The following is a 918114-nucleotide window of genomic DNA, read 5'->3' as shown; positions in this document are numbered from 1 at the left end:
TTGGTGACGTCCACCCGGTAGGCGTACAGCTCGTTCTCCTCGGCGGCGAGCACCGTCTCCTGGAAGCGGGTACCGCCCCGCAGCCGTACGTCTCTGCCCGTCCCGCCGTCCAGCGGCCGCGCGGAGGTCACCGCGGGGAACCACGCGGCCCAGCCGGGGACGTCGTGCGCGAGCGCCCGGAACACCCGCTCCGGGGAGGCGGACACCTCACGGGTGAACACCAGCCGTACGGGAGCGGTCCCGGCGAAGTCGAGCCCTTCGGGACGCAGTCGGCGAGCCATGCGCACAACCTCCTCGTGCCCAGGTGGGGGAGAACGGGTGCGCCACCCTAACCGCCGGTCCGTCAGATGTCTGCACCCTCATCGGGCTGGCCCGCCACCACCAGCCGGCGCAGATGCTCGCCGATCTCCGCGCGCGCCGCGCCCGGCAGCCCGGCGTCCGTCACCAGCGTGTCGACCTGCTCCAGCTCGGCGAACGAACTCAGGCCCACCACACCCCACTTGGTGTGGTCGGCGACCACCACGACGCGGCGCGCCGACCGCACGAGACGGCGATTGGTCTCCGCCTCCGCCAGGTTGGGCGTCGACAGGCCCGCCTCGGCGGATATCCCGTGCACCCCGAGGAACAGCAGGTCGAAGTGGAGCGCCTTGATCGCCTGGTCGGCGACCGGCCCGACCAGCGAGTCGGACGGCGTGCGCACCCCGCCGGTCAGCACCACCGTGGCCGCGCCCTGCCGGGGGCCCGAGGTGCGCTGCGCGACATGGAAGACGTCCGCCACCCGCACCGAGTTGGTCACCACGGTCAGATCCGGTACGTCCACCAGCCGGTGCGCCAGCGCGAAGGTCGTCGTACCGCCGGACAGGGCGATCGCGCTGCCCGGCGCGACCAGTTCGGCGGCGGCCCGCGCGATGTCCTCCTTGGCGGTCAGCTCCAGACCGGACTTCGCCTCGAACCCCGGCTCGTGGGTGCTGGCCTCCACGACCGGCACCGCGCCGCCGTGCACCTTCTCCAGCACACCCTGACGGGCCAGCGCGTCGAGATCGCGGCGCACCGTCATGTCCGACACGCCCAGCTTGCGGGTCAGCTCGTTGACCCGGACGCCGCCCCGGCGCCGCACCTCGTCCAGGATCAGGGCGCGGCGCTGCTCCGCGAGGAGGTTCTGATTCTCGCTCACGTACGCTCCGGTCCTTTCCTCACACGTCCGACGGGCCCGCCCGTCCGCGGCGGCGACGGTGTTCTGCCTGGCCACGGTGCGCGGGCGTCCCATCCTCGCACGAGAGCGTCGGGGCCGTTCGCTCGCCCCGTCGCGTGCATGCCAGTCTCGGCCCGGGGGTTGGGGCCCGACGGCCGGGTCACCGGATCGGGCGGTCCCGTCACCCGGACAGGAGGAGATTCGGTGACGAGGGGTGCGTACCGTGCCCGGAGGGACGATCCTGGTGCGCGCACGGACACATGTCGACGGCGTGTCACGGGGTCACGGGGGAAGTGCGAGCGGTGGAACGTTCCCGTCGGGGCGGAGCGGCCCTGGAACTGCTGGTGCACGGCGTGGGCGGGGCCACGCCCGAGAAGATGCTGAACGACCCGCGCACGGTCCGGGTCACCGGCGACGACACGGCGGCCGTCTACCGCCGCGCCGACGACGTCGACACCGACGGCCGGGGCGGTGCGGACGGCGGCCGCGGTGACCGTCCCGTCCCCGAGGCGTACGTCTGGTCCAACCTCACCTCCGGGAACGGCACCCGCGCGCTGTGGCTGTTGCTGCTGCCGTTCATGGTGGTCAACCTGGCCCACTGGATGCGCCCCGCCGGCGCCGGACGCACCCGTGTGGTCCGCTGCTACGGGCTGCTGGTGCGGCTGGCCGGGCTGAGTCTGACGGTGCTGCTGGTCGCCGCGGCCTGCGAGGTCGCCCTCGACCTCACCGCCTGGCAGTGCGCGGGTACGCGCGCGTGCGCCGAGCGGCACTCCTGGCTGGGCTTCCTGTCGCCCGAGGTGTCCCGGGGCGGCTGGTGGAGCCCGCCCGGCCGCCGTCTCGCCCTGGCCGCCCTGGTGCCGGGAGCGCTGACCGGCCTGCTCTGGTACCTCTCCCACCGCACCTGGCGGGCGTACGAGTCGCAGGAGCCCCTCGACCGGACGCCCGAACCCGAGAGCGGCCCCGCCCACACGGCGCTGAGCCGGCCCGGCTTCTGGTACGGCCGCCGCCTGGTCGCCCGGCTGCGCGCCGCCCACACCGCGGCCGCCCTGCTCACGGTGGCCGCGGCGGTCGGGACGGCGGCCGCGCGCGAGGACCGCCGGCCGGGCGGCCCCCTCGCGCTCGACGTGCTCGGCCGGGCCCTGGAGACCGCGCTGGTGTGCGGCGCGCTGGCCGTGGTCTGGGTGGTCTGCCGCCGCGGCCGCAGCGAACGGCGGCTGGACCGCCGGGTGGACGCCCATCTGGTGCGCCGCCTCCCGCTGGCGGCCCTCGTCCTCCTCGCCCTCACGGTCGTGTACGCCGGCTGGTCCCGCCCGGGCTGGCGGTCCGAGGGGCGGCTGCCCGGGGACGCCACCTTCGGCGCGATCGCCCTCGCCCAGGGCGCGGTGGTCCTCGTCCTCGCCGCCGTCGCGCATGTGCTGCACCGGTCGGGAGCGGGCGCCGCCCCCGGCGGGCGGTCGGCGCTGCGCGGCCTCGGCGGGCCCGCCGTCACCATGCTGGCGTGCGCGCTCGGCGGGGTGATGTCCGGCGGTGTCTCCCAGCGGGTCTCCGACTGGCTGGACGGCACCGGCACCTTCCTCGACGGGCCGCCCGTGGTGCTGACCTGGCAGGCGTCGGTCATCCCCGTCCTGCTCGTCGTGCTGCTGGCGCTGTGCGCGCTGCTCGGCCGGCGCACCGTGCGGCTGACCCGCGCCGAGCGCGCCGCCGTCGCCCGGGAGTACGGCGCCGACCCCGGCGACCCCGCCCGCACCGGCCGGATCGCCCGCGCCCGCGCCATGGCCACGCTCACCGACCGCGGCCCCCTCGTCGTCGGCGTCACCTCCGCCGCCACCCTGCTGCTGGGGGCCGGCGCGCTCGCCGGGGCCTTCGGCACGGGCCGGACACCGGTGCGGGCCACGGAGGACGCCCCCGCCTTCGTCCAGGGCGCCGCCCAGACCGCGCAGGCGCTCGGCTCCTGGCTGATCGGCCTCGGCTTCATACTGTTCGTCACCTGGGGCCGGCGCGCCTACAAGGACGCGGGCGCCCGGCGCACCATCGGCATCCTCTGGGACGTCGGCACCTTCTGGCCGCGCGCCGCCCACCCCTTCGCCCCGCCCTGCTACGCCGAACGCGCGGTGCCCGACCTCACCTGGCGGATGGCCACCTGGACCCGCGCCACCGGCGGACGCCTGGTGATCTCCGGACACTCGCAGGGCAGCGTCCTCGCGGCCGCCGCCTCCTGGCAGTTGCGCCCCTCCGACCGCGGCCGCGTCGCCCTGCTCACCTACGGCTCCCCGATCGAGCGCCTCTACGGCCGCTGGTTCCCGGCCCACTTCGGACCCGCCGCGCTCGCCGCCCTGCACCGGGACATCGACTGCTGGCGCAATCTCTACCGGCGCACCGACCCCATCGGCGGCCCGGTACGGCTGTCCGGCGACGACTGCGGCCCCGAGGTCGACCACGAGCCCCTCGCCGACCCGCTCGCCTACGGCCGCACGGAGGAGCACCCGCTGCCCGGGCCCGTCCTCGGCCACTCCGACTACCAGGCGGACCCGGCCTTCGCCCGCGAACGCGAACGTCTGCTGGCCCGCCTGCACCCGGAGGTCCCGGCACCCCGCACCGTGCCGCAGGACGGGGATCCGCCCTAGGGGAGCGCGGGCAGATCCTCCGGGTACAGCAGCGTCAGATCGTCGGTGGAGGGGTCCGCGACCTGGGCGACCCGGCCCGCGTGCCGTTCCACCATCGCCTCGAAGGTCTGCCGCGCGGTACGGCCGTTGCCGAAGGCGGGACCCTTGGGGAACTCGGTGAAGTGCTTCAGCAGGGCCTCCGTGGTGCCCTCCGCCAGCCGGTACTCGTGCTCCTCGGCCTGCTGCTCCACGATCCTCAGCAGCTCCTCCGGACCGTAGTCGCCAAAGGTGATGGTCCGTGAGAAACGGGACGCCACACCGGGGTTGACCGACAGAAACCGCTCCATCTCGGCCGTGTAGCCCGCGACGATCACCACCACCGCGTCCCGGTGGTCCTCCATCAGCTTCACCAGGGTGTCGATGGCCTCCTTGCCGAAGTCCCGCCCCGCGTCCTCCGGCGAGAGCGCGTACGCCTCGTCGATGAACAGCACACCGCCGTGCGCCCGCTGGAACGCCTCCTGGGTGCGGATCGCCGTGGAGCCGATGTGCTCGCCGACCAGGTCGACCCGGGACACCTCGACGAGATGCCCCTTCTCCAGCACGCCCAGCGCGGCGAGGATCTCGCCGTAGAGCCGGGCGACGGTCGTCTTGCCGGTGCCGGGGGAGCCGGTGAACACCAGATGCCGTTTGACCGAGGCCGCCTTGAGACCGGCCCGCTGCCGGCGCCGGCCCACCTCGATCATGTCGGTCAGCGCCCGCACCTCGCGCTTGACGCTCTCCAGGCCCACCAGCGCGTCGAGTTCACCCATCACGTCCTTGGAGTCCCGCGCCGGCTCCTCCGGTTCGGCCTCGGGCGCGGCGGCAGGCCGCTCCTCCGGCACGGTCGGCCGCTGCCCGGGCAGCGCGCCCAGCAGCGGCGCCGACGGCAGACTGCTCTGGAGGGCCGTCTCCCGCGCGGCAGGGCGCACCCCGACGCTCTCGTCGCTCGCGCAGTCCTCGACCACGGGCCCCGAACCGGGCGCCGCGTCCGCGAACTCGTAACCCCCGCGCGAGCAGCGCTCCGTACGGCAGCGGCGCAGGGTCGTGCGGCAACCGTCTATCACGTGGAAGCCATAGCCGCCGCTGTCGGTCACCCGGCAGCTCAGGAAGGTGCCGCGGCCGCCCGCCGACACATAGAAGCCGGCCTCGGCGGGGGAGTCGACCGTGCAGCGCTCGACGGTGGGATCGGCGCCCTTGGTGACGATCACACCGGTCTGGACGCCCTCCACCGTGCAGTTGTTGAGGGTGCCGCCGCTGCCGTGGTCGCGGAACCAGGCGCCCGTCGCCGCGTCCTTGATCCGGCAGTCGTCGAGCTGGGCGGTCGCGCCGTCGCTCACCGACACCGCCGTGTTGCGCACCTGGGACAGATCGCTGTCGACGACGTCCGCGCGCGAACCCCGGTCCAGGACGAACAGCGCGTCCGGCACGTCGTGCACCCGGCAGGCGTCCAGGACGGCGGTCGCGCCGTCACTGACCCAGACGGCCGGGTAGTCGCCGGTGCTGTCGAAGATCTCGCACTGGTTGGCGTCCACGCGCGTGCCCGGGTCCCACACCGACAGTCCGTTGCGCCCGAACTGACGCACCGTGGTGCGGGTCAGCGTCAGAACGGAACGGGAACGCAGGTCCACCGCGTTCTCCGGGATGTCGTGGATGCGGCAGTCGGCCAGCGTGAGCACCGCGTCCGTGTCGAGCGTGACCCCGTCGGCCGTGGTGCGGTGCACCTCGCAGTCCGTGAGGTGCGCGCTGGCCCGGGCGGTGATCTGCACGCCGTTGCCCCGCACCTCGTAGATCTCGCAGCCGACCGCCTCCAGCGCGGAGTTGTCACCGGTGGCGCTCAGACCGCTGCCCGAGGTGTGATGCACCCGGCAGCGCTCGAGACGCGGGTGCGCGCCCCCGGTCACCGCCACGCCCGCCTGTCCGGCCGCGACGACCTCGCAGTCCTCGAAGACCCCGCCGCCCCCGTCGGCCACGGCGATGCCGATGCCCGCCGGGTTGTCCACGGTGCACCGCCTGACCGTCGGCCGCGCGCGCCCGCGCACCTCGACACCGGCCGCCGAGCGGGTGACGATCCGCAGGTCGAGCAGCTCGGGCGTGCCCTCCTCGACGAGCACGGCGGGCGCCGCCGCGTCCTGGCCCTCCACATGCAGGTCCTGCACCACCGCCGAGGCGCGCACGGTCAGCGGCACCCCGTCGACGGGCGCGATCCGCACCGAACCGGGCAGGCCCTCGGGGCCGCGCAGGGTCACCGACCGCTGCACCACGAGGTTCTCCCGGTAGGTTCCGGGAGCGATGGTGAGGACGTCGCCCTCGGCCGCGGCCTCCAGGGCGGCGGCGAGCGATGCGTACTCACCCGTGCGGCGCCGCCACCTCGACGTGCCGGTGTGCGTCACCTGGACCGTGCCCTGTGCCATGGCGTTGATGTGCCCCCACCTCGTCGTACGCGGGTTGATGCCGCATCATGCGGCCGGTCCACCGTAGCGTGCGGACCGGCGCTGGGTTGACCTAAGACGCCAGGCTGTCAGCAGCCGGTACCGGTACGGCCCCAGTCCGGACCCGCTCGGTCCCATGCCTGGTCCCACCGGGCGTACCGGCGCCGGACGAGCTGCCAGACGATCAGACGCCGGCCGCACTCGACCGCGGCGACGGTGATCAGGACGGCGCCGAAGCCCGCGAGCACCGCGTGTGTCGTGGCCGTGGCGGAGTCCAGCGGACGGGCCACCAGGGAGCCGTGGTCGTCCGTCCATATCGCGAAGTGATCGCCCTGATGGGGGGTTCTGAGATTCGCCAGCACCGCGCCGTGTCGCGCGGTGCCGTCGGGGGCGGTCCAGTCGGCGACGACCCGGCTGAGCGAGTTCCGCCCGGAGGCGGCCTCCGGGTCGGCCTCCAGGGGCGCGCGGGTCACCTCCTTCACCACGGTCGCCATGACCACATGGCGGGAGCGGTGCTGTTCGCGGACCGAGTCCTGGAGGGCGTCCTGCGCGAGGGTGCCGACGACCGAGCCCATGACGGGGGCGGCGAGCAGGATCAGCAGCAGCGCCGACAGCGCCACCCACGCCTCGACCAGATCCGTCGTCCGGCGCAGCGGGTTGTTCCGCCAGCGCCAGAGGCCGCCCATCGCTCGCACCTGTCCCCGTACCCCCTTCCCGCTACGCCCAACGCTCCGGCACCCGGCGGCGGTTCCCGCGCGGCGGGCCCCGGCCCGACATCGGCCGGATCCGTTCGGTGGTACGGCCGCCCGCCGCTCAACGGCTCAACGGGCATGGGGCCGGGAAGGTCATGGCGCGGGGTCAGGCGGTCAGGTGACGACCCGGACCGTGTCGCCGACCCGGATCGTGCCGCGGTTCAGGGGCACCAGGTTCTGGCCGAAGACCAGCTTGCCGCCGATCCGGCGGTGCCGGCCCAGGGAGTGCAGGGGTTCCTTGCCGCGGGCCGCGGTGCTCTGGTCGGTGGTGGTTACGACACACCGCCCGCACATCTTGGCGACCCGGAAGGCGACCTCGCCGATCTCGACGCGCGTCCAGTCGTCCTCGGCCCACGGCTCGGTGCCGCCCACGACCACGTTCGGCCGGAAACGGTTCATCGGCAGCGGGCCCTCGACGGCGTGGTCACCGGCGGCGATCAGGGAGTTGAGCGCGTCCAGGGAGGCGGCCGAGACGGCCAGCAGCGGATAGCCGTCCGCGAAGGAGACGGTCTCGCCGGGCCGCGCGTACTCCGGGTCGACCGGCCGGCGGGCCGCGGGATCGTCCAGGTGCAGCAGCCGGACCTCGGCCCCCAGATAGGCGCTGCACCAGGCGTCCGCCGCGTCGCCGGCCGGGACTCCCTCCACCTTGTCCCGGAAGATCTCCATCGAGACCGTGTCCCCCGGCTCCGGCACCGGCACGGTCAGCGGTTCGAGGCCGGGCGCGGACAGCCGCAGGCCGCCGTCGGGCAGCAGCTCGGCGGCGGCCAGCGCGAGGCGTGGCTGTTGGCGTTGTGTGACGACCCTTCCCCCGTCGTCGATCAGTGCCCAGCGTCGGTCTCCGGCCGGCCCCCAGGGCTCCACGACGACCTCCCGGAGCGACTGCCCCCGGAACGCCTTGACCGGATGGATGTGGATCGACAGCAGTTGCGCGTGGCCCATGGCGTCATCCTGCCAGGCGGCAGCGACGACCCCGGGGCGGCTCAGTAACCGCGGTACTGCTGGTTGTTGTTGTAGGGATCCTGGTACTGCGGCTGGACGGGCCGGGGAGCCGCGGGGCGCATCGCCTCGTAGCCCATGGGGGCCGCCGGACGGGGCTGCTGCGGCTGCGGGGCCGGATAGCCGCGCGGGGCCTGCTGCGGGATGTAGGCGGCGGGCGCCTGCTGGAGCGGCGCGGGCTGCTGCGCCTGGGGATATCCGTAGCCGTAGGACGGCTGGGACGGGGCCGCCGGGAGGGCGGGCAGTGCCGACGGCAGCGCGGGCAGATGACTGCTCATACCCGTGTCGTACGCGGCGGGGACCCGGATCGGGGCGATCTGCGGGGTGCCCCGCTCGGCCACGAGCGAGTCGTAGATCGGAGTGTCCGGAAAAGCGGAGTAGTAACCGCCATAAGTGGAGCGGGGGGAGGTCATGGCCATAAGTTAAGCCCACGATGTGCTGGTTGGGGAGACCGATAAGAGGGTTGTTTTCCGTGTCCGGGGTGACCCCGGATCCCCAATGCGAGCGAACATGGGAAAAAGGGGCGGCAAACAGCGCTCTGATCATGTAAAAGCCGAGTTCCGGGGCGGTTACCCGGGGATCGGAGCAGACCGGTCCCGTCCCCCGGATGGGCGTCCGCGGTCCCTCGCAATAGGTTGAGCGGGTAGAGAACCCGACAACCGCCGGGACGGGCGGCCCGGTGCAGACACGCGAGGGGGCGGACATGTCAATGTCAAAGGGGGCCAATGTTCCGGTGCCCACGACGGCACTGCGGGTGGAGCTGGGCCGGCGCGCCGGCCCGGGAGTGCCCGACGTGGACGCCTCGGCACTGCTCCTGGTGTCCGGGAAGGTGCGCTCGGACGCCGACTTCGTCTTCTACAACCAGCCGGCCCACTCCTCCGGCGCGGTCCGGCACGAGGGCAAGCGGGACGCCGCGGGCCGGGTGACCGACACCCTGCTCGTCGACCTCGCGCGCGTGGAGCCCGCGATCGAGACCGTCGTCCTGGCCGCGTCCGCCGACGGCGGGACCTTCGCCCAGGTGCCCGACCTCTACATCGAGGTCCGCGACGCCGCCCAGGGCGCCGTCGTCGCCCGCTTCGACTCCACCGGGGCCACGGTCGAGACCGCCTTCGTGCTGGGGGAGTTCTACCGCCGCCAGGGCGCCTGGAAGTTCCGGGCGGTCGGACAGGGCTACGGCACCGGCCTGGAGGGCCTCGCCACGGACTTCGGCATCACGGTCGACGAACCCCAGCACACGGCGCCGCAGCAGACCCCCGCGCCGCCGCCCCAGCCCCCGGTGACACCCCAGCCCCCGGCCTGGCCGCAGCCCGCCGCCCCCACGCACACGCCCGCGCCCCAGCAGCCCACCATGCCCGCGTTCCCCGTCACCGTCCCCCCGCCGCACCACCACACGCCTCCGCCGCCGCCCCCGCCCCCGGCGCCGCCCGGCGCGCCGGTCCGGCTGACCAAGGTGACGCTCACCAAGTCGTCCCCCTCGGTGTCCCTCACCAAGCAGGGCGGCACCTCCGGCGCCATGCGCGTGAACCTCAACTGGGAGGTGCGCAAGCAGTTCTCCGGGTGGGGCAGCAAGCGCGGCCGCGCGGTCGCCCTCCACAATGACCTCGACCTCGACCTGTGCGCCCTGTTCGAGCTGGCCGACGGCCGCAAGGGTGTCGTCCAGGCCCTCGGCAACGCCTTCGGCGCCCTGCACCAGCCGCCGTACATCCATCTCGACGGCGACGACCGCACCGGGGCGGTGTCGAGCGGTGAGAACCTCACCATCAACCTCGACCACCGCGACGACTTCCGGCGCATCCTCGTCTTCGTGACCGTCTACGAGGGCGCCCGCTCCTTCGCCGACCTGCACGCCACGGTCACGCTTCACCCCCAGTTCGGCGCCCCGATCGACTTCTCCCTCGACGAGTGCACCGTGCCCTCCACCGTGTGCGCGCTCGCGCTGATCACCAACACCGGCGGCGACCTCGTCGTCCAGCGCGAGGCCCGCTATCTGGTGCCCGAGCGCGGGGTCAGCCCCCAGCGGACCGTGGACTACGCCTACGGCTGGGGGATGAACTGGACACCGGGGCGCAAGTAGCCCCGCCCGCGTCGGTACCTCTCCTCAGCCCTCTTCCGTGAGGGCGTCCGGACGCGCGTAGGTGCGGCCCTTCCAGGCCGCACCTCGCCCCCGGTGGTGCAGCACCGCCGAGTCCACCGTCATCAGGAGATAGAGGAACGCGGTGAACGGCAGCAGCGGGGCGAGCCACGGCGGCTGCCGGTAGTAGTGGAGCATCGGCAGATACGTCCCGCTCATCACCAGCCACGCCAGAGCACCGAGCACCGCCGCCGCCGTGTCGCCCGCGACCAGTCCCGCCACCACCGCGAACGGCGGGACCAGGTACACCAGCGCGAGCCCGGCGACCGTGCCGGCCAGCAGCAGCGGATTGTGCCGGAGCTGGGCGTAGGCGCTGCGCGCGACCATCCGCCACAGGTCGTGCAGCCGGGGATAGGGACGCACACTGTCCACCCGGTCGGCCAGCCCCAGCCAGATGCGCCCGCCGCTCCCCTTCACCGCGCGGGCCAGCGCCACGTCGTCGATGACGGCGTGCCGGATCGCCTCCGGGATCCGCGCCCGCTCCGCCGCCTCCGCCCGCAGCAGGACGCACCCGCCCGCCGCGGCCGCCGTACGCGTGCCGCGCCGCCCGATCCGGCGGAACGGATAGAGCTGCGCGAAGAAGTAGACGAAGGCCGGTACGACCAGCCGCTCCCAGCCGCTCGCGACCCGCAGCCGCGCCATCTGGGAGACGGCGTCGAAGCCGCCGGTGCGCGCGGCCGCCACCAGCGTGCGCAGACTGTCCGGCGCGTGCGCGATGTCGGCGTCGGTCAGCAGCAGGTACTCGGGCTCACGCGCGCGTGCCAGGGCGATGCCGTGCCGCACCGCCCACAGCTTCCCGGTCCAGTCGGCAGGCGGTTCCCCGGGTGAGGTCACGGTCAGCGGCAGCCCGTCGGTCCGCTCCGCGAGGGCGCGGGCCAGGTCCCCGGTGCCGTCCGTGCTGCCGTCGTCGACGAGGAAGACCTCCGCCCGCCCCGGATACTCCTGCGCGAGCAGCGACGGCAGGCTCGCGGGCAGCACCTCGGCCTCGTCGCGCGCGGGGACCACGACACAGACGGGCGGCCATGCCTCGGGGTCCCGGCGGGGCGGCAGCCTGACATCGGTACGCCAGAAGAAGCCCTGACAGAGCAACAGCCACAGCCAGGCCGCCAGCGACGCGGCGGAGATCCACACGAGGGCGCTCACCCCGCGCAGTCTGCCCCACCCCGGCGGGCGGCAGGGCCACATCGTCTATGGTGGCCGGGTGAAGATCGCGCTCATGGACTCCGGAATCGGGCTGCTGGCGGCCACCGCCGCGGTACGGCGTCTGCGGCCCGACGCCGATCTCGTGCTCTCCCTCGACCCCGAGGGCATGCCCTGGGGCCCGCGCACCCCCGAGGACCTCACCGGCCGCGCCCTGGCCGTTGCCGAGGCCGCCGCCGCGTACCGGCCGGACGCCCTGATCGTCGGCTGCAACACCGCGACCGTGCACGCGCTGCCCGCCCTGCGGACCCACCTGGAACCGGACGTTCCCGTGATCGGCACCGTCCCCGCGATCAAACCGGCCGCGGCCGGCGGCGGACCCGTCGCCATCTGGGCGACCCCCGCCACCACCGGCAGCCCCTACCAGCGCGGACTCATCGACGACTTCGCCGCCGGAGTCGACGTCACCGAGGTGCCCTGCTGGGGCCTGGCCGAGGCCGTCGAACACGCGGACGAGCCGGCGATCGCCGGTGCCGTCGCCGCGGCCGCCGCCCTCACCCCCGACGACGTCACGACCGTCGTCCTGGGCTGCACCCACTACGAACTCGTCGCCGACCGCATCCGCGCCGCCCTCCACCACCCCGGCCGGCCGCCGCTCGTGCTGCACGGCTCGGCCGGCGCCGTGGCCGCGCAGGCGCTGCGCCGCATCGGCTCGCACCCCGCGCCCGAGGCGCCCGCCGTCGGCAGCGTGACGGTGCTGCTCAACGGCCGGGAGTCCGCCCTGCCGGCGGCCGCGCTGACGTACGCCGAGGGCCGGCTGCTCCAGGCGGTCACCCAGGCCCAGTGACCGGGCGGGGCCGAGCGTGACGGGATCCGGCCGTCCGCACCCCCGGCCGGCCCAGTGACCCTGTGCGACGCGCTACCCGCGCAGCGAAACCTGAGTAATCTCATAAACATGAGGGACCACCCCCACGGCGGGGACACCCCGCACCCCGATGTCTGGACCGGCCGCGCCACCAACCGGCTCCAGTGGGCGCTCGCGCTGGTCGGTGCCGCGTGTGTGGCACTCGGGATCCTGCTGGCCGTCGACTCCGCCTGGACGTCCGGCAGCGCCCCGCTCGTCATGTCCGTCGTCGGCTGCATCGCCGCCGGGCTCCTGGTCCTCTTCGGCACCCTCGCCTTCGTCCATGTCGACCTCAGACTCGACAAGGAGTCCGTCGAGGTGCGCTGCGGCCACATCGGACTCCCGCGCCGCCGTATCCCGCTGTCCCATGTCGCCGGCGCCGAGTTCGAACCGCTCGTCACCCCGCGTCACTGGGGCGGCTGGGGCTACCGCTGGCGCCCGGAGAAGGGCACCGCCGTCGTCGTACGGCGCGGCGAGGGCGTGGTCCTGCGCCTGTGGGACGGGCACACCTTCACGATCACCGTGGACGACGCGGAGGCCGCCGTGGTCGCCATCAAGGCGAGGCTGCGGACCGGGACGGGCACGGGGACCGGCACGGAGACGTCACCGGGGGCCGCGCGCTGACCCCTACGGGATGCGCGGGGCGGGGACCGGTGGTGACACGGGTGGCGGTACGGCGGTGAGGGGGCGGGCCGTCGCCAGGCCCGCCAGGAGACCCGCGCCGACCGACACCGTGGTGAAGCTCAGCGCGTTGCCGACCGCGGCCAGTGCCGCGAGCGCGGTGAGCGTGGCGGCCGTGGTGAGGACGACCGGCGTGGGGCGCGGCGCCCGCCAGAGCGCGAACAGCACCCAGCAGAAGGCCGCCGCGAGCAGCAGCACCCCGACGACACCCTGCTCCGCCGCCAACTGGAGCGGCGCCGAGTGCGGCTTGCCGTCGGACAGCGGGGACTGCGCCGCCGTCGCGCTCAGCTCCCCGAAACGGCCCGGACCCACGCCCACGCCCGCGTCCCCGTGCGCCAGGGTCAGCGCGTCGCGCCACAGGTCGACCCGGCGCGCAGTCAGCTCGTCCTCCAGCGCCCCGGTGAGCCCCGCGGGCAGGACCCTCCCGGCGACCGCCCAGGTCAGGCCCGTCACGAGCGCCGCCGACAGGGCGAGGCCCACGAGGACGGGGCCGCGGCGCCGGGCCTGGCCCACGGCCACCGAGCACAGCAGGACGGCACCGCACAGGACGACGGCGGTGGTCGCGCCCCGGGCGGCCGCCCAGAACACGATCCCCGCGGCCAGCAGGCGCAGCAGATGCCGTAGCGCGGGGACGGGCGTGGCCCAGGCGGCGCAGCACGCGGCGCCGGCCGACAGGGTGAGCACCGCCGCCGTGGCGCCCGCGTGTCCCAGCGGGGAGGCGAACTCGGGGCCGGGGGAGAGCCGGGGCAGCGCGACGGTCATCGCCACCCCGCCCAGCGCGGCGGCGGCCGGGGTGGCGACCGGCAGCAGGACGCCGAGGATCCGTCCGGCGGCGTACCCGGCGGTCACGGCCAGCACCGCGAGCAGCACACCCTCGGGGCGTCCGTCGTGCACGGCCGCGGTGACCAGCGACCAGGCGGCGCAGGCGCCGAGCACCGCGACGCCCGCCGCGTCGGAGACGCTGCGTCTCTCTCCGTCGGCGCCCGCGCCGGGCACCGGCACCGTTCTCGTGGAACCCGTGGACCCCACCGTCCCCCCGAACCCGATCGCCCCCGGCCTGGACTGCCGCCTGTCGGCGGACCCCGGACGCGTGTGCGAGAGAGGTCCAGGCACACCGTAACGGCTGATGGGCGGTTTGGGGACGCGTCGGATCGCGCTCCGGGCGGGCGTGGTCACGGTGCGGACCGTGCTGTCGGCCCGGCGGCGACCCGCCGTACACTCCCCGAGTGACCGTCACCGCAACTTCCGTGGACCGGCCGGACCGGCTGGAGCCCCAGGCCGCGCCGGTGTCGCGCGGCGCCAGGCTCCTGCGCCGCCTCCTCCCGGCCGCCGCAGCGGCGCTCTTCGGAGTGCTGCTCTACGTCAGCTTCCCGCCGCGCACCCTGTGGTGGCTGGCCCTGCCGGCCTTCGCGGGCTTCGGCTGGGTCCTGCGCGGCCGAAGCTGGAAGGCGGCCCTCGGACTCGGCTATCTCTTCGGGCTCGGCTTCCTGCTGCCGCTGCTGGTGTGGACGGGCGTCGAGGTCGGCCCCGGCCCCTGGCTCGCCCTGGTGGCGATCGAGGCGGTCTTCGTCGCCCTGGTCGGCGTCGGGATCGCCGCGGTGTCGAAGCTGCCCGGCTGGCCCGTGTGGGCGGCCGCCCTCTGGATCGCCGGCGAGGCGGCACGCGCGCGTGCCCCGTTCAACGGCTTCCCCTGGGGCAAGATCGCCTTCGGCCAGGCGGACGGGGTGTTCCTGCCGCTCGCCGCGGTGGGCGGCACGCCCGTCCTGGGCTTCGCGGTCGTCCTCGGCGGCTTCGGCCTCGGCGAGCTGATCCGGCTCGGCGTGGAGCGGCGGCGCACCGGTGAGATCCGGCGGCCGGCCGCGGTCGTCGCGCTGCTCAGCCTGGCCCTCCCGTTCGCGGGCGCTCTCGCCGCGCGCACCCTGGTGAGCGACACTGCGGAGGACGGCACCGCCACGGTCGCTGTCATCCAGGGCAACGTGCCCCGGCTCGGCCTGGACTTCAACTCCCAGCGCCGCGCCGTTCTCGACTACCACGCGCGCGAGACGGAGCGGCTGGCCGCCGAGGTCAAGGCCGGGAAGGTGGCTCGGCCCGACTTCGTGCTGTGGCCGGAGAACTCCTCCGACATCGACCCCTTCGCCTACGCCGACGCGGCCGAGGTCATCGACAAGGCGGCCAAGGCGATCGGCGCGCCCATCTCGGTCGGCGGCGTCGTCGAACGGGACGGCAAGCTCTACAACGAGCAGATCCTGTGGGACCCGGTGAAGGGCCCCACCCAGACGTACGACAAGCGGCAGATCCAGCCGTTCGGCGAGTACCTGCCGCTGCGGTCGCTGATCGGCGCGATCAACAGCGAGTGGACGTCGATGGTCCGCCAGGACTTCAGCCGGGGCACGAAGCCGGGTGTCTTCACCATGGACGGTGCGAAGGTCGGCCTCGTCACCTGCTACGAGGCCGCGTTCGACTGGGCCGTGCGCTCCGAGGTCACCGACGGCGCCCAGCTCATCTCCGTCCCCAGCAACAACGCGACCTTCGACCGCAGCGAGATGACCTACCAGCAGCTCGCCATGTCCCGGGTCCGCGCGGTCGAACACAGCCGCACGGTGACCGTCCCGGTGACCAGCGGCGTCAGCGCGATCATCATGCCGGACGGCCGGATCACCCAGAAGACCGGCATGTTCGTGGCCGACTCCCTGGTCCAGAAGATCCCGCTCCGCTCGACGGAGACACCGGCGACGAGGCTTGGGGTTCTGCCGGAGATCGCGCTGCTGGCCGTGGCGGCGGGAGGTCTGGGCTGGGCGGTCGCGGGGGCGGTGCGGGGACGTCGGGGGGCGGCGGTGCAGTAGCCGCCTCGCCGGGTGCCGACCGCCGACTGCAGCCCGGCCCACGGCCTGCGGCGCCTGGTCGCTGGCCGTCGGCACCCTTGCCTGTTGAGGTCTTGGCGGGAGGGGGCATGCGCTGATTGATCACGGCGGTGGCCTGCTCCCGACGTGCATCGCCCTGGTGACGCCTCCCGGCTTCCCGGCTTCCCGGCCGGTCCGTGGCTTGCGGCCACGGCCCCCGGCTTCAGGTCTCCGGCTGCGGCCCTAGCCAACGCCCTCCAAGTTCCAGGACATGGGGCCTGGGCCGGGGGTGATGCCGGGTCCGTGAGGCTAGCGGGCTGGTGCCCGGACGGGGCGCATTCCGCTCCTGCTCAACCAGCCTGGCACCTGCCCAAGGCTCTGCCGCCCGGCCTGCCGTGCCGGGTGCGGGCGCTCCATTCCGCTCCGCGGCGCACGTGGGCGCGCAGCTCGGTGCACCGTCCGCTGTCCGACGCTGTTCGCCATCTGGCCGTTCGGCCGCCACCGCAAGTTGCTTGCCGTAGGAGGACCGCCATGCGTCGGAGCGGTCCGCCCCTGTCGGCGTCGCGCCGGGGGGGGGACGGTCCGGCACTCCGCCGCGTCCCAATGCGCGGCTTGTCGGGCGCCGCTCGGTACATGGCCGGGGAGAGAGCGAGCAGCGCGCCCGCCCCGCCCACCAGGCGCCTTGCCCTCGCCGTGCCCCCTCCTCCCCCCATGTGCGCCTTCCGGTGAACCCGGAGTGGACCGTTAGGGTCGGTGTATGCCTACTCCTGAGTTCATCACCGAGATTCGGGCCTCCGCCGGTCATCAGTTGTTGTGGCTGCCTGGTGTGAGTGCCGTTGTGGTCGACGGGGCGGGGCGGGTGTTGCTGGGGAAGCGGGCCGACAATCTCGAGTGGTGTGTGATCTCGGGGATCCCCGATCCCGGTGAGCAGCCCGCGGACTGTGCCGTGCGGGAGGTGTACGAGGAGACCGGCGTGCGCTGCGTCCCCGAGCGCATCGCGCTGATCCGGTCGGGCAGGCGCGTCGAGTACCCCAACGGTGACCAGTGCCAGTTCATGGACGTCACGTTCCGCTGCCGGGCCGTCGGCGGAGAGGCGCGCGTCAACGACGACGAGTCGGTCGAGGTCGGCTGGTTCTCCGTGGACGCCCTGCCGCCCATGCGGGAACGCCAGGTGTTCCGGATCAAGCAGGCCCTGTCCGACGAACCCGCCTGGTTCGAGACCACCGAGACTGAAGTCTGAGAACAAAGCGCAGGAGAGTGGGCACTGGATCAGTTCCCGCTGCGACACTACGGGCGTGCTGTTGACGTGGATCGCCGAAGTCGCCCAGGAACCCATGCTGTTGGACCCCTCCGATCACCAGGCGGAGCTGGACACCAACACCTGGTGGCTGGGCACGGGCGACGAGGAGCGGCGGTCGCTGACCGTGTCCGAGGTGGTGACCGCACTTGAGGGCGTCGCGGCGGCCCTGCGGATCCGGATCCGTGCGCTGGGCTTCACGGGGGCGGCCACCTTCTACGTGTGGCATGACGAGCAAGCCGGTCAACTCCGTTGTTGCGTGGGGTCGGTGACGGCTCAGGAGCTGCCGTTCCGGAGCAACCACGTGCCGACGCGCGAGCTGGAGCCGATCGTCGCGGGCTTCCTGGACGGCGACGGCCCCGGTCTTCCGCCCCTGCGTGTGTGGGTCGCCAGCGTCGGTGGTGTCGTGTCCTGACCGGCCGAACGGCCATATTCCGTACGGCACTTCACAGAATTCCCACACCAACCCCTGCGCACTTCAAACTTCAATCGCTACGCTCGTCGCCACCCATCCCGAGGCCGGCAGGAGACGTGCGTGCGCGACGGCGAAGTAGTGGTGATCGGCGGCGGATACGCGGGGGTGAGGCTGGCCAGGCGGCTGGACGCGGCCGCGCGGGTCACCGTCGTGGACCGCAAGGACGTCTTCTTCCACCGGGTCGCCGCCCTGCGGGCCGGGGTGCGCCCCGAATGGTCGGCGACCCCCTTCATCCCCTACGACCGGCTCCTGCGCAACGGCCGTGTCGTCGTGGGCAAGGCGCTGCGCATCGACACCGAGCGGCGCCAGGTCGTGCTGGCGACGGGGGAGCAACTGCCGTACGACGTCGTGGTGATCGCCACCGGCGCCGACTACCCCGAACCGGCCCGGTTCAGCGGCGCGACCACCGCGGAGGCGATGAAGTCGTTCGCCTCGCATCAGCGCAAGGTCGCCACCGCCGAGCACGTCCTCGTCGTCGGCGGCGGACCCTCCGGGGTCGAACTCGGCGCCGAGATACGGCTGGCCAGACCCGACGCCCGGGTCACCCTCGCGCACGCCGGGTCCGCGCTGCTCAACTCCACCGGCAGCGAGCGGGCCGGACGCAGGGCCCTGGCCTGGCTGGAGTCCCACGACGTCGAGGTCCTGCTCGACGCGTTCATGTCCCCCGGCAACGACTTCGGCACCTACCGCGACGCGCACGGCGGCCTCGTCCACGCGGACCTCTCCTTCTGGGCGACCGGCACCACCCCCAACACGCTCTGGCTGCGCCTTGCCGGGCTCGGCGGCTGGCTGAACGCGGCCGGGCACGTCAAGGTCGACCCCACGCTCCGGGTCGACGGCCGGCCGGACGTGTACGCGGTCGGCGACGTCAACGACGCCACCGCCCTCAAGATCACCCCCGCCGCGCACGCCCAGGCCGACCTGGCCGCCCACAACATCCGCGCCCATCTGCGCGGCACGCCCCGGCACCGCAGGGAGCCCCGCCGCTACCGCCCCGCCGAGCGCACCCCGATCATCGTGCCCTTCGGCCAGGCCGACGGACTGACCGTGCTGCCGGTGCCGGGCGGCGACACCGCCGTCCTCGGCGGCCGCACCGCCGTCCTGGCGAAGGCGCGGACGCTCATGACGCCGTACATGCGACGGCAGCTCGGCTACACCGCCGCCTGAACCGGCCCCCGGGACACCTGTGGCACCTGTGACTTCCCCCACCTGCTCTTGCCTCGGCAGGTAAGGGTTACCTACGTTCGGTCGCATGTCCTCCCATGGCCCCACCTTCCCCACCGAACCGGCCGGCTTCGACGTGGACCTGAGCGCGCACGAACTGCTCCGGCGGGCGCATGTCCTGGACGCCCTCGGCCCCGACTGGGACCCCGGCGAGGCCCTCCGCGGCGAGCAGCAGGCGTACGCCCTGCTGTACTCCGGCCTCGACGCCGATCAGCAGCGGCTCTACGACGAGCTGGTCGCGGCCGGTGTGCTGCCCCCGCGAGCGGACGACGGCCATGCTGCCGCTTGACCCGCAGGCCGACATCGGCCGCCGCGCCTGGGTGGCCTGCCCGAACTGCGACGACCGGCAGGGCTGCGACCCGTGCGCCGCGGGCCGTAGCTGCTCCACGCACTGGCGCTACCTCCTGTCCAACACCGGCAGCCTGCTGCACCTCCAGTGCCCGTCCTGCACCCACATCTGGACCCACGAGACCCACTTCGGCGCCACCCGCACCTTCTGGCAACGCCTGACCACGGGCCTCCGCCCACCGGGGTGACGGCGCTCCGATGAGCCCGGACGGCCGAGTCCTCCGCGCTTTCGGATGACCCCGCCGTCTGTCTCCAGGGGCGGCGCCCCGCCGCGGTTGAGGATCTCAGGCGGCCGGGGTGTCCCGGCAGGTCCTTCGTCCGGACGGGGTCGTCGTGCGGATTCTGCTCGTCGCCAGTGCGTTCAACAGCCTCACCCAGCGCGTCCACGCCGAACTGCGCGACCGCGGTCATGCCGTGGCCGTGGAACTCGCCCTGGCGGAAGGGGCGTTGACGGAGGCCGTGCGCCGGCACGATCCGCAGCTCGTCGTCGCGCCGATGCTGCGTACGGCGATCCCCGAAGAGGTGTGGTCGGCGTACACCTGTCTGATCGTGCATCCGGGGCCGCCCGGCGACCGGGGGCCGTCCTCGCTGGACTGGGCGATCCATGACGGGGCCGAGGAGTGGGGCGTCACCGTGCTCCAGGCCGACGCGGAGATGGACGCCGGGGACGTGTGGGCGACCATGCCCTGCCGGGTGCCTCCGGTGGCCAAGAGCGACCTGTACCGCGGGGAGATCGCCGACGCCGCGCTTGCCGCCGTCCTGGTCGCGGTGGCGCGCTTCGCCGACGGGAGCTACGCGCCCCGGCCGCAGGACGGCACGGCCGTGCGGGTGCGGCCGTATCTCGGCCAGGGCGTGCGGCGGATCGACTGGGCCGCCGACCCCACCGCGACCGTCGTGCGCAAACTGCGGGCGGCCGACTCGCAGCCGGGTGTGCTGGACGAGCTGCTCGGCGCGGAGTGGTATCTGCACGGAGGCCACCCCGAGGGCGTACTGCGCGGGCGTCCGGGCGAGCTGCTGGCCACCCGGGCCGGGGCGGTCTGCCGGGCGACCGCGGACGGCGCGGTATGGATCCCCGAGGTGCGCGCCCGGCGGCTGCCCGGTGGTCCGCCCACCTTCAAGCTGCCCGCCGTCCTCGCCCTCGGCGACCTGCTGCCCCCGCTGCCCGAGCACGCCCCGCCCGTCCTGCCCGGACTGCCCGACGACGGCGACCCGTCGTCCTGGGCGGACATCCGCTACCGGGAGGACGGCGCCGTCGGCCGGCTCTCCTGGTCCTTCCCCGGCGGCGCCATGAGCACCGACCGCTGCCGTCGTCTGCTCGCCGCCTACCGGGAGGCGTGCGCCCGCCCCACCTCGGTGCTGCTGCTCGGCGGCGAGCGGGACTTCTTCTCCAACGGCATCCACCTCAACGTCATCGAGGCCGCCGCCGACTCCGCCGCCGAGTCCCGGGCGAACATCGAGGCCATCGACGACCTGGTCGAGGCCGTCCTGACGACCACGGACCGGCTGGTGGTCGCGGCCGTCGCGGGCAACGCCGCCGCCGGCGGGGTGATGCTCGCCCTGGCCGCCGACGAGGTGTGGTGCCGCGCCGGAGCCGTGCTGAACCCGCACTACCGCCTCATGGGGCTCTACGGCTCCGAGTACTGGACCCACACCCTGCCCCGCAGGGTCGGCCCGGCGGCGGCCGAGCGGCTCATGGACCGGGCGCTGCCCGTGAGCGCGGCCGGCGCCCTGCGGCTGGGGCTCGTCGACCGGGTCCTGGACTGCGCGCCCGGCGCGTTCGCCGCCGAGACCGGCGCCCTGGCGGCCCACCTGGCGTCCCGCCCGGCGACGGCGGCCCGGATCACCGCGAAGAAGACGGAACAGCAGCGCCGCGAGGCCGAGACCCCGCTGGCCGCCGTCCGCGAGGCCGAGCTGACCCGGATGCGCGCGACCTTCGACGACCCGGCCGCGCCGTACCACACCCTCCGTCACGCCTTCGTCACCAAGCGGCGCCCTGACGCGACCCCGCCGCATCTCGCCCGTTTCGTCTCCCCGGCGTCTCAAACCTCCTCGAACCCCTCCGGCGGCAGATTCACCGGAACGGCCCCCCATGGCGTCCCGTCGCGCCCCCACGGCTGATACCAAGAACGTCGAGGGTCGAAATGCCGGATACCGGCGAAACCAAGTCTTTCATCCCAAACCTCCCCAGGAGGCGGTCCCCATGACTGAGGCGAAGGCGAAGACGGTGGGCGCTGACGACGCCACGGGCACGCCCGCCGAAGAGAGCCCCACGATCCACATCCTCTGGATCAACGCGGGGCTGAGCTGCGACGGCGACTCGGTCGCGCTCACGGCGGCCATGCAGCCCAGCATCGAGGAGATCGTCCTCGGCGTGCTGCCGGGTCTGCCGAAGATCGCCGTGCACTGGCCGCTGATCGACTTCGAGTGCGGCCCGATCGGCGGCGCGGACACGTTCATCGAATGGTTCTTCAAGGGGGAGCGCGGCGAGATCGACCCGTTCGTGCTGGTCGTCGAGGGGTCCATCCCCAACGAGGCGATCAAGCCCGAGGGCTACTGGTGCGGCTTCGGCGACAACCCCGAGACCGGCCAGCCCATCACCACCAGCGAGTGGATCGACCGCCTCGCGCCGAAGGCCCTGGCCGTCGTCGCCATCGGCACCTGTGCCACGTACGGCGGCATCCACGCGATGGCGGGCAACCCGACCGGCGCGATGGGCGTGCCGGACTACCTCGGCTGGGACTGGAAGTCCAAGGCGGGCATCCCGATCGTGTGCGTGCCCGGCTGTCCGATCCAGCCGGACAACTTCTCCGAGACGCTCACCTACCTGCTCTACCAGGCCGCCGGATCGGCGCCGATGATCCCGCTGGACGACAAGCTGCGCCCGACCTGGCTGTTCGGGGCGACCGTCCACGAGGGCTGCGACCGGGCCGGCTACTACGAGCAGGGCGAGTTCGCGACGACGTACGACTCGCCCAAGTGCCTGGTGAAGATCGGCTGTTGGGGTCCCGTCGTCAAGTGCAACGTGCCCAAGCGCGGCTGGATGAACGGCATCGGCGGCTGTCCGAACGTCGGCGGCATCTGTATCGCCTGCACCATGCCCGGCTTCCCCGACAAGTTCATGCCGTTCATGGACGAGCCTCCCGGCGCGAAGGTCTCCAGCACGGCCAGCGGCGCGTACGGCGCCGTGGTCCGCAGGCTGCGCACCATCACGGCGCGGACCGTGGACAAGGAGCCCAAGTGGCGCCGTACCGGCGACAAGATCACCACCGGCTACCAGCCGCCCTGGTGACGGCCCGTCGCCCCTGATCCGCACCCCACCGGCAGGTTCCGCGCGACCTCACCCATCCGCACCCCCATCCGCACCCCACCGGCAGGTTCCGCGCGACCTCACCCATCCGCACCCCCATCCGCACCCCCTCCGCACCCCCACCCGCACGACTTCCCGCAACGAAGGGCACGGCACAGAGATGGCAGCGAGCACGAAGGCGGCCGGCGACGGCAGCGGCCTGGTGGAGATGGCCTGGGACCCGATCACCCGGATCGTGGGCTCCCTGGGCATCCACACGAAGATCGACTTCAAGCAGAAGCGGGTCGCGGAGTGCTACAGCACCTCGTCCGTCTTCCGCGGCTACAGCGTCTTCATGCGCGGCAAGGACCCTCGCGACGCCCACTTCATCACCAGCCGCATCTGCGGGATCTGCGGCGACAACCACGCCACGTGCTCGGTGTACGCGCAGAACATGGCGTACGGCGTGAAGCCCCCGCACCTCGGGGAGTGGATCATCAACCTCGGCGAGTCCGCGGAGTACATGTTCGACCACAACATCTTCCAGGAGAACCTGGTCGGGGTCGACTACTGCGAAAAGATGGTCAAGGAGACCAACCCCGGTGTGCTCGAACTCGCCGAGCGCACCGAGGCCCCGCACGCCGCCGAGCACGGCTACCGCACCATCGCCGACATCATGCGCTCGCTGAACCCCCTGGAGGGCGAGTTCTACCGCGAGGCCCTCCAGGTCAGCCGGTACACGCGCGAGATGTTCTGTCTCATGGAGGGCCGCCATGTGCACCCCTCCACCCTCTACCCGGGCGGCGTCGGCACCATCGCCTCCGTCCAGCTCTTCACCGACTACCTGAGCCGCCTCATGCGGTACGTGGAGTTCATGAAGCGGGTCGTCCCCCTCCACGACGACCTGTTCGACTTCTTCTACGAGGCCCTGCCCGGCTACGAGGAGGTCGGCCGCCGCCGCGTCCTGCTCGGCTGCTGGGGCGCGCTCAACGACCCCGAGTACTGCGACTTCACCTACGCCAACATGACGGACTGGGGCCGGCGGATGTTCGTCACCCCCGGTGTCGTCGTCGACGGCAAGCTCGTCACCAACGACCTCACCGAGATCAACCTCGGCATCCGCATCCTGCTCGGCAGCTCCTACTACGAGGACTGGCAGGGCCAGGAGCAGTTCGTCACCCAGGACCCGCTCGGCAACCCGGTGGACCCGCGCCACCCGTGGAACCAGCACACCATCCCCGCCCCGCAGAAGCGGAACTTCGACGACAAGTACAGCTGGGTCATGTCGCCCCGCTGGTTCGACGGCAAGGAGCACCTCGCCCTCGACACCGGCGGCGGCCCCATCGCCCGCCTGTGGTCCACCGCCCTGTCCGGGCTCGTCGACGTCGGCTACGTCAAGGCCACCGGCCACAGCGTCGTCATCAACCTGCCGCGCACCCTGACCAAGCCGGAGACCACCTTCGAGTGGAAGATCCCGAAGTGGTCCAACGCCCTGGAACGCAACCGGGCGCGCACCTACTTCCAGGCGTACGCCGCCGCCGTCGCCCTGCACTTCGCGGAGAAGGGCCTCGAGGAGGTCCGCGCCGGACGCACCCAGACCTGGGAGAAGTTCGAGGTCCCCGACGAGAGCATCGGCTGCGGCTTCACCGAGGCCGTACGCGGCGTCCTCTCCCACCACATGGTCATCCGCGACGGCAAGATCGCCAACTACCACCCGTACCCGCCGACCCCGTGGAACGCCAGCGTCCGCGACTCCTACGGCACCCCGGGACCGTACGAGGACGCCGTGCAGAACACCCCGATCTTCGAGGAGAACTCCCCGGAGAACTTCAAGGGCATCGACATCATGCGGGCCGTCCGCAGCTTCGACCCCTGTCTGCCCTGCGGCGTCCACATGTACGTCGGCGGCGGCAAGACCGTGAAGACGATGCACGTGCCCACCGGACTGAGCGGACTCGGCGGATGAGCGCGCCCACCGCGTCCACCGAGACCGCCGAGACCACCGAGACCGCCGAGTCCACCGCGCACGCCGCGCCCGCCACCGCGCCGCGCCCCGTGGACGCCGAGCAGACCGGACGGCGGATCGAAGAGGTCCTCGACCGGCTGGCCACGAGCGGCGACCCCGCCGCCGCGGCCGCCGCCGAGGAACTCGTCCGCTCCCTCATGGACTTCTACGGCGCCGGCCTCGCCCGCGTCCTCCACCTGCTGGCCGACGCCCCCGGCGACCCCGCCGCCCGGCTGCTCGGCGACGACCTGGTGGCGAGCCTGCTCGTCCTGCACGATCTGCATCCCGAGGACCGCGACACCCGGATCGTCCGGGCCGTCGCCGGTCTGCGCGAACACGATCTGGAGGTCGTGACCTTCGACGAGGAGAGCGGCACCCTGCGCCTGCGCTCCCGGGCGAGCGGCGGCTGCGGCTGCGGCTCCGGCGCGGGCGCCCAGGAGGCGGCGCGGGCGGCCGTCGCCTGCTTCGCGCCGGAGGTCAAGGACGTCGTCATGGAACAGGCGCCCGCGCTGCTCCAGATCGGATCCGCCCCCGAACCGACGAGGACCCGGTGAGCGCGTCCACCGCCGGCCTGCGCAGATTCCTCGGCGAACGCCCGCCCCGGCCCGAGCGGTGCGAACTGTGCGCGGCGGTGGTCCCCGAGGACCACCGCCACCTCGTCGACACCGAACAGCGCAGCCTGGCCTGCGCCTGCGCCCCCTGCGCGCTGCTCATGGAGACACCGGGCGCCGCCGCGGGCCGCTTCCGCGCGGTCCCCGACCGCCGGCTCACCGACCCCGGCCACCGCATCGACGACCAGGCGTGGGAGGCGCTCCAGATCCCCGTCGGCGTCGCCTTCTTCTTCCGCAACGCCGCGCTCGACCGGCTCGTCGCCCTCTACCCGAGCCCGGCAGGCGCCACCGAGAGCGAACTCGATCCGGCCACCTGGAACGAGGTGCTCGGCCGCACCCGCCTCGCCGACCTCCTCGAACCCGACGTGGAAGCACTCCTGTTGCGCCGCACGGACGGTGCTATTGAGTGCCATCTCGTCCCGATCGACCTCTGCTACGCGCTCGTCGGCCGGATGCGCCTGCTGTGGCAGGGCTTCGACGGCGGCGCCGAGGCCCGCGCCGCCCTGGACGCCTTCTTCACGGACGTACGACGGCAGGCCCGCCCCGTGCCCGCCGCGCAGGCGGTGGGACCGTGACCGAGTTCTCCTTCGCCTGCACCGGCGTCCGCGCCGACCGGTACGCGGCCGGACCCACCCTCGTCTTCCGGCTGCGGATCACCGCGACCGGCGACACCCCCGTGCACGCCCTCGCGCTGCGCTGCCAGCTCCGGATCGAACCCGCCCGGCGCGGCTACGGAAGCGCCGAGGCCGGCTCCCTCACCGACCTCTTCGGCGAACGCGCCCGCTGGGGCACCACCCTCCACCCCGTGCAGTTCGCCCAAGTCCCCCTGATGGTCCCGTCGTTCACCGGCGAGACCGAGACGGACCTCGTCGTCCCCTGCACCTACGACATGGACATCGCCGCGACCCGCTACCTCGACGCCCTCACCGACGGCGAGGTCCCGCTGCTGATGCTCTTCTCCGGTACGGCGTTCACCGGCCCCGGCGGCTTCCGGGTCGAGCCGGTCCCGTGGGACCGGGAGGCCGCCTACCGCATGCCGGTCGGCGTCTGGCGGGAGATGGTGGAGCAGCACTTCCCCGGCTGCGGCTGGATCCGGCTCCCGCGCGACACCATGGACGCCCTCCTCGCCTACCGCTCCCGGCACGCGCTGCCCTCCTGGCAGGCGACCGTCGAGGCACTGCTCGCGGAGACACCCGAACTCCCGCCCCCGCTCGACCCGTTGCGCGCGCTCACCGCCACGACCGGAAGGAGCGATCCGTGACCGTGACCGCCTTCGCCCCGCGGACCGAGGAACGGTTCGCCCTCGCCCGGCAGGTCGCCGACGCCGTCCTCTTCGAGGGCTATGTGCTCTACCCCTACCGGGCCTCGGCCGCCAAGAACCGGCTGCGCTGGCAGTTCGGCGTCCTCGTGCCGCCCGCCTGGGGCGCCGACTGCGAGGAACACGACTTCCAGCACACCGAATGCCTGATGGAACCCAAGGACGGGGCGACGCTCTCCGTCGAGGTCCGCTTCCTGCACGCCCGGCGGCGCACCGTGCAACGCGCCCTGCCCGGCGGCGACTTCGAGACCGTTCCCGAACTCCACCTGGACGACCGGGTGCTGGTGCCCTGGGACGAAGGCGGCGAGGAACGCGTCGAGGTGGTCGCACCGGTCGCCGAACTCCTCGGCGACGGCGTCACGTTGCCCTTTCGGCGCCCCGCCCGCGAGGACACCGAACCCGTCCTCGACGCGGCAGGCCGGACCGTCGGCCGACTGGTCAGGCGGTGCGCGGAGATCACCGGCCGGGTACGGCTGTCCGCCCGCGAACTCGACGGCCCCTACCGGGTGTTGCGCCTGACCGCCGTCGTGGAGAACACCACCCCCTGGACACCCCCGGCCGGCCACGCCGCCGACCGGGACGCGGCCCTTCCGCACTCCCTGGTCGCCACCCACCTCCTCATGGCCCTCGACGCCGGATCCTTCCTGTCGATGACCGACCCGCCCGAGTGGGCCAAGGGCGCGGTCGCCGCCTGCCGCAATCTGCACACCTGGCCCGTCCTCGCCGGTGAACCCGGCCGCGCGGACCTCGTGCTGTCCTCCCCGATCATCCTGGAGGACCATCCGGCGATCGCCCCGGAGAGCCCCGGCGCGCTCTACGACGCCACCGAGATCGACGAGATCCTCGCGCTGCGCACCGCCGCCCTCACCGACGAGGAGAAACGCGAGGCCCGCGGCACCGACGCCCGGGCGGCCGCGGTCATCGACCTCGCCGACTCGATGCCGGCGGAGGTGCTGGAACGGCTGCACGGGGCGGTGCGGGGGCTGCGGGAGATCACGGGCGAGGCGGGTGGCGCGCCGGACGGCCGCTCCTCCTCCGACGGCCGCTCCTTCTCCGACGGCCGCTCCTTCTCCGATTTCGCCGGCTTCCCCGACGAGCACGGGGTGCAGCGCCCCGACACCCCCTGGTGGGATCCGGCGAGCGACGCGGGCTTCGACCCGGAGCGGGACCGGATCGTCGTGGACGGCCGCTCCCTGGGCCGGGGCAGCCGGGTCGAACTGCGCCCCGGGCTGCGGCACACCGACGCCCAGGACCTGTTCCTCCAGGGCCGCGCCGCGACCGTCGAGGCGGTGCTGCACGACGTCGACGGCGCGGTGCACCTGGCGGTGACCGTCGAGGGCGACCCGGGCGCCGACATCCGCCGCGAGCAAGGCCGTTACCTGTACTTCCAGCCGGACGAGATCGTCCCCCTGGACCCCGTGGACCCAGTGGAGCCCCTGGACGCCCCGGAGGACCGGCCGTGAAGCGCACCCTGGTCGCCGGCATCGGCAACATCTTCCTCGGCGACGACGGCTTCGGCGTCGAGACCGCACGCCGGCTGACCGGACGCCCGCTGCCGCCCCATGTCGAGGTGGCGGACATCGGCGTCCGCGGCGTCCACCTCGCCTACCAGCTCCTGGACGGCTACGACACCCTCGTCCTGGTCGACGCCACGGCCCGCGGCGAGGCCCCCGGCACCCTCTACACCATCGAGTACGACGGCCCCGGCGCCGGAAGCGGCGGCGTCCCGCCGATCGACGGCCACCGGATGACCCCCGACACCGTCCTCGCGCTGCTGGACACCCTGTGCGCCGGCACCGACGGACGGCCGCCCCGGCGCGTCCTGATCGTCGGCTGCGAACCGGCCTCGATCGAGGAGGCCATCGGACTCAGCACGCCGGTCGAAGCCGCCGTACCGAGGGCCGTGGAGCTGATCGAGGAGCTGCTGCGGTGCGACGACGAGCCGTCGGAGCCCCGGGCCACCACCGCCGAGACCCGCACGTGAGGAGAACGCAATGAGGAAAGTCATCGCCGGCGCCGCCGCCCTCGTGGTGGCCGCCGTGCTCGTCGAGGTGTTCCCCGACATCAGGCGCTACCTGCGCATCCGCCGTATGTGAACCGGCCCGCCCCGCCGGGTACGCCGTTCGCCGCGTCCTTGCGGCGAACGGCGTACCCGTGCCCCCGGCGACGGCGTGCCTGGCCGGGCCGCCCGGCCCCCTCGCCTCTAATGAAGCCCGGCCCGGGCAGGACCGGCCCGGCAGGAGTGGAGAGCACCGATGCACGAGATGTCCGTGGCGCTCGCCGTGATCGACCAGGTCGAGACGGCCGCCGCCGAGGCGGGCGACGTCACGGCGGTGCGCACCGTACGGCTCCAGGTCGGCGAACTGGCCGGCGTCGTCCCCGACTCCCTCTCCTTCTGCTTCGAACTGGCCTGCGCCGGAACCCTGCTGGAAGGCGCCGAACTCGTCACCGAGGCCGTCCCGGGACGGGCCCGCTGCACACCCTGCGCGCACGACTGGGCCGTCGGCATGCCACCGAGCCTGATCTGTCCCGCGTGCGGCGGGACCAGCGTCGAACTGCTCTCCGGCCGGGAACTGCGGATCGCCGGCGTGCGGTGGGAGGACGGCGGCCCCGCGCCGGCGTCCGACCGCGAACCGATCTCCGAGGAGTGCTGAACACCATGTGCCGTGCCGTCGACCTCCAGCAGGCCGTCCTCGCGAAGAACGACGCGAGCGCCCGGACCCTGCGCACCCGCCTCACCGAGCGGGGCACCACCGTCGTCAACCTGCTCTCCAGCCCCGGCAGCGGCAAGACCGCCCTGCTGGAACGCGAACTGCTGCTGGCCCGCGAACGGTCCGTGCCCGTGGCCGCGCTGACCGCCGACCTCGCCACCGAGAACGACGCCACCCGCCTGGCGCGCTCGGGCGTCCCGGTCAAACAGGTGCTCACCGACGGACTGTGCCATCTGGAGGCCGGCATGCTCGCCGGACACCTGGTGGGCTGGCTGCCCGACGACACCCGGGTGCTCTTCGTGGAGAACGTCGGCAATCTGGTCTGCCCCGCCTCCTACGACCTGGGGGAGACCCTGCGGGTCGTGCTCGCCTCCGTGACCGAGGGCGAGGACAAGCCGCTCAAGTACCCCACCGCCTTCGGGCTCGCCCAGTTGGTCCTGGTCACCAAGACCGACATCGCGGACGCCGTCGATTTCGACGAGGCCGCCTTCCGCGCCAACGTGGAGCGGGTCAACCCCGGGGTGGAGGTGGTGCTGACCTCGGCCCGGGACGGGCGAGGGGTGGGTGCGCTGCTCGACCGGACGCTGGCCGCCGCGGCGGGGGCGACCCCGCATGTGCCGGTCATGGCTCGGCGGTCGGAAGCCCCTCACGACCATCCGCACCCGCACGACCATCCGCATCCGGGTGCGGGGCTCGGTGTGGTCGAGGGCGTGGGTGCGGACGGCCACGGCCCGCTGGCCGCCCCCCGGCCGTGAGCGCTGCGCCGCCCCCGCCGGACGTCGTCACCGGCGCCCCGGCACTGCGGCGGCGGATCGTCGTCCGGGGAGTGGTGCAGGGCGTCGGCTTCCGGCCGTACCTCTACGGCCTCGCCACCGAACTCGCCCTCGTCGGCCACGTGACCAACACACCGGAGGGCGTCGTCGCCGAGGTGGAGGGCGCGGCCGGGGCCGTGACCCGGTTCTGCGACCGGATCGCCGCCCAGGCGCCGCCGCTGGCCCGGGTGGAGTCCGTCCACCACGAGGAGGTGCCCGCCACCGGCGGCGACGCCTTCACGATCCTCGCCTCCCGCACCGAAGGCCCGGCCCGCACCCTGGTCTCGCCCGACACCGCCACCTGCGCCGACTGCCTCGCCGAACTCGCCGACCCGGCGGACCGGCGCCACCGCCATCCCTTCGTCAACTGCACCCACTGCGGGCCGCGGTTCACGATCGTCACCGGTCTGCCCTACGACCGGGCCCACACGACCATGTCCGGCTTCCCGATGTGCGCCGACTGCGCCCGCGAGTACGCCGATCCGGCCGACCGCCGCTTCCACGCCCAGCCCGTCGCCTGCCCGAACTGCGGACCGCGGCTGCGGCTGGTGCGGGCGGACGGCGATGAGTTGAGCGGCGACGGTATGGACCCTGTTGGCCGGGCCCGCGCTCTGCTGGCCCGCGGCGCGATCCTCGCCGTCAAGGGACTCGGCGGCTACCACCTCGCCTGCGACGCCGCGAACGGCACGGCCGTCGACCTGCTGCGCCGCCGCAAGGCGCGGGGCGACAAGCCGTTCGCCGTGATGGCCAGGAGCGTGGACGACATCCGCGCCCTCGTGCGGATGGGGCCCGAGGAGCGGTCCCTCCTGGAGGACGCGGCCCGGCCGATCGTGCTGCTGCGGCGCCGGCCCGGTGCGGCGGCGGGCGGCGCGTACGCCGAGGCCGTGGCGCCCGGCAGTCCCGATCTCGGTGTGATGCTGCCGTACACCCCGCTGCACCACCTCCTGCTCGGTCTGCCCGGTGATCCCGAGGGGCCCCGGCTGCTCGTCATGACCAGCGGGAACGTCTCCGGTGAGCCGATCGTCACCGACGACACCGAGGCGCTGGAGCGGCTCGCTCACCTGGCCGACGCCTGGCTCACCCACGATCGCGCGATCCACGTCCCCTGCGACGACTCCGTGGTGCGCGTCTGCGACGGGGAGCCGCTGGTGCTGCGCCGCTCCCGCGGCTACGCGCCGCTGCCGCTCACCCTGCCCCTGCCGGTCGGCCCGGCGCTCGCCGTCGGCGGGGACCTGAAGAACGTGTTCTGTCTCGGCGCGGGCGACCGGGCCTGGCTGTCGGCCCACATCGGAGACATGGACGACCTCGGCACCCAGCACGCCTTCGCCCACGCGGTGGGGCAGTTGGAGTCCATCACGGGCGTACGGCCGGAGCGCCTGGCCGCCGACCGGCATCCCGGTTACCGCTCCGCCCGGTGGGCCGACCGGAACGCGGCCGGCCGGCCCGTCGTCCGTGTCCAGCACCATCACGCCCATGTCGCCGCCGCGATGGCCGAACACGGGCTGGACGGCTCCCGGCCGGTGATCGGCGTCGCCTTCGACGGCACCGGCCACGGCGACGACGGCGCGGTCTGGGGCGGGGAGTTCCTGCTCGCGGACTACGACGGCTTCACCCGGTTCGGGGCCCTGGCCGACGTGCCGTTGCCCGGCGGCGACGCCGCGGTGCGCAGGCCGTACCGGATGGCGCTCTCCCATCTGCGCGCGGCCGGCCTCGCCCGCGCCGCCGACCTGCCCTGCACGGCGGCCGGCTCCGCCGACGAACTCCGGGTGCTGGAACAGCAGTTGGAGCGGAACCTGAACTGTGTGCCCACCTCCAGCATGGGGCGGCTCTTCGACGCGGTGTCGTCGCTCGCGGGGGTCTGCCACCGGTCGGGCTACGAGGCCCAGGCCGCCGTCGAGTTGGAGGGTGCGGCGCTGCGGGCGCCCGCCGGGGACACCGTCGCGTACACCTTCGCGCTGCGCCCGGAGCGGGATGCGGTAGGGCGGGGCGTGGTGGACCGGGACACGGTACGGGCCGATCCGGCGCCCGTGCTCGCGGCGATCGTGGACGATCTGCGGGCGGGCGCCGGTCCGGAGCGGATCGCGGCGCGTTTCCACCGGGCCGTGGCCGGCCTGGTGCACCGGATCTGCGTACGGGCGCGGGAGCGGCACGGTCTGGACACGGTCGCCCTGACGGGCGGGGTGTTCGCCAACACGCTGCTCTCCTCGGCCTGTTCGACCGCCCTGCGCGCGGACGGCTTCACGGTCCTGCGGCACCGCCGGGTGCCGCCCGGCGACGGGGGCCTGGCGCTGGGCCAGTTGATGGTGGCCTCCCGGGCGCGGACCACGGACTGAGACAGACCCGACGACCCCCAGAGCGAGGAGAGGACCATGTGTCTGGCGGTACCCGGCAGAGTGCTGGACATCGAGGAACGTGACGGCACGCGGATGGCCAACGTCGACTTCGGCGGAGTGGTCAAGGAGGTGTGCCTGGAGTATCTGCCCGACCTCCAGGTGGGCGAGTACGCCATCGTCCACGTCGGGTTCGCCCTTCAGCGCCTGGACGAGGAGTCGGCGCTGAAGACGCTCGAACTCTTCGCCGAACTCGGCATGCTCCAGGAGGAGTTCGGCGACGCCTGGGAGATGGCGGCGGCGGAGAAGGCGGGCGTGGCGGACGGGGACGGCGTGGAAGAGGTGCACCAACCGTGAAGTACATCGACGAGTTCCAGAACCCGGAGCTGGCGCGCCGGCTCCTGGACGACATCCACGCCACGGTGACCCGGCCCTGGGCCCTGATGGAGGTCTGCGGCGGGCAGACGCACAGCATCATCCGCCACGGCATCGACCAACTGCTCCCTGAACAGGTGGAGTTGATCCACGGGCCGGGGTGTCCGGTCTGTGTGACCCCGCTGGAGGTCATCGACAAGGCCCTGGAGATCGCCTCCCGGCCCGAGGTGATCTTCTGCTCCTTCGGCGACATGCTGCGCGTTCCCGGCACCGGCCGGGACCTGTTCCAGGTGCGCGGCGAGGGCGGTGACGTACGGGTCGTCTACTCGCCGCTCGACGCGCTGAAGATCGCACGCCAGAACCCCGACCGCGAGGTGGTGTTCTTCGGCATCGGCTTCGAAACCACCGCGCCCCCCAACGCCATGACGGTTCATCAGGCCCGCAGCCAGGGCATCCGCAACTTCAGCATGCTGGTCTCCCACGTCCGGGTCCCCCCGGCCATCGAGGCGATCATGGCGTCGCCGGACTGCCGGGTGCAGGGGTTCCTCGCCGCCGGGCACGTGTGCAGCGTGATGGGCACGCGGGAGTATCCGGAACTGGCGGAGCGTTTCCGGGTGCCGATCGTCGTGACCGGCTTCGAGCCGCTGGACATCCTCGAAGGCGTCCGCCGGACCGTCCGCCAGCTCGAACGCGGTGAGCACACCGTCGACAACGCCTACGCCCGCGCCGTACGCCCCGAGGGCAACCCGGCCGCCCGCGCCATGCTGGAGGACGTCTTCGAGGTCACCGACCGGGCCTGGCGCGGGATCGGGGTGATCCCCGCGAGCGGCTGGCGGCTGTCGGCGAAGTACCGCGACCACGACGCCGAACACCGCTTCTCGGTCGACGGCATCCGGACCGTGGAGCCGGCCGAGTGCCGCAGCGGCGAGGTCCTCCAGGGGCTGCTGAAGCCGCACGAGTGCGAGGCGTTCGGCACGCTGTGCACACCGCGTACGCCGCTGGGGGCGACGATGGTCTCCAGCGAGGGGGCGTGCGCGGCGTACTACCTGTACCGGCGTCTCGAACTGCCCACGACGGTCGCCGCTGTCGCCGGTCGGGAGGTGACCCCCGTTGTCTGAGGTGACCGATCACCTGGTGACACCGATCGCCCCCGAGGGGTGGACCTGCCCCGCCCCGCTGCGCGACCGGCCCCGGGTCGTCATGGGCCACGGCGGGGGCGGCGCGCTCTCCGCCGAACTGGTCCAGCAGATCTTCGCCCCGGCCTACGGCGGTGAGGCGCTCGCGCAGATGGGCGACGCGGCGGCCGTCACCCTGGGCGGTGCGCGACTCGCCTTCTCCACCGACTCCTACGTGGTGCGGCCGCTGTTCTTCCCCGGCGGCAGCATCGGTGACCTGGCGGTCAACGGCACCGTCAACGACCTCGCCATGCGCGGGGCCCGCGCCGCCTATCTCTCCTGCGGGTTCATCCTGGAGGAGGGCGTCGAGCTGGACGTGGTGAGCCGGGTGGCCGAGGCGCTCGGTGCCGCCGCGCGCACCGCCGGGGTCGAGGTGGCCACCGGTGACACCAAGGTGGTGGAGTCCGGGCACGGCGACGGCATCTACCTCAACACGGCGGGCATCGGCCTCGTCCCGACGGGCGTGGACCTGCGCCCCGAGCGCGTGGTGCCCGGCGATGTCGTGATCGTCAGCGGGGCCGTCGGTGTCCACGGCGTGGCGATCATGAGCGTCCGGGAGGGCCTGGAGTTCGGCGTGGAGATCGAGAGCGACTGCGCGGCGCTCGGCTCGCTGGTGGAGGCGATGCTCGCCGTCACGCCGGACCTCCATGTGCTGCGCGACCCCACCCGGGGCGGGCTCGCGGCCGCGCTGAACGAGATCGCGCAGGCGTCCGGCACGGGCGTCGTCCTCCAGGAACGCGCCGTCCCGGTCCCGGCGGCCGTCGCCAACGCCTGCGCCATCCTGGGCCTCGACCCCCTGTACGTGGCGAACGAGGGCAAGCTGGTCGCCTTCGTTCCGCGTGAGCACGCCGACGCCGTCCTCGCCGCGATGCGCGCCCATCCGCTGGGCCGGGAGGCGGCGGTCATCGGCGAGGCGGTGGACACGCATCCCGGCATGGTGGTGGCACGGACGGGACTGGGCGGCACGCGCGTGGTGGACCTGCCGATCGGCGAGCAGCTCCCTCGGATCTGCTGACCGGCCGGAGCGAGGGTCGCCGTCAGGCGTGGCTCCAGCCCGGCAGGGTCGGGAGCACCTTCTCGGCGACGCGGAGGAGTGCCGCGTCGTCGGGAAGGACGTCGTCCTGGCGCCAGATGGCGATCTCGTACGAGCCGCCGCCGTCCTTGGCGTCCTGGGCGACGAGCAGGGAGCGGGCGATCCCGCCGGGACCGGTCTCGGCGTCGCCGCCCCCGAGATCGACCTTGAAGGCGATGGTCGGGTTCGAGTAGAGCACCGCCGGATGCCCGAGGAACGTCCTGGACTCCGCGCCCCCGCCCAGCAGGTCCTCCGACCCCTCGACCGGCAGGCCGTCGTAGGTCGCCGTGATCTTCACGGAGTACGTGTCGAGCGTGACCGTGGCCTCCGGGATCGCGATCTTGCTGCCGGCGGCCAGCTCGAAGGCGAAGTCGTGTCCGTCGGCGGTCTCGGTGTGCTCCTGGGGCGTACCGAGCAGCGACGCCAGGTCGGGACGGTTCAGCGCCGTGCACAGCCGATCGCCGGACACCACGCCGGGGACCCGCAGCTCCGGGGGCGGCGGCTCGGTGGTCGAGGTGGAGCAGGCGGCGGGCCGCTCGTCCTCGGCGGCGCCCTGCGGCAATGCCCCGGCGAGCGCCCACATCAGCCCCGCGACCCCACCGACCAGAACCACCGCGGCGACGACCTGGGTCCCCGCGCGCATCCCCTTCTCGGGTTCGACGACCTCGTCGACCATGTACTTTCCCCCGCCGTACGCTGTGCGCCGTGTGACGCGCGGGGAGCTTATCCGTTGATCGTTTGAAGTGGAACCGGTTTCATGATCCGAGGAGGCATGGACGTGTCAGTCGTCCCGGAACGTCGTGTGGCTCTCCTCGGAGGCGGCTTCTCGACCGATGACGACGGCCTGCTGGACGACTGGATCCTCGGCCAGGCGCGCACACCCCGGCCCAAGGTCTGCTTCGTCCCGACAGCGAGCGGAGACGCGCCCGGGTACATCGACCGCTTCCTCGCGGCGTACGAGCCACGGCCCTGCGACCCCGGCGTCCTGCACCTCTTCCGACGGGACCTGGACGACGCCGCCCTGCGAACGTTCCTCCTCTCCCAGGACGTCATCTACGTGGGCGGAGGCAGCACCGCGAACCTGCTGGCGGTCTGGCGTGTACACGGCGTGGACCGCCTCCTCCGCGAGGCATACGACCACGGCACCCTGCTGTGCGGCATCAGCGCCGGCGCCAACTGCTGGGCCGAGGGCTCGCACACGGATTCCTTCGGCCCCCTGACCCACCTCCCCGACGGCCTGGGCCTGCTCCCCGGCTCGGTCTGCCCCCACTACGACACCGAGGAAGGCCGCCGGTCCTCCTACCGAGCGGCCGTGGCAACCGGCGCGCTTCCAGCGGGCTGGGCGGTCGAGGACGGCACCGGAGCCCTCTTCACCGACGGCCGCCTGACGGATGCGGTGACCCGGACGCCTGACGCCCGGCTGTACCGGGTGGAGCGGGACGGAAGCGGCGACTGCGAGGAACGAGCCGAGTCGTGCCGCTTGCTCGTCCCTACGGATCAGCACGCTCCGTCGGAATTGCCGGCTCCTTAGGCTGACGCCATGGACGACGGGCTCGGTCACGAGGGCAGTGGCTTTATCAACTTTCGGCACTACGCCCCGGACTCGAAGCAGCACGGGCATCGGTGGGTCGACATCAAGCGGTTCCGCTTCGCCACGGGGGCCGTGGACGAGAGTGGGCTGCTTGGCGCCGTGATCGGGCATGAGCAGTTCCGGGACGACTATGCGGGCGGTGGCGTGGTGCCGGACGGGCCCCGGCACGGTCCGTACTGGATACGGCTGATCACTCCCGACCTCTACGAGTCCATCAGCCAGGAGAAGGCGTTGCGGATCCTGCGGGAGTGGGCTGATCCGCTCCCGGACGTGTCCCCCGAGTTCGGGGCAGATCTGCGGCGGGAGGTGTTCGACCGCCTGGCCGCGGCCGATGGCATCTACTACCTCCGCGAACTCGATGACGAGGCGATTCATGACTGGGGACGTGTGCACTACGAGTTCCACGAGTTCGTGATCATCGACCGCGCCGGCGGGCAGCTCACCCTTGTCGTGGCTGCCGACGACTGAGGCGCTCGCGGCTCGGTGGCTCAGCTCTGTCGCGCGGTGCGCAGTACCTCGGCGAGCGGGGTCGCCGGGTGGTCCGTGAGGTGGGGGATTGATTGTGTGACCTGGGACAGGTCGCCCGATGCGATTGCCGTGTACGTCGATACCCAGGCGTCTAGCTGCCAGCGGGGGGCGTTGTAGGGGGCGCGGGAGGTGTAGGCCTCCTCGATCGTCTCCGGGTGGTAGGTGATCGTTCGGCCGAGGGTTTCGGACAGGGTGGCCGCCGCTTCCTCCAGGGTCAGGGACTCGGGGCCCGTCAGGTCGTAGACGGCTCCGGCGTGGTCGTCCGGGTGGGTCAGGACCGTCACCGCGGCGTCGGCGATGTCGTCCTGGGCGACGAAGGCGGCGCGGCCCTGTCCGGCCGGGCCGCGGATGACGCCGTCCTCGCCGACGAAGTGCGGGACGAAGTCCGCGTACAGGTTGTCGCGCAGGAACGTGAACGCCGGCCCCCGCTCCCGGATGTGCTCCTCGGTGTGGAAGTGGTCGCGGGCCAGGGTGAACGTGGCGTCCGGAGCGGCCCCGCAGAAGGACACGTAGACCAGGTGCCGTACGCCGGCCTCCGCGGCGGCGTCCACGAAGGTCCGGTGGAGTGCGAGCCGGTCCGCGCTCTCGGAGGCCGACACCATGAGCACGGTCTCCGCGCCGCTCAGACCGCGTACGACGGCCTCCCGGTCCCCGAAGTCCGCGGCGGCCACCGTCGCGCCCGGCAGCTTCGGCGCCCGCCCGGGGCTGCGCACCAGCAGCCGCTGCGGCACACCCCGCTCCGCCAGACGACGCGCGACGCGTCCGCCGAGCCGTCCCGTGGCACCCGTGACGACCAGGGCCGGTGCGGGCGATGCGGTGGTCATGGCCGACCTCATTTCAAGAGGGAGCAGTTCCGCTCATTGAACCCGGCGCGGCCGCGGACCGGCGTCAGGCTTGCCCGGCGGGGGCGGCGGGCGCACGCTGGTCCTGTGGGTATGGGTGACGGCCCGACGCTGATCACCTCCGTACAGCGGGCGTTCCGCCTGCTCGAGGCGGTGAGCGCGCACGAGAACGGCGCACCGGCGAAACAGTTGGCGCGTGAGACCGGCCTGCCCCTGGCCACCGCCTACCACCTGCTGCGCACCCTCGTGCACGACGGCTACCTGCGGAAACTGGACGACGGCGGCTTCGTGCTCGGCGACCGGCTCCAGACCCTGCACACCTCGGGCCGCGGCCAGGCGTTGCTGAGCCGGGTCCGCCCCACCCTCGCCGCCCTGCGCGACGAGCTGGGGACCGCCGCCTACCTCACCTTCTACGAGGAGGGCGAGATCCGGGTCGCCGAGATCGTCGACGGCCCCCGCGCACCCCGCGTCGACCTCTGGGTCGGCTTCGAGGACGCCGGACACGCCACGGCCCTCGGCAAGTGCGTACTCCGGGAACTGGACGACGAGGCCCGCAAGGACTACCTCTCCCGCCACCACCTGGCCGACCTCACCCCCCGGACCATCACCAGCACCCTCACACTCCTGCGCCAGCTCGACTCCTCGCCCGTCGCCCCGGCCGTCACGGACCTGGAGGAGTACACCCTCGGCACGGTCTGCATCGCGGTCCCCGTCTACAGCGGCCAGATTCTCGGCTCGCTCGGCGTCTCGCTGCCCGCGGACCGGCTCTCCCGGATCGAGGAGGTCAGGGCCCGGCTGCTCCCCACCGCGGACCGGGTGACGAGGAGCCTGTCGCTCACTATCTGAAAAGCGGCTTCTTGTGGCACCCCGGGTCGAACCCGTTTCCTAAATGAAACGGACATTTCAGGTGCTGCACCGGCGCACACGTCTGAACATGTCCCCCCCGACCCAAGGTGAGGACTGCGGACGAAGCATGACTCAGGCCCGAGACCATGGCGGCGACCACTGGCCGATGCGGCTGTTCCGATGCAGGGCGGCGGGGGCGTGCCTGCCCGTGCTGACCGTTCTCGTGGTCGTGCTCCTCGACCTCGCCGGCGGCGCCGGCATGATCTGGCTCCCCATGCTCGCGGCCGGCCCCGCGCTGGCCGCGACCACCAACGGCCCGCGCGGCGTCCTCGGCGTCGGCCTCCTCGCGGCCGGGCTCGGCGCCGCCCTCGGCATCCACGGCCACGTCCCCGGCCGTGAGCTGACCGCCGTCCTCGCCGCGCTGGGAGCCGTCACCCTGGCCAGCGGCCTGGCGAGCGCGCTGCGCGGCCGCCGGGAACGTGTGCTCGACGCCGTCCGCTCGGTCGCCGAGGCCGCCCAGCACGCCCTGCTCAAGCCCGTCCCGGCGACCGTCGGCCCCTTCCAGGTCGCCGTGCGCTACAACGCCGCCGCCGCGGAGGCCCGGATCGGCGGCGACCTCTACGCCCTGATACCCACCCCGTACGGCGTACGGCTGATCGTCGGCGACGTCCGCGGCAAAGGACTGCCTGCCGTCGGGACCGCCGCCCTCGTCCTGGGCGTCTTCCGCGAGGCCGCCTACGACGAGCCCGATCTGCTCGCCGTCGTCGACCGGATCGAACGGAGCCTGGCCCGCAACCTCGGCGGCGACGACTTCGTCACCGCAGTGGTCGCCGGCTACCCGAGCACGGGCCTCCTCGAACTCGTGAACTGCGGCCACGCGCCGCCCCTGCTGGTACGGGCCGACGGCGAGGTCGTCGCCGTGGAGCCCACGCACCCGGCCCCGCCGCTCGGACTGCGCGCCCTGCACGACCAGACGCCCAGCCTCCAGGCGCTGCCCTTCGCCGACGCCGACCAACTGCTCCTCTACACGGACGGCGTCACCGAGGCCCGCGACCGGCACCGGGCGTTCTATCCCCTCGCCGACGGCCTGACCCGCCACGTCTGCGACGAGCCGGCCCGCACACTGGACGCCGTCCAGGCCGAACTCCTGACCCACGTGGGCGGCCGCCTGCACGACGACGCGGCGCTCCTGCTGCTCCGCAAGCCGGCGGTGGCGGAGCCGGGGGCGGCCCCCGTGCCGGAGCCGACAGAGGGCGAGGGTGACGGTGACGCGTCGTGTGTGACCGATTCCCGGCTCACCGCCGCACTGGCGGAGAACCGGGCTCGGTGACCGGCTGGGGCATGCCCCACTCCTACTCGACTTCCTCGAAGTTGTAGGCGTAGCCCTTGTCGCCGATCTTGATCCGCACGGTCCGGTAGCCCGGCTCGCCGTTCTTGGCGTGCTCACCCCAGTACTGGCATGTGAAGCCGGTGTCGGCCCCGTAGTCGAACGCCTTCGCGGCGGGGAGCTTGTCACAGGCGACCTTGCTCGCGTCGGTACGCCCGGACTCGGCGCCGTACCTCTCGTTGATCATCTCGTAGACGAGCTTGTCGACCAGGAGAGCCTTCTTGGGCTCCTTGGTGTACGAGATGATGCTGCTGCCCGCGGTGTAGCTGTCGCTGATCTTGACGTCGTAGGGGATCTCGGCCCCCGCGTACGTCACCACGCACTGGCTGACGGCGCCGGCCTTCAGGGTCACGCCGGCGGGGCATGTGGCGCTGGTCTCACCGACGACCTTGGCGGTGCCGAGCACGTCCTCGCGCAGCGCGTGCTCCACCTTCTTCACGAAGGGGGCGCTGAGATCGGGGGCCGGGGTGACCCGGAGCTTGTCCCCGCCACGCATGTACACATCCGGCTGAGGGCCGGTGATGGCGACCGGCAGGGCCTTCGCCGCGTCGTCCGTGCTGCCGCCCTGAGCGGTTTCCGACGTGCCGCAGCCCGCGCTGAGCAGGGTCGCCGCGGCCACGACGGTCAGAATTCTGAGAGATTGCATAAGGGGAGCGTAAGCTCGCTCGACCGGCGAGCCGCGCCCGGGGCGGGCAGCCCGCAAGCCTCCGTCGGCCCTGGTGGACGGCTGGCGGAGTGTCGGCTGCGGTGTGGTGTGCTCAGTCGGTGAGGAAGGCGCCTTCGCGGCAGGCGCGGCAGACGAAGACGTAGCCCAACTGGCCGCCGAGGTTCATCGCGGTCCGCGCGGAGATCCCTTCCTCCAGATGTGCCGCGAACTCCATCGAGCGGGTGCAGGAGCGGCATGCGGGCACGCGGTCGTCCTCGAGGTAGGAGGGGCTGCCTCCGAGTGACCCGAGCACTTCGCGTTGCTTCCCGAATCGTTCTTCAGGTTCCCGCTTCCATCCCGAACGGGCAAGGTCGTACGGGTCAGGCGCGAGGTCGTCGTCATCGTCGTCATCGTCGTGGTCGTCGACCTCCTCGGGGTCGAGCGTCACGACGTGGTTGCGGATGGCCGAGGTGACGGGCAGGAGCGTCACGCCCGTCTCGGGCACGGCTACCGGCTGCAGTTCCTCCCTGGGAAACAGGTGGACCCGGTTCGCGCTGGACGTCGCGTCCCAGAATTCACATGCGCCGGGGTCGTTCTGGCACACGAACACCGACAGGACGCCGTCCTCGACGGGGAGGTGGGCGAAGAACTGCAGCGGCCCTCCGCAGCCGCACATGGGCCAGGTGAATCCCGCGGGAGCCAGCGGTACGCCCCCGGTACGCGGGACGTCGGAGTCGGCCGGTGCGGTGCCGTCGTAGATCATCAGAGTGGTCTGCATGGGGAGAGGCTACGGGCGGCATGCCGGCCTGAAGGCATGCGGTGCCGATCGTGCGGAAAGGTACCTCCTTCACCCTCAACGGCACCGCCTGCGTGAACGTCTTGTGAAGGTGCGGCAGCGGCACGCATACTGACGCGATCAAGGAAAAGCACAGGCGGCGCAGGGCGCCACGAAGGGAAGACGAAGTGAGTGCCCGCAGGACCGCCGCCACCGCGCTGCTGCTTCTCGTCACGCTGACCGTCGGCGGCTGCTCGGGCGACTCCGAGCCCGCCGACGACTCCACCGACGTGACCTCCTCCGCCCCCGCGGATCCCTCGACCGCCGCGGACACGGAGGAGACCGAGGACGCGGACGCTTCCGACGACGCCCCCGCCGACGACACGTCCATCAAGGACGTCCTCGACGCCGCCGGTGTCGACGACGACTTGGTCAACCGTCTCGGCGAGGTCGGCGACGCCAACGGCTACGGTCTCGGCGTGGGCGTCGAGACCGACCTCGAACAGCGTCGCGGACTCGCCGCCCTCCAGGTCGACACCTGCCGCAACGTGGCCGTCGGCTACCGCAGTTGGGACGGCATCCAGAACTCGGACGTCGGCGGCGGCGCGACCGAGGAACAGGCCGCCGCGATGGCCGACTTCCTGCGCACCGAGTACTGCCCGCACGTCGCCCCGCTCAAGGAGGGCCCGCTGCCCGAACAGACCCTGGGCGGGCCCACCGAGGACGAGCAGGGCGGCCGGGGTCTCGCCACCACCCGGACCTGGTGGGAACACCGGTACCAGCGCGTCTCCTGGACGAAGGAGTGCGCCGCGCAGACCGGACAGCCGCTGGGTGACCCGCTCGCCTACCGGATCGCCCGGGACGCCGTGATGTGCGCCGAGGTCCCGAGGGCCCAGGCCAAGGGGCGCTTCGTCGCCGTCGATGTCGTGTTCGCCTCGCCGGTCGGCGCCGACCGGGCCGGGAAGACCGTGCTCTCCCTGCTCCCCTCGGGCGCTTCCGTCTCCGGGGAGACCGAGGGCACCAATCCGGACTGGTCGCCGCTGGACGGCGGCTGCCTCGCGGTCGACTTCCGCGCCGACGGGCTCGCGAAGGTCCTGGCGGACGGTCCCGGCGACCCCGAGCCCTGGGCCCACGGCATCTACTACTCCGACGGCGCGACCGAGGACGGCGCGGTCGGCCCCTACACCGGCAAGGTCAAGCAGATCCTCCTCGGCACCGGCAAGAACGAGCCCTCCGCCGACGGCGAGACGGCCTGCTGAACCGCACGTGGCCCACCGGGGCCGACGCGCACGAGGTCAACTCCCGGTAGCCCCGGCTTCCTTCGCGGCTCGTGCGAACTGTTCGTGCAACGGCACGGGCGAGATGAGCCGCGGGAACGGGCCGTACACGGACTTGCCCGATGCCATGGCCAGGTACGCGGCCAACTTCGTTCTCTCCAGCGGTAGATGCGGCGCGTCGAGGACCTCCCAGGCCGCGCCCGGCACGAACACCGTGCGGCCGGCGCGGGGGCGGCGGCCGGACTCGACGGCGCCCGCGGCGAGCAGTTCCGCCTGGGCGGCCTTGTGGCGGGCCGCCGTCCAGCCGTTCCAGCGGCGGATGTTGCGGTCCGTGGGGCGGGCCAGCGCCAGCAACTGGAGATGGAGGGCGGCGGCGTCCGTGCCGACGCCGAGCCGGCGGGCGTGCCCGGCGACCGTGTCGGGGGCGCTGAGCGACGGATCCGCCTCGTACCCGCCCGCCGGTACCGGTGTTGTGGCCGCGCGGGCGGCTGTGCGGTCCAGTCCGTCGAACATCTCCAGGACCCGGACCAGGCGTTCCCGCAGCCAGCTCGGTTCGAGCCGGGCGCGGCGGTCGCGGACGTGCGCGGCCAGCTCCGGATCCCGCGGCGCGGCCGGCCGCAGGAAGACGTCCCCCGACGGGACGGCGACGACCAGCAGACCGTCGTCCGCCACCGATTCCACCGGCGCGCGCCCGTCGTACATCGGCTGCGGACACGGCCGTACGACGCCCTCGTACGGCCGGAAGCGGGGATCCCCGGCGACGGCCCGGGCCGGGAGACGGCCGCCCAGGTCGACGAGGGTGCCGGGGTCGGCGAGCCGGTCCCGCAGCCACGCGTGCAGCCGGAGCGCGCCCGTGGCGGCCGGGCTGCCGACGGGCTGTTCGGTCAGCGCCCACGCGACCACCGCCGCCGCCTCCAGGTGGGCGGGGCCGGTGTCGGGCAGACGGTCCCCGAGGGAGCCGTCCGGGCCCGTGTGGCGCAGGACGAGCCGGCCGAAACGGCTGCCGACGAGGACGGCCGGACCGTCGGCCGGCGGACGTCCGGACGGCAGCGCCCGCGCCCACGCTTCGCCCAGGCCGACGTCGGTCTCCAGCGCCTCCGTCAGCGCCTCGTCCACGTACGGAGTCGTGCCCAGGAGGTCGGCCCAGACGGCCGCCATCCGCTCGGCGGCCCGGATGGTGCCGTCGGCCTCCCACAGACCGGCCGGGTCGTCGGGGACACCGGCGGCGAGCACGGCGAGCCGGCCGGACGTACCGAGCTTGTGCCACAGCCTGTCGTACTCGGCGGCCACCGCCTTGTCGGCCCGGAAGGGCGCCGCACGCAGCATCTTCTGGTGGTCGTCGTGGCGTTCACGCCGGGGCAGACCGCCCAGGACCAGCGTGGCGACCGCGCGCCGGACCCCGGTGAGCCGGCAGAACAGCCGCACCGCCTCCGGGGCGAGGGGCAGCGGGCCGTGCCGCTCGGTCAGCTCCGCGAGCCGGACCAGCCGGGCGGCGTCGTCCCGGGCGACGGTCACGGTCCCTGCCCGGTCCGCGTCCCCTTCGTTCTCCGCCGCTCCCTCCGGTGCCGGATCGTCCGCCCGCTGGAGGTAACGGGCCAGTCCGCCGCGCGCGGGGCCGCTCCCGAGCGTTCCGCCCGTGGCGCGCACCGCGTCGAGCGCGCTCTCGGGGGCGCGGCCGGTGCGCCACACACCGCCCTGCTCGGCGAAGGGCTGCGTCCGCCAGACGGCCAACAGCGCGGCCAGCGCCTGCCGTTCCGCGTCCGGCGTGCACTCCACGGCCGCCCGCCAAGCGACCGCGTCGATCCCGCCGAGCAGGACCTGCCACTCCGCGGGCGGGGAGGGCGGGGCGAGCCGGCGGGTCTCCTCGTCGATCTCCCCGCGCAGCCGGCGTCCGTCGGCGGCGATCGCCGTGAGGATGCCAGGGTGCGCCTCAGGCCGGTACGCCTCGGACAGGCGCAGGTCGGGGAGGAGTCCGCACAGGGCCGGGGCGAGCACGGTGTCGGGGATCTCCGCGGGCAGGTCCACCACAGGACCGGCCCGCAGGACGGACACCCGGTGCGACAACTCCCGTCGGCGCCGCAGCACATCGGCGGCCAGCCGGGCCGCGCGCACCACGCCCGCCAGGACCCGCGCGTCGCCCACCCCGGGCAGGAGCCGGGACGCGTGGGCGCGCAGGTCGTCCTCCCCGGTGGTGTCGACGGCGGCGGCCAGCAGCGCGCTCACGGTGCCGGCGTCCACCGTGCGCAGCGCCCGTGAGGAGTCCGGGTCGCGCGGGGTGAGGAAGTGCCAGAACGCGGGCGGCGGGACGGGCGCGTGACCCGCGCCCAGCGTGGCGCGGTGGCCGTAGCGGGGGTCGGGGAAGAAGCCGCGGACCTGCCAGAGCAGGGAGTTGTCCTCGGCCGCGTGGCAGCGGACGGTCTCCTCGCCGGCCAGGACCGCGTCCTCCCCGCCCTCGGGGAGGCGGAGCACGCCCCACGGACGCCGCCCGGGGCGTCGGCTGCGATAGCGGGCGGTGCGGCCGTCCACCGACTCCAGCAGGAAGTCCGTCGGTGAGGGACCCGCGTACGGCGTGCGGTGCAGGACACGGCAGCCGACGAGCCGTCCGTCCTGGCCGAGCGGGGAGGCCGGGGCGCCCTCGGGGAGCGACGCGAGGGTGTGGTTTCCCCGGAACTCCGCCCTGCCGGGCGGCACTTCGAGGTCCTGGTGGAAGCGGGGCGGGGTGCGGTCGGTGCCGCGCTCGCCGGTCACCGGGTCGCAGCGGGTCCACGTGCCCCGGAACACCTCGGCGCTCCAGACGTCCCGGCCGTCGCCCATCTGGAGGTCGACGCCGCCGATCCCCTCGCGGTCGCCGGGGCGCAGGATCCGCTCACCGTCGTGACGGCCGGTGCCGTCCGCGCTCTCGAACTGGTAGCCGAGACCGCCCCGGACGAGCCCGCCGTAGGGCCGCAGTCCGAAGGTGTCGACTGGGGTGAACACGTCCTGCGGGCTGCCGCTCCAGAACGCCGACCAGGTCACCCCCGTACCTTCCGGAGCCTGCCGGCTCACCAGGAACCGCCCGCCCGCGTAGTGGACCGTGGGGGTCGTGCCGTCCGGTACCTGGAAGGCGTACGACGCGCGTGTGCCCGCGTGGTCGACGGCGACCGCCCGATTCCGGCCGTACACGGTCAGGACGGGCCAGGTACAGGTGACGCGGAGCGTCTCGGACGCGTCGAAGCCCGCCACCGCCTCCTCCAGCGCCGGCCAGCCCAGTTCCTCCGGCAGCCCGGCGCGCAGGGCGCGGGCGAGCGGGCCGGTGAGGTCGAGCGCGGCCAGTGCCTCGTCGACGCCGTCCAGCGCGGTGGCCGTGGGCCGGTCAAGCAGGGTGTCCAGCTCCTCCAGGGCCTCGTCGGCCGCCGCGAGACCGCCTCCGCGCAGCGCGTCGAGCAGCGCCTCCACGCGGGTCTGGACCTCGGCGGCGATACCCGCGTTGCGGGGCAGCCGGGTGATCGCGGTGCCCGTGCCCCGCAGGCCCGCGTGGACCGTGCCCTCCAGACGGGGGCCGAACACCGGGTCGGCGGCCAGCGCCTTCAGGTCGCGGCGGGCCCGCTCGCCCCAGAACTCCAGCCGCACCGACTCGCCCGGGTCCGCGACGGCGACCCCCTCCGCGAGACAGGCGTCCAGCAGGTCGGCGTCCAGACCGGGGTAGCGGTAGCGGTCCTCGTGCAGCCGCACGGGGGCGGCCTCCTCGCGCAGCACGGGCGCGCAGCGGGCCACGATCTCGAACAGCTCCGGCGGCATCGGCTGACGCGACACCCCGCCGTAGGGCACCTTCCGGTGGGAGTACGCGCGCGTGTACGCGCCCAGCCAGGCGCCCATGCCCCCTTCGGGCGTCAGCCGTCCCTCCGCCACGGCGTCCACGGCGCCGGCGCGCAGCAGCAGCCGTAGCCAGGCCGCCGCGTCGTTGCGCGACTCGGGGAACAGGGCGAGCAACTCGCGCAGTACGCCGGTGTCCTGCGGATGGGCGGCCAGTGACGTGGCGGCCGCCTCCAGGAGCGCGTCCGGTACCGCCTTGCCGCGCGCGGAGCCCAGCAGGCGGCCCAGGACGCGGGCCTCCTCGGCGCCGCCGAGACCGGCCGCGCGCGCGGAGAACCGGATCCGGCGGGCCAGATCGGCGGGCAGCTCACCGGGGGAGGCGGCCCAGGCCGTGAGGACCCGGACGTACTCCTCGTGCGCCTCGGCGGGGTCCAGTACGCCGGCCAGCCAGCGCTGATGGTCGCTCAGTTCCTTGACGGGCAGCGCGCCCGCGGCCGCGCACAGCAGGACGTTGGCCCGCCGCCAGCCGGGGTCCACGGGCAGCGCGTGGTCCCGCTCCGCCGCGCGGGCGAGGGTGTACGCCTTCGCGGCCGTACGCCCCGGGCCGCCGCTCAGCCGGTGCGCCACCGTGTCCCAGAACCACGGTCGATGGGCCGGCGGCAGCGCCCGCGCCCGCGCCCGGAGCCGGTCCACGGCGCGGCCGAGCCGCGGGTACGCCGCCGACACGGCAGCCGCCATCTCGTCGACGACGGCGAGCGCGGCCGACTCCTCCCGCGGGTCATGGGACGTGACCCACAGCGCGTAGGTGGCGGACCGGTGGGGTTCCGGGGGCAGCAGGGCGTGAGCGAGCATGCGACCGATGGTGGCACGCACCACTGACACCCCGTCCGGCACCTGTGGACGAGCGGGCGAATCAAGGGTGTTCCGAGGGCGCACCGAGGGCGTTCCCGGGGTCCCGGGTGACCGAGGAGTGAGATCTTCCGAGATCGGCGCGCCCGGCATCGAGAAGAACCGGCTCACCGCGCGTACCTGGAGGTACGGGGCTGCCCGCCCCGCTCCGCACACGCCACCGATCCAAGGGACGTACCTCGTGAACGCAACCGCCGCCATCGGCGTCACCGGCCTCGGCGTGATGGGTCGCAACCTCGCGCGCAACTTCGCCCGCAACGGGCACACCGTCGCCGTCCACAACCGCTCCGCCGGCCGCACCCGCGCGCTCGTCGAGGAGTTCGGCCACGAGGGCACGTTCGTCCCCGCCGAGACGGCGGAGGACTTCGTCGCCGCCCTCCAGCGCCCCCGGCGCCTGATGATCATGGTGCAGGCGGGTCCGGTCACCGACGCGGTCATCGACGAGTTCGCCCCGCTCATGGAGCCCGGCGACATGATCATCGACGGCGGCAACGCCCACTTCGCCGACACCCGCCGCCGCGAGGCCGCCCTGCGCGAACGCGGCATCCACTTCGTCGGCACCGGCGTCTCCGGCGGCGAGGAGGGCGCCCTCAACGGGCCGTCGATCATGGTCGGCGGCTCCAGCGAGTCGTACGACGTCCTCGGCCCGATGTTCGACTCGATCAGCGCGAAGGTGGACGGCGAGTCCTGTGCCGCCCATGTGGGCACCGACGGCGCCGGACACTTCGTCAAGATGGTGCACAACGGCATCGAGTACGCCGACATGCAGCTCATCGCCGAGGCGTACGACCTGCTGCGTCAGGTCGCCGGATACTCCCCGGCCGAGATCGCGGAGATCTTCCAGCAGTGGAACCGGGGCCGGCTCGGCTCCTACCTGATCGAGATCACCGCCGAGGTGCTCGCCCACACCGACGCGGCCACCGGGCTGCCGTTCGTCGACATCGTCACGGACGCCGCGGGCCAGAAGGGCACCGGCCGCTGGACCGTCCAGACGGCCCTGGACCTCGGCTCCCCGGTCACCGCCATCGCCCAGGCCACCTTCGCCCGCGCCGCCTCCGGCCAGCGCGAACTGCGCGCCGCCTACGCCGGACTGCCCGGCGGCACCACCCCGCTGCTCAGCCGCACCGAGGCCGCCCGCTTCACCTCGCAGGTCGAGCACGCCCTGTACGCGTCGAAGGTCATCGCCTACGACCAGGGCTGGAAGATGATCCAGGACGCGGCCGCGGAGTTCGGCTGGAAGATCGACCTCGGCTCGGTCGCCCGGATCTGGCGCGGCGGCTGCATCATCCGCGCCTCCTTCCTCGACCGGATCCGCGCCGCGTACGCCGCCGACCCCGAACTGGTCAGCCTGCTCGGCGAGATGGAGTTCGCGATGGAGATCACCGACGCGCAGGTGCCGTGGCGCGAGACGGTCGCCTCGGCCGCCCGCCGCGGCATCCCGGTCCCGGCGTTCTCCGCCGCCCTCGCCCACTACGACACCCTGCGCGCCGAGCGCCTGCCCGCCGCGCTCCTCCAGGGCCAGCGCGACTACTTCGGCGCCCACACCTACGGCCGTACCGACCGCCCCGGCGCCTTCCACACCCACTGGGCCGAGCCGGGCCGCCCGGAGACCACCGACTGACGCAGCACACGCGTGTGGGCCCCCGCCGAATCGGCGGGGGCCCACACGCGTGTCTGTCCGTGTCCTTCCGCACCGGGACCTCGCGCGGGCTCCCGCATGAGCCGCGCGAGGTCCCCACCGCGTCCGGCGCTGCGCGCGCCGCCGTGCCCCGTGCCGCTCCCGCATGAGGGCACGAGGCCGTCCGGTACGGGCCGTGGCCCGAGGGCGGCGCCGCGAGGAAGGCGTGGGACGGGGAGAGGCGCTAGACGCTCGTCGCCGGGTACGTCGGGTACTCGACGCCGGAGACGTGCTGGACGACGCGGACGACCTGGCAGGAGTAGCCGAACTCGTTGTCGTACCAGAGGTAGAGGATCGCGTTGTCGCCGTCGACCTTGGTGGCGCCCGCGTCGATGATCGAGGCGTGGCGCGAGCCGATGAAGTCCATCGAGACCGCGTCCGGCGCCGTGGTGAAGTCGATCTGGCGCTTGAGCGGCGAGGTCAGCGACACCTCGCGGAGGTGGTCGAGGACCTCCTCGCGGGTGGTCTCACGGCCGAGCCGCAGGCTGAGGATCGCGATCGACACGTCCGGCACCGGGACCCGGATCGAGCTGCCGGTGATCGGCGCCTTGAGGTCGGGCAGCGCCTTGGCGACGGCGGACGCGGCACCGGTCTCGGTGATCACCATGTTGAGCGGCGCCGAGCGGCCACGACGGTCCGCCTTGTGGTAGTTGTCCAGCAGGTTCTGGTCGTTGGTGAACGAGTGGACGGTCTCCACGTGGCCGCGCAGCACCCCGTACTCGTCGTGCATCGCCTTCAGCGGCGGGACGATCGCGTTGGTGGTGCAGGAGGCGCAGGACAGGATCTGCTCGTCCGGCTTGATCGTGTCGTGGTTGACGCCGTGCACGATGTTCGGGACGTCGCCCTTACCGGGCGCGGTCAGGACGACCTTGTCGATCCCGGGCCGCAGATGCTGCGAGAGGCCCTCGCGGTCGCGCCACTTGCCGGTGTTGTCGATCAGGATCGCGTCCCGGATCCCGTACGCCGTGTAGTCGACCTCGGCGGGGGAGTTCGCGTAGATGACCGTGATCTCGTTGCCGTTGGCGATGATCTTGTTGTTGGTCTCGTCGACCGTGATCGTGCCCTGGAACTGGCCGTGCACGGAGTCGCGGCGCAGCAGCGAGGCGCGCTTCACCAGGTCCTGGTCACCCCCGCCGCGCACCACGACGGCGCGCAGCCGCAGGCCGTTGCCGGAGCCGGACTTCTCGATGAGCAGCCGGGCGACCAGGCGGCCGATGCGGCCGAAGCCGTAGAGCACGACGTCGCGCGGCTCGCGGCGGTCGATCTTGTTGGCGCCCGTGGCACCGGCGACGGCCTCGGCGGTGAACTCGAGCACCGACAGACCGCGGTCGTCGGCCCGGTAGGTGGCCGCGAGCATGCCGATGTCGATCTGGGACGGGCCCAGGTCGAGCGTGGTGAGGGCCTCCAGGAACGGCAGGGTCTCGGTGACCGACAACTCCTCGCCCGCGATCTGGCGGGCGAACCGGTGGGTCTTGAGGATGCTGACCACCGACTTGTTCACCAGGGAGCGGCTGTGCAGCAGGACCGTCACGTCCCGCTCGCGGTGCAGCTTCCCGATCATCGGGATCATCGACTCCGCGATCTCCTCGCGGTTCTTCCAGTTGGTGAACGAATCGTCGTTGAGCGTCACGGGCCTATCTTTCGAGCTAGGTGGCGCTCAGATGCTAACCCGAAGGTGTTCTGATCATTCAAGCGGGGGTGTGCTCAGGTGTGCGGGCATGCCGGTAGGCGCCCGGTGTCGTGTGCACGCGCCGCACGAAGAACTTGCCGAAGTTGGTCACCTCGGTGAACCCGAGATGCCGCGCTATCGCGCTGATCGGCAGATCGGTGTGCGCCAGCAGCCGGCGCGCCTCCAGCGCCACGCGCGCGTCGATCACGTCCTTGGTGGAGGTGCCGGCGACCTCCCGGCAGGCCCGCGCCAACGCGCGCGTACTGCAGCTCAGGGCGGCCGCGTAGTCCGCCACGAGCCGGGTCGTCCGGTACGAGCGGTCCAGCTCCCGGCGGAACCGCAGGAACAGCTCGCCGTTGTCGCCGGTGACGGGGGCGGCCTCGGTGTGCCGCTGCCGGCACATCTGGTCGATGTGGAGCAGGGCGACGGCGAGCAGATGCTTGAGCAGGTCCTCGCCGAGCCCCTGGTCGGGCCGCTCGAACTCCTCCCGAAGGATCGCCAGCACCCGCTGGAACGCGGCGAGTTCGGAGTCGCGGAGCTGCCAGTGCGAGGGCCGCAGCAGATCGTCGAGCATCCCCATGTGCGCCTTCATGGGGAGCGGGAACGCCGGGGTGAACATGATGATGTCGGCCTCCATGGAGGCCGACGGGACGAACTGGACCACCTGGTTCGGCCGGGTCCACAGCAGGGTGCCGGTCCGGCACTCCACGGGCGCCGAATCGATGGAGTACGTCCCGTGGCCCTCGCGCACCAGCATGATCTGGTGGAAGCCGAGGCGGTGGGGGCTGCCGAGAAAACTCCGGGAGGTGAGGGTGAGCAACTCGCTCAGGCTCACCAGCGCGACACCGAGACCGGGCCGGCAGACGGGTCTGTAGGGCACCACGGGGATCGGTAACGAGGCTAAATCGACCATGGATGTTCCGGAATCGACCTTTCACTGTCCACTTGAGGCTTCAATGATAGGTCTGGTCGCCCCGACCGAAGGGACTCCGCACGGGATGACCGCCCCCCACACCAGCCCCGCCACCAGCCCCGACACCCCCGGACCCACCCCCGGCCCCGCCGCTCCGGAGCGCTCGGTCGTCGGCCGGACGCTCAGCATCCTCGCCGCCTTCGACCGGGACAACCGGATCCTCACCCTGAGCGACATCAGCCGCCGTTCCGGGCTGCCCGTCGCCACCGTCCACCGCATCGTCGCCAAGCTCCACGGCTGGGGCGCCCTGGAGCGCTGTCCCGACGGCGGCTACTGCATCGGACTGCGGCTGTGGGAGACCGCGGTCCTCGCCCCGCACTCCGCGCTCGTCGAGACCGTACGGCCGCATCTCGTCACCCTGCACGGGCAGACGGCGGCCGCGGCGACCGTCGCCATCCGCGACGGCCGGGACAGCGTCTGCCTGGCCTTCGTCTCCGACGACCCCGAACCGGCCTCCTGCCACGGCGACCCCGGCACGCGCATCCCGCTCCACGCCACCGCCGTCGGACACGTGCTGCTCGCCCACGCGCGCGGGGCCGTGCGGGACGAGGTCTGCTCCGCGCCGCTGCGCGCCTACACCCCGGCCACGGTCACCAGCCCCGCCCTGCTCCGGGAGCGCCTCGCCGACGTCCGCCGGGAGGGCTTCGCCGTCGTCCACGGCGGCCTGGCCCCCGGGCGGGGCGGCTACGCGGTGCCGGTGCGCGACAGCGGCGGCGCCGTGGTGGCCGCCGTGGGGGTCGTCGGTCCCGTCGAGGTGGTCCGGCCGGAACGGGTGGCGGCCCAGGTCGCCGCGGCCGCCGCGCTGATCCAGCGGGACGTGCGCGAGGAGGGGCTGCGGATCGCGGACGTCGACGTGTGAGGCGGACGGGGACCGTGGGCGACCTCGCGACACCAGCCTCCCGACGGCATCGTGGGCGGCCGGAATCCGATGTCGGCTGCCGCGACCCCGACCGACCACCCTGTATCGGCCCCTGATCAGGGCCGCCGGTGCGCACGAAGTACCCGGTCCGGCGATTGACCCCGGCTCCTTCGGGTACGCGTCGCGGGACCGCGCCCCGGCACGGACGTGTCCGGCCCGGGCCCGACCGACCCCCACCTCAGGGAATCCGCCATGCACACACCCGCGCACGACCACACCCCCGACCCCGCCCGGCGGGCGCTGGACGCGCTGGCCCGGGACACGCAGGACACGACGGCCCTGGACACGCTCGCGCACTGCGACGTCCTCGTGCCCGTCCCCGACGACGCCGTGGACGAGGACGTCACCGATCCGACCACCGTGGCCCTGCCGGTCCTGGAGCAGCCGGGCAGCGCGCCCGTCGTCCCGGTGTTCACCTCCGAACCGGAGATGGCCGGTCTGCTGCCCGGCGTTGACCGCTACCGCCTGGTGCCGCTCGGCGCGCTGGCCGCGCAGTGGCCCGCCACCGAGCTGTCGCTCTGCATCGACGGGGCCGGTGACCACCCGCTGACCCTCACCTCGGAAGGGGTCCGCACGCTGCTGGCCCGCTGACCCCGGCCCTGACCGCCGTCCCGTGCTCCGGGGCGTATATCGGCCAATTCGGAACATCACCCCAACAGGTGATCGCCCCGGCCGTCACGCCCCGGAGATCATGAGCACGATGCCATGGCCGGGGCGACGGCCGGCGATGACGAGGGGGCGGGCGATGGGGACGTTGCGTCAGGTTGTTCCACACGCGACACAGGCGACGCAGGTTGTTTCACACACGACACACACGACACAGGCGACGCAGGTGACACCGGCGACGCAGGTGACACCGGCGACGCAGGCGGCGCCGGCACCGGGCACGGAACACTCACCACCGGCCCCGCAGTCCGACCCCCGCCACCAGGTCATCTCCCAGCGCGACGGCACCCGCGGCCCCCGCAGAACCCGGATCCGGCTCGACGGACCGGTCACCGAGACCCCCGCCCCGTACGTCCATCCGGTCGGCCGCGTCGCGCCCGACTGGGGCTTCGTGATCGCGGAGCATCCCGAGCCGGGCCAGTACCGCCACTTCCAGTTCGCCTGGAAGGCCGCGGGACCCGAGACCACCGGCATGGGCCTCAGGATCGGCCGGGGGCGGGACGGGCTCGCCGTCACCGTCCTGGCCGGGGACTCCCGCTGGCCGGAGGAGACGGTCCTGACCAGACTCTGTCTGGGCGAACGGCCCCCGGCCGAGTGGTCGACCGTACGACTGGACCTGTGGGAGCTGACCGGCGGCAGACTCCCGCTCGCCGGTGTCACCCTGCGCAGCGACGGCGGGGGCGCCCTCTTCGACCGGCTGGCCCTCGGCCGCACGGCCGCCGACCTGCCGAGGCCGACCTAAAAGCAGGCCTGCCGAAACCGACCTGGAAGCCGACCTGCCGAGAGACCGACCTGGAAGACGCGCGGCGCGCTACCTGGCGCCCAGCATCCGTTCCAGCACCTCCCGCTGGAGCGGCCGTACCTCGGTGTGCAGGTCGCGGCCCTTGTCGGTGAGGGCGACCCACACACCGCGCCGGTCCTCGACGCAGACGGCCCGCTCCACCAGGCCCTCCTTCTCCAGCCGGCCGATCAGACGGGACAGGGCGCTCTGGCTCAGATGTACCCGGCCGACGAGGTCCTGGACCCGGCACTGGTCGCCCGTGCGGGGCGTCTCGGACGCGAGCACGTCGAGCACCTCGAAGTCGCTCGCGCCGAGGCCGTGCGGATGCAGGACCCGGTCGATCTCGCACATCGTGCGGGCGTGCACCGAGAGGATGTCCCGCCACCGGTCCTCGAGGTCCGCCCCGGCCGTTTTCGCTGCCATACCCGCACGGTAACACCGTTTTCCGCATTCGTTGAGTCCTCAACTAGTGCGGATGCAAGAAAGGCGGGAAGCGGCGGGAAAGGAGATTCAGGAGGGGTCCTCCAGCAGGCCCACCAGGTTGCCGTCCGGGTCCTTCACGGCGGCGATGAGGCGGCCGTTGCCGACGTCGCGCACGTCCTGGAGCACCTCGGCGCCCGCCTCGACCAGGGCCGCCAGACGGCCCCGGATGTCGGAGACGTGCCAGTAGGGGACCGGTCCGGTCAGGCCCTGGGCGTGGCCGTTCGGGTTGAGGCCGACGTCCTGGCCGGCGGCCTTGTAACCGACGTAGTACGGCTCGTCGGCGTAGGGCTCGACCTCCAGCAGCGCGCTGAACAGGGCCTTCGCCCGGTCGACGTCCTTGACGGGGTAGATGATCGTCTGGATACCGGTGGTCGTGGTCACGATGGTCACTCCTCGACGGTGCGTGGTCCGGCGCCGAGCGCGTCGGTGATCTCACGCTAAGGCGGGGGAGCGGGGGTCCGCTTCTTCGATCCTGACCGATACGGCCGAGGGAGCCACCCGCCCCCGCCCCTGCCTACGCCCCCTCACCTCACGTCGACTCCCGCCGCACCAGCTCCGTCGGCAGGATCACCGCCGCGGGGTCCTCGCCGCCGATCTGGGCCAGCAGCACACGCACCATCTCGTTGCTGATCCGGTCCCAGGGCTGGCGGATCGTCGTCAGCGAGGGGGTGGCCGCCGTGGCCGCGGGGGAGTCGTCGAAGCCGCCGACCGCGACGTCCTCCGGCACCCTGCGGCCCGCCCGCCGGAGCGCGCTCAGCACCCCCTGGGCCATCAGGTCGGAGGCGACGAACACCGCGTCCAGGTCCGGGGCCTGCGCCAGCAGCCGCTCCGCGCCCGACTCGCCGCTGGCCCGGCTGTAGTCGCCGGAGACGACGAGCCGGTCGTCGTAGGGCGTGGCGGTCTCGGCGAGCACCTCCCGGTATCCGGCGAGGCGTTCCACACCGCCCGGGGTGTCCAGTGGTCCGGTGACCACCCCGATCCTGCGGCGGCCCCGGGCCAGCAGATGGCGCACCATGTCCCGGGCGCCGTCCCGGTCGTCGGCGGCCACATAGCTGACCTTGGAGCCGATGCCGATGGGCTTGCCGCAGGCGACCAGCGGGACGCCCGCCTCCCGCAGCTCGCTCGCGACCGGGTCCCCGGAGTGGCTGGAGACCAGCAGGACGCCGTCGACATGGCCCGCGGTGATGTACCGCGTGATGCGCCGCCGTTCGTCCTCGGTGCCGGCCAGCATCAGCAGCAGCGGGATGTCGTGGGCGGCCAGCGCCTGCGTGCAACCGCGCAGCAGGACGTTGAAGTTGGGGTCCTCGAAGAACCGCTCCTGCGGTTCCGTCAGCAGGAAGCCCACCGAGTCGGAGCGGCCGGTGATCAGGGAGCGGGCGTGCCGGTTCACGACGTAACCCGTCTTGCGGATGGCGGCGTCGACCGCCTCCCGCGCGGTGGGACTGACGTAGTGCCCGCCGTTGAGCACCCGGGAGACGGTGCCTCGGGAGACCCCCGCCTCCCGTGCCACGTCGTGGATCGTCGGCGGTTTGCGGCGGCCCCCCGCACCTTTGTTCATGGTCATGACTTTACGGCTCCGGACAGCAGATCCAGACTCCAGAAGCGCTGAACGACCAGGAACAGCGCCACCAGCGGGACGACCGCGAGGAAGGCGCCGGTGATGACCAGCGTGTAGAGCGCCGGGGTGTTGGAGCCCTGTTCGAGGAGCGTGAACAGACCGAGCGTGAGCGGGAACCGCTCGTCGTCGCTGAGCATGATGTACGGCAGCAGGAAGTTGTTCCAGATCGCCACGAACTGGAAGAGGAACACCGTCACCATGCCGGGCACCATCATCGGCAGCGCGATCCGCGTGAAGATCCGCCACTCGCCCGCCCCGTCCATCCGGCCGGCCTCCACCACGTCGCCCGGCACGGCGGCGGCCGCGTAGATGCGGGAGAGGTAGACGCCGTAGGGGGAGAGGATCTGCGGCAGCAGCACGGACCAGTAGGAGTCCGTGAGGTCCGCCTGCGCGAGCAGCAGGTACTGCGGGATCGCGAGGATGATCGGCGGCATCAGCACACCGGCGAGCAGGATGTTGAACATCGTCTCGCGGCCGCGGAAGCGGTAGGTGGCCAGCGCGAAGCCGCTCACCGCGGACACGCACGTCGACAGCAGCGCGCCGAGCACGGCGTACAGGGCGGAGTTGCCCATCCACTGCCAGTAGATGCCGTCGCGGTAGGCGCCGAGGTCACGAATGTTGTCGGCGAAGCCGGTGCCCGGCAGGAAGGTGAAGGTGGAGAACAGCTCGCTGCCGGACTTGGTGGACGCGATCACCACCCAGGCCACCGGGAGGAGGCAGTAGAGCGCGCCCAGCAGCAGCACGGCCGTCGGCACCAGCGCGATCCGGCCGCGCAGCGGCGTCCGGCCCCGGGCCGCGCCCGTCGCCCCGGTCGCCGGGGGTGCCTTGCGTACGGCGAGAGAAGTCATCGTGCCCCTCCTTGGCGGGCGTCCTGCCGGTTCCGCCGGTTCGCGGCGCGCAGGAAGCCGAAGGACAGCACCAGCGTGGCGAGGGCGATGATCACGGCCTCGGCGGCCGCCCGGTAGATGTCCCCGGTGCCGAACGCGTCCCGGTACACCTTCATCAGCGGACTCCAGGTCGTGGACACGGAGTTGGTGAGCGGCTTGAGGGTCGTCGGCTCGTTGAACACCTGGAGCGTCGCGATGATCGAGAAGAAGAAGGTGAGCACCAGCGAGGGCGCCACCATCGGGATCTTGATGCGCAGCGCGGTCTGGAGCGGGGTGGCGCCGTCCAGCTTGGCCGCCTCGTGGACCTCGGCCGGGATCGCCCGCAGCGAGGTGTAGATGACGATCATGTTGAAGCCGGTGCCGCCCCAGATCGCGATGTTCGACAGGGCGCCGTAGAGAGGCCCGCCGTCCAGCAGGTCGGGCTGCGGCAGGCCGAGCGCGTCGAGGACGTAGTAGAAGGGGCTGACGCTCGGCAGATAGAGGAAGCCCCACAGCAGCGCGGCGACCACGCCGGGGATGGCGTACGGCAGGAAGATCGCGAGCCGGGTGAACGGCGCGAGCCGCACCTTCTCGGAGTCCAGCATCAGCGCGAACAGCAGCGCCAGGCCCAGCATCACCGGGACCACGATGCAGCCGTAGCCCAGGACGCGCAGCGCGCCGGCGAGGAGTTCGGAGTCGGTGAGGGAGTCGGTGTAGTTCTCCAGGCCGGCCCAGACCTCCTTGCGGGCACCGGCCCCCAGGCCGAGCCCGGAGACCTTCACCTTGTGGAGGCTGAGCCACACCGCGTAGCCGATGGGCAGCGCGAAGAACAGGGCGAACAGAACGGTGGCGGGGAGGAGGAAGGCGTACGGGGCCCCCTTGACCCCGTACGACCTCCGGCGGGCGCTGGTCACTCGGAGACCTCGAAGCCCTGCTTCTTCAGGTCGGCGACGGTGTCCGCCTGCATGGTGTCCAGGGCGGCGGAGAAGTCGGACTTGTTCTTGGCGGCGGCGCCGAACGCGTCGTTGAAGGTGGTGTAGGCGACGTTGACGTTCGGGCCCCAGGCCGAGGGTGCCGTCGTCTTCGCGATCTCGGAGGCCAGGGTGTAGAAGTCGGCCTGCGTCGAGAAGTAGTCCGGCGGGGTCATGAAGGCGCCGCTGAGCTGGGCGGAGGTGGAGGCCGGGTAGATGCCGCTCTCCTTGGCCAGGGCGTTGAGGGCGTCGCCGTCGGTGTTCAGCCAGGCGGCGAACTCGGCGGCGGCTCCCTTGTGCGCGGAGTCGGTGGTGACGGCCGTCGAGGAGCCTCCCCAACTGCCGGTCACGTTCTCGCTGTTGTTCCACTGGGGGAGCGGGGCCATGGCCCACTTGCCCTTGGTGTCGGGCGCGGCGGTGGTGAGGGTGCCGGGCGCCCAGACGGCGGAGACCCAGGCGATCTGCTGCCCGGTGTTGAGCGCCTTGTTCCAGGCCGGCGTGTACATCGGCTGGTTGTCGATCACGCCCTCCTCGACCAGCCCGCCCCAGAAGTCGGCGACCTTCTGGGTGGCCGCGTCGTTGATGCCGACCTTCCACTTCTGGCCCTCCGTGGTCCACCAGCGGGCGCCGGCCTGCTGGGCGAGGCCCGCGAAGAGTCCGGAGTCGTTGGCGGAGAACGTGGTGAGGTCGGTGTCGGGGGCCTTCTTCTTCAACTCCCGGGCGGTGTCCGCGAACTGCTCCCAGGTCGCCGGGACCGTCAAGCCGTACTTCTCGAAGAGGTCGGCGCGGTAGTAGAACATCATCGGGCCGATGTCCTGCGGCACCGCGTACACCGCGTCCGTGCCCAGCGTCGTCTGCTGCCAGACGCCGTCGGCGAACTTGCTCTTCGCGTCGCCGACGTCCTTCGCTATGTCCGCCAGCGCGTCATTGCTGACCAGGGTCGGCAGCGCCTGGTACTCGGCCTGGACCAGGTCCGGGGCCTTGCCCGCCTTGTGCGCGGTGAGGATCTTGGTGACCAGCGTGTCGCCGGACGCCTGCTTCTTCACCGTGACGGTGATCCGGGCCTTCTTCCCGGGCCCCTTGTTCCACAGGTCCACGACCTTGTCCATCCCGGGCGTCCAGGTCCAGTACGTGAGCGAGACCGGACCGGACTCGGTGCCGCTGTCGTCGTCGGACGAGCCGCAGGCGGCGAGGGCGGTGGCGCCGAGGGTGACGGCTACGGCGGAAGCCACGAGGCGACGGCGCTTCGTGTTGGGCATGGATCTCTCCCCTGACCTGGGTCCCCGCCGGGTGCGGAAACCTGCCATGCGAACGCGTGACCAGGCGCCCCGCCCGTCGCGGGAAGCCCGTCAAGCTCTCTGTGAGCGTTCACAGTAGAGAAACATCCCGGACACTTGTCAATGGTTGTTGCTGTGCGGTTATGTTGGGCTCCGCATCGCCGCAGCGGTGTGTGCACGTTCCCAAATGTTCGATCAAACGGGAGAGATTCATGCCGGAGACCACGCCGGAGACCGCACCCAAGGGCCTCACCCGGCTCGCCTTCGGTGGGGACTACAACCCCGAGCAGTGGCCGGAAAGCGTCTGGGCGGAGGACGTCCGGCTGATGCGGGAGGCCGGCGTCACGATGGTGAGCGTCGGGATCTTCTCCTGGGCCCTGCTGGAGCCCTCACCCGGCGTCTACGACTTCGGCTGGCTCGACCGGATCATCGACCTGCTGCACGACAACGGCATCCGCGTCGACCTGGGCACCCCCACCGTCGTCCCGCCGGTCTGGTTCTACCGCGCCCACCCCGACGCGCTGCCCGTGACGGCCGACGGCGTCCGCCTGGAGTTCGGCTCCCGCGGCGCCATCTGCCACAGCAACACCCACTACCGCGCGGCCGCCGCGAACATCACCACCCGGCTCGCCGAGCGCTACGGCGACCACCCGGCGCTCGCGATGTGGCACGTCCACAATGAGTACGGCGTCCCCGTCTCCGCCTGCTACTGCGACTCCTGCGCCGCGCACTTCCGCCGCTGGCTCCTGACCACGCACGGCAGCCTCGACGCGGTCAACGACGCCTGGGGCACCGCCTTCTGGGGCCAGCGCTACCCGAGCTTCGAGGACATCCTCCCGCCGCGCACCACACCGACCGTCGGCAACCCCGGCCAGGCGCTGGACTACAAGCGGTTCGCCGACGCCACCATGCGCGAGAACTTCTGTGCGGAGCGGGACATCCTGCACCGGCTCTCCCCCGGCGTCCCGGTCACCACCAACTTCATGACCGCCCTCAGCCAGTGCGACTCCGTCGACTACTGGGCCTGGGGCCGCGAGGTCGACCTCGTCACCAACGACCACTACCTGATCACCGACGGCCGCCGCACCCACGTCAACCTCGCGATGGCCGCCGACCTCACGCGCTCCGTCGCCGGCGGCGCCCCCTGGCTGCTCCTGGAGCACTCCACCTCGGGCGTCAACTGGCAGCCGCGCAACCCCGCCAAGGCGCCGGGACAGATGGCCCGCAACTCCCTCGCCCATGTGGCGCGCGGTTCCGAGGGCGCGATGTTCTTCCAGTGGCGCCAGTCCCGGCGCGGCGCCGAGAAGTTCCACTCGGCGATGCTCCCGCACGGCGGCACCGGCACCCGCGTCTGGCGCGAGGCCGTCGAACTGGGCGCCGGCATCGGCTCGTTGGCCGGGATCCGCGGCACCCGCACCGAGGCCGACGTGGCCGTCCTGTGGGACTGGCACTCCTGGTGGGCGCAGAACCTCGACTGGCGGCCCAGCCAGGACGCCGACCCGCGCGAGCGCGCCGACGCCTTCTACGAGGCGCTCTACGACCGCCACCTCACCGTCGACTTCGCCCACCCGGAGTCCGATCTGTCCGCGTACCCGCTGGTCGTCGTGCCCGCCCTGTACCTGATGACGGAGGCGGCCGGGAACAACCTCCGGGAGTACGTCGAGAACGGCGGCACCCTCGTGGTGTCCTTCTTCTCCGGCATCGTCGACGAGCACGACGCCGTCCACGAAGGCGCCTACCCGGGCGCGCTGCGCGACGTCCTGGGCCTGACCGTCGAGGAGTTCTCCCCGCTCCCGGCCGGCGCATCCGTGCGCCTGGCCGGGCCCGACGGCACCGAGCGCACCGGTGACGTGTGGACGGAGTTCGTGGTGCCGCGCGGCGCCGAGACCGTCTGGACCTACGCCGACGGCCTCACCGCCGGACACCCCGCCGTCACCCGGCACCGCCTCGGCGAGGGCACCGCCTGGTACGTCTCCACCCGCCTGGGCGCCGAGGGCCTGGACGCGCTGCTCGACCGGGCCGCCGCCGACGCGGCGCTCGCCCCACGCGCCGAACTGCCCCGGGACGTCGAGGTCGTCGTCCGCTCCGGGGAGAGCGGCCGCTACCTCTTCGCGATCAACCACACCGCCGCCGACACCAAGGTGCCGCTGGCCACGGCCGGCAGCGAGCTGCTGACGGGCGAACGCGCCGCCGGCCGCCTCGCGGTGCCGGCGGGAGCCGTACGGGTCGTGCGACTCGACGGCTGAGCCGACTCCCCCTCCGCCCGTGGAGCCGCGAGCCGCGGGCGGAGGGGGCCCTCGCCGAGGCGAGCGGGGCTCTCGCGGGCCCTCCGTCTCACGCGAGGAAACCCATCCATCACGTCGAAGGGACGACGGACGACGATGTTCCATCCCAGACGCACCCTGCGCGCCCTGCTGCTCCCGCTCACCGCGGGGCTCGCCCTCACCGCACTTCCCGCGCAGACCGCCCAGGCGGCGAGCACCCTGACCAACGGCGGCTTCGAGAGCGACGGCGCCGGGGCGGCCGTGCCCAACGGCTGGTCGGAGTACGGCGACACGGGCGCCTCCTTCTCCGAGTCCGGTGGCCACGGCGGCAGTTACCGCCTGTCCCACTGGGCGTCCACCGCCTACAAGGTGGAGACCTACCAGTACCTCTCCGGGCTCACCAACGGCTCCTACAAGCTCACCGCCTGGGTCCGCTCCGGCGGCGGTCAGAACTCCGCCTATCTGGCGCTGAAGAACTGCGGCGGCGCCGAACAGCGCACCGACCTGCCCGTGTCGGCGAGCGGCTGGATCCGGGTCGTCGTCCCGGTCACCGTGACCACCAACCAGTGCACGATCAGCGTCACCAGCGACGCCAACGCGGGCAACTGGATCAACGTCGACGACCTCACCTTCGCCGCCGGCACCGCCGGACTGCCGGTCAAGGGCGCGGACATCTCGTCCCTGGCCAAGAGCGAGGCCAAGGGCGGTGTCTACCGCACGAGTTCGGGCGCCACCGGCGACGCCGTCACCATCCTCAAGAACGCCGGCATGAACTACGCCCGGCTGAAGGTGTGGGTGAACCCGGCCGACGGCTACCACAACAAGGCGCGCGTCCTCGCCGTCGCCAAGCGCGTCAAGGCGGCGGGGCAGAAGCTCCTGGTCGACTTCCACTACTCGGACACCTGGGCCGACCCCGGCGCCCAGGCCAAGCCGGCGGCCTGGGCGGGCCATTCGTACAGCCAGCTCAAGACGGACGTCTACAACCACACCTACGACGTGCTCAACGCCCTCAAGGCGCAGGGCACCACCGCCGACATGGTCCAGGTGGGCAACGAGATCAACGGCGGCATGCTGTGGTCCGAGGGCTCCACCGCCAACTGGGGCCAACTGGCCGGGCTGCTCAACTCCGGCTACGACGCCGTCAAGGCGGTCAGTTCCTCCACCTCCGTCGCGCTGCACCTCGCCAAGGGCGGCGATCTGACCGGCACCCGCTGGTGGTTCGACAATGCCGTGGCCAACGGCGTGAAGTTCGACGTGATCGGGCTGTCGTACTACGGCTACTGGCACGGTACGCTCGCCGACTTTCCAGACCACGCTGGACGACGCGGCCGCCCGCTACGCCAGGCCGGTGTTCCTCGCCGAGACGGCCTACCCGTTCCGGCTGGACAGCGAGGACGCGCTGGAGAACATCATCGATCTGAGCGGCGAACTGGTCTCCGGCTACCCGGCGACCACGGCCGGGCAGCTCGCCTGGATGAACGCCGTCGCGAACATCGTGGAGGCCGTCCCGAACGGCCGCGGTCTCGGCGTCTTCTACTGGGAGGCGACCTGGACCGCGGTGAGCGGCAACGGCTGGGACCCCACCGACGCCTCCTCCGGCAACGGCTGGGAGAACCAGGCCCTGTTCGGCTACGACGACAAGCCGCTGCCCGCGATGGCGTGGTTCAGCCACCGCTGACACCCCGCCGGCGCCGATGACGGCCCGGGCCCCGGCCGCACCGCGCGGCCGGGGCCTGCCCCTCTTTCGAACACCCGTATAAAGCAAGGGAGTTCGATCCCGGTCAAGGGTCGCCGAGTCCGGGACACGGCGGCTCCCGCTGCGGAACAGTGGGAGGACGCGGTACCGAGGAGGCCCGGACGGAGGGGACGACGATGCTCAGGACGCCCGCAGGCGAGCGGCGGCTCGACATCCTGGAGTGGCTGAAGGAACCGGCCCGGCACTTCCCGCCGCAGCGCCGCGCCGACCCCGTCGAGGACGGCGTACCGGCGGCCGCCGTCGCCGCCAAACTGGGGGTGCGCCGCGAGGTCGCCGACACCCATCTCGCCCTGCTCACCGGCCTCGGCCTGCTGCGCGCCACCCGGATCCGCCGGCGTCTCTACTACCGGCGCGACGAGATGCGCATCGCCGAGGTGGCCCGCATGTTCGAGAAGGGCTGGTAGCGGACACCGGACCGGGCGGCGCCACGGGAAGCGGACCCGGTTGCGGGAAGTGACGCGGCCCCCGGTTGCGGAAAGTGACGGCAAAGGACCCCGGGTACCCCCCGACGTCCCCTCTCCCGACTGCGAGGATGGCCGCCTCCTCCAGGAAGGGCGGAACCCCATGGACCCGCGGACGGCGCTCGTCCCGCTCAGGTACGTCAGCCTCCCCGGACACGGCCCCGAGGACGTCGTCGCCGACCCCCGGGGCCGCGTCCTGACCGGTCTGGCGGACGGACGGATCGTGCGCGTCGACGGCCTGGACGACCCGCCGGGCGCCCGCGTCGAGCACATAGCCGAGATCGGCGGCCGCCCGCTCGGCCTCGAAGTCCTCCCCGACGGCGACCTGTTGGTGTGCGACGCCGAGGGCGCCCTGCTGCGCGTCGACCCCGACGGCGGCACCGGGAACGTCCGGGTCCTGACCGAGTCGGCGGCGGGGGAGCGGCTGCGGTTCTGCAGCAACGTCGTCGCCCTGCCCGACGGCACCGTCTACTTCACCGTCTCCAGCCGCGTCCACCCGCTGCGCGACTGGATGGGCGACATGGCCGAACACACCGGCACCGGACGGCTGTTGCGCCTGACCCCCGGCGCCACCGAGGCCGAAGTCGTCCTGGAGGGGCTCCAGTTCGCCAACGGCCTGGTCCGCGGCGCCGACGACCGCAGCCTGATCGTCGCCGAGACCGGCGCCCGCCGCCTCACCCGCTTCCATCTCACCGGCCCGCGCGCCGGACACGCCGAACCCCTCGTCGAGAACCTGCCGGGCTACCCGGACAACCTGTGGCGCGGCGCCCCCGACGGCCCGGTCTGGGTCGCCCTGGCAGGCCCGCGCGTCCCCGCCCTCGACCTCCTGCACCGCGCCGCCCCCGGAGTCCGGCGCGCCGCCGCCCGGATCGCCGTACGCGCGCCCTACCGGCCCGCGGCCTGGGCCGGGGTGCTCGCGGTCGACGACGACGGCCGCGTCCTGCACCACCTCACCCGCCGCCGCTCCGGCTTCCGCATGGTCACCGGCGTCTGCGAGACCGGCGGCCTGCTGGTCCTGGGCAGCCTCCACGAACGCGGCATCGCGGTCTGCGCGGCACCCGAGGGCAAACGCCACGGGTGAACCCCGGCGTTACGCTGTGACCAGCCGTGATCACCCGCACCAGGCACCACCGGTCGCAGGCAGGAGACGTACGACATGACTTCCCCGGAGGCCGGGAGCCTCCGCGCCAGGGCCGCCCGGCGGCCGCCCGGGACGGGACAGCTCCCGGTGGTCGCCGTGGTGGCCGTCGGCGGCGCGCTCGGCGCCGTCGCCCGCTACGCCGCCTCCCTGTGGTGGCCCACCGAGACCGGCGGCTTCCCCTGGACCATCTTCTGGGTGAACGTCGTCGGCTGCGCCGTGATCGGCGTGTTCCTCGTGGTGATCACCGAGATCCTCGAAGTCCACCGGCTGGTGCGCCCCTTCTTCGGAACCGGCGTCCTCGGCGGCTTCACCACCTTCTCCACCTACGCCGTCGACATCGAACGGCTCTTCCACGCGGGCCGCGCCGGCACGGCCCTGGCCTATCTGGCCGCGACCCTGTGCGCGGCCCTCGCCGCGGTGTGGCTCGCCGCCGCCGCGACCCGCCGCGTGCTCCTGGGGAGGCAGACATGACGCGACTCACCGGCAACGCCCTGCGGGTGACCGTCTACCTGAGCGAGAACGACACCTGGCACCGACGGCCCCTGTGCACCGAGATCGTCCACCGCGCCCACGCCGCCGGGCTCGCGGGCGCCAGCGTCCTCCACGGCGTGGAGGGCTTCGGCGCCTCCTCCAGGATCCACACCTCCCGGCTGCTCTCGCTCAGCGAGGGCCTGCCGGTGCTGGTCGTGATCGTCGACACCGAGGAGCGCATCCGCGCCTTCCTGCCGCAGCTCGACGAACTGGTCGCCGACCGGCTGGTGACCCTCGACGAATGCCATGTCCTGCGGCGCGCCGACCGCCTCGACAACCCGGGCGAACCGGACACGGAAGGTAAGAAGTCGTCGTGAACTGGCTGGTGGTCGTCGCGGGCGGCATGATCGGCGCCCCGCTGCGCTATCTCACCGACCGCGCGGTGCAGTCCCGGCACGACTCGGTCTTCCCCTGGGGCACCTTCGTGGTCAACGTCGTGGGCTGTCTGGTCCTCGGCATCCTCACCGGCTCCGCGGCCGCCTCGCCCGACCTGCGGCTGTTCCTGGGGACCGGGCTGTGCGGGGCGCTGACGACGTACTCGACCTTCTCGTACGAGACGCTGCGGCTGACCGAGACGGGCGCGGGACTGCTCGCCCTCGCCAATGTCGTCGGCAGTGTGGTGGCGGGCCTGGGGGCCGCGTTCGCCGGGGTGGCCATAGGCCAGGCGGTCTGGCCGTAGCGGCCGGCCGCACCGGCGACCAGCGACCCGAACCCGCACCCGATCTCGTCAGAACTGGATTCCATGAGCGCCATCTCCGTCGGCCAAGCCGTCGTCCTCGGAGCCGTCGAGGGAGTGACCGAGTTCCTCCCCGTCTCCTCCACCGGCCATCTGAAGATCACCGAGGGCCTGATGGGCATCCCCGTCGACGACGACGCCGTCGTCGGCTTCTCGGCCGTCATCCAGGTCGGGGCCATCGCCGCCGTACTGGTCTACTTCCGCAAGGACATCACCCGGATCGTCTCCGCCTGGTTCCGCGGTCTGCGCGACCGCGAGGAGCGCGTCCACCACGACTACAAGTTCGGCTGGTGGGTGATCTGGGCGACCCTGCCGATCGTCGCCGTCGGCCTGGCCGCCAAGCCGCTCATCGAAGGACCGCTCGCCTCCCTCTGGGTGGTCGCCGGCTCGCTGATCGCGGGCAGCGGTGTGATGTGGGCCGCCGACCGGATGGGCCGGCACAAGCGCGGCGAGGACGACACCTCGTTCAAGGACGCCATGCTGGTCGGCAGCTCCCAGATCCTGGCGCTGCTCTTCCCCGGCTTCTCCCGCTCCGGCGCCACCATGTCCACCGCGCTCATGCTGGACCTGGACCGGGTCGCGGCCACCCGGCTGTCGTTCTTCCTCGGCATCCCCGCGCTGACCGGCGCCGGCCTGTACGAGCTGAAGGACGCGCTCGGCACGGGCGCGGGGTCGGCGGCCCCGCTCGCCGTGGGCACGCTGGTCTCCTTCGTCGTGGCCTACGCCTCCATCGCCTGGCTGCTGAAGTTCGTGGCCAAGCACACCTTCAACGCGTTCGTGATCTACCGGATCGTCATCGGTCTCGCGCTGTTCGGGCTGCTGGGCACGGGCGTGCTGGAGAGCTGACCGGCCCCGCGCGCGTGTCGGCCGGGAGCCCCACCGGGCTCCCGGCCTCCTGCCTGTCTTGACAGGACCCCGGCGTCGCCCTGACCATCACACTCGTGAACCTGTCAGACAGCCAGACAGGTGGTTCGGGCCCGCGGCGCGTCAGCGCCATGGAAGCGGTCCTCACCCACCTCCGCGGCGCCATCGAGCGCGGCACCTACGCCATCGGGGACAAGCTCCCGTCCGAGGCGGAGCTGTGCCGCACCCTCGAGGTGTCCCGGCCCGTGCTGCGCGAGGCGCTGCGCGCCCTCCAGACCATGGGCCTGACCGTCGCCAAGACCGGCAAGGGCACGTTCGTGATCGCGAACACCGTCGAGGACCCGACCTTCGGCGACTACGCGGCCAGCGACCTGATGGAGGTCCGCCGCCACGTCGAGATCCCGGTCGCGGGATACGCGGCGCTGCGCCGCACCCCGGAGAACCTCGACCACCTCGCGCATCTGCTCGACCGCATGGAGCGGGAGACGGACACCACCGCGTGGGTCGCGATGGACACCCTCTTCCACCTGGCCGTCGCCGAGGCCGCCCAGAACCCTGTCTTCCGCCGCGTCATCGAGGAGATCCGCGACGCGCTGGCCCGCCAGTCCGCCTTCCTCACCGAACTGGGCGGCCGCCGCGAGCAGTCCAACCGCGAGCACCGGGCGATCGTCGAGGCGCTGACCGACGGCTCCGAGGCTGACGCGGTCGCCGCGATGAGCCACCACCTCGACCGCGTCGAGACCACCCTCACCGACATCGTGCGCACCCCCGGCACGAGCACCCCCGACCCCCACAGGCAGTGATGTACGACAGCACCCTCGCCGACGCCCCCGCGATCCGCGAACCCCTCCACGCGCCCGTCGCCCGCCTCGTCCGCGGCGGGGTGACCGAGGGCGTCCACTACGGCTCCGTCGTCGTCCTCGGCGAGGGCGGCGAGGTCCGGCTCCAGCTCGGCGACATCGAGGCCGCCTTCTACCCGCGCTCGGCGCTCAAGCCCGTCCAGGCCGTCGCCATGGTCCGCGCCGGGCTGCCCCTCGACGGCGAGCTGCTCTCGCTGGCCGCCGCCAGCCACTCCGGCGAGGACCACCACCTCGACGCGGCCCGGCGCGTCCTCGCCCTGGCCGGCCTCACCGAGGACGACCTGCGCAACGTCCCCGACCTGCCGTACGGCGCCGCCGAGCGCGACGCGTGGATCCGCGCCGGCCGCCCGGCCTCCCGGCTCGCCCAGAACTGCTCCGGCAAGCACGCCGCCATGCTGTACACCTGCAAGCTCAACGGCTGGTCCCTGCACGACTACCTCGACCCGGCGCACCCCCTCCAGCAGGCGATCGCCGAGATCGTCGAGGACCTCACCGGGCAGCGGATCTCCCGGGTCACCGTCGACGGCTGCGGCGCCCCGCTCTTCGCGGTCTCCCTGCACGGCCTCGCCCGGGCCGCCGCCCGCATCACCACGGCGGCGCCCGGCACCCCCGAGGCCCGGGTCGCCGACGCGATGCGCGACCACGCCGAGACCGCCTCCGGCACCGGCCGGGACGTGGCCGCCCTGATGCGGGCCGTCCCCGGCCTGCTCGCCAAGGACGGCTTCGAGGGCGTCGAGGTCGCCGCCCTCCCGGACGGCCGGGCCGTCGCCGTCAAGATCTCCGACGGCGCGAACCGGGCCCGCATACCGGTCACCGCGGCCGCCCTCGTCCGGGCCGGCGTCGACCCGGCGCTCCTCACCGAGTTCGCCGGCGAGCCGCTGCTCGGCGGCGGCGCCCCGGTCGGCGCGATCCGTCCCGCCCGCACGCTGGACCCCGTCCCGGCCCCGGCCCCGGTGCGGGCTTGCGCCTGACGGGGCCTGCGCCTGAGGGGGCCCGGCCCCGGAGGCACAATGGTGATCATGGGAACGACGTCGTCCTTCGCCTTCCAGCCGGTCCTGGAGCGCATCGCCGAGGAGCTGGAGCACACCCCCGGCCGCGGCCGCCCCGCCGACTACATCCCGGCGCTGGCCGCCCGCGACCCGAGCCGCTTCGGCATGGCCGTCGCCGAACTGGACGGCACGGTGTACGGGGTGGGGGACTGGCGCGAGCCGTTCTCCACCCAGTCCATCACCAAGGTCTTCACCCTCGCCCTCGACCTGGCCCGCGAGGGCGACGCGCTGTGGGAGCACGTGGGCCGCGAGCCCTCCGGCAACCCCTTCAACTCGCTGGTGCAACTGGAGTACGAGCACGGCATCCCGCGCAACCCCTTCATCAACGCGGGCGCCCTGGTCGTCACCGACCGGCTGCACACCCGGACCGGCGACGCGGCCGGCGCGCTCCTCGACTTCCTGCGCGCCGAGAGCGGCAATCCCGAGCTGTCCTTCGACGAGGAGGTCGCCGCCTCCGAGAGCGCGCACGGCGACCGCAACGCCGCGCTCGCCCACTTCATGGCCTCCTACGGCAACATCGACAACCCCGTCCCCGGCCTGCTCGACCAGTACTTCCGGCAGTGCTCGCTCACCGCGTCCTGCGCCGACCTCGCCCTGGCCACCGGCTTCCTCGCCCGGCACGGCGTCCGCGCCGACGGCACCCGCCTGCTCACCCGCAGCCAGGCCAAGCAGGTCAACGCGGTGATGCTCACCTGCGGCACCTACGACGCGGCCGGCGACTTCGCCTACCGGGTCGGCCTGCCCGGCAAGAGCGGCGTCGGCGGCGGCATCATCGCCGTCGTCCCCGGCCGCTGCACCCTGTGCGTGTGGAGCCCCGGCCTCGACGAACGCGGCAACTCCGTGGCGGGGGTGGCGGCCCTGGACCGCTTCACCACCCTCACGGGCCTCTCGGTGTTCTGAACCCGGCCGGTCGCGGCGAGGGTAATTGCGTTGAGGACACGCCCGGTCACCGGCGAAGATCCTCCGCATGTTCTCGCGCAGGAATCGCCGCCCCACGTCCCCCGAACTGCTCACGGCCTGGGAGTCGCTCGACTCGGGTGATGTGCCGGGCGCGCTGCGGCAGTTGCGCGGCACGGCCGAGTCGGCGCCGCTCGCGGAGGTCGCCCTGGTCGTCGGACGGGCCGCCGGGGCGGCCGGGTTCGAGGACCTTCAGCGGGCCGCCGCCGCGCTGGCCGCGTCGCCCGGCAAGCCGCAGCGGCTCTACGACTTCGGGTACGCGTGCGTGGAGCGCGGCGTCGCCCACCTCGCCATCCCGGCCCTGCGCGAGGCCCTGCGCCTGGTGCCGGACTCCACCGCCGCGCTGCGCGAGGTGGTCTCGGCGTACGAGGACGAGGAGCGCCACCGTGAGGCGGTCGACGTACTGACCGCGCACGAGGACCGGCTCGCCGCCTGGCCCGACCGCTATCTGCTGGTCTTCAACGCGGTCCTCGCCGGCGACCTGGACCTGGCCCGCCGTCACCACGCGCTGCTGCCGGACCCGGACGACGCCATGTGGCAGCCGGCCCGCGACCGGCAGAACCGCGTCCTGGCCCGCGCCGACCGCGCCGCGCCGTTCACCCCGCTGGACGGCACCGACCTGCGCGGCTGGCAGTTCGTCCTAGGCGGCACGATGCTGGGCACCCTCTCCCCGTACGGCTTCGAGGCGGGCATGACCGGGCGGTACGCCTGGATCCAGGACACCCCCGAGCAGTGTCTGCGCGGCCTGCTGCGGCTGAAGGCGGTGCTGGAGGCGGCGGAGACCCGGCCCGCCTCGGTCTCCCTGCTGCCCGACCGGGGCAGCCGCATCCTCGGCCTGGCCGCCGCCGAGATCCTCGGCCTGCCGGCCCTGCCCTTCGCACCGGAGCGCCCCGACACCGTCGTCCTCTCCTACGACCTGAACGACACGCTGGCGGCCGAGGACGGGCCGAGCGTGCTGAAGCATCTGCTGCACCGCACCCCCGGCCAGGTGCTGCACGAGCACGCGAGCTGCTGGACCGACACCCCCGCCGTCACCCCCGACAGCGTCGCCCTGCTGCACCAGTCGGTCGTCGCGCCCTGGGCGCCCGGCCTGCGCGTGAACGCCGACGGCGGGGTGGAGCAGGGCGAGCCCGACGAGCGGCCCGAGGCGGAGATCGCCGCCGGGATCGTGGCCGCCGACCCCACCCCGGACGAGGGCGACGGCGGGACCCCGGCCGACCCCGTCGAACGGCTCACCGACTTCGTCGCGGCGGTCCGCGACGACTGGCTGAGCGGCGAACGGACCCGGGTCACGTCCGCCGGACCCGTGGCCGGATCCCGGTTCCTCTGACCGCCCGCGGTCCCTCTCACGGTCCGCCCGGTGGCCCGTCCCGTGACGCTCACCCGGCGGCCATGCGCAGGCCGCCGGGAGGCGGGCGGAGTGTCGCTCCCCGGCCATCCGGCGACGGCACGCTGACGGCGTGTCGGTCATGGCTTCCCCCGTCGGTCTGCGCCGCTGTCAGGTGCTCGGCCTGGCCGGTACGTCCTGTCTCGCCCTGGGCGGCAGGACGGCCGGCGCGCTGCCCGCCCGTGAACTCCTCGCCCCGTCCTCGGCGCACGCCGTACTGGGCCTGGTCGGTGTCTACTTCGGGCTGGTGCTGCTGACCACGGCCTGGGTCCTGCTCGGCCGCCTGGTGCGCGGCGCCGGACCGCCCACCCCACGGGCGCTCGTGCTCGTCCTCGCCGTCTGGGCGGCCCCGCTGCTGATCGCGCCGCCGCTGTTCAGCCGGGACGTCTACAGCTATCTCGCACAGGGCGCCATGGTCGACGCGCACATCGACGTCTACGCCCACGGCCCGGCCCGGCTCGGTGGCCCGCTCGCCGACGAGGTCGCCCCGCTGTGGCGGCACACCGGCGCCCCCTACGGGCCGGTCTTCCTCGGCGTCGCCGCCGCCCTGTCCGGGCTGACCCACGGCGAACTGCCCGCCGGGCTCCTCGGGATGCGGCTGGTCGCCCTGTGCGGGGTGGCGCTGATGGCGGCCGCGCTGCCCCGGCTGGCCCGGCACAGCGGCGCCGACCCCGCCGCCGCCCTGTGGCTCGGCGCCCTCAACCCGCTGGTCCTGCTGCATCTGGTGGCCGGCGCCCACAACGACGCCGTCATGCTGGGCCTGCTCGGCGTCGGCCTGGTCGCCGCGCTGGGCCGGCACCCGGTGCCGGCCACCGTGCTGGTCACCCTCGCCGCCCTGGTCAAGGTGCCGGCCGCGCTCGGTCTGGTCGCGGTCGTGGTGCTCCAACTGCGCGCGGGACGGCGCCCGTTGCCCGCCGTCCTGACGACCGGCGCGGTCTGCGCGGCCACCACGGTCGGCGCGACCGCCGTCGCGGGCACCGGCTACGGCTGGACCGCGGCCCTCGACACCCCGGTCTCCCCGCAGAACTGGGCCCTCACCAGCCTGCTCGGCCGCGCCACCGGCGCCCTCCTCGAACACGCGGGCAGCGATCTGGCGCCGCTCGCCGTCCCCGCCTGGCACGCCTTCGGGCTCGCCGTCGTCGGCGTCGCCCTGGTCGCCATATGGTGGCGGCTGCGGCCGAGGCCCGTGTACGCGCTGGGGCTCAGCCTGGCCGTGGTCGCCGCGTTCGGCCCCGCGATCCGCCCCTGGTACGCGCTGTGGGGGTTGTTCCTCATCGCCGCCGCGGCCCCCAGCACCGCGGTCCGGCCCCGGACGGCCGCCGTGGCCGCCGTCCTTGCCCTCGCCGTCCTGCCCGACGGCGACCCGGCCGACGCCGGACGGCTGCTCCTCGCGGTCTGCGGCGGCGCGCTCGCCGTGGTCGTCCTGTGGCAGGCCCGGCTCGCCGCCCACGCCCCCGGCACACTCGGACGTACGGCATGAGGGCACCCGCCACGGACCGTGGCCGACTGCTGCTGCTGTGCCTGCTCGCCGGCGCCGTGACCGTCTTCACCGCGACCGTGCCGCTCCTGCGCGACTGGTTCGACCTGCGCGTCTACCACGGCACGGTCGACCACTGGATCCACCACGGCGGCCGGGTCTACGACTACCGGGTGCCCGGCACGCCGTACGGGTTCACCTACCCGCCGTTCGCGGCCGTCGCGATGCTGCCCATGGCACTGGTCGGACTGCGCACCGCGATCGCGGCCGCCCTGCTGCTCAACCTGGTGGCCCTCGCCGCGGTCGTACGGATCCTGGCCGGACCGGGCCTGCGGCGCTACGGCTGGTACGGCGCCGCCCTCGCCGTCTGCGCCCTCGCGCTGTTCGAACCGCTGCGCGACACCTTCAGCTTCGGCCAGGTGAACCTGGTCCTGCTGGCGCTGGTCCTGACCGACTGTCTGCTGCTCGCGACCGGCCGGGAGCGCCTGGCCGGTCTCGGGATCGGGCTGGCGGCGGCGGTCAAGCTCACCCCGGCGCTGTTCATCGCCCTGCTGTTCGTCGCCGGACGCCGCCGCGCGGCAGCCGTCGCCACGGGCGTGGCCCTGGCGGCGACGGCGGCCGCCGCGCTGATCGCACCCGACGCCTCACGCTTCTACTGGACGCGCGCGCTGTGGGACACGAGCCGGGTGGGGCGGCTCGACTACGTCTCCAATCAGTCGCTCCAGGGCGTCCTGGCCCGGCTCGGCGTGGAGAGCCGGGCGGTGTGGGCGCTGCTCGCCGTGCTGGTGCTCGCCGTGTGGGCGCGCCGGGCGCGGCGGGCGGCGGCCGCCGGGGACTGGCCGGCGGCCTTCGCGCTCACCGGCCTGACGGCGTGTCTGGTCAGCCCCGTCACCTGGGTGCACCACCTGGTGTGGCTGCTGCCGTCCTTCGCGCTGCTGCTGCGCGCCGGGCACCCGCGCGTGGCGGGTGCCCTGTACGGGGTGCTGTGCACCAGCGTGGTGTGGCTGTGGTTCGACGACGCCTCCGGCGTGGACGGCTTCCTCGGCTCGAACACCTACACGTGGATCACGCTGGGTCTGCTGCTGTGGCTGCCGGCCGGTCAGGAACCCTCCGGGCGGCGCACGATCAGCCGCAGCGCGAAGGCCATGATGGCGCCGCCCAGCGCGGCGGCGCCCGCGATGGCGAGCGCGGCGGGCCAGCCGGGCGGCCGCAGGGCGGGCGCGGAGACCCCGGCCGCGGCGGGGCCCGCCGCGGCGGCGGCCGGTGGCACGTCGGGTCCCGGCCTGGGCCGGGAGCGCAGCGCGTCCAGCGAGCCCACCGGATCGACCCGCCCGGCGGCCGCGAACCCCCAGTCCAGCAACGCGCGCGCCTCCTCGTAGACGGCGTGCCCGCCGCCCGAGCGCGGGTTCATCACCGTCACCACGAGGGTGCGCCCGCCCTGCCGGGCCGCGCTCACCAGGGTGTTGCCGGCCTCGGTGGTGTAGCCGTTCTTGATGCCGATGAGCCCCGGATACGGTTCGACCCCGTCCGCCCCGGTCAGCAGCCGGTTGGTGTTGCGGATCCCGTACGAGCGCCCGTCGCCCGCGGGGAACTGCGCGTCGACCGTGGCGCAGTACCGGGCGAAGTCGGCGTTGCGCAGCCCGGCCCGGCCGAACACCGCGAGGTCGTACGCCGAGGACACCTGGCCCGGTGTGTCGTACCCGTCGGGGGAGCGCACGTGGGTGTCCAGCGCTCCCAGGGCCCGCGCCTTGGCCTGCATCCGGGCGGCCGTCGTACGCCAGCCGCCGTTGAGGGCGGCCAGGACGTGCACGGCGTCGTTGCCGGAGTTCAGGAACACCCCGCGCCACAGGTCGGAGACCCGGTAGGTCTGGCCCTCGACGACACCGACCAGGCTGCTGCCGGCGCCGATGCCGCTCAGCTCCTCCTCGGTCACCCGGTGCCGGACGCCGCCGGGCAGGGCCGGCAGCACGGTGAGGGCGAACAGGGTTTTCAGGGTGCTGGCGGGCGGGAGTCTGCGGTGGGCGTCCGACGCGGCGAGGATCTCGCCGGTGCGGGCGTCGGCCACCAGCCAGGACCGTGCGGAGACGTCCGGGACCTCGGGTGCTCCCCGGTGCGGCCGGACCTGGGTGCCGGGCCGGTAGAGCAGGGCGGGCCGGGGGGCGCTCACGCGCGGCTCGCCGGGGCCGCCGGGCGCTCCGGGGTCCGTCCCGGCCGGGAGGGCCGCCGCGGCGGGGCCCAGCGTCAGGACACCGGCCGCGCAGAGGGCACAGGCCGACACAGCGGTGCGGGAAGAGAAGCCGATTTTCATATGATCAACGTAGAAATGAACCGGGTCTTCCCGGTGCTGCCCGTGCCGCATGCCGCGGCCGAGCACCCGGATGCCGCACGCCGATCCCGGCCGGCGCGGCCGCGGGGGCGGTGCGGGCGGGCGGTCAGCCGGCCGGCAGGGTCGGCTGCACCCGCCGCAGGAACGTCGCGTTGTCCGGCGTCTCGCGCAGCCGTTCGAGGAGCGTCTCCAGTCCGGTGCGGCCGTCCCGGGGCGCCAGGGCGCGGCGCAGCCCGCGCACGGCGGCCGACTCGGCGGGGGAGAGGAGCAGCTCCTCGCGGCGGGTGCCGGAACCGGTGACGTCGACGGCCGGGAAGACCCGTCGGGAGGCCGGGTCACGGTCGAGCCGCAGCTCCATGTTGCCGGTGCTCTTCAGCTCCTCGAAGTAGAAGTCGTCGGCGCGCGACCCGGTGTCGACCAGCGCGGTGGCCAGGACGGTCAGCGAGCCGCCCTCCTCGGCCGCCCGCGCGGCCCCGAAGAACCGCTTGGGCCCGATCAGCGCGGTCGCGTCGACACCACCGCTGAGGGTGCGGCCCCCGGCGGCGGCCGCGTTGTTGTGCGCCCGGCACAGCCGGGTCAGCGAGTCGAGCAGGATCACGACGTCCTCCCCGGCCTCGACGAGCCGCTTGGCGCGCTCGACGACGAGCTCGGCGAGGGCGATGTGCTGCCGGGGCGCCCGGTCGAAGGTCGAGGCGTACACCTCGCCGCGCACCGAGCGCCGCATGTCGGTGACCTCCTCGGGGCGTTCGTCGAGGAGCACGACCATCAGCCGGGCCTCGGGGTGGTTCCCGGCGACGGCGGCGGCGAGCTGCTGGAGCAGTACGGTCTTGCCGGTCTTGGGCGGCGCCACGATCAGCCCGCGCTGGCCCTTGCCGACCGGTGCGACCAGGTCGACGAGCCGGCCCGCGAGCCCGGCGCCCGGATGCTCGAGACGCAGCCGGTCGTACGGGTGCACGGGGGTGAGGTCGTGGAAACGACGGCGCCCGGCTCCGGGCGTACGGCCCTCGACGCGGGCGACCTCGGTGAGGGCCTGCTGGGTGCCGCGCACCCCGTCGACGAGGTCGCCCTTGCGCAGTCCGTGACGGCGGATCAGCGCGGCCGGGACCTGGAGGTCGCCGGGCGTGGGCAGCAGGTCCGGGGCGCGCAGGTGCCCCTTTCCGCTCGCGTCGATGTCGAGGACACCGGAGACGGCCCGGGCGGGGGCCTGTCGTACGGGAGGGTGCTCAAGTGTGGTGGTGGTCATGGTGGCCGGTCCTTTCGCGGACGGAGGGCATGAGACATACGGAGAGGGGGGATACGGCCGCGGAGGGAGGGCGCCGGGCGCGCCTCGGGCGGCGGGAACACCACGTCGGCCACGAACGATCACATGGGTGTCGCGTGCGTGAGGCGGTGCGGGACGGCCGCCGTACCGGCCGAGGAATTTGGCGGGTGACCGGGCGGACCGGAGAGGAAGTGCACCGGCGTCCAAACAAGGGACATACACGAGTGCTGAAGGAACTGTAGCACACGGGTTCGCCCGGCCCTGTCGCACCGGTGCGGCGCACGGGCAGAATCGCACTCCGTACGGCGCCCTTTCCCCGCCTTCAAGGAGTCATCGGTGGACGACCGGACCGGCACGCCTCATCGTCTCGACCCGGCGGGCGGCTGCCCGCACGCCGCCAACGCGCGACTGCTCGCGAGGGGTGCCGTCGCCCCCGTGCTGCTGCCCGGGGACATCGAGGGGATGGCCGTCCTCGGCCACGAGGCCCTCAAGGAGTTCCTCTCCCACCCCGAAGTCGCCAAGAACGCGCGGCACTTCACCGCCCTGGGCGAGGGCCGGATCGCCGAGGGATGGCCGCTGCTGACCTTCGCGACGGTCCCCGGCATGACGACGGCCGACGGCGACGACCACCGCAGACTGCGCTCGCTCGTCAGCCGCGCGTTCACCGCCCGCCGGGTCGAGGAACTCCGCCCGCGCGTCGAGGAGTTGACGGACTCACTGCTGGACGGCCTGGAGCGCGCGGCCGCGGAAGCGGACGGGGTCGCCGATCTGCGCCGGCACTTCGCGCTGCCCCTGCCGATGGGCGTGATCGGTGAACTCCTGGGCGTGGACGCGGAATACCGCGACCGGCTGCACCACCTGTCCAACCAGGTCGTCGCCACCGACATAGGGCCCGAGCAGGTCGTCGCCGCCAACCGTGAACTCGTCGCGCTCCTCGCCGAGATCGCCGCCGCGAAGACCGCGCACCCCGGCGACGACCTCACCAGCGCCCTGATCGCCGCACGCGACGAGGACGGGGACGGGCTCGCCCCTCAGGAACTCGTCGGGACCCTGCTGCTCATGATCATCGCCGGGCACGAGACCACCCTCAACCTCATCACCAACGCCGTACGCGCCCTGTGCGGCCACCGCGACCAGCTCGCGCTCGTGCGCAAGGGCGAGGCGAGCTGGGCGGACGTGGTCGAGGAGACCCTGCGCTGGGACGCGCCCGTCAGCTACTTCCCGTTCCGCTACCCGGTGCGCGACCTCACGCTCGACGGCACGCTCATCCCCCGGGGCACGCCCGTCCTGGCCGGCTACTCCGCCGCAGGCCGCGACCCGGCCGCCCACGGCCCCGACGCCGACCGCTTCGACGTCACCCGCCCGGCCCGGCCCGGCGCCGCCCGCACCCTCTCCCTCGGCCACGGCGCCCACTACTGCCTCGGCGCCCCACTGGCCCGCCTGGAGGCGAGCGTCGCCCTGGAACGGCTCTTCACCCGCTTCCCCCACCTCCAACTCACCGCCCCCGAACCGGAACTGCCCCGCCACTCCAGCTTCGTCGGCAACAGCGTGCACGTCCTGCCGGTCCGCCCGGGGGCGTCCGCGCCTTAGGCAAAGGGCCGCCAAACCTCGGGAATTGCTGCTCAGCGCTGTTGTGACCTCGACTGAGCGCGGGTCCGAGCACATTGCGAAGCACTAGCATCATGGTTCGTGGCGAGAGGTGATCGCCGGGAGTCGCTGAACCTGCGCGTCTCACCGGACTTGAAGCGGCAGGTCGAGGCGTACGCCGAGCGCGTAGGCATCTCGATCAACGCTGCGGCGTGTGTGCTCCTCGCCGAAGGGTTTTGTGCCGAGCGCAGGCGTGAGCGGTGATCCGCGCGTACAAATTCCTCCTTCGCCCCACCAGGGGTCAGGCGGCGGCGCTCGTCGGCATGCTCCGGGATCACTGCTCCCTGTACAACGGGGCGTTGCAGGAGCGGCGGGACGCCTACCGGCACACCTCGAAGACGTCGATCAAGTACGGCGGCCAGTCGGCCCAGCTCAAGGCGATCCGTGCGTTCGACCCGGAGCGTCAGGGCCGCTGGTCGTTCTCCTCCCAGCAGGCCACCCTGCGACGCCTCGACAAGGCGTTCCAGGCGTTCTTCCGCCGCGTCGGGGCCGGACGGACGCCGGGCTACCCGCGCTTCAAGGGTGTCGGGCACTTCGACACCGTCGTCTTCCCGAAGGACGGCGACGGCTGCCGCTGGGACTCCACCCCGCACGACCCTCACACCCGCGTACGGCTCCAAGGCGTCGGGCACGTCCGCGTGCACCGGCACCGGCCCGTGCGGGGCCGCGTCAAGACGATCTCGGTGAAGCGCGAGGGAACCCGCTGGTACGTCGTCCTGGCCTGCGACGAGGTCCCCGCCGAGCCGCTTCCGGCCACCGGAGCGGTCGTCGGGATCGACTTGGGTGTCGCCCGCTTCCTGACCACCTCGGACGGCGCACACGTCGCCAACCCGCGCTTCCTCCAGACGATGGCCGGTGAGCTGGCCGAGGCGCAGCGGCACCTCGCGACGTTCCCGAAGCGGGCCCGGCAGCGCACCAAGAAGCACCGGGCCGCCGCCCGCAAGGTCGCCAGGCTGCACACCAAGGTCAGGCGGCAGCGCGCCGACTTCCACCACAAGACCGCCCGCGCGCTCGTCGCCGGCCACGACGTGATCGTGCACGAGCGGCTGAACACGGCGGGCATGACGCGCGCGCCTGAAGCCGAACCCGACCCCGACAACGACGGCGTGTTCCTCCCGAACGGCGCCGCCGCCAAGGCCGGGCTCAACCGCAGCATCCTCGACGCGGGCTGGGCGCAGTTCCTCGGAATCCTGGCGAACAAGGCTGAGAGTGCCGGTCGCCGCACGGTCCCGGTGGACGCGCGCAACACCTCCCGTGCGTGCCCCGAGTGCGGGCACGTCGCGAAGGAGAACCGCCTCACCCAGGCAAGGTTCCGGTGCACGGCGTGCGAGTTCACCGCGAACGCGGACCACGTCGGCGCGACGAACATCCTCAACAGGGCCGGGCTGGTCCTCTGCGACGCGGCCTAGCCAGCGACGCAGGAAGCCCGCGACTTCGGTCGTGGATGGAGTCACGTTTATGACGGATGTCCCCGGAGCGTAACGATCCGTGACCTCATGGGACTTGACCTCCCTCTCTGCCTTATCGTCACGTCATGTCCACGCCGCCTCAGCCTCCGCAGCAACCCGAGCAGCCGTCCGAGGCGCCCGCCCCGCCGAGCGCCTACCCCTATCCGAACCCGCAGTCGCCCGCGCCCGGCGGCCCGGCAGGCTTTCCGCCCGCGCCGCAGTCGGGCCAGGCGCCGATCTACGCGCAGCCCACCCTGGTCGGCGTGCCGGCCCAGCAGGTCAACCCGTACGCCCAGCCGGGCCCCTACCCCGTGGTCGGCACCCCGCCCACCGGCGGCAGCGGCGGCGGCGCGGGCCGGGCCGTCCTGTGGGCCGCCCTCGGTGCCGTGGTCGCCTCCGCCGCCTGGGCGGCCGGTGTCTTCGTGATCGGCGGCACCGGGGACGACCCGGACCTGCGCGGCTACAAGGCGCCGGCCAACCTGTGCACCAGCGCGGACTACTCGTCGTTCAAGGACGAGTACCCGGAGAAGGACGGCACCCCGACCGACAACACTCTTGAGGACACCGCCCTCGACCAGGGCTATTGCAGCATCAGCCTGAAGAAGACCGGCTCCAGCTACGCCGACGCCTATCTCTCCGTCCAGCTCGACCTGCACAAGAAGACCGACCCGGGGCCGGAGTTCACGGCCCAATGGAAGAACTACGACGACAGCCACGACGGTTACGACGTCGACCCCGTCACCGGCATCGGCGACGAGGCGTACATCGTCAGCGAGGACACCACCAACGGCACCGACAGCGGCTCGCGTTACGCCACCCTCGCCGTTCGGGACGGCTGGGTGACGTACACGATGGGCTACAGCTCCTACCTGTCCTCCTACGACGACGACAAGGATCCGCCGGAGCTGGACGAGGTCATCGACTGGCTGAAGACCGACACCCGGACCACGCTCGACGACCTCAAGGACTGACCCCGGTCCGCGGGCGGCGGGGTGCCTCAGCGGTCGGCAGACCGCTCCTCCGCCTCCCGCGTGATCGCGTCGAAGCGCGCCCCCATCGCCGCCGCCAGCGCCTGGAGACCCGACAGCGGCCGCACCATCACGGTCAGTTCGTCGATCAGGCCGTCCTCGTTCAGGTGGATGAAGTCGCAGCCGCTCAGCTCGCGCTCGCCCACCCGCGCCCTGAAGACCAGCGCGTGGTCGCGGCCCTCGCCGCCGCTCAGCTCACGCTCGTAGCGGAAGTCCTCGAAGACCTCCGACACCGTGCGCAGGATCGCCGCGGTGATCGGCCGGCCCGTGTACGGCTTGAACACGGCCGGGCTGGTGAAGACCACGTCCTCGGCCAGCAGGGCCTCCACGGCGTCGAGATCGCCGGCCTCGACCGCCTCGCGGAACGCGCGCATGGGATCACCTCATCATCTCATAGTCAATTTGTTGAGTAAGTGCGGATGACAATAATCATCGGCTGTTACGGTGTCCACATGTCCCTCAAGTACGCCGTCCTCGCCGCCCTCCTGGAGGGCGAGGCCTCGGGCTACGAGCTGTCCAAGGTCTTCGACGTCTCGCTCGCCAACTTCTGGCCCGCGACCCCGCAGCAGCTCTACCGCGAACTGGAGCGGCTCGCCCAGGACGGACTGATCGAGGCACGCGTCGTCCAGCAGGAACGCCGGCCCAACAAGCGGATGTTCACCCTCACCGAGGCCGGCCGCGCGGACCTGAGCGGCTTCGCCGCGACCCCGCCGCGCCGTCCCACCGCCATCCGCGACGAACTCCTCATCAAGGTCCAGGCGATGGACGGCACCGACCCCGCCGTCACCCGCGAGCTGATCGAGGAGCGGATGAGCTGGGCGCGCGGCAAGCTCGCCCGCTACGAACGCGTCCGGGAACGGCTCGTCGGGGACCGCGACGAGGAGACGTATCTGCGCGAGGCCGAGCGCGTCGGCCCCTACCTCACCCTGATGGCCGGGATCGCCTTCGAGGAGCAGAACCTGCGTTGGTGCGAGCGAGCCCTGGTCCTGCTGGAGCGGCGGACCACCGTAGGCTGAGACCGATGTTCAGCCCCGAAGGCCCCACCCTGCGCGAACTCGCCGTCCAGGCCCTGTCGTCCGTCGAGCGCGGCTACGACCTGCTGGCCCCGAAGTTCGACCACACGCCGTTCCGCACCCCGGACTCCGTCCTGGACGCGGTCACCGCCGCCCTGCTCGCCTCCGGCCCCTACGACGACGGCCTCGACCTGTGCTGCGGCACCGGCGCCGGCCTGGACGTGCTGACCGCGGTGTGCCGACGCCGCGCCATTGGCGTCGACTTCAGCGCGGGCATGCTCGACCAGGCCCGGGCGCGCGGCCTCGGCCACGCCGGCGAGGACGGCGACGGGCCCCGGGTGTCCTGGGTCCGCGCCGACGCCCGCGCCCTGCCGTTCACCGCCGCCTTCGACCTCGTCGTCAGCTTCGGCGCGTTCGGCCACTTCCTGCCCCGCGAACTGCCCGCCCTGTTCACCCAGGTGCACACAGCCCTGCGGCCCGGCGGCACCTTCGCCTTCCCGGTCGTCGCCCCGCCGCGCCCGGTCTCCCCGGTCTACTGGATGCTCCTCGGCTTCGACACCGCGATGCGGGTGCGCAACGCCCTGTGGCGGCCGCCGTTCGTGATGTACTACCGCGCCTTCCGGCTCGGCGAGGTACGGCGCGAACTGGAGCGGGCCGGGTTCCGGGTGGAGCTGCGCCCGCTGCCCGAGTTCGGCACCCGGCGCGACGGCAGCCCCCGGGCCCGTCTGGTCGAGGCGCGCCGCGCTCAGAGCGCGCTGTAGAGGGCGCCGACCAGCGCCATTTTGCGCGGATCGTCGGCGATGTGGGGGCCCATGCGGTTCATCACGTACCCGAGCGAGACCCCGGCGTCCGGGTCGGCGAGCCCGCACGAACCGCCGAACCCGTCGTGCCCGATCGCCCGCGGATTCGGCCCGTACGAGCCGTTCGGGCCGCTCAGCCACAGGCCGAGCCCGATCTCCGTCTCGTGCGGGAAACCGGCGCCCAGCACCAGGTCCCGGCAGGCGCCCTGCCCCTCGCGCACCCGCTCGGCCGCCTCGGCGGACAGCACGCGCCGGCCGCCGTAGGAGCCCCGGCCGGCCAGGACGCCGTACAGCGCGGCGACCGCGCGGGCGGTGCCGTGCCCGTTGGCCGCCGGGATCTCCGCGGCCCGCCACGCGGGGGTGCACGCCTCGGCGGCACCGGCCGGGGGATTGGCCAGGGCGGCGATCGCGGCGGGCGCCAACTGGGCGAAGACCTTGGCCTGTTCACTCGCGTCGGCGGCCCGCGGATGCACCAGCTCGGCGGCCCGCCCGGCCTCCTTCTCCGGCAGGCCGATCGTGAAGTCGACGCCCAGCGGCCCGGTCACCTCCCGCACAAGGAAGGCGCCCGGCAGCAGACCCGACACCCGTCGGACCACCTCGCCGACCAGGAAGCCGTAGGTGAGGGCGTGATAGCCGGAGCGGGTGCCGGGCTCCCACCAGGGCTCCATGGCGGCGAGCCGCGCGGTGGTCAGCTCCCAGTCGTAGAGCTGCTCCAACGAGTGCGGCTCGCGCAGCCCGGCCAGTCCGGCGCGGTGCGACAGCAGATGCCGTACGAGCACGTTCTCCTTGCCGCCCGCCGCGAACTCGGGCCAGTAGGCGGCCACGGGCGCGTCGAGGTCGAGCAGGCCGCGGTCGGCCAGGATGTGCGCGCACAGGGCCGTCGGGCCTTTGGTGGTCGACCAGACGTTGACAAGCGTGTCCCGCTCCCAGGGCCGGGTGCGCGCCGGGTCCGCCCAGCCCGCCCACAGATCGGCCACGGTGACGCCGTCGACCGTGACGGTCACCGCGGCGCCCAGTTCGTCCCGGTCCCGGAAGTTCTCCTCGAACGCGGCGCGCACCGCGTCGAAACGGGCGTCGCAGTGGCCGTGGACCTGTGGCACGTGCTCGGACATGGACCCTCCGTGATCCGCCGGAACCCCGAACGTACCGACTGGTCGGACTGGAGGGAAGGGGGCGGGAAGGGTCGGGGGCGGGAACGGGTGGTCGCTCGTGTCAGGCGTACGCGCGCAGCCAGCGCATCCTGGCCGCCTCCTGGTAAGGCCCGCCGCCCTCATGGTCGTTGAAGTCGTACACCTCGATCGCCTTGTCCCCGCGCGCCCACGCGTTGAACGCGGCGAACACGGTCGACGGCGGGCAGGTCTGGTCCTCCAGCGCCGCCGAGAACAGTGCCGGTGCCGTGGCGCGGGCCGCGAAGTGGACGCCGTCGAAGTAGGAGAGCGTGCGCAGGGCCTCCTGGGTGCGGCCGCGGTGCGTCCGGAGGAACAGGCCGATCTCCCGGTACGGGTGACGGTCCGTCAGGGTCGCCGCGCGCGGGAAGTCGCACAGGAACGGCACGTCCGGCGCGACCGCCGCCAGGTCCGGCACCAGACCGCCCACCGCGATCGCGATACCGCCGCCCTGGCTCGCCCCGAGCGCCACCGTCCGGCTCGCGTCGGTCAGCGGATGCGAACGCGCCGCCTCCACCGCGCGCACCGCGTCCGTGAACACCCGCCGGTAGTAGTAGTTCTCGGGCGCGTCGATCCCGCGCGTCATGAAACCGGGGTACGCGGGACCGCCGCCCACCGGGTCCGGGGTGCCACCGCCGCCGCCCCAGGCACTGCCCTGGCCGCGGGTGTCCATGATGAAGTGGGCGCGGCCCGTGGCCGACCACAGCAGGTTCTCGTGCGGCAGCCCGCGGCCCCCGCCGTACCCGATGAACTCCACGACCAGCGGCAGCGGTTCGGCCGCCCCGGCCGGCACCTTCAGCCAGCCCTTCACCGGGTGGCCGCCGTAGCCCGCGAACGTCACGTCGTACACGTCGACCGTCGCCAGGCCCGTGTCGACCGGCTCGAAACGGGCGCCGAGGTCGTGCTCGCGCGCCTCCTGGAGGGTCTTCGACCAGAACGCGTCGAACCCCTCCGGCTCCACGGACTCGCTGCGGTACTCGTGCAGTTCCTCGAGGGTCAGGTCGAACAGGGCCATGCGGGACCGCCTTTGTCATCATGCGAAGTGATCACACCGTACGTGCATCCCGCGGCCGCTCGCCACACCCCCCGGACGGCCTCAGGCCGGCCGGCGCCGGGTCCACTCCGGCTCGGTGCGCGTCCACTCCCGGTCCCATTCGGCGAGCCGGTGCCGCATCGCCACCCGGCGCACGACCCCGTGCCCCAGCAGCACCAAGGCCACCGCGCCGCCCGTCGCGGCGACCCCCATGGTCAGCGTCTGCTGCCACACGGCCGTGCCGTCCGCCGGCGGGGGCACGCTGTGCCCCTTGTCGTCGAACCACACGTCGACCCGGTCGCCCTGGCGCGTACCGGCCGGCACCCGCGCCGTCGTGGTCCGGGCCGGTTCACCCGGCGGCGCCCAGCGCACGTCCACCCGGAACATCTGCTCCCGGGCCCCGTCCGCCGTGGGCAGCGCCTCGGGCACCCGGCCCACGACCTCGGCGCGCACCCGGTGCCGTTCGGCCCGCTGCTCGGCCGCGGCCGCGAGCGCCTCGTCGTGGACCCACCGGCCGGCCACCGCCCCGGCCAGCGGCGCCGCCACCAGCAGCAGCACGCCCACGACGAGCGCGGTCCACGCCTCCACCACGTCCGACCGGCGCCGCAGCGGATTGCTCCGCCACCGCCGGCCCCGCATCCGGATCCGCATGTCGCCCTCCTCGCCGTCACGCGAGTCGCCACATGAAAGTGGTACCCCCGATACCGGGGAGCCGCCATTCGGGGCAACGGCGGGCCGGGACCGGCCCGGCTCCCGGGCCGGTCAGCCGAAGCGTTCGATGCGGATTCGGGACACCGGCTGGCCCGCCGCCACCAGGAGACGGGAGGCGTGTTCGGCGAAGGCGTTGGAGCCGCAGACGTACGCCTCCCAGCCGTCCGTCGGCGGGTCGGTCAGGAGGGGGGTCAGGTGGGCCTGGGAGAGGCGGCCGACCGGGACGCCCTCGGGAGCCCGACGGGTGAAGACGGGGGTCGTCTCGGGGCCGTACTCCCGGGCGTAGATCAGATCCTCGGGGGTGCGCGCGGACACCAGGAGGCGGAGCGGGGTGCCGAGACCGCGCGACCGGTGGTGGCGGACCATCGACATCAGCGGGACGACCCCGGAACCGGCGCCGATCAGCAGCGCGGGGCGGTCCCCGGGCCAGGCGAAGAAGCCGCTGAGCGGGCCGCGCACCTCGACCCGGTCGCCGGGCCGCGCCACCGAGTGGAACCAGCCGGAGACCTCACCGCCCGCCACATGGTCCAGGGTCAGCTCGATGTGCCCGCTGTCGTCGGGCGCGGACGCGATCGAGTAGTGCCGCTGGGCGGTGTAGCCGTCGCCCGCGGTCAGCCGCAGCATCAGGTGCTGGCCGGGCAGATGGCCCGCCCAGGCCGGCACCGCGAACCGGAAGGTCGCCGCCCGCGGTGTCTCCCGGCGGATCTCGGTGAGCGTCGCCGTCTGCCAGAGCGCGGCGGCCCGGTTGCTGACGGGGATCCGGCCCGGCACCGCGAACCGGGTCGGGGGAGTGAAGGTGTCAGTCACCGGAGTACCTCTGCTCCTCCCAGGGGTTGCCGCGCGCGTGGTAGCCGTTCTGCTCCCAGAAACCGGGCTCGTCGTGGTCGAGCAGCCGCAGGCCCGCGATCCACTTGGCGCTCTTCCAGAAGTACAGGTGCGGCACCAGCAGCCGGGCGGGCCCGCCGTGCTCGGCCGGGAGCGGCTTGCCGTCGTACTCCCAGGCGATCCAGGCCCGCCCGCCCGTGAGGTCCGCGAGCGGCAGGTTCGTGGTGTACCCGGTGTGCGAGTACGCCACCGCGTGCGTCGCGGCCGCGTCGGGCCGCACCGCCGCCAGGAACGCGTCCAGCGACACGCCCGCGAACCGCACCCCGAACTTCGACCAGCTCGTCACACAGTGGATGTCGCCCTCGTACGCGGACTCCGGCAGCGTGTGCGCCTCGTCCCAGTCCCAGGTCCGTGGCTCGGCCACCAGCCCGTCGACCCGGAAGGTCCAGTCGGCGGGGGACAGCTCGGGGGTGACCTCGGCGGACAGCACGGGCCAGTCGTCGCCCGCGTCGTACTGCCCCGGCGGCAGCCCCGGGTTGTGGACGCGCGGACGTCCGGTGAAGTCTCGGGTGACGTTCATGCCTCCACGGTACGGGGTCGCCCTATGTGCTCCGTCCCTGGTCAGTGCCCCGATCGTTGCGGCCGTATGAACTCTGCGCGCGCTCGGGAATAGCTGTTTCACGCCACTCCTTGGCGCTCAGTGCCGGGGTCGTGCCCGGCGGCAGTGCGAGGAGAGTGAGGAAACAGATGCCCAAGGCGTACGTCTTCACCCGGTACGGCGGCCCGGAGACCGAGGCGCTCGTCGAACTGGACCGGCCCCGTCCCGGCCCCGGCGAGGTGCTCGTCGCGGTGCGCGCGGCGGGCGTCAACCCCGTCGACTTCAAGCAGCGCACCGGCTACCGGCGCCCCGGCGAGAGCGGTGAGCGGACGTTCCCGGCCGTGCTGGGCAACGAGGTGTCCGGCGTCGTCGTCGAGACCGGCGAGGGCGTCACCGGCTTCGCGCCCGGCGACGAGGTCTTCGGCACCGCGGTCGCCGGCGGCTACGCCGAGTACGCCCTGCTCGCGGCGGGCATCACCGCGCACCGGCCCGACGCGCTGTCCGCCACCGACGCGGCGACCCTCCCGGTGGCCGCCGCCACCGCCTACGACGGCGTCCACCAGCTCGCCCTGCCCGCGGGCGCCACCCTGCTGCTCACCGGCGCGGGCGGCGGCGTCGGCGTGGCCGTCGCGCAGATCGCCCGCGCCCTCGGGATCCGGGTCGTCGGAGTGGCGAGCGAGGGCAAGAAGGACCTCGTCGAATCGCTCGGCGCCGTGCACGTGGCGTCCGGCCCCGGCTGGGCCGACCGGGTCCGCGCGGCGGCCCCCGACGGCATCGACGCGGTGTACGACCTGGTCGGCGGCGACGTGCTGCGCGAGGCGGCCGACCTGGTCACGGACCGGTCCCGGCTGATCACCGCGGGCGCCCCGGCCGAGGAGGCCGAGCGGCTGGGCGGCGCGCGCGTCCTGCGGGCACGCGACGCGGTCGTGCTGCGCGCCGTCGCGGACCTCGCCGTCGCCGGTGATCTGGACCCGCACGTCACGCTGACCTTCCCGCTGGAGCGGGCGGGCGAGGCGCTGCGCGCGGTCGAGGGCGGCCACGCCCGCGGCAAGGTCGTCCTCGAGATCGGCACCGCGATATGAGCGCCGCCGAGTCCCGGCACATCCTGGACAACCCCGCCCTCGCCTCCCTCACCGGCCCGCACGCCCGGTTCGCCGAGCGCCGGGGCCGGGTGCTGCGCTACCCGGTCGACGTCTCGCCCTGGCTGGCGCTGCCCGACGACCCGGACGCCGACGACTGGGCCGACCTCGCGGCGCTCGCCGGGCCCGGCTCCGAGGTCCCGCTGCCCGGCTACCGCGGGGAGATCCCCGAGGGCTGGGAGATCACCTTCCGGGCCGAGGGCGTCCAGTTCGTGGACGACGGACTGGCTGCCGCACCCGACCCCGAGGCGATCCGGCTCGGCCCCGCCGACGTGCCCGAGATGCTCGACCTGGTGGCCCGCACCCAGCCGGGCCCCTTCGAGAACCGCACCATCGAACTCGGCACCTACCTGGGCATACGCCGGGACGGCGCGCTGGTCGCCATGGCCGGCGAACGGCTCCACCCGCCGGGCTGGACCGAGATCAGCGCCGTCTGCACCGACCCCGCCGTCCGCGGCGAGGGCCTCGCGACCCGGCTGATCCTCGCCGTCGCCCACGGCATCCGCGAACGCGGCGAGACCCCGTTCCTGCACACCGGCGCCGCCAACACCAACGCCATCCGCCTCTACGAGTCCCTGGGCTTCAGACTGCGCCGCCGCACGGCGTTCCTGGCGGCCCGGGTGCCCGAGCCCGAGCCGGGGCCGAGGGAGGCGGTGGCCGTGTCGTAGGCAGGGGGCGGGGCCGGGGCCGTCAGCCGTCGGCCGGGGTGCCGGCCCTCGCGGTGTCCGGGGTGCCGGCGCCCGCGGTGTCCGGCGTGTAGGCCCCCGCGTTGTACCGCACCAGGTACTCCGCGAACCGCTCCAGGTCCGCCGCCGGCCAGTCCGCCAGCCGTTCGCGGAAGGCGGCCCGGCGGCTCTCGGTGACCTGGGCGAGGATGCGCCGGCCGGCCTCGGTGAGGTGCAGGAGCTGGACCCGGTGGTCCTCCGGGTCGACGCGGCGTTCGATCAGCGCCACGCGCTCCAGCGCGGCGACCTGACGGCTGACCGTCGACTTGTCCAGGGCGTAGTGCGCCGCGAGGTCGGTGGCCCGGCAGCCGCCGCTCTCCTCCAGATGCCCGAGCAGGGTGTACGACACCAGGGACAGCTCGGGGTGCAGCCGCCCGGCCGAGGCACGGGCGCGCCGGGCGAAACTCGTCATCTCCCGCTGGATGGTCTCCACGGCCTCGGCTGCTTCCACGGGACCTCCCTCACGTTCCTGGTTGCAGAGTACAACTGCGGGGTGCGGTAGGGTGACGCCCGGCCGTGGAGGTACCCGGCCGTACGCGCCGAGGAGGTGGGACCCATCACCGCTGTGTCAGACCGGGTGCTCTTCCCTCACGACGGCGCGGATCGCCGTCCGTAGGCGACCACTTGAGCGCCCTTCGATCGCGCGAAAGGCCCTCGGCCCTCCATGCCATCCCGCTCTCCGTCGCCCTCCGGTTCCTCCGCAGATTCCTCCGCTGATTTCTCCGCGTCGCGTGACGCCGTCGTCGTCGCGCTGCGCGCCGCCGGGTGCGTCTTCGCCGAGGACGAGGCCGACCTGATCCTCGCCACCGCCCGCACCCCCGCCGAACGCGACGCCATGGTGGCGCGCCGTGTCGGGGGGCTCCCGCTCGAACTCGTCGTCGGCTGGGCCGAGTTCCACGGGGTGCGCGTCACCGTCGAGCCCGGGGTGTTCGTCCCCCGCCGCCGTACCGAGTTCCTCGTCGACCAGGCCCTCGCGCACGCGCCGCACGCGTCCGTCGTGGTCGACCTGTGCTGCGGCTCGGGCGCGGTCGGCGCCGCCCTCGCCGCGTCGCTCGGCCCGGTCGAACTGCACGCGGCCGACATCGACCCGGTCGCGGTGCGCTGTGCCCGCCGTAATCTCGCCGCCCACGGCGGCCACGCCCATCAGGGCGACCTGTTCGACGCGCTCCCGGCCGGGCTGCGCGGCCGGATCGGCATCCTGGCCGCCAACGTGCCCTACGTCCCCACCGGCGAGGTGCCCCTGCTGCCCGCCGAGGCCCGGGACCACGAGCCGCTCACCGCGCTCGACGGCGGCGGCGACGGACTGGACGTGCTGCGCCGGGTCGCCGCCGGGGCCCCGGACTGGCTCGCGCCCGGCGGGGTCCTGCTCGTCGAGACCAGCGAACGTCAGGCTCCGGCCGCCGTGGAGGTGTTCGCCCGCGCGGGTCTGAGGCCCCGGCTGGCGGTGGACGACGAGCTGTTCGCGCATGTGGTGACGGGCTTCGGGGTCAGGTAGCGGCCCCGCCGCCGGAGGGGTCGGGGGAGCGGTCGCCCCGGCCCCACGGTCCCTGACCGGGACCCTCGTCGTGCGGTCCCCGGCCGTCCCGCTCGCCCGGCTTCCCCAGATCCCCCGCGAACACCCGGTCCGCCGTGTACGTGTCACCCTCACGGCTGCCGGCCACGAACACCGACTCGCCCTTCTTCAGCGCACCGGCCCCGGACCCGGACCCGGACCCGGACTCGGACTTGGACTTGGACGAGCCGTCGGTCCGCACCGGGGTGTCCTCGCCCACTGTCCAGGTCCACGACGTGCCGTCCTCGCTCTTCACGGTCACCCGGTCGCCGTCCGTCTTCTCGACGGTGCCCCGCTGCCAGACCCGGACGACCCACTCGCCGCTGTCGGGGTCCTTCACGGTCGTCTCGCCGTGCACCGCGTCGCCGCCGAAGCGCGCCCACGGACCGCCATGGCCGCCGTGGCCGCCGTGCCCGCCTCGCTCACCGGGACCCCAGGGCGCGGACGAGGACGACGAGGTGGGCGACGGGGACGGCGAGCCGCCCGAGGCCGCCGCGTACGCGACCGTCCCGCCGAGGGCCAGCGCGGCGACGGCGGTGGCCGCGATCACCGCCCGGCCGCGCGCCGACACCCGACGGGCCGACACCCGGCGGGGAGTGTCGGCACCGGATCCCGCGAGCACCTCGGCCTCGTCCGGCCGCTCGTTCGGTCGGTTCGGCTGCTCCTGCATGACGACTCACCCTTCGTCGGGCCGGCTGCCACTCCTCCCTGTGATTGTCCGAGCCCGCCGATAAGGAGCGGGTAATAAACGCCTGTGAATCAGGTCGTACCGCCGGGTCGGCCGAGGGCGCGTGCCACGAGTACGGCCACGTCGTCGTGGTTGTCGGGGTGGTGCAGCGCGCTCAGCAGCAGGTCGCAGACCTCCTCCAGCGGGCGGGCGGGGTCGTCGAGCAGGGCGAGCAGGGCGTCCAGCCGCTCGTCGAGCGAGTGCCGGCGCGTCTCCACGAGGCCGTCCGTGTACAGCACGAGCTGATCGCCGGGCGCGAAGTCCACTTCGGTCGTGGAGAAGGCCACCCCGCCCACGCCCAGCGGCGCCCCGGTCGGCAGTTCGAGCAGCTCAGGGGGGTGCCCGGTGCGGACCCTGACCGGCGGCAGATGCCCGGCGTTGGCGATCCGGCACCGGTCCACCCGGGGGTCGTGGACGACGTAGACGCAGGTGGCGATGGAGTGGTCCAGGCCCTGGGTGATCCGGTCGAGGTGCTCCAGGAGGACCGCCGGGTCGAGGTCGAGGGAGGCCAGGGTGGTCGTCGCGGTGCGCAGCCGGCCCATCGCGGCGGCTGCGTCGATCCCGCTGCCCATGACGTCGCCGACGACGAGCGCGGTCTTGCCGTCCTCCAGCGGGATGACGTCGAACCAGTCGCCGCCGACCTCGGTGGTGGCCCCGGCCGGCTGGTAGCGGGAGGCGACCTCCAGGCCGCCGGTGACCGGCGGATGGCTGGGCAGCAGGCTGCGCTGGAGGGTGAGGGCGGTGGTGCGGGCGTTCTGGTACCAGCGGGCGTTGTCGATCTGCACGGCCGCGCGGGCCGCGAGTTCCCGGGCGAGCAGCACGTCGTCGCGGCCGAAGGGCAGCGGATGGTGGATGCGCTTGAGGTCGAGCGCGCCGAGGACCTCGCCGCGGGCGATGAGCGGCACGGCCAGATAGGAGTGCACACCGGCCCGGGCCAGCGCCTCGGCGGACTCGGGGGAGCGGGCGATGCGCGCGAAGTCGTCGGTCTTGACCTCGTCGACCAGCACCGGCCGGCCGGTGCGCACGCACTCGGTGACGAGCCGGTCGGGGCCGTACTGGGCGACCTGGCCGGGCGGGTCGGCGGCGCCCAGGGCGTCGGGCGCGTTGTACGCCCGGACCGCCAGGGCCCGGATGACGGCCGACTCGGCGGGGCGGAGGTGGGCGGGCCGGCCGGCCACGACCGCGTCGAGGAGGTCGACGGCGGCGACGTCCGCCAGCTCGGGCACGGCGACGTCGGCCAGCTCCCGGGCGGTGCGCTCCAGGTCCAGGGTGGTGCCGATCCGGGCCGAGGCGTCCGCGATCAGGGCGAGCCGGCGCCGGGCCGCCTCCGCCTCGACGCCCGCCCGGTACTGGTCGGTGATGTCGACGACGGACAGGGCGACGCCCAGGACGGTGCCGCGGGCGTCCTCCAGCCGGTACAGCGACAGCGACCAGGCGTGGTCGGAGTCCGGGTCCGCCGGGGTCCGGCCCACCGTCGACTGGTCGACCAGCGGGGTGCCGGTGTCCAGGACGTCGTGCATCGCGGACTCCAGGGCGGCGACATCGAGGTGGGGCAGCACCTCGGAGACCGTGCGGCCCAGATGGTCCTCGGCCGGTACGCCGTTGATCCGCTCCAGCGCCGGGTTGACCGTCACGTACCGCAGGTCGGTGTCGAGGACGGCCAGACCGATGGGGGACTGTGCGACCATCCGGGTGGACAGCGCCACGTCCCGCTCCAGCCGGCGCAGTGTCGTCTGGTCCGCGGCCAGGCCCAGGGCGAAGACCTCGCCCTGGTCGTCGACCAGCCGCATGTTGCGGAACTCGACCAGCACGGTGGAGCCGTCCTTGCGCCGGATCGGGAAGGCGCCCGCCCAGCTCTGGCCGGTCTCCATGACGTCCGCGAAGAGCTTCACGACCAGCTCGACATGGCGCTCGTCGACCATCACGCGGGCCGCGTACCGGCCCAGCGCCTCCTGTGCCGTGTAGCCGAACAGCTCCTCGGCCATGGGGCTCCACAGCACGATACGGCCGTCGGTGTCCAGTACCACCGAGGCCAGTTTCAGCACGTCCAGCAGCCCGCTGGGCCCGGACGGGCCACCGCCCCGGGCCGCCGACGATCCGGCTGCACTCATGCCACGCACCGCCTCCGCACATTCCACGCGGCACGTCGTCCCCCGTGCCGACTCCCCCTGTTCTACCGTGTCGAACCCTTTTCTCCCACGTCTCGGGACACCCTTCTCCATGCTCCTCCAGTACGACGCCGGCCGCCGTTCCCCTCAAGAAGCCGGGGGTCCACAGTGGTCCCGTGGGATCGGTGATGCTTTTCTGGGGATGTGGTGCGGTTCGCGGGGAACCCGCGATTTCACGCCACCGACCGGAGAGGAGCGACCGCGATGAACCGTGAGCGCTTGCACGAGGAGCCCGTCTCGCTGGAGATCAGCGGATGCAGCAAGGAGGACGCCCGGATCGTGTTCGACGCGCTGAGCGCGTGCTTCGAGTCGGACCGCGGGCCCGAGGAGGTGCCCCAGCAGTTGCACGAGACCCGGCCCATGGTGTGGCTCGGCACCTTCGAGGTCACCGACGCCCGCACCTGCCCGCCGCCGGAGCGGCTGTCGTCGTCCGTGGAGGCCGACGCGCAGGGCGGCTACTGGGCGATCGAGCGGCTGCGCTCCACGCTGGACTCCCTCTTCACCGTCCGCGACCTCACCTCGGCCTCCGGGGACCAGGAGCGGGAGCTGCACGTGCTGCTGGAGAGCAGGTGAGCCACCCGGGCGTCGGTGAGCTGCGGCACAGTCCCGCCCTCCGATTGTGCAACTAGTTGCATAACGCGGGTGCGGTCCTCTAGAACTGAAGGCGACCAACGCCGCGCCCGGAGGCCGCCATGAGCCGTTACCCGCACCTGCTGAGCCCGCTCGACCTGGGCTTCACCACGCTGCCCAACCGCGTCCTGATGGGCTCGATGCACGTCGGCCTGGAGGAGGCCGACCGCGGCTTCGCCCGCATGGCGGAGTTCTACGCCGCCCGCGCCCGCGGCGGAGTGGGCCTGATCGTCACCGGCGGCATCGCCCCCAACGACGAGGGCCGCCCCTACCCCGGCGGCGCCCGCCTCACCACCGACGCCGAGGCCGAGCAGCACCGCGAGATCACCGACGCCGTGCACCGCGAGGGCGGCCGTATCGCGATGCAGATCCTGCACTTCGGCCGGTACGCCTACCACCCGGACCTGGTCGCCCCCAGCCCGCTCCAGGCGCCGATCAGCCCGTACCAGCCCCGTGAGCTGACCGACGCCGAGGTCGAGCGGACCGTCGACGACTACGCGCGCGCCGCCCGCCTCGCCCGGCAGGCGGGCTACGACGGCGTCGAGATCATGGGCTCCGAGGGCTATCTGATCAACGAGTTCATCGCGGCCGGCACCAACCACCGCACCGACCGCTGGGGCGGCTCCTACGAGAACCGGACGCGTTTCCCGGTGGAGATCGTGCGCCGGGTGCGCGAGGCGGTCGGCGAGGACTTCATCATCGTCTACCGGCTGTCCATGCTGGACCTGGTGCCCGGCGGGTCCACCCTCGACGAGGTCGTCACCCTCGCCAAGGCAGTCGAGGCGGCCGGCGCCACCATCATCAACACCGGCATCGGCTGGCACGAGGCCCGCATCCCCACCATCGCCACCTCCGTGCCCCGCGGCGCCTACACCTGGGTCACGAAGAAGCTCATGGGCGCGGTCTCGGTGCCGCTCGTCACGACCAACCGCATCAACACCCCCGAACTCGCCGAGCAGTTGCTCGCCGACGGCTGCGCGGACATGATCTCCATGGCCCGTCCGATGCTGGCCGACCCCGACTTCGTGAACAAGGCCGCCGCCGGCACCCCCGAGGCGATCAACACCTGCATCGGCTGCAACCAGGCGTGCCTCGACCACACCTTCAGCGGGAAGATCACCTCCTGCCTGGTCAACCCGCGCGCCTGCCACGAGACCGAGTTGGTCCTCACCCCGACCCGGCTGCGCAAGAGCGTGGCCGTCGTCGGCGCCGGTCCCGCCGGACTCGCCTGCGCGGTGTCGGCGGCCGAACGCGGCCACCGGGTCACCCTGTTCGACGCCGCGAGCGAGATCGGCGGCCAGCTCAACGTGGCCCGCAAGGTGCCGGGCAAGCAGGAGTTCGACGAGACGCTGCGCTACTTCCGCCACCAGCTCGACGCGCACGGAGTCGACGTACGGCTCAACACCCCCGTCGCGGCAGCCGACTTGACCGACTACGACGAGGTGGTCGTCGCCACCGGCGTCACCCCGCGCACCCCCGACATCCCCGGCGTCGACCACCCGAGCGTCGTCGGCTACCTCGACGTCCTGCGCGACAACGCGCCCGTCGGCGACCGGGTCGCGATCCTCGGCGCCGGCGGCATCGGCTTCGACGTCGCCGAATTCCTCACCGACGGCGGCGACAAGGCGAGCGAGGACCCGGCCGTCTACTTCCGCCAGTGGGGCGTCGACACGGACTACACGGGACCCGGCGGCCTCGCCGCCCCCGAGCGCGCGGCCCCGCCGCGCACCGTCCACCTGCTCCAGCGCAAGACCAGCAAGGTCGGCGCGGGCCTCGGCAAGACCACCGGCTGGATCCACCGCACCGAACTCAAGCACCGCGGCGTCACCATGGTCCCGGGCGTGCGCTACGACCGGATCGACGACGCCGGTCTCCATGTCACCGTCGGCGAGGAGAGCACGGTCCTGGAGGTCGACACCGTCGTCCTGTGCACCGGCCAGGACCCCCGCCGGGACCTCTACGACGAGCTGCGCGCCGCCGGCGTCGAAGCCCACCTGGTCGGCGGCGCCGACGTGGCCGCCGAACTGGACGCCAAGCGCGCCATCCAGCAGGGCACCGAGGTCGCGGCGGCCCTGTAGAACCCCTCCCTAGGATTGCCTCATGTCACTCCCGCACGCGATCCTCACCGCCCTGCTCGAAAAGCCGTCGTCGGGGCTGGATCTGACCCGCCGGTTCGACAAGTCGATCGGCTACTTCTGGTCGGCGACGCACCAGCAGATCTATCGCGAGCTGGGAAGACTGGAGTCCGAGGGGCACATCCGGGCGCTGCCGTCCGCCCAGCCCACCCGCGGGCAGAAGAAGAGCTACGAGGTCCTGCCCGCGGGCCGCGCCGAACTGGCGCGGTGGACGGCCGCGGCGCAGGACCCCAAGCCGCTCCGGGACGCCCTGCTGCTGCGGCTGCGGGCCGCCGCGGTCGTCGGCACCGCCGGCCTCGACGCCGACCTGAGCCGCCATCTCGACCTGCACCGGAGGCAGTTGGCCGAGTACGAGGAGATCGAGAAGCGTGACTTCCCGCCCGGGAACGACAGCGCGCAGGCCAGGATCCAGCACCTGGTCCTGCGCGCGGGCATCGAACTGGAGACCTTCTGGATCCAGTGGCTCACCGAGGCCGTGGCGGAGCTGCCGACGGTGACGGACCCGGAGGCGCGGACCTCCTAGAGCCGGTGCGGCTTGGAGCGGCGGCGCAGGAACCAGGCCGCGCCGATCACCCCGGTCCCCACCAGCGCGCCGCCCACGGCCATGGTGACCGGCCCGGCGTCGCGGGCCGCGCCGCCCAGACCGCCCATGACCCCGCGCGAGGGCGAGGCCGACGCGGTGACCGTCGGGCTGGCGGTGGCCGTCGGCGTCGCCGGGGGCGCCGGTGTCGACACGATCACCGACTGGCTGCCCGCCGTGCTCCCGTTGGAGCACATGACGACCACGGTGTAGGTGCCCGGGTTGACGTCGGACCAGGCGGCGGACTGGCTCACGGTCGTCCCCGACAGCGCCACCTGGCGCCCCTGGGAGAAGTTCGCCTGGCCGCCGGCCAGCAGGGACGCGGTGCCCCAACTGCCGTTGACCAGCGTGCAGGCACCGGTGACCACCGACACGGTGGTGCCCGTCGTGCTGACGGAGATGCCGGAGACCGCGGCGGCCGGGGCCGCGACGGCGAGCGGCAGCGCGGCGACCGCCGCCAGGGTCATTCCTGAGCGGGCGACGAGAAGACGGGAAGTGCGCATCGGATGTCCTCCGGCGGCACGGTTGGCGGTACATCCCTTGCGCCGCCGAGGGGTCGGGTACGCCCGTGCTGCCTCTCAGGGGCAGCCAACGCGCCCCGCCGGGCCGCCGCATGCGGACCGCATCCGGGCAGGTGAACGATTCCATCGGACGGCCCAGACGGGACGGCCCCGGCGCGCGCGTCAGCCACCGGCCCCCGTGGTCACCGTCCGCAGCGCCGAGAACGCCCCCCAGGTGCCGTCCGGGAGCCGGGCCCGCAGCCGCACCCGGTGCTCGACGCCCTTCTCCCGGCCCGCGTAGAAGCTGTACGTGGCCCGCCCGCGCGGCGGGTCCCCGCCCCACACCAGCGAGGTGGCGGGCTGCCCGTCGAGCTGGATCTGGTACTCGGTGACGACCCCGTCGACCCGGGGCGCCACCCAGGACAGATCGAGGTAGTAGGCGCCGTCGGCGTCCAGGCGCGCCGTGGCGCGGAAGCCGGACGGGGCGGTGTCGGTGTTCCCGTCGGTGCCGGGCGCGGTGGTCAGCCGTAGCGGCGGACCGGCGGGCGAGAGGTTGTCGGCCGCGTCCCGGGCCCGGACGGTGAAGGAGTACCGGGTGCCCGGCCGCAGCCCCGTGACCACGGTCGCCGTCTGCCCGCCGCCGACGCTGTGCACCTTGGTGCCGCCCTGGTAGACGTCGTACGACACCACCTTGCGGTCGTCGGTGGAGGCCGACCAGGAGAGCTGGACCGCCCGGCTCCCCGCGGCCCTGCCGGTGAGCCCGCCCGGACGGGTCGGCGCCGAGCGGTCCGCCGCGACCGCCGCCGGGGTCGTGGCCCGCACCTGACGGCTCTCGGGCCCGAGCCGCCCGTCGGTGTCGCGGGCCCGCACGGTGAACACGTAGGCGGTGCCGGGGGAGAGCCGGACCACGTCCAGCATCCGGGCGGAACCGGGCACCTCCGCGACCTTGGTGCCGCCCCGGTGGACCTCGTACGCGGCGACCGGCGGATCACCCCGGACCGCGTTCCACATCACGTGCACGCTGGTCGCGCTCCCCGCCTCGGCGGTGACCCCGGTCGGGGCGCCGGGCGCCCGCCCCTCGTCGCCGCCGCCCGCGGCACACCCGCAGGTGAGCGCCAGCGCCAGCACCGGCCCGCACAGCACCACGCGTCGCACGGCCTCGCCTCCCGGCCCGGCACGGGAATTGGTCCGGACCAATATCGCGCGTCGACGCGAACACATCAAGAGGGCGGACCCGACGGCGCCCATCGACCGGACCGCTGCGGAAACTTACGTATGCTGAAGCCCGTCCCGGTATGAACTCTCCCCGTTTCACGTCGAGTTCGTGCCGGCGGCGCGGGCCGCTGTCGTCGCTGTTCCCGCGCCGGCGGGGCGGCCGGGCGGCCGGTGCCGCACCACGCGCACCGGCCCCCGTCCCCTGTCGCCCCGTCACGGGCGTGCACCGTACGGCCCCCTCGGGGTGGCCGGGTGCGAGGACCGGCACCAGATTGGGCTGGGTGTCCGTCACCGTCCCCGGAGAGGGTCCCCCATCGTGCGCGTCCAGTCGCTGACCCTGGCCGCGGCCGGCCTCGCCCTGCTGGCCCCGACCACTTCATCCGTAGCTGTCCGCCCCACGTCGGGCGCCCAGGGGGCCGAGGCGCCGCGTCAGGAGGGTTCGGTGCGCGCCGCCGACCTCCTGGCCCGGGTCCAGGACTGTGTCCCCGTCTCCCGCGGCCGCTACCGCACCGACGACGGCACCCCGGCCACCGTCCCCGTCTGCGGCACCCGCGAAGCGGTCTTCTGGAAGGCCGACATGGACATCGACTGCGACGGGCGGCCCGGCCCGCACTGCAACAGCGTCACCGACCCGCTGTTCTCCGACGCCACCGCCTTCACCCAGTCCGACGGTCGCTATCTGAGCGCCGAGACCCTGCCCTACATCGTGGTGCCCGGGGCCAGCGACATCTGGAACTACCGCGACCACGGGGTGCGCGGCGGCTCGGTGGCGGCGGTCGTCTACAAGGACCGGGTGCAGTACGCGGTCGTCGGCGACGTCGGCCCGAGCGACATCATCGGCGAGGCGTCCTACGCCACCGCCGAGGCGCTCGGCATCCGCCCCGACCCGCACGGCGGCGGCACGCCCTCCGGTGTCACCTACATCGTCTTCAAGAACTCCCAGGCGACCCCGATCGAGAGCCACGCCTCGGCCGTGGCGGTGGGCGAACGTCTGGCCCGCCTGTTCGCCGAGGGCGCGACGACCCCGTCCCGGGCCCCCGGAACTCCGGCCGCCCCGAAGGACACGGCGCCCACGGCACCGGACCCGGACGGCACGGCCCGGCCCGGGGAACCGGCCGGGTCCGGCACGGCGGAGGCCGTGAAGGACGCCGTCGAGGAAGCCGTGGCGGAGGCGGCGGACGAGTCCCCGGCCGAGGACCAGGCCGATGAGCAGACCGGGGAACAACAGGAGGAACAGCCGGAGGACGCCGCGTCCGAGGAGGAGTGACCCCCGGCGTCACACCTTCCGGTAGGAGTACGCCTCTTCCGCCGCCGCCGCCACTTCCTCCAGGTCGCCTCCGGCCGTGGCCGTGACCACCGCGGCCACCGCGCCCTCCACGAACGGCGCGTCCAACAGACGTGACCCGTCCGGGAGTTCGTCGCCCTCCGCGAGCAGCGCCTTGACCGTGAGGACCGAACTGCCCAGATCCGCCAGGAGGGCGACACCGGCGCCCCGGTCGACGGCCGCCGCCGCGGCGGCGATCAGCTCCGCGCTGGTGCCCAGGCCGCCGTCCTCCGTGCCGCCCGCCGTGGCGACGGGGACGGCGTCGCCGCCGCCCGCGAGACCGCGCGCCAGCTCGGCGACGGCCGTGGCCACCGCCGCGCTGTGCGACACCAGCACGATCCCCACCGGCTCGCCGCCGCTCATCCCGCCGCCTCCGTCAGCGCGGCGACCAGCAGCGCGGCCGAGGTGGCGCCCGGGTCCCGGTGGCCGATGCTGCGCTCGCCGAGATAGCTGGCCCGGCCCTTGCGCGCCTGGAGCGGCACGGTCGCCTCCGCGCCCCGCTCGGCCGCCGCGGCCGCCGCGCCGAAACCCTCACCGAGCGCGGCCACCGCCGGGACCAGCGCGTCGATCATCGTCTTGTCGCCGGGTGCCGCGCCCCCGAGCCGCATCACCGCGTCCACGCCCGCGTCCAGCGCCTCGGCGAACCGCTCCTCGCTCACCTCGGCCGCGTCCCCGAGCGCCTTCCCGGTCCGGCGCAGCAGCGTGCCGTAGAGCGGTCCCGACGCGCCGCCCACCGTCGAGATGAGCTGCCGTCCGGCGAGGACGAGCACGGCCCCCGGGGTGTCCGGCGCCTCCTTCTCCAGGGCGGCGGCCACGGCCAGGAAGCCACGGCGCAGATTGCTGCCGTGGTCGGCGTCCCCGATGGGCGAGTCCAGGGCCGTGAGGTGCTCCGCCTCACGGTCGACGGAGGCGGCGGCCGCCGTCATCCAGCGGCGGAAGAAGTCGGCGTCGAGCACAGGATCTCCTTGCGTGGTCGGTACGGTCCCGGCGGCGGGGCTCACATGCCCCAGCGCAGCCCCGGTGTGCGCACCGGCGCGTCCCAGAGCCGCAGCAGCTCCTCGTCGATCTGGCACACGGTCACGGACGCGCCGGCCATGTCGAGGGAGGTGACGTAATTGCCGACGAGGGTGCGGGCGACGGCCACCCCGCGCTCGCCCAGCACCCGCTGCACCTCGGCGTTGAATCCGTACAGTTCCAGCAGCGGGGTGCCGCCCATGCCGTTGACCAGGACCAGGACCGGATTGCGCGGCGTCATGTCGTCCAGGATCGCCTGGACGGCGAAGTCGGCGATCTCCCGGGACGTCATCATCGCCCGCCGTTCCCGGCCCGGCTCCCCGTGGATGCCGACGCCCAACTCCAGTTCGCCCGGCGGCAGATCGAAGGTGGGACTGCCCTTGGCGGGGGTCGTGCAGGCGCTCAGCGCCACCCCGAAACTGCGGGAGTTCGCGTCGACCTGCCGGGCGAGCGACTCGACCCGCTCCAGCGGCTGCCCCTCCTCGGCGGCGGCACCGGCGATCTTCTCCACGAACAGCGTCGCTCCGGTGCCGCGCCGTCCGGCGGTGTAGAGGCTGTCGGTGACCGCCACGTCGTCGTCGACCAGCACCTTGGCGATCTGGATGCCCTCGTCCTCGGCCAGCTCGGCCGCCATGTCGAAGTTGAGGACGTCACCGGTGTAGTTCTTCACGATGAACAGCACCCCGGCCCCGCTGTCCACGGCGGCCGCCGCCCGCACCATCTGGTCGGGCACGGGCGAGGTGAACACCTCCCCGGGGCAGGCCGCCGAGAGCATCCCGGGCCCCACGAACCCGCCGTGCAGCGGCTCGTGCCCCGACCCGCCCCCGGAGACCAGCCCCACCTTCCCGGCCACCGGCGCGTCACGCCGTACGATCACCCGGTTCTCCACGTCCACGGTCAGCTCGGGATGCGCCGCCGCCATCCCGCGCAGCGCGTCCGCGACCACGGTCTCCGGAACATTGATCAGCATCTTCACGGGTACCTCCTGGTGAGACAGCCTCCGGTCTCCACCCTTCCAGGTCGGACGGCGGCGGGCGAGCCCCGGTGCGTAGAGTGGCGTCACGTGCGCACAGGGGAGGGATGGCCGTGTTCGGCATGGCGGGACAGAGACTGCAACGGGCTTTCGCGGACCTGGGGGACCTCACCGGCCGCACCCTGGACGACATCGTCTCCGTGGCGGGAGCCCCGGTCGCGCAGAGCATGGCCGGACCCGGCCAGACCCTGATCCAGTGGCAGAGCGACGGCTACCACATAGGGATCCTCTTCGAGGGGGACCGGTTCGCGGGCATCCTCAGCGAGGACTCCGGACTGCTGCCCGGCGGGCGGCGGTTGGCGCAGGGCTTCGCGGGCCTCGGTGTCCTCACCGGCCGGACCAAGGGCGAGATCGTGGCGGCGGTCGGACCCCATTCCGCGTTCAGCGTGACGGGGCCCGACCAGGTGCTCCTGCAATGGCAGAGCGACGTCTACCACATAGCGCTGCTCTTCGAGGGGGACATCTGCGTCGGGATCACGCACGAGTTCGCGATCTGACGCCCCCGAACGCCCGTGCCGGGCGCGCTACTTGAGATACGGCCCGTCGGACCCGATCCGGCCCGGGCCGTTCAGGACGTAGACGCGCAGGTTGCCCTTGCCCGGCGCGGCCACCGACAGGGTGCCGTTGGCCACGGTCCTGGTGTCGCCTGTCACCGCGTCGGTGTACGTGCCGTTCGGGATGCCGGTGAAGGTGGCGGCACCGGTGACGGTCACCAGCGCGAAACTGTCCGTGCCGCCTGATGTGTAGCGCCGCTTGAAGGCCATCGAGCCGCTGATGCCCTCCGTGGAGTACTGGCCCATCTGGAGCGCGGGCACGGCCCGGCGGATCAGGTTCAGCCGCTGGAGATGCCTGACCAGGGGCTGCGCCAGGGTGTTCGCGACCTCACCGCTCGCACTGGCGACCGTACCGAAGCCCGAGGCGGTGACCGAACCGGCCAGATGGTCGCCGTAGTAGGCGCGGCCGGTGGAGGCGAGCGGGCAAGAGGGGCCGCAGTCGATCTGCTTGCCCTTCTGGAACTCGATCTCCGAGCCGTAGTACAGGGTCGGGATGCCGCGGAAGGTCCACATCAGGGACATGTTCTCGGCCCAGGCGTCGGTGCCGCCCGCGTACCGGGTGCTCGACTTGTTGGGCCCGTAGTCGTGGCTGTCGACGTAGACGACGTTGTACGTCGCGTCGTTGACGCTGTCGTCGGAGTCCCTGCCGTTGTTGTAGGCGTTCTGCGCGTCACCGAAGTTCATGTGCATGCGCATGTCGATGATGTTCATCCCGGAGAACCGGCTGTGGTCCGGGGTGCGGTAACTGTTGCCGTCGAGGAAGGCGTTGGCGGACGTCGGCTGGTCGCCGGTGCCGCGGCCGTTCTCGTAGTCGAACTGCTCGATGGCCGCCACCTCGTCGTCCGCGCTGTACTCCTTGCGCTCCTTCCAGGTGTAGAACTGCGCGGAGTGGTTGACCGAGCCCCGGTTCCACTTGTCGTTGACGAAGGCCGCGACCTCGCCGAACACGAAGAAGTTCCGGGCCGCCTCGGCGCCGAACTTCTGGGTGACCCGCTCCTGGATCGCGGGAAGGAAGCGCCGGTTCCAGGTGACGCGCGGAATGTGGACGGCGGTGTCGACCCGGAAGCCGTCGACGCCCATGTCGATGTACTTGTCGTAGGCGCCGATCAGGTAGTTCTGCACGGCCGTCGACTCGGTGTCGAAGTCCGCCAGGTCCTCGTGCAGCCAGCACGAACGGGCGTCCTCGCCCTCCCAGTTGCCGATCCAGCACCGGTGGTAGTACGCCTTCGGGAACATGCCCGAAGTGGGGCTCGGCCACTGGCAGTTGTAGACGGTGTAGCCCTCGGCGCTCTTGCCGCCGGTGGGCACGCCCCAGTTGACGCAGGTGTTGCCGGTGGGCTCGGCGGTCGACCACAGGTCGCCGTTGTAGTACGACTTCCCGGACTTGGGCTCGACGGTCAGGCCGTCGTACTCGAAGCCCTCGGCGCGCTCGTCGTAGTACCAGCTCCACTGGCTGTCGCGGACGCCGTACACGGTCGGTGTGAACAGGCCCTTGGCGCCCCAGCGGGAGCTGTGGTTGTAGACGACGTCCTGGTAGATCTTCATGCCCTTGGCGTGCGCCGCGTTGATCAGGTCCTGGTAGGAGGCGCCGGCCGACTCCAGGCGCGGGTCGACCTTGTAGAAGTCGTAGCCGTGGTAGCCGTGGTAGTCGTAGTCCGAGCGGTTGAGGACCACCGGGGTGATCCAGACGGCGGAGAAGCCGAGCGCCTTGATGTAGTCGAGTTTCTCGACGAGACCCTTGAAGTCGCCCCGGAACATGGGGTCGTCGTTCGCCGCGTTGCCGGACTTCACATGCTGGCTGCCGCCCCTGTTGTTGGAGCTGTCGCCGTCCTGGAAGCGGGCGGTGAGCACGAAGTAGATGGGGTCCTTGCGGGGGTCGGTGCCGAGCGGGGTGCCCGGGTCCGGCGCCGGGGCGCTCGCCCCGGTGGTGGCGCTCGCCGTCGCGGAGGCCGGGGAGGTGTTGCCGGCCGCGTCGACGGCCTTCACCGAGTAGGTGTAGGCGGTGTGTTCCGCCAGTCCCGTGTCCGTGAAGACCGTCGCGGAGACGTCGGTGACGACCGTGCCCGTCGTGCCGCCGGTGCGTGTGACCTGGTACTTGGTGACGGCCTTGTTGTCGGTGGCGGCGTCCCAGGTCACCAGCACCGAGGTGTGGGTGGCGGCCGCCTTCACGTTCGCGGGGGTGCTCGGGGCCTCGGTGTCGGGCGCCTCCGCCGCGCAGGGGTCGGCGGAGCCGGTGGTGACCACGCGGTCCTTCACCGTCGTCGTGCCGGTGGGCAGGGTGTAGTCGGCGCTGTTGTTGTTGTCCCACACGCCGTTGCCGTTGTTGAAGGCGGCCTTGAGCGAGGTGGCCGTGCCGATGTCCAGGGTCCGCTTCCACCAGCCGGTGCAGGCGGCCTCCATGCCGACGCCGGGGACGGTCGTCCAGGAGCCGCCGGTCGGGGCGTAGTGGATGTTGGCGGTGGTCCAGCCCGTGGTGGCGGTGGAGTAGTAGACGGTCGCCGCGTTCCCCGAGCCGCCGCCGGTGTCGGCGCAGGGGTCGCTGTGGGCGATCACGCCGTCCTTGACGGTGATGTTGCCCGTGCCCAGGGTGTAGTTGGCGCCGCCGTTGTTGTCCCAGGTGCCGGCGCCGTTGTTGAAGGTGGCCTGGAGGCCCTCGGCCGAGCCCAGGTCGACGGTCTTCTTCACCCAGTCCGTGCACGCGGCTTCCATCGCGGTGCCGGGGACCGTCGTCCAGGAGCCGCCGTCCGGGGCGTAGTGCAGATACGTGGACGGCCAGTTCTTGGTCTTCGTGTAGTAGAAGACGGTCGCGGTGTTCGCCGCCTCGGCGGCCGTCTCCAGCGGGACGGTGCTCGACGCGGGCGGGCTCGTGAGCAGCCCGAGGACGCCCGCCGTGACCAGGGTGAGAGCGAGCGGACGTGGGCGTGGACGTCCGGAACGCCCGGGGGTGGGGTGCATGGCCTCTCCTGAAGCGGCTGCGGAGACGGGGGAGGTGGGGGGTGCAGCAGAAAGAACCGGTGCGGCCGGGAACCGGCCTGAAAGAGCAACCGGTAAATTCCTGAAAGGGCTTGCAGTCGCAGAAGCTACAGGCGCATGACAACCACGTAAAGGGACGCGTCACGACCGGCTGCGGCCGTGCGAATGGCAGGATGCCTCTGGGGAGTTGATCGAACGAGGGTGCGGGGGCGTGTGGTGGCGGGGACGGTCCTGGCGGCGCTGGACACCGTGGCGTGGGACGGGCTGGAGCCCGCGGTCGCCCTCCATCCGGCCGACCGGATGCGCCGGGCCCTGCGACGGCTGGCCGGCCAGGGCGCCGGGGCGACCGAGGACGACGTCTACGAGGTGTACGAGTGCTTCGCGCCCGGGGCCCGTCGGCTGCCCGCCCTCTCGGCCGCCGCGCTGCCGTTCGTCGTCGCCCTCGCCGGGGACCCGGACCTCGGCTCCCGCGCCGTGCTGGTGGAACTTCTCGCGGACCTGGCCGGGGTGGCGGCCGAGGCCGGTCCGGACGCCGTGGACCCCGGATGGCACGGGCAGTGGTGGAGCCTGCGGCCCCGGATCCGGGCGCTCCTCGCCGACCCGCTGCCCCGGGTGCGGCGCGAGGCCCTGCCGCTCGCGGAGGGACCCGGCGCCCTGCTGGAACGCTGGCACACCGAACCGGACCCGACCGTACGGCTGCCCCTGCTGCTCGCCCTCGGCGCCGCCGCGCGCGGCGGGGACACCGGACCGGTGCGGGCGGTGGTGGCCGAGGTGCTGCGGACCGGCGACCCCGTGCTGCGGGTCGCGGCCGTGCACGCCCTGGCAGCCTTCGACGCCGAGGGCGCGGTCCACGAGCAGGACGTCCTGGTGGAGGTCCTGTCCGACCCGGCAGGCGCCCCGGCCTTCGAGGCGACCTGGTACCTGCCCGGCGTCGAGCACGCCTTCACCCGCGAGGACGTCGTCACCGCGTCGGCCGATCTGTACGGCGACGACCCCGAGGTCCAACTCGCCTTCGCCGTACGGCTCGTGACGGCCGCCCGCCGCAGCGCGGACGCCCCGCTGTGCCGGGCCGCGCTGGACGTGGCGTGGCGCCTGTTCACGCTCCGGCCGTCCGTCGCGCCCGTCCTGCTCCCGCTCGCCGGTGATCTGCTCACCGATCCGGACGACGGCGTACGGTACCGGGCGGCCCATCTGCTCGCCCTGCTGGGCCGCCGGGCGGCGCCCTGCGCCGACGCCCTGGCCGCGCGGCTGGACGACCCGGGCGCGGACGAGTGGTACGAGGGCACCGTGGGCGATCACGCCCGCTGGGCGCTGACCCGGATCGGTGATCCGCGCGCCCTGCCGGGGCTCGTCGAGCGGCTGTACGAGCCCTACCGGGGCTCGTGGTCCCGCGCCTACTGCACGGGCGACCCGCGGCTGCCCGAGGTCGAGGACGTCCTGCTGCCGCTGCGGGCGCACGCGGCGGCCCTGCTGCCCGCGATCCGGCGGCTCCTCCGGGAGGACGGCGTCGGCGGCACGCTCACCTGCCCCCTGCTCCGGGTGCTCACGGAGTGGGGCGAGGCGAGCGCGCCCGCGCGCCCGGAGGCGGTGGCCCTGCTCGGCGACGCCCGGACCTCGCTGGACGCCGTCCACGCGCTGGTGGCGATGGGGCCGGCCGCGGCTGCGGTGCGGGACGCGGTGCGCCGGTGCACGGTGCTCGACCATCCCGGCAACCACCGGCTGGTCGCGTGGGCCGTCTGGCGGCTGGGCGGCGACCGCGACGCGGCCCTGCGCACGATCGGCGAGGCGGTGTCGGCCGCCGAACGCCCGCCGCACGGTCCCGTCGACCTCCTCGGCACGTTCGGCCCGGCGGCAGCGCCGTACGCCGACGACGTGCGGCGGCTCATGGAGCGGGGCGACGGCTGGACGCGGCAGCGGGCGGCGCTCGCCCTGTGGTCGATCACGGGCGAGCCCGAGCCGAGCGCGACGGTCCTCGCGGAAGGCGTCCGCGCCGAGCACGTCCTGCCGGACGAGGGCAGCGAGGGCGGCGGTCTGTACGGCGTCTTCCAGGACGCGCTGCGCGGCCTCGCCCGCATCGGCCGGGTCACCCCGGAGGTGCGCGCGACCCTGCGCAGGGTACGCGCGGCCGACCGGCGGCTCTCGCCGTACCGGGACTACCGGGCGGTCCTCGACGACGAGGCGATCCGGGCCACGATCGACGAGGTGCTCGCCCTGCCCTGACGCCCGCCGGGAGGTGCACTCCGACGGACGCGCGGACAAGCGGAATGCCTGAATGATGAGCCTATGGTGATTCCGTGTGCGGAATTCCGTCGTGCGGAAGGAAGTGGGCGGATGAGAGCGCTGGGCGTCGAGGGCGCGTGGGTGGACACGCCGAAGGTGTTCACGGACGACAGGGGCCGCTTCCACGAGTGGTTCAAGGACGGCGCCTTCCGGGACGCCGTCGGCCAGGACCTTCGGCTCGCCCAGGCCAACTGCTCGCGTTCGGTGCGCGGGACGCTCCGCGGAATCCACTTCGCCGAGGTCCCGCCGGGCCAGGCCAAGTACGTCACCTGCGTCAGCGGCGCGATCCTCGACGTGGTGGTCGACCTGCGGGTCGGCTCCCCGGGGTTCGGGACCTGGGACGCGGTGCGGCTCGACGACACCACCCACCGCAGCGTGTACCTCTCGGAGGGTCTCGGCCACGCCTTCATGGCACTGGAGGACGACTCCACCGTCGTCTACCTCTGCTCCGAGGGGTACGCCCCCGGGCGCGAGCACGGCGTCGACCCGCTCGACCCGAGCCTGGGCATCACCTGGCCCGAGGATCTCGTACCGCTGCTCTCCGACAAGGACGCGGCCGCGCCCTCCCTGGCGGAGGCCGAACGGCAGGGCCTGCTGCCCTCGTTCGAGGAATGCGCGGCCTATCGCAGAAGCCTGGTGGGGGACGGGCAGGAGATCGGCGGGTGACATGCGCCGGGTGAATGCGAGCCGCGCACATCACTTTCCTCCAGAGACGCTTACGGCGTGAAAGGCGTCCTCGGCGGCGGGCGTCCGTTCCGCGCGTCGGGCGCGTTCCACGGCCTGCCCCCAGTAGGTGCCGACGACGATGAGGACGGCGCCGAGCGCGGCCCCGGCGGTGAGCCGTTCGGAGCCGAAGCCGATACCGACCGCGAGCGCCCAGACCGGTTCGGTGCCCAGCAGCAGACTGGCCCGGGTCGGGGAGGTGCGCTGCACCGCCCAGGTCTGCGCCAGGAACGCGAAGAGACCGCAGAACAGGGCCAGATAGAGCAACTGCGCCCAGGTGGTCGCGTCGGTCCGGGCGAGCAGCGGCAGCCCGGCCGCCGCCGGCGGCAGGAACAGCACCGCCCCGACGACGCTCTGGACGGCGGTCAGTTGCAGCGGGCGCAGCGACCGGCCCGCGGTGAGCCGCCCGACGAGCACCACATGGCCCGCCCGGACCACCGCCGCCGCGAGCATCAGCAGATCCCCGACGCCCGGCGCGCGCAGCCCCGTCCCCGACACCAGCAGGGCGACACCGCCGACGCACAGCCCGGCCGCGAGATAGAACCGCACCGGCAGCCCGCCGCCCCGTCCGGCACGGTCCAGGAGCGGGGTGAGGACCAGGGTGAGGCTGATGATCAGCCCCGCGTTCGCGGCACTGGTGTGCGCGACGCCGTACGTCTCCAGGACGAGTACGGCGGCCTGGGTGACGCCGAGCAGGGTGCCGCGGGCGAGTTCGTCCCGGGTGAGGGGGCCGGGGGACCGTACCGCCGCGGCGACCACGGCGACACAGGCCACCGCGGAGATCGCGTACCGCAGGAACAGGACGAGGAGGACCGAGGTGGCTTCGGTGGCCGTCTTCGCCGTCAGATAGCTGGAGCCCCAGACGACGGCGACGGCCAGCAGCACCACGTCCGTACGACGGGTGGATGGCATGCCGCCACCCTCTCCGGCCAGCACGTTGAAGTAAATGACGAACTACTGAAGTGAACCTGTAGCGGAGCTACACTGTGCCGGTGGACGAGAGACAGCTTCGGATCCTGCGGGAGCTGGGCGAACTGGGCAGCGTCACCGCGGTCGCCGAGGCGCTGCGGGTGACGCCCTCGGCGGTCTCCCAGCAACTCCGGCTGCTCCAGCGGCCGATCCCGGTGCCGCTCACCGAACGCGATGGGCGGCGGCTGGTGCTCACCGCCGCCGGACAGGCCCTGGCCGACGCCGCGATCGGTGTGGAGACGGCGCTCGCCCGGGCGCGGCACGCCGTGGACGCGTTCGTCGACCGCCCCGACGGCACGGTGTCCGTGGCCGCCTTCCACAGCGGGGCCGCCGCCTTCTTCCCCCTCCTCCTGCGCGGCCTGACCGCCCCCGGCTCGCCGCGGCTCACCCTCCACGACGAGGACGTGGCCCAGGAGGACTTCCCGCCCCTGACCCGCGACTACGACCTCGTCCTCGCCCACCGGCTGGACCACGCCCCGGCCTGGCCCCGGACCACCACGGTCACCCCCCTGCTGCGCGAACCGCTCGACATCGCCCTGCCCGCCGGCCATCCCCTGGCCGCCCGGCCCCGGCTGACCCCGGGGGAGATCGCGGACCAGCCGTGGATCACCGTCCACGACGGCTTCCCGCTGCTCGCCACCGTCGAGGCCGTCGCCGCGGCCGCGGGGCGGCGCCTCGACATCGTCCACCGCGTCAACGAGATCTCGGTCGTCGCCGAACTCGTCGCCGCGGGAGGCGGAGTGGCCCTGATACCGCGCTGGACGGCCCGCCCGCACCCCGACGTCGTCCTCCGGCCGCTCGACGGCGTCCAGGCCCTGCGCCACGTCGACGTCCTCCACCGCCCCGAACGCACGGCACGCCGGGCCGTCCGCACGGTGCTCACGGCACTGGTACGGGCGGCGGAGACGGTGCGCGGCCGCGGCTAGTCCCGCCGGAGACCGGGCAGGGGGTCCGGCTTCAGGACGGCTCGGTGCCGCCGAGGGCGTCCAGGATCCGCCCGGCGGCCAGGGTCGCCGTCAACTCGCCGTCCCGCACCTGCTGTTCGAGCACCGGTGCCAGGGCCCGTACGGCGGGATCGGAGTGCAGCCGGCCGAGCAGTTCGTCGCGGACCATGGTCCAGGTCCAGTCGACCTGCTGGTCACGCCGCTTGGCGGTGAGCCGCCCGGTCGAGTCCAGCAGGGTGCGGTGCTGTTCGAGCCGCTCCCAGACGGTGTCCAGACCCGCCGACTCCCGCGCGCTGCAACTGAGCACGGGCGGCGTCCAGACGGCGTCCGCGCCGTGCATCAGCCGCAGCGCGCCCGCCAGTTCACGGGCCGCCGCGCGGGCGTCGCGTTCGTGCGGGCCGTCCGCCTTGTTGACGGCGATCACGTCGGCCAGTTCCAGGACGCCCTTCTTGATGCCCTGGAGCTGGTCGCCGGTGCGGGCCAAGGTGAGCAGCAGGAAGGAGTCGACCATGTTCGCGACCGCGGTCTCGGACTGGCCGACGCCGACCGTCTCGACGAGGATCACGTCGTAGCCCGCCGCCTCCATCACCACGATCGACTCCCGGGTCGCCTTGGCGACCCCGCCGAGCGTGCCCGCGGTGGGGGAGGGGCGCACGAACGCCGCCGGGTCGACGGCCAGACGTTCCATCCGGGTCTTGTCGCCCAGGATCGAGCCGCCGGTCCGGCTGGACGACGGGTCGACCGCGAGCACCGCCACCCGGTGCCCGCGCGAGGTCAGCAGCGTGCCGAAGGCGTCGATGAACGTCGACTTGCCGACGCCCGGCACCCCGCTGACCCCGATCCGCCGCGCCCGCCCGCTGTGCGGGAGCAGCTCGGTCAGCAACTCCTGGGCCAGCACCCGGTGCTGGGGCAGGGTGGACTCGACGAGCGTGATCGCGCGCGCGATCAGCGCCCGCTTCCCGTCGAGCACACCCTTCACATAGGCGTCGACATCGATCACAGGCGGTGCCCCAGGCCGGTGGCCAGCCGCTCGACCAGGTCGTACGCGGCGTCCGGGATCACGGTGCCGGGCGGGAAGACGGCGGCGGCGCCCATCTCCAGCAGGGTCGGCACGTCCTGCGGCGGGATCACCCCGCCCACCACGATCATGATGTCCTCCCGGCCCTCCTCGGCGAGCTGCTCGCGCAGCGCCGGGACGAGGGTGAGGTGCCCGGCGGCCAGCGAGGAGACGCCGACGATGTGCACGTCCGCCTCGACGGCCTGGCGGGCCACCTCGGCCGGGGTCTGGAACAGCGGGCCGACGTCGACGTCGAAGCCGAGGTCGGCGAAGGCGGTGGCGATGACCTTCTGGCCGCGGTCGTGGCCGTCCTGGCCCATCTTGGCGACCAGGATGCGCGGCCGGCGGCCCTCGGCGTCCGCGAAGGCGGACACCAGGCTTCGGGTGCGTTCCACGGAGGGCGACTCACCTGCTTCGTTGCGGTACACGCCGGAGATCGTACGGATCTGGCTCGCGTGCCGCCCGTACACCTTCTCCAGGGCGTCGGAGATCTCACCGACGGTGGCCTTGGCGCGGGCCGCGTTCACCGCCAGCTCCAGCAGGTTGCCCTCGCCGCCGGCCGCCCGGGTCAGCGCGTCCAGCGCGTCCTGGCAGGCCCGCTCGTCGCGTTCGGCGCGCAGCCGGCGCAGCTTGGCGATCTGCTGGGTGCGCACCGAGGAGTTGTCGACCTTGAGGACGTCGATCGCCTCGTCGTTCTCCACCCGGTACTTGTTCACGCCGATCACCGGCTGGCGGCCGGAGTCGATCCGGGCCTGGGTGCGGGCCGCGGCCTCCTCCACGCGCAGCTTGGGGATGCCGGCGTCGATGGCCTGCGCCATGCCGCCCGCCTGCTCGACCTCCTGGATGTGCTGCCAGGCGCGGCGGGCCAGGTCGTAGGTGAGCTTCTCGACGTAGGCGCTGCCGCCCCAGGGGTCGATGACCCGGGTGGTGCCGGACTCCTGCTGGATGAGGAGCTGGGTGTTGCGGGCGATGCGTGCCGAGAAGTCGGTGGGCAGCGCGAGCGCCTCGTCCAGGGCGTTGGTGTGCAGCGACTGGGTGTGGCCCTGGGTGGCCGCCATCGCCTCCACGCACGTACGCGTGACGTTGTTGAAGACGTCCTGCGCGGTCAGCGACCAGCCCGAGGTCTGCGAATGGGTGCGCAGGGACAGCGACTTGGAGTTCTTCGGGTCGAACTGCTTCACCAGCTTCGCCCACAGCAGGCGCGCCGCGCGCAGCTTGGCGACCTCCATGAAGAAGTTCATGCCGATCGCCCAGAAGAACGACAGCCGCGGCGCGAACGCGTCGACGTCCAGGCCCGCTTCACGGCCCGCGCGGATGTACTCCACGCCGTCGGCGAGGGTGTACGCCAGCTCCAGGTCGGCCGTCGCACCCGCCTCCTGGATGTGATAGCCGGAGATGGAGATGGAGTTGTAGCGCGGCATCCGCTGCGAGGTGTAGGCGAAGATGTCGGAGATGATCCGCATCGACGGCTTCGGCGGATAGATGTAGGTGTTGCGGACCATGAACTCCTTGAGGATGTCGTTCTGGATGGTCCCGGCCAGCTTCTCGGGCGGTACGCCCTGTTCCTCGGCGGCCACGATGTACAGCGCCAGCACCGGCAGCACGGCGCCGTTCATCGTCATCGACACGGTCATCTTGTCCAGCGGGATGCCGTCGAAGAGCTGACGCATGTCGTAGATCGAGTCGATCGCCACGCCCGCCATGCCCACGTCACCGGTCACCCGCGGGTGGTCGCTGTCGTAGCCGCGGTGCGTGGGCAGGTCGAAGGCGACCGACAGGCCCTTCTGGCCGGCCGCGAGGTTGCGGCGGTAGAAGGCGTTGGACTCCTCGGCGGTGGAGAACCCCGCGTACTGGCGGATCGTCCACGGCTGGTTGACGTACATCGTCGGGTACGGGCCGCGCAGATACGGGGTGGCGCCCGGGTAGGTGCCCAGGAAGTCCAGGCCCTCCAGGTCCTGCCCGGTGTAGAGCGGCTTGACGCCGATGCCCTCGGGCGTCTCCCACAGCAGGTCGTCGCCGCCCGCCGCCCGCTTGACGGCCGTACGCCACTCGTCGGCGCCGCCGGCGGCGGTGGGGGTTCCCAGTTCGATCCCGGCGAAGTCGGGGATGGAAGGGGTGGTCATCGCGACACTCCCATACGGTCGAGGGCGGCGGTCAGGACGGCGACGGCGTCACAGCCCGCGAAGACGTAGGCGTCGACATCGGCGTACGCACCAGGGCGGCCGGCCAGGAGGACCTGGCGGGCACCGGCGGCCTTGAGCCGGGCGGCGACGGCGGCCGCCTCCTCCTCGTACACGGCGTCGCTGGAGCACAGGACGGCCTCGGTGGCGCCGCTCTCCTCGAAGGTGCCCTCGGTGACGGGTTCGATGCCGCCCGCCTGGAAGAGGTTGGCGGCGAAGGTCAGCCGGGCGGTGTGCGCGGCGGCCGGGCCGAGCGCGGCCAGGTAGACGCGCGGGCGGGACCCGGTCGCGGCCAGATGGGCGTCGGAACGGGCGCGCAGCGCCTCGTACGCCTCGTCGCGCCGCACCCGCGGCAGACCGCCGGACGGCTGCTCGGGCGCGGGCGCGCGCACCACGGGCTTCTCGCCGAGGAACGGGAACTCGCTGACACCGGTGACGGGTTCGCGCCGCTTGGCGAGCCGGGCGGAGCGTGCCGCCCAGGTGTCGGCCAGGTCCCGGCCGAGGTCGCCGGAGCGCAACGCGGCGGCCTGGCCGCCGAGTCGCTCGATACGGCGGAAGAACTCCCAGCCCGCGTGGGCCAGTTCGTCGGTGAGCCGCTCGACGTACCAGGAGCCGCCCGCCGGGTCGACGACCCGGGCCAGATGGGACTCCTCGACCAGGATCGTCGAGGTGTTGCGGGCGATCCGGCGCGCGAACGCGTCGGGCAGGCCCAGTTCGTGGTCGAAGGGGAGCACGGTCACGGCGTCGGCGCCGCCCACCCCGGCCGCCAGGGTGGCGATCGTGGTGCGCAGCATGTTCACCCACGGGTCGCGGCGGGTCATCATCACCGGCGAGGTCACCACGTGCTGGAGCTGGGCACCGGCGGCGGGCGCCCCGGACGCCTCGGCGACCCGGGCCCACAGCCGGCGGGCGGCCCGCAGCTTGGCGACGGTCAGGAACTGGTCGGCGGTGGCCGCGTACCGGAACTCGAGCTGGGCGAAGGCCCTCTCGACGCTCAGCCCGGCCTCGGTCAGCGCCCGCAGATAGGCCGCACCGGTGGCGAGGGACGCGCCCAGCTCCTGCGCGGCGGAGCCGCCGGCCTCGTGGTACGGCAGCGCGTCCACGGTCAGGGCCCGCAGCCCCGGGTACTCCTCGGCGCACAGCCGGGCGAGCGTGGTCGCGGCGGCGAAGTCGCCCGCGCGGCCGGTGCGGGCCTCGTGGCCGAGGGGGTCGGCGCCGAGGTTGCCGCGCGCCGCGTCCTTGGCGACACCCCGCTCCCCGTACAGCCGCAGCAGCTCGCGCGCGGCGGGCTCGGTGGCGTCGCCCGCGTCGAGGACGACGGGCGCCAGGTCGAGGAAGACGCCGTCGAGGACCGGGGCGAGCGACGACACGGGGAGGCCCGCGTCGCCGACTGTCAGCCACAGGGAGGTGACGCCGTTCTCCAGATCGGCGAGGACCGCCTCGCCGTCCGCCGTCGTGTGGCGCTGCCGTACGTCCCAGCCGCCCGCCGTGTTCCCCTCGGCGCGGCTGCCCCGTACGAAGGGGGCGAAGCCCGGGAAGCCGGGATCGGGCGCGGTGTCGCGCGCGGTGTACAGAGGGCGGGTGCGCAACCCGTCCTCCAGCGTGGTGGACAGGGCTTCCTCGGCTTCGGCGCCCTCGACGTCCTTGCCCGTTTTGCGTAGTACGCCTGCTACCAGGCGCTGCCACTGCTCGTGGGTGGTGTCGGGGAACTCGCCGGCCAGCTCGAGCCCGTCGTCAGGCAGGACCGTCATGCTCGGATGCTAGGACAGAGAGCCAAAGGTGCAGCAGTGGGCACACTGTGACCTTGCCCTCTTCGCGCTTGTGACCTTGACCTCCAGAGCCCCCGGAGGCGCGAGAACGGCGCGAATACGGTGTGGAAAAGGTGCGGGAAAGGCGCGGGAAAGTGCGGGAAAGGCGCCGCCGCGCGGACCGGGTGATCCGCGCGGCGGCTGGTCGGCCGACCCCGTGACCGTAACGGGGCCGGCGCGTTCTGGGGTGGGACGGTCTCAGGGGCGGGCCGTGAGGTAGCCGCCCATGGTGGTGAAGTACTCGGCCGCGCCCAGCTCCACGCCGTCCTCGGTCCGTACGCGCGTGATGGCCAGCCCGTGGTTGCGGCCGGTGCGCGCGTCGGCGCCCGCGACGACGACCACGCCGTCGCCCTCGCGGTAGAAGATCCGGCCGGGCGTGCCGCCGTAACGGCCCTCCGAGACCACGGCGCCCAGGATCTCCAGGCGCTTGCCCCGGTGGAAGGTGAACGCGCTCGGGTACGGGGCGGACTGGGCGCGCACGAGGCGCTCCAGGTCCGCGGCGGGCCAGGTCCAGTCGATCCGGCTGTCCTCCAGGGCCCGCTTGTGGAAGAAGCTGGCCTGGGAGCGGTCCTGCTGGGTGAACTCGGTGCGCCCGGAGGCGATCTGGGCGAGCGCGCCGGTGGTGACCGGGGCGATGAGGTCGACCGTCTTGTGGAACAGGTCGGTCGCGGTGTCCGTCGGCCCGACCGCCACGGCCTGCTGGAGGACGATGTCGCCGGCGTCCAGTTCCTCGTCCATCAGGTGGGCGGTGACGCCGACTTCGGACTCGCCGTTGATGAGCGCCCAGATCAGCGGCGAGAAGCCGGCGTACTTGGGGAGCAGCGAGTCGTGGACGTTGAGGGTGCCGTGCCGGGGGAGGCCGTAGATGCGCGGGGGGATCCAGGTGCGCCAGTTGTTGGCGACGATGATGTCCGGGTCGGCGTCCTTGAGGCGCTCGAACAGCTCCTCGTCGTCGGGGCGGTTGCGCAGCAGGACGGGGATGCCGTGTTCCTCCGCGAGGTCGGCGACCGAGTCGCTCCAGATCCGCTCGTAGACGTGCTCGCTCTTGGGGTGCGTCACGACCATGACCACGTCGTGCTCGGATTCCAGCAGGGCCTGGAGGGTGCGGTGGCCCCAGGTCTGATAACCGAACATGACGACCCGCATGGGGGCTCCTCCTCAGGGCAGGAATAGGACGGTGCAAGTAAAGCAAGGCTTACCTAACGAGGCAATCCCGGGCACGTGAACGCGGTCTGAGGCGGTGTCAGAAATGCGGAGAACGACAGGGTGTCCGTTTTGCCCGGTCGACAGCTTCACAAGATAAGCTTAGGCTTCCCTAAGTTATGTGGGTCTCGCGGAAGCGTGCCCTCCTCCCGCTACCTTCCCGCGCCCGATCACGGCTGCCCCCGCACGAATGGGAGTGACATGTCTCAGGTTCTTCCTGGCGACGCACCACTGATACACGACCTCATCGGCATCGGCTTCGGGCCGTCCAATGTGGCCATGGCGATCGCTCTCACCGAGCACAACGCACGCGTAGGCAGGCAGGAGGCCGTCACCGCCCACTTCTTCGAGCAGCAGCCGGAGTTCGGCTGGCACCGGGGCATGCTCATCGACGACGCCACGATGCAGGTGTCCTTCCTCAAGGACCTGGTGACCCTGCGCAACCCCACCAGCGAGTACAGCTTCCTGAGCTATCTCCAGAGCAAGGGGCGGCTGATCGACTTCGTCAACCACAAGAACTTCTTCCCGCTGCGGATGGAGTTCCACGACTACTTCGAGTGGGCCGCCGCGAAGGTCGACGACCTGGTCTCCTACGGCCATGAGGTCATCGGCGTCGAACCCGTCGTCCGCGACGGCGTGGTGGAGTACCTGGACGTCACCGTCCGGGCCGGCGAGGGCCTCGTCGTGCACCGCGCCCGCAACCTCGTCATCGGCACCGGCCTGCGGCCGCGCATGCCCGACGGTGTCGAGCGCACCGACCGCATCTGGCACAACTCCGACCTGCTCGGCAAGGTCGACGCCGTGGAGGGCACCGACCCCACCCGGTTCATCGTGGTCGGCGCCGGCCAGAGCGCCGCCGAGAACGTCGCCTATCTGCACCGCCGTTTCCCGCGCGCCGAGGTCCACGCCGTCTTCTCCCGCTACGGCTACAGCCCCGCGGACGACAGCAACTTCGCCAACCGCATCTTCGACCCCGAGGCGGTGGACGAGTACTTCTCCGCGCCCGAGGACATCAAGCGGAAACTGATGGACTATCACGGCAACACCAACTACTCCGTGGTGGACATCGACCTCATCGAGGACCTGTACCGGCGGGTGTACCAGGAGAAGGTCCAGGGCACCGAGCGGCTGCGCTTCCACAACGTGTCCCGGCTGACCGGGGTCGTCGAGACGCCCGAGGGGGTCCTGGCCACCGTGCGCTCGCTGGTCACCGGCGAGGACACCGTCCTGGAGGCCGACGTCGTCGTGTTCGGCACCGGGTACCGGCCCGCCGACGGCCTCGCGCTGCTGGGCGAGGTCGCCGGACTGTGCCACCGCGACGACGAAGGCCGGGTCCGCGTCGAGCGGGACTACCGCGTGGCGGCGAGCCCCGAACTGCACTGCGGCGTCTACCTCCAGGGCGGCACCGAGCACACCCACGGCATCACGTCCTCCCTGCTGTCCAACACGGCGATCCGGGTCGGCGAGATCCTGGACTCGATACTCGCCCGCGGCCTCAAGCCCGTCGAGCCGCTGACGGACGGCATCGGGACCACCGCCCGCTAGGCCCTGTCGTCAAATTCCCGCCTGCCCTGCGACGCCATGCACGCACTCTCGCCGCACCGGACCCTGACCCAAGTACGTCCAGTACGAGGGTCAGGGCCCGGCACGCCGAGAGCACGCACCTGACGCCGCAGGGCCGCCCTCCGGGCGACGACGGGAATTTGACGACAGGTCCTAGGCCGACAGGCCCAGGGCGCCTGTCACCTGCCCCGGGGCACCTCTCGCGGTGCCCCGGCGCTCCGGTGCGCCGGGGCCCGGAAGCCCCGTGGTGCCCTGTATGCCCCGTGGTGCCTCGTGGTGCCTGGATGCCCCGTGGTGCCTCGATGCCGGCCGCGCCCCCACCCCACCGCCCGCCCGGGGCACGGAAGGAACACCCCGCCTTGTCCATCGCGACGCCACCCACTGCCCTGCTCCCGGCCCGGTCCGCCGTACGGCTCGCCCGCCCGGAGGACGCCGAGGAACTCGCCGCGCTGTCCCGCCCGTTCGCCCGCACCGGCGCGCTCCGCGAACGTCCGGTCGCCCTGTACGCCTCCCGGGCGGCGGACTTCGTCGTCACCGAGGCGCCCGACGGCACCCTCGACGGCTGCCTCGCCCTGCGGGTCCACGCGCCCGAACCGGCGGGCGGCCACCTGCCGTCGGGCGTGCTGTACAACTTCTGCGTCGCGCCCCACCGGCAGGGCCACGGCATCGGCACCCGACTGCTGCGCGCCGCCGTGGCGAGGGCCCGTGCCCGGTCGGTGGGCGCGCTGTTCACGGCGACCGTCGGCGGGGGCGGACTCTTCCTGCGCCACGGCTTCGGCCCCGCCGCCCCCGGCACGGCCCCGGCCGCCTGGACGGCGTCCCTCGACCCGCGCCGCAACGCCCGCGTGCTCGCCCGGGTGTTGTGACACCGGGACCGTAAGTCCGTGACACGGTAAGGCTGTTGCGCCGTGCGACGGCAGTGCCGTAGCGCTCAGTGGACGTCCGCGCCGACCGCCGGCACCGCCGCGCCGGGGACCACCGTCGTCCCCGGTGAGGTGTCGCCGAGGACCCCGTCGAGCACCGCGTGCGGTACCCGGCCGTCCAGCACCTGCGCCCGGCGCACCCCGGAGCGGACGGCCCGCAGGCATCCCTCCATCTTGGGCAGCATTCCGCCGGCCAACCCCGGGAGCAGTTCCTCCAGTTGAGCCGCCGTCAGCCGCTTGATCACCTCGGCGCTGTGCGGCCAGTCGGCGTACAGACCCGCCACGTCGGTGAGCATCACGAGGCGTTCGGCGTCCAGGGCGGAGGCCAGCGCGGACGCGGCGAGATCGGCGTTGACGTTGTAGACCTCCCCGTCGGTGCCGCGCGCCACGGGGGAGACCACTGGGATGCGGCCCTGGTCGAGGAGCGCGCGCACGGTGTCCGCGTTCACGTCGACGACCTCGCCGACGAGCCCGATGTCGACCTGCCGGCCGTCCACCCAGGCCGGCCGCCGGACCGCGGTCATGGTGTGCGCGTCCTCGCCGGTCATCCCGACGGCGAACGGGCCGTGGGCGTTGATGGAACCGACCAGTTCGCGCTGCACCCGGCCGGTGAGCACCATGCGCACCACCTCCATGGTCTCCGGGGTGGTCACCCGCAGCCCCGCCGTGAACCGGGTCTCCAGGCCGAGGCGGTCGAGCATCGCGCTGATCTGCGGTCCGCCGCCGTGCACCACGACCGGGAGCAGTCCGGCCCGTCGCAGGGCGACGACGTCCTCGGCGAACGTCCGCTGAAGGGCCTCGTCCACCATGGCGTTGCCGCCGAACTTGACGACGATCACGCCGCCCGCGTGTCCCACGTGTCCCACTCCGTCCGCTCAGGCTCGTCCGTTCGAACCGGTGTTGCGCCGCTCCCGGTGCAGGAGCAGTTCACGCAGCAGCCCGTCCGTCGTACGGACCACACCGCTGCGCGCCACCCACCGCAGAGCCATGGTGTGCTCCTCGGCGGAGAAGTCGGCCACGGCGTCCGCGACCACGAAGGGCTGGATGTCGTTCATGGCGGCGTCCGCGGCGGTGAGCAGGACGCCGAGGTGCGCGTACAGCCCGCAGACGATGAGCTGGTCGCGGCCCTGCGAGCGCAGCAGCCGGCCGAGATGGCTGCGCAGGAAGGCGTTGGGGCGCACATTGCGCAGCAGATGCTCGCCGGGGCGCGGGGCGAGCCGCTCGATGACCGCCGTGGCGTCCGGCTCCGGTTCGGGGCCCTCGGACGTCTCGGCGCGGTGCTTCAGGGAGCCGTTGCGCAGTTCGACCGGCTCCGCGCTGAAGACGACCGGCATCCCCAGCGCCCCGGCGAGCCCGCGCAGCGCCGCGACGTTCTCGACGAGTTCCCGCACGGGTGAACTCCCCGCCGGGAACGCGTCGATGAACTGGTTCTGCATGCCGTGGATCAGCAGCGCGGTGCGCTCAGGGGCGATGGTCCAGGCGACATGCGGCGCGGGAAGGGAGGAACGGTCCGGCATGGGATACGACTCGATGGCCGGAAAACCCATGGACGCCCTCCTCCCCGTGCGGCGCGCCGGTGTGCCCAGCCCCTCCTGGTGTCCTTCTTAGCTTAGCCTAACCTTAGTGGTTTGTAATGGGATTGAGGGTGCCTGCCGGGACGGGGGAGTCGTCCCGGCGCGGTGGCCTACAGCGGGTTGCTGCGGGTCTCCGCCAGCAGGTACCAGGCGGTGGCGCCGGTGTGCCGGTACGGGTAGTAGCCGAACCCGAAACCGGTGTCGATCGGACTGCTCGCCGACACGATCCCGGACCGCTCGCCCACGGCCCGGCCGCCGAACGTCTGCGCCCCGCCGAGCCGGTCCTGCGCGCGCTCGGCCGAGGCCAGCAGCCGCCGGGCACGCGCCTCGTCGCCCGGCGCCCGCCGGACGCGCAGGGCGAGCGCCAGATGCGCCGTGCCCTCGAACCAGACGCCGTTGCGGTCCGGCCTGGGCTGGCCGTCGGCGATCGGGCGGTCCTCGTCCGCCACCAGACTCGCCGAGCTGAAGGTGACACCCTCGTACGACTGCCCCGCGGGCACCGTGCTGTTGGGGCGGTCGGCCCGGTCCAGGACGGCGAGTTCGGCCGCCGCCCAGTCCAACGACCGGGCGTGGGTCCGGGATCGGAGCGCGAGGTGGGTCCAGGTCTGGGTGTCCTCGGGGATCGGCGACCTGTTGATCGTCACCCCGTCGTCGGTGCCGGTGTAGAAGAAGCCGCCGGCCGGTTCCCACATCTTCTTGACGAACGCCTCGGCCCGCGCCTGCCGCTCCCGCCACACCCGCGCGCCGGTGAGCCGCGCCAACTGCCCGAACAGGCCGACCAGATCGGTGTTGTGCTCGGTCGAGGTGAAGGGCAGCGGGCGGTTCGCCCCGTCGACCCCGAACTTGTAGCCGCCGAGCGGTTCGTCGGTGCGTCCCGTCCGGTCGATCCACTCGCCGATCCGTACGGCACCGGTACGGAAGCGGCGTGCGCCGGTACGGCGGGCGAGGGCGGTGAGCGCGAGCCCGGCCCAGGCCATGTCGCCCACCGCGGTGCCCGTGAAGCCGAACTGGGTTCCGACGTTGGCGGTGCCGTCGGCCCGCACGAAGCCGTCCGGCTGCGGTGTGCCGTCGTAGAAGGTGTACGGCCCGACGTTGTACGCCTGGCGCAGCCGGCCGTCGTCGTGCGCCGGGTCGTGCGCCTGGGCGAAGAGCAGCGCGTCGCCGAGGGCGATCGCCCTGGCCCGGCCGCGCTCGGTGCGGGTCGCGAGCAGGGCGAGGATCGTGAGGGCGTTGTCGTAGGTGAACGCCGTGCTGAACAGGCCCGCCTGGTCGGTGTAGCTCTGGGCGAGCCGGAGCGGGCCGTGGTCCGGGTAGGCGTCCATGGCGGCGGCGAGGAAGGCGGCCGCGCGGTGCGGCGCGGGGGCGGCGGGCGCGGGGTGCGCGGGGTGCCGGGCGTCGGAGCGGGCCGCGTGGGCCGGGACGGCGTTGGCCGCGGCGAGGACGGCGACACCGGCGCCGAGGCCGGTCCCGATGAGCGCGCGACGGCTGATGGCCGGGCCTTGGCTGCCGGTCATGGGTCTCCTAGGGGAATGCGGATGCGGGAGCGGCGGGAGCCGACTCGTTTGAGAGCGCTCTCAAACGAGTCGGCTCATTCTGCTGGCGGTCCGGTTGCGGGTCAACGCCTGTGCACGGAGAGGCGGTTGGGGAACGGGGGCGGCCCCGCCGCCGAAGGGCGAGCGGGGCCGTGGTTGCCGCTGTTCTCGGGAGGCGGTGGGTCAGGCGGCCGGGTGCACCAGCCCGGACTCGTAGGCGAAGGCCACCGCCTGCACCCGGGCGCGGGCGCCGATCTTGGTGAGGATGTGGCTGACGTGGGACTTCACGGTGGTGGGGGCGATCGACAGCCGGGAGGCGATCTCGGCGTTGGACCAGCCGGACGCCACGGCGACGAGCACATCCCGCTCGCGTCCGGTGAGGGTGTCGAGGTCGACGTCCCGGCCGGCGGTCCGGACGGTGTCCTGGCGGCGGACGGCGTCGATGAGGGCCTGGGTGAGCGCCGGGGTGATCACGGCCTCACCGGCGGCCATGTCCCGTACGGCCGCGGTGAGTTCGTCCGGGGTGGCGTCCTCGGACAGGAACCCAGTGGCTCCGGCGCGCAGGGCGGCGTAGGCGTGACGCTCGTGGCCGGGCGGGGCGAGGACGAGGATCCGGGGGTGCGGGGCGGGCGTCGGATGCGCGGGGTGCGCGATGCGCCGGACGGTGTCGAGGCCGTCGGTCCCGGACGCGTGGGCGTCGATCAGGACGACGTCCGGCCGCAGGGTGCGGGCCAGGCGGACCGCCTCGGCGCCGCTCGCGGTCTCGCCGGCCACGGTGAGCCCGGGTTCGGCGCCCAGGAGCATGCGCAGGCCGAGGCGCTGCAGGGACTGGGTGTTGACGATGAGTACGGAGACCATGTCAGTCGTTCTCCACGCTCCTGAACGAAACGGTTTCGTTCATATGAGGCTCAGGCTACCCCCACTCCGCTATCGAAACGACATCGTTTTTTCGTGGCCTGGATCACAATGCGAAGTGTATGACCGCTGTCATGATGGATCCTGCCGCCCGGTACGGTCCGGCACCGACGATCCGAGAGGGGAACGCCGTGGGGGAGAGCGTCGCGCGGGCGATGTGGGAGCGGTTCGAACCGGTCCACGACCTGGTGTACTTCACCCCCGAGGTGCGCCAAGTCGCCGACGGGCTCGGGCTGCGCGGCTACTGGATGGGCTACTTCGCGCTGCGCGCGGCCCCGTTGGGACCCGCCCCGGCCGCCGTCGTCACCAGCTCCTTCTACGTCTTCCACCCCGACCGGGTGGCCCGCGCGCTGCCGGACGCCTGGGGCCACGCGGACCCGGCGGAGGTGCTCGCGGCCCGCGCGCGGGGCGTGGACGCGGCGATGACCGCCCTCTACGGCCCTCAGGTCGTCGCCTCCGACGAGACGGCCGAGGCCGCCGACCTGGCGTGGACGGCGGCGCAGGCGGCCGACACGGCCGGACGGGTCCTCGGCGGCGCGAACCAGGCCCTCGCCCGCCCCGCACGGCCGCACGTCGCCCTCTGGCAGGCGCTCACGACCCTGCGCGAGCACCGCGGTGACGGGCACATCGCCGTCCTCGTCGGCCACGGCCTCGGCCCGGTCGCCGCGATGCTGCTGAAGTGCGCGGCGGGCGAGTGCGACGAGGAGTTCCAGCGGCGGACCCGGCAATGGGACGCCGAGCGCTGGGAGAGGGAGAAGACGGCCCTGCGCGAGCGCGGGCTGGTCGGCGCGGACGGACGGCTCACCGGCGCGGGCGCGGAACTCCGCGAACGGATCGAGGCGGCGACGGACGCGGCGGCGGCCGGACCGTGGGCCGCCTTGGGCCCCGAGGGCACGGCACGGCTGGCCGAGCTGCTCACGCCGCTCGCCCGGACCGTCCTGGACTCCGGGCTGATCCCGGAGGGGAACCCGGTCGGAACACCGGGCGGCGCGGGGTTCTCGCCCGTCTGAAGCGCTGCGGTTGCACCATCATGTTCGGATGGCCCACGACATCGTGTTCTTCCTCGCCCCCGACGACGAGACCGCCGCCTTGACGCGTCTCGGGGGACCCGGGCGGGCCTTCGACTCGGTGGCCTGCCGTTTCGTCGAGCCGGACAGCGCCATCACCGAGTGGGACGTGTACTTCGAGGAGCCCTCGGCGGAGCTTCCGCCGATCGAACGGCTCCATCGGCAGCCGCTGCCGGAGTACGTCACCGCCCCCCTGAACGACGGCGTCGAGGTGTTCGCCGTGCCGCCGCGGCTCACCCGGGCGCTGGCCGCCGCGAGCCCCGCCGCACTCGAAGAGCTGGCGGACCGCTGGACCGCGCGGCTCCGCTCCCAGGACGGGGACGACATGACCGACGACGATCTCCTCGCCGTCCTGCGCGGAGTCGCCCGGCTCGCGGTCGCCGCGGTGGACACCGGCGGCGGGCTCTATAGCTGGAGCTACTGACCGGATAGCCGGAGCTACTGACCAGCGTGTCCCCGCAGGCGACACTCCCCGCCCCCGGTCAGTAGGCTCGCCGGTATGCGGATCTCCGTTTCCTCGGACATGGACGAACCCGTCGCCCGCGCGCTGGTCTCGGAGCTGCGGGGGCGCGGGCACGACGTGCTGGTCTACGGCGCGCTGCGGCCCGGTACCGACGCGCAGTGGGCGGTGTGCTCGGAGGCGGCGGCGCGGGACGTGGCCGACGGGACGTCCGGGCAGGCCGTGGTCTGCTGCTGGACCGGGACCGGCGCGTCGATCGCCGCGAACAAGGTGCCCGGCGTCCGGGCGGCCCTGTGCACCGACGCGTACACGGCGGACGGCGCGCGCCGCTGGAACGACGCCAATGTGCTCGCCCTGAGCCTCCGGCTGACCTCGGAGCCGCTGCTCAAGGAGATCCTGGACGCCTGGTTCGGCGCCGACGTGAGCCCGGACGCCGAGGACCGGCGCAACATCGCCCACCTCGCGGACCTCGACGCGGGCCGCCCCTCCTGAGAGCGGCGGGAATGCGCCGGATGGGCCGTTCGGCACTGTCGGGGTACCCGATCGCGGGGCAGGGTGGGAGATACGGACCGGCACGCACCTCCGAGCGCCCCCGACCCGGAAGGGAACCGAGATGCCCGTCGAACCCCCGCAGACCTCCGCCGCCCCGCTCACGGACGACGAACTGCGGACCCTGAACGCGCACTGGCGCGCCGCCAACTACCTGGCCGTCGGCCAGATCTACCTGATGTCCAACCCGCTGCTCACCGAGCCCCTGCGTCCGGAGCACATCAAGCCGAGGCTGCTCGGCCACTGGGGGACCTCGCCCGGCCTCAACCTTGTGTACACCCACCTCAACCGGGTCGTCCGCACCCGCGACCTGAACGCCCTGTGCGTCTGGGGCCCCGGCCACGGCGGTCCTGCGGTGGTCGCCAACTCCTGGCTGGAGGGGTCGTACACCGAGACCTACCCGGACGTCACCCGGGACGCGGCCGGCATGGCCAGGCTGTTCAGGCAGTTCTCCTTCCCCGGCGGCATCCCCAGCCACGTCGCCCCCGAGACGCCCGGCTCGATCCACGAGGGCGGCGAACTCGGCTACGCGCTCTCCCACGCCTACGGCGCCGCCCTCGACAACCCGGACCTGCTGGTCGCCTGTGTGATCGGCGACGGCGAGGCCGAGACCGGCCCGCTGGCCGCCTCCTGGCACTCCAACAAGTTCCTCGACCCGGTCCACGACGGCGCCGTCCTGCCCATCCTGCACCTCAACGGCTACAAGATCGCCAACCCGACGGTGCTGGCCCGCATCCCCGAGCCCGAACTCGACGAGCTGCTGCGCGGCTACGGCCACGACCCCATCCATGTCACCGGCGACGAGCCGAACGCCGTCCACCGCGCGATGGCCCAGGCCATGGACACCGCCCTGGACCGCATCACCGCCCTCCAGCGCGCCGCCCGCGAGGACGGCGCCGGTGAGCGCCCCCGCTGGCCGGTGATCGTGCTGCGCACCCCGAAGGGCTGGACCGGGCCCGCGCACGTCGACCGGCTGCCGGTGGAGGGCACCTGGCGCGCCCACCAGGTGCCGCTGTCCGCCGTCCGCGACAACCCCGACCATCTGCGCCAGTTGGAGGCGTGGCTGCGCTCCTACCGGCCCGAGGAACTCTTCGACGAACAGGGCCGCCCCCGGCTCGACGTCCTGGCCTGGATCCCCGACGGCGACCGCCGTCTGGGATCCACCCCGCACGCCAACGGCGGACTGCTCCTGCGTGAACTCCCGCTGCCCGACCTGGACACCTACGCCGTCCCCGTCGACAAGCCCGGCGCCACCCTGCACGAACCCACCAAGGTGCTGGGCGAGTTGCTGGAGGACGTCATGCGGTCCACCGCCGAGCGCCGCGACTTCCGCCTCGTCGGACCCGACGAGACCGCCTCCAACCGGCTCCAGGCCGTCTACGGCGCCAGCGGCAAGGCATGGCAGGCCCAGACCCTCCAGGTCGACGAACACCTCGACCGGCACGGCCGGGTGATGGAGATCCTCTCCGAACACACCTGCCAGGGCTGGCTGGAGGGCTATCTGCTGACCGGCCGGCACGGACTGTTCTCCTGCTACGAGGCGTTCGCACACATCGTCGACTCGATGGTCAACCAGCACATCAAGTGGCTGCGCGTGTCACGGCGTTTGCCCTGGCGCGCCCCCATCGCCTCCCTCAACTACCTGCTCACCTCGCACGTCTGGCGCCAGGACCACAACGGCTTCTCGCACCAGGACCCCGGCTTCGTCGACCACATCCTCAACAAGAGCCCCGAGGCCGTGCGGGTCTATCTGCCGCCGGACGCCAACACCCTGCTGTCCGTGGCCGATCACGCCCTGCGCAGCCGCGACTACGTCAATGTGATCGTCGCCGGAAAACAGCCCTGTTTCGACTGGCTGTCCATGGACCAGGCCCGGGCGCACTGCGCGCGCGGCGCCGGAGTCTGGGACTGGGCCGGCACCGAGAACGGCAGCCGCGAACCCGACGTCGTCCTCGCCTGCGCCGGTGACGTCCCCACCCAGGAGGTGCTGGCCGCAGCCCAGTTGCTGCGCCGCAACCTGCCCGAGGTCACCGTCCGGGTCGTCAACGTCGTCGACATCGCCCGGCTGCTGCCCGCCGAGGAACACCCGCACGGCATGAGCGACTTCGAGTACGACGGCCTGTTCACCACCGACCGGCCCGTCATCTTCGCCTACCACGGCTACCCGTGGCTCATCCACCGTCTCGCCTACCGCCGCACCGGTCACCGCAATCTGCATGTGCGCGGCTACAAGGAGATCGGCACCACGACCACGCCGTTCGACATGGTCGTCCGCAACGACCTCGACCGCTACCGGCTCGTCATGGACGTCATCGACCGGGTGCCCGGCCTCGCCGTGCGCGCCGCCGCCGTACGGCAGCGGATGGAGGACGCGCGACTGCGCCACCACGACTGGATCCGGGCCCACGGCACCGATCTCCCCGAGGTCGCCGACTGGTCCTGGGACGGCTGAGACAGCAGGTCACGGCCTCCCGGCGAGGGCGCACGGGCGGGTGCGGACGGCGCAGGGCACGGGGCAGAGGGCGGCCGGGCATGCGCCCTGTCGGTCCGCGCCGCCCGGTGCCTACAGTGGCCGCCCCGCGACGCGTAACCCGCGGGGCCCCTTAGGGCCACCGGCCGTCCCCGGCCCGGCAGCCGTCCCGCGGACCCGGGACGGGCCGCGTATCCCCGCGGCCGCCGGTGCGGGGACGGACGCGAGGCCCCCCGCGCGACAGGCACCATCCGTGATCCCGCTCGGACCACGTGCCGGCCGGCCCGCGGCACGAGCGTGCGTCGACAGCCACTGGAGGCCGCTGTGTCCCGACCGAACATCGCCCTGATCGCCGATCCCAGCTCGCCCGAGGGGTGCCGGGAGTACCTCGCCGAGGCCGTGGAACTGCTCACCGGAGCCCCGCCCGTCCGGGTCGACTCCCGGCACTTCGCGACCGGCGGCTCCGGCCGCTGCGCCCCGGACGGCGGCCGCTTACGCCTCCAAGTCCCCGAGGAGCGGCTGGACTTCGTCCCCGACGTCGTCCTGCTCTACGAGATCCCGCCGCACCGCAGGCGGGATCTCGCCGCCTTCCAGGAACTCCTGGAGAGCCACGACGTGGTGACCCTCGCCGCCGGTCCGGAGGCATGGCGGACGGCGACGGAGAAGAACCTCACCGTGGCCCGCTTCGAGCGCGACGGCGTCGCCCAGATGGAGACCGTCGTCCTGTCGGACCCCGCCCTGGCGGAGGCCGCCGAGGCGTTCGAGCGGCTCGGCGGCGACACCTGGGCGCGGCCCGTCGTCGGCACCGGCGGCGACGACACCTTCCATGTCACCACCCCCGGGCAGCTCGCGGAGGCCACCGCCTACTACGCCGGGCACGGCACCGACTGGATGCTGTCGCGCGACGCGGGAAACGTCACCCCCGACGGACTGCGCCACCAGTTCCGGGTGTTCGTGCTCGGCGAGCAGGTCGTGCACGCCCGCGAGCACCTCCAGCCCGAGCCCGACACCCCGTGCAACACCTGCCGGGGCGCCACCCCCGTCCACATCGACCCCGCCGACCTGCCGCCCCGCCTCGCCGAACTGGCCGTCGCCGCCACCGCGTCGGTCGGACTGCCCTTCGCGGGCGTGGACCTCGCGCCCGAGAACGGCGGGGTGGTCTTCGAGGTCAATGTGCAGCCCGCGTTCGTGGACGGCGCGGTGGAGGTGGCGAAGGTGGCCGTGCCGTACGTCCAGGCGCATCTGGACGCCTTCGACCTGGCCGGCGGCGGCTCGCCCCGGGGGCTCACCGCCTCGGCGTAGCGACGTGGCAACGGCGGGGCGGGCGCTCTACAGCCGCAGCGTGAACCAGGTCGTCTTGCCCTCGTCCGTCGGCCGGACCCCCCACCCGGCGGCGAGGGCACGGACCAGGATCAGACCCCGGCCGGACTCCTCGTCCTGGCCGGCCAGGCGCGGCTGGGGCAACTGCGGGCTGCGGTCGCTGACTTCGACGGTGAGATCGGTGGCCGTGCGGTGCACATGCAGCCCGAGCGGGCCCTCGGCGTGCTGGACGGCGTTGGTCAGCGTCTCCGACAGCAGCAGGAGCGCGTCACCGGCGATGCCGGCGCAGGTCCACGAGTCGAGCGCCTTGTGCAGAAAGGCCCGCCCTTCCCGCACCGAAGCCGGGACGGCCGGCAGCGCGGTGCTGACGGCGGCCAGCGGAGGCGCCGGGAGCTGCGCGAACAGCAGCGTGACGTCGTCGTTGTGGCTCTCGGGGTCCGGCAGCAGACCGGCCAGCACATGGTCCGCCGCGTCCTCCAGGGACGGCGTCCCGGAGAAGAACTCGTCCAGAAGGAGGGAGAGTTCGTCGATCCGGAACTCGATGTCGCTGCCCGGCGTCTCCACCAGACCGTCCGTGTAGAGCACCAGCGTGGCGCCCGGCGCTATCTCCGAACTGGACTCCTCGTACAGCACGTCGCCCACCCCGAGGGGCGCGTTCACCGGGCACGGCAGGGCGCTGACGCCGCCGGTCCCGGCGATCAGCACCGGCAGATGGCCCGCCGAACAGACCGTGACGGTGCCGGTGTCCGGCGCGATCACCAGATAGCAGCAGGTGACGAGTTGATCGGGGACGTCGAGATCGGCGACGCAGCGGTCCAGCGCCCGCATGAGCTGACGCGGCTGCATCCCGGTCTTCGCCAGCGCGTGCGCCGCCGACCGCAACTGGCCCATGACGGCCGCGGCTTCGAGGCCGCGGCCCATCACATCGCCGATCAGCACGCCCACCCGGTCGGCGCCCAGCGGTATCAGGTCGAACCAGTCGCCGCCCACCCCGGCGCCCTGCGTGGCCGGCCGGTAGCGGCTGGCGGTGGCCAGGCCCGGCAGGGCGGGCGGCGTGCCCATCAGACTGCGCTGGAGGGTCAGCGCGATGTGCCGCTGCTGCTCGTACAGCGCGGTCAGTTCGGCCTCCGCGCGCTTGCGGTCGCTGATGTCCCGCACGATCGCGCACGCCCCGACGACGGTGCCGCGCGTGTCCCGGGTCGGCCACAGCGTCACGTCCACGTCCAGCAGATCGCCGGTGCTGGTCAGCCGTAACGTCTCGAAGTGCTCGACCTTCTCGCCGTGCCGCAGCCGCCGCAGCAGGGCGCGGATCTCGCCGCGCAGCTCCTGCGGGGCCAGCAGCGAGACGTGCCGGCCGATGACCTCCTCGGCCGTGTAGCCGTACAGGCGCTGCGCCGCCGCGTTCCAGTAGGTGATGTACCCGTCGAGGGTCTTGGCGAGGATCGCGTCCTGCGACGACTCCACCAGCGCGGCCAGTTCGTTGATCCTGGCCTCGGCCGCCTTGCGGTCGCTGACGTTGCGCACGGCCGCCGACACCAGTAGCCCGTCCGCCGTCTCCAGCGGGCTGAGGCTGATCTCGACGGGGAACTCCTCGCCGTTCTTGCGCAGCCCGTGCAGCTCCAGACCGGCGCCCATGGGACGCACCTGCCGGTTGGCCGTGTAGCCGCCCCGGTGCCCGGTGTGCTGGTCGCGGAAGCGGTGCGGGATGAGCAACTCGACCGGGCGGCCGAGGAGTTCCTCACGGCCGTAGCCGAACAGCGCCTCCGTCTGGGCGTTGACCAGACGTATGACGCCGGTGTCGTCCACGATGACCATGGCGTCCGGAGCCGCCTCCAGCAGACCCCGGAACCGCTCCTCGGCCCCGGCCGGCGCCCGCGCGTCCTCGGGTACGCCACAGGCGCACCGTTTCTGCTCCACGCTGCTCGCGTACCGCGCCGGATCTGCCTGCATCACGTCGGCCATCTTCCACCTCATCTGCGCGACGGTTCAGGCCATCTCAGCGCTTTTCGGTCGCCTCCGCTCGTGAAGTCGTTTACTGTCCGTTCACTTACGATCCTGAACGCCCGTTCACAGGCTCGCCGCGTGATCCGGAACGTAGTTCTGCAGTTCTCGCGGGGTGCGCAGGTAGCCGGTGGACTCCGGGCGCTCGGGCAGCTCCAGCACCTGCGGCGGCACGTCGTGGTAGGGCACCGAGTCCAGCAGATGGGCGATCATGTTCAGCCGGGCCCGCCGCTTGTCGTCGCTCTCCACGATGTTCCAGGGCGACTCGGGAAGATCGGTGTGCACCATCATCTCGTCCTTGGCCCGGGAGTACGCCTCCCAGCGGCTGAGGGACTCCAGGTCCATCGGCGACAGTTTCCAGCGGCGCAGCGGATCGTCGAGCCGCTTGCGGAACCGGGCCTGCTGCTCGGTGTCGCTCACCGAGAACCAGTACTTGCGCAGCAGGATGCCGTCGTCGATCAGCATCCGCTCGAAGACCGGGCACTGGCGCAGGAAGAGCTGGTACTCCTGCTTGGTGCAGAAGCCCATCACATGCTCGACACCGGCCCGGTTGTACCAGGAGCGGTCGAACAGCACGATCTCCCCGGCGGCCGGGAGATGCTCCACGTACCGCTGGAAGTACCACTGGGTGCGCTGGCGCTCGGTGGGCTTGGGCAGCGCGGCGATCCGGGCGACGCGGGGGTTGAGATGCTCGGCGACCCGCTTGATCGTGCCGCCCTTGCCGGCGGCGTCACGCCCCTCGAAGACGACGACGAGCCGCGCGTTCTCGGCACGCACCCACTCCTGGAGCTTGACCAACTCGGTCTGGAGCCGCAGCAGTTCGGCCTCGTAGGCGGCGCGGGGTACGCGTGCCTTCGTCTTGGCGTCCTTGGTCTTCGTGCCGTCCTTGGCCATCCGTTCGCACCCCTCGTCGACGTGTCGATCCGAGCAGTGCCACGGTACGTGATCACGCGGCTTTCAGTGGGCGCCCAGCTTTCAGTGGGTGCTCAGTGGGCGCCCAGTCCGCCTCCGCCGAAGGAGCCGCTGCTGCCCTTGCTCCAGCGCGGGCGGTCCTTCGAGGCGCTGGGCTTGGTCTGCATGTTGGACAGTTCATAGGGAGTGAGGGGACGGCCGCCCTTGGGAGTGACGGGCACCTCGTCCGGCTCACGGTTCTCACGGATCTCGTGCACGGGGCCGCCGGGCGGCATCTGCGGCTGCTCCTCGGGCCGTGGCCTCGGCGACTCGCGCTGCTTGATGCGCGAACCCATCCAGAAGCCACCGGCCAGCAGGGCGATGACCGCGATGCCGACCACGAACAGCATGAGGCTGAGCAGGCCGCTCGGGGCGGCGAGCTGGGCACTTGCGGTAGTCATATCGGCTGAATACCCCGGTAAAGGTGCATAAACCGTACTTTGGGTCATGTTGCTCAGCGTGCGCGGGGCGCTGCGCAGCGCTGGTTTCGCGGGACGGGCGGCGGCTACCCGCAAGGGATGACTCCTACGACGTCCGGGACCGCCCAGGCTTCCCCGCAAGAGCTGTTCCGGTTCCTGGAGGACCGCTTCGGCTGCGCACTGGCGTGCACCGAGTGCGCGCATGCGTGTGCGCTGCGCGCGGGCCTCGTGGATCCGGACGGCTCCTCCAACCATGAACACCTGCGACGCAAGGGCATCCTGTGCGCGGAGGTCTGCGACGCGACCTGCCGCGCGCTGTCCGAGGACCACCAGATGAGCGAGGCGGCCCTACGCGTCCAACTGGAGTGGTGCCGGACGATCTGCCTGGAGACGGCCCACGCCCTCGACGGGCACGCGGGCGCCGAGGAGACGGCGACGGCGTGCCGGGCTTGTGCCCGGGCGTGCGCGGACTTCATGGTGAGCTTGGCCTGAGCGCCGTACCGCCCCGTCGGCTACAGCGGTCGCCCCACCCGTACGTTCCACCGCCCCGATCGCCCGCTGAGTTCCACCGCCGTCAGTGGGACCACGTCCGTGCGCCAGAACGCCGACTCGGGGGCGCCCAGCGCGTGCACCACGGCCGCCCGGACCACCTCGGGCTCGGCGACCACGAGGGCCCGCCCCGCGTCCCGGGCCGCCGCCTCCAGCCAGGTGGCCACGCGGTCGCACACCGCCCGCACCGACTCCCCGCCGTGCGGTGCCGCCTCCGGGTCCGCGAGCCACGCACCGAGAGCCTCCGGCTCCCGCGCCCCTACGACCGACAGCGCCTCGCCCGTCCACCGGCCGGCGTCCAGCGCCGCCAGCTCGGGCGCGTCCACGGCGTCGATCCCGAGGGCGGCGGCCGTCTCCCGGCAGCGCACGGTCGGCGAGCACCAGGCCCGCTCGACGGCCGGCACCGCGTCTGCGGCTGCCCTGGCCTGGCGGAGTCCGGCGGCGTCGAGCGGGGAGTCGTCGCCGAAGCGGGTTTCGGGGGCCGGGGTGGTGAGAGCGGGGGTGATCAGGGTGAGTCTGGTGGTCATGGGGAGCTTCCTTCGGCGTCGGGGCTGCCGTTCGCTGCGGGCCGGGCGCTGGTGGGTGACCATCGGGCCCGTTCTTCAGACGCGGAGGTGATCAGCGTGTCATCGCGGAACGCGCTCCGGTGTCGCCGCCATCCGCCACATCACCGCCACCGGAATCCCGGGATGCCGAGCCGCCTCCTGTGCGCTCTCGGGGTCCCGCAGCAGGTCGGCCAAGGTCCGCGCGGGCAGCCGGGGATGCCGGGCGGCCTCGTACCGTACGCCCTTGTGGGGATCGCTGAGCAGCCGTACCGCCGAGGCGGCCGAGAGCCGGGGGTCGCTCGCGGCCCGGCGTCTGACCTCCTCGGCCGGGTCCCGGCCGAACCGTTCGACCAGCTCGGCCGTGGAGTCCGGGTCGTCCAGCGCCAGCCGGCGCATCCGGGGGCTGGGGTCGTCGGCGTAGCGGAGCAGATCGCGGCGGGGGAAGTTGCGGTGGCCGTGCGGCACGTCGGGGTGGCTGAAGCTGCCGGTCCACCAGCGCCAGACCGACAGCAGCATCTCGGCGGGCGCGTCCTCGCAGGACTCGGCGAGGAAGAGGCGTACGACCCGGTCCTCGTCCCGTGCCAGCAGCTCGACCACGTCCGCCGGGAGCCGTCCGACGCGGGCGACGGCGCTCCGGACGACGGGGTGCGCGGAGGCGGCCAGCCGGCGCAGCGCGTCCGGGTCGTCGCGCAGGTCCTCCACCCAGTCGAGGCCCCTGCGGATGAGGTCGCGCGGGAAGTCGATGCCCGCGCGTTCCTCCTCGGTGAGGACGGGGTGGACGGATGCCTGGAGACGCACGAGGGGCTCCGGGTCGGCGCCGAGCCGGAGGACCAGCTCGCGGTGGAGACGCGGATTGCCGGCGAGGACGCGGCGCTGCTCCGGCCGGGTGTCCGCCAGCCACTCGGCGAGGTCCCGCTCCAGCCGGCAGTTCGCCACGGCGTCGACCGTGAACCGTTCCGCCTCAAACACGGACCGGGGCATCGGACGGTCCTCGTGATGGCGCAGCAGGGCCGCCGCCCGGACCGCGCCGTCGGGGTCCTCCAGCAGGCTCCTCCGCGCCTCCTCGTCCAGATGCGGCCACGCGGGCCCGCAGGCCGCCGCCCGGACGCGGGCGTCGGGGTCGGTGGCCAGAGCCGCCAGCAGGGCGCCGGGCAGTCCGGCCAGACCGGGTACCTGCTCCCGGACCAGGGGCGAGGCATCAGCGGCAAGCCGCTCCGGCACAGCGGCGGGCAGCTCCGCCCCGCGGCGCCCGGCGGCCAGCAGCACCAGCTCCGCACGACGCTTGGGATCGTCCTCGGCCAGGATCTGCCGGGCCCGCTGCTCACCGGTGAGGCCGCGCTGGTACTCGGCCATGGCCCCTCGTACCGCCCAGCTCTCATGGGCCAGCGCGGCCGCGACGACCGCCGGCGGCTGCGGCAGGTACGAAAGATAGTCCGACCTCTCCAGGAGGGAGATGCGCAGGCCGTCGGGGGCGGCCGGATTCCCGCCGAGCCCGTTCGCCCACAGCGCGCGCAGCCGCGGCGAGGGCGGCGGCTCCTCGAACAGTGACTCCCACGCCGTCGCCCGCTGGTCCGGGGTCTCCTCGGCCGCCGCCCGCGCGTCCGCCTCGACGCGGTCCGCGAGCCGGTCGACGACCGTGATCCGCACCTCGCCGCCGCCCGCCGCCGTCACGCCCAGCACGAGATCCCCGCCGACCGGCATCGTGACGAACTCCGGCTGCGGGCCCGCCCGTTCGGCGAGCACGCGGGCAAGACCCCAGCCGGGGCCGAGCCGCACGCGGGTCCAACTCCGCGGCCGGCCCGCGGGACGGTCGCCCTCGACATCGATCAGGAACACGCCGTCCGCATCGAACAGGCCATGCGCGAGCGCCAGTTGATGCCAGCAGGCGTCGATCTCGGCGGGCCGGTCCGCACGGACGGCCGGCGTGGGAGCGTGGGCGGCGGCCGCGGTGATCCGGCGCCAGGCGGCCCGGGCCGGCAGCACCTCCTCGGCCCGCCAGTGCTCGGCGGCCACCAGCCCCGCCCGCCCCAGCAGCGCCTTCAGTTCGTCTCCGGTCATGAACACCATCCTCCCTGTCCCCCTGGACGCCCTCCGAAAGGCCCGGCACCATTCCCAATTTCTGGAACACGTTCTACGGTGTGCGCCGTCAGGACACCGGCCTTGGGAAGCCAGGAGGCGCCGTGCACCTCGACCACACGCCCGAGCAGCAGCGGCTGCGCGCCGAACTGCGCGCCTACTTCGCCGAGTTGGTGCCGGACAACGCTTACGCCCGGCACGCCGACCCGGTCGGCGCGAAACGCTTCTACCGCGCCACGATCCGCCGCCTGGGCGCCGACGGCTGGCTCGGCGTCGGCTGGCCCACGGAGTACGGCGGGCGCGGCCTGACCCCGACCGAGCAGTTCGTCTTCTTCGACGAGGCCGCCCAGGCGGGCGTACCGCTGCCCCTGATGGCCCTGAACACCGTCGGCCCGACGATCATGCGGTACGGCACCGAGGAACAGAAGGCGCGGTTCCTGCCGAAGATCCTCGCCGGCGAGATCGACTTCGCCATCGGCTACAGCGAACCCGACGCGGGCACCGACCTGGCCGCCCTGAAGACCCGCGCCGTCCGCGAGGGCGACGAGTACGTCGTCAACGGCCAGAAGATCTGGACCACCAACGGCGACACCGCCGACTGGGTCTGGCTCGCCGTGCGCACCGACCCGACGGCACCCCCGCACAAGGGCATCACCATGCTCCTCGTCCCGACCACCGACCCCGGCTACTCCTGCACGGTCATCCGCACCCTCGCCTCCCACGACACCACCGCCAGCTACTACGAGAACGTCCGCGTCCCCGTCTCCCACCGGGTCGGCGCCGAGAACCAGGGCTGGCGGCTGATCACCAACCAGCTCAACCACGAGCGCGTCACCCTCGCCGCCCACGGCACCATGGCGATCCGCGCCCTGCACGACGTCCAGCGCTGGGCCGCCGAGACCAAACTCGCCGACGGCCGCCGCGTCATCGACCTCCCCTGGGTACGCCGCCGGCTCGCCCAGACCCACGTCCGCCTGGACGCCCTCAAACTCCTCAACTGGCGGATGGTCGGCGCCCTCCAGGACGGCACCCTCACTCCCCAGGACGCCTCCGCCGTCAAGGTCTACGGCTCCGAGGCCCGCCGCGACGCCTACGCCTGGCTCCTGGAGATCGTCGCCACCCCGGGCACCCTCCAGGAAGGCTCCCCCGGTGCCGTCCTCCACGGCGAACTCGAACGCGGCTACCGCTCCGCCGTCATCTTCACCTTCGGCGGCGGCAACAACGAGATCCAGCGCGAGATCATCTCCTGGATCGGCCTGGGGATGCCACGGGTACGGCGCTAGTTACCCGACGGTAGAGATCATGTTAAGTTGCCCATGACCACAACAACTTCATACGTTTTTCATGATGCGGGGGAATGTGAAGATGCAGACGCATGCGCGTATGCGCGGCGTCGGGGGAACCATCGCGATCGCTCTCAGTTCCGCTCTCGCGGTCGGGCTGCTGCCCGTCACCGCGACGGCGGCCGTCGCCTCAGACGCAACGGACACCCGGAAGAATCAGACCACTTCCGGGGATGTTCCGCTGTCCGAGGACCAGGCGCGGGAGCAGGCCGTACGTACCGGCCGAAGTGTGGAGATCACCGCGATGCGCGGTGAGAGCACTGATGTGTTCGTGACCCCCGAAGGGGATCTGGAGAGACGGGAGCACCTGCGTCCCGTCCGGGCCCGGGTCGACGGCGTGTGGAAGCCGATCGACACGGACCTGGCGCGCACCGGCCACGGCACGGTCGCGCCGAAAGTGGCCACCGTCGGGCTGGAGTTCTCCGACGGCGGTACCGACGCGCCACTGGTGCGCATGGACAAAGCGGGCCGCCGACTGGAGCTGTCCTGGACCGGCGCGCTGCCCGTGCCCGAACTGGACGGCGCCACGGCGACCTACCGAAACGTTTTGCCGGACGTCGACCTGCGCATGGGCGCACAGGAGGACGGCTTCACCCAACTGCTCGTCGTGGGCAGCGCCGAGGCGGCCGCCGACCCGAAGCTCGCAGAGCTGCGGCTTAAGCTCGCCGCGGACGGCATGGAGGTGAAGGAGACCGCGGGCGGTGGCCTCGCGGCGGTCGACAAGGGCGCCGGGAACCCGGTGTTCGAGGCGCCGGAGCCGCTGATGTGGGACTCCAGCCGTGCGGGAACCGGTGGAGCGGCCGACAAGGCAGCCCTCCGGGGCCGTACCGCCGCTCTGCCAGCGCGGGCCGCCAGAGCGGTCACCGACGGCACCGAGGCCGGGCCCGGGGAGACCGGCAAGCTCGCTCCGGTCGGCGTGGAACTCGCCGCCGGGGGCAGCGAGTTGGTGCTCAAGCCCGATCAGGGCGTACTGACGGGCAAGGGCACCACGTACCCGGTGTTCATCGACCCGCAGTGGTACTCGCCGCGCGCCACCGCGTGGACGATGGCCTCCAAGTACTGGGAGTCGTCGCCGCAGTGGAAGTTCAACGGCAAGTCCGACGCGGGCCTGGGCTACTGCAACTGGGACTACTGCGCGCCGCACGACACCAAGCGGCTCTTCTACCGGGTGCCCACCTCCACGTACGCGGGCCGGACGATCCTGTCCGCCGAGTTCGTGGTCCGCAACACCTGGTCCGCCTCCTGCTCCGACCGCGAGGTGGAGCTGTGGCGGACGAAGGACATCTCCGACCGGACGACCTGGAACTCTCAGAACGCCTCCGGGTTCTGGATCAAGCACCTGCGCTCGTCGTCCTTCGCGCACGGCTTCAGCGGCTGTGCCGCCAAGGACGCCGAGTTCGATGTGAAGGCCGCGGTCCAGGAGGCCGCGAACGCCAAACTGCCGACGATGACGTTCGGACTGCGCGCCGGCAGCGAGAGCGACCGGTACGCCTGGAAGCGGTTCTCGGACAAGGCGTTCCTGCGGGTGAAGTACAACCGCCCGCCGGGACAGGTGAAGATGTCGCAGCTCACCATGGAGTACGGCGGAGTCTGCAAGACGAGCCCGCCCCGGGTGCGCACCCTGGGCAAGGTCTATGCCAACAACATCACCGACCCGGACGGCGACAACATCGCGGTCGAGTTCGAGGCGGCGTGGGACGCCGGTGACGGCAAGGGCTGGGCGTCCCGCTGGAAGTCGGCCCGGACGTCGTACAAGAAGTCGGGCTCCGGTTTCTCGATCACGCTGCCGTCGTCGATCCCCAAGAACAAGACGGTGAGTTGGTCCGTCCGCTCGTACGACGGGGCCCAGTACTCCCCGTGGTCGCACGCGGGCACCCCGACGGGCTGTTACCTCGTCTACGACACCAGCGTTCCCAAGGCGCCCTCGGTCTCCTCGGGCCACTACCCGGCCTCCGATCCGGAGGACCCGCAGGACCCGTGGTACGACGGGGTCGGTCAGTACGGTGCGTTCGCCCTCGACTCGCCCGAGTCGGACGTGGTGCGCTACCGCTACGGGTTCAACACCGACCCGTCCGCGTCCCCGCAGGTCACTACGACCGGCGGCGCCGCCAAGACCGTACAGGTGCTGCCGGCCAGGCCGGGCCTGAACTTCGTCACCGCCCAGGCGTTCGACCAGGCGGGCAACGGCTCCGAGATCCGCACCTACCAGTTCCGGGTCAAGGCGGGCCAGCCCGAGCGGGCCGCCTGGCGGCTCGATGATCCCGTCGGCGCCACCACGGCCGCCGGTACGACGGCCCCCAGGACCGTACGCCTCCAGGGCGGCGCCGCTCTTGGCGCCGAGGGCCGCAAGGGCACCGCCCTGCACGTCGACGGCACGTCCGGGTACGCCGACTCCGACCTCACGGTGGTCGACACCTCGGACAGCTTCTCCGTCGCGGCCTGGGCCCGGCTGGACCGGATGCCGGCGCAGGCGGCCATCATCGCCGCCCAACCGGGCAATCACGCGCCGGGCTTCGAGCTGTACTACTCGCAGCACTACAACCGCTGGGTGTTCAATCAGTACACCGCTGACAAGGCCGACGCCTCCATCGCCCGCGCCATGGCTGCCGCTCCCGGCGACGCCAAGGCGGGTGAGTGGACCCACCTGGTCGGGGTGTACGACGCCAAGGCCAAGCAGCTTCGGCTGTACCTCAACGGAAAGCTCACCGGCTCCACCGCGTACGCCACCGCATGGGAGGCCCGCCGGGGCCTGCGGATCGGCGCGGGCAGCTACAACGGCACGGCCAAGGCGTTCTTCCCCGGAACGATCGACGAGCTGAGGATCTTCGACCGCGCCCTGAGCGCAGGCGAGGCGGCGCGGCTCCATCAGGACCAGGAACCGACCGGCGGCCGCCCGGCCCGTGCGGTCTTTCCGCTCGACGAGCAGGCCACGGCCACCGAGACCGTGGGCATGGCCCCCGAGCAGCCGCTCACCCTGTACGGCGGCACGACCGCCGGCGCGAGCGGGGTCGCGGGCAAGGCCCTGACCCTGAACGGCACCACCGGATACGCGGCCACGGACCGCCCGGTGCTGAACACCGCCGGTTCCTACACAGTCTCCGCCTGGGCCAAACTCGACGCGGGGGCCACCGGTAACCGCACCGTGGTCAGCCAGAACGGCACTTACAACAGTCCGTTCTATCTGTCGTACGAGGCGACGCCCAAGACCTGGAGCCTGCGTACCTCGCTGGAGGACGTCCAGACGGGCAATGTCTCCGAGCAGGCGGTGCGGGGCACCCAGCCCGCGCGGCCGGGTGAGTGGGCCCACCTGGTGGCCGTCCACGACGCGACCGCCCAGCAGATCCGCCTGTACGTCAACGGGCGGCTCCAGGGCACCGACACCGCGCCGAAGACCTGGGAGGCCCAGGGGCCGCTCCAGATCGGGCGGGCTCTCTGGAACGGCAAGAGCGTCGACCACTTCCCCGGAAGCATCGACGACGTCCGCCTCTTCGACCGGCCGGTGGCCGACGACGAGGTGCGCCAAATCTTCCAGCAGCGTCCGCTGGTCAAGAGCCGCTGGAACTTCGAGGAGGCCACCACGGCCGCTCCCGTCACCACCCCGAACGCGGTGGCCGGCGGTGGCGCGCTCACGCTGAGCGGCGGCGCGAAGAAGTCGGACACCGCCTTCATCGACTCCGGCAGCCTGGAGCTGGACGGCGTCGACGACCACGCGGCTGTCACGGCCGTCCCCGTCGACACCGGCGCCAGCTACACGGTGACCGCCTGGGCGCAGGCCGCGGCCCTGCCGAAGAGCGGGGTCACGCTGCTCAGCGCCGAGGGCGCCTCCCAAAGCGCCTTCGCCGTGCGGTTCGTCCCGGACGCCAAGAACCCGGAGGGCCTCGGCCACTGGGAGCTGACGGTGGCCGACAAGGACGGCTCTGACGCGGCCGTGGTCCGTGTGGAGAACAGCGAGTTCGTCGACGCGCGGCAGTGGAACCACCTTGCCGTGGTGTACGACGGCTTCGCCAAGCAGGCGAGCCTGTACGTCAACGGCACGCTCCAAGTGGTCTCCTGCGGTGACGGCGACGGCGACGGTGAGGCCGACGAGAACGCCTGCGCGCAGCGGGTGTCGTGGGCGGAGAACGCGCTCGCCTTCAAGGCGGCGAAGTCCTTCCAGGTCGGCCGCGCCAAGTCGGGCTCCGGCTACGGGGAGTACTTCCCGGGGCTGGTCGACGACGTATGGACCTTCCAGGGCGCGCTGACCGACGAACAGGTCAACAAGCTCGCCTCCACGTGGTTCGACCTGCCGACCGAGGTGCCGGGCGTCGTCTGACGCCGCCGCTGTCCTCCCTCTTTTCCCTCACCGGCCCGCCCTTCAGAGGCGGGCCGGTACCTCCCACGAGGATTGACGATCACTTATGTCTGGAATATCCAGATCGCGCCCGCATGGCGCGATCCGACGACGGGTGGCCCTGACCCTGTCCGCCACCCTGGTGGGCACCCTGCTTCAGACCGCCTCCGCGACCGCCGCGGCCCCGGACGGCCGGCACGACCTGCCCGGCCTCCCGGCCGCCGAGAAGCCGGTCGCGGGCAAGGACATCCGCACCCTGGAGCCGCGGGACACCGCCAAGGGCCCGAGGACACCCCAGGCCAAGCCGAAGGCTGCCTGGCCCGAGGAGGGGGCGCCCCTGGTCGAGGTCACCGCGCCGCGCGCGGCGGCCGGCAAGAAGTCCGCCCTGTCCGCCACCCGCACGAACACCGTCACCGCCCGGGTCCTGGGCCGCGCCGCGACCGAGAAGGCTGGAGTGAACGGCGTCGTCTTCCGTCTGGAAGCCGGCAAGAACCGCTCCGCCCTGCCGGCAACCGTCGGAGCCGAGCTGGACTACTCCTCGTTCGCCGAGGCCTACGGCGGGAACTACGGCTCCCGCCTCACCCTCGTCGAGCTACCGGCCTGCGCCCTGGACCGGCCGGCCGATGCCAAGTGCCGTACGACGACGCCCGTCGAGACGGTCAACGACCCTGAGCGGCGCACCCTGACCGCGCGGAAGGTCGCCCTGCGCTCCTCCGGCCGTACCCTCCTCGCGGCCGTTGCCGCCGCCGAGGAGACCGCGGGCAAGGGCGACTACACCGCCACCCAGCTCTCCCCGTCCGCGACTTGGGACACCGAGCTCAACACCGGTGACTTCACCTGGTCCTACGACATCCCCGTGCCGGACGTCCCCGGCGGGCTCACCCCCGACCTCGGGGTGTCGTACCACTCGGGCCGTATCGACGGGCAGACCGGCACCACCAACAACCAGGCATCCTGGGTCGGTGACGGCTTCGACCTGTGGTCCGGCTTCATCGAGCGCCGCTACAAGCCGTGCGCCGACGACGGCCAGAAGGCCGCCGACGGCGTCAACAAGCCCGGCGACCTGTGCTGGGGCTACGACAATGCCTTCATCACGTTCAACGGCAAGGGCGGCGAACTCGTCCCCACAGGCGCCGACGACTTCCGGTTCCAGCAGGACGACGGCACCCGCATCAAGCGCCTGCGCTCCACCGACCGAGGCAACGGCGACAACGACGGCGAGTACTGGCGGCTGACCGCCCCCGACGGGGTGCGCTACTACTTCGGCCACAACAAGCTGCCCGGCTGGACCACTGGCAAGGAGACCACGGACTCCACCTGGACGGTCCCGGTCTTCGGCAACAACTCCGGCGAACCCTGCCACAAGTCGGCCTTCGCGGACTCCTGGTGCCAGCAGGCCTGGCGCTGGAACCTCGACTACGTCGAGGACCCGCACGGCAACGCGGTCGCCTACTACTACGACCAGGAGAAGAACTCCTACGGCCGCAACCTCAAGGCCAAGGACGACACCCGCTATGTGCGCGGCGGTTCCCTGGACCGGATCGAGTACGGCCTGAAGTCCTCGGACGTGTACGCCGCCAAGCCGCTCGCCCGGGTCGACTTCACGACCTCCGAGCGTTGCCTACCAGATGCGAAGACCACCTGCGCCGACATCGGCAAGGACGCCTTCTACTGGTACGACACCCCCTGGGACCTCAACTGCGACGAGGGCAAGGAGTGCGACCGGGGCCGGCTGTCCCCGGTGTTCTTCACCCGTAAGCGGCTCACCGGCATCACCACCGAGATCCTCAAGGCCGACACCCCCACCAAGGTCGACTCCTGGAAACTGGGCCACCGCTGGGGCAAGGCCGACATCGACTACCAACTGCTGCTGGACTCCATCCAGCACACGGGCCACAGCGCCACCCCGGCCGTCACCCTTCCGAAGACAACCTTCGGCTACACCCAGCTCGCCAACCGGCTCGACAAGACCGGTGACGGCTACGCGCCGTTCATCAAGTCCCGGCTCTCCACCGTCGCCGACGAGTACGGCGGCCAGGTCGACATCAACTACTCGGCACCCGCCTGCTCCTTCGACGCGCTGCCGACACCTGAGAAGAACACCACCCGCTGCTACCCGCAGTTCATCGGCGGCGACGCCGACGACGCGCCGGAGAAGCAGTGGTTCAACAAGTACGTCGTCACCTCCACGACCAAGACCGACCGCACCGGCGGCGCGCCCGACGCGGTGACCCGGTACGAGTACCTGGGCGGCGCGGCCTGGCACTTCGACACCGACGACGGCCTGACCAAGCAGAAGCACAAAACGTGGTCGCAGTGGCGCGGCTACGGGCACGTCCGGGTCACGTCCGGCGGGCAGGACGGCGCCATGAAGTCGCAGGCGGACACATACTTCCTGCGCGGCATGCATGGCGACCGCGAGAACACCTCCGGCGGCAGCAAGGACGTGTCCGTCACCCTCGACGCCGGTGAGGGCGATCCCCTCACCGACCACGAGGCGGCGGCCGGCTTCGCCTACAAGACCGTCCAGTACTCGGGTGTCGGCGGCAAGGTCCTGTCCAAGACCGTCAGCCGGCCCTGGCACCACCAGACCGCCAAGAAGGTCCGCGACTGGGGCACCGTCACCGCCCACCACAGCGGCACCGCCAGGACCCGGTCCTGGACCTCCCTGGACGGCGGCGCTGGCTCCTCGTGGAAGACGACCGCGACGGAGAACGAGCACGACCCCGTCACCGGCCGGGTCACCCAGGTCGACGATCTCGGCGACACCACCACAGCGGGCGACGACCGCTGCACCCGCACCACGTACGTGCCCGGCGATCTCGACCTCGTCGCGCGCGAGGAGACCGTCCTCGGCGCCTGTTCCCGCACCCCCGACCGCGCCAAGGACGTCGTTTCCGACGTCCGGACCGCCTACGACGGCGGCGAGTACGGCGCCGAGGCCACCAAGGGCGATGCCACCGCGTCCGCGACCCTGAAGAGCCACGACGGGACCACGGCCACCTACCTGGAGTCCAGGGCCACCTTCGACTCCTACGGCCGCCGTCTGACGACCACCGACCTCACGGCCGACGTGAAGGTCACCGGCACCGGCGCCCCCGTCCGCACGGCCCGCAAGGACGGCCGCACGACGACCACCGCCTACAGCCCGGCCACCGGCATTCCGGCGAAGCTCACCGAGACGACCCCGCCGGCCACGCCGGGCGTCGCCTCGACGGCCCAGTCCACGGTGACGGAGTTCGAGCCCCTGCGCGGACGTCCGTCCGCCCAGATCGACCCCAACGGCAAGCGCTCCGAGTTCGTGTACGACGCGCTCGGCCGCTCGCACAAGATCTGGCTGCCCGACCGCAAGCCCAGCCAGACCCCGAACTACGAGTTCGGCTACTTCGTCGACGAGGGCAAGCCGGTCGCGATCCGCACCCAGACCCTCGACAACAACGGCGGCCAGCGTGCCTCGTACGTCCTCTACGACGGGTTCCTGCGCGAGCGCCAGACCCAGGACCCCGGCCCGAACGGCGGCCGCATCCTGAGCGACGTCTTCTACGACGAGCGCGGCCTGACGGCGAAGACGTTCGCCCCCTACTACAACGACCAGGAGGCCCCGAACCGCGGCCTGTTCAAGCCGGCCGATGCCCTCACCGTCGAGACCCAGACGCGGCACACCTACGACGGGCTCGGCCGTGAGACCGAGACCCGCGACATCGCCGGCAACGGCGACGGCGGCACCGTGCTCGGCATCACCCGCCGGATCTACGGCGGCGACCGCACGACGGTGATCCCGCCGGAGGGCGCCACCGCCACCACCGCGATCGCCGACGCCCGAGGCCAGGTCACGGAGCTGCGCCAGCACCATGCCCGCAGCGCGGAGGCGGCGTACGACAGCACCAGGTACGGCTACACCACCCGGGGGCAACTGGAGACGGTCACCGACCAGGTCGGCAACACCTGGAAGTACATCTACGACTCGCGGGGCCGCGAGACCCGCGCGGAGGACCCCGACCGGGGCACCACCGTCCGCACCTACGACGACCGCGGCCTCGTCACCACCACGAAGGACTCCCGCGGCACGATCCTGTTCCACGCCTACGACGGCCTGGACCGGCAGACCGAGCTGCGGGACGCCTCCGCCACCGGCGCCCTGCGGGCCAAGTGGACGTACGACACGGTCGGTGGAGCCAAGGGTCTCCTCGCCGAGGCCACCCGCTACTCCGGCGGCGCCGCATACACCACCAAGGTCACCCAGTACGACCAGCTCTACCGCGCGGTGCGCTCCGCGGTCGTCGTGCCCGAGAAGGAGGGCGCCCTCGCCGGCACCTACCAGACCGGCACCGCCTACAACCCTTCCGGCCTGGTCAAGGGCGTGAGCTGGTCCGCCGCCGGTTCGCTGCCGGGCGGCGGCTACTCGTACACCTACGAGGCGGACACGCTGCGGCCGCTCTCGGTGCTCGGTGACGGCTTCACGGCCGACACCAGCTACTCCAGCACCGGCAAGCCGCTCCAGCACAAGATGTACGGCAACGCTGCCGGTTCGAAGCCGGTGCAGGTCACCAACACCTACGAGTGGGGCACCCAGCGCCTGGCGACCTCGCGAGTGGACCGGCAGGACGTGGCAGGTGTCGACCGCTTCAACACCTACCGGTACGACGAGGCGGGCAACATCCTGTCCGTCTCGGACACGTCGCGCTCCGGCACCGACACCCAGTGCTTCCGTCTGGACCACCTTCAGCGTCTGACCGAGGCGTGGACGCAGGGCACCAAGACCTGTGCTTCCGCTCCGTCCGGTGCCGTGCTGGGCGGCCCTGCGCCGTACTGGCAGTCCTACGGCTACGACCGGTCCGGCAACCGTCTTACCGAGACACAGCACGATCTCTCGGGCGACAGCGCCAAGGACACCGAGCGCACCTACGCGTACCCGGCGCCCGGCAGTGCTCACCCGCACGGCCTGGACTCCGTGACCACCCGCCGCCCCGACGGCACCTCCGCGAAGGAGTCGTACGACCACGACGCGACCGGCAACACCACGGTCCGCGGCAGCCAGTCGCTGGAGTGGGACGCGGAGGGCCATCTGGCCAAGGTCACCGAGTCCGGCAAGGTCACCGAGTACCTCTACGGCGCCGAAGGCAGCCGCCTGATCGCCCGTACCGGCTCGAAGACCACGCTGTACCTCGGCCACACCGAGCTGACCCTCACCAAGGGTGCCGACAAGCCGAAGGCGACCCGATACGTGCCGGTCGGGGGCGGCCACCAGGCCGTCAAGTCCGACGACGGCGCGGTCACCTTCACGCTCGCCGACCACCAGGGGACCGGCCAGCTCGCCGTCGACGCCGCCACCCAGCGGCTGACCCAGCGCCGTACGCTCCCCTTCGGCGGCGCCCGCGGCACGGCCCCGGCGGCCTGGCCCGGCAGCAAGGCGTTCGTCGGGGGCACCGACGACTCCGCCGACACCGGTCTGACCCACCTCGGTGCCCGTGAGTACGACCCCTCGACGGGCCGCTTCATCAGCGTCGACCCGGTCATGGACCTCACGGACCCGCAGCAGCTCAACGGCTATGCGTACGCCGAGAATTCGCCCGTCACCTTCAGCGACGCCAACGGCCAGTGGAAGTGGCTGGACAACCTCGTAGACAAGGGCAAGAAGGTCTCCTCCGGCTTCTGGAACGGCGCGGTCGACGGCTACTACGATGTCGCCGAGAACTGGTACGGGTTCACCGACCGGATGGGCTGGACCCAGGGCAACGCCCAGAAGATCAAGAACGACCGCGCGGGCAAGGGTCTGGTCAGCGTCTACAACACCGTGCGCGGGCCGGAGTACAGCGGCGCCTGGTACAACATCGCGCACTGGATCGGGAAGTTCCTCGTCCCCTTCATGCCGGGTGCCGCCGGCGTGGGCGGCGGCACGAAGGTGGCGTCCAAGCCCGGCACCGTGGCGAAGGTCGTCAAGGGCGCCCTCGGAAAGCTGTTCTCGGGCGCGGCGAAGAAGGCGGAACAGCCGAAGGCGGCGCCGCGGATCATCCCCGTGCCGCGGGTAAGCGCGCGTGGCGCGGGCGGCAAGAGCGCGCCCGTGGTGGAGGTCCAGAAGGCCCCCGCGGGCTGGACCCACGCCGGGCAGATGGAGAAGGCGTCGTCGCAGGTCGCCGACTTCGCTCTGAAGAACTATTCGAGGAGCAAGAGGGGCAAGACCTACGTCGGTGGCTACAACATCGAGACGGGGGACATCGCCCTGGCTCAGTCCGGCGGCTGCAAGCCCGGACCCAGCTACTGCGCCGAGGGCAATGTCGTGCACGCGCTCGGCGGCGACCCCACGAAGGTGCGGTTCACCATCGCCTACACGGTCAAGGAGGAGGCCGGCGGCCATACCGTGGCCGTCATGAAGGAGGTGTGTAAAAGGTGCCAGGTGGACTATGTGACACCCTTCCAGTTCGAGTCGGGGGCCGTTCCCCAAGAGGGCGGCATCTGGCCCCACCAGTTCTTCTGAGGAGAAGCGATCGATGGATGCCATGGAGTTGGAACTGGGTCTGTATGACTGGGCTGGGTTCCCCTGCCACAGCTGCGCATCCGCATCGCACGTTCCCGGGGAACTGCTGCGGATGGCCCGTGCTCGGACGACCGAGGAGGCTCTGCCGAGGGACATCGAGTTCCATGTCGTCCAGGACCGCTGGGCGACTCCGACCGTCGTGCCCGTTGCCCGGGTGCTAATGGCCGGTCTGGCTGACCCCCGGGTGGCTCCGGCGGCCCGGCACCAGTTCCTCGACCTGCTGTCCACGTTCGTCGTCGTGGACGACGACGACCTCGCCGAGGCATGCAAGGACGCGGCGCGGGCCGGGATCTGGACCCTGTACGAGGAGGTGCTGTCCGGCCGGGCTCCGGGCACCGCCCTGCTCGCCTACTGGATCCTGTACGAGACGGATCCCGACGAGGCGCGCCGGGACAGGCTCCTGGAGACGGCCCGCCACCTGCTGCCGGAGGACCTGCGCATGGACTGACCGGCCGCTGAGCGTTGTTGGAACGGGCAGGGCGTCCGCCGAGGAGGCGGGTGTCCGGCCCGTTCCACGTTCTCGTCCGGCCGGTGTCCCTCGAGCATTGCCGGTGCACCACCCGCGCCAAGAGCGCTTCTCCAGGGTGTAGACGCCGACCGTCCTGGATGGCGGCATCTGGGGAAGCTGGACGACACAGAGATGGGGAATGACGAGCATGAACGCGATGGAGCTGGAGATCGGTCTGTACGACTGGTCAGCGCTCCCGTGTCGCTACTGCAAGTCGGCGGCACATGTTCCCGCGGACCTCCTGCGGCTCGCCCGGGCGCGGACGGGTGAGGAGGCAGTGCCGCGCGGCATCGAGTACCACGTGCTCCAGGAGACCTGGGCGACCCCGACCGTCGTGCCCGTCGCCCGGGTGCTGATGGCCGGTCTGGCGGACCGGAGGGTCACTCCGGAGGCCCGGCACCAATTCCTTCACCTGCTCTGGTCGTTCGTCGTCGTGGACGACGATGCCCTCGCGGAGGCGTGCAAGGACGCGGTGCGGGCGGGGACCTGGTCGCTGTACGAGGAGATCCTTTCCGGCCGCTCCAAGGGCAGCGCGCTGATGGCCTACTGGCTGGTGAAGGAGGTGGAGACCGCTCCCGTCCGGGTGGAGTGGCTCCTCCGGGTCGCGCGGCACCTGCTGCCCGAGGACCTGTTCGAGGACGACGAGGAGTCGCCGACCGCGCAACTCCCCGGCTGACCGCCGGTTTGACGGGCGACCCGGCTGCCCGGGTCAGCGGAGTTGCTCGATCGCGCGCAGAATCAGGGCGCGCGCCTCGGCCCCGTACACCGCCATGCCGCGCAGCCGCTCGAACGCCGTTACGTAGAGGGCGACTTCGGTGGGCTGGGTGACTCGCACGCGTGCGGACATCAACTCTACGGACACCATCTGGTCGTCGTAGACGTGGAACAGCTCCTGCGGCCACAGGGTTCGTTGCACCGTGGTGGGGATGATGCCGAGGGACACGGAAGGCAGCGCGCCTGCGGTGAGCAGGTAGCCGAGCTGTGCGGCCATCGCGTCGGAGTCGCCCATCTGGTGCTTGAGTACGGCCTCTTCGATCACCATGACGAATCGGTGTCCCGGCTCATGCACGATCTTCGAGCGTTCCATGCGGGCGGCGGCTGCCTCGTCCACGTCGTTGGGCGCCTCGTACAACTCGGCGACGCCGGACAGGATGCCGCGGGCGTAGCCCTCGGTCTGGAGGACGCCGGGGACCAGTGTGGGCGAGTAGATGCGGAACAGAGAAGTCGCCCGGTACAGGTCGACATAGCTGTCTTGCAGACGGCGCAGTCCTGTCCGGACCTGACGGCGCCATTCGACATAGGCGGACTCGGCATCCCGGGACTGGGCGATGATGTCGGGCGCCTGGTCCTCGGCGTCGCACGCCCGGCACCAGCGGCGGATGTCGTCCGGACTGGGAGGCGTGCGGCCGTTCTCCAGTCGCGATGTCTTCGGATGGGTCCAGCCACAGCGCGCGGCAAGCTCTGTCCCGGTCAGGCCCGCGTCGGCGCGCAGGTCTCGCAGGCGGCGCGCGACGCGGTCGCGTTGGGCCTGCGCCGAGGAGGACGGGGAGGTAGCCATGTGGTGCGGCCGGACCCTTCGTGTCGAACTAGCTGATCTTGTATTCGTCGTGCGGCACGGCGCGTGACCATACGGCCTCGAAAGCCTCGGCGCACAGCCGAGCCGCAGCCGGATCGTCGCTGATCTCGCCCGGTGCGCTCGCGCCGTCTCCGGTGAAGTGGTTCCACCGGATCAGGCGGCTGTCGATCAGCCAGAAGTCGTTGCCCGGCAGAGCGATGTCGGACGCGCGTCGGCGGGGCAGCCATCGGACCTGTTCACCCGCGGCCACGTTGACGGACGTGCCCGCGTACTCGTACCGGATGTAGTCGCTCACCGGTTCGGACACGATCCGCGCGCGGCGCACGGCAACACCACGGGCGACCGTACGCCGAATCAGTTGAGTCCAAGGGGCCCAGTACGGGGAGTCGGGATCGGCGTCTACGGTCCCTGACTCTTTCCAGCGGGCCAGTGCCTCCGCCTCGGCGGCCACTCCATAGGAGTCCCGCATCTCAAGGTGCACAGCCGAGTGCCGAGCCCCGTCGAGCAGATCAGCGAAGCTGGGAACGCTCTGCAACTTCGCACGCCTCCCTCAGGATCGGCACCATGCGGGCGGGTACGCGCACCACGCCCTCGTGCTCGGGGATGCCGACCGCGTGGCCGGGCACCTCGAAGCCTGCGCACTCCGCCTCGGTTGCCGCGTCGGGCTTCCACCCTTGGATGACCAGCTCTCCTCTGCTTTCGTCGACCCAGACCGTGGGGCTCTCGCCCTGGCCTGTGCTCGGGTCGATGCCGATGAACCGTAGTGACATGGCAGCCTCCAACGCTCCAAGCGTGCATGGATGTTCACACGCTGGCCCCGATGTACCGTCAGGTCAAGAGGGCATTTAGCGCGACTAGCTGGGCTGACTAACTGGCGTGAACATTCACGAACATGACTGGCAGGGCGGCACATCGCGCCTCTAGCGTCGGCTGAGATGCGAAAGCCCCGGGCGAGGTAGGCACCTCTCCGGGGCTGGCCGACGCCCGAGGAGCGCCGACACCATGGAACGTACAACCGGCACAGCACCGCCCACCGCACGGGATCGCGGCACGCTGCGCCCCGTCGAGGCCGGACCCGGCGTATTCGAGCACAGCGCCACCGACCGGCGCCTGGCCGTCGAGCGCTGGCTGTTGTCGACGTTGCCCGACCCGCGCGGGCGGGAAGTGGCTCGCAAGCAGTGGCGGGAGATGGGTGCCGCGATGCTGCCCCTCGGTGGCCTGGTTTCCGCCGTGCGGATTCCCGCCCGCCTCGTGCACGCCGTCGCCGGGACCGCCGTGCCGGCCGATGTCGACGAGTTCCTCGAGCACGCTCTCGACGGCGGGCCGGTCATCTGTGTGCTGCACGGCGGTCGGCGGTACTACGCCCTCGTGCCGGGCGGCATGCCCCGCACCTGGCACGACGCGGCCGAGGAATGGCGCGCGAGCGAGGTCGACTGCCTCGGCCGTGACGCCCTGCTGGGCGTGCCGCCGGTGACGCGGGTGGACCATGACCCCGCGACCTGGGCGTCGTACTGGTCGGTGCCGATGGCCTCCGCGGGGGAGTTGTGCGCGCCGCTGTCCGTGGCCCGGCTCATCGCCACCGGCGTGCACCGGCTCGGCGAGGAGGCCGAGCCGACGTCGATGCGTGAGGTGAAGTAGCACGCGGTGCTGTTGCGCGCCATGCCACGGAATGCCTCGGCCCCGACACCCGCCCCGCCCCGCCCCGCACAAGATCGCGCCATAGCCCCGCACGGGACGTGTCTCGCGGCGACCGCCGTGTTACCAAGAACCCATGTCACCTCACGAACCCCACCACGCCTACGACGCCGTCATCGTCGGCGGCGGGCACAACGGACTTGTCGCGGCTGCCTATCTGGCTCGGGCCGGGCGGTCCGTGCTGGTGTTGGAGCGGTTGGACCATACCGGTGGGGCCGCCGTGTCGACGCGGCCGTTCGCCGGGGTGGACGCGCGGTTGTCGCGGTACTCGTACCTCGTCAGCCTGCTGCCGGAGAAGATCGTGCGGGATCTCGGGCTGCGGTTCCGGGTCCAGGGGCGGACCATCTCGTCGTACACCCCCGTGGAGAGGGACGGGCGGCCGACCGGGCTGCTCGTCGGCGGGGGCGAGGAGCGCACCCGGGACGCCTTCGCGCGGCTGACCGGCGGGGAGCGCGAGTACGCCGCCTGGCGGCGGTTCTACGGGATGACCGGCGAGGTCGCGCAACGGGTGTTCCCCACGCTCACCGAACCGCTGCCCAGCCGTGACGAGCTGCGCCGCCGCGTCGATGACGACGAGGCGTGGCGGGTGCTCTTCGAGGAGCCGATCGGCGTGGCCGTCGAGGAGCGCTTCGTCGACGACCTGGTGCGGGGCGTCGTTCTCACCGACGCGCTGATCGGCACCTTCGCCGACGCCCACGACCCCTCCCTCAAGCAGAACCGCTGCTTCCTCTACCACGTCATCGGCGGCGGCACCGGCGCCTGGGACGTGCCCGTCGGCGGCATGGGCGCCCTCACCGACGCCCTGGCCGCCGCCGCCCGGGACGCGGGAGCCGTCATCGCCACCGGCCACGAGGCCGTACGCATCGCCACCGACGGCCGTACCGCCGAGGTCACCTATCGGACCGCGGAGGGGGAAGGGGTCGCCAGTGCCAGGCATGTGCTGGTCAACGCCTCCCCGCAGGCGCTCGCCGAGCTGACCGGTGACACCCCGCCCGGTCCCGCCGAGGGCGCCCAGCTCAAGGTGAACATGCTGCTCACCCGGCTGCCCCGGCTGCGGGACACCGCCGTCGATCCGCGCGAGGCGTTCGCCGGTACCTTCCACATCGCCGAGGGCTACCGGCAGCTCGCCGCCGCCCACGCCCAGGCCGCGGCGGGGGAGTTGCCCACCGCCCCGCCGTCCGAGATCTACTGCCACTCCCTGACCGACCCGTCGATCCTCGGCCCCGACCTCGTCGAGCGCGGCTACCAGACGCTCACCCTGTTCGGCCTGCACACCCCCGCCCGGCTCTTCGAGCGGGACAACGACGCCGTGCGCGAGGAACTGCTGAAGGCCACCCTCGCCCAGCTCGACGCCCATCTCGCCGAACCGCTCGCCGACTGTCTGGCCCTCGACGCCGACGGCCGCCCCTGCATCGAGGCGCGCACCCCGCTGGACCTGGAGCGCGACCTCGGTCTGCCCGGCGGGAACATCTTCCACCGGGACCTGTCCTGGCCCTACGCCGACGAGAGCACCGGCCGCTGGGGCGTCGAGACCCCGCACGCCAACGTCCTGCTGTGCGGGGCCGGTGCGGTGCGCGGAGGAGGGGTGAGCGGGGTGCCGGGACACAACGCGGCGATGGCCGTCCTGGAGGCCACGACGGCGTGAACGGGCCTGCCTCCGTCCCCCACAAGTAATCTGACGGTGTATCAGAAAAGGTCTTCCGTCGTCCGGAGGACTGCGGCATCCTGCGCCCATGCAGACGGAGCTGAGCAAGCAACTGGGCGTCGAGCACGCCGTCTTCGGCTTCACGCCGTTCCCGGCCGTCGCCGCGGCCATCAGTCGCGCCGGCGGCTTCGGCGTGCTCGGCGCGGTCCGCTACACCGCCCCCGACGAGCTGGAACGCGACCTCGACTGGATCGAGGCGCATGTCGACGGGCGGCCGTACGGGCTCGATGTCGTGATGCCCGCCCGCAGAGTGGAGGGGGTGACCGAGGCCGACGTCGAGGCCATGATCCCCGAGGGGCACCGGCGGTTCGTGCGGGAGACCCTCGCCAAGTACGGGGTGCCGGAACTCGCCGAGGGCGAGGCGTCCGGCTGGCGCATCACCGGCTGGATGGAACAGGTCGCCCGCCGCCAGCTCGACGTCGCCCTCGGCTATCCGATCCGGCTGCTCGCCAACGCCCTCGGCTCGCCGCCCGCCGACGTCGTCGCCCGTGCCCATGACCGCGGCGTCCTGGTGGCCGCGCTGGCCGGCAGCGCCCGGCACGCGCGCAAGCACCGGGAGGCGGGCATCGACGTCGTGGTGGCCCAGGGCTACGAGGCCGGCGGGCACACCGGGGAGATCGCCTCGATGGTGCTCACCCCGGAGGTCGTGGACGCCGTCGACCCGCTGCCCGTCCTCGCCGCCGGCGGCATCGGCAGCGGACGGCAGATCGCCGCCGCCCTCGCGCTCGGCGCCCAGGGCGTCTGGCTCGGCTCGCTCTGGCTGACCACCACCGAGGCCGACCTGCACTCACCCGCGCTGACCAGGAAACTCCTCGACGCCGGCTCCGGCGACACCGTGCGCTCCCGCGCCCTCACCGGCAAACCCGCACGCCAGCTCCGTACCGAGTGGACCGACGCCTGGGACGACCCGCACGGACCCGGCACCCTGCCGATGCCCCTCCAGGGCCTGCTGGTCGCCGAGGCCGTCTCCCGCATCCAGAAGTACGAGATCGACCCCCTGCTCGGCACGCCCGTCGGCCAGATCGTCGGCCGGATGAACGACGTCCGCAGCGTCCGCGCCGTCTTCGACGACCTCACCCGGGGCTTCGAACAGGCCGTGGACCGCGTCAACCGCATCGCCGGAAGGAGCGGCCAGTGACGAGCGCACCCCCCACGGGCTTCTGGGCCCAGGCCACCGCCGACCCCGACCGCACGGTCCTGATCGCCCCCGACGGTGAGGAATGGACCGCCGGACGTCTGCACGCCGCCTGCAACCGGCTGGTGCACGGACTGCGCGCGGCCGGGATGGAGCGCGGCGACGCGTTCGCCGTCGTCCTGCCCAACTCGGTGGAGTTCCTCACCGCCTATCTCGCCGCCTCCCAGGCCGGGTTCTACCTCGTGCCCGTCAACCACCATCTGGTCGGCCCCGAGATCGCCTGGATCGTCTCCGACTCCGGCGCCAAAGTCCTTGTCGCGCACGAGCGTTACGGCGAACAGGCCGCCCGTGCCGCCGACGAGGCCGGTCTGCCCGCCGCCCGCCGGTACGCCGTCGGCGGCATCGAGGGATTCCGCCCGTACGCCGAACTCCTCGACGGGCGACCGGAGTCGGCGCCCGACGACCGCACCCTCGGCTGGGTCATGAACTACACCTCCGGTACGACGGGCCGCCCGCGCGGCATCCGGCGCCCGCTGTCCGGTCGGCTCCCCGAGGAGGCGTATCTCGGCGGCTTCCTCGGCATCTTCGGCATCCGGCCCTTCGACGACAACGTGCACCTCGTCTGCTCGCCGCTCTACCACACGGCCGTCCTCCAGTTCGCGGGCGCCTCGCTGCACATCGGCCACCGGCTGGTCCTGATGGACCGGTGGACGCCCGAGGAGATGCTCCGCCTCATCGACACGCACCGCTGCACGCACACCCACATGGTCCCGACCCAGTTCCACCGTCTGCTGGCCCTCCCGGACGCCGTCCGGGCGCGCTACGACGTCACGTCGATGCGGCACGCCATCCACGGCGCCGCCCCCTGCCCCGACCATGTGAAGCGCGCCATGATCGAGTGGTGGGGGGACTGCGTGGAGGAGTACTACGCGGCCAGCGAGGGCGGCGGCGCCTTCGCCACGGCCGAGGACTGGCTGAAGAAGCCCGGCACCGTCGGCCGGGCCTGGCCGATCAGCGAACTGGCCGTCTTCGACGACGACGGCAACCGGCTGCCGCCCGGTCAACTCGGCACCGTCTACATGAAGATGACCACCGGCGGCTTCGCCTACCACAAGGACGAGGCGAAGACCCGGAAGAACCGCATCGGCGACTTCTTCACCGTCGGCGACCTCGGTGTCCTCGACGAGGACGGCTATCTCTTCCTGCGCGACCGCAAGATCGACCTGATCATCTCGGGCGGCGTCAACATCTACCCGGCCGAGATCGAGTCCGCGCTCCTCGCCCACCCCGCCGTCGCCGACGCGGCGGCCTTCGGCATCCCGCACGACGACTGGGGCGAGGAGGTCAAGGCGGTCGTCGAACCCGCCCCCGGCCATCTGCCCGGGCCCGGCCTGGCCGCCGCCCTCCTCGCGCACTGCGCGGAGCGGCTCGCCGGGTACAAGCGCCCCAGGACCGTCGACTTCATTGCCGAGATGCCCCGCGACCCCAACGGCAAGCTGTACAAACGGCGGCTGCGGGAGCCCTACTGGGAGGGACACGCCCGGCCGCTGTGACAGCGGGCGCGCGCCCTGACTTGACCCGCCCCGGCGGCCCGCCGAAGATCATGCGCATGACCTCAGGAGACGGGACGCCAGGAGACGGGACCCCGGGAGACGGGACCTCAGGACAGGGGACCTCGGAACACCGGACCCCAGGACACGGCAGCACGGTCGACGGGGTGCTGCGGCGCAGCGCCCGCCGCACCCCGGCCCGCGTCGCGGTCGAGTACCGCGACCGCACCTGGACCTACGAGGAACTGGACGAGGCCGTCTCCCGCGCGGCGGCCGTCCTGCGCGAGCAGGGCCTCGCCCCCGGTGACCGGGTCGCCGCCTACGGCCACAACTCCGACGCCTACCTCGTCGCGTTCCTCGCCTGCGCCCGTGCCGGCCTGGTCCACGTCCCCGTGAACCAGAACCTCACCGGCGACGACCTCGCCTATCTGGTCGGCCAGTCCGGCAGCGCGCTCGTGCTCGCCGACCCCGACCTGGCGGACCGGCTCCCCGACGGCGTACCGACCCTGCCGCTGCGCGACACCGACGGCTCCCTGCTCGCCCTGCTGCCCGGCACGGCGCCGTACGACGGTCCCGAGCCGCGCGGCGAGGACCTGGTGCAGCTCCTCTACACCTCGGGGACGACGGCCCTGCCGAAGGGCGCGATGATGAGCCACCGCGCGCTGGTCCACGAGTACCTGAGCGCGATCGCCGCCCTCGACCTCAGCGCCGGGGACCGCCCCGCGCACTCGCTGCCGCTCTACCACTCCGCGCAGATGCACGTCTTCCTGCTGCCCTACCTGGCGGTCGGCGCCACCAACCTGATCCTCGACGCGCCCGACGGCGACCGGCTCTTCGACCTGATCGAGGAGGGCCGCGTCGACAGCCTCTTCGCCCCGCCCACCGTATGGATCGGACTGGCCAACCGCCCCGACTTCGCCACCCGCGACCTGAGCGGGCTGCGCAAGGCGTACTACGGCGCGTCCGTCATGCCGGTGCCCGTGCTGGAACGCCTGCGCGAACGGCTGCCGAAGCTGGGCTTCTACAACTGCTTCGGCCAGAGCGAGATCGGCCCGCTCGCCACCGTCCTCGCCCCCGACGAGCACAAGGGCCGGATGGACTCCTGCGGCCGCACGGTGCTGTTCGTGGACGCCCGCGTCGTGGACGAGCAGGGCGCGGACGTCCCCGACGGCACGCCCGGCGAGATCGTCTACCGCTCGCCGCAGTTGTGCGAGGGCTACTGGGACAAGCCCGAGGAGACCGCCGAGGCGTTCCGCGACGGCTGGTTCCACTCCGGGGACCTCGCCGTCCGGGACGCGCACGGCTACTTCACGATCGTCGACCGGGTGAAGGACGTCATCAACTCCGGTGGTGTGCTGGTCGCCTCGCGCCAGGTCGAGGACGCCCTCTACACCCATGAGGCGGTCGCCGAGGCCGCGGTGATCGGCCTGCCCGACGACAAGTGGATCGAGGCGATCACCGCCGTCGTCGTGCCGCGCGGCGAGGTGAGCGAGGACGATCTGATCGCCCACACCCGGGAGAAGCTGACCGCGTTCAAGGCGCCCAAGCGGGTCCTCTTCGTGGACGAACTCCCACGCAACGCCAGCGGGAAGATCCTCAAGCGGGAGCTGCGGGAGCGGTTCGCCTGATGCCGCACCTCACAGCGCCGGACGGGACCCGGCTCACCTACCACCTCCGGGGCGAGGGCGATCCGCTCGCCCACCACCTCCGGGGCGAGGGCGATCCGCTCGTCGTCCTGCCCGGCGGGCCGATGCGCGCCTCCCGCTACCTGGGCGATCTCGGCGGGCTCGCCGCGCACCGCCGGCTCGTCCTGCTCGACCTGCGCGGCACGGGCGACTCCGAGGTGCCGGCCGATCCGGCGTCGTATCGCTGCGACCGCCAGGTGGAGGACGTCGAGGCGCTGCGGATTCATCTGGGGCTCGAACGGATGGACCTGCTCGGGCACTCGGCGGGCGGCAGCCTCGCGACGCTGTACGCGGCGCGGTACCCGGAGCGGGTGGCCCGGCTCGCGCTGGTCACCGTGATCCCCTGGGCGATCGGCGAGCCGGCGACGGCCGAGGACCGGCTGGAGGCGGCCCGTTCGCGCGCGGGGGAGCCGTGGTTCGCGACGGCGTTCCCCGCCCTGGAAGCCTGGTTGTCCGGCGAGGGCGAGCCCGACTGGGACCTGCTCGGCGCCTTCTTCTACGGCCGTTGGGACGACGCCGCCCGGGCGCACGACGCTGCCGCGGAGTGGGAGACCAACGACGAGGCGGGCGACCGCTTCCACGACCCGGCCGCCTTCGACCCGCCCGCCCTGCGCGGCGCCCTCGAACGGCTCACCGCGCCCGTCCTGGTCCTCGCCGGTGAACTCGACGGCGGTCCCACGCCCGCCCTGGCCCGGCGTCTGGCCGCCGTGTTCCCGCACGCGGAGTCCGTCGTGCAGCCGCGCGCGGGGCACTATCCGTGGCTGGACGACCCGGAGTGGTTCACGGCGCGGATCGCCGCGTTCCTCGACGCCCCCGCGCGCCGTGACTGAGCCGGTCCGTCAGTCGCCGGCCGCCACCTGCCGTGCCCAGCGGTAGTCCGCCTTGCCGCTGGGGGAGCGGCGGATGGTGTCGGTGAGGACCAGCCGGCGCGGGATCTTGTAACCGGCGAGCCGGGCGCGGCAGTGGGTCTGGATGGCCTCCAGGGAGGGGCGCGGCGCGCCCGTGCGCAACTGGACCACCGCCGCGACATGGTTGCCCCAGGTCGCGTCCGGCACCCCGGCGACCAGTGCGTCGTAGACGTCCGGATGCGACTTCAGGGCCTGTTCGACCTCCTCGGGGTACACCTTCTCGCCGCCGGTGTTGATGCACTGCGAGCCCCGGCCCAGGACGACGACCACACCCTCCTCGTCGACGGTGGCCATGTCACCGAGCAGCACCCAGCGTTCGCCGTCCTTCTCGAAGAAGGTCTCGGCGGTTTTCGCCGGGTCGTTGTAGTAGCCGAGCGGGACGTGGCCCTGCTGGGCGACCCGGCCGACCTCACCGGGGGTGATCGGCTCGTGGGTGACCGGATCGACCACGCGGGTGCGGGAGTTGACCCGGATGCGGAAGCCGCGTTCGGGGCCCGAGTCGTCCGTCGCGGTGCCGTTGAAGCCGGACTCGGAGGATCCGAAGTTGTTCAGGAGCAGCGCGTTCGGCAGCAGGGCCCGGAACTGGGCGCGGACCGTGTCCGACATGATCGCCCCGGAGGAGGACACGCTGAACACGGACGAGCAGTCGGTGCCGCGCAGCGGTCCCTCCAGCGCGTCGATCAGCGGGCGCAGCATCGCGTCACCGACCAGGGAGACGGCGTTGACCTTCTCCGCGGCGATGGTCCGCAGCACCTCCTCGGGCACGAACTTGCGGTGCAGCACGACGCGTTGGCCGAAGTTGAAGCCGATGAACGCGGTGAGGGTGGAGGTGCCGTGCATCAGCGGGGGCGTGGGGAAGAAGGTGATGCCCGAGCCGCCGGCCGCGACCCGCTCGGCCAGTTCCCGGGGGGACTTGACCGGCTCCCCGGTCGGTGCCCCGCCGCCCAGGCCCGCGAAGAACAGGTCCTCCTGGCGCCACATCACGCCCTTGGGCATCCCGGTGGTGCCGCCGGTGTAGATGATGAACTGGTCGTCGCCCGAGCGGGCGGGGAAGCCGCGGTGCGGGGAGCCGCCGGCCTCCGCGTCGGTGAACGCGGTGACCGCCTTGCCGAGCCGGTCGTCGTCGCTCGGCCCCACCCGGATCAGATGCCGCAGGGCCGGGGTCCGGGGCAGGGCCGCCGCCACCCGGTCGGTGAACTCCGCGTCGAAGACCAGCGCGGTGAGATCGGCGTCCCGGTAGAGGTAGACCAACTCCTCTTGCACATAGCGATAGTTGACGTTGACGGGGACGATCCGCGCCTTCAGGCAGCCCAGCACGGTCTGGAGGTACTCCACCCCGTTGTACAGGTGCAGGCCGAGGTGTTCGCCGGGCCGGATCCCGCTGTCCAGGAGGTGGTGGCCGATCCGGTTGGCCGCCGCGTCCAACGCCGCGTAGGTCAGGCGGCGTTCCTCGCCCGTGCCGGGATGGTCGACGTACACGAGCGCCTCACGGTCCGCCGCCACATCGACGACCGACTCGAACAGGTCGGCAAGGTTGTACTCCACCGCTCCTCCTGACCTCGCGCACGGCCGACGGCCCGGCCACCGGCGGGATGCCGGTCATCAGAGCAAAGGGAGCGACAAGTGGGAAGGGCTCGCGCAGCCCGAATCTGATGTGCTGTCAGAAATGAATCTGACTGAGTGTCAGAAAACCCTTGAAGTGCCTCCGCGCCTCCTGCAACCTGTTCTCGTTCTGTGCGTGGGGAGACGAGGGGAGACGGGTCATGGGCGGTACCGAACACCTCACCGTGCACCGCGAGGGCGCCACCCTGGTGCTCACGCTCAACCGGCCCGAGGCCAAGAACGCGCTCTCGCCGGCCATGCTCGTCGGCCTGTACGACGGCTGGACCGAGGCCGACGAGGACGACTCGGTCCGCTCGATCGTGTTCACCGGCGCAGGCGGCAGCTTCTGCGCCGGGATGGACCTCAAGGCCCTGGCCGGGCAGGGCATGGCGGGCGACACCTACCGCGACCGCCTCAAGGCCGACCCCGACCTGCACTGGAAGGCGATGCTGCGCCACCACCGTCCCCGCAAGCCGGTGATCGCCGCCGTCGAGGGCTACTGCGTCGCAGGCGGCACCGAGATGCTCCAGGGCACCGACATCCGGGTCGCCGGCGAGTCCGCCGTCTTCGGCCTCTTCGAGGTCCGGCGCGGACTGTTCCCCATCGGCGGCTCCACCGTCCGCCTGCCCCGCCAGATCCCGCGCACCCACGCCCTGGAGATGCTCCTCACCGGCCGCCCCTACACCGCCCGCGAGGCCGCGGACATCGGACTCGTCGGCCATGTCGTCCCGGACGGCACCGCCCTGGAGAAGGCCCTGGAGATCGCCGAACAGGTCAACGCCTGCGGCCCGTTGGCCGTCGAGGCCGTCAAGGCGTCGGTGTACGAGGCCGCCGAGCTGACCGAGACCGACGGCCTCGCCGCCGAACTCGCCCGCGGCTGGCCCGTGTTCGACACCGCCGACGCCAAGGAGGGCAGCCGCGCCTTCGCGGAGAAGCGGCCGCCCCGGTTCAAGCGCGCCTGAACTCCCAAGGAGGCACCGCCCGATGCCCGACGTCCTCAAGGCCCCCCTCGTCGTAGAGTTCCCCTTCACCCGCTCCCTCGGCCCCGTCCAGAGCGCCTTTCTCACCGGGCTGCGCGAACAGGTCGTCCTCGGCGTGCGGACCACCGACGGCCGCGTCCTCGTCCCGCCCGTCGAGTACGACCCCGTCACCGCCGACGAACTGGGCGACCTCGTGGAGGTCGCCCCCACCGGCACGGTCACCACCTGGGCCTGGAACCACGCCCCGCGCCGCGGCCAGCCCCTGGACACCCCCTTCGCCTGGGTCCTGGTCCGGCTCGACGGCGCCGACACCGCCCTCCTGCACGCCCTCGACGCCCCCGGCCCCGACACCGTCCGCACCGGCATGCGGGTCCGGATCCGCTGGGCGGCGCGGCGCACCGGCGCCATCACCGACATCGCCTGCTTCGAGCCCCACGACGGCGACCCCGCCCCCGTCACCGGCAGCACCAGCGCGTTCGAGGACCCCGTGACCGGCATCGTCGCCGCCGCCCGCCTCGACTACACCTACACACCCGGCCGCGCCCAGAGCGCCCACCTCGACGCCCTCACCGAGCGCCGCACCGTCGGCGAACGCTGCCCCTCCTGCCGCAAGGTGTACGTCCCGCCCCGCGGCGCCTGCCCCACCTGCGGCGTCGGCACCGCCGAACAGGTCGAGGTCGGCCCGCGCGGCACCGTCACCACGTTCTGCATCGTCAACATCAAGGCGAAGAACCTCGACATCGAGGTGCCCTACGTCTACGCCCACATCGCCCTCGACGGCGCCGACCTCGCGCTGCACGCACGCATCGGCGGCATCCCGTACGACCAGGTCCGCATGGGGCTGCGGGTCGAACCCGTGTGGACGCCGGGCGTCCGCCACCCCGACCACTACCGGCCCACCGGCGAACCCGACGCGGACTACGACACCTACAAGGAGCTGCTGTGACCCGGGAGATCGCCGTCGTGGCCTTCGCGCAGACCGACACCCTGCGCACCACCGAGGAACACTCCGAGGTGGAGATGCTCATGCCCGTCCTGCACGCCGTGCTGGAACGCACCGGGCTGAAGACGTCCGACATCGGCTTCACCTGCTCCGGCTCCAGCGACTACCTCGCCGGCCGCGCCTTCTCCTTCACCCTGGCCCTCGACGGCGTCGGCGCCTGGCCGCCGATCTCCGAGTCCCACGTCGAGACGGACGGCGCCTGGGCCCTGTACGAGGCATGGACCAAACTCCTCACCGGCGACGCGGACACCGCGCTCGTCTACTCCTACGGCAAGTCCTCGCCCGGCTCGCTGCGCGACGTCCTCACCCGCCAGCTCGACCCCTACTACGTCGCCCCGCTGTGGCCCGACTCCGTCGCCCTCGCCGCCCTCCAGGCCCAGGCGCTCATCGACACCGGCGCCACCGACGAGCCCGCCCTCGCCGCGATCGCCGCCCGCAGCCGCGCCACCGACAACCCGCACGCCCAGCTCCGCGGCACCCACCCGCACGGCGACTACCAGGTACGCCCGCTGCGCACCGGAGACTGCCCGCCGGTCGGCGACGGCGCCGCCGCCGTGATCCTCGCGGCCGGCGACCGCGCCCGCGAACTGTGCCCGCGCCCCGCCTGGATCCGCGGCATCGACCACCGCATCGAGGCCCACGCGCTCGGCGTGCGCGACCTGACCGACTCGCCCTCCACCCGGCTGGCCGCCGCACACGCCGGCGCCTTCGAACGCCCCGTCGACACCGCCGAACTGCACGCGCCGTTCACCTCCCAGGAGGTCGTCCTGCGCCGCGCCCTGGACCTCGGCGACGACGTGCGCGTCAACCCGTCCGGCGGGGCCCTCGCCGCCAACCCCATGATGGCCGCCGGACTCGCCCGCATCGGCGAGGCCGCCGCCCGCATCCACCGGGGTGAGTCCGACCGCGCCCTCGCCCACGCCACCTCAGGACCGTGTCTCCAGCAGAACCTGGTCGCCGTACTCGAAGGGGATCCGCGATGAGCAAGGAACCGGTGGCCGTCGTCGGGATCGGCCAGACCAGGCACGTCGCCGCACGCCGGGACGTGTCCATCGCCGGACTCGTCCGCGAGGCCGCCCGCCGCGCCCTCGACGACGCCGAACTGACCTGGGCCGACATCGACGCCGTCGTCATCGGCAAGGCGCCCGACTTCTTCGAGGGCGTCATGATGCCCGAGCTGTACCTCGCCGACGCGCTCGGCGCCGTCGGCAAGCCCATGCTCCGCGTGCACACGGCGGGCAGCGTCGGCGGCTCCACCGCGCTGGTCGCCGCGGGCCTGGTCGCCTCCCGGGTGCACACCACCGTGCTCACCCTCGCCTTCGAGAAGCAGTCCGAGTCCAACGCCATGTGGGGACTCTCCCTGCCGATCCCCTTCCAGCAGCCCCTGCTGGCCGGCGCCGGCGGCTTCTTCGCCCCGCACGTGCGCGCCTACATGCGGCGCAGCGGCGCCCCCGACACCGTCGGCTCCCTCGTGGCCTACAAGGACCGCCGCAACGCCCTCAAGAACCCCTACGCCCACCTCCACGAGCACGACATCACCCTGGAGAAGGTCCAGGCGTCCCCCATGCTGTGGGACCCGATCCGCTACTCCGAGACCTGCCCCTCCTCCGACGGCGCCTGCGCCATGGTCCTCACCGACCGGGCGGGTGCCGCACGCGCCCCCCGCCCGCCCGCCTGGATGCACGGCGGCGCGATGCGCAGCGAACCCACCCTCTTCGCCGGCAAGGACGCCGTCTCCCCGCGGGCCGGGCGGGACTGCGCGGCCGACGTCTACCGGCAGGCCGGCGTCAGCGACCCGCGCCGCGAGATCGACGCCGCCGAGATCTACGTACCGTTCTCCTGGTACGAGCCGATGTGGCTGGAGAACCTCGGCTTCGCCGCCGAGGGCGAGGGCTGGAAGCTCACCGAGTCCGGCGTCACCGAACTCGACGGCGATCTGCCCGTCAACATGTCGGGCGGTGTCCTGTCCACCAATCCCATCGGCGCCTCCGGCATGATCCGCTTCGCCGAGGCCGCGCTCCAGGTCCGCGGCCGGGCCGGAGAACACCAGGTGGAGCGGGCCCGCAGGGTCCTCGGCCACGCCTACGGCGGCGGCTCGCAGTTCTTCGCGATGTGGCTCGTGGGAGCGCGGCCACCCGAGTCCTGAAACGTCCTTTCCACGTGCTCTGTCCGCACCCGTGGGCGATCGCTAGGCTGGCCCGCGGACGACGAACCGGGAGGAGCACGGACGTGGCCGAGAGCACCATCCAGCAACAGCCGCTCACGGGCTGGGACAAGCCGGAGCTGGACCTCAGCAGCGCCGAGTGGCAGTCGAGCAGCCAGGGGCGGGGGGATGTCCAGATCGCCTTCGTCGAGGGATTCATCGCGATGCGCAACAGCGGCCGCCCCGAGAGTCCATCCCTGATCTTCACCCCCGCTGAATGGGGCGCGTTCGTCTCGGGCGCGCGGGAAGGGGAGTTCGACCTGACCTGAGCCGGCCCGCGAGCCGTCTTCCGTACCGGTTTCCGGGCCCATTTTCCGGACACGCGATCACGGACGCCCTCCTGGGGCCCCGCCTGGGCAAGGCTGGCCCCAGCAGGACACCGGTCGTCTTTCCGGAGGTGAGGACCATGAGCACCCTGCCGGTCGTCGTGGCCGTCGACGGTTCCGAGCACAGTCGGCGCGCCCTGGACTGGGCTCTGGACGCCGCTCGCAGACGCGGCGCCCCGCTGCGCGTCGCCCACGTCCGCCACCACGTCGCCTGGACGCCGCCCGGCGCCCCGGTCGTCGTACCCCCGCCCGCCGACGACGACCCGGTGCTCGCCGACGCCCGCGCCCGCGTCGACGCTGGCGGCGCCGGGGACGGGCCGCCGCCGCAGTACCTCGCCCTGGACGGCGCGCCCGGCGCGCTGCTGCCCGAACTGGGCGCCGAGGCCCAGCTCCTGGTGCTCGGCTCGCGGGGGCGCGGCGGCTTCGCCGGACTGCTGCTCGGCTCCAACGGCATGACCGCCGCCCGGGACGCCGAGTGCCCGGTCGTCATCGTGCCCCCGCCCGGCCGCGAGGTCGACGACCTGCTGCCCTCCGAACCCGGCGCCCGGGTGGTCGTGGGCCTCAAGGCCGACGCCCCCGACGACGCGACCCTCGCCCTCGCCTTCGCCGAGGCGGCCCTGCGCGAGGCGCGCGTCCAGGTGATCGCCGCCTACCCGTGGCCGATCCAGAGCTGGGTCGCCCCCGGTGACCTGGTGCTTCCCGTCTACGACCAGGACGCCGTGGAACACGAGACCCGCACCCTCGCCGACGGCTTCCTGACCGCACACCGCACCCGCCACCCCGAGGTCCCCGTGGAGGTCCGCCCGGCCCCCGGCGACGCCGCGGGCCTGCTGGTCGCCGCCTCGAAGAACGCCGACCTGGTCGTCGTCGGCCGCCACCGCCGCCGCCTGCTGGCCCCGGCCCGCATGCTCGGCTCGGTCACCCACGCGGTCCTCCTGCACGCGGCGAGTCCGGTGGCCGTGGTCCCGCCTGCCGCGGCGGAGGAGTGAACGCGGAGGGGTGAGGCGCCCCGCACCCGAGGTCCGCGTGGCGGTCAGGTCGGTTCCCGGTGACGCCGGGGCCTGTTCGTCGCTGTTTCCGAGGACGTGGAGCTGGTGGTCGTGGGCTGCCACCGCCGGTGCGTGCTCGCGCGGCGAGTCCGGTGGCGTGGCGCCGCCTGCCGCGGCAGCGGAGGAGTGAACGCGGAGGGGCGGGGCCCCGCAGCCGTGGTCGGCGTGGCGGTCAGCCGGTTCCCGGTGACGCCGGGGGCCTGTTCGTCGCCGCCTCCGAGGACGTGGAGCTGGTCGTCGTGGGCCGCCCCGCCGACGCCTGCCGGCTCCCGCTCGCATGCTCGGGTCGGTCACCCACACGCGGTCCTCCTGCACGCGGCGAGTCCGGTGGCCGTCGTGCCGCCTGTCGCGGCGAGGAGTGAGCGTGGAGGGGTGAGGCCCTGCACCCGAGGTCCGCGTGGCGGTCCGCTCGGTCGCCGGACTGCTGGTCGGCGCCTCCAAGGGCGCCGAGCCGGCCGTCGTCGTACCCCCCGCCGCGGCCGAGGAATGAGCCCCGGAAGGCCCCCGCCACCACCGGCGACGGCGGGCGGCCCGGACGACGTCCATGGGCCCCGGGCACGTACCATGGCCGCATGTCGTTCCTCCGCCGCCGCAGCGCCACCCCCGCCGGCCCCGACTTCGACGTGCTGGCCATGGACCCGGGCGACTGGCCCGGCAATCTCGGCGCCGGGCTGCTGCCCGCCCCCGACGGCACCTGCCAGGGCGTCTTCCTGCGCTACGACCTGTTCGGCGGCCGCGGCCCCGCGATGATCATCGGCAATCTCCCCGAGGGCTCCCCGGCCCGCGAGGTCGCCGAGGGCGAGGTCCCCTTCGAGGTGGCCCAGCTCCTCCTGGCGCTGGAGAACGACGAGGAGGTCACCGTCGTCAGCGTCGAGGACATGCCCGTCATGCAGGGCGACAACCTCCTCATCGTGCGGCGGCTGAAGCTCTCCGAAAGCCGGATCTCCTGCGTGCAGTTCGACCGCAGCGACAACGTCCTGGTGACGATCGCCGCCTGGGACCGCCCCATCACCGACGACCTGTACGCCCTGCTGAAGCCGCTCCCGGCGGAGCTGTTCCAGCAGGGCTGAGGCCCCTCCGTCAGGACGCGGCCGGGACGAGCTCGACGTCGGCCGCCCGGACGAACGCCACCCGGTGGCCGTACTGGATCTCGTAGTACTGCTCCTCGCCCACCACGACCCGGTGCGAGGCGGTGTCGTAGGTGACGGAGTAGTAGTACTCGCCCGCCACCTTGCCGCCGGTCACGTACCGCTGCCCCTGCGGCAGGGTGTACGGCAGCGGGGAGAGCGGCTGGACGGGGACGCCGGAGGGGTAGGCGGACGCCTCCGGGTAGGCCCGCCCGTATACCGGGATACTGCTGACCCCCGCCTTCGGGGTGATCAGCGTGCCGTCCGAGGGCATCGCCGCCGGCTGTCCGGACGGGTTGCGGAACCATGCCTTCTGGCCGAGGTACCAGATCGCCGTCCAGTCGCCCCAGGTGTCCGCGACCGCGAACTGCTGGCCGGTGGAGACCCGCGAGGAGAGGTCGTTGACCCCGGTCGTCGGGGCCGAGCCCATCGCCGGGTCCTTGATCAGGGCCGACGACTCGTCGTGGTCGGAGTACAGCCGTACCGCGCTCGAACCGTGCGCCGGGCACGGCTGGCCCTGGCCCGAGCAGCCCGTGTAGGGCGGGCGGTTCGCGGCGTAGTCCGGGCGGATCGTCACCACACCGGTGCCGCCGCCGGGCGCCGCCTCGAACGGCTTGCCGAGCAGGTCGAAGTAGTGCCGCCAGTCCCAGTACGGGCCCGGGTCGGTGTGCATGCCGGGGACGGCCGCCGCGGTCGGGCCGGGCACCGTGTCGTGGCCCAGGATGTGCTGCCGGTCCAGCGGGATCCCGTACCTGGCCGCCAGATACGACACCAGCCGCGCCGACGAGCGGTACATCGCCTCCGTGTACCAGGAGTCCGGCTGGGCGAGGAAGCCCTCGTGCTCCAGGCCGACCGACTTGGAGTTGACGTACCAGTTGCCCGAGTGCCAGGCGACGTCCTTCGCCTTCACGTGCTGGGCGATGTGCCCGTCGGTGGAGCGCAGGGAGTAGTTCCAGGAGACGTACGTCGGATCCTGCACGGACTCGATGACACCGGCCCAGCCGCCCTCGGTGTCGTGGACGACGATGTACTCGACGGCCTGGGACGCCGGGCGGTCGGCCAGGTCGTGGTTGCCGTAGTCGTCCTGGCCGAACTCCTCGTAGGGCGCCGGGATCCACTCGCAGGCCACGGTCGCCGGGCACTCGGTGTCCGCGGCGGACGCCGTGCGCAGCCCCGCCCGGCGGAGCTGGGCGGTGTCCGGCCGTACGGCGGGACGCGCGGCCAGCGCCATCGCCTGGCCGGCGTCCGTGGTGCGGCGCTGCCCGGTGCGCAGGACGTCGTACACGTCGTCGGCGTACCGGGCGGCCGTCGCCGTGTCGTCCGCGCCGGAGAAACGGGCCACCGCGCCGTACCAGTCGGCCGGGTCGGCGCTCGCCGGCTCGCCCAGGTCCCGCTGGGCGGCGGCGAGCAGGGCGGCGCCGCCGCGGACGTTGGCCGCGGGGTCCGAGCGCAGCTCCTTCTCGCTCAGGCCGGTGAGTTCGGCCGCCCTCGGGAGCGTGGTCAGCCGGGCCGGCAGCTTCGCGGGCGCGGGCGTCCGGGGCGGCGCGGGGTGCAGCGCGGCGCGGGCCGTGTCGCCGCGGGGGTCTTCGGTGCCCTCGGTGTGGTGGGCGGCCTCGGCGAGGGCGGTGCGGGCGTCGGTGAGATGCATCGGGCCGTAGCCGCCGGTCACGCTCGGCGCGCCGGCGTGCCCGTCCCAGCGGGACTGGAGATAGGACACGGCGAGCAGCACGCCCGGCGGCACGTGGTACTCGGCGGCCGCGGCGGCGAACGACCGCTGGAGGGACTGCGCCGGGGGCCCGGCGGGCGGGGGCGGTCCGGCCGGGGGCCGGGCCGTGGCGGGTGCCGCGCCGAGCAGCGGCAGCAGCAGAGCCGCCGACGCCACGGCGCCTGCGGCTCTGCGAGGAGTGGGGGGTGTGCGCAAGGCGGTCTCCTGGGCCGGGGGTGGGGGAGTGCGGCGCCGGAACGCGGCGCTTGTCGCACCGGCTTGCCGACGACCCGTCAATCATGCCCACCCACGGCGGATTTCCCCGCCGGGACACATGGCCCCGACATGGAGCCGGACCCGGCCACGGATACAGACCCGGACCCGGACACGGCCATGCACACAGACCCGGACCCGGACCCGGACCCGGCCATGGACACAGCGCCGCCCCCGGACACACGAAGGTCCGCGGCGCGCCACCGTTCCGGCGCACCGCGGACCCCGGTCCCCTCAGCGAGTGCCGACCGCCGCCCGCACGGCCCGCCGGGCGAGCTGGCAGTCGTCGTGCAGCCGCCGCAGCAGCAGCCGCTGTTCCTCGCCGGACGGCGCGGCGCCGGGCTGGGCCGCTCCCGGCGCCGTCGGGGTCGCGTCGTGCATCGAACGCTGCACGGCCGTCTCGTAGGTACGGATCTCCCGGGTCAGCACCAGCATCAGGTTGACCAGGAACGCGTCCCGGGACGCCGGTCCGGCCGTCTGGGCGATCTGGGCGATCTGACGGCGCGCCACCGGCGCGTCGCCCAGCACCGACCAGAGCGTGGCGAGGTCGTAGCCCGGCAGGTACCAGCCCGCGTGCTCCCAGTCCACCAGCACTGGACCGGCCGGGGACAGCAGCATGTTCGACAGGAGGGCGTCGCCGTGGCAGAACTGGCCCATGCCGTGCCGGCCCGCGGAGGTCGCGATGCCGTGCAGCAGCTTCTGGAGGTCGCCCATGTCCCGGTCGGTGAGCAGGCCCAGCTCGTGGTAGCGGGAGATCCGGGACGGGTAGTCGAGCGGGGCGTCGAAGGTGCCCGCCGGCGGCCGCCAGGCGTTCAGCCGGCAGATCGCGCCGAGCGCCGCCCTGATGTCCGCGCGGGCCGGGGCCTCGGCCGGATGCCGCTGGAGTGCCGCCACCCGGCCGGGCATCCGCTCGATGACCAGGGTGCAGTTGTCCGGGTCCGCCGCGATCAGTCTCGGCGCGCGCACCGGAGGGCGCTGCCGGACGAACGTGCGGTACGCCGCTATTTCGTGCCGGATCCGCTCCGACCACACGGGCGAGTGGTCCAGTAAGCACTTCGCCACGGCCGTGCTGCGGCCGGTGGTGCCGACCAGCAGGACGGAGCGGCCGCTGCGCCGCAGGACCTGGACCGGCGCGAACTCCGGACAGATCCGGTGCACCGAGGCGAGCGCGGTGCGCAGTTGGGCGCCCTGCGGGCCGGACAGGTCGAGCCGTCCGCTGAGCGGCTGCGCGCCGATCCCCGCGGGGCGGCGGACACCGGCCGCGCCGAGCGCGGGGGCCGCCGGCCGGGCGGGAGCGAGGTAGGGGCCGCCACCGCCACCCGGGCGGGGGTGCAGCGGCCGGGGCGGGGCGGACACGGAGGACGATGCTGCGTACATGGGCGAAACAGATCCCTTCGTGTGCCTGACGTCAGAACGCTGCCCCGACCGGTCGTCCCGGGTGCACCCTGGGGAGTGTCCCTCGGCGACCGGGTCGGGGTGGCGCGTTCCTACCTGACACCCGGCGCCCACTGGCACACCATCTGGCGGGCCCTGGCGAACCCTGGCGAATAGTCGCCCGGCACCTTCCCCCGGGCTACTGTCAACTCAGCCGAGAACCTGGGGGCTTGACGTGAGCGGACAACCCAACACCCGCCTTGCGGACCTGTTCGGCCTGGCCGGCTGGTCCAAGGGTGAACTCGCGAGGCTGGTCAACCGGCAGGCGGCGGCCATGGGCCACCCCCAGCTCTCGACCGACACCTCGCGGGTGCGGCGGTGGATCGACATGGGAGAGATCCCGCGCGATCCGGTGCCGCGGGTGCTGGCGGCTCTGTTCACCGAGCGTCTCGGCCGTGTCGTGACCATCGAGGACCTCGGTCTGGTCCGGCACGGGCGTACAGGGAAACGGCCCGGCGGCGGGAGTGCGGAACATCCCGACGGCTTGCCGTGGGCGCCCGAACGGACTGCCGCGGTCCTCACCGAATTCACGGGAATGGACCTCATGCTCAACCGACGCGGCTTGGTGGGCGCGGGTGCCGCGCTCGCCGCGGGATCAGCACTCAGCACAGCCATGTACGACTGGCTCCACACCGACCCCACTCTCTCCGCCGACGCTCCCGTCATCGACCACCCCCTTCTGCACCACGCCGACCCGGCCGGGTTCGACCGCTACGAGGCCGCCCCCATCGGGACGGAGGAGATCGAGGAGCTGGAGCGCTCGGTCGAGGTGTTCCGGGCCTGGGACGCGGCCCGCGGCGGCGGGCTGCAGCGCAAGGCCGTCGTGGGACAGCTCAACGAGGTGGGCGGCATCCTCGCCTACCACCACCCCACCCATCTCCAGCGGCGCCTGTGGGGCGTCGCCGCCAACCTCGCCGTCCTCGCGGGCTGGATGTCGCACGACGTCGGCCTGGAGCCCACGGCCCAGAAGTACTTCGTCATCGCCGCCCACGCGGCCCGCGAGGGCGGTGACCGGCCGCGGGCCGGCGAGGCGCTCTCCCGGGCGGCCCGTCAGATGGTCCATCTCGGCCGGCCCGACGAGGCGCTCGACCTGATGAAGCTCGCCCAGTCCGGCGCCGGTGACAACGTGCTGCCGAAGACCCGGGCGATGTTCCACACCATCGAGGCGTGGGCGCAGGCGTCCATGGGCAAGGGCCAGGCCATGCGCCGCACCCTCGGCCGCGCGGAGGACCTGTTCGTGTCCGAGAAGGGCGATCTGGAACCGCCGCCCTGGATGCAGACCTTCAAGGACGAGGACCTGTTCGGGATGCAGGCCCTGGCGTACCGCACGCTGGCCGAGTTCGAGCCGCAGGCGGCCACGCACGCCCAGTACTACGCGGAGAAGGCGCTCGCGCTGCGCGTGGACGGGCGGGAGCGGTCGAAGATCTTCGACCATCTCTCCATGGCCTCGGCCTGCTTCATCGCCGACGATCCCGAACAGGCGGACCGGTACGCGCGGTTGGCGCTGGTGTCGATGGGCTCCAACTCCTCCCGCCGCACCTGGGACCGGCTGCGCGAGATGTACCGGCTGACCGCCGAGTACGCGGGCTACCCCAGGATCAGCGCGCTGCGTGAGGAGATCGCGCAGGCGCTGCCGAAGCCGAGGGGAGGCCGGGGCGCCGGCGGGGCCGTGCAGGCGTAGCCGGGACCGGGAAGCCGGACCGGGGAGCGGGACGGGGAGAGAGACCGGCCGGTCGTCAGCCGGTGACGCGGGCGAGGAGGACACAGGCGTCGTCCGCGCGTTCGCCCGCCTCGAACTCCGTCATGACCGCCCGTAGGCCGTCCTGCGCGGTGCGTGCCTCGCACAGGAGGGGAGCGAGGCCGAGGAGCCGCTGCGGTGTGTCCGCGTCCCCCAGCCCGGCGGTGTGCAGCAGGAGCACATCGCCCGCTTCGAGGGTCACTTCGGCCTGTCCGTAGACGGCGCCCGAGGTGGCGCCGAGGAGTACGCCCTCGGGGGTGTCCAGCCGTCGCCCCGTCCCGTCGCGGTACAGCAGCGGGGCGGGGTGTCCGGCCTGCGCCCAGGTCAGGGTGCGGGTGTCGGGCCGGTAGCGGCAGCAGACGGCGCCGGCCAGGGCGGGTTGCACGGTGCTGTCCAGCAACTGGTTGAGCAGGGACATCAGTTGGGCGGGGGCGGTGCCGGTCATCGCCATGCCGCGCAGGGCGCCGAGCAGCATCGCCATGCCGGAGGCGACGGCCGGGCCGTGCCCGGTGAGGTCGCCGACGCTCAGCAGGGTCTGGCCGTCGGGGAGTTCGAGCGCGTCGTACCAGTCGCCGCCGAGCAGGGAGGTGGCCGAGGCGGGCAGACAGCGTGCGGCGAGGTCCAGGCGGCGGGTGCCCCGGCGCGGGAGTCGCAGGGAGCCGCGCCAGGGGGGCAGCACGGCCTCCTGCAACTCGACCGCGAGCCGGTGTTCGTGCTGCGTGTGCCGGTGGTGGCGGTGCAGCGAGTCACGGGTCTCGCGCTCCTCCCGCCGGCGGTCGCGCAGTTCGCTCACGTCGCGCAGGACCGCCCACATGGTGGCGGTGGCGCCGTCGGCGTCGAGCACCGGTTCGCCCATCATGTGCAGGGTGCGCACCTCGCCGTCGGGCCGGACGACACGGAACTCGCCGTCGATGGGCCGGGCGTCCACGAGACAGTCCGTGACCATGGCCGTCAGCTTCGGCCGGTCCTCGTCGAGGACCAGGGACGGCAGTTCGTCCAGGGTGAGCGGGGGCACGGCCGGATCGCGGCCGAGGATGCGGTACAGCTCCGCGGACCACACGGCGTCGTCCGTCAGCAGGTTCCATTCGGCGCTGCCGACCCGGCTGAGCAGGGAGCCGCGCCGGTGGGCGGCCGGTGCGACGGCGGCCACCGCGGCGGGCGGCGCGGGGCCGTCCCGTAACTGCGCCAAGTGTGTGTCGAGGTCGTTGAGCTGACGCAGCGCCAGATCGTAGAGCGCGCGCTGCCAGCGTCCCTGCGGGTCCGCGGTGTCCTTCGGCGCGTCCCGTCGTACGGCGTCCACGTCGCCCCGGAGCCGTCGCGTCTGCGTGATCAGCGCGTCGACCGGGCCGCGTCCCGGCGGCCGGCCGGCGGGATGGTCCGCGGAGCGGGGGGACGACATGACGCGACTCCGATGCGGGAACGGTCCGGCGGAAGGGGACGTAAGGGGGACGGAAGGGCCGTTACGACTGTTGCACAGCGCGCGACGCCGTGTAAGGGATTTGGCAACACACGATTCGGTGGTGCTTCTGGCATATGCCAGAGTCTCCCGGAGGTGGTGGGGAGCGGTCGATCGTCGCTCGCGCGTGGCTGCAAGTCGTAGGTGGCGTACGTGACTTGAGGGACGTGTGGGGAGCCTGGAGGGGGTGTCCGCCGCCTGTTCGACGGCTGCGTGTTCGGTCCGGGGTGCGAAGTGACGCAGGTCACAAAATTTGTCGGCGGTTCCGCGTAATGCGAACGGGCCCTTCGAGGTCGTACATGCATGGACATCACCCTCGAACAGCCGGTCCGCGCCCGCCTGATCACCGGCGAGGACCAGGAGCTGCCGGTCTCGGCCACGCTCCGCTACGCGTCGGCCGAACCGTTCGCCGTCTCCCTCGACTTCCCCGCCGAGGTCTCCCTCGCCGGGGAGCGGGTCACCTGGACCTTCGCCCGCGCGCTGCTGGAGGAGGGGCTGCGCGGGCCGGCGGGCAGCGGGGACGTGCACATCTGGCCGTGCGGCCGGTCGCGGACCGTCGTGGAGTTCCACTCGCCGCTCGGCATGGCCCTGCTCCAGTTCGACAGCCCCGCCCTCGACCGCTTCCTGCTGCGCAGCTACGCCGTGGTCGCGGCGGGCGATGAGGACGTCGCGGCCGCCGTCGACGAGGGACTTCAGACCCTCCTCGGCAACGTCTGAGACGGCGGGCCCGGCTGTGGGGGCCGGCGTGTGCGGCGCCGGCCCCGGCGGGCTCAGCGGCCGGCGGGCGGATACGGATCCGGGCGCGGCGCGAGGTCCACGCTCACGCGCCGCCCGGTCTCCAGGGCGGTGACGCCGGCCTCGGCGACGGCGGAGGCCGCGTAGCCGTCGTAGGCGCTCGGGCCCGTGACGCGGCCGCGCCGGGTCGCGTCGACCCATGCCTGCACCTCGCGGTCGTAGGCGTCCGCGAACCGGACCAGATAGTCCTGGGGCACCTCCGAGCCGGCCGTGCCCGCGGTGGTCACCAGCGGGCCGCGCTCGTCGCCGATCCGCGCGCTGCCCCGCTCGCAGACGGCCTCGCAGCGCACCTGGTAGCCGAACCCGCAGTTGACGAAGACCTCCACGTCGACCAGCGCGCCGCCCTCGCTCTCGAAGACCACGAACTGCGGGTCGAGCAGGCCCGCCGGGGCGCCGCCGGAGGGGCGCGGCCGTAGCACGCTCACCGCGGTCAGCTCCTGGCCGAGCAGCCAGCGCGCGGCGTCGATCTCGTGCGACACCGAACTGTCGATCAGCATGGCGCTGGTGAAGTCCGGCGGCGAGGAGACGTTGCGGTGGACGCAGTGCAGCATCAGCGGGCGCCCGAGGCGGCCGTCGTCCAGCAGCGTCTTCAGCCCGCGGTACTCGGCGTCGTAGCGCCGCATGAACCCGATCTGCGCCAGCCGCCGCCCGAGCCGGGCCTCGGCCTCGACCACGCGCAGCGCGCCCGCCGCGTCCGGCACCATCGGCTTCTCGCACAGCACCGGGAGTTCGCGCGCGAACGCCGCGAGCAGCGCCTCCTCGTGGGCCGGGCCGGGGGAGGCGATCAGTACGGCCGCGACGCCCGGCGCGTCCAGCGCGGCCTCGGTCTCGGTGTGGACCGAGGCTCCCTCGATCCCGGCGACGGCCTCGCGCGCGCGGGCGGCGTCGGGATCGGCCACCGCCGCGACCCGGGCGCCGTTCACCACCCGGTCCAGACGCCGTACGTGGTCGGCCCCCATGTGTCCGGCGCCCAGCACCGCGACACCCAGCAGGTCACTCACGGGCCCTCTCCCTCCCCGCCGACGATCACGCCGTAGCGTACGCCGGTGCGCGGCGGAGGGCCGGTGGGCGGGGTCAGTAGCGCAGGACGCCCGCGATGCCGTCCGAGTCGGCCAGGGTGCCGTCCGGGACGAACCGCACGTCGGCGCCGGTCTCCAGGCACTGTTCGACGATCTCGTCCACGATGTCCTCGCGGGCGTCGAGGTCGTCGCCGAGGGCCGGGATCAGATGGTCGCCGTCGTCGCGGACCGTCACCCGGTAGTTCTCCTCGACGGCCAGCAGTTGCACCCGGCCCTCGCGCGCGTTCTGCCAGATCTCGTCCACGCCGGCCGCGAACCGCTTGCGGCCGAGGGCCGATTCGAGTTCCTGGTGGACCGTGTCCACGCGCCGGCGGGCCTCGGCGTCGACCACCGGACGCACCGCCTGCCACACCGCGTCGGCCGTGCCGTGCGCGAGGCCGCCGTGCGGGACGTGCACCGCGTCCCGGGTGACGGTGCCGATCTCCTCCAGCGCCGACAGCGCCGCCTGCTCGCCCGTCACGTACAGCGGACGCGGGTGGGCGCGCAGCATCCGGCCCATCGCCGTGTCCGCCTCGCGCAGGAAGTGCCGGGTGTCCTCGTCGCGGAAGGCGCTCGGATGGTCCCCGATCCGCTCCTGGCGCTCGGCGTCGAAGTTCTCGCGGTGGTCGCTGGTGAGGGGGAAGCCGCCGGAGCGCTGCTCGGTGACGCGGTCGACCCCGCCGTTCCACAGCGTGACGCGGTCGGGGGAGACCGACAGGACCCAGAACGGCCGTTCGGCGGCCTGGGCGGAGACCAGGTTGCGGGTGAGGAAGGTGTCCGAAAGCACGACCCGCTCGGGCACCGACCTGCCCAGCGACCACACCTGGTGCTCGCCCGGCGCGGCGAAGATGACCAGGCCGTCCTCGGCGTGCGCGAGGTCGACCTCGGCGAGGGCGCGGTCGAGCTGGTCGCAGACGTCGGCCCGCCGCTCGCGGGTGACCGACGGATCGGACTCGAGTTGCTTCTTCGCCTCGGCCACGACATTGCGCAGCCGGACCCGGTCCTGGGCGTTCTCCGGTTCCCTGCGGTGGGTGGGTGTCAGGACGGACACCGCTGGATAGGGGCGCGGGCGCCGCAGTTCGGAGAGGGTGGCGGGGCTGAGTGCGTGCTCCATATGAGCACCATAGGACTGATGGGACCGATCCGCCGTTCGGGCCCGGTGTCCGGTTCGACCGTCGATCGGGTTTCCGAATCCGTCTGCGGCAACCCCGTTGGATACGTAGGGTTTACAAGTGTTCGACATACTGTGCGAGGCGAGTTGATAGGGTGTTACTCGTCAGTAGCACAATTGCATGGGGGCACTCGGGGTGGGTCGACGCGGACCCCCGACGGTTGAAAATCGCACTAGAGTTCCCCCCTCGTTCTCCAGACAGGTGAGACTCGTCAACATGGCTCGTTCTCTGGTCGACACGCTGACCACGCACGCCACGCACCAGCCCGACCGGACCGCCTACCGCTACCTCGTCACGGGGGATCTGGACGGGGAGATCCAGGAGATCACCTACGCCCGCCTGGCCGACCGGGTCCGGGCCGTCGCGGGCCGGCTCCAGGAGAGCGGCCTCGCCGGCTCCCGCGCCCTGCTGCTCCACCCGCCCGGCCTGGAGTTCATCTCCGCCTACCTCGGCTGCCTGGCCGCCGGTGTCGTCGCCGTGCCCGGCATCCCGCCGCAGGGCCACTCCTGGAACAGCCGTGCCCTGACCCGCACCAAGCGCCTGATCGCCGACGCCGACGCCCGCGCGATCCTCGGCAGCCGCGAAGTCGTCGCCTCCCTCGGCGCGTTGGCCGACCAGCTCCCCGAACTCGACGACGTGGCACGGGTGGTGACGGAGGACATACCCGACGAGGCCGCCGCGCACTGGCGCCGGCCCGACCTCACGGACGACTCCGTCGCCTTCCTCCAGTACACCTCCGGCTCCACCTCCGCACCCCGCGGGGTCGTCGTCACCCACGGCAACCTCATGGACAACGAGCGGATCATCACCACGAGCATGGGCCACACCCCGCAGGTCATCGAGGAGTACGACCACGAACTCCTGGTGAGCTGGCTGCCCGTCTACCACGACATGGGGCTCGTCGGCCCGGTCCTCAACACCGTGTACCTCGGTCTGACCACCACCCTGTTCTCCCCGCTGCACTTCCTCCAGCGGCCCGCCCGCTGGCTGGAGGCGATCAGCCGGTACCGCCCGCACACCAGCGGCGCCCCCAACTTCGGCTACGAACTGGCCCTCAAGCACGCCACACCCGAACTCCTCGACGGCCTCGACCTCAGCTCCTGGCGGGTGGCCTTCAACGGCGCCGAACCCGTACGGCCCGCCACCCTGCGCCGCTTCGCCGAGACCTTCGCCCCCGCCGGTTTCCGGCGCGAGTCCTTCTACCCCTGCTACGGCCTGGCCGAGGCCACCGTCATGGTCACCGGCGGCACGGTGGACGAGGCGCCGGTCCTGCTGCACCGCGAGAACCGCGACGGCAACGGGACTTCCGACGCGGACGCCGCCGCCGTCGGCTGCGGACGGCCCGGCGAGGGCATGACCGTCGTCATCGCCGACCCCGACCGCAAGGAGGAGCGGCCCGACGGCGAGACCGGCGAGATCTGGGTCCAGGGCGCGAGCGTCGCCCAGGGCTACTGGCGCAACACCCTCGCCACCCGCGAGACCTTCCGCGCCACCCTCCCCGGCCGCGAAGGCCGCTTCCTGCGCACCGGCGACCTCGGATTCCTGCGCGACGGCGAACTGTTCGTCACCGGCCGGCTCAAGGACCTCCTCGTCGTCGACGGCCGCAACCACTACCCCCAGGACCTCGAACTCTCCGCCGAGCTGTGCCACCCCGCACTCCGGCCCGGCTGCACCGCCGCGTTCTCCGTCGACAGCGGAGCCGAAGGTGAACAGCCCGTCCTGGTAGCCGAGTTGACCCCCGACGCGGCCGCCGAGGCCGAACAGGTCGCCGATCTGATCCGGGCCGCGATCGGCACCGCGCACGGCCTCTCCGTGCACGACGTCGTCCTGGTCCACCCCGGCACCATCCCCAAGACCTCCAGCGGCAAAATCCAGCGCCGAGCCACCCGCGCGGCCTACCTCGACGGCACGCTCGCCCCGGTCGACGCACCCGTCGCACGCTGACAACGGCGGCTGCCGGCCCGCCCGTCCGGCCCGGCAGCCCGCCCCCGGCGGACGCCACGCGCTCCGCCCACCCCTCGCGCCGACGACACCGAGGCGCCGGGAATCCATCGCGCACCCCCGTTCACGAGGACACCCTTCCGATGCCTGCGAACGCCTCCCACTCCCCGACTCCCGCCCCGTCCCTGACGACCCCCGAGGACGTCCGCGACTGGCTGGCCTCGGCCGTGGCCGAGTCGGCCGGCCTCGACCCCACGGCCGTCGACCCGCACCGCCCCATCGCCGAACTGGGCCTGGGATCACGCCGACTGGTCACCCTCGGCGCCGAACTGGCGGAGCGCACCGGCCGTCCCACGGACCCCTCCCTGGTCTTCAACCACCCCACGATCGCCGCCCTCGCCGACGCCCTGTTCGCCCCGCGGACCACCACCGCCCCGGCACCCGCCCCCGCGCGGGAGGCGCGCACGGACGACGACATCGCGATCATCTCCATGGCCTGCCGCTTCCCCGGCGGCGCCGACGACCCCGAGGCGCTGTGGCGGATCCTCGACACCGGCCGGGACGTCATCACCGAGGTCCCGGCGGGCCGTTGGGACACCGACGGCCTCCTCGACCCCGACCCGGAGACCACCGGCACCGCCTACACCCTGCGCGGCGGCTTCCTCGACGCCATCGACCGCTTCGACGCGCCCTTCTTCGGCATCTCGCCGCGCGAGGCCGCCGCCATGGACCCGCAGCAGCGCCTGCTCCTCCAGACCGCCTGGGAGACCCTCGAACGCGCCGGACTCGTCCCCGACACCCTCACCGGCAGCGACACCGGCGTCTACCTCGGCCTCTACGACAGCGGCTACCTCGCCGCCGCCTCCCTCGGACAGCTCGACGGGCACATCGGCACCGGCACCGCCCCCTCCGTGGCCTCAGGACGCCTCGCCTACACCCTCGGCCTCCAGGGCCCCGCGGTCACCGTCGACACCGCCTGCTCCTCCTCCCTGGTCGCCCTGCACCTCGCGGCCCGGGCGCTCGCGGCCGGCGAGTGCGACCTCGCCCTCGCGGGCGGCGCCACCCTGCTGGTGACCCCGCGCGGACACGTCGAGTTCAGCCGGCTGCGCGGACTGTCGCCGTCCGGCCGGTGCAGCCCCTTCTCCGCCGACGCGGACGGCGTGGTCTGGGCCGAGGGCTGCGGCCTGGTCCTCCTCAAGCGGCTCACCGACGCCCGCCGGGACGGCGACCGCATCCTCGCCGTCGTCAAGGGCTCGGCCCTCAACCAGGACGGCCGCAGCCAGGGCCTGAGCGCACCCAGCGGCCCCGCCCAGGAACGGGTGCTGCGGGCCGCCCTGGACGCCGCCGGACTGCGCCCCGAGGACATCGACCACATCGAGGCCCACGGCACCGGCACCCGGCTCGGCGACCCGATCGAGGGCGGCGCGCTCGCCGCCGTCTACGGCCCCGGCCGCCCCGCCGACCGGCCGCTCGGCGTCGGCTCCCTCAAGTCCAACCTCGGGCACACCCAGGCGGCCGCCGGCATCGCCGGGGTGATCAAGACCGTGCTGGCCCTCGCCCACGAGCGCGTCCCGGCCTCCCTGCACGCCGAGCACCTCACCGAGCACATCGACTGGGAGGGCGGCGGACTCCGCGTCCAGCGCACCGCCGAGGCGTGGCCGCGCCGCGCGGACCGGGTGCGCCGGGCCGGCGTGAGCGCGTTCGGGATCAGCGGGACCAACGCGCATGTGGTGCTGGAGGAGGCGCCCGCGTCGGCCGAAACCGCCTCCGCGGTCGCCGGGACCCCGGCAGGGCCCACCCTGTTCCCGCTCTCCGCCCGCACCCTCCCCGCCCTGCACGGACAGGCCGAACGGCTCGCCGCGGCGCTGCGCGAGCGGCCCGGCACCGCGCTCGACGCCGTCGCCGCGACCCTGGCCCGGCACCGCACCCACTTCGCCCACCGGGCCGTGATCCAGGCCGCCGACTCCGGTGAACTGCTGGCCGCCCTGGAGGAGTTGGCCGCCGGACGGCCCGACCCCGACCGCACCGCAGGACCGCAGCAGGCCCTTCCGCCCGGCAAGCTGGCGTTCGTCTTCCCCGGCCAGGGCGCCCAGTGGACCGGTATGGCCCGCGACCTGCTCGCCACCGACCCCGTCTTCGCCGACGAACTCGACCGCTGCGACGGCGCGTTGCGCCCCTTCACCGAGTGGTCCGTCGCCGCCGTGCTGCGCGGCGACACCGACGCGCCCCCACTGGACCGCGTGGACGTCGTCCAGCCCGTCCTGTTCGCCGTGATGGTGTCCCTGGCCGCCGTCTGGCGGGCCCGCGGGATCCGCCCGGACGGGGTGATCGGACACAGCCAGGGCGAGGTCGCCGCCGCCTGTGTCGCCGGCGCGCTCAGCCTCAACGACGCCGCCGCCGTGGTCGCCCTGCGCTCCCAGGCCCTCACGGCGCTCTCCGGCACCGGCACGATGGCCGTCGTCGGACTGCCCCACACCGAGATCGAGGCCAGGACGGCCGGGCTCGACGGCCGGGTGTCCGTCGCCGCCGTCAACAGCGGCCGCTCCACGGTCCTGGCCGGCGAGGTCGAACCCCTCCAGGACCTGCTGGACGAACTCGACCGCGAGGGCGTCTTCGTCCGGCGGCTCGACGTCGACTACGCCTCGCACAGCGCCCAGGTCGAAGCGGTCCGCACGGAGATCCTCGACGAACTCGACGGCGTCACCGCCCACCCCGGGCAGGTCGCCTGGTACTCCACCGTCACCGGCGCACCCGTCACCGCGGAACTCGCCGCCGACTACTGGTACACCAACCTGCGCGAGCCCGTCCGCTTCGCGCCCACCGTGGAGCGGATGGCGGCCGACGGCTACCGCTACTTCGTCGAACTCGGCCCGCACCCCTCCCTGTCCACCGCCGTGCGCACGGTGGACGAGGACCTCGTCGCCGTCGCCTCCCTGCGCCGGGACGCCGACGGCCGCGCCTGCCTCGACCGCGCCGCCGCCGAACTCCACGTCCACGGACGGCCGGTGGACTGGCGGCGCCTCGCACCCGCCGCCGCCCCCGCCGACCTGCCCACGTACGCCTGGGACACCCAGCGGTACTGGATCGAACCCGAGGGCACGGCGGGCGCCGGGACCGGGCTCTTCGAACGCTCCGCGCACCCGCTGCTGGGCGTCCAGCTCCAGTCCGCCGACGCGACCCGCTGGACCTTCCGCAACGAGTGGTCCCCGGCCACCGCCGACTGGCTGCCCGATCACACCGTGTTCGGCAGGACCGTCGTCTCCGGCACCACCCTGCTGGAACTCTGCCGCGCCGCCCTCGCCACGGCCCGCCCCGACGAACCCGCCGACCTCACCGGCCTGTTGCTGCTCGCCCCCCTCACCCTGCCCGCCACCGGCACCGTCGAGGTGTCGGTCGAGGTGAGCGGCGACGGCCCCGTGCCGGAGGTCACCGTGCACAGCCGCCCGCGCGGCCACGAGGGCGCGGGCTGGACCCTGCACGCGACGGCCTCGGGCGCCTCGGACGCCGAACGGCCTGCGGACGCGCCCGGCGGCACGCCCCCCGCCTGGCCGCAGGACGCCGCCCCCGCCTGGGACCCCGAGACCTACGAGCGGCTCACCGGCGCGGGCCTCGGCTACGGCCCCGCCTTCCAGGGCGTACGGGAGGCCGTACGCACCGCGGAGGACGAACTGCTCGCCCGGCTCTCCCTGCCGCCCGGCGCGCGGGACGTCGCCGACCCCTACCCGGTGCACCCGGCGCTCCTGGACGCCGCCCTGCACGTGGCCGCCGCGTTCGAGGCGCCCGAGGGCGCCGTGCTGCTGCCCGCCGCCGTCGGACGCTGCACCTTGACCGGCACCGCCGCCCACGATCTGACCGTCTCCGTCCGGCGCACCGACGCCACCACCCTGGACGTCGCCCTGTGGGACGCCGACGGCTTCCCGGCGGGCCGCCTGGAGGACGTACGCCTGCACGCCGTGACCGCGGCGGACCTGAGCGGCACCGCGGAGAACGCCCGGCATCTGTACGAGGTGGCGTGGACGGCGGTCGAACCGGCGGCGGTGTCGGGGACCGATGCCGTGATCCGCGTCTGGGAACCCGCCGACGGGGAACTCGCCGCGTCCGCACACGATTTGGCGCGGACGGCGGTGGCCGAGCTGAAGGAGCTGATCGCCGCCGACGCGCCCACCCGTACGGTGTGGGTGACCCGGGGCGCGGTCGCCGCCTCCGACGGGGACCGCGTGCCCGGACTCGCCCAGTCCGTGCTGTGGGGCCTCGCCCGCAGCGCCCGGGCCGAGCACCCGGACCTCGGGCTGACCCTGCTCGACGTCGAGGATCCCGGCGACCTCGACGGTGCCGCTGCCGTCGCCCTCCCCGACGAACCCGAACTCGCCCTCCGTTCAGGCGCGTTGCTCGCCCCTCGTCTGGTCCGCGCCCGCCCCGGGGAGCACGGCACCCTGCCCACCGACGGCACCGTCCTGATCACCGGCGGACTCGGCGCCGTGGGCCGCCACCTCGCCCGCCTCCTCGCCGAACTCGGCGTCCCACGCCTGCTGTTGACCTCCCGCCGGGGCCCCGAGGACCCGCGGGCCGCCGAGGCCGTCGCCGAACTGGCCGCCCTGGGCGCCGAGGTGGAGGTGGCCGCCTGTGATGTCGCGGACCCGCGGGAACTGGCCGCCCTTCTCGCCAGGTTCGGGGAGGAGGCGCCCCTGCGCGGTGTCGTGCACTGCGCCGGGCTCCTGGACGACGGAGTGGTCGCCGACCTGACCCCCGAGCGGCTCGCCCGCGTACTGCGGCCCAAGGTCGACGGCGCCGCCCATCTGCACCGGCTCACCGCGCACCTGCCCCTGGAGCTGTTCCTGCTGGTCTCCTCGGCCGCCGGTGTCGTCGGCAACCCGGGCCAGGGCAACTACGCCGCCGCCAACGTCTTCCTCGACCAACTCGCCCACCACCGCCGGGCGCACGGCCTGCCCGCCGTCTCCGTCTCCTACGGCGCCTGGGCAGGGGAGGGCCTCGCCGCCGAGCACGCCGACCTGGCCCGGATGGCCCGGCTCGGCCACCGCGCCCTCACCCCCATCCAGGGCCGCGACCTCACCGCCCTCGCCCTGCGGCGCGGCACGGCCCACCAGATCGCCTGGATCGTGGACCTGCCGCGCGTCCGGGAGGCCGTGGGCGACACCGCGCTGTGGCGCTCCCTGCTGCCCGCCCCGCGCGCGGCGTCCGCCGGTCCTGCGGGCGGACTCGCGGAGCGGCTGGCCGCGCTGCCCGAGGCCGACCGCGCCGACCGGGTCCTCGCCCTCGTCCGCGAGGAGGCCGCGCGCGTCCTCGGGCTGCGCGCGGCGGAGGCCGTCGCCACCGACCGGCCGCTGCGGGACCTCGGCATGGACTCGGTGACGGCGGTCGAACTGCGCAACCGCATCGGCGCCCGCCTCGGCACCCGGCTCCCCGCCACCCTGCTCTTCGACCACCCCACACCTGCCCGGCTCACCCGCCACCTGCTGGACGGCATGCTCGCCGGCGCGCCCCGCACCACACCCGGTGCCCCTTCCTCCCGCCCCGCCACGGCCGTCCCCACCGACGAGCCGATCGCCGTCGTCGCGATGGCCTGCCGGCTGCCCGGCGGTGTCCACGACCCCGAGGACCTGTGGCACCTGGTCGCCGAAGGCCGGGACGCCGTGGGCCCCTTCCCGGCCGGGCGCTGGGACGTCGAGTCCCTGTACGACCCCGACCCGGACGCGCCCGGCAGGACGTACGCCCGCGAGGGCGGCTTCCTGGACGACATCGCCTCCTTCGACGCGGGCTTCTTCGGCATCACCCCGAAGGAGGCCGCCGCCATGGACCCGCAGCAGCGGCTCCTCCTGGAGACGGCCTGGGAGGCGCTGGAGCGGGCCGGCACCGTCCCCGCCACCCTCGCCGGGAGCACCACCGGCGTGTACGTCGGCATGTTCGGCAGCGACTACCTGTCCGGCTCCCGGCTGGACCAGCTCGACGGATACGTGGGCACCGGCTCCGCGCTCAGCGTGGCCTCCGGCCGACTCGCCTACGCCCTCGGCCTGCACGGGCCCGCCCTCACCGTCGACACGGCCTGCTCGTCGTCGCTGGTCGCCACCCATCTGGCCGCCCAGGCGCTGCGGTCCGGCGAATGCGACCTCGCGCTCGCGGGCGGGGTCACCCTGATGGTCACCCCGCAGACCTTCGTCGAGTTCAGCCGGCTGCGCGGGCTCTCGCCCACCGGCCGCTGCCGCTCCTTCTCCGACGCCGCCGACGGCGCGATCTGGGCCGAGGGCGCCGGGATGCTCGTCCTCAAGCGGCTCTCGGACGCGCGCCGGGACGGCGACGAGGTGCTCGCGGTGCTGCGCGGCACCGCCGTCAACCAGGACGGCCGCAGCCAGGGTCTGTCCGCGCCGAACGGGCCCGCGCAGGAGCAAGTCGTCCGGCGCGCCCTGGAGCTGTCCGGGCTCACGCCCGCCGACATCGACTACGTGGAGGCGCACGGCACCGGCACCACCCTGGGCGACCCGATCGAGGCGAACGCCCTCTCCGAGGTCTTCGGCGCCTCCCGGCCCGAGGGGCGGCCGCTGTACCTGGGGTCGCTGAAGTCCAACCTCGGGCACGCCCAGGCCGCTTCGGGCGTCGCCGGACTGATCAAGGTCGTGCAGTCGCTGCGCCACCGGACCCTCCCGGCCACCCTGCACGCCGGTACGCCCAGCCGGCACGTCGACTGGGAGGACAGCGGACTGCGGCTGCTCACCGAGGCCCGCCCCTGGCCGGTGGCGGGGGAGCGGGTGCGGCGCGCCGGGGTCAGCGCGTTCGGGATCAGCGGGACCAACGCGCATGTGATCGTCGAGGAGCCGCCCGCCGCCGAGCCGGTCGCGGACGGGCACCCCGTGGCGTCCGAACCCGGCGGCGGCAGAACGCTGTTCGTGCTCTCCGGGCGGTCCGCGACCGCCGTCCGCGGTCAGGCCGCGCGGCTCGCCACGCACCTGGCCGGGGACGACACCGCCCTGCCCGACCTCGCCCACACCCTGGCCCGGCACCGCAGCCACTTCGAGCACCGGACGGCGATCGTGGCCGGCGACCGGGACGAACTGCGCACCGTCCTCGACGCGTTGGCGTCCGGACGGGCTCCGCTGACCGCGCCCCGTGAGGACCGCGGCGGCAAGGTCGCCTTCGTGTTCTCCGGGCACGGCGGCCAGTGGCCCGGCATGGGACTGGGGACGGCCGCCGGTTCGGCGGCGTTCCGCGAGGAACTCACCCGGATCGACGCGGCCGTCGAACGGCACGCGGGCTGGTCCGTGCTCAACGCCCTGCGCGCACCGGAGGAGTTCTCCCCGCTGGAGCGCACCGAGTACCTCCAGCCGACGCTCTTCGCCGTCAACGCCTCCCTCGCCGCCGCCTGGCGCACCCTCGGCGTCACCCCGGACGGTGTCGTCGGACACAGCCTGGGCGAGATCGCCGCCGCCTACAGCGTGGGCGCGCTCGGTCTCGACGAGGCCGTGGCCGTGGTGACCGGGCGGGCCGAGGCGGTCGTCCCGCTCGTCGGACGCGGCGGCATGATCGCCGTAGAACTCCCGCACACCGAGGTCGGGGAACTCCTCGCGCCGTACGCGGGGCGGCTGTTCGTCGGCGCGGTCAACAGCGCCCGCGCGACGGCCGTCTCGGGGGACGCCGACGCGCTCGCCGAACTGCGCGGCCTGCTCACGGACCGCGGGATCGCCGTACGGTCCCTGTCGACGCCGTTCGCCTCCCACAGTCCGCTCATGGAACCGCTGCGCGACACCTTCCTCGACCGGCTCTCCGGGGTGCGCGGCGCGGCGGCGGACACCCCGCTGTACTCGGCCGTGCGCGCCGCGCCGGTCGGCGGGGACGACCTCGACGCCGGGTACTGGTTCGACAACCTGAGCCGGCCGGTCCGGTTCGCCGACACCGTCCGCCGGATGCTCGACGACGGCTACCGCCACTTCGTGGAACTCAGCCCGCACCCGTCGCTGACCGCCGCCGTGGCCGCCGTCGCCGCCGAGGCCGGGGTCGACGCCGTCACCGTCGGCTCGCTGCGCCGCGGCCAGGACGGCCCGGACGTCCTGCTGCGCCGCCTCGGCGAGCTGTACACGGGCGGGTACGAACCGGACTGGGCGGCGCTGTTCCCGCGCGGCCGCCGGGTCGCCCTGCCGACCTACGCCTTCGCCCGCGACCGCCACTGGCTCGCCCCCGCGCCCGCCGGCTCGCCCGGCGCCTCCCCGCTGCTCGGCACCCATGTCGAGGCTAGCGACGAACCCGGCCGCCATCTCTTCCAGAGCGAAATCGACCTGCGCGACAGCCGGTTCGCGCACCTCGCCGACCATCGCGTCACCGGCGAGGTCTGGCTGCCGGGCGCCGCCTTCCTCGGCATGGCCCTGGAAGCCGCCGCCGCACTCACCGACGGCGACGACGAGATCCGGCTCGCCGACGTGGACTTCCTCCAGCCCCTGCGGCTGCCCGAGGACCGGCCGGTCCGCCTCCAGCTCGTGCTGCGGCCCGCCGACGACGACGGCTCGCGCGCCTTCACCGTCTTCTCGTCCGCCGCCGAGGGACAGCGCTGGGAACGCCATGTCACCGGCTCGGTCGTGACCGGGGGACCCGCCGCGCGGGCCCGCCTCGGCGATCTGCGCGAGCGGTGCCCCGAGCCCGTCGAACTCGGTCCGGTCTACGCCGGGTTGAGCGCCCTCGGCATCGACTACGGCCCCGCCTTCCGCAATCTGGAGACGGCCCACCGCACGGACACCGCCGCGGTCGCCCGGCTCACGGAACGGCCCCCGGCCGGACACCTGATCCACCCGGCCGTCCTGGACGCCGCGTTCCACACCGCCGCCCTGCCCGGCGACGCCCCCGAAGGACGGGCGTTCGTGCCCGCCGGGTTCGGCCGCGTCCGGTTCACCGGCCGGCGCACCGCACCCGCCTGGGCGAGCTGCGAACTGCGCTCCGTCGCCGGCGACACCGCCCTGCTCGACCTGCGCCTGTGGGACGCCGACGAGCAACTCCTCCTCGAAGCCGAGGAGTTCCGGCTCGCCGCGCTCCCCCCGCTGGACGGCGCCCTGTTCGAGACCCGCTGGCAGCCCCGCCCCGCCGCGCAGGAACCCCCCGCCGACGGCTCGTGGCTGATCCTCGCCGACGGCACCGGCACCGCCGAGGCCCTGACCGGCCGCCTCGACACCGACGGCGTGCCGTACGTCGTGGCCCGCAGGGGACCGGAGTTCACCGCCGAGGGCGCCGGCCGGTACGTCCTCGACACCGCCGACCCCGAGCAGCTCGCCCGGCTGCTCGACGCGGCGTACCCGGACACCCCGCCCGCCCGGATCGTCCAGCTCGCCGCGCTGGACGCCCCGGCCGTCGTCGACTCCCGCACGGCCGAGGAGGCGGCCCGGCTGGCCTGCCTGGGCACCCTGCACCTGGTGCGCGCGCTCACCGGACGACGCGGCCACGCCCCGCGCCTGTTCACCGTCGTCCGGGGCACCCAGGCCGCCGGCGGCAGCGAACAGGTCGCCCATCCCCAGCAGGCGCTGGCCTGGGGCTTCGGCCTCGCGCTCGCCCAGGAACACCCCGAACTGGCCGTCACGCTCGTCGACCTGCCGCCCGTCGGCGGCGCCGACGCCCTGTGGACCCAGCTCCGGCACGCCGACGACGAACGCCTCGTCGCCCTGCGGGAGTCCGGCCGGCTCGTCCCCCGGCTGGCCCGCACCCGCCCGGACACCGACGGCGGCGGCACACCCGACGGCGTCCACCTCGTCACCGGCGGTCTCGGCGGCCTCGGCCGGATCGTCGCCGAACGCCTCGTCCGGCGCGGGGTGCGCAGCCTCGCCCTGATGAGCCGGGGCGCGCCCACGCCCGACGCCCGGGAGTGGATCGCCGGCCTGGAACGGCGCGGGGTCACCGTGCACCTCGCCCGCGCCGACGTCGCCGACCGCGCCGCCCTCGGCGACGCCCTGGACGCCGTACGACGCGAGGCGGGACCGCTCGCCGGGATCGTGCACGCGGCCGGTGTCCTGGACGACGCCACCGTGGCGAACCTGACCGACGAACGCGTCCTGCGCGTCCTCGCCCCCAAGGTGCTCGGCACCGCCCTGCTCACCGAACTCGCCCCCGAGGCCCGGCACATGGTGCTGTTCGCGTCGGCGGCCGGACTGCTCGGCTCGGCCGGACAGAGCCCCTACTCGGCGGCGAACGCCTTCCTCGACGCCTGGGCCCACCATCTCTCCCGCACCGGACGCCGGGCGCTCAGCCTCGACTGGGGCGTCTGGTCCGGTGTCGGCATGGTCGCCGAGTCCGGCACCCGGGCCGCCGAGACCGGCCGCTCCGGACTGGTCGCGTTCTCCCCGCAGGACGGCGGCGAACTCTTCGACCGCCTGCTGGACACCTCGCGCCGCCAGCTCGCCCCCATCGCCCTGGACCGGGAGCTGCTCGCGCTCGCCCCGGACGCGGTCCGCTCCCGCCCGCTCCTCGCCGACCTCGTCAGCCTGCCCACCGGCACCGGCGACGCCGACGCCCTGGTGCGCAAGGTGTTCGCCGCCACCACCGCCGACGACCGGGTCGGCTGGCTGGAGGAGTATGTCCGCGCCCGCATCGGCGAGGTCTCGGGCGGCCTGGTCGACGTCTCCGCCGGCACCGCGCTCAAGGAACTCGGCCTGGACTCCCTGATGCTGGTCCGGCTGCGGAACGCCTTCGCCCGTGAACTCGGCGTCGAACTGCCCACCGCCGAGATGTTCTCCGCCGCCGATGTGCGCGGCCTGGCGAACACCCTGGCCGCTGGCCTGCCCGACCGCCCCGTCACCGCACCGGCCCCCGGCACCCCGGCGGAGGAGGCGGCCCAGGTCCCGGAGACCGAACTCCTCCCGGTCACCCGGGACGTCGTCCGCCTGCTGCGCAGCGCCCGCCCCGGCATGCCCCAGGCCGCCCACGCGGTCGGCCTCGCCTTCCGGCTCACCGCCCCCACCACCCGCGAGGCGCTCACCGCCCTCGTCACCCGGCTCGTCGCCCGCCACGCGGCGCTGCGGACCTCGGTGGTCACGGTCCCCGACGGCGGCCGCCGGCTCCACGTGGTCCGCGACCTCACCGCACCGCCCCTGCGCTGGACCGCCGTCACCGACGGACCGGACGCAGGTGACCGGCTGCGCGCGCTCCTCGAACCGCCGTTCGACCTGACGGCCGCACCGCTGTGGCGCCTCGAACTGCTCGACGGCGGCACCGACGGCCAGATCCTGCTCGTAGGCGCTCACCACGTGGTGAGCGACCTCCAGTCCCTGCTGCTGGTCGCGGCCGAGATCGACGCCGAACTGTCCGGCACCGCGCTCGACGCCGACGTCACCAACCGGGACGTCCGACTCCTCGTCGAGGCCCAGCGGTCGGGCGAGGGCACGGCCGACGCCGACTGGCAGGCCGCCTTCGACGGCAGCGCACGCCTCGACCTCACGCTCTCCCGGCCGCGCCCCGAACAGCGCACCTACCGGGCCGGCAGCGTCACCGTGGACGTCCCCGACGGCCTCATGGAGCGGGTCGCCACGGCCGCCGGTGCCCTCGGCGTCACGCCCGCCGCGTTCTGCCTCGGCACCCTCACCGTGCTCCTGGCACGGCTGCGCGCCCGCGACCGCTTCGTGCTCGCCGTCCCGGTGGACACCCGCATCCACGCCGACGCCTTCGACGCCGTGGGCTTCTACGGCGTCCCCGTGCCGTTCCCGGCCGAGGCGCGGGCGGGCGAGACGGTCGAGGACGTCCTGCGCCGCACCGACACCCGGCTGCGCCGCGTCCTGACCAAGGGCGCGATGTTCTCGGACGTCCTCGCCACCCTGGCCCGGCAGGGCCTCCACCGGGACCAGGCCCCGCTGGTGGAGGTCTACTTCAACTACGTCCGGCACGGCGGCCGCCTCGCAAACCTGGACGTGCTGCCGGCCGGCACCGGCTACTCCGACCTCGACCTCATGATCACGATGACCCCGGACGCGGACCGGATCCGGCTCGACCACAACCTCGACATCCTCGACCCGGCGGACACGGCCGCACTGGCGGACGACTTCCTGCGCCTGCTCGGCGAAGCGGCGCGGGACGCGACGCACCCCGCCCGGCCCGGGGAGCAGGAAGCCGCTTCCGGGCGGCCCGGGGAGCAGGAGGCCGCTTCCGGGCGGCCCGTGGAGGACGTGCCGCTTCCCGTCCCGGCCACCCCCGCCGGGCGCGGCTCCCTGGCCCTCGCCGCCACCTTCGCCCTCGGCAACCTCCCGCTGATGTGCGCGACCGCCCTCGGGGACGACGGCCCCACGGTCGCCGAGGCGCCGTACCACCAGGTGCTCGCCGCCCTGCGCGACCCGTCCGGCGTCTTCGCCGACCCCGCCACGGCCGTCGGCGTGGTGCTGCTGCGGGCCCACGACCTGGAACGGTTCGGGCCGGTGGACGACACGCTCCTCGCCGAGCTGCGCACCGAGTACCCGGCCGCGCTGCGGGCCCTGGCCGAACACACCCGCAAGCCGCTGATCGTCGGCTTCCTGCCCGCGAAGGACACGGACGGACGCCTCGCCCGCTGGGAGCGCGAAGTCGCCGCCGACCTCACCGACCGCCCCGGCATCGCGGTGCTGACCGCCGACGACTGGACCCGCCGGCACCCCGTGACGGACCTCTTCGACGAACGCACCGAACGGCTCGCCCACCTCCCCTTCACCCCGCCCTTCCAGGCGGCCGTGGCCCTCCGCCTCGCCGAGGTCGTACGGGCCGTGCTGCGGCCCGCGCCCAAGGTGATCGCCGTCGACGGCGACGAGACGCTGTGGAGCGGTGTGGCCGGGGAGATCGGCCCGGACGCCGTGGACCTGTCCGGACCCCGGGCGGTCCTCGCGCGCCGGCTGCTGCGCTGGCGGGAGGCCGGGGTGCTGCTGGCGCTCGTCAGCAACAACGACGAGGACACCGTACGGGCCGTCCTCGACCGCCCCGACAGCCCGCTCAAGGCCGAGCACTTCAGCGTCCTGTCCGCCGCCTGGGGCCCCAAGCCCGCCCGGCTGGCCGAGGCGGCCCGCACCCTCAACCTCGGCCCGGACAGCTTCCTCTTCCTCGACGACAACCCCGCCGAGATCGGCAAGATGCGCGCGGCCCTGCCCGAGGTGCTCGCGGTGACCTGCCCGGCGGAACCCGAACTGGAGGAGTTCCTCGACCGGTTGTGGCCGCTGGTCCCGGTCGCGGGGACGGCCGAGGACGTCCTGCGGGCCCGCTTCTACGACCAGGAACGGGAACGGGACGCCGTACGGGACAAGACGGAGGAGGCCGGATTCGAGGAGTTCCTCGCCCAGTTGGAACTGACGGTCGACGTCCGGCCGCTCGGGGAGGACGACGTCCGGCGCGCCGAACAACTCGTGCGCCGCACCAACCAGTTCACCCTGCGCGCCCGCTCGGCCGACGGCGGCGACCTCGACCGCTGGCGGAACCGCGGCGAGGTGTGGACGGCGGCGGCCCGCGACCGCTTCGGCGACTACGGCCAGATCGGCCTGCTCGCGGTCCGCGCCGAGGGCGACCGGCTCGACGTCCTCGCCTGGCTGATGAGCTGCCGCGCCCTCGGACGCGGCGTCGAGGAACGCCTGCTGGGCTGGCTGGCCGACCGCGCCGACGAACTCGGCTGCGCCAAGGTCCGGTTGACGGCCGAGCGCAGCCCGCGCAACGCCCCGGCCCGGCGGATCGTGGCCGCGCTCGGCGGCGGCGACCAGGACGACGAACTCCTGGAGGCCGTGACGACCCCGGAACACCTGCGGGCGTTCCGGTCGTGGGAACAGCGGTGACCTCGGCTGAAGTGACATCGGCTGCGGTGACATCGGCTGCGGTGACGAGAACGGACAGGCGGAACAGGAACGTGCACATCGTGAAGGGCTCTGAATGCGTGACATGAACGAGGACCCCACGGCGAACGCCGGGCAGCGGGCCGTCGCCGAGGCGATCGAGCGGGGCGGTGCGGACGCGGGCGGCCTGACGGTGACGGACCTGCTGGCCATGGTCACCCGGAAGGAGGAACCGGAATCCGAGGTGGCCGCCGCCGCCGTGCCGCACGGAGTGCCGGACGCGGAGGGGCTTGCCGCAGCGATCGCGGAGGCCGCCGGACGGTATCTGCCCGAGGGGCGGCTCGCCCCGGACGCCGACTTCTTCGACGCCGGCGGCAGCTCCGTGCACGCCGTCGAACTGGCGGCGGAACTGGAGCGCGACCTCGGCGTGGAGCTGGACCTCGACGACGTCTTCGCCGACGCCCGCCCGATCGGCCTGGCCCGCCGCTGGCTGGAGACGGCCGGGGACGCGGCGAACCTGGCACTCCCGACGCCGGCACCCGTGCCGGTGGCGGTGCCCGCGCCGCGTCCTGCGGTCGTCGCGTCCCCCTCCGCCCCGGCGGCCTCCGCCCGTCAGGACGACCTCGACCAGATCCTCGCCGACCTCGCCCTCGCCGACCGGCTGCCGTTCGTACGGCGGCCCGAACCGGTCGCGCCCCGGCGGATCCTGCTCACCGGGGCGACCGGCTTCCTCGGCGGCCATATGCTGCTCGACCTGCTCCGGCACAGCGACGCCCATGTGTACTGCCTGGTCCGCGCGGCCGACCTGGAGGCCGCGACCGCCCGGCTCGGCGAGAGCCTGCGCCGCCATCTGCTGCCGTGGAACGCGGAGATCCGCCGCCGGGTGACCGTGCTCCCCGGTGACATCCGCAGCCCGCGCCTCGGCCTGTCCGACGAGCTGTGGCACACCCTCACCGAGGAACTGGACAGCGTGGTCGGCGTCGCGGCGGCCGTGGACTTTCTGCGCGGCTACCGGTCGCTGCGCGGCAGCAACGTCATCGGCGCGCTCACGCTGGCCGAGCTGGCCGCCACCGGCCGCCCCAAGCCGGTGCACCACATCTCCTCGATCGCCGTCTTCAACGAGGTCGGCATCACCTCCCTCGGCGAGGACGACCCGCTGGCCCATGTGGACCGGCTCGTCGCGGGCTACGACCAGTCCAAGTGGGCCGCCGAGGTGGCCCTGCGGCGCGCCCGCGACCACGGTCTGGTGGTCTCCGCGCTGCGCCCCGGCGGCATCGGCGGCCACAGCAGGACCGGCGCCCACAACCCCCAGGACCTCAGCAGCGGCCTGATCGCCGCGTTCGGCCGCTTCCGGACCGTACCGGCGTTCCGCCACCTCAACGTGGCCCCCGTGGACTGGGTGAGCCGGGCCGCCGTCGCCGTCGTCTGTGAACCGGACGCCTGGGGCTTCGACTACAACCTCACCGGCGTCCCGCAGACCCTCGACGACGTCGTACGGGACATGGCGTTCGGCGGGATGCACGTCCGCGTCCAGGACTGGGAGGAGTGGCGGACCGGCACCCTGGCCCGTCTGGAGGCCGAGCCCGTCCCCGAACTCACCTTCCTCACCCGGGTGTTGAACAGCCCCACCGCGCTGAAGCTGTGCGAGGCCACCCTGACCGGACCCGCCGCCGAGGGCACCCGCACCGCCGCCCTGGTCGAGGCGCTCGGACTGCCGCCCGCCGCCCGCTACGACGCCCGGGCCCAGTTGAAGACGTTCGAGCAGCTCGCCGGCGACGGACTCGCCCGGCTGCCGCACAAGGACGACCAGCCCTACCTGTGGTTCTCCGAGACCACGCAGGGCGGTGTCCGCCCCGTCGACGGCGGCACCGGCGGCACGCCCTGCTCGATGTCCCTCACCCTCTCCCTCGCGAGTATGTACCAACTCGTGCGGGAACGGCGGCTGGACGTCAACGGCACGGTCGACTGCCCGGCCGTCCACCCCGAACCGCTCACCGTCGTCCGCGGCGACGTCTGGGTCCGCCCCGAGGAGGGCATCCCGCAGAGCCACGGCCTCAAGCACCAGCTCCTGCGCTACCGACTCCAGTTGCGGGACACCGAGGGTGAACTGTGGTGGCTGGAGGGCCACAAGTACGCCCGCGCCCGCCGCGACCTGTGGCGCCAGACCCGCGCCCTCACCGTCGAACTCGGCCGCGAGGGCGCACCGGCCGCCTTCACCGGGGAGGTCGTCGTCCCCGCCGACTCCTACGTCCGCGACCAGGTCGACGGCATCCGGGTCGCCCCGCACCTCACGGCGCAGGAGAAGCGCGCGGCCAAGCTGACCTGGCTCGCCTGGTTCGGCGTCGAGATGGGCCGGGGACTGCTCGGCCCGTTCGCCCGCGCCGGCGCCGACCTGCTGGACCTGCGCCGCACCACGAACCCCACGGAGCACCGCCGATGATCTTCCGAACCGCCTCCGCGACGGCCCGCCCGGCGCTGCGCAGGGTCAGGACCGAGCCCGCCCTGCGCCCGCTGCGCCACCGCCTCGACCCGGCCCGCGTCGAGGACATCCCCTTCCGGGCGCCGGACGGCGTCCGCCTCGGCCTCACCCGGGTCGACCCCGGCGAGAGCGGCCGGCCCGTCGTGCTCCTGTTGCACGGCCACACCGCGTCCGCCGACATGTTCCTGCTGCCCGAGACCCGCAACCTCGTCGACTCACTGCTCGACGACGGCTACGAGCCCTGGCTGCTCGACTGGCGCGGCAGTTGCCGGCTGCCCTACAACGAGACCGGGCAGCGGTACACCTACGACGACGTGGCGCTCCACGACATCCCGGCCGCCGTCTCCCGGATCCGTGAACGCGTCGGCGACCGGCCGCTGTTCGTCGTCGCCCACTGCGTCGGCGCGCTCGCGCTGTCGCTGTCCCTGACGGCCGGACTCGTGCCCGGACTCGCCGGAGTGGTGACCCAAGGCGTCTTTCTGACACCCAAGTTGAAGGGCAGCACCTCACTGCGGATGTCCCTGGCCGGGGAGTTGCTCAGATCCCGGATGGACCACATCCCCGTCGACTTCCGCAAGGTCGGCCTCCGCTCCCGCTACACCCCGCTGTTCGCGCTCGCCTCGCGCAAGGCGGGCTGCCCCGACCCGACCTGCCAGATCCTGCACAACTCGGCCTGGGGGACCGGCGCTTCGCTCTTCGTGCACGAGAACCTCACCGAGGCCACCCACGACCGGCTCGCCGAACTGCTCGGCCCCGCCCCGCTGTGGATCCTGCCGCATCTGCGCCGGATCGAGCTGGCCCGCACGGTGGTCCGCTGGCACGACACCGACCACCGCTACCGGGCCCTGCCGGCCAACGCCCTGGACGCGGCAGGCCGGATCGACACCCCGCTGCTGCTGCTCTCCGGCAGCGAGAACGGCCTGTGGGGCGACTCCCAGCGGCTCTGCCACGACGTCCTCGCCCACCGGCAGCCCGGACTCGACGTGCGCTACACCGAGATCCCGGGCTACGGCCACCTCGACGCGTTCCTCGGCCGGGGCGCCGCGCTCGACGTCTTCGGTCACATCCTGGAATTCCTCGGCGAACGACGGTGACGGCCGGCCCGCTCGCCCGTTACCGTACGCGTCAGTAACCAGGACCCGCCGCACCGCACCCCGGACATACCGCAGGAGGCACCCATGCCGCAGCTCGAAGTCGACGGCGCCGCACTGACGTACGACGACGAGGGGCCGCGCGACGGCGGCGGGGTGCCGCTGGTGTTCGTGCACGGCTGGACGGCCAACCGGCACCGCTGGGACCACCAGCTCGCCCACTTCGCCGAGAAGCGCCGGGTGGTCCGGTTCGATCTGCGCGGCCACGGCGAGAGCAGCGGCGCGGGCGTGAAGACGGTCGCGGAACTGGCGAACGACCTGATCACCCTGCTGGACCACCTCAAGATCGAGCGGTGCGTCCTGATCGGCCACTCGATGGGCGGGATGATCTCCCAGACCGTCGCGCTCACACATCCCGAGCGCGTGGAGCGGATGATCCTGGTCAACTCCATCGCGAGGATGACCTTCAGCCGGGGCCGCGGTCTGCTGATGGCCGCCTCCACCCTGGTGCCGTACAAGCTGTTCGTGGCCACCAACATCCAGCGCGCCTTCGCCCCCGGCTACCCGCGCGACGAGGTCCGCGCGTACATCAAGTCCTCGGCGGACACCCCGCGCGAGGTCGTCATGACGCTGTACGGCGCCATGCGGGCGTTCGACGTCCTGGACCGGGTGGGGGAGATCCGCACGCCCACCCTGATGATCCACGGCTACCACGACGTGCAGTTGCCGGTGTCGCAGATGCTGCGGATGGCGAAGGCGTACCCGGACGCCACCGTCCGCATCATCGACGCCGGACACGAACTGCCCGTCGAGAAGCCGGCCGAACTGACCGCGGCCATCGACGCGTTCGTGACCGCGGGCTGATCGCCGGCTGACCGCTCCCCGCCCGCGGGCGCCTCAGTCCGTCTCCTCGGCGCCGCAGGAGCTGCCGTCGGGCGGCAGGGAGCCGTACAGCAGGAAGTCGTCGATCTTGCGGTGCACGCACTTCGAGGAGCCGTACCCGGTGTGCCCGTCGCCCTTGTTGTCCAGGACGACGGCCGAGTCCCCGAGCCGTTCGGCCGTCTCCTCGGTCCAGCGGTACGGGGTCGCCGGGTCGCCCCGGGTGCCGACCAGCAGCATCCGCGGGGTGTCGACGTCCTTGACCTCCTCGCGGATGAAGTCGGTGCCCTTCGGGCGGCCGTAGCAGAGCAGGACCTCGGAGAGGCGGTACCGGCCGAAGACCGGTGACGCCTCCTCGTAGGCGGCCCGCAGCCGCTGGAGGTCACCGGTGATCTGCTCGGCGGTGGGCCGGTCGGGGTCGTCGGCGCAGTTGATCGCCATCAGCGCGGCGGGCAGGTTGTCGAGGGGGACGTCCTCGGGCTCCACCAGCGGGGAGGGCTCGGCGGCGTCCGGCCGCCCCGCCGGGAGGGCCGGGAGCGCCGGGAGGGCCATGCCGCCCGTCGCGAACGCCATCACCCCGCTCGCGTCGCCGTCCTCCACGAGCAGGGCGAGCGCCCGCTCCAGCGACGGCCACAGCTCCTTGCTGTAGAGCCCCTGTCCGAGCGCGGCCACCAGGTCCTGGCCGGTGAAGTCGTCCCCGAAGTCCGACGGGAGCGGGTTCTCGTCCAGCGACCACACCAGCCGGACGACCGCCTCCCGGGCCGTACGGGCGTCGTGGCCGAAGGGACAGGCGATGTCCCGCACGCACCAGTCGACGAAGTCGTCGAGCGCGGTCTGCTGGCCGCGGGCGCCCGCCACGCCCTGCTCGGCGAGCGGCTCGGTCAGCGTGTCCACACCGTCCAGGACGACCCGGCCGACCTTGCCGGGGAACTGGGCGGCGTACACCGCGCCGAGCCGGGTGCCGTAGGAGAAACCGAGGTAGTTCAGCTTCTTGTCGCCGAGGGCCGAGCGCAGGACGTCCAGGTCGCGGGCCGCGTTGACGGTGCCTATGTGCGGCAGGACGGGCCCGGAGTTGCGGACACAGGCCGCGGCCGCCTCCCGCAGCCGGGCCAGGACCGTCGCGGGGTCGCCGAGGGCATCGTCGTCGTCCAGCGCGGACAGCCCGCCCTGCTCCTCGTCGCCGCAGCTCACCGGAGAGGAACGGCCGACGCCGCGGGGATCGAACGACACCACGTCGTAGCCGTCGGTCAGTTCCATGAACGGCTTTCCGCCGTAGGCCAGTTCGGGCACCCCCGCACCGCCGGGGCCGCCGAAGTTCAGCACCACCGAGCCCCGCTTGTCGCCGGTCGCCCGGTACCGGGCGAGCGCCAGGTCGAGCGAGCCGGACCCGGGGCGGGCGTAGTCGAGCGGGACGCTCACCGTGCCGCACTGGAGGTCGTCGGGCACGCCGTCTACGTCGCACTTCGACCAGGAGATCTTCTGGTCGTAGAAGCGGGACAGGCCGGGATCGTCGTCGCCGTCGGCCCGTGCCGTCGGCAGGCTCGCGCACCCCAGCGTCAGGGCCGCGGTCGCGGCCGCCGCGACGAGCGCGCGGCGGCGCGGCCCGGACCGGGTGGACAGCATGGCCTGCATGGATGCCTCCAGGGACGCCTCTCAGCGGACCGGGAACGGCGCCTCGGCACCCCACGATAGGTGGCGCCCGCCGGGGCCGCCTCCGGAGCCCCGGCAGCCCGGAAGACGACCTAGGCACCTCCCTCCACCCACAAGATCGAAGGCATATGGGGTGTTTTTGTGATCAGTTCGCAGTTGTGCCACCCGATGGGGTGAAAGGTTGTTTGGCCATTACTTGGTCGGTTCGCCCGCGTTTTAACGGATGCGGGTGAGTGCCCGCGACCAAGTCTGGAAGGCAGGGACCCATGAGACGGGTTACCCGAAACGGTGTGCTCGCCGTCGCAGCCGCATCGGGCGCGATGGCGGCAGTGACCATGCCGGCGTTCGCCGACTCCGCAGCGACCGGCACCGCGGCAGGTTCGCCCGGTGCGGTCTCCGGCAACGGAATCCAACTGCCGGTGAACCTCCCGGTGAACCTGTGCGGCAACACCGTGAATGTGGTGGGCGCGCTGAACCCGGCGATGGGCAACGCCTGCGCCAACAAGGGCGGCGGTGGTGGCGCGACCTCGTCGTCCTCCACCTCGTCCACGACGTCCTCCACGGGGTCGACGGCGGAGGGCGACACGGTCGGCTCGCCCGGCGTCGTCTCCGGCAACGGCATCAAGCTGCCGGTGGACGTCCCGGTGAACGCCAGCGGCAACAGCGTCAACGTCGTCGGCGTGCTGAACCCCGTGTTCGGCAACGAGTCGGTCAACGGCCCCGGCAAGAAGCCCCCGGTCACGCCGCCCGTCAAGCCCGCCCCGCCGGTGCGTCACACCCAGCCCGCCGAGCCCCAGCCGGCCGGGCCCAAGCCTGCGCCGCCCGCCCACGAGCCCCAGGCCCCGGGTGTCCCCTCGCTCGCGCAGACCGGCAGCGACGCCGCCCTGCCCGCGATCCTGGGCAGCACGGCCATGCTGCTCGGCGGCGCGCTTCTGTACCGCCGCTTCCGCCCCGGCGCGCAGAGCTGAACCACCGCCGTCGCGGAGTTCCGCGGGCCCCCGCCGGTCGCACCGGTCAGGGGGCCCGCGGCCGTGTCGGGCGCTGTGGAACCAGTCCGCGTCAGGCGCCGTGGAACCGCAGATGCAGCGCCCGCACCTCCTCCACCAGCTCCGGAACCGGCCCCTCCACGGTCACCCCCGGGGCGACCTCCCGGACCGGCAGGGCCCGTACGGGTGACGCGGGCACCCCCAGCTCGGCCAGCCAGCCGCCGAGCTGCTCGGACGACGCGACGTACACGATCCGCCCCAGACCCACCCACGCGTGGGCGGCCGAACGCATCGGACAGTGCTCGCCCGACGTGTAGACGGTGGCCGCAGCCCGCTCCCCGGGCGACATCCGCTCCGCCGCCCAGCGGGCCAGCTCGAACTCCGGATGCCGGGTCTCGTCCCCGGAGGCCACCACCCGGTTGCGGTCCTCGGCGAGGATTGTGCCGTCCCCGCCGACCAGCACCGACCCGAACGGCTCGTCCCCGGCCCGCACCGCCTCGGCGGCCAGCTCGACACAACGACGCAGATACGGCAGCTCGGCGGCCTCGACCATGGCGTACGACTCCCTCGGCGCACTTCCCGTTCCCCGGACACCGATCACCCTAGGCACGCCGCCCCGTCCCCCGCCCGGCCGGAAAGGCGTGCCGCCGGCCCAGCGCGACCGTCGTCAGGGCCGCCGCGAGCAGCGGGAGGGCCGTCCAGGGCAGGGCCGCCGGGCCCAGGCGTTCCAGCACCAGACCGCCCGTCAGGGACCCGCCCGCGATACCGGCGTTGTAGACCGTGGTCTGGAGCGAGGTCGCCACGTCCGCGGCGGACGGTCCCGAGGCGTCCACCAGCGCCGTCTGGATCAGTGTGGGCGCCCCGCCGAACGCCGCACCCCACAGCGCGACCGACATCAGAAGCACCGCGGTCACGCGCGCGTACCCGCCCAGCGCGAGCATGACGGCCGCGCACAGGACGAGCGCGCCGAGCAGCGTGGCCCGTGGGCGCCGGTCGACCAGCAGCCCCGTCGCCCAGATCCCGGCCACCGTGGACGCCCCGAACACCAGCAGCACGACATCCGTACGGCCGTAACCCGCGTGCGCCGAGAACGGGGCCACGTACGTGTACATGACCTGATGGCCCAGCAGCAGGAACAGCGTCACGGAGAGGATCACCGGGATCCCCGGGAGCAGGGCCACCCGGGCGAGCGGCACGCGCGTGGCCCGCTCCTCGCCGGGGAAGCCCGGCACCCGCCACCGCACCCACGCCGTCAGCAGCACCGCCACCCCGGCCAGCAGTGCGAACGCCGCCCGCCAGCCGGTCGGTCCGGCCAGCGCGGTGCCCGCCGGGACGCCCAGCGACAGCGCCAGGGTGATACCGGCGAGCACCACCGCGATCGCCCGCCCGCGCCGCTCGGGCGGCACCATCCGGGCCGCGTACCCGGCGAGCATCGCCCACAGCGTGCCGCCCATCACCCCGGCCAGCAGCCGCGCCGCGAACGTGAGGCCGTACGACGAGGACAGCGCGACCACCGCGTTGCTCAGCGCGAAGCCCAGCAGCGCGCCGACCAGCACCGGCCGGCGCGGCAGCCCGCGCAGCAGCGCGGTCACCGGCACGGCCGCGACGAACGAGGCGGCCGCGTACCCCGTGACCAGGAAGCCCACCCGGGCCTCGGACACGCCGAGCGCGGGCGCCATGCGCGGCAGCAGCCCGGCGGGCAGCAGCTCGGTGACGACGGCGGTGAAGGCGGCCGTGGACAGGGCGAGCAGCCCCGACCAGGGCAGGGCGGCGGGCACGGCGGTGCCCTTGACCAGGGAAGTCGTGGACATGCGACCATGGTCGAACGTTCACATCAGTGTGAAGGCAAGCGTGAAGGCAAGCGTGAGGCGTGCGTGCCCCGGAGGTCGGCATGAAGATCGGCGAACTGTCCCGCCGCACCGGCGTCCCCACCCGCCTGCTGCGCTACTACGAGGAGCAGGACCTGCTCCACCCCGAGCGCGGCGAGAACGGCTACCGCGTGTACGGCGAGGCCGCCGTCCGGGACGTCGGCCAGATCCGCGGGCTGCTCGACTCGGGGCTGACGACCGAGATGATCCGCGCGATCCTGCCGTACCTCTCGGGTCCGGAGGAGATCCTGCTGCCCGCCGGCCATCTGAGCCCCGAGACCGCCGCCCTCCTCCAGGGGCACCTGGACCGCATCCGGGCCCGGATCGACTGCCTGGCCCGCAACCGCGACCGGCTCGCCGCGTATCTGGAGGCGGTGCGCGCGGCCACGGAGTCGGGGGAGCGCGGCTAATTCCGTTGTGGGGGCCGCGCCGGGGTGCTGGAGTGGATCCCATGGATCACGCCTCCGTACTCGCCCTGTACGACCGGGACATGCGCGAAGGCGCCCGCCCGGAGAGCCCCGACGCCCGCGTCGAACGGACCGGAGGCGTGGTGCGCCACGTCGGCGGCGAGGGCGGCTGGAACGGCGTGCTGTGGTCCGGCCTCGACCCCACGGGCGCCGACGCCGACGCGGCGATCGCCGCCCAGATCGGCTTCTTCACCGGCCTCGGCCGTGAGTTCGAGTGGAAGCTGCACGGCCATGACCACCCTGCCGACCTGGGACAACGGCTGACGGCGGCCGGTTTCACGGCCGAGCCGGAGGAGACGCTGATGATCGGCGAGACCGCCGGCCAGCTCACCGCCGGCGAGCCTCCCGAGGGCGTCCGGATCGTCCCCGTCACCGACCGCGCGGGCGTCGACCTCATGGTCGAGGTGAACGAACGCGCCTTCGGCCGCGACGGCGCCTGGCTGCGGGACCTGGTGCTCGCCCGGCTCGCCACCGACCCGGACGGCATCGTCGCCGTGGTCGCCCTCGCCGGGGACGTACCGGTCAGCTCCGCCCGGATGGAGATGATCCCCGGCACCCGGTTCGCCGGTCTGTGGGGCGGCGGCACCGTCGAGGAGTGGCGCGGGCGCGGCATCTACCGCGCGCTGATCGCCCACCGCGCCCGGATCGCCGCCGAACGCGGCTACCGCTACCTCCAGGTCGACGCCTCCGACCGGAGCCGCCCCATCCTCGAACGCCTCGGCTTCGCCGCACTCAGCACGACGACGCCGTACACGTACGTGCCGTAGCCGCGCATAGAGGTCCTGCGGCAGTCACGTCCTCGGGTTGCTCCTCGTCGCCGTGAGGGCGCACAGCGCCCCGAGGCAGATCGCCAGGGCACCGATGACGATGTTGTTCACCACGACCCCGGCGTCCGGGCCGTCGCCGACGATCCACGGTGCGACGATCATCCAGATGCCCAGCGCGCACATGGCCCAGCTCAGGCCGTACATACGCGCGGGGGCGGCGGTGAACCCCAGACCCAGCAGGCCGATCGCGATACCGACGATCAGATTGTGGGTCACGAGGGCGGGCTGACTGGTGGTGTAGTGCAGGATCCACGGGGACACGGCGCAGTACAGACCGAGCAGGAACACCGGTCCGTCCACGAGCGCCACATCACGACCGCCGAGCATGCGGTCGTACCGTGCCCGCATCTCGGAGACATCGGGGTGGGTCGACATGTCACCTCGGGTGTGCGAGACGTTGGCCATGACTCGTCTCCTTCGACTGGCTGGCCTGACCGCGTGGTGCGGTGTGCGGTGAAAAGCCGCGCATATGTATGGTGCTCTTATTTTTCCCTTATGTGTAGGGATGCGGCGCATCGGTCGTGGTGCGGCGCCGATATCGTCGTGGTGTGAGCGAACCCGCGCGCCCCGACGAGGCCGACGACCTCGGTGACACCGGACTGACCACGGGGTCCCTGGCCCGGCGGCTCGGCGTGGCGCCCACCACCCTGCGGTCCTGGGACCGGCGCTACGGCATCGGACCCGCCGTCCGCGCCGACGGCAGGCACCGCCGCTGGCGGCCGTCCGACGTGGCCGTCCTGGAGGCGATGTGCCGGCTGACGTCCTCCGGTGTGCCGCCCGCCGAGGCCGCCCGCGCCGCCCGGGAGGGCGCCGGACGCCCCGTCGGCGAGAGCGGCGGCGAGCCGCGCGACCGCTCGCGGGCCGCCGGGGCGCTCCCGCTGGGCGCCGACGTCCGCCAGGAGTGCCGGGGCCTGGCCCGCGCCGCCGTACGGCTGGACGCGCCGGCCGTCGCCGACCAACTGGACGCGGCCGTCGAACGGCACGGACTGACCGTCGCCTGGCAGGAGGTGATGGTGCCGACGCTGCACGCCGTGGGGCGCAAGTGGGCCTCGTCCGGCGACCGTTACGTGGAGGTCGAGCACCTGCTGTCCTGGCACGTCTCCACCAGCCTGCGCCGCGCCACCAGCACCTCGGCGGCCGCGGGCGGGGCGGGCGGACCGGGCCCGGGGCCCGTGATGCTGGCCTGCGCGCCGGGCGAGCAGCACACCCTGCCGCTGGAGGCGCTCAACGCCGGACTGAGTCAACTGGGCGTCCCCACGCGCATGTTCGGCGCGGCCGTGCCCGCCGAGGCGCTGACCGCGGCCGTCCGGCGGCTGGGCCCCGCGGCCGTCGTCCTGTGGGCCCAGGCCCGCACCACCGGCAGCCCCGCCCTCGCCCAGCAGCTCGCCGGCGCCCGCTGGGGCGTCAGCGGCGCCCGGCGCACCCCGGCCGTGCTGCTCGGCGGCCCGGGCTGGGCGGGCCGCCCGGCACCGGGCCTGCTGCGCCCCACCGGCCTGCGCGACGCGCTCGACACGCTGGCCGGACTCCACGGGGCGGGGTGAGACACACGGGGGACCTGCCGGCTCTCAGCCCAGCTTCTTCAGCAGTTCCGCCGCCAGCGGTGCCGAGGACGCCGGGTTCTGGCCGGTGACCAGGTTGCGGTCGACCACCACGTTCGGGGCCCACGGCTCGCCCACCGCCACCTCGACGCCCGCCGCGGTCAGGCGGTCCTGGAGCAGCCACTTCGCCCTCTCGCCCAGACCGGCCGCCAGCTCCTCGGCGTTGGTGAAGGCGGCCACCCGGTAGCCGGCGAACGCGTTGGCGCCGTCCGGCGTCACCGCCGCGAGCAGCGCGGCCGGACCGTGGCAGACGACACCGAGCGGCCGGCCCGAGGCCAGGGTGTCGGCGAGCAGCCGGCCGGAGGCGGCGTCGACGGCCAGGTCCTCCATCGGGCCGTGCCCGCCCGGGTAGAAGACGGCCGCGTAGTCGGCGAGGTCCACGTCCTCCAGCCGGACCGGCCGCTCCAGCTCCGTCATCGCGGCGAGCCCGGCGGCGATCCGGTCGGCGTTCTCCCGGCCGCCGTTGGCCTCGGCCGCCAGGCTGCCCTTGTCCACCGGCGGGACGACGCCGCCCGGCGTGGCCACGACGATCTCATGACCGGCCGCCCGGAACGCCTCGTAGGGGGCGACGGCCTCCTCCGCCCAGAAACCGGTGGGGTGCAGGGTGCCGTCGGCCAGCGTCCAGTGGTCGGCGCCGGTCATCACAAAAAGGATCTTGGCCATGGGAGTGTCTCCGGAAGAGTCGTGGCCGAAGGCTCCCCGTGGGGAGTCCCGGCGTGCGGACACCGTCGAGCGTAGGTCGCCGAGACATAGGGATCCAATGAGGATTCCAATCTCGGACATAGGAATTCCTATGGAGGATCATGACCGGTCCGGGAATACTGGGAGCCGTGGAACACGCCGACCACCTGGACCTGAACCTGCTGCGCACCTTCCTGGCGGTCTACCGCTCGGGCTCGTTCACCGGTGCCGCGCAGCTCCTCGGACTGTCGCAGCCGACCGTCACGACACAGATGCGCACGCTGGAGCGGCAGGCCGGACGGGAGCTGTTCGAACGGCTCCCGCGCGGAGTCGCCCCGACACCCGTCGCCGACGCGCTGGCCGCCCGGATCGCCGCGCCCCTCGACGAACTCGCCACCGTGGCCGGACCGGACCCCGCGGCCACCGGCCGGGCCGACCCCGTCCACCTTGCCGGTCCCGCCGAACTGCTCTGCGGCCGGGTGCTGCCCGCGCTCGCGCCCCTGGTGGCCGACGGGGTGCGGCTGCGCGTCGCGCCCGGCCTCACCGACCCCCTCCTGGAGGAACTGCGGGCCGGCCGGCACGACCTGGTCATCGCCACCACCCGCCCGCGCGGCCGCACCCTGACCGCGGTCCCGCTGATGGACGAGGAGTTCGTACTGGTCGCCGCGCCGCAGTGGGCCGACCGGCTCCAGGAACGGCTGGCCGCCGAGGGGCCCGCGGCGCTGCACGCCGCGCCGCTGGTGACGTACGCCGAGGACCTGCCGATCGCCCGCCGCTACTGGCGGCACGTCTTCGGCCGCCGGCTGTCGGGGCCGGCCGCCCTGACGGTCCCCGACCTGCGAGGCGTGCTCGCGGCGGTCGTCGCGGGCGCCGGCTTCACCGTCCTGCCCCGCTACCTCTGCCTCGCCGAACTGGCCTCCGGCGCACTGGTCCCGCTCCACGAACCCGACGACCCGCCCATCAACACCGGCTATCTCGTCCAGCGCCCCGGCGCCCAGGAGAACCCCGACGTGCGGCGGGTCCGCGAGCGGCTGCTGAGCGTGGCGCCCACATGGTGAGCACCCCACAGGGCCACTTATCTGATTAGTCAAAAAACTGAGTAAGGTGGCGCAGGCAGCAAGGACACCACGGAGACCACTTCTCGAACGGGGGCCGGCCATGGCCGACACGGAGACCACCCACGACGCCGTCCCGCGCTACGCCCGCTATGTCGCCCTCGGCGACAGCCAGACCGAGGGGCTCGGCGACGGCGACGACACCACCGGACTGCGCGGCTGGGCCGACCGCCTCGCCGAGACGCTCGCCCGGCACAACCCCGGCCTGAGGTACGCCAATCTGGCCGTACGCGGCCGCACCGCCGAGCAGATCCGCGCCCGGCAACTGGCTCCCGCCCTCGCCCTGCGGCCCGACCTCGTCACCGTGGTCGCCGGGATGAACGACCTGCTGCGCCCCCGCTTCGACCCCGACGAGGTCGACGTCCATCTCCGGGCCATGTACGCCGCGTTCACCGGTCAGGGCGCCCTGGTCGCCACGCTCACCTTCCCCGACGTCGCCCGGATCTCCCCGCTGGCCCGCCCGCTCACCCCGCGGGTCGCCGCCCTCAACGCCCGGGTCCGGCGCTCGGCCCAGGAGTACGGCGTGGTCGTCGCCGAGACCGCCGACCATCCGGTGGTCACCGACCCGCGGCTGTGGAGCCAGGACCGGCTGCACGCCTCCCCGCTCGGCCACGCCCGGATCGCCGCCGCCGTCGCCCACGCCCTCCGGATTCCCGGCAGCGACGACACCTGGGCCGGCCCGCTGCCGACGCCCTACCCGGCACCGAGGGGCTGGCGGGCCGCCCGCACCGAACTGCGCTGGGCGGGCACCTTCCTGGGCCCCTGGCTCGGCCGACGGCTGCGCGGCCGCTCCTCCGGCGACGGCCGTACCGCCAGACGCCCCGAACTCCTGCCCTGGGCAACCGAGTCGGGACAGATCGTCGGCGTCGACGACAGGAACTAGTCCCGTTCGCGGGCCCGTCGGAAGCGGGCCAGGCCGTCGGAGAGTTCGATCAGGGGGTCCGGGTAGTCCGGCGCGGGATCGTCCGGCTTCCGCAGCTTCCACGGCTCGTGGACGGCGGGCCCCGCCACCTCCGCCAACTCCGGCACCCAGCGCCGTACATACGCCCCCTCCGGGTCGTAACGCTTCGCCTGGGTCACGGGGTTGAGGACCCGGTTGGGGCGGGAGTCGGTGCCGGTACCGGCCATCCACTGCCAGTTGAGCTGGTTGTTGGCCACGTCCCCGTCCACCAGCAGATCCAGGAAGTGCCGGGCGCCCACCCGCCAGTCGACGTACAGCGTCTTCGTGAGGAAGCTCGCGGCCAGCAGCCGGCCCCGGTTGTGCATCCAGCCCTCCCGGCGCAACTGCCGCATCGCCGCGTCCACCACCGGATAGCCGGTACGGCCCTCCCGCCACGCCTCGATGTCCTCGCCCGCCGTCCGCTCGGTGCGCCAACGGTCGTGCTTGGTGCGGTAGTCGGCGCTCGCCGCCTCCGGCCGGGCCGCGAGGACCTGGCGGTGGAAGTCGCGCCAGGCGACCTGCCGTACGAACGCCTCCGCGCCCGGACCGCCCGCCGCGCGCGCCCGGTGGACCAGTTCGACGGGGGACAGGGTGCCGAAGTGCAGATGCGGCGAGAGCCGGGAGGTGGCGTCACCCGCCAGATCGTCGTGCCGGTCCTCGTACGCCGCGACACCCGAGCGCAGCCAGGCGGTGAGCCGTCCGCGGCCCTCGGTCTCGCCCCCGGCGGCCAGGTCAGGCGACAGACCGGCCAGGCCCCGGCGCGTGGGCAGGTCCTCCGAGCCGACGCCGTCCGGCACCGCCACCTTTCGGGGCGCGCCCAGCACCTCGCGCAGGCCCCGGCGCGACCAGTGCCCGAAGTACGGCGTGAAGACGGCGAAGTGGTCCGAGGAGGCCGGGGCGACCGCCCCCGGATCGACCGCCGAGGTCACCGTGTCATGGACGTGCAGCCGGACGCCCTCGGCCTCCAGCGCCCGCCGCAGCCGGGCCTCGCGGCGCTGGGCGTAGGCGCTCGCGTCGGCGGCCAGATGCACCTCGTCGGCGTCCGCCTCGGCGGCCACCCGGCACACCTCCTCCACCACGTCCCCGGAACGCACCACGAGCCGCCCGCCCCGCTCGCGCAGCCCCGCGTCGAGGTCGCGCAGACAGTCGGCGAGGAACGCCAGCCGGTTGGGGACCGCGAACCCGGCCCCGGTCACCGCCCGGTCGCGCACGAACAGCGGCACCACCTGCCGTGAGCCCTGAAGGGCCGCGCGCAGCGGCGGATGGTCGTGCAGCCGCAGGTCGGAGGTGAACAGGACGACCGAGACGTTCATGAGCGGGCTCCGCTGAGAGGGGAAGGGGCATGGTGTCTTCCGGGCGGCGGGGCGCGGCGGATGCGCCGGACGCCGGCCGCCCTCGTCAGCCGTCCCCGGTGGCCGCCCCCTCCCGCACCGGCCGCCCCGCGTCCGCGTCCGCCTCGGCCGCCCGGGCGATGTTGCGGGCCATGCCGCCGAACACGACCGCGTGGAACGGCGAGACGCTCCACCAGTACGCGTGCCCGAGCAGCCCGCGCGGATGGAACAGGGCGCGCTGGCGGTACCGGGTGCGCCCGGTGCCGTCGGTCTCCGCGTACATCTCCAGCCAGGCGGGGCCCGGCAGCCGCATCTCCGCCCGCAGCCGCAGCAGATGCCCCGGCTCGATCTCCTCCACCCGCCAGAAGTCCAGCGAGTCGCCGACCCGCAGCCGGGCGGCGTCCCGGCGCCCCCGGCGCAGGCCCACCCCGCCGATCAGCCGGTCCAGCCAGCCCCGTACGGCCCAGGCGAGCGGGAAGGAGTACCAGCCGTTGTCGCCGCCGATGCCCTCGACCACCCGCCACAGCGCCTCGCGCGGGGCGTCCACGGACCGTTCGCGGCAGTCGGTGTAGAGGCTGCCGCCCGCCCAGTCGGGGTCGGTGGGCAGCGGGTCGCTGGGGGCCCCGGGCAGCGAGGCGGACGACCAGCGGGTGGTGACCTGGGCCTCCCGCACCCGGCGCAGGGCGAGCCGTACCGCCTCGTCGAAACCGAACGGACGGCCGGGCGGATCCGGTACGTACCGCGCGATGTCGTGCTCGTGGCAGACCACCTCGTAGCGCAGCGACTCGGTCAGCGGCCGGGCGATCGAGGCCGGCACCGGCGTGACCAGCCCCACCCAGTGGCTGGACAGGCCGGGGGAGAGCATCGGAACCGGCAGGATGAGCCGCTTCGGCAGCTCGGCGACGGCCGCGTAACGGATCATCATCTCCTGGTAGGTCAGCACGTCGGGGCCGCCGATGTCGAAGGTCCGGTTGACGTCCGGGGGCAGTCCGGCGCATCCGACCAGCGCCCGCAGCACGTCCCGGACCGCGACCGGCTGGATGCGGGTGCGCACCCAGCTCGGGGTGACCATCACCGGCAGCCGTTCAGTGAGATGGCGCAGCATCTCGAAGGAGGCCGAACCCGAACCGATCACCACCGCCGCCCGCAGCACCGCCGTGGGCACCCCGGAGCCCAGCAGGATGCGGCCGACCTCGGCACGGGAACGCAGATGCGGCGACAGCTCCCGCTCCGGCACACCGCGCGGGGTGAGGCCGCCCAGATAGACGAGGCGGTGCAGCCCCGCCGCCCTGGCCTGTTCCCCGAAGATGCGGGCGGCCCGCCGGTCGGTCTCCTCGAAGTCGCCGCCGGTGCCCAGCGCGTGCACCAGGTAGTAGCCGATGCCGACGCCCCGCATCGCCCGCGCCACGGACTCGGCGTCGGTCACGTCCCCGCGGACCACCTCCACGTCACCGGCCCACGGATGGTCCCGCAGCCGCTCCGGGGAACGGGCCAGACAGCGCACCCGCAGCCCCGCCGCCAGCAGTTCCGGGACGAGCCGGCCGCCGATGTAGCCGGTGGCCCCCGTCACCAGACAGAGCGGCCCGGTCCCACGGTCGTCCTCAGCCATTGCTGCTCGGCCCTTTCGCGTCGGTGCCCCCACGGATGCCTTCCACGGACCACCCCTGTGGATCACTTCCACCCCGAGGGCGCTCCCGGATGCGCCGACCGGCAGGTCACGCGCGATCGGGTGAACGACGGGGTGCGGAAGCGGACGGCTACGCTGGCCGCGTGGCCACAGTGAACGACCGGGAGCGGCAGTCGGGGGACGGGGGGTCCGGCGCGCCCGCGGCACGCGGCGACCTGCACGCCTTCGCTGTCGCCCTGCGCCGGATGAACGGCGAGATCAACCGGCTGGTGTACGCGTTCGCGGGGGACCAGGGACTGCATCCGACGGACGTCCAGGCGCTCGCCGCGATCCTGGACGCCGACACCCCGATGACGCCGAAGGGCCTGCGCGAGCACCTCGGGCTGACCTCCGGGGCCGTCACCGCCTGCGTGGACCGGCTGGAGCGGGCCGGACACGTGCGCAGGGTCCGGGAGAGCGCCGACCGCCGCGTGGTCCACCTGTACTACGCCGCCGACGCGCGGTCGGCGGCCCGCAGCTACTTCCGGCCGCTGGCCGAGGCGGTGGAGGGGGCGCGCGCCCGGTTCACCGAGGAGGAGCGGGCGGTGGTGCTGCGCTTCCTCGCGGCGATGAACGACGAGCTGACGCGCCCGCCGCTCTAGAACGGGGTGCATCCGGGGGCCGGGTGACGACGGAAGAGACGGTGACCTCTATGATCACGGCCACTGACAATGTCAATCATTGAGATTGTTCACCGTCGAGTCTTCGTGACTCCCCTCGTGATCCTCCTCGACCGGAGCCTGGAGCCCCATGTCCACCACCCCGCGACGCGCCCGCCTGCTCGTCCCCCTCCTCCTGATCGCCGTATGGCTCGGCGTCGGCGGTGTCCTCGGCCCCTACGCCGGGCGCCTCGGCGAGGTCGCCACCAACGACCAGGCCGCGTTCCTGCCGCGCAGCGCCGAGTCCACCGCGGTCGTCACCGCCCAGCGCGCCTTCCGGCAGGACGAGACCCTGCCCGCGATCGTCGTGTGGACCGGCACCGGCACCCGTACCGGCCTCACCGAGCGGCGCGCCGCCGCCGACGGCGTCCTCGCCTCCCTGGCGGACACCCCCGGCGTCGCCGGACAGGTCTCGCCCGCCCTGCTCTCCGAGGACGGCGAGGCCCTCGAAGGCGTGGTACCCCTGCGGACGGACCTCGGCGACGACCTCGCCGGCACCCTCGACCGGATCCGCACCGCCGCCGAACGCGTCCCCGGCACCACCGTGCAGCTCGCCGGCCCCGCCGCCGCCCAGGCGGACCTCTCCGACGCCTTCGCCGGCATCGACGGCCTGCTGCTCGTCGTCGCCCTGGTCACCGTGCTGGTGATCCTGCTGCTCGTCTACCGCAGCGTGCTGCTCCCGCTGGTGATCATCGTCGCCGCCGTCCTCGCCCTCGGACTGGCCTGCGCGATCGTCTACGCGCTCGCCGACCACGACCTGGTCCGCGTCGACGGACAGGTCCAGGGCATCCTGTCCATCCTCGTCATCGGCGCCGCCACCGACTACGCCCTCCTCCTGACCGCCCGCTACCGGGAGGAACTCGCCACCCGCACGGACCGGACCGACGCCATGCGGGCGGCGCTGCGGCAGTCCTGGGGCGCCGTCGTGGCCAGCGCGGCGACCGTCGTCCTGGGGCTCCTCGCCCTGCTGCTGAGCGACCTCACCAACAACCGCGCGCTCGGGCCGGTCGGCGCCATCGGCATCGTCTGCGCCGTCGTCGCCACGCTGACCTTCCTGCCCGCCGTCCTCGTCGCCCTGGGCCGCGCCGCCTACTGGCCCGCCAAGCCCGGCGCCCGGCCCGCCTCCGGAGGCGCCGGCGAGGGCGTGTGGCGGCGGGTCGCGGACCTCGTCGACCGGGCGCCGCGCCGGGTCTGGGCGGTGACCCTCGCCGCACTCCTGGCCGGCGCCGCCTTCGCGCCGATGCTGACCTCCAAGGGTGTGCCCCTGGACGAGACGTTCGTCAACGACGCCCCCTCCGTCGCCGCCCAGCGGACCCTGAGCGAGCACTTCCCCGGCGGCTCGGGCAACCCCGCCGTCGTCATCGCCGCCGCCGACCGCCTGGAGCCGGTTCTCGCCGCCGCCCGCCGCACCGAGGGCGTCGCCGAGGCGGCCGGGACGACCGCCTCGGGGCGGCCCGGCGGCGCACCCCTGGTCGTCGACGGCCGGGTCCGCGTCGACGTCACCTTCACCGACGCCGCCGACAGCGAGGCCGCGCAGCGCACGGTGGCCCGCCTGCGCACCGCCCTGCACGCCATACCCGGCGCCGACGCCCTCGTCGGCGGCTACACGGCCCAGCGCTACGACACCCTGCGCACCGCCGAACGCGACCGCACGCTGATCGTCCCCGTCGTCCTCGCCGTCATCTTCCTCATCCTCACCGGGCTCCTCAGGTCCCTGCTGCTGCCCGCCCTGCTCGTCGCCACGGTCGCGCTGAACTTCCTCGCCACGCTCGGGGTGTCCGCGCTGGTCTTCCGCCATGTGTTCGGCTTCGGCGGCACCGACCCGTCCGTACCGCTGTACGGGTTCGTGTTCCTGGTCGCGCTGGGCGTCGACTACAACATCTTCCTGATGTCCCGGGTCCGCGAGGAGTCCCTGCGGCACGGTGTACGGCAGGGCGTCCTGCGCGGCCTGGTCACCACGGGCGGTGTCATCACCTCCGCCGGCGTGGTCCTCGCCGCGACCTTCGCCGCGCTGGGCGTGATCCCGCTGGCCTTCCTCGTCCAGATCGCCTTCATCGTGGCCTTCGGCGTGCTCCTCGACACCCTCGTGGTGCGCTCGCTGCTGGTGCCGGCGCTGGTGCGGGACATCGGCGGGCCGGTCTGGTGGCCGAGCCGCCTGGGCCGGGGCGATGCCCCGTCCGACCACGCGCGGTCCGACCGCTCCGACGGGTGAACATGCTCGTACGGATCCGGGGCAGCCGGATCCGTACGACGCTGTCCGCCGCGGGGGCGGAGGGCGCGAGGACGGAGGTGCCGCGGCCATGGGTGCGAAGGTGCTGGAACGGTTTCCCGCGGGATCCCCGCGTGGTTCGTGGCCGGCGGAGGAGTACGCGGCCCGGCGCCGCGCCGAGGGCCTGCCCGCCACCGTGGTGATGGATCTGAGGTCCGACGCCTTCCTCGTGGTCGTCCCGGCGAACGACGAGGACTGACCGGACGAGGACTGTCGAGGCGAGGACCGGCGACCGGTCACGCGCGCCCGGCCCGGGCGAATTCCCTGGTCCGGGATGCGAGACCGGTTGTCGTCTCCTTGACTGCCGCGGCCGGCGGCTGCCACGATCGACGACATGATGATGCGACTGGACCTCACGCGGCGACGCCATGTCGATCTCGCGCGCGTCTCCAGCAGCTCCTGTCGCAGCGCGGCCTGATCACGCTTTTCCCTTCCGGATCCGCCGCCCTTTCTCCTTCCTTCTCTCCCGTGCTTCGGCGTGCTTTCGACGCGCGCGGCATGAACTCGCCCTTCCGCGCCCGGACTTCGGCGTGCGCGCGGTGTGAGCGGAAGGACCGGCACCGCAGGGCCCGACTCCGGCACCCAGACCGCCGCTTCCACCGGAACGCCCCCGCACGGGCACCCCCGGCACCTTCGAAAGAGGACCCATGGCCACCGTCCTGTCCGTCTCCGGCAGCCCCTCCGCCTCCTCCCGCACCGGCCGACTGCTGCGCCACCTCGACCAGCGACTGGCCGCCCAGGGCCACCGGGTGATCCCGCTCGACGTCCGGACGATCCCGGCCGAGGCCCTGCTCGGCGCCGACTTCCGCCACCCGGCGATCGTCGAGGCCACCGAACTCTTCGCCCGCGCCGACGGCGTCGTCGTCGGCACCCCCGTCTACAAGGCGTCCTACTCCGGTGTGCTCAAGGCGCTCCTCGACCTGCTCCCGCAGTACGCGCTCACCGGCAAGACCGTGCTGCCGCTGGCCACCGGCGGCACCACCGCCCATGTCCTCGCCATCGACTACGCCCTGCGGCCCGTCCTCAACTCCATGGGCGCCGCCCACATCGTGCAGGGCTGGTTCACCCTCGACAAGGACATCACCGCGCACGACGACGGCACGGTCACCGTCGCCCCCGCGGCCGCCGAGGCGCTCACCCAGGTCGTCGACCAGTTCTCGGCCGCCCTCGGGCACACCCCGTACCTGGCAGCGGCGAGCTGAACGCGATGACAGCCCGCACCCCCGGCGCCCATGTCATCGCCGACGACGCCGAAGCGCTCGCCGTCGCCCGTGCCCTCGCCGCCGAGTTCCGCACCGGCGCCTCCGCACGCGACGCAGAACGACGGCTGCCGCGCGCCGAGTTGGACCGGCTCTCCGCCTCCGGGCTGCTGGCCGTCACCGTCCCCGCCGAGCACGGCGGCGCGGACGTCTCCGCCCTGACCCTCGCGGAGATCTTCCGGCTGCTCGGCGCCGCCGACGCCAGCCTCGCCCAGATCCCGCAGAGCCACTTCGCCTACGTCAACGTGATCCGCCGCCAAGGCACCGACGAACAGAGGAAGTTCTTCTTCGCCGAACTGCTCGCCGGCCGCCGTTTCGGGAACGCCCAGTCCGAGGCGGGCACCCGGCACGTCCAGGACATCCGCACCCGGCTGGAACCCCGGCCCGACGGCTCGTTCACCCTGACCGGCGTCAAGCACTACTGCACGGGCGCCCTGTTCGCCGACTGGATCCCGGTCCTCGCCCGCGCGGCGGACGACCGGCTCCACGTCGCGTACGTGTCCGCGGACGCGCCCGGGGTGACCGTCGTCGACGACTGGGACGGGCTCGGCCAGCGCACCACGGCGAGCGGCACCGTACGACTCGACGCCGTGCCGGTGCCGGCCGACCGTGTCCTGCCGCACCACCTCACCTTCGAAGGCCCCCCAACTCCACGGCGCGGTCGCCCAGTTGCTGCACGCCGCGATCGACGCCGGCCTCGCCGCGGGCGCACTCGCCGAGGCGGCGGAGTTCGTACGGACCAGCAGTCGGCCCTGGTTCGAGAGCGGCGCCGAGAAGGCCACCGAGGACCCGCTGCTCATCCAGCGGTTCGGCGAACTCTCCCTGGAGGTAAGGGCGTCGGAGGCGCTTTTGCGCGAGGCGGCCCGCACGGTCGACGCGGCCGCCGCCGACCTGGACGACGACACGGCCGCCGAGGCGTCCCTCGCGGTCGCCGCCGCGAAGGTCCAGGCCGCCCGGGCCGCCGTCGAGGTGTCCAGCGCCCTGTTCGAGGTCTCCGGCACCCGCTCCGCGCTCGCCTCCCTCAACCTCCACCGGCACTGGCGCGACGCCCGCACCCACACCCTGCACGACCCCACCCGCTGGAAGATCCAGCACCTCGGCCGCCACGCCCTGAACGGCACCCGGCCGCCCCGCCACGGACTTCTCTAGCGCCCCGATCGGAGAGCCCCCGTATGTCCCTCACGTTCCACTGGTTCCTGCCCACCAACGGCGACAGCCGGCATGTCGTCGGCGGCGGCCACGGCACCCCGGCCACCGCCTCCGGACGGGACCGGCCGCCCACGGTCGCGTACCTGAGCCAGATCGCCCGCGCCGCGGAGGACCTGGGCTTCCTGGGCGCGCTCACCCCGACCGGGGCCTGGTGCGAGGACGCCTGGCTGACCACGGCCATGGTGAGTCAGCACACCGAGCGGCTGAAGTTCCTCGTCGCCTTCCGGCCCGGCTTCGTGTCTCCGACGCTGGCCGCGCAGATGGCGTCCACCTTCCAGCGGCACTCCGGCGGACGGCTCCTGCTCAACGTCGTCACCGGCGGCGAGAGCCACGAGCAGCGGGCCTACGGCGACTTCCTCGACAAGGACGACCGCTACCGCCGTACGGGCGAGTTCCTGGAGATCGTACGGGGGCTGTGGGAGGGCGGGACCGTCGATCTGAAGGGCGAGCACCTTCGGGTCGAGGACGCCCGGCTGGCCCGGGTGCCCGACCCGGTGCCCGAGGTGTACTTCGGGGGGTCCTCGCCGATCGCCGGGGAGATCGCCGCCCGGCACGCCGACGTCTACCTCACCTGGGGCGAGCCGCCCGCCCAGGTCGCCGAGAAGATCGAGTGGGTCAGGGGCCTCGCGGCCCACCACGGTCGCGTACCGCGGTTCGGGATCCGGCTGCACGTGATCACCCGGGACACCTCCGAGGCGGCCTGGGCGGAGGCGGACCGGCTGCTCGCCGGGTTCGACCCCGAGACCGTACGGTCCGTGCAGGCCGGGCTGGCGCGCAGCGAGTCCGAGGGACAGCGGCGGATGCTCGCGCTGCACGGCGGCGGCCGGGACGGGCTGGAGATCCACCCCAACCTGTGGGCGGGCATCGGGCTGGTGCGGGGCGGCGCGGGCACCGCGCTGGTGGGCAGCCACGCGGAGGTCGCCGAACGCATCCAGGAGTACGCGGCGCTGGGCATCTCCGAGTTCGTGCTGTCCGGCTACCCGCATCTGGAGGAGGCGTACTGGTTCGGCGAGGGTGTCCTGCCGCTGCTGGCCGGGGCCGGGCTGTGGCGGCACCCCGACGAGCGGCGGGACACCTCCGTGCAGGTGCCGTTCGCCGGCTGACACGTCCTCAGGGGACCAGCGCGTCGAGGTGCGACCGGCGGGACTCCCGGGTCTGGCCCTGGACCATCAGGAACAGGGCCTCCCGCGCGAGCCGTTGGGCCCGGTGCGACAGCAGCATCGTGCGGCCGCCGCCCGTCACCACGGCCGCGGTGGTCGCCGCCTGGAGGACCTCGTACGCCTGGGTCCGCAGCGCCAGCCGGTCGGCGAGGTGCTCGTCCGGCGCCGCCTCGTCGGCGAGCGCGTAGGCGTCGCCGCGGACCCGGGCCAGCCGGTCGCGCAGGGCGGCCGCGCGGTCGTCGTCCACCAGGCCGAGGGCGGCCTCGGCGACGCCGAAGACGGCGGGGTTGGCGTTCACAGTCTTCAGCCGGTCCGCCGCCGCCCAGCGCGCCAGCGGGGTGTGCAGGGCCACCGCCTCCTCGGGCAGCCGCAGCCCGTCCAGCTCCAGGGAGACCGTGCGGGCCGCGGTCAGCGCCGCCAGGCGCATCGGCGCGGACGCCCGCAGGCCCGGCTGGTCGCGGGCCTCGGTGACGGCGAACAGCGCCTCGTCCTCGTCCGTCACCCCGGCGAGCAGCAGCACGTCGTTCAGGCCCCACCCCGTGTACCAGGGCACCGTGCCGTCGAAGCGCCAGCCGGTGCCGTCGCGGGTGACCCGGACGGGCCTGCGCGGGGCGGCCCGCAGATGGGCGTAGGCGACCCCGGACAGCAGTTCGCCGCTCGCCAGCCGGTGCAGCAGCCGCTCGCGTACGGGGCCGTCGCTCCCGGCCACGGTCTGGACCGGGGTGTGGTGCTGGGTCTGCACGAACCAGGTCGAGCAGCAGGCCCCGGCGAGGATCTCCGCTGTCTCGCGGAACACCGCGGCGGGCACCGCCGTCCCGCCGTACGCGACGGGTGCGTTGAGCCCGAGCAGGCCCGAGCGCCGGATCTCCCGCAGATGGCTCTCCGGCACCCGCGTCCGGTCGACCTCCTCGGCGTGCGGGGCGAGGAGGTCGTCGGCGAGACGGCGGGCCCGGGTGACGAGGGGGTGCGGTGCGGTCGCTGCGGTCATGACCAAGATTCTCGGCCAGGACTCGCATGAAGCACCGCACGCCTCACACAGGGAGCACCGCGCGCCGCCTCACACGCTGAGCGCCTCCCGCACCGACCGTTCCGCGTCCCGGCCGCCCGTGCCGGACGAGGTGACCCGGCCGGCCTCCAGGACGCAGTACCGCTGGGCGGCCCGCATCGCGAAGCCGACGTGCTGTTCCACCAGCAGCACCGACAGCCCGCCCCGGGCCGCCAGGGCCAGGATCGTCTCCTCGATCTCGGCGACCACCGACGGCTGGATGCCCTCGGTCGGCTCGTCGAGGAGCAGCACCCGGGGCTCGGTCACCAGGGCGCGGGCGATGGCGAGTTGCTGCCGCTGGCCGCCGGAGAGCAGCCCAGCGCGGCGCCCGGAGAGGGCCCGCAGCGCCGGGAACAGGTCCAGTGCCTCGGCCACCGCCGCCCGGCCCCGCCGCCGTCCGTCGGCGACGAGTTGGAGGTTCTCGGCGGTGGTGAGGTGCCCGAACGACTGCTGGCCCTGCGGGACGTACGCCATCCCGCGCGCCACCCGCTCGTGCGGCCGGCGCCGGGTGATGTCCTCCCCGTCGAGACGGACCGTGCCCGCGGTGGGCGTGAGCAGTCCGACGGCCGTCCGCAGCAGGGTGCTCTTGCCCGCGCCGTTGTGCCCGAGCACCGCCGTCACCCCGTCGGACGGCACCGTCACGGAGACGCCGTGCAGGACCGTGCTGCGGTGATAGCCCGCCCGGACGTCCTCGATCTCCAGCATCACGCCTCCTGCCCGGCCATGTCACCGGCGTCCTCGGTGGCCGTGTGCCCGAGGTACACCTCCTGCACCTTCGGATCGGCCTGCACCTGCGCCACCGTGCCCTCGCTGAGCACCCGGCCCGCGTGCAGCACGCTGACGCTGCGCGCGAAGGACCGCATGAAGTCCATGTCGTGCTCGATGACGACGACGGTGCGCTCGGCGCTGATCCGGCGCAGCAGTTCGCCGGTGGCCTCCCGCTCGTCGTGGCTCATGCCGGCCACCGGTTCGTCGAGCAGCAGCAGCCGGACGTCCTGCACCAGCAGCATGCCGATCTCCAGCCACTGCTTCTGTCCGTGCGCCAGCGTCCCGGCGGGGGAGTCGGCGAGGTCGGTGAGCCCCACGGTCGCCAGCGCCTCGGTGACCTCCGGCGGGACGGCCTTGCGGCGGCGCAGCATGGTCCACGCGCCGCGGCCGGCGCCCGCCGCGATGTCCAGGTTCTGAAGGACCGTCAACTCCTCGAAGACGGTGGCCGTCTGGAAGGTGCGCCCGATGCCCGAGCGGGCGATCCGGTGCACACTGCGCCCCAGCAGCTCCGCTCCGCCGAACCGCACCGAGCCCCGCGCCTTCACCAGCCCGGTGACGGCGTCCACCAGGGTGGTCTTGCCGGCCCCGTTGGGTCCGATGAGGAACCGCAGATCGCCCGCGCGCACCTCGAGGTCGACGCCGTCGACCGCGGTGAACCCGTCGAAGGACACCCGCAGTCCACGAATCTCCAGCTCGCTCATGCCGCCTCTCCCACCGCCACGACGGGCGCCTTGTCCGGGGCTCCGGCCTTGCGCCGCCGTACCGTCTTCGCCAGTGAGGCGAGGCCGCCCGGCAGGAAGGCCAGCGCCACGATGAACAGCAGGCCCTGGAAGTAGGTCCAGCCCGCCGGGAACTCCTCCGACAGCGTGGTCTTCGCCCAGGCGACCGCGATCGCCCCGAGGACCGCCCCGACCAGGCTGGCGCGGCCGCCGACCGCCGCGCCGATCACGAACTCGATCGACGGGACGATCCCGATGAGTGCGGGCGAGATGATGCCGACGGCCGGCACGAACAGCGCGCCCGCCAGGCCCGCCATCCCGGCGGCGACCACGTACGCGACGAGCTTGACGTTCGCCGGGTCGTACCCGAGGAAGCGCACCCGCTCCTCCGAGTCCCGTACGGCGACCAGGAGTTCGCCGTAGCGGCTGTGGATGAGCTGACGGGCCACGGCGATCAGCAGGAGCAGGGCGGCGGCGATGACGAGGTACACCATCCGCTGGTTGACGGGATCGTCCAGGGCGTAGCCGAAGAAGCCCTGGATGTCGGTGAGTCCGTTGGTGCCGCCGGTGGTGGCCTGCTGGCCGACCAGCCAGATCGCGAAGGCCGCGGCGAGCGCCTGGGAGAGGATCGCGAAGTAGGCGCCCCTGACCCGGCGGCGGAAGATGAACAGGCCGAGCAGCGCGGCCACGGCCATCGGCAGCAGAGCCGTCGCCGCCAGCGCGAACACCGGGTTCGCGAACGGCCGCCACCACCAGGGGAGTTCGGTGGCGGTGCCGTAGAGCTGCATGAAGTCGGGCAGATTGCCGGGGCCCGCGTCGGCGAGCTTGAGGTGCATCGCCATCGCGTAGCCGCCGAGGCCGAAGAACACCCCCTGGCCGAGGGTCAGCAGCCCGCCGCGGCCCCAGGCCAGGCAGATGCCGACGGCGACCATGGCCATGCACAGGTACTTGGCGAGCAGCCCGAGACGGAAGTCGGACAGCAGGGCCGGGGCGACCGCGAAGAGCAGCACCGCCCCCGCGGCGAACCCGGCCCACGCGGTACGTCCCTTGAGAACCTTCACACCAGACTCCTCGTGCGCAGCGTGTACAGCCCCTGGGGCCGCCACTGGAGGAACGCGACGATGCCGACCAGGACCAGCACCTTGGCCACCGAGACGGTGGTGGAGTACTCCAGCACCGACTGGAGCACGCCCAGCACGAAGGCGACGATCACCGTGCCCTTGAGCTGCCCGATGCCGCCGACGACGATCACCAGGAAGGCGTCGATGATCACGTTGGTGCCCATCGTCGGCCCGATCGGACCGACCAGGGTCAGCGCCACCCCGGCCACCCCGGCGAGCCCGGAGCCGAGGAAGAACGCGGTGCGGTCGACCCGCGCGGTGGAGATGCCGGACACCTCGGCGAGGTCCCGGTTCTGCACGACGGCCCGGATCCGGCGGCCCAGCGGGGTCAGCCGCAGGGTCAGCGAGAGCGCGACCACGGCCGCGACGGCGAGGCCCAGGATGAACAGCCGGCTGGTGGCGAAGGTCAGCGGATCGGCGCCGCCGATCACCGTGACGTTCCCGGTGAGCGCGTCCGGCGCCCGGGTCTGCACATTGGGCGCGCCGAACACGTCCCGGGCGAGTTGCTGGAGCATCAGGGAGACGCCCCACGTGACGAGAAGCGTGTCCAGGGGCCGCAGATACAGCCTGCGGATCAGCAGCCATTCCAGCAGCGCGCCGAGCGCCCCCGACACGAGAAATGCGACGGGCAGCGCGACGAGCAGCGAAATTCCGGCGCTGGAAATGGACTTCTGAAGGACGTATGTGGTGTAGGCGCCCGCCATGATGAACTCGCCGTGGGCCATGTTGATGACGTTCATCTGGCCGAAGGTGAGCGACAGACCGAGCGCGATGAGCAGCAGGACGGCACCGATCGAGATGCCGGTGAAGGTCTGACCGAGGATCACGGTCATACGGCGGCTCCGAGGGGAGACGGGGCGGCGGGGGACCCGCGGCTGGACGCGGGTCCCCCTGCGACGGGCGGTCAGGACAGGCCGGCGGCCCAGGGGTAGCCCTTGAGGAACGGGTCCGGCTTGACCGGCTCCCCGGAGTTCCACACCTCGGTGATCAGTCCGTCGGTGCCGATCTTCCCGATGCGCGCGGTCTTGTGGATGTGCTGCGAGGCGCCGTCCACGGTGACCTTGCCCTCGGGCGCCTCGAAGGTGATCCCGTCGGAGGCGGCCTTCACCTTCTCCGGGTCGAAGGACTTCGCCTTCTCCACCATCGCCTTCCACAGGTAGACCGAGGTGTACGCGGCCTCCATCGGGTCACTGGTGGGCTTGTCCGCGCCGTACTTCGCCTTGTACGCCTTCACGAACTTCTCGTTCGCCGCGCCGGGGGTGGTCTGGTAGTAGTTCCACGCCGTCAACTGGCCCGCCAGGTACTGCGGTCCGATGGACTTGACCTCCTCCTCGGCGATCGACACCGAGACGACCGGCATGGACTTCGCGGTCAGGCCGGCGGACTTGTACTCCTTGAAGAACGCCACGTTGGAGTCGCCGTTGAGGGTGTTGAAGACGGCGTCCGCCTTCGACGCCTTCACCTTGTTGGCGATCGTGCTGAACTCCGTGGACCCCAGCGGCGCGTAGTCCTCGCCGAGGACCGTCATGCCGTTGGCCTTCGCGTACGCCTTGATCTCCTTGTTGGCGGTGCGCGGGAACACGTAGTCGCTGCCGACCAGGTAGATCTTCTTGAGGCCCTGGCCCTTGAGGTAGTCGAGCGCGGGGATGATCTGCTGGTTGGTGGTGGCGCCGGTGTAGAAGATGTACGGCGACTCCTCCAGGCCCTCGTACTGCACGGGGTAGAACAGCAGCGACCTGTTCTTCTCGAAGACCGGCTTGACGGCCTTGCGGCTGGCCGAGGTCCAGCAGCCGAAGGTGGCCGCGACCTGGTCCTCCTTGATGAGCTTGGCCGCCTTCTCGGCGAACGTCGGCCAGTCGGAGGCGCCGTCCTCGGAGACCGGCTCGATCTTCTTGCCGAGCACCCCGCCGGAGGCGTTGATCTCGTCGACCGCCAGCAGCAGCGAATTGCGTACGGTCACCTCGCTGATCGCCATGGTGCCGGAGAGCGAGTTGAGCAGACCGACCCTGACCTTGTCACCGCTGACGTCGATCTTCGCGGCCTTGTCGGACGACGAGCCGGACGCGTCGGTCTTGGCGCCGCAGGCGGAGAGTGCGACGACCGCCGCGAGCGCGGCACCGCCGGCCAGGAAGCGGCGGCGGGGAAAACGTGAACCGCTGGACAAGACAACCCCCTCGGGTGTGCTGGAGAGAAACCTCCCCAAGTGCGGTCCACAGCCTCAAGTCGCCCTGTTTCCACGGTGTTTCACGCGACTTTCCCGGAGGCAACAAAAAACGCCCCGCGGCGACGTGACATGCATTCGAACCACGTTGAACGTCCGAATTCACAATTCGCCCGAGGCATTCTAATTACTTTCCGTGGGAAGTATCTTGACGGTCTGAGGGACTGTCAAGAGCGGGAGCCGTGGGGATCGAGTTCGGTGAGCACGTCGAAGTCCAGTCCGTCCGCGCGCGCCAGATAGATGCGCTGGCGGACATGCCCGCCACGCAGCCGCAGCAGCCCCCGCGGCCCCTCGTACGACACCGAGTCCGCGGCCGCGCCGATCGCCGCCACGTCCACCGTCCCCGCCCGGCGCAGCAGCGCCGCCAGCAACAGGACACCCTCGTGGCAGGATTCGCCGAGACTGCCCGGGGCCGGCGCCTCCACGCCGAACCGCGCGGCGTAGCGCCCGTGGAAGTCGAGCGTGTCCGCGGTGGCGAGCGAGGCGAAGAAACCGGCGGTGCTGTAGAGGTCCACCGTCGCCGAAGGGCCGCTGGCCAGCAGCATGTTCTCGTCCATCAGGGTGCTCAGCCGCAGACAGCGCGCGTCCAGCCCGTACGCGGCGAACGCCCGGTTGAAGCGCACCGCGTCGCTGCCCACCAGCAGCAGGAGCACCGCGTCCGCGTCGGAGCGCTCGATGCGCCGCAGCACCGGCTCGAAGTCGTGCGTGCCCAGCGGCAGATACACCTCGCCGCCGATCCGGCCGCCCGTCTCCCGGGCGTACGCGTGCGCCGCCCGCGCCGTCCGCCGGGGCCACACATAGTCGTTGCCCACCACGAACCAGCGGCGCACCCGCCGCTCGTGCGCCAGCAGCACCATCGCGGGCCGCAGTTGGTCGCGCGGGGTCTCGCTGGTCAGGAACACCCCGGCGGTGTGCTCACCGCCCTCGTACAGAGCCGTGTACACATAGGGCACCCGGTGCGCGATCCGCGGGGCCAGTGCTTGCCGCACCGAGGAGATGTGCCAGCCCGTGACGCCCTGCACGACCCCCAGATCCACCAACGCCTCGACGTGATCGGCCACTTCGCGCGGCGGCGCGCCCCCGTCGACCGGCACGAGCCGCAGTTCGCGGCCGAGCACCCCGCCCGCCCGGTTGACCTCCTCCGCCGCCAGCCGCGCGCACAGCTCGCAGGCCGGCCCGAAGATCCCCGCCGGCCCCTGCATCGGGAAGACCAGGGCCACACCGAGCGCCGACGCGTCGGCCGTGAACCAGTCGGAGGCGGGGGAGTCGTGCCGGACCATGGCGACATGCTTCCGGGTCGGCCCGCCGAACTCCAGTGTGTCTCCTACGATGTACGCACCCCGTGACCTAGGAGCGGATACCGGATGCCCACCTCCTCGACTCCTCGCAGGCCGCAGGATCTGATGCGGCTCCTCACCCGGGCCGAGCGGCTGGCCGAACGCAGGCTCAGGACCGCCCTGGAGGAGGAGGGCTGCTCGGTGGACGCCTGGCGGGTGCTCGCGCTGCTCTCCGACGGCACCGGACACCACATGTCGGCGATCGCCGAGGCCGCCTTCCTGCCGGCGCCGACCCTGACCAAGCTGGTCGACCAGCTCGTCGACCAGAACCTCGTGCACCGCCGGGTCGACCCGCTCGACCGGCGCCGCATCCTCGTCTACCTCACCCCGCGCGGCCAGGACCACTGGCGGCGCGCCGACCGCGCGGTCCGGGCCGCCTGGCCGGCCGGGAGCCCGGCCGACGAGGACCTCCTCGGCGCCCTCCTCGACCGGCTCGCCGAGACCCTCGACGACTCCTCCCGGGTGTGACCGGACGGCGGCGTATCGGACGTACGCACGCAGAATCGTTCCCCTCTGCCGCTCCCGTGGCATTTCGTCCCACCCGTCACTGATCGGCTTATATGGGGATTACGTGAAGAGTGCGGTGGCTATATTCAGGCCACGTCCGGATGGCCGCATCCGGTTACTCCAAGGGGGGAAGACGTGGACCGGTCACGTCTGGAGGCGTCGATCAGCCGTGCGCTGGCCGGCCGGGCGGTGCACCGCCCGCTGGTCGCGGAGATCGACCGGTACTGGGACATCTTCACCGACAGCTTCACCGAACTCGTCGACGCCGTCGACCGGTTGGTGGCCGAGACCGCCGGTGCCGGAGCCCGCGGCGCCGACCCCGACCAGGCGCTCGCCGCCGTCGAGGCATGGCGCAGACCCGCCGCGGACGGCGGCCCCGACCGCCTCGAACGGCTCACGGCACAGATCCGGCAGACCGAGGCGCACCTCGGCGCCGTGCGGTCCCGCGTCGACCGCGACACGGTCAACGTCGGCGTCGTGGGCCGCACCAGGGCCGGTAAGAGCACCCTGCTGCGGGCCGCCAGCGGCCTGGACGGCACCGTCCTGCCCTCGCACGAGAACAACCCGACCACCGCGTCCCGCAGTTGGATCCACCACCGGCCCGGACAGGCCGAGGCCCTGGTCACCCTGCGCACCTGGGACGAGTTCGTGGAGCAGTACCTCGCGCCGCTGCACGCCTCCGCCCAGCTCCCCGCCGGACCGCCCCGCGACCCGCAGTCCTTCCGGGTCCACGTGTACCCGCAGCCCGGCGACGGCGGCGGCGCCCCCGACGACTACAGCGCCGTCGCCCTGCCCTACCTCAGGAAACTGATCCAGGCGCAGACCTCCCTGGACGACTATCTCCCGCTGCTGGCCCGGCGCGGCCCCGGCGAGCGGATCGTCGTCCCCCTCAAGGAGCTGGCCCCGTACCTGAGTTACCCCAGCGGCGAGGACGGCGGGGCCGCCACGCCCCGGCTGTACCACGCGGTGCGCGACATCCACGTCCGCTGCGACTTCCCGCACGTGGACACCACCGCGATGGTCCTCGTCGACCTGCCCGGCGCCGGCGAGGCCGGCCTCGACGTCCAGCAGCACTTCCTGCGCGACCTCACCCACGAGGTCGACTTCCTGCTCCATGTGAAGCGCGGCGCGGCCAACTCGGCCTTCTTCGGCCAGGAGGACTACGCGGACCTCCACCTCGCCCAACTCGCCTGCGGCGACGTGCCGTTGTCGGACTTCGCCATGGTGGTCGCCAACCCCGACGTGAGCCTGTCCCCGGAGGCCGCCCGCAACGTGCTGGAGACCGCGCGCGCCGCGGTCGCCCACTACGAGGTGCGCACCGTGGAATGTCCCCTCGGCGGCACGCCCGAGTCGGCGGACGCCGCCGTGCGCGAGCTGCTGCTGCCGGTCGTCCTCGGCCATCTCGCCGACCGGCTCGCCGAGATGGACCGCGCGATGCTCGACGGACTGCGCCGCCGCGTCTCCGAAGTCACCCGCGAGGCCCTGCTGTTCGCCGCCGAGGTGGCCGCCTCCGCCGAGCGCTGGCAGCTCGGCGTCCCGGACGAGGCCGACCGGCTCCAGACCTTGGCCGACCGCCTCTGCGACGACCTCGCCGATGAACTCGGCGTGGTCTACGAGGAGTACGACGGCATGGTCGCCCGCGGCGAGCACATCCCGCAGATCGAGGCCGCCGTCGACGAGGCCGCCGAGCGCGTCCGGGACTGGGTGCGCGGCGGCTTCGACTCCGCCGACGAGGACGAGTGGCGGTCCCGGACGAGGAACGGCATGTTCTGGCGGGCCGGCGCGATGGCCGACTGGTGGTTCAACCGGGCCCGCACCAAGCTCACCGAGGAGTTCGGGGGAGTGGACGCCTCCGTCGACCGCGCCGTCGCCCTGCTCTGGCAGCGGATGGCCGACGCCCTGCGCACCCGGCTCACCGAGGCCGTCGTCCCCGTGGACGACCGCCCGCTGGAGGCGCTGCTGCACCGGGTGGAGCGCGTCCCGGCACCCGTGCTGAAGAAGGCCCTGGAGGACTTCACCGGACTGCGCACGGACTACGGCAGTCTGTTCCTGCGCGTCGGCAGCCCCGTCGTGCAGGAGGTCCGCAACCTCACGGGGCGCACCCTGCCGCAGATCCCGGCACAAACACAGGCACCGGCACCGGCACCGGCACCGGCCCCCGCCGAGGCGCACGCCGGGCAGGCGAAGGCCGGCGAGGAGCCGCCGCCGGGCAGCAGGGCGAGCTGGTTCAAGCCCCCGGCCGACGCCCAGCCGGGACAGCCGGGACAGCCACGGCCCGCCGCGCACCCCGGCCCGCACCCCGCGTCCGAGCCCGACCCGCAGCCCGCTCCGCCCGCCGCCGGGGGCGGCTACGCGGCCGGTGCCACGGCGGACATGGAGCAGCTCCACCACCACCTGGTCACCACGGTGGAGCACGCCGTGGGCGAGCTGGAGCACAAACTGCACACCGAGGCCCTGACGATGGTGCGCGTCCTGGCCGCCGCGGCCTTCCAGTTCTTCGCCGCCGCCACCGGCACACCCGGCGTGGAACGCGAGTGGCGGAGGGTTTGCCGGGCCGAGCAACGCTCCATCTGGCCGGGCGAGTTCGACGGCGCGGAGGCCGCGCTGTCCGAGGCGGTGAGCGTCCTGCTCAAGCGCGCCGACGACGTCAGGACCGGCGGCACCGAGGTGGCCGCGGCCGTCGGAGCACCGCTGCCCGGCCGGAAGACCGGCCCAGGGCAGGGCTGATCCTTGACCGGATCTCCCCCGCCCTGGCCGGACGTCGCGGCCTTCGACACGGCGGTGCAGCGGGCGGCGTTCCCCCGCCACGGCAGGCTCGCCGGCGCCGTCGTGGAACGGCGCGGCGGCCTGATGCGCCGCATGGAGGGGGCCAACGCCGTCGCCTACGTCCTGCGGGCCTCGGACGGCGCGCTCGTCCTGCGCTGCTTCAAGGAGCGGCCCACCCCGGCCCTGCGCCTGCGGTACGAGGCGCTGGAGAAGTGGGCGGCCCGGGCGGACGCCGACGCGGAGGGGTCGTGGGTGCCCGCGGACGCCGAATGGGTGGAGGAGGCCGTGCGGATCGACGACCACTGGTGGCCCGCGGTGGTCATGGAGCACGTCGCGGGCGACAGCCTGCGCGCCCATCTGGAGGCACGCGCCGGACGGCGCGAGGAACTCACGCTGCTGGCCGACCGGTGGCGCGGGGTCCTCGCCTGGCTCGACGGTCTCGGCATGGCCCACGGCGACCTCCAGCACGACAACGTCCGCATCGAGGAGGGCGGCCGGATCCGGCTCATCGACCTGGACGCCGTATGGACGTCCGAGCTGTCCGCGGAAGCGCCCCGGGAGTACGGACACCCGCACTTCCAGCACCCCGAACGGCTGCGGGACGGGCACGGGGACCGGACCGCCGACCGGTTCTCGGCCCTCGTCATCCAGGCGTCGATCCTCGCGCTGGCCGTCGACCCCGGCCTGTGGGACGACTTCCACAACGAGGACAACCTCCTCTTCACCGCGGAGGACTTCGCCCTGCCCATGGCCACCCCGCTGTGGTTCCGCCTCGCCGCCAGCCGCAGCGTGGAGGTGAGACGGCTGACCGCACTGCTGGACGGCGCCTGCCGGGGCCCGCTGAGCGAGGTGCCGCCGTTCCGGGAGCTGGACGTCCCGGAGCCCACGGCGGCGTCGGCCCCGCCGGCGGGGTGGACGCTCACGACGCCGGTCCCGGCACCGCCGATCGCACCGCCCCTCGTACCGGTGCCGCCCGCCGTGCCGGCCCCGCCCACGATTCCTGTCGTGCCGTCCGTGCCGTCCATGCCGTCCATGCCTCCCGTGCCGACCGTCGTGCCGGAGGCGCCGCCCCCGGAGGCCGCGGACCGGGCGGCCGCACCCGGGGCCGAGGACCGGACGATCCCCTTCACGCGTCCGGTACCGGAGGCCCGGCGCGGGACACCGCCCGCGCGGCCGGTCCTGATCGGTGCCGGGCTGGCGCTGCTGATGCTCCTCGCCGTGCTGATCGGAGTCGTACGGTGACCGGGACCCGGGCCCGCCCGCCCGGCCCCGTCACCTGGTCCCGCACCGGCACCGTCGTCCTGCTGCTCGCCCTGGCGGCGGCCCTGCTCGCCGCGGTGCTCCCCGGCGGCGGCAGCGGCGCCCCGGCGCCCGCGCGGACCATGGTGGTTCAACTGCCCCCGAAAGCAGGGCCGTCGGACCTCGACCGCATCGCGGAACGCGCCCGGCGGGCCGACGCCGACCTGGTGATCGTGACGCCCCCACCGCCGCCCGTCCCCTACCGGCAGGGAGCGTGGACGCCCGGCCCGGTGCTCAGCCGGCGGATCGCCGCCCTGCTGCCGCCCACCGTCGTCGACCTCGCCGGTGCGGGCCACCCCGGCACGGTGGCCGGACGGCAGCCCAGGTCGGTGGAGGTCGTCGACGAGGACGGCACGGTGCTGCGCGCCGCCGAGCCGCCGCCGGACCGCGGCGACACCCCCATCCTGCGCGTCCTGGGCCTCATCGCCGTCGGCCTGCTCGTCGTCCCCTCGGCCCGTGCCCTGCGCGGGATCGGCGGACTGACGACACCGGCACCACAGGGGCACCGGCGCAAGGAGACGGCGGCACCCTCCCCGGCACCCGTACAGCAGGCGGCCCCGCCCCCGAGCGAGCCGGCCACCCAGGCGGAACCGCCACCGCCACCACCCGCCCGTCCGACCCCCACACGAACCCCTACTCCAGCCCCCACCTTCGACATCCACGCCTTCCGAGCCACGCTCGCCGGCTCCCCGCACCACCCCGCGACCCGCCCGGAGACCGGCCCCCAGTGCCCGAGGTGCGGTTCCTTCGACCTCGGGACGACGCCTGCCGCTCAGCTCGCCGGGAGTGCGGGGGCGTGCGGACAGTGCGCGTTCGGCTGGCAGTTGGACGCGTTGGGGCGACCGCCCCGGCTGCTGCTCGATCCGGACCACTTCACCCCGCGACCGTGGGGGGACGGAGGCGACCCATGAACCAGACGACCCGCGTCGACCGCCGGCACCCGGCCTGTTTCATCCTGCTCCTCGACCAGTCGTACTCCATGTCCGCCCCCATGCTGGGCGCCGTCGGCCGGTCCAAGGCCGAGGCCCTGGCCGACACCACCAACCGTCTGCTGATGCAGCTCGTGCAGCGCTGTGTGGTCGACGACAAGGGGCCCCGGCACTACTTCGACATCGCCCTGATCGGCTACTCCGACCGGGTGCGGCCGCTGCTGAAGAACGGCGACGGATTCGCCAACCCTATGGTCTCCGCACCCCAGTTGGCGGACTCGTTCCTGCGGATCCACGAGGAGCCGGACGGCCAGTCCTGGCCCGTCTGGCTGGAACCGGTCGCCGACGGCCAGACGATGATGTGCGCCGCCCTCGACCTGGCGCACGACTTCGCGGCCGGCTGGGTCGCCGCGCACCAGGACTCCCCGGCGCCGGTCGTCATCAACATCACCGACGGCGAGGCGACCGACGGCACCCTGGACGACGTCGCCGGACGCGTCGACCGGCTGGTGGCGCTGCGGACCATCGAGGGGCCGCTCAGCATGTTCAACGTGGCCGTGGCCGCGCGGGCGGCCGAGCCGGTCCTCTTCCCCAGCGACCCGGCCGGTCTGCCGGACCGCTACACGGCGGGCCTGTTCCACACCTCCTCCGTCCTGACCTCCCGGATGCTGGAGTACGCCAGGACCGACGCCGAACGGCACGGCCAGCCCCGCCCCGGGGAGGGCGCGCGCGGGTTCGTCTGCAACGCCGACCTCGCGGCCGTCGTCAAGGCGCTGAACGTCGGCACGCTGTGAGCGAGGCCGGGGTGGGCGTGGGGGCGGGCACCGGCGTGGACGTACATGTGTACCGGGTTCCCGCCACCCCGGAGTGCCCGGAGGAATGGCGGGACGCGGTGGCCGTCTCCGGCGACCGGCGGGCCTTCGCCCTGTGCGACGGCGCCAGCTCCGCCTTCCGGGCCGGACCGTGGGCCCGGCTGCTGGCGCGGGAGTATGTCACCGAGGGCCCCGACCACTCCCCGGAGTCCCTGGTGCACTGGGTGGACCGCTGCCGCGAGAAGTGGAGCGAGCGGGAGGCCGAGCGGCGCAAGGGGAACGCGGCCGCCGCGGTCATGGGCGCCGACGGCCAGGAGACGCATCGCAGGCCGGCCGACTTCTGGCTGGAGGACGCCGAGGCCCGGGGCGTCGCCAAGGCCACCTTCCTGGGCATGCGGCTGCGGCCGGCGCCCGAGGGCTGGAGCTTCGAGGCGGTGGCGGTCGGCGACTCCTGTCTGCTCCACCTCCGGGGGGACGCGCTGCTGCGGGCCTTCCCGCTCGGCGACGCCGCGCTGTTCGGCTCGCACCCCGACCTGCTCAGCGCCGCCGAACCCCTCGCCGCCGACCGGATCCACCACTACCAGGGCCGGCTCGACGGCCAGGACACCGTCCTGCTGGTCTCCGACGCCCTCGCCGAGACCCTGCTCACCCACGGCCACACCGGCGCGGGGCCGGGCGCGGCGGCCTGGTGGCAGGTCGTCCGGCAGGTGGACGAGCCCGCCTTCGAACGCCTGGTCACCGAGTTGCGCGCGGCCCGCGCGATCGAGCGGGACGACACGACGATGATCAGGATCCGCCCGCGGCCCGAGCACTGACCCCCGAGCACCGAAGACCCGGCACCGAAGACCGGCACCGCAGGGATTGGCGTGCCGTACGTTTTACGTATAACCTCTCCCGTCAATCACCTCAGTGCACGCACTGCCGCAGGCTCACGGAAGGCCCCGATGTCACGCATCGCCCTGGTCACCCTTGTCGTCGACGACTACGACGAGGCGATCCGCTTCTACACGGAGGCGCTCGGGTTCGCGCTCGTCGAGGACGAGCCGCGGCCCGACGGCTCCCGGTGGGTCGTCGTGCGCCCCGGCGCGCACCAGGAGGGCACCGGTCTGCTGCTCGCCCGCGCCAAGGACGACGCCCAGCGGGCCAGGGTCGGCGACCAGACCGGCGGCCGCGTCGGCTTCTTCCTGCACACCGGCGACTTCGCGGGCGACCACGCCCGGATGCTCGCCGCCGGGGTGACCTTCCTGGAGGAGCCCCGGCACGAGCCGTACGGCTCCGTCGCCGTCTTCCAGGACCTGCACGGCAACCGCTGGGACCTGCTCCAGCCCGCCACCGCCTGACCGGCCCCCGCCCCCGCGCCGTCCGCCCCACCCGCACCACAGCCCAGCACCACTGCCGAGGAACACGTACATGAGCGCACCGACTGCCCCCGCCGCCCCGACCGCACCCCGTCTCGACGCCGACACGCTCCGCCGGCTCCCCAAGGCCGTCCTGCACGACCACCTCGACGGCGGCCTGCGCCCCGCCACCGTCGTCGAACTGGCGGAGTCCGCCGGGCACACGCTGCCCACCACCGACCCCGGTGAGCTGGCCGCCTGGTACGTCGAGGCCGCCAACTCGGGCGACCTGGTGCGCTACATAGCCACCTTCGAGCACACCCTCGCCGTGATGCAGACCCGCGAGGGCCTGCTGCGCACGGCCGAGGAGTACGTGCTCGACCTGGCGGCCGACGGCGTGGTCTACGGCGAGGTGCGCTACGCCCCCGAGCTGATGCTGAACGGCGGGCTCACCCTCGCCGAGGTCGTCGAGACCGTGCAGGAGGGCCTGGCCGCCGGTATGGCGAAGGCCGCCGCGGCGGGTACGCCGGTCCGGGTCGGCACCCTGCTGTGCGGGATGCGGATGTGGGACCGCACCCGGGCCACCGCCGACCTCGCGGTCGCCTTCCGGGACGCGGGCGTCGTCGGCTTCGACATCGCCGGCGCCGAGGACGGCTTCCCGCCCGCCGACCACCTGGACGCCTTCGCGCACCTGCGCCGCGAGAACGTCCCCTTCACCATCCACGCCGGCGAGGCCCACGGTCTGCCCAGCATCCACCAGGCCCTCCAGGTGTGCGGCGCCCAGCGCATCGGCCACGGCGTGCGCATCACCGACGACATCGTGGACGGCAAGCTCGGCCGCCTGGCCGGCTGGGTGCGGGACCGCCGGATCGCGCTGGAGATGTGCCCCACCTCCAACCTCCAGACCGGCGCCGCGACCTCCATCGCCGAGCACCCGATCACCGCGCTGAAGGACCTCGGCTTCCGGGTCACCCTCAACACCGACAACCGTCTGGTGTCGGGCACCACGATGACCCGCGAGATGACCCTGCTCGTCGAGGAGGCCGGCTGGGGCGCCGAGGACCTGCGCGCGGTCACCGTGAACGCCGTGAAGAGCGCGTTCCTGCCGTTCGACGAGCGCAAGGCCCTCATCGAGGACGTCGTCCTGCCGGGCTACGCGTCCGCGCTCTGAAGCAGCCCGCGCACATAGGCGGCCTGTCCGACGTGCTGGAGATCGTCGGACAGGACGCTGACCAGCCGTACGCCCAGCGTGACCGGCGGATCCCAGCGCTCGTCCACGACGCGTTCCAGGTCCGCCGCGGTCACCGCGCGCAGCGCCTGGAGGCTCTGGGCGTGCACGGCGTCGTGGTAGCCGGTCAGCAGGGAGCCGTCGCCGACCCGCACCGCGGCGACCTGCGCCGGGGTGTGCCCGTAGCCGGTGTCGCGGCGCGGCAGGTCCAGTCCGAAGCGTTTCTCCCAGTCCTGCGCGAGCCACACCTGCTCCAGCCCGAAAGCGTCGGCGATGTGGTCGTCCTGGACCCGGGTGAGATGCCAGACCAGCCAGGCGACGGAGTTCGCGTCGGGGGCGGGCCGGGCGTCCAGGACGTCGGGGCCGAGGCCCTCGACGACGGCGTGGACTTCTTCCTGGATGCGGCCGTACCCGTCGATGAGGATGTCCTTCGCATGCATACGTCCACCATCGCGCAGCCCCCGCCGTCCCGCCGCCCGTTCCGCCCGCTCCCCGACGGGACTTCTCACGCCTCCCCGGTCTCCAGCAGGGTCATCAGGGCGCGGGCGGCCGGGCTGGTGGAGCGGGCGGGCGGCAGCAGGGCGACCGTCTCGTAGACCACCTCGTCGGTCCCCTTGAGGGGCAGCGCGGTGAGGGTCTCGCGCTTGTGCCGGAAGTGGCGCGGTACGACGGCGATGCCGAGGTTCTCGCCCACCAGGTCCAGGAGACTGTGCACGTCGTTGACCTCCAGGGCGACCGTCCGGCGTACGTCCGCCGCCGCGAAGGCCGCGTCGGTGGCCCGGCGCGGCCCCCAGTCCGGGTGGAAGTCGACGAACACCTCGCCGGCCACGTCGGCAGGCGCCGGCGCGACGGCCCCGCGGGCCAGCGGGTGCCCGGGATGGCACAGCACGTACATCGGCTCGCCGGCCAGCGGTACGCACCGCAGTTGGTCGGTGTCCGCCTGGGTGCGGTAGGCGAAGGCCAGGTCCAGCCGGCCCGCCGCGACCTCCTCGCCGAGCGCGCCCGAGCCGGTCTGCCGCAGCCGGATCTCCACGTCCGGATGGCGGCGCCGGAACGCCGCGAGCAGCCCCGCCACGTCCACCCCGGCGATGCACTGCTCGGTGCCCACCGACAGCGTGCCGCGCACCACGCCTTGTACGGCGGCCACCGCCTCGTGCGCCGCCCTGACCTGCGCCAGGATCCGCTCCGCCTCCGCCAGCAGGGCCCGGCCCGCCTCCGTGAGCGTCACCCGGCGGGTGGTCCGTACGAACAGCGGCGCGCGCAGCTCGCGCTCCAGCGCCCGGATCGACGCGGACAGACCCGACTGGGACACCATCAGCCGTTCGGCGGCCCGGGTGAAATGCTGGTCCTCGGCGACGGCGACGAAGTGCTGAAGATGGCGTAGCTCCATGATTGAGAAGAGTATCCGCTGAATATCATCGGATTCTTCTGTTGGACCACTACCCGCAGGTGGGGCCAGAGTGGTGAGCGGTTCCCTCCGTGCCAACCCCCCTGGAGTCGCGTTGTACACCGCCCACCCCGACCGTTACGCGGACATGCCCTACCGGCGCACCGGACGCAGCGGTCTCAAGCTCCCCGCGCTGTCGCTCGGACTGTGGCACAACTTCGGACCGGACCGCCCGGTCGAGACGCAGCGGGCCATCCTGCGCCGCGCCTTCGACCTCGGCATCACCCACTTCGACCTGGCCAACAACTACGGCCCGCCGCCCGGCGCCGCCGAGTCCGCGCTCGGTGAGTTCCTGAAGACCGACTTCGCGCCCTACCGCGACGAACTGGTGATCTCCACCAAGGCCGGCTATCTGATGTGGCCCGGCCCGTACGGCGAGTGGGGTTCGCGCAAGTACGTGCTGTCGTCCCTGGACCAGAGCCTGAAGCGCCTGGGCCTGGACTACGTCGACGTCTTCTACTCGCACCGCCCCGACCCGGAGACCCCGCTGGAGGAGACGATGGGTGCGCTGCACTCCGCCGTCCAGCAGGGCAAGGCGCTCTACGTCGGCGTCTCCAACTACTCGGCGGAGCAGACGCGGGAGGCCGCCCGGATCCTCGGCGAGCTGGGCACCCCGCTCCTCATCCACCAGCCGCGCTACTCCCTGCTCGACCGCCGCCCGGAGAGCGAGGGCCTGCTCGACGCGCTGGACGAACTCCAGGTCGGCTCGATCGTCTTCTCCCCGCTGGAGCAGGGCGTACTGACCTCCCGCTACCTCGACGGCATCCCGGAGGGCTCCCGCGCGGCGAGCGACAGTCCGTTCCTGAACTCCGACGCGCTCACCGAGGAACTGGTCGGCAAGCTGCGCGCCCTCGACGACATCGCGAAGTCCCGCGGCCAGTCCCTCGCCCAGCTCGCGCTGGCCTGGGTGCTGCGCGGCGGCCGGGTGACCTCCGCGCTGGTCGGCGCGAGCAGCGCCCGCCAGATCGAGGACAGCGTGGGCGCGCTCGCCCACCTGGACTTCGAGGAGGACGAGCTGGCCCGGATCGACGCGGTGATCAACGGCTGAGACGGCTGAGACGGCCGAGACGGCTGAGACGGGAGAGCGGGGGCGTCGGCCGGTGTCACACCCCGGCCGCCGCCCCCTTTCTCACGCCCCGGCCGGCACCCGGTCCAGGAAGCCGAGGACCGACGTGATGCGGCCGTCCGCGTCCAGCGTGACGACGTCGGACCCGGCCACCGGCGCCGAACCGTCGGCCTCGTGCACCAGCTCCCAGGAGAAGCGGGCGGTGTCGTGGTGCCCGTCCACCCGGCCGGTGAGCCGGAAGGCGAAACCGGGGAACTGCGCGTGCGCCGCCGACACCACGGCCGCGATCCCCTCGTGCCCCCGGACGTCGGCCAGAGGGTCGGTGTAGCCGCCGTCCACCGCCCACGCGGCGGCGACGGCCCCGGCGAGGGCCTCGGGCTCCCGAGCGTTCCAAGCCTCGAAGTAACGGGCGACGGCGTTCTCGTAACGGTCGGTGGTCGCGGACATGGTGAATCAGCCCCCAGAGAGGTCGTCGGTACTGGTCAGGACCCGGATCGCGGTCGGTGCCGATCCGGTGCGACCACCTTGCCCGCCCGCCGCCGCGCGGGTCGATTACCCCTCGGGTAATGAAGACGGGCCACGGGCCCGCCGCAATCCGGTCATGAGCGTCGATGGAATATGCCAACAGACTGGCCGGAAAGTCATGGTGACAGTGTTTCAGCAGTCAACATACTCGAAGGTCAGGGGCAGTTCGTCCCCCTCAGTACGTCCCGAAAGCGAGGCCCGGCCGGCAGAGCGGACAGCGGGGGAGAGAGGCGTGCACGACGAATTCCTGTGCCATGTCACCGCGTACGGTGTCTGCGACGGCCGGCGCATCGGCGTACCGCTCGGCACCTATCGCGCGCCCACCCTGGCCCTCGCCCTGTGGTGGCTGCGCGACCGGGCCTCGTGGATGGCCGAACGCCTCGATCCACGGCCCGAGAACGAGCACTTACCGCCCAACTCCCTGGTCCCCGTGTCCCCCACGGTGCCGGACGTCCCCGAACTGCTCCGGGCCTGGTGCGCCGACCTGGGACAACAGGAGCTGGTGGCCGACGAGTTGGCGGGCGGCCGACTGGTCCGGATCGCGGTCAGCGACGACACCACCGAGTACGAACTGCTCGCCGAGTCCGTCGACGCCCTGCGCATGCAGCGCACCCTCCCGGCACTCGTCCTGCCCGTCGGCTGAGACGCCGCCGACGAATACGTCATCCGCCGTAGAGCGGGCAAACGGGTGAATCTATAGAATTCGACCATGGTGGACCGATGGCCCGCTGCCCCGACGGCGCCCGAACTCGTGCTGGAGACCGATACGGGCTCCACGGTGATCGACCCGACTCGCGCCTATCGCGTGGGACGGGACCCCAACAGCGACATCGTCATCGAGGACGCCCGCGTGAGCTGGCACCACGCGGTGCTCAGACCCGACGGCGACCACTGGACCCTGGAGGACGCCCAGAGCACCAACGGCACCTGGGCCGACGGCCACCGGATCCGCCAGTGGACCGTCGGCCCCGGCAGCGTCATCCGGTTCGGCAGCCCCTCCGACGGCCCGTGCGCCGTCCTCGCCGACCGCCCCGCCCCGGCCCCGCAGCGCCCCGCCTCCGTGTCGATGCCCGCCCACACCGTCACCTTCCGCAGCCCGGCCACCGTCCACCCGCTGCCGACCCGCACCGTCCGTATCGGCCGCGCCGCCGAGAACGACCTGGTCGTGGACGACCTCGTGGTCTCGCGCCGGCACGCCGAACTGCGCGCCCTGCCCGGCGGCGGCTACGAGATCGTCGACCTCGGCAGCCACAACGGCACCTACCTCAACGGCCTGCCCGTCGGCCGCGCCCCCGTCGGCCCCGGCGACATCGTCGGCATCGGCCACTCCGCGTTCTCCCTGGTCGGCGACGAACTCCAGGAGTACGTCGACACCGGCGAGGTCTCCCTCGACGTCCAGGACCTCACCGTCGCCGTCGACCGCGGCCGCAAGGTCCTGCTCGACCACGTCTCCTTCCCCGTCGGCGAGAAATGCCTCCTCGCCGTCGTCGGGCCCAGCGGCGCCGGCAAGTCCACCCTGCTCAACGCCCTCACCGGGCTGCGCCCCGCCGACCAGGGCACGGTCGTCTACGACGGCCGCGACCTCTACCGCGACTACGCCGAACTGCGCCAGCGCATCGGCCTGGTCCCGCAGGACGACATCCTGCACGCCCAGCTCACCGTGCGCGCCGCCCTCGGCTACGCCGCCGAACTGCGCTTCCCCCAGGACACCGCCAAGGCCGAACGCCGTGAGCGGGTGGAGGAGGTCATCCGCGAACTGGGCCTCGAACAGCGCGCCGACCAGCATGTGCACAGCCTCTCCGGCGGCCAGCGCAAACGCGTCAGCGTCGCCCTCGAACTGCTCACCAAGCCCTCGCTGCTCTTCCTGGACGAGCCGACCTCCGGCCTCGACCCCGGCATGGACCGCTCGGTGATGCACATGCTGCGCGACCTCGCCGACGACGGCCGTACGGTCGTCGTCGTCACCCACAGCGTCCTCAGCCTCGACGTCTGCGACCGGCTCCTCGTCCTCGCGCCCGGCGGCCGGATCGCCTACTACGGCCCGCCCGGCGAGGCGCTCGAATTCTTCGACTGCGAGCACTGGCCCGAGGCGTTCGAGGCGTTCGAACGCGACCAGGGCCGGGACTGGGCGGGGGAGTACCGCCGCTCACCCCAGCACCGGCAGTACGTCCTGGACGACGACGCCCAGCCCCGGCTGACCCGGTCGGGACCGGTCGTCATGCTGCCGCCGGCCCGGCCCCGCAGCCGCGGCGCCCAGCTCGGCACCCTGGTCCGCCGCTACGCGGCCGCGCTCGCCGCCGACCGCACCTTCCTGGCCGTCATGATCGCGCTGCCGTTCGTGATGGGCGCCATGGCCCGCGCCCTGGCCGGCGGCGAACTCACCCGGGAGACCGCGCTGAACGCCCTGCTCATCCTGTGCGTCGGCGGTGTCCTGACCGGCGCCGCCAACGCCGTGCGCGAACTCGTCAAGGAACGGGTGATCTACCAGCGCGAACGGGCCGTCGGCCTCTCCCGGTCGGCGTATCTGATGTCCAAGGTGGTCGTCCTGGGCGCCGTGACCGTCGTCCAGGCGGTGGTGCTCACCCTCGTCGCCCTGCTCGGCGTCGACCTCGGCGCACCGGACGGGAAGGGCGTCCTGCTGCCACCCCTGATCGAGATCGCCGTCGCCGTGGCCCTGCTGGCGTTCACCGCGATGATGCTCGGCCTGGTCATCTCGGCGCTCGTCCGCAAGGAGGAGGTGACGATGCCGCTCCTCGTGCTGCTCGCCATCGTCCAGGTGGTGTTCTGCGGCGCCCTGCTGAAACTCGACGGCGTGGTCGGTCTCGAACAGGTGTCCTGGCTCGTGCCGTCCCGCTGGGCGCTCGGCGCGATGGCCGGCACCATCGAGCTGTCCCGGACGGTCCCCGGCGACCTCACCGCGGACCCGATGTTCCGGCACGCGACCGACGTCTGGCTGCTGAACATCGCGATGCTCGTGGTGCTCTCGGCGGTCCTCGGGTTCGTGGTCTCGCGGCTGCTGCGCCGCCGCGAACCGGCGGTCATGCGCAGGTCGTGACCGGCCCGCCCCGGCGCCCGTCAGGCCGGAGGGACCTCGCCCCGCCGCCGCACCCGCCGGGCCAGCAGCCCGCCCAGGAAGCCCGTGACCAGCCCCCACAGCACGGCCAGCCCCAGCATCGGCCACACGTCGGGGCGCAGCACCAGTTCGCCGGAGAGCCCGCCGACCTCGCTGATACCCAGCACGGTCAGACCGTAGTGCGCGGAGATCCGGCAGATCAGACAGATCATCAGCACCGTGAGCAGCAGCGCCGTCGCCATCCGTACGGCGTGCTCCCACAGCCGGGTCCGGGCCGGGGACCGCGCCGCCGTCACGAACCCGGCGGCCACCAGCAGGACGGCGTTCACGGCGACGAGCCACCACACCCGGCCGTCCTGCTCGGCGAGCGAGCGCAGGTTCACCGCGGCGGTGTCCTCGCCGCGCAGCACCTCGTCCAGGACATGCGGCATCGGCAGCCCGAACGGGCCCTCGACCCTGCCGTTCCAGGTCCCGCCCATACCGATCGTGAGCGCCGGCCACACCACGTTGGGCAGCCCCAACAGCGCGACCGCGAAGGTCTCCGCGACATGCCCGCGGGTCGCCGCCACCACCAGCGTGACGACGATCCCCAGCACCACCCAGGCCAGCAGCAGCGCGACCATCGCGTACGCGGCCGGCCGCACCGACTCCTGGAGGCGCAGCAGCCCGCCCGGCAGCGGGGCCCCGCGCGCGACCAGCAGCGCCAGCAGCAGGACACCGGCGAGCCACACCAGCCCCACCACGAGGGTGAGCGGCACGTCCGCGGCGAAGCCGACCTCCGGGTTGATCCCGAAGAGTTCGCCGAGGCTGTTCAGGGCGTCGTCACCGAGGGAGACCGCGAAGGTCTGCCGGGCCGCGAGCGCCAGGGCCAGCAGACCCAGCAGCCACAGCACGGCGATCCGGGCCGCCCAGCCGGCCAGCTCACCGGCGCCCGCGACCGCCCGGTGCCGCAGCGGCCGCAGAAAGCCGGCGCCGACGACGAGCGCCCCGGTGAGCGTGACGGACAGCGGCAGCAGCGTCATCCCGGTGTCCGCGCCCGCGAGGTCACCCGCGTCCCCGGACAGCTCCACCGTGCCGCCGACGGCCGTCACCACGGTCGCCGCGACCACCCGGGGGAAGGCGCCGTCGGGCAGATCCGCGGCACCGGCCGCCCACAGGCCCAGCGCGGCCACGACCAGCATGGCGAGGAGTGCGGCCAGCGCCGTACCGAACGCCGCGACCCAGCCGTGCCGGGCGAAGAGGGTGGTGCGGGTGGTGCGGGCCTGGCCGGAGGGGCGGTGGGGGCTCACCCTGCCACGCTAAGCAGCACCGGGCCCGCCCGCCCGCCGGGCGCGGCCTTCCGCGTCCGCACCACCCGTCCTCGGCGGCCCGCCACGCCCGGGGTGAAGGTGACGGGACTGCCGGGCGCGGCACGGGGTACGAGGACAGATGCAGAGACGTCCGGCCAGACGTCCGGCCAGTCCGGCTTCGGAGAGAGAACAGCATGACCGACCATCTGGACGGGGCAGTGATACCGACCGGTTTCGACGTCCCCGTGGAACCGCTCCGGCGGGCGGCCCATTTCACCGGCGAGTCCGGTTCCATCGCGGAGGCCCGCGGCTTCGCCGCCCGCTTCGTCGAACAGCTCAGGACCGAATGGTGCGCGCGCATCGGCGACCGCGAGAGCGGCGCGGTACTGCTCGTGGTGAGCGAACTGGTCACCAACGCCGACCGGCACAGCAACGGCCCGTACATCCTGGAACTGGAGGGCACGGCCGAGTCCGTCACGGTGTGCGTCTACGACAGCAGCGACGCGCTGCCCCTGCGCTTCCCCAAGGACCCCGAGCGGATCGGGCGGCACGGTCTGGAGATCGTGCACGCGCTGGCGGAGGAGGTCACCGCCGAGCGCGTGCCGGTCGGCAAGCGGGTCCGGGCCCTGCTGCGGCTGACCGGGTGACCGGGCCCGTCGGACCCGTCAGACCCGGTCCAGCTCGCCCAGCATCCCTTCCCGCAGCCGGGCGATGATCCGCTTGATCAGCCGGGAGACATGCATCTGGGAGCAGCCGAGCCGCTCGCCGATCTCCGCCTGGGTGGCCTCCTCGACGAACCGCAGATGCAGGATCTGCCGGTCGCGCTCGCTCAGCCCGGCCATCAGCGGGGCCAGCGCGTGGAAGTCCTCGACCAGCCGCAGCCCGTCCTCCTCCACACCGATGAAGTCGGCGAGGACCGACTCGCCGTTCTCGGGGCCGTCGCCGGTGAGCGCCGCGTCGAGGGAGGAGGAGTTGTAGCCGTTGGCGGCGATCTGCGCCTCCACGACCTCCTTCTCCGGGATGTTCATCAGCGTCGCCAGCTCCGTCACCGTCGGCTCCCGGTCCAGCCGGCCGGCCAGCTCGTCGCGCGCCTTGGCCAGCTCCACCCGCAGCTCCTGGAGCCGCCGCGGCACGTGGACCGCCCACGTGGTGTCCCGGAAGAACCGCTTGATCTCACCGACGATGTACGGCAGGGCGAACGACGTGAACTCCACCTCGCGCGAGATCTCGAACCGGTCGATCGCCTTGATCAGGCCGATCATCCCGGTCTGGACGATGTCCTCCATGTCGTCACCGCGGTTGCGGAACCGCCCGGCGGCGAACCGCACCAGGGACATGTTCATCTCGATGAGCGTGTTGCGCGCGTACTGGTAGTCGTGGGTGCCCTCTTCGAGGACGGCGAGCCGCTGGAAGAACTGGCGGGACAGCTCCCGGGCGTCGCGGGGCGCGACGGTCCGCGGGTCGTCGACTCCCGGCAGTGGTGCGGTGTGGACGACGGCCTGTGCCTCCGACCGGATCACGGCGGTCTGCATTGCCACTCCCAAGAAAAGTCACGGTGCCACGGCTACTGCTCTCAGGGGGCGCGTACCCCGGGTCGGCCGGGGCATGCCTACGAATCCCGACCGATTCCACCGAGAGCGCAACGCCGGGGACTTTCGGTGACGGCGGGGACTCCTAGGCTGGGAAGGTGACCGAACCGACGACGAAGCCGAACACCCCGAGAGAGCCGCTCTGGCGCGACCTGGTCGGAGACGTCCTGCGCCGTGAACGCCAGGCGCAGGACCGCACGTTGAAGGACGTCGCGGACGAGGCCCGGATCTCGCTGCCCTATCTGTCGGAGGTGGAGCGCGGCCGCAAGGAGGCGTCCTCGGAGGTCCTCGCGGCCGCCGCCCAGGCCCTCGGCCTGAGCCTCGGCGACCTGCTGGCCCGGGCGCACGGCGAACTCACCCGCGCAACCGGCCGCCGGCCCGCCCGGATCCGTACGACGACCGCCGTACCGCTGCGTACGACGACCGCCGTGCCGTTCCGTACGACGACGACGCGCGCGTCGCACGACGGGCTGTGCCTGGCCGCCTGACGACAGCCCGGCCCGGCTCGTCCTGGGGCGAGCCGGGCCGGGTCCACCCCGAGGTGGACGGGACGGGTGGACCCGGCCCGGCGGTCTCAGACGCCGCCCGGACGCCGTTTCAGCACCTCGTCGGCCAGTCCGTACGCCACCGCCTCCCGCGCGGTGAACACCTTGTCGCGGTCCATGTCCGCGCGCAGGGTGGCGATGTCGTGGCGGGTGTGCCGGGCGAGCACCTCCTCCACCTGGGCGCGGATCCGGATCATCTCGTGGGCCTGGAGGGCCAGGTCGGAGACCGTGCCCCGGCTGCCGCCGCTGGCCGGCTGCCCCAGCAGCACCCGCGCGTGCTCCAGCACGAACCGCCGCCCCGGGTCACCGCCCGCCAGCAGGACGGCCGCCGTGGACGCCGCCTGCCCCACACAGCAGGTGGAGACGGGCGACTGCACGAACGTCATCGTGTCGTAGATCGCCATCAGCGAGGTGAACGAGCCGCCGGGGGAGTTGAGGTAGATGGCGATCTCCTGGTCGGGTGCCTCCGACTCCAGATGGAGGAGTTGCGCGATGACGACATTGGCGACGCCGTCGTCGATCTCGGTGCCGATGAAGATGATCCGCTCGGACAGCAGCCGGCTGAACACGTCGTAGGACCGCTCGCCCCGCGGGGTGCGCTCGACGACGTTCGGAATCGTGTAGGTCCCCATGTCACAGCCCCGCCCGTCGCCGCGCGGAGGCCGGGCGGACGTCGGCGAGCGACTCCACCACCCGGTCCACCATGCCGTACTCCCTGGCCTCCTCGGCCGTGAACCAGCGGTCGCGGTCGCCGTCGCGGGAGACGGTCTCCGGGGAGCGGCCGGTGTGCTCCGCGGTGATCCGCTCGATGGTCCGCTTGGTGAACTCCAGGTTCTCCGCCTGGATCTCGATGTCCGCGGTGGTGCCGCCGATCCCGGCCGACGGCTGGTGCATCATGATCCGCGCGTTCGGCAGCGCGAACCGCTTGCCCGGCGTGCCGACGCAGAGCAGGAACTGTCCCATGCTGGCCGCGAACCCCATGGCGAGCGTCGAGACGTCGTTGGGGATCAGCCGCATGGTGTCGTAGATGGCCAGACCCGCGTGGACCGACCCGCCCGGGCTGTTGATGTACAGGGCGATGTCGGTGCGCGGGTCCTCCGCCGACAGGACGAGCAACTGCGCGCAGACCCGGTTGGCGGAGACCTCGTCGACCTGGGTGCCGAGCAGGACGATGCGCTGCCCGAGCAGTTGGGCGGCGAGATGGTCGTCGAACCGGGTGGGCGCGGTGTCGCCCTCCTCGGCCCGTGGCGCGAGCGGGGTCGTGGTGGTCATCGGAACTCCTTGTCGTCCGGGGAACGTCGTCGGATCCACTGTTGGCCCGGCGTGGCGTCCGGACGCCGCTTCTCTGCCCGCGGCAGATTCGCCACGGGCGAAGCGATGAGTTCCGCGCCGCCCCGGAGTCGACATTGACGACCGCATCAGACCGCGGCGCACGACCGCGTCCCGCGCACAGGAGGTACTCATGAGCACCGACGGATTCACCACGTGTCTCTGGTTCGACGGCCAGGCCGAGGAGGCCGCCCACCACTACGTGTCGATCTTCAAGAACTCCCGGATCGGGGACGTGACCCGCTACACCGAGGCCGGACCGGGACCCGCCGGCACCGTGCTCACCGTGGAGTTCACCGCGAACGGCCAGAAGTTCGTCGCGCTGAACGGCGGCCCCGAGTTCACGTTCAACGAGGCGATCTCCTTCCAGATCGACTGCGCCGACCAGGCCGAGATCGACTTCTACTGGGACCGGCTCCTCGACGGCGGCGGTGAGCCCGGCCCCTGCGGCTGGCTCAAGGACAAGTACGGCGTGTCCTGGCAGGTCGTCCCCACCGCGCTCATGGAGATGATCACCGGCGGCGACCAGGAGAAGGCGGCCCGCGCCATGAAGGCCATGCTCGCCATGGGCAAACTCGACCTGGCCGCCCTCCGGAGCGCCTACGACGGCTCCTGACCGGCTGCGTCAGATCCGGTCCGCCGCGATCAGCAGATACTGGAAACTGCCGTTCCGGTACGCCGTCAGGAACGTCTCCTCGATGCCCGTGACGAGATGCTCGGCCTCGCTGCGCAGCTCCCAGTACGGGATCGTCGCCTCGGTGAGGTCCTCCACATGGACCGGCACCAGCCGGTTGCGGGCCATCGCCCTGAAGTACTCCGACCGCGGGTGGATGTCGCAGATGTAGTGGGCGTTGATCTGCGACACCTCCCGCGACGCCCGCCCGTAGGTGTCGTTGTAGCAGCCGGTGACGACGACGTACCGACCGCCGCGGCGCAGCAGCCGGGCGTGCTCGGCGAAGAGCAGGTCCAGCTCGACGTACATGCTCGACTCGTTGTTCCAGGACGCCGCGTACGCGCCCGTCTCCAGGCCGGTGTCCAGCATGTTGCGATGGTGGTAGCGCACCTTGTCGTCGATGCCCCGCTTGCGCGCCTGCTCGTCGGCGAACGCCGCCTGCTTGGCGGAGATGGTCACCCCGTCGGCGTGGCAGCCGTACCGCAGATGGGCCGTGACGCTGCCGCCGCCGCGCCCGCAGCCGGCGTCGAAGACCCGGTCGTCCGGGGTGAGCGGGCCGAGCCGGGAGGCGAGCACCTCGGCCTGGGCATGTTCGAGGCGGTGCAGTTCGGCGGTGACCCGCTCCTTGCGCAGAGCGGGGTCGGGCTCGTCGAGCACCGTCCGGTCGGCGGCGCCGATGCCGTAGTGATGGTGGTACAGGTCGTCGATCCGGCCCAGTTCGAGGTTGACCGGGTTCTCCTCCGCGTTCCAGTAGTCCGCGACCCGGTTCTGGTAGACGGACTGGGTCGGCACCTGCACGGTCGCGGCGAGGGCGTCGGGGGTCAGGGTCAACGGTTGCTCCTTGCGTGTTCTGTGGGACAGGTCGTGGACAGGTCGTCGGTGACGCGCTGGTCACCAGTAGTCGGGCAGGTGGTAGCGGTGGGTGTTGGTCGCGTGCCACTCGTGGTTGCCGGCCACCCAGTCCGACAGACCGCGCAGATAGCGCTCGACGAGCGGCGAGAGGGCGGCGAGGACGGCGGACTCCTCCTCGAACGCCGCCATGATCTGGTTGTGGATCTCGACCGACCGCAGATAGGCGGCCTTCAGACCGCAGCGGTCGGCGGCGGCGACGACCTGCGGCAGGTTCAGATGGGTGGGGTCGGACGCCAGCTCCTTGGTGAAGGAGTACAGGTCGTTGACGATCGTGGTGGCGTTGCAGGCGAGCGCCGTCACCCGCTGGATCTCCGGGCGGGCGTAGAGCTGCTCGGGCAGTTCGTAGCCGTCGACCGCGTCGACGATCGACAGACACGGCCGGAAGTTGTTGAACTGCCGCATCACCAGGTACTCCCAGATCCACGGCACGTACCGGGTCTCGCTCCAGGCCGCCTCGGCGAGATAGCCGAGGTGCAGCCGGGCGATGTCGTGCACGAACCGGTCGGTCTGGCTGGGCGTGGCCAGCGCGGCGAAGTCCTTCAGCGCCCAGTGGTACGAGCGCAGCGGGCCGTCGGCCTGCATGCCCCGCGCCCACTCCTCCTGGAACCCGGGCGGACCCTGGTACGGGTCGAGCGCGGACTGCGCGAGGACCAGTCGGCCGCCGAGTCCGCTGCGGGACGCGCCCCGGCCCTCGTCCTCCTCGCAGTAGCAACTGTCGACCATGTTCTCGGCCAGCAGCAGCCTGCCCGCCGCCGTGAGCCGCTCCAGGTCGGCCGCGCCGGGGTGCTGGAGCACCACGGCCCGCCCGAACTGGAACCCCGCGAAGTCGCCGTTCCACGCGGCCGGGAACAGGTCGAGGCCGCGCGCCCACTCCTCCAGCCGGCGGTCCACCTCCGCGGCCTTCTCCGGGTCGGCCGGGGCGACCTCACGGTGGTGCAGCCCGGGGATCGCGCCGCCGCGCCGGACCCCGGCCCGGGCCCGCACGCTCGCGGCGAGATTCGGCGGGCCGGGCAGGGCGGCCCCGCCGGTCGTGTGTCTGCCGGTCGTGTGACTGCCGGTCGTGTCCGCTGTGCTCACGGGCGTCACTCGGCCGTCCGGCCGAGCTGGACGTTCTCCAGCACCCCGGCCGCGTCGGGCACCAGCAGTGCCAGCGAGTAGTACGCGGTGACGAGGTAGCGGACGATGGCGGTGCCGTCGATCCCCATGAAGCGCACGTTCAGACCGGGCTGGAACTCCTCCGGGATGCCCGTCTGGTACAGGCCGACGGCGCCCTGGGAACTCTCCCCGGTGCGCAGCGCGATGATGCTGGTGGTGTGCCGCTCGCTCACCGGGATCTTGTTGCACGGGAAGATCGGCACCCCGCGCCAGGCGGGGATCTCGTGCCCCTCGACGTTCGCCGTGCCCGGCGTCAGACCGCGCCGGTTGCACTGCCGGAAGAACGCGGCGATCGCCTTCGGATGGGCCAGGAACAGCTTGGTCTTCCGCCGCATGGACAGCAGTTCGTCCATGTCGTCCGGGGTCGGCGGGCCGGTGAGGGTGCTCACCCGCTGGCCGTAGTCGATGTTCGGCAGCAGCCCGAACTCCCGGTTGTTCACCAGCTCCCACTCCTGGCGCTCCCGGATCTCCTCGACCGTCAGGCGCAGTTGCTGCTGGGTCTGGTTCATCGGGTCGTTGTAGAGGTCGGCGACCCGGGTGTGCACCTTCAGCACGGTCTGGGTCAGCGACAACTCGTACTCGCGCGGCGAGAGTTCGTAGTCGACGAAGCCTCCGCCGATGGTCGGCTCGCCCACATGGCCCGCCTGGAGCGGCAGTTCGGCCTCACCCTTGCGGTTCATCGGCCGCCGCTGCCGCGCCGCGTACGCCGTCAGATGCGCGGCGAGGGACGGCACCCGGGCGACGAACGCGCGCAGTTCGTCCCAGGGCACCGCCAGCAGCACCCCCGCGGTCTCGGCGCGCACCGAGGCGGGCCAGAGCGGATCGTCCCGGCCGATCGCCTCCTCGCCCACCTGGTCGCCGCCGGAGAGGACCCCGGTGATCTCCTCCTCGCCGTAGGGTCCGGCGGTGAAGCGGGTGAACCGGCCGTGCGCGACGAGATACGCCTCGGTCACCGGCCGACCCGCCTCGGCGATCACCTGACCGGCCCGGACCTCCCGCGCCCGGAACCGTGAGGACAGCTCCGTGAGGGCCTCGTCGTCGGAGTAGCCGCGCAGGGCGGGCAGTTCGGTGAGGGTGCGCGGGACGACCCGGACGTCGTCCCCGCCGTTCTGCTCGAACTGCACCCGGTCCCGGCCGACCTTGAGCTGGAGCCGGCGGTTGACCCGGTACGTGCCGCCCTTGACGTCCACCCAGGGCAGCATGCGCAGCAGCCAGCGCGAGCTGATGGCCTGCATCTGGGGCTCGGACTTGTGCGTGGTGGCGAGCTGCCGGGCCGCCTGGGTGCCGAGGCTGGTGAGCTGTCGGTCGGCGGCGGGCTCGGGGGCGGGTTCGTCGAGGGCGGGACCGGTGGCGCTGTCCACTGTGGACACATTCCCTCCAGGGAGATCGGTTCGCTGATCCGCGGCATCAGCCAAACACCCTCCGTGACGGACGGGTACGGCGTGCGAGGGGCGGCTTCGTGCGCCGTGAGGTGCGGTCCGGGCGGACGGGGCGGAGGGTGCACCCTGGGCACAACCACGGCCGTCCGGTGCTTCCGCACGCCCGCGATCATGGGCATGGCCCGGCGTTCACCTGTTCGGGGGAACGCGGCCTCGAAACCCGGACAGCGCGTGCCGTGGTTCGGCGCGCGGCCCGACGGGCGGGTGACTAGCGTGAGGAACCGGACACCGTCCACTCCGAACCGGACGCAGTCCACTCCACAGAGTCATCACGAAAGTCATCTCAGCGGAAGGCGCGGTCATGGCCGTACAACCAGAGGGAACCCCTTGCTGGGCCGACGCGATGTTCAGCGACGTCGAGGGCGCCAAGAGCTTCTACGGCGACGTCCTGGGCTGGACCTTCGGTGAGTCGTCGTCGGAGTACGGCAACTACACCCAGGCGTACGCCGACGGCAAGGCGACCGCCGCCGTCGTCCCGCCGATGCCCGGGCAGGAGGGGCAGTCGCAGTGGTGTCTGTACTTCGCCTCCCCGGACGCCGCCGCGACCGCCGCGAAGATCCGCGCCGCCGGCGGCGAGGTGCTGATGGAGCCGATGCAGGTCGGCGACTTCGGCACGATGTGTCTGGGCCGGGAGCCCAGCGGTGCCGTCTTCGGCGTCTGGCAGGCCGGCACCCACGAGGGCTTCGAGACGGAGCAGACCCCGGGCGGCTACGCCTGGGCCGAGGTCTTCACCCGCGAACCCGAGCGGGCGGACCGCTTCTTCAGCACGGTCTTCCCCTACACGGCGCGGCAGATGGAGGACGACGCGATCGACTTCCGCATCTTCGACGTCGGCGAGAACACCGTGCTGGGCCGGATGAAGATGACGGACGAGTTCCCGCCCGAGGTGCCGTCGTACGTCAACGTCTACTTCGCGGTCCCCGACTGCGACGACGCCGTGGCCAAGGCGACCAAGCTCGGCGCCGTCCTGCGGTTCGGGCCGATGACCAGCCCCTTCGGCCGGTTCGCCGCCCTCACCGATCCGCAGGGCGCGAACTTCTCGGTGATCGACCTCACGACGACGGAGGGCGACCTCCCGAAGATCACGCCCGTCTGAGACCGGAGCCCGTCCGGGACCGGAGCCCGTCCGGGACCGGAGCCCGTCCGGGACCGGACGGCCGGAGCCCCCGCGCGGCCATGGCATGATCGTGCGCATGCGTGAACGTGTTGTGGCCGCGTGCGACGGGGCTTCCAAGGGAAACCCGGGACCGGCCGGCTGGGCGTGGGTGGTCGCCGACGACGCGGAGGCACCGGCCCGCTGGGAGGCGGGGCCGCTCGGCCGGGCCACCAACAACGTCGCCGAACTCACCGCCCTGGAACGCCTGTTGGCGGCGACCGACCCCGCCGTACCGCTGGAAGTGCGGATGGACTCGCAGTACGCCATGAAGGCCGTCACCACCTGGCTGCCCGGCTGGAAGCGCAACGGCTGGAAGACCTCCGGAGGCAAGCCCGTCGCCAACCAGGAGCTGGTGGTGCGGATCGACGAGCTGCTCGACGGCCGCTCGGTGGACTTCCGGTACGTCCCCGCCCACCAGGTCGACGGCGATCCGCTGAACGACTTCGCCGACCGGGCCGCGAGCCAGGCGGCCACCGTCCAGGAGACGGCGGGCAGCGAGCACGGCTCGCCCGCACCGCCGCCCTCGCCGGACACCCCGAAGCGGTCCACCCGCCCCTCCGGGTCCAAGGCGCCCCGCAAGAGCGGCGGTTCGTCGTCCCGCACGATCAAGGCCAAGTTCGCCGGGCGCTGTGTGTGCGGCCGCCCCTACGCGGCCGGCGAGCAGATCGCCAAGAACGCCCAGGGCTGGGGCCACCCGGAGTGCCGTACCGCGGACGCCTGATCAGACGTCGAAGGTGTAGTGCCGGGTGTGGTCCAGCAGGGCCGCCGGGGTGGTGTCGTTCCACGGCTTCATCGTCTCGTTGAGGTCGACGACGTTCGGCGTGCCGCCGCCCGGCAGATACGGGGACGAGGGGTGCCGCCGCTGCCACTCGGCCCACAGCTTGTCGATGTAGGCGTGGTGCAGCCAGAACACCGGGTCGTTGGGGGAGACCCCGGTCGCCATCTGGCCGCCGACCCAGACATGCACCCGGTTGTGCAGATTGACCCCGCGCCACCCTTCGAGATGGTTGCGGAAGCCGTCGGAGCCGCTGTTCCAGGGCGCCATGTCGTACGTCGCCATCGCCAGCACCGAGTCGACCTCGGCACGCGTGGGCAGTTCGCTCACGCCCGCGCCGAGCGCCCGCCGCAGGAACGTACGGCCGTCCACCCGCACATTGATCGGCCAGTTGCCGGCCGACGCGGCGAACGGCCCGTCCATCACCTGGCCGTCCCGGCTGCGCCCGGTGCCGCCGAGGAAGTCCGGCGCCCACAGCGAGGACCGGGTGGACCGGTCGGCGGACCAGTCCCAGTACGGCAGCGCCACCGACGCGTCCACCGACTGGAGCGCCCGCTCGAACTCCAGCAGAAATCTGCGGTGCCAGGGCAGGAAGGACGGCGAACGGTGGCCGGTGCGCTCGCCGTTGTCGGTGTCGCCCAGGATGAACGCGTTGTGCGTGGTGACGAAGGCGTCGTAGCGGCCGGTGCGCTTGAGTTCGAGCAGGGCGGCGACGAAGCGGCGCTTCTCCTCGGCGGTCAGGGACGCCTGGTTCTTGCGGACGGTCATGTGCGGGTGCTCCAAAAGTGCGGGGGAGAAGGTCAGTTGGAGGGGAAGGGGAGGAGCCGGGCGCCCTGGAGCTCGTCGACCGCAGCGCGGGCCGCGGCGCGCGGGGTGTCCACCGGCTCGTAGTGGCTGACGACGCTGATCCACGAGCCGTCGGCGTTGCGCATCACATGCAGTTCGACGCCGTCCACGAACACGGCGTAACCGCCGCCGTGATGGCCGCCGCCGTGACCGTCACCGCCGTGACCGCCGCCGTGGTGGCCCCCGCCGTCGGTGACCGTCCGGCCCTGTATCCGGCGGCCCTTGTAGATCTCGTCGAAGGCGGCGGGGGCGCCGGACGCGGCCGGGTTCCCGGGGACCTCGGGGGTGTGGTGCCCCCGATCGTCCGCGCGGGCGGCGGGAAGGGCGACCAGCGGGACACCGGCGGCGACGACGGCTGCGGCGCCGAGCGCGCGACGACGGGTGAGTTCCGGCATGCGGGACCTCCTGGGGTGCGTTGGGTTGACGACCCCGCATACCTATCGACCGGAGGAGAAGGGGAGAAATCGGCCCGGACCGGTTGGCCGCGATCCGGACAATTAATGATCTGTCGTGCAATGTTGAACAAAGATGATCTTGCTCGCGGCGGTCCTCGCCGACGGGCGGAAGGGGCAATTCCTTTCCGAGCGGACGTCCCTTCCGGTGGTCTTTGGCGCGGGTGCGCCCCGCCGGTGGCGTGGCTCACGTGCGAAAACTGACGTGATCAAGGACCTGGGGCGCGTCGGCGACCTCGCCCGCACTGCTACTCTGCGTCGTCAATCCATCACGTCTGGTAGCTCCTAGGGGTGTCCGTGAAGGTCGCCTGTGTCGGCGGCGGGCCCGCCGGCCTGTATCTCTCGATCCTGCTCAAGCTTCAGGACCCGTCCCACGACGTCACCGTCCACGAACGCGACCCGGAGGGCTCGACCTACGGCTGGGGCGTCACCTACTGGCAGGGACTCCTCGACCGGCTCCACGCCTACGACCCCGAATCGGCCCGCGCCGTCGCCGAGCACTCCGTCCGCTGGAACCAAGGCGTCGCCCACGTACGGGACCTGGCGACCCGTCAGCCCGGTGACGAGGGGCACGGCATCGGCCGTCACAAGTTCCTGGAGATCCTCGCCGAGCGCGCCCGGACCCTCGGCGTACGGCTGGAGTTCGAGCACGAGATCACCCCCGACGCCCTGCCGGACGCCGACCTGGTCGTGGCCGGCGACGGAGTCCACAGCGCCCTGCGCACCCGGCGCGCCGACCGCTTCGGCGCCGAACTCCGGCCGGGCCGCAACTCCTACGTCTGGCTCGGCACCACCAAGGTCTTCGACTCCTTCACCTTCGCCTTCGTGGAGACCGAGCACGGCTGGGTGTGGTGCTACGGATACCCCTTCAGCACCGAGCGCAGCACCTGTGTCATCGAGTGCGCCCCCGGCACCCGCGACGGACTCGGCCTCGGCGAGGGGAACGAGGCCGACGCGCTGGCCCGGCTGGAGAAGCTCTTCGCGCACATCCTCGACGGGCACCCGCTCATCGGCCGCGCCCCGGCCGGCGGCCCCGCCCAGTGGCTGACCTTCCGCACCCTGACCAACCGGGCCTGGTACGACGGCAACCTCGTCCTGCTCGGCGACGCCGCCCACACCACCCACTACTCCATCGGCGCCGGCACCACCCTCGCCCTGGAGGACGCCATGGCCCTCGCCGACGCGCTGCGGGAGAGCGCCGACCTGCCGCAGGCACTCGCCCGCTACCAGCGCGAACGCCAGTCGGCCCTGCTGTCCCCGCAGAGCGCGGCCCGCTACAGCGCCCAGTGGTACGAGAACCTCACCCGCTACATCGACCTCCCGCCGGACCACATGTTCGCCCTGCTGGGCCAGCGCCACTCACCCCTGCTGCCCTACGTCCCGCCGCAGCTCTACTACCGGCTCGACCAGGCCGCCGGCCGCCTTGAGGCACTGCGCCGCCTGAAGCGCTGGCTGGGCCCGAAGATCGCCCGGAGCGCCCACACGCGCGTGCTGACCACCCGCAAGGACAGGTGAGCCGTCCGGCCCCCGGTTGGGTGAATGGCCATTCACTGTTACGGTGAATCGCCATTCACCCTCATTTTTCCGTGCCGGCCGCAGGAGTCCCCATGGCGTCGCCCGCTCCGATATCCGCCCCGGACCGGGGCACCACCGGCCTGCGGGCCCGGCTCACCGTCCCGGCCCTGGCCTACTGCGGCATCCTCATGGCCGTCATGCAGACGGTCGTCGTGCCGCTCCTGCCCGACCTGCCCCGGCTCACCGGCGCCTCCCCGGCCGCCGTCTCCTGGATGGTCACCGCCGCCCTGCTCTCCGGCGCCGTCCTCACCCCCGTCCTCGGCCGCGCCGGCGACATGTACGGCAAGCGCCGCGTCCTGCTGCTCTCGTTCGCCCTGATGACCGCCGGCTCGGTGATCTGCGCCTCGACCTCCCAGATCGGCGTGCTCATCGCCGCCCGCACGCTCCAGGGCGCCGCCGTCTCCGTCGTCCCGCTCTCCATCAGCATCCTGCGCGACGAACTCCCCGCGGAACGCCGGGGTTCGGCGGTCGCGCTGATGAGTTCCACCGTCGGCATCGGCGCCGCGCTCGGGCTCCCGGCGGCGGCCGTCGTCATCCAGTACGCGGACTGGCACACCATGTTCTGGGTGACCGCCGTCCTCGGCGCCACCGGGGTCGCGCTGGTCCGGTGGGCGGTGCCGGAGTCGCCCGTGCGCGAGCCCGGCCGGTTCGACGTGACCGGCGCGCTGGGCCTGGCCGCCGGGCTGATCTGCCTGCTCCTCGCCGTGTCCCAGGGCGGCCAGTGGGGCTGGGGGAGCGCCCCGATCGTGGGCCTGCTCCTGGCCGCCGTCCTCGTGCTGGCCCTGTGGTGGTGGCAGCAACTGCGCGCCGAACGGCCCCTGGTGGACCTGCGGCTGGTGTCCCGGCCGCGCGTCGGCCTCGCCCATGTGGCCGCCCTGCTGACCGGCTTCGCGTTCTACGCCAACTCGCTGGTCACCGCGCAGCTCGTGCAGGCGCCGAAGGCCACCGGCTACGGGCTCGGGCTGTCCATCGTGCAGACCGGCCTGTGCCTGCTGCCCGGCGGTGTCACCATGCTGCTGTTCTCCCCGCTCTCCGCCCGGATCTCGGCGGCCCGGGGCCCCAGGATCACTCTCGCCCTGGGCGCCGCCGTCATCGCCGTCGGGTACGTGGTGCGCATCGCCGACAGCCGCTCGCTGTGGATGATCATCGTGGGCGCCGCGGTCGTGGCCACCGGCACCACCCTCGCCTACTCGGCGCTGCCCGCGCTCGTCCTGCGCGCCGTCCCGGCCGGCCAGACCGCCTCCGCGAACGGCGTCAACGTCCTGATGCGCACCATCGGCCAGGCCGTCTCCAGCGCCGCCGTCGCGGCGGTCCTGGTGCACCACACCGTCCCGGTGGCCGGCCTCCCGGTGCCGACCCTGCACGGCTATCTGGTGGCCTTCGCCGTCGCGGCCGCCGTCGCCCTCGCCGCCTGCGCCGTGGCGCTCACCATCCCCGGCGACCCGGCACCCGGCACGGCGTCCGGGGCCGCGTCCGAGACGGCGCTCGACGCCCCGGCACGCGCCGAGGGCGGCCCCCGGACGGTCAAGGGCGAGGCGATGGAGGGAGCATGAACCCCGTGAGCATCCCACCCCCACCCGGCGCTTCCCCCGCACCCGGCCGCCGTGACGCCGAGGCCACCAAGGCCGCCATCCTGCGCGCCGCCCGCTACTTCCTCGCCCGCCACGCCCACGCCGACATCACCCTCAAGGCGGTGGCGGAGCGCGCCGGAGTGAGCGCGCCCCTGGTGCTGAAGTACTTCGGCAACAAGGACGCCCTGTTCGCCCGCGTGATGTCCTTCGAGGAGGACGCGGAGACGTTCCTCGACGCACCCCTGGAGGACCTGGGCCGGCACATGGTCCGCCAGATCCTCACCGGCCAGCGCGAGCGCGGCGCCGACCCCGTGCTGCGGATCGCCTTCGCCCCCCTGCACGGCGACCACGGCGACGTCCTGCGCGCCAACTTCCGCGCCCAGGTCCTCGACCGCCTCGCCGCCCGGCTGCCCGGCCCCGACGCGGCCGTCCGCGCCGAACTCGCCCTGGCCACCGCCCTCGGCCTCAGCATGATGCTGGGCATCGCGCGCGGCCCGGAACTGCGCTCCCTGCCCGTTGAGGACGTCGTCGACCGCTACGGCCCCACGGTCCAGGCCCATCTGACCGGGCCCGCCCGACCGGCCGGGACCTGACCGGACCCGCCGATTCCGCACCGGCCGCCGGCGGATGATTGACTGACGCCATGGACGAGCGCGAATTCTCCCGGTCAGGTCAGCACGCATCCGTCGTCGGTCTCGGCACCTGGCAACTGGGCGCCGACTGGGGCGACGTCGACGACAAGGAGGCCCTCGCCGTCCTGGAGGCGGCCGCCGAGTCGGGCGTCACCTTCTTCGACACCGCCGACGTCTACGGCGACGGACGCAGCGAGCAGACCATCGCCGCCTTCCTCGCGGGCCGGCCCGATCTGCACGTCCTGGTCGCCACCAAGATGGGCCGCCGCGTCGAGCAGATCCCCGAGAACTACGTCCTCGACAACTTCCGCGCCTGGAACGACCGCTCCCGCCGCAACCTCGGCGTCGACCGGATCGACCTGGTGCAGCTCCACTGCCCGCCCACCCCCGTCTACTCCCGCGACGAGGTGTACGACGCCCTCGACACGCTCGTCGAGGAACAGCGCATCGCCCACTACGGCGTGAGCGTCGAGACCTGCGCCGAGGCCCTCACCGCGATCGCCCGCCCCGGGGTCGCCAGCGTGCAGATCATCCTCAACCCGTTCCGGATGAAGCCCCTGTACGAGGTGCTCCCGGCGGCCCGGGAGGCCGGCGTCGGCATCATCGCCCGCGTCCCGCTCGCCTCCGGTCTGCTCTCGGGCAAGTACACCAAGGACACCGTCTTCCCGGAGAACGACCACCGCACCTACAACCGGCACGGCGAGTCCTTCGACCAGGGCGAGACCTTCTCCGGCGTCGACTACGCCACCGGTGTCGAGGCCGCCGTCGAGTTCGCCGCCCTCGCCCCCGAGGGGTACACCCCGGCCCAGCTCGCGCTGCGCTGGATCGTGCAGCAGCCCGGGGTGACCACCGTGATCCCGGGCGCCCGCTCGCCCGAGCAGGCCCGCGCCAACGCGGCCGCCGCCAAGCTGCTGCCGCTGTCCGAGGAGACCCTCGCGGCGGTCCGCGACCTCTATGAGCGGCGGATCAAGGAGCGGGTCGAGGACCGCTGGTAGGCCCACCGGGCGAACCGGGGGCACACCAGTTTGAACGGCGTACGGCCCGGATACCCGGGCCGTATGGAGCAGGAGAGCCGAAGAACAGGCCGGGACGAGACCGAGGACGAGCGCGCCGACCGGATGTGGGGCGACCTCATCCAGGAGGTCCGCGTCGCCCAGACCGGCGTACAGATCCTCTTCGGCTTTCTGCTGACGGTCGTGTTCACCCCGCGGTTCACCACCCTGAGCGACACCGACGAGGCGATCTACATCGTCACGGTCGTCCTGGGGTCCGCCGCCACCGGCGCGCTGATCGGGCCGGTGGCGCTGCACCGCCTGGTGTCGGGTCGGCGGATGAAACCGCAGGCGGTGGCGTGGGCCTCCCGGCTGACCTTCGTCGGCCTGGTGCTGCTCCTCGCCACCATGACGGCGGCCCTGCTGCTCGTCCTGCGCGTCGCGACCCATGACGACTACGTGCCCTGGCTCGTCACGGGCGTGGTCCTCTGGTACGTGCTGTGCTGGTTCGTACTGCCCCTGTGGACGCGCTACCGCTACACGACGCGGTGACCGGTCCTACGGCTTGGTCGGGACCGGCAGGGCCGCCAACTGCCGGTCGTGCCACCGCCCGAGGGCCAGTACGGACACCGTCGCGCCGATCAGCGCGCAGAACATGTCCCACTGGGTGTCCCACACATCGCCCTGGGTGGCGAGGAAGGCGTCGGCCGCCTGGCCGCCGATCACCGCCGCCGCCCACTCGAACATCTCGAACACCGCGCTGAACGCGAGGCACGCGCACACCGTCAGCGGCGCCAGCCAGCGGCTGCCGCGCAGCGGGGACGTACGGCTGAGCAGCTCCCGCACCAGGATCGCCGGTACGAACCCCTGCATCAGGTGGCCGAACCGGTCGTACGGATTGCGGTCGAGGCCGAACCCGTCGCGCACCCAGTCGCCGAGCGGCACGCGCGCGTACGTGTAGTGGCCGCCGAGCGCCAGCACCAGCGCGTGCGCGGCGAGCAGTACGCACAGCAGGCCGGTGAGCGGGAACCGCCGCCAGGTCAGCAGGATCACCGGCAGCCCCACGAGGACCCACACCGTCTCCAGCAGCCAGGTGGTGGGGTCGTGGGGCCGCCAGGCCGACAGCGCCAGGCCCGCGATCACCAGCCCGGCACACAGGACGGGCAGCGTCCGGCGGGACGCGGGCACGACGGCGGACGGACCGGTGGACACGTCGGCGGACGGACCGGCAGCGGACATCGGGCGCTCCTCGGAGAAAGGGACGGCGTGGAGCACCCATGGTGGGGCCGGCCGCCGGACGGCGGCATGAGTACCGCTACTCAGCTCCCCCTGAGGTGCCGCGGGCCCCGCGCAGGGCCGTGATGCAGCTCCCGATGGCCTGCTGGAGTTCCTCCAACTGCTGGACCATGTCGTCCTCGTAGAACTCCTGGGCGTCGTCGAAGGTCAGCTCCTCGAAGACCTTCGTCGCCCGCTGGAGGCTGCTGTAGAACTTGGTGCGCCGCTCCTGGACCCGCAGTTCGGGGTCGGCCTCCACGGTCTCCAGGACGAGGCTCTTCATCGTGTCGTACGCCTCGCTCGCCCACTCGCCGGCGTCCTCGTGCTCGTCCAGCTCGTCGATCAGCGACAGATGCCGCTCGGCCTCCTGGCGCAGTTCGGCGGGGGCGTCGACGGTCAGGCCCGCGGGCGTCTTGACCTGCCCGGACTCGGCGATCTGACGGACGTAGCCGATCCGGTCGGCCGAGCGGCTCTCGGTGGCGACGGCCTTCTTCAGGTCGTCGGTGCGCACCACGTCCCGGGCCAGCTCGGCCTGGAGCTCCGGGTCCTCCCGGACCCGGTCCAGGAGGGCGGCGCGGGCCGCCCGGGCGGTGGAGGGGTCGGCGAGGATCGCGGCGCGCAGAGCGGTCGGGTTCTCGGCGACCTCCAGTGCCTTCGTCGGGCGGATGCCCTCCGCCTCGGCGGCCTCGGCGATCGCCGTGCCGCGCTCGGACGTGGCGCTGGAGCGGGAGACGTAGTACGTCAACCACACGTCGGCGTCCGGCAGTTCGACCTCCTGGCCGGGCGCCAGCTCCTCGAAGTGCGGGACGAGACCGTCGTCGGCCGCCCGGTCCCACGCCTTGTAGTACCGCAGCACGCGCTCGGGGGAGCAGCCGGCCAGTTCCGCGAACTCCTTCGCCGACACCTTCGGGGTGTCGTCCGCGCTCTGCCCGCCCGGCCGGACGCTGCGGGCCACCAGCAGCCCGAAGGCCCAGCCGCCGGTGCGGGCGTAGACCCCGAACTCCCGCGCGTCCCGCGCGACCAGGTCCGACAGGGCCGACGGTGCCGAGGGCGCCGACGGCGCCGAGGGTTCCGACGGGGGCGCGGGGGGCGTCTCGGGACGGTCGATCGCCAGGGTCACGGCTGACTCTCCTCGGAGGGTGGGGGACACGCGGACGTGCGGACCGCAGCAGCCTATATGCACCATTGGCGCGGCTTTGACGTACCCCGCGCGCCCCGTGCGTCCCCGCGCGCGCTCACGCCGACGAGCCCGTCCCCGGCCGGAACGTGCGCAGGAAGGTGTCCAGGGCCTGGCGGTTGGCCTTCTTGTCCCAGTCCGCGGACGGGGTCGTCCAGCGCAGCGAGAAGCCGCGCGTCCCGCCGAGCAGGAACCCCCGGCCGAAGGTGCGGACCGGGGTGCCGTCGACGTCGGCGACCCACTCCATGTCGGCCGCCTTGTACCCCTGGTACGTCGTGGCCTCGATGGCGCCGATCCGCCGGAAGCCGTCCTGCTTCCGCAGCCCCGGTTCCACGTCCTCGCGCCAGACGGCGACCGGGTCCGGCCCCACCCGCTCGGTGTAGGTCACCGCGAGCGTGCGCGGATCGCCGGACGCCCCGAACGTGACGCGGTAGGCGTTGTCCGTGTCCGTCGCCGTGTCCAGCCGCTTCCAGCCCGCGGGCAGGGCCACCGAGAAGCCCTCGGGGGCGCGGAAGACACGGAAACCGGCCGGCAGACCGCCGCCGGAGGGCGAGGCCGAGGGGGAGGACGGGGTCGGGGACGGCTTCGGCGGAGTGGCGGGCGCGGAGACGGAGGGCGAGACGCCGGCCGTCGGCGTGGCTCTGTCGCCGATGTCGCCCGGGTCCTCCCCGGGGGCCGGGGCCGTCGCCGGGGCGGTCGGTGCCCCGCCCTCCGCGGCCGTCTCCTCGGTGCCCGGCAACTGGTGGGCGACGGCCAGCGCGGCGACCGCGACCGTGACGACCGCGAGCGCCGTCCCGACGGCCATCGCCCGCCCGGTCCAGTGCGGGCCGGCGTTGCGGACCGTGGTGTAGGCGCGCCGCAGCCGGGGCGGCGGCGCGACGGGCTGCTGCGGGTCCTCGTCCAGCACCCGGGTGAGGGACTGGCGCAGGGCGGCCCGGGTCATCCGCTCCCGGGAGTCCTTGCGCAGCAGGCCCAGCAGGGCCGGGGTGAGCGCCCCCGCCCGCACCGGGGTGCGCAGCGGCAGCCGGTCCACGCTCTTGAGCGTGGCCTCGAGCCGGTCCCGGTCCCGGTACGGGGGCCGCCCCTCGGCCATCGAGTAGAGGATCGCGCCCAGGGCCCACAGATCCGCCGCCGGACCGATCCGCTCGTCCCTGGCCTGCTCGGGCGAGGCGTACGCCGGTGCCGCGAGCCGGGGTACGAGCGTGGCGCCGGCCAGCCCGAACCCGGTGACCACCACCGGACCCTTGGCGCGGACGAACACCTGGCCGGGGCTGAGTTCGCCGTGGGTGATGCCCTCGCCGTGCGCCGCCTCCAGGACGTCGAGCAACTGGAGCCCGACCGTCGCCGTCCGGACCGGGCCGAACGAGCCCTTCCGTTCCAGGAGTTGCCCCAGGGGCAGTCCGTCGATCCACTCGGTGACGGTCCACAGCCGCCCCGCCTCGGCGAGGGCGTCGACGACCCCGGCGATCCGGCCGGGGCAGAGCCGGGCCATCGTCGCCGACATGTGGAGGACCCGTTCGGCGGCCCGGCAGGCCACGTCCTCGCCGAGGTCGGGGGGCAGACCGATCCGGGTGACCAGGCACGGGCGGCCCGTCTCCAGGTCCTCCCCGTACCAGCAGACGCGATTGGTCTCCCGGTGGACCACATCGAGGAGCCGGTACCTGCCGGCGACCGCTTCGTGCGTGGAGACGTGCGCCTTGACCATGGTCATCCCTCGCTGAACCCCCGGAGCTCACCCTTTCCCAGGAGTACGGGGGGTGCGCGGGGCTGCGTTCAATGCGACCGTGACTCCGCCATGATTTCTGTCTTTCATTCAAGAGCGGAGGTCAAGCGGAGGTCAAAGAGTCAACCTTTGAGCCGGTCAACGGCCCTGGTATAGAGACGGGGAATGAAATTGCCGTGACCGCGGAAAGGCCCTCGGCGGATACCGGGGACATTCCCCTTTTCGACGCGGTGTCTTATACCCCGTCACAGCTCCCGGTGTACGGCGAACCCGACCAGGGACCGCAGGTCGCGTACGGCACCGGCGGCGAGCGGCACCCCGGCCAGCGCCTCCTCGGCCGCGCCGACGAGCCGGTCCGCCTCGGCGAGCGCCGCCGCCCGGCCCCCGGCCTCCTCGACCAGCGCCGCCGCCTCGGCCGGATCGCCGCCCCGGTCGAGCAGGACGGCCAGCCGGTGCGCCGCCGGGGTCGGCGAGGCGAGCGCGGCCAGCACCGGGAAGGTCTTCTTCCGCTCGCGCAGATCGGCGTGCACGGGCTTGCCGGTGACCGCGGGGTCGCCCCAGACGCCCAGCACGTCGTCGACGACCTGGAAGGCCACCCCGAGCCGTCGGCCCGCCCGGTCCAGCGCGGCCACCGCGGTGGGTGGCGCACCCGCCAGCAGGGCGCCCAGCGCCGCCGAACAGCCCAGCAGCGCACCGGTCTTGCCCTCGGCCATCGCCCGGTACGCCTCCGGGGACACCCGCCGCGGTCCCGCCCAGGGCCGGGTGGCGAACAGCAGATCGTCGGCCTGCCCGCGCACCAGATCGCCCAGCGCCCCGGACAGCAGGCGTACGGCGGCGGGGCCCGCGGGCGGCGGCTGGACGGCGAGGGTCTCCACCGCGAGCGCGAACAGCGCGTCCCCCGCCAGGACCGCGGGTCCCGTGCCGTACGCCTTCCACACCGTGGGGCGGCCGCGCCGGGTGGTGTCGCCGTCCATGATGTCGTCGTGCAGCAGTGAGAAGGCGTGCACCAGTTCCACCGCGACCGCGGCCGGCACCCCGGCCCGCGCGGGCGCCCCGACGGCCTCCGCGCCGAGCACCGCGAGCGCCTGCCGCAGCCCCTTGCCGCCGGAACCGGCGGCGGGCGTCCCGCCCGCCTCGCACCAGCCGAAGGAGTAGGCGGCCATCTCCCCGACCCACGGATGCAGCCGCCCGACCGCCTCCGCCAGCGCGGGGCGCACCAACGCCCGGCAGCGGGTCAGGAGTCGGAGTGCGTCGCCCTGTGCCGCCTCCTCGGTGGTCCCGGCCGCGCGCACCGGCGCGTCGAGCGGGGTCACCGGGTGGCCCCGGCGGCCGCGGCGTGCCCGACGGTCCCGGAAGAGGTGTCCCCGGGCGTCTCGACGCCCAGTTCCACCTGGGCCCGGCTCACCATCTCGCGGGCGTGCCGCAGCCCTATCCGCTCCAACACCCCGGCCAGATCGTCGAGTTCGGCGGCCGTCTCGGCGCGGTCGCGGCCCAGCCGGGCCAGGGACTTGGCGAGGCCGAGCCGGGAGAGGGCCTCGCCGCGCGGCTCCCGCATGGCGCGGAACTCGGCGAGCGCCTGCTCGTACAGCGCCCGCGCCTCGGGGTAACGCCCGGCGCGGTAGAGGACGTTGCCGCGCATCTTGTGGTTGTAGGCCAGCGCGCCCGACAGCTTCATCGCGCGGCAGGTCTCCTCCGCCTCCGACAGCAGGGCGAGGGCCCGCTCGGTGTCCCCGTCGCGCACCGAGACGATGTCCGCCAGACCGCGCAGCGCCCACGCGTGCCCCCGCCGGTCCTCGGCACCCGCGGCGATCTCCGCCGCCTCCTCGAAGAGCGCGAACGCGGTGTCGTGGGAACCGGAGTTGCGGTGGATCTGTGCGATGCCCTCCAGCGCCCACACCGTGTGCCGGGCCTCGCCGCGCCGGCGTGCCTCGGCGAGGAGCTGCTCGTGCAGACGCGCGACCGCCTGGTAGTCGCCCTGGATCCGCCCGGTCTCGGCGAGCCCGGCCAGCGAGTAGCCCCGTACGACGATGTCGCCGCCGTGCTCGCCGAGTTCGGCCGCGAGGCCCAGCAGCCGTCGGGCCAGCGGGAACGCGCCGCGCTGCCGGGCCAGGGTGCCGCCGCTCCACAGCGCCCACGCCATCGCCGCGAGGTCGCCCGCGTCCCGTGCCGCCCGGTAGCTCGCCTTCCACGCGCGGTCCGCCTCCCGTACCTGGCCGAGCCGCCGGTGCGCCTCGGCGACCGCGAGCCCGGAGCGGGCCGCCTCGCCGTGCTCCCCGGCCTCCTCGGCGGCGCGCAACTGCTCGGCGCCGGCGGCCAGGACGTCGGTGAGGGAGGAGTTCACGGACAGGGTGGTGAGGGCGCCCTGGTACTCCGGGGCGAAAGCCTTGCCGTACATGGATTCCTTTCGGCTTCCATGTATACACTCTGTGTATACATGACGCGCATAGTGCCTGCTTGCCGATCAAGACGCGGGTCCCGGGGCCGGGGTTGCCTGTGAGGCGCAGATCACTTCCGGCCCAACGGGCCTCAGGCGCCGAAGAGTTGAGTCCAGTACGTGCCGGACGGGCCGCCGCCCGCGAAGCCGACACCGATGTGGGTGAAGGCGGGCTTGAGGATGTTCGCGCGGTGCCCGGGGCTGTTCATCCAGCCCTCCACCACCTCGGCGGCGGTGCGCTGACCGCAGGCGATGTTCTCCCCGACGGTCCGCAGCGGCGACCCCGCGGCGGCCGTCCGGTCCCAGGGCCGGCCGCCCTCGGGCGAGGTGTGGGAGTAGAAGCGGCGGGCCACCATGTCCGCGCAGTGCGCCTGGGCGGCGGTGGTCAGCCGGGCGTCGACCGCGAGCGGACGCAGTCCCGCCGCCGCCCGCTCGCGGTTGGTGAGCGCGACCACCTCGGCCGCGGTCCTGGCCAGTCCGTCGGCCGTGAACGGGCTCGCCCAGACGGCCGTCCAGTAGATGCCGCCCCGCAGGTCCGGGGCGTGCGCCAGGGCGGCGTGGGTGAACGCCGGGTCGCGCAGGGTGCGGCGGGCCCCGTCCGTGCGAAGACAGTAGGAGACGAACTCGGCGGGGGTGCGCGGCCCGGAGACCAGGTGCTCGCCCACGGCCAGGAAGGCGTATCCCGCCGCCGTGACGCGCTGGTGCAGCGAGACGCCGTCCCGGTCCTGCGCGCCGAGCCGTCCGGCGTCGGCCATCCGCGCCGCGTGCTCCCGCGCCGCCGAGGCCAGCCGGGCGTCGAACGCGACAGGGGGCGAACCGGCCGCCGCGCGGGCGGGGTTGACGAGGGCGAGGAAGCCGTCGGGGTCGGATGCCGTGTCGGCGGGCGCCGTGTCCTCCAGGACGTCCACCCCGAAGTCCCGGGCGAGGCCCGCCAGTCCCTCCGCGTACCCCTGGCCGAGGGCCCGCAGCTTCCAGACCCCGCCGCGCCGGTAGACCTCCGCGAGCAGCAGGACCGTCTCCTGCCGGGGGCGCGCCGGTGCGAAGCGGGCGAGCGGGCGGCCGCGCGCGTCGGTGACCTGGAGCACGGGCGCGGGCAGCCGGCCCAGGGGAGTGCCCGGCTCGGCGGCGCCGACGACCACGGTGACCCGGGTGGCCCCGGCGCGCAGCCGGCCGGGGTCCAGGGTGAGCGTGTCGCCGTCCAGCCGCAAGCCCGGTGCCGACGGCTGGTTGTAGAACACGAAGTCGGCGTCGCCCCGCACCCTGCCGTCGTCGTCGGTGACGAGCGCGCACACGTCGAACGGGCCGGGGACCCGGACGGTCAGGGTGCCGCTCGGCAGGGGCAGATTGCCGCCGGGGACCAACTCGCTCACCCCACGACAACGCGCAGCGGCGCCCCCGGGGTTCCCGACCCGGCCGGGCGCGGCGTCAGTGCCGGACCAGGTCCGGGGCGCCGTCCTCGGAGTGCTCGTAGGGCGCCCTGATCTCGCGGGTGCTCGTGGTCCTGCCGCAGAACGCCGACTCCAGGGTGCGCAGCATCGTGTTGTGCACGGTGCCGCTGTTGGAGGCGTTGGCCAGCGCGGCCAGGGTGCGCTTGCCGTCCTGCGTGGTGAACGCGTAGGTGTAGTAGCCCTGGACGGCGCCCGTGTGGCCGTACACCGACACACCGCAGGACAGGTCGCGCCGGCGCAGTCCCAGGCCGTACGCCTGCTTGGTGCCCGCCGGGACCCAGCGCCGCATCTGGGCCAGCGCGTCGGCGGAGGTGAGCTTGCCGCGCGTCAGCGCCGAGAGGAAGACGCCGAGGTCCCTGGTGCTGGAGACGAGCGCGCCCGCGCTCTGCGCCCAGGAGGCGGTCTGCCGGGTGGCGTCGACCAGGGCGGCGCCCCGGGTGTCGGGGGTGAGATAGCCGCGGGCGAACCGGCCCGGGATCGCGGTGTCCGGGTGGACGTAGAAGGTGTCGCGCAGCTTCAGCGGCTCGATGATGCGCCGCCGGTACTCCGCGCCCACGCTGCGGCCCGTCAGCTTCTCGATGAGCAGTCCGGCGACGACGAAGTTGGTGTTGGAGTAGGAGTAGGCGCCGCCGGGCGCGGTCGTGCGCGGACGGCTCAGCGAACGGGCCACCAACTGGCGGTAGGTGAACACCTTGGTGCGGACCGCCTCGAAGCCGGAGACGGACGACGCGAACATGTCGTTGCTGTAGTCGTACAGCCCGCTGCGGTGGCTCAGCACATGGCGGACCGTGATCCGGTCGTCGGGCAGCAGCCCCGGCAGATAGCGGTTGACCGGCGCGTCCAGGACGAGCTTGCCCTCGTCCAGGAGCTGGAGCAGCACGACGGCGGAGAACGTCTTGGTGACACTGCCGATGCGGAACCGGTCCTTGTTGCTCAGCGCCTGCCCGGTCCGCCGGTCGGAGGTGCCCACGGTGAGGTGGTGCAGGGTGCCGTGGTCGTCCAGCCGTGCCATCGCACCGGGCGCGCCCTGACCCACCGCCGTGCGCAGCACACCCTTCAGCCCGGTGACATCGGGCTTCGGCGGCGCGACGACGGCGGCGGGGGCGACCACCTCGGTGGGGGCGACGACCTCGGTGGGCGCGAAGGCGGCATCACGCTCGTCGGGCGCGGCGGCCGTAGGGGGCGGTGGCGCCGTCTGCGCGGCGGCCGGGAGCGGCAGCAGGGCCAGCAGCGCCGCGCCCGCGCCGACGGCCGTCGCGGCCCGCAGCCACCGGGCCCTGGGTGGCGTCGAGCGTCTCGGCAGGTCGGGCGGCGCTGCGAGATCGGTCACATTCACGCGAGGCAACCTACTTCCGTCACGTCACATCTCCACGAACGACGCACAGTTGGCCGCTCCGCGGCCACCGTGCGTCGAGGACGTGCCCAGTATCGCGACGAATGCCGCACAAGCCGGTGATTTCCGCTTTACGTGCACATGCCTCATCCGTAAGGGTCGTCGGCGGGGCCCGACCAGCCCCCTCGGCGCCCGACGGAGCCTCCCGAACGACGCCTCCCGAACGAAGGAACCCTCACCAGTGCGCAGAGCACACATACGCACCCTGGCGATCGCCGTCGCCGTGACGACGGCCGCCACGGGTCTGACCGGCACGGCCCTCGCGGGGGAGGACCGGGCCACGACCACGGCCACGACCGGCGCCACGTCCGGTGCGCGGGCCACCGACATCGTGCGGGCCGCCCGCGCCGCCGCGTTCGCGCACGGCGCCGCGACCGGCGTCGGCCGCGGCGACGCGCTCCAGGCGCAGGACGTCCTGATCGACCCCGAGGGCGCGCGCCACGTCCGCTTCCAGCGGACCCACCGGGGCATGCCCGTCCTCGGCGGCGACCTCGTCGTCCACCTCACCGCCAGGCTCACCTACGCGGGCGTCACCCGCGCCGCCGGCCACACCGTCGCCCCCGCCCCCGCCGAGGCCGCGCTGACGGCACGGCAGGCCGAGGCGAAGGCCGCCGCCGTGGCACAGGGCGACGCGCGTGACGCCGAACTCGTGGTCGACGCCCGCCGCGGCGCCTCGGCCCTCGCCTACCGCATCCAGGTCACCGACAGCGCCACCGCCGAGGGCGCCGGCTCCCGCACGGTCGTCGTGGACGCCCGCACCGGCACCGTGCGCAGCAACCTCCCCGACAGCGACGAGTTCCTGTCGCCCACCCTGGTCGACGAGCTGCGCGAGCGCGGCGAGAGCCTCGACCCGGCCACGCACAACGCCCCGGTCCCCACCGGCCTCATGGGCTCGTCGGCCGCCGCGGCCGCCGCCCGCTACCCGGCCACCGCCAAGGGCACCGGCAGCTCCCTGTTCGCCGGGAAGGTGCCCCTGACCACCACCCGCACCGGGCGGAACAGCTACCTGCTCAAGGACCCCACCCGCTGGGGCACCGAGACCCGCGACGCGAAGAACCTGGAGCTGGAGAACTTCTCCCGCGGCAAGAAGTTCACCACCAAGAACAACAAGTGGGGCAACGGCGCCGTCTCGAACCGCACCAGCGCCGCCGTCGACGCCCAGTACGGCATCACGAAGACGCTCGACTTCTACAAGAAGAGCTTCGGCCGCAAGGGCATCGCGAACAACGGCAAGGGCGCCCGCGCCATGGTCCACTTCGGCAAGAAGGTCGACAACGCCTTCTGGGACCCGGCGTGCGGCTGCATGCTCTACGGCGACGGCGACGGCCGCACCATCAAGAAGCCGCTGGTCGTCCTCGACGTCACCGGCCACGAACTGACCCACGGCATCGTGGACGCCACCGCCCGCCTGGAACCGACCTACGTCGACGACGACGGCAACCAGTACGGCGAGCCCGGCTCCCTCAACGAGTCCCTCGCCGACATCTTCGGCTCAGCCGTCGAGTTCAGCGCCAACAACCCCAAGAACCCGCCGAACTACCTGATCGGCGAGAAGCTGGGCCTGCGGCAGAAGTTCCTGCGCCGCCTCGACAAGCCGTCCCTCGACGTCCTCGAAGGCGCCATCGACTACTGGTCGCCGCGCACGGACGACGCCGAGGTGCACGCCGGCTCCGGCGTCTCCTCGCACGCCTACTACCTGCTCGCCGAAGGCAGCGGCCGCAAGAAGATCGGCAGCGTCACCTACGACTCGCCCACCTACACCGGGGCGCCCGTCAAGGGCATCGGCCGCACCAAGGCCACCGCGATCTTCTACCGCGCCCTGACCCGCTACATGGTCTCCTCGACCGGCTTCCACGACGCGCGCGTCGCGACGCTGAAGGCCGCCCGGGACCTGTACGGCCAGAACAGCACGGAGTTCACGACGGTCAACAAGGCGTGGGCCGCCGTCAACGTCACCTCCGCGAACGTACCGCCCCGGCGCTGACGTCCCGCGACCCCGGGTGACCGGCACCGCCGGTCACCCGGTCAGCAACCCCTCCCGGTAGGCGATCGCCACCGCCTCCGTACGGCTCGCCGCGCTCAGCTTGCCCAGGATGTTGGACACATGGACGCTCGCCGTCTTCCCGCTGATGAACAGCTCCTCGCCGATCTGCCGGTTGCTGCGCCCCAGCGCCAGCAGCCGCAGCACGTCCCGCTCCCGGGCGGTGAGCGCGACCGCCCGGTCCCCGGCGGCCGCCGCCGGGGCGTCCCCGAGCCGGCCCCGCCGGATCAGCGCGTCCACGCTCTCCCGCAGCGGAACGGCCCCCAGCCGCACCGCCGTCTCCCGGGCCGCGCGCGCCTCGGCCGCCGCCTCCTCGCGGCGCCCCGCCGCGAGCAGCGCCTCCGCGAACCGCGCCCGGCAGCGCGCCCGTTCGTACACGTCCCCGAAGCCGAACGCGGTCACCGCCCGCTCCCACGCCACCGGGTCCGGGCCCGTCGCGGCCCGCGCCACCTCCGCCTCGGCCCGCGCCAGCCACGCCCGGCCCTCCGGCCCCTGCGGCGCCCCGCTGCCGCCGCGCAGCGCCACCGTCCGCGCGGTCTCCAGCAGTTCGCCCGCCACCTCCGACCACCGGCGCACGGCCGCGTCGTCACCGTCGGCCCGGGCCGCGACCGCGGCGTCGGCGACCCCCGCCAGGGCGAGCCCGGCCAGCCGGACGGTGACGTCCGGGGGCGTGCCCGCGTCGTCGGTGAGAACCTCGACGAAGGAACGGAACCGGGCCACCGCCTCCTCGGCGTCACCGCGCCCCGCCGCCTCGTCCGTCAGCACGATCGACGCCACCAGCGTCGCCATCCAGTCGAAGCGGCCCGACGTGAGCGCCCGCGCCCGCTCCACCGCCTCCTCGGTCGCACCGCGCGCCAGCGTCACGTACAGCGCCGGGCCCACCGTGTACCCGGCCGCGGCCGGCAGGACGGCCAGGTCGGAGGCGGCCGTGCGCGCGCACTCGTCCCAGTGGCCCAGCGTGTAGAGCAGCACCAGATGCAGATAGCGCATCTCCAGCGGATACGGCGACGACAGCAGCCCCGCGCGGCGCGCCCGGTCCAGGCCCTCGCTCAGCCAGGGCAGACACTCCTCCAGCTCCCCGGCCTCGTAGCAGCCGATCGCCAGCGAGAACAACGCCCGCATCTCCACCGGCGCGTTGCCCGCCCCACGGGCCAGCTCGCGGGCCTCCTTCAGCCGCTCCCGGGCCTCGGGGGAGCGGCGGCCCTCGCCCTCCATGTTGGCCAGCGAGATCAACAGATCCGCCCGCGCGTCCGCCAGGTTCAGCCGCTCGGCCATGCCCAGGGCCCGCCGGGCGACGCTCAGGGCGGTCGCGTTGTCACCGACCTGACGGGCCGCCAGGACATGGGTGGCCGCCGCCCACACCCAGGTCGGCGACGGCGGCTCGGCGGGGATCAGCGCCAGCGCCTCACTGCTGTAGGAGAACGCGGAGGTCAGGTTGTCGACGTTCATCAGGGTGCCGGCCAGGGTGTAGCGCACCCGGGCCGCGAGTTCGGAGTCGGCGTCCTGGCCTATGCCGGCCAGCGCGGCCCGGGTCAGCGAGACCGCCCGGTGCGCCTCACCGGCGTGCGCGGCGGCCGCCGAGGCCCGCAGCATCAGCGTGACCCGTTCGCAGCCCTCGCCCGCCGGGCGGGCCGACGGGTCGACCGCCGCCCACAGATCGAGGGCGGCCTCCAGATGCCGTAGCTCCTCGGCCGGTGCCCGCAGCCGCTGGGCGTGGTCGGCGGCCTCCAGGGAGGCGGCGAGGGCCTCCGCCGTGTCATGGCTCTCGCGGTAGTGGTGGGCGCGCTCCGCGGCGGTCTCCGGACGGCGGCCGCGCTCCGCGAGGAGCCGGGCGAACGTGCCGTGCAGCCGCGAGCGTTCACCCGGGAGGAGATCCGCGTACACCGCCTCGCGCGCCAGCGCGTGCCGGAACGCGTACGTGCCCCCGTCGCCCGCGACGAGCAGTTGCCGCCCCACCGCCTCGCGCAGCACCGCCTCCAGCTCCGCCTCGGGCAGGTCCGTCGCGTCCCGCAGCAGATCGTGCTCCACCCGCCGCCCGGCGACGGCGGCCGTGCGCAGCACCCGCTGGGCGGTGTCGGAGAGCTGCTCGACCCGGATCAGCAGGACGTCGGCCAGCCCGCTCGGCACCCCGCCCGCCTCCGCGTCCGTCGCGGCGACCAGCTCCTCCGCGTAGAAGGCGTTGCCCTCGGCGCGCTCCACGATCCGGCGCACCGTGGACTCCGGCAGCGGCCGGTCCTCCAGGGAGCGCACCAGCCGGGTCACGTCCGCGTCCGGCAGGGGCCGCAGGTCCAGCCGGCCCACGGCCGGCAGCCGCACCAGCTCGGCGAGGAGGGGGCGCAGCGGATGACGGCGGTGCAGATCGTCGGCGCGGTAGGAGGCGAGCACGGCGAGACGGCGGGCGGGGGCGCCGCCCGCGGGGCGTTGCAGCAGGCCCCGGCTGAGCAGGAAACGCAGCAGGTCCCGGGAGGACTGGTCGGCCCAGTGCAGATCCTCCAGGACCAGCAGCAGCGGCGCGATGTCCGACAGGTCGGCGAGCAGCCCCGCCATCCCCTCGAACAGCGTCAGCCGGCCGTCCCCGCCGGCCGCCCGCGGGCCGGGGCCCGGGTCCTCGCGCCCGGCGTCCGGGCCCGCGCCCAGCAGCCGGTCGGCCACCGGATGCCCGGCGACGGCCTGCGCGAACCGCTCGTCGGCGGCGAGCGCGCCCAGGATCTCCGTGAACGGCAGATACGGCAGGCCCACGTCACCGAGGTCGACGCAGTGCCCCGTCAGCACCGTCATGCCCAGCCGGGCGCCGCGCGCCGCGACCTCGTCCAGCACACGGGTCTTGCCCACGCCCGCGTCCCCGGCGAGGAGCACCGCGCGGGACTCCCCGTCCCGGGCGCGCTCCAGCACCCCGGAGAGCCGGGCGACTTCCTCTTCCCGGCCGACGAACGGGCCGGCGAACACAGTCTGCGACACACCTCCATCCTGGCACGCGTCACCGACAACGCGGCCTGCGACCAGGGCGGAAGCGCCCGCGCACGATCACGGGACGCGCGGGATCACGTGATGCGCGGGCTCACTTGTCGCGCCGGCTCACGTGACGCGCGGGATCACTTGTCGCGTCGGCTCACTTGTGCAGGGCGCGCGCCCAGTCCGCCGGGACCCGTTCCGCCGGTCCCGGGGCAGGCTGGTTCGCCGGATGGTGGGCCGGAGGCGTCAGTTCGGGGCCCGACTCGTACAACTCGTCCCGGGAGTAATCCCAGAACCACTCCTCGCCCGGCTCGAAACTGCGCACGACGGGATGGCCGGTGGCCTTGTAGTGGGCGGTGGCGTGCTGGGCGGGGGAGGAGTCGCAGCAGCCGACATGGCCGCAGCTCGCGCACCGCCGCAGATGGAACCACCAGCCGCCCACCGCGTCGCACTCGACGCAGCCGGCGCCGCTGGGCGGGACGTTCGGGTCGATCGCGTCGACGTCGGTCATGCCGTCTCCTCTGCCGGGTCGGGGGGTGAAGCGTCTGTCTCGGTCTCCGCGTCGGGTTCGGGCGCGGTCAGCGGCAGCAGGACCTGGAACCGGGTGTCGCCCGGCACCGACTCGACGTGCAGGCCGCCGTGATGCTTGTTGACGACGATCCGCCAGGAGATGTCCAGGCCCAGACCGGTGCCCTCGCCCACCGGCTTGGTGGTGAAGAACGGGTCGAAGATCCGGCCGCGCACCTCCGGCGGCACCCCGGGCCCCGTGTCCCGGAACTCCACCAGCAGCCGGTCGCCCTCCCGCGCCGTCCGCACGGTCAACGTGCCTTCCCCACCGGCGCTGTTGATGGCGAACACGGCGTTGTCGACGAGGTTCGTCCACACCTGGTTCAGCTCCGCCGGGTACGCCGGCACCTCCGGGAGCGTCCGGTCGTAGTCCTTCACGACCTCGATGCGCCGCCCGATCTTCCCGGAGAGCATCAGCAGGGTGCTGTCGAGGAGTTCATGGACGTCCACGACCCGGAAGGGGGCGCGGTCGAGCTGCGAGTACTGCTTCGCCGCGTCCACCAGCCGGGAGATGCGGTTGGTGGAGTCGTCGATCTCGTCCATCAACAGCTCGGTCTCGACGGTGTAGTTGAGCCATCCGATCGCGCCCGGCAACATATCCGCGTCCACGGTGTCCGCGACCTGCTCCAGCCAGTCCACGTCGAGCCCGGCCTGCACGAACGTCGGGGCGATCCGCCAGCCCTCCTGGATGCCGTGGTCGTCCAGCCAGTCGCCGAGCGCGTCCTCCCGGTCGGAGGCTTCCAGCGGGCTCAACACCTGTGCCTTGGCGACGAGTTCGGCGGTGCGTTCCTGGATCTCGATGAGCCGGGTGAGCGCCTGCGGGTCGTAGCCGCCCCCGGCGATCACGGAGAGCTTGTGCCGCATCTTGGCCACCCGTTCGCGCAGCGTGGCCGTCGCGCGCACGGCCGCCGCCGCCGGGTTGTTCAGCTCGTGCGTGAGCCCCGCCGACAACGAGCCCAGGGCGAGCAGCCGTTCACGCTGGCCGATGGCCCGCTGGGTGTTCTTGGAGCCGAAGAACAGCCCCTCCAGCAGATGCGCGGCCATCGGGAACCACTCCCGCATGACCGCCGCGAACGACTCGGCGGGCAGCACGAAGAACCGCGTCGGCTCCGTCACCCGCATCGAGTTGGTGTAGAGCTGCGGCACCCGGTCCCCGAGGTACGCCTGCATCGCGCCCGCGTACACCCCGCGCTGGGAGGTCCTGCTGACCTCGACGTCGTCCCCGCCGACCCGCCGGTACAGCACGACCGTGCCCTCCAGCATCACGTAGAAGCAGGTGGCCGGCTCGCCCTCGGTGTACACCGGGCCGGGCTCGAACGCCTCCACGCCGCCCTCGCCGCACAGCCGTCCGAGCTGCTCCGGGGTGAGCTTCTCGAACAGGAACAGCGAGCTGATCTCCGCCGGGCTGCACGGCATCGCCCGCCCGCTCACGACTGCTCCAGATACCGGTGGACGAGCATCACGGCCATCGCTCCCTCTCCTACGGCGGACGCGACCCGCTTCGCGGACTCGGCGCGCGCGTCGCCCGCCACGAACACGCCCGGCACACTGGTCTCCAGGTGGTACGGCGGCCGGTCCAGCTCCCAGTCGCCCGGTGGCCGCCCCTCCGGGGTCAGATCGGGCCCGGCCAGGATGAAGCCGCGCCCGTCGCGCAGCACGGTGCCGTCCAGCCAGTCGGTCAGCGGGGCGGCACCGATGAACACGAACATCCACTGCGCGTCGACCCGTTCGGTCTCCCCGGTCGTCACGTCCCGCAGTGTCAGATGCTCCAGATGCCCGTCGCCGTGCGCCGACTCCACGACGGTGCGGGCCCGTACGAAGATGTTGGACGACTCCTCGATCTGCTGGATCAGGTAGTACGACATGGATGCCGCCAGCGACTCCCCGCGCACCAGCAGGGTCACCGACTTGGCGCCGCGCGCCAGGTACATGGCCGCCTGTCCGGCCGAGTTGGCGCCGCCCACGATGTACACGTCGTGTCCCGTGCAGGCGGGCGCCTCGGTGAGCGCCGAGCCGTAGTAGACCCCGCAGCCGGTCAGGTCGTCGCAGCCGGGCGCGGTGAGCTGCCGGTAGGACACGCCCGTCGCGAGGATCACGCTGTGCGCGGCCACCGCGGAGCCGTCCGAGAACCGTACGACCCGCGCGGAGCCGTTGATCTCCAGTCCGGTCACCTCGCGCGCGGTGAGGATCTCCGCGCCGAACTTGGCCGCCTGGCGGCGGGCCCGCTCGGTGAGCTGGGCGCCGGACACGCCGTCGGGGAAGCCGAGGTAGTTCTCGATGCGGGAGCTCTGTCCGGCCTGTCCGCCGGTCGCCGACCGCTCCACCAGCACCGTGCGCAGGCCCTCGGACGCCCCGTACACCGCCGCGCCGAGCCCGGCGGGGCCGCCGCCGATGACGACGAGGTCGTAGAACTCGGCCGTCGGTGTCGTCGCGAGGCCGACCTTCGCGGCCAGTTCGGGCGGCTCCGGCGCGACGAGCGGGGTCCCGTCCGCGGTGATCACCAGCGGCAGCCGCCGTTCGTCCTGTCCTGCCGCGGCCAGCAGTCGCTGTCCCTCGGGCTCGTCGGCGGAGTACCAGCGGTACGGCACCTGGTTGCGGGCCAGGAACTCGCGCACCTCCGACGAGCGCGCCGACCAGCGGTGCCCGACCACCTTGGTGGCCGGCACCGGACGGTGATCGCTGGACCGCCATGCCTCCAGCAGGTCGTCCAGGACCGGGTAGAGCTTCTCCTCGGGCGGGTCCCAGGGCTTGAGCAGATAGTGGTCCACGTCGACCACGTTGATCGCGTCGATCGCCGCGTCGGTGTCCGCGTACGCGGTGAGCAGGACGCGCCGGGCGCCGGGGTAGACGTCCAGCGCCTGTTCCAGGAACTCGATGCCGTTCATCTGCGGCATCCGGTAGTCGGCCAGGATGACGGCCACCAGGTCCCCGCGCAGCTTCAGCTCGCGCAGCGCCTCCAGCGCGGACTCCCCGGACTCGGCCCGCACGATCCGGTACGAGCCGCCGTAGCGTCGCCGCAGGTCACGGGCGACGGCACGGGAGACCCCCGGATCGTCGTCCACGGTGAGGATGACACTCACGGATGATTGGGGACCACCAGCCATACAAGAACCGTACGGGGCGGGAGGAGCCATGGCCACGGCTGGCCGTACCGAGGTCCCTTCCCCGCCTCACGCGGGCAGCCACCCGGGCCACCACGGCGGGACGTTGTCCGGGGGACAGGTGCCGTTGGTGTCGTTGCCCACGCCGAGCGGGGTCCCCAGCCAGGCGAAGTGCACCAGCGTCAGCGCGATCAGGGTGGCCAGGAGGACCGCGGACGGTATCAGCACCCTCACGGACCGGGGCTCGCGGCGCCGCAGGGCGGCCGCCGGCAGCGCCCACGCGAGGAGGCCCGCGAAGGCCCCCGCGAGGACCGTCAGCGGTGCCTGCCAGGTCCACAGGTCGAACAGGCTCGGGTGTTCCCGCGCGATGACCGCGCAGGTCCGGCGTGCCGCACGGGACAGCCGGTGGGCGCCGTAGCCCGCGAGCGCCCCCGCGTGCAGCGTCGAGCAGCCGGCCGCCCAGGGCGGGTTGGTGCGTCGTTCCATGTCAGGGCCAGACGCGCCGCGCCGCCGTGAGGTTCCTCCACCCGACCGGTCAGGCCGGGCGGCGGCCGGACAGGACGCAGAACTCGTTGCCCTCCGGGTCGGCCAGGACGACCCAGCTCTGCTCGCCCTGGCCGACGTCCGCGCGGCGGGCGCCCAGGGACAGCAGCCGGGAGACCTCGGCGGCCTGGTCCTCGGGGCGGAAGTCCGGATGGAGGCGGTTCTTGACCTTTTTGCCCTCCGGGACCGGGGTGAAGAGCAGGCCGGGGAGACGGTCCGGGGCCGGCCGGATCTCGTACTCGTCGGGCGCGTCGTTGACCACGACCCAGCCCAGCGCGGCAGCCCACCAGCGGCCCAGCGCCACCGGGTCGGCCGCGTCCACGACCACTTGTTCCCATACCAACGCCATACCGTTCAGCGTAGTGGTGAAGACTGGGCCGGGTACGAAGTGATCACGACAAGCGGGAGGCAGCGAGATGACGGGCCCGATCACGGCAGGGGTCGACGGGACGGACGAGAGCCTCGCGGCGCTCGCCTGGGCGGCCAGGGAGGCCGTCCGGCGGGATCTGGCGCTGCGGGTGGTGCACGCCTGGCGGTTCCAGCCGGACACGGCGCCGGAGGTGGCGGACCGGGAGGCGCAGGAGCGGTGGGTACGGGACGCGGCGGAGCAGGCCGTCGCGACGGTCACCGAGCGGCACCCCGGACTCGCGGTGACCACCGACGTCCTGGAGGGCAGGCCCGTCGAGACGCTGGTCGAGGCCGCGGCGGACGCGGACACGCTGGTCCTCGGCTCGCGCGGCCACGGCTCGGTCGTCGGGTTCCTGCTGGGCTCCGTGGGCCAGCAGGTGCTCGCCGAGGCGACCTGCCCGGTCGTCCTGGTCAGGGCGGGCGACAAGGCGTCCTCGGAGGTCGCCGGGCACGAGATCGTGGTCGGCCAGCAGGGCGACCCCGAGGACAGCGCGGCCACGCTACGGTTCGCCTTCGAGACGGCCGCCGCGCGCGGCGCGACCGTGCGCGCCGTGCGGGCCTGGACGCTGCCGCCGGTCTTCGCCTACAGCCCCGCCTCGCTCAAGCTCCTCGACGACGCGGGCGGCCTGGAGCCGTACGAGAAGAAGGCGCTCGCCGACGCCCTGCGGCCCTGGCGGGAGCGGTTCCCGGACGTGCACGTGGTGGAGCACGTCGAGATGGGCAGCGCCGGACAGGTCCTGCTGTCGGTCTCCGGGCGGGCCCAGCTCATGGTGGTGGGCCGCCGCGCCCACCGGACCGCGGTGGGCGCCCGGATCGGCTCCGTGGCGCACGGCGTCCTGCACCACGCGGACTGCCCCGTGGCCGTCGTCCCGCACGACTGACGCCCGCGCCGCCCGCGCGGTCGGTCACTCGGGCACGGTGGGCTCCAGGGTCTCCCGTGCCCGGGGCAGGATGTTGACGATGTAGTCGGCGACCACCGTGTCGAGGTCGATGTCGTGCTGCGCGCGCTCCGACAGGTACCAGCGGTGCTCCAGCAGCTCGTGGTAGATCTCCGCGGCGTCCATGGAGCCGCGCAGCTCGAACGGCACCGACCGCACGGTGGGCCGGAACACGTCCCGCACCCAGCGGTGCGCGAGCACCTCGGGGCGGGCGGCGAGCGGATCGCCCGGCGCGTAGTCGTCCTGGGTCGCCATCCAGCTCTCCAGGTCGTTCAGCAGCCGCCGGGCCTGGTTCTCCTCGGTGTCCAGACCGGTCAGCCGCAGCAACTGGCGCTGGTGGTGCCCGGCGTCGACCACCTTCGGCACGAAGGTCACCGTGTCGCCGTTGGAGGAGTGCTCGATCTGCATCTCGGCCACGTCGAAGCCGAGGTCGTTGAGCCGCCGGATGCGGCGCTCGATGTAGTGGTACTTGCCCGCCGGGTACACCGAGGTGCGGGTCAGCTCCTGCCACAGCGCCCCGTACCGGGCGCAGATCTCCATGCCGAACTCGATGGGGTCCACCGAGGGGTGCAGCGCCCCGGACGCCTCCAGGTCGAGCAGCTCGCCGCTGATGTTCACCCGGGCCAGATCGAGGTCGTAGTCGCGCTGGCCGGGGCTGAGCTGAGGGTGCAGGTCACCGGTCTCGGCGTCCACGAGATACGCGGCATAGGCGCCCGCGTCCCGCCGGAAGAGGGTGTTGGACAGCGAGCAGTCGCCCCACGCGAACCCGGCGAGGTGCAGCCGCACCAGCAGCACGGCGAGGGCGTCCATCAGCCGGTGCATGGTCGCGGGCCGCATGGTCGTCTCGAACATCGAGCGGTACGGCATCGAGCCGCCGAGGTGGCGGGTGACGAGCACCGGCTCCAGCGGATCGCCGGTGCCGTCGGTGCGGCCGGTGACCACGGCGAGCGGGTCCACGGCCGGGATGCCGAGCCGGTCCAGGTCGCGCAGCAGCTCGTACTCGCGCAGGGCGGGGCGCTGCGCCAGCTCCTTGACGGCGATCACCTCGTCGCCGGCCCGCGCGTAGCGCACCACGTGGCGCGAGATGCCGCGCGGCAGCGGGACGAGGATCTTTTCGGGCCACTCCTCCAGGGGCAGGTGCCAGGGCAGCTCCAGCAGGAGTGCCGGGTGCTCCGGGTTCGTGGCGCTGATCTGCAAAGCCATGGCCCGAACATTACGGCCTGCGGGCGGTCCGCCTCAGCGTGCGTTCGGGGGACGAGACGCCCGCTCCCGGGCCAGCTCGGCCGCCTTCCGCACCGAGCCGTGGTGCACGGGCCCGTGGCCGGGCAGCAGGGTGTCCGCGTCCAGTCCGGCGAGCACGTCGAGGGAGGCGACCGCCCGGGCCCGCTCGTGGTGGAACATGTCCGGCAGCAGTTGCGGCCCCTGCACCCGGGAGGTGGCGTGACCGCTCGCCAGGGCGTCGCCGGAGACGACGATCCCGGCGTCCGGGAGGTGGAACGCGGCGTGCCCGTCGGTGTGGCCCGGCGTGTGCACCGGGACCGGACGGCCGGGCAGGTCCAGCGGCCCGTCGGCCACCGGGAACGCCTCGGGCGCCGCGACCGGATGCTGCTCGGTCCCGCCGACCCGCAGTACGTGCACCGCCCACGGCAGCACACCGGGCCGCCAGGCGTTGCGCAGCACCTCGGGCGTGGACACCTGCTGGAGGAACTCCCGCCGGGCGTGCGGCACTTCGGCCTCGTGGAGATAGACCGGGGTGCCGTAGGTCGCCCGCAGATGCTCGGCGGAGCCCAGATGGTCGTTGTGCGCGTGGGTGATGAGCACGGCGGTGATCGCCTCCGGCGCGGCGCCCACCGCGGCGAGGGACTCCAGGACCAGCCGCCGGTCCTTCGGATAGCCGGTGTCGATCAGGGTGACCGCGTCCCCGTCGGTGAGGATCACCCAGTTGGTGTGGGAGCCGTGCACCAGATAGGTGCCGTCCGCGACGTGCCGTACATCCGCGCCCATGAGGTCGTCCCGTGTGGTGAGGTGGCTGTCCGACCGGCACAGCAAAGCAGATCGGGTGCCCGGCGCCGCGGGCGGGGCCGTGCCCTGGCCGAAGAGCGACCGGCGTTTCGCCGCACGCCGGACGTTCAGCGCACCCCCTGCGGCCGGAACTGGACGCTGATGCGCGGCCCGGCGGCGCGCGCCGACTTCGGGACGCAGTGCTCCCAGGTGCGCTGACAGGAGCCGCCCATCACGATCAGGTCCCCGTGCCCCAGCGGGCGCCGGACCGTCTCGCCGCCGCCCGCGGGGCGCAGCAGCAGATCGCGGGGCGTGCCGACGGAGAGGATGGCGACCATGGTGTCCTCCCGGGCGCCCCGCCCGGACCGGTCGCCGTGCCAGGCCACGCTGTCCCGCCCGTCGCGGTAGTGGCACAGCCCGGCGGTGACGAACGGCTCGCCCAGCTCGTCGGCGTAGTGCGCCGACAGGGCCGCGCGGGCCTCCTCCAGCACCGGGTGGGGCAGCGGCCCGTCCGGCCCGTAGAACGCGAGCAGCCGGGGGACGTCGACCACGCTGTCGTACATCTCCCGGCGCTCCGCGCGCCAGGGGACCTCGGCGGCCAGGTGCTCGAACAGCGCGTCCGAGCCGCTCAGCCAGCCCGGCAGCACGTCGATCCAGGCGCCGGCGCCGAGCGGGGTGCGGTGGAGTCCGTCGAGGGGGCCGAGGCGCAGGTCGTCGGCCTGGTCGAAGAGGGAGCCCTGGAGGTGGTGCGCGGTCATGGGACCAGCGTAACGCCGTATTCGAAAGTATGTTCGCTCTCTTTTCCCGCCTCTTTCGATACACGGGTGTATCCGATACATTCACGTATCGAACGGAGGTCCGACCATGACCGCGCCGCAGACGACGGGACCACGCGTCACCCGGCGCCGCGTGCGCACCCGGGCCAACCTGCTCGACGCCGCCTTCGCCGTGTTCGCGGCCAAGGGCTTCGGGCGGGTCTCCATCGAGGAGGTCTGCGAGGCCGCCGGCTACAGCCGGGGCGCCTTCTACTCCAACTTCGCCAGCCTGGACGAGCTGTTCTTCGCGCTCTACCGCGAGCGCGCCGACCTGATCGCCCGGCAGGTCGCCGACGCCCTCGCCGGGGACGGACCCGACCTCGACGTACCGGCCTCCGTGGACCGGGTCACCGAGGTGCTCCTGCTCGACCTCGACTGGCTGCTGGTGAAGACCGACTTCCTGGTGCACGCGGCCCGCGACCCGGCCGTCGCCCGCACCCTGCTCGACCACCGGGCCCGGCTGCGCGGCGCGATCGCCGACCGGCTCGCCCGGGCCCGCGGCCACACCCCCCTGCCCGCCGTGCTCGGCGACACCGACTCCGCCGCGTACGCGGTGGTCGCCGCCTACGACGGTGTCACCACCCAGCTCCTGCTCGACAAGGACGTGGCCCGGGCCCGCGCCTGGCTCAAGCAACTCCTCACCGCGCTGCTGACGGACGGCAGCGCTCACCCCGAATGAGAAAGGCAACGGTCGCCATGGACGCGGACGTCATCGTCGTCGGAGCGGGCCTCGCGGGCCTCGTCGCGGCGCACGAACTCACCAGCAGGGGCCGGCGGGTCGCCCTGGTCGACCAGGAGAACGCCGCCAACCTCGGCGGCCAGGCGTTCTGGTCCTTCGGCGGGCTCTTCCTCGTCGACTCCCCGGAGCAGCGCCGCCTCGGCATCAAGGACTCCCTCGACCTCGCCTGGAACGACTGGCAGGGCAGCGCCGGCTTCGACCGCACGGACGACGAGGACTCCTGGGCGGTGCGCTGGGCGCGCGCCTACGTCGAGTGGGCGGCGGGGGAGAAGCGGGCCTGGCTCGCCGGGCACGGCATCTCCTTCGTGCCCACCGTCGGCTGGGCCGAGCGCGGCGATCTGCGCGCCGACGGGCACGGCAACTCCGTCCCCCGCTTCCATGTCGCCTGGGGCACCGGCACCGGTGTCGTCGAGCCGTTCGTCCGCTACGCCAAGCAGGCCGCGAAGGACGGGCTGCTGACCTTCCACCACCGTCACCGCGTCGACGCGCTGGTCCGGGACGGCGAGGCGGTGCGCGGGGTGCGCGGCACGGTCCTGGCCGCCGACGACTCCCCGCGCGGCGTCGCCTCCAACCGTGACGCGGTGGGCGAGTTCGAACTGACCGCCCGGGCCGTCGTCGTCACGAGCGGCGGCATCGGCGCCAACCACGAGATCGTGCGCCGCTACTGGCCCGAACGGCTCGGCACCCCGCCCGCCGAGATGGTCACCGGCGTCCCCGCCTACGTCGACGGCCGGATGCTCGACATCACCGCCGAGGCCGGCGTCCGGCTCGTCAACCGCGACCGCATGTGGCACTACACCGAGGGCATCCAGAACTGGGACTCCATCTGGCCGGGGCACGGCATCCGCATCCTGCCGGGGCCGTCCTCGATGTGGTTCGACGCCCTCGGCCGCCGGCTGCCCGACCCCTGCCTGCCCGGCTACGACACCCTCAACACGCTCCGGCATCTGCGCACCACCGAGGACATCGCGGACCACGACCACTCCTGGTTCGTGCTCAGCCGGAAGATCGTGGAGAAGGAGTTCGCGCTCTCGGGCTCCGAGCAGAACCCCGACATCACCGCCAAGGACCGCAAGGCGGTGCTGCGCGACCGGATCCTCGGCAAGGGCGCCCCCGCGCCCGTCCAGGCGTTCCTGGACCACGGCGCCGACTTCGTCGTCGCGGACACCCTGGACCGGCTCGTCGAGAAGATGAACGCGCTCACCGACAAGCCGCTGCTGGACGCGGAGGTGCTGCGCCGCCAGATCCGGGCCCGGGACCTCCAGATCGAGAACCCGTACAGCAAGGACGCCCAGGTGCAGGGCATCCGCAACGCCCGCCGCTACATCGGCGACCGGCTCGGCCGGGTCGCCACCCCGCACCGGATCCTCGACCCGCAGGCGGGCCCGCTCGTCGCGGTCAAGCTGCACGTCCTCACCCGCAAGACGCTCGGCGGCATCCAGACCGACCTCGACTCGCGCGCCCTCGGCGCCGACGGCAGCCCGGTCGAGGGCCTGTACGCGGCGGGCGAGGTCGCGGGCTTCGGCGGCGGCGGGGTCCACGGCTACAACGCGCTGGAGGGCACCTTCCTCGGCGGCTGCCTGTTCTCCGGCCGGGCCGCCGGACGGGCGGCGGCGGAGGAGACGGGCTGAGCCGTCAGGGGCTCAGCAGGCGCGCGAGCACGGACGCGTGGCTCTCGTCCGGGTCCTTCACCGCCGTCACCAGCGTCACCGCCCCGGAGCGGGCCAACTCCCTGACGTGTTCGAGGAGTTCGGCCGCCTCCGGGGCGGCGAGCTCCGCCTCGTAGCGGCGCGCGAACTCGTCGTAGGACCCCGCGCCCGAGTGGTACCAGTGGCGCAGCTCGGTCGACGGGGTGAGGGCCTTCGGCCACTCGTCGATGTGCGCCTCGGCCTTGGACACCCCCCGCGGCCACAGCCGGTCGACCAGCACCCGCACCCCGTCGGCGGACTCGGGCGGTTCGTAGACGCGACGCACGCGGACACTCACCGGCGGGCCTCTCCTCGGGGGCGGCGGACGCTGTCGAGGCTAACCCCGGAACGGCGCAGTGCGCCGCGTGGCTTGACCTGAACGAGGGCGAACGCGCGGGGCTCGCTGCCTAGGGTGAGGTGATCGGATCACTCGCCACCCCCCGCAAGGAGCGCATGTGACGCACCCCCAGATCCGCAGACGCCCCGCCCTGCCCGGCCGCCGCGCCGTCGCCGTCACCGTGCCCGTCGTCGTGGCGGCCCTGCTCGCCATGGCCGGCCCCGCCACCGCGGCCGGACCGGTGGGCGCGCCCGGCGTCGGCGACCCCTACTTCCCGCTCGCCGGGAACGGCGGCTACCACGTCTCCCACTACGACCTGACCCTGCGCTACGACCCGGGCAGCGGGCACCTCGACGGCAAGGCCGTCCTCACCGCCCGCGCCACCCAGCGGCTGACCCGCTTCGACCTCGACCTCTCGGGTCTGAAGGTCACCGGCCTGACGGTCGACCGGGACCGGGCCGCCTACCGGCGCGACGGCCAGGAACTCGTCGTCACCCCTCGCCGTCCGCTGCGCAAGGGCCAGTCCTTCCGCGTCACCGTCACCTACCGCGGCACGCCGGCCCCGGTGACCGACCCCGACGGCTCCCTGGACGGCTGGATCCCCACCGACGACGGCGCCTTCGTGGCGGGCGAACCGCAGGGCGCCATGACCTGGTTCCCGGCCAACAACCACCCCCTGGACAAGTCCTCCTACGACTTCACGATCACCGTCCCCCAGGGCCGCACCGCCGTCGCCAACGGCGTCCTGCTCGGCCGCAGCACCCAGCACGGGAAGACCACCTTCCGCTGGCGCCAGTCGGAGCCCATGGCCGCCTACCTGGCCACCGCCACCGTGGGCCGCTTCCAGATCAAGCAGTACAAGACCCGCAGCGGCATCCAGGTGTACGACGCCGTCGACCCGCGCGAGGCCGCGGCCGCCGCACCCGTCCTGAAGAAGCTGCCGTCCGTGCTGGAGTGGGAGAGCAAGCTGTTCGGGCCCTACCCGTTCCGCGCCGCCGGCTCCATCGTCGACCACGCCCCGAACGTCGGCTACGCCCTGGAGACCCAGACCCGGCCCGTCTACGACAGCGCGCCCGACCTGAGCACCCTGGTGCACGAGAGCGCCCACCAGTGGTTCGGCGACTCCGTCTCCCTCACCTCCTGGAAGGACATCTGGCTCAACGAGGGCTTCGCGACCTACGCCGAGTGGCTCTACGCCGAGCAGCACGGCGGCGACAGCGCCCAGAAGACCTTCGACGCCCTGTACGCCACCCCCGCCGACGACGAGCTGTGGGAATTCCCGCCCGCCGACCCGGGCAGCGGCGCCAACATCTTCGGCACCCCCGTCTACGCCCGCGGCGCCATGGCCCTGCACGCCCTGCGCACCGCCGTCGGCGACCGTGTCTTCCTGCGCGTGCTGCGCGCCTGGGCGGACCGGCACCGGTACGGCCACGGCACCACCGCCCAGTTCCAGCGCCTCGCGGAGCGGGAGTCGGGCAAGAACCTCACCGCGCTGTTCCGGACCTGGCTGCACACCGACGGCAAGCCCGCGGCGCCCTGACGGGTTCCACACACCTGTCGGTCATCATCGTGGAGCCGTGACCGGGCGGTGGGCGGGATCCGCCGGACCCCGCCCACCGCCTTTCCACGCCGTTCCACGCCTTTCCACCCGAGGGGGGAACCACCCACGTGTGCGCACATGTCCTGGTCGCCGAGGACGACGCGATGCAGGCCGAGCTGATCCGGCGTTCCCTCCTCGCCGAGGGACACACCGCCACCGTCGTCCACGACGGCCCCGCCGCCGTCGCCGCGGCCCGGCGGATCGGCCCCGACCTCGTCGTGCTCGACCTGATGCTGCCGGTCCTCGACGGCATCGCGGTCTGCCGGGCGCTGCGCCGCGAGGACGACATCCCCGTCCTGATGCTCACCGCCCGCGCCGCCGAGGAGGACGTCCTGCTCGGCCTGGAGGTCGGCGCCGACGACTACATGACCAAGCCGTACAGCCCGCGCGAGCTGATGGCCCGGATCCGTACCGTGCTGCGGCGCAGCGGCCGCAGCGCCGCCCGGCGCGAGGAGCCGGTGGTGCGGGCCGGCGGTGTCGTCGTCGACCCGGTGCGGCACGAGGTGACGTGCGACGGGGTGCCCGTGGAGTGCACGCCCGCCGAGTTCCAGATCCTGCTCGCCCTCGCCGGTGAACCCGAACGGGTCTTCTCCCGGCGGCAGTTGCTCCAGTGCACGCGCGGCTTCGACCGCTCCTCCACCGAACGCGCCGTCGACGTGCACATCATGAACCTGCGCCGGAAGATCGAGGCCGACCCGCGCAGACCCGTCCGCCTGGTGACCGTCTTCGGCGTCGGCTACAAGCTCAGCGGCGGCCGGGGATGAGACCGGTGAGCCGCATACCCCTGCGCAAACGGCTGCTGGTCCGGCTGCTGTTCGCGTCCGTCCTCATCGCCGTGTGCTCGGTGGCCGCCACCGCCTGGCTCGCCGTGACCACCACCACCCGCGCGCTGCGCGAGGAACAGGGCCAGGCCCTCGCCGACGACATGGACGTCCTCGCCGAACTGAGCGGCTACGCCGCCACCCACCCCGACTGGAAGGGCGTCGAGACGCTGCTGCGCGCCCTCTCCGCGCGGACGGGCCGGCGGATCGCCCTGACCACCACCGACCGGGTGCCGATCGCCGACTCCGCCCGCCCCGGCACCTCGCTGCCCCCGCGCGCCGCCGCAGGCATCGACCCGCTGCGCACCGACACCTACACCGAGCGCGGCGCCCAGCTCGCCGGCATCGACCCGCGGGCGGTCGGCCCGTACCGCCTCACCGCCGCCGAGCGTGCCAAGCTCGACCGGCACGCCGAGACCCAGCGCGGCTGCTACTCCCGCCTGGGATACGACATGACGGTCACCCGCATCCCCAGCGGCCGCCCCGTCCTCACTCACGAGGAGGGGGCCCCGGAGGTCGCCTACGGGCGCGAGGTCTGCGACGACGGGCGGCTCGCCACGCCCACCCCCACCGAGGACCGGGCGCTGCGCGCGCTCCAGGAACGTGCCCTGCCCTGTCTGAGGAGCGCGGGTCTCGAGGGCCTCGACGCCTCCCTCGGCCTGGTGGTCGACATGGGCGACGGGAGCCTCACGCCCCCGATCATCACCAAGTACTACAAGATCGGTGGCGCTCGGGCGCAACGGGCCGTGCAGAGCTGCGTGGACGACGCCCGCCGCGCCCAGCTCGACCCCTATGTCGCCCCGGCCGCCGAACTTTTCCTCGGCGGCGGGGACAACCGCCCGGCACCCCGCTGGAACCTGTCCCCGGCCAACCAGGCGAAGGTCGCCGGCGCGGCCGGGCTGGTGCTCGCCGTCACCCTCGCCGTGACCGCGGTCGTCGCCACCCGGCTGGTCCGCCCGCTGCGCGCGCTCACCGAGGCCGCCCAGCAGCCCCCCGACCGGCACGCGCGCGTGCCCGTCACCACCCGCGACGAGACCGGGATCCTCGCCGAGGCGTTCAACGACCTCGCCGAACGCCGCGAACGCCTGGAGGCCCAGCGCAAGGCCCTGGTCGCCGACGTCGCCCATGAACTGCGCAGCCCGCTCACCAACATCCGGGGCTGGCTGGAGGTCACCCGGGACGGCCTGGTCGACCCCGACCCCGAACTCCTCGGCGCCCTGCACGAGGAGGCCCTGCTGCTCCAGCAGATCATCGACGACCTGCGCGACCTCGCCGCCGCCGACGCCGGCACCCTGAGCCTGCACCGGGAGCCCGTGCCCGCCGGTGAACTGCTCGCCCAGGTCGCCGCCGCCCACCGGGTCGCCGCCGACACCGCCGGCGTCACCCTGCGCACCACCGCCGAGGACACGCCCTGGCTGGACGCCGACCCGGTCCGGCTGCGCCAGGCACTCGGCAACCTCGTCGCCAACGCCGTACGGCACACCCCGCACGGCGGCACGGTCACCCTGAGCGCCCGGCGCGACGGCGACCGGGTCGTCCTGGCGGTCGCCGACACCGGCGCCGGGATCGCCGCCGAGGATCTGCCGCACGTCTTCGACCGGTTCTGGCGCGCCGAGAAGTCCCGCAGCCGCCGCACCGGAGGCAGCGGCCTCGGCCTGAACATCGTCCGCCATCTGGTCGCCGCGCACGGCGGGACGGCCGAGGCGGCGAGCGAGCCCGGCACCGGCAGCGTCTTCACGCTGCGGCTGCCGGCCGCGGCCCCGCCGGACGACTGAGCACCCCTGCCGCCCCGGTCGGCGGTCACGGGGCCCGGCGGTCACGAGCCCCGGCGGGCCCGGGCGCGCCGCTTGATCGCGCGCCGTTCCGTCTCGCTCGTGCCGCCCCACACCCCGAGTGTCTGATCCGTGTTCATGGCCCAGTCCAGGCACGCCTCCCGCACCGGGCAGCGACGGCAGACCGCCTTCGCCTGTTCGGTCTGGAGCAGCGCCGGGCCCGAGGTCCCGATCGGGAAGAAGAGGTCGGGGTCCTCATGGCGGCACTCGGCGCTCTCTCGCCAGTTGTCCATCGAAGTCACCTGCGATCGAAGTCGTTCGGGCGGATTTTTGGATGTTCGCTCCGAGGCGGGTGACCACGCGGGCCGGGGATGAAACGGCCCGGACGCCGCTCACTGCTCCCGCAGACCCCACGGGGAGCCGTACGCGGTCAGCAGATCCAGGAAGGGGCGGGCGTCGAACGCCTCGGGGCCGAGCACCCCCGCGCCCGACCAGGCGCCGGTGGCCAGGAGTTCGAGCGCGACGACCGGGTTGACGGCCGTCTGCCAGACCACGGCCTGACTGCCGTACTCGGCCATCGACCACTGGTTGTCGACCACGTGGTACAGGTACACCTCGCGCGGCGCCCCGTCCTTCACGCCCCGCACCCAGGTGCCCGCGCAGGTCTTGCCGTGCATGCGCTCGCCGAGCGTGGCCGGGTCCGGCAGACAGGCGGCGACCACGTCCCGCGGGGAGACCGCCACCGGGCCCGACGCGCTCGGCACGGTCACCGGCGTGGTGCGGTCCAGGCCCAACTGGTGCAGCGTCTTGAGGGTGTCGACGAACTCCCCGCCCAGGCCGTACTTGAAGGTGACCCGGCGCGCGTCCACCCAGCGCGGCATCAGGAGCACCTCCTCGTGCTCGACGTTCACGCACTCCACCGGGCCGATGCCGTCGGGGAAGTCGAACACCTCGGGCTCGCTGAACGGTTCGGTGGTGAACCAGCCGCGGTCCTCCTCGTAGACCACCGGCGGGTTCAGACACTCCTCGATCGTGGTCCAGATGCTGAAGGAGGGCGCGAAGTCGTAGCCCTCCACGGTGAGGTTCGCGCCGTCCCGGACGCCGATCTCCTCGATCTCGTCGAAGAGTTCGTCGGCCGCGTACCGTGCGAACACGTCCGACAGACCGGGCTCCACGCCCATCCCGACGAGCGCGAGCCCGCCCGCGTCCTCCCACTCCCGGGCCAGCGCGAACTGTTCGTCGCCGAGCTTGACGCCGCACTCCTCGTACGGCTTCTCGGGATGCGGCCGGGACAGCGACATCGCCATGTCGACATAGGTGGCCCCGGCGGCGCGGGCCGCGCGGAACAGGGGCATCACGAACCGCGGGTCGGTGGCGTTGAGCAGTACGTCGCAGCGGTGGCGGGAGAGCAGCTCCGTCACCGCCGCCTCGTCGCTCGCGTCGACGCGCTCGGCGTGGAAGCGGTCGTCCCCGCCGAGCGCGGCGACGGCCGCCTCGGCGCGGGCCGGATCGTAGTCGGCGACGACCATCGCCTCGAAGAACGGACGCCGGGCGGCGATCCGGGTGATGGCGGTACCCACACCGCCGGCGCCCACGAGCAGGACACGCATGACGAGAACTCCCTCGGTCGAAGACTGGAGAAGGATGCGGAAATGCGGAATGCGGAATGCGGAAAGGGGCCCCTGCCGGAGATCCAATGCCCCGCACCAACGTAAGGTCAATGGCGTTGGCATAAGCGTCGTGACACGGGAGGGGTCATGCCGAAGGCGGTGGTACCGGAGGAGAAGAGGCGCCGGCGCCGGCCCACCCGGAGCGGCACCGTGCTCTCCGAGGGGCTGATCGTCGAGGCCGCGCTGCGGCTGCTGCGCGAGCACGGCAGCACCGGGCTCACCGCACGCCGGCTCGGCCTCGCCCTCGACTGCGACCCGAGCACCCTGTACCGGTACTTCCGCGGCATGGACGATCTGACGCTGGCCATCGGCGACGCGCTGATCGGCGAGGCGCTGCGCGGCTGGACGCCGACCGGACGGTGGCGGGCGGACCTGCACGCCGTCGGGCTGCGCATCCACGCCGCGTACGTCGCCCATCCGCAGGCCGCCCAGCTCACCGCGAGCCGGGTCAGCGGCCGGGCCAACGAACTCGCCGCCGACGAGGCCGTCCTCGACGTGCTGCGCACCGCCGGGTTCCCGCTGCCCGAGACGGTCCGCGTCTACCACGCCTTCATCGACCAGACGCTGGCCTTCGCCGCCCTGGACGCCGCCTCCCTGGCGCTGCCCCGGGCCTCGCGGCGCGCCGACGACGCGATGTGGCGCTCGACGTACGCCCGCCTCCCCGCCACCACCCACCCCCGGATCGCCGAGGCGGCCCCGCTGCTGTCGGCCCGGATGGTCACCAGCGCCTATCCGACGGCGCTGGAGATGCTGCTGGACAGCGCGGAGGCGAGGCTGCGGGAGCTGCGGGGCCCGGAGGCCCGGCCGGGGCCGTCGCTCAGTTCCTGAGGGCCCGAGCCGCCTCCTCGGCCACCGCCCGGGACAGCGCCGCCAGGGCGGGGGAGTCGAGCTTCCACTGCTGCCAGTACAGGGGGACGTCCAGGGGCCGGTCCGGCGCCAGCGAGACCAGGCCGCCCGAGCGCAGCAGCGCGTCCGCCTGCGCCTCCGGGACCATGCCCCAGCCGAGTCCGGCGGCGACCGACGCCGCGAACCCCTCCGAGGAGGGCACCGCGTGCCGTACGCCGCTCGCCTGCCCGGCGCCTCGGCTCAGCTCGCGCACGAACCCGTCCTGGAGGTCGTCGCTGCGATCGAAGATGATCACCGGGGCCCCGGTCAGCGCCTCGGCGAGCGGAAGGCCGTCGAGATGCCGGGCGACGAACTCGGGGCTCGCGGCGGCCAGATAGCGCATCGTGCCGAGCGCCCGCACCGAACAGCCGGCCACCGCGTCCGGCGAGGAGGTGACCGCGGCCATGACGACCCCCTCCCGCAGCAGCTCCGCCGTACGCGTCTCGTCCTCCCGGAACAGTTCGAAGCGCAGCGGCGGCTCGCGCGGCACCCGGGACAGGGCGGGCAGGAACCAGGTGGCCAGCGAGTCGGCGTTCACCGCGACGGTCACCCGGGCCGGTTCACCGGCGTCGCTCATGCCCAGCTCGGACCGGGTGTCGCGCTCCAGCCGGGCGAGCTGGCGGGCGAACCTGACCACGATCTCCCCGGACTCCGTCGGCCGTACCGGCTTGGTGCGCAGCAGCAGGACCCGGCCGGTGCGCTGCTCCAGGGCCTTCACGCGCTGGCTGACCGCCGACGGCGTCACGTGCAGGGCGGCCGCGGCCGCGTCGAAGGTGCCCTCGTCGACCACCGCGAGCAGGGTCCGGACGAGGTCGAGGGGCAGGTCGCTCACCACTGGGTCACCACCGTGTCAAACACCGTGACATCACGAACGCTAAGGATACGTAAGAATCTTTAGCTGTACCAGCGGTGATCGTCTGCCTAGCGTGGGAGTCATGTCCACCGCACTCGCCGCCGCGGCCGCAGGCTTCGGCACCGGTCTCTCGCTCATCGTCGCCATCGGCGCCCAGAACGCCTTCGTCCTGCGCCAGGGGGTCCGCCGGGACACCGTCCTCGCCGTGGTCGGGATCTGCGCCCTGTCCGACGCCGTGCTCATCGCCCTGGGCGTCGCCGGGGTGGGCGCCCTGGTGGTGGCCTGGCCGGACGCGCTCACCGTGGTGGGCTGGATCGGCGGCGCGTTCCTGCTGGCGTACGGGCTGCTCGCGGCGCGCCGGGTACTGCGGCCCGGCACGGACGCGCTGCGCACGGACGGCGAGACGGCGGGCTCCCGGCGCCGGGCGGTGCTCACCTGTCTCGCGCTGACCTGGCTCAACCCGCACGTCTACCTCGACACCGTCTTCCTGCTCGGCTCGATCGCCGCCGACCGCGGGCCGCTGCGCTGGACCTTCGGACTGGGCGCGGCGTTCGCCAGCCTCTGCTGGTTCGCCGCGCTCGGCTTCGGCGCCCGGCTGCTGGGCCGCTTCCTGACCCGCCCCGCCGCCTGGCGCGTCCTGGACGGACTCGTCGCGGCCACGATGATCACCCTGGGCGTGCTGCTCGTCACGGGTGCCTGAGTCCTGACTGAGCGCCATTTGTGTCCATCATGTGAGATCTGATGTCCACGGAGACCGTAACACCACGGAAGATGCTGCGATAGTGGCTCCCACACCCGAAAGATGTATCGAGCACCCAGGAACTCCGTGGACACCAGCGAGAGCAGCACCGCACCCGAGGCCGGCCCCGACGACGACCCAGCTCCGGAGGTCGGTCCCCGGCGGGGCTGGCGCCGCTGGGGCATGGACACCCGCCCGCTGCGCCGCCCCGCCTACCGCCGGCTGTGGTCCTCCACCATCGTCACGGCCGTCGGCAGCCAGCTCACCGCGGTCGCCGTGCCCAAGCAGATCTACGACATCACCGGCTCCTCGGCGTGGGTCGGCTACGCCAGCCTCGCCGGACTGCTGCCGATGGTCGTCTTCGCCCTGTGGGGCGGCGCGATCGCCGACACCATGGACCGGCGCCGGCTGCTGCTGATCACCAACACCGGGATCGCCGTCACCTCGGTGCTGTTCTGGATCCAGGCCGCCACCGGTCTCGACTCGGTGGGCGTGCTGGTGGTGCTGCTCGCCGTCCAGCAGGCGTTCTTCGGTCTCAACGCGCCCGCCCGCAACGCCTCCATCGCCCGGCTGGTCCCGGCGGACGAGCTGGCCGCGGCCAACGCACTCGGCTCGACGGTCATGCAGACCGGCCTGGTCGCGGGCCCGCTGCTGGCCGGTGCGCTGATTCCGCTGATCGGCCTGCCCGAGCTGTATCTCATCGACGCGTTCGCGCTGTGCGTGGCGCTGTGGGCCGTCGTCCGGCTGCCCGCGCTGCCGCCGCTCGCGGGCGCGGTCGCCCGGCGGGCCGGCCTGCGGGAGATCGTGGAGGGCTTCCGGTACATCGCCCGGCACAAGGTGCTCCTGCTGTCCTTCCTCGCCGATGTCATCGCCATGGTGTTCGGCATGCCCCGCGCCCTGTTCCCGCAGCTCGCCGCCGAGACGTACGCCTCCTACGGCGAAGGGCTGGCCTACGGGCTGCTGTTCGCGGCGATCCCGGTGGGCGCGGTGCTGGGCGGGCTGTTCTCCGGCACGTTCGCGCGGGCGCGGCGGCACGGCTGGATGGTGATCTGGGCGGTCGTCGCCTGGGGCGCGGCGATCGCCGCCTTCGGGCTGAGCGACGGGCTGTGGTGGGCGGTGGTGTTCCTGGCCGTCGCCGGGGTCGCCGACATGGTCTCGATGGTCTTCCGCGGCGCGATCCTGCTGTCCGCCGCCACGGACGAGATGCGCGGCCGGATGCAGGGCGTCTTCACGGTCGTGGTGGCAGGCGGCCCCCGCCTGGCCGACGTCCTGCACGGCACGGCAGGCGCGACTTTCGGCCCCCGCGCGGCGGTGGCGGGCGGGGGCCTGCTGGTGATCGCCCTGATGCTGGGCCTGGCAGCGACGGTACCGGCCCTGCGGCGGTACCGGATCTGACGCGGGCCGGGACGCGGCCTGGCTCTGGCTGTGGCCTGGCCCTGGACGCGGCCCAGGCCCGCCACGGATCCTTACGCGTCTCGGACCCAGACGCGAGCGCCGATCCAGCCCGGCACCTGAGGCGGCGGGTGTTGGGTGGGGGCGCGGGCCGTGACGCGGCGCGGGTTCTTGCGGGACCCGGGTCCTGGCGCGGCGCGGGTCCTGGCAGGCGTGGCACCCGGTCCGGCCCTGGTCCTAGGAGGTCTCGCGCCGCTGGGTCCCGCGCCCGGACTCGGCCGGCTCGGGTACGACGACGGTGATGGCCGCGCGGGTGGTCTGGCTGGTCGGCACCGGCCAGGTCGCCCCCGAGCAGGTCCCCGGCCTCATCCCCCGACGTGATCGACCCGGACAACCCGCCGGGCGAGCCGGTGAGCTCGACGTACCACGCCTTCGCGGGCCGGCTGCTGACCGACCACGGACTGCGCATCGGCCTGGAGCCGACCGCCGGGCTCCTCGCCGACGCCACCCGCTGGCCGCGCGTGTGCTGCGCGAGGCTCCCGGTCCCTACCCCTCGCTCACCCGCTCCTTCGCCGACCTGGTCAGCGCTCTGGCCCCTGACGCGGGCCTCGAGCCGTTCCAGCCTCGATCCGGCCTGGGCTCTGAGGCGGCACGGATCCTTGCGCGGCGCGTGACCCGGTCCGGTCCCGGGGACCAGTTGGTCCCGCGCCCGGGTCCTGTGGCGGTGCTTGCAGGATCGGGCGCGGGCCGTGACGCGGGTCCGGACGTGACCCGGGTCCAGGCGCGGCGTGGGACCCGGTGTGGGCCCGGCACCGGTCCTAGTACGTCCCCCGTCGCTGCGTCCCGTACTGGTCCATCAGGCGGTTGCGGGTCATTTCCAGGCGGTGGGCGAGGATCTCGGCCACCAGGCGGACCAGGGTCATGCCGAGCGCGGGGTCCTCCTCGCAGAGCTTCGTCACGGGCTGGGCCTCGAACTCGTAGGCGCGGACCGGGCTGAACGCCTCCGCGCCGAAGTCCCACCGGTACGGCGGGAAGAGCCAGGACCAGCCGAGCAGGTCGCCCGCGCCCAGACTGGCGACGGTGACCCGTTGGACCGTCGTCACCTCCTGGACCAGGGAGACCGCGCCGGAGCGGACGACCCAGAAGCGGTCGGCGACGCCGCCCGCCTCGAAGATCCGGGTGTCCTCCGGGAACGAGACCTCCCGGGCCAGCTCCATCAGTCGTCGGCGCTGGGGCGGGGGAAGGGCGGTCAGGAGTTTGGTCGCTTTTGTCATGGCGCGCTGCTCCTCGCCGGAGAACGGTCGCGGTGCTTTTCTCCTCAGCCCATTTCAGCCGCTGCGGGCGCCCCGGGCACCTCGGCGGCACAGATTTTTCCGCGGGAGGCAAGGAAAAGCCCTGGCTGGACGGGGGAGGCCAGCCAGGGCGGTCACAGGGTGGTGCCGGGAGGGGAAGAGCCCTCCGTCCCGCTCACCACGTATGTATGAACGGTAAACCATCCAGGGGGCGTTCGCGTAATCGCGACTGGGTCAAGTGACCTGTTTCACTTTCAACGGTTGCCGGGAGGTCCCGCCAGGTTTGGGGCGGGCCCAGGCGGTCAGGCGAACTAGCGAGGACCACACCACTGTGGGGAGCGAAGGGATGCCTGTAGACGACACGACCGACACGACCGACATGACCGATACAGCCGACCGCGTAGATCTTCCGTACGGCCCGCGCGGGGTGACAGGGCCGTACCGGCCCTCCGACGTCCGCGGAGCCGTACGGCGCGCGGTGGCCGGGCGATGCGCTGCCACCGGGCGCCCGTACGACGAGCGGACCTGCAACGACGCGCTGCTCGTCGCCTCCGAACTCGCCACCAACGCCATCCTGCACGGCGGCGGACTCACCGGCTACGACGTCGAGGCCGACGAACGGACCGTCCATGTGTCCGTGAGCGACCGCAGCGAGCGGCTGCCGATGACCACCGGACCGCTCGACGAACGCGGCCGGCACCGCCTCGGAGGACGCGGCTGGCCGATCGTACGGCGGCTCGCCCGGGACGTCCGGGTGGCCGGACTGCCCGACGGCGGCAAGCGCATCACCGCGGTCGTCCCGATCGCACCGGTCGGACCGGTCGCGTCGGCCGCCGCACCCGCCCCGGCGCTCTGACCCCCACGCCCACGCGCCACACGCGCCAGGGGCCCATCGCGCCCCGAGCCGGACCGCGCGCCCCGACCGCCCCGCCCCCCGGCCGTCGTGAACACCGTTACGCCGGACGGAGTTTGTTCCTCCAGGTGTCGGGCAGACGGAGTTCGTGCTTCGGACCGGAGGCGCGCCGACGGGAGCGGTATGCCCTGTCCAGGGCGCTCCCCGGTGCCCGGACAGGCACCCTTCCTCCCGCGGTCATTCCCTGGAACCCGTCTTCAGGAGCGATTCCGCATGCCCATCGACATGTCGACAAGCCGTGCCGCAGCGGCCACCCGCACCACCACGGCTCCGCGGCGCACCCACGACGACGCACCCGACACCGCCAGCCGGTTCGCCCGGCTGGCCGCACTTCCGGACGGACCCGAACGGGACGCCCTGCGCGACGAACTGGTCACCGCCTGGCTGCCCATGGCCCACCGCATCGCCGGACGCTTCCGGGACCGCGGCGAGGCCGTGGAGGACCTGCGCCAGGTGGCCGCCCTCGGCCTGGTGAAGGCCGTGGACCGCTACGAGCCCGAGCGCGGCGCCTTCGAGAGCTACGCCGTGCCCACCATCACCGGCGAGATCAAGCGCCACTTCCGCGACCGGATGTGGGCGCTGCGCGTGCCCCGCCGGGTCCAGGAACTCCGCAACAAGGTCCGCGTCGCCCGCCGGGAACTCACCGAGAACCCGGGTACCCGCGAGCCTTCCGTCGCCGACATCGCCGCCCACACCGGTCTCACCGAGGACGAGGTGAGCGCCGGCCTGGAGGCGCTGGAGAGCTACAGCACCCTGTCGCTCGACGCCGAACTGCGCACCGGCGACGACGGATACAGCCTCGCCGACACCCTCGGCGGTCCCGACACCTCCTTCGACGTCGTCGTCGACCGCGAGTCCGCCCGGCAGGGCCTGCGGCGGCTCCCCGAGCGCGAGCGGGCCATCCTCTACATGCGCTTCTTCGAGGACATGACGCAGAGCCGGATCGCCGACCAACTCGGCATCAGCCAGATGCACGTCTCCCGGCTCATCAGCCGGAGCTGCGCACGGGTGCGCCAGGAGGCCATGGACATCGACCGGGACCGTGACGCGTCCGAGAGCTGAACCGCCGCGACCGGCGGCGCCGGGTGTACGCCCGGCGGACCGGGGGCAGGCGAGCCCCTGGGACCGCGGCGGCGCGGTCGCAGGACGGCGAGCGGACGGAGGTCTCATGACCGCGGTGGGCCCCGGGCACCCCGACGAACTGGCCAGGCTGCGCGGCGAGGTCCGCGCCCTGCGGGCCCGGGTCCGGGCGTACCCGCTGATCTCCCAGGCGCAGGGCATGCTCCAGGAGCGCTACGCCCTGCCCGACGCGGAGTCCGCGTTCACCCTGATGCGCCGGGCGTCGCAGCGGTTCAACGTCAAGATGCGCACCCTGGCCGGGGCCCTGGTCACCACGGCGCGCCCGGACGAGCGGACGGTGGTGTGGTTCCCCCGGCGGGTCCGGCACCCCGAACCGGCGCTGGGCTTCCTGCCGCCGGGCACGGAGGGCGCCCGCAGCCGGGGCGCGGTGCTGGCCGCCGTACTGGACCGGACCCTCGACGTCGTCGGTACGGGCATGGGCAACGTCCAGACCGTGGACCGGGTCAGGGGCGGGCTGCGCATGGAGCGGCACACCGGGCTGAGCGAGGAGTTCGTCGACTTCTTCGAGCACGTCGGCCCGGACGGCACCTCCTGCGCGCGGGCCGCCCGTGACGTCAGCCAGGTCACCGTCCGGGACGTGGAGAGCGACCCGGTGTTCAGCGAGCCCGCCCGCCAGGTCATCCTGGCCGCCGGCAGCCGGGCCTGCCACAGCGTGCCCCTGACCACGTCGGCCGGTCACTGCGTCGGCATGGTCTCGGCCCACGCCGACCGCCCGCTCCCCGAACTGGACCGCACCCGCATCGAGGCCCTCGACACCCTGGGCGCCCAGGCGGGCCGCTGGCTCGCCTGGTACGAACGCACGGTCCTGCTGGACGCGCTGGAGTACCTGCACACCCTGGGCCGCGAAAGCCGGGACGCCCGCCGCCCGGCACCCGTCCGACCTGACCGGCCCACGACAAACCGCCCGGCCTGACCGACTCACCGCACACCGCACGCCGGCCAGCGCCCGACCGACTCACCGCACAACGCCCGGCCTGACCGACTCACCACCGCACACCGGCCGTCACCTGACCGGCTCACGTCACACCCGCCGGCGCTCGACCGACTCACCGCACCCCAGCCGCCCAGCCCCGCTCACGTCACCCCTCCCGGCCCGGCCGCTCACCCCACCCGCTCACCCCGGCACCTGCAACGGCCGTGCCACCGGCAGTTCCAGTGGGCGGGCGAGGCCCAGTACCGCCTCGTCCAGGCGCTGGAGATGCCGTAGCACCCGGTCGGTGACCTGGCCGTAGCGGGGCGTCCCGGGCACCCCCGGCTTCAGCAGGGACGCGATGCTCGGCCCGGCCAGCACCTCGACGTCCGCGGGCTCCTCGCCCGCACCCGCCGCGAGCGCCCGGATGTTGTGCAGGATGCGCTGCCCCACGTCGCGCAGCCGGGGGTCGGCCGCGATCGACGGGTTCGTGGGCAGCAGCTCGGCCGTCGCCGCCAGCGACCGTGCGTGGTAGGCGCAGGTCTCCAGCAGGGCGACGACATAGCGGGCGGTGTCCCGTCGGCTCCGCAGCGGGGTGACCGGATGCGTCAGCGGCTGGGTCGCCGCCCGCAGATCCGCCAGCGCCTGGTCCAGCTCCCGGGCCTGGTCCAGCAGATCGACCGGCGGCCCGCCGCTGAGCTGGTCGACGGCCGCCTCCGTGACGTCCGCCAGCCGGTCGAGGACGGTCACCAGCAGCTCGTTCGTCCGCCGGTCGGTGTGCACCGGCAGCACCAGCGCCGCCGCGAAGATCCCGCAGGCCGCCCCGAGCGCCGTCTCCTCGATGCGCAGCACCAGCACCGACAGGCTGTAGGTGTGCAGCAGCGTGTACAGCACCCCCAGCGACGCCGTCACGAAGAACGACATCAGCGTGTACGACAGCGGCGCCGTGTAGTACGTCGCGAACACGCACAGCAGCACCACCGCGAACGCCGTCCACGTGTGCTGTCCGACGACACCCGCCAGCCCGATGCCCGCGACCACGCCCAGCACGGTGCCCAGCAGCCGCCGCGAGCCCTTGACCAGGATCTCCCCGGTGGAGGAGGTGTTGATGAACACGATCCAGCAGGTCAGCACCGCCCAGTACCAGCGGTGCTCGGACAGCAGCTCGCCGCCCACGATCGCCAGCGACGACCCGACCGCGACCTGCACCGCCGTCCGTGTGGTCGGCCGCCGCAGCCCGGTCTCCTCCTCCGTCTCCTCCTCCTCGGCGCCAATGGCCACGTCCTCCGCGTCCAGCTCCTCCCGGGAGCGCGCCGTCTCCGGACTGTCGTCGGACTCGTCCTGCGGCCCGTCCAGCGCGGTCCGCAGCCCCAGCACCGCCCGCGCCGCCTCGCCGACCGCCCGGAACACGTCCTGCACCGGCTCCGACGCCTCCGGCAGGTTCTCCTCCTCCCGGTAGCCGAGCAGCCGGTTGCGCACCTGCGCGTTGACCGCGGCCTGCGCACCCGTCACCCCCGGGTACCGGACCAGCAGCCGCAGCGCCGTCAGATCCCGGCGCAGGGTGTCGATCGCCGGGTCCCGCACCGGCAGCAGCCCCGCCTCCGGCACCGGCGCGCCCGGCAGATGCAGGGTCAGGGTGTCGGCCCGCTCGGCGCCGCGCGCGGTGAGCAGCCGCAGCCCCAGCCGCTCCGCGGCGATCTCGGCGTCGGCGACGCGCCGCTGAACATGCCCGGCCATCGAGGCGTCCGGGGTGCCCTCGTCCAGCCGGCCCTGGATCATCAGGGCGCTCTCGTGCAGCCGGGCGTTGCCCTCCCGCACATGGGCGAGGGCCTTCTCCACCTCGTGCGGACCGGCGTCCAGCAGCTCCAACTGGGCGTCCAGGAGCTGCGCCAGCCGCGCCCGGAACGCCTGCCGCAGCCGGTCGAGGATGCCCGCCGAACTCTGCGGCACCAGCACGAACCGCGCCAGCGCACTGCACGCGAAGGCGACCGCGATCACCCGCCACAGCCCGAGCAGGCTCTCGTGCGACGCCGCGACGAACAGCGACAGGAAGTAGACCTGGAAGCCGATCAGACCGAGCGCCGTGCCCCGGTCGCCGAACCGGCGCCCGTACACCGCGCAGAAGATGAACACGACGAAGAAGACGTCCCCGATCACCACCCGCGAGCTGAGCAGCGACGCCAGCGACACCGACACCAGCGCCACCACCAGGCCCAGCGCCAGCGTGATCGCCTGCCCGCCGCGCTTCTTCTCGCGGACCGCGAAGGTGGCGACCATCGAGGCGACCGCGCCGGCGACGAGCTGGTCGACATCGGCCCCCAGCAGCGAGAGCACGGCCAGCGTCAGCGAGATCGCGCCCACCGTCCGCAGCCCGGCGGTCAGCCGCAGGAGCCCGGGATCGGACGCGGCGACCCGGTCCTTCCACCGGGCCACCGCCCGCGACCCCGCGCCGGTCACCCGGACCCGGTGCCCGTGCCCTCGACGCGCGCCCGGACCTGCTCGGGCGTCAGGTAGGCGTCCGTGTACTCGAAGTCCTTCAGCTTGGCGGCCCGCCGGGTCTGGAAGCCGGTGCGGACGAAATCGTCGCCCGCGATCGCGTTCAGCGTCCAGTTCGTCAGCACCCGCGCCTTGGCCACGCCCGTGCGCAGCGCCGACCAGTGGTAGCCGCGGGCCACGACCTGCGCGGGCAGCCCGTGCAGTTCGATGCCGAGCGGCTTGGACACGGCGTCCGTGCCGCCGAGGTCGACCACCAGACCGAGGTCCTTGTGCTCGTACGGCCGCAGTTCGCCGCCCCGCAGCGTCGCGATGACGTTGTCGGCGACGACCTTGCCCTGGCGCATCGCGTGCTGGGCGGTCGGCGGGCAGACGGCGCCCTCCTCGCCCCGGGCGGCCTTCACCTCGTCCGGTACGGCGGCGGCGTCGCCGAGCGCGAACACCCCGTCGTGTCCCGGCAGGTTCATCCTCGAGGTGACCGCGAGCCGGCCGCGGACCGTCTCCGCGCCGAGCGTGCCGATCAGCGGGCTCGCCACCACCCCGGCCGTCCAGATCAGGGTGCGGGTCGGCACCACCCGGCCGTCGGTGAAGGTGACCTCCTCCGCGCCCGCCTTGGCGATGGAGACCCCGAGGGAGATGTCGATGCCGCGCTTGCGCAGCACCTCCTGGGCGCTGCGGCCCAGCTTGTCGCCCAGCTCGGGCATCAGCTTCGGCGCGATGTCGATCAGATGCCATTTGATGAGGCCCGGGTCCAGCCGGGGATAGCGCTTGACCGCGTTGTGGGTGAGCAGTTGGAGGCAGGCGGCGGTCTCGGTGCCCGCGTAGCCGCCGCCCACCACCACGAACTGGAGGCGCGACGCCCGTTCGGCGGGGTCCTGGCTGGCGTCGGCGAGGTCGAGCTGGGTGATGACGTGGTCGCGGATGTAGGCGGCCTCGGCGAGGGTCTTCATCCCGAAGGCGTGGTCGGTCAGCCCGGGGATGTCGAAGGTGCGGGTGACGCTGCCGGGAGCCAGCACGATGTAGTCGTAGGGCTCGTCGATCATCTCGTCGGTGATGGTGCGGATGACGCAGACCTTCGCACGGAGGTCCACGCCCACAGCGCCGCCCGGGATGATCCGGGTGCGGTACTTGCGGCTGCGGCGCAGCGACAGGGCGATCGACTGGGGCGTGAGCACCCCGGAGGCGACCTGCGGCAGCAGCGGCAGATAGAGCTGGTAGGCGAAGGGTGTCACCAGGGTGATCTCGGCCTCGTCCGCGGAGAGCCTGCGTTCCAGACGCCGCACGCACTCCACTCCCGCGAAGCCCGCGCCCACCACCAGGATCCTGGGTCGTGTCACGTTGTCCATCCCTTTCTGCGGCTCCAGGCGGTCTGCCCGACCTCTGGCGCGTGCCCCGCCCTCGGCGGTTCGCACCTCAATCGATCCCACCGCGCCGGGCCGGGTTGCGCCAGCCGGGCGAGGCATGCAGACGAACGTTTCTCGAATGCGTGCTCCCCTCGGGGGTAGGGAGCTGAGCAAGACCGAGGAGGGGAAACACCGTGACCATCGACGACGGAATCTGGTCGTACGCGCCGGGCAGCGGTCATGCCGAGGGACTGGATCTCACCGGGTACACCGTCCAGGCGGCCGACGGGGCGCTCGGGGAGGTGGAGCGCGAGGCCGCGCCGCACGGGCTGCGGCACCTGGTCGTCGACGCGGGTCTGTGGGTGTTCGGCCACAGCGCGGTCGTCCCGGTCGGCGTGGTGACGTCCGTCGACCCCGAGGCCCGCAGGATCACCCTGTCCTGCACCCGCGACGAGGCCAAGCAGGCCCCGCGCTTCCGCACCGACAGCGAGACCCAGGACCCCGCCTACCTGGCCGGGGTCGGCGCCCACTACCGCCGTCCGACCTCGCACGGCACCCCGCCCGCCTGAGCGGACGGCGGCGGCCGGCTCACCAGGGCAGAAAGACGTGCACGTCCTTGCCGGTGCCGCTGGGCACCACGCTGACCTGACGGCACAGCGCCTGGACCAGATGCCAGCCGATGCCGCCGCCCCCGCTCTCCGGCCGGAAGGCGCGCGGCTCCGGCGGCACGGAACTGGTGTCGGACAGCGTGACGTGCACCCCGTCGAACGTGGGCCGCAGCCGCAGCTCGAAGGGGCCCGGCGCGTACTGCACGGCGTTCGCCGCCAGCTCGGTCACCACCAGCACGATGTCCGGGGCGCACTCCGGCGCCGAGGGCGGTGCGCTGCGGGCCAGCGCGCGCAGGAACTCCACCGTCGCCAGCCGGGCACCCGTCACGTCCTGCGGCTCGCCGGTGAATCGGGCGGTCCGTTCCGGAACCGCCCAGGAGGTCGATGAGTCGTTGCCCCGCGGCTCGGTTGACATGGTGGTGTGCGGCCCCACAGCCATCGGTGGACCGGCTTCCTTTCTCGTACGGCTCTGTCGCGTCGCCCCCTTGCAGGGTTCCCGGCGCCACGAGCCCTACGCGTACGATCCCGGATCACCTCAGCGGAACACGTCGTCCGTGTCGTCCCAGGTCAGTACTTCCTCCTGCGCGCTCTGCCGGGGCAGCCGCGCCCGCGCCTGGTACATGGCCTCGATCTCCGCCGCGTAGTGCGCCACGATCGAGTCCCGGCGCAGTTTCATCGACGGCGTCAGCAGCCCGTTGGACTGGTCGAACGGCTGGGGCAGGATCCGGAAGGCCCGGATGGACTCCGAGCGGGACACGGCGCTGTTGGCCGCGGCCACCGCGCGCGCGATCTCCTCCCGCAGCGCGTTCTCCTCCCGCGCCTCCCGGCTCGACGTGTCGCCGTGCAGCATCAGACCGCCGCGCCAGTGCGCCAGGAACTCGGGGTCCAGGGTGATCAGCGCGCCCACACAGGGCCGGTTGTCGCCCACCACCACCGCCTGGTGGACCAGGGGATGCATCCGCAGCCGCTGCTCCAGCGCGGTCGGCGCCACGCTCTTGCCGCTGCTGGTGATGATGACGTCCTTCTTGCGCCCGGTGATCGTGAGATAGCCGTCGGAGTCCAGGAACCCCAGGTCGCCGGTGGCCAGCCAGCCGCCGCGCAGCGCCGCCCGGGTCGACGCGTCGTCGTTGACGTACCCCTGGAACACCGAGGGGCCGCGCACCAGGATCTCCCCGTCGTCGGCCACCCGCAGGTCCATGCCCGGCAGGACCTGTCCGACCGTGCCGGACTTCTCCTGGCCGAGCGGCTGCATGGTGATCCCGCCGCTGGTCTCGGTCAGCCCGTAGCCGTCGTGGACGTAGATGCCGATGCCCTCGTAGAACAGCGACAGATCGCGGGTGAGCGGGGAGCCGCCGGAGGTGCCGCGGTGCACACGGCCGCCGAGCGAGGCACGCAGCTTGCGGTAGACGGTCCGCTCGAACACGGAGTGCTGGAGCCGCAGATCGAGCCCGGGCCCGGAGCCCCGGCCCAGCCGGTGGCGTTCCACGGCCGCCGCGAAGTCCCGTGCCGTCTCCGCCGCCCGCTCGAACAGCGCCCCGCGGCCGGCCTCCTGGGCGGACCGCAGGAAGTTCTTGTAGATCTTCTCGTAGACGGAGGGGACCGCGTAGAGATAGGTGGGGCGGAACGTGCGCAGCGCCTCCGCCAGCGCCTCGGTGCTCAGGTCCGGCTCATGGCCCATCATGATGCCGCCGCGGATGCACAGGCCCTGGATCATCAGCCCGTACACATGGGAGAACGGCAGGAAGGCGAGGACGCTGCCCTGCTCGCCCGCGGGCGCCGCCGTGTGTCCCCAGCCGGCCAGCAGGGTGTCGCAGGGGCTGGCCAGACCGGCGTGGGTGAGCGCGCAGCCGAGGGGGCGGCCCGAGGTGCCGGAGGTGTAGGCGATCACCGCCGTGGAGTCGGGCAGCACGATCCGGCGCAGCGAGTCCACCGTCGTCAGCGGGACCCGCTCGCCGCGCCGCGTGAGGTCCTCGAAGGCACCCGCGTCGAGCTGCCAGACATGGCGCAGCGTCCGCAGCGTCGCGCACACCGAGCCGACGGTCATCACGCTCTGCTCGTCCTCGACGACCACGCCCACGCAGCCGGAGTCCCGCAGGATCCATTCGACCTGCTCGCGCGACGACGTCGGGTACACCGGGACGACCTCGGCGCCCACCGCCCACAGCGCGTAACTGAGAACGGTCCACTCGTACCGGGTGCGCGCCATGATCGCGACGCGGTGACCGGGGGATATCCCGGACGCCACGAACCCCTTGGCCAGGTCGACGACCTCGTCACGCAGCTCGACCGCCGTCACTTCCTCCCAGGTCACGGAGGCTGGGTCGCGCCGGCGGGCCAGGACGGGCAGGGTCGGCGTGCGGGCGGCTGTGTCGAAGACGCTGTCGGCGAGCCCTCCGGTCAGGGGCGAGACGGCTGAGGGAGCGAGAGCGAAGTCGCGCATACGCTGCTCCTGACGTGTACGAAGGGTGACTCCGTCGATGAGAACTGTTATCGACCGTGGCGAATGTAGCCCAGGTGGGACCGGTTGTGGCCGGGAACGGAGTAAGTAAAGCGCGTTGATGATCTCAGCGGGTGCGGAGCGTCATTCCTGCGTGAGCCGCACGCAGGCGGCGACGACCTCCCGCAGACTCCCCGTCCGCTCCCACACCTCGCGCTGCGCCCGCGCGCCGTCGCCCTCCCGCAGCAGCGCCGCGCAGGACGCGCGGGCCCGCTCCAGGTCGCCGTTGTCGGCCAGGGCGTCCCCCACGTGCTCCAGCAGGTCCCCCACCACCCGCTCCGCCGGGGCGTGCCGCAGGGTCACGGGATGCACCAGATCACCGGTCAGGCCGGAGCGGGCCGCCCGCCAGTCGGCGAGCCGCAGCAGGCTGATGCTGTGGTCCACCGGCTCCTCGCCCGCCGCCCACGCCCGGGCCGCCGTCTCCACCAGCGCCCGCACCAGGACCGCCATCAGCACCGCGGTGTCGGCGCGCAGACAGACGTCCGCCACCCGCACCTCCACCGTCGGATAGCGCGCCGAGAGCCGGGCGTCGAAGTACACCATCGCCTCGTCGAGGACCGTGCCGGTGGCCACCATGTCCGCCACCCGCCGGTGGTACGCCCCGGCCGTGCCGAACAGCTCGGTCGGACCGGCCGAGGGCCAGCGCAGCCACACCCGCCGCCGGTAGCTGCTGTACCCCGTCTCCCGCCCCTGCCAGAACGGCGAGTTGGCGCTCAGCGCCATCAGCACCGGCAGCCAGGGCCGGATCCGGTCGAGGACCGCGACGCCCTCCTCGTCCGAGTCCACCGACACATGGACGTGGCAGCCGCACACGATCTGCTCCTGCGTCGCGATGCCGTACTGCTCCTCCATCCACCGGTAGCGCCGCCCCACGCTGACCGAGGGGCGCACCGCCAGGGGCGAGGTGGCCAGCGCGGCCACCGCGCACCCCGCCTCCTCGGCGTGCCGCGCCGCCTCCCCGCGCAGCCGCGTCAGTTCGGCGGCCAGCTCGTCCGTCCGCGACTGCGGACGGGTGGCGAACTCGACCATCTGGGCGTGCAGTTCCTTCTGGAAGGAGGGCTCCTCCTCGGGCTCCTCGCGCCGCGCGGCGCGAGCCAGGACCGCGGCGGACAACGCCCGCGGTTCCCCGGTCTCCGGGTCCACGAGGAGGAGTTCCTCCTCCACTCCTACGGTGCGCACGGGATGCGGCCTCTCTGCGGCGGGCGGTACGGCGGGTGGTACGCCCCCGACTTCCCTGCCGGCGAGGGTTCACACGGCCGACGGCACCAGCCAGACGGTGGCCAGCGGCGGCAGGGTCAGCAGGACCTCCCCGTTCGCCGCCTTCACCGGCCCGGACCGCCCGACCCCGCCGCCGCCGAAGCGGCCGTCGTCGGTGTTGAGGACCTCCGCCCACGCCGGCACCTCCTCGGGCACCGCGAGCCGGTAGTCGTGCCGCACCACCGGCGAGAAGTTGCTGACCGCCAGCAGCGGGGCCCCGTCGGCGCCGTACCGCAGGAACGCGAAGACGTTGTCGTCGGCCGCGTCGCCCACCACCCACCGGAAACCGCCCGGGTCCGTGTCCCGCTCCCACAGCGCCGGCGTGGCCCGGTACACGGTGTTCAGCTCACGGACCAGGTCCCGCACCCCGCGGTGGTCGCCCGCCGAGGCGTAGTCGTCGTCGAGCAGCCACCACTCCGGGCCGTGCGCCTCCGACCACTCCGCGCCCTGCGCGAACTCCTGCCCCATGAACAGGAGTTGCTTGCCCGGGTGGGCCCACATGAAGCCCAGATAGGCGCGGTGGTTGGCGCGCCGCTGCCACCAGTCGCCGGGCATCTTGGAGACCAGCGCCTGCTTGCCGTGCACCACCTCGTCGTGGGAGATGGGCAGCACGTAGTTCTCGCTGTACGCGTACACCATCGAGAACGTCATCTCGTGATGGTGGTACTTGCGGTGCACGGGCTCCTTGGCGATGTACTGGAGCGAGTCGTGCATCCAGCCCATGTTCCACTTCAGCCCGAAGCCCAGACCGCCGCTGTCCGTCGGCCGGGTCACGCCCTCCCAGGCCGTCGACTCCTCCGCGATGGTCACCACCCCGGGGTTGCGCCGGTAGACGGTGGCGTTCATCTCCTGGAGGAAGGCCACCGCGTCCAGGTCCTCCCGGCCCCCGAACACGTTCGGCGCCCACTGACCGGAGTCCCGCGAGTAGTCCAGGTAGAGCATGGAGGCGACGGCGTCGACCCGCAGCCCGTCGATGTGGAACTCCTCGCACCAGTAGGTGGCGTTGGCGACCAGGAAATTGCGCACCTCCACCCGCCCGAAGTCGAACTCGAACGTCCCCCAGTCCGGGTGCTCCGCCCGGCGCGCGTCCCCGGGCTCGTACAGCGGATCGCCGTCGAACCGGGCCAGCGCCCAGTCGTCCTTCGGGAAGTGCGCCGGCACCCAGTCCACGATCACCCCGACGCCCGCCCGGTGCAGCGCGTCCACCAGGAACTTGAAGTCGTCCGGGGTGCCCAGCCGGGCCGTCGGCGCGTAGAAACCGGTGACCTGATAACCCCAGGAACCCGAGAACGGGTGCTGCGCCACCGGCATCAACTCCACATGCGTGAAGCCGAGATCGGTGACATAGGCCGGCAGCACCTCGGCCAGCTCACGGTAGGAGAGCCCCGGCCGCCAGGACGGCAGATGCACCTCGTACACCGAGAACGGCGCCACATGCACCGGCACGTCGCCCCGGTGCGCCATCCACTCCGCGTCGCCCCACGTGTAGTGCGAGGCGTGCACGATCGACGCGGTGTCCGGCGGGACCTCCGCGCGCCGCGCCATCGGGTCCGCCTTGAGGAACCGGCCGCCGTGCCGCGAGGTGATCTCGAACTTGTACCGGGTGCCCTCGCCGATGCCCGGCAGGAACAGCTCCCACACCCCGGCCGCGCCCAGCGAACGCATCGGGAACGCCGTCCCGTCCCAGCAGCAGAAGTCGCCCGCCACCCGCACACCCCGCGCGTTCGGCGCCCACACCGTGAACCGGGTGCCGGTCACGCCCTGATGGGTCATCGGCTCCGCGCCGAGCGCCCGCCACAGCTCCTCGTGCCGGCCCTCCCGCACCAGATGCAGATCCAGGTCGCCGAGCGCCGGCAGGAACCGGTACGGGTCCTCCACCTCCCGCTCGTCCCCGCCGTACGCCACCCGCAGCGTGTACGCGGGCACCGCGTCCAGCGGGAGGACGGCCGCGAACAGGCCGTCCTCCTCCGACACGAGCGGGGTGGACACACCGTCGACCACGACGGCCACCGAGTCCGCGAAGGGCCGCAGGGCCCGGAAGAGGACCCCCTCCGGCACCGGATGCGCGCCCAGCAGGGAGTGCGGGTCGTGATGCGCGCCCGCCAGCAGACGCGCACGGTCGGCGGGGTCGAGCGCGGGCGCCGCGAGCGGCCGGGGACCGGCCGCCTCGGGGAGGGCGGTGTCGCGCAGGGCCATGGGTCAGCCTCCTCGGACGGCGAGTCGTTCGATCGCCGCCATGGGTACGGGTAGCCAGTCGGGCCGGTTGCGGGCCTCGTACAGCACTTCGTAAACGGCGCGATCCGTCTCATAGGCACGCAAAAGGGCGTGCTTCTTGCGCGGATCCCACCCGGCCCGGGCCGCGTAGCCCGCGCAGAACGCCTCCCGGCAGCGGCGCGCCCACTCCGGACGCCACGGCCGGCGCTGCCGGGCCGCGTAGTCGAAGGACCGCAGCATGCCCGCGATGTCCCGCACCGGCGAGTGCGCGAGGCACCGCTCCGCCAGCGGCCGGGACGGCTCGCCCTCGAAGTCGATGACGAACCAGTCGCGCCCGGCCCGCAGCACCTGCCCGAGATGCAGATCGCCGTGGATCCGCTGGGCCGGCGGACCCTGGTCGCACACCGCGAGCGCGGCGAACGCCGTGGTCAGCCCCGGCACGAACGGCCGCAGCGCCGGCACATGGTGCGCGGCCGCCTCCAGCCGCTCGGTCATCGCCGCCGCCGTCCGCCCGTCCTCGGCGTCCGGACCGGCCGGGAGGGCCGCGGCCAGCGCCAGATGGACGTCCGCCGTGGCCCGGCCCAGCTCCGCCGCCTCGGACGTGAAGTCCTCGCCGCGGGCCAGCGCCTTCAGCGCCAGCGTCCAGCCGTCCGAGGCGTCCGGCAGGAACGGCTGGAGCACCCCGAGCGTCGCCTCCTGAGGATGCGTCGTCCGGAACCAGGCCACCGGCGCGGGCACCCGCCGGCAGCCCTGCCCGGCCAGCGCGACCGGCACCTCCAGATCGGGGTTCACCCCGGGCTGGATCCGCCGGAAGATCTTCAGGATGAACGCGTCGCCGTACACCAGCGACGTGTTGGACTGCTCGGCCTCCAGCAGCCGCGGCGCGAGCCCCGCCGGCACCGGCACCGACGGGTCCGACTCGAAGCACAGCGGACCCAGCGTGCCCGGATGGCGCATCCGCTCCAGGAGCAGATGCGCCGACCGGGGGTCCTGCAAGGCGTCGTGCACCGTCAGCCCGGCCAGCGGGCCCTCCTCCACCCTGCCGATCAGGGCCCGCCCCAGCCGGGGCGACAGATGCTTCTGGAGACCGAGGAGGAGCTGATAGCAGTCACCGGCCGGAGGGGTGTTGCCGGGCGTCGGCACACCCGACTGCCCGGCGTGCACCAGCAGATGCAGACACCCCGGATACAGCTCCGTCATCGACAGCATGCGCAGATCGGTGAGGGGCCGGTCCTTGCCGGCGAACCAGCGCTGCCGCGGCAGCCACTCCCGCAGGAGGGCGGCCAGCGGCCCGACCGAGCGGACCTCGCTCGCGGTGCTCGTTCGCAGGGGGGCGGTCTTCGTCACGGTGACCCATCCTTTCCTCGGCGCGCACTCACCGGCGTCGGCCGACCCGGGCCACGGCTCGGGTGAGCCGGAACCAGTAGAAGCCGTGCCCCGCGAGCGTGAGCAAGTAGGGCAGCTCGCCGATGGCGGGGAAACGCACCCCGCCGAACAGCTCCACGGGGTGGCGGCCGTCGAACCGGCGCAGGTCGAGTTCGGTCGGCTGTGCGAAGCGGGAGAAGTTGTGCACGCACAGCACCAGGTCGTCCTCGTACTCCCGCAGGAACGCGAGGACGGCCGGATTGGAGGACTGCAACTCCGTGTAGGAGCCGAGCCCGAAGGCCGGGTTCTGCTTCCGGATCTCGATCATCCGCCGCGTCCAGTGCAGCAGCGACGACGGATCGGACATCGAGGCTTCGACGTTGGTGACCTGGTAGCCGTAGACGGGGTCCATGATCGTGGGGAGGAAGAGGCGTCCGGGGTCGCAGGAGGAGAAGCCGGCGTTGCGGTCGGGGGTCCATTGCATGGGGGTGCGGACGGCGTCGCGGTCGCCGAGCCAGATGTTGTCGCCCATGCCGATCTCGTCGCCGTAGTAGAGGATCGGTGAGCCGGGGAGGGAGAGGAGGAGGGCGGTGAAGAGTTCGATCTGGTTGCGGTCGTTGTCGAGGAGGGTGGCGAGGCGGCGGCGGATGCCGATGTTGGCGCGCATGCGCGGGTCTTTGGCGTATTCCGCGTACATGTAGTCGCGTTCTTCGTCGGTGACCATTTCGAGGGTGAGCTCGTCGTGGTTGCGCAGGAAGATGCCCCATTGGCAGCGGCTGGGGATGGCGGGGGTCTTGGCGAGGATTTCGGAGACGGGGTGGCGGGATTCGCGGCGGACGGCCATGAAGATGCGGGGCATGACGGGGAAGTGGAAGGCCATGTGGCATTCGTCGCCGCCGGAGGCGTAGTCGCCGAAGTAGTCGACGACGTCCTCGGGCCACTGGTTGGCCTCCGCCAGGATCACCGTGTCGGGGTACTGGGCGTCGATCTCGCGCCGCACCCGCCGGAGGAACTCGTGCGTGGCCGGGAGGTTCTCGCAGTTGGTGCCCTCGGCCGCGTAGAGATACGGCACCGCGTCCAGCCGGAAACCGTCGATGCCCAGGTCCAGCCAGAACCGCAGCGCGGCCAGGATCTCTTCCTGGACGGCCGGGTTCTCGTAGTTGAGGTCGGGCTGGTGGGAGAAGAAGCGGTGGAAGAAGTACTGCTTGCGGACCGGGTCGAAGGTCCAGTTGGAGACCTCGGTGTCGACGAAGATGATGCGGGCGTCGGCGTACTGCTTGTCGTCGTCGGCCCACATGTAGTAATCGCCGTAGGGGCCGTTGGGGTTGGCGCGGGACTCCTGGAACCACGGGTGCTGGTCGCTGGTGTGGTTCATGACGAAGTCGATGATCACGCGCATCCCACGCTGATGCGCGTGGTCCACGAACTCCACGAAGTCGGCGAGATCACCGAACTCCGGGAGTACCGAGGTGTAGTCCGAGACGTCGTAACCGCCGTCCCTCAGAGGCGACTTGAAGAAGGGCGGAAGCCAGAGGCAGTCCACCCCCAGCCACTGGAGATAGTCGAGTTTCGCCGTGAGGCCCTTCAGATCGCCGACGCCGTCGCCGTTGCTGTCCTGGAAGGAGCGGACGAGTACCTCGTAGAACACGGCGCGCTTGAACCACTCGGGGTCGCGGTCCTTGGCCGGGGTGTCCTCGAAGGTGTCCGGAACAGGTGAGTTGACGGTCATGGCGGTCTGGGGCCTCCGATCTGCGGTGCGGGTCACCGGACGTGGAACACGTGGGCCGGCGCCGAACCGGGCTCCAGGCGCACGTAATTGCTGCTGCCCCAGGTGTAGGTCGCACCGGTCAGTTCGTCGTGCACGGACAGCGACGCGCCGTGCTCCAGGCCGAGTTGCGGCATGTCCAACGAGACCGTCGTCTCCTGGGTGTGGTGGGGGTCGAGGTTCACCACGACGATCACCGTGTCGTCCCCGTCCCGCTTGCTGTACGCGAGCACCTGCTCGTTGTCGGTGCCGTGGAAGCGGAGGTTGCGCAGCCGGTGCAGCGCGGGGTGGGTGCGCCGGATCTCGTTGAGGCGGGTGATGAGGGGGGCGAGGGTGTCGGGGGTGTCCCAGTCGCGGGCTTTGAGCTGGTACTTCTCGGAGTCGAGGTATTCCTCGCTGCCGGGGCGCAGGGGGGTGTTCTCGGCGAGTTCGTAGCCGCTGTAGATGCCCCAGGTGGGGGAGAGGGTGGCGGCCAGCACGGCCCGCAGCGCGAACGCGGCCCGGCCGCCGTCCTGGAGGGAGGCGTGCAGGATGTCGGGGGTGTTGGCGAAGAGGTTGGGCCGCATGTAGGAGGCGCTCTCACCGGACAGTTCGGTGAGGTACTCGGTCAGTTCCTGCTTCGTGGTCCGCCAGGTGAAGTAGGTGTAGGACTGCTGGAAGCCGATCTGGGCGAGGGTGCGCATCATCGCGGGGCGGGTGAAGGCTTCGGCGAGGAAGATCACGTCGGGGTCGGTGCGGTTGATCTCGGCGATGACGCGTTCCCAGAAGAGCACGGGTTTGGTGTGGGGGTTGTCGACGCGGAAGATGCGCACGCCGTGGGACATCCAGTGCCGCAGGATGCGTACCGTCTCGGCGGTGATGCCGTCCAGGTCGGTGTCGAAGGCGACGGGGTAGATGTCCTGGTACTTCTTGGGCGGGTTCTCGGCGTAGGCGATGGAGCCGTCGGGGCGGTGGTGGAACCACTCCGGATGTTTGTCCACCCAGGGGTGGTCGGGGGAGCACTGCAGGGCGAAGTCGAGGGCGATCTCCAGTCCGTGCCGTGCGGCCTCTTCCACGAACCAGGTGAAGTCCTCCAGGGTGCCCAGTGCCGGGTGGACCGCGTCGTGGCCGCCCTCCGGTGAGCCGATCGCCCAGGGCACGCCGACGTCGTCGGGGGTGGCGTTCAGGGTGTTGTTGCGGCCCTTGCGGTGGGTGGTGCCGATGGGGTGGATCGGGGGGAGGTAGACGACGTCGAAGCCCATCGCGGCGATGGCGGGCAGCCGCCGGGCTGCGGTGCGGAAGGTGCCGTGCGGGGTTTCGGGGGTGCCCTCGGAGCGGGGGAAGAACTCGTACCAGGCGCCGTACAGGGCCCGTTCACGCTCCACCAGCAGCGGCATCGGCGCGGAGGCGGTGACCAGCTCCCGCAGCGGGTGGCGGGCCAGGACCGCGTCCACCTCCGGCGTCAATACCGCCGCCAGCCGGGTCGCGACCGGCAGGGAGTCGTCGCCCAGGATCCGCGCCGCCTTCAGGACCGTGGTGCGGGCCCGGCCCCTCGGGGCGCCGGCGGCCGCGCGCTCATGGAGTTCGGCGCCCTCCTCCAGGACCGACCCCACATCGATCCCCGCCGGGATCTTGATGGTGGCGTGCCGCCGCCAGGTGGTGACCGGATCGCTCCACGCCTCGACCGTGTACGTCCAGCGGCCGGGCGCGTCGGGTGTGACGTCCGCGCCCCAGCGGTCGGTCCCGGGGGCCAGTTCACGCATCGGAGTCCACGGGCCCCGGCGTCCCTTGGGGCCGCGCAGGACGACATTGGCGGCGACGGCGTCGTGCCCCTCACGGAACACGGTCGCCGTCACGTGGAACGTTTCCCCCGCGACGGCCTTGGCCGGGCGTCTGCCGCCCTCCACCGCGGGCCGCACCTCGCGGACCGGGATCCGGCCGATGACAGGGGTCGCACTCATGGGTCTCACCTTCGTCGTGTTCCTCGCCCGGCCCGAGGGTCCGGTCGGACGCGCGGTGCGTCACCGTGGCGTCCGCCGGACCCTCCGCCCGGCTCGTCGTGTCGTCCGCCGGGCCGTGCCGCCCGGCTCCCGCCCCGGTACCGCTACCGGGGCGGGGCGCCTTCTACCGCGCCACCGCCGGGGGCCGGACCGCCGGCCGGGGCCGGGCGTCCGGTTCCTGGAGGTAGGCGGCGAGAGTCGACCGCAGATAGCGTTCCGCCGCGTCGGCGGCCTCCCGGGCGCAGCGCTTTCCCATGAGCACACACAGCGTGTAACCCGAGTCCTCGAAGGTGGCCCGCACCGCGCGGTCGGCGGGGGAGGCGAGCATGACGCGCTCCCACGCCCGGTACCGCCGCAACTGCCGGGCGACCTCTGTCCTGGCCGGTAGCAGCATGACGCAGTTCACCTTCCGGGGCTCGAAGAATGTTTCACTCATGGTGCACGCGCCGACACCCAGCGTCTTGTTGGATCTTCAACCACCCCGGAGTGCGCTCGTGTTGCACGAATGGACTAACGCCCGCACTGTGGGAGGTGACTCAGAAGCGATCAGCGCTCACCCTCCGTATTTTCGGCCCGTGGGGGCGTGCGGAGCGGGAGCCTCGCCGGTGAGGAGCGAACGACGATGAAGACCGCAGTCCCCTGCTACTACCACCTCGATGTGGAGGTCAGCCCCGAGCGGGTCGGCCAGGTCAGGCGCATCCTGGCCGCTCACCTGAAGTACTGGGAGCTGGAGACGCTCGTCGACCCGGTCTGCCGGGGCGCCGGGATGCTGCTCGAAGCCATCGACGAGCACGCCACGGACAAGTGCATCTCGATCGAGATGTGGTGGAACGGACAGCACCTGATCACCGCCATCGGCGGCGACGACCGCGAACTGCGCCCGGACCCCGACCTGCGCGGCTGCCTGGAGCGCATCGCCGCGATGAGCGACGGCTGGGGCTGCTGTGCCACCCACACCGGCGGCAAGGTCATCTGGTTCTCGCAGCGGGCCCGCGCCGGCGAGCGGGTCCCGCTGGTGCCCACCGCGCCCGAACCGAGCCTGCGCGAGGTGCTTCAGGTGCCCCGGTCGGTGCCGGTGGCCGCGCTCGCGCGGGAGAACGGCATCCTGGAGGACGCCCGGTGACCTCACGGCCGTACCGGAAAGCAGGGGTGCCCGCCTGGAGCGGGCACCCCTGCCCGCTGGGTGCCGACTTCGACGGGAAGGGCACCAACTTCGCCCTGTTCAGCGAGGTCGCCGAGCGGGTGGACCTGGTCCTCGTCGACGACGACGGCACCCCGAGCACCGTGCCGCTGACCGAGGTCGACGGCTTCGTCTGGCACGGGTATCTGCCCGGCGTCGGCCCCGGCCAGCGCTACGGATACCGGGTGCACGGACCGTGGGACCCCGCCGCCGGACACCGCTGCAACCCGGCGAAGCTGCTCCTCGACCCCTACGCGCGCGCCGTCGACGGACAGATCGACAACCACCCCTCGCTGTTCGAACGCGCGGACGACGGCCCCGATCCGGCGGACAGCGCCGGGCACACCCTCCTCGGCGTGGTCACCGACCCGGCCTTCGACTGGGGCGACGACACCCCGCCCCGACGGCCGTACGCGGACACGGTCGTCTACGAGACCCATGTCCGCGGACTCACCCGCACCCACCCCGACGTCCCGCGCGCCCTGCGCGGCACCTACGCCGGACTCGCCCACCCCGCGGTGACCGAGCACCTCACCTCGCTCGGGGTGACGGCGGTCGAGCTGATGCCGGTGCACCAGTACGTGCAGGACGGCGTCCTCACGGACCGGGGCCTGTCCAACTACTGGGGCTACAACACCATCGGCTTCTTCGCGCCGCACAACGCCTATGCCGCGCACGGCAGCCGGGGCGGCCAGGTCACCGAGTTCAAGGCGATGGTGAAGGCCCTGCACGCGGCCGGCCTGGAGGTGATCCTCGACGTCGTCTACAACCACACCGCCGAGGGCAACGAGAAGGGCCCCACCCTCTCCTTCCGGGGCATCGACAACGCCGCCTACTACCGGCTGGTGGACGGCGACTGGTCCCACTACTACGACACCACCGGCACCGGAAACAGCCTGCTCATGCGGCATCCCTACGTGCTGCAACTGATCATGGACTCGCTGCGGTACTGGGTGACCGAGATGCATGTCGACGGCTTCCGCTTCGACCTCGCGGCCACGTTGGCCCGGCAGTTCCACGAGGTGGACCGGCTGTCGGCGTTCTTCGACCTGATCCAGCAGGACCCGGTGATCAGCCGCGTCAAGCTGATCGCCGAACCCTGGGACCTCGGCGAGGGCGGCTACCAGGTGGGCAACTTCCCCCAGCTCTGGTCGGAGTGGAACGGCCGCTACCGGGACGCCGTACGGGACTTCTGGCGGGCCGAGCCGCATTCGCTCGCCGAGTTCGCCTCCCGGCTGACCGGCTCCTCCGACCTGTACGCCCACAGCAGGCGGCGGCCGCGCGCCAGCGTCAACTTCGTGACCGCGCACGACGGGTTCACCCTGCGCGACCTCGTCTCCTACAACGACAAGCACAACCAGGCCAACGGCGAGGGCGACCGGGACGGCGAGAGCCACAACCGGTCCTGGAACTGCGGCACGGAGGGCGACACCGACGATCCGCAGATCCTCGCGCTCCGCTCCCGCCAGCAGCGCAACCTCCTCGCCACCCTGCTGCTCTCCCAGGGCATCCCGATGATCGGCCACGGCGACGAACTCGGCCGCACCCAGCGCGGCAACAACAACGCCTACTGCCAGGACAACCCCGTCTCCTGGATCGACTGGCGGCTCACCGAGGAGCAGCGCGAGCTGACCGCGTTCTGCCGGCGACTGCTCGCCCTGCGCGCCGCCCACCCGGTGCTGCGCCGGCGGCGGTTCTTCCTGGGCGAGACCGTGACCCACGCCGGGCAGCCGCTGCCCGACCTGGTCTGGCTGCTGCCGGACGCCCGCGAGATGCGGGCCCGGGACTGGCAGCGCTCCGACGCGCACAGCGTCGGGGTGTTCCTCAACGGCGACGCGATCGCCGAACCCGACTCCCAGGGCCGGCCCGTGATCGACGACTCGTTCCTGCTGCTGTTCAACAGCTACTGGGAGCCCGTCCCCTTCCGGCTGCCCGGGACCTCGTACGGGGAGCGCTGGACGGTGTGCGCCGACACGGCGGAGCCGGAGGGCGGCCGGGACGAGACCGAGTACAAGGCGGGCGCCGAGGTGACCGTGGAGGGACGCAGTCTGATCGTGCTGTCCAGGCCGCCCCGGCGCTCGGAGTGACCCTTCGGGGTGCGGCGGGCTCAGGGCTCCCGGCGTGAGGTGACCGTGAACTGGGCGCCGTCGGGATCCCTGAGCACCGCCTCGTCGTCGTCCTCGATCAGCACGCTCCCGCCGTGCTTCTCGGCGGAGCGTGCGCACGCCGCGACGTCCGCGACGGCGAAGTGGACCTGCCAGTGCGGGCGGATCGTGGGATCGGGCGCCGCCTCCAGAGCGCCCGACACGATCCGGGCCACCGCGTCGCCCTGGCTGCGCAGCACGACCTCGCCGCCCTCGTAGTGCACCTCGCAGCAGCCCGGGCTGTCCGAGGCCCAGTCGAGGACCTCGCCGTAGAAGATCGCGGAGTCGAAGGCGTCCCGGGTGTGCAGCCGGATGAAGGCGGGCGCGTCCTGCCGCCACGCCTCCCAGTTGCCGATCAGCTCGCCCTCCCAGACGCCGAAAGTCGCGCCGTCCCGGTCTGCCAGCAGGGCGGCCCGGCCCGGGGGCAGCGAGATCGGCCCCACCGCCACGGTCCCGCCGCGCTCCCGGGTGCGGGAGGCGGCGACATCGGCGCTGGGCACGGCGAAGTACGGAGTCCAGGCCACCGCCATCTGCCACATCGCGGCCACGGCGGCCACCCCGGCCACCGGCACGTCACCGGCCAGGGCCGTGCGGAAATGGGCCCCCAGGCCGCCCCTGCGCCAGGTCCAGCCCAGCACGGCCCCGTAGAACTCCTGGGTGGCGTCCAGATCGCGGCTGGTCAGACTCACCCAGCAGGGCGAGCCGAACACGGAGCGCGTGGAGACGGCTCCCCGTGCGCCGGGGGCTGAGGGTACGCCGGGGGTGGATTCCGGGTGAGGGTTCATGAGTGCTCGCGTTCCTGGTCTCTCGGTCGGCGGCCGGGGCGTCCTCCCCAGTGTCCGGTCCCGACCGTGCCGGGCGCCTGCCGACGCACCCGGCGGCCCGGGGGGCCGGTGACCCGAGTACCGCCCGGACCGGACGGCCAAACGGACCCGATCCAGGAACCCGGACACGAGGGCGGCCGCACCGCCATCGGAGTGAGGCGCGGCCGGGCCGCGGGGCCGGGGTCAGCCGGGATCGGCGGCGATTTCCTCGCGCAGCCGTCGGCAGCAGCCGCTGAGCAGCCGGGAGACATGCATCTGCGAGATGCCGAGCTGGTCGGCTATCCGGCTCTGGGTCATCCCCTGGAAGAAGCGCAGATAGAGGATCGTCCTCTCGCGCTCCGGCAGCTCCCGCAGCCGCGGCGCCACGGCCACCCGGTCCACCACGGTGTCGTAGCCGGGGTCGGGGTCGCCGAGGGCGTCGGTGAGGGCGTAGCCGTCGGTGCCGGGGATCTCCGCGTCCAGGGACAGCGCGGAGAAGCAGTCCAGCGCCTCCATGCCGGTGCGCACCTCGTCCTCGGTGAGCTGCGCGTGCGCGGCGATCTCGGCGACGGTCGGGGCCCTGCCGGACGTGGTCTGCGCGAGGTCCTTGTCCGCCTGCCGCACGCGATTGCGCAGGTCCTGGACCCGGCGCGGGACGTGCAGCGTCCACATGTGGTCGCGGAAGTGCCGCTTGATCTCGCCGGTGATCGTCGGCACCGCGTACGCCTCGAAGACCCGGCCGCGGTCGGGATCGTAGTGGTCGACGGCCTTGACCAGGCCGAGCGCGGCGACCTGGTAGAGATCCTCCAGGTTCTCGCCGCGGCCGCGGAAACGGACCGCGATCCGCTCGGCCATGGGGAGCCAGAGCCGGATCAGATCGTCCCGCAGCGCCCGGCGCTCGGGCCCCTCGGGCAGTCCGGCCAGCCGCGCGAAGGCCGCGGTGGTGTCCGGAGCGTCGTCGTGGGGGTGCTGCTTCGTACTCACGGTGGTAGGCATGACGCGCGTTCTTCCCGATGGGGTGTGCCGGGGGTGGGCGGGTCGTGGGACCGGCACGCCGGGCGGACCCGCGGTGCGGGGTCCCACGGACGTGCCTCCGGTCCGAAGCACTCTGTCCGGATGCCCGGTATCGGGCGATCTAAAACAAATGACCGAATAATCTCTTCGGTGTGCGGCGCGCTCCGCCCCGGCGGGGCCCGCTCCCGCCGATCTTGGCCGGGGACGTGATGTGCGGCACGCCGTCCGCGGCCCCGCCGGCGCCGCTCGTGGAGTTCTTCCTGCGCACGGCTTGATCACCGATCAAAACGGGTGAACCCCCTGGCCACAGCGCATTCCGCTCATTTGACAGTGCGCTGAGCGCACGGATAGGAAGCAGCCGACAGAAGTCGAGAGGTGGACTGTGTACGAGCCGAACGTGGTCGGGGACTGGCACGAGTACGACGAGCATGCCGGTCTGCGGGTCCGCGTCCACCGTCTGGAGCAGCAGGAGCCGCCGCGGGGACGTGACGACGCGGCCGAGGGGCTGACGTACTTCTGTCTGCGGGTGACCGTCGAGAACCGGGGTGCCGGGCACTCCACGATCCATCTCGAGGACGGGCAGATCGACATCCGGATCGGCGCGGACGGCGAGAGCGCGTTCCTCGACTGGCGGAACTCGCAGTTCATCGAGGGCTTCGACGTCTATCCGCTGCGCCGCGCCACCGCCGTGCTCTTCGCCGCGGGGCCCGAGGCCGCGCTCGCCCAGGTCGACGTGCAGGTGCAGCTCCGTGTGGACGACGACTGGGCCGAGCGCCGGCTGTGGACGGGCGGCATCGGACTGCACGAGGGGGCCGTGCCGGCCGGTCCGGGCCGGGAGAGCCTGGCCCGCGAGATCAGCAACTTCCTGCGGGACCAGGCCGAGGAGGGCACCGCCTGACGCGGCGGCCCCGGCGCGCTCAGTGTGCGATGCCGTCGATGATCTCGCGGGCGCCCTGACGCAGCAGCGCCACCGCCACCGAGGTGCCCAGCGTCGCCGGGTCGAGCCGGCCCGCCCACTCGTGGGCGTTCAGACGGGTCTTGCCGTCCGGTGTGAACACACAGGCCCGCAACGACAGTTCACCGCCGTGCTCGGTCCGGGCGTACCCGGCGATCGGGCTGTTGCAGTGGCCCTGGAGCACATGCAGGAACATGCGCTCCGCCGTGGCCTCCCGGTGCGTCGCCGGGTCGCCGAGGCCGCTCACCGTGTCGATCAGGTCGTCGTCGCCCTCCCGGCACTGGAGCGCGAGGACGCCCGCGCCGATCGGCGGCATCATCGTCTCCGGAGAGAGCACCTCGCTGATCACGTCCCGGCGGTCGATGCGCTCCAGACCGGACACCGCGAGCAGCAGCGCGTCCGCCTCGCCCGCCGCCAGCTTCTCCAGCCGCCGGTTGGCGTTGCCCCGGAACGGCACGCACTCCAGATGCGGATGCGTGGCGGCGAGCTGGGCGATCCGGCGCACCGACGAGGTGCCGATCCGGGTCCCGGCCGGGAGTTCGTCGAGGGTGAGGCCGCCCGGGTGCACCAGGGCGTCACGGATGTCGTCCCGCTTCAGGAACGCGGCGAACACCGTGCCCGCGGGCAGCGGACGGTCCGCCGGGATGTCCTTCACGCAGTGCACCGCGAGATCGGCCTCCCCGGCCAGCAGCGCCGCGTCGACCTCCTTGGTGAACGCGCCCTTGCCCTCGACCTGGGCGAGATCGCCCATCCACTTGTCGCCGGTCGTCCGCACGGGGACGACGGTGGTGCGGATTCCGGGGTGCAGGGCGGCCAACTCGGCACGGACGCGCTCCACTTGGGCCAGAGCCATGGGGGAGTCGCGGGACACGATACGGATCAGTTCCGGGACGGACATGCGGGACACGATAGACCCTCGGGCCCCGCCCGCCGCGCCGCTTCGCACATTCGGCCCAGCGGTGCGGCATGCATCACCCCGCGAAGGGGTAGAGAGGGCCGGATACGGCGATCGGCCCGGGGCGCGCACCCCGGGCCGATCGCGTCACCCGCCTACGCGTTGGGGTCGAACGGGATCCCCGAGGGCTTGGCCGTCGACAGATGGCTGGTGAAACTGCCGTCCTTCAGGCCGAAGTTGGCGCTGCCGAAGTTGTACGAGACCAGCTTGTCGCGCAGCCCGGCCGGGTAGCCGTTCCAGCCGACCAGCGGCGGGTACTGCCAGGTGCCCTTGTGGTTCTCCGGCGGCTCGTCGTTGGAGTTCGCCGCCCGGAAGCAGTGCGTGCTGATGCCGTCCTTGTGGTAGACGACCTTCGCGTGGGTGCCCTCGAAGCGGATCGAGGACGCCGGGTGCACGGTGAACGAGCCGTGGTTGGACGTCGAGACGTACTGGACCTGGTTGTTCTGCACCCAGACCACGACATGCTCCCAGTCGTGCCGGTGCCCGCCGAGGCTGACGCCCGGCAGCGCCTGGTCCTTCTCGAAGTACAGCCCGTACAGGTACGCGCACCAGCCGTTGTTGCACTTGTAGCGCGAGTACGCGTTGGTCGTGTCGAGGTCGGAGGCGTCCCGGCAGTTGCCGTTGAGCGCGCCCGTCGGGTTCAGGCCGGGGTTGATCGTGCCGTCGGGGCCGATCGCGGCGGTGGAGTAGCAGCCGTCCTTGTCGTAGTCGAACGCGGGCTGGTACGCGAGTTCCGCGGCCTCGGCGTTCTGCGGCAGCGCCGGGGGCGGCGCGGCGAACGCGGACGAGGCGGAGGCGAGCACGAGCGCGGCGGCACCGGCGACTCCGGTGACCCATCTCCTGCGGTGCTTCTTGAACGTGGGTGACGACACTGCGTCCTCCTCATGGTCCGGGCGCAGCCGAACGGCTGTGGGGGTGAAGGGAGTTCAGCTTCCCCGGTTTTCACTGCGGCGCCAAGGGCCTCAGGTGTGCCAATGATGAAGCCACGCCCAATAGTTGGGCCTACTGACGGCGAGTCAGGCGGAACTGTCCGGAAGATCCGCGTCCGCCTCCGCGGGCGTCAGGTCCGGGCGCAGCCGGAGCCAGGACGGCTGGCGCAGCAGCCCCGCCCGGGTACGGATGCTGTACCGCACCTCGCCGACGAGCCGGGGCACCACCCAGTGCGCGCCGGCCGTCGGCGGCACGGCGTCGAAGGGGCAAGTGTCAGTCGCCAACTCCCTTAGGAGTGAGGTGAGTTCGAGCCGTTCCGCCTCGCTCCACCCGGTGCCCACGCTGCCGACGTACCGCAGACCGCCGTCCCGGGTGCGCTGCCCGACCAGAACGGCGCCCGGCAGCCCCGTCAGCCGCCCCTTCCCCGGCGACCAGCCGCCGACCAGCACATCGGCCACCGTCATGTTGCGGATCTTGATCCAGGCCCGGGAGCGCACCCCCGGCTCGTACACCGAGTCCAGCCGCTTGCAGACCAGCCCCTCCAGACCGTGCGCACGGGTCGCCTCCAGGGCCTCGCGGCCATGGCCGACGAGCGCCCCCGGCGTCGACCAGAACCCGCCCTCCAGGCCCAGGTCCTCCAGCACCGCCCGGCGCTCCGCGTACGGCAGCCGCAGCAGGGACCGCCCGCCCAGGTGCAGCACGTCGAAGAGCACCAGGTGCACCGGGACCGTCGCGGCGGCGCGGGCCGCCCGGCCCGGCGCGTGCGCCAGCCCCATCCGGGACTGCAGCGCCTGGAAGTCGGCACGGCCCTCCCGGTCCAGCGCCAGCACCTCTCCGTCCAGTACGGCGGGGGTGGCACCGAGCGCCCCGCCCAGCGCCCGCAGCTCGGGGTAGGCGCCGGTGATGTCCTCCCCGGAACGGGCCCGCAGCCCGGCCGTCCCGTCCCCGGGGAGGTAGACCACGGCCCGCTGGCCGTCCTGCTTGGTCTCGTAGGCCCAGCGGGCGTCCTGCGCGGCGGGCGGCAGCGAACCGGGCGTGGCCAGCATCGGAGCGATGAGCGGGAGCGGCGCGGGGGAGTCCGGGCGGGAGGTCACGGGGGAGTTCTCGACACGCCGCACACCGGGCCACGCACGGGGGCGGGGCCGTTCCCCCGAACGGACCTGACCAGGGCCCTCCTTCGGCGACACCCCCCGCCTCCCACGACTCCCCTACCGTCCAGTAAGGTCGCCCTCCAGGTCACAGAGGAGGCACCGTGTCCCGGTCCGAACGCTCACCCCTGCTGCTGGCGGGCCTGCTGGCCGGCGCCGGCGTCGCCCACTTCGCCGCACCGCGCCTGTTCGACGCGATCGTCCCGAAGGCGCTGCCCGGTTCGCCCCGGACCTGGACGTACGCCAGCGGGGTCGCCGAACTGGTGCTGGCGGCCGGTGTGGCGCTGCCCCCGACCCGGAAGCCCGCCGCCCTGGCCGCGGCCGCCCTCTTCGTCGGGGTGTTCCCCGCCAACGTCAAGATGGCGCTCGACTGGCGTGACCGGCCCACCCCCCTCAAGGCGGCCGCCTTCGGCAGGCTGCCCCTACAGGTGCCGCTCGTGCTGTGGGCCCGCAGCGTCGCACGCGGCACGGAAGGACGGCAGGAATCATGACGACGAAGGCTCCGGCGACCGGCGACCTGGTCGAGGACTTCTCGCTGCCGGACGAGACCGGCACCGTGCGCAGCCTGACGGACCTGCTCGCCGACGGGCCCGTGGTGCTCTTCTTCTACCCGGCCGCCCTCACCGCGGGCTGCACCGCCGAGGCATGCCACTTCCGTGACCTGGCGGCCGAGTTCGCGGCCGTGGGCGCGCGCCCCGTCGGCATCAGCGGCGACTCCGTCGACCGCCAGCAGGAGTTCTCCGGCCGCCACGGCCTCGGCATGACCCTGCTCTCCGACACCGACGGCGCCGTGCGGGAGCGCTTCGGGGTGAAGCGCGGCTTCTCCCTGGCCCCCACCAAGCGCGTCACCTTCGTGATCGCCCAGGACCGCACCGTCCTGGAGGTCGTGCGCAGCGAGCTGCGGATGAACACGCACGCCGACCGCGCGCTGGAGGCGCTGCGCGCCCACCGCGCCTAGGGCCTCTCTTTCGGATCCTGCCGGGGTCGCCGCCGCTCAGAACTCCTCGTGCGTCTCGGGATCCCCGCCCAGCCGGCGCGGCGCCCGGTCCGTGACCGCCGCCATCTGGTCCGGGGTCAGCGTGAACCCGAAGACGTCCAGGTTGGCGCGCTGCCGGTCCGGGTCGGACGACTTCGGGATCGGCACCGCGCCGAGCTGTACGTGCCAGCGCAGCACGACCTGGGCCGGGGTGACCCCCAGCTCCTCGGCGACGGCGCCGATCCGGGCGTCCTCCAGCAGCTCCGCGCCCCGGCCCAGCGGGCTCCAGCTCTCGGTGACGATGCCCTTCTCCTCGTGGAAGGCACGCAGCTCGTCCTGCGGGAACAGCGGGTGCAGCTCGATCTGGTTGACGGCGGGCAGCACCCCCGTCTCCTTCTCCAGCCGCTCGATGTGCTCGGCCGTGAAGTTGGAGACGCCGATCGCGTGCACCAGCCCCGACTCCCGCAGCTTGATCATGGCCCGCCAGGAGTCGACGTACTTGCCGACCCGGGGCAGCGGCCAGTGGATCAGATACAGGTCGACGTGGTCGACGCCGAGCCGCCGCCGGGACTCCTCGAAGGAGGCCAGGGTCTCCTCGTGGCCGTGGTGGCGGCCCGGCAGCTTCGTCGTGATCACGATCTCCTCGCGGGGCACCCCGGACCGCGCCACCCCGCGGCCCACCCCGGTCTCGTTGCCATAGTTCGTCGCCGTGTCGATCAGCCGGTAGCCCACGCCCAGCGCGCCCGCCACCGCCTCCTCCGCCTGCGTGTCGTCCAGCGGCCAGGTACCCAGCCCCAGGGCCGGGAGCCGCGTACCGTCGTCGAGCCTGCGCACCGGGATCTCGCTCACCGTGGAACCTTTCCTCGACTGTGTCCGTCCCCTCCAGCCTCGGGGATACCGTGAGGATCGATCAACCGGACGACCGACCGACAACCGGACGACCATCGGAGCGCGCATGACGACGGGCTGGGACACGGACGACGGGCTGGTGCGGGCGGCGGGGATCGAGGTGCACCCGGCCGCCGGACACATCGGCGCCGACATCACCGGAATCGACCTGGCCGACGGCCTCACCCTGGGCGACGGCCTCGACGACGCCCGGACCGCCGCGATCAGAGCCGCCGTACTGCGCTGGAAAGTGGTGTTCTTCCGCGGCCAGCGCCTCGACCACGCCGGGCACGTGGCCTTCGCCCGGCGGTTCGGCGAACCCGTCGCACCGCGCAAGAGGGGCGGCGCCTCGCCGCCGGACTTCCCCGAGATCGAGACCACCGCCGACCGCCTCGAACTGGGCGGAAAGTTCGGCATGGACCACGACGAATGGCTCCGGCGCCGCCGCCCCACCCTGCTGCGCGGCTGGCACTGCGACCACGGCGCCCGTGTCGACCCGCCCGCCGCGACGATCCTGCGCGCCGAGACCGTCCCGCCGTACGGCGGCGACACCACCTGGGCCAATCTGGCCGCCGCCTACGCCGGACTCTCCGCGCCGGTCCGGCGGTTCGTGGACGGACTGCGCGCCGAGCACCGGCTCGGCGTCGGCTACCAGCCCCGCCCCGGCGACGACGCGTACGTCCGCCATCTGCTCGACCACCAGGTCGCGTCCCTGCACCCGCTGGTCCGTGTCCACCCCGAGACCGGGGAGCGTGTCCTCTACGTCAACGGCTACTACGTCGAGCAGATCGCCGACGTCTCCCGCGCGGAGAGCCGGGCCCTGCTCGACATGCTCCTCGAGCAGGCGGTACGGCCCGAGTACACGGTCCGCTTCCGCTGGGAGCCTGGCAGCGTGGCCTTCTGGGACAACCGCGCCACCATCCATCTCGCGCCGAGCGACAACGCCCACCTCGGTCTGCCGCGCACCATGCACCGCGTGATGCTCGCCGGGGACGTGCCGGTCGGCGTGGACGGCAAGCCCTCCGAACCGGTCACGGGGACCGAGCCCGGCCGCTGGTGATCCCCTCCGGAATCAGCCGGCCGGATGCCAGCCCAGGGCCGGCCCCAGCCGGGTCGCCATGTCGGTCAGGATCTGCACGTAGTCCTCGTGCTCGAAGGTGAACGGCAGCGCGAACGCCACCTCGTCGATCTCGCGGAACGCGGCGTGCGCGCCCAGGCGTTCGGCGATCTCCTCGGAGGTGCCGACCAGGTCGGGGGCGAACAGCAGCCGCGCCGGACCCTGCGGGGACGCCGTGCGCGGCAGCCGCTTCGCCGCGAACTCCTCGTACTTCGCGCGCTGTTCGGGCGTCGCGGAGTCGGTGGGGATCGCCACCAGCCCCTGGGAGACCCGGGCGGACTCGCCGTCCGGGTGGGCGGCGCGGAACGCGCGCACGTGCGAGAGCTGGATCTCGGCGAAGTCCCGGGTGTCGTCCGGGCCTTCCGCCTTGACGACACTGCTGGTGAGGAAGTTCATCCCGTGCTCGCCGGCCCAGCGCGCGGAACTCACGCTGCCCCCGCCGTACCACAGCCGCCGGCCGAGGCCGGGGGAGTGCGGCTGCACCCGGTCCGAGAACACCTCGAAGCCCTCGATCCCGCTGAAGTCCGAGGCGGACTTGCCGCGTACGAAGTCCAGCAGCCGCCGCACCCGTTCGTAGCCGAAGTCCTCGGTGTCCGCCGAGTCCGGGTAGAGCGCCTCCTTGACCTGGTCGTAGTGCATGGGGGGACCCACGCTCACCCCGGGGTTGAGCCGGCCCCCGGACAGCAGGTCGACGGTGGCCAGGTCCTCCGCCAGCCGCAGCGGGTTCTCCCAGCCCAGCGGGATCACCGCGGTGCCCAGCTCGATCCGGCGGGTGCGCTGCGAGGCCGCCGCCAGGACGGCGACGGGGGAGGAGATGCCGTACTGGAGATGCCGGTGGCGCACCCACGCGCTGTCGAAGCCGAGCCGTTCGCCCAGCTCGATGATCTCCAGGGTCGACTCGTGGCCCCGGGCCGGGTCGTCCCCGTCGAACAGCCCGATGGTGAGGAAGCCCAGCTTGCGCAAGGGGCGTGAGGTCGGCGGCACGGGCTCCTCCAGCGTGGTTCGTACGACGGTTCGATCTCCGATTGTCGCAGCCCTGCTCAGACCAGCGGGATCGTGACCTCGTCCTCGACCGGCGGGTTCAGCTCCTGCGCGAGGTTGCCGGTGGCCGCGAAGCAGCGCAGCCGCACGGACTCCGGGGTGACGTCCAGCCGCAGGAAGCACTTGAAGAACGGCGGGCTGTAGGTGGCGGAGCCGGGGGAGAACACCTGCGTGTAGACCTTCCGCACGGGCAGCCGCAGCCGCTTGCGCCGGTCCGGGCCGCTCCCGGTGCCCAGCAGTCCGGCCACCCGCCGGATCCGCCGGGTGACCTCGACCTCGGGGCCCGGCACCCGGGTGGGCGGGATGCCGAGCCGCTCGGCGACGACCGCCTGCCCCTCGGCCGCGGTGAGCGCGAACAGGCGGGGCAGGCGCAGCCGGCGGCCGTAGAGCCGGCTGTAGAAGGCGAGGGAGTCGCCGCGCAGCGGATAGCAGCGGAACTCCCGCTCGGTGACCCCGGCGACGTTCACCCGGGGGATGGTGTGGGTGGCGTGCATGAAGGCGCCCCCGCCGCCCGCCACCACGTACTGGAGGGTGCGTCCGTCCGCCAACGGCACCGGGTAGCGCTGGTAGTTGTGGATGTCGCCGCCGATCGCCGCCACGTAGTGGTGCTCGGGCGCGGTCACGATGTCGTCGACGGTGCCGCCCCCGTCGATGGCGCAGGGGTGGTGCTTCCCGTCGACGTACAGCGGGGAGCCGGTGATGAGGATCTTCGGCCGCGGTCCTCGCGACACCTCGCGCAGCCAGGCGCCCTGTTCGGCGTCGAGGGTGCCGAGGAGGCCCGTGTCGATGCCGATGATCCGGACCGGTCCGGCGTCGATCGCCCAGTACGGCCCCGGCTGCACGGCCCGTTGGTCCTCCGCCGCGCGCAACCGCCGTGCCGTGTCCAGGAGTCGGCCGTCGTCCGGGCGGGGCCGGTGCCACAGCAGGGAGCGCAGCCAGGCCCGGCCGAGCGGGCGGGGGCGGGGTTCGGCGGGCAGCGGCGGGGCGTCGTCGCAGAAGACCCGCATGAAGGCGCCGAGATCCTCGTACCAGTCGTGGTTGCCGGGTATCGCGTAGATCGGCGCCCGGTAGTCCTGGTACGGCCGGAAGAACTTGCTCTCGTAGTCGTCCGCGCTGCCGACCGGATAGATGACGTCGCTGGCGAGCACGGCGAACGACGTGTCCTGACTGACCCTCAGAAAGCCTGGCACGGCCGCGTATTGGGGTGCGTCGCCCTCGCCCGTGTCGCCGATCACCATGAAGGAGAAGCGGTCCGGGTCCGGGCGCCGGATCACCTTGTCCGCCGGGGCGCCGGCCGCCGCCCGCTGTTCCACCCACCGGGCGCGGGTGCGGCCCGTGGGGTCGCCCAGCAAGGAGGCGAGCACGCCGTTGCGGGCCGCCCACAGCATCCGGGGATCCAGCCAGGAGATCTTCTCGACCCGGCTCGGCATCAGCGCCCGGTAGGCACCCGGTTCGGCGGCGGCCCAGCCGGCGCCCTCGGCGGTATCGCGTGACGAGTCAGACACGGGGTGCACCGTAGCAACGGCCCGACGGGCGCCGGTCGTTGGGGATCACCCGCCGGATCTCCCGGTCGTGCCGCCGTGGCCGGTTCCGCACCCCGCCCGCCGGTCCCGCCGGCGGCCCCCCGCCGGTGTGCCCGGGAGGGCAAGTCCACAGCTCACGCACAGAGTTGACGGCACGGGCACCCTCGGTCGCGTCCGGTACCGAGGGATATCCCTCGAAGCACCCGGCACTGGCTGACATGCCACCGTCAAGCCTGTCATTCTCCGTGCGGACCGCCGTACCCCACGACGGCGGTCCCTCATCTGTCGGTGCCCGCACAGCGCAGCTCGTCCCGGACAGCACACCCGTCTGCCCGGTCTGTCACCGGCCGTTCCCCGCGGCCGCAGCAGGAGGAGTACGAGTGAGACCCAGCCCCCGCAAGCGGACCGCGGTCGCAGCGGCCCTGCTCTCCACGACGGCCCTGCTGGCCGTCGGGGTCCAGTCCGTCCCGGCGGCCGCGAAGCCCGCGGCACCCCACCCCAGCCCGGTGCGCACGGGCGGTCTGCCCGCCGACCTCACGCCCGCCCAGCGCACCACGCTGATCAGGAGTGCCGAGTCGGCGTCGGAGCGGACGGCCGACACGCTCGGCCTCGGCGCCCGGGAGAAGCTGCTCGTCAAGGACGTCGTGAAGGACAACGACGGCACCGTGCACACCCGGTACGAGCGCACCTTCGCCGGTCTGCCCGTCCTCGGCGGCGACCTCGTCGTGCACACGCCCCCGGCCTCACAGGCCACCGGCACCGTGAGCACGACCTTCAACAACAACCGCCGTACCGTCTCGGTCACGTCCACCGAGGCCACCTACAGCAAGGCGAACGCCGAGTCCAAGGCGCTCAAGGCGGCCCGGGCGCTCGACGCGCAGGACCCCGACGCCGGGAGCGCCCGCAAGGTGATCTGGGCCGGCGAGGGCACCCCGAAGCTCGCCTGGGAGACGGTGGTCGACGGGCTTCAGGACGACGGCACGCCGAGCCGGCTGCATGTGATCACCGACGCCACCACCGGCGCGGAACTGCACCGCTTCGAGGACATCAAGACCGGCACCGGCAACAGCCAGTACAGCGGCACGGTCACCGTCGGCACCACGCTGTCCGGCTCGACGTACCAGCTCTACGACACCACGCGCGGCGGACACAAGACGTACAGCCTCAACAACGGCACCTCGGGCACCGGCACGCTGATGACCGACGCCGACGACGTCTGGGGCACCGGCTCCGGCTCCCACACCCAGACCGCCGGTGTGGACGCCCACTACGGCGCCCAGGTCACCTGGGACTTCTACAAGAACACCTTCGGGCGCAGCGGCATCAAGAACAACGGCGTCGCCGCCTACTCGCGCGTCCACTACAGCTCGTCGTACGTCAACGCCTTCTGGGACGACAGTTGCTTCTGCATGACCTACGGCGACGGCTCCGGCGGCACCCACGCGCTGACCTCGCTGGACGTGGCCGGGCACGAGATGACCCACGGCGTCACCTCCAACACCGCGAACCTCAACTACTCCGGTGAGTCCGGCGGCCTGAACGAGGCCACCTCCGACATCTTCGGCACGGGTGTGGAGTTCTACGCCGCCAACTCCTCCGACGTGGGCGACTACCTCATCGGCGAGAAGATCGACATCAACGGCGACGGCACGCCGCTGCGTTACATGGACGAGCCCGACAAGGACGGCAGTTCCCGCGACAGTTGGTACTCCGGCATCGGCAACCTCGACGTCCACTACTCCTCGGGCCCGGCGAACCACATGTTCTACCTGCTCTCCGAGGGCAGCGGCAGCAAGACGATCAACGGCGTCACCTACAACAGCCCGACCTCGGACGGCGTGGCCGTCGCCGGCATCGGCCGGGACGCGGCGCTCCAGATCTGGTACAAGGCGCTCACCACGTACATGACGTCCAGCACCACCTACGCGGGCGCCCGCACCGCCGCCCTCAACGCGGCCGCCGCGCTCTACGGTTCGGGCTCCACACAGTACGCCGGGGTCGGCAACGCCTTCGCGGGCATCAACGTGGGCGGCCACATCACGGTCCCGTCGACCGGCGTCACCGTCACCAACCCCGGTAGCCAGTCCGCCACCGTCGGCACCGCGGTGAGCCTCCAGATCTCCGCGAGCAGCACCAACGGCGGCTCCCTGAGCTACGCCGCGACCGGGCTGCCCGCCGGTCTCTCGATCAACTCGTCGACCGGACTGATCTCCGGCACGCCGACCACGGCCGGTTCCTCCGGCACCACCGTCACGGTGACGGACTCCACCGGCGCCACCGGCACCGCGTCGTTCACCTGGACGGTCGGCTCCACCGGCGGCGGCTCCTGCACCGCGACCCAGCTCCTGGGCAACGCGGGCTTCGAGTCCGGCAGCACCTCCTGGACGGCGACCAGCGGTGTCATCACCACGTCCAGCGGCCAGGCGGCCCGCACCGGCTCCTACAAGGCGTGGCTGGACGGCTATGGATCGACCCACACCGACACGCTCTCGCAGTCGGTGACGATCCCGAGCGGCTGCACCAACACCACGTTCACGTTCTATCTGCACATCGACACGGCCGAGACCACCACCAGCACCCAGTACGACAAGCTGACGGTCACCGCCGGATCGACCACGCTGGCCACGTACTCGAACCTCGACGCGGCTTCCGGCTATGTGCAGAAGTCCCTGAGCCTCGGGGCCTACGCGGGCTCCACGGTGACCCTGAAGTTCACCGGCGTCGAGGACTCCTCGCTCCGGACCAGCTTCGTGGTGGACGACACCGCCGTCACGACCGGCTGATCCGCGCCCCCTTCACCGGGACTGGCGGTGTCCCGCGCACGGGCTCTCTCCGTGGGCGGGACACCGTCGGTTCAGCTCAGCGGGTCCAGCGTCAGATACGCCTGGCGCGGGGAGCCGTCGTGGACGAGCGACTCGTGGGCGCCGACGTCGTCGAAGGCGAACGCGTACGCCTTGCCGTCGGCCATCTGGGCGTGGACGGCCCGCGCGTAGTGGTTGGTCACCGCGTCCCGGTAGAAGTTCGCCGAGGAGGTGTCGGGCTGGTTGGGGTTGACCAGCAGCGTCGAGCGGTTGAAGCCCGCGCACAGGGTGCGGGAGATCGGTCCGCGCACGGCGTCGTTCGGGGCGTCCAGCAGCCGGTGACAGCCGAAGATGCTGCCGGCGTCCGGCTTCTGGAAGCTGGTCACCACCGCCCCCGAGGAGTTGGTGAAGTTCATGACCCCGCCCGAGACCCGGCCGTAGTACTTGATGGCCGGCTGGTCGGCGAACGGTGTCACGGTCAGGGTCGTGGTGGCGTACTTCTGCCAGACACGGTTGATGTAGTCGTCCAGGACATTGCCCGACAACGCGCCGGTCTCCACCCCGTAGAGCGGGGACAGCGCCCGCAGCACGGTGCCGTCGGGGCGGGTCTGGATCAGGTTCCCCCAGCCGCCCGACTGGGCGCGCAGGGTGTTGAAGAAGCCGCTGTAGCCCCCGGACTTGAGCTTGCCCGCGGAGATCGTGCTGCCGTCACCGCGCTGCACGCCGACCGAGTAGGGCGCCGAGAACATGTCCACCTGGGTGCTGTTGAGCCAGATCCCGGCGTCGTTGAGCGTGTACTCCGACCAGTTGAACAGGATGTTCCGGTTCGGGTCGGTCGGGTTCTGCACGGCCGGCTGCACCAGCCCGCCGGTGGTCAGCTTGAAGACGATCTTCTGGCCGTAGGAGAAGTAGATCCGTCCGGAGAACTTGGGGATCCGGATGGTCGCCGACCGCCCGGCGGCGGGGCCGGTGATCGCGGCGTCGGGCGCGGGGGTGGGCGGGTTGCCGCCGGCCGGCCAGGCGTGGAAGGTGCCGTTCGCGTCGGCCCAGCCCTGCCGGCCGGTGCTGAGCTGAGTGCCCAGGTTGTATACGTACAGGGCGTCCCCGCGCCCCGAGTTGTTGGTGATCGTGAGCGGGATGGTGTCGGGGACGGCGGCCTCGGCCGTGCCGGCCGGGGGACCGAGGGTGAGCAGCGCGCCGATCAGTGCGGCGGCTCCCACCAGTCGGGTCGTGACTTTCGCGAGCACTCTCCACCTCCGTGCGGGAAGGTCTGTGGGGAGACCTGTGGGGGGACCTGGGGGTTGGTCCGTACCTTCTTTGAGAGCGCTCTCAAAGTGACAGCGAGAGGTGAACATGTCAACAACTTGAACAAGAAGAGACGCCCGCGGTCCGCGGACCGGGGCGTCCCGTGGCCGGACCGTCGCTCAGAGCGTCCGCTTCAGCAGATCCAGCAGGGCCGCCCAGTGCCGCTCGGCGCTCGGCTCGTCGTACGCCGCGGTGTCCGCCTGGGTGAAGCCGTGCCCCGCGCCCTCGTAGACCTCGCAGCGGTGGCGGACACCGGCCTCGGTGAGGGTGTCCTCCAGGAGCGCGATCTGCTCCGGCGGCAGCGACGGGTCGTCGTCCGCGTGACCGAAGTACAGCTCCGCCGTGATCCGGCCGGCCACCAGGTGCGGGCTGTCCGGCGCGTCCGTCGCGAGCCGCCCGCCGTGGAATCCGGCCGCCGCCGCCACCCGCTCCGGAAAGGTCCCGGCGGTCAGCAGGGCGAGCCGGGCGCCCATGCAGTACCCGGTCAGCGCGACCGGGCCCTCGGCGACCAGCGGGCTCTGCGCCATCCAGCGCAGATACGCGCCCGCGTCCCGCATGGCCAGGTCCGGGGTGAGGGACCGCATCACCGGCATCAGGGCCTCGAAGATCTCCGGGCGGGCCCCCGGGTCGATGAACTCCGGCAGCTCCACGACCGGGGCCCGCCCGTGACGGTAGAACACGTTCGGGACCAGCACCGTGTAGCCGGCGGCGGCGATCCGGTCGGCCATCGCCCGCAGATGCGGGCGCAGCCCGAACGCGTCCTGGTACAGCAGCACCCCCGGACGGGGCTCCCCGTCGGCGGGACGGGCGAGATAGGCGTCGGCGACGCCGTCCTCGGTGCGGATGTCGACGGGTGCTCCCTGTACGGAGGTCATGGGGGTGCCTCTCTGCGCGCTTCCCGGAGGGCGGTGACGATACGGGTACGGCGATATCGTTGCATGTACCAAGGAACCCGCCGCGAGGACCCCTGCTCCTCACCCGCTCCTCACTCGAAGCGCGAGATGTCCCCCGCCCCGACCCGTACGATCTCCGCCTCGCCCGAGGAGAAGTCGATCACCGTGGTCGGCTCGGTGCCGCACTCGCCGGAGTCCAGGACGCCGTCCACCAGATGGTCCAGCTCGTCCTTGATCTGCCAGCCCTGGGTCATCGGCTCCTCCTCGCCCGGCAGCAGCAGCGTGCTGGACAGCAGCGGTTCGCCGAGTTCGGCCAGCAGGGCCTGGGTGACGACATGGTCCGGGATGCGCACGCCCACCGTCTTCTTCTTGGGGTGCTGGAGCATCCGCGGCACCTCACGGGTCGCCGGGAGGATGAAGGTGTAGCTGCCGGGTGTGGACGCCTTGACCGCGCGGAACACGTCGTTGTCCACCCGCGCGAACTGTCCGAGCTGGGCGAAGTCCTGGCAGACCAGCGTGAAGTGGTGCCGGTCGTCCAGCTTGCGGATGGCCCGGATCCGGTCGATGCCGTCCTTGCTGCCCAGCCGGCAGCCCAGCGCGTAGCAGGAGTCCGTCGGGTACGCGATGAGGGCGTCGTCCCGGATCGCCTGCGCGACCTGGGCGATGGTGCGCGGCTGGGGGTTGTCGGGGTGCACGTCGTAGTACTTGGCCATTGGACGAGCTTATGCCGTGGCGGGAACCGTACGGCCGGGAAGGCTCACGCGTCCCGCGCGCCCAGCAGATGCGTCCAGCTCTCGGTGAGCAGTTCCAGGGCCGTCGCCGGGTCGGTCTGCCAGCCGTGCCGCATCCAGTGCCGGCCCAGTTGGTCGAGCTGCGTCAGCGCCAGGAAGCCGCGGGTGCGCCGGGAGCCCGGCGCGAACCGGCCCGCCCGGTCCAGGCCCGCCACGATCTCGTCGATCACCCCGTCGAACCAGCGGTCGACCAGCTCCCGCACCTCCGGATCCACGGCGGCCGCCTCGTGCGCGGCCAGCACGTACGGCCGGATCGCGGGCCACTGCCGCGAGACGGCGTACAGCCACGCCCCGATCCCGTCCCGGTTCCCGACGTCCACCACGTCGGCCAGGTTCTCGGCGCCCTCCCGCTCCGCGAGCAGCCGGTCGAGATCCTCGAACAGTGCCTTCATCAGGGCCGTGCGGGACGGGAAGTAGGCGTAGAAGGTCACCCGGGTGGTGCCCGCCGCCTTGGCGATGTCGTCGACCGTGGTCCCCGCGTACCCGCGCGCCTCGAACAGCTCCAGCGCGGTCGACAGCAGCAGCCGGCGGGTCATCTCCTTCTGGGCAGCGCGCAGATGGGCCACGGCGGATGTTCTCCCGTTCGCCGGCGAAGGGGCGCTGACCTGCGAGGTCACGACCCGACGGACGGACATATGGTACGCCCGGGGCGCCCGGTCCACCCCTCGGCGGCCGATCGGACCCCGGCACCGGAACAAGACGCTCCGTTTTGCTGCACCGACCTCGGAAATCCCCCCATGCGTGAGGTAACGTCCCCGACCGGATCGACCGAAGCGGCCCGCGGGGCCGGGAGAGAACGAGGAGCGCACACGCATGGCCGGCCGGGACGACGGGAACCGCCACGCCGAGACGACGGGCGGCGCCGACGCGGCATGGGCGCACGAACTCCTCGACCATCTGCGCCCCACCGGGCCCGGCGTGGACAGGATCGTCGACTGGCTGGCGCGCACCCTCGACGCGACCGTCTGCCTGGCCGACGGCACCGGCACCCCGCTCGCCGGGCCGCCGGCCCCCCTCGGCCACGGCCCCGCCGAGGACGTCCGCTCCGGCCGGATCGCCTCCGCCGCCTGGGAGGACGACGGCCGCTACGCCCGGCTGATCGGCGTCGCCCTCCCGGCCTCCGCCACCGCAGGCGTGCTCACCGTCTCCCGCACCGCCCCCTTCGACCGGCGCGCCGCCGACATCGTCACCCGCACCGCGACCGTCCTCGAACTCGTGCTGCGCGCCCAGCAGACCGCCGTCACCGGCCGCCGGCTCGCCCGCGCCACCGCCGATCTGCGCCTCGCCATCCTCCAGCTCCTGATGGTCGAGGACATCGTCGCCGCCCGCCGCGTCGCCGCCGGACTCTGGCCCGGCCTGCTGGACACCGACACCGCCTGCGTCTACGTCGTCGAGAGCGCCCCCGCCGACCGCGACCGGCTCGCCGAGGACTGCGTCGCCGCCACCCGCGACGAGGCCCTCGTCGTCCGCTGCCCCGCCATGGACGGCCATGTCATCGTCGTCACCCCCGACGACACCTCCGCCGCCGCCCTGCTCACCCTGTGCGAGCGCATCCCCGGCGCCTACCTCGGCGGCAGCACCCGGCAGAGCCTCGCCAGCACCGCCACCGCCTACGGACAGGCCGTCAGCGCCCTCGCCGTCGCCCGGTTCCGCCCCGACCACCGCGCCGTCTACGCCGAACGCACCCACCCCGAGCGGCTGATGGACCCGCAGGTGCTCGCCACCTGGACCACCCGGGTGCTGCGCCCCCTCGACGCGCTGCCCCACCACACCCGGGCCGAACTCCTCGCCACCACCCGGCTCGGCCTGGAGTTCACCGCCGTCAACGCGGCGAAGGTGCTCGGCGTCAGCCGCAACACCGTGCGGGCCCGGATGGAACGCGTCGAGAACCTCCTCGGCACCGACTTCTCCGACCTCACCGTCCGCGCCGCCGTCCATCTCGCCCTCAACACCCAGGTCGCCTTCACCGAGGACCACACCGACGGCGCCGCCGCCCCCGCCCACCTCGGCGATCTGCTCACCGGGCCCGCCCTGCACACCTGGGCCCGTGACCTGCTGTCACGCCTGGACACCGACGGCCGCGACCTGCGCGGCACCCTGCGCGCCTGGATCGCGGCCGGCGGCAACGCCGAACGGGCCGCGCACCTCCTCGGCGTGCACGCCCAGACCGTGCGCGAACACGTCCGCAGCGCCGAACCCGTCCTCGAACGCCAGCTCCTGGCGTCCGGCAGCGACCTCTACGAAGTCGTCCTCGCCCATCTGGCGACCCGTGACCTCGACCACCCCGACCTGCACGGACACCACGGGCCCGGCGCGGAATAGGGCCATCCGGACTCATCTGTGCACAGGTGAGTCCTCGACGCCGCGAAGCGGGCACCGGCACGATTCACAGACCCCGCGCCCGCCCCGTACGTTCGGGAACACGGCGGCGCGACCGGTACGGGGGACTGGTCGCGCCCCTTGCGTTCCCGCCCTTCCCCGGCTCAGCCGTGCGGACGGACCGGGATCTCCTGCCAGCCGAACGCGATGAACGACGGCACCTGGCTCAGCTCCCCGTCGGCCGCGCGCAGCCGCGGGAACCGCTCGAACAGCGCGGGCAGCGCGGTGAGCGCCTCCATCCGGGCCAGCGGCGCGCCGATGCACCGGTGCACCCCGATCCCGAACGCCAGATGGTCGTCGGCCCCGCGCGTCGCGTCGAACACGTCCGCGTCCGCCCCGTAGTGCTCGGGGTCGAGGCCCGCCGCCGCGTACGTCGTGATGATGGCGTCCCCGGCCGGGACCGTCACGTCACCGACCGTCAGGTCGGTCACCGCGAAGCGCAGCGGCAGCGAGGCGATCGAGGGGTGCGCGCGCAGCGTCTCGTCCACCACCGCGTCCCAGCCGATCTCCCCGCTGCGCACGGCCGCGAGCTGCTCGGGGCGGCGCAGCAGCGCCACCACCGCGTTGCCGATGAGGTTCACGGTCGTCTCGAACCCGGCGCCGATCACCAGCAGCAGCGTGTAGAGCAGTTCCTCGCCGCTGAGCCGGTCGCCGTCCTCGTCGCGCACCCGGATCAGCTCGGTCGTCATGTCGTCGCCGGGATGCTCGCTCTTGTGCGCGATGAGCCCGCCCAGCACGGTGCCGATCTGCTCCTGCACGAACGCGGCGTGCTCCGGGCTCGGATCCGAGGTGTCCATGATCGCCGCGATCAGCCGGGCGGTGGCGTCCCGCATCTCCTCCGGCACCCCGAACAGCTCGCAGATGATCCGCATCGGCAGCGGATGCGCGAACCCCGCCTTCAGGTCCACCACCTCACCGCCGGTCTCCAGACCGTCCAGCAGCTCCTTGGTGATGGTCTCCACCCGGGCGCGCAGGGCCTCGGTGCGCCGGTGCGTGAAGCTCGGCGCCACCAGTTTGCGCAGCCGCGTGTGGTCGGCGCCGTAGGTGGAGAGCATGTTGACCACGCCCACCCAGCCGAGGATCCAGCCCCAGGAGGGGTGTTCGCCCAGCTCCGGCCAGAGCCGCCAGTGCTGCCGCGGGTCCTTGCTGACCCGCGGGTCGAGTATCAGCTCCTTCAGCGTGTCGTAGCGGGTGGGCGCCCAGGCCGGGATGCCGCCGGGCAGCTCCACGGGCACGATCGGGCCGAGGGCGCGCAGCCGGGCGCTCTCGGCGGGAATGTCGGCGCCCAGCGGGTCGAGGACGAAACGGTCGGTCACGGTCACGACAGGACTCCTGGCTGTTCTGACTCAGCCGGCTGATCCGGCTGATCCGGCTGGTCCCGCCGGTGCGGCCGGTCGGACCGGCCGGCGGCGGGGGAGCGGGGGCTGAAGCGGACCGGCAGCGCGGTCAGCGAGCGGTGGAACGGCCCCGGCCGCCAGCTCAGCCGGTCGCGCGGCAGCACGGGATCGAGGTCGGGCAGCCACTGGGTGAGCCGCTCGATGGCCTCGGTGACGATCAGCAGCGTGTGCTGCTTCACCGGACAGGCGTGCGCACCCGCGCCCCACGACAGGTGCGAGGCGTCATGGGGATGCCGGCCGTCGCCGCCCCGCTGCTCGGCGAAGTGCCCGAGCGCCCCGTACGACACCACCACCGGCACCGTCTCGCGCAGCCACACCCCGTGGAAGGACAGGGGCCTGCGGGCGTAGTAGATGCCGTAGTTGGTGAGCGGCGTCTCGTGGTGCAGCACCTCGACCACCGCGTCCATCACCGGACGGGCGCCGTTGGTGAGGGTGGAGTAGTAGTCCGGGTTGCCCAGGATCCGCGACAGGGTGTTGGACAGCAGGTTCGCCGTCGGCTCGTACCCGGCGCCGAGGGTGAGGAACACCTGCCAGGTGACCTCCTCCGGGGTCAGCCGGGCCGGATGGTCGAGCAGCCGGCTGGGCAGGTCGTCGCCGCGCCGCTCGGCCTTGGCGGCGATCAGATCGAGCACGTACTGCGCGTACTCGGCCTCGCCCTGCGCGGCCTGCGCGCCGCCCTCCATCATCTTGCCCAGGGTCCGGTTGAGCAGGTCGCCCTGACTGTCCGGCAGCCCGAACAGGTCGTTGAGGACCAGCGCCAGCAGCGGCCGCGAGAAGTCCGCGACGAGATCGGCCTCCCCGAGCGGCCCGATCCGCTCGGCCAGCAGCCGCACCGCCCGCTGCACCCGCGCCCGCAGGTCGTGCGGCTCCACCAGGTCGAACACGTCGATCAGCGTGGTGCGGTAGCGGACATGGGCGGCGCCGTCGGCGAACAGGGCGTTGGGCCGCCAGCGCATCATGCCGAGCACCGGGGAGTCGGCCGGCACGGTCTCCTCCCACGCCCGCGGGTCGTGCGAGAACCGCTCCTCGTCGTGCAGCACCTCCAGGGCGGCCCGCCGGTCGGTGACGAGATACGCCGGCACGTTGGGCGCCAGCTCGGCCCAGCCGACGGCACCCTGGGCGCGCAGCGCCGAGTAGTAGCGCAGCGGGTCCGAGGCGAAGCCGTCCTCCCACAGGCGCACCGGCGCCGAGCGCGCGAAGTCCCGCCGGTCCGGGGGATAGGTGGTCACCGGGCCTCCAGGGGGTCACGGGTGATGAGATGGTCGACCAGCGCGAGCAGCGCGTCGATCGAGGAGTTGGTGTCCCGCGCGTCGCACGTCACCATCGGCGTCCCCGGCTCCAGGTCCAGGGCGCGGCGCAACTGCTCGGGGCCGTGGTTCCGGGGCGCGTCCGGGAAGTCGTTGAAGGCGACCGCGTACGGCAGCCCGCTGTCCTCCACCAGCCCCAGCACGTCGAACGACGCGTCGAGCCGCCGGCTGTCCACCAGCACGAGCGCGCCGAGCGCCCCGTAGGCGATGTCGTCCCACAGCGCCCGGAACCGCTCCTGGCCCGGGGTGCCGAACAGATACAGCACGACCCCGCCCGGCAGGCTGAGCCGGCCGAAGTCGATCGCGACGGTCGTGCTCGCCTTGTCCCGCACCCCGGCCAGGTCGTCCACCGTCGCGGACGCCTCGCTGAGATGCTCCTCGGTGTGCAGCGGCCGGATCTCGGACACGGAGTCGATCAGGGTGGTCTTGCCCACCCCGAACGGCCCCGCGACCAGGATCTTCACCAGGTCACGGGCGGTGTCCGGCAGATGGATGCCGTCGGCGCCGGCCGCGTCGCGGGGGCGGCCGGAGGAATGGGCGCTAGGTGTGCTTGAGGGCGCGGAGGCCATCGGCCACTCTCTTCAGCAGGTCGGGGTCGAAGCGTTCGGCGGGCGGGATCGGCGCCCGGGCCAGGATCAGGTCCCGGTCGACCAGGTCGGCCGCCAGCACCCGCACCGCGGACACCGGCAGCCGCAGCAGCGCCGCCGCCTCCACCACCGCCAGCGAGCCGCCCTCCAGGGCGTCCAGCAGGGCGAGTCCGGCCGGCGGGAGCCCGGCGGGCCGGGCTCCGTCGCCGAGCGCCAGCACCGTCAGCCGCTCCATGTGGGGGCGGCTGGGCCTGGCCACTCCGCCGGTGGACAGATAGGCGGGGACGAGGGGACGGCCGGCCGGTCGGCCCGTCATGCGGGAGCGGTGTCGTCGGCCCCTCGGGACGCGGCCGCCATGGCCTTCTCGCCCAGTCGCACCACCTGGGAGTGGACGCGGTGCGCCAGCATGTCCAGGCGCACCTCCCCGTCGCCGTACGCGGCGACACAGGTGCCGTGGTCGGTGGGCACGATCAGCACATAGCCGAGATCGGACTCGATCACGATCTGCCGTACGTCGGCCCGCTCCCGGTCGGCGAACGCGGCCGCCGCCGTTCTGCACGCGCCCTGCACGGTGCTGGTGATGGCGGCGACCCGCTCGGCCGACGGCTGCGACAGGGCGTCGGTGTACCCGGTGACGAGCCCGTCCCGGGTCAGCATGACGGCCGCCGTCACGTGCGGCACCTCGAGGATCGGTTCCAGCACCCATGCCGTGTCGCCGGTGTTGCGGCTGGTCATCGGGCCGCACCCCCTTCTGTGCGGTCGTCTGCGAGGTCGTCGTCCGCGCGGTCGTCTGTGTGGTCGGTCTGCTCGGTGTCGTCGGCGCCCGCCGCGAAGGCCCCGGGCAGTTCGGCCGCGCCCGCGCGGGCGGCGGCGGTGCCGGACTGGAGGGCGCCCAGCGCGGCCGCCGCGTCCCGCGGACTGCGGGCCGGCCATCCGGCCCCGGCCGTGTGCTCGGCGGCCGGCTCGGGTACGGCGCTCTCCGCCGCGGCCGGCTCCGGTACGGCGGGCCGGGTGCGGCGACGGCGCTGCGGGAGCGCGTCGGTGTCCGGGGCGGTGTCCGGGGCGGTCCGGTGTCCGGCCGGTTCCGCCTCGCCGTGCTCCGTCCCGTACGCATGGGGGGGCACGGCCGTCTGTTCGGACGCCGGCCTGCGGGTGGTGGGCGCGGCGCTGGCCGCCGGGGGCCGCTCCTCGGGGTCGATCCGGCTGAGGAGGTGCTTGTCGATCCGCAGCACCGCCCGCACCCCGCCGTAGGGGGAGGTCGAGGAGACGTCCACGCCCAGGTCGAACTGGCGGGTCAGCCGGCCGATCGCCGCCAGTCCCATCCGCGGCGGGTCGCCCAGGTCGGTCAGCAGGATCGGGTCGTCGCCGGCCACCAGCCGCTGGGCGCGCTCGCGTTCGTCGCGGGTCATGCCGAGGCCCGCGTCGTCGACGGTGACACAGACCCCGTGGTGGACGTGGGCGAGGCTCACCAGGACCTCGGTGTCCGGGGAGGAGTGCCGCAGCGCGTTGTCGAGGAGTTCGGCGACGATGATCGCGACCGGCTCCACGGCGTGCGACACCAGGGCCGTGCCGGGTTCGAGGTGGTTGTGGACCGTGACCCGCTGATATCCGGCGAGCCGGGCCTGACCGCCGGTCACCGCGTCGACCAGGTGCGACTCCTCGCGGGCCAGTCCGACCCAGGCCCCGCACACCACGGCGGCGACCTGCGCCCGCCGCAGCGACTGCTCGTTCTCGTGGTCCAGTTGGAACAGCGTCTGCGCCAACTCGGGGTCGTCGTAGCGCTGTTGGAGTCCGCGCAGGGCGTCCTGGAGCCGGTACAGGGCGGCCTGGATCTCCCGGGTCGCGCCGCGCATCCCGGCCTGGGCGGCCGCGTCCACCCGGGTGCGCTGGGCGGACACCTCGGACTGGAGCGCCAGCAGCACGTTCTCCAGGGCGATCCCGGCCGGGGTGCCGAGGACGGACGGCTGGAGCGGGCCCGGCACCTCCAGGTGCGGATGGGCGACCTTACGGGCCGCCGCGGGCACCCGGTGGTTCGCGAGGTGCTCGACCTCCGCCGTGAACGCCCGTATGGAGGCGTCGAGTTGATGGTGCAGGGCGGATATCTCGGCGCGCTGCCTGCTCTGTTGCCGTCGCAGCCGCAGCAACGTGCCGGCGAGGGCGAGCGCGGACAGTGTCCCGGCGGCGAGACCGCCGACGGCCAGGTCCGGTAATTGGATCATCGATTTTCGGTTCCAGAAGAGGGGACGTCGTTCCGGGCGAGCGAGCAGGCGGGGGGAAGGCGGGCAGGGCACAGGAATGCCCGGGAAGGAAGGTGTGTCCGGGCACTCGCAGCACAGTACACACCGTCATCGACCGATCCCGCACGGTTGAGCGATACTCGCCTCAGAAAGTGCCCGGCATGTGTTCACATCTGTGCCGAGTGTCTGAATTGCCGTGCGGGACAGCCGAGTTGGGCCTCTCAACAGCCCAAATATGTCATCCGGGTGGCGCTATTCCGCGTACAGCGGTGTCAGCACGGCCAGCGTGCCGTTCGCCTGACGCAGCGCCAGTTCCAGCGTGACCGGCGCGTGCAGGGAGCCCGTGCCGTCCGGTGGCACGAGCCACTCCACGAACCGGGCCGGCCGGTACGGCGGCGGCACCGCGACCCAGGAGCCCCGGCTCGCGTGCCGCAGTCCGGCCCCGATCCATCTGCTGCCGGGGTCCGGCGGCAGGAAGAAGCCCACCCGGTGGGCCGCGGTGTCCACCAGGGTGGGTCCGGGGACGGGCCGGGCCGACTGCCACAGCAGGTCCAGCGCCAGCATGCCCAGCCGGTCCGGCACGCTGAGCACGTCCCAGTAACGGCCCGCCTCCAGGAGGGCGATGCCCTCGCCCTGGTCCCAGTCCCGTTTGCAGACCCGAGGGTCCTTCGCCGCGGCGGCGAGCCATTCCACGCCGCGATCCCACATCACTTCGTTCATCGACCGGCTCCGTCCGATGTCCCCAGGACCCGGCCGGACGCTGGTCGGCACGCCGCCGGGCGGTCGCCGTCGGCGCGCATGCCGACTCGGCATATGCATGCTGGTAGATATTTCTACATGGCGGAAGGGGTGGCGGGGCCTGGCGTTTCGGTCTGTTTCGTTCGATGTCCGCGCCCTTGTTCGACCGGCGCGGGCGAGGTCGTCAGGTCCTGGCCCCACCTCCCTGCGGCACGGGAAGCTGCGGACGGGACAGCGGGGCGTCGGTCAACGGGGCGTCGGTGAGCGCAGTGTCGGTGAGCGCAGTGTCGTCCAGTGGCGCATCGGTCAGCGGCGCGTCCGCCGGCCGGGGTCCGGGCAGCGGCGGGTCCGCCTGGCGCAGTTCGGCCAGCAACTCGTTCTGTCCCGCCAGGAGTTCGGTCAGGATGCGGCGGGCCGCCCGCAGCAGCTCGGCGACGTCACCGCCGGCCAGCGCGTAGCTGACCGTCGAGCCCTCCCGGATCGACACCACGATCCCGGAGCGCCGCAGCACCGCCAACTGCTGGGAGAGGCTGGACGGTTCGATCTCGATCTCGGTGAGCAGGTCCCGCACGGCGACGGGGCCGCTCTGGAGCAGTTCGAGGACCCTGATACGGACCGGGTGCCCGAGCATGCGGAAGAACTCGGCCTTTGCCTGGTAGAGGGGGACCTGCATGGTCGTTCGCTCGCTCCCTGCCGCGGTGGGTTGAGTGGTGCTCGGCGGCGCGGCGGCCCGCCTCCGTGTGCCGCCGCGCGCGAGGTCCTGCGTCACGATCCTCGTGGCTGCGGGCTCCGCACACCCCGGTGATGCGTTGATCTGGATGTGTCGAGATGAAGAAATCTGCAAGTCGAGGGTGTGCGAAGCCGAGGATCGTCCGGATGCCTACACCTCGAGTTCGGCCTCGATGCGCTTGAGCTGGTGGCGGGCCATGGCCAGATTGGAACGGGCCCGGTCCAGCACGAGGTAGATGAACAGCCCCGTGCCCTGCCGGCTCTGGACGAGCCGGATGAGGTGGTACTGACTCCCCAGGGTGATCAGGATGTCCTCGATCTCGCCCTTCAGGCCGAGGTGTTCCATGGTGCGGACCTTCGCGCGGATCACATCGGTGTTGCCCGCCGCGGCGACCCCGAGATCGAGGTCCTTGCCGCCGCCCATGGTCCCCAGGGCCATCCCGCTGGTGTAGTCCACGACGGCGGCACCCACCGCCCCCTCCGCCGTGGTCATGATCTCCTTCAGAGAGATTTCCACATTCGCCATGGCGCTCCTCCTGCCGTTCGTACGGGTCCGGGTTCCTCCCGTCCCGCTCGTGAACGACCGTACGGAGCCCGTCCGGCGGGGGAGCGGCACGCTCCGGGACTGGCCGGGAAGGGTTCGGAAATCGAAGATCCGTGACCTCAATCGACCACGGTCGTACGGGAGTTGTGCGAATCAGCGGTGCCGGGGCCCACACCTGCGTGACAGCCCCGCCGGGGTGTCGCTTGCGGCCCGGCGGGGGAGCGGGCAGGGTTCCGTTCCGTGGCCACCTTGCTGATCGTCCATCACACCCCCTCGCCGAACTGCCAGGCGCTGTTCGAAGCGGTCGTCTCGGGCGCGACGGCCCCGGAGATCGAGGGGGTCCGGGTGGTGCGCCGCGCCGCGCTCGCCGCCACCGCCTCCGACGTCCTGGACGCGGACGCCTGTCTGCTCGGCACCCCGGCGAACCTCGGCTACATGTCGGGCGCGCTCAAGCACTTCTTCGACCAGGTGTACTACCCGTGCCTCGACGCCACCCGCGGCCTGCCCTTCGGCTACTGGGTGCACGGCGGCAACGACGTCACCGGCGCGGTGCGCGCCGTCGAGACCGTCACCACCGGGCTCGGCTGGCGGCGCGCCGCCGAGCCGGTCACCGTCACCGGTGAGCCGGCCAAGGCGGACGTCGAGGCGTGCTGGGAACTGGGCGCGACGCTGGCGGCCGGCCTCATGGAGTGACGCCGGTCAGTTCCACAGGGGAAGCGTGACGACCCGGTCGTACTGCGGCGGCCGCTCCCCGAGGTAGGTCAGCGTCATCCGGGTGTAGTGCTCGACCCGCGGGTTCTTCTTCCACGGCTCCGGCCGGTCCAGCCGTACCACCACCGCGTACGGGTGGAAGCTGCCGGCCGCGCAGTACGGATCGCAGTCGTTGACGACGTTGACCCCGGTGGCGCGCGCCGACCGGGCGCCCCAGGTGTCCCAGTGCAGCGAGACGAGCCTGCTGTTGCCGTCGCCGCAGGCCAGGATGAACGCCTTCGGGCGCACCTCGGGCTTCCAGAGGCAGTCGACGAGGACAGGGTCCGGGGCCTGCCGCACCACGGCCCGCTCCACTGTCGGCGGGGCGGCGGCGGGGGCCGCCGTGGCCGTGCCGACCGTCGCGGTGAGACCCAGTGCCGCGCCCATGATGACCGCTGTTCTCGTCGTGTGTCGCATGTCCGCTCCCGCCCGCCCGTCCCGGGACCCGTCCGTGCCGGATCACACGGATCACCCGGTGAAGTGCTGTATCGACGCTACGACGGCCCGCGGGAACGGACCACTCGAACGGCCCAGGCACCTGGTCATTTCCAGCCGTTGTCTTGGCATTCCCATGACAAAGCCGTGCACGCAGTGCCAGGCTGCTTCCCGAAGTTCACCGGTGCTTCACGCTCCGTCACCGCAGTCCCCCACCCCTGCGATCTCATCCCCTGCGATCCCACCCCCCTGCGATCCCACCCCCACCTCGGCTCGCATCACGGGCCGACCTTCGCAGAAGGAGAACACGTTGCCCCGGCGACCCCGCCTCGTCACCCGGCGCAGACGCGCCACCGTCCTCGCCCTCACCGCCGTCGGCACCCTGCTGGCCCTCGGCGCCCCCGCCGGACCCGTCTCGGCCGCGCCCGCCGACCCCGGCCCCACGACGATCACCGCCACCCCCCGCGCCGGTTCCGCCCCGGTGACCCTGACGCCGTCCCGCCGCACCGCGCTGATCAAGAGCGCCCAGAGCGCCTCGGCGGCCACCGCCCAGCGACTCGGCCTCGGCGGGCAGGAGAAACTCGTCGTCAAGGACGTCATCCAGGACGCCGACGGCACCACCCACACCCGCTACGAGCGCACCTACGCCGGACTGCCCGTCCTCGGCGGCGACCTGGTCGTCCACCTCAAGAACAACCGGACCACCGTGTCCAAGGCCGCCACCGCGCGTCTCGGCGTGCCCTCGCTGACCCCGAAGCTCTCCGCCGCGCAGGCCGGCAGCCGGGCGGTCGCGGCCGCGAAGAGCGCCGACGTCTCCGGCACCGCGACCGAGCGCGCGCCGCGCCTCGTCGTCTGGGCCGCCGGCACCGGCAAGCCGGCGCTCGCCTGGGAGACGGTGGTCGAGGGCGTCCAGGAGGACGGCACCCCGAGCGAGCTCCAGGTGGTCACCGACGCGACCACCGGCAAGCAGATCCTGGCCGCCGAGAAGGTGCACACCGGCAGCGGCACCGGCCAGTACAGCGGCGAGGTCACGGTCGGCTCCACCCTGTCGGGATCGACGTACCAGCTCGTGGACCCGGACCGCGCGAACCAGCGCACCTACGACCTCAACCAGGGCACCTCCGGCACCGGGACCCTCTTCACGGACGACAACGATGTCTGGGGCGACGGCACCACGGCCAACCGGCAGACCGCCGGTGTCGACGTGGCCTTCGGCGCCGCCGCCACCTGGGACTACTTCAAGAACGTGCACGGCCGCAACGGCATCCGCAACGACGGTGTCGCCGCCTACAGCCGCGCCCACTACGGCAACAACTACGTCAACGCGTTCTGGCAGGACAGCTGCTTCTGCATGACGTACGGCGACGGCTCGGGCAACACCCACCCGCTGACCTCGCTCGACGTGGCCGCGCACGAGATGAGCCACGGTGTCACCAGCGCCACCGCCAATCTGACCTACGCGGGCGAGTCCGGCGGTCTCAACGAGGCGACCTCGGACATCTTCGCCGCGGCCGTCGAGTTCGACGCCGGCCTCACCGCCGACGTCCCGGACTACCTCGTCGGCGAGAAGATCGACATCAACGGCAACGGCACCCCGCTGCGCTACATGGACAAGCCCTCCAAGGACGGCTCCTCGCGCGACTACTGGAGCTCCAGCCTGGGCGGCATCGACGTCCACTACTCCTCGGGTCCGGCGAACCACTTCTTCTACCTGCTCTCCGAGGGCAGCGGCGCCAAGACCGTCAACGGCGTCGCCTACGACAGCCCGACCTACGACGGCCAGGCCGTCACCGGCATCGGCGTCCAGAACGCCGCCGCGATCTGGTACCGGGCGCTCACCACGTACATGACCTCCTCCACGAACTACGCGGGCGCCCGCACCGCCACCCTGTCGGCCGCCGCCGACCTGTTCGGCGCCTACAGCCCCACCTACCTGGCCGTCGCCGACGCCTGGGCCGCCATCAACGTCGGCAACCGGATAGCCCTCGGCGTCAACCTCGCCCCGATCGCCGACCAGACCAGCGGCATCGGCCAGGCGGTCAGCCTCCAGGTGGACGCCTACACCACCAACACCGGCGCCGGCCTCACCTACGAGGCGACCGGACTGCCCGACGGCCTCACCATCAGCCCGAGCGGTCTGATCACCGGCACCCCGACCACCCTGGGCACCGGCGACGTCACCGTCACGGTCACCGACAGCACCGGCGCCTCGGTCTCGGACACCTTCAACTGGCGGATCGCGTACGTCTACGCCAACTCCACCCGCGTCGACATCCCCGACAACGGGGCCGCCGTGGAGTCCGCCGTCACCATCGAGGGACGCGAGGGCAACGCCTCCGCCACCGCCTCGGTCTACGTCAACATCGTCCACACCTACCGCGGTGACCTGACCGTCGACCTCGTCGGCCCGAACGGCACCGTCTACTCCCTGCTCAACCGCAGCGGCGGCTCCGCCGACAACGTCGACCAGACCTTCACGGTCGACGCCTCGGCCCAGCCGCTCAACGGCACCTGGAAACTGCGGGTCCAGGACCGCGCCTCCATCGACGTCGGCTACATCCAGCGCTGGCAGCTCACGCCCTGACCACGCCGTCGTCACACCGCCGCCCGGGCCCCCGAGGGTCCGGGCGGCGGTGCGTCACGGGCCCGGACCGACCCGCGGGCGCGGTGTTTGTTAGGCTCCCCTCGCCCCCCGCGGGGGAAGTCCGGTGAGAGTCCGGCGCTGACCCGCAACGGTGTGCGCGGCGACCCCAGGTCCGCCGCGTGAGCCCGATCGCCCACGGTGGGTACGCGACCCGTTGAACGCTCGCCGTGGACTGCGAGAAGGGGGACCGCGCGGCCGTGCGTCCGGGCCGTCCGGGCCGTCTCCGTGCTCCTCAGGCGGCCCCAGCCGAAGGACCGCCTCCGCCCGTGCGCCGACCACCGACGGCGAGCCCCAGCCGCACCGCCCCCGCTCCGACGAGCCCCCGCCGCACGCCCCTCGCCCCCGTGGCCGCCGGACTCGGCCTGCTCCTGCTCGTCTCCCTGCTGGCCGGTGTCACCCTCGGGGCCGCGGGCGTCGGCACGGGCGACGTCTTCCGCTTCCTGTGGGCCGGGCTCACCGGCGGCACCGTGGCCGCCGCCGACGGCCCCGCCTACACCATCGTCTGGGAGATCCGGCTGCCCCGCGTCGTGCTCGGCGCCGTGGTCGGCGCGGGGCTCGCTTCCGTCGGCGTCGCCGTGCAGGCCATGGTCCGCAACGCGCTCGCCGACCCCTTCGTCCTCGGCATCTCCTCCGGCGCGGCCGTCGGCGCCAACGCCGTCATCCTGCTGGGCGTGTTCGCCGGGCTCGGTGTGTGGGCGCTGTCCGTGTCCGCGTTCGCGTCCGCCCTCGCCGCCATGGCCCTGGTCTACGCCGCCGCCCGCACCCCGCGCGGCCTCACCCCGCTGCGGCTGATCCTCACCGGCACCGCCCTGGCGTACGGCTTCGAGGCGGTGACCACCGTGATGGTGTTCGGCGCGGCCCGCGGCGAGGCGGCCCGCTCCGCGATGATGTGGCTGCTGGGCAGCCTCGGCGGCGCCACCTGGGCCCAGGTGCCCATCGCCGCCGTCACCGTGACGCTCGGCTGGGTCTGGCTGCGCCGGCGGGCGGAGGCGCTCAACGCGCTCGCCATGGGCGACGAGACCGCCGCCGCCCTCGGTGTCCCGCCGACCGTGCTGCGCCGGGAGCTGTTCGTCGTCACCGCCGCCGTCACCGGCACCGTCGTCGCGGTCAGCGGGGCCATCGGATTCGTCGGGCTGATGGTGCCCCACCTGGTGCGCATGGTGGCCGGCGCCGACCACCGCCGGGTGCTGGTCCTCGCCCCGCTCGCCGGGGCCGTGCTGCTCGTCTGGGCCGACCTGCTCTCCCGGCTGCTGCTCGCCCCCGCCGAACTGCCCGTCGGCGTGATCACCGCCGTGGTCGGTGTCCCCGCCTTCCTGCTGCTCATGCGGCGCGGCACCCGTCCGCTCGGAGGCCGCTGACCATGACCACCCCCGGAGGACACCATGCGTCTTGACCTGGACGGCGTGACGGTCGAGGCGTCCGGCGCCCGGATCGTCGACGACATCCGGCTGACCGTCCCCGACGGACGGTTCGTCGGACTCATAGGCCCCAACGGCAGCGGCAAGTCGACCCTGTTGCGCTGCGTCTACCGCGCGCTGCGCCCCGCCGCCGGCACCATCCGCCTCGCCGGGGACGATCTGCACGCGCTGCCCCCGATGGCCGCCGCCCGGGTCCTGGCCGCCCTGCCGCAGGAGTCCGCCGCCGAGTTCGACTTCACCGTCGCCGAGGTCGTCGCCATGGGACGGCTGCCGCACCAGGGCCGCACCGCCCGCTCCGACGACGAGATCTGCGCCCGGGCCATGGACAGCACCGGCGTCGCCCACCTCGCGGGACGCGGCTTCCTCGCCCTGTCCGGCGGCGAGCGGCAACGCGTCCTGATCGCCCGTGCATTGGCCCAGCAACCCAAGGTGCTCGTCCTGGACGAGCCCACCAACCACCTCGACATCTCCCACCAGTTGGACCTGCTCGCGCTGGTCCGGCGCAGCGGACCGACCGCGCTCGCCGCCCTGCACGACCTCAACCTCGCCGCCGCCCACTGCGATCTGCTGTACGTCATCGACGGCGGCCGGATCGTCGCCCACGGCACCCCGCACGAGGTGCTCCGCCCCGATCTGCTCGCCGACGTCTTCGGCGTCCGGGCCCACCCCGTGCCCCACCCCGTCACCGGCACCGTCCAGCTCCTCTTCGACCTCCTCCCGTAAGGAACCCCCGTGCCCGCCCAGCGCCCCCTCTTCCCGGCCGCCGCCCTCGCCCTCGTCCTCGCGCTCACCGCCACCGGCTGCGGCGCCACCGTGGAGACGTCCGCCACCGCCGACGGCAAGGCGATCACCCTCACCAACTGCGGCCGGAAGGTCACCTACGACAAGGTGCCCGAACGTGTCGTCACCAACGACGTCGGCATCACCGAGCTGATGTTCGCGCTCGGCCTGGAGGACCGCATGGCCGGCTTCGCCATGCCCGACGACAAGGGCGACCTGAGCGGCGTGCCCTGGAAGGACGGCTACGACAAGGTCCCGTGGCTCTCCAAGGACCAGCTCACCAAGGAGAACGTCCTCGACGCCCGCGCCGACCTGGTCTTCGCCGGCTGGAACTACGGCTTCCGCGAGGACGGCGGCTTCACCCCGGCCGCCCTGAAGAAGCTCGGCATCCCCTCGTACGTGCTCACCGAGTCCTGCCGCAACGGCCGCACCGAGACCTCACGCGGCATCATGCCGCCCCTCGACGCCCTCTACGCCGACCTCACCAACCTGGGCAGGCTCTTCGGCGTGGAGAAGCGCGCGGCCACCCTCATCGCCGACTTCAAGAAGCAGGTCGCCGACGTCCGGGCCCAGGCCCCCGCCGCCGCGGACCGGCCCACCGTCTTCCTCTACGACAGCGGCCAGGACCAGCCCTTCACCTCCGGCCGCTTCGCCGCGCCCGAGCAGATCATCAGCGAGGCCGGCGGCACCAACGTCATGCACGACCTGGCGGACTCCTGGACGGCCGTGGGCTGGGAGACGGTCGTCGAACGCGACCCCGACGTCATCGTGATCTGCGACTACGGCGATGTGAGCGCCGAGCAGAAGAAGGACTTCCTGCTCTCCTACGCCCCGCTGCGCGACGTGTCCGCCGTGAAGCACCGGAGGATCTTCGTCCTCGACTACGTCGACCTGGTCGAGAGCCCCCGCAACCCGTCGGCGATCGCCCGCCTCGGCGCCTACCTGCGGACGGTGGCGGGCGGCGCCTGAGGGGCGGCGTCTCAGGTCCGGCGGGGCGCGGCGGCGGGCACCCCGGCCACGAGCCGGTCCAGCGGGGTGCCCCGCGCCCACAGCCGCAGCCGGGGCCCGTCGACCAGGACGGTGCGGCCCTCGCGCGCGGCCCACACCTCGTCACGGTGGCTGAACGCGCCCCGGTGGACGACGAGCCGCAGCGGGGGCCCCGACCGGGCCCGCGCCCGCGGCCGGCGGCAGGAGCACGCCGTGTCCTCGTCGGGCAGCGGCTCGGCCACCGGCCGGAACGCCACGTCGAGCAGGCGCCCCCGGCCGTCCCGGGCGGACAGATGGAAGGTGTCGTGCCGGGGCGGCGGCAGCACCCGCCAGCCGTCCCGCCGCAGCATCCGCGCCACCGCGACCACCAGCCCCGGCATGTCCAGCTCCGCCAGCTCCTCCGGCGTGTAGTACCCGCCGCGCCGCCGGGCCGGCAGCCGCGACCTGCGGAGCGCCACGGCGGCGCCGACGCCGAGCGCCCCGACGGCCAGGGCACCCGCCCCGGCACCGAGGCCGCGCACGACGAACACCAGCCCCACGACCGCCCCGCACCCGGCCGCCACCAGCAGGGCGAGCGCGGGCAGCACCTCGGACAGCCGAGGTCCGTCCCGGCCCGCCGCCCGTAACTCGCTCACCGTCCGTCTGTGCCGGGCGCGCGCCGACTCGCCCTTCCGCGCCCGCCTCCGTATGCCTGCCATCCGGGTCGGCCCCCACCCCCGTAGACGTGATGTGCGCGTGAGGAGGGATACCCGCCGCCCCGGAGGGGATGCGGTGAACGCCCCCGTGCGCCCCCGGCCGCCCCGCGCGCGCCCGGCTCCGCCGCCCGGTCACCGGGGGCCGTTGTCAGTGGCGGATGCCAAGCTGCTGGTCATGGACGAGGCTGAATTCCTGCGGGGCCGGGTCTACGGCGCCGATCACGACGACGCGGGGCCCCGCCCGGACCGGGTGTACGCCGAACTGGTGGGCGGCCCGCTGGACGGCCTGCTCCTGGACGTCACGGACCGGACGGAGCGCGAGCCGCGCGAGGTCGCGCTGACGACGGAGATAGGCCGCTACGGCCCCGGCGGACGGTCCGTGTACGTACGGCGCGGGGGCGACGGCCGCCGCTTCGACTGGCGCGGGGACACACCGGGCACTTCCTGACGGACCGTCACCAGGGGTCCGGGGCGCCTTCGTTCGATCGTACGAACCTTGTCTTCGGTGGGGCCGGGTCTGTCCGCAGCACTTGATAGGAAACTTTCCTGACAGTTCAATGTCGGTACTCCCGCAGCACGGCCATCCCCCCACCCCCCACCTGGAGCCACTGTGGTGCACAGTCATTCCCGCCGTACGTTCCTGACCCTCACCGGCGCGCTCGCGGCCGTCCCGCTCCTCGGCGCCCCCGGCGCGGCGGCGGCCGCCCCCGGACTCGACGACCCGGCGAAGAAGGAGATCGCCATGAAGCTGGTGTCGAGCGCGGAGAACTCCACGCTCGACTGGAAGGCCCAGTACCAGTACATCGAGGACATCGGCGACGGCCGCGGCTACACCGCCGGCATCATCGGCTTCTGCTCCGGCACCGGTGACATGCTCGACCTCGTCCAGCTCTACGCCGACCGCGAACCCGGCAACGTCCTCGCCCGCTACCTGCCCGCCCTGCGCGCGGTCGACGGCACCGACTCCCACGCCGGGCTCGACCCCGACTACCCCCGCGACTGGCGCAGGGCCGCCCAGGACCCCGTCTTCCAGCAGGCGCAGAACGACGAACGCGACCGCGTCTACTTCAACCCCGCCGTCCGCCAGGGCAAGGCCGACGGACTGCGCACCCTCGGCCAGTTCTGCTACTACGACGCGATCGTGATGCACGGCGACGGCACCGACCCCACCAGCTTCCGCAACATCCGCGGACGCGCCCTGAACCGGGCCAGGCCCCCGGCCCAGGGCGGCGACGAGACGACGTACCTGCACGCCTTCCTGGACGCGCGCGTCTGGGCGATGCGGCAGGAGGAGGCGCACAGCGACACCAGCCGCGTCGACACCGCCCAGCGCGTCTTCCTGCGCAACGGCAACCTCGACCTCACCCCGCCGCTCGACTGGCAGGTCTACGGCGACAGCTATCACATCGGCTGAACGGCCCCGCTTCCCTGAACGGCCACCGCTCCCCGCCGGCCGGGCGCGTACACGTCCGGTTCGTGGGTAGTCGCGCCGATATGAACGGGGAAACGAAGACGGTCCGAAGGACGCCGGCCTCCGGCGTCGGTGTCGGTGTCGTCGAGACGGCGGTGGAGCTGGACGGCGCGGACGGCTCCATCGCCCGGGCCCGCGCCCTCACCGCGGACTTCCTCACCGCCGCCCCCCGGGGCGGCGGGCAGGGGAGCGGCGGGGCGGTGCCGGCCCGGACCGTGGACCTGGCACGGCTGGTGGTGAGCGAGCTGGTGACCAACGCGCTCCGCCACGCCCCCGGCCCGGTCCTGCTCAGGCTGCGCCTCGCCGCCTCCGCCGTGGAGATCACGGTCCGGGACGGCGACCCCGCCCTGCCGCGGCCCTGCGCCCCGGACCCGACGCGCATCGGCCGCCACGGCCTGGAGATCGTCCGGGCCGTCGCCGACGAGTTCCACGCCGTACGGGAGACGGCCGGCAAACGGGTCGTGGTCCGCCTCAGGCTGTGACGGACGGCGCCCGGAGGACGGTGAGCTTCGCCGGGCCCACGGTCAGCACGCCGTCCGACAGCGGCGTGCAGCGCACACCGCCCTTGCCGCGCAGGGCGCGCTGCGCGCCCGGTCCGACGGCGACGTCCATCCAGGCGCAGGGCCGGGCCGGCCGGTTCACGGCGAACGTGACCGGTCCCGACCCGCTGTCCAGCGCGATTGTGGACCCCACCAGGGAGTCGACGTCGACGCCCCGCAGCAGGACGTTCCGGCGGGTCTGGGGCAGTCCTGCCGAGGGGGCGATGTCCCGGGGCAGGTTCTCCTCGGACATCAGGGTCACGGCGGCGTCGCGGTGCGCCGGGCGGCCGAAGTAGCGGTCGCCGACCAGCCCGAGACCGGCCCGCACCCGCACCTCGCCCACCAGTTCGTCGTCGGGGCCCGGCGCCGGGCCGTCCGAGGGACGCCCGGCGAGCCGGTGCGACGGCGACACCAGCAGTTGCACCACTTCCACCTCGGTCATGGTGTCCACCGTAGGGCCGCCGTCGCGCGCCCGGCCGGTCAGGGCCTGCCGGTCAGGGCCGCAGGGGCAGGGTGGCGCAGTTGGAGCCGGCCGGCTTGCCGTTGAGCCGGTCCGTCAGCCAGGAGATCGCGGAGCCCTGGTCGGCGAGCAGCGGCGTCATGTGGTTGAGCAGCGCCCGGCCGAGACTCGGCAGGATCACCGGCTTGTACGTGACGTCCGCGCCCTTGGCGCACCAGGCGACCGCGAGCGACCGGGCCTGGGCGTGGGGCACCAGGTTGTCGGCGGTGCCGGTCGCCAGCCGTACCGGGGACGCGGGCGCGATCGTGCCGAGGCTCTGGTCGTCCAGGAACGCCTTCAGCGCCGGTTCCGACGCGATGACGTCGTTGAGGGACCGTCCGTCCTTGGTCCAGGACGTGCTGCGCGCCGAGTTGTAGGAGAGCAGCGCGTCCCCGACGCACATGCTGGACAGGTCCTTGAGCGCCGCCCAGCCCTTCGCGCTGAGGTGGGTGTCGGCGATCGCCTTCAGCTCGGGGTCCGACTGGAGGAAGCCGTTGACCGACCAGGCGAGCGCCCCGGCCAGATCGCTGCCGTCGATCGCCCGGGTGACCGCCGTCAGGTCGGCGGGCGGCGCCCCGGCGTAGCTCCCGGCGAGGGTGACGTCGGGGGCGTAGGAGGGCTGGAGTTCGGCCGCGGCGGCCGCCGCCCCGCCGCCCTGGCTGTAGCCGTACAGCGCCACCCGCGAGGCCGCCGACAGCGAGGTGCCGGGCAGGGACCGCGCGGCCCGTACGGCGTCCAGGACGGCGTGGGCCTCGTCGACCCGGTTGACGTAGGTGTGCAGCCGGTCCGTCGCGCCCAGCCCGGCGTAGTCGGTGACGACGACGGCGATGCCGCGGGCGAGCATGCGGTAGATCGCCAGGATCTCGTAACCGACGGACAGGGTCTGGGTGTTGACGACGACCGGGTGCTGAAGGTTGAAGGAGGCGGAGCACTGGTCGCCCTGGCCCATGGTGCCGGGCGCGACGGCGATCAGCGGCCGTGCGCCGCTGCCCTTCCAGCGGGCCGTCGGCTCGATGTAGGCGCCGGTGACCGCGACCGGACGGCCGTTGCCGTCCGTGGACTTGTACATCAGACGGGTCGCCCTGCCGGGGAGCGGGCCGCCGATGCCGGGCAGGCTCAGCGCGAGCGGGAGCGGTTCGCTGCGGACCAGGGTGCCGTCGGCCGCGGGGAGCGTCGCGGGCGGGTTGTAGAACGTGGGGATGGTGATGCCGCGGGAGACCACGGCGTCGGCGGCGTCGGACTCGGCCGCGCCGGCGGGGACGGCGGCGGTGCCGAGACAGGCGGCAGCGGTGACTGCTGCGGCCAGCAGGCGGGTGGGGGCGGGCATGGCGGACCTCCGGGGCAGGGGGAGGCCCGAGCCATCGTCTGCGGCTCGGGTGTGGGGAGAGCGGCGCGGGGCCGCGGTCGCCCACCGCTGCCCCGTATCGCTCGTAGACGAACTGTCAGGACCGTAGCCAGCGCTTCGTTACCTCGGGTAGCGTCAGGAAGGTTACGGTTCAGTAATATGGCGTTCGGTGACAGGTGATATACGGCCCGGGTTCAAGAGCCGTGGGGGAGTTGGGGCGCCGGATGATCGAGTGGTGACCCTCAGGGCACGGGCGTAGCGTCGGACGGGTGCACGGACGGCGGGCGCGACCACGCGCCGCACGCCCCAACCGGCCGCCTCCGAGCGCGCGATACTCATGAGCAGCCTTCCGCAGCCCACTTCCGCAGCCGAGACCTCCGCCCGCGACAAGGGCGGGGGCGGGAACGCGATGGCCCTTCTGGTCATCGCCTCCTGTCAGCTCATGGTGGTGCTCGACATCACGATCGTGAACATCGCGCTGCCGCACATCCAGCGGTCCCTGGACTTCTCGACCACCAGCCTGTCGTGGGTCGTCAACGCCTACACGCTCACCTTCGGCGGACTGCTGCTGCTCGGCGGCCGCGCCGGTGACATCCTCGGCAGACGCCGGGTGTTCGTCGTCGGTGTCCTGCTGTTCGTCCTGGCCTCCCTGCTCGGCGGGTTCGCCCAGGGATCGGGCCAACTCCTCGCCGCACGCGCCCTCCAGGGCGTCGGCGGCGCCATCGCCTCGCCGACCTCGCTCGCCCTGATCAGCACGACGTTCCCCGAGGGTCCCCAACGCAACCGGGCCTTCGGGGTGTTCGCGGCCGTCTCGGCGGGCGGCGGCGCGATCGGGCTCCTCGCCGGCGGCATGCTCGTCGAATGGCTCAACTGGCGCTGGGTGTTCTTCGTCAACGTCCCCATCGGCCTGCTGATCGCCCTCGCCACACCCCGCTGGATCAAGGAGTCCGAACGCCACCCGGGCCGCTTCGACATCACCGGCGCCCTCACCTCGACCCTGGGCATGGTCCTCCTCGTCTACGGCTTCATCCGGGCCGCCCAGGACGGCTGGAGCGACCCGCTGACGCTCGCCTCGTTCGGTGCCGCGGTCGTCGTCCTGACCCTCTTCGTTTTCGTGGAACGCCGCTCCCGGCAGCCCATCACGCCGTTGCACATGTTCGCGGACCGCAACAGGGCGGGAACGTACGGGATCATGCTGTGCCTGGCCGCCGCGATCTTCGGGATGTTCTTCTTCCTGACGCTCTTCGTGCAGGACGTCCTGAACTTCAGCCCGCTGGCGGCCGGTCTGGCCTTCCTCCCCGTCAGCGCCGTGATCGCGGTGGGCGCGGGTCTCGCCTCCCGCTTCCTGCCGACGTACGGTCCGAAGCCCTTCATGGTGATCGGCGCGATCCTCGCCGCGGCCGGCCTGTCCTGGCTGACGCTGACCGACGTCCACTCCACCTACGCGGGCAGCATCCTCGGGCCGATGCTGGTCTTCAGCCTCGGCATGGGCATGGAGTTCGTGTCCCTCACGCTGATGGCGCTCTCCAACGTGCCCACCGCGGAGACCGGCGCCGCCTCCGGGCTGCTCAACGCGACCCAGCAGGTGGGCGGTTCCCTCGGCCTGTCCATCCTGGTCACGATGTTCGGCACGGCCAGCCGCAACGAGGCGACCGACCAGGTCGCCGACTTCCTGTCCCAGGCGAGCCCGGCCGAACGGCTGCGGTTCCAGCGCACCGGCGAACTCCCCGCGCCCTGGTCCGACGAGGTCCTCACCGCGGGGGTGTCGGCCGCCTTCGTCATGGCCGCGATCTTCACGGTCGTCGCGGCGATCATCGCCCTCGTGGTGATCCAGGTCCGGCCCTCGGACCTGGAACGCCTTCAGGGCGGTTCGGGTCCGGGGCCGGGTGCGGGCTGACGGCCGAGGATCGGGTGAGACGCGCTAGCGGCGGCCTCGGTCCAGTCGGTTCAGGACGGCTTCCGCCATCGCCGCCTCGCCCTTGGCGTTGGGGTGCGCGGGCGCCGCGGGGGCGGAGGGCCGCAGCGGCTCGATCCAGCGGACCTCGGGCGACTTGCACATGTCGTGCCCGACCGTCGGACCGTACGTGTCCACGTACTCCGCGCGGCTCACCAGGGCCACCAGCCGCAGCATCAGGTTGAGCCGCTTCTCGGTGTCCCGGAGGTAGGGGAAGTCCTTCGTGGCGAACGGCACCTGGGGCGCGCAGCCGCTGCCGTCGTCGGGCAGCAGGGCCGGATAGCCCACGACGACGACCCGGGCGTGCGGGGCCCGCGCGCGCACCGCCCACAGCACCTGCGCGATCTTGGGAGCGGTCCGGGCGATCGTGACGGACAACTGGTCGACCCCCTTGGTGCGGTAGTGCCGTCGGCAGGGGTCGCCGGACGGGTCCTGGGCGTACAGCCCGGCACACGTGGAGATGATCGAACCGAACCCGATGTCGTTGCCGCCGATCTGCACGGTCACCAGGTCGGTGTTCCTGCTCAGCGCGTCGAGCTGCGGGCCGTTGGTGCCCTGCGGCTTCCACATGTGCTCGGTCGTCGCCCCGCCGCAACTGACGTCCTTGAACGCGGACGTCCGGATCCGCGCGGACACCAGCGACGGGTAGTTGCGGTCGGAGCGGGCGCAGTTCGCATCCACCTGCTGAGGGATCAGGGGACCGGAGGTGTAGGAGTCGCCGAGCGCCACGTACGCGCGTGCGCCGCCCGAGCCGTGACCGGTGCCGCTGCCGTGCCCGCCCCCGTGCGCTCCGGCGGGCGTCGCGGACGTGGCGACGAGGGCGCAGCCGCCCAGGGCGGTCAGGAACGCGACCCCCCGGCGACGACGTCCGGCCCCGGCTCCTCTGCCTGTGTCCGCTGCTCTGTGTGCGTCGCGCCGCATCGCGGTCCTCCCGTTGAACCCACCACGCCCGGATGTATGACAGTTCGACTGTTCAACTGTTCGCCTGGGCTTGTATACCGCCCGGTATGTGGAGGGGGCCAGAGTCATGACGACACGTGTTTCCCGCCGTCCGTTCACTCGGACGGCTGGTTGTCGGGCCGGTTTTCGGGCGCGCCCGCATGCCCTGGTCATATGCGGAGCAGCATCGCGGCATGGAGAATCCCACAAGTGAGAGCCCGCTCTCCGCGCGGGGCCCCACGCCCGGCCCCGCCGTCGTCTTCACGGCGGACTTCACGTCCACCCGCCAATGGGTGGCCGGCCGTTCATGGGCGTATCCCCACGGAGGCCCGGTCAACCCGGGCGACGACAAACTGGACTACCTGGTCGAGGACCCCGCCTACAGCCGCTCGGGCACCTTCCGGGCCACCCGCCGCCGGGACGGACGGTGGAACACGGGACTGCTCACCACCGAAGGAAGCGAGGAGGCGTTCACGGTCCGCGCGGGCGACGTGCTGGAGGCCCGGGTCCGGCTGCCCTACGAGGCCGGTGCCTGGCCGGCCATCTGGACCTGGCGGGACGGCGATCAGGAGATCGACGTCTTCGAGTACCACCCCGACAACCCCGATCTGCTGGAACTCACCAACCATGTCCGCGGCGCCAACCTCTACCACCGGGACCCGGCGATCCGGCCCGGCGCGTGGGTCGGCCTGCGCGTCGAGTTCGGGGTGCGCTCCGTGGTGTGGTGGGTGAACGGCGCCCAGGTGTTCGCCGACCGGCGGGGGGTCGGCCGCACCTGGCACGCCTATCTCATCGTCAACCTCTCGGTCTGCGGCGGCCGTTACCACCCGCCGCCGTCCCCCAGGACCACCGAGATGTCGTACGAGGTACGGGACCTGGTGGTCCGGCGTCCGGCCCGGGTCCTCGATCTGCTGGACGACGAAGGGGGTGAGGACGAGCGGAGCGACGACGTCGGCGACGAGAGCTGACATCGTGGACATGGTCATCGGTACCCGGCCGCAGCGGGCACAATGCGATGATGTCGCCGACACCCGTTTCGCCCGTATGACCGTCAGGCGGCGTCATGGCACGGTGGATTCGCCCCGGCGGATCGGCCGCGTGCCCGGAGCCGTTCACCGCGTTCGGCCAGGCCGACCGACCACGAAAGCAGAGCCTCTTCCGTGTTCTCCGTCTTCGACGACACGCCGATCTACTCCCGCCTGGTCACCGAACGCGGGGACGTGCCCGCCCAGGTCCGCGGTGAGGCCGAACGCATCAAGCGCGACCTGGACCGCGTCATGTCCGGCGGCCCGTCCCTGACCCCGGGGCTGCCGACCCAGCGGTCGTTCTTCGGCTGAGAGCCGCCTCAGGAGCAGTCGTACGTGAAGCGCGCCGTCGCGGTCTTCCGGGACGGCGACAGGATGTGCAGCTCCGCCTCTGCCGCGTACCGGCCGGGACCCTGGAACGTCCAGTAGAGGTGCAGCCGCACCTCCTCCCGGCCCCGGTCGACGCTCGCGTGCAGGACGTCGGAGGTGGTGCCGTCGTTGCGCACCCAGCGGTAGGAGAACTCGTCCGGGCGCCCGTCGGTGCGGACGACACCGACGACGTCCGCCGTGCCGTCGCAGCCCGTGCCCGGCTCGGCGGCCGTCGCCGAGACACTCCGCACCGTCAGCTCGGGCGGGGAGTGGCCCCGCCAGAACAGGAAGATCACGGCGGCCACCAGGACCAGCGCGGGCAGCGCGTGCCGGCGCAGCCGACGGTGCCGGCGGACCGGCGGAGGTGCCACGGGGGCCAGCGTCGTGTGCACGCCCTGCGACAGGGACGCGGTGACGCCGGGGCCGAAGCGCAGCATGGTGCCGTCCACCCGGCCCTGCGGCCCGGTCGGTCCGGTGGGCACGGTCGGTTCGGGGGTGTCCGCCGTCGTACGGTCCAGCGGCTCGGGTGATGGCGCCGCCCCGGCACCGGCGCCCGCCAGCATCGTCGTGGCGTCGTCCGGGCGCTGGATCCAGTGGCTGGCCAGCATCGTCGCGCTGTACTCGTCGTCGTCCTCGACCCGGGTGTCCGCCAGGGGCGCGGGGCTCGTCGGGTCGTCGGCGCCGGGCCGGCGGTCGTGGGGTGTGCTCATCGCAGGTCGCACCGCCGGGTCAGGAGTTGCTGGGACGCGCCGCCGTCGGCCGAGGCGGGGTTCGTGGTGGCGCGCACCGTCCAGTAGCAGCCGTTGCCCTGGAAGGTGTGGTCGACCGCCAGCGTGTACTGCGTGGCACCGCTGCGCCGGAACGACACGGGCGCCCCGTCCGCGGCGCCGGACTGCCCGGCGGCGTCGCCCGAGAACCAGGCCACGGAGATGGTGAGCGGCCCCGTGCCGTCCGTGGTGACCGTGATCGTCGTGGTGGCCGTGGCGGTGCCCGTCTGCCGGAAACCGGTCACCGTGACGTCCTTGACGGCGGGCGCGACCGGCGGCTCGACCGTGCTCGTCGACGGGCTCGGCGAGGCCGACCCGCCGGGCGGCCCGGAGGGGGTGCCGGGGTCGGACCAGGTGACCGTCGGCGAGACGGAGGCGCCGGTGTCGTCGGACGGCGACGGCGCGCCGTCGGAGGCGGACGCGGACGCCGACGCGGAAGTGGAGGCGCTGGGCGAGGGGGAGAGGGACGCGTCGGATGCCGACGGCGACACCGAGGGGAGCGCGCTCGTCCCGGACACCGGCGAGGGCACGGTCGTCGCGACGGCCTGCCCGGAGGCCGCCCCGGCCCCCTGCCCGAGCCCCTGGCCCAGCAGCAGCGCGACGAGCACCGCGGCCGTCGCCACCACCAGCCCCGGCCAGGTGGGCCGCCACGGATGCAGCCGCCCCGCCCCCGGCTCCCGGCGGAGCACCGTGCGGGCGGTGTCGACGGTGGTCCCGGACGCCGTCCCGGGAGTGGCCGGGATCAGGAAGAGCAGCAGCGCCACGAGCGCCGCCAGCCGGCCCCGGCCGCGCTCCTCCCAGTCCTCGCCGTACTCCGCGACCGCGGCCCGCTCCAGGTCGGCCACGAACGCCGCCGCGTCCGCCGGCCGCTCCTCCGCCGTCTTCGCCAGCCCCCGGCGCACCAGCGCCCGCACTCCCGCGGGCACCTCCTCGTCCGGAACCTCGCCCTCGACGTGCTGGAGCGCCAGTTGCGCGAGGTTCTCCCCCGCGTACGGCTTACGGCCCGTCAGACACTCGAAGAAGGTGGCGGTGGCCGCGTACACGTCCCCGGCGGGTGAGGCCGGCGCGCCCGTCCACTGCTCGGGCGCCATGTACGCCGGAGTGCCCGCCACCCCGGCCCGGATGCCGGCGTCCACGGCGATCCCGAAGTCGACGAGCTTGGACGTCCCCTCCGGGGTGACCAGCACGTTCTCCGGCTTGTAGTCCCGGTGGACCACTCCGGCCCGGTGCGCGTCGGCCAGACCGAGCAGCGAACCCTTGAGCACCACCAGCGCCGACTCGGGCGACAGCGGGCTCTCCCGGGTGAGCAGCGTCCGCAGCGAGACCCCGTCCACCAGCTCCATCACGATGGCGGCACCCTCCGGTGCCTCCACGTACTCGTAGAAACCGGCCACGTGCGGGCTCTCCAGCCCGCCCAGCAGCTCCGCCTCCGCACGGAAGCCGTGCACGAAACCCGGCCGGGTGCGCAGCGACTCGCTCAGGTACTTCACGGCCACCGGCAGACCGGTCGGCTCATGAACGGCGAGCACCACCCGTCCACTGGCTCCGGAACCGAGTTCGAGCGACTCGGAGTATCCGGGTACCGCCCATGTGTTCATCGCGCCTCCCCCCTGCGGTCGTGCCACCCTGGCACGGGACGTCCGGGCCACGGCAGCAGAGACACGAATTCGGCCAGTGCGGTTGCAGGCCGGGAGAACGTCCTGCACGGCGCCGCTCAACTGCCGCGCGCCGGAAGGAAATTGTCAGTCCCGTGTTGAAGAATGCGCGGAAGTGAGATCAACCTCGCCGAATCGGGGTAAGTGATCTTGAGTCGCTCCGCCTGAAAGAGGTCACCTCCCGTGCCCGACGCCCGCTCCCGCGCTCAGCTCACCGCAGCCGAGGCCGATGTGCTGCGCATCGTCTGTGACGCGCGACGCCCCGTGTTCGTCACCGTGCACAGCAACGGGCGCCGCCGGTACAGCTATTGGCGGCCGCTGGACGCCGGGTCCGGCCGGGGCGGCTGCTATGTGGCCCTGCCCACCGAGGAGTGCGACCGGCTGCACGCCGCCGGGCGGATCGTCCTCGGCGAGCCGGTCACCGACCCCGCCAAGACGACGTACCGGGTCAGCGCGGCCCGTCCGCCGGCCGCGCCGCTGCGCCTCCCGATGGCCGCCGTGCCCGCGCCCGCTCCGGTACGGGCGCTGCGGGCGCGCGGCAGGGGGTACGCGGCCTGAGACGGTGGCAGCGGTGGCAGCGGTGGCAGCGGCGGCAGCGGGAGTCAGTACACGGAGTCGCCGGGGGCCACCGGGAGCGTCTCCAGCAGCGGAGAGGCGAGCAACTCCGCGATCAGCTCCGGTGATCCGCCGATGTACGTGCTGACGAGGTCCACGTCGCCGCCCACGCACCAGGCGCGGTCCTGCGGCCACCACAGGTCCGGCAACTCCGCGAACTCGTCCGGCTCGACGGGGGAGAGGACGTCGTCCAGGGGCCCGGAGAGCAGCACCCTCTCCCGGTGCGGCGTCTCGAAGCACGGCACCCCGTCGAAGCTCCGGCGGCCGTAGCCCGCCCACAGTCCGAACCAGCAGCGCCCGGCGGTCCCGGTGTGCCGGGCCAGCACGGGGAGGAGACGGCGGGCCACGCCGACCGGTGTCGGCCCCTCCGCCGGGTGCTCGTCCCAGACGCCGGGCAGGCCGTGGTCGGACGCGTTGTGGTAGAAGCGCTCCGTCCCGACCAGCCGGTGCCATTCCGCGCCCGGCTCCACCGACCGTCCGTAGGCGGCGGCCACCTCCGCCCACGACACCGGCCGTTCGTCCAGCGACGCCGGATGCAGCACCCGTACGTACGCGGCGAAGCCCGGCACGGCGATGCCCGCGACGGTGCCGAAGTCCTCCTGCCCCGGCCCGAGTTCGGCCAGCCAGCGGGCCGCGCCGAGGTCGTCCCGCTCCACCCGCAGCCGCCCGTAACGCTCGGGGGCGGATGCCACGTACCACCGTCGAGTGTCGTCCACCCGTCCCATTCTGCCCGGCGGCGTTCCCGTTCGCCGCAGCCCGTTCCCGGCGGTCCGGGCGGCCGGTCCGGACCCGTTGTCAGTGGTGGGAGGCAGGATGGCGGGTATGACAACACCTGGTGCAGTGATCGTGGATGCCGCCGCCTACGCGCGGGCGGTCGAGGACGCGGTGAAGGCGGCGGCCGCCTACTACGAGGGCGGCACGTCCGTGCTGGACGACGACGCCTACGACCGGCTGGTGCGCTCGATCGCGGCCTGGGAGGCCGCACACCCCGACCAGGTCCTGCCGGACTCGCCGACGGGCAAGGTGGCCGGCGGCGCCGTCGAGGGCGACGTACCGCACACGGTCGCCATGCTGAGCCTGGACAACGTCTTCTCGGCGCAGGAGTTCACCGCCTGGACCGCCTCGCTCGCCCGGCGCGTCGGCCACGACGTGACCCGGTTCAGCGTCGAGCCGAAGCTGGACGGCCTGGCGATCGCGGCGCGCTACACGGAAGGCCGCCTGACGCGGCTGATCACCCGCGGGGACGGGACGGCCGGGGAGGACGTCTCGCACGCCACGGGCACCATAGAGGGCCTCCCGGAGCGGCTCGCCGAACCGGTCACGCTGGAGGTGCGCGGCGAGGTCCTGATGACGACGGCCCAGTTCGAGCACGCCAACGAGGTGCGCATCGCGCACGGCGGCCAGCCCTTCGCCAACCCGCGCAACGCCGCGGCCGGCACCCTGCGCGCCAAGGACCGCGCCTACACGGTGCCGATGACCTTCTTCGGCTACGGCATGCTGCCCCTGCCCGGCACCGAGGACACGCTCGCCGTGTCCCTCGCCGAGAGCCCGCACAGCGATCTGATGGAGCGGGTGGCCGCCCTCGGCGTGAACACCACCGCCGGCACCGCCGTGCCCGGCACGACCGCCGACACGCCCGGCGAGGTGCTGGCCCGGGTGCAGGAGATCGCCGCCCTGCGCGCGGAGCTGCCGTTCGGCATCGACGGCATCGTGATCAAGGCCGACCTCGCCGACGACCAGCGGGCCGCGGGGTCGGGCTCACGCGCGCCGCGCTGGGCGATCGCCTACAAGCTGCCGGCCGTCGAGAAGATCACCCGGCTGATCGGCGTGGAGTGGAACGTCGGCCGGACCGGCATCATCGCCCCGCGCGGCGTCCTGGAGCCCGTCGAGATCGACGGCTCGACCATCACCTACGCCACCCTGCACAACCCCGCCGACATCACCCGTCGCGATCTGCGCCTGGGCGACCACGTGATGGTGCACCGCGCGGGGGACGTGATCCCGCGCATCGAAGCCCCCGTCGCCCATCTGCGCACCGGCGACGAACAGCCCATCGCCTTCCCCGAGTCCTGTCCGCGCTGCGGCGCCGACATCGACAGCAGCGAGCAGCGCTGGCGCTGCGCCAACGGCCGCAACTGCCATCTGGTCGCCTCCCTCTCCTACGCCGCGGGCCGCGACCAGCTCGACATCGAGGGCCTCGGGCACACCCGGGTCGTCCAGCTCGTCGAGGCCGGTCTGGTCGCTGATCTCGCCGACCTGTTCACCCTCACCCGCGACCAGCTCCTCGCCCTCGACCGGATGGGCGAGACCAGCACCGACAATCTGCTCGCCGCGCTGGCCGCCGCCCGCAGGCAGCCCCTGTCGCGGGTGCTGTGCGCGCTCGGCGTGCGCGGCACCGGCCGCTCCATGTCCCGGCGGATCGCCCGCCACTTCGCGACGATGGACCATCTGCGGGCCGCCGACGCCGAGGCGATCCAGCGGGTCGAGGGCATCGGCACCGAGAAGGCGCCGTCGATCGTGGCCGAGCTGGTCGAACTGGCCCCGCTCATCGACAAGCTCGCCGCGGTCGGCGTCAACATGACCGAGCCCGGCGCCACCCCGCCGCCGCCCCCGGGCACCGAGGACAGCACTGAGGAGGGCGCGGCGGGTGCGGGGCCGCTGGCCGGGATGGCGGTGGTGGTCACCGGTGCGATGACCGGCCCGCTGGAGAAGCTCAGTCGCAACGAGATGAACGAACTGATCGAGCGCGCGGGCGGCCGCGCCTCCTCCGGTGTGTCCAAGAAGACCAGCCTGGTCGTCGCCGGGGAGGGCGCCGGATCCAAGCGGACGAAGGCCGAGACGCTCGGCGTCCGCCTTCTCACGCCGGACGAGTTCGCGGTCCTGGTCGCCGACTGCCTCGACGCGGCGGACAGGGATCCGGTGGATGCCGACCCGGCGGACGCCGCACTGGTCGGCTGAGCGGCCGGCCGATCCGGGATGGTCTCCGCCCCTGCCCTGCGGAGACCACCCCGGTGGATCAGCCCGGCCGGTCGGCTCGTCAGGGCTTGCGGGCGAGCCCGCCGTGCTCGGCGATGACCGCCGGCGCCGGGACATCGGCGTCGGGACGCCACAGCGGGACCGACACCACACCCGGCTCGAGCAGTTCGAGCCCGTCGAAGAAGGCCGTGATCTCCTCGACCGTCCGCAGGTTGTAGGGGACGGCACCGCTCTCGTTGTAGGCGTCCTGGGCCTGCTCGAAGACCGGGTCGAAGCCGCGGGAGCCGTCGTTGATGGAGAGGTAGCTCCCGGAGGGCAGCGCGTCCATCAGACGGGAGGCGATCGAGCGGGCCTGGTCGTAGTCGGCGATGTGACCCAGGATGTTGCTCAGGATCAGGGCCGTGGGACGCGAGAAGTCCAGCGTCTCGGCCGCGGCCTCCAGGATGCGGTCGGGCTCCAGCACATTGGAGTCCACGTAGGCGGTCTTGCCCTCCGGCGTCGAGTACAGCAGCGCGCGGGCGTGGGCGAGGACCATCGGGTCGTTGTCGACGTAGACGATCCGGGTCTCCGGAGCGATCCGCTGGGCGACCTCGTGCGTGTTGTCGGCGGTGGGCAGACCGGTGCCGACGTCCAGGAACTGCCGGATGCCCGCCTCGGCGACCAGGTAGCGGATGTTGCGCTGGAGGAAGGCTCGGCTGCTGCGGGCGATCGTGACGATGCCGGGGAAGACGTCGGTGTACGCGTCACCGGCCGCCTCGTCGACGGGGTAGTTGTCCTTGCCGCCCAGCCAGTAGTTCCAGATCCGGGCCGAGTGAGGCACCGACGTGTCGATCTTCTGCTGCGCCGCTGAGCCGGGCGCGGGGGCGTGATCGGTCATGAGCAGTGTCCGTCTTTCAGCCGAGTCTTCAGTGTTCAGCGCACAAGATATGCCGCAACGACCCTACTGTGTACACCAGTTCATCCTTCCGGCCGGTACGGCCCCGAATACCGGCAGCGGGTGCCGTGACCGTGGCACCGGATGCCGTGGATACTGCCCGCATGCGACTCGGGGTGGTCATGGGGATTCTGTACTGCGTGCAGTTCAGCCGCGAGCTGGGCGACGACGAGGTCGGACGCATCGCCGGCATGGTCCTGGAGCGGCCCCTGTACGACCTCACCGCCGAGGAGCAGTACACCGCGGTGGAGGCCGCGCTCGCCGAGGACGTCTGGGACCAGGACCTGTCCTGGCAGCCGCACGACGAACCGGCCGTCCGCGACTTCCTGCGACGCCTGCTGGCCCGGCTGGACGCGGCCCGCCCCTGGCGGGAACCGCCGCTGCGCGCCCTCGGGTTCGACCGGTGGGAGGAGTACAGGCACGGCACGCTGCTGGCCCGGGTCCGGCTCCACGCCCCGTCGCAGGACCGGCTGCACGCCCGCCTGCGCACGGTGCCCGGCGATCCCGAAGGTCTGCGCGGTGTCGTCCTGCGCCTGCGCTCCGGGGACGAAGTCGCCCTGATCGCCCCGCCGTTGCCGGACGGCTACGAGGCGCACCTGAGGGCCCTGCCCCCGCACCGCCCGGCGGCGGAGCTGCTGGAGGCGTTCCTCACCCACACGGAGTGCGAACCGGAACGCGTGACACCGGCGCGCCCCGCCCGGGGGTGACCCTCCGGTCCGGCTCACGGTGTCACGGAGTGACTCGGACCGGCTCCTCCAGGCCCGACCCCGCTTCCCGTACCGGTCTGAACTCCACCGCCACCACCCCGTCGACATTGCGGCACAGCTCCTCCAGCTCCGGCACCGTGACCCGGGAGGAGAGGCGGCCGCTGAGGACGACATGGCCGTGCGCCACGTCCACATGGACCGCCGACGGCGACTCGCCCAGCATCCTGACCAGGACCTCCTCCACGATCTCCGTACGGATCGCCTGGTCCTTGCGGAGGAACACCTGAAGCAGGTCGCCCCGGCTCACCACGCCGATCAGCCGCCGGTCGTCGTCCACCACCAGGAGCCGCTTGATGCCGTGCCGGGCCATCACCCGGGCCGCGTCCACGACGCTCCAGTCCTCCCGCGCGCACACCGGCGGCGAGGTCATCAGCCCCGCCGCGTCGGTCGCCCACGCCTTGGCGGGCCGGGGCGCGCCGTCGGGGTCGTGCTCCGACCGCCCCCACATCTTGTGCAGCAGGTCCGCCTCCGAGACCACGCCCACCGGGCGGTCGTCCTCGTCGACCACGGGCACCGCCGTGATGTCGTACTCCTGGAGGAGATGGGCGATCTCCTTGAACGGCGTACCGCCCTGGACTCGCACGACCACATCGCTCATGAGGTCGCGTACCTGCTGATGGTTCATGGGGGCTTCCTTTCTCAGACCACCCGTCGTAGGGGAAACGTCCGGCGGCGCCCCGGTGATCCCCCCTGACGCACACTGTCCATGGTGCCTGATATGTGTGTGTCTGTTCCGCGCCGGAGATCACCGGCGCGGAAATACAGATGCCCCGCCGCCCGCGGCCTCCGTAGCCTCCTCCCATGGCCCACGTCCACACACCCGCCCTCCTGAACGTCATCGACGTCGAAGCCACCTGCTGGGACGGGCAGCCGCCGCCCGGCTCGGTGAACGAGATCATCGAGATCGGGCTCACGGTCGTGGACGTGGCGGCGCGGCGGCGGGTGTCCCGGCACCGGATCCTGGTCCGGCCCGGCCGGTCGACGGTCAGCCCCTTCTGCACCGAGCTGACCGGCCTCACCCAGGCCGAGGTGGACCGCGGTGTGTCGTTCGCCGAGGCGTGCCGGACCCTGGCCGAGGAGTACGAGGCGGGCGTACGGCCCTGGGCGAGCTGGGGCGACTACGACCGCCACCAGTTCGCCCGCCAGAGCAAGGCTGACGGCGTGGCCTACCCCTTCGGCCACCCCGCCGAACGCACCCACACCAACGCCAAGGCCGTCTTCACCACGTCCTACGGTCTGCGCCGCAGGCCCGGCATGAGCCAGGCCCTCGAGATTGCCGGGCTGCCCCTGGAGGGCCGCCACCACCGGGGCGAGGACGACGCCTGGAACATCGCCGCGCTCGTCCTGGACCTGGCGGCCCGCGACGCCTGGCCGCGGCCGGCGGCGGATCCGTGGTCGGCGGCGAGTGCCACGCGCGCCCGCTGACCCCGCGCACCACCTCGCTCAGCGCCCGCTCTCCCCGTGGCGGTTCCCCGGCAGGAAGTCCTGGATCTTGGCCTTGAAGCCCTGCCGGACCATCGCCCCGCGGTCGCTGTCGCCCTTGAGGACGGACGCCACGGCCGCCTCGATCTGTTCCAGCGTGGCGTGCGGCGGGATCGGCGGTACGGCGGGGTCGGTGACGAAGTCGAGCACGCACGGCCGGTCCGCCACGAGCGCGGTCTCCCACGCGCCGGCCACCTGCTCCGGCTTCTCCACGCGTACCCCGGCCAGGCCGATCGAGCGCGCGAAATCGGCGTAACCGACGTCCGGGAGCGCCTGTGAGGGCAGGAACTGCGGGGCGCCGGACATGGCCCGCATCTCCCACGTCACCTGGTTCAGATCCTGGTTGTTGAACACGGCGACGATCAGCCGCGGATCCTCCCACTCCCGCCAGTACTTGGCGACGGTGATCAGCTCCGCCATGCCGTTCATCTGCATCGCCCCGTCCCCGACGAGCGCGATCGCGGGCCGGTCGCCGTGCGCGAACTTCGCCCCGATCGCGTACGGCACACCAGGACCCATCGTCGCGAGCGTGCCCGACAGCGAACCGCGCATCGCGCCGCGCAACTTCAGATGGCGGGCGTACCAGTTGGCGGCCGAGCCCGAGTCGGCGCTCAGGATCACGTTCTCCGGGAGAACGTCGTTGAGCGCGTGGGTGACCTGCTCCGGGTTGATCGGATCGGCGTCGACGGCGGCCCTCCGGTCCATGACCTCCCACCAGCGCGTGACGTTGTCCTCGATCTTCGTCCGCCACGCCGGGTCCTCGACCTGCTCCAGCAGCGGCAGCAGCCGACGCAGGGTCCGGGCGGCGTCCCCGACGAGGTTGACCTCGAACGGGTAGCGCAGGCCGACCATGTGCGGGTCGATGTCGATCTGCACGGCCCTGGCCTGCCCGAACTCCGGCAGGAACTGGCTGTAGGGGAACGACGAGCCGATCACCAGCAGCCCGTCGCACTCCCGCATCATCTCGTACGACGGCCGGGTGCCCAGCAGTCCGATCGCGCCGGTGACGTACGGCAGGTCGTCGTCGAGGGCGTCCTTGCCCAGGAGGGCCTTGGCCACTCCGGCGCCGAGCCGGTCGGCGACGGCCATCACCTCCGTACGGGCGTGCCGTGCGCCCTGGCCGATCAACAGGGCTATCTTCCCGCAGGAGTTGAGGACGTCGGCGGCCCGGCGCAGATCCTCGTCGTCCGGCACCGGCGCGTAGTGCGGCATGCCGAGGCTGGAGGGCACCATCTTGAAGGCGTGCTCGGGCGGGGAGTAGTCGAGCTGCTGCACATCGGCCGGGACGATCACGGCGGTCACCGTGCGGCGGGCGATCGCGGTGCGCAGCGCCCGGTCCAGCACGTTCGGCAGTTGCTCCGGGACGGTGACCATCTCGCAGAAGTCCGAGGCGACGTCCTTGTAGAGGCTCAGGAGGTCGACCTCCTGCTGGTAGGAGCCGCCCATCGCGCTGCGGTCGGTCTGCCCCACGATCGCCACGACCGGCACATGGTCGAGCTTGGCGTCGTAGAGGCCGTTGAGGAGGTGGATGGCGCCGGGGCCCGAGGTGGCGGCGCAGACCCCGACCCGGCCGGAGAACTTGGCGTAGCCGACCGCCTGGAAGGCCGACATCTCCTCGTGGCGCGACTGGATGAACCTGGGGTTGTCGTCGGCCCGGCCCCAGGCGGCGAGGAGGCCGTTGATGCCGTCCCCGGGGTAGGCGAAGACATGCTCCACCCCCCACTCGCGCAGCCGTCGCAGGATGTGGTCGGAGACCTTCGTCGACATGGTCGCAGCCTTTCGCAAAGGGGTCGGAAGCGGGGCGGGACGCGGTCAGAGCGACCGGGTACCCCGGAAGTCCACGTCCCTCGCCCCCACGATCCGGGCGTCCATGTTGCGCTCCATCATCTCCAGGGCCGCCGCCTCCAGACGGGGATGGATGGAGGCGACCGCGTCCCTCGGCACGACGACCTCCAGATGGCGGATGTGCGCGTCCAACGCCGAGTACAGGACGCACTGTTCGGTGACCTGGCCGCACAGCACCACCTGGCCGACGCCCAGTTGGGACAGCAGATAGGCCATCGGCGTCTCGTAGAAGATGGAATGACGGGCCTTCATCACGAACAGCGAGTCGTCGTCGGGCAGGATCGGCTCGATCAGGTCGGAGTGCGGACGGTCCAGCGCGGTGCGTACGAGTTCGTCGTGCTGGGAGCGCCAGAGCCCGAAGTTGTCGTTCGCGTAGATCACCGGCACGTCCGCGTCCCGGGCCCGCCGGATCAGCTCCGCCAGGACGGGCACGACCCGGGCGACGGAGGAGACGAGCAGGTCGGCGTCCTTGTGCTCGTAGGTGTTGATCATGTCGATCACGACGAGGGCGAGCCCCGTCGCCGATCCGGCCGTGCGCATGGTGCCATCACCACCGTCGTGCGTGTCGTGCCCGGCGTCCGTCCGCCGTGAGGCAGGGGCGCTCGCCCCGCGGGCGCGGGCCGCCGTTCGGGAACGTGCTGCCGAGTACCCGAGGGGGCGCCCGCCGGAACACCGTCGGCGCCGGGCTTCCGTGTGGCCGGCCCCGGCGCCGGGTACCCGGGCCCCGTCACAGGAAGCGAAGGGAGTGGTCATGAGGCCGAACGCACCGGTGCCCGCCCGCGCGCACGGCTCCGCTCCGCCCGGCCTGCACGTGGCGGCCGACGGGTCGGAGCCGCATCCGCCGCCCCGGGAGCCGGACCTGCCGGCCGACCGCAGTCAGGCGATCCTGGAGACCACCAAGAAGGTGGGCGCCGTCCTGAAACGGGCCGGGCACCGGTTCGCGCTGGCCGGAAGCGTGGCGGTCTACGCGCAGGGCGGCAGCGCCCGGGGCGGGCTCCAGCACGACGCCGACTTCTGTGTCCTGCCCGAGGACGCCGAAGCGGTGGCGGCCGCGCTGCGCGACGCCGGGCTCACCGTACGCGTCCCGCCCGAGGACTGGCTGCTCAAGACCACCTGCCTCGGCCAGGACGTCGACATCATCTTCGAGCTGTCGTACGGCCCCGTCACGGCCGAGCTGCTGGACCGCGCCGACGACCTCCCCGTGGACTCCGTGCAGATGCCCGTACTGTCCGCGACCGATCTCCTGGTCGGCCTGAACAGCGCCTTCTCCGAGCACCACTGCGACTTCGGGGCGGTGCTGCCGGTGGCCCGCGCGCTGCGCGAGAAGGTCGACTGGACGGAGGTGCGGCGCCGCTGCGGGGACCGGCCCATGCCGGCCGCGTTCCTCTACCTCCTCGAACGCCTGAACGTGATCGAGGAGGAGGGGCAGGGGGAGAGGCAGGGGGAGGACCGATGACCGCCACCGAGTACCGCGTGGCCCACCTCGTCGAACGGCTGGCGGAGGGACACCCCGCCACCCTGGGCATCCGCGTCGAGACCCGGGGCGAGACCGTCCTGGTGACCGGCACGGTGCCGTCCGCCGAGTGCCGCGACGACATCCTCGGCATCGTCCACGAGACCCTGCCCGGTGTGCCCGTGCACGGCGATCTCGTCGTCGCGGACACCACCGCGCCCGATCACGCGGAGGAGCTTCCATGACCCGGGTGGCAGCCGTCGGCGACATCCACATGGGGCCCGAGAGCCAGGGCACCCTGCGCCTCGCCTTCGAGACCCTCCCCGACTGCGCCGACGTGCTCCTGCTGGCCGGCGACCTCACCCGGCACGGCACTCCGGAGGAGGCGCGGGTGGTCGCGCGCGAGATCACGGACCTGGGCGTTCCGGTGGTCGCCGTGCTGGGCAACCACGACCACCACGCCGACCGCGCCGACGAGGTCACGGCCGTCCTGCGGGACGCCGGCGCCCAGGTCCTGGAGGGCGAGGCGACCGTCGTCACCCACGGCGGCGAGCGCATCGGCGTGGCGGGCACCAAGGGGTTCGGCGGGGGATTCGCGGGCCGCTGCGCCGGTGAGTTCGGCGAGCCCGTCATGAAGGAGTTCGTCCGCTACTCCCGCCTCCGCGCCGACAGTCTGCGCGGCGCCCTGGAGGAACTGGCCGGCAACGCGTGCGACGTACGGATCGCGCTGACCCACTTCTCGCCGGTGCCGGACACGCTGGCCGGTGAACCGCTGGAGATCTATCCGTTCCTCGGCAGCTATCTGCTCGCCGAGGCCATCGACTCGGCCGGCGCCGACCTCGCCGTCCACGGCCACGCCCACTCCGGTACGGAACACGGTCTGACCAGCGGCGGAGTGACCGTACGCAATGTGGCCCAGCCCGTCATCGGACGGGCCTTCCACGTGTACCACCTCAGGTGAACGCCTCGCGCAGCGCGGGCAGCAGCGTCTTCTCCGACCAGTCCAGGAACCGGTGCTGCGACTCGCCGCCGATCTGGACGAGCGCGACCTCGGTGAACCCGGCCTCGGCGTACGGCCGGACGGCCTCCACGAAGTCGTCCGGGTCGTCGCCGCACGGGACGGCCGCGGCCATGTCGTCGGGGGTGACGAACCGGGTCGCCTCCTCGAAGGAGTCCGGGTGCGGAAGCTCGGAGTTGACCTTCCAGCCGAGCCCCGACCAGCGGAACTGGTCGTGTGCGCGCCGCACGGCGGTCCCCCGGTCGGGATCGTGACAGACCGGCAGTTGGCCCACCTTGGGCTTTCCGCGGCCGCCGTGCTCCTCGAACGCGTCCAGCAGCCCCTTGTCCGGCTCGGTGGCGACGACCAGGTCCGCCAGCCGCCCGGCCAGCGCGCACGAACGGGCCCCGGAGACGGCGATCCCGACGGGCGGCGGCGGGTCGGGAAGGTCCCACAGCCGGGCCGAGTCCACCTGGAAGTGCGGGCCGTGCCGCGTCACATGGCCGCCCTCGAACAGCTCCCGGATGATCAGCACGGCCTCTTCGAGCATCTCGTGCCGTACGTCCACCGAGGGCCAGCCGCGGCCCACCACGTGTTCGTTGAGGTTCTCGCCCGCCCCGAGCCCCAGCCGGAACCTGCCTTCGGCCAGCAACTGGACGGTGGCCGCCTTCTGCGCCACCACCGCCGGGTGGTAGCGGACGGTCGGGCAGGTCACGTACGTCATGAGCGGGATGCGCGAGGTGGCCTGGGCGGCGGCGCCGAGCAGACTCCACGCGTAGGGGGAGTGGCCCTGCGAGCGCAGCCACGGGAAGTAGTGGTCCGAGGTGACGGAGAAGTCGAAGCCCGCCGCCTCGGCGCGGACCACATGGTCCACCAGATCCCGGGGGCCGGCCTGCTCGGTCATCATCGTGTATCCGATCTGCACCATAAAGGGACGACTATCCCTTCTGCCGGACCGAAAACGACCTGACCTGTTTGCGCCGCACCCGTGTCGCCTCCCTCCTCCCGGGTACGCGGGGGCCGGACACCCACTGCCTGTGACGAGAGGACGTTGAACGATCATGCGCATCGCGTTTCTGACGGCACCCGAGGGCGTCGAGCAGGTCGAGCTGACCGAACCCTGGCAGGCCGCGCTGGACGCGGGCCACGAGCCCGTACTGGTGTCGACCGAGCCGGGCGAGGTGCAGGCCTTCGACCATCTCGACAAGGCGGACACGTTCCCGGTCGACGAGACCGCGGGCGAGGCGTCCGTGGACTCCTTCGGCGGGCTGGTCCTGCCCGGCGGGGTCGCCAATCCCGACCTCCTGCGCACCGACCGTGACGCCGTGGCGTTCGTGAAGGGCTTCTTCGACAACGGTCTGCCGGTCGCGGCGATCTGTCACGCGCCCTGGACGCTCATCGAGGCGGACGTCGTACGCGGCCGCGAGCTGACCTCGTGGCCGAGCCTGCGCACGGACATCGGCAACGCCGGCGGCACCTGGGTCGACGAACAGGTGAAGATCTGCGACCACGGCACGAACCTGCTGGTCACCAGTCGTAAGCCGGACGACCTCAAGGCGTTCTGCGAGACGTTCCTGGACGTGTTCGCCAAGGCCGAGGAGAAGACGGCGGCCGCGGGCTAGCGGCAGCCGTGCGCCGGGACCGCCCTCACGCCGGTGAAGCGCGGAGTCGGTCCAGCCTGCGCCGGGCGGGACCCAGTACGCGGCCCCGTCCGCCCAGCTCGGCCCAGGGGCGGGTGCGGGCCTGCTCCAGGGCGTCGGCGACGCTCCACCGGCGCGGGCCGAGGCCGGGGTCGTCCAACTGCTCCCAGTCGAACGGGGTGGCCACGGGCGCGCCCGGCCGGGCCCGCACGGTGTAGGGGGCGACGACGGTCTGGGCGTAGGCGTTGCGCTGGACATCCAGATAGAGCCGGTCGCCGCGGTCCTTCTTGCGGGCGGCGACGGTCAGCCGGTCGGGGTGTTCGGCGACGAGCAGTTCGGCGGCGTCGCGCGCGAACGCGCGCACCTCGTCGAAGCCGTGGCGCCGTTCGAGCGGGACCACGACGTGCAACCCGCGCGAGCCCGTCGTCATCGGCGCGCAGGGCAGGCCCAGCCGGTCCAGCAGCGCGTGCACCCGGCGGGCCGCCTCCCGTACGGGGGCGAAGTCGTCCGTATCCGTGCCTGTGCCTGCGGGGTCGAGGTCGAAGACCATCAGGTCGGGCCGGTCCGGCCGGTCCGCCCGCGACAGCCAGCGGTGCAGGGTCAGGCACGCCTGGTCGGCGAGCAGGACCAGGGTGGCGGGGTCGTCGCACACCAGGTGGCGGACCGTTCCGCCCTCCTTCGGCATCTCGACCCGGGTGACCCACTCCGGATAGTGGTCCGGGGTGTTCTTCTGCATGAACCGGGGTCCGTCGAGCCCGTCCGGATACCGCTCCAGCATCAGCGGCCGGCCGCGCAGGTGCGGCAGCATGAACTCGGCCGCCGCGCTGTAGTACTCCACCAGGTCGGCCTTCGTGCACGCCTCGCCGTCCCCGAGGCCGGGGAGCAGCACCTTGCCGGGCCGGTGCACCTCGACGGCGCGCCGCCCCGCGCGGACCGTGCGCGTGTCGTCGGCGTTCACGACGGGACCGCCTGGGCCATGGCGACGCCTTCCTGGGCCGGGGGCCGTTGACCCGGCCCGCGTAACCCGCTCCGGCTGGTCGAAACCCCTCCGTGCCCGACCCGGCGTGGCATGCTCGGACCATGGAGAGCGACCCTGCACTCCCCGACCCCGCGCTCCCCGGGCCCGCTCGCCCCGACGAGGGCGCCGCCCCCGGGGTGCTCGCCCTGGCCAAGGTGGTGGCCAGGCTGCGCGCCGAGGTCGTGGACCTCGAAGGCGTCGCCTCGATGACGGCCGTCGTCGAACGGGCCAAGGGCGTCCTCATGGCCCAGGCGGGCGTGCCGGCGGACACCGCGTACGAGCTGCTGCTCACCAGGGCCGCGCGGCACCGGCGCACCTTGATGGAGGAGTGCTGGATCACCCTGGGCCGCACCGGTCGCGCAGCCCGCTCCGGCCACGGCTCCGGGCAGCCGCCGTCACCCACCGCGGGGCCGGACACCGAGGCACCCGAGGACGGCTCCGGCCCCTCCCCGTTCGAAACCGTCCAGTACCTGCCCGGCACTGCCCGGCCGACACCGCTGTCCGGGCTCGCCGACGCCCTGGCCGGCGCCCGCACCTGCGGCGACATCGCCCATCTGCTGCGGACCGCGCTGTCCGGCGAGGCGGGCGTGGACGCCGTGATGATCTACACCGTCACGGCCGCCGGCACCCTGGAACTCACCGGGCACGCGGGCATCGACGCCGCCCTCGCCGCCCAGTGGAGCCACATCCCGCCGCTCGCCGGTGTCGCCGCCCTGCAGGCGGTCGCCGAGGGCGAACCGCTCTGGCTGGAGGACCCGGCGCGCGACGCCACCCGCTATCTGCTGATCGGCGATCCGCCCACCCGCTGGCCCTCCCGCGCCTGGATCCCCGTCCCCGAGGAGCGCGCGGCCGAGGCCGCCGTGGGCTTCCTTCGCACCCGCCCCGGCCCGTTCGACACCGCCACGCGGTCCCTGCTGCGCCGGTCCGTCCGCCTGTGCGCCGGACCGCTGCGCGGCCCCCTGCCCGGCCGCCCGCCGCGCCGCCCCTCGCGCGACGGCCGGGACGGGGCGGGATCCGACCCGGTGCGGGACGACGTCGACACCGTCCAGCGGATCTTCGACGCCCTGCCCGGACCCGCGGTCCTGCTGCTCCCGCTGTGGACGGAGACGGGGGCGGTCGAGGACTTCCGGATCGAGGCGGCGGCCCCCGAGTCCGTCGACGTGGCGGGACGCCGGGGCAAGGAACTGGTGGGCCGCAGCATCCTGGAGACGTATCCGACGGTGGCCGGCAGCGCCCTGTGGGACGCCTATCTGGACACCCTGGCGACGGGCACCACCTACGACAGCGAACCCTTCGCCTACGAGGAGGTGCTCGCCGGCGTCCCCCGCCGTTCCACCTACTCCGTGCGGGTCTCCCGGCTCGGCGGCCGTCTGGTCGTGTCCTGGATCCGCCACGACACGGGCGAGCGCGAGGCCCGCCGCCTCGCCGACATGCAGCGCCTGGGCAATCTCGGCTGGGCGCGGTGGGACCTCACCACGAACACCATCACCTGGTCCGAACAGGTCTACGCGATCTTCGACCGGGATCCCGCCCAGGGCCCGATGACCCTGGAGGAGCTGCCCGGGCATCTGGTCCCCGACGACCTGCCCAGGCTCGGCACGGCCGTACGGCGGCTGCTCGGCGAGGGCCTGGCCGTCGACCAGCACTTCCGGATCACGGTCGCGGACGGCGTACGGCATCTGCGGATCGTCGCCGAGGCGCAGACCGACGCCGACGGCAACGCCGTGGAGGTGCACGGCTTCTTCCAGGACCTCACGGCACAGCGCGACGCCGAGATCGCCCTCTACGAGAGCGAACGCGCCGTCCTCGTCCAGCGTGGCATGCTCCAGGCCGAACGCGCCCTCGCCGCCCGCCTCCAGGAGACGCTGCTGCCGATCCCCGAACAGACGCTGGAGCTGGCGGGCCTGTCCGTGGACGTCGCCTACATCCCCGCCGACTCCGGGGTGAACGTCGGGGGTGACTGGTACAGCGCCATCGAACTCCCCGGCGGCAACGCCCTGTTCGTGGTCGGGGACGTGGCCGGGCACAGCCTCGCCGCCGTCGGCACCATGGCCCAACTCCGGTTCACCGCCAAGGGGATGGCCGTCACCGGATCGGCCCTCCCCGACGTGCTCAGCCGGCTCAACACCCTGCTGCTGCACACCGCGGGCGACGCGTACGCCGCCAACGCCACCATGATCATGGGCTGTTACCGCGCCGAGGACCGGCGGCTGACCTGGGTACGGGCCGGACATCTGCCGCCGCTGCTGATCCGCGGCGACGAGGCGACGTTCCTGCCGCAGCCCGAGGGCATCCTGCTCGGGGCGGCGCGCGACCCGGTGTTCGGACAGGCCGTGATCGACCTGCTGCCCGGCGACCACCTCCTGATGTACACCGACGGCCTGGTGGAGAACCCGGGGGAGGACATCGGCGTGGGCTTCGACCGGCTCGCCGAGACGGCGCTGCGGCTGCTGCGCACCGACGGCGTCGAGGCCCTCGCCCCCGCCCTGGCGGCCCTGCGGCCCCGCCACCGGGACGACATCTGCGTCCTGGACATCCACGTGCCCGACGGATCGGCCGCGTCCGGCGTGGGGTAGCGGCCCCCGAAACGGACTAATGTTCATGCATGGGCGGTTTTCGAGCGGCCGTGCCGCACGCCGCGCCGGACGCCGTGCCCGACGCGATGGACGCGGCGCTGCTGGACGTGGTCGACGACAGCGGCGCGTCCCGCGGTCTGCTCTACGTCCTGCCCCCTTCCGGTGACGCCCTGTGGCTGGTGGCGCTGACCGGCGCGCCCCGCGAGATGGCGCTCCCCTGGGCCCGGGTGGGCCTGTCCGAGCCCGTGGCGGTGGCGGACGCCGTACGCCGCGGCGAGCTGGTGTGGGTCGGCGACATCGAGGAGATGGCGCGCCGCTACCCGCGCACCTCCCTCGTGCTGCCGTACCCCTTCTCGCTGGCCGCCGCCCCGCTCACCGCCGAGGGCGCGGCCGTCGGCGGTCTGGTGCTGCTGTGGCCGGGCTCGCACCCCGCCCTGCTCGGCGACCGCGAGCGGGCCGCCGTCGACGCGGGCTGCCGCCGCCTCGGCCGGCTGCTGCACCGCGTGGCCGGCGACGGCGGACTGTGCCCGCCGGACGAGCCGCGGATCCTGCCGCACCCGCTGCGCACCCGCGCCGTGTCGGCCGAGGCGGGCGAACTGGCCGCGTACGTCGCCCGGCTGCCCGGCGGCGCCTGCGCCCTGGACATGACCGGCCGGTTCACCTTCGTCACGCCCGGGGCCGCCGACCTCCTCGGCGTCCCCGTCGAGGAGCTGGTGGGCGCGCTGCCCTGGGAGGCCCTGCCCTGGATGGACGTCCCCGAGATCGAGGACCACTACCGCTCGGCCGTGGTCAGCGAGCAGCCCACCCGTTTCGGGGCGGTGCGCCCGCCGGACCGGCCACTGATCTTCGAGCTGTACCCCGACCCGTCCGGCATCAGCGTCCGGATCACCCCCGGCGACCCCCTCGCCGGGACCGGTCCGTCCGCCGCGGCCGAACGCCTCGCCGCCGGACCCGGCCGCGCCGGACTCCTCTACCACCTGATGCACCTGGCCGCCACGCTCACCGAGGCCGTCGGCGTGCAGGACGTCGTGAACCAGGCCGCCGACCAGCTCATGCCCGCCCTCGGCGCCAAGGCCATGGCCCTGATGGCGGCCCGCGACGGCCGGCTGCGGATGCTCGGCCACCGCGGCTACGACGCCGAACTGATGGCCCGCTTCGACGACCTCCCCCTCACCGCGGACACCCCCGCCGCGCGCGTGGTCGACACCTGCACCCCGCACTTCTTCACCAGCTTCGACGAGCTGCGGCGCCTCTACCCGCGGGCCGTCCAGCTCGACGACAAGGCGTCCTGGGCGTTCCTCCCGCTCGTCGCCTCCGGGCGCGCCATCGGCTCGCTCGTCCTCGCCTACGACCGCCCCCAGCACTTCCCGCCCTCCGAACGCGCGGCCCTCACCGCCCTGGTCGCCCTGGTCGGCCAGGCCCTCGAACGCGGCCGCCTCTACGACACCCAGTACACCGTCGCCCATCAGCTCCAAGCCGCCCTGCTGCCCCGGCGCCTGCCGACACCGCCCGGCCTGCGGGTCGCCGCCCGCTACCGGCCGTCCGGCCACGGCATGGAGGTCGGCGGCGACTTCTACGACCTGATCCGCCTCGACGACACGACGGTGGCCGCCGCGATCGGCGACGTCCAGGGGCACGACGTGGACGCGGCCGCGCTGATGGGGCAGGTGCGCACCGCGGTCCACGGCCACGCGATGGCCGGCTCGTCGCCCGCCGACGTCCTCAGCACCACCAACCGGCTCCTGGTCGACCTGGACGCGGGCCGGTTCGCGAGCTGCCTCTACGCCCATCTGGACCTGGTCCGCCGGACCGCCTGCCTGGCCAGCGCCGGCCATCCGCCCGCCGTGCTGCGGCACCCCGACGGCCGCACCGAGGTGCTCCACGTCCCGCCCGGCCTGCTCCTCGGCATCGAGGCCGACACCACCTATCAGGCCGCCGCCTTCCCGCTGCCGCCGGGCAGCGTCCTCGTGCTCTACACCGACGGGCTCGTGGAACGCCCCGGACTCGACCCCGACGAGGCCGTCACCGCGCTCGCGGGCCACCTCGCCGCCGCCGACCCCGGGGACCTCGACGCCGTTGCCGACCAACTCATCGGCCATGTCTCCGAGCCGGTCGACGACATCGCCCTGCTGGTCATCGGCGTGGACCCGGCCGGGTGACAGCGGAGCGGACGCGGCGGTTCCGTGGCATTCAACGCGCGGCGGCGGGTACCCGGCGGCGATGAACACGACACTTGCGCAGACAGCCGCCGCGGCATCGGGGGCGGGCATGGCCGTCATCGTCGTCCTCGGGGTGCTCATCACGGTGATGCTGGTGTGGGCCGTACGCCTCGGCATCGGCGTACGACGCCGGGAGCCCGCCCCGCCGCGGCCCGCCGAGCAGCCGACGCCGCCCGCCTCGGGGCCGGTCCACGAGGAGCGCGAGGCCCGCGAGCCCAACGAGGTGCCGCGGGCCGGCGCCGACGGCGAACGCCTCGACCCGCACCAGCTCGGCGGCGGACCCACCCGGCGCAGCGCGGACCAGTCCCGGCCGCGATTCGACGACAGGGCCTGAGAGTCCCTTACGAGGGCAGGACCGTGCCGCCGTTCTTCCAGGCGTCCAGCAGGCGGGCCGCCAGGCGGTCCTCCAGGAAGGCGGTCGTCCGGATCCCGAACACCACGTCGGCGTCCAGGTGCGGTTCGCTCTCCAGGAGGCCGCCCACGACGTCATGGCGGACGACCTGTTCGTGGACGGCGTCCGCCTCCACGTGCTCCGTGTAGAACCGCACGGCCGCGGGGCCCGCGCCCACCCGGCGCAGGGCCTCCGCCAGCCGGCGGGAGGCCGGGGACGAGGTCACCTCGACGGCGGCGAAATGCCCGACCAGCGCGGCGCGCAACGCCCGGTGGAGGCCGAACAGGGACATCTGGTTGACGACGGCGAGGGCCTCGGCCGGCGCGGAGTCCAGATAGTGCCCGTACGCCGTGTCCAGCCCCAGGTCCTCCATCAGGTCGGCGAACAGCTCCGCGTGGATCTCCTGCGGGCGGCCCGCGCCGAACTCGTCGAACTCCACGGCGACCATGGCCGCCTTGGCCCGCCCGCGCAGCCTCGGGATGACCCAGGCGTGCGGGTCGGCCTCCTTGAGGTGGTACAGCGAGCGCACCGCCGCGTACTCGCGCAGCAGGTCGACGGTGCCGTGGTCCCGCAGGAAGTACGACACGCCCCCGTCGTCGCCGACCGGCTCGATCTGGAGCGCGTCGAGCGCCTCCACGGCCGTCTGCGTGTCGTCCACGGGCACATCCGCCCGCAGCGCGCCGAGGAACCGGTCCTCCAGGGCGGCGCGGTGGGACAGCAGCGCGCCGTCCCACTCCAGCCGGTCGGAGACACCGTCGAACCCCTCGTAGTGCAGTTCGTAGAGGACGTACAGGGCGAGCTGCAGGTCGTCGCCGTAGGGCGGGCAGTCCGCGGGCACGGGGGAGAGGCGCATGGCGCGCGGGTCGCGCAGGGCGGCCAGCACCTCGGCCGAGAGCGGGCCGCGCGGCTCGGGCAGCGGCGGCGGGCGGCGGCGGACATCGCGTCGGGCGGGGGCCTCGGTCATCGCGTGTCGTCCCCTCGGCGTGGCTCGCGGCGGCGGTGGCTGGTGTCGCACCAGGGCATCGTCCGGCTGCGGCGGCAGGTGCACAGCGCCACCGTGAACCGGTGGGACACCTTCACCTCGCCGTCCTCGCCCACCACCTCGACCGGGCCCTCCACCAGCACGGGGCCGTCGCGCTGCACACGGACACGGCGCGGACGCTCAGGCATGTTCGGCACGGATCACCACCAGTTCCTCCGTCGTACTGTCCGCCGTACCGTCGGCCACCAGCCCGCGGGCGCGCAGCCAGGACAGGCGTGAGCGCAGGACACGGCCGAACGGCAGCCGCGCCCGGTCGACGACCTCGGCACGCAGCCCGGCCGCCGCGAGCCGGTCCACCGTGGCGTCGACGCCGCTCAGATGCGAGTGCACCATCAGCAGCGTCCCCGCCGGCCGCAGCACCGCCGGTGCGGCGTCGCAGATCCGGTCGATCAGCAGCCGGCCGTCCCGTCCCGCGTCCCACGCCCTGGCCGTACCCCGGGGCGGCGCGTCGTCCGGCGCGGGTACGTACGGCGGGTTCGAGACCACGAGGTCGAAGCGGCGGCCCGGCACGGCGTCCACCAGGTCGCCGTGGCGCACCCGGACGGTCTCGCCGTTGAGCAGCGCGTTGAACCGCGCGGCGGCGACGGCCCGCCAGGAGATGTCCACCGCCGTCACCCGCCCGCCCAGGCGCGCCGCCTCCACCGCGAGCAGACCGCTGCCGGTGCCCAGGTCGAGGACGTCGGTCCGGTCGCTGATGCCCTCGCGGCGCATCGCCCGTCTCAGCAGACCGGTGTCGGCCTGCGGGCGGTAGACGCCGCGGGGGACCCAGCAGCGCGGCGGCGGAGCGAGGGCGAGGGTCTCGACCGTCATCGGGGCTCCTCCGGAAGGGTCGTCGGTGGATGGGGCGTCACACGAGTACCCCCTGGTCGCGGACGTAACGGCGGGCCGGTCCGGCGGGGTCACGCGGGCGGGGCGTCCGGCAGCGCGGCGAGCGGCGGCGCGGGCGGGTCGTCGTAGACGGCGTCGGCGCCCGCCGTCTCCAGGTCGTGGCGCGGAATGCCTCCGCACAGCATGCCCACGCGCCCCGGGCTCGTACGTGCGGTGGTCCGCGTCGGACGGGGGGACTCCTGCGGGGACATAGGGAACTCCTCGTCACGTGGGGGGCATTCAGAGGTCGCGTCGTTCCAGCGGTCGGACGGCGGGTCCCTGGAGGACCTGGCCGTCCGGGGCGAAACGGGAGCCGTGGCACGGGCACTCCCACGCCCGTTCGGCGGCGTTGAAGGCCACCAGGCAGCCGAGGTGCGTACAGCGCGCCGACACCGCGTGCAGACGGCCGTCGTCGTCCCGGTGCACGGCGCACGGCCGCCCGTCCACGCGCACCACGGCTCCCTGGCCGGGCGGGACGTCCTGCGGGGCGGTCCCGGTCGCGGCGGGCAGCCGGTCGCCGACGAAGTGCCGGGCCACCTGCGCCTGGTGCTTGAGGAAGGTCGTCCCCTCACGGACCACGGACGCCACCCGGCGGGGATCGTAGAGGTCCTGCCACGCGACCTTCCGTCCGGCGAGGAGGTCGGCGAGCAGCCGGCCCGCCATGACGCCGCCGCTCAGCCCCCAGCCGCCGAACCCGGTCGCCACGTACGTGTGGCGGCTGCCGGGGTGCAACGGCCCGATCAGCGGTACGGAGTCGGTGGAGTCGTTGTCCTGCGTGGCCCACCGGTGGGTGACCGTGAACCCGGGGAAGTGCTCGCCGGCCCAGGCCGCCAGCCGCGCGAACCGCTCCTCCACGTCGGCGGTGCCGGGTGTGAAGTGCTCGCCGGTGACGATCAGCAGGCGCCGGCCGTCCCCGTACGGCGCGGAGCGCACGGACCGGGTGGCGCGTTCCGGCGTGATGTACATGTCGCGCGGGGCCAGGGCCTCGTCGACGGGTCCCGCGAGGACCAGTTCGCGGCGCGGGGAGAGCCGGGTGAAGAGGAGGGCGCGGTCGAAGACGGGGTAGTGGGTGGCGACCACGACCTCGCGGGCGCGCACCGAGACCCCGGCGTCGGTGGTCAGCACGCACGGCTCGCCCTCGGACAGGCCGACGACGCGGGTGCCCTCGTACACGGCACCGCCGCGCTGGCGCAGCTCCTCCGTGAGCGCCAGCAGATACGCGCGCGGGTGGAACTGGGCCTGCCCCGTCACCCGGACCGCTCCGGCGACCGCGAACGGCAGTTCCGTCTCCGTGACGAACCGCGCGGGCAGACCCGCCTCGCGCGCGGCCGCGGCCTCCGCCCGCAGCCTCGCCACCTGCCGGGAGTCCTCGGCGTATGTGAAGGCCGCCGTCTCCTCCCAGTCGCAGTCGACGCCCAGCTCCTCGGCGATCCCGGCGGCGTGCCGGATCGCCTCGCTCTGCGACCGCGCGTACAGCCGTGCGCCCTCGGGGCCCCGGGTGCGGCGCAGATGGTCGTAGACGAGAGTGTGCAGCGCGCTCAGCTTGGCCGTGGTGTGCCCGGTCACCCCGGCGGCGACCCGCCCGGCCTCCAGCACGGCCACGCCCCGCCCCTGCCGGACCAGCTCCCAGGCCGTCGACAGCCCCGCGATCCCGGCGCCGATCACGGCGACGTCGACGTCGAGATCACCGGTCGGCGGCGGCGCGGGCGCGCCGGGCGGCGCGGTCTCCAGCCAGTAGGAGCCCTGGACTGCGGTATCGCTGTTCATGCCGCCCGAGTGCCCATCTGCCGACGACCGGAACGGGCGTCCGGCCGGAGCCACCGTGATCCGGAGGTCTCCATACAGTGGGCGCGGCGATGCGCCCGACCCTCTGAAGCTCCTCAAGTCCCTTGGCAGGCAAGGAATCCGGCGGTCAGGATGCCGTGCATGACAGGATTCCTGGGGCTGAGCCGGACGAGCGACGTGGTGTTGACGATCCGGGACGCGGACGTGGTCGCCGCGGCACTGCGCGAGGCGCTCGCGTCGGCGTCGCCGGAGGAACGGCCGGGGCTGGAACGGGCCGCCGCGCTCGTGGAGTCGACCGCCGGCGCCGACGGGCCGCGGCTGCGCGCCCGCTGGGTGCGCGCGCGGCTCGCGGCGGCCGGTTTCGAGGGGGATCTCACCTCGGTCGCGGCGGTGAAGGCGCTGCGCCGCGCGGAGCCGACGCTGAGCCTGCTGGCCGCCGTACAGCTCCAGCGGGAGGCGGTGGCCCACCCGGAGTGAACGGGCTGAAAGCTATCTCCTTCACGATTTCCTCACACGGCGAACACCCTCTGATCACCTCGGGTAGGCTCCACACGCTTCACTCGCACCAATGAGGGGGGAATCCTCATGTCCATACGCCGTGCCTTCGCCGTGTCGGCCGCCGCTGCCGCCGCCGGGACGCTCGCCGTGGTCACCGCCGTGCCGGCTCAGGCCGCCGAGTACACGTCCGCGCTGAAGGTCAAGGGTGTCCAGTACGACGCCCCGGGCAGCGACTCCAACCGCTGCTCGGGCGGCAACACCAAGAACGAGTACCTGACGATCAAGAACTACTCGCGGACCGCGACCGTCAACCTCAAGGGGTACGTCGTCAAGGACGCCACGGGGAACAAGTTCACCTTCACCGCCTCCCACAAGCTGGAGCCGGGGGACTACGTGAAGCTGCGCGGCGGCCGGGGCACCGACTCCGACGCCGGCAATGTCGTCTACCGCCAGAACTGCAACTTCATCTGGAACAACGACAAGGACACCATCTACCTGCTGAAGCCCGGCGGGGCCCGTGCCGACGTGCACTCCTACACCAAGCGCGCCAACGACGCCGACGGCAACGGGTACATCAACTACCACGGCTGACGGACCGCGCGGGTCTCCGCGCCCCCTTCACGACGAGCCGTCCGCCCGGATCAGGCGCACCTGACGGGCGCGTGCCGCACCCCGGTGTCAGGCTGGGAAGACCGCTCCGTGAAGGGAACCCCCATGATCACCACCGACTTCGCCCCGGGCAGCCCCTGCTGGCTCGACCTCGGCGCTCCCGACGTCCGGGCCGCCGCGTCCTTCTACGCCGCGGTGCTGGGCTGGGAGTACGAGCCGATGGGGGAGGGGGTGGAGGGGGGTATGTTCCGCAAGGACGGAAAGATCGTCGCCGGGCTGGGCAGACTCACCGAGGAGGGTGCCCGCCCGGCGTGGATGATCTACTACAGCGTCCCCGACGCGGACGCTGCCGCGCAGACCGTCGAGCGCCTCGGCGGCACCGTCCGGGTGCCGCCGACGGACCTCGACGAATGGGGCAGGATGGCCCAGTTCAGCGATCCGCTCGGCGGCCAGTTCGCCGCCTGGCAGCCGGGCACGACCAAGGGCGTGGACCTGGTCGACGCACCCGGCTCCCTGTCCTGGGTCGAGCTGTACACGACCGACGCGGCGGCCGCGAAGGAGTTCTACGGCGAGGTCTTCGGCTGGAGCTTCGACGCCATGGACCTCCAGGGCGACGCCGGTGAGTACGACCTGATCACCCCCGCCGGACTGCCCGAGGAGCGGATGCACGGCGGCGTCATGGAGATGACCGAGGTCAACCTCACCCTCACGGACGGCCGCCCCTACTGGCACCCGGTCTTCGGCGTCGAGGACTGCGACACCGCGGTCGCGAAGGTCACGGAGAACGGCGGCAACATCCAGATGGGCCCCGAAGACGTCCCCGACGTCGGCCGCCTGGCCGTCTGCCTCGACCCCTGGAACGCAGACTTCGTCCTCCTGGCCGCCCAGCGACCCACGACGACCTGAGCCACCGCCCGCGCGTCCCGTCGTCGGCGGCGCGGATCCAGGCAGGGTGCACAAGCGCGAGGACCAGACACGCCGAGGACATGGCGCACCACAGTCCGCCTGCTCCGGCCCGGTCGAGCAACTGCGTGCCGGCCAGCGGCGCGACGACCCCGGCGACACCCCAACTCGTGCCGTACACCGCCAGATAGCGTGCCGTCCCGCCGACGGGGGCGAGGTGCGCGACGAGCGCGTACGCGCGTCCCACGAGAAGCAGATCGCCCGCGCTCCATGTGACGGTCGCCGCGAGGTGGCCGAGCAGGCCGTGGGCGAGCGCGTATCCGGCGAGGCCGAGGGCCATCAGGAGATAGCCGCCCGCGAAAGCGGTGGGTGTCGGGAGCGCGGCCAGCGGTCTCAGCCGCAGGAGTGGCTGTCCCGCGGTGAGCGTGAGCGCGGACACCGCGAACAGCAGCCCGGCGTCCGCGGGTTGTAGTCCGCGCGCTTCCAGGGACAGCGGCACCCCGATCGCTATCTGGAGATGGGCGACAGCGAACAGCGTCCCCGCCGCGAGCATCACGAGCAACGACCGGTCCCGCCAGGGGGCGACACCCGCCGCCTCCCCGGCCGCCGTCGCCGCCGTGACGTGGTCCGCGGGCAGGACCAGGTGCACGGTCAGCGCGCAGAGCAGACAGGTGAGGGCGTCGGCCACGAACAGCCACCGCAGGTCCCAGCGCCCGAGCCCGGCCGCCAGCAGACCCGCGCCCATGCCCGCCACGGCCAGGGCCGCGTTCAACAGGCCGTAGGCGCGGACCTGTTCACCCGGTGCCACGACATCCGCGATCATCGCCTGGCTGGGCGGCTCGTAGATCTCGAAGGCCAGCCCCAGCAGCACCGCGAAGCAGGCCACCGGCACCAGGCCGTCGGACGCCGCGATCCCCAGTTGCGCCACCGCGCACCCGGTCAGCCCGGTCACCATCGTGCGCCGTCGGCCGATACGGTCGGCCAGGCGCCCGCCGACCAGACGCGAGGGAATCGTGGCGAGCCCGAAGGCGGCCCCGATGTACCCGGCGACGGCCGTACCGGCGCCGAAGTCCGTCGTGAGCAGCACGGTGAGGAAGGGCAGCGAGAACGCCCCCAGCCGGTTCACCGCCCGCGCCACGATCAGCAGCCGCACCGCGCGCGGCAGGCGCTTCTCGCTCTGCGCAGACTCCACGCATCCCCCCTCGCGTATCTCTCGTGCGTGACCGACCACATGGATATCGTCGGTCGCACAGGCACGCTAGAGATCGAAGGAGTGACCGGTCAAGTGATGTTCGATGGTCACGTGGTGGCGCTGCTCGACGCGGCCGTCTCCCTCGTGAATACGCTGACCGACGGCGAGCGGCAGGGACGCCCCTACACCGCTCCGCGGGGGACCCGGCTGCCGCAGGCGGTGCACGAGGCGCTGCCCCCGTCGCCGCACCGCTCCTCGGTCGAGCCGGGACACGCCACCCACCTCGCCCACACCGCACAGCAGATGCGGGCGGTGTTCGAGGCCGTCGACCGCGACCGACTCGACGAGGCGGCCCGCACGGTGAACGTCCTGCTGCTCGCCACCGGCGCCCGCCCCCAGCTCGACCGCGTCGAGGGCGAGCCCTGGCAAGTCCACTTCCACGGCTCCGACGACAGCCTCTCCGTGGGGTGGAGCGCCGGCTGCGCCACCGCCCTGGCACTGGCGATCGGCAGCGACCTCGCCGGACGCCTCGGCGTCTGCGCGGCCCCGCACTGCGACCGCGTCTACGTGGACGCCTCCCGCAACGCGGTCCGCCACTTCTGCTCCACGGCCTGCCGGAGCCGGGTCAAGGCGGCGGCCTTCAGGGCCCGCAAGGCGGCCCGGGACTGAGCGTCCCGAGCCGCTCTCGGCCCCCGGGTGACCGTCAAGGGACCCGGGTGACCGTCAAGGGATGAGCCCCGCCCCGGCCAGATGCTTGGCGACCGCTTCCGTTTCCTGCGGGGTCAGGGGGATCTGGGGGTCGGCCGTGGTCGGGTGGGTGATGATGCCGCGGAGGTGCAGGGCCGTCTTGAATGCGCCGATCGCTGCCGAGGTGGGGCCCATGCGGGTCGGGTCGGGGGCGGTCGTCATGGCGAACAGGGCGCACAGGCGCTCCTGTTCGGCTCGGGCCCGTTCCAGGTCACCGGAGCGGCAGAGGCGGGTCAGGCGGACGTAGCCGTCCGGGTCGACGTTGGCCAGGCCGGGGACCGCGCCGTGCGCGCCGAGGGCCAGGGCCGCGTCGACGGTCAGTTCGGAGCCGGTGAGGGCGCTGAACCCCGGCAGCGAGCGGGCGCCGTGGACGACCTCGCGGAAGCCGGCCAGGTCGCCGCTGGAGTCCTTGAGCCCGGCGAGCGCGCCCTCGTCGGCCAGCTCCAGGACGAGCCGGGCGGGGAGCTTGGTGTGCACGGCGGCCGGGATGTCGTAGGCGAGCACCGGGACGGGGCTGCGGGCCGCGATCAGCCGGAAGTGGCGGGCGATCTCGGCGGGGTGGGTGCGGGTGTAGAAGGGCGCGGTGACGACCACGGCGGCCGCGCCCGCCGCCGCGGCCGTCTCGACGTGGTCCAGCACGCGGGGCGTGGTCATGTCGATCGCCCCGGCCAGCACCGGCAGCCGCCCGGCCGTGTGCGCCACCACCGTCTCGGTCACCAGCCGGCGCTGCCGGTCGGTGAGATGGGCGGCCTCCGAGGTCGAGCCGAGCACGAACAGCGCGTCCACCCCGGCGGCCGTCAGATGGTCGACCAGCCGGCGCAGCGAGGGCACGTCGAGCTGGCGGTCCGGGGTTAAGGGCGTGCAGACGGGCGGGATCACTCCGGTCAGCGGGGCGGGCAGGGTCATCGGTGCTCCCAGGGCTGGCTCGTACTTACGAGGTCGTTCGGTCGCCTCGTCCTCCTGGAGCAGATGGTGACAGCGGGGGCGGGCTCCGGGCCGTGACGCGGCCGAGAGGGGGGGGGAGGACAGGGCTTCACGGCCCGGACCCCGCCCCGCGCCCCCGCGGTCAGGGTGCGAGCAGGCGGCCGCGTTCGAACCAGGCCCTGGTCTCCCGGTGCCCGGACAGCGCCACCACGAGCGCGCCCCACCCGATACCGACGGCCCCCACATGGTCGTACGTCAGAAATGCGGCCAGACCGCCCAGAACGGTCACCCAGCCGACGGTGAGCGCCCCCGTCCGCACCGCCGTACCGCCCTCGGTGAACCGCAGCGACACCATCAGCGCCGCCCCGGCCGTCAGTACGCACCCGGCCGCCGCGAGCAGGAGCAGCGCGAGGAGCGGCGCGCCCAGCGCCCCCGTCTCGAACGTCACCGCGGTGAACCCGAGCCGCAGCGCGCAGCCGGCGGCCGCGAGGACGAGGGCGGCCAACAGGCCGCGGGCGCACCGGGCGGGAGCGGGCATGCGCGTCATTTACGGCCCTTCGGTCGAAGCGGACAGGGCGAGTTGGCAGGTCAGAGCCGAATGTGACCGCCCTCATAGCGGTGATGACGTTCGCACAGGGAGTCTGCCCTCGCAGGAGTTTCCGAAGAACTGTTATCCGCCGCCGGTCCCCGGATCTCCCCTCGTAGACGGACAGCATCGACGACAGGGAAGCAGCGATGAGCACACGGCACACGACGGACCCGGCGGAACTGGTGAGCGCCGCCCGAGCGGGCGACCCGTCCGCCCAGGACGCGCTCGTCAGCGCGTACCTCCCGCTCGTCTACAACATCGTGGGCCGCGCGCTGAACGGTTCGGTCGACGTGGACGACGTCGTGCAGGACACCATGCTCAAGGCCCTCGACTCGCTGGGCGGCCTGCGCGCCCCCGAGAGCTTCCGCTCCTGGCTCGTGGCCATCACCATGAACCAGATACGGGCCCACTGGCACCGCAGGCAGCCCGCCCAGGGCGCCGTCGACGAGGCCGAGGGGGTCGCCGACCCGGGCGCCGACTTCGTCGATCTGACCATCGTCCAGCTCCAGTTGTCCGGGCAGCGGCAGGAGACCGCGCGCGCCACCCGCTGGCTGGAGCCCGACGACCGCGGCCTGCTGTCCCTGTGGTGGCTGGAGTGCGCCGGTGAACTGACCCGCGCCGAGATCGCCCAGGCCCTCGACCTCTCCCCGCAGCACACCGCGGTCCGCGTGCAGCGGATGAAGGCCCAGCTCGAAGCGGCCCGGGTGGTCGTGCGGGCGCTGGACGCGCAGCCGCCGTGCCGGGAACTCCGGGGCGAGCTGGCCGGCTGGGACGGCCGGCCCTCCGCGCTGTACCGCAAGCGGGCGGCCCGCCACGCGCGCGGCTGCGCACGCTGCTCCGGCCTCTGGAGCGGACTGATGCCCGCCGAGGGCCTGTTGGCCGGTCTCGCGCTGGTCGCCGTCTCGTCCGCGCTGCTGGCGCGGATGCCGTCCGCCACCGCCGACACGGTGGCTCTGGCCGGCTCGTCGACCGCGCTCGCCGCCGAGGTCGACGGGGTCTCCTCCGTGCCGGGCCGGCACCGGTCCGGCAGGGACCAGGGCCTCTCGCGCGGCGAGGCCCGTCGCCGGCGGCGGGTGCGGCGCCGCGCGGTGGGCGGCGCGGTCGTGGCGGTCTGCGTGGTCGGCGGCGGCCTGTACTACTTCGGCATCCAGGAGGGCGGCGGGACCAAGGAGGGCACCGCCGCCCTGCCCGCGAACGGCACGGTCGTCACGGACGAGCCCACCCCCGACGGCGACCGCTCCGCCTCGGCGTCCTCGTCCCCCTCGCCGTCCGCCTCCGCGGCCGCCTCGCCGTCCCCGTCCAAGTCGCCGAGCGCGAGCGCCTCCCCGAGCGCCCGGACGGAGAAGAAGAGCACGCCCGCAACGGAGAAGAAGGCCGAGCCGCAGAAGACCTCCTCGGGCGACAAGCAGACCCAGTCGGGCAGCGGCAAGCCGTCCGGTCTCGGGGCGCAGGTGATCGCGCTGGTCAACGAGGAACGCGCGTCGGCGGGCTGCGGCCCGCTCACCGACGACAGCCTGCTGCGCGCGGCCGCCCAGGGCCACTCCGAGGACATGGCCGCCCGCGACTTCTTCGACCACACCAACCCCGACGGAGAGGACCCGGGTCAGCGCATCACGGCCGCGGGCTACCGCTGGTCCACCTACGGCGAGAACATCGCCAAGGGCCAGCAGACGGCCGAGTCGGTGATGACGTCCTGGATGAACAGCCCCGGCCACCGCGCCAACATCCTCAACTGCGACTTCAAGAACATCGGCGTGGGCATCCACAACGGCTCCGGCGGTCCGTGGTGGACACAGAACTTCGGTGCCAAGCTCTGACGTGAGAAGGGGAGGGGTTCCGCGGCCCCGGCCACGGAACCCCCCTTCCGCCCCGCCTGCCGTCAGTACGTGTGGAGCGTCAGCCCGTACCGGTTGAGGATCTCGTTCACCGGCTGGAACCAGGTCTCGCCGCCGCTGGAGCAGTTGCCCCAGCCGCCCGAGGTCACGCCCTGCGCCTGGTCACCGCTGATGAACGACCCGCCGGAGTCGCCGCCTTCGGCGCACACACTGGTCTTCGTCATCTGATGCACCGCGCCCTGGGCGTAGTTGACCGTCTGGTTCTTGCCCAGCACGGTGCCGCAGTGCCAGTGCGTGGTGGAACCCGAGCGGCAGATCGACGCGCCCACCGGCGCCTCGGCGGAGCCGCGCACGAGCCGGTCGGACACCGTGCCCCAGCCGAGCACCACCGGTACGGTCCACCAGCCGCTGCCCACGTTCACCCAGGCGTAGTCGTTGTCGGGGAACGACGAGCCCTGGAAGTTGCCGATGTAGGAGCCGTCCCAGCCCCTGACACCCGCTCCGGCCTGACCGCAGTGGCCGGCGGTGACGAACCCCCCGTGGACCGAGAAGCCGATGGAACAGCGCACGTTGCCCGTGTAGTACGGGTCGCCGCCGACGGTGCCCGCGGCGAAGGTGCCCGGGGCGCCGGCGACGGTCTCGACGGTGACGGGTCCCGCGGCGCGGGCCCGGGTCAGGAAGCGTTGGACATCGTTGTCGGCGAGCTTGTCGCGGACGACCGAGACGACGACGGAGTTCGCCTGTGGGTCGACGTGCCAGCCGGCCACGGCCGACGGGGCGTCGAGCTGGTCGACGCGGTCGCGGGCCGCGTCCAGTTGGCGTGCGCTGTGCTCGACGAGGCGGACCGCGGCCCCCGCCTTGCTCAGCGCGTCGCGTGTCGCGCGGGAGGCGTCCGGGGTGACGGCCACGGTCAGCCGTCCGGCCTCGGCGTCGTACCAGGAGCCGGCGTACGCGGCCCCCGCGGTGCCGCGGGCCTTCGGTTCGAGGGTGGTCGCCGTCCGTTCGGCCGCGAGCCGGGCCTTCGCCTCCTCGGCGGAGAGACCGAACTCCTTCTGCATCGCGCCGAGCAGACCGGCGGATACGGACGCGGTGTCGGCCGTGGAGGCGGCGGAGGTGGTGGCGGACGCCTCGTTGCCGCTGGCCGACGCGGGGAACGTGCCCGCCCCGCCGAGTCCGGCCAGCAGCAGGATCGCCGTCACGCCGATGTGCTTGAGTCTGGTGCGTCTCATGGGTGTTGCCCTTCGTCGTTCCAGTGAGTGGGGGTTGGAACAGCCGATGAGTGAGAGCGCTCTCAAATGTGGCGCGGCAGAGCCTAGCGGCGCATGGGTGTCAGGTCTATGCCAATGCGCCGCAGATGCGGAGGGTTTTCAACGAAGGAGGGGGCAAAGCATCCTCAAGTACCGCGTCCCGGGCGCATGACGCCCGTGCTGCCCCGCGCGATCAGCCCCGGCACCGGCACCCGTACCGTCTCCGCCGGGCCTCCGTCGAGCAGTGCCAGCAGGGCTCGCGCCGCCGTCCGCCCGAACTCCACGCTGTCCCGGGACAGCGCGGACAGCCACGGCTTCACCATGCGGCACAGCGCGGAGTCCTCCCAGGACACCACCGACACGTCCGCCGGTACGGAGAAGCCGAGTTCGGCCGCGGCCGCGACACCGGCGACGGCCATCACGTCGTTGTCGTAGACGATCGCGGTCGGGGGAGCGGTGCCGCCCAGCACGCGCCGGGTGACCGCCGCGCCCGCCGTGTCCGAGTAGTCGGTCGGCACCGACTGCACCTCGCTCAGCCCGAGCCGCTCCGCCTCCGCGCGCAGGGTGCGGATCCGGCGCCGGGTGTGGGCGAGGTCCGGCAGCCCGGCGATGTGCACGATGCGCCGGTGGCCGAGCGCGTACAGCTCGTCCACCACCGACGCCATGGCGCCCGCGTCGTCCGCCCACACCGCCGACAGGCCGGGGTGGCGTTCGTCGGGCGCGCCGCCGATCACCACCGCGGGCAGCCCGAGTTCGTCGAGCAGTCCGGGCCGCGGGTCGTCCCGGCACGGGTCGACGACCAGCACGCCGTCCACCCGGTGCTCGGCCCACCAGCGCCGGTAGACGGCGCACTCCTCGTGGACGTCGTGCCCGATCTGGAACAGCAGCCCGAGGTGGCGTTCCGCCAGTACTTCCTGGATCCCGGAGACGAGTTGGAGGAAGAACGAGTCGACGCCGAGCGTGTGCGCCGGGCGGGCCAGGACCAGGCCGACCGTGGCCGCGCCCTCGCCGGACAGGGCACGGGCCGCCGTGCTCGGCCGCCAGCCCAGCTCCTCGGCGACCCGGCGCACCCGGTCGCGGGTGATCTCCGAGACCCCCGGACGTCCGTTCAGCGCGAAGGAGACCGCGCTCTGGGAGACCCCGGCCCGGTCCGCTATGTCCCGCATGGTGGGCCGGCGGACCGGCGAGCGCTTTCCCGGCAAGGTGGTTTCCCCCATTCCCACGGCAATTCCCGGCCAGTATGCACTAATGCGCTTCAGCTCAACACCCTAATGCGCATAAGCGACTAATGAAATTAGCTCGGCGCACGGCATTGACGGGCCGGTCAACGGGCGTGCAGGGTCTGCGTCGTTGGCCCATTGCCGCTTCAACTCCACAGCAACGGAGGCCGTACACCGTGAACATCTCCCGCAGAGCCCTGATCGCCGCCGCCGTCTGTGCCGTCCTGCCGTTGAGCGCCTGCGGCTCCGGCGACGACGGCGGCCCGGCCGACGCCTCTGGCAAGATCGAGGGCGACATCACCTTCCAGACCTGGAACCTGCGCGCCAACTTCAAGCCCTACTTCGAGGGCGTGATCGCCGACTTCGAGAAGAAGTACCCGGGCACGCACGTGAAGTGGATCGACCAGCCCGCCGAGGGCTACGCCGACAAGATCAGCGCGGACGCGGCCGGCGGCACCCTCCCGGACGTCGTCAACGTCTCGCCCGACCTCGTCGCCCCCCTGGCCAAGGCGGGCCTCGCCCTCGACCTCGACAAGGCGGCCGGCACGTACAGGAAGGAGTACCTGGAGGGCGCCTGGGCCAGCCATCAAGTCCCCGGCCTGAGCGGCACATACGCCTTCCCCTGGTACCTCAACACCGGGCCCCTCTTCTACAACAAGACCCTCTTCCGGCAGGCCGGACTCGACCCCGAGCAACCGCCGAAGACCTACGACGACCTCTTCACCGACGCCCTCGAACTGGCGGACAGAAGCGACGGCAAGGTGGCCACCCTCGCCAACGTCCCCACCATCGAGGACTTCGGCCGCTACGGCGTCCCGCTCATGAACGAGGACGGCACCGCCTTCCGCTTCAACGACGCGAAGGGCGTCGAACTCCTCACCCGCTACAAGGAGTTGTACGACGCCAAGGCCCTGGACCCGCAGGCGCTGACCGCCACCCCGGAGTCCTCGGGCAAGAAGTTCCTCACCGGGGCCGTCGCCATGAACCCCGGCAGCGCCCTGGACCTCGGCAACTTCAAGAAGCAGGCGCCGAGCCTCTACGACAACATCGGCATCACCGAGCAGATCACCAGCACCGGCCACGTCAACATGTACGTGATGGGCGTGATGGTGAACGCGCGCAGTAAGCGGACGCCCGCCGCCGTCGCCTTCGCCCACCATGTCACCGACGCCGAGCGCCAGATGTCGTTCGCGAAGCAGGTCGCCATCTTCCCGAGCACCGCGGGCTCCCTGGACGACCCGTACTTCACCGAGGAGGACGGCACCGACGAGACCCGCGTCCGGATCGCCGCCGCCAAGTCGCTGAAGAACGCCGTCAATTACACCCCGGTGCTGTTCAGCGAACAGATGAAGACCGCGCTGCGCAACGAGGTCGCCAAGGCGCTCCAGGGCCGGCAGAGCCCCGAGGAAGCCCTCGACAACGCTGTCAAGGAATGCGACACGCTGCTCCGGCAGCAGGGCTAGCGGGGCAGACCGATGACCGCCCCCACCGCCCCCTCCCGGATCCGCCGCCAACTCCCCTCCAGCCCCTGGCTGTTCGCCGCCCCCGGACTGCTGGTCGCCGGCGCGTTCGTGCTCTGGCCGTTCCTCTCCACGCTCGCCGACTCCTTCACCGACCGCCGCACCCTGATCCCGGGCCGCTTCGTGGGCCTCGCCAACTTCCGCGAGATGCTCGACGACGACATGTTCTGGATCGGGCTGCGCAATAGTGCGCTGTACGTCCTCGGAGTCGTCCCGGCCCTCGTGGTGCTGCCGCTGCTGCTCGCGCTCCTGGTGCAGAAGAACATCCCCGGCATCACCTTCTTCCGGTCCGCCTTCTACACCCCGGTCGTCGCCTCGATCGTCGTCGTCGGACTGATCTGGGTGTGGCTCCTCGACGAACGCGGCCTGGTCAACTCGCTGCTGGAGACGGTCGGTGTGGGCCGGGTCGGCTTCCTCAGCGACCAGTGGCTGCTTCTGCTGAGCGCCATGACCGTCACGGTGTGGAAGGGCCTCGGCTACTACATGATCATCTATCTGGCGGCGCTCTCCGGAGTGCCCCGTGAACTGCACGAGGCCGCGGCCGTGGACGGCGCCGGCGCGGTGCGCCGCTTCCTGACGGTCACCGTGCCCGCCGTCCGCTCCACCATGGTCCTGGTCGGGGCGCTGTCCTCGGTCGCCGCCTTCAAGGTGTTCTCCGAGGTGTACCTGATGGCCGGGCCCAGCGGCGGCCCGGCGGGCGAGGACACCACGCTCGTCATGCTCGTCCAGCGCACCGGCACCGGCCTCACCGGCCGCGTCGGCTACGCCTCCGCCCTCTCGGTCGTCGTCTTCGTCGTGACCGTCGCCCTGATGCTGCTCGTGCTGCGCGCCGACCGGAAGGAGGAACGGGTATGAGCGTCCTGGAGAAGACCCGGCCCGCCACGGCACCCCCCGCCGCCACCCGCGCGCGCCGGGTCACCGACGAGCACGGCCGCCGCGTCCGCGTCGGCGAACTCGCCCTGCGCTACCTGCTGTTGCTCGCCGTCCTCGCCCTGACCGTCGGACCGTTCCTGTGGCAGCTCTCCACGTCCCTCAAGGGTCCCACCGAGGACATCTACAGCTCCCCGCCGAGCTTCCTGCCCGCCGATCCCACCCTGGACAACTACACGCGGGTCGCCGACACCGTCCCGGTGTGGGACTACGCCCTGAACTCGCTCAAGGTCGCCACCGCCAACGTCGTCACCAACTGCGCCGGTTCGGCCCTCGCCGGGTACGCGCTCGCCCGGCTGCGCTACCGGGGCCGCCGGGCCGCGACCCTCGCCTTCGTCCTCGCCATGCTGGTCCCCGTCGAGGCCATCATCATCGCCCAGTTCACGACCATGCGGGAACTCGGCCTGAACAACACCCTCGTGGGCGTGGTCCTGCCGGGCTGCATCGGCGCCATGAACGTCCTGCTGATGCGCAACGCCTTCCTCAACCTGCCCTACGAGATCGAGGAGGCGGCGTTCGTCGACGGCGCCAATGTCTGGCAGCGGTTCCTGCGGATCGCCCTGCCGTCGGTGAAGGGCACCCTCGCCGTCGTCGCGATCTTCGCCTTCATGGGCGCCTGGGACGACTTCCTGTGGCCGCTCATCGTGCTCAGCGACCCGTCCAGGTTCACCCTGACCATCGGCCTCAACTATCTGCACGGCACGTTCGCGAACGACGAACGCCTGGTCGCCGCCGGCACCGTCATCGCCGTCGCCCCGCTGATCGTCCTCTTCGCCTGCCTCCAGCGGTACTTCTTCCGCGGGGTCGGCGAGGGCGCCGTCAAGGGCTGAACGGTCCTCCCTCCCGTCGTCCAAGGGACTCCGCATGCCTCCTGCCGTGCGCTTCGGCGTCAACTACACCCCGAGCGAAGGGTGGTTCCACCACTGGCTGGACTTCGACCTCGACTCCGTCCGCGCCGACCTCGACTCCGTCGCCGCCCTCGGCCTCGACCACATCCGCGTCTTCCCCCTCTGGCCCTACTTCCAGCCCAACCGCACCCTGATCCGCCCCCGCGCCGTCGAACAGCTCCGCTCCCTGGCCGTCGCCGCCGGGGAACGCGGACTCGACGTCAACGTGGACGGACTGCAAGGACACCTGAGCAGCTTCGACTTCCTCCCCGCCTGGACCCGCACCTGGCACCGGCGCAATCTCTTCACCGATCCCGACATCCTGCACGCCCAGGCCGCCTACCTGCGCACCCTCGCCGCCGCCCTCGCCGACCTGCCCAACTTCCTCGGCATGACCCTCGGCAACGAGGTCAACCAGTTCTCCGCGGGACCGCACCCCGACCCCGACCGGGCCACCGGCGACCAGATCGACACCTGGCTGGAGCGCATGCTCGCCGCCTGCGAGGAGGGCGCCCCCGGCCGGCTGCATCTGCACGCCGAGTACGACGCGACCTGGTACCAGGACGACATGCCGTTCCTGCCCGCCCAGGCCGCCCGGCGCGGCGCGGTCACCGCCGTGCACTCCTGGGTGTTCAACGGCACCGCCCAGCGCCACGGCCGCGCCTCCGTACCGGCCGAACACCACGCCGCCTACCTCGTCGAACTGAGCAAGGCGTGGGCCGAGGACCCGCACCGGCCCGTCTGGCTCCAGGAGGTCGGCGCGCCCGCCCCCCTCGTCCCGGCCGAGCACGCCGCCGCCTTCACCGAGGCGACCGTGCGCAACGCGCTGGACTGCCCCGACCTGTGGGGCATCACCTGGTGGTGCTCCCACGACGTGTCCCGGCAGCTCGCCGACTTCCCTGAACTCGAGTACGGACTCGGCCTGTTGACCAACGAACGCAAACCGAAGGACACCGCGCTGGCCCTGGCCCGCGCGGCGGCCGCAGCGGCGCCCGCGCCCGCCGCCCGGACCACGGCGCTGGTCGTCCCCGCCGACCCGGCCCGCCGTTCGGCCTGCGCCCCCGGCGGCCCCGTCTACGACGCGTTCTTCCGGCTGACCGCCGACGGCGCCCGCCCCACCACCGTCCTCGACACCCGCGCCGCCGACCGCGCCCATCTCGCCCGGCGCGGCATCACCGAGGTCGTCCCACCCGATCAGGTACTCCCCACCCCACAAGGAGGCACCCGCTCGTGAACCCCACCCGACGCACCGTCCTGCTCGCCGCCGGCGCGGCCGGAGCCGCCGCCCTGGTCCCCGCACAGCCCGCCGGAGCCGCCCCTCGCCAGGCCGCCGCCGCACCCCCGCCGTACGCCGCCTACTGGTACCCCGACTCCCTGCCCGCCGGCACCCCCGGCACCGGGATCACCTGGCGCAGCCTGAAGAGCTGGACCGCCGAGGACGACACCGACCTCGCCTTCAACGCCGCCTCCGTGCCCCTCGCGCCGCGCTTCACCCCGACCCCGGCGAACGCCACCGCCCGCGCGGACCAGGCCCGCATCCAGTCCCTGGTGTCCTTCGGACCCACCTCCGCCAACCCCTCCCAGGGCTCGGCCACCGCCGACCACTACGCCTTCACCCACTGGGCCTACGTCGACGAGCTGGTGTTCTGGGGCGGCTCCTCGGGCGAGGGCCTGATCCTCGCCCCGAACGCCCCGGTCGTGGACGCCGCCCACCGGCACGGCGTGCCCGTCCTCGGCAACATCTTCCTGCCGCCCGTCGCCTACGGCGGACAGCTCCGATGGACCCGTGACCTGGTCCAGCAGGACACGAGCGGCCACTACCCGCTGGCCGCGCAGCTCGTCCGGGTCGCCGCCGCGTACGGCTTCGACGGCTGGTTCGTCAACGCCGAGACCGGCGGCGGGAACAGCGCGCTGGGCACCGCCATGCTCGGTTTCCTCACCGAGCTGAAGGCGCTCGCCGCCGCCCGGGGGCAGCGCGTCACCTGGTACGACGCGATGACCGTGAACGGCGCGGTGAGCTGGCAGGGCGCGCTCAACGCCCAGAACCAGGCGTTCTTCCAGTCGGCCGACGACATGTTCGTGGACTTCCGCTGGTCCGTGGCCTCCCTCGCCTCCTCCGGGCAGCGCGCGGAACAACTCGGCCGCAGCCGCTACGCGTTGTGGGCCGGTGTGGACGTCGAGGCCAACGGCTCGAACCGGTCCGTGAACTGGGACGCGATCGTGCCCAGGGACAAGCCGCACGTCGTCTCCCTCGGCCTGTACCGGCCCGAGTGGACCCGCAACCACCTGCCCGCGGGCGGCAGGGGACCGGCCGCCTTCCACGCCGCCGACGACCGCTTCTGGACCGGACGCTCCGGCGACCCCTCCCGCCCCGACGGCACGGACCCCTGGCGGGCCCCCGCCGTGTCGGTCGCGGACCGCTCCACCGTGACCGCCCTGCCGTTCGCCAGCGTGTTCAACACCGGCCACGGACTGCGCTGGTACGAGGACGGCACGGTCACCTCCGACACCCCGTGGAACCACCTCGGGCTCCAGGACCGGCTGCCCTCACGGCAATGGGCCGTGCACACCACGGGCACGCGGCCCGCCGTCGCCTTCGACTTCACCGACGCCTGGCACGGCGGCAGCAGCGTGCTGGTCTCGGGCACCCTGGACGCACCGGCGGTCCTGGACCTCTACGCCACCCGGCTGCCGCTCAGCGACACGACGGTGGTCGAGCTGACCCATCGCACCGACACCGGCACGGTCACCGTCGAGCTGGCCGTGGCCACCGCCGACCCGGACACACCGGGCACGACACCGCCGTACACCTATCTGCCGCTGGAGGCGGGGGCGGGCGGCGGCTGGCGGACCTCGGTGGTGGCGCTCGGCGGGCTGTCCGGGACCGTGCACGCGGTCGGGGTCCGGCTCACCGCGACCGGCGGCCCGGTGGCCTGGCGGCTCGGCGGGATCGCCGTCCGCGACGAGCCCCGCACGCCCGCCGCCCCCACCGGGCTGCGCATCACCGCGGCCGCAGGCGGCGACCTGCGCCTCGCCTGGGACACCCGCCCCGACGACGTACGGCACCACACCCTGCACCGCGTCCTGCCCGACGGCACCCGGCGCTTCCTCGGCGCCACCTGCCAGTCGGCCTACTTCGTCGGCGGGCTCGCCCCGCAGGACGGGGAGCGGACGGCACGGTTCGAACTGCGTGCCGTAGGGGAGCTGTACACAGCGTCGGCCCCCGCCGTCGTGACCCACACCTGGTGACCCGTCCCCCCACCCGTCCCCCCACCCGTCCCTCACCTTGGAGCACCCCGCATGCATGACGACCGCAGCCTGGTCGAAGCCCGGCTCAAGCGTGTCCTCGACGAGCGCCTCCGTCCCGCCGTGTACCCGGAGTCGGTGCCGCTGGACGTGGCGGTGTGGCACGCGCCCGGCGAGCCCGTGCCCGTCGCCGAGGGACTGGCGGCCGAGCCCGAGCCGATCGCGGTGGGCGCCCGCTGGGGTGCTCCCTGGGGGACGAGCTGGTTCCGGGTCACCGGGACGGTCCCCGAGTCCTGGGCCGGCCGGACCGTCGAGGCGATTCTCGACCTCGGGTTCGACGAGAACATGCCCGGCTTCCAGTGCGAGGGCCTCGTGTACCGCCTCGACGGCACCCCCGTGAAGGGACTCAACCCCCGCAACCAGTGGGTGCGTGTCGGCGCGCCCGTCGCGGGTGGTGAGGAGGTGCGGCTGCACATCGAGGCCGCCTCCAATCCGGTGATCCTCGACTACCACCCCTTCCTGCCGACACCGTTGGGCGACAAGGAGACGGCCGGCGACGCACCGCAGTACAGCCTCGTCCGGATGGACCTCGCCGTCTTCGACGAGACGGTGTGGCAGCTCGTCCTGGACCTGGAGGTCCTCGGCGAGCTGATGGCGGAACTGCCGGTGGACTCCGCCCGCCGCTGGGACATCCTGCGCGCCGTCGAGCAGGCCCTGGACGCCGTCGACCTCCAGGACGTGGGCGGTACGGCGGCGCGGGCCCGCACGCGGCTCGCCGCCGTCCTCGCCGCACCCGCCGTGCCCTCCGCGCACCGCATCAGCGCCGTCGGCCACGCCCACATCGACTCCGCCTGGCTGTGGCCGCTGCGCGAGACGGTCCGCAAGGTCGCCCGCACCACCGCCAACATGACCGCGCTTCTCGACGACGAACCCGAGTTCGTCTTCGCCATGTCCCAGGCCCAGCAGTGGGCCTGGGTGAAGGAGCACCGGCCCGAAGTGTGGGCCCGGGTCAAGAAGGCCGTCGCGGACGGGCGGTTCGTGCCGGCCGGCGGGATGTGGGTGGAGTCGGACACCAACATGCCGGGCTCGGAGGCGATGGCCCGTCAGTTCGTGCACGGCAAGCGGTTCTTCCTCGACGAGTTCGGCATCGAGAACGACGAGGCGTGGCTGCCCGACACCTTCGGCTTCGCCGCCGGGCTGCCCCAGATCATCAAGGCGGCCGGTTCCCGCTATCTCCTCACCCAGAAGATCTCCTGGTCGCGGACGAACACCTTCCCCCACCACACCTTCCGCTGGGAGGGCATCGACGGCACCCGGATCTTCACCCACTTCCCGCCCGTCGACACCTACAACTGCTCCATGAAGGGCGCCGAGATCGCCCACGCGGCCCGCAACTTCAAGGACAAGGGCGTGGCCCGGCACTCCCTCGCGCCCACCGGCTGGGGCGACGGCGGAGGCGGCACCACCCGTGAGATGGTCGCCAAGGCGGCCCGGCTCCGTGACCTGGAGGGCTCCGCCACCGTGACCTGGGAGACCCCGGCCGCCTTCTTCGCCAAGGCCCGGGCCGAACATCCCGAACCGCCGGTCTGGGTGGGGGAGTTGTATCTCGAACTGCATCGCGCGACCCTGACCAGCCAGGCCGGCACCAAACAGGGCAACCGCCGCAGCGAACACCTCCTGCGCGAGGCCGAACTATGGGCCGCCACCGCCGCCGTACGCACCGGATTCCCTTACCCCTACGCCGAGTTGGACCGGATCTGGAAGACGGTGCTGCTCCACCAGTTCCACGACATCCTGCCCGGCTCCTCCATCGCCTGGGTGCACAGGGAGGCCCGGGCGACGTACGCCCGCGTGGCCGCCGAACTCACCGCGATCATCGACGCCGCCCAGCGGTCCCTGGCCGGCGAGGGCATCATCCCGCTCGTCTTCAACGCCGCCCCGCACGCCCGCGACGGCGTTCCGGCAGGTGGCGCGAACACCCCCGTCGCGCACGGCCGTACGACCCTCGCCGCTCGCCCGGACGGCGGACACGTCCTGGACAACGGGCTGCTGCGGGTGGAGATCGACGCGCGCGGACTCGTCGTGTCCGTCCACGACATCGAGGCGGACCGCGAGACCGTCGCACCCGGCCGGGCCGCCAACCTGCTCCAACTGCACCCCGACTTCCCGAACATGTGGGACGCCTGGGACGTCGACGAGTTCTACCGCAACACCGTCACCGACCTCACCGACGCCGACGAGGTCACGGCGGGGGAGGACGGCGCGTCCGTGCGGATCGTCCGGACCTTCGGAGCCTCCCGGGCCGTCCAGGTGCTGTCCCTCCCGGCCGGGGAACGGCGGCTCGTGATCGACACCGAGGTCGACTGGCACGAGACGGAGAAGTTCCTCAAGCTCGCCTTCCCGCTCAACGTGCACGCCGAACGGTACGCGTCCGAGACCCAGTTCGGGCACGTCCACCGGCCCACCCACACCAACACGAGCTGGGAGGCAGCCCGCTTCGAGGCGTGCAACCACCGGTTCGTGCACCTGGAGGAACCCGGCTGGGGCGTCGCCGTCGTCAACGACACGACCTACGGCCACGACGTGACCCGCGCGGTCCGCGACGAACCCGGCGCGGACGGCGGGACCACCACGACCCTGCGGGTCTCCCTGCTGCGCGCGCCCCGCTTCCCCGACCCCGAGACCGACCAGGGCGTGCACCGCTTCCGGCACGCCCTGGTGCCCGGGGCGACGATCGGCGACGCCGTGCGCGAGGGCTGGCGGCTCAACCTGCCCGCGCGCACGGTCACCGGCGCCCACGCCGTCGCCCCGCTGGTGGCCGTCGACCGGGACCAGGTGGTGATCACGGCCGTCAAACTCGCCGACGACGGCAGCGGCGACGTGGTGGTGCGCTTCCACGAGGCCCACGGCGGCCGCGCCCGGACCACGCTCACGACGGGCTTCGCCCTCGCCGGTGCCACTGTCACCGACCTGCTCGAACGGCCCCTGCCCGACGCCCCGGCGCCCGAGGCCGACGGCGACCGGATCACCGTAGGACTGCGGCCGTTCGAACTCGTGACGCTGAGGCTGCGAAGGGCTTAGCCGAACCCGCTTGGGGCGTCGTCAGTTGTTGGAGCCGACCGTGTTGTCGTGGCCGGCGTTGAACACGTCGTCCCCGGCGAACTGACCCCAGTCGCCGAACACGATGGTCACCGAGGGGGCCGAGGAGTCGTCCACGGACACCCCGGCACCCGCGGTCCCGCCGGCGACGAGGACGAGAGCGCAGGCGGCGAGGGCGGTCAGACCGGAACGGACAGCACGCATGGTGGGGCACCTTTCGGCAAGAGCGGACAGACAGCGCCCGAACCTAGACGTGGGAACGCCCGCTGTCCGCGCGCCCGTCACGCCACGGCGTGAGTCCCATCCGAATGGCCGAGGCGGGTCGCCCGCAGGAGCTGGACACGCCAGCGGGCGGCCCCCTCCTCGGGCCGGTCCCGGACCCGGGCGGTGAGCCCCTCGGCGAACCGCCCGGCCGTCGCGGCCGATTCGGGGATCCCGGCGAACAGCGAGGGGCCGAAGGCCGCCATGAACGACGCCGCCACCTCGTCCGCGTACGCCTCCAGGTCGCCGTCCGCCGTGTACCGCTCCCACATCGGGTCGTCCAGCACCACGAACTCCCCTTCCTCCAGCCGGAACCGGTCCCGGAACGGGCCGGAGAGCAGGGGTCCGGTGAACTCCGCCGTCGTGCGGTTCCAGGTCGGCACCGTCATCGCCGCCACCTGCTCGCCGGTCAGCACCCCCTGGTCCACGAGGTGCTCCAGTTCGGCCACCGCCAGGTCGAACAGGCCCTCGGCGCCGCTGAGTCCGTCGTCCGTCGCGGCACCGCCCACCACGACGAGCTGGCCGCCCGGCGCGAGTTCGTCGGCACGGTGGCCGAGGAAGGCGTCCCAGTCCCGCGCGGACCGTTCGCGCAGCGCGTCCCGGGCGGCGCCCCGCGCCCGGGAGCCGTAGATGTGCCCCTCGACCGGCAGCGGGACCCGGGACAGCCAGTGCACGGCGATCGAGGACCACGCCAGATGCAGTTCGCCCGGCGGGAACAGCGGCTCGAAGAAGGAGCGTGCCTGGGCGCAGGCGTGCACGCCGGGGGCGTGGGCGTAGGACGACGGTCCCGTCAGGGTGGCGAACAGCGCGCCGAAGTCGTTCGCGGGGATGTCGGTGTGGGTGACCCAGACCGGTGTGCCGGGGCGGCGGGCGCGCACGGCGGCGACGGTGCGGGCCATCGGCTCCATCGCGTTGGTCCCCGAGGCGCAGCCGAGGTCCGCCACCCGGAAGGCGCGGTCGTCGGCGGGCACGGGCGCGGCGGCCAGGGCGCGGTCGAGCAGGCCGACGGCGGCCTGGAGCCCGGCGTGCTGGGCGGCGGAGTGGCGGCCGTATCCGCTGCCCATCGCCCCTGATCCGGTACCGGCCACGCGGTCACCTCCGTCGTACGGCGGGAGCGGCGGCTCAGGGTGTCTTGCGCAGGACGCTCGGCTCGTCGCCGCCCATGTCGAGGCGGAACGGCGGATAGACGTCCGTCATCAGGGAGGTGTAGGCGGCGAGCCGCAGCACCCACCGGTTGAGGCCGACGATCAGGTCGAACAGGTCCCGCGGGTAGCGCTCGGTGAAGAGCAGGATCACGGCCGCGATCACGGTCAGGACGGCCACCAGCCCGCCGCCCCACCAGCCGGCGTGCCAGCCGCCGACGAAGAAGCCGACGACGATGTAGTGCGGGATGGCCAGCAGCCACCACTTGACGAGGACCAGGCCCCGGGAGAGCCGTTCGGGGTAGGCGACGTCCAGCCGTGCCGGATAGTCCGGCTCCTCACGCAGGCTGAACGGCGGATAGCGGTCGGTGGCCAGGGCGCCGTACGAGTAGAAGCTGACCCGCCAGCTCCAGCGCAGCACGCCGAGATTGAAGTCGAACAGGGGGCGCGGGTAGCGCGCGGTGAACAGGATCGCGAAGAAGGCGATCAGGCCCACCAGGGTGAAGGCGATCCACAGGAAGAAGAGCACCACGACGTGCGGGATGACCAGGATCCATTTCACCAGCCAGAGCCAGCGGGAGAGCGGTGCGTCCAGGCGCGCGGTGACCCGGACCGGAAGGCCGGGCGTGGGTGCCGGGGTGGTCATGGCGATCGACTCCGATCCCGCCCACGGCACCGGATCGGCGCGGCGCGAGGCGTCGGCGTTCCGTACGTTCCTCCTTCCACTGTCCGCCCGCCGGGCCGTCTTCGCAGGGCCGGGACGCCGGTGGCCGGGGGCGCGGGGTCAGAGCCGGATGACGACGAGCGCGGTGTCGTCGCTGTTGCCGGCCGCCGGCAGGAGGTCCGTGAGGAGCGCGTCGGCGAGCGATTCCGGGTCCCGGGCGCGATGCCGGGCGAGGGAGTCCGCGAGCCGGGCCAGACTCGCGTCGATGTCCTCGGTACGGCGTTCGATCAGCCCGTCGGTGTACAGGACCAGCGTGGCGCCCTCCTCGAAGGAGGTACGGGTCTGCGGGCGGGCCAGGTGCTCGGGGCGGGCCGCGAGCGGCGGGTCGGTGGCCCGGTCGAGGAAGGTCACGGTGCCGTCGGGGTGCAGCAGGGCCGGCGGCGGATGCCCGGCGGAGCTGTAGGTGACGGTACGGGCGGCCCGGTCGACGAAGGCCGTCACGACGGTCGTGGATTCGGCGCCCTCCACCGAGCGGGCGTACAGGCCGAGCGCCTCCAGCGCCTGGGCGGGCCCGTCGGCGACCCGGCAGGCCGCGCTCAGGGCGCTGCGGAGCTGCCCCATCACACAGGCGGCGGCCAGACCGTGGCCGACGACGTCACCGACCGCGACCGCGAGATCGCCGCCGGGCAGGTCGACCAGGTCGTACCAGTCACCGCACACGTTCAGCGCGCCGGTGGCGGGTCGGTAGCGCACGGCCGCCGCGTGCCGTCCGGCCGGGCCCGGCGCGGGCAGCATCGCCGCCTGGAGCGCGAGGGCGACCTCACGCTCCCGCGCGTGCGCCCGGCGCAGCCGTTCGTTGACCTCCTGGAGTTCCCGCGCCCGGGTGTACAGCTCGGCCTCCAGGACCCGGGCCCGGTCGTCGTCGCCCGGATTGCCGCGGGCCCGGATCAGCTCGGTGATCTCCTCGACCCGGTGCACGACCAGCGCCACCTTGCCGTCGGGGCCGAGGACGGGGGCGTTGACCGGGCTCCAGTAGTGCTCCTGCCAGACCCCCGGCCGCGCCGGGTCCTCGATGTCGTAGCGCAGCAGCGCCATGGTGTCGCGCTCGCCCGACGCCACCACCCGCAGCATCGACGCCTCGGTCTCCCGCCGGCCGGCGGCGGCCGCGTCGTTGGGGTTCTCGGGGAAGACGTCGAAGATGTAGCGGCCGAGGAGCTGGTCGCGGGTGCGTCCGGCGAGCCGCAGGAAGTCGTCGTTGGCGTCGGCGTACACCAGGTCGGGGGTGAGCAGCGCCACCATGCCGGGCAGGGCCCGGAAGACCGCCGCGTAGTCGATCTGCGGTTTCCTCATGACCTGCCTGTCTGGTTCGCGCCGGGCGTCTTCGTGCCGTTCCACCATAGGAGCGACGACACTCCGCGGTCATCCCGATGCGCTCTGTGTCCCGGACCCCGCCCACCTCTCAGGGCCCTCCCGCGGTGCCCTCCGGCCCCCGGCCCGCCCCGGTGGTGCGGTGCGCGAGCAGCGCCGCGCCCAGGTCGGCGGCCGTGCGGGGGTCGGACAGGGGGCGGGCCAGCAGCTCCTCGACGCGCCGCAGCCGGTAGCGGACGGTGTTGGGGTGGACGAACAGGGTCCGCGCGGCGTCCGCGGCGGAGCCGGCCGCCGCGAACCAGTGCTCCAGGGTCTCCAGCAGCCGCGCCCGCTCCGCCACCGGCAGCCGCAGCAGCGGGGCGAGGACCACCTCGGTCAGATGCGCCGCCTCGGACGGGGCGGCCGCCACCAGCATGGCCAGCGGGTTGTCGTCGAACCGGGCGACGCCCGGCCCGGTGCCGGCCAGCCCGGTCAGCGCCAGCCGCGCGAAGCGCAGCGCCTGGGGCGCATCCCGCAGCGCGTCGAAGGAGGGGCTGACCCCGATCCGGGCCCGGGCCCGGCGCAGGACCCGCAGCCAGGTGCTCTCCGCGTCCGGCGCGGCCAGCGCGACCACACCGATCTGCTGGTCGGGCAGCAGCCGCCAGGCCGAGGGGAGCCGGGCGCGGCGCAGCGTGGTCTCCACGCCCGCCAGGGGTTCCACACCGGGCGCGCTGGCCACCGCCGCGGCGACCGCGTACGGCCCGTGCTCGGGCAGGCCCAGCTCGCGGGCCGCCTCCCACAGCGTGGTGCGGTCGACGAGGACACCGGTGAACAGCGCCTCCACCAGTGCCGAGCGCCGCGCCTCGCGCTGCTGGGTCAGCTCGGCGGTGGTCTCCCGGTGGGCCGCCGCGACGGCCTCCGCGTAGCGGCCGAACAGCGCCCAGATCTCCGCCGACAGCGACACCAGCTCGGCGTCGCTGACCTCCGGGTGGGTCCGCGACTCGGCGACGATCTCCGACCACAGCAGCTCGAAGCCGATCCGGTACGCGTGGAGCGTGTCCGCCAGCGGCATGCCCTGCTCGGCCCGCATCCGGCCGGTGTCCCGGGCCGGGCTCGCGTCCGGATCGCCGCCGCGGCTGAAGTGGCTCAGGACGAGATCGGCGTTGGCGGTGCAGGAGCGGCGCAGCGAGTCGTACGGGATGAGGGACGTGTCCTGATAGGCGTCGACGTCCGCGCGGATGCGCTCCGCCATCAGCTCGCCCAGCTCGGGAAGCCGCGCGTGCAGGGCCGAGGCCACACCGGACAGATCCATCACCGCAGCTTAACGCCGCCTTCTTGTCCCCGGGAACAATCCGGCGCGGCAGACGCTGTCGTACCGCCCATAGGCCGCCGCCATCGGTGGCAGCAGCATGTCGTCCACGTGAACGGCGGATTTCGACGGTGACATTCGTGGAGGCGGGTATGGCCAATCTGGCGCAGTTCCTGGAGGAGACGGCCGGACGGCAGCCGGAACGGCCCGCCCTGCGCTTCGCGGGACAGGTCACCGACTACGCCGAGCTGAACGAGCGCAGCGCCCGCGCCGCCGCCCTGCTGCGGGCCGAGGGGATCCGGCCGGGGGACCGGGTCGCCCTGATGCTGCCGAACGTCCCCGAGTTCGTCGTCCTGTACTACGGCATCCTGCGCGCCGGCGCCGTCGTCGTACCGATGAACCCGCTGCTGAAGACGCGGGAGACGGAGTACCACCTCGACGACTCCGGGGCGGCGCTGCTGTTCGAGTGGCACCAGGCGCCCGGAGAGGGCGCGCAGGGCGCGGCCGCCGCCGGGGTGCGGCATCTCGCGGTCGAACCGGCCGCGTTCGCGGAGCTGCTCGCGGGTCACGAGCCGCTGGCGGAGACCGCCGCGACGGCGGACGACGACGTGGCCGTGCTGCTCTACACCTCCGGCACCACCGGCCGGCCCAAGGGCGCCGCGCTCACCCACGGCGGGCTGCGGCACAACACCGAGGTCAACACGGTCCATGTGCAGCGGATGACGCCCGAGGACGTGGTGGTCGGCTGCCTTCCGCTGTTCCACATCTTCGGCCAGATCTGCACCATGAGCGCGACCGTGCGCGGCGGTGCCTCGCTCACCCTGATCCCGCGCTTCGACCCGCAGGCCGTGCTGGACGCCGTCGCCCGCGACCGGGCCACGGTGTTCGAAGGCGTGCCGACCATGTACGCGGCGCTGCTCCAGCACCCGTCGGACGCGGACGTCTCCACGCTGCGGATGTGCATCTCGGGCGGCGCGTCGCTGCCGGTGGAGATCCTGCACGGCTTCGAGCGCCGCTTCGGCTGCGCCGTCCTGGAGGGCTTCGGCATGTCCGAGACCAGCCCGGTGGTCACCTTCAACCACCCCGACCGGCCGCGCAAGGCCGGGTCCATCGGCACCCCGATCCGGGACGTGGAGGTGCGGCTGCTCGACGACAAGGGCCAGGACGTCGCGCCCGGCGAGATCGGCGAGCTGGCGGTGCGCGGGCCGAACGTGATGAAGGAGTACTGGAACCGTCCGGAGGAGACGGCCGCCACCATCCCGGACGGCTGGCTGCGCTCGGGCGACCTGGCACGGCAGGACGAGGACGGCTACTTCTACATCGTGGACCGCAAGAAGGACATGATCATCCGCGGCGGCTACAACGTCTACCCGCGCGAGATCGAGGAGGTCCTGCACGAGCACCCCGCGGTCGCGCTGGCCGCCGTGGTGGGCCGGGCGGACGACCATCTGGGCGAGGAGATCGCCGCCGCGGTCGTGCTGCGCCCGGGCGCCGGGGCGACGCCCGACGAGCTGCGGGAGTTCGTCAAGGAGCGGGTGGCGGCCTACAAGTACCCGCGCGAGGTGTGGCTCGTGGACACCCTGCCGACCGGCCCCAGCGGCAAGATCCTCAAGCGGGAGATCGTGGCACCGACCGCCTGATCTCGGCGCAGGCCGGGCAACTCGGCGCGCGGGCAGGGTAGTTGGGTGAACTTGGGATGACGGCCGCCATCGACCTGGCGGCCGTTCCCTCGTAGGGTGGCAGCCGCTGTTCGAGGTACCCCCCACCCCGCGCGCTCGCAGAGGACCAGCATGCCGTCCAGATTTGTCACGCACCTGACAGTATTGGCAGTCGTGGCGCTCACCGCGCTCACCGTGATACCGAGCGCGGGCGCCACCACGCAATCCGCGCCCGCCGCCCCCCTCACGAAAGCCGCCGCCGCGGAGAACTGGCAGCCGCCCCTGTCCACCCGAGGCCGCTACGTCGTGGACGCCCGGGGGGACCGCTTCCGTCTGAAGTCCGCCAACTGGGACGGCGCGCAAGGGTCCTGGAACGGCAGCGGCAGCACCGCCGACCCCGCCAACCACCACGCCGGCCAGAACGCCAACGGCATCCCCCTCGGCCTGGACCGCGCCCCGCTGTCCCGGCTCCTCGCCGACTTCCATGAACTCGGCATCAACAGCATCCGGTTGCCGTTCTCCAACGAGATGATCCGCGCCACGGCACCCGTACCGGACGCCGCCGTCACCGCCAACCCGCAGCTCCGCGGCAAGACACCGCTCCAGGTCTTCGACGCCGTGGTGAGCGCGCTCACCGGCAGCGGCTTCGCGGTGATCCTCAACAACCACACCAACACCACCCGTTGGTGCTGCGGCGTGGACGGCAACGAACGCTGGAACAGCAGCCAGACCACCCAACGCTGGGCGGACGACTGGGTGTTCATGGCCCGCCGCTACGCCTCCGACCCGCGCGTGGTGGGCGCCGACCTCTACAACGAGGTCCGCCGCGACGTCTTCGACGACCCCAACTGGGGCCTGGGCGACGCCCACGACTGGTACGCCGCCGCCCGGCTCGCCGCCGACCGCATCCTCACCGAGGCCGACCCCGACCTGCTCATCGTCATCGAGGGCATCAACTGGACCGGCCTGCCCGTCGACGGCCTCCCGCACGAACGCCCCACCCTCGCCCCCGCCCGCACCCTCTCGCACACCCTCCTCAGGTCCGGCAAACTCGTCTACTCCGCCCACTTCTACGGCTACACCGGCCCCCGGCACAGCGGCGCCACCGGAATCGGCGAGACCCACGACGCCCGCTACCAGGACCTCAGCCGCGAGCAGCTCTTCCAGACCCTCACCGACCAGGCGTTCTTCGTCACCACCGAGGGGCGGCACTACACCGCGCCGGTGTGGATCAGCGAGTTCGGCACCGGCGCGAACGAGACGGGCACCGCCGCCCGCACCTGGTTCGGCAACATCACCGACTACTTCGCCGACCGCGACGCCGACTTCGCCTACTGGCCGCTGGTCGGCTGGCAGGGCCACGACGACTGGGCCCTGCTGCGCTACGACACCGACGGACGCCGCCACGGCATCCTCGACGGCGGCGACTGGCGCGGCACCGGCTGGCAGCGCCTCATGACCTCCCCGACCCGCACCGGCCCCGTCGCCCCGGTGGCCGACTGGCGGATGCTCACCACCGACCAGGGCGACGACGTACGGTCCCTGCGGATCCGGGCCGGCGGCGACTGGGACCCGGGCGCCTCCAAGGCCGTCTGCCCCGACGGACTGCGGCTGGCCGGACTCAGCCACACCGGCGGCCGGGGCCTGTGCACCGACGTGACCACCGGCGATCTGCGCGCCGCCGGGGACGCCCGCACCGTCGTCACCGACGAACGCCATGTCCCGGCGAACGGCGACTGGGCCGGCGGCTACACCAAACTCCAGTGCCCCGCAGGGCAGTTCCTGGCCGGCTACAGCCGACGCGGCGAACGGGTCTCGGCGGCGCTGTGCGTCCCCGCCCGCACCACGCTCGGCCGGGCGGGACGGACCGTGTGGTTCGACCGCTCCGACAACCGCCCCGCCGACGGCACCGGAGGGGACTTCGCCCAGAACCACTACAAGGGCCAGTGCGCCGCCGACGAGTACGCCGCCGGCATCGCCTTCACCACCCGCCTGGGCAGCAGGCAGGGCCCGGCGGCCCTGCTGTGCGTGACACTGCGCCCCTGAAACCGGCACACCCGCGGGGCGGGGGCGCCGACCGACGCCCCCGCCCCGCGCTCACGCCAGGCTCACCCACGCCCCCGACTCCGCCGAGCGGCTCATCGCGTCCAGGGCGGCCGCACTGCGCACCGCGTCCTCCAGCGTCGCCCCGTGCGCGGTGCCCTCGGCGATCGAGCGCAGGAAGTGCTGCGCCTCGACGACCTTGAGGTCGTCGTAGCCCATGCTCGACGCGGCCCCCGGCTGGAACGCCCCGTAGTCGCCGTGCCCGGGACCCACGTACAGCGTGCTCACGGGCTGGTCCTGGTACGAGTCCCCCCGGCTGACGCCGAGTTCGCCCATCCGGCGGAAGTCCCAGAAGACCGCGCCCCGGGTGCCGTGCACCTCGAAGCCGTAGTTGTTCTGCTCGCCGACCGAGACCCGGCACGCCTCCAGGACACCCCGGGCGCCGGAGGCGAAACGCAGCAGGCAGTTGACGTAGTCCTCGTTCTCCACGGGGCCCGGCTCGCCGCCCGCGGCCAGGGCGTGACCGGCCGTGGCCCCGGTCGGCCGGGCGCGCTCCGGGATGAAGACGGCCGTGTCGGCGGCCAGCGCGGTGATCTCGCCCAGCAGGAAACGCGCGAGGTCCACGCCGTGCGAGGCGAGGTCGCCCAGCACCCCGCTGCCGCCCCGCTCCCGCTCGTACCGCCAGGTCAGGGCGCCCAGCGGATGGGCGGCGTAGTCACTGAAGAGCCGGACACGGACATGCGTGACCGCACCGATCTCCCCGGAGGCGATCAGCTCACGGGCGTGGGCGACGGCCGGGGCGTTGCGGTAGTTGAAGCCGACGGTCCCCTGCACACCGGACGTGGCGACCGCGTCGGCCACCGCGCGGGCGTCCTCGGCGGTCAGTCCGACCGGCTTCTCGATCCAGATGTGCTTGCCCGCCTCGGCCATCGCGACGCCGATCTCGCGGTGCAGGAAGTTCGGCGCGGTGATGCTCACGGCCCGCACGCGCGGGTCGGCGGCCACCTCGCGCCAGTCCCGGGCCGTCGAGGCGAACCCGAACCGGGCGGCGGCCTCCTCGGCCCGGCCCGGTACCTCCTCCGCGACGGTCACCAGCTCGGGCCGCAGGCCCAGCCCCGGATAGTGGTGGGCGACCCGCGCGTACGCCTGGGTGTGCACCCGCCCCATCCAGCCGAACCCCACGACGGCGACGCCGAGCGTATCCACCATTGGACTGCCCCTCTTTGGACCGTTCCATTTTGCTTGCCCGGCCCACGATGGAGCCCCTCCGGACCGGTGTCAAGGGTCGTCGGTCAGCCGGGTCGGCTTTACAAAGCGGACAGCCGTATGGAACGGTCCACACCATGAGGACCCCGACCATCCGTGACGTCGCCGCGCGGGCGGGCGTGTCCAAATCGCTGGTCTCCCTGGTGCTGCGCGGCGCCGACGGCGTACGGCCGGAGAAGCGGCAGGCCGTCCTCGCCGCCGTCGAGGAACTCGGCTACCGGCCCAACGCCGCCGCCCGCAGCCTGAGCGAGCGCCGCACCCGCACGGTCGGGGTGCTCCTGAACGACCTGCGCAACCCCTGGTTCGTGGACCTGCTCGACGGGCTCAACTCCCGGCTGTACGACAACGGTCTGCGCATGCTCCTCGCCGACGGCCATCTCAACCGGCGCCTCGGCGAGGACCTCGCCCACACCTTCACCGAACTGCGCGTGGACGGCCTGATCGCCGTCGGCACCCTCCAGGACCCCGGCGTGCTGCGCGCTGCGGCGGGCCGGGTGCCCACCGTCGTCGCCGGCGCCCGGGAACCGGTGCTGCCCGCCGTGGACGTCGTCGCGGGCGACGACGAAGAGGGCGCCCGGCTGGCCACCGAGCACCTCATCGGCCTCGGCCACCGGCACATCGCCCACATCGCCGGGCCGGGCGCGGTGGGTGAGCTGCGCCGCCGCAGCTTCGAGGCCACCATGCGCGCGCACGGCCTCGCCGACACGGCCCGGGTGGAGCGGGGCGACCTCACCGAGGAGGGCGGCTACCGGGCCACCGTCCGGCTCCTGAACGGCCCACGGCGCCCGACCGCCGTGTTCGCGGTCAACGACGTGACCTGCGTCGGCGCGCTCTCCGCCGCCGAGGCGAGCGGCCTTGCCGTCCCACGGGACCTCTCCCTCGTCGGGTACGACAACACGTACCTCTCCCAGCTCCGCCACCTCTGGCTCACCACCGTGGACAACGCCAGCCACGAGGTGGGCCGCCGTGCCGCCCAGCACCTGCTCGCCCGTATCGCCGACCCCGATCGCCCCGCCCACGTCGATCTGACGGCCCCGACCCTGGAGGTCAGGGGCACGACGGCGCCGCCGGGCGGCACCCGGGAAGCCTGACGCGGCGGCCCCGGGTCAGTGGTCCTCCGCCACGGGGACATCCCTGTACGGGCCGGGGCCCGTCACGACCCGCCCCCGGCTACAGCCCGGTGTGGACGTACGCCGCCCACTGGGCCGGGATCGCCGGACGGGCCGCGCGCCGGTGCCGGACCGCGTCGTGCAGCGCCTCGGCCGAGCGGGCGGGCCGGGGCGGGGTGCCGCCGCCGTCGGTGAGACGGTCGTAGAAGCGGCGGGCGACGGCCCTGGCGGTGCGGTCCGTGACGGGCCACAGGGTGCCGACGACGGAGCGGTAGCCGGCCAGATGGAAGGCGGCGGTGAGGTGGGTCGCCTCGTCGGCGTGGCGGGGGCCGGTGTCGGTGGTGCCGCACGCCGAGAGATAGGCGAGGCCGGCGTCGGCCAGGCGGAGCCGGGCGATCGTGGTGAGCGTCAGCGGACGCGTCAGGTGGTCGTGCAGGACCAGCAGGCTGTCGGAGGGGTTGTCCAGGTCGGCGAAGCCGTGGCAGGCGAAGTGCGCGACGTCGTGGGTGGTCAGCGCCGCCGTGACACCGTCGTGGGTCGTGGTGCCGCCCGGGGACGGCAGGACGGTCGCCGCGGGGACGAGCCGCCGCAGGCTCGCGGCCTCCTCCGTGGCGCCGGGCAGGGGAGTGACGTCCGGCGCGTCGGGCACGGCGACGACCACCGTGCGTCCGGCGGCGGGGTCCGGCCCCCGCAGCGCACGCGCGTGCAGCAGGGCCCGCGCGGTGGGCGTGTAGGAGGAGATCACCCTGTCGAGCACCGCGTCGGAGCCGCCGTCGTGCCGTCCCGCGGCGTGCAGGGGCAGGAACGTCGCGACACCGACCGGGCACCACCACACCCGCGGCCACGGCCGTCCGGGGGCCGGGGGTTCCGGGTGGCCGAGGGCGTCGAGGACCTCGCGCGCGAAGCTGTCCCACATCCAGGCCAGCACGCCGAGGATCCGCCGCTGGGCGGCGAGCGGGTCGTCGCCGTCCAGGGCGTCCGACGCGGCGCGCAGCACGTCCACCTGCTCGCGGACGGCGTCCTCGGTGAACGCGGGCAACGGCACGGCCCGGACCGGCTCCTCCGCCGCGTCCCGCAGGACGAGGGCGTGGCCCGCCTCGCCGTGCGCGACGAGATAGACGACCGGGCCGTCCACGGCCGCGTGCCGGACGTCCTCGACGGCGGGCGGCGACAGGAAGCCCGCGAGGCCGGGGACCTCCCGGATCCGTCCGAGCAGCCCGTCCCAGCGGGCCATCAGGTCCGCGCGGTCCTCCTCGGTCGCGTCCACGGCGTGGTCGCTCGCCTCGACGGCGTCCCGCAGGGCGTCGAAGCGCGCGGCCAACTCCGGTGCGCGGAGCCGGAGTTCGCCGAGATCGCCCCGGGTGTCCAGGGTGTCGGCGATCAGCAGCCCCCTGGTCTGCTCCAGCAGCTCGACCGCGCGGCCCGGGTCTCCGGCGGCGACCGCGGCCGCCGCGACCGTGGCCGCCATGCCGTGCAGCCCCGTGACCCGGTGCAGCCGGTCCGCGCGCCGCAGCCGCCGCGGCGCCACCAGCCCGACCAGCTCGGCGACCCGTTCCGCCATCACCAGGGCGTGCGCCGGGTCACCGGCCTCCAGATCGCCGTCCGCGGCGTACCGGGCGGAGGCGACCCTGAGGTCCGCCGCGGCCGTCCGGGTGCCGGCCGCCTCGGCGAAACAGCTCCTCGCCTGGTCCAGCTCCCGCCGCTCGCCGCCCCGGTCGAACGACGTCTTCACCGCGACCCCCAGGTTGAACAGATACAGCGCCCGGTCGGGATCGTCGGCCGGGGTCGCCGCCACCGCCTCCCGCGCGACCTCGACGTTCTCCTTCAACGCCGTGACGTCGCCCGTGCGTTCCAGCAGGGTCTGGAGGGCCGCGCCCAGGTTGGAGCAGTACGTCGCGCGGTCGGGGTGGCCGGCCGGTGTCAGGGCGACGGCCCTGCGCGCGGCGCCGATCGCCTCGTCCAGCGCACCGGCGTCGTCCGACTCCTTGGCCAGGGCACGGAGCGCGATCCCGAGGTTGGCGAGCCGTCCGGCGTGTTCGGGGTGGTCCGCGGGGGTGGCGTCGACCGAGTCCCGCGCCGCCGCGACGGCCTCCGTCAGCAGCCCGGCCTCACCGGTCCTGGCGAACAGGGTGTGCAGGACGGCGACGAAGTTGCTCAGCCGGGGGCCGCGGCCGGGATGGTCGGACGGTGTCGCGGCGACCGCCCGCCGGGTCGCGTCCACGGCCTCCCTGAGCGTTCCCAGGTCGCCGAACCGCTGGAACGACGTCTGGAGGATGCCGCTCAGATTGGACAGATACATCGCGAGGTTCGGGTGGTCCGGCGGAGTTCCGGCGACGGCCGCCCGCCCCCGCTCGACCGCCTCCGCCAACGCGTCCTCGTCACCGGTCCGGTCGAACAAGGTCTGGAGGGTGGCGCCCAAGTTCGAGAGACGGCCGCCGAGTTGGGGATCGCCGTCCGGGGTCGCCGTCACCGAGGTGCGCCCGCACTCGACGGCCTCGCGCAGCACGCCGACCTCACCGGTCCGCGCGTACAGGGCCCGCAGCGCGCCCCCGAGGTTCGAGGCGTACCTTGCCTGTTCGGGTGAGCCGTCCGGGGCGGCCGTCACCGCGGCCCGGCCCGCCGCCACCGCGTCCGCCAGCTCGTCGAGGTCCCCGGCATGCGCGTAGAGGGTGAACAGCGCGGTGCAGAGGTTGCCCAGGTACATCGCGCGGCCCGGGTGGTCCGGTGGCGTGGCCGCCAGCACGTCCCGCATCAACCGGACCGACTCGCGCAGTGGTTCCGGGTCGCCGGTGCGTTCCGCAAGGGCCCGCAGCGAGCCGGCCAGGTTGGACCAGGCCATGATCCGGTCGGGGGCGTCGGGCGACCAGGCGGCCACCGCGTCCCGGCCGACGTCCACCGCCTCCGCCAGGACGTCGACGTCCCCGGTGCGCTGGAACAGGCCGCGCAGGCCGATGCCCAGGTTGGACAGGACCGCGGCGCGGTCGGGGTGGTCGGGCGACAGGGCGGCGGCCGCGGCGCGCTCGACGTCGACCGCCTCGCGCAGGGCCGCCGTCTCGCCGGTCGTGTCGAACCGGGTGTGCAGGGCCAGTCCGAGGTTGGACAGGACGCCCGCGCGGGCGGGGGAGTCCGGGGCGACGGCGGCCACGGCGGCCCGCCCGGCCTCGACGGCCTCGTCCAGCAGGGCCGTGTCGCCCGTGGCGTCGGACAACGTCCTGAGCACGGTGCCGAGATCCGACAGGAGTCCGCTGCCGCCCCGCGCGGTGACCGCCTCGCGGAACCGGGTGAGCGCGGCCCGGTCCTCGTCGGCCGGCGGTGTCAGCAGCGCGACGGCCCGGTCGAGGTCGTCGTCGGAGTCGGGCAGCGCGAGGTACCGCAGCCAGTGCAGGCGGCCCAGCGCGGAACGCACCGCGCCGTCCGCCAGGACGTCGGGTTCCGCCAGTTCGGCGAGGACCGCCGCCAGAACGGTGTGGTCGTCGCCCGCGACCGCGTCCGGATCCCCCTGCGCCACCGCGGAGTCCAGGGCGGTCCGTAACCGGGCGAGTGTCCTGTCACGGTCGGTGACCTCGGGCGAACTGACCACGTGCGTCCTTTCCCGGGCGAAGGGGTGGCGCCATGGTGTCACCTGGCGCCGCCCTCCGGCAGGCGGACGGCCCACTTCCCCCCGGGGCTACTCCGCTTCGCGGACCAGTTCCTCGTACTCGGCGGCGGTGAGCAGTCCGTCGAGCCGACGCTTGTCGCCGATCTTGATGTCGATCAGCCAACCCTCGCCGTAGGGCTCGTCGTTGACCAGTTCCGCATTCGCGTCCAGCTCGTCGTTGCACGCGCTCACCGTGCCGGACAGCGGCGCGTACACCTCGCTGACCGCCTTCACCGACTCGATGGACGCGAAGGGGTCCCCCGCCTCCAGGACCCGGCCCTTGTCCGGCAGTTCGACGAAGACGACGTCGCCGAGCTGCCGTTGCGCGAACTCGGTGATACCGACGCGCACCACATCGGCGCCGGTCTGCTGCACCCACTCGTGGTCCTTGGTGTACTTCAGCTCGGTGGGGACGTTCGCCACGGGGACTCCTTCAGGGCGGTCGGGACGCCGAACGGTCGTGGTCGGCGGGGCCAGTGTGGGCGAGCGGACGGACGTTCCGGCGGACCGTCACCCTGATGGACCACCAGGGCTGTGCCGGGCGGCAGGACAGGAGGCGCAGTTGCGCGAGGTCGCCGCCGCGCACTACCGCTCCGCCGTCGAACTCCCCTCCAAGGGCATCTGAACCGCCGTTCCGCCTCAGGGCGTCGACGGCGCCGCGCACTGGGTGGACGGCGGGCAGAACCACGCGCGGGCCGTGTCGAGCAGCTCGCGTTCGTCCTCGTCGCCGTCGCTCTCGGAGCCGTAGACGATGAGGGCGTAGTTCTCGCTGTCCTCGGCCCGGAAGCGGTAGTCGATGACGTGGAACGAGGAGCCGCTCGACGGTTCGCCGCTCAGTTCGTCGGCCGTGTACTCGTGCTCGGCCGCCTCCCCCTCGGAGGGGTCGGGCACGTACTGGAGATGGATCTCCCGGTAGCCCTCCAGCTTGCGTCCGGCCCGCTGGGCCTCCACCACCGAGGCGTGCGGGGAGTCCTCCATGAGCTGGAAGACCTGCACCCTGCGCACCCCGTCGGGGCCGCGGTACTCGACGACGTCGATGCCGTACTGCGAAGGGCTGCTCTCGCGGCTCCAGCCCTGCGGCAGCGCGATGCGGAAGCCCTCGGAGTCCTCCAGGACCTCGAAACCCGCGGGCGGCGACGGCGACTCGGCCGCCGTCGGGCCGGACGCGGTCCCGCCGTCCGAGGTGCCCTCACCGGTCGCGCCGTCGTCGGTCCCGCCCGGATCGACGGGCGCCTCCTCGGACGGCGGCCGGTACGGCTCCGGTTCGTCCTTCCAGCCGAGCGCCCAGGTGGCGAACGCGAGGGCGCACACGCTCAGGACGGCCGCCGTGCGCCGGATCATGAACCGCTGGCGCGGCAGATCGAGATACTGCTCGGGATGGAAGAGGCGTTCACGGCGTGATCCGGCCCATTCCTGGCGCTCGGTGTCGAACACTCTCATCGTCGCCGTCCTCCGTGCCGCGCTGCCGTGTCCGTCATCGGGGAACTCCGCCCGTCAGGCGAGCAGTTGGGCGATGCCCTGCACCACCGCGGTGGCCGAGGCGACCGCGCCCACGGCCGCCGCCTGCGAGCCCAGCCAGCCCCGCACCCCGCCGAGCAGCCGGGTCAGCCGGGCGGTGCCGGCCGTGCCGGCGCCCACGATCTCGGCCTCGGCGTCGGCGAGTTCACCGTCGAGCACGGCGTCCACCTCGCTGCGGTCCCCCGCCGACGGCAGCGCCTCGCGCAACTCGCGGATGGCGGCCAGGAGTTCGGCGTGCCGCGGGTCGGGCTCGGAGCCGGTCGTGTTGTACGAGGTCGCCGTCCCGTGGCTGCCGGTGGCGATCGACCCTCCGCTCATCGACCCGATGCTCACGCTTCCGGACTGCTCCGGGGTGTTCTGTTCGTCGCTCGGCATGGCGTGCGTCCCTCGTCTCATGGTGCGGGGTGTCTCAGGGGGCGGGGTGGGAGTTGGTCGTCGTCGGCGGATTCTTCGGCGAACTCGGCCTGGACGGCGGCGTGTTGTGGGACGCGCTGCCATGGCGGCCGGTGGCCACCGCGCCGCCGGACATGTCCTTGATGAAGACGCTGCCGCCACTGAGCTGGTACACGTGCTGCTCGAACTCCTCGGTGCGGTAGCCATGCGCCTTGAGCGCCTCCCGGACACCGTTGACGATGCGCTCCCGGATCGTCTTCACATAGCGGGTGCTGTCCATCTCCTGGAACGCGGAGAGCTGTCCGGTGCCCACCAGGGAGCGCAGCGAGACCCGCGGCGCGTCCGGCAGGGCGTCGCCGTCCGACCAGCCCGCCAGGATCGCGTTGCGCAGGGTGGCGAGTCCGCCGAGGCCGGCGTCGACCCCGACCGCCGGGGCGTGCCGCAGGGCGCGCAGGGCCGAGCGGACCCAGGTCTCCGGGAGCCGTTCCACGAAGGTGTCGACGGCGCGGAAGTCGCGCCGGACCGGGCGCAGGACATAGGGCAGCACTTCGAGGACGAGCATGCGGCCCTGGGTGTGGACGCGCACCAGGACGGTCACGACGACCTGTTCGCGCCAGGCGCCCACCCGGATCCGCAGGAACACCCGGCGGCTCTCGCCGCCCTCGTCGACGGCCTCGCGCCGGTGTGCGGCGACCTGGGCGGGGTCGTAGACGGGCAGGCCCCGGCCGCGGCCGGGGCCCCGGGTGAGGGCGGCCGGGTCGGCGACGCCGCCCACCTCCAGCTCCTCGTCGCGGGCCACACCCGCGGGCAGATAGACGAACCGGTCGATCTCCAGGTCCCGCAGCCGGTCCCGGCCGCTCAGCGCGGATGCCTCGCGCAGTCCGGTCAACTGCGGTTCGATCATGGAGAGCGCGGCGTCGGCGGTGAGCGGACCGCTGATCTGACGGGGGACGCCCGGGGCGGTGCCGGTGGTGCCGGTCGTGTCCGTGGTGCCGGGGGTGTCCTCATCGGCCGGGTCGGTCTCGCCGGGGTGCCGGGCGCGCTTGCGCAGTTCCATCGCGAACGACCAGGGGGACCGGGCGTCGCCCAGGCCGACGAACGGGTTCTCGTCGTCGTACAGGGTGAGCGACGCCTCCTGTTCGCGCCGGACGTCGTCCCGCAGCATCTCGAACAGCGGCCCGGCGGGCAGGTCGGGCTGGGTGGCGGTGGGGAAGGTCCAGCGGGCCAGCCAGCGGCACAGCGCCTTGCGCTGGGTGCCCTGGTACCACCAGACGATGAGCACCATCGCGAGCGGGAACAGCAGCGGGTACGGCGTCTGGACGCCGCCGCCGAGCACGCCGAAGACGTACCAGCACCAGTAGAAGGCGGCGAAGGCCCAGGCGCCCGCGGAGAGCAGGGACCCCGCGCCGTCGGCCGCCTTGGCGACCGGGTCCGGTAATCCGGCGGACCGGGCGGCGGCGCCCCCGCCCTTGGCCGTGTGGGCGAACCACACGCCGAACACGACCAGCGCGTACAGCACCGACCAGGGCAGCGGCATCCCGTTGGTGAGCCGGTCGTCGCCCTCGAAGAACGCGGTGAGGACGTCGCTGAAGTGGACGTCCGCGCCGTCGCCCCAGCGGTCGGAGAGGCTGTCCCAGAACATGACCACGTCGGACAGGAAGAAGCCGGCCCAGGCACCCAGCATCAGCAGGGCCGTCCGCGCCTCCTGCCGGGTCGCCCGCAGGGCGTGGGACAGGACGGGTAAGACGTCGACGCCGTTGGGCGGGGCGACCGGGCGCTCCCGGTGGTCGAGGAGTTCCTCGATGACCCGGCGCCGGAAGCCCGCGTCCTGGTACACACCGGCGCACAGCAGGCGGGTGGCCTCCGTGCGGCTGTAGCGGTGTTCCGGAAGTCTCACGCCAGACACGTCGCTCCCCCTGCTGGTCCGTCGTAGCTGATCCGTCGTACCCCCGACGGCGCCGTCCGTCGAGGGACGAGACGGAAAAAGTACAGCCGATGTGATCGCGCTCGGACAGGTTCTGATCCCTGGTGCCCTGATGGAGTGAAAGGCGGCGGAAGCGCTGGACGGGTGTGACTTCTGGGGGTACCGGCCGAGCCGAATTCAGCTTAGGTTAGCCTTACCTCGCCTGGCCGGAAATCATCATCTGTCGGCCGGTTCTTGATCATGACCGGAGGCCCCTCATGTCCCCACCCCCGCCGTCCCGCCGTCACGGCCGGATCGCCGTGCTCTGCCTGGTCGTCCTCGGGGCCCTGCTCCCGGCGACCGCCGCGCAGGCCGCGAGCCGCGGCGTGCAGGGGGGCCGGCTCGACTGGGGCATCAAGTCGTCCTTCCAGAGCTATGTCACCGGGCCCATCGCGAAGGGGAGTTACTCCCTGACCGGCGGGGCCGCCACCGTCGGCGCGAGCAACTTCCGCTTCCACTCGGCGAACGGCAGCTACGACGGCGCCACCGGCTCCTTCACCGCGTCCTTCTCCGGCGGGGTCCGCTTCGTCGGCCACCGGACCGAGGCCGGCGCCTACCAGCTCGACCTCACCCTCAGCCGCCCCACCGTCCGCATCTCCGGCTCCACCGGAACCCTCTACCTGGACGTCACCGGCAAGGCCAAGGGCAGCGGCCGGGTCACCACCTCCTCCCAGGTGCCCTTCGCGACCCTCTCCCTCGGCGGCATCGACATGCGGGGCGCCGGCAACTCGGTCGTCCTCAACAACCTCCCCGCCACCCTCACCGCCCAGGGCGCCACCTCCTTCGCCGGGTACTACACCGCCGGTACCGTCCTCGACCCGGTGAGCCTGTCGGCCGACGTCAAGCCCGCCGCACCGGCCGCGTCCAAGAAGCCCACCGCCAAGGCATCCACCAAGTCGCCCGCGAAGAAGGGCACATCGGGCGACAAGCTCCAGGACGGCGCCGTCGACTGGGGCGTGCGCCGCACCTTCCGCGAGTACGTCACCGGCGACATCGCCCGCGGCGAGTGGACCCTCTCGGGCGGAGCCCAGGACGGCGGCGCGCTCTTCCGCTTCCCCGGCGGCCGGGGCACCTTCAAGGGCGGCGACCTCGACGCCACCTTCAAGGGCGCCGTCCGCTTCACCGGCCACGACGGCCTCGACCTGACACTCGGTGCCGTCCGCGCCACCGTCAAGGACGGCAAGGGCACCCTCTACGCCGATGTGACGAGCCCCGGCCTCACCGGCTCCAAGGTCCCGCTCGTCACCTTCACCACGAAGAACCTCAAGGCGAAGAACGGCCTGGTCGCCGTCACCGAGGTCCCCGCGAAACTCACCGCCGACGCCGCCAAGGCATTCGGCGGCGTCTACCGGGCCGGCACCGCGATGGACCCGGTGTCCCTCGCCGTCGCCCTCACCGACGACGCCGAGCTGCCCGCCCTGCCCGACCTGGGCAGCACGCCCACGGTGAGCGAGACCCCCGCCGAGCCCTCGGCGTCCCCCGCCGCCACCGCCCCCTCCACCCGACCCGTCGCGAGCAGCACCGACGACGACGGCGTCCCCGTCCTGCCCGTCGGCCTCGCGGCCGGCGCCCTGCTGCTGGCGGCCGCGGCCTCGCTGCTCGTCGTCCGCCGGCGCCGCGCCCGCCCGGCCGCCGAGGCCCCCACGTCCGAAGAGGACTGACCCCCCGAGCCCGCCGCCACGGCGGCCGTCCCACCACCCGAGGAGAACCCCCGACCATGTCCGCCACCTCGTACAGACGCCGTCCCGTCGCGCTCGCCGCGGCCGTCGCCACCGCCGCCGCGCTGGGCGCCACCGCCCTCGCCACGCTCGGTGCGACGACCGCCTCGGCCGCCGAAGTGCCGCTCTCCGGTTACGAGTTGACCTGGGGCATCAAGCAGACGTACCGCACCTACGTGACCACCTACGCGGCCGGCACCTTCACCGCCACGGACGGCGCGAGCCAGGCCGCGGGCAACGGCGCCTTCACCTTCACGGACGGCACCGGCGCCTACGACTCCACCGCGCACACCCTCGACCTCGGCTTCAAGGGCAGCCTCCGGATCGTCTCCGCCGCGCACGGCTTCGACATCTCGCTGTCCGGCGTGAAGTTCGACAGCGCGGCCGCGGAGATCACCGCGGACGTCACCAAGTCCGGGACGACCACCCAGGACGTGCCGCTCGCCGACGTCACCGTGACCCGCGCCATGACGGACATGGAGACCAAGCTGACGAAGGAGGCCGCGGACGTCTTCGGCAGCGCGAGCTACGAGGGCGCGGCCGGCGACCCGCTGACGGTCCTTCAGAAGACCCCGCCGTCGTCGTCGTCCGCCTCCGCGTCGGCCTCCGCCTCCGCCTCGCCGTCGGGCGGCACCTCCCCGTCCGCCTCCGCCTCGGCCTCCGGCGGCACCTCGCCGTCCGCGTCGGCCTCCGCCTCGCAGAGCGCGTCGGCGTCGGCGTCCGCCTCGGACGGCGCCTCGCCCTCCGCCTCCGCGACGCAGGCCCCGGCCAAGGGCGACATCGCCGACGGCACGCTCGGCTGGGGCGTGAAGAAGTCCTTCCGCACCTACGTGGTGGACGGGGTCGCCAAGGGCAGGATCACCACCTCGGGCGGTGCCAAGCAGGCCGCGGACAACGGCGTGTTCACCTTCACGGACGCGACGGGCACCTACGACACGGACGAGGACACCCTCTCCGCGTCCTTCAAGGGCTCGGTGAACTTCAAGGGCCACGAGGAGAACGGCGAGTACGGCCTCGACCTCACGCTCTCCGACGTCCGCGCCACCCTCGACGGCGGCACCGGCAAGCTCACCGCCGACGTCACCAGCCTCGGCGAGAAGACCGAGGACGTGGTCCTCGCCGACCTCAAGGCGGCGAAGTCCGACCTGACCGCCTCCGGTGACGTCATCACGGTCGACGGCATCGCGGCCGACCTCACCGCGGCCGGCGCCGAGGCGTTCGGCGGGTTCTACCCGGCCGGCACCGACCTCGACCCGGTCGACCTGCGCGTCGCCCTCACCGACGACGCCGACCTGCCCGGCGACGGCGGCACCGACGGCGGCTCCAGCAGCGGCGGTTCCGGCAGCGGCGGCTCGGGCACCGGCGGCGCGGGCAGCACCACGGGCGGCGCGGGCACGACGGCCGGCGGTGTCACCGGCGGCCTCGCCAACACCGGTTCGGACGTGCCGGCGGTCGCGCTCGGCGGCGCCGCGGCGGTCGCCGTGGCGGCGGGCGCGGGCGTCGTGATAGCCATGCGCAGGCGCCGTACGGCCGAGGGCGAGTAACCGGCCGCGGGCGGGTCGTCGGCCGGGGACAGGTCATCGGCCGAGTGCAAGTCATCGGCCGGGGGAACAACACCCGCCCGCACCCGCCGACTTACGCCGAGGGGCGGACCGGATCGACCCGGTCCGCCCCTTCGCCGTGTGCCGGCCTGCGCCTCACGTGCCCACGGCGTAGACCTTGCCGTCGTCGCTGCCCACGAACACCACCCCGTCCGCCACGGCGGGCGAGGACTTCACCGCGTCACCGGTGGCGAACGACCACAGCTCGTCGCCGGTACGGACGTCCAGCGCGTGCAGATGGGAGTCGTCGGCGCCGACGAAGAGCACGTCGTCGGTGGCCGCGGGCGAGGAGGCGACGCCCGCGCCGAGGGAGCACGACCAGCGCTGCTTGCCGCTGCCCGGGTCCAGCAGATGCACGGCGTCGTCCCCGCCGCTCAGGAACACACCGTCGTCCAGGACCAGCGGCCGGGTGGCGACCGGGCCGCCGGTGCGGAACTGCCACTTGCGGTCACCGCCGGACGCGTCCACGGCGTACAGGTTCCCGCCGTCGGCCCCCATGAAGACGACGCCGTCGTCCACCACGGGCGAACTCTGCGCCGACTCGCCCCCGATGTGGAACGACCACTCCTGGCCGCCGTCCGAGGCGTCCAGGGCGTAGAGACAGCCGCAGTCGCTGCCGATGAAGACGAGGCCGTTCGCCACGGTCGGCGAGGAGCCGACCTTGGCGCCCGTGTCGTAGGTCCACGCCTTGGTGCCGGAGGCGGCGCTGACGGCGTGCAGATTGCCGTCGTCGCTGCCGACGAAGACGAGCCCGTCGGCGACGGCCGGCGTGGACCGGACGTCACCCCCGGTGGTGTAGGTCCACGCCCTGTCGCCCGAACCGGCGTCGACCGCGTGCAGGGTGCCGTCGTCGCTGCCGATGTACACGACACCGTTCGCGACCACCGGCGAGGAGCGCACATCGCCGCCGAGGTGGTACGACCACTTCTGGTTCCCCGACGAGGCGTCCAGGGCGTACAGGCAGCCGCAGTCGCTGCCGATGTAGACGACGCCGTCCACGACCGTCGGCGACGAACGCACCAGGTCGCCGGTGCCGAACTCCCAGAGCTTCTTGCCTGCCGACGAGGCGGCGCTCGCGGAGGCCCTCCCCGAGGGGGAACCGGAGCTGTTCGAGGACGGCGAGCCGGAGGGGTTCCCGTCGCCGCCTCCCAGCAGCTTCCACCCGGCCAGCGCGCCGCCCACCCCGACCGCGGCCGCCGTGAGCCCGATGATCAGGCCCCGGCGCGAGGGGTTGTGCGACAGCCCGGGCGCGCCGGGGTACGCGCCGGGCGGCCCGAGGACGACCGGCGGCGGCCACCCCGTCCCGGGCGGGGTGGGATACCCGGTGACGGGCGGGCCCCACGCCGGGTTGACGGGGGCCGGCGCGGGCGCGGGCACCGGTGCCTGTGCGGGTACGTGCGGCTGCGCCGGGGGAGGCGGAACCGGCGCGGCGGCCGCCACCGGTGCGGTCGCGGTCGGTCGCGGAGCCTCCGTCGGCCGGGGCGGCGCGGGCGGCTGGGCCGACGGCGTGCTCTCCGGAGCCGCAAGGGGCGCCACGGCGGGCGGAGTTGCGGCGGCCGGCGCCGGAAGGGCGGGCGGAGCCGGTGCGGCGGGAAGGGCCGGCGGTGCCGTCGGCAGGGGCGGCGGAGTCGCCGGCAGCGCCGCGGACGTCTGCTCGCGGACCTCCTGGGCGACGACCGTCGGCATCCACTCCGGTTCGGTGAGCAGGCCCGTCGCACCGCGCCCGCTGCCGACCGCCTCCGCGAGCCGGTCCAGGAGCGCGGCCACCCCGGGGCGCCGCTCCGGCTCCTGGACGAGGCAGTCGGCGACGATGCCGCGCAGCACGTCCGGCACCCGGCTCAGGTCCGGAGCCTCGTACACCGTACGGAAGTTGAGCGCGTTCGCCGGGCCGGTGCCGAACGGGCCGGTGCCGGTGGCGACGTAGCACAGGACCGCGCCGACGGAGAACACGTCGCTCGGCGTCCCGACCGTGCGGCCGGTGAGCTGCTCGGGGGACATGAAGCCCGGCGTGCCCACCACCGTGCCCACATGGGTGAGTTGGGTGTGCTGGGTGTTCGTCTCGACCGCGCGCGAGATCCCGAAGTCGATCACGCGCGGGCCGTCGACCGCGAGCAGGACGTTGGACGGTTTGAGGTCCCGGTGGATCACTCCGGCCGCGTGGATCGCCTCCAGCGCCTCCGCCAGACCCGCGCCCAGGACCAGCGTGGGCTGCTCGGGCCACGGCCCGTGCTCGGACAGCGCGGTGCCCAGGGACATGCCGGGCACGAAGACCGTGGCCAGCCAGGGCGGTGAGCCCTCCGGGTCGGCGTCCACGACCCCCGCGGTGAACGCGCCGTTGACGCGCCGGGCGGCGGCCGTCTCGCGCGCGAAGCGCCGCCGGAAGTCCGGGTCGCCGGCCAGCTCGGGCCGCACCACCTTGACGGCGACCGGCCGGCCGCCCGGCGAACGCCCCAGATACACCTGACCCATGCCGCCGGCCCCGATCCGGGCCACGATCCGGTACCGCCCCACGAGCCGCGGGTCGCCGGGCGACAGGTCTTCGAACATCCCCAATGTGCTGCCCTCCCCCAGGCGGCGCGGGCCATGTGCGCCCCGCCGCGGACCACCATCCTCCCGGATCACCGGGACCGGCTCAATGGCTTCCCAGTTTCCGGTCGGCCCGCTCGCCGGGCCCGGGCGGAGCGCCCGGGCCGACGGCGGTCAGACCCCGGTGACCTTGGAGTTCGCCGACAGTTCGTACACCAGCGTGACGGTGCGACGGCCGCCGGGCGGCAGGTCGAGGTCCCAGCGGACGATGCCGTCGGCGTCGACCGCGTCGGGGGCGGGGGAGCAGGACTCCTTGCGCAGCCGCACCTCCACCGCGGAGACCTCCGAGACGGGGATCCGCTCCCGCAGGACGACCGTCCGCTCGCCGGTCCCCTCCGCCTGTGCGGCTGCCTCGCTCTGCGCACGCTCGTGCGGTGCGGAGAAGCGGGACAGATGCAGGCGGACCGTGCGGGTGATCACGGTGCGCTGGGTGAGCGTGGTGGTGTCGCGGGTCTCCTCGGTCTCCCGGACCACCCGGTGGTCGTCCCTGCTGCCGTAGGCGAGTTCGACGGGGGCGCCCGGCGCGGTGAAGTCCAGGGTGCCGCGGCCGCTGAACCCGCTGCCGCGGACCAGGTCGACGGGCCCGGCGAGCAGCGCGTGCCCCGACCGGTTGTCGAACCGCACCACCTGGGTGACCAGCGGGGACAGTTCGGGCGTACAGGCGTACTCGCCGCGCGCCGCGGTGGTGAACGACGAGACGGGCACCCGGTGGCCGCGGCCGTCCGAGGGCACGGTGACCGGAGCGGGGGAGTGCAGCACCCGTACCTCGCCGCCGTCGTCCACCCCGGGCAGGCCGAGCACCGCGGCCGGGCCGAGGTCGGCGGTCTCCTCCTCGCGGATCTCGACGTCGACGGTACGGCGCTCGGCGGGGGAGCGGTCCTGGAGCGTGAGCCGGTCCTCGCTCAGCCGGGGCGGCTCCCCGGCCAGCGCCGAACGCGCGGTGGACAGCGTCAGCCGTACGCCGGACCAGTCCTCGCCGGTGCGCTGCCAGACCATCGCGTCGGTCTCCAGCGTGAGGGAGTCCCCGTCGAGCACGGCCCGGTAGGCGGGCCGCCACAGCGCACAGGGGACGAGGTGGCTCACGCGCAGCTCGGCCGGACCGGCGGCCGTGGCCTCGACGGTCAGCTCGATGTGCCCCACCAGTTCGGCGGGCCGCTGCTCGGCCAGCTCCAAGGCGTCGCCCGCCGTGCCGAGTTCGGTGGCCAGTACGGTCAGCCGGGCCTGTACGGTGCGCAGTTCCTCGGCGTGGGCGTCGCGTTCGGCGTCCACCCGGTCCAGTTCGCCGCGCCAGCGCGGCACTTCGGTCTCGCCGTGGCCGGTGCCCTCGCCGATGTCGCGCAGCAGATCGGCGGCGAGCCGGCCGAGCGCGTCGAGCCGGGCGTGCAGCCGGTCGCGCCGCTGCTCCAGCGTGACCTGCTCCTGTTCGAGGGCGTCCACGCGGTGGCGCAGGGCGGAGTCGTCGGCGGCGGGCCGGCGGGCGCGCGGCGTCCAGGCGCGGACGATCCGCGCGTCGAGCACGGTCGCCGGCGGGCCGGCGGTCAGTTCGGCGTGCAGGGTCCGGTCGACGGCCAGCGCGCCGACGGGCCCGAGGCGCAGCCGCTGGACGCCGGCCGTCAGGTCCACCACCGTGGTGCGTTCGACGTGGGCGCGGTCCTCCAGGCAGGTGACGGCGGTGACGGGCAGGGGGATCGGCTCCGGTGCCGTGGACATGGGCGTCAGCTCCTGCGGTTGCCGCCGGCCAGGGCCTTGGCGGTCGGGATGCGGATCTCGTAGCCGCCGTCGAGGGCGGTGGTGCCACCGGCCGGCAGGTCCACCCGCCAGAGGCGGGTGCCGGGCGCGTGGTACTCCGGCCCCAGGTCTTCCTCGGGTGCCGTCCAGTCGGCGCGTTCCTCGATCCGGACGTCCGGGTCGGAGGTGACCGGCACGCGTTCGCGCACCTCGACGGTGACGGGCCCGGCGAGCCGGTTGGCCAGCTCCACATGGACCCGGTGGTCGAGCACGGTGGTGGCGCCCCGCAGCCCGGACGTCGACTCGTGCAGATTGGTCCGGCGGGTGACCCGGATGCCCTCGGCGGGACCGAGCCCCACCCGGCTCACGCCGCCCGGGGCGAGCGTCGGCAGCGCGGCGGTGCGCAGGAAGTCGTCGTCGACGGTGACCTCCACCGGGCCGGCCAGCAGCGCCTGGTCGGTGGAGTTGGAGAGCACCAGCGTGCCGTACACGGTCTGCTCCACGGACGGCACGCACAGGTACTCGGTGCGCAGCCCGACCGGGATCTCGCCGACGGTGACGGTGTGCCAGGTGCCGTCCGAGGGGATGTCGGCGCGGGCCACGGCGTCGAAGCGGTGGTCGAAGGAACCGGCCGACTCACGGGGCCGTACGGCGTGTCCGGGCAGCGGAAGCGCGGTCACGGACTCGGCGCGGCGGCGGTGTTCGGTGGCGACCGGATCGTAGGGGGTGTCGGGGAACAGCCGGCCGCGGCGGGCGCCCGGCTCCTCCGGACCGCTCAACACGAGGGCCGTGTAGTCGAGTTCGTCGCCGCTCGGCCGCGGCGGACCCACGGCGGGCGCGGGAGCCGCGGGCACCGGGCCGCCGGGGGCGGGCGGCGGCGGTGCGCCCATGCCGCTGCCCGCGGGGGCCGCCGGTGCGAAGGCGGCGGCGGGGGCCATGGCGGGGGCCGCCGTGCGGGACCGGCCGGTGCGCGGCGCGCCGCCGGGCCGGGCGGGCGCCGCCTGCGGGAGACCACAGGGCGCCGGGCCGGCGTACGCCTCCGGATAGGCGCCGGACGGCGCGACGGCGGGCGGCGCGCCGTACATCGGGGGCGGAGGCGGCGGGGACGGCGGCTGTGCGGCGCCGGCCGCGTGACCGCCCACCGCGGCCTTGGCCATGCCGCCGGCCCTCGCGGGGCGCGGGGGCGCGGTGTCGTACCCGGTGAACAGGTCGGCCAGCCCCGCCGGGGGCTCGCGCCAGCCGGACGGCGTGGGGGCGGGCTGCCGGCGCCCGATGCGCAGCGAGCGCAGCCGGGGCAGATCGGTGCGGCGCCGCAGATCGGCCGTGGCCAGGGCCAGGCGTACGCCGGTCCAGTCCTCGCCGGTGCGCTGGGCGACCGAGGCGCGCAGCACCAGCCGCCCGCTGCTGTCGCCCTGACGGACCGTGAGCCGGTAGGCCGGGACCCAGACGGCGCCCGGGACGCCGTACTCCACCTCGACCTCGACCTCCGTGCCGGCGGCGCCGTCGAGGGTCAGGGCCGCCGAGACCGTGGTCGCCACATGGGACGCCGGGGCGTCGGTGGAGGCGCGGGCCAGCCGGTCTGCGGCGGCCGACAGGGCGCGCTCGGCCTCGGCCAGCTCCTCCTCCAGCTCGACGAGACGGGCGTGCAGCCCGGTCAGCCGCTGGTCCACGAAGTCGGCCAGTTCCAGCCACGCGTCGACCGCGGTGCGCCGGTGCGGGTCGTCGCGCTTGCGGGCCGGCGGGACCGGGCGCAGCGCCGCGGTCTCCTCGATCAATCCCGCCTGCCGGGCCCGGCGTCCGAGGACCGCCTCGTAGGCGTCCCGCAGCCGCTCCACCTCGCGGCGCAGCGCGTCGGGCGCCTCGGCGCCGAGCGGTTCGGCCTCCACCTCGATGCGCGCCTCGGTCACGCGGACCCCGGAGGCGCCCGTGACGCGCGCCCGCAGCGAACCCGGGTCGAGCGAACGGGGCAGCCCCGTCACCCGCACCCGGCCGTCCGCGGGCACACTGCCGCGCGCCAGGCGCGTGCAGAGCGCCCCTTGCGCGTAGACCACGACCCCGTCGAGGGCCGACGCCCACCTCTGAACCGTCCGAACCGTCCCAGCCGTCATGTACTCCGCCCCCCGGCCGTGCCTGTGCTGAGCGAAGCCTACGTCGGGCGGTCCGCGCGCGGTGCGGCGCCGGTCGGTTTTCCCCGACGGCGGGGGCGATCACCGCCTAGCGCCGCGGTTCCTGCGGGTCGACGCCGGTGTAGGCGGAGGTGTCCTTGCTGCCGCTGGGGCGCCCGGAGCGGCCGCGCCGGCCGGTGTCCTCGCGGCCCTTCTCGTCCCGGTCGCCGTACTCCTCACCGCGCGTCCCCCGGCTCTCCACCGTGTCACCGGGCACCGACCTGGTCTCCTCCGGCGACTTGGTGCGTCCCGGACCCTTGCCGCCGCCGTGCTCGGCGGTGTGGAAGGAGCGGTGGGCGCTGGGGTTGTCCTGCTGACGCGTCTCGTCCACATCGGGGGACCAGCCGTGCTGCTCCGTGCCCCGATGCCGGCTCGGACCCTGTCCGTGCGGGGGCTCAGACCCCTGTGGCTTGTTCGCCATCGGACGACCTGCCTTCTCGACGGGGCGGCGCCGGATGCGCCACCGTGACACTCCGCGTACCCCTCTTTGTCGATTTATCGCTTACGGAACCTTATGGCGGCTCATGGCCGCCGCACGGGCGCGGATCCGGTCCGGCGACGGGGTCCGAACCGGTCCCGGTAACCTGGCGGGATGAGGACGGACGACACGGGGGAGGGACGGTGACGGACTCCCCGCTGCCGTGTCCGGCCCCGGGTCCGCGTTCCCTGCGGGTACGGCCGCTGCCGGAGCGCGCGGGCTGGCGGGCCGGCGGTGAGATCACCCTGGCGACCCGCCCCCTGTGGGAGCGGACGCTGCACCTGCTCTCCGTGTCGCCGCAGGAGGTCTGCCGGCTGGAGCTGTCCGCCGTGACCTTCGTCGACCTGGGCGGTGTCTCCGCCCTCGCGGTGACCGCCCAGGAACTGCCCGCCGGGCGCCGTATCGTGCTCGACCGGCCGCCGGCCGCGATGCCCCGGCTGCTGGACATGTTCTGGCCCGGGCTGCCGGCGGTCGACGTGGTGGCGCGATGACCCCGACCGGCACCGCCACCACCGCCTTCGCGCACCCCGCCCTGTTCTACCGGGGCGAGCGGGAGTACCTGGACGGCATCGTGCCGTTCGTCCGGGAGGGCCTGAAGGACGGCGAGCCCGTCGCCGTGGCCGTCCCCGCCCCCCGGCTGTCCGTGCTGCGGGAGGCCCTCGGCGCGGACGCCTCCGCCGTGCACCTCGTCGACATGCGGGTGGCGGGCCGCAACCCCGGCCGGATCATCCCGACCGTCCTGCGCGCCTTCGCCGACCGGCACCGCGACACCCCCGTCCGTATCGTGGGCGAGCCGATCTGGCCCGGCCGCAGCGGTCTGGAGTACCCGGCCTGCGTCCAGCACGAGGCGCTCATCAACCTGGCCTTCCCCGGCCGCGCGGTGACGATCCTCTGCCCGTACGACGCCGACCGGCTCGACGGGACGGCGCTCACCGACGCCCGCGCCACCCACCCGGTGGTCCTCTCGGCCGGTACGGAGGCCGCCAGCCCGTCCTACGCCCCCGAGGCGGTCGTCGCCCGGTACAACCGGCCGCTGCCGCCGCCCCCTCCGTCGGCCGACCGCGTCGCCTTCGCCGCCGAGGACCTCTCCGACACCCGGCACCGGGCCGTCGGCCGGGCCGGGCGGCTGGGCCTGACCGGTGTGCGGTCGGAGGACTTCGCGCTGGTGGTCGCGGAGCTGACCACCAACAGCGTGGTGCACGGCGGCGGTTCGGGCACCCTGCACCTGTGGGCCGAGGGCTCCTCGCTCGTCTGCCAGGTCCGCGACGGCGGACATCTCGGCGACCCGCTGGCCGGCCGCCGCCCCGCCGCCCCTGACCGGCCGGGCGGCCGCGGCCTGCTCCTGGTCCACCGTCTCTGCGACCTGGTCCGCGTCCACACCACCCCGGGCGACACGACCGTACGCGTCTACCTGGACCTCTAGCGTTCCTCGCCGTCGGCCCCGCGTGGTTAGCCGGCGCCCCGCTGGGCACTCGGGCCGGAGGCTGGTGGGGGGTTTGGAGGCTTCTGTGGCTGTACGGCACCGTTTGATCAAGACGAGTCGGCAGACCGTGTGGGCCGTCCTCGCGGACGGCACGCGCTATGCGGACTGGGTGGTCGGAACGTCGTTCTCCGAGCCGATCCGCGGCCGATGGCCCGAGGTGGACTCGGCGATCGGATACGAGGTCCGCGTGGGACCGATGCGGCTGACCAACGAGACGGTCGTCCGGGAGTGCGTGGAGGGAGAACGCCTCGGTCTGGAGGCGCGGGCGGGCGCGCTGGGCACGGCGCGCATCGCGATCGAACTGCGGCCGTGGGGCTCCTACAGCCTGGTCATCGCGGACGAGCACCCGTTGCAGGGAGCGGGCGGGGCGCTGCACAACGTGGCCGTCGAGGCGATGATCCAGCTACGGCACCGCGCCATGCTGGCCCGGCTGGCCGCCGTGTGCGAGGAGCAGGCCCGCCACGAGCGCCCGCCGGGCCACCCGGAGCCCCCCGGCCCGGTCTGGTCCGGCGGCGCGGCGCGGGGCGGCGGCGATGCCTGACGCCGTGGTCGTCGGATCGGGGCCCAACGGTCTGGTGGCCGCGAACCTGCTCGCCGACGCCGGCTGGAGCGTGGAGGTCCTGGAGGAGCAGCCCGGACCCGGCGGCGCGGTGCGCCACGACCGGGGGGTGGACCCCGACTTCGTCAACGACCTCTTCAGCTCCTTCTATCCGCTGGCCGCCGCCTCGCCGATCGTGGCCGGTCTGCGTCTGGAGGAGTACGGCCTGCGCTGGAGCCATGCCCCCACGGTGCTGGCCCACCCGCTGTCCGACGGCACCTGCGCCGTGCTCTCGCACGCGGTGGACGCGACCGCCGCCTCCCTGGACGCCTTCCACCCGGGGGACGGTGCGGCCTGGCGGCGGCTGCACACCGTCTGGGAGCGGCTCGGACCGGACATCCTGGCCGCGCTGTTCACCCCGTTCCCGCCGGTGCGCGCCGGTGCCCGGCTGGCGTTGCGGGTGCGTGCCGCGGGCGGGCTGCGGCTGGCCCGCACGCTGATGCTGCCGGTGCGCAGGCTGGGGGAGGAGGAGTTCCGGGGCGCGGGCGGAAAGCTGCTGCTGGCCGGGAACGCGCTGCACGCCGACCTCGCCCCGGAGGCGGCGGGCAGCGGCGGCTTCGGCTGGCTGATGAGCATGCTGGGCCAGAGCTACGGCTTTCCCGTCCCCGAGGGCGGCTCCGGCGAGCTCATCCAGGCACTGGTCCGCCGCCTCCGGTCCCGGGGCGGCTCGCTGCGCTGCGGCCGCCCGGTCGCCGAGGTCGTCGTGGCGGACGGGCGGGCCACCGGGGTGCGCACCGCCGACGGCGAGACGGTGCACGCGCACCGCGCCGTACTGGCCGACGTGTCCGCGCCCGCCCTGTACGGCGCGCTGGTCGCGCCGGAACACCTCCCGGCCCAGCTCCTGGACGACCTCCGTCGCTTCCAGTGGGACTTCGCCACCTTCAAGGTCGACTGGGCGCTCGACGGCCGGGTGCCCTGGCGGACCGAGGGGGCGACGGACGCCGGGACCGTCCATGTGGCGGACGGACTGGACGAACTCACCCGCTTCGCCGCCCAGATCGCCATGGGCGAGATCCCGGACCGGCCCTTCGCCGTCCTCGGGCAGATGACGACCGCCGACCCCACCCGCTCGCCCGAGGGCACCGAGTCCGCGTGGGCCTACACGCATGTGCCGCAGACCGTCACCGCGGACGCCGGCGACGCGGGCCTGACCGGCGCCTGGAACGCGGCCGAGCAGGAGGAGATGGCCGACCGTGTCGAACGCCAGGTCGAACGGTTCGCCCCGGGCTTCCGCTCCCTGATCCGCGCCCGCCGCGTCCTGGCGCCGCCCACCCTCCAGTCCCTCGACGGCAACCTGCGCGCCGGCGCCCTCAACGGCGGCACCGCCGCCCTCCACCAGCAGCTCTTCTTCCGCCCCGTGCCCGGCACCGGCCGCCCCGAGACCCCGGTGCGCGGCCTCTACCTCGCCTCCGCTTCGGCCCACCCCGGCGGAGGTGTCCACGGCGCCCCCGGCGCCAACGCCGCCCACGCGGCCCTGCACCGCCACCGCACCCCGGGCCTCGCACGGGCCCAGCGCGCCCTCACCGGTCGCAACCGCACCGGACACCGGCCGACGCCGTGAGACGGCAGCGCCCACCACAGGGACGCATCGCCCACCGCAGGGACGGAGACACACCATGGCGGACCAGCACGACGACGGCCCGGACCGCGCCCACCGCAGGCCCCCGGGGGTGAGCGACGCGACGGTGGAGGCGCTCGGCGCCCTGTCCAAGGCCCTGGAGACCACCGAACGGGCCAGGGGACACCTCTACTCCTTCCACCAGCTCACCGGCACCGCCGACTTCCAACTGGACGAGGCGGTGGACCTGTTGCGCCGTGCCGGGCACGCGGAGTGGGCCGACAAGGTGCGCGCGGAGATCGTGGGCCGCAACGTCGTCCCGGGCCACTGGACCTTCCAGATCGTCGAGGCGTACGACGAGACCTACCACCGCCCCTTCACCCTGCTGGCCCGGGAGGCCGTGGACCGGCTCGCGGGCGGCCGCGACCACCTGTACGAGGCGGAACTGAAGCAGCGCAGGAGAGGAACCGACCGTGGCTGACAGCCCGTTGAAGGACCGCACCGCGGTGGTGACCGGAGCCGCGCGCGGGGTGGGAGCGGCGCTCGCGGAGGCGCTCGCCCGGCGCGGCGCCCGTCTGGCCCTGATCGACCACGACCGGCCCGCGCTGGACGCGGTCGCCGCCGCGCTGCCCGGTCCGGCGGTCGCCGTCGCGGCCGACGTCACCGACGACGCGGCGCTGGAGCACGCCGCGGAGGTCGTCCGCGAGCGACTCGGGCCGCCGTCCGTCGTCGTGGCGAACGCCGGTATCGCCGAGGGCGGCCCCTTCGCCCTGTCCGATCCCGCCTCGTGGCAGCGCGTGATCGACGTGAACCTGACCGGCAGCGCCCGCACCGCCCGGGTGTTCCTGCCCGACCTGACGGTGACCGCCGGCTACCACCTCCAGATCGCCTCGCTCGCGTCGTTCGGCGCCGCCCCGATGATGAGCGCCTACTGCGCCTCGAAGGCCGGGGTGGAGGCGTTCGCCCACTCCCTGCGGGCCGAGGTCGCCCATCACGGGGTGGCCGTGGGCATCGCCTACCTCAACTGGACCGACACGGACATGGTCCGCGACGCCGACCGCCATACGGTCCTCAGGGAACTGCGGGCCCACATGCCCCCGCCGGCCCGCCGCGTCCTCCCGGCCGACGTCGTCGCCGACCGCCTGGCACGCGCCGTCGAGCGGCGGCGCACGGCGGTCTACGTCCCCGGCTGGCTGCGGGCGGTCCAGGCGGGGCGTGCCGTGCTCCCGCCGGTCGTGCTGCGCGTGTCCCGGCACGCCCTGCCCGGTCTGGAGGCCGAGGAACCGCTGCCACCCACCGGCCCCCTGGGCGCGGGCGGTCTCGCCGACCTCGCCGCGGTGACCCGGCACGGCGGCGAGGCCGACTGAGCGCGGGCGGGCGGCGGCGCCGTACGGCAGTGCCGCGGGGCGCATTACCGTGCGCCGGGCTCGGGCGGAATCATCGTGCGCCGGTCTCGGGCCGAGTCACCGTGCGCCGGGCTCGGGCGGAACCACCGCGCGCCGCGCTCGGGCCGAGTCACCGTGCGCCGGGCTCGCGCGCAATCACCGTGCGCCGCGCTCGGGCAGAATCGGCGTGCGCCACGCATCCACGCGTGCGCGACGGGACACGGGCCGCGAACGAGGAGTGCCGCACGGTGCGACGGGACATGCGTCAGGACATGACCGAGTCGGTTCTCCCCATGGGCCGGGCGCTGCTGCCCCGGCGCAGCCCGCCCGCCCCACGCGCGGCCGTCCTGGTGCTGCACGGCGGCCAGGAGGCGAGCGAGCGCCGCACCCGGCCCTGGCAGCTCGCCGCGCTCCGGATGGACCCCTTCGTCCGCGCGGTCGCGGCGGCCCTGCCCCGCCAGGACGTCCTGATCGCCCAGGTCCGCTACCGGCTGCGCGGCTGGAACGGCGAGCGCGCCGACCCGGTGCGCGACATCCACCGGGCGCTCGACGAACTCGCCCTCCGGGAAGGCCCGTTGCCCACGGTCCTGCTCGGCCACTCGATGGGCGGCCGGGCCGCCCTGCGCGCCGCCGGGCACTCCCAGGTGCACGGCGTCGTCGCCCTGGCCCCGTGGTGGCCGCGGGACGAACCCGTGGAACAGGTCGCGGGCCGGCACCTGGTCGCCCTGCACGGCGAGGACGACCGCGTCACCTTCCCCGCCGCCTCGGCCGAGTGCGTGCGCCGCGCCTCCGGCCTCGCGGCACGGGCGGGGATGGCCGTCGTCGGCGGCGGCGACCACCCGATGCTGCGCCGCTCCCGCTTCTGGCACCGCACGGCCGCCGCCGTCGTCGCCCATCTGCTCGACCCCGAGAGCACACCGGACCCCCTGCCCCGGGAGTGCTACGGCACCGGGGACTTCCCCGTGCTCTGACCGCCCCCGACGAGAGGTACCCCGTGCAGCAGTCCGTCCTCGACCGCGCGCTCGACTGTGTCGTCGGCGCCCTCGCGACCACCGTCGAGCTGGACGGCATCGCCCTGCACCGGGCACCGGAGGCGGGACGCCGGCAACTGGCCGACCCCATGTACGAGTTCAGCAGCACCGTCCCCTCGGGGGTGCGGCTGGAGCTGGTCACGGACGCCGCCGAGGTCGAGCTGGTGGCCCGGTTCACCGAGGCCCTGCCGCTCGGCGGGACCCCCAGCGGCAGCGTCCTCGACCTGGTGGTGGACGGGGAGCTGCGGGAACCGGTGGTCGTGCGGGAGGAGAACCTCATCTTCCACGACCCCGCCACGGCGGACGTACGGCTCCAGCCGGCCGACCCCGCCCACGTCAGGTTCGCCCTCGGCCGCGCGGGCCGGGAGCGGCGGGTGGAGATCTGGCTGCCGGTCTCCCGTGGGTTCCGGCTGGTCGACGTACGGGTCCCGGCGGGGGCGACGGTGCGTCCGGCACCGCCGAGCGGACCCGTGTGGGTGCACCACGGCAGCTCCATCAGCCAGTGCGCGGAGGCGGACCGGCCCACCGCCACCTGGCCGGCCGTCGTCGCACGCGCGGCGGGCCGGTCCCTGGTCAACCTCGCGCTCGCGGGCGAATGCCATCTGGACCCCTTCGTGGCCCGCGCCCTGCGCGATCTGCCCGCGGCCGCGATCAGCCTCGAACTGGGCATCAACGTGCTCAACGGCGACAGCATGCGCGAACGCGCCTTCGTGCCCGCCTTCCACGGATTCCTCGACACGATCCGCGAGGGCAGGCCCGACACACCGATCCTCGTCGTCACGCCCATCGTCTGCCCGGCCGCCGAGACCCGGCCGGGACCCACGCTCCTCGGCTCCGACGGCGTCGTCCGCACCGTCGACCGTCCCGCCGTGCTCGCGGACGGGGCGCTCACCCTCACCCGCATCCGCGAACTGCTCACCCGGCACGTCGAGGCCCGCCGCGCCGACGGCGACGAACGGCTCCATGTCGTCGACGGGACCACCCTGTTCGGACCGGACGACGTCGCCGACCTCCCCGACGGCCTGCACCCCAACACCGCCGGCTACGCCCGGATCGCCGCCCGCTTCCTGCCGGTGGCCTTCGGCCCCGAAGGGGTGCTGCGCCCCTCCTGACGTCAGGAGCCGGCCTCCGCCTCCAGCTCGCGCTTCAGGTTGCGCAGGGTCCGGGCGATGTTGGCCGTCTGGAAGTCGGCGAAGGTCCGGCCGCCCGTGACCAGCCGGTCGAAGGCGTGCGCGACGAGCGCGGGCCAGGCGCGCCGGTCGTCGGTCCAGGTCTCCGTGACCCGGGTGGCCGCGCCCTCGGGCTCGAAGCGGTACTCCCAGGTCGCTATCGGCCCCCGCAGCCGCGGCCGGCCGAGCCCGATCGCGTGCACCCGGAACGCGAAGCGCCGCCCCTCGTCCGCCGCCGTCACCGTGCACCGGGTGACCCAGCGGAACGGCCCCCGCTTGTTGCGCCCCTCGAACGTCGTCCCCAGCGCGGCGGACACGTCCGGCTCCGCCACCGCGGCCCCGAGGTTCTCCGGACTCCACCGGCCCATCTGCGCGGGCCGGCTGACCGCCGCGTACGCGACCTCCGGAGGGACCTCGACGACAATGCTGCCGGACACGGTGAACCTGCGGGCCACGACGACTCCGTTCGTTGGGAACGCGCATCCTACTCGCCGGTAGGAAGCCGACCTGCTCGGGACCGGCATGCCGGGTCCTCGGGGAGAGCGTTGATACCGTCGCTCCCGCACCCCCCATCGAGAGAGGCCCGATGCCCCCGACGATCCGCAGGGCCGTGATCCCCGCCGCGGGACTCGGCTCCCGACTGCTGCCCCTCACCAAGGCGATCCCCAAGGAGATGCTCCCGGTCGGCGACAAACCGGTCGTGGAGCACACCGTGCGGGAGCTGGTGGACTCCGGCATCACCGACATCACGATCGTGGTCAGCGGCGGCAAGTCCCTCATCCAGGAGCACTTCCGGCCCAACCCGGCGCTCGTCGCGCAGTTGCGCGCCGACGGCAAGGAGGCGTACGCGGACGCCGTGGAGGAGGTCTCCGACCTGGCCCGCCGCGGCCACATCAGCTACCTCGACCAGCACGGCCCGTACGGCAACGGCACCCCGGTCCTCAACGCGGCCCGCTCGTTCGGCGACGAACCCGTCCTCGTGCTGTGGCCCGACGACGTGTTCGTGGCCGAGGTGCCCCGGGCCCAGCAGCTCATCCGCGCCTACGAGCAGACCGCCTGCCCGGTCCTGGCCCTGCTGCCCATGGACCCGGCCGACTCCCAGCGCTACGGCGTCCCCATCGTCCGCGAGAACCTGGGCGACGGACAGCTCCGGATCACCGGCCTGGTCGAGAAGCCCAGACCCGAGGACGCCCCCTCCTCGTACGCGGCCATCGGCGGCTATGTCATCACCCCCGGCATCGTCGACGAACTGCGCGAGCAGACCCGCCTCTGGTACGAGGCCGTCAAGAAGGGCCGGACGCCGGGCGAGGTCTATCTGACCGACGCGATCAACGCCTACGCCGCCAGCCGCGCCGTCTACGGCCAGGTCATCCAGGGCACCTGGTACGACACCGGCAACCCGGCCGACTATCTGGTGGCCCAGATGGCCCACGCCCTCGCGCACCCCGAGTACGGCCCCGTCCTGCGCGACCTGGTCCGGCGCCTGGACTCCCCGGCCTGAGCGGCACGGACGCCGCCGCCCGCCCCGGAGGTGATCGGGGCGGGCGGCGGCGTGCGCAGGGCTCGGTGGACTACTTGGTGAGCGCCGACAGCTTCGGGTCGTTGGCGTACGCCTCGGCCGCGTTGTCCTTCGTCACGATGACGGGCGGCAGGAGGTACGACGGGACGACCTTGACACCGTTGTCGTACGACTTGGTGTCGTTGATGGTCGGCTTGTCGCCCTTCTGGAGGGCCTTGACCATGTTGACGGTCTCCGCGACGAGCTTGCGGGTGTCCTTGTTGATGGTCGAGTACTGCTCACCGGCCATGATCGACTTCACCGACTCGACCTCGGAGTCCTGGCCGGTGACGACCGGGACGGCCTTGCCGGCGCCCTTGACCGAGGTGAGGATCGCGCGGGCGAGGGTGTCGTTCGGGGACAGGACGCCGTCGAGGGTCTTCTTGCCGCCGTAGGCCGAGGTCAGCAGCGAGTCCATGCGCTGCTGGGCGTTCTCCGCCTTCCAGCCCTGCGTGGCCGTCTGCTTGATGTCGGTCTGACCCGATCCGACAACGATGTCGCCCTTGTCGATGAGGGGCTTCAGGACCTCCATCGCGCCGTCGAAGAACACCTTGGAGTTGTTGTCGTCCGGCGAGCCGGAGAACAGCTCGATGGTCCAGGGGCCCTTCGCCTTCTTCGCCTTCATGCCGTCGATCAGGGCCTGGCCCTGGAGCTGGCCGACCTTGAAGTTGTCGAAGGCGATGTAGTAGTCGACGTCCGGGGTGTTGGTGATCAGACGGTCGTAGGCGATGACGGTGGCGCCCTCCTCCTTGGCCTGCTTCACCTGGGTGGCGAGCTGGGAGGCGTCGGTCGCGCCGATCACGATGACCTTCGCGCCCTTGGTGACCATGGAGGAGATCTGCGCCTGCTGGTCGGCGACGGTCGTCGAGGCGCCCGCGTACTGGACGTCGGCCTTGAAGCCCGCGTCCTTGAGGCCCGAGGTGAACAGGTCACCGGCGAGCACCCAGTTCTCCGACGTCTTGGCGGGCAGCGCCACGCCGATCAGGGAGTCCTGCTTGAAGCCCTTGCCGTCGGCGCTGTCGCTGCTGGTGGAGCCCTCGCGTTCGTTGGAGCAGGCCGCGGTGCCCAGGGTGAGCAGGGCGACGGCGCCGACGGCGGCGATGCTTCTGATGACGGATGTGCGCATGGTGGAGGTGAACCCTTCGTGTGGTGCTGGTGCCTTGAGTGAGCTGTGCCGTCGAACGCGGCGGAGGCGGTGCGGTGGAACCGCCGGACCGTGTGACCGTGCCCGGTCGTGCCGGGAGAGGGGGGACCGGACACCCGGTTGTCAGGGGACCGGGTGTCCGGTCGTCTGGGGGGAGGAGGACGGGTCGCGGCCGGTCAGCCCGCCACCTTGGCCTTGTCGGCGTCCGGATCGGAGGCCGGGGCCGCGGGCGCGGCCGGCGCCCCCGGATCGTCCCGCCGGAACGGACGTGTCAGTGTGCCGATGATCGAGAACCGTCCCTGGCTCTTGTTGTAGACGTCGAAGGCGACGGCCAGCAGGAGCACCAGACCCTTGATGATCTGGACCATGTCGGAGCCGACGCCCTCCAGTTGGAGGCCGTTGTTGAGCAGGGCCATCACCAGACCGCCGACGATCGAGCCGCTGACGGTGCCGAGACCGCCGGAGACCGCCGCGCCGCCGATGAACACGGCCGCGATGGCGTCCAGTTCCCAGCTCAGACCGTCCTGCGGGCCGGAGGCCGACGACCGGGCCACGAAGATCATGCCGGCCAGCGCGGCCAGCACCGACATGTTCATCATGACGAGGAAGTTGACCCGCTTGAGCTTCACCCCGGACAGCTCCGCTGCGCGGGCGTTGCCGCCCACGGCGTAGATGTGCCGTCCGCCCACGGTGTTGCGGGTGTAGAAGGAGTAGGCGAGGACCAGGACGATCAGGATGATGCCGGAGATCGGCAGGCTGGTGCCGACCCGGCCGCCGGCGAACCGGAGCGTCGCGAAGACGATCACGCCGATCATGACGGCCAGCCGGATGCCCGCGACCCACAGCGGAGCCGTGTCGGCCCCCATCTCACGGCGGGTCTGCCGCGCCCGCCACTCCCGCCACACCACACCGGCGCAGGCGGCCACGCCGAGCAGCAGCGTCAGGTTGTTGTAGCCGGTGTCGGGCCCCACCTCGGGCAGGAAGCCGGCGCCGATCTCCCGGAAGCCCTCGGGCACCGGCACCGTGTCGGCGTTGCCGATGTACTGGTTGCCGCCGCGGAACAGCAGCATCCCGGCGAGGGTCACGATGAAGGCCGGTACGCCGATGTAGGCGACCCAGAAGCCCTGCCAGGCGCCGATCGCCGCGCCGACGAGCAGCCCGAGCACGATCCCCAGCGGCCACGGCAGGTCGTACTCCTGCATCGCCTTGGCGACGACGATGCCGGTGAACGCGGCGACCGAGCCGACCGACAGGTCGATGTGCCCGGCGACGATCACCATCAGCATGCCGATGGCCAGGATCAGGATGTACGAGTACTGGCTGACCACCGCGATGAGGTTGCCGGAGGTCAGCGTCAGGCCGTCGGTCCAGATCTGGAACAGCAGGACGATCGCCACCAGGGTGGAGATCATGCCGAACTGGCGGGCGTTGGAGGTCGAGCCCCCGAAGAGGTTCTTCTGAAGGTCAGTTATACGGCTCATGGAGTGGGGCTCTTCTTGGTAGCGGTCATCTGCTTCATCAGGAGTTCCGGGTCGGCGTCGGCGCGCGCCACATCGCCCGTGATGGTGCCCTCGAACACCGTGTAGATGCGGTCGCACAGGCCGATCAGCTCGGGCAGCTCGGAGGAGATGACGACAACTCCCTTGCCCTGGGCCACCAGCCGCTGGATGATCCCGTAGATCTCGAACTTGGCGCCCACGTCGATGCCGCGGGTGGGCTCGTCGAGGATCAGCAGGTCCGGGTCGGTGAACATCCACTTCGCCAGGACGACCTTCTGCTGATTGCCGCCGGAGAGCTTGACGACGCCCTCGTCGACGTTCGGCGTCTTGATCCGCAGGCTGCGGCGGTACTCCTCGGCGATGCGGTGCTCGCGCACCGGGTCGATGACGCTGTTGCGTGCGATCTTCGACAGTTTGGCGGCCACCATCGAGGTCTTGATGTCGTCCAGCAGGTTCAGACCGATCGACTTGCGGTCCTCGCTGACGTAGGCGAGGCCGTGCCGGATGGCGTCCGACACCGTCTTGAGCCGGATCTCCTTGCCGTCCTTGAAGACCTGACCGGACAGCCAGGTGCCGTAGGAGCGGCCGAAGAGGCTCATCGCGAGTTCGGTGCGGCCCGCGCCCATGAGTCCGGCGAAGCCGACGATCTCGCCGCGCCGGACGTGGAAGGACGAGCCCTTGCACACCAGCCGTTCGTCCGAACTCGGGTGCCGTACCGTCCAGTCGCGGACCTCGAAGAAGACCTCGCCGATGTCCGGGGTGTGGTCGGGGAAGCGGCTGTCGAGCTCCCGGCCGACCATGCCGCGCACGATCCGGTCCTCGTTGACGCCGTCCGCCTGCACGTCGAGGCTCTCGATGGTCCGGCCGTCGCGCAGGATGGTGATGGTGTCGGCGACCGCCTCGATCTCGTTCAGCTTGTGCGAGATGATGATCGAGGTGATGCCCCGCTCGCGGAAGCCGCGCAGCAGGTCGAGCAGATGCCGGGAGTCGTCCTCGTTGAGGGCCGCGGTCGGCTCGTCGAGGATCAGCAGCTTCACGTCCTTCGCGAACGCCTTGGCGATCTCGACGAGTTGCTGCTTGCCGACGCCGATGTCCTTGATCAGCGTGTCGGGGTCCTCCCGGAGGCCGACCTGCTCCATCAGCTCCAGGGCCCGGCGCTGGGCGGTCTTCCAGTCGATGGCGCCGCGGCGGCGCGGTTCGTTGCCGAGGAACAGGTTCTCGGTGATCGACATACCGGGCACCAGCGCCAGCTCCTGGTGGATGATCACGATGCCGGCCTGCTCGCTGGCCCGGATGTCGTGGAAGCGGACCTGCTCGCCCCGGTAGACGATGTCGCCGCTGTAGCTGCCGTACGGGTGCACCCCGCTCAGCACCTTCATCAGCGTGGACTTGCCGGCGCCGTTCTCGCCGCAGATCGCGTGGATCTCACCTTCCCGCACGACGAGGCTGACGTCGGCGAGCGCGGTGACGCCGGGGAAGGTCTTGGTGATCGACCGCATCTCCAGCAGGGTCGTGGCGGTGGGTGTCATGAGCGGTGCTCCCCACCGCCGGGAGCCCGCGAAGCGGTCCCCGGGCCTTCGGGCCTGCGGCATTGCATGGACATCTACTTGCCTCCGATGGCACTGCCCGGTGCCTTCGTGTCCGGGATGTTTCGTCTGCGCCCGGACACTAAATCCATTTGTTTTACTAAGTCAATGGGGTGCGGGAGATATGTTGTCGGGGGGTTACGAGAGAGGACCGTGCGTGCGGCAGGCAGGAACGAACCTTCCCAAGGTCGGGCGATACAACCGGGCCGTGGTCCTGGACCAGATCCAGCTCGCCGACGGCATCAGCCGCGTCGAGATCGCCCAGCACACCGGTCTCACCCCGCAGACGGTCTCGGGCATCGTGCGGCGGCTGCTCGACGAGGGGATCGTGCGCGAGGACGGCGCGAGCCGGGGGGCGACCGGCGGCAAGCCCCGCACCACCCTGCGGGTCAACGCCGACGCGGGCAGCGCCGTCGGGCTGCACTTCGACCCGGTCGAGCTGAGCTGCACCGTGGTCGACCTGCTCGGCCGGCCCCTCGTCGTCAAGAAGCGCCCCACGCACCCCGGCATCGACCCGGCGCAGGTCGTGAAGGACATGGCGGAACTCGTCGCCGACGTGCTCGCCGAGACGGGCGTCGCCCGCGACCGGGTCCTCGGCCTCGGCCTCGCGACCCCCGGTCCGATCGACGTCGCGCAGGGCGTGATCGTCGGCGCCCCCCAGCTCTCCGGCTGGACCCGGGTGCCCGTGCAGCACATGCTGAGCGAGGCCACCGGGCTCCCGGTCACCCTCGACAACGACGCCACCGCCGCCGCGGTGGGGGAGCGCTGGTCCGGCGCGGGGCGCGGGGTCGCGAACTTCGCCTACTTCTTCCTCGGCACCGGCATCGGCGGCGGACTCATCCTCAACCACCAGGTGTACCGCGGCGGTTCGCTCAACGCGGGCGAGTTCGGACACTCCTCGGTGCTGCCCGACGGGCCGTTGTGCTACTGCGGCAACCGGGGGTGTCTGGAGGGGCTCGTCAACCCCACCGCGATCGTCGCCGAGGTGCACCGCAGACTCGCCGCCGGGCCGCACCCGGACAGCGCGCTGGCGCGGACGTTCGCCGAGGACCCCGGCGCCGTCGACCACGCCGCCGTCCGCGTCGCCGCGGCCGCCGGCGACCCGGTCGCGGCGGCCGTCATCGACGAGACCGCCCACCATGTCGCCTCCGTCGCGGTCGACATCGCGAACTTCATCGACGTGGACCTCATCGTCCTCGGCGGCCACGGCATCCAGCACGTCGAGTCGCGCTACGTCGACACCGTCGCCGCGGCCCTGGCGAGCCGCCCCCTGGCCCGCCACATCAGGGTCGTCGAGGTCGAGGCGTCCCCCCTCGGCACGGACGCGGCGGTGGTCGGCAGCGCGGCCCTCGTCCTGCACGCCACGTACTCACCCCAGCTCTCGGCACTCGTGGGGACGACGGTGACCCCGGCCTGAACCGAAACCCGCCTCTTCCGTCCGGGCCCGGGCCCGGCTCGCCGCCCGCCCGCGCCGCGTGACGCGGGCCTGCCGCGCGTGCGCGCGTGGCCGTCCCGCCTGCCGCGGGCTGGCCGCACCTGTGCCCGCCGTGCCCGCCGCGGGCCGCACGCGCCTGCCGGGTGCCTGCTGACGCGCTGTGGGCCTGGCGCGCGGGTCACCCCGCTTGGCGCGTGGGCCGGCCCCGCCTGGGGCGTGCCTGCCGCACCTGTGGCAGCCCTGCTGCACCGGTGCCTGCCCTGGCGCACCTGTGCCGCCCTGCCCGCCGCGGGCCGCACGTGCCCGCCGGGTGCCTGCCGACGGGCTGCGGGCCTGGCGCGCGGGTCACCCCGCTTGGCGCGTGGGCCGGCCCCGCCTGGGGCGTGCCTGCCGCACCTGTGGCAGCCCTGCTGCACCGGTGCCTGCCCTGGCGCACCTGTGCCGCCCTGCCCGCCGCGGGCCGCACGTGCCCGCCGGGTGCCTGCCGACGGGCTGCGGGCCTGGCGCGCGGGTCACCCCGCTCGGCGCGTGGGCCGACTCCGCCTGCCGCGGGCTGGCCGCACCTGTGCCCGCCGTGCCCGCCGCGGGCCGCATGCGCCCGCCGGGTGTCTGCCGACGCGCTGTGGGTCTGGCGCGCGGGTCATCCCGCTTGGCGCGTGGGTCGGCCCCGCCTGGGGCGTGCCTGCCGCACCCGTGCCCGCCCTGCCCGCCCCAGGCCGCACGCGCCTGCCGGGTGCCTGGCCTGTGCACCGCACGCCGTCCCGTCGGCCACGTACGCCCCACCGCACGCCGTCCCGTCGGCCACGTACCCCCGCCCGGTGGACGGGCCCCGCCCGCCGCAGGTGGCCGTATCCGCCGGGGCCACGCACCTGATCCACATGCCGTGGCCCCCGGGCTGGCTTACCGTGCCGGTATGGGCGTCAGGGGTCGCGCCGGATGACCGGGTCCACTGAGCAGACAGATGTGGTCGATGCGCTCGGTGACGCCCTGGCCGCCGCCGTGCGTCGTACCGGAGCCCAGTCCGGCGGTGTCTATCTGCTGGACCAGGCCGAGGGTGTGCTCGGGCTGGTGTCGCTCTGCGGGGCGCCGGTCGACGCCTTCGCGCCCTGGTGGCGGACCACGTACGCCGCGCACGGTCCCGCCCAGGACGCGATCCGCGGTGAGCGGCTCGTCTGGGTCAGCTCGCTGGAGGAGCTGGCCCGCTGCTATCCGCGCGCCGCCGCCAACATTCCCTATCAACTCGCCTTCGCCGTCGTCCCGTTCAGGGACGTCCGGCACTGCCGGGGCGCGCTGCTGCTGATGTGGGCCCCCGGCCGTTCTCCCCGGCTCAGCCGCCGCGAACGCGGGCACATCGCCTACAGCGTCCGACGCCTCGCCCGGGTCCTGAACACCGCCCCCGGCCCGCCCGTCATCCCCGACCGGCCCCGCTTCGTCCACCTCCATCACACCCAGCCGGGACCGCAGTCCCCGCACGCGGCGGCCGGCCTGGTGGAACGCCTTCCGCTCGGCACCCTCGCCCTCGACGTCGGCGGCCGCGTCGCCTACGTGAACACCGCAGCCGGCGCCCTGCTCGGCCGGCCCCCGGCCCACCTGCTGGGCAGCCGGCCCGGGGATTCGCTGCCCTGGCTCGACACCATCGCCTACATGGACGCGTACCGCACGGCCCTGACCAGCCGCGAGCCCGTCGCCCTGACCGTCCTGCGCCCGCCGGACCAGTGGCTCGACCTGCGCTTCCACACCGACGACAGCGGCACCAGCATCCTCATCACCCCCGACCGGTCCTCCAGACCCGCCGGGACCCCGCCGCCCGCGAGCACCGTGGGCATGCCGGAGAGCCGGATCCATCTGCTGATGACGATGGCGGCCGCGCTCACCGAGACCATCGGCGTCCAGGACGTCGTGGACCTGGTCGCCGAACAGATCCTGCCCGCCTTCGGCGCCCACGGCATGATCATGTACACCGCCGACGGGGCCCGGATGCACATCATCGGCCACCGCGGCTACGACCCCGCCGTGGTCGAGCTGATCGACGGACTGCCCGTGGACACCGAGCTGACCCCCGCGGGCCGCGTCCTGGCCACCGGCACCTCGTCGTTCTTCGCCAGCCGCGCCGAGCTGACCCGCGAATACCCCCGGGCGCCCCAGATCAGCGACAAGGAGGCGTGGGCCTTCCTGCCGCTGCTCAGCTCGGGACGCCCCCTCGGCGGCCTCCTCCTCGCCTACAACCACCCGCGCCTCTTCACCGCCGCCGAGCGCTCGATCCTCACCCCGCTCGCCGGACTCGTCGCCCAGGCCCTGGACCGCGCCCGGCTCTACGACGCCAAGCACGGGCTCGCCCACGCCCTCCAGCAGACGCTCCTGCCACAGGCCCTGCCGTCCGTGACCGGCCTCGAAGTCGCCGCACGCTACCTTCCCGCGGGCCACGGCATGAACATCGGCGGCGACTTCTACGACCTCATCCGGCTGACCGACACCACCGCCGCGGCCGTCATCGGAGACGTCCAGGGCCACGACATGACGGCGGCCGCCCTCATGGGCCAGGTCCGGATGGCCGTGCACTCCCACGCCACGGCCGGGGCCAGCCCCGACCAGGTGCTCGTCCGCACCGACCGCGACCTCGCCGACCTGAACGCCGGCCGGTTCGCCTCCTGTCTCTACGCCCATCTCGACCTGGCCGAGCACCGGTTGACCCTCGCCAGCGCCGGACACCCGCCCCCGCTCCTGCGGCGCCCCCACGACCGGGCGCGTGTCGTCGACGTCCGGCCGGGGCCGCCGCTCGGCATCGAGGTCGTGGCCCCCGCCTACCCGCTCACCACCCTGACCCTGGAGCCGGGCGCGGTCCTCGCCCTCTACACCGACGGCCTGGTGGAGTCCCCGGGCACCGACATGGCCCGGACCACCGCCGGCCTCGCCCGCCGTCTCGGCGCGGCCGGCGACCTCCCGCTGCACCAGCTCCTGGACCGCCTGCTCGCCCACGCCCGCCGCCGCCGCGACCGCCACACCGACGACATCGCCCTGCTCCTGCTCCAGCCGACGCCCCTCGCCCAGGCGCGAGCCGGCCCGGGTACGGTCAGCCGGCCCGACGGGTGAGCGGCTCGCGCAGGCCGAGGTGCTCGCGCAGTGTCGTCCCCGCGTACCCGGCCGGATAGACGCCGCGTTCCTGGAGTGCGGGGACGAGCAGGTTCACGATGTCGTCGAGGCCGTCGGGGATCAGGTACGGCGTGACGTTGAAGCCGTCGACGGCGCCGTGCCGCACCCAGTGCGCGAACCGGTCGGCGAGCCCGGCCGGGGTGCCGACATGGCCGCGCTGCGGGCCGAGACGGATGACCGTCTCCCGCAGCGACCAGCCGTTCGCCTCGGCCTTCTCCCGCCACTCGGCGACGACCGCGCGGGGATCGGCGACCCGCCGGGCGCCGAAGGAGCCGTCGTTCTCGGTGACGACCGGGTCCTCCTTCGGCAGCGGGCCGTCGGCGTCCCGGTCGGACAGGTCGAGCCCCCACAGCAGTCCCGCCACCCCCAGCGCGGTCGCCGGGGTGACCTGCTGGAGCCGGATCCAGTGCTTCTTCTCCAGCGCCTCCTCCTCGGTGGCGCCGATGATGATCTCCGTGCCGGGCAGGATCCGCAGATCGTCCTCGGGCCGCCCGGCCGCCCGCAGCCGCCGCCGCACGTCCTCGGCGAACGCCAGCGCGTCGTCGAAGTCGTTGCCGTGCGCGGAGAAGATCACGTCCGCGTTGCGGGCGGCGAAGTCGCGGCCCTCGCCGGAGTCCCCGGCCTGGAAGATCACCGGATGGCCCTGCGGGCTGCGCGGCAGGGTGGGCGCGAGATCCACGTCGAACTGCGGCCCCTGATGGCGGACCCGGCGCACGGCGTCCGGCGCGGCCCAGTTCGGGGCGTCCGCCGCACCGGACACCGCGCCGTCCGCCCAGCCGTCCCACAGGGCGCGCGCCACGGTGAGGAACTCCTCGGCGCGCCGGTAGCGGTCGGCGTGGTCCAGATAGCCGCCGCGCCGGAAGTTCGCGCCGGTCCAGGCGTTGTCGGTGGTCACCACGTTCCAGCCGGCGCGGCCCGCCGACAGCAGATCGAGGCCGGAGAGACGGCGGGCGAGGTCGGCGGGCTCGTTGAAGGTGGTGTTGGAGGTGCTGACCAGGCCGATCCGGTCGGTGACGGCGGCCAGCGCGGCGAGCTGGGTGACGGCGTCCGGCCGTCCCGCGACGTCGAGTTCATGGATCCGGCCGTCGACCTCGCGCAGCCGCAGACCCTCGCCGAGGAAGAACGCGTCGAACAGGCCCCGTTCGGCGGTCTGCGCGACCTTGCGGAAGTTCGCGGGGTCGATCTGGGAGCCGCTGGCCGGGTCGGACCAGACGGTCCAGTGATTGACGCCCTGGAAGAACACGCCGAAGTGCACCCGCGCGTCCGGCCGGGGCACGTCGAGGGGGTCGGTGCGGGTCATCGGATCTCCCCGAGCTGTCGGGCCGACGGGACGGCGGTGGCGTAACGGTTGGCGGGGCGCTCCAGACCCAGGTGCGTGCGCAGGGTGGCGGCGGCCAACGGGCGCACCGCGAGCCGCCGTTCGACGAGCGCCGGGATCACCAGCCGTGACAGCACGGGCAGTTCCTCGTCGAGGACCAGCGGATGCAGTCGTACGCCGTCCACCACGCCCGCCAACTCGCCCAGCAGGGCGCTGAGTCCGGTCGCCGAGCCGGTGTAGCGCAGGCGTCCGGCGTCGGCCCACGGCGCGTGCCGCGCCAGGTCGGCCACCCGGTCCTCGGCCGGGGCGTCCGCGGTGTCGAGGGCGACCTCGACCTCGGCGAACACCCGGGGCACCTGTGCGCGGACGGCGGCCGCGGCCGCGGTCACCGACGCGAGGTCCGGGCCGCCGACGAGGGCCACGTCGAGCCGGTCGGCGGGCACGGCACCCGGCCGCCCGATCACCACCAACTGCCCCTGCGGCGGCCGCGGCACGATCGCCGGACCCTTCACCGAGTAGGAACCGCCGGTGAAGTCGACGTAGTGGAGACGCTCACGGTCGAGGTAACGGCTGGTGGCCACCGAGCGGATGACCGCGTCGTCCTCCCAGGAGTCCCACAGCGCACGGCCGACGTCGACCCCGTCGGCGGCCTCGCGAGCCCGCGCCTGGGCACCCTCGACCGGCGGGCGGCCCCAGGCGCGCGCCGCCTCCGGAGCCGTCTCGTCCCCCACGACCCACCCGGCGCGCCCGGACGAGATGTGGTCCAGGGACGCCAACTGGCTGGAGACGTGGAACGGTTCGGCGTAGGTCACCGGCACCACGGGCGCGATGCCGACCACGCTCGTCGTCGCGGCGAGGAACGCGGCCCGCTCCACCGCGCCGATCCGCCCCACGACATCGGACGCGCCGCCCGGCGGCAGCGCCCCGTCCTCCAGGGTGACGAGGGTGAAGCCCGCGTTCTCCGCGGCGGCGGCGACACCGGCCGTCCGGCGCGCGGTGAGCAGGTGGTCGGGGGAGTGGGCGGCGCGGCGCCAGGCCGCGGGATGGGCGCCGTCGCCGTCGATTTCGAGGGCGAGCCGCAGGGCGGGGCCGGACATCGGGGGTTCCTTCCGAGGACACGTCGAGACGGCCGGCCCGGTGGCCGGCGAGGTCAGGGGCGTGCGGAAGGACAGACTGCCGAGGCGGTGCGGCAGTAGTCGACGTGGCGCCGGATGATCAGCCGCGCACCCGTGCCGGCACCGCGCGGTGCCGCGCCAGGAACACGCATGAGGCCTCCACCCTCACCACCTCGGACCGGTCGCCTCAACCTACGCCGCGCGGCCCGGGCTCGTGTTGCGGGCTCATGAAATCCGGCGGGGCACGGGCCCGGACGGGATGACACCCGCGCGCGGGGCGGTTGCAGCCGACATCGACATCCGCTGACGAACGGCCCGAACGCCTCAGGGAGTGCACATGACCGTCCAGACCGGCCAGGACATCGACCGCACCGGTTTCGTCCAGGCGTGGGAGGAGTGGCACCGGCAGAAGGAGGAGGTGCTGTCCGGCCCGCACGGCTTCCTCGCCATCACCAGCCTGCGCTGGCTGAGTCCCGAGCCGGCCCGCTTCGACGACGCGCCCGGCGCCTGGTCCACCACCGACGAGGGCATCGTCGTCGACCTCGCGCCGGACGAGGAACTGACCGTGGACGGCACCGTGGTGCGCGGCCGCCATGTGTTCGGCGTGATCGCGGAGCGCGCCAGCGTCTACGCCGGCGCCGGTGACGCGCTGATCGAGGTCGCCAAGCGCGGCGGCCACGACATCGTCCGGCCCCGCCACCCCGGCAACGCCCTGCGGACCGCCTTCACCCGCACGCCCACCTACGCCCCCGATCCGCGCTGGGTGCTGGAGGGCCGTTTCGTGGCGGACGCGGAGCCGCGGCCGGTGACGGTCGGCGCCGCGGTGGAGGGGCTGGAGCACGTCTACGATTCCCCCGGCCGGGTCGAGTTCGAGCTGGACGGCGAGACGTATCGGCTGACCGTGTTCAACGGCAAGACACCGGGCGCGCTGTCGGTCCTCTTCACGGACGCGACCTCGGGCGTGACGACGTACGCCGCGAACCGCTCCCTCCAGCTCGGGCCGCCGGACGCCGACGGCCGGGTGACGATCGACTTCAACCGGGCGGCCAATCTCCCCTGCGCCTACACGGACCTGGCGACCTGCCCGCTACCGCCGACGGAGAACCGACTGCCCGTGGCGGTGAAGGCGGGCGAACGCATTCCGCTGGAGCGGGGTGGGGCGGCGTGACGGACGGGTGGGGGTGACGTGGCCGGGGGGATCCCGGCCTCGGGGGTGTGGGTGGGCGTCGGGTGATGCCGACCTCGGGGGCTGGGGGCGTCGGATCCTGCCGGCCTCGCGGGGTGGGGGCGTGCGGTCGGCCGACCTTGGGGGGGGCGGGGGCGTCGGGCCGTTCCGACCTCCGGGGGTGGGGGTGCGCGGCCGTCTCGGCCCCGCGGGGTGCGGCGGCGGGGCGTCGCGGCCTCGGGGGTGTGGGCGCCGGGCAGTCCCGACTTCGCGGGGTGTGGGCGCCGGGCCGTTCCGACCTTCCGGGTGGGGGTGCGCGGCCGTCTCGGCCTTGCGGGGTGTGGTGGCGGGGCGTCGCGGCCTCGGGGGTGTGGGCGTCGGGCCGTTCCGACCTTGCGGGTGGGGTTGCCCGGCAGTCCCGGCCCCGCGGGGCGTGGGGGCGGGCTTTTCCGATCTCTGGGGTGTGACGGTGGGTCGTCCGCCCTCGGGGGTGGGGGTGCGCTGCCGTCCCGGCCCTGCGGGGTGCGGCGGCGGGTTTGCCGATCTCTGGGGTGTGGCGGCGGGCCGTCCCGGCCTCGGGGGTGTGGGCGCGGGCCGTGCCGACCTTGCGGTGGAGGCGTCCGGCCGTCCCGGCCCCCGCGGAGTGCGGCGGCGGGCCATGCCGACCTCGCGGGTTGTGGTGGCGGGTCATGCCGGCCTCGGGGGTGTGGGTGCCGGGTCGTCCCGGCCTTGCGGGTGGGGGCGCCGGGCTATCCCGGCCCGTGGGGTGTGGCGTCGGGCCATGCCGACCTCGCCGGGTGTGACGGTGGGTCCCGACCTCGCGGGTGGGGGCGCCCGGCCGTCCCGACCCCATGGGGTGTGGCGCCCGGCCATCCTGCCCCCGTGAGGTGTGGACGGCGGCCACATGGGGTGGTGGGGGTGTGCTGCCTAGAGTCGGCGGCATGACCGAGCCCCTCGCCGCCTCCGCCCCTGCACCCGCCCCCGCCGCCGTCCTGGACCTCGACGGCCGTACCGCCCTCGTCACCGGCGCCGCCGGCGGCATCGGCCGTGCCTGCGCGCTGCGGCTGGCGGCGGCGGGGGCGAAGGTGCGGGCGGTCGACCGGGACGCGGCCGGTCTCGAAGGGCTCGTCGAGAGCACGGCCGGGCTGCCCGGCACCGTCGAACCGCACGTCCTGGACCTCACCGACCTGGACGCCGCCGAAGCCGCCGCCGCGGGCACGGACGTGCTGGTCAACAACGCCGGGCTCCAACTGGTCAGCCCGCTGGAGGACTTCCCCCCGGACGTCTTCCACACGGTCCTCACCGTGATGCTGGAGGCGCCCTTCCGGCTCATCCGCGGCGCCCTTCCCCATATGTACGGGCAGGGCTGGGGCCGGATCGTCAACATCTCCTCCGTCCACGGGCTGCGCGCCTCCGCCTACAAGTCGGCCTATGTGGCCGCCAAGCACGGACTGGAAGGGCTGTCCAAGACGGCCGCCCTCGAAGGCGCCGCCCGCGGCGTGACCTCGAACTGCGTCAACCCCGCCTACGTCCGCACCCCCCTGGTCGAGCGGCAGCTCGCCGACCAGGCCCGCACCCACGGCGTTCCGGAGGACCGCGTCCTGACCGAGGTGCTGCTGCGGGACAGCGCGGTGCGGCGGCTCATCGAGCCCGAGGAGGTCGCCGAGGCCGTCGCCTACCTGTGCGGCCCGCACGCGTCCTTCGTGACCGGCACCTCGCTGGTCCTGGACGGAGGCTGGACCGCGCACTGACCGGACGGACCCGACGGACCGGATGGACCCGACGAACCGGACGACCGGACGGCAGGCTGGAGGCCGGTGCCGTCCGGGCATGAGGAATCCTGTGACCATGTCCCGCCACCACGACCGCCCCGGCCACCGGCCGCCCGGCCACGACGACCCGCGCCACGGCGACATGGGGCACGACGTCACGAGCCACGACGGCACGAGCCACGTCGACACCGGCCACGACGGCACCGGTCACGACGACCTGGACGCGCCGTTCCTGGAGCTGCTCGCCCGGGGTGCTCCGGCCGAGGCGTACGAGGGGCCCGTGCTCGCGGCCCGCGCCGAGGGCAGGCCCGCCGGGCGGATCGCGGCCCTGGAGCGGGCCAAGCTCGCCGCGCTGCGGGTGCGGGCCGAGCTGGAGGGCCGCCGGCGCCGGGAGGCCGAGCTGTCGGCGCTGTTCGAGACGGCCCACGACCTGGCCGGCCTGCGGGACCTGGACGCCGTGCTGCGGGCCATCGTGCAGCGGGCCCGCTCGCTGCTCGGCACCGACATCGCCTATCTGAGCCTGCACGACCCGGACCGTGGAGACACCTACATGCGGGTCACCGAGGGCTCGGTCGCCGCCCGCTTCCAGCAGCTCCGCCTGGGCATGGGCGAGGGCCTCGGCGGTCTCGTCGCCCAGACGGCCCGCCCGTACGTCACCGACGACTACTTCCGCGACGAACGCTTCCGGCACACCGCGACCATCGACGCGGGCGTACGCGACGAGGGCCTGGTCGCGATCCTCGGCGTCCCCCTGACCCTCGGGATGAACGTCATCGGCGTGCTGTTCGCCGCCGACCGCCGCGCCCGGGTCTTCGAACGGGAGCAGATCGCCCTGCTCGGCTCCTTCGCCGCGCTGGCCGCCGCCGCCATCGACACCGCCAATCTGCTCACCGAGACCCGCTCGGCCCTGGCGGGCCTGGAGCGCGCCAACGAGATCATCCGGGACCGCAGCGGTGTCATCGAGCGCGCCTCCGACGTCCACGACCGGCTGGCCGAACTGGTCCTGCGCGGCGGCGGCGTGCACGACGTGGCCGCCGCCGTCTCCGAAGTCCTCGACGGAACGGTGGAGTTCACCGAGACGGCCGCCCCCGCGGCGGTCGCCGCCTCCCGCGCCGAGGGCCACGCCGTACGGCACCGGGACGACTGGATCGCCGCGGTGGCCGCCGGCGACGAACTGCTCGGCGCGCTCGTCCTGCACGGCCACCCCGGCCTCGACCCCGTCGACCAGCGCACCCTGGAGCGGGCCGCCATGGTGACCTCCCTGCTGCTCCTGGCCCGGCGCTCCGCCGTCGAGGCCGAACAGCGGGTGCGCGGCGAACTCCTGGACGACCTGCTCGACGCCCGCGACCGCGACCCACGCCTGCTGCGCGAGCGGGCCGCGCGGCTGCGCGCCGACCTGGACGCCACCCATGTCGTGCTCGCGGCCCGGCTCGACGGCATCGCCGCCGACGCCGACCAGGAGGCGGCTGCCCGCACCCGGCTGTGGTCCGCGGCCTCCCACCTCGCCGCCACCCGGCACGGCCTGGCCGCGGCCCGCGACGGCGGCACGGTCCTGCTGCTGCCCCTGGAACCCGGCACGACCGCCGGGGACGTGGCCCGCCGCACCGCCCGGCACCTGGGCACCGCCGTCCACGAGGCGGTCACCGTCGGCGCCTCCGCCCCGGTGCGCGGTCTCGCGGCCGACCGGCAGGCGGTCGTCGCCGCCTACGACGAGGCCCGCCGCTGCCTCGACGCGCTGCGGCTGCTGGCCCGCTCCGGGGACGGGGCGGCCGCCGAGGACTTCGGGTTCCTGGGACTCCTGCTGGCCGGCGAACGGGACGTGACCGGCTTCGTCGACCGCACCATCGGCCGGGTCGTCGCCTACGACGAACGGCGCGGAACGGAGCTGCTGCGCACCCTCGACGCGTACTTCGCCTGCGGGATGAGCCCCGTCCGCACCAAGGACGCGCTCCACGTGCACGTCAACACGGTGGCCCAGCGCCTGGACCGCGTCGCCCGTCTCCTCGGCGACGACTGGAACACCCCGGACCGCGTGCTGGAGATACAACTCGCCCTGCGCCTGCGTCTGTTGGCACTGCCCGCACAGCGCTGATCCCCGTACGCGAGCGGAGCGCACGGGGATCAGCGGTCGGAGAGGGCTCAGACGGTCCGGGCGTCCGCCGCCTCCGCCTCCGGCGCGGGGCCGGCCTCCGGGGCGGGAGCCACGTCGGCCAGATCACGGTGCCGGGTCTCCTGGGCGACGCCCACCGCGACGACGGTCACCAGCACCGCGGCGATCACGTACAGCGCGATCGGCGTCGAGCTGCCGTAGTCGGCGAGGAGCGCCGTGGCGATCAGCGGCGCCGGGGCGCCCGCCGCGACCGAGGCGAACTGGGCGCCGATGGACGCGCCCGAGTACCGCATCCGGGTGGCGAACATCTCGGAGAAGAAGGCGGCCTGCGGCGCGTACATCGCCCCGTGCAGCACCAGTCCGACGGTCACGGCGAGGACGAGACTGCCGAAGCGGCCGGTGTCCACGAGCGAGAAGAACGGGAACATCCACAGCCCGATGCCGACCGCGCCCAGCAGATAGACGGGGCGGCGGCCGATCCGGTCGGACAGCGCGCCCCAGGCCGGGATCACGGCGAAGTGCACCGCCGAGCCGATGAGCACGGCGTTGAGCGCGGTCTGCTTGGAGACGCCGGCCGAGACGGTCGCGTAGACCAGGATGAACGCGGTGATCACGTAGTAGGAGATGTTCTCCGCCATGCGCGCCCCCATCGCCACCAGCACGTCCCGCCAGTGGTGCCGGAGCACGGCCACCAGCGGCAGCCGCTCGTCGTCCTCCTTGCGGGCCTCGGCCCGTTCCCGCGCCTGCTGGAACACGGGCGACTCGTCCACGGACAGCCGGATCCACAGGCCGACGATCACCAGGACGCCGGAGAGCAGGAACGGGATCCGCCAGCCCCAGGAGCCGAACGCCGCGTCCGACAGCACGGCGGTCAGCAGGGACAGCACACCGGTCGCCAGCAACTGCCCCGCGGGCGCCCCGGTCTGCGGCCACGAGGCCCAGAACCCGCGCCGTTCGGCGTCCCCGTGCTCGGAGACCAGGAGCACGGCCCCGCCCCACTCGCCGCCGAGCGCGAAGCCCTGCACCAGACGCAGCACCGTCAGCAGCACGGGCGCGGCCGCCCCGATGCTGGCGTGCGTCGGCAGCAGCCCGATCGCGAAGGTCGCCCCGCCCATCAGCAGCAGACTCAGCACCAGCAGCTTCTTCCGGCCGAGCCGGTCGCCGTAGTGCCCGAACACCAGCGCGCCCAGCGGCCGCGCCGCGAATCCCACGGCATACGTGAGGAACGACAGCAGTGTCCCGACCAGCGGGTCCGAGTCGGGAAAGAACAGCTTGTTGAAGACGAGCGCGGCGGCGGAACCGTAGAGGAAGAAGTCGTACCACTCGATGGTCGTGCCGATGAGGCTGGCGGCGACGATGCGCTTGAGGTTGTTCGGGGCCGGTGGAGCGGTTGCGGGCGACGACATCGGCACCACTTCCTGGGGTGTGACGGGGACGTTTACGTGTCGCCACACCGTAGAAATCCGCAGGTCAGGCGCACATGTGGCAGGGCGACATAGTTCGGGTGTCGCCTATGCGTGCGGCCACCATGCCGGCTCGTGGAAAGGCCGTTCAGTCCAGGTCGGACATGTCGAGTACGAAGCGGTAGCGGACGTCGTTACGCCGGAGGCGGTCGAGGGCCTCGTTCACTCGTGCCGAGGGAAGCAGTTCGATGTCGGCGGTGATGCCGTGCTCGGCGCAGAAGTCCAGCATGGCCGCGGTAGCCGGCCTGCCGCCGCTGCCGGCGGAGCTGAGCTTCTTGCGTCCCACGAGCAGGTCGGTCGTTTCCACGGTGACGGGGCCGAGGTACCCGACGTGGCTGAGCGTTCCGTCCATGGCGACCAGGCGGAGGTACGGGCCGAGGTCGTGAGGGGCGGAAATGGTGTCGATGACGACGTCGAACCGGTCGCGGGCGTCAGCCATCTGCTCCGGGTCCGTGGAGACGATGAGGCTCCGAGCGCCGAGGCGACGGGCGTCGTCGGCCTTGTCCGGTGAGCGACTGATCACCGAGGTCTCGGCGCCGAGCGCTACGGCGATCTTGACCGCGAGGTGGCCCAGGCCGCCCAGTCCCGCCACGGCGACGCGGCTTCCCGCCCCCACGCCGAGTGCCTGGAGCGGTTCCCAGACGGTGATCCCGGCGCAGAGCAGAGGAGCGGCGGCAGCCGGATCCAGCTCCGCGGGGAGGGGGTAGGCGAAACGGTCGCGGACGACGTACTCGCGGGAGTAGCCCCCCAGGGTGTTCGATCCGTCATGCCGGTCGGTGCCGTCGTAGGTCAGGGTCGGGAAGGCGTGGCAGAAGTTCTCCTGGCCGGCCCGGCACATGGCGCACTCGCCGCACGAGTCGACGATGTTGCCCACCGCGACCGGGTCGCCGACGGCGAAGCGGGTGACCGCGGGTCCGATCTCGGTCACCACGCCGGTGAACTCGTGCCCCGGCACCAGGGGCTCACCGCGTTTGCCGTCGCGCGCGCTGACGGCGTGCAGATCCGTGCTGCACACGCCGCAATAGTCCACCCGGACCGCGAGGTCGTCGGGCCGCAGGTCGCGCCGTTTCAACGGTGCCCGTCGAAGTGCCGCCGACGGACCTTCCACCTGCCAGCCAACTGTGTTCCTCATGCCGCTTCCCCTTTAAACAGACCAGTTTGTTTGTTTCAGCGTAGGCACCTCCGACGCGCTTGGCAAACCAACTGTTCTGTTTAGTAGGGTGAGGGCATGACCGATCAACCCCTGACCTCGCGCGGAGCCGCCACCTACCAGCGCATTCTGGATGTGGCGATCCAGGAGTTCGCCGAGCACGGGATCGCCGGAGCGCGCGTCGAGCGGATCGTGGCCGCAGCGCGCACCAACAAGGCGCAGCTCTACGCCTACTTCGGCAGCAAGGACGGGCTCTTCGACACCATCTTCTTCGGCTCGCTGGAGCGGATCGTGAACGTCGTCCCGATCGACGCCACCGACCTCGCGGAGTGGGCCGTGCGCCTCTACGACGAATATCTCCGCCGCCCCGACCTCATCCGACTGGCCACCTGGGCGCGCCTGGAGCGCCGCCCGGCCGGTCATCTGGTCGACCACCCCGACCGCCTCGACGATCACAAACTGCGCGCCATCGCCGAGGCCCAGGCCGCCGGCCTGGTACGCCAGGGAGATCCGTTCGACGTCATGGCCATGGTGATCGCCATGTCGATGGCCTGGTCACCGGTCAGCAACGTGTACGCGGCGACCGCGCAAGAGCCCCCCGAAGTGCATGAGCGGCGTCGTGCACTGCTCCGCGAGAGCGTCCGTCGCGCCATGACTGGCGACGAGGGGAGCAACTGATCGGGCGGCCCGGTACGGCACCGAAGGACAGGAGCCGGCTGCGTCCAGCGGTGAACGCGGCGCTCAGGCTGTCAGAGCCGTCCTCTCAGGGCCTGCACACCCGTTCGATCAGGTCCTGCCAGGCCGAGCCAAGGCTTTGTTCGATCTGAGGGCCTGCGTTGGTCAGTGCGTCGGTGGAAAGGTAGAGCAGGAGCGGGCCGTCGAGCGCCGCGGTGAGCTGGATCGCGAGCAGGTCGAGGTCCGCGCCGTCCAGGCTCAACTGGCGCAGGAGCATGCGGATGTGCATCTGTGACGCCGGTGTCTGGGGACTGCTCGGGAGCGGCTGCCGGCCGTCGAGCGCGAATCTGGCGATCTCCGTGTTCTCGATCAGCAGGCGCACCCGTGCCCGGCCGTAAGCGATCAGCCGTTCGACCGGCGGCGCCCCGGGACCGAGTGGCGGCGGCCCGGACATCACCCGTTCCTGCAAGCCTCGCTCGATCTCGTCGAGCAGTGCCTGGAAGATCCCCGCCCGGGTGCCGAAGCGCCGGAAGACGGTGCCCTTGCCCAGGCCCGACCGCTCGGCCAACGCATCCATCGTGAGCTGATCGGGACCGGACTCGGCCAGCATGTCGCGAGCAGTGGCCAGCAGATGTGCGCGGTTGCGCGCCGCGTCCGCCCGTTCCGGCCGCGGCGCTCCCCAGCTCACCTGTAGCCCGCTCATGGCGGTGATCCTAACAGTCGTCCCACCATGCGGGGGATAGTCCGTTTTTGCTCCCAGGTGATGCCGACGCAGACGTGGGCATGGGGCGTGGCTGCGCAGCCGCGACTTTCGGCGGTGTCAGGACGGGTAGTTGCCGGCGGCGAACTCGGCGAGCAGGCCCGGTTCGGACGGGGCCCAGCCGAGGCGCTCACGCGTGAGCGTGCTGGATGCCGGGAAGTCTCCGCCGGCGAGTCGTACGAACCCGCCGAAGTGGTCGGATGCCGCGTCTGCGTCGAGTGACCTCGCAGGGACGCCGAGGACGGTCGCGATTCCTTCGGCGATGTCGCGGAAGGCCACGCCTTCTTCGGCGACTCCGTGCAGGACTGTGCCGGCGGTCGCTTCTTCGACTGCGAGCCGGAAGAGCGTCGCGGCGTCATCGCGGTGCACCGCGGGCCAGCGATTGTCCCCCGCGCCCACGTAGGCCGACCGCCCGGTTCGACGGGCGAGACTGATGAGCTGGGGAACGAACCCGGTATCGCCCGTGCCGTGGACCGTCGGGGGAAGGCGGACAACGGATGACCGCACCCCGTGCTCGGCGAGACCGAGGACATGCTCGACGGCCTCGATGCGCTTGCCCGCAGGCCCGCTTGGAACTGCTCGGTCGGTTTCTGTTGCCACCTCACCCTCGGGGAGACCTGCGAGGCCGACGGCCATGACGAAAGGCCGCTGGGTCCCGGCCAGGGCTTCACCCATTGCCGTCACGGCCTTGTATTCCGTCTCGGCCGCCCCAGCGGGGTCCGTGGTGAACGCAACGTCGTGGCGGTATGCGAGGTGGATCACCCCGCCGCTCGCCTCAGCGGCACGGCGCAGCGAGTCGGGGTCCTCGAGGTCTGCCCGGACGGGCTCGGCACCGAGTGCTCGCACCGCGTCCGCGGCGGTGTCGGACCGTGTGGTTGCGGTGACTTGATGGCCTGCGGCGATGAGTCGGGGGACGAGAGCGGAGCCGATCCATCCGGTGGCACCGGTGACAAGGACGTGCATTGTTTTCCTCGCAGTGGTTGAGAATCCGGCCGATGAGTTCGCGGTCACCAGGGAACGGGGCCGTCGACGTCGGTGAAGGTCCCGGTGGGGCCATCGGCACCGATGGTGGCCATGGCAACCGCCTGGCGAGCACCGTCCTGCGGAGTCCCGGTCCCGCGGTGGTTGTTCAGGTCGGTGGCGACGAACCCGGGGCAGACCGCGTTGACGAGGATCTTCTCGGAGGCGAGGTCACGGGCGTACATCATGGTCACCGCGGTCAGCGCGGTCTTGGAGGGGACGTAGCCCAGCGCGATGGGATCGCTGTTGGCGAAGTCGGAGATCGCCGCGAGGGAGCCGGCGCTGCTGGATACGTTGACGATCCGCGGGCTGTCGGAGTTGCGCAGCAGCGGCAGGAACGCGCTGCTGACGGTGATGACACCGAACACGTTCGTCTCGAACACGTGGCGGACGTGGTCGACATCGGCCGAGCGGGGCAGTTGCCCGGCGAAGTCGGCTCCGGGCTGGTGGCTGACACCGGCGTTGTTGATCAGTGCGTCGAGGCGGCCGAAGCGGGACCGGACCGTCTCGGCAGCGGCGGACGCCGAGGCGGGGTCGGTGACGTCGAGGGCGACGGCGGTGACGTCGCCGCCCGCTGCGCGTAGTTCGGCGGCGGTCTTTTCACCGCGCTCGACGCTTCGTGCACCGATCAGGACGGTGTGGCCGAGTTCGGCGAGCTGGGCTGCGATTTCGCGGCCGATGCCTTTGTTGCCGCCGGTGACCAGGGCGATCATGGGGTGACTCATGGAATTCCTTCAGTGCTGGTGCTGGTGCTGGTGCTGGTGCTGGTGGCGCTGGTGTCCGGTCTGCTACCAGGGGAGAGGACCGTCGTCGCCGGAGAACGTGCCCGTCGGACCGTCAGGTCCTATGAGCGCCATGCGGACGACGTGCCGGGCGCCTTCCTCCACGGTCTTCGTGCCCTGGAAGTTGTTGAGGGCGGTCGCCGTGAAACCGGGGTCCGCGACGTTGACCTTGATGCCGGCCGGCTCCAGGGCGGTGGCGAATCCGAGCGTGGCGGCGTGCAGCGCGGACTTCGAGGTCGGATAGATACCGAACATGGAACGCTGCGGGTTGCTTTCGTCGGCGTTCAGCGTGAGTGAGCTGCCGGAGCTGCCCACGTTGACGATCCGCGCCGCCGGGGCCTCGCGGAGCAGCGGAAGCAGCGCCTGCGTCAGTGCGATCGGTCCGATGACGTTCGTCTCGAAGAACTGGCGGACGACGTCGGGTGACACCTCGGTGAGCAGGCCCGCGCGGGCACGCTCCTCCAGCGGCGTGTCGGCATCGCCGACGAACGAGATGCCGGCGTTGTTGACCAGCACGTCGAGGCGGCCGAACTCGTTTCGGATCCGCTGTGCGGCGGCCGCGATCGACCCCTCGTCGGTGACGTCGAGCTGCACCGCGTGGGCGTCCCCGTCGATCTCGGCCGCGGCGGCTTCGCCGCGGCCCAGGTCCCGGGAGCCGACGAGCACGGTGTACCCGTGCCCGGCGAGTTCCTTCGCCACCTGCCGGCCGATGCCTGCGTTCGCCCCGGTGACCAGGGCTACGGGAGTGTTCTGCATGGGATGTGCTCCTCTCGGTGGGCTGGTCGCCCAGCCCTCGGGATGGGGTCCTGGCGACTACTTGGATTCGACGCGGCCGAAAGCGTCGGGGCCTGTGGTGAGTGCGTCCTGCGCCGTCTGCCAGGCGGTGTCGTCGGAGCCGAACGCGGTGAGCAGGTAGGCGGCGGTCAGTTCGGCGACCGCGGCGACCCGGTCGGGGCTCTCGTCCGAGGTCTCGACGCTGTCGTGGCCCTGGATCCCGCCGAAGAGGTGCTCACCGTTGAAGACGGTCAGCAGGGTCTTGGGCCCGGGGGCCAGGTGGTAGGGGTCGGCGTGCCAGTCCGGCCCCATGGTCGTCCAGTGCTGGGAGTCGTCCTTGTCGCCGGCGACGACAAGCGCGGGCGTGGTCATCGTGGTGAGGTTCATGGTGCGGAAGACCGGCACCCGGTCGGCCGCGAAGCCGTTGAACGTGTCGCCACCCCTGCCGGTCGCGCCGATCAGCACGCCCTGCGTGATCCGGGGCTCCAGGAGGTTCACCTCTTCGTCCGTGTCGAGGTCGGTGATCCGGGCGCCGAGGAGGAGTTCGGCGGTGAAGCCGCCCAGAGAGTGCCCGGCCACCGCGACCTTGCCGCGGTCGACGCGCCCGGCGAGCTGCGGTACGGCCTGCTCGATCTCGTCGAGCCGGTCGAGGATGTGGCTCATGTCCTCGGCGCGCGAGCGCCAGAACAGCGGCGCTTCGGGCCTGTCGCCGACCAGGCGGCTCAGCCTCGGGGCGCTGAGGTGGTTGGGCTGGATCACGACGAAGCCGCGGGCCGCCCAGACCTTGGCGAGGGGGAGGTAGCCGTCGAGCGAGGACAGGCCGTAGGCCCCGCCGTGGCCGTGCGACAGGAGGATGACCGGCAGGTCGGTACCGGTCAGGGGTGCGGAGACACGGACTTCGAGGTCCAGGGGGCGTCCGGGCACGGCCAGCGCGATGGGGCTGACCGACATCACGGGCGGGGCGGACGGGTGCAGGTAGGAGTCGGCGACGGAAGTCCACTCAGGCATGGGTGTGCCCCTTTCTGAGGCCTCCGTGGCTGGTCGCGGCACGTCGAGGCACGGAGGGCGGGTGGGAGCGGTGAGAAACGTTCGGGCTCGGCTAAACTCGACGAAGCGGAACGTTGCTCCATTTACGATACGGAGCATCGCTCCGCTTTGCAACCGGAGAGGTTCATCCCGCCTGAGCGGCGGTCATGGGAGAGGAGGCGTGGTGCCCAGCAGTGCGGAGCAGTCCGGAGACGTGCCGATCACGGCCAAGCGGGCCGACGTGGTGCGCAACCAGAAGAAGCTGCTCGCCGCGGCTGCGGAGGTGTTCGCGACATCCGGTGTCGATGCGCCCGTCCGTGAGGTCGCAGCCAGAGCGGGCGTGGGCATGGGGACCCTCTACCGCCACTTCCCGACGCGGGCGGATCTCGTCGTAGCCGTCTTCCGCCACCAGGTCGAGGAGTGCGCCGAGGCCGGTCCGTGCCTGCTGGCCGAGAGCGAGTCCCCGATGGTGGCGCTGCGTCAGTGGGTCGACCTCTTCGTCGACTTCCTGGTCACCAAACACGGCCTCGCCGCGATCCCCCAGTCGGACAGCAGCTCGGCCACCCTCCACGCGTACTTCCTCGACCGGCTGCTGCCCGTTGCCGAGCAGCTCCTCGATGCCGCCGTCGACGCGGGCGAAGTCTCCGCCGACATCCAGCCCTATGAGCTGATGCGGGGTATCGGCAACCTCTGCATCGCCCCGGACCAGGATCCCCGCTACAACCCGCGCAGACTGATCGACCTGCTCCTGCGGGGGCTCCGCCCCTGAGCAGTGTGAGAAGGAACCCCTTCATGTACCCGTCCGATCGCAAGATCGGACGGGTTTTTTGCTTTCACCGAGACCACGCTGAATTTCCTGGTCAGAGCCTCCAAACCGCTGAGCGTGCGTGACGCGTGACGCGTTCGCCGTCCTGCGTGCCGACCTCCGGCATTGCCTGCACTCACTAAGCGGGGTAAAGTCCGTTTACGTCGACCGGATGGTTCCGCGCCTGTCGGCCAACGGGCAGAACCGTGTGTCGCGACTCTGCCGAGCCCCACTCCACAAGGGAGAAACCCATGACCACGATCGACGGCGAGGCGCGCTTCACGACGCTGCCGGACGAGCAGACCCTCACGGCGACAGTGGCCGCGCTCGAGGAGCACGGCTTCGGCGTGGAGGTCGTCGACGACTTCGAGTCCGCCCGGCAGAGCGTGCTGAAGCGGATCCCGCACGGTTCGCCCGTGATGACCAACACCTCGGCCACGCTGCGGGAGTCCGGCATCGAAGCGGCGATCAACGACCCGGACGGCCCGTACGTGTCGGCCCGCAACAAGATGATGACGCTGGACTTCCAGACCCAGCAGCAGGAGATGAAGGCCATCGCCGGGCAGGCCGACTACGCCCTCGGCAGCGTCCACGCCATCACCGCCGACGGCACCCTGGTCATCGCCTCGGCCACCGGCAGCCAGCTCGCCGCCTACGTCTGGGACGCCCCGAACGTCATCCTGGTGGCCGGCACGCAGAAGCTCGTCCCCACCTTGCAGGCTGCTCACGAGCGCGTCGTCGAGCACAGCCTCAAGCTCGAGGACGTCCGGGCGCAGGCCGCGTACGGGCAGCACAGCTACATCGGCAAGCTCCTGGAGATCCGGCAGGAGCAGCCCGGCCGCATTCACCTGGTGCTGATCCGCCAGAACGTCGGGTTCTGAGACCCGCAGGAAGCACTCGCCAAGTGAAGCTCTTCAACCGTTGTGGAGAGGACCTCGTGAGACGTCATCGATCGATCGCGACCGTTGGTGCCGCCGTATTCGCCGCATGCCTGGCAACCACCTCGCCTGCCGTCGCCGCGCAGACAACCGCCGTGCCGACGGCCTCGGCCGCGATCGACTGCGCGGACCACGCTTTCACCGCGTCCGGCCGAGTGGTCGAAGGCAGGACCTCGATCCCGTGGAGCTACTTCATCGTCGCCCGGGCAGGCACGATCGACGCATGTCTGGACGGGCCGGACGGCGCGGACTTCGATCTCGTGCTCAGGCACTTCGGAACCGGCGGGCTCCGGACCGTCGCGACCTCCTCGGGTGAGGAAGACGTCAAGACGCTCTCCTACGAGGGGGTGCCCGGCGCCTACCGGGTCGAGGTAGTGGCGACCAGCGGCAGCGGTGTCTACACGGTCGGCGTGACCTTCCCCTGAGCAGGCGGGGCTCACCCGCCACCCGTGGTCGTCAATTCAGTACGTACTCATCAAGGAGAGAACCCATGACCACCGCTGTAGAAACCGGCCTGTGGCAGCTCGACGCCACCCGCTCCACCGTCGCCATCAGCCACGTGACGATGTGGGGCATGGTCACCGTGAAGGGAACGTTCACCGGTGTCTCCGGCGAGGGCGAGGTCCGCCCCGACGGCACCGTCCGCGGCGCGGTGACCCTGGACGCCGCCTCCCTGGACACCAAGCACACCAAGCGCGATGAGCACCTGCGCAGCGCGGACTTCTTCGACGTCGAGCACCACCCCACGCTCGTCTTCGCAGTCCGGGACGCGGTGTTCCGCCAGAACGACGTCGTAGAGGTCAAAGGCCAGTTGACCGTACGCGGTGTCAGCCGCCCGCAGACCGTCACCGTGAAGGTCACCGAGTCGAGCCCGGACGCGATCACGCTGACCACCGAGTTCACCGTCGACCGGGACCAGTTCGGCCTGGACTGGAACAGGCTGGGGATGATGCGTGGCCTGACGACGGTGACCTCGACGCTCGGGTTCACCCGTAGGTGACGTTGCGGGCGTTCGGCGGCTCGTAGGGGTCGGTGTCCAGGCCCCAGGCGAGTACGCGGGCGGGATGGATGCGGATCAGTGCGGCGTCGAAGCCCGGCCGCAGCGGCTCGGCGGCGAGAAGCTCGGCGGTGCCACGGATTTCAATGCCCCGTGGATTCCAGGGTGTGGTCGAGGCCAGGTCGTCGATGACGAGAGAGACACGCGGGTCGGCCTGGATATTGCGGTACTTGCGGCTGGCGACGAGGTTGTGGCCGCCGATGTCGATCGTGTCGTACTCGCGGTTGTAGACGAAAGCGACCGGCCTGGCCTGAGGCGCTCCGTCGGGGGCGAGAGTTGCCAGGCGGCCGAGGAGCTGGCTGTCGAGGTACGTCTGCTCGTTGGCAGTGAAGACGCTCATGGATCCCCTTGATCGGGCGAGTGTCGGCGGAGAGGCGACGCGTGGGCCCGTCCTTGAGCCGACAGGCGAGCATCACCGATGGAACGTAAACGGACTATACCCCGCCTAGCTCAGGCGGCTGCGACAGCCAGATGAAAGCCGGTCGTCCCCCTCACGGAGGCAGGAACATGGAATTCGGCATATCGAGCATCGGCGACATCACGCGTGACCCCGTCAGCGGTGTTCTCGTCTCCGAGCACGAACGCATCCACGCGCTCATGCGCATCGCCGTCCACGCCGAGGAGGCCGGCTTCGACGTCTTCGCGATCGGCGAGCATCACAACCCGCCGTACTTCTCCAGCTCTGACACGACGCTCCTGGCCTACATCGCGGCACGGACCAAGCGGTTGACGCTCTCGACGTCGACGACGCTCATCACCACCAACGACCCCGTGAAGATCGCCGAGGAATTCGCGACGCTCCAGCACCTCGCGAGCGGCCGGGTCGACTTGATGCTCGGCCGCGGAAACACGCCGGCCGTCTATCCCTGGTTCGGCCAGGACGTCCAGGACAGCCTTCCGCTCACCGTCGAGAACTACGCACTGCTGCGCCTGCTGTGGCGCGAGGAGAACGTGAACTGGGCCGGGCGGTTCCGCGCGCCGCTGACGGGCTTCACCTCGGTGCCCCGGCCGCTGAACGGCGTTCCGCCGTTCGTATGGCACGGCTCCGTACGCACCCCCGAGATCGCCGAACAGGCGGCACGATACGGCGACGGCTTCTTCGTCAACAACATGTTCGCGCCGATGGAGCACTACGCCCGTTCCGTCGCGCTGTACCGCCGGCGCTTCGCCCATCACGGTCACGGTGCGCCCGAGGACGGCATCGTCGGCGCGGGATCCGGGATCTGGGTGCACGCGAACTCGCAGGACGCCATGCGGGAGTACCGCCCCTACTACGACGCGCACCCCATCCACTCCCGGTCCGGTGTGTCCATGGAGGAGGAGACGGCGACCACCGGCCTGACGGTCGGCAGCCCGGCGCAGGTGGTCGAGAAGGTGCTGAGGTTCCCGGAGCACTTCGGCACCCTGCGCAGGGTCCTGTTCGGCTTCGACTTCGGCGGTATGCCCGAGTCCAAGATCCACAACGTCATCGACCTCGTCGGCAGCGAGGTGCTGCCCGTGTTGAGGAAAGAACTCGCCGAATCCCCTACTCCGAGGCGCTGAGCGTGGCCAGGAAGTCCAGGGCGTCGGCTGTGGGGGTGCCCGGAGCGGCGTGGAGCAGCAGTACTTCCCACTCCTGCGGGCCGGCCACCTGGAACTTTTCGACGAGCAGTTCCATCGGGCCTGCCTGCGGATGCCGTATGCGGAAGGTGACCTCTTGTGCCGTGCGTACGTCGTGGCGCGCCCACAGCCGGCGGAACCGTTCGCTCTTGAGGGAGAGTTCACCGATCAGGGCGTGGAGACGTTCGTCGTCGGTCTCGGTGCCGATGCGGGCGCGCAGGTGGGCCACTGCGGTGGCTGTGTACGTCTCCCAGTCGTCGCGATAGTCGCGTGCCGCCTGCTCGGTGAACAGCACACGCAGGCGGTTCGTCCCGGGCTTCATCTCCGGTGACAGGGCTCGGGCCATACGGTTCGCGGCCAGCACGTCGCTGTACTTGTTGAACACCATGGCGGGCACGTTGAGGGTGTGCAGCAGCAGGACGAGGTTCGCGGGCACGCGTTCGTCCCCAGAACCCTGCCCACGACGGGGCCTTCGGCCGGTCAGCGACATCAGATAGGCCGTGCCTTCGGCGTCCAGTTGGAGCACCCCGGCCAGTGCGTGGATCACCTGGGCTGAGGGATTGCGGTCGCGCCCCTGTTCCAGGCGCAGGTAGTACTCGACGCTGATACCCGCCAGCAGGGCCACTTCCTCACGACGCAGCCCCGGCACCCGGCGTATCCCGTGTCCGGCCGCCAGACCCGCCTCGGCCGGTGTGATGAGTTCGCGACGGGCTCGCAGAAAGTCTCCGAGAGCGTTGTCCACGCCCTCAGCTTATGCGGCCGCAATCGAGTGTGGGTGTCCCTGTGACTACCAGGAACAACGGGAACTGGCTCCCTCGATTCGCACCGGTGAAGGTGTGGACATGACGACACGGACTTGGTTCATCACAGGGGTCAGCAGCGGGTTCGGCCGGGAGCTGGCCGAGCAGCTTCTCGCGCGCGGTGACCGCGTCGCCGGGACGGTGCGGCAGGACGGTTCGGTCGATGACCTGCGGGCCGAGTACGCCGAGCGGTTCTGGATCGGGCACCTCGATGTGACCGACCTGGCCCGGGTGCGGGACGTCGTCGACGCCGCCTTCGACGCGCTGGGCCGAATCGACGTCGTGGTGATCAACGCCGGTTACGGCCTCTTCGGCGCCGCCGAGGAGTTCACCGACGAACAAGTGGTGCACCAGATCACCACCAACCTGCTCGGCTCGATCCAGACGGCGCGCGCGGCGCTGCCGCACCTGCGCGCCCAGCGCGGCGGCCGGATCATCCAGCTCTCCTCGGTCGCCGGACTCGCCGCCCACCCGGGCGCCTCGCTCTACCACGCGGGAAAGTGGGGAGTCGAAGGGTTCATGGAGGCCCTGGCCGCCGAGGTCGCCCCGTTCGGCATCGAGGTGACGATCGTCGAGCCCGGCGGCGCGCGTACCTCGTTCGCCGGCAGCAGCCTGCAGTTGAGCGAACCGCTGGCCGCCTACGACAACACCCCGGCCGCGGCCGTACGCGTCTTCAAGGACATCGCGGTCCCGGTGCCCGGGGACCCGGTCAAGGTCGCCGCCAAGATCATCGACAGTGCGTCCCAGGAACCCGCCCCGATACGGCTGGTGCTGGGCAGCGACAGCTACCAGGGCGCCACCACCGCGCTGCGCAAACGCCTCGCCCAGATCGAGCCGCAGCGGGCCGGCGCCGCCGAGACCGACGCGGACGCGTGAAGCCCCGCCCACGCCACAGGCTTGACCGCTTACCCGTCCAGGCCGCATCACCGGAGCACCGGAGCACCACATCACCATGGACACCATCGACGTCAGGACGACGGCCGGAACGGTCAGGGGCACGCTCACCGGTGGGATCGCCGCGTTCAAGGGCATCCCCTACGCCGAGGCGCCCTTCGGCCCGAACCTCTTCCGACCGCCCGTCGCACGCAGCAGTTGGGAGGGCGTACGGGAGTGCACCGACTACGGCCCGCGTTGCCCGCAGCCGTCCTCGGGCCTGTTCACCGACCGGGCGACGGGCGAGGACTGCCTGTCGGTCAATGTATGGGCGCCACAGGGAGCCTCCCGGCTGCCGGTCCTGTTCTGGATCCACGGCGGCGGCTTCCTGATGGGCTCCAACGCCGATCCGGGAACGGACGGCACCTCCTTCGCCCGCGACGGCGTGATCCTCGTCAGCTGCAACTACCGCCTCGGAGCGCTCGGCTTCCTGCACGCCGGACATCTGGACGACGCCTACGCCACCGCCTCGGGCGCCTACGGCCTGGCCGACCAGATCGCCGCACTGCGCTGGACCCGGGACAACATCGCCCGCTTCGGCGGCGACCCCGACAACATCACCGTCTTCGGCAGCTCCGCAGGCGCCACGTTCGTCAACTCCCTGCTCGGCTGCCCCGACGCGCAGGGCCTGCTCCGGCGCGCCGTGTCACAAAGCGCCGCCGGCGCACCCGTGTTCGGCTTTCCCGCCGACGCGGCCGAGGCCGTCGCCGACATCATGCTCGCCAAACTCGGCGTGAAGGCAACCGACTTGCCCACCCTCGCCCCGGACCGCATCCACAAGGCGCAGCGCGAGATCATGTCCGAGGTGCAGCGCGGAGAACACCCCCGGTGCGGCCGGATGACCATCCCCTTCGTCCCCCTGACCAGCGGCGACCTTCTGCCCCGCCCGCCCTGCGACGCCATCGCCGACGGCGTGGGCGCCGACGTCGAACTGATCATCGGCACCAACCGCGACGAGTGCACCCTGTACGGACTGATGGAGGACATGGGCGCCGCGGAGACGGGCATGTCACCGGGCGCATGGGACGCCGACCCGGCGCTGCAGCAGCAGATCCTCAACGTCTACGAAGGCAGCCACGAGCACGGCTCTCCGATCCCGCCAGAGATCTCGATGGCTTCCGACCGGGCCTTCCGCATCCCCTCCCTGCGCATCGCGGAAGCACACCAGCGCGCCGGCGGCTCGACCCGTGTCTACCAGTTCGCCTGGCGCAGCCCCGCTTTCGGCGGACGCGTCGGTGCCTCCCACGGCATCGAAGGCCCCTTCGTCTTCGACGACTTCGCCCTGCCCATCACCCGAGCCCTCATCGGAGAACAGGCACCACAGAACGTCATCGCAGCCATGCACGGCGCCTGGGCCTCCTTCGCCACCACCGGCGATCCCGCCGCCACCGGCCACGTACCCACCTGGCCGCAGTACGAGACGCCCGGCCGTCCGACCATGGTCTTCAACGACACCACTGGCGTCGTGGACGACCCGGACAGCGCCGGACGGGCAGCCTGGGACGACGTCGACCTGCGCCTCTGACAACGCGGTTGTACCCGCTCGCGGAACTGGCCCGCGCGGCGGTCGAGCACGCACTTCGCCAGGATCCGATCGCCACACCCGACACGGGATCTCTCCGCGACGACGTCATCGAGTTGCCGCTGGAGGTGAACGCACGCAGAGTGGGCGTCGCAGCGCACCTGATGGCGCTCTTCGGGGACTTCTTCCGGGACCTCGCAACCGGTGCCGGAGGAGGACATCACCGAGATCGCCGACACCATCTATCTGCCGCTCGTGGCAGCGGACCGGCACGGCCCGGCTCGCTGAGGGCGGCCCGCTCTGCGACAGCCCGCTCGTTTCTGTGAGCTTCGTGTGAGTTCCGGGGTGCGCCTTCCGCCATCAGAGCTGATCCAAGGCTCTGACCTGCCCATCTGCGGCGCCGCTCCGGTCCCGCCTCACATACGACGTACAGAATCACGAAACTGGGTCCAGGCCCCGACACCAGCCTTGCTCTCAGACGCACCGCTCGGGTGCGCACTGTGCAGCAAGCTCTGGAGAAACTGATGATCGAAGTTCAGGGGCTCACCAAGCGGTACGGCGAGGTGCTCGCCGTCGACGACCTGAGTTTCACCGTTCGTTCCGGGGAAATCACGGGTTTCCTGGGGCCGAACGGCGCCGGCAAGTCGACGACCATGCGCATGGTCCTGGGGCTGGACGCGCCCACCTCCGGCACGGCCACTGTCGGTGGCAGGCCGATGACCGCGCAGCCCGCGCCGCTGCGGGCCATCGGCGCGCTCCTCGACGCCGGCGCGGTCCTGCCCAGCCGTAGCGCCTATCACCACCTGCTGGCGCTCGCGGCGAGCAACGGGCTTGCGCGCAGCCGAGTCGACGCGGTGCTGGAAGAGGTGGGGCTCGCCGCGGCGGCCCGCAGAGCGGCCGGGACGTACTCACTGGGGATGAAACAGCGGCTCGGCATCGCTGCCGCCCTGCTCGGCGACCCACCGGTACTGGTGCTGGACGAGCCGCTCAACGGGCTGGACCCCGAAGGCATCGTCTGGATGCGAGGACTCATGCGGCGCATGGCCGCCGACGGCAGGGCCGTACTGATGTCCAGCCATCTGATGAGCGAGATCGAACTCACCGTCGACCATCTCGTCGTCATCGGCCGGGGGCGTCTGATCGCCGACACCGGCATGGCCGACTTCATCGCCGAGCACGCCGCGCGCGAGGTCGTCGTACGCAGCCCGCACGCGGAGGCATTCGGCCGACGGCTGGCCGCCGCGGGCGCGCTGGTGCGAGCCGACGGTGAGCACCGTTTGACCGTGGCGGGTATCGAGGCCCGGGAGATCGGCGCCCTTGCCGCGGCCGACGGCGTGGAACTGCACGAACTGACCCTTCGGCAAGCCTCCCTCGAAGACGCCTTCATGGCACTCACCCAGGACAGCGTCGAGTACTCGGCAGACGTCGAGTACTCGGCAGACAAGGAAGCCGCCTGATGGTCACCACCGCAATCCGTGCGCGCTCCCGTACGGCGGACACCGCCCGGAGGCGGGCGGCCGGCAAGCCGTCCGGGCCGGATCAGCGCGCGGGCCGTGCGACGCTGCGGAATTCACTGCACGCCGAGTGGATCAAGATCCGCACCATGCGCTCGACCCTGTACGTCGTCCTCGGCACCATCGCCATGGGAGCGGCCATCGCCACCCTGGTGGGCTCGTCGGCCGGTGACGAATTCGCCGCCATGACGGCCGCGGACAAGCTCACCTTCGACCCCTTGGCCCTCAGCATGAGGGGCTACATGATGGCCCAGGTCACCATCGCCTTGCTGGGCGGCATGGTCATCACCGCGGAGTACGGCAGCCGTACGGTGGTCAGCACCCTGACCGCGGTCCCGCACCGGAGCCGTGTCCTGGCCGCCAAAGCCCTGGTGCTCTGCACGGTCGCCTTCCTGACCGGCCTGGTGTTCACGTTCGCCGGGTTCCTCGCCGGGCAGGCGGCGCTCAAGAGGGCGGCAGCACCGCACATGACGCCGGCGGACCCCACGGCGTGGCGCGCCGTCCTCGGGGGCGCCCTCTTCCTCGCTCTGGCCGGGCTTCTGGGACTTGCCGTGGGCACACTGATCCGTTCGACGACGGCCACGGTGACCACCCTGTTCACCGTGTTCCTGATCGTTCCGGCGTTCGGCCCGGCCCTTCCCGGAGCACTGTCGGACTGGACCCACACTTACTGGCCGCCCTCCGCCGGCGGTCAGATCATGACCGGCTACCACGATCCGGCGCTGCTGCACCCCTGGCCCGGCCTCGCGGTGATGGCGGGATGCGTCGTGATCGTGCTGACCGCCGCGTTCTTCACCTTCCGCAAGCGGGACGCATAGCAGGATGAGCACCAATCATCAGGACGGGACGGTCATGGCGGAACACCTGCTGGTCGTGGAGGACGACTCCACACTGCGCGAACTGCTGTCCGCGAGCCTGCGCCTGGCCGGTTTCGCCGTCACACCCGTCACGACCGGTGCCGAGGCACTGGCCGCAGTCCGGCAGGAGCGGCCCGACCTGATGGTGCTCGACGTCATGCTGCCGGACTTCGACGGCTTCGAAGTCGCACGCCGGCTGCGGCAGGAGCTGCCGGCATCGCCGGCCGGTCCGCCGCCCGTGCTCTTCCTCACGGCACGTGATGCGGCCGAGGACCGGATCAACGGGCTGACCGTCGGCGGTGACGACTACGTCACCAAGCCGTTCAACCTGGAGGAACTGATCCTGCGCATCCGCGCCATCCTGCGCCGCGTCAGCGGCCAGCAGCCGGACGGCCGCCTGGTGGTCGGCGACCTCACGCTGGACCCGGTCAGCCGTCAGGTGACACGCGCCGGCCACACCGTCCAGCTTTCCCCCACCGAGTTCAGTCTGCTGCGGGTGCTGATGGAGCACGCCGGGCAGGTGCTGTCCAAGGAACAACTCCTCGACCTCGTATGGCAGTACGACTTCGGCGGGGACGACAGCATCGTGGCGTCGTACATCAGCTATCTGCGCCGCAAGATGGACACCAAGGAGCCCAGGCTGATCCACACGGTGCGCGGCACCGGCTACATGCTGCGCAGGCCCCCGCAGTGAACGAAGACGCACGCCGCAGCCGAGGTCTGTCCTTGCGCAGCCGCCTGCTGGCGATCACGCTGGCACTGCTGATCGCCGCGCTGCTCGCCAGCACGGGCCTGGTCGTCGACCAGCTCCGGCAGACCCTCGTGCGACAACTCGATGAGCGCATCCACAGCGCCGCCATCGTGGCCCAACGCCTGCCCGGCCTCCAGGACTTGGCCGACGAGGGCGAAGGGGGCGAAGGGCGGGTGCGCGAGACCGTGGAGGAGCAGGGCCTGCGGGACCTGTACGCGGCCCGCCTCGGCGCCGACGGTCGCGTCGAGAATCTCATCCGGCCCGCCACGGGAGCGCCGCCCGCACTGCCCCGTCTCGACACCGCGGCGGTCGGCGAGCGCGGCGGGAGACCCTTCACCGTCGATGCCGTGGAAGGGAACGAGCAGTGGCGGGCCGTCGCCGTGCCGGACGGGTCGGGCAGCGTGGTGGCGGCCGGATCGCTCAGCGAGGTCGACGGCGCCATGCGCCGGCTCACCGGCCGTGTGGTCCTGATCGACGCAGCCGTCCTGGGGCTGCTGGGCGTCGCGGGATGGTTCGCCGTGCGCGCCGGGCTCGGACCGCTTCGCCGCATCGAGACCACCGCGGCCGCCATCGCCGCGGGGGACCTGTCCAGTCGCGTACCCCAACTGGCCGCCCCCCGCACCGAACTGGGAAGCCTGTCCGCCTCGCTCAACACCATGCTCGATCGCATCGAGGCCGGTGATGCCGCGCGCGCCGACGCGGAGCGGAGCATGCGCCGATTCATCGCCGATGTCAGCCACGAGCTGCGCACCCCCCTGGCCGGAATCAAGGGCTTCACCGAGCTGTACCGGATGGGCGGTATGCCTCAGCCATCCGATGTGGAAGGCGCGATGAGCCGTATGGAGCGCGAGGCCGCACGCCTGATCGACCTGGTGGAGGAACTGCTGCTGCTCGCCCGCCTCGACGAGCGCGCTGCCGCGGCGGCACAAACCCTCCAACGCACCCCCATGGACCTGCGCACGCTGACCGCCGATGCCCTGCGCGATCTGAAGGCACTGGATCCGACCCGGACCGTCACCCTGACCGGACCCGGCGGCGGGGCGCCGGGCGGCGCGCCCGTCATGGGGGACGAGGCGAGACTTCGCCAAGTCATGTCCAACCTGGTCGGCAATGCCATGACCCACACCCCGGCAGGCACACCCGTACGCATCGGCGTCGGCACAGACCGGGGACGGGCCGTCCTCGAACTGAGTGATCAAGGGCCCGGCATGACAGCCGAGCAGGCTGCCCACGCCTTCGACCGCTTCTACCGCGCCGACACCGCCCGCGACCGTACCCAAGGCGGTGGCGCCGGCCTCGGCTTGTCCATCGTCCACTCCCTGGTCACCGTCCACGGCGGCCGGGTCGAGATCGACACAGCCCCCGGCCAGGGAGCCACCTTCCGCATCGTGCTCCCCCTGCACACGGACACTCCCGACGCCTGAACCGGCGCGAGGTGAACCATTGCCGCAGCTTGTGACACGAGGCCGCTGCCGCGCTCGCAGCCATCGCCGCCGGTGCCCGTGATCGGCGACCACCCGCGCCGGTCTGTCTACCGGACGCCCGGGCCGTCCCCGCTCGGGCCACTGTCTGCGCTCGTCAGGACGGCACTTCCGACGATGTCGAAGAGGCGGTCGGCGCGCGGTGCGAGTGCGGGCTGATCACCCGCCCAGGCCAGCATCGCTATCAGCGCGAACAGATCGTCGCCGTCCATGTCGCCCCGGGCCGTACCTGCGACCTGAGCCCGCTCAAGGAGCCGGGCACCGGCTGCACGCAGCGTGACGCACGAGGAGTGGAGCGCGGAGTCGGGGTCTTTGATGGCGGCTGCCATCAGCACCGTCACTCCGCGGTACTCGGTCGTCCAGGCAACGCATTCGCGAACCCATGTGGCGAGGGCGTCCGCAGCCGTGGACGCCCTTTCCAGCTCGTCCGCCCTGGCTGTCAGGTCACGGAAGCTGGTGTGGAGCAGGGCCTCCAGCAGTGCCTCACGGGTCGGGAAGTGCCGCAGCAAGGTCGCCAGTCCGACATCGGCCGTGCGCGCGATGTCCCGCATGGACGCGTCGACGCCCTGCTCGGCGACGACAGCGCCCGCCACGGTGAGCAGATGGTCACGGTTTCTCTTGGCGTCGGCCCGCATCGTCCCTCGCTTGACCAAACGGTTCACTGATCCATATATTCGGATCACTGAACCGTTTATGTGGTTCGCTGATCCGGATAAGGATATCCCGCGCCGGGGGCAGGAGGACAACGGTGACTGCGCACACGATGAAGGCGATCAGGATGCACGAGTTCGGCGGCCCTGAAGTGCTGCGTTACGAGGAGGTGCCCGTCCCCGCCCCGGCACCGGGCGAAGTACTCGTCCGCGTGAAGGCGGTCGGCCTCAACCCGCCCGACTGGTACGTACGTGAGGGCATGCCCGGCATCCCTCCCGAATTCAGGCCCCCGTTCGACCTGCCTCTGATCCCGGGGACGGACGTCTCGGGGGTCGTGGAGGCTGTCGCCGACGATGTCCAGGACTTCGCGGCCGGAGACGAGGTGATGGGCCTGGTGCGTTTCCCCGGCGCGATGCAGAGCGGCGCCTACGCCCAGTACGTCACGGCGCCGGTGACCGACCTCGCGCCAAAGCCGTCCACCATCGACCACACGCACGCCGCAGCACTGCCCATGTCGGGACTGACGGCATGGCAGTACCTGGTCGAGGTCGGGCACGACCACCCCTCCCCGTTCCAGGAGGCCAGGCACCGCCCCATGCCCCTGGGCGGTGACACCACCGTGCTCATCAACGGCGCCGGTGGGGGAGTGGGCCACCTCGCCCTGCAACTGGCCAAGTGGAAGGGAGCCCGCGTCATCGCCGTGGCCTCCGGCGCCCACGAGGAGTTCCTGCGCGGCCTCGGCGCCGACGAGTACATCGACTACACGAAGCAGCGCCCCGAGGACATCGTCCGAGACGTCGACCTCGTCCTGGACACCGTCGGAGGACCCGCCAGCCGACGCTTCCTGCCCACCCTCAGGCGCGGCGGCGCACTGTACCCGGTGTACTTCGGGGAGTTCGACGACGAAGAGAACGCGAAACTGGGCGTCACCGTCACCGGCACCCAGGTCCGCGCGAACGGCGCACAACTCGCCGAACTGGGGAGCCTGCTCGACGCGGGCGCAATCCGCGTCGCGATCGACAGCACGTTCGCACTGGCAGACGCCCCGGCGGCACACAAGCGCGCCGCTGAAGGACACATCCAAGGCAAGATCGTGCTCACGGTCCCCTAAGACCGTGTCCTACGTGGTGAGGCGGACGAGGCGCTTCTAGCAGCAGAGCCGAGCTGCGCCTCACGTTCGCGCGGGACTTCACGGTGCAGTTCGACGGGCTCTGCGAAGCGGCCCAGGTTCGCGAGTGGGCAGGCGAGTTCGTATCTGTCGTTGATCACGGTCTCCGGGCTGCCGGGTAGCAGGTCAAGCTCGCGATACCAGGACGTGAGGTGATTGTCGGTGACTTGCTCCAGGTACGCGGCATCCGCCTTCGACGCGTGCCGGACCAACGTCGTTTCCAGCGGCACGTCCAGGTAGTAGCAGCGGGAGACGCCGCGGTGGTCCCGTACCAGGGACGTGATCATGTGGCTGTAGCGGTCGGCGTAGAGGATCCCTTCGAGAACGACGTGAAAGTCGGCGTTCAGTGCTTCGCGTGCGATCCTGCCCAGCAGGGCGATGTTGGCGCCGCGCGCGGTGTCGTGTTCCCTGAGCACGTTCCGGCGGATCACGTCCTGGCCCACGATCGCGATACCGCGGCCGTAGTGATCTCGCAGGCCCTGGGCCACGCTTGATTTGCCTGACGCCGAGTTGCCTCGGATCACAATGAGGCGGGTGTCCTCACGGCCGGCCGCAGTTGCAGTGGACAGGCGACGGTGTGCGCCGCTCGGTGTGCCGGTCATGCGGGCCAGTCCGTCTCGCTGTACAGCTCCCCGCTCCGGATCTTTGCGATGGCCACCCGGGTGTAGGGGACAAGGTCGTCGGGGAGGGCAGCGGGGTCCCAGAATTTCCACTCGGTGCACTTGTCCGGCTCGCGCAGTTCCGGTTCGCGGCTCCAGGCACGGGCGCGGAAGAACAGGCCCATGCGGGGCCGGTCCCCGGCCTTGTCGACGTGGTGGACGACGTGCACGAGTTCGACGTCCTGGCGCTCGATGTGCAGGCCAGCTTCCTCCTGTGCCTCCCTGATCAGGCAGGTGATGGCGTTCTCCTGCTCGCAGTGGCCGGCCAGAACGTGACAGGTCGACGGCGCGAACGCGGAGTCAGCGTGGAACTGGACCACCGCCTACGCCTGCCCGGGCGTGGAGAGGGCGGCTTCGACCTATGCGTGCCTGAGCAGTACCGGCAGCCGCCCTGTCGGCCCCCCAGGCCCGTTCTCGCCGCGAGGAGCCTTCGTTCGCGATACGGATTCGTTCGCGGACGTGGCTTCTCCTGCTTGACACCACGGGTTCGTGATCCGTTCGGCGTGCCCGGGAGCAGGGCGTGAGGCGTCAGCGTCCAGTGGAGGCCGGTGCGAAGCTGGGTATCGGGTTGTCCTTGAACCATCCGCTGAGGAATTCGAGAAAGACGGTCACCTTGCGCGGCACCGGCTGGCCCGGTCCGTAGATCGCGTACAGCGGGCGTTCCGGAACGGGGTTGTCGTGGAGTACCACCTGGAGTGTGCCGGACAGCAGATCGTCATAGACCGACCGTTGGGGGAGGAGGGCCAGCCCGCGGCCGTGGACGGCAGCCTTCTGCAGGGCGATGTACGAGTTTGACGAGTACGCCACGTTGCGGATTTTGTGCAACGTGGATGTGGACCCGTGGCCCAGCCGCCACACGGGCTCGTTGACATGCACGAGGCAGTCGTGGTCGTTCAGATCATTGGGATGCATCGGTGTTCCGTGCCGGTCGAGGTACTCCTGGGAGGCGCACAGCACGAACGGCAGGGATGCGATCTTCTTGAGATGCACACTGGAGTCCCGCAGGTCCCGTGTGTGCAGGGCGATGTCGAAGCCGCTGTCCAGAAAGTCGTAGGTGCGGTCCGACATGCCCCCCAGTTCGAATCGCACAGCGATCTTCGGGTGGGCGGTGGAAAAGGCGGCGATCGCGTCCCCCAGATCGAGGCTTCCGATCCACTTGGGGGAGATGATGTTCAGGCTTCCTTCCGCCCGGTCATGGAGGTCGGCGATGCTGGCGTCCTCCGCCTCGATCTCCTTGAGGATGCGAGCGGCGAACTCGGCGTAGCGCAAGCCTGGTTCGGTCAGGCTCACCGACCGGGCCGTACGGTTGACCAGCCGGACACCGACCTGCCGCTCCAGCTCGGCAACATGCCGTGAGACGAGTGAACCGGAGGAGCTGAGGGCTCTGGCCGCCCCGCTGAAGCTTCCGAGCTGCGCGACAGTGACAAAGCTGCGCATCACGAGCATGCGGTCCATGACGAATCTCCCGTCGTCCATGGCTCCGGCGTCCCTCGGAGCCATGTCGAATGCCCGGCCTCCTGTCGGATCGGCAGTTTCCACTGAGGCGGGCGCTCGCTCGACTTAAACGTTCTAGCGGACATTAACAGGCGACGCTGCCCTTGGGGAGACTTGTAAAACTAGACAAACTATGTGCGGTAGGGGCCGCGCGGTTGGAGCGGGCTCACACGCGCCACGAGATCTGCGGGCGACGTGACCTCGCATTGCGGGAGCAGGCGGGTGAGTTCGTCCGCCACGGTGCGATCGAAGATCGTGACGATCGTGGGCGCTGAGGGGGAGAGACGGGCCACTGCGAGGGCGGACCGAAACTCCTGGTCGTCGGGCGCGGGAAGATGATGAACCGTGTGTCCGTCGCGCAGCGACGCGCACACGTAACTTGCGAGATGTGTCTCGCCGATGACGACGAACGTACGCGGGCCGGAGTGGGCCGGGGGTGAGGTCATGGTGTCGAACGTCCTGCCATGAGACGGCGGTGGATCGCGCCTTCCTGCGCAGGCCGGTTCCGTGTCGGAAGCGGCGCGCCGCGAGCGGAAATCAGGGGGCGGGTGAGCGACTGCGAGGAACGCGATCGCAACAGGGCGAGGGCAGAAGGCCGGGCCGTGCGCCGGGCGCAACCTCACCTTGCGGGCATCGGAGACGAGACCGGAGGTCGCCCTCCGCTCGTGGCTGCGCAGGCAGGGGCGGGTCGGTCGCTGAGCCCGGGATGCCTCAACGGACTTGGCGCGGTTCACTGTTGGAACTTGTGAGGTCGAGTATCCGGGCGGAGACGAGGTCAGTGCGCACGTGGGTGCGCGATCGGCCTCGCCGACGCCTGTGAAGGGTGGACCCGGGCCTGCGTCCGTCGAGGACAGCACAAGGTGGGAGAGGTGTGGGTCGCCCCGGCAGGCGGACAGCGTGGAGGAGCGCGTTCCCCGTGCGCAGTGCGGCGGAAACGGAAACGTTCGAAGAGGTCAGCACGACAGGATCAGGCTCATCGCCTCCGCGCGGGTCGCGGACCGGCGCAGCCGGCCCCGCACCGCGGACGTCGTGGTCATGGCGTGCGGTTTGCGGATCCCGCGGGCGGACATGCACAGGTGCTCGGCCTCGACGGCGACAATGGCGCCGCGCGCTCAGAATGCGCATCAGGGCGTCGGCGATTTGCTCGGTGAGCCGCTCCTGCGCCTGGAGCCTGCGGGCGTACACCTCCACCAGCCGCGCCGGCTAGGACAGTCCGGTAATCCTTCCGGTCGCGGCGGGGAGGTACCCCACGTGGGCCCTGCCCCGGAACGGCAGGAGAGGATGTACACAGAGACTGACGATCTCGCATGGATGTCTCGCCTCCGGGGCGGGTGAGTGCGCGCTTGCCCAACTGCCGGAACAGCGTTGGGTGGTGGCGACCGTGTCGTTCTGCGGGCGTTGGCGGAACCGGACGCCGCCACTGTGACTGCACAGCGTGGAGAGCCCGACGAGGCGGCGGGCATCTCGTTGTGCCTGAACCGCTTGCCGCCCTGTTCGTACGGGCCGGCGAAGACGCGGGCGCCGTCGTCGCGGTGCCAGGAGAGCGACGCGATGAACTGTTTGGCCTTCATCGGCCCGAAGCCGGCGAAGGTGTTGGCCCCCGGGCCGGACAGTAGACGATGGCGGTAGAGGCCCTCGACCGTGAGGTCGGTCATGTGGTGGGACAGGTCCATCAGCGCCGCCGAGGTACGCCACGCCTCCTGCTCGTCACACCAGTCGGTGAACTCCGCCCTGATCGGGAATGGATACGCAACGCAACACCCGCTGTGCAGCAGGGCAAACGGACCGCCGGTGGGCAAGTGAGGGCTCGTGCAGGCTTACGTTGCGCGCCGTGTGGGGTCGATCCGGCTCAGGTTGTGGTTGTTTCTGCTTCCGTGAGCCTTGATCGAGCAACTAGAACGATTTAGTACTGGCTCATTCCAACCTCCGCCTCCCCATCCCGACAGGTCGGTCGACGCGGCCAGCCGCGGAACTAAATCGATTAAGCGGAATGGGCGACCCGACAGGAGCCGCAATGGCAACCCCAAGTCTTCAGGACGGCATCGACAAGGCGGGCTCACCCATCCGTCTGCTGTGGAAGCCGAACGCCGAGCCGTGGACCCCTGAGGTGGTCGAGAGGGAGTACGCGGGCTGGCGCCAGGAGCAGGCGGCCTGGCACGAGGGCATTGCGCTGCTGAACCTCTCGCACCACATGTACGACATGTGGATCGAGGGCCCCGACGCCACCAGGGTGCTGGCCGAGTACGGTGCCAACAACTTCGAGAAGTTCGCCGTCGGCCAGGCCAAGCAGTACGTGCCCGTCACGCGGGACGGCAAGATCGTCACCGACGGCATCCTCGCCCGGCATGCCGAGAACAAGTACCTCCTCAGCGGCGTGCCCGCCTCCCAGCACTGGGTGCGGTACCACTCCGAGAAGGCGGGCTACGACGTCGCCTTCGAGACCGACCCGTCCTCCGCGTTCCGCCCGGGCGGCGGTGACCCGAAGCTGTTCCGCTATCAGATCCAGGGCCCGCAGGCACTCGATCTGATGGAGAAGGTCTTCGGCGGCCCGTTGCCGCAGACCAAGTTCTTCCACGCCACCCCGGTCACGCTGGACGGCCGTTCCTTCGAGGCGCTGCGACACGGCATGGCAGGGCAGGCGGGCTACGAGTTCATCGGCCCCTGGGAGCATGCCGCGTATGTCCACGAGGCGTTCCTGAAGGCGGGCGAGCCGCTCGGTCTGGTCCAGGTCGGCGCGCTGGCCTACACGACGCCGAGTGTGGAGAGCGGCTGGATCCCGTCGCCGGTGCCCGGCATCTACACCGACCCCGAACTCGCCGACTACCGCGCCTGGCTGCCCCTCTTCGGCATCGAGGGCAAGCGCCCGCTGAGCGGCAGCTTCTTCTCGCCGGACATCGAGGACTACTACGTCTCCCCGTACGAACTCGGCTACGGCAAGCTGATCCACTTCGGACACGACTTCCACGGCCGGGACGCGCTGCTCAAGGCCAGGGACGAGCCTCGGCGGACCAAGGTCACCCTGGTCCTCGACGTGGACGACGTGCGCCGCGTCGTCGGCGAGGGGCAGGACCCGGGCTTCGTCCTCACGTATGCCCGTCACCGTGTCGAAGCCTCCGCGGGCTTGGTCGGCGTGACGATGCAGACCGCATCGATCGACCCGGTCGGCACGGTGCTGGCCCAGACGCTGATCGACCCCGCTCACGCCACGCCCGGCACCGAGGTGAACGTGGTCTGGGGCGAGCACCCCGGCTTCGGTACGGAACCCGAGGCCGACCTCGGGTTCCCGCGCATCCGCGCCACCGTGCAGCCCAGCCCTTACGACTGGCATGCCCGCACCGAGTACCGCCGCGACGCCTAGAGAACCGGGGCCCAACCGCACCCCGCGGCCCGGAGGTGGCGGGGTGTGTCCCGTCGGAGCTGCGTGGGTCCGCTCAACCCGTACCAGGCCCTTCCCTCTCCCGCCCGGCCTCGGCACCGCGCGTTTCCTTACCGACAAGGAGCACGATGAACCCCCTCAACACAGCCCTGTCGGCAGTGAGTACGTCGCTGCTGGAGGACTTCTCCCTGGAGATGACCGGCAAGGACGTACCCAAGCTTCAGGAGGCCAGCGGCTGTATTCCGCGGGGCACTCGCATCAACGTCACGTTCCTCGGCAACGAGAACCTGCGCATGCGCGTGGACGCCGCCAGGGCGGTCAAACGTCTCGGCTTCGTGCCGGTACCGCACATATCCGCCCGACGGCTCGGCTCCCGGCCCGAGTTCGAGGAGTTCCTCGCCGCCCTCCGGGCCGAGGGCGCCTGCGACAACGTCTTCAGCGTCGGTGGTGATCCCACCCGCCCCGAGGGGCCGTACCAGGACTCCCTCGCCCTGATCGAGTCGGGGCTGCTCACGGAGTACGGCGTTCGGCACGTCGGCATCAGCGGCTATCCGGAGGGCCATCCGGCCATCTCCGAGGACATCCTGTGGGCGGCCCTGCGGAGCAAGAGCGAGGCCCTCGCCGCCCAGGGGCTGGACGGCTCTGTCATCACCCAGTTCGGTTTCGATGTCGACCCCGTTCTGGCCTGGATCGAACAGGTCCGTGACCGCGGCATCGCGATCCCGATCCGCATCGGAGTCCCCGGTCCGGCCGGTGTGCGGCGCCTGATGTCGTACGCCGCCCGGTTCGGTGTCGGGACCAGCGCGTCCATCGCGAGGAAGTACGGCCTGTCGATCACCAATCTGATGGGGACCGCCGGTCCCGACAGGTTCCTGGGCGCGCTGGCGGAGGGTTACGACCAGGGGCGTCACGGAGACATCAAGATCCACTTCTATACCTTCGGCGGCCTGCGGGCCACGTCCGAGTGGATCGCCCGGTTCAGGAAGGAAGACCTCGCATGACCGTCACACAGTCCGCGCCCGCCGCCCCCGTCGGCGTATCCGGGGGAGCAGGGCATCAGGCGTCGCTCATCGTGCAGGGCGCCGATGCCACGGGCATAGTGGCCGCCGTGACGTCCGTCCTCGGCCGGCACGGCGCGAACATCGTCTCCCTCGACCAGTACTCAGACAACCCGCGAGGTGGCGCCTTCTTCCAGCGCACCGTCTTCGGCCTGGACGGGCTACAGGCCGAACTGCCCGCTCTGCGCACCGACTTCGACGAGGAGCTGGTGAGGAAGTTCGGACTCACCTACACCCTGCGCGATCTGTCGGTGCCGAAACGGGTCGCGATCTTCGCCTCGAAGTCCGACCACTGCCTGCTGGACCTGCTCTGGCGCCACCGCCGGGGCCAGCTTCCGGTCAGCGTCAGCATGGTGATCTCCAACCACCCGGACGTCGCCGAGGAGGTACGCAACTTCGGCATCCCCTTCTTCCACGTCCCCTGCCAGGGCGCGGACAAGTCGGCGGCCGAGGCGGAACACCTGCGTCTGCTCAAGGGCAACGTCGACTTCGTCGTCCTGGCCCGCTACATGCAGATCCTTTCGGGCGGGTTCATCGAGGACGTGGGCGTACCGGTCATCAACATCCATCACTCGTTCCTGCCGGCCTTCATCGGCGCAGGCCCGTACGCCAAGGCCAAGGAGCGCGGAGTGAAGCTGGTGGGTGCCACGGCCCACTACGTCACCGAGGATCTCGACGAGGGCCCGATCATCGAGCAGGACGTCGTGCGGGTCAGCCACGCCGACACCGCCGCCGACCTCAGCCGCCGGGGCGCGGACGTGGAACGCGCCGTCCTCTCCCGCGCGGTGCTGTGGCACGCCGAGGACCGCGTTGTCCGTAGCGGCAACCAGACCATCGTCTTCGCCTGAGCCGCCGCTCACACCGCACACCGCGGGGAGTCCGGAACGGGGCAGACGCTCCTCACCTGTGCAGGGTTGGGCCGGACGGCCAGGGCGGCGGGCGGAGCAGGTCGGCACGCACGACGTGCACGATCTCGCTTCGGTGCTCACCGCCGCCCCGGTGCCGGCCGGCCCGATCGGTCATGGACCCGGCACACCAGTCCTCTCCACTGTGATCCGCACAGCGGAAGGCAGCCCACCACCATGACAACCACGATCGACGGAGCGCGGATCGCCCGGGACATCCGGGCCAGGGTGATGGCTTCAGGGGTGAGGACGATGCCCGCGACATGCTCACCGAGCGCCTTCACTGACGCGTGTCGACCTGGACGACCGACGACGGCCAGGACGTCCTCCATGGACACCCCCGAGTACCGGTCACGCCGATCCGCGGACCACGATTCTGCCGGGCACCGGCGCCAGGTCGCCGGCGTCGATGCCCAGTGCGTTGCGGGCCGCGATCCGCCCGAGGGTCTCGGCGTCGATGTGGACGGTGGTGAGCGCGGGGCTGTACAGAGACCCGTGCTCGGTCTCGTCGAAGCCGATCACGGCCACGTCCTCGGGAACTCGCCGTCCCAGATCGCGCAGGGCCGTGAGACTGCGCAGGGCGATGTCGTCGTTGAAGGCCGCCAGCGCCGTCACCTCCGCGTGCGCCGCGAGGAACGCTTCGACGGCGGCCGCGCCGGCCGACCGGGGACGCGGCACGACGAAGCGTTCCAGGCGAGGAAGTCCCCAGCGTCGGGCGGCATCCTGGGCGAAGCCGAGCCGTGCCTCGGTCAACGGGTAGTCATGGTCGGGCAGGGCCATGGCGATACGGGTGTGCCCCTTCTCGGCGAGATAGCCGATCTGCAAGGCGGCGTTCGCGGCGAACCCGCTCTCCCGATCGTCCTCGTCCGGCGCACGTCCCTCCATGTAGACGTCACCGAGCCGCAGCACCGCCCGCGGCGCGATGGTGTCCAGAACCTTCTGGGTGGACTCCTCGATCGCGTGGCCGTGCCGCACGAGCAGGATGTGGTCGTGCTCGGCCAGCTCCTCGTCCAGACCCCGCACATAGCTCCGGGAGAAGTTGCCCTCCATACCCCGGTCGACATTGAGCACGACGATGCGAGACGACCCCTCCCGCAGTGCGCGGGCGATGCCGTGGGGGACGTAACCGAGATCCCGTGCGGCTTGCAGGACCCGCTTCCGGGTGGCAGGGGAGATCGTCTGTCGCGGATCGTCGTTCAGGACGAAGCTCACCGTCGCCCGCGACACCCCGGACAACTTGGCCACATCACTCAGCGTCACCCGACCCGAACGGCCCATGCCTGGCCCACTCCCTTGCCCGACCACTCCCGCACGACGAGTAGTGTCCCCATGGCGATCCACCGGAACGTGCCCGCACCACCGGGGCAGCCTACGCGAACCTGCCTGTTGCCGACGGTGGGCGGCAACGTCGCCGCCCGCACGATCAGGCCCGGATCCGGCTGTGTCAGACCGATCCCGTTCCTGTCGACGATGACGACGAAGTCGAGATCGGCGGCCTTTCGCACGTTTCCACGGGGCGTCCGGTTCAGCCCATCTGGTCCTCCGCCGACAGGTGCTCCACCGTTCGCCCGGTCTCGGTGAACGTGCGTGTCACATGTCCGGAGGAGTACACCCACAGGATGCGAAGCGGTCGGTCGCCCACATTGCGGAACAGATGGGGGATGGGTGAGGGGATGTAGGTGGTGTCGAACCGCTCCAGCTTGGTCACTTCGCCGTCGACCCACACCTCCGCCTCGCCGTCGAGGACCGTCACGTGCTCGTCGCAGTTGTGCGAGTGCAGCGGGGCTCCCGAACCGACCGGGTAGACGCTCATTCCGCTGGTGATGCGGTTCTCCCCGCCCGCCGACACGGTGGTGATCAGCGGCGTCGTCACCACGGAACCGCCCCGGTCCAGCAGGGGCACGGACGCGGCCTTGATGATCGTGGTCATCCGGGGTTCCTCTCCCTCTACACGATGTGCGCTGACCGACGTTAGGTCGCGACGACGTGAAGCGGTCTCCACTGGCGTGCAGGTTTACCTTGCACTCCGCAAGGGGTGAGCTTGCCCGTCCCGGCTGTACCGTCACCTGTCACCGCCCCGGCTCGTACACGTGGCGGACTCATGCCCGAAAGAAAAGGCAGGTATCGGCCAGATGAGGCTCCCCGTACTCACCGAAGAGGAAATGGACCCGCGGCAGCGGGAACTGGCGGCCCGTATCGCCGGCCGCCGCGGCGCGGTCCGCGGTCCCTTCCGGGCCTGGCTGCACAGCCCGGAGATGTGCGAACGTGCCGAGTCACTCGGTGCCTTCGCCCGCTTCGACTGCTCCCTTCCCCAGCACCTGCGCGAACTGACCCTGTTGATGGCCGCCCGCAACTGGGACGCGCAGTACTCCTGGAACGCCCATGTGCACCAGGCGATCGAGGCCGGGATTCCCGAGGCCGCGGTCAAGGCCATCGCCGAAAAGCGGCCGGCGGTCTTCGACGACGAGCGCGACCAGGCGTTCTACCTCTTCTGCCGTGAGCTCCTCGAAGAGCACTTCGTCACGGACGCCACGTTCGCCGCGGCGCTCCACCACTTCGGTGCCCGGGGCCTCGTGGACACCATCGGCGCGCTCGGCAACTTCACCATGCTCGGGATGTGTCTGAACGCCTTCCAGGTGGACCTTCAGGCCGACAAGGAGCCCCCGTTCCCCGACATCCGCGGCTACGCGCGGATCGCCCCCGCCGTCGACCGGCCGTGAGTCCCCTCGTGAACCCGAACGCGCAGGGAGGTACCGCTGTGCCCTCCAGGACACCGGCCGGGTCCCTCGTGGACAGCGGCGCCGGTTCGACGGCATCCCGCGGCGCGATACTCCGCGTGCGGGGAGCCACCAAGAGTTTCGGCGGGGCGCCCGCGCTGAAAGGCGTCGACCTCGACCTGTACCCGGGCGAGATTCATGCGCTGATGGGCATGAACGGGGCTGGGAAGTCGACCCTTGTGCAGATCCTCTCCGGAGTGCACCAGGCCGACGGCGGCACCATCGAGGTCGGTGGGCAGGAGCACTCCGGTCTGACCGTCCGCAAGGCCCGCAAGCTCGGCATCGCCTGCGTACCGCAGCGCCGGGAACTCGCCATGGGGCTGACCGTCGCCGAGAACGTGATGCTCGGTGATCTGCCCACCCTCGGCGGTGCCGTGCGCTGGCGGGCCGTCAGGGCCGAAGCGCGCGAAGCGCTGTCCGGCCTCGGCATCTCCATCGACGTGGAGCGTATCGCCGGCACCCTCACCGTCGCCGAGCAGACCATGGTCGAGGTGGCCCGCGAGGTTCGCCGAGGCGGACGGATCCTGATCCTCGACGAGCCCACAGCCTGCCTCAGCGCCAAGGACGCCAATCAGATCCGTGCACTGGTGCGCACCCTCCGGGACGACGGTGTCGCCGTCGTCTACATCTCGCACTACATCGACGAGGTCATGGCCGTCGCCGACCGCCTCACCGTGCTGCGCGACGGGAGAGTGGTGACCACGGCCCCGGCCGCCGAAATGGACCGGGCCTCCCTCGTTCGCAGCATGGTCGGCCGGGATGTCGTCTCGCACCGGCCCGAGCGGGCCGGCGCCAAGCACGAGAGCGGCCTGACCGTACGGGGGTTGAGCCACGGGCGAGCCGTTCAGGACTTCACCGTCGAGGTGCGCAAGGGCGAGATCGTCGCCGTCCTCGGCCCGGCCGGCGACGCCCAGTCGCGGCTGTTCGACCTGCTGTCCGGACGGCAGCGGCCCGACACCGGTGAGCTGCTCGTCGACGGCCGTGCCGTGCCCCTCGGCAGGGTCGCGGCCTCGCTCGCCAGCGGGCTGCGGTGTGTCACCGGAGACCGCCGGACCCTGGGGCTCGTCCAGGGGATGAGCCTGGACGAGAACCTGATGCTGGCCGGGGACCGCTTCGCGCGCCGCCGCCTGCACCGCCGTACCGCCCTCGCCCGCCGTGCCGCCCCGGTGCGCAGCAGCTACGGCGTGGTCGCCCTCAGCGGCAATCCGCCCGTGGGCACGCTCTCCGGCGGCAACCAGCAGAAGGTGCTGCTCGGCAAGTGGCTGGAGACCGATCCGGTCGCCTGTTTCCTGGAAGACCCCACCAACGGTGTCGACGTCGCGGCCATGGCCGACATCCACACCCTGGTCGACGATCTCGCCTCGCGCGGGGTGGCCGTACTGCTCGCCTCGTCGTCCGCCGAGGAGGTCATGCGCCTGGCGGACCGGGTCGTCGTGGTCAGCGCGGGGCGCACCGTCGCCGAGCACGACATCACCGCCATCACCCGCGACGAGCTCGTCGCCAAGACACTCGGAGGTCAGCCTCGATGAGCCTCAAAGCCCCCTCGGCAGGACCGGATCTCGCGCCCGCCTCCCAGCACCGAGCCGCTTCCCGCCTGACCCCGAAGACCCTGCTGCACGTGCCGCACGGCGGCCTGATCGTGGTCCTCACGCTGGTGGCGGTCTTCACCGCCGTGCAGGCCGATTCCTTCACCACCTCGCAGAACCTGCTGAACGTGCTGCGGCAGATCAGCGTGACCGCCGTCATCGCGGGCGGGCTGACCCTGCTGATGACGGCGGGCGGTATGGACTTCTCCATGGGCAGCAACGCGGCCGTCACCGTCTCGGTCGGCGCGACCCTGCTGCACGACGGTCGGCCCACCGTGGTCACCGTGGTCGTCACGCTCCTGTTGGCCACGGTGATAGGGCTGGTCAACGGGCTGGTGGTGACATACACCCGGGTCGCGCCCTTCGTCGCCACCCTGGCCTCCGCGATGCTGCTCGACGGGGTGGCCCTGCTCGTCCTCGACGGGGAGTCCATCACCATCGGCCAGCGCATGTGGGCCCTGGGCAACGACAAGGTGTTCGGCATTCCCTACCTGTGCGTCGTGGCGATCCTGGTGCTCGCGGTGATCGGTCTGGCGATGCGCTTCACCACCTTCGGCCGGGACGCCTTCGCCATGGGCGGCAACGAACACGTGGCCCGCCTGAGCGGCATCAATGTCTCCGGCCGCAAACTCGCCCTGTACGCCCTCGCCGGTGCCCTCGCCGGACTCGCCGGGCTGATGCTGCTGTCCCGGCTCGGCGCCGCCGCGCCCAACACGGGGGGCCTGCAACTGCAATTGACCGCTGTCGCCGCGGTGGTCATCGGCGGCACCTCCCTCGCCGGCGGCCACGGCACCGTCGTGGGAACCGTCCTCGGCGTGGTGCTGCTCGGAGTCGTCGCCAACGCGCTGAACCTGCTCCAGGTCAACAGCTACTACCAGTTCGTCGTGACCGGTGGGGTGCTGCTCGTCGCGGCGATCATCAACGAGTTCCAGCGCAAGTCCACGCCAGGTCATTAGCGCCGTAACCCGCGCGTCCTCGTACTCCGCAGCCCCCAGTGCGCCCCCACAGTCCACCACCTCTCTTTCAAAGATGCAGGAAAGGCCGATCCATGATGTTCACCAGACGCTCACGCCGCGCCATTGCGGCCTCGTTCATCGGCACTGCCTCCCTGGTGCTCTCCGGCTGCGGCACGTCGAACGGGGACTCGGGAGCCTCCGACGGCTCGGTCACGCTGGGATTCGTCAACGGAGCCAACACCCACTTCCACCAGTGTCTGCTCAAGGCCGTCGAGCAGACGGGCAAGGAGGAGAAGGCGACCGTCTACACCGCCAACTCCAAGCAGGACGCCGGTACCGAGCTGTCCAACATCGAGGACATGATTTCCCGGAACGTCGACGCCCTGATCGTCCAGACCGTCAACGTCGACGCCCTGGAGGGTGACATAGCCAAGGCCAGGAGTGCCGGCATCCCGATCTTCCTCACCTCCGTCGCCACCTCGGACATGTCGAACGTGCTGGGCGTGGCCAAGGTCGACCTCAAGAAGGTGGGCGAGCTGGACGCGGGCTGGATCGAGAAGGACGCCGCGGGCAAGGACGTGAAGGTCGGGATCGTCGCCGGTGCCCCCGGTGCCGCGTCGGACCTGCTGGTCGGTGGTTTCCAGGCCGCTCTGCCGGCGAACGCGAAGGTCGTCGCCAACCAGCCCGGCATGTTCAACCCGGCCAAGGCGCAGGACGTCGCCGAGAACATGATCCAGGCCCAGCCCGATCTGGACTACGCCTTCGTGGCCAACGAGGAGATGGCCTTCGCGGTCCGCAAGGCGTTCGACGCGGCCGGTGCCAAGGACGTCAAGATCGTCACCACCAACGGCACCGAGGACGGCCTCGCCGCGGTCAAGAGCGGCCAACTGTCCGCGACCGTCGCCAACTCGGCGATGCAGATCGGCCAGACCGCGGTGCGGAACACGATCGGCCTTCTCGACAAGAAGCAAGGCGTTGAGAAGATCGCCAACATTCCTCTTGTCCTGGTCACCAAGGACAACGTGAGCGAAGCCCCCCAGTACTGCCCGAAGTAGGGGACGCCGCCGGACATCGGTCCGTACGCCAATTCGTACACCACCATCTCCGAGCCGTTTCGCGCGCTGCGCACGCGGCCCGGAGCCGTCGAGAGTCGGGGAGCCCCCGGAGGGATCATGGATCGCTTGCTTCTCATGCACAGCTTCGTCACTGTCGCACAGGTCGGCAGCTTCAGTGGGGCGGCAAAGAGGCTGGGCTCCTCCGGCTCGCTGGTGTCACGGCACGTCGCCGAACTGGAACGGCAGGTGGGTGTCCGGCTGGTCAACCGTACGGCCCGCTCGGTCAGTCTGACCGAGCCGGGCCAGCGGTATGCGACGTTCGCCGCCCGCATCCTGGACGAGATCGAGGCAGAGGACGTCGGCATCGCGCACCTTCACGACCGCGCCGAGGGCACCCTCAGCGTCATCTGCCCGAAATGGATCGGCAGCCTCGATCTCGGTGACGCCATCGCCGCGTTCTCCGCAGCCCACCCGAAAATCAACGTCCGCTTCGAACTGGGGGGCATGTCGGACCGCACCTACGACTTTCTGGACAGCGGCTTCGACATCGCCTTCCACACCCGCGATCTGCGTGACTCCAGCGTCCGGCTGAAGAAGATTTCCTCGCTGCCCTTCGTCCTGTGCGCCTCGCGGGACTACATCGAGCGCAACGGTGCCCTCGAGCACCCGAACGACATCGCGCACCACGACTGTCTGGTCCACGTCAACGACCCGGTCTGGCGCATCGGCCGCGGGCACGCCAGCACCCTGCACAAGATCCGCACCATCGCCTTCTCGTCGAACTCCTACATCGCCCTGCAGAAGGCGGCCGTCCTGGGCCGGGGACTCGCCCTGCTGCCACAGCGTCCGGCCCACGACCACCTCCTCTCCGGCGCACTCCAAGTGCTGCTGCCGGAGCTGGAGGTGCCCGACCGCCCGCTGTACGCGATCTACGGTCCCGGCCACGACACCCCGCGCAAGATCAGCGTGTTCCTCGACTTTCTCGCCGACTGGTTCTCCCGGAATCCGTTTTCCGCCATGCGCCCGTAATCGCAGCACGATGGCGCAAGAAACGATTGCGCACTCCGTGGACCTCGGGCCATTGAGGCCCTCGCACCCGAAAATCTACGCTCACCAGGCGACCCGGAAACGAGGAATCCATGGGAATCCAGAGAATCGAATCGGCCACCTACGGCATCGCCGAACTCGACACATGCGTCCGGTTCTTCGACGACTTCGGGCTGTTCCTGGTGGAACGGACCGATGAGCACGCCATGTTCGAGACGCTCGCCGGGCAGACCCTGCACCTCGACACCGAGCCCGGCCCGCTGCTCCCGCCGCCCGTCGAGGACGGTCCGACCCTGCGCGAGATCGTCTGGGGCGTCGACACGCCCGCGGAGCTGGAGCGCCTGGTCGCGGCCGCAGGCCGGTACGGCACGGTGCGCGAGAGCGCCGACGGCGTCTTCCACACCGTCGACCGCAGCGGCTTCGGCGTCGGCCTCACCCTCGCCCGGCCCCGGGAGACGGCCGTCGCGCCCCGCCCCGTCAACGCCCCGGGCAGCGTCCGCCGCTGGAACACCGCACTGGAGCCGCTCACCCGCGCGTACCCGCTGCGCATGTGCCATGTCGCCCTGAACATCGCCCAGGCCGGCAAGGAGGAGGCCGTCGCCTTCTACACCGACGTCCTCGGCTTCCGCCCCACCGACGTGGTCGAGCCGATGGGGGTGTTCATGCAGGCCCCCGGCGACGACGACCAGCACACCCTGCTGCTCTGCCACCGCCCCGACCGGGTCGGCGTCAACCACATCGCCTACGAGGTGCCCGGCTTCGACGATGTGATCGAGGGCGGCAACCACATGATCGAGAAGGGCTGGCGGGAGGCCCGCAGGCTCGGCCGGCACACCGTCGGCTCCAATGTCTTCCGCTTCCTGCACGCCCCCTGCGGAGGCCGCGTCGAGTATGCCGCCGACATGGACCGCGTGGACGACTCCTACGAGACCCGGGTCCACGAGACGACCCCGCCGCACCACATCTGGGCGCTGCGCACCAACCGAGACCAGGAGGCCACGACCGCCTCCTGAGCTGTTGCGGCCTCATCGACTCCCCAGCCTGAGAGGGCACCCACCCATGACCACCGAGCACGGCCATCCCGCCGTCCGCATGTACATCGCGGGCGAGTGGTGCCAGGGCGGCACCGGACGTACCGCCCCCGTCGTCGACCCGGCCACCGAGGAGGTGATCGGTGACGTCCCCCTGGCCACCACCGCCGACCTGGACCGTGCGCTCGACGCCGCCGTCGAGGGCTTCCGGATCTGGCGCGGCACCCCCGTCACCGAGCGCACCCGCATCCTGTACCGCGCCGCCGACCTGATCGCCGAGCGCGCCCCCGCGATCGGCCGTGTCATGACCCGGGAGCAGGGCAAGCCGCTCGCGGAGTCGGTCGGTGAGGCGTGCCGCACCGCCGAGACCCTGCGCTGGCACGCCGACGACGCCCGCCGCGCGTACGGCCGCATCATCCCCTCGGAGCCCGGCACCGTCCTGACGGTGCGGCGGGAGCCCATCGGCCCCGTCGCCGCGTTCGTCCCGTGGAACTTCCCGGTGGGCGGCCCCAACCGCAAGATCTCGTCCGCCCTGTCGGCCGGCTGCTCCTTGGTCATCAAGGCATCCGAGGAGACCCCGGCCACGGCGGCCGAGCTGGTCCGCTGCTACGCCGATGCGGGTCTGCCGCCCGGAGTCCTCAACCTCGTCTTCGGCGAGCCCGCCGAAGTCTCCGAGCATCTGATCGCCTCGCCGGTGACCCGGCTGGTCGCCTTCACCGGCTCCGTGCCGGTCGGCAAGCTGCTCGCCGCACGGGCCGGCGAGGTCATGAAGCCGTCCCTGATGGAACTCGGCGGCCACGCCCCGGTGATCGTCTGCGCGGACGCCGACCCCGTGCGGGCCGCCCGCAGCGCCGCGCGGGCGAAGTTCGCCAACGCCGGCCAGGTCTGCACCTCGCCGAGCCGGTTCCTGGTCCACGAGAGCCTGGTCGAGGAGTTCACCGACACGTTCGTCCGGGCCGCCGAGGCGGTCGTCGTGGGCGACGGTCTGGAACCCGGCACCACCATGGGCCCGCTCGCCAACGCCCGTCGGCTCGCGGCCCTGGAACGGCTCACCGCCGACGCCGTCGCCCAGGGCGCGAAGACCCTCACCGGCGGCGAACGGCTCGACCGCCCCGGGTACTTCTTCGCGCCGACCGTCCTCACCGACGTACCCGAGCACGCCGAGCTGATGAGCGAGGAGCCGTTCGGGCCGATCGCGCCGATCGTGCCCTTCACCGACCTCGACGAGGCGCTCGCCGTCGCCAACGCCCTGCCGTACGGCCTCGCCGCCTACGGCTTCACCGGCTCGGCCGCGACGGCCGAGAAGCTGTCGGCGGAACTCGAGGCCGGGATCCTGTCCCTCAACCACTGCGGCGGCTCCGTCCACGAGGCGCCCTCCGGCGGCGTCAAGGACAGCGGCTACGGCCGCGAGGGCGGGCCCGAGGCGCTGGACGCCTACCTGGTCACCAAGCGCGTCTCCCACCTGCTGGCGCCATGAGGTACACGCGGATATCCGTCGCCGGGCGGGCCGTATGGGGCACGGTGGGGGAGGAGGAGATCGAGCTGCTGTCCGGCTCCCCCCTGGAACAGCACCCCGTCGACGTCATCGGCTCGGTGCCCCGCGCGGAGGCCCACTGGCTGCCGCCCGTCGTCCCGCCCGTGTTCTACGCCGTCGGCATGAACTACCCCCGGCACATCAAGCACGCCGGCGCCCCGTTCCCTCAGCGGCCCGAGGTGGGCTACCGCGCCAACAACGCGCTCACCGGGCACGGTTCGCCGATCGTCAAGCCCGCCGGGGTCGAGGGCCGGTTCGAGGCCGAACCCGAACTCGTCGCCGTCATCGGCCGCACCCTGCGCCACGCCACCCGCGACGAGGCACGCGAGGGCATCTTCGGGTGGACCATCGGCAACGACATCAGCGCCCGCACCTGGCAGCACGAGGACCGCACGTTCTGGCGCAGCAAGAACAGCGACACCTTCAAGCCCATGGGCCCCTGGATCGAGACCGACGTCGACGCCCTGGCCCAGACCACCACCCTGCGCGTCAACGGCGAGGTCCGTGCCGCGTTCCCGACCGGTGACATGGTCTTCGACCCCTTCGACTTCATCGTCGAGATCACCCGGCACATCACCCTCCAGCCGGGCGACGTGCTGTGGATGGGCGCCGAGTCCGTCTGCCAACTGGAGCCGGGCGACACCGTGGAGGTCGAGATCAGCGGTATCGGCGTGCTGTCCAACCCCGTCCACCTCGAAGGGAACCACCACTGATGAGCGCACAACCCCGCTACATCCACCACGTCAACTTCCCCACCACCGACCCCGACCGCACCGCGGCCTGGTACGCCGAGGTTTTCGGGATGAAGCGCATCCAGCCCAAGTCCAACACCCGCGTGGTGCTGATGACCCGGGGCAACTTCGACCTCCACTTCACCCCGGTCGAGGAGATGGAGCGCATGGCGCCCTACCACTTCGCCGTCGAGGTCGACGACTGGGACGACTTCCTGGAGCACCTCAAGAAGCTGGGCATCCGGCACACCCGCCCGATCCAGCGCCCCGAGAACCAGTCCAAGTTCTGCTACATCCACGACCCCGACCACACCATGATCGAGCTGGTCTATCACGCCAAGCGCCCCAACTAGACCCGCACATACAGGAGTTCACTTCATGCCCCTCGCCGACTCCGACGGCACCTCCCTCTACTACGAACGCCACGGCAGCGGCCCGGTCATCCTGTTTGTGCACGGCAGCGGCGGCCACCACGCCGCCTGGTGGCAGCAGGTCGCCGCGCTGCGCGACGAGTTCACCGTCGTCACGGTGGATCTGCGCGGCTTCGGAAACTCGGACTCGTCCATGCCCGAGTTCGACGGCCAGGACTTCCCCGGCGACGTCGCGGCGGTCCTGGACGCCGAGGAACTCACCGACGTCATGCTGGTCGGCCAGTCCATCGGCTCCGTCGCCGCCCTGCGCGCCGGACTCATGCGCCCCGGGCGCGTCTCCTCGGTCGTCCTCGGCCACTCCCTCGGCGGCATCGGCCACCCCGAGCTGAAGGAACTGGCCGCCGCCGACCGCGCCGAGGCCGTCAAGCTGCCCGTCATCGACCGGTTGCTGACCAAGCGCTTCCAGACCGAGCGCGCCGACCTCACCTTCCTGTTCCAGCAGATGGGCACGTTCAACGTGGCCACGATGGCCGACCTGCGCAACCTCGACACCGACGGGCCCACCCTGGAGGAGATCCAGAAGTCCGGGGTCAAGGTCGCCTTCCTCGCCGGTGAGAAGGACGCCGTCCTCAGCGTGAAGACCGTCACCCGCGCCCATGAACTGCTGCCCGGCTCGCATCTGGAGATCGTCCCCGGCGCCCCGCACTCCATGTACTGGGAGACGCCCGAGCCGTACAACGCGGCCGTCGCACGGCTGCGCCGCACCCTGACCACGTCATAAGGAAGCCGCATGAGCAACGTCACCCTCGACGCCGCCGAGGAGATCATCGCCGCCGCGCACAAACGCGCCCAGGCGATCGGCAAGGCGGTGAGCGTCGCCGTCGTCGACTCAGGCGGCTTCGTCGTCGCCGTCCACCGGGCCGACGGCGCCCGCCCGCTCACCCCCGACATCGCCCGCGCCAAGGCGTACACCGCCGCCGTGATGCAGCGCCCCGGCAGGATGCTGAAGAAGTGGCAGGAGAGCCAGCCCGTCTTCTTCTCCCAGCTCTCCCAACTGCCCGGCGCCGCGCTGCCGATCCTCGCCACCGAGGGCAGCGTCACCATCAAGAAGGACGGCCAGATCATCGGCGGCCTCGGCATCGCCGGCGGCACCGCCGACGAGGATCAGGTCATCGCCGACGAGGTCCTGCAATCCCTCGGCTACGAACTGGAGTTCGCGGCCTGGGGAGTCGCGGGCACACCGGCGCCGGCCGGCTCCGGAAAGGACTGACCCATGGCGGACACGTTCAACTACCGCATCGACCACCACGGCAGCCTGGTTCGTCCCGCGGAACTCACCATCGCCCGCGCGGCCGGTGACCCGGAGGCGCTGCACGCGGCCGAACTCCAGGCAGTCCAGGACGTGGTGGTGTACCAGCGCAAGCTGCGCTCCACCGTCGTCACGGACGGCGACTATCCCCGCGAGGACTTCCGCGGCGCCGTCCTCGACAACGTCTCCGGGTTCCGGCGCACCGACGAGACCGGCCCCGACGGGCTCGTGCGCTGGGTCGCCGAGTCCCTCCCCAAGGCCAACGGCCCGCTGCTCGCCGACTGGGCGGCACGGCTCGCCGAACTGACGGTGATCGCTCCCAAGGTGTCACTGCCGTCGCCGGCCTATCTGGCTGCCACCACGTACCAGCCCGGCCTGGGCGTCTCCTCGGCCAGGGAACTCGGCGAGGCTCTGGCAGAGATCATCCAGGCGGAGATCGCCCTGCTCGTCGCCAAGGGCGTACGCCTGATCCAGCTCAACAACCCCCTGCTGCTCGACCTGGTCGCCACCGAACCCTCGCCCGGCCCCGGCGCGCTGTCCTTCGAGGACGCGCTCGCGGTGGACGCCCTGGCGGTCCGGCTCGGCCAGCGCCCCGAGGGCGTGCGCATCGGCGTGGCACCGGGCTGGGCGGCGCCGTCCGCCGTGGACACGGCACGGGCCGAGCGGCTCTACACGGCGGTTCCCGCGGACCGCTGGATCCTCCCCTTCGACCAGGGCACCGACGCCGAGCTGGACCTGGTGCGGGCGCTGCCCGAGGACAGGGACGTCTGCCTGGGCGTGGTGGACGCGACCGTGCCCGAACTGGAGGACATCGGCACGGTGATGGACCGGATCGACGCCGTGGGCGAATTCAAGGACGTTGAGGACGCCGCCGTCAGCCCGTCCCGGGGTTTCGCCGACATCGCGAGCCGGCCGCTGCTGAGCGCCGAGGACCAGCACCGCAAGCTCGTCCTGGTCGAGACGATCGCCCGCTACTGCTGGGGCAACGAGTTCTGAACGGGGGAGGGCCGGGGAGCATGGTGCTTCCCGGCCCGCTCCGTGATCACAGCACGTCGGCGAAGGTCACCGACCGATCCGTGAGCAGCGGCCACACCGTCTCGACGATCAGCTCACGGAAGTGCTGCGCCGCCTTGTGCGCCTCGAAACCCGCACGATCGGTGTACTGCTCGTAGAGCACGAAACCTCCCGGAGCGTCCACCTCCGCGTGCACCTCGTACGCGAGGTTGGCGGGCTCGGACCGCGTGTGCTCACGCGCCTTCAGCAGCGCGGCACGTACGGCCGGCTCGTTCTCGGGGGCGCAGTGGTAGCGGGCGACGACTGCGTAGGCCATGTCTTTCCCATCTCTCATGTCGGGCGTGTGCCGGCCCGATACGGGCCGGGCCCTTCGGCCCGCCGATTCCAGCACGGATCATGCGCCCGCCGACCCGTGCACGGCGCAACCAATGCCTGCCCCCGCGGTGCTGGTGCACCCGCCCCGACGTGGTGTGTTGTCGCATCCGGTCCGTACGGCCAACCCGCAGGGACCCCGGTCATCCGCACCGGGGTCGACGAAGGAAGTGATCTGATGCGCACTCTGGAAACGCTCCTGGGCGGGGAGTGGGTGACGACCGGCGAGTGGATCGACGTCCACGACCCGGCCGACGTCCGCGCCCCCGTGGCCCGGATTCCGGCCCTGTCCGCCAAGGACGTCACCCGGGCCTACGACCACGCCGAGCGCGGCTTCGGTGTCTGGAAGCGCACCAGCCCCTTCGAGCGGGCCCGCATCCTCACCGAGGCCGCCCGGCTGATCCGCGAACGGCTCGAGGAGATCGCCGCCGACGTCACGGCCGAGAACGGCAAGACGCTGAACGAGGCCCGCGTCGAGGCGGGCAAGGCCGCCGACTTCCTCGACTACTACGCGGGCCTGGCCCGCCAGGGCTACGGCACCCTGCTGCACGACGTACGCCCCGACCACCGTACGCACACCCAGCGCGAGCCGATCGGCGTGATCCTGGTGATCAGCCCGTGGAACGACCCGCTGATCACCCCGGCCCGCAAGCTCGCCCCGCTGCTCGCCGTCGGCAACGCGGCCGTGTTCAAGCCCGCCACCGAAACTCCGGTGTCGGGTCTGCACTTCGCCCGGGCCCTGCATGACGCGGGGCTGCCCGCCGGGGTGCTGAACGTGATCACCGGCCGTACCTCCGAGCTGGAGGAGGCCCTTCTCGACGACCCGAGGATCACCGGCATCACCTTCACGGGCTCCAACGCCGTCGGCAACCGCATCCGCCGCCGGCTCGCCGACCGCAACCTCCGCTTCCAGGGCGAGCTGGGCGGCAAGAACGCCTCGGTCGTCCTCAGGGACGCGGACCTGACCGCCGCGGCGAAGGGCATAGTGGCCGCGTCCTTCGGCCAGGCGGGCCAGCGCTGCACGGCGACCAGCAGGGTGATCGTCGAACGTCCGGTGTACGACGACTTCGTCCGGCTGCTGGTCTCGGAGGTCGAGTCGCTCACCGTGGGCCCCGGCAGCGACCCGGCCACGACTCTGTGCCCGCTCTCGAGCCCGAGGCAGCGGGACAGCGTCCTCGCCGACCTGCGGCGTGCCGTCGAACAGGGGGCCACTGTGCTCACCGGCGGCACGGCGGACACCGACGGTGACCGGGCGCACGGCTGCTACGTCCGGCCGACCGTGCTTGCCGACGTCACCCCGGAGACGGCGATCTGGCGCGAGGAGGTCTTCGGACCGGTTCTCGCTGTGCGCGCCGTCGACGACTTCGCCGCCGCCGTCGAGGCGGTCAACGACTCCGACTTCGGGCTCGCCGCCGCCGTCTTCACCCGTGACCTGGGCCGCGCGTACCGCTTCGCCGACGAGGCCGAGTGCGGGCAGATCGCCGTCAACACCACCACCACCGGATGGGACGTTCACCTTCCCTTCGGCGGATTCCGCGACTCCGGCACGGCCTACAAGGAGCAGGGCGAGGAAGTCCTGCGCTTCTCGACCCGCGTCAAGACCGTCGCCATCCACTTCTGACCCCTGGGAGGTACCGATGGCCGACGAGACGATCGGCATTGTCGGCGCCGGCATCGTGGGCCTGGCCACAGGCCGTGAGATCGCCTTGCGCCGCCCCGGCACCCGCGTCGTCGTGTTCGAGAAGGAGCCGCAGGTCGCGCTGCACCAGACCGGCCACAACTCCGGTGTCGTACACGCCGGCATCTACTACGCGCCCGGAAGCCTCAAGGCGGACCTGACCGTCCGCGGGGTGGCCCTGCTGCGCGAGTACTGCCAGGACCGCGCCCTGCCCTACAAGGAGACCGGCAAGCTGGTGGTGGCCGTCCGCGAGGACGAGCTGGGCCGGATGGAGAACCTCTACGAGCGGGCCAGGAACAACCACGTGCCCGACCTGGTCAAGGTTTCCAAGCAGGAGATCAGGGAGCTGGAGCCGCACGCCGGTGGCATCGCCGCGCTGCACTCCCCGCGCACCGCGATCACCGACTACCGGGCGATCGCCCGCGAGTTCGCCAAGGACATCACCGAATCGGGCGGCGAGGTCCGGCTCGGATTCGCCGTCACCGGCATCGCCACCGTGCCCGGGGGCATCGAGGTCGCCTCGCGTGAGGAGACGGTTCGAGTGGACCGGCTGATCCTGTGCGCGGGTCTGCACTCCGATGTGGTCGCCGGGCTCGCGCAGGACAGGAAGGAGCCGAAGATCGTCCCGTTCCGGGGCGAGTACATGATGCTCAGACCGGACCGCACCCACCTGGTGCGCGGCCTGATCTACCCGGTGCCGGACCCCCGGTACCCCTTCCTGGGCGTCCACTTCACCCCCCGGGTGGACGGCTCGGTGGAGGTCGGCCCCAACGCCGTCCTGGCGCTCGCCCGCGAGGGCTACACCCTCGGCAATATCTCCCCGAGGGACCTACTGGGCCTCGCCGCCTATCCCGGCGCGTGGCGCATGGCGGCACAGCACTGGCGCACCGGTCTCAAGGAGTACCGCGGCGCCTTGTCCACCACGGCCTTCATGCGGGACGCCGGGCAGTACGTCCCCGGCGTCGGCGCCGACGACGTGATCCGCGGCGGAGCCGGCGTGCGGGCCCAGGCACTGGACCGCGACGGCACGCTCGTCGACGACTTCCGGATCCACCACGTCGGCAGGATCACGGCCGTGCGCAACGCGCCGTCCCCTGCCGCGACGGCCTCCCTGGCGATCGCCGAACACATCGTGACCGACGTGTTCGGCGACTTCTGAGAAGCGCCCCGGGAAGCCGCCCGCGAACCGTGAAACCCCCTGCGTACTGCGCACTTCCGCGCAACTAGTGCTTGCGCGCCCGACGCTCCTGCAAGACCTCGCTCCGCGCCTAGCGTTCCTTCCGTACCACCGCACCACCCCCTTCGAGAGAAAGAGCTCACCCTATGTTCGTCATCGACACGCAGATCCACATCTGGCTGGAAGAGACCCCGGACCGCCCCTGGGTGCCCGGCGCCCGGGAACGCATCCGCCTCAACGGCCACCGCGAGGACCCCTTCTCCTACGAGGAGGCCCTCGAACTGATGGACGAGGCCGGTGTGAACCGGGCGCTGATCCTGCCGCCGTCCTGGGAGGGCGACCGGATCGACTACGCCCTCGAAGCCTGTGAGGCGCACCCCGACCGCTTCGGCATCATGGCCCGCATCCCGCAGAACAAGCCCGCAGAGGGCAAGGCGATGCTCAAGGACTTCGCGCAGAACCCGCACATCAAGGGTACCCGCCTCACCTTCCACCGGCCGATCGACCGCAACTGGATGATCGACGGCACCAACGACTGGTACTGGCCCGTCGCCGAGGAACTGCGCATCCCGACGATGGTGCACGCCCCGATCTGGAAGAAGGAACTCGGCGAGATCGCCGCCCGCCACCCCGAGCTGAAGATCATCATCGATCACATGGGCATCATGGCGCGCTGCGTCGACGACGCCATCGGCTACTGGGTCTCCGAGACCGCCGACCTCGCCCCGCACCCCAACATCTACGTCAAGGTCTCGGCGCTCCCCGGCTACTCGACGCAGCCGTTCCCGAACGACAACATCCAGAAGTACGTCCGGGAGATGGTCGACCGGATGGGACCGCAGCGCTGCTTCTACGGCACCGACATCACCCGTCTGCTGGGCCACGGCATCACCTACACCGACACCATCGAACAGTTCACCAAGCACTGGGACTTCACGCCCGAGGAGCTGGAGTGGATCATGGGCCGCGGTATCGCCGAGGTCCTGAACTGGCCGATCGAGGGCTGAGGACACCCCGGAGATGACGGACGACACCCACGACAAGCCGGACGCGGGCGGCGGTGACGGCGGGGATGCCCTGGTATCCGCCTTCACGGCCGCGGGCGCCGAATACCTCTTCTGCTCCTCGGGGTCCGAATGGGCCCCGGTGTGGGAGTCCCTGGCCCGGCGTCACCGTGACGGTGACCCGGCGCCGGAGTACCTGGACCTGACCCATGAGACCGTGGCGGTCGGCATGGCCACCGGCTACGGCCTGCTGAAGCGCCGCCCCCAGGGCGTGCTGCTGCACGCCGCCCCCGGACTGCTCCAGGGCTCGATGGCGGTGCACGGTGCTCTCCTCGCAGGCGTGCCGATGGTGGTCGCCTCCTCGGAGTCCACCACGTACGGCGACGGCCCCGGCCAGGACCCGGGCGGCCAGTGGTACCGCAACCTGTCCATCGTGGGCGGCCCGCACCACGTGGCCCAGCCGTTCACCAAGTGGGCCAACGAGGCCGCCCACATCAGCACCCTGCCCACGATGGTCACGCGGGCGGCGGAACTGTCCTGGCGGGCCCCGGCCGGACCGGCGTACCTCAACATCCCGCTGGAGATCCTTCTGGAGGACTGGGACGGCCGCGAGGCGAAGCCCGTCGTACCGCCGGGCTCCACGCACTCCTCGCCCGAGGAGGTGGACCCGGTCGCACAGATGATCCGCGAGGCGAAGAACCCCGTGATCGTCACCGAGACCACGGGCCGTGAGGCGGGCGGCTTCGAGGCCCTGATCGCCTTCGCCGAGGCATGGAACATCCCGGTCGTCGAGCCCGACTCGGCGGTGTGCGGCAACTTCCCGCGCACCCACCCGCTGCACGCCGGCAGTGACATCGGCCCCTGGATGGACACAGCCGACCTCATCCTGCTCGTCAACTGCCGGGCCCCCTTCTACCCGCCGAGCCGCAGGCCGTCGAAGGCGAAGATCGTCGTCATCGACCAGGTCCCGCAGCGCCCGCACATCGTCTACCAGGTCCTGTTCGCGGACGTGTACCTGGAAGGCAACGTGGCCAACTCCCTCCGCCAGCTCGCCAAGCGGGCGAAGGACCTGGACGAGCAGGCGGTGCGGATCCGGCGCGAGACCCAGGAGGAACGCCACGCCGCCGAGCAGAAGGCGATCGCCGCCGCCGAGGAGAAGGCCGAACAGATCGACGGCGTCGACCCGGTACTGGTCGCCGCCACTCTGCGCAGACTGCTCACCGGCCGGGACGGCATCGTCGTCGACGAGACCATCACCCACAGCCGGGTCGTCAAGCGGCATCTGCAGACCGCCGATCCCGACTCCTACTTCTACGTGCAGGGCGGCCTCGGCCAGGGCATCGCGGTCGCGCTCGGCGTCAAGCTCGCCGCGAAGGACCGTCCGGTGGTCCTCACCGTCGGCGACGGGGCGTTCACCTACAACCCGGTGATCCAGTCGTACGACGCCGCGAAGAGCTACGACCTGCCGGTGCTGATCGTGATCTTCAACAATCGCGTCTACAAGTCGATGAACCTCAACCACCGCCGCTTCTACCCCGAGGGCGCTGCCGCGGAGACCGGCGAATGGCTGGGCACCGACCTGCACCGCCTGCCCCGGCTGGCCGGCTTCGCCGAACCGTTCGGGATGCACACCGAGACCGTCGACACCCGCGACGCCCTCGCCCCCGCCCTGGAGCGCGCGCTCAAGGCCGTGGCCGAGGGGACGACCGCTGTCGTCGACGTCCTCGTCACCCGCTGACCCAGGAGACCTCCGCACCATGACCGACACCCCGAGCCCCGCGCCGGGCAAGGTCCGCGTCCCCGCCGGGGACCTGCGCGCCTTCGCCGCCGCACTGCTGGAGAAGGGCGGCCTGAGCACCGAGCACGCCGCCACCACCGCCGATGTATTCGTCTGGGCCGCGCTGCGCGGCGTGGACTCGCACGGTATCGCCCGCGTCCCCGCCTATCTGGAGCTGCTCGCCAAGGGCGTGGCCAACGCCGCTCCCGACATCCGGATCGAGTCCACCACCCCGGCGGCCGCCGTCCTGGACGCCGACCGGGCACCCGGCCCGGTGGCCCTCACCGCCGCCGCCGAGGAAGCGGTGCGACGGGCGCGGGCAACGGGCATCGCCTCCGTGGGCGTTCGCCACACCGTCCACACCGGCGCCATCGGCTACTACGTCGCGAAGATCGCCGAACAGGGCCTGGTCGGCCTCGGCTTCGTCGCCGGCATGCCCAACATGGGCTACACCGGCGTCAAGGGTGCTGCCGTCGCCACCAGCCCCCTCGCCATCGCCGTACCGGCCGCGGCCCACGCGCCGCTCCTCCTCGACATGGCCACCGCGACCGTCGCCCTCGGCCGGATCCGCCAGGCCAAGGCGAGCGGCACGCCACTGCCCGAGGGCGCCGCGGCCACCGAGGACGGCACTCCGACGACGGATCCCGAGAAGGCGGTCATGCCCCTGCCGCTCGGCGGCGCCAAGGGTTCCGGCATGTCCCTGGCCTTCGAGCTGCTCACCAGCGTGCTGGTCGGGGCGCCCATCTTCTCCGCCTTTCACTCCGACGACCCCGGAGGCCGCAAGCACCGTCAGAACGCCCTGCTCATCGCTCTGGACCCGGTCGCCTTCGGCAGCGACGCCGACATCTTCACGACCGCCGTCGACACCACACTGGACACCCTGAAGGGTCTGCCGGTCGCGGACGATGCCGATGCCGTGTACTACCCCGGCGAACGCAGCACCGCGGTCGCGACGGAGCGTGGTGCAGGCGGCATTCCGGTCGCGCCGAAGGTGTGGCGCGCCCTCACGGAGTCAGCCGAAAACTTCGGGATCACTCCACCTGCCACGGTGTGACGCGCAAGGCGAGACAGTTCAACTGGCTTCAGGGGGATGCTTTTCGTCTCCGCTGCCCAGTCTGAGTTCGTTCTTCTTGAACGCGTTGTGCCCTCAGCCGCCGCACGGCCGAGGGCACAACGCGTTGCGCGTTTTCCGGGCGAGCGAATGCAAACCGGGAAGAGCCGGCCGCCGACGACCACGGCAGGGCCGGTCGACCCCCGGCGAGACCCGTTTCGTCCTCTGCGAACCCTCCGAGGGGCACATCTGACGCATCTTTAGTGTGCGCGCCCGTAAGGGTCCGCGGCATTTGGTCCGGGGATAGCTTCTGACCCGTTGCCGCGTAGGCCGCGCATCCCGCACGTCATGAAAGGTGGCTCAGCCATGCCCGGAGCCGTTTGTCGTCGAAGATCCCTTACCGCATTATTCCTCGTTGCAGCTCTCGGGCTGGGTGGCTGTGTCTTCCGGCCGAGTGCGGAGCCCGTCAGCGACGGGCCACTGAAGATCGGATTCGTGAACGGAGGCTCCACCCAGTTCCACACCTGTCTGCAAAGGGCGGTCGTGAAAACCGCGCGGAACAATTTCGCCGAGATCTATACGGCCGACTCGCGTCAGGACGCGGAGCGGGAGCTGTCCAACATCCAGGACATGATCGAACGACAGGTCGACGTGATCATTGTGCAGACGGTCAGCACCCAGGCGCTCAAACAGGACATCGCCAAGGCCAAGAAGGCTGACATCCCGATCTTCTTGACTTCGGTCACTGCCGACCCCTCCGACATCCTGGGGGCTGTTGTGGTCGACCTGAAGGCGGTCGGGAAGCTCGACGCCGAGTGGATCTGGAAGGATGCGGACGGCCGTAGCGCTGAGGTAGGCGTCATCGCGGGGGCGCCTGGCGCGGCCTCTGACGTGCTCGTGGGCAGTTTCATCGGGGCGCTGCCCTCCAACGCCCAGGTGGTGGCCAACCAGCCCGGTATGTTCGATGCCGAGAAGGCGCGGCAGGTTGCTGCGTCCATGATTCAGGAACACCCCGATCTCGACTACGTCTTCATAGCCAATGAGCAAATGGCCTTCGCCGCGCGAAAGTCCTTCGACGCGGCCGGGGCGACGGACGTCAAGATTGTCACCGTCAACGGCACTGACGAGGGACTTGCTGCGCTCAAGGACGGGCGCTTTGCCGCAACTGTTTCCAACTCTGCTGCGGACACAGGAAAGCTGGCGGTTGAGAACGCCATCGCGATGATGCGGGGCGAAGAGGTCGACAAGGTCGACAATACGCCGATCCTCCTCACCACCAAAGACAACGCCGACCGGGCTCCGCTGTACTGCATACAAGGTTGATCTCAGGGATCTGGTGGGTGATGGCCAGTCCCTGCTTGATCCTGGTTTCGTGATCGTCCCGCTGGGGTCGCCGTCCTCGTCGGCGGCCCTGGAACGATGGGAGACCTGCCAGCCGTGCACGTGGCGCTGGCCGGGAGGGATACGAGCATCGGCGGGCCGGCTGCGTCACCGGCACGTCTCACCACACTGGCTGCCACGGAAGAGCCGTCGTCGGCGGTGAGTTCGCCGACCTGCTGGTTGCCTGACCGACGTCATCGCCGCGCCAGTGGCGACGTCCATGACTGTGCTGGGTAGCTGGTTGCGGAGGGGCAGTCCTGCCTCGTGGCCGATGGCAGGCGCATCGGAGAAGCTTGCGCATCCACGCTCGCAGCTACCGCAGCCCGTTGAGGTGTCCGCAGATGCGAGACTGGTAGGGCAAAGGCATTTGTAAATGCGGCGCAAGTCGACTCTCTGCTCTCGTATTCGCGTTTGTCCGCGGCTGCTGTCCGGGTACGGTCGTGCGGGAGGTGGTGGCCCGTGATCCAGATCGTGGAGCACGCCCCGCAGGAGGGGCCGTACACCATCGGTGCCGCACTGGATGCGGCCGGGCTGCCGGTGCGGGTCTGCCGCACGTGGGCCGGGGAGCGGGTGCCGGAGACGGCGGACGATCTGGTGGCCCTGGTGGTGATGGGCGGGCCGATGGCCGCCTACGAGGACTTCCCGAGCCGTACGGCCGAACTGGCGCTGCTGCGAGCCGCGCTGGAGGCCGAGGTGCCGGTGCTGGGGGTGTGCCTGGGCGCGCAGCTACTGGCCGTCGCGGCCGGCGGAACCGCGCGGCCCGGCTCCGGAACACAGGTCGGCTGGGGCGAGGTACGGATGACCGCGGCCGCGCTCGACGACCCGCTGTTCGCCGCCGTGCCCGAGCACGTGCGGGTGCTGCACTGGCACAGCGACACGATGGACCTGCCGACGGGCGCGACCCTGCTCGCCTCCTGCGACCGCTACCCGGTGCAGGCGTTCCGGACCGGCGGCTCGGCGTGGGGCATCCAGTTCCACCTGGAGGTGGACAAGGCGGCGGTCGAGTCGTTCGCCGCGGCCTTCCCGGAGGAGGCGGCCGGCGCGCCCGGCCTGGTGGAGTCCGCGTCCGTCGAGCTCGCCGCTCTCGCCCGCCACCGCGACGGCGTGTCCCAGCGGTTCGCCGCCTTCGTCGCGGCCCGCGCCGGGCAGACGGCGATGCGCGCGTTCTTCACCCGGCGGGCGGCCACCTGGGAGACCCGCTTCGCCGACGACGGCCCCCGGTACGCGGCGGCGGTCGACCTCATGGGCCTGCGTGACGGTGACCGAGTCCTCGACCTGGGCTGCGGCACCGGCCGGGCGCTTCCCGCGCTGCGCGCGCAGGTCGGCGAGGCCGGTGTGGTCGCCGGTGTCGACCTCACACCCGCCATGCTCACGGCAGCGACGCGTGAAGGCCGGGACAGAGTCGCCGGGTTGCTGCTGGCCGATGCCTGCCGTCTGCCGCTGCCGACCGGCACCGTGGACGGCATCTTCAGTGCCGGCCTGATCAACCACGTCCCCGACCCGGGAGCGGCTCTGCGCGAGTGGGCGAGGGTGACGGCCATCGGCGGTGTCCTGCTCCTCTTCCATCCCTCGGGCCGCGCCGAACGCGCCGCCCGTCACGGCCGTCCCCTCGACCCGGGCGACCCGTTGGCCGAGGAGCACCTGCGCCCCGCACTGCGGGCAGCCGGCTGGGACCTCGCCCGCTACGAGGACGCAGCCCGTCACTTCCTGGCCCGCGCGATCCGCGTCGCCGAGTGAGCATGCCGTTCCACGATGTCGAGAGGACGCACATCCAGGTGTCTCAGGTCATGGGCGACACGGATTACGGTTTGGTCGGCACCGCCTGCAGCTGTACCCGCCGCACCGACCTCCGTATCGCCGCCCGGGTCCACCAGGTATTGGGCGATGTCCGGACCCGTCAACGCCGGTGCGGGAGCGGGCATTTACGAACCGTTCGACCGGCATGTCCTGCCCGTCGAGCCGTTCTCGGCGATGCGCGCCCAGCGCCCCGCTCACTACGCCCCCGAACTCCGCCGAGCGGAAGCCGGTCGCTACCCGGCGATCACCACGGTCAGCGACACGCTGGGTCCCGGCACCGAGATCCAGCCGGTGCCCATCCCCATCGACTGAGTCGACGGCTTCACCGAGGCGAGGCGTACTACGCCCGTCCCGAGTCCTTCCTCGACCCCGCCGTGCGCCGGGCAGGCACAATCCGCCTGGAGCGGCCGGCCGCCGTCCTCGCCTCCGGCGCGTGGGACGAGCGGTACGGGCACCTGCGTACGCAGCCGGAGTTCTACGGTGCGGCCCGCCTGATCGTCAGCCCCTGAAGCCCCTGACCCTCACACCCCGTCACGGGCGGACGTGAAGACCCCGTGTCACGTCGGCAACCCGGCATGCTGCCCGCGGTAAAGCGACGGCAGCACGGTGGTCATCATGACCGTCCTCGCCACCACACCCGCGCCGCCCGCCTCTTGTCGCGACCTGCCGTGGGCGAGCGCACGCGAACGCGCCCACGCGGCACCGGCTCCGCTGTCCGCCCGGCACGTCCCGCTCGCGCGGGCCGCTGGGCTGACCCTGGCCGACGCCCTGCGCACTCCGCAGCCGATGCCGGGCTTCGACACCGCCGCGATGGACGGCTACGCAGTCGGAGCCGGTCCCGGCCCCTGGCGGGTGCGCGGCATAGCGCGCGCGGGTGGCGCCTGGACGGGCAGGCCGCTGGACACAGGAGAGGCGGCTGAGATCTCGACCGGCGCCCATGTCCCCGTCGGGGCGCGCGCCGTGATCCCGCTGGAGCACACCGATCGAACCGGCACACACGTGTACGGCCCGACCCCGGCGGACGGCAAGCACATCCGCCGCACCGGCGAGGACGCCCCGGCCGACGCGCCGCTGGCCCCGGCCGGTACCCGCATCGGCCCCGCCCTGCTGGGCCTGGCCGCCGCCTGTGGCCACGACACCCTGCCTGTACGGCTCCGCCCCCGCGTACGCGTCCTGGTCACCGGTGACGAACTGATCCACACCGGCCGCCCCGGACCCGGCCAGGTCCGCGACGCCCTTGGTCCCCTCCTGCCGCCTCTGATCGAAGCGCTGGGCGGCGAGACGGCCGGCGTCCACCACATCCCGGACCGGCCCATCGGCTCCCTGGCCACCGCCGTCCGCACCTTTTCCCACGACGGCGCGGACGTGACCGTGGTGACCGGCTCCACCTCCGTCGGCGTCACCGACCAGCTACGCATCCTGCTGGCCGACGCGGACGCCCGCTGGGTGGTCGACGCGGTCGCCTGCCGCCCCGGTCCCCCCCAGCTACTGGCACAACTCCCGGACGGCCACTGGATGGTGGGCCTGCCCGGCAACCCGTTCGCCGCCCTCGTCGCCGCCCACACCCTGCTCGCCCCGCTACTCGCTGGCCTCACCGGACGCCCCCTGCCCGCGCTGCCCCGCATCCCTCTCACCGGCGACATCCGCACGGCCCCTGGCCGCACCCGCCTGATCCCGGTCACCTGGGACGGCCTTGCCGCCCGCCCCGTCGGCGGACACCGGCCCGCCTTCCTCCACGGCGCGGCCCTCGCGGACGCACTCGCCGCCGTCGCCCCCGACTGGCGGCCCGGCCACCCGGCACCTCTCATCCTGCTCACGGGCTGAACCGACCGCCGACACGTGGTCCGGCGCCCGCCGCCTGCTCATCGCCGGCCACGGACCCAAGGTCGAGGACCTGACCGGATGCGACGAAGGACCGATGCGGGACGACTGGATCCAGCCGTTCGACCAGCGAGGCATCGCGGTCGCCACCGACGTCCTGCGAGACGAGGCCGTCCGACGGCGCCGACGCCGAGTCGTACATCACCCCCGCCGCCGACACCCCGCCGCGCCGCACCGACAAGGCCGGACGCACTCGCCACTGGATCCCGGAGATCCATCTCATCGACCGGGAAGGGCAGTTCGGCGGCTTCTACGAGGAGCCTCTCGATCTCGGCTGATCCGTCACGCCCGCTTCGTGCAGGGCGAGCCACACCCGGTCGCGGGTGAGGGGAAGTTCGGTGAAGCGGATACCGGTCGCGTCGCGCAGGGCGTTGGCGAAGGCGGGGGCGACCGGGTTGAAGGGGCTCTCGCTCATCGACTTGGCGCCCAGCGGCCCGATCGCGTCGGCGGTTTCCATGAAGTGGACCTCGGTGCGCGGGACGTCTGCGTACTGGGGCAGCCGGTAGCGCCGGAAGGCGGCCGTCTCGACCTCGCCGCGTTCGTCGATACGGACGTTCTCGAAGAGGGTCGCGCCGAGGGCCTGGGCGACACCGCCCTCGACCTGGCCCCGGCACTGCATGGGGTTAATGACCTTGCCGGCGTCGGCGGCGTGCACGCTGCGCAGAATGCGGATCTCGCCGGTGCCGGGGTCGACGGCCAGCAGGAACCACTGGGCGTTGAATGCCACCGAGCGAGGGGTGCCGCCGAAGTGGCCGTCCGCACTGAACTCGACGCCGACGGCGCGGGCGGCGGCGTACAACTCCTTCAGGGGCAGACGGCCGCCGGGGTGCAGCACCGCCTCCTCCGTGAGCCGGCAGTCGGCGCGCGCCACGCGCAGGTGGGCTGCGGTGAAGTCGAGGAGCATGTCGGCGAGGCCGCGGGAGGCGCGCAGGGTGGCCTTGCCCGCCACCACGACGCCGGTGGAGGCGAAGGCGCCGGTGTCGTGCTTGACGACGTCCGTGTCGGACTGACGGACGGTGATCCGGTCGACGGTGGTGTGCAGTTCGCCCGCCGCGATCTGCCGGTGCACGGTCGTGGTGCCGTTGCCGAACTCGGCGGTGCCGACGGCCAGATCGAAGGTGCCGTCAGGGCGAAGGGCCGCCTTCGCGTCGGCGATGTGGCCGCCGGGCGGACCCGTCGCGATCATCGCGAGGGCGGCGCCCTGGCCGACCAGCCAGCCCTCCGGGGCGGGTTCGTCGGAGTACCGTTCCTGGGCGCGGCGCACGATGCCGACGCACTGGTCGAGGCCGTAGCTGGCGATGTGGAGGTCCTCTTCCTCACCGCCCGCGGTGATCATCGGCTCACCCGGACCGATGACGTTCTTCGCCTTGAGGTCCAAGGGATCCAGGCCGAGCTTGCGGGCGAGTTCGTCGAGGGCGGACTCGACGGCGAACATCACCTGTCCGAGGCCGTAGCCGCGGAAGGCGCCGGCGGGGACCGTGTGCGTGTAGACGGCGTAGGCGTCGACCTTCTTGTGGGGGGAGCGGTAGACCGCCATCGACTCGCCGACGCTGTGGAACATCACCGCCGGGCCGTGATTGCCGTACGCGCCCGTGTTGGACACCACCCGTAGCTGGAGCGCGGTGAGGGTGCCGTCGCGGCGGGCGCCCGCCTTCACCCGGATGGTGAAAGGGTGCCGGGTGGTGGCGCCGTAGAACTGCTCGGCGCGCGTGTACTCCAGCTTCACCGGCCGCCGCAGCCTGAGCACGGCCAGCACGACGATGTCCTCGACGAGCATCTCCTGCTTGCCGCCGAAGCCGCCGCCGACCCGGCCCGCGACGACCCGGACCCTGTCGTGCGGGAGGTCGTACAGGGCGCACAGGGCGCGGCGGGTGAGGAACGGGGTCTGGGTACTGGATCGGACGACGAGCCGGTCGTCCTCGTCGAACCAGGCCACCGCGCCGTGCGTCTCCAGACTGGCGTGCTGCACGCGCTGGGTGCGGTAGGTGTCCTCGTACACGGCGTCGGCCTCGGCGAAGCCCGCCTCGACGTCGCCGATCTCGCCGTGCGCCTCGCCCACGACGTTGTCGTGCGGCCGTGCGATCCGGGCCGTCGCCGCGTCCTTGTCGTGGACCACGGGCGCGCCCGGCCGCATCGCCTCCTCCGGGTCCAGGACGGCGGGCAGCACCTGGTACGTCACCTCGATCCGCCGGCACCCCTCCTCGGCGGCGGCCTCGCTGTCCGCCACGACGGCGGCGACGCGCTGACCGATGTGGCGGACGGTGTCGTCGAGGACGCGGGTGTCGTCCGGGTCCTCCTCGGGGTGCTCGTGGCGGGCGGTGGAGAAGTGCCGGCCGGGCGCGTCGTGGTGCGTGAACACGGCGTGCACGCCGGGCACGCGCAGGGCGGCCGAGGTGTCGACGGCGACGATGCGGGCGTGGGCGTGCGGGGAGCGCAGCAGCTTCATGTGAAGCAGTCCCGGCACGTCGATGTCGAAGGTGTAGCGGGCGGTGCCGGTGACGACCTGGGGCCCGGCCGGGGCGGGCAGGTTGCGGCCGACGGACTCGCCGGCCTCCGGCGCCTCCACATGACACCGTCCCCGCACCGCGTCCTCGATGGCCCGGTAGCCGGTGCAGCGGCACAGGTTGCCCTTGAACGCCCTGGGCAGGTCCGCGAGTTGGCCCTCGTCGAGGGCCGCGGTGGTCATCAGGTACCCCGCGGTGCAGAAGCCGCACTGGAAGCCCTGCGCGTCGAGGAACTTCCGCTGTACGGGGTGGAGTTCGCCGTCCTCCCCGGCCAGCCCCTCGACCGTGGTGACGGTTCGGCCGTCGGCACGGAAGGCGGGGTAGAGGCAGCTGTGCACGGGCTCGTCGTCCACGTGGACCGTACAGGCTCCGCAGTCTCCGGCGTCGCAGCCCTTCTTCACCCCGAACCAGCCGCGCTCACGAAGATACGTGCGCAGACACTGGCCGGGGCGTGGAGCCTCCTCGTGGGAGCGTCCGTTGACCTCGACCCTCACCGTGTCACCCCTTCGAGTTCCCGGCGGATCTCCTCCGCGAACCGGAACGTCATGTGCCGTCGCCACTGGGGCAGTCCGTGGATGTCGTCGAACCACTCGTCATCGGCTACGGCGGATGCGACGGCCGCTTCCACCGCCGACGCGGTCGGCGGGAGCGGGAACCGGAGCCGGACCGGGCGGACGGTCGACGCCGTGACGGTGATCGTGAGCGCCCCGGCGACCGGGTCCAGCGCGCCGATGACCAGCACCCCGGAGCGGCCCAAGCCGTACAGCGACGCCTGCCGGAACGCCGTACGGCAGCCCAGGGCCCGCGCGGGCAGCGTGACGGAACGCAGCAGTTCGCCCTCGGCGAGGTCTTTGCGGCCGGCGCCGGTGACGAAGGCGGCGACGGGCACCTGGCGGCGTGCGCCGTCCTGGGCGAGCAGCAGACACTCCCCGTCGAGCGCGGCGGTGAGCGAGATCATCGGGCCGGCCGGGAGGGCGTTGCACAGATTGCCCCCGACGGTGGCCATGTTCCAGATCTTGAAGGAGGCCAGGAAGGCCCGGCAGCACTGCTCGAACAGGAGCGCCGCCCAGCCAGGCGTCACCCGACTGCCACGGCGCGGGATGCCGGGCGTCCCGCACTTCCCTCACCGTGTTCAGGTCCATGACCGCCAGTGAAGCAACCCGAGCAGGCCCGGACGACTGGTTCACCATACGGAAACGCCGACTTATCCGGCCGGAACACTGGAGGATCGACCAAGAGGCGTACCGCCCGTCTGATCTGGCACTTACGATGCGATGACTCGTATCCACCTGGTGAATGTGAGATGCCGGGCGCGCGCCCCCGCGCCCGGCTGCCGCACAGGGGAGCCGGAACACGCATGCACGTCGAACACCTCCTTCAGGACGAGTCCCTCGGCCTGCGCCTGCTGTGGGCCGGGGACGACCTGCCGCGGCGGGAGATCAACGGGGTGACCGTCACCGACCTGGAGGACCCCACCCGCTTCGTCCGCCCCGGCGAGGCCGTGCTCAGCGGACTGGTGTGGTGGACGCCGGAGGGCGGCCGTGAGAAGGCCGAACGATTCGTCGCCGCACTCCGGGAAGCGGATGCCGCCGTACTGCTGGCCGGCGAGGAGACGCACGGCGCGGTGCCCGACAGCCTGGTCGAGGCGTGCGCGCGCCACGGCGTGCCGGTGGCGGGAGTGCCCGCGCATGTCATGTTCCGCGCGATCACCGACACCGTGTACCTGCGGCACTGGGGCGAACTGAGCCGCCACCACGCCCTGCCCGAGGTCGTACGAGGCACCCTGACCCGGCTCCTCGCGCGGGGCGCGGGCCCCGACGCGATCCTGACGGCAGCCGTCGCCCATCTCGACCGGGCGGTCGCGTACGTCTTCACCGCTTCGGGACGGACCGTCGCGGCCACTCAGGGCGCCCCGGCGATCCCCGCCGGTGAGGCCATGGCCCTGATCGAGGCGGGTGCGGTGCCGGTCGAGGCCGACGCGCTCTCCCCGTACCAGCGCTGGCACCTCCACCTCCGCGATGGCGACGCCGTACCACCCCGGATGCTCCAGGAGGTGGCCGCGTTCCTGGGCCGCTGCCAGGACTCACAGGCCCGGCACCGGGCCGCGGCCCAGCAGACCGCCGACGACCTCGGAACGCTGCTCGCCCACGCCGGCGAGGATCATGCCGCCGTCGCGGTCGGCCTGCGTGCCTGCGGGCTTCCCCCGGAGGGCCCGTACCGCGTGATCGTCGCCGACACGGGAGTACGGGGGCCGGGACTGGCGGAGGGAGCGCTTGCCGAAGTGGTGGCCCACCTGGGGCCGGGACCCGCCGCGGTGGGGCGTCTGCCGGAGGGCACCGCGTTCGCGATCGTCCCCGAGCCCGATGCCGATGCCGTTCCCGTTCCCGTGGAGCAAGGAGAAGTCTGGCCGCTCGTCGCCGCGGGCGAGCCGACCGTGCCGCTGCACGGCGGCCTCAGTGAGCCGGTCGCCGGTCCGGGCGAGCTGGCCGGGGCGTTGGCTCAGGCCCGTTACGCCCTGGCCTCCGCCCGCGGCACCGCCCCGGACGCCTCACTCCTCACCCCGGCTTCGGCCCTCACCGGTCTCGGCACGCTGCTGGCCGGCATCCCGGTGGAGGTCCGCGCCGCCTACAGCCGCTCCGTCCTCGGCCCTCTGCTGGACACCAAGAACGCCTCCGCGGCTCCCTTGCTGGCGACCCTGAAGTCCTTCCTCGCCTGCGACGGATCCTGGGCGCGCACAGCCGAGGCGCTGCACCTGCACGTCAACACCGTCCACTACCGCGTCCAGCGCATCGAGCACCTCACCGGCCGCGACCTGTCCAGCCTCGCCGACCGCCTCGACCTGTGGACCGCCCTGCTGTGCCGGGACACCCTGCCGCCGTCGGTTACGATCCCGCCCGCTGCGAGCGGTCGACGTGCACGTTCGTCGACTTCACGCGCGCGGTGACCGTGACTCCGACCGCGAGGTCCAGCTCCTCGACCGCCTCACGCGTCACCAGCGACACGAGCAGGTGCGGCCCGGACTGGATCTCCACCCGGGCCACGACGTCGTCCACGGTCAGAGCGGTGACGATGCCCGTGAACGCGTTGCGCACGGAGGTGGGCGGCGCCTCGTCGGGAACGCCCCGCAGGTCGTCCGCCGCACGCTCCTCGGCGAACCGGGCCAGCCCCACCCCGTCGATCATCCGGTTACCGGAGCCGTCCCGCCCCATCGGCAGCCGCCCGGCGTCCGCCCACCGGCGCACGGTCTCCGGACTCACCCGCAACAGGCGCGCGGCCTGCCCAATGCTGTACGTCGGCACACCGGAACCCTAAAGGGTGTTGCGGAAGGTTCGGTCCGGGGCATTTCGCCTGTATGGGTGGGGTGTTGCGGGCTGAGCCGGTGTGGGTGGAGACCCTTACGGGCTTGCCGATGGGCCGGTTCGTGAAGCTGGTGAGGGTGGTGCGGGAACGGGGCGGGAACGGCCCCGGTGGTAGCCGTCCGTGGTGCCTGCCGCTGGCGGACCGGGTGCTGCTCGTGGCCGTCTACTACCGCACCAACCAGGTCAATCACCACTTCGACCTGTCCGAGAAGAACCTTCTGCAACACCCTTTAGGCGGTGTTTTAGAAGTCGATCATCTGGCGGCCGTCCGTCGATCGTGGCGGGCTGCCAGCGGATCCGAAGGCGCCTGCCTTTCGCACTCCGCAGCCCGGTCTGGTGGATGCGAAGTGGATGATGGTTCAGTGACGAACATCAGTGACGACCACGTGAAGGTCCATTTCCGTATGGAGATAGACGAGGACGGCTGGCCGCCAGCGAGTGTCGAGAGCCTGTGGGCTGTAGACCTCGGCGACGGCACGGCGCGGTTGGTCAACACGCCCTGGTTCGTCCGCGGAGTCGCCAGTGGAGACATCATCAGGGTGCAACAGGATGGCGATGGTGTTCTCTGGGCCGGGGAAACGGTCCGGGCCTCTCAGAACTGCACCATCCGGCTCATCGTGTTGAAGGACGACGGCTCAGCCGCCGCCCGGCAGAGCGTGCTGGACGTCTTCTACCGCCTCGGCACGACAGGCGAAGGCATCGAGCAGTTCCGGATGGTGGCCCTGGACGTTCCGCCACAGGCGAACCTGCCGAAAATCCGCGAGTTGTTGGAGCACGGCGAGACGAAGGAGTGGTGGCACTGGGAAGAAGGGTGCGTCACCGCTGCCTGGGAAGCCACTGCACGAGTATGAGGACAGCAGTGCCCCGGCCCACGTGGTGTCCAGCCTCCAGGAAGCGTTCGATCATCGTGCGGGCCAGTTCCGGCTTGGTCGCGCATACGGTGTCGTCGACGAGCCCCGCAGCCCGGCAGCGCTTGGGGTCGCATGTCGAGGAGCGCGGGATGTGCAGCTCGCGGTCCACTGCCGCGTGTCCCGGGCGCCGGCGTGGATGAGGTAGAGGCCACCTGGAAATTCTTGATCCGTCCGGCCGTTCCGGTGTACTGGCGCTGGAACCCGACCGTGTGGGTGCCCTTCTTCACATCGCCGGTCTCGTCGACGACCAGCATCGCGGCATCGTCGTGGAGCTACTCGACGACATATTCGGGCACGTCGTCGCGGACGGCGTGGGCGTCACAGGAGGCCGCGCACAACAGGTGCTGCATGCCATGCGGGTCGGCTTCTCCGGCCCGCTCCGCGATCGTCCAACAAGTTTTGGCGCGGCAGGTTCGACAGCAGGCCAAGCACCAACCGCCCGTCCCACAGGTGGGGTTCGTAGCGGCCGGCCGGTTCGCGATGCGGCTCGTGGCCACTTCGGACGCGTCTCGCCATCGGGTGGGATCTGTGCTGTGGCCCGCGACCCCCGTTCTATCGTTGGTCAGTCCCGGACGAGACAGAACGGATGACCTGCCGGATCCGAGAAGATTCGCCAACTCCGCTTCCCGTCCCCCCCATCGAGCAGCGAGGCGCCCAGACTGACGACGTCCTCCTGAGCCTGGTCGAGATCCTTGACGCCCAGATCGAGATGGAACTGCTGGGGTCGAATTGGATCCGGCCACCGTGGTGGCTGATGGTCTTCCACCCGCTGGAAGGCCAGCACGAGCCCGGCGGTGTGCAGCGTCGCCCAGCCGTCGCCGAGCGACCACCGCGGATCCGGCTGGTTCACCACACCGCCGAGAAGGGACTGATAGAACCGCGACAGCTCAACGACATCGGCACAGTCCAACACCACACACTGCAGCTTGGCGATCACGAGGTGCAGCGTCTCACGACGCCTGACCCCGATCTACAGCTGGAGCAGAAGGCGCAAGGTGGTTCGGCTGCTGCAGCTAGCCGAAGTGGCGGCGACGATGCGCTTGAGGTGGGCGGGGGGTGGGGGAGCGGTGGTGTCGGAGGCCATGTGCGCCACTTCCTCGTGTGCGGTGCGGACGGGGCGTTGTCCGCACACCGTAGGAACGCGCAGGTCAAGGCACATGTGGCCGTGCTGCACAGTCTGGCGGCGAGGTGTGAGGGCGTACCCCACGCCTCGTCGGCCGTTCCTCGTCACTCATCCGGCGTGGTGCGCCGCCTCGGGATCGGGTGCGGTGGCGGTGTCGTCCACCCGGTGGTCCAGTTCGGCGGAGACGTCGACCACTCCGTCCACGCCCTGGCACAGGCGGACGGCGACCGGGACGAGCGACTTGCGCTCGACCGTGCCGCGCAGGGTGACCCGGCCGTCGACGACGTGCACGGTGACCTCGCCGGGCTCGACGCCGAGCGTGCGCAGGAGCACCTCGCCCGAGATCTCCTCGCGGATCGCGCTGTCGCCCCGCAGGAAGACCCGCAGCAGATCGGCCCTGCTGACCAGGCCGACCAGCCGGCCCGCCTCGTCGACCACCGGCAGCCGCTTGACGTGGTGGCGCTCCATGACCTGGGCGGCCTCCACCGCGGTCCACTCCGGGCGCGCGGTCACGGCCGGGCTGTTCATCAGGCCCTGCGCGATCGTGGCCTCGGCCTTGGCACGGTCGGCGGGCCGGGGGCGCAGGACCGGCAGCAGGCCCGCCGGATCCACCCCGGCGGCCTCCTTGCGCAGCAGATCCGCCTCGGAGACCACCCCCACGACGTGCTCCTCGTCGTCCACGACCGGTACGGCGGTGATGCCGTTCTCGGCCAGCAGCTTGGCGATCTCCTTGAAGCCGGTGTCCCGGCGGACCCGGACGACCGATGTGGACATCAGGTCGCTGACCTTCCGGTGCCACATGGTTCCCGCCTCCTCGTGTCGCGTGCGGTGCTCCTTCCACTCTCCGCCGGGCACGGCCGCGCGGCTTGGGCCGGTCGGCCCCGATTGGTCCCTGGGACCCCTCAGCGCAGCAGGACGATCTTGAGGGCGCCCGTGACGGTGCCCCGGGCGAACGCCTCGTAGGCGTCCTCGGTCCGGTCCAGGGGCAGGGTGTCGGTGACCAGCCCGGAGACCTCCAGGTCTCCGTACCGCACCATCCCGAGGAGCCAGGGGACGGACGACGTGTCGACCTGGCCGGTGCTGATGGTGACGTTCTTGTGCCACAGGGACTCGAGGTGCAGCGTGGCCGGTCTCCCGTGCACGCCGATGGTGGCGATGTGCCCTCCGGAGCGCACGGCACGGGTGCTCAGGACGAACCCGTCCGGCTCGCCGGACGCCTCGATGACGACGTCGGCCCCCGGCCCCTCGGCCAGGTCGGCGATCAGCTTCCCGGGCAGGACCGCGGTGTCGCCGCCCACCCGGGCGGCCGCCTCCAGCCGCGCGGTGGACAGGTCGACCACCATGATCCGGCGCGGCGAGTAGAGCCGTGCCACCAGCACCGAGGCGAGCCCGATCGGCCCGGCGCCGACCACGACGACCGTGTCACCGGGGCTGACATGGCCGTTGCGCACGCCGACCTCGTATGCGGTCGGCAGGACGTCGGAGAGCAGGACCGCCTCGGCGAGCGGCACGCTCGCGGGCCGTCGGTGGGTGGAGTGCTCGGCGAACGGCACCCGCACCAGCTCGGCCTGGGTGCCGTTGATCCGGTTGCCCAGGATCCAGCCGCCGCCGCGGTTGCACTGTCCGAACAGGGTGTTGCGGCACGCCCGGCAGCGGCCGCACGCCGAGACCGCCGACACGATCACCTGATGGCCGGGGCGGAGCCGCTCGACGTCGGGGCCCACCTCCACGACCTCGCCGACGGCCTCGTGACCGAGGACGGTGCCCGGCTTCACCTCGGGGAGGTCGCCCCGCAGGATGCGCAGATCGCTGCCGCAGACGGTGGTGGCGTCGACCCGCACGACCGCGTCGCCCGGCTCCTCGATCGCGGGGTCCGCGACGGTGTCCCAGGACCGCTGCCCGGGGCCGTGATAGACGAGCGCTCGCACGGTACCAACTCCCTCGCTGCCCCCACTCAACCGTCACTCCGGGCCCGCACCCGGGCAACCGGGCCCCGCGCCCCGCGCCCCGCCGGACGGTCACGGAGGCGGCCTAGCCGGGTTCCATGTAGGGCCGCCGGAAGACCGGCGCCTGCCCGCCGCCTCCCGGCCGTACGGCCGCCAGTGCCCGGGACACGGCGGACTCCAGCGGCCCGCCCGTGTCGACGGGGACGGCCTCCGGCCACGGCGGCTCACCGGCCGCCATGGCGCGGGCGATGCCGGCGTCGGCGTCGGACGGCCCCGGGGCTCGCGTGCTCAGCCGGGCCTCCGACACCTCCGTCGGCACCCGGCAGTGCAGGGCCACCAGATCCGCCTCGGCCGCCTCGGCCACGCGCCGCGCCGCCGTGCGCTGCTCCGCCGTCGACCAGGTCGCGTCCAGGACGACCGACTCGCCGAGGGACAGCAGGACGGCCGCCCGGTCGAGGAGGGCCGTGTACGTGCGGGCCGTCCACTCGGCGCTGTAGAGTCCCTCGCCGTAACCGGCCGCCGCCGACCGCTCCGGCGGGATGCCCGCCAGCTCCTTGCGCAGCCGGTCGCTGCTCAGGAGCGTGGCCTCCAGCCGGTCGGCGAGCGCACCGGAGAGCGTGGACTTGCCGCTCCCGGGCAGTCCGCCGACGAGCGTCAGCCCGACGGCGGCGGTCCGCAGATGGCGCAGCGCCGTCGAGACCAGCCGCCGTGCCGCGGACTCCGCGCCCGACGCTCCCTGGCTCGCCCGGATGAGCGACACCTTGGCGCGGACGAACGCCCGGTAGGCCACGTAGTGGTGCCACAGGGACGCGGGCGCGGGATCGCCGGAGTACTCGCCGTAGCAGGCCAGGAAGTGCGCCGCCGTCTCCGGGGCGCCGAGCTGCTCCAGGTCCATGGCGAGGAACGCGGCGTCGTCCAGCCCGTCGACGTACCGCAGACGGTCGTCGAACTCCAGGCAGTCCAGGACGCGGGGGCCGTCGTCCAGACAGAACACGTCCTCGGCGAGCAGGTCGCCGTGGCCGTCGACCACCCGCCGCTGCTCGATCCGGGAGTCGAACAGCCGCTCGCGGCCGCCCAGATAGCGGCGCACGAGCCGCTCGACCTCCGGCACCCCGTCGGGCACCCCGTCCTCTCCGGTCAGCTCACGGACCTGCGCGAAACTCGCCTCCCAGCGCGCGGACAGCGCGTCCCGGGTGCCCTGCGCGTCCACCTCGGGGCCGCGCGGCGCCGCCGCGTGCCAGGCGGCGAGCCGACGGGCCACGGCGCGCACCACGTCGTCGACGGGGGCGCCCGTCCGGACGAGCCGGGACAGCCTCCGGTCGGCGGGCATCCGGCGCATCACCACCAGGGGTTCCGGACCGTCCGCCCCGGGATCGTGGAACTCGCCCAGACCCAGGTACACGTCGGGCGCGAACCGGCGGTTGAGCGCGATCTCGCGTGCGCACGCCGCCCGCCGCGCCGACCGCGTGGTGTAGTCGAGGAACCCCAGGTCCACCGGCTTCTTGACCTTGTACGCGCGGTCGCCCGCGAAGAACACGATCGCGGTGTGGGTCTCGCACACCTCGGCCCGGCCGGACTCGTTCGGCCGAGGGGACTCAGTCATGGGGGACGACGGCCACGGGGCAGCGCCCGTGGTGCAGGGCGGCATGGGCGACGGGCCCCAGATGGGGCGCCACCCCGTGCCGGTGCGCGCGCCGGCCGACGACGAGCAGCGAGGCGTCCTCGGCGGCCCGGACCACGGCCTTGGCCGGGCTGGTCAGCCGGACGCCGTCGGCCACCTCCACCTGCGGGAACTTCTCGCGCCACGGGCGGAGCACCTTGCCCAGCTCGCCGTCCGCCTCCTTCGTCAGCTCCTCGGTCACATGGTGGTCCGTACCCCACGGCATGCGCGCGTGGAACGGCACGCTGCGGCCGTGGACGGCCAGCAGGGGAAGGCCCCGGGCGGCGGCGCTGCGGAAGGCGAAGTCGAGCAACTCGTCGCCGGGGCCGTTCAGTTTCAGCGCCACGACCACCGGTCCCGCGGGCGGGGCGGGCCGGTGCCCGTCCTCCGCGGGCTCCGCGCGGACCAGGACGACGGGCCGTTCGGCCCGGGCCACGACCGGCATGCTGACATCGCCCAGGAAGTAGCTCTCGACGGTCTCCAGACCCCGCGAGCCCAGCACCAGCATCTCGGACTCGGCGGCGGCCCTGAGCAGGGCCTCCTGGGCGTCCTCGGCGACCAGACTGCCCACGACCGTCAGACCGGGCCTGCGGGCCTGCAACTCCGCCTGCGCGGTGTGGACCAGACGCTTCGCCCAGTAGTTCTGGTCGACCTCGGCCGGGGCGCGGGCCGGCTCCGGAGCCAGCAGCGGCCAGGCGTGCAGCAGCCGCAGCCCGAGCCGGCGCTGATCGGCCTCGTCGGCGGCCCAGCGGGCGGCGGCGAGACTCTCGGGTGAGCCGTCCAGGCCCACGGTGACGACGGGTTCCATGGCGGCGGCGCTCTCCCTCTTCGGATGCTCCTCATCGGGTTCCAACGGGTTCTCCTCTTCGAGAAGTACCCCAATCCCCTCCGGCGCGCATGTGGACCGGCCGCCCGCACCGGGTCCATCACCGGGTCCCGCGGGGGTTCCGCACCCGGCTCCGCAGTGGTTCCGTACCGGGTCCCGCAGTGGTTCCGTACCGGGTCCCGCAGGGGTTCCGTACCGGGTCCCGCAGGGGTTCCGTACCGGGTCCCGCACCGCGCGGGAGCGGGCGGGACCCGGTAGGGACCTTCGGCCCTTTGACCGGAGTGCGCCGGTGCCCGAAGCTGATAGAGCGAGCGGGGGGAGCCAGGATCGGGGGAACGCGACCAGCGAACCGCTGGAGGCCGACCCATGAACGCACACGAGTCGCCGTACCCGTCCGGCCCGCCCCTGCCGCACGACGCCCGTACGCCGGCGCGCGGCAACCCGCTCCGGCGGCCCTCCGACCGCTTCGAGTGGTGGTTCCGTCTCCTCCTGATGGCGCTCCTCGCCGTCGGGTTGCCCCTGGCCGCGTACAGCGCGGGCACCGCCGCGTACGAGTCGGCGATGCGCGCCGTCCGCGCGCAGGCGGCCGAACGGCACCAGGTCACGGCCCGGCTGGCCGAGGACGTCGTACGCGACACCACCGTGGCGAAACGGGCGGCGAAGGTCCGCTGGACCGACGCCGACGGCGCCGTGCGCACCGGATCGGCCCTGGTGAAGCCGGGAAGCGCCAAGGGGTCCGCCGTCCGCGTGTGGGTGGACCGCGACGGCACCGTGACCAGCCCGCCGGCCACCGCCCTCAACGCGCGGACCACCGGCTGGGTGACGGGCGGCGCGGCCGCGCTCGGCGTGGGCCTCGGGGCCTACGGCGTCTGGGCGGGCACGCGTCTGCTGCTCGACCGCGGACGCTACGCGCGCTGGGAGGCCGAGTGGGAGCGGGCGGAACCGCTGTGGTCCGCGCGCTTCCGCCGCTGAGGAGCCGCCGACGAGCCGCCCACGAGCCGCTGAGGAGCCGCCGACGGCCGCCGAAGCGCCGGTGGCGGCCTTGACCGCCACGCCGCGCACACAGGACGAGGAGGCAGCACCATGTCGGACGCCACGACCACCGATCTGTACGAGGTGACGATGGCGATGTCCTACCTCCGGGAGGGCATGACCGCGCCCGCGACGTTCAGCCTCTTCGTCCGCGAGCTGCCTCCCGGGCGCGGCTTCCTCGTCGCCGCCGGACTGGAGTCCGCCCTCGACCTGCTGTCCGGCTTCCGGGTCGGCCCCGAGGACGTCGACGCCTTCGCCGCCGCGCTGCACCGGCCCCGCCGGGACCTGGAGCCGCTGCTCGGCCTGGAGTTCACCGGCCGGGTGCGGGCGGTGCCGGAAGGGCGGACCGTGCTCGCGGGCGAACCCCTGCTGGAGGTGACGGCACCCCTTCCGCAGGCCCAGCTCGTGGAGTCGTACGTGCTCAATCTGCTCAGCCATCAGACGGCGGTCGCCTCGAAGGCCGTGCGCTGTGTGCTCGCCGCGGCCGGGCGTCCGGTGGTGGACTTCTCGCTGCGGCGCACCCACGGCCCGCAGGCCGGGTTCCAGGCCGCCCGGCTCGGCGCGCTGGCCGGCTTCGCCGGGACCAGCAACGTGGCCGCCGCCACCGCCCTCGACCTCCCCGCCGTCGGCACCATGGCCCACTCCTACGTGGAGGCGTTCGGCTCCGAGGAGGACGCGTTCCGCGCCTTCGCCCGCACCCACCCCGGCCCCGTGACCCTGCTCGTGGACACCTACGACACCGAGGAGGGCGTCCGCGTCGCGGCGCGGGTCCTGCGCGACCTGGACCGCGGGCCCGGCTGCGCCGTACGGCTGGACAGCGGCGACCTCGGCGACCTCGCCGTACGGACCCGCGCGCTCCTGGACGAGGCGGGACTGCCGGACGTGCGGATCGTCGCCAGCGGCGGTCTCGACGAGTACGGCCTGGACGACCTGGTGCGCTCCGGGGCACCGATCGACACCTACGCCGTCGGCACCCGGGTCGGGGTGTCCGCCGACGCCCCCTACCTGGACTCCGCGTACAAGATGGTCGAGTACGACGGCCGCCCGGTGATGAAACTGTCGTCGGCGAAGGTCACGGCACCCGGCCCCAAACAGGTGTTCCGCCGCCCCGGCCACGCGGACGTGATCGCGCTCGCCGGCGAACGGCCGCCGACGGACGGTGTCCCGCTGCTGGAGACGGTGATGGAGCACGGCCGCCGCACCGGCCGGCCGGCCGCACTCGCCGAGTCCCGGGCACGCTGCGCCGCGGACCTGGACGCCCTGCCCGCGGCCGCCCGCCGCATCCGGGAACCCGTCGCGCCCCGCGCCACGACCTCCGAGCGGCTGGACGCGCTCACCGCCCGCGTCCGGCGCGACATCGAACAGCGAACGGCAGCACACCGGCCCGACATGAGGAGGAGAGCCATGCCGCACACGGCGGAATGGAAGGTCCGTCTGCACCTCTTCGAGGAGGACGACGGAACGACGAAGGCACGGCTGGTGCTGGACACCGGCACCACCGAACTCACCGGCCACGGCGCCGCGCACTGCCATCCGGCGGACACCGACGTCCCGGAGATCGGTGACGAACTGGCGGCAGGACGGGCCATGAACGACCTGTCCCGGCAACTGCTGCGCATCGCCGAGCAGGACATCGAGGACCAGGGCGCACAGCGGCCGCGGGCCCGCGAGACCGCCGCCTGGCCCATGTGACCCCGTGCACCCCCGACATGAGGAGAGGGCGGCCATCATGCGAGCACACCTCGGCGACCAGCTCGTCGTGGAACGGACCAGGTCCGGTGCGCCCCGGCGCGACGGCGAGATCGTGGGACTCCGTCACCCGGACGGGACGCCACCGTACGAGGTGCGCTGGTCGGACACGGACGAGGTCACGCTCGTCTACCCCGGACCCGACGCGCACGTCCACCACCTGGAACACGGCGGGCCCGGCGCACCGGACGCCGGCGCGGCCCGGACCGTCCCCCCGGCCGTCCCGTCGGCCGGCGCGGCCAACCCCGGCGACCTCGGCCGCCGCGTGGCCGCCGAACGCCGCGCCCGCGGACTCGGCCGGGAGGAGACGGCCCGCCGCGCCGGGATGTCGCCCGGCTACCTCGCCTACCTGGAGGAACAGCCCGCCGACCCGAGCGTGACGGCCCTCATCCGACTCGCCGACGCCCTGGGGACCACCGCCGCCGCCCTGCGCGGAGGCGGCTTCGACCTGCCACCGGGCCAGGGCGTGGCACTGCTGCGGCCACAGCTCCACGACCTCGGCCCGGACGAGTGCCGCGCCCTGCTGTCCACCCACGGCATCGGGCGCGTCGCGGTGTCCGCGCCCGACGGCCGCCCGGCGGTCGTCCCGGTCAACTACGAGTTCTACGACGACACGATCGCCTTCAGGACCCGGCCGGGCTCGCTGCCCGCGGCCGCCGTCGGGACCGAGGTCGCCTTCGAGGTCGACCATGTGGACGACGCCCTCAGCCAGGGCTGGAGCGTCCTCGCCGTCGGCCCCGCGAGCGTCGTCACCGACCCCCGGGCGGTGCACGGGCTGGTCGAGCGGTCCCACACCATGCCCTGGCCGGGCGGCGAACGCGACCTGTGGGTGTCGATCCGGGCCGCGACCCTCACCGGCCGCCGGATCACCGCGGCGAACCCGCACTAGCGCGTGTCCGGCCGGTGTCGCGGCGATCCGCGGGCGGTGCGACGGTATTCACACGGACGATAAGGCGGTGGCGACGATGGAACTCCCGCTGGTCGTGGGCGTCGACGGATCCGCATCCAGCCTGCGGGCGGTCGACTGGGCGGTGGACGAGGCGGCACGGCACGGCCTGCCGCTGCGGCTGGTCCACGCCTCCCGGTGGGAGCGCTACGAGCGCGCCCTGCCGTCCTTCACCACCGGTCTGCCCGCCGAGGACGCGTCGGCGCGGAACGTGGTCGCCGCCTGCGCGCGGCGCGCCGAACTCCGCAACCCCGAGGTCAAGGTGTCCGAGGAGGTGCTGCCCGACGACGCCGTGTCCGCGCTGCTGCGGGCGGCGCCCGAGTCGTTCGCCCTGGTCGTGGGGGACCGCGGGCGGGGTGAACTGGCCGCGCTGCTGCTGGGCTCGGTCAGCCTCGCGGTCGCGGCCCGCGCGGTGTGCCCGGTCGTGGTCGTCCGCGGCGCCGAACCCGCCGTGCGGGGTACCTACGGCCGGATCGTGGTCGGCGTCGGCGACACGGCCGAGCGCACGGGCGCCGTCCGGTTCGCCGCCCGCGAGGCCCAGGCCCGCGGTTGCGCGCTGACCGCCGTACGGGCCTGGCGGCGGCCGGCCCACGAGCACCGGGACCATCTCCTGGTCGCGGACGACGCCGTGCAGGCGCACGACGAGCGGGCCGCCACCGAACTGGAGGACGCGCTGAGCGACGTCGTACGGGAGCACCCCTCCCTCACCGTCCACCGCCGCACTGCCGACGGCCCGGCCCGCCGGGTGCTGCTCGACGCGGCGGCCGAGGCCGACCTGATCGTCGTCGGCGCCGTCCGCCGACACGGCCACTTCGGCCTGCAACTCGGCACGGTCGCCCATACCCTGCTGCACCACGCCGACTGCCCGGTCGCGGTCGTTCCCCAGCGGGTCTGAGACCGCCAACCGCCGCCGGACGGGGATATCCGGTGGCCACCTAGCGCGCCACGCCGATAGGGTCCGGGTCCCCGGACGCCCGAATCGGCGGTGTCCGCAGTCCACAGAGAGCGACGCACATGACCAGCCGGCGACCGACGACGACCCTGTGGCGCCCCACCGGCCCCAAGGAACTGGATCTGGTCCGCGAGCTGAAATGGCGCGCCTGGCCGCCCCGGCTTCCCGAGCAGCCGATCTTCTACCCGGTCCTCGACGAGGACTACGCGATCAAGATCGCCCGGGACTGGAACGTGAAGCACGACGGCGCCGGTTTCGTCACCCGCTTCGAGGTCGACTCGGAATTCCTGAGCCGGTACCCCGTCCAGCAGGCCGGCGGCCGGACCATCCTCGAACTCTGGGTACCTGCCGAGGAGTTGGACGACTTCAACGCCCATATCGTCGGTGAGATCCAGGTGATCCACACGTTCCGTCCGTAACCGCTAGAAGGAGAAGCGGTGTTCCCTCCCGGTCACCGGGTGGCGGACGCGGATGACGAGTTCGGCGCTGGCGTCGAGGTCGAACGTGACGTCGATCGGCTTGCCGAAGGCCGCGCGGCCGAGGTGGGTGATCGTGACGTGGCCCAGGAGGACGTTGTCGGCCAGCAGCTCGCTCTCGCCCTGGCAGACGGGGATGCGCAGGCTCTCCGTGTCCGGGTCGACGGTCTCGAAGCGTTCGGTGCGCCGGGTCGGGATGTCGGTGTTGCGCTCGATGAGGCGGCGGACGGTGCCGCCCTTGGTGCCGATGCCCAGGGACAGCGGCGTCACGTCGGACAGCAGGGTCGTCCGGTACAGGCCCCGCAGGACGGCCGCCTGGAGCGCGGCGCCGTGCGCGACCAACTCGCCCGGCAGATGGTGCAGTCTGGCGCGCGGGCCGACCACCCGGGTGACCAGGTCACGTACGGCCGGCATCCGCGCGGACCCGCCCACCAGCACCACGCGCGTGACCTCGGTGGGGATCCCCGCGTCGGCGAACACCTTGCGCAGGGGGCCCTCGCAGCGGGCCAGCAGGTCGGCGGTGACGGCCTGGAACGCGGCACGGGTGAGGGTCTCCCTGAGATGGAGCGGGCCCTCGGTCGCCGTCGCCGGATAGAGGTACGGCAGGTCGATCTCGGTCTCGGACCGCGAGGAGAGGTCGGTCTTGGCGCGTTCGGCGGCCTCGGTCAACCGGGTCAGCGCGGCGGGGGAGTTGCCGCGCCCGGCGGCGAGATGGGCGGCCAGCGCGGCGTCCCAGTCGTCGCCGCCGAGCGCGTTGTCACCGCAGGTGGCCAGGACGTCGACGACACCGTCCCCGACCGCGATCAGCGACACGTCGAACGTGCCGCCGCCGAAGTGGACGACCAGAAGAGTCGTGTCGTCCCACTCGCGGTCCCACAACCGCGAGTGGTCGTAGGCGAAGGCCGCGGCGGTCGGCTCGTTGACGATCCGCAGCACCTCCAGACCGGCCCGCCGCGCCGCCTGCCGGGTGGCACGCCGGCCCAGCTCCGAGAAATGCGCGGGCACGGTGAGGACGGCGGCCGTGACCGGAGCCCCCAACCGGGCCTCGGCGTCCCGCTTGACCTTGGCGAGGATGTGCCCGCAGATCTCCTCGGCGGTGTGCACCTCGCCGTCCACGGTGACGGTCCGTCCGCTGCCCAGATGTCGCTTGGCCGAGAGGACCGTGCGCTGTGGATGGCTCAGCGAACGGCGCCGGGCGGCCTCCCCGACCAGGATCCGGCCGTCCTCCGCGAACGACACGACACACGGGGTGGTCAGGGACCCCTCCGCGTTGGGCAGGGTCTCGCAACGGCCCTCGCGGAACACCGCGACGGTGGCCGACACCGTCCCCAGATCGATCCCCACCGCGACTCCCGCGGCCCCCGGCCCACCACGCTCCATCTGCGCTCCCCCCGGTACCGCCGACGCTGCCGTCAGCGTAGGGGCATCTCTGTCCGATAGAGGGACTTTCCATACCAAGTGCCGGTGGATCCGGTGGGCGTGATCGGCGTGGGGGACCATGGACCGGGCCGAACCGAACCGAGCCGAGTCGAGACGGGGAGCGGGCGTGGAGAGCATCACGAAGAACCGGCAGTCACCGCAGGTCCTGCGGGCCATGGTCGAACGCGCCTACGGTCCGGACCGCACGCCCGAAGGAGAGGGCTGGATCGGCGAGTTGGGGCACGGCTGGTTCAACGTCGCCTACCGGGTCCGGCTGCGCGACGGCTACGAGGCCGTCCTGAAGATCGCGCCACCGCCCGGAGTCGAGGTGATGACCTACGAACGCGGCGCCATGGCCACCGAGTTGGCGGCGCTGGACCTGATCCGCAAGCACACCGCCGTGCCCGTCCCCCGGGTCGACTTCGCCGACCGCGGCCACGACCTGTGCGACGCGGACTGGTTCTGCATGCCGTTCGTGGACGGCGACAACCTCTCCGTCGCGGGCCCCGGGCTGCCCGCCGCGGACCTGGCCGCCTTCAAGGAGCGGGTCGGCGCGGCGAACCGGGAGATCAACTGCGTCCGCGGTACGGCCTTCGGGCCACTGGCCGGGCCGGGGGACAGCTCCTGGCGCCGGGTGTTCACGGGCATGGTCGAGGAGGTGCTGGCGGACGGCGAGCGGCGCCACGTCGACCTCGGGTGGGACTACGACACCGTGCGCGAGGCGGTGGCCGAGCACGCCGCGAGCCTGGACGAGGTGCGCGAGCCGCGGCTCGTGGAGTGGGACCTGTGGGACGGCAACGTCCTGGTCCGCGACGGCAGGATCGCCTCCGTCATTGACCACGAACGCGCCTTCTACGGCGACCCGCTCATCGAAGTCGGTTTCGCGGGAACGCAGTTGGCCGCCTTCGGCGACCCCGCCCCGTTCATGCGCGGCTACGGACACCCTCCGCTGACCGCGGGCGAGACCGTGCGCCGCCGGCTGTACTGTCTGCACCTGGCGCTCGTCATGGTGATCGAGACCGTCTACCGAGGCCACACCGACCCCGGACCCTACGACTGGGCGCGCGAGCGGCTCGCCGAGGCGATGGCCCTCCTCGGCCGCGCTCCCCGTCAGAGTGCGGACCAGCCCTCGGGGGTCACCCGGTAGAACTGGCCCGCGTCGGCGTCCATCCGGGAATGGCCGTGCACATGCAGATGGTCCTCGCCGAGGCGGTAGGTGAAGCCGCCCATCATGCCGACGACCGTGAAGACGATCCGCACGGCGGGTCCCTCCGTCAGCGGGGACAGCGGCGGCAGCAGGTGCTCGACCTGGTCGAAGCAGCGGCCGGTCCGGTCCCGCAGCAGTGCGTGGAAGTGCCGTTCGAGCGCGGCCTCGGGGGCCGGAAGCCGCCGTACGGCGACCGGTTCCAGCAGGTCCAGCAGATGGGTGTGGCCCCGCTCCCGGGCGATGTCCACGGCGCGCCGTCCGTCCCGGGTGCGCTGGGTGCGCCAGCCGCCGTGGGCGATCAGCCGGGAGACGACGGCGAACTCCGCGCCGTGCCAGGCCGCCTGGTGCAGTGCGGTGAAGCCGCTGCGATTGCCGGGCCGGGGCACGTTCACCCACTCCGGGTGCTCGCCCAGCTCCTCGAACACGCCGTTCCAGTCGGCGTCCCGGGCCCGGTCGGCGAAGCGGTCCCGTTCCTCCAGGTAGTGGTCGCCGAAGGTCCCGCGGTCCGTGAGGCCGTCCCATTGCACGCTGATCACCCGCCCAGGCTAACCGGGGCACGGGCGCCGCCGAAGGCCGCCCGTCACTCTCTCGGGTGGTCATCCGCCGTGCGCGGTGCGCTGCCCCGACGGTCCGGCGGCATATGCCGATCATGAGGCGGTGACCTATCAGAGCATCCGACGCTTCCGTCGGCCGCGCACCCTGCTCACCGTGGGACTGGGCGCCCTCACCCTGCTGTCCGCCCAGCCGGCCCAGGCCACCGCCCCGCCGCCCCGCCCGGCGACCGCGGCCGAGGCCGGTACGAACGCCTATCTGGCCGCCGTGAAGAACGACCCGGCGGCGCTGCGGCGCTTCTTCCAGAGGCTGCCCAAGGGCGCCGATCTGCACAACCATCTCTCGGGCGCGGTGTCGACCGAGTACCTGATCCAGTTGGCCGCCGAAGACGGTCTGTGCATCGACACCACCACCCTGACCGCCGTCGTGCCGCCCTGCGGCCCCGGCACCCGCCCGGCCTCCGACGCCCTGACCGACCGCGCTTTCCGCGACGCCGTCATCCGGGCGTGGTCCATGCAGGACTTCCCGCCGGACGGCAACGGACACGACCACTTCTTCGACACGTTCGGCAAGTTCGGCGAGGTGACGTGGCGGCACCGCGGCAAGCTGCTCGCCGAGGTCGCCGACGAGGTCGTACGCAACAACCAGTTCTATCTGGAGACGATGGTCAGCCCCGCCTCCGACAGCGCGCGCAAGCTCGCCGACGAGGTCGGCTGGGACGACGACTTCGCCAGGCTGCACCGCAAGCTCGTCGCCGAGGGCAAGCTGGACCTGGTGGTGGCCGAGGCACGCAAGGAGAGCGACGACTCCGACGCCGAGTTCCGCGCCGCCGCCCGCTGCGGCACCGACCGGGCCCGGCCGGGCTGCCGGCTGCCCGTGCGCTGGATCTCCCAGGTCTCGCGCGGCGGCACACCGGAGCGGGTCTTCACCCAGATGGCGCTCGGCATGCGGCTCGCCGAACGCGACCCCCGCTTCGTCGCCGTCAACCTCGTCCAGCCCGAGGACTGGGACAGCTCGCTGCGCAACTACAGCCTCCAGATGCGCATGCTCAAGTACCTGCGCACTGTCTACCCCAAGGCCCATGTCACCCTGCACGCGGGTGAGTTGTGGACCGGGCTGGTCAAGCCGGAGGACCTCAGGTTCCACATCGCCGAGGCCGTGAACGTCGCCGGTGCCGAGCGCATCGGCCATGGCGTCGACCTGGTCCACGAGGACGACTGGCAGCGCACCGCCCGCACGATGGCCGCCCGTGAGATCGCCGTCGAGGTGCCCTTCACCAGCAACGCCCAGATCCTCGGCGTCAAGGGCGCCGAACACCCCTTCAACACCTACCGCTCGTACGGCGTTCCGGTCGTCCTCGCCACCGACGACCCCGGCGTCAGCCGGATCGACATCACGCACGAGTACCAGTACGCGGCCCGGACCTACGGCCTGTCCTACCGCGAGCTGAAGAACCTCGCCCGGGCCTCCCTGGAGTACGCCTTCCTGCCCGGCCGGAGCCTGTGGCGGGGCAACCCGACGCGTGACGGCTACTCCCTCGGCGCCGCGTGCCGCGGCGAGCAGCCCGGCCGGGCCACGCCGGGCCGGCTGTGCCGTCAGGCGATCGCGTCGAGCCCCAAGGCCGCCGCGCAGTGGCGCCAGGAGGCCGCGTTCCGCCAGTTCGAGCGCACCTTCGGCACCCGCGGCCGCTCCTGAGCCGCCGCCGCACCACCCGCGCCGGCCGGTACGCACCACGTACCGGCCGGCGCCGGCCGTCGAGGGGCGGCGGCACCGGCGGCGGTGTCAGGCCAGACCGCCGTTGGCGTACAGGACCTGGCCGTTGACCCAGCGGGCCGGGCCCGCGAGGAACGCGACCGCCTCGGCGATGTCGTCCGGTGTGCCCAGCCGTTCGAGCGGGGCCGCCTTGGAGAGGTTCTCGACGGTGGCCTCGTCCTTGCCCTCCAGGAACAGTGGTGTGGCGGTCGGGCCGGGGGCCACGGCGTTGACGGTGATGTCCTTGCCGCGCAGTTCCCGCGCCAGGACGAGCGTCATGGCCTCGACCGCGCCCTTGCTGGCGGCGTAGGCGCCGTAGGTGGGGAACTGGAGGCGGGTGACGGACGTGGAGAAGTTGATGATCGCGCCGCCGCCGCGCACCCGCCGGGCCGCCTGCTGGGAGACGACGAACGTGCCGCGGATGTTGGTGCGGTGCATCCGGTCGAGATCGTCGAGGTCGAGGGTCGCGATGGGCGACAGCAGCATGATGCCGGCCGTGTTGACGACGACGTCGAGTCCGCCGAACTCCCGCTCCACGGCGTCGAAGGCGGCGGACATGGCGTGCTCGTCGGCGACGTCACCGCCCACCGCGACGGCCCGGCCGCCGGCCGCGACGATGGCGGCGACCGTCTCGTCCGCCCTGGTCTTGTTGCCGGAGTAGTGCACGCCGACGGCGATGCCGTCCGCCGCGAGGCGCTCCGCGACCGCGCGGCCGATACCGCCGGAGCCGCCGGTGACGAGTGCGACGCGTGGGGTGTCGGTGGTCATGGTTCTGCCCTTCGGTATGAGTTCCGGTGGTTCTGTTCGGGGTGGGATCCGGTGCCGTGACCGTCAGCCGTCCCCGCGGCCCTTGCCCGCGATATGGAGCAACCACTGCCCCAGCAGCGCCGATTCGGCCTGCGTGAACGGCTGCGGGGTGAGGTCGCCGAGTGCGGACAGCAGTGTGGTGGCGGCCGCCCGCCGTATGTCGTGCTCGGTGGTGTCCGTCCGCGGGTCCAGCAGGATGTCCCGGTGGATCGCGTCACGGACCAGCTCGGACAGGTGTCTGTCCGGGTACAGCGCCGGGCGGGTGATCAGCGCGAGCGCGACCCCGGTGTTCGCCGTCATGACCATGCGCGCGGCCTCGTCCGGCGGGAGGCGCAGTCGGCCCTGTGCCGCGAGCCGCTCCAGGACCTCGCGCAGCAGACGCATGGCCTCCTCCGCGGCCTGGGGCTGGGAGCGCAGGGCCGAGGAGAACATCAGCTTGTAGGCGTTCGGGTGGGCCAGCGCGAAGGCCGTGTGGCTGTCCCATCCGGCGCGCAGGTCCCGCAGTGGATCGGCGGACTTCTCGGCCGCCCGCTTGCTCGCCAGGTACTGGTCCCAGACGTGGTCGACCGTGGCCGTCAGCAGTCCGTCCTTGTCGCCGAACAGCCGGTACAGGACGGGCTGCTGGACCCCCGCCGCCTCGCAGACCGCGCGCGTGGACACATCGCCGCCGGGGGAGTGCGCCAGCAGGTCCGCGGCCGCCTCGATGAGCGCTGATCTCGTATCCATGTAATCGACGATAACAGGCTCGGTTTTCGATGACAACAGGAATCTGTTATCAGTGATACATGCGGTCTCGGTCGCGGTGCGGCCTGGGCCGTTCGGCTCTAGCCGGGCGCGGCCGGGGCTGACTTCACTGGGCGCGGACCGAGCGAAGGACGCCGGACGACGGGAAGGAAAGCCGGATGATCGCGGTGGTGGGCCACGCCGATGTGACCACGGAGACCCTGGGGCTGCTGGAGACCGAGCTGACGGCCGTGCTGGAGCGGGACACCGGGGACGAGCCGGGTGTGGTGCGCGCCGGGGGCGGGGTCGCGGTGGCGTTCGGACGCGCCGTGCACCGGGCCGGACGGGGCCTGGTCGTGGTGATCCCGACCTCGGGCATGGTCCCGGCCCTGCTGCCGGAACGCGACCGGGTGCCGATCGGTGAACTCCTGCTGCTCGCCCGGTGGGTGCGGCTGCTGACGTACGACCCCGCCGACCGCGACGCGTGTGTCGGGGCGGACGAGGAGATCGTCGCGGGCGCCCGCCGGCTGGTGGCCGTCTGGGACGGATCGCCCTCCGACGGCCGGGACGCCACCGCGCACCTGATCGCCTTCGCCCGCGCCCGCGGGGTCCCCGTCGAGGTGCTCTGGCCGGCGGGCGCCGCCCGCACGGGCCCGCGCGCCCTGCCGTCGCGGGGCGGCGAGGCGCGCGCCTGCCGCCGCTGAAGTGGGGCCGATCGGCCCGTGGGCCCGGGCCGACCAGGGCCGTTCGACCCTATCGGGGCCTCCCGCCCCTGCCGCGATCATGGACCGGCGGCCGGGAGGATCCGGTCCGTGGTCCCGCGTCCACGGCACTTCCCGTCCCCGTCACCGGCACGGACGGACACGAAGGGGAGGACAGGAACCCGTGGAAGAGGCACGGCCCGTGGAAGAGGCACGGACAGAACCCAGGGGGACCGGGCGGCCCAGCGCCGCCACCGTCCCCGCCACCCGCGAGGCGCCGCCGTCCGGCCGCCCCTCGTGGGTGGAGTGGCTGACGACCACCGACCACAAGAAGATCGGCACGCTGTATCTGGTCAGCGCGTTCGCGTTCTTCGTCGTCGGCGGCGTCCTCGCGCTGCTGATGCGCGCCGAACTCGCCCGGCCCGGACTCCAGATCATGTCCAACGAGCAGTTCAACCAGGCGTTCACGATGCACGGCTCGATCATGCTGCTGATGTTCGCGATGCCGCTGTTCACCGGATTCGCCAACTGGATCATGCCGTTGCAGATCGGCGCCCCGGACGTGGCCTTCCCCCGGCTGAACATGCTCGCCTTCTGGCTGTTCCTGTTCGGCTCGCTGATCGCGGCGTTCGGCTTCCTCACCCCGGGCGGGGCCGCCGACTTCGGCTGGTTCCTGTACGCGCCGCTGTCGGACTCCGTGCACTCGCCCGGCCTCGGTGCCGACCTGTGGATCATGGGTGTCGCGCTGTCGGGCTTCGGCTCGATCGCCGGCGCGGTCAACTTCATCACCACGATCATCTGTATGCGCGCGCCCGGTCTGACCATGTTCCGGATGCCGATCTTCACCTGGAACGTGCTGCTGACCGCCGTACTGATCCTGCTCGTCTTCCCCGTCCTGGCGGCGGCGCTGTTCGCGCTGGAGTGCGACCGGAAGTTCGGCAGCCACATCTTCGACGCGGCCAACGGCGGGGCGCTGCTGTGGCAGCACCTCTTCTGGTTCTTCGGGCATCCCGAGGTCTACATCCTGGCCCTGCCGTTCTTCGGGATCGTCTCCGAGGTCATCCCGGTCTTCGCCCGCAAGCCGATGTTCGGCTACTTCGGCCTGGTCGCCGCGACGATCGCCATCGCGGGTCTGTCGGTGACGGTGTGGGCGCACCACATGTACGTCACCGGTGGTGTGCTCCTGCCGTTCTTCTCCTTCATGACGTTCCTCATCGCCGTCCCGACCGGGGTGAAGTTCTTCAACTGGATCGGCACGATGTGGAAGGGGTCGCTGTCCTTCGAGACACCGATGCTGTGGACCACCGGCTTCCTCATCACGTTCGTCTTCGGCGGCCTGACCGGCGTCATCCTGGCGTCACCGCCGATGGACTTCCATCTGTCCGACTCGTACTTCGTCGTGGCGCACTTCCACTACACGGTCTTCGGTACGGTCGTGTACGCGATGTTCGCCGGATTCCACTTCTGGTGGCCCAAGTTCACCGGCAGGATGCTCGACGAACGCCTCGGCAGGATCACCTTCTGGACGCTCACGGTCGGCTTCCACCTCACCTTCCTCGTGCAGCACTGGCTCGGCGCGGAGGGCATGCCCCGCCGGTACGCCGACTACCTGGCGGCCGACGGCTTCACCGCCCTCAACACCCTGTCCTCCATAGGCTCGTTCCTGCTCGGCCTGTCCCTCCTGCCCTTCCTCTACAACGTCTGGAAGACCGCCCGCTACGGCGAGAAGGTCGAGGTCGACGACCCCTGGGGCTACGGCCGTTCCCTGGAGTGGGCCACCTCCTGCCCACCGCCCCGCCACAACTTCACGTCCCTGCCGAGAATCCGCTCGGAGTCCCCGGCGTTCGACCTGCACCACCCGCAGGTCGCGGCCCTGGAAGCGGAGCACTAGGCCATGATCCAGCCCGTCGCTGCCCTGGGCGCCGCGATGCTGACCCTCTCCGGCTCCGTCTGGTATCTGCCCGCGCTCTCCGACCTGCGCGCCGGCGCCGACCGTCCGGACTCCCGGCGCACCGCCGCTGCCGCCTGCCTGAGCGGCTGGAGCACGACAGGGCTCGTCGCCCTGCTGCTCCTCGCGGCGGAGGCGTGGTGGGTACCGGGCGGCGTGGCCGCCACCGGGGCGGTGGTCACGGTCTGCCTCCTCGGGCGCGCGGGCGTCCAGCGCCGGCGCGAGGTGCGGGAGGCGGCGCGGGACTGGGCGGAACTGGGCACCGGTCCGCTCCCCTCGGCGCGGGCCCGGACCGTCGTCCTCGTGCTGCTGGCCGCCGGCCTGATCACCGCGCTGGCCACGGCCGTCGTGTCGGCCCGCGAGGGCTGGTCCCCGCTGACGGCGGCGGCTCCCGCAGGGGTGACGGTCGCCGTCGCGGTGGGGTACGCGCGCGTGGCGCGCCGCCCGTGACGGTCGGGGCCGCTCGGGACCTGGTCGGCCCGCGTCCGGTGCATCGGCGCGGCTGACCGGTCCGCCGCGATGCCGTCCCGGTCCGGGCGGTGCAGCCGCGGGTTGTCGGCGGGCTCCTGCGGCAGTGGCGGCGCCAGGTTGCGGCGCCCGGACCGGCGGGTCGCCGTCAGCACCCTGCGGGCGGGGCTCGCGCGGCGTGGATCGCCTCGGCGCCCGGGAAGGTCGGCTCCTCGACGGCGGTGGCCCGGGCGGCGACGGCATCCGGGCCGGGACGTCACCTCGCCCGGTGGTCACCCGTGTCCGGCTGGTCCAGGTGGGAGGCCAGGACCGCGGCCTGGACTCGGCGCTGGACGCCGAGCTTGGCCAGCAGGCGGGAGATGTGGTTCTTCACCGTCTTCTCGGAGAGGTACAGCTTGGCGCCGATCTCGCGGTTGGTCAGGCCGTCGCCGATCAGTGCCAGGATGTCCCGCTCGCGCGGCGACAGGCTCGACAGCTCGGACGGCACCTCGGGGCTGTGCACGGGGTCGGCGCGCAGCGAACTCATCAGCCGGGCCGTGGTCGCGGGGTCCAGCATCGACTGGCCCGAGGCGACCGTGCGCACCGCCGAGACCAGGTCCGACCCCCTGATCTGCTTGAGGACATAGCCGGACGCACCGGCCATGATCGCGTCGAGCAGCGCCTCCTCGTCGTCGAACGAGGTCAGCATCAGACAGGCCAGTTCCGGCATCCGGTCGCGCAGTTCGCGGCAGACCGAGATGCCGTCGCCGTCCGGCAGCCGTACGTCGAGGACGGCGACGTCGGGACGGAGCGCGGGCCCGCGGGCGAGCGCGTGGTCGACCGTACCGGCGTCGCCGACCACGGAGATGTCGGGTTCGGCGTCCAGCAGGTCGGTCAGGCCGCGGCGTACCACCTCGTGGTCGTCCAGCAGGAACACACGGATCGGGTTCTGCTCGGTGAAGACGCGTGGCTGCGGCATGGTGACCTCTGGTTCCCCGGTGACGTACAGGGTGCGGTCCGCCCCTGCTGCCGATCCTCACGCGCGAGGGCCGGAGGCACCAGGGCCGACCGGCCCTACTCGCGCGGGACCGCCGGGTCAGACGGTGGCACCGGCGCCGTACGGGGCGTAGAGGTCGAGCAGCCGGGTCCGGGACGAGCGGAGCCGGTGGGCGAGGACCTGGCCGGCCCAGTGGGCGATGTCGTTGCCGAGGGCCGGGTCCTCCTGGCACATCGAGCGGACGGTGGCCGCGTCGAACTCGTAGGCCCGCACCGGTGTGGTCGCCTCGGCGCCCAGATGCCAGACGTGCGGGGTGAACAGCCAGGACCAGCCGACGAGCTCGTTGTGCCCGAGGCTCTCGATGACGGCGGCCCGGCGGCCGGGTACCCGCATGTCGAGTTCGATCCGGCCGGTCCGGATGATCCAGAACCGGTCGGCGAGGCCGCCTTCCTCGAAGAGGCGGGTTCCCTGCGGGAAGGACACCTCCCGGGCGATGCCGAGGAGCCGCCGGCGGTGCTCGGCCGACAGCGCGCGCAGCATGCTGGGGCTGGGGGTGAGGGTGGTGTTCATGGCGGACCTCCGGCGGCGAGGTGGCGGGACGGCGAGGTGGGCGAACCAGCTTCCAGGGCCAGGGTGGACCGATTCCCTCCGACGGGCCATGGGCCACCTGGTCCACGCCTCGCGCCGTACGGCACGTCGCCGGCCGCACCCGCGGAAGGGCCGACCGGCCCTGTTCCGGGACCTGTGGCCCCTCGCCGCCCTCGCTGCCGCGGGCCACGCTGGAAGCAGATCCCCTGCTGGAGGTGGAGAGCATGACCCGCACCATTACCGTTGGTCTCGACGGCTCGCTGGAGAGCCGGGCCGCCGCGGAATGGGCAGCCCGCGAAGCCGAGCTGCGCGACCTGCCGTTGAAGATCGTCCATGTCTGGGAGCCCGTGCCGGAGCCGATGGCCCAGGCGCCCCTGCTCGGTGCGGAGACCCAGCAGCACTGGACCGAGCGCATCCCGCGCGAGGCCGCCCAGGGCATCGCGCTGCGCCACCCCGGCGTCCAGGTGATCAGCGAACAGCTCACCGGCTACCCGGGTGACGCTCTGGCCAAGGTGGCGAAGGACGCCGAACTGCTCGTCCTGGGCTCCCGCGGCCTGGGCGGGATCGGCGGATTCATGGTCGGCTCGGTGAGCCTGTCCGTGGTCGCCCACTCCGACCGCCCGGTCGTCCTGGTCCGGGCGCTGGAGACGGCCGCCGACGAGCACGAGCCCGACCCGGCCGGCATCCCCTCCGCCGCGACCCCGTTCCGGCCCGTCGTCCTCGGCCTGGACACCCAGCACCCCGACGACACCCTGATCGAGTTCGCGTTCGACGCCGCCCGGCGCCGCGCGACCTCCCTGACCGTCGTCCACGCCTGGAACCCGCCCCCGTACTACGCCTACGGCACGCCCGCCAACCCGGCGCTGCACGAGGCCCTGGCCACCGCCGACGCGCAAGGGCTGGCGGAGGTGCTGCGGCCCTGGCGGGCCAAGTTCCCGGACGTGAAGGTCACGGAGGAGTCCCGCTACGGCAGCCCCTCGGTCCACGTCGTGGACGCGGCCGGCGGAGCGTCCCTGGTCGTGGTGGGCCGGAAGGTGCGCCGCAGCCCGCTGGGCGCCCACATCGGGCACGTCACCCACGCGGTGCTGCACCACTCCACGGCCCCCGTCGCCGTCGTCCCCCACGCCTGACCCGACCTGTCCGAGGAGAGCAGACCCATGAAGGCAGCGGTCGTACGAGCGTTCGGTGAGCCCCTCGTCATCGAGGAGCGCCCCGACCCCGAGCCCGGACCGGGTCAGGTCCGGGTCCGGGTGGAGGCGTCGGGCCTGTGCCACACCGACATCCACGCCGCGCACGGCGACTGGCCCGTCAGGCCGAACCCGCCGTTCGTCCCCGGACACGAGGGGGTCGGCCTGGTCGAGAAGCTGGGCGAGGGCGTCACCCATCTCGCCCTCGGCCAGCGGGTCGCCGTGCCGTGGCTCGGCAAGGCGTGCGGGCGGTGCGAGCACTGCCTGTCCGGCTGGGAGACGCTGTGCGAGCAGCAGATCAACACCGGCTACGGCTGCGACGGCGGCCACGCCGAGAAGATGCTCGCCTGGGCCGACTTCGCGCAGCCCGTGCCGGACGGCATCGGCGCCCTGGACGCGGCCCCGCTGACCTGCGCGGGCGTGACGACGTACAAGGCCCTCAAGGTCGCCGGCGTCCGGCCCGCGCAGCTCGTCGCGATCTCCGGCGTCGGCGGCCTCGGCCATCTCGCCGTGCAGTACGCGAAGATCGCCGGTGCCACGGTCGCCGCGATCGACATCACCGACGAGAAGCTCGCGCTCGCCGCCGAACTCGGCGCGGATCTCGTCATCGACGCCCGCAAGGAGAATGTCGGTGAGGTGCTCAAGCGGCACGGCGGCGCCCACGCGGCCATCGCGCTCGCCGTCAACGACGCGTCCTTCGCGGCCGTCAACTCCGGTCTGCGGCGCGGCGGCAAGCTGGTGATGGTGGCCCTCCCGGCGCACGGCACGGTCCAGGTGCCGATCTTCGACACCGTCCTCAACGGCACATCGGTGATCGGCTCGATCGTCGGCACCCGCCAGGACCTCGCCGAGGTCTTCGAACTGCACGCGGCCGGCCGCACCCACGTCGTGCGCGAGGCCCGCCCGCTCGCCTCTGTCAACGACTCCATCGACGAGGTGCTGCGCGGTGAGGTCAAGGCCCGGATCGTCTTCGACCTGGGCACGGGGCGGTGAGACGAGTGGTCCCCCCGATCGTCGTCGGCGTCGACGGCTCCGAGCCGAGCCTGCGCGCCGTCGACTGGGCGGCGGACGAGGCCGCCCTGCGCGGTGCGCCGCTGCGCCTCGTGCACGCCTCCCTCTGGGAACCGGACGGGGAGGAGAACGAGGACGGGCCGGCGGGGGCCACCGAGTCCGCTCGGTCCGTCGTGCGGGCGGCCGCGCGGCGGGCCCGGCTGCGCCGGCCCGACGTCGTGGTCTCCGCCGAGGTGGTGTCCGAGGAACCCGAGTACGCCCTCGTCCGCGCCGGACGCACGGCCTCGGCCCTGGTGCTCGGCACCCGCGGCCGCAGCGGACTGGTGGAGATGCTGCTCGGGTCGGTCGGTCTGACCGTCGCCGGCCAGGCCGACTGCCCGGTGATCGTGCTCGGCGGCGGCCACGACAACCGGGTGAGCGCCGGGGAGGGCGGCCGTGTGGTGGTGGGCGTGGGCGAGACGGGCACGGACTCCGCCGCCCTGCGCTTCGCCGTGCAGGAGGCGCGGCTGCGCCGGGCGGCCCTGGACGCCGTACGGGCCTGGCGGTGCCCGCCGCACGAGAGCGTCGAGCATCCGCTGTTCGCCGGCGATCCCGCCCGGCTGCACGAGCAGTACGCCGCCGACGTCCTGGAGCTGGCGCTGAAGGAGGTGCCGCCGGAGGTGGACCTGCGGCGGCGCACCGTGGAGGGCGCGGCCCGGCGGGTCCTGCTGGACGCCTCGCACGGCGCCGACCTGCTGGTGGTCGGGGCCCGCCGGAACCCGGGCCACCTGGGGCTGCGGTCCGGGCGCGTCGTCCACGCGGTCCTGCACCACGCCGCCTGCGCCGTCGCGGTCGTACCCGAAGAGGAGTAGCGAGGGGAGGCGGGAGAGGGCGGGGCGTGAACGGAGCGACACCGCGGGGGATCGGTGCCGCTCCTGTCGTCACTCTCTCGCGAGTCGCGCCGTTCTTCCAGGTGCCGTTGGTCCCCGGCGCCGGGGCCGGAGGTCCCTCGCACACCGTGCGCCCCTACCGCACCGCGCCGTGGGCGGCGTAGGCCCGTCGGCCGGGCCGCGCTAGTCGGCCGTGACGAACCGCAGTCGGCGCCGGGCGGGCGGTGGCGGGTTCCTGCGGGCCCGGATCTCCTGGACGACGGCGGCGATCAGCAGCAGGACCCAGGCGACCGCGAACACGCTGGCCTGCTCGTCGTCCCCGAAGGCCAGCCAGCCGACTCCCAGGCCGCCCAGGGTGAGGCCGCAGGCGGCGGCGAGGGACGACAGGTGGCGGCGGCTCAGCGCGCGGAACAGGCACAGCGCGGCGAGGACGAGCAGGGGGGCGGCCAGGATCTCGACGTTGTCGTGCGCGGTGTAGTAGTGGCTGACCTCGGTCTCCGCCGGTTCGTATCCGCCGCTGTAGTCCTGCTCGAAGAGCCGGTAGCCCGAGGAGTCGGTCGGCAGCTCGTAGTAGCCCTGGTACGAGGTGTCGTAGTAGTAGAGGGTGCCGAAGTCGGACGCGGTGACGGACTGGTACTCGTAGTCGTAGACCCCGCCGCCGATCGTGATGCTCGCGGCGACCAGGGCCCCGGCGCCCCACCACAGGACCGTCGAGGCGAGGGGCAGCCAGCGGAACAGGGCGAGCCCCAGCACGGCGGCGACCGCCCAGGCGCCGATGACTCCTTCGAGCGAGTCCTCGTACACGTCCTGATAGCCGAGGACGACGGCACCCGAGACGAGGATGCCCAGCAGGCCGATCACCCGGTCGGTGGTGAGACGGAACCGCCGCTCGGCGGGCGCGGTACCGACCGTGGGAGCCGTGGTGTCCGCACCGGAACCCCCGCCGGTGACCGGCGTGTCGCCCGGTCGCGCGGGCGGCGGGACGACGGGCTTGGGTGGGGCCGGCGCGGTGCGGGTGTCCTGCTGGGCCAGCGCCGTGTGCCCGGGGCCGGTGCCGGACTCGGCGTTCGTGCGCGCGGGCGGCACGACGGGAGCGGGCGGCGCGGCCGGCACCGAGGCGGCCGCCGACGGCGCGGCCGCGGCCGCCGGGGCGTCGAGGCCGACCAGGGTGGCCGCCAGCGCGTCCCTCAACTCCCCGGCGCTGCCCAGCCGTTGGTCACGGTCCTTGGCCAGGGTCCGCAGGACGAGCGTGTCCACCGAGGACGGGATCTGCGGGCGCAGCCCGGACGGCGGCACCGGCTCCTGGCTGATGTGCTGGTGCATCACCGCGAAGGGGGAGTCCCCGCTGAACGGCGGCCGTCCGGTGAGCAGTTCGTACAGCAGGCAGCCGGTGGAGTACTGGTCGGAGCGGCCGTCCACCGGCCGGCCCGTGAGCTGCTCGGGGGAGAGATAGGCGGGGGTGCCGACCGTCATACCGGTCGCGGTGAGCCGGGTGGTGGTCTCCGCGACGACCTTGGCGATCCCGAAGTCCAGCACCTTGATGCCGCCTTCGGAGGTCAGCATCACGTTGGAGGGCTTGATGTCGCGGTGGACGAGCCCCTGGGCGTGGCTGTGGGCGAGGGCGTCGGCGACGTCCCGGCCGACCGACAGGGCCCGTTCGACGGTGAACGGGCCGTCGGCCAGCACATCGGTCAGGGTGCGGCCCTCGATGAACTCCATGACCAGGAACGGCGTCGTCTCGCCGTCGGCGGTGTCCTCGCCGACGTCGTGCAGCACCGCGATGTTGCGGTGGTTGAGCGAGGCCACGGTGCGGGCCTCCCGGCGGAACCGGACCCGGAACTCCTCGTGCCGGGTGAGTTCGGGCGGCAGCACCTTCACCGCGACGGTGCGGCCCAGTTCACGGTCGGTGGCGCGCCAGACCTCCCCCATGCCACCGCGCCCGACCGCTTCGATGAGTTCGTATCTCTCCACGAGCACCCGCATGATCCGCCCCCTGGCGATGTAGGGCGGCCCCGCCGTCGACGGGGCCGCCCGATGTTCCTGTTCCACGGCAGGCGAAGGCGCGGCACACCGGTACCCCCCGGTGCCGGTGCGCCGTTCGTCCGACCGTGCGCACACCCTACTGGCGGGGCTTCACTCAGGGGACATTCAACGACATCTGGTACTGCGGGCTTTCCCTCACCTCAGGGAGTCGGGATGCCCGCGGGCCGGGCCGGGCGGCCGAGGCGGACCGGCACCCCCGGGGAGAACAGCACGCTCGCCGGTGCGCCGAGGGGCGTCCGGATTCCGGCCGCGGCGACCAAGTCCTCCTCGCAGTCGAGGAGTTCGGCACGGTAGAGGGGCCAGCGCGGATGGTCGTTGGGCAGATAGGCCGCGCCGCCGAAGAACGCGTTGTGCATCCCCCAGCGGGCGGTGAGGAAGTGCTCCAACTCGGTGGGCCGCGCGATGCGTTCACCTGTGCGTACGGTGATCCGGCTGGACGCGCCGCGCGGGCCGGGCCAGCGGCGGGAGCTGGTGTAGGTGACGGTGTCGCCGACGGTGCGCACCCGCATCCGCGACCACAGGTACGGCAGCCGGAACCCGGCCCGGCCCATCACCACGGGGATCAGCCGGGACGCGTCCATCGAACGGAAGACGACCCCGCGCCGGCCGTGCCCGTCGACCGAGTACAGGCGCACATTGGTCTCCGGGAACGACCCGAGATACGGCACCCCCGGCAACCGCAGCCATCCGACCCGGTGCATCCGGAAGGCGACGAGCCCGACGTACGTCAGCCCCTCGTGCGTGTCGGGCACGGTCCCCTCGGGCAGCAGCCCCGCCACGAGGCCGGGTTCGACCGCCCAGTGGACGAAACAGAGGTCCAGCCACTGCTGGGTGAGGAGCGGTGTGCGGACGACGGCGGGGGCGTCGGGGCTGACCGGGGCGGGCTTCTCCACGCAGCCAGGATCGCAGACGCCCGCCGCCCAGCGGTCGCCGCCCCACGGTCCCCGCCCCCGGGCCCTCACCCCTCCGCCGTCACCCTTCCGCCTTCACCCCTCCGCCTTCACCCCTTCGTACAGGACCGGGTCATGGGCGCAGACGATCGCCAGGTCGGGCTCCGCGCGCCGGTACAGCTCGGCGAGGCGCTCGTGGTTGGCGCGGACCTGCCCGCGGTCGTACGCCACCGCCCGCTCCGCGACACTCAGCGCGGAGGGGACGCGGGTCTGCCCGTCCAGGGTGCCGCGGTGGTAGAAGGCGTCACCGGCGTGCAGGATCCAGCGGCTGCCCGCGTCCACCGCGACACAGGCGTGGCCGCGTGTGTGCCCCGGCAGCGAGACCAGGACGATCCCGGGGGCGACGGCGTCGAGCTGCCGGGCGGCGGCGAACCCGCGCCACGCCTCCCCGTCCGGGCTGTGCTCCACGATCGTCGGCCCGTGGTCCCACTGGACGGAGCGGAAGCGCAGTCGCTCACGCCAGGAGGGGGCGTGCACCGCGCCGCGCGCCTCCGCCGCGGTGACATGGACGGTGGCGTGCGGGAAGTCGGCGAGCCCGCCGATGTGATCCGCGTCGAAGTGGGTGAGGACGATGTGCCGGACGTCGTCGCGGCCGAACCCGAGGCGCTCGACCTGGCGGGCGGCCGTCTCGGCGGGGTCCAGGGCCGGCTTGATGAAGTGGCGCATCCCGCCCAGCCGGCGCCCGGGGGCGGCCACGTCCTGGAGACCGAAGCCGGTGTCGACCAGGACGAGCCCCGCCGCGTCCGTCTCCACGAGCAGGACGTGACAGACCAGACGGAGGCCGCCCGGCGGGTGCATGGTGCCGCAGTTGAGGTGATGGACCTTCATGGGCAGAGTCACCTTCGGGGTCTCGACGACTGCACGGATGCTGGACGTACGGGGCGAGGGGTGTCAAGGGCGGCGGATGCGCCGCCCCCGCGGCAGCGAGCGCCGATCAGTGGACGGGATCGGCGACTTGGGCGAGCAGCGCGGCCGACTCCTCGGGGGTGAGGGCGCGTTCGTACACCAGCTCCCCGGTCATGCCGGGGAAGAACCGTCCGGCCTGCCAACTCCGCTGGTACGGCGGCGGGTCGACCACCACGAGGCGGACGCCGTCCACGACCGGGATGTCGGCGGGGTTCCCCTCGTTCCAGATCCACTCGCCGTCGGCGCCGACCAGGTTGAAGGAGCCGGTCGTCAGCACCATGCCGGCCCGGTCGCGGCAGCAGGCGACCGCCTCGGCCGACGGGGCCTCGCCGGTCACCAGACCGCGGCCGATCAGCGCGTCGGCGAGGAGCGTGTGCAGTTGGAAGTTGTCGCCCACACCGGAGAAACGCAGCGCGAATCCGGCGCCGGTGGCCCGGTCGAGTGCGACGAGCGGCTCGTCGTCGAGGACGGCGAGGGCGTAGGCGAGGCACTTGAACGGGTCGCCGGACAGCTCCGTGACCCGGGCCACGGCGGCCCGCAGCTCCGCACGGCCGGGCACCTCGCGGCGCACCCGGGGGGAGTTGAGCATCGCCACACAGGCCATCTCGAACTGGGGGAGGGTCTGCCACGCCGCCACGGGCTCGAAGCCGAGCCGTTCGACGTCGGCCTCCTCCAGCCCGTCGCCGTCGTGACCGGGCAGCGTGCCCCGGTCCGCCGCGGCCCACCCCTCGCAGAACACGGCGGCCTGCTCGAAGGCGTCCAGTGCGCCGGCGAACACGGCGGGCGCGCAGAGCACCGGGTCGGCGCCCCGTTCGACGCACGCCCCGATCAGCACCGCCACGACGCCGCGCGGCCCCGGCGGGACCTCGTCCAGCAGGGCCGCGAGCCGGGGCCCCGCCGCCTCCAGGTCGGTGTCCTCCACCGCGGCGAGGTCGCTCGTCAGCAGCGCGAAGGAGCGCTCCGCCGCTTCCACGTCCCGGGCGCGCACGGCCGTCTCGAAGTCACCCACGGCGGCCGGGAACCGCCCACGTCCGAATATCATGCGCGCACCCTAACGCGACGTGCCGTACGCCCCGTTCCCGGCCGGGGTGACGCCGGGGACAGGGCGTACGGAGGGCACGGTGGGTCAGGAGGCGACGAAGCCCGCGATCTGGCCGAGGACGCTCGTGTCCGCGAGGAACCCGATGTGGGTCTGGCAGAGCACGTTGTTGTTCGTCGCGCCGTCCAGCCGGGTGCTGGTGTACGGCAGGATGACGCCGTCGCAGGCCGAGTACCAGGTGGCGTAGCGGGTGCTGCCCGGCGTCTCGTCGCCCGAGGTGATCTGGGCGATGAACGACGACCCCGGGTACATCTGCTGACAGGTCGTGTAGATCAGGCAGGCGGCCGCGTAGGTGGTGCCGTGGTTGGCGCCGGCGATCGAGGCGAGGTGGCTGACGCTGGTGTTGCCGCCGAGCACCTTCAGGTAGTACTGGCTGACGAGACCGCCCATCGAGTGATTGACGATCGCGACCTTGCTCGCGCCGGTCCGCGCCTTCACGTTGTTGACGAAGGTCGCGAGGCCCTGGGCGTTGGTGATGTTGTTGCCGTAGGAGTCGTACTCGTAGGCGAAGAGGTTCGCGCTGGACCAGCCGTTGAGCCGGAAGACGCTCATGGCGGTGGTCCAGTTGGAGGCGCTGCCCGTGTATCCGTGGACGAAGACGACGGGTGTGCTCGTCGACAGCGGCTGGACGGCGGCGGCCGGGGCGGCCGTGGTCGCGGTGCCGGCCGCGCCGGCCGCCGGGGCCGACGCGAACAGGGTGAGACCGAGGGTGGCGGCCGCGAGGACACCGAGAAGCCGGCGTGGGGAACGACGACGCATGGGTACTCCTGACGAGGATGCGGGTGCTGGTCCTCATCAGGGTCGGGGCGCGGGGCGGCGCCGCAATCGGTGAAATCACCGGCGTGTCGATGCGGCGGGCCGCTCCGGTCCGCCGGGCGCCACCGCTTCGCGGGGCAGGAGGGCGGCCGCGACGAGGCCGCCGAGGCCGATCACCGCCAGGCTGATCATCGCGGCGGCATAGGCGCCCTTGCTGAGGCCGGCGACCAGGATCGTGCCGGCGATGGCGGTGCCGAAGGACGAACCGAGGTTGGACACGCTGCGGGACAGGCCCGAGATCTCGCCCTGCTGTTCCTCGGGGAAGCTCGACTGGACGACGTTCACGGACGGCGTCAGCATCACGCCCAGACCGAGCCCGATGAACAGGAGCCCGGGGACGAACGCCCAGGCGGTGGCGTAGCTCCCGGCCAGGACGATCAGTACGGCCACTCCCACCAGGGAGACGGCGAAGCCGGTCATGATCAGCGTCCGCTGGGGGTGCCGCCGGGCCAGCCGTTCGGCGGACAGCGACGAGGCCAGCAGGCCCAGGGTGGCCGCCGTGAAGACGACGCCGGTCTGGACGGCGTCGTAGCCGCGCACCACCTGGAGGTAGGCCGCCACGGTGAACGAGGTGCCCATGAGCAGCAGCCACTGGACGTTCTGGGTGACGAGCCCGAGGTTGGAGGTGCGGTTGCGGAACAGGCGCAGCGACAGCAGCGGCTCCCCGCCGGACGCCTCCTTGATCCGGGCGGAGCGGAAGAACCAGGCGAGCACCAGGGCGCCGGCGGCGATCAGGCCGATCATCAGCCAGACGTTGTCGTCCGCGGCCAGGATGCCCATGACGACGAGGACGAGGCCGACGGCGGACAGGACCGCTCCGGCGGTGTCGAAGGAGCGGGACGGGTCCGGCGGCAGCGGGTCGTCGATGCGCCGGCTCAGCAGGACGATCACCCCGATCACCAGCGCCTGGAACACGAAGGCCGCGCGCCAACTGATCCCGGTGGTGATGAGTCCGCCGATCAGTGGCCCCGCGGCGGCCCCGATCCCGCCCAGCGCCATGATCACCCCGAACGCGCGCGCCCGGGAGGTGACGTCCGGATAGAGCAGGGTCGTCAGGATGTAGACGGGCGGGATGAGCAGCGCGGTGCCGATGCCCTCCAGGATCGAGTTGCCGAGGATCAGCACCCCGAGCCCCGGGGCGGCCGCGCTCAGCAGGGCGCCGACCGCGTAGACGACGAGGCCGGCCAGGAAACAGCGTTTGCGGCCGTACCGGTCGGTGAGTTTGCCGCCGGGGATCATCAACGCCGCCATCACCAGCAGGAAGACGGTGATCGCCACCTGGACGCCCTGGACCGTGGTGTCCAGGTCCTCGCTGATGTCGTTGATCATCACGTTCATGTTGGAGCCGGCGAAGCTGCAGATGAACTGGGCCAGGGCGAGCGCGGCCAGTACCCGCCGCTGCCCGCCCGGCCGTGCGGCGGTCTCGGCCGGTTCGGTGTCCGCCGGTTCACCCATCGGTGTCGCCTCCAGGCGCGTCCTCGGGTGTGTCCTCGTCGGGCAGGGTCAGCCCGTGGGTCACCGGGTGGCCCTGGTCGCCGTGGCCGGTGCCCGCCTCGCCCTTCTGGAGTTCGTCGTCCAGTGCCATGGCCGCGGTGACCAGGGCGAGATGGGTGAACGCCTGCGGGAAGTTGCCGAGTTGCTCGCCCGAGGGGCCGATCTCCTCGGCGAAGAGGCCGACATGGTTGGCGTAGGTCAGCATCTTGTCGAAGGCGTACCGGGCCTGACGGAGCCGGCCGCTGCGGGCGAGCGCCTCGACGTAGAAGAAGCTGCACAGGTTGAACGTGCCCTCGGAGCCGCGCAGTCCGTCGGGGGACGCCTTCGGGTCGTACCGGTAGACGAGGCTGTCGCTCACCAGCTCCTCGTCCATGGCGTCGAGCGTGCTGAGCCAGTCCGGGTCGTACGGCGAGACGAAGCCGACCTTCGGCATCAGCAGGAGGGAGGCGTCCAGGACGTCGGTGCCGTAGTGCTGCACGAAGGCCCGCCGCTCGTCGTCCCAGCCGCGTTCGACGATCTGGCGGAAGACCGCGTCCCGTGCCTCGGTCCAGCGGGCGAGGTCGGCGGGGCGGGAGAACTCGGTGGCCGCGCGGACGCCGCGGTCGAACGCCACCCAGGTCATCAGCCGGCTGTAGGTGAAGTCCTGTCGGCCGCCGCGGGTCTCCCAGATCCCCTCGTCGGGCTGGTCCCAGTGGTCGGTGAGCCAGTCCAGGACGCCGCTCAGGGCCTTCCAGCCGCGGAGGGTGCCGATGTCGTGGCCGACGATCAGCGCGTCCGACGCCTCGCCGTAGATGTCGAGCTGGAGCTGGTCGGCCGCGGCGTTGCCCGCCCGTACGGGGCGGGAGCCGAGGTAGCCCTCCAGATGGTCGAGGTTCTCCTCGGTCAGATAGGGGTCGCCGTCGACCCGGTACATGATCTGCAAGGGGTCCGCCGAGGCCGTCGCCCGTGCCTCGATGCGCTCGCGCAGCCAGCGGCGGAAGGCGTACGCCTCGTCCCGGAACCCCAGGTCGATCAGCGCCCGCACGGACAGCGACGCGTCCCGGACCCAGGTGTAGCGGTAGTCCCAGTTGCGCTCACCGCCGATCTGCTCGGGCAGTCCCATGGTGGCGGCGGCGATGGGCGCCCCCGTCGGGGCGTACGTGAGCAGCTTGAGCGTGATCGCGGAGCGGTTCACGATGTCCTGCCAGCGGCCCCGGTAGGTGCACGACCGCAGCCACGTCAGCCAGTACGAGCGGCAGGTCTCCAGCGCGTCCGCGACGCCCTCCAGGGAAGGGCCGGGCGGGGCGGGGTCACCGCTCGCCGTGCTGGTCAGCACGACGGCCGCCACCTGGCCGGCGGAGAGGGTGAAACGGGCGTCGATGTCGTCGCCGTCGGCGCGGAGGGCGACGCCGGGCGTCGACTGCACGTGCAGGTCGGTGCCGGGGCCGCGGAAGAGCGCGGCGTGCGGGCCGGTGAGGGCGAGCGTGTGCGGGGCGCGTCCGTAGTCGAACCGCGGCCGGCACGTGAAGGCGAACGGCAGACTGCCCCGGACGACCCGTGCGACCCTGATCAGCCGGTGCGTGGCTGTCGGCGTCGGGGACTCGTCGGGCACCATGAAGTCGCAGACCTCGCCGACTCCGCCGGGTGCCATGAACCGGGTGACGAGGATGGCCGTGTCCGACAGATACAACTGGCGGACGGTCAGGTGGTCGCCGTCGGGCAGCTCCGCCGCCAGCCGGCAGTGTCCGCCGCGTTCGCTGTCCAGCAGTGAGGCGAAGACGCTGGGGGAGTCGAAGCGGGGCGTGCACCACCAGTCGACGGTGCCGCCGGACGACACCAGGGCGGCGGTCTGGAGATCGCCGACCATGCCGTGGTCCGCGATGGGCGGGTACCGGTCCACAGGGTCTCCCAGCCGGCTCGGTGCGGCGCCGTGGCGGCACACGGGCGTGCCCGCCACCGGCCTGTGCAGGGCAAGCCTTCGGCATCGCCGGGGCCGGCGCTTCACCCTTGAGGGGTGAAACCCGTACCGTCCGTCCGTGAGCCGGGCGATCGCCTCTTTTGCGCCGATCACTCAGCGGGGACACTGTGCGGCGTGGCCGGTCAAACCCCCGTCCGCCTCCTTGTCAGTCCGCCGAAGGCGCCTGTATAACGTTGTAAAAATGAAAGGGAATGCCGTGCGGGTCAGCCTCAAGGACGTCGCCGCGCACGCGGGGGTTTCCATCAAGACCGTCTCCAACGTGGTCAACAACTACCAACACGTCACGCCCGCCATGCGCGAACGCGTCCAACGGTCCATCGACGCACTCGGGTACCAGCCCAACCTGGCCGCCCGGCATCTGCGCAAAGGGCGGACGGGCATCATCGCGCTCGCCCTGCCCGAACTCGGCAACCCCTACTTCGCCGAGCTGGCGGCCGCCGTGATCGACGCCGCCGCCGCGCACGACTACATCGTGCTCCTTGACCACACGGGCGGCCGCCGCGAGCAGGAGATCCTGGTCAGCCAGGGGTTCAGGGCGCGGGTCATCGACGGACTCATCCTCAGCCCCATCGAGCTGGAGCCCGAGGACCTGAGCGACCGGGCGGAGAAGGTGCCGCTGGTGCTGCTGGGCGAGCGGGACTACGACCTGCCGTACGACCACATCGCCATCGACAACGTCGCCGCCGCCCGTACCGCGGTGCGGCATCTGACCGGGCTCGGGCGGCGGGAGGTGGCCTTCATCGGCGCCCGGCGGGGCCGCAGCGAACCCGCCCAACTGCGCGTCCGCGGCTGGCGCGAGGAACTGACCGCCGCCGGACTGCCGGCCGACGACGGGCTCGTGGCCGCCACCGACGGCTGGGGCCACGCGGACGGGGCGGCCGCCATGACCCGCATCCTGGACTCCGGACGGCGCCCCGACGCGGTGTTCGCCTACAACGACCCCATGGCCATCGGCGCCATGCGCGTCCTGCACGAACGGGGCCTGCGGGTCCCCGAGGACATCGCGGTCGTCGGCTTCGACGACGTGGTCGAGGGCCGCTTCGGCGCGGTGACCCTCACCTCCGTGTCCCCGGACAAGGAGGCCATCGGCCGGCTCGCGGTCGAGTCGGTGCTGACCCGGCTCGGCGGCAACGAGGTGCTGACCGAGCCGCGCCGGGTGCGGGCCGACCACCGGCTCGTGGAGCGCGAGAGCACCGTGGGGCGCGCGGCACCGGGCGGCACCGGCCAGGGGTGACAGCCATGAGGGACGGCGGGGGCGGCGCGCAAGGCACGCCCCTCGCAGCCGTGCCCTCGGCCGGGTCGGCCCCGGGCCGTCCACCGGGTCGTCAACCCGGCCGCCCGGAGGGAACGTTGCTCGCACAGGGGGTTTACAGCCTCCTTCCAACGATGTAAAAACCACTGTGCGGCAGGTCGAACGACCGTTCCCGCCAGGGGAGAAGCACCCGCTCGGCCTCTGCACGTCCCGCTCTCCCCAGTGTCCTTTCAGCGTCGCCCGGATCGGGGTCACCATGCAGCGCACCACCCACCGTCGTCGTCTCCTCGCCCGTCCCGTGGTCGTCTCCCTGGCCGCGGCGGTGGCCTTGACCGCCACCTCCTGCGCGAAGTCGGAGGACGACGCGTCGAACGGCAGCTCCTCCTCGTCCTCCGCCGACGCCGCACAGCAGGTCGCCTCGCCCGCGCCGGACGGCAAGACCTGCACCGTCGACGCGTACGGCGGCAAGAAGCTGGACCTCAAGAACGCCACCGTCGGCTTCTCCCAGTCGGAGAAGGAGGCCAACCCGTTCCGTATCGCCGAGACGCAGTCCATCAAGGACGAGGCGAAGAAGCGGGGCGTCAAGCTGCTGACGGCCAACGCCCAGTCGCAGTTCTCCAAGCAGATCAGCGACGTCCAGGACCTGCTGGCCAAGGGCGCCGACCTGCTGGTCATCGCGCCGCTCAACTCCGACGGCTGGGACCCGGTGCTCCAGGCCGCCGCGGCCAAGAAGGTCCCGATCGTCACCATCGACCGCAAGATCAACGCCACCGCCTGCAAGGACTACGTCTCCTTCATCGCCTCCGACTTCGTCGAGCAGGGCCGGCGCGCCGCCGACCAGATGATCGAGGCGACCGGCGGCAAGGGCGAGGTCGCGATCCTGCTCGGCTCGGCCGGAAACAACGTCACCACCGAGCGCACCAAGGGCTTCAAGGACCAGATCGCCGCCAAGGCGCCCGGTCTGAAGGTGGTGTTCGAGCAGACCGGCGACTTCGCCCGCGAGAAGGGCCAGCAGGTCACCGAGCAGCTCATCCAGTCCAAGCCCGGCATCAAGGGCATCTACGCCGAGAACGACGAGATGGGCCTGGGCGCGGTGGCCGCCCTGAAGGGCGCCGGCAAGAAGGCCGGCGACGTCAAGATCGTCACCGTGGACGGCACCCGCAACGCCGTCCAGGGCATCGTGGACGGCTGGATCAGCGGCGTCATCGAGTCCAACCCGCGCTTCGGCCCGCTCGCCTTCCAGACCCTGGACACCTTCACGAAGGGCGACGAGGTCGCGCAGGACATCATCATCGAGGACGGCGCCTACACCTCCGGCAACGCCAAGTCCGACATCGGCAAGGCGTACTGACCCTCCGTCAGGGAGCCCGCCGTCCGGGCGGGCCCCCTCGGTCCTCCCCAACCAGCACACCCTTCGTGCAACGCACCCTGGAGGCACAGGTGGCACCCCCCGCCGAAGTGCTCGCCGTCCGCGGACTGAGCAAGACCTTCCCCGGCGTCCGGGCCCTGGACGACGTGGACCTCACCCTGCACGCCGGTGAGGTCCACGCCCTGATCGGCGAGAACGGCGCCGGCAAGTCGACCCTCATCAAACTCCTCACCGGCGTGTACCGGCCCGACGCCGGAGAGATCGTCTTCCAGGGCCGCACCGTCTCCTTCGGCACCCCGCTGGAGGCCCAGAAGGCCGGGATCTCGACCATCTACCAAGAGGTCAACCTCATCCCGCTGCTCAGCGTGGCCCGCAACCTCTTCCTCGGCCGCGAACCCCGCACCCGGTTCGGCGTCCTCGACACGGCCCGGATGAACCGCGAGGCCGAGGAGATCCTCGGCACCTACGGGGTGCGCGTCGACGTCCGCCGGCCGCTGCGCACCCTCGGGGTCGGCGCCCAGCAGATGGTCGCCCTGGCCCGCGCCGTCGCCACCGACGCCCGCATCGTCATCATGGACGAACCGACCTCCTCGCTCGAACCGCGCGAGGTCGAGACCCTGTTCGCGGTGATCCGGCGGCTGCGGGACGCCGGGATCGCGGTCGTCTACGTCAGTCACCGGCTGGACGAGCTGTACGCCGTGTGCAGCACCGTCACCGTGCTGCGCGACGGACGACGCGTCCACCACGGCCGGCTCGCCGACCTCGACCGCCTCTCCCTGGTCTCCACGATGCTCGGCCGGGACCTCGGGGAGGTCCGCACCGAGGGCCTCACCAAGTTCACCGGCGACCATGCCGCCGCCGACACCGAACCCGTGCTCTCCGCAACGGACCTGACGGTCCCTCACCGACTGCACGGCGTCTCGCTGAGCATCCGCCCCGGCGAGGTCGTCGGCCTCGGCGGGCTGCTCGGCTCGGGACGCACCGAGACCGCGAAGACCATCGCCGGTGCCCTGCCCGCCCGTTCGGGCGGTGTCACGGTCGCCGGGGTGCCGCTGCGGGCCGGCTCGACCCCGGCGGCCATCCGCGCCGGCATCAGCCTGCTGCCCGAGGACCGCAAGAGCGAGGGCATCGTCCCCGGCCTCTCGGTGCGCGAGAACATCGCCCTGGCCGTACTGCCCCGCCTCTCCCGCTTCGGCCTGGTCTCCGAGGCCCAGGTGGACCGGGTCGTCGACACCTTCATCGAGCGGCTGCGCATCAAGGCGTCCTCACCGCACCAGAAGGTGGGCGAACTCTCCGGCGGCAACCAGCAGAAGGTGCTGCTCGCCCGCTGGCTCGCCATGAACCCCAAGGTGCTGCTGCTGGACGAACCCACCCGCGGCATCGACGTCGGCGCCAAGGCCGAGGTGCAGAAACTCGTGGACGAACTGGCCGCCGACGGCCTGGGCGTCCTGCTCATCTCCTCCGACCTGGAGGAACTCATCGAAGGGTCCGACCGCGTGGTCGTACTGAAGGACGGCGCCGTCGTCGGCGAACTCACCGGCGACGACGTCACGGAGGACAAGCTGATGCGCACCATCGCCGGGAACGCCCCCGCGCCCGACGCGAGCCAGGAGGAGGCGGCCGTCGATGGCTGAAGCCACCCTCCGCACCGCCCCGCTGGACAAGGCCCGCATACTCCAGTGGCTCCAGACCTACGGCGTCTACGCGGGCGTCGCGGCCCTGCTCCTCGTCAACTCCGTCATCACCCCGTACTTCCTGACCACCGAGAACTTCCGCACCCAGGCCGTCCAGGTCGCCCCCGTCATCATCGTCGCCCTGGGCATGGCCCTGGTCATCGGCACCGAGGGTGTAGACCTCTCGGTGGGCGCCGTGATGGCGCTGGCCGCCTCGGTCACCGCCCTCTACCTCGGCTACGGACTGCTGCCCGCCCTGCTGGCGGTCGCCCTGTTCGCCGCCGTGATCGGCCTCGCCAACGGCGCGCTGGTCGCGTTCGTCGGCGTCCAGCCGATCGTCGCCACCCTGGCGCTCATGGTCGGCGGCCGCGGCCTCGCCCTGGTGCTGCTCCCGCAACTCAAGGACCTGCGCAACCCGTCCCTGGCCTCCCTGGGCTCCGGCGACGTCCTCGGCATCCCCTACCTCATCCTCATCGCCGCCGCCCTGGCCGTCCTGCTGGCCTTCGTGGTGCGCCGCACCACCTTCGGCCGCCAGCTCCTCGCCATCGGCGACAGCCGGCCCGCCGCCCAGCTCGCCGGACTGCCCGTGCGCCGCGTCCTGATCGTCGTGTACGTCGTCAGCGCGCTGCTCGCCGCGGTCGCGGGCGTCCTGGCCACCGCCCGCCTCCAGGCCAGCGACCCCACCTCACTCGGCAACCTGATGGAACTGTCCGCGATCACCGCGGTCGTCGTCGGCGGCACCCCGCTGACCGGCGGCCGGGTCAACATCGGCGGCACCGTGGCGGGCGCCGTCCTCATCCAGCTCCTCACCGCCACCCTCATCAAGCACGATCTGCCGCCCTCCTGGACCCAGATCGCCCAGGCCGTCGTGATCGTCGCCGCCGTCTACGCGGCGCGGGGACGGGGGAAGCGATGACCACCACGAACCCGGACGCACCCGTGACCACACCCCCCGCCGCACCGCGCAAGGAGGACCGCCCGGTGGGCTCCGGGCGCTCCGAACGGCTCAGCGCCCTCGTCCAGCAGCACGGCGCGCTCGCCGTCCTGCTGATCGTCTCCCTGGTCGCGTCGTTCTCCTTCGACTCCTTCGCCACCGGCGACAACGTCAGCAACATGGCGACCAGTTCGGCCTTCCTGGCGATCGTCGCCCTCGGCATGACCTTCGTCATCATCACCGGCGGCATCGACCTGTCCGTGGGCTCCCTGTTCGCCCTCGGCGGCGTCCTGGCCGCCTGGGGATCACGCCACGGCACCCTGGTCGCGCTGCTGCTGCCGCTCGCCGTCTGCGGTCTGATCGGCGTCGTCAACGGCCTGCTGGTCGCCCGCTCCCGCCTCGCGCCCTTCATCGTCACCCTCGCCGCCATGCTCGGCGCGCGCGGGCTGATGCTGTCGATCACCGACGAGGGCGCCGACACCTATCTGATCGGCAAGGGCTCCGTCCTCGCCGAACTCGGCCAGGGCAGCACCCTCGGCCTCGGCAACCCGGTGTGGATCACCCTGGCCCTGTTCGCCGGCGGCGCCGTCGCCCTGCGCCGGACCCGCTTCGGCCAGAACGTGTACGCGGTCGGCGGCAACGAGGACGCCGCCGCCCTGATGGGCGTCCCGGTGGCCCGCACCAAGATCCTCGTCTACGCCCTGTCGGGACTGCTCGCCGGACTGGCCGGCGCCCTGAACGCCGCCTGGCTCGCCTCCGGCGTGACCATCCTCGGCAGCGGCATGGAACTGGACGCCATCTCCGCCGTCGTCATCGGCGGCACCCTGCTGACCGGCGGACTCGGCTACGTCAGCGGCTCCCTGGTCGGCGTGCTGCTGCTCAAGGTGATCCAGAACGTCATCAACCAGATCGGCTCGCTCGACTCCTCCTACCAGCAGGTCGTCAGCGGCGCCTTCCTGGCCGTCGTCGTCATCGCACAGACCTGGCTGGGCCGCCGACGACAACTCATGTGACCCACAGGCCCCGGCCTCACGACGGCGGACCCCCGCACCAACCCGCCGCGTCCGACCGGTTCCAGGAGGCGGCCGGACCTCCCCCCGGCCGCCTCCTCGCACGCGTACGTCTCCGCACCCCACGAGTCAAGGAGGCACGATGCGCCAAGCACCCGCAGGACGAAGGCCGTTCGGATGGCTGAGACGACGGGCGCGGTGGACCACCACCGCGCTCGTCGCGCTCGTTCTGGCCGCCGCGACGGCCCTGACGGCGACCGGTCCCGCGACCGCGGCCGGATCCGCCGCACAGGCGTGGACCCCCAAACCGTCCCCGATGACCACCCCGTGGACCAACCAGGTCCCCACCGACACCCCGCTCGCCGAATACCCCCGCCCACAGCTCACCCGCCCCGACTGGGCCAATCTCAACGGCATCTGGGACTTCGCCGTCACCTCGGCGGACGCCGGCCGGCCCGCCTCGTTCACCGAACAGATCCGCGTCCCCTTCGCCGCCGAGTCCGCGCTCTCCGGCATCCAGCGCAAGATCACCCAGAACGACAAGCTCTGGTACAAGCGCACCTTCACCGTCCCGTCGAACTGGAACGGCCGCCGCGTCCAGCTCCACTTCGGCGCCAGCGACTGGCGTACGACCGTCTGGGTCAACGACCGCCAGGCCGGAGCCGTCCACAGCGGCGGCTACGACGCCTTCTCCTACGACATCACCGACCTGCTCGTCGGAGGCGGCACCAACACGGTGGTCGTCTCCGTCTGGGACCCCACCGAGACCGGCGGCCAGGCCGTCGGCAAACAGCGCATCCGCGACGTCGCCCCGCACGCCGGCGGCGGCATCTTCTACACCGCCGCCTCCGGCATCTGGCAGACGGTCTGGCTGGAGCCGACCGCGCCCGCCCACATCGGCCGCCTCGACCTGGTGCCCGACCCGGCCAACCACCGCCTCAAGGTGACCGTCCGGGGCACCGGCACCAACGGCCACCAGGCCCGCGTCACCGTCTCCACCGGCGGCACCACCGTGGGCACGGCCACCGGCCCCGTCGGCACCGAGTTCACCGTGCCCGTCCCCAGCCCGCGCCTGTGGACCCCCGACGACCCCTTCCTCTACGACGTCCGCGCCGACCTGCTCTCCGGCGCGAACACCGTGGATTCCGTGGGCAGTTACACCGGCATGCGCACCGTCGGCCTGGCCCGCGTGGACGGCCTGCTGCGCCCGGTCCTCAACGGCCGGTTCGTCTTCCAGACCGGCACCCTCGACCAGGGTTACTGGCCCGACGGCATCTACACCGCCCCCACCGACGCGGCCCTGCGCCACGATCTCCAGAAGCACAAGGACCTCGGCTTCAACATGGTCCGCAAGCACATCAAGGTCGAACCGCAGCGCTGGTTCTACTGGGCCGACCGGCTCGGCCTGCTCGTCTGGCAGGACATGCCCTCCATGGACCTGCGCACCCCCGACAGCGCGGCCCGCACCCAGTGGGAGGCCGAGTACGACCGCATCATCGACCAGCACCGCAGCTCACCGTCCCTGGTGATGTGGGTGAACCAGAACGAGGGCTGGGGCCAGTACGACCAGGCCCGCATCGCCACGAAGGTCAAGGCGTACGACCCCTCCCGCCTGGTGAACAACATGAGCGGCGTCAACTGCTGCGGCTCCGTCGACGGCGGCAACGGCGACGTCGTCGACCACCACGTCTACGTCGGCCCCGGCACCACCGTCCCCAGTGCCACCCGGGCCGCCGTCCTCGGAGAGTTCGGCGGACTCGGGTACAAGGTCGCCGGACACGAGTGGTACCCCGGCGGCGGCTTCAGCTACGAGGACCAGCCCGACGTCGCACACCTGAACAACCGGTTCGTCGGTCTGCTGGACGCGATCCGCGAGGTACGCATGCCCCGCGGCCTGTCCGCGTCCGTCTACACCGAGATCACCGACGTGGAGAACGAGGCCAACGGCCTGCTCACCTACGACCGTCAGATCGTCAAGGTCGACGAGGCCCGGGTCAGGGCCGCCAACCGCGCCCTCATCGACGCCTCCCAGGCCGCCCCGGCCCCTGTCACCCTGCCCGTCGACCAGTACCGGTCCCTCAGGGTCACCACCCCCGGTTACACCGACCGCTATCTGCGCCACCGCGACGGCCTGGCCTACACCGACGTCGTCAACGGCGGCAGCACCGCGCTGCTGAAGAACGACGCCACCTGGAAGATCGTCCCCGGGCTGGCCGACAGCTCCTGCTACAGCCTCGAATCGCGCAACTACCCCGGCCAGTACCTGCGGCACCGCGACTTCCGCGTCTACAAGGAGGCCGGCAGCGGCGACCTGTTCCGCGCCGACGCCACCTTCTGCCCCGTACGCGGCGCGAACGGCGGGGTGCGGCTGTCGGCGTACAACTTCCCCGAGCAGTATCTGCGCCACTACAACGCCGAGTTGTGGCTCGCCACCCCGGGCGGCACCCACACCTGGGACAACCCCGCCCTGTTCACCGAGGACACCACATGGTCCGTGGACGCGGCCTGGGCACCATGACGACCGGGGCGTGACCGCCGTACGTCCGCCTGCGCCTCCGCCGGCTACGGCTTCTCGGCGCCGTACAGGGTGCTCACCTCCTCGGCGGTCAGCACCCGGTCGACGGCGTGCACCTCGTCGACGGCGCCGTTCCAGAAGTCGACGTTCGCGCCGTCCCAGTGGGCGCGTCCGACGGTCAGCCCGCCGGTGCTGCCCAGGGCCGCGCCGCCGGTGGTCGTCGCCGCGAGCCTGCCGTCTACGTAGAGCCGGATCTGGTTCGTCGCGGCGTCGCGCACCCCGACCAGGTGGTACCAGCGGCCCGTCTCCACCGCCGTGGTCACCTGCGCGCGGCGCTCGCCGGGCGTGCTGAAGGCGAACGCCCCGTGCCCGTACTGGAGATAGAACGAGTTGGCCGTGGCACGGGAGTCCTGGCTGACCGCCGTCGCGTAGTTGCCGGGGACGGCGTCGAGCCGTACCCAGGCCGCCACCGAGTAGCTGCCGCTGGTGTCGAGGACCGGTCCGGCGGTCTCGGCGTACTGGGTGCGGCCGTCGAACTTCAGGGCGCTGCCGCGGACTCCGGGCGTCCAGGAGGCTCCCTCGCGCAGGGTCAGGGGCCGTGCGTTGGGGCCCGAGTCCTTCGCGGTGGTGCCGGTGCCCTCGTCGAGCGTCCAGCGCCCGCCGCCCTGCGGCGGACCCTCACGGCCCGCTGCGGCACCCGCCGCGATCACCTTCCGGTTGACCGCCCGCACCTGGGCCGCATCGACCTTGATCTCCCGACGGTCGTACGTGTACAGGCCGTTCAGCTCGTTCTCCAGGTCGGTGATCTGCGTGTACACCGATCCCGACAGTTCGGCGCGGGCCTGGTCGAGGTAGAACCGCTCGGTGTTCTCCACGTACTTGCGGGTCAGCTCCTCCTTGGAGTTGACGCCGCTGTAGATCACCGTCGGCGCGCCCGGCCACATGTGGCCCGGGGTGCGCAGCACGAATCCGCCGTGCTCACCGTCCATGGCCGCCCGGCGCTCGTCCGGGAACGCGGGGTCGGTGTTGTTGTAGTCGTGGTGGTCGATGATGTCGCCCTTGCCCGAATCACCCTTGGAGTTGCAGCAGTTGACCCCGCTGTGGGCGTTGACGACGCGGGACGGGTCGGCGGTCTTCACGGACTCGGTGATCCGGCCGGTCTCCTCGCGGTTCCACTCGCCCCAGCCCTCGTTGAAGACGATCCAGCCGATGACGGAGGGCGCGTTGTGGTGCTGCCGCATCACCTCCTTGCCCTGGTCGACGAACGCCTTCTGCCCGGTCTCGTTGGTGATGTTCCCGGAGACGAAGTCCTGCCAGACCAGCAGGCCCAGCCGGTCCGCGTGGTAGAACCAGCGCGCCGGCTCCACCTTGATGTGCTTGCGGACGGCGTTGAAGCCGAGCTTCTTGTGCGCCTCCAGATCGAAGGCGAGGGCCTCGTCGCTGGGCGCGGTGTAGAGGCCGTCGGGCCAGAACCCCTGGTCGAGCGTGGCCAGGGAGAACACCGGCTTGCCGTTCAGGACGAGCTTGTTGAAGCCGCCGACCTTCTCGACGCCGACCTCGCGCATCCCGAAGTAGCTGCCGACCTCGTCGGTCGACCGGCCGTCGGTGAGCGTGACGTCGAGGTCGTAGAGGTAGGGGTCGTCGGGGCTCCACAGATGCTGCTTCGCCACCGGCAGCCTCAGTTCCCGGCCGGCCGCTCCGGAGACCCTGCCGACGACCTTGCCGCGCGTGTCGCGGGCGACGGCCTCGACCCGGGCGCCGGGGGAGGCGTTCGCGGAGTTCACCGTCACCGCCAGGGTGCCGGTGTCGATGTCGGGCGTGGTGACGATGTCGTCGATCGACGCGGGCGCGACGGGCTCCATCCACACGGTCTGCCAGATGCCGGACGTCTGCGTGTAGAAGATGCCGCCCGGGTTGGTCGACTGCTTGCCCATCGGCTGGTCGGCGCCACCGGTGTCGGTGACGGCGACGACGATCTCCTGCGGCCCGCTGCCCTTGAGCGCGTCGGTGATGTCGGCGCTGAACGCGTTGTAGCCGCCGGTGTGTTCGGCGACCTTCGTGCCGTTGACATACACGCGGGCCTGGTAGTCGACGGCGCCAAAGTTGAGCTTGAGCCGGTTGTCCCGACCGCTCTTGCCGACCTTCCAGCCCTTCGGGACGTCGACGGTCCTGCGGTAGAACATGTGGTCCTCGTGCCGCTCCAGCCCGGAGAGCTGGGACTCGACCGGGAACGGCACGATGATCTTCTCGTCCAGCTTCTTGCCGAAGACCGGCTGCTCACCCGCCTTCGCGGCACTGAACTGCCAAGGACCGTTGAGGTTCTGCCACTTGGACCGCACCTGCTGCGGACGTGGGTACTCCGGCAGCGGATGCTTCTTGTCCAGCTTGTCGCCCCACTCGGTGGTGAGACGATGCGTGGAGGCGTTGTCGGCGTACCGGACGACCTTCGGCACGCTCGCTCCGCCGACCGTCAGCGCGCCCGTGCCGTCGTAGGCGACCCGCACGAGCTGGTTCTTCTGGATCGCCTCCGAGAGGTTCACGTAAAGGGAGTTGGGGTCACCGGGCACGGACGCCACCGACTTGATCGGCAGCGCGGTGGTGTCGGCCTCGACCTTCAGATGGTCCTTCAGACCGCTCTGGAGTCGGCCCACCCTGCCGTCGAACCGGGCGCGCAGCCGACGGCCGTTCTCGGCGACGGTCAGCTCCACCGGGAACACCTCGAAGCCGGCCGGCGGGGTGAACGCCGACATCGGCACGATCTGCTTGGCCAGCGTCGGCGTCGACCAGCGCAGGAACATGTTGGCGCCGCCGGTGTCCTGGAACAGCTCCAGCCGGAAGTCGTGCTTCTCACCGGCGGTCAGCCGCACCGGGGCACTGGTCTGCTCCCGGTCCCAGTCGCCCACCCAGTGGTCGATGACGGGTTCCCCGTCGATGAACAGCCGGAAGCCGTTGTCGCCGATCGCGTAGAAGGTGTAGTCACCGGTCGCCGGCGCCTCGATCTGCCCCGTCCAGCGGGCGGTGGTGTGCTCCGTCCGGCCGGTCAACTCCTCGAAGGTGCTGGTCAGTCCGGAGAAGTTGATCTGAGGGTCGAGCAGGGTGCCGCCGAGCTTGTCGAAGTCGCGGGCGCCGGGCGCCGACATGCTGAAGTACTCGCCCTTCAGCCCGTGCGTCTCGACGGCGGCCTGACCTGCGGCCCGCGCCGCCGCGCCGCTCACCGGCTCGGCCGCGGCCGCCGCCGGAAGCAGCCCGCTCGGGGGAAGGACCAGGGCCGCCGTCGCCAGCAGCGCCCATATCCGGGCTCTGGGGCGGGTGTCGTGTCGTGTCATCGAACCTTTCCTCGTACAGAGGCCGCCGTGGGGGTCGGGGAGCCTTTTCAACGTTGGAAATCCTGTGACAGCGGTATGACAACACGCTCACAGAGGCATGTCCAGACCTCGCGCACCACTCGGTCACCGGGTGGGCGGGGGGTGGGTGCGGGGTGAGGTGAGTGTCAGGGGGCTTTGCGGGGGCGGGAGTTGTGGACCGCACCGCATGCTGCTCATGTCGTGCCGCACGATGGCGGAGCAGTACGTGCGCCCGTCCGGCATCCAGACCAGATCGCCCCGGTCGTCGGCCATACGGCGGACGACGGCGGCCGTAGCGGTCGTGGGCGGCACGTACGACGCCGTGTCCTGTCCCGCCCGCGGGGCGCGCGCAGCAGCCGGCTGTCCCGATCGGCGGCCCACGGCCGCCCGCCTCGGCCGGGCATCGCTGCTCCCGGGCCCGACTCCTAGATCGCCTGGAGGGACATGACGCCCTACTCCTCCGGTTCCCAGGCGCGGAGGAGGTCGAGGAGGCCCCTGTCCCCGTCGATCCGGAGGGAGGTCGCCGGGACACGGTTGTACAGGAAGAGGACCAGGTCACTGGCCGTGCCGTGGACGGAGACGTCGGCCGTGCCCGGGGCTCCCTCGGGCCGTGCGCCGTCGGCGTCGAGGGTGAGGCGCCAGGAGTGGCCCTCACCGTCGGTGGCGTGGAAGTCGAGGACCGCGGGCTTGTGCGGCCAGGCGCTGGTCGTCGCGACGCACGTGTTCAGGAACTCGTCCACACCGTCGAGCGCGGCCGCCTCCGGCAGCGGTTGCGGTACGCCCAGGGCGAGTTGGGCGTCGTAGGTGTGCACGGCGGTCTCCTGGACGCGATGCCGGGCGACGCCACCCGAGTGCTGCGGGGTCCGCGACGCACCCCACCACGTCCAGCAGCCACGCTCCGGGCCGGCCTCCCGCAGCGCGTCCAGCAGCGCCTGCGTCGAGTCGGCGAGCCAGGCCACCAGGGCGTCACGTTCCCGCGGCGCGTCCACGGTCGCACGCGTGGCCGCGGCCTCGGCCGAGGGTGCGTCGGCGGGCCCCGCGGCGACGACGGCGGCCCAGAAGCGGTCCCCGCCCCCGAGATGCTCGACCAGACGGAACAGCGTCCACTCGGGGCAACTCGGCACCCGCACATCGAGACTGGGCGCGGAGGCGACCGCGGCGCGGAAGGCGCCGGACCGTTCGTCGATGAGGCGAAGCAACTCGGGAAACTCAAGGGAGGTCGTCACACCGACTGCCTATCATCACGCTCTGACGATCGAACACCGAATTTCCCGCCCCCGCCTCCCCGGTCAGGCTCGCCGTGCCGCAACAATCGCTGAACTGACCGGCGTTGTGAGCACCTCGGTGGCTTCCAGGGCGGGGTGGGTGAGGTAGAAGAGCCGCAACTCGTCCACTTCGCCGCCGAAGCGGGGCGGCCAGTGGGGCGAGGGAGTGAAGTCGTCCAGGACGAGAAGGCCACCGGGAGCGAGTAGTTCGACGACTCTCCCGGGGTCGTCGCGCTTGCCGCCGCCGTCGCAGAAGAAGACGTCGAAGGGAGCGTGCCGCTCAAGCAGCCGCCAGTCCCCGGTGAGCACGCTGACACGGTCGTCGTCCGCGAAGATCTCGGCCGCCCGACGGGCCAGTTCCTCGTCACGCTCCACCGTGACCAGGCGGGCGCCCGCGCCGAGCCCGCTGTGCAGCCAGGCCGTGCCCACCCCCGCGCCGGTGCCGCTCTCCGCGATGAGCCCGTGCGGCTTCGACGCGGCGGCCAGCCGCAGCAATCTGCCCACTTCCGGGATACAGCCCTGCTGGAATCCCGCCTCGGAGGCGACCCGCTCTGCGATCGCCACACGGGGCGGAAACGCACGTTCTGCCATGATCACGAGCCCTCCCTGTGATGCCCCCAAACCCTGACAGACCCCGACAACTCATGAGACAGTCATAGATGGCGCCGGAGTCGCCGAGGCTCGGGCGCGGCGGTCCGAGGGGATGTCCCACCGCTCGGAATCGTACGCATACGGTGTGACAGCGGAGGTGCCCGTCATGACCGAGGCGAGTGAAGCGGGCCAGACCCAAGCCAAGGCGGACCAGGCGCTCAAGGCCAAGCATCGCGCCATGTGGGCGCTCGGCGACTATCCCGCCGTCGCCACGGACGTCATCCCGGCCCTGGGCCCCGAGCTGGTGCGGGGCAGCGGGGTCCGGCCCGGGAGCCGGGTGCTCGATGTCGCCGCCGGGTCGGGGAACGCCGCGATCCCCGCCGCGATGGCGGGCGCCGACGTCGTCGCCGTCGACCTGACCCCGGAGCTGCTGGAGGCCGGCCGTCAGCTCGCCGACGAGCGCGGTGCCGAGCTGGAGTGGCGTGAGGGCGACGCCGAGGCGCTGTCGTTCGCGGACGGGGACTTCGACACGGTGATGTCGTGCGTCGGTGTCATGTTCGCCCCGCACCACCAGCAGGCGGCCGACGAACTGGTCCGGGTCTGCCGGCCGGGCGGGCGGATCGGCCTGATCAACTGGACGCCGGAGGGGTTCATCGGGCAGATGTTCGCCGCCATGCGCCCGTACGCGCCCCCGCCGCCGCCCGGCGCGCAGCCGCCCCCGCTGTGGGGCGACGAGGAGCATGTGCGCGCGCTGCTCGGCGACCGCGTGACCGGACTCGACGCCCGCCGACAGGCGCTGCACGTCGACCAGTTCACCGGCCCGGAGGACTTCCGGGACTTCTTCAAGTCCAGCTACGGCCCGACGATCGCCGTCTACCGTGCGATCGCCGACGACCCCGAGAAGGTCGCCGCCCTCGACGCGGCCCTCGTGGACCTGGCCGCACGGCATCTCGAGGACGGCGCGATGGACTGGGAGTACTTGCTGGTCACGGCCGACCGGGCAGCCGCCTAGGGCCTCTCTTTCAGATCTTGCCGAGGGCCGCGGGGAAAGGCCCAGAGACGTCGGCGGGCTACCGGCCGCAAAGGGTGGCTTGTGGCGAACTCCGGTGCGACAACGATGTCAATTGGTCTGTACATGACTCTACAGGCATGACTCTAGCCGCTGGATGGACAACGATGTCAAGGGGATGAGTCGACACCCGCACGCGCTCTTCCCCAGCGGACACGAAGGGCGCTACTGTCCCTGCGGCTTGTGCGACCTGTGGTGCGCGACCCGTCCGAAGGAGGAGGGGCCGCGTCATGCGTTTCCGTCCCGTGTCCTTACTGCTGGCCACCGTCCTGGCGGCCGTCGGCGCCACCCCCGCCCTCGCGGCCCCCGCCGCGCCACCGGGCCTCGTCGACGACCCCGCCGCCTACGTCGATCCGCTCATCGGCACCAAGAACGGCGGCAACGTCTTCCCCGGCGCCGTCACCCCGTTCGGCATGTTCTCCTTCAGCCCGGAGAACACCCGGGGCGACGCCACCCGCACCGCCGCGCCCGGCGGCTACCACTACGACGCCACCCGCATCCGCGGATTCAGCCTCACCCACATGTCCGGCACCGGCTGCGCGGGCGGCAGCGGCGACATCCCGTTCTTCCCGTACGCCGGTGAGGTCTCCTCGTCGCCCGCGAGCGACGCCAAGGACGCCGTCTACGCCTCGGACTTCAGCCACGCCGACGAGAAGGCCGAGCCCGGCCACTACAAGGTCGGCCTCGCCTCCGGAGTCACCGCCGACCTCACGGCGACGGCCCGTACCGGATCGGCCCGCTTCACCTACCCGGAGGGCAAACCCGCCTCCCTGCTGATCCGTACCGCCAACTCCGAGGTGGGCTCCACCGATTCGACGGTCACCATCGACCCGGCGACCCGCACGGTCTCGGGTTCGGTGACCTCCGGGAACTTCTGCGGCTACCTCGACCCGGAGGGCCGCCGCTCCTACTACACGCTCCACTTCACCGCCCGTTTCGACCGCGCCTTCAAGGCCACCGGCACCTGGCAGGACGACAAGCTGACCCCGGGCTCCACCCGGGCGAGCGGCGGCACCGGCGGTTTCGCGAACGGCGGGCGGCCCGTCGCGGGCAAGGGCGCGGGCGGATACGTCGAGTTCGCGCCCGGATCAGATCCGGTGAACGTCAAGGTCGGCATCTCGTACGTGAGTCAGGCCGGGGCCGCCGCCAATCTGGCGGCGGAGAACCCCTCCCACCGCACCTTCGACCAGATCAAGGACGCCGCGCGCCGCGCCTGGCGGGACCGGCTCGACGCCGTCCGGGTCGGCGGCGGCACCGATGCCGAGCGCACCACCTTCTACACCGCGCTGTACCACGCGCTCCTGCATCCGAATGTGATCAGCGACGCCGACCGCCGCTACCGGGGCAGCGACGACAAGGTGCACACCGTCCCGCGCGGCCACCGCGCCCAGTACGGCACCTTCTCCGGCTGGGACGTGTACCGCAACCAGGTGCAGCTCCTCACCCTGCTCGACCCGCGCACCGGGTCGGACATCGCGCAGTCGCTGTACGAACTCGCCCGGCAGAACGGCGGGATCTGGGACCGCTGGCTGCACGGCGCCGGCGGCACGCACGTCATGAACGGCGACCCCTCGGCACCCGCCCTCGCCGGGATCCACGCCTTCGGCGGCACGGACTTCGATCTGCGTGGCGCGCTCGACTCGCTGCTCAAGGCGGCGACCGTCCCGACGGAGAAGGACCTGTCACCGGCGGGCAAGCCTGTGCTGTCCGTCGGCCAGCGGCCTTCTCTCGACAAGTACCTGAAGCTGCACTACATGCCGTCCGTCTCCAACGCCTGGGGCGGTGCCGCCGAGACGCTGGAGGTGTCCGGCGCCGACTTCGCCCTGTCCCAACTCGCCGCCGCCGCGGGGAAGAAGAGGACCGCGGACGACTTCGCCCGCCGTTCCCAGTGGTGGCAGAACAACTTCAACATCGCCGCCGATCCGGGCGGCGGGTACATCGCCAACCGCAAGGCCGACGGAAGCTGGGTCACCGGCTTCACCCCGGCCACCGGCAACGGATTCGTCGAGGGCACCGCGGCCCAGTACACGTGGATGGTGCAGCACAACCCCGCCGGTCTGTTCGCGGCGATGGGCGGCAAGGACGAGGCGGTCGCCCGCCTCGACGCCTTCTTCCACGACGCCGACGGCGACTGGGCGTTCACCGGCAGCGGCGGCGACAAGTCGGAGATGGACAACGAACCCTCGATCAACGTCCCCTACCTGTACGCCTATGCGGGCGCGCCCCACAAGACGCAGGAGACCGTCCGCGCCGCGATGACCCGGCTGTGGTCGACGGCGCCCGGCGGTATCCCGGGCAACGACGACCTCGGCGCGATGTCCGCCTGGTACGTGTTCTCCGCGCTCGGCATGTACCCCCAGGTGCCGTCCCGGGCCGAACTCGTCCTCGCCTCCCCGCTGTTCCCGCGCGTCGAGATCGACCGCCCGGACGGCAACGACATCTCCGTCCGCGCGCCCGGCGCCGCCGCCGACGCGCCCTACGTCCACTCCCTGAAGGTCAACGGCCGTACCAGCGACCGCCCTTGGCTGCCGGCGTCGTTCGTCCGGGACGGCGGCAGGGTCGACTTCACGCTCTCCGGCACCCCCGACCGCACCTGGGGCACCGACCCCGCCGACGCGCCGCCCTCCTTCCGTACGGGCGAGCAGCCGTACCAGATCGGCGTCGGCCCGACCGCGGCGACGCTCGCACCGGGGGAGACGACGAAGGTCGCGATCCGCGCCCTGTCGCTGAGCGGCGGCACGGGACCCGAGGTGCGTTTCCGGGTCGAGACCCCCGACGGGCTCACCGCGACACCGGCCGAGGGCACCGTGACCGACGGCGCCCGGGAGATCACCCTCACCGCGGCGGCGGACGCACGGCAGGGCTTCTACGACGCGAAGGTCACGGTGACCTCCGACGGCACCTCGTACGCGCAACCCCTCGCCCTGACCGTCGCGGCCCCCGGCACCCTGCTCGCCGCCTACAACAACACCGGTGTCTCGGACGACACGGGCGACCACGACGAGGCCGACTACGACGGCGGCGGCTGGAGCTACTCCCGCCAGGCCCTCGAAGCGGCCGGTCTCACCCCTGGCGGCCACGGCACGGTGGAGGGCCTGGCCTTCACCTGGCCCGCCTCGCCGAACGGACGGCCCGACAACATCGCGGCCGGGGACCAGAGCCTCGACCTGCCGCCCGCCACCACCAAACTGTCCTTCGTCGGCAGCGCGGTCAACGGCAACCAGCGCGGCACCGCCACGGTCACCTACTCCGACGGCAGCACCGGCGCGGTCGACCTCTCCTTCACCGACTGGACCGTCGGCGGGGGCGGCGGCACCGTCCAGTTCGGCAACACGGTCGTCGCCCGCAGCGCGTACCGCAATGTCGCCGGCGCCGACAAGGACCCGGTGGCCACCTATGTGTTCGCCACCGCCCCGTTCACGGCCCCGACCGGCAAGACGATCACCGGCGTGAAGCTGCCGCGCAACGCGGACCTGCACGTCTTCACCCTCGCCACCGGCTGACCCGCACACGACACGCCCGGTGCCGCCGGAAAGCGGCACCGGGCGTGAGCGGGAGGGAGGCTCAGTAGACGTCCCTCCGTCCCGTCGGGGCGTTCGGCGTCCCGGTGATGGTGAACTGCGAGCCCGGTTCGATCAGGACGTCGCCCTGGGCCGAGTTGGTGATCGTGACGCCGGACAGGGTGGCGCTGCCGCGGGCGCCGCTCATCGCGAGGATGCCGGAGCCGTTGTTGGACCTGTCGATGCGGACGTCGGTGATCTTCACGCCCGGCATCGCGCCGCCACCCGTCTTGAACTGGATGCCGTCGTACGTCGAGTCGAGGATCTCGGTGTCCCGGATCGTGACGCCCGGGATGTCCTGGCCCTGGGCGAACAGGGTGATCGCGCCGAACTCCTGGTCCTCGTTCCAGAACGCGCCGCCCGTGCGGTGCAGGGCGTTGCCCGCGATCAGGGTCTGACCGGTGAAGGGCAGCGGATCGTGGTCGGTGGCCAGCATGATGCCCGGATAGTTCATGGTGTCGGCGACGACGTTGTTCTCGATCGTGTTGCCGTAACCGCCGTACACCGCGATGCCGTTGGCCCGCCAGGGCAGTTGGATCGTGTTGTTGCGGAAGTGGTTGTCGTGGCCGATGTCCACCGAGGTGTCCTTCACGTACTTGCTGGCCCACACGGCGAGCGCGTCGTCGCCGGTGTTGCGGAAGGAGGAGTTGTAGACGGTGGAGTTGCGGGTGCCGTTGGCGAAGTTGATGCCGTCGGCGTAGGTGTTGCGGATACGGACGCCGGTGAACTCCAGCCCGTCTCCGGGGCCCCACAGCTCGGGGATGTTGGAGTAGTCGCGGCCCGCCCAGACACCCACGTTGGCGTGCTCGATCCACACGTTGGTGATCTTCGTGCCCTTGCCGAAGCGGCCGTTGAGGCCGACGCCGCCCTCGGCGTTGCCGTCGCCGCCGCGGATGGTGCCCGAGCCGAAGATGGCGATGTCGGAGATCTGGGTGTTGGAGTCGATGTCGAACCCGAAGTTGCCCTCGTGCGGGTGGTTGATGCCGCCCGCCTGGTGCGGCGGGGTCAGGGTGTAGAGCTGGGAGTGCCACATGCCCGCGCCGCGGATCGTGACGTCCCGGATGCCCACCTGGTTGAACTGGCCCCGGTCCAGCGGGTCGTCGGTGAGGATCTTCTGCTCCTGGCGCCACTGTCCGGCCGGAATCCAGACACAGGAGATCTGGCCGTTCTGGTCGGCGGTGACCGCCCGCTGGATGGCGTCGGTGTCGTCGATCCCGTCGTTGGGGACGGCGCCGTACTCGGTGATGGAGGCGCAGTTGGCCGGCTTCTGGGCCGGGGGCGCCACCTGCTCCAGGTCGATCAGGTCGATGATCTGGAAGGCGGCCGAGTCGTTGGCGTCGCGCTGGATGCGGAACACGGTGCCCGCCGGGTAGCTCCGGGAGAGCAGCGCGTGGGACTCGTCGAACAGGCGCCGCGCGTCACCGCCGGGCCGGTTGGTCAGCCCCTCGGGGTCGTCGGTACTGCCGTACAGCCAACTGTGCTTGGAGGACAGGGTCAGCTTCTGCACGAACGTGCCGTCGGCGTACAGGCTGACGGTGGCGTCCGCGCCGCCGCCGGACGCGGAGTCCGGGACGGAGTTGCGCACGACGACGGAGTTGGCCGCGTTCGTGGAGGTGAACTCCACGTACTGGCCGGTGGAGGTGAGCCGGACCGATTTGCGGCCTGAGGACTCGGTGGCGAAATTGGTGTGCCCGAAGGTGCGCTTCGCGTCGGTGGTGAGGAGGGTGCCGGTGTAACGGCCGTCCTCCGCCTCGTACTCGGTGTACGGCACAGCGGCGCCGCGTCCGACCACCAGGGACCGGGTGAACACGTTGTTGTTCTCGTTGGTCTCCGCGACGACCCCGGTGGCGTCGGCGGTCGCGGTGAGGGTGGCCCCGCCCGCGGTGGCCGTCCAGGTCCCGGCGATCGCCACGTTCACGGTGGCGTCGGGGGCCACCTGGCCGGTGGTGCCGTTGAGCGTGGTCGAGCCGGCCTGGAGGCGGGTCACCGAGCCCGCCGGGGCGGCGCTGGTGCCCCGGTTGTGCACGGCGACGGTGAAGGAGACGGCCTGCCCGACGGCCGGGTTGGCCGGGCTCGTGGTGATCGAGCGCACCTCCAGGTCGGGTCCTGGCGCCTGGCTGACGACCAGTCTGTTCGCGGCGGTGCGGCTGTTGTTGGTGTCGTCCAGCTCGGCGACGGTGTTGCGGGGATCGACGACGGCCGACACTCCGTAACTGCCCGCCGGACGGGTGCCGGTGGCGATGTCCACGGTCGCGGAGGCGCCCGGGTCCAGCGCGGGGACGGCGGCGCTGCCGGCGACCGTGCCCTCCACACTGACGTCGACGGTGGTGGCGGCGGACCGCGCGGTGCCCGCGTTGCGCACCCCGGCCTTGACGGTGACCGCGTCCCGCTCGCTGGGCGCCGCGGGCGTCCAGTCCAGGGTGGTGACCGTCAGATCGGGGGCGGGCGCGGCGGTGCCGACGACCTGGAACTCGGCCACCTGACCGCCGGGGGCACCGGAGTTGGCGGTGAAGTGCAGCCGTACGTCGGACCAGCGGCCGCTGACCGGGACGGTCACCGTGTTGCCGCTCGCCGGGCTGAAGGAGTACGACTTCGCGGCGGCCAGCGAGGTGAAGCCGCTCGCCGACTGCTGACGGCCCAGGACCTGGAAGGTCTGGGTGCGGGCCGCCCACACCGGGTCGGGGTTGAGCTTGACGACCACACCGGTCACATCGGCGTCGGCGCCCAGCTTCACGGTGAGGTCCGAGGGATGCCCGGCCGCCTCCCAGTAGGTGGCGGTGGAGTCGTCGGTGGCGTTGGCCGCCACATAGGTGTGCACGGAGGAGGTGGCCTCGACCGGCTTGTTGCGGGCGAGGTTGGTGCCGGCCGGCGGCGGGTCGCCCGGGTCGGTGCCGCCGTCCTCGCCGTAGACCTCCAGTTCGGAGAGCTGCGCGGCGTTCCAGCCGGTGTTGCCGGACACGTTGACGCGGACGTACCGCACGTCGGCGGGGGCGGCGAGGGCGACGGACACCGTGTTGGCCTGCGCCGGGTCGAACACCCGGACTGCCGAGGCCGCGAGGGTGCTGAAACCGGAGCCGTCGGTGCTGCCCTGCACGGACAGGGTCTCGTTGCGGCTGCCCCAGCCGGTCGGGAGCTTGAGCACCACCCGGTCCACCTCGCGGGCCGCGCCGAGGTCGACCTGCGCCCACTGCGGGAAGGACCCCGCCGGGCCCTCCCAGTAGGTGGCCTGGACACCGTCGGTGAGGTTGCGGGCGGGGTACTCGGCGTGCGCGCCGCCCGCGGTGGCGGGGCGGCCGAGGGCGAGGTTGACGTCGGCCGCGGCGACGGCCGCGTGGGTGGGGGAGGCGAAGGCCGGCGTCAGCAGGCCGGCTGTCAGGAGTCCGGCGACGACCGCGCCGGTCACGGGCCGGCGGCCCGGTGGTCTCCATCGCATGAGGTCCTCTGTTCGGTCGGTGGACGTGGGGGAGGCACGGCGGTCGAGCCGGGGAAACACCCGCCGTGCGCATAAATTGAGTGGGGAAGTCGATTCTTTGCGGAAAGTACGCCCACAGGTTTCTAGCGTGTCTCCGCTTTGTCAACGGTCCCGGCAGCAGCCGGAGTTGGGCACGCAAGCGGCTTGCGTGGCGATGGATCCGCTTGCGTTCTCGTGAAAGCCCGCACGAAAGTCGCTGGCAGCGGCCCTTCGCCAGGTCGGGGCGGTGAAGGCCGGGTTCGGCGGCCGCTGCCGGGACGGTGGACGAACCCCTACCGTTCTGCAACTCTCTGATCGATCAACGCAAAAGCGGTGCCATGACCCGCACATTGAGGCGTGCGCGCCGTCTGCCATGAGGCACCCCTTTCACCCCTTCCACCAGATCGGGGACCGATGAGACCGCAACGTCGGGGATGGCGCGCGATGGCCGCCGTCCTCACCACCACCCTGCTGATGCTGGGCGGGCCCGCCCTGACCGCCGCGGAGGCGGCCGACGGCCCGAACCTGGCCGCCGGACGGCCCACGGCCGCCAGCAGCTCGCACGCCGAGTACGCCGCCCGCAACATCACCGACGGCGACCAGGGCTCCTACTGGCAGAGCGCGGGCAGCGCCCTGCCGCAGTGGGTCCAGGCCGACCTCGGCTCCACCGCCCGCATCGACGAGGTCGTGCTGAAGCTGCCCGCGTCCTGGGAGACCCGCAGCCAGACCCTGTCCGTGCAGGGCAGCGCCGACGGCACCAGCTTCACCACCCTGAAGGCGTCCGCCGCCTACACCTTCAGCCCCGGCTCGGCCAACACCGTCACGGTGGCCTTCCCGGCCGGGCAGACCCGGTACGTCCGGGTCGAGATCACCGCCAACACCGGCTGGCAGGCCGCCCAGTTGTCCGAGCTGGAGGTGCACGCGGCGGGCGAGTCCTCCACCAACCTCGCCCGCGGCCGCACCCTCACCGCCAGCAGCCACACCGAGACGTACGTGCCCGCCAACGCCGCCGACGGCAACAAGGCCAGCTACTGGGAGAGCCGCAACAACGACCTCCCGCAGTGGATCCGGGCCGACCTCGGCTCCTCCCTCGGCGTCAACCGGGTGGTGCTGAAACTCCCCGACGGCTGGGGCGCCCGCACCCAGACCCTGAAGATCCAGGGCAGCGCCAACGGCAGCGACTTCACCGACCTGACGGCCTCCCGCGCCCACCAGTTCGCGCCCGCCGACGGCAACACGGTGACGATCACCTTCGACACCGCCACCACCCGGTACGTCCGGGTCCTGGTCACCGCCAACACCGGCCAGCCCGCCGCCCAGTTGTCCGAGCTGGAGGTCTACGGACCGGCCACCGGCGACACCCAGGCCCCCACGGCTCCCGCGAACCTGGCGTTCACCGAGCCGTCGGCCGGGCAGATCCGGCTGACGTGGAACGCCTCCACCGACGACACCGGCGTCACCGGCTACGACGTCTACGCGAACAACGAGCTGCTGACCTCGGTCGCCGGCAACGTCACCACCTACACCGACACCCGGCCCGCGAGCGCCACGGTCTCCTACTTCGTGCGCGCCAAGGACGCCGCGGGCAACGTCTCCGGCAACAGCAACACCGTCACCCGCCGCGGCGAGACCGGCGACACCCAGGCGCCCACCGCTCCCGCGAACCTGGCGTTCACCGAGCCGTCCGCCGGGCAGATCCGGCTGACCTGGAACGCCTCCACCGACAACACCGGCGTCACCGGCTACGAGGTGTACCGGGACAACACCCTGCTGACCACGGTCGCGGGCAATGTCACCACCTACACCGACAGCCGCCCGGCCACCGTGACAGTGTCCTACTTCGTGCGGGCCAAGGACGCCGCCGGGAACGTCTCGGGCGACAGCAACACCGTGACCCGTACCGGCACGTCGGGCCCCGGCTCCAACCTGGCCGTCGGCAAGCCGATCACGGCCTCCTCGACCGTGCACACCTTCGTGGCCGAGAACGCCAACGACAACTCCACCAGCACCTACTGGGAGGGTTCCGGACACCCCGCCACCCTCACCGTGAAGCTCGGCGCCAACGCCGACGTCACCTCGCTGGTCCTGCGCCTCGACCCCGACAGCTCCTGGGGCCCACGCTCCCAGACCGTCCAGGTCCTCGGCCGTGAGCAGTCCGCGAGCGGCTACACCTCGCTGGTCGCCGCGAAGGAGTACGCCTTCAGCCCGTCGAGCGGCAACTCCGTGACCGTCCCGGTCACCGCGCGGGTCGCCGACGTCCAGTTGCGCTTCACCGCCAACTCCGGTGCCCCGGCCGGGCAGATCGCCGAGTTCCAGGTGATCGGCACCGCCGCGCCCAACCCCGATCTGGAGGTCACCTCGCTGACCGCCTCGCCGGCCTCGCCCGTCGAGTCGGACCCCGTCACCCTGTCCGCGACCGTCCGCAACAGCGGCGAGAGCGCGGCGCCCGCCAGCAGCCTCGCGCTGCGGCTCAACGGCACCAAGGTCGCCACCGCGGCCGTCGGCCCCCTGGCCGCCGGGGCGCAGACCACCGTCAGCGCCTCGATCGGCGCCCGCGACGCCGGGACGTACCAGCTCAGCGCCGTCGCCGACGACGGCGACCAGGTCATCGAGCAGAACGAGACCAACAACACCTACACCGCGCCGACCGCGCTCACCGTCCGCCCGGTCAGCAGCTCCGACCTGGTCCCGGTGGTCACCGTCTCGCCCTCGGGACCGGCCGCGGGCGACACCGTCACCTTCCGGGTCGCCGTGCGCAACCAGGGCACCACGGCCTCGGCGGGCGGCGGACACGCCCTCACCGTCACCCTGCTCGACTCCCGCGGCGCCACCGTCCGTACCCTGACGGGTTCTTACGACGGGACGATCGCCGCCGGCGCCACCACCGCGCCGGTCTCCGTCGGCACCTGGACCGCCGCCAACGGCACCTACACGGTCCGTGCGACGGTCGCCGCCGACGGCAACGAACTCCCCGTGAAGCGCGAGAACAACACCGTCGAGCAGTCCCTGTTCGTGGGACGCGGCGCCCACATGCCGTACGACATGTACGAGGCGGAGGACGCCGCCACCGGCGGCGGCGCCACCACCGTCGGACCCAACCGCACCGTCGGAGACCTCGCGGGCGAGGCGTCCGGCCGCAAGGCCGTCACCCTCAACAGCACCGGCGAGTATGTGGAGTTCACCACCCGGGCGGCCACCAACACCCTGGTGACCCGCTTCTCCATCCCCGACGCGGCGGGCGGCGGCGGCACCGACGCCACCCTGAACGTCTACGTCGACGGCACCTTCCGCAAGGCCCTGCCGCTCACCTCGCGGTACGCCTGGCTGTACGGCGCCGAGGCATCGCCCGGCAACGCGCCCTCCGCGGGCGCCCCGCGCCACATCTACGACGAGGCGCACCTGATGCTGGGCGAGACCGTCCCGGCGGGTGCGAAGATCCGGCTCCAGAAGGACACCGCGAACACCTCCCGCTACGCGATCGACTTCGTCAGCCTGGAACAGGTCGCGCCGATCGCCAACCCCGACCCGGCGGCGTACACCGTCCCGGCCGGATTCACCCACCAGGACGTGCAGAACGCCCTGGACCGGGTGCGCATGGACACCACCGGCCGGCTCACCGGCGTCTATCTGCCGCCGGGCGACTACCAGACGTCGTCCAAGTTCCAGGTGTACGGCAAGGCCGTCCAGGTCGTCGGCGCCGGGCCCTGGTACACCCAGTTCCACGCCCCGGCCGGGCAGGAGAACACCGACGTCGGCTTCCGGGCCGAGGCGAGCGCCAAGGGCTCCGCGTTCCGCGGCTTCGCCTACTTCGGCAACTACACCTCGCGCATCGACGGACCGGGCAAGGTCTTCGACTTCGCCAACGTCTCCGACATCGTCATCGACAACACCTGGACCGAGCACATGGTGTGCCTGTACTGGGGCGCCAACACCGACCGGATGACGATCAGCAACGCCCGCATCCGCAACACGTTCGCCGACGCGATCAACATGACCAACGGGTCGACGGACAACCACGTCGTCAACAACGAGTCGCGCGCCTCCGGCGACGACAGCTTCGCGCTGTTCTCGGCGATCGACGCGGGCGGCGCCGACATGAAGGACAACCTCTACGAGAACCTGACCTCACTGCTGACCTGGCGGGCCGCGGGCATCGCCGTGTACGGCGGCTACGACAACACCTTCCGCAACATCCACATCGCCGACACCCTGGTCTACTCCGGCATCACCATCAGCTCGCTGGACTTCGGCTACCCGATGAACGGCTTCGGCACCGCCCCGACGACGGTGGAGAACGTCTCCGTGGTCCGCTCCGGCGGGCACTTCTGGGGCGCCCAGACCTTCCCCGGGATCTGGCTGTTCTCCGCGTCCAAGGTGTTCCAGGGCATCCGGATCAACGACGTCGACATCGTCGACCCGACCTACTCCGGGATCATGTTCCAGACGCAGTACATCGGCGGCCAGCCGGTGAACCCGATCAAGGACACCGTCCTCACCGACATCTCGGTGAGCGGCGCCCGCAAGAGCGGGGACGCCTTCGACGCCAAGTCCGGCTTCGGACTGTGGGCGAACGAGCTGCCCGAGCCCGGTCAGGGCCCGGCGGTCGGCGAGGTCACGATCAACGGGCTGCGCCTGAACGGCAACGCCGTGGACATCCGGAACACCACCTCCACCTTCAAGATCAACATCAACCCCTGATCATCGGCCCGTAAGACGGCCATCGATCCTGACGGAAAACGAACATCGGAGCCAAGGTTGGCGCAAGCCGTTTGCATGGCTTGCGCTAACCTTGCGCTCATGACGCGACGACTTGCTCAGGTAGCCAAGAAGGTAGGGGTCAGCGAGGCCACGGTCAGCCGGGTGCTCAACGGCAAGCCGGGGGTCTCCGAGTCCACCCGCCAGTCCGTGCTGACCGCGCTGGACGTGCTCGGCTACGAGCGCCCCACCCAGTTGCGCGGCGAACGCGCCCGTCTGGTGGGACTGGTCCTGCCGGAGCTGCAGAACCCGATCTTCCCGCTGTTCGCCGAGGTCATCGGCGGCGCGCTGGCCCAGCAGGGACTGACCCCGGTGCTGTGCACCCAGACCAAGGGCGGGGTCTCCGAGGCGGACTACGTCGATCTCCTCCTCCAGCAGCACGTCTCCGGCGTGGTCTTCGCCGGCGGGCTGTTCGCGCAGGCCGACGCCCCGCACGACCACTACCGGCAGCTCGCCGAACGCCGTATCCCGGTGGTCCTCATCAACGCCCCCATAGAGGAACTGGACTTCCCCTGCGTCTCCTGCGACGACGCCGTCGCGGTGGAGCAGGCGTGGCGCCATCTGTCCCTGCTGGGCCACGAGCGCATCGGCGTGGTGCTCGGCCCCGGCGACCACGTGCCCTCCCGGCGCAAGCTCGCCGCCGCCCGCGCCGCGGCCGAGGCGGCCGGCGCCCCGCTGCCCGACGAGCGGGTGGAGCGCTCGATGTTCTCCCTGGAGGGCGGCCAGGCGGCCACCTCGCGCCTGCTGGACCGCGGGGTCACCGGCATCATCTGCGCCAGCGACCCGCTCGCCCTGGGCGCCATCAGGGCCGCCCGGCGACGCGGTCTGGCGGTGCCCGAGCAGGTGTCGGTCGTCGGCTTCGACGACTCCGCCTTCATGAACTGCACCGAACCCCCGCTGACCACCGTGCGCCAGCCCATCGAGGCCATGGGGCGGGCCGCCGTCGAGCTGCTGTGCACCCAGATCCAGGGCGGCGAAGTGCCGCCCGGCGAGCTGCTGTTCGAGCCCGAACTGGTCGTGCGCGGCTCGACCGCCCAGGCGCCGCGCGCCTGAGGCCCGCCGCGCACACCCCGTCGCGTCATCCGGCCGGTCCACGCAAGAGCCGTGGACCGGCCGCGTCATGTCCGTGCCGGTCCCGGCCGCTCCATGTGCGTTGCTCTGTCAAGCAATTGCGAATTCAGCGCGAGATATTGCGCAGTCTTGTGGGTGGTGGTTGAGTGTGCGGCGCCCCACCTCGCACCGGCGACGGGGCACCTTCCACGTTCATGCCCGAAGGGGACCCACCCATGAGAAGAGCTCGGTTCCGCCGCACCCGCCGCGCCGGCGCGGTCACCCTCGTCTCCGCCCTGACGCTGACGGCACTCGCCGCCTGCGGCACGAGCAGCAGCAGCGATGACGGCGACGACGGCAACGGGAGCGGCGCGAACACCGACGCCGCCGCGCCGCTGGACCCCAAGACCAAGGTGACCATCACCATCGACTGCATGCCGCCGGCGGCCAAGAAGGCCGAGCTCAAGGAGTGGAACGAGGACGTCAAGGAGTTCAACAAGACGTACCCCAACGTCACGATCGAGGGCCGCTCCACCCCGGGCCAGTGTCTGGAGCCGCCGCGCTTCACCGCGATGCTCAAGGCCAAGTCCCAGCCCGACGTGTTCTACACCTACTTCACCGACCTGGAGCAGGTCCTCGACAACGACGGCGCCCAGGACATCAGCGCCTACGTCAACGACAAGACCGTGCCGCTTCTCAAGGACATCGACCCGGACGTCCTCGGCTCGCTCAAGAAGGACGACAAGCTCTACGGCCTGCCCACCAGCAACTACCGTATGGGCCTGCTGATCAACCGCACGCTCTTCGAGAAGGCGGGCCTCGACCCCGACACCCCGCCCGCCACCTGGGACGAGGTCCGGGCCGCGGCCAAGAAGATCGCCGGCCTGGGCGGCGGCGTCGCCGGCTTCGGCGAGTACAGCGCGGCCAACACCGGCGGCTGGCACTTCACCGCGCAGATGTACAGCCTCGGCGGAGACGTCGTGGACGCCTCCGGCACCAAGGCCGCCTTCAACGACGCGATCGGCAAGCAGGTCGCCGAGAACCTCCACGCGATGCGCTGGGAGGACGACTCCATGGGCAAGACCCAGTTGCTGAAGTGGGGCGACCTCCAGAAGCAGATCGCCACCGACAAGCTCGGCATGTTCCTCGCCGCGCCCGACGACGTGACCTACATGGTCCAGCAACTCGGCGCCAAGTACGAGAACTTCGGCATGGGCCCGATCCCCGGCGGCAAGAACACCCTCGCCGGCGGCAACAACTACATGATCAAGAAGGGCATTTCGCCCGACAAGGTCAAGGCCGCGATCGCCTGGCTCAACTTCAAGTTCACCACCGTCGGCAAGGGCCAGTACGACTGGGAGCGCACCAAGGCCGACGGTCTGCCCGTCGGACTCCCGCAGCCCAACCTGTGGCTGAACGACAGCAAGACCAAGGACGACGCCGCCCGCGTCGAGTTCGCCACCATGCCGGTGCAGAACTTCAAGGCGTTCATGGACAACCCGGTGCCGGGCAAGGCCGAACCCCCGAAGGCGCAGGAGATCTACAAGGTCCTCGACAACGTGATGTCGGGCATCCTCACCAACAAGGACGCCGACATCGACAAGCTCCTGTCGACGGCGGAGACCCAGGTGAACCAGGTCCTCGCCAACCAGTGACCCCCGCGGGGCCGGGCGGTCTCACACCGCCCGGCTCGCGAGCGCGCCCACGGCCCGCCCCCTTCCGGCGGGCCCGGCGCCCGTCCGCCCACGTCACGCGCCCGTCACGCGCCCGGACCGGCCCGTCCGGCAACGCCGCAGCACGACCGAGGAGCACCCATGTCGGCCCCCACCCTCACCCAGGACCCGGCGGCCAAGGACCGCCGCCCCCGCCGGCCGCGCGCCGGCGCCGTCCGGCCCCCGGCCGGGGGCCTCGGCAAGGCCCTGCGCCGCAATGTCACCGCCCACGGATTCCTCATCGGCGCGGTGCTCTGCTTCGCCTTCTTCTCCTGGTACCCGATCGTCCGGGAGTTCCTGCTCGCCTTCCAGAAGACCGACGACGGCCAGGTGAGCTGGGTCGGCTGGGACAACTTCGTCACCGTCTGGAACGACCCGGCCTTCGGCCAGGCATGGCGCAACACCCTGTGGTTCACCGCCCTCGCGCTCGTCCTCGGCTTCGCCGTCCCCTTCCTCACCGCGCTCGTCATCAACGAGTTCCGGCACGGTCAGGGCTATCTGCGGCTGCTGGTCTACCTGCCCGTCATGCTGCCGCCCACCGCGTCCGTGCTGCTCTTCAAGTACCTGTACGACCCCGGGTACGGCATGTTCAACGAGGTGCTCGGGGTCTTCGGCATCCCGGCCCAGCAGTGGCTCCAGGACCCCGACACCGCGATGCTCTCCGTCGTCGTCGCCTCCACCTGGATGAACATGGGCGGCGCGACCCTCATCTACCTGGCCGCCCTCCAGGGCGTCCCCGGCGAGCTGTACGAGGCCGCCGAACTCGACGGGGCCGGCCTGCTGCGCAAGGTGTGGCACGTGACGATCCCGCAGACCCGGCTCGTCCTGGCGCTGATGCTGCTCATGCAGATCATCGCCACCATGCAGGTCTTCATCGAGCCCTTCCTGCTGACCGGCGGCGCCGGACCCGAGGGCTCCACCACGACCGTCGTCTATCTGATCTACCAGTACGCCTTCAACTTCAACAACTACGGTGCCGCGGCGGCGCTCGGCCTGATCCTGCTCGTACTGCTGGCCGGCTTCTCGGCCCTGTACACCAGGCTCAACCGCGCCACGGAAGAGTAGGACCGGGGGAGACACGGACATGTCCACACGCACGCTCATCTCACCCGCCCGCCTCGCCCGACCGCGCGGCAAGCTGCTCTACTGGCTGTGCTTCGCGCTCGTCGTCGCCCTGTTCACGCTGGCCTTCCTCGGCCCGCTGTACTGGATGGTGTCCGGCGGACTCAAGACCACCCAGGAAGCCGTCCAGACACCCCCCACCTGGGTGCCCGGCTCCGTCCACCCGGAGAACTACCAGCGGGCCTGGGAGGTGATGGACCTCGCCCGACTCCTCCTCAACACCCTCTACTACGCGTTCGGCGCCCTCGCCTTCCAGCTCGTCCTGGACGTCGCCGCCGCCTACTCCCTGTCCAAGCTGCGGCCCGTCCTCGGCAAGGCGATCCTCGGGATGATGCTGGTCACCCTGATGATCCCGGCGACCGTCCTCGTCGTCCCGCAGTACCTCACCGTGCTGGACGTGCCGATCGTCGAACGCAACCTGCTCAACTCGCCCTGGGCGATCTGGCTGCCGTCCGTCACCAACGCCTTCAGCATCTTCCTGCTGAAGCGGTTCTTCGACTCCATCCCCAAGGAACTCCTCGACGCGGCCTCCATGGACGGCGCCGGCCCGCTGCGCATCCTGTGGTCGCTCGTCCTGCCGATCTCCCGGCCCATCCTCGGCGTGGTGTCCATCTTCGCGGTCGTCGGCGTCTGGAAGGACTTCCTCTGGCCGATGCTGGTGCTGCCCGACCCGACCGGCCAGACCCTCGCCGTCGGCATCTACTCGCTCGCCACCAGCGTGCCCGAGAACGTGCTGATCGCCGCCCTCACCATCGCCTCCCTGCCGACCCTGCTGCTGTTCCTGGTCTTCCAGCGCAACATCATGAGCGGACTGACCGCGGGCGGCCTCAAGGGCTGACCCCCACCCCGCCCGGCACCGGCGTCCCTCCTCCCGGGCCGGCCGGCGAACGCCCCCCGGACCGCCGGTACCCCTTCCGATCCTCCGCCGCCGCCCCGTCCTCGACGCCCCGCTGTCCGGGGCGGCGGCGGAGAACCACCCCTGCCCCGAAAGGACCGTCACGTGGCAGCCCCGCACCCCGACAAGAACCCCGCCCCCTCGGACGACTGGTGGCGTGGCGCTGCCATCTACCAGGTGTACCCCCGCAGTTTCGCCGACGGCGACGGCGACGGCACCGGGGACCTCGCGGGCGTACGGGCCAGACTGCCCTACCTCGCCGAACTCGGCGTCGACGCCATCTGGTTCACCCCCTGGTACCTCTCGCCGCTCGCCGACGGCGGCTACGACGTCGCCGACTACCGCACCATCGACCCCGCCTTCGGCACCCTGGAGGAGGCCGAGCGGCTCATCACCGAGGCGCGCGCCCTCGGCATCCGCACCATCGTCGACATCGTGCCCAACCACGTCTCCGACCAGCACCCCTGGTTCAAGGCCGCCCTCGCCGCCGGACCCGGCAGCCCCGAACGCAAGCTGTTCCACTTCCGCCCCGGCCGCGGCGAGCACGGCGAACTCCCGCCCAACGACTGGCCGTCGCAGTTCTCCGGCCAGACCTGGACCCGCGTCGAGGACGGCGAGTGGTACCTGCACCTCTTCACCCCGCAGCAGCCCGACCTCAACTGGGCCCACCCGGCGGTCCGCGAGGAACACGAGGACGTCCTGCGGTTCTGGTTCGAACGGGGCGTGGCCGGCGTACGCATCGACTCCGCCGCGCTGCCCGCCAAGGACCCCGACCTGCCCGACTTCGTCGAGGGCCGCGACCCCCACCCGTACATCGACCGCGACGAGTTGCACGAGATCTACCGCTCCTGGCGGCGCGTCGCCGACGCCTACGGCGGCGTCTTCGTCGGCGAGGTCTGGCTGCCCGACGCCGAGCGCTTCGCCCGCTATCTGCGCCCCGACGAACTGCACACCGCGTTCAACTTCAACTTCCTGGCCTGCCCCTGGGACGCGGAGCGGCTGCGCGCCGCCATCGACGACACCCTCGCCGAGCACGCCCCGGTCGGCGCCCCCGCCACCTGGGTGCTGTGCAACCACGACGTCACCCGCACGGTCACCCGCTACGGCCGTACGGACACCGGATTCGACTTCGCCGCAAAGGAGTTCGGCACCCCGACCGACCTGACGCTCGGCACCCGCCGGGCCCGTGCCGCCGCCCTCCTCACCCTCGCCCTGCCCGGCTCCGTCTACCTCTACCAGGGCGAGGAACTCGGCCTGCCCGAGGCGGACATCCCGCGCGACCGCATCCAGGACCCGATGCACTTCCGCTCCGGCGGCACCGATCCCGGCCGCGACGGCTGCAGGGTCCCGCTGCCCTGGACCGCCGACGCCCCGCACGCCGGTTTCGGCTCGGACACGGAACCCTGGCTGCCGCAGCCCGCCGGCTGGTCCGCGTACGCCGCCGACCTCCAGGCCGCCGACCCCGGCTCGATGCTGGTCCTCTACCGCACCGCGCTCCGGCTGCGCCGCACCGAACCGGGCCTCGGGGACGGGCCCCTGGAGTGGCTGCCCGCCCCCGACGGGGTCCTCGCGTTCCGCCGGTCGCCCGGCCTGGTCTGCGTGGTCAACCTGGCCGCCGCCCCGGCCGTCCTGCCCGGCCACGAGGAGATCCTGCTCGCCAGCGGCCCGCTGGACGACGCGGGCCGGCTGCCGGCCGACACGGCGGTCTGGCTGCGTGCCTGAGCCCCTGAAGGGAGGTCGGGTCAGCCGTTCGCCAGCTCGCCCAGCAGCTTCCAGGTGCGCAGACGGTCCTCGTCGCCGCCCAGGTCCGTCGCCGTGAACACCACCTCCGTGGCCCCGGCCTCACGGTAGCGCCGCACCTCGGCGGCGACGGTCTCCTCGTCGCCGAGGGCGGCCAGGTCGACGGCCCGGGTGCCGCCCGAGAGTCCGATGACACGCTGGTAGGACGGGAACTGCTCGTAGAACGCGAGCTGTTCGGTCGCGGTCTCCCGTACGGCGTCGAGGTCGCCGGTGACCACACCGGGCACACAGGCCACGATCCGGGGCGCCGGCCGCCCCGCCGCCGAGGCCGCCGCGGTGACGGCCGGGACGATGTGCTCGTCGAGGGCGCGCGGCCCGGCCAGCAACGGCAGGATGCCGTCGGCGAGTTCGCCGGACACCCGCAGCGACTGCGGCGCCATGGCGGCGACGAGCACCGGCACCGGTGTCTCGGCGCCGCCCGGCACGGTCGCCGGGAGCGGTGTGGTGGCGGTGAGGAGTTCGCCGTGGAAGTCGGCGCTGCCCGACTCCAGCAGCGGGCGCAGGGCCGTGAGGAACTCGCGGAGCCGGGCGATCGGGCGCTCGTAGGGGATGCCGAAGCCGGTCTCCGTCAGGTACTTGGTGCCGAGCGCGAGTCCGAGGTGGTAGCGCCCTGCGGTGGCGGCCTGCGCGGTCTGGGCCTGGCTGGAGACGAGCAGCGGATGCCGGCCGAAGACCGGGATCGCCGCGGTCCCCACGTGCAGTCCGGGCACCTCACGGCCGACGATCGCGGCGAGCGAGGGGGAGTCGTACCCGAAGGTCTGCCCGAACCAGACGGAGCGCAGTCCGGCCTCGTGGGCCTCGCGCGCGAGCCGCACCGTGGTGTCGATCGAGTGGTGGACGGGGAGTGCTACGCCAATGCTCATACCGGCGCAACGGGCGTGCCCGGCAAGGGAATTCCGGCTCGCGGATGACAAACATGTGGCGGCTTTGTTGCGCCGCCGCCGGTGCGGTCAGCCGGCCCGGTGCTCAATACCCGCGGCCCGCAGGGCGAGTTCGGTGCGCTGCCGGGTCAGCCGGCCGATCTCCGCGTCCAGCGCGGCGATCCTGCGGTCGACGACCCCCGAGCCCGGGACGCCGGAGTCGGGCTGTCCGCACCGCCGTCGGGGATCCTCGACCAGCAGGTCGATCCGGTCGGCGACGGTCCGCAGATCCTCCACGGTCAGCCCGAGCGCGAGCAGTTCACGGATCACCCGGACCCGGGCCACCTCGCCGGGCCCGTACTCGCGCTGCCCGGTGGCGGTGCGCCCGGGCGGCGGCAGCAGGCCCCGCTCCTCGTAGAACCGCAGTGCCCGCGGGGTGGTCCCCGCCGCTTCCGCCGCATCCCCGATCCGCATGTCCGCCTCTCGCGCCAGGACCCGGCCTCCGCGGCCGGGCCGTGGTCGCCGAGCCCGCGCACGGCGACCGTCACACCGGCGGCAACTCCACGACCAGGGTCCCGAGATGCCGCCCCTCGAAGAGTTCCTGCAACGCTCCGGGCGCGCGGTCCATTCCCGTGATCCGCGCGTACGGGAAGGTGATCTCGCCGGAGCGCAGCCAGCCCCCGAAGCGCTCGGTCCACTCCCGCGGCACGTCCGGATGGTCGACGCCGCTGTAGCCGCGCAGCGACACGCCGAGGGTCACGAGCCGGAAGGTGTCGATCTCCGCGGGCGCGCTGCCGCCGTCCCGGTCCGGCGCCAACTGCCCCGACAGCGCGCCGACCAGAGCGAACCGGGCACCCCTGCGGGCGGCGCCGACGGCCGCGGCGAGCTGGTCCCCGCCGACGGTGTCGAGCAGGACGTCGATGCCGTCCGGCGCCGCCGTGGCCAACTGCTCGCCGAGCGACCCCTGTCCGGGCACCACGACCGCGTCGTAGCCCAGTTCGGTCCGCAGCCGCTCGGCCTTCTCCGCCGACCGGGTGCTCCCGACGACCCGCGCGGCCCCGAGCAGCCGCGCCACGGGGCCCGCGAGCGTGCCCACGGCGCCCGCCGCACCCGTGACGAACACCGTGTCCCCGGGGCGGACTTCGGCGAGCCGGGTCAGCGCGCCGTAGGCCGACGACCCGGACGACAGATGGGCCACCGGGTCGGGCAGCGCGTCGCCCACCGGCGCGCAGTCCGCCGCCGCGACGAGCGCGTGCTCGCGCCAGCCGAGCAGATGCGTGACCACGTCCCCCGGCCGCAGCGGGGTGTCGGGCCCGGCGGCGACGACCTCGCCGACGGTGGGACCGAACAGCGTGTCACCCGCGTGGATACTGGGCAGCGGAACCCCTTCGACCTTGCCGCCGATCAGCGTGCGCAGCCCGGGGAACACGAGGAACCACCGGTTGCGTACGACGACCTGTCCCGGGCCGGGGACGGGCAGCGGCTCCTCGGTGATCGCGAAGTTCCCGGGCACGGGCAGGCCGGCGGGGACGTCCACGAGCGTGATCGACCGGGTCGTGGCAGGCAGGGCGGAGGTCATGTGCGGGCTCCTGAAGGGGTGTCGGGGACCGGGCGCGCCGGACCGTCCGGCCCGGGGCGCGCCGAAGCTAACCCTTGACGTGCACGTCAGAGGCAAGAGGCGGCCGGATCCCGGGCGGGGTCGAAGCCGTCAGGCGGGGGCGCAGGAGCGACAGGACGGCGGCCGCCGCGAGCAGCCCGGCGCACAGCAGCGTCGCGTGCGCGAACGCCGCACGGGGATCGCCCGACGGCCCCGACGTGCCGCGCAGATAGCTCCCCGAGACGGCGCTCAGCGCGATGGCCGCCGCGATCCGCTGGGCCATCTGGAGGATGCCGCCGGCCACCCCTGCGGCCTCGGCCGGGGCGTGCTGGAGCACCAGGGCCTGGTTGGGGGCGATGGTGAGCCCGGCGGCGGCACCGGACAGCAGTTGGACCACCGTGAGAAGCAGCGGCAGGTGGGCGCGCGGTGCGGTGACGGCGACGGCCGCGCCGGCCAGCAGGGTGAGCACGCCCAGGGCGAGCCCGAGCGTGACGGTGTGCGGTCCGAGGCGGCGCACCACCCGCCAGGCCACGGCCGAGGAGACACCCATGGCCGCCGCCGACGGCAGGGTGACCAGGGCGGCGGTGAGCGCGGACAGCCCCAGGCCGCTCTGCAGGAACACGGTCAGCACCAGCGTCGCGGCCAGCGAGGAGCCGAAGCCGGCCATCGCGACAGCCGTCCCGAGCGTGTAGGGGCGCGAGCGCGGCAGCGACGGATGCACCAGCGGGACCCGGCCCGACCGGACCCGGAAGCGATGTCCCGCGACCAGACAGCAGAGGGCCCCGACGGCGGCGCCCGCCCACAGGGCCGTCTCCACGGCTCCGCCCGGCGTCCTGATGAACGGCACCATCAGCGCCAGCGTCAGCGCGCCCGTCCACCCGAGCCCCCACCAGTCGAGCCGGCTGTGTCCGGCGGTCCGCCGGGGAGCCGGGAACCAGCGGAACGCCAGCCACAGGGTGACGATCCCGCAGGGCGCGCTGAGAAGCAGACACAGCCGCCACCCGAGGTCCGGTCCGAACGCCGCGACCAGGGCGCCGCCGAGCGGAGGCCCCAGGGCCGCGGCGACACCGCCCGTGACGGCGTACAGGCCCAGCGCCCGCGCCCGGCCGACGCCGCTGAAGTGGTCCTGGAGCGTGCCGATGACCTGCGAGTTGACCAGCCCCGCCCCGGCGCCCTGCACCAGCCGTGCCGCGATCACCAGGTCCGCGCGCGTACCGGCGGCGGCGACCGCGCCGAAGACCACGAACGCCGACAGCCCGGCCAGGAAGAGGTGTTTGCGCCCGTGCACATCGCCGAGACTGCCGCCCGGCACCAGCATCAGACCGAAGGCCAGCGAGTACCCGGCGACGATCCACTGCACATCCGTGGCACCCGCCTCCAGCGACCGACGCAGCGCCGGCACCGCGATGTTGAGGACCGACTGGTCGAGCAGGGTCGTGACGCCGGCCGCCATGCACACCGTCAGCACCCGCCGGGCGGCGCGATCTTCTCCCGGGAGCATGCGCACATGGTCACACCGGCCCCGGACCCCTGTCTCCCGCCCGGCCGCCCTGTTCGCACGACGGAAACACCGCGTTCGTACGCGCGAGAAGGAGCACCGCCGTGAGGTCGGCGGTCGTCGGCTCAGCCCGGGAAACGGCCCGTCGACCGCAGATGCCAGCGGCGCTCCGCGTAGGCCAGGTCGTCGCGCCACAGGCGTCCTGCGGCGGCCCGCATGAGGGGGCGCAGCACGGGCGACATCCGGCGGGCCACCGCGAACCCCGGGCGGTCCGACGCCGCGACGACCGCCTCCACCACCGCCGTCCGCGGTCTGCCCCGGTCGTCGGAGCCGAGCGGCGTCGCGTGCGTCTCGACCACCGACCCCTGGCCCTCGCCCTCCGTGATCCGCATGACGACCGTCCGCGGCCCGGGCGCCGTGAACACGGCGCGCACCGGCACCACGATCCGCCCGGCGAGCCGGAAGGACACGTCGACGACGAAACCGTCCTCCCCCTCCGCGGGAGTGTCGACGACGGTCAGGTCCACGAAGGAGTACGGGTGGAACCAGGCGCCGTGCCACGGGTCGAGCCGGTTGGCCACGACGTCCTCCGGCTCACAGGTGCCCACAGCGACGTAGACCGCCGCCACCGCCCCCGCGGCGGCCGGCCGCTCCGGTACGGCCGGTGCCGCCAGGGGCGGTTCGCCGCCCGCCTCGTCCAGGCGCACCCACACCAGCACCCCGTCGTCGTACGCCGGCACGGGATCCCAGCCGGCGAACGGCGTGCCGGGCAGGGCGAGTCCGTGCCAGTGGCAGACGAGCGTGCCGCACCGGACCGGGCTGTCACGCAGCGGCGCGCCCAGGTGCGGACAACTGCCCGGTCCGGCGACGAGCCGACCCGCCGCGTCCCGCCAGACGACGATCTCCCGCCCGGCGACCGTCCGCGCGAGGGGCCGGTCGTCGCGCACGTCCCGGGTCGCGCCCACGACGTACCAGTTGCCCGAGGGCAGCGCCCGCGCCCGCTTCAACGCCTCGGCGATCACCGCCGGGCGGGCCTCCCGCCAGGTCGGCCGCTGCCGCTCCCAGGCGACGGGGTGCCTGCGCAGCGACAGCGGAAAGCGGCGGCCCGGGGAGTCGGGACGGTCGGGGCTCACATGACCTCCTCGTGCGGGGACCGCCCGGTGACGACACCCGGGGCCACCGGCGCCGGGACCACCGGCGGCCGGAAGCGTCGTCGTACGCGTGCCGCCGCCAGACGGGCGAGGCCGTCCAGGGCCACCGCCGCCCGGCGGCGCCGGGGCACCACGGCACGGCGGTGCAGCACCGCGTACCCGTCGGCGGCGACCGCGTCCAGGATGCCGCCGTACAGCACGAACGCCGTGCGCACACAGGGGCGTGACACCGGGTCGAGCATCGCGATGCCCGGCTCCGCCTCGCGGTAGACCCCTCGGGTGAGGTCCTCGAACGCCCGCAGTGCCTCGGTGATCCGCGGATCGCGGCGCCCGGTGGCGCGGCTGCGGTACAGCAGCTCCCGGTCGACGCCGTGCGCGGCCAGCAGATCGGCCGGCAGATAGACCCGGCCGCGGTCGAGGTCCTCGCCGACGTCGCGCAGGAAGTTGGTGAGCTGGAAGGCGACGCCCAGCGCGGCCGCGTGCGGGGCGGCCTCCTCGCGCGGGACCACGGTGCCCAGGACCGGCAGCATCTGGAGCCCGATCACCGCCGCCGAACCGTGCATGTACGCGCGCAGGTCGTCGTAGGTCGGATAGTCGGTGACCTTCAGGTCGTCGCGCATGGACGTCATGAAGTCGCTGAAGTGCCGGTGGTCGATCGCGTACCGCCGGGCCGTGTCGGCGAGCGCCAGGACCACCGGCTCGGCGCCGCCCGGCTCCCGCGGCGCGCGCCGCAGCCGGGCGTGGAGCCGGGCGTCGAGGCGGGCGAGGTCGTCCGCGCGGCGGTCGGAGGGTACGTCGGCCTCCAGGGAGTCGACGATGTCGTCGGCCCGGCGCGCGAACCCGTACAGGGCGTGGACGGCGGGACGGCGTTCCACCGGCAGCAGCCGGGTGGCGAGGAAGTACGTCCTGCCGTGCCGGGCGTTGAGCCGCCGGCACCGGGTGTAGGCGTCGCGCAGCACCGGGTCGGTGATGCCGGCCGCGTCGAGTTCACGGGCGGTCATGAGCGCGTTCCTTCCGCTGCGGCCGTCCCGGCACGCGGGGCAGGCCCGTGCCGGGGGAGGGGCGCCCGGTGCCGTCCGGTGATCCGGGCGGCGGCGAGCTTGCCGGACAGCAGGACGGTCGGGACGCCGACGCCCGGGATGGTGCCGCAGCCGGCGAGGACGGCGTTCTCGGTGCCGCGCACCAGATTGCGCGGCCGGAACGGCCCGGTCTGTGTGAACGTGTGGGCGGCCGAGAACGGCGTGCCCGCCGCGTGCCCCTGGGCCGTCCAGTCGGCGGGGGTGACGAGGACCTCCTCGTCCACGGCGTCGGCGAGGCCCGCCAGGCCGCGCCGGTCCAGTTCCCGCAGCACGCTGTCGCGGTAGCGGGGCCCGAGTTCGCCCCAGGCGGCGGCGTCCGGCCCGAGGTCGGTGTTGGGGCAGGGCGCGAGGACGTAGTGGAGGTGGCGGCCGGGCGGGGCGAGCGTCGGATCGGTGGCGGTGGGCCGGGTGACGAGCAGCGAAGGGTCGCTCATCAGCCGCCCGGCGCGGGTGAGTTCGTCGAAGGTGCGGTGCCAGCGCGCGCCGAACGACAGGGTGTGGTGGGCGAGTTGCGGCCAGGTCCGGTCGGTGCCGAGGTGCAGGACGACGGCCGACGGCGCGTGCCGGATCCGCAGCGGACGGCGCGGCGCGCGACCGAGGAGGCGGTAGGAGACCGGCAGGTCGGGGGTGAGGACCACGGCGTCGCACGGCACGCGGTCCCGGTCGGTGACGACGGCGGTGATCCGTCCGGCGGAGCGCTCCAGCCGGACGACGTCCTGGCCGAAGCGCAGGTCGGCGCCCGCCTTCGCCGCCGCGTCCGCCATGGCCCGCGGCAGGGCGTGCATCCCGCCGCGCGGGAAGTACACCCCGGCGACCGTGTCCATGTAGGCGATCACCGCGTACGCGGCGAGGGCGCGCTCCGGCGGCACCCCGGCGTACAGCGCCTGGAAGGAGAAGACGCGGCGCAGCCGTTCGTCGCGCAGATGACGGCCGATGCGCGCGTCCAGCCGCCCGAACCCGCCGAGCGCCGCGAGCCGGGCCAGGTCCGGGGTGAGCAGGGACAGCGGCGAGTCGAAGTCGGCGTCGATGAAACGCCGCATCTGCGCCCGGTACAGCCGCTCCAGCCACTCCCGCAGCCGCCGGTAGCCCGCGGCCTCGGCGCCGCCCGCGAAGCGCTCCACCTCCGCCGCCATCGCCTCCTCCTCGGTGTGCACGTCGAGCCGGCTCCCGTCCGCGAACAGCGCCCGGTAGGCGGGGTGCAGCGGGACCAGGTCGACGCGGTCGCGCAGCGACTCGCCGACGGCGGCGAACGCCTCGTCGGCGATATCGGGCATGGTCAGCACGGTGGGCCCGGTGTCGATGCGGTAGCCGCCGCGCTCCAGACGCCCGGCGCGGCCGCCCGGCAGGGCGTCGCGCTCCAGCAGGGTGACCCGCCGGCCCGCGCCGAGCAGATGCAGCGTGGCGGCCAGACCGGCGAGCCCGGCGCCGACGACCACCACATGATCCGTGCGCCCGGGAACGGTCCTGGTCATCGGACGCTCCCCTCGACGCGGGCGGCCACGAGCGGCGACCCGAGCACGCGTGCGTCCGTGTCGTCCGGCGCGGGCGGCGATCCTGCCGCCGCGTGCAGCAGCCCGCGCAGGCGCCGCCGCCCCTCCGGCTCCAGGCCGGCCGACTCCAGGTGCCGCAGGCCCCGGTCGACCAGCCGGCCGATCCTCGCCTCGACGGTGTCTCGCGCGCCGGTGGCCTCCAGCACGTCCCGCACCTCGGCGAGGCCGCTCTCGGAGAGGTCGGCGCGGCCCAGCGAGCGGCGCAGCACGGCCAGCGCGTGCCGGTCCCCGGCCGCCTCCGCGCGGGCCCGGGCCACCGCCACCAGCGCGGTGGGACGGCCCGCCCGGATGTCACCGCCCACCGGTTTGCCGGACCGCCGCGGGTCGCCGTAGACGTCGACGAGGTCGTCGCGGAGCTGGAACGCGATGCCGACACAGCGCCCCGCCGAGCACAGCGCGGCCCGGCGCGCACCGTCCGCGCCCGCCAGGGCGGCGCCGAGCGCCAGCGGGCGTTCCACCGAGTACAGGGCGCTCTTGAGACAGGCGGCCCGCACGGCACGGGCCACGGAGGGGGCGGAGGCGACCTGGCCGCGCACGTCCAGGTACTGCCCGGCCACCATCTCGGTGCGCAGGGCGCTCCACAGCTCGCGCACGGCCCGCGCGGCGGCCGACTCCAGTTCGACGGCGGCCACGGTGTCGTCCGCCCAGGCCAGGGCGAGGTCACCGGCGAGGATGGCGGCGGCCTCGCCGAACCGCCGCCCGGCAGCGGGCGTCCCGGCGTCGGCGTACTGGTCGGCGACGTCCACGTGCAGAGCGGGCCGCCCGCGCCGCATCCGGGCGCCGTCCATCACGTCGTCGTGGACCAGGGCGCAGGTCTGGATGAGTTCCAGGGCGGCGCCGATCCGCAGCGCGGCCTCCGCCTGGGCGGGCCCGCCGCCGCAGGCGCGCATCGCCCACCACACGAACTGGGAGCGCGTGCGCTTGCCGCCCTCCAGGGTGAAACGGGCGACGCGCGCGGCGAGGTCGCGGCCGAACACCGGGTCCAGAGCGGTGGCACGCGCGACCCGTTCCGCGAGCAGGGCGTCCAGGACGCGTCCCACGGCGGCCGGTACGTCACCGTCGATGATCTCGACGGCTTCGGTACGGGCCGCCGGTGGGAGCCGTGGGGGCGGGGGTGCCTGATCGGCCGCCGGCCGGTCCATCGCCTCGGTGGGGCTGGGGCGCATCCGGTTTCCTCTCGCCGCGGTCGCCTCGGTGTGCCTGACGTCATTACTTCCGCGTCCGGGGCGTTCTCGGATGCGCCATCGGGGGAGAACCCGCGAGAAGTGCGGCAGAAACGACGCAGAGTCGATGCAAGTTGTCCTGCCGTCGGTCCCCTCCGCAGGGTGGGTGAGCCCGGTCCCCGCCACCCGCAGGAGGAGCAGCACCATGACTGACGAGGAACTCGCCGCCGGTTTCGCCGCGGGCGAGGAGACCTGTCTGGCCGCCGCGTACCACCGGTGGGGTGCCCTCGTGTACGCGCTCGCGCGGCGCTCCCTGGGGGACGACCGGGAGGCGGAGGACGTCACCCAGACGGTGTTCCTGGCCGCGTGGCGCGGACGCACCGGCTTCGCCCCGTGGCGCGGCACCCTGCGCGCGTGGCTCGTCGGGATCACCCGCCGCAAGATCGCCGACGCGCTGTCCGCGCGCACCCGCAGGGCCGAACTGGTCGCCGCGGCCGGCGCGCGGATGGCCGTAGGACCCGTCGACCCCGCCGCCCAGCCGGACGCCGTGCTCGACCGCGTCCTCATCGGCCATGAACTCGCCAAGCTGCCCGCGGCCCAGCGCCGCGTGCTCACCCTCGCCTTCTACGACGACCTGACCCAGCCGCAGATCGCCGACCTCACCGGCTGGCCCCTGGGCACGGTGAAGAGCCACGCCCGGCGCGGCCTGCACCGTCTCGGCCGCTGCCTCCAGGGGGACGGCGTACGCAGCGGCGCCGGGTGAGCCCGGGAGACGGCCACACGGGCTCACCCGGCCGACCACCCGGCGGGGCCTGCATCCGCGGAGCCCCTCCGGGGTGAATGCTTCCGACGGGCCATCACTACCGATACGGGCCATCACCACCGATTCCCAATGAAGGCCGTCCACGGAGGGAGCCGCTCGTGCCGCACGCCGAGGTGGCCGTCCTGGGCGCGGGCGCCGCTGGTCTGTCTCTCGCCCACCGGCTCGCGCGGTCCGCCCCCGGCGCCCGGCGGATCTCCACCGTCCTGGTCGACGCCCCGCCGGGCCCGCTCCGCCCGCCGAGCCGCACCTGGTGCCACTGGGAGCGGGGCCCCGGGCCGTACGACGCCGCCCTGACCGCCGAATGGCGGCGCCTGCGCGTGCACGGCCCCGGCGGCGGCCCGCCGGTCGAGGACGACATCGCGCCCCTGCGCTACAAGATGCTGCGCTCCGACGACTTCGAGCACCTCGTCGCCCGCGACCTGGCCCACTGCGACGACGTACGACGGCTGGAGGCGACCGTCGAGTCGGTCGTCGGCGACGCCGACGGGGCCGAGGTCCGGGCCCGCACCGCCGAGGGCCGTCCGGTCACCGTGCACGCCCGCTGGGTGTTCGACTCCCGGCCGCTCACCCGCCTCCCCGCCGCCCGGACCACCCTGCTCCAGCACTTCCACGGCTGGTTCGTCCGTACCCGGCGGCCCGTGTTGGACCCCGACGCGGTCGTCCTCATGGACTTCCGGGTGCCGCAGCCGCCCCGCGGCCTCGCCTTCGGCTACCTCCTGCCCACCGGCCGGCAGGAGGCGCTCGTGGAGTACACCGAGTTCTCCGACGCCGTCCTGCCCCGGGCCGCCTACGAGCGCGCGCTGCACGGCTACACCCGGGACGTGCTGCGCCTGGGCGAGCTGGAGGTCACGGCGACCGAGACCGGCGTCATCCCCATGACCGACGCCCGCTTCCCGCGCCGCCCGGCGCCGTCGGTCTTCCGGATCGGCGCGGCGGGCGGTGCCACCCGGCCCTCCACCGGCTACACCTTCTCCGCCGTCCAGCGCCAGACGCGGGCCGTCGCCGACGCCCTGCGCGACGGCCGCCGTCCGCTGCCCCCGCCCGCCCACTCGGCCCGCTCCCGGGCCATGGACGCGGTGATGCTGCGCGCCCTGGCCAGCGGCCGGGTGGACGGTGCCGCGTTCTTCGCGCGGCTCTTCACCCGGGTGCCGATGGAACGGCTGCTGCGCTTCCTGGACGGCGGGACCCGGCTGCACGAGGACCTGGCCGTCGGCATCCGCACCCCCGTCCTGCCGATGCTGCGCTGCGCGGCGGAACTGCCCTGGCTCGCCCGCACCCCGCACCGCGCACCGGCGCCGCGCACCCCGACCGAGGAGACCGCATGACCCTGCTGCGCGACGAGGACCTGGCCGCCGCGTTCGACCACGCTTCCCGCAGCTACGACACCCTGGTCGCCGCCAACCCCGGCTACCACGGCCAGTTGCGCCGCTCCGCGCGCCGCCTCGGCCTGCCCGACGGCGGCGCCGGGCTGCGCGTCCTGGACCTCGGCTGCGGCACGGGCGCCTCGACGGCCGCCCTGGCGACGGTCCTTCCCGGTGCCGAGATCACCGCGGTGGACGCCTCCGCCGGCATGCTGGAGCGCGCCGCCCGCAAACCGTGGCGGAACGGCGTGACGTTCGTACAGGCCCCCGCCGAGCGCCTGGCCGAGGCGGGCGTGCGCGGCCCGTTCGACGCGGTCTTCGCCGCCTACCTGTTCCGCAACGTCGCCGACCCCGACGCGGTGCTCTCGGCGGTGCGCGACGTGCTGGCGCCGCGCGGGCGGCTGGCGGTGCACGAGTACACGCTCAGTGGCCACGCCGCCCACCGTGCGGTGTGGACGGGCGTGTGCCGAGGGCTCGTCCTGCCCGTCGCCACGCTCCTCGGCGACGGGCGGCTGTACCGGCATCTGTGGCGCAGCGTCGTGGAGTTCGACACGGCGGACCGCTTCGCCGAGCGGGTCCGCGCCGCGGGTCTCCGGGACGTACGGGTGCTGCCCCTGCCGGGCTGGCAGACCGGCATCACCCACACCTTCGTCGCCCGCCGCCCCGGCACCGAGGCGGAGGGCGGCCGATGACCCGCGCGCGGCGGCCCGACGTCCCCCGCCGCGGCCGGGACCGGCGCGCCCGCGTCCTGCTCCCCGCCCCCGGCGCCCCGCGCGTCCCAGGCGGCCGTCCCGCGACGACCGCGGTCGTGGGCGGCGGTATCGCCGGACTCGCGGCCGCGACGGCCCTCGCGGAGAGGGGCGTACGGGTCACGCTCTACGAACGGGAACCCGCCCTGGGCGGGCGCCTTTCGGGTCGGCCGACCGTGCTGTCCGACGGCAGCACGGTCACCATGAGCCGCGGCTTCCACGCGTTCTTCCGCCAGTACTACAACCTGCGCGGGCTGCTGCGGCGCACCGATCCCGGCCTCAGCCGTCTGCGCGCCCTGCCCGACTATCCGCTCCGGCACGCCGACGGCCTCCACGACAGCTTCCGGCACGTGCCGCGCACCCCGCCGTGGAGCGCCCTCGGGTTCGTGGCCCTGAGCCCCACCTTCGGGCTGCGCGACCTCCTCCGGATGAACCCGGTCGCCGCCCTGCCGCTGCTGGACGTCCGGGTCCCCGAGGTCTACACGCGGCTCGACGGCGTCAGCGCGCACGACTTCCTCGGGTCGATCCGCTTCCCCGAGGCCGCCCACCATCTCGCGTTCGAGGTGTTCTCCCGCAGCTTCTTCGCCGATCCCCGCCAACTGTCGGCTGCGGAGATGGTGTTGATGTTCCACATCTACTTCCTGGGCTCCGCCGAGGGCCTCCTCTTCGACGTGCCCGACGAGCCCTTCCCCACCGCGCTCTGGGACCCCCTCGCCCGCTATCTGCGCGGCCACGGCGCCGACCTGCGCACCGGAACGGCCGTCGACACCGTCGAACCCACCGGGGACGGCGGCTTCCTGGTCGCCGCCGGGACGGAGGAACGGCGCCACGACACCGTGGTCCTCGCCCTGGACGCGGCCGGTCTCGGCTCCCTCGTCGCCCGCTCCCCGCGCCTGGCGGACGCCGCGTGGCGCGCGCGGACGGCCCGGCTGCGCGCCGCGCCGCCGTTCCTCGTCTCCCGCCTGTGGCTGGACCGCCCGGTCGCCGCCGACCGCCCCGGCTTCCTCGGCACCAGCGGCTACGGCACCCTCGACAACGTCAGTGTGCTGGAGCGCTGGGAGGGCGAGGCGGCGCGCTGGGCCGCGCGGACCGGCGGCTCGGTCGTCGAACTGCACGCCTACGCCCTGCCCGAGCGGGCGGCCCCCGACGTCGAACGGAAGCGCCTGATCGAGCAGTTGCACCGGGTGTACCCGGAGACCCGCACGGCGACGGTGGTGGACGAACGGCACGAGTGGCGCGCCGACTGCCCCCTCTTCCCGGTCGGCGGCTACGGCGACCGGCCCACCGTACGCACCACCGACCCCGGCCTGGTGGTGGCCGGCGACCTGGTCCGCACGGGGCTTCCCGTGGCCCTGATGGAACGCGCGGCCACCAGCGGCTTCCTCGCGGCCAACGCGCTCCTGGAACGCTGGGGAGTGGCGGGCCAGACCCTGTGGACCGTCCCCGACCGAGGGCGGAGCGCGCCGCTGCGCGGGCTGGCACGCCTGGGCTGACCGCGCCCGGGCGCCTCAGCAGGTCCGGAACACGTACTCCTCCGACCCGCGAGGCGCCACGTCGAGATCCCTTTGCACGACGGCGAGTTCGGAGCCGTGACCGGCGCAGGCCCGCCGGAAGCCGCCGTCCCCGTACTCGATCACGAAGACGCGGTTCGCGTACGCCTCGGCGTAGGCGCCGCACTCGTCGTACTGGCCGCACTCCTCGGCGACGGCGAAGTCGAAGCCGATCTCTTTGCGGTCGGGCAGCAGGTCGGTGGTGTTCTTCTGGCCGACGGCGAGCCCCGCGGTGTGCGCCCGGTCCGCCAGGAGCTTCGCGAAGGCCGCGTTGTGCGCCTTGGTCAGGCCGCCCGCGGAACGCTCATAGGAGTCGAGATTGTCCAACTCCACGGCCTGGAAGCCGCTTTCGGCGCAGCCGTCCACCCACGGGCCGACCACGTCGGAGAGCCGGGCGCGCTTGTCCTCCGTCGACGTGTCGAGCAGCGCCTCGTCCCAGTCCTCGTCGATCACCGGACGCCTGCCCTTGTCGCGAAGGATCAGGTCGGGGTGGTTCTCCTCCCACCAGTCCAGCGCGTCGGGCTGTGCCTGGAACGCGTTGACATAGCAGACGTTGTAGAGGCCCCGCGCCGGCTCGGCGGACCGGTCGCGCGACACGGCCGTGACGCCCTTCGCGGGCGGGTACGGGCGCCCGATCTGGTAGTCGAACACGGCGTCGGCCGCGGGGAGTTCGACCTTCGACGCCGACTTCGGGGCCGGGTCGTCCGCGAAGGGGTTCGTCAGCGCCAGACCGACTCCGAGGGCGGCAGCGACGACGACGGCGGCCCCCGCGACGACGACGCCCCTGCGGCGGAGGAAGGGGAGAGCGGACTGCTTCGGCACACGGACTCCTGCACGAGATGCGTTCGGACGCCACCCATTGTCCGGGAGAGCGGCCGCGCACCGCCCGTGGCCGCGGGAGGTCTTGACAACCGGATTGGTCTGGACCAAATTGAGCGGACTCCACACTCCAACCACCCCCCGCCCGGAGGCACTTGTGGACCGCTTCAGACCTGTCATGGCCCTGCTCACGGCTGTCGCACTGGCCGTGCCGGGCATCACCGCGCTCTCCACGGCCGCCCACGCGGCCGATGTCGACCTCGCCCGCAACGGTGGCTTCGAGGCAGGGCTCGACGGCTGGACCTGTACGGCCGGAAAGGCCGTCAGCAGCCCGGTGCGCAGCGGAAGTTCGGCCCTGCAGGCCACCCCGGCCGGCAGCGACCACGCCCAGTGCTCGCAGTCGGTCACCGTGCAGCCGAACTCCGAGTACACGCTGACCGGTCATGTCCGCGGCGCGTACGTCTACCTCGGCGCCTCCGGCACCGGGACCACCGACGTCTCCACCTGGACCCAGTCCGCCCCCGACTGGCAGCAGCTCAGGACCACCTTCCGCACCGGCGCCTCCACCACCCGCGTCACCATCTACACACACGGCTGGTACGGCACCGGCGCGTACTACGCCGACGACGTCTCCCTGGTCGGACCCGGCGCTTCCACCGGCCAGCCGCCCGCAGCGCCGACCGGACTGAGCACCGGCACCGTCACTTCCTCCAGCGTCGCCCTGTCCTGGACGGCGTCGAGCGGCGCGACGAGCTACGCGGTTTACCGTGACGGCGCCAAGGTCCAGACGGTCAGCGGGACCTCGGCCACTGTCACCGGCCTGTCCGCGTCGACGGCGTACAGCTTCCAGGTCTCCGCCCTGAACGACGCCGGGGAGTCCGCCAAGTCGGCCGCGGTGACGGCGACGACGACCACCGGCACGGGCGGCGGCGGATCCGGCGACCTGCCCGCCCACGCCCTGGTCGGCTACCTCCACGCGAGCTTCGCCAACGGCGCCGGCTACACCCGCCTGGCCGACGTCCCCGACAGTTGGGACGTCATCGACCTGGCCTTCGGCGAACCCACCTCCATCACCTCGGGCGACATCCGCTTCACCCGCTGCCCGGTCACCGAATGCCCGAACGTGGAGAGCGACGCCGACTTCAAGGCCGCGATCAAGGCCAAGCAGGCGGCCGGGAAGAAGGTGCTGATCTCGATCGGCGGCCAGAACGGGCAGGTGCAGCTCACCACGACGGCGGCCCGCGACACCTTCGTCTCCTCCGTCTCGAAGATCATCGACACCTACGGTCTCGACGGCCTCGACGTCGACTTCGAGGGCCACTCGCTGTCGCTGAACGCCGACGACACCGACTTCAGGAACCCGAAGACACCGGTGATCGTGAACCTGATCTCCGCGCTGAAGACCCTGAAGGCCAAGTACGGCTCCAAGTTCGTCCTCAGCATGGCCCCCGAGACGTTCTTCGTGCAGATGGGCTACCAGTTCTACGGCACCGGTCAGTGGGGCGGCCAGGACCCGCGGTGCGGCGCCTACCTCCCGGTGATCCACGCCCTGCGGGACGATCTGACCCTGCTGCACGTCCAGGACTACAACTCCGGCCCGATCATGGGCCTCGACAACCAGTACCACTCCATGGGCGGCGCGGACTTCCACATCGCCATGACCGACATGCTGCTCACCGGCTTCCCGGTGGCCGGCAACGCGGGCAACGTCTTCCCGCCGCTGCGCCCGGAGCAGATCGCCATCGGTATGCCGGCGTCCACCAACGCGGGCAACGGCCACGTCAGCCCGGCCGAGGTCACCAAGACCCTCGACTGTCTGACGAAGAGGACGAACTGCGGCTCGTACACCACGCACGGCACCTGGCCCGCCCTGCGCGGTCTGATGACGTGGTCGGTCAACTGGGACCGCTTCGCGGGCTGGGAGTTCCAGCGCACGTTCGACAACTACTTCGGCTGACGGGTGAGGTGAAGTGAAGTGAGGTGGCGGACCGGCCGCCGGGGGTCACGCCCCCGCGCGGCCGGTGCGTCGTCGTACCATCTCGTCGATCCAGACCGGCGCGTACGGGGACGTGCACCCCGGGGACGTCGGATAGTCCTTGAGGACCCCGAGACGTTCGCCGATGGCGAGCGCGCGGGCGCGGTGCTCCGGGTGCTCGATGCCGATCTGGGCGAGGCAGTGGTTCATCGCCCACTGGAGGCGGTCCGGGGCGTCCTTCATCTCCGCCTCGATCACCGTGAGCAGTCCCGGGAGGTCCAGGCCCTCCGGCTTCTTCGCCACGCGTTCGGTGGTCAGGGCCCAGCCGGCGCTCGCGACCACCGGGTCCGGGTCGGCGGTCCAGGCGAGGCGCAGTTCCTCGGCGTGCGGGCTCTTCTTCACCACGTAGTTCACGAGCCAGTCGTGCACCTTGGGCGCGCGGGCCTCGCGCAGCATGCCGTCCAGCCCGGCCCGCTCGAACGCCTTCGGGCGGCAGATCAGGAGGGCCAGCAGCCGGGCCGCGGTGTCGCCCGTGTCCCAGAGCCCGACCGCGAGGTCCTGCTGTGTCTTGAGCCGCTTGGCGAGCGCGCGCAGCTTGCCGAGGTTCACGCCGTGATCGTCGCCGTGGCGCTCGTTCACGGCCCGCGCCTTCGGATCCTCGAGCGCGGCCAGCTCGGCCATCACGTCGGCCACCTCGACGGCGTGCTCAGGCATGTACGGCCCGGTCGACGGTGGGGTGGCAGGGGATGAGCGCGTCCACACCCACCAGGCCCAGCAGACGCCGTACGGACTCCTGGGCGCCGGCGATGCGCAGCCACCCCTGGGCCCCGGTCACCCGCTGATGGGCGGCGATGAGGACGTTGATCCCGCTGGAGTCCATGAAGGTCACCCCGCCGAGGTCCACCACGATCCGCGGCGGCACCGCGTCCTCGCAGCGCAGCGCCTTGGTCAGGAGGTCCTTGACGGCGTGGTCGATCTCGCCCCGCACGGTCACCACGCACACCCCGTCGACCACCGCGGGCTCGGCCGAGAACTGGTCGGACCGGTCCTCTCTCATGTTGTCGGTCACCGTCTCCTCGACTGTGCTCGGGCTTGCCCGGTCGGGCGTGCGAGGGCGATTCTGCCCCACTGGCGCGGCACAATGCACGGAAACGGCTGTGCCGAACGACACCCCGTGTGGCATGCATGACGCCGTCGGGGGTAGGCGCGCGCGAAGGGGGAGCGGGGGCGAGGAACTTGGGAGTCGACGTCGACGGTGACGACTGTGACGGGCCGGACGAGCCCATGATGCGCGCCGGCTATGCCCTGAGCGGGGACGACGGCTGTATCGCCGACGCCCGCCACCACGCCCGCGCCTTCCTGGACCGGGCCCGCGGCGACCTGCGCCTGACCGTGCCCGCGCGCGCGATGGACCTCACCCAGCTCGTGGTGAGCGAACTGGTCACCAACGCCCGCAAGTACGCCCCGGGCCCCGTCCTGATGGAGCTGCGGATCACGGCCGACGGTGTGGACATCGTCGTCTGGGACAGCGACCCCACGGTCCCCGCGGCCCGGACCGCCGATCCGGGCCGTATCGGCCAGCACGGCCTGGAGATCGTCGAGGCGGTCACCGAGGGCCTGTTCATCGAACAGGAACCGGTCGGCAAGCGCATCACGGCCCGGATCTCACTGGCCGACGACGCCTGACGCGTGCCGGCGGGCGAGGTACGGCTCGGGCGCTACGCGAAAAACCGCAGGTGGCGGGCGTGCGGGATACCGAACGCATACCGAACGCATATGCGCGGTGTACGTGAGGGCGGAAATGTCCAGGCGGCCGGGCTTCGCGCGCCCCGATGTGCGCGTTGAATGCGCTCTGTCGACCGGAGCCGGCCGTCCCTTACCTTCACATCGCAGGGCAAAAAGCGGTCAGCCTAGCACTCCGAAAGGAGGTTGCCGAGGTGCACCGTGCGTACTGCATCCGTCCGGGAAGGCTTGTCGTAGTGAGGGGGAGCGTTGTGGACATGCGCTACGAGGCGTATTCGTACGCCGACAAGGTGTTCTACGACTCGCCGGTCCGCTGGGCGACCATCGAGGAATTCGCCGCGGTGGGTGAGCCCTTACCCGAGGGCTGGCTCGGCTCCGCCAGGGAGGTGTGGGTGGGCCGTACGCCCGTCGGCGTCGACCTGCCCGACCAGGGCTGGAAGATCCACGTGTCCGCCTGCCCGGACAACGCGGAGCACGTCCTGGCCGTCGTCGGCGAGTACTGCCTCCGCCGGCGCGTGGCCCACAAGTTCCTGCGCAGCCCGGCCCTGGTGCGCACGCAGAACGCCAAGTACGCCTCGCGCGGCTCCAGCGGCAAGTTCATGACCCTCTACCCGGTCGACGAACCCGAGCTGGAGCGATGTCTGACCGACCTCGACGCGGCGCTCACCGGACTGCGCGGACCGTACATCCTCAGCGATCTGCGCTGGCGCCAGGGGCCGCTGTACTTGCGCTACGGCGGGTTCACCGAGCAGTTCTGCCGCTCGGAGACCGGTGAACTCGTCCTGGCCCTGCGTGAACCGTCGGGCCGGCTCCGCCCGGACGTCCGGCGCGCCGTGTTCGAGGTGCCCGACTGGGCCCCCGTCCCGGCCGTCCTGGCCCAGGCCCTCGCCGACCGGGCGACATCGAGCACCGCCGCGTTCCCCTACACCGTGGAACGGGCCCTGCACTTCTCCAACGGCGGCGGCATCTACGTCGCCAGACCCGCCGCCGGCGGCGACCAGGTGGTCCTCAAGGAGGCCCGCCCGGACGCCGGACTCGACCAGCGCGGCGACGACGCCGTCACCCGGCTCCGCAGGGAGCACGACATCCTGCGCCGTCTGGACGGCGTGCCCTCCGTACCGGCCGCCCTCGGATACCTCACCGCCTGGGAACACCACTTCCTGGTCCAGGAGTTCGTGCCCGGCGAGCCCCTGAACCGGTGGTTCGGACAGCGCTACCCCCTGATCCACCCCGACCCGGCCCCCGAGGCCGTCGAGCGCTACCGCGAGGAGGCCCTCGACGTCCTCGGGAAGATCGAGGAGGGGCTGCGCGCCATCCACGCCCGCGGTGTCGTCTTCGGCGATCTGCACCCGCGCAACCTGATCGTCCGCCCGGACGGCCGGGTGTGTTTCGTGGACTTCGAACTCGCCTCCCCGGCCGACGACTTCGTCAGACCCGGACTCGGCGCCGCCGGCTTCGCGGCCCCCGCCGACGTGGAGGGCTACGCCATCGACGAGCACGCCCTCGACGCCCTGCGGCTCTGGATCTTCATGCCGCTCATCCAGCTCACCTCGCTGGACCCGGGAAAACACGACCAGTTGAGCCGGGCCGCGGCCAGACGCTTCGCACTGCCGCCGCGCCCCATATCCCTGACGTCCTCTCACATACCCGGCCCCAGGGACGACTTCGACGCCTCCGCCGCGCTGTTCAGCGGCGACCGCGCCGACTGGCCCGCGCTGCGCGACTCCATGGCCGCGGCGATCACCGCCAGCGCCACCCCGGAACGCACCGACCGCCTCTTCCCCGGTGACCCCAGCCAGTTCACCCACGACGGACTCGGCCTCGCCTACGGCGCGGCGGGCGTCCTGTGGGCCCTGCACACCGTGGGCGCCCCCGTCGACCCAGACCACGTCGAATGGCTCCTCGAAGCCGTCGCCCGCGAACCCGGCCGGCCCGGCCTCTACACCGGCGCGCACGGCGTCGCCTACGCCCTCGACCGGCTCGGCCACGCCCGGCAGGCGCACAACCTCCTCGACCGGCTCCTCAAGGAACCCCTCGACGGCCAGGGCGACGACCTCGCCGCCGGACTCCCCGGCATCGGACTGACGCTGCTGCACTTCGCCGGCACCACCGCCGACAGCTCCCTGCACGCCGTCGCCGCCGACATCGCCGAACGCCTCGCCGCCCGTCTGGAACCCGACGCCGGCCTCCCGGCGCCCGGCCGCCGCGCGGGACTCCTGCACGGCCCCTCAGGAGCCGCCCTGTTCTTCCTCGGCCTGTACGACAGCACCGGCGACGCCGGCCTGCTCGACCTGGCCGACCGGGCACTCGCCCTCGACCTCGCCCGCTGTGTCCTGGGCGACGACGGCACCCTCCAGGTCGACGAAGGCAGCCGGGTGCTGCCCTACCTGGAGACGGGCAGCGCCGGTATCGCCGCCGTGCTCCACACGGCCCTGCGCCACCGCCCCGACCCGGAACGACAACGCAGCCTGGACCGGATGCGCGGGGCCGCCGTACCCGAATTCATCGTGCAGCCCGGCCTGTTCAACGGACGCGCGGGACTGATCCTGCTGCTCCATCTGCTCCAGGACGGCACGTCGGCCCACGAACCGGTGATCCGACGGCACATCCGGCGCCTCGTCTGGCACCTCGTCCCCCATCAGGGGCACGCGGCCTTCCCCGGCGAACAGCTCCTGCGCCTGTCGATGGACCTCGCCACCGGATCCGCCGGCATCCTGCTCGCCCTGGGATCGGCCCTCGCCGACACCCCGGCGCTGCCCTTCTGGACCGGCCGAGGCGTCGCGGATCCCGCGCCGCGCCCGCCCGCCACGGTCCTGCGGACGCCCTGACCGCCGTAGCACCCGATCGACTCGGCGCCTGTGCGCCGGTGCGCCCGAGCGCTGATCACAGGGCACCCCTCCCGCGGCGTCCGCCGTCGCGGCCCAGAGTTTCCGGCAATCGCCGGAAGGCACCAACACAGTGAACAGGAGATCACCATGTCCATCCTCAGCCTGCAGGCCCTGGAGACCCCGGACGAGACCACCGAGTACCTCTCGGTGCTCAGCTCCCTCTCCGTGGTCAACTGCACCAACAGCACCGTCAGCACGCTGCTGTGCCTGTAGTCGCACCCCGCGGGTCGTCCGCCCGCCCCGCGCCGGCGTGACCCGGTGAACAGAGCCGGCCCGGGCTGAGGGACAGCCCGGGCCGGCGTTCGCGTGCCGCCCCGCCGACCAGCCGTGCACCCCCCGGCGGATCGCCCGGCACATCGCCCCGTACATCGCCCGGTTCATCGCGCGCAGGAGCCTCGCATGGGACAGGACCACCGACAGCAGCCCCGGCGGAGCGGGGACCCCGATCCTACGACCGATCCCAGGAGCTGCGACACGGCCCGCGCCCCCACTCGGCAGGGGAGCAGGCCATGGCTGTGGCCCGGCCTCCTCGCCCTGGGCGTGGCCGCGAGTTCCGCCGCCGCGCTGCTCCTGCCCGCCGTCCTCGCCACCGCCGTCGACCGCGACCTGTCCGGCACCACCGGACAGGGCCTCCTGCCGCTCGCCACCGTCCTCGGCGCGCTCACCGCCGCCGAGACCCTCGCCCAGTACGCCGGCCCGCGCGCCACCGCCGAGGCCACCGCGCGCCTGCGCGCCGCCCTGGTACGGCACATCATGGCCGTCGGCCCCCACCCCGCCCGGCGGACGGCGACCGGCGACCTCGCGGCCCGCCTCACGGCGAGCGCGGGCGAGGCCGGACTCAGCACGCAGGCCGCCGTGTACGCCGTCGCCCAACTCGCCATGGCCGCGGGCTCCGTGCTCGCCCTGGCACTGCTCGCCCCGGAACTCGCCGCCGCCTTCCTCGTCACCGCACCGGCCGGCTGGCTGCTGCTCCGACGGCATCTGCGGCGCACCGTGACCCGGGGCGAGGGCTACCAGCGCGCACAGGCAGCCGTCGCCGCCCGCCTCCTGGACGCGCTGGCCGGACACCGCACCATCGCCGCCGCCGGCACCGTCGACCGCGAGATCGAGCGGGTCCTGCGGCCGGTGCCCGAACTCGGCCGCCACGGACGCGCCCTGTGGGACAGCCAGCGCCGCGTCGCCTGGTCCACGGGACTCCTCGCCCCCGCCACGCAGATCACCGTGATCGCCGTCGCCGGACACGAACTCTCCACCGGCACGCTCGGCGCCGGCGGGCTCGTCGCCGCGCTCGGTTACGCCACGCTCGGCCTCGGCGGCTTCGGCGCCGCGCAGAGCCTGCTGGACCTCGCCCGCGCCCGCGCCGGGCACCAGCGGGTACGGGAGGTGCTCGCCGTGCCCCCGCAGCCGCCCGGCCTGCGCGCCCTGCCCCCGGGACCCGGGCGGGTCGAGCTGCGCGGCATCACCGTCCACACCCCCGGCGGCACCGTCCTCGACGGGCTGGACCTCGTGCTGCCCGCACGGCGCTGCGTCGCCCTCGTCGGCCGCTCCGGTTCCGGCACCTCCCTGCTCGCGGCGGTGGCGGGCGGCCTGATGGCCCCCGACCGCGGCACCGTGCTGCTCGACGGCACCCCCCTGGACGAGATCAGCCCCGCCGCCCTGCGCGCCGCCGTCTCCTACGCCTTCTGCGACCCGGAGCTGACCGGCCCCACGGTCCTCGACGCCCTGCGCGCCGCCGCCGACCCGCTCCCCGAGACGCGGGTCCGTGCGGCCGCCCGCGCCGCACAGGCCGACGGGTTCATCCGCCGCCTCCCGGACGGCTACCGCACCCCGCTCGCCGAGGCGCCGCTCTCCGGCGGACAGCGCCAACGCCTCGGCCTCGCCCGCGCCCTGGCCCGCGACAGCCGCCTCCTCGTCCTCGACGACGCCACCTCCAGCCTGGACTCCGCCACCGAGGCCGCGGTCCTGCGCGCCCTGGACGACTCCTACGGCGACCGCACCCGCCTGGTGGTGACCCGCCGCACCGCCACGGCCGCCCGCGCGGACCTCGTGGCCTGGCTGCACGAGGGACACGTCGAAGCCGTCGCCCCGCACCACGAACTGTGGGAGGTGCCCGCCTACCGCGCTCTGTTCCGCGGCACGGACGACTGACCCGCGTCACAAGTCCGGTGACACACAAGGCCGTTGACGACATGAGAGGACGCCCGCCCATGGCGCACCGCACCACCGGCCCACCCCGCACCGACCCGCGCCCGGCGAAGCCCTCCCTCACCGCGGCCCACGGCACCGCCCTGCGCCTGATCCGGGCCGGTCTCACCGCGAACCGCGCCGCCGCGCTCCGGCTGACCTGGTGGACCCTGCTCGCCGCGGCGCCCGCCCTGGTCTCCGGCAAGGCCCTCGCCGTCGCCGTCGACCAGGGCTTCCTGCTGGACCGGCCCCGCACCGCCGCCCTCGGACTCGGCGTGTTCGCCCTGAGCACCCTCGGCGGCGCCTGGGCCGGCCGGCAGACCTACCCCTGGCTCGCCGAGATCGTCGAACCGCTGCGCGACCGGCTGCTGCGCGACGTCGTCACCGGCACCCTGCACCGCGCGACGGCACCCCCGGACGCCTTCCGCACGCCATCGGACGGCTCCGCCGCGGTCGCCGTCGCCCGGCTCACCCGGCAGGTGGAGGCCGTCCGGGACGCGCTCGCCGGCCAGCTCATGCTGCTGTGGCAGTTCGTCCTGACGGTCGCCGCCGTCGTCGCGGGCACGGCCGTCCTGGCCCCCGCCGCCGTCCCGCTGGTCGCCGGCCCGCTGCTCGTCGCCCTGGCCCTCTTCGCCGCCCTCGCGCCCGCCACCGTCCGCAGACAGCGCGCGGCCTTCGACGCCGAGGAGGCGCTGGCGGGCCGTACCGTCGCGACCGTCACCGCCCTGCGCGACATCGTCGCCTGCGGGGCCCAGGAGCACGCCCGACGCGACGCCCTCGACGCCGTCCACACCCATCTGCGCACCGCACGCGCCCTGGCCTCCGTCTCGGCGCTACGGCGGCTCATCGTGGCCCTCGGCGCGCACAGCCCCCTCCTCCTCGTCGTCCTCGCCGCGCCGGACCTGCGCGAGCGGGGCATGACCGCCGGCGCGATCGTGGGCGTGCTCGCCTACGTCCTGGCCACCCTCGAACCCGCCGTCCGGCTGCTGGTGCAGGGGCTCGGCGCCTCCTGGCTGCGGCTCGCCGTGGCCGCCGAACGGCTCGCCGAGGCCGCCCGCCGTCCGGAACCGCCCCCCGACCCCCACCCCGCGCTGCGACCGGTGGACGGTTCGGCGGCGCTGACGGGGATCGTCTTCGCCTACGGCCCCGGGGCCGAACCCGTCCTCGACGGACTCGACCTGACCCTCGCCGACGGCGAACACCTGGTCGTCGTCGGCCCCTCCGGCATCGGCAAGTCGACATTGGCCGCCGTCCTCGCGGGCATGCTGCCGCCCGACAGCGGACGGGCCGCCCTCGGGGGAGCGCCCCTGGACCGCATCGCCCGGCACGACCTGGTCCGGGCCCGGGTCCTGGTGCCGCAGGACCCCTACGTGTTCGCCGGCACCCTGGGCGAGAACCTCCGCTACCTCGCCCCCGACACCCCCGACCACGCCCTCACCGACGCCCTCATGGAACTCGGGCTCGACGGGCTGGCCGAGCGGATCGGGGGAACCGACGGCGCTGTCGACCCGGCCACGCTCTCCTCCGGCGAACGCGCCCTCGTCGCGCTCGCCCGCGCCTATCTCTCGGACGCCCGGCTGGTCGTCCTCGACGAGGTCACCCGGCATCTCGACGCGGCGGCCGAACGACGTGTCGAGGAGGCGTTCCGACGGCGGCCCGGCACCGTCGTCACCCTCGCGCACCGCATGTCCCTGGCCCCGCGCGCGGACCGGGTCCTCCTGCTCGACGGCACCCACCCGAGCACCGGCACCCATGCCGCGCTCCTGGCCCAAGTCCCGCTCTACGCCGAGCTGGTGGGCCACTGGGGGACGGGCGCGGCCGACCCCGGACGCACCGGAGCCGGCCGCACCGCCGCGGGGCTCAGCAGCCCGGGCGCAGCATCAGATCGCTCATCGTCGCGTCCCGCGGCAGATCCAGCGCCGTGACCACGGCGGCCGCCACCGAGGCCGGACTCATATGGGCCTCCGGCTGATAGGGGAGACCGAACTGCTCGTGCAGCCTGACCTGCATGGGCGTGTCCGTCTCCCCGGGATACACGGTGGTCACCCTGACGCCGTGCGCGTACTCCTCCGCCCGCAGCGACTCGGCCAGCGCCTTCAGACCGAACTTGGACGCGGCGTACGCGCTCAGCCGGGGCGGCGCGTGCACGCCCGCACCCGAGTTGACGAACACGACGTGTCCCCGGCCCGCGCGCAACGCGGGCAGCAGCACTCCGGTCAGCTCCGCAGGGGCGACGAGGTTCACCGCGAGCGTGTCCTGCCAGGACTCGGCGCTCAACTCGCCCACCCGGCCCGACTCCACGACCCCGGCCACATGCAGCAGCGAGTCGAGCCGCTCAGGCAGCACCTGCGCCGCCAGCCGGTCGCGTATCGACGCCGGCGCGGACAGATCGGCGACGAGCGTCCGGCTCTCCGGGAACCGGGCACGCAACTCCTCCGCCCGCGCCTCGTTCCGGGCCAGCAGCCACAACTCCTGCCCCCGCGAGGCGAACAGCGCCGCCACCGCCGCGCCGATACCCGAGCCGGCGCCTGTGATCAGGTGAACTCCCATAACCTGATACATACCCCATATGGCGAACTCATCCCTTACGTCTGCCGACGGCTCCGCAGGAAGCGCACCAGGCGGGTGACGCCGTAGCCGAGCAGCCAGGGGAGCAGGGTGATCGCGCCCACGTACACGCCGAGATAGCCGAGGAAGTCGTACACCTGCTGGGGAGTTTCGAGGGCGCCGTCCACCCGCCGCGGCCGCTCCCACCGGCTCAGCGGGAAGACCATGACGACCGCGGAGGTCACCACGGGCCCCAACGGGACCAGCACCGACCACAGTCGAGGCCGCGGCCCGGGCGCCGAGGCGCACCACGCCCCCAACGAGGCCATGGCGAACGGCCCGAACAGCACCCACAGCACGGCCGGGTAGAGCAGCAGCACCCACCACTCGTCGGAGTAACCGAACATCATCGGCGTCTCAACGTCCTCACAGCGTCGGGAAGATGGCGACGAAGAAGAACCAGAGCAGCCCGGCCCAGAAGACCGCCGCCGCCAGCGACACGAGCAGGGAGCTGCGCCACCTCAGCACCAGGAACGGGAACAGGAACAGGGCCGCCCAGTGTCCCGCGACGTCGATGGAGATTCGCGCGGCCTCGTTGAGACTCCGCGCGCGCCCGGAGGCGATACGGCGCAGCAGCCGCTGGGAGACGAAGCCGTAGAGTCCGAACACGATCGGGAAGAACCACAACGGCGTGTACGCGACCAGCTCCGTCTCCGAGAACTCGTCGAACATCACCCCGTAGATCAGCCCGGCCCCCAGCACACCGCCGAGCAGCGCCGTCACGTACAGGGCGGTGAGGACGACCGGCTCGACGGCCCCGGCCGGCACGGGCACCGGTGAGGCGTACGGCACGTCGGGCGGCGGGACCCGCACCACCTGATGGCAGTGCGGACACCGGACATCCATCCCGGCACGGTCGGCCGGGGCCGAGATGAGGTGCCCGCACGAAGCGTGGAAGTGAACCTGCTGACCTGGATTCATGCGCCCTTCCTCGTCCGCCGCCCGGAGCGGGCGCGACTGCAGCCGAAGACGATCCGCGCAAACCTCCGGTTCCCGGCGGGCAGTTGGGACCCGGGCATCGCGATGGTCAGGCATCTGAGCTGCTGAGCACCCCGCAGCCCAAGTCCTCTCGTAGCCCTCAGCGGCCCTTCCGTACCCGGGCCGCCGCCCTGGCCTCCGCCGCCTTGCGGGCCTCTGTCGCCTTGCGGGACTGCTTGGCCGGGCGGCCCGGTTGGGTGCCGAGGCCGCGGAAGGGGGCGTTGCCGGTGGGCTTCGGGCCGGTCGGGGGGCGCTTGGCGCCCGTGAGCGCGGTGAGTTGTGCCTCGCCGGAGCGGACCTGGGTGATCGTGGGGCGGATCCCGGCGTCGGACATCATCCGGTTCACGTCGCGCCGCTGGTTGGGCGTGACCAGGGTGACCACGCGCCCGGACTCGCCGGCCCGTGCCGTGCGTCCGCCGCGGTGGAGGTAGTCCTTGGCGTCGGCCGGCGGGTCGACGTTGACGACGAGGTCCAGCGCGTCGATGTGGATGCCCCGCGCGGCGACGTTCGTGGCGACCAGCACGGTGACCGCGCCCTCCTTGAACTGGGCGAGGGTGTGCGTGCGCTGCGGCTGCGACTTGCCGCTGTGCAGGGCGCCGGCGCGGACCCCGCTGGCCCGCAGATGACGGGTGAACTGGTCCACGCCCGCCTTGGTGTCCAGGAACATCAGCACCCGGCCGTCCCGCGCGGCGATCTCCGTCGCGGTCGCGTACTTGTCGGCGGGGTGGATGTTGAGGACGTGGTGCTCCATCGTGGCGACCGAGCCCGCCACCCGGTCGACGGACACCGCGACCGGGTCGTGCAGGTGGTCGCGCACCAACTGGTCGACGTTGCGGTCGAGCGTCGCCGAGAACAGCAGCCGCTGCCCGTCGGCCGGGACCTGCTCCAGGATCTCCGACACCTGCGGCAGGAACCCCAGGTCGCACATCTGGTCCGCCTCGTCCAGCACCGTGATCCGGACATGGTTCAGATGGCAGTCGCGGCGGGAGACCAGGTCGGTGAGCCGCCCCGGCGTCGCGACCAGCACCTCGACGCCCGCGCGCAGCAGCGCCTGCTGCCGGTTGATGGACAGCCCGCCGACGACCGTACCGAGCCGTACGTTCAGCGTCCGCGCGTACGGCGTGAGCGCGTCGGTCACCTGCTGGGCGAGTTCCCGCGTCGGCACCAGGACCAGCGCGAGCGGCCGCTTCGCCTCCGCGCGCTGGCCCGCCGTCCGTACGAGCAGCGCGAGACCGAAGGCCAGCGTCTTGCCGGAGCCGGTCCGCGCCCGCCCGAGGACGTCTCGTCCCGCCAGCGCGTTCGGCAGGGTCGCCGCCTGGATCGGGAAGGGTTCCGTCACCCCGAGGCCGCTCATCGTCTCCAGCACCCGCGGCGGCAGCCCGAGCGCGTCGAAGGACGCGGCCGGCGGCAGACCGGGGGACTCCGTCCCGGGCGTCGGGAGGTCGTCCCGCGGCGCCGTACGGGGGCGTGCGGACTCCGGCTGCTTCGCGTCCATGGGAGGGGAACCTTTCTGGTCGGGCCCCGGAACGCGCCGGGGCCCGTACACATCGGTACGGGCCCCGGCGGTGTCGAAGCGTGCCCCCATTTTACCAGCGGCCGCCCGGGCATCCAGCGGCCGTCCGGCCACCCGCCGGACCGGGATCGTCCAGGCACCCGCCGGGCCGCGGACACACCGCAGGCCGCGTCAGAAGTTGCCGTAATTGACCTGCCACGTCGGCAGCCCCATCCGGCGCCACACCGCCACGACACGGTCGCGGTCGTCGAGGGAGACCCGGACCGCGAAGCGGTGGCGCACATGCCGGTCGAACAGCTCGGCCTTCACCACGTCGTCGCGGCGACCGTCACCGGCGGCGCGCATCCACAGCTCGTCGTAGGGCACGTCGTGCGCGCGCAGCCACGCCTCCGTCCGCCCGCGGTGCTCCTCGCCGCGCCCGGACAGCAGCACGACGACATCGCCGTCGGCACCCCGGAAGGAGCGCAGCGCCCCGCGCACCGACACGTTCAGCAGGTCCTCCTCGCAGCGCGTGAAGTCGAACGGCCCCCGGTCGCCCCGCAGCGCGAGCGTGCCGTCGATGTCGCACAGGACCGCCGAGGGCAGCGCCGGGTCGGCGGTGTACGGCTCGACGGGCGGCGGAACGTCGTTGAGCCACTCCGCGGTGAGCCGCCAGCCGCCCTTGCGGGCCGTGGTGTGCTTGTCGGCGAGGATCCGGATGATCTCCTCGCCGACCGCCCGCTCCCGCAGCGCGTCGCGCCGCACGCACTCCTCCACCGGCACGTCGGTGAAGTCGTGCACGACGAAGGTGGCCTGTCCGCCCACGGCGGCCTTCAGCCGCTTCGGTATGTGCGGGGTCATGTGCGTGTTGTCCACGACGACGTCGAAACCGCCGTCGACGGCCGCCCGCACCGCCGCGTCCTGGATCGCCAGCACGGTCTGCTCGTGCGCGAACCCGCGGCCGCCTTCAGGCAGCGGAATGTCCAGCATCGCCCGCAGATCGTCGAGGTTGACGCGCCGCATCCGGCCCTCGGACTCCGCCTGGAGGGCGCGTGCGGCGGTGGTCTTCCCCGAGGCCGGAAGCCCCGTCATGACGTGTACGACGGGCACGGTCAGTTCTCCTCATCGGTCTTGAACGGATCGGACGCCTCCGGCCGGGCGGCACGGTAGGTCACCAGCTCGGTCGGACGGCCGTCCAGGCGCAGGAACATGGCGGGGCGCAGCGCCGGGTCGGGCAGCTCCCGCACCGCGCGGGCGAAGGCCCCCCGGTCGCCGGTGAGCGGGGCCAGGGACCGGAACGCCGCGTCGATCGCCCGCTCACGGTCGCCCACCTGCTTGTCGATACCGGCGATGACGGCGCGCACCCAGGCGTCGAACTCGTCCGGCACCTGCTCGAGGAGCGCGTCCAGCGGCCGGCCCCCGGACGCCTCGACGTCCGCCGCCGAGCAGCCGAGCGCCTGCGCCACCTGCTTGGCGGGCAGGCCCGCGAACCGCTGGATGCCGTGCCCGCGCCAGATGTCCCGCTCGGTCACACCGGTCAGCACCTTGTGGAGCCGGACGTACTCGGCGAGCTTGGCCTTGGCCCGCACACCCGACGCGAACCGTAGGACGAACCCCTCGGCCTCGATGCCGGTGGCGGCCCGGCCGCCGGGCAGCCGGTTGTCCTCGGCCAGCGCCAGCAGCTCGGCGAGCGGCATGGCGGGCCACACGGTGACGACCGATCCGATGCCCGCCCAGTGGAGCGCCGCCTCGGACAGGCCGACCTCCGTGCCGTCCTTGCCGAACGCGGCCAGCAGCACCAGATCACGGCGGTCGCCGTAGTCGACGACGATACGATTCTGCGGGTACAGGATCTCGGCCAGGTAGGTCACCCCGGGAACCAGCCGCGAGGTGTCCTTCCCGTCCAGCAGCCGCTGCGCCCAGGTGGCCTGCGCGCTGATGAACGACCCCTTGGACGCCACCCGCCACCGGTCCGCGTAGTGGAAGACGACGGCCAGGCTGCCGTCGACCTTGTCGTACACCTCGAACGGCTCGTCGGGGAGGCTCGGCGCGTAGGGCTGACCGGCCTCGTGCTCACCGACGTTGAAGAACTTCGGCAGCGGAAGCGCCACGATCTCCCCGGTGGCGTCGTCGGCCACGAGACCCCGGCAGCGGGTCGTCACCCGGTTCCACACCCGCTCGTACTGGCATGTCCTCGTGTACGTGTAGATGGACAGCGGCAGTTCCGGGTGCGACTTGCGCGTGACGTGCCCCGCGTCGAGAGCGGCGGCCAGCTCGTGCGGCGGCAGCAGCTCATGGAGAGTCAGGTGGTCCTGGCTCATGGTTCCCTCCCCTTGGTGGACCCCGATTGTGACGTGCGGGCAACCCCGGTGACCAGCCAATTTGACCGCCCCGACTGTCACACGCCCGTCCCCGCCCCGTTACAGACCCCCACCGAACGCCCCCGGCGGGCCCGTCCGCGATGCCCGCCGTGCCACCATGCCGGGGCACGCATCATGTCCAGGGGGGACACATCATGCAGACCCGTACGCGCACCCACGCAGCCGTCACCACCACGCTGCTCCTCGTCGCCCTTACCGCCTGCTCCTCCTCCGACGGCGGCACCCCCGCCGACAGCGAGCCCACGATCAGCGTTCCCGCCGAGCACCAGGGCGACGACCTGGAGGCCGCCGTCGCCGTCTACACCGCCTCCTACTTCGCCGGTGACGCGGACACGGCGTACGGCATGCTCTCCGCGCGCTGCGCCGAGGAGACGACGAAGGACGCCTACACCGCCGTCGTGAAACAGGCGGCGGCCGACCACGGCGCCGACCACCCCCTGACCGACCTGCGCGCCGAGGTGTCCGGCACGACGGGGCACGCCACCTACAAGGTCACGGGACTGCCGGAGTTCGACAAGAAGGCACAGCCCTGGACGCTGGAGGACGGCGCCTGGAAGTACGACGACTGCTGAACCGGGCCCCCGCCTACGGAGGATCAGCGGCCTGCGGGGGATCAGCGGCCTGCGGGGGATCGGCGGCGGGAGCCTTCAGCGCCTGGTACACCGCCCACACCACGGCCACCAGCGGTACGGCGACCACCGCGCCGATCACCCCCGCCGCGACCGCCCCGCCGACGACCGCCAGGGCGACCACCACCGGATGCAGCCGCACCGCCCAGCTCATCACCAGGGGGTGCAGCAGATGGCCCTCGATCTGTCCGATGACGACGATCAGGGCCACGACCACCAGCGCGATGAAGGGCCCCTTCGACGCGAGCGCGACGACGGCCGCGACCGCCAGCGCGATCGGCGAGCCGATCAGGGGGATGAACGCGGCCAGGAACTCCAGGAGCGCCAGCGGCATGGCGAGCGGCACCCCGAGCGCGAACAGGGCGATGCCCACGAGGACCGCGTTGGTCGCCGCGACCAGCAGGATGCCGTGCGTGTACCCGGTGAAGGTCCGCCACGCGGCCCGGCCCCCGACCGTGAACCGCCGGCGCGCCCCCTCGGGGAGCTGAGCGCACACCCACCGCCACTGCCGGTCCCCGGAGTGCGTGAAGAACACGGCGCAGAACAGGGCCAGGGCGAGTACGGTCAGCACCTCGACCAGCCGGCTCGCGCCGCTGAGCGCCGTACTGATGAGGGTGGAGCGGTGGCTCGAAAGGAGTCTGCCGATCCGGGACTGGAGGTCGTCGAAGGCGTCCGGCGGGAACCGGAAGGGCGGGTCCTCCAACTGGCGCTCGATGCGGTCGATGCCCGCCACGAACTCCTTCTCCAGCCCGCTGCGCTGATCCGCGGCGGTCTCGCCGACCAGGGCGAGCACGCCGAGGACGAGGACGATGCCGCCGATCAGCGCGGTCGCCACCGCGAGCGGCCGGGGCAGGAACCGGGCGAGGAGACCGACCACCGGGCGCAGCACGGCGGTGATGACGAGGCCGAGGAAGACGGCGACGGCGATCCGGTGGAACTGCCCGAGCACGGAGAACGTGACGTGGACGACCACGCCGACCGCGATGATCCGCCACGCGTACGCGGCCGCGGTCCGCAGCACGTCCGGGACGCGCGGCTCCTCGCCGCTCCGCCGTGCGGGCTGCCGGGCGGACGGCCGGGCGGGCCGGCCGGGAGGAGGTGGGGGCATCTCATGCTCGTACCACTCGCCGGCCGCCGGCCCGCGGCACGGGCCCGGAGTTCCCCCGAAGGCCGGTACCGGACACCGGCCGCCCAGCCCGCCCGCCCCCGCCCGGCGGTGAAACGGGCAGAGAACGGGCACGCTCCGGGGCCAAGCAGGCGTCGAAATCCCGAACGGGGACCTGTCAAAGGGCTCTGACCTGGGATTATGTACCTCCGGTCACGGCCACATTCGGTCACGATCCGCTGGTGGACGAGCCTGGCCACCATGTGCGATCCCCTTGTAGAAATTTGGCCAACCGGACAGAGACGTCAGACGGAGGTGCAGCCATGGATGCCGAGGAGCGCAGGCACGGGATCCTGGAAGCGGCACGCCGTGACGGGGCCGTCGACGTCAAGGACCTCGCCGGCACGCTCGGCGTCTCGCCCGAGACCGTACGGCGTGATCTGAACGCGCTGGAACGGCACGGGCTCGTCCGCCGCACCCACGGCGGCGCGTACCCCGTCGAGAGCGCCGGTTTCGAGACGACGCTCGCCTTCCGCGCCACCGACCACGTCCCGGAGAAGAACCGGATCGCGGCGGCCGCCGCCGCGCTCCTCGGGGACGCCGAGACCGTCTACATCGACGAGGGCTACACCCCGCAGCTCATCGCCGCCGCACTCCCGCGCGACCGGCCCCTGACCGTGGTCACCTCCTCGCTCACCACGGCCGGCGCCCTCGCCTGCGCCCGCAACATCAGCGTCCTGCTCCTCGGCGGGCGGGTGCGCGGCGGCACGCTCGCCACGGTCGACCACTGGGCCACCCACATGCTGTCCGGCTTCGTCATCGATCTGGCGTACGTCGGCGCGAACGGCATCTCCCGCGAGTACGGGCTCACCACGCCCGACCCCGCGGTCAGCCAGGTGAAGGCACAGGTCGTCCGCGTCGCCCGGCGCCGCGTGTTCTCCGGTGTGCACACCAAGTTCGGCGCCGTGAGCTTCTGCCCCTTCGCGAAGATCACGGACTTCGAGGCCATCGTCACCGACACCGGCCTCAGCAACTCCGAGGCCCAACGCTACGCACTGCTGGGACCACAGGTCATCCAGGCGTGAACCCCCACGTCCTCCGCTCTTCTCTCTCATCCCACCCGCACGGCCAGGGCACGACCTCCCGCGCCCATGAAAATCTCCTGGAGTCAGTCATGCGCACAAGAAGAACGCTCCACCTCCTCGCCACGAGCGCGGCGGCGGGCTCGCTGCTGGTCGGCTGTAGCGGGGCCGGCGGCTCCTCGGGCTCGGACGGCGGCGGGAAGACCATCAACGTGCTGATGGTCGGCAACCCGCAGATGGAGGACATCGCGAAGCTGACCGAGAGCACCTTCACCAAGGACACCGGCATCAAGGTCAAGTTCACGATCCTTCCCGAGAACGAGCTGCGCGACAAGGTCACCCAGGACGTCGCCACCCAGGCCGGCCAGTACGACGTCGCCACCATCGGCGCCTACGAGGTCCCCATCTGGGAGAAGAACGGCTGGCTGCACGAACTCAGCTCCTACGCCGACCAGGACACCGCCTTCGACAAGGGCGACCTGCTCAAGCCGATCGTCACCTCCCTGTCCGGCTCCGACGGCAAGCTGTACGCCCTGCCGTTCTACGGCGAGTCGTCCATGCTCATGTACAACAAGGACGTCATGGCGGCGAAGGGCATCACGGTGCCCGAGCACCCGACCTGGCCGCAGATAGCCGACATCGCCGCCAAGGTCGACGGCGCCGAGCCGGGCATGCGCGGCATCTGCCTGCGCGGTCTCGCCGGCTGGGGCGAGCTGGGCGCCACCCTGACGACCGTCGTCAACACCTACGGCGGCACCTGGTTCACGAAGGACTGGAAGGCCGAGGTCGACAGCCCCGCCTTCAAGAAGGCCACCAACTTCTACGTCGACCTGGTGCGCGAACACGGACAGGCCGGCGCCGCCCAGTCCGGCTTCACCGAGTGCCTGAACGCGATGAGCCAGAAGAAGGCCGCCATGTGGTACGACGCCACCAGCGCCGCCGGATCCCTGGAGGACGCCAAGACCAGCAAGATCGCCGGCCATGTCGGCTACGCGTACGCGCCGACCGTCGAGACGAAGAGCAGCGGCTGGCTCTGGTCCTGGGCCTGGGCCATGCCCAAGACCACCAAGAAGGCCGACGCCGCCTCGAAGTTCATGCTGTGGGCCTCCGGCAAGGAGTACGAGAAGCTCGTCGGCGAGAAGCTCGGCTGGTCGCGCGTCCCGGCCGGCAAGCGGGCCAGCACCTACGCCCTGCCCGAGTACAGCAAGGCCGCCGGTTCCTTCGGTGACATCACCCTGAAGTCCATCGAGGCGGCCGACCCGGCGAACCCGGGCGTGCAGCCCCGGCCCACCGTCGGCGTGCAGTACGTGGCCATCCCCGAGTTCCAGGACCTCGGCACCAAGGTCACCCAGGAGATCTCCGCCGCCATCGCCGGCAAGACCACCGTCGACAAGGCCCTGAAGGACGGCCAGAAGCTCGCCGAGGACGTCGCCGAGACCTACCAGAAGTGACGCCCGCAGCCCGGCCGGCCGCACACCGGCCGGGCCCCGCTTCCCCACCCCCGCCGGCCCCGGCGAAGGACCTCACATGACCACGCTCACCCACCCGCCCCGCACGGCGTCCCCGCCGGCCCGCCCGCGCAGGACCGCGGGCGACGGGAAATGGCGCCGCCGCATCCCCCTGCTGCCGGCGCTCGTCTTCACCGTCGTCGTCACCCAGCTCCCGTTCGTGGCGACCCTCGTCATCTCCACCTTCGAGTGGAACATCCTCAAGCCGGGCAACCGCCACTTCGTCGGTCTCGCCAACTTCAAGTTCGTCTTCACCGACGAACGGCTGCGCACCGCCGTGCTCAACACCGTCGTCCTCACGGCGTCGGTGGTGCTCATCAGCGTGCTCCTCGGCCTCGGCCTGGCGATGCTGCTCGACCGCCGGTTCGCGGGCCGCGGCCTGGCCCGCACCCTGCTCATCGCGCCGTTCCTGGTGATGCCGGTCGCGGCCGCGCTGCTGTGGAAGCACGCCATCTACAACCCCGACTACGGCCTGCTCAACGGCACCCTCAACGCCGTGTACCGGCTCTTCGGCGCCGACAACGGCCCCACCGTCGACTGGATCTCCTCCTACCCGATGCCCGCGGTCGTGGTCTCGCTGGTCTGGCAGTGGACGCCGTTCATGATGCTGATCCTGCTGGCCGGCCTCCAGGCACAGCCCGGCGACGTCCTGGAGGCGGCCCGCGTCGACGGGGCGTCGGCCATGGCGACCTTCCGCCACATCACGCTGCCGCATCTGCGCCAGTACATCGAGCTGGGCATCCTGCTCGGCACCATCTACGTCGTCCAGACCTTCGACGCCGTCTACACCATCACCCAGGGCGGCCCCGGCTCGCAGACGACGAACCTGCCCTACGAGATCTACCTGACCATGTTCCGCAAGTACGAGTACGGCCAGGCCGCCGCGGCCGGAGTCGTCGTCGTGCTCGGCTCCATCGTGATCGCGACGTTCGCGCTGCGCACCATCGCGTCGCTGTTCCGCGAGGAGGTGTCCCGGTGACCGCACACGCGTCCGCCGCCCCCGGCGCTCGGCTGAAGAAGCTCGTCCGCCGCGACGGGGCACGCAGCGCGGCCCCCGACGCCGCGCACCGCCTGTCCCCGCTGTGGACCTTCGTCGCCTGGCTCGCCACGCTCGCGTTCTTCGCCCCGGTGGCGTGGATGGTCCTCACCTCCTTCCACCAGGAGGCGGACGCGGCCACCAACCCGCCGAGCCCGCTGGCCACGCCCACCTTCGACCAGTACCGGCTGCTGTTCAGCCGGGACATCACGCCCTTCCTCCTCAACTCCGCCATGGCGAGCGTCATCTCGACGCTGCTGGTGCTGGCCCTCGCGGTGCCGACGGCCTACGCGCTGTCCATCAAGCCGGTCGAGAAGTGGACCGACGTGATGTTCTTCTTCCTGTCCACGAAGTTCCTGCCGGCCATCGCGGCCCTCCTGCCGGTCTATCTGATCGTCAAGGACGCCGGAATGCTCGACAACGTGTGGACGCTGGTCGTCCTCTACACCGCCATGAACCTCCCGATCGCGGTGTGGATGATGCGCTCGTTCCTCGCCGAGGTGCCCAAGGAGATCCTGGAGGCCGCCGAGGTCGACGGCGCCGGACTGCCGACCGTGCTGCTGCGGATCGTCGCCCCGGTCGCCATGCCCGGACTCGCCGCCACCTCGCTGATCTGCTTCATCTTCAGTTGGAACGAGTTCATGTTCGCCGTGAACCTGACCGCCACCAACGCCTCGACCGCGCCGGTCTTCCTCGTCGGGTTCATCACCAGCGAGGGCCTCTTCCTCGCGCGCCTGTGCGCCGCCGCCACGCTGGTCTCCCTGCCGGTCCTCATCGCCGGTTTCGCCGCCCAGGACAAACTGGTCCGCGGCCTGTCCCTAGGAGCAGTCAAGTGAAAGCCGCCGTCATCGAAGCCCCCGGCAAGGTCACCGTCACCACGGTGCCCGACCCCACGCCCGGGCCGCGGGACGTCGTCGTCGACGTGTCGGCCTGCGGACTGTGCGGCACCGATCTGCACATCCTGGAGGGCGAGTTCGCCCCCACCCTGCCGATCGTGCCGGGCCACGAGTTCGCCGGGGAGGTCGTCGGCCTCGGCAGCCAGGTCACCGAACTCGCGCTCGGCGACCGGGTCGCCGTCGACCCCTCGCTGTACTGCCACGAGTGCCGCTACTGCCGTATCGGGCACAACAACCTGTGCGACCGCTGGCAGGCCATCGGCGTGACCGTGCCCGGCGGCGCCGCCGAGTACGCCGTCGCCCCCGTCGCCAACTGCGTACGCCTGCCCGACCACATCGACGTCCAGGACGCGGCCCTCATCGAGCCGCTGTCCTGCGCGGTGCGCGGCTACGACGTCCTCAACAGCCGCCTCGGCGCCCATGTGCTGATCTACGGCAGCGGGACCATGGGCCTGATGATGCTGGAGCTGGCCAAGCGCACGGGCGCCGTGTCCGTGGACGTCGTCGACATCAACCCCGAGCGCCTCGCCACCGCCGAGAAGCTCGGCTGCTCGCAGTCGGGGCTCTCCGCCGACGAGCTGGGCCGCCCCGGCGGCTGGGACGTGGTGATCGACGCCACCGGCAACGCCGCCGCCATCCAGGACGGCCTGGAGCGGGTCGCCAAGGCCGGCACGTTCCTCCAGTTCGGCGTCTCCGACTACGCGACGACGGCCACCATCTCGCCGTACAAGATCTACAACCAGGAGATCACCATCACCGGCTCGATGGCGGTCCTGCACAGCTACGAGCGGGCGGCGGAACTGTTCGCCGCCGGGGTGCTCGACCCGCGGGTCTTCATCAGCGACCGGCTGTCCCTGGACGAGTACCCGCGGGCGCTGGAGCGGTTCGCCGCCGGCCAGGGGCGCAAGATCGTCGTCGTGCCCTGACCCGGACCCGCCCCCGCAGGGTGCGATCGGCGTGCCGGACGTTCCGGCCGGCACGCCGATCGCGGCCCCGGTGTCCGTCGTCCCTCCGAAAGGATCGTTCGCGTGATCGTCGTCGCCGGTGAGGCCCTCATCGATCTGGTGCCACAAGAACCCGGGGCCCTCGCGCCCCTGCGGCCCGCCCGGGGCGGCGGCCCCTACAACACCGCCGTCGCCCTCGCCCGCCTCGGCTCCCGCACCGCCTTCTGCTCCCGCCTGTCCACCGACACCTACGGCCAGGCCCTCCTCGACGGCCTCCACACCGCCGGCGTCGAGACCACGACCGTCCAGCGCGGCCCCGAACCCACCCCCCTCGCCCTCGCCACCCTCGACGACGACGGCTCCGCCGCCTACACCTTCCACGTCGAAGGCACCGCCGACCGCCTCTTCACCACCCCCACCACCCTGCCGAAGGACACCCTCGCCGTCTCCTTCGGCACCTGCTCCCTCGTCCTCGAACCCGGCGCCAGCGCCTACGAGGAACTCCTCCACCACAGCGCCGCACAGGGCCTGTTCACCGCCCTCGACCCCAACATCCGGCCCGGCCTGATCCCCGACCCCGACGCCTACCGGGCCCGCTTCCGCACCTGGCTGCCCTCCGTCACCCTCCTCAAGCTCTCCCAGGAGGACGCCACCTGGCTCGGCGGCACCCCACAGGAATGGCTCGCCGCAGGCCCCTCCGCCGTCGTCATCACCCAGGGCGCCGACGGACTCACCGCCTTCACCCGCGACGGAGGCGTGCATGTGACGCCCGGCGAGAAGGTGGACGTCGTCGACACCATCGGCGCCGGCGACACCGTCAACGCCGCACTGCTCCACGGACTCGCCGCGCGCGACGCACTGTCCGCACAGGCCGTCGGGGAGATGGGCCCCGGCGACTGGCGGAGCCTGCTGCGCTTCGCCGCCCGCGCGGCCGCCGTCACCTGCTCCCGCGCGGGAGCCGAACCGCCCTACGCCGCCGAACTCGACACCCTCTGACCATGGTGTCGGCCGAGGGAAATTCCGCCCAGGGCGGATCTTCGGCTGGCTTGGAGACGGTGTCGGTGGGGAGAATGCCCGCCATGAGCAACGAGACGAAGCGCTACGGACTCCTGTGGACCGACCCGGACGGCACCCCGCAGGCGTCCGCCGCCGGCTACGACAAGCGCGCCGCGAAGTTCCGCCGCGCCGAACTGGAGGCCGTCGGCTGCACGAGCATCGAGATCGTGCAGGTGAGATACGGCGAGCTGCCGGAGCCTGCGGTGTGAGACCGGGCGCGGCAGGTCGGTTGGACGCGGAGGGGTCCGGCTGAGACCGTGGTCGTTTCGATCGACTCACGTCACAGTGGAGACACCTGATGAATTACGTCGCGGCCCCCGATCGCTACGACGGCAGCATGCTGTACCGGCGCACGGGACGGTCCGGGCTCGACCTGCCCGTGCTGTCCCTGGGCTACTGGCACAACTTCGGGGACGACCGGCCGTTCGAGACGCAGCGGGAGATCGCCCTGCGCGCCTTCGACCTCGGGATCACCCACCACGACCTGGCCAACAACTACGGGCCGCCCTACGGCTCCGCCGAGATCAACTTCGGCAGGCTGCTGCGCCAGGACCTGGCCCCCTACCGGGACGAGCTGATCGTCTCGACCAAGGCCGGCTGGGACATGTGGCCCGGCCCCTACGGCCAGGGCGGCGGTTCTCGCAAGTACGTGCTCGCCTCCCTCGACCAGTCGCTGAAGCGCATGGGGCTCGACTACGTCGACATCTTCTACTCCCACCGGCTGGACGCCTCCACGCCGCTGGAGGAGACGATGACGGCCCTGGACACCGCCGTGCGCCAGGGCAAGGCCCTGTACGTGGGCATCTCCTCCTACGACGCGGAGCGCACCCGCCAGGCCGCGGCCATCCTGCGCGACCTCGGCACACCGCTGCTCATCCACCAGCCGTCGTACAACATGCTCAACCGGTGGATCGAGACGGAGGGCCTGCTCGACGTCGCGGAGGAGGAGGGCTTCGGGGTGATCGGGTTCACCGCGCTCGCCCAGGGCCTGCTCACCGGCCGCTATCTCGACGGTGTGCCGAAGGACTCGCGGGCCGCGCAGGACAAGTCCTTCGACACGGGCTGGCTCACCGACGACACCCTGGGGCGGCTGCGGGCCCTGAACGGGATCGCGGAGCGCCGCGGCCAGACCCTGGCGCAGATGGCCCTCGCCTGGGCGCTGCGGGACGAGCGGGTCACCTCCCTGGTGATCGGCGCCTCGCGTGCCGAACAGGTCGAGCAGAACGTGGCGGCGCTGACGAACCTCTCCTTCACCGCCGAGGAAATCGCCGAGATCGACAAGTACGCGGTGGAGGGCGGCGTCGACCTGTGGCGGCAGGCCCGCACCGGCGAGCTGGGCTGACCGGTCCCGTCCTCAGGCGGAGCGGCGCCGCTGGTGGACGGAGTGATGGATGGGCCTGCCCGAGCCGGTCAGCGGCAGGCCCGTCCCGCCGCGGCGGGCGGCGACGATCTCCGCCGTGATCGACAGGGCGGTCTCCTCCGGTGTACGGCCCCCGAGGTCCAGGCCGATGGGTGACCTCAGCCGCGCCAACTCGTGCTCCTCCAGGCCGATCTCGCGCAGTCGCCGGTCCCGGTCGGCGTGGGTGCGGTGCGAGCCCATCGCGCCGACGAACGCCAGCGGCAGCCGCAGCGCGACCTCCAGGAGCGGCACGTCGAACTTGGCGTCGTGGGTGAGCACGCACACCACCGTGCGCGCGTCGGTCCTGGTGCTGCGCAGATAGCGGTGCGGCCAGTCCACGACGACCTCGTCGGCCTCGGGGAAGCGCTCCGGGGTGGTGAAGACGGGCCGCGCGTCGCACACGGTGACGTGATGGCCGAGGAACTTCCCGGCCCGCACGAGGGCCGCCGCGAAGTCGACGGCACCGAACACGATCATCCGGGGCGGCGGCACGCTCGTCTCCACCAGCAGGGTGAGCCCTTCCGGGCAGTGCGAGCCGTCCGGCGACAGCTCGACCGTGCCGGTGCGGCCCGTGTCCAGCGCGGCGAGGGCCTCCGCGGCGGCGGTGCGGTCGAGGTCCTCGTGGCCGCCGAGCCCGCCCTCGCGGGAGCCGTCGGCACGCACGAGAAGCATCCCGCCGAGCAGTTCCCCGGGGCCCTGGACGACCCGGACGAGGGCGACGGGCTCGCCCCGCGCCGAAGTGTCCAGGGCGGAGCGCAGCAGCGCGCCGACCGGGCCGTCCGCCGGCACCGGGGTGACCAGGACATCGAGGACCCCGCCGCAGGTCAGCCCCACGGCGAAGGCGTCGTCGTCGCTGTAGCCGAAGCGTTCCAGCACGCTGCCGCCGGTCTTGAGCGCCTCCTCGCACAGGTCGTAGACCGACGCCTCCACACAGCCGCCGGACACCGACCCGATGACGGCACCCGCCCCGTCGACCGCGAGGGCGGCGCCCGGTCCGCGCGGCGCGCTGCCGCCGACGGACACGACGGTCGCCACGGCGACCTCCCGGCCCTCGGCCAGCCAGTCGCCCAGCCGCGGCCCCAGATCAAGCATCGTGGCCGCCCGCCAGCACCCGGTCGGGTCGGATCGGCAGACTGCGGTGGCGCACACCGGTCGCGTGCCAGACGGCGTTGGCGACGGCGGCGGCCGCGCCGACGATGCCGATCTCCCCGATGCCCTTGATGCCCACCGGGTCGTCCGGGTCGTCGTCCTCCACCCAATGGGCCTCCACCCGGGGGACGTCGGCGTGCGTCGCCACGTGGTAGCCCGCCAGGTCCGCACCCACCGGCCCGCCGGATGCCGCGTCGCGTGCGGCCTCCTCGTGCAGGGCCATGGAGATGCCCCAGATCATGCCGCCGGTGAACTGCCCGCGCGCGGTCAGCGGGTTGACGATCCGGCCCGCGGCGAACACCCCGAGCATCCGCCGGACGCGCACCTCGCCGGTCGCGGGGTCGACGGCGACCTCGGCGAACTGGGCGCCGTAGGAGTGCCGTTCCTTCTGCGCCAGGGCGGAGACCGCCGCGGTGGTGTCGGAGCGCACGGTGACGCCCTCGGGCGGGAGGGCGGCGCCGGGCACGAGCCGCTCGCGCAGTTCGGCCGCGGCCGCCATGACGGCCCAGGACCAGGACCGGGTGCCCATGGAGCCGCCCGCGATCATGGCGAATCCGAAGGCGCTGTCGCCGAGGCGTACCCGCACCCGCTCCGGCGGGACGTCCAGGGCGTCGGCGGCGACCAGGGTGAGGGCGGTGCGCGCGCCGGTGCCGATGTCCGCCGCCGCGATCCGCACGGTGAAGCGGCCGTCGGCCTCGGCGGTGATCGCGGCCGTGGACGGGGCGGCGCCGGCGCCGAAGGAGGCCGCCGCGGTGCCGGTGCCGATCAGCCACTGCCCTTCGCGCCGCACCCCGGGCCGGGGATCGCGCCGGTCCCAGCCGAAGCGGCGGGCGCCCTCCGCGAAGCAGGCGCGCAGATTGCGGCCGGCGAAGGGGAGACCGGAGACCGGGCCGCGGTCGGGTTCGTTGCGCAGCCGCAGCTCGATCGGGTCGACGCCGCACGCGTGGGCGAGTTCGTCGAGCGCGGCCTCCAGCGCGAAGGATCCCGGCGCCTCGCCCGGGGCGCGCATCCAGGTGGGGCTGGGGACGTCCAGCGGTACGACGCGGTTCTCGGTGTGGTGGGCGTCGGCGTCGTACATCACCCGGGCCACACCGGCGCTCGGCTCGACGAACTCGTACACGGTGGAGGTGCGGCTGAGCGAGCGGTGGTCGAGGGCGCGCAGCCGGCCGTCGGCGTCCGCGCCGAGCCGGACGCGCTGGATGGTGGGGCTGCGATGGCCGGCCAGCGTGAACATCTGACGCCGGGTCAGGACGACGCGCACCGGACGGCCGACGGTCCTGGCCGCCATCACGGCCGCGACCTGGTGGGCGCGGACACCCTTGCTGCCGAAGCCTCCGCCGACGTGTTCCGAACGCACCCGCACCGAGGCGGGGTCGAGCGCGAAGAGGTTCGCGAGTTCCCCGACGACCCAGGTGGCGCCCTGGTTGGAGTCGACCACGTCGAGCCGGCCGTCCTCCCAGCGGGCGGTGGCCGCGTGGGGCTCCATGGGGTGGTGGTGCTCCTCCGGAGTGGTGTAGACGGCGTCCACCCGGACGGCGGACGCGGCGAGTTCCGCCTCCAGATCGCCCTTGTCCGTCACCGCGGGCATATGGCCGTCCGACGGGTGCGCGTCGGCGTGGTCCTCGGTGAACCCGATGTCGTGAGGGGCCTGTTCGTAGCGGACGACCAGCGACTCGGCCGCCTCGCGGGCCTGTTCGGAGGTCTCGGCGACGATCAGCGCCACCGGCCAGCCCCGGTGCGGCACCTGATCGCTCTGGAAGAGCGCGCAGGTCGGGTCCGGGACGGTGCCCAGCAGGCCGATGTAGTCGGTCTTCAGCGGCGGCGCGTTGCGATGGTCGAGCACGGCGAGGACACCCGGCATGGAGAGGACGGCGTCCGACTCGACGTCCAGGATCCGGCCGCGTGCCACGGTCGACAACACCAGCCAGCCGTGGGCGAGTTCGGGGAAGGGGACCTCGCCCGCGTACCGGGCGGCGCCGGTGACCTTGTCCCGGCCCTCCACCCGGACGTGACCGGTGCCGACGGCGCGGACGGGGGAGAAGGGCGCCCCGGTCGTCGTCATCGCGCGGCCTCCTCGGCGAGTTCGCCGAGCACGGCGACCGTCAGGTTGCGCATCAGGGCCACCTTGAATCCGTTGTCCGACAGGGGCCGGGCCGCGGCCAGTTCGGCGTCGGCGGCGGCCGCGAACGACGCGGCGTCGGCGGGCGCGCCGGTGAGGGTCCGTTCGGCGGCGCGGGCCCGCCAGGGCCGGGAGGCGACCGCGCCGAACGCCAGCCGCACCTCGCGCACGACACCGTCGCGCACCTCCAGCGCGGCGGCGACCGAGCCGACGGCGAACGCGTAGGACGCGCGCTCGCGCACCTTGCGGTAGCGGGACCGGAGGGCGACCGGGGCCGGCGGCAGGCTGACGCTCGTGATCAGCGCGCCAGGGGGCAGGGCCGTCTCGCGCTGCGGGGTGTCGCCGACCGGCAGATAGAACCAGCCGAGCGGCAGCTCACCGGGCCCCTGGGCGGTCTCGTAGTGCACCACCGCGTCCAGGGCGGCCAGTGCGACGGCCATGTCCGAGGGGTGTACGGCCACACAGTGCGCGGACGCGCCGAGGACGGCGTGGTTGCGGTTCTCGCCCTCGATCGCCGGACAACCGGTGCCGGGGGAGCGCTTGTTGCAGGGCCCGGTGGTGTCGGCGAAGTAGGCGCAGCGGGTGCGCTGGAGGAGATTGCCGCCGACGGTGGCCATGTTGCGCAACTGGCCGGAGGCGCCGGCGAGCACCGCCTGCGCCAGCACGGGGTACCGGGAGCGGACCAGAGGATGGGCGGCGAGGTCGCTGTTGGTGACGGTCGCGCCGATCCGCAGGCCGCCGGACGGGGTCGGCTCGATGCGGTCCAGCGGCAGCCGGCGGACGTCGACCAGCCGGGCCGGGCGTTCGACACCGGCCTTCATCAGGTCGACCAGGTTGGTGCCGCCCGCGAGGCAGCGCGCGTCCGGGTCGGAGTCGAGCAGGGCGACGGCTCCGGGCACGTCGTCGGCCCTGCGGTAGTCGAACTCCCTCATGCGACAGGCTCCTTCGCTTCTTCTTCCGGCCGGGCACCCGTGCGCGACGCCGGCCCGGACTCCGCGGCCCGGGTGACGGCCTCGACGATCGAGGGGTACGCGGCGCAGCGGCACAGATTGCCGCTCATGCGCTCCCGGATCTCCTCCGGGGTCAGCGGCGGCGGTCCGGCCGCGGGCCGTACATCGGCGGTGGCGGCGCTGGGCCATCCGGCGGCGTGCTCCGCGAGGGCGCCGATCGCCGAACAGATCTGTCCCGGTGTGCAGTAGCCGCACTGGTAGCCGTCGAGATCGAGGAACGCCTGCTGCACGGGGTGCAGCCGGTCGCCGTCGGCCAGTCCTTCGACGGTGGTGATCTCGCGGTCCTCGGCCGCGACCGCGAACTGGAGACAGGCCACGGTCCTGCGGCCGTCGACCAGCACGGTGCAGGCCCCGCACTGCCCTTGGTCGCAGCCCTTCTTGGTGCCGGTGAGGCCGAGGCGCTCACGGAGCGCGTCGAGCAGGGTGGTGCGGTGGTCGACGGGCAGCGTGTACCGCTCGCCGTTGATGTGCAGGGTGATGACGCTGGACGTCGATAAGGGCATGAACGCTTCTTTCCCGCTTTTCGGGGTTCCGGTTTCCAGCTTTCGGGGTTCCGGTCTCCGGTTCTCGGGCTTCCGGGCATGACCGGGCCGGGGCTATGGTGAACCCAACCGGACAATCGTCCGCTACCGGAAAACGTAACGGACAGTTGTCCGCTTAGCAAGGGTGGGGTTCGGTCACGCACCCCCGAGGAGAGTCGAGTGCAGCACCACAAGGACGCGCCCCTGCGCTCGGACGCCCAACGCAACCGTGAACGCATCCTCGAAGTCGCCGTGGCCGAGCTGACGGCGTGCCCCGACGCCCCGCTCAGCGTGATCGCCAAGAAGGCGGGCGTCGGACAGGGCACCCTCTACCGCAACTTCCCCAACCGTGAGGCGCTCGTCCTGGAGATCTACCGCCACGAGATGCGCCAGGTCGCCGACAGCGCCGCCCAGTTGCTCGACAAGCTGCCGCCGGACCGGGCCCTGCGCGCCTGGATGGACCGGCTGGCCGAGTTCGCCATGACCAAGGCGGGCCTCGCCGACGCGATCCGCCTCGCCACCAGCACGCCGGGGGGCCCGGTGAAGCCGCCCCACACACCCGTCGCCGACGCGGCCGAACTGCTCCTGCGCGCCAACGACGCGGCGGGCACCATCCGGCCCGGCATGACCCCCGACGACCTGATCCTCGCCATCGGCGGCCTGTGGCAGTTGGCCCCCACCGACGACTGGCGCCCCCGCGCCGCCCGCCTCCTCGACCTCGTCATGGACGGCCTGCGCGCCGGCGCCCCGGGGGCCGGCCGGTAGGCGCGGTCAGTCGGAGAAACGGGTCTCGATCCGCGAGGCGTTCGAGACCCGGCTGTGCGCCCTCATCAGCTCCTCGGCCCGGTCCCCGTCACCTGAGGCGATGGCCTCGAAGATGGCGCGGTGCTGCCGGAACCGCTCGTCGACGGCCTCCCGGTCCTCGCCCCGCACCTCGGACAGCACACTGCTCTGCCGCTCGTCCGAACCGAAGGCGTCGACCGTGTTCAGCATCTGCACCAGCGTCGCGTTCCCGCTCGCCCGGTCCACGAGCGCGTGGAAGTGCCGCATCAGCCGCTGGATCTCCAGGACGATCCGCAGCTCCTCGGCGCTGCCCGGAGAGCCGCCGTCCAGCTCGCTCCGCAACGCCTGCGCCTCGTCGAGGCAGGCGGACATCTCTCGCCGCTGCGCCGCGGTCGCCTTCTCCGCGGCCAGCCGGGCGGAGAGGGCCCGCAGCACGTCCTCGATCATGGTGAACTCGCGCAGCTCCTCCTTGCCGAACTTCGCGACGCACACGGACCGGGGCCCCGTCCGCTCGACCAGACGGTCCTGCTCCAGCCGCCGCAGCGCCTCACGGACCGGAGTGGCGCTGATGTTGAGCGACTCGGCCAGCCCCCGCTCGGTGACCTTCTCCCCGCGCTTCAGCGCACCGCTGACGATGGCCTCGCGGATCGCCGTGTACGCCTGATCGCCGAGGGTCACCGGTGACGGGAGATGGGGGAGCCGACTCATGCCGGGATGGTATTTGCTACAGCACGACGGGTCAACGCTCACGGGCAGCGCCCGGCAGGATCCCTGCGCAACCTGTTGACAAACATGCTGTAGCAAATAACCTCCTTCCACTGCTCCTGCTATAGCAAATAGTGGAGGATCGATGACGATCTCACTCTCCAGAGCCGGCGCGCTGGCAGCGGCCTGCGCGGTGGTCCTCACCGCGTGCGGCGGCTCCACCGGGACGTCCGGGCCGACCGCACCGACCCCGTCGGTCGACGTCGGCCGGGCCTCGCCGGTGACCCCGCTCGACGCGGCGACCGTCGCCCGCGCCGAGAAGCAGGGCTCGGTCCTCCTCTACACCAACGCCGACGCCGACCAGACGGCCCCGCTGGCCAAGGCGTTCGAGGCGAAGTACCCCCGCATCGACGTCCGCGTGCTCAACATGAACGACCCGCAGACCTTCCAGCGCTATGCCACCGAGACCGCCACCGGCGTGCGCACCGCCGACGTCGTCATGGCCACCGACGCCGTCGGCATGCTCACCTTCGTCCGCGACGGCAACGTCCTCGACTACGACGACCCCAACCTCCGCCACCTCCCCGCCTACGCGCGGCTCGCCCCCGGTGTGGTCGCCATGTCCGAGGACCCCCTCGTCGCCGTCTACAACACCGCACTGATCCCCAAGGACAGGCAGCCGGGGGACCTCACCTCCCTCGCCGAGCTGTCGACGTCCCTCAAGGGCAAGGTCGCGACCACGGACATCAGCAATCCCATCGCCTTCGGAGCCGTCAGCAACTACACCTCCCGGCAGGGTGAGTCGGGATGGCGGAACCTCGAAACCCTGGGCCGCACCAGCGGAGTCGAGTCCGGCAACGGCAACCTGATGCAGAAACTCGCCCAAGGCCAGTACCAGGCGGCCTACTTCGTGGCCGGCTCGGTCCGGGCCCTGATCGAGAGCGAGGAGGCGGCGCAACTCCTCGACTACACCTACCTGAAGGACGCGACACCCCTCCTCCCACGAGCCGTCGCCGTCACCGCCGAGGCCGCCTCCCCGGACGCCGGCAAGCTCTTCGTGAACTTCCTGCTGTCGGTCGAGGGCCAAGAGGCCGCCTGCGAGGGCGGGTTCACCCCCTACCGCGACGGCGTCGACTGCGCCTACGGGCTCCCGGCGGTCGAAGCCGTCGTAGGCGCGGGGAACCTGCATCCGGCCGGATACCTCGACGACATCGTGACGAAGCAGCCGGAGATCGTCGCACGCTGGAACAAGGCGTACGACCGATGAGCGTCACCCCGCTGCGGCCACCGCCCCGTACTCCCGCGCCACCGCCCCGGCCGCCCCGCCGACGGGTGTTCTCCACGAACGCGAGCCACTACCTCCTGTGGGCCCTGGCCCTCCTGGTCATCGTCGGCCCGCTCGTCCCGGTGGTGGCCGCCTCCCTGTGGTCCACCCCGCTGTACGCCTCCGGCGGCCGTCCGACCTGGGACAACTTCCACACCCTGGTCACCGACCCCGACTGGTGGACCGCCGTGGCCAACTCGGTCCTCTTCGCCGCCCTCAACACCGCCGGATCCCTTCTGGTCGGCGTCACCTGCGCGGTGCTCCTGACCCGCACGAACATACCGGGACGCCGCGTCCTGACGACCCTGCTGTTGATCCCGATCGCCCTGCCGGGCCTCGTCCTCGTCATCGGATGGGCCGCCATGTGGACGCCGGCGGGATTCGCGTCGTCCTGGCTGACGACGCACACCTTCCTCGCCATGCCCGTCGACCTCTACAGCATCCCCGGAATGGCCCTGGTCGCGATGGGCGTCGCGGCTCCGACGATCTTCCTGCTCTGCCGGGGCACCCTGCTGGCCGTCGACCCCGCCCTGGAGGACGCCGCCCGCACGCTCGGCGCAGGGCCGCTGCGCAGCCTGGTCTCCGTCAGCCTGCCGCTGCTGCGTCCGGCGATCACCAACGCCGCCCTGCTCGTCTTCGCCCTGTCGATGGAGGTCCTCGGCCTCCCCCTCATCCTGGGCTTCTCGAACAAGATCAGCCTGATCTCCACCTACCTCTACGACCACTGGGTCAACGCGTCGCAGCAAGGCTTGGTGTCCGCGGGCGCCGTGTTCCTGCTGGTCGCCGTCTCCGGACTGCTCCTGCTGCGCAACCGGCTGGTGGGGGACACCGCCCGGTTCACCACGACCACCGGGAAACCCACCGGCGTGCGGATCCTCACCCTCGGTCCCTCGCGCTGGCTCCTCGCGGCCGGGATCGCGCTGTATCTGCTGATCTCCGTGGCCGTCCCGCTGGCCGGTGTCGTGATGACGGCGTTCACCTCGATCCTGTCCCCGTTCGTCTCCCCGTGGAGCGTGCTGACGCTCGACAACTTCAACGCCGTGTTCGACAACCCGCTCTACACCGACTCGATCGTCAACAGCCTTCTCATCGCGGGGATCGGGGGCGCCCTGACAACCGTGGCCATCGCCGTCCTGTCCGTGATCGCGCACCGGTCCCGGTTCCGGTTCCGGGGGTCGCTCCAGCAGGGCATGATGTGGCCCCGCATGATGCCGGCGCTGGTCACCGGCATGGCGTTCTTCTGGAGCTTCGCGCTGCTCGACCGCTCCGGCGCCGTCCGCGCCAGCCTGTGGGGCATCGGCATCGCGTTCGCCGTGCGCAGTCTCGCCCTCGGCTACAGCGCCTTCTACCCGGCGCTCGCCGGTATCGGCGCCGACCTCGACAAGGCCGCCCGCACCTCGGGCGCCACCTGGTGGACGGCGATGCGCACCGTCGTACTGCGCCTGGTGGCACCCGCGATGGGCGCGTCGTTCGTGCTGCTCTTCGTGGCCATGCTCAACGACGCCGAACCCGCCGTCTTCCTCGTCACCGACAGGACACCCGTCCTCGGCCTCACCATGCTGCAACTCGCGGCGACAAGCATCGGCGGCAGTGTCGCCGCCCTGGGAGTCATCCAGATGGTCATCACCCTGGTCGTCCTCGGCGCCGGACGCGCCCTGCTGGGGGTGCGCCCCCGTGCCTAGCCTCCACCTCGACGGAATCAGCAAGTCGTTCGCCCGGCGCACCGTGCTCCACGATCTCTCCCTGACGGTCCACGACGGCGAGATCTTCACGCTCCTGGGGCCCAGCGGCTGCGGCAAGTCCACCACCCTGTGGTCCATCGCGGGACTGCACGCCCCCGACTCGGGCAGCATCGCCTTCGGCGACCGCGTCGTCTTCGACCACGGCCGCACGAACGTCGAGCCCGAACACCGCAACTGCGGCGTCGTGTTCCAGTCCTACGCGATCTGGCCGCACCTGTCCGTCGCGGACAACGTCGGCTACCCCCTCAAGCTCCGCAGGACCCCCAAGGCCCGACGCGAGCACCGGGTACGCGAAGTCCTCGACCTGGTCGAACTCGGCGACCACGCCCGCAGCTACCCGCACCAGCTCTCCGGCGGCCAGCAGCAGCGCGTCGCCATGGCCCGCGCCCTCGCCCACCCGCCCGACCTGCTGCTCCTGGACGAACCCTTCTCCAACCTGGACGCCAAACTCAGGGACCGCTCCCGCCAATGGCTCAAGGTGCTCCAGGCCCAGGTCGGCGTCACCACCGTCTTCGTCACCCACGACCAGGACGAGGCACTGTCCTTCAGCGACCGCATCGCCGTGATGAACCACGGCAGGGTGCACCAGGTCGGCACCCCGCAGGAGATCTACGAGCACCCCGCCGACCTGTTCACGGCCGGCTTCGTCGGCACCGCCAACATCCTCGCCGCCACCGTCACCCGAGCCGACGGCGACCACGCGCAGGTGCATGTCGAGGGCATCGGCGAACCGCTGACCGTCCGGCACACCGGCACACGGCCGGGCCCCGTGAAGATCTGCGTCCGCCCGGAGAACATCACCCTGCACCGCGGCGGCACCACCGACCCGCCACCGCCGGGCGCGGTCACCGCCAAGGTCGAGAACCGCGCCTACCTCGGCGACCACCACCGCTACCTCATCCGCATCGGCGGCACCCCCGTCGTGGTCACCACCACCCGCCCCGTCACCGACGGCGAGATCGTCGTCAGCCTCCCCGCCGACGACCTCCGGATCTTCCCGCACCCGACCGACCCCACCGAGGAGACCCCGCATGCCCCCGTCCCGTGACACGGCCACCCGTGTCGGAGTCCTGACCCCCGCCGGCATGCTCGGCGCCGGCTTCACCCCCGAGTCCGTCGAACGCGGCCTGGCCCTCGGCCCGGACGTCATCGCGATCGACGGCGGCTCCACCGACTCCGGCCCCTACTACCTCGGCGCCGGCCTGCCGAAGACCACGGCGGCGGCGGTCCGCCGCGACCTGCGCATCCTCCTCAAGGCGGCCGCCCGGGCGGACATCCCGCTCGTCGTCGGCTCCTGCGGCACCAGCGGCACCGACTCCGGCGTCGACTGGGTCGCGGGACTCGCCGAGGACGTCATGGCCGAGGAAGGACTCGACCTGCGGATCGCCCGCGTCTACAGCGAGCAGGACACCGCCGTCCTCAAGGAACACCTCGACGCGGGCCGCATCCACCCCCTCGCCCCGCACGGACCGCTCAGCCCGGAGACCCTGGAGAGCTGCACCCACGTCGTCGGCATGATGGGCCACGAACCCCTCGCCGACGCCCTCCGCGCCGGCGCCCAGGTCGTCCTCGCCGGCCGCGCCACCGACACCGCCCTCGCCGCCGTCGTCCCCCTGATGCGCGGCATGCCGGCCGGACCCGCCTGGCACGCCGCCAAGATCGTCGAATGCGGCGGACAGGCCACCACCGACCCCCGCCTCGGCGGCGTCTTCGCCACCATCGACCACGACGGCTTCGTCATCGAACCCCTCGACCCCGACAACGTCTGCACCCCCCTCTCGGTCGCCGCCCACATGCTCTACGAGACCGCCGACCCCCACCGGATGCGGGAACCCGCCGGCACCCTCGACGTCACCGACGCCACCTACACCGCCCTCGACCACCGCCGCGTCCGCGTCGAGGGATCCCGCTTCGAACCGGCCGACCAGCACACCATCAAACTCGAAGGCGCCCGCGTCACCGGCTACCAGACCGTCTCCTTCACCGGCATCCGCGACCCGCACATCACCGCCCACATCGAGGAATGGGCGACCGGTCTGCGCGCCGTCCTCACCGACCGCGTCCGCCAGACCCTCGCGCTGAACGACGACGACTACGGCCTCGACATCCGCCTCTACGGCCACAACGCCGTCCTCGACGACATCGAACCCGACCCCACCCCGCCCCGGGAGGTCGGCGTCATGCTCGTCGTCAACGCCCCCGCGCAGAGCACCGCCACCGCGATCGCCAAGGTCGCCAACCCCCTGATGCTGCACCTCCCGCTCCCCGACATGCCCTACCTGCCCAGCCTCGCCTTCGCCACCTCCCCGGCGGAGACGGAACGGGGAGCGGCCTACGAGTTCGTCCTGAACCACGCCGTCGACGTCGACGACCCCGCCGCCCTGTTCCGCACCGAGCACTCCCACCCCCGCGAGGCCACCCATGCCTGAACCCACCGCCACCCCGCCCCTGCTCGGCGACTTCGCGGTCGAGATCCGCTCCAAGAACGCCGGCCCCTTCTGGGTCACCCTGGAGACCTTCATGAAGGACGGCACCGGATACACCATCGCCGCCGACGACACCTACCTCAACGAGCGGGTGATCGCCGGCCTCTACAAGGTCGACCCCGCGCAGGTCCGGATCTTCCGCATCCCCGCGCTGAACGTCGTGAAGATCTCCTTCCCGCGCCCCGTCGCCCAGGCGAGCCTCCGCGACCGTGACATCCACGCCGGGCAGCACCACGTCCCCCTGGCCACCCTGCCGGTGCCCCAACGGCACCTGTCCGTCTGACCGTTCGTGGTCCGTCCCGGCCTCGGCACGCCCAAGGCCGGGCTTCGGCCTGTCAGTTGACGGCGAACCTCGGCCGCCCCCGCAACGAGGCCACCAGCTCCTCCGCACCCGCGAGCCCCGACGCCCGCCGTGCCTGCGCCGTCTGACCCGCGAGATGCGAGTAGACGGTGATGCCCCGGACGCCGCGCAGCGGACTCTCCGGGGGCAGGGGCTCACGCGTCACGACGTCGAGCGCCGCCCCCGCGATCGCGCCCGACCGCACGGCGTCCGCGAGCGCCTGCTCGTCTACGATCGCCCCGCGCGCGGTGTTGATCAGCAGGGCCGTCCTCTTCATCCGCGCGAAGGCCCCGGCATCGAACAGCCCGCGTGTCCTGTCGGTCAGGGCACAGTGGATCGAGACGTAGTCCGACCGCGCGAGCAGCTCGGGGAGGGCCACGAAACGGACCGAGGAGTCGTCCCGCAGCTCCTCGGGCACCCCGGTGGCGCACACCACCTCCATACCGAAGGCACGGGCGAGCGGGACGACCGCGCGGGCGGTGGCGCCGTAGCCGACCAAACCCAGTGTGGCGCCCCGCAGTTCGTGCCCGTCCTCGCGCGGCCAGGCCCCCGCGGCCACGCCCGTGGCGCTCTCGACCAGCCGGCGCGCGGACGCGAGCAGCAGGCCGAGCGTGTACTCGGCCACGGCGTTCGCGTTGATCCCGGGCAGGTTGCTCACCCTGATCCCGAGCCGGGCCGCGGCACCGACGTCGATGGAGTCGTAGCCGACACCGGTGCGCACCACGACCTTCAACCGCCCGGCGCGGGCGAGGACATCGGCGGTGAGCGGCTCGTTCGCGACGAGCGCCGCGTCGACGCCTGCGAGCGCCGACACGAGATCCTCCGGGTCGCGCCGCCCGGTCATCGGCGCATGGCGGGTCTCGCATCCGGCCGCCCGCAGATACAGGTCCGTCTCGTCGCCGGGGCGCAGATAGTCGGCGGTGACGAGGACGCGCGGCACGCTCTTCCCCTCGTCGTCACGCGGGTGGCTCACGGGGCGACCCGGCCCGCACCGGCAGGGGCCCCGGCGGTGATCCGCCGCGCGATGGCGGACCCGAGAGCCACCGTCGTGGCGTCGCCGCCGAGATCGGGTGTGCGGACCTCCGGATGCTCCTCCAGGACCGACTCGATCGCGGCCACCACGGCGGCCGCAGCGGCGCTCTCGCCCAGATGCTCCAGCATCATCGCCCCGCTCCAGATCTGCCCGACCGGATCGGCGACGCCCAGCCCCGCGATGTCCGGCGCCGAACCGTGCACGGGCTCGAAGAGGCTCGGGTACCGCCGATCGGGGTTGATGTTCGCGCTCGGGGCCACCCCGATCGTGCCCGTGCAGGCCGGGCCCAGATCGGAGAGGATGTCGCCGAAGAGATTGCTCGCCACCACGACGTCGTACTGCTCGGGCCGGAGCACGAACTTGGCGGCCAGGATGTCGATGTGGTCCTTGTCGGCCCGCACCCGCGGATACCGCAGCGCCATCTCGCCCGCCCGCTCGTCCCAGTAGGGCATGGATATCGAGATGCCGTTGCTCTTGGTCGCCCAGGTCAGCCGGCGACGGGGCCGGGCGTCGGCGAGTTCGAAGGCGTACCGCAGCACCCGGTCGACGCCGACGCGGGTCATCACGGTCTCCTGGAGCACCGTCTCGCGCTCGGTGCCCTCGAAGATGCGTCCGCCGATGCTGGAGTACTCGCCCTCGGTGTTCTCCCGCACCACATAGAAGTCGATGTCGCCCGGACGATGGTCACGCAGGGGACTGCGGACCCCGCGCAGCAGTCGGACCGGCCGCAGATTGACGTACTGGTCGAAGTCGCGGCGCATCCGGAGCAGGCTTCCCCACAGCGACACATGGTCCGGCACGGCCTCGGGCCACCCCACCGCACCGAAGAAGATCGCGTCGAAGCCGCCCAGGACGTCGCGCCAGTCCTCCGGCATCATCCGGCCGTGCCGCACCCAGTAGTCGGCGCTCGCGAAGCCGAACTCCTCGACGTCGAGGGCGAATCCGTAGGTGTCGGCGGCGGCGCGCAGACAGCGCAGCCCCTCGGGCACCACCTCCTTGCCGATACCGTCCCCGGGAATGGCGGCGACGCGGTAACGCTGTGCCACGGCTGGTGCTCCTCGCTCGACGGGCGGAGCACGCCGGTCCGGCCGGCGTGCGCGGCCTCCCACTCTGGGCGGCACGGGGGCCCGTCACAACGGCTGATCAGGCAAGTTACCCTTTCCCTCACGGAAAGCCCCTGGCGGATCGAGGGCCTGATGAAGACGTCCATCGACGACTTGCAGTTCTTCCAGGCCGTCGCGGCCAGTGAGACCCTCACCGCTGCCGCACGCCGGCTCGGCTGCTCCCTCCCCGCGATCAGCAAGCGGCTCAGCGCACTGGAGTAACGCCTCGACGTCCGCCTCGTCCAACGCGGCACCCGGCGCCTCGTGCTCACCTCGGAGGGCGCCCTCTACGCGAGCGGGATCGACGCCATCCTCGACCGGCTCCGCGAACTGGAGGACGTGGTGACCGACGGCTCGGGGGACCTGCGCGGCTCGCTGGTCGTCCAGGCGACCCTCGGCCTCGGCCGCGCGCATGTCGCCCCGCTGCTGGCGGAGTTCGCGGCGCCCCACCCCGCGCTCCAGGTCGTGCTGAACACCTCGGCGCTGCCGTTGCGGCCGCACCGGCGGGAGTTCGACGTCGCCGTCCATGTGGGCGCACCGCCGGATTCCTCGCTGCGGATGCGCCGCCTCGCGGAGAACCGCCGGGTGCCGTGCGCGGCCCCGTCGTACCTCGAACGACACGGCGTTCCCAAGCGAGTCGAGGAACTTGCCGAGCACGACTGCATCGTGCTGCGCGAGAACGAAGGGGACTTCGCCCTCTGGCGGTTCGGGGACGCCGGTGATCCCGTCCAGGTGCGGGTGCGCGGCTCCTTGGCGAGCAACGACGGTGACGTCGTGACCGGTTGGGCGCTGGAGGGGCGCGGTGTGATCATGCGCTCCGAGTGGCAGGTGCGGCCGTACCTCGAACGGGGTGACCTCGTGCGCGTCCTGCCCGAGGTGCCGACTCCGGCCGCCGACATCTACGCCCTGCTGGCGAGCGACGGGCATGTGCCGCGCCGGGTCACGGCGTTGGCCGACCATCTCGCGGCCCGTCTGCCGGGGCGGTTGGGGCTGTCACGGTGAGGCCGCCGGCCGGGAGCCGCACAGGTCGTGCTCCCGAAAGGCTGGGCATGTCGTACGGCCGAACGTGTTTGCACCCCGGGTGAGGGGCAACGCGGAGTCCATGACTGATCCGAGCACCGAATCCAACGAAGCGCGCGCCGCCCGGCGCGCGACCGCATCCGAGGCCGAACGCGCGGTGGAGAGGGCGACGGCCCCCGCCGTACGGGCCGCGAACAGCGCCGCGGACAGGACGGCGGACAAGGCGTCCGACGCCGCGTCGGCCGCGAAGTCCGGGGCCGATCGCGCCGCCGACAAGGCTGAGGGCGCCGCGAACGGCGTGGCCCGCGGCGTCGAGGCGGGCCGCCAGACGCTCGCCGCGACGACCGGTCAGGTCGCCGACACCGCGAAGACGGCCTGGACGGCGATCGCCCAGCGCAAGCTGGTCGCCGCCGGGGTCGGCGCGGGCGTGACCGTACTGACCGCTGCGTCGTACGCGGCGGGCCGTCGCTCCGGCCGGCACGCCCACGGCCCCATCACCCGGCTCACCGGCGGCCGGATCTGACGCTCCGCACGCGCGGTGGGCCGGCGGAGCCGATCACGGCGGACCACCGCGCGGAGCCGGGGGAGTCACCGGGTCATCGGGCGGAGCCGGGTGCGCTACCGTGCGAGGCCGGGTGCGCTACGGCGTGACGCCGGTTGCGTTACGGCGCGAGGCCGGGTGCGCTTCCGCGTGAAGCCGGATGCCAGGCGTGTGGAGCCCGGTTGCAGGTGAGCCGGACCGGGCGTCGGGCGTGCGGAGCCGCGTGCCAGGCGTGCGGGGTGTGCTCGATGAGCCGGCCCAGCCCCGCTCGGGCCCCGGGGGCCTCAGCCCTCCACGGCGGGTGCCGAGCCGGGCAGCGGACGTCCCGCCGACTCCGCCATGAACCACACCGCCACACCACCGACGACGGCCGCGGCCATCATGTAGTACGCGGGCATCATCATGTTGCCGGTCGCCCCGATGAGGGCGGTCACGACCAGCGGCGTGGTGCCTCCGAAGACCGACACGGAGACGTTGAAGCCGATCGACAGCGACCCGTAGCGGACCTTCGTCGGGAACAGCGCCGGCAGCGCGGCCGGCATCGCCGCCGTGAAGCAGACCAGCAGCAGCCCCAGCGCGCCCATGCCGAGCGCCACCGCGACCAGGCTGCCCTGACGGATCAGCAGCAGCGCGGGAACGGACAGCACCAGGAAGCCCGCACAGCCCGCCGCGATCACCGGCCGGCGGCCCACACGGTCGGTCAGCGCGCCCGCGAAGGGCTGGACGGCCATCATCAGCACCATCACGCCGAGCACGACGAGCAGGCCGTGCGTCGCGTCGTACTTCAGCTCACTGGTCAGATAGCTCGGCATGTACGACAGCAGCATGTAGTCGGTGACGTTGAAGACCAGCACGAGGCCGACGCAGAGCAGCAGCGCACGCCACTGGCCCGTGATCATCTCGCGCAGCGGGGTCTTCGGGCGGTTCGACTCGGCCTTCTCGAGCTCCGCCGCGAACGCCGGGGTCTCCTCCAGCCGCATCCGCAGATAGAGCCCGATGAGGCCCATCGGACCCGCGATCAGGAACGGGATCCGCCAGCCCCAGCTCAGCAGGTCCTCGGTGGACAGCAGCGCGGTCATCAGCGTGACCAGGCCGGCACCGCCGATGTACCCGGCGAGGGTGCCGAACTCCAGCCAACTGCCCAGGAAGCCGCGGCGCTTGTCGGGCGCGTACTCGGCGATGAAGGTGGACGCGCCCGCGTACTCGCCGCCGGTGGAGAAGCCCTGCACCAGCCGGGCGGCCAGCAGGAGCAGCGGGGCGCCGACGCCGATCGAGGCGTAGGAGGGGATGAGGCCGATGGCGAACGTGCCCGCGGCCATCATGATCATCGTGAGCGCCAGCACCTTCTGACGGCCGACACGGTCGCCGAGCGGACCGAAGACCATCCCGCCGAGGGGGCGGACCAGGAAGGCGGCGGCGAAGGCGCCGAAGGTGGAGAGGAGCTGGGCGGTCGGGTTCCCGGACGGGAAGAAGACCTTGCCCAGGGTGACCGCGATGTAGCTGTAGACGCCGAAGTCGAACCATTCCATCGCGTTGCCCAGCGCGGCGGCCTTCACGGCACGCTTCACGAGCGCGGGGTCGGTGACGGTGACGTCGGCGTTCTCCGGAGCGGTCGGGTGGACCGGGACCGGGTGGATCGTAGGGGGAGGGGTGACTGTGGCACTCGCCAAGACTTCGCTCGCCTACTTTCGTCGGGGGCAGGGACGGGTCTGCTCGACGGCGCCGGCGGCAGGCCAAGGAGCGACCATAGGCGGGCATGTCCCCCTTACGGGTCGTAGGCATTTCATTGCATGCTGCACGTAAATGGGGCGTGGTCAGGGACGTCCGTACGTCCGGAAGGCCGCCTGGACGCCCGCCGCTGTGACCCATCTCGCGCCCCGCGCGCTCCTACGGGATCGGGAACTCCAGCTCGGGACGGTCCCACGCCACCGCGGGCGGATTCGCGGCCACGGTCCCGGTGCGCACCGCGCCCACGCCGAGGTAGAACCCCTCGGCGGGCGGATGCGACACGACCCGGACCCGGTCGAGCCCGGCGGCCCGGGCCTCGGACGTCATGTGCGCGACGAGCAGCCGCCCGATGCCGAGCCCCTGCGCCCGGTCGGCGACGAACAGCAGATCCAGCTCGGGCGGCGCCAGCACGAGCGAGTAGAACCCGAGGACCTGTTCCTGACCGCGTTCGTCGAGGCTCACGGCCACGAAGACCCGGTGGGCCTCGATGTACGCGGAGCCGACCCGGTAGCCCTCGACCATCGGCGCGTACGGCCCTTCGTAGGCGCGCGAACCCCGCACGAGCCGCGTGAGCCGCTTGGCGTCCCGCGCCACGGCCCGCCGGATCGTGACGGACCCGTCGGCGGCAGCGGGGGTAATGATCAGCTTCACCAGGAGAGTATTACGCATGGCGGGCGTGACAGGGTGACCGCATGACGACGAACCCCCTGTCCTGGTCGGACATCTCCTCCGTCCACGCGGACCTGCGCGCGGCGAAGGCGCTCGTCTACGACCCGTGTGGCTTCACCTGCTCGCGGCCCGTGCCCGAGGCCGAGAGCGCCGAGTACGCGGCCCACGCGTTCACCCTCGACGGCCGCGCCGTCCGCTTCCGTACGGGCAAGACGACGCCCACGAAGGTCGGTCAGTTCGTCACCGTGTGGAAAAGGTCCCCGGGCGGACCCATCCAGCCGTTCGACGTGACGGACCCCGTCGACCTCTTCGTCGTCAGCACCCGCGATCGGCAGGGCTTCGGCCAGTTCGTGTTCCCCAAGGACGCGTTGCGCGCGCACGGCGTCGTATCGGCGGCCGGTTCCGGAGGGAAACGCGCTTTCCGCGTCTACGCGCCCTGGGTGACGACGACGAACCGCCAGGCTGGCAGCGCGCAGGCATGGCAGGCGGACTTCTTTCTTTCTATGGGAGAGGGAGGGCCGTGCGACCTGCCCCGCGCCCGGAAGCTCTACCAGGGGTAGGCGGGCAGCCGAGTGTGACCGAGGCCATATTTCCCGTGGTCCGATCTTGGAATGCGCGGGCCCCCGCCGCCGCTGGACTCCTTGTGGGCCTTCCCTGTCCTGGGGGGCGCACCGGGCAATGGTGGCCGGCGCGACTGGCCACCGGAGCGGGCGACGACGGTCCCCGTCCGCTCCGCCGCGTCCCGGATCGCCGCCCGTGAAAGGTATTACCGCTCCATGCCACTGGCTCTGCTGGCCCTCGCTCTCGTCGCGTTCGGCATCGGTACGACCGAGTTCGCCACGATGGGGCTGCTGCCCCAGATCGCCGACGGGGTCGGCGTGTCCGTGCCGCACGCCGGCAACGTCGTCTCCGCGTACGCGCTCGGCGTCGTCGTCGGCGCACCCGTACTGACCGGCATCGGGGCACGCATCCCCCACAAGCGGCTCCTGCTCCTGCTGTCCGGCCTGTTCGTGGTCGGCAACATCGCCTCCGCCCTGGCCCCCAACTTCGGCCTGCTGTTCGCCGCGCGCTTCCTGGCGGGGCTGCCGCACGGGGCGCTGTTCGGCGTGGGTGCCGTCGTCGCCTCCCGGCTGGTCGCGCCCGAGCGGGCCGGGACGGCCGTGTCGCGGATGTTCCTCGGACTCACCGTCGCCAACATCGTCGGCGTCCCGGCCGGTACGGCGCTCGGGCAGCAACTGGGCTGGCGGTACGCCTACTGCGCGGTCGCCGTCATCGGCCTGATCGCCCTGGCCGCGCTCGCCGCCTTCGTCCCCCACCAGCCGCGCGGCCGGCAGGCGGGCATCCGGCACGAACTGCGGGCGATGGGCAACCGGCAGGTCGCCCTCGGCCTGGCCGTCGCCGTCGTGGGATTCGGCGGCTTCTTCGCCGTCTACAGCTATCTGGTGCCGATCCTGACGCACCTGACGGGCCTCGCCGAGTCCTCGACCACGTGGGTCCTGGCGCTCTACGGCGGCGGAATGACGGTGGGCACGCTGATCGCGGGCCCGCTGACCGACCGCGCCCTGCGCCCCACGCTGTACGGCGGGCTGGCCCTGCTCGGCGCGTCGCTGGTGACGTTCTACTTCACGGTCCACAGCACGGTGCCCGCGCTGGTGACGCTCGCGGTCATGGGTGCGATGGGTGCGATGGTCACCACGCCGGTGCAGATGCTGCTCATGGCCAAGGCGAAGAACGCCCCGACGATGGCGGCGGCTTCGAACCACTCCGCCTTCAACCTGGCCAACGCGGGCGGTGCCTGGCTGGGCGGCCTGGCCATCTCGGCCGGGTGGGGCTGGGCTTCACCCGCCCTGGTCGGCGCGGCCCTCGCCGCGGCCGGCCTGGGCCTCGCCTTCCTCAGCGGGGCCACGGACCGTGACAACGGCGCCTCGGAAGTGGTCACTTCGTCGGGCGCCGAGACGGCGACGGAGGCCGGGGAGGTCGCACCGGCCTGACGGACGCGGGCCCTCGCGACGGGGGTGAGTGCGGGGGCCTTCCGCGTCCACCGGTCCTTGTGTACCGGTCCACGCCTACGGGTCGTTGCCTACGGGTCGTTGCCTACTGGTCCTTCTTCTTGGTCTGTTCGAGACCTTCGGAGAACAACTCCGTGTACTCCTGGACCGACAGCCCCAGGCATTCGGCGGGCACGGCGTCCTGGTCGGTCATCTCGGGGGCCCAGCCGGTGGGCTGGGAGCCTATCGCGATGGCCCAGGCGTCCACGCAGGCCTGACGGGCCTCCGCGGCTGACAGTGTCGGCGACGACGAACCGTCCGCATCGCCGGCGCTGTCGGACGACGAGCAGCCGGTGACGGCGAAGCAGGCGGCGGTGGTGAGCAGAACGGCGGATCTACGGAGCATGGGTGTTCCCCCCAGCGACTCAGTGGGTGCTGGCTGAGTGTAAGCGTCAGAACACCCTGCGCGGCCAAAGTGTGAAGTGTGTGATCGTTCTGTAACTGTCGGTGTGATCCACACCGCCCTCACCAGCCAGAACGGTCATTCGGGCCACGGATTGATAACGCGTACGAGGAATCCCTTGGCGGCCGCCCGAAAGCGAACTCGGCATATCGCTCGCGCAGTTCTGTGCGTGATGGACCACGAAGCGACTCTGCTTGCACACGGATCGTGGTCTGCGTGAGCGGGTTCGGCTCTCTGGCACTGATCTTGCGGGTTCTTCTGACGATCGTGCTGCGCGAGGGGTAGGGGACTGTCTCAGGTCACCAGTAGTGGCGGCGGCCGGCGACGGCGTGGTCCAGGCTGCCGAGGATCCACAGGACCGCTCCGACGACCAGGAGGATGACTCCGATGGTCCACAGGACGGCGATGCCGGTGATCAAGCCGATGACGAGCAGGATGGCGCCCAGGATGATCATGTCGTCCTCCTCGGGGGAGTGGTGGGCTGCCCGACCCGAGTACCCCTCCGGACGCACCGGATGTCCCCTGCGGATCCTGTGATCCGGTCCGGGCTCAGGCCTCGGTCGCCGGAGGCTCCGCCGCCTCGTCCAGTTTGAACCGTCGGCGGACGTCCGGGCGGTCGAGCAGCTTGCGCGGGTAGCCGGGGCCGGGGCGGGCCGTGACGTCCTCCCAGGCGAGGGGCTCCTTGCAGTGGGAGCAGACCACCTCGCCGTGGGCGTCGTGGCCGCAGGTCTCGTGACGGGTGATCACCGGCGGACCCGCCTCGTCCGCCAGCCACCGGTCACCCCAGTGCGTCATCGCGAGGATCACGCCGTAGAAGTCACGCCCCGACTCGGTCAGCAGGTACTCGTGGCGGACCGGCTGGGTGTCGTACGCGCGCTTCTCCATCAGCCCCGCCTCGACCAGTCGGCGCAGCCGCTCCGACAGGGTGTTGCGGGCGATGCCCAGCTCCTGCTGGAACGCGTCGAACCGGCGCACCCCGTAGAACGCCTCCCTCAGCACCAGGGGACTCCACGCGTCACCGAGCAGATCCATGGTCCTGGCCACCGAGCAGGGCCAGTTCGCGAACGACGTACGCCTCATACCCCGATGGTACGAGTCCTTTGACGAAACTCAGCAGGCGACCGGTACCGGACAGCATGCCGCCCGGACCTTGCGCGAGTGAGTCTTAATAGGCAACCATGCAGGTCATCGAGCGAGAGAGAGGGGATCGACGGCATGGAGTGGACGGGACAGGTCTACGCGGACACCCCCACCGTCTCCGCGGAGGCGTACATCGACGCGCCGCCGGAGCATCTGTGGGGCTTGGTGAGCGACATCCATCTGATGCCCAGGCTCAGCACCGAACTGCGGCAGGTGGAGTGGCTGGACGGCGCGACCGGCCCGCGGCCGGGCAACCGTTTCCTCGGACGCAGCACCCACCCCGCGCTGGGTGACTGGGAGACGGCCAGCACGGTCGTCGACTGCGAGGAGCCGCACCGCTTCGCCTGGGCCGTGGGCGACCCCGCCCGTCCGGCCAGCGTATGGCGGTTCACCCTGCGCCCGGAGGGCTCGGGCACGGTGCTGGAGCAGTGGGCGCAGATGGGCCCGGACCGCTCCGGCCTCAGCGCGGCCATCGACGCGATGCCGGACAAGGAACAGAAGATCGTGTTCGTACGGCTGCGGGAGTTCGAGGCCGGGATCAAGGCCAACCTCGCCGCCGTCAAGGCGCTGGCCGAACGGGAGATGTGATGCGCACCGCGACCACCGTCGAGGCGTCCGGCGGCGCCTGGGGCGAGATCGTCGAGTTCGTCGTGGAGGCCGAGAAGCTGGGCCTGGACATCTGCTGGGTGGCCGAGGCGTGGGGCAGCGACGCCCCGTCCCCGCTGGGCTATCTGGCCGGCCGCACCGAACGGATCCTGCTCGGCTCGGGGGTGATCCAGCTCGGCACCCGTTCCCCGGTCACCGTCGCCCAGACCGCGATGACGCTCGCCCACCTGTCCGACGGCCGCTTCCGCCTCGGCCTCGGGGCGTCGGGACCGCAGGTCATCGAGGGCCTGCACGGCATACCGTTCGCACGGCCGCTGACCCGGATGCGGGAGACCGTCGAGATCGTCCGCAGCGCCTTCGGCGGCGAGAAGATCCGCTTCGAGGGCCGTCAGTACACCATCCCCCTCCCGGACGGGGAGGGCCGCCCGATGCGGCTCAGCGTGCCGCCGGTGCAGGTGCCGGTCTATCTCGCCACCCTGTCCCCGAAGATGCTCGAACTCACCGGTGAGATCGCCGACGGCTGGCTCGGCACCAGCTTCGTGCCCGAGGGCGCCGACGACGCCTACTTCACCCACCTGGACAGCGGCCTGGCCCGCGCCGGCCGCACCCGCGACGACCTGGACGTCTGCCAGGGCGCCGAGATCAACATCGTCGCGGACGAAGGGCAGTTGGCCGAGGTCGTCGGCAGCCGCAAGAAGGAACTGGCCTTCTCCCTGGGCGGTATGGGCTCCGGTTCCACCAACTTCTACAACAACGCCTACAGCCGCCAGGGTTGGGCCGACGTCGCCGCCCGGATCCGCGAACGCTGGCAGGCCGGGGACCGCGCCGGCGCCACGGCCCTCGTCACCGACGAGATGGTCCTCGCCACGACCCTGATCGGCACCGAGGACATGGTCCGCGCCCGGCTCGGGGACTGGCGCGCCGCGGGCGTGGACACCGTCCGCCTCTACCCGGCCGGCGACACGCTCGCGGCACGGTTGGACAACCTCGGACGCGGCATCGACCTGGTCCGCGCCCTGAACGCGCGCTAGAAACCGGGCTCGTACGCCTCAGCCGAGCGCGGCGATGTCCTCCGCGCTCAGCGTCAGCTCGCCGGCGGCGACGTTCTCCTCCAGATGCCCGACCGAGCCCGTGCCGGGGATGAGGAGAACGTTCGGCGAGCGGGCCAGCAGCCAGGCCAGCGCCACCTGCGGCACGGACGCGTGATGGCGAGCGGCGATGCCGTCCAGGTGCTCGGCGGTGACCGGCTGGAAGCCGCCGACCGGGAAGAACGGGACGTAGGCGATACCGGCCTCGGCGCAGGTGTCGATGAGGGGATCGTCGTCGCGGCGGGCCAGGTTGTAGAGGTTCTGGACGCAGGCGATCGGCGCGACCTCACGTGCCTGGGCGAACTCCTCGGCGGTGACGTTGGAGACGCCCAGATGCCGGATCAACCCCTCCTCGCGCAGCGCCAGAAGGGTCTCCAGCGGCCCGGCCAAGGACGTCCCGGCGCGCTCCAGGTCCCCCATCCTCAGGTTCACCAGATCCAGACGGTCCACGCCGAGCGAGAGCAGGTTGGCCTCGACTCCCCGGCGCAGATTGTCGGGCGTCAGGCCGGTCTTCGCCGCGTCGGGCAGCGCGATGTCGGGCCCCTCGACCAGGGCGCCCACCTTCGTGGCGATCACCAGGCCGTCCGGATAGGGGTGCAGCGCCTCCCGGATCAGCTCGTTGGCCGCGACGCCGTCACGGGCGTAGTAGTGCGAGGTGTCGATGTGGTTCACACCCAGCTCCACGGCCCGGCGCAGGACGGCGAGAGCCGTGTCCCGGTCGGGCCGCTCACCCCTCGGCCAGCCGGTCAGCTTCATCGCGCCGTAGCCGATCCGCGCGACATCCAAGTCGCCACCGAGAGCCCATCGTTGTGTCGTCACGCCGATCACCCTAGTGCCGCGCGAGGTGCACACACGTCGGAGGACACTCCGTACCGCGCGAGGCAATGCCACACCTTCTTCACCGCCTGAGGATCGAAACGACCGCTGCGCGCGGCGTCCCCGACGATGCGGGGATCGAGGACACCGTCGACGGCGATCCGCGCGCCCAGATCGACGTACTCCTGACCGCGGTAACCGGGATGACGGCGAAGCTCGTCGACGGTGAGCCGAAACCCGGGATGCCACTCCACGGGACACCCGAGCGCCAGGGCGGCGGCCTCGACGCCCGTACCCCGATAACAGGGATCGAGGACCAGCGCCTCCACATCCGGCCGCCCGAGCCGCACCGGCCCATGCACCTGTGCCTCGATGTAGTCGTCAAGGTCATCCTGCCGGTCGGCGAGAGCAAGCTCCACGAGCCCCATCCGGTCCGCCACTCCGAAATCCGTGGGCTCGACGCAACTGTCCGGATAACAGAACGTGGTCCGCGCCAACGTCCCGACGGCCAGCCGAAAATGCGCCGACCCGAACCGCGGGGCCCCGCCGAACGGCTTCCGCCGAAAGTTCAACGCCCCGTAGACCGGCCGCTCATGAGCGGCCCCGCCGTCATACGCCCCGCCGAACATCCGGCTCTCCCAACGCCACCGGTCCCCACCGGGATACGCGGTCAGCCCACCGTTGCTGGTCCCCGTGACGAACTGCGACCGATACACGCCGTCCGCGGCCATACCCTCCAGAACCCACGCCCCACCGCGCACCAACCGATCGGGATGAAAGTTGAGCGTCACCCGCAACGCCCCGTCCAACACGCCCCCCGACGCCAACCCGGCCACGTACTGAACCGCCCGCTCCTGCACCGTCGGACGAACCACGGAATCCATCCGCACAGTGTTCCTCGGGTGATTGGTGGGGCGCACGCGGATTCTTCGGCGTAGCGGAAGCCGTCGGCGCGGACGCCTAACGGCGAGTAGCCGCGGCAGAAATGCCGGCCCTTCGAAGTGCGCGGGCCAGGTGTTCCATCTCCGGAAGCGTGCCTGAGCAGTCACCGTCCAGCACACGGTGCAGCGTCGCCCTGGCTTCGATCAGGTCGATGCCCAACTCGGCGCGCAGCACGCGCATGATGGTGACGCTCCTTGCCGACGGAGGGTCTACCTGAAGCCACGCGGCGCCGTGTTCGGCGAGCATCTGAGCCCGCCGTTCTGCCGGCATGGCACCGGCACCACCGCACACGGCTTCGGCAAACCCACAAGCGGAGCACGTCGACTCGACGTCCCAACGCAACTGGTCACCGACCAGGGCCTGCACGCCCCAGCACTCCATCTCCGCATCGCAGGTCTGGCACGCGGCGGAGTACCTGACAGACTCAAACACCGTCCACGCCTCCCCTCCCCACCGTCTGTGGACCTTCACGGCAGGGACGTTACCCGGCGGTTCCGAGGTGCGACGACAGGTTGCCGACAGCGCCGTCACGTAGGCTCGGACGTGGTGACGTCGGTCGCCCCGGGTTCGCACACTGAGGAGGCGGCGGTGCTCGGAAAGGGCACGCGGTTGTTCGTGGGCGCCCTCGCGGTGGTCTGCGTGGTGCTCCTCGGCCGTAGTGGATCGGGTGATGGCTTCGACGGCACGTCGCTGCCCGCCGGGGGCGCCCGGGACACCGTCGCGAACCGTGTCATGACGTGGAACATCTGCAACCCCTGCGACGAGAGCAACGCCGACCGCGCCGCCGACATCGCCACCTACGCACCCCAGGTGATCGGACTGCAAGAAGCCTGCGTGCGGGACGTCGAGAGCATCCGGGACCAGCTCAAGAGCAGGTACGGGCTCGTGTACCACGTCGAGTACGGCAGCGTGCTGCGGAGCTGGAGCCGCTGTGGGGGAGCGCCGTGGAGCCCGGGAGGCTACGGCTCGGCGCTCCTCTCGGCGGCGCCGATGACCGACGTCGTCAAGACCGAGTACCCGGACGGCGGATCCGAGGACCGCGGGTACATGGAGGTCACCACCACGGTCGGCGGCCAGCGCGTCCGGGTCTTCGTGACGCACCTCGCCGAACGGCGCCAGGAAGCCGTCCGCGCGGACCAGGTCGGCGTCCTCGCGGCAGAGGTCGCCCGGCACAAGCGGGCCATCGTCCTCGGCGACTTCAACGCGGTGCCGTACGCCTCCGAACTCACCCGCATGTGGGCCCTGGCCGACGACGCCGACCCCCAGTGCCGTCCGGGCTCCGACGGCACCTGCGAGGTGACCACCGACTGGGAGAGCAAGTTCGACTACATCTTCCTGCGCGGCATCACCCCGCTGAAGCAGCACGTACAGCCCACCGCGCACTCGGACCACCACCTGGTCCGCAGCGACCTGGACCTCGGCTGAAACGCCACGTCACCCGCGGTGTGTCAGCACGTTGATCACCCGGCCGTTGGGGTCACGCACGAAGAACCGCCGCACTCCCCACTCCTCGTCCCGCAACGGGTGCACGATCTCCGCGCCGCTCTCCCGCAGTGCCTCGTAGGCCGCGTCGACGTCGTCCACCTCGACACTCAGGTCGGGCGTGACCGGGGCCGTCTTGTCGTGGGTCATGAAACTGACCTGCGCCGTCGGGTCGGACGGCGAACCGAGCGTCATGATCCAACCGTGATCCATGACCTCCTGGAGGCCGAGCAGACCGTAGAACGCCCGGCTCTCCCGCACCGCCTCCGCGCCCCCCTCCGCCCGGATATTGGGTACGACACGACGAACAGTCATGGGCATCTCCTGACGAATCGGCTGCATCCATGATCCCTGCCCCCCTCACGGCCCCCGCAACTCCGGGCGGCGGGCCAGGTGGAGGGCGACGGCCGTCGAGACGGCGATGACGCAGCCGACGAAGATCAACCCGGCGCCGCGCAGCCCGACGGCCACCGTCAGGGCGCCGATTCCCACCACGGGGAGGGAGATACCGACGTAGGCGGTGACGAACAGCGCGGAGATCGTCGCGCCGCGCTGCCGGTCGGGGGCGGCACGGGAGACCTCGGCGACCGACGCGCGGAAGGACAGCCCCTGCCCCATGCCGGCCACGACCGCTCCCGCGACCAGCACCCCGAGGGACTCCACCAGCAGCGAGGAACCGATCAGGACCAGCCCGACGACCAGGATCGCGCAGCCCAGCGGCAGGGCGCGGACGGGGCCCACGCGTTCCATGAACAGTTGGCCGGCGGTCGAGGCGAGGAACACCAGCAGAACGATCGCGCCCTCCACGGCAAGGTTGTCCACGCCCAGATACTGCGCGGCGAACGCCGGTGCGACCGCGGTGAACAGCCCCAGCACCGAGAACCCGGCGAACGAGGCCAGCGCGGCGGGCGCGAACACCGAACGGGCCTCGGCCGGTACGACCATGCCCTGCGGGCGCAGAGCAGGCCGCGGCACCGGACGTTCCACGGTCTCCGGCAGCGCCGCGAGCAGGACCACGGCGACGACCAGCAGCCCGAGATGGACCAGGTAGGGCAACCGCAGCGGGTACGGGGCGTACTCGGCGAGGACCCCGGACAGCAGCGGCCCGCACCCCAGCCCACCCATGTTCGCCGCGGTGGCCGCGAACGCCGCCCGCCGCCGCTGCCCCGTCTTGGCGAGTTCGGTGACGGCGGCGGTCGCGGCCCCGCTGAGCAGCCCGGCCGCGAACCCCGACAGCAGCCGCCCCAGGAACAGCAGCGGCAGCCCGTCCTCGAAGAGGAAACAGACCGCCGAGAACACGGACAGCACCAGCGCCACGAAGATCACCGGTCGACGGCCGACGACGTCCGAGAAGTTGCCCGCCACCAGCAGAGCGGCGATGACGCCGACCGCGTAGACGGCGAAGATCACCGTCACCATGAACTGCGAGAAGCCGATCTCCTCGCGGTAGAGCCCGTACAGCGGGGTGGGCAGCGTCGTACCGGCCATGCCCACCGCGAAGACGACCGCCGCTACGGCGTACCACGGACGGTCGGACCGGACCTGCCGCTGGGATTTCGCCATGCCTTCCGTCCCCTGGGTAGGTGGTGAGCGGCGGCGCGCCCGGGACGCCGGAAGGCCGCGGCCACGTCACCTTAAGCGCACTGTGCTGCCCGCATTCCGCTGTGCTGACGGTGTGTCATGGGAAGGTGTGCGAACCCCGGGTGACGGGGATCAGGTCATCCCCGCGGCGGGCTGAGTCTGGCGGCCACGGCGTCGAGGACCCAGTCCAGACCGGTCGTGAACGTCGTCTCGGCGTCGACGTCTGTGCCGTCGTACACGGCTTTGGTGAGAGCCGGGAAGCCGCCCGTGGCCAGCAATTTCGTCAGACGAGGGCCTGAGGCGCGCTGCCAGTCGTGCTTGGACAGGCCCGTCGCGCGCTCGGCCCGCAGGTTCGCGATCTCGCGTCTGATCGCGCCGGTGAAGTAGGCGCTGACGGTCTCCACCGCGCGCATGACGGTGTCGATGTCGGCGAGGCCGTCGAGCGCGGACAGGGTGGCCTCGGCGACGGCGAGGCCGTTCGGGCCGAGGGCCGGGCGGCCGCCGAGCAGGTCGGCCAGCCACTCGTGACGGAGCGCGGCCTGCCGGGTGCGATGGGCGAGGGTGCCCAGCGCCTCGCGCCAGTCACCGGGCCGTTCCTCGGGGAGGATCTCGGCGTAGACCTCGTCCAGCATGAGGTCGAACAGCTCCTCCTTGGTGGCGATGTACCCGTACAGCCGCATCGGGCCGGCGTTCAGACGGGCGGCGACCTTGCGCAACGACACCGCGTCCAGCCCGCCCTCGTCGGCCAGGGCGACGGCCGCGGCGACGATCCGCTCACGGTCGAGCGGCGCGGGTCGAGTCGGCGGCTCGGGCCGGTCCCACACAGTCATGGTCACACCATACTGTTGCGATACGACGTATCGAATCAATACAGTGTATCGACATGAGACATCGCATCGCCGTGGTGGGGAGCGGCCCCGCCGGCCTCACCTTCGCCCGCGTCCTGCACCGCCACGGCCACGCCGTGACGGTCCTGGAACGCGACTCCGCCCCCGACGCCCGCCCACCGGGCGGCACGCTCGACCTGCACGCGGGGCTGGGTCAACTCGCCCTGGAAAAGGCGGGGTTGACGGCAGACTTCCAGGCGTTGTCCCGCCCCGAGGGGCAGGCCATGCGCATCCTGTCCCCGGACGGGACCGTCCTGCGCGACTGGCGACCCGGCCCGGAAGAGCGGGCCAATCCCGAGATCGACCGCGGACAACTCCGCGACCTGCTGCTCGGTCCCCTCGACGTCCGGTGGGGGAGTGGCGTAACGCAGGTGGTGCCGGGTGCCCGGGGCGGCGCGCGGGTCGTCCTCACGGACGGACGGCAGGAGGCGTACGACCTCGTGGTCGGCGCGGACGGGGCCTGGTCCCGGGTCCGGCCGGCGGTCTCGCCGGTGACGCCGCACTACACGGGTGTCACGTCGGTGGAGACCTCCCTGGACGACGTGGACCGCCGCCACCCGGACCTCGCCCGTCTGATCGGCGACGGTTCCCTCGCCGTCTACGGTGTGAACCGGGCCCTCGTCGCCCAGCGCAACAGCGGGGGCCATGTGAAGGTGTACGCGCAGTTCCGCGCACCGCTGGACCGGTACGCGAACCTCGGCCCGGCCGACGCCGAGACCGTACGATCGAGCCTGCTCGCGCTGTTCGACGGCTGGGCCGCGCCCGTCCTCGAACTCCTCCACCACGGCACGGCTTTCGTCCACCGCCCCCTCCACGTCCTGCCCGTGTCCCACACCTGGACCCACACACCCGGGGTGACGCTCCTGGGCGACGCGGCCCATCTGATGCCCCCGTTGGGAGCGGGCGCGAACCTCGCGATGCTGGAAGGCGCCGAACTGGCCGAGTCCCTCGCCACCGACCCCGACGAACTGGACGACGCCGTCCGCGCCTTCGAGGAACGGATGTGGGAACGGGCCGCCGGATGGGCGAGGATCACGACGGCCGGCCTGGAACGCCTGGTGAGCCCGGACCCCACCCAAGCCCTGGCCCTCTTCGACGAGGTCCAGCCGTCCTGAGCGCCAAGCCCTCTTTTCTCCAGGGGAGTTGATTGACTGCTCCCCATGACCTCATCAGTCTTCGAGTCGGCGACCCCCGACCCGATCGCCTACCTCGACCGGGTCGCCGCGACCGGTCTCGGCCGCTCCTACAAGGAGCGCATGCTCCACGAACTCGCCATCCGCCCCGGCCATACGGCGCTCGACCTGGGCTGCGGCCCCGGCACCGACCTCGCCTCACTCGCCCGAGCGGTCACCGAGACAGGCAAGGTGATCGGCATCGACCACGACCAGGCCACGATCGACGTGGCGAGAGAACGCACCGCGGACCAGCACGCAGTCTCCGTGCGACGCGCCGACATCCACGACCTGCCGCTGCCGGACCACACCGCCGACCGCGCCCGCACCGACCGGGTCCTCCAACACGTCGCCGACCCGGCGGGAGCGCTCCACGAAATCCACCGCGTCCTCCGCCCCGGCGGGCGCCTGGTCATGGGCGAGCCGGACTGGGAGACCCTGACCGTCGACCATCCGGACGGCCAACTCGCCCGCGCCTACACCCAGTTCGTCACGGACGAGGTCGTCCGCAACTCCCGCATCGGCAGACAGCTTCCCCGACTGGCGACGGCGGCCGGCTTCACAGTGCCCTCGGTCATCCCGATCACCCCCGTCTTCCGCGACGCCGGGGCAGCCGACAAGATCCTCGGCCTGGAACGCACGACACAACGCGCGGTGGCGGCCGGCTACTTGACCGAGGACGCGGCCCGACACTGGCTGGACCACCTCTCCACGGGGCCCTTCCTCGCGGCGGTGACGTTCTACATCGTCGTCGCGGAGTCGTAGTGGAACGGCACGCCGTCCTGAGCAGCCTCGCCGCGCGCGGCACCGGCACCGCGCCGCAGCGACTCACCGAACTCGCCCTCGAACTCGACATACCGGCCGCCGACCTTCTCGTTGTCGCGGGCCACCCTGTGCCGGCGGAACTCCTTCCCCCGAAGCGCGACGCCGTGGTCATGAGGGAGTTCGCGTACCGCGTCAGCCACTGCGATCACTCACAGCTTGCCGCGCTGGAGGTCTTCGCCCGCTCGCTGCCCCGCGTCGCCGTCCGCGAACCCTTCGTGGAGCCGGCGTGGCCGGGCCGCCGTCCCGCCGAGACCAGGTTTGCCGCCGTGCTCGGTGAGCTGCTGCGCAACCGTGGCTTCGGTGTCCGCGAACTGCCTTTCATGGGGCTGGCCCGCAGCACGCTGTACCAGATGGTGTGGCGCTGGGATCCGAGTCCGCACCGTCGACAGCAACTCTCCGCCGTGGCGGGGCCGCTCGGGTGGACGCTGCCCGATCTCTTCGCGGTCGCCGATGAGCCGTACTCGACGGAAGTCCGCCCGATGCTGCACTGCCACCACCTCGGGCGGGTCTTCGCGGCGGCCGTGCCCCTGACCACCGCTCAGTTGATCGAGGTCGCGAAGGAAGCGGACCGGTTGAGCGTGCGGGAGGATCACGGCGCATGGCAGCCCGTCTCGGAGGGCTTCGCCGACGAGTGCCCGGACTTGCTCAGGTAGCCGGGGGAGTCGGGAGCAGCGCCGTCAGCAGGGCCTTGAGTGCTGTCGGGTATGTGTCGGCGGGGTCCGGCTCGGTCGTCGCTCGTACGCGGGCCAGGGCCGGGAGGGCGGTGGGGTCCAGGGAGGCGATGGCGAGGTCGCGTTGCGTGGGCCGGCGGGGCGGGGTCAGGGGGTGTTCGTTGAGGAGTTCGCCGGTGGTGAGGTGCCAGCAGGCGCTGTAGGCGAGGGACGCCTGGCGTTCGGTGAGACCGGCGGCGAGGAAGTCGGCGAGGCAGGCGTCGCTGAAGGGGAAGGCGTTGCGGGCGACCAGTTCGCCGCGGATCAGGACGTGCAGGACCCAGACGTGTGCGGCCATGTAGTCGTGGGCCGTGAGCAGCCTGGTGTAGAGGCGTTCCGCGGGCGTCGCGCCCGGTACCTCCACCGGCAGCCGGGACGCGATGTCCTCCAGGATCGCCAGCAACAGCGCGTCGCGGTCGGCCACATGGCGGTAGAGCGAGGGGGCCGCCGTCCCCAGTTCGGCCGCGACCGCGCGCATGGTCAGCGCGTCGAGTCCCTCGCGCTCGATGAGCCGTCGGCCGGCTTGCGCGATGGCCTCCGGGGTCAGGCCCGGTCGCGGCTGTGACCTGGGAACTCCGCGCCGCTTGCGTGCGGGGTCGGGGCCGGCGGTCTGTGCGGGGGGCATGAGGTCATCCTGCCAGTTCCGGGAAGTGGATTCGTCGTTCGGTGGTGGTTAGGTAAGCCTTACGCGTACATTGTTCGCGTCGCGCTTTCGCAGCGCGTCAGCAGGCGTCGACACGCGTCAGCACGCCTCCGCACACCGCACCCCGAACGGGAGTACGCGCCATGGCCAAGAGCACGGGACCCGCAAGAACCTCCGACCTGCCCGACAGTTCCTCAGGCCCCCGCCCCGGCCTCGTCCTCGCCACCGCCTGTGTCGCGCAGGTGATGGTCGTCCTCGACGTGAGTGTCGTGAACGTGGCGCTGCCCTCCATCGCCACCGATCTCGGCTTCGCGCCCGGTGGACTGTCCTGGGTCGTCAACGCCTACACGCTCGTCTTCGGCGGACTGCTCCTGCTCGGCGGCCGGTTCGCCGACTTCGTCGGACACCGTACGGCGATGCTGCTGGGCCTCGCGGTCTTCGGCGTCACCTCGGTCGCCGGCGGTCTGGCGCAGACGCCGGGGCAGCTCGTCGCCGCCCGCGCAGGCCAGGGCCTGGCCGGTGCGCTGCTCGCCCCGCTGAGCCTGGCGGTCATCATGGTGACCTTCCGCGACGGCACGGCCCGTACCCGAGCCGTCGGCATCTGGGCGATGGTGGCCGCCGCGGGCAGCGCGCTCGGAGTGCTTCTGGGCGGGCTGCTCACCGAGTGGCTGTCGTGGCGCTGGGTCCTCTTCGTCAACGTGCCGATCGTGGCCCTCGGCCTCGCCCTCGCCTGGCTGTCCCTGCGGCAGGGGCGTGCCACCCGCGCCGGCCGGCTCGACCTGCCCGGCGCGCTCCTGGCGACCGTCGCCGTGACGGCCCTGGTGAACGGTCTGATCCGGGCCGGTGAGCACGGCTGGGGCACGGCCGGCACCCTCGTCTCCCTCGCGACGGCCGTCGTGACCGGCGCCGCCTTCACGGTCTGGGAACTGCGGACCACCGCCGAACCCCTCGTGCGCTTCGGGGTGTTCCGCGCCCGCTCGGTGTGGGTGGCCAACCTGATCGTCGTCTTCATCGGCGCCGCCACGGTCGCCGGGTTCTACTTCGCCTCGCTCTTCCTCCAGAACGTGCTGCACTACTCGCCGCTGCGGGCCGGTGCCGCCTTCCTGCCGTTCTGCTTCGGCACGATCGTCGGATCGATGCTCTCCGGCCGGCTCACCGCCCGCTTCGGCACCCGCCCGGTCCTGACGGTCGGTCTGGCGCTCGGCGCGGTCGGCATGCTGCTCTTCAGCCGGATGGACGCGGACTCCACCTTCGCGAACGGCTTCCTGCTCCCCTCGCTCGTCGCCTCCACCGGCGTCGGCCTGTGCATGGTCGCCAACACCTCCCTGGCCACGTCGGGAGCCGCCGCCGGGGACGCCGGACTGCTCAGCGGGCTCATCAACGCGGGCCGCCAGATCGGCGGAAGTCTCGGCCTCGCCGTCCTCACCACGGTCGCCGCGACGCGCGGCACGCCCACCTCCGCGGCCGAACAGCTCCATGAACTGGTCGCCGGTTACGACCGGGCCTTCCTCGTCACCGCCGGGTTCTGCGCCGTGGCCGCCCTGACCGCCGCCCTCTTCGCGCCCGCCGGTCGTCCGACCCGGCCGGCCGGGCCGGAATCCGCGTCCGTCCCGGAGGGCGACCCCGCACGGGCCTGACCGGCCCTCCCCGGCCGGGCACTTGGCCGTACGCCGACGGCTCCCGCCTCGTACGTGGGGAGGGAGCCGTCGAGATGCCCGGCGCGTCACCGGTCGGCGCGTCACCGGTCGGCGCGTCACCGTCGGTGGGTCACCGGTCGGCGGGTCAGGCGTGGCGGTGCGAGCGCCGGTTGCCCGTGATCAGTCGGTACAGCGCGAGCAGGATGAACGAGCCGACGATCGCGGCGATCCAGGTGGAGAGGTCGAAGAACCCGTCGATGGAGTCGACCCCGAAGATCACCTTGCCCAGCCAGCCGCCGAGCAGACCGCCGGCGATACCGATGAGCATGGTGACGATGACGCCGCCCGGGTCCTTGCCCGGCATCAGTGCCTTGGCGATGGCGCCCGCGAGCAGGCCGATGATGATCCACGCGATGATGCCCATGACGGTCTCCGCTTCGTCGTGTAAAGAAAGTGTCAGCTCTCGTGTGCACCGTGCGCGTCCGAACAAACGTGTTCTCGGGCCATTGGTGGAAACGGCCTGACGACAAGAGGGGGCGTGAAGGCACGCCCACAGCACCGAAATCGGATTCCGATCCTCTGACACCGCGCCCACCGCCGTCCGTATTCGTTGTCACCACAGTGGCCAGGCAGGCCGGACCGGATGGTGCCTGGCGGACGACAGAGAGCAGGCGCGCATGAACCCCAGTGCTCACATCGAGGCCGTCTACGCGGAGGTCCGCCGGCGCAACGCCGGTGAGACCGAGTTCCATCAGGCGGTGGGAGAAGTGCTGCACACCCTGGCCCCGGCGCTGCAAGCGCACCCGGAGTACGCCGACTCGTCGATCCTGGAGCGGCTGTGCGAGCCCGAGCGCCAGGTGCTGTTCCGGGTGCCGTGGGTGGACGACGCGGGACGGGTCCGGGTCAACCGGGGGTTCCGGGTCGAGTTCAGCAGCGCGCTCGGCCCGTACAAGGGCGGACTGCGCTTCCACCCGAGCGTCAACCTCGGCATCGTGAAGTTCCTGGGCTTCGAGCAGATCTTCAAGAACGCCCTCACCGGACTGGCGATCGGCGGCGGCAAGGGCGGCTCGGACTTCGACCCCAAGGGCCGTAGCGACCAGGAGGTCATGCGTTTCTGTCAGGCGTTCATGACCGAGCTGTACCGGCACCTCGGCGAGCACACCGACGTCCCCGCCGGTGACATCGGGGTGGGCGGGCGCGAGATCGGCTACCTCTTCGGCCAGTACAAGCGGATCACCAACCGCTTCGAGGCGGGGGTCCTGACCGGCAAGGGCATCGGCTGGGGCGGCTCACAGGCCAGGACCGAGGCCACCGGCTACGGCGCCGTGTACTTCGCGCAGGAGATGCTGGCCACGCGCGGCTCCGGCTTCGACGGCCGCACGGTCGTCGTCTCGGGTTCCGGGAACGTCGCCGTCTACGCCATCGAGAAGGCGCACGCGCTGGGCGGGTCGGTGGTCGCCTGCTCCGACTCCTCCGGCTATCTGGTCGACGAGGACGGCGTCGACCTGGACCTGCTGAAGACCGTCAAGGAGGTCGGGCGGGCGCGCCTGTCGGCCTACGCGGAGGCCAGGCCCGGGGCGCGGTTCTCCGAGCGCGGCTCGGTCTTCGAGGTGCCCTGCGACATCGCACTGCCGTGCGCCACCCAGAACGAACTGGGCGGACAGGAGGCGGGCGCCCTGGTGAAGAACGGCGTCCTGGCCGTCAGCGAGGGCGCCAACATGCCGTGCACGCCCGAGGCGATCGAGGTCTTCCGGGAAGCGGGCGTCCTGTTCGGCCCCGGCAAGGCGGCCAACGCGGGCGGCGTGGCCACGTCCGCGCTGGAGATGCAGCAGAACGCCTCCCGCGAGGTGTGGACCTTCGAGCAGACCGAGACCCGGCTGGCCGACGTCATGCGCGGCGTCCACGCCCAGTGCCGCGACACCGCCGAGACCTACGGCGGCACGCCCGACGACTATGTCCTCGGCGCCAACATCGCGGGCTTCCTGAAGGTGGCGGAGGCGATGACGGCCCAGGGCGTCGTGTAGCTCCTCACCGCGGCCCGGCGTACGCACCGTCAGGGAACGGAGCGGGAGCGACGATCACCGCCGACCCGGCGGTCGTGACTCCCAGCGCAGGCGTACGCCGGTGGCGCGGGCGATGAGCCGTAGATGCGGTCCCGTGTTGCCGAGGTACCAGATCGCCCGGTCGGCACGGGGCCATGCGTAGGCCGGAACTCCCTCGTCCAGGAGCGAGGGCAACCGTGGCTCTTCCAGGGACGCGGCGGAGAACGCGTAGAGCGCGGCCAGCCGCGGGGCGATCAGGCCGTAGTCGAGCATGCGGGCCAGGGCGTGTTCGTCGAGGACGGCCTCCTCGACGGACACGGTCAGCGGGTAGACGGCCGGGAAGGACCGGCCGAGGTCCAGGAACATCCGCACACCACGGCCGCGCGGGTCGGCCAGCCGGGGGCCCAGCGCGGCGAGCGGACCGAGGGCGAGCCGGGGACGGATCAGCATCGCGTGGGTGAACAGGACGCGGAGCAGCGCGACGTTCATCATGAAGCGCTCCACCTTCTGTTCCGCCGCCGCCAACTCCTCGTGCCGCAGATAGCCCGCGACGATGCTGGCGTTGTGCGCGCGGTACCAGAGGCCGGGGGACGGGGTCCGGATGAAGTCGAGCCAGAACTCGACGCTGCGGGCGCTGGGGGTTCCGGGGACACCGTCGGTGAGCAGGCGGGCCTCGGCCTTGTCCCGCAGCAGCCGCTCGTTCACGGCCCGCCACCAGGGGCTGCCGCCCGGTGCGTCGACGGACTCGGGCGCGAGGACGCCGCGTGAGCGTGACCAGTGGGTGAAGCTCAACTCGGCGTTGCCGTACGGGCGGAGAGCGGCGGAGGAGAGGTAGAAGTTTCGCGCCAGTGCGAACCGCTCGGCGGCGCTGTCCCGTACGCGTGCCACCTGCCGCTCGGCACGTGCGGAAGCGTCGGTGGCGTCACTCATGGCGGCCGCCGCCCGGTCGGCTCGGAATCATGCGAGAACCTCAAGAACTCCAGGTAGACACAGCAAACGCGGACCACGCTATCCGGCACCGACGCGATTCCCAGGAAGGCCCGCCCCGAAAACAGGCCCACCCCGAAAACAGAGCTGCGCCGGATCGGGGCGCCGGGCAGGATAGCCGGGTGGGTGATCTTGCGTGGGACGACGTGAGCTGTTTCTTCGATCCCGATCTGATGGGACGGCTGCCGGACGTGCGTGTCCCCGACACCTCGGTGGAGGACTGGCAGGCCGTCCTTGACCTCATCGAGGTGAGGGGCTGGAAGGCCGAGTACTCCGAGGGCACGACGGTGCTGCCTCTGCCTGCGGCTGCGGCCGTGCTGTCCCGTCCCGGGGACGCCGAGTGCCCGAACCTGCGGGTCTGGCCGACCGCCGACGTGCTGGCGATCTTCCGCTTCGGCGGCGCCGACGAGATCGACTTCGACGTCGACCTGTGGGAGGTGCGGGGGCAGGAGCGGCTCGACGTCTTCTGCGGTTTCCTCGGGGAGATCGGGCGGCGCCTCGGCAAGCCGGTGCTGGTGGAGCCGGAGGGCTGCTACGGCCATCCTGTGCTCGGCTTCGACGTCGGCGCCGACCGTGTTGTCCTCATGAGTGATCCGCCGAGTTGGGGAAACGGGTGACGGGTGACTACCCCCGGCCGGGTGGGCGTGGCAGGCCCAGGTGGTCTCGGAGGGTGCGGCCCGTGTAGTGGGTGCGGAACAGGCCGCGGGTGCGGAGTTCCGGGATGACGAGTTCGGCGAAGTCGTCCAGGGTGCCGGGCAGGTACGGGAAGATCACGTTGAAGCCGTCGGCCGCGCCGCCGAGGAACCACTCCTCGATGTGGTCGGCGATCAGATCCGGCGGGCCGGTGATCGTGCGGTCGTCGTTCGCCACCCGCCGCACCAGGTCGCGGATCGTGAGGTTGTCGCGGCGGGCGGTCTCGTAGATCTGCTGCTGGGCGGTGCGGGACTGGTTGGAGACGGGGAGTTCGGGCAGCGGGCCGTCGAGCGGATACGCGCTGAGGTCGAACCCGCCGAGCCAGTAGGAGAGGTCGGCGAGGGCGACCTGCGGGGGCAGCAGCGCGGTGAGCCGGGAGAGTTTCCGCTGTGCCTCCGCCGCCGTGGGCGCCGTGATGACCGACAGCGCCGGAAGCACCTTGACGTGGTCCGGATCGCGGCCGTGGACGGCGGCGCGCTCCTTGATCTCCGCGTAGAACTCCTTGGCCCGGTCGAGGTCGGTGATGCCCGAGAAGATGACGTCGGCGATCCGTGCCGCGAGGTTCTTGCCGGCCTCGGAGGCCCCGGCCTGCACGATGACCGGATGTCCCTGCGGGGGCCGTGCGATGTTCAGGGGCCCGGCGACCTTGAAGTGTTTGCCCTCGTGGTTCAGCGCGTGCAGCTTGCCCGGGTCGAAGTAGACGCCCGAGACACGGTCGTGGCGGAAGGCGTCGTCGTCGAAGGAGTCCCACAGCCCTTTCACCACGTCATGGAACTCCTCGGCGCGGTCGTAGCGCGTGGCGTGGTCGAGATGGGCGTCGAGGCCGAAGTTCTGGGCCTCGCCGTCGTTGAGGGAGGTCACCACGTTCCAGCCCGCCCGGCCACCGGAGATGTGGTCGAGGGAGGCGAAGGTGCGGGCCACGTGATACGGCTCGTTGTAGCTGGTGGAGGCGGTGGCGATGAGGCCGATCCGGGAGGTTCCGGCGGCGAGCGCGGCCAGCAGGGTGGTCGGTTCGAACGAGTCGTTGACGACGCTGACCCGGCTGAGGACGTCCTCGCTCGCGAACGGCACCCCGACCAGATCGGCGAGGAACACCGCGTCGAAGGCGGCCCGTTCGGCGGTCCGGGCGAAGGCGAGCACCTCACGGATGCTGACACCCGCGTCCGCCGCGGTGTCCGGATGCCGCCAGGCGGCGAGGAACTCCCCCGGAGGCTTCAGGAAGGCGTTCAGATGGAGCTGCCCGGTGCGACGGCCGGTCCGGGGCGTCATCGTCCGCTCTCCTGGAGGTGCCGGTCACGGGCGGCCGGCCGCGGCAGCCCCAGGTTCTCGCGCAGGGTCGTGCCCTCGTATTCCGTGCGCAGAAGCCCCCGTTGCTGCAACAGCGGCACCACCTGGTCCACGAAGTCCTCGGCGGGGCCCGGAAGATAGGGGAAGGAGATGTTGAACCCGTCGGCCGCGTAGGCACGGAACCACGTCTCGATGTGGTCGGCGATCTGCTCGGGGGTTCCTGCCACGGCGGCGTCCGTGGCGAAGCGCAGAGCGAGTTGACGTATCGTCAGGCCCTCGGCGCGAGCCGTTTTCAGCAGCAGGTCACGACGCGACTTGCTGCGGTTGCTCTCGGGGATGTCCGGCAGCGGGCCGTCCACCGGGTGATCGCTGAGGTCGAGGTCGCCGATGTTGTCCTGGACGAGGCGCCGCGCGACGTCGTCGTGGACGAGGTCCCCCAGCTCGCCGAGCCGCTGCCGCGCCTCCGTCTCGGTCGCGGCGACGAGCGGCGAGATGCCCGGCCACACCAGCACATGCGCGGGATCGCGGCCATGGGCCGCCGCCCGTGCCTTGACGTCGGCGTAGAACGCCTGCGCGGGGCCGAGTTCGTACTGCGAGGTGAACAGGACCTCCCCGTGCCGGGCCGCGAACTCCCGCCCCGTCGGGGAGGATCCGGCCTGGAAGACGACAGGATGGCCCTGCGGCGGCCGTGAGATGTTGAGTGGTCCGCGCACGGAGAAGTGCTCGCCCCGGTGGTGCGGGGTGTGCAGTCCGGCGGGGTCGTAGTAGCGGCCGGTGGCCTTGTCGCGTACGACCGCCGCGTCGTCGAAGCTGTCCCAGAGCGCCTTGACGACCTGTACGAACTCGTCGGCGCGGCGGTAGCGCAGTTCGTGTTCGAGGTGGCGGTCGAAGCCGAAGTTCGCCGCCTCCAGCGGGACGACGGAGGTGACCACGTTCCAGCCGGCCCGGCCGCCCGAGATGTGGTCAAGGGAGGCGAACTTGCGGGCGATGTGGAAGGGGTGGTTGTAGGTGGCGGTCGCCGTCGCCGCCAGGCCGATGTGCTCGGTCACCAGGGAGAGCGCGGCCAGCAGGGTGATCGGTTCGAAGTGCTCGGCGCGGCCGGTGCGCGACAGCGAGTCGAGCTGATGGCCCCAGACGGCGACGACGTCGGCGAGGAACAGGGCGTCGAACCGGCCGCGTTCGAGGGTGCGGGCCAGATCGGCGTGGAAGGCGAAGTTGAGCTGTCCGTCGGGGCGGCCGTCGGGGTGCCGCCAGCCGGCGATGTGCCCGCCGGAACCCTGGACGAGTGCGCCCAGGGAGAGCCGACGCACGGGGTGTGTGGTCATCCGGTCCTCCAGGTCATAGAGGTCCTCCCGGTCGTAGAGGTCCTGCGGTCAGGCGGGCAGCCGTGGTACGGCGGCCAACAGGCGGCGCGTGTAGGGGTGTTGAGATTCGGTCAGCACAGACGCGGCCGGGCCCTGTTCGACGGCTCGGCCGTCCTTCATCACCAGCACGTCCGTACACAACCGCCGTACGACACCGATGTCGTGGGAGACGAGCAGCAGCGTCAGGCCGTACGCCTCGGCGAGGTCCTCCAGCAGGGCGAGGATCTGCGCGCGGACCGACACGTCGAGGGCGCTGAGCGGCTCGTCGCCGACCAGGACCTTCGGGCCGGGGGCGAGGGCGCGCGCGATGGCGATGCGCTGCCGCTGGCCCCCGGAGAACTCGTGCGGATACCGGTCGCGCACGGACGGGTCCAGCGCCACCGCCCGCAGGAGTTCGTCCACCCGGTCGTCGTGGTCGCCCGCCACCTTCAGGCATTCCAGCGGTTCGGCGACGATGTCGCGGACCGTGGCGCGCGAGTCGAGGGAGCCCATCGGATCCTGGAGGACGACCTGCACCTCGCGCCGGAACCAGGGCAGTCGGCCCCGGTGGACCGGGCGCCCGCGGTACTCGACCGTGCCGGAGTCGGGCCGCTCCAGCGCCAGCAGGAGCCGTGCCAGGGTGGACTTGCCGGATCCGGACTCCCCGACGACCCCCAGGCTTCGGCCCTCCCACAGCTCCAGCGACACGTCCCGTACGGCGTGCCGGTGCGCGGGCGGTGCCAGCAGGGAGGCGCGCGGCAGCCGGTAAGCGCGGCTGAGTCCGGCCGCCCGCAGCAGCACGGTCATCGGGTGACCTCCTCGGATCCGGTCGCGCGGGCGGCCTCCACCAGCGCGCGCGTGTACGGGTGCCGGGGCTCACGCACGAGGGCGCCGGTCGCGCCTTCCTCCACGAGTCGTCCGTCCTTGAGGACGACGGCCCGCGGGCACAACTGGGCGACCACGGCGAGGTCGTGGCTGATGAAGAGCAGCGAGGTGCCGTGCTCCCGCACCAACGCGTCGAGCAGCGACAGCATGTCGGCCTGGACGGTGACGTCGAGCGCGGTGGTGGGTTCGTCCGCGATGAGGAGGGCCGGGCGGGTGGCGAGGGCCATGGCCAGGCCGACGCGCTGCCGCTGGCCCCCAGAGAGCTGGTGCGGCCACGCGCGCACGATCAGCTCCGGATCCGGCAGACCGACCCGCGCGGCCAGTTCGACGGCCGCCGTACGCGCGTGCCGCCGTTTGAGGCCCCGGTGCAGGCGGAGGGGCTCGGCGAGCTGTGCGCCGATGCGCATCAGGGGGTTGAGGGCGCTCATGGGCTCCTGGAAGACCATGGCCATCCGGTCGCCGCGCAGCCGGGACAGTTCCCGGTCGCCGAGGCCGAGCAGTTCCCGCCCGCCGAACCGGACACTGCCGGTGGCCCGGGCCCCGTCGGGCAGCAGGCCCATGACGGCCAGGGCGGTGAGGGACTTGCCCGACCCGGACTCGCCGATCAGCGCGAGGCGTTCCCCGGCGGCGAGGGAGAGGCCGAGACCGTCCACGGCGGTCGTACCGCCGATCCGCACGCTCAGTTTGTCGACCGTGAGCAGGCTCATGCCTCCTCCCGGATCCGCAGGCGGGCGTCGGCGGCCTCGCGCAGCCCGTCCCCGAGCAGGTTGAACCCGAGGACGGAGGCGGCGACGGCGAGCCCGGGCCAGACGACGAGCAACGGGCGGGCGGTGATGTACTGCTGCTGCTCGTGCAGCATGCGCCCCCAGGAGACGGTGGGCGCCGGCGCGCCGAACCCGAGGAACGACAGGGCCGCTTCGGCGAGGACCGCCACCGACAGCACCAGGGAGAGCTGCACGACGAGCGTGGGCGCGATGTTCGGCATCAGATGCTTGCGGACGACGCGCCAGGTCCCGGCGCCGGCGGCGTGGGCGGCCAGCACATAGTCCGTGGTCAGCACCCGCGCGGCCTCGGCGCGTGCGATCCGGGCGAGGTTGACGCCCGCCCCGACGCCGACGGCCGTGACCACGGTCCAGGTGGAGGCGCCGTGCACGGCGGTGAGGATCATCGCGATCAGCAGGACGGGGAACGCGATCAGCACATCCGTGAACTGGACGACGACGGGCCCGATCCAGCGCGGCAGCAGGACAGCGGCCAGGGCGAGCGTCAGCCCGACGAGGGCCGCCACGGCGGCCGCGAGGACGGCGGTGAGCAGGGTGGCGCGGGCCCCGGTCAGCAGTTGGCTCAGCTCGTCGCGGCCCAGCCGGTCGGTGCCCAGCACATGCCCGCCGGACAGCGGCAGCAGCCAGCCGTCCTCGGGACGCGCGAGAGTCGGGTCGTACGGTGTCCAGACCAGGGAGACCAGCGCGGCCAGGACGAGCAGGCCGACCAGTACGGTTCCGGCGAGGCCGCTGCGGCTGCGCAGGAGGGCACGGACGACGGGCGGCGTGCTCATAGGGTGCTCCGCAGCCGTGGGTCGATCAGCCGGTGGGCGAGGTCCACCAGGAACCCGACGACCAGCACCGCGGCGGTGAGCAGCAGGATCTCGCCCTGCACCTTGTCCAGGTCCCGGTTGCCGACGTCCGTGATCAGCATCTGGCCGACCCCCGGCAGTACGAAGACCTGCTCCACGACCACCGCCCCCGCCACCAGCGCGGCGATCTGGAGTCCGAGCACCGACACCACGGGCACGGCCGCGTTGCGCAGCCCGTGCCGCAGCAGCGCGCTGGTGCGGGTGCGGCCCTTGGCGCGGGCGGTGCGCAGCCAGTCCTGGTGCAGCACGTCCAGGACCGCGGACCGTACGAAGCGCAGCAGGACGGCGCCCTCGGCGAGGGCCAGCGTCAGCCAGGGCAGCACCAGACTGCGCAGCGCCTGCCCGGGCTCGGCCCAGCCGTCGACGGGGAAGCCCTGCGCGGGCAGCCAGGGCACCTGGACGGCGAAGACCACGACGAGCAGCAGCCCGGTCCACAGGGTGGGCAGCGCGATGCCGAGCTGGCCGACCGTGTTGACGGCACTGCCCAGCCGCGAGTCCCGGCGGACGGCGGCCAGGACACCGAGGGGGACGGCGAAGGCGAGCGCGAGGACGACGGCGCCCGCGGCCAGCGGTCCGGTCACCGCGAACTTCTCGGCGAGCTGACCGGACACGGAGGTGCCGTCCAGCACCGACCGCCCGAAGTCACCGGTGACCACACCCCCGATCCAGTCCCCGTACTGGGCGGCGAGCGGCCGGTCCAGACCCAGGTCGTGGCGTACGGCCGCGACCTGGGCCGGGGTGGCCTTGATGCCGCCGATCGTCTGGGCGACGTCCCCGGGCAGCAGGCGCAGCGCCAGGAACACCAGCACGCTCGCCGCGAGCAGGGACACCACCAGCAGCGCGGCCCGGCGCAGCAGGAACAGGGTCACCCGTGCCTCACTTCTTCGCCACGGCGAGATCCGCGAGGCGGTAGCGGTTGCTGGTGAAGTTCCGCGGGACGCCGGTGACTCCGTCGCGCACGACGGTGAGGGTCTGGCTGACGAACAGCCAGTCCGCGGCGGCGTCTTCGGACACCTGCCGGGCCGCCTTCTTCAGCAGGGCGTCGCGGGCGCCGTCGCCCTCGGCCGTCCGGGCTGCCGCGTACCACGTGCGCACGTCGGCGTTGTCGTAGCCGAAGTAGTAGTCGGGGTTGGCGAAGTTGTTCAGGTCGCGGGCCTCGGCGTGGTCGACGACGCTGAGCTGGTAGTCGTGCTTGGTGTAGACGGCGTCGAGCCAGGTCTGGAACTCCACCGGCCGCACGGTGAGTTGGATGCCCACCTGCTTGAGCTGGGAGGCCAGGTAGTCGCCGATCTCCGCCGGGTAGATGGTGGGGATCTGGACGGTGAGCTTGAGGCCGTCGCCGTAACCGGCCTGCCGGAGAAGCTTCTTGGCGCCCGCCGGATCGTAGGCGTCGATCGAGGTGAGGTCCTCGTACCCGGGGTCGCTCGGCGGTATCGGGCCGCCGACCGGCCTGCCCGCGCCGCCGAGGATCTTGATCAGGCCGGCCTTGTCGACGGCCCGGCGGACGGCGCGCCGCACCCGCACGTCCTTGGTGGGGCCCTCGGCGTTGTTGAGGGCGAGCGTGAACTTGTCGGTGGTGTCGCCGCGCAGCACCGTGTGGTCGGGGTTGTCGGTGAACGGCTGGAGCAGGGTCGCGTTCGCGCCGGTCTCGATGTCGGTCTGGCCGGTGCGCTGGGCGTTGTTGGCCGCGTTGTCGTCCTTGATGTAGTGGAAGACGACCTTGGCGACCTTGGCCTTCTTCCCCCAGTAGGCGTCGTTCCGGACGAAGGTGATGGACGAACCGCGCTTCCAGCCGCCGAGCTTGAACGGGCCGGTGCCGTTCTCCTTCCCCGCGAGGGAGGAGAAGTCGGTGCCCCGCTTGAAGACGATGCCGGCCCGGCCGGTCAGCCTCCAGGTGAAACCGGTGTCCCGGTGGGCGAGCGTGACGACGACGGTGTGGTCGTCGGCGGCGGTGACGCTCTTGACGGAGGCGAGCGCCGCCGCGTCGGGGTTCGTGGAGCCGGCCGCCGTCACCTGCCGCAGCGACCAGACGGCGTCGGCCGCGGTGACCTTCGTCCCGTCGTGGAAGGCGGCGTTCTTCGCGAGACGGAAGGTGTAGGTCAGCCCGTCGGGCGACTCCTTGAAGCTGGTCGCCAGGCTCGGGCGGACCTTGTTGTCCTCGTCGCGGGTCAGCAGGCCCTGGTAGATGTTGTCGAGCAGGATCTGGTCGAGGGCCGCGCCCGCCGTACCGGCGATGTCGAGGCTGGTCGGTTCCAGGACCAGGCGTACGTCGACGGTGGCCGCGGTGTCGATGGCGTCGGGCTGGGCTGCCTGGCTGGTCTGTCCGGTGTCCCCGGGGCTGTCGGCGGCGCCGGTGCCGCAGCCGGTCGCGGCCAGGCCGACGAGGACGGTCGTGGTGGCGGCGTGCCGGAGGGCGGTGCTGCGGCGCATGACGGATCGGGCTCCTCTGGGACGTGGGCGCGCGGAAGTGCGCGGGCGGGGGAGGGAGTTCATTCGGCGGCCGCTCTCAGGCCCGCCGCGAGGTCGGCGATCAGGTCGTCGACGCCCTCGATGCCGACCGACAGACGCACCAGCCCGGGCGTGACACCGGCCGCCGCCTGCTGACGGGCGTCCAGTTGGGCGTGGGTGGTGGAGGCGGGGTGGATGACCAGACTGCGGACGTCACCGATGTTCGCGAGATGGCTGAACAGCCGGACCCCTTCCACGAACCGCCGCCCCGCCCGCAGACCGCCCGCGAGTTCGAAGGAGAGGACCGCCCCGGCACCGCGTGGCAGATAGCGCTTGGCCTGCGTCCGCCACGGGCTGGAGGGCAGCGACGGGTAGTGCACCCGCCGCACTTGAGGCTGGTCCTCCAGCCAGACGGCGAGCGCGTGCGCGTTGGACACATGCCGCTCGATACGCAGGCTGAGCGTCTCCAGGCCCTGGAGCAGCAGGAAGCTGTTGAACGGCGAGACGGCAGGACCCAGATCGCGCACCAGCCGGGTGCGCAGCCGCAGCGCGTAGGCGAGCCCGAGGTCGGAGAAGGAGTCCCAGAACGACAGCCCGCCGTAGGTCGGATCGGGCCGGGTCAGCCCCGGCCAACGGCCGGGATCGGCACCGAAGTCGAACCTCCCGCCGTCCACGACGATCCCGCCGATCGCGGTGCCGTGTCCGGAGAGGAACTTGGTGGTGGAGTGCACGACGATGTCCGCGCCGTGCTCGAACGGCCGCAGCAGATACGGCGTGAGCACCGTGTTGTCGACCACGAACGGCACCCCGGCCTCGTGGGCGACCCGGGCCACCGCCTCGATGTCCAGGACGTTGCCGCGCGGATTGCCGAGGCTCTCCCCGAACAGCGCCTTCGTTGCGGGACGTACGGCCGCCGCCCAGGCACCGGGGTCGTCCGGGTCGTCGACGAACGTGACGTCGATGCCGAAGTCGGCGAACGTGTGTTCCAGCAGGGTGCGGGTGCCGCCGTACAGGGACGACGAGGCCACGATGTGGTCGCCCGCCCGGGCCAGGTTGAGCAGGGCGAGGCTCGTCGCGGCCTGCCCGCTGGCCACGGCGACCGCCGCCGAACCGCCCTCCAGGGACGCGATCCGGTCCTCCGCCACGGCGGTCGTCGGATTCGACAGCCGCGTGTACGCGTGCGTGGCGAGATCGCTCAGCTCGAAGGCCGCCGCCGCGTGCGCGGTGTCCCGGAAGACATAGCTCGCGGACTGGTGGACCGGTACGGCCCGCGCGCCGGTGGCCGGGTCCGGCACCGCGCCGGCGTGCACCTGCCGGGTCTCGAACCCCCAGCGTCCGTCGCTCATCGGGCGTTCTCCCGCCGGGCCAGGACGTCGGACCACCAGCGCTCGGCCACCCGCGGATGCGAACGCAGCCAGCCCACCACGGCGTTCTCCCCGAAGGCCGCCAGGAGCGGATTGTCCGGGTCGTCGCTCACGCCGCGACTGAGCGCCGCCAACTCCGGTGGCAGGAGCAGGGGTTTGACCACCGCGTCCAGACGCGGGCCGAGGAAGAAGGGAATCGAGTAGCGGTGGACACCGGGCTGCGGGCTGACCACCCGGTGCTGAGTGGCCCTCAGATAGCCCTGGGTGGCGATCTCCAGCATCTCGCCGATGTTGAACACGAACGCGTCGTGCACGGGCACCGCGTCGATCCACCCGCCGTCCTCGCGCCGCACCTGGAGCCCGCCGATGTCGTCCTGCTGCAACAGGGCGAGATAGCCGTAGTCCTTGTGCGCGCCCACGCCCTGATCGGCGTCCTGGGCGGCGCGCGGGGGATAGTGCACGATCTTCACATGGACGGCCGCCTCGTCGTCGAACCACTGGTCGAAGTAGCCCTCGTCCTGCCCCAGCGCGGCAGCCAGGGCCCGCAGCACCTCACGGCTCACCCGCAGCGCCTCCGCCTGCCAGCGCAGTACGGTGTCCCTCAACTCCGGCAGCGCGGACGGCCATTGGTTGGGTCCCACGAGCCGCACGTAGTCGGGGTCGCCCGGGCCCGTCGTCAGCGCGGCACGCTCGGGGCCGATGTCGATCTGCTCCCGCCAGTCGGGGCTGCCCGCCGTGTACTCGGTACCGGTGCGCGTATAGCCCCGGAACTGAGGCGAGTTGACGTTCTCGATCTCCAGCCGCTGGTGCTCCGGCAGCGCGAAGAAGGCACGCGCCAGGGCGAGCACCTCGTCGCGCAGCGCCCTGGGGACGCCGTGGCCGGTGACGTAGAAGAAGCCCGTCTCATGGGCGGCGGAACGGAGTTCGGCCAGGAAGGCGGCACGGTCGGAGTCGGGACCTCGGAAGCGGGAGATGTCGATGACGGGCAGAACTGCGGGCTGGGCCATGGGGGTCCTTCGAGGCAACGCCGGGCGGACCGCTCACCGGCCCTGGGACAGGGGCCGATCGGAGCGGACGGAGGAATCAGGAAACCGATTCAGGCGGGAGAGAGGTCGGAGGTCGCGAGCCGTCGTACGGCGTTCAGCGACAGACCTGGTCGAACTGGTCGGCGCGGCGGCTCACCCAGAACGGGTCGAGCAGCACGGCGTAAGCCGGTCCAGTGGTCTCCATGGCCGGATGAAAGCACACCCGGGACCGGCCCGTCCACCACGCGTCCCACCGCCCGAGACACCCCGGCCGCCGCGAGCGGTCCACTACAGTGGCGTGTGGGCCGTGACTGGCGCTGAGGTGGAGCACCACCGGGGAGCGGCCTGCCGAACCGGTCGATGCCGTGCGCCTGGGCGAGTGGTCAGCGACGCCTGGAGGCGACCATGTCCCGCACGCGCACGCACATGCAGACCCGGACGGCCCGGCTGATGGACGGGACCGCCCTGGCCCGGCGCGTCGTCGAGGAGACGTCGGTCAGGGCGGCGGAGATCACCCGGCGTACCGGTGTGACGCCGTGCCTCGCCACGGTGCTGGTGGGCGAGGATCCGGCCTCGGTGACGTACGTCCGGATGAAGCGGGCCCGGTGCGCGAAGGCCGGCATCGACTCGCGGCTCGTCAGCCTGCCGGCCGCCACCACGACCGCCGAACTCGTAGGCACCCTGCGGACCTTGTCGCAGGACCCCGCCGTGCACGGCATCCTGTTGCAGCACCCCGTCGGCCCGCACATCGACGAGCGGGCGGCGTTCGAGGCCATCGCGCCGGAGAAGGACGTCGACGGCGTCACGATGAGCAGCTTCGCCTCGATGAGCTTCGGACGGCCCGGCTTCGCGTCCTGCACCCCCGGCGGAATCATGCGGCTGCTGGACGCGTACGACGTCGAACTCACGGGCCGGCGTGCCGTGGTGGTGGGCCGCAGCGCGATCCTCGGCAAGCCCGTCGGCATGCTGCTGCTCGCCCGCGACGCCACCGTCACCTACTGCCACTCCCGTACGGCGGACCTGGCGGCGGCCGTACGGGAGGCGGACGTCGTCGTCGCGGCCGTGGGACGGCCCCGGCTGATTCGCGGCGAGGACATCAGGCCCGGCGCCGTCGTGATCGACGCCGGATACAACGCGGGCAACGTCGGTGACGTCGACTTCGACACCGCCCGCACCCGGGCCGGCCTGATCACCCCGGTCCCCGGCGGGGTGGGGCCCATGACGATCGCCGTCCTGCTGGAGCAGACCGTCGACGCGGCGTCCGCCCAGCTAGGGCTGGCAACTCGCTGAACAGAAGGCTCAGTGCGAGGCGGGTTCGTCGGCGCCGTAGGCGCGCAGGAAGACGTCCACCGCCGCCTCCGCCACATCGCGCAGCTCGGCGGCGGGGACCCGGCGGGTGCCCAGCCGGGAACGCGACTCCAGCGGGCCGGTGAGCAGGGCGAAGAAGTGCTCGGCGGCCCGCTCCGGGTCGCCGCCGCGCAGCCGGCCGGCCAGCGAGAGCCGGGCCAGCCGGTCGGCGAGCGCCGCGCGCGGGCGGTGCGCGGTGCGCTCCTGCACGGTGTCGATCAGATCGGGGAACTGCGACACCTGCGCGTACGTCAACGACCGCAGCGCGCGGGAGCGTTCACCGCAGCACACCGTCAGCAGCCGCCGGGCGAGATCCGTGAGCGCCGCCCGCAGGTCGCCGTCGGGGCCGAGGGTGCGCAGCCGTTCGACCGCGGCGAGGCTCTCCGCCGCCAGGGCGTCGGCGGCCAGTTCGACCGTGTGGCGGAAGAGGGTCTCCTTGTCGCGCAGATGGCTGTAGACCGTCGGTTTGGCGACGCGCGCCTCCTCCGCGATCTCCTGGACGCACGCCTGCGCGTACCCGCGCCGGGCGAAGACGGTGAACGCGGCGTCCAGGATCGCCTGCCGCTTGTCCACCCGGCCACGCGTCACGCCACCGGCCCCGCTTGACTCTACTGAACCCATGGGTTCATTCTAACTGTGCTACCAGCAAGGCAAGTTGACTGAACCGATGAGTTCAATCGAGCGGGTGGGAGACCATGATCGTTCACATGCTGCGCTTCGCCTTCAAGGACGGGACGACCGAGGAACAGAGGGACCGCGTCCTCGCGCTGATGCGCCGGACGGCCTCCGTGGAGTCGGTGTCGTTCGCCACCGTGGGACAGAGCCTGGGCGACCCCGCCGAGGGCCTCACCCACGGCTACTGCGTGGGCATCGCCGATCTGGCCGCCCTGGAGCGGTACATGCACGACCCGGTCCACCTGGCCGGAGACCCCGAGATCCTTCCGCACCTCGCCAGGATCCGCATCGGCCCCGACGTCTCCGACGACATGGACCCGGGGCTGGCCGGCGAGATCATGGCGCTCCACGAGAAGAAGGTCGCCCTGTACCCCGAGTGGGGCGCCCAGCTCGAACCGCTCGTCGAGATCGGGGTCGCCCCGGGCGGGCCGCCCCCGGCGTGACCGCCGCCGCCGCTCGCCTCGACGGCCACGCCCGGGGTCTCATCTCACGCGGGTGGCCTCAACCACCCACCCGCAGCACGGCCTTGCCCGTGTTCGCACCGGCCTCCAGCAGGCGATGCGCCTCCGACGCGTCGGACAGCTCGTACTCGGCCGTGATGTCGATCCGCACGTCACCGGACGCGGCCAGTCCCAGCGCGGCGAGGGTGTGCCGCCGCAGGGCATCCGGGTCCCGGCGGGAGAGGTCGCCGATGTTGTAGCCCGTCAGGACACGGTTGTTCTTCCACACCGGGAGGACCGGCAGGCTCAGGTCGGGATGCCGGGCCGCCTCCCCGTAGACCGCGACCCGGCCGAACGGCGCCAGGATCTCGAAGCTCGCCAGCCGGGTGGCGCCGCCGATCGGGTCCAGCACCAGGTCCACGCCGCGCCCGGACGTCGCCGCCCGGACCGCCTCCACGAAGCCGTCGCGCTCGAAGACCTCGTCGTAGCCGAAGCGGCGCGCGTACTCCGCCTTCTCCTTGGTGCTCACGGTGCCGTACACAGCCGCCGCCCCCAGCGACCGGGCGAGCTGCGCCGCCGCCGAACCGACTCCGCCCGCCGCCGCGTGGACGAGCACGGTGTCACCGGCCGCGATCCGGGCCGCGCCGGCCAGCACGCCGTACGCGGTCGTCAGCACGAGGGGCGCGGCACCGGCCGTCCGCAGACCGAGGCCCACGTCGGTCAGCGGGAACACGAACGAGGCCGGTGCCGACGCGTATTCCGCGTAACCGCCGCCGTCCGGGAGATACGCGGCGACCTCCTCGCCGAGCGTCAGGCCCGTCACGCCCTCACCGAGCGCCGCCACCGTCCCCGACGCCTCCAGACCGGTGACCGTCTCGCCCTCGGGAGCGCCGAAGTCGCCCAGCCGGTGCTGGACTTCGCCGTAGTTGACGCCCGCGTACGCCACCCGGATCAGCACCTCGCCCGGCCCCGGCTCCGGTGTGGGCAGCTCCACCGGACGCAGGACCTCCGGTCCGCCGACCTCCTTGAACGCGACCGCCTTCATACCGTCCCCCTTCGACGGGCGCGCCGCGCAGGGCGGCGGCCCGTGATCGTCTTCAGCTCTTCAGGGGTCCGGAACCCGCGCCCGAGCCGCCGTATTCCCGAACCGGCGACCACCGTCACGGCGCACCGACTGGGGGAATGTCAGGTCGGCTTGCGCCAGACGGAGATGTGCTGCGGGGACTCCGGGGTGAACGGCGACCCGTCCCAGTCCGCGACGCGCCGCTCCAGGTGGAGTCCGGCGATCTTCGCCATCAGGTCCAGCTCCGCCGGCCAGGCGTACCGGTGCCGGGAGGCGCCGCGGCGGTAGCGGCCGTCGCCGCCGTCGCGGGTGAAGTGGTGCGAGACCAGGATCTGTTCGACCAGGTCGAAGGTGTCGAAGCCGAGATGCCGGTCGGAGACGTCGAACGGCACCGCGACCTGCCCGGGCGGCAGCAACCGCAGCGGCGGCACGCCCAGTTCGACGACGAACCGGCCGCCGGGCGCCAGATGACGCGCGGCGTTGCGGAAGCACTCGACCTGCTCGTCCTGCGTGAGCAGGTTCGTGATGGTGTTGTAGACGAGATAGACCAGGCTGAACTCGCCGGGCACGACGGTGGTGGCCATGTCCCCGATGACCACCGGGAGCGTGTCCTCGTCGGCCTTGCGGCGCAGGACAGCCGCCATGGGTTCGGACAGCTCGATCCCCACCACGGGCACACCGTGTTCCCGCAGCGGGACGCCCACGCGCCCGGTTCCGATGGCGAACTCCAACGCCCGCCCGTCGCCCGCGAGTTCGGCGAGGAAGGCGACCGTCGGTCCGAGGACGGCGTCCGAGGTCCGCTCGGTCTCCTCGGCGTCGTAGCGGTCGGCGGTCTCACGGCTCCACAGCTCACTGCTCGTCATGGGCGGCTCCGGTGTCGGCGGGTTCCGGGGACGGACGCGGAACTCATCGGGATCATGCGCGTGAGCCTGCCCGCTCGCCGCCCGGTCCGCCACCGGATTTGCGACCGGAGAGAGGTGCGGATGCGGTCAGTCGCCGCGCGGTGTCCCGCACCTGGCGCAGGGCGAGACGGCCGGGTTCGGTGGTGAACCAGCGGGTGTGGTCGGTGAAGTAGGCGCGGGCCAGTGCGGTGTTCGCCGCCGAGCGGGTCACTTCGTGGAAGTAGTGCATCTCCGACAGTGCGTACTCGGCGTTGACCAGGGGCAGCAGCGCGGGCAGCGCTTCGGCCTCGGCCTCGCTGAGCGGGCGGACGGCGGCGTAGCCCTCCAACAGGGCCGTGAGGTGGGCGTGTTGCACCGACACATGGCGGTGGCCGCGTGGCAGGTCCAGCCAGCCGAAGACGTTGCGTTCCAGTGCCACCGCGAGGTCGTGGACGGCCGTGGTCCGGTCGCTGAGGTTGAAGTCGAGCACCGTGGACACGGTGTCCCCGCCGCCGGTCGTGTCCCACAGCAGGTTGGAGGCGTGCCAGTCGTTGTGCGTCCACAGCGGCTCCAACTCGGGCAGGAGCGGCGCCAGTTCGGCGTGCAGCGGCAGATGCCAGCGGGCCAGGTCGGCGTCGACCGGGTCGGAGCGCAGGGCGTCGGCGAGGGCCGGCCGCTCGGCGGCGTAGGCGGCGAGGGCGCCCTGCGGATCGGGGCCGCCGAACACGCGGAACGACGACACCAGCGGCTGGACCCGGCGGGCCGGCGCCCGGTGGCCGACGGCGGCCCGATGGAGCCGGGCGAGCGCGGAACCCGCCTCCCGGGCGTGATGGACCGAGGTGAACGGCGTCCAGGACAGCGCGTCCTGGTAGAGGTCCGTGCCGTGGCCCAGCGAATGCACCTCGTAGGTCCATTCGCCGCGCGCCGACGCGGCGAGGACGTCGACCACGGGCGCGCCGCGGGAGCGCAGATGGCGCAGGAAGGCGTGCTCCTCCTCCAGCCCTTCGAGGGTGCGGACGCCGGTGTGGTGCCGTTTGAGGAAGACGCGCCGTCCGTCGTGCTCCACGACGGCGGCCGCGGACAGCGGGCGGGGACTGTGCCAGTGCAGCCGGACCGGGCCGCCGAGCACGTCCGCCGCCTCGTCGGCGGTGAGGGGAGCCCAGTCGGGTTCGACGCGGTCGTAGCCGAGCCCGTGCGTGGCCGGCGGGGCGGGTTCCGTGGCGTTGCCGCCGGGTGCGGTCATCGGGCGGCTCCCGAAGGCGCGGCGAGCGCGGCCAGGACGCGTTCCTCGACCTCGGCCGCCGTGACGGCGTCCAGTGCGCGCGGGCCGTCCCCGCCGCGTGGCGGGCGGGGCACCTCGATGCGCGCGGTCACCGAGGCGGGCCGCGGTGACAGGACGTGGATGGTGTCGGCGAGCAGCACCGCCTCCCGGATGTCATGGGTGACCAGGACGACGGTCCAGCGGTAGGTGTGCCACATGTGGGCCAGCCAGCGCTGGAGTTCACGGCGGGTGAGGGAGTCCAGGGCGCCGAACGGCTCGTCGAGCAGCAGCAGCGGACGTTCCAGGACGACGGTGCGCAGCAGCGCCGCGCGCTGCCGCATACCGCCGCTGAGCTGACCGGGATAGCTGTGCTGGAAGCCGTCGAGGCCGAACGCGTCGAACAGCGCGGCGGCCCGGCGGCGGGCCTCCGTCCGGCGCACCCCCTGCGCCTCCAGACCGAGGGCGGTGTTGGCGAGGACGGTGCGCCAGGGGAAGAGGAGGTCCTTCTGCGGCATGTAGGCGACCCGGCCCGAGCGGGTGCGGGGAGGCTCCCCGTCGACCAGGATCTCGCCGGCCGTGGGCCGGTCGAGCCCGGAGACCAGGTTGAGCAGGGTGCTCTTGCCGCTGCCGCTGGGGCCGATCACGGCCGCGAACTCGCCCGGCTGGACGGACAGTTCGAGACCGCGCAGGACGTCGAGACCGTCGTAGCCCTTGTCGACGCCGCGCAGCACGAGCCGCGGATCGGGGGCACCGGGGGTGGTGCCGTCGGGGGTGCTCATGGGTGGTCCTTCCGCCGGGTGGCGCGTTCCCAGGGCAGGGCGAGGCGTTGGAGGAGGTAGGTCGTGGCGAACAGGGCGATGCTCAGGGCGGCGGTGACCGCCACGGCCGCGAAGACGAGGTCGGTGCGGAAGGCGCTCTTCTGCGCCTGCATGTAGATGCCGAGCCCGTTCTCCGCGCCCGCGTACTCGGCGAACACCGCGCCGACGACGGCGTAGGTGATGCTGACCCGCAGCCCGGCGAAGAAGTACGGCATCGCGCTGGGCACGCGGACCATCAGGAACGTGCGTGTCCGGCCGGCGCCCAGGGAGCGCAGCAGCCGCATGGCCTCCGGATCGGCGGAGGCGAATCCGGCGGCGAGGTTGGCGGTGAGCGGGAAGAACGTGGCGAGGGTGACCACCAGCATCTTCGGGAACAGGCCGAAACCGAACCAGATGATCAGCAGCGGTGCGACGGCCACGATCGGGATGGTCTGGGAGGCGACCAGAAGCGGGTACAGGCCCCGGCGGGCCCAGGTGGAGAAGTCCAGCAGGACCGCCACCAGCCAGGCGGCGACGAACGACATCCCGAACCCGGCGACGGTCTCCTGGAGGGTGGGCAGGGTCGCGTCCCACAGGTCCTGCCGGTTCTCCCAGCCCTGGGAGAGCACCCGCCAGGGGCTGGGCAGGACGGTGGGGTCCACGGCGGCCGCGCTGGTGTAGGTCTGCCAGACGGCGAGGAGCGCCGTGACGACGAGGAGCGGGGGCAGGACGATGGCGGGGGAGCGGAGCCTGCGGCGCGCCGAGGGGCGGGCGGCCTTGGCCTTGAGGGTGGTGGGCGAGGCGTCGGTGGTGGCGGCGGTCACGACTTCTCCGGGAGGTAGTCGTTGGTGAACCACGACGAGGTGTCCGGGGCGGCGGTCAGCTTCTTGCCGTCGGCGTCGCTGAGCAGTCCGGACGCGTACTCGAAGTCGGCGAACGCCTTCCAGCGGTCGGCGGACTGGGTGCCGAGGGAGCCGTCGGCCGCGCGGTAGTAGGAGTCGGCGAGCAGCTTCTCGCTCTGGTGCACCAGCTCGGTGTTGGTGAGCACGCTCTTGTTCGCCTCGATCAGCACATCCGCGGCCTTCGAGGGGTTCTCGACGGCGTAGGCGTAGCCGCGTTCCACCGCGTCGAGGAACTTCTTCGCCGTCGCGCCGTTCGCCTTGAGGTACCGGTCGGAGGACGCGATCAGCGTGGAGTAGATCTCCGGGAAGCCGTAGTCGGTGAGTTCGAAGTTCTTCAGCGGCTTGCCGCTGAGCTTCGCCTCCAGCCCCTCCCAGGTGGGCATCGGCATGGCGAAGTCGGCCTTGCCCGCGTAAAGGGCCGCGTACGCCGAGGTGTTGAGGGTGACCGACGTGAAGTCACCGGTGCCGCCCGCGTTCTTGATGACGGACCGGAGCAGCGGCTTCTCGTAGGCGGCGCCGAAACCGGCGTAGGTCTTGCCGTCCAGGTCCTTGGGGGAGGTGATGTCCTTGCGGTCGGCGGAGACCGCGATGGTGACGTTGGTCTTCTGGGTCACGGCGTAGACCGAGGTGATGTCCTGGCCGGCGGACCGGGCCGCGGTGAGGCCCTCCTGGTAGGAGATGCCGAAGTCGGCCTTGTGGCCGGCGATAAGGGTCTCGGGCGAGGTCGAGCCGTAGGGCAGGATCTTCAGGTCGATCCCGGCGTCCTTGAACCAGCCGAGCTGCTGGGCGACGTAGATGCCGGTGTGGTTGGTGTTCGGCGTCCAGTCGAGCGCGAGGGAGACCTCGGTGAGCCCCTTGGCGTCACCGTCGCGGGAGCCGGAACCGGAATCCGAGGAGCAAGCCGTGACGGCGAAGAGCGCGCCGACGGCGGTGGCCGTCAGTGCGAGGCGGACGGCTCGGCGGGGAGTGCGGGGCAGCAGGCGGGACGGGTTCACGGGACGGGCTCGTTTCTTGCGGCGGGCGGCTGGTGCCCGGTACGGGGAGAGGACGGCGAGGGGGTGACGGCTGCTGGTGCGGTGCGGTGCGGGCGCGGCCGGGACACGGCAGGGTGGCGCGGGAGCGGGCCGGGCCGAGGGGCGCCGTCCCCGTGCCGCGACGGCGGCGGCCGTCGTACGGGAGCGGGTTCATGCGCCGGTCCGGGCCGCGGGGAGCGCCGCCGTGTGTCCCGGGGCGAGGTCCGGCAGCAGGTCGGTGCGGTAGGCCGTGCGCCAGCCGTCGGCCGTGGGCAGGACGCCCTGGGCGGCGAGCCAGTGGGCGTAGGGGCCCATGCGGTCCTCGGCGATGCCGCCCCAACGTCCCTCGTGGTCCGTCCAGGTCGGTGCCACCAGCTCCAGCGAGCGGGCTATGAGGGGGCGCGGGAAGTAGGGGATGACGCGTTCCAGGAGGGCCAGCGTGGCGGGCTGGTCGGCGGCCGCCGCGGCGAACCCGCGCGCGGTCGCTGCGAGGAAGCGGCGTACGGCGTCGGGATCGGCGCGGACCGTCTCCTCGTGCGCCCCGAGGAGGTAGCTGTGGTAGCGCGGGGCGCCGATCTCGTCCACCGGCCAGGTCAGCCGGCGCTCCTCGGGGAGGCCGCCGCGCAGCGCGTCCCAGGACCAGTAGACGCCGAAGGTGGCGTCGGCCTCGCCCGACTCCAGGTCGTCCACGGTCAGTTCGCGATACCCGGCGTCGACGGTCACCACGGCGTCGGGATCACCGCCGTCCGCGGCGACCAGATGCCGCACCAACGCCCGCCCGCGCGGGGTCGGGTTGTACGCGAGGCGCCGTCCCGCCAGGTCCCGGGGCCGTTCGATACCGCGTCCGGTCACGGTCTGAATGGCTTCCAGGGCACGGTGGTTGACCGCCGAGACGGCGATCAGCGGCTGCCCCTGGGCACGGCGCACCAGCAGCCGGTTGGGCGGGAAGATCCCGAAGTCGGCCTGGCGGCGGGCGAGATACTCCAGGGTGTCGCCACGACCGGGATCCTGCACGGACAGTTCGACCTCGAGACCGGCCTCCCGGTACCAGCCACGGTCGCGGGCGACGAAGAAGCCGGCGGAGTTGGGCCAGGGGTGGAAGTAGTCGAGCATGACGCGGATGTGGGACACGGGGGCTCCGGGGAAGAGGTGCGGCGGGGCGAGGAGGAGTGGGTGTGGATCAGGGGCGTCGGTGGCGGGCGCCGGGGTGGTCCTCGGGCAGCCGGGTGCGGCCGGGGCCGTGGGTGTGCTCGCGCAGCGTGGTGCCCTCGTACTCGGTCCACACCCGGCCGCGGCGCTGGAGTTCGGGCACGACGAGATCGACGAAGTCGCGCAGGGTGACCGGCGGGACGGGGTCGGCGACGTTGAAACCGTCCAGGTCGGCCTCTTCGGCCCACCGCTCCAGTTCGTCGGCGACCGTGCCCGGAGAGCCGACGAGGACCGGCCCGCCACCGCCGACACCGACGAACTCGGCGATCTCACGAGGCGTCCAGGTGCGCTCGGGATCCAGGCGGGTGAACACCTCCAGCAGACCGCGGATGCCCTCGGTGTCGGCGTACCGGAGCGGGGTGTCGGGGTCCAGCGCGGACAGGTCGATGCCGAGCAGGGCGCTGTAGCGGGCGAGGCTGCCCTCCAGCGAGGAGTAGGAGCGGTACTCCTCGTACTTGGCGCGGGCCTCGGCGTCGGTGGGGGCCACGACGACGGTGACGATGCCGAAGAAGCGCAGCTCACGAGGGTCGCGCCCGGCCTCGGCGGCGGAGGCGCGCACGGCGTCGACGAGGGTACGGGCCAGGGCGGGGCTGTAGGCGGAGAGGAAGACGCCCTCGGCGTGCCGCCCGGCGAAGCGCCGCCCGGCGGGCGACGTGCCGGCCTGGTACAGAACAGGGGTGCGCTGGACGGACGGTTCCGACAGGGCGATGTCCGGGACGCTGAAGTGGGTGCCTTTGTGGGCGATCGGATGCACCTTGTCGGGGTCGGCGAAGACGCCGGAGGCCGTGTCGCGCACCACGGCGTCGTCCTCCCAACTGCCTTCCCAGAGCTTGTAGACGACCTCCATGAACTCCTCGGCCACGGCGTAGCGTTCGTCGTGCGGGATCTGCCGTTCCAGACCGAGGTTGCGGGCGGCGCTGTCCAGCGCGGAGGTGACGATGTTCCAGCCGATCCGCCCGTTGCTGAGGTGGTCGAGGGTCGTCATCTTCCGGGCGAACGCGTAGGGGCGTTCATAGGTGGAGGACACGGTGACCGCGAACCCGAGACGCGTGGTGGCCGCGGCGAGCGCGCTGACGAGGAGGAGCGGGTCGTCGGTGGGGGTGTTGATGCCGTCGCGCAGGGCGGCCCGTGTGGAGCCCTGGTAGACGTCGAGGGGGCCGAGGGCGTCGGCGATGAACAGGGCGTCGAACCGGCCGCGTTCGAGGATCCGGGCGGTCTCGATCCAGTGGTCCAGGTCCTGGTAGCGGTGCGCCTGGCTGTCGGGGTGCCGCCACAGGCCCATCGCGGTGTGCCCGACGGTCGACTGACGGAGGCCGTTGAGACGTATGCGGCGCGGGCCGCTGCCGGTGCCGGATGTCGGGGAGGGGGTCACGGGGGTGCTCCAGATCGATGAGGGGCAGCCTCGGGGCGCGGGGCGCCTCCGGTGGAGGCGGAGACCGCGGGGCACGGATGCCTGATGCCTCGGGCGGCGGATCAGGCGCGGGCGGCGTGCCGAGAGGCGGCTGGGCCGGGAAACAGGGCGCCCGGTCGACGCGGAGAGCGTGGTGGGCGCGGATCAGCCGGCGGTACAGAAGGCGCTGGCGCAGCGTCCGTGATCGACGTGGCGGCGCAGGGTGAGGCGGCGGCCACGGTCGAGGCGGCCCAGAGGGCCGTGGGAAAGGGCGCGGAGGGGCGCGAGGTCTCGCGCGGGGTGGGTGGACATCCGCTGCTCCTTTCCTGAGAGATGAGGGTGAGTGAGGAAGAACGTCACTCAGTGATACGCATTGAGATGATTTACGGCTAGATCATCTGATCTGGTGGCGGTGAGCCTAACATTCCGGTCAGGGGGCGCCGTTTTCGTCGGCGCCGACCAGAGCGTTGATCCGCTGCTCCAGGCTGCGGCGCAGATGCGCACGGGCGGCCTCGCGGGCGCGGTCGGCGTCGTGGTCGTGCAGGGCGCGCAGGATCGCCTCGTGCTCCTGGTGCAGCGGCTCGATCCCGCCGAAGGGGGACGGCGGTCCGCTGTCGTAGATCCGCAGCCGGGCCGTGAGCTTCACCAGCAACTCGGTGATGGTCGCGTTGTGTCCGGCCTGCCAGAGCAGCTCGTGGAACCGGAAGTTGGCCGCGCGGGCGGCCGCCCTGCCCTCGTCCGTGTCGGCGTGGACGATCAGTTCGTGCTGGCGGCGCAGCCGGGCGAGGTCGAGTTCGGTGGCCCGCAGGGCGGCGGAGGCGGCGGCCTCGGCCTCCAGGGCGATGCGTGCCTCGTAGATCTCCACGACGTCCTCGGCCGTGCCCGAGCGGACCCGGAAGCCGCGCGGGGCGCGCTCCAGCAGTCCGTCGTGCTCCAGCAGGGCGAGGGCTTCGCGCATCGGCGTCCGGGACACGCCGTAGTCGCTGCTCAGGACGGTCTCCATGAGGGCCGAGCCCGGCGGGAAGCGGCCGTCCATGACGTCACGGCGCAGCCGCCAGTACAGCTCCGAGCCCGAGGGCGCCGCCGCCTCGGCGGGCGCGTCCTGGGCCTGCGCTCCGGGGGAGGAGGGGGCGGGCGGGGTGTGTCTCGGCATGGCGGTCCTCGGTCGGCCGGAGCGGAGCGTCCCGCCCGAGGGCGGGAGACGCCGATCCGACGAGTTCGGATACGTGATGGGATCACCGTACAGCAAACGTATGCATGCGTATACGCTGAGGGCTCCTCCGAATCCGCTTCCCGGCCCGCCGGGCTTCTGGAAAGGCGCCGTATGAACCTGGGCACGTCCGGTGCGCACCGCGGCAGCATCCTGATCGACGCCGACGAACTGGCCCGCCTGCTCGAGGAGGGCCGGGAGGGTCCCGCCCCGGTGCTCGTCCTGGACGCCACGGTCGTTCTCGCGCAGCCCGCGCACGACGGCGACTACCGTGCCGCCTCGGGCGCCGACGCCTGGGCCGGGGCGCACATCCCGGGTTCACGGCACGTGGATCTGCTGACCGCGTTCACCGATCCCGCGGCGCTCTACCACTTCGCCCACCCGTCCCGCGCCGCGACCCGGCGCGAACTGGCCGCGCTGGGCGCCGACGAACGCACCACCGTCGTCCTGTACGACCAGGGCTCGCTGCAATGGGCGGCTCGTTTGTGGTGGGTGCTGCGCGACGCGGGTGTGGCCGCCCGCGTGCTGGACGGGGGGCTGCCCGCGTGGACGGCGGCCGGTCTGCCGGTGGTGTCGTCCGCACCTGACGTGGCGGGAACCGTGCGTCGTCGGTCGGAGGGGGACGCGTTCCCCGGCGCCACGGCGGGCGATGCCGCGCGACCGTCGCTGTGGCTGGACAAGGAGGGCGTGCGCGCGGTGAGCGAGGGGCGCGCGTCCGGCACCCTGGTGTGCGCACTGGGTGCCGCGCACTTCGAGGGGACCACGCCCACCCGCTACAGCAGGCGGGGCCGTATCCCCGGCAGCGTGAGCCTGCCCGCCCAGGACTTCCTGGACGGCGACGGCCGCCTCCTCCCCGCCCCTGACCTCGCGGCCCGCGCGAGCGGCCTCCCGGACGGGGGTGCCGGCGGCCCGGTCGTTCTGTACTGCGGCGGCGGAATCTCCGCGTCCCTGGACGCCCTGGCCCTCACCCTGGCCGGCGTCGACCCGCTGGTCATGTACGACGGCTCGCTGGAGGAGTGGACGGCGGATCCGGAACTCCCCCTGGTGCGAGGGAAGGTGACCGGTTGAGGAGTCACGCCTCCTCAACCGGACCGCTGACGTTCGACGTTCGATGTTCGTGCGAGTGAGGCGGTGGATCAGCCGAGTGCCTTGACGGCCTGGTAGTAGGTCCAGGCCGTGCCGTTGCAGGAGGTCTTGGTGGCGCCGCTGTAGCCGTTGCAGACCCGCAGGAGGTCTTCGTAGAAGGCGCTGTCCAGACGGGACTTGTTGGCGGAGAAGGAGCCGGCGGCCTTGTAGTTGCGGTAACCGAAGTCGTGGCGGGCGCAGGACGTGGCGAACGGGAAGCCGAAGGGGTTGTCCGGGGAGGACGAGCAGTAGTCGGTGGACCAGTCGAATCCGTACGCCGACCAGGCTCCCTGGTTGTTGCGAGCGGAGACCCAGGAGTTGTAGCTCCCGGCACTGGTCTGGGTCCAACTGGACAGGACTTGGGGCTTGTCGGCGGGGGCGGCGCTTGCGGCGGTGGCGGTCGCTGTGATGGTGGCCAGAGCCATGGCCGAGGCGGCGAGACCGGTGGCGAGTTTGCGGTGCATTCCACACCTCCACGACGCTGCGACCCGCCCGTCGGGCCGCAGGCTCATGACAAGAATGGTCAGCGTCGCGCCCCGCCTTGCATAGAGTCTGGAACCCAACAATCAAGCGAATTGCAAGGAGTTGCAGAGACAGATTTCAGGGTTGCTACCGGCTTGGCGGACTTTGGCTTGATCTGTTCCCCCGCACCCGGAGGGCGAGGGTGATCCGGGGGCCGGAAGGTCACAGCGACAGCGGCACGATGTCGCAATCGATCCGTTCACCTCGCGTGTAGCGAACGGTGAGGGGACCAGGGCTCTCCAAGGCGCGTTCCATGCGCCGCAGGGTGCCCTCGCGCAGAGCCGTGCCTTCCGCCACGGCTCCTACGGCGACGAGGTCCAGGGCCAAGTTCCCGGCACACACCAGGGTGTTCGGGTGCTCCTCGCCGAAGCTGACCCGGCTGTGTCGCAGCGCGGCCTCGCCGCGACGCCGTGCCTCTTCGTGGCGGCCGAGGGCGGCGAGATCGGTGGCCAGATTGATCGCACAGACCAGGGTGAGCGGATGCCCTTCGCCGAGCCGGCCGCCGAGGGCGACGAGCGCTGCCTCGTCCAACTGGTGTGCCTCCTGGGCCAGCCCGAGCTGTCGTAGCGTCACGGCGAGATCGACGTCGGCGGACAGGCTGTGCGGGTGCCGAGGGCTGTACACCTGCCGGTACCGCTGGCAGGCCATGACCCCGTGGCGGTGGGCCGCGTCCAGGTCACCGTTCTCGCGCAGCGCCATCGACAGGGTCAGCTCGGCGGCCAGTGTCCTGGGATGGTTCCGCTCGTAGCGCTTCGCGAACTCGGTGTGCGCGTGCTTGGCCAGCTCCAGTGAACGTGCGGGGTCGCCTGCCTTGCGGCAGGACTCACTGAGCTGGCGCATCGCCTCGAACGTGACGGGATGGTCGCGGCCGTACGCCTCGTGGACGGACTGGTGGAGACGACGCGCGGTGGCGTAGCGGCCCCTCTCCCGGGCGGCGACGGCGAGTCCGTCCACGGTGATCAGCAGGGACCGGTCGCCCTTGCCGAACAGACGGCGCTTCAGGACCAGGGTCCGGCGGTCGAGTTCCTCGGCCTGCTGGAAGTCACCGGACAGCCGCAGGTGCACGGCGACACCGTGGGCGATGTCGAGCGTGACCGGATCGTCCTCGCCGAAGGCTGCGCGGGCCCGTTCGTAGGCGGTCCTGTCCACGTCGGCGGCGGCCGCGAACGCGCCCTCGGCACGGTGTATGGCGGCCGTGAGCCGGAGAACCCCGAGCGCGTCGTCAGACGGGTCGTCGCCGCCCTGTGCAGCCCGGAGACGGTCGGCCTGCTCCGCCGCTTTGTCGAACCTCCCCGCCGTCCAGTACGTGAAGCCCAGCCACCGCCCCATCGACCGTGTGAGCGGGTCTCCCTCGCCGAACTGGGTCCGCCACGTCTGCCAGGTGCGCTCGGAGAACGCCAGCGACATTCTGTGATCGCCCTGGTGATGGAGGTACTCGGCAAGATTGCGCACCAGGTGGCGGACCGTCGACTGGTCGGACCGGATCGCCTCGGACGCGATGACGTGGGGCAGAAGCTCCGCGTACCGCGGCCAGCTTGTCGGGTCACCCGGTTCCTTGGGGTCGGCGGCTCCCAGCAGGGCATGGGCACCCCGGCGCATCCGGGACTGTGCGTCAGGGCTCATCCGGTCCCGCACGGCGTGCTGTACGAGGCGGTGCATCTGTAGGGAGTCGGTGAGGTGGTCGACTCGGGCCAGTGAGTAGCGGTTCACCTCTCTGATCGCGAGTGCAAGGCGCTTGGCGTCGTTCAGGAGGGGATCCAGTTCGGGGTGGACGCTGACTTCTCCGCCTCCGAAGAAGATCGCTCGGGAGATGGGGTCGGACGCGAAGTACGAGCACAGTTGGAGCAGTCTGAGCGCGCCGGGGTCGTGGGTCTCCAGGCTGCCGAGAGACACGCTCCAGGCGGCTGTGAGCGGTACCGGGTAGTCGGGTGGGGGAGCGGAGTCGAGTGCGGCGCGGGTCTCCTCGAACGCACGCAGGTATTCGGAGGTGGGCATTCCGGTCTCCGCCCGCCAGGCGGCAGCTTGCTCCAGCGCCAGCGGCAGGTCGCCCAGTGCCTCGGCCAGCGCATCGGTCTCGTCGTCGTCCCACGGGAGCCCGGCGCGGCGCAGCAGCAGTTCTTTGCTCTCCTGGCGCGTGAACCCGTTCACCTCGACGGCGTGGCCGATCTGTGCCCAGCGTCGATTGCGGGAGGTGACGAGGATCGAGCCCTTACCCTGACGCGGAAAGTAGGGGCTGACCTCGTCCGGGTTGTCCGCGTTGTCGAAGACCAGCAGCCAGCGGGCATACGGGCGCCCCTCGCGCAGCGCCTCCCGGACGACCGGCCCGGCGATATGGGACTCCTCCTCGGTGGTGAGGCCCAGTCGCAGGGCCAGTTCCGCCAAGGACGGACCGATCCGGTCGGGCCGTTCGGCGGAGATCCACCAGACGATGTCGTACTCGTGCTGATACCGGAACACGTACTCGACGGCCAGTTGGGTCTTCCCGACACCGCCCATGCCGTGGACCGCTTGGGGCAGCACCGCCGTCGTACCTGGGAGCAGCCGTTCGTGCAGCGACTCCAACAGCGCCTGTCGGCCGGTGAAGTTGGGGTTGCGAGGGGGCACGTTGCCCCAGATGTACGGCGCCTGATGCCGGGCCGGGCGCCGCGTTCGCGGCGTCCGAGCAGCGGGACCGTCCTCGGTGTCCGCGCTGTCCGCGCGGACAACGTGCCCGGCCACGACGGAGGAGGTCCCCTCGGCGGCAGCTCCCGCGCCGACGCCGACCCCCATCTGCGCCCGCGCGGCCGCCAACTGTGACTTGTGCGCGGCCAGTTCTTCGTCCGCCGCTTCGAGGGCGATCTCGTACTCCCACAGCGGATGCAGGTCCTCGGCCGGCTGCCAGCGGTGGTCGTGGTCATCGCTCGCCGTGGCGGCGTCGCCGGGCCGGCGCTCCGTGGTCGCGGAGGTGACGATCCGGCTGACGGCCTCCAGCGCCAGCCGGTATTCCTCGGCCCGCTGTTCGGCGAGAAGGCGCAGATCCTCCGCTTCCTCGCGTTCCCTCCTGGCCTGGGCCAGACGGTCGTCGGCCTGGTCGAGCAGCGCCTTGGTGCTGTCCAACTCGCCCTGGATCGCCCGGAGATCAACGGGCGGGACGGCAGCCCGGGCCTGGTCGCGCTCCCGCTCCAGCGCCTTGCACCGCCGGGTGAGCGAACCGACCACCTCCAGCAGCATGTGGACGAGGCGACTGGTCCCCAGCAGAGCGTCCTTGGCGGCGATCTCGCCCTTGCGTGCGTCGTCGAGTCTCAACTGCAACTCAAGCGCGGTGCCCGTGGGTTGTTCGGCGACGGCCGCGGTCCGGGCACGAGCGGCGGTCTCCGCGGCCTCCAGGAGTCGTATGCCCTCCTGGAGCTGGATCCGTCGGATCCGGGGATCCCTGATCAGAACGGTGACGAGATCCTCGAGCAGATACCCGGGGAGCAATTTGGTCCCCTTGCGGAACTCGCTCCACTGGTTGCGGCCGTAGGGGAACCGGTCGGCCAACGCGCGGACGGTCCAGCCGTTGGTCACCCGGCGCAGCCACTGGGCGAGTTCGTCCGCTTCGGGCGTATCGCCGCTCAGCGGCCCGACCCGACCGCCGCCACCCTGGCTGTGCATCTGGCCCCCTGTCCGCAGGTGTCCGCGCTGTCCGCGATGTTCGGTGGCGTGAACTGCACTGATGTCTCACCTCAAGACGGACAATCAGATCATTCCCGCACGCTGGCCTTCCACCCCTTCGGCACGATCGGAAGGCGCCAGTGATGCGTAGCCCCAGCCGTAACAAGCTCGATCTCATCGTCTTCATCGCCGTCCTCGGTGTCGGTGTCCTCCTGCTCGCCCTCGGCGTCTCCGCGAACTCCCTGGCCACGGTCAGCGTCGCGCTCTCCGGTCTCTACGGCGCGTGGACGGGCACCCGCCCCACGGCCGCCCCTCGCTCGCGCGAGCAGGATCAGGAACGGCGCTGATGACGAAAGGGGGGACCCCTGTCCGCGGCTGCGAGAGCGTGACAAGATCACAGCGGATTTCGGCCAACGGCAGGGGTGGACATGCGCACACGACAGTTCGGCGGAATGCTCGTTTTCGGTGTCTTCGTCGTGGCGAGCGCGATCGGGTACGGACTCAACGACGGCACTCCGAGCGTTCCCTGGGGCGTGTCCGGAGCCGTCGCCGGACTTCTGCTGGCCCTGCTGATACGGCGCGTCAGGGGACGTTGACGGCGGAGGCGCGCCGGCGAGGCGTCAATGCCCCGCCGCCACTTTCACCAGGGCCACCGCCACGCCGATGGCCGCGTCCGCGAGGCCGGCGACCACCGCTCCCAGGGCGCCGCCGCCCATGCGCAGGCCGCCCAGACAGCCCCACAGGAAGAGGGAGATGACGCTGACGCCGGCCGCCGTCAGCAAAGCGGACTCCAAGGACAGGACGTCCAGCGCGGCCAGGGCGATCAGTACGGCCGGGCCTGCGGCGCAGGACAGCAGGGGGCTGCTGACGTACAGCATGCGGCGCAGTTCGCGACCGGTGGCGAGGTGACGGTGGACCGTGCGGTGCGCCTGCTGGTCGGCGACGAGGGCCGCGAGCCACAGGCCGAGGGCGGTCGTCAGGACGGTGGCGATGGCGCCGAGGGCGTCGACCTCGCCGAAGGACAGACCGACCACCACGGCGATCATGGTGATGGTCGCGTAGATGCGCTCCTTGAGACGGTCCGCGAGCACGGCGGGGTCGGCATCGGAGCCGTCGGCGCCGGGTGAGGGGTCTGCTCGTGGTTCGTCCGTCACCTGGTGCCCCTCGTCGCTCGGCTGCGGCGGCACACGGTGTGCGGCGCCACTGTCACGGACACCAGCATGCATCGGGCCGGGGCCCGAATCCGGCAACGGCGAGCGTGTGGTCCGGATCGCCGCGCTGCTGCTGACCACCGGCGTCCGGCCCGCCCGCCCCCGCTGCCACCGCGCGCGGAACCTGCGAGGGTCGCGGCGGCGGTCGCAGCCACTACAGGCCCCGCTGCTACCGCGCGCGGAACCTGCTCAGCCTGGGGCCGCGTACGGCGGGCAGCCTGACCAGGGTGTGCCGGAACGCGTCGCGGTTGGGCAGCAGGGGGTGCCACGGGTGCGGCGGCAGGGGATAGTCGTCGCGCAGCACGCCCTGCGGGACCACCCCCGTCGCGGGCACGGGGGAGGTCTCGTCGTCGGGGTGGGCGAGGTACGCCCAGACTCCGCCGTCCAACGGCACCACTGCCCCCTCGTCGCCGGCCGGGCGCCAGGGTGCGCCCGTGAGCGGGTGGCGGGGGACGAGGAGGATGTCGGGACGGGGCCGGGCGGTCGAGATCCCGGGGCCGGCCAGGCCCGCGGTCCACGCCTCGGGTCCGGGGGAGAGGCACCGGCCGACGGCATGGCCGAGCAACTCGGAGACCGGGCCCGAGGGGAGGGTCACCGGACGGTCCTCGGTGGTCGCCACGAGATGGGCCAGCATGACACCGAGCGCCGCCTCCCAACGGCGGCTCCACGACCCGTCGGCTTCAACAGGCGGGACACGCTCCAGGTCGTCCCAGTCGGGCGGCGGACCGGCCGGCAGCCCCGAGGAGCGGCGCACGACCGCGGCGGGCTCCAGCCACACCGTCTGCCACGATCCGCAGTCGTCGATGCGCGTGGCCACGGGCCGACCGCACCCCGCGCACGCCAGGTTGGGGCCCGCCCTGCCGTCCACGCCCCGGCAGTACCCCTCGCACTTCTCCAGGATCAGGGTCGTCGACCGGGAGTCGCCGGGGGCGATGACGATCCGGTTCCGCGCGCCGAAGGGGACCGCGTACACCGGGGCGTACACACCCTGTTCTGCGGCCGTGTCCTCGCCCACGTCCTCCCACAGCCGCCAGGGCGGTCCGGTGGGCAGGGGGTCGACGGCGTACGTGGCGGGTTCCATCAGCGGGGGATGGAGTTCCTCCCACGCCCCGTAGTGGGTGTGCACCGGGAGGGCGACCCGGGACACCGGCGCCGTCAGCTCCGTACCGCACCCGGCACAGACGAACACGTCCAACCAAGCTCCCCCTCGCCCCGTTTCCCCGCCGGATTGTGCATCGCGCCGAGGGGCGGTTCCACCGAATATCCGGGTGGCGGCCGGATCCACGGGAAGGCGGTCGTACGGCACCTGGCACCATGGGCCGCATGCGCACGGTGGGGATCGATCTGTCCGCCGACCGGTCGAAGACGGCGATGTCGGTGCTGGAGTGGAAGGACGGGGTGGCCGAGGTCGGCCCGCCCGCGGTCAAGTGCACCGACGACGCGTTGATCGACCGGCTCGCGGGGCTGCGTCCCGGTGACCGGGCCGGGGTCGACACGCCGTTCGGGTGGCCGGCCGAGTTCGTGCGCGCGGTCGGGGCGCACCTCGCCGAGAAGCCGTGGCCGGGGCGCGGTCAGGACAGTGAGCGGTACCGGAAGGACCGTCTGCGGTACCGGCTGACGGACCGGATCGTGCGCGATCAGATCCACCCGGTCGGCGCGCCGCTTCCGGCTCCTTTCGACCGGATCGGGGCGATGGTGGCGCGGTGGGCTCATCTGGAGGACGAGCTGAACCGTCGTGGTGTTCCCGTCGACAGGACGGGACGGGGACCGATCGCCGAGGTGTACCCGAAGGCGTCCCGGCACCGCTGGGGACTTCTCGGCGGCCCGCGCACGATGGATGCCCTGCTGGCGGCCGCGCCCTGGTTGCGGTGCGACCCGCCGACGGCGCGCGCCTACGACGCCAGTGAGCATGCGTTCGACGCCTTGGTGTGCTCGTTGACGGCGCGGGCGGTGGCATGCGGCCTGACCACGTACCCCGATGCGGCGGAGACCGACGACGCCCGGATCGAGGGCTGGATCCACCTGCCGGTGCCGGGGTCGTTGGCGCGGCTGCCGCTCCAGGAGGACGCGGTTCCGCTGCCGCCGCCGACGTCCACCGGATGAGCCGCCGGTGAGAGACGGCCCGTACCGCCGCCGGGTGCGTCAGCCCGCCGCGGTCGCCCCCTGGATCGCCGGCGAGACGGTGAACAGGGCGGACACGGAGGAGCGGACCTGGTCGGCGACGATCTCGGGGGTTGAGGCGTCGAGTTTGCCGTCCAGGTGCAGGAACGCCAGGCCGTGGACGAGGGCCCAGACGGTGGTCGCCAGGGCGCCGGTGTCGTCGGCGCCGGGGAAGGCGTCGCGGACGATGCCCTGGACGTACTGGGAGATGGCGGCGGTCGCGGCGACGCGTTCCTCGCTGGTCGGGTCGCAGGGCTCGGCGAACATGGCGCGGAACAGCGCGGGATGGTCGAGGGCGAAGCGCACGTAGGCGACGGCGACGGCGGCCAGGTCGTCCGGGGTCGACGGGGCGGGATGGGCCGCCGCCAGGTCCTGGGCGAGTTCGCGGTAGCCCTCGGCGGCGACCGCGGACACGAGCGCCTCGCGGTCCGCGTAGTGGCGGTAGGGAGCGGTCGCCGAGACCCCGGCCCGGCGGGCGACCGCGCGCAGCGAGAGGCCCGCGCTGCCGTCCTCCTCCAGCAGTTCCCGTGCCGCCCGCAGGCAGGCGGCACGCAGATCGCCGTGATGGTATGCACTGTTCTGCGGCATAGATCGCACCCACTTTCTTCATGTTCACCATGCTCACGTCGCAGCCGCTGATGTGAACGGTGCATACATCCTAAGGGATCGAAAGGCAAGAGGGGAACAAGGGGGGAACAGGGGTGATGGTGGCGTTCATCGCATGCCGGCCGCCTTCATCACCTTCAACGCGCCGGTCAGAAGGCCGGCCCAGGTCTCGGGGCTGATGCGGGCCGGCGGGTAGAAGCCCTGGAGGCGCTGGTGGGCGACGGTCTGGGGCTCGGTGTACTTGAGGATGCCGTCGGCGCCGTGCCGGCGGCCGAGTCCGGAGTCGCCCATCCCGCCCATGGGGGCGTCGACGCTCCCCCAGGCCGCGGCGAAGGCCTCGTTGACGTTCACGGTGCCGGCGTGGACACGGGCGGCGACGGCCCGGGCCCGAGCGCCGTTGCGCGACCAAACGCTGGCGTTGAGGCCGTACGGCGTCGAGTTCGCCCGGGCGACCGCCTCGTCCACGTCGCGGTAGCCGTAGACGGAGACGACGGGGCCGAAGGTCTCGTGGTCGTGCAGCGTCATGTCGGGCGTGACGTCGGTGAGGATCGTCGGCTCGTAGAAGAGGGGGCCGAGGTCGGGGCGGGTCCTGCCGCCCGCGAGGACGGTGGCGCCCTTCGACACGGCGTCGTCGACATGCTCGGTGACTGTCTTGAGCTGGGACGGGGTGGTCAGGCTGCCGACGTCCATGCTGTAGTCGTAGGCGGCGCCGATCTTGAGCTTCTTGGTGCGGGCGACGAACGCGGCCACGAACCTGTCGCGGATGGACTCCGCCACGTACAACCGCTCGATGGAGACGCACAGTTGGCCTGCGGAGGGGAAGCAGGCGTTGACGGCCCCCTCGGCTGCCTTCTCGATGTCGGCGTCGTCCAGGACGATCATGGCGTTCTTGCCGCCGAGTTCGAGGGAGGCGCCGATGAGCCGCCGGCCGGCGTCGCTCGCGATCTGGCGGCCGGTGGCGGTGGAGCCGGTGAACATCATGTAGTCGGCGTTGTCCATCAGCGCGCCGCCGATGGAGCTGCCCCGGCCGAGCACCATCTGCCACACGCCGGCCGGCAGGCCCGCCTCGTACATCAGGTCCATCGACCACAGGGCGGTCAGCGCGGTCTGGGTGTCGGGCTTCTGCACGACGGCGTTGCCGGCCATGAGCGCGGCGATGGTGTCGCTGGCGGCCATGCTCAGCGGGTAGTTCCACGGCGAGACGACGGCGACGACGCCCTTGGGGTGCCGCAGCTCGGTGGTGTGGGTGAGCAGCGGGATCGCGCCGCGGCGGCGCTTGGGGCCGAGGTACTTCGCGGCGTTGCGCGCGTAGTAGCGGGAGACGATCCCGATGTCGACGACTTCGAGGAACGCGTCGCGGCGCGTCTTGCCGTTCTCGGCCTGCATCAGGTCGAGGGCCTCGTCCTGGCGGGCCAGGACGAGGTCGTGGTAGCGCAGCAGGATCCGCTTGCGCTCCGCGATCGGCGTGGCGGCCCAGGACTTCTGCGCGACGCGGGCCCGCGCGAACGTGACGTCGACGTCCTCGGGGGTGGAGACCGGAAGATCGGCCAGGGGTGCGCCGGTGTAGGGGGAGGTGGTGGTGACCCGCGCGGCGTCGGGCGCGGCCGAGGCCCGCGCGGCCAGACGCTCCAGCAGGGCGGGGGTGAGGGACGCGGGCAGGCCCGGGCCGCGGACGGCCGTGGGGCGGGTGGCGTGGTCGGTGACCATGGCAGGACTCCTTGCTGCTGTTTGTTCCAGCTCTGGACCGGCTGCTGCTTGTTCCAGCTCTGGACCGGCTGTTGGGTGTTCGGGTTCCGGACCGGCTGTTGGGTGTTCCGGTTCGGGACCGGCTGCTGGGTGGTCCGGCTCCGAACCGGCCGTTACTTGTTCCGGCTCCGGACCGAGGTGGGCACCGGCATGTGCAGGGCGGCCTGGCCTTCGGTCATGACGTCGAACTGGATGGTCCGCTTCGGCTTGAGCGAGCGCAGATCGTCGGACATGCGCCCCTCGCCGAGCTGGAGGGTGACGCCGCGGGCCGAGCGCGTCGTGCCGGCCCTCAGCACGTTCGTCTGGTTCAGGGTGGAGTGCCACGCGCCGTCGATCGTCGTGTACGAGGTGAGCGAGCTGACGCGTTCCCCGCTGGCGTGGGTCCGCTGGGCCGGGGTGTCGGCCAGGAGCGACAGGTCGACTCCGCCGGTGTCGTTGGCCACGCGGGCGGTCGTCCGCTGGTCGGTGATGTCGACGTCGAGTCCGGTGACCCACTTGGGGAAGCCGTAGCCGTCGTGGCCGCGGACCTGGGCGATGTCCGAGTTGACGGGCAGGGACAGCACGTAGGAGTCGAGGTCCTCGTTCTTCAGGCCGGAGACGAGGTCGAAGAAGCCGAGCCCGCCGTGCCGGGCGGGCTTGACCGCGATGCCGACGGCCGCCTCGGTGTAGAAGTCGATGTCGCACACGTCGTAGCGGAAGAACATGACCGACACCAGGCCGAGGCCGGGCACCAGCTCCAGTGGCGAGAGCTCCTCGGGCAGGCGGGCGCGGATCGCCCGGGACGGCGCGAGCATCGTGAGCCGGGCGGTGGAGATCGTGTAGTAGAAGTTCGGGGTCAGCGTGGGACCGATCGGGGAGTCGACCTTGATCTTCGGCAACTGCCGGAAGAAGTCCACGCCGCTGACGCGGGGGTCGCGGGCGATCTGGTCGAGGTCGGGGTTCATCCGGTAGCGGTCGTACAGGCCGCCCTTCGGGACCAGGACCTCACGGCCACCCAGGTCGACCTTGACGGTGTCCTTTTGCGTCGAAGACATGACGGAGTTCCTCACTCTGATGTAAGCGGTGTATACATGACTGTAGGGGGCGATGTAAGCGCCGTCAACAATCGGGTACGGGATGCTCGGGTACGGGATTCTCCGGACGGGCGTGCCAGCCGCGGTGCCGGAGTCGGCGGTGCGCGGTGGCGAGGATGCTGGACCAGACCGTGGTCACGGCACCCGGCAGGGCCGTGGGCCCGTCGCGGCCGTCCTCCTGCTCGGTGGGCGGCGGCTCCTCCGGCGGGCCCGGTACGCCGTCGGCGTCCGGCCCGTGTTCCGGGTGCGGGCTCCCCGGTGAGGGGCCCCCTGGATCTTCCGGGCCGGCCGGGCCCTGGACCGGTTGTGGCATCGTCGCGCTCCCGGGTCGGGGCCGTCGGCACCACGAACGGGCGGGAGGTGCCCCCGTGGCGCCGTCGACGGCATCCTCAGACAACCGGCCGGGATGTGCTCAGCCACGCGCGGTAGCTGCGCAGGGCACGGCGCTGCCGGCGCCGTTCGGAGATCAGGGCGACCGCCGGGTGGGTGCCGGGCCTGGGGCTGCTGCCGCGGGCGAGGCGGCGCATCTGGTGACGCACCTGGGCCATGCCGGCGGCGGAGGCGAGCGCCTTGTCGGACCAGGTGACCGGGCGCATCTGGCGGTCGGCCTCGCGGCCCTGGCGCCAGCGGTCGGGAAGATCGGGGGTGACGGCCAGGGCGGTGCCCATGCCGATGACCGACACGCCGCTGTCGAGGACCCGGTCCGCGGTCGCGCGCCGGGTGATGCCGCCGGTGAGCATCAGGGGCAGCGGGCTGGTGGTGACGAGGTCCTTGGCGAGGTCGAGGAAATAGGCCTCGCGGGCCTGGGTGCGGTCGTCGGCGGGACGGCCGGTCATGGCGGGGCTCTCGTAGCTGCCGCCGGAGAGTTCGACCAGGTCGACGCCGAGGGGGGCGAGCATCTCGATCACCTGGCGCGCGTCGTCGGCGCCGAACCCGCCGCGCTGGAAGTCGGCGGAGTTGAGCTTGACGGCGACCGCGAAGGACGGGGAGACGGCGGCGCGGACGGCGCGGACGATGTCCAGCAGCATCCGGGCCCGGTTCTCCAGCGATCCGCCCCACCGGTCGGTGCGCTTGTTGACGAGGGGCGAGAGGAACTGCGACAGCAGATAGCCGTGGGCGGCGTGGACCTCGACCCCGTCGAAACCGGCCTCCTCGGCCCGCCGCGCGGTCACCGCGTACCGCGTCACGGTGTCGGCGATCTGCTGCGGCGTCATGGCGGTCGGCCGGCCGAAGCGGCTGCTGTGCTTGCCCAGGCTGACGCCGATGTCGGTCGGGCCCCAGACGACGCCGGGCATGTCGGAGGCCACCTGGCGGCCGGGGTGGTTGATCTGCATCCAGATCGCGCCCCCACCGGACTTGCCCGCCTTCGCCCACTCGGCGAACGGCTCCAGCGGCGCGTGCTCGTCGAGCACGACACCGGCGGGTCCGGTCAGCGCCTCCGCGTGGACCATCACGTTGCCGGTGATCAGCAGGCCGGTGCCGCCGGCGGCCCAGTGCCGGTACAGCGACAGCAGGTGCCGGTCGGGGAGCTGGCCGGCGCCGGCCATGTTCTCCTCCATGGCGGCCTTGGCGATCCGGTTCTTCAACACCTGGCCGGAGCGCAGGGTCAGCGGCGAGAACAGCTCGCTGGTCATTCCGATTCTCTCTTCCGTCTCGGTCCCTCACGATGTGTGCACCACATACATTAGGGGGAGAATGTAATCGGTGTAAACATCTGGGGGTGTGGGCTACGTCATGAACCTCCGCGACCTGGTGGGGGAACAGGGAGAGGGGCCCGCCGACGCCGTGTGGCATTGACAGGCCCAGGGGTGCGGCGCGGGGATCAGCCGTCGTGCAGCGCGCCGCGCAGGAAATCGACGGCGAGCTTGCGCGCGACGTTGGCTTCGCGCAGCTTGTCGGCGTACTGCTCGCCCTCGTCGCGCAGACGTCCGCCTCGTCGGTGATGACCAGGGTCGTCGGGAGCCCCTTGAGCTGGTCCAGGGTGGACCGCAAGGGGGAGGCGCAGTGCTCGGCGCGCTGGGCGGGGTCGGTGGTGCAGGCGTCCCAGAACCACTTCATGGCGTCGCGGGTGAGGTAGTAGCCCTCACGAGCACGCGGTGTCACGAGTACACGGTGCCCTGTTTCTGCGGCCTCGTCGGCCCCGGCTGGTGATCCCCCGCCTGGGGTGTCGACACCCGCGTCCCGTCGTTCGCGGCTCTTCCGCGCCCCGCAACCCGGCCCCTGATCGCCCGGGCGGGCGGTCAGCCGTGGGGGAACCGCACGAAGCCGAACACCTCGTCCACGAGGCCGGCGAGGGAGACGTCCGCGCCGCCGTCCGCCCAGCGCATCAGGGCGACGTCGAAGCAGCCCAGCGCGGTGTTGATCATCGTCTGGGCCTTCAGCTCGACGTCGGTGTCCTCGGCGCCGAGCCGCGACGCGATCTCGGGCAGGAGGGCGTCCGTCCAGGCCAGATGCTTCTCCAGGTAACGCGCGCGCAGGCCGGGCGTGTGGCAGATGACGCGCGTCGCCCGCTTCCAGCGCCCCCCGTCGGCGTCCATCTGCAGGGCCGCCGTCCGGAACGTGGCGCGCAGCGCGTCCCACGGGTGGCTGCCCTCGATGTGCCGGAGCAGCTCGTCCCGGACCTCCTCGGCGGAGGGGATGCGGTCACCGAAGACCACGTCCTCCTTGTTGCTGAAGTAACGGAAGAAGCTGCGCTGGGAGATGCCCGCCGCCGCGACGATGTCGGCGACCGTGACCTCGTCGAACCCACTGGTGTCGAAGAGTTCGAGCGCCGTGTCGGCCAGGGCCTCGGTGACGGCTCGGCGGGTCTTCATGCGCAGGCCGGGTGCGGTGGTCTCCCTCATACGACAAGGCTATCAGTGCCAAACATGGCAGTCTGTGCCAAGAGTGGCGTACCATGTCAGCAATATGAGGCGTGCCCGCGGCGGGCAACCGGTCGCCCGGGCCCTCCGCGCGGCAGATGATGATTTCGGGGTGGCTCGCGCCTTTCGCCAGGTATGCCGGTACGTCCACCGCCTCGACGGTGGAGCCGTCTCGTCAGGAAGAGGGGTCGTCATGACCAGGGTGTTGTTCGTGGTGTCCGCGGCGGACCGTTGGACGTTGCGGGACGGGGAGGTGCATCCGTCGGGCTACTGGGGTGAGGAGCTGGCGATGCCGCACAAGATCTTTTCGGCGGCGGGGTGGGACATCACCATCGCCACGCCGGGCGGGAAGGTGCCGACACTGGACCGGTTGAGCATGTCGCGGACGGCGGGGTGGCCGTCGAAGCTGCGCGAGGTGGCCGCGTATCTGGAGTCGATCAAGGGGGAGTTGGACAGGCCGCGAGTGCTGGCGGACATCGATCCGGACGATTTCGACGTGGTGTTCTATCCGGGCGGCCACGGTCCGATGGAGGACCTGTCGGTGGATCCGGTCTCGGGCGCGCTGATCACACGCGTGCTGCGGTCGGGCAAGCCGCTCGCGTTGCTGTGCCACGCGCCGGCCGCGGCGTTCGCGGCGCGGAACGAGGACGGGTCGTGGCCGTTCACGGGGTACCGGATGACAGGACTGTCGAACCTGGAGGAGAAGTTCAACAGCTTCGGCCGCAAGGCGGTGTGGCTGCTGGAGGACCGGCTGAGGGAGAGCGGGGCGGAGTACTCCAAGGCGCGCCTGCCGCTACGGCCGTACGTGGTCGTGGACCGCAATGTGTACACGGGCCAGAACCCGCCGTCCTCCGAACAGCTCGCCCGGCGCATCGTCACCGATGTGAACGCGACGACGACGACCCGCCGGCCGCCCGCCCCGTAGATCTCCCTTTCCCGTCTGGAAGGCACGCGCCCATGACCGGCACCGCCCCCGCCCCCGTCGCCCGGCAGGACCAGGGCATCCCGGAGACCGTCCTACGGCTGCGGGCCGTCTTCGACTCCGGCCTCACCCGGCCCGCCGCCTGGCGCCGCCGCCAACTCCACGCCCTGCGAAGCATGTTGAGGCGGCACACCTCGGACATCGAGGAAGCCCTCTACGACGACCTGCGCAAGGGGCGCACCGAGTCGCACCTCACCGAGATCGGCGGAGTCCTCACGGAGATCGAGCACGCCCTGCGCCACCTCGACCGCTGGATGAAGCCCCGGCGGGTCGGCGTACCCCTGAACATCAAACCGGCGACGGCCCGGATCCACCCCGAACCCCTCGGCGTCTGCCTGATCATCGCGCCCTGGAACTATCCGCTGACGCTCACGCTGAACCCCCTGGTCGGCGCACTGGCCGCCGGCAACACGGCCGTCGTCAAACCCAGCGAACTGGCCCCGGCCACCAGCGCCTTGCTCGCCGACCTGCTGCCCCGCCACCTGGAAGCCGTCGCCGTCGTCGAAGGGGCGGTCGAGGAGACCACCGAACTGCTCGCGCAGCGCTTCGACCACATCTTCTACACCGGGAACGGCACGGTCGGCCGCATCGTGGCGGCCGCGGCGGCGAAGAACCTGACGCCCATCACCCTTGAACTCGGCGGAAAATCACCCGTGTTCATCGATGAGACCGCCGACATGGCCGTCACCGCACGCCGATTGGCCTGGGGCAAGTTCACCAACGCCGGCCAGACCTGCGTCGCACCCGACTACGTCCTCGTCACCGAGGCCGCCCGCGACTCCCTGCTGGCCGAACTGCCCCGTGCCGTCCAGCAGATGTTCGGCACCGACCCCCGCACCAGTGCCGACTACGGCCGTATCGTCAACGACCGGCACTTCCAGCGCCTGAGCGGACTCACGGCAGAGGGGGACCTCGTCACCGGCGGCGTCTCCGATGCCGGCGAACGCTACATAGCCCCCACCGTGCTGGCCGAAGTGCCGCCCAGCGCACCCGTCATGACCGAGGAGATCTTCGGCCCGATCCTCCCGATCCTGACCGTGCGCGACGTCGACGAGGCCGTCGACTTCATCAACGCCAGGGACAAGCCCCTCTCCCTCTACGCGTTCACCCGCGACAAGGCGGCCCGGCAGGCGCTGCTGGAGAGGACCTCGTCCGGAGGGCTCGTCTTCAACGCCCCGATGATCCATCTCGGCGTGCCCGACCTGCCGTTCGGCGGCGTCGGAGAGTCCGGGATGGGTGCCTACCACGGCAGGACGTCCTTCGACACGTTCAGCCACCGCAAGCCGGTGCTGTCCAAGCCCACCAGGCCGGACACCCTGCGCCTGATCTACGCACCGCACACGTCCCGTTCCTTCGCCTTCATAGCCAAGGCCGTGTCCCGGACCCACCCGCTCCTGGGACGGAAGCGATGACCGGCCGCATCGTCCTGCTGGGCGCCACCGGCTACACGGGCGACCTCGTCCTGGGCGCCCTTCTGCGCAGGGGCGTCAGACCGACGATCGCCGGACGCAACCCCGCGACGCTGTCGGCGCTGGCCGAACGCCATGGCGGACTCGACCACTTGGTCGCCGATGCCGCGACCCCCGACGACCTGGCGAAGCACCTCCGATCCGGCGACGTACTGATCACCACCGTCGGCCCCTTCGAACGCTTCGGCTTCCCCGTCGCCCGGGCCGCCGCGGACGCGGGCGCGCACTACATCGACTCCAGCGGCGAAGTCGGCTTCGTGCGCGCCCTGTACGAGCGTCACCACGAACGCGCCCGGGAGACCGGCGCGGTGATGCTGCCGGCCTTCGGCTACGACTACGTACCCGGCCTTCTCGCCGGGGCGCTCGCCCTCCGGCAGGCAGGGGCGGACGCGCGGTCCGTCGACATCGGCTACTTCGCGACCGGCCCCATCCGGCGCGGCATCAGCCAGGGCACACGCGCCACCATGCGCGACGGAATGACCCTGCCCTCGGCACGCTGGCACCACCACCGGCTCGTCGACGAACGCACCGCCTCCCGCGTCCGCCGCTTCACCGTACGAGGCCGCCGCAAGTCGGCGTTCCTCGTCTCCGGCACCGAAGTGCTCTTCCTGCCGCAGGAGTTCCCGTCGTTGGACGACGTCACGGTCTACAACGGCTGGTTCCCCGAACTCAGCCGCCCGATCTCCCTCTACTCGGCCCTCGTCAACGCCACCACGCACCTCCCGGCAAGCCGCAGACTGACCGACGCCCTGACCCGCCCCCTCCTCATCGGCCCACCCGGCGGCCCCGACGCCGCCCTGCGCGCCCGGATCCCCTCCCACGTCGTCGCCGTGGCCTCCTCGGCCGCCCCGGACCCCACCCCGCTCGCGGAGATCCACCTCGAAGGCCCCAACCCCTACAGCCTCACCGGCGAACTCATCGCCTGGGCGGCCCACCACCTCACCACCCACCCCACCACCACACCCGGCGTCGTCGGCCCCGTCACGGCCTTCGGCCTCGACCCACTCCGAAAGAACTGCGCCGAACTGGGACTCGTCACGGTCTGATCGACCACGCAGGTCTCGCACACAACAGGGACGCGGGCACGTCAGGTTGCGTCCGCACGGCAGGCGAGGAGCATGGGGGGGAAGGGCAGGGACACAGAGCGCGTGGGGACCGGCTTCGGGTGAGAGGGGTGGAGCCATGGGCAGCTTGTCGCCGGGGTTCCATGGGAAGACCCACGCGTTCGAGGGCCGGCTGCCGCCGGGGCAGTACCCGACGGAGTCGTTCCCCGTCCTGTCCGCGGGGCCCACGCCGCACATCCCCACCGACCGGTGGTCGTTCACCGTGACCACCGAGGTGGGGGAGAGCCGGACCTGGACCTGGGACGAGATGATGGCGCTGCCCCAGGAGGAGCCCACCGTCGACATCCACTGCGTGACCCGGTGGTCGAAGTTCGACACCACCTGGCGCGGTGTCTCCCTCGACGTCCTCCTCGACGAGGTCGAGACCGCCGCCGATTTCGTCGTCGCCGAGTCGTTCGACGGCTACACCACCAACCTTCCGCTGGAGGACGTGACCGACGGCAAGGCATGGCTGGCGCACTTCTTCGACGGCTTCGCGCTCTCCCCGGATCACGGCGGCCCGGCGCGCCTCGTCATCCCGCACCTGTACTTCTGGAAGTCGGCGAAGTGGGTCAAGGGCCTGATCCTCACACCGGAGAACGAACCCGGCTTCTGGGAGTCGGCCGGCTACCACGACTACGGCGACCCATGGCGTGAGCAGCGCTACTGGAGCGACTGATGCCCGGCTGGCGACGGGCCCGCCTCACCGAGCGGACGGATCAGACCGCGACCGGTCGCACCCTGACGTTCGAGGTTGCGCGCTGGCCGGGACACCTCCCGGGCCAGCACGTCGACGTACGGCTGACGGCGGCGGACGGCTATCAGGCCGTACGGAGCTACTCGCTGGCCGCCCCCGCCGACACCGACCGAATCGAGCTGGGAGTCCAGGCAGTACCCGGAGGCGAGGTCTCCCCGTACCTCGCCGACGATCTCCCCGTGGACGCCGAGGTCGAGGTCAAGGGACCCCTCGGAGGCTGGTTCGTCTGGACGCCCGAGGAGCCCGGCCCGCTCCTGCTGATCGCCGGCGGCTCGGGCATCGTGCCGCTCATGGCGATGCTGCGCGCACGGCTCGCGTCCGCGTCGGACGCGCCCTGCACCCTGCTCTACTCCGTCCGAGGCCCGGACGAGGTCTGGTACGCCACTGAACTCGACTCCGCGGCTCAGCACACGCACATCCGGCGCCTCTACACCCGCCTGGCGCCGGCCGACTCCGAGCGTCCCGCAGGGCGCGTCACGAAGCTCGACCTGCCGCCCGCTGAGGGATCACGCTGCTACGTCTGCGGCCCGACCGGATTCGTCGAACACGTCAGCGCCCTTCTGCTCGGCGCCGGCCACGCACCTGACCAGATCCGTACCGAACGCTTCGGCTGACCCACCCGCGCCGCACGGTGAGGAACCCCCGCCATGAACGAGCAAGAGCACCCCCTGTACCTCGACGGCAACGCCCTGGCCGGCCCCCTCGGGGAGATCTTCACGACGGACCCGACCACCGCCTGGCGGCTGTGCCCCTCCTGCCGTCTGCCCGCGACCATGGCCCAACTGCACGTCTACGGCCCCGAACCCGGCCTGACCGCCCGCTGCCCGGGCTGCGCGGCGATCGCCCTGCGCGTCGTCACCCAGCCCGGGTACCTGTGGCTTCAACTGGGCAGCGGAGCAGGCGCCTTCCGCTTCGCCCGGCCCCACATCACGTCCTAGCGCCAGCCCCGCATGTCGACCGGCCACGCTTCGAGCACCTGGGGACCGTCGACGAGATGGACGGTGTCGTGGAGGGCCACGGCGGGATCGACATGGGCGGGCCGGACCCGGACTGCGCAAGCAGATCTCCCAACTGGAGGCCGAACTGGGGACGCCCTTGCTGCACCGCACGTCCCGCAGGGTGGAACTCACGCCTGCGGGAACGGTGTTCCTGGCCGCGGCCCGTGAGGTGCTGGACCGCTTCGACCAGGGTGTGGCCGAGGCGCGGCGCGTGGGGCGTGGCCGAGTTCGGCCTCCCCGACCCCTCGGCCGGTCTGGCCGGCGGGAGCACCGACGTGGCGTTCATCCGGCTGCCCAGCGCCACCCACGGTCTCGCGATCACACCGCTGTTCACCGAGCCCTGCGTGGTCGGGGTGAGCGCGGCGCACCCCATGAGCCGCCGCGAGCGCGTGCGGGTGGCGGACCTTCTCGACGAACCGATCGCCATCGGCCGCACGGACGACGGCGTCTGGCGCGACTTCTGGACCCTGGCCGGCCACCGGCCCGGCAAGCGGGCGCGCAACGTCGTGGAGACACACTCCCAGAGAGAGGAAGGGGAGGTCGTCGCTGCCGGGATGGCGTGCAGCGTCACACCGGCGGCGGCGCGTCGCCACTCGCCGCATCCCGGAGTCCGCTTCATCACGATCGGCGATCATCCCGGATCGGTCGTCGCCGTGGCTCATCGCTCCGGTGGGACGAACCCGCTCGTCGCCTCCTTCGTGGACTCCGCGGTGGTGGTGCGCGACCGCGAGACACAGATCCTCCACACGATCGAGGGCGCCCCCGAGGCCGGCTGACAGCGCCCGCCCACGACGCCGAGGGCTCCGGGCGCCGGATCAGCCGCGCTGAAGCGTGGCGGCCGCGGCACGGATGAAGGTCATGGCCGTCTCCAGGTCGCCCGGCTCGGACCGGTGCGTCAGTTCAGCGATCACGCTCGCCACCGTGGCCGCCAGGATGCGGGGAGCGAAGTCGTCGGGGCGCCGGCCCTGCTCTTCGGCGAGAAGGCGCGCGCCGTCCTGCACGACATCGGCAAGCCGGCCCCGGCAGAGCCCCTTGAGCTGCGGGTTCGCCTGGAGCATCCGGTCGTGGAGCTCGTCGAACCTGTCCCGGGAATCCGCCTGTTCGCGCAGCCACCGTTCCACCGTGTCGAGGATGCCCTGGCCCGCCGGCCTGGCGTGCAGGGCCGCGGCGAGCTGGTCGACGAACGCGTTGAAGTGCTCCATCGCCAGTTCGAGCTTGGTCGGGAAGTACAGCGTGACGGTGCGCGGCGAGACCTCGGCCGCCTCGGCGATGTCGGCGATGCTCGTGGCGTCGAAGCCCCGCTCGGCGAACAGCTCGTAGGCGGCGGTGAGGATCGCTTCCCTGCGCCGCGCCTTGCCGCGTTCCCTGAGGCTGTCACCGGTCATGCCGCGAGTTTACCATCGGTAGCTAATTTACAGTCAACTGTAAAAATGCATTACTGTGCAATGCGTGGTGGGGGCGTGCTGCTTCGCCCCTCCGCCACCGCCATGTCCCCTGACTTCCTCTAGATCAGGGTCTCGACCGGTAAGGAATGCTTCGATGGCCTCACGCCTGTACGCCTGGGCGCGCTGGATGGTTCGCCGGCGCCGCTGGGTGATCGCGACCTGGATACTGCTGCTCGCCGTCGTCGGCGGCCTGGGAGCGACCCTGCACGGAAAGACGTCCACGGAGTTCACCATCCCCGGCGTCGAGGCGCAGGAGGCTCAGGACCTCCTCAAGGCGAAGTTCCCGCCCGCCGCCGGCGGCGTCGTACGCATCGTGGTCGCCGCCCCCGAGGGCAGGACCGTCACGGAACCGGGGCAGCAACAGGTGCTGGACCGCGTCCTGCGCAAGGCGGCGGACGTGGAAGGCGTCGTCGACGTCTCCCGGCCGGCCGAGAACGGCGCCGTGTCGGGCGACCGGACGATCGCCTACTCCGACGTCCGGTTCGAGGACGAGGCGCCCGAGGTGACGGAGGAGGCCAAGGAAGAACTGGCCGCCGCGGTCGAGCCCCTGCGCGACGCCGGCATGCAGGTCGAGCTGGGCGGCTCCGCCATGCTCCCGCAGACGGAGGCGGGCGGCCCGGCCGAACTCGTCGGCGTCGTCATCGCCTTCGTCGTCCTCGCCGTCGCGCTCGGCTCGATCGTCGCGGCCGGACTGCCGCTGCTGACCGCCCTCCTCGGCGTCGCCGTCGGACTGCTCGGCACGATGTTCGTCTCCGGCTTCGTGGAGATGACCGGCACCGCGACCGTACTGGCCCTGATGATCGGCCTCGCGGTCGGCATCGACTACGCGCTGTTCGTCATCTCACGCCACCGTGAGCAGCTCGCCGACCCCGACACGAGCTGGGAGGAGTCGATCGCACGCGCCACCGCCACCGCCGGCGGAGCGGTCGTGTTCGCCGGCGCCACGGTCGTCATCGCGCTCGCGGCGCTGGCCGTCACCGGCATCCCCTTCCTCACGATCATGGGCCTCGCCGGTGCCGGAACCGTCCTGATCGCCGTCCTGGTCGCCATCAGCCTGCTCCCGGCCGTCCTCGGCGTGTTCGGCGAGCGGATGCGCCCGCGCCGCCGGAAGAGCGCGCGAGAGAACCGCGCCGCCGGCTCCTGGGGCCTGGCCTGGGCCCGTACCGTCACCCGCGCGCCGGCCGTCGTCCTGCTCGCCGGCGTCCTGGGACTGCTGGCCCTCGCCCTGCCCGCCCGCGACCTGCGCCTCGGCCTGCCCAGCTACGCCGCCCAGCCCGAGGCCAGCACCCAGCACAAGAGCTACGACCTGCTCAGCGAGGGCTTCGGCCCCGGCTTCAACGCCACCCTCGTCACCGTCGTCGACACCGAACACATCCCGCAGGACCGGCGGGAGGGCGCCGTGACCCGGTTGCGCGACACCCTGGTCGCCGACCGGAACGTGGCCGCCGTCTCGCCCTCCGTGCCCAACCGCTCCGGCGACGTCGTGGTCATGGCCGTGGTGCCGAAGTCGAGTCCCGACGCCGAGGCCACCACCGACCTGGTCCACCGCATGCGCGACCAGGCACCCGAGGTCGCCGCCGCGGGCGGAGCCCTCTACGTCACCGGGCAGACCGCCATGGCGATCGACGTCGCCGACAAGCTCGGAGACGCCCTGCCCCTGTTCATCGGCGTCATCGTCCTCCTCGCACTGCTCCTGCTGGCCATCGCCTTCCGGTCGGTCCTCGTGCCCCTCAAGGCGGCACTCGGATTCCTCCTCTCGGTCGGCGCGAGCCTGGGCGCCTCGGTCTGGGTCTTCCAGCAGGGCCACCTGAACGGGCTGCTCGACGTGTCGGCCGTCGGACCGGTCACCAGCTTCCTGCCGATCCTGCTCACCGGAGTGCTCTTCGGTCTCGCCATGGACTACGAGGTGTTCCTCGTCAGCCGGATGCGCGAGGACTACGAGCACACCAAGGACGCGGCCGGGGCGATCGCCCGGGGCGTCTCCAGCAGCGCGCGCGTCGTCGTGGCCGCCGCACTGATCATGGTCGCGGTCTTCGGCGGCTTCGTCTTCAACGACGACCCGATCGTCAAGGCCATCGGATTCTCCCTGGCCTTCGGAGTGTTCATCGACGCCTTCGTCGTCCGCATGACGCTCGTGCCCGCCGCCATGGCCCTGCTCGGACGGCGTGCCTGGAGCATGCCCGGCTGGCTCGACCGGCTGCTCCCGGACGTCGACATCGAGGGCGCGCGGCTGCCCGCCGCGGCTCCGGCCGCATCGGCCGACCGCCCGGCGACGGAGGAGAACCGCCGCGAGACGGCCACCCGGGTCTGACCGGGCCGCACCGAACTCCGAGGCCGTCCACGTTGTGGAGGGCGCCGACGGCCTCGGATCCCACCCTGCACCTCTCCTGGGACGAGGAGGTGCAGGGTGGGGGCATGTCGGGGGACCCACGGCACCGCGGCCGACCGGTCGTGAAGGAACTTGCAGGAAATTTCAGCAAGTTGGTGCAGACCGCCTTGACGGTCCATCGGTCGACCGTCATGGTGAGTCCACGAGACCCCAGGCACCCGGGACACGGGACCTCCGGGACCTGAGCGGGCCTCGCCCCACGAAGAGCGCGCGGCCCGGGTGTTCACCGGCAGGCATGCCACGTCCGTGTCGCGCGCCGCGCTCCCCCCACCCCTTACCCCGTGGCGCCCCCATGTGCTTAGGCGAGCCGTGACGGCGGCGCGGTTTCCCCTGCCCAGGAGGCAACCCCACATGAGCCGCACCGCACCGCCTCCCACCGGATCCGCCCGAGCCGCCGTCCTCGCGATCACGGCTCTGCTCGGCGCGTTCCTCATCCCCCTGTCGGCAAAGCCCGCCCCCGCGGCACCGACCCCCGCCGCCGCCCCTCTCGCCGCGACGGCCGACACCCTCGGCGCCCTGTACACACCCACGGCGACCACCTTCCGCATCTGGTCGCCCGACGCCTCCGACGTCAAAGTGACCGTCGCGGGCGGCACTTACTCCCTCGGTCCGACCACCCTCAGCGGCTACTCGAACGTCTACCAGGTCGTCGTCGGCGGCGATCTCAAGGGCCAGACCTACCAGTTCGGCGTCGGCGGCACCGCCGTACGCGATCCGTACGCCCGGATGGTGAAGCCGGGCACGACCCAGGGCGTCGTGATCGACAGCGCCGCGATCATGCCGACCGGCGGCTCCTGGGTACCCCGGCCGGCGCGGGTGAACCGTGAGGACGCGGTCGTCTACGAGCTGAGCGTCCGGGACTTCACCATCGACCCGAGTTCCGGCGTCGACGCGGCCAGACGCGGCAAGTTCCTCGGTCTGGTACAGGGCGGCACCACCCACAACGGGGTGAAGACCGGCATCGACCACCTCAAGGAGCTGGGCGTCAACACCGTACAGCTCATGCCGTCCTTCGACTTCGGCACTCCCGTGCCCAACTGGGGCTACGACCCGGTGAATTACAACGTGCCCGAGGAGCAGTACTCGCAGTACAGCCGACCCGAGGACCGTGTCCGCGAGTTCAAGGACATGGTCAACGAGTTCCACAAGCACGGCATACGCGTCGTCATGGACGTGGTCTACAACCACACCCACACCACGTCCGTCTTCAACGGCATCACCGCCAAGTACTACACGCCGACGGACCTGTCCGGCACCGGCAACTCCATCGACGACGGCAACCCGATGGTCAGCCGTATGATCCGGGACTCTCTGGAGCACTGGGTCCGCGACTACAACATCGACGGCTTCCGCTTCGACCTCATGGGCATCCACCACTACCGCAACGTCGCCGACTGGGCCACCTACCTCAACACCGCCTACAGCGACCGCGGTCTGCTGCTCTACGGCGAGCCGTGGAGCGCCGCCGCCGACGCCCAGGAGGCGCAGAAGGTCCGCTACGGCACCGTCCCCGCCCTCGCGCCCGGTCATGTCGGCGTGTTCAACGGCGTCTACCGCGACGCGATCCGCGGCGGCACGGACACCAACGTCATGGCGTACATGGGAGGTTCGGGCAACGCCGGAGCCATCGCGTTCGGGATGCGCGGCTCACCGACCGATCTCAAGAGCACCGCGCCCATCGCCGACCTGTGGAACCCGGCGTTCGCCTATGACCCCGAGCAGACCGTCAACTACGTGTCGATCCACGACAACCTCAACCTCTACGACAAGATCACCTACTCCGGTGCCGGAGGCGGCGCCACCGGCAGGGCGGGCAGGATCGACCGCTTCGCCGTCGGCATGGTGCTCACCTCCCAAGGCATCCCGGTCATCGCGGAGGGCGACGAATTCCTGCGCTCGAAGGTCGTGAACGGCGACTACACCACCGCGAAGAACTCCTACAAAGCCTCCGACCGGGTCAATGCCATCCACTGGGGGGACAAGGTCACCAACGCCGGCGTCTTCCGCTACTACAGGGACGCGATCGCGCTGCGGAGGACCACACCGGCCCTGCGGCTGACCGACTGGGACGCGGTCCGCAACCAGATGACGACCCAGACGGACGGCTCCGTCGTCATCGGCCGCTTCAGCGCCGACCCGTCCGCACCGACGACGTACGACATCGTCGTGGTCGCCAACCCCGACGTGGGCACCTACAGGGTGACTCTGCCCGCCGGCGCCTGGACGAAGGTCCTCGACACGAACGGCGCGGTCGCCGCAGGTGACAACGACTGTGCGTCACTGGCGGTGACAGTCTTCCGGAGGAGCTGAGCCGTCGCGAATGTTGACACTGCACACTTCGGGACTTAATGTGTGTAGTGCAAACATTCGATGGGAACGGAGTTGTCATGAAGGCGGTATCGATCACGGAGCACGGTGGCCCTGAGGTCCTGCAGTGGGTCGACGTCGAGGACCCGACGCCCGCCGCCGGTGAGGTCGTCATCGATGTGGTGGCGAGCGCTCTGAACAGGGCGGACGTCATGCAGCGCTGGGGGCTCTACCCGCTCCGGCCCGGCTGGTCGCCGTACCCCGGCCTGGAGGTCTCCGGCCGGATCGGCGCCGTCGGTGAGGGAGTCACCGGCTGGCAGGTCGGCGACGAGGTCTGCGCCCTGCTGACCGGCGGCGGTTACGCGCAGAAGGTCGCCGTTCCCGCCGGACAGCTCCTCACGATCCCCAAGGGCGTCGGGCTGACGGAGGCGGCGGGCCTTCCCGAGGTCACCGCCACCGTCTGGTCCAACATCGTCATGACCGCGCGTCTGAAGCCGGGCGAGACGATCCTCGTGCACGGCGGCGCCGGCGGGGTCGGCACGACGGCGATCCAGATCGCCAAGGCCCTGGGCGCCCGTGTCGTCACGACCGTCGGCGGCCCGGAGAAGGCCGCCCGGGCCCGGGAACTGGGCGCCGACGTGGCGATCGACTACCGCACCGAGGACTTCACGGCGCACGGGCCCTACGACGTGATCCTCGACGTCGTGGGCGGTGACTACCTGGAGCGGAACGTCCAGTCCCTCGCGGCGGACGGCCGTCTGGTCGTCATCGGCCTCCAGAAGGGCCTCGACGGCCGGCTCGACCTCGCCGAGCTGGTCTTCAAGCGGGCCTCCGTGCACGGCACCACCCTGCGGACCCGCTCCACGCAGGACAAGGCCGAGATCGTGGCCGAGGTCCAGAAGCACGTCTGGCCCATGATCGAGGACGGCAGGGTGAAGCCGGTCGTCGAGCGGACGCTGTCCATGGCGGACGCCGCCGAGGGCCACCGGCTCATGGAGGCCGGCGGCCACCTCGGCAAGATCCTGCTGGTGAACGACGAGAAGAACGGCTGACGAAGGGCCCCTGGGGGAGCTACGAGCCCTGCTTCCCCTTGGCCCGCACACCCTCCTCGATGCGCTTGCCGACCCCGGCGTCGATGTTCGTCCAGTAGACGAAGGCGCGCTCCAGGACCGGCTCGCTCACCCCGTCGAGGAGGTGCCCGACCACGTTGTCCACGAGCCGGTCGCGGGCCGCGTCGTCCAGGACCTCGCGCACGAGCGTGCCGGGCTGGCCCCAGTCGTCGTCCTCCGGATGCGAGACATAGGCCGCCCGGGTGATCTCACCGTCGGCGAACCAGCTCGGCGGGCTCCCGTACCGCTCGGTGTCGGCGGCGGGACCGCCCTTCGAGTTCGGCGCGTAGACCGGATCGGACGTCTTCCGGTAGGCCATCGCCCCGTCCTTGGAATACGTGTGGACGTCGGCGACGGGCGCGTTCACCGGGAGCTGCTGGTAGTTCGTCCCGATGCGGGCCCGGTGGGCGTCCGCGTACGAGAAGAGCCGCGCCAGCAGCATCCGGTCCGGGCTCGGCCCGATGCCGGGCACCAGGTTGTTCGGCTGGAACGCCGCCTGCTCGATCTCGGCGTGGTTGTCGGTGGGATTGCGGTCCAGGGTCATCCGGCCCACCGGGATGAGCGGGTAGTCGCCGTGCGGCCAGACCTTCGTGAGGTCGAAGGGGTTGAAGCGGTACGCCGCCGCCTCCTCGTACGGCATGACCTGCACATGCAGGGTCCACGACGGGAAGTCGCCGTCCCGGATGTGCTCGAACAGGTCCCGCATGTGGAAGTCGGAGTCGGCACCCGCCATGCGGTCGGCCTCTTCCTGGGTGAAGAACTCGATGCCTTGATCGGTCTTGAAGTGGTACTTCACCCAGAAGCGCTCGCCGGACGCGTTGATCCACATGTAGGTGTGGGAGGTGTAGCCGTTCATATGGCGCCAGGTCCGCGGGACGCCGCGGTCGCCCATCAGCCATGTCACCTGGTGCGCGGACTCGGGCGAGAGGGTCCAGAAGTCCCACTGCATGTCGTGATCACGCAGATTGTTGTCGGCGCGGCGCTTCTGGGACCGGATGAAGTGCTGGAACTTCATCGGATCCTTGACGAAGAACACCGGCGTGTTGTTGCCGACCATGTCGTAGTTGCCCTCGGACGTGTAGAACTTCACCGCGAAGCCCCGCGGGTCCCGCCAGGTGTCCGGGCTGCCGCGCTCACCGGCCACCGTGGAGAAGCGGGCGACCAGGTCGGTACGGGTCCCCGGCTGGAACAGCGCCGCCTTGGTGTACCGGCTGACGTCGTGGGTGACCTCGAAGTGTCCGAACGCGCCGCTGCCCTTGGCGTGCGGCTGGCGTTCCGGAATGCGTTCACGGTTGAACTGCGCCATCTGCTCGATCAGGTAGGCGTCCTGGAGCAGGATGGGGCCGCCCGGTCCCACGGTGAGCGAATGCTCGTCGCTCTCCACCGGGGCACCGGAGTCGGTCGTCGTCGCGGGTCGGCTCTCGGTCATCGCGGTCCGCCTTTCGTTGTCGCGCACACCTACCTTCTTCCTGCGCGGCCGAAGCCGCTACCTGAGGTGGAGTGCCCCCTCCGAGGGGCGCCAGGCTTCGAGCACGGGCATTTCTCGTCCGAGCGGTGACGCGTCCGCCCCTGAATCTCGGGGGGGCATGCCGACGACGGCGAGGCGTTCCACGGAGCGGGATCGCCCGCGCACTCACTGGTGCATTCGTGCGCGATCATGTGAGGGGGAGGCCTTATGAACCGCTACGAACGACTGAACGCGATCCTGGAACTTCTCGGCGAGCGCCATCGCGTGGAGGTCGAGGAGATCACCCAGGAGTTGGGGGTCTCCAGTGCCACGGCGCGGCGCGATCTGGACCATCTCGCCGAGCAGCGACTGCTGACGCGGACCCGCGGCGGCGCGGTCGCGCACGCGGTCGCCTATGACCTGCCGCTCCGCTACAAGACCGTGCGGCACGCCGACGAGAAGCTGCGGATCGGCCGGGCCGCGGCGGCACTCGTGTCCCCCGGCGCGGTCGTCGGGCTGAACGGCGGCACGACCACGACCGAGGTGGCACGAGCCCTGGTCATGAGCGCGGACATGGGCGGGGCCGACGACGACGTGAAGGTCACCGTCGTCACCAACGCCCTCAACATCGCGAACGAACTCGCCGTGCGCCCGCAGGTGAAGCTGGTCGTCACGGGCGGGGTGGCCCGCGCCCAGTCCTACGAGTTGATGAGTCCGCTGGCGGAGCGCGTCCTCGAAGAGCTGAGCCTGGACATCGCCGTCCTGGGCGTCGACGCCATCGACCCCGACTCGGGGGCGGCGGCGCATCACGAGGGCGAGGCCGCGATCAACCGGCTGCTGGCCCGCCGTTCGGCCAAGGTGGTCGTCGTCGCCGACTCCTCGAAGATCGGCCGGCGGGCCTTCGCCTCGATCTGCCCGGTGACCCAGATCGACGTCCTGATCACGGACACCGAGGCCGCCGAGGAGGACGTTCGACGCTTTCGCGACCGGGGTGTGCAGGTGACACAGGTGTAGGCGGCAACATCGTGCCGGACCTCCTCACGCCGGTCAGAGGCTGAAGCCCCGCCGTGCTTTGCCGGACAGGAACAGCTCACGGACAGCCGATGTGCCCGCACACGATGGTCAGTTCGGGGAAGTCGAGCGCGACCTGATCGATGTACGGAATGGGCGACCGGTCTCGGAAGGCCGCAGGGGACCGGTCTGCCCGACCTGGGTGCAGAAGGGGATGCCGAGGTCGACGCAGGCGGCGTGGAGCGGGTAGTACAGCCGGTCGGTGGACGACCGGCATCAGGTTCCCCTGCCTCTCTCACGACCCCGCTGACCACACCGAACGCGGCTGAGCGAACGCTTACCGCGAGCCTGGCCGGTCCGCGGAAAATCGCGTCGCCGCCGGGCGGTCGTCGCCGTTTCGCACCGGAGTGCCGCCGCACGCCGGCCGGTAGCATCGGTGGTGGTCGGACCGGGAGCACTCATGACTGATCGAACCGCCGGAGACGGACGCGGCCGGGCACGGAACGCCGCGCTGACGGATCTGGCCGCGTGGGCCGAGCGGAAGCTGCCCACGTTGATCGAAGAGGTGTGCGCCGTCGCGCGCGACCGTATCGACCTCTACCAGACGGACGACATCGTCCCGCACGACGACCTGCACCGCTCCGTCGCGCTGAATCTCCAGTTCATCGTCAGCGGCCTCGCGGACCCGGACCACACGCCCGATCTGACGGCGCCCTCCGAGACGGGCCGACGCCGCGCCCATCAGCGCGCTCCGCTGCCCGAGGTGCTGCGCTGCTACCGCCTCGGGTGCGCCATGCTCTGGGACATGCTGCTCGACCACGCCCGCGGCAGCGCCCGGCCGGCCGTCCTGGACGCGCTGATCGACGCGTCCAGCACACTGTGGCGGCTCTCCGACGAACACGCCCTCGCGCTGACGGAGGCGTACCGCGCCGCGACCGCCGAGATCCTCGCCTCGCAGCAGCGACGCCGGTCGGCGCTGGTGGGGGCGCTGTTCACCGGACAGGTGGTGGTCGATTCCGGCGCCTGGGAGGTGGGCAAACTGCTCGGCCTGCCCCTCGACACGAGGCTGATGGTGGTGGCCGCGGAAACCGCCGGCCTCGCCGAAGAAAGCCTGGTCGGGGTGGAGCACCACCTCGCCGAGATCGGCGTCGTCTCGGCCTGGCAGCTCACCCCCACCCTCCAGGCCGGTGTGATCACCCTGCGCGAAGAGCAACTGGACGCCATCCTGGCCGTCCTGCGCGAATCGGCCGGCGCCCGCACCGGCGTGAGCCCCTCCTACTCCTCGCTCGCCGAGACACCGCGCGCCCTGCACCTGCCCGGTGCGCGCTCGCCGAACTCCCGCCGGGCAAGACCGAGGTGCACCTGTTCAGCGCCAGCCCGCTCGCCGCGCTGATCGCCTACGACCCCGACGAAGGGCGCCGTCTGGCCAAGGAAGTTCTGGGCGCCGTACTCGAACTGCCGCGGGAGGACCGGGACGCGCTCCTGCACACCCTGCACGCCTTCGTCGACCACGCCGGATCGGCGGACCGCGCCGCACGGGTCCTGCACTGCCACCCCAACACGGTCCGCTACCGCCTGGGCCGGCTCCGCGAACTCACGGGCCGCTCACTGAGCGACCCACGGTCCCTGGCCGAACTGGTCACGGCGGCCGACGCGGTGCGCCTCAGCCCCGACAACCGGAACTGAGCCGAGAGCGGGAGAGAACCACCGGCTACAGACCTGAGCGAGTCCCGGCCGCCCGCGCCTGCGCGTCCGCGAACGCCTCGTCGAGGGCGACGAGCAGATCCGCGGTCGTGGCGAACAGATTCCGCGCGTGCGGATCGGTGATCGAGGGCAGGTCGTCGCGCAATTGGAGGACCAGTTCCCGAAGCCGGGCGCGCGCCCGCAACGACGGTCCCTGCAGCCCGTCGTCCACGCCTGCTGGGGACGCCCCGACGAACTCGCTCACGGTCACGGTTCGCAGATCCTCATCGCTCATGTCCGGACTCCCTTCGCCCCGTGCGTCCGCGGCCCGGCCCACCCCACCAAGCTAGCGACACGCACCACTCGGGGCAGCCGGGCCGATCGATTCTGATTCCCCGCATAACCGGCGTTGTCGCCCCGCCCAAAGATTGCGCCGCCGCGCCATGAGCGACGACCGGCGGGCCTAGCTTCTGCTGTGCGCGGCACGGGCCTTCGACCGCCCGCGTGCCGCGCTTGCCAAGTCCGCACCGGAGAGGGAGTCATGAGTACGACGCGATCCCGGAACGTGGTAGTCATCCGATTCGACGACAGCGACAGGACCTACCGTGCGCTGTCCCAACTGAAGAAGGCCGACGCAGACGGCCTGATCGACGTCCACGCCGCCGTCATCGTCGAGCGGAAGGCCGACGGCTCCCTCGACGTCGCGGACGGGACGGACCACCAGATCGGGGAAGGGATCACCAAAGACAGCCTGATCGGCCTGCTGGTCGGCATCCTGGGCGGCCCGTTCGGGCTGCTGCTGGGCTGGGGCGCGGGCGCGCTGATCGGCGGCGCGATCGACGCGGACAAGGCGTCCGAGACGGACGCCGTCATCGGCGCGTTCACCAAGACGGTCCCCCCGGGCAGGAACGCGCTGATCACCGACGTCACCGAGACCCGCGAGAGCGTCATCGACACCGATGCGGCAGCGGACGGCGGCACCGTGACCCGACGGCCGGCCCACGAGGTACTGGACGAGATCGAGGCCGCTGCCGCCGCGGCCAAGGCGGCCCAGGACGCCGCGTCCGCCAAACTGCGCGCGGAGAAGCGTGCGGAGCGCCGCGAAGAGTTCCACGAGCGCTGGGGACGCATCCGGCACGGCGTGCACCTGTAGCGGCCGCGGCCGCCCGACGGAGCGGATCCGCCGGGCGGCCGGTCAACTCGCTCGCAGATCACCGCCGTTGAGCAGAGCGAGCGGAATGTGCTCTCTCAGCCGTCGTACTCGGTCGGGGGAAACGGCTCGCGTTCCCTCCGCGGCGCGGTGCCCGACGGCAGCTCGCCCGTGTCGACCTGGCGATCGACCTCCGCCCGCGCCTCCTCGTACCGCGTGGCGGGAGACGGCGCCGCGTCCGCGGGCAGTCCGGCGGCGCGCCGTTCGTCCTCCGTGCGTCGTTCCAATTCCGTGTCGTCGGGCCGCCGGGGCATGCCGCGCCCGTGGCCGCGGTCCGGGTCTCCCTCGACCTGCCGGTTGGACTTGTGGTGATGCACCATCGTCTTCTCCTCGCGCGTCAGGAAGTGCCTGCGCTCGCCGCCTCGGCAGGCGCTTGCTCGTCGTCGGAGCCCGCGGGATCCTCGTCCTCGTCGGTGTCGGGCCGCGCCGTGCGTACGGTGCAGTGGAGCGAGTCGTCCCGTACGTCGGCGACGATCGTGTCCCCCGGAACGGCCTCGCCGCTGAGCAGCAGGGAGGCGATGCGGTTGTCCAGCTCCGCCTGGATGGTGCGGCGCAGGGGGCGGGCGCCGAACTCCGGCTGGTGGCCATGGGCGATGAGCAGTTTCTTCGCGGCCTCGGTGACCTCCAGCCTCATGCCCTGCGCGTGCACCCGGTGCTCGCTCCGCGCCAGCAGGTGATCCACGATCTCCGTCAGATCGGCCTCGGTCAGGGCCTGGAAGATGATGATGTCGTCGATGCGGTTGAGGAACTCGGGCAGGAACCGGCCCCGCAGATCCTCCATCAACTCGCCCTTGATCTCCGACGTGTCGCCCTCGTGCGCGAGGATGCGGTGCGCGCCGATGTTGGACGTCATGATGACGACGCAGTGCCGGAAGTCGACGGTGCGGCCCTGCGCGTCCGTGAGGCGCCCGTCGTCCAGGATCTGGAGCAGCGTGTTGAACACATCGGGGTGGGCCTTCTCCACCTCGTCGAACAGCACCACGCTGTACGGCCGTCGGCGCACCTTCTCGGTGAGCTGCCCCGCCTCCTCGTAGCCGACGTATCCGGGCGGCGCCCCGACGAGCCGGGCGACGGTGTGCTTCTCCTGGAACTCGCTCATGTCGAAGCGGACCATGCGGTCCTCGTCGCCGAACAGCAACTCGGCGAGCGTCTTGGCGAGTTCGGTCTTGCCGACACCGGTCGGGCCGAGGAAGAGGAACGATCCCACCGGCCGGTTCGGATCGCCCATCCCGGCGCGGTTGCGGCGCACCGCCTCCGACACCGCGGTGACCGCCTCGTCCTGCCCGACGATCCTGGCGTGCATCTCCTCCTCGAGCCGGAGAAGGCGTTCTTTCTCACCGGCCGTGAGCTGGGAGACGGGGATGCCCGTACGCCGCGAGACGATGTCCGCGATGTCGTGCGCGGTGACGGAGACGACGCCCTCGCGGCGCTCCTCGATGCCGGCCAACTCGCCCTCCACCTCGGCGATCTGCGCCTTGACCTCGGACGCCTTGTCGAAGTCCTCCGCGGACACCGCCTGGTCCAGCTCGCGGCGCAACTTGGCGATACGGTCCTCCCGGCTGACGACCTCGGTGGACCGGCTCGCACTGCGCAGCCGCACCCGGGCACCGGCCTGGTCCATCACGTCGATGGCCTTGTCGGGCAGGAAGCGGTCGCTGATGTAGCGGTCGGACAGCTCCGCAGCGGCCGCCAACGCCCCGTCCGCGAAACGGACTTGATGATGTGCCTCGTAGGAGTCGCGCAGCCCCTCCAGGATCTGCACCGTCTGCTCGACCGTCGGCTCGGGCACCAGCACGGGCAGGAAACGGCGCTCCAACGCGGCGTCCTTCTCGACGTGCTTGCGGTACTCGTCGATGGTCGTGGCACCCACCACGTGCAACTCACCGCGCGCGAGGGCGGGCTTGAGCATGTTGCCCGCGTCCATCGAGCCCTCACCCGTCGCACCGGCCCCGACGACCGTGTGGAGTTCGTCGATGAACAGGATGATGTCGCCGCTCGCCTCCTTGACGTCCTCGATGACCTTCTTCAGCCGCTCCTCGAACTGTCCGCGGTACTGCGCACCGGCCACCATGCCGGACAGGTCGAGGGCGACGACGCGCTTGCCCTTCAGCGTCTCGGGGACCTCCCCGGCCACGATGCGCTGGGCCAGCCCCTCCACGATGGCGGTCTTGCCGACACCGGGTTCACCGATGAGCACGGGGTTGTTCTTGGAGCGCCGCGAGAGGATCTCGACGGTCTGCTCGATCTCCTCCGCCCGCCCGACCACCGGGTCGAGCTTCCCGGCCTTCGCCTCCTCCGTCAGGTCCCGGCCGAACTCGTCCAGCGTCGTGGCCGGTTGCTTCGGGGCGGCGGGCAGGCCGTCGGCGCGGGCCGCCTGCTCGGTCAGGCCCGCGAGCCTGGCCGGCTCCAGACCGCCGGCCTGCAGCAACCGGGCCGCGCCCGTGTCACGGTCGTCGAGCAGCGCGCCGAGGATGTGCTCGGGACCGATGTACGACACCCCCGCCGCCTGCGAGTGCGCGTACGCGGAGGCCAGGGTGCGCTTGGCCGCCGGGGTGAGGCCGGGCTCGGCCGACGGCAGGCTCGACTCCTGGGGCAGGACCTTGGCGATCCGGGTCGCTAGACCGTCCGGATCGACGCCCGCCTGGGCGAGGAGCCGTCGGGCGGGGTCGACCTTGGTGGCGGCCCAGAGCAGATGCTCCGTGTCGAGATCGGACGTCCCGTCCTCGACGGCCCGCTGCGCGGCCCGATTGAGAAGCTCCTGCGACGCATCGGTCAACAGCCGCCCGATGGGCACGCGTTGCACCGCGGGTGGCGACGAGGCCGGCGACATACCGAAGAAGCGATTCAACATTTCGCTGAACGGATCGGACGAACCAAAGCCGAACGATGACATCGACATGGCAACTCCCGGTGCGCGATGTTTCCCTCCAGCCAATCGCGACCTCTGCCGTGCCGCAAGCAGTAGTCAAAGCCGCGCCACGAAATAGGGAGTTCAGTGCGTATCTTCGGTTTGGGCGACAACAAAGTCTGTGCGCCGACACAAAGAGCGACGACAAAAAGATATGGTCAGACGCTGACGCTGCCGAGGGCCACCACGGCCTCGTCGGTATACGTGAGAAACGTCAGCGTCTGGCGGAAGTACAGCTCGATCTCGGTCGCGTCGTGCGCCGTGTAGCCGATCGCCAGATCCTCACCGAGCCGCAGCTCGAAGTCCCCGCCGCGTGTGGAGAGAAGAAAGGCCCCTTCGAGCGCGGGCGCCCAGATCGGATCCCCGTCCAGCATGCGGCTCAGGTGCGCGGCGATGGGGTAACCGTGGTCGGAGGTCTCACTGACCGCCGTATAGACGTCGGCGCCGAGCAGCAGCGCGTACGGTCCCTGCACACCGGCGAGCCGCAGCGCCGTCAGGGCGCGGCTGACCGCGTCAGGGGTCTCGCGGGGCTCGGCGGGCAGGCCGACCACCGGATTGGAGGTGCGCCCGCGCAGCCCGTCGATGTGCGCCGCCGCGTACCCGTCGAAGACGGCCCGGTCCTCGGCGAAGGCCATGGCGCGCGCCGCGTCCTTCACCGGCTGCCAGTCGGAGTCCTTCGCGCCGCGCTCCACGTCGTCGACGGCGGCACGGGTCACCTTGAACGGCACCCGGAACTCCACCAGGGGCTGCACATCGCGGAGTTGGGCCGTCACGCCCGGTGCGGGGGCTTCGATCGCGGTGCGATGTCCGGTGCCCACCGCGGCCAGCTCGGGCCCGTCGGGTCCGGTGACGTCCACGACGCGCCGGCCCGCCAGGTTGCGCCGGAACGTCCGACGCGCCTCGTCCTCGATCTCGGCCCACGCCTTGGGCGTGACGGGGGCGAGTTCGCGGTGCAGGTTGCTGATGTCATGGGGCGTGCTCATGCTCGGACTCCTTTGAGACTGCCGATCCCCAGCGAACCGTCGCCCGCCCCTGCCCCCGGTGCGCTGGGGAGGTCGGGCAGGTCGTCCAGGAAGTCGGCGGTCGGAACGTAGAACAGGCTGCCGGTGACGGCGGTCGAGAAGTCGAGGATCCGGTCGTGCAGCCCCGGACGCGTGCCGAGGAACATGTTGCGGAGCATCTGCTCGATCACATCCGGACTGCTCGAATAGCCGATGAAATACGTGCCGAACTCCGCCTGTCCCACCCTGCCGAACGGCATGTTGTCGCGCACGATCTTCAGCTCGTTGCCGTCGTCGTCGGTGACGGTGTTCACGGCGACATGGGAATCCTCGGGCTTGACGTCGTCGCTCAGCTCGACATTGTCCAGTTTGCGGCGCCCGATCACCATGTCCTGCTGATCCGGCGGAAGGGCGTTCCAGGAATTCATGTCGTGCAGGTACTTCTGCACCGTCACATAACTCCCGCCGGCGAACTCGGGATCCTCGTCGCCGACGAAGACGGAATCGGCCGCGAGTTGCCCCTCGGGGTTCTCGCTGCCGTCCACGAAGCCGAGCAGATCCCGTTCGTCGAAGTACTTGAACCCATGCACCTCGTCCACCACGGCGACGGCCCCGGCCAGCCGCTCCGCGACCACACGGACCATCTCGAAGCAGAGATCCATACGACGGGCCCGCACATGGAAGAGCAGGTCACCGGGGGTCGACGGAGCCCGATGCCGCTCGCCGTTCAATTCGACGAACGGATGCAGACCCCGCGGCCGAGGCCCGCCGAACAACCGATCCCAGGCGGCCGAACCGATACCGACGACACACGTGAGCTGATCGTCCGGTGCGCGGAAGGCCACGGACCGCCGGATCCCCGCGACGTCCTCAAGCAGCCCGCGAACCGTGTCCTCCCCTCCGGGCAGCACCGTGACCACGAGAAACACGGCGGCCTTGGCCGGTGGGGCGAGCACGGATTGAGACTCGACCACGGGAGTCAGTCCTCCTCATCCTTCACACAGGCGGCGTCGTCGGAGCGTCCCCACCAATCCTGCGGTACGGGGACGCGCATCGCTCGGCTTGCACCCGTTCACGACGACCCTTCGGCAACGGGAGGTGCGCCCTCACGCGGGCATGTGCCCCCGTAGATAGCTCCGCACCGCCCCAGGCACATCGGCATGGACAACGGCCTCCGCGAGCGGCACCCAGCGAACCTGCGCCCGCGCAAGGCTGCCGCCCCCTGACGGCGACTCGCTCAACAGTTGGCACACGACAGCCGGCGTTCCGCCGTCCGGGGACGCCAGCGTCTGTGAGCCGTCCACGAGATACCCGGTCAGCTCGTACACGGCACGCGCGGCGGAGGCCGCCGCGGTCTCGCCGGCTTCCGGAACACCGGCGGGCAACCCCCAACGCTCGGGCTGCGCCACGAGCAGCACCCGCCCGTCGTACACGACCACCGCCCGCACCACGCCTCCGGCACATTGCCCCACGGCCACGGCACACCTCTCCCTCGATTGCCTGACAGCCGACTGCCCTTTCCTTCGGCCGAGTGTGATCCGCGAGGGCCGGGCGCCGTACGCATTTCGGCGATTTCTCCAACGGCCTTTATGGGCGGCAACAACCGGAGCACATGACACAAGCGGACGGCAGACCCCTGTGCCACGCTGGATTCATGACTCCCGCCAACACGACAGGCCCCGGCGGCACGACCCTCTACTACGGAGACCTGAACACCCCGCACGTACTCCAGGTCTTCCTCGAACTCCGCGACCGAGCCAGCCGCACCATGTCGGAAAACCTCCTGCAAACCTTCCGCCAGGCCGCCGACGAGGGAAAGCTGGTCGTCAAGTTCCACTTCGCCGCGACGATCGACGACACGGTGGGCGGCATCGGCTCCCAACGCGGCCTGAGCGCCCTCGCCGCGGCCGCCGACGTCGGCCAGAAGGAATTCGTCGACTACCTGGCCGCCCTGTTCGCGGCGCAGCCGTTCCCGCCCGTCGATGACAAATTCTCCGAAACGTCGGAATTGTTGTCGCAGGCGGGGAAGGTGGAGGGGTTGAGGTCTGCTGAATTCGACAGGAAGGTCACGGACAACGTGTACCTGAATTGGGCGGGCGAGACGGTTGGGTCTTTTTCGTCGTTCGGGGTCATCGGGACGCCGGTGTTGTGGTACGACGGTGAGGTGATTCCCGTGGTCAACGCAGACGGAGAATCCCTTGCCCTGACTCCGCAGGAATTCCTGTCTGAACTCCAGAAATAGCGGCAGATCACGGGGAGGGGCCGGGGGCAATCGTCCCGCTCGCGCAGGCGCGTTGCCAGGAGACGGAGCCTCCGTCAACGGCGGTTGCGGAAGCGCGCGGGCCCGAAGCGGTGTCGGTGGGTGGGGTTATTGTGCGAGGCGCCGGATGAAGTCAGGGCCGGTTGTCGGCTGATGCCGTTCGGATCCGTGCTGTTGCCCCGAGGAGGCACTTGGTGGGTGCTCGTTCGTTCATGCTGGCCACTCGGATACCGATGTCGCGCGACGGCTTCGACGAGTGGTTGCGTACGCCCCTGCCCGGCCCGGACATCATCGAGAACCCGTCCGCGATGTACACGGGGTGGGCCGTCGACGCGCTCACCCCGACTGGGACCTGACCGAGACTGCCGCCCACTACCCGCAGGCAGCGGCCGGGATCCGCGCCGACCGGACCAAATCTCCCCTCCAGCTACTCGCCCCCCGCGCCGCCCAGGGCTTCAACCTGATCCGCCACCGGGGTGAGGCGCTGGAGGTGTATCTGTACGCGTACCACGGCGAGGAGACCAGCGCCCAGACCGACCTGCTGATGCTGGCCGGCGCGGGCCGCTTCGCACACCCCGGAACCGAGGCACCAGTCCTGTACTGGGGCGGCGACATCTACCCCAGCCTTCCGATGCCCGGCGACGAACCCCTCGCGGTCATGCTCGTCACCGACGCCCGAGCCCGCTTCGTCGACACGTATCCGCTCGACGCCCTGATCACGGACCTGACGCCCATCGAGACCGACTTCCTGACCGCAACCGGCTACGGCGAGGACGAAGCCCTGACCGAACCACCCCTTCATCTGCTCGACCCCGCCCTCCGCGCACACCCGGTACCGGATTCTCGTACCTACTGAGGGCTCCCGTCGGCCCAGACCGGTCAGGGCAGGAGTTCGCGGGTCTCGATCCAGAGGAGAAGCAGATCGCGCGTCGGACCGGGCCGCAGATGTCCGATGAGCCGCTCCAGGTGCGCTGTCAGGTTCTTGTAGCGCCGTAGCTCGCGGATCTGCTCGATGGGAAGCTCACTCCAGTTGCCGGCAGAGGCCGCCGCATCCGATGGCGAAAGGTCCAGCATGGCGAGCGTGTCGGCCCCCAACGCATCGGGATTCCAGGCCGAGTTGTCGTCGTCGGGACCGAGGCGTTCGATGACCCAGGTCCGCAGCGCGAACTCCTGCTGGAGTTCGCGCACCGACCCCTCGACGCCGCTGTCCAGCATGCGCCTGTTCGCCAGCAGCGACAGTTCAGCCCAGTGTCGGCGTGCGTCGCGAGACCGGTCGGTGTCGTAGGCGCGTTGCTGGGCGACGACGCGGACCGACTCGAGCTGTGGCCAGTCGTGAGTGTCCGCGATGAGCGCCTGGAGGTGTTCGAACGGCCAGGTACTCAGATCGCGTTGTGGTTCTCTCCGGTGTGAATCCGTGCTCACTGGTCCTCGCTGCCTATCCTCGACGTCGGCCGGTGTGTGCACACCAACGCCCTGGACTCCCTTGGTGCTAATCGTGAGGCGACGCAGGTGGGAATGCGGAACACTTCGCCGGGTGATCGTCATGCAACCCGTTCTGGAGATATATACCCCTGAGGGCTTCGACCTCTGGCCCGTCGCCGAGATCGAACCGTTCGGCTTCCTGCCTCTCAGCGGTTCGCTCTCATCTGCCGAGGTCGGGACGGCGGTGATGCGCATCGCCGGCTGCAATGACATCGACCCGGCCGGCGACCGTCCGTGTCGTCCCGCCGGTGCACTTGACGCGTTTCTTCATGGACTGTTGACCTTCGATCACCTCTTCGCGGCGGGCGGCCTGCGAGTCACCGACACGGCCACGGGTGTCACCTTCCTCCCTGGCTGTTGCGATGGACTGGAGGACTGGCGCGACTGGCATCAGTTCATCGATGGCGGCAGCCTGCTCGGATTCGGCCACGATCCCGTGTCGCCGGTTGCGGAACGCTTCGGCGACGTCGTCCGGCTGACTGTCAACGCCGAGGAGGCCGACAGCCCGGTGATCGAGCTGTCCGTCACCCAGCTCCGCCACCTGCTCGCCGGCGTCGAACGCAACTTGGCAGACTTCCTTGCGCTGACAGCCGACTGGGCCTCCGGGCACCTGCCTGACCACGGCACTCTCGTGACAGCCGCCCTCTCGCGCGCACTCGACTCTCCTGCGTCGGCCGAGCCCCTCTAGGCGTGGAGCGATGATCCGGTGGAGGACGCGAAGAGGGCGGGCCCCTGCCGGATGACTGGCCCGGTCGGGGGTGTGGCGAGTGCTACGGCTGCACGTTTTCTGCTGGCAGGTTGTGCCACGCGTGTCCGCAGGTGCCTTTGCAGTACGTCTCGCGGCGGCGCGTGTCGGCGACGGTGAACACGGAGACGAGGACACGGAACGCCTTCACATGTTCGTTGGCGGGAAGGCTCGCGAACCCGTAGCGGGGCGGGTCCATGCAGATCATCACCGAGGGGTTGGCCGTGGGCTTCACACCGGACTTCGCCACGCCCGCCCGGCCGTCCGCAGAGGTGATGTGTGCCTGCATCGCATAACCGGCGACCTCCTGCAGCACCTCCTGACGACGTGTCGGGGCGAGGCCGGAGAACCAGCCCGAACCGTCGTCCAACGTACGGAGCCCCTGGGCGATCTCATTGACGACCCGCTCGATTTCCCGCCGGAAGGTGTGGCCGTCGTCTCTGCTCGTTTCGGTCATCGCTTGATGGTTCCACGAGGCCGAGCGCGGGCGAAGCCGATATCCGCCCCGCGCCTTCTTGGGCAGGCGCTCGCTCGCCGCAAGGCGAACAGCAAGACGGCCAACGGTGTGCAAGCCCGCACAGCCCCACGCCTCGAAGTCCGCGCCCTCCCCATCATCGAGTTCGGGCTCAGCCCACTGCGGCGCTCCCGCACGCTCCAGCAGCTTGCCGATCGCGACGAGTTCGGCGCGGACCATCGAGGTGTGGTTGTCCTCGGCATTGCCAAGCACGCCGACGACTACGTTCAGACCCATCCCCCGATCTTGGGCCGGAGCCGACTCGAAATATCGAGCTCGAGGGTGGAGCGATGTCAGCTCTGGCAGGCGCACCCCGCGGCGCTCTTGGCCTCGCTCACGGTGGCGGACGGGTCCGTCGCCTGCTCGGCCGGGGTGCAGCAGGCGGTGACGCCGCAGCAGGCATCGTCCGCGGCAGTCGTCGTAAGGGTGTCCGTCCCGGTGGCGGCTGCAGGCTTGGCGGCGCGGATGATGGCCGAGTGCATGCCGTCGGCGACCGCGTGGGTCGGGGTGATCTCGACGTCCGTGAAGCCGGCCGCCTCCAGACCGGCACGGTACTCGGCGAAGGAGAGGGCACCGGCGATGCAGCCGACGTAGTCGCCGCGTTCGGCCCGCTGGTCGGGGGTGAGGGTGTCGTCGGCGACGACGTCCGAGACGCCGAACCGTCCGCCGGGCTTCAGCACGCGGTAGGTCTCGGCGAAGACGGCGGGCTTGTCGGTGGACAGGTTGATGACGCAGTTGGAGATGACGACGTCGACCGTGTTCGCGGGGAGCGGGATCGCCTCGATGGTGCCCTTGAGGAACTCCACGTTCGTGGCGCCGGCCTTCGCCGCGTTGGCGAGGGCCAGGGCGAGCATCTCGTCGGTCATGTCCAGCCCGTACGCCTTGCCGGTGGGGCCGACGCGTCGGGCAGAGAGCAGGACGTCGATACCGCCTCCGGAGCCGAGATCGAGGACGACCTCGCCCGCACGCAGGTCCGCAACAGCCGTGGGGTTGCCGCAGCCGAGCGAGGCGGCGACGGCCTCGGCCGGGAGAACGGCACGGTCGTCGGCGGCGTAGAGGGTGGAGCCGAAGTTGTCGTCGTCCTCGACCGGCTCGGGCCCGCAACAGCCACTGCTGCCCTCGGCGACCTTCACGGCTGCCGCCGCGTACCGCTGGCGGACGGTCTCACGCAGGTCGGTGGTGGTGTTCGGCTGGTTCATGTCCTGCTCACTCCCAAGGCCACGGGGCGTAGCGGGCCTCCGGAACGGCGGCCTGCATCGACATTCATCGATACAACCTTGCGCCTTGAATCGAAAAACGTCAACATAGAGGCATGTCAAAACAAGAGCTCGAGGTGATCGGCCAGGACGCCGCCTGCTGCCCCGGTCTGTCCGCCGCGCCCCTGGACGAGACCCAGGCCGCCGACCTGGCGAAGGTCTTCAAGGCCCTCGGGGACCCGGTCCGGCTGCGGCTGATGTCGATGATCGCGTCGCGCGGCCAGGGCGGTGAGGTGTGCGTCTGCGAGCTGACGCCTGCCTTCGAACTGTCCCAGCCGACGATCTCCCACCACCTCAAGCTTCTCCGCCAGGCAGGGCTGATCGACTGCGAGCGCCGCGGCACCTGGGTCTACTACTGGGTGCTGCCCGGCGTACTCGACGGACTCGCCGCGTTCCTGACCACCTCCACGCAGCCCGCCAGAGCCGACGCGTGAACGCCTCCCTCGGCCGCCGCGCCGCCGCCGAGGCGATCGGCACCGCGCTGCTGGTGGCGGTGGTGGTCGGCTCCGGCATCCAAGCCACCGAGTTGACCCACGACACCGGCGTGCAACTGCTCGCCAACTCCCTCGCCACGGTCTTCGGCCTGGGCGTGCTCATCCTGCTGCTCGGGCCCGTGTCCGGCGCGCACTTCAACCCGGTCGTCACGCTCGCCGCCTGGTTCACCGGACGCCGCGATCCGCACGGCGGCCTCGCCCTGCGGGATGTCGTCGCGTACGTGCCCGCTCAGGCCACGGGTGCGATCGGCGGTGCGGTGCTGGCCGACGCGATGTTCGCCGAGCCGCTGGTCAAGTTCTCCACCCACGACCGGTCCGCGGGGCACCTGCTCCTGGGCGAGGTCGTCGCCACGGCAGGACTGATCCTCCTGATCTTCGGCCTCGTCCGGGTCGGCCGCGCAGCGCGCGCCCCCGCCGCGGTGGCCGCCTATATCGGGGCCGCGTACTGGTTCACCTCGTCCACGTCCTTCGCGAACCCGGCGGTGACCATCGGCCGGGCGTTCACCGACACCTTCGCCGGCATCGCTCCCGCCTCGGTCGCCCCGTTCATCGCGGCACAGATGCTGGGAGCCGTGGTCGGCCTGGGAGCCGTCGCCGTGATCTACGGCCGCGCTGCTCCGGTCCCGGTCGGCGAACCGTCACCTGCCGTCCCCTCACCGATCCGTACTCCCGAGAAGGCCGTTGACCATGAGTAGTTCGCCCGCCACTTCACGTCCATCGGTGCTGTTCGTCTGCGTCCACAACGCCGGCCGCTCCCAGATGGCCGCCGCCTTCCTCACCCACCTCGCCGGCGACCGCGTCGAGGTCCGCTCCGCCGGCTCTGCGCCCGCGGGCGGCGTCAACCCGGCCGTCGTCGAGGTCATGAAGGAGGTGGGCATCGACATCACCGCCGAGACCCCGAAGATCCTCACGGTCGAGGCGGTCCAGTCATCCGACGTGGTCATCACCATGGGGTGTGGGGACACGTGCCCGGTCTTCCCCGGCAAGCGATACCTCGACTGGCAGCTCGAAGACCCCGCGGGGCAGGGTGTCGATGCCGTACGTCCCATCCGCGACGAGATCGAGAGCCGGGTCAGGGCCCTGATCTCGCAACTGACCCCTCACTGACAGCGCAGGCCACGCGCTCGCGCAGATCTCCCACCTGCCCGTCCGACCCTCTCCTCCTTCTGGCCTGGGTAGCTCTGCCGTGAGTGGGGGAGGGGACGGCTGTGCCTGCGAAGAGGAGTCGATGGGGTGCGCTGACGCAGCGGGACTTTCGCCTGCTGTGGATCGGTGAGACGGCGAGCGGTCTGGGCAACGGGATCACCACGATCGCACTGCCTCTCGTGGCCGTACTGGCCTTGCAGGCCGACTCCCTGGAGGTAGGGCTTCTCGCGGCAGCGGTGTGGCTCCCGTGGCTGCTCGTCGGATTGCCCGCCGGGGCCTGGGCCGACAGGCTGCCCAAGCGCCGCGTCATGATCGTCTGCAACCTGGTGTCCGCGGCGATGTACGTCAGCGTGCCCATCGCGGGCTGGCTGGAGTGGCTGACAATCACTCACCTGTTCGTCACGGCACTGGCCTGCGGCACCTCAGCGGTGTTCTTCAACACGGCCTGCCACGCATACGTGCCGACCGTCCTGCCGCGGGAAGACCTCGCCGACGGGAACGCGAAGCTACAGGTCAGTGAGGCCGGAACGCGTGTGCTGGGCAGGAGCGTGGCCGGCTTCGTCGCTGAAGTCCTCGGCGTTACGGTCGGATTGTTGCTGGATACACTGACCTTCCTCCTGTCCACCGTGTGCCTGCTTGGCATCCGGACGCCGGAGGAAAGGTCCCCACGTCAGACACGTGCGGCCAAGCATCTCGTGGGGGAGATCGCGGTGGGCCTGCGTTTCCTCGGGCGCGATCCCTACCTGCGGCCCATCGTGATCTACGGCGCCACTCTCAACTTCCTGCTGATGGGCTACCAGGCGGTTCAGGTCATCTTCCTGGTCCGCACCATCGGTGTCAGTACCGGCGCGGTTGGTCTGCTGGTCATGTGCGCCAGTCTCGGAGGGACTCTGGGCGCTCTGATGGCCACACGGCTGTGCCGAGGCTGGGGCACAGGGCGCGCCATGGTGCTCACGCAGGCGCTGGCGTGCCCCTTCGCCCTCCTTCTGCCGCTGACCACGCCCAGGGTTGGCCTGCTGCTGTTCGGTACCGGGGCGTTTCTCCTCGGTGTGGGCGTCGCCGTGGGCAATGTCGTGGTCGGCACATTTCGCCAGAACTACTGCCCTACGTACCTGCTGGGGCGCGTCTCGTCCGCTGCCATGGCCACCAACCAAGGCGCGATCGCCATCGGATCCGCCCTCGGAGGGGTGCTCGGCTCAGTCATCGGCATTCGCCCGACGATGTGGGTCATGACGGTTCCGCTGGCCTTCACGTGGCTTCTTCTGGTGTTCAGCCCTGTTGCGAAGACCAGGGAACTGCCCGCGTCGAATTCTTCGGCAGACTACGACGGCGAGCCTGTCTAGAACTGCTGACGCAAGGCGGCTCCGGTCCAGTGCCTTCGTCGGTGGTTCCTGTGAACGGAGCTGGGCCGCGGCCTGAACGTGGCCATGCTCTGGACGCTCTGGCACCTGAACCCGTTGTCCAGCGGCTTCGGCCCCGACCGACCGCCCGGAGATGCAGGGTCGGTGACGGTGGCCGGTGACCGGAGTCCGGTCAGGCGATCAGCAGACATAGGCCGAGATCCGCCGTGTCGAGGTGGGTGAGGTGGCCGTTGCGCTCGGCCCAGTGACCGGAGTCGAGGTCGTCGGTGAGGGTTTGTACCGCCCGCTGCTCGGCCTGGTGGCCTACTCGTGTCCACACGGACATCGCGCGGCGCACGTGGTCCTGTAGGTACGCGCTCGGTCGGCGCCAGTACGCCTCGAACAGGCCGTCGGCGCAGTCCCAGGGGATGGGTACCGGCTCGGCGCGGGCGCCGATCGCCTCGGACATCGCGGCGAGCGAGGGAAAGTCGGCGAGAACGGCGGCGAACTCGGGCAGGTAGTCGCGGGTGAGCCAGAACCGGTCCTGCCATTCGGGCTCGTCGGTGTCGAAGGTGAGCACCACCACGCGGCGGGCCACGCGCCGCATCTCGCGCAGCCCCGCGATCGGGTCCTCCCAATGGTGGACGGTGGAGACGGCCATCGCGACGTCGAAGGAGTGGTCCTCGAACGGCAGGCTCTCCGCGGCGGCGGCCACACACGGCGCCGCGCCGGGAGCCCGTTGCCCCCGCATGACGGCCGAGGGTTCAACGGCGGTCACGTCGCGGTCCGTGGGCTCGTAGGAGCCTGTGCCGGCACCGACGTTCAGGACTGTCTGCGCGTCCCCGAGCGCGTCCATGATCTGTGCGGCGATCCGTGGTTCCGTCCGCCGAGTGGCGGTGTAGGCGCCGCCGATCGTGTCGTACAGCCTGGCCCCTAGCATTTCCAGTTGCTCCTGCGGTGTCACCTTCAACCCCTTGGCCCGTGCGTTGAGTTCCCTGTCGATGGCCGTCACCATGGCGTCGGTGCGGTGACGTCGTTCCAGCAGCAGGCCGCGCAGTCGGCGCAGGTGCGCCACCGCGTCGGTGGACGGGTCGCCGACCAGTTGTGCCACCTCCCGCAGTCCGAAGCCCAGCCGTCGGTAGGCCAGCACCTCCCTGAGCCGCTCCACGTCGTCGGCCGAGTAGGCCCGGTACCCGGCCGTGGTCCGAGCCGACGGACACACGAGTCCGATCTCGTCGTAGTGATGCAAGGTGCGCACACTCACGCCGGCCAGTTCGGCCACGCGTCCCACTGTCCAGTGATCCTCCATGCCATCGAGGGTGCGGCCTGACGCCACGTGAGGGTCAAGAGTGCTGAGAGGTGGACTCAGAGGGGTCTTACCGGAGTCCCGGACGTGCGGATCGGGGCGCTGAGAAGTTCATAGGCATCTGCCCTTCCCTCCATAGGACAGTCACGCCCGGCACTGCGCACGAGGAAGCCCGGTCGGCAGTAAGGCGACCGGGCTCTTGAACTGCGTTGGAGGGTCTGGCTCGGGGTGCCTCCCGAGAGTCGGGCTCGCCCTTGCGATAGGAGGAGCTGCATCTCGCTCAGGCCGGGGGCGGCACCCCCCTCAACTCCCCCCACCCTGCGGATACGTCTGCACGATGTACGCCCAGCGCGCCGTGCCCACCGTCAGGAACAGGACGGCCGGTGTCAGCCACCAGCGGCTGAGGGTGTGGCGGCGTACGGGGAACAGGGTGAGCAGGAAGGTGAGCGTGCCCAGGGCGATCAGGAGAGCTGAGGCGAACTCGATGGCCGTCAGGGTCGATTCGTCCCAGGTGCCCTGGGGGTGGATCGTCAACGCCCCGTACGCGACATACGTGTTGAGGGCGTAGGCGAGCGCGAGGGCTACGCCCCACGGGCCTCGTGGCAGGGCGGTCACTTCAGGGCGCTCCTCGCGTCGTCCAGGTTCCTGTCGAAGCCACGGCCGTAGCCCTGGGCCTGGTCATCCTGCCAGTAGGGGCCGCCGTTGTAGCGGGCGGCGAGTTCCTGACGCTGTTCGCGCGTCATCTGGTCCGCCGGTACGTCGGCGAAGCCGCTCTCCTCCTTGAGCATGGCCAGGTACTCGGAGGCGATGAAGATGTTCTGCCCGGGGTCCTGGAGCGCGGCCTCGATGGTGTCCCGCTGTCCGTCCGTGAGGTTCGCCGGGTCGTACCCCAGGACCTCCGCGGCCCGTCGTACCTGGATGGCGATGGGGCCGAAGGACGTCTCGTCGGGCGAACCGCCCAGCCGCGACGGCAGGTTCTCCGGGGTGCCGGGCAGCCAGCCGTCCTCGGCGAGACCGCGGAGGGTGTCGACACCGTCGTCCATCCAGCCCCACTGGCCGCCCACCTCCTGCCAGGCGATGCCCGCGACCATGTCGGGCGGCAGGCCGGAACGTTCCGCCGCCGCGATGATGATCTCCTTGTTCGCCGCGATCCACTCGGCGCGCTCCTCGGCGCTCCTCGGTACGGCCCAGTAGGCGTCGGTGGCCTCCGGCAGCCCGGTCAGGCGCATCCGGATGTCCGCGAGGGACGCCGACACGTCGTCCTTCCCGACCGCCTTGGTGAACTCCGCCTTGGACCCGCTGCCGGGGAGGTGCGTGAGCGGATCCCGGGCGGCCTCGGCGGCCTCCGCCCGCAGCGCGGGTATGGCGTCGATCAGGCTCTTGGCGTCGACGAAGTCACCGCCGCGGAAGTCGGGGAGGGCCTTGTAGGCGGCGTCCAGCGCCGTCGTGCACGCGTCCCGTGCCTCGCCCTCCACCGTCTTGGCGCGATGGTACGCCGCACTGGCCTGGTCGTGGGCGCGGTTCGCGTCGTCCTTGATGTCGTCGATGTCCACGGTGAGTTCGGCGGCCCAGTCCAGGAAACCGGTCGTGCCCCGCAAGTCCTCCCACTGGCGCATGGGCCCCGCCTCCTGCGCCTCGCGCGTCACGGCGTCCGCGACCTGGGATATGAGGCCGGCCAGCGTCTGTTCCGCCGATTTGCCGTCCGAGTAGTGGGACTTGGCGGTCTCGAGCGCCGACGCGTAGTGCAGCAGCGCGCTCTGCGCCTTGTCGTACCCGTCGGCGAGGTGCGTGATCAGATCGCGCGCCTCCCGCAGGCGGTTGTCGTACGGCTTGCGGTTCTCGCTCACCCACCGTGTGTGGGTGGCAGCCCGCCGCGCGCCGGGCTCGACGTCGAGCAGCAGATCGCGCAGCCGTTTGAACTCCAGGGCGTTGCGCTCCACGAGCGCGGGGTTGCAGTCGTCGAGGAAGCGGACGTCCTGGCGGTAGGTGTAGGCCATGGCCGGTCACCGGTCTTCCGGGGCGACGTACACGCCCAGTTCGAGGATGGCGTTCATCATGCCTCCGGCCACCTCACCGTCGTACGTGACGAAGGTGCCGTTCGCGTCCCTGAGCCGCGTGGACAAGGCGGCGAGCAGGGACGTCACGTCCTGGTACTGGTCGTCCGCGAAGCGGGCGAACCTGTCGACCTTCGCGGCGACGTCCGGATGTGAGCGCGGTGCGCGCGCCGTCGTGCAGAGGTCGCCGTCGGGCCGGCCCTCGTACAGCAAACCGGCCAGTTCGATCAGGGAGTTCGCGTTCCCGTTCAGTGATTCGTGGCTGACGCGGAGCTCATCGCCCTTGCCTCCCGGCGCGGCCCCGCCCCCGCCTCCGCCGCCGTCGGCGGGGTACTGATTCAGTTGCATCCGCGTGGCGGCATCGTGTTGCTCCGCCGCCTCGGCTTTGAGGTGTTCCCACTCGTCCCAAGCCATACGTCGTCCCCCGTCCCCGTACTCCGCCGCGCGGAGTCCATGATCCAACCGACTGTAACCGGCGACCTGCCCACGCCTCCAGAGACGGTCGCCACGGGATCCGTGCGACACGTGGATACGGCCCCGCCAGGCTCGGCCGACCTGCCCTGCCCTGCTGGGGTCCCGTCTACGACGAATGCGGGAGACGGACCCTCGGCGTATGCCTGGGTCTCCGTCCTCCGGTCATGGAAACGGGCGCGGGATTCCGGACTCCGAACACTCGTGATCGCCGACCGACCACTCGTGATCGACAACCGGAGAATCCGGACTACGAACTACCGGGCAGTCTCGACGCGTTGGACCCCGTGGCGGTGGCGCTGCGGCTCCGGCTGGCCGCCGCCGACGCGTTCGTGCTGATCGTCCCCGAGTACAACCGCAGCGTCCCCGGCCCGCTCAAGACCCTGATCGACAGCTTCCGGTCCGAGTGGGAGGCCAAGCCCGTCGGCTTCGTCGGCTACGGACTGTCGCTGACCGGGGGAGTGCGCGCGGTGGAGCATCTGCGGCAGATCTTCGCCGAGTTCCACGCGGTCGGCATGAAGGACGCGGTGCTCTTCCCGCGCGTTCTCGAACACTACGACGCCCAGGGCCGGTTCCCCACCGAGTCCGAGGGCGCCGAGGCCGCGGCCAAGCTCATGCTCGACCAACTGCTCTGGTGGGCGCTGGCCCTGCGCGACGCCAAGTCCGTACGCCCGTACGGCGTCTGAGACTCCCGGCTGGCTCCCCAGTGAGACCCCCCGAGCTCCGAATTCCCTCTGGAGTACTGATGGCCGCCGCCGCTGCCGCCGCCGCGACCGATCCCCTTCCCGATCTCCTGATCGCCGTCCCGGCGGTGATCCTTCTCTGTGCGCTGGGCGCGCGCCTGGTGCGCCGTGCCGGCCAGCCGCCCGTGGTGGGCGAGATAGCCGTCGGCCTGCTGCTCGGTCCCTCGTTCCTGGGGTGGCTGTTGCCCGGTGCGCAGGAGTGGCTCCTGCCGGCGTCCTGTCTGCCGTACCTGGGGCTGCTCATCTTCATGTTCCTCGTCGGGCACGAGCTGCGGATCGGCTCGCTGCGCGCGCAGAGCAGTACGGCGGCGGCGGTCTCGATGACGAGCATCGCGCTGCCCCTGGGCCTCGGCACGCTCCTGGCCCTCGGGATGTACGACTCGTTCGCGCCCGAGGGCATGGAGCGGCTGCCGTTCGTCCTGTTCATCGCGGTGGCCATGAGCACCACCGCGTTCCCGGTGATGGCGCGGATCCTGGTGGACCGGGGCATGTACCGGACGCCGTTGGACGTGCCGGCGCTGGCCTGCGCGGCCTTCGACGACGTGACCGCCTGGTGTCTGCTGGCGGCGGTGGTCGCCGTGTCGTCGGCAGGCTCGCCCATGGAGGCGGTCACCACCGCGCTGTCCGCCGTCGGCTTCGCCCTCTTCATGGTCGCGGTGGTGCGTCCGGTGCCGGCCCGGCTGACCGCCCGCGCCGAGCGGGTCTCCACCGACGGCATGGTCCTGGTGGTGCTCTTCAGCGGGCTGTGCCTGAGTGCCCTGGCCACGGACCTGATCGGTGTGCACGCGCTGTTCGGGGCCTTCCTGTTCGGTGCGGTGACGCCGCGCGGCAGCCGGGTCATCGAGTTGCAGACGGCCCGGCTGCGGGCCTTCGCCGTGCCGGTGCTGCTTCCGCTGTTCTTCGTCACCACCGGTCTGCGCGCGGACGTCGGTCTGCCGGCCGCGGACCCGGTGCAGTGGCTGTGGGCCGGTGCGGTCCTCGCGGTGGCCGTGCCGGCGAAGTGGGGCGGCGGGACCGGGGCGGCCCGGCTCGCCGGCCGGTCCTGGCGGGACGCGATGTCGATCGGCGCGCTGATGAACTGCCGCGGGCTGACCGAGCTGATCGTGCTGAACGTCGGCCTCGGCCTCGGCGTGACCGGCCAGGACCTGTTCACGATCCTCGTCCTGATGGCACTGATCACCACCGCGGCCACCTCGCCGGCGCTCGACCGGATCCGCGAGGGGATGCCCGAGGACGCCCTGGAGGGGGAAGAAGCGCAGGTCGGCGAGCCGGTGGACGGGGAGCGGCGGCCGGACGGCGTGCAGGGCACCGTCGGCGCCCGCGCCGGGGGAGCGCGTCCGGCGCCGTAGAGAGCTTGGATCGCTGATGGTTGGAAGCTTGATAGTTAGGTAGTTTGACGATACTGTCGTTCCAAGCCGGACACGTGCAGGAGGGAAGAGGACATGGGCGACTTCAAGAACCTCGACATGACGATGATGTTCGCCATCCACGACGCGCTCCGCCGTGAACTGGAGCGCATCGCACGGATCACCTCCCGGGTGGACGAGGACCCTCGGCACGTGCTGAGCACCGCGGTCGGCTGGGAGCTGTTCAAGAAGTTCCTCACCGCCCACCACACCTCCGAGGACCGCACCCTGTGGCCGGTGATGTACGAGGCGCTGGTCGGCCGTGGCGCCGGCTCCGAGATCGCGCTGCTCGACGCGATGGAGGACGAACACGCGGTCATCGACCCGCTGTTGGCCGACATCGACGCCGCGCTCGCCGACCGGGACTCGGGCGCCGAACGCCTCGGCGGCCTCGTCGACACGTTCTGTACCGACCTCCGTGCCCACCTCGACCACGAGGAGCGGGAGGCGCTCGCGCTCATGGACCTGACCCTGAGCCCGCAGCAGTGGGCGGCGTTCAGCGCCGAACAGAAGGACCGCATCGGGAGCGACGCCAACCGCTACCTCCCGTGGCTCCTGGACGACATCGACGCCGCCCGGGTCGCCGTGATCCTCGGCAAGCTGCCGCCCCCGCTGCGCGCCGCCTACGAGACCGAGTGGCGTGCCGCCTACGAGGACCTCGACATCTGGGCCGTCAAGGACGCCGCAGGACGCTGACCTCCCTCCCCGCACCCCTTCTGGAGACGTTCATGTCGACGCAGGACAGAACCGAAGCCGCTCCACCGGGCCCCGCCACACCCCCGGGCACCGCCGCGCCGACCCCGTCCGGGGAACGGCTCGGGCTCGCCCTCGCGGTCATCGCCGCCGCCCAGCTCATGCTGGTCCTCGACAACACGATCGTGGCCGTCGCCCTGCCCAGCATGCAGAGCGCGCTCGGCCTCTCCGACGCCCGCCTCGGCTGGATCGTCACCGCCTACGCGCTCGCCTTCGGCGGTCTGCTGCTGGCCGGCGGCCGGGCCGGTGACCTCTTCGGCCGCCGCCGGGTGTTCCGCGCCGGACTCGTGATCTTCACCCTCGCCTCGCTGTTCGGCGGTCTCGCGGGCAGCGGCGAGGCGCTGATCGCCGCCCGGGTCCTCCAGGGCGTCGGCGCGGCGATCGCGGCACCGACCGCGCTCTCCCTGCTGGCCTCCACCTTCCCGGCGGGCCCGGCGCGCAACAAGGCGCTCGGCGTCTACGGGGCGATGGGCGGGCTGGGTTCCGTGGTCGGCCTGCTGCTCGGCGGGGCGCTGACCGAGTACCTCAGTTGGCGCTGGGTCATGTACATCAACATCCCGATCGCCGTCGCGGTCCTCATCGGTACCGGCGTCCTGAAGGAGGGCGGGCGGGACCGCGGCAAGGTCGACGTGTCCGGCGCGCTGACCGCCACGTTCGGGTTCGGCTCCCTCGTCTACGGCATCAACCGGGCCGGCGAGAAGGGCCTCGACGACGGCACCACCCTGATCGCCCTGGCCGTCGCGGTCGTGCTGATCGCCGCGTTCGTCGTCATCCAGCGCGCCGGCCGGGCGCCGATGCTGCCGGGCTCGGTCCTCGCCGACCGGAGCCGTGCCGGGGCCAACGCGGTGATGTTCCTGATCGGGGCGGGCATGTTCGCCACGTTCTACTTCCTCACCCTCTACATGCAGATCGTCAAGGGGTACGAGCCGATGATCACCGGCCTCGCCTACCTCCCCTTCGCCATCGGCATCGGCTTCGCGGCCGGCGGTGTCGGACCGCGGTTGCTGGCCAAGGTGCCCGAGCGATCGGTCATCGCCACCGGACTGGTCATCGGCGTCGCCGGCATGGTCTGGCTCAGCTTCCTGGAGCCCGGCCAGAACGCCTTCGCCGTCCTCCTGCCCGCCCAACTGGTCTGCGGGTTCGGCCTCGGCCTGGTCTTCGTCACGGTCACCGTCATCAGCGTGCGCGGCGTCTCCCCGGAGGACACGGGCATCGCGGCCGGGCTGATCAACACCAGCCAGCAGATCGGCGGCGCGGTGGGCCTCGCCGTCCTCGCCGCGACCGCCTCCGTCATCACCGACCACAACCTGCCCGGCGACCGCGCCGAAGCGCTCACCGCCGGCTACGCCTACGGCCTCCTCATCGGCGGCGGCATCTATCTGATCGCGCTGATCGTGACCCTGACCACCATCAGAGCCACGGCACCGCAGCCCCAGCCACACTGAGGGCGCCCCCTGAGACGGGCCGCCTCCGGCCCCCCTCCGGGCGGGGCCAGGCGTGTCGCGTGCGCGTGCGTGAACGGCGGCGTGCGGTGGGTTTCGGCGGGTCGGGGGTTGGTGTGACGGGTGCGATCCGGCGGGGTTGGTGCGTTTGGTCTGGGGCCGGTGCGGCGCGTCCCCCAAGGACGGGGTACGACAACGGGCCCCGGCGGGCAGCGGTCCGGTGATCCGGGCCCTGGCCCGGCAGGGCTTGTGCGCCTGGCCCGGTTCCGATCCGGCGGGACCGTGCGCGTGGTCCGAGTGCGGTCCGACGCGTCCCGCGTGGGCCTCCCTGAACAGGGGCTCAGGGCGGACCGAGGCGGGCCGCAGCCCGGTGATCCGGGTGCCGGCCCCGCGAGGCCGAGTGCCTGATCCCGGGCCGATTCTGTGGGGCTCGTGCGCCCGCCGCTCCGGGCCTTGTTCAGCGGGGGCGGGGGGCCGATCCCGGGCTGGGCCTGATGGGGCCGGGCGCCCGATCCTGCCCTCGGTCCCGCAGGGCCCGCGCCCCCGCCCGGCCCCGGTCCCGTAGGGCCTCCGGCCCCGGTCCGGCAGGCCCCCGCCCCCGGTCCCGCCGCCCCCATCCGCCGTATACTCGGTTTCCGGTTTCGGAGGGGAGATGACGATCGTGGGAGGCGAGCGCGGCGCGAGGCGAGGATCCGAGTCGGAGGCGGAGGCCACGGCCGAGGTCGCCGGGGTTCTGCCCGAAGCGCTCACCGGGTTCATCGGCTACCTCCTGCGCCGGGTCTTCGCGCAGTTCACCACCTTCGCCGACGGCCCCGAGGACGACTCCCGGGACTTCCTCGTCCTGGACGCGCTGACCGGCGGCGACTGGGTCTCCCAGCTCGACCTGGCCGAGCGGCTCGGCATCAACCGCACCATCATGGTCGGCGTCATCGACCGCCTGGAGGCGCGGCACCAGGTGCTCCGCACCCGCAACCCGGACAACCGCCGCCAGTACATCCTCTCCCTCACCGACGAAGGCCGCGCCGCCGTCGAGGCGGGCCGCCGCGCCGTCGCCGAGCGGGACGCCCGGCTCACCGCCGCGCTCAGCCCCGAACAGGTCACCCGGCTCAACACCCTGCTCGCGCGGCTCCTCCCGCAGAGCACCCAGGACCTCGTGCAGGGCACCGAGCACCTGGTCGAGCAGGCCCACCACCGGCTGCGCCGGCTCGGCGACGAGAAGCTGGCCGGGACCGGGCTGCGGGTCCGCCACTACGGGCCGCTCTCCATCCTGGCCGCCTCCGGCCCCTGCCCGCAGCAGCGGCTCGCCCAGGAGCTGGCCATCACCGGACCCGCGACCTCCCAACTGGTGGACGAGCTGGTCGACGGCGGGATGGTCCACCGCGGCCGCGACCCGCACGACCGGCGCCGCCACGCCCTGGAGCTGACCGAGCTGGGACACACCCAGCTCAAGACGGTCGCCGAGGCCGTCGACCAGCTCGCCGCCGAGGTGTCGGCCCTGCTCGGGCCCGGCGGCGAGGAGGAGCTGCGGGGCCTGCTCGTACAGCTCCTCGAACCGGCTCACCCTGGCGTCGCCGAAACAGCCGGAAGGCGTGGCTGAGCCACGAATACCCGCAGTCAACCTGCCTTTTCCCAGCGGGGGTTGACCGCACGCCCCATTCCTGTCGCGTTGGAGGCCCCGGCCCCCTTCCTGACCCCCGCGCAGAACGCGGAGCTGTACGCGGCGTCCAAGGCGATCCTCCGGGAGGCCGGCTATGTCGGCGCCGGCACCGTGGAGTTCCTCGTCGGCCGGGACGGCACGATCTCCTTCCTGGAGGTCAACACCCGCCTCCAGGTCGAACACCCGGTCACCGAGGAGGTCACCGGCATCGACCTTGTGCGCGAGATGTTCCGTATCGCCGACGGCGAGGAACCCGGGTACGGCGACCCGCAGGTGCGCGGCCACTCCTTCGAGTTCCGTATCAACGGCGAGGACCCCGGCCGGGGTTTCCTGCCCGCGCCCGGCACCGTCACCACGTTCGCACCGCCGTCGGGGCCGGGCGTCCGCCTGGACTCCGGCGTCGAGTCCGGCAGTGTGATCGGGCCGGCCTGGGACTCTCTCCTCGCCAAGCTGATCGTCACCGGCGCCACCCGCGAACAGGCCCTCCAGCGGGCGGCCCGCGCGCTCGCCGAGTTCACCGTCGACGGCATGGCCACCGTCCTCCCTTTCCACCGCGCCGTCGTCACCGACCCGGCCTTCACCACCGAGCCCTTCACCGTGCACACCCGTTGGATCGAGACCGGCTTCGTCAACACCCTGGAGCCGTTCGTGCCGCCCGCCGAAGTGCTTGGCGCCGAACCGGAGTTGCCGCGCGAGCTGGTCGTGGTCGAGGTCGGCGGACAGCGCCTCGAAGTGGTCCTCCCGTCCGTCCTGCCGACCATGCCGGCCCCCGCCGGGACAACCCCCACATGGGCGTGGTCACCGCCAGCTCCTCCGGCGGCTTCGAGTTCGGCCAGGGCGAGCTCCACTCTTCATCCCCCCTCACCAACCACACCGTCCGACGTTGGTCCGCCGGACGAAGTCCTCGATCGCGCGCATCACCATCCTGAGGTGGACGCATCTGGAGGTGTCCGCCGTGACAGAACGCCGCGCCGTGGCGAACCACAACCCGGGACGAGCAGTCCGAGAACGCGAGCGTGAAGCCGCGATGATCGCCGATGTCCAACGGCTCGTGCGCTGCGAGTCCCCCTCGGAGGATCTCGCCGCGGTCGCCCGTAGCGCCGACGCGGTCGCCGAGATGGGCGCGGCCCGCCTCGGAGCCGAGGCGGAGCGCATTGTCATCGACGGCCGTACGCATCTGCGCTGGCGCTTCGGCGAGACCTCGCGCGTGCTGCTGCTGGGGCACCACGACACGGTGTGGCCGATCGGATCGCTGGACAGCCACCCGTGCGAGGTCCGCGACGGCGTACTGCGAGGTCCGGGCTGCTTCGACATGAAGGCCGGTCTGGTGATGGCCTTCCACGCCCTCGCCGCCCTGACCCCGTCGACCGACCGCCCACACCCCCTGGACGGCGTGACACTCCTGATCACCGGGGACGAAGAGCCCGGTTCCCCCTCCTCCCGGGAACTCATCGAGAGCGAGGCACGCCGGAACGACGCCGTTCTCGTGCTGGAGGCGGCCGGCCCCGACGGTGCTCTGAAGACCGAGCGCAAGGGAGTGTCTCGCTACGAGGTGCGCATACGCGGACGGGCCGCCCACTCCGGTCTGGAGCCGGAACGAGGGGTGAACGCGACGATCGAGGCCGCTCAACAGATCCTGTCCGTGGCCCAGTTGGGCGATCCGACGCGGGGCACGACCGTCACGCCGACCCGCACGGAGGCGGGCACGACGACCAACACCGTCCCCGGCTCGGCGCGGTTCGACGTCGATGTGCGGGTACGGGACACGGCCGAACAGCAGCGGGTCGACACCGCGATGCGGAACCTGCGGGCAGGGCTGGACGGGGCCGTCGTAGAGGTCAGAGGCGGCCCGAACCGGCCGCCGCTGCAAGCCGTCGCGTCGCAGGAGCTGTTCGCGCGGGCACAGCGCATGGCGCGGGATCTCGGGATCGGCCCGCTCCGCCAAGTGGCCGTGGGCGGAGCCTCCGACGGCAACCTGACCGCGGGCGTGGGCACCCCCACCCTCGACGGGCTGGGGGCGGTCGGCGGAGGCGCTCACGCCGACGACGAGCACGTGATCATGGCCGAACTCCCGCGCCGGACACGGTTGCTGACGGCGTTGGTCGCCGACCTGCTGGCCGCGCCGGACCGTTGTGCGCCCGGACGAAACGGCGCCCGACTTCCGGTGCCCGCGGACCAGATGTGCGGCGGAAGGGACTGAAACCATGACCGGCGTGACTGATCTTCTCAGCGATCGCAAGAGCGAGCGCGACAGCGAGCGCGACCATGACGGTGGCCGCACGGCCCCTCCTCGCGTCGCCGCCGCCCACTCCACCGCCCGAGCCGCCGCACTGGCCGCAGGCGTCACCGTCGACTCCCTGGACTCCGTCGGCCAACTCGAGGACGTCCGGCGTCTGTACGAGCGCGTCTGGCGCACCGGCGAGCACAGCCCCCCGGTGACGGCGGACCTGCTGCGTGCGATGGCGACGGCCGGCAGCTACGTCAGCGGTGCCTTCGACGGCGATCAACTCGTCGGATCCTGCTTCGGCTTCTTCTATCCTCCGGAGCGGCAGGCGCTGCACAGCCACATCGCGGGGGTGCTCCCGCAGGCGCGACGACGGAACATCGGCTTCGCCCTGAAACTGCACCAGCGGGCCTGGGCGATGGCGCGCGGTGTCCACGAGATCTGCTGGACCTACGACCCGCTGATCCGCCGCAACGCCTACTTCAACATCGCGAAACTGGCCGCCGGACCGGCCGCGTATCTCCCGGACTTCTACGGTCCGATCGACGACGGCATCAACCGCAGCGACGACAGCGACCGGATCCTGGTGCGCTGGCGCCTGGATTCGCACGAGGTCGAGTCCGCCTGCGCGGGCGCCCCGAGACTGATCGACGCGGAGGCCGCCCGCGCGGACGGCGCGACCGTGGCACTCCACGCCTCCGCCACCGGCGCGCCGCTGGCCACCCCTGTCGGGAGCGGCGCCCGCACCGCGCTGGTGGCCGTACCGGAGGACATCGAGGCCCTGCGGGAGAAGGACCCGGCGTGCGCCGCGCTCTGGCGCAAGGCCGTACGCGAGGTGCTCGGCGGGCTGCTCGACCACGGCGCCCGGGTGCGCGGCTTCGACCGCGCGGGCTGGTACGTCGTAGACCTCGAAGCGCCCACGCCGGCCCCGGCCGCCGCGCGGCAGGCACGACGCGACGACAGTCACCGGTACGAAACCCTTCCCGGCGACACACCGCAGGAGACAGCGTGAAGATCACCGGAGTCGAACTCCGCACCCTCGAGATGCCCCTCGTCTCCCCGTTCCGGACGTCGTTCGGCACCGAGTCCGTACGCGAGGCGCTCCTGCTGCGGGTCGTCACCGACGAGTCGGAGGGGTGGGGCGAGTGCTGCGCGGGCACCGCGCCCCTGTACTCCTCCGAATACACCCACGCGGCGGCAGACGTTCTGAGCCGTTTCCTCGTCCCGGCCCTCGCGAACGTCCCTGACCTGGACGCGCACCGCGTCGCCCCGGCGCTGGCCGCGTTCAAGGGGCACCGTACGGCCAAGGCCGCGCTGGAGACGGCCGTCCTGGACGCCGGGCTCCGCGCCCGCGGCGTCGCCCTCGGGCAGGCACTCGGAGCCGTACGCGACACCGTCCCGTGCGGTGTGTCGGTGGGGATCACGGAGTCGATCCCCGCCCTGCTCGACGAGATCGCCGGATATCTGGAGGCCGGCTATCTGCGCATCAAGCTGAAGATCGAGCACGGCTGGGACGTCGAGCCGGTCCGTGCCGTCCGCGAGCGCTTCGGCGACATCCCGCTCCAGGCGGACGCCAACAGCGCGTACGGCCGGGGCGACGCCCGGCATCTGGCGCGGCTCGATCCGTTCGACCTCCTCATGCTGGAGCAGCCGCTCGCACAGGACGATCTGCTCGGGCACGCGGAACTCGCCACCCGGATCGCCACGCCGATCTGCCTGGACGAGTCGATCGTCTCCGCCCGTGCCGCCGCCGACGCGCTCGCGCTCGGCGCCTGCCGGGTGGTGAACATCAAGCCGGGCCGGGTGGGCGGATACCTGGAGGCGCGCCGGATCCACGACGTCTGCGCGGCGCACGGCGTTCCGGTGTGGTGCGGCGGCATGCTGGAGACCGGGTTGGGCCGGGCCGCGAACGTCGCGCTCGCCGCGCTGCCGGGGTTCAGGTTCCCGGGCGACACATCGGCCTCCGACCGCTACTACCGGACCGACATCACGCCGCCGTTCCGGCTCGCCGACGGGCATCTGGCGGTGCCGGACGGGCCCGGGCTCGGCGTCACTCCGATCCCGGCGGTGCTGGACGCGGTGACGACCAGGACGACGTGGATTCCGGTTTCCGCCCCGTAGCACCACCACTCCGCGACGACGAGCCGTCGCCACGATTCAGACGAGCCGTCCCCACCCTTCATCCGTCCGGCCGGACGAACCAGGTGCCAGAATTCGGTCATGGACCACCAACGGCGACGCACGCGCGCAAGGCTAGTTTCGGCCATGTGCTCACCCCCATGACCAGCCTCCCCCGAGCGAGCCTCGGACGAGTCCTGGAAGAACTCGGCACCACACTCCTCGGCGTGGTGTGCGGCTCCGACGACCGGGCCGGCGACATCGGCGGGGTCGTCATCCACGACCCGCTCGACGCACCGGAACTGCCCGAGAACGCCCTGGTCCTCGGCGTGGGTCTGCACGATCCCGCCGACATCGCGCGGGTCGTCACCGAACTGGGCCGGTCCCACGCCACCGCACTGGTGGTACGCGCCCCCGTCGAACCGGACGAAGAGCTGCGCGCCGCGGCCCGTACGTCCGGCGTGACCGTCCTGTCCTTCGCCCGCGGCGCGTCCTGGACGCACCTGGCGGGAATGCTCCGGACGCTGACGGCCGCCCACGCCGACCCGTACGACACCGACGCCTCCGCGCCCGGCCGGACCGGCTCCGGCGACCTCTTCGCCGTCGCCAACGCCGTCGCCGCGCTGCTGAACGCCCCCGTCACCATCGAGGACCGCAACTCGCGCCTGCTGGCCTTCTCCGGCCGGCAGGAGGACGTCGACCCCTCGAGGGTCCAGACGATCCTGGGCCGGCAGGTTCCCGAGCACTACACCCGCATCCTGGAGGAACGCGGGGTGTTCCAGGAGATCTACCGCAGCGACCGGCCCGTCTTCGTGGCCGCTCTGCCCGACCCCGACGACGACACGGTGCAGCCCGAGCTGCCCCGGGCGGCGATCGCGGTCCGTGCCGGGGACGAGATTCTCGGCACGATCTGGGTGGTGGTCCACGAGCCCCTCGGAAAGGAACGCGACGAAGCCCTCTACGAGGCGTCCAAGCTCGTCGCCATGCACATGGTGTGGCAGCGCGCCGACGCCGACCGGGAGCGACGCCTCCGGGCGGAGCTGGTGGCCACCGCCCTCGAAAGCGGCCCGGGATCACCCGAGGCGATCCGCCGCCTCGGCCTGAAGAACGAACCCATGGCCGTCCTCGCGCTCACCGTCGTCGACACCTCGACCCAGCACCGGCTGCCCGCCCGGCTCGCCACCGAACGCAAACGGATCACCGACGCCTTTGCGATGCACCTGTCCGCCGTCCACCCGCGCGCCACGGCCGTACTGATCGGTGACATCGCCTACGGAATCCTGCCGCTGCTCACCCAGAACCGGCAGGACGCCGAGGAACGCGCGGCCACCATCGCCACCGAGTTCCTCGCCCGCGTCGGCTCCCGCCTGCGTCCGCTGATCGGGGTGGGTCCGCTGGCCGCGGACAGCTCGGCGCTGGCGAGATCACGCTCCGGCGCCGAACGCGCCCTGCGCGTCCTGCGCTCCGGCAACGCGGCCCAGCAGGTGGCCCGCCTGGACGACGTCCATGTCGAGGCGCTGCTGCTCGAACTCGCCGACCTCGTGCCCCGCGGCGACATCCCCAGCGGCGCCGTCGCGCGGATCGTCGCCTACGACGCGACGCACCAGGCCAACCTGGTCGACACCCTGCGGAGCTGGCTCGACGCCTTCGGGGACGTCGCCGTGGCGGCCGCGGCGATGTTCGTGCACCCCAACACGTTCCGCTACCGGCTGCGGCGCGCCGCCGAGGTCGGCCGCATCGACCTCGGCGACCCGGACGCCCGCCTGTCGGCCATGCTCCAGCTACGCCTGATGGCCCTCCGGGACGCCGCCGACGCCGACTGAGCCCGGTGTACGGCGGCCCGCGGCCACACCTTGCGATTGCTGCCCGCCCGGCGTCCCCGATACCCCTCAGGCCGGTGCCGCCAGTCCCAGGGTGCCGATGAGGAAGGCCAGCCACTCGGCGTCCTGGGCGGTCGCGACCTCGGGCGAGGTCGCCGCCCCGTGGCCGGCGTCGTCGAAGACGTGCAGCAGGATCGGGGCCGGCCCGCGCTGTGCCGCCTGCAGCCGGGCGGCGAACTTGCGGGCCTGCGACGGCGGGCACCGCGGGTCGGCCGCGCCGGCCTGGACGTACACCGCGGGGAACTCCCCGGGCTGCACCAACTCGTACGGGGACAGGCCGAGAAGCCGGCGCACCTGCCGCGGGTCGTCCGGGTCCGCCCACGCCTTGCGGATGACGAAGTCGAGGTAGGGATCGCGCAGGCCGCCGATGAGGTCCAGCAGCGGCGCGCGCGGCAGGACGGCACACCACAGGTCGGGCCGTGTGGTGACGGCGACGCCGCACATGAGGCCGCCGTCGGACCCGCCCGTCAGCGCGAGCCGGTCGGCCCGGGTGAGCCCCGTGGCGATCAGGTGCTCGGCGACGGCGACCAGGTCGTCGTCCCGCACATGCTTGTGCTCCCGGTGGGCGGCCAGGTACCAGTCCCGGCCGAACTCGCCGCCGCCGCGCAGATACGCCTGGACGAGGACGCCGCCGGCGGCGACGAAGGCGGCCAGGTCGGCCTGGTACTGCGGCAGCGTGGGCACGTTCGCGGCGCCGTAGGCGCAGATCAGGGTCGGTGCCGGCCGCCCCGGGTCGCTGCCCGCCGGCCGCACCACGTGGTAGGGGACGGCCGTGCCGTCGGGCGCGACGGCGTGGGCCGCCGTCAGCTCCGCGTCGAGGACGACCGCGGGCGCGGCGAGGGTCTCCACCTCCGGCTCGCCGGGCCGGTGCCGGTAGACGCCCCAGGAACTCGTCAGGGTGGAGAAGGCGAACACGAAGTCGTCCGGCGGGGCTCCTGCCGCCAGACCGGTCAGCGCGAAGAACGGCGCGGCGAGCGCTCCCCGGCCGGGCAGCGGAACCTCCCCGGTCACGGCGCCCGACCGGTCGAGGATCCGGACCCTGGCGAAGGTCCGGTCGAACTCGCTCAGGTACAGATGCTCACCGACGACGGACAGCGACCGCAGCACCGTGTCGCCCTCGGGCACCAACTCGGCCCAGATCGCGGGGTCGTTGGGGTCGTCGGCGTCCAGCGGCAGGGCGACGACCCGGCCCCGCGAGGCGCCGACGTCGGTCACCGCGACGTAGTGGTCCCCGACGATGTGACCGGCGACCGTCCCCGCGCACGCGGTGAGGAAGGGGCGCCAGCCCGTGCTGGGCCGGGACAGGTCGCGTACGGCGATCGGGACCGGGCTGCCGACGCGGTGGCTCGCGACCGCCCAGCGGCCGTCCGCCGAGACCTGGACGAGCGTGTACTCGCGGGAGCCCGCGCCGACGGGGATCGGCTCCACCGTCGTCGTGCCTCCACCGGATCCGTTCCGCGACGGCGCGTCGAGGCGGTGGAGGTAGGTCGCCTGCCGGAACTCCCGCGCCGGACCGGCGAGCGCGAAGAAGTAGAACCCGCTGCTGTCGGGCAGCCACGAGACCCCGCCGGCCCACGCGCTGTGCAGGACCTGCGGCGGCGCCCCGTCGAGGACCCGCCCCGAGTCGGTGTCCACGAGCCGGATGGTGTTGTGCTCACTGCCGTCGGCGCAGACGCCCAGCGCCACGACGCGGCCGTCGGGTGACGGCATCAGCCAGGACAGACAGGCCGGATTCCGCCCGCTGCCGAAACGCGACAGGTCGACCACGGCGCGCCCCTCGCCGAGCGGACTGTCGGCGACGAGCACGGTCGGCGCTGTGCGACCGGGCGGGGTCACGGCACGGAACCAGCGACCGGCGGCGTACCGCGGCAGGTCGGGCCGGGCGCCGCGCTCATGCGCCTCGATCAGCGCCCTTACGGCCGCGGGGTCCGCCCCGTCGTAGCTCACGGCGGTCGCGAGGTCGGCCTGCCGGCGCTGCCAGTGCCGTACCTCCTCGGTCTCCGGCTCCAGCCATCGGTAGGGGTCAGGGACCCGGACACCCGCGACGTCCTCGTGGACGTCGACGGTACGCGCGGGCGGATAGGCGGGACGGGTGGGGACGTTCACGGTGACTCCGGATGATCGATGTCCTCGGGGCGGGCGTCGGGGTCGCGGGGACGTACGGGCTGCACGGGCCGGGCGGACGCGTCCGCGCCGGTGCCGAGGGCTTGGGCCGAGGCCGCCTCGGTCTCCGCGCGGAGCCGCTCGAACGCCCCCGGGACCCGGGTGACGCGCCGGAAGTGGATCAGCGCGTCGTAGGCGGCGGGGAAGTCGTCGACCGGGTCGAGGCCCCCGGCGGCGAGGGTGCCTTCGACGCCGTCGAAGAAGCCGGCCGGGGCGCGGCGTGTGTCCACGACGGCGACGGGGAGGCCGAGACTCTCCAGCCGCGTCTCCACGCAGTGCGGCGTCAGGATCCGCGAGCCGAGGGAGACGTCGCAGTCGAACGGACGCGGGGAGCGCTGGGTGAAGCCGACCTCGGGACCGGACCCGTAGGTGGTCCCGATGACGGCCAGGTCGGAGCCCAGGGTGTCGGCCAGCAGACCGCCCAGGGTGGGCCGGCCGTGCAAGGGGGAGCGGCGGACGTGCGCGTTGTGCGCGCTGACCACGACACGCCGCTCCCTGTGGAGCACCTGCTCCACGCTCCGCGCCATGAACACCTCCCGCGGATACGGCTCCCCGGGCTCGGTGCATGGGTCGGAGGCGACCGCGGCCTCCGCGACGAAGGCCCGCAGCGAGGCGGCGCACCACGAGGCGATCCGCGCGTTCTCGTCGTCCGCCCCGCGCTCGTCACGGAATCGCAGCGCCCGCCGCTCCAGTTCCTCAAGTCCCCTTGTGAGCCGCGCCCGTTGGGCATCGGGCATCGCCGCGTACCGCACGGCGGCCTCCGAGCGCCCGCCGAGATCGCTCAGCCGCAGCAGCTCGCCGTCACCGGGGGAGGGCGGAAGCCGGTCGAGGCAGGCGCGGACGGCGGGTCCGGGGGAGGTGGACGACCCGGGCAGGTCCATTCCGTGGAAGGCGACCTGCCGTGCGGACCGTGTGTTGTGCCGGCGCATCCAGCGCAGTTGCCGGTGCACCGGCTCGCACGCGCCGAACCCGTAGGTGATGCCCTCGCGGGCGATCGTCTCGACGTCTCCCGGGCCGCCGTGGATCCACCGGTCGACCGACAGCCCCTCGGGAAAGCCGGACTCCAGGACCAGGCCGGTGAACCCCAACTCCCTTACGAGGAAGCGGAAGAGACGGTCCCTCAGGCCATGGAACTCCATGATGTTGTGCGCGCCCTCGCCGAGCGCCACCACGCGGGCGTCACCGATCAGTTCACGCACCACATCGACGGTCGCGGCAGGCGTGTTCGCGTGCATGTCCATCTCAGTCGCGGAAGGACCACAGTTCCGGCGTGTACAGGAAGCTGAGCAGCGCGTTGAACGAGGACGGCGGACCGGAGAGGGACTTCTTCCACACGACCAGGGTGTGCGGGGTCGGGAAGAAGAGGACCGGCAGATCCTTGGACAGCAAGGTGACCTCGTCGGAGAGGACCTTCGGGTCGGCCCCGAACGTCGAGGCGTTGATCAGCCGGTCCGCCTCGGTGTTGCGGTATCCGCCGAGGTTGAAGCTGCCGTCGCTGTTGAAGACGGTGTTGCTGCTCGGGTAGCCGGCCGCCAGATACAGGGGCCCGTAGTCCTCGGTCGCCCACTTGTCCTTGTTGGCGGGCGCGAAGCTGTTGCCGTAGTTGGTGTAGAGGTAGTTGAGGGACTTGGTCACGATGGTGATCTTGATGCCGAGCTTCTTGGCCTCCGAGGCGAAGGCGGTGTCCCGGGCGCCGACGTACGCGGGGGTGTTCGCGGACGCGAGCGTGAAGTCGATGGTCTGCCCGCGCGGGATACCGGCACCGCACTCGCCCGCCCCGGTGCCGGGGTGTTCGCAGACGGTGGAGCCGCCCGGCGTCACGGTCCAGCCGTTGTCGGTGAGAAGCTTCCTCGCCGCGGCCGGGTCGTACGGATAGGGCGCCTTGTCGCCGAACCGGGGCGGGTAGGGGGAACCGCTGCCCCCGGTGCTGTAGTTGGGCGAGGCGGCGCCGTTGTGAACGCCCCGGCTCTTGATGTACCCCTGCTGGTCGATGAGGTGTTGCAGCGCCTGCCGCACGTACGGCTGCGCGATGATCTTGTCGAAATTGCCGGACGTGTTCTCGAAGTTGAGGACCAGCGGATCGAACCGGGCGGGCGCCGGGGCACCGTAGACGTGATAGCCCTTGCGCTTCAGGGCGTCGATCTGGGTGATGAAGCTGGAGTCCAGGGTGCCCACCGTCAGGCTGCCGGCCTTGAACTGGTTGAGCACGGCCGCGCCGGACGTGAACGACTTGAAGTCGACCTGGTCGAGTCGCGCTTCGCCCGGCCCGCTGTAGGACGCGTTCGGCGCCAAGGAGTACGACCCGGTCGTCGGGTCGAAACTCTTCAGCCGGTAGGGGCCGTTGACCACCTGCCACAACGGGTTGGAGGCGAACGTCGACTGCGACTCGGACTGTTCGGTGAGGTAGGCGTAGATCGCCTTGGCGTTCTTCGGCTCGGTGTAGTCGAGGTGCGGGCCGCCGGTGCGGGCGATGTTCCACTCCTCGGACGGCATCACGTAGAGGAGCGTCAGCATCGACAGGAGATACGACTCGTTGTAGGCGGTCTCGAGGGTGAGCGTGAGGGTGTCCGCGGCGGTGGCCCGTGCGGTGACTCCGTCCGGGAACTGGTCCGGGGTGTAGAAACTCCAGTTGGCCGGGCTCTCCTTGAGCGCCGCCTTGAGCAGGGCGAGGGAGAAGACGACGTCGTCGGCGGTGACCGGTCTGCCGTTGGACCAGGTGTAGTCCTTCATCTTGATGGTCACGGTCCTGCGGTCGGCGCTGTAGACGGGCGCGTCGGCCAGGCTCAGCGCGCTGTCCGTGATCTGGTCGCCCTCTCCGCTCGGACGGTAGAGGGAACGCCACATCAGTCCACGGGCGATGACCGTCCCGTTCGCCGAGGCGGGAGGGTAGGGGTAGATGTAGTTGGGGCTGAGCCCGGGGGTGAGCGCGATGGTGGCCGTCCCGCCGTCCTTGGGCTTCCCCGACTCCTTCGGAAGCGTGCCGTAGCTGCCCTGGACGTCCTGGGCCCGGCCCCCGCCTCCGCCGGTGCAGGCGGCGGTGGCGAGCAGGGTGAGGACGGCGGGGAGCGCGGCGAGAGCGCGCCCGCGCGGCGTACCGAAGACATGCGTCATGGAGAGCTCCTTGCGAAGTGCGGTGAGGTGGGTCCGGGCATCGGGCCCGGTAGGGGCCGCGGTCGACACGGCCCGCGGTCGACACGGTCCGAGGTCAGTCGGCCCGTCGCCCGAGCGTGTCGCGGAGCGCGTCCGCGAGCAGGTTGAGGGCGAGGACGGTCACGACGATGCAGCCGCCGACCGGATAGATGAGCCACCAGTAGTCGGCGGAGATGTAGGTGGCCCCGCTGGCGAGCTGGCTGCCCCAGTCCGCGGTGGGGTAGGTCAGTCCGAACCCCAGGAACCCCAGGGAGGCGACGACCAGGATCGCGTCGGCGACCTGGAAGGTGATGTTGACGATGATCACGCCGAGCGCGTTGGGGATCAGATGGGTGAGGATGAGCCGCCGCCGCGACGTGCCCATGACCCGCGCCGCCAGGACGTACTCGCGCACGCGCAGGGTCAGGACCTCACCGCGGACCAGCCGGGCGGAGACCAGCCAGGAGAAGCCGCCGATCACCAGGCTCAGGGACACGGCGTTCGCGTGGAACCGCGCCGACAGGATGAGGACGAAGAAGAGGAACGGAACGGAGAGCAGCGTGTCGACCACGCGCATCAGGAAGCCGTCGAGCAGTCCGCCGGCCAGTCCGGCGACGGCGCCGTAGAGCGTGCCCAGGGTGGTGGCGAAGAGCGCGGCGAGCAGTCCGATCTGCAAGGACACGCGGCCGCCCGCCATCAGCCGGCCCAGGACGTCGAACCCGTTCGTGTCGGTGCCCAGCGGGTGGCCGGGGCCGGGAGGCAGGGCCGCGTTGAGCAGGCCCACGTCGGTCTGGTCGGTGCGGTGGAGGAGCGGGCCGAGGAAGCAGAAGCCGAAGACGAGGATCAGGAGCAGCGCGCCGGCGACACCGAGCGGATGGTGGCGCAGCGTACGCAGCACGGCCCGGGGCGAGAACCCGCGTCGTCGCGGGGAGAGCGCGGCCAGTTCGGCGGAGTCGGCCTCCGGGGGCACCGCGCCGTGCGGCTCCGTGACCTCGGCCGAACTCACCTGGTGTGCGGTCATTTCGACAGCTCGATTCGACGGTCGGCGGCGAACACCGCGAGATCGGCGACGAAGTTGCCGGCCACGGTCAGGACACCGCCGATGAGGGTGTAGGCGAGGAGCACCGGATAGTCCTCGTGCTGAAGGCTGTTGAGGAACAACAGCCCCAGGCCCGGGTAGTTGAAGAGCGATTCGACGATCAGGTTGCCCGCCAGGAGCGTGGGGATCAGCGTGCCGGCCAGAGTGATCAGCGGCAGGCAGGCGTTGCGGAGCAGATGGCGGGTGAGGATCAGCCGTTCGGGCAGACCCTTGGCCCGCGCGACCCGGATGTAGTCCTGGCCGAGCTGGTCCAGTGCCGAGGAGCGCTGGTACTGGGAGAAGATCGCCACGCTGGTGACGGCGAGCGTGATGACGGGCAGTGCCATGGCGCGGGGATCGGTGAGGACGACCCAGGAGGAGTGCGACCGGGACGCCTCCGCCGGGAACCACGGCAGGAACTGGCTGAACACGGCGATCAGGATCAGGCCCAGCAGGAACGACGGGGTCGCGTACAGCACGTAGGCGACCGCGGTGGCACCCCGGTCGAGAAGCCGGTTCCGTCGCACCGCCTGGAGGATGCCGAGAGGGACGGCGATCAGCAGCGCGAGCAGCAGGCCGGCCAGCGAGAGCACGGCGCTGCGCCCGGCGTTCTGCCCCAGCAGCGCGCCCACGTTCTCGTTCAGCTTGTAGCTCCTGCCCAGATCCCCGTGCAGGAGCTGGCCCAGATAGCTGACGTACTGCACGACCAGCGGACGGTCGAAGCCGTGCTCCCGGTTGAAGTCGGCCACGGCGTCCTGCGAGGCGCGCTGCCCCAGGACGACACGGCCCGGATCGTCCGACACCAGGTGCAGCAGGAAGAACACCGCCGCGGAGATCCCGAGCAGGACGACACAGGAGATCGCCGTCCGCCGGAGCACGTACCAGGTCATGCGTGCGTTTCCTTTCTGTCGAATCTCCCGGATTGACCGGATGTGGCGGATCTGCCGGACCGCCGTGCGCCCCGGGCGAGCGGGGGACGAGGGGAGGAGCGCGTCATCGTGCCGTCAGCTCCACGGACCGGGCGGCGTCCGACCGCAACGGGTGGTGGCAGGCGACGCGATGGGTGCCGTCGAGAGCCGTCGGCTCGGGTTCCGTGGTGGCGCACACCTCGGTGGCGAACGCGCACCGGGTGCGGAACCGACAGCCGCTCGGCGGATCGAGAGGGCTCGGCAGCTCGCCGCGCAGCCGGGCCGCCGTCCGGGGGCGCGGCGGTCCCGGATCGGCCTCGGGGACCGCGGCGAGCAGTCCGGCGGTGTAGGGGTGCGCGGGCGCCGCGTACACCTCCTGCGTGCTGCCCGTCTCGACCAGCTTGCCGAGATACATGACGCCGACCCGGTCGGCCAAGTACCGCACGACCGCCAGGTCATGGGAGATGACGACACTGCTCAGACCGCGTTCGTGCTGGACACGGCGCATCAGGTTGAGGACCTGCGAACGCACCGAGACGTCCAGCGCGCTGACCGGCTCGTCGGCGACCAGCACATTCGGGTCCAGGGCGAGCGCCCTGGCCAGTCCCACCCGCTGCCGCTGGCCGCCGGAGAGTTCATGGGGGTAGCGCTCGAGAACGCCCGCGGGCAGCCCCACATCCCGCAGCAACTCGCGGGCCCTGGCGGCCCGTTCGGCACGGCTCCCGATCCCCTGGATGGCGAACGGCTCGCGGAGGATCGCCCCGATGCGCATCCGGGGATCGAGGGAGGCGTTGGAGTCCTGGAACATCATCTGCAACTGGGCCCGACGCGGCCCCAGTTCACGGGAACTCATCCCGGACACGGGCGTGCCGTCGAAGCGCACCTCACCGGAGTCGGGCCGGTCCAGGGCCACGAGCATCCGCCCCAACGAGGACTTGCCGCATCCCGATTCCCCGACCAGCCCGAAGGTCTCGCCGGCCGCCACCTCGAAGCTGACCCCGGAAACGGCCTTGACCGTGCGGCGGGTTGCAAGGAGCCGACGGTGGCCCACCGGGTATTCGCGTACGAGGTCGAGGACTTGGAGCCGGGGTGCTTTCGGCTCCTCCTGCTCGGCCGAAGGTGTGCTGGGGGAAGGAACGCTGAGGACTGCCGCCGGCCGGCTCCGGACCGTCGGACCGGACACCGGATGCCAACACGCGTACGTATGACCGCCCTTGTCCTCGGCCGCCGTCGGCCGCTCCTCGCGACAGCGGTCCGTCGCCGCCGTACAGCGCGGAGCGAAGGGACACCCGGCGGAGACCACGGCCAGATCCGGCGGTGCGCCGGGAACGCTGAAGAGCTTTTCGCGCCGGTCCTGGGTGAGCGAGGGGATCGAGGACAGCAGCGCGTGCGTGTAGCGGTGCCGCGTGCGCTCGAAGAGGGCGGCGGTCGGCCCGGTCTCGGCCACCTGACCGGCGTACATCACACCCACCCGGTCGGCGTGACGGGCGATCACCCCCATGTCGTGGGTCACGAGGATCATCGACATGCCGAGCCGCGCCTTGAGGTCGTCCAGAAGATCGAGGATCTCCGCCTGGACCGAGACGTCCAGGGCCGTCGTCGGCTCGTCGGCGATGACGACACGCGGCTCGCACACCAGCGCCATGGCGATCATGACGCGCTGCCGCATGCCTCCCGAGAGCTGGTGCGGGTAGTCGTCCATCCGCTCGGCCGGTCTCGGTATCCCGACCAGGGCGAGCAGTTCCTCGGCGCGCGCACGCGCGGCCCGTTTCGTCGCGCCCCGGTGCAGACGCACCGGCTCGGCGACCTGCTCGCCGACGCGCCGGGTGGGGTTGAGCGCCGTCATGGAGTCCTGGAACACCATCGCGATGTCGTTGCCGCGCAGTGCCCGGTACCGGGCCGGGGGCAGCCCGACCAGTTCCGTGCCGCCGAGATCGATCGAGCCGGCGGTCACCCGGCCGCCGGACGGCAGCATGCCCATGATCGCCAGACCGGTCATGGACTTGCCCGAACCGGTCTCTCCGACGATCCCCAGGGTCTCCCCGCGGTCGAGCGTCAGGCCGACCCCCGAGACCGGACGGACGACCCGGTCGCCACGCCGTATCTCGACCGACAGATCGCGAATCGTCAGCACACGGCGGTCGTCCGCGCCTGGACGCGGCTCCCCGCGGTCATCGTTCGTGCGCACGGTAGCGCTCCCTTTCGTTGGCCACCCGTCGATGGTGGGATGCGATGCGCGGCCGCCGTTCGTCCGGTTCACCGAAGCTTCGGCTCAGCGCCCGTCGAGTCGTACGAAGAACGTCCGCAGGTGTACGGGACCGTGTTTCCGGCCCGGTCAGACGGCTGCGGGCCGGCCGAGTCCGGCGTGGAACAGCCGCAGCACGTTGCCACCCAGCACGGCGACGATGTCGTCGTCGCGCCAGCCACGCCGCTGCAACGCCTCGGTGACCAGGGGAAGCCCGGCCGGCCCGGTCAGCCCGGGCAGATAGGCGTCGGCCGGCACGCCTTCGACGAGCGTGCGCTCGCAGCACGGCGGAGTGGTGTCGGCGAGGACCTCCTTGATGAAGTCCGGCCCCAGCCCGACATGCTCGACACCGGCCACCCCGACGATGTGCTCGATGTGATCCACGAGCCGGTCGACGGTGTAGTCGTTCTCATGCAGATAGGGGGCGAAGAAGTTCACGCACACCACCCCGCCTCCGCCCGCGACGCCCCGGATCTGCTCGTCCGTCAGGTTGCGGTGATGGTCGAAGAGGGCCCGCGCGGCGGAGTGCGTCGCGAGCACCGGCCGGGACGCCAGCTCCAGGACGTGCTCGACCCCGGCCGCGCCCAGATGACTGACGTCCAGGAGCATGCCCAGCCGCTCCATCTCGGCCAGCGCGGCGACCCCGGCACGGGTGAGCCGGCCGCCCGTCCCGTCCTCTCCACTGCCGTCGGCCAGCGCGGTACGCCCGAAGTGCGCCAGGGAGGCGATCCTGACCCCCAGCCGGAACAGCGTCTCCAGCAGTTCGACGTCCTCGCCCACGCCGGGCGCGCTCTCGAGCGCCAGCACCAGGGCGATCCGGCCCACCGCGAGCGCCCGGTCGATCTCGGCACCGTCCGCGCACAGCGCGACGGCGTCCTTGTTGCCGGCGGCGAGCCGGTGGGCCGCTTCGATCATGCGCAACGTCCGCCGCAGCGCGCCCTCCGGCCGGTACGGATCCTCGACGAACACCGGCAGCACCTGGAGGTTCACCCCGCCGGCCCGCAACTGCGGCAGCCACCGCTCCCGGAAGAACCCGGCCCAGCGGTCCACCGGCCGCGCGACCACCGCGCAGAGCAGATCGTTGTGCAGATCGGCGACGACGGCCCGCCTGTGCAGCACGTTCACGACGACACCCTCCGATCGGCCCGCCCGTCGTGCAGGAACAGCGCACGCCCCTCCCCGTCGTCACCGAGAAACGCGATCGGCGTGCACACGCCCCGCTCCGGCTCGACGGGACGCAATGTGTCCCCGCGCCACCGCACGAGCTCCGTCCGGTACGGCAACTCGTCCAGATCGGCGGCGACCCCCAGGGGGATGCGCTCCAGCCACAACCGCCCGTGCTCGTCACCGCGGACGGTGGTCCGGGAGGTGCTGGACAGATACGTACCGGCGTACCGCGACGCCTCCAGCGGCGGCGACGACTCGGCCGCACCCTGCTCGGGCGCGTGGGCTTCGACCGACCGGACTTCGCCGAGTTCGCCGAGCTCGGTGAGTTCGGTGAGTTCGCCGAGGACACGGTCGGCCACCTCGGCGTACACCTGCCGTGACCGCCCACCGTTGGTGAGGACGGCCAGCGCGAGCCGCCGTTCCGGCACTAGGCGAAGGAAGGCCGACTGACCGATGGTGTTGCCGTCGTGCCCGACGACGGTGCCGTCCGGAGTGTCGTACAGCTCCCAGCCCAGCCCCCACGCGGTGCCTTGGCCGATGTCGGGAAGGGTGACCTGCGGTTGCCGCATGGCCCGGACGCTGTCCGACCTCAGCACGGAACGACCATCGGGGCCCCGACCCTCCGCGAGGTGCATCCGGGCGAAGGCGACGAGATCCCGGGGGCGCATGGCCAGCATCGAGCCGGCCGGAGAATTGGAGCGAGCGAGAGCCCAGACCGGGGACGGCTCGAGCGGCCCTCCTGGCGCACGCTCGACATGCCCCACGGCCGCACGGTGAACGATCGCCTCATAAGGATCACCCGCGGTGTGGGTCATCCCGAGTGGCATGAACAGCCGACGGCGTGCACAGACATCGAACGGCTCACCGCACACCACTTCGACGATCCGCCCGAGCACGCAGTACCCGGCATTGTTGTACGAGAACATCGCACCGGGCTCGAAGAGCTGCGGCACGTCATGGAGGGCGCCCAGGTACTTCTCCACGCAGTCGTCACCCTTGCCGGTGTCGGTGAAGACGTCCCCCTCGAACCCGGCTACGTGACACAGCAGTTGGCGTGGAGTGATCCTCCGCGCGGCCTCCGCGTCGGCGATGCGGAACTCGGGGAGGACGTCCCGCACCGGAGCGTCGAGATCGAGCTTCCCCTCGTCGACCAACTGCATGATCAGCGTCGCGGTCACGACCTTGGTGATCGAGCCGATCTGGAAGAGCGAGTCCACCGTGGCCCGCACGCCGGTGGCCGTGCTCAGCACCCCGGCCGCACTCTCCACCACCCGCTCACCCACTGCGACGGCCACAGCGCCCCCCGGCACACCGCACTCTTCGAGCAACCCGGGCAACCGCGCACGCAACCACACCCCGACCCGGTCCAGCCCCACCTGCCCGTCCAGCCCGCCCGACTCCACCATGGCATCCCTCCTGCTCGGTGCGGGGGAGCCTATGAGCTGGGGGAGGAGCGGACTTCGTCCGCTGGGACCAAGTGGGGGGTGTGGGTTGGTGCGGGGGTCCGGACGCGGGCGACTGCTGGGTCGCCCAGAGCTGGGAGACGACCCACTGACGCTGGCACCGAAGGAATGGCAACGCCCGGGCTTCTGGGACGACTACTTCGACGGCGAGCCGTCTGCCTGTGCCGAGTACGAACGTCTGCGGGCGGAGATCTTCGCCCAGGCGTAGGCGCTTGGGGCGTTCGCTCCATCACCCCGTGCGGGGTGTCAGGGTCCTGATCGGCGTCCGCGGGCCGTCCGCGGGCGGCCCGACGGGGCCGCCCCGGTTCGGGCTACGGCCCCCACAGCCGCAGCCACCGTCGCGTCGCCCCGCTCCCGAGAGAAATCGTTCGCCGTCGGCTGCCGAGGCTCCTAGCCTGCACCGGGTGATGTCACCTGATGAAGTGTTGTTCATTGTGGCGCTGTTGCGGCGGGCAGGCGCCGATGTCTGGGTCGGTGGCGGATGGGGCATCGATGCCTTGGTAGGTGAACAGACCCGTGACCACCGCGACTTGGACCTCATGCACCGGCAGGACCAGGAAGTTACCGTGCTGGCGGCTCTCAGCGCGGCGGGCTTCGTGGAGAGCCTGGACTGGAGGCCAGTCCGATTCGTCATGACAGCACAGGACGGCCGGGAGATCGATCTTCATCCACTGGTATTCAGCGGCGACGGCTCGGCCGTGCAGGCGTCACCCGACCCGCAACGTCCCTTCGTCTATCCCTCCTCCTGCTTCGTGACGGGCACCATCCAGGGCACACCCGTCGCGTGCTTGTCCGCCGAGCAGCAGGTGTACTTCCACCAGGGCTACGAACCATCGCAACGCGACCGGCATGACATGGCACAACTACGCCGGGTCTTCGGAATCGCCACGCACTTTTGATCTGCGCCGAGGCTCACGTGGCGTCAGTAGGGCTGGATAGTCAAGCAGCCGCTCCCGATCATGCCCGCCGCCATGAGGCGGCCAGGCTGGTCGGGCGTTGGTGTGAGGCGTCTGGAACGAGGTGGCCGTGCACGCTGATTGGAGGGCTGGTCGTACCTGTCGATCGGGGATCGGCATTGCAATCGCCGAGACGGGACTGCCGGTTCGCGTACCACCACCTCTGCGATGGTGAACGAACTCAGCGAGCAGAGAGGGGAGTACGCAGTTCCACGCGGAGCCGGACGGACGTGCCGATGGGCAGGCCCAGGGACGCGTACCGCAGGTCCTTCGAGTACGTCGCGATGAGGTCGAGATCCTCAAGTTGCCGACGGAGCTCGGCAACAAGGGCCTCGTCGAGGTCGGGTGTGTCCTCATCCGACTCGTCGAGGTACTGGAGCTGCTCATCCACAGCGTCCACGGCCCGGCGGCTGGCCCAGATTGCGAAGTCCGCGCACTCGAACAGGTAGGCGTGCGCGGCATGGAGTGTCGCGGCTGCCGCGTGCTCGTCCGCGTCGTCGGGACCGTCCTGGCCGTCGTTGTGGCAATAGTCGCTGAGCAAGTACTCGGCCACCCCGCGTTTCACGGCAGTGAAAGCGGTCGAGTCCCCGAGGACGGCCTCCCACACGGAGTTCAAGAGAGGTCGCAGGCTCATGGTGAACGGCGCCCGATCTTCCTCGGGCAATGCTTCATGCCGGCACATGAGCCGTTCCGCGGCGCCGGCGGCGAAGACTCCACGCTCGCCTGACGACATGGCCGCCAGACGCTCCTCCACCACCGCTGCCAGGTCTTGCCACGTGTCCATCGAGTCCCCGAGTCGAGATACCGGCGGCTCAAGCACGCCTCGGGGATCATCGTACCGACAGGTGACAACGCAGCACCGCAAGCTCGGGCACGCTCCGCGCAGGGCGACCGCGCCACCGACGGTGCGGCGGCCCCGGGAGGGGCGACCCTCTATGGGGTTGTCTCGCGCAGGTCCGGGCGATGTCTGGGCAGGCCGAAGCCTGCCATCTGCTTCTCCTCGTAGGACAGGAAGCCAAGGCTCCGGTAGAAGGCGTGGTTGCGCCGGCCTTCCGGTGACGACTCGTGGTCTGTGGACAGGAGGAAGAAGCGGCAGTGCGAGTAGCGCCGCATGAGGTGCTCGATCAGGGCTCGACCGATGCCCTGCCGGTGATGTGCAGGGTTGACCACGACGTCCTGGACGTAGCAGATGTGTTCGTCGTCGGAGATGGTGCGGGCCAGGGCGAGGAGTGTTCCTGAGCCGTCTCGTGCGGTGATGACGAGGTGGGAGTTCCGCAGGCCACGGCAGAGTTTGTCGACGTCGGCGGTGTAGCCCTCCCAGCCGACCGACGCGTAGAGACTCAGCATTTCATCAGGATCGAAAACGCCCTCTTCCGTGATGAACACGCTGAGCCCCCCTACAGCGGTGCCGCCTGCCGACACCTGCTTCTCACTGCATCTGACGTCACGATCGCCGGCCACGTCAAGATCGGGTGCCGGGGAGGCGGTAGGGAGGCGGATCGACGTCCCCCGTGACCCGCCCACGCGCGCACCCCTCACCTGCACACGCCCCGCCCCCCCCACCGCCTCAGCCAAGCACCGCGTCCAAGAACGTCAGCACACCCCCATCGGCGTCAAGGCGGGCCCGTGTCCCGATCGGGAACGTCTGCTGAGGCACCCCATGGCCGATGTCCGCGCCCACCAGGACCGGGATGCCGAGGTCGCCGAGGCGGTCGTGGAGGAGTTGCTCGACGCGTTCGCGGGTGCCGCAGTCGGTGAAGGTGCCGCAGACGATGCCGGACGCGCCGTCGAAGTAGCCGGCGCGGCGGAGCTGGGTGAGGAAGCGGTCGAGGCGGAAGGTCTCCTCGTCCACGTCCTCCAGCAGGACGATGCCGCCGCGCGCGGGCAGCGACGTGTCCGTGCCGAGGGAGCAGGCGAGCAGCGTGACCGTGCCGCCCAGGGTGATGCCCTCGGCCGTGCCGCCGACCAGCGGCCGGGAGTCCGGGAAGCGCAGCTCCTTCACCGAGGCCGGGTCGGTGAGGAGCGCGGCGAGGCCGTCGAAGTCGGCGCGGCCGGGGTGAAAGCCGCGGATGGCGGGCATGGGGCCGAACAGGCCCGTCCAGCCCAGCTTCACCGCCACCGCCTCCAGCAGCGCCGTCACGTCGGAGAAGCCGATGACGGTGCGCGGAGTGGGCGTGCCGATGGCGTCCCAGTCGACCAGTTCCAGGGTGCGCTGGGCGCCGTAGCCGCCGTTGGCGCAGAAGACGGCCGTGAACGCCGGGTCGGTGAGCGCGGCGGTCAGATCGCGGGCGCGCAGCGCGTCGTCCCCGGCCAGGTACTCGCCGGTCGCCCGCGCGGAGGCGAACACCTCCGGCTGGAAGCCGAGTCCGCGCAGCGACTCCAGGCCGATCTCCAGGTTTTCCTGGTCGGTCGGTCCGCTGGCGGCGATCACGGCGACACGGTCACCGGGCTTGGGCGCGGCGGGGCGGATGAGGCCCTCGGAGGGGAGGGTGAGGGGCATGGTGGTGCTCCTTGGCAAGACAGGGGTCAGTGGGTGTTCAGGTACGTTGCGACGAGCGCCGCCCGCTCCAACAGGGAGGACAGCGAGGCGTGTTCGTCCTCGCCGTGGGCGCCCGCGCCCGCCGGGCCCAGGCCGTCGACCGTCGGGATGCCGAGCGCGCCGGTGAGGTTGGTGTCGCCCGCGCCGCCGGAGGAGCCGATGGGGAGAGCCAGGCCCAATGCGGCGGCCAGCGTCGTGAGTTCGGCAGCCAAGGGATTGGCCGGGTCCATCGCCCATGCCGGGCGATGAGACAGCTTCTCGGCGGACAGCGCCGCGCGCTCCCGTACCGGCGTCGGCTCCAACAAAGCCGACATCAGGGCCCGTTCCGTCTCGGCGGTGGCATAGCGCAGGCCGATCTCTGCTTCCGCGTGGTCGGCGACGACATTGGCGCGGGTCCCGCCGCTGATCGTGCCGACGTTCAGCGCGGCGTCCGGGAGCGCGTCGGCCGTCGCCCGCAACCGGGCGAGCTGGTCCACGAGTTCGTCGATCGCGGAGACGCCGAGGGCGGCGTCGAGCCCGGCGTGGGCGCTCACCCCGCGCACACGCAGCCGTACCCGGGCCACCCCACGCCGGCCGATCTTCAACGCGCCTCCGGGCAACGGCGGTTCGAGGCCGAGTACCGCGTGGGCGCCCTCGGCGTGCCGGGCCACGAGGCGGCTGCCGTCGGGGCTGCCGATCTCCTCGTCGTTCACCACCACCAGCCGTACCGGACGCCTGGGCGTGGCGCCCGTACGGGACAGCAGGTCCATGGCCAGCTCGACGGCGACCAGGGAACCCTTCATGTCGAAGACCCCGGGTCCGGTGACCGTGTCCCCGTCCTCGGCGAGTGTGAAGGGGCGCCGGGCGACCGTCCCGGCCGGGAAGACGGTGTCGCTGTGTGCCACGAGGAGTGTGTGTCCGGCAGGGGAGCCGTCGTCGGTGGTCTCACGCCCGTTCCAGTACGCCACCAGGTGGTCGCCGCCCGGTCCCGGCGGCTGCTCGACGCGGTCGGCGGTGGCGGCGAGGCCCGCGGCCAGTTCCCTGCCGAACACCGCCGCGCGGTCGGCGTCGCCGGACGGGGTCTCCAACGACACGAGACGCGACCAGCGTTCGAGGGCCGCGTCGCCGAACGTCCGAACCAATGAAAGGAGTTCGGTGGGCTCAGCCATAGCAGTTCTCCACGGCCGAGGTGACCACCCGGGTCAGCGCGCGGAAGCAGCGGATCGCCTCGTACATCGTCGGCAGCGTGAACCGCACGGTCAGCGGGTCGGTCTGGACGACGCCGGGGATGTAGCTGGCGGCGGGCGCCAAGTGGGCCGCGTCGAAGGACACTTCGTAGGTGTAACCCTCGGCGGGCGGCGCCGTCGGTCCCCCGGAGGCGGGGAGGGCCGCGAGACCCTCGCGCGCGGCCTCGGTGATGCGCGCGGCGCTCACCTCCGGCGGCAGACAGATCGCGGAGTAACGGTCCACGCAGGTCTTGACCACGGCGTGGGCGGCGTGCGGCGCCCAGTCGCGGGCGTCCTCGCAGCACAGGTCGTCGCCGGTGACCAGGACGACCGGGACGCCGTACTCGTCGGCGAGCAGCGCGTTCATGCGGCCCTCGGAGGCCGGTTCGCCGTTGATGCGCACCGCGGTGATGGTGTTCGGGAGGTAGGTGTGGGCGAGGACGCCCGGCTGGCCCGCGCCGGTGTGGTAGCCGACGAAGGCGACCGCGTCGGGGGAGCGATCGATGCCCTCCATCATGCCGAGCGGCTTGTGCGTGCCGATCAGCAGCGTGGCCCGGGTGTCGAGCCGGTCGAGGAGCAGGTTGCGCTGGTCGGCATGGGCCTCGTTGACGAGGATCTCGGTGGCGCCGGCGGCGGCGAATCCGGCGATCGCGGCGTTGACGTCGGCGGTCAGGAACCGCCGGTTGTACTCCCAACGCGCGTGTCCTGGCTCGCAGTCGTCGGGGAAGGTGACGCCGGTGACGCCCTCCATGTCGGCGGAGATCAGGACCTTCATGCTGCCTTTCCTTCCAGGGTGGCGCCGGGACGGATGGTCCAGGTGCGCGTGGTGTGCCGGCTCAGCCGGCCGAGGTCCACGTCGAGGCCGATGCCGGGCCGGGAGCGCGGTACGGTGACCATGCCGTCCACGGCGCGGATCGGCGGCGTGACGATGTCCTGCCGGTAGTACTTGTCGGAGCCGGAGACGTCCGAGGGCAGGGTGAAGCCGGGCAGTCCGGCGAGGGCCAGGTTGGCGGCCCGGCCGATGCCGAACTCGTGCATCCCGCCGCACCACACCGGCACCCCGGCGTCCAGGCACAGGTCGTGCACCGTCTTCGACGGGCCGAGCCCGCCGAGCCGGGACACCTTGATGTTGACGACGTCGGCCGCGCCCAGGTGCAGCGCGGTGCGCAGCACGTCCGGGGTCGTGACCGACTCGTCCAGGCACACCGGGGTGTCGAGGCGGGCGGCGAGCCGGGCGTGCGAGAGCAGGTCGCCGGCGGCGTACGGCTGCTCGATCATCAGCAGGCCGCGTCCGTCCAACTCGGCGAGTACGGCCTCCTGTTCGGGACGGTAGGCGGTGTTGGCGTCCACCTGGAGGGCGACGCCGGGGAAGGCGTCCTGGACGGCGCGGACCGGTTCGAGGTCCCAGCCGGGGCGGATCTTCAGCTTGATCCGGCGGTAGCCGTCGGCGACATGCCGGGAGACCTGGGCGAGCAGCGCGTCGATCGTCGGCTCGATGCCGAGGCTGACCCCGGCGGGCACCGCCTCGGCGGCGGCGCCGAGCACATCGGCCAGCGGCTCGCCGCGCCGCTGCCCGTACAGGTCCCAGCAGGCCATGTCGAGGCCCGCGCGGGCGAAGTGGTTGCCGCTCACCTTCGCGGTGAGCCGGGCCGCGTCCTCGGGGTGGTCCCAGGGCCGGCCGAGCAGCATCGGGGCGAGGTACTCGCCGAGCACCTGCCAGCAGCTCCAGGTGGACTCGCCGCAGTAGAACGGGTCGCTCGGCGAGGCGCACTCGCCCCAGCCGACGCTGCCGTCCTCGGCGGTCGCGCGGACGACGATGTGCTCCAGATACGACTTGCGGTGGGAGCTGGTCTCGAAGGAGTGGACGAGATCGAGGCGGACCAGCGCCAGCTCGATCTCGGCAAGGGTGACGGTCATGTGCGGAGTCGTCCTAACAAGAGGCCCGGAGGGCGGTGCCGGGCGCGGCGGCACGGGGGATGAAGCGATAGGCGGCGAGGCCGTCGGGCAGCCGTACGCACGAGACGGCCGTACGGTCGGCGAGCAGCCGGGCGAAGGCGGACGTGAGACGGCCGCGCAGCCGGGCGGCGTGCTCCGGACCGGCGTCGGCGCGCAGCCGGAGCCAGTCGTCGGGCAGGACCACGATCCGGTCGTCGCCGTCGTCGTACACCTGGCCGACGCTCCAGCCGCCCGGCAGCGCACCGGGAGCGGGCGCGGCGGGCCGTGCCGGGGCGTCCAGGTGCCAGGAGACGATGAAGCGGTCGGTGGACTCGCCGGTGGCGGCGCCGAAGCCCGAGGCGCCGTACATCGCGGGCTTGACCGCGTCCACCACCGCGCCGAGCACGTCCAGGTTGAAGTGGGCGTTGCGGGTCTGCATCGGGTCGTACGCCCAGCGGATCAGCGTCGTCCCCTCGGCGAGGCAGCGGTCGCGCTGGCCGAGTTTGAGGAGCCGTCCGATGCCGAGGCCCTGGCGTTCGTGCGCCACCACGGCCAACTGGGAGTACTGGTAAAGGCGCGGGCCCTGTCCGTCGGTGTCCCGTTCGCGGGCGAGGAAGCTGTAGGTGAACCCCACCAGCGCCTCCCCGAGATAGGCGCCGACGACCAGGCCGCTGTTGTCCTGGAGGGCGGTCAGCAGGCGTGGGTTGAGGCTGCCGTCGCCGGGGCGCAGGCCCATGACCCGCTCGTACAGCGCGACGCAGTCGGCCATCTCCAGCGGGCCGTCCACGTCCCGTACGACCAGCGGCGCAGCCGGACGGGTACCGGCCGCGCACCTCGGTGTCGCCGTCGCGTTCACGACACACTCACGAGGTGACACGCGGCCCTACCGCCCATCGGAGCGGACGCCGATTCCGACCCAGACGCCGACTCCGACGCCTGGTCCGATTCCGACCCCGACCCCGACCCCGACCCCGACGCCTGCGACGACTCCGCCGCCGAAGAAGGCCCCCGCGTGGAAAGGACCGGCAACGTCCGCCGATCGCACCCCGCCTCCGCGCGCCCCGCCGCGTCGAGACCGGCCCACACCGGGCAGCGCGGATGGAACCGGCAGCCCTCGGGCACGTCCGTCGGGTCCGGCGGCTCGCCCTGGAGGAGCTGGGGCCGGCGTTCACCGGGCCCGCCCTGTGCGGACACCACCGACAGCAGCGCTTTGGTGTACGGGTGCTTCGGCGCGAGCAGGACCTCCTCCACGGTGCCCACCTCGACGATCCGCCCCAGGTACATCACCGCCACCCGGTCGGCGATGTTCCAGGCGAGCCCCAGGTCATGGCTGACCACCAGGGAGGACAGGCCGAGGTCGCGGCGCAGGTCGAGGACGAGCTTGAGGATCTCGCCGCGCACGGAGGCGTCCAGCGAGGCCACCGGTTCGTCGGCGACGATCACCGAGGGCTCCAGCGCCAGCGCGCCCGCGATCACGACGCGCTGCTGCTGACCGCCGGACATCTCGTGCGGGAAGCGCGACAGGAACTGCTCCGGAGGGCGCAGCCCGGCCTTGGACAGGGCGGCGTGCACGCGCTGTTCGAGTCCGTCCTTCATCCGGTGCAGCCGGGGGCCCTCGGCGACCGCGTCGAACACGTTCTGCCGCGGGTTGAGGGCGCCGCCGGGGTCCTGGAGGACGAACTGGACCTTGCGGCGGTGCGCCTTGAGCGCGGCGCTGGTGTGGCGCAGCGGCACGCCGTCGCACAGCACCTCGCCGGACGTGGGTTTCACCAGTCCGGTCAGGGCGCGGGCCAGGGTGGACTTGCCGCAGCCGGACTCGCCGATCAGGGCGAGGATCTCGCCGCGGCCCAGATGGAGGTCGACGCCGTCCACCGCGCGGGCCGGGCCGCGGCCCGCCCGGGGCGGGTAGGTGATGTGCAGGTCGCGGACCTCCAGCGCGGGCGCCGTGGCCGCGTCGGGTCCGGTGACCGTGCCCGGGGTGGTGACGGTCATGAGCGGGCTCCTTCCGGGGACGGTTCGGGCTCGTGCGGGGCCGTGGGGACGTTCGGGAACCCGGGCAGCACCCGCAGGCACGCGGACTGCCGTGCGGGACCGGCTGGCCACAGCGCGACGGGGCTGCTGTCGCAGACCTCGTGCACCTCGGGGCAGCGGGCCGCGAAGGGGCAGCCCGCGCCGAGGGCGGCCGGGTCGGGCGGGTCGCCGGGCAGCCCGGCCGGCGCCATCCGGGAGGCGGGGTCGCCGATGGTGGGGAAGGCGCGGGACAGCGCCCGGGTGTACGGGTGCCGGGGGTCGTCCAGGAGCTGCCGGGAGGGGCCGGACTCCACCAGCTCACCGGCGTACATCACCGCGAGGCGGTCGCACATCTGGCCGAGGACGGACAGATCGTGGCTGATCATGATGACGCCGATGCCCTCGTCGCGCACCCGGTCCGACAGCAGGTCCAGGATCTGGGCCTGCACCATCACGTCGAGCGCCGTGGTGGGCTCGTCCGCGATGACCAGGTTCGGGCGGCAGGCCAGCGCCATGGCGATCATGATGCGCTGGCGCTGGCCTCCGGAGAACTCGTGCGGATAGCTGCGCATCCGCCGCGCCGGGACGCCCACCGACTCCAGCAGCTCGGCCGCGCGGGCGCGGGCCTGCCTGTCGGTGATCCGGCCGCCCTCCTCGCCGGCCCTGCGGCCGTGCAGCAGGATCGGCTCGACGAGCTGGTCACCGATGGTGTGCACCGGGTTGAGGGCGGTCATCGCGCCCTGGAAGACCACGGACGCCTCCGCCCAGCGCACCGCGCGCATCCGGCTCCAGTTGGCGGTGAGCAGGTCCTCGCCCTGGTAGAGCACCTGGCCGGTGACCTCGGCGGCGGCCGGCAGCAGCCGTAGCAGGCTCATCGCCAGGGTGGACTTGCCCGAGCCGGACTCGCCGGCCAGGCCGAGCGTCTGCCCGGCGTCCAGGGTGAGGTCCACCCCGCGCACGGCGGGCACGGTGCGCCCGCCGCCGCGATACGTGACTCTGAGGTCCTTGACCTCCAGCATCGCGTTCAACGTGTCTTCACCGACCTCGGGTTGAGAAGGGTCTCCACGGCGCGGCCGGTCAGGGTGAAGCCGAGGACGACGATCAGGATGGCGATGCCCGGCGGATACAGGTACCACCAGGCGCCGGAGGTGACGGCGCCGCCGCTCAGGGCCGAGTTGAGCATCGCGCCCCAGGAGATGCCCGTCGGGTCGCCCAGACCGAGGAAGGTCAGGGTCGCCTCGGACAGGATCGCCGAGGCCACCGTCAGGGTGGAGGAGACCAGGATCAGCGGGGTGACGTTGGGCAGGACGTGCCGCAGCATCACCTGCGGTCCGCCCGCGCCCAGCGCCCTGGCCCGCTCGATGAACGGCTTGGCCTCCACGGCGAGGGTCTGCGCCCGCACCAGCCGGGCCGTGGACGACCAGCTCGTGACCGCGATGGCGATGGTGATGGACGCGGTGCCCTGCCCGATCACCGCCGACAGCGAGATGGCCAGCGGCAGGCTGGGCAGGGCGATGAACCAGTCGGTGAGGTGCATCAGCGCCTTGCCGATCCAGCCGCCGTAGTGCCCGGCGACCAGCCCGACGGCGCTGCCGAGCACCACCGTCAGGACGGTCGCCATCAGGCCGATCGACAGCGAGGAGCGGGCTCCCCAGATGACCAGCAGCAGGATGGAGCGCCCTTCCTGGTCGGTGCCGAGCGGGTAGCCGTCGGTGGGGGAGTGCAGGGAGGGGCCGTCCACCTTGATGACGTTGAGGTCGTCGTCGGAGATGAACAGCGGCGCGCACAGGGCGAGCAGGCCGAACACGACCAGGATGCCGAGGCCCGCCACACCGGAGCGGATGCGCACGAAGGACCGTACGAAGCCGCCGAGTCCGGCGTTGCGCGACCGCGGTACGACCGCTGCGGCCGGCGGCGCGGGGTCGGTGCCCGTCGCAGGGGGCGGGACGGTCTCGGTGAGGGGCTCGTGGTGGGTCACTGGGCACGCACCCGGGGGTCGAGGAAGCGGTAGATCACGTCGGCGAGGAGGTTCATGAGGATCACCGACGCGCTGAAGACGATGAACGTGCCCTGGAGCAGCGGCAGATCGGGCACCTTCAGAGCCTGGTAGCTGAGCTGGCCCAGGCCCGGCCAGGAGTAGACGGTCTCCACGGTGATGGCACCGCCGAGCACGGTGCCCAGGTGCATGAAGATCATGGTGACCGAGGGCAGCAGCGCGTTGGGCACGGCGTGCCTGCGCCGTACGTCGTCGTCGCGCAGCCCCTTGGCCCGGGCGGTGAGCAGATAGGGGCTGCCCAGCTCGTCGATGATCGAGGAGCGCATGACGGCCACGTACTGGGCGAAGACCACCAGGACCATGGTCAGACAGGGCAGGACCAGATGCTTGGCCACGTCGAGGACATGGTCCGGGCCGCCGGTGATCGCCGGGTCGCTCATCCCGCCCGCCGGCAGGAAGCCGGGGAACGGACCGATGCCCACGCTGAACGTGATCAGCAGGATCATGCCGAGCCAGAAGGTCGGCACCGACCACAGCGTCAGGGAGGCGCCGGTGGCGATACGGTCCAGCCAACTGCCGTGCCGCCAGCCGGACCTGACGCCCAGCCAGAGACCGAGCGCCACCGAGATGAGGGTGGCGCTGCCCATCAGCAGCAGGGTCGGCCACAGCCGGTCCCCGATGAGCGAGCCGACCGGCTGCTGGAACTCCCAGGAGTCGCCCAGATGCCCGCTCAGGGTGTCGGTCACGAAGTGGAAGAAGCGCTCCGGCACCGACTGGTCCAGGCCGAGCTGCCGGCGCAGCTCCGCCATCTGCGCGTCGCTGGTCGGCCGGCCGCGGGTGATGGACTGCACCGGGTCGGCCGGCATCAGGCTGAACAGGACGAAGCCGATGACGAGCGTGGCCAGGAAGCTGACCGCCGCGGCCGCCAGCTTCGAGGCCAGGTAGCGGGCGAATCCCGAGCCCGGCCGGCGGCCGGGGCCCGGCGCGGGCGCGGTCTTCACCGCGTCCGCGCCGGTGACATCGATGGTGTCTGCCACGGTCTACTCGCGGTCGTCGGAGGAGGAGCGGCGGCGCATCACGAACACTCCGCCGGCGGCCAGGACGAGCACCACGGCCGCCGAGACACCGATCACCGTGCCGGAGGTGCCTCCGGAGGAGGACGAGGCCGCCGTCGGCGCCGCGTTCAGGTACTGGGCGAGGGAGGGCTGCGGAGGGTAGGCGCCGGAGGCGTCCGCGCTGCCCGTCAGGATCCCGTTCACCTTGTCGGTGCGGTACGCGGACAGACCGTTGGCGTTGTAGATCATGATGTTCTCGTTGGCCTTGTACAGGATCGCCTGCATCTGCCGGAGCAGATCGGCGCGCTCCGTCTCGTCGAAGGCGCTCTGCTGACGCAGGAACAGGTCGTCGTACTCCTTGTCGCAGAAGAACGAGTCCGTGCTCCCGCCCTCACCCTTGGCGTCGGGCAGCGCCGCGCAGGTCTGGATGCCCAGCAGGTACGTCGGGTCCGGCCCGGTCGACCAGGAGTCCATCAGGATGTCCCAATCACCCTTGGCCAGATCGGCGTTGAGCTTCGCGGAACTCATCGACTGGATGTCGACCCCGACCCCGATCTCCTTGAACCAGCCCGCGAGATACGTCGAGACCTTGGCGTCCGCGTCGTCGTCGGAGTGGATGCCGAGCCGGAACTCCAGCTTGCGCTTAGACTTCGGGTCGACCCGGATCCCGTCGGAACCCTTCTTGTAACCCGCCGCGTCCAGCACGGAGTTGGCCTTGGCCGGGTCGTAGTCGAACTTCTCCGCGTCGGAGGGCTCCCACGCGAACTGCGGCAGCGACGGCGGCAGGTAACTGGCGCCCACCTTCGCGAAGTTGTCGCGGACCTTCTTCACGATCGTCGCCCGGTCGATGGCACGCGCCAGCGCCTCACGGACCTTGACGTCGCCGAGCGCCGGGTGACCGGTACCGATCTTCTTGCCGTCACGGGTGCGGGCGCCCCCGTTCAGCTCGATGCCGCTCCAGCGGTTGCCGACCGTCTCGTACGCCTTGATGCCGGACTGGCCCTTCAGCGCCTTGTACTGGACCGGGTTGAGGCCGCTGACGTAGTCGAGCTGACCCGACCGGAGCGCGGCCACGGCGGCGTCCGTGTTCTTGAACGCCTGCTGGATCATGTGGTCGTACTTCGGCGCGCCCAGCACGAACTCCTTGTTCGCGTCGTACTTCGCGTACTGCTCGGGCTTGTAGTCCGTCAGCGTCCACGGGCCGTACCCGACGACCGGGAAGCTGTCGTTCTTGTAGTTCTTGAGGTCCTTCACGTGCGCTTCCCATATGTGCTTCGGCACGATCGGGATGCCCGACGCCGGGACGCTCACCGCGAGCATCGTGGCCTGCGGCTTCTTCGTCCTGACGACCAGCGTGGTGTCGTCCGGCGCGGTGACCGAGGCGAAGTTGGCGACCAGCGAGCCGTTGGCGGTGGCCGCGGTGGAGTTCGTCATGATCAGGTTGAACGTCCAGGCGGCGTCCTCGGCCGTGATCGGCTTGCCGTCGCTCCACTTCAGACCCTTGTGGATCTTGAAGGTCCAGGTGAGCTTGTCGTCGGAGGTCGTCCAGGAGTCCGCCAGGTACGGCTTGGCGGTGCCGTCCTGCTCCACCGTGTTCAGGGCGGGGTAGATGCCCGCGAACACGTCCAGGCTGCCCGCGAAGTAGGCGAGGAACGGGTTGAGCGAGTCGATGCCGATGCTCGTGATCGGCATCCGCAGGGTCTTGCCGCCGTCGTCCGCGGAGGCGGCCGGCGCGACGGCGACGGCCGCGGCGGTGCCGATCAGCAGGGAGGTGGCCAGCGCGACGGCCTTACGGCCGGATCTGCGCAGAGGGGTGAACGTGGTCATCGTGGACTTCTCCAGAGGTGCCGGCGGCGAGAGCCGCGGGGGGACGGGTGGGGACGGGTGGGGAGGTACGACTTCTGCTGCGCCGTGGATCCGGGTGCGGGGCTGCGTGTGCATCGGACGGGCGGGCGCGGTGAATCGGTGTATGACGCATCTATTAGTGCGTACGGGTGGGCGGACGGAGGGATGGGCGGGGTGGAGCGGGATGGTGCGGTGGAGGGGTGGAGCGGTGCGGACGGGTCAGAGGTCGTCCGGGGGAGGGGCAGGGTGGTTCAGGCGGATCCGGTGCCGTAGTGGGTGTCGGCGGATCCCTCGGTACGGGGTTCGGTCACCGCTCCGTGCGGGCGGCGAGCGGGTCGCTGCGCAGGAAGTCCTCCAGGACCCGCACCCCGAACTCCAGGCTGCTCACGAGGACTTGCTCGTCGACGCCGTGGACGTACCGCCAGGCGTCGAAGCCGGGCGGGGTCAGGCCGGGGCCGAAGCCGTAGCACTGGATGCCGAGCCGGGCGAACGCCTTGGCGTCCGTGCCGCCGGACATGATGAACGGCAGGACCAGCGCCTCCGGGTCGGCCCGCCGCAGCGCCGCCGCCATCGCCGCGAACTCGCGGGACTCGTGGTCGGCGAAGACCGGGGCGGCGAAGCTGTGGAAGGAACGGGAGACCTTCTCGCCGAGCAGAGCGTCCACCGTGGCGAAGAAGTCCTCCTCCGCGCCGGGCAGGATACGGCCGTCCACCCCTGCCGTCGCCTCGCTCGGGATGACGTTGTGCTTGTAACCCGCCTTCAGCATGGTCGGGTTGAGCGTGTTGGCGACGGTCGCCTCGACCAGCTTCGCCGCCTCGCCCAACTGGGCCAGCGACTCGGGATCGGCCGGGTCGACCGTGATGCCCAGGTGCGCGCAGAGCCCGTCCAGCAGGGCGGCCACCGCCGGCACGATCCTGACCGGCCAGCGGTGCGCGGCGAGCGCGGACAGGGTCGTCGCCAGCGTGGCGACAGCGTTGTCGGGGCCGGGCCGGGAGCCGTGGCCCGCCGCGCCGCGCGCGGTCAGGTCCATCCAGGCGCTGCCGCGCTCGCCCACGGCGATCGGGTAGAGCCGGGAGGCGTCCGGCAGATGGAGCGAGTAGCCGCCGGACTCGCCGATCGCGGTGGTCACGCCTTCGAAGAGGTCCGGGTGCCGGTCGACGAGGAAGCCCGCGCCCAGCTCACCGGTGTCCTCCTCGTCCGCGACGAACGCCATCACGACGTCGCGCGGCGGACGCACGCCCCGGCGCGCCCACGAGCGGGCGATCGCCAGCATCATCGCGTCCATGTCCTTCATGTCCAGAGCCCCGCGGCCGAGGACCACCCCGTCCCGGATCTCCCCGCAGAACGGGTCGAAGCTCCAGTCGGCGGGCTCCGCCGGGACCACGTCCAGATGGCCGTGGACCAGGAGGGCGGGGGCGTCGCGGTCCTCGCCGGGGATACGGACGACGGTGCTGGCCCGGCGCGGGGCCGACTCCAGCACGACCGGCTCGTAACCGGAGTCGGAGAGCAGGCCGGCGGTCCACTCGGCCGCCTCCCGCTCGCCGCGGGAGTCGCCACCGCCGTAATTGCTGGTGTCGAAACGGATCAACCGGGTGCACAGCTCGGTGACTTCGGAGATCAGGGCGGTGTCCTCGGCGCTGGAGAGGGCGGCGCCGTCCTGACAGTGAGAGGGATCGTTCATGGGAAGAGGACCAAGTGCCTTCCCGGCGGCAGGGGTTGAGGAGAAAGTGTCTGCCGCCGATGGCTCCGCGAGCCGGACGGGCTTCGCGGAGGTGGGGGAACGAGTGAACGGGGACGGGCGTGAGCCCGGGCAGTGCAAGGGCGTCCGGGCCGCGCGGCACCGGGTGTGTCGGGGGAGCCGGGCGTATCGGGGAGCCGGGCGTGTCGGGGGAGCCGGGCGGGTCGGCGGTGTCAGGCTCGCAGGGGAGAGCCGGGCTCACCGGGGGAGCCGGCGGCGGGCGCCGCGGGGCCGGAGGCATCGCCGTCGGACCCTAAGGTGCCCGGATCCGCGTCGGACGCCGGTCGGCCGAGGCCGTAACTGCCCAGGGAGCGGAAGACCTCCGCCCGGCGCCGGCTGCGACGCGCGGCGCCCTTGGCACCGGCCGCCGCCAGGGCCGCCAGCACATGGGCCGCGGCCGCCACCGCCGTCGGCGAGTGATGCGGCGACTCGCTGCGCGTGTCCACCGCCAGGACATGCGAGGCGAAGGAGCAGACCGGACTGGTGTAGCTGTCGGTCAGCGCGATCACCGAGGCACCGAGTGCGTGGAACTCGCGGGCCACGTCCACCGTAAGACCGCTGTAGTTGCGGAAGCTGAAGACGACCAGGGCGTCGTCCGCGTGCGCGTCGCTGATGGCGTTGACCGCCGCGCCCGTCGCCGGCTGCACCAGGAACACGTCCCGCATGCTGCTGGTGAGGTCGCTCGTCAGCAGCGTGGCGTACCCGGCGGACTTCAGATCGCCCAGCACCCACCGCCGCCGCGCCCGCAGCAGCGCCGCGGCCGCCACCTCCAGCGCGCCGTTGGCCTGGAGATCCGCCAGCGTACGGCGGAGGTTGTCCTCCTCCGCCGTGATCATCCGGCGCAGCGCCGACCGCTCGCGCGGCTCGGAGCGGGGCTCACGGCTGGTGAACCGCAGATCCGGTTCCGCCAGCCGCAGACCGACCTCCCGGGCCGCCAGCAGACGCAGGTCGTCCATCGAGGCGACCCCGGCCGCCGCCAGCAGCCCGTCCAGATCCGCGGCACTCGCGTCGGCCGCGCGCAGCAACTGGCCCGGACGGCGCTCCAGGGAAGCCGGATAGTCCTCCGCCAGCACCGCGAACAGGCGCTGCGCGACGGGACCGCACAGCTCGGCCGCCGCACGCAGCAGGTCGATCGTCGGCGTAGGCGCCAGAGGACCGGTCACTGCTCACCCCTCCCACTCAGGGCAGCCCACACCCGGGAAACCGGGTGCTGAACTGCATCTCTGCTGACAGTTAAACGGCGGTGTCAGATTGCTTGATCTAAGTGATGCGTGAGTCTTACTGTCGCCGCATGACCTCGTCAAGAGTCACAGGGGCGGAAAACTCTTCGGCCGATTCCGCCATCCCCGAACAGATTTCGCGCCGCTCCCCGGAGGATTCCGGACAGCGGCACGCCGAACCGGGCAGAGGGGGAGGAACGAGCGGCGCCACCGGGTCCGAGGACCCTGGGTCCGACGCCACCGCGTCCAGCCCGACGACGCCTGACCCCGTCGCGTCCGCCTCCGCCGCGCCCGGCTCCGCCGCGCCCGGCTCCACCGCGCCCGGCTCCGCCGCGCCCGGCTCCGCCGCGCCCGGCTCCACCGCCTCCGTCCCCACGGCGCCCGACCCCGCCGCGTCCGGCAGCGCCGACACCGGCGACGTCCTCGCGGCCTCCGTCGCGCGCGTGCGCCGCGCCGCCGGCCTCACCCTCAGCGCGGTGGCGGCACGGGCCGGCGTCTCACCGGCGTACGTCTCACAGGTGGAGTCGGGCACCGCCAACCCCACCGTCCGCACCCTCTCCCAGATCGCCGACGCCCTCGGCGTCACCCCCGCGGAGCTCCTCGGCGGCACCCCGCCGGGGGCCGCCGTCAGCACCCCGGCACCAGGCTTCCCGCCGCGGTTCGCCCCGGCCCCGCTGCTCGCCCGGACCGACGGCCACCACGGCATCTGGGACCTCACCGCCCCCGGCGCGCACCGCATCGGCGCCCGCCTGCTCCACGCGGACCTGGGCGACCACGACCACCCGACCGCCCACTCCGGCGAGGAGTTCGTGCTCGTCCTCGCCGGCTCCTGCCGCGTGTCGGTGGCGGGCACCGTACGGCTGCTGCGGCCCGCCGACAGTTGCCACTTCGCCGCCACCGACGAACACCACTTCACCGACGCCAGCGACGACCTCCTGATGCTGGTCGTCCTCACCGAGGAGTAACCCCGTGTCCACCGCTCCTTCCCTGCCCGCACCGCGCGCGGGGACCCCGCTGCCCGACGGACTGGCCGAGGCCGCCTCGCCCGAGACCGCCCCCGAGGTGTGGCCGCTGACCGCCCGCACCGTCGACGGTCGGCTGCACGTGGGCGGCGTCGCCCTGGACGACCTGGCCGACGCCTGCGGCACCGCGCTGTACGTGGTGGACGAGGCCGACTTCCGCCACCGCGCCCGGCAGTGGCGCGAGTCCGGCGCCGACCGGGTGCACTACGCCTCCAAGGCGTTCCTGTGCGCGGAGATGGTCCGCTGGGTCGACTCCGAGGGCCTGCACCTGGACGTGTGCAGCGGCGGCGAACTCCGCCTCGCCGTCGACACCGGCTTCGACGCCGCCCGGATCGTCTTTCATGGCAACAACAAGTCCGTCGCCGAACTGGAGGCGGCCGTCGCCCACGGCGTCGGCGTGGTCGTCGTCGACTGCCTGGAGGAGATCGACCGACTCGCGCGCGCAGCCGCGGCGGCGGATCGGATCCAGGACGTCTACGTCCGCATCGCCCCCGGCGTCGCCGCCGAGACCCACGACTACATGGCCACCGGCGGCGACGACGTCAAGTTCGGCTTCCCGGTGCGCGACGGCCACGCCGAGCGGGCCGTCCTCGCCGTCGCGGCGCGCCCCTCACTGCGGCTCGCGGGCGTGCACTCCCACATCGGCTCGCAGATCACCGCCACCGAGGGACTGACCCTCGCCGCCGAACGGGTCGGCGCCTTCGTCGCCCTGCTCGCCGAACGGCATGCCATCACGGTCGCCGAGATCGACCTCGGCGGCGGCGCCGGCATCCCCTACCTGCCGGGCCAACCCCGCCTGGACCCGGCCGCGTTCACCGCCGCCCTGCGCGTCGGCCTGGAACGGGCGCTGCCCGGCGCACCGGTACGGCTCGCCGTCGAGCCAGGCCGGTCGATGATCGGCACCGCCGGGGTGACGCTCTACCGCGTCGGCGTCGTCAAGGACGGGCTGCGCCGCCGGTTCGTCTCCGTCGACGGCGGCATGAGCGACGCCCTGCGCCCCTCCCTCTACCTCGCCCGCTACACCGCCTGGACCGCCAACCGCCCGGCCGAGGGCGAGCCCGTGCACGCCGTGGTCGTCGGCCGCCACTGCGAGAGCGGCGACGTGGTCGTGCCCGACATCGCCCTGCCGCGGGACATCGCCGCCGGCGACCTCCTCGCGGTCCCCGCCACCGGCGCCTACCACCACGCCATGGCCAGCAACTACAACGCGCAACTCCGCCCCGCCGTCGTCGCCGTACGCGACGGCCACGCCCGCCTCATGGTCCGCCGGGAAACGCCGGAGGACCTGCGCCGCCGCGACGGCCATGGCGAGCCGGTGCGACTGACGGCGGGGTGACCCGGCCGGGCCCGGCCACCACCCAAGGCTGGTGCCCCGCACCCACCGAGGCTGACCGCCCGGCCCAACTCTCCGGTCCCGCCCAACTCTCCGGCCCCGCTCAACTCCCCGGCCCGGCCCAACTCCCCAGCCCCGCCCAACTTCCCGCCCCGCCCAACTCCCTCTCCTCCCGCACGACTCGGAGCCACCGCATGTCCACCGCGCCCCGTCTGCCCTACGGCACCTGGCCGTCCCCGATCACCGCCGAGGCGGTCGCCGACGCCTCCGGATCCACCTCCTGGCCCTCCGGAGCCGGTGAGGAGAACTGGTGGTGCGCCTCCGACCCGGCCACCGCGACCGTACGACTCCTGCGCAACGCCCCCGGCCACGAGGACCCGGTCCCCGTGCTCGCCCCCGGCATCTCCGTACGCAACCGCTCCCTCGGCTACGGCGGCAAGCCGTACTGGGTAAGCGCCGCACCTTCGCCCACCGACAACCACCACGTCCTGGTCTTCACTGACCACAGCGATCAGCGGCTGTACCGTGCCGAGGTGCCCCGCTTGGGGTCTGCTGCCGACTCCTTCCCGGTGCCCGTGCCGCTGACCCCGGCGGACCCGCCCGGCCGGGAGACCTGTTGGGCCGACCCGGTGACGGGCCCGGACGGCACCGAGGTCTGGTGCGTGCGGGAGACGACCCGAGCCGCCACCGGCCCGCACGACGCCGACCCGGCCGTCCGCACCGTGCGCGAGATCGTCGCCGTACCCCTGTCCGGCGCGGCCGCCGACGACCCCGGCGCGCTGCGCGTGGTGGCCCGCTCGCACCACTTCCTCTGCGGGCACAGGCTCTCCCCGGACGGCCGCCGACTCGCCTGGATCGGCTGGGACCACCCTCATATGCCGTGGGACAGCTCGGAGTTGATGGTCGCGGACCTGCACGACGGCGTAGCGGGCGAACCCGTCCGCCTTCTGGGCGGCAGCCACGGCGACACGGAGGTCTCCGTCTCCCAGGCTGCCTGGGCGGACCCCGACACCCTCTACGCCATGGCCGACCCGAACGGCTGGTGGAACCTGCACCGCATAGACCTGGCCTCCGACCGACTGACACCCAGGGCGATCACCAACGTCCTCCCCCTCCAGGAGGATTGCGCCGGCCCTGTCTGGCGGGTGGGCGCGAGCTGGTTCGCCGCCACCCCGCACGGCGTAGTGCTGCCACAGGGCAACGGCAGGCAAAAGCTCTCCCGTTGGTCACCGCAAGACGGCGAACTGACCGAACTCGCGGACGGCTGGACCCACTTCCAGGGCGACCTCTGGTCGGACGGCGACCGCATCCTGGTCCGCGCCGCAGACCCGGCCCAAGGCTCCGCTCTCCTGTCGATCCCCCTCGCCCCCGGCTCGGGCCCGGCCCGACGCACAAGGCCCAAGTCCGTCGATCCACTGGCCCCTTGGCAGCCCCAGCCCGAACGCCGCACCGTGTACGACGCACAGGGCCGCCCCGTCCACTTCGTGCTGCACCGGCCCACCCACCCCACCACCACGGCACCCGAGGGCGAACTGCCGCCCCTGCTGGTGCAGGTGCACGGCGGTCCGACGAGTTCCACCGGCGTCACCGCCGACCTGGAGTACTCCTTCTTCACCAGCCGCGGCTTCACCGTCGCGGACGTCGACTACGGCGGCTCCACCGGCTACGGCAGGGCCTACCGCGACCGGCTGCGCGGCCAGTGGGGAACGGTCGACGTCGACGACTGCGTCACCGTCGCCCGCGCCCTGGCCGCCGAGGGCCTGGCCGACCCCGCCCGCACCGCCGTACGCGGCGGCTCGGCCGGCGGCTGGACCACCCTGGCCTGTCTGGTCCACACCGACGTCTTCTGCGCGGGCACGGTCCTCTACCCGATCAGCGACCCGGCACGCTGGCGGGCCGACCAGACCCACGACTTCGAGTCCCGCTACGTGGACACCCTCATCGGTGAACTCCCGCAGGACCAAGCCCACTTCGACAAGATCTCCCCCGCCGCGAACGCCGACCGCATCACCGTGCCCTTGGTGATGCTCCAGGGCGCCGACGATTTCATCTGCCGCCCGGACCAGGCGACTTGCATCGTTGACAACCTGGCCGAACGCGGAGTGTGGCACCGCTTCCTCCTCTTCGAGGGAGAGGGCCACGGCTTCCGCCAGGCCAACAGCGTCCGCCGCGCCCTCCTCGCCGAAGTCGCCCTGTACCGCGAGACCTTCGGCTCTCACATCGCCTCCGACGTCCCCCTGGACGCCGACGCCCTGTGACCCACGACGGCCGGGCGACGCCGCGCGCGTCCCCGGCCGAAGGTCTCTCGACCTCGGATCATGAAATCCATAGATCAGGGCAGGAGTTGACGAATAGTCAGCCATTCCTCAGCCTGGTCACGCAACGCCCCCGGTTGAACATGAGGCAGTAGCAGCTCGAGCGGATGGGTGACGTTCTTGATGCGCCGCAGGACCGCTATCTGGTCGAGCGGCAACCCTTGCCACGCAACGCACAAAGCGCGGGCTTGGCTTGGCGTCAGCGTCACCGCATTCAGCACATCGGCCACTACCTCGCCGGGATTCCAGTAGGGGTCGCGCAGGTCAGGGCCCAACTGCTCGATCATCTGTGCCCGCAACCAGGCGTTCAGTCGAACCATGCGCGATTGGTCCCACGGCCCGTCGCCGTGCACGCAGGTATTGATCTGCAAGGACAACTTGGCCCACTGCCTACGCAGTTCTGGGCTGAGACGGTGGTTCAGCGCACGGGCCTCAGCGACCTCACGGAACATCTCCGTCTTCTGACGGTCAGACGCGGCCTGTTCCGCGCACTGCTGAACACTCGCCAAAGAGTCCAGGTCATCGCCGCCGACGCCCGCTCCGCTTTCCATGCCGAAAGAATCTCTCAAGGCAGCGACGCTCAGGCCGAACTTCAAGAACGCTGTGTAAGCGAGCAACGCTGGTGGTCCCGGCTCTGGGTGGCTAACCCGACGCCAATCAATGCCCTGCCCGCCGCGGACGCTTCACCGAGCGCGACCTGCAGCCGGCAGCCTGAACACCGTGGTCCGGTGGTCACGCTTCGGTTCGGCCTGACTCCTCCTCGACCAAGCCACAGGCGAAGGGGAAAGCCTCCAAGAACTCCCGGCGGCTTGCGTCCTGCTCGGCTTCCGCCAGAGGATGCCGACGACCAGTCCGGCGAGGACAGGCACGAGTGGGTCCGTGTCAGACATCCGAGCAACCCATCCGATCCAGCCAAGTGCGTTCACAACAACCCAGGTCCACCGTGTGCCTCGTCCCATGCCGCTTGATGACCGCAGTGATGCTATCCGGAGCTGAGGCGCCTTCGACGATGTCCCGTTGACCATGCTTTTCCGCCCGGCGGAGACGGCATCACCAACGCCAGGGCTTGTCGGGGGAGTGCCAGGGCCCTCCCTCGACAAGCCGCATCCTTCTCAGCGCGGCTACTGACCGCTGGTGGCCTGAACGGCCCGGTGTCCTGGTCTCACTTGAGGTGGCGGGTGAAGAACTGGGCCGCGCTGTCTCCCGCGTACTGCGGGACGCCTGTGTGACGGCCCATGTTGGCGTGCAGGGACTTCTCCTTGGAGCCGAAGGCGTCGAACAGGTTCAGGGCTGCCTGCCGGTCGTTGCCTTCGTCGTCCCACTGGAGCAGGACGTGCAGGGGAATGGTGACGTGCCGGGCCTCCTCGTACATGGTGCGAGGTACGAAGCTCCCGGCGAAGAGGCCGGCGGCCACGATGCGTGGATCGACCCTCGCCAGGCGGACACCGATGGAGATCACGCCTCCCGAGTAGCCGACGGGGCCGCCGATCTCGGGCAGCTTCAGCAGGTCGTCCAGGGCGGCCTGCCATTCCGGGACGGCCTTCTCGACGAGCGGGAGGATGAGGGCGTCGATGATCTCGTCGCTGACCGGCTCGCCGGCTTCCATGGCCCGGCGCAGGTCGGCGCGGGCCTGCTCGGCGGCCGGCCAGCGGGGCCGGTCACCGCTTCCGGGGAGTTCGATGGTGGCCGTGGCGAAGCCGTCCGCCGCGGCGTGCCGAGCCCGTGCCAAGAGTCGGGGGTACATCTTGTGCAGTCCGAGCGGAGGGTGGCCGAGCAGGATCAGTGGGACCGGTGCGCCGCCAGATGCGGATGCGGGCGTCCACAGGATGCCGGGGATCTTGCCGAGGGTGAACTTACGCTCGAGGACGCTGTCATCGAGGCGTTGTTCGGAGATGAAATGCATGGTCGTGCCTTTCGGGAATGCGCTTGAACGGCGCTCCCGGACGACGACCTATCGCCCGACCGTGACCCCGGAGGAGAGCACCCATGTGAATACGTTCACGGGTACCACCTCCTCGTTCTCTCGCACGGCCGCCGAAAACGTAACAGTGGCCGCCGCGGTCCGCAAGCGGGTTAAGGCTTCATCGCGGCTTGCCAAGGCGAGGCCGAAGACAACCGTGACCAACGTGCCCGGCTTCTTCGCCTGAGACGGGACGAGCGCGAGGAACGGATGGGTGTCACCCGCCGGTCAGTTGCCGGATGGCCTCGAGTGCCCGCCGTGCTCCGTTCTCGGTCGCCATATGGCGTGCCGCTCTTGCGGCGGCTCGACTGTGTGCCTGCTCCTTCACCACTTGGCGAAGGGAGTCGGCGAGCCTTTCGACAGTCAGGTACCGGAAAGGGATCGGGTCGGTGGCCGCGCCGAGGGCGGCGAGTCGCTTCGTCCAGAACGGCTGGTCCGCGGTGACCGGCACAGGCACGGCGGCAACTCCGGCGCGCAGCGCGGCGGCAGACGTGCCGGCCCCGCCGTGGTGGACCACTGCGGCCAGCCGTGGAAACAGCAGGGCGTGCGGTACGTCTCCGATGGTGAGCAGGCCGTCCCCGTCGGCGGCGAGTCCTGCGGTGCCGGCTTGGAGGATGCCGCGCAGCCCGGCTCGGCGCAGGGCCCGCACGGCGATCTCGCTCAGTCGTTCTCCGTCGCCGGACGCCATGCTCCCGAAGCCGATGAGGACGGGCCGGGGTCCGGCGGACAGGAAGTCCTCGAGGTCGGAAGGCAGCCGGTCGGCGGGTTCGTGGTGGGGCCACCAGTTGCCTACGACGTCCAGGCCGGGGCGCCAGTCGGAGGGACGGGGCACCAGGGCCGTGCTGACGCCGTGCAGGATGGGCCAGTTCGCCTGTTCCTGTCGTCGGCGCATCTCGGAAGCGGAGCACCGGGGGAGAGCGAGGTGGTGGCGCAACTGTGCGACCGCCGGTTCGTAGACGCGGTCGGCCATCCGCAGTGCGAGGCGTCCGATGGCCCGGTTGCCGACCCGGCCAAGTGAGCGGGAGCCGGTCACGACGGGTGGGAAGTCGCCGGTCGGCACGGTGGGCTGGAGGTACACGCCGAGGCTCGGTGTGCCCGTGGCCTCGGTCAGGTGCCAGCCGAGGGGCGTCGTGGTGGTCGACAGCAGGAGCAGGTCCGTGCCTTTGTCGACCGCGTCGGCGAAACCCTGACCCAGTTCGGTGATGAAGGCTGAAGCGGCCCGCATCAAGTCACGTCTGCCCGTGACCTCGCCATGCCCCCGCGTGTCCGCAGGCAGACTCCGGAACCCCAGCCCTGCCTCGCGTGCGAGGGGAGCGAAGGTCTCGGTGGCGGCGAGGGCGACGTCGTAGCCGGCCCGGCTCAGTTCGACGCCCAGGCCCGTGTATGGTGCAACGTCGCCGCGCGATCCGGCCGCGGCGATCATGATCCTCATCGGTTCTCCTCACCCTGGGTGATGGCATCTGCGTGGCGGGCAGCGTTGGCGTAGACCGCCTGACGCGTGTAGGCGGCCAGGCCCGGGCGCTGCTGCGAGGGCGGTACGACCAGAGCAAAGGCGCGCGGGTCGGCGATGAAGTCGTCCGCGATGCGCCGATGCATGTCGGGAGGGCAGGAGGTGAACCAGCGTGCGATGTGCAAGCGGTGTTCCTCGGCGAGGTCCATGGCCCGCTCGCCGCAACTCGGCTCCCCTGCGTCGAAGGCGGCGAGCAACTCCGCACGCCAGTCGGCGGCTTCGCCCATGAGCCGGCGCCAGTCCTCCTTGGTGTGGGCGTCCGCGCGCGCCATCGCCTCGCGCTGTCCCTCCGAGTGCGCCCACTTCAGCTCTGCCTCGGTGGCGTAACTCAGGTCGAAGGCGACCTCACCGAACACCTCGAAGCGTTCCTGGGGAGTCAGCGGCACCCCGGTCCTCTGGACCTCGATGGCCCGTTCCGCCACCTCGGCCAGTCGCTGGAGCCGGGCGATCTCCTCGTTCAACTGCCGCTGCCGTGCCCGCAGCCGCTCCACGGGGTTCACCTGCGGATCCTTGAAGATCGCGGCGATCTCGTCGAGAGGGAAGCCGAGTTCGCGGTAGAAGAGGATCTGCTGGAGACGGACCAGGTCGGCCTCACTGTAGACCCGGTATCCGGCACGGCTGCGGTCACCGGGCGAGAGCAGCCCCGCCTTGTCGTAGTGATGCAGCGTACGCACCGTCACCCCGGCGAAGGCGGAGACCTGCCCCACGGAGTAGCTCATTCACCAGCCCTTTCGTTCGCTCACAGCCTCAAGCCTGACGTAGGGGGAGGGTCAACTCGCGCTCGGCCGGGACATGGTGAGGGCTGCGTTCACGGGGGTGACCGCGTTGCCACGGCGGCTACGAGAAGCGGCAGCTCATGAGGCACCCCGCCGAACCGGCCACCGGCGGCCGAACGCCGATCGGGCTCTCCTACGCCGAGGTGAGCCCGGCCGACAACACCATCAGGGCAGGCCGGATGCACGCCCCACTACACCGAACACCGCCCCTCACACCCCGCGGCGGAGTGGGTCGGCTCACCGCCCCTGGGGCGACCGCCTTGCGGAGGGCACGCCCGTGATGGTCGGCGGCGGTGGGCTCGGTCGGCGAACCGACGGCACCTGGCGCCAGCAACTGACCGCGGAAGCGGACTAGGGCCTGTCCGATGGGTCGTATGAGCTGATCAGGGACGTGGCCTACTGTTCGCTGGAACGAAGGGGGCCGCATGGCACGCGATACAGCCCAAGCAGAGGCGGGGATGAAGGGGATCACGTTTCCTGCCTGGCATGGAAAGCGCTACGTGACGCTGGCTGAGCTACTGGTTCGCCTCGGCAGCTTCGGCCTGGACCTGACCTGGCGCGTCGAGTTCGACGAGATCGTCGATCCTCGCTGTGTCGAGATGGAGAGACGGTCCGCCAACGCCGGCATGGACACGTTGACATTGTTGTCGCTGACGACCCCCTTCCTCCAGTTGATCGACGCCGAAGCACGTGGGTTCGCCGAGGACAAGCTGGTGCTCGTCCTGACCGAGTTCGACAGTTCCTCGTGGGACGTCAGGGCTGTCGACGAGCGCGTACTCAGCGAACTTCGCCACCACTACCCGGGTGCCGAGGATCTCTGAACGGGGCACTTCACTCCGGACGCAGCCATAGGTGGATCGCAGCCACGGTGACCGTTCCGTGGAAGACGTACGCTCGTTTGCCGAAGCGCGTGGCGACGGCGCGGAAGTTCTTGAGCCGGTTGATGGTCCGCTCAACTTCGTTGCGGCGGCGGTAGATTGCCTTGTCGAACCTTGTGGGACGACCGCCTTGGCTGCCGCGGCGCCGACGGTCGGCCCGCTGGTCTCTCGGCTCGGGGATCGTGTGCTTGATCTGACGTCTGCGCAGGTGACGCCGGTTGCGGCGTGACGAGTACGCCTTATCGCCCCCGACATGGTCGGGCCGGATGCGCGGCCGTTCACCAGCCTGCCGGCGCACGCGGATCTCCTCTAGGACGGGAATCATCTGCGGTGCGACCCCCACTGACCGGGCGTGATGACAAACCCGAGCGGGCGACACCCGCCTTCCCCGGCAAGGTGGATCTTGCTCGTGAGCCCGCCTCGCGAGCGTCCCAGGGCCTCATCGGGACGGTGACGCGCCGGGCTCCTGCGCCGACCCGGGATCTTCGGGGCACGGGTGGCGGCGTCAGCCGCGTGCTGATGAGCGCGGCAGGTCGTGGAATCGACGCTGACCATGCTCCAGTCGATCCGGTCCTCGGCATCGGCGTCGGCCTGGACGGCCCGCAGGGATTCTCTCCCATGTGCCGTCCGCCGCCCACCTGCGATGACGGTCGTGGACCGTCTTCCAGCTGCCGAAGCAGGGAGGCAGGTCCCGCCAGGGGAGGCCGGTCCGCTGCCGGAACAGAATCCCGTTGATCACCCGACGGTGGCATTGTCAGCGTCCACCCCGCCCGTGATTCGTTGGCAAGTGCGGCTCCAGCCGAGCCCACTCTTCATCCAAAAGATCTCCCCGCCCCATGTCCCACGGAACGAGTTCCCAGCAGGAGCGTCACACGACCCATCGGACAGCCCCTAGTTGTCACCGATCCCGACGGAGTGAGCCACGAGGCCGTCTGTGCTCTATTCACCGGTGCCGGATTCAGCAGGACGCAGGCCGCCGCATCGCTCCTGCTGGAACAGGAGGAGCCAAGACACGACCTTCCGGGGCCGTCCAGCCGACACGCCACGGCGGCGCACCGCCCACGGCGCTCTGGCGTCAGCCGCCGTACGGCGACGCGCGACTGCACAGCTCAGACCTGCTCGAAGTGAAACGCCTTGATGAAGCAGTCGCGAGGCTGGGCAACGGCGAAGAGGATGCACTCGACAAGGGACTGCGCGGTGAGGGCGTCCTCGGCTTGGCGTGAAGTCGTCGCCCACTCCTCGGAGAGCGGGTCGGGATTGTCGAAGTCGGGCGGGTAGAGCGAAATCACCCGGACTCCTTGAGGGCGCAGGCGCCTGGAGAGGATTTCGGTGAACCCCGCCTGCGCGCTCTTGGCCGCGTAGAAGGCGTCGTGCGCGTCCGACCGTTGGTGGCCGGGTGTTCCGCATGCGGAGACCATGGTCACGACATCGGGTTTATCCGAGTTGAGCAGGAGGGGAAGGAAGCTCTTCGTGGTCAGGACCGTGCCGGTGGCGCCGGAGGCGATGGTGTCGACGACGTCGGCGTCGGTCGCGGACAGCAGGTCCGGCCCGGTGAGGTAGCGAGAGCCGTTGTTTACGAGTACGTCGACGCGGTCTGTGTGTTCCGCGACGCCGGAAGCGAAGTCTCGGATGGAGGCGGGGTCCGTCAGGTCGCAGGCGAAGGCGTGCACCCGCTGATGGCCGCGGGCGCGGATCTCGTCGCGGACCCGTCGGGCGGCGGCGAGGTGGCGTGCCGAGAGGAAGACCTTGGCGCCGAGGTCCGCGAGGCGGATGGCCAGGGTTCGCCCGAAGTCCCGGCCGGCGGCCGTGATGACGACGCGGTGGTTGTCCCAACTCATGGTGCGGTTCCTGGTTCGTGGGTCGGGTGATGCGGTGTATCACGGCGGCTGCGGTCCACGGCGCAGACAGCCCGGTCCCCGACGGCTGCTCGCTGTCACCGACCACGACGGACCCGGCAAGCTGCGGAAGGGCCAGCTCTACGCTATCGGTCATGCCCACTCGCAAACAGTCGTTCACCGTCAACCACGATGTCGAGGTGCCCAGCCCCGGCACGGATGAGGTCTGGACCGTCGGCGCCGTCATCCTCAATCGGGAGGGCTATGCCTTCGCCCAGAAGCGCAGCGGGGACCGTCGTCTGTTTCCCGGAGCCTGGGACATCGTGGGCGGTCATGTCGAGGAGGGGGAAACGCTCCTGGACGCTCTCGCACGTGAAGTCGAGGAGGAGACCGGCTGGCGCCTGACCCACGTGCGGCGGTTCCTCGGCACCACGACCTGGACGGGGAACGACGGCGGCGGCCTGCGTCACGAGGCCGACTACCTCGTCGAGGTCGACGGCGACCTGGACCACCCCGAACTGGAATGGTCCAAGCACTCCGCCTACGACTGGTTCGGCCCCGACACTCTCGCCCGCCTCAAGGAGAACTGCGGACCCGGACAGTTCATGATCCACGACCTCATAGCCCGTGCCATCGAAGATCGCCCGGGCACGTGCCCGTGACGTGCGTCGGAGAGCCTTCAGGCAGACGGGCTCGTTCCGGTTTCCGGCTCAGGTCATCCGGCCATCGATGTCTCTCCGAGACATCGTGATGATCAAGGGCACGGAGACTTCGACGCGCCGCGACCGTATGGGCAAATCAATTGCCGCCGCCCACTGACTTTGCAGGACACGAAGTGTCCGCGCACGCGGATGCGAACCGCTGGCATCGAGTGCCCATGGGTGATCTCCAGTCGCTGTTGATCAGTCATGGGTTAGCGTCCGCCATGCAGGATCGTTGTGGTGACAGAGGCCGTTCCGGGAAGAGGGCGAGTGGTGGAGACGGCGTTTGATGAGTCCGAGCGGCGGGCGTGGGCGGGGCAGGCCGATGCCTACGCTGCGAGCTTTGCCAAGCTTTGCGCATATACGGCGCCTGGGCTCCTTGACGTTGCTGGGGTGGGGGAGGGTGTGAGGGTCCTCGATGTGGGGACGGGCACGGGCACCGTCGCTGCTCTTGCGTGTGGGCGGGGAGCGAAGGTGACGGCGGTGGACGCCGAACCGGGCATGGTCGCCCAGGCGGCGCTGTCGGTTCCGGAGGCCGACGTGCGGCTTGCCGCGCTGCCGCAGTTGCCGCTCGCCGACGACGAGTTCGATGTCACGGTGGGCAACTTCGTCCTCAACCATGTCGGACGGCCTCGGCAGGCCCTCACGGAGTTGCGGAGGGTGACACGTCCTGGCGGGCGGATAGCGGTCACCATCTGGACGGTTCCCGCGGCGGCCGGGCAGGCACTGCTGGGCAGGGCCGTTCAGGCGGCGGGCGTCATCCGTCCGGCTCACCTACCGGTTCTTGCTCCCGAAGACGACTTTGTGCGTACGGAACAGGGGTTGGCTGCGTTGCTCGGTGAGGCGGGCCTGAATCACGTCGTCTGCGAGACGGTGACGTGGGACCACCGGACGACGCCTGAGGAGTGGTGGAGCGGACCGGCCGCTGGAGTGGCAACGATCGGGCAGATCGTGACGAGCCAAGACCCGGTAGGCATTGCCGAGATCAGAAACCAATTCGATTTGCTGTGCGCCGACTTCACCGGTCCGGACGGTGAACTGGTCTTGCCTCACGCAGCCCTGATCGCGTGCGGCCAGGCTTGACGTTGCGTTGCTCAGGTGGGCGGGCTGCGGTTCTTTTCGCCCAGCCGACCCTCGCCTTCGCCAGGAATGGGTGCGCTCGACGACACCGCGGCGGAGTGGCACGTTCAAGAACCGCTCCACCGCCGGCTCCCGAGGGATTGCCCACCGGCTGAGAGGTGTTCGGACCGGGCCTGCGCCCAGTGCGGCAGCAGGTCGCCGTGGCGTGCTGGCCTCGGAAGACGGGATCGCCTCCCCAGGAGGTCTGCCTGCCGTCCTTCCCTGGGCGGGTCGGCCGCACTGACCGGGGGCGACCAGGCCGATGAGCGAGGTTGCCAGCGCGGTCGCCTGGGGCTCGAGGCGGTGCGCGCCGGGGAGGTCCCCGCCCTGGCCCTGCGCGAGGTTCACGAAGAACGCCGCCACCGCGCCCACCGCCCCGCCACAGTCGAACGTCCTGGCGAGCAGGTCGTTGCTGCGGCTCATACCGGCCAGTGAGAACGCCTTGTCGGCGGGCAGTTCGAGGACGACCTGCTCGTAGTACTCCTTCGCGGACAGGGAGAAGGACACGGCACTGTCGTAGATCCCGTCTGTTCGACGAGAAGGTTCCCGCTCAACTGGAACACGAGGTACAGGTACTCCTCGTCCTCCCGGCCCTGCGCGATGTCGCTGGCGGAGCGCCGGACCTCCTCGGGCCGGGCCCGCTTGGTGGACAGACGGAAATCCGCGTACTGGCCCAGCCTGATCTCGCCGCCGAATGCGCTGCCGACCGGGTCCGTCCTGACCGACATGAAGGCTTCCTGCCTGGCCTGACGCCAGTAGTCGACCTCGTCGCCGCGCGGGGCGCGACGGGTGGAGAAGGACGTCAGGCGCGGTAGCGCCAAGCCGTCCTGTGCCATCGCCATGCCCTCCTCGTGGCTGCTCCGTGCCGAACCCGCCCGAGGCTCACGGCGTCCTGTCCCAGCGTACGCCGCAGGGTTCTTCCGGGGCCTTCGTCGACTGATGCGCCGGCAAGGCAAGGGTCCGGCCCGCAGCCCTCCCCGACAGGGGACTGCGGGCCGGAGCGGCGAGCCTCAGGCGAGAATGAGGCCGTGCGGGTCGATGACGAACTTCTCGGGCACTCCCGTGTCGAATGGCGCGCCAAGCATCCGAACCAGCACGTCATCTCCGTCTGCGCAGGTCCAGGCGTTGTTAGCTTGGAGACATGACCGACGCACCAGCGCCCGCTCCCCAGGAGCCCTCGCCCGTCCAGGCCGACGTCCGGGTGAGGGGCGCCCGCGAGCACAATCTCAAGGGAGTCGACCTGACGGTCCCGCGCGACGCGACGGTGGTCTTCACCGGTGTCTCGGGGTCGGGCAAGTCCTCCCTCGCCTTCGGCACCCTCTACGCGGAGTCGCAGCGGCGCTACCTGGAGTCGGTGGCCCCGTACGCCAGACGGCTGATCGACCAGGCCGGTGTCCCCGACGTCGACTCGATCACCGGGATGCCTCCCGCCGTCGCCCTGCAGCAGCAGCGCGGAGGGCGCAGCGCGCGCTCCTCGGTGGGCAGCCTCACCACGCTCTCGTCCCTGGTGCGCATGCTCTACTCGCGCGCCGGCGACTACCCGGACGACCAGCCGATGCTCTACGCCGAGGACTTCTCCGCCAACACCGTCGAGGGAGCCTGCCCGCAGTGCCACGGCATCGGCCGCGTGTACGAGGTGACCGAGCAGAAGATGGTGCCGGACCCCTCCCTCACCCTTCGCGAGCGCGCGATCGCCTCATGGCCGACGGCCTGGCACGGCCATCAGTTGCGCGACGTCCTCGTCGCGCTCGGCTACGACGTCGACGTCCCCTGGAAGGATCTGCCGAAGAAGGACCGGGACTGGATCCTCTACACCGACGAGACCCCCTCCGTCCCCGTCCATTCCAGGCTCACGCTCTCCGAGGCGCGCGCGGCCATCGCGGCGGGCGTGGAGCCGAGCTACCAAGGCGCGTTCGTCGGGGCGCGCCGCTATGTGCTCCACACCTTCGCCAACACCAAGAGCGCCTCGATGAAGCGCCGCGTCGCCCAGTTCCTCGACGTGGCCCCGTGCCCGTCCTGCCACGGGAAACGGCTCAAGCCCGAAGCCCTGTCCGTGACCTTCGAGGGGCTCGACATCGCCGACTTCGCGGGCCTGCCGCTGCGGGAGCTCGCCTCGCTGCTGGACGGGGCCGTCGCGGACGCCTCTCGGCAGGCAGGTGCCGCCTCCGGCGATACGGTGACACCCGGCGGCGGGGCTCTCCACGCCGACGCGCGCCGTCAGGCCGTCCAGCAGCGCGTCGCGGCCGGCGGGTCCGCCCACGCGGCCGCGCCCGACGTACGCCGCACCCCGAACCGCTCGGCCGAGAAGCTGGCCACGACGGCACGCCTGGGCACGGAACTGCTCGACCGCCTGTGCCCCGTCATCGACCTGGGGCTCGGCTACCTCTCCCTGGACCGCACCACGCCCACGCTCTCGGGTGGCGAACTGCAGCGCCTGCGCCTGGCCACCCAGCTGACCTCGGATCTCTTCGGCGTCGTCTACGTGCTCGACGAGCCCTCGGCGGGCCTCCACCCACAGGACGTGACCGCGCTGCTCGGGATCCTCGACGGACTCAAGCGCCGGGGCAACAGCCTGTTCATCGTCGAGCACTCCGTCGATGTGATGCGGCATGCCGACTGGCTCGTCGACATCGGCCCGGGCGCGGGCGAGCGCGGCGGCCGGATCCTCTACAGCGGCCCGACCGACGGCCTCGCCGACGTCGAGGAATCGGTGACCCGCGGGTACCTCTTCGGCGGCAGCGGCCTCGACCCGCACGCGCCGCGCCGGCCCCGCGGATGGATCGAGCTCAACGGCGTCACCCGCAACAACCTGCGGGGCGTTTCGGTGTCGATCCCCATGGGCGCCCTCACCGCCGTGACCGGCGTATCCGGATCGGGTAAGTCGAGTCTGGTCAGCCAGGCACTGCCCGCGCTGCTCGCCGAGCACTTGGGGCAGGCCGTGCCCATCGACGAGGCGCCCGAGGACGACGAGCTGCTCCTGGCCGATTCCCCCGACAGACTCGAGGGCACACTCGAGGGGGACCTGGCCGGCGTACGCCGCGTGGTCAGCATCGACCAGAAGCCCATCGGCCGCACGCCCCGCTCCAACGTAGCCACCTACACGGGCCTGTTCGACCACGTCCGCAGCCGCTTCGCGCAGACACCCGAGGCACGCGCCCGCGGCTACAAGCCCGGCCGGTTCTCCTTCAACGTCACCAGCGGCCGGTGCCCGACCTGCGAGGGCGAGGGCTCGGTCATGGTCGAACTCCTCTTCCTCCCCTCGGTCTACACCGAGTGCCCGGACTGCCACGGCACCCGCTACAAAGCCAGCACCCTGGAGATCACCTGGCACGACCGGAACATCGCCCAGATCCTCGCGATGAGCGTGGAGGAGGCCCACGCGTTCTTCACCGGCGAGGAAGAGATCATGCGGTCCCTGTCCGCGCTGATCGACGTCGGACTCGGCTACCTGCGGCTCGGGCAGCCCGCCACCGAGCTCTCCGGCGGGGAGGCCCAGCGCGTCAAGCTCGCCAGCGAACTCCAGCGCGCCCAGCGCGGAGACACCCTCTACGTGCTCGACGAGCCGACCTCGGGACTGCACTGCGCCGACGCCGACCGTCTCGTCACCCATCTGCAGACCCTCGTCGACGCGGGCAACACCGTCGTGATGGTCGCACTGGACATGCGCGTCGTCGCCGCAGCCGACCACGTCATCGACCTCGGGCCCGGAGCGGGGGAGGACGGCGGCACCGTCGTCGCCAGCGGCACCCCGGTGCAAGTAGCCGAAGGAGGCGTCGGGGCGTCGGCGAAGTACCTCACCGCGGCGCTGGAGGAGTCCGTGGCATTGCAGCGCTCCGCGCGGGCTTGAGGCAGGGCAGACGTTGGCAGATGCGGAGTCTGAGTCCACCTTTCAGTACACGAGAGGTAGTTGAGGCCCCTTCACAGGGCTCCCACCGTGGCTGTGGTGGTCGTCCTCCTTGACGGCGGCGTATCCACGAGAAGCGACATGAGCGGGCAAGTCTTGGTCCTATCGACCGGTCGGCGGCATGCTCGTCGGGTGCCACTCGCGGCGGAGGAGGCCGAAGACCCAGGAGTCGGATACGTCGCCGTTGACGACGCAGTCCTCGCGGAGGGTGCCTTCGCGGACGAAGCCGAGCTTCTCCAGGACCCGGGCGGACGCCAAGTTGCGGGTGTCGGTCTCGGCCTGGACGCGGTTCAGGTCCAAGGTGTAGAACGCCCACCGCAGGACGGCGTGTGCGGTCTCCGTGGCGTAGCCGTGACCCCACGCGGCGGCGTCGAAGACGTAGCCCAGGGACGCGCTGCGGAAGTCCGGGTTCCATCCGGTCAGGCCGCACCAGCCGATGAACGCACCGTCGGAGACACGGTCGACGGCCACCCGCGCTCCCGTGCCTTCCTCCTGGATCGTCCGGCAGGTCGCGATGAAGCGCTGGGCTCGCGCCGGTTCGGTCCACGGCGGGGAGTCCCAGTAACGCAGCACGTGGGTGCTGCTGTGCAGTGCGTAGAGCGGCGCCGCGTCGGCGTCGGCGAACGGCCGCAGTCGCAGGCGAGCGGTGTGCAGCTCGGGGGTGGGCAACGTCATGCGGAGCATCCTGTCGCGTCATGCTCGCCCCCGACCATCCGTTTACCCGGACGGTCGGGGGCGCGTACGTCCCGATGACGCCGCACGCGCCGCATGGGCGGCGAGTGGACGGCGGACGTGACGCCCCCTCGGTCCGCCGACCAGCCTCGCCCTGTACCGGACTCCGGACGGATGGAGGTACGCCGTTCAGTTCACCAGGTCGGCCGGAATCGCCCGAGTCCCCTTCGGTATCCGGTACGTGCAGCCCACCGCCAAGGGAGCAGGACTCCATCTGGAGAACAATGCGAGCCCCGACCACATGCTGGCCGGCCTGTTGCCCAGCGGCACGCCCCGAGACACTGGGCAGGACCTGATCCACGGTCTCAACGGACTCCGGATTCACGCGCGGACCGAGCGCGGCATCGAGCTCCGTCGGCTAGGGCAGCCGATCAGCATCCAACTCACCCCTCGCCCATCACATCCACTGCACCGGAGGGCAGGCCAGTTGGCTGGCCGGCGACACCTGGACCGCCGATGAACGACGGTGGTAGGACGAACGACCGCCGCTCACCCACGGGAGCCCGGCTGGCGCGGTGGGCCCTGGCTCCCCAGCGGCCGGCTGCGCCGCCTCGGGCTCCTGCACACCGTCGCCGTTGGATCCTCCGGCTCCACCACGACTCCGACACCGGCCTGCGCCGGACCGAGCTGGTGGAGGCCCTCACCGACCCGGAACGCGGCCTGCCGCTGGAACTGCGTGGGCACCGCGACCTGATTCCCGGCGGAAGCCTCGACCTGGTCCGCCTGAAGTCCCCGGACAACACCACCCTCCAACTCCCCTACGACCGGATCGACTACCCGATCGGTGAAGTCCGCGTCGCGCTGTTCGCGGCGATCCGGCGAAGGACCAACGCACCGACGAGCGAGGTGACGCTGCGAGCGATGCCTGGCTGCTCGGCCACCGGCTGAACCGCGCCACGCGGCACTGCGTATCCGTCAAGAGCCCTTCACCCGAAGGGATTGCCACCAGCCGACGATCTTCCCTGCTCCCGTGCGCGTGCCGTACCGTTTCGGCCCTGCGTCGGCCCAGGGGAGGCCGGCGTCGGGCCGGACCGGGGGAGAGGACGGCGTCGAGATGGTCGAGGACGATCAGGACACCTGGGGTGCGCGAGCGCTCTGCCGAACTGCTGATCCGGAGGAGCTGTTCGCCGAAGGCGCGGCCCAGAACCGGGCCAAAGCCATCTGCACCGGCTGCCCGGTGCGCACCGAATGCCTCGCCCACGCCCTCGATCACCGCATCGAGCACGGGATCTGGGGCGGCATGACCGAGCGGGAACGCCGCTCCCTGCTGCGACGGCGCCCACTGGTCACGTCCTGGCGCCGCCTCCTCGAAGCCGCCCGGTCCGAGCACGAGCAACGGGCCGCTCCCGGCGACGAACCGGCCTGGGACGCCGCCGGATGACCATCCCCACGCCGTAGTGGGCCCCGGCCTCGCGGCGGCTCTCGCAGCGGCGCCGTCGAAGGTCTGTCGCCTTCGACAGCGCCGCGCGGCTGCGGTCTCGGCGTGGGCCAGCACCGCGAGGATGCCGCTCACCGCTCCAGCGTCGGTGAGGAGCAGAGCCTGGTCGATGACTGCGTGGAGTTCCGCCTCACCTGTGGCGATGGAGAGGTCCCGGGCAGGGCTCAGGTGCGCCGGCCAGTCGTCCTCTGACGGACCTGGGCTGTCACTCGAGACCTGAGGCGCACATCCACCCGACGAGCCGAGGTGGTGTACACGGTGCTTGAGGCAGCCGCCGGGGAAGAGGCGGACGTGCAATTGCTGCGCGCGGCTGTGGCCGACCGTCCCGCCTGAGGCGCCCAACGTCGGCCACGGAGGCTGCCCTTGGGGAGGTTGCACGAGGATGTGCCCCGGTGGAGTACACCGGGGCGCATCTGGGTGGTCTGCGCGGTGCCTCTGCCGTGGTGGTCAGGAGCACTTCGGCGTGTGCCGTCCGCGCGAGCTGTCGGTCTGCTTGGCTCCTGCCGGCCGATCGCCCCAGCAGGCGTTCCCTGCTCGGGCCTGTCGGTGACCAGAGGGCAGTGTCGGGTGGTGCTGTCAGCCGTTCTGCGCGACAGCCTCGGAGTTCGTCGCCCCGGGCCCGCTCAGGGACTCCGAGGATGGGGGAGGAGACGGCGCAGAGGGTGGCAGGGACGTTCTGCGCCGCGTTGGTTGCCAGTCCGGGAGCAAAGATGGGGGTGACGACCGGCCCCAGGAGAGTGGTGTTGTCGAGGGCTGCGTCGCCGTCGTCGGCGACGGCGACGCCCGCCCCCAGGGCCGTGGACGCAGCCAGCACGGTGACGGACAGAGCTGTTGAGAAGACACCCTTGGTGATCATGTTTTTCTCAACGTCACGGTCTGGGAGAGATCACGCGCCTCACCCCGTGCGGCGGGCAGCGAGGCGCACCGCTGCCACCAACGGCTCGCCCGTGACAGCCCTCGGATCTACTGAACCGGACGGGGCCGGCACCCACTTGGCGCACAGGACCGCCACGGTCGCGACGGCACGGCCGCACGGGAGAACCGATGACGGGAATGAAGCCGCACTGCGCCTCGAAAGAGGTGGGGGCCACCGTCGCGGCTGCCTCCGGCACCGACCTGGACACGGTGTGCGTGCTCCCCTGGCCCCCACGATCAAGCCAGCCCGAGACCACGCCGAACCGCCCCCGCAACGGAGCCTCAAGACGACCCACATCGCGTGTCGTGCGGCAGCCCTCTTACCTACCTCGACCGTCGGCCGCCCTGCTGCTCCGGCACGGCGTCTCGTTGTGCTGCGGTCTGGACCACCGGGGCCTGTGTCTTTCGGCCGCGTGCCGTGACTCACGCCGCAGTAGTGCGGAACGTGCTGGGGCTGAGGCCCTTGTGGCGTTTGAAGGCGGTGCTGAAGCCGAAGGCGTCGGCGTAGCCGACGGTCCTGGCGATCTGGGCGATGCTGAGGTCGGTGTCGGCCAGGAGTGCCGCGGCGTCGTCCATGCGGCACTCGGTGAGGTAGGTGAGGGGCGGACGGCCCATCAGTTCGGTGAAGCGCCGGGCGAACAGTGCCCGGGAGACGCCGGCTTGAGCGGCCAGCGACGCGACCGTCCAGCTCTCGGCGGGACGCCCGTGGAAGGCGTGCAGGGCGGGGGCGAGGACCGGGTCGGCGAGGCCGCGGTACCAGCCGGGCGCGTCGGCGCCCGCTCGGTCGAACCAGGTGCGCAGCGTGCAGACCAGAGTCCAGTCGAGGAGCCGGTCCATCAGTGCCTGCGAACCGGCGGAGAGCCGTGCGGCGTCGGCGGCGGAGTTCTCCAGCCAGGCGCAGACCTCGGCGTCCTCGGAGACGACCAAGACGGGCGGCAGGGCGCGCAGGAGCCGTTCGTGGCGGTGCCCCGAGGCGCGGTAGGCGCCCACGATCAGCGCGGTCGCTCCCTCCGGGCCGGTGCCCCAGTGGATGCCGTCGAGTTCCTGGCCGGTGCACGCGGCGTCCGCGGTGAAGCAGTTGATCTCGTACGCGGTGTGGGGACGGTGGACCGTGGCAGGCTCGTCCGCGAGGCGGAACCGCGCGGGGCCCTGGATGATGGCCGTGTCGCCCGCGCCGATCGCCCGCTCGGCGCCGTCGGACAGCAGCAGCGTGCCGCCCCCGCGCAGCACGCTGACCATGGTGAGTGGAGCGGCATCGGCGAAGGTGATACTCCAGGGCGTCGTCAGGACGGCATGGCTGACGACCGAGCCCTCGGCCCGGATACCGCTCAGCAGTGAACTCAGAGGATCCACAGCCCAATCGTAGACGATCTCCTATGCCCTGGAGAGTTTCTCCCATGGATCATCTACGGCGCCGCGGCTGTACTGGACTCACCGCACAGATCGAGCCCTCGGGAGACACCGTGCCGCAGCACAGCAGCGACACCAGGACGGCCCTCGTGGTCGTCGCGCACCACCGCAGCGATTCCCTCACCGCCCACACCGCCCGCCGCGCGGCTGCCCAGCTCGAGGCCGCCGGATACCGCATCGACCTGCTCGACCTGTACGCCGAGGGGTTCGACCCGCGGATGAACGTGGAGGACCAGCCGGATTGGGGCAACCGCGAGAAGCCGTACTCGGACGAGGCGCACGCCCACATGCGGCGGATCCTCGACGCCGATGTCGTCGTCGCCGTCTTCCCGGTGTACTGGCAGAGCGTGCCCGCAGTCCTCAAGGGATGGATCGACCGCGTATGGAACTACGGGTTTGCCTACGGCCGCAGCAAGCCCCGCCTGGCGGGCAAGCGCATGCTGTGGCTGGCCCTGGCCGGCGCCACCGCCGACGACCCCGTCGCGGAGTCGATGCAGTCCGTCCTCGAGGCCAACCTGAGCGACGGCATCGCCTACTACTGCGGCTTCTCCCGCTCCACCGTAGGCCTGCTCCTGGACGCGGAGGAGCGACCGCAGCGCATCGACGCCGAGGGCAATCTGCTGGTCGGCGAAGCGGTCGCCGGCGCCGAGCGGGAGGCGCAGTACACCGAATTCGACCGTCGGGCACGGAAGTTCGTGGCGGAGTTCCTCGCGGACGAACTCGTCGAGGCCTGACAGCCTCCGGACCCCGTGGGCTGACACTGCGGCAGCAGGTGCGGGACCAGGTGGCCCGGCTCGCACCTACGGACGCCTGGGCGCAATCGCGCCGCCTGCCCGCCGAGCGCTGCGCCGCCGGGACACCGCCGGACGCGGTACTGCCGCAGGACGTGCGCGCGCTGGTCAAGGCCGCCGGGCTCATAACGACGTTCTGACACACACCGGCGCCCTCCCGAGGGCAGATGTCGGCGTCGCGTGGCTCGGCATGCGGCCCACGGACGGCGAACTCATCGGCGTAACCACTCCACCGGACGATCGACGACACAGACCGCCACCTCCCACCCCCGGCACCGCCACGACCGGGCGAGAAGATCACTACTCTGCATGAGTGCTGTCATATAGCGAGTTGACCCCGCCGGAGCGCACGCTGTGGGATGCCTTTCCCGAGGGGCATCGAGTTGATCTGCGCACGGGCGTACCCGAGGCCGACGACCCCGCTGCGGGTGAAGAGTGGGGCCCCGAACGCACTGTCCGCGCAGCCGTCGTGGCGACGCTCCTGCTCGGCGGGAACCACGATCGATCTGGCACCGTAGCCGCCCTCCGGCTCGCCGGGACACGTATCACCGGTCGTCTCGACCTGTCAGGAACGGAGATCAGCCACACGTTCTCACTGGAGGGCTGCCGCCTGGACGAGGCGGTGAACATGCGCGGCGCCACGACCCGGTCGATCGCGGTCACGGACAGCCGGGTCCCCGGGATCGACGCTGAACTCGCCCGAATCGGGGGTGATCTGGACCTGAGACGGTCTGCCCTCGAAGGCGGCCCTCTCATACTCGCCAACGCTCATGTGGCCGGAAATCTGCTGCTTACAGATGCCAGGATCTCCGGTCCTGGAGAGTGGGCGGTGTCCGGAGGCAGCCTGACCCTGGAAGGCGGCGTCTTCGGCGAACGGCTCACCACACAAGGCGGGCTAAGACTGCCCGGCGCGCACATACCCAGCGGACTGATTCTGCAGGCCGCACGGCTGGAGAACGCCGACGGAGTCGCACTTGCCGCAGGCGGCGTGGTCGCTTCGACCGTGGACTGCTCCCAAGGGTTCACCGCACAAGGAGAGGTACGACTGCGAAGGGCCCGTATAGAAGGTCTGCTGACCTTCGAGGGGGCCTGTCTGAACGGGGGCGGCATCGCCCTGGACTGCACAGCGATGCACGTTGCGGACTTCGACTTCAGGACCGCCGCACCGCTCTCGGGATCGGTCGATCTCCGGTTCGCGCAGGCCGCCTGGCTCCAGGACAGCGAGCAGAGCTGGCCGGGGAAGGTGTTGCTGGACGGGTTCAGATACGGCTCCATCCGATTCGCAGACGCGTCATCCGCAGCAGGCGACGGCGGAACGCTCGCGAGGGACGACGTCGCGCGTCGTCTGGCGTGGATCCGTCGAAATCCCGGCTATTCCCCTCAGCCGTACGAACAACTCGCGGGCTGGTACCGACAGATCGGCCACGACGACGACGCCCGGCGCGTGCTCCTCAGCAAACAACGTCACCGGCGCCTCACCTTGTCTCTGCCGGCCCGCGCTTGGGGGCACCTGCTCGATGTGACCGTGGGCTACGGCTACCGACCATGGCTGGCAGGCGTGTGGCTTCTGATACTGACCCTGCTGGGCACCCTGGCCTTCGGCACGCAGTCTCCGACGTCGGTGAAGCAGGGCGAAGGCGCCCCGTTCCAGCCCCTCGTCTACACACTCGACCTCTTGATCCCCATCGGGGGGCTGGGCCAGCGCACGGGGTGGTACTGGTCGAACGACGGCCTCCAATGGTTGGCCTACTTGCTGATCGCCTTCGGCTGGATGCTGACGACAGCCGTCATCGCGGGCGTCACCCGCACCCTGCAGAAGAACTAGCGGCTGGTCTCGCAGCGTTGGCTGGGCAATCGACGCGCCGTCCGGCGGTCAGAGGACTGTCTCGAGGGCAGCAGACCGTCAGGGACACTGCCCTGCTGAGGCAGGGGCGTTGAGCTGTCAGATGCCTGATCGAGGCTGTCGTCGGGGGCGGCCGCCCTCCTCATCCGGGTTCAAAGGAGTGTTGCAACGCGGACCAGGTCAGCAACTGCACGAAGGCGGCTCTGCGGCGGCCAGGCGATCACCGTTGTCACAGGCGGAGCGTCCAGGACCCGCACCGCGGCGAGGTCCCGGCGCAGGTCAGCGCCGGATGACTCGGGAATGACCACGGTGGTACGGCCCAGCGCGATGAGCTGGAAGAGCTGTGTCAGGTTCCGTATTTCCGCGCCCGGTCCTTCCGGGTAGCTGCCGTCAGGACCGGGCCAGCGGGCCGGCGGGAGCTCGGGCAGTGTGGTGACGTCGGCCATCCGGACCTGGGAGCGGATGGCGAGCGGGTGTGAGGCCGGCAGGATCGCGACCTGTCCCTCGGTGTACAGGGTCTCGGTGTCGAGCCCGGCTGCCGAGTCGAAGGGCAGGTGCAGCAGAGCCACGTCGGCTTGTCCCTCCCGCAGCAGTTGCCGGTGCTGGTGTGCCTCGCAGATCAGCAGATCGACGGTGGCTGCGCCGGGTTCTGCGGCGTAGGCGTCGAGCAGTTTCGTCAGCAGCTCGCCACCGGTGCCGGACTTGACGGCGAGCACAAGGCTGGGGTGTGCCGTGGCGGCCCGTCGGGTACGCCGCTCAGCCGCGGTCACTGCGCTGAGGATCTCGCGTCCTTCGGCCAGCAGCACGGCTCCGGCCTCGGTGAGCGTGACCTTGCGGCTGTTGCGTTCCAGCAGTGCGATTCCGAGCCGCCGCTCGAGCTGTGTGATCGTCCGGGACAGCGGGGGCTGGGCTATCCCGAGGCGCTGGGCGGCCTTGCCGAAGTGCAACTCCTCGGCGACGGCGACGAAGTACCGCAGCTCGCGTATTTCCATGAGCCCAGGCTAGGACGGCAGACGGCTGATCGATACCGCTCGGGTATCGCTGCACTACCGAGAGGGTGTTGGTGCCCGGCGGCGGCGCAGGCATGCTCGCATTCATGAGCGAGAAGACGATCGTGCTGGTCACTGGTGCGAACAAGGGAATCGGGTATGAGATCGCGGCCGGGCTCGGTGCGCGGGGCTGGAGTGTCGGTGTCGGCGCCCGGGACGAGCAGCGCCGGAAGGACGCTGTGGCGAAGTTGCGTGCGGCCGGTGCTGACGCGTTCGGCGTGCCCTTGGACGTGACCGACGCCGGGAGCGTCGCCGCCGCAGTCCAACTGGTCGAGGAGCGGGCAGGACGGCTGGACGTACTGGTCAACAACGCCGGCGTTGCCGACGGCCGGCCGGAGGAACCGACGACCATCGACCTCGAGACCGTGCGGCGACTGCTGGAGACCAACGTCCTCGGCGTCATCAGGGTCACCAACGCGATGCTGCCCCTGCTGCACCGTTCGGCGCACCCGCGGATCGTCAACCAGTCCAGCCACGTCGGCTCCCTGACACTCCAGACCACGCCCGGCGTGGATCTCGGGGGAATCAGCGGGGCGTACGCGCCGACGAAGACCTACCTCAACGCCCTCACCGTCCAGTACGCCAAGGAGCTGAGCGGCACCAACGTCCTGATCAACAACGCCTGCCCCGGTTACGTGGCCACCGACCTCAACGGATTCAGCGGGACGCAGACCCCCGAGCAGGGCGCGGCGATCGCCATCCGGCTGGCGACCCTGCCGGACGACGGCCCGACCGGCCGGCTGTTCGACGACAGCGGCGTCGTACCCTGGTGACCTGACCTCGGATGCGTTCTTCGTCGATCAGGCCGTAGCCCGCCCGTCCGCCTACGTGCATCCAGCGAAGATCGCTGTCACTGGGCATTGTCACGCAGCTTTGGCCGGGTGATCGGTCCACTGGCAGATCGGTGACTCGGGCGCGAAGCGGGTCTTCGGTTCGGCGTGGGCGTTGCGCCGGCGGATAGATGCGGCGATGGCGGCGTTCTGTTCGGCGTGGGTGCGGCGGTCGGCGAGCTTGGCCAGGCTTTAGGTGGTGGCAAAAGCCGGTGATGGCCCAGTCGGCGGGGGACGTCCGGGCGATCAGGCGGATGTGCTCGCGCACCCGCTCACTGATCACCGGTTGGCGTCCCCCGCTCCATTGCGGGTCCAGAACATCGAACCTCCGCTCGTTGAAGGCGTGGATCACGTCGCGGACGTAGCCTTCGCCGACCTGCATCAGAGAGGTGCTCCTTGACCGTCTGGCCCTGGGCGCGCATCAGCACCACGATCGCCCGCCGCAGCCGTATCGGATCCTTCGACGACCGGCTGACCCCCTACAGCCTGCGGCCCTCGTCCATGCTGACCGCCCGGATGAACACACTCGGCCGACGCCCCACGACCACCTCCAAGATCAGGATCTGGAGACGGTTTGCCTACCGCCGGTCGACACGTCGACTACCCGGCCAACGCCGCGAGACGAGCCACCGGGTACCGTTTCCCGGGCCTTCTGACGCGGGTGGTGTGTGCGCAAGTCACCGCGCTGTCGCCCGGGTTCGTCGTCTGAGCTTGTAGCGCATCGTCGTGGTGGTCACCAGGATGGTGATGGCCAGGGGGAGGGCCAGCAGGCTGAGGAAGAGCACCTTGAGGATCCAGACGCTCACGGTGACCGCCAGGCTCCAGCCCAGGATGCGCAGCGTGCGGCTCTGTCCCGGGGGGAGCAGGCGGGCCGTGGTCTCGGCGTGGAGCGTCAGGGCGATGCCGACGAGCGCGATGACCAGGGTGATGGCGGTGTTCTCGCTCCAGAGCGCATAGGGGTCGTCGGGGTCGATGTAGAGCTTGGACTTCCATCCGATCAGCCACGCGAGGGCCGGCAGGAGACAGTAGAGGCCGGGGGCCAGGGCGTGCAGCCGACCAGTTGCCCGGCCGGGCCCTTCCGCGGCGCCGGCCGACGCAGCACGGGCACGGGACGAGGAGGACGGAGCGGTCGAGGTGGGTGCGCTGTGGACGGACCGCCCCTCCGGCGGCGGACGCCGAACCGACGGATCGTCAAGTTCGGTCGGTGGCCACTGCGGTGCGGTAGAGGCCGGCACAGGTGGCAGGGGCGGCTGCGCCGGTCGGGCAGGGGCCGGCACCTCACCCGGGGATGCGGTCGGTGGTGGAGGTGTGACGGGCAGGGGCGGGAAGGCGGCGTGTGCCTCACCGCGGTCTGCCAGGTCCGCGGCGACGGCCGTCGGCAGCCACCCGGCGGCGTCGTACTCGTCGAAGGCGAGTTGGTGCAGAAGGGCGTCCAGGCCAGGCCGGTCCTCGGGTTTCTTGGCCAGGCACGCGGCGATGAGCGGGCTCAGGCTGTCCGGGACGCCGCTCAGGTCGGGTTCCTCGTAGACGATGCGGAAGAGCAGCGCGTGCACCGAGCCCTCGCCGAAGGGGCCCCGACCGGTCGCCGTGTAGGCCAGGAGCGCGCCCAAGGAGAAGACATCGCTGGGCGGGCCCATGGAGGCGTTGGTGAGCTGCTCGGGCGACATGAAACCTGGAGTGCCCACGGTCAGCCCGGTCGCGGTGAGGGCGCTGGCCTCGCTCACCAGCGAGATCCCGAAGTCGATGACACGGGGGCCGTCAGCGGCCAGGAGCACGTTCGACGGCTTGAGGTCCCGGTGCACCAGCCCCACCCGGTGGATGTCCTCCAACGCCTCCACCACTCCCGCTCCCAGCGCCCGCACCGCGGCCGCCGGCCACGCGCCGTGGGTTTCGACGGCCTCGGCCACGGACGGGCCCGGCATGTAGGCGGTCGCCAGCCAGGCCGGATCCCCCTGCGGGTCGGCATCGACCACGGCTGCGGTGAAGAAACCGTTCACCCGACGCGCCGCGGTCACCTCACGGGCGAACCGCTTCGCGAAACCGGGCTCCTCCGCCAGTTCCGGCCGTACCACCTTCACCGCGACCGGGCGGCCGCCCGGGGACCGGCCGAGGTAGACACGGCCCATCCCGCCGGCGCCCAGCCGGCCCACGATCCGGTAGCGGCCCACCTGCCGCGGATCGCTCGCCTCCAGCCCCTCGACCCGCCCACTGCCCCCCACGCCCACGCCCACATCCCTTCCGAACCGCTCTGTCCGCCCCGCCATCGGCGAAGAGCATCATGTCCGTCTGTCGACGACCATGTCCGTCAATTGGAGCAATTACCGACTTCGGCACGTCGAGCGGATGCCGATGGTGTCGAGGATCCGCGGGTGTCCGCCACAAGCCGATCGGCGATGGCACCCCGCAACAGCGGAGGGCCGCCCGCCCCGAGCCCGCCCACGCATCCAGCGGAACCATGCGCCAACACCTGCGAATGAACCGGAATGGGCGGACCTGGCGCCCCGTGCCGCCCGCAGCGGCTGGACTTACCGCCTTCTGCCGCTTCGCGGCGATGCCCACGACCCATACTCCCCGCGCGGAGTGACGGCCAGATTTGATCCAGGGCTACAGCAATGGCGGGGGAGTTGGGACTATGAGCAGACAGCCGGGCAGGTGGGGAGTGGTGTCATGGGTTCGGACGAGATCAGGTCCCAAGGCTTCAGCCTGAAGGAGCTGTTCCGTGATGTGACCTATGAAATCGACTACTACCAGCGCGACTACACCTGGGGTGAGGACGAAGTCCGCACGCTGCTGCGGGATTTGTGCGGGTCGTTCAGGAACTGGTCCGCCAATCCGTCCTACCTGCGCCGACCGCACACGGCACCGCAGTACTTCCTGGGGCCGTTCGTCTACTACGAGTCCGCCAGGAACAGGCGCTACCTCGTCGACGGGCAGCAGCGGTTCGTCACGCTGCACCTGCTTTTCCTGCAACTGCGGCTTGCGGCACAGGAGCGCGCGGACACCCGGGCCGTCGACCGCCTCAACCGGGTGATCACGATCGACGGAGCGCACTTCTCGCTCGGCATCACCGATCACGAACCGGTCCTGCGAGCGGTCGCCGAGGCCCGCACCTACGAAACGGGCGCCGGCGACTCGCTCTCGCGCCGGAACCTCTGGGCACGCAGCCGGCAGATCGAGTCCCAGCTCGCGGAAGAACTCGACGCGGAGAACCTGACCCGGTTCACCGAGTGGCTGCTGGACCGGGTGGTCCTGGTCGGGATCCGCGCGGCCGACTCCGACCACGGCTACCGGATGTTCGAGACGATGAACGACCGCGGCGCCCGCCTGACCGCCGTCGACCTCCTCAAGAGCCACCTGCTCTCCCACGTCGGAGCGAACGAGGATCAACTGAACACCCAGTGGCAGGAGATGCTCCGGGAACTGGCCACCGACCGGGAGGACTCCACAGCCGCATCCCGCTTCATCAAGGCATTCCTGCTGGCCCGCTGCGCACGCGAGGCCCAGGACGAGGACCGCCGGCAGATCGAGCGCAACCTCAACGTATGGGTCCGCCAGAACGCCGCCCGCCTGCACCTGGTACCCGAACACCCCGACAACTTCCTGCACTTCGTACAAGACCTGCTGAAGTCGGCCAGGCTGTTTCGGCCCTTCCTCGCCGCCGGCCGCGCACTCAAGACAGGCGGCGACCGCCTGGAGACGGTCCTCTTCAACGAACGCAACGCACTGGGCTGCCAGGCCGTCGCCATCCTCGCCGCCATCGACCCCGACGACCAGCCCTCCGACGCCAAGCACAAAGGCCGCCTCGTCGCCGACTACATGGACCGCTGGTACGCCCTCAGGGTCCTGCAGGACTTGCCGGTGCAGTCGGCGGACGCCGACACCCTGACCCACGACACCCTCGTACCCCTCCTGAGCAGGTGCCGCACCGTCGCCGACGTCGCCGAGGCCCTCGGCGACCTCGTCACCCAGGACCCAGGCTCGATACGCGACGCCGTCACGCTCGGGCTGCGCGGCAACAACGCCCATCAGATCCGCTACTTGTTGGCCCGGGCCACCGCCTACGTCGAAGAGTCCTGCCAGCGCCCCCACGACGTGCTCGCCTACCTAGACCGCGACCGGTTCCACATCGAGCACCTGTGGGCCAACCACCACCACCGCGTGCACAAGGAAATACCCGACCCCGTCGTCTTCCGCAGCCGCCGCAACCAACTGGGCGGCCTGGGACTGCTCATGGGGCGCGAGAACTCCAGCATCAACGACCTGCCCCTGCACGACAAGGCCGGCTACTACGCCCGCAGCAACGTCCTGCTGGGCATCATCGCCCCCGGATACGACCAGCGAAACCCGCTGCTGCGCGAGTTCATCAAGACCCACAAGCTCGACAAGGTCCTCAGGCCGTTCGGCCCGCGGGAGACGATGACCTCGGTTGTCCAGACCCGCCAGGAGCTGTATCTGTGCCTGTTCGAACACATCTGGAACCCCGAGCGCCTCGGACTGCCCGTCCCCCCGGCCGGAGAGCCGGAAGGCGTCCCGCAGCCGCCGACCCGGCCCCGCCGGGCTACCGCGCAGCGCCGACCGGTCGCCGGGCGCCGCCGCACCGATGTCGCCCGCATGGTCGCCGCCCGGATCCTGACCGCCGGCACCCAGATCGTGCTCACCTACCGCTCCACCGATCACTGGGCCACCATCGACGAAGACGGCGGCATCATCCTCAACGCGACCGGCGGCACCCCCTACGGCCGGGTCGACGAAGCCGGCGCTGTCGCCCGCGGCACCAAAACCTGCCAGGGCATGAACGAATGGCGCATCGAGGACGAGGCGGGGGCCCGCATCAGCCTGCGAACGCTACGCGATCGCGCGATGGCCTCAGGCGACCTGTGACACCTCCCTGCCCGTCCAGGAACGTTCGGCATGCACGGGGTTGAACCCGGACGGCCTCTGCGCGGTCCAGGCGGGCTGCCCGTCGACGCCAACGTCACGTCGACGTCGACGTCGAGCAGGCGGGGAACGAGGGCGCGGTCGGCCCGGCCGGTCGCCCGGCTGAGGTTCCCCCGGTGGGCGTGAGACAGTTGCGGTCCGACCGGCGCGGTCGGTGGATCTTGCCTGTGGGGGGCGTTGTTGTCTGCGCGTATTCATTCTGCGCGGCCTGGTGATCCGGGCCGGATCGGTCCGTACCGGGTCATCGGCCGGCTGGGTTCAGGCGGCATGGGAACGGTCTACGCGGCCCTGGATCCCGGCGGCCGGCGGGTGGCGGTCAAGGTCGTCCACCCGGCGCAGGCCGGCGACGACGAGTTCCGGGCCCGGTTCAAGCGGGAAGTCGAGCTGTCCCGGCGGGTCACGGGCCCTTGCCTGGTGCCGCTGCTCGCCGCCGACCCCGCCGCGGCTGACCCCTGGCTGGCCACCCCGTACGTGCCCGGCCTCACCCTCGGCGAACACATCGCCACGCACGGCCCGCTGTCCGGGGCCCGGCTCTACGCTCTGGCGGCCGGGACCGCCGCCGCGCTGGCGGCCGTCCACCAAGCCGGGGTGGTGCACCGCGACGTGAAGCCGGGCAACGTCATCCTGGCCCCCGACGGACCCCGGGTACTGGACTTCGGCATCGCCCACGCCCTGGAGGGCACCTCGGTCACCCGGACCGGCGTGATGACCGGCACCAGCGGCTGGATCAGCCCCGAGGGCTACCGCACCGGCGCCGTGGGCCCGGCCGCGGACGTCTTCGCCTGGGGAGCGCTGCTCGCCTACGCCGCCACCGGACGCCCCCCGTTCGGCACCGGCGCACCGGACGCGGTCGCCGCCCGGGTGATGTCCGCCGACCCCGACCTCGCCGGACTCCCCGACGACCTCCTGGACCTCGCCACGTCCGCGCTGGCCAAAGACCCGGAAGCGCGGCCCACCGCCGCCGCTCTGGCGGGGCGGAGCACGGTGCTCCTCGCCGCCCAGAGCACCCACGTCCTGCGGCCGGAGGCCGAGGCTCCGACCTTGACGGCGGACCTGGTGATGACCGGATGGGAAGGTCTGTCGACGGCAGAGGACGACCCGGCCTGGGCCCTGGCCCGGCGCAGGGTCGCCCGCCGCCGGGCCTGGCTCGGTGCCACGGTCGCAGTCACCGTTGTCGGGGTGGCCGCCGTCGGCACCTACCTGATGGCAGCACACGACGGGGACGGGAAGCCGGGCAGCACGCGGGCCGGGGCGAGCACCACGGCCTCCGCGCCCGCCCCCGGCCACCGCTCCGCAGCACGGACCGCCTCACCGGAAGCGGTGACAGCCTCCCCGGCCGCGGACGCTCCAGAGGCCGGACAGGAAGCGGGAACTCCGGCAGGGAAGGCGTCGTCCCCCGACTGCCTACCGGTCACCTACAAGCTGCCCACCGGCCCGGCGACCTGCGAGTCCAGGGAGGACATCTGCGCCGTCCGGTCCCCGTACTACATCAAGGACATCGACAGCCTGTGCGGCGGCCCGCCCGCGCTCCAGAGGGTCAACATCATCTCCGAGCCGTCCACCGGCGGCGACCCGGGAGTCTCCTACTGCGTCGCCTGGACCGGCAGCGGCAGCGACACATCCCGTGACGCCGTGCTGCTGATGAACGCGCCCGGCTACCAGTGCGGGGGAGACCTGGTGAGTCCCGCCGGCACCCAGGATCCGCCGGGGGAGTACACCGTCGTCTTCTTCGACACCGAGCAGGACTGCACGCCCCTGTATCCCGGAACGCGTCTGACCTACCCCGCCGTTCTGGACTACAGCAGCCTCGACGACCAGCAACCCCCGCAGTACGTCTGCCTGAGCGAGCATGTCGGCGCCTGACCCGGAGACGCTCGGCCAGGCCGGAGGTGTCTTCCACGTCGCGGCAGGCTGTGCTCGACGCGATGCAGTTGCTGCCGCCGCCTCCTACGAGGCCCGGCGAGCCAGTCGGAACAGGACCCGGGCGTACGTGAGGGTCGCCACCGTGATGATCGTCGGAACGACCGCCAGCGCGAGTATGCCCACCAGGGCGCGGCTGTCATCCGTGGGTTCGTAGAACCCTCTGTCGTCGTCCATCAGGTATCGGTAGCCGAACCACCCCCACAGCGCCAGCGACAGGAGCATCCACCCGATCGCCCACCTCTCGATCAGGTGCCCGTCCCGGCGCAACTCCTCTGCGTCCGCCGCCATTTCTCCCCCTAGAGCCGATGATGATCAGTAGCCCAGTTCATCACAGCGCGAAGGCGCCGACGGCGCGGGGTCCCTCGCAACACCCTTCAGCAGCCCCGCCGCCCCCCGTCCTCCTGCCCCCGTCTTCCCGCCGCCCGTTCCGCCGCACGGGCTAGTCCGGCGTGCCGCTCCCCGCGGGCCGGGTCCGCTTGCAGGACTCTGGACGCACCCCACGCGACGTACCCCACCGGGAGGCGTCAGTACTCATGCGACCCCAGTTCAGGACGCCGAACGTGGCGTCGGCTCCGGGCTTCCTCTCGGCCTCCGAATGCGCCGACGCCATCCGGGCCATGGACGAGTCACCCCGCGAGCCGGCCCAGGTCGTCCGCGCCGGCGAGTCGGTCCTCGACCCCTCGCTGCGCCTCTGCTTCGACCACCACTTCCCCGACGACCACAAGCGGCGCATCGGCGAACGCATGGCGTCCTACTTCGACGACCACCGCACGGCGTTCGACTCGGACGCGGACTTCCTCTACGGCCCGTACTTCATGTCGTACGAGAAGGGCAGCTACTTTCGCGCGCACCGCGACGTCGCCAACCACAAGGACGATCCGCCGCGGCTCGCCGCCCACCGCTGGTCGCTGCTGCTGTACCTCAACGGCCGCCGCGCCAGCGGGGTGCTGCCGACGTTCGACGGCGGCGCGCTCACCGTGTACGAGACCGATCCCCGCCTGCGTGACCGCCGGGTGGTCGTCGTGCCCGAGCCGGGGATGCTGCTGCTCTTCCGCTCCTCCCTGATGCACGAGGTGGCGACCGTGCTCGACGGCACGCGGTACGCAGTCGCCGGTTGGATGTCCAGTGCCGGTTCCCCCGCCCTCGGAGGCCCGCGATGACGTACCACTCCTCCGCCAACGAGTCGGTCCGACTGGGGGTGTCCCGCGACACCGACCTCAAGACGCGGACCGCGCTCGCGGCGTTCTGCCGCCGCAACGGATATCCGTACCTCTTCACCGAGGTGCTGGAACCACTGCTGTCCGGACACGGTCTCGTCCTGACGCTCGCCGTGACGGAGCGGCCGTGGCCGCCCACGGGCATCGGGTCGCAGACGATCGAGGCGGTGGGCATCGCCATGATCGGAACCGAGGGCCGGGCCCATCTCACCCCGGTCCTGACCGACCGGCGGAACGCCACCAACATCGGCCTCGTCGCCGCCCTGACCAAGCAACTGCTCGAACACCTGCACGAGACGGACGTCCCGTCGGCCAGCTATCTGGTGCGCCAGGGCGACCGGGCACTCGAGCGCGCCCTCGAACGCGCCGGCTTCGCCGAGGCGGACTTCCAGTCGTCCACCGAGTTCGCCGACTACCTGGAGTTCGCCGCTCCGCCCCACAAGATCCTCGACACCCTGGGCCTGACGGCACTACGCACCGGCGATGTCCTGGCACTGGACCTGGACGGCGGGGAGCTCGACCGGCTCGGTTCCTACCACTTCGCGCTCACCGCCGGGCTGACGGCCTACCTGCAGGACTCGCTCAGGCACGCGGCCCTCCTCCCGGGCCTGATCGACCTCGTCGCCACACTGCCGCCCGGGGGCGTCCCGCCCGGCACCCCCGGGCCACCGCTGAGATGAGCCCTACGGCGCCCTCACCCGTGCAGGCGCCGCCGCACCGCGCACGGGCATCGACGGTGTCGTTGATCGTCTCGACGCTGGACGAGGGCGCCGAACTGCACGCGACCCTCGAGTCGGTGTACGCCGGATCCGTCGTCCCGGACGAGACGATCGTCATCGACGACGGCGGCACGGACGGCAGTTGCGCCCCGCTGGAACGGGAGGAATGGCGGGCCCGCGGTGTCGTCGTGCACCGCATCCGGCGCAGCGGCGTGGCCGCGGCCCGCAACGCGGGCGCCCGGCTCGCCCGCGGTACGCACCTGGTCTTCCTCGACGCACACTGCCGCCTTGAGCGGAACTGCCTGGCACGCCTGTGCACGGCCCTGGACGCCGGACCCGACGCCGTCCTCGCGCCCACCGTGTCCGACGCCGCCGGCGTGGCGGCGGGCTGCGGGGCGCGGCTGATCGACGCCCACCTGCGGACCCGCTGGCTGCCTCCCGAACCCGACGGCGGCGCCCCGTACGCCGTGCCCCTCGCGCCGGGCGGCTGCCTTACGGTACGCCGGTCGACGTTCCACCGCCTGGGCGGCTTCGACGCCTTCCGCGAACTCGGCCTCGAGGACGTGGACTTCAGCCTCCGGACCTGGCGAGCCGGGCTCGATCTGCTGGCAGTTCCGGGGGCACGGCTGACACACCGCTTCCGTCCGTATCCGCCGTACCGCCTGAACGGTACGAGCCGCGCCTACAACCTGGCGCGCACCGCGCTCGTCCACTTCGACGGTTCCCGGCGCGAGGAGTGCCTGCGCAAGGTGATCGGTACCCCGAGGGCTGCCGAGGTGCTGGTCGAAGCGTTCGCCGGCGACTGGGAGGCGCAGCGGGCCGCCGTCGAGTCGACCAGCGTGCGCCCGCTGAAGGCGTACTTCGAAAGGTTCGGCGACTGGCGCTGACGCCCCGTCCTGCGCAGACCCGCGAACGCATGGGCCGGCGGCGACTCCTCCGGGAACGTGTGTTTCCGCTGCCGGACAGGACCTGACGGGACCGGCCCCTCTGAAGATGCCGTCGAACGGCCACGGCATCATGGGGCCGAGGCACAGGAAAGGCAGCGCATGACAGTCTTCATCGTCCATGACGAACCGGTCGGACGGGATCAGCACAACTACATCGCGCACGCTGACCTGGCCCCCTTCGGGCTGGACGGCCAGAAGGAACAGCTATGGCTCAAGCCCGTCGGTGACGGGGTCTACTCCGTCGCCTGCATCCCGTTCCGGACGTACGGCCTCGCCCTGGGGGACCGGGTCCGTCTGTCGGAGAACGACGAGGTCAGCGAGGTGGTGGAGCTGTCCTCGCATCGTGTCCTGCGCATGCTCCTGATGCCCACCCCGGACCCCGGGCGGCTGGTCGAGACGACGGACCGCATCAGGGCCGAGATCAGCGCCGCAGGTCTTCTCAGCGAGTGGAGCGGCGACCGTCACGTCGCAGTGGACATCCCGGCGGACAGAGACCCCTCAGACCTGTATGAGGTCATGAAGCGCGAGGTGACCGCGGACCGCGCCTTCCGGGAATGGGCCGATGCCATGCCGTTCTCTGCCAAAAGCTGATCCACTCCACCACGCCGGGGCCCTTCGCCTTTACGAGGCGGCCAGGGCCCGCGCGCAGGTGAGGCGCTCCATGACTACGAGGTCGTCCCGATCAACGGCCGTTCGCGGGTGGAGCTGAGCTGGGGCTTGGCAGAACTCGCATCGCCGTTCCCCATAGCGTGGAGATCAGCCCCTGACTGCGTGCACAGTGCAATTACTAGGGCTCCGGGCCCTGACCGGCCGCGTCCTCATGGGTTCTCTGGTTGCTCCACGGCGCGGCCGATGAGTTTGTGGCTCCCGGCAGGTCCAAGCTCATGACACCTCAGGAAAGGACCCCGCCATGTCGGAGCTTCTCGTCGACTTCATCACCTCCCTCGACGGCTACGCATCGGGACAGGGATGGCCCGGGTTCTGGGGTCTCGAGGGCCCGGAGTACCTCGCTTGGCTCGGTGAGCAGCCCGAGGTCACCTACCTGATGGGAGCGAACACCTACCGCCTGATGTCGGGCTTCGCCGCAGGCGAGGTCCCGCCTGGACAAGACGAGTTCCGGCCCGAGGAAGAGGCGTCCGTCGACGAGCTGACGCAGGCGTCCAAGGTGGTGTTCTCCTCCTCGCTCGCGGAGCCGCTGACGTGGGCCAACTGCACGCTCGTGCGCGACGACGCCGTCGAGACGGTCCGCGCCATGAAGTCGAGCGGTACGGGGCTCCTCAGCACGATCGGCAGCCTCAGCCTGAGCCGGTCCCTGCTGCGCGCCGGCCTCGTCGACCGCTTCCGGGTCGGCATGTTCCCGGTGATCACCGGGGCGACGGGCGAGGAACGCATCTACGACGGCTATCCGGACGTCGCCCTTGAGATGACCGAGCACCGCACCTTCGACGGCGGCATCCAGCTCGTCGAGTACAAGCCCCGCGTGCTCGAGCACCCACCGCTGGGCGCCCCTGCGTGACGCTGCCCTGTCCCGACGGCCCGATGGCACGAGCCCGCCGACGGCTCTCCGGGAACGGCGGTCCGGGAGATAGGCGGCACGTGCGCGGCTCGTCCCGCCGCCGGACGGCGTTGTCCTCCCGGCGCGGGTGGAACTGTTGGAGCAAATGCGGGTGCGCCGTCCTCATGACGTGCTCGACTCGGTGACCGGTGACCTTGCCGGGGCCCACGGGTACGGCGAGGTAGCTCTCGTGCTGGGTATGCGAGAGGAACCGTCGCCGCACACCGGCCATGTCGAGGGCCTCACCGGGCTTCTTGCCGAGTGCGCCCGCCAGGGACCGTACCCAGAGATGCGCTTCGTTGGGCATCCGCCGGGAGCCGGGCATCCAGTGGACGCGATCCCCCGGTCGGCGACCCGGGGGAGTGGCGGGTGCCTTCGCACTGTCCCGTAGCCGGTCGGAGAGCCCTGGCTTTCCGGCTGTTCGGCCTGGTGTGTCCGGGGGCGGGGGCCGTCCTGTCAGTCGCGGCCACCGCCTGCCTTCTGGGCTGTGGCCTGGGACCGAGTGGGCGCGGGACGGGTCGTCGGGAGCGCGCAGCGTGAGACCGTCGCGCTTGTGCTGCCTGGCGCCGGTCACCTCGGTGAACCGGCCAGCGCCAGCGTTGAACTGCGCTAGTGGTCCGGTATCGGCCGAGGGTCGCCGTCTCCGTCTGCCTCCGGCGCGTGTTCGGGCGGACAGTTCCTCGGTGACACTTCTGGTCCCGCCCGCCCCGGGCTCAGGGCGTCCAGGTCAGCGGGCGATCGAGATCGCGAAGGGCGCAAATCCGCTGGAGCGAATGACGTGCGGTACGAACAGGACCGCCGACTCCGTGGCGCGGGCCGTCTCGATGCCGCCGAGGTCGGTGATCCATTCCGGGCGCCAGCCGAGGTCGGTGAGCAGTTCACGCACGGTCTGCTTGGCCTGAGGGGCGTCGCCGGAGAGAAAGGCATCGGGTGCCTGGGTGAGGGCGGCGGGTGCGGTCATCACCGGGAAGAGCATGGTGTTGAGGGTCTTGACGACGTACGTTTCGGGAAGGGCTTCCTGGAGTTGCTCGGCCAGGCTGGAGCCGGGGTAGATCAGGTCGGCGGGCAGACCGTCCGGTCCGTCGACGGTGGCATTGGAGACATCGACGAGGATCTTGCCGCGCAGTTCCTAGCGCAGGGCGACGAGCCGGTCCAGCGAGCCGGCGCCCGGGGTGGCGTTGATGATGATCCGGGCCGTCCGGACGGCGTCCGGGGCGGCACCCGGCGCGCGGTCCGCGACAGTCACCTCATGCCCTGCCTGGGTGAGGGCTGTGGCCAGGTTGCCGCCGACGCGGCCGTTCCCGAGAACTGCGATCGTGGTCATGATGCGCTGGTCCTTCCGTTCGTTGGTCGTGATACGTGTTCAGCGGTCGTGATGCGTGTTCAGCGTGAGAGCGTGGCGACGGCCGCGGCGTGGACGCCGGGCGCGGCGGCCAGGAAGCTGTCGCTGTGCGGGGTCCAGGGGTGGCCCTGGGCGTCGGAGAGTTGTCCGCCGGCCTCGGTGACGAGCAGCGCGCCGGGCAGCAGGTCCGCGCGGGCGCCGGAGAACTGCCAGAAGGCGTCGATCCGGCCGGCGGCCACGTTCAGCAGGTGCAGGGTCGCGGGGACGGCGGTGCGCACGACGAGCGCGTCGAAGAGCATTGCGGTGATCGAGGAGCCCACGCGCCGTACGACCGTCCCGTCCTCGTCCGGCCGGGCCTGACTGGTGGCCACGACGCTCAGGGAGAGGTCCGTGGCAGGGGAGACGTGCAGCCGCCGTCCGTCGAGGTGGGCGCCCGCGCCGGTGAGCGCGGTGTAGGTCTCGCCCGTCAGCGGCAGGTGGACCGCGGTGAGCACGGGCCGGTTGTCCCGCACGAGGGTGGCGGTCACCGCCCACTCCGGCAGGCCGTGCAGGTGGTTGATGTTGCCTTCGGCCGGATCCACGACCCACCACTCGCCGGGCGGCAGCGCCCCGCCGTCCAACTCCTCCTCCACCCAGCCGGCGTTCGGACGCAGGCGCGTCAGGCGGGGGCGCAGGACCGCGAGGGCCGTGTCGTCGTTGTCGGCCAGCGCGCGCATCAGCTCGTCGCGGCTGCTGGGACGGACCACGTCCCCGAAACGCTCGCGCAGCGCCGCACCGGCCGCACGCACGGCGTCCGCGGTCTCGCTCACCACGTCGGTGTAGTTGGTGGAGTCGGTGGTCTGAAGCATTTCGGGCATGGCAGAACTCCCGTGCGAGGAAGGGGGGATGAGGTAGGTCGGGCCACGCTGCGTGGGCCGTGTTCTTGCGCTCTCACCCGACGGTAGACAGCCCGATGATTAACTTCAAATGCATGTAAAGCACGCCTAGGATTACTCTCATGCAACTGGACTTGAACCTCCTGACCGCGCTCGACGCGCTGCTGGAGGAGGAGAGCGTGGCCGGGGCGGCCGCGCGCCTGCACGTCACCGCGCCCGCGATGAGCCGGAGCCTGGGCCGCATCCGGCGCACGACCGGCGACCAGATCCTGGTGCGCACCGGCCGCACGATGACCCCGACGCCGTACGCGATCGCCGTCCGCGAACAGGTGCACGAGCTGCTGCACCAGGTCCAGGGAGTACTGGCCCCCAGCCGTGAACTCGACCTGGCCACCCTGGAACGCACCTTCACCCTGCGCTGGCACGACTCCCTGCTCTCCCTGAGCGGTCCCGCACTGCTGTCGGCCGTGCGCGCGCAGGCACCCGGCGTGCGTCTGCGCTTCGTCGCGGAAACGGCCACCGACACCCCCGGACTGCGGCGCGGCGAGGTCGATCTGGAAGCCAACGCCAACCCCGTGAGCGCACCGGACATACGTGCCGAGAAGGTCGGCGAGAGCCCTCTCGTGATCGCCGTCAGAGAGGGGCACCCCCTCACCCGGGTCAAGACCGTCACCGCGAAGCGTTACGCCGCGGCCGGACACATCTCCGTCTCGCGACGGGGAAACCTCAGCAACGCCATCGACGACGCCCTCGCACAACTCGGCCTGACCCGCACCGTGGTGGCCACCGCACCCACCGAAGCCGCCGCCCTGGACTTCGTGCGCGGCTGCGACCTCGTGGTCTGCCTCCCCGAAGCCACCCTCCGCTCAGCGGTCGCCGGCTCCGGCCTGGCCGTACTCCCCGTCCCGCTCGACCTGCCGTCGGCACCGATCCACCTGTCGTGGCATCAGCGCTACGACACCGACCAGGCCCACACCTGGCTACGCGACCTCGCCCGCGCCGCACTCACCACACGCACGCCCCCACAGCCGAACCCCGAGCCGGCGGACGGGACTGCCACATGATCGGGCGCCTGCCTGGCTGACCTGCTCGGCAACGGCCTCGACCCGGGCACGGCGTGCTCAGACAGGGCGTGCTCCCGTCTGTGAGGGGGGGGCGGTCCCTTTCGCCTTGTGGGGAATCCGTCGCGAGGACCTGCGCAGCACGGTTGCCGCACCGGCCGTCCTACGGGCGGCCGAACACGTTTTTGCCCGCTCCCGAGTGTCACCCGGGAGCGGGCGTGTCGTGCGTGGTCCGGCTGGCGGCGTAGTGGGTGAGTGAGGGTTCCAGCAGATCGAAGGCTTTGTCGGCTTCTGCGGTGGCGGTGGCGGAGATCTGGGCGTTGTCGTGGCCGGTGAGGGTGAGTTCCTGGATGCGCTGGAACAGGGTGCGGTGCACGGCGCCGAGGAGCGCGGCGGCGGCGCGGGGGGTGATGTCGTCGGGGGGCGCGCCGGTGGCCGTGGCCAGGGCGTCGGCCAGGGCTGCCTCGCGCAGGTCGTGCAGGTCGCGCAGGCGGGTGGAGAGCGTGGGGCTGTCGGCGACCATGCGGGCGAAGGCGGGGCCCGAGAACCCGGCGACCGGATCGGCGGCGGTGGCGGCGTCGGTGAAGGCGCGGCGCAGTGCCGTCAGGGCGGACTCGCCGGGTCGGCGGGCGGTCACGGTGTCGGCCAGGGAGGCGATGAAGGCGTCCTGGTGGTCCAGGGCCAGGTCTTCCTTGCGCGGGAAGTAGTTGGACACCGTCTTCTTGGCGACCCGTGCGGCGGTGGCGATCTCGGCGATGGTGGTCTGCTCGAAGCCCTGGGCGATGAACAGGCGGGTGGCGTGGTCGGAGATGAGCTGCCGGGTTTCCTGCTTCTTGGATTCCCGCAGGCCGGCCGGGGGCGCGGGGGAGGTGCTGTCGATAGCCATGAGGGCAACTTTACATCCGTAGCATTTTTATGTTGACATCCCTGACGGGCTAGAGCTAAAGTTACATCCGTCGTAAGTTTGCTACGGGGCGAAGAAGGGGCATCCCTATACCTGAGCCTCTTGCCCGGCCCCGCCGCCCTCCGCATCCCGACGATCGACATCACAACGCCCCCGGCCCGCAACCATGAGGAGACACACCTTGCAGATCACCGCCTCCACCGTGTCGCTGACCGTCGACGACGTCGCCGCCTCCCAGCAGTTCTTCACCACCCACCTGGGCTACACCGAACAGGCCGCCGCCGAGGGCTTCGCGTCCCTGGCACGCCAGGACGGCGCCGTCGACATCGTTCTGCTGGCCCGTGGCACGCAGGTGCTGCCGGCGGACCAGCGCGACCAGCACGCCGGCGGTCTGATCCTCGCCTTCACCGTCACGGACGTCCGGGAAGAGGAAAAGCGCCTGATCGCTGCGGGCGTGGACATCACCATGCCGCTGCGGGAGGAGACATGGGGCGAACGCCTCTTCCAGATCACCGACCCCAACGGCGTGATCGTCCAGTTCGTCGAGTGGGCGGCACCGGCCACCCCCTGATCCCGCGACGACGCCCGCACGCCCGCCCCCGTCCGCCACCGCCCTCTCCCCTCTCGCACCCTCTCACCGAAGGAGACGCCCCATAGAACCCCCGCTGCCCCCTCCCCAGCCCCGCTGCGCCCCGGCCCGCCCGGTGCGCACGCGCATGCCAGTGAACGACTTCGACCGGCCCGGCCGAGAACGGGGGAACAGCACCATGCGTACGTCACAACTCGCACTCCACGACCTCACCAAGCGATACGGCGACCACGTCGTACTCGATCGGGTGTGCCTGACCGTCAAGCCGGGTGAGAAGGTCGGCGTCGTGGGCGACAACGGGTCGGGAAAGTCCACGCTGTTGCGGATCATCGCCGGGCAAGAGCGCTTCGAGAGCGGCGAGTTGACCGTGGCGGCGCCCGGCGGCACCGGATACCTGGCCCAGACGCTGCAACTCCCGCCCGACGCCACCGTTCAGGATGCGGTCGACCGGGCCCTGGCCGACCTGCGCGCGCTCGAATCGCGGATGCGCCGGGCGGAAGCCGACCTGGCGACGGCACCGGAACCGCAGCCCGGCCCCGCGCATGCGCGCTACGCCGCGCTCATCGAGCAGTACGAGGCCCGGGGCGGATACGAAGCGGACACCCGGGTGGGCATCGCCCTGCACGGGCTCGGGCTTCCGCACCTGGATCGTGGAAGGCGGCTGGCCAGCTTGTCCGGCGGCGAGCGGTCCCGTCTGGCCCTGGCCGCCACGCTGGCCTCGGCACCGGAACTGCTGCTCCTGGACGAGCCGACGAACGACCTGGACGACCAGGCGATCGGCTGGCTGGAGGCACACCTGCGCCGGCACAAGGGAACGGTCATCGCCGTCAGCCACGACCGGGAGTTCCTCGAACGCCTCACCACCACCATCCTGGAGGTCGACTCCGCCCAGGTCTCCCGCCACGGCAACGGCTACGACGGCTACCTCACCGCGAAGGCCGCACAACGCCGACGACGGATGCAGGAGTACGACAACTGGCGCGCCGAACTCGCCCGCAACCGGCAACTCGCCGAATCCAACGTGGCGCGCCTGGACGCCATTCCGCGCAAGATGCCGCTGAGCGTCTTCGGCCACGGCGGATTCCGTGCCCGCGGACGCGGTCACGGCGCGACGGTCCGCATCCGCAACGCCAAGGAAAGGGTCGTACGGCTGACCGGCAACCCCGTGACACCGCCCCCCGAGCCGCTCGTCCTCACCGCACGCATCACCACGAGCCTCGCCGCCGGGAACACGGCCCCCGCGGCCCAGCTCACCGACGTGCACGTCGGCGAGCGCCTCCACGTCCCGTCCCTGTCCGTCCGGCCCGGCGAGCGGCTGCTGGTGACCGGCCCCAACGGAGCCGGCAAGAGCACCCTGATGCGCGTCCTGGCAGGAGAACTACGACCCGACAGCGGCTCGGTGAACGTCCCCGGACGCATCGGTCACCTGCGTCAGGAGGAGACGCCGTGGCCGCCCGGGCTGACCGTCGCCCAGGCATTCGCCGCCGGACGGCCGGGCGCCCCGGAAGAACACACCGAGACGCTGCTCGCGCTCGGCCTGTTCAGCCCGTACGATCTGCGCCGACGCGTCGGAGAACTGTCGTACGGTCAGCGGCGCCGGATCGAGCTGGCCCGCCTCGTGACCGACCCGGTCGACCTGCTGCTCCTCGACGAGCCCACCAACCACCTCGCACCCGTCCTCGTCGAGGAACTGGAAGAAGCACTGGCCGGCTACCGAGGCTCCCTGGTCCTCGTCACCCACGACCGCCGAATGCGCTCCCGCTTCACCGGCACGCACCTCGCCCTGCGCGAGGGCCACATCACCGCACGCGAGGCGGCAGCCTGACCACTGGTCCAGCCGGGTTGGAGCAGCCCCGTGCCAGGCCGGACCTTGACCGCGTGGAAGCCGATTCCGCCGACACGCGGCAAGGCCGGCTACGGCATCCCCGCCCGGGCAGCACCGCGGCCCGCGGGGTCCAGCCGCCCCCCGACTGCTGCGGGCTCCGCTCCCACCACGATTCCCCATGACGCTGCCGGAACCCAAGGACACCCCCTCCGAAGCACACCGGCCGGAGGGGCACGACGGCGGTCTCAACTCAGATCGCGTGTCTGCCAGCCGGGCGGGAGTCTGGGCAGGCCGATCAGAGCGTCGATGCCGAGGTGTTCCAGCAGCAGCGCTTTGAGATGCCGGCCGTCGATGAGCTCGACGCGGTTGCGGGGCGCGAAGTCCCAGCTCGCCTTGCCGAACCATGCGGTGGTGACCACGATGCCCTTCGAGGCACTCTTGTCGTTCACGATGCCCGCGACCGACCGCACGGTCTCGGCGGAGACCACGTTCTTCGTGCGCTTGGCCTGAATGATGCAGAGCCCGCCGATGAGGGTGCGGGCGTCGGTCAGGCGCGTCGAGGCCGCTTGCACGATGTGCAAACGCCTTGCACAGATGGAGAGTTGATCACCGCGAGGCCGGTCGGCGGGTGTGCTGGGTGCACCGCCCCGCGCCGCGGGGCACCGTCACATCGGAGGCACACCATGGCACTCATCGCCGCTGTTGCATCCCCTGCGGCCGCTGATCCGACGACCGGCCCGGTCCGCTGCGCACGCGACGTCGTGTCGGCCGACCTGTGGGACAAGCAGGTCGGGCTCCTCATGCGGGACCACCCCTACGACTCGGTCATGGCCGCCCGGGTCCTCGGCCAGGGCTACGCCTACCTGCTGACCGCGATGAACCACCGGGGCGAGAGCCTGGGGCTGGCGCCCAGCAAGCTCGTCGACATCGGCGTCCACACGATCATCCTGGACACCGTCGCGTACGCCGAGCTGTGCGAGAAGTTCAACGACGGTGTGTTCCTGCACCACGTGCCCAAGGCCGACATGAAGAACGACGGCTCCGTGATCAAGACGGCCCACATCGTCGCCGCCGACGGCTGGGAGGTGGACCTGCCGCTGTGGACGGACGCCGCCGACTGCGGCCCCTGCCACCCCGGCAACGACTCGCACTGACCGCGCCGCAACGGCGAGCTCCTCGGGCCCTGGCCATACGACTGGGGCCCGAGAGCACGCCCGGGTGAGATTTCAGTGAACCGGTCCGCGGTCCGGCCGCGGCCGCCAGGATGGGCCGGGTGACCACCAGCACCGCAGACCTCTGGCACCACTACGGCCGCGCCCGCGCCACCAGTGACCGCACCGTTCCCGACACCTTTTACTGGAGTTGGGGCCAGGACGCCGGGCCTGGCCCCGAGGCCCTCGGCAACCTGACCGGCCGCTGTGTGGGTGACCTCGGCGCCGGAACAGCCCGGCACGCGGCACACCTGGCGGTTCATCACCACCCCGCCCAGGTCATCGCTGTCGACGCGTCGCCCGCCCAGCACGCCATGGCGACCGACCTCTACGCCCACCTCGCTCCTCGCCTGCGCATCGTCCAGTCAGGCGCGGTGCCCCACCTGCAGGCGATGCCCGGCACGTACGACGTGCTCTACAGCATCTTCGGCGCCGTGGACTTCACCGACCCACGCGAGGTACTGCCCGCGACGGCAGCCGCCCTCAAGCCGGGCGGACGACTGGTGTTCGCAACCCTCGCCCACTACCTGACCGGGGCACCTGCCCAGCCCAACGCCATGGCTGCCGACATCCCGGCAAAGACACCGGACGGCGAATCAACCACACTGCGTCGCTGGGTCCTTCAAGAGCACGTGTGGACGAATCTGCTCGACGAGTCCGGATTCACCGACATCACCACCGACGTGCTCCCTGCCAGCACCGGCGGCCCACGCACCGCCGACACACTGCTGGTGAGCGCGCAGCGGCACAGGGCAGCGGCACAGGGCAGCGGCGAGGCCGAGAAAGGCCAGGTAGTTGTGTGTGGGGCGCGCTCGTAGCGAGGGCTGAGCCGACGATAGCGGGACAGCCACGACATGGTGTGCTCGATGACCCATCGGCGGCGCCCTGAGTCCTTCGCTGGACTCGATGTCCTTGCGCACGATGCGGACGCCGATGCGCCGCGAAGCCACCTGCGCGGGCCAACCCGGTCGTGAACTCTGTCCGCATGCAGGCATTACAGCTTGAACTACCAGCCGCAGTGGGGGTCGTGCATGGTTTGGTGCCCCTCCGCGGGTGACGTCGATGGGGTCGGCGCCGTCGAGCCGATACAGCACGGCCGCGTGGAGCCGGCCCCAGAGGCCGGTGACCAGGACGTAGTTGATGGCGGCGAACAGCATCTCATCAGGGGGTTCCGTTCCGCCGCCCTGCGGCTGCGCCCTCGGGGCGGGAGCAGTGGTTTCGCAATCTCCCACAGCCCGTCCGGAACAACCCAACTCCCGGTACCTCACCCCATACCGGGGTCAGCGAGGCCTCACCACGTAGACCACGGCCTCAGCCGGCTGCCTTCTTCACGAGGGCGCCGATGAACTGCTCGTCGGCCGCGGTCAGTTCCTTGAGGGCGTAGGCGGTCGGCCACATCGTGCCCTCGTCGAGTGCCGCCTGGTCGCTGAAGCCGAGCGTGGCGTACCGCGACCCGAACTTGTGCGCGCTCTGGAAGTGGCAGACGACCTTGCCGTCCCTGGCGTACGCGGGCATTCCGTACCAGAGCTTGGGCGTGAGGTCGGGAGCGGCGGTCTTGACGATCTCGTGGATCCGCTCGGCGAGGATCCGGTCCGCTTCCGGCATCTCGGCGATCTTCGCGAGCACGTCCTGCTCCGCTGCCGCCTCCTTCTCCGCCCGGGACGAACCACGCCGCGCCGCCGCCTTCTTCTGTTCGTGCGCGTGCTCCTTCATCGCGGCCCGCTCCTCGGCGGTGAATCCGTCGTACTTCTGGGCGGGCGGCTTCGTGGACGGCATGGCAGCTTTCCTCTCGTGGAAGGTGAGACACGGCTGTGCGGAAATACAAGATCGGAAGTCAGGACGCTGTGGGAGCGGGCGGCGCGGCGGCCTCCCAGACGAAGCCGTCCGGGTCAGTGAAGGCATCGGCGGTGCTGCCGAGGACGATGTGGTGCGAGCCTGTGCCGTCGGCGGGGACCCCGAGGTCCTTGGCCAGCGCGTTGCGCTTGTACAACGCCAGCTTCACGAGGCCGACCTGACCGGGGGCGAATTCGGCGTACTTGCCGCCGAAGCTCTTGGCCACGGTCAGGCCCCGGCCTACGTAGAACTGCTTGGTGGCTTTCACGTCCTCGACGCCGAGGAGCAGGACGACCTCGTCGATCGCGCGGGTGGCGGGGCCGGTGTCCTTCCTCGCAGAGGTCGCAATCTTCCAGATCGTCCCGTCGGGCGCCTGGATGACGCCGCCGTAACCCCACAGCGACTTCGCGGCGGGCTTCAGCACCACGGCACCGGCATCCACGGCGGCGGCGACGAAGCCGTCGACGGTAGCCGGCCCGGACACCGTGAGCGCCAGGGTGCAGCCGCGAAATCCGGTCGAGTGCGCCTCGGACGCCCGCAGGCGTATGTACGCGTCCACGCCGAAGGCCTCGTAGAAGCGGCGGGCAGCCTCGGGGTCGGCCACCTCAAGGGTGACGGACGCGAGGGCCGTGTGAGCTGCGGCGGAAGTGGTGGTTGCCATGTCCACCACGCTAGGGGCCGGGCAACGGCCGGGGCTTCTCGATTCCTGACCAGTCTCGCCACATGCCCGGCCCCGCACGCGGGCCTCCCCTCCACCGTGATCGCTGAGCGGGCGTCACGGGCGGGGGCGGACGCAGCCTGTGCCACCTGGCGCCAGGAGGCCCCGGGAGGCATGCCGACCAGCTCGGTGAAGCGGGTGGTGACGTGTCCAGTGACGCGAGGCCCACCGCGAAGCAGACCTCGGGGACCAGACAGCCCAGCGCGGGCGCCGTGGATGCGGCGAGCATGGTGGCGGGAGCGGCGGTTTGCCGTGCAACCCCCGCTGGACGGGCAGCACTCCTGCCTGCCTGCCTCGCAGGCGCATATGAGACCTGTGAGCTGCGCCTTCCTGATCCTTCGCAGCCTTGAATCATGTTTGTGTGGTGGAGAGGGGAGGCAGCGACCCGGCGGCCCGGTGGTGGGACTGGCGGGCCGGGCAGCGGTGTGCGGGCGCGCTCACCGGGTCGCGTACGGCCTTCTCCTTGTTGGTCCAGGGGCGTCGAGGAGGGTCCGGATAGCGCAGGACGAACACGCCTTGCGGGCCAGGATGCGTGATCACGTGGCGTTCCTCGTCGGGGCCGGTGTCCCGGGGCAGGTCACAGTGCGAACGCCGGGACTGTGGAGGTACGGGTCACACCGCACACGTCCGGTTCACGCGAGGGCGCCGCGGGCGGCGTGGTGAGGGCCGGCTCGATCAGCGGCATGACGGCTGCCAGCATCTCCGCCTCGCTCGCGGTTCCGTCCACGACCAGATCGGCCGCTGCCCGGGAGGGCGCGACGTGGACTGCGTGGCGGTCCCTGCCGGTCTGCAGATAGTTGCGCAGGGACAGCCGGGGGTCCTGCCGCTGCATCTCGATCTTCCGGAGGATCTTGCGGGCCAGGCGTATGTCGTCGGGGGTGTCGACATACACGCGCCAGGCGGCCCGCCGGACCACGGACGGTAGTGACAGCGCGAACAGGCCCTCGACCACGGTCAGTAGCACGCCCGGGCGCCGTAGCGCCGCGTCGATGGCGTGTGCCACCGCTGTCTCGTCGATCGAGCCCGGATGGTTCCAGTCGAGGACGGCGTGCCCGTCGGCACTGACCGTCCACACACCCCTCAGAGGGTCGTGCGCGGGCACGTAGTAGTCGTCCAGATGGACCAGCGCGATGCTCTCGGGACACTGTAGCGACAGAGCTTCGGCAAGGGTGGACTTGCCGGATGCGGTGCCGCCTGCGACCGCCAGTACACCCGTCATACCGGGCGCTCCTCATGTGCTCAAGGGGGATAGTCGAAGCGGCCGGACAAGCCGGGTGCAGGGAATGTACGGCGGTGTGATCGCCTATGGCAAGCAGGGGAACGCGGCCCGGTTCAGCGAGGGCCGGGGCCGTGACCTTTACTCGACGACCTGCCCTGCCGATCTTGCACACCGCGACGTCTTTCAGGCGTCCGAGCAGCAGCACGCGGTCATGGCCGATGCCCGCGCCGAGACCCTCCCACGCATGGACGGGCGCGCCCGAACAGGGCCCGGTCGGGGCGGCCGTGAGTCCACGCCACGCAGAAGCCGGCGGTGCTGCCCCGGCGAAGCGGTGCGGCTGGACAGGCTGATGTCGGGACGAGGGCCGGACGGCCCGCGCGCACTGTCTCCCGGTGGGTTACTGGTCTGGGTGGACGGCCTGGATGCCGGTGCCCGCGTACGCCTTGGGCGTCAGCGTGAGCAGAAACCGGCCCGCCGGGTGGGCGGCCGAGGGCCGGGCGGCGTGGATGGCGTGCACGGCAGCCCAGGAGTGCCCGAACCGCAGCAGTCCGGTGGCGGTGACCGCGGCGTCGGTGTCGAACGCCTCGATCCGGATGAACCGCAGCCCCTTGATATAGCTGAGCAGCCCGGGCCGCTCCGCGTCGCCGGCCGTCAGCGACAGCACCGGCGCGGACAGATCCCCGAGCCCGCCGGACGCCTGCACGTAGAACGCGGCGACCGCCTCGTTGAACGGATCCTTCGGGTCGTACAGAGCGGTCGCTGTGGTGTGGTCCAGGACGACCGAGATCGCCGCCACTACGCGGCCGTCTGCGAGCCGTGCTGCACCCCGCCCAGACGCTCCAGCAGCGCACGGGCCTTCGCCTCGGCCTCCGCGCTGGGCGCCTGCCCCAACGCGGAGGCGAGCTCCGCGCGGGCCAGCTCGGCACGCTCGGCGTACTCGGCCCTGGTCGGCGTGTCCTGCGCCAGCTCCTCCACCAGGTTGCGGATCGTCGTGCCGTGCTCGGCGGCGAGCTGTGCCAGCCTGTCCCGTGCCGCCGCGCTCACCTTGATGCTCGTCTCGTCTGCCATGACCCGACTCTACCGCGTTCCTCTACCGTCGGTAGAGGAACGGCGGGTGTCGGTGTATCTCATCGGTCCCCGTCGTGTGTCCCGAGACGGGGGTGGCCGCGATGCCGGTGGCTGAGCGCTGCGGTGCTGCCGCACCCGGCGCGCTCCGACATCGTCCGGCCGGCCCCTGGGCCCTGCCGCCCACCCGCAGGCTCGGGGACGATCCGAGGGTGAACTCCCGCGTGTCGGCGTACGCCGTGCAACCCCTGAGGGGGAGGGGACGACGGCCCGGCCAAGGCGCAGCGGGGCGGTCGTGAGGGCCGCAGCCCAGCCCGCCGGGGGCGGGAGCGGCAGGAGTGCGAAGCCTCCGGCAACGCTGTGATCGAACGGATAGCCGAAGACCACGAGGAACTGTCGCCTCGAGGTTCTGGCGTGCGTCATCTGGCCATGGCCTGTCGGCTCACTAGCCCATTTCCTCCAGGGCCTTGCCCTTCGTCTCCTTGACGTAGCGCAGGACGAACGGGACGGAGAGGGCGGCGAAGGCCGTGTAGATCACGTAGGTGACGGAGAGGTTCCAGTCGGCCAGGGACGGGAAGCTCGCCGTGATGGCCCAGTTGGCGATCCACTGCGCGGAGGCGGCGACGCCCAGGGCGGCGGCGCGGATCCGGTTGGGGAACATCTCGCCGAGCATGACCCAGACGACCACACCCCACGACAGGGCGAAGAAGAGGACGAAGACATGGGCGGCGATCAGGGCGATCCAGCCCTGCGCGGCCGGGAGCCTGCCGTCGACCAGGTCGAAGGAGAAGGCCCAGGCCTCCAGCGCGAGGCCGACGACCATGCCGACCGAGCCGATGATCGCGAGCGGGCGGCGGCCGATCCGGTCCACGAAGATCATGGCGATCACGGTGCCGACGATGTTGATGATCGACGTCGTGAACGAGTAGAAGAAGGACTCCGTCGGGTCGACGCCGACCGACTGCCACAGCGTCGAGGAGTAGTAGAAGGCGACGTTGATGCCGACGAACTGCTGGAAGACCGACAGGCCGATGCCGATCCACACGATCGGCTTGAAGAAGAAGCCGCCGCCGAGCAGGTCCTTGAACGCGGACTTGTGCTCGCTGTTCATGGCGTTCTCGATCTCGGCGACGCGGGCGTCCAGGTCACCGCTCTCGCCCTCGACCTCGGCGAGGATCTCCCGGGCCCGCTCCCGCCTGCCGACGGAGATCAAAAAGCGCGGGGACTCGGGGATCGCGAAGGAGAGCAGGCCGTAGAGGACGGCCGGGACGACCATCACGCCGAGCATGACCTGCCAGGCCTCCAGGCCCATCAGGGTGCCGCGCTGGTCGCCGCCGGAGGCGTTGAGCAGACCCCAGTTGACCAGCTGCGAGACGGCGATGCCGATGACGATCGCGGCCTGCTGGAAGGAGCCGAGCCGGCCGCGGTAGGCGGGCGGGGCGACCTCGGCGATGTAGGCGGGGCCGATGACCGAGGCCATACCGATGGCGAAGCCGCCGACGACGCGCCACAGGGCGAAGTCCCACAGGGAGAAGGGCAGCGCCGAGCCGACGGCGCTGACGGTGAACAGCACGGCCGCGATCTGCATGACCCGGATCCGGCCGATGCGGTCGGCTATCCGGCCGGCCGTGGCGGCACCGATGGCGCAGCCGATCAGGGCGATGGCGATGACCTGCGCCAGGGCCGCGGACCCGATGTCGTAGCGGTCCCGGATGGCCTCGACGGCGCCGTTGATCACGGAGCTGTCGTAGCCGAAGAGGAATCCGCCCATCGCGGCCGCCGCCGCGATGAAGATGACATGCCCGAGATGATCGGGATGAGCCCCAGAGGCTCTTATTGATCTTGATGATTGGGGTGCACTGCTGGTCACGTGTCCTCCTCGGGCCCTTGGTCACACCGCGGCAGACGATGGGGACCAGAACTCCCGCCTGCGGGGAGGCTGCTGCCGGTGTCGGTTGTCGTGAGCTTGCGCATGGAGCGCTTCACTCCGAGCCCGGGCGGGCCGGTTGCGGCACCTCACCCTCTTGAGACAGACCCACCGGCTCTGCTGTGACACTCCGCCTTGCCGAACTGCCTTGCACGCCGCCGATGGCACTCCCCCCAGTCGGGAAAGCATCGAAGTAGCCGGCCCCGGCACTCCGGAGATCCACCGGGGCTTGTGGCGAGGAAGAGTCGACGGCAGTGGGAACGTGTCTCTTCACCACTGTCAGGGCATCGGATGCTTGCGGTAGTCACCGGGATTCATTCCCAGGACTCGTTTGAAGGCGACACTCAGGGCGCTTTCGGATCCGTATCCCACGGAGTGGGCGATGGCGGCGAGTGGTGCGCTGCCTTCCCGTAGCTGCCGGGCTGTCAGCTCGATCCGCCATCGCGTGAGGTATTCCAATGGTCCCTGACCGACCGTGGCTTTGAAGCGGGCGGCCAGGGTGGACCGGGACACAGCGGCAGCACTGGCCAGTTCGGCCACGGTCCACGAATGTGCCGGATCACGGTGCAGGAAGGTCAGCGCTGAGGCGACCACGGGATCTGCAAGGCCCGCCAGCCACCCCGACACCGCATCCGGCGCGCGCTCAAGGTGTAGGCGCAGCACATGAATGAGCATGACGACTGCCAGATGCTCTGCCACCAGTGTGGAGGCCATGGGCTGATGTGTCAGCTCCTGGTCGATGGCGGTCAGCGCCCACTGCACCGCCTCCGCGTGCGGGGTGCCCGCGGGCACGTGGACGACGGGGGGCAGATTGTCGAGCAACAGCTCCTGGGCGTGAGTTGCGAAGGAGAAGCCGCCGCCGATGAGGAATACGTCGTCGCCCTGACCCGCCCTGGCGATGCCGTCCTCGGCCCTTGCGAACACGGCGCCGCCATCGGAAGGAGCAGCCTCCAGATCGCTGCAGAGTGTGAACGAACGGGGACGTGTCAGGAGATAGCAGTCGCCCTCGGCCAAGTCGATCGGCTCGTCGTCGCCGTCAACCTTCAGCAGGCAGGCGCCGCGCCGAACGGCATTGAACTTCAGCACCTGAGGGGCGTCGAACACCACGGCCCAGCGTCCTCCGGCGACCAGGCTCGCCGAGAGGTGACTGCGGGTCTTCAGCAGAGTCAGCACATCCTCAAGAGGATCCATCCCCACCTCCGTCCTGGACGATTGCTAAAGAAGTGTGGACTCATAGCAATAGAGCATCCAGTTCATGAATCGTAGCGTGGACGTATGACAACGAATCCTCCGGCCGACACGCACTCGCGAAACGACTCCGGCCTGCTGACTACTCCCTTTGCTTCGCACGCCCGTGCACAGGAGGTGATTGACGGCGTGGATCTCACCGGCCGGCGTGCCGTGGTCACCGGCGGTGCTTCGGGTCTTGGCGCCGAAACCGTGCGGGCCTTGGCCGCCGCCGGCGCGGAGGTCACGGTCGCCACGCGCCGGCCGCTGTCCGCCGAGCCGCTCGTCCAGGAACTGGCCGCCGCCGGCGGAGCGGGCCGGGTGACCGCAGAAGCCCTCGATCTGTCCGATCCGGCATCGGTCGAGTCTTTCGCGCGAGCGTGGCGCGGGCCTCTCGACATCCTTGTCGCGAACGCCGGAATCATGGCTCTTCCCACGCGCACCCTCGCCCCGAACGGCTGGGAAATGCAACTTGCCACCAACTACCTCGGTCATTTTGCTCTGGCCACCGGCCTGCACGCGGCTCTGCGGGACGCCGGCTCCGCTCGCATCGTGGTCGTCAGCTCCGGCGCCCACCTGGACGCACCTTTCGACTTCGAAGATGCACACTTCGCCCGGCGGCCCTACGATCCCTGGGTGGCTTACGGGCAGTCCAAGGCGGCCGACGTCCTGTTCACGGTGGGTGCCCGCCGCTGGGCGGCCGACGGGATCACAGTCAACGCGCTCAACCCCGGCTACATCCTCACCCGTCTGCAGCGGCATGTCGACGACGAGACCATGCGCGCGTTCGGAGTGATGGACGACCAGGGCAACGTGAAGCCCCTGCCGTACTACAAGACTCCCGAGCAGGGGGCCGCCACCTCCGTTCTGCTGGCCGCCTCCCCACTCCTGAAGGGAGTCACAGGCCGCTACTTCGAGGACAACCAGGAGGCCCGGACCGTCCAGGGCCAGGAGGACCAGCCCGGTGGCGTAGCTGCCCACGCACTCGACCCGGAGGCAGCGGACCGGCTCTGGGAGTACGGCACTGATGCCCTTCGCGCTGCGTGACAGCTTGGCCCCTGCGCCAGCAGCCTGCGGCAGTGGCGGCAAGTGCGCGATGCACGTCCGCGGAAGGGACCGCCTGAGGCCCTTCGAACGGTCGATGCACCGCTCACGGTGCCGCACTGCCTGCGGGCCCGCGTTCGCAGGCCGGCCTGCCGCCCCGGCCCGCCTCGTCGTAGGCGATAGCCATGTTGTCGGGGGAGATGCGCAGGCGGGCCCTGACGCCGTGAAGGCCGGTGCATCGGCCTTCACGCCTTGGGCGAGGACCAAAGCCAGAAGCCGGCAACGGGCATCGCAACGCCACCGCTCCGCGGCGCCGTCAGGCACCGCGTGCTCCGGCGCCGCGCCTCGATGCAAAGCCCCCTACACCGTGAGCTGATCAGGTTCAGCTAGGTTCCCTTGCCTCAGCGCCAGGAATCACCGTCACGTCGACCATGTCCTCCGGAACCGGTCCGGCGGGATCGCCGTCCCGCTGCGGTGCGATCATCAGCCTCAAGGGCGCAGAAACGAACTTCGGCAGGGAGTAAGTTCTCTCTCGCCCCCCGTTCGCGATGACGACGGCCACGCAGGGGAGGAGGATGCTGAGGACCAACGCGGCTATCGCGATGTGGCGTTCGACGTTCCACACAGTCACCGCCAGAACTACCGAGGCTGCACGAACGGACATGAGGATCACATAGCGTCGCTGCCGGCCGCGGACGTTCTCCTCTAGTCCCTGCCTGGCTCCGGTGATCCGGAAGACGTGGACTCTGCTTTGCTTCCTGACCACGCTCCACCATCCGTCGATCTCGTCATCCCGGCACCAGGTCCGGCAAGGTGGCACGCTGCCTGCGGCCATAGCCGACGCACTGTGGCGCTTCACATGAAGCCGTGCACCATCCGGCTGCTCTCCGTACCTGGTGTTTGGAAAGAGCTGCGTTGCTCGTAGCCCTGTGCGCGGTGCGAGACCGCAGGTGTGGAACGCAGCTTCTGCATTGCTTGACCAGGCGAGCGCCACAGATGTGACAGCAGCACCGTGCATCGGTGCCCATGAGTCTTGGCATCCCCCGGACCAGGAAGCAGACCCTCTATAGGCGGCTGCTGACGGGCTCACCGCACGCGGAAATCCCTTGTCACAGACAGACGAGTTGTCCGGTCGTTGTGACGTGAGGCTACGAGCCCCTCCCGAACGGATCCGGAGGAGCCCCAGTCGGGCTTGGACTTGTTGAGGAGAACGCTATGGACACGAGTGAGGAGGCCGCGCGCGGCCTGACCGATATCGAAACCTTCCTGTACTGGGAGGCGCATCTGGAGGCAGCCCATCAGCGGGTGGCAGCCTTCACGACGCGGGCTCCGGGGCTGACGCGGGAGCAGAAACGCGACATCGAACGCTGGTACCTCGACGAGCAGAAGTACGTTGCCCGGATAGTCACCGAGCACATCGCCGAGAGCATCAGCGAGGTGGAAGAACGCCACCACGTGCGCTTCGGGCGTTGGCTCAGAGGAACTATGACGGCGATGGCTCTGGTCACGGTGGGGATCATCGGTCTGTGCGTAGTGGTCGTGGGGTCGCTCGCTTGACCCGTCCACCTGGCCAGAATCACCCTTCGGCCTCCAGCCGCATCCACCGGCACACGGGCTTGAGATGTTTCGGTACAACCTCCGCAGGGCGCGTGGACCGGACCTCCGCAGGTTGACGACAGCTCAGGTGGAGCCGGCAGAGGCGCCCGTGACCCGCGTAGCCGAACCACGGTCATGTCCAGCCCTGGTTGCCCAGAACACACTGTTCGGAGGCCATCGTGGACCGATGATGATTGAACCATTGATAAGATGAGTGCAGTGTTCCGAGGTGTCACACCATTGGTGCGTGAGACTGTCCGGAGCTCTGAACCTGTGGCCGGTGGGTCACAGGCGCGTAGTCCCGGGCGTCTCCCAATCCCCCGAACAGAGGTGCCCGGGACCCTCGCGTTGCGGAGCCTCAGGTCGGCGCATGTCGCGGCTGCGACGTCGATGGCCGCGGAGGCAAGCCCCTCACGGACACCCCTCGCGTGCACGCACAAGCCTCGTCATGGGGCCGGCCTACGAACGCTTGGCGCGGTACAGGCCCCGCCCTGCCCGTTCTACCCGAGAGGTACCGACCAGCCGATCAAGGGTGCTGCGAACGCCGTTGATGCTTCCGCTGTCGCCATCACGGCCCAGAGCTGCGGCCACATCGCGGGCACGGACCTCAGCGTCACCGACTTGCGCGAAGTACCCCATGATCTGCTCGGTGAGCTTGCCGTACTGCTGGCCGTCCGTGCCTGCGCCGGCGCTGGCGGGAGCTTCCGGGAGGGGCTCAGTGCCTCGCGGCTGCTGAGACTTTGACGTGGCCTTCGGCTGCGGTGCGGGGAGTTCAGGAGCAACGGCCGGACTGGAGGCATGCGGTGCGACACCAGGCGTGGGCTGCTGTCGGCCCGGTGTGGCGGCTGGTTCCGCGGGGGTGGAATTGAGCATCAGAACTTCCAACGCGCCAAGGGTTCGCTGCACCGATCTGAGATGTGCGTCGACCGCGGCCAGTTCTCGCTCGAGCGACTGCTTCTGGACCTGAAGACGCGCGAGGTCTTCTTGAAGACTCTCGGCTGTGATCTCAATGTTGTGTGCCGCTTGGCTTACCGAGGCCATGGGTTCCTCTCATTCAACCGTGACGCGCCGCGCTCCGTCACCGACAGGGCGTCTCGGTGCGGGCGCGGGACGAGTGCCCTCCCACATCATAGGCAGTGGGTCATCCAGGATGTATGTACCAGATCCGCCTCGCTGTGGAAGAGCGGGACCGGTGAGATTCGAACGAACCGAGGCTGCCGTTCCGTCGGCCGGCTCCCACACGCCCCAGGAGGGCCGCGGAGAAAGATGGTTTATATCGCACATCTTGTCACTGTTTGCAGTTGGGAGCAATGTCATTCGGCACGTTGTATCGGCCGGGGCGGCCCGGTAGACGCCGGGCCGCCCCACCTCAAGGCCGACAAGGCGTGGAAGGGGACCGCTCTCGACGATCGAGACCGGTGGCATCGACGTCGACCCCGCTGCCGTGCGTATCGCGGCAATCGCCGCTCTCCGTCATGCGGGCTGCAGAAGCCCTGCGCAGCCGGTTCAGCGTCTCCGACATCGCCTTGATGCGGGTGTCGAGCGCGTCGATCGCCTCGTGAAGCATGCGGGAGCGAGCCTCGAAGACGGCGGCCTCAGCCGCCAACGCCACGGCAGCGGCAGCCGGGCCGCAGGGCTGGTCGGGGTCCAGCGGCGAAGTCATATCCGTTCCTTTCCTCGCTGCCAGCCTGGGCGAGCGACAACGTGCAGGCCGTTACAGAGAAAGACCGTGCAGCCGCCAGAGATGTGACAGCCGCCCGACTTCGGGTCCCGACATGAGTGAGCGTGCGGGGAAGCAGCGATGCTTTGTCGTCCACACACCTGATGCGGATGGTCGCTCCGTCCTCGTGCTCTGCGTTCGTGCTCGAGGGAGAGCGGTGTCGGGTTCCGCCGGGGCTGACGGCGCTCTCCCGCTGGCTCGTTGCCTCGGTCGGGGCCCACGGAAGCGCGCGGGTCATGCTTCGGCGACGGTGCCCGCATGCCATGGAGTGGACCGAGGAGGCTAGTTGCGAAATCAACGATTGGTCCGACCTCTGTTACCGTCCACATATGGCAACGCAAACGCCTGGTGCTCGACCAGAGGACCGGTGGCGGGACATCCTCTCCGTTCACGCCCGCACGATGGGCGAAATCGATCGCGTGCTGCACCCGTACAGCCTCGGAGCCAGCGACTTCGAGGTCCTGGACCTTCTGGCTTCGTGCGCTGTCTTGAAGCCGGCTGAGCAGTGTCGTGTTCAGGAGATCGCCGGCCGTGTCCACTTGAGTCAGAGCGCGCTTTCGCGGCTCATCGCGCGGTTGGCGAAAGAAAGCCTGGTGGAGCGCACGGCCCGTGAGGAAGACCGGCGTGGGGTCTGGGTGGCGATCACCCCTAAGGGCCGCGACCTGCACGCCGAGGTACTTCCACTGCAACGGTCCGTCCTCACTCGCACGCTCGGCGCCTGATCTCGGTCTCTCCGGACTCGCCGGCCACGGCAGGCACGGATGCGGCCCTGCCAAGGCAAACTTCTGTTTGCCACTGTTCACTCGGCGGGGTTGAGAACGGCCCAGACCTATGCAATGCGGTGGTCGGCGATGTCGAGGCTGATGATGGCGGCGATCTGTTGGTCATAGCGTGCGACGAGGCCGGTGCGGCCGTTCACGGAGTGAGTGGTGATGTTGGTGCCGGGCCGGCGGGGGAGGAGTGTTGTGGCGACCTGCCGGTTGTCGTGAACGGGCCTGGTCAGGGCGTCTCGGTCCCGTTCGTCGACGGAACCCGACCCGCCTCCTCCTTCAGCTCGGCCTCAACCCCCTGACACTCGACCGTCGGTCCGGAAACCGTCGGCCGACTGACGATTAGTGCCGGGCGACAACCCCGACCGGCTCTGCACCCAAGGCGCTTTCGGCCGTCTTTGCGAGGTCGCCCACCACGAAGGCACGATCAAGAAGGACATCGTCCGCTGCCTGAGACGGTTCGTCGCCCACGAGGCGTACCACCGCCTACCTCACAAGATCCGCCCTCCAGTCGCTCTCGCGAACCATTTGACGACCCAGAGGAGCTTCCGCCTCCGTGTGTCACACCAGCGCGAGTTGCCCGGTCTCAGGTGAGGGCTCCCGTGCGTCAGGCTCCGGGCCCTGTGTCCCCTCAGAATTTCGGAGGTCTCGTTCCCATGATGGGCGACAGCACCTATTGGCGTGAGAGGGCGGCCTGCCTTCGCGCCGACGACCCAGACATGTTCTTCCCGGTCGGAAACGACGGCCCGAGCCTGGTAGAGGTCGATGAGGCAAAGGCCGTATGCAGTTGGTGTCCCGTGCTGGAGCAATGCCTCGACCTGGCCTTGCAACTCGGTCCGGTGCAAGGCGTCTGGGGCGGTACGACGGAAAGCGAGCGCCGGGCCATCCGCCGTCGTGACGCCCGCCCCACCACGAAGAAGGCCGTCACTCTTCAGAACAGCGATGGAACCAGGCGAAGCGCCCGCGTTTGAGGGGGCCGTGAGTCCGCGCCACGTGCCGAGCGCGCGAGGGGGACAGGAGGTCGGGTTATGCGGCACTGCGGGGATCCCGGCAGCGGGCCCCGCCCGGCACAGACGAATCCGCATACGTGAGGCGGTGCTCAGCTGCCAAGGAAAGACGGCCCACCTTTCACACGGACTCCAATGCCCCGAACATGCGGTGTCACTATGCATTGGCGGGCCCGGGACGCGCAGCGCCGAGGGCGTCACATCCATGGATCGTCCCCGGTCATAGAGGGGGAAGCATTCGACGAGCAGTGTGCGGCGACGAAGCCCTGAACTGACGACCGAGTGCGTCACAAGGTGTGTCCTCGGCTGTGCAACGTCCGACGACGTGAGAGGGGCACCCCAGACGGGCGCCGGGCTCCATGGGAGTCGTCTGGTTGAGCCCTGTTGCGGCGATGGACGGGGCTCTCCTTCCTGCCTGTTGCAGTGCAACGTGCGAGTGAATTCTATGAATGGTGGTAGGGGCATGAGTGACAGGAGCACGAGGGGCGAGAAGAGTGCAGAAGGCGCGGGAGAGACGGTAGCTGAGTGGGCCGGCGCGCCCCAGGGCGTGGTTGAGCGAATGAAATCAGGCGCCCGAAGAGCATTTCCGGACCATTGGTCCTTCCTGCTCGGCGAGATCTGCCTCTACAGCTTCGTGATCCTCATCGTCACCGGAGTATATCTGAGCCTGCACTTCCATCCTTCGGCAGCAATGGTGCAGTATCAAGGAAGCTACGGGCCGCTGCGGGGCCACATGGTGTCCGAGGCGTTCAACTCGGCGATGAAAATCTCCTTCGACGTTCGTGGTGGGCTTCTCGTGCGACAGGCCCACCACTGGGCGGCTCTGATCTTCGTCGGTTCCGTGCTCGTCCACATGTTGCGTACCTTCTTTACGGGAGCATTCCGCAAGCCGCGCCGACTCGGCTGGCTGATCGGATTCCTGCTCCTCATCCTCGCCATGTTCGAAGGGCTCACAGGCTACGACCTTCCGGACGACCTGCTTTCCGGGACCGGTCTCGCGGTTGTGAACGGAACGATTCTTTCGATCCCGGTCGTTGGAACGTACATTTCGATGTATCTTTTTGGGGGTGAATTCCCTGGAAACGAGGTGATCTCACGCTTCAACACTCTGCATGTGTTGATCATTCCGGCCTTCATGCTGGCACTGATGGCCGCATACTTTGTGCTGGCGCGGCGCAACAAGCACGCGCAATATCCGGGTCCAGGGCGCACCAACAAGAACGTTGTGGGCATCCCGCTCAAGGTTCGCGCAGTGAAGTCGGCCGGCTTCTTTTTCCTGGTTTCCGGAACCATCTTCGCCATTGCTGCGGTCGCCCAGATCAACCCGATCTGGAAGTACGGTCCCTTCAGGCCGGACCAGGTCTCGGCCGGGTCCCAGCCGGACTGGTATATGGGTGTGGCTGACGGGCTTTTGCGGGTCATGCCCGGTTGGGAGGTCAATCTCTGGGGTCACACCCTGGCGCTGGACAATCTGGTCCCACTCATGGTGGCCGGCGGCCTGTTCCTGGCGATGGCCGCCTACCCGTTCATCGAGTCCTGGGTGACCAAGGACGAGGGGGAACAGCACATCCTCGATCGTCCGCGTAACCGTCCGGTACGCACGGCTCTCGGTGTGGCATGGATCAGCTTCTACCTGGTGGCCCTGATCGGCGCGGCGAACGACATCATCGCGATCCGCCTGCACGTTGCCGTCGAGTCGGTGACCTGGGCGGTACGCATCGGTCTGTTCCTCGTGCCTGTGGTCGCCTTCTTCATCACTAAGCGATGGGCCCTCGGTCTTCAACGCCGCGACCGTGACACGGTGCTGCACGGAAGAGAAACGGGCACCATCAGGCGACTGCCCCACGGCGAGTACGTCGAGGTCCACGAGCCGCTCAGCCAGGACCAACTGCACCTGCTCACCCAGCACGTCCAGCACAAGCCGATCGAGTTCGTCCCTCCGGAAGGCGGAGAGAGCCTCAGTGCCCCGCTCACGCTCGCCCGGCGCCTGCGCGCCAGGCTGAGCCGTTTCTTCTACGGCGAAGGCGCGCAGATCACCAAGCCTTCCGTGCAGGAGTACGAGGAGACCACCAGCAGGCACGAGCGTTGACCCACCCTCGTCCGGCACTCTGCCGGCGGCGTCTGCGCAGCGACGGCCCCTCCTGAGTCTGCGTCGGGCGCAGGGACACTGTTCGTGAGGCTGTCCTGCCGTGCCGGGACGCGGCCGTCTAATCCGGGTCGGCAGGAGTATCGCCGGTGAGCGCGCCACGAAGTTGTCTGCGGGAGCTGATGTCGAGCTTGGTGAACACCTTCCGCAGGTGCCACTCCACGGTGTGGGGGCTGAGGAACAGCTCGGCCCCGATCTCGGAATTGGTCAGCCCATCACCGGCGAGACGTGCGATCTGCGTCTCCTGGGCCGTGAGCCTCCTGGGTGTTGCTCTGGTACGCCTGGCCACGGTTTCACCCGTGGCGGCCAGCTCACGGCTGGTGCGCCCGAGGAACGCCCCCGCACCGAACCGGGTGAACAGCCCGTGTGCCGCCTGTAGATGGTCGCGGGCGGCACGACGCCGGTTCTCCCTCCGCAGCCATTCCCCGTACAAGAGGTGCGCCCGGGCCGCCTCCATCCTCATCCGGGTACGCTCAAGTCGCTCGATGGCTTCCCGGTACAGATGATCAGCGACGTCGCCCTCGCTCAGCAGTGCCTGTGAACGTGCCTGGACTCCCAGCGCCCAATCCGTACCGGCCGCTTCTGTCGTCCGGGTCAGCCGCAGCAGCGCACCGGCAGCTTCTGCGTGGTGACCGCTGCGCACGCCGGCTTCGATCAACTCGATCAAGCCCCAGCTCGCCGCGACCAGGTCGTGCTCGTGGGCACTCGCACGGACGGCCGCATCGAATGCCCGTTCATATTTGCCCAGGCCGTTGTAGAGCACCGCTCTGGCCCGCTGAGCGATGGCGACACCGATTCCCTCACCACGCGTCACAGCATCGTCCATGCTGGACTGGATCAGGGCTGCGGCTTTGCCCTCCGTTCCCCGCCAGGCGGAAAGTGTCAGCGCACCGTACGCCACGAGGCTGCCGCCCGCGGCGTCCTGCACGATGGGAATCTCGGCGACAAGCAGGGCCGCCGTGTCCAGCTCACCGGTACATGTCTGAACGACAACGAGCGAGTTGAGCGCGAGGGGCAACTCGCCCAGCGCGCCGACAGCGCGGGCGGTCTTCACATGACGTTCCGCCAGTGCCGTCCAGCCTTCGTCGTCCCACATCTCGGCTGCGAGCGCCGAAGCGAGCCAGGACCAGCGCAGTACCTCCTCCGGGTCGGTTTCCCGACGCAGTGAACTCACCGCCTTTTCCGACGCAGCGGCCGCGGCGCCGTAGCCCTCGGCGAAACGAAGGGCGAGCGCGTCCAGCAGCAAGTCGGCGTTACGGGGTGGCTGCGCCGCTGCCGGCCGGGTTTCGTGCACGACATTCGCCACTGTCCGAGCATCGACGCCGACAGAGAGGCGACCGGCGAACATGGCAGCCGAGATCGCGTCCAGGAAGGTCTCACGAGCGAGAGCGGCATCGAAGGGCACGAGCCGCCGGGCCGCGCCCAACAAGAGCGGACCGGCGTCACGGCCCCGGCTCGACGCGAAGGCGATGTGCGCCTGGAAAAGCTCCACCCGGGCGAGGCCGAACTCGTCCAGGGGGCCCCGTTGAGCGATGGCCAGCAACTCGCGTGCCGCCGCCGGCGCACCTGCCCGAAGCTTTGCTCGCGCCGCCGCCACAGCACGTTCCGCCTTGCGACGCGGATCAGGAGTCAGTACGGCAGCCCGCGCCAGGAATGCCGCCGAAGCAGCGGCACCGCCACGGGCTTGAGCCCGCTCAGCCGAGTTCTCCAGTTCCCCGGCGATTGCCTCGTCCGGAGACATCGTCGCCCGCGCGAGATGCCAGGCACGGCGATCGGGATCCGTAGCCGAGTCTGTCACCGCCGCCAGCACACGATGGACCTCCCGCCGCTCTGCCAGTCCGGCCGAGCGGTACACCACGGAGCGCAGGAGCGGGTGCCGAAAGCGCGCCATGACTTTGAGGTCGATCATCTTCTCCGCAACGGCCGGAGCAGCCGCCTCCGCACTCACCCCGAGCTGTTCCAGCGCCCGCCCGAGGAGCTTCACGTCACCGGTCGGCTCGGCCGCGGCAGCCAGCAGCAGCCGCCTGGTCGCCGAGGGAAGCGACTGGATCTGCTTGGCGTACATTCGTTCGATGCGCCTGGTCACCGGTCCTGGGTCCGGCAGGCCGGACTCGTCATCCAGATCCGTCGGAGCCGGACCGAAGGGCAATTCCAGCAGTCCAAGGGGGTTCCCGCGAGCCTCGGCGAGGATGCGTTCGCGGACCCGCTCGTCCACCGGCCCCCTCAGTGCCGAGTCCAAGAGGGTGCGGGCGTCATTGTCGGGCAGACCGTTGATCATCAGCTCGGGCAGGCCGGCAAATCCACCAGGTCCCTGACCGGAGCGAACACCGAACACCAGTGCGAGAGGTTCGGCGAGCATACGCCGCGCAACGAAGACCAGAGTCTGTGCGGAGACCCGGTCAAGCCACTGTGCATCGTCCACAAGGCAGAAAAGTGGTCCCTCGGCGGCCCTCTCGGTCAACAGACTCAGCGCCGCCAGGCCGACCAGGAACCGATCCGGCGGTGCACCCGAGCTCACCCCGAACGCCGTGGCAAGGGCCTGGGCCTGTGGGGCGGGAAGGGACTCGAGGCTTCCAAGAAACGGGGCGCACAACTGGTGCAGGCCGGCGAACGGGAGTTCCATTTCGGACTCGGCGCCAGCCGCGCGAGCGACGCCGCGCCCGGCTACTCGCTCTGCCAGGTAGTCCAGCAGAGCGGACTTTCCGATTCCGGCCTCGCCGCGCAGAACGAGTGTGGCGCTCCGCCCTGCCTCTACCCTGGAAACGAGTCGATCGAGCACCTCACACTCACTGCGCCGACCGCGCAGGAGTATGCGATTGTCCTCATTCACCGCGAGCACCGCACACGGCGAGCATACAAGGCCCCATTTCGCCGAGCCTGGGAAAAGATCCGTAGGCGTTGGGGGAGTGATGAGGACCGGTGCCCACCAGCCTGGATCTACCGTGCGGGCTGAAGATCGACCTCAGAGGCGAGGACATCCTCCAGCCGCGCAAGATCTCCGAACTCGGCGGCCGCGAGGAAAGCCTGGACGAGCCGCCGATGCGCGACCGAGTCCACTGGCTGCTTGCGACGATCTGAAGAGAGGCGCTCCTGCGCACGCGACACCTGCTGCCGAGCGTTGACGACGCTGAGCCGCAGAATCTCGGAGATCCGGTCGTACGGATAACCGAAACCTTCGCGCAGGAGGTAGGCCGTACGTTGCCTCGGAGTCAGCAGTTCCATCAGCATGAGGACCGCACGCTCAACAGCGTCCTGCCGCTCGGCCACCGCTTCGGGGGTGCCCTGGGGGTCGGCCGACTCGGGAAGCCACGGGCTGGCAGAGGACTCCCGACGCCTGCGAGCGGAGTGGACGACGTTGATCGCCAGTCGGACGGTAGTCGTCCTGAGCAGCGCGGCCGGGTTCAGCACGACCGTTCGGTCTGTGCCCTGCCACCGAAGCCAGGTCTCCTGGATGACGTCTTCTGCATCACCTGCGTCCCCGAGGATCTGGTGAGCGATCTTGAGCAGACCGGGCCTGGCCTCGATGAACACCGAAACAGCGTCCCCGAGCTCATCGGGAGCAGGGCAGGCCGACGTTCCCTGCAGATCCCGATCGCCCTCGGCTTGGGTCGGATACGTGTTCATGGCCCGGCTCCTCAAAACGATGGGGCAGCAACCCGGAAGGGCGGCTCACCACCAACGTCGCTTTCGCGGGGCATCGATCGCGCCCTGGAGAACCCGTAGGCACATGCGTAGTGGGACCAGGGCCGGCCCTACGTGCCTGGTCGCCCCAAGGGCGACCAGGCAGGACGGCACGGCTGGGACGCGCGGGCGCTCGGCGGGGCACAGACCACGCAGAGCGCTCACAACCGCCGTGCCGGGCGAACACCCACGGGGGACAGGCACCAGCGTCCGCCAGAGGACACGCACCCACTCCTCGCGCTCGCCCTCCCTATCCCGCCAGTGCTTCAATAGGACGTGGCGCTGAAGACTGCCTGCAATGCAAAAATCGGGCGAAGGCGGACACCGTGACCGAGGCCGCGCCGTTGCGAGGACGGCGACGCGAGTTGCTGGCACTGGACGGCCTGCTCAACCGGGCTCGCGCCGGACACAGCGGCGCTCTCGTTCTCTCCGGCGAAGCCGGTGTCGGCAAGACAGCCCTTCTCGACCACATGGCAAACCGCGCCACACAGCACATCAGGGTCGAGAGGGTCATCGCATCGCAGTCCGAGATGGAACTCGCCTACGCCGGCCTCCAGCAAATGTGCGGCCACATGATGAGTTCGGCATCGTGCCTGCCCGCCCCGCAACGCGAAGCGCTCGACGCGGCCCTGGGCCTACGCCAGGCCTCCCCGCCCAGTCCCTTCCTCGTCGGGCTCGCACTGCTCGGTCTCCTCACCGAAACCGCAGGCGATGGGGCACTCCTGTGCATCGTTGACGACGCACAGTGGCTCGACGAAGCATCCGCACGCGCTGTGGCCTTCGCTGCCCGCCGCCTCGACGTGGAAGGCATCGCCCTCGTCCTCGCCATGCGTCAGGTCGACGAGGCCTTCGCCGGACTCCCGCAACTCAACGTCGAAGGCCTGGGATACGACGATGCGAGCGAACTCCTGCGCCTGGCCGTCCCCGGCCGCCTCGACCGGCGCGTACGAGACCAACTGATCGCCGAGGCACGGGGAAACCCGCTCGCACTGCGAGAACTCCCACGAAGCCTGAGTCCAGCCGAGATCGCAGGAGGATTCAGCCTGACCAGCTCGATGCCACTGGAGAAGCGCATCGAGCAAAGCCTGGTTGCGCAACTCGAGCCGCTGGCGCAGCCGGCCCGACTGCTCCTGCTGCTGGCGGCAGCAGACCCCACAGGCGATCCCGAACTGCTCTGGCGTGCCAGCGCGGTACTGGGACTGGGGCCCGAAGCCTTCGACGCGGCAAAAGACGCCGACGCACTCCTCATCGGCACCCGCGCCAGCTTCCGCCACCCACTCATCCGGTCAGCCATTTACCGTGAGGCATCGCCGGAGGACCGACGCCGCGTCCACGCCGCGCTCGCAGATGTCACCAGCGCCGAGCACGACCCGGACCGCAGGGCATGGCACCGCGCCAGCGCCACGCTTCGCCCGGACGAAGAGGTCGCCACCGACCTCGAACACTCGGCGGCACGAGCGCGAACCCGCGGAGGTGCCGCAGCCGCAGGCGCCTTTCTCGAGCGGGCAGCCGAGCTGACACCCTCGCCGGTGCGCCGAGGGGAGCGACTGATCGCAGCCGCCGAAGCAAAGCACGACGCCGGCGCGCCCGCTGCGGCCCTTCATCTGCTCGACAACACCCGCGACCTTCCCCTCACGGCCCTGCAGGACGCGCTCGTGGCCCGCCTGCGAGCCCGGGCGGGATACGCGCTTCGACGTGACAGCAGCGGCCCGCAGGAACTGCTCGCCGCAGCCCAAGGGCTCGAAACCCTCGACCCCGTGCTCGCCCGCGACACGTACATCGAGGCACTCGCGGCAGCAATCTACGGCGGCCGCCTCGCGGACGCCGAACAGGTAGCCACAGTCTCCAACGCCATCCTCCAAGCGACCGGTGCTGAAGACTCCGGCAATGCACGCGATCTGATCCTCCGCGGCCAGGCGCTCCTTGCCGCAAAAGGACAAAAAGCCGCCCTCGCAACCTTGCGTCGTGCACAACGTGCCTTCCTCGACCAGGCACCCGACGCACTCGGGCTGCACTGGATGTGGTTCGCCTCCCGCGCCGCACAGGACCTCTGGGACGCCCAAGCGCTTCGCGCCCTCGCCGACCGACAGGTCGACATCGCCCGCGCCGAGGGCATTGTCACCGTGCTTCCGATCGCCCTCAGCCTCCTGATGCTGGCGCAGACCGTCGACGGAGATCTGGACGCAGCCGAAGCCTCCTGCGACGAGATCGACGCACTGAAGGAAGTCACCGGCCATCCGCTACCGCAGTACGGGCGCATGTTCCTTGCCGCCTACCGAGGCCGCAGCAGTGAAATGGAACGCTGGGCCGAGAAAATCCGAGCCGATGCTCAGGCACGTGGCGAGGGATACGGAGTGAGCGCTACGAACTTCGCCGAAGCCATCTGCTACAACGGCCTCGGTCGCTTCAAAGACGCAGTGACCAGTGGCAGCCGAGAGCTCCCCTACACACACGAGCTGAACCACGCCATGCGCACTCTCCTCGAACTCGTGGAGGCGGCTGCCCACACGGGCGACTTTGCGCTCGCCGAGCACGCGTACAAGAAGCTCGACGGCGTCACCCGGCCAGTGGGAACGAACTGGGCATCGGCCGTGTCGGCGATGGCAGAAGCACAGCTCCGTGAAAAGGACGAAGCACAGGCGCTCTATCTGGACGCCATCGAACGCTTCGAGAACGAGCGGATCCCGATTATGGTGGGACGCTGTCACTTGCTGTACGGCGAATTTTTGAACCGCGAAGGCCGACACACCGAAGCCCTCGAAAAGGTCCGTATCGCACACGATGTCCTGTCGAAATGCGGCCTGAACGCTTTTGCCCAACGGGCTGCAGACGAGATGCGCGTGAGTGGCGAGACTCTGCGTGTGCCCGCGCAGGGCTCGGTGGCACAGCTCACCAGCCAGGAACTCAACGTGGCGCGCCTAGCCCGGGAAGGGCTCACCAATCGGGACATCGGCGCCCGACTTTTCATCAGCGCCCACACGGCCGAGTACCACTTGCGCAAGGTGTTCACGAAGCTCGGTATCAAGCGGCGCACCGAACTGAAGTCTGCACTCGCCGAACTTGATCAGGCAGCCCCGACCACCGCAGGCCCGTGAGGCAGTAACGCCGGCATCTGCCCTGGCAGGGCCTCTACTGGTGAACCTGGTCCTTCACATCTTCTTGCGTCCTCATGTCACACCTTCAGCTCGTGCCCTGTCATTTGTGTCGGAGCAGGCAGGAAGCCTGCGAAGGCGAGGAGCACACTGATGACCAAACCCGTTCTTGAGTCCGCAGCCCAAGAAATCGCGGACGCGACGTCTCACCCGCCCTTTCTGTACGAACTCGGCCCCGAAAGAGCCCGCAAGATCCTGGACGACATCCAGGCCGCCCCGGTCGACAAGCTCGAAGTGGACGAGAAGTGGATTACTGTGCCCGCCGAGGTCGGTGACGTACCTGTACGCATCGTCAAGCCCGCCAGCACGCGGAGCCCACTGCCCGTGGTCCTCTACGTGCACGGAGGCGGCTGGGTCATCGGCAACGCCGGGACCCACGACCGGCTGGTACGCGAACTCGCTGTCGGAGCGAACGCCGCCCTCGTGTTCGTCGAGTATTCCCGTTCACCGGAGGCCAAGTACCCCGTCGCCATCGAGCAGGCGTACGCAACCGCCCGATGGATCACCACGAACGGCGCCGAGGAAGGGCTCGACCCCTCCCGCCTCGCCGTGGCCGGCGACTCCGTCGGTGGGAACATGACCGCCGCTCTCACCCTCATGGCCAAACAGCGCGGTGATGTGAACTTCATCCACCAATCGCTGTACTACCCCGTCACCGATGCAGCCCAGAACACCGACAGCTACCGGGAGTTCGCCGACGGCCCCTACCTCACCGCGAAGGCCATGGCCTGGTTCTGGGACTGCTACACGACCGACTCCGCCCAGCGCGCGGAAATCACCGCCTCACCGCTGCGGGCGACCCTGGGCGAACTGCAAGGTCTCCCGCCCGCCCTCGTCATCGTCGACGACAACGACGTGCTGCGGGACGAGGGCGAAGCCTACGCCCGCAAGCTCACCCAGGCGGGCGTACCCACCACGAGCATTCGCATCAACGGAACCTTGCACGACTTCATGATGCTCAACCCCGTGCGTCCCACCCAGGCCACAACGGTTGCGATGGAGCAGGCCATCCACACGCTGCGCACCGTCCTGCACGGCAACTAGAAAACCCCATCACCGCACTCGCGCCGACCCCTGCCGACTGCGGCGCGCTCCCCGAAGTGCGACAGGGATCTGCCGCAGCCGTGACCACCCAGCAACACGGACACAGAAGACAACACAGCCTCGAAAGGCCCACCATGAACCGTCGTTCGCTTTCCCGACGTGCCCGCACTCCTATGACTCTCATGGCCACCGCTACCGTGGCCGCCGCGCTCTTCGCCGCGTCCGTCGGACCGGCCAGCGCCGGCAAGGCCCCCTCCCCGCAGCACCGCAAGCCGACGGTCGTCCTCGTGCACGGTGCCTTCGCCGACTCCACGAGCTGGAACGGTGTCATCGCCAAGCTGAAGCACGAAGGCTATCCGGTGATCGCCCCGGCCAACCCGCTGCGCGGCCTCAGCAGTGACGCTGCCTACCTCAAGGAGCTGCTGGCAAGCATCGACGGCCCCGTTGTGCTCGCCGGCCACTCCTATGGCGGATCCGTCATCAGCAACGCCGCCAAGGGCGCCGACAACGTCAAGGCGCTCGTCTACGTGGCCGCCTTCCTTCCGGAGAAGGGGGAGAGCGCGGTCGAGCTGTCGGGCAAGTTCCCGGGCAGCACCCTTGGCGACGCTCTTCGTCCGGTCCCGATCACACAGCCGGATGGAAAGAAGGGCGCCGACCTGTACATCGAGCCGAGCAAGTTCCACCACCAGTTCGCCGCCGATGTTCCCAAGAGTACGACGGACCTGATGGCGGTCACCCAGAGGCCGGTGACCAATGCCGCGCTCGAAGAGGGTGCTTCTGAGCCCGCGTGGAAGACCATTCCGTCGTGGGTCCTGGTGGCCACGCAGGACCTGAACATCCCGCCGAAGGTGCAGGAGTTCATGGCTGAGCGGGCCAAGGCGCACGTCGTCAAGGTTCGCGCCTCGCATGCCGTGAGCGTGTCCCATCCCAAGGACGTCGCCGGCATCATCGAGTCGGCGGCTCACTCAGTGCGCTGATCGACTGGAACAGCCAGGGGTGGGGCAGCCAGGGACGCTGCCCCACCCCTGGCGGCAGTCTTCCGGACGTTGCTGGAAACGGAGTCTCCGGCGGTCCAGGTTCCGTCCAGTGGACCCCCGATCGGCGTCAAAGCCAGAGCGAGCCAGCGCCGCCGACCAGCACTCGTGTCGATGCGGGCCGGCCATCCTGTTCCTGACAAAGCCGTTGGACGTGGCGATGGGTGATCGGCAGACGGCGAGTCCGAGGAATGCTTCATGGATGTCGTCACGGCGTTCCCAGCGGATGCGCACACGGCGGAAGTCGTGAAGCCAGGCGATCGTGCGCTCGACGACGTAGCGAAGATGCCCAGGCCGGTGCCGTGGGGATTGCCGCGCTTCGCGATCACCGGTCGGATCCCGCGGGCCCGGGGGCAGGCGCCGGTACTTGTCGTGGTCGTAGCCGCGGTGGGCCGGCAACGCGTCAGGGTGGGTGACGTCGTTGTGGTTCCCGCCGGTCAACGACACTGCGAGCGGGATGCCCTGCCCGTCGACGATGAGGTGGTGCTTGCTGCCCGGACGTGCTCGGTCGACCGGGCTGGGTCCGCTTTCGACTTTCGACTCCGGCGAGCGGCCCTGACGTGGGATGCGTCGATCACGGCCCGAGACCAGTCCAGATGGTCCTGCGACCCGCGGCTTCTCCAGCAGCACGGGCAGTTGGTCCCAGCCGCCGGCCTCGTTCCAGGTGGCCAGTGGCCGGGCGCCGCCAGCACGTCATGCCTGACCCAAATCCCAGCTCCTGGGGCAGGTAATCCCAATGGACGTCTGTGTGCAGGACGAAGAGGATCCCGCCCGTAGCTTGCCGGTCCGGCACTCGGGGTCTGCCCTCGACCGGCTTCGGCGTCAGCACGGGCAACAACGTTGCAATGAGTGATCACAGTTCATCCGACAAGATCCACGGCCGCGACTGACGTTTCCCCACGACCAGACCAGCGAGCGGACAAGCCCACAGGCATATGATCAGCAGCTTTTGTTAGTGCCTGTTAACGGAGGTGAGGGCGCGACCTGGAGGTCATCACGAAGAATGAGCGGGAAAGATCCGGCTCGACCCCATGTCAGGAAGGACGGGTCAGCCTGATCTGGCCGAGCGGGTCTCGGACTATCTGCTGGACCTCAACTTGACCAAGCTCGCCATGGCAACCGGCCCCGACTACTCGTGTGGAGTCGCGATAGCCACGCCCGATGGCCACATGCACAGCCTCAGTCCTGTCAAGGGCCTCGTCTACCACGTAGTACATCCAGACAGGTCGATGCCCGGCGTTGTGAAACCGGAGGCCTATCAGCCACTTGACCTCATTCGCGAAGCGGAAAGCGGCATGGGATGGTGCACCGCAACCATGTCGGTCGTCGGAGTGGGGTTGGCGCGCCGAGGGACTCTCGGCGACAGGAGAGCTTGTGGGGGACATGCCCTGCAGAGTGTCTCCGTCCGAAAGAAGCATCATGACTGTTCATCTCCGTTCCGAATCGGACGATCGTGTCGGTGCTCGGCGCGCCGTCTAAATCGGTTATTTTTGTACTCTTTGCCCTTTCTCTACTTGACTGTGTTGCCAGCTCGTTTGTGACAGTCGTCTCCTGCGCAGAGACATCGTGGGCTTGACCCGGAACCACCCCGCGGTGACGCACGAGACCGACGCTGTCGTCGTCAACGTCGACCAGCTTTGGCACCCGCGCCAAGCTGGAACGCCTGGTCAAACTCGAGATCGAACCGCCCACCGTCCGACACCGTCCCCGGGGGCAGGGCGCGGCTGCCCCGTTCCCGGCCGGCTCCGCCGGGAGTGTGTGGCGCCGTTGCGACATGTCACACCTGTGCCAGTGGAATCCCGTGACACTCGGCTCGCGAGAACCGGATCCTGACAACCGCGTGAACAGCTCACCGCGTTCGAGGAAAGGCACGAGACTGATGAGACGGATCCGCCTGATGGCGGCAATATCGGCCGGGCTCGCGCTGATGGCAGGCGTTGTGACACCGGCGTCCGCCCGCGCTGACGATGCCGGATCCGGCAAGATGACGGCCAAGCCGGTTAGTGGTGCGACGGTACGCCTGGTCACCGGCGACAGTGTGACCATCGATACGTCGGCCAACGGGAAGCACGTCGCGTCGGTCCAGCCTGGTCCAGGACGGCGGCACATCCTCTTCCGGACCTTCGAAGAGAACGGGCACCTGACGGTAGTCCCGTCCGATGCCGACAACCTGGTCGCAGCCGGCCGGCTCGACCGGAACCTCTTCGACGTGACGGCTCTCGTGGCCCAGCACTACGACTCCGCCCACACCAGCGAACTTCCACTCATCGTGCAACAGCCGGACGGGGTAGGAACCTCCGTGTTCCGACGGCTGACGTCACTCACCGCAGACGGTTCGCCGCCCCTTCGGCTCGACAGCATCGGCGCTCAGTCGGTCCGGGTGCCCGAGAGCCGTCTCGGCACGTTCTGGAAGGAACTCAGCGGCAACGACAGCCAGATGAGTTCCTCGGAACTCAAGGCGACTCCTCGGGTGTGGCTCGACAGCCGGGTGAACGCCGCGCTGGACCGCAGCACAGCCCAGATCGGCGCACCGGCGGTGTGGGAGGCCGGCTACCACGGTGAAGGTGTCAAAGTCGCAGTGCTGGACACCGGGGTGGACCAAACTCACCCGGACCTGAAAGGGAGGATCGCCGAGGCTGCGAACTTCTCCGGCAGCCCCGACACCAACGACGTCTTCGGTCACGGAACCCATGTCGCGTCGATCGTCGGCGGCACGGGGGCTGCCTCCGGCGGGACGCGCAAGGGCGTGGCCCCCGCTGCCCAGTTGCTGGTCGGCAAGGTCCTTGGCGACGACGGGTTCGGCAGCGAGTCCCAGGTCATCGCCGGCATGGAGTGGGCCACGGCACAGGGCGCCCAGGTCGTCAACATGAGCCTTGGCTCAGACGAGGCCACCGACGGCACGGACCCGATGAGCCTCGCAGTGAACGAACTCAGTGAGCGCACGGGCGCTCTGTTCGTAGTCGCCGCAGGCAACAGCGGCGAGCGGGGATCGGGCAGCATCAACTCCCCGGGGGCAGCGGACGCCGCTCTCACGGTCGGCGCAGTGGACCGGGACGACTCCCTTGCCGCATTCTCCAGCCGCGGCCCCCGCCTGGGCGACGGCGCCGTCAAACCCGATGTGACAGCGCCCGGCGTCGCCATCGTTGCGGCCCGGGCCGCGGGGACCACGATGGGCCACCCGGTCGACGCGAACTACGTAGCAGCCTCAGGCACGTCCATGGCCACCCCCCATGTTGCAGGCGCCGCCGCACTTCTCGCCCAACGCCACCCCGACTGGACGGGTTCCCGACTCAAGGATGCCCTGACCAGCACAGCCCACACGGTCACAGGACAGAAGCCCAGCGAGCAGGGCGGGGGCCGAATCGACCTGCCCGCCGCGGTACTGAGCCCGGTGACGGCCACCGGTGGCGTCGCGCTGGGCTCCTTCGAGACCGGCTCCGGAGACGCCCGTACGGTCCCCCTTCGCTACACGAACCGCTCACAAGCCGACATCACGCTGGCGCTCACCCTGCGGCTGGCAACCCCGGGCGGCACGACTCCGGCGGAGGGATCGGTGCGACTTCATTCCACCTCCGTGCGCGTTCCCGCTCACAGCACAGTTAAGGTTCCACTCACCGTCGATCCCGCCAAGGCCCGGCAGGGCAAATACTCCGGCTACGTCACTGCGACCACTGCGGACGGGAAAACCGCCGTACACACCACACTCAGCCTGGTCGTCCACGGTCCGGTGCACCGGATCACCCTCAAGACGTACGACAAGGACGGCAAGCGCGTCCCGGCCCTTCCCACCATCTGGGGCGCCGACGGATTCGTCGGCTACACAGATCCCGACAACGCTGCCACCGAAGTCGAGGAAGGCGTCTACCAGCTGGACTACGCCACCGTCGACAAAGCCCGCGACGGCGACGAGCTGCGCCAGGTCGTCCTGCCCCAGGTCGAGGTCACCAAAGACAGGACCGTCACACTCGACGCGCGGCACACCACCCCGGTCACCATTCACACACCGAAGCCGGCGGAGCAACGCGGCATCCTGAGCTACCAGACCCACCGACAGCTCGACGGCCAGAGCCTGACCGCGGGCACCATGTATTTCGACGTCGCCAAACGGTTGTACATCAGCCCGACCGACACCGTGACGAAGGGAACGTTCGAGTTCGCCTCCCGGTGGCAGCTCGTCGCGCCGCTCCTCACCTTGAGAGTGCCCGGAACCCAGTCCGCCCCGGACGCCTGCTACATGCCGGCGTCGCCCCTGTTGGGGGACCGCGGGGCGACGCTGAGGGCGGTGGAAGCAGGCGACGCTGCCCGCCCCTCTTTCACCCACGCCCGCGGCCGCCTGGCCCTCGTCACCAACAACAGCAGCGTCGATGAGAAGGAGCTGGCCCAGAAGGCAGCCGATGCCGGAGTCCGTGTACTCATGCTGGTGCACTTCACCGACAGCGGCTGGACACGCTGGTCGCCCAACGGCGACCGATGGGCCCTTCCTACCGTTCGCGTCGGTGCGAGCGACGGCGCACAGCTAGTCGCACGGGCCCGTGCCCACCCGACCACGGTCACGTTCTCCGGTACGGCCGCAAGCCCTTACCTCTATGACGTCATGCAGGTGTCGAAACAGCGCATTCCCCAGCACGTGGAATACACCGTTTCTGAGAGGAACAGCGCTGTTGTCAACACCACCTACGCCGACAACGGAGGCAGCGGCTGGGCCAGTGAACAGCGCTTCGGCAGGCGCCCCTATCAGGACACGGCCTGGCTCCAGTACACCCGCTTCACACCGACCGGGTTCAGGCGGACCGAATACATCAGCGCGGACGACACCAGTTGGCAGCACCTCGTGCACCACACCACGACGTACGACATCGACGTGCCGCTTGTGGTCGGCCTACAGGACACACCGCGCACCTACAAGCCCGGCACGCATGCACAAGAGACCTGGCAAGGAGCCGTCGTCCGACCGTCCATCCCGGCCCACTTCCAGACGCCGACCGTACGCGAGGGCGATCAACTTCGCCTGCGCGTACCAGAGTTCACTGATTCGCAGAACGGTCACTGGTCCCGCCTGCTGGTGCTCGGAGACGGAGGTATCGGAACCTCCGCCGCGTATGCGGTCGGTGACAGCGCAACCGCCCAGCTCTACCGGGACGGCGTGAAGGTCGGGGAGATCGGCGGAGCCTGGACGGATGTGGAAGTGCCTGCGGCCCCCGCGACGTACCGCCTGGAGCTGACCACGTCGCGGACTTCGAAAGACTGGAAGTACGGCACGGCCACCACCACCTCCTGGTCCTTCCGCTCGGGTCGGACGACCCAGGCCACGCCCCTCTCCTTGCTTCAACTCGACTACGACGTACCAGTCGATGCCCACAACACCGTCCGGTCCGCGCGAACAACCACGATCGGTGTGAAGGTCCGTGCCCAGGATGGGCTGCCGGTTCCGCGTGGCGTCGTTGTACGAGTCGAGGCCTCGTACAACGACGGCAGGACCTGGGCGCAAGCGACGGTACGCGGCCACGGCCGCAACGCCTTCGACGCCCAAGTCGGACGGTCGTCCGTACGCGGAAGCGCGTACGTGAGCCTGCGGTTCACAGCCACTGCCGCCGATGGGAGCGTCGTGAGGCAGACGGTGCAACGCGCCTACTCGGTGCGTAACTGACATGGATCGGTGGGGTGGGCAGCGGCACCTGCCCTCGCCCGCCCCACCGGATCACATGTTGTAGTACAGTCTTCAACTGTCGCAGCCGCTGGGTTCTGGGGAGGGCGGCCGTTTCTCTGGAAGTCGCCGGCATGTCACCGGCAGAAGAAGCCGTCTACCGCCTACTCGTCCTGTCCGGGCGCGTAAGCGCCAAAGACGTCGCACTGCGGACGGGCCTTTCCCAAGAGAAAGCGGCACGGACCCTCGATGTGCTCATCGCGACCGGCCTGGCCAGTCACACCGACGAAACACCACGTCACTTCAGCGCTGCTCCTCCTGACGTGGCCCTGCTGCCCCGACTGAAACGGAGCGCCGAAGCACTGGATCTCGCGAGAATCGAGGCAGCCCAACTGATCGAGGCCTACCAGGAGACACGGCGCCGGCACGACGCGAGCCAGCTCCTGGAGGTCATCACCGGAGCGGAGGCACTGCGTCAGCAACTACGGCAGATCCAAAACAGCGCCCAGCACGAGATGCTCTGGTTCTGCAAGGCCCACTACGTGGCCATGCCCTCAGGCAGCAATGCGGAAGAGTTCGAAGCGCTCGCGCGTGGCGTCCGCTACCGCGCGCTTTATGAGACGGCGTTCTTCGATGACGAAGGTGCCGTGGACAACGTCGTAGCAGGGATGCGAGCCGGCGAAGTCGCCCGGTCGGCCCCGCACCTTCCGCTGCGGCTCGCCATCGCCGACCGATCCGTCGCCCTCTTCCCGCTCGTGCCGGGCGGCCCCGCGGGAAGCCCGAGCGAGCCCACCACTGCACTGGTCAGAGACAGCAATCTTCTGAGCGCGTTGATCGCTCTCTTCGAGCGCTACTGGCAGGACGCGGTCCCCTTGCGCTTGGACGGCAGCGATCAGGCTGGAGAAAACGGCGAGGCCGGGTCGCCCTCCCCACTCAGCCCTGTCGACCAAAAGCTGCTGTCTTTGCTGGTGGCCGGAGTGACCGACAAGGCCATCGCATCCCAGCTCGGACTGAGCCGGCGCACAGTCCAACGCCATATCCAGCGCATGATGGAACTGGCCGACGCGGAGACGCGCATGCAGCTCGCCTGGTATGCAGCTCGTCGAGCGTGGCTGTGAAGAGAGCCTGACCGCCAGCCTCGACCATGACCTCTCAGGCAGCCCGGGCTGGATCGAGTCGTACTGCGGAGATCCCGAGGCGCAGCCTCATCTTGTAGCTGAGCGGGCTCGTGGCCCAGTCAAGTCCCCAGTCGGATGACAGCAGGTCAACCGTGCCCTCGAAATTCACACGCTCCTGACCCCGTTTGTCATGACTTGCTTCCACGAATGCCAGGTCGACGGGAACTGGCAACTCGATGTCCTTAATCCTGAAGAAGCCGGAAAGCCGGAGACGCTCGGCCCGCGTGTCGAGGTAGCCATTCGACCGGAAACTCATCAGAGGAAACGTTGTAGCATCGAGAAATTCGGCCCCGCTGACCTGTGCGTTGAGTGAAGGGGATCCGGTTTCGGCACTGTAGGTTTGAACACTGAGATAAGCCTCGGACCGGCTGCGGTTTCCGCCGATCTTGATGAGACCTTCGAACTCCGTGAACTCGCCCTGGGCATGGGAGGCCATGGCGTGGTGGACGGAGAATCCTACGGTGCTACGCGTTCTGTCGATGGTGTAAAGGCCGGACAGTCCATTGCGCGGCGGCATCGACAGCAGCGTGAAGCTCTTTCGGTTGAACATGGCCGGACAATTCTTTCGTGCAACGGTGTTGGCGAGGAGATAAATGAATGCTGTGGAGGGCGGGTGGCCCCTGCCGACTGCCCTCCGACGGGCAGGGGCCACCGCCGAGGACGTCAGCCCTGCTGCGCGATCCAGTCGGCGAACCTGGTCTTGGCGATGATGGCGTCCGGTCCCGGCAGGAGGGTCGACTCCTTCAGCTCGGTGCCGAAGTACGTCGCGTGTTCGTCGGTGACCACAGTGCGGGGGTCGTTCTTGGCCGCCAGCCCCTTGCGGATCAGCTCGTCGAGCTGGAACGCCTCGGGACCCGCGACCTCCACCACACCGTTGACGGGGGTGCCCACCGCGGTACGGCCGACAACGGCGGCTACATCGTCAGAGGCGATGGGCTGGAACTTGGCGGGGGACAGGCGCACGGTGTCGCCGTCGGTGGCCTCGGCGGCGATGGCCTTGATGAACTCGAAGAACTGGGTGGAGTGAACGATGGAGTAGGGGAGGCCCGACTCCTTGATCAGCTTCTCCTGGGCCTGCTTGGCCCTGAAGTAGGCGCTGCCCTGGAGGCGCTCCGTACCCACGACGGACAGGGCCAGATGGTGCGTCACGCCGGCTTGGGCCTCCGCCTCGAGCAGGTTGGTCGTGCACGTGTGGAAGAAGTCCATGACGGCCCTCTCCTCGAACGAAGGGGAGTTGGAGACGTCGATGACGACAGATGCTCCCTGCAGCACTTCTGCGAGCCCCTCACCCGTCAGGGTGTTGACGCCGGTGTTGGGCGCGGCGGCCACGGCCTCGTGGCCGTGCTCGCTGAGCCTGGCGACCACCTTCGAGCCGATGAGCCCCGTGCCACCGATCACTACGACCTTCATAACAGATTCCTCTCAGGGGGCTGTCGGCGTCTACGCGTCCCACACGGGACTCCTGCGAACGCCGGTTTCTTTCTCTGGTAAAGAGACAGGGGAACTGCTCTAGTTGTGACAAGCTGTTCGTCTCGAGTGCACGGGTTCAGGCCGGCAGCTCACTCGGCGAGCTTCCCATCGGTCGAGACCTCTTCCATCAGAGAGGTGATCTCCTCCGGGATCGCCGGAATGCTCTCTCGGCTGACTCCCGTTGTCGGGGACCAGACGAGATTGACCTGAAGGTCGGGATCCAGATCGGGGTAGTCGCTGCGGTTGTGGCAGCCACGCGTCTCGCGACGCTCCAGAGCCGCCTCGAGGGTTGCTCGGGACGCAAGGGCAGCAGACTTCAGGTCGAAGGCATGGGCCAGGTCCTGATAGCCGGCGATGTCGGGGTGAACGCCGACGGACTCCATCCTCTTCTCGATGACGGAGAGTTCGGCAAGCCCGGCGCGCAGACCCTCTTCGTTGCGTACCACTCCCGCGTGTTCGGTCATGGTGTCGCGGATGGCTCGCTGCAGGGCACGAACATTCTCCGGGCCATCCGCCGCCAGCAGAGTGTCGATCTCCTCCCGTGCCTCGGCGATGGCCGAGGCTGATCGAGGCTGCGCGGTCAGAGACCGCGAGTAGGCCGCGGCGGCCCGGCCGGTGAGCCGGCCGAAGACCAGGAGTTCGATGAGACTGTTCCCGCCGAGGCGGTTGGCGCCGTGCAGACCGCTCGAAGCCTCACCGATAGCGTAGAGGCCTCGCACGTCGGTGCTGTGGTCCTTGGGATTCACCCAGACCCCGCCCATCGAGTAGTGCGCAGTCGGCGCGATCTCGATCGGCTCGCGGGTGATGTCCAGCATCTGAAGATCCAGAAGCGTCTGGTACACGCGAGGAAGCCGCGTCATGATCGTCTGACGAGGAAGATGCGACACATCAAGCCAGACACCGCCCTTGGGAGTCCCGCGTCCCTCCTTGATCTCCGTGTAAGAGGCCAGAGCCACCCGGTCGCGTGTGGACAGCTCCATACGCTCAGGGTCGTACCTGGCCATGAACCGCTCGCCGAGCGCGTTGCGCAGAATTCCGCCTTCACCCCGGGCGGCTTCGCTGACGAGTGTGCCCGCTGCGTTCTCCGGTTCGATGATTCCCGAGGGATGGAACTGCACCAGCTCGGCGTCGCGCAGTCGAGCCCCCGCCTCGACAGCCAACCGGAAGGAGTCTCCGGTATTCTCGTCCCGCCGCGATGACGTGCGACGCCAGATGCGCGTGTGACCACCCGCGGCGAGGATGACAGCGTCCGCATGGATCACATAGCGCGTGCCATCGGCCAGATTGAAGCCGTAAGCGCCGAAGACCGCGCCGTCGTGGACCAGGAGCCGTGTGATGTAGACACTGTCGAGCACGGGGATGTTCAGCTGTTCCGCACGTCGGAGGAGCGTGCGCTGGATCTCAAGTCCCGTGTAGTCGCCCGCGAAGGCCGTGCGCCGGAACTTGTGGGCGCCGAAAAAGCGCTGGGATATACGGCCGTCCTCTTCCCTCGCGAACGCCATACCGTACCGTTCCAGATCGTCGATTCCCCGGGCTGCGCCCTGGGTGACGATCTGGACGGTACGAGGGTCGGCGAGCAGGTAACTCTCCTTGAGGGTGTCGGCCGCATGTTGCTGCCAGCTGTCCTGCGGATCCATCGTGGCCAGCGCCGCGTTGATCCCTCCGGCGGCGAGCGCCGTATGGGCGTCGTCCTTGGCCCGCTTCCCGACCGTGAGGACGTCCGTACCGGCTTCGGCCAGCTCGATCGCTGCGCGTAGCCCAGCTCCTCCGGTGCCGATCACCAGCACCATGGTGGAAATTCGTTGTTCAGTGACAGCCACGGTCAACTCCGATCGCCTCAGGTGTCACCTACTACGACCACGGCGCATCCAAAACTGTGACACGGTTGTTTGCTGTCTCCACACAAGTGCGGTCACGCAGCGGTCTGCGGCAGCGGCAGGGCATGCCCGAGCGTGCCTGTGGCAGTGTTCACCGGAGTTCGGCGCTGTCAGGGGTCAGCTGATCCAGCGGGATGTCCGGGTCGGCGAGCAGTGTGTCATCGATGTCCGAGCCTGCAGAGATGAGGGAGCGGATCGGATCGATGACACCCCAGACGTTGACGCTCATGCCTGCCACAACGCGCCGGCCGGCCATCCAGAAGGCGACGAACTGGCGCTTGGAGGGGTCACCGCGAAAGACGACGCGGTCGTAGCCGCCGGGTTCCGTATAGCCGGTGTACTCCATACCCAGGTCGTACTGATCGGTGTAGAAGTACGGCTGCCGGACGTAGGAGGCGTTGCCGCCGAGCATGCTGAGGGCGGCGACCTCCGGCTGATGCAGCGCGTTGAACCAGTGCTCGACGCGGAGATGGCGACCGTACAGCGGATGGTAGGCGTTCGCGACGTCGCCCGCCGCGTAGATGTGCGCGACCGAAGTCTGCAGATGTTCGTCCGTAACGATCCCGTTTTGCACATTCAGCCCGGCCTCGTCAGCAAGCCGGACATTGGGAGTGATGCCGATACCCACCACCACGGTGTCCGCCGCGAGGTGCCGGCCGTCCGCAAGCTGTACTCCGCTCACGCGCCCCTGGTTGCCAGTGATGGAGTCCAGCTCCACGTTGGGGAGCAGGTTGACCCCGTGGTCCGTATGCAGCGCGGCGAATACCTCGGCTGCCTCACGGCCGAGCACCTTGAGCAGAGGGAGGTCCGAATGCTCGAGAACGGTCACCTCGGCGCCGGCGATGCGGGCGGCAGCCGCCGTCTCCAGGCCGATCCAGCCCGCACCCACCACGACAACCTTCGCTCCCGCCTGGAAAGCGGATCTGAGCCGCTCACTGTCCCCGACGCGACGCAGGTACAGCACGCCGTCCAGCTCCGCACCCGGGATGGTCAGGCGACGCGGCGACGACCCTGTTGCCAGCAGAAGCTTGGCGTAAGGAATGTGAGTGCCGTCGTGCAGCTCGACCGACCGTGCCCGAGGGTCCACAGAACGTGCACGCGTGCCGAGTCGCAGCTCGACATTGTTCTCTCGGTACCAATCGCCGGGATGAACGAAGATCGAATCACGATTCTCTTTGCCCAGGAGGTATCCCTTGGACAATGGGGGCCGAATGTAGGGCCTCTCACTCTCGTCGCCGATGATGGTGAGCGGGCCGGAGTGGCCATGCTTCCGGAGCGCTTCGGCGGCCTTGCCTGCTGCCAGACCACCCCCAATGATCACGAAGTTGTCCACAATGTTCCTCAATTCTGAAGATCACGTGCCGCCTGTTTCGCCACGACAGTGGGCACCGTGATGATCGAGGCTTCCTTGGCGAGAAGCCGGTGCACGGGACAGTGCCCCGCAATGGTGAAGAGCTGCTTGAAGTGGGCAGCCTCCAGCTCTCCGGTCAGCCGGAGATCCTTGACAATCTGCCCCTGCTCATCGAACCGTACCGAGACGTCTACCTGGTCGAGCGGCCAACCATGCCGGTCGGCGAAGGCCCGGACGGTCATCGACGTACACGCCCCGAGTGCAGCAAGCAGGAGTTCGCCGGGGGTCGGCCCCATGTCTGTGCTGATGGGCTGGGGCTCGTCAGCGGTCAGCCTATGGGGACCGACTGAGATGGACCGAGACAGGCGGGGACCCTCAGCCACTGACACGATGCGTGCGTTCATCGGATTCCTCCTGGGCGAGCGGCGGACGGCTGCGACTCATGCCGTCGTGCTACTCGCTTTGACCGGCCCGCGCTTTCGGGTGTGACACACACGGGTCTGTCACACCTGGAGCCGCTGTCTGGTCTCTATAGGTGCGAACTCGAGCATCTTGGCCAGAAACGCGGTACTCAAGATTCGCCAGATGACCTCAAAAGCGCCGATGGACACTGCAAACGCCCCGTGTCTCTGGGAAAAGGGACGGTAGCCAATCCAAGGGGTAGACCAGAAACAGTTTCGGCTCGAGGTGACCAGATCAGCCAGCTCGTGACGACGCACCACGAACAGACCGACGACCCAACCGCTTTGCGGACACGACCTAGCCGATCGGTGACGTGACGTAGCGGTTGAGCTTGTCCGGGTTCAGCACCCACATGATCCGCTCGATGCCGCGGTCCGACGCATCCACGCACAGCAGCGCCATCGGCTTTCCATCCGCAGAAATGAGGACAGCCGGCCTGCCGTTGACCTCGACCCAGTGCACCTCCGTCTCATGCCAGAAACGTGGCGCGAAGGCGACGAGGTACTTGGACACATGCTCTTTGCCGAAGACCGGAATCCTGGACGCGCCGCGGACCCCACCGCCATCGGCGTAGCTGACAACATCTGTAGTGAGCACTTCCTCAAGGCCCCTCAGATCGCCGTTTTGAGCCGCAGCGAGAAACACTTCCAAGAGGCGTCTGTGGGCATCCGAGCTCACCGGCTCCCTGCGCTCTGAGGACAGGTGCTTACGCGCCCGGCTCACCAGTTGGCGCGTATTGCCCTCACTCGTCTCCAAGATGGCCGCGATCTCCTTGTAGGAGTACTCGAAGGCCTCCCTCAGAACGTAGGCTGCTCGCTCTACAGCGTTCAGCTTCTCCAGGAGGAAGAGGACCGCCAGATCGAGTGCCTCAGCGCGCTCTGCGCCCACCTGCGGGTCCGCAGCCGTATCGAGCGGATCAGGAAGCCAGGGTCCGATATACGATTCGCGTCGCATCCGTGCCGACTGACTCAGGTTGATCGCCAGACGAGTCGTGACTGTCGCCAGGAACGCTGCCGGCTCGCGGATGGTCCTGCGGTCGGTGTTCTGCCACCGGAGCCACGCCTCCTGGACAACGTCCTCGGCTTCCACAGCGCTGCCGAGCACCCGATAGGCGATGCCAAAGAGCCGTGGGCTTGCTTTCGTGAACTCCCTCGTGGCCTCCTCAAGGGAGCCGCCGTCATTCCCGTTGTGCATCGGTGCCCTCCGCTTCTGGCCACCATGCTACAAGCCGTCACAACGAGACGCTCGACCCATCGACCCCTTCATCCCATAGTCACACGCCACGTGATGAGCGTCGCTCTCCCCGATGAGAACCGGGGCAGGCTGTCACAGACTCGTCGGCTCAGCTGTCTGTTGTTACGCATCTCGGTCAATAGGGCGTGAACGAAGGCCGGTGCCGCTGGATGCGAAGAGGGTGGGTGGACGCACGCCTGCTCACAAGAACTTGCTCGCTTTGCGGCAGACACCTTGGGAGGCGACCATAACCGCCATAGAGGCTCACGCTCTCGGTGCCCGAGAGAGCGCATCCCTTGAACGGGGACTTCTTCCCACGCCGGCGCTCCGCGGAGATGACTTCCACGCCGCCTCGCGTTACGTCCCGGGCCGGGCCCACGCGCTCCTGAGCGGCGACTTCTACGACATCGTGCAAACCGAGGACTCGACGGTCCACGTGATCCTGGGGGACGTCTCCGGACACGGAGCAGCGGCGGCCGCGCTCGCGGTTCACTTGCGTCTGGCGTGGCGGACAGCCGTACACTGCGGCAAAACACAGCTTGAGCAGTTGTGCATCCTCGAGCGGATCCTTGTTGACGGGAGATCGGATGACGACACCTACGCCACTGTCGTCTCAGTGGTCTTCCCTCCAGGAGGCATGACGGCCAGAATCGTGAGCGCCGGACACCCAGGGCTCCTGCTTCGCCGGTCCGAGCACATCAGATGGGTCGAGCCGCAGATCGGCATGGCGCTGGGGTTGTTTCCGGGCATCAGAGACTGGACGGAAACGGATCTCGCCCTGTCACCACACGACCGGGTGGTTCTGTTCACCGACGGTCTTTTCGAAGGAAGGATCACACCTTCAACGCGTCTTGGAGAAGACGGCCTGCTGCAACTGGCGCTACAGTCCGCACATCTCCCAGGGCAGGAGTTCGTTGACGCTCTGGTCCAGGGCGCGGCCCGCAAGGCCGCTCCCTTCGGCGGACTGGTGGACGATGTAGCCGTCTTGCACCTCGGCTGGAAGACGGCGCGCGCCACTGAGGCGGCACGCCCATCGGCGGAGTCCGCCGGTGCAGCGATGCACGACCCGGCCTTCAACGCGGCTTGAGCTGAACGGCCAGCACGGCCGGATCAGCCCGCGGCGGCAGCGCGACGAATCCCGATCCCTCCAGCTCTGCGACCACATCTGCCCGGGGGACTGGCCACATCCAGAAGGTCTCGTCGTCCTCCCGCAGCACGCCTTCATCGCTTCGCACCCAGTAGTGGAAGCGCGTCCGGATCCGGTTCACCGCGGGGGACATATCAATGCGGCCCCCGTACTCGTGCCGTCCGACACGCTGAGCGGGCAGGACCCGCCTGATCCGGCGTGGAGGAACATCGGCGGGCGGGAGTTGGACGAGCAGTACGCCGCCGGGCACAAGCGCCTTCGCGAGAGCCGGCCACAGAGCACGCCGCTCGGTTGGCTGCATACAAGCAATGATGTTGTGGCAGACGGCCACGTCCGCCACACCCCGCAAGCCGGCCTCACCAAGAGGGTGGGGATGCACTGTGACCCGGGCCCTTTGAGCGCTCGGCAGAGAGGCCAGACGGGTCATCAGAGGAGTGCGCATGGACCGGGTGGGCTCGACGGCATGCACCGAAGCCTGTGACGTCGCCAGACTCATGACGGTAACTCGTCCGGTGCCGGCTCCCACGTCCAGTACGCCGATGCGGGCTTTCTCGACGTCCTCGCCGTACAAATCGAGAACTCGGGCGGCATCCCGCTCGGCTTGCAGGACATCGTAGAACTCGGCGGTGACGGCATAAGAGTCCCGCTGCCCGCGAGTGACGGGATCAGATCTCACACCAAGTGATATGAGGCGCATATAAGAAAGACAAGGTCAATAGCCCGCATGTGACACGGTCCTCAGCCATGCCAGCCGTAGCGTTCGCGGGCGCGGACGACCTGGCCGGGGTCCACCACTCCGCTTCGGGCCAGTTGGTCGAGGGCAGCGACGGCGATCGACTCGGCGTCCACCCGGAAATAGCGGCGTACGGCATCACGGGTGTCCGACAGTCCGAAGCCGTCCGTGCCCAGTGACGTGTACTCCTGCTCCACCCACTGACTGATCTGATCGGGCACCTGCCGCATCCAGTCGCTCACCGCGAGAACTGGCCCTGGCGCCCCCGAGAGAGTGTCCGTCACGTAAGGGGTCCGCTCCTCGCCGCGCAGCCGTGCCCGGTCGGCGTCCAGAGCGTCACGCCGCAGTTCCGTCCATGACGTGACGGACCAGACGTCTGCATGAACCCCCCACTCATTTGACAAGAGCTCCTGGGCTTTCAGGGCCCAGTGGATCGCCGTACCGGAGGAAAGCAGTTGGATTCGCGGTCCTGCCGCTCCGGGCTGCGCCTGCCGGAACCGGTAAAGTCCCCGCACGATTCCCTCTTCCAGAGACGGCAGGGTCGGCATGGCCGGCTGAAGCTTCGGCTCGTTGTAGACCGTCAGATAGTAGAAGACGTCCTCGGGCCGTTCGCCGTACATGCGCCGTAGCCCGTCCTTGACGATCACCGCGATCTCGTAGGCGAAGGCCGGGTCGTAGCTGATGGCTGCGGGGTTGGTGGAGGCGAGCAAGTGCGAGTGCCCGTCTGCGTGTTGCAACCCCTCACCAGTCATCGTCGTGCGGCCGGCGGTGGCTCCGACGACGAACCCGCGCCCCATCTGGTCGGCGAGCGCCCAGAACTGGTCGCCGGTCCGCTGGAAACCGAACATGGCATAGAAGATGTAGAAGGGGATCATCGGTTCGCCGTGTGTGGCATAGGACGTTGCCGCGGCCGTGAACTCGGCCATGGAACCGGCCTCGGTGATGCCCTCATCGATGAGCTGGCCGTTCTTGGCTTCCTTGTAGTAGAGCAGTTGATCCGCATCGACTGGCTCATAGGTCTGGCCCTGAGGCGAGTAGATGCCGGCTGAAGGGAAAAGGGACTCCATGCCGAAGGTGCGTGCCTCGTCAGGGATGATGGGTACCCACCGCTGTCCGGTCTCCTTGTCGCGCATCAAGTCCTTGACCAGGCGAACAAGGGCCATAGTGGTGGCAACTTCCTGGTTGCCGAACCCTTTTTCCAAGCCCTCGAAGGCGTGAGCCGGCGGCTGGTCCAGCGGTTTCGGCACTACCGTGCGCACCGGTGCTGGACCACCCAATGCCTTCCGACGGTCTTGCAGGTACTGAACCTCCGGTGAGTTCTTGCCGGGGTGCCAGTACGGCACCTGCTCTCCGCTCAGCGCGCTGTCAGGAATGGGAAGTTCGAGCAGATCCCGCATCTCGCGGAACTGCGCCATGGTGAGCTTCTTCATCTGATGGTTGGCGTTGCGCGACTCGAACGCGGACCCCAGGGTGTGCCCCTTGACCGTTTGGGCCAGGACCACGGTCGGCGCCCCCCGATGCTCGACCGCGGCCCGATAGGCGGCGTGGACCTTGAGGGGCTCATGCCCACCACGGGAGTTCTCGAACAGGTTGGTCAGTTGGGTGTCACTGAGCCTTGCTGCGAGGTCGGAGAGCGTATCGCCGACAAAGAAGTGCTTTCGCACGTAGTCGGCATCCCGTGCTGCGTATGTCTGCATCTGCGCGTCGGGAACTTCACCGAGGCGGTGGACGAGGGAGCCGGTGACATCCTGCTCCAGGACGGGGTCCCATGCCTCACCCCACAAAGTCTTGACCACGTTCCAACCTGCACCGCGGAACCGGGCTTCCAGCTCCTGCACGATCTTGGAGTTGGAGCGGACAGGACCGTCCAGTCGCTGCAGGTTGCAGTTGACGACGAAGGTGAGGTTGTCGAGCCCCTCACGGGCGGCGAGCGCCAGTGCGGCCGTCGACTCGGGCTCGTCCATCTCGCCGTCTCCGAGGAATGCCCACACCCGCGACCCCGAGGTGTCCTTGATCCCTCTGTTGTGCAGGTAGCGATTGAACCGCGCCTGGTAGATGGCAGCCAGTGGACCCAGGCCCATGGAAACAGTCGGGAACTCCCACAGCCACGGCAGACGCCGTGGGTGGGGGTACGACGGGAGACCGTGCCCGCCGGCCTCCCGCCGGAAAGCATCCAACTGCTCCTCTCCGAGCCGTCCTTCGAGAAACACCCGGGCGTAGATACCCGGAGAGGCGTGGCCTTGCAGGTACAGCTGATCCCCGGAGCCGTCCGCGTCCTTGCCCTTGAAGAAATGGTTGAACCCGATCTCGTACAGCCACGCCGCCGAAGCGTAGGTGGAGATATGTCCCCCGAGCCCAAGACGCGAACCGCGCGTCACCATCGCTGCCGCGTTCCACCGGTTCAAGGCGGTGATCCGTGACTCCATGCCGACGTCTCCGGGGAAAGCCGGCTGCGACGCCGCCGGGATCGTGTTGATGTAGTCCGACGAGAGCAGAACCGGCACGGACACCCCGGATCCAGCCGCGTGCTCATGGACGCGTCGCAGCAGGTACACCGCCCGATCCGGCCCTGCATGGCGCACGACGGCGTCCAGGGACGCCTGCCACTCGGCGGTCTCCTCCCTGTCACGGTCGGGTAGCTGGTCGAGTTCACTCGGCACAGGGGACTCGGCGGGGCGGGCCGTATCACTCATGGCAGCCTTCCTGTCGTGGTGTGAGGGCCTGCGGGTCAGCGGCGCTTGAGCCACTGGGCCAGGGTTCCGTGGCCCACGCGGGCTTCCCCGCCGGGGAGAAGCGTCCGCTCTTCAAGAACGGCGCCGAAGAACGGGGCGTACGGGTCGGCAATCACCGCACGATCATCACCACGACTGGCCAGGAGCGTCGCAGCAAGTTCATTGAGGCGGAACTCCTCCGGACCCCCGACCTCCAGAAGGCCGAACAGCGGAATTCCCACGGCAACGTGGGCGACCGTCACAGCGACGTCATCCAAAGACGCGGGACGAGTCCGCGCAGGTGAGACGTGAACACCATCTGCGTGCACGTCCGAGCGGGACAGAGCGTCCACAGACTCGAAGAACGGAGTGGCCCGCACGACGGAATGCGGAATCGGTGACCGTCGGGCCTGCTCTTCCTGGAGCAGCTTTGCGCGGAAATAGCCGGCCTGCGCGCGTTCAGCCCCCACCACAGAAAGCACCACGTAGTGCTTGGTACCCGCGCCGGCAGCAGCCTGCAGCAGATTTCCAGTGGCTGTGCCGAAGAACTGCGCGCTGGCCAGCTCCGTGCGAGAAGGTGTGTCCGTGACGTCCACGACCACGTCCGCACCGCGCAGAGCTTGCGGGAGCCCCTCTCCGGTAGTCACGTCGACGCCCTGACCGCGGGACACCGAGACGACCTCGACACCGTGGTCCCGGAGCCTGGCGACCGTCCGGGAGCCGATCCTGCCCGTGGCTCCTGCAACAACGACTCTCATCTGGTTCTCTTCCCGTCGTGGGCGACACTCCTGTGACCTGCGCGTGACGACGGCAGCGAAGTCACCTCGTACACCCTGTAGACAGCTCAACTCACCGCGCTGTGACACAGGTGCCGATCTGAACTGAGCTGCATCGAGCGACCGCTCGTGTCACAAGAGGGCCGTACACGCGGTCAGTACAGGGAGACGTCCCTGGCACGGGGCGGGCAATGCGCCACGGTCGGACTGAACGTCCGGCCAAGGCCCGATGGACTCAAGGAAGGTGCAATACAGTGTCGGACAGTCGCTCAGCACACATGCACGCCGACGACCACACAGGATCGGCGGGGTGGATGACCGCGGCACAGGTACTGCAGGACGCATCGCCGATCACCGTCCCCGAGGGCGCCTCGGCGATGACCATTCGCGTCGACTGGGCGCCCGGGGATCCGGGAACTCCTCCGCACAGGCACTCAGGTCCTGCCTTCGGATACGTTGTCGAAGGCGCCGTCCGCTTCGAACTCGAAGGCGAGCCCGAGCGCATCATCGAGGCCGGTGAAACGTTCTGGGAGCCCGGTGGCGATGCGATCCACTACCAGGACGGCAACGCACTGCCCGACGCACGCACCCAGTTCGTGGTGACCATGATGTGCGCACCCGGCAGGCCCATGCTCGAACTCGTCGACGAGAAGGAGCTCGCCGAGCGAGCCCACTTGCGCGCGCCGCGCCCCGACGCCTGACAGACAAGAGCCTTGTCGTCGGCTGACTGCACACGGCCGATACCCGCGCACTCGAACCACGGGAGGTCGCGGCACGGCATGAACGCCAGTGATATCAGGCACTGCACACTGGCAGCGCCACTTGCGTTCGCCACCGTCCGAGGGTCGCGACGCGGTGTCCTGTCGCGAAGCCCCGCATGGTTCACTTTTCCGGACGTTCGGGTGGGCGAGGCGGGGACACGGCAGCCGGTGCCTGGCCCCATCGCGGTAGCGGCGGTGCGGACCGACTGCGCATCGATCGACCCCGCACTCGGCTCAGCGTTGCGGTCATCGGCTTGGCGGACCTGGCCGCGGAGGGCATCGTGGATCCGCTCGACCGCGCCGTCGTCGTGCCGCCAGGTGAAGTGCCCGTACACGGTGGGCCAAGGTGCGAAGTCGTTGGGCAACTGACGCCAAGAGCGTCCGGTCCGTGCGGCAGGTCGATCGCGGCAGGACGGACGACCAACGAGGCTCCTGAGAACGTGATTGACCTCGCTCGTTGCGCCTCACCAGCGCGGCACGCGGCTCGTCACAAGTACTCGTTCCGCAGCCTTCCTGCCATCAGTTCCTCGACGACCAGACGCGCGGCCGTGGACGCTCGCCCTGGGGTCCGAACATGATCAGGTACTCGACCGGTCCACCGGGGCTGGCGTTCGCCACCCCGTGCGGGGTGCGGGTGTCGAACTCGACGACATCCCCGGGCGTCAGGACGAGGTCCTGGCCGCCGAGGGCGAGCCACAGCCGCCCGTACAGGACGCACAGCCACTCATGGCCGTCGTGGGAGACCTGACGGGGCCGCGCGGGCGGGTTCTCGAGGGCGGGCAGGACGTGCTTGTGGGCGTGCAGGCCGCCGACGTACCGGGTCAGCGGCAGCACCGCCTTGCCGTCGCCGAAGCTCAGCGGCGTCGTAGCACGCGGCTCGGCCCCGGTGCCGGGCGCGGTGCCGGCCAGCTCGTCCAGGGAGACGCCGTATTCCTTCGACAGGTGCAGCAGCACCTCCAGGGTGGGCTTGCGCCGACCGGTCTCGATCCGGGACAGCGTGCTGGTCGAGATGCCGGTCGCGAAGCTGACACCGGCGAGCGTCGCTCCGTAGTGCTCGCGCGCGGCCCGCAACCGGGGCCCCATCGCGGCCAGCGTGCCGTCCACGTCGTCGACTGCCACCCTTCCCGCTCCTTCTTGCTGTGCCGATCCAGCGCTCTGTCCTGTGATCTTGCCAGAATGGCAACGCTGATCGCGCCGAGGGGCCGCCGCGCCGCATGATCGATGGGTACCCGCCGGCCGCCCGCGAACCGAGGAGAAGCCCATGCAGCCCGAGCCGACCGCCGAGCTCCGCCATCGCACCGTCGAGGCCCCGGCCGGACGCCTGCACCTGGTCGAGCAGGGCACCGGCCCGCTGGTCCTGCTCGTGCACGGTTTCCCCGAGTCCTGGTACTCCTGGCGCCACCAACTCCCGGCCCTCGCCGCGGCCGGCTACCGGGCGGTGGCGATCGACGTACGCGGCTACGGCCGCTCCTCCAAGCCGCAGGCGACCGACGGATACCGCATGCTCGACCTGGTGGAGGACAACGCCGCCGTCGTGCGCGCCCTCGGCGAGGAGAACGCGGTACTCATCGGCCACGACTGGGGCTCCAACATCGCCGCCGCCTCCGCCCTGCTGCACCCCGAGGTCTTCCGCGCCGTCGGCCTGCTGAGTGTCCCGTACGCACCGCCCGGCGGTCCCCGCCCCACCGATGTCTTCGGCCAGATCGGCGGCCCCGAGCAGGAGTTCTACGTCTCCTACTTCCAGGAGCCCGGCCGTGCCGAGGCGGAGATCGAGCCCGACATCCGAGGCTGGCTCGCCGGCTTCTACGCAGCCCTGTCCGCCGACACCATGCCGGCCGAGGGCGAACCCGACCCTCACTTCGTCACCCGCGGCGGCCGGCTGCGCGACCGCTTCCCCGCCGGGGTTCTCCCGGCCTGGCTGAGCGAGGACGACCTCGACGTCTACGCCGGGGAGTTCGAGCGCACCGGCCTGACCGGCGCTCTCAACCGTTACCGCAACATGGACCGCGACTGGGAAGACCTCGCACCCCACCGCGGAGCCCCGATCAAACAGCCGTCCCTGTTCGTCGGCGGCGCACTGGACGCATCCACCACCTGGATGGCTGACGCCATCGACGCCTACCCCACCACTCTCCCCGCCCTGTCCGCCTCCTACCTCTTGGACGGCTGCGGCCACTGGATCCAGCAGGAACGCCCCAACGAGGTCAACAGCCTGCTGACCGACTGGCTCGCCACCCTCCAGGACTGAACCAGGCGGGCTGGCCGGGCTGCTTGGGGGGCGTTTGGGGTGACCGCGCCGAGGGCGCGTATGGCGCCTGCTGGAAAGTCCGTCTCCACGCCGAGGGGCCGGGGACGTGGAGACGGACCGTATGTGCCTGGCCGATGCGCCAGATGCCTTCCGTCAGCCGAACTGGCCGGGCTGGTAGCTGCCGGCAGGCTGCTGGTTGATCACGTTGATGCGGTTGTACGCGTTGATGATCGCGATGAGCGAGATGAGCGCGACGAGCTGCTCGTTGTCGTAGTGGTTCGCGGCGTTCGCCCATGCTTCGTCGGTGACGCCACTTGCGGCGTCGGCGATCCGTGTGCCCTGCTCAGCGAGCTCCAGAGCCGCACGCTCAGCCTCGGTGAAGACCGTGGCTTCACGCCAGGCAGCGACCAGGTTGAGTCGATCCGGGGTCTCCCCGCCGGCCGCGGCGTCCTTGGTGTGCATGTCCGTGCAGAAGCCACACCCGTTGATCTGGCTGGCACGGATCTTCACCAGCTCCTGCGTGGCGAACGGCAGCCCGGACTCCGAGGCCACCTTGCCCGCCGAGTTGATGTGCTTCAGCACCTTGCCCGCGAGGGGGTTGCCGAAGTAGTCGAGACGCGAATCCATGTCTGCTCCTAGCCGATATGCGGTTACGCACTATTGACCGCGGAGCCGATGGAAACGTGACACGAAGGGGCGCTTCGACGCCGGACCCGCTTCGCCGCTCGGCATCAGAAAGCCGTGACCTCGCGGTTCCGGTGGCTGCCCAGGACGATGTCCGCCTTATGTCTGCCCAACCACTGACAGGAGCTCGAGGGTCGCGTAATCTTCCGTGCCGGGCTCCGCGGTGAACACCAACAGACGCTGAGACTGGTCAGGGTCGACGAGCGTCTGGCAGTGCAGTTCCAGCGGCCCCACCTTCGGATGCAGGAACCGTTTGGGCCCGCAGTACGGTCCAAGAACGGGGTGCTCATTCCAACGCAGGGAAAAATCTGCGCTTTCCGCCCGTAGTGCCTCCACGAGATCGGCGACCAGGGAGTCCTTGCCGTCTCGCGCATACGCACCCCAGAGATCGGCCACCAGCAACTGACTCTGCCTGGCGTGATCACTCTCGGGATAGAGGGTGCGAGAGGCGGGATCGGTGAACCACCGATAGTGCGCACTCTTGGCCCGCCCCGTCAAAGCGGTCTCCTCGCCCAGCAGGGCAACCGCCAAAGGCGTTTGCCTCAGCGTCTCGCCCACCTGATTGACCACTTGAGCAGGAGTGTCCTCCAGCCGGTCGAGGATCCGCATGAGGCCCGGGTTGATGTGATCACTGCGACGCACCCTTCTGGGAGCGGCGTAGCCGGCAAGTTGAAACAGATGGTCACGCTGCTCCAAGGACAGATGCAGGCCGCGGGCGATGCTTGCCAACATCTGCTCTGAAGGGTTCGGGCCGCGCGGTTGCTCGATCCTGCTGTAGTAGTCAGCTGACATATCGGCCAGTGCCGCCACCTCCTCCCGACGTAGGCCACCGGTACGCCGACGCCGACCGCGGGGGAGCCCTACGTCCTCCGGCTGAAGAGCCTCACGCCGGGTGCGCAGGAAGGCTGCCAATCCGGCTCTGTCCATCTAGTTGCCTGCTCTCCTCGTCAAATGGATGGTCATGAGACCTCTGGCCTTCACACGGCGGCCTCGAATGAGACGCCCGTCAGACGCTCAGACACCTGCCACAATCGCTCAGCATCAGCCGCACTGCGCGCAGACTTGTAGAGAGCAAGCTGAGTAGGACTGCCCGTGAACTGGCCGAAACCGTCAGGGCCGTAGAGAACTCCCCCTCTGGCCTGCGGGCTCGTCAGCGCGAACAACGGCGGAAGCATGCCGGCCTCAGCGGAATGAACGAACATGCCCCACTTCGCAAGACGCTTCATGATCGCTTCGTGGGGGGCAGGCTTGGCGCGGCCGAGGTTGGGGCCGGACGCGTAGAGGTTGGTCAGCGTGGTGCCGGGGTGAGCGGCATTGCTGACGACTCCCCACGCAGCAACTCGACTACGGCGATCCAGTTCGAGGGCGAAGAGGAGATTGGCCAGCTTCGATGCCCCGTACGAGCGCACCGGTGAGTAGTTCTTGACGCTCTCCAGATCACCCCAATTGATCTTGCTGGTGCGTGCGGCGCTGCTTGTCACGGTCGTCACACGCGCCTTGCCTGCGCGCAGCAGGGGCATCAGGCGCCCAGTGAGTGCCATATGGCCCAGATGATTGGTGGCGAACTGCAGCTCGAATCCGTCCACAGATTCGTGCCGAGTGGCCGGTGCCATCACACCAGCGTTGTTGACCATGAGGTTGATCGGCCTGCCCTCTGCCAGCAGTGTGTCGGCAAGGGCTGCAACGGAGCTCAAGGACGACAAGTCGAGGACCCGGGAGGACACTCTTGCTTCTGGAGCAGCAGCCCTGATCCGATCCAAAGCAGCGGCTCCCTTGGTCGCACTGCGCATGGGCAGTACAACCTCTGCACCGGCCAGGGCGAGCCGTTCGGCCAGCCTGAGTCCGATGCCGTCGCTCGCGCCGGTCACCACTGCGATCTTGCCGTGCAGATCAGGCACGGACACGGCAGACAACTTCTTCATCTCAAAGCTCCCGGTGGGTCGGATACAACAGATCAAGAGTCCGCCCTCCGAGCGGTCTGATCCATGTCTTCCTGAACCCTGGATGGACAGAACCTGGCCAGAGGTGCGTGAGGTACACCCCGATGACACTGATACCGACTCGCCTCCGTCTAGTATGTGACAAGGTTTGCCCTCAACACTATTTCCGTGTTGCATCTTCCGTACCAGGTCCAGGATGTGCAGTCCGGCACAGGCGGCGGTGAGGCGGTCAGGTACTGGTCAGTAGCGGTTGCTCTGTGACACAGGCTTCACACGAAGGATTCGAGCTGTGCCAGCAATCTTGATATATGGCGTTCCCGACACACACCGCGTCTGGGATGGTGTACGCCACCATCTGACCCGCACGGACGTCGAGGCGTGGGACCTTCCCGGCTTCGGCGCACCGCTTCCTCCCGGCTTCGAGTGTTCGAAAGAGGAGTACGTCACCTGGCTCATCGAACGACTGGAGGAGGTGGGCGGGCCCGTGGACCTGGTGGGGCACGACTGGGGCTGCATTCTCACTGCGCGAGTAGCCTCCCTGCGGCCAGACCTCGTCAGTACGTGGGCAGGCGGTAACGGCCCGGTCAGCGACCAGTACATTTGGCATCCTTTGGCCCAGATCTGGCAGGATCCCGTCGAAGGTGACCGGTACATGGACGAGTTGGAGCCCATGTCCCTCGCACAGGACCTGGTGGCGGGCTTCGATGTGCCCATTGAATCGGCCGAAGAGATGGTCAGCCACATAGACGGCCCGATGAAGGACAGTATCCTGAAGCTCTACCGCTCAGCGCTGACTGTGGGCAAGGAGTGGGAGCCAGGACTGGCACATGTGACTGCCCCGGCCCTCGTGTTCTGGGGAGTCTTGGATCCAGCCGTCCCGATCGAGTTCGGCGAAAAGCTTGGGCCGGCGTTGCGGGCGTCGCAGGTCGTCAAGCTGGACTGCAACCACTGGACCGTCCTGCAAAGGCCCGGCGAGGTCGCCGCAGCCCTGGAAGGTCACTGGATGCAGCCCAACGACTAGGACACGGTCCGACCAGCGGGCCGCTATGAGATCGAGGCCCAGATGCCGTCCCGGCTCGTCGTGACGTGCGCCGGCGCCGGTGGTGCACGAAGAGCCTGCACGATGCGGTTCCGCTCAGGTCAGGGCTGACCGCACGATCTGCCGGACGAGCGGAGAACGATCCAGATCCGCCTTGATATCAGCGAGGCTCTGCGCGGCGAGGGCATCGTGCCAAGACTGCTCCGCGCGGCGCATGGCCGCGCTGACAGCGCATGCGCCCTTCGGGGGTGGCGACAGCTCGCCGATCTTTCCGCTGCAGCGGATCTCGGTGCACTGAAAGAGTTCCGCTGCTCCTTCGATGGCCACCACGACATCGAGAAGGGTGATGGTTTCCAGTGGCTTGGCCAGACTGAAGCCGCCACGGGGTCCGGGCACAGAGACCACAAGCTCGGCACGGGCAAGCTGCTGCAACTGCTTGTTGAGGTATGAGGGGGAGAGGCCGTGAGCCTCGGCGAGCTGACCGCTGCCCACAGGGCCGCCGCCGACCATGTCCAGGTTCAACAGTGTGTGCAGTGCCCACTCGACACCCTTAGCCATTCGCATATTACGGACATTACATGTCCAGGACTGAGGGCGGTACCGATCACCTGAGCGCAGGCAACCCCTCGCCTGCCGGAAAAGATCTTGACATCAAATATCCAGGATATTTAGTATCCATGATTGCTGGGGTCGGTCGAATGGCCCAACAGCCCGTCGGCCCAGGTCACACGACTCGACGCATCACCGAAAGCGGAGAACTTCATGAAGGACGTCCTGATCATTGGCGGCGGCTTCGCCGGCGTATGGAGCGCGGCAGGCGCCGTGCGCGCCGCACGCGAGGCAGGCAGTGCCGGCAGAGATGTGCGAGTGACACTGGTCAGCGGTGGTGACGACCTCGTCATTCGCCCCCGCCTCTATGAGGAGGCACCCGAAAGCATGCGGGTAGCCCTCGACCGCGTACTGGGCCCCATCGGCGTCCGCCGCATCACGGCGACGGTCACCGGAATCGACACTGACACGCACACCGTCCGCGCCGTGGGGCGCACGGGTGAAGAGCTGAGCCTGACATACGACAAGCTGGTACTCGCCACCGGCAGCCAGCTCGTACGGCCCGACTTCCCCGGCTCGGACAACCTCTTCGATGTCGACACCCTTCCCGCTGCGGCCGCCCTCGGCAACCACCTCCGCAGACTTCCAGAACAGCCTTACTCGCCGGGCCGCTACACCGCAGTTGTCGTTGGCGCCGGCTTCACCGGCCTGGAAATCGCCACCGCACTGGGCGAGCGGCTTCACGCCATCGCCGCCCCCAACGGTTCACGGGACGAGGTCCGCGTCCTCCTGGTCGACCGTGCGGACGTCGTCGGCCCGGAACTCGGTGAGAATCCCCGCCCTGTCATCGACGAGGCGATCGGTGGGCTGAACATCGAACGACGTCTGGGACGCACCGTGGCATCGGCCACGTCCGCGAGCCTCACCCTCTCGGACGGCGAGACGATCCCTGCCGCAACCATCGTATGGACGGCTGGTATCGCCGCAAGCCCGCTCACCGCTCAGATACCCGGCGAGCATGACCGGCTCGGACGACTGCAGGTGGACGCTCACCTTCGAGTCAGGGGAGTACCGGACGTCTACGCAGCCGGCGACACCGCCCTGGCCCCCGCGGAAGACGGCTACTCGACGATGCAGTCATGCCAGCATGCCCTGCCGATGGGCAAGTTCGCCGGCCACAACGTGACAGCCGACCTCTTGGGCAACATTCCGTTGCAGTTCACCCCCGACCCCTATACCACCTGTCTGGATCTCGGCCCCGCAGGCGCCGTGTTCACCGAAGGCCGCGACCGCAAGATCGCAATGACGGGGGAAGAAGCCAAGGCGCTCAAGCAGAACATCAACGCGCTCTGGATCTACCCGCCTGTCGACGACCCTGAGCAGATACTCGCCCAGGCCGGACGCTTCTCCAACGGCTGACGGTCGCAGCCTCCGCCGGGACACGTGAGTCGATGTCCCGGCGGTATCCCCTGGACAGACCGGCCTCTGTGCATGGAATCCGCAGAAGCGCATCGTAGTGATGCGGCGATTGGCCGAGGGACAGTGTGGTTTTGCCAGTGTCACACTTGCGTCGGCGCACATGTCGTATCGATGAGCCTTGGACAGGATCCACTCCCGCCCACCTGCCATCGAGCGAATCCTGTCGTGGGCTCACCGCGCACCACCCCACGCACGATCGTCAGCAAGGGGGCCGGGGATGGATTCCCGAACCGAGCCTGCAGATTCCGCATCCGCATCCGCATCCGCGTCATCCACGTCCGCATCCGCGTCCGAGTCGGCGCCGGAACCGGAGTCGGCCGACGCCGCTCCAGCCGTGTCCAGGCCGTCGCGCGCAGTCGCGTGGGCGCCCGCCCGCGCGTACCTGGCTGGGAGGCCGGACCTCCGGGACACCGCGGCGCGTCCGCCGCTCGTGCGCGAGCTGCTGCTCGTCGTCGGCCTGCTCCTCGTCTACAAGGTCGGCCGCCAGTTGGCCACCGGCCACACCGTCGAGGCGTTCGCCAACGCGCACCGCGTCTGGGGCGCCGAGCGCACCCTGCGCCTGCCGGGCGAGAGCGCCGTACAGACCGCCCTGCTGCACAGCGACACCCTGGTGCGCCTCGCGAACACCTACTACGCGACCGTGCACTTCCCGGCCACCGCGGCCTTCCTGATCTGGCTCTATCTGCGCCGCCCCGTGCACTACATGTGGGCGCGCCGCGTCCTCGCCCTGGTCACCGCCGCTGCCCTGGCCGGCCACCTCATCTTCCCGCTCGCGCCGCCGCGGCTGCTCGCGGAGTCCGGCCTGCTCGACACCGGCCAGGTGTACGGGCCCTCGGTCTATGGGGCGCACCCTGCGACGGACGCGATGGCGAACCAGTTCGCCGCCATGCCCTCGCTGCACTTCGGCTGGGCGCTGATGGTCGCGATCGGGCTGATCGCCGCGACCCGGTCGCGCTGGCGCCGGCTGTGGCTGCTGCATCCGCTTTTGACCCTGACGGTGATCGTGGGTACCGCGAACCACTACTGGCTGGACTCGGTCGTCGCCGCCGGGCTGCTGGGGATCGCGCTCGCCGTGGTACGAGCGCCGCGCCGTACGGCGACGAGCGCGCTCCGGGACCAGGAGCACGGCCGCGCCCGCGTCCCCGCGCAGGACCGGCCGGAACTCGTCGGGGCGGGGCGATGAACCCGACCCTTGTCGCCATCGTCCTGTCGCTGTTCTCCGCCGTCGCGTACGCTGCCGCGGCCGTCGCCCAGGAGCGGCTCGCCGCCCGCTCGTCCGGCGCGGGCACGCTGCGCCTGCTGGCCTACGGCGCCTGGTGGTGGTCGGTGGTGCTGAACGCCTCGGCCGCGCTGCTGCACGTCGCCGCACTCAAGTACGGAACGCTCACGCTGGTGCAGCCTCTCGGCGCGCTCACCCTGGTCGCGGCCGTCCCGCTCGGCGCACGGGTCGCCGGCCGCAGGGTCAGCCCCGTCGAGTGGCGCGGTACGGCGCTCACCTTCATCGGCCTCGCGGCGCTGCTCGTCACGGCGTCCGGGCCCGCCCCCGACGACGTGCTCAGCCTGCCTCAGGCGGTGGCCGTCGCCGGGACGACGGCCGTGGTCATCGGCGCCCTGTCGCGCGGCGCGCGGCCGGGGCTCCGGCACGCGACGGCCTCCGGGTTCGCCTCGGGTGTCGCCTCCGCCCTCACCCAGACCGTGACGGTGGCCGCAACGGACCGTACGGGCCCGCTGCTGAGTGCCCAGGTGATCGTGGTGGCGCTGCTGGTCGCGGTCTTCGCGGCGGGCGGGCTGCTGCTGTCGCAGACCGCATATCAGGGAGGCCTAGGTGCTCCGTTGGCGGTTGTGACGCTGGCCAACCCGCTGGCCGCCGCCGCGATCGGTCTGTCACTGCTCGGCGAGCGCCTCCAGGGCGGAGCGGCGGGAGTCCTGCTCGCGCTGGCGGGAGCGTCGGTCGCGGGCTGGGGCGTGGTGACCCTGTCGCGGTCGGCTCCGCAACCGGCGGCGGACGCGGGCGCGGTCACGTCCCGACGGATCCGCTGGCGGTAAAGGACCATTCGGTTGCGGCGGTGCCGGCCCTGGAGCCGGGATCGGCGGCGTACGAACTTCAGGCGCTCTTCAGGGAAGTCACCCAAGGCCACGGGCGACGGCGGGCAACCTGCCTGCCGTCGCCCAGGCATGATGCCGGACCACTCAGTTGGTGAGGCCGCCCTCCTCGTACGGACGACTGGCCAGACCAGAGGCTGGGGACCCGCCTGCTGCGCGACCTTGGCCACCACGCACTCACGCGAAGCAGGCGTCTCCTTCATGCCACTCGCACTCACGACTAGGCAGAGGCTGCCGCATCGCTACACGGGCCGAACGACGACCCGGTGGACCGACTCCGGCATTGCGCGGAGTGCGTCCCACAGCCTGGGGGATCGAGTTGTGAACCTGATGTCGCGATCCAGCAGTTGACGACCGCAAGCGCGATCCCTGGTTCTCAGGGGCAAGTATCTGTGTGAGGCCCGTCAAATCACCGGTGTTCGCGGCAGTTCTGAATGCCGCCACCAGGTGACGATGCGACTCAGTGGGAACCGGTTTCCCGCCGTCAGCATCGAGGCGGGCCTGGGCCCGCCGGACCAACTGCCGTGCATTTGGGACGCTGGTGTCAAGCAGTCTCGCAAGATCGGTATAGGCATAGTCGAAGCCCTTACGGAGGACGTAGGCGGCCAGTCCATCTGGCGTAAGCCTCGCCATGAGCCGTGCCAAAGCCTCTTCGATCGCCACCGTTTGCTCGGCCCGCAGCACGGGGTCCTGGATGGTCGGATCCGTGACATTTCTCAAGTGAGACTCGCTCGCGACCTCGTGGCGGTGCCGCGCTGACTGGATGACGTTGATCGCCAGCCGCGACGTGACGGTCGTCAGGAACGCTGCCGGGTTCTCGACCCGTGCACGGTCGGTGCGCTGCCAGCGCACCCACACATCCTGGACCACGTCTTCTGCTCTTGAGGCGTCGTCGAGGATCTGATACGCAGTGCGGAACAGCCGCGCTCGCTGGGCCAAGAAGATGTCGAGAGCCAGGTCCATGTCGTCCTTGGTCGCCCGGACGCCCTCGACTCGGATTGCCGTCGTCTCCCCGCTGCACGCGAACATTGTGGACTCCTTCTGGTGGACAGCGCCCGCACAGGGCGATGGCTCCACCCTCGGTCCGCGGCACGGTTCACCGCGCCCTGGGAGTCCGTGGTCAAGTCCGGGGCAAGTCCGTGGGTCCTACGCACCGTTTCACGTGGGTGACATCGCGCTTGCATTCCTTGTGCCCGCAGGTGATTCGACTGCTAGCGCATCCGGAAGCGCACGACGCGAGTTGATCCCAAGCTTCGTGTACACCTTCCTGAGATGCCACTCCACGGTGTGAGGGCTGATGAACAGCTCCGCACCGATACTCGGATTCGTCATGCCCTTGGCGGCGAGAGCGGCGATCTGTGACTCCTGAGGGGTCAGAGCCGTCACCGGCTTGGTGCTCCGTGCCCGCACATGCTCGCCAGTCGCCAGCAGCTCGCGGCGAGCGCGTTCGGCAAACGCGTTCGCCCCCATTGTGTCGAACATCTCGTGGGCCATGCGCAGGTGCTCGCGAGCCAGCGAACGGTGGCGGCTTCGGCGCAGCCATTCGCCGTACAGCAGGTGGGTTCGAGCCGCTTCTACGGCTACACGATCATGCGTGAGCTCCTTGATGGCTAGCCTGTACAGGTCATCCGCCTCATCACCATCGGTGAGCAATGCCTGACTGCGCGCGGTGACGCCTCGGGCCCACCCGGAATCGGCAGCGCGAGTGAACTCGATCAGCCGGCCTAGCGAGGTGCGGGCCTGGTCGAGCTCGCCACACCGGGTCGCCGCCTCGATGTGTTCCACCAACGACAACCCAGAGAAGTTGAATCCGTCATGCTCGACGCCCGAGCGTGCGGCCGCCAAGGCCTCGTCGTAGCGAGCCAGGCCGTTGAGCAGCACGCCCTGTATATAGCCGGTTGCCCCTAGGAGGGACACTTCACCACGTTGTGCAGCGCTTGCTCTGGCGTCTTTGATGAAGTCGGCGGCAATGCCCTCGTCACCTCGCCAGGCGGCGAGGACCAACGTTGCATACTTGTGAGGTGCATGGCCGGTCGCCGCCGCGATCGCGTCGGCTTCATCGATCATCCGCGCTGCCTCGGCGAAGTCGCCGGTGTGGATGTGCACGCCGCTGGCGTAGACCAGAGCCGGTTGCAGCGCTCCAAGCGCTCCGATGTCTCGAGCAAGACGTACCGCACGGGAAGACAATGTGTCCCAGGCATTCAGGTCCCAGGCGTAGTGTATGAACGCCTCCAGGGCGACCGGAGCCGACAGAAGCCAGCGCACTGTTGCTTCCCGGGTGGTCAGCTCCTCGTTCGCAAGGGGTTCCAGCGCACGGCGCAATGCCGGGCCACCTGTCTCGTAGTCGTCCGCGAGAAGAGCGGACACGCCGCTCAGCAACAGGTCAGCGGCTTTGGACCCCGAGGGAGGCGCTCCAGACCCGCGCGATGCGATTGCTGCGGCGCGAGCACCTGCCGGACCGTGGACCCTGCCCGCAAAAATGGTCGCGCTTATGGCCTCGAGGTAGGTCTCCCGAGCCAAGGGCGACGCCGCTCCTGCGAACTGCGCGGCGGCGTCCAGGAGAAGCGGTGCCGCCTCGTCGCTGCGGCTACGGGCGAACAGGATTCTTGCACGCAGACGCGCCAACCGGGCGCGATCCAGGGGGCTGAGGGGGCAAAGCTCGGCCAACGTCGCCTGCTCGGTGGCGCGGTCTGGAGATGCCGCGGAAAAATTTGCCTCGGCTGCTGCGAGAGCTCGGCGTCCCCGTGCCCAAGGGGTCGGCGTCAGCTCGGCTGCACGTTGAAGCAGTACGGCCTCGGCGGCCACGCCGCCGCGCTGTCGCGCTCGGCCGGCCGCCTGTTCCAACCCCATGGCGACTTCCTCGTCGGCCTCATCGACGGCTTGTGCGGCATGCCACGCACGCCGGTCCGGGTCCAAAGCCGGGTCCGTGGCGTCAGCCAGCGCTCCGTGTACTGCTCGGCGTTCTTCAGGATCGGCTTGGTCGTAGACCGCCGAACGGACCAAGGGATGCCGAAACCGAACGGATTCGCCGAACTCGATCAGCCCAGCCGCCTTGGCTGGGGCGGCATCAGGAGTGATCTTCAAAGAAGCAGCGGCACGAAACAGCAAGCGCGCGTCACCGAGGGGTTCTGCGGCGGCGATCAGTAGCAGCATCCGTGTTGGTTCCGGCAGTGAAGCGAGCCGGCTGGCGAAGTCCTGCTCGATGCGGCTCGACACCGTTCTCTGCATGGCCGACGAATCCGGTTGCAAGCCATATGCCAACTCGCCGGCGTTCCGGCCGCGGGAGAACTCGATCAGAGCGAGCGGGTTGCCGTGCATCTCTGCCACGAACCGGTCCCTCACCCGCTTCTCCAGCCGCCCGTTAACCGCGGTCATGAGGAGATCTTCGGCTGCGACCGCATCCAGGCCGCCGACGCGCAGCTCTGGGAGGCCCACGAGTGAGGCCTCACCCTCAGGGTCGCGTACGGCGAAGATCATCGCGACCGCCTCGGCGAGCAGCCGTCGCGCAACGAACTCCAGCGTCTGTAGGGAGACCTGGTCCAGCCACTGTGCGTCGTCGACGAGGACCAGTACTGGACGGGCTTCCGACGCTCGTGCGAGTAGAGACAAAACAGCAAGCCCAACCAGGAAGCGGTGAGGCGGTTCTCCAGACGTCATCCCGAAGGCCACACGCAGCGCATCGCGCTGTGGCCCGGGCAGAGCTTCAACTTCGGCAAGAAACGGCGCACACAACTGGTGCAGGCTTGCGTAGGGCAGCTCCATGTCTGCCTCGTAGCCCCGTGTTCGCGTCACCGTCACTCGTGACGCCTGGTCGGCTGCGTACTCCAGGAGCACAGACTTGCCGATGCCGGCTTCGCCGCGGATTACGCGTACACGAGGGTTGCCTTCGCGTAGATCGGCCAGCAGTTGATCGAGCACCGCGCACTCGTGCTGCCGCCCAATCAGGATGGGAGGCGGGCTAGATGCCATATGGCTCTACTCCTAGTCATGCCGAGGCGGCCCCTCAAAGCGATGGGCGGGACCATCCTCAACGATACCCAAGGACCCACCGTGTGACATGACAGTGTGGATTGCTCAGTGTGATAGTGAAAGCAAGTGTCCGGAACGAGGGAGACAACCAGCGACCTCGGCGGTCCTCTCGGCAAAAGAGGTTTGCCGAGACTGTCACACACGGTGCTGCTGCCCGGTCTAGCGATGTCTGTCGTCCGACTGTCGTCCGAGGAGTCTCGATGTCGAAGTTGCAGCCATTGTCCGGTCGCCAGGGCCAGGGGCAAGGCTCAGGCATCCGGAGGGGCGTAGCAGGTTTGCCACCGTAGGGGCCAGGGCTGCGGTGGGCCCGGTATCGGTGTAGCTCTCTCCGGGTTCCTCCCAGTCAGCAGGCCTCGAAGACACCACGGCATGACCCAACAACCTACGGAGAACCGCATGTCATCGGTCGGACATCAACTCGCCACATCCGTTCTCGTGGTGGGAACCGGCGCGTCAGGACTTCGAGCAGCCATCGAAGTTGCCGAGGCTGGAGTCTCGGTCATCGCAGCGGGCAAGTCTGTAGCCGGCGGCGCCCACAGTGCCATCACGTCTGGTGCTGTCAAAACGGCATCGGTTCCTGCCCGTCCCTCGACCACCTGGGAGCAACGCGCCGCTCGTATGCTGCTGAAGAGCCATTCTTTGGCCGATACGCACGCTGTGCTCAATGTGGCCCGTAACTGCCCCAAAGCGTTCCACGACATGGAAAATTACCCGAGCTTCCTTCTTCATCGCGGTCACTTCGAAAGTGGAATGCATAGAGCGTTGCGAGAACGAGCGGATCAGCTTGCCATTCCCATGCTTTCGAGACTGTATGTCACCCGACTTCTCGTCGACGACGGGGTAATATTTGGAGCTTACGGGTTTGACCTTGTCGATGGTTCACGTTACACCGTTCACGCTGACGCAGTCATCCTTGCCATGGGCGGCCACACGCGCCTGTGGCAACGTACATCTTCGCGCCGAGGTGAGAATACCGGAGACTCCTTCCGGCTTGCCGTTGACGCAGGTGCTCGCCTGCGCGACGCTGAGATGGTTCAGTTCTGCCCATACGGTCTGGTTGAGCCAGAAAATGCCGCCGGTACGCTTGTCTCCGACGCTGTAGGAGATGCAGGTGGAATTCTCCTCAACAATCTGGGTGAGCGTTTCATGCGACGCTATGACCCCGAACGTATGGAGTTGACACATCCGGAAAAGGTGGCTTTGGCATCCCATGCAGAGATCAAAGAGGGCCGGGGCACTCGTGGGGGTGGTGTGTGGCTCGACCTGTCTCACCTGCCCCGAGAGACCGTGCTCACGCGACTCCCTGGCCTGCATCAAGCTTTGATCGATCTGCAGATGGTTGACATCACCCGCGACCCGGTCGAGGTTGCGCCGACCGCCCACTACTCGCTGGGCGGTGTCTGGGTGCGGCCCGAAGATCACAGCACCGATGTCTCCGGACTGTTTGCTACCGGGGAGACGGCAAGTGGTCTCCATGGAGGATATGGGCTGGAGGGTGATTTGCCGCTTGAACTGCTTGTTTATGGGCAGATCGTTGGACAAGCCGCGGTTGATTACTCGGCCGGTCTCACAGGCCAGCAGCGATCCAAAGGAGCCGTTCGAGCTGCGGAAGCAGACGTGAACCGGCTCCTTTCGGCCGACGGTGATCAAAACGTCCGGGCCATGCAGCGGTCAGTGCGACGTCTAATGACTGAGCGCGCCGGAGTCTTGAGGCACGAAGCCGGGCTTATTGCTGGACTGGCCGAACTGGACGAAATCGAGTCGCGGATGGAGGGCATAGGGGTGCACGTCGAAATCAGTGGATTTCAAGATCTTGCGTACGTGTTTAACCTTAGGTCGGCCGTCCTCAGTGCGCGAGCGACACTTGAATCAGCGTTGGAGCGGCGGGAAACACGTGGGTGCCACACTCGCTCGGACTATCCGAATGTCGACCCAGAACTGAAAGTCAATATGGTATGGTCGCCGACGGCTGGGGTAAGCCGGGAACCTGTTGCGCCAATTCCAGCCGACATCGCCAAATTGATGAGCGGTATGTCTGCGGACAACATGCCGACCGAGTGAGAAAATCTCCCCAGAGCTGCTTTTGCTTGACGGGGGATTTTCGTGGCGGTGATCGGACTCCCGTGGTCCAGGACGCTGACGATGCCCTGGACTGCCACGGCTACGAACATGGAGGGCACCGCTCAAGGAACCATGTCCCTGCCGATCGTCCCGGAGCGGTCGTTGCTCTTCCTGATCGCGCTCCTGGACGGTGCTGACGACGAGTCCCAGGAAGAGGACTGAGTCGAGGCGTCCCGACAGCCTGACGGCAGCTGCGGTACAAGTACGGAGGCCCCTGAGCCGAGGGCCGCCTCAGCCGCCTGCACCCAACCGATACGGCGGGGGGAGAGAGAGCAGATGCGCGGGCCCGGACATCGCTCCCGAACCGGCCACAGGCCGCCGGCGGCTGCGCCGCGCCCGTGTGTCGGCTGCCGCCCAATTGCCGCAGCCCTTGCGTGCGGTGCGTGTCGCCGAGGTGCGCCGAGAGAGCGCCAACGCGCTCACCCTGGTCTTTGAGGACGCCGCCGTTCCCGGACGGCCGTTCGACTTCCGGCCGGGACAATACTTCACGCTCGCCGCCGACCGCGACGGCGCGCCTTGCTGGCGTGCCTACTCGGCCACCTCCGTGCCCGGTACCGGGCAGTTGCACCTGACGGTCAAACGCGTCGAGCAGGCCGCTTCTTCGCCCACGTGCACCAGCAGGTGCGCGTGGGCGACCGGCTCTCGGTGCGGGTGCCTCGGGCACCTTCGACGTCGGCACCCCCGCGCCCGAGCGGACGGTGCTGATCGCGGCAGGCAGCGGCATCACCCCCATGATGAGCATGATCCGCACCCAGCTCGCCGCCGGCGACGGCGGACCCATCGCCCTGCTCTACAGCAACCGCGCCCGCCAGGAGGTCATCTTCGGCGACGAGCTGGACCGGCTGGCCGCCGCTCATCGCGGCCGCCTGCCGTGGGCGTGGCCATGCAGCACTCCTGCACGGTGGGCAACTGCGGCGAGTGCATGGTGCGCCTGTGCCACGGCCAGGTCACCCAGGCCGAACCCAACTGCTTGACCGAGGAGCAGAAAGCAGCCGGGTACGTCCCGGCCTGCACCAGATGCCCCCTCTCCACGCTGGTCGTGGACATCGCGCCGCCCCACCCCGACTCACCCGAAACCTGAGACGACCGCCCCCCTCAGGCCGCCCCAGGCCTGCACCGGTCACCGAACGACCGCTGCGGGACGCGGGCGAAGCCGGTCCGGCAGGTCAGAGCGACGAGCCGCGCGCCGTGGCGGGCGCCGAGCTTGTGCGATTCTCCCCACGGTCAGGCGAGGTCGCCGAGGTACCGGGTAGGGGACTTGCCGTGGGCGAGGCCGGCGATCAGGGGGCGCAGGCCGTGGGGCAGAAGGTTGAGGCCCGTCACCTTCTTCAACTCCACCCATTCCAGGCCGGTCTGCACATCGTCTGCGGCGTGGCCACCGAGCTGTTCCGGGTCGCCCTCGGGCTGGCACAGGAAGATCGCTTCGACCCGGTGGTCTTCCGGGGCGCCGCCGTGGCGGGAGCCGATGTACTCGCACAGCCACAGCAGACGCTGGGGTGTGACGTCCAGACCGGTCTCCTTGTGGACCTCGCGGCGGACCGTGAAGCCGAGAGTCTCGCCCGGGTGCTGGCCACCGCCGGGCAGGAAGCAGCGGTCCTGGCCCTCCCAGCAGGCGCGTTGGACCAGGATGCGGCCCTCGTTCAGGACGACGGCATTGGCCGCATTGCGGACGGTCCTCGCCTCGCTCCTGATGGGGGCGTGACACTTTGCGACAGCCCCTGGCTAGGAGAGTTTGAGAAGCAGTTCGCTGAGCTCGCTCGGCATGGTGATCATGCAGTCGTGGCCAGTCGGCAGCTCCCAGACCTGGGCGGCAGTGCCGTTGGGTTGGATCGAAGGGACGGCGCGACGGGTGACGCCCTCCGGCATGGCGCCGACATTGTGAATGTGCGTGCGCGGGATCGCGTCAACGGCTGGGTTGCCCAGGTGCACCGGCTGCTGCAGACAGCGCACCGGCTGGTCCGAGAGCATCCCGCGCAGCCAGGCGACGTCGGCCGGGTCGGTGACGCCGAACAGGCCGAAGGGCGCGGGCTGCTCGGGCATCGGGGGCACGCGCCAGCCGCTCTCGGACTTCTCCGCGAGTTCGATCAGATGCCGTGTCACGGGTTGGACGTCAACTGCAGACTCGCCGTCCTCCGGGACCATCGCGTCGAGGTACACCAGGTGCGCGATGCGTTCCGGAATCCGGTTGGCCGCAGAGGAGATCACCAGCCCTGCGTAGCTGTGGCCGACCAGTACGACGTCGCTGAGGTTCTCGTCGGTGATCAGCCCGACCACGTCGTCCACGTGCGTATCGAGACCCACCTCCGGACCGAGCAGGTGTGCCTTGTCGCCGAAGCCGGTCAGGGACGGCGCGAATACCTGCTGCCCGGCGGCCTCCAGCAGCGGTACCACCCGCTCCCAGCACCGTGCGTTGTGCCAAGCACCGTGTACCAGCATAAAAGTGGACATCGATCTTCCTTCGTGGGAGCAGAAGAGCACGGTCACGCGCGTGCCGCTGGTTCGCGGCACGGGCAGTTACCTTTCGTGCCTCGGTATTGTTTGAGTACCAAGAACATGCTGGTGCACACTGCGCGCCGCAGGCAATAAGGCACTTTTCTGTGCCCCGGTTCTCTGGAGGTAACCATGGACGCGGCACAGGGCGATCCGCAGTCGGAGGCGCGGCCCAGCGATGCGTGCCGGACCCGGGTGGTGCTCGACATCGTCGGAGACAAGTGGTCGCTGCTGGTCGTGCGCAATCTCAGGGATGGACCGCGCCGTTTCACCGAGCTCAAAAGGGCCATCGACGGAATCAGTCAGCGCATGCTCACCGTGACGCTGCGCAGCCTGGAGCGCGACGGAATCCTGACCCGCACCGTCCACAACGTGATGCCGCCGCATGTCAGTTATGAGCTCACAGAGATGGGCATGACCCTGCGCGAGGCCACCGCGCCTCTGCTCGAATGGAGCGTCGCGCACCTCGCCCGGATCGATGATGCCCGCGCCGCCTACGATGCCCGCACGGATGCACCTATTGATCAGAAACTCATGGGGTTCTCGTCCAGGACGTAGCGGACGTGTGGGCCGCCGAAGTAGCCGCGGACGATGTGCGGCTGGCGCTGGCGTCTGCGGAAGAAGCGGCGGGTCTCGGCGGCGAGTTCGGCCTGGTTCCGGGCTCGGTGCTGCTTGGGCAGGCTGTGCTTGAGGTCGGCGTTGACGAGTTCGTCGGGGTTGAGCTCGGGCGAGTACGGGGGCAGGAAGTGCAGCTCGACGTCGTCGGGGTGGGCTGCGAGCCAGTCGCGGACCTTCTTCGAGCGGTGGGCGGAGTGCCCGTCGACCACGAGATGGACCTTGTGGTCGAAGTGGCCGGCGAGCCGGTCCAGGAAGCGGCACATCACCTCGGCGGTGAAACTCTCGGTGAAGACCATGAAGTGCATCCGGCCCTTGGTGCTGATCGCCGACATCGCGTTCACCGAGAACCGGTTCCCGGCCCGTCGCACGACGGGGGTCTTGCCCTTCTCTCCCCAGGTGCGGCCTGTGACCTGGTCGGAGCGGATGCCGACCTGGTCGGCGAAGAGAATCTCCCCACCGTCCTCCTTCGCCCTCGCCCGGATCTTGGGCCAGGTCTCGGCGTGCCAGCGCCGGACGGCCTCGGGGTCCTGCTCGACGGCCCTCTTGTCCGGGCGCTGGAAGGAAAGACCCCACCGCTTCAGGTACTTGCCCACCCCCGGTTCGGTCAGCCGTACCCGGTACAGCTTCGCGATCAGGTCACCGATCAGCCGCCGCGTCCACAACTGCCCACTCAGCCCCACGTCACAGGGCCGGTGATCGAGGACCGCCTGCCGCACAGCGGCCTGCTCGGCCTCCCCGAGCACCTGGTGCACCCCGACCGGCTTACCACGCGGCCGCATCACCAGAGCCTCCCGACCGCCGGCCAGCCACTTCGCCCACCAGATGTCGACGGCCTTCAGCGACACCCCGAACACCGCCGCCACGTCCTCACGGTCCCGCCCCGCCACCAACGCGGCCACCGCCCGCAGCCGCAGGGCCTCCTGCGCCGACGGCGACAGATGCCGCGCGTCCCCCACCAGATCGCTCACACCCCTCCAACGACCCAGAACCCAAACCGTTTCGGATCAATATGACCTCATAGCGGGAGGGCAAGCTGAGGGTGACCCGACATCCCCCTTTGAAGTCACGGCCAACCGCGCACGAGGTCGTTAGGGCTCGCAGAGAATCAGCATGCTGGTCTGATCTTCGTGGGGCTGCTGTTGGCGAGGAACGCGGTGACGTCACCAGGTGTCCGGAACCTGGCCGTCGAGGGTGGAATAGTGCAGCCGTGCTCGGTCAGGAGGGGCTGGACTTGGTGAACGGCCCTGGTGACAGTGCTGGTATTGACTCCGAAGAACTGGGCGGGGAGGTCGCGGGTGCCGAGTTCGTCCAATACCGGTTCGGGCATGTCGGTCAGCTCCGGGATGCGCAGCCACCTGGTGCAGGGCTGCGGCGACGGGCGGTCAACTGACCGCGGGTTCCTGGCTGCGCTGGTGCCGCCGCGAGATTCAGGTGCCCGGATCAAGTTCGGCGTGGACGGTCAACTCCGTGCGGGTGGTGGTCGCCGCGATGCTGTTCACAATGACGTCGTGGCTGGTCAGCGGTCGGCCGTGCCAGTTCATGGAGATGCGGGAGAACAGCCGGTGCTCGATTCTGTTCCACTTCGAGGCGCCCGGCGGCATGTGGCAGACCGTGATGTCCAGACCCGTCCCGGCGCCCAGGACGGCGAGTTCCATCTTCCAGGCGCGAGTGCGGTAGCCGTTGGATCCGCCCGCGTCCGCCGTGACCAGCAGACGGGTCGCGGCCGGATAGTCGTGTCGGCGCCGGGCCTGCCACCACCGACGGATGGAGGCGACAGCGAACGCGGCGGTGTCGTGATCGGTGCCGACACTGGCCCAGCCGGTGTTCTCGGCGATGTCGTAGATCCCATAGGGGATCGCCTTGCCTGGTCCTTGTCGGTCCAGGAAGTCGTGCGTCTTGGCCAGGGTCGGCTCACCGGCCGGCCGCCAGTGGCGGCCCGCGTTCTTGTAGTCGCCGACCAGTTCCTTCTTCTTCGTGTCCACGCTGATCACAGGCCGGCCGACTCCCATGTGCCCTCTGGCCTGCTCGTTGATGTGGCGGAACTGGGCATCCCGGTCCGGGTGTTGCCTGCCCTCGACGGTCTTGGCTCCGACCTTCAGGCTGAAGCCCTCCTCCCGCAGCAGGTCCCCGACCGTGTCCGCGCTCACCCGCTGCCCCTGACCGGTGAGCTCGGCCGCCAGGCTCCCGGTCGACTTCACTGTCCAGCGCGGTGGCGACATCGGATCACCCCGCTCATGGGGTTCCACCAGGGCCAGCAGCGCAGGCCGCAGTTCCGGATCAAGGTCCGCGGCCCTCTTCCGGCCACCGCCCGGCCCGCGCACCCGGCCCAGAGGGTCCTCGTCGGCCTCCAGTTCGTCCACGCCCTTGCGGACCGTCGTCTCGCTGACCCTGGCCGCCCCGACACCGCCGTGATCCAGGATCCGGGCCTCGGCCCCCATCATCAGCCGTCTCTGTCGTTCATCGAGGTGAGGGAACAACACCTCGATTCTCACAACGAGTTGACCGCGAACCTCGTCAGAGACGCTCACACCACAACAACGAGCCGCATCACGGGAAGCAACACGTTGATTCTCTGCGAGCCCTTAGACCGTGTCCTACGTGGTGAGGCGGACGAGGCGCTTGTAGCAGCAGAGGGCGGCGGCGAGTCCGAGAAAGGCCAGGTAGTTACGGGGATTGCGCTCATAGCGGGGGCTGAGTCTGCGGTAGCCAGACATCCACGACATCGTCCGCTCGATCACCCACCTGCGACGCCCCAACCGTTCGCTTGACTCGATGCCTTTGCGGGCGATCCGGACTCCGATGCGCTTGCCGCGTAACCATTTACGCAGGTCCGGGCGGTCGTAGGCTTTGTCCGCGTGCAGGCGCTGGGGTTTGAAGTACCGGCCGCGATGGGGGTCGTGTCTCGTTTGGTGACCCAGCACCATGGGCTTCAGTCCCTGGCTGTCGTGGGTGTTGGCGGCCGAGACGCCGACGACCAAGGGCAGTCCGTTCGCATCCGACAGGATGTGCATCTTGGAACCCGGCTTGCCTCGGTCCACGGGGCTCGGACCTGTGTGTTCGCCCCCTTTTTAGCCCTGACATGGGCGGTGTCGAGGACGACACGGGTGACGTCGATGAGGCCGGCGTCATCGAGACGATGCAGGACGGTCTCGTGCAGGCGGCCCCAGACGCCGGCTCTGGACCAGATCAGGAACCGGCGGTGCGCGGTCGACTTCGATATCCCGAAGCAGGGCGGCAGAGCCCGCCAGGCACAACCGCTGACCAGCACGTAGATGATCGCCGCGAACAGCGTCTCATCAGGCGTGTCTTGCGTACCGCCGCCCTGCGGCCGCACCCTCGACGGAGGGATCAGCGGCTTCGCGATCTCCCACAGCCCGTCCGGAACAATCCAACTCCACGTACCCCGCCCCATACCGAGGTCAACGACGCCTCACCACGTAGGACACGGTCTAAAGAGGAACGAGGTGACGATCACCTGGGTCACTTCGGGGACGTCGAGCCGGAGCTGCCCTTCCAGGAACCGCAGCGTGACACGCCAGTCTGTCTCATCCCCGCGGAGGAACGACGCGACGGTCTCCTGAACGACATCCCAGAAGAACACGTGGGACAGAACACCGTGCTCGTTGAAGACGTGAGCATCAAACAGGTCCGCGAAGCCCGGCGAGGCCGCCACCAAGTCCCGTACCAACTGAACATCCCGCTCCACAGCACCCCTCCCTGGGCGCTCAGGATAGATCTGCTCCGGCTCCCAACATGATCGGCCGGACAAGTCCTGGCCAGCGTCATCAGGGACTTCGCTCAGCTCCTGACGTCTCACGCTGGAGCGCCGGCGTGTGGTGGATGGCGGGTGGTACTGGTGTGGGAGGTGCTTTGTGGTGTTGAGGGGGATTGGGTGCATTCCTTGGGCGGATTCTGTTGGAGGCGACCTGTGGGTTTTGCCGGGCTGTTCCTCATCAAGGGGGTGTGGCTCGGATGGCCGGGGCGCAGGCTTTCAGTGCGGGTTGCCGCGGGTTCGACTCCTGTCGCCTCTGTCGCCGTTCGCGTCTGCAGGTGTTCGGTGTGGGCCTTGGGCGCAGGGGAGGGCCGGGTGTGGTCGCCCAGACGTTCTGGGGCGTGGCTGTGACTGTGGGTGGGGTTTCTTGCGTTCTTCTGGGTGTTGTTCGCGACGCTCGTGGGTGAGGGGGATGCACGTGGAGTGGTGCTGTTCACCAGCCGTGCTGGGCGTCTCCCAGCACGGTGCTGCCGAGGTGTGCGGCGAGTTTTTCGGCCCGTGGGAGGTCGCCCAGCTTGTCGACGTGGACGAAGACGGTGTGGTGGTCGGCCGGGTTCAGCCAGTTGACGTCGTCGCAGTTGAAGAGGACTTCCACGCCGTCGTACTTGGCAAAGCCGAAGGAGTCCGTCTCGGCGTCGTCCGGCCATGTGCCGTGCCGGCCGATGGAGGCTGTTCCCTTTCCCACGGCTTGTACGAACCGTTCTTCCGCGGTGCCCGCTGGGACGTAGTGCAGGACGGACAGAGGCAGTTCTGGTTCCAGTGCGGAGTCGGGCGCAGTGCTGATCGTCAGGGCGAACTCCACGAAGTCATGTGTCACCGGGTTCCAGCGGGCACGGGAGTGGTGGAACTCGGCGTCGGGCAGCACCGCCGCCATGCGCCGAGTGTCCTCGACGGTGAGCAGATCGGCCATCAGGGTCACTTCGTCGTCGGGCTCCTCCAGTAGAGCGTTGAGGCGCAGCGCCTGCTGCCATGCCTCGACGGCGTCGGTGGTCCGGAAGACGGGGTACGCCCGCGAGTTGCCCATGCGCCCTATCGTCACATCGCAAGTGTCGTCGACGAGCCCGGGTCTGGTAGAAGGAGCGGGTCACGGCGGGCATCGCCGGCCTCCGGTCCGGGAGCGCGCTGGGCGGTGGCTTTGTGCGGTGTGTGCTGGGGCATTGCATCCCACCACTCTCGTGAGTAGTGCGTGGGTGGGGTCAGGGTTCGATGATGAGGTGTTGGATCTGGTTGTTGTGGAGGGTGAACTGGTGGTGGAGGTCGATGGTGCCGCCGGGGAAGTTGCCTTCGAGGTGGTGTGTGGTGGTGTAGTGGGTGGGGTCGGTCTGTTGTGCGGCGGTGAGTTCGGTGGTGTAGGTGAATTCGGTGGCGGAGCGGTTGAGCCACTGTCCGATCGCGGTGGTGCCTTCGTAGGTGTTGCCGTCGTCGGTGACCGTGGCGTCGCTGGTGAAGGCGGTGAGGGCGGTGGCGGTGTCGTGGGCCCGGTGGGCGGTGAGGTAGCGGGTGATGGTCTCGGGCAGGGTGTGCGGGTCGATGGTGTGGGCGTGATGGTTCGGCATGGCGGTCCTTGCGTTGGTGGTGGGGTTTTGGGTGGTGGGTGTGGTGCCGCTGTCGATGACGTGTTCGGCGCCGATGACGGCCGGGGCGCGGTCGGAGACGAGGAAGGCGACGAGTTCGGCGGCTTCATCCGGCCGGTTGGGGCGGTTGAGGGGGATGCCGACCGGTGAGTCCGTGAGCCGGCGCGGGGCGGCTTGGCGGGTGTTGTCCGCCTCGTGTGCGGTCCGGGTGACCGGGTTGTCGGCGGCGGTCGTGCGGAGGAAGCCGGGGGAGACGGTGTTGAGGCGGACGCCGTGCGGGGCGGCCTGGTTGGCCGGGCCTTTGCTGTGGGTGGCTGGTGCGGTCTTGGCGGCCGCGGAGGCGAGGGTGCCGTTCCGCAGGGGCATGTGGCGCTGGATGGAGGTGGCGTGCACGGTCGTGCCCTTGCCGAGTGGGGTCGTTCCCGGCAGCAGGCCGCGGTCGGGACATACCGTGGCCGGCAGGTTGGTGCTGAGTTCCCTGGCCCGGTCCTCCTCACCGAGCGCCGCGAACCGGCCGGCCGGAACCTCGGAGCTGCCGAGGCCGTGGACCAGGATGTCGACGCCTCCCGGGCGAGCCTCCACTTCGGCGACGACATGGCCAGCGCCTTCACCGGTGGACAGGTCGGCGGCGATGAACGTCTTGGCCTCGGCGTCGTCGGGGCGGCTGCGGGCGGTGACGAGCACGTCGGCGCCCGCCTGGGCGAGCCGCCGGGCGACGGCGGCTGCGGTGCCTTGGTTCCGCCGGTGACCAGGGCGCGACGGCCTTGGAGGGATTCACTGACAGTGCTGGTCATCGTGTCGCTTCCGAGTCTCTTCCGGTCCCGGGTGCGCGCGTATGGCACGACCTGTTACTGCTAAAATGGAAGCTACTGACTTCGACTTTAGCAGTAACTTGGGAGGGGGTCGCCATGGCGAGCCGGATCAGGCTGGAGGACCGGGAGTGCCCGCTGTCCACGACCGTGCAGCACGTCGGCGAGTGGTGGACGCTGCTGATCCTGCATGACGCCTTCGACGGCTATACCCGCTTCGATCAGTTCCAGGAGAACCTGGGCATCTCCTCCAGCATGCTCACCGCGCGTCTGAAGACTCTCGTCACGGACGGCCTGCTGGAGCGCCGGCCCTACCAGAGCAACCCCGTCCGTCACGAGTACGTGCTCACCGATCTCGGGCACTCCCTGCGTCCGGTGATCGTCACCCTGGCCGCGTGGGGGAACTCCCGGCTGGCGGCCCGGGAACGCAGCATGATCCTCGTCGACGCGGACACCGGCGAGGAGGTCGAGCCCGTGGTCGTCGACGCCAGGACCGGCCGCCGCCTCGACGACAGCCGCGCCTATGTCTTCACGGCGGGTCCTTCGGCGAGCGACGCCATGCGCAGCCGCTACACCCGGCAGCGGCCGGCAGCCCCACGCGAGGAGCGCACGACGGCCACCGCATGAGGCGGGCGCGAAGAACCGGGCGCATCAAGGGGACCGGCCGCACTGGTCACACGCCACCGCCGGCTGGCCGGTCGGGTATTCGTCCGGCGGGTCCCGCGTCCGTGAGGAGGTACGGCGGCATGGAAATGGCCCGCGCGTGTGGCGGCGTGAGGCAGGAAGCCGCGACCTGGGCCGCCGCGTCGTCGCAGCGCCGAGCGCGCGTCGCTGCGTCAGCAGCCTGATGGTGTCCTCGGCGTTCCGCGCGCGGCCGTCCGCAGGAGTGTGGATGTCCTTGCGCGGGCCACTGCCTGAGACGGTGCGCTGTCAGTGAAGGATGACGCTGACGCCCCGTTTCTCGAGGATCTCCAGGATCAGGTCGAACACCGTGGTCTCACGGTCGCTGACAGGCAGGCGTTCGGCCAGCTGTGCCCGGGTCTTGGCCGAGGAGTCCCAGCGCAGGGTGAAGGGAGCCGTGGCGCCCCACCCGCCGCGAAGGCAGTCGTCGAGGGCGGCGAGGTTCCAGCCGAAGTATCCGCCGGGTCCGTTGACGGCCTCACCGATGGCGCAGTAGAAGCTGTCTTCGTCGGTGATGTGCCGGCCGTCCAGGGTGAACATCTGCCCTGCCGGGGCATCGGGCCTTCTCCGGTGTCTGTATCCCTGGGACCACAGTGCCACCGACAGCCATGCGTGTCTGTCCGCGGGTGCGAGGTCGTGCCACATGCCGGTCCGGTTCAGGTGACCCGTGCGGACCAGGCCTGCGCGACGGCCCGTACCCTCGCTGGCTTTGCCGTCCAGTCGATCCGCTGCTCGGCCGGGAGCGGCTTCTCCCCGGGCTGGACGCACAGGCGATGCGCCTCCTCCAAGTCCGTCATCGGGGTGGGGGCGGCGCCCACCTTCTTCGGGTAGCTCTGGTCGGTGTGCCGGGTCGGTGGCCCGCCGCCGCTGTCTGTTCGCCCGTGGTGTGGCGGCCTCCTTCTGTGTGAGTGCCGGTCGTCGCAGCGCCGGGACGGATCGGCGGCCGGACAGCAGTTGCCGTATCTGATGTTCTGGGCGGGCCTGGTGTGGCCCGCTCCCGTACGGGTTCCCGGCACGGAGGCGGTGGGTTCGGGAGGTGGGAACCCGCGGGTCCGTCGACTGCGCCGACGGCGGCTGTGCTTCGCCCCCTCGGCGCACCGTCGCCGGCCGGCCGCGGCCCCGGCTCTGTCGGCGTGAGCCTGCTGGCCTGCGCCGGACCTTGACGGGCCGCTGACGACGGCAGACGCAGACGCCGCTGCCGCGGCACGCCGCCGTCGGCGACGCACAGGCACGGACAGCGCCGACACCCCTGCGCCCCGGTAGCAGGGCGGTGAGGTGTCGGGGGTTCCCTTGACGGCCGGGAGGCCGCCGGCGTTGCCGGGCGTAGGACGGGCTCCGGCCCGGACCGGGTGATGGGGAGGGTGAGGGCGGTGGCTGGGGGATGGTGTCGGTCTTCGTCGGCGGCACCGCTCTTCTCCGTGTGGGCCGTGTGGGTTGTGTGGGTGGGTTCAGGTCAGGGCGGTGGTCAGGAGGGTGAAGGCGGCGATGATGACGGTGACGCGGGCGTGGTGGTAGTGGTCCCAGCGGTTCATCTGTTCTTTCCAGTCGGTGGGCCGGTTCTGGGGGGTCCATGTTTTGCTCCGGTTGTTGATCGGGACGAGCAGCAGGAGCGACATGATCACGCTGACGGTCAGCAGTGCGGTGGCGGTGACGACGAGTGCGGTGCCGGGGCGGTCGTGTCCGGCGATGGCCCAGAGCGCGCTGAGGACGAGCGAGCCGGTGTACCAGAACGGCATGAGGGCGCCGAGGATGCGGCCTCCGTGGGCGCGGGCGAGCTGGCAGGCGTCCTCGGGGAGGGCGTTGAAGATCCGGTTCATGACGAAGGCGACGGAGAACTCCACTCCCACCATCAGGCCGACGGTCACGGTGGTGAACACCTCGAGTGCGGTGAGCATGATGACCCCTCCAGGGATCTAGCGATGCTAGATGATGAGGCAACGCTAGTACTGCTGCCGCTCGATTGTCTAGCGATGCTAGAATCCGGGGTATGTCGGTTCAGGAACGCAAGCAGCGCGAGCGGGCGGAACGCGAGCGCCTCATCGTGGCGACAGCCCGTGAACTTGCCGAGCAGCAGGGCTGGGACGCGGTCACCACCCGCCGCCTCGCCGAACGCATCGAGTACAGCCAGCCCGTCCTCTACAGCCACTTCCGCGGCAAACGCGAGATCATCGGCGCCGTCGCCCTCCAGGGCGCCGCCGAACTGGCCGCAGCCGTGCGCACCGCGACCGCCACCGCCAGCGGCCCTCGCGAACGGGTCACCGCGCTCGCCCGCACCTACCTCGACTACGCCGCACGCAACCCGGCGGTCTACGACGCCCTCTTCCAGCTCGACGGCGGCCTGGCCTACGCGCAGGAGGACACCCCGCAACCCCTGAAGGACGCCTTCGCCGCCCTGCTGGAAAGCCTGGGCGAGGTCGCCGGGAACGGTGTCCACCCGGCCCTGTTCACCGAGGTGTTCTGGGCATCCCTGCACGGCCTCGCGACCCTGACCCGGGCCGGACGGCTGCTGCCGCAGGACGCAGCCCACAGGGTGGAGCTCTTGGTGGACCGCCTCGCCGTGCTCTGACCCACCGCCCCGGCAAACACGCAGCCCCGCCCCCGCCCCCTGCCGCGCCAACGCTTCCGCTCACCGCCCCCACACAGCGCAGCCGCAGACCACCAGACCCCATCACCCCCGAGCCGACACCCGCTCCACAACCTGCGCCGCTCATCGACTGCGACCCGACACCCGCCCCGACGCCGCACCATGCCCGGCACCCTCGTCGTCCTCCTCAAGCCGGGCGGCCGTCCGGACCCGCAGGGGACGCAGACCCTCGCATGGCGGGCCGGCGGCGAAGCTGCAGCGGCCCGGGCAGTCGAGGCCGGAGTGCCTCAACGGGCAGACCCGGACCACGCCCTCCTCCAGGACGCCGTGTTCCCGCTCCCTGGGCAGCAGAGCCCGCACATGGCCGACGCCGACGTCGAGACAGTGGGCTGTCCGAACACGGCGGCGCTGAGAACCAGACCGAGCGCACCGGTCGGTCCCCGTCGCCGCGCTCTGCACGGCCTGCACGGTCTGCCCGCGCCTGCCGTGCCGCGGGCCAGCCTCCCCCGCCGACGGCACGGCACCAGCCTGCTGCCGATCCCGGGATCAATCCCGGCGGGAGGCCACCTCGACTTCGGCCGACAGGACCTCGCGGAGCCGCCGCCGGACGCCGGCCCCGTTCTAGTCGCACAGCCGGCGCCGACAGGTCATGCGGGAGCCGAAACCGACGCCCGCGGCAGGTACTCCCACTGCAAAGAGGGACACCGATACTCACTTACCCGGGTCGGGCCAAGCCGTCACCAGCGCACCCCGATCCGGAAAGCGGGGACCGCCGGCCGTCTCCCGGACGATCTCACCGTTGGGCCGGCACACCTGCTCGGGGGCGCCGTCACCGGTGTCGAACAGACAGCACACACCCCCGCTGCCGGCGGCGGGAGCGGTGAACACCGTCCTGACACCGGCCGACCGCGCGAACAGCCGGCTCGTCCCCGACGTCGCGGCCCAGCACTGCACCGACGGGTAACCAGGATGCAGAAGGGACACGGACCGGACCGTCACGTAGATGTACCCGACCCGGACCCGTCCGTCCGCCCCCGGCCCAGAGCCGCTTTGCTGCGCATAAGCACGCAAGGCATCATCGGCGTCGAACTTGAGGGACGTGTCGAGGTCGAGCGTGCTGCCCGTGGAGCAGTCGACCGGCCCGCTCCCGAATTGAGACGTGAACGGCAGGACGATCGGCTCACCGCCGGGCAGGGTGACCTCGAGCGGCGGCACGTCACGGCCTGGCGACGCCAGCCCGGCCAGCGCCCTGGCGACATTTCCAGGACGCAGAGAGATGTCGTAACCGTAGATCAGCCCCACTCGTCCCGCTGCCCTGGACAGAGCCGCACCCTCTCACGCCCCGCCCTGTGGACGCCCGTTGGTTTCGAGTGCACAACACGGTCATCGGCGGTTCCCCCCTGAGGCACCGCCGGCACACCAGGCACAAGGCGACATGGCGCAGGCGTCCACCAGTCCAAGGTGTCCCCTCGGACGCCGAGGCATTTGCGCCGGGGGGAGATCGTAAGACTCACCGACAGCCCGGGAGGGGCTCGGCTTGTCGGCCGTCACGGTGGCGCTGGGGGACGCTGGGGGAGGGAGGGGGAGACGTCGCGGCAGATGATGCTTGTCGTCCGAGCGGGAGAGACCGGATGATCGGCTCATGCCCATGAGCCGAGGCACCTTCGACGATGTCCCCTTGACCACGCTCTTCCCGCATCTGTCTGCTGCTGACCTGGAAAGCCTGGGACGTGCGGCCCGTGCTGTTGATACGGCCCGGGCCGCCGGAGAGATGGTGGAGTGGGAATGGGAACTGAACCATGCGGTCTTCCCCGACGGGCAGTCAGGGACGCCTGTGGTGCTGGGTATCGACGTGGTCGCGCACGACGACGGCGGTGACCAGTTGGAGTTCCTGCTGCAGGTGGTCTGGGCGGACAGAGGCCGGCTGGCAGTGGACGCGGCGGTGAATGTCGCCTGCTGGTGCGAGACCGACCATGGCACCCATGACGTTGATGCCCTCAGCCTGGTTGTGGACGAGGAGATCTCGTTGCCCGAGGCATTCGCAACAGCCGTTGAGCGTGTGACCGGATGGCTGGCCGATCCTCGCAACGCGGACTACTGGCGTGACCGAGCGGCCCTGCAGCCCCGCCGGCGTTGATCGCGCTGCGGGCTTCTCGGAGGGCTGCCTCCCCCTTTCACCGTGAGGCACCGGTGGCTGTCTTGTCAGCAAGCCCTGGTGTCTCGATAGAGGGGGAACGGGGGACGGTGACGGACAAACCCCTGCCACATAGTCCCGCCTGCCACTGCGCGCCCCGAGCGGAGGACTCGCCCCACCCCGGACGAGCGGGGCGAACTGAGAATGCGGGCGAGCAGGGGCCCCGGAGACCGAGGAACGTCCGGACGCCGACCGTCGCTGCACCTTCGCCGGCCCAGCGGAGGTGAGCCGTCGAGGACTCTTCACGGAGCGCGCCCCTTTTTCTGGACTACTCCGTTCCCGAGCATCACAGCATGTGCCGTTGCGGCCAGGGGTAACCAAGCTGACGAGCGAACTCCGGCGAGCCTCCGCAGACATCGGCAGCCAGGCGCGGGTCGAACGCCGTGAGTTCCTCCGCCAACTGCTGTGCCTGTGCCGCCGGATCGCCGCCGGAGACGTTCAGTGTCATCCGGAACTGGAGCCAGGGACGGTCCTCCTTGACGGCGGCTCCGCCCGGGTGGAAGAAGAAGAGATTGATCTGGTCCGGCTCCCAGAGCCAGGCAGACACGCTGGCAAGCTCACACTCCCAGCGCTCGAGCCAGGCGGTGCGCCGCCGAAGCTCCTCTTCGAGGAGACGGGCAACCGTCCTGGCCGGCCACTCCCAGGAGCGGTCCAATGTCGCGCGTTCGACCTCCGCATGGTACTGCTGAGCGTCAAATCTGAACTCCGGCAGGCCGACCTCAACAGCATCAGGGTTACGCCATGCCCCCCAGATGACCTGGTCGCCGTCACGGCGGATCGTGACATACAGAGCGCCACAGCATCCTTCAGTGCACGTTGCCTCTGCCAGGCGAACCTCGCGCGAAGACACGTCAGCACGAAGCGGCCCGTCAGGAAAGAGAAGGTGACGCGGGTCCTCGCACGGCCCGTCGTCGAACGCCTCAGCCACAATGTCCCGCCCTTCGATCCGTGGGCGTACTTCCACTGTGCTTCCACGCATCACCTGGTCGGGGACGACCACACTGAGGGCGAAGCTCTGCAGGTCACGGGTCACCGGACAATGGTCGGCCAGGGCCCCCGCGTTGTCATCAGCTTTCCTGCCGTCCCCGCCGGAAGCTCTGGCGCCGCTGAGAGCAGCACGATCACGTTCTATGAACCGGACCCAGACGACTGCCGTGCTGATGTGTATGCCGAGGATCCTGCTGAGGATGGAGGAGGGGAGGTCCGAAGTGAGGGACAGCACCGCCTTGTTCTTTGCCCGCCCGACAACAGTTCCGTGGGAGGTGAATCGATCCGTCAGCGGCGTCGCACCCACCCCCGCCAGCCGACTCCATGAGCGGCGAGTTGTATGAATTCGCCGGTGATGTGCTTGGCGCGCCTCGACTTCGTGTCCAGATGGAAGGCGCTGGGCTTCACCGCGGTGCCGTTTCCTGGCAGACCGCGGTACTCGAGTGCCAGGTGGGTCACTCTGCCCTCATCACTTCGCTCCGTGCCGCCACGGCGAAAGCACGCTTCGCGGCGGTGACCTGTTCCACGGCTGCGTCGACCGGCGCACGGCCACTTTCCATGCCATCAGCAGGACGCAGGGGGAAGCGGCGCGGGACGCCCACCGACCCGCAAGGCCTGGGGCACTTGCTGCCTCCAGGACAGCCTCTGGAACTTCGAGCCGAACAGCACCAAAGCAGGTGTCCATGAGAACCAGGGCCTGCCACGTCGCAGAGAAGGTTCTCTGACGATTCTTCCGGATGGGCACCCTGACAGTCGACGGCGGATACCAGTTCCTGCGGGGCACTGCGGCAGGCAGCCGTGAACGTCAGACACACGTCCCGGCAGTTCCGCCGGCATCACTCCCGCTCGCCAAGAGCCGTCCAATGAGTTACCTGCCGACGCATTGCCGCCGACGCGAAGGCACCGACAACGACGAAACCGAATGCCCCAACTGCTGCGCCCAGCAGCGTGGCCGTTGCCTGATCCATGAATTCCCCCTTGTGCCACCGACGTTGGCGTCCTTCATGCCCAGTCGAGCCCGAGGCCGGCGAGTCGCTGCCGTTTGTCGGCACTGAGCTTGGCGCGCCTGCTCCTGGCATTGCTCAAGAAGACTCCAAGCCGGACCTCGGTCCCGTCTTCCAGCCGCTCCACATGACCTCTGGGCACGGTCACTGTCCCGGTGCGTGCCTGATACTGGGCCAGGGCTGCCACCCCCCGCTCGAACCCCCCAGAAGAGGCCGTCGCTGGCGCTTGCCTCTCCGCCCCCGGGGGCAAGGGCATGATGCCGAGCTGTTCCAGGCGTTCCCGCTGCCCCGCGGACAGCCCCTGCCAGACGTCGTGTTGGCGCTGCTTGGCGAGCCATCGTCCGATGTCCATTCCGTGGATGGTGACGCCGGGCAGGACATCGGTGTGGCCGTCTTCGTCGCGCAGGAGTTCGCGCAGGGCGGCGTAGTGCCGCTGCCATTCGGCAGGCCATGACGGGTTCCAGTCCTCGTCCACCGCTTCCAGCGCAGCCCTCCTGTGATTCCGGGGTTCGTAGTTGGTGTGGTGTGGGTGGCTTGAGCTGGGGTGTTGTGGATTCGTTGATAACGATTCCGGCGCTTGCGGGACGCTGAAGGAAGTGGTGATGGGGCGTCTGGCCTGCGGTTGTTCGGGGTTTGTTGATAACGGTGGTGTGGTGTTGGTGATGGTGTTCGGTATCTAAAGAGCTGGTGCGGGTTTGTGCTGGTCAGCGGCTTGTTGCGTGGTCAGGGCTTGTGTGGGTGGGCCTACACCGGTGTCGGCTGGAGCGGGTTGCCGCCGGTCCAGTACAGGGCGGTGTCGATGTCGCGTGCGGTCCAGCCGTCGGCGTGTGCTCCGCAGTGGTGGAGGAGGTCGTCGAGGAGCTGGAGGTAGCGGCCGTAGCGTCCCGGTGCGGGGGTGAGGGGGAGGCGGAGGGTGTCGAGGGCGTGTTGGACGCGGCGGTCGTAGACGGCCATCCGCTGGGGTGTGGCTGCGGTCAGGATGGCGGAGGCGAGGGCGTCGCCGGTGCGGAAGCCGGGCAGTTCGGCGATGATGCCGCGTCCTGTGCGGGCGGCTTCGCTGCGGGTGAGGGTGGTGTCGCGGACGGCGGTGACGGCCCGTTCGGTGACGGCTCGTACGTGGGTGTCGGGCAGGGACATGAGGGCGGTCACCCAGCGGGTTTGTGCGGAGAGCCGTTTCCAGACGACGAGGGCTGCGATGTCCGTCTTGCCGAGGCTGCCGGAATGTTTGGTTCGCTGCGCGACGTCGTGGAGTACCTCGTCGTAGTGGGGTGAGACGTGGGCCAGGTAGCTGGCACGGGCGGGGACCAGGACGTCCCACACCCGGTCGCAGAGAGCGGCGAACTCCTCGCCAATTGGCGAATCCGTGGTCTTCTTCACGGCCTGATCATGCCGTTCTGGTGGGTTGGCGGGTGCGCGGGCGGCTTGCTTCTTCGGCGAGGTGGTCGAGCTGGATGGCTTCGAGAGATTTTTTGGTGATGCGTTCGGTGCCGTCGCAGATGGCGGTGATGGCGGCTTGGCGGATGAGGCGGGCGAGGCTTCCGATGCGGCCGGCGGTGCGCTGGTGGAGGTAGGTGGCGTGGCGGGGGAGCGTGCCGGGTGTGTGCTGGGTGAGGTCGAGGGCGGTTTCCATGTCGGTGATGAGGTCGGTGAAGGGCCGGCGGGTGCCGTGGCGGGCGGGGAGAGGGCCGCAGGTGATGAGGCTGGCGCGGCCAGCGAGTTGGGCGCCGCGTATGCCGCTGAACAGGGGTGTGGCGGCAACGTCGATGCCGCTGTAGACGAAGGTCGCTTTGATGCGTTCGGTGAGGTCTTTCAGCAGGTCGGCGGCTTCGGCGCCGGTGGTGGTGCGCGGGTTGAGGCGGTGGATCTCGTCGATGAGGACCAGGCGGACGCCGGCTTGGGTGTAGGTGTGGCAGACGGCGCTGGTGATCTGGACCTGGGTCATGCGGTTGGTGACGGGGATGCCGAGGTAGCGGGCGAATTCGATGGCGAGGGTCTTGGCGGTGGCGCCGGGCGGCACCAGCAGGTACGCGACCGGCACCTGCTCGTGGGCACGTCCGGGCGGGGCCGGGTTCTTGCGGGTGTGGGCAAGGTGGCAGGTGCGCCCGACTTCGAGGAGCGCGGTGGTTTTACCGGCTGCGGCGGGGCCGGTGACGATCAGTGAGGGGCGGGCGGTGGTCTGCTGGTGGCGGCCGAGCAGCATCAGGGTGCGGACCTGGGTGGCGAGGGTGTTGATGGCGGGGGTGCGGACGGTGACGAACGCGGAGTGGTAGGCGAGGCGTTCTTCCGCGCCACGGGGCGTATGGCCGGGCTGGGGCGGGGCGAGGGGCGGGGTGGTGGCGAAGTGCTGCCAGCCCTGCCAGGTGGTGATCGGCCACTCCGGCTCTGCCGCGTGCGTGCCGGGCAGCAGGGGCTCGGTGTCGGTGGTGGCGTGGTGGTTGCGTGCGGGGCTGGTCACCAGTTGAGGGCTTCCTGAGCGGGGTCGTAGAGGCCGAGTCCGGTGTACGGGACGGGCGCGTCGCCGTCGTCGACGGTTTCCTCCTCGCCGTCAGCCTGCTCTGGGTCGTCAGGCAGGTCGTCGAGGTCGTCGAGACTGTCGTCGTCCCATCCGTCGGCCTGCGGCTCCGGGGCGTGGGCCGTGCGGGTGCCGGCCGTGGGCGGGGGTGTTTTCAGCGGTGCGGTGCGGGTGATCAGGCGTTGCTCGCCTGCGGTGGCGGTGCCGGTGTGGGCGCGGCGCATGAGCTGGTCGAGGGCGTCGGCGAGGTCGGCTTCGTGGGTGTCGCGGTCGCCGTGGCGGGTGGTGATGGTTTTGATGTGCTGCCAGGTGGCGCTGTTGAACGGCTCGTGGATGTGGTCGCGGTGGATCCACGGGATCTCTGACAGGTGTCCGTCGGGCAGGCGGATCCAGACCTGGCGGGCGTCGTGGGGGTTGGTGTGGATCTCCCATTTGCCGCCGCGCGCGGTGACGGGGGAGGGCTGGCCGCGGTAGGGGGTGAGGACGTCCGCGTCGTAGGTGCGGTGGTCGATGCGGATGCCGCGTTCGGTGATGGCCTGCCAGCGCACCGGTAGCAGTTCGAGGTAGTCGCTGCCGCTGAGGGGGAGGGGCACGTGGCCGGCGACGGCGATGAGGGCGGCCCACATCTGGTTCGGGGTGAGGGCCTTCTTGGGCAGGGTGGGGTGGCGCAGGCCTTCGTGGGGGCGGTGGTGGTAGTGGATCAGCCATTCGTCGAGCAGGTCCTGCAGCTGGGCGACACTGAAGCAGGCCTCGGTTTCGGCGTCGGGTCCGCGGCGGGTGACGTCGGAGCCGGTGTAGCCGGGCAGGTGCTGGCACAGCAGGGCGTTGATGGTGCCGAAGGTGCGCTCGACGATGCCTTTGGCGGCGGGGGCGTGGGGCGGGGTGGGCTGGACGCTGATGCCGAGACTCTCGCAGGCGGCGCTGAACGCCGTGGACAGGTAGATCTTGCCCCGGTCGACGACGATCGTCTCGGGCACCACGACCGGCCGGGCGGCTGCGCCCTGAAGGCGTTCGTCCAGACCCATCATCCGCTTTAGCTGGGGGAGTTGGGTGTGGGCGAGGCGCAGTGCGTCGGGCCAGGTGGGGCGGGCGGGGTGGGGGACGGCCATCTCGGCGAGCAGCAGGGCGGCGTCGACGGCCTTGGTGCCGGCGGGGCGCAGGACGGCGGCGAGGATGGCGCGGGTGGCCACGTCGACGGCGATGGTGAGTTCGGGCCGGCCGGTGGTGCCGTCGTCGAAGACGGCCAGAACGTCCAGCCGCGTGGTGTCGACCTGCACCTGCTCGCCCGGCCGCAGCGCCACGGTCGGAGTGAACGCCCGCCTGCCGGCCGGGGAGGGGAGCGTCCGGGCGGGGCGGTGGGGGTGTTCGGCGGGACCGGCGAGCTGGTGGACGAGCCGGTAGAAGGTGGCCTGGGAGGGCATGGTCACCGTGCCGCGCCCATGCCGGTCGGAGAGGATCTGGGTGACCAGGGGCATCAGGCCCTTGACGGTGCCCTTGGAGCGGCCTCGCTGGCGGCGCAGCGCCTCCTCGATGGCGGTGATGACGCGTTCGTCGGTGCGCCCGGTCGGGCTGGGGCGGCGGGTGGTGCGGTGGTCGACCAGCCCCCACAAGCCCTGTTTGCGGTGGGCCAGGCGCATGCGCTGCACCGTGGTCCGGGAGACAGGTCCGAAGCCGATCGCGGTCAGCTCCGCGGCCTTGGCCTCCTCGCGCTGCGCGAGCGTGAACCGGTCGGGGTCGTACTCGGGCCGGGGCACCCCGCCGCTGTCCGGCCCGCCGGGCAGGCCGGACTCCACCTCGCGGATGTGCCGCTGCCAGGCCAGCGCCTTGCGTCGCGCGCCCTCGGGCGCGGTTTCGAACAGACCCCACTGCGTCACGGCCTGGGGCGTCTCGGCGCCCACGATGGTGAAGGACGGGTCGGCGAACAGATGCCCGGCCACGACCGTCTCGTCTCCTCCTGTCTCACCGGCGAGGTGGACCTGCTGCCCCGCCACAGCGATGACCTGCCAGGTGCTGTCACGGAAGCGGACGTGTGCTCCGACCTGCAGCACCGGCCGCCCGCCACGCCGCCCGCTCACCGCCCGTTCCCGCTGCCCGGGCCGCTGCGGCCGTTCGCAGCGCCGGCGCCGGTGCTGACGAGGACCCGCTCGTGCAGCGGTATGTCCAGGGGCGTGGTGAGGTGTCCGTGCCACAGGGCGTGGAAGACGGCGGGCAGGACTTCGATCGGGTCGCCCGCCGCTTCGGTGCCCTCGATCAGAGGCCGCGGCTGTGTGAACGCCTCACGGACGGCGGCCGCGAGAGGGGGACGGCCGGCGTTGCGGGGGTGGCGGTAGCCGGCCAGCCATTTCAGGTTCGCAGCCAGGGTCGTTTCCAGCGGCTCAAGGCGCCGGTAGCTCCAGCCAGCCTGCACGCACGCCTCCTCCAGGACCCTCGCAGCCCGCTGCGCCCGCTCTCCGCCGGCCTCCGGGTGGCTGGGGCAGTCGGCCAGCACTGCGGTGCCGTCGCGGTGGCGGGCGAAGAGCTGCGGCACCCACGAGCGCACCTGGCCGCGCGCGTCCCGCCACAGCAGACGGACCGGCCGTCCTGCCAGGCCGACCACCTCAGGGTCGCGGTCCAGCACCATCAGCTGCGCCCGCATCGCGGCCGACCCGCAGGCCACATGTCGGCCGGTCGTGGCCGACCACCACTGTCCGGGCCCCCACCGCCGCCCTGGCACCACCGGGAACGCCGAAACCGGCTCCAGATCCTCGAAGGCCACCGCGAGAACCGCGTCCGCCCACCGCTGCTGCACCACCTGCCCGACGGGGTCGACAAAGACCGCCTCCCACTCGGATCCGGTGTCCGTCTGCATGTGCTGTGAGCGGCCGCCTGATGCGGCCGCTGCGTCCTTGCTGCCCACGCGCCCCAGTCAAGCCCGTCCCGCCCCGCTGGTGGGCGGCTTCACGGATTCTGATCACGAGTGCCGGGCGATGAGGTATGCCCTGCAGATCACGATCCGTGCACACCCTGCCTGCCTCCTGACACCCGCTCACCGCTCTTTTCCAGGCTGCCTTTTGCGGTGGTCCGGGAGTGCCTCGGCCAGGACATCGGCCGGCAGGCGGGCCCAGCGCGCCAGATCCTCCAGCACCATCCCGGCCCCGAGGGCTGCCGCAGCGGTCTCCCGTACGGCCTGCTCGATCAGAGTGGCGGCATGGCCGAGGTTGCCCAGCAACTGCTGAGCGGCGTCGGCGGTCTTGCCGTACTGGGCACCGCGCAGCTGGGTCAGCTGCTCCTCGGCGTCGTTGACCAGACTGGTGATCCGCGCCCGCTGCTCGGCCGACACCGCAGAGCGCCACGTGGTGCCCGAGCCGGGCGCGCTGCGCTCCTCGGACAGGACACGCAGCTGGGCGGCCATGGACTCGGGCTGGTGCTCCTGCCTCAGCCACCACGGATCGTTGCCGTAACCAGGCGGACCCCCGGCGCCGCGGCGGATGCGGATGACCGCGCCCATCCACGAGGTCAGCGGGCCGCCGTAGTCGGTGGCGGCCAACGGCCCCAGCCACCCCCGCCCGACCCGCTCACCCAGCCGGCGGCAGAACGCCCCGTCAGCGGGCAGCGGCCGCGGCTGCCCGGCCCCGCTGTCCGGCCACGCCAACTCGGCCATGACCGGGTCCAGCAGCGCGTCGGCGACGGCCACCACCTCGGGGAAGACGACCGCGTCCCGGCCCACGATCCGCCACCGCTCCAGCTCCGTCCCGGCGTTGCCGCCCGCGACCTGGTGCAGGCGGCGTGGCCAGATGACTTCACGCTCCCAGGAAAGCGCCTGCTCCCACCACCGGGCCACCACCGCGTGCGCCAGCGCGAACCCCCTCTCCGGCTCGACTCCGGCCCGCACCGCCCGCCGTGCCACCTTCGCCCACCGCCGCTGCGCCGCGACCACCTCCGGCAGATCCCGTATGTCCAGGTGTTCCAAGGGCTGGTCGGCGTCCGCGTCCAGCAGCCACCGCCCGTGCCGGACACACACCCGCTCCCATCGCGGCGTGTACCGCACCACCCGCGCGTCCGTCCCCGTGCGTCGGGCCGCGCACAGACGGCAGCCGAAGGCGACCGGTCCGGCGACCGCGCCGCCGGTCCGCCACGCCGCCGCCGGCACCCCGTTCTTCCCGGCCGACAGCTTGGCGTCCTCCTGTCCCCAGGACGGCAACGCCCGCGCCAGCACGTCTTCTCCGATGCCGCACAGGCCTGCCAGGAGCTGCCGTCCGGTCGCGTTCAGCAGCACCTCGGCGTCGGCCCGCGCGCCCCCGCCGTCGTGCCCCGGCGGGTAGTTGCGCCACTGCCAGCACGACCGCAACACCTTCGCTTCCATCCCGTAGCGGCTCGCGATGCGGCAGATCAGCGAGGAGGTCGTCTCTCCCTGCAGGGGAGCGGTCCGCAGGAGACCGGGGTGATGGGGCACTCCACCACGGTCTCGTGTTCGCCGTCTCGGGCGGGCGCTTTCGCAACGGATGCCCATCAGATCAAGCAAACCGGATCCGCGCGGGACGGCCGTAGGGGGTGCCCCTTCCACAAGCTGCTGCCCCAGTCTCTTCGCCAAGCCGGAGCGGCAGAAGTCACGCGGGCCCAGCTGGGTCGAGTCAGCAGAACGCAAGCAGCGCGCGCTCATGTCCTCGCTGTGTCGATCCGTACGTCGACCGCGACGTCCTCGTCGAAAAGCGGGACGCCACTGTCAGTGGCGGGATTCATACTGGCGGAATAAGACATAACGCGCGCTCGCACCTGTCCCGTCTGGCACAGGTTGCACGCTGCGCGGAACAGGCAAGGGCAACGTGGCCCTTGGAGGGGAGTGCCATGCTGGTGACTTCGGTGGAGATCGAGGCGTTCCGCAACATCACGAACAAGCAGACCATGGCGGTCGACCCTCAGGTCACATGCTTGATCGGCAAGAACGAGTCGGGCAAGACGACGATCCTCAAGGCTCTGCATCGGCTGAACCCGGCCAACAACGCGGACGACTTCCACGTCACCACCGACTATCCGCGGCGGCACCTGTCCAGGGACCGCCGTTCCAAGAACCTCGACAAGGTCGCTCCTGTGACGGCCATGTTCGCGCTGGAAGACGCGGACGTCGACGCACTTGAAGATGTGGTCGGCGTACGCCCGCCGGCGGGTACCTATGTCAAGGCGTCACGCCTGTACGACGGCAGCCTCCGAGCCGAGGTGTACTGCACCCTCGGGGATATCCTGAGCCATGTCTTCGAAGAAGCTGGCGTCGACAACACCGACGACCGCGAGGCCATCGCCGGGGACCACACGAGCATCGAGGCTGTGAGCGCCGCAGCAAAGGCCCGGGCGAGGGAAGTGGGCGCCGGCAAGAAGACGGCCCGGGTCAAGGCGATCGAGAAGATCCCGGTCGAGCTGGACCGGCACAAGCAGTACGTCGAAGAGAACCTCGACGACGAGCAGCATGAGCAGCTGATCGAGCTGCTCCCCCGGTTCTTCTACTTCTCCACCTACGAACTGCTCCCCGGCGAGTGCGACCTCCACGCGCTCGCTGAACGCGCGAAGGCCAAGCAGTGGAAGCGCGGAGACGAGACCATGATGTCCCTGCTCCGCCTTGCCGGCGAGGGGCCGGAAGACTTCCTGGACGAGGACTACGACAGCCGCAAGGCCGAACTTCAGGCCGCCAGCCTGGACCTGAGCGATCAGGTCTTCGAGTACTGGAAGCAGAACGACGCCCTTACCGTCGTCTTCGACACCGATCTGATCGCCATGCCCCCAGACCCCAACGGTCAGCCGCAGCCACACCACCGGCTTCTCAAGATCGAGCTGCGTGACGACCGGCACGGCGGCGTAGAGACCAACTTCTCCACCCGCTCCACCGGCTTCCAGTGGTTCTTCTCTTTCCTGGCCGCGTTCAGCGCCTACCGCGACACCGATGAGCGCGTCGTGGTCCTGCTCGACGAACCGGGCACCAGCCTGCACGGCGAGGCCCAGGGCGACTTCCTCCGGTACGTCTACGGGCAACTCGGACCCAAGCAGCAGGTCCTCTACACCACCCACTCCCAGCACATGATCGACCCCACGCGGTACGAGACCATGCGCGCCATCCACGATCAGGCGACCCGCGAAGACCCGAGTCTGGGCGTCGTCATCACCTCGGTCAGCCTGTCCGCAGACCCCAAGACGATCCTGCCGGTGGAGGCGGCGCTCGGATACTCCGTATCGCAGCACCTGTTCCTCGGATCCGGCCCGCTCCTGGCGGTGGAAGGCAGTAGCGACTTCATCTTCCTCCTGCGCATGTCCGACTACCTGATCAGCAAGGGCCGCACCGGCCTCGATCCCCGGCTGGCCATCATCCCGGTCGGCGGCATCGGCAACATGCCGGCCTTCGTCGCCGTCATGGGACGCCGACTGTCCGTCCGCGCGCTCATCGACGGAGCCGAGACCACCAAGGTGACCACCAAGGTCCTCAGCGCCGCTCAGGCCGCCAACGTCGACGCCACCCACATCACCGTCATCGGCCAACTCGAAGGGCTCCCCGAGACGGCCGACATCGAGGACCTCTTCTCTGCCAAGGACTATCTCTGGCTCCACAACAGGGCTACCGAGGTCACCATCAACGAGGCCGACCTGATCGCCTCCGACAAGCCCCTCCCTATCCTCAAGCGCATCGGGATCGCCCGGGAGAAGCAGCACAAGCCCCGGGACTTCGACCACGTCGGACCCGCACACCAGCTCACCCGCGACAAGGACGCCTTCTTCGAGCAGGTAGATGACGAGACCCTCGACCGCTTCGAGACGGTCTTCAAGAAACTCACCGCCTGAACCTGCCGACAGCACGAGACCCCGGGAAGCTTTCATGACGTCCCGGGGTCTTGCGCATGCATGGATGCCCAGCTGGTTCTACGCCCGCGATCGACCGGCGTCACGCCCAGTCCACTCCCAGCTCCACGAGCGCGGCCCGCTGTACGACCATGCGCTTGTCCTGGCGGGCCTCGACGTTGGAGACCCATACGCCCAGTTCAGACACCAGCGTGGCCTCGCCCTCCACCAAGATCCCCTCTGCGTGGCTCTGCGGGACGCTGTGGTGGCTCCGCCCGAACCCGCCGCCGGCCCCAATCCGGCGGCGGGTCCTTTGCCTGCTCTCGGGGCTAGGAGACTGATGAAGATCTTGCTCCAGCCGCCCGGCTCGCCCTGGATTGCCAGTAAATGTAAATCGCCATGAACTAACGCAATCCGGGCGCAACTTCAAGATCTTCAGGACACTCCTAGGCCGGCCCCCGGTGTGCGGACACCGCTGCGCACGCCAGAAGGCAGGACCGTGTCAGCCGGTGGCGGGACTGCGGAGATGTCCGCCGGAGGCGGCACCACTCGGAGGGGTCGCGGATCTTGTTGGACACCGCGAGCTCATCCGGTGATGCCGGTGTGGGTGAGGAGTTGTTGTTGGTGGGGGTGGAGGGTGCTCCATTGACTCCGTTGGGCGTTGGCCCAGTGCTGGAGGGCGCGGGGGAGGGTCTCGTTCCCGTTGATCGTGGTGCGGTATTGCTGCCAGGTGCGGTGCCAGGTGTAGGGCCAGGGTGGGTTCCACCACGGGTCCAGGCTGGTGAGGACGGTTGCAGTGGTGGGGGAGAGGGCGCCGGCGCGGGCTTTGCGGCGTTGCTGGCACAGCCATCTGCCGAGGGGGAAGCCGTCGTGTCGGGTGTGTTTGTCCGGGGTGAGGTGGCCGTGTCGGGCGGCGTAGGCGTGTGCGTGGTCGAGTCCGGGGCTGGCGGGGTAGGAGCGTGTGGCCGGGGCGGGGCGTTCGCCTACGGCAGCGTGGGGTGTGATGCCGAGGGCGGTCAGGAGGTCCTGCTGGCCTGGGTGGAGATGTTCCCAGGACTCCTGCTGGACACGGATCCAGCGGCAAAGGCCTCGGGGGAGGTTCGTGACCGGTGGGCCGTCGGCGCCTGTAGCTGCTGTGCGGAGTCGGTGGTAGGCCTGCTGCCATTGCAGGGGCCAGGGCGGGTTCCACCACGGATCGATCATGGTCAGGGCTTCGGCCCGGGTGGGGGAGAGGCGGCCCTGGCGGGCGCGTCGTCGTTGCCAGGCCAGCCACTTCCCCAGCGGGAACCCGTCGAGGACGGTGCTGGCGGGCGCGGCGATATGGCCGTATTCGGCGGCGTAGACGCGAGCTTGCGCGAGAGCGGTGTCCAGGAGACCGGGCTCGGCGCGGGGAGCCGGTGGTTGGGCGGCTCGGGCCATGTCGGCGGTGATGCCCATCTCGGTCAGCAGGCGGTGCTGTCCGGGGTGGAGTCTGCCGTAGCTGGTGCACTGGTGCCTCAGCCAGCCGGCCAGCTCTGTCTCGAGGTCCTCAATGCCGGTACCACCACTGCTGTCGGCTGCGGACGCGGACTCTGACCGCTTTCGTACGCGGCTCCAATTGCGTTGCCACTCCAAGGACCAGGTCGGGTTCCACCAGGGGTCGAGCGCTGCGAGGAGCGTGCTGACCGGCCATGTCCCGCCTGTACTGCGAAGCTGCTCCCGCGCCTGGCGGCGCTGTTCGCTCAGCCACCGGCCCAGCGCAAACCCCTCAAGGCAAGCCTTCTGGGGCGTGGCGAGGTGGCCGTGTGCGGCGGCGTACATGCGCGCGTGGGCCAGCCCGGGGCCCGTACCGCAGAGCCGGGCGATGATCTCGTGGGGGCGAGTGGCGGCGGTCTCGGCGGTGATGCCGATTTCCGCCAGCAGATGCTGCTGCTGCGGATGCAACTGCCGGTAGCCGGTGCACTGTACGGACAGCCACGTGGCCCAGCCGTCACTGCCGTCCGGCCAGCCCTCTTCTGCAGCCCCTTGGCGCCGGTCTTGGGCATGAGCGCGGATCCGGTGCCAGGTGCGCTGCCACGCCAGGGGCCACGGCGGGTTCCACCACACGTCGATCGCGTCGAGCACCTGAAGGTGCGCTGGTTCGTCCTGGCGGCGGGTGAGGCAACGCTGGGCAGCGAGCCACTTCCCGAGCAAAAACCCCTGGTACGAGACGTTCTTGGTGGCCAGGGCCAGGCATCCGTGTTCGGCGACGAAGACGCGCGCACAGGCAACAGCCTTATCGATGCCCGCTGTCCGGCTCGTTCGGCGCGGGCGTGCGCTACCGGCAACCTGGGCCGTGATGCCGATGTCGGCCAGCAGACGGCGCTGTTCGGGGTGGAGTGAGCCGTAGTCGGTGCACTGCAGGTACAGCCACTCCCCAGTCAGCACGTGGGTATCGGGGAAGCCGTCGGCGGCATTGAGGGGGCCGTGGCGCCTGACGTGGTCGCGGGCGCGGTAATAGGAGCGCTGCCACTTCACCGACCAGGGGATGTTCCACCACGGATCCACCTCCTTCAGGGCAGCGGCCTTTTCTTCAGGCAGGGCCAAGGCGTGGGCCTGCTGGTTGTGCACCCATTTCCCCAAGGAGAAGGAACCGACTCGCGTGTCGCGGCGAGTGGCGAGGTGGCCGTGCCGGGCGGCGTACGTGCGCGCGTGGGCCAGGCCGGCCGCGAAGGCCCCGTCGGCGTGCACGCTGTGGCCCCGCAGCCGCTTCTGAGCCGGCAGACCCTCTGGGCCCGCGGTCTGCCGACGCTGGTAGCCCGCGAGACCGTCGGCGAGAGGCCGGGGCCGGAGCGCCAAGGGGACCTGCCACAACCGCTGCTCGGCGTCTCCACTGCCGCCCCCCGTACGGATGCACAGGTACGTCCAGGCAAACAGCGGTCCGTGGGTGCAGGCGGCCAGACGCTCGGTGAGCCACGGGCGCCTCAAGCGATGGCCCAGCTCGCGGGGCACGCAGGGCACATCAGCCAACCGGTAGGGGAGGTGACCACCACCGTCGGCCGCGACACGGAGCCGCCAGGCCCGGCTGGCCAGAAGCGTGGCGAGGGCGACGGTCTCTGGGTAGGTGACCAGATCCCGCGCCAGGATCCGCCACCGCACCGGATCCTCGCCCTCGGGCATGGCCGCAACCAGCCGCATCGCCCACAGGCGCTCCTCGGGCCACTTCTGCGCCCACCACGAGGCGGTGACCGCCTCAGCAACCTCGAACGCCGGACCAGCGACGGGGGAGCGGCGCAGCAGCCTCCGGTGATCCTCCTGCGCCTGGACCACCTCCGGGCATCCGGCCAGCCCCACGACACGGCCCCCGCTGCCAGGCACGCTCATCAGCCAGCACCGGTGGCGTGAGCAGACCCGCTGGTGCGCCGCCAGGTACACCCGGGCTGGTGCCACGCGGCCGGTCCGCGCAGCCACACAGCCCGGGCACGCCGGACCCCAGGCGGCAACCGTCTCGACCCCCTTGTGGAGCCGCGCCGTCGGCCTCTCCTTTGAGGGGCCCAGCGGCTCCTCCCGCGTCCAGGCTGGCAACGCACGGTGTAAGCCCACCTGCGGCACACGACACAGCGCCGCGACCCGGTCCCGGGCCGCGGCGTTCAAGAACACCTCACTGTCGCCCTGCAAAGCCCCGGCGAGGCCCTGCTGGCCGGCCACTTCGGTAACCGACGACAGCAGACTCCGCACCGTCAGGCCGTACCTGTCCGCGATCCGCCCCAGGAACGACAGCGTCATCTCACCCTGCAAGGGAGCTACCCGAAAGGCACCCGCAGCCAGCAACAGCTTCCCCACCCATCCCGTGGTGTGACAACTATCGTGCTTCGGCTCAGACGAGCTGTGACCGAGCGGCACAGTTGGCCAGTGTGGCCGACTGGAGCACTCACCGGTCCGCGACGAGATCAGCCGCCCCGGGCCGGCCTGTGTGCCTCACCCGAGGGCAGCCGAATAGTCAGCCGCGGACGTGGATGCAAATGCGCACGGTCCCTCCGATGGCTGCCGCCGCAGCGCCGATCCCGAGGACCGTACCGAGATAGCTGGCGTTGTCGGTGAGGGCGAGCACGATTACGGCCGCGACCGTGGCCAGGAGAGTCAGCGCGGTGATCCACTGCAGCGCCTTCTCCATGCGGCTCGAATGCGCCGGTGCTGAATCATGGTCGAGCGAAGTCATTGTGGTTTTCCTTTGCGAGTCAACCGATGGCGGAGCTCAGCCTTGTCCGGCCGGGGCGGGCCGGGCCAGCAGTCCGGGTTGTCCGGCGGATGGGCCCGGACGGGGTTCCGGCACGGCAGCATGGTTCTGGCTGTTGATGCAGGCGGGGAGGAAGGCAAGGCGATGAACGGGGCGGGAACGAAATGGGGGCCGTTGTCAGGACCGAGTGCCGCGCACAACGAAGTGGCCCAGCTGTTGCGGTCGTGGCTCGACCAGGCCGGCTGCACCGTGCCCGCCTTGATCGACCGGTTTACCCCGGAGCACTTCGGCGATGGTGCCCCGCCGCGACGCACTGCAACTTATGAGCGCCTCGCGGGCAGGGGCCTGACGTGGGAATTCATCGAGGCCGTTGTGGATGTCACCACGGACAACGCCGCACTGCAGGAACGGCGTCTGGCCGAAGTCCGCGTCCCCTGGGACGCGGCCTGCCAGAGGGCGGTCTCTCACCGCGAACTGGTGGACAGCCCTCTGGCGCACCGGGCACTCGATCTCGCCGAGCAACTGCGCCAGGCAGAGCAGCGTGAGGCAGCGCTGCTGGCGGAGCGGGACCGCATGCGGCAGGTGGCACGGGCCCTGCTGATGATCTGCGAGCGGATCCGGCAACGCGTGGATGATCTGCGGCTGGCTCAGGCCCGGGGACAGCTGGCAGAGGGAGATTCGTCGGTGCTGGCATGGAAGCACCGGCTGCAGGAGAGCGAGTGGCAACAGGTCGTTGCCGAGATGGAGCGGGACCGTGCCCAGCGCATGCTGGTGGAGTGGTCGCAGTACGTCGCCGATCTCAGCCGTTTCCTGCTGCCAGGAGACCGCCCCGGCGAGCCGCAGCCGACCATCGCGAGGGCAAGTGCTCCGCCGACTCTCGATCTTCAGGATGGCGAGCTTGCCGACGTCGACCGCATGTTGGGCCTGACGGGGCAAGAGGTCGAGATTGCGGGAGAGGTCCTCGACGGCTTCTCCGACGAGTTCGCCCACCAGAACGGCACATGGGCGGGATTCCTGCAGTCGGTGCGGCTGGTCGGCGGGCAGCACGTTGGGCTGTCCTCCTTGCCGATCATCCGAAGCTTGCAAAAGGGGGTTTCGTTCCACTCCGGGATCACTGTCTTGGCGGGCCCGAACGGTTCGGGGAAGTCGGCTGTCCTGGAAGCACTGGCACTGCTGACACACTGCCGCTTCAGCAACGGCGGCCTGCCACATGGGCTTAGTTCACTCAGCCGTGTGATCGCCGAGGGGCTGGAGGCGCGGTGGTCCACCTCGCGGGAGCCGGAGAGCCGCCTGTTCGTGTCGTACCTGGGCACCTCGCCCGAGGGCTCGGATGCGCTCCTTGAAGGTATGGACGGGCCAAACCGGCTGTTTCTGCTCGATGAGCCAGAGGCTGGCCTGCACCCGGAGGCCAGTGCCCGGCAAGTGCAGTGGATGTACGAGCGGGTCGCGCAGGGCTGTCAGTTCGTAATTGCGACGCACAGCATGACCCTCGCGTCGCTATCGCGGGCCCGGATCATTCGTTTCCGCCCGGAGAGACCCCCATAGGCCGAGCTCGCCGCAACTGTCCCGGCGAGGCATCGGCAGCCGCTGCTCCGCACTCCGCCTACTGGCTCCAGCCGGTCTGCTGCGCCTCCAGCAAGGCGCCGATGCTGCGGGCGGCTCGCCGAGATGCCGTGCTCAGAACGGCTAGGTGAAGCACTTAAGTGGCCAAACAAGCGCTAAGTCACACGAGCAGGTCCGGGTTCCCGGTTGCTGCCGGGGTCAGTAGTCGAAGTCGAGGTAGTCGATGTCGTTGAGGGTGACGTCGGAGAGTCCCAGGGCGCGGGCTCCGCTGTCTTGGAAGTAGATGTCTTTGAGTCCTTCGGCGATGATCTGGTGCATCTGCTGGTCGCTGGCGCCTGTGTCACGGGCGTTGAACAGGCGTTGCGCGTAGGTGGGGGGCAGGTGGACGGTGAGCCGTCGGAAGCGTCCGTCGTCGGTGGTGCCGATGGGTGCGGTGTAGCCGAACCTGGCCCTCGTCTCCACCGTGATGCCCGTGGTGGTGGCGGCCTGCTTCCGGCGGCGTCTGCGTACCTGGGGCTGCCAACGCGCCCGTACGGCCGCGTCGATCCGTTCGGCGATCGCCTGGGGCGGGTGCTTGCGTTCGCCCTTGCGGTAGCGCTCCACCGACCGCTGGCTGACCCCGATCTCCTGGGCAACGGCTTTGGTCGTCCTGAGCTGCTTCATCAGGAAGTTGATGCGTGCCTGGAGGGTCTTGGGCGGCTGGCGGGTGAAGCCCTCCCGGTCGGCGCGTTCGATGGCGTCGTCGATCTCTCCCACAGCGCCTACTCACCTTCGTCCAGGACGGCGTCGCCGCCTTTGATGTGGCGGGCCGGGTTGTAGCCCTGTTCCATCAGGTCGACCGCCCAGAGCATCGACTGGACGCCCTCCAGTTTCGCCAGGCCAGGTGTGGGGCCGAGGCGGAATCCGCCGGGCTGCGGCTTGCCGGACGCGGCATACGGCAGGAAGTCCAGCGGGCTCTCCCCTGGCGAGGGGTAGACGACGCAGTCGGAGAGGACGGCGAGCGGGTACAGGCCCGTCATCGTGGCCATGTTGCGCAGTTTGCGGTGCATGTTGACCCGGGCCTTGGCAATGACGGCGGCGCGGATGTCGGGGCGCCAGGTTGGCCGCTGAAGGGCCGGCCACCGCTCGCCCTCCTTGTACTTCCTGCCCTGCGGGCGCTCGCGCAGCTTGCCGATACCGCCCTTGACGGTGGCCTTGATGGCGGCCAGCACGGCCGCCATCGCGGGGTCGACGTCCTTGTGCCGCTCCATCGCCGCCAGGAACTCGGCATCCGTCAGGTCCTTGGTGACGCCGAGGTCGGCGAGGGTGTCGACGTACGCGGTCTTGAGCTGATCGTGCCACGGGTCGAGGTAGGCGCCGGTCTCGCGGCGCAGGTATGCCTCCAGGGGCTGGACGTTGTAGCCGAGCTCCTGGGCGTAGGCGACGGTGTGCGTCTGGTACCAGGCAGGCCCGGCCGGCCGGGTGCCGTCCGGCGTGAACGGCGAGGGCAGGCGCGGGTCCACCTCGACGTGGGACAGATCGACCAGCCAGGAGCCGGGGATCTTCGGGTTGAACGTCGGGGTGTGGAAGTGGTCGGGGGCGGACAGGCCGACGACCAGGCGAGCCGCGGCGGCGAGGAAGGCGGTGTTCAGGTCCAGGCCGACCGCGTACGGCAGCGTGCACTCCTCATCGTTGAGCAGGCTGACGTCGCGCACCCACTGGTACGCCTCCTCGTTCAGGAACCCGCCGCTCCAGCCGCTGTCGACGACGACGGGGTGTTCGGCGGTGGCCTCGGGCGGCGCCGGGTCCATCGGCTCCGTGCCCAGCGAGCCGGGGTTGTGGCCGGGCACCCAGTTCCCCGTCTGCGGGTCCTGCACCGCGCGCGTGGGCGGCCGCAGCGCCGTCATCAGCTCCAGCCCGGACACGGCCGTCGACCCTCGCGGGGTAATGACCCGCTGGGCATACACGCCGAGGACGCGGGCGATGTCGGCCGGCTCCATCTCCGAGACGCCGGGCCAGGACCGATCATCGAGGGCGTCCCAGGACAGGATCGCGAGCTGCACGCACTGCCGCTGGGTGCCGGTGGCTTTGCGGTAGATCCTTGCCCACGGCCCGAACCCGCGCTGGGTGAGCCGCCATTTCGCTTTCCCCACCTGCTTGACCACCGGGTGATCCTCAGGCAGACGCAGCGAGCGGCGCTGCTCATGGCCTTCCAGGCGTTCGGGGAGTCCGAGCTTCACGGCGGCTGCGGCGGTGAGGACGATCAGGGGGTCGGAGTCTTTGCCGTAGCGGTTCAGTTTGGGCGCGCCGAGGCCGGACTCGTGCAGCGTCCACTCCACCAGCTCCGGCACGGTGGTCGCGGGGCAGTCGAGCACGATGCCGCCCGTGCCGTACGCGCAGCCGTCACCGTCCAGGACCGCGAGGGGCCCGTGTGGGAAGCGCGGGTCGGCTGCGGGCTGCGCCGCCTTCTTCGTGGCCGGACGCCGCGATGACGCAGCGGGTCGGACGGCGGGGCGCGCCGGCGCCGCAGCCGCAACGGCGGGAGCCTGCGGGGCATCTGCCCTCTCCACCTTGGACGCACCCGCTTCGGTAGACGCCGCGGGCGCCGTGGCGGCAACCGAGGCTGTCGGAGCTGCGCCAGGGGCGGGGTACTTCGCCGCCCACCCGTTCAGCAGCCGCTGGTATGCGTCCAGGCGCGGCGACTTCGGCTCGCTTCGGCCGTTCTCCCAGTTCTTCACTGACTGGGTCGTGGTCTTCAGCGCGGTGGCCAAGCGGGCCTGGGTGATGCCGGCGGCCTCACGAAGCCGGGCACGCTCCGCCGGAGGCGGCAGATGCGGCTCCTCGTTCAACAGAGCGTCGACGGACGCGAACAGCTCTTCCTCAGATGCCATGACCCTGCACCCTCACTCCAGGCAAGCTTACTTAACCACAAACTTATCCCGTTTCTTAGCCTTTCAGGGCCCACTCCAGCCCCAGCGCGGCGAGCGCGGCGAGTTTGTCGGTGGTGAGCTTCACGCGGCGCCCTTTCTGGTTCATGATCCACACGCCAAGTCGGACTTCCACCCCGTCTTCCAGCCGCTCTGTGTGGCCTCGTGGGACGGTCACGGAGCCCTCACGGGCCTTGTACTGCGCGAGGGCCGCCACGCCCCGCTCGAAGGTGCTCAGAGACGCTGTGGGTGACTTCGCGGTTGTCGCCTCAGGTTCCGGGGCCGGCGGTTTGAAGCCGAGTTGCTCCAGGCGTTCGCGCTGCCCGTTCGCCAGCGCCTGCCAGACCGACGGCGTCCGCTGTCGGGCGAGCCATTTCCCGATGTCCATGCCGTGGACGGTGAATCCGGGCAGGACGTCGGCCTGGCCCTCTTCGTCGCGCACGAGCTCGCGCAGGGCGGCGTAGTGCCGCTGCCACTCAGCCGGCCACGACGGGTTCCAGTCCTCGTCGACCTTCTTGAGCGCTGTCTCCCACTCGGGGTGACCGTCCAGCGCACCGGGGCGGCGCAAATTGCTCAACCACTGTCCTACCGGTCTGGACAGGGCCACTGCGGACCTCGGAGCACACAGGGTCCAGTGCTGGTTGTAATACGCCTTCGCGGCCTCGAGGTTCTCCTGGAACCGCTCATCGGCGACCGACCAGATCATGCCGAGCTTCTCCAGCCGGCGGGCGCGCTGGCCGCTCATCTGCCCTGCCTGGTACGCCCTTCGCTGTTCTGCCACCCACTGCCCAAGCGGTGTCGCACCCTCCCGATGTCCGTAGGGCACCCGCGCGTTCCCGACCCGCTCGACGTACGTCTTCAGCTTCGCCCAGCCGCGTGCCCAGTCCTGGCGTTCGGTGTCGATGACGTTGAAGGACACCCAGTCCGCGACCATCACCGGATCCCTGGGGGCTGCGAACCGGAGCAGTAGGCGGGATTCTTCCTTGCCCTCTTCAGGTGCCGTACCGATGAACTCAGACGGCTGCGCGACGTCTTTCTGGGGTTCCTGGGGGATGGCGAGGAGTTCCACGGCTTCTTCGTCGTGGGCTCGCAGGCCTTCGAGGACTTTAACCAGGGGCCGGTAGGAGCCAGAGGTGAACATGTCCTCGGGTTGTTCGCCGGGCTGGAGGAAGACCGGCACGATCAGAGAGGCCATTTTCCCTTGTCCCGGCTTCTGCCGCAGCGCCCGGCCGATGGCCTGGACGATGTCGTGCGGCGCCCCCTTCGGATCCAAGAGAGCCACCGAGTCCACGCTTCGAATATCGACACCCTCACCCAAGACCCGACAGTTCGAGAGCACAGCCCGCCGCGCCGTGGACCCGAAGGACCCGAGGACGTCCCGCCGGCGCTCGGGGACATGCTCGCCGCACAGCCAGTCCGCCCAGACCTCAGAGGGGTACTTCTCGGGCTGGTCGGCGTGCAGCCGTTTGGCGACGCGCTGAAGGCCCTCCGCGTACGCGGAAGCCTCTATCGTCCGGTGGTGGAAGGTGATGCAGGTTTGGAGGTTGTGCTGGCTCATGGTGTGCAGGAGCGCGGCTTGGAGGGCACCGAGGCGCTGACCCCGCACTTCCTCACTGTGCCGCTCCTCGCCCATCAGCCGTTCGGGTGTGACGACCGGGTCTTTCAGCTCGAGGACGATGATCTGGTACCGCGCCAGCAGCCCGCGGGAGACCGCCGACGCGAGCGACAGCTTGTACAGCACGGGGCCGAAGAGCTCTTCGTCGTCCATGGAAGCCGCCATCATCTCCGGCAGCGGATCCAACACCCCAGCCTTCACCTGCCAGTTCGCCGGCCGTTCCTGCCAGATCCGCGGCGTCGCCGTCAGATACAACCGCCGCACCGCCGGAATCACGGTCTGCTTGTGGATGTCCGCCCATGCCTTGCCCATCGACCCACTCGTCCGGTGCGCCTCATCCACCACCGCCAGATCCACCGGAGCCAACTGCTGCCCATAGACACCCTCGAACGCCTCCGCCAGCACGCCCAGCGACGCGTACGTGGCGTAGATCGTCACCGGCCCCTGCCCGTGCCACAACGCCAACTGCACCGGATTCGTGGTGGACCGCACCTTCAAATCCCACAGCTCCGGATCGTCCTGGAGCGAACACACCGCAACCGCCGGCCCCCTATGCCCGACGTCATGCCACGCCTTCACCGTCTGCGCCAACAGATCCAGCGTCGGCACCAGAACAAGAACACGCCCCCTCGGAACCAGCCGCCTCGCCGACGCCGCCGCAATAGTCGTCTTCCCCGTACCGCAGGCAGCGTGCACCTGTCCACGCAGACCATGCCCGGGAATCCCGCCCGGCGGGATGTCGAGGCCACGCACAATGTTGCTCACGGCCTCGACCTGATGGTCTCGCAGCTTCACAGTCATTCCCGGGTGTTCCCCTTTTCGTGAGATGTGAGGCGCCATCAGAAGTGGATTCCCGGGGTGAAGAAGGTAGTCCCTGGGTGTACTGCCTGATACCAGATTCTACACAGGGGAAAGCTTTGATGCATCAGCCTCACGTCATCTCGCATCACCGAGGATGATGCGAGATGACTCCGCACCCCTGACGGCGGAGTGCAGTGAAGGAGAGGGGGAGACCGGTGAACATGCTGAAGCGAGTTGGGGCGCTCCAGAGGGGTTCGGGCAGAGCGCAGCGGAGCCCGTTCACCGCGGCAGGCCGGCATCTGCCGCAGTGGCTGTCCGTCATATTCGCTGCAAGGGGTGGTGGCTGGTACTTCGAGTCGCTACACAGGCCCGCGCGTGATGCACCCCGCTCTCGTTGCCAGCTCAGGCAACCGCGCTTGCGCGGCTGTCCCAATTCGCGCTTGCGCGAATTACCCTGCTTTTCAAATTCCGCTTGCGGAATTTCATTCCGGCGCTTGCGCCGGAATTCGAATTGCGCTTGCGCAATTCGTTTCTCTATGACTCGGCTTGCCGAGTCATAGCCCGCTCCGCGGG

793 protein-coding genes, 23 pseudogenes and 1 riboswitch (1 of these 817 only partly in view) are annotated in these 918114 nt (G+C 71.7%); of the genes and pseudogenes, 410 read left to right on the top strand and 406 right to left on the bottom strand.

The features are described from left to right. Window positions 1-281: the 5' portion of an SRPBCC family protein gene (locus AFM16_RS04065; RefSeq protein WP_078632428.1), read on the bottom strand. 196 nt of this gene lie to the left of the window's left edge; only the first 281 of its 477 coding nucleotides appear in the window; it begins with the start codon at window positions 279-281; its stop codon lies off the left edge, out of view. A gap of 62 nt (window positions 282-343) precedes the next feature. Continuing rightward, on the bottom strand, window positions 344-1174 hold the full coding sequence (locus AFM16_RS04060; protein WP_078632427.1) for a DeoR/GlpR family DNA-binding transcription regulator: 831 nt from the start codon (window positions 1172-1174) through the stop codon (window positions 344-346). A gap of 278 nt (window positions 1175-1452) precedes the next feature. On the opposite strand from AFM16_RS04060, the gene AFM16_RS04055 reads away from it, so the two are divergent. Beyond that, window positions 1453-3816 (top strand): hypothetical protein, encoded by a 2364-nt coding sequence (locus AFM16_RS04055; RefSeq protein ID WP_078632426.1) that lies wholly within the window; start codon window positions 1453-1455, stop codon window positions 3814-3816. Here AFM16_RS04055 and AFM16_RS04050 read toward each other — a convergent pair. From AFM16_RS04050 to AFM16_RS04035, 4 genes are all read right to left on the bottom strand, one after another. Continuing rightward, window positions 3813-6245, bottom strand: coding sequence for a right-handed parallel beta-helix repeat-containing protein (locus AFM16_RS04050; protein WP_030787080.1), 2433 nt, complete (start codon window positions 6243-6245; stop codon window positions 3813-3815). The genes AFM16_RS04055 and AFM16_RS04050 overlap by 4 nt on opposite strands. A gap of 107 nt (window positions 6246-6352) precedes the next feature. After that, a complete protein-coding gene (locus AFM16_RS04045) occupies window positions 6353-6949 on the bottom strand; it encodes an Rv1733c family protein (protein ID WP_030787084.1) in 597 nt (198 codons plus the stop codon). Window positions 6950-7129: 180 nt separating this feature from the next. Then, on the bottom strand, window positions 7130-7954 hold the full coding sequence (locus AFM16_RS04040) for an MOSC domain-containing protein (RefSeq protein ID WP_030787088.1): 825 nt from the start codon (window positions 7952-7954) through the stop codon (window positions 7130-7132). A gap of 41 nt (window positions 7955-7995) precedes the next feature. Beyond that, window positions 7996-8424: a DUF6643 family protein gene (locus tag AFM16_RS04035; RefSeq protein ID WP_030787090.1), complete on the bottom strand. Its 429-nt coding sequence runs from the start codon at window positions 8422-8424 to the stop codon at window positions 7996-7998. Between the two features lie 296 nt (window positions 8425-8720). Between AFM16_RS04035 and AFM16_RS04030 the strand changes: the two genes are divergently transcribed. Next, a complete protein-coding gene (locus AFM16_RS04030) occupies window positions 8721-10085 on the top strand; it encodes a TerD family protein (protein ID WP_030787093.1) in 1365 nt (454 codons plus the stop codon). Between the two features lie 24 nt (window positions 10086-10109). On the opposite strand, the gene AFM16_RS04025 is transcribed toward AFM16_RS04030, so the two are convergent. Next, window positions 10110-11327, bottom strand: coding sequence for a glycosyltransferase (locus AFM16_RS04025; protein ID WP_179123246.1), 1218 nt, complete (start codon window positions 11325-11327; stop codon window positions 10110-10112). A gap of 16 nt (window positions 11328-11343) precedes the next feature. Here AFM16_RS04025 and AFM16_RS04020 point away from each other — a divergent pair, with 16 nt between their 5' ends. Together AFM16_RS04020 and AFM16_RS04015 are read left to right on the top strand one after the other, a co-directional pair. Further along, the gene (locus AFM16_RS04020) at window positions 11344-12129 is read left to right on the top strand and encodes a glutamate racemase (protein WP_078632422.1); all 786 of its coding nucleotides are present in this window, start codon (window positions 11344-11346) and stop codon (window positions 12127-12129) included. A 108-nt stretch (window positions 12130-12237) separates the two neighbouring features. Next, complete coding sequence (locus AFM16_RS04015) at window positions 12238-12810, top strand: hypothetical protein (RefSeq protein ID WP_051780471.1); 573 nt, start codon at window positions 12238-12240, stop codon at window positions 12808-12810. A gap of 3 nt (window positions 12811-12813) precedes the next feature. On the opposite strand, the gene AFM16_RS04010 is transcribed toward AFM16_RS04015, so the two are convergent. Beyond that, window positions 12814-13863, bottom strand: a complete 1050-nt coding sequence (locus AFM16_RS04010; RefSeq protein ID WP_078632420.1) for an O-antigen ligase family protein — start codon at window positions 13861-13863, stop codon at window positions 12814-12816. A gap of 230 nt (window positions 13864-14093) precedes the next feature. Here AFM16_RS04010 and lnt point away from each other — a divergent pair, with 230 nt between their 5' ends. The 21 genes from lnt to hypE all read left to right on the top strand — a co-directional run bounded on the left by lnt (window position 14094) and on the right by hypE (window position 34689). Beyond that, on the top strand, window positions 14094-15710 hold the full coding sequence (lnt, locus tag AFM16_RS04005; RefSeq protein ID WP_078632418.1) for an apolipoprotein N-acyltransferase: 1617 nt from the start codon (window positions 14094-14096) through the stop codon (window positions 15708-15710). A 754-nt stretch (window positions 15711-16464) separates the two neighbouring features. After that, window positions 16465-16947: an NUDIX hydrolase gene (locus AFM16_RS04000; RefSeq protein WP_030787111.1), complete on the top strand. Its 483-nt coding sequence runs from the start codon at window positions 16465-16467 to the stop codon at window positions 16945-16947. A gap of 55 nt (window positions 16948-17002) precedes the next feature. Next, on the top strand, window positions 17003-17419 hold the full coding sequence (locus tag AFM16_RS03995) for a hypothetical protein (protein WP_078632416.1): 417 nt from the start codon (window positions 17003-17005) through the stop codon (window positions 17417-17419). Window positions 17420-17539: 120 nt separating this feature from the next. After that, window positions 17540-18646: an NAD(P)/FAD-dependent oxidoreductase gene (locus AFM16_RS03990; RefSeq protein ID WP_030787116.1), complete on the top strand. Its 1107-nt coding sequence runs from the start codon at window positions 17540-17542 to the stop codon at window positions 18644-18646. Window positions 18647-18731: 85 nt separating this feature from the next. Beyond that, window positions 18732-18992 carry a DUF6400 family protein gene (locus AFM16_RS03985; protein ID WP_030787119.1) on the top strand — a complete coding sequence of 87 codons (261 nt, stop codon included), beginning with the start codon at window positions 18732-18734 and terminating at the stop codon, window positions 18990-18992. After that, entirely contained in the window at window positions 18979-19239 is a 261-nt protein-coding gene (locus AFM16_RS03980) for a hypothetical protein (RefSeq protein WP_030787122.1), read from the top strand. Before AFM16_RS03985 ends, AFM16_RS03980 begins: the two co-directional genes overlap by 14 nt. A 145-nt stretch (window positions 19240-19384) precedes the next feature. Then, window positions 19385-21169: an enoyl-CoA hydratase-related protein gene (locus AFM16_RS03975; RefSeq protein WP_030787124.1), complete on the top strand. Its 1785-nt coding sequence runs from the start codon at window positions 19385-19387 to the stop codon at window positions 21167-21169. Between the two features lie 82 nt (window positions 21170-21251). Then, a complete protein-coding gene (locus tag AFM16_RS03970; protein ID WP_030787127.1) occupies window positions 21252-22340 on the top strand; it encodes an NADH-quinone oxidoreductase subunit B family protein in 1089 nt (362 codons plus the stop codon). Window positions 22341-22518: 178 nt separating this feature from the next. Continuing rightward, window positions 22519-24303, top strand: coding sequence for a nickel-dependent hydrogenase large subunit (locus tag AFM16_RS03965; RefSeq protein ID WP_030787129.1), 1785 nt, complete (start codon window positions 22519-22521; stop codon window positions 24301-24303). Further along, window positions 24300-24896, top strand: coding sequence for a NifU-related iron-sulfur-binding protein (locus tag AFM16_RS03960; RefSeq protein WP_245177629.1), 597 nt, complete (start codon window positions 24300-24302; stop codon window positions 24894-24896). The genes AFM16_RS03965 and AFM16_RS03960 overlap by 4 nt, the downstream gene beginning before the upstream one ends. Next, window positions 24893-25528, top strand: coding sequence for a DUF5947 family protein (locus AFM16_RS03955; protein WP_030787131.1), 636 nt, complete (start codon window positions 24893-24895; stop codon window positions 25526-25528). The genes AFM16_RS03960 and AFM16_RS03955 overlap by 4 nt, the downstream gene beginning before the upstream one ends. Next, complete coding sequence (locus AFM16_RS03950) at window positions 25525-26214, top strand: DUF6084 family protein (RefSeq protein WP_030787132.1); 690 nt, start codon at window positions 25525-25527, stop codon at window positions 26212-26214. Before AFM16_RS03955 ends, AFM16_RS03950 begins: the two co-directional genes overlap by 4 nt. Next, window positions 26211-27734, top strand: coding sequence for a hypothetical protein (locus AFM16_RS03945; RefSeq protein WP_078632414.1), 1524 nt, complete (start codon window positions 26211-26213; stop codon window positions 27732-27734). Before AFM16_RS03950 ends, AFM16_RS03945 begins: the two co-directional genes overlap by 4 nt. Beyond that, the gene (locus AFM16_RS03940; RefSeq protein ID WP_078632412.1) at window positions 27731-28255 is read left to right on the top strand and encodes a hydrogenase maturation protease; all 525 of its coding nucleotides are present in this window, start codon (window positions 27731-27733) and stop codon (window positions 28253-28255) included. Before AFM16_RS03945 ends, AFM16_RS03940 begins: the two co-directional genes overlap by 4 nt. A gap of 10 nt (window positions 28256-28265) precedes the next feature. Then, window positions 28266-28367, top strand: coding sequence for a DUF6893 family small protein (locus tag AFM16_RS40735; protein WP_373010688.1), 102 nt, complete (start codon window positions 28266-28268; stop codon window positions 28365-28367). 159 nt (window positions 28368-28526) lie between these two features. After that, window positions 28527-28925 carry a hydrogenase maturation nickel metallochaperone HypA/HybF gene (locus AFM16_RS03935; RefSeq protein ID WP_030787137.1) on the top strand — a complete coding sequence of 133 codons (399 nt, stop codon included), beginning with the start codon at window positions 28527-28529 and terminating at the stop codon, window positions 28923-28925. 5 nt (window positions 28926-28930) lie between these two features. Continuing rightward, the gene (gene hypB, locus AFM16_RS03930) at window positions 28931-29737 is read left to right on the top strand and encodes a hydrogenase nickel incorporation protein HypB (RefSeq protein WP_078632410.1); all 807 of its coding nucleotides are present in this window, start codon (window positions 28931-28933) and stop codon (window positions 29735-29737) included. Next, complete coding sequence (hypF, locus tag AFM16_RS03925; RefSeq protein WP_078632408.1) at window positions 29734-32127, top strand: carbamoyltransferase HypF; 2394 nt, start codon at window positions 29734-29736, stop codon at window positions 32125-32127. Before hypB ends, hypF begins: the two co-directional genes overlap by 4 nt. 36 nt (window positions 32128-32163) lie before the next feature. Beyond that, window positions 32164-32481: a HypC/HybG/HupF family hydrogenase formation chaperone gene (locus AFM16_RS03920; protein WP_030787144.1), complete on the top strand. Its 318-nt coding sequence runs from the start codon at window positions 32164-32166 to the stop codon at window positions 32479-32481. Beyond that, window positions 32478-33617, top strand: coding sequence for a hydrogenase formation protein HypD (hypD, locus tag AFM16_RS03915; protein WP_078632406.1), 1140 nt, complete (start codon window positions 32478-32480; stop codon window positions 33615-33617). Before AFM16_RS03920 ends, hypD begins: the two co-directional genes overlap by 4 nt. Further along, window positions 33610-34689: a hydrogenase expression/formation protein HypE gene (gene hypE, locus AFM16_RS03910; protein ID WP_030787150.1), complete on the top strand. Its 1080-nt coding sequence runs from the start codon at window positions 33610-33612 to the stop codon at window positions 34687-34689. The genes hypD and hypE overlap by 8 nt, the downstream gene beginning before the upstream one ends. 22 nt (window positions 34690-34711) lie before the next feature. Here hypE and AFM16_RS03905 read toward each other — a convergent pair whose 3' ends face one another. Beyond that, window positions 34712-35422 carry a DUF6215 domain-containing protein gene (locus AFM16_RS03905; protein WP_078632404.1) on the bottom strand — a complete coding sequence of 237 codons (711 nt, stop codon included), beginning with the start codon at window positions 35420-35422 and terminating at the stop codon, window positions 34712-34714. 96 nt (window positions 35423-35518) lie between these two features. On the opposite strand from AFM16_RS03905, the gene AFM16_RS03900 reads away from it, so the two are divergent. After that, complete coding sequence (locus AFM16_RS03900) at window positions 35519-36277, top strand: Type 1 glutamine amidotransferase-like domain-containing protein (protein WP_107419015.1); 759 nt, start codon at window positions 35519-35521, stop codon at window positions 36275-36277. A 9-nt stretch (window positions 36278-36286) separates the two neighbouring features. Continuing rightward, window positions 36287-36805, top strand: a complete 519-nt coding sequence (locus AFM16_RS03895; protein ID WP_078632400.1) for a hypothetical protein — start codon at window positions 36287-36289, stop codon at window positions 36803-36805. A 20-nt stretch (window positions 36806-36825) separates the two neighbouring features. Here AFM16_RS03895 and AFM16_RS03890 read toward each other — a convergent pair whose 3' ends face one another. Beyond that, window positions 36826-37689 (bottom strand): SDR family oxidoreductase, encoded by an 864-nt coding sequence (locus AFM16_RS03890; RefSeq protein WP_078632398.1) that lies wholly within the window; start codon window positions 37687-37689, stop codon window positions 36826-36828. 105 nt (window positions 37690-37794) lie between these two features. Between AFM16_RS03890 and AFM16_RS03885 the strand changes: the two genes are divergently transcribed. After that, entirely contained in the window at window positions 37795-38553 is a 759-nt protein-coding gene (locus AFM16_RS03885) for an IclR family transcriptional regulator (protein WP_078632396.1), read from the top strand. A gap of 127 nt (window positions 38554-38680) precedes the next feature. Beyond that, window positions 38681-39883 carry a PP2C family protein-serine/threonine phosphatase gene (locus tag AFM16_RS03880; protein WP_179123245.1) on the top strand — a complete coding sequence of 401 codons (1203 nt, stop codon included), beginning with the start codon at window positions 38681-38683 and terminating at the stop codon, window positions 39881-39883. Between the two features lie 22 nt (window positions 39884-39905). On the opposite strand, the gene AFM16_RS03875 is transcribed toward AFM16_RS03880, so the two are convergent. Continuing rightward, window positions 39906-40586 (bottom strand): hypothetical protein, encoded by a 681-nt coding sequence (locus tag AFM16_RS03875; RefSeq protein WP_078632394.1) that lies wholly within the window; start codon window positions 40584-40586, stop codon window positions 39906-39908. A gap of 112 nt (window positions 40587-40698) precedes the next feature. After that, window positions 40699-41364 (bottom strand): YwqG family protein, encoded by a 666-nt coding sequence (locus AFM16_RS03870; protein WP_209313214.1) that lies wholly within the window; start codon window positions 41362-41364, stop codon window positions 40699-40701. A gap of 185 nt (window positions 41365-41549) precedes the next feature. Between AFM16_RS03870 and AFM16_RS03865 the strand changes: the two genes are divergently transcribed. Beyond that, window positions 41550-42620: a hypothetical protein gene (locus tag AFM16_RS03865; RefSeq protein ID WP_078632392.1), complete on the top strand. Its 1071-nt coding sequence runs from the start codon at window positions 41550-41552 to the stop codon at window positions 42618-42620. A 36-nt stretch (window positions 42621-42656) separates the two neighbouring features. Here the strand turns inward: AFM16_RS03865 and AFM16_RS03860 are convergent, their stop codons facing one another. Continuing rightward, window positions 42657-47282, bottom strand: coding sequence for a hypothetical protein (locus AFM16_RS03860; protein WP_078632390.1), 4626 nt, complete (start codon window positions 47280-47282; stop codon window positions 42657-42659). A 238-nt stretch (window positions 47283-47520) separates the two neighbouring features. Here AFM16_RS03860 and gnd point away from each other — a divergent pair, with 238 nt between their 5' ends. Then, entirely contained in the window at window positions 47521-48960 is a 1440-nt protein-coding gene (gene gnd, locus AFM16_RS03855) for an NADP-dependent phosphogluconate dehydrogenase (protein WP_030787181.1), read from the top strand. Window positions 48961-49201: 241 nt separating this feature from the next. Here gnd and AFM16_RS03850 read toward each other — a convergent pair whose 3' ends face one another. Continuing rightward, entirely contained in the window at window positions 49202-50647 is a 1446-nt protein-coding gene (locus AFM16_RS03850) for a glyceraldehyde-3-phosphate dehydrogenase (protein WP_030787185.1), read from the bottom strand. Window positions 50648-50705: 58 nt separating this feature from the next. Next, the gene (locus tag AFM16_RS03845; protein WP_245177628.1) at window positions 50706-51566 is read right to left on the bottom strand and encodes an AraC family transcriptional regulator; all 861 of its coding nucleotides are present in this window, start codon (window positions 51564-51566) and stop codon (window positions 50706-50708) included. 118 nt (window positions 51567-51684) lie between these two features. Between AFM16_RS03845 and AFM16_RS03840 the strand changes: the two genes are divergently transcribed. The 3 genes from AFM16_RS03840 (at window position 51685) to AFM16_RS03830 (ending at window position 53986) form a co-directional block, all read left to right on the top strand. After that, window positions 51685-52518 carry an IclR family transcriptional regulator gene (locus AFM16_RS03840; RefSeq protein WP_078632388.1) on the top strand — a complete coding sequence of 278 codons (834 nt, stop codon included), beginning with the start codon at window positions 51685-51687 and terminating at the stop codon, window positions 52516-52518. Between the two features lie 252 nt (window positions 52519-52770). Next, window positions 52771-53169: an SseB family protein gene (locus AFM16_RS03835; RefSeq protein WP_030787194.1), complete on the top strand. Its 399-nt coding sequence runs from the start codon at window positions 52771-52773 to the stop codon at window positions 53167-53169. 241 nt (window positions 53170-53410) lie between these two features. Continuing rightward, entirely contained in the window at window positions 53411-53986 is a 576-nt protein-coding gene (locus tag AFM16_RS03830) for a hypothetical protein (RefSeq protein ID WP_143648308.1), read from the top strand. A 69-nt stretch (window positions 53987-54055) separates the two neighbouring features. Here the strand turns inward: AFM16_RS03830 and AFM16_RS03825 are convergent, their stop codons facing one another. The 6 genes from AFM16_RS03825 to AFM16_RS03800 all read right to left on the bottom strand — a co-directional run bounded on the left by AFM16_RS03825 (window position 54056) and on the right by AFM16_RS03800 (window position 59222). Next, entirely contained in the window at window positions 54056-54448 is a 393-nt protein-coding gene (locus AFM16_RS03825) for a MarR family winged helix-turn-helix transcriptional regulator (RefSeq protein WP_078632384.1), read from the bottom strand. A gap of 87 nt (window positions 54449-54535) precedes the next feature. Further along, entirely contained in the window at window positions 54536-54889 is a 354-nt protein-coding gene (locus tag AFM16_RS03820) for a VOC family protein (RefSeq protein WP_030787202.1), read from the bottom strand. A 148-nt stretch (window positions 54890-55037) separates the two neighbouring features. Continuing rightward, window positions 55038-56072, bottom strand: a complete 1035-nt coding sequence (locus tag AFM16_RS03815; RefSeq protein ID WP_078632382.1) for a LacI family DNA-binding transcriptional regulator — start codon at window positions 56070-56072, stop codon at window positions 55038-55040. Then, window positions 56069-56974 carry a carbohydrate ABC transporter permease gene (locus AFM16_RS03810; RefSeq protein ID WP_030787207.1) on the bottom strand — a complete coding sequence of 302 codons (906 nt, stop codon included), beginning with the start codon at window positions 56972-56974 and terminating at the stop codon, window positions 56069-56071. The genes AFM16_RS03815 and AFM16_RS03810 overlap by 4 nt, the downstream gene beginning before the upstream one ends. Continuing rightward, entirely contained in the window at window positions 56971-57906 is a 936-nt protein-coding gene (locus tag AFM16_RS03805; RefSeq protein ID WP_030787208.1) for a carbohydrate ABC transporter permease, read from the bottom strand. Before AFM16_RS03805 ends, AFM16_RS03810 begins: the two co-directional genes overlap by 4 nt. Then, window positions 57903-59222: an ABC transporter substrate-binding protein gene (locus tag AFM16_RS03800; protein ID WP_030787210.1), complete on the bottom strand. Its 1320-nt coding sequence runs from the start codon at window positions 59220-59222 to the stop codon at window positions 57903-57905. The genes AFM16_RS03805 and AFM16_RS03800 overlap by 4 nt, the downstream gene beginning before the upstream one ends. 230 nt (window positions 59223-59452) lie before the next feature. Here AFM16_RS03800 and AFM16_RS03795 point away from each other — a divergent pair, with 230 nt between their 5' ends. The 14 genes and pseudogenes from AFM16_RS03795 (at window position 59453) to AFM16_RS40440 (ending at window position 74102) form a co-directional block, all read left to right on the top strand. After that, a complete protein-coding gene (locus AFM16_RS03795; protein ID WP_078632380.1) occupies window positions 59453-61486 on the top strand; it encodes a beta-galactosidase in 2034 nt (677 codons plus the stop codon). 135 nt (window positions 61487-61621) lie between these two features. Then, window positions 61622-63182 (top strand): annotated as a pseudogene (locus AFM16_RS03790) (glycoside hydrolase family 53 protein). 194 nt (window positions 63183-63376) lie between these two features. Beyond that, window positions 63377-63664, top strand: coding sequence for a hypothetical protein (locus AFM16_RS03785; RefSeq protein ID WP_030787217.1), 288 nt, complete (start codon window positions 63377-63379; stop codon window positions 63662-63664). Window positions 63665-63824: 160 nt separating this feature from the next. After that, a complete protein-coding gene (locus AFM16_RS03780; protein WP_078632378.1) occupies window positions 63825-64802 on the top strand; it encodes an SMP-30/gluconolactonase/LRE family protein in 978 nt (325 codons plus the stop codon). Window positions 64803-64877: 75 nt separating this feature from the next. Next, window positions 64878-65333 carry a fluoride efflux transporter CrcB gene (crcB, locus tag AFM16_RS03775; RefSeq protein WP_030787223.1) on the top strand — a complete coding sequence of 152 codons (456 nt, stop codon included), beginning with the start codon at window positions 64878-64880 and terminating at the stop codon, window positions 65331-65333. Beyond that, on the top strand, window positions 65330-65710 hold the full coding sequence (locus tag AFM16_RS03770; protein WP_030787226.1) for a DUF190 domain-containing protein: 381 nt from the start codon (window positions 65330-65332) through the stop codon (window positions 65708-65710). Before crcB (AFM16_RS03775) ends, AFM16_RS03770 begins: the two co-directional genes overlap by 4 nt. Then, window positions 65707-66072 (top strand): fluoride efflux transporter CrcB, encoded by a 366-nt coding sequence (crcB, locus tag AFM16_RS03765; protein WP_030787229.1) that lies wholly within the window; start codon window positions 65707-65709, stop codon window positions 66070-66072. The genes AFM16_RS03770 and crcB (AFM16_RS03765) overlap by 4 nt, the downstream gene beginning before the upstream one ends. Before the next feature lie 63 nt (window positions 66073-66135). Further along, window positions 66136-66975, top strand: coding sequence for an undecaprenyl-diphosphate phosphatase (locus tag AFM16_RS03760; protein WP_030787232.1), 840 nt, complete (start codon window positions 66136-66138; stop codon window positions 66973-66975). Window positions 66976-67124: 149 nt separating this feature from the next. After that, window positions 67125-67796, top strand: a complete 672-nt coding sequence (locus AFM16_RS03755; RefSeq protein ID WP_030787235.1) for a FadR/GntR family transcriptional regulator — start codon at window positions 67125-67127, stop codon at window positions 67794-67796. Then, entirely contained in the window at window positions 67796-68824 is a 1029-nt protein-coding gene (locus AFM16_RS03750) for an asparaginase (RefSeq protein WP_030787238.1), read from the top strand. Before AFM16_RS03755 ends, AFM16_RS03750 begins: the two co-directional genes overlap by 1 nt. 39 nt (window positions 68825-68863) lie before the next feature. After that, window positions 68864-69802, top strand: a complete 939-nt coding sequence (locus AFM16_RS03745; RefSeq protein WP_037875205.1) for a glutaminase — start codon at window positions 68864-68866, stop codon at window positions 69800-69802. A 67-nt stretch (window positions 69803-69869) separates the two neighbouring features. Further along, window positions 69870-71189, top strand: coding sequence for a tetratricopeptide repeat protein (locus tag AFM16_RS03740; RefSeq protein WP_078632375.1), 1320 nt, complete (start codon window positions 69870-69872; stop codon window positions 71187-71189). Window positions 71190-71328: 139 nt separating this feature from the next. After that, a complete protein-coding gene (gene mptB / locus AFM16_RS03735) occupies window positions 71329-72726 on the top strand; it encodes a polyprenol phosphomannose-dependent alpha 1,6 mannosyltransferase MptB (RefSeq protein WP_078632374.1) in 1398 nt (465 codons plus the stop codon). Further along, entirely contained in the window at window positions 72723-74102 is a 1380-nt protein-coding gene (locus AFM16_RS40440) for a glycosyltransferase family 87 protein (RefSeq protein WP_078632372.1), read from the top strand. The genes mptB and AFM16_RS40440 overlap by 4 nt, the downstream gene beginning before the upstream one ends. Before the next feature lie 83 nt (window positions 74103-74185). Here the strand turns inward: AFM16_RS40440 and AFM16_RS03725 are convergent. Continuing rightward, window positions 74186-75031: pseudogene (locus AFM16_RS03725) on the bottom strand (D-alanyl-D-alanine carboxypeptidase family protein); the annotation flags it as partial. Window positions 75032-75155: 124 nt separating this feature from the next. Continuing rightward, a complete protein-coding gene (gene rho / locus AFM16_RS03720) occupies window positions 75156-76292 on the bottom strand; it encodes a transcription termination factor Rho (RefSeq protein ID WP_078632368.1) in 1137 nt (378 codons plus the stop codon). Between the two features lie 354 nt (window positions 76293-76646). On the opposite strand from rho, the gene AFM16_RS03715 reads away from it, so the two are divergent. From AFM16_RS03715 to AFM16_RS03705, 4 genes are all read left to right on the top strand, one after another. Beyond that, window positions 76647-77900 (top strand): cytochrome P450 family protein, encoded by a 1254-nt coding sequence (locus AFM16_RS03715; RefSeq protein ID WP_078632366.1) that lies wholly within the window; start codon window positions 76647-76649, stop codon window positions 77898-77900. A gap of 99 nt (window positions 77901-77999) precedes the next feature. Then, on the top strand, window positions 78000-78161 hold the full coding sequence (locus AFM16_RS40600) for a toxin-antitoxin system HicB family antitoxin (RefSeq protein WP_107419014.1): 162 nt from the start codon (window positions 78000-78002) through the stop codon (window positions 78159-78161). Then, entirely contained in the window at window positions 78158-79366 is a 1209-nt protein-coding gene (locus AFM16_RS03710; RefSeq protein ID WP_078632364.1) for an RNA-guided endonuclease InsQ/TnpB family protein, read from the top strand. The genes AFM16_RS40600 and AFM16_RS03710 overlap by 4 nt, the downstream gene beginning before the upstream one ends. 125 nt (window positions 79367-79491) lie before the next feature. Beyond that, on the top strand, window positions 79492-80376 hold the full coding sequence (locus AFM16_RS03705) for a hypothetical protein (RefSeq protein WP_030787261.1): 885 nt from the start codon (window positions 79492-79494) through the stop codon (window positions 80374-80376). Between the two features lie 26 nt (window positions 80377-80402). Here AFM16_RS03705 and AFM16_RS03700 read toward each other — a convergent pair whose 3' ends face one another. Further along, on the bottom strand, window positions 80403-80807 hold the full coding sequence (locus AFM16_RS03700; protein WP_078632362.1) for a nuclear transport factor 2 family protein: 405 nt from the start codon (window positions 80805-80807) through the stop codon (window positions 80403-80405). A 78-nt stretch (window positions 80808-80885) separates the two neighbouring features. Here AFM16_RS03700 and AFM16_RS03695 point away from each other — a divergent pair, with 78 nt between their 5' ends. After that, on the top strand, window positions 80886-81449 hold the full coding sequence (locus AFM16_RS03695) for a PadR family transcriptional regulator (protein ID WP_030787267.1): 564 nt from the start codon (window positions 80886-80888) through the stop codon (window positions 81447-81449). Between the two features lie 5 nt (window positions 81450-81454). Continuing rightward, complete coding sequence (locus AFM16_RS03690; protein ID WP_078632360.1) at window positions 81455-82207, top strand: class I SAM-dependent methyltransferase; 753 nt, start codon at window positions 81455-81457, stop codon at window positions 82205-82207. On the opposite strand, the gene AFM16_RS03685 is transcribed toward AFM16_RS03690, so the two are convergent. The 5 genes from AFM16_RS03685 to AFM16_RS03665 all read right to left on the bottom strand — a co-directional run bounded on the left by AFM16_RS03685 (window position 82192) and on the right by AFM16_RS03665 (window position 86561). Further along, a complete protein-coding gene (locus AFM16_RS03685) occupies window positions 82192-83358 on the bottom strand; it encodes a serine hydrolase domain-containing protein (RefSeq protein WP_078632358.1) in 1167 nt (388 codons plus the stop codon). The two genes, AFM16_RS03690 and AFM16_RS03685, sit on opposite strands and share 16 nt — an antisense overlap. A gap of 100 nt (window positions 83359-83458) precedes the next feature. Then, on the bottom strand, window positions 83459-84427 hold the full coding sequence (locus tag AFM16_RS03680; protein WP_078632356.1) for an acetylxylan esterase: 969 nt from the start codon (window positions 84425-84427) through the stop codon (window positions 83459-83461). A gap of 81 nt (window positions 84428-84508) precedes the next feature. Continuing rightward, entirely contained in the window at window positions 84509-85096 is a 588-nt protein-coding gene (locus AFM16_RS03675; protein WP_030787280.1) for an Rv1733c family protein, read from the bottom strand. A 111-nt stretch (window positions 85097-85207) separates the two neighbouring features. Beyond that, a complete protein-coding gene (locus AFM16_RS03670; protein ID WP_078632354.1) occupies window positions 85208-85963 on the bottom strand; it encodes a ferredoxin reductase in 756 nt (251 codons plus the stop codon). Then, window positions 85956-86561 carry a sulfite oxidase-like oxidoreductase gene (locus AFM16_RS03665; RefSeq protein WP_030787285.1) on the bottom strand — a complete coding sequence of 202 codons (606 nt, stop codon included), beginning with the start codon at window positions 86559-86561 and terminating at the stop codon, window positions 85956-85958. The genes AFM16_RS03670 and AFM16_RS03665 overlap by 8 nt, the downstream gene beginning before the upstream one ends. 167 nt (window positions 86562-86728) lie before the next feature. Between AFM16_RS03665 and AFM16_RS03660 the strand changes: the two genes are divergently transcribed. Both AFM16_RS03660 and AFM16_RS03655 read left to right on the top strand, forming a co-directional pair. Continuing rightward, on the top strand, window positions 86729-87661 hold the full coding sequence (locus AFM16_RS03660) for a quinone oxidoreductase family protein (protein ID WP_030787288.1): 933 nt from the start codon (window positions 86729-86731) through the stop codon (window positions 87659-87661). After that, window positions 87658-88386, top strand: a complete 729-nt coding sequence (locus AFM16_RS03655) for a GNAT family N-acetyltransferase (protein ID WP_078632352.1) — start codon at window positions 87658-87660, stop codon at window positions 88384-88386. Before AFM16_RS03660 ends, AFM16_RS03655 begins: the two co-directional genes overlap by 4 nt. A 22-nt stretch (window positions 88387-88408) precedes the next feature. Here the strand turns inward: AFM16_RS03655 and AFM16_RS03650 are convergent, their stop codons facing one another. Beyond that, the gene (locus tag AFM16_RS03650) at window positions 88409-88894 is read right to left on the bottom strand and encodes a MarR family winged helix-turn-helix transcriptional regulator (protein ID WP_078632350.1); all 486 of its coding nucleotides are present in this window, start codon (window positions 88892-88894) and stop codon (window positions 88409-88411) included. A gap of 213 nt (window positions 88895-89107) precedes the next feature. On the opposite strand from AFM16_RS03650, the gene AFM16_RS03645 reads away from it, so the two are divergent. Beyond that, entirely contained in the window at window positions 89108-89938 is an 831-nt protein-coding gene (locus AFM16_RS03645; RefSeq protein WP_078632348.1) for a putative protein N(5)-glutamine methyltransferase, read from the top strand. Here the strand turns inward: AFM16_RS03645 and AFM16_RS03640 are convergent. After that, a complete protein-coding gene (locus tag AFM16_RS03640; protein ID WP_078632346.1) occupies window positions 89931-90665 on the bottom strand; it encodes a hypothetical protein in 735 nt (244 codons plus the stop codon). The genes AFM16_RS03645 and AFM16_RS03640 overlap by 8 nt on opposite strands. Before the next feature lie 89 nt (window positions 90666-90754). After that, window positions 90755-92833 (bottom strand): SpoIIE family protein phosphatase, encoded by a 2079-nt coding sequence (locus AFM16_RS03635; protein ID WP_078632344.1) that lies wholly within the window; start codon window positions 92831-92833, stop codon window positions 90755-90757. A 261-nt stretch (window positions 92834-93094) separates the two neighbouring features. On the opposite strand from AFM16_RS03635, the gene AFM16_RS03630 reads away from it, so the two are divergent. The 3 genes from AFM16_RS03630 to AFM16_RS03620 all read left to right on the top strand — a co-directional run bounded on the left by AFM16_RS03630 (window position 93095) and on the right by AFM16_RS03620 (window position 96178). Beyond that, window positions 93095-93463: a hypothetical protein gene (locus AFM16_RS03630; RefSeq protein WP_030787304.1), complete on the top strand. Its 369-nt coding sequence runs from the start codon at window positions 93095-93097 to the stop codon at window positions 93461-93463. 119 nt (window positions 93464-93582) lie between these two features. After that, on the top strand, window positions 93583-95598 hold the full coding sequence (locus AFM16_RS03625; protein ID WP_078632342.1) for an NADPH-dependent 2,4-dienoyl-CoA reductase: 2016 nt from the start codon (window positions 93583-93585) through the stop codon (window positions 95596-95598). A 22-nt stretch (window positions 95599-95620) separates the two neighbouring features. Next, window positions 95621-96178, top strand: coding sequence for a PadR family transcriptional regulator (locus AFM16_RS03620; RefSeq protein WP_030787309.1), 558 nt, complete (start codon window positions 95621-95623; stop codon window positions 96176-96178). Here the strand turns inward: AFM16_RS03620 and AFM16_RS03615 are convergent. Next, on the bottom strand, window positions 96175-96738 hold the full coding sequence (locus AFM16_RS03615; protein ID WP_030787311.1) for a hypothetical protein: 564 nt from the start codon (window positions 96736-96738) through the stop codon (window positions 96175-96177). The two genes, AFM16_RS03620 and AFM16_RS03615, sit on opposite strands and share 4 nt — an antisense overlap. A gap of 180 nt (window positions 96739-96918) precedes the next feature. Beyond that, window positions 96919-97875 carry a fibronectin type III domain-containing protein gene (locus AFM16_RS03610; protein ID WP_245177951.1) on the bottom strand — a complete coding sequence of 319 codons (957 nt, stop codon included), beginning with the start codon at window positions 97873-97875 and terminating at the stop codon, window positions 96919-96921. A gap of 391 nt (window positions 97876-98266) precedes the next feature. Here AFM16_RS03610 and AFM16_RS03605 point away from each other — a divergent pair. Then, a pseudogene (locus AFM16_RS03605) lies at window positions 98267-98965 on the top strand (glycoside hydrolase family 75 protein); the annotation flags it as partial. A 261-nt stretch (window positions 98966-99226) separates the two neighbouring features. Here the strand turns inward: AFM16_RS03605 and AFM16_RS03600 are convergent. The 3 genes from AFM16_RS03600 to dhaK are packed head-to-tail and all read right to left on the bottom strand — an operon-like array spanning window position 99227 to window position 101264. Then, window positions 99227-99637, bottom strand: coding sequence for a PTS-dependent dihydroxyacetone kinase phosphotransferase subunit DhaM (locus tag AFM16_RS03600; protein WP_078632339.1), 411 nt, complete (start codon window positions 99635-99637; stop codon window positions 99227-99229). Further along, complete coding sequence (gene dhaL, locus AFM16_RS03595) at window positions 99634-100230, bottom strand: dihydroxyacetone kinase subunit DhaL (RefSeq protein ID WP_078632337.1); 597 nt, start codon at window positions 100228-100230, stop codon at window positions 99634-99636. Before dhaL ends, AFM16_RS03600 begins: the two co-directional genes overlap by 4 nt. A 41-nt stretch (window positions 100231-100271) precedes the next feature. Then, window positions 100272-101264, bottom strand: coding sequence for a dihydroxyacetone kinase subunit DhaK (gene dhaK, locus AFM16_RS03590; protein WP_078632335.1), 993 nt, complete (start codon window positions 101262-101264; stop codon window positions 100272-100274). A gap of 119 nt (window positions 101265-101383) precedes the next feature. Here dhaK and AFM16_RS03585 point away from each other — a divergent pair, with 119 nt between their 5' ends. Continuing rightward, window positions 101384-101818, top strand: coding sequence for a hypothetical protein (locus AFM16_RS03585; RefSeq protein WP_143648306.1), 435 nt, complete (start codon window positions 101384-101386; stop codon window positions 101816-101818). A gap of 27 nt (window positions 101819-101845) precedes the next feature. Here AFM16_RS03585 and AFM16_RS03580 read toward each other — a convergent pair whose 3' ends face one another. Next, complete coding sequence (locus AFM16_RS03580) at window positions 101846-104830, bottom strand: carbohydrate binding domain-containing protein (protein WP_078632332.1); 2985 nt, start codon at window positions 104828-104830, stop codon at window positions 101846-101848. Window positions 104831-105061: 231 nt separating this feature from the next. On the opposite strand from AFM16_RS03580, the gene AFM16_RS03575 reads away from it, so the two are divergent. Next, window positions 105062-107068, top strand: coding sequence for a hypothetical protein (locus AFM16_RS03575; protein ID WP_078632330.1), 2007 nt, complete (start codon window positions 105062-105064; stop codon window positions 107066-107068). Between the two features lie 111 nt (window positions 107069-107179). Beyond that, window positions 107180-107794: a dTDP-4-dehydrorhamnose 3,5-epimerase family protein gene (locus AFM16_RS03570; RefSeq protein ID WP_037875213.1), complete on the top strand. Its 615-nt coding sequence runs from the start codon at window positions 107180-107182 to the stop codon at window positions 107792-107794. A 30-nt stretch (window positions 107795-107824) separates the two neighbouring features. Here AFM16_RS03570 and AFM16_RS03565 read toward each other — a convergent pair whose 3' ends face one another. Next, complete coding sequence (locus AFM16_RS03565) at window positions 107825-108763, bottom strand: DMT family transporter (protein ID WP_078632328.1); 939 nt, start codon at window positions 108761-108763, stop codon at window positions 107825-107827. Window positions 108764-108843: 80 nt separating this feature from the next. On the opposite strand from AFM16_RS03565, the gene AFM16_RS03560 reads away from it, so the two are divergent. Beyond that, on the top strand, window positions 108844-109746 hold the full coding sequence (locus tag AFM16_RS03560; protein WP_030787341.1) for a LysR family transcriptional regulator: 903 nt from the start codon (window positions 108844-108846) through the stop codon (window positions 109744-109746). Window positions 109747-109777: 31 nt separating this feature from the next. Here the strand turns inward: AFM16_RS03560 and meaB are convergent, their stop codons facing one another. The 4 genes from meaB to AFM16_RS03540 all read right to left on the bottom strand — a co-directional run bounded on the left by meaB (window position 109778) and on the right by AFM16_RS03540 (window position 115955). Next, window positions 109778-110764, bottom strand: coding sequence for a methylmalonyl Co-A mutase-associated GTPase MeaB (meaB, locus tag AFM16_RS03555; RefSeq protein ID WP_030787344.1), 987 nt, complete (start codon window positions 110762-110764; stop codon window positions 109778-109780). Beyond that, window positions 110761-112944: a methylmalonyl-CoA mutase gene (gene scpA / locus AFM16_RS03550; protein ID WP_078632326.1), complete on the bottom strand. Its 2184-nt coding sequence runs from the start codon at window positions 112942-112944 to the stop codon at window positions 110761-110763. The genes meaB and scpA overlap by 4 nt, the downstream gene beginning before the upstream one ends. Further along, on the bottom strand, window positions 112941-114752 hold the full coding sequence (locus AFM16_RS03545; RefSeq protein WP_078632324.1) for a methylmalonyl-CoA mutase subunit beta: 1812 nt from the start codon (window positions 114750-114752) through the stop codon (window positions 112941-112943). The genes scpA and AFM16_RS03545 overlap by 4 nt, the downstream gene beginning before the upstream one ends. A gap of 255 nt (window positions 114753-115007) precedes the next feature. Further along, window positions 115008-115955, bottom strand: coding sequence for a methionyl-tRNA formyltransferase (locus AFM16_RS03540; protein ID WP_030787353.1), 948 nt, complete (start codon window positions 115953-115955; stop codon window positions 115008-115010). 258 nt (window positions 115956-116213) lie between these two features. Here AFM16_RS03540 and AFM16_RS03535 point away from each other — a divergent pair, with 258 nt between their 5' ends. Together AFM16_RS03535 and AFM16_RS03530 are read left to right on the top strand one after the other, a co-directional pair. After that, window positions 116214-117557, top strand: coding sequence for a lysine N(6)-hydroxylase/L-ornithine N(5)-oxygenase family protein (locus AFM16_RS03535; protein ID WP_030787356.1), 1344 nt, complete (start codon window positions 116214-116216; stop codon window positions 117555-117557). A 377-nt stretch (window positions 117558-117934) separates the two neighbouring features. After that, entirely contained in the window at window positions 117935-118441 is a 507-nt protein-coding gene (locus AFM16_RS03530) for a GNAT family N-acetyltransferase (protein ID WP_370628004.1), read from the top strand. 65 nt (window positions 118442-118506) lie between these two features. Here the strand turns inward: AFM16_RS03530 and argB are convergent, their stop codons facing one another. The 4 genes from argB to AFM16_RS03510 form a co-directional block, all read right to left on the bottom strand. Then, complete coding sequence (gene argB, locus AFM16_RS03525) at window positions 118507-119355, bottom strand: acetylglutamate kinase (RefSeq protein WP_256861265.1); 849 nt, start codon at window positions 119353-119355, stop codon at window positions 118507-118509. Between the two features lie 18 nt (window positions 119356-119373). After that, window positions 119374-120045, bottom strand: coding sequence for an isochorismatase family protein (locus AFM16_RS03520; protein ID WP_078632320.1), 672 nt, complete (start codon window positions 120043-120045; stop codon window positions 119374-119376). Window positions 120046-120182: 137 nt separating this feature from the next. Beyond that, entirely contained in the window at window positions 120183-121586 is a 1404-nt protein-coding gene (locus AFM16_RS03515) for a Tat pathway signal sequence domain protein (RefSeq protein ID WP_078632318.1), read from the bottom strand. Window positions 121587-121787: 201 nt separating this feature from the next. Next, window positions 121788-122462 (bottom strand): LuxR C-terminal-related transcriptional regulator, encoded by a 675-nt coding sequence (locus tag AFM16_RS03510; RefSeq protein ID WP_030787370.1) that lies wholly within the window; start codon window positions 122460-122462, stop codon window positions 121788-121790. 188 nt (window positions 122463-122650) lie between these two features. Between AFM16_RS03510 and AFM16_RS03505 the strand changes: the two genes are divergently transcribed. From AFM16_RS03505 to AFM16_RS03485, 5 genes are all read left to right on the top strand, one after another. After that, the gene (locus tag AFM16_RS03505; protein ID WP_078632294.1) at window positions 122651-123529 is read left to right on the top strand and encodes an SCO6745 family protein; all 879 of its coding nucleotides are present in this window, start codon (window positions 122651-122653) and stop codon (window positions 123527-123529) included. Between the two features lie 28 nt (window positions 123530-123557). Continuing rightward, on the top strand, window positions 123558-124010 hold the full coding sequence (locus AFM16_RS03500; RefSeq protein ID WP_030787381.1) for a hypothetical protein: 453 nt from the start codon (window positions 123558-123560) through the stop codon (window positions 124008-124010). Window positions 124011-124085: 75 nt separating this feature from the next. Continuing rightward, window positions 124086-124538, top strand: a complete 453-nt coding sequence (locus tag AFM16_RS03495; RefSeq protein WP_030787384.1) for an RpiB/LacA/LacB family sugar-phosphate isomerase — start codon at window positions 124086-124088, stop codon at window positions 124536-124538. Between the two features lie 121 nt (window positions 124539-124659). Then, on the top strand, window positions 124660-127047 hold the full coding sequence (locus AFM16_RS03490) for a phosphoketolase family protein (RefSeq protein WP_078632292.1): 2388 nt from the start codon (window positions 124660-124662) through the stop codon (window positions 127045-127047). Window positions 127048-127389: 342 nt separating this feature from the next. Further along, on the top strand, window positions 127390-128367 hold the full coding sequence (locus tag AFM16_RS03485; protein WP_078632290.1) for an ATP-grasp domain-containing protein: 978 nt from the start codon (window positions 127390-127392) through the stop codon (window positions 128365-128367). Between the two features lie 27 nt (window positions 128368-128394). Here AFM16_RS03485 and AFM16_RS38390 read toward each other — a convergent pair whose 3' ends face one another. From AFM16_RS38390 to AFM16_RS03465, 3 genes are all read right to left on the bottom strand, one after another. Further along, window positions 128395-130359, bottom strand: a complete 1965-nt coding sequence (locus AFM16_RS38390; RefSeq protein WP_245177627.1) for a PAS domain S-box protein — start codon at window positions 130357-130359, stop codon at window positions 128395-128397. A gap of 93 nt (window positions 130360-130452) precedes the next feature. Then, the gene (ppk2, locus tag AFM16_RS03470) at window positions 130453-131280 is read right to left on the bottom strand and encodes a polyphosphate kinase 2 (RefSeq protein ID WP_030787397.1); all 828 of its coding nucleotides are present in this window, start codon (window positions 131278-131280) and stop codon (window positions 130453-130455) included. A 92-nt stretch (window positions 131281-131372) separates the two neighbouring features. Continuing rightward, the gene (locus AFM16_RS03465; RefSeq protein WP_078632288.1) at window positions 131373-131738 is read right to left on the bottom strand and encodes a DUF6479 family protein; all 366 of its coding nucleotides are present in this window, start codon (window positions 131736-131738) and stop codon (window positions 131373-131375) included. A gap of 117 nt (window positions 131739-131855) precedes the next feature. Between AFM16_RS03465 and AFM16_RS03460 the strand changes: the two genes are divergently transcribed. Then, entirely contained in the window at window positions 131856-132248 is a 393-nt protein-coding gene (locus tag AFM16_RS03460) for a four-helix bundle copper-binding protein (RefSeq protein ID WP_078632286.1), read from the top strand. Window positions 132249-132268: 20 nt separating this feature from the next. Here the strand turns inward: AFM16_RS03460 and AFM16_RS03455 are convergent, their stop codons facing one another. After that, window positions 132269-132832 carry a histidine phosphatase family protein gene (locus AFM16_RS03455; protein WP_078632285.1) on the bottom strand — a complete coding sequence of 188 codons (564 nt, stop codon included), beginning with the start codon at window positions 132830-132832 and terminating at the stop codon, window positions 132269-132271. Window positions 132833-132931: 99 nt separating this feature from the next. Further along, a complete protein-coding gene (locus tag AFM16_RS03450; RefSeq protein WP_107419244.1) occupies window positions 132932-134908 on the bottom strand; it encodes a PE-PGRS family protein in 1977 nt (658 codons plus the stop codon). Window positions 134909-135030: 122 nt separating this feature from the next. On the opposite strand from AFM16_RS03450, the gene AFM16_RS03445 reads away from it, so the two are divergent. The 5 genes from AFM16_RS03445 (at window position 135031) to AFM16_RS03425 (ending at window position 148318) form a co-directional block, all read left to right on the top strand. Next, the gene (locus tag AFM16_RS03445; protein ID WP_078632281.1) at window positions 135031-136209 is read left to right on the top strand and encodes an acyl-CoA dehydrogenase family protein; all 1179 of its coding nucleotides are present in this window, start codon (window positions 135031-135033) and stop codon (window positions 136207-136209) included. 82 nt (window positions 136210-136291) lie between these two features. Beyond that, entirely contained in the window at window positions 136292-140581 is a 4290-nt protein-coding gene (locus AFM16_RS03440; RefSeq protein WP_245177626.1) for a LamG-like jellyroll fold domain-containing protein, read from the top strand. 85 nt (window positions 140582-140666) lie between these two features. After that, complete coding sequence (locus AFM16_RS03435) at window positions 140667-147074, top strand: RHS repeat domain-containing protein (protein ID WP_078632279.1); 6408 nt, start codon at window positions 140667-140669, stop codon at window positions 147072-147074. A gap of 112 nt (window positions 147075-147186) precedes the next feature. Next, complete coding sequence (locus AFM16_RS03430) at window positions 147187-147582, top strand: hypothetical protein (protein WP_143648304.1); 396 nt, start codon at window positions 147187-147189, stop codon at window positions 147580-147582. 199 nt (window positions 147583-147781) lie between these two features. Next, window positions 147782-148318: a hypothetical protein gene (locus AFM16_RS03425; protein WP_143648302.1), complete on the top strand. Its 537-nt coding sequence runs from the start codon at window positions 147782-147784 to the stop codon at window positions 148316-148318. A gap of 33 nt (window positions 148319-148351) precedes the next feature. Here AFM16_RS03425 and AFM16_RS03420 read toward each other — a convergent pair whose 3' ends face one another. From AFM16_RS03420 to AFM16_RS03410, 3 genes are read right to left on the bottom strand one after another with little or no spacing between them, the layout of a single operon-like run. Next, on the bottom strand, window positions 148352-149200 hold the full coding sequence (locus AFM16_RS03420; protein WP_030787423.1) for a helix-turn-helix domain-containing protein: 849 nt from the start codon (window positions 149198-149200) through the stop codon (window positions 148352-148354). A gap of 28 nt (window positions 149201-149228) precedes the next feature. Beyond that, window positions 149229-149687, bottom strand: a complete 459-nt coding sequence (locus tag AFM16_RS03415; protein WP_245177949.1) for a DUF6879 family protein — start codon at window positions 149685-149687, stop codon at window positions 149229-149231. A gap of 40 nt (window positions 149688-149727) precedes the next feature. Next, window positions 149728-149988 (bottom strand): hypothetical protein, encoded by a 261-nt coding sequence (locus AFM16_RS03410; protein WP_078632262.1) that lies wholly within the window; start codon window positions 149986-149988, stop codon window positions 149728-149730. 232 nt (window positions 149989-150220) lie between these two features. On the opposite strand from AFM16_RS03410, the gene AFM16_RS03405 reads away from it, so the two are divergent. From AFM16_RS03405 to AFM16_RS03380, 6 genes are all read left to right on the top strand, one after another. Next, window positions 150221-150856, top strand: a complete 636-nt coding sequence (locus AFM16_RS03405) for a hypothetical protein (RefSeq protein WP_078632260.1) — start codon at window positions 150221-150223, stop codon at window positions 150854-150856. Between the two features lie 133 nt (window positions 150857-150989). Beyond that, window positions 150990-152558, top strand: coding sequence for a phytoene desaturase family protein (locus AFM16_RS03400; protein WP_078632258.1), 1569 nt, complete (start codon window positions 150990-150992; stop codon window positions 152556-152558). An 88-nt stretch (window positions 152559-152646) separates the two neighbouring features. Next, window positions 152647-153756, top strand: coding sequence for an NAD(P)H-dependent flavin oxidoreductase (locus AFM16_RS03395; RefSeq protein ID WP_078632256.1), 1110 nt, complete (start codon window positions 152647-152649; stop codon window positions 153754-153756). Further along, complete coding sequence (locus AFM16_RS03390) at window positions 153753-155306, top strand: acyl-CoA synthetase (protein ID WP_078632254.1); 1554 nt, start codon at window positions 153753-153755, stop codon at window positions 155304-155306. Before AFM16_RS03395 ends, AFM16_RS03390 begins: the two co-directional genes overlap by 4 nt. Window positions 155307-155470: 164 nt before the next feature. Next, complete coding sequence (locus tag AFM16_RS03385) at window positions 155471-156931, top strand: acyl-CoA synthetase (protein ID WP_370628001.1); 1461 nt, start codon at window positions 155471-155473, stop codon at window positions 156929-156931. Continuing rightward, complete coding sequence (locus AFM16_RS03380; RefSeq protein WP_030787437.1) at window positions 156931-157818, top strand: alpha/beta fold hydrolase; 888 nt, start codon at window positions 156931-156933, stop codon at window positions 157816-157818. The genes AFM16_RS03385 and AFM16_RS03380 overlap by 1 nt, the downstream gene beginning before the upstream one ends. 9 nt (window positions 157819-157827) lie before the next feature. Here the strand turns inward: AFM16_RS03380 and AFM16_RS03375 are convergent, their stop codons facing one another. Next, window positions 157828-159441, bottom strand: a complete 1614-nt coding sequence (locus AFM16_RS03375) for an acyl-CoA synthetase (RefSeq protein ID WP_078632252.1) — start codon at window positions 159439-159441, stop codon at window positions 157828-157830. Window positions 159442-159659: 218 nt separating this feature from the next. On the opposite strand from AFM16_RS03375, the gene AFM16_RS03370 reads away from it, so the two are divergent. The 7 genes from AFM16_RS03370 to AFM16_RS03340 all read left to right on the top strand — a co-directional run bounded on the left by AFM16_RS03370 (window position 159660) and on the right by AFM16_RS03340 (window position 166129). After that, entirely contained in the window at window positions 159660-160460 is an 801-nt protein-coding gene (locus tag AFM16_RS03370; RefSeq protein WP_078632250.1) for a crotonase/enoyl-CoA hydratase family protein, read from the top strand. Between the two features lie 22 nt (window positions 160461-160482). Next, on the top strand, window positions 160483-161424 hold the full coding sequence (locus AFM16_RS03365; protein WP_078632249.1) for a Zn-ribbon domain-containing OB-fold protein: 942 nt from the start codon (window positions 160483-160485) through the stop codon (window positions 161422-161424). Beyond that, a complete protein-coding gene (locus tag AFM16_RS03360; protein ID WP_030787450.1) occupies window positions 161421-162464 on the top strand; it encodes a thiolase family protein in 1044 nt (347 codons plus the stop codon). The genes AFM16_RS03365 and AFM16_RS03360 overlap by 4 nt, the downstream gene beginning before the upstream one ends. Beyond that, window positions 162461-163627, top strand: a complete 1167-nt coding sequence (locus AFM16_RS03355) for a thiolase family protein (RefSeq protein ID WP_078632247.1) — start codon at window positions 162461-162463, stop codon at window positions 163625-163627. The genes AFM16_RS03360 and AFM16_RS03355 overlap by 4 nt, the downstream gene beginning before the upstream one ends. Window positions 163628-163710: 83 nt before the next feature. After that, window positions 163711-163953 (top strand): DUF397 domain-containing protein, encoded by a 243-nt coding sequence (locus AFM16_RS03350; RefSeq protein ID WP_030787453.1) that lies wholly within the window; start codon window positions 163711-163713, stop codon window positions 163951-163953. A 137-nt stretch (window positions 163954-164090) separates the two neighbouring features. Then, window positions 164091-164999: a universal stress protein gene (locus tag AFM16_RS03345; RefSeq protein ID WP_078632245.1), complete on the top strand. Its 909-nt coding sequence runs from the start codon at window positions 164091-164093 to the stop codon at window positions 164997-164999. Between the two features lie 632 nt (window positions 165000-165631). Beyond that, window positions 165632-166129, top strand: a complete 498-nt coding sequence (locus AFM16_RS03340) for a glycosyltransferase family protein (protein WP_030787456.1) — start codon at window positions 165632-165634, stop codon at window positions 166127-166129. A gap of 10 nt (window positions 166130-166139) precedes the next feature. On the opposite strand, the gene AFM16_RS03335 is transcribed toward AFM16_RS03340, so the two are convergent. Next, on the bottom strand, window positions 166140-168107 hold the full coding sequence (locus AFM16_RS03335) for an N-acetylmuramoyl-L-alanine amidase (RefSeq protein WP_245177625.1): 1968 nt from the start codon (window positions 168105-168107) through the stop codon (window positions 166140-166142). 291 nt (window positions 168108-168398) lie between these two features. Then, a complete protein-coding gene (locus tag AFM16_RS03330; RefSeq protein ID WP_030787461.1) occupies window positions 168399-169541 on the bottom strand; it encodes an aminoglycoside phosphotransferase family protein in 1143 nt (380 codons plus the stop codon). A 232-nt stretch (window positions 169542-169773) separates the two neighbouring features. Here AFM16_RS03330 and AFM16_RS03325 point away from each other — a divergent pair, with 232 nt between their 5' ends. After that, window positions 169774-171279 (top strand): DNA-binding protein NsdB, encoded by a 1506-nt coding sequence (locus AFM16_RS03325; RefSeq protein WP_030787463.1) that lies wholly within the window; start codon window positions 169774-169776, stop codon window positions 171277-171279. 55 nt (window positions 171280-171334) lie between these two features. Here the strand turns inward: AFM16_RS03325 and AFM16_RS03320 are convergent, their stop codons facing one another. Then, the gene (locus AFM16_RS03320) at window positions 171335-172735 is read right to left on the bottom strand and encodes a PP2C family protein-serine/threonine phosphatase (RefSeq protein ID WP_078632241.1); all 1401 of its coding nucleotides are present in this window, start codon (window positions 172733-172735) and stop codon (window positions 171335-171337) included. Between the two features lie 360 nt (window positions 172736-173095). Here AFM16_RS03320 and AFM16_RS03315 point away from each other — a divergent pair, with 360 nt between their 5' ends. Then, the gene (locus AFM16_RS03315) at window positions 173096-173509 is read left to right on the top strand and encodes an SsgA family sporulation/cell division regulator (protein WP_078632239.1); all 414 of its coding nucleotides are present in this window, start codon (window positions 173096-173098) and stop codon (window positions 173507-173509) included. Between the two features lie 53 nt (window positions 173510-173562). Here AFM16_RS03315 and AFM16_RS03310 read toward each other — a convergent pair whose 3' ends face one another. Together AFM16_RS03310 and AFM16_RS03305 are read right to left on the bottom strand one after the other, a co-directional pair. Further along, a complete protein-coding gene (locus AFM16_RS03310; protein WP_078632237.1) occupies window positions 173563-174588 on the bottom strand; it encodes a Gfo/Idh/MocA family protein in 1026 nt (341 codons plus the stop codon). A gap of 73 nt (window positions 174589-174661) precedes the next feature. Continuing rightward, window positions 174662-175759 carry a baeRF3 domain-containing protein gene (locus tag AFM16_RS03305; RefSeq protein WP_030787471.1) on the bottom strand — a complete coding sequence of 366 codons (1098 nt, stop codon included), beginning with the start codon at window positions 175757-175759 and terminating at the stop codon, window positions 174662-174664. Between the two features lie 274 nt (window positions 175760-176033). Here AFM16_RS03305 and AFM16_RS03300 point away from each other — a divergent pair, with 274 nt between their 5' ends. The 5 genes from AFM16_RS03300 to AFM16_RS03280 all read left to right on the top strand — a co-directional run bounded on the left by AFM16_RS03300 (window position 176034) and on the right by AFM16_RS03280 (window position 195946). Continuing rightward, a complete protein-coding gene (locus AFM16_RS03300; RefSeq protein WP_078632235.1) occupies window positions 176034-177761 on the top strand; it encodes a fatty acyl-AMP ligase in 1728 nt (575 codons plus the stop codon). Window positions 177762-177901: 140 nt separating this feature from the next. Then, window positions 177902-191515, top strand: a complete 13614-nt coding sequence (locus tag AFM16_RS03295) for a type I polyketide synthase (RefSeq protein WP_078632233.1) — start codon at window positions 177902-177904, stop codon at window positions 191513-191515. Between the two features lie 103 nt (window positions 191516-191618). Continuing rightward, window positions 191619-193952, top strand: coding sequence for a thioester reductase domain-containing protein (locus tag AFM16_RS03290; protein ID WP_245177624.1), 2334 nt, complete (start codon window positions 191619-191621; stop codon window positions 193950-193952). Continuing rightward, window positions 193949-195085, top strand: coding sequence for an alpha/beta hydrolase (locus tag AFM16_RS03285; protein ID WP_030787481.1), 1137 nt, complete (start codon window positions 193949-193951; stop codon window positions 195083-195085). The genes AFM16_RS03290 and AFM16_RS03285 overlap by 4 nt, the downstream gene beginning before the upstream one ends. Before the next feature lie 84 nt (window positions 195086-195169). Continuing rightward, window positions 195170-195946, top strand: a complete 777-nt coding sequence (locus AFM16_RS03280; protein WP_078632229.1) for an alpha/beta fold hydrolase — start codon at window positions 195170-195172, stop codon at window positions 195944-195946. 33 nt (window positions 195947-195979) lie between these two features. Here AFM16_RS03280 and AFM16_RS03275 read toward each other — a convergent pair whose 3' ends face one another. Continuing rightward, window positions 195980-197593 (bottom strand): alpha/beta hydrolase, encoded by a 1614-nt coding sequence (locus tag AFM16_RS03275; RefSeq protein ID WP_078632227.1) that lies wholly within the window; start codon window positions 197591-197593, stop codon window positions 195980-195982. 284 nt (window positions 197594-197877) lie between these two features. On the opposite strand from AFM16_RS03275, the gene AFM16_RS03270 reads away from it, so the two are divergent. Next, window positions 197878-198579 carry a chaplin gene (locus tag AFM16_RS03270; protein ID WP_107419012.1) on the top strand — a complete coding sequence of 234 codons (702 nt, stop codon included), beginning with the start codon at window positions 197878-197880 and terminating at the stop codon, window positions 198577-198579. Between the two features lie 91 nt (window positions 198580-198670). Here AFM16_RS03270 and AFM16_RS03265 read toward each other — a convergent pair whose 3' ends face one another. Both AFM16_RS03265 and AFM16_RS03260 read right to left on the bottom strand, forming a co-directional pair. Beyond that, window positions 198671-199150, bottom strand: coding sequence for a nucleoside deaminase (locus AFM16_RS03265; RefSeq protein ID WP_078632225.1), 480 nt, complete (start codon window positions 199148-199150; stop codon window positions 198671-198673). A gap of 49 nt (window positions 199151-199199) precedes the next feature. Then, window positions 199200-200408 (bottom strand): MFS transporter, encoded by a 1209-nt coding sequence (locus AFM16_RS03260; protein WP_078632223.1) that lies wholly within the window; start codon window positions 200406-200408, stop codon window positions 199200-199202. Between the two features lie 80 nt (window positions 200409-200488). Here AFM16_RS03260 and AFM16_RS03255 point away from each other — a divergent pair, with 80 nt between their 5' ends. Beyond that, window positions 200489-200875: a MerR family transcriptional regulator gene (locus AFM16_RS03255; RefSeq protein WP_078632221.1), complete on the top strand. Its 387-nt coding sequence runs from the start codon at window positions 200489-200491 to the stop codon at window positions 200873-200875. Between the two features lie 41 nt (window positions 200876-200916). Continuing rightward, the gene (locus AFM16_RS03250; protein WP_078632219.1) at window positions 200917-201699 is read left to right on the top strand and encodes a GNAT family N-acetyltransferase; all 783 of its coding nucleotides are present in this window, start codon (window positions 200917-200919) and stop codon (window positions 201697-201699) included. A gap of 24 nt (window positions 201700-201723) precedes the next feature. On the opposite strand, the gene AFM16_RS03245 is transcribed toward AFM16_RS03250, so the two are convergent. Further along, window positions 201724-202164 carry an SPW repeat protein gene (locus AFM16_RS03245; protein WP_030787506.1) on the bottom strand — a complete coding sequence of 147 codons (441 nt, stop codon included), beginning with the start codon at window positions 202162-202164 and terminating at the stop codon, window positions 201724-201726. A 143-nt stretch (window positions 202165-202307) separates the two neighbouring features. Between AFM16_RS03245 and AFM16_RS03240 the strand changes: the two genes are divergently transcribed. After that, the gene (locus AFM16_RS03240; RefSeq protein ID WP_030787509.1) at window positions 202308-203300 is read left to right on the top strand and encodes a MerR family transcriptional regulator; all 993 of its coding nucleotides are present in this window, start codon (window positions 202308-202310) and stop codon (window positions 203298-203300) included. Window positions 203301-203324: 24 nt separating this feature from the next. Here AFM16_RS03240 and AFM16_RS03235 read toward each other — a convergent pair whose 3' ends face one another. Further along, window positions 203325-204020 (bottom strand): type 1 glutamine amidotransferase domain-containing protein, encoded by a 696-nt coding sequence (locus AFM16_RS03235; RefSeq protein ID WP_078632217.1) that lies wholly within the window; start codon window positions 204018-204020, stop codon window positions 203325-203327. 167 nt (window positions 204021-204187) lie between these two features. On the opposite strand from AFM16_RS03235, the gene AFM16_RS03230 reads away from it, so the two are divergent. Continuing rightward, entirely contained in the window at window positions 204188-205096 is a 909-nt protein-coding gene (locus AFM16_RS03230; RefSeq protein WP_256861264.1) for a LysR family transcriptional regulator, read from the top strand. Between the two features lie 100 nt (window positions 205097-205196). Then, on the top strand, window positions 205197-206036 hold the full coding sequence (locus AFM16_RS03225; protein ID WP_078632213.1) for an SGNH/GDSL hydrolase family protein: 840 nt from the start codon (window positions 205197-205199) through the stop codon (window positions 206034-206036). Here AFM16_RS03225 and AFM16_RS03220 read toward each other — a convergent pair. Beyond that, complete coding sequence (locus AFM16_RS03220; RefSeq protein ID WP_078632211.1) at window positions 206033-207406, bottom strand: cryptochrome/photolyase family protein; 1374 nt, start codon at window positions 207404-207406, stop codon at window positions 206033-206035. The genes AFM16_RS03225 and AFM16_RS03220 overlap by 4 nt on opposite strands. Before the next feature lie 85 nt (window positions 207407-207491). Continuing rightward, on the bottom strand, window positions 207492-209033 hold the full coding sequence (locus AFM16_RS03215) for an SDR family oxidoreductase (protein WP_078632210.1): 1542 nt from the start codon (window positions 209031-209033) through the stop codon (window positions 207492-207494). A 161-nt stretch (window positions 209034-209194) separates the two neighbouring features. Between AFM16_RS03215 and AFM16_RS03210 the strand changes: the two genes are divergently transcribed. From AFM16_RS03210 to AFM16_RS03190, 7 genes and pseudogenes are all read left to right on the top strand, one after another. Next, the gene (locus AFM16_RS03210; RefSeq protein WP_030787525.1) at window positions 209195-209692 is read left to right on the top strand and encodes a MarR family winged helix-turn-helix transcriptional regulator; all 498 of its coding nucleotides are present in this window, start codon (window positions 209195-209197) and stop codon (window positions 209690-209692) included. 148 nt (window positions 209693-209840) lie between these two features. Further along, complete coding sequence (locus AFM16_RS03205; protein ID WP_078632208.1) at window positions 209841-211961, top strand: MMPL family transporter; 2121 nt, start codon at window positions 209841-209843, stop codon at window positions 211959-211961. Between the two features lie 88 nt (window positions 211962-212049). After that, window positions 212050-212217, top strand: coding sequence for a DUF8839 family protein (locus AFM16_RS39275; protein WP_167797146.1), 168 nt, complete (start codon window positions 212050-212052; stop codon window positions 212215-212217). Window positions 212218-212352: 135 nt separating this feature from the next. Next, window positions 212353-212436: a putative leader peptide gene (locus AFM16_RS40595; protein WP_353962397.1), complete on the top strand. Its 84-nt coding sequence runs from the start codon at window positions 212353-212355 to the stop codon at window positions 212434-212436. Between the two features lie 229 nt (window positions 212437-212665). After that, complete coding sequence (gene ssuE / locus AFM16_RS03200; protein WP_030787532.1) at window positions 212666-213220, top strand: NADPH-dependent FMN reductase; 555 nt, start codon at window positions 212666-212668, stop codon at window positions 213218-213220. A gap of 5 nt (window positions 213221-213225) precedes the next feature. Next, window positions 213226-214426, top strand: a pseudogene (locus AFM16_RS03195) (SfnB family sulfur acquisition oxidoreductase). A gap of 23 nt (window positions 214427-214449) precedes the next feature. After that, on the top strand, window positions 214450-215589 hold the full coding sequence (locus AFM16_RS03190; protein ID WP_078632207.1) for an LLM class flavin-dependent oxidoreductase: 1140 nt from the start codon (window positions 214450-214452) through the stop codon (window positions 215587-215589). Window positions 215590-215596: 7 nt separating this feature from the next. Here the strand turns inward: AFM16_RS03190 and AFM16_RS03185 are convergent, their stop codons facing one another. From AFM16_RS03185 to AFM16_RS03155, 7 genes are all read right to left on the bottom strand, one after another. Continuing rightward, the gene (locus AFM16_RS03185; RefSeq protein WP_078632206.1) at window positions 215597-216634 is read right to left on the bottom strand and encodes an acyl-CoA dehydrogenase family protein; all 1038 of its coding nucleotides are present in this window, start codon (window positions 216632-216634) and stop codon (window positions 215597-215599) included. A 69-nt stretch (window positions 216635-216703) separates the two neighbouring features. Continuing rightward, window positions 216704-217396, bottom strand: a complete 693-nt coding sequence (urtE, locus tag AFM16_RS03180; RefSeq protein WP_078632205.1) for an urea ABC transporter ATP-binding subunit UrtE — start codon at window positions 217394-217396, stop codon at window positions 216704-216706. Next, window positions 217396-218160: an urea ABC transporter ATP-binding protein UrtD gene (gene urtD / locus AFM16_RS03175; RefSeq protein ID WP_030787550.1), complete on the bottom strand. Its 765-nt coding sequence runs from the start codon at window positions 218158-218160 to the stop codon at window positions 217396-217398. The genes urtE and urtD overlap by 1 nt, the downstream gene beginning before the upstream one ends. Continuing rightward, on the bottom strand, window positions 218157-219239 hold the full coding sequence (gene urtC, locus AFM16_RS03170; RefSeq protein WP_245177623.1) for an urea ABC transporter permease subunit UrtC: 1083 nt from the start codon (window positions 219237-219239) through the stop codon (window positions 218157-218159). The genes urtD and urtC overlap by 4 nt, the downstream gene beginning before the upstream one ends. After that, window positions 219236-220132, bottom strand: a complete 897-nt coding sequence (gene urtB / locus AFM16_RS03165; RefSeq protein WP_078632203.1) for an urea ABC transporter permease subunit UrtB — start codon at window positions 220130-220132, stop codon at window positions 219236-219238. The genes urtC and urtB overlap by 4 nt, the downstream gene beginning before the upstream one ends. A 71-nt stretch (window positions 220133-220203) precedes the next feature. Then, a complete protein-coding gene (gene urtA, locus AFM16_RS03160) occupies window positions 220204-221463 on the bottom strand; it encodes an urea ABC transporter substrate-binding protein (RefSeq protein ID WP_030787559.1) in 1260 nt (419 codons plus the stop codon). Between the two features lie 224 nt (window positions 221464-221687). After that, complete coding sequence (locus tag AFM16_RS03155) at window positions 221688-222800, bottom strand: substrate-binding domain-containing protein (protein ID WP_078632202.1); 1113 nt, start codon at window positions 222798-222800, stop codon at window positions 221688-221690. Window positions 222801-222884: 84 nt separating this feature from the next. Between AFM16_RS03155 and AFM16_RS03150 the strand changes: the two genes are divergently transcribed. The 8 genes from AFM16_RS03150 to AFM16_RS03115 all read left to right on the top strand — a co-directional run bounded on the left by AFM16_RS03150 (window position 222885) and on the right by AFM16_RS03115 (window position 231678). Beyond that, window positions 222885-223325, top strand: coding sequence for a MarR family winged helix-turn-helix transcriptional regulator (locus AFM16_RS03150; protein ID WP_078632201.1), 441 nt, complete (start codon window positions 222885-222887; stop codon window positions 223323-223325). A gap of 174 nt (window positions 223326-223499) precedes the next feature. Then, on the top strand, window positions 223500-226091 hold the full coding sequence (locus tag AFM16_RS03145; RefSeq protein ID WP_078632200.1) for a hypothetical protein: 2592 nt from the start codon (window positions 223500-223502) through the stop codon (window positions 226089-226091). 3 nt (window positions 226092-226094) lie between these two features. Further along, on the top strand, window positions 226095-227372 hold the full coding sequence (locus tag AFM16_RS03140; protein WP_078632199.1) for a protein kinase family protein: 1278 nt from the start codon (window positions 226095-226097) through the stop codon (window positions 227370-227372). Further along, window positions 227369-228340, top strand: a complete 972-nt coding sequence (locus AFM16_RS38985) for a hypothetical protein (RefSeq protein WP_078632197.1) — start codon at window positions 227369-227371, stop codon at window positions 228338-228340. The genes AFM16_RS03140 and AFM16_RS38985 overlap by 4 nt, the downstream gene beginning before the upstream one ends. Further along, complete coding sequence (locus AFM16_RS03130; protein ID WP_030787575.1) at window positions 228337-229152, top strand: vWA domain-containing protein; 816 nt, start codon at window positions 228337-228339, stop codon at window positions 229150-229152. The genes AFM16_RS38985 and AFM16_RS03130 overlap by 4 nt, the downstream gene beginning before the upstream one ends. A 35-nt stretch (window positions 229153-229187) precedes the next feature. Next, the gene (locus tag AFM16_RS03125) at window positions 229188-229985 is read left to right on the top strand and encodes a hypothetical protein (RefSeq protein WP_143648298.1); all 798 of its coding nucleotides are present in this window, start codon (window positions 229188-229190) and stop codon (window positions 229983-229985) included. 129 nt (window positions 229986-230114) lie between these two features. After that, entirely contained in the window at window positions 230115-230510 is a 396-nt protein-coding gene (locus AFM16_RS03120; RefSeq protein WP_078632196.1) for a VOC family protein, read from the top strand. Between the two features lie 70 nt (window positions 230511-230580). Then, window positions 230581-231678: an adenosine deaminase gene (locus AFM16_RS03115; RefSeq protein WP_078632194.1), complete on the top strand. Its 1098-nt coding sequence runs from the start codon at window positions 230581-230583 to the stop codon at window positions 231676-231678. On the opposite strand, the gene AFM16_RS03110 is transcribed toward AFM16_RS03115, so the two are convergent. Further along, window positions 231660-232175 (bottom strand): mycothiol transferase, encoded by a 516-nt coding sequence (locus AFM16_RS03110; RefSeq protein WP_030787584.1) that lies wholly within the window; start codon window positions 232173-232175, stop codon window positions 231660-231662. The two genes, AFM16_RS03115 and AFM16_RS03110, sit on opposite strands and share 19 nt — an antisense overlap. Before the next feature lie 65 nt (window positions 232176-232240). After that, a complete protein-coding gene (locus AFM16_RS03105) occupies window positions 232241-233125 on the bottom strand; it encodes a LysR family transcriptional regulator (RefSeq protein ID WP_030787586.1) in 885 nt (294 codons plus the stop codon). A 112-nt stretch (window positions 233126-233237) separates the two neighbouring features. Here AFM16_RS03105 and mgrA (AFM16_RS03100) point away from each other — a divergent pair, with 112 nt between their 5' ends. Beyond that, on the top strand, window positions 233238-234230 hold the full coding sequence (gene mgrA, locus AFM16_RS03100) for an L-glyceraldehyde 3-phosphate reductase (RefSeq protein ID WP_030787589.1): 993 nt from the start codon (window positions 233238-233240) through the stop codon (window positions 234228-234230). Between the two features lie 81 nt (window positions 234231-234311). On the opposite strand, the gene AFM16_RS03095 is transcribed toward mgrA (AFM16_RS03100), so the two are convergent. Further along, window positions 234312-234695, bottom strand: coding sequence for a nuclear transport factor 2 family protein (locus tag AFM16_RS03095; protein WP_030787592.1), 384 nt, complete (start codon window positions 234693-234695; stop codon window positions 234312-234314). Window positions 234696-235005: 310 nt separating this feature from the next. On the opposite strand from AFM16_RS03095, the gene AFM16_RS03090 reads away from it, so the two are divergent. Both AFM16_RS03090 and AFM16_RS03085 read left to right on the top strand, forming a co-directional pair. Beyond that, window positions 235006-235416 (top strand): hypothetical protein, encoded by a 411-nt coding sequence (locus tag AFM16_RS03090; protein WP_030787594.1) that lies wholly within the window; start codon window positions 235006-235008, stop codon window positions 235414-235416. A gap of 66 nt (window positions 235417-235482) precedes the next feature. Next, on the top strand, window positions 235483-237828 hold the full coding sequence (locus AFM16_RS03085) for an FHA domain-containing protein (protein ID WP_078632192.1): 2346 nt from the start codon (window positions 235483-235485) through the stop codon (window positions 237826-237828). 20 nt (window positions 237829-237848) lie between these two features. Here AFM16_RS03085 and AFM16_RS03080 read toward each other — a convergent pair whose 3' ends face one another. After that, on the bottom strand, window positions 237849-239135 hold the full coding sequence (locus tag AFM16_RS03080; RefSeq protein WP_078632190.1) for a streptophobe family protein: 1287 nt from the start codon (window positions 239133-239135) through the stop codon (window positions 237849-237851). A gap of 194 nt (window positions 239136-239329) precedes the next feature. Here AFM16_RS03080 and AFM16_RS03075 point away from each other — a divergent pair, with 194 nt between their 5' ends. Next, window positions 239330-239782, top strand: coding sequence for an ATP-binding protein (locus tag AFM16_RS03075; protein WP_030787605.1), 453 nt, complete (start codon window positions 239330-239332; stop codon window positions 239780-239782). Window positions 239783-239800: 18 nt separating this feature from the next. Here AFM16_RS03075 and AFM16_RS03070 read toward each other — a convergent pair whose 3' ends face one another. Then, window positions 239801-240667 (bottom strand): RNA polymerase sigma factor SigF, encoded by an 867-nt coding sequence (locus AFM16_RS03070; protein ID WP_078632188.1) that lies wholly within the window; start codon window positions 240665-240667, stop codon window positions 239801-239803. 155 nt (window positions 240668-240822) lie between these two features. Between AFM16_RS03070 and AFM16_RS03065 the strand changes: the two genes are divergently transcribed. After that, on the top strand, window positions 240823-241212 hold the full coding sequence (locus tag AFM16_RS03065; RefSeq protein ID WP_078632186.1) for a helix-turn-helix domain-containing protein: 390 nt from the start codon (window positions 240823-240825) through the stop codon (window positions 241210-241212). A gap of 86 nt (window positions 241213-241298) precedes the next feature. Here AFM16_RS03065 and AFM16_RS03060 read toward each other — a convergent pair whose 3' ends face one another. Continuing rightward, window positions 241299-241901 (bottom strand): ClpP family protease, encoded by a 603-nt coding sequence (locus tag AFM16_RS03060; protein ID WP_078632184.1) that lies wholly within the window; start codon window positions 241899-241901, stop codon window positions 241299-241301. A gap of 1 nt (window position 241902) precedes the next feature. Next, window positions 241903-242541, bottom strand: a complete 639-nt coding sequence (locus tag AFM16_RS03055; RefSeq protein ID WP_078632182.1) for an ATP-dependent Clp protease proteolytic subunit — start codon at window positions 242539-242541, stop codon at window positions 241903-241905. A 190-nt stretch (window positions 242542-242731) separates the two neighbouring features. On the opposite strand from AFM16_RS03055, the gene AFM16_RS03050 reads away from it, so the two are divergent. Next, the gene (locus AFM16_RS03050; RefSeq protein ID WP_030787619.1) at window positions 242732-243214 is read left to right on the top strand and encodes a VOC family protein; all 483 of its coding nucleotides are present in this window, start codon (window positions 242732-242734) and stop codon (window positions 243212-243214) included. A gap of 9 nt (window positions 243215-243223) precedes the next feature. On the opposite strand, the gene AFM16_RS03045 is transcribed toward AFM16_RS03050, so the two are convergent. The 3 genes from AFM16_RS03045 to AFM16_RS03035 all read right to left on the bottom strand — a co-directional run bounded on the left by AFM16_RS03045 (window position 243224) and on the right by AFM16_RS03035 (window position 246708). Next, window positions 243224-244102 (bottom strand): geranyl diphosphate 2-C-methyltransferase, encoded by an 879-nt coding sequence (locus tag AFM16_RS03045; RefSeq protein ID WP_078632180.1) that lies wholly within the window; start codon window positions 244100-244102, stop codon window positions 243224-243226. A 60-nt stretch (window positions 244103-244162) separates the two neighbouring features. Then, on the bottom strand, window positions 244163-245197 hold the full coding sequence (locus AFM16_RS03040) for a family 2 encapsulin nanocompartment cargo protein terpene cyclase (protein WP_078636819.1): 1035 nt from the start codon (window positions 245195-245197) through the stop codon (window positions 244163-244165). Window positions 245198-245265: 68 nt separating this feature from the next. Next, on the bottom strand, window positions 245266-246708 hold the full coding sequence (locus AFM16_RS03035; protein WP_078632178.1) for a family 2B encapsulin nanocompartment shell protein: 1443 nt from the start codon (window positions 246706-246708) through the stop codon (window positions 245266-245268). A 370-nt stretch (window positions 246709-247078) separates the two neighbouring features. Between AFM16_RS03035 and AFM16_RS03030 the strand changes: the two genes are divergently transcribed. Together AFM16_RS03030 and AFM16_RS03025 are read left to right on the top strand one after the other, a co-directional pair. Beyond that, the gene (locus AFM16_RS03030; protein WP_030787632.1) at window positions 247079-247873 is read left to right on the top strand and encodes a VOC family protein; all 795 of its coding nucleotides are present in this window, start codon (window positions 247079-247081) and stop codon (window positions 247871-247873) included. Between the two features lie 85 nt (window positions 247874-247958). Next, window positions 247959-248654: a ribonuclease H family protein gene (locus AFM16_RS03025; RefSeq protein ID WP_030787635.1), complete on the top strand. Its 696-nt coding sequence runs from the start codon at window positions 247959-247961 to the stop codon at window positions 248652-248654. Here AFM16_RS03025 and melC2 read toward each other — a convergent pair whose 3' ends face one another. Together melC2 and melC1 are read right to left on the bottom strand one after the other, a co-directional pair. Next, the gene (gene melC2 / locus AFM16_RS03020; RefSeq protein ID WP_030787646.1) at window positions 248655-249476 is read right to left on the bottom strand and encodes a tyrosinase MelC2; all 822 of its coding nucleotides are present in this window, start codon (window positions 249474-249476) and stop codon (window positions 248655-248657) included. A 32-nt stretch (window positions 249477-249508) separates the two neighbouring features. Further along, window positions 249509-249949 (bottom strand): apotyrosinase chaperone MelC1, encoded by a 441-nt coding sequence (gene melC1 / locus AFM16_RS03015; protein ID WP_078632176.1) that lies wholly within the window; start codon window positions 249947-249949, stop codon window positions 249509-249511. Window positions 249950-250303: 354 nt separating this feature from the next. Between melC1 and AFM16_RS03010 the strand changes: the two genes are divergently transcribed. The 5 genes from AFM16_RS03010 (at window position 250304) to AFM16_RS02990 (ending at window position 255328) form a co-directional block, all read left to right on the top strand. Continuing rightward, complete coding sequence (locus tag AFM16_RS03010; protein WP_179123362.1) at window positions 250304-251521, top strand: FAD-dependent monooxygenase; 1218 nt, start codon at window positions 250304-250306, stop codon at window positions 251519-251521. A 92-nt stretch (window positions 251522-251613) separates the two neighbouring features. After that, entirely contained in the window at window positions 251614-253134 is a 1521-nt protein-coding gene (locus AFM16_RS03005) for an MFS transporter (RefSeq protein WP_078632172.1), read from the top strand. Further along, window positions 253131-253745, top strand: coding sequence for a TetR/AcrR family transcriptional regulator (locus AFM16_RS03000; RefSeq protein WP_030787669.1), 615 nt, complete (start codon window positions 253131-253133; stop codon window positions 253743-253745). Before AFM16_RS03005 ends, AFM16_RS03000 begins: the two co-directional genes overlap by 4 nt. Before the next feature lie 50 nt (window positions 253746-253795). Further along, window positions 253796-254779: an aldo/keto reductase gene (locus AFM16_RS02995; protein ID WP_078632170.1), complete on the top strand. Its 984-nt coding sequence runs from the start codon at window positions 253796-253798 to the stop codon at window positions 254777-254779. Between the two features lie 63 nt (window positions 254780-254842). Next, complete coding sequence (locus tag AFM16_RS02990) at window positions 254843-255328, top strand: DUF6328 family protein (RefSeq protein WP_030787675.1); 486 nt, start codon at window positions 254843-254845, stop codon at window positions 255326-255328. A 6-nt stretch (window positions 255329-255334) separates the two neighbouring features. Here the strand turns inward: AFM16_RS02990 and AFM16_RS02985 are convergent, their stop codons facing one another. The 7 genes from AFM16_RS02985 to AFM16_RS02955 form a co-directional block, all read right to left on the bottom strand. Continuing rightward, window positions 255335-256015, bottom strand: coding sequence for a DUF2238 domain-containing protein (locus tag AFM16_RS02985; RefSeq protein WP_030787678.1), 681 nt, complete (start codon window positions 256013-256015; stop codon window positions 255335-255337). 76 nt (window positions 256016-256091) lie between these two features. Then, window positions 256092-257171: a hypothetical protein gene (locus AFM16_RS02980; protein ID WP_078632168.1), complete on the bottom strand. Its 1080-nt coding sequence runs from the start codon at window positions 257169-257171 to the stop codon at window positions 256092-256094. A gap of 115 nt (window positions 257172-257286) precedes the next feature. Next, the gene (locus AFM16_RS02975) at window positions 257287-258939 is read right to left on the bottom strand and encodes a serine/threonine protein kinase (RefSeq protein WP_078632166.1); all 1653 of its coding nucleotides are present in this window, start codon (window positions 258937-258939) and stop codon (window positions 257287-257289) included. 257 nt (window positions 258940-259196) lie between these two features. Continuing rightward, window positions 259197-260264 carry a polyprenyl synthetase family protein gene (locus AFM16_RS02970; protein ID WP_370627999.1) on the bottom strand — a complete coding sequence of 356 codons (1068 nt, stop codon included), beginning with the start codon at window positions 260262-260264 and terminating at the stop codon, window positions 259197-259199. Beyond that, window positions 260261-261346 (bottom strand): tetratricopeptide repeat protein, encoded by a 1086-nt coding sequence (locus AFM16_RS02965; RefSeq protein WP_078632164.1) that lies wholly within the window; start codon window positions 261344-261346, stop codon window positions 260261-260263. The genes AFM16_RS02970 and AFM16_RS02965 overlap by 4 nt, the downstream gene beginning before the upstream one ends. Before the next feature lie 131 nt (window positions 261347-261477). Continuing rightward, window positions 261478-262755 (bottom strand): CAP domain-containing protein, encoded by a 1278-nt coding sequence (locus AFM16_RS02960; RefSeq protein ID WP_078632162.1) that lies wholly within the window; start codon window positions 262753-262755, stop codon window positions 261478-261480. A gap of 55 nt (window positions 262756-262810) precedes the next feature. Next, a complete protein-coding gene (locus AFM16_RS02955) occupies window positions 262811-263944 on the bottom strand; it encodes a serine hydrolase domain-containing protein (protein ID WP_245177945.1) in 1134 nt (377 codons plus the stop codon). Window positions 263945-264407: 463 nt separating this feature from the next. On the opposite strand from AFM16_RS02955, the gene AFM16_RS02950 reads away from it, so the two are divergent. Further along, a complete protein-coding gene (locus AFM16_RS02950; protein ID WP_078632160.1) occupies window positions 264408-266210 on the top strand; it encodes a M4 family metallopeptidase in 1803 nt (600 codons plus the stop codon). A gap of 33 nt (window positions 266211-266243) precedes the next feature. Here the strand turns inward: AFM16_RS02950 and AFM16_RS02945 are convergent, their stop codons facing one another. From AFM16_RS02945 to AFM16_RS02920, 6 genes are all read right to left on the bottom strand, one after another. Continuing rightward, entirely contained in the window at window positions 266244-269225 is a 2982-nt protein-coding gene (locus AFM16_RS02945) for a helix-turn-helix transcriptional regulator (RefSeq protein ID WP_078632158.1), read from the bottom strand. Between the two features lie 151 nt (window positions 269226-269376). Next, window positions 269377-269730, bottom strand: coding sequence for a UBP-type zinc finger domain-containing protein (locus AFM16_RS02940; protein ID WP_078632156.1), 354 nt, complete (start codon window positions 269728-269730; stop codon window positions 269377-269379). Beyond that, complete coding sequence (locus AFM16_RS02935; RefSeq protein ID WP_370628128.1) at window positions 269727-271202, bottom strand: ATP-binding protein; 1476 nt, start codon at window positions 271200-271202, stop codon at window positions 269727-269729. The genes AFM16_RS02940 and AFM16_RS02935 overlap by 4 nt, the downstream gene beginning before the upstream one ends. A gap of 11 nt (window positions 271203-271213) precedes the next feature. Further along, complete coding sequence (locus AFM16_RS02930; protein ID WP_078632154.1) at window positions 271214-272890, bottom strand: NAD(P)/FAD-dependent oxidoreductase; 1677 nt, start codon at window positions 272888-272890, stop codon at window positions 271214-271216. Between the two features lie 66 nt (window positions 272891-272956). Next, entirely contained in the window at window positions 272957-273373 is a 417-nt protein-coding gene (locus AFM16_RS02925; protein WP_078632152.1) for a hypothetical protein, read from the bottom strand. A 49-nt stretch (window positions 273374-273422) separates the two neighbouring features. Continuing rightward, on the bottom strand, window positions 273423-273779 hold the full coding sequence (locus AFM16_RS02920) for a VOC family protein (RefSeq protein ID WP_030787714.1): 357 nt from the start codon (window positions 273777-273779) through the stop codon (window positions 273423-273425). Between the two features lie 67 nt (window positions 273780-273846). Here AFM16_RS02920 and AFM16_RS02915 point away from each other — a divergent pair, with 67 nt between their 5' ends. Continuing rightward, window positions 273847-274719 (top strand): universal stress protein, encoded by an 873-nt coding sequence (locus AFM16_RS02915; RefSeq protein WP_030787726.1) that lies wholly within the window; start codon window positions 273847-273849, stop codon window positions 274717-274719. A 24-nt stretch (window positions 274720-274743) separates the two neighbouring features. Here AFM16_RS02915 and AFM16_RS02910 read toward each other — a convergent pair whose 3' ends face one another. From AFM16_RS02910 to AFM16_RS02900, 3 genes are all read right to left on the bottom strand, one after another. Beyond that, window positions 274744-275979: a DUF4032 domain-containing protein gene (locus AFM16_RS02910; protein WP_030787729.1), complete on the bottom strand. Its 1236-nt coding sequence runs from the start codon at window positions 275977-275979 to the stop codon at window positions 274744-274746. A gap of 33 nt (window positions 275980-276012) precedes the next feature. Further along, entirely contained in the window at window positions 276013-276780 is a 768-nt protein-coding gene (locus AFM16_RS02905; protein ID WP_030787732.1) for an MBL fold metallo-hydrolase, read from the bottom strand. A 125-nt stretch (window positions 276781-276905) separates the two neighbouring features. Then, window positions 276906-277535 carry an alpha-ketoglutarate-dependent dioxygenase AlkB gene (locus AFM16_RS02900; protein ID WP_030787735.1) on the bottom strand — a complete coding sequence of 210 codons (630 nt, stop codon included), beginning with the start codon at window positions 277533-277535 and terminating at the stop codon, window positions 276906-276908. A 106-nt stretch (window positions 277536-277641) separates the two neighbouring features. On the opposite strand from AFM16_RS02900, the gene AFM16_RS02895 reads away from it, so the two are divergent. Both AFM16_RS02895 and AFM16_RS02890 read left to right on the top strand, forming a co-directional pair. Next, entirely contained in the window at window positions 277642-278271 is a 630-nt protein-coding gene (locus AFM16_RS02895; RefSeq protein WP_030787737.1) for a TetR/AcrR family transcriptional regulator, read from the top strand. A 17-nt stretch (window positions 278272-278288) separates the two neighbouring features. Further along, window positions 278289-279962 (top strand): FAD-binding dehydrogenase, encoded by a 1674-nt coding sequence (locus AFM16_RS02890; protein WP_030787739.1) that lies wholly within the window; start codon window positions 278289-278291, stop codon window positions 279960-279962. Between the two features lie 4 nt (window positions 279963-279966). Here AFM16_RS02890 and AFM16_RS02885 read toward each other — a convergent pair whose 3' ends face one another. Then, window positions 279967-280317 carry a DUF488 domain-containing protein gene (locus tag AFM16_RS02885; RefSeq protein ID WP_030787740.1) on the bottom strand — a complete coding sequence of 117 codons (351 nt, stop codon included), beginning with the start codon at window positions 280315-280317 and terminating at the stop codon, window positions 279967-279969. A 250-nt stretch (window positions 280318-280567) separates the two neighbouring features. Here AFM16_RS02885 and AFM16_RS02880 point away from each other — a divergent pair, with 250 nt between their 5' ends. The 3 genes from AFM16_RS02880 to AFM16_RS02870 all read left to right on the top strand — a co-directional run bounded on the left by AFM16_RS02880 (window position 280568) and on the right by AFM16_RS02870 (window position 284552). Then, entirely contained in the window at window positions 280568-281896 is a 1329-nt protein-coding gene (locus AFM16_RS02880; protein WP_370628127.1) for a M1 family metallopeptidase, read from the top strand. Window positions 281897-282024: 128 nt separating this feature from the next. Further along, a complete protein-coding gene (locus AFM16_RS02875) occupies window positions 282025-282720 on the top strand; it encodes a response regulator (protein WP_030787745.1) in 696 nt (231 codons plus the stop codon). Beyond that, on the top strand, window positions 282717-284552 hold the full coding sequence (locus AFM16_RS02870) for a sensor histidine kinase (protein WP_030787748.1): 1836 nt from the start codon (window positions 282717-282719) through the stop codon (window positions 284550-284552). Before AFM16_RS02875 ends, AFM16_RS02870 begins: the two co-directional genes overlap by 4 nt. Before the next feature lie 41 nt (window positions 284553-284593). On the opposite strand, the gene AFM16_RS02865 is transcribed toward AFM16_RS02870, so the two are convergent. Together AFM16_RS02865 and AFM16_RS02860 are read right to left on the bottom strand one after the other, a co-directional pair. Then, a complete protein-coding gene (locus AFM16_RS02865; protein WP_030787751.1) occupies window positions 284594-284842 on the bottom strand; it encodes a WhiB family transcriptional regulator in 249 nt (82 codons plus the stop codon). A 99-nt stretch (window positions 284843-284941) separates the two neighbouring features. Continuing rightward, a complete protein-coding gene (locus AFM16_RS02860; RefSeq protein ID WP_030787753.1) occupies window positions 284942-286159 on the bottom strand; it encodes a saccharopine dehydrogenase family protein in 1218 nt (405 codons plus the stop codon). A gap of 147 nt (window positions 286160-286306) precedes the next feature. Between AFM16_RS02860 and AFM16_RS02855 the strand changes: the two genes are divergently transcribed. Then, the gene (locus AFM16_RS02855; RefSeq protein WP_051780491.1) at window positions 286307-287047 is read left to right on the top strand and encodes a TetR/AcrR family transcriptional regulator; all 741 of its coding nucleotides are present in this window, start codon (window positions 286307-286309) and stop codon (window positions 287045-287047) included. Here AFM16_RS02855 and AFM16_RS02850 read toward each other — a convergent pair. Further along, window positions 287037-287939 carry a LysR family transcriptional regulator ArgP gene (locus AFM16_RS02850; RefSeq protein ID WP_078632150.1) on the bottom strand — a complete coding sequence of 301 codons (903 nt, stop codon included), beginning with the start codon at window positions 287937-287939 and terminating at the stop codon, window positions 287037-287039. The two genes, AFM16_RS02855 and AFM16_RS02850, sit on opposite strands and share 11 nt — an antisense overlap. Before the next feature lie 100 nt (window positions 287940-288039). Here AFM16_RS02850 and AFM16_RS02845 point away from each other — a divergent pair, with 100 nt between their 5' ends. The 3 genes and pseudogenes from AFM16_RS02845 to AFM16_RS39820 all read left to right on the top strand — a co-directional run. Beyond that, window positions 288040-288657 carry a LysE/ArgO family amino acid transporter gene (locus AFM16_RS02845; protein WP_078632148.1) on the top strand — a complete coding sequence of 206 codons (618 nt, stop codon included), beginning with the start codon at window positions 288040-288042 and terminating at the stop codon, window positions 288655-288657. Window positions 288658-288783: 126 nt separating this feature from the next. Beyond that, complete coding sequence (locus tag AFM16_RS02840) at window positions 288784-290091, top strand: MFS transporter (RefSeq protein WP_245177622.1); 1308 nt, start codon at window positions 288784-288786, stop codon at window positions 290089-290091. Between the two features lie 274 nt (window positions 290092-290365). Then, a pseudogene (locus AFM16_RS39820) lies at window positions 290366-290680 on the top strand (hypothetical protein); the annotation flags it as partial. Window positions 290681-290906: 226 nt separating this feature from the next. Here the strand turns inward: AFM16_RS39820 and AFM16_RS02830 are convergent. Beyond that, window positions 290907-291362 (bottom strand): cyclic nucleotide-binding domain-containing protein, encoded by a 456-nt coding sequence (locus AFM16_RS02830; RefSeq protein WP_078632144.1) that lies wholly within the window; start codon window positions 291360-291362, stop codon window positions 290907-290909. 397 nt (window positions 291363-291759) lie between these two features. On the opposite strand from AFM16_RS02830, the gene AFM16_RS02820 reads away from it, so the two are divergent. The 3 genes from AFM16_RS02820 to AFM16_RS02810 all read left to right on the top strand — a co-directional run bounded on the left by AFM16_RS02820 (window position 291760) and on the right by AFM16_RS02810 (window position 294346). Continuing rightward, entirely contained in the window at window positions 291760-292236 is a 477-nt protein-coding gene (locus AFM16_RS02820; RefSeq protein ID WP_078636816.1) for an ATP-binding protein, read from the top strand. Window positions 292237-292506: 270 nt separating this feature from the next. Continuing rightward, on the top strand, window positions 292507-293355 hold the full coding sequence (locus AFM16_RS02815; protein ID WP_030787773.1) for a SigB/SigF/SigG family RNA polymerase sigma factor: 849 nt from the start codon (window positions 292507-292509) through the stop codon (window positions 293353-293355). Window positions 293356-293461: 106 nt separating this feature from the next. Then, on the top strand, window positions 293462-294346 hold the full coding sequence (locus AFM16_RS02810; protein WP_078632140.1) for a GAF and ANTAR domain-containing protein: 885 nt from the start codon (window positions 293462-293464) through the stop codon (window positions 294344-294346). A 201-nt stretch (window positions 294347-294547) separates the two neighbouring features. Here AFM16_RS02810 and AFM16_RS02805 read toward each other — a convergent pair whose 3' ends face one another. Together AFM16_RS02805 and AFM16_RS02800 are read right to left on the bottom strand one after the other, a co-directional pair. Continuing rightward, window positions 294548-296800: an FUSC family protein gene (locus AFM16_RS02805; RefSeq protein ID WP_037875243.1), complete on the bottom strand. Its 2253-nt coding sequence runs from the start codon at window positions 296798-296800 to the stop codon at window positions 294548-294550. After that, the gene (locus AFM16_RS02800) at window positions 296797-298182 is read right to left on the bottom strand and encodes an NAD(P)/FAD-dependent oxidoreductase (RefSeq protein WP_030787786.1); all 1386 of its coding nucleotides are present in this window, start codon (window positions 298180-298182) and stop codon (window positions 296797-296799) included. The genes AFM16_RS02805 and AFM16_RS02800 overlap by 4 nt, the downstream gene beginning before the upstream one ends. Window positions 298183-298373: 191 nt before the next feature. On the opposite strand from AFM16_RS02800, the gene AFM16_RS02795 reads away from it, so the two are divergent. Then, a complete protein-coding gene (locus AFM16_RS02795) occupies window positions 298374-298748 on the top strand; it encodes a hypothetical protein (protein WP_078632138.1) in 375 nt (124 codons plus the stop codon). A gap of 19 nt (window positions 298749-298767) precedes the next feature. Here the strand turns inward: AFM16_RS02795 and AFM16_RS02790 are convergent, their stop codons facing one another. The 8 genes from AFM16_RS02790 to AFM16_RS02755 all read right to left on the bottom strand — a co-directional run bounded on the left by AFM16_RS02790 (window position 298768) and on the right by AFM16_RS02755 (window position 310258). After that, window positions 298768-299202: an ATP-binding protein gene (locus tag AFM16_RS02790; protein WP_078636815.1), complete on the bottom strand. Its 435-nt coding sequence runs from the start codon at window positions 299200-299202 to the stop codon at window positions 298768-298770. Between the two features lie 120 nt (window positions 299203-299322). Then, on the bottom strand, window positions 299323-301227 hold the full coding sequence (locus AFM16_RS02785; protein ID WP_030787804.1) for an AMP-dependent synthetase/ligase: 1905 nt from the start codon (window positions 301225-301227) through the stop codon (window positions 299323-299325). A 141-nt stretch (window positions 301228-301368) separates the two neighbouring features. Next, the gene (locus AFM16_RS02780; protein WP_030787806.1) at window positions 301369-302463 is read right to left on the bottom strand and encodes a glutamate--cysteine ligase 2; all 1095 of its coding nucleotides are present in this window, start codon (window positions 302461-302463) and stop codon (window positions 301369-301371) included. 69 nt (window positions 302464-302532) lie between these two features. Next, window positions 302533-304737 carry a 1,4-alpha-glucan branching enzyme gene (gene glgB / locus AFM16_RS02775; protein WP_078632136.1) on the bottom strand — a complete coding sequence of 735 codons (2205 nt, stop codon included), beginning with the start codon at window positions 304735-304737 and terminating at the stop codon, window positions 302533-302535. 3 nt (window positions 304738-304740) lie between these two features. Beyond that, on the bottom strand, window positions 304741-306102 hold the full coding sequence (locus AFM16_RS02770; protein WP_030787811.1) for a maltokinase N-terminal cap-like domain-containing protein: 1362 nt from the start codon (window positions 306100-306102) through the stop codon (window positions 304741-304743). 28 nt (window positions 306103-306130) lie between these two features. After that, entirely contained in the window at window positions 306131-307849 is a 1719-nt protein-coding gene (gene treS / locus AFM16_RS02765) for a maltose alpha-D-glucosyltransferase (RefSeq protein WP_078632134.1), read from the bottom strand. Window positions 307850-307881: 32 nt separating this feature from the next. Then, on the bottom strand, window positions 307882-309825 hold the full coding sequence (locus AFM16_RS02760) for an alpha-1,4-glucan--maltose-1-phosphate maltosyltransferase (protein ID WP_078632132.1): 1944 nt from the start codon (window positions 309823-309825) through the stop codon (window positions 307882-307884). A gap of 163 nt (window positions 309826-309988) precedes the next feature. Further along, window positions 309989-310258, bottom strand: a complete 270-nt coding sequence (locus AFM16_RS02755) for a DUF5133 domain-containing protein (RefSeq protein ID WP_030781356.1) — start codon at window positions 310256-310258, stop codon at window positions 309989-309991. A 228-nt stretch (window positions 310259-310486) separates the two neighbouring features. On the opposite strand from AFM16_RS02755, the gene AFM16_RS02750 reads away from it, so the two are divergent. Beyond that, window positions 310487-310987, top strand: a complete 501-nt coding sequence (locus AFM16_RS02750; RefSeq protein WP_030781353.1) for a hypothetical protein — start codon at window positions 310487-310489, stop codon at window positions 310985-310987. Further along, on the top strand, window positions 310984-313131 hold the full coding sequence (glgX, locus tag AFM16_RS02745; RefSeq protein ID WP_245177621.1) for a glycogen debranching protein GlgX: 2148 nt from the start codon (window positions 310984-310986) through the stop codon (window positions 313129-313131). Before AFM16_RS02750 ends, glgX begins: the two co-directional genes overlap by 4 nt. Window positions 313132-313151: 20 nt before the next feature. Here glgX and AFM16_RS02740 read toward each other — a convergent pair whose 3' ends face one another. Further along, a complete protein-coding gene (locus AFM16_RS02740) occupies window positions 313152-313973 on the bottom strand; it encodes a VOC family protein (RefSeq protein ID WP_030781345.1) in 822 nt (273 codons plus the stop codon). A 222-nt stretch (window positions 313974-314195) separates the two neighbouring features. Beyond that, the gene (locus AFM16_RS02735) at window positions 314196-314987 is read right to left on the bottom strand and encodes an RNA polymerase sigma factor SigF (RefSeq protein ID WP_030781344.1); all 792 of its coding nucleotides are present in this window, start codon (window positions 314985-314987) and stop codon (window positions 314196-314198) included. Window positions 314988-315387: 400 nt separating this feature from the next. Here AFM16_RS02735 and AFM16_RS02730 point away from each other — a divergent pair, with 400 nt between their 5' ends. Next, window positions 315388-315903 carry a hypothetical protein gene (locus AFM16_RS02730; RefSeq protein WP_078632128.1) on the top strand — a complete coding sequence of 172 codons (516 nt, stop codon included), beginning with the start codon at window positions 315388-315390 and terminating at the stop codon, window positions 315901-315903. A gap of 19 nt (window positions 315904-315922) precedes the next feature. Here the strand turns inward: AFM16_RS02730 and hemC are convergent, their stop codons facing one another. The 3 genes from hemC to AFM16_RS02715 form a co-directional block, all read right to left on the bottom strand. After that, entirely contained in the window at window positions 315923-316858 is a 936-nt protein-coding gene (gene hemC / locus AFM16_RS02725; RefSeq protein WP_078632127.1) for a hydroxymethylbilane synthase, read from the bottom strand. Between the two features lie 152 nt (window positions 316859-317010). Then, window positions 317011-317787, bottom strand: a complete 777-nt coding sequence (locus AFM16_RS02720; protein WP_078632125.1) for an NPP1 family protein — start codon at window positions 317785-317787, stop codon at window positions 317011-317013. Window positions 317788-317931: 144 nt separating this feature from the next. Next, complete coding sequence (locus AFM16_RS02715; protein WP_107419242.1) at window positions 317932-318891, bottom strand: ATP-dependent DNA ligase; 960 nt, start codon at window positions 318889-318891, stop codon at window positions 317932-317934. A gap of 206 nt (window positions 318892-319097) precedes the next feature. Here AFM16_RS02715 and AFM16_RS02710 point away from each other — a divergent pair, with 206 nt between their 5' ends. Together AFM16_RS02710 and AFM16_RS02705 are read left to right on the top strand one after the other, a co-directional pair. Beyond that, the gene (locus tag AFM16_RS02710; protein WP_030781333.1) at window positions 319098-319484 is read left to right on the top strand and encodes a DoxX family protein; all 387 of its coding nucleotides are present in this window, start codon (window positions 319098-319100) and stop codon (window positions 319482-319484) included. Continuing rightward, complete coding sequence (locus tag AFM16_RS02705) at window positions 319481-319951, top strand: peroxiredoxin (RefSeq protein WP_030781330.1); 471 nt, start codon at window positions 319481-319483, stop codon at window positions 319949-319951. Before AFM16_RS02710 ends, AFM16_RS02705 begins: the two co-directional genes overlap by 4 nt. 36 nt (window positions 319952-319987) lie before the next feature. Here the strand turns inward: AFM16_RS02705 and AFM16_RS02700 are convergent, their stop codons facing one another. Then, window positions 319988-320818, bottom strand: a complete 831-nt coding sequence (locus AFM16_RS02700; RefSeq protein ID WP_245177620.1) for an aldo/keto reductase — start codon at window positions 320816-320818, stop codon at window positions 319988-319990. A gap of 106 nt (window positions 320819-320924) precedes the next feature. On the opposite strand from AFM16_RS02700, the gene AFM16_RS02695 reads away from it, so the two are divergent. Beyond that, window positions 320925-321917, top strand: coding sequence for a TauD/TfdA dioxygenase family protein (locus AFM16_RS02695; protein WP_078632119.1), 993 nt, complete (start codon window positions 320925-320927; stop codon window positions 321915-321917). A 12-nt stretch (window positions 321918-321929) separates the two neighbouring features. Here AFM16_RS02695 and AFM16_RS02690 read toward each other — a convergent pair whose 3' ends face one another. Next, window positions 321930-322958 carry an LLM class flavin-dependent oxidoreductase gene (locus AFM16_RS02690; RefSeq protein WP_078632117.1) on the bottom strand — a complete coding sequence of 343 codons (1029 nt, stop codon included), beginning with the start codon at window positions 322956-322958 and terminating at the stop codon, window positions 321930-321932. A gap of 56 nt (window positions 322959-323014) precedes the next feature. After that, window positions 323015-324520 carry a metallophosphoesterase family protein gene (locus tag AFM16_RS02685; protein WP_078632115.1) on the bottom strand — a complete coding sequence of 502 codons (1506 nt, stop codon included), beginning with the start codon at window positions 324518-324520 and terminating at the stop codon, window positions 323015-323017. A gap of 398 nt (window positions 324521-324918) precedes the next feature. Here AFM16_RS02685 and AFM16_RS02680 point away from each other — a divergent pair, with 398 nt between their 5' ends. After that, the gene (locus AFM16_RS02680) at window positions 324919-327321 is read left to right on the top strand and encodes a M4 family metallopeptidase (protein WP_078632113.1); all 2403 of its coding nucleotides are present in this window, start codon (window positions 324919-324921) and stop codon (window positions 327319-327321) included. A 71-nt stretch (window positions 327322-327392) separates the two neighbouring features. Here AFM16_RS02680 and AFM16_RS02675 read toward each other — a convergent pair whose 3' ends face one another. From AFM16_RS02675 to AFM16_RS02660, 4 genes are all read right to left on the bottom strand, one after another. After that, window positions 327393-328586, bottom strand: a complete 1194-nt coding sequence (locus AFM16_RS02675) for a glycoside hydrolase family 64 protein (protein WP_245177619.1) — start codon at window positions 328584-328586, stop codon at window positions 327393-327395. A gap of 177 nt (window positions 328587-328763) precedes the next feature. Next, window positions 328764-329519 (bottom strand): dienelactone hydrolase family protein, encoded by a 756-nt coding sequence (locus AFM16_RS02670; protein WP_078632109.1) that lies wholly within the window; start codon window positions 329517-329519, stop codon window positions 328764-328766. 110 nt (window positions 329520-329629) lie between these two features. Next, the gene (locus AFM16_RS02665) at window positions 329630-330250 is read right to left on the bottom strand and encodes an L-threonylcarbamoyladenylate synthase (protein WP_030781306.1); all 621 of its coding nucleotides are present in this window, start codon (window positions 330248-330250) and stop codon (window positions 329630-329632) included. 44 nt (window positions 330251-330294) lie between these two features. Then, window positions 330295-330894, bottom strand: a complete 600-nt coding sequence (locus AFM16_RS02660; protein ID WP_030781303.1) for a TetR/AcrR family transcriptional regulator — start codon at window positions 330892-330894, stop codon at window positions 330295-330297. A 247-nt stretch (window positions 330895-331141) separates the two neighbouring features. On the opposite strand from AFM16_RS02660, the gene AFM16_RS02655 reads away from it, so the two are divergent. Then, window positions 331142-332650: a helix-turn-helix domain-containing protein gene (locus AFM16_RS02655; RefSeq protein WP_078632107.1), complete on the top strand. Its 1509-nt coding sequence runs from the start codon at window positions 331142-331144 to the stop codon at window positions 332648-332650. 161 nt (window positions 332651-332811) lie between these two features. Here AFM16_RS02655 and AFM16_RS02650 read toward each other — a convergent pair whose 3' ends face one another. From AFM16_RS02650 to AFM16_RS02610, 9 genes and pseudogenes are all read right to left on the bottom strand, one after another. Then, on the bottom strand, window positions 332812-334029 hold the full coding sequence (locus AFM16_RS02650) for a cytochrome P450 family protein (protein ID WP_030781298.1): 1218 nt from the start codon (window positions 334027-334029) through the stop codon (window positions 332812-332814). Next, window positions 334026-335333, bottom strand: a complete 1308-nt coding sequence (locus AFM16_RS02645) for a cytochrome P450 family protein (protein WP_245177618.1) — start codon at window positions 335331-335333, stop codon at window positions 334026-334028. The genes AFM16_RS02650 and AFM16_RS02645 overlap by 4 nt, the downstream gene beginning before the upstream one ends. Then, on the bottom strand, window positions 335330-335980 hold the full coding sequence (locus tag AFM16_RS02640) for a GTP-binding protein (RefSeq protein ID WP_078632105.1): 651 nt from the start codon (window positions 335978-335980) through the stop codon (window positions 335330-335332). The genes AFM16_RS02645 and AFM16_RS02640 overlap by 4 nt, the downstream gene beginning before the upstream one ends. After that, complete coding sequence (locus AFM16_RS02635; RefSeq protein ID WP_078632103.1) at window positions 335952-336314, bottom strand: DUF742 domain-containing protein; 363 nt, start codon at window positions 336312-336314, stop codon at window positions 335952-335954. The genes AFM16_RS02640 and AFM16_RS02635 overlap by 29 nt, the downstream gene beginning before the upstream one ends. Beyond that, window positions 336311-336733, bottom strand: a complete 423-nt coding sequence (locus AFM16_RS02630) for a roadblock/LC7 domain-containing protein (RefSeq protein ID WP_030781288.1) — start codon at window positions 336731-336733, stop codon at window positions 336311-336313. Before AFM16_RS02630 ends, AFM16_RS02635 begins: the two co-directional genes overlap by 4 nt. Beyond that, on the bottom strand, window positions 336730-338217 hold the full coding sequence (locus AFM16_RS02625; RefSeq protein WP_245177617.1) for an ATP-binding protein: 1488 nt from the start codon (window positions 338215-338217) through the stop codon (window positions 336730-336732). Before AFM16_RS02625 ends, AFM16_RS02630 begins: the two co-directional genes overlap by 4 nt. A gap of 270 nt (window positions 338218-338487) precedes the next feature. Continuing rightward, the gene (locus AFM16_RS02620; protein WP_078632101.1) at window positions 338488-338955 is read right to left on the bottom strand and encodes a hypothetical protein; all 468 of its coding nucleotides are present in this window, start codon (window positions 338953-338955) and stop codon (window positions 338488-338490) included. A gap of 352 nt (window positions 338956-339307) precedes the next feature. Then, window positions 339308-339646: pseudogene (locus tag AFM16_RS02615) on the bottom strand (ArsR/SmtB family transcription factor); the annotation flags it as partial. A gap of 207 nt (window positions 339647-339853) precedes the next feature. Beyond that, window positions 339854-340228: a hypothetical protein gene (locus tag AFM16_RS02610; RefSeq protein WP_030781280.1), complete on the bottom strand. Its 375-nt coding sequence runs from the start codon at window positions 340226-340228 to the stop codon at window positions 339854-339856. A 258-nt stretch (window positions 340229-340486) separates the two neighbouring features. Between AFM16_RS02610 and AFM16_RS02605 the strand changes: the two genes are divergently transcribed. After that, window positions 340487-340939, top strand: a complete 453-nt coding sequence (locus tag AFM16_RS02605; RefSeq protein ID WP_030781268.1) for a flavodoxin family protein — start codon at window positions 340487-340489, stop codon at window positions 340937-340939. A 6-nt stretch (window positions 340940-340945) separates the two neighbouring features. Here AFM16_RS02605 and AFM16_RS02600 read toward each other — a convergent pair whose 3' ends face one another. Next, window positions 340946-341413, bottom strand: coding sequence for a hypothetical protein (locus AFM16_RS02600; protein ID WP_030781250.1), 468 nt, complete (start codon window positions 341411-341413; stop codon window positions 340946-340948). A gap of 328 nt (window positions 341414-341741) precedes the next feature. On the opposite strand from AFM16_RS02600, the gene AFM16_RS02595 reads away from it, so the two are divergent. The 4 genes from AFM16_RS02595 (at window position 341742) to AFM16_RS02580 (ending at window position 347242) form a co-directional block, all read left to right on the top strand. Further along, complete coding sequence (locus tag AFM16_RS02595) at window positions 341742-344015, top strand: M4 family metallopeptidase (protein ID WP_078632099.1); 2274 nt, start codon at window positions 341742-341744, stop codon at window positions 344013-344015. A 404-nt stretch (window positions 344016-344419) separates the two neighbouring features. Beyond that, entirely contained in the window at window positions 344420-345433 is a 1014-nt protein-coding gene (locus AFM16_RS02590) for a FecCD family ABC transporter permease (RefSeq protein ID WP_030781237.1), read from the top strand. A gap of 24 nt (window positions 345434-345457) precedes the next feature. Continuing rightward, window positions 345458-346216, top strand: coding sequence for an ABC transporter ATP-binding protein (locus tag AFM16_RS02585; RefSeq protein ID WP_078632096.1), 759 nt, complete (start codon window positions 345458-345460; stop codon window positions 346214-346216). 9 nt (window positions 346217-346225) lie between these two features. Further along, window positions 346226-347242, top strand: coding sequence for an ABC transporter substrate-binding protein (locus tag AFM16_RS02580; protein WP_078632094.1), 1017 nt, complete (start codon window positions 346226-346228; stop codon window positions 347240-347242). 11 nt (window positions 347243-347253) lie between these two features. On the opposite strand, the gene AFM16_RS02575 is transcribed toward AFM16_RS02580, so the two are convergent. Next, window positions 347254-347895 (bottom strand): hypothetical protein, encoded by a 642-nt coding sequence (locus AFM16_RS02575; RefSeq protein WP_037874628.1) that lies wholly within the window; start codon window positions 347893-347895, stop codon window positions 347254-347256. A gap of 235 nt (window positions 347896-348130) precedes the next feature. Here AFM16_RS02575 and AFM16_RS02570 point away from each other — a divergent pair, with 235 nt between their 5' ends. From AFM16_RS02570 to AFM16_RS02560, 3 genes are all read left to right on the top strand, one after another. Continuing rightward, entirely contained in the window at window positions 348131-348403 is a 273-nt protein-coding gene (locus AFM16_RS02570) for a hypothetical protein (RefSeq protein WP_030781217.1), read from the top strand. 165 nt (window positions 348404-348568) lie between these two features. Then, window positions 348569-349369 carry a chitosanase gene (locus AFM16_RS02565; protein ID WP_107419239.1) on the top strand — a complete coding sequence of 267 codons (801 nt, stop codon included), beginning with the start codon at window positions 348569-348571 and terminating at the stop codon, window positions 349367-349369. A gap of 80 nt (window positions 349370-349449) precedes the next feature. Next, a complete protein-coding gene (locus AFM16_RS02560) occupies window positions 349450-349908 on the top strand; it encodes an ATP-binding protein (protein ID WP_107419009.1) in 459 nt (152 codons plus the stop codon). On the opposite strand, the gene AFM16_RS02555 is transcribed toward AFM16_RS02560, so the two are convergent. Then, window positions 349898-350407 (bottom strand): molybdenum cofactor biosysynthesis protein, encoded by a 510-nt coding sequence (locus tag AFM16_RS02555; RefSeq protein ID WP_078632090.1) that lies wholly within the window; start codon window positions 350405-350407, stop codon window positions 349898-349900. The genes AFM16_RS02560 and AFM16_RS02555 overlap by 11 nt on opposite strands. Window positions 350408-350459: 52 nt before the next feature. After that, on the bottom strand, window positions 350460-351791 hold the full coding sequence (locus AFM16_RS02550; protein WP_078632088.1) for an alpha/beta fold hydrolase: 1332 nt from the start codon (window positions 351789-351791) through the stop codon (window positions 350460-350462). 427 nt (window positions 351792-352218) lie between these two features. On the opposite strand from AFM16_RS02550, the gene AFM16_RS02545 reads away from it, so the two are divergent. After that, the gene (locus AFM16_RS02545; RefSeq protein WP_030781201.1) at window positions 352219-353706 is read left to right on the top strand and encodes an MFS transporter; all 1488 of its coding nucleotides are present in this window, start codon (window positions 352219-352221) and stop codon (window positions 353704-353706) included. Between the two features lie 24 nt (window positions 353707-353730). Here AFM16_RS02545 and AFM16_RS02540 read toward each other — a convergent pair whose 3' ends face one another. Further along, a complete protein-coding gene (locus AFM16_RS02540; RefSeq protein ID WP_078632086.1) occupies window positions 353731-354684 on the bottom strand; it encodes an SGNH/GDSL hydrolase family protein in 954 nt (317 codons plus the stop codon). Window positions 354685-354896: 212 nt separating this feature from the next. Here AFM16_RS02540 and AFM16_RS02535 point away from each other — a divergent pair, with 212 nt between their 5' ends. Then, a complete protein-coding gene (locus AFM16_RS02535) occupies window positions 354897-355670 on the top strand; it encodes a LamG domain-containing protein (RefSeq protein ID WP_030781193.1) in 774 nt (257 codons plus the stop codon). A gap of 192 nt (window positions 355671-355862) precedes the next feature. Next, window positions 355863-356039: a hypothetical protein gene (locus tag AFM16_RS39270; RefSeq protein WP_167797144.1), complete on the top strand. Its 177-nt coding sequence runs from the start codon at window positions 355863-355865 to the stop codon at window positions 356037-356039. 8 nt (window positions 356040-356047) lie between these two features. Here AFM16_RS39270 and AFM16_RS02530 read toward each other — a convergent pair whose 3' ends face one another. Together AFM16_RS02530 and AFM16_RS02525 are read right to left on the bottom strand one after the other, a co-directional pair. Then, a complete protein-coding gene (locus AFM16_RS02530) occupies window positions 356048-356806 on the bottom strand; it encodes a hypothetical protein (protein ID WP_245177616.1) in 759 nt (252 codons plus the stop codon). Further along, window positions 356803-358461, bottom strand: a complete 1659-nt coding sequence (locus AFM16_RS02525) for a serine/threonine-protein kinase (RefSeq protein ID WP_078632083.1) — start codon at window positions 358459-358461, stop codon at window positions 356803-356805. Before AFM16_RS02525 ends, AFM16_RS02530 begins: the two co-directional genes overlap by 4 nt. 240 nt (window positions 358462-358701) lie before the next feature. Here AFM16_RS02525 and AFM16_RS02520 point away from each other — a divergent pair, with 240 nt between their 5' ends. After that, window positions 358702-359076: a hypothetical protein gene (locus AFM16_RS02520; RefSeq protein ID WP_030781171.1), complete on the top strand. Its 375-nt coding sequence runs from the start codon at window positions 358702-358704 to the stop codon at window positions 359074-359076. A 44-nt stretch (window positions 359077-359120) separates the two neighbouring features. Here AFM16_RS02520 and AFM16_RS02515 read toward each other — a convergent pair whose 3' ends face one another. Continuing rightward, entirely contained in the window at window positions 359121-359849 is a 729-nt protein-coding gene (locus AFM16_RS02515; protein WP_245177615.1) for a hypothetical protein, read from the bottom strand. A 106-nt stretch (window positions 359850-359955) separates the two neighbouring features. On the opposite strand from AFM16_RS02515, the gene ligA reads away from it, so the two are divergent. Next, on the top strand, window positions 359956-362091 hold the full coding sequence (gene ligA, locus AFM16_RS02510) for an NAD-dependent DNA ligase LigA (RefSeq protein ID WP_245177614.1): 2136 nt from the start codon (window positions 359956-359958) through the stop codon (window positions 362089-362091). Window positions 362092-362170: 79 nt separating this feature from the next. On the opposite strand, the gene AFM16_RS02505 is transcribed toward ligA, so the two are convergent. After that, the gene (locus tag AFM16_RS02505) at window positions 362171-362986 is read right to left on the bottom strand and encodes an SAM-dependent methyltransferase (RefSeq protein ID WP_030781163.1); all 816 of its coding nucleotides are present in this window, start codon (window positions 362984-362986) and stop codon (window positions 362171-362173) included. A 161-nt stretch (window positions 362987-363147) separates the two neighbouring features. Between AFM16_RS02505 and AFM16_RS02500 the strand changes: the two genes are divergently transcribed. Then, complete coding sequence (locus AFM16_RS02500) at window positions 363148-363750, top strand: hypothetical protein (RefSeq protein WP_078632077.1); 603 nt, start codon at window positions 363148-363150, stop codon at window positions 363748-363750. 22 nt (window positions 363751-363772) lie between these two features. Here the strand turns inward: AFM16_RS02500 and AFM16_RS02495 are convergent, their stop codons facing one another. Next, the gene (locus AFM16_RS02495; RefSeq protein WP_030781158.1) at window positions 363773-364435 is read right to left on the bottom strand and encodes a CBS domain-containing protein; all 663 of its coding nucleotides are present in this window, start codon (window positions 364433-364435) and stop codon (window positions 363773-363775) included. Window positions 364436-364611: 176 nt separating this feature from the next. On the opposite strand from AFM16_RS02495, the gene AFM16_RS02490 reads away from it, so the two are divergent. After that, a complete protein-coding gene (locus AFM16_RS02490; protein WP_078632075.1) occupies window positions 364612-365235 on the top strand; it encodes a 3'-5' exonuclease in 624 nt (207 codons plus the stop codon). Window positions 365236-365253: 18 nt separating this feature from the next. Here the strand turns inward: AFM16_RS02490 and AFM16_RS02485 are convergent, their stop codons facing one another. Next, the gene (locus AFM16_RS02485; protein ID WP_078632073.1) at window positions 365254-367059 is read right to left on the bottom strand and encodes a thiamine pyrophosphate-requiring protein; all 1806 of its coding nucleotides are present in this window, start codon (window positions 367057-367059) and stop codon (window positions 365254-365256) included. A gap of 45 nt (window positions 367060-367104) precedes the next feature. Beyond that, window positions 367105-367677, bottom strand: coding sequence for a cysteine hydrolase family protein (locus AFM16_RS02480; protein WP_078632071.1), 573 nt, complete (start codon window positions 367675-367677; stop codon window positions 367105-367107). Between the two features lie 211 nt (window positions 367678-367888). On the opposite strand from AFM16_RS02480, the gene AFM16_RS02475 reads away from it, so the two are divergent. From AFM16_RS02475 to AFM16_RS02465, 3 genes are read left to right on the top strand one after another with little or no spacing between them, the layout of a single operon-like run. After that, on the top strand, window positions 367889-368593 hold the full coding sequence (locus AFM16_RS02475) for a nucleotidyltransferase family protein (protein ID WP_078636812.1): 705 nt from the start codon (window positions 367889-367891) through the stop codon (window positions 368591-368593). Further along, window positions 368590-368835: a BON domain-containing protein gene (locus tag AFM16_RS02470; protein ID WP_030781151.1), complete on the top strand. Its 246-nt coding sequence runs from the start codon at window positions 368590-368592 to the stop codon at window positions 368833-368835. The genes AFM16_RS02475 and AFM16_RS02470 overlap by 4 nt, the downstream gene beginning before the upstream one ends. Continuing rightward, window positions 368832-369551: a metallophosphoesterase family protein gene (locus tag AFM16_RS02465; RefSeq protein ID WP_078632069.1), complete on the top strand. Its 720-nt coding sequence runs from the start codon at window positions 368832-368834 to the stop codon at window positions 369549-369551. Before AFM16_RS02470 ends, AFM16_RS02465 begins: the two co-directional genes overlap by 4 nt. Here AFM16_RS02465 and AFM16_RS02460 read toward each other — a convergent pair. Next, window positions 369544-370515 (bottom strand): LLM class F420-dependent oxidoreductase, encoded by a 972-nt coding sequence (locus AFM16_RS02460; RefSeq protein ID WP_030781147.1) that lies wholly within the window; start codon window positions 370513-370515, stop codon window positions 369544-369546. The two genes, AFM16_RS02465 and AFM16_RS02460, sit on opposite strands and share 8 nt — an antisense overlap. Before the next feature lie 133 nt (window positions 370516-370648). On the opposite strand from AFM16_RS02460, the gene AFM16_RS02455 reads away from it, so the two are divergent. Beyond that, window positions 370649-371209: a type 1 glutamine amidotransferase domain-containing protein gene (locus tag AFM16_RS02455; protein ID WP_078632067.1), complete on the top strand. Its 561-nt coding sequence runs from the start codon at window positions 370649-370651 to the stop codon at window positions 371207-371209. A gap of 25 nt (window positions 371210-371234) precedes the next feature. On the opposite strand, the gene ligD is transcribed toward AFM16_RS02455, so the two are convergent. Then, the gene (ligD, locus tag AFM16_RS02450; RefSeq protein ID WP_078632065.1) at window positions 371235-372185 is read right to left on the bottom strand and encodes a non-homologous end-joining DNA ligase; all 951 of its coding nucleotides are present in this window, start codon (window positions 372183-372185) and stop codon (window positions 371235-371237) included. Between the two features lie 122 nt (window positions 372186-372307). Here ligD and AFM16_RS02445 point away from each other — a divergent pair, with 122 nt between their 5' ends. From AFM16_RS02445 to AFM16_RS02435, 3 genes are all read left to right on the top strand, one after another. Continuing rightward, the gene (locus AFM16_RS02445; RefSeq protein ID WP_078632063.1) at window positions 372308-374821 is read left to right on the top strand and encodes a SpoIIE family protein phosphatase; all 2514 of its coding nucleotides are present in this window, start codon (window positions 372308-372310) and stop codon (window positions 374819-374821) included. A 29-nt stretch (window positions 374822-374850) separates the two neighbouring features. Continuing rightward, entirely contained in the window at window positions 374851-376980 is a 2130-nt protein-coding gene (locus AFM16_RS02440; RefSeq protein ID WP_256861263.1) for a SpoIIE family protein phosphatase, read from the top strand. 61 nt (window positions 376981-377041) lie between these two features. Next, a complete protein-coding gene (locus AFM16_RS02435; protein WP_030781130.1) occupies window positions 377042-377374 on the top strand; it encodes a DUF6479 family protein in 333 nt (110 codons plus the stop codon). Between the two features lie 7 nt (window positions 377375-377381). Here the strand turns inward: AFM16_RS02435 and AFM16_RS02430 are convergent, their stop codons facing one another. The 5 genes from AFM16_RS02430 to AFM16_RS02410 all read right to left on the bottom strand — a co-directional run bounded on the left by AFM16_RS02430 (window position 377382) and on the right by AFM16_RS02410 (window position 381107). After that, window positions 377382-378395, bottom strand: a complete 1014-nt coding sequence (locus tag AFM16_RS02430; RefSeq protein WP_078632061.1) for an iron-containing redox enzyme family protein — start codon at window positions 378393-378395, stop codon at window positions 377382-377384. After that, complete coding sequence (locus AFM16_RS02425; protein WP_179123243.1) at window positions 378392-378610, bottom strand: CDGSH iron-sulfur domain-containing protein; 219 nt, start codon at window positions 378608-378610, stop codon at window positions 378392-378394. The genes AFM16_RS02430 and AFM16_RS02425 overlap by 4 nt, the downstream gene beginning before the upstream one ends. Next, window positions 378594-379283, bottom strand: a complete 690-nt coding sequence (locus tag AFM16_RS02420; protein ID WP_030781121.1) for a HemK2/MTQ2 family protein methyltransferase — start codon at window positions 379281-379283, stop codon at window positions 378594-378596. Before AFM16_RS02420 ends, AFM16_RS02425 begins: the two co-directional genes overlap by 17 nt. A gap of 89 nt (window positions 379284-379372) precedes the next feature. Then, entirely contained in the window at window positions 379373-379552 is a 180-nt protein-coding gene (locus AFM16_RS02415; RefSeq protein ID WP_078632057.1) for a hypothetical protein, read from the bottom strand. 28 nt (window positions 379553-379580) lie between these two features. Continuing rightward, complete coding sequence (locus tag AFM16_RS02410; RefSeq protein ID WP_078632055.1) at window positions 379581-381107, bottom strand: FAD-dependent oxidoreductase; 1527 nt, start codon at window positions 381105-381107, stop codon at window positions 379581-379583. A 159-nt stretch (window positions 381108-381266) separates the two neighbouring features. On the opposite strand from AFM16_RS02410, the gene AFM16_RS02405 reads away from it, so the two are divergent. From AFM16_RS02405 to AFM16_RS39815, 3 genes are all read left to right on the top strand, one after another. Beyond that, on the top strand, window positions 381267-381602 hold the full coding sequence (locus AFM16_RS02405) for a hypothetical protein (RefSeq protein WP_078632053.1): 336 nt from the start codon (window positions 381267-381269) through the stop codon (window positions 381600-381602). A gap of 108 nt (window positions 381603-381710) precedes the next feature. Continuing rightward, the gene (locus AFM16_RS02400) at window positions 381711-382214 is read left to right on the top strand and encodes a lamin tail domain-containing protein (protein WP_030781109.1); all 504 of its coding nucleotides are present in this window, start codon (window positions 381711-381713) and stop codon (window positions 382212-382214) included. 123 nt (window positions 382215-382337) lie between these two features. Beyond that, window positions 382338-383138 carry a VOC family protein gene (locus tag AFM16_RS39815; RefSeq protein WP_078632051.1) on the top strand — a complete coding sequence of 267 codons (801 nt, stop codon included), beginning with the start codon at window positions 382338-382340 and terminating at the stop codon, window positions 383136-383138. 148 nt (window positions 383139-383286) lie between these two features. Here AFM16_RS39815 and AFM16_RS02390 read toward each other — a convergent pair. Continuing rightward, a pseudogene (locus AFM16_RS02390) lies at window positions 383287-384261 on the bottom strand (MFS transporter); the annotation flags it as partial. A gap of 162 nt (window positions 384262-384423) precedes the next feature. Here AFM16_RS02390 and AFM16_RS02385 point away from each other — a divergent pair. After that, on the top strand, window positions 384424-384996 hold the full coding sequence (locus AFM16_RS02385; RefSeq protein WP_078632049.1) for a CGNR zinc finger domain-containing protein: 573 nt from the start codon (window positions 384424-384426) through the stop codon (window positions 384994-384996). A gap of 54 nt (window positions 384997-385050) precedes the next feature. Here the strand turns inward: AFM16_RS02385 and AFM16_RS02380 are convergent, their stop codons facing one another. Together AFM16_RS02380 and AFM16_RS02375 are read right to left on the bottom strand one after the other, a co-directional pair. Then, a complete protein-coding gene (locus tag AFM16_RS02380; RefSeq protein WP_078632047.1) occupies window positions 385051-385980 on the bottom strand; it encodes a dihydrodipicolinate synthase family protein in 930 nt (309 codons plus the stop codon). Between the two features lie 160 nt (window positions 385981-386140). Beyond that, entirely contained in the window at window positions 386141-386536 is a 396-nt protein-coding gene (locus AFM16_RS02375; protein ID WP_078632045.1) for a hypothetical protein, read from the bottom strand. A gap of 197 nt (window positions 386537-386733) precedes the next feature. On the opposite strand from AFM16_RS02375, the gene AFM16_RS02370 reads away from it, so the two are divergent. Further along, window positions 386734-388404: a sigma-70 family RNA polymerase sigma factor gene (locus AFM16_RS02370; RefSeq protein WP_078632043.1), complete on the top strand. Its 1671-nt coding sequence runs from the start codon at window positions 386734-386736 to the stop codon at window positions 388402-388404. A gap of 62 nt (window positions 388405-388466) precedes the next feature. Here the strand turns inward: AFM16_RS02370 and AFM16_RS02365 are convergent, their stop codons facing one another. Together AFM16_RS02365 and AFM16_RS02360 are read right to left on the bottom strand one after the other, a co-directional pair. After that, entirely contained in the window at window positions 388467-389651 is a 1185-nt protein-coding gene (locus AFM16_RS02365) for a S1 family peptidase (protein ID WP_078632041.1), read from the bottom strand. Window positions 389652-389815: 164 nt separating this feature from the next. Further along, on the bottom strand, window positions 389816-390871 hold the full coding sequence (locus AFM16_RS02360; protein ID WP_030781083.1) for a LacI family DNA-binding transcriptional regulator: 1056 nt from the start codon (window positions 390869-390871) through the stop codon (window positions 389816-389818). A 194-nt stretch (window positions 390872-391065) separates the two neighbouring features. On the opposite strand from AFM16_RS02360, the gene AFM16_RS02355 reads away from it, so the two are divergent. Genes AFM16_RS02355 through AFM16_RS02330 form a run of 6 tightly spaced genes read left to right on the top strand, consistent with a single transcriptional unit; the run spans window position 391066 to window position 400553 of the window. Continuing rightward, a complete protein-coding gene (locus AFM16_RS02355) occupies window positions 391066-392352 on the top strand; it encodes an ABC transporter substrate-binding protein (protein WP_078632039.1) in 1287 nt (428 codons plus the stop codon). Between the two features lie 12 nt (window positions 392353-392364). Continuing rightward, entirely contained in the window at window positions 392365-393264 is a 900-nt protein-coding gene (locus tag AFM16_RS02350) for a carbohydrate ABC transporter permease (protein WP_030781078.1), read from the top strand. Next, window positions 393261-394169 carry a carbohydrate ABC transporter permease gene (locus tag AFM16_RS02345; RefSeq protein WP_078632037.1) on the top strand — a complete coding sequence of 303 codons (909 nt, stop codon included), beginning with the start codon at window positions 393261-393263 and terminating at the stop codon, window positions 394167-394169. The genes AFM16_RS02350 and AFM16_RS02345 overlap by 4 nt, the downstream gene beginning before the upstream one ends. 34 nt (window positions 394170-394203) lie before the next feature. Then, a complete protein-coding gene (locus AFM16_RS02340) occupies window positions 394204-395460 on the top strand; it encodes a glycoside hydrolase 5 family protein (protein ID WP_107419007.1) in 1257 nt (418 codons plus the stop codon). Further along, window positions 395457-397475 (top strand): endo-beta-N-acetylglucosaminidase, encoded by a 2019-nt coding sequence (locus tag AFM16_RS02335; protein WP_078632022.1) that lies wholly within the window; start codon window positions 395457-395459, stop codon window positions 397473-397475. Before AFM16_RS02340 ends, AFM16_RS02335 begins: the two co-directional genes overlap by 4 nt. A 51-nt stretch (window positions 397476-397526) precedes the next feature. Continuing rightward, entirely contained in the window at window positions 397527-400553 is a 3027-nt protein-coding gene (locus tag AFM16_RS02330; protein WP_078632020.1) for an alpha-mannosidase, read from the top strand. A 21-nt stretch (window positions 400554-400574) separates the two neighbouring features. Here AFM16_RS02330 and AFM16_RS02325 read toward each other — a convergent pair whose 3' ends face one another. The 5 genes from AFM16_RS02325 to AFM16_RS02305 all read right to left on the bottom strand — a co-directional run bounded on the left by AFM16_RS02325 (window position 400575) and on the right by AFM16_RS02305 (window position 405297). After that, window positions 400575-400775 carry a hypothetical protein gene (locus AFM16_RS02325; RefSeq protein ID WP_078632018.1) on the bottom strand — a complete coding sequence of 67 codons (201 nt, stop codon included), beginning with the start codon at window positions 400773-400775 and terminating at the stop codon, window positions 400575-400577. 77 nt (window positions 400776-400852) lie between these two features. Then, window positions 400853-401920, bottom strand: a complete 1068-nt coding sequence (locus AFM16_RS02320; RefSeq protein ID WP_143648295.1) for a class I SAM-dependent methyltransferase — start codon at window positions 401918-401920, stop codon at window positions 400853-400855. A gap of 34 nt (window positions 401921-401954) precedes the next feature. Continuing rightward, window positions 401955-402620: a DUF4389 domain-containing protein gene (locus tag AFM16_RS02315; protein WP_037874669.1), complete on the bottom strand. Its 666-nt coding sequence runs from the start codon at window positions 402618-402620 to the stop codon at window positions 401955-401957. A gap of 138 nt (window positions 402621-402758) precedes the next feature. Beyond that, window positions 402759-403988, bottom strand: coding sequence for a PP2C family protein-serine/threonine phosphatase (locus AFM16_RS02310; protein WP_030781053.1), 1230 nt, complete (start codon window positions 403986-403988; stop codon window positions 402759-402761). 109 nt (window positions 403989-404097) lie between these two features. Then, the gene (locus tag AFM16_RS02305) at window positions 404098-405297 is read right to left on the bottom strand and encodes a PucR family transcriptional regulator (RefSeq protein ID WP_245177613.1); all 1200 of its coding nucleotides are present in this window, start codon (window positions 405295-405297) and stop codon (window positions 404098-404100) included. A gap of 149 nt (window positions 405298-405446) precedes the next feature. Between AFM16_RS02305 and AFM16_RS02300 the strand changes: the two genes are divergently transcribed. Both AFM16_RS02300 and AFM16_RS02295 read left to right on the top strand, forming a co-directional pair. After that, window positions 405447-406934 (top strand): long-chain-fatty-acid--CoA ligase, encoded by a 1488-nt coding sequence (locus tag AFM16_RS02300; RefSeq protein WP_030781049.1) that lies wholly within the window; start codon window positions 405447-405449, stop codon window positions 406932-406934. A gap of 150 nt (window positions 406935-407084) precedes the next feature. After that, entirely contained in the window at window positions 407085-408998 is a 1914-nt protein-coding gene (locus tag AFM16_RS02295; RefSeq protein ID WP_078632014.1) for a glycoside hydrolase family 5 protein, read from the top strand. 51 nt (window positions 408999-409049) lie between these two features. On the opposite strand, the gene AFM16_RS02290 is transcribed toward AFM16_RS02295, so the two are convergent. Next, the gene (locus AFM16_RS02290; RefSeq protein WP_078632012.1) at window positions 409050-410204 is read right to left on the bottom strand and encodes a Gfo/Idh/MocA family protein; all 1155 of its coding nucleotides are present in this window, start codon (window positions 410202-410204) and stop codon (window positions 409050-409052) included. Between the two features lie 134 nt (window positions 410205-410338). Between AFM16_RS02290 and AFM16_RS02285 the strand changes: the two genes are divergently transcribed. Beyond that, window positions 410339-411352 carry a LacI family DNA-binding transcriptional regulator gene (locus AFM16_RS02285; RefSeq protein ID WP_078632010.1) on the top strand — a complete coding sequence of 338 codons (1014 nt, stop codon included), beginning with the start codon at window positions 410339-410341 and terminating at the stop codon, window positions 411350-411352. Window positions 411353-411431: 79 nt separating this feature from the next. Here the strand turns inward: AFM16_RS02285 and AFM16_RS02280 are convergent, their stop codons facing one another. Both AFM16_RS02280 and gcvH read right to left on the bottom strand, forming a co-directional pair. Then, on the bottom strand, window positions 411432-414950 hold the full coding sequence (locus AFM16_RS02280) for a CHAT domain-containing protein (protein ID WP_078632008.1): 3519 nt from the start codon (window positions 414948-414950) through the stop codon (window positions 411432-411434). A gap of 87 nt (window positions 414951-415037) precedes the next feature. Next, window positions 415038-415430, bottom strand: coding sequence for a glycine cleavage system protein GcvH (gcvH, locus tag AFM16_RS02275; RefSeq protein WP_078632006.1), 393 nt, complete (start codon window positions 415428-415430; stop codon window positions 415038-415040). Window positions 415431-415485: 55 nt separating this feature from the next. On the opposite strand from gcvH, the gene AFM16_RS39265 reads away from it, so the two are divergent. Then, window positions 415486-415632 (top strand): hypothetical protein, encoded by a 147-nt coding sequence (locus AFM16_RS39265; protein WP_167797142.1) that lies wholly within the window; start codon window positions 415486-415488, stop codon window positions 415630-415632. 14 nt (window positions 415633-415646) lie between these two features. On the opposite strand, the gene AFM16_RS02270 is transcribed toward AFM16_RS39265, so the two are convergent. Genes AFM16_RS02270 through AFM16_RS02260 form a run of 3 tightly spaced genes read right to left on the bottom strand, consistent with a single transcriptional unit; the run spans window position 415647 to window position 418815 of the window. Beyond that, window positions 415647-416447 (bottom strand): serine/threonine kinase C-terminal domain-containing protein, encoded by an 801-nt coding sequence (locus AFM16_RS02270; protein WP_143648293.1) that lies wholly within the window; start codon window positions 416445-416447, stop codon window positions 415647-415649. Window positions 416448-416501: 54 nt separating this feature from the next. Next, window positions 416502-416900, bottom strand: coding sequence for a hypothetical protein (locus AFM16_RS02265; RefSeq protein ID WP_078632002.1), 399 nt, complete (start codon window positions 416898-416900; stop codon window positions 416502-416504). Between the two features lie 34 nt (window positions 416901-416934). After that, window positions 416935-418815 (bottom strand): AbeC-like domain-containing protein, encoded by a 1881-nt coding sequence (locus AFM16_RS02260; RefSeq protein ID WP_078632001.1) that lies wholly within the window; start codon window positions 418813-418815, stop codon window positions 416935-416937. Between the two features lie 284 nt (window positions 418816-419099). Here AFM16_RS02260 and AFM16_RS02255 point away from each other — a divergent pair, with 284 nt between their 5' ends. Together AFM16_RS02255 and AFM16_RS02250 are read left to right on the top strand one after the other, a co-directional pair. Then, window positions 419100-420542, top strand: a complete 1443-nt coding sequence (locus AFM16_RS02255; protein ID WP_078631999.1) for an HtaA domain-containing protein — start codon at window positions 419100-419102, stop codon at window positions 420540-420542. A gap of 56 nt (window positions 420543-420598) precedes the next feature. Further along, on the top strand, window positions 420599-422143 hold the full coding sequence (locus AFM16_RS02250; RefSeq protein WP_078631997.1) for an HtaA domain-containing protein: 1545 nt from the start codon (window positions 420599-420601) through the stop codon (window positions 422141-422143). A 153-nt stretch (window positions 422144-422296) separates the two neighbouring features. On the opposite strand, the gene AFM16_RS02245 is transcribed toward AFM16_RS02250, so the two are convergent. The 4 genes from AFM16_RS02245 to AFM16_RS02230 all read right to left on the bottom strand — a co-directional run bounded on the left by AFM16_RS02245 (window position 422297) and on the right by AFM16_RS02230 (window position 429010). Further along, the gene (locus AFM16_RS02245) at window positions 422297-424747 is read right to left on the bottom strand and encodes a serine/threonine-protein kinase (protein ID WP_078631995.1); all 2451 of its coding nucleotides are present in this window, start codon (window positions 424745-424747) and stop codon (window positions 422297-422299) included. A gap of 153 nt (window positions 424748-424900) precedes the next feature. Beyond that, the gene (locus AFM16_RS02240) at window positions 424901-426496 is read right to left on the bottom strand and encodes a mucoidy inhibitor MuiA family protein (RefSeq protein ID WP_078631993.1); all 1596 of its coding nucleotides are present in this window, start codon (window positions 426494-426496) and stop codon (window positions 424901-424903) included. A gap of 5 nt (window positions 426497-426501) precedes the next feature. Further along, a complete protein-coding gene (locus AFM16_RS02235; protein ID WP_078631991.1) occupies window positions 426502-428622 on the bottom strand; it encodes a DUF4139 domain-containing protein in 2121 nt (706 codons plus the stop codon). 106 nt (window positions 428623-428728) lie between these two features. Then, on the bottom strand, window positions 428729-429010 hold the full coding sequence (locus tag AFM16_RS02230) for a hypothetical protein (protein ID WP_306293465.1): 282 nt from the start codon (window positions 429008-429010) through the stop codon (window positions 428729-428731). 290 nt (window positions 429011-429300) lie between these two features. Between AFM16_RS02230 and AFM16_RS02225 the strand changes: the two genes are divergently transcribed. The 8 genes from AFM16_RS02225 to AFM16_RS02190 all read left to right on the top strand — a co-directional run bounded on the left by AFM16_RS02225 (window position 429301) and on the right by AFM16_RS02190 (window position 436324). Next, window positions 429301-429648: an STAS domain-containing protein gene (locus tag AFM16_RS02225; RefSeq protein ID WP_078631989.1), complete on the top strand. Its 348-nt coding sequence runs from the start codon at window positions 429301-429303 to the stop codon at window positions 429646-429648. Beyond that, window positions 429645-430580: an anti-sigma factor RsbA family regulatory protein gene (locus tag AFM16_RS02220; protein ID WP_078631988.1), complete on the top strand. Its 936-nt coding sequence runs from the start codon at window positions 429645-429647 to the stop codon at window positions 430578-430580. The genes AFM16_RS02225 and AFM16_RS02220 overlap by 4 nt, the downstream gene beginning before the upstream one ends. 85 nt (window positions 430581-430665) lie before the next feature. Next, window positions 430666-431181 carry an SRPBCC family protein gene (locus AFM16_RS02215; RefSeq protein ID WP_078631987.1) on the top strand — a complete coding sequence of 172 codons (516 nt, stop codon included), beginning with the start codon at window positions 430666-430668 and terminating at the stop codon, window positions 431179-431181. After that, on the top strand, window positions 431174-432799 hold the full coding sequence (locus AFM16_RS02210; protein WP_078631986.1) for a phytoene desaturase family protein: 1626 nt from the start codon (window positions 431174-431176) through the stop codon (window positions 432797-432799). Before AFM16_RS02215 ends, AFM16_RS02210 begins: the two co-directional genes overlap by 8 nt. Window positions 432800-432854: 55 nt before the next feature. Continuing rightward, window positions 432855-433277, top strand: a complete 423-nt coding sequence (locus tag AFM16_RS02205) for a hypothetical protein (protein ID WP_030780988.1) — start codon at window positions 432855-432857, stop codon at window positions 433275-433277. Then, window positions 433270-434163, top strand: coding sequence for an SDR family oxidoreductase (locus AFM16_RS02200; RefSeq protein ID WP_030780986.1), 894 nt, complete (start codon window positions 433270-433272; stop codon window positions 434161-434163). Before AFM16_RS02205 ends, AFM16_RS02200 begins: the two co-directional genes overlap by 8 nt. A 290-nt stretch (window positions 434164-434453) precedes the next feature. Further along, the gene (locus AFM16_RS02195) at window positions 434454-435152 is read left to right on the top strand and encodes an alpha/beta hydrolase (protein WP_030780983.1); all 699 of its coding nucleotides are present in this window, start codon (window positions 434454-434456) and stop codon (window positions 435150-435152) included. A gap of 23 nt (window positions 435153-435175) precedes the next feature. Further along, on the top strand, window positions 435176-436324 hold the full coding sequence (locus AFM16_RS02190) for an SGNH/GDSL hydrolase family protein (RefSeq protein WP_078631985.1): 1149 nt from the start codon (window positions 435176-435178) through the stop codon (window positions 436322-436324). Window positions 436325-436326: 2 nt separating this feature from the next. Here AFM16_RS02190 and AFM16_RS02185 read toward each other — a convergent pair whose 3' ends face one another. Further along, the gene (locus AFM16_RS02185; protein ID WP_078631984.1) at window positions 436327-436836 is read right to left on the bottom strand and encodes an SRPBCC family protein; all 510 of its coding nucleotides are present in this window, start codon (window positions 436834-436836) and stop codon (window positions 436327-436329) included. A gap of 131 nt (window positions 436837-436967) precedes the next feature. Here AFM16_RS02185 and AFM16_RS02180 point away from each other — a divergent pair, with 131 nt between their 5' ends. Beyond that, the gene (locus AFM16_RS02180) at window positions 436968-437882 is read left to right on the top strand and encodes a UTP--glucose-1-phosphate uridylyltransferase (RefSeq protein ID WP_030780973.1); all 915 of its coding nucleotides are present in this window, start codon (window positions 436968-436970) and stop codon (window positions 437880-437882) included. Between the two features lie 70 nt (window positions 437883-437952). Here AFM16_RS02180 and AFM16_RS02175 read toward each other — a convergent pair whose 3' ends face one another. The 3 genes and pseudogenes from AFM16_RS02175 to mmsA all read right to left on the bottom strand — a co-directional run. After that, window positions 437953-439065, bottom strand: a complete 1113-nt coding sequence (locus AFM16_RS02175; protein ID WP_030780970.1) for a substrate-binding domain-containing protein — start codon at window positions 439063-439065, stop codon at window positions 437953-437955. Window positions 439066-439259: 194 nt separating this feature from the next. After that, on the bottom strand, window positions 439260-440564 hold the full coding sequence (mmsB, locus tag AFM16_RS02170) for a multiple monosaccharide ABC transporter permease (RefSeq protein ID WP_078631983.1): 1305 nt from the start codon (window positions 440562-440564) through the stop codon (window positions 439260-439262). Further along, a pseudogene (gene mmsA, locus AFM16_RS02165) lies at window positions 440561-442042 on the bottom strand (multiple monosaccharide ABC transporter ATP-binding protein); the annotation flags it as partial. The pseudogene mmsA and the gene mmsB, both read right to left, overlap by 4 nt. Window positions 442043-442376: 334 nt before the next feature. Here mmsA and AFM16_RS02160 point away from each other — a divergent pair. Continuing rightward, a complete protein-coding gene (locus AFM16_RS02160) occupies window positions 442377-443585 on the top strand; it encodes an ROK family transcriptional regulator (protein WP_245177610.1) in 1209 nt (402 codons plus the stop codon). A gap of 954 nt (window positions 443586-444539) precedes the next feature. Continuing rightward, entirely contained in the window at window positions 444540-446693 is a 2154-nt protein-coding gene (locus AFM16_RS02155) for a SpoIIE family protein phosphatase (protein ID WP_078631980.1), read from the top strand. Here AFM16_RS02155 and AFM16_RS02150 read toward each other — a convergent pair. Then, entirely contained in the window at window positions 446674-448053 is a 1380-nt protein-coding gene (locus tag AFM16_RS02150) for an NtaA/DmoA family FMN-dependent monooxygenase (RefSeq protein WP_078631979.1), read from the bottom strand. The genes AFM16_RS02155 and AFM16_RS02150 overlap by 20 nt on opposite strands. Continuing rightward, the gene (locus AFM16_RS02145) at window positions 448050-449168 is read right to left on the bottom strand and encodes an LLM class flavin-dependent oxidoreductase (RefSeq protein WP_078631978.1); all 1119 of its coding nucleotides are present in this window, start codon (window positions 449166-449168) and stop codon (window positions 448050-448052) included. The genes AFM16_RS02150 and AFM16_RS02145 overlap by 4 nt, the downstream gene beginning before the upstream one ends. Before the next feature lie 355 nt (window positions 449169-449523). On the opposite strand from AFM16_RS02145, the gene AFM16_RS02140 reads away from it, so the two are divergent. The 3 genes from AFM16_RS02140 to AFM16_RS02130 all read left to right on the top strand — a co-directional run bounded on the left by AFM16_RS02140 (window position 449524) and on the right by AFM16_RS02130 (window position 454215). Then, window positions 449524-450354 (top strand): DUF1684 domain-containing protein, encoded by an 831-nt coding sequence (locus AFM16_RS02140; protein ID WP_078631976.1) that lies wholly within the window; start codon window positions 449524-449526, stop codon window positions 450352-450354. Window positions 450355-451292: 938 nt separating this feature from the next. Then, on the top strand, window positions 451293-452102 hold the full coding sequence (locus tag AFM16_RS02135; RefSeq protein ID WP_030780947.1) for a 3-hydroxybutyrate dehydrogenase: 810 nt from the start codon (window positions 451293-451295) through the stop codon (window positions 452100-452102). Window positions 452103-452199: 97 nt separating this feature from the next. After that, window positions 452200-454215: a helix-turn-helix domain-containing protein gene (locus tag AFM16_RS02130; protein WP_245177609.1), complete on the top strand. Its 2016-nt coding sequence runs from the start codon at window positions 452200-452202 to the stop codon at window positions 454213-454215. A 47-nt stretch (window positions 454216-454262) separates the two neighbouring features. Here AFM16_RS02130 and AFM16_RS02125 read toward each other — a convergent pair whose 3' ends face one another. Then, on the bottom strand, window positions 454263-455639 hold the full coding sequence (locus AFM16_RS02125) for an MFS transporter (RefSeq protein ID WP_179123241.1): 1377 nt from the start codon (window positions 455637-455639) through the stop codon (window positions 454263-454265). A gap of 145 nt (window positions 455640-455784) precedes the next feature. Further along, window positions 455785-456828, bottom strand: coding sequence for an NAD(P)-dependent alcohol dehydrogenase (locus AFM16_RS02120; protein ID WP_078631973.1), 1044 nt, complete (start codon window positions 456826-456828; stop codon window positions 455785-455787). A gap of 96 nt (window positions 456829-456924) precedes the next feature. Between AFM16_RS02120 and AFM16_RS02115 the strand changes: the two genes are divergently transcribed. Then, the gene (locus tag AFM16_RS02115; protein WP_078631971.1) at window positions 456925-457524 is read left to right on the top strand and encodes a TetR/AcrR family transcriptional regulator; all 600 of its coding nucleotides are present in this window, start codon (window positions 456925-456927) and stop codon (window positions 457522-457524) included. Window positions 457525-457609: 85 nt separating this feature from the next. On the opposite strand, the gene AFM16_RS02110 is transcribed toward AFM16_RS02115, so the two are convergent. The 5 genes from AFM16_RS02110 to AFM16_RS02090 all read right to left on the bottom strand — a co-directional run bounded on the left by AFM16_RS02110 (window position 457610) and on the right by AFM16_RS02090 (window position 461865). Further along, a complete protein-coding gene (locus AFM16_RS02110; RefSeq protein WP_078631969.1) occupies window positions 457610-458224 on the bottom strand; it encodes a TetR/AcrR family transcriptional regulator in 615 nt (204 codons plus the stop codon). A 117-nt stretch (window positions 458225-458341) separates the two neighbouring features. Then, window positions 458342-459244, bottom strand: a complete 903-nt coding sequence (locus AFM16_RS02105; RefSeq protein ID WP_078631967.1) for an SDR family oxidoreductase — start codon at window positions 459242-459244, stop codon at window positions 458342-458344. Between the two features lie 44 nt (window positions 459245-459288). Next, window positions 459289-460026 carry an SDR family oxidoreductase gene (locus AFM16_RS02100; RefSeq protein ID WP_078631965.1) on the bottom strand — a complete coding sequence of 246 codons (738 nt, stop codon included), beginning with the start codon at window positions 460024-460026 and terminating at the stop codon, window positions 459289-459291. Window positions 460027-460089: 63 nt separating this feature from the next. Then, a complete protein-coding gene (locus AFM16_RS02095; RefSeq protein ID WP_078631963.1) occupies window positions 460090-460839 on the bottom strand; it encodes an SDR family NAD(P)-dependent oxidoreductase in 750 nt (249 codons plus the stop codon). A gap of 57 nt (window positions 460840-460896) precedes the next feature. After that, a complete protein-coding gene (locus AFM16_RS02090; protein ID WP_078631961.1) occupies window positions 460897-461865 on the bottom strand; it encodes an alpha/beta hydrolase family protein in 969 nt (322 codons plus the stop codon). A 202-nt stretch (window positions 461866-462067) separates the two neighbouring features. Here AFM16_RS02090 and AFM16_RS02085 point away from each other — a divergent pair, with 202 nt between their 5' ends. The 4 genes from AFM16_RS02085 (at window position 462068) to AFM16_RS02070 (ending at window position 464626) form a co-directional block, all read left to right on the top strand. After that, on the top strand, window positions 462068-462652 hold the full coding sequence (locus tag AFM16_RS02085; RefSeq protein ID WP_078636808.1) for a TetR/AcrR family transcriptional regulator: 585 nt from the start codon (window positions 462068-462070) through the stop codon (window positions 462650-462652). A 287-nt stretch (window positions 462653-462939) separates the two neighbouring features. Beyond that, a complete protein-coding gene (locus AFM16_RS02080) occupies window positions 462940-463569 on the top strand; it encodes an LUD domain-containing protein (protein WP_051780071.1) in 630 nt (209 codons plus the stop codon). A gap of 23 nt (window positions 463570-463592) precedes the next feature. Continuing rightward, window positions 463593-464051: a hypothetical protein gene (locus AFM16_RS02075; RefSeq protein ID WP_143648291.1), complete on the top strand. Its 459-nt coding sequence runs from the start codon at window positions 463593-463595 to the stop codon at window positions 464049-464051. 65 nt (window positions 464052-464116) lie between these two features. Continuing rightward, the gene (locus AFM16_RS02070; protein ID WP_078631957.1) at window positions 464117-464626 is read left to right on the top strand and encodes a YceI family protein; all 510 of its coding nucleotides are present in this window, start codon (window positions 464117-464119) and stop codon (window positions 464624-464626) included. Here AFM16_RS02070 and AFM16_RS02065 read toward each other — a convergent pair. Then, entirely contained in the window at window positions 464613-465023 is a 411-nt protein-coding gene (locus tag AFM16_RS02065) for a PPOX class F420-dependent oxidoreductase (protein WP_078631955.1), read from the bottom strand. The two genes, AFM16_RS02070 and AFM16_RS02065, sit on opposite strands and share 14 nt — an antisense overlap. A gap of 167 nt (window positions 465024-465190) precedes the next feature. On the opposite strand from AFM16_RS02065, the gene AFM16_RS02060 reads away from it, so the two are divergent. Further along, window positions 465191-466225, top strand: coding sequence for a CE1758 family FMN-dependent luciferase-like monooxygenase (locus tag AFM16_RS02060; RefSeq protein WP_078631954.1), 1035 nt, complete (start codon window positions 465191-465193; stop codon window positions 466223-466225). Here AFM16_RS02060 and AFM16_RS02055 read toward each other — a convergent pair. Beyond that, window positions 466209-467024: a helix-turn-helix domain-containing protein gene (locus tag AFM16_RS02055; RefSeq protein ID WP_078631952.1), complete on the bottom strand. Its 816-nt coding sequence runs from the start codon at window positions 467022-467024 to the stop codon at window positions 466209-466211. The two genes, AFM16_RS02060 and AFM16_RS02055, sit on opposite strands and share 17 nt — an antisense overlap. Window positions 467025-467124: 100 nt before the next feature. Here AFM16_RS02055 and AFM16_RS02050 point away from each other — a divergent pair, with 100 nt between their 5' ends. The 6 genes from AFM16_RS02050 (at window position 467125) to AFM16_RS02025 (ending at window position 474083) form a co-directional block, all read left to right on the top strand. Next, complete coding sequence (locus AFM16_RS02050) at window positions 467125-467958, top strand: SDR family oxidoreductase (RefSeq protein WP_078631950.1); 834 nt, start codon at window positions 467125-467127, stop codon at window positions 467956-467958. Between the two features lie 76 nt (window positions 467959-468034). Beyond that, entirely contained in the window at window positions 468035-469540 is a 1506-nt protein-coding gene (locus AFM16_RS02045; protein WP_078631948.1) for a carboxylesterase/lipase family protein, read from the top strand. A 521-nt stretch (window positions 469541-470061) separates the two neighbouring features. Then, window positions 470062-470994: an ABC transporter ATP-binding protein gene (locus tag AFM16_RS02040; protein ID WP_078631946.1), complete on the top strand. Its 933-nt coding sequence runs from the start codon at window positions 470062-470064 to the stop codon at window positions 470992-470994. Next, window positions 470994-471869, top strand: coding sequence for an ABC transporter permease (locus AFM16_RS02035; RefSeq protein ID WP_078631944.1), 876 nt, complete (start codon window positions 470994-470996; stop codon window positions 471867-471869). Before AFM16_RS02040 ends, AFM16_RS02035 begins: the two co-directional genes overlap by 1 nt. A gap of 4 nt (window positions 471870-471873) precedes the next feature. Beyond that, window positions 471874-472602, top strand: coding sequence for a response regulator transcription factor (locus AFM16_RS02030; protein ID WP_245177608.1), 729 nt, complete (start codon window positions 471874-471876; stop codon window positions 472600-472602). Window positions 472603-472634: 32 nt separating this feature from the next. After that, the gene (locus AFM16_RS02025; protein ID WP_306293464.1) at window positions 472635-474083 is read left to right on the top strand and encodes a sensor histidine kinase; all 1449 of its coding nucleotides are present in this window, start codon (window positions 472635-472637) and stop codon (window positions 474081-474083) included. A 107-nt stretch (window positions 474084-474190) separates the two neighbouring features. On the opposite strand, the gene AFM16_RS02020 is transcribed toward AFM16_RS02025, so the two are convergent. Further along, window positions 474191-474775 (bottom strand): TetR/AcrR family transcriptional regulator, encoded by a 585-nt coding sequence (locus AFM16_RS02020; RefSeq protein WP_078631941.1) that lies wholly within the window; start codon window positions 474773-474775, stop codon window positions 474191-474193. A gap of 128 nt (window positions 474776-474903) precedes the next feature. Between AFM16_RS02020 and AFM16_RS02015 the strand changes: the two genes are divergently transcribed. Then, complete coding sequence (locus tag AFM16_RS02015; RefSeq protein ID WP_078631939.1) at window positions 474904-475902, top strand: NADP-dependent oxidoreductase; 999 nt, start codon at window positions 474904-474906, stop codon at window positions 475900-475902. On the opposite strand, the gene AFM16_RS02010 is transcribed toward AFM16_RS02015, so the two are convergent. The 4 genes and pseudogenes from AFM16_RS02010 to folE form a co-directional block, all read right to left on the bottom strand. Continuing rightward, window positions 475899-476561, bottom strand: a complete 663-nt coding sequence (locus AFM16_RS02010) for an AAA family ATPase (RefSeq protein WP_245177607.1) — start codon at window positions 476559-476561, stop codon at window positions 475899-475901. The two genes, AFM16_RS02015 and AFM16_RS02010, sit on opposite strands and share 4 nt — an antisense overlap. Beyond that, window positions 476558-476938 (bottom strand): NUDIX domain-containing protein, encoded by a 381-nt coding sequence (locus AFM16_RS02005; protein WP_078631937.1) that lies wholly within the window; start codon window positions 476936-476938, stop codon window positions 476558-476560. The genes AFM16_RS02010 and AFM16_RS02005 overlap by 4 nt, the downstream gene beginning before the upstream one ends. Before the next feature lie 208 nt (window positions 476939-477146). Continuing rightward, window positions 477147-478073 (bottom strand): LysR family transcriptional regulator, encoded by a 927-nt coding sequence (locus AFM16_RS02000; protein ID WP_030780879.1) that lies wholly within the window; start codon window positions 478071-478073, stop codon window positions 477147-477149. Between the two features lie 992 nt (window positions 478074-479065). Beyond that, window positions 479066-479417, bottom strand: a pseudogene (folE, locus tag AFM16_RS39810) (GTP cyclohydrolase I); the annotation flags it as partial. Window positions 479418-480126: 709 nt separating this feature from the next. Here folE and AFM16_RS01980 point away from each other — a divergent pair. From AFM16_RS01980 to purU, 3 genes are all read left to right on the top strand, one after another. Continuing rightward, window positions 480127-481470 (top strand): aminomethyltransferase family protein, encoded by a 1344-nt coding sequence (locus tag AFM16_RS01980; protein ID WP_078631933.1) that lies wholly within the window; start codon window positions 480127-480129, stop codon window positions 481468-481470. Between the two features lie 146 nt (window positions 481471-481616). Then, window positions 481617-482489: a methylenetetrahydrofolate reductase gene (locus AFM16_RS01975; RefSeq protein ID WP_078631932.1), complete on the top strand. Its 873-nt coding sequence runs from the start codon at window positions 481617-481619 to the stop codon at window positions 482487-482489. Next, window positions 482486-483394 (top strand): formyltetrahydrofolate deformylase, encoded by a 909-nt coding sequence (purU, locus tag AFM16_RS01970; protein WP_078631930.1) that lies wholly within the window; start codon window positions 482486-482488, stop codon window positions 483392-483394. Before AFM16_RS01975 ends, purU begins: the two co-directional genes overlap by 4 nt. Before the next feature lie 408 nt (window positions 483395-483802). Here purU and AFM16_RS01965 read toward each other — a convergent pair whose 3' ends face one another. Genes AFM16_RS01965 through AFM16_RS01955 form a run of 3 tightly spaced genes read right to left on the bottom strand, consistent with a single transcriptional unit; the run spans window position 483803 to window position 485381 of the window. Then, window positions 483803-484696, bottom strand: a complete 894-nt coding sequence (locus AFM16_RS01965) for a LacI family DNA-binding transcriptional regulator (RefSeq protein WP_245177606.1) — start codon at window positions 484694-484696, stop codon at window positions 483803-483805. A gap of 11 nt (window positions 484697-484707) precedes the next feature. Further along, entirely contained in the window at window positions 484708-484956 is a 249-nt protein-coding gene (locus tag AFM16_RS01960) for a hypothetical protein (RefSeq protein WP_078631928.1), read from the bottom strand. Window positions 484957-484976: 20 nt separating this feature from the next. Next, the gene (locus AFM16_RS01955; RefSeq protein ID WP_030780859.1) at window positions 484977-485381 is read right to left on the bottom strand and encodes a cupin domain-containing protein; all 405 of its coding nucleotides are present in this window, start codon (window positions 485379-485381) and stop codon (window positions 484977-484979) included. 232 nt (window positions 485382-485613) lie between these two features. Here AFM16_RS01955 and AFM16_RS01950 point away from each other — a divergent pair, with 232 nt between their 5' ends. From AFM16_RS01950 to AFM16_RS01895, 12 genes are all read left to right on the top strand, one after another. Then, window positions 485614-486171: a carboxymuconolactone decarboxylase family protein gene (locus AFM16_RS01950; RefSeq protein ID WP_030780856.1), complete on the top strand. Its 558-nt coding sequence runs from the start codon at window positions 485614-485616 to the stop codon at window positions 486169-486171. A gap of 38 nt (window positions 486172-486209) precedes the next feature. Further along, window positions 486210-487757 carry a sugar ABC transporter ATP-binding protein gene (locus AFM16_RS01945; protein ID WP_245177605.1) on the top strand — a complete coding sequence of 516 codons (1548 nt, stop codon included), beginning with the start codon at window positions 486210-486212 and terminating at the stop codon, window positions 487755-487757. Next, window positions 487754-488770, top strand: coding sequence for an ABC transporter permease (locus AFM16_RS01940; RefSeq protein ID WP_051780065.1), 1017 nt, complete (start codon window positions 487754-487756; stop codon window positions 488768-488770). The genes AFM16_RS01945 and AFM16_RS01940 overlap by 4 nt, the downstream gene beginning before the upstream one ends. 92 nt (window positions 488771-488862) lie before the next feature. Beyond that, window positions 488863-489825 carry a sugar ABC transporter substrate-binding protein gene (locus tag AFM16_RS01935; RefSeq protein WP_030780847.1) on the top strand — a complete coding sequence of 321 codons (963 nt, stop codon included), beginning with the start codon at window positions 488863-488865 and terminating at the stop codon, window positions 489823-489825. Between the two features lie 117 nt (window positions 489826-489942). Beyond that, on the top strand, window positions 489943-490854 hold the full coding sequence (locus tag AFM16_RS01930) for a LysR family transcriptional regulator (RefSeq protein ID WP_078631926.1): 912 nt from the start codon (window positions 489943-489945) through the stop codon (window positions 490852-490854). Window positions 490855-490964: 110 nt separating this feature from the next. Beyond that, window positions 490965-491885, top strand: coding sequence for a VOC family protein (locus AFM16_RS01925; protein WP_078631924.1), 921 nt, complete (start codon window positions 490965-490967; stop codon window positions 491883-491885). A 46-nt stretch (window positions 491886-491931) separates the two neighbouring features. Beyond that, the gene (locus tag AFM16_RS01920) at window positions 491932-493380 is read left to right on the top strand and encodes an NAD-dependent succinate-semialdehyde dehydrogenase (RefSeq protein ID WP_078631922.1); all 1449 of its coding nucleotides are present in this window, start codon (window positions 491932-491934) and stop codon (window positions 493378-493380) included. Then, entirely contained in the window at window positions 493377-494150 is a 774-nt protein-coding gene (locus tag AFM16_RS01915; protein ID WP_030780835.1) for a fumarylacetoacetate hydrolase family protein, read from the top strand. Before AFM16_RS01920 ends, AFM16_RS01915 begins: the two co-directional genes overlap by 4 nt. Continuing rightward, window positions 494150-494521, top strand: coding sequence for a VOC family protein (locus tag AFM16_RS01910; RefSeq protein WP_030780832.1), 372 nt, complete (start codon window positions 494150-494152; stop codon window positions 494519-494521). Before AFM16_RS01915 ends, AFM16_RS01910 begins: the two co-directional genes overlap by 1 nt. 25 nt (window positions 494522-494546) lie before the next feature. Further along, complete coding sequence (locus AFM16_RS01905; RefSeq protein WP_078631920.1) at window positions 494547-495320, top strand: alpha/beta fold hydrolase; 774 nt, start codon at window positions 494547-494549, stop codon at window positions 495318-495320. Window positions 495321-495329: 9 nt separating this feature from the next. Further along, complete coding sequence (locus AFM16_RS01900) at window positions 495330-495809, top strand: GlcG/HbpS family heme-binding protein (RefSeq protein WP_030780826.1); 480 nt, start codon at window positions 495330-495332, stop codon at window positions 495807-495809. Between the two features lie 3 nt (window positions 495810-495812). Further along, window positions 495813-496844 (top strand): uroporphyrinogen decarboxylase/cobalamine-independent methonine synthase family protein, encoded by a 1032-nt coding sequence (locus AFM16_RS01895; RefSeq protein WP_030780824.1) that lies wholly within the window; start codon window positions 495813-495815, stop codon window positions 496842-496844. Window positions 496845-496890: 46 nt separating this feature from the next. Here AFM16_RS01895 and AFM16_RS01890 read toward each other — a convergent pair whose 3' ends face one another. Further along, the gene (locus AFM16_RS01890; RefSeq protein ID WP_078631918.1) at window positions 496891-497178 is read right to left on the bottom strand and encodes a putative quinol monooxygenase; all 288 of its coding nucleotides are present in this window, start codon (window positions 497176-497178) and stop codon (window positions 496891-496893) included. 234 nt (window positions 497179-497412) lie between these two features. Here AFM16_RS01890 and AFM16_RS01885 point away from each other — a divergent pair, with 234 nt between their 5' ends. The 11 genes and pseudogenes from AFM16_RS01885 to AFM16_RS39795 form a co-directional block, all read left to right on the top strand. Continuing rightward, the gene (locus AFM16_RS01885) at window positions 497413-498855 is read left to right on the top strand and encodes an aldehyde dehydrogenase family protein (protein ID WP_078631915.1); all 1443 of its coding nucleotides are present in this window, start codon (window positions 497413-497415) and stop codon (window positions 498853-498855) included. A gap of 16 nt (window positions 498856-498871) precedes the next feature. Next, on the top strand, window positions 498872-500071 hold the full coding sequence (gene lhgD, locus AFM16_RS01880) for an L-2-hydroxyglutarate dehydrogenase (RefSeq protein WP_078631912.1): 1200 nt from the start codon (window positions 498872-498874) through the stop codon (window positions 500069-500071). A gap of 164 nt (window positions 500072-500235) precedes the next feature. Further along, entirely contained in the window at window positions 500236-501096 is an 861-nt protein-coding gene (locus AFM16_RS01875; RefSeq protein ID WP_078631908.1) for an amidohydrolase family protein, read from the top strand. Between the two features lie 13 nt (window positions 501097-501109). Beyond that, window positions 501110-502831 (top strand): thiamine pyrophosphate-dependent enzyme, encoded by a 1722-nt coding sequence (locus AFM16_RS01870; RefSeq protein WP_078631906.1) that lies wholly within the window; start codon window positions 501110-501112, stop codon window positions 502829-502831. Between the two features lie 19 nt (window positions 502832-502850). Continuing rightward, complete coding sequence (locus tag AFM16_RS01865; protein WP_078631904.1) at window positions 502851-503924, top strand: Ldh family oxidoreductase; 1074 nt, start codon at window positions 502851-502853, stop codon at window positions 503922-503924. 492 nt (window positions 503925-504416) lie between these two features. Further along, window positions 504417-505244 (top strand): sugar ABC transporter substrate-binding protein, encoded by an 828-nt coding sequence (locus AFM16_RS01860; protein WP_306293463.1) that lies wholly within the window; start codon window positions 504417-504419, stop codon window positions 505242-505244. Window positions 505245-505760: 516 nt separating this feature from the next. Further along, window positions 505761-507038, top strand: a complete 1278-nt coding sequence (locus tag AFM16_RS01855) for a methyltransferase domain-containing protein (protein ID WP_078631900.1) — start codon at window positions 505761-505763, stop codon at window positions 507036-507038. A 147-nt stretch (window positions 507039-507185) separates the two neighbouring features. Next, window positions 507186-507410, top strand: coding sequence for a hypothetical protein (locus AFM16_RS39805; protein WP_245177603.1), 225 nt, complete (start codon window positions 507186-507188; stop codon window positions 507408-507410). A 62-nt stretch (window positions 507411-507472) separates the two neighbouring features. Beyond that, entirely contained in the window at window positions 507473-507607 is a 135-nt protein-coding gene (locus tag AFM16_RS39800; protein WP_256861262.1) for a hypothetical protein, read from the top strand. A 106-nt stretch (window positions 507608-507713) separates the two neighbouring features. Next, window positions 507714-508922 carry a molybdopterin molybdotransferase MoeA gene (locus AFM16_RS01845; RefSeq protein WP_078631898.1) on the top strand — a complete coding sequence of 403 codons (1209 nt, stop codon included), beginning with the start codon at window positions 507714-507716 and terminating at the stop codon, window positions 508920-508922. A gap of 173 nt (window positions 508923-509095) precedes the next feature. Further along, a pseudogene (locus AFM16_RS39795) lies at window positions 509096-509257 on the top strand (M24 family metallopeptidase); the annotation flags it as partial. On the opposite strand, the gene AFM16_RS01835 reads toward AFM16_RS39795, so the two are convergent. Both AFM16_RS01835 and AFM16_RS01830 read right to left on the bottom strand, forming a co-directional pair. Continuing rightward, window positions 509230-511977 (bottom strand): molybdopterin-dependent oxidoreductase, encoded by a 2748-nt coding sequence (locus tag AFM16_RS01835; RefSeq protein WP_078631894.1) that lies wholly within the window; start codon window positions 511975-511977, stop codon window positions 509230-509232. The pseudogene AFM16_RS39795 and the gene AFM16_RS01835 overlap by 28 nt on opposite strands. Beyond that, window positions 511974-512625 (bottom strand): annotated as a pseudogene (locus tag AFM16_RS01830) (FAD binding domain-containing protein). The gene AFM16_RS01835 and the pseudogene AFM16_RS01830 overlap by 4 nt, the downstream one beginning before the upstream one ends. 215 nt (window positions 512626-512840) lie before the next feature. Here AFM16_RS01830 and AFM16_RS01825 point away from each other — a divergent pair. Further along, window positions 512841-514427, top strand: coding sequence for a PucR family transcriptional regulator (locus tag AFM16_RS01825; RefSeq protein ID WP_078631892.1), 1587 nt, complete (start codon window positions 512841-512843; stop codon window positions 514425-514427). Here AFM16_RS01825 and AFM16_RS01820 read toward each other — a convergent pair. After that, window positions 514366-514782, bottom strand: coding sequence for a TOBE domain-containing protein (locus AFM16_RS01820; RefSeq protein ID WP_078631890.1), 417 nt, complete (start codon window positions 514780-514782; stop codon window positions 514366-514368). The two genes, AFM16_RS01825 and AFM16_RS01820, sit on opposite strands and share 62 nt — an antisense overlap. A gap of 53 nt (window positions 514783-514835) precedes the next feature. On the opposite strand from AFM16_RS01820, the gene AFM16_RS40590 reads away from it, so the two are divergent. Then, on the top strand, window positions 514836-515693 hold the full coding sequence (locus AFM16_RS40590; protein ID WP_370627993.1) for a DUF4265 domain-containing protein: 858 nt from the start codon (window positions 514836-514838) through the stop codon (window positions 515691-515693). A gap of 22 nt (window positions 515694-515715) precedes the next feature. On the opposite strand, the pseudogene AFM16_RS40730 reads toward AFM16_RS40590, so the two are convergent. From AFM16_RS40730 to AFM16_RS01780, 6 genes and pseudogenes are all read right to left on the bottom strand, one after another. Continuing rightward, a pseudogene (locus AFM16_RS40730) lies at window positions 515716-516269 on the bottom strand (IS701 family transposase); the annotation flags it as partial. 46 nt (window positions 516270-516315) lie between these two features. Next, window positions 516316-516690: a VOC family protein gene (locus AFM16_RS01800; RefSeq protein ID WP_078631886.1), complete on the bottom strand. Its 375-nt coding sequence runs from the start codon at window positions 516688-516690 to the stop codon at window positions 516316-516318. A 294-nt stretch (window positions 516691-516984) separates the two neighbouring features. Next, window positions 516985-517677, bottom strand: coding sequence for a CBS domain-containing protein (locus AFM16_RS01795; RefSeq protein ID WP_078631884.1), 693 nt, complete (start codon window positions 517675-517677; stop codon window positions 516985-516987). A gap of 101 nt (window positions 517678-517778) precedes the next feature. After that, window positions 517779-518804: an alcohol dehydrogenase catalytic domain-containing protein gene (locus AFM16_RS01790; protein ID WP_078631882.1), complete on the bottom strand. Its 1026-nt coding sequence runs from the start codon at window positions 518802-518804 to the stop codon at window positions 517779-517781. Between the two features lie 103 nt (window positions 518805-518907). After that, window positions 518908-520425: a bifunctional aminoglycoside phosphotransferase/ATP-binding protein gene (locus tag AFM16_RS01785; protein ID WP_245177602.1), complete on the bottom strand. Its 1518-nt coding sequence runs from the start codon at window positions 520423-520425 to the stop codon at window positions 518908-518910. Further along, window positions 520418-521290: a universal stress protein gene (locus tag AFM16_RS01780; protein WP_078636805.1), complete on the bottom strand. Its 873-nt coding sequence runs from the start codon at window positions 521288-521290 to the stop codon at window positions 520418-520420. The genes AFM16_RS01785 and AFM16_RS01780 overlap by 8 nt, the downstream gene beginning before the upstream one ends. A 384-nt stretch (window positions 521291-521674) precedes the next feature. Between AFM16_RS01780 and AFM16_RS01775 the strand changes: the two genes are divergently transcribed. The 6 genes and pseudogenes from AFM16_RS01775 (at window position 521675) to AFM16_RS01755 (ending at window position 526406) form a co-directional block, all read left to right on the top strand. Beyond that, a complete protein-coding gene (locus tag AFM16_RS01775; RefSeq protein ID WP_078631878.1) occupies window positions 521675-522280 on the top strand; it encodes an Rv1733c family protein in 606 nt (201 codons plus the stop codon). Window positions 522281-522391: 111 nt separating this feature from the next. Further along, a pseudogene (locus tag AFM16_RS01770) lies at window positions 522392-523726 on the top strand (nicotinate phosphoribosyltransferase); the annotation flags it as partial. A gap of 3 nt (window positions 523727-523729) precedes the next feature. After that, on the top strand, window positions 523730-524032 hold the full coding sequence (locus tag AFM16_RS39785) for a DUF1876 domain-containing protein (protein WP_306293487.1): 303 nt from the start codon (window positions 523730-523732) through the stop codon (window positions 524030-524032). Window positions 524033-524069: 37 nt separating this feature from the next. Beyond that, entirely contained in the window at window positions 524070-524978 is a 909-nt protein-coding gene (locus tag AFM16_RS01765) for a DUF1918 domain-containing protein (RefSeq protein ID WP_078631874.1), read from the top strand. Between the two features lie 76 nt (window positions 524979-525054). Beyond that, the gene (locus tag AFM16_RS01760) at window positions 525055-525930 is read left to right on the top strand and encodes a universal stress protein (RefSeq protein ID WP_078631873.1); all 876 of its coding nucleotides are present in this window, start codon (window positions 525055-525057) and stop codon (window positions 525928-525930) included. A gap of 119 nt (window positions 525931-526049) precedes the next feature. Beyond that, window positions 526050-526406 (top strand): hypothetical protein, encoded by a 357-nt coding sequence (locus AFM16_RS01755; protein WP_030780777.1) that lies wholly within the window; start codon window positions 526050-526052, stop codon window positions 526404-526406. A 3-nt stretch (window positions 526407-526409) separates the two neighbouring features. Here AFM16_RS01755 and AFM16_RS01750 read toward each other — a convergent pair whose 3' ends face one another. Next, a complete protein-coding gene (locus tag AFM16_RS01750; protein WP_167797141.1) occupies window positions 526410-527807 on the bottom strand; it encodes an Hsp70 family protein in 1398 nt (465 codons plus the stop codon). A 202-nt stretch (window positions 527808-528009) separates the two neighbouring features. On the opposite strand from AFM16_RS01750, the gene AFM16_RS01745 reads away from it, so the two are divergent. Continuing rightward, window positions 528010-529029 (top strand): phosphotransferase family protein, encoded by a 1020-nt coding sequence (locus AFM16_RS01745; protein ID WP_078636804.1) that lies wholly within the window; start codon window positions 528010-528012, stop codon window positions 529027-529029. Here the strand turns inward: AFM16_RS01745 and AFM16_RS01740 are convergent. Further along, the gene (locus AFM16_RS01740; protein WP_030780768.1) at window positions 528993-529625 is read right to left on the bottom strand and encodes an ankyrin repeat domain-containing protein; all 633 of its coding nucleotides are present in this window, start codon (window positions 529623-529625) and stop codon (window positions 528993-528995) included. The two genes, AFM16_RS01745 and AFM16_RS01740, sit on opposite strands and share 37 nt — an antisense overlap. Window positions 529626-529746: 121 nt before the next feature. On the opposite strand from AFM16_RS01740, the gene AFM16_RS01735 reads away from it, so the two are divergent. Continuing rightward, on the top strand, window positions 529747-531336 hold the full coding sequence (locus AFM16_RS01735; RefSeq protein ID WP_030780765.1) for an adenosine deaminase family protein: 1590 nt from the start codon (window positions 529747-529749) through the stop codon (window positions 531334-531336). 87 nt (window positions 531337-531423) lie between these two features. Here AFM16_RS01735 and AFM16_RS01730 read toward each other — a convergent pair whose 3' ends face one another. After that, window positions 531424-532161, bottom strand: a complete 738-nt coding sequence (locus AFM16_RS01730) for an SDR family oxidoreductase (RefSeq protein ID WP_078631869.1) — start codon at window positions 532159-532161, stop codon at window positions 531424-531426. Between the two features lie 63 nt (window positions 532162-532224). Further along, window positions 532225-532926 carry a TetR/AcrR family transcriptional regulator gene (locus tag AFM16_RS01725; RefSeq protein ID WP_078631867.1) on the bottom strand — a complete coding sequence of 234 codons (702 nt, stop codon included), beginning with the start codon at window positions 532924-532926 and terminating at the stop codon, window positions 532225-532227. Window positions 532927-533102: 176 nt separating this feature from the next. On the opposite strand from AFM16_RS01725, the gene AFM16_RS01720 reads away from it, so the two are divergent. The 3 genes from AFM16_RS01720 (at window position 533103) to AFM16_RS01710 (ending at window position 536022) form a co-directional block, all read left to right on the top strand. Further along, window positions 533103-533627: a hypothetical protein gene (locus AFM16_RS01720; protein WP_078631866.1), complete on the top strand. Its 525-nt coding sequence runs from the start codon at window positions 533103-533105 to the stop codon at window positions 533625-533627. A gap of 181 nt (window positions 533628-533808) precedes the next feature. Then, window positions 533809-535515, top strand: a complete 1707-nt coding sequence (ctaD, locus tag AFM16_RS01715) for an aa3-type cytochrome oxidase subunit I (protein WP_245177600.1) — start codon at window positions 533809-533811, stop codon at window positions 535513-535515. A 3-nt stretch (window positions 535516-535518) separates the two neighbouring features. Further along, window positions 535519-536022 (top strand): hypothetical protein, encoded by a 504-nt coding sequence (locus AFM16_RS01710; protein ID WP_063754104.1) that lies wholly within the window; start codon window positions 535519-535521, stop codon window positions 536020-536022. Window positions 536023-536296: 274 nt separating this feature from the next. Here AFM16_RS01710 and AFM16_RS01705 read toward each other — a convergent pair whose 3' ends face one another. Continuing rightward, on the bottom strand, window positions 536297-536998 hold the full coding sequence (locus AFM16_RS01705) for a response regulator (RefSeq protein ID WP_030780746.1): 702 nt from the start codon (window positions 536996-536998) through the stop codon (window positions 536297-536299). Between the two features lie 117 nt (window positions 536999-537115). Next, complete coding sequence (locus tag AFM16_RS01700; protein WP_030780743.1) at window positions 537116-537586, bottom strand: cyclic nucleotide-binding domain-containing protein; 471 nt, start codon at window positions 537584-537586, stop codon at window positions 537116-537118. Between the two features lie 242 nt (window positions 537587-537828). Between AFM16_RS01700 and AFM16_RS01695 the strand changes: the two genes are divergently transcribed. Genes AFM16_RS01695 through AFM16_RS01685 form a run of 3 tightly spaced genes read left to right on the top strand, consistent with a single transcriptional unit; the run spans window position 537829 to window position 540653 of the window. Then, on the top strand, window positions 537829-538734 hold the full coding sequence (locus AFM16_RS01695) for a universal stress protein (RefSeq protein ID WP_030780741.1): 906 nt from the start codon (window positions 537829-537831) through the stop codon (window positions 538732-538734). A gap of 27 nt (window positions 538735-538761) precedes the next feature. Then, window positions 538762-539784, top strand: a complete 1023-nt coding sequence (locus tag AFM16_RS01690) for a zinc-dependent alcohol dehydrogenase (protein ID WP_030780739.1) — start codon at window positions 538762-538764, stop codon at window positions 539782-539784. Between the two features lie 5 nt (window positions 539785-539789). After that, window positions 539790-540653, top strand: a complete 864-nt coding sequence (locus tag AFM16_RS01685; RefSeq protein ID WP_078631864.1) for a universal stress protein — start codon at window positions 539790-539792, stop codon at window positions 540651-540653. A 201-nt stretch (window positions 540654-540854) separates the two neighbouring features. Here AFM16_RS01685 and AFM16_RS01680 read toward each other — a convergent pair whose 3' ends face one another. From AFM16_RS01680 to AFM16_RS01650, 7 genes are all read right to left on the bottom strand, one after another. Next, complete coding sequence (locus tag AFM16_RS01680) at window positions 540855-542648, bottom strand: serine/threonine-protein kinase (protein ID WP_179123240.1); 1794 nt, start codon at window positions 542646-542648, stop codon at window positions 540855-540857. Between the two features lie 206 nt (window positions 542649-542854). Then, window positions 542855-543607 (bottom strand): YqjF family protein, encoded by a 753-nt coding sequence (locus tag AFM16_RS01675; RefSeq protein WP_078631860.1) that lies wholly within the window; start codon window positions 543605-543607, stop codon window positions 542855-542857. 93 nt (window positions 543608-543700) lie between these two features. Then, window positions 543701-544492: an MBL fold metallo-hydrolase gene (locus AFM16_RS01670; RefSeq protein WP_078631858.1), complete on the bottom strand. Its 792-nt coding sequence runs from the start codon at window positions 544490-544492 to the stop codon at window positions 543701-543703. Window positions 544493-544598: 106 nt separating this feature from the next. Continuing rightward, on the bottom strand, window positions 544599-545612 hold the full coding sequence (locus tag AFM16_RS01665; RefSeq protein ID WP_078631856.1) for a hypothetical protein: 1014 nt from the start codon (window positions 545610-545612) through the stop codon (window positions 544599-544601). Between the two features lie 84 nt (window positions 545613-545696). Continuing rightward, window positions 545697-546428, bottom strand: a complete 732-nt coding sequence (locus tag AFM16_RS01660; protein ID WP_078631854.1) for an esterase/lipase family protein — start codon at window positions 546426-546428, stop codon at window positions 545697-545699. A gap of 75 nt (window positions 546429-546503) precedes the next feature. Then, window positions 546504-547940 (bottom strand): MFS transporter, encoded by a 1437-nt coding sequence (locus AFM16_RS01655; RefSeq protein WP_030780717.1) that lies wholly within the window; start codon window positions 547938-547940, stop codon window positions 546504-546506. Then, window positions 547933-549858: a glycoside hydrolase family 15 protein gene (locus AFM16_RS01650; protein ID WP_078631852.1), complete on the bottom strand. Its 1926-nt coding sequence runs from the start codon at window positions 549856-549858 to the stop codon at window positions 547933-547935. The genes AFM16_RS01655 and AFM16_RS01650 overlap by 8 nt, the downstream gene beginning before the upstream one ends. A 274-nt stretch (window positions 549859-550132) precedes the next feature. Here AFM16_RS01650 and AFM16_RS01645 point away from each other — a divergent pair, with 274 nt between their 5' ends. The 6 genes from AFM16_RS01645 (at window position 550133) to AFM16_RS01620 (ending at window position 558692) form a co-directional block, all read left to right on the top strand. Further along, entirely contained in the window at window positions 550133-551170 is a 1038-nt protein-coding gene (locus AFM16_RS01645; protein WP_078631850.1) for a LacI family DNA-binding transcriptional regulator, read from the top strand. Window positions 551171-551444: 274 nt separating this feature from the next. Beyond that, the gene (locus tag AFM16_RS01640) at window positions 551445-552539 is read left to right on the top strand and encodes an ABC transporter substrate-binding protein (RefSeq protein WP_030780709.1); all 1095 of its coding nucleotides are present in this window, start codon (window positions 551445-551447) and stop codon (window positions 552537-552539) included. A gap of 89 nt (window positions 552540-552628) precedes the next feature. Next, window positions 552629-554191: a sugar ABC transporter ATP-binding protein gene (locus tag AFM16_RS01635; RefSeq protein WP_030780705.1), complete on the top strand. Its 1563-nt coding sequence runs from the start codon at window positions 552629-552631 to the stop codon at window positions 554189-554191. Beyond that, window positions 554184-555146, top strand: a complete 963-nt coding sequence (locus AFM16_RS01630) for an ABC transporter permease (protein ID WP_030780702.1) — start codon at window positions 554184-554186, stop codon at window positions 555144-555146. Before AFM16_RS01635 ends, AFM16_RS01630 begins: the two co-directional genes overlap by 8 nt. Next, complete coding sequence (locus AFM16_RS01625; protein ID WP_030780698.1) at window positions 555143-556177, top strand: ABC transporter permease; 1035 nt, start codon at window positions 555143-555145, stop codon at window positions 556175-556177. Before AFM16_RS01630 ends, AFM16_RS01625 begins: the two co-directional genes overlap by 4 nt. A 139-nt stretch (window positions 556178-556316) precedes the next feature. Further along, complete coding sequence (locus AFM16_RS01620; protein WP_078631848.1) at window positions 556317-558692, top strand: AbfB domain-containing protein; 2376 nt, start codon at window positions 556317-556319, stop codon at window positions 558690-558692. Between the two features lie 44 nt (window positions 558693-558736). On the opposite strand, the gene AFM16_RS01615 is transcribed toward AFM16_RS01620, so the two are convergent. The 3 genes from AFM16_RS01615 to AFM16_RS01605 form a co-directional block, all read right to left on the bottom strand. Further along, window positions 558737-562015 carry a LamG-like jellyroll fold domain-containing protein gene (locus tag AFM16_RS01615; protein ID WP_078631846.1) on the bottom strand — a complete coding sequence of 1093 codons (3279 nt, stop codon included), beginning with the start codon at window positions 562013-562015 and terminating at the stop codon, window positions 558737-558739. A 470-nt stretch (window positions 562016-562485) separates the two neighbouring features. After that, window positions 562486-563259, bottom strand: coding sequence for a maleylpyruvate isomerase family mycothiol-dependent enzyme (locus AFM16_RS01610; RefSeq protein ID WP_078631844.1), 774 nt, complete (start codon window positions 563257-563259; stop codon window positions 562486-562488). A 63-nt stretch (window positions 563260-563322) separates the two neighbouring features. Then, window positions 563323-563895: an O-methyltransferase gene (locus AFM16_RS01605; RefSeq protein WP_245177599.1), complete on the bottom strand. Its 573-nt coding sequence runs from the start codon at window positions 563893-563895 to the stop codon at window positions 563323-563325. Window positions 563896-564055: 160 nt separating this feature from the next. Between AFM16_RS01605 and AFM16_RS01600 the strand changes: the two genes are divergently transcribed. Both AFM16_RS01600 and AFM16_RS01595 read left to right on the top strand, forming a co-directional pair. After that, entirely contained in the window at window positions 564056-564901 is an 846-nt protein-coding gene (locus AFM16_RS01600) for a class I SAM-dependent methyltransferase (RefSeq protein WP_078631842.1), read from the top strand. 287 nt (window positions 564902-565188) lie between these two features. Further along, a complete protein-coding gene (locus tag AFM16_RS01595) occupies window positions 565189-568461 on the top strand; it encodes a GH92 family glycosyl hydrolase (RefSeq protein WP_078631841.1) in 3273 nt (1090 codons plus the stop codon). A gap of 61 nt (window positions 568462-568522) precedes the next feature. Here AFM16_RS01595 and AFM16_RS01590 read toward each other — a convergent pair whose 3' ends face one another. Continuing rightward, window positions 568523-571951, bottom strand: coding sequence for a CARDB domain-containing protein (locus AFM16_RS01590; RefSeq protein ID WP_078631839.1), 3429 nt, complete (start codon window positions 571949-571951; stop codon window positions 568523-568525). A gap of 432 nt (window positions 571952-572383) precedes the next feature. Between AFM16_RS01590 and AFM16_RS01585 the strand changes: the two genes are divergently transcribed. The 6 genes from AFM16_RS01585 to AFM16_RS01560 all read left to right on the top strand — a co-directional run bounded on the left by AFM16_RS01585 (window position 572384) and on the right by AFM16_RS01560 (window position 583225). Further along, complete coding sequence (locus AFM16_RS01585; protein WP_078631837.1) at window positions 572384-576667, top strand: discoidin domain-containing protein; 4284 nt, start codon at window positions 572384-572386, stop codon at window positions 576665-576667. Window positions 576668-576766: 99 nt separating this feature from the next. Continuing rightward, window positions 576767-577777, top strand: coding sequence for a LacI family DNA-binding transcriptional regulator (locus AFM16_RS01580; RefSeq protein ID WP_078631835.1), 1011 nt, complete (start codon window positions 576767-576769; stop codon window positions 577775-577777). A 233-nt stretch (window positions 577778-578010) separates the two neighbouring features. After that, a complete protein-coding gene (locus AFM16_RS01575; RefSeq protein WP_078631833.1) occupies window positions 578011-579429 on the top strand; it encodes an ABC transporter substrate-binding protein in 1419 nt (472 codons plus the stop codon). A gap of 159 nt (window positions 579430-579588) precedes the next feature. Beyond that, a complete protein-coding gene (locus tag AFM16_RS01570; protein ID WP_078631831.1) occupies window positions 579589-580551 on the top strand; it encodes a carbohydrate ABC transporter permease in 963 nt (320 codons plus the stop codon). A 19-nt stretch (window positions 580552-580570) separates the two neighbouring features. Further along, window positions 580571-581446, top strand: a complete 876-nt coding sequence (locus AFM16_RS01565) for a carbohydrate ABC transporter permease (protein WP_030780667.1) — start codon at window positions 580571-580573, stop codon at window positions 581444-581446. A gap of 162 nt (window positions 581447-581608) precedes the next feature. Next, window positions 581609-583225: a glycoside hydrolase family 13 protein gene (locus AFM16_RS01560; protein ID WP_030780664.1), complete on the top strand. Its 1617-nt coding sequence runs from the start codon at window positions 581609-581611 to the stop codon at window positions 583223-583225. Window positions 583226-583245: 20 nt separating this feature from the next. On the opposite strand, the gene AFM16_RS01555 is transcribed toward AFM16_RS01560, so the two are convergent. The 8 genes from AFM16_RS01555 to AFM16_RS01520 all read right to left on the bottom strand — a co-directional run bounded on the left by AFM16_RS01555 (window position 583246) and on the right by AFM16_RS01520 (window position 592204). After that, window positions 583246-584166, bottom strand: a complete 921-nt coding sequence (locus tag AFM16_RS01555) for an LLM class F420-dependent oxidoreductase (protein WP_078631829.1) — start codon at window positions 584164-584166, stop codon at window positions 583246-583248. Between the two features lie 87 nt (window positions 584167-584253). Next, window positions 584254-584637: a MerR family transcriptional regulator gene (locus AFM16_RS01550; RefSeq protein ID WP_078631827.1), complete on the bottom strand. Its 384-nt coding sequence runs from the start codon at window positions 584635-584637 to the stop codon at window positions 584254-584256. Window positions 584638-584707: 70 nt separating this feature from the next. Beyond that, window positions 584708-585742 (bottom strand): MDR family NADP-dependent oxidoreductase, encoded by a 1035-nt coding sequence (locus AFM16_RS01545; protein WP_078631825.1) that lies wholly within the window; start codon window positions 585740-585742, stop codon window positions 584708-584710. Between the two features lie 67 nt (window positions 585743-585809). After that, a complete protein-coding gene (locus AFM16_RS01540) occupies window positions 585810-587261 on the bottom strand; it encodes an MFS transporter (RefSeq protein ID WP_179123239.1) in 1452 nt (483 codons plus the stop codon). 122 nt (window positions 587262-587383) lie between these two features. Continuing rightward, entirely contained in the window at window positions 587384-588391 is a 1008-nt protein-coding gene (locus AFM16_RS01535; protein WP_078631822.1) for a Rieske (2Fe-2S) protein, read from the bottom strand. Then, complete coding sequence (locus AFM16_RS01530; RefSeq protein ID WP_078631820.1) at window positions 588388-589410, bottom strand: phytoene/squalene synthase family protein; 1023 nt, start codon at window positions 589408-589410, stop codon at window positions 588388-588390. The genes AFM16_RS01535 and AFM16_RS01530 overlap by 4 nt, the downstream gene beginning before the upstream one ends. Continuing rightward, a complete protein-coding gene (gene crtI / locus AFM16_RS01525; RefSeq protein WP_078631818.1) occupies window positions 589407-590960 on the bottom strand; it encodes a phytoene desaturase family protein in 1554 nt (517 codons plus the stop codon). Before crtI ends, AFM16_RS01530 begins: the two co-directional genes overlap by 4 nt. Continuing rightward, on the bottom strand, window positions 590957-592204 hold the full coding sequence (locus AFM16_RS01520; protein ID WP_078631816.1) for a polyprenyl synthetase family protein: 1248 nt from the start codon (window positions 592202-592204) through the stop codon (window positions 590957-590959). Before AFM16_RS01520 ends, crtI begins: the two co-directional genes overlap by 4 nt. A gap of 202 nt (window positions 592205-592406) precedes the next feature. On the opposite strand from AFM16_RS01520, the gene AFM16_RS01515 reads away from it, so the two are divergent. The 4 genes from AFM16_RS01515 (at window position 592407) to AFM16_RS01500 (ending at window position 596627) form a co-directional block, all read left to right on the top strand. Further along, the gene (locus AFM16_RS01515) at window positions 592407-592964 is read left to right on the top strand and encodes a sigma-70 family RNA polymerase sigma factor (protein ID WP_078631814.1); all 558 of its coding nucleotides are present in this window, start codon (window positions 592407-592409) and stop codon (window positions 592962-592964) included. 158 nt (window positions 592965-593122) lie between these two features. Next, window positions 593123-594349: a lycopene cyclase family protein gene (locus AFM16_RS01510; RefSeq protein WP_078631812.1), complete on the top strand. Its 1227-nt coding sequence runs from the start codon at window positions 593123-593125 to the stop codon at window positions 594347-594349. Next, the gene (locus tag AFM16_RS01505) at window positions 594346-595077 is read left to right on the top strand and encodes a methyltransferase domain-containing protein (RefSeq protein WP_078631810.1); all 732 of its coding nucleotides are present in this window, start codon (window positions 594346-594348) and stop codon (window positions 595075-595077) included. The genes AFM16_RS01510 and AFM16_RS01505 overlap by 4 nt, the downstream gene beginning before the upstream one ends. Next, entirely contained in the window at window positions 595074-596627 is a 1554-nt protein-coding gene (locus tag AFM16_RS01500; protein ID WP_107419006.1) for an FAD-dependent oxidoreductase, read from the top strand. The genes AFM16_RS01505 and AFM16_RS01500 overlap by 4 nt, the downstream gene beginning before the upstream one ends. Before the next feature lie 15 nt (window positions 596628-596642). Here the strand turns inward: AFM16_RS01500 and AFM16_RS01495 are convergent, their stop codons facing one another. Next, entirely contained in the window at window positions 596643-597506 is an 864-nt protein-coding gene (locus AFM16_RS01495) for an endo alpha-1,4 polygalactosaminidase (protein ID WP_245177598.1), read from the bottom strand. Window positions 597507-597681: 175 nt separating this feature from the next. Between AFM16_RS01495 and AFM16_RS01490 the strand changes: the two genes are divergently transcribed. Beyond that, a complete protein-coding gene (locus AFM16_RS01490) occupies window positions 597682-599460 on the top strand; it encodes a chitinase (protein WP_107419005.1) in 1779 nt (592 codons plus the stop codon). 45 nt (window positions 599461-599505) lie between these two features. On the opposite strand, the gene AFM16_RS01485 is transcribed toward AFM16_RS01490, so the two are convergent. Together AFM16_RS01485 and AFM16_RS01480 are read right to left on the bottom strand one after the other, a co-directional pair. Beyond that, window positions 599506-600192 carry a DNA alkylation repair protein gene (locus AFM16_RS01485; protein WP_078631804.1) on the bottom strand — a complete coding sequence of 229 codons (687 nt, stop codon included), beginning with the start codon at window positions 600190-600192 and terminating at the stop codon, window positions 599506-599508. Next, window positions 600185-600547, bottom strand: coding sequence for an STAS domain-containing protein (locus AFM16_RS01480; RefSeq protein WP_370627991.1), 363 nt, complete (start codon window positions 600545-600547; stop codon window positions 600185-600187). The genes AFM16_RS01485 and AFM16_RS01480 overlap by 8 nt, the downstream gene beginning before the upstream one ends. 218 nt (window positions 600548-600765) lie before the next feature. Here AFM16_RS01480 and AFM16_RS01475 point away from each other — a divergent pair, with 218 nt between their 5' ends. The 5 genes from AFM16_RS01475 (at window position 600766) to AFM16_RS01460 (ending at window position 608218) form a co-directional block, all read left to right on the top strand. Next, window positions 600766-601164 carry an ATP-binding protein gene (locus tag AFM16_RS01475; RefSeq protein ID WP_051780089.1) on the top strand — a complete coding sequence of 133 codons (399 nt, stop codon included), beginning with the start codon at window positions 600766-600768 and terminating at the stop codon, window positions 601162-601164. Window positions 601165-601478: 314 nt separating this feature from the next. Further along, on the top strand, window positions 601479-604049 hold the full coding sequence (gene lanKC, locus AFM16_RS01470) for a class III lanthionine synthetase LanKC (RefSeq protein ID WP_078636800.1): 2571 nt from the start codon (window positions 601479-601481) through the stop codon (window positions 604047-604049). A gap of 147 nt (window positions 604050-604196) precedes the next feature. After that, on the top strand, window positions 604197-604322 hold the full coding sequence (locus AFM16_RS38380; protein ID WP_107419004.1) for a SapB/AmfS family lanthipeptide: 126 nt from the start codon (window positions 604197-604199) through the stop codon (window positions 604320-604322). A 327-nt stretch (window positions 604323-604649) separates the two neighbouring features. Further along, window positions 604650-606257: an ATP-binding cassette domain-containing protein gene (locus AFM16_RS01465; protein ID WP_245177597.1), complete on the top strand. Its 1608-nt coding sequence runs from the start codon at window positions 604650-604652 to the stop codon at window positions 606255-606257. A gap of 59 nt (window positions 606258-606316) precedes the next feature. After that, complete coding sequence (locus tag AFM16_RS01460; RefSeq protein WP_078631800.1) at window positions 606317-608218, top strand: ATP-binding cassette domain-containing protein; 1902 nt, start codon at window positions 606317-606319, stop codon at window positions 608216-608218. Here the strand turns inward: AFM16_RS01460 and AFM16_RS01455 are convergent. The 3 genes from AFM16_RS01455 to AFM16_RS01445 are packed head-to-tail and all read right to left on the bottom strand — an operon-like array spanning window position 608154 to window position 609746. Further along, a complete protein-coding gene (locus tag AFM16_RS01455) occupies window positions 608154-608843 on the bottom strand; it encodes an SDR family oxidoreductase (RefSeq protein WP_078631798.1) in 690 nt (229 codons plus the stop codon). The two genes, AFM16_RS01460 and AFM16_RS01455, sit on opposite strands and share 65 nt — an antisense overlap. 35 nt (window positions 608844-608878) lie before the next feature. Further along, window positions 608879-609250 (bottom strand): hypothetical protein, encoded by a 372-nt coding sequence (locus tag AFM16_RS01450; RefSeq protein ID WP_078631796.1) that lies wholly within the window; start codon window positions 609248-609250, stop codon window positions 608879-608881. Between the two features lie 16 nt (window positions 609251-609266). Next, a complete protein-coding gene (locus AFM16_RS01445) occupies window positions 609267-609746 on the bottom strand; it encodes a hypothetical protein (RefSeq protein WP_245177596.1) in 480 nt (159 codons plus the stop codon). A 45-nt stretch (window positions 609747-609791) separates the two neighbouring features. Between AFM16_RS01445 and AFM16_RS39260 the strand changes: the two genes are divergently transcribed. Further along, window positions 609792-609947: a hypothetical protein gene (locus AFM16_RS39260; RefSeq protein WP_167797110.1), complete on the top strand. Its 156-nt coding sequence runs from the start codon at window positions 609792-609794 to the stop codon at window positions 609945-609947. A 31-nt stretch (window positions 609948-609978) separates the two neighbouring features. Here the strand turns inward: AFM16_RS39260 and AFM16_RS01440 are convergent, their stop codons facing one another. The 3 genes from AFM16_RS01440 to AFM16_RS01430 all read right to left on the bottom strand — a co-directional run bounded on the left by AFM16_RS01440 (window position 609979) and on the right by AFM16_RS01430 (window position 613691). After that, window positions 609979-611373 (bottom strand): DEAD/DEAH box helicase, encoded by a 1395-nt coding sequence (locus AFM16_RS01440; protein WP_078631792.1) that lies wholly within the window; start codon window positions 611371-611373, stop codon window positions 609979-609981. Window positions 611374-611562: 189 nt separating this feature from the next. Beyond that, window positions 611563-612480: a phosphatase domain-containing protein gene (locus tag AFM16_RS01435; protein ID WP_245177595.1), complete on the bottom strand. Its 918-nt coding sequence runs from the start codon at window positions 612478-612480 to the stop codon at window positions 611563-611565. A 2-nt stretch (window positions 612481-612482) separates the two neighbouring features. Beyond that, on the bottom strand, window positions 612483-613691 hold the full coding sequence (locus AFM16_RS01430) for an RNA ligase (RefSeq protein WP_078631791.1): 1209 nt from the start codon (window positions 613689-613691) through the stop codon (window positions 612483-612485). Window positions 613692-613885: 194 nt separating this feature from the next. Between AFM16_RS01430 and AFM16_RS01425 the strand changes: the two genes are divergently transcribed. Next, the gene (locus AFM16_RS01425; RefSeq protein ID WP_078631790.1) at window positions 613886-614323 is read left to right on the top strand and encodes a hypothetical protein; all 438 of its coding nucleotides are present in this window, start codon (window positions 613886-613888) and stop codon (window positions 614321-614323) included. A 13-nt stretch (window positions 614324-614336) separates the two neighbouring features. Here AFM16_RS01425 and AFM16_RS01420 read toward each other — a convergent pair whose 3' ends face one another. Beyond that, complete coding sequence (locus tag AFM16_RS01420) at window positions 614337-615488, bottom strand: AI-2E family transporter (RefSeq protein WP_256861261.1); 1152 nt, start codon at window positions 615486-615488, stop codon at window positions 614337-614339. 320 nt (window positions 615489-615808) lie between these two features. On the opposite strand from AFM16_RS01420, the gene AFM16_RS01415 reads away from it, so the two are divergent. The 8 genes from AFM16_RS01415 to mgrA (AFM16_RS01380) all read left to right on the top strand — a co-directional run bounded on the left by AFM16_RS01415 (window position 615809) and on the right by mgrA (AFM16_RS01380) (window position 623349). Further along, window positions 615809-616570 carry a DeoR/GlpR family DNA-binding transcription regulator gene (locus tag AFM16_RS01415; RefSeq protein WP_078631788.1) on the top strand — a complete coding sequence of 254 codons (762 nt, stop codon included), beginning with the start codon at window positions 615809-615811 and terminating at the stop codon, window positions 616568-616570. Window positions 616571-616659: 89 nt separating this feature from the next. Further along, window positions 616660-618018 carry an ABC transporter substrate-binding protein gene (locus tag AFM16_RS01410; protein ID WP_030780565.1) on the top strand — a complete coding sequence of 453 codons (1359 nt, stop codon included), beginning with the start codon at window positions 616660-616662 and terminating at the stop codon, window positions 618016-618018. A gap of 76 nt (window positions 618019-618094) precedes the next feature. Further along, window positions 618095-619054: a carbohydrate ABC transporter permease gene (locus tag AFM16_RS01405; RefSeq protein ID WP_030780562.1), complete on the top strand. Its 960-nt coding sequence runs from the start codon at window positions 618095-618097 to the stop codon at window positions 619052-619054. Window positions 619055-619146: 92 nt separating this feature from the next. Then, the gene (locus AFM16_RS01400) at window positions 619147-619947 is read left to right on the top strand and encodes a carbohydrate ABC transporter permease (RefSeq protein ID WP_370628126.1); all 801 of its coding nucleotides are present in this window, start codon (window positions 619147-619149) and stop codon (window positions 619945-619947) included. Continuing rightward, window positions 619944-620933, top strand: coding sequence for a zinc-dependent alcohol dehydrogenase family protein (locus tag AFM16_RS01395; RefSeq protein ID WP_030780556.1), 990 nt, complete (start codon window positions 619944-619946; stop codon window positions 620931-620933). The genes AFM16_RS01400 and AFM16_RS01395 overlap by 4 nt, the downstream gene beginning before the upstream one ends. Window positions 620934-621035: 102 nt before the next feature. Beyond that, window positions 621036-621947 (top strand): carbohydrate kinase family protein, encoded by a 912-nt coding sequence (locus AFM16_RS01390; protein WP_078631786.1) that lies wholly within the window; start codon window positions 621036-621038, stop codon window positions 621945-621947. An 83-nt stretch (window positions 621948-622030) separates the two neighbouring features. Next, window positions 622031-622216: a DUF8636 domain-containing protein gene (locus tag AFM16_RS01385; RefSeq protein ID WP_030788965.1), complete on the top strand. Its 186-nt coding sequence runs from the start codon at window positions 622031-622033 to the stop codon at window positions 622214-622216. Between the two features lie 89 nt (window positions 622217-622305). Beyond that, window positions 622306-623349: an L-glyceraldehyde 3-phosphate reductase gene (mgrA, locus tag AFM16_RS01380; protein ID WP_078631784.1), complete on the top strand. Its 1044-nt coding sequence runs from the start codon at window positions 622306-622308 to the stop codon at window positions 623347-623349. Between the two features lie 12 nt (window positions 623350-623361). Here the strand turns inward: mgrA (AFM16_RS01380) and AFM16_RS01375 are convergent, their stop codons facing one another. The 4 genes from AFM16_RS01375 to AFM16_RS01360 are packed head-to-tail and all read right to left on the bottom strand — an operon-like array spanning window position 623362 to window position 628187. Next, the gene (locus AFM16_RS01375; protein ID WP_078631782.1) at window positions 623362-624498 is read right to left on the bottom strand and encodes an XdhC family protein; all 1137 of its coding nucleotides are present in this window, start codon (window positions 624496-624498) and stop codon (window positions 623362-623364) included. Continuing rightward, window positions 624491-626617 (bottom strand): xanthine dehydrogenase family protein molybdopterin-binding subunit, encoded by a 2127-nt coding sequence (locus tag AFM16_RS01370; protein WP_078631780.1) that lies wholly within the window; start codon window positions 626615-626617, stop codon window positions 624491-624493. Before AFM16_RS01370 ends, AFM16_RS01375 begins: the two co-directional genes overlap by 8 nt. Continuing rightward, window positions 626614-627606, bottom strand: coding sequence for an FAD binding domain-containing protein (locus AFM16_RS01365; RefSeq protein WP_078631778.1), 993 nt, complete (start codon window positions 627604-627606; stop codon window positions 626614-626616). Before AFM16_RS01365 ends, AFM16_RS01370 begins: the two co-directional genes overlap by 4 nt. Continuing rightward, window positions 627603-628187 (bottom strand): (2Fe-2S)-binding protein, encoded by a 585-nt coding sequence (locus tag AFM16_RS01360; RefSeq protein WP_078631777.1) that lies wholly within the window; start codon window positions 628185-628187, stop codon window positions 627603-627605. The genes AFM16_RS01365 and AFM16_RS01360 overlap by 4 nt, the downstream gene beginning before the upstream one ends. A 198-nt stretch (window positions 628188-628385) precedes the next feature. On the opposite strand from AFM16_RS01360, the gene AFM16_RS01355 reads away from it, so the two are divergent. After that, the gene (locus AFM16_RS01355; protein ID WP_078631775.1) at window positions 628386-628970 is read left to right on the top strand and encodes a TetR/AcrR family transcriptional regulator; all 585 of its coding nucleotides are present in this window, start codon (window positions 628386-628388) and stop codon (window positions 628968-628970) included. A 6-nt stretch (window positions 628971-628976) separates the two neighbouring features. On the opposite strand, the gene AFM16_RS01350 is transcribed toward AFM16_RS01355, so the two are convergent. Beyond that, entirely contained in the window at window positions 628977-629696 is a 720-nt protein-coding gene (locus AFM16_RS01350; protein ID WP_078631773.1) for a GntR family transcriptional regulator, read from the bottom strand. Between the two features lie 142 nt (window positions 629697-629838). Between AFM16_RS01350 and AFM16_RS01345 the strand changes: the two genes are divergently transcribed. From AFM16_RS01345 to AFM16_RS01325, 5 genes are read left to right on the top strand one after another with little or no spacing between them, the layout of a single operon-like run. Continuing rightward, window positions 629839-630960: an ABC transporter substrate-binding protein gene (locus tag AFM16_RS01345; protein WP_078631771.1), complete on the top strand. Its 1122-nt coding sequence runs from the start codon at window positions 629839-629841 to the stop codon at window positions 630958-630960. Then, window positions 630957-632699, top strand: coding sequence for an ABC transporter permease (locus tag AFM16_RS01340; RefSeq protein ID WP_078631769.1), 1743 nt, complete (start codon window positions 630957-630959; stop codon window positions 632697-632699). Before AFM16_RS01345 ends, AFM16_RS01340 begins: the two co-directional genes overlap by 4 nt. Then, window positions 632692-633807, top strand: a complete 1116-nt coding sequence (locus tag AFM16_RS01335) for an ABC transporter ATP-binding protein (RefSeq protein WP_078631767.1) — start codon at window positions 632692-632694, stop codon at window positions 633805-633807. Before AFM16_RS01340 ends, AFM16_RS01335 begins: the two co-directional genes overlap by 8 nt. Further along, window positions 633791-635188, top strand: coding sequence for an acyclic terpene utilization AtuA family protein (locus tag AFM16_RS01330; protein WP_078631765.1), 1398 nt, complete (start codon window positions 633791-633793; stop codon window positions 635186-635188). The genes AFM16_RS01335 and AFM16_RS01330 overlap by 17 nt, the downstream gene beginning before the upstream one ends. After that, window positions 635181-635528: a DUF4387 domain-containing protein gene (locus tag AFM16_RS01325; RefSeq protein ID WP_078631763.1), complete on the top strand. Its 348-nt coding sequence runs from the start codon at window positions 635181-635183 to the stop codon at window positions 635526-635528. Before AFM16_RS01330 ends, AFM16_RS01325 begins: the two co-directional genes overlap by 8 nt. 52 nt (window positions 635529-635580) lie before the next feature. Here the strand turns inward: AFM16_RS01325 and AFM16_RS01320 are convergent, their stop codons facing one another. Both AFM16_RS01320 and AFM16_RS01315 read right to left on the bottom strand, forming a co-directional pair. Then, entirely contained in the window at window positions 635581-636558 is a 978-nt protein-coding gene (locus AFM16_RS01320) for a phosphoglycerate dehydrogenase (RefSeq protein WP_245177594.1), read from the bottom strand. Beyond that, window positions 636555-637664, bottom strand: coding sequence for a tartrate dehydrogenase (locus tag AFM16_RS01315; RefSeq protein WP_078631761.1), 1110 nt, complete (start codon window positions 637662-637664; stop codon window positions 636555-636557). Before AFM16_RS01315 ends, AFM16_RS01320 begins: the two co-directional genes overlap by 4 nt. 150 nt (window positions 637665-637814) lie before the next feature. Between AFM16_RS01315 and AFM16_RS39780 the strand changes: the two genes are divergently transcribed. From AFM16_RS39780 to AFM16_RS01305, 3 genes are all read left to right on the top strand, one after another. Next, the gene (locus tag AFM16_RS39780) at window positions 637815-637943 is read left to right on the top strand and encodes a helix-turn-helix domain-containing protein (protein ID WP_245177593.1); all 129 of its coding nucleotides are present in this window, start codon (window positions 637815-637817) and stop codon (window positions 637941-637943) included. A gap of 42 nt (window positions 637944-637985) precedes the next feature. After that, window positions 637986-638723, top strand: a complete 738-nt coding sequence (locus AFM16_RS01310; protein ID WP_245177592.1) for a LysR substrate-binding domain-containing protein — start codon at window positions 637986-637988, stop codon at window positions 638721-638723. Between the two features lie 100 nt (window positions 638724-638823). Then, the gene (locus tag AFM16_RS01305) at window positions 638824-639264 is read left to right on the top strand and encodes a hypothetical protein (RefSeq protein ID WP_107419002.1); all 441 of its coding nucleotides are present in this window, start codon (window positions 638824-638826) and stop codon (window positions 639262-639264) included. Window positions 639265-639566: 302 nt separating this feature from the next. On the opposite strand, the gene proP is transcribed toward AFM16_RS01305, so the two are convergent. Together proP and AFM16_RS01295 are read right to left on the bottom strand one after the other, a co-directional pair. Continuing rightward, the gene (gene proP / locus AFM16_RS01300) at window positions 639567-640952 is read right to left on the bottom strand and encodes a glycine betaine/L-proline transporter ProP (protein ID WP_370627989.1); all 1386 of its coding nucleotides are present in this window, start codon (window positions 640950-640952) and stop codon (window positions 639567-639569) included. 217 nt (window positions 640953-641169) lie between these two features. After that, window positions 641170-641679, bottom strand: a complete 510-nt coding sequence (locus AFM16_RS01295; RefSeq protein ID WP_078631757.1) for a GNAT family N-acetyltransferase — start codon at window positions 641677-641679, stop codon at window positions 641170-641172. 23 nt (window positions 641680-641702) lie between these two features. Here AFM16_RS01295 and AFM16_RS01290 point away from each other — a divergent pair, with 23 nt between their 5' ends. Together AFM16_RS01290 and AFM16_RS01285 are read left to right on the top strand one after the other, a co-directional pair. Beyond that, window positions 641703-642239: a MepB family protein gene (locus tag AFM16_RS01290; protein WP_030788906.1), complete on the top strand. Its 537-nt coding sequence runs from the start codon at window positions 641703-641705 to the stop codon at window positions 642237-642239. Between the two features lie 216 nt (window positions 642240-642455). Next, window positions 642456-643670, top strand: coding sequence for an MFS transporter (locus AFM16_RS01285; protein WP_030788903.1), 1215 nt, complete (start codon window positions 642456-642458; stop codon window positions 643668-643670). A 103-nt stretch (window positions 643671-643773) separates the two neighbouring features. Here AFM16_RS01285 and AFM16_RS01280 read toward each other — a convergent pair whose 3' ends face one another. The 3 genes from AFM16_RS01280 to AFM16_RS01275 all read right to left on the bottom strand — a co-directional run bounded on the left by AFM16_RS01280 (window position 643774) and on the right by AFM16_RS01275 (window position 645210). Beyond that, window positions 643774-644073 carry a hypothetical protein gene (locus AFM16_RS01280; protein ID WP_078631755.1) on the bottom strand — a complete coding sequence of 100 codons (300 nt, stop codon included), beginning with the start codon at window positions 644071-644073 and terminating at the stop codon, window positions 643774-643776. Window positions 644074-644429: 356 nt separating this feature from the next. Continuing rightward, the gene (locus AFM16_RS39255) at window positions 644430-644585 is read right to left on the bottom strand and encodes a DUF6131 family protein (protein ID WP_167797134.1); all 156 of its coding nucleotides are present in this window, start codon (window positions 644583-644585) and stop codon (window positions 644430-644432) included. Between the two features lie 94 nt (window positions 644586-644679). Next, a complete protein-coding gene (locus AFM16_RS01275) occupies window positions 644680-645210 on the bottom strand; it encodes a winged helix-turn-helix transcriptional regulator (RefSeq protein ID WP_078631753.1) in 531 nt (176 codons plus the stop codon). A 135-nt stretch (window positions 645211-645345) separates the two neighbouring features. Between AFM16_RS01275 and AFM16_RS01270 the strand changes: the two genes are divergently transcribed. Both AFM16_RS01270 and AFM16_RS01265 read left to right on the top strand, forming a co-directional pair. Further along, window positions 645346-645858, top strand: a complete 513-nt coding sequence (locus AFM16_RS01270; protein WP_078631751.1) for an SRPBCC family protein — start codon at window positions 645346-645348, stop codon at window positions 645856-645858. Beyond that, window positions 645858-646907 carry an LLM class flavin-dependent oxidoreductase gene (locus AFM16_RS01265; RefSeq protein WP_078631749.1) on the top strand — a complete coding sequence of 350 codons (1050 nt, stop codon included), beginning with the start codon at window positions 645858-645860 and terminating at the stop codon, window positions 646905-646907. Before AFM16_RS01270 ends, AFM16_RS01265 begins: the two co-directional genes overlap by 1 nt. An 18-nt stretch (window positions 646908-646925) precedes the next feature. On the opposite strand, the gene AFM16_RS01260 is transcribed toward AFM16_RS01265, so the two are convergent. From AFM16_RS01260 to AFM16_RS01250, 3 genes are all read right to left on the bottom strand, one after another. Then, a complete protein-coding gene (locus AFM16_RS01260) occupies window positions 646926-647783 on the bottom strand; it encodes an oxidoreductase (RefSeq protein WP_209313210.1) in 858 nt (285 codons plus the stop codon). Window positions 647784-647788: 5 nt separating this feature from the next. Next, window positions 647789-648664, bottom strand: coding sequence for a DUF3626 domain-containing protein (locus AFM16_RS01255; RefSeq protein ID WP_078631747.1), 876 nt, complete (start codon window positions 648662-648664; stop codon window positions 647789-647791). Window positions 648665-648740: 76 nt separating this feature from the next. Further along, complete coding sequence (locus AFM16_RS01250; RefSeq protein ID WP_245177591.1) at window positions 648741-649088, bottom strand: hypothetical protein; 348 nt, start codon at window positions 649086-649088, stop codon at window positions 648741-648743. A 222-nt stretch (window positions 649089-649310) separates the two neighbouring features. Here AFM16_RS01250 and AFM16_RS01245 point away from each other — a divergent pair, with 222 nt between their 5' ends. Next, window positions 649311-650147: an endonuclease/exonuclease/phosphatase family protein gene (locus AFM16_RS01245; RefSeq protein WP_078631743.1), complete on the top strand. Its 837-nt coding sequence runs from the start codon at window positions 649311-649313 to the stop codon at window positions 650145-650147. 9 nt (window positions 650148-650156) lie between these two features. On the opposite strand, the gene AFM16_RS01240 is transcribed toward AFM16_RS01245, so the two are convergent. From AFM16_RS01240 to AFM16_RS01230, 3 genes are all read right to left on the bottom strand, one after another. Next, window positions 650157-650519 carry a VOC family protein gene (locus AFM16_RS01240; RefSeq protein ID WP_078636795.1) on the bottom strand — a complete coding sequence of 121 codons (363 nt, stop codon included), beginning with the start codon at window positions 650517-650519 and terminating at the stop codon, window positions 650157-650159. Between the two features lie 45 nt (window positions 650520-650564). After that, window positions 650565-651767, bottom strand: coding sequence for an MFS transporter (locus AFM16_RS01235; RefSeq protein WP_078631741.1), 1203 nt, complete (start codon window positions 651765-651767; stop codon window positions 650565-650567). A 155-nt stretch (window positions 651768-651922) separates the two neighbouring features. Further along, the gene (locus AFM16_RS01230) at window positions 651923-652615 is read right to left on the bottom strand and encodes a TetR/AcrR family transcriptional regulator (RefSeq protein ID WP_078631739.1); all 693 of its coding nucleotides are present in this window, start codon (window positions 652613-652615) and stop codon (window positions 651923-651925) included. Window positions 652616-652668: 53 nt separating this feature from the next. On the opposite strand from AFM16_RS01230, the gene AFM16_RS01225 reads away from it, so the two are divergent. Genes AFM16_RS01225 through AFM16_RS01215 form a run of 3 tightly spaced genes read left to right on the top strand, consistent with a single transcriptional unit; the run spans window position 652669 to window position 655322 of the window. Continuing rightward, entirely contained in the window at window positions 652669-653787 is a 1119-nt protein-coding gene (locus tag AFM16_RS01225) for an FAD-dependent oxidoreductase (RefSeq protein ID WP_078631737.1), read from the top strand. Window positions 653788-653832: 45 nt separating this feature from the next. After that, a complete protein-coding gene (locus AFM16_RS01220; protein WP_078631735.1) occupies window positions 653833-654609 on the top strand; it encodes a methyltransferase domain-containing protein in 777 nt (258 codons plus the stop codon). Further along, entirely contained in the window at window positions 654609-655322 is a 714-nt protein-coding gene (locus tag AFM16_RS01215) for a hypothetical protein (RefSeq protein WP_078631733.1), read from the top strand. Before AFM16_RS01220 ends, AFM16_RS01215 begins: the two co-directional genes overlap by 1 nt. On the opposite strand, the gene AFM16_RS01210 is transcribed toward AFM16_RS01215, so the two are convergent. Further along, window positions 655315-656004, bottom strand: coding sequence for a TetR/AcrR family transcriptional regulator (locus tag AFM16_RS01210; protein ID WP_078631731.1), 690 nt, complete (start codon window positions 656002-656004; stop codon window positions 655315-655317). The two genes, AFM16_RS01215 and AFM16_RS01210, sit on opposite strands and share 8 nt — an antisense overlap. 161 nt (window positions 656005-656165) lie before the next feature. Between AFM16_RS01210 and AFM16_RS01205 the strand changes: the two genes are divergently transcribed. Further along, window positions 656166-657659 carry an MFS transporter gene (locus AFM16_RS01205; RefSeq protein ID WP_078631729.1) on the top strand — a complete coding sequence of 498 codons (1494 nt, stop codon included), beginning with the start codon at window positions 656166-656168 and terminating at the stop codon, window positions 657657-657659. Window positions 657660-657804: 145 nt separating this feature from the next. Here AFM16_RS01205 and AFM16_RS01200 read toward each other — a convergent pair whose 3' ends face one another. Continuing rightward, window positions 657805-658083, bottom strand: a complete 279-nt coding sequence (locus AFM16_RS01200; RefSeq protein ID WP_030788847.1) for a GlsB/YeaQ/YmgE family stress response membrane protein — start codon at window positions 658081-658083, stop codon at window positions 657805-657807. A gap of 253 nt (window positions 658084-658336) precedes the next feature. On the opposite strand from AFM16_RS01200, the gene gdhA reads away from it, so the two are divergent. Further along, window positions 658337-659683, top strand: coding sequence for an NADP-specific glutamate dehydrogenase (gene gdhA, locus AFM16_RS01195; protein WP_078631727.1), 1347 nt, complete (start codon window positions 658337-658339; stop codon window positions 659681-659683). A gap of 54 nt (window positions 659684-659737) precedes the next feature. Here the strand turns inward: gdhA and AFM16_RS01190 are convergent, their stop codons facing one another. Next, complete coding sequence (locus AFM16_RS01190; protein WP_078631725.1) at window positions 659738-660631, bottom strand: hypothetical protein; 894 nt, start codon at window positions 660629-660631, stop codon at window positions 659738-659740. A 179-nt stretch (window positions 660632-660810) separates the two neighbouring features. On the opposite strand from AFM16_RS01190, the gene AFM16_RS01185 reads away from it, so the two are divergent. Beyond that, a complete protein-coding gene (locus AFM16_RS01185; RefSeq protein WP_030788839.1) occupies window positions 660811-661305 on the top strand; it encodes a hypothetical protein in 495 nt (164 codons plus the stop codon). A gap of 7 nt (window positions 661306-661312) precedes the next feature. Here AFM16_RS01185 and AFM16_RS01180 read toward each other — a convergent pair whose 3' ends face one another. Genes AFM16_RS01180 through AFM16_RS01140 form a run of 9 tightly spaced genes read right to left on the bottom strand, consistent with a single transcriptional unit; the run spans window position 661313 to window position 671348 of the window. Further along, entirely contained in the window at window positions 661313-662650 is a 1338-nt protein-coding gene (locus AFM16_RS01180; protein ID WP_078631723.1) for an LLM class flavin-dependent oxidoreductase, read from the bottom strand. After that, entirely contained in the window at window positions 662647-663993 is a 1347-nt protein-coding gene (locus AFM16_RS01175; protein WP_078631721.1) for an LLM class flavin-dependent oxidoreductase, read from the bottom strand. Before AFM16_RS01175 ends, AFM16_RS01180 begins: the two co-directional genes overlap by 4 nt. Before the next feature lie 48 nt (window positions 663994-664041). Next, entirely contained in the window at window positions 664042-664818 is a 777-nt protein-coding gene (locus tag AFM16_RS01170; protein WP_078631719.1) for an ATP-binding cassette domain-containing protein, read from the bottom strand. Continuing rightward, window positions 664815-665603 (bottom strand): ATP-binding cassette domain-containing protein, encoded by a 789-nt coding sequence (locus tag AFM16_RS01165; RefSeq protein WP_078631717.1) that lies wholly within the window; start codon window positions 665601-665603, stop codon window positions 664815-664817. Before AFM16_RS01165 ends, AFM16_RS01170 begins: the two co-directional genes overlap by 4 nt. After that, complete coding sequence (locus AFM16_RS01160; RefSeq protein WP_078631715.1) at window positions 665600-666451, bottom strand: ABC transporter permease; 852 nt, start codon at window positions 666449-666451, stop codon at window positions 665600-665602. Before AFM16_RS01160 ends, AFM16_RS01165 begins: the two co-directional genes overlap by 4 nt. Next, window positions 666448-667398, bottom strand: coding sequence for an ABC transporter permease (locus AFM16_RS01155; protein ID WP_078631713.1), 951 nt, complete (start codon window positions 667396-667398; stop codon window positions 666448-666450). Before AFM16_RS01155 ends, AFM16_RS01160 begins: the two co-directional genes overlap by 4 nt. A 7-nt stretch (window positions 667399-667405) precedes the next feature. Continuing rightward, window positions 667406-668959 (bottom strand): ABC transporter substrate-binding protein, encoded by a 1554-nt coding sequence (locus tag AFM16_RS01150; RefSeq protein WP_078631711.1) that lies wholly within the window; start codon window positions 668957-668959, stop codon window positions 667406-667408. A 59-nt stretch (window positions 668960-669018) separates the two neighbouring features. Continuing rightward, window positions 669019-670323: an O-acetylhomoserine aminocarboxypropyltransferase/cysteine synthase family protein gene (locus AFM16_RS01145; RefSeq protein ID WP_078631709.1), complete on the bottom strand. Its 1305-nt coding sequence runs from the start codon at window positions 670321-670323 to the stop codon at window positions 669019-669021. After that, a complete protein-coding gene (locus AFM16_RS01140) occupies window positions 670320-671348 on the bottom strand; it encodes an isopenicillin N synthase family dioxygenase (RefSeq protein WP_078631708.1) in 1029 nt (342 codons plus the stop codon). Before AFM16_RS01140 ends, AFM16_RS01145 begins: the two co-directional genes overlap by 4 nt. A 315-nt stretch (window positions 671349-671663) precedes the next feature. Next, window positions 671664-671750: riboswitch (ZMP/ZTP riboswitch) on the top strand. A gap of 42 nt (window positions 671751-671792) precedes the next feature. On the opposite strand from AFM16_RS01140, the gene AFM16_RS01135 reads away from it, so the two are divergent. Next, complete coding sequence (locus AFM16_RS01135) at window positions 671793-672656, top strand: bifunctional 5,10-methylenetetrahydrofolate dehydrogenase/5,10-methenyltetrahydrofolate cyclohydrolase (RefSeq protein WP_078636794.1); 864 nt, start codon at window positions 671793-671795, stop codon at window positions 672654-672656. 9 nt (window positions 672657-672665) lie between these two features. On the opposite strand, the gene AFM16_RS01130 is transcribed toward AFM16_RS01135, so the two are convergent. Next, window positions 672666-673334, bottom strand: coding sequence for a TetR/AcrR family transcriptional regulator (locus AFM16_RS01130; protein ID WP_078631706.1), 669 nt, complete (start codon window positions 673332-673334; stop codon window positions 672666-672668). A gap of 74 nt (window positions 673335-673408) precedes the next feature. Here AFM16_RS01130 and AFM16_RS01125 point away from each other — a divergent pair, with 74 nt between their 5' ends. Then, entirely contained in the window at window positions 673409-673831 is a 423-nt protein-coding gene (locus AFM16_RS01125; RefSeq protein ID WP_078631704.1) for a Dabb family protein, read from the top strand. 58 nt (window positions 673832-673889) lie between these two features. Here the strand turns inward: AFM16_RS01125 and AFM16_RS01120 are convergent, their stop codons facing one another. The 9 genes from AFM16_RS01120 to AFM16_RS01080 all read right to left on the bottom strand — a co-directional run bounded on the left by AFM16_RS01120 (window position 673890) and on the right by AFM16_RS01080 (window position 683497). Further along, complete coding sequence (locus AFM16_RS01120; protein ID WP_078631702.1) at window positions 673890-674873, bottom strand: quinone oxidoreductase family protein; 984 nt, start codon at window positions 674871-674873, stop codon at window positions 673890-673892. A 140-nt stretch (window positions 674874-675013) separates the two neighbouring features. After that, window positions 675014-675754 (bottom strand): class I SAM-dependent DNA methyltransferase, encoded by a 741-nt coding sequence (locus tag AFM16_RS01115; protein WP_078631700.1) that lies wholly within the window; start codon window positions 675752-675754, stop codon window positions 675014-675016. Window positions 675755-675806: 52 nt separating this feature from the next. Next, window positions 675807-677015 (bottom strand): phosphotransferase enzyme family protein, encoded by a 1209-nt coding sequence (locus tag AFM16_RS01110; protein WP_078631698.1) that lies wholly within the window; start codon window positions 677013-677015, stop codon window positions 675807-675809. Then, window positions 677012-677812 carry an ABC transporter ATP-binding protein gene (locus AFM16_RS01105; RefSeq protein ID WP_078631696.1) on the bottom strand — a complete coding sequence of 267 codons (801 nt, stop codon included), beginning with the start codon at window positions 677810-677812 and terminating at the stop codon, window positions 677012-677014. The genes AFM16_RS01110 and AFM16_RS01105 overlap by 4 nt, the downstream gene beginning before the upstream one ends. After that, window positions 677809-678654: an ABC transporter permease gene (locus AFM16_RS01100; protein ID WP_078631694.1), complete on the bottom strand. Its 846-nt coding sequence runs from the start codon at window positions 678652-678654 to the stop codon at window positions 677809-677811. Before AFM16_RS01100 ends, AFM16_RS01105 begins: the two co-directional genes overlap by 4 nt. After that, window positions 678651-679727: an ABC transporter substrate-binding protein gene (locus AFM16_RS01095; protein ID WP_245177590.1), complete on the bottom strand. Its 1077-nt coding sequence runs from the start codon at window positions 679725-679727 to the stop codon at window positions 678651-678653. Before AFM16_RS01095 ends, AFM16_RS01100 begins: the two co-directional genes overlap by 4 nt. A gap of 189 nt (window positions 679728-679916) precedes the next feature. Next, the gene (locus tag AFM16_RS01090; RefSeq protein ID WP_078631692.1) at window positions 679917-680876 is read right to left on the bottom strand and encodes an ABC transporter substrate-binding protein; all 960 of its coding nucleotides are present in this window, start codon (window positions 680874-680876) and stop codon (window positions 679917-679919) included. Between the two features lie 49 nt (window positions 680877-680925). After that, entirely contained in the window at window positions 680926-682326 is a 1401-nt protein-coding gene (locus AFM16_RS01085; protein WP_245177589.1) for an LLM class flavin-dependent oxidoreductase, read from the bottom strand. 448 nt (window positions 682327-682774) lie between these two features. Further along, window positions 682775-683497 (bottom strand): GntR family transcriptional regulator, encoded by a 723-nt coding sequence (locus AFM16_RS01080; protein WP_078631690.1) that lies wholly within the window; start codon window positions 683495-683497, stop codon window positions 682775-682777. A 171-nt stretch (window positions 683498-683668) separates the two neighbouring features. Between AFM16_RS01080 and AFM16_RS01075 the strand changes: the two genes are divergently transcribed. After that, entirely contained in the window at window positions 683669-684622 is a 954-nt protein-coding gene (locus AFM16_RS01075; RefSeq protein WP_078631688.1) for a sulfurtransferase, read from the top strand. Window positions 684623-684690: 68 nt separating this feature from the next. Here AFM16_RS01075 and AFM16_RS01070 read toward each other — a convergent pair whose 3' ends face one another. Together AFM16_RS01070 and fxsT are read right to left on the bottom strand one after the other, a co-directional pair. Continuing rightward, on the bottom strand, window positions 684691-685143 hold the full coding sequence (locus tag AFM16_RS01070) for a phospholipase (RefSeq protein ID WP_030788780.1): 453 nt from the start codon (window positions 685141-685143) through the stop codon (window positions 684691-684693). Window positions 685144-685363: 220 nt separating this feature from the next. Continuing rightward, on the bottom strand, window positions 685364-688834 hold the full coding sequence (gene fxsT / locus AFM16_RS01065) for an FxSxx-COOH system tetratricopeptide repeat protein (RefSeq protein ID WP_078631686.1): 3471 nt from the start codon (window positions 688832-688834) through the stop codon (window positions 685364-685366). A gap of 143 nt (window positions 688835-688977) precedes the next feature. Here fxsT and AFM16_RS01060 point away from each other — a divergent pair, with 143 nt between their 5' ends. Beyond that, window positions 688978-689181 carry a hypothetical protein gene (locus AFM16_RS01060; RefSeq protein WP_037875501.1) on the top strand — a complete coding sequence of 68 codons (204 nt, stop codon included), beginning with the start codon at window positions 688978-688980 and terminating at the stop codon, window positions 689179-689181. Window positions 689182-689262: 81 nt separating this feature from the next. Further along, window positions 689263-689430, top strand: a complete 168-nt coding sequence (locus AFM16_RS39250; protein ID WP_167797133.1) for a hypothetical protein — start codon at window positions 689263-689265, stop codon at window positions 689428-689430. A gap of 24 nt (window positions 689431-689454) precedes the next feature. Here AFM16_RS39250 and AFM16_RS01055 read toward each other — a convergent pair whose 3' ends face one another. Beyond that, the gene (locus AFM16_RS01055) at window positions 689455-689988 is read right to left on the bottom strand and encodes a hypothetical protein (RefSeq protein WP_078631684.1); all 534 of its coding nucleotides are present in this window, start codon (window positions 689986-689988) and stop codon (window positions 689455-689457) included. Between the two features lie 226 nt (window positions 689989-690214). Continuing rightward, entirely contained in the window at window positions 690215-691240 is a 1026-nt protein-coding gene (locus AFM16_RS01050) for a hypothetical protein (protein ID WP_078631683.1), read from the bottom strand. 128 nt (window positions 691241-691368) lie between these two features. On the opposite strand from AFM16_RS01050, the gene AFM16_RS01045 reads away from it, so the two are divergent. Next, the gene (locus tag AFM16_RS01045; RefSeq protein WP_078636791.1) at window positions 691369-692148 is read left to right on the top strand and encodes a DUF429 domain-containing protein; all 780 of its coding nucleotides are present in this window, start codon (window positions 691369-691371) and stop codon (window positions 692146-692148) included. Window positions 692149-692187: 39 nt separating this feature from the next. Here AFM16_RS01045 and AFM16_RS01040 read toward each other — a convergent pair whose 3' ends face one another. From AFM16_RS01040 to AFM16_RS01015, 6 genes and pseudogenes are all read right to left on the bottom strand, one after another. Next, the gene (locus tag AFM16_RS01040; RefSeq protein WP_030788758.1) at window positions 692188-692793 is read right to left on the bottom strand and encodes a TetR/AcrR family transcriptional regulator; all 606 of its coding nucleotides are present in this window, start codon (window positions 692791-692793) and stop codon (window positions 692188-692190) included. Between the two features lie 126 nt (window positions 692794-692919). Continuing rightward, window positions 692920-694518: a succinic semialdehyde dehydrogenase gene (locus AFM16_RS01035; protein WP_078631681.1), complete on the bottom strand. Its 1599-nt coding sequence runs from the start codon at window positions 694516-694518 to the stop codon at window positions 692920-692922. A 152-nt stretch (window positions 694519-694670) separates the two neighbouring features. Continuing rightward, a complete protein-coding gene (locus tag AFM16_RS01030; protein WP_030788754.1) occupies window positions 694671-695591 on the bottom strand; it encodes an acetoacetate decarboxylase family protein in 921 nt (306 codons plus the stop codon). A 428-nt stretch (window positions 695592-696019) separates the two neighbouring features. Beyond that, window positions 696020-697264, bottom strand: coding sequence for an NADH:flavin oxidoreductase/NADH oxidase family protein (locus AFM16_RS01025; protein ID WP_078631679.1), 1245 nt, complete (start codon window positions 697262-697264; stop codon window positions 696020-696022). 188 nt (window positions 697265-697452) lie between these two features. After that, a pseudogene (locus tag AFM16_RS01020) lies at window positions 697453-697715 on the bottom strand (alpha/beta hydrolase fold domain-containing protein); the annotation flags it as partial. A gap of 155 nt (window positions 697716-697870) precedes the next feature. Beyond that, window positions 697871-698473 carry a TetR family transcriptional regulator gene (locus AFM16_RS01015; protein ID WP_245177588.1) on the bottom strand — a complete coding sequence of 201 codons (603 nt, stop codon included), beginning with the start codon at window positions 698471-698473 and terminating at the stop codon, window positions 697871-697873. A 211-nt stretch (window positions 698474-698684) separates the two neighbouring features. Between AFM16_RS01015 and AFM16_RS01010 the strand changes: the two genes are divergently transcribed. From AFM16_RS01010 to AFM16_RS00980, 8 genes and pseudogenes are all read left to right on the top strand, one after another. Continuing rightward, the gene (locus AFM16_RS01010) at window positions 698685-699416 is read left to right on the top strand and encodes a type 1 glutamine amidotransferase domain-containing protein (RefSeq protein ID WP_030788738.1); all 732 of its coding nucleotides are present in this window, start codon (window positions 698685-698687) and stop codon (window positions 699414-699416) included. A 32-nt stretch (window positions 699417-699448) separates the two neighbouring features. Then, window positions 699449-700885 carry an aldehyde dehydrogenase family protein gene (locus AFM16_RS01005; protein WP_078631677.1) on the top strand — a complete coding sequence of 479 codons (1437 nt, stop codon included), beginning with the start codon at window positions 699449-699451 and terminating at the stop codon, window positions 700883-700885. Continuing rightward, complete coding sequence (locus AFM16_RS01000) at window positions 700882-701988, top strand: saccharopine dehydrogenase family protein (RefSeq protein WP_078631675.1); 1107 nt, start codon at window positions 700882-700884, stop codon at window positions 701986-701988. Before AFM16_RS01005 ends, AFM16_RS01000 begins: the two co-directional genes overlap by 4 nt. A 136-nt stretch (window positions 701989-702124) precedes the next feature. Beyond that, window positions 702125-702724: a sulfite oxidase-like oxidoreductase gene (locus AFM16_RS00995; RefSeq protein ID WP_078631673.1), complete on the top strand. Its 600-nt coding sequence runs from the start codon at window positions 702125-702127 to the stop codon at window positions 702722-702724. Beyond that, window positions 702724-703416: a ferredoxin reductase gene (locus AFM16_RS00990; RefSeq protein ID WP_078631672.1), complete on the top strand. Its 693-nt coding sequence runs from the start codon at window positions 702724-702726 to the stop codon at window positions 703414-703416. The genes AFM16_RS00995 and AFM16_RS00990 overlap by 1 nt, the downstream gene beginning before the upstream one ends. A 33-nt stretch (window positions 703417-703449) precedes the next feature. After that, window positions 703450-703740: a DUF6510 family protein gene (locus AFM16_RS00985; protein WP_078631670.1), complete on the top strand. Its 291-nt coding sequence runs from the start codon at window positions 703450-703452 to the stop codon at window positions 703738-703740. Between the two features lie 106 nt (window positions 703741-703846). Next, window positions 703847-703930 (top strand): annotated as a pseudogene (locus AFM16_RS39770) (LysR family transcriptional regulator); the annotation flags it as partial. A gap of 88 nt (window positions 703931-704018) precedes the next feature. Then, window positions 704019-704576: a LysR family substrate-binding domain-containing protein gene (locus tag AFM16_RS00980; RefSeq protein ID WP_167797132.1), complete on the top strand. Its 558-nt coding sequence runs from the start codon at window positions 704019-704021 to the stop codon at window positions 704574-704576. Between the two features lie 39 nt (window positions 704577-704615). On the opposite strand, the gene AFM16_RS00975 is transcribed toward AFM16_RS00980, so the two are convergent. Next, a complete protein-coding gene (locus AFM16_RS00975) occupies window positions 704616-705185 on the bottom strand; it encodes a TetR/AcrR family transcriptional regulator (protein ID WP_078631666.1) in 570 nt (189 codons plus the stop codon). A 154-nt stretch (window positions 705186-705339) separates the two neighbouring features. Here AFM16_RS00975 and AFM16_RS00970 point away from each other — a divergent pair, with 154 nt between their 5' ends. The 3 genes from AFM16_RS00970 to AFM16_RS00960 all read left to right on the top strand — a co-directional run bounded on the left by AFM16_RS00970 (window position 705340) and on the right by AFM16_RS00960 (window position 710993). Beyond that, complete coding sequence (locus tag AFM16_RS00970; RefSeq protein ID WP_167797131.1) at window positions 705340-707556, top strand: MMPL family transporter; 2217 nt, start codon at window positions 705340-705342, stop codon at window positions 707554-707556. Window positions 707557-707985: 429 nt separating this feature from the next. After that, on the top strand, window positions 707986-709944 hold the full coding sequence (locus tag AFM16_RS00965) for an alpha-amylase family glycosyl hydrolase (RefSeq protein WP_078631664.1): 1959 nt from the start codon (window positions 707986-707988) through the stop codon (window positions 709942-709944). Between the two features lie 77 nt (window positions 709945-710021). Further along, the gene (locus tag AFM16_RS00960; protein WP_078631661.1) at window positions 710022-710993 is read left to right on the top strand and encodes an NAD(P)H-quinone oxidoreductase; all 972 of its coding nucleotides are present in this window, start codon (window positions 710022-710024) and stop codon (window positions 710991-710993) included. 19 nt (window positions 710994-711012) lie between these two features. Here the strand turns inward: AFM16_RS00960 and AFM16_RS00955 are convergent, their stop codons facing one another. After that, complete coding sequence (locus AFM16_RS00955; protein WP_078636788.1) at window positions 711013-712479, bottom strand: catalase; 1467 nt, start codon at window positions 712477-712479, stop codon at window positions 711013-711015. Window positions 712480-712725: 246 nt separating this feature from the next. Between AFM16_RS00955 and AFM16_RS00950 the strand changes: the two genes are divergently transcribed. The 3 genes from AFM16_RS00950 to AFM16_RS39765 all read left to right on the top strand — a co-directional run bounded on the left by AFM16_RS00950 (window position 712726) and on the right by AFM16_RS39765 (window position 715194). Continuing rightward, window positions 712726-713511 (top strand): DeoR/GlpR family DNA-binding transcription regulator, encoded by a 786-nt coding sequence (locus AFM16_RS00950; RefSeq protein ID WP_030788697.1) that lies wholly within the window; start codon window positions 712726-712728, stop codon window positions 713509-713511. Between the two features lie 457 nt (window positions 713512-713968). Further along, window positions 713969-714901 (top strand): RsbRD N-terminal domain-containing protein, encoded by a 933-nt coding sequence (locus AFM16_RS00940; RefSeq protein ID WP_245177587.1) that lies wholly within the window; start codon window positions 713969-713971, stop codon window positions 714899-714901. Further along, window positions 714865-715194, top strand: coding sequence for a PucR family transcriptional regulator (locus tag AFM16_RS39765; protein ID WP_245177586.1), 330 nt, complete (start codon window positions 714865-714867; stop codon window positions 715192-715194). The genes AFM16_RS00940 and AFM16_RS39765 overlap by 37 nt, the downstream gene beginning before the upstream one ends. 25 nt (window positions 715195-715219) lie before the next feature. On the opposite strand, the gene AFM16_RS00935 is transcribed toward AFM16_RS39765, so the two are convergent. Beyond that, window positions 715220-715486, bottom strand: a complete 267-nt coding sequence (locus AFM16_RS00935) for a hypothetical protein (RefSeq protein WP_078631659.1) — start codon at window positions 715484-715486, stop codon at window positions 715220-715222. Window positions 715487-715732: 246 nt separating this feature from the next. On the opposite strand from AFM16_RS00935, the gene AFM16_RS00930 reads away from it, so the two are divergent. Then, window positions 715733-716344, top strand: coding sequence for a DUF1269 domain-containing protein (locus AFM16_RS00930; RefSeq protein WP_143648287.1), 612 nt, complete (start codon window positions 715733-715735; stop codon window positions 716342-716344). Window positions 716345-716439: 95 nt separating this feature from the next. Here AFM16_RS00930 and AFM16_RS00925 read toward each other — a convergent pair whose 3' ends face one another. The 5 genes from AFM16_RS00925 to AFM16_RS00905 all read right to left on the bottom strand — a co-directional run bounded on the left by AFM16_RS00925 (window position 716440) and on the right by AFM16_RS00905 (window position 721749). After that, on the bottom strand, window positions 716440-716721 hold the full coding sequence (locus tag AFM16_RS00925) for a hypothetical protein (protein ID WP_078631655.1): 282 nt from the start codon (window positions 716719-716721) through the stop codon (window positions 716440-716442). A 17-nt stretch (window positions 716722-716738) separates the two neighbouring features. After that, complete coding sequence (locus AFM16_RS00920) at window positions 716739-719300, bottom strand: ATP-dependent Clp protease ATP-binding subunit (RefSeq protein WP_078631653.1); 2562 nt, start codon at window positions 719298-719300, stop codon at window positions 716739-716741. Between the two features lie 167 nt (window positions 719301-719467). After that, on the bottom strand, window positions 719468-720292 hold the full coding sequence (locus AFM16_RS00915) for a family 1 encapsulin nanocompartment shell protein (protein ID WP_179123237.1): 825 nt from the start codon (window positions 720290-720292) through the stop codon (window positions 719468-719470). Then, a complete protein-coding gene (locus AFM16_RS00910) occupies window positions 720289-721284 on the bottom strand; it encodes a Dyp-type peroxidase (RefSeq protein WP_078631651.1) in 996 nt (331 codons plus the stop codon). Before AFM16_RS00910 ends, AFM16_RS00915 begins: the two co-directional genes overlap by 4 nt. Window positions 721285-721416: 132 nt before the next feature. Continuing rightward, window positions 721417-721749, bottom strand: a complete 333-nt coding sequence (locus AFM16_RS00905; RefSeq protein WP_256861260.1) for an NUDIX hydrolase — start codon at window positions 721747-721749, stop codon at window positions 721417-721419. 215 nt (window positions 721750-721964) lie between these two features. On the opposite strand from AFM16_RS00905, the gene AFM16_RS00900 reads away from it, so the two are divergent. From AFM16_RS00900 to AFM16_RS00895, 3 genes are all read left to right on the top strand, one after another. Beyond that, the gene (locus AFM16_RS00900; protein WP_167797129.1) at window positions 721965-722552 is read left to right on the top strand and encodes a thioredoxin domain-containing protein; all 588 of its coding nucleotides are present in this window, start codon (window positions 721965-721967) and stop codon (window positions 722550-722552) included. 212 nt (window positions 722553-722764) lie between these two features. Beyond that, window positions 722765-722926 (top strand): hypothetical protein, encoded by a 162-nt coding sequence (locus AFM16_RS39240; protein WP_167797128.1) that lies wholly within the window; start codon window positions 722765-722767, stop codon window positions 722924-722926. After that, window positions 722890-723426: a hypothetical protein gene (locus tag AFM16_RS00895; protein WP_078631647.1), complete on the top strand. Its 537-nt coding sequence runs from the start codon at window positions 722890-722892 to the stop codon at window positions 723424-723426. Before AFM16_RS39240 ends, AFM16_RS00895 begins: the two co-directional genes overlap by 37 nt. Window positions 723427-723449: 23 nt before the next feature. Here the strand turns inward: AFM16_RS00895 and AFM16_RS00890 are convergent, their stop codons facing one another. Next, window positions 723450-723992 carry a hypothetical protein gene (locus AFM16_RS00890; RefSeq protein ID WP_051780569.1) on the bottom strand — a complete coding sequence of 181 codons (543 nt, stop codon included), beginning with the start codon at window positions 723990-723992 and terminating at the stop codon, window positions 723450-723452. A 112-nt stretch (window positions 723993-724104) separates the two neighbouring features. On the opposite strand from AFM16_RS00890, the gene AFM16_RS00885 reads away from it, so the two are divergent. Further along, window positions 724105-724740, top strand: coding sequence for a hypothetical protein (locus AFM16_RS00885; RefSeq protein WP_078631645.1), 636 nt, complete (start codon window positions 724105-724107; stop codon window positions 724738-724740). An 82-nt stretch (window positions 724741-724822) separates the two neighbouring features. On the opposite strand, the gene AFM16_RS00880 is transcribed toward AFM16_RS00885, so the two are convergent. Together AFM16_RS00880 and arsM are read right to left on the bottom strand one after the other, a co-directional pair. Continuing rightward, complete coding sequence (locus tag AFM16_RS00880; protein ID WP_078631643.1) at window positions 724823-725548, bottom strand: DUF5958 family protein; 726 nt, start codon at window positions 725546-725548, stop codon at window positions 724823-724825. Between the two features lie 56 nt (window positions 725549-725604). Further along, the gene (gene arsM / locus AFM16_RS00875) at window positions 725605-726510 is read right to left on the bottom strand and encodes an arsenite methyltransferase (protein ID WP_078631641.1); all 906 of its coding nucleotides are present in this window, start codon (window positions 726508-726510) and stop codon (window positions 725605-725607) included. A 113-nt stretch (window positions 726511-726623) separates the two neighbouring features. On the opposite strand from arsM, the gene AFM16_RS00870 reads away from it, so the two are divergent. The 4 genes from AFM16_RS00870 (at window position 726624) to AFM16_RS00855 (ending at window position 729550) form a co-directional block, all read left to right on the top strand. Beyond that, window positions 726624-727001, top strand: coding sequence for an ArsR/SmtB family transcription factor (locus AFM16_RS00870; protein WP_030788655.1), 378 nt, complete (start codon window positions 726624-726626; stop codon window positions 726999-727001). Then, entirely contained in the window at window positions 726998-727756 is a 759-nt protein-coding gene (locus AFM16_RS00865; RefSeq protein WP_051780567.1) for an aquaporin, read from the top strand. Before AFM16_RS00870 ends, AFM16_RS00865 begins: the two co-directional genes overlap by 4 nt. Then, window positions 727749-728168 (top strand): arsenate reductase ArsC, encoded by a 420-nt coding sequence (locus AFM16_RS00860; protein ID WP_030788651.1) that lies wholly within the window; start codon window positions 727749-727751, stop codon window positions 728166-728168. Before AFM16_RS00865 ends, AFM16_RS00860 begins: the two co-directional genes overlap by 8 nt. 101 nt (window positions 728169-728269) lie before the next feature. Further along, window positions 728270-729550: an MFS transporter gene (locus tag AFM16_RS00855; RefSeq protein ID WP_078631639.1), complete on the top strand. Its 1281-nt coding sequence runs from the start codon at window positions 728270-728272 to the stop codon at window positions 729548-729550. Between the two features lie 190 nt (window positions 729551-729740). Here the strand turns inward: AFM16_RS00855 and AFM16_RS00850 are convergent, their stop codons facing one another. From AFM16_RS00850 to AFM16_RS00835, 4 genes are all read right to left on the bottom strand, one after another. Beyond that, window positions 729741-730838: a MerR family transcriptional regulator gene (locus AFM16_RS00850; RefSeq protein ID WP_078631637.1), complete on the bottom strand. Its 1098-nt coding sequence runs from the start codon at window positions 730836-730838 to the stop codon at window positions 729741-729743. A gap of 318 nt (window positions 730839-731156) precedes the next feature. Beyond that, entirely contained in the window at window positions 731157-731468 is a 312-nt protein-coding gene (locus AFM16_RS00845; protein WP_078631635.1) for a hypothetical protein, read from the bottom strand. Then, window positions 731465-732850 carry a hypothetical protein gene (locus tag AFM16_RS00840; protein WP_078631633.1) on the bottom strand — a complete coding sequence of 462 codons (1386 nt, stop codon included), beginning with the start codon at window positions 732848-732850 and terminating at the stop codon, window positions 731465-731467. Before AFM16_RS00840 ends, AFM16_RS00845 begins: the two co-directional genes overlap by 4 nt. A gap of 6 nt (window positions 732851-732856) precedes the next feature. Beyond that, complete coding sequence (locus AFM16_RS00835) at window positions 732857-733321, bottom strand: hypothetical protein (RefSeq protein WP_245177585.1); 465 nt, start codon at window positions 733319-733321, stop codon at window positions 732857-732859. 344 nt (window positions 733322-733665) lie between these two features. Between AFM16_RS00835 and AFM16_RS00830 the strand changes: the two genes are divergently transcribed. The 10 genes and pseudogenes from AFM16_RS00830 (at window position 733666) to AFM16_RS00785 (ending at window position 745544) form a co-directional block, all read left to right on the top strand. After that, window positions 733666-734064, top strand: coding sequence for an NADPH-dependent FMN reductase (locus AFM16_RS00830; RefSeq protein ID WP_245177939.1), 399 nt, complete (start codon window positions 733666-733668; stop codon window positions 734062-734064). Between the two features lie 59 nt (window positions 734065-734123). Next, window positions 734124-735470, top strand: a complete 1347-nt coding sequence (locus AFM16_RS00825; RefSeq protein WP_078631630.1) for a cation:proton antiporter — start codon at window positions 734124-734126, stop codon at window positions 735468-735470. A gap of 93 nt (window positions 735471-735563) precedes the next feature. Further along, a complete protein-coding gene (locus tag AFM16_RS00820) occupies window positions 735564-736223 on the top strand; it encodes a hemerythrin domain-containing protein (RefSeq protein WP_078631628.1) in 660 nt (219 codons plus the stop codon). A gap of 32 nt (window positions 736224-736255) precedes the next feature. Then, window positions 736256-737725 carry an MFS transporter gene (locus AFM16_RS00815; protein ID WP_078631626.1) on the top strand — a complete coding sequence of 490 codons (1470 nt, stop codon included), beginning with the start codon at window positions 736256-736258 and terminating at the stop codon, window positions 737723-737725. Window positions 737726-738374: 649 nt separating this feature from the next. Further along, window positions 738375-739319 (top strand): MarR family winged helix-turn-helix transcriptional regulator, encoded by a 945-nt coding sequence (locus AFM16_RS00810; RefSeq protein WP_078631624.1) that lies wholly within the window; start codon window positions 738375-738377, stop codon window positions 739317-739319. Window positions 739320-739391: 72 nt separating this feature from the next. Beyond that, window positions 739392-740132 (top strand): annotated as a pseudogene (locus tag AFM16_RS00805) (ATP-binding protein); the annotation flags it as partial. A gap of 274 nt (window positions 740133-740406) precedes the next feature. Then, complete coding sequence (locus AFM16_RS00800; RefSeq protein WP_078631622.1) at window positions 740407-741579, top strand: M20 family metallopeptidase; 1173 nt, start codon at window positions 740407-740409, stop codon at window positions 741577-741579. Window positions 741580-741592: 13 nt separating this feature from the next. Continuing rightward, entirely contained in the window at window positions 741593-742615 is a 1023-nt protein-coding gene (locus AFM16_RS00795; RefSeq protein ID WP_179123235.1) for a GNAT family N-acetyltransferase, read from the top strand. Further along, on the top strand, window positions 742612-743724 hold the full coding sequence (gene menC / locus AFM16_RS00790; RefSeq protein WP_078631620.1) for an o-succinylbenzoate synthase: 1113 nt from the start codon (window positions 742612-742614) through the stop codon (window positions 743722-743724). The genes AFM16_RS00795 and menC (AFM16_RS00790) overlap by 4 nt, the downstream gene beginning before the upstream one ends. A gap of 158 nt (window positions 743725-743882) precedes the next feature. Beyond that, the gene (locus AFM16_RS00785; protein ID WP_078631618.1) at window positions 743883-745544 is read left to right on the top strand and encodes a PucR family transcriptional regulator; all 1662 of its coding nucleotides are present in this window, start codon (window positions 743883-743885) and stop codon (window positions 745542-745544) included. A 66-nt stretch (window positions 745545-745610) separates the two neighbouring features. On the opposite strand, the gene AFM16_RS00780 is transcribed toward AFM16_RS00785, so the two are convergent. From AFM16_RS00780 to AFM16_RS00745, 8 genes are all read right to left on the bottom strand, one after another. Continuing rightward, complete coding sequence (locus AFM16_RS00780) at window positions 745611-747707, bottom strand: prolyl oligopeptidase family serine peptidase (RefSeq protein WP_078631616.1); 2097 nt, start codon at window positions 747705-747707, stop codon at window positions 745611-745613. Further along, window positions 747704-748999 carry an erythromycin esterase family protein gene (locus tag AFM16_RS00775; protein ID WP_167797126.1) on the bottom strand — a complete coding sequence of 432 codons (1296 nt, stop codon included), beginning with the start codon at window positions 748997-748999 and terminating at the stop codon, window positions 747704-747706. Before AFM16_RS00775 ends, AFM16_RS00780 begins: the two co-directional genes overlap by 4 nt. A 7-nt stretch (window positions 749000-749006) precedes the next feature. Beyond that, window positions 749007-750875, bottom strand: a complete 1869-nt coding sequence (locus AFM16_RS00770) for an ABC transporter substrate-binding protein (protein ID WP_078631613.1) — start codon at window positions 750873-750875, stop codon at window positions 749007-749009. Between the two features lie 94 nt (window positions 750876-750969). Beyond that, on the bottom strand, window positions 750970-751914 hold the full coding sequence (locus AFM16_RS00765) for an ABC transporter permease (protein ID WP_078631611.1): 945 nt from the start codon (window positions 751912-751914) through the stop codon (window positions 750970-750972). Continuing rightward, entirely contained in the window at window positions 751911-752861 is a 951-nt protein-coding gene (locus tag AFM16_RS00760; RefSeq protein ID WP_078631609.1) for an ABC transporter permease, read from the bottom strand. Before AFM16_RS00760 ends, AFM16_RS00765 begins: the two co-directional genes overlap by 4 nt. A gap of 103 nt (window positions 752862-752964) precedes the next feature. Further along, a complete protein-coding gene (locus AFM16_RS00755) occupies window positions 752965-755067 on the bottom strand; it encodes a dipeptide ABC transporter ATP-binding protein (RefSeq protein ID WP_078631607.1) in 2103 nt (700 codons plus the stop codon). A gap of 147 nt (window positions 755068-755214) precedes the next feature. Continuing rightward, entirely contained in the window at window positions 755215-756249 is a 1035-nt protein-coding gene (locus AFM16_RS00750) for a dipeptidase (RefSeq protein WP_078631606.1), read from the bottom strand. Beyond that, a complete protein-coding gene (locus tag AFM16_RS00745) occupies window positions 756246-757667 on the bottom strand; it encodes a serine hydrolase domain-containing protein (RefSeq protein WP_256861259.1) in 1422 nt (473 codons plus the stop codon). The genes AFM16_RS00750 and AFM16_RS00745 overlap by 4 nt, the downstream gene beginning before the upstream one ends. Window positions 757668-758161: 494 nt before the next feature. Here AFM16_RS00745 and AFM16_RS00740 point away from each other — a divergent pair, with 494 nt between their 5' ends. Next, on the top strand, window positions 758162-758653 hold the full coding sequence (locus AFM16_RS00740; protein WP_179123358.1) for a nucleotidyltransferase domain-containing protein: 492 nt from the start codon (window positions 758162-758164) through the stop codon (window positions 758651-758653). A 238-nt stretch (window positions 758654-758891) separates the two neighbouring features. On the opposite strand, the gene AFM16_RS00735 is transcribed toward AFM16_RS00740, so the two are convergent. The 14 genes from AFM16_RS00735 to AFM16_RS00670 form a co-directional block, all read right to left on the bottom strand. Further along, window positions 758892-759494 (bottom strand): hypothetical protein, encoded by a 603-nt coding sequence (locus AFM16_RS00735; RefSeq protein ID WP_078631600.1) that lies wholly within the window; start codon window positions 759492-759494, stop codon window positions 758892-758894. A 149-nt stretch (window positions 759495-759643) separates the two neighbouring features. After that, window positions 759644-760096, bottom strand: coding sequence for a GNAT family N-acetyltransferase (locus tag AFM16_RS00730; protein WP_209313209.1), 453 nt, complete (start codon window positions 760094-760096; stop codon window positions 759644-759646). 181 nt (window positions 760097-760277) lie between these two features. Beyond that, a complete protein-coding gene (locus AFM16_RS00725) occupies window positions 760278-761210 on the bottom strand; it encodes a S66 peptidase family protein (protein WP_078631597.1) in 933 nt (310 codons plus the stop codon). 26 nt (window positions 761211-761236) lie between these two features. Then, window positions 761237-762397, bottom strand: a complete 1161-nt coding sequence (locus tag AFM16_RS00720) for a M20/M25/M40 family metallo-hydrolase (protein ID WP_078631596.1) — start codon at window positions 762395-762397, stop codon at window positions 761237-761239. Beyond that, the gene (locus AFM16_RS00715; RefSeq protein ID WP_078631594.1) at window positions 762390-763229 is read right to left on the bottom strand and encodes a M55 family metallopeptidase; all 840 of its coding nucleotides are present in this window, start codon (window positions 763227-763229) and stop codon (window positions 762390-762392) included. The genes AFM16_RS00720 and AFM16_RS00715 overlap by 8 nt, the downstream gene beginning before the upstream one ends. After that, window positions 763226-764371, bottom strand: coding sequence for an o-succinylbenzoate synthase (menC, locus tag AFM16_RS00710; protein ID WP_078631592.1), 1146 nt, complete (start codon window positions 764369-764371; stop codon window positions 763226-763228). Before menC (AFM16_RS00710) ends, AFM16_RS00715 begins: the two co-directional genes overlap by 4 nt. A 13-nt stretch (window positions 764372-764384) precedes the next feature. Further along, window positions 764385-765245 carry a hypothetical protein gene (locus AFM16_RS00705; protein ID WP_143648285.1) on the bottom strand — a complete coding sequence of 287 codons (861 nt, stop codon included), beginning with the start codon at window positions 765243-765245 and terminating at the stop codon, window positions 764385-764387. Further along, window positions 765242-766381 (bottom strand): ABC transporter ATP-binding protein, encoded by a 1140-nt coding sequence (locus AFM16_RS00700; protein WP_245177583.1) that lies wholly within the window; start codon window positions 766379-766381, stop codon window positions 765242-765244. Before AFM16_RS00700 ends, AFM16_RS00705 begins: the two co-directional genes overlap by 4 nt. After that, window positions 766378-767418: an ABC transporter ATP-binding protein gene (locus tag AFM16_RS00695; RefSeq protein WP_051780556.1), complete on the bottom strand. Its 1041-nt coding sequence runs from the start codon at window positions 767416-767418 to the stop codon at window positions 766378-766380. Before AFM16_RS00695 ends, AFM16_RS00700 begins: the two co-directional genes overlap by 4 nt. A gap of 5 nt (window positions 767419-767423) precedes the next feature. Further along, window positions 767424-768377 (bottom strand): ABC transporter permease, encoded by a 954-nt coding sequence (locus tag AFM16_RS00690; RefSeq protein ID WP_078631586.1) that lies wholly within the window; start codon window positions 768375-768377, stop codon window positions 767424-767426. Further along, a complete protein-coding gene (locus tag AFM16_RS00685; RefSeq protein WP_078631584.1) occupies window positions 768374-769432 on the bottom strand; it encodes an ABC transporter permease in 1059 nt (352 codons plus the stop codon). The genes AFM16_RS00690 and AFM16_RS00685 overlap by 4 nt, the downstream gene beginning before the upstream one ends. 3 nt (window positions 769433-769435) lie before the next feature. Beyond that, the gene (locus AFM16_RS00680) at window positions 769436-771277 is read right to left on the bottom strand and encodes an ABC transporter substrate-binding protein (protein ID WP_078631582.1); all 1842 of its coding nucleotides are present in this window, start codon (window positions 771275-771277) and stop codon (window positions 769436-769438) included. A gap of 325 nt (window positions 771278-771602) precedes the next feature. Then, on the bottom strand, window positions 771603-772976 hold the full coding sequence (locus AFM16_RS00675; protein ID WP_078631580.1) for a M20/M25/M40 family metallo-hydrolase: 1374 nt from the start codon (window positions 772974-772976) through the stop codon (window positions 771603-771605). Window positions 772977-773206: 230 nt separating this feature from the next. Continuing rightward, window positions 773207-774196, bottom strand: a complete 990-nt coding sequence (locus AFM16_RS00670; RefSeq protein WP_078631578.1) for a MurR/RpiR family transcriptional regulator — start codon at window positions 774194-774196, stop codon at window positions 773207-773209. 491 nt (window positions 774197-774687) lie between these two features. On the opposite strand from AFM16_RS00670, the pseudogene AFM16_RS40580 reads away from it, so the two are divergent. The 4 genes and pseudogenes from AFM16_RS40580 to AFM16_RS00650 all read left to right on the top strand — a co-directional run. Then, a pseudogene (locus tag AFM16_RS40580) lies at window positions 774688-774846 on the top strand (helix-turn-helix domain-containing protein); the annotation flags it as partial. An 81-nt stretch (window positions 774847-774927) separates the two neighbouring features. Further along, on the top strand, window positions 774928-775218 hold the full coding sequence (locus AFM16_RS40575) for a cupin domain-containing protein (RefSeq protein WP_370628125.1): 291 nt from the start codon (window positions 774928-774930) through the stop codon (window positions 775216-775218). A gap of 4 nt (window positions 775219-775222) precedes the next feature. Next, window positions 775223-776611, top strand: a complete 1389-nt coding sequence (gene lysA / locus AFM16_RS00655) for a diaminopimelate decarboxylase (RefSeq protein WP_209313208.1) — start codon at window positions 775223-775225, stop codon at window positions 776609-776611. Between the two features lie 191 nt (window positions 776612-776802). Beyond that, window positions 776803-778866: a prolyl oligopeptidase family serine peptidase gene (locus AFM16_RS00650; RefSeq protein WP_078631574.1), complete on the top strand. Its 2064-nt coding sequence runs from the start codon at window positions 776803-776805 to the stop codon at window positions 778864-778866. Window positions 778867-778940: 74 nt separating this feature from the next. On the opposite strand, the gene AFM16_RS00645 is transcribed toward AFM16_RS00650, so the two are convergent. Next, window positions 778941-779519, bottom strand: coding sequence for a hypothetical protein (locus tag AFM16_RS00645; RefSeq protein WP_143648283.1), 579 nt, complete (start codon window positions 779517-779519; stop codon window positions 778941-778943). 566 nt (window positions 779520-780085) lie between these two features. Continuing rightward, on the bottom strand, window positions 780086-780826 hold the full coding sequence (locus AFM16_RS00640) for an alpha/beta hydrolase (protein ID WP_078631570.1): 741 nt from the start codon (window positions 780824-780826) through the stop codon (window positions 780086-780088). On the opposite strand from AFM16_RS00640, the gene AFM16_RS39235 reads away from it, so the two are divergent. Beyond that, window positions 780825-781070 (top strand): hypothetical protein, encoded by a 246-nt coding sequence (locus AFM16_RS39235; RefSeq protein WP_167797124.1) that lies wholly within the window; start codon window positions 780825-780827, stop codon window positions 781068-781070. The two genes, AFM16_RS00640 and AFM16_RS39235, sit on opposite strands and share 2 nt — an antisense overlap. Before the next feature lie 30 nt (window positions 781071-781100). On the opposite strand, the gene AFM16_RS00630 is transcribed toward AFM16_RS39235, so the two are convergent. Together AFM16_RS00630 and AFM16_RS00625 are read right to left on the bottom strand one after the other, a co-directional pair. Next, window positions 781101-782315: a glycosyltransferase gene (locus tag AFM16_RS00630; protein ID WP_078631568.1), complete on the bottom strand. Its 1215-nt coding sequence runs from the start codon at window positions 782313-782315 to the stop codon at window positions 781101-781103. Next, complete coding sequence (locus AFM16_RS00625; protein ID WP_078631566.1) at window positions 782312-783112, bottom strand: MerR family transcriptional regulator; 801 nt, start codon at window positions 783110-783112, stop codon at window positions 782312-782314. Before AFM16_RS00625 ends, AFM16_RS00630 begins: the two co-directional genes overlap by 4 nt. Window positions 783113-783594: 482 nt before the next feature. On the opposite strand from AFM16_RS00625, the gene AFM16_RS00620 reads away from it, so the two are divergent. Continuing rightward, the gene (locus AFM16_RS00620) at window positions 783595-783990 is read left to right on the top strand and encodes a hypothetical protein (protein WP_245177582.1); all 396 of its coding nucleotides are present in this window, start codon (window positions 783595-783597) and stop codon (window positions 783988-783990) included. A 10-nt stretch (window positions 783991-784000) separates the two neighbouring features. Here AFM16_RS00620 and AFM16_RS00615 read toward each other — a convergent pair. Both AFM16_RS00615 and AFM16_RS00610 read right to left on the bottom strand, forming a co-directional pair. Beyond that, a pseudogene (locus AFM16_RS00615) lies at window positions 784001-784885 on the bottom strand (IS5 family transposase). A 271-nt stretch (window positions 784886-785156) separates the two neighbouring features. Further along, complete coding sequence (locus tag AFM16_RS00610; RefSeq protein WP_078631564.1) at window positions 785157-785885, bottom strand: SDR family oxidoreductase; 729 nt, start codon at window positions 785883-785885, stop codon at window positions 785157-785159. 152 nt (window positions 785886-786037) lie between these two features. Here AFM16_RS00610 and AFM16_RS00605 point away from each other — a divergent pair, with 152 nt between their 5' ends. Then, on the top strand, window positions 786038-786544 hold the full coding sequence (locus AFM16_RS00605; RefSeq protein ID WP_078631562.1) for an NUDIX hydrolase: 507 nt from the start codon (window positions 786038-786040) through the stop codon (window positions 786542-786544). 279 nt (window positions 786545-786823) lie between these two features. Continuing rightward, window positions 786824-787666, top strand: a complete 843-nt coding sequence (locus tag AFM16_RS00600) for a class I SAM-dependent methyltransferase (RefSeq protein WP_370627984.1) — start codon at window positions 786824-786826, stop codon at window positions 787664-787666. Here the strand turns inward: AFM16_RS00600 and AFM16_RS39660 are convergent. Together AFM16_RS39660 and AFM16_RS00590 are read right to left on the bottom strand one after the other, a co-directional pair. Next, on the bottom strand, window positions 787602-787943 hold the full coding sequence (locus AFM16_RS39660) for a DUF4186 family protein (protein ID WP_245177581.1): 342 nt from the start codon (window positions 787941-787943) through the stop codon (window positions 787602-787604). The two genes, AFM16_RS00600 and AFM16_RS39660, sit on opposite strands and share 65 nt — an antisense overlap. A gap of 178 nt (window positions 787944-788121) precedes the next feature. Next, the gene (locus AFM16_RS00590; protein WP_078631560.1) at window positions 788122-788544 is read right to left on the bottom strand and encodes a helix-turn-helix domain-containing protein; all 423 of its coding nucleotides are present in this window, start codon (window positions 788542-788544) and stop codon (window positions 788122-788124) included. A 299-nt stretch (window positions 788545-788843) separates the two neighbouring features. On the opposite strand from AFM16_RS00590, the gene AFM16_RS00585 reads away from it, so the two are divergent. After that, on the top strand, window positions 788844-791549 hold the full coding sequence (locus AFM16_RS00585) for an excinuclease ABC subunit UvrA (RefSeq protein ID WP_030788526.1): 2706 nt from the start codon (window positions 788844-788846) through the stop codon (window positions 791547-791549). Window positions 791550-791708: 159 nt separating this feature from the next. Here the strand turns inward: AFM16_RS00585 and AFM16_RS00580 are convergent, their stop codons facing one another. Beyond that, window positions 791709-792281: a GNAT family N-acetyltransferase gene (locus tag AFM16_RS00580; protein WP_037875475.1), complete on the bottom strand. Its 573-nt coding sequence runs from the start codon at window positions 792279-792281 to the stop codon at window positions 791709-791711. Between the two features lie 513 nt (window positions 792282-792794). On the opposite strand from AFM16_RS00580, the gene AFM16_RS38975 reads away from it, so the two are divergent. Beyond that, complete coding sequence (locus tag AFM16_RS38975; protein WP_143648280.1) at window positions 792795-793226, top strand: hypothetical protein; 432 nt, start codon at window positions 792795-792797, stop codon at window positions 793224-793226. 166 nt (window positions 793227-793392) lie between these two features. Beyond that, window positions 793393-793719, top strand: coding sequence for a WhiB family transcriptional regulator (locus AFM16_RS00570; protein WP_030788520.1), 327 nt, complete (start codon window positions 793393-793395; stop codon window positions 793717-793719). A gap of 1395 nt (window positions 793720-795114) precedes the next feature. Here AFM16_RS00570 and AFM16_RS00565 read toward each other — a convergent pair. Continuing rightward, window positions 795115-796044 (bottom strand): AraC family transcriptional regulator, encoded by a 930-nt coding sequence (locus AFM16_RS00565; RefSeq protein ID WP_078631558.1) that lies wholly within the window; start codon window positions 796042-796044, stop codon window positions 795115-795117. 44 nt (window positions 796045-796088) lie between these two features. Here AFM16_RS00565 and AFM16_RS00560 point away from each other — a divergent pair, with 44 nt between their 5' ends. Together AFM16_RS00560 and AFM16_RS00555 are read left to right on the top strand one after the other, a co-directional pair. Beyond that, window positions 796089-796835 carry an NAD(P)H oxidoreductase gene (locus AFM16_RS00560; RefSeq protein ID WP_078631556.1) on the top strand — a complete coding sequence of 249 codons (747 nt, stop codon included), beginning with the start codon at window positions 796089-796091 and terminating at the stop codon, window positions 796833-796835. 370 nt (window positions 796836-797205) lie between these two features. After that, window positions 797206-798717: an oxidoreductase gene (locus tag AFM16_RS00555; protein ID WP_078631554.1), complete on the top strand. Its 1512-nt coding sequence runs from the start codon at window positions 797206-797208 to the stop codon at window positions 798715-798717. Between the two features lie 170 nt (window positions 798718-798887). On the opposite strand, the gene AFM16_RS00550 is transcribed toward AFM16_RS00555, so the two are convergent. Then, complete coding sequence (locus AFM16_RS00550; protein ID WP_078631552.1) at window positions 798888-799727, bottom strand: LysR family transcriptional regulator; 840 nt, start codon at window positions 799725-799727, stop codon at window positions 798888-798890. Window positions 799728-799819: 92 nt separating this feature from the next. On the opposite strand from AFM16_RS00550, the gene AFM16_RS00545 reads away from it, so the two are divergent. Continuing rightward, window positions 799820-800557, top strand: a complete 738-nt coding sequence (locus AFM16_RS00545) for an SDR family oxidoreductase (RefSeq protein WP_078631550.1) — start codon at window positions 799820-799822, stop codon at window positions 800555-800557. A 734-nt stretch (window positions 800558-801291) separates the two neighbouring features. On the opposite strand, the gene AFM16_RS00530 is transcribed toward AFM16_RS00545, so the two are convergent. Continuing rightward, a complete protein-coding gene (locus tag AFM16_RS00530; RefSeq protein ID WP_245177580.1) occupies window positions 801292-802833 on the bottom strand; it encodes a serine/threonine-protein kinase in 1542 nt (513 codons plus the stop codon). 448 nt (window positions 802834-803281) lie between these two features. On the opposite strand from AFM16_RS00530, the gene AFM16_RS00525 reads away from it, so the two are divergent. Continuing rightward, the gene (locus tag AFM16_RS00525; RefSeq protein WP_167797123.1) at window positions 803282-805495 is read left to right on the top strand and encodes a DUF262 domain-containing protein; all 2214 of its coding nucleotides are present in this window, start codon (window positions 803282-803284) and stop codon (window positions 805493-805495) included. A 234-nt stretch (window positions 805496-805729) separates the two neighbouring features. After that, a complete protein-coding gene (locus AFM16_RS00520) occupies window positions 805730-807415 on the top strand; it encodes a serine/threonine-protein kinase (protein WP_306293462.1) in 1686 nt (561 codons plus the stop codon). A gap of 84 nt (window positions 807416-807499) precedes the next feature. Here the strand turns inward: AFM16_RS00520 and AFM16_RS00515 are convergent, their stop codons facing one another. Continuing rightward, window positions 807500-807763 carry a hypothetical protein gene (locus AFM16_RS00515; protein WP_030788492.1) on the bottom strand — a complete coding sequence of 88 codons (264 nt, stop codon included), beginning with the start codon at window positions 807761-807763 and terminating at the stop codon, window positions 807500-807502. A 272-nt stretch (window positions 807764-808035) separates the two neighbouring features. Between AFM16_RS00515 and AFM16_RS00510 the strand changes: the two genes are divergently transcribed. From AFM16_RS00510 to AFM16_RS00490, 5 genes are all read left to right on the top strand, one after another. Further along, window positions 808036-808635, top strand: coding sequence for a 2OG-Fe(II) oxygenase (locus tag AFM16_RS00510; RefSeq protein ID WP_167797122.1), 600 nt, complete (start codon window positions 808036-808038; stop codon window positions 808633-808635). Then, on the top strand, window positions 808632-809372 hold the full coding sequence (locus AFM16_RS00505) for a hypothetical protein (RefSeq protein ID WP_078631541.1): 741 nt from the start codon (window positions 808632-808634) through the stop codon (window positions 809370-809372). Before AFM16_RS00510 ends, AFM16_RS00505 begins: the two co-directional genes overlap by 4 nt. A 56-nt stretch (window positions 809373-809428) precedes the next feature. Further along, a complete protein-coding gene (locus AFM16_RS00500) occupies window positions 809429-810298 on the top strand; it encodes a glycosyltransferase family 2 protein (RefSeq protein WP_179123233.1) in 870 nt (289 codons plus the stop codon). A 159-nt stretch (window positions 810299-810457) separates the two neighbouring features. Then, entirely contained in the window at window positions 810458-810949 is a 492-nt protein-coding gene (locus AFM16_RS00495) for a DUF4265 domain-containing protein (protein WP_078631537.1), read from the top strand. A 319-nt stretch (window positions 810950-811268) separates the two neighbouring features. Continuing rightward, on the top strand, window positions 811269-811874 hold the full coding sequence (locus tag AFM16_RS00490; protein WP_078631535.1) for a dihydrofolate reductase family protein: 606 nt from the start codon (window positions 811269-811271) through the stop codon (window positions 811872-811874). A gap of 766 nt (window positions 811875-812640) precedes the next feature. Here AFM16_RS00490 and AFM16_RS40435 read toward each other — a convergent pair. After that, window positions 812641-813237: pseudogene (locus tag AFM16_RS40435) on the bottom strand (NADPH-dependent F420 reductase). A gap of 59 nt (window positions 813238-813296) precedes the next feature. Then, the gene (locus AFM16_RS00480) at window positions 813297-814112 is read right to left on the bottom strand and encodes an inositol monophosphatase family protein (RefSeq protein ID WP_078631533.1); all 816 of its coding nucleotides are present in this window, start codon (window positions 814110-814112) and stop codon (window positions 813297-813299) included. A gap of 140 nt (window positions 814113-814252) precedes the next feature. Here AFM16_RS00480 and AFM16_RS00475 point away from each other — a divergent pair, with 140 nt between their 5' ends. Then, the gene (locus tag AFM16_RS00475) at window positions 814253-815194 is read left to right on the top strand and encodes a LysR family transcriptional regulator (protein ID WP_078631531.1); all 942 of its coding nucleotides are present in this window, start codon (window positions 814253-814255) and stop codon (window positions 815192-815194) included. Window positions 815195-815393: 199 nt separating this feature from the next. Here AFM16_RS00475 and AFM16_RS00470 read toward each other — a convergent pair whose 3' ends face one another. Beyond that, window positions 815394-816077 (bottom strand): TetR/AcrR family transcriptional regulator, encoded by a 684-nt coding sequence (locus tag AFM16_RS00470; protein ID WP_078631529.1) that lies wholly within the window; start codon window positions 816075-816077, stop codon window positions 815394-815396. A gap of 199 nt (window positions 816078-816276) precedes the next feature. On the opposite strand from AFM16_RS00470, the gene AFM16_RS00465 reads away from it, so the two are divergent. Continuing rightward, entirely contained in the window at window positions 816277-816666 is a 390-nt protein-coding gene (locus AFM16_RS00465) for a VOC family protein (protein ID WP_030788471.1), read from the top strand. A 196-nt stretch (window positions 816667-816862) separates the two neighbouring features. Beyond that, the gene (locus AFM16_RS00460) at window positions 816863-818509 is read left to right on the top strand and encodes a TlrC/CarA/OleB/SrmB family ABC-F type ribosomal protection protein (RefSeq protein WP_078631527.1); all 1647 of its coding nucleotides are present in this window, start codon (window positions 816863-816865) and stop codon (window positions 818507-818509) included. Window positions 818510-818754: 245 nt separating this feature from the next. On the opposite strand, the gene AFM16_RS00455 is transcribed toward AFM16_RS00460, so the two are convergent. Beyond that, window positions 818755-819081 carry a restriction endonuclease gene (locus AFM16_RS00455; protein WP_245177579.1) on the bottom strand — a complete coding sequence of 109 codons (327 nt, stop codon included), beginning with the start codon at window positions 819079-819081 and terminating at the stop codon, window positions 818755-818757. 111 nt (window positions 819082-819192) lie between these two features. Between AFM16_RS00455 and AFM16_RS00450 the strand changes: the two genes are divergently transcribed. Then, complete coding sequence (locus AFM16_RS00450; protein WP_078631523.1) at window positions 819193-819663, top strand: glycine-rich domain-containing protein; 471 nt, start codon at window positions 819193-819195, stop codon at window positions 819661-819663. 110 nt (window positions 819664-819773) lie between these two features. After that, a complete protein-coding gene (locus AFM16_RS38970; RefSeq protein WP_143648278.1) occupies window positions 819774-820538 on the top strand; it encodes a class I SAM-dependent methyltransferase in 765 nt (254 codons plus the stop codon). 493 nt (window positions 820539-821031) lie between these two features. Here AFM16_RS38970 and AFM16_RS00430 read toward each other — a convergent pair whose 3' ends face one another. From AFM16_RS00430 to AFM16_RS00395, 8 genes are all read right to left on the bottom strand, one after another. Further along, window positions 821032-821496, bottom strand: coding sequence for an iron chaperone (locus AFM16_RS00430; RefSeq protein ID WP_078631521.1), 465 nt, complete (start codon window positions 821494-821496; stop codon window positions 821032-821034). A 58-nt stretch (window positions 821497-821554) separates the two neighbouring features. Continuing rightward, window positions 821555-822214, bottom strand: coding sequence for a VOC family protein (locus tag AFM16_RS00425; RefSeq protein WP_078636782.1), 660 nt, complete (start codon window positions 822212-822214; stop codon window positions 821555-821557). A gap of 408 nt (window positions 822215-822622) precedes the next feature. Next, on the bottom strand, window positions 822623-822811 hold the full coding sequence (locus tag AFM16_RS38960) for a hypothetical protein (protein WP_143648275.1): 189 nt from the start codon (window positions 822809-822811) through the stop codon (window positions 822623-822625). 37 nt (window positions 822812-822848) lie between these two features. Next, window positions 822849-823490 carry a uridine kinase family protein gene (locus AFM16_RS00415; RefSeq protein WP_051780539.1) on the bottom strand — a complete coding sequence of 214 codons (642 nt, stop codon included), beginning with the start codon at window positions 823488-823490 and terminating at the stop codon, window positions 822849-822851. A gap of 397 nt (window positions 823491-823887) precedes the next feature. Beyond that, complete coding sequence (locus tag AFM16_RS00410) at window positions 823888-824286, bottom strand: PIN domain-containing protein (RefSeq protein ID WP_078631519.1); 399 nt, start codon at window positions 824284-824286, stop codon at window positions 823888-823890. Further along, complete coding sequence (locus tag AFM16_RS00405) at window positions 824286-824558, bottom strand: hypothetical protein (RefSeq protein WP_078631517.1); 273 nt, start codon at window positions 824556-824558, stop codon at window positions 824286-824288. Before AFM16_RS00405 ends, AFM16_RS00410 begins: the two co-directional genes overlap by 1 nt. A 442-nt stretch (window positions 824559-825000) precedes the next feature. Further along, a complete protein-coding gene (locus AFM16_RS00400) occupies window positions 825001-826425 on the bottom strand; it encodes a sugar porter family MFS transporter (protein WP_078631515.1) in 1425 nt (474 codons plus the stop codon). A gap of 336 nt (window positions 826426-826761) precedes the next feature. Then, window positions 826762-827673, bottom strand: a complete 912-nt coding sequence (locus AFM16_RS00395; RefSeq protein WP_078631513.1) for an AraC family transcriptional regulator — start codon at window positions 827671-827673, stop codon at window positions 826762-826764. A gap of 84 nt (window positions 827674-827757) precedes the next feature. Between AFM16_RS00395 and AFM16_RS00390 the strand changes: the two genes are divergently transcribed. Next, window positions 827758-828756 carry an SDR family NAD(P)-dependent oxidoreductase gene (locus AFM16_RS00390; RefSeq protein ID WP_078631505.1) on the top strand — a complete coding sequence of 333 codons (999 nt, stop codon included), beginning with the start codon at window positions 827758-827760 and terminating at the stop codon, window positions 828754-828756. A gap of 379 nt (window positions 828757-829135) precedes the next feature. Here AFM16_RS00390 and AFM16_RS00385 read toward each other — a convergent pair whose 3' ends face one another. Then, window positions 829136-829519 carry a DUF3099 domain-containing protein gene (locus tag AFM16_RS00385; protein ID WP_370627983.1) on the bottom strand — a complete coding sequence of 128 codons (384 nt, stop codon included), beginning with the start codon at window positions 829517-829519 and terminating at the stop codon, window positions 829136-829138. Between the two features lie 449 nt (window positions 829520-829968). Between AFM16_RS00385 and AFM16_RS00380 the strand changes: the two genes are divergently transcribed. Next, entirely contained in the window at window positions 829969-830310 is a 342-nt protein-coding gene (locus AFM16_RS00380; RefSeq protein WP_030797484.1) for a hypothetical protein, read from the top strand. Between the two features lie 498 nt (window positions 830311-830808). Here AFM16_RS00380 and AFM16_RS00375 read toward each other — a convergent pair whose 3' ends face one another. Together AFM16_RS00375 and AFM16_RS00370 are read right to left on the bottom strand one after the other, a co-directional pair. Beyond that, window positions 830809-831390, bottom strand: a complete 582-nt coding sequence (locus AFM16_RS00375) for a hypothetical protein (RefSeq protein ID WP_078631503.1) — start codon at window positions 831388-831390, stop codon at window positions 830809-830811. A gap of 328 nt (window positions 831391-831718) precedes the next feature. Further along, entirely contained in the window at window positions 831719-832012 is a 294-nt protein-coding gene (locus tag AFM16_RS00370) for a hypothetical protein (protein WP_078631501.1), read from the bottom strand. Window positions 832013-832398: 386 nt separating this feature from the next. Here AFM16_RS00370 and AFM16_RS00365 point away from each other — a divergent pair, with 386 nt between their 5' ends. The 3 genes from AFM16_RS00365 to qcrB all read left to right on the top strand — a co-directional run bounded on the left by AFM16_RS00365 (window position 832399) and on the right by qcrB (window position 835935). Then, the gene (locus AFM16_RS00365; RefSeq protein WP_030797487.1) at window positions 832399-832791 is read left to right on the top strand and encodes a MarR family winged helix-turn-helix transcriptional regulator; all 393 of its coding nucleotides are present in this window, start codon (window positions 832399-832401) and stop codon (window positions 832789-832791) included. A 707-nt stretch (window positions 832792-833498) separates the two neighbouring features. Beyond that, window positions 833499-833810 (top strand): WhiB family transcriptional regulator, encoded by a 312-nt coding sequence (locus AFM16_RS00350; RefSeq protein ID WP_078636780.1) that lies wholly within the window; start codon window positions 833499-833501, stop codon window positions 833808-833810. Between the two features lie 499 nt (window positions 833811-834309). Then, window positions 834310-835935 carry a cytochrome bc1 complex cytochrome b subunit gene (gene qcrB / locus AFM16_RS00345; protein ID WP_078631497.1) on the top strand — a complete coding sequence of 542 codons (1626 nt, stop codon included), beginning with the start codon at window positions 834310-834312 and terminating at the stop codon, window positions 835933-835935. A gap of 118 nt (window positions 835936-836053) precedes the next feature. On the opposite strand, the gene AFM16_RS00340 is transcribed toward qcrB, so the two are convergent. After that, window positions 836054-838822 (bottom strand): helix-turn-helix transcriptional regulator, encoded by a 2769-nt coding sequence (locus AFM16_RS00340; protein ID WP_370627982.1) that lies wholly within the window; start codon window positions 838820-838822, stop codon window positions 836054-836056. A gap of 107 nt (window positions 838823-838929) precedes the next feature. Continuing rightward, complete coding sequence (locus tag AFM16_RS00335) at window positions 838930-839616, bottom strand: sigma-70 family RNA polymerase sigma factor (RefSeq protein WP_051781133.1); 687 nt, start codon at window positions 839614-839616, stop codon at window positions 838930-838932. A gap of 383 nt (window positions 839617-839999) precedes the next feature. On the opposite strand from AFM16_RS00335, the gene AFM16_RS00330 reads away from it, so the two are divergent. The 3 genes from AFM16_RS00330 to AFM16_RS00320 all read left to right on the top strand — a co-directional run bounded on the left by AFM16_RS00330 (window position 840000) and on the right by AFM16_RS00320 (window position 844846). Beyond that, complete coding sequence (locus AFM16_RS00330) at window positions 840000-842768, top strand: helix-turn-helix transcriptional regulator (protein WP_245177576.1); 2769 nt, start codon at window positions 840000-840002, stop codon at window positions 842766-842768. A 150-nt stretch (window positions 842769-842918) separates the two neighbouring features. Next, complete coding sequence (locus tag AFM16_RS00325; protein ID WP_078631495.1) at window positions 842919-843869, top strand: alpha/beta hydrolase; 951 nt, start codon at window positions 842919-842921, stop codon at window positions 843867-843869. 134 nt (window positions 843870-844003) lie between these two features. Next, window positions 844004-844846, top strand: coding sequence for an alpha/beta fold hydrolase (locus tag AFM16_RS00320; protein WP_078631493.1), 843 nt, complete (start codon window positions 844004-844006; stop codon window positions 844844-844846). Here the strand turns inward: AFM16_RS00320 and AFM16_RS40570 are convergent. Together AFM16_RS40570 and AFM16_RS40565 are read right to left on the bottom strand one after the other, a co-directional pair. Further along, window positions 844835-845533, bottom strand: coding sequence for a transposase (locus AFM16_RS40570; protein WP_370627981.1), 699 nt, complete (start codon window positions 845531-845533; stop codon window positions 844835-844837). The two genes, AFM16_RS00320 and AFM16_RS40570, sit on opposite strands and share 12 nt — an antisense overlap. Further along, window positions 845478-845696, bottom strand: coding sequence for a hypothetical protein (locus AFM16_RS40565; RefSeq protein WP_370628124.1), 219 nt, complete (start codon window positions 845694-845696; stop codon window positions 845478-845480). Before AFM16_RS40565 ends, AFM16_RS40570 begins: the two co-directional genes overlap by 56 nt. Before the next feature lie 1086 nt (window positions 845697-846782). On the opposite strand from AFM16_RS40565, the gene AFM16_RS00310 reads away from it, so the two are divergent. Both AFM16_RS00310 and AFM16_RS00305 read left to right on the top strand, forming a co-directional pair. After that, window positions 846783-850550, top strand: a complete 3768-nt coding sequence (locus tag AFM16_RS00310) for a S8 family peptidase (RefSeq protein WP_078631492.1) — start codon at window positions 846783-846785, stop codon at window positions 850548-850550. 95 nt (window positions 850551-850645) lie between these two features. After that, window positions 850646-851665, top strand: coding sequence for a helix-turn-helix transcriptional regulator (locus AFM16_RS00305; protein WP_256861384.1), 1020 nt, complete (start codon window positions 850646-850648; stop codon window positions 851663-851665). Between the two features lie 34 nt (window positions 851666-851699). Here the strand turns inward: AFM16_RS00305 and AFM16_RS00300 are convergent, their stop codons facing one another. The 6 genes from AFM16_RS00300 to AFM16_RS00275 all read right to left on the bottom strand — a co-directional run bounded on the left by AFM16_RS00300 (window position 851700) and on the right by AFM16_RS00275 (window position 858079). Further along, on the bottom strand, window positions 851700-852275 hold the full coding sequence (locus AFM16_RS00300; protein ID WP_051781135.1) for a YceI family protein: 576 nt from the start codon (window positions 852273-852275) through the stop codon (window positions 851700-851702). Between the two features lie 113 nt (window positions 852276-852388). Beyond that, window positions 852389-853135, bottom strand: coding sequence for an SDR family oxidoreductase (locus AFM16_RS00295; RefSeq protein ID WP_030797517.1), 747 nt, complete (start codon window positions 853133-853135; stop codon window positions 852389-852391). 149 nt (window positions 853136-853284) lie between these two features. After that, complete coding sequence (locus AFM16_RS00290) at window positions 853285-854985, bottom strand: FAD-dependent oxidoreductase (protein ID WP_078631490.1); 1701 nt, start codon at window positions 854983-854985, stop codon at window positions 853285-853287. A gap of 178 nt (window positions 854986-855163) precedes the next feature. Continuing rightward, window positions 855164-856405: an NAD(P)/FAD-dependent oxidoreductase gene (locus tag AFM16_RS00285; protein WP_370627979.1), complete on the bottom strand. Its 1242-nt coding sequence runs from the start codon at window positions 856403-856405 to the stop codon at window positions 855164-855166. An 8-nt stretch (window positions 856406-856413) separates the two neighbouring features. Next, a complete protein-coding gene (locus tag AFM16_RS00280) occupies window positions 856414-856719 on the bottom strand; it encodes an OsmC family protein (protein ID WP_256861256.1) in 306 nt (101 codons plus the stop codon). Between the two features lie 463 nt (window positions 856720-857182). Beyond that, window positions 857183-858079: an RNA polymerase sigma-70 factor gene (locus AFM16_RS00275; protein ID WP_078631486.1), complete on the bottom strand. Its 897-nt coding sequence runs from the start codon at window positions 858077-858079 to the stop codon at window positions 857183-857185. Window positions 858080-858278: 199 nt separating this feature from the next. Here AFM16_RS00275 and AFM16_RS00270 point away from each other — a divergent pair, with 199 nt between their 5' ends. Next, complete coding sequence (locus AFM16_RS00270; protein ID WP_245177575.1) at window positions 858279-859205, top strand: PP2C family protein-serine/threonine phosphatase; 927 nt, start codon at window positions 858279-858281, stop codon at window positions 859203-859205. Here AFM16_RS00270 and AFM16_RS00265 read toward each other — a convergent pair. From AFM16_RS00265 to AFM16_RS00255, 3 genes are read right to left on the bottom strand one after another with little or no spacing between them, the layout of a single operon-like run. Continuing rightward, the gene (locus AFM16_RS00265; RefSeq protein ID WP_078631484.1) at window positions 859192-859962 is read right to left on the bottom strand and encodes a class I SAM-dependent methyltransferase; all 771 of its coding nucleotides are present in this window, start codon (window positions 859960-859962) and stop codon (window positions 859192-859194) included. The two genes, AFM16_RS00270 and AFM16_RS00265, sit on opposite strands and share 14 nt — an antisense overlap. Window positions 859963-860003: 41 nt before the next feature. Then, on the bottom strand, window positions 860004-862691 hold the full coding sequence (gene aceE / locus AFM16_RS00260; RefSeq protein ID WP_030797531.1) for a pyruvate dehydrogenase (acetyl-transferring), homodimeric type: 2688 nt from the start codon (window positions 862689-862691) through the stop codon (window positions 860004-860006). Window positions 862692-862726: 35 nt separating this feature from the next. Further along, window positions 862727-863467 (bottom strand): SDR family oxidoreductase, encoded by a 741-nt coding sequence (locus AFM16_RS00255; RefSeq protein WP_030797533.1) that lies wholly within the window; start codon window positions 863465-863467, stop codon window positions 862727-862729. Window positions 863468-863763: 296 nt separating this feature from the next. Between AFM16_RS00255 and AFM16_RS00250 the strand changes: the two genes are divergently transcribed. After that, window positions 863764-864186, top strand: coding sequence for a cupin domain-containing protein (locus AFM16_RS00250; RefSeq protein WP_030797535.1), 423 nt, complete (start codon window positions 863764-863766; stop codon window positions 864184-864186). A 579-nt stretch (window positions 864187-864765) separates the two neighbouring features. On the opposite strand, the gene AFM16_RS00240 is transcribed toward AFM16_RS00250, so the two are convergent. Further along, a complete protein-coding gene (locus AFM16_RS00240; protein WP_030797537.1) occupies window positions 864766-865365 on the bottom strand; it encodes a helix-turn-helix domain-containing protein in 600 nt (199 codons plus the stop codon). A gap of 142 nt (window positions 865366-865507) precedes the next feature. On the opposite strand from AFM16_RS00240, the gene AFM16_RS00235 reads away from it, so the two are divergent. Then, window positions 865508-866494, top strand: coding sequence for an alpha/beta fold hydrolase (locus AFM16_RS00235; RefSeq protein ID WP_030797539.1), 987 nt, complete (start codon window positions 865508-865510; stop codon window positions 866492-866494). Between the two features lie 153 nt (window positions 866495-866647). On the opposite strand, the gene AFM16_RS00230 is transcribed toward AFM16_RS00235, so the two are convergent. The 3 genes from AFM16_RS00230 to AFM16_RS00220 form a co-directional block, all read right to left on the bottom strand. Then, complete coding sequence (locus AFM16_RS00230) at window positions 866648-867121, bottom strand: carboxymuconolactone decarboxylase family protein (RefSeq protein ID WP_030797542.1); 474 nt, start codon at window positions 867119-867121, stop codon at window positions 866648-866650. A 156-nt stretch (window positions 867122-867277) separates the two neighbouring features. Continuing rightward, entirely contained in the window at window positions 867278-868105 is an 828-nt protein-coding gene (locus AFM16_RS00225) for a helix-turn-helix transcriptional regulator (RefSeq protein WP_030797544.1), read from the bottom strand. A gap of 50 nt (window positions 868106-868155) precedes the next feature. Continuing rightward, window positions 868156-869100: an SDR family oxidoreductase gene (locus AFM16_RS00220; RefSeq protein ID WP_030797546.1), complete on the bottom strand. Its 945-nt coding sequence runs from the start codon at window positions 869098-869100 to the stop codon at window positions 868156-868158. 307 nt (window positions 869101-869407) lie between these two features. Between AFM16_RS00220 and AFM16_RS00215 the strand changes: the two genes are divergently transcribed. Continuing rightward, window positions 869408-870139 carry an alpha/beta fold hydrolase gene (locus AFM16_RS00215; protein WP_078631480.1) on the top strand — a complete coding sequence of 244 codons (732 nt, stop codon included), beginning with the start codon at window positions 869408-869410 and terminating at the stop codon, window positions 870137-870139. A 114-nt stretch (window positions 870140-870253) separates the two neighbouring features. Here AFM16_RS00215 and AFM16_RS00210 read toward each other — a convergent pair whose 3' ends face one another. Next, window positions 870254-870715, bottom strand: coding sequence for an RrF2 family transcriptional regulator (locus tag AFM16_RS00210; RefSeq protein ID WP_209313207.1), 462 nt, complete (start codon window positions 870713-870715; stop codon window positions 870254-870256). Window positions 870716-870919: 204 nt separating this feature from the next. Between AFM16_RS00210 and AFM16_RS00205 the strand changes: the two genes are divergently transcribed. From AFM16_RS00205 to AFM16_RS00195, 3 genes and pseudogenes are all read left to right on the top strand, one after another. Further along, window positions 870920-872125 (top strand): NAD(P)/FAD-dependent oxidoreductase, encoded by a 1206-nt coding sequence (locus tag AFM16_RS00205; protein ID WP_078631478.1) that lies wholly within the window; start codon window positions 870920-870922, stop codon window positions 872123-872125. A 490-nt stretch (window positions 872126-872615) separates the two neighbouring features. Beyond that, the gene (locus AFM16_RS00200; protein WP_306293461.1) at window positions 872616-873368 is read left to right on the top strand and encodes a phosphatase PAP2 family protein; all 753 of its coding nucleotides are present in this window, start codon (window positions 872616-872618) and stop codon (window positions 873366-873368) included. Next, window positions 873365-874386, top strand: a pseudogene (locus tag AFM16_RS00195) (DMT family protein). Before AFM16_RS00200 ends, AFM16_RS00195 begins: the two are co-directional and overlap by 4 nt. A gap of 79 nt (window positions 874387-874465) precedes the next feature. Here the strand turns inward: AFM16_RS00195 and AFM16_RS00190 are convergent. Both AFM16_RS00190 and AFM16_RS00185 read right to left on the bottom strand, forming a co-directional pair. Beyond that, window positions 874466-875317, bottom strand: a complete 852-nt coding sequence (locus tag AFM16_RS00190) for a sigma factor (RefSeq protein WP_078631476.1) — start codon at window positions 875315-875317, stop codon at window positions 874466-874468. A gap of 129 nt (window positions 875318-875446) precedes the next feature. Beyond that, window positions 875447-878257, bottom strand: coding sequence for a helix-turn-helix transcriptional regulator (locus tag AFM16_RS00185; protein WP_078631474.1), 2811 nt, complete (start codon window positions 878255-878257; stop codon window positions 875447-875449). Between the two features lie 456 nt (window positions 878258-878713). Here AFM16_RS00185 and AFM16_RS00180 point away from each other — a divergent pair, with 456 nt between their 5' ends. The 4 genes and pseudogenes from AFM16_RS00180 to AFM16_RS39735 all read left to right on the top strand — a co-directional run bounded on the left by AFM16_RS00180 (window position 878714) and on the right by AFM16_RS39735 (window position 881519). Further along, the gene (locus AFM16_RS00180) at window positions 878714-880378 is read left to right on the top strand and encodes an FAD-binding protein (protein ID WP_078631472.1); all 1665 of its coding nucleotides are present in this window, start codon (window positions 878714-878716) and stop codon (window positions 880376-880378) included. Window positions 880379-880568: 190 nt separating this feature from the next. Then, a pseudogene (locus tag AFM16_RS40430) lies at window positions 880569-881024 on the top strand (hypothetical protein); the annotation flags it as partial. 145 nt (window positions 881025-881169) lie between these two features. After that, the gene (locus tag AFM16_RS39740) at window positions 881170-881412 is read left to right on the top strand and encodes a hypothetical protein (RefSeq protein ID WP_306293486.1); all 243 of its coding nucleotides are present in this window, start codon (window positions 881170-881172) and stop codon (window positions 881410-881412) included. Then, entirely contained in the window at window positions 881322-881519 is a 198-nt protein-coding gene (locus AFM16_RS39735) for a 2Fe-2S iron-sulfur cluster-binding protein (RefSeq protein ID WP_245177936.1), read from the top strand. Before AFM16_RS39740 ends, AFM16_RS39735 begins: the two co-directional genes overlap by 91 nt. Window positions 881520-881662: 143 nt before the next feature. Here the strand turns inward: AFM16_RS39735 and AFM16_RS00160 are convergent, their stop codons facing one another. Both AFM16_RS00160 and AFM16_RS00155 read right to left on the bottom strand, forming a co-directional pair. Continuing rightward, window positions 881663-882130: an NUDIX domain-containing protein gene (locus AFM16_RS00160; protein ID WP_078631466.1), complete on the bottom strand. Its 468-nt coding sequence runs from the start codon at window positions 882128-882130 to the stop codon at window positions 881663-881665. Between the two features lie 30 nt (window positions 882131-882160). Next, window positions 882161-882886, bottom strand: coding sequence for an alpha/beta fold hydrolase (locus AFM16_RS00155; protein ID WP_078631464.1), 726 nt, complete (start codon window positions 882884-882886; stop codon window positions 882161-882163). Between the two features lie 174 nt (window positions 882887-883060). Between AFM16_RS00155 and AFM16_RS00150 the strand changes: the two genes are divergently transcribed. Then, window positions 883061-883486: a winged helix-turn-helix transcriptional regulator gene (locus tag AFM16_RS00150; RefSeq protein WP_078631462.1), complete on the top strand. Its 426-nt coding sequence runs from the start codon at window positions 883061-883063 to the stop codon at window positions 883484-883486. Here the strand turns inward: AFM16_RS00150 and AFM16_RS00145 are convergent. The 6 genes and pseudogenes from AFM16_RS00145 to AFM16_RS40560 form a co-directional block, all read right to left on the bottom strand. Continuing rightward, window positions 883453-884514, bottom strand: a complete 1062-nt coding sequence (locus AFM16_RS00145; RefSeq protein WP_209313206.1) for an IS630 family transposase — start codon at window positions 884512-884514, stop codon at window positions 883453-883455. The two genes, AFM16_RS00150 and AFM16_RS00145, sit on opposite strands and share 34 nt — an antisense overlap. Window positions 884515-884976: 462 nt before the next feature. Then, window positions 884977-885987, bottom strand: a pseudogene (locus AFM16_RS00140) (ISAzo13 family transposase); the annotation flags it as partial. 153 nt (window positions 885988-886140) lie between these two features. After that, window positions 886141-886958 (bottom strand): IS5 family transposase gene (locus tag AFM16_RS38350; RefSeq protein ID WP_107418992.1). Its coding sequence is split into 2 segments (ribosomal slippage): window positions 886141-886616 and window positions 886616-886958, totalling 819 coding nucleotides; the frame shifts between segments, so codons are not numbered across the junction. An 18-nt stretch (window positions 886959-886976) separates the two neighbouring features. Continuing rightward, the gene (locus AFM16_RS00125; protein ID WP_179123232.1) at window positions 886977-887252 is read right to left on the bottom strand and encodes a hypothetical protein; all 276 of its coding nucleotides are present in this window, start codon (window positions 887250-887252) and stop codon (window positions 886977-886979) included. A 499-nt stretch (window positions 887253-887751) separates the two neighbouring features. Then, window positions 887752-888342, bottom strand: a complete 591-nt coding sequence (locus tag AFM16_RS00115; RefSeq protein WP_078631456.1) for a hypothetical protein — start codon at window positions 888340-888342, stop codon at window positions 887752-887754. A 172-nt stretch (window positions 888343-888514) separates the two neighbouring features. After that, window positions 888515-889576 (bottom strand): SDR family oxidoreductase, encoded by a 1062-nt coding sequence (locus AFM16_RS40560; RefSeq protein ID WP_370627976.1) that lies wholly within the window; start codon window positions 889574-889576, stop codon window positions 888515-888517. 224 nt (window positions 889577-889800) lie between these two features. Between AFM16_RS40560 and AFM16_RS00105 the strand changes: the two genes are divergently transcribed. Continuing rightward, entirely contained in the window at window positions 889801-890328 is a 528-nt protein-coding gene (locus AFM16_RS00105) for a winged helix-turn-helix transcriptional regulator (protein WP_179123231.1), read from the top strand. A gap of 303 nt (window positions 890329-890631) precedes the next feature. Here AFM16_RS00105 and AFM16_RS00100 read toward each other — a convergent pair whose 3' ends face one another. Both AFM16_RS00100 and AFM16_RS00095 read right to left on the bottom strand, forming a co-directional pair. Then, window positions 890632-890922: a barstar family protein gene (locus AFM16_RS00100; RefSeq protein ID WP_245177570.1), complete on the bottom strand. Its 291-nt coding sequence runs from the start codon at window positions 890920-890922 to the stop codon at window positions 890632-890634. A gap of 908 nt (window positions 890923-891830) precedes the next feature. Beyond that, window positions 891831-892277 carry an anthrone oxygenase family protein gene (locus AFM16_RS00095; protein WP_078631453.1) on the bottom strand — a complete coding sequence of 149 codons (447 nt, stop codon included), beginning with the start codon at window positions 892275-892277 and terminating at the stop codon, window positions 891831-891833. 92 nt (window positions 892278-892369) lie between these two features. Here AFM16_RS00095 and AFM16_RS00090 point away from each other — a divergent pair, with 92 nt between their 5' ends. Next, on the top strand, window positions 892370-892948 hold the full coding sequence (locus AFM16_RS00090; RefSeq protein ID WP_078631452.1) for a TetR/AcrR family transcriptional regulator: 579 nt from the start codon (window positions 892370-892372) through the stop codon (window positions 892946-892948). Between the two features lie 729 nt (window positions 892949-893677). Here AFM16_RS00090 and AFM16_RS00080 read toward each other — a convergent pair. Further along, on the bottom strand, window positions 893678-894181 hold the full coding sequence (locus AFM16_RS00080; protein WP_245177569.1) for a hypothetical protein: 504 nt from the start codon (window positions 894179-894181) through the stop codon (window positions 893678-893680). Between the two features lie 463 nt (window positions 894182-894644). On the opposite strand from AFM16_RS00080, the gene AFM16_RS00075 reads away from it, so the two are divergent. After that, the gene (locus AFM16_RS00075; protein ID WP_245177568.1) at window positions 894645-895103 is read left to right on the top strand and encodes a hypothetical protein; all 459 of its coding nucleotides are present in this window, start codon (window positions 894645-894647) and stop codon (window positions 895101-895103) included. A gap of 343 nt (window positions 895104-895446) precedes the next feature. On the opposite strand, the gene AFM16_RS00070 is transcribed toward AFM16_RS00075, so the two are convergent. The 7 genes from AFM16_RS00070 to AFM16_RS00040 all read right to left on the bottom strand — a co-directional run bounded on the left by AFM16_RS00070 (window position 895447) and on the right by AFM16_RS00040 (window position 904095). Next, the gene (locus AFM16_RS00070) at window positions 895447-896193 is read right to left on the bottom strand and encodes a hypothetical protein (protein WP_179123230.1); all 747 of its coding nucleotides are present in this window, start codon (window positions 896191-896193) and stop codon (window positions 895447-895449) included. Between the two features lie 956 nt (window positions 896194-897149). After that, window positions 897150-897626 carry a helicase associated domain-containing protein gene (locus AFM16_RS00065; protein WP_306293460.1) on the bottom strand — a complete coding sequence of 159 codons (477 nt, stop codon included), beginning with the start codon at window positions 897624-897626 and terminating at the stop codon, window positions 897150-897152. A 269-nt stretch (window positions 897627-897895) separates the two neighbouring features. Further along, a complete protein-coding gene (locus AFM16_RS00060) occupies window positions 897896-898528 on the bottom strand; it encodes a hypothetical protein (protein ID WP_078631448.1) in 633 nt (210 codons plus the stop codon). A 7-nt stretch (window positions 898529-898535) separates the two neighbouring features. Further along, window positions 898536-899519, bottom strand: a complete 984-nt coding sequence (locus AFM16_RS00055; protein WP_078636770.1) for a TniB family NTP-binding protein — start codon at window positions 899517-899519, stop codon at window positions 898536-898538. A gap of 83 nt (window positions 899520-899602) precedes the next feature. Beyond that, window positions 899603-901738 carry a TnsB C-terminal domain-containing protein gene (locus tag AFM16_RS00050; protein WP_078631447.1) on the bottom strand — a complete coding sequence of 712 codons (2136 nt, stop codon included), beginning with the start codon at window positions 901736-901738 and terminating at the stop codon, window positions 899603-899605. Next, window positions 901735-902559: a TnsA-like heteromeric transposase endonuclease subunit gene (locus tag AFM16_RS00045; RefSeq protein WP_370627974.1), complete on the bottom strand. Its 825-nt coding sequence runs from the start codon at window positions 902557-902559 to the stop codon at window positions 901735-901737. Before AFM16_RS00045 ends, AFM16_RS00050 begins: the two co-directional genes overlap by 4 nt. 129 nt (window positions 902560-902688) lie before the next feature. Beyond that, window positions 902689-904095: a TniQ family protein gene (locus AFM16_RS00040; protein WP_078631445.1), complete on the bottom strand. Its 1407-nt coding sequence runs from the start codon at window positions 904093-904095 to the stop codon at window positions 902689-902691. A gap of 392 nt (window positions 904096-904487) precedes the next feature. Between AFM16_RS00040 and AFM16_RS00035 the strand changes: the two genes are divergently transcribed. Next, window positions 904488-906464 (top strand): AAA family ATPase, encoded by a 1977-nt coding sequence (locus AFM16_RS00035; protein ID WP_078631444.1) that lies wholly within the window; start codon window positions 904488-904490, stop codon window positions 906462-906464. 100 nt (window positions 906465-906564) lie between these two features. Here the strand turns inward: AFM16_RS00035 and AFM16_RS00030 are convergent, their stop codons facing one another. From AFM16_RS00030 to AFM16_RS38950, 4 genes and pseudogenes are all read right to left on the bottom strand, one after another. Continuing rightward, window positions 906565-906690: a helicase gene (locus AFM16_RS00030; RefSeq protein WP_078631443.1), complete on the bottom strand. Its 126-nt coding sequence runs from the start codon at window positions 906688-906690 to the stop codon at window positions 906565-906567. A gap of 356 nt (window positions 906691-907046) precedes the next feature. Beyond that, window positions 907047-909803 carry a helicase associated domain-containing protein gene (locus AFM16_RS00025; RefSeq protein ID WP_256861255.1) on the bottom strand — a complete coding sequence of 919 codons (2757 nt, stop codon included), beginning with the start codon at window positions 909801-909803 and terminating at the stop codon, window positions 907047-907049. 12 nt (window positions 909804-909815) lie between these two features. Continuing rightward, window positions 909816-910262: pseudogene (locus AFM16_RS40555) on the bottom strand (TniQ family protein); the annotation flags it as partial. Between the two features lie 157 nt (window positions 910263-910419). Then, window positions 910420-910638 (bottom strand): hypothetical protein, encoded by a 219-nt coding sequence (locus AFM16_RS38950; protein WP_143648267.1) that lies wholly within the window; start codon window positions 910636-910638, stop codon window positions 910420-910422. Between the two features lie 120 nt (window positions 910639-910758). On the opposite strand from AFM16_RS38950, the gene AFM16_RS00020 reads away from it, so the two are divergent. Continuing rightward, window positions 910759-912201, top strand: coding sequence for an AAA family ATPase (locus AFM16_RS00020; protein WP_167797118.1), 1443 nt, complete (start codon window positions 910759-910761; stop codon window positions 912199-912201). 216 nt (window positions 912202-912417) lie between these two features. Here AFM16_RS00020 and tpg read toward each other — a convergent pair whose 3' ends face one another. The 3 genes from tpg to AFM16_RS00005 are packed head-to-tail and all read right to left on the bottom strand — an operon-like array spanning window position 912418 to window position 917541. Next, window positions 912418-912975 carry a telomere-protecting terminal protein Tpg gene (gene tpg / locus AFM16_RS00015; RefSeq protein ID WP_078631441.1) on the bottom strand — a complete coding sequence of 186 codons (558 nt, stop codon included), beginning with the start codon at window positions 912973-912975 and terminating at the stop codon, window positions 912418-912420. A 5-nt stretch (window positions 912976-912980) separates the two neighbouring features. After that, window positions 912981-915089: a telomere-associated protein Tap gene (gene tap, locus AFM16_RS00010; protein WP_078631440.1), complete on the bottom strand. Its 2109-nt coding sequence runs from the start codon at window positions 915087-915089 to the stop codon at window positions 912981-912983. A gap of 55 nt (window positions 915090-915144) precedes the next feature. After that, window positions 915145-917541: a DEAD/DEAH box helicase gene (locus AFM16_RS00005; RefSeq protein WP_078631439.1), complete on the bottom strand. Its 2397-nt coding sequence runs from the start codon at window positions 917539-917541 to the stop codon at window positions 915145-915147. Window positions 917542-918114: the final 573 nt, after the last annotated feature.

Origin of the sequence: Streptomyces antibioticus (assembly GCF_002019855.1) — a bacterium.
GTDB classification, from domain to species: domain Bacteria; phylum Actinomycetota; class Actinomycetes; order Streptomycetales; family Streptomycetaceae; genus Streptomyces; species Streptomyces antibioticus_B.
This window is presented reverse-complemented; position numbering and strand designations above follow the sequence as displayed.

Excerpts from the sequence above, each read along its gene's own strand:
- AFM16_RS04055 (WP_078632426.1), top strand. The coding sequence starts at position 1,453 with ATGTCGACGGCGTGTCACGGGGTCACGGGGGAAGTGCGAGCGGTGGAA.
- AFM16_RS04050 (WP_030787080.1), bottom strand. The coding sequence starts at position 6,245 with ATGGCACAGGGCACGGTCCAGGTGACGCACACCGGCACGTCGAGGTGG.
- AFM16_RS04045 (WP_030787084.1), bottom strand. The coding sequence starts at position 6,949 with ATGGGCGGCCTCTGGCGCTGGCGGAACAACCCGCTGCGCCGGACGACG.
- AFM16_RS04040 (WP_030787088.1), bottom strand. The coding sequence starts at position 7,954 with ATGGGCCACGCGCAACTGCTGTCGATCCACATCCATCCGGTCAAGGCG.
- AFM16_RS04035 (WP_030787090.1), bottom strand. The coding sequence starts at position 8,424 with ATGACCTCCCCCCGCTCCACTTATGGCGGTTACTACTCCGCTTTTCCG.
- AFM16_RS04030 (WP_030787093.1), top strand. The coding sequence starts at position 8,721 with ATGTCAAAGGGGGCCAATGTTCCGGTGCCCACGACGGCACTGCGGGTG.
- AFM16_RS04025 (WP_179123246.1), bottom strand. The coding sequence starts at position 11,327 with ATGTGGCCCTGCCGCCCGCCGGGGTGGGGCAGACTGCGCGGGGTGAGC.
- AFM16_RS04015 (WP_051780471.1), top strand. The coding sequence starts at position 12,238 with ATGAGGGACCACCCCCACGGCGGGGACACCCCGCACCCCGATGTCTGG.
- AFM16_RS04000 (WP_030787111.1), top strand. The coding sequence starts at position 16,465 with ATGCCTACTCCTGAGTTCATCACCGAGATTCGGGCCTCCGCCGGTCAT.
- AFM16_RS03985 (WP_030787119.1), top strand. The coding sequence starts at position 18,732 with ATGTCCTCCCATGGCCCCACCTTCCCCACCGAACCGGCCGGCTTCGAC.
- AFM16_RS03980 (WP_030787122.1), top strand. The coding sequence starts at position 18,979 with ATGCTGCCGCTTGACCCGCAGGCCGACATCGGCCGCCGCGCCTGGGTG.
- AFM16_RS03970 (WP_030787127.1), top strand. The coding sequence starts at position 21,252 with ATGACTGAGGCGAAGGCGAAGACGGTGGGCGCTGACGACGCCACGGGC.
- AFM16_RS03965 (WP_030787129.1), top strand. The coding sequence starts at position 22,519 with ATGGCAGCGAGCACGAAGGCGGCCGGCGACGGCAGCGGCCTGGTGGAG.
- AFM16_RS03960 (WP_245177629.1), top strand. The coding sequence starts at position 24,300 with ATGAGCGCGCCCACCGCGTCCACCGAGACCGCCGAGACCACCGAGACC.
- AFM16_RS40735 (WP_373010688.1), top strand. The coding sequence starts at position 28,266 with ATGAGGAAAGTCATCGCCGGCGCCGCCGCCCTCGTGGTGGCCGCCGTG.
- AFM16_RS03935 (WP_030787137.1), top strand. The coding sequence starts at position 28,527 with ATGCACGAGATGTCCGTGGCGCTCGCCGTGATCGACCAGGTCGAGACG.
- hypB (WP_078632410.1), top strand. The coding sequence starts at position 28,931 with ATGTGCCGTGCCGTCGACCTCCAGCAGGCCGTCCTCGCGAAGAACGAC.
- AFM16_RS03920 (WP_030787144.1), top strand. The coding sequence starts at position 32,164 with ATGTGTCTGGCGGTACCCGGCAGAGTGCTGGACATCGAGGAACGTGAC.
- AFM16_RS03905 (WP_078632404.1), bottom strand. The coding sequence starts at position 35,422 with ATGGTCGACGAGGTCGTCGAACCCGAGAAGGGGATGCGCGCGGGGACC.
- AFM16_RS03900 (WP_107419015.1), top strand. The coding sequence starts at position 35,519 with ATGGACGTGTCAGTCGTCCCGGAACGTCGTGTGGCTCTCCTCGGAGGC.
- AFM16_RS03895 (WP_078632400.1), top strand. The coding sequence starts at position 36,287 with ATGGACGACGGGCTCGGTCACGAGGGCAGTGGCTTTATCAACTTTCGG.
- AFM16_RS03890 (WP_078632398.1), bottom strand. The coding sequence starts at position 37,689 with ATGACCACCGCATCGCCCGCACCGGCCCTGGTCGTCACGGGTGCCACG.
- AFM16_RS03880 (WP_179123245.1), top strand. The coding sequence starts at position 38,681 with ATGACTCAGGCCCGAGACCATGGCGGCGACCACTGGCCGATGCGGCTG.
- AFM16_RS03875 (WP_078632394.1), bottom strand. The coding sequence starts at position 40,586 with ATGCAATCTCTCAGAATTCTGACCGTCGTGGCCGCGGCGACCCTGCTC.
- AFM16_RS03870 (WP_209313214.1), bottom strand. The coding sequence starts at position 41,364 with ATGCAGACCACTCTGATGATCTACGACGGCACCGCACCGGCCGACTCC.
- AFM16_RS03860 (WP_078632390.1), bottom strand. The coding sequence starts at position 47,282 with ATGCTCGCTCACGCCCTGCTGCCCCCGGAACCCCACCGGTCCGCCACC.
- AFM16_RS03840 (WP_078632388.1), top strand. The coding sequence starts at position 51,685 with ATGACCGCCCCCCACACCAGCCCCGCCACCAGCCCCGACACCCCCGGA.
- AFM16_RS03835 (WP_030787194.1), top strand. The coding sequence starts at position 52,771 with ATGCACACACCCGCGCACGACCACACCCCCGACCCCGCCCGGCGGGCG.
- AFM16_RS03825 (WP_078632384.1), bottom strand. The coding sequence starts at position 54,448 with ATGGCAGCGAAAACGGCCGGGGCGGACCTCGAGGACCGGTGGCGGGAC.
- AFM16_RS03815 (WP_078632382.1), bottom strand. The coding sequence starts at position 56,072 with ATGACCATGAACAAAGGTGCGGGGGGCCGCCGCAAACCGCCGACGATC.
- AFM16_RS03810 (WP_030787207.1), bottom strand. The coding sequence starts at position 56,974 with ATGACTTCTCTCGCCGTACGCAAGGCACCCCCGGCGACCGGGGCGACG.
- AFM16_RS03800 (WP_030787210.1), bottom strand. The coding sequence starts at position 59,222 with ATGCCCAACACGAAGCGCCGTCGCCTCGTGGCTTCCGCCGTAGCCGTC.
- AFM16_RS03795 (WP_078632380.1), top strand. The coding sequence starts at position 59,453 with ATGCCGGAGACCACGCCGGAGACCGCACCCAAGGGCCTCACCCGGCTC.
- AFM16_RS03785 (WP_030787217.1), top strand. The coding sequence starts at position 63,377 with ATGCTCAGGACGCCCGCAGGCGAGCGGCGGCTCGACATCCTGGAGTGG.
- AFM16_RS03780 (WP_078632378.1), top strand. The coding sequence starts at position 63,825 with ATGGACCCGCGGACGGCGCTCGTCCCGCTCAGGTACGTCAGCCTCCCC.
- crcB (WP_030787223.1), top strand. The coding sequence starts at position 64,878 with ATGACTTCCCCGGAGGCCGGGAGCCTCCGCGCCAGGGCCGCCCGGCGG.
- AFM16_RS03770 (WP_030787226.1), top strand. The coding sequence starts at position 65,330 with ATGACGCGACTCACCGGCAACGCCCTGCGGGTGACCGTCTACCTGAGC.
- AFM16_RS03760 (WP_030787232.1), top strand. The coding sequence starts at position 66,136 with ATGAGCGCCATCTCCGTCGGCCAAGCCGTCGTCCTCGGAGCCGTCGAG.
- AFM16_RS03755 (WP_030787235.1), top strand. The coding sequence starts at position 67,125 with ATGGAAGCGGTCCTCACCCACCTCCGCGGCGCCATCGAGCGCGGCACC.
- AFM16_RS03750 (WP_030787238.1), top strand. The coding sequence starts at position 67,796 with ATGTACGACAGCACCCTCGCCGACGCCCCCGCGATCCGCGAACCCCTC.
- AFM16_RS03745 (WP_037875205.1), top strand. The coding sequence starts at position 68,864 with ATGGTGATCATGGGAACGACGTCGTCCTTCGCCTTCCAGCCGGTCCTG.
- AFM16_RS03740 (WP_078632375.1), top strand. The coding sequence starts at position 69,870 with ATGTTCTCGCGCAGGAATCGCCGCCCCACGTCCCCCGAACTGCTCACG.
- mptB (WP_078632374.1), top strand. The coding sequence starts at position 71,329 with ATGGCTTCCCCCGTCGGTCTGCGCCGCTGTCAGGTGCTCGGCCTGGCC.
- AFM16_RS40440 (WP_078632372.1), top strand. The coding sequence starts at position 72,723 with ATGAGGGCACCCGCCACGGACCGTGGCCGACTGCTGCTGCTGTGCCTG.
- rho (WP_078632368.1), bottom strand. The coding sequence starts at position 76,292 with ATGACCACCACCACACTTGAGCACCCTCCCGTACGACAGGCCCCCGCC.
- AFM16_RS03705 (WP_030787261.1), top strand. The coding sequence starts at position 79,492 with ATGTCCACGCCGCCTCAGCCTCCGCAGCAACCCGAGCAGCCGTCCGAG.
- AFM16_RS03700 (WP_078632362.1), bottom strand. The coding sequence starts at position 80,807 with ATGCGCGCGTTCCGCGAGGCGGTCGAGGCCGGCGATCTCGACGCCGTG.
- AFM16_RS03695 (WP_030787267.1), top strand. The coding sequence starts at position 80,886 with ATGTCCCTCAAGTACGCCGTCCTCGCCGCCCTCCTGGAGGGCGAGGCC.
- AFM16_RS03690 (WP_078632360.1), top strand. The coding sequence starts at position 81,455 with ATGTTCAGCCCCGAAGGCCCCACCCTGCGCGAACTCGCCGTCCAGGCC.
- AFM16_RS03685 (WP_078632358.1), bottom strand. The coding sequence starts at position 83,358 with ATGTCCGAGCACGTGCCACAGGTCCACGGCCACTGCGACGCCCGTTTC.
- AFM16_RS03680 (WP_078632356.1), bottom strand. The coding sequence starts at position 84,427 with ATGGCCCTGTTCGACCTGACCCTCGAGGAACTGCACGAGTACCGCAGC.
- AFM16_RS03675 (WP_030787280.1), bottom strand. The coding sequence starts at position 85,096 with ATGCGGATCCGGATGCGGGGCCGGCGGTGGCGGAGCAATCCGCTGCGG.
- AFM16_RS03665 (WP_030787285.1), bottom strand. The coding sequence starts at position 86,561 with ATGAACGTCACCCGAGACTTCACCGGACGTCCGCGCGTCCACAACCCG.
- AFM16_RS03660 (WP_030787288.1), top strand. The coding sequence starts at position 86,729 with ATGCCCAAGGCGTACGTCTTCACCCGGTACGGCGGCCCGGAGACCGAG.
- AFM16_RS03655 (WP_078632352.1), top strand. The coding sequence starts at position 87,658 with ATGAGCGCCGCCGAGTCCCGGCACATCCTGGACAACCCCGCCCTCGCC.
- AFM16_RS03645 (WP_078632348.1), top strand. The coding sequence starts at position 89,108 with ATGCCATCCCGCTCTCCGTCGCCCTCCGGTTCCTCCGCAGATTCCTCC.
- AFM16_RS03640 (WP_078632346.1), bottom strand. The coding sequence starts at position 90,665 with ATGCAGGAGCAGCCGAACCGACCGAACGAGCGGCCGGACGAGGCCGAG.
- AFM16_RS03635 (WP_078632344.1), bottom strand. The coding sequence starts at position 92,833 with ATGAGTGCAGCCGGATCGTCGGCGGCCCGGGGCGGTGGCCCGTCCGGG.
- AFM16_RS03630 (WP_030787304.1), top strand. The coding sequence starts at position 93,095 with ATGAACCGTGAGCGCTTGCACGAGGAGCCCGTCTCGCTGGAGATCAGC.
- AFM16_RS03625 (WP_078632342.1), top strand. The coding sequence starts at position 93,583 with ATGAGCCGTTACCCGCACCTGCTGAGCCCGCTCGACCTGGGCTTCACC.
- AFM16_RS03620 (WP_030787309.1), top strand. The coding sequence starts at position 95,621 with ATGTCACTCCCGCACGCGATCCTCACCGCCCTGCTCGAAAAGCCGTCG.
- AFM16_RS03615 (WP_030787311.1), bottom strand. The coding sequence starts at position 96,738 with ATGCGCACTTCCCGTCTTCTCGTCGCCCGCTCAGGAATGACCCTGGCG.
- AFM16_RS03600 (WP_078632339.1), bottom strand. The coding sequence starts at position 99,637 with ATGAGCGGCGGCGAGCCGGTGGGGATCGTGCTGGTGTCGCACAGCGCG.
- AFM16_RS03585 (WP_143648306.1), top strand. The coding sequence starts at position 101,384 with ATGGCGGGACAGAGACTGCAACGGGCTTTCGCGGACCTGGGGGACCTC.
- AFM16_RS03580 (WP_078632332.1), bottom strand. The coding sequence starts at position 104,830 with ATGCACCCCACCCCCGGGCGTTCCGGACGTCCACGCCCACGTCCGCTC.
- AFM16_RS03570 (WP_037875213.1), top strand. The coding sequence starts at position 107,180 with ATGAGAGCGCTGGGCGTCGAGGGCGCGTGGGTGGACACGCCGAAGGTG.
- AFM16_RS03565 (WP_078632328.1), bottom strand. The coding sequence starts at position 108,763 with ATGCCATCCACCCGTCGTACGGACGTGGTGCTGCTGGCCGTCGCCGTC.
- scpA (WP_078632326.1), bottom strand. The coding sequence starts at position 112,944 with ATGACCACCCCTTCCATCCCCGACTTCGCCGGGATCGAACTGGGAACC.
- AFM16_RS03545 (WP_078632324.1), bottom strand. The coding sequence starts at position 114,752 with ATGACGGTCCTGCCTGACGACGGGCTCGAGCTGGCCGGCGAGTTCCCC.
- AFM16_RS03540 (WP_030787353.1), bottom strand. The coding sequence starts at position 115,955 with ATGCGGGTCGTCATGTTCGGTTATCAGACCTGGGGCCACCGCACCCTC.
- AFM16_RS03535 (WP_030787356.1), top strand. The coding sequence starts at position 116,214 with ATGTCTCAGGTTCTTCCTGGCGACGCACCACTGATACACGACCTCATC.
- AFM16_RS03520 (WP_078632320.1), bottom strand. The coding sequence starts at position 120,045 with ATGGGTTTTCCGGCCATCGAGTCGTATCCCATGCCGGACCGTTCCTCC.
- AFM16_RS03515 (WP_078632318.1), bottom strand. The coding sequence starts at position 121,586 with ATGACCGGCAGCCAAGGCCCGGCCATCAGCCGTCGCGCGCTCATCGGG.
- AFM16_RS03510 (WP_030787370.1), bottom strand. The coding sequence starts at position 122,462 with ATGGTCTCCGTACTCATCGTCAACACCCAGTCCCTGCAGCGCCTCGGC.
- AFM16_RS03500 (WP_030787381.1), top strand. The coding sequence starts at position 123,558 with ATGGCCCACGACATCGTGTTCTTCCTCGCCCCCGACGACGAGACCGCC.
- AFM16_RS03495 (WP_030787384.1), top strand. The coding sequence starts at position 124,086 with ATGCGGATCTCCGTTTCCTCGGACATGGACGAACCCGTCGCCCGCGCG.
- AFM16_RS03490 (WP_078632292.1), top strand. The coding sequence starts at position 124,660 with ATGCCCGTCGAACCCCCGCAGACCTCCGCCGCCCCGCTCACGGACGAC.
- AFM16_RS38390 (WP_245177627.1), bottom strand. The coding sequence starts at position 130,359 with ATGAGGTGGAAGATGGCCGACGTGATGCAGGCAGATCCGGCGCGGTAC.
- ppk2 (WP_030787397.1), bottom strand. The coding sequence starts at position 131,280 with ATGGCCAAGGACGGCACGAAGACCAAGGACGCCAAGACGAAGGCACGC.
- AFM16_RS03465 (WP_078632288.1), bottom strand. The coding sequence starts at position 131,738 with ATGACTACCGCAAGTGCCCAGCTCGCCGCCCCGAGCGGCCTGCTCAGC.
- AFM16_RS03460 (WP_078632286.1), top strand. The coding sequence starts at position 131,856 with ATGACTCCTACGACGTCCGGGACCGCCCAGGCTTCCCCGCAAGAGCTG.
- AFM16_RS03455 (WP_078632285.1), bottom strand. The coding sequence starts at position 132,832 with ATGACCACCAGACTCACCCTGATCACCCCCGCTCTCACCACCCCGGCC.
- AFM16_RS03450 (WP_107419244.1), bottom strand. The coding sequence starts at position 134,908 with ATGACCGGAGACGAACTGAAGGCGCTGCTGGGGCGGGCGGGGCTGGTG.
- AFM16_RS03440 (WP_245177626.1), top strand. The coding sequence starts at position 136,292 with ATGCAGACGCATGCGCGTATGCGCGGCGTCGGGGGAACCATCGCGATC.
- AFM16_RS03435 (WP_078632279.1), top strand. The coding sequence starts at position 140,667 with ATGTCTGGAATATCCAGATCGCGCCCGCATGGCGCGATCCGACGACGG.
- AFM16_RS03430 (WP_143648304.1), top strand. The coding sequence starts at position 147,187 with ATGGCCCGTGCTCGGACGACCGAGGAGGCTCTGCCGAGGGACATCGAG.
- AFM16_RS03425 (WP_143648302.1), top strand. The coding sequence starts at position 147,782 with ATGACGAGCATGAACGCGATGGAGCTGGAGATCGGTCTGTACGACTGG.
- AFM16_RS03420 (WP_030787423.1), bottom strand. The coding sequence starts at position 149,200 with ATGGCTACCTCCCCGTCCTCCTCGGCGCAGGCCCAACGCGACCGCGTC.
- AFM16_RS03415 (WP_245177949.1), bottom strand. The coding sequence starts at position 149,687 with ATGCGGGACTCCTATGGAGTGGCCGCCGAGGCGGAGGCACTGGCCCGC.
- AFM16_RS03410 (WP_078632262.1), bottom strand. The coding sequence starts at position 149,988 with ATGTCACTACGGTTCATCGGCATCGACCCGAGCACAGGCCAGGGCGAG.
- AFM16_RS03405 (WP_078632260.1), top strand. The coding sequence starts at position 150,221 with ATGGAACGTACAACCGGCACAGCACCGCCCACCGCACGGGATCGCGGC.
- AFM16_RS03400 (WP_078632258.1), top strand. The coding sequence starts at position 150,990 with ATGTCACCTCACGAACCCCACCACGCCTACGACGCCGTCATCGTCGGC.
- AFM16_RS03395 (WP_078632256.1), top strand. The coding sequence starts at position 152,647 with ATGCAGACGGAGCTGAGCAAGCAACTGGGCGTCGAGCACGCCGTCTTC.
- AFM16_RS03380 (WP_030787437.1), top strand. The coding sequence starts at position 156,931 with ATGCCGCACCTCACAGCGCCGGACGGGACCCGGCTCACCTACCACCTC.
- AFM16_RS03370 (WP_078632250.1), top strand. The coding sequence starts at position 159,660 with ATGGGCGGTACCGAACACCTCACCGTGCACCGCGAGGGCGCCACCCTG.
- AFM16_RS03365 (WP_078632249.1), top strand. The coding sequence starts at position 160,483 with ATGCCCGACGTCCTCAAGGCCCCCCTCGTCGTAGAGTTCCCCTTCACC.
- AFM16_RS03355 (WP_078632247.1), top strand. The coding sequence starts at position 162,461 with ATGAGCAAGGAACCGGTGGCCGTCGTCGGGATCGGCCAGACCAGGCAC.
- AFM16_RS03345 (WP_078632245.1), top strand. The coding sequence starts at position 164,091 with ATGAGCACCCTGCCGGTCGTCGTGGCCGTCGACGGTTCCGAGCACAGT.
- AFM16_RS03340 (WP_030787456.1), top strand. The coding sequence starts at position 165,632 with ATGTCGTTCCTCCGCCGCCGCAGCGCCACCCCCGCCGGCCCCGACTTC.
- AFM16_RS03330 (WP_030787461.1), bottom strand. The coding sequence starts at position 169,541 with ATGTACGCAGCATCGTCCTCCGTGTCCGCCCCGCCCCGGCCGCTGCAC.
- AFM16_RS03320 (WP_078632241.1), bottom strand. The coding sequence starts at position 172,735 with ATGTCGTCCCCCCGCTCCGCGGACCATCCCGCCGGCCGGCCGCCGGGA.
- AFM16_RS03315 (WP_078632239.1), top strand. The coding sequence starts at position 173,096 with ATGGACATCACCCTCGAACAGCCGGTCCGCGCCCGCCTGATCACCGGC.
- AFM16_RS03305 (WP_030787471.1), bottom strand. The coding sequence starts at position 175,759 with ATGGAGCACGCACTCAGCCCCGCCACCCTCTCCGAACTGCGGCGCCCG.
- AFM16_RS03300 (WP_078632235.1), top strand. The coding sequence starts at position 176,034 with ATGGCTCGTTCTCTGGTCGACACGCTGACCACGCACGCCACGCACCAG.
- AFM16_RS03295 (WP_078632233.1), top strand. The coding sequence starts at position 177,902 with ATGCCTGCGAACGCCTCCCACTCCCCGACTCCCGCCCCGTCCCTGACG.
- AFM16_RS03290 (WP_245177624.1), top strand. The coding sequence starts at position 191,619 with ATGAACGAGGACCCCACGGCGAACGCCGGGCAGCGGGCCGTCGCCGAG.
- AFM16_RS03285 (WP_030787481.1), top strand. The coding sequence starts at position 193,949 with ATGATCTTCCGAACCGCCTCCGCGACGGCCCGCCCGGCGCTGCGCAGG.
- AFM16_RS03280 (WP_078632229.1), top strand. The coding sequence starts at position 195,170 with ATGCCGCAGCTCGAAGTCGACGGCGCCGCACTGACGTACGACGACGAG.
- AFM16_RS03275 (WP_078632227.1), bottom strand. The coding sequence starts at position 197,593 with ATGCAGGCCATGCTGTCCACCCGGTCCGGGCCGCGCCGCCGCGCGCTC.
- AFM16_RS03270 (WP_107419012.1), top strand. The coding sequence starts at position 197,878 with ATGAGACGGGTTACCCGAAACGGTGTGCTCGCCGTCGCAGCCGCATCG.
- AFM16_RS03265 (WP_078632225.1), bottom strand. The coding sequence starts at position 199,150 with ATGGTCGAGGCCGCCGAGCTGCCGTATCTGCGTCGTTGTGTCGAGCTG.
- AFM16_RS03260 (WP_078632223.1), bottom strand. The coding sequence starts at position 200,408 with ATGTCCACGACTTCCCTGGTCAAGGGCACCGCCGTGCCCGCCGCCCTG.
- AFM16_RS03255 (WP_078632221.1), top strand. The coding sequence starts at position 200,489 with ATGAAGATCGGCGAACTGTCCCGCCGCACCGGCGTCCCCACCCGCCTG.
- AFM16_RS03250 (WP_078632219.1), top strand. The coding sequence starts at position 200,917 with ATGGATCACGCCTCCGTACTCGCCCTGTACGACCGGGACATGCGCGAA.
- AFM16_RS03245 (WP_030787506.1), bottom strand. The coding sequence starts at position 202,164 with ATGGCCAACGTCTCGCACACCCGAGGTGACATGTCGACCCACCCCGAT.
- AFM16_RS03235 (WP_078632217.1), bottom strand. The coding sequence starts at position 204,020 with ATGGCCAAGATCCTTTTTGTGATGACCGGCGCCGACCACTGGACGCTG.
- AFM16_RS03225 (WP_078632213.1), top strand. The coding sequence starts at position 205,197 with ATGGCCGACACGGAGACCACCCACGACGCCGTCCCGCGCTACGCCCGC.
- AFM16_RS03220 (WP_078632211.1), bottom strand. The coding sequence starts at position 207,406 with ATGAACGTCTCGGTCGTCCTGTTCACCTCCGACCTGCGGCTGCACGAC.
- AFM16_RS03215 (WP_078632210.1), bottom strand. The coding sequence starts at position 209,033 with ATGGCTGAGGACGACCGTGGGACCGGGCCGCTCTGTCTGGTGACGGGG.
- AFM16_RS03205 (WP_078632208.1), top strand. The coding sequence starts at position 209,841 with ATGTCCACCACCCCGCGACGCGCCCGCCTGCTCGTCCCCCTCCTCCTG.
- AFM16_RS39275 (WP_167797146.1), top strand. The coding sequence starts at position 212,050 with ATGGGTGCGAAGGTGCTGGAACGGTTTCCCGCGGGATCCCCGCGTGGT.
- AFM16_RS40595 (WP_353962397.1), top strand. The coding sequence starts at position 212,353 with ATGATGATGCGACTGGACCTCACGCGGCGACGCCATGTCGATCTCGCG.
- ssuE (WP_030787532.1), top strand. The coding sequence starts at position 212,666 with ATGGCCACCGTCCTGTCCGTCTCCGGCAGCCCCTCCGCCTCCTCCCGC.
- AFM16_RS03190 (WP_078632207.1), top strand. The coding sequence starts at position 214,450 with ATGTCCCTCACGTTCCACTGGTTCCTGCCCACCAACGGCGACAGCCGG.
- AFM16_RS03185 (WP_078632206.1), bottom strand. The coding sequence starts at position 216,634 with ATGACCGCAGCGACCGCACCGCACCCCCTCGTCACCCGGGCCCGCCGT.
- urtE (WP_078632205.1), bottom strand. The coding sequence starts at position 217,396 with ATGCTGGAGATCGAGGACGTCCGGGCGGGCTATCACCGCAGCACGGTC.
- urtD (WP_030787550.1), bottom strand. The coding sequence starts at position 218,160 with ATGAGCGAGCTGGAGATTCGTGGACTGCGGGTGTCCTTCGACGGGTTC.
- urtB (WP_078632203.1), bottom strand. The coding sequence starts at position 220,132 with ATGACCGTGATCCTCGGTCAGACCTTCACCGGCATCTCGATCGGTGCC.
- AFM16_RS03155 (WP_078632202.1), bottom strand. The coding sequence starts at position 222,800 with ATGGTCCGGCACGACTCCCCCGCCTCCGACTGGTTCACGGCCGACGCG.
- AFM16_RS03150 (WP_078632201.1), top strand. The coding sequence starts at position 222,885 with ATGCCCACCTCCTCGACTCCTCGCAGGCCGCAGGATCTGATGCGGCTC.
- AFM16_RS03130 (WP_030787575.1), top strand. The coding sequence starts at position 228,337 with ATGAACCAGACGACCCGCGTCGACCGCCGGCACCCGGCCTGTTTCATC.
- AFM16_RS03120 (WP_078632196.1), top strand. The coding sequence starts at position 230,115 with ATGTCACGCATCGCCCTGGTCACCCTTGTCGTCGACGACTACGACGAG.
- AFM16_RS03115 (WP_078632194.1), top strand. The coding sequence starts at position 230,581 with ATGAGCGCACCGACTGCCCCCGCCGCCCCGACCGCACCCCGTCTCGAC.
- AFM16_RS03110 (WP_030787584.1), bottom strand. The coding sequence starts at position 232,175 with ATGCATGCGAAGGACATCCTCATCGACGGGTACGGCCGCATCCAGGAA.
- AFM16_RS03105 (WP_030787586.1), bottom strand. The coding sequence starts at position 233,125 with ATGGAGCTACGCCATCTTCAGCACTTCGTCGCCGTCGCCGAGGACCAG.
- AFM16_RS03095 (WP_030787592.1), bottom strand. The coding sequence starts at position 234,695 with ATGTCCGCGACCACCGACCGTTACGAGAACGCCGTCGCCCGTTACTTC.
- AFM16_RS03085 (WP_078632192.1), top strand. The coding sequence starts at position 235,483 with ATGGTGGACCGATGGCCCGCTGCCCCGACGGCGCCCGAACTCGTGCTG.
- AFM16_RS03075 (WP_030787605.1), top strand. The coding sequence starts at position 239,330 with ATGACCGACCATCTGGACGGGGCAGTGATACCGACCGGTTTCGACGTC.
- AFM16_RS03070 (WP_078632188.1), bottom strand. The coding sequence starts at position 240,667 with ATGCAGACCGCCGTGATCCGGTCGGAGGCACAGGCCGTCGTCCACACC.
- AFM16_RS03060 (WP_078632184.1), bottom strand. The coding sequence starts at position 241,901 with ATGGGGACCTACACGATTCCGAACGTCGTCGAGCGCACCCCGCGGGGC.
- AFM16_RS03055 (WP_078632182.1), bottom strand. The coding sequence starts at position 242,541 with ATGACCACCACGACCCCGCTCGCGCCACGGGCCGAGGAGGGCGACACC.
- AFM16_RS03050 (WP_030787619.1), top strand. The coding sequence starts at position 242,732 with ATGAGCACCGACGGATTCACCACGTGTCTCTGGTTCGACGGCCAGGCC.
- AFM16_RS03030 (WP_030787632.1), top strand. The coding sequence starts at position 247,079 with ATGGCCGTACAACCAGAGGGAACCCCTTGCTGGGCCGACGCGATGTTC.
- AFM16_RS03025 (WP_030787635.1), top strand. The coding sequence starts at position 247,959 with ATGATCGTGCGCATGCGTGAACGTGTTGTGGCCGCGTGCGACGGGGCT.
- melC2 (WP_030787646.1), bottom strand. The coding sequence starts at position 249,476 with ATGACCGTCCGCAAGAACCAGGCGTCCCTGACCGCCGAGGAGAAGCGC.
- melC1 (WP_078632176.1), bottom strand. The coding sequence starts at position 249,949 with ATGCCGGAACTCACCCGTCGTCGCGCGCTCGGCGCCGCAGCCGTCGTC.
- AFM16_RS03005 (WP_078632172.1), top strand. The coding sequence starts at position 251,614 with ATGGCGTCGCCCGCTCCGATATCCGCCCCGGACCGGGGCACCACCGGC.
- AFM16_RS03000 (WP_030787669.1), top strand. The coding sequence starts at position 253,131 with ATGAACCCCGTGAGCATCCCACCCCCACCCGGCGCTTCCCCCGCACCC.
- AFM16_RS02995 (WP_078632170.1), top strand. The coding sequence starts at position 253,796 with ATGGACGAGCGCGAATTCTCCCGGTCAGGTCAGCACGCATCCGTCGTC.
- AFM16_RS02990 (WP_030787675.1), top strand. The coding sequence starts at position 254,843 with ATGGAGCAGGAGAGCCGAAGAACAGGCCGGGACGAGACCGAGGACGAG.
- AFM16_RS02985 (WP_030787678.1), bottom strand. The coding sequence starts at position 256,015 with ATGTCCGCTGCCGGTCCGTCCGCCGACGTGTCCACCGGTCCGTCCGCC.
- AFM16_RS02975 (WP_078632166.1), bottom strand. The coding sequence starts at position 258,939 with ATGACCATGGTCAAGGCGCACGTCTCCACGCACGAAGCGGTCGCCGGC.
- AFM16_RS02965 (WP_078632164.1), bottom strand. The coding sequence starts at position 261,346 with ATGTACGGCAAGGCTTTCGCCCCGGAGTACCAGGGCGCCCTCACCACC.
- AFM16_RS02940 (WP_078632156.1), bottom strand. The coding sequence starts at position 269,730 with ATGACCGACGTCGACGCGATCGACCCGAACGTCCCGCCCAGCGGCGCC.
- AFM16_RS02935 (WP_370628128.1), bottom strand. The coding sequence starts at position 271,202 with ATGCCGTGCAGCCCGGCGGAGATCAGCTCGCTGTTCCTGTTCGAGAAG.
- AFM16_RS02930 (WP_078632154.1), bottom strand. The coding sequence starts at position 272,890 with ATGGCTGGTGGTCCCCAATCATCCGTGAGTGTCATCCTCACCGTGGAC.
- AFM16_RS02925 (WP_078632152.1), bottom strand. The coding sequence starts at position 273,373 with ATGGAACGACGCACCAACCCGCCCTGGGCGGCCGGCTGCTCGACGCTG.
- AFM16_RS02920 (WP_030787714.1), bottom strand. The coding sequence starts at position 273,779 with ATGGCGTTGGTATGGGAACAAGTGGTCGTGGACGCGGCCGACCCGGTG.
- AFM16_RS02915 (WP_030787726.1), top strand. The coding sequence starts at position 273,847 with ATGACGGGCCCGATCACGGCAGGGGTCGACGGGACGGACGAGAGCCTC.
- AFM16_RS02910 (WP_030787729.1), bottom strand. The coding sequence starts at position 275,979 with ATGGCTTTGCAGATCAGCGCCACGAACCCGGAGCACCCGGCACTCCTG.
- AFM16_RS02905 (WP_030787732.1), bottom strand. The coding sequence starts at position 276,780 with ATGGGCGCGGATGTACGGCACGTCGCGGACGGCACCTATCTGGTGCAC.
- AFM16_RS02900 (WP_030787735.1), bottom strand. The coding sequence starts at position 277,535 with ATGACCGCGCACCACCTCCAGGGCTCCCTCTTCGACCAGGCCGACGAC.
- AFM16_RS02895 (WP_030787737.1), top strand. The coding sequence starts at position 277,642 with ATGACCGCGCCGCAGACGACGGGACCACGCGTCACCCGGCGCCGCGTG.
- AFM16_RS02890 (WP_030787739.1), top strand. The coding sequence starts at position 278,289 with ATGGACGCGGACGTCATCGTCGTCGGAGCGGGCCTCGCGGGCCTCGTC.
- AFM16_RS02880 (WP_370628127.1), top strand. The coding sequence starts at position 280,568 with ATGGCCGGCCCCGCCACCGCGGCCGGACCGGTGGGCGCGCCCGGCGTC.
- AFM16_RS02870 (WP_030787748.1), top strand. The coding sequence starts at position 282,717 with ATGAGACCGGTGAGCCGCATACCCCTGCGCAAACGGCTGCTGGTCCGG.
- AFM16_RS02865 (WP_030787751.1), bottom strand. The coding sequence starts at position 284,842 with ATGGACAACTGGCGAGAGAGCGCCGAGTGCCGCCATGAGGACCCCGAC.
- AFM16_RS02860 (WP_030787753.1), bottom strand. The coding sequence starts at position 286,159 with ATGCGTGTCCTGCTCGTGGGCGCCGGCGGTGTGGGTACCGCCATCACC.
- AFM16_RS02855 (WP_051780491.1), top strand. The coding sequence starts at position 286,307 with ATGCCGAAGGCGGTGGTACCGGAGGAGAAGAGGCGCCGGCGCCGGCCC.
- AFM16_RS02845 (WP_078632148.1), top strand. The coding sequence starts at position 288,040 with ATGTCCACCGCACTCGCCGCCGCGGCCGCAGGCTTCGGCACCGGTCTC.
- AFM16_RS02830 (WP_078632144.1), bottom strand. The coding sequence starts at position 291,362 with ATGACAAAAGCGACCAAACTCCTGACCGCCCTTCCCCCGCCCCAGCGC.
- AFM16_RS02820 (WP_078636816.1), top strand. The coding sequence starts at position 291,760 with ATGACCGATACAGCCGACCGCGTAGATCTTCCGTACGGCCCGCGCGGG.
- AFM16_RS02815 (WP_030787773.1), top strand. The coding sequence starts at position 292,507 with ATGCCCATCGACATGTCGACAAGCCGTGCCGCAGCGGCCACCCGCACC.
- AFM16_RS02810 (WP_078632140.1), top strand. The coding sequence starts at position 293,462 with ATGACCGCGGTGGGCCCCGGGCACCCCGACGAACTGGCCAGGCTGCGC.
- AFM16_RS02800 (WP_030787786.1), bottom strand. The coding sequence starts at position 298,182 with ATGGACAACGTGACACGACCCAGGATCCTGGTGGTGGGCGCGGGCTTC.
- AFM16_RS02790 (WP_078636815.1), bottom strand. The coding sequence starts at position 299,202 with ATGTCAACCGAGCCGCGGGGCAACGACTCATCGACCTCCTGGGCGGTT.
- AFM16_RS02785 (WP_030787804.1), bottom strand. The coding sequence starts at position 301,227 with ATGCGCGACTTCGCTCTCGCTCCCTCAGCCGTCTCGCCCCTGACCGGA.
- glgB (WP_078632136.1), bottom strand. The coding sequence starts at position 304,737 with ATGGCCCTGCGCGACACCGCCCTCCCCGAGGCGGCCGGTCCCCGGCCG.
- treS (WP_078632134.1), bottom strand. The coding sequence starts at position 307,849 with ATGACCGTCAACTCACCTGTTCCGGACACCTTCGAGGACACCCCGGCC.
- AFM16_RS02760 (WP_078632132.1), bottom strand. The coding sequence starts at position 309,825 with ATGAGTGCGACCCCTGTCATCGGCCGGATCCCGGTCCGCGAGGTGCGG.
- AFM16_RS02755 (WP_030781356.1), bottom strand. The coding sequence starts at position 310,258 with ATGCTGCTACCGGCCAGGACAGAGGTCGCCCGGCAGTTGCGGCGGTAC.
- AFM16_RS02750 (WP_030781353.1), top strand. The coding sequence starts at position 310,487 with ATGAAGACCGCAGTCCCCTGCTACTACCACCTCGATGTGGAGGTCAGC.
- AFM16_RS02740 (WP_030781345.1), bottom strand. The coding sequence starts at position 313,973 with ATGAACCCTCACCCGGAATCCACCCCCGGCGTACCCTCAGCCCCCGGC.
- AFM16_RS02735 (WP_030781344.1), bottom strand. The coding sequence starts at position 314,987 with ATGCCTACCACCGTGAGTACGAAGCAGCACCCCCACGACGACGCTCCG.
- hemC (WP_078632127.1), bottom strand. The coding sequence starts at position 316,858 with ATGTCCGTCCCGGAACTGATCCGTATCGTGTCCCGCGACTCCCCCATG.
- AFM16_RS02715 (WP_107419242.1), bottom strand. The coding sequence starts at position 318,891 with ATGCTGGCCACGCCCGGTTCGCTGCCGCCCGCCGCGCAGGACGCCCGC.
- AFM16_RS02705 (WP_030781330.1), top strand. The coding sequence starts at position 319,481 with ATGACGACGAAGGCTCCGGCGACCGGCGACCTGGTCGAGGACTTCTCG.
- AFM16_RS02695 (WP_078632119.1), top strand. The coding sequence starts at position 320,925 with ATGACGACGGGCTGGGACACGGACGACGGGCTGGTGCGGGCGGCGGGG.
- AFM16_RS02670 (WP_078632109.1), bottom strand. The coding sequence starts at position 329,519 with ATGACCTCCGTACAGGGAGCACCCGTCGACATCCGCACCGAGGACGGC.
- AFM16_RS02665 (WP_030781306.1), bottom strand. The coding sequence starts at position 330,250 with ATGGCCAAGTACTACGACGTGCACCCCGACAACCCCCAGCCGCGCACC.
- AFM16_RS02655 (WP_078632107.1), top strand. The coding sequence starts at position 331,142 with ATGGCCGGCCGGGACGACGGGAACCGCCACGCCGAGACGACGGGCGGC.
- AFM16_RS02640 (WP_078632105.1), bottom strand. The coding sequence starts at position 335,980 with ATGGCCTCCGCGCCCTCAAGCACACCTAGCGCCCATTCCTCCGGCCGC.
- AFM16_RS02635 (WP_078632103.1), bottom strand. The coding sequence starts at position 336,314 with ATGACGGGCCGACCGGCCGGCCGTCCCCTCGTCCCCGCCTATCTGTCC.
- AFM16_RS02630 (WP_030781288.1), bottom strand. The coding sequence starts at position 336,733 with ATGACCAGCCGCAACACCGGCGACACGGCATGGGTGCTGGAACCGATC.
- AFM16_RS02625 (WP_245177617.1), bottom strand. The coding sequence starts at position 338,217 with ATGATCCAATTACCGGACCTGGCCGTCGGCGGTCTCGCCGCCGGGACA.
- AFM16_RS02620 (WP_078632101.1), bottom strand. The coding sequence starts at position 338,955 with ATGAACGAAGTGATGTGGGATCGCGGCGTGGAATGGCTCGCCGCCGCG.
- AFM16_RS02610 (WP_030781280.1), bottom strand. The coding sequence starts at position 340,228 with ATGGCGAATGTGGAAATCTCTCTGAAGGAGATCATGACCACGGCGGAG.
- AFM16_RS02600 (WP_030781250.1), bottom strand. The coding sequence starts at position 341,413 with ATGCGACACACGACGAGAACAGCGGTCATCATGGGCGCGGCACTGGGT.
- AFM16_RS02585 (WP_078632096.1), top strand. The coding sequence starts at position 345,458 with ATGCGTCTTGACCTGGACGGCGTGACGGTCGAGGCGTCCGGCGCCCGG.
- AFM16_RS02570 (WP_030781217.1), top strand. The coding sequence starts at position 348,131 with ATGGACGAGGCTGAATTCCTGCGGGGCCGGGTCTACGGCGCCGATCAC.
- AFM16_RS02560 (WP_107419009.1), top strand. The coding sequence starts at position 349,450 with ATGAACGGGGAAACGAAGACGGTCCGAAGGACGCCGGCCTCCGGCGTC.
- AFM16_RS02555 (WP_078632090.1), bottom strand. The coding sequence starts at position 350,407 with ATGACCGAGGTGGAAGTGGTGCAACTGCTGGTGTCGCCGTCGCACCGG.
- AFM16_RS02550 (WP_078632088.1), bottom strand. The coding sequence starts at position 351,791 with ATGCCCGCCCCCACCCGCCTGCTGGCCGCAGCAGTCACCGCTGCCGCC.
- AFM16_RS02545 (WP_030781201.1), top strand. The coding sequence starts at position 352,219 with ATGGCCCTTCTGGTCATCGCCTCCTGTCAGCTCATGGTGGTGCTCGAC.
- AFM16_RS02540 (WP_078632086.1), bottom strand. The coding sequence starts at position 354,684 with ATGCGGCGCGACGCACACAGAGCAGCGGACACAGGCAGAGGAGCCGGG.
- AFM16_RS02535 (WP_030781193.1), top strand. The coding sequence starts at position 354,897 with ATGGAGAATCCCACAAGTGAGAGCCCGCTCTCCGCGCGGGGCCCCACG.
- AFM16_RS02530 (WP_245177616.1), bottom strand. The coding sequence starts at position 356,806 with ATGAGCACACCCCACGACCGCCGGCCCGGCGCCGACGACCCGACGAGC.
- AFM16_RS02525 (WP_078632083.1), bottom strand. The coding sequence starts at position 358,461 with ATGAACACATGGGCGGTACCCGGATACTCCGAGTCGCTCGAACTCGGT.
- ligA (WP_245177614.1), top strand. The coding sequence starts at position 359,956 with ATGACAACACCTGGTGCAGTGATCGTGGATGCCGCCGCCTACGCGCGG.
- AFM16_RS02505 (WP_030781163.1), bottom strand. The coding sequence starts at position 362,986 with ATGACCGATCACGCCCCCGCGCCCGGCTCAGCGGCGCAGCAGAAGATC.
- AFM16_RS02500 (WP_078632077.1), top strand. The coding sequence starts at position 363,148 with ATGCGACTCGGGGTGGTCATGGGGATTCTGTACTGCGTGCAGTTCAGC.
- AFM16_RS02495 (WP_030781158.1), bottom strand. The coding sequence starts at position 364,435 with ATGAACCATCAGCAGGTACGCGACCTCATGAGCGATGTGGTCGTGCGA.
- AFM16_RS02490 (WP_078632075.1), top strand. The coding sequence starts at position 364,612 with ATGGCCCACGTCCACACACCCGCCCTCCTGAACGTCATCGACGTCGAA.
- AFM16_RS02485 (WP_078632073.1), bottom strand. The coding sequence starts at position 367,059 with ATGTCGACGAAGGTCTCCGACCACATCCTGCGACGGCTGCGCGAGTGG.
- AFM16_RS02480 (WP_078632071.1), bottom strand. The coding sequence starts at position 367,677 with ATGCGCACGGCCGGATCGGCGACGGGGCTCGCCCTCGTCGTGATCGAC.
- AFM16_RS02475 (WP_078636812.1), top strand. The coding sequence starts at position 367,889 with ATGAGGCCGAACGCACCGGTGCCCGCCCGCGCGCACGGCTCCGCTCCG.
- AFM16_RS02470 (WP_030781151.1), top strand. The coding sequence starts at position 368,590 with ATGACCGCCACCGAGTACCGCGTGGCCCACCTCGTCGAACGGCTGGCG.
- AFM16_RS02465 (WP_078632069.1), top strand. The coding sequence starts at position 368,832 with ATGACCCGGGTGGCAGCCGTCGGCGACATCCACATGGGGCCCGAGAGC.
- AFM16_RS02460 (WP_030781147.1), bottom strand. The coding sequence starts at position 370,515 with ATGGTGCAGATCGGATACACGATGATGACCGAGCAGGCCGGCCCCCGG.
- AFM16_RS02455 (WP_078632067.1), top strand. The coding sequence starts at position 370,649 with ATGCGCATCGCGTTTCTGACGGCACCCGAGGGCGTCGAGCAGGTCGAG.
- AFM16_RS02445 (WP_078632063.1), top strand. The coding sequence starts at position 372,308 with ATGGAGAGCGACCCTGCACTCCCCGACCCCGCGCTCCCCGGGCCCGCT.
- AFM16_RS02440 (WP_256861263.1), top strand. The coding sequence starts at position 374,851 with ATGGGCGGTTTTCGAGCGGCCGTGCCGCACGCCGCGCCGGACGCCGTG.
- AFM16_RS02435 (WP_030781130.1), top strand. The coding sequence starts at position 377,042 with ATGAACACGACACTTGCGCAGACAGCCGCCGCGGCATCGGGGGCGGGC.
- AFM16_RS02430 (WP_078632061.1), bottom strand. The coding sequence starts at position 378,395 with ATGACCGAGGCCCCCGCCCGACGCGATGTCCGCCGCCGCCCGCCGCCG.
- AFM16_RS02420 (WP_030781121.1), bottom strand. The coding sequence starts at position 379,283 with ATGACGGTCGAGACCCTCGCCCTCGCTCCGCCGCCGCGCTGCTGGGTC.
- AFM16_RS02415 (WP_078632057.1), bottom strand. The coding sequence starts at position 379,552 with ATGTCCCCGCAGGAGTCCCCCCGTCCGACGCGGACCACCGCACGTACG.
- AFM16_RS02410 (WP_078632055.1), bottom strand. The coding sequence starts at position 381,107 with ATGAACAGCGATACCGCAGTCCAGGGCTCCTACTGGCTGGAGACCGCG.
- AFM16_RS02405 (WP_078632053.1), top strand. The coding sequence starts at position 381,267 with ATGACAGGATTCCTGGGGCTGAGCCGGACGAGCGACGTGGTGTTGACG.
- AFM16_RS02400 (WP_030781109.1), top strand. The coding sequence starts at position 381,711 with ATGTCCATACGCCGTGCCTTCGCCGTGTCGGCCGCCGCTGCCGCCGCC.
- AFM16_RS39815 (WP_078632051.1), top strand. The coding sequence starts at position 382,338 with ATGATCACCACCGACTTCGCCCCGGGCAGCCCCTGCTGGCTCGACCTC.
- AFM16_RS02385 (WP_078632049.1), top strand. The coding sequence starts at position 384,424 with ATGTTCGATGGTCACGTGGTGGCGCTGCTCGACGCGGCCGTCTCCCTC.
- AFM16_RS02380 (WP_078632047.1), bottom strand. The coding sequence starts at position 385,980 with ATGACCCTGCCCGCCCCGCTGACCGGAGTGATCCCGCCCGTCTGCACG.
- AFM16_RS02375 (WP_078632045.1), bottom strand. The coding sequence starts at position 386,536 with ATGCCCGCTCCCGCCCGGTGCGCCCGCGGCCTGTTGGCCGCCCTCGTC.
- AFM16_RS02370 (WP_078632043.1), top strand. The coding sequence starts at position 386,734 with ATGAGCACACGGCACACGACGGACCCGGCGGAACTGGTGAGCGCCGCC.
- AFM16_RS02365 (WP_078632041.1), bottom strand. The coding sequence starts at position 389,651 with ATGAGACGCACCAGACTCAAGCACATCGGCGTGACGGCGATCCTGCTG.
- AFM16_RS02350 (WP_030781078.1), top strand. The coding sequence starts at position 392,365 with ATGACCGCCCCCACCGCCCCCTCCCGGATCCGCCGCCAACTCCCCTCC.
- AFM16_RS02345 (WP_078632037.1), top strand. The coding sequence starts at position 393,261 with ATGAGCGTCCTGGAGAAGACCCGGCCCGCCACGGCACCCCCCGCCGCC.
- AFM16_RS02340 (WP_107419007.1), top strand. The coding sequence starts at position 394,204 with ATGCCTCCTGCCGTGCGCTTCGGCGTCAACTACACCCCGAGCGAAGGG.
- AFM16_RS02330 (WP_078632020.1), top strand. The coding sequence starts at position 397,527 with ATGCATGACGACCGCAGCCTGGTCGAAGCCCGGCTCAAGCGTGTCCTC.
- AFM16_RS02325 (WP_078632018.1), bottom strand. The coding sequence starts at position 400,775 with ATGCGTGCTGTCCGTTCCGGTCTGACCGCCCTCGCCGCCTGCGCTCTC.
- AFM16_RS02315 (WP_037874669.1), bottom strand. The coding sequence starts at position 402,620 with ATGACCACCCCGGCACCCACGCCCGGCCTTCCGGTCCGGGTCACCGCG.
- AFM16_RS02310 (WP_030781053.1), bottom strand. The coding sequence starts at position 403,988 with ATGAGGAAACCGCAGATCGACTACGCGGCGGTCTTCCGGGCCCTGCCC.
- AFM16_RS02305 (WP_245177613.1), bottom strand. The coding sequence starts at position 405,297 with ATGGATCTGTCCGGTGTGGCCTCGGCCCTGCACGCGCGGCTTCCCGAG.
- AFM16_RS02300 (WP_030781049.1), top strand. The coding sequence starts at position 405,447 with ATGGCCAATCTGGCGCAGTTCCTGGAGGAGACGGCCGGACGGCAGCCG.
- AFM16_RS02295 (WP_078632014.1), top strand. The coding sequence starts at position 407,085 with ATGCCGTCCAGATTTGTCACGCACCTGACAGTATTGGCAGTCGTGGCG.
- AFM16_RS02290 (WP_078632012.1), bottom strand. The coding sequence starts at position 410,204 with ATGGTGGATACGCTCGGCGTCGCCGTCGTGGGGTTCGGCTGGATGGGG.
- AFM16_RS02285 (WP_078632010.1), top strand. The coding sequence starts at position 410,339 with ATGAGGACCCCGACCATCCGTGACGTCGCCGCGCGGGCGGGCGTGTCC.
- AFM16_RS02270 (WP_143648293.1), bottom strand. The coding sequence starts at position 416,447 with ATGAGAGTGTTCGACACCGAGCGCCAGGAATGGGCCGGATCACGCCGT.
- AFM16_RS02265 (WP_078632002.1), bottom strand. The coding sequence starts at position 416,900 with ATGCCGAGCGACGAACAGAACACCCCGGAGCAGTCCGGAAGCGTGAGC.
- AFM16_RS02255 (WP_078631999.1), top strand. The coding sequence starts at position 419,100 with ATGTCCCCACCCCCGCCGTCCCGCCGTCACGGCCGGATCGCCGTGCTC.
- AFM16_RS02250 (WP_078631997.1), top strand. The coding sequence starts at position 420,599 with ATGTCCGCCACCTCGTACAGACGCCGTCCCGTCGCGCTCGCCGCGGCC.
- AFM16_RS02245 (WP_078631995.1), bottom strand. The coding sequence starts at position 424,747 with ATGTTCGAAGACCTGTCGCCCGGCGACCCGCGGCTCGTGGGGCGGTAC.
- AFM16_RS02240 (WP_078631993.1), bottom strand. The coding sequence starts at position 426,496 with ATGTCCACGGCACCGGAGCCGATCCCCCTGCCCGTCACCGCCGTCACC.
- AFM16_RS02235 (WP_078631991.1), bottom strand. The coding sequence starts at position 428,622 with ATGACGGCTGGGACGGTTCGGACGGTTCAGAGGTGGGCGTCGGCCCTC.
- AFM16_RS02220 (WP_078631988.1), top strand. The coding sequence starts at position 429,645 with ATGACCCCGACCGGCACCGCCACCACCGCCTTCGCGCACCCCGCCCTG.
- AFM16_RS02210 (WP_078631986.1), top strand. The coding sequence starts at position 431,174 with ATGCCTGACGCCGTGGTCGTCGGATCGGGGCCCAACGGTCTGGTGGCC.
- AFM16_RS02205 (WP_030780988.1), top strand. The coding sequence starts at position 432,855 with ATGGCGGACCAGCACGACGACGGCCCGGACCGCGCCCACCGCAGGCCC.
- AFM16_RS02195 (WP_030780983.1), top strand. The coding sequence starts at position 434,454 with ATGACCGAGTCGGTTCTCCCCATGGGCCGGGCGCTGCTGCCCCGGCGC.
- AFM16_RS02180 (WP_030780973.1), top strand. The coding sequence starts at position 436,968 with ATGCCCCCGACGATCCGCAGGGCCGTGATCCCCGCCGCGGGACTCGGC.
- AFM16_RS02175 (WP_030780970.1), bottom strand. The coding sequence starts at position 439,065 with ATGCGCACATCCGTCATCAGAAGCATCGCCGCCGTCGGCGCCGTCGCC.
- mmsB (WP_078631983.1), bottom strand. The coding sequence starts at position 440,564 with ATGAGCCGTATAACTGACCTTCAGAAGAACCTCTTCGGGGGCTCGACC.
- AFM16_RS02155 (WP_078631980.1), top strand. The coding sequence starts at position 444,540 with ATGACCGGGTCCACTGAGCAGACAGATGTGGTCGATGCGCTCGGTGAC.
- AFM16_RS02150 (WP_078631979.1), bottom strand. The coding sequence starts at position 448,053 with ATGACCCGCACCGACCCCCTCGACGTGCCCCGGCCGGACGCGCGGGTG.
- AFM16_RS02145 (WP_078631978.1), bottom strand. The coding sequence starts at position 449,168 with ATGTCCGGCCCCGCCCTGCGGCTCGCCCTCGAAATCGACGGCGACGGC.
- AFM16_RS02140 (WP_078631976.1), top strand. The coding sequence starts at position 449,524 with ATGACCGTCCAGACCGGCCAGGACATCGACCGCACCGGTTTCGTCCAG.
- AFM16_RS02135 (WP_030780947.1), top strand. The coding sequence starts at position 451,293 with ATGACCGAGCCCCTCGCCGCCTCCGCCCCTGCACCCGCCCCCGCCGCC.
- AFM16_RS02130 (WP_245177609.1), top strand. The coding sequence starts at position 452,200 with ATGTCCCGCCACCACGACCGCCCCGGCCACCGGCCGCCCGGCCACGAC.
- AFM16_RS02125 (WP_179123241.1), bottom strand. The coding sequence starts at position 455,639 with ATGTCGTCGCCCGCAACCGCTCCACCGGCCCCGAACAACCTCAAGCGC.
- AFM16_RS02120 (WP_078631973.1), bottom strand. The coding sequence starts at position 456,828 with ATGAGGAACACAGTTGGCTGGCAGGTGGAAGGTCCGTCGGCGGCACTT.
- AFM16_RS02115 (WP_078631971.1), top strand. The coding sequence starts at position 456,925 with ATGACCGATCAACCCCTGACCTCGCGCGGAGCCGCCACCTACCAGCGC.
- AFM16_RS02110 (WP_078631969.1), bottom strand. The coding sequence starts at position 458,224 with ATGAGCGGGCTACAGGTGAGCTGGGGAGCGCCGCGGCCGGAACGGGCG.
- AFM16_RS02105 (WP_078631967.1), bottom strand. The coding sequence starts at position 459,244 with ATGCACGTCCTTGTCACCGGTGCCACCGGATGGATCGGCTCCGCTCTC.
- AFM16_RS02100 (WP_078631965.1), bottom strand. The coding sequence starts at position 460,026 with ATGAGTCACCCCATGATCGCCCTGGTCACCGGCGGCAACAAAGGCATC.
- AFM16_RS02095 (WP_078631963.1), bottom strand. The coding sequence starts at position 460,839 with ATGCAGAACACTCCCGTAGCCCTGGTCACCGGGGCGAACGCAGGCATC.
- AFM16_RS02090 (WP_078631961.1), bottom strand. The coding sequence starts at position 461,865 with ATGCCTGAGTGGACTTCCGTCGCCGACTCCTACCTGCACCCGTCCGCC.
- AFM16_RS02080 (WP_051780071.1), top strand. The coding sequence starts at position 462,940 with ATGACCACGATCGACGGCGAGGCGCGCTTCACGACGCTGCCGGACGAG.
- AFM16_RS02070 (WP_078631957.1), top strand. The coding sequence starts at position 464,117 with ATGACCACCGCTGTAGAAACCGGCCTGTGGCAGCTCGACGCCACCCGC.
- AFM16_RS02065 (WP_078631955.1), bottom strand. The coding sequence starts at position 465,023 with ATGAGCGTCTTCACTGCCAACGAGCAGACGTACCTCGACAGCCAGCTC.
- AFM16_RS02060 (WP_078631954.1), top strand. The coding sequence starts at position 465,191 with ATGGAATTCGGCATATCGAGCATCGGCGACATCACGCGTGACCCCGTC.
- AFM16_RS02050 (WP_078631950.1), top strand. The coding sequence starts at position 467,125 with ATGACGACACGGACTTGGTTCATCACAGGGGTCAGCAGCGGGTTCGGC.
- AFM16_RS02045 (WP_078631948.1), top strand. The coding sequence starts at position 468,035 with ATGGACACCATCGACGTCAGGACGACGGCCGGAACGGTCAGGGGCACG.
- AFM16_RS02040 (WP_078631946.1), top strand. The coding sequence starts at position 470,062 with ATGATCGAAGTTCAGGGGCTCACCAAGCGGTACGGCGAGGTGCTCGCC.
- AFM16_RS02035 (WP_078631944.1), top strand. The coding sequence starts at position 470,994 with ATGGTCACCACCGCAATCCGTGCGCGCTCCCGTACGGCGGACACCGCC.
- AFM16_RS02030 (WP_245177608.1), top strand. The coding sequence starts at position 471,874 with ATGAGCACCAATCATCAGGACGGGACGGTCATGGCGGAACACCTGCTG.
- AFM16_RS02020 (WP_078631941.1), bottom strand. The coding sequence starts at position 474,775 with ATGCGGGCCGACGCCAAGAGAAACCGTGACCATCTGCTCACCGTGGCG.
- AFM16_RS02015 (WP_078631939.1), top strand. The coding sequence starts at position 474,904 with ATGAAGGCGATCAGGATGCACGAGTTCGGCGGCCCTGAAGTGCTGCGT.
- AFM16_RS02010 (WP_245177607.1), bottom strand. The coding sequence starts at position 476,561 with ATGACCGGCACACCGAGCGGCGCACACCGTCGCCTGTCCACTGCAACT.
- AFM16_RS02000 (WP_030780879.1), bottom strand. The coding sequence starts at position 478,073 with ATGGACCGCATGCTCGTGATGCGCAGCTTTGTCACTGTCGCGCAGCTC.
- AFM16_RS01980 (WP_078631933.1), top strand. The coding sequence starts at position 480,127 with ATGGCAACCCCAAGTCTTCAGGACGGCATCGACAAGGCGGGCTCACCC.
- AFM16_RS01975 (WP_078631932.1), top strand. The coding sequence starts at position 481,617 with ATGAACCCCCTCAACACAGCCCTGTCGGCAGTGAGTACGTCGCTGCTG.
- purU (WP_078631930.1), top strand. The coding sequence starts at position 482,486 with ATGACCGTCACACAGTCCGCGCCCGCCGCCCCCGTCGGCGTATCCGGG.
- AFM16_RS01955 (WP_030780859.1), bottom strand. The coding sequence starts at position 485,381 with ATGACCACGATCATCAAGGCCGCGTCCGTGCCCCTGCTGGACCGGGGC.
- AFM16_RS01950 (WP_030780856.1), top strand. The coding sequence starts at position 485,614 with ATGGACCCGCGGCAGCGGGAACTGGCGGCCCGTATCGCCGGCCGCCGC.
- AFM16_RS01940 (WP_051780065.1), top strand. The coding sequence starts at position 487,754 with ATGAGCCTCAAAGCCCCCTCGGCAGGACCGGATCTCGCGCCCGCCTCC.
- AFM16_RS01935 (WP_030780847.1), top strand. The coding sequence starts at position 488,863 with ATGATGTTCACCAGACGCTCACGCCGCGCCATTGCGGCCTCGTTCATC.
- AFM16_RS01930 (WP_078631926.1), top strand. The coding sequence starts at position 489,943 with ATGGATCGCTTGCTTCTCATGCACAGCTTCGTCACTGTCGCACAGGTC.
- AFM16_RS01925 (WP_078631924.1), top strand. The coding sequence starts at position 490,965 with ATGGGAATCCAGAGAATCGAATCGGCCACCTACGGCATCGCCGAACTC.
- AFM16_RS01920 (WP_078631922.1), top strand. The coding sequence starts at position 491,932 with ATGACCACCGAGCACGGCCATCCCGCCGTCCGCATGTACATCGCGGGC.
- AFM16_RS01915 (WP_030780835.1), top strand. The coding sequence starts at position 493,377 with ATGAGGTACACGCGGATATCCGTCGCCGGGCGGGCCGTATGGGGCACG.
- AFM16_RS01910 (WP_030780832.1), top strand. The coding sequence starts at position 494,150 with ATGAGCGCACAACCCCGCTACATCCACCACGTCAACTTCCCCACCACC.
- AFM16_RS01905 (WP_078631920.1), top strand. The coding sequence starts at position 494,547 with ATGCCCCTCGCCGACTCCGACGGCACCTCCCTCTACTACGAACGCCAC.
- AFM16_RS01900 (WP_030780826.1), top strand. The coding sequence starts at position 495,330 with ATGAGCAACGTCACCCTCGACGCCGCCGAGGAGATCATCGCCGCCGCG.
- AFM16_RS01895 (WP_030780824.1), top strand. The coding sequence starts at position 495,813 with ATGGCGGACACGTTCAACTACCGCATCGACCACCACGGCAGCCTGGTT.
- AFM16_RS01890 (WP_078631918.1), bottom strand. The coding sequence starts at position 497,178 with ATGGCCTACGCAGTCGTCGCCCGCTACCACTGCGCCCCCGAGAACGAG.
- AFM16_RS01885 (WP_078631915.1), top strand. The coding sequence starts at position 497,413 with ATGCGCACTCTGGAAACGCTCCTGGGCGGGGAGTGGGTGACGACCGGC.
- lhgD (WP_078631912.1), top strand. The coding sequence starts at position 498,872 with ATGGCCGACGAGACGATCGGCATTGTCGGCGCCGGCATCGTGGGCCTG.
- AFM16_RS01875 (WP_078631908.1), top strand. The coding sequence starts at position 500,236 with ATGTTCGTCATCGACACGCAGATCCACATCTGGCTGGAAGAGACCCCG.
- AFM16_RS01870 (WP_078631906.1), top strand. The coding sequence starts at position 501,110 with ATGACGGACGACACCCACGACAAGCCGGACGCGGGCGGCGGTGACGGC.
- AFM16_RS01865 (WP_078631904.1), top strand. The coding sequence starts at position 502,851 with ATGACCGACACCCCGAGCCCCGCGCCGGGCAAGGTCCGCGTCCCCGCC.
- AFM16_RS39805 (WP_245177603.1), top strand. The coding sequence starts at position 507,186 with ATGTCCGGACCCGTCAACGCCGGTGCGGGAGCGGGCATTTACGAACCG.
- AFM16_RS01845 (WP_078631898.1), top strand. The coding sequence starts at position 507,714 with ATGACCGTCCTCGCCACCACACCCGCGCCGCCCGCCTCTTGTCGCGAC.
- AFM16_RS01825 (WP_078631892.1), top strand. The coding sequence starts at position 512,841 with ATGCACGTCGAACACCTCCTTCAGGACGAGTCCCTCGGCCTGCGCCTG.
- AFM16_RS40590 (WP_370627993.1), top strand. The coding sequence starts at position 514,836 with ATGGGTGGGGTGTTGCGGGCTGAGCCGGTGTGGGTGGAGACCCTTACG.
- AFM16_RS01795 (WP_078631884.1), bottom strand. The coding sequence starts at position 517,677 with ATGTGGCACCGGAAGGTCAGCGACCTGATGTCCACATCGGTCGTCCGG.
- AFM16_RS01785 (WP_245177602.1), bottom strand. The coding sequence starts at position 520,425 with ATGACTGAGTCCCCTCGGCCGAACGAGTCCGGCCGGGCCGAGGTGTGC.
- AFM16_RS01780 (WP_078636805.1), bottom strand. The coding sequence starts at position 521,290 with ATGGAACCCGTCGTCACCGTGGGCCTGGACGGCTCACCCGAGAGTCTC.
- AFM16_RS01775 (WP_078631878.1), top strand. The coding sequence starts at position 521,675 with ATGAACGCACACGAGTCGCCGTACCCGTCCGGCCCGCCCCTGCCGCAC.
- AFM16_RS39785 (WP_306293487.1), top strand. The coding sequence starts at position 523,730 with ATGAGGAGGAGAGCCATGCCGCACACGGCGGAATGGAAGGTCCGTCTG.
- AFM16_RS01765 (WP_078631874.1), top strand. The coding sequence starts at position 524,070 with ATGCGAGCACACCTCGGCGACCAGCTCGTCGTGGAACGGACCAGGTCC.
- AFM16_RS01760 (WP_078631873.1), top strand. The coding sequence starts at position 525,055 with ATGGAACTCCCGCTGGTCGTGGGCGTCGACGGATCCGCATCCAGCCTG.
- AFM16_RS01755 (WP_030780777.1), top strand. The coding sequence starts at position 526,050 with ATGACCAGCCGGCGACCGACGACGACCCTGTGGCGCCCCACCGGCCCC.
- AFM16_RS01730 (WP_078631869.1), bottom strand. The coding sequence starts at position 532,161 with ATGACCACCGACACCCCACGCGTCGCACTCGTCACCGGCGGCTCCGGC.
- AFM16_RS01725 (WP_078631867.1), bottom strand. The coding sequence starts at position 532,926 with ATGGATACGAGATCAGCGCTCATCGAGGCGGCCGCGGACCTGCTGGCG.
- AFM16_RS01720 (WP_078631866.1), top strand. The coding sequence starts at position 533,103 with ATGATCGCGGTGGTGGGCCACGCCGATGTGACCACGGAGACCCTGGGG.
- AFM16_RS01710 (WP_063754104.1), top strand. The coding sequence starts at position 535,519 with ATGATCCAGCCCGTCGCTGCCCTGGGCGCCGCGATGCTGACCCTCTCC.
- AFM16_RS01705 (WP_030780746.1), bottom strand. The coding sequence starts at position 536,998 with ATGCCGCAGCCACGCGTCTTCACCGAGCAGAACCCGATCCGTGTGTTC.
- AFM16_RS01700 (WP_030780743.1), bottom strand. The coding sequence starts at position 537,586 with ATGAACACCACCCTCACCCCCAGCCCCAGCATGCTGCGCGCGCTGTCG.
- AFM16_RS01695 (WP_030780741.1), top strand. The coding sequence starts at position 537,829 with ATGACCCGCACCATTACCGTTGGTCTCGACGGCTCGCTGGAGAGCCGG.
- AFM16_RS01690 (WP_030780739.1), top strand. The coding sequence starts at position 538,762 with ATGAAGGCAGCGGTCGTACGAGCGTTCGGTGAGCCCCTCGTCATCGAG.
- AFM16_RS01670 (WP_078631858.1), bottom strand. The coding sequence starts at position 544,492 with ATGAAGGTCCATCACCTCAACTGCGGCACCATGCACCCGCCGGGCGGC.
- AFM16_RS01665 (WP_078631856.1), bottom strand. The coding sequence starts at position 545,612 with ATGATATTCGGACGTGGGCGGTTCCCGGCCGCCGTGGGTGACTTCGAG.
- AFM16_RS01660 (WP_078631854.1), bottom strand. The coding sequence starts at position 546,428 with ATGCGTCGTCGTTCCCCACGCCGGCTTCTCGGTGTCCTCGCGGCCGCC.
- AFM16_RS01655 (WP_030780717.1), bottom strand. The coding sequence starts at position 547,940 with ATGGGTGAACCGGCGGACACCGAACCGGCCGAGACCGCCGCACGGCCG.
- AFM16_RS01640 (WP_030780709.1), top strand. The coding sequence starts at position 551,445 with ATGCAGCGCACCACCCACCGTCGTCGTCTCCTCGCCCGTCCCGTGGTC.
- AFM16_RS01630 (WP_030780702.1), top strand. The coding sequence starts at position 554,184 with ATGGCTGAAGCCACCCTCCGCACCGCCCCGCTGGACAAGGCCCGCATA.
- AFM16_RS01625 (WP_030780698.1), top strand. The coding sequence starts at position 555,143 with ATGACCACCACGAACCCGGACGCACCCGTGACCACACCCCCCGCCGCA.
- AFM16_RS01620 (WP_078631848.1), top strand. The coding sequence starts at position 556,317 with ATGCGCCAAGCACCCGCAGGACGAAGGCCGTTCGGATGGCTGAGACGA.
- AFM16_RS01615 (WP_078631846.1), bottom strand. The coding sequence starts at position 562,015 with ATGACACGACACGACACCCGCCCCAGAGCCCGGATATGGGCGCTGCTG.
- AFM16_RS01600 (WP_078631842.1), top strand. The coding sequence starts at position 564,056 with ATGACCGAGGCGAGTGAAGCGGGCCAGACCCAAGCCAAGGCGGACCAG.
- AFM16_RS01595 (WP_078631841.1), top strand. The coding sequence starts at position 565,189 with ATGCGTTTCCGTCCCGTGTCCTTACTGCTGGCCACCGTCCTGGCGGCC.
- AFM16_RS01590 (WP_078631839.1), bottom strand. The coding sequence starts at position 571,951 with ATGCGATGGAGACCACCGGGCCGCCGGCCCGTGACCGGCGCGGTCGTC.
- AFM16_RS01585 (WP_078631837.1), top strand. The coding sequence starts at position 572,384 with ATGAGACCGCAACGTCGGGGATGGCGCGCGATGGCCGCCGTCCTCACC.
- AFM16_RS01580 (WP_078631835.1), top strand. The coding sequence starts at position 576,767 with ATGACGCGACGACTTGCTCAGGTAGCCAAGAAGGTAGGGGTCAGCGAG.
- AFM16_RS01575 (WP_078631833.1), top strand. The coding sequence starts at position 578,011 with ATGAGAAGAGCTCGGTTCCGCCGCACCCGCCGCGCCGGCGCGGTCACC.
- AFM16_RS01570 (WP_078631831.1), top strand. The coding sequence starts at position 579,589 with ATGTCGGCCCCCACCCTCACCCAGGACCCGGCGGCCAAGGACCGCCGC.
- AFM16_RS01565 (WP_030780667.1), top strand. The coding sequence starts at position 580,571 with ATGTCCACACGCACGCTCATCTCACCCGCCCGCCTCGCCCGACCGCGC.
- AFM16_RS01555 (WP_078631829.1), bottom strand. The coding sequence starts at position 584,166 with ATGAGCATTGGCGTAGCACTCCCCGTCCACCACTCGATCGACACCACG.
- AFM16_RS01550 (WP_078631827.1), bottom strand. The coding sequence starts at position 584,637 with ATGCGGATCGGGGATGCGGCGGAAGCGGCGGGGACCACCCCGCGGGCA.
- AFM16_RS01545 (WP_078631825.1), bottom strand. The coding sequence starts at position 585,742 with ATGACCTCCGCCCTGCCTGCCACGACCCGGTCGATCACGCTCGTGGAC.
- AFM16_RS01540 (WP_179123239.1), bottom strand. The coding sequence starts at position 587,261 with ATGCTCCCGGGAGAAGATCGCGCCGCCCGGCGGGTGCTGACGGTGTGC.
- AFM16_RS01530 (WP_078631820.1), bottom strand. The coding sequence starts at position 589,410 with ATGACCGCCCGTGAACTCGACGCGGCCGGCATCACCGACCCGGTGCTG.
- crtI (WP_078631818.1), bottom strand. The coding sequence starts at position 590,960 with ATGACCAGGACCGTTCCCGGGCGCACGGATCATGTGGTGGTCGTCGGC.
- AFM16_RS01520 (WP_078631816.1), bottom strand. The coding sequence starts at position 592,204 with ATGCGCCCCAGCCCCACCGAGGCGATGGACCGGCCGGCGGCCGATCAG.
- AFM16_RS01515 (WP_078631814.1), top strand. The coding sequence starts at position 592,407 with ATGACTGACGAGGAACTCGCCGCCGGTTTCGCCGCGGGCGAGGAGACC.
- AFM16_RS01505 (WP_078631810.1), top strand. The coding sequence starts at position 594,346 with ATGACCCTGCTGCGCGACGAGGACCTGGCCGCCGCGTTCGACCACGCT.
- AFM16_RS01500 (WP_107419006.1), top strand. The coding sequence starts at position 595,074 with ATGACCCGCGCGCGGCGGCCCGACGTCCCCCGCCGCGGCCGGGACCGG.
- AFM16_RS01490 (WP_107419005.1), top strand. The coding sequence starts at position 597,682 with ATGGCCCTGCTCACGGCTGTCGCACTGGCCGTGCCGGGCATCACCGCG.
- AFM16_RS01485 (WP_078631804.1), bottom strand. The coding sequence starts at position 600,192 with ATGCCTGAGCACGCCGTCGAGGTGGCCGACGTGATGGCCGAGCTGGCC.
- AFM16_RS01475 (WP_051780089.1), top strand. The coding sequence starts at position 600,766 with ATGCGCGCCGGCTATGCCCTGAGCGGGGACGACGGCTGTATCGCCGAC.
- lanKC (WP_078636800.1), top strand. The coding sequence starts at position 601,479 with ATGCGCTACGAGGCGTATTCGTACGCCGACAAGGTGTTCTACGACTCG.
- AFM16_RS38380 (WP_107419004.1), top strand. The coding sequence starts at position 604,197 with ATGTCCATCCTCAGCCTGCAGGCCCTGGAGACCCCGGACGAGACCACC.
- AFM16_RS01460 (WP_078631800.1), top strand. The coding sequence starts at position 606,317 with ATGGCGCACCGCACCACCGGCCCACCCCGCACCGACCCGCGCCCGGCG.
- AFM16_RS01455 (WP_078631798.1), bottom strand. The coding sequence starts at position 608,843 with ATGGGAGTTCACCTGATCACAGGCGCCGGCTCGGGTATCGGCGCGGCG.
- AFM16_RS01450 (WP_078631796.1), bottom strand. The coding sequence starts at position 609,250 with ATGATGTTCGGTTACTCCGACGAGTGGTGGGTGCTGCTGCTCTACCCG.
- AFM16_RS01445 (WP_245177596.1), bottom strand. The coding sequence starts at position 609,746 with ATGGATGTCCGGTGTCCGCACTGCCATCAGGTGGTGCGGGTCCCGCCG.
- AFM16_RS01440 (WP_078631792.1), bottom strand. The coding sequence starts at position 611,373 with ATGGACGCGAAGCAGCCGGAGTCCGCACGCCCCCGTACGGCGCCGCGG.
- AFM16_RS01430 (WP_078631791.1), bottom strand. The coding sequence starts at position 613,691 with ATGAGCCAGGACCACCTGACTCTCCATGAGCTGCTGCCGCCGCACGAG.
- AFM16_RS01425 (WP_078631790.1), top strand. The coding sequence starts at position 613,886 with ATGCAGACCCGTACGCGCACCCACGCAGCCGTCACCACCACGCTGCTC.
- AFM16_RS01420 (WP_256861261.1), bottom strand. The coding sequence starts at position 615,488 with ATGCCCCCACCTCCTCCCGGCCGGCCCGCCCGGCCGTCCGCCCGGCAG.
- AFM16_RS01415 (WP_078631788.1), top strand. The coding sequence starts at position 615,809 with ATGGATGCCGAGGAGCGCAGGCACGGGATCCTGGAAGCGGCACGCCGT.
- AFM16_RS01410 (WP_030780565.1), top strand. The coding sequence starts at position 616,660 with ATGCGCACAAGAAGAACGCTCCACCTCCTCGCCACGAGCGCGGCGGCG.
- AFM16_RS01405 (WP_030780562.1), top strand. The coding sequence starts at position 618,095 with ATGACCACGCTCACCCACCCGCCCCGCACGGCGTCCCCGCCGGCCCGC.
- AFM16_RS01385 (WP_030788965.1), top strand. The coding sequence starts at position 622,031 with ATGAGCAACGAGACGAAGCGCTACGGACTCCTGTGGACCGACCCGGAC.
- mgrA (WP_078631784.1), top strand. The coding sequence starts at position 622,306 with ATGAATTACGTCGCGGCCCCCGATCGCTACGACGGCAGCATGCTGTAC.
- AFM16_RS01375 (WP_078631782.1), bottom strand. The coding sequence starts at position 624,498 with ATGCTTGATCTGGGGCCGCGGCTGGGCGACTGGCTGGCCGAGGGCCGG.
- AFM16_RS01370 (WP_078631780.1), bottom strand. The coding sequence starts at position 626,617 with ATGACGACGACCGGGGCGCCCTTCTCCCCCGTCCGCGCCGTCGGCACC.
- AFM16_RS01365 (WP_078631778.1), bottom strand. The coding sequence starts at position 627,606 with ATGAGGGAGTTCGACTACCGCAGGGCCGACGACGTGCCCGGAGCCGTC.
- AFM16_RS01360 (WP_078631777.1), bottom strand. The coding sequence starts at position 628,187 with ATGCCCTTATCGACGTCCAGCGTCATCACCCTGCACATCAACGGCGAG.
- AFM16_RS01350 (WP_078631773.1), bottom strand. The coding sequence starts at position 629,696 with ATGAGTCGGCTCCCCCATCTCCCGTCACCGGTGACCCTCGGCGATCAG.
- AFM16_RS01345 (WP_078631771.1), top strand. The coding sequence starts at position 629,839 with ATGACGATCTCACTCTCCAGAGCCGGCGCGCTGGCAGCGGCCTGCGCG.
- AFM16_RS01340 (WP_078631769.1), top strand. The coding sequence starts at position 630,957 with ATGAGCGTCACCCCGCTGCGGCCACCGCCCCGTACTCCCGCGCCACCG.
- AFM16_RS01330 (WP_078631765.1), top strand. The coding sequence starts at position 633,791 with ATGCCCCCGTCCCGTGACACGGCCACCCGTGTCGGAGTCCTGACCCCC.
- AFM16_RS01325 (WP_078631763.1), top strand. The coding sequence starts at position 635,181 with ATGCCTGAACCCACCGCCACCCCGCCCCTGCTCGGCGACTTCGCGGTC.
- AFM16_RS39780 (WP_245177593.1), top strand. The coding sequence starts at position 637,815 with ATGAAGACGTCCATCGACGACTTGCAGTTCTTCCAGGCCGTCGCGGCC.
- AFM16_RS01305 (WP_107419002.1), top strand. The coding sequence starts at position 638,824 with ATGACTGATCCGAGCACCGAATCCAACGAAGCGCGCGCCGCCCGGCGC.
- AFM16_RS01295 (WP_078631757.1), bottom strand. The coding sequence starts at position 641,679 with ATGCGTAATACTCTCCTGGTGAAGCTGATCATTACCCCCGCTGCCGCC.
- AFM16_RS01290 (WP_030788906.1), top strand. The coding sequence starts at position 641,703 with ATGACGACGAACCCCCTGTCCTGGTCGGACATCTCCTCCGTCCACGCG.
- AFM16_RS01285 (WP_030788903.1), top strand. The coding sequence starts at position 642,456 with ATGCCACTGGCTCTGCTGGCCCTCGCTCTCGTCGCGTTCGGCATCGGT.
- AFM16_RS01280 (WP_078631755.1), bottom strand. The coding sequence starts at position 644,073 with ATGCTCCGTAGATCCGCCGTTCTGCTCACCACCGCCGCCTGCTTCGCC.
- AFM16_RS39255 (WP_167797134.1), bottom strand. The coding sequence starts at position 644,585 with ATGATCATCCTGGGCGCCATCCTGCTCGTCATCGGCTTGATCACCGGC.
- AFM16_RS01275 (WP_078631753.1), bottom strand. The coding sequence starts at position 645,210 with ATGAGGCGTACGTCGTTCGCGAACTGGCCCTGCTCGGTGGCCAGGACC.
- AFM16_RS01270 (WP_078631751.1), top strand. The coding sequence starts at position 645,346 with ATGGAGTGGACGGGACAGGTCTACGCGGACACCCCCACCGTCTCCGCG.
- AFM16_RS01265 (WP_078631749.1), top strand. The coding sequence starts at position 645,858 with ATGCGCACCGCGACCACCGTCGAGGCGTCCGGCGGCGCCTGGGGCGAG.
- AFM16_RS01255 (WP_078631747.1), bottom strand. The coding sequence starts at position 648,664 with ATGGATTCCGTGGTTCGTCCGACGGTGCAGGAGCGGGCGGTTCAGTAC.
- AFM16_RS01240 (WP_078636795.1), bottom strand. The coding sequence starts at position 650,519 with ATGACTGTTCGTCGTGTCGTACCCAATATCCGGGCGGAGGGGGGCGCG.
- AFM16_RS01235 (WP_078631741.1), bottom strand. The coding sequence starts at position 651,767 with ATGGCGAAATCCCAGCGGCAGGTCCGGTCCGACCGTCCGTGGTACGCC.
- AFM16_RS01230 (WP_078631739.1), bottom strand. The coding sequence starts at position 652,615 with ATGACTGTGTGGGACCGGCCCGAGCCGCCGACTCGACCCGCGCCGCTC.
- AFM16_RS01225 (WP_078631737.1), top strand. The coding sequence starts at position 652,669 with ATGAGACATCGCATCGCCGTGGTGGGGAGCGGCCCCGCCGGCCTCACC.
- AFM16_RS01220 (WP_078631735.1), top strand. The coding sequence starts at position 653,833 with ATGACCTCATCAGTCTTCGAGTCGGCGACCCCCGACCCGATCGCCTAC.
- AFM16_RS01210 (WP_078631731.1), bottom strand. The coding sequence starts at position 656,004 with ATGCCCCCCGCACAGACCGCCGGCCCCGACCCCGCACGCAAGCGGCGC.
- AFM16_RS01205 (WP_078631729.1), top strand. The coding sequence starts at position 656,166 with ATGGCCAAGAGCACGGGACCCGCAAGAACCTCCGACCTGCCCGACAGT.
- AFM16_RS01200 (WP_030788847.1), bottom strand. The coding sequence starts at position 658,083 with ATGGGCATCATCGCGTGGATCATCATCGGCCTGCTCGCGGGCGCCATC.
- gdhA (WP_078631727.1), top strand. The coding sequence starts at position 658,337 with ATGAACCCCAGTGCTCACATCGAGGCCGTCTACGCGGAGGTCCGCCGG.
- AFM16_RS01190 (WP_078631725.1), bottom strand. The coding sequence starts at position 660,631 with ATGAGTGACGCCACCGACGCTTCCGCACGTGCCGAGCGGCAGGTGGCA.
- AFM16_RS01180 (WP_078631723.1), bottom strand. The coding sequence starts at position 662,650 with ATGACGCCCCGGACCGGCCGTCGCACCGGGCAGCTCCATCTGAACGCC.
- AFM16_RS01175 (WP_078631721.1), bottom strand. The coding sequence starts at position 663,993 with ATGACCACACACCCCGTGCGTCGGCTCTCCCTGGGCGCACTCGTCCAG.
- AFM16_RS01170 (WP_078631719.1), bottom strand. The coding sequence starts at position 664,818 with ATGACCGTGCTGCTGCGGGCGGCCGGACTCAGCCGCGCTTACCGGCTG.
- AFM16_RS01165 (WP_078631717.1), bottom strand. The coding sequence starts at position 665,603 with ATGAGCCTGCTCACGGTCGACAAACTGAGCGTGCGGATCGGCGGTACG.
- AFM16_RS01160 (WP_078631715.1), bottom strand. The coding sequence starts at position 666,451 with ATGAGCACGCCGCCCGTCGTCCGTGCCCTCCTGCGCAGCCGCAGCGGC.
- AFM16_RS01150 (WP_078631711.1), bottom strand. The coding sequence starts at position 668,959 with ATGCGCCGCAGCACCGCCCTCCGGCACGCCGCCACCACGACCGTCCTC.
- AFM16_RS01145 (WP_078631709.1), bottom strand. The coding sequence starts at position 670,323 with ATGAGCGACGGACGCTGGGGGTTCGAGACCCGGCAGGTGCACGCCGGC.
- AFM16_RS01140 (WP_078631708.1), bottom strand. The coding sequence starts at position 671,348 with ATGGCCCAGCCCGCAGTTCTGCCCGTCATCGACATCTCCCGCTTCCGA.
- AFM16_RS01135 (WP_078636794.1), top strand. The coding sequence starts at position 671,793 with ATGCAGACCCGGACGGCCCGGCTGATGGACGGGACCGCCCTGGCCCGG.
- AFM16_RS01130 (WP_078631706.1), bottom strand. The coding sequence starts at position 673,334 with ATGGGTTCAGTAGAGTCAAGCGGGGCCGGTGGCGTGACGCGTGGCCGG.
- AFM16_RS01125 (WP_078631704.1), top strand. The coding sequence starts at position 673,409 with ATGATCGTTCACATGCTGCGCTTCGCCTTCAAGGACGGGACGACCGAG.
- AFM16_RS01120 (WP_078631702.1), bottom strand. The coding sequence starts at position 674,873 with ATGAAGGCGGTCGCGTTCAAGGAGGTCGGCGGACCGGAGGTCCTGCGT.
- AFM16_RS01115 (WP_078631700.1), bottom strand. The coding sequence starts at position 675,754 with ATGACGAGCAGTGAGCTGTGGAGCCGTGAGACCGCCGACCGCTACGAC.
- AFM16_RS01110 (WP_078631698.1), bottom strand. The coding sequence starts at position 677,015 with ATGACCGCACCCGGCGGCAACGCCACGGAACCCGCCCCGCCGGCCACG.
- AFM16_RS01105 (WP_078631696.1), bottom strand. The coding sequence starts at position 677,812 with ATGAGCACCCCCGACGGCACCACCCCCGGTGCCCCCGATCCGCGGCTC.
- AFM16_RS01080 (WP_078631690.1), bottom strand. The coding sequence starts at position 683,497 with ATGCCGAGACACACCCCGCCCGCCCCCTCCTCCCCCGGAGCGCAGGCC.
- AFM16_RS01075 (WP_078631688.1), top strand. The coding sequence starts at position 683,669 with ATGAACCTGGGCACGTCCGGTGCGCACCGCGGCAGCATCCTGATCGAC.
- AFM16_RS01070 (WP_030788780.1), bottom strand. The coding sequence starts at position 685,143 with ATGCACCGCAAACTCGCCACCGGTCTCGCCGCCTCGGCCATGGCTCTG.
- fxsT (WP_078631686.1), bottom strand. The coding sequence starts at position 688,834 with ATGCACAGCCAGGGTGGCGGCGGTCGGGTCGGGCCGCTGAGCGGCGAT.
- AFM16_RS01060 (WP_037875501.1), top strand. The coding sequence starts at position 688,978 with ATGCGTAGCCCCAGCCGTAACAAGCTCGATCTCATCGTCTTCATCGCC.
- AFM16_RS39250 (WP_167797133.1), top strand. The coding sequence starts at position 689,263 with ATGCGCACACGACAGTTCGGCGGAATGCTCGTTTTCGGTGTCTTCGTC.
- AFM16_RS01045 (WP_078636791.1), top strand. The coding sequence starts at position 691,369 with ATGCGCACGGTGGGGATCGATCTGTCCGCCGACCGGTCGAAGACGGCG.
- AFM16_RS01040 (WP_030788758.1), bottom strand. The coding sequence starts at position 692,793 with ATGCCGCAGAACAGTGCATACCATCACGGCGATCTGCGTGCCGCCTGC.
- AFM16_RS01035 (WP_078631681.1), bottom strand. The coding sequence starts at position 694,518 with ATGGTCACCGACCACGCCACCCGCCCCACGGCCGTCCGCGGCCCGGGC.
- AFM16_RS01030 (WP_030788754.1), bottom strand. The coding sequence starts at position 695,591 with ATGTCTTCGACGCAAAAGGACACCGTCAAGGTCGACCTGGGTGGCCGT.
- AFM16_RS01025 (WP_078631679.1), bottom strand. The coding sequence starts at position 697,264 with ATGACCAGCGAGCTGTTCTCGCCGCTGACCCTGCGCTCCGGCCAGGTG.
- AFM16_RS01015 (WP_245177588.1), bottom strand. The coding sequence starts at position 698,473 with ATGAGGGAGACCACCGCACCCGGCCTGCGCATGAAGACCCGCCGAGCC.
- AFM16_RS01010 (WP_030788738.1), top strand. The coding sequence starts at position 698,685 with ATGACCAGGGTGTTGTTCGTGGTGTCCGCGGCGGACCGTTGGACGTTG.
- AFM16_RS01005 (WP_078631677.1), top strand. The coding sequence starts at position 699,449 with ATGACCGGCACCGCCCCCGCCCCCGTCGCCCGGCAGGACCAGGGCATC.
- AFM16_RS01000 (WP_078631675.1), top strand. The coding sequence starts at position 700,882 with ATGACCGGCCGCATCGTCCTGCTGGGCGCCACCGGCTACACGGGCGAC.
- AFM16_RS00995 (WP_078631673.1), top strand. The coding sequence starts at position 702,125 with ATGGGCAGCTTGTCGCCGGGGTTCCATGGGAAGACCCACGCGTTCGAG.
- AFM16_RS00990 (WP_078631672.1), top strand. The coding sequence starts at position 702,724 with ATGCCCGGCTGGCGACGGGCCCGCCTCACCGAGCGGACGGATCAGACC.
- AFM16_RS00985 (WP_078631670.1), top strand. The coding sequence starts at position 703,450 with ATGAACGAGCAAGAGCACCCCCTGTACCTCGACGGCAACGCCCTGGCC.
- AFM16_RS00975 (WP_078631666.1), bottom strand. The coding sequence starts at position 705,185 with ATGACCGGTGACAGCCTCAGGGAACGCGGCAAGGCGCGGCGCAGGGAA.
- AFM16_RS00970 (WP_167797131.1), top strand. The coding sequence starts at position 705,340 with ATGGCCTCACGCCTGTACGCCTGGGCGCGCTGGATGGTTCGCCGGCGC.
- AFM16_RS00965 (WP_078631664.1), top strand. The coding sequence starts at position 707,986 with ATGAGCCGCACCGCACCGCCTCCCACCGGATCCGCCCGAGCCGCCGTC.
- AFM16_RS00960 (WP_078631661.1), top strand. The coding sequence starts at position 710,022 with ATGAAGGCGGTATCGATCACGGAGCACGGTGGCCCTGAGGTCCTGCAG.
- AFM16_RS00955 (WP_078636788.1), bottom strand. The coding sequence starts at position 712,479 with ATGACCGAGAGCCGACCCGCGACGACGACCGACTCCGGTGCCCCGGTG.
- AFM16_RS00950 (WP_030788697.1), top strand. The coding sequence starts at position 712,726 with ATGAACCGCTACGAACGACTGAACGCGATCCTGGAACTTCTCGGCGAG.
- AFM16_RS00940 (WP_245177587.1), top strand. The coding sequence starts at position 713,969 with ATGACTGATCGAACCGCCGGAGACGGACGCGGCCGGGCACGGAACGCC.
- AFM16_RS00935 (WP_078631659.1), bottom strand. The coding sequence starts at position 715,486 with ATGAGCGATGAGGATCTGCGAACCGTGACCGTGAGCGAGTTCGTCGGG.
- AFM16_RS00930 (WP_143648287.1), top strand. The coding sequence starts at position 715,733 with ATGAGTACGACGCGATCCCGGAACGTGGTAGTCATCCGATTCGACGAC.
- AFM16_RS00925 (WP_078631655.1), bottom strand. The coding sequence starts at position 716,721 with ATGGTGCATCACCACAAGTCCAACCGGCAGGTCGAGGGAGACCCGGAC.
- AFM16_RS00920 (WP_078631653.1), bottom strand. The coding sequence starts at position 719,300 with ATGTCGATGTCATCGTTCGGCTTTGGTTCGTCCGATCCGTTCAGCGAA.
- AFM16_RS00915 (WP_179123237.1), bottom strand. The coding sequence starts at position 720,292 with ATGAGCACGCCCCATGACATCAGCAACCTGCACCGCGAACTCGCCCCC.
- AFM16_RS00900 (WP_167797129.1), top strand. The coding sequence starts at position 721,965 with ATGACTCCCGCCAACACGACAGGCCCCGGCGGCACGACCCTCTACTAC.
- AFM16_RS00880 (WP_078631643.1), bottom strand. The coding sequence starts at position 725,548 with ATGGGTCTGAACGTAGTCGTCGGCGTGCTTGGCAATGCCGAGGACAAC.
- arsM (WP_078631641.1), bottom strand. The coding sequence starts at position 726,510 with ATGAACCAGCCGAACACCACCACCGACCTGCGTGAGACCGTCCGCCAG.
- AFM16_RS00870 (WP_030788655.1), top strand. The coding sequence starts at position 726,624 with ATGTCAAAACAAGAGCTCGAGGTGATCGGCCAGGACGCCGCCTGCTGC.
- AFM16_RS00860 (WP_030788651.1), top strand. The coding sequence starts at position 727,749 with ATGAGTAGTTCGCCCGCCACTTCACGTCCATCGGTGCTGTTCGTCTGC.
- AFM16_RS00840 (WP_078631633.1), bottom strand. The coding sequence starts at position 732,850 with ATGGCCTACACCTACCGCCAGGACGTCCGCTTCCTCGACGACTGCAAC.
- AFM16_RS00835 (WP_245177585.1), bottom strand. The coding sequence starts at position 733,321 with ATGGCTTGGGACGAGTGGGAACACCTCAAAGCCGAGGCGGCGGAGCAA.
- AFM16_RS00825 (WP_078631630.1), top strand. The coding sequence starts at position 734,124 with ATGGCCGCCGCCGCTGCCGCCGCCGCGACCGATCCCCTTCCCGATCTC.
- AFM16_RS00820 (WP_078631628.1), top strand. The coding sequence starts at position 735,564 with ATGGGCGACTTCAAGAACCTCGACATGACGATGATGTTCGCCATCCAC.
- AFM16_RS00815 (WP_078631626.1), top strand. The coding sequence starts at position 736,256 with ATGTCGACGCAGGACAGAACCGAAGCCGCTCCACCGGGCCCCGCCACA.
- AFM16_RS00810 (WP_078631624.1), top strand. The coding sequence starts at position 738,375 with ATGACGATCGTGGGAGGCGAGCGCGGCGCGAGGCGAGGATCCGAGTCG.
- AFM16_RS00800 (WP_078631622.1), top strand. The coding sequence starts at position 740,407 with ATGATCGCCGATGTCCAACGGCTCGTGCGCTGCGAGTCCCCCTCGGAG.
- AFM16_RS00785 (WP_078631618.1), top strand. The coding sequence starts at position 743,883 with ATGACCAGCCTCCCCCGAGCGAGCCTCGGACGAGTCCTGGAAGAACTC.
- AFM16_RS00775 (WP_167797126.1), bottom strand. The coding sequence starts at position 748,999 with ATGCACGCGAACACGCCTGCCGCGACCGTCGATGTGGTGCGTGAACTG.
- AFM16_RS00770 (WP_078631613.1), bottom strand. The coding sequence starts at position 750,875 with ATGACGCATGTCTTCGGTACGCCGCGCGGGCGCGCTCTCGCCGCGCTC.
- AFM16_RS00765 (WP_078631611.1), bottom strand. The coding sequence starts at position 751,914 with ATGACCGCACACCAGGTGAGTTCGGCCGAGGTCACGGAGCCGCACGGC.
- AFM16_RS00760 (WP_078631609.1), bottom strand. The coding sequence starts at position 752,861 with ATGACCTGGTACGTGCTCCGGCGGACGGCGATCTCCTGTGTCGTCCTG.
- AFM16_RS00740 (WP_179123358.1), top strand. The coding sequence starts at position 758,162 with ATGTCACCTGATGAAGTGTTGTTCATTGTGGCGCTGTTGCGGCGGGCA.
- AFM16_RS00735 (WP_078631600.1), bottom strand. The coding sequence starts at position 759,494 with ATGGACACGTGGCAAGACCTGGCAGCGGTGGTGGAGGAGCGTCTGGCG.
- AFM16_RS00725 (WP_078631597.1), bottom strand. The coding sequence starts at position 761,210 with ATGCCCCTCACCCTCCCCTCCGAGGGCCTCATCCGCCCCGCCGCGCCC.
- AFM16_RS00720 (WP_078631596.1), bottom strand. The coding sequence starts at position 762,397 with ATGGCTGAGCCCACCGAACTCCTTTCATTGGTTCGGACGTTCGGCGAC.
- AFM16_RS00715 (WP_078631594.1), bottom strand. The coding sequence starts at position 763,229 with ATGAAGGTCCTGATCTCCGCCGACATGGAGGGCGTCACCGGCGTCACC.
- menC (WP_078631592.1), bottom strand. The coding sequence starts at position 764,371 with ATGACCGTCACCCTTGCCGAGATCGAGCTGGCGCTGGTCCGCCTCGAT.
- AFM16_RS00700 (WP_245177583.1), bottom strand. The coding sequence starts at position 766,381 with ATGACCGTCACCACCCCGGGCACGGTCACCGGACCCGACGCGGCCACG.
- AFM16_RS00695 (WP_051780556.1), bottom strand. The coding sequence starts at position 767,418 with ATGCTGGAGGTCAAGGACCTCAGAGTCACGTATCGCGGCGGCGGGCGC.
- AFM16_RS00680 (WP_078631582.1), bottom strand. The coding sequence starts at position 771,277 with ATGACCACGTTCACCCCTCTGCGCAGATCCGGCCGTAAGGCCGTCGCG.
- AFM16_RS00675 (WP_078631580.1), bottom strand. The coding sequence starts at position 772,976 with ATGAACGATCCCTCTCACTGTCAGGACGGCGCCGCCCTCTCCAGCGCC.
- AFM16_RS00650 (WP_078631574.1), top strand. The coding sequence starts at position 776,803 with ATGTCCACCGCGCCCCGTCTGCCCTACGGCACCTGGCCGTCCCCGATC.
- AFM16_RS39235 (WP_167797124.1), top strand. The coding sequence starts at position 780,825 with ATGGTCGTGCCTTTCGGGAATGCGCTTGAACGGCGCTCCCGGACGACG.
- AFM16_RS00640 (WP_078631570.1), bottom strand. The coding sequence starts at position 780,826 with ATGCATTTCATCTCCGAACAACGCCTCGATGACAGCGTCCTCGAGCGT.
- AFM16_RS00630 (WP_078631568.1), bottom strand. The coding sequence starts at position 782,315 with ATGAGGATCATGATCGCCGCGGCCGGATCGCGCGGCGACGTTGCACCA.
- AFM16_RS00625 (WP_078631566.1), bottom strand. The coding sequence starts at position 783,112 with ATGAGCTACTCCGTGGGGCAGGTCTCCGCCTTCGCCGGGGTGACGGTG.
- AFM16_RS00620 (WP_245177582.1), top strand. The coding sequence starts at position 783,595 with ATGGCACGCGATACAGCCCAAGCAGAGGCGGGGATGAAGGGGATCACG.
- AFM16_RS00610 (WP_078631564.1), bottom strand. The coding sequence starts at position 785,885 with ATGAGTTGGGACAACCACCGCGTCGTCATCACGGCCGCCGGCCGGGAC.
- AFM16_RS00605 (WP_078631562.1), top strand. The coding sequence starts at position 786,038 with ATGCCCACTCGCAAACAGTCGTTCACCGTCAACCACGATGTCGAGGTG.
- AFM16_RS00590 (WP_078631560.1), bottom strand. The coding sequence starts at position 788,544 with ATGGCGATGGCACAGGACGGCTTGGCGCTACCGCGCCTGACGTCCTTC.
- AFM16_RS00585 (WP_030788526.1), top strand. The coding sequence starts at position 788,844 with ATGACCGACGCACCAGCGCCCGCTCCCCAGGAGCCCTCGCCCGTCCAG.
- AFM16_RS00580 (WP_037875475.1), bottom strand. The coding sequence starts at position 792,281 with ATGACGTTGCCCACCCCCGAGCTGCACACCGCTCGCCTGCGACTGCGG.
- AFM16_RS38975 (WP_143648280.1), top strand. The coding sequence starts at position 792,795 with ATGAACGACGGTGGTAGGACGAACGACCGCCGCTCACCCACGGGAGCC.
- AFM16_RS00570 (WP_030788520.1), top strand. The coding sequence starts at position 793,393 with ATGGTCGAGGACGATCAGGACACCTGGGGTGCGCGAGCGCTCTGCCGA.
- AFM16_RS00560 (WP_078631556.1), top strand. The coding sequence starts at position 796,089 with ATGGATCATCTACGGCGCCGCGGCTGTACTGGACTCACCGCACAGATC.
- AFM16_RS00550 (WP_078631552.1), bottom strand. The coding sequence starts at position 799,727 with ATGGAAATACGCGAGCTGCGGTACTTCGTCGCCGTCGCCGAGGAGTTG.
- AFM16_RS00545 (WP_078631550.1), top strand. The coding sequence starts at position 799,820 with ATGCTCGCATTCATGAGCGAGAAGACGATCGTGCTGGTCACTGGTGCG.
- AFM16_RS00525 (WP_167797123.1), top strand. The coding sequence starts at position 803,282 with ATGGGTTCGGACGAGATCAGGTCCCAAGGCTTCAGCCTGAAGGAGCTG.
- AFM16_RS00515 (WP_030788492.1), bottom strand. The coding sequence starts at position 807,763 with ATGGCGGCGGACGCAGAGGAGTTGCGCCGGGACGGGCACCTGATCGAG.
- AFM16_RS00505 (WP_078631541.1), top strand. The coding sequence starts at position 808,632 with ATGACGTACCACTCCTCCGCCAACGAGTCGGTCCGACTGGGGGTGTCC.
- AFM16_RS00495 (WP_078631537.1), top strand. The coding sequence starts at position 810,458 with ATGACAGTCTTCATCGTCCATGACGAACCGGTCGGACGGGATCAGCAC.
- AFM16_RS00490 (WP_078631535.1), top strand. The coding sequence starts at position 811,269 with ATGTCGGAGCTTCTCGTCGACTTCATCACCTCCCTCGACGGCTACGCA.
- AFM16_RS00480 (WP_078631533.1), bottom strand. The coding sequence starts at position 814,112 with ATGCCCGAAATGCTTCAGACCACCGACTCCACCAACTACACCGACGTG.
- AFM16_RS00475 (WP_078631531.1), top strand. The coding sequence starts at position 814,253 with ATGCAACTGGACTTGAACCTCCTGACCGCGCTCGACGCGCTGCTGGAG.
- AFM16_RS00470 (WP_078631529.1), bottom strand. The coding sequence starts at position 816,077 with ATGGCTATCGACAGCACCTCCCCCGCGCCCCCGGCCGGCCTGCGGGAA.
- AFM16_RS00460 (WP_078631527.1), top strand. The coding sequence starts at position 816,863 with ATGCGTACGTCACAACTCGCACTCCACGACCTCACCAAGCGATACGGC.
- AFM16_RS00450 (WP_078631523.1), top strand. The coding sequence starts at position 819,193 with ATGGCACTCATCGCCGCTGTTGCATCCCCTGCGGCCGCTGATCCGACG.
- AFM16_RS38970 (WP_143648278.1), top strand. The coding sequence starts at position 819,774 with ATGGGCCGGGTGACCACCAGCACCGCAGACCTCTGGCACCACTACGGC.
- AFM16_RS00430 (WP_078631521.1), bottom strand. The coding sequence starts at position 821,496 with ATGCCGTCCACGAAGCCGCCCGCCCAGAAGTACGACGGATTCACCGCC.
- AFM16_RS00425 (WP_078636782.1), bottom strand. The coding sequence starts at position 822,214 with ATGGCAACCACCACTTCCGCCGCAGCTCACACGGCCCTCGCGTCCGTC.
- AFM16_RS00415 (WP_051780539.1), bottom strand. The coding sequence starts at position 823,490 with ATGACGGGTGTACTGGCGGTCGCAGGCGGCACCGCATCCGGCAAGTCC.
- AFM16_RS00405 (WP_078631517.1), bottom strand. The coding sequence starts at position 824,558 with ATGGCAGACGAGACGAGCATCAAGGTGAGCGCGGCGGCACGGGACAGG.
- AFM16_RS00395 (WP_078631513.1), bottom strand. The coding sequence starts at position 827,673 with ATGGATCCTCTTGAGGATGTGCTGACTCTGCTGAAGACCCGCAGTCAC.
- AFM16_RS00390 (WP_078631505.1), top strand. The coding sequence starts at position 827,758 with ATGACAACGAATCCTCCGGCCGACACGCACTCGCGAAACGACTCCGGC.
- AFM16_RS00380 (WP_030797484.1), top strand. The coding sequence starts at position 829,969 with ATGGACACGAGTGAGGAGGCCGCGCGCGGCCTGACCGATATCGAAACC.
- AFM16_RS00375 (WP_078631503.1), bottom strand. The coding sequence starts at position 831,390 with ATGGCCTCGGTAAGCCAAGCGGCACACAACATTGAGATCACAGCCGAG.
- AFM16_RS00370 (WP_078631501.1), bottom strand. The coding sequence starts at position 832,012 with ATGACTTCGCCGCTGGACCCCGACCAGCCCTGCGGCCCGGCTGCCGCT.
- AFM16_RS00365 (WP_030797487.1), top strand. The coding sequence starts at position 832,399 with ATGGCAACGCAAACGCCTGGTGCTCGACCAGAGGACCGGTGGCGGGAC.
- AFM16_RS00350 (WP_078636780.1), top strand. The coding sequence starts at position 833,499 with ATGGGCGACAGCACCTATTGGCGTGAGAGGGCGGCCTGCCTTCGCGCC.
- qcrB (WP_078631497.1), top strand. The coding sequence starts at position 834,310 with ATGAGTGACAGGAGCACGAGGGGCGAGAAGAGTGCAGAAGGCGCGGGA.
- AFM16_RS00335 (WP_051781133.1), bottom strand. The coding sequence starts at position 839,616 with ATGAACACGTATCCGACCCAAGCCGAGGGCGATCGGGATCTGCAGGGA.
- AFM16_RS00325 (WP_078631495.1), top strand. The coding sequence starts at position 842,919 with ATGACCAAACCCGTTCTTGAGTCCGCAGCCCAAGAAATCGCGGACGCG.
- AFM16_RS00320 (WP_078631493.1), top strand. The coding sequence starts at position 844,004 with ATGAACCGTCGTTCGCTTTCCCGACGTGCCCGCACTCCTATGACTCTC.
- AFM16_RS00310 (WP_078631492.1), top strand. The coding sequence starts at position 846,783 with ATGAGACGGATCCGCCTGATGGCGGCAATATCGGCCGGGCTCGCGCTG.
- AFM16_RS00300 (WP_051781135.1), bottom strand. The coding sequence starts at position 852,275 with ATGTTCAACCGAAAGAGCTTCACGCTGCTGTCGATGCCGCCGCGCAAT.
- AFM16_RS00295 (WP_030797517.1), bottom strand. The coding sequence starts at position 853,135 with ATGAAGGTCGTAGTGATCGGTGGCACGGGGCTCATCGGCTCGAAGGTG.
- AFM16_RS00290 (WP_078631490.1), bottom strand. The coding sequence starts at position 854,985 with ATGGTGCTGGTGATCGGCACCGGAGGAGCTGGGCTACGCGCAGCGATC.
- AFM16_RS00280 (WP_256861256.1), bottom strand. The coding sequence starts at position 856,719 with ATGGGGCCGACCCCCGGCGAACTCCTGCTTGCTGCACTCGGGGCGTGT.
- AFM16_RS00275 (WP_078631486.1), bottom strand. The coding sequence starts at position 858,079 with ATGCACAACGGGAATGACGGCGGCTCCCTTGAGGAGGCCACGAGGGAG.
- AFM16_RS00265 (WP_078631484.1), bottom strand. The coding sequence starts at position 859,962 with ATGCGCCTCATATCACTTGGTGTGAGATCTGATCCCGTCACTCGCGGG.
- aceE (WP_030797531.1), bottom strand. The coding sequence starts at position 862,691 with ATGAGTGATACGGCCCGCCCCGCCGAGTCCCCTGTGCCGAGTGAACTC.
- AFM16_RS00255 (WP_030797533.1), bottom strand. The coding sequence starts at position 863,467 with ATGAGAGTCGTTGTTGCAGGAGCCACGGGCAGGATCGGCTCCCGGACG.
- AFM16_RS00250 (WP_030797535.1), top strand. The coding sequence starts at position 863,764 with ATGCACGCCGACGACCACACAGGATCGGCGGGGTGGATGACCGCGGCA.
- AFM16_RS00235 (WP_030797539.1), top strand. The coding sequence starts at position 865,508 with ATGCAGCCCGAGCCGACCGCCGAGCTCCGCCATCGCACCGTCGAGGCC.
- AFM16_RS00230 (WP_030797542.1), bottom strand. The coding sequence starts at position 867,121 with ATGGATTCGCGTCTCGACTACTTCGGCAACCCCCTCGCGGGCAAGGTG.
- AFM16_RS00225 (WP_030797544.1), bottom strand. The coding sequence starts at position 868,105 with ATGGACAGAGCCGGATTGGCAGCCTTCCTGCGCACCCGGCGTGAGGCT.
- AFM16_RS00220 (WP_030797546.1), bottom strand. The coding sequence starts at position 869,100 with ATGAAGAAGTTGTCTGCCGTGTCCGTGCCTGATCTGCACGGCAAGATC.
- AFM16_RS00210 (WP_209313207.1), bottom strand. The coding sequence starts at position 870,715 with ATGGCTAAGGGTGTCGAGTGGGCACTGCACACACTGTTGAACCTGGAC.
- AFM16_RS00205 (WP_078631478.1), top strand. The coding sequence starts at position 870,920 with ATGAAGGACGTCCTGATCATTGGCGGCGGCTTCGCCGGCGTATGGAGC.
- AFM16_RS00190 (WP_078631476.1), bottom strand. The coding sequence starts at position 875,317 with ATGTTCGCGTGCAGCGGGGAGACGACGGCAATCCGAGTCGAGGGCGTC.
- AFM16_RS00185 (WP_078631474.1), bottom strand. The coding sequence starts at position 878,257 with ATGGCATCTAGCCCGCCTCCCATCCTGATTGGGCGGCAGCACGAGTGC.
- AFM16_RS00180 (WP_078631472.1), top strand. The coding sequence starts at position 878,714 with ATGTCATCGGTCGGACATCAACTCGCCACATCCGTTCTCGTGGTGGGA.
- AFM16_RS39740 (WP_306293486.1), top strand. The coding sequence starts at position 881,170 with ATGATGAGCATGATCCGCACCCAGCTCGCCGCCGGCGACGGCGGACCC.
- AFM16_RS39735 (WP_245177936.1), top strand. The coding sequence starts at position 881,322 with ATGCAGCACTCCTGCACGGTGGGCAACTGCGGCGAGTGCATGGTGCGC.
- AFM16_RS00155 (WP_078631464.1), bottom strand. The coding sequence starts at position 882,886 with ATGTCCACTTTTATGCTGGTACACGGTGCTTGGCACAACGCACGGTGC.
- AFM16_RS00150 (WP_078631462.1), top strand. The coding sequence starts at position 883,061 with ATGGACGCGGCACAGGGCGATCCGCAGTCGGAGGCGCGGCCCAGCGAT.
- AFM16_RS00115 (WP_078631456.1), bottom strand. The coding sequence starts at position 888,342 with ATGGGCAACTCGCGGGCGTACCCCGTCTTCCGGACCACCGACGCCGTC.
- AFM16_RS00105 (WP_179123231.1), top strand. The coding sequence starts at position 889,801 with ATGGCGAGCCGGATCAGGCTGGAGGACCGGGAGTGCCCGCTGTCCACG.
- AFM16_RS00100 (WP_245177570.1), bottom strand. The coding sequence starts at position 890,922 with ATGTTCACCCTGGACGGCCGGCACATCACCGACGAAGACAGCTTCTAC.
- AFM16_RS00095 (WP_078631453.1), bottom strand. The coding sequence starts at position 892,277 with ATGCTCACCGCACTCGAGGTGTTCACCACCGTGACCGTCGGCCTGATG.
- AFM16_RS00090 (WP_078631452.1), top strand. The coding sequence starts at position 892,370 with ATGTCGGTTCAGGAACGCAAGCAGCGCGAGCGGGCGGAACGCGAGCGC.
- AFM16_RS00035 (WP_078631444.1), top strand. The coding sequence starts at position 904,488 with ATGCTGGTGACTTCGGTGGAGATCGAGGCGTTCCGCAACATCACGAAC.
- AFM16_RS00025 (WP_256861255.1), bottom strand. The coding sequence starts at position 909,803 with ATGAGCGTGCCTGGCAGCGGGGGCCGTGTCGTGGGGCTGGCCGGATGC.
- AFM16_RS38950 (WP_143648267.1), bottom strand. The coding sequence starts at position 910,638 with ATGACTTCGCTCGACCATGATTCAGCACCGGCGCATTCGAGCCGCATG.
- AFM16_RS00020 (WP_167797118.1), top strand. The coding sequence starts at position 910,759 with ATGGTTCTGGCTGTTGATGCAGGCGGGGAGGAAGGCAAGGCGATGAAC.
- tap (WP_078631440.1), bottom strand. The coding sequence starts at position 915,089 with ATGGCATCTGAGGAAGAGCTGTTCGCGTCCGTCGACGCTCTGTTGAAC.
- AFM16_RS00005 (WP_078631439.1), bottom strand. The coding sequence starts at position 917,541 with ATGACTGTGAAGCTGCGAGACCATCAGGTCGAGGCCGTGAGCAACATT.